Source organism: Pantoea sp. EKM10T (genome assembly GCF_011800685.1).
Lineage (GTDB): Bacteria > Pseudomonadota > Gammaproteobacteria > Enterobacterales > Enterobacteriaceae > Pantoea > Pantoea agglomerans.
The window spans coordinates 56943-734648 of sequence record NZ_JAALEU010000001.1 but is presented as its reverse complement, the minus strand read 5'-3'; the positions used below and the strand labels follow the sequence as shown (position 1 = coordinate 734648).

The 677706-nt window shown below is 55.7% G+C and carries 625 protein-coding genes, 3 tRNA genes, 1 other RNA gene, 8 pseudogenes and 2 other annotated features (1 of these 639 cut by a window edge); of the genes and pseudogenes, 357 read left to right on the top strand and 280 right to left on the bottom strand.

Features of this window, described 5'->3' with window-relative positions; translation table 11 throughout:
- Nucleotides 1–108 precede the first annotated feature (108 nt).
- Complete coding sequence (locus tag HFD95_RS03465) at nucleotides 109–672, bottom strand: lipoprotein (RefSeq protein ID WP_010246390.1); 564 nt, start codon at nucleotides 670–672, stop codon at nucleotides 109–111.
- A gap of 114 nt (nucleotides 673–786) precedes the next feature.
- Complete coding sequence (grxB, locus tag HFD95_RS03460) at nucleotides 787–1434, bottom strand: glutaredoxin 2 (protein ID WP_010246388.1); 648 nt, start codon at nucleotides 1432–1434, stop codon at nucleotides 787–789.
- 299 nt (nucleotides 1435–1733) lie between these two features.
- On the opposite strand from grxB, the gene rimJ reads away from it, so the two are divergent.
- The 4 genes from rimJ to murJ all read left to right on the top strand — a co-directional run bounded on the left by rimJ (nucleotide 1734) and on the right by murJ (nucleotide 5562).
- On the top strand, nucleotides 1734–2327 hold the full coding sequence (gene rimJ, locus HFD95_RS03455) for a ribosomal protein S5-alanine N-acetyltransferase (protein ID WP_158131842.1): 594 nt from the start codon (nucleotides 1734–1736) through the stop codon (nucleotides 2325–2327).
- A 13-nt stretch (nucleotides 2328–2340) separates the two neighbouring features.
- Nucleotides 2341–2979: a YceH family protein gene (locus HFD95_RS03450; RefSeq protein ID WP_167429827.1), complete on the top strand. Its 639-nt coding sequence runs from the start codon at nucleotides 2341–2343 to the stop codon at nucleotides 2977–2979.
- 1 nt (nucleotide 2980) lies between these two features.
- Nucleotides 2981–3901 (top strand): Gfo/Idh/MocA family protein, encoded by a 921-nt coding sequence (locus HFD95_RS03445; RefSeq protein WP_167429826.1) that lies wholly within the window; start codon nucleotides 2981–2983, stop codon nucleotides 3899–3901.
- Between the two features lie 122 nt (nucleotides 3902–4023).
- Nucleotides 4024–5562 carry a murein biosynthesis integral membrane protein MurJ gene (gene murJ / locus HFD95_RS03440; RefSeq protein WP_089414332.1) on the top strand — a complete coding sequence of 513 codons (1539 nt, stop codon included), beginning with the start codon at nucleotides 4024–4026 and terminating at the stop codon, nucleotides 5560–5562.
- Between the two features lie 306 nt (nucleotides 5563–5868).
- Here the strand turns inward: murJ and flgN are convergent, their stop codons facing one another.
- The 3 genes from flgN to flgA all read right to left on the bottom strand — a co-directional run bounded on the left by flgN (nucleotide 5869) and on the right by flgA (nucleotide 7378).
- Entirely contained in the window at nucleotides 5869–6300 is a 432-nt protein-coding gene (gene flgN, locus HFD95_RS03435; protein WP_010246377.1) for a flagellar export chaperone FlgN, read from the bottom strand.
- A 5-nt stretch (nucleotides 6301–6305) separates the two neighbouring features.
- Nucleotides 6306–6614 carry a flagellar biosynthesis anti-sigma factor FlgM gene (gene flgM, locus HFD95_RS03430; protein WP_010246375.1) on the bottom strand — a complete coding sequence of 103 codons (309 nt, stop codon included), beginning with the start codon at nucleotides 6612–6614 and terminating at the stop codon, nucleotides 6306–6308.
- 104 nt (nucleotides 6615–6718) lie between these two features.
- The gene (flgA, locus tag HFD95_RS03425) at nucleotides 6719–7378 is read right to left on the bottom strand and encodes a flagellar basal body P-ring formation chaperone FlgA (RefSeq protein ID WP_010246373.1); all 660 of its coding nucleotides are present in this window, start codon (nucleotides 7376–7378) and stop codon (nucleotides 6719–6721) included.
- Between the two features lie 154 nt (nucleotides 7379–7532).
- Between flgA and flgB the strand changes: the two genes are divergently transcribed.
- From flgB to flgL, 11 genes are all read left to right on the top strand, one after another.
- Nucleotides 7533–7946: a flagellar basal body rod protein FlgB gene (gene flgB, locus HFD95_RS03420; protein WP_009090882.1), complete on the top strand. Its 414-nt coding sequence runs from the start codon at nucleotides 7533–7535 to the stop codon at nucleotides 7944–7946.
- Between the two features lie 2 nt (nucleotides 7947–7948).
- On the top strand, nucleotides 7949–8353 hold the full coding sequence (gene flgC, locus HFD95_RS03415; protein ID WP_013357440.1) for a flagellar basal body rod protein FlgC: 405 nt from the start codon (nucleotides 7949–7951) through the stop codon (nucleotides 8351–8353).
- A gap of 12 nt (nucleotides 8354–8365) precedes the next feature.
- On the top strand, nucleotides 8366–9040 hold the full coding sequence (gene flgD, locus HFD95_RS03410) for a flagellar hook assembly protein FlgD (protein WP_010669841.1): 675 nt from the start codon (nucleotides 8366–8368) through the stop codon (nucleotides 9038–9040).
- Nucleotides 9041–9066: 26 nt separating this feature from the next.
- Entirely contained in the window at nucleotides 9067–10323 is a 1257-nt protein-coding gene (gene flgE, locus HFD95_RS03405; RefSeq protein WP_033779427.1) for a flagellar hook protein FlgE, read from the top strand.
- Between the two features lie 20 nt (nucleotides 10324–10343).
- On the top strand, nucleotides 10344–11099 hold the full coding sequence (locus HFD95_RS03400; protein ID WP_010669843.1) for a flagellar basal body rod protein FlgF: 756 nt from the start codon (nucleotides 10344–10346) through the stop codon (nucleotides 11097–11099).
- Nucleotides 11100–11116: 17 nt separating this feature from the next.
- Nucleotides 11117–11899, top strand: coding sequence for a flagellar basal-body rod protein FlgG (gene flgG, locus HFD95_RS03395; protein WP_003849881.1), 783 nt, complete (start codon nucleotides 11117–11119; stop codon nucleotides 11897–11899).
- 60 nt (nucleotides 11900–11959) lie between these two features.
- Entirely contained in the window at nucleotides 11960–12670 is a 711-nt protein-coding gene (locus tag HFD95_RS03390; protein ID WP_167429825.1) for a flagellar basal body L-ring protein FlgH, read from the top strand.
- 9 nt (nucleotides 12671–12679) lie between these two features.
- Nucleotides 12680–13789 carry a flagellar basal body P-ring protein FlgI gene (locus tag HFD95_RS03385; protein ID WP_031592460.1) on the top strand — a complete coding sequence of 370 codons (1110 nt, stop codon included), beginning with the start codon at nucleotides 12680–12682 and terminating at the stop codon, nucleotides 13787–13789.
- The gene (gene flgJ, locus HFD95_RS03380; protein WP_010246357.1) at nucleotides 13789–14751 is read left to right on the top strand and encodes a flagellar assembly peptidoglycan hydrolase FlgJ; all 963 of its coding nucleotides are present in this window, start codon (nucleotides 13789–13791) and stop codon (nucleotides 14749–14751) included. The genes HFD95_RS03385 and flgJ overlap by 1 nt, the downstream gene beginning before the upstream one ends.
- A gap of 123 nt (nucleotides 14752–14874) precedes the next feature.
- Nucleotides 14875–16524 carry a flagellar hook-associated protein FlgK gene (gene flgK / locus HFD95_RS03375; protein WP_010669846.1) on the top strand — a complete coding sequence of 550 codons (1650 nt, stop codon included), beginning with the start codon at nucleotides 14875–14877 and terminating at the stop codon, nucleotides 16522–16524.
- A 14-nt stretch (nucleotides 16525–16538) separates the two neighbouring features.
- Nucleotides 16539–17504, top strand: a complete 966-nt coding sequence (gene flgL / locus HFD95_RS03370; protein ID WP_033766930.1) for a flagellar hook-associated protein FlgL — start codon at nucleotides 16539–16541, stop codon at nucleotides 17502–17504.
- A 400-nt stretch (nucleotides 17505–17904) separates the two neighbouring features.
- Here flgL and rne read toward each other — a convergent pair whose 3' ends face one another.
- Nucleotides 17905–21363: a ribonuclease E gene (gene rne / locus HFD95_RS03365; RefSeq protein WP_167429824.1), complete on the bottom strand. Its 3459-nt coding sequence runs from the start codon at nucleotides 21361–21363 to the stop codon at nucleotides 17905–17907.
- 573 nt (nucleotides 21364–21936) lie between these two features.
- On the opposite strand from rne, the gene rluC reads away from it, so the two are divergent.
- Entirely contained in the window at nucleotides 21937–22893 is a 957-nt protein-coding gene (rluC, locus tag HFD95_RS03360) for a 23S rRNA pseudouridine(955/2504/2580) synthase RluC (RefSeq protein ID WP_010669849.1), read from the top strand.
- 11 nt (nucleotides 22894–22904) lie between these two features.
- Here rluC and HFD95_RS03355 read toward each other — a convergent pair whose 3' ends face one another.
- Nucleotides 22905–23492 carry a nucleoside triphosphate pyrophosphatase gene (locus tag HFD95_RS03355; protein WP_033779422.1) on the bottom strand — a complete coding sequence of 196 codons (588 nt, stop codon included), beginning with the start codon at nucleotides 23490–23492 and terminating at the stop codon, nucleotides 22905–22907.
- A 140-nt stretch (nucleotides 23493–23632) separates the two neighbouring features.
- On the opposite strand from HFD95_RS03355, the gene yceD reads away from it, so the two are divergent.
- From yceD to ptsG, 14 genes are all read left to right on the top strand, one after another.
- A complete protein-coding gene (yceD, locus tag HFD95_RS03350; RefSeq protein ID WP_010246346.1) occupies nucleotides 23633–24154 on the top strand; it encodes a 23S rRNA accumulation protein YceD in 522 nt (173 codons plus the stop codon).
- 14 nt (nucleotides 24155–24168) lie between these two features.
- Nucleotides 24169–24339, top strand: coding sequence for a 50S ribosomal protein L32 (rpmF, locus tag HFD95_RS03345; RefSeq protein ID WP_003849870.1), 171 nt, complete (start codon nucleotides 24169–24171; stop codon nucleotides 24337–24339).
- A gap of 25 nt (nucleotides 24340–24364) precedes the next feature.
- Nucleotides 24365–25405: a phosphate acyltransferase PlsX gene (gene plsX / locus HFD95_RS03340; protein WP_022625870.1), complete on the top strand. Its 1041-nt coding sequence runs from the start codon at nucleotides 24365–24367 to the stop codon at nucleotides 25403–25405.
- Nucleotides 25406–26359, top strand: a complete 954-nt coding sequence (locus HFD95_RS03335; RefSeq protein ID WP_010246341.1) for a beta-ketoacyl-ACP synthase III — start codon at nucleotides 25406–25408, stop codon at nucleotides 26357–26359.
- Nucleotides 26360–26375: 16 nt separating this feature from the next.
- Nucleotides 26376–27308 carry an ACP S-malonyltransferase gene (gene fabD, locus HFD95_RS03330; protein ID WP_167429823.1) on the top strand — a complete coding sequence of 311 codons (933 nt, stop codon included), beginning with the start codon at nucleotides 26376–26378 and terminating at the stop codon, nucleotides 27306–27308.
- 10 nt (nucleotides 27309–27318) lie between these two features.
- Nucleotides 27319–28053, top strand: a complete 735-nt coding sequence (gene fabG / locus HFD95_RS03325) for a 3-oxoacyl-ACP reductase FabG (RefSeq protein ID WP_010246337.1) — start codon at nucleotides 27319–27321, stop codon at nucleotides 28051–28053.
- Nucleotides 28054–28207: 154 nt separating this feature from the next.
- Complete coding sequence (acpP, locus tag HFD95_RS03320) at nucleotides 28208–28444, top strand: acyl carrier protein (protein ID WP_003849865.1); 237 nt, start codon at nucleotides 28208–28210, stop codon at nucleotides 28442–28444.
- An 85-nt stretch (nucleotides 28445–28529) separates the two neighbouring features.
- Complete coding sequence (gene fabF, locus HFD95_RS03315; protein WP_022625869.1) at nucleotides 28530–29771, top strand: beta-ketoacyl-ACP synthase II; 1242 nt, start codon at nucleotides 28530–28532, stop codon at nucleotides 29769–29771.
- Nucleotides 29772–29862: 91 nt separating this feature from the next.
- Nucleotides 29863–30678 carry an aminodeoxychorismate lyase gene (gene pabC / locus HFD95_RS03310; RefSeq protein ID WP_167429822.1) on the top strand — a complete coding sequence of 272 codons (816 nt, stop codon included), beginning with the start codon at nucleotides 29863–29865 and terminating at the stop codon, nucleotides 30676–30678.
- On the top strand, nucleotides 30675–31694 hold the full coding sequence (gene yceG, locus HFD95_RS03305) for a cell division protein YceG (protein WP_010246324.1): 1020 nt from the start codon (nucleotides 30675–30677) through the stop codon (nucleotides 31692–31694). The genes pabC and yceG overlap by 4 nt, the downstream gene beginning before the upstream one ends.
- Nucleotides 31684–32316: a dTMP kinase gene (gene tmk / locus HFD95_RS03300; RefSeq protein WP_045140511.1), complete on the top strand. Its 633-nt coding sequence runs from the start codon at nucleotides 31684–31686 to the stop codon at nucleotides 32314–32316. The genes yceG and tmk overlap by 11 nt, the downstream gene beginning before the upstream one ends.
- Nucleotides 32316–33305 (top strand): DNA polymerase III subunit delta', encoded by a 990-nt coding sequence (gene holB / locus HFD95_RS03295; RefSeq protein WP_010669856.1) that lies wholly within the window; start codon nucleotides 32316–32318, stop codon nucleotides 33303–33305. Before tmk ends, holB begins: the two co-directional genes overlap by 1 nt.
- 18 nt (nucleotides 33306–33323) lie before the next feature.
- Nucleotides 33324–34115 carry a metal-dependent hydrolase gene (locus HFD95_RS03290; RefSeq protein WP_022625864.1) on the top strand — a complete coding sequence of 264 codons (792 nt, stop codon included), beginning with the start codon at nucleotides 33324–33326 and terminating at the stop codon, nucleotides 34113–34115.
- 289 nt (nucleotides 34116–34404) lie between these two features.
- The gene (gene ptsG / locus HFD95_RS03285) at nucleotides 34405–35841 is read left to right on the top strand and encodes a PTS glucose transporter subunit IIBC (protein WP_010669858.1); all 1437 of its coding nucleotides are present in this window, start codon (nucleotides 34405–34407) and stop codon (nucleotides 35839–35841) included.
- A gap of 54 nt (nucleotides 35842–35895) precedes the next feature.
- Here ptsG and HFD95_RS03280 read toward each other — a convergent pair whose 3' ends face one another.
- Together HFD95_RS03280 and HFD95_RS03275 are read right to left on the bottom strand one after the other, a co-directional pair.
- Nucleotides 35896–37035, bottom strand: a complete 1140-nt coding sequence (locus tag HFD95_RS03280; RefSeq protein ID WP_022625863.1) for a glycoside hydrolase family 105 protein — start codon at nucleotides 37033–37035, stop codon at nucleotides 35896–35898.
- Between the two features lie 3 nt (nucleotides 37036–37038).
- Nucleotides 37039–38637 carry an MFS transporter gene (locus HFD95_RS03275; protein ID WP_010246312.1) on the bottom strand — a complete coding sequence of 533 codons (1599 nt, stop codon included), beginning with the start codon at nucleotides 38635–38637 and terminating at the stop codon, nucleotides 37039–37041.
- Nucleotides 38638–38995: 358 nt separating this feature from the next.
- Between HFD95_RS03275 and hinT the strand changes: the two genes are divergently transcribed.
- The 7 genes from hinT (at nucleotide 38996) to HFD95_RS03240 (ending at nucleotide 44319) form a co-directional block, all read left to right on the top strand.
- Nucleotides 38996–39346, top strand: coding sequence for a purine nucleoside phosphoramidase (hinT, locus tag HFD95_RS03270; protein WP_009090851.1), 351 nt, complete (start codon nucleotides 38996–38998; stop codon nucleotides 39344–39346).
- Nucleotides 39347–39366: 20 nt separating this feature from the next.
- On the top strand, nucleotides 39367–39735 hold the full coding sequence (locus HFD95_RS03265; RefSeq protein ID WP_010246307.1) for a YcfL family protein: 369 nt from the start codon (nucleotides 39367–39369) through the stop codon (nucleotides 39733–39735).
- A gap of 11 nt (nucleotides 39736–39746) precedes the next feature.
- Nucleotides 39747–40340, top strand: a complete 594-nt coding sequence (gene lpoB, locus HFD95_RS03260) for a penicillin-binding protein activator LpoB (RefSeq protein WP_022625861.1) — start codon at nucleotides 39747–39749, stop codon at nucleotides 40338–40340.
- A 16-nt stretch (nucleotides 40341–40356) separates the two neighbouring features.
- Nucleotides 40357–41139 carry a thiamine kinase gene (gene thiK / locus HFD95_RS03255; RefSeq protein WP_132498751.1) on the top strand — a complete coding sequence of 261 codons (783 nt, stop codon included), beginning with the start codon at nucleotides 40357–40359 and terminating at the stop codon, nucleotides 41137–41139.
- Between the two features lie 39 nt (nucleotides 41140–41178).
- Nucleotides 41179–42219: a beta-N-acetylhexosaminidase gene (gene nagZ / locus HFD95_RS03250; protein WP_033786532.1), complete on the top strand. Its 1041-nt coding sequence runs from the start codon at nucleotides 41179–41181 to the stop codon at nucleotides 42217–42219.
- A gap of 40 nt (nucleotides 42220–42259) precedes the next feature.
- Complete coding sequence (gene ycfP, locus HFD95_RS03245; protein ID WP_010246299.1) at nucleotides 42260–42802, top strand: alpha/beta hydrolase YcfP; 543 nt, start codon at nucleotides 42260–42262, stop codon at nucleotides 42800–42802.
- A 212-nt stretch (nucleotides 42803–43014) separates the two neighbouring features.
- On the top strand, nucleotides 43015–44319 hold the full coding sequence (locus tag HFD95_RS03240) for an NAD(P)/FAD-dependent oxidoreductase (protein WP_167429821.1): 1305 nt from the start codon (nucleotides 43015–43017) through the stop codon (nucleotides 44317–44319).
- A 176-nt stretch (nucleotides 44320–44495) separates the two neighbouring features.
- Here HFD95_RS03240 and HFD95_RS03235 read toward each other — a convergent pair whose 3' ends face one another.
- Nucleotides 44496–44729, bottom strand: coding sequence for a SymE family type I addiction module toxin (locus HFD95_RS03235; protein WP_167429820.1), 234 nt, complete (start codon nucleotides 44727–44729; stop codon nucleotides 44496–44498).
- Between the two features lie 819 nt (nucleotides 44730–45548).
- On the opposite strand from HFD95_RS03235, the gene HFD95_RS03230 reads away from it, so the two are divergent.
- Both HFD95_RS03230 and HFD95_RS03225 read left to right on the top strand, forming a co-directional pair.
- Complete coding sequence (locus HFD95_RS03230) at nucleotides 45549–46121, top strand: Ail/Lom family outer membrane beta-barrel protein (protein ID WP_010246294.1); 573 nt, start codon at nucleotides 45549–45551, stop codon at nucleotides 46119–46121.
- A gap of 408 nt (nucleotides 46122–46529) precedes the next feature.
- Complete coding sequence (locus HFD95_RS03225; protein ID WP_003849847.1) at nucleotides 46530–47072, top strand: glycine zipper 2TM domain-containing protein; 543 nt, start codon at nucleotides 46530–46532, stop codon at nucleotides 47070–47072.
- A gap of 145 nt (nucleotides 47073–47217) precedes the next feature.
- Here HFD95_RS03225 and mfd read toward each other — a convergent pair whose 3' ends face one another.
- Entirely contained in the window at nucleotides 47218–50661 is a 3444-nt protein-coding gene (gene mfd / locus HFD95_RS03220) for a transcription-repair coupling factor (protein WP_089414314.1), read from the bottom strand.
- Nucleotides 50662–50889: 228 nt separating this feature from the next.
- The gene (locus HFD95_RS03215; protein ID WP_003849845.1) at nucleotides 50890–51099 is read right to left on the bottom strand and encodes a hypothetical protein; all 210 of its coding nucleotides are present in this window, start codon (nucleotides 51097–51099) and stop codon (nucleotides 50890–50892) included.
- Between the two features lie 248 nt (nucleotides 51100–51347).
- Here HFD95_RS03215 and lolC point away from each other — a divergent pair, with 248 nt between their 5' ends.
- The 5 genes from lolC to pepT (HFD95_RS03190) all read left to right on the top strand — a co-directional run bounded on the left by lolC (nucleotide 51348) and on the right by pepT (HFD95_RS03190) (nucleotide 56935).
- Complete coding sequence (lolC, locus tag HFD95_RS03210; RefSeq protein WP_022625850.1) at nucleotides 51348–52547, top strand: lipoprotein-releasing ABC transporter permease subunit LolC; 1200 nt, start codon at nucleotides 51348–51350, stop codon at nucleotides 52545–52547.
- Nucleotides 52540–53244: a lipoprotein-releasing ABC transporter ATP-binding protein LolD gene (gene lolD, locus HFD95_RS03205; protein ID WP_010246282.1), complete on the top strand. Its 705-nt coding sequence runs from the start codon at nucleotides 52540–52542 to the stop codon at nucleotides 53242–53244. The genes lolC and lolD overlap by 8 nt, the downstream gene beginning before the upstream one ends.
- Nucleotides 53244–54488, top strand: a complete 1245-nt coding sequence (lolE, locus tag HFD95_RS03200; protein ID WP_010669866.1) for a lipoprotein-releasing ABC transporter permease subunit LolE — start codon at nucleotides 53244–53246, stop codon at nucleotides 54486–54488. The genes lolD and lolE overlap by 1 nt, the downstream gene beginning before the upstream one ends.
- A gap of 146 nt (nucleotides 54489–54634) precedes the next feature.
- The gene (gene cobB / locus HFD95_RS03195; RefSeq protein ID WP_167429819.1) at nucleotides 54635–55468 is read left to right on the top strand and encodes a Sir2 family NAD+-dependent deacetylase; all 834 of its coding nucleotides are present in this window, start codon (nucleotides 54635–54637) and stop codon (nucleotides 55466–55468) included.
- A gap of 237 nt (nucleotides 55469–55705) precedes the next feature.
- Nucleotides 55706–56935 (top strand): peptidase T, encoded by a 1230-nt coding sequence (gene pepT / locus HFD95_RS03190; RefSeq protein WP_010246276.1) that lies wholly within the window; start codon nucleotides 55706–55708, stop codon nucleotides 56933–56935.
- 65 nt (nucleotides 56936–57000) lie between these two features.
- On the opposite strand, the gene HFD95_RS03185 is transcribed toward pepT (HFD95_RS03190), so the two are convergent.
- The 8 genes from HFD95_RS03185 to rluE form a co-directional block, all read right to left on the bottom strand.
- Complete coding sequence (locus HFD95_RS03185) at nucleotides 57001–58125, bottom strand: cupin domain-containing protein (RefSeq protein ID WP_010246274.1); 1125 nt, start codon at nucleotides 58123–58125, stop codon at nucleotides 57001–57003.
- Nucleotides 58126–58182: 57 nt separating this feature from the next.
- The gene (phoQ, locus tag HFD95_RS03180) at nucleotides 58183–59643 is read right to left on the bottom strand and encodes a two-component system sensor histidine kinase PhoQ (protein WP_010669868.1); all 1461 of its coding nucleotides are present in this window, start codon (nucleotides 59641–59643) and stop codon (nucleotides 58183–58185) included.
- 2 nt (nucleotides 59644–59645) lie between these two features.
- Entirely contained in the window at nucleotides 59646–60314 is a 669-nt protein-coding gene (phoP, locus tag HFD95_RS03175) for a two-component system response regulator PhoP (protein WP_010246270.1), read from the bottom strand.
- Nucleotides 60315–60418: 104 nt separating this feature from the next.
- Complete coding sequence (purB, locus tag HFD95_RS03170; protein WP_010246268.1) at nucleotides 60419–61789, bottom strand: adenylosuccinate lyase; 1371 nt, start codon at nucleotides 61787–61789, stop codon at nucleotides 60419–60421.
- 44 nt (nucleotides 61790–61833) lie between these two features.
- Nucleotides 61834–62475, bottom strand: coding sequence for a high frequency lysogenization protein HflD (hflD, locus tag HFD95_RS03165; RefSeq protein WP_010246266.1), 642 nt, complete (start codon nucleotides 62473–62475; stop codon nucleotides 61834–61836).
- Between the two features lie 42 nt (nucleotides 62476–62517).
- Nucleotides 62518–63630: a tRNA 2-thiouridine(34) synthase MnmA gene (gene mnmA, locus HFD95_RS03160; protein WP_010669869.1), complete on the bottom strand. Its 1113-nt coding sequence runs from the start codon at nucleotides 63628–63630 to the stop codon at nucleotides 62518–62520.
- 42 nt (nucleotides 63631–63672) lie between these two features.
- A complete protein-coding gene (locus HFD95_RS03155; RefSeq protein ID WP_010246262.1) occupies nucleotides 63673–64146 on the bottom strand; it encodes an NUDIX domain-containing protein in 474 nt (157 codons plus the stop codon).
- A gap of 44 nt (nucleotides 64147–64190) precedes the next feature.
- Complete coding sequence (gene rluE / locus HFD95_RS03150) at nucleotides 64191–64853, bottom strand: 23S rRNA pseudouridine(2457) synthase RluE (protein ID WP_029519000.1); 663 nt, start codon at nucleotides 64851–64853, stop codon at nucleotides 64191–64193.
- 104 nt (nucleotides 64854–64957) lie between these two features.
- On the opposite strand from rluE, the gene icd reads away from it, so the two are divergent.
- From icd to HFD95_RS03135, 3 genes are all read left to right on the top strand, one after another.
- Complete coding sequence (icd, locus tag HFD95_RS03145) at nucleotides 64958–66208, top strand: NADP-dependent isocitrate dehydrogenase (RefSeq protein WP_010246256.1); 1251 nt, start codon at nucleotides 64958–64960, stop codon at nucleotides 66206–66208.
- A 523-nt stretch (nucleotides 66209–66731) separates the two neighbouring features.
- The gene (locus tag HFD95_RS03140) at nucleotides 66732–66929 is read left to right on the top strand and encodes a hypothetical protein (protein WP_010246253.1); all 198 of its coding nucleotides are present in this window, start codon (nucleotides 66732–66734) and stop codon (nucleotides 66927–66929) included.
- A 633-nt stretch (nucleotides 66930–67562) separates the two neighbouring features.
- Nucleotides 67563–68570 carry a glycosyltransferase family 9 protein gene (locus HFD95_RS03135; protein ID WP_163762925.1) on the top strand — a complete coding sequence of 336 codons (1008 nt, stop codon included), beginning with the start codon at nucleotides 67563–67565 and terminating at the stop codon, nucleotides 68568–68570.
- On the opposite strand, the gene HFD95_RS03130 is transcribed toward HFD95_RS03135, so the two are convergent.
- The 4 genes from HFD95_RS03130 to HFD95_RS03115 form a co-directional block, all read right to left on the bottom strand.
- On the bottom strand, nucleotides 68564–68902 hold the full coding sequence (locus HFD95_RS03130) for a DUF1493 family protein (protein WP_163762926.1): 339 nt from the start codon (nucleotides 68900–68902) through the stop codon (nucleotides 68564–68566). The two genes, HFD95_RS03135 and HFD95_RS03130, sit on opposite strands and share 7 nt — an antisense overlap.
- On the bottom strand, nucleotides 68902–69963 hold the full coding sequence (locus HFD95_RS03125; protein ID WP_010246242.1) for a glycosyltransferase family 9 protein: 1062 nt from the start codon (nucleotides 69961–69963) through the stop codon (nucleotides 68902–68904). Before HFD95_RS03125 ends, HFD95_RS03130 begins: the two co-directional genes overlap by 1 nt.
- Before the next feature lie 363 nt (nucleotides 69964–70326).
- Nucleotides 70327–70497 carry a hypothetical protein gene (locus tag HFD95_RS03120; RefSeq protein WP_010246238.1) on the bottom strand — a complete coding sequence of 57 codons (171 nt, stop codon included), beginning with the start codon at nucleotides 70495–70497 and terminating at the stop codon, nucleotides 70327–70329.
- A gap of 169 nt (nucleotides 70498–70666) precedes the next feature.
- A complete protein-coding gene (locus HFD95_RS03115; RefSeq protein WP_010246235.1) occupies nucleotides 70667–70915 on the bottom strand; it encodes a YqjD family protein in 249 nt (82 codons plus the stop codon).
- Between the two features lie 212 nt (nucleotides 70916–71127).
- On the opposite strand from HFD95_RS03115, the gene HFD95_RS03110 reads away from it, so the two are divergent.
- Nucleotides 71128–71340 carry a DUF2767 family protein gene (locus HFD95_RS03110; protein WP_010246232.1) on the top strand — a complete coding sequence of 71 codons (213 nt, stop codon included), beginning with the start codon at nucleotides 71128–71130 and terminating at the stop codon, nucleotides 71338–71340.
- A 20-nt stretch (nucleotides 71341–71360) separates the two neighbouring features.
- Here HFD95_RS03110 and HFD95_RS03105 read toward each other — a convergent pair whose 3' ends face one another.
- The 3 genes from HFD95_RS03105 to HFD95_RS03095 all read right to left on the bottom strand — a co-directional run bounded on the left by HFD95_RS03105 (nucleotide 71361) and on the right by HFD95_RS03095 (nucleotide 73343).
- Nucleotides 71361–72371, bottom strand: a complete 1011-nt coding sequence (locus HFD95_RS03105; protein WP_167429818.1) for a Ppx/GppA phosphatase family protein — start codon at nucleotides 72369–72371, stop codon at nucleotides 71361–71363.
- 23 nt (nucleotides 72372–72394) lie between these two features.
- Nucleotides 72395–72952: a hypothetical protein gene (locus HFD95_RS03100; protein WP_022625839.1), complete on the bottom strand. Its 558-nt coding sequence runs from the start codon at nucleotides 72950–72952 to the stop codon at nucleotides 72395–72397.
- 61 nt (nucleotides 72953–73013) lie between these two features.
- On the bottom strand, nucleotides 73014–73343 hold the full coding sequence (locus tag HFD95_RS03095) for a hypothetical protein (protein ID WP_010246223.1): 330 nt from the start codon (nucleotides 73341–73343) through the stop codon (nucleotides 73014–73016).
- A 214-nt stretch (nucleotides 73344–73557) separates the two neighbouring features.
- Between HFD95_RS03095 and HFD95_RS03090 the strand changes: the two genes are divergently transcribed.
- The 3 genes from HFD95_RS03090 (at nucleotide 73558) to HFD95_RS03080 (ending at nucleotide 74733) form a co-directional block, all read left to right on the top strand.
- Nucleotides 73558–73737, top strand: a complete 180-nt coding sequence (locus HFD95_RS03090; RefSeq protein WP_010246220.1) for a hypothetical protein — start codon at nucleotides 73558–73560, stop codon at nucleotides 73735–73737.
- A gap of 184 nt (nucleotides 73738–73921) precedes the next feature.
- The gene (locus tag HFD95_RS03085; RefSeq protein ID WP_033757330.1) at nucleotides 73922–74305 is read left to right on the top strand and encodes a hypothetical protein; all 384 of its coding nucleotides are present in this window, start codon (nucleotides 73922–73924) and stop codon (nucleotides 74303–74305) included.
- A 14-nt stretch (nucleotides 74306–74319) separates the two neighbouring features.
- Nucleotides 74320–74733 carry an N-acetyltransferase gene (locus tag HFD95_RS03080; protein WP_010669877.1) on the top strand — a complete coding sequence of 138 codons (414 nt, stop codon included), beginning with the start codon at nucleotides 74320–74322 and terminating at the stop codon, nucleotides 74731–74733.
- Here HFD95_RS03080 and HFD95_RS03075 read toward each other — a convergent pair whose 3' ends face one another.
- The gene (locus HFD95_RS03075) at nucleotides 74734–75396 is read right to left on the bottom strand and encodes an MBL fold metallo-hydrolase (RefSeq protein WP_010246210.1); all 663 of its coding nucleotides are present in this window, start codon (nucleotides 75394–75396) and stop codon (nucleotides 74734–74736) included. It lies immediately after the preceding gene.
- 22 nt (nucleotides 75397–75418) lie between these two features.
- Nucleotides 75419–76342 (bottom strand): muramoyltetrapeptide carboxypeptidase, encoded by a 924-nt coding sequence (gene ldcA / locus HFD95_RS03070; protein ID WP_181955248.1) that lies wholly within the window; start codon nucleotides 76340–76342, stop codon nucleotides 75419–75421.
- A gap of 164 nt (nucleotides 76343–76506) precedes the next feature.
- On the opposite strand from ldcA, the gene emtA reads away from it, so the two are divergent.
- A complete protein-coding gene (gene emtA, locus HFD95_RS03065; protein ID WP_010246204.1) occupies nucleotides 76507–77136 on the top strand; it encodes a membrane-bound lytic murein transglycosylase EmtA in 630 nt (209 codons plus the stop codon).
- On the opposite strand, the gene HFD95_RS03060 is transcribed toward emtA, so the two are convergent.
- Nucleotides 77129–78103, bottom strand: coding sequence for a sugar-binding transcriptional regulator (locus HFD95_RS03060; RefSeq protein ID WP_010246202.1), 975 nt, complete (start codon nucleotides 78101–78103; stop codon nucleotides 77129–77131). The genes emtA and HFD95_RS03060 overlap by 8 nt on opposite strands.
- 183 nt (nucleotides 78104–78286) lie before the next feature.
- Here HFD95_RS03060 and HFD95_RS03055 point away from each other — a divergent pair, with 183 nt between their 5' ends.
- From HFD95_RS03055 to HFD95_RS03020, 8 genes are all read left to right on the top strand, one after another.
- A complete protein-coding gene (locus tag HFD95_RS03055; RefSeq protein WP_167429816.1) occupies nucleotides 78287–79228 on the top strand; it encodes a D-ribose ABC transporter substrate-binding protein in 942 nt (313 codons plus the stop codon).
- A gap of 2 nt (nucleotides 79229–79230) precedes the next feature.
- Nucleotides 79231–79830, top strand: a complete 600-nt coding sequence (locus HFD95_RS03050) for a DUF2291 family protein (protein ID WP_022625835.1) — start codon at nucleotides 79231–79233, stop codon at nucleotides 79828–79830.
- Nucleotides 79830–81344 (top strand): sugar ABC transporter ATP-binding protein, encoded by a 1515-nt coding sequence (locus HFD95_RS03045; protein ID WP_022625834.1) that lies wholly within the window; start codon nucleotides 79830–79832, stop codon nucleotides 81342–81344. The genes HFD95_RS03050 and HFD95_RS03045 overlap by 1 nt, the downstream gene beginning before the upstream one ends.
- A 2-nt stretch (nucleotides 81345–81346) precedes the next feature.
- The gene (locus HFD95_RS03040; RefSeq protein WP_010246189.1) at nucleotides 81347–82453 is read left to right on the top strand and encodes an ABC transporter permease; all 1107 of its coding nucleotides are present in this window, start codon (nucleotides 81347–81349) and stop codon (nucleotides 82451–82453) included.
- Between the two features lie 191 nt (nucleotides 82454–82644).
- The gene (locus HFD95_RS03035; protein WP_010246187.1) at nucleotides 82645–83475 is read left to right on the top strand and encodes a transketolase; all 831 of its coding nucleotides are present in this window, start codon (nucleotides 82645–82647) and stop codon (nucleotides 83473–83475) included.
- A complete protein-coding gene (locus HFD95_RS03030) occupies nucleotides 83468–84412 on the top strand; it encodes a transketolase family protein (protein WP_050680010.1) in 945 nt (314 codons plus the stop codon). The genes HFD95_RS03035 and HFD95_RS03030 overlap by 8 nt, the downstream gene beginning before the upstream one ends.
- Nucleotides 84413–84414: 2 nt before the next feature.
- Nucleotides 84415–85902 carry an FGGY family carbohydrate kinase gene (locus tag HFD95_RS03025; protein WP_167429815.1) on the top strand — a complete coding sequence of 496 codons (1488 nt, stop codon included), beginning with the start codon at nucleotides 84415–84417 and terminating at the stop codon, nucleotides 85900–85902.
- Nucleotides 85903–85922: 20 nt separating this feature from the next.
- Nucleotides 85923–87341 (top strand): L-fucose/L-arabinose isomerase family protein, encoded by a 1419-nt coding sequence (locus HFD95_RS03020; RefSeq protein WP_033771480.1) that lies wholly within the window; start codon nucleotides 85923–85925, stop codon nucleotides 87339–87341.
- Between the two features lie 111 nt (nucleotides 87342–87452).
- Here the strand turns inward: HFD95_RS03020 and HFD95_RS03015 are convergent, their stop codons facing one another.
- Together HFD95_RS03015 and HFD95_RS03010 are read right to left on the bottom strand one after the other, a co-directional pair.
- Entirely contained in the window at nucleotides 87453–88583 is a 1131-nt protein-coding gene (locus HFD95_RS03015; RefSeq protein WP_167429814.1) for a mechanosensitive ion channel family protein, read from the bottom strand.
- Nucleotides 88584–88679: 96 nt separating this feature from the next.
- Nucleotides 88680–89414, bottom strand: a complete 735-nt coding sequence (locus HFD95_RS03010) for a flagellar brake protein (RefSeq protein ID WP_031592913.1) — start codon at nucleotides 89412–89414, stop codon at nucleotides 88680–88682.
- A 210-nt stretch (nucleotides 89415–89624) separates the two neighbouring features.
- Between HFD95_RS03010 and HFD95_RS03005 the strand changes: the two genes are divergently transcribed.
- Nucleotides 89625–89873, top strand: a complete 249-nt coding sequence (locus HFD95_RS03005; RefSeq protein WP_010246168.1) for a GlsB/YeaQ/YmgE family stress response membrane protein — start codon at nucleotides 89625–89627, stop codon at nucleotides 89871–89873.
- A 67-nt stretch (nucleotides 89874–89940) separates the two neighbouring features.
- On the opposite strand, the gene HFD95_RS03000 is transcribed toward HFD95_RS03005, so the two are convergent.
- Together HFD95_RS03000 and treA are read right to left on the bottom strand one after the other, a co-directional pair.
- The gene (locus HFD95_RS03000; protein WP_033779392.1) at nucleotides 89941–92040 is read right to left on the bottom strand and encodes a TonB-dependent siderophore receptor; all 2100 of its coding nucleotides are present in this window, start codon (nucleotides 92038–92040) and stop codon (nucleotides 89941–89943) included.
- Nucleotides 92041–92231: 191 nt separating this feature from the next.
- Nucleotides 92232–93917 carry an alpha,alpha-trehalase TreA gene (treA, locus tag HFD95_RS02995; RefSeq protein ID WP_167429813.1) on the bottom strand — a complete coding sequence of 562 codons (1686 nt, stop codon included), beginning with the start codon at nucleotides 93915–93917 and terminating at the stop codon, nucleotides 92232–92234.
- 210 nt (nucleotides 93918–94127) lie between these two features.
- Here treA and ghrA point away from each other — a divergent pair, with 210 nt between their 5' ends.
- The 5 genes and pseudogenes from ghrA to HFD95_RS02970 all read left to right on the top strand — a co-directional run bounded on the left by ghrA (nucleotide 94128) and on the right by HFD95_RS02970 (nucleotide 98400).
- Entirely contained in the window at nucleotides 94128–95069 is a 942-nt protein-coding gene (gene ghrA / locus HFD95_RS02990; RefSeq protein WP_010669887.1) for a glyoxylate/hydroxypyruvate reductase GhrA, read from the top strand.
- Between the two features lie 39 nt (nucleotides 95070–95108).
- Nucleotides 95109–95846 (top strand): phosphatase, encoded by a 738-nt coding sequence (locus tag HFD95_RS02985; protein ID WP_167429812.1) that lies wholly within the window; start codon nucleotides 95109–95111, stop codon nucleotides 95844–95846.
- A 604-nt stretch (nucleotides 95847–96450) separates the two neighbouring features.
- On the top strand, nucleotides 96451–97146 hold the full coding sequence (locus HFD95_RS02980) for a hypothetical protein (protein WP_064691199.1): 696 nt from the start codon (nucleotides 96451–96453) through the stop codon (nucleotides 97144–97146).
- 465 nt (nucleotides 97147–97611) lie between these two features.
- Nucleotides 97612–97806 (top strand): annotated as a pseudogene (locus tag HFD95_RS02975) (phosphatase); the annotation flags it as partial.
- 27 nt (nucleotides 97807–97833) lie between these two features.
- Nucleotides 97834–98400 (top strand): molecular chaperone, encoded by a 567-nt coding sequence (locus tag HFD95_RS02970; protein WP_010246159.1) that lies wholly within the window; start codon nucleotides 97834–97836, stop codon nucleotides 98398–98400.
- 123 nt (nucleotides 98401–98523) lie between these two features.
- On the opposite strand, the gene HFD95_RS02965 is transcribed toward HFD95_RS02970, so the two are convergent.
- From HFD95_RS02965 to HFD95_RS02950, 4 genes are all read right to left on the bottom strand, one after another.
- On the bottom strand, nucleotides 98524–98889 hold the full coding sequence (locus tag HFD95_RS02965; protein ID WP_167429811.1) for a helix-turn-helix domain-containing protein: 366 nt from the start codon (nucleotides 98887–98889) through the stop codon (nucleotides 98524–98526).
- 72 nt (nucleotides 98890–98961) lie between these two features.
- Nucleotides 98962–99222, bottom strand: coding sequence for a type II toxin-antitoxin system RelE/ParE family toxin (locus HFD95_RS02960; protein ID WP_061901548.1), 261 nt, complete (start codon nucleotides 99220–99222; stop codon nucleotides 98962–98964).
- Nucleotides 99223–99326: 104 nt separating this feature from the next.
- Nucleotides 99327–100703, bottom strand: a complete 1377-nt coding sequence (locus HFD95_RS02955) for a CoA transferase (RefSeq protein ID WP_167429810.1) — start codon at nucleotides 100701–100703, stop codon at nucleotides 99327–99329.
- A 46-nt stretch (nucleotides 100704–100749) separates the two neighbouring features.
- Nucleotides 100750–101634: a DMT family transporter gene (locus HFD95_RS02950; RefSeq protein ID WP_010669895.1), complete on the bottom strand. Its 885-nt coding sequence runs from the start codon at nucleotides 101632–101634 to the stop codon at nucleotides 100750–100752.
- Nucleotides 101635–101807: 173 nt separating this feature from the next.
- Here HFD95_RS02950 and HFD95_RS02945 point away from each other — a divergent pair, with 173 nt between their 5' ends.
- On the top strand, nucleotides 101808–102533 hold the full coding sequence (locus tag HFD95_RS02945; RefSeq protein WP_167429809.1) for a glutamine amidotransferase: 726 nt from the start codon (nucleotides 101808–101810) through the stop codon (nucleotides 102531–102533).
- Here the strand turns inward: HFD95_RS02945 and HFD95_RS02940 are convergent.
- Nucleotides 102521–103084, bottom strand: a complete 564-nt coding sequence (locus tag HFD95_RS02940) for a class I SAM-dependent methyltransferase (protein ID WP_022625824.1) — start codon at nucleotides 103082–103084, stop codon at nucleotides 102521–102523. The genes HFD95_RS02945 and HFD95_RS02940 overlap by 13 nt on opposite strands.
- Before the next feature lie 232 nt (nucleotides 103085–103316).
- Here HFD95_RS02940 and HFD95_RS02935 point away from each other — a divergent pair, with 232 nt between their 5' ends.
- The 38 genes from HFD95_RS02935 to HFD95_RS02750 all read left to right on the top strand — a co-directional run bounded on the left by HFD95_RS02935 (nucleotide 103317) and on the right by HFD95_RS02750 (nucleotide 152000).
- Nucleotides 103317–104837 (top strand): aldehyde dehydrogenase family protein, encoded by a 1521-nt coding sequence (locus HFD95_RS02935; RefSeq protein ID WP_010669897.1) that lies wholly within the window; start codon nucleotides 103317–103319, stop codon nucleotides 104835–104837.
- A gap of 1068 nt (nucleotides 104838–105905) precedes the next feature.
- Nucleotides 105906–106502 carry a hypothetical protein gene (locus tag HFD95_RS02930; protein WP_010669898.1) on the top strand — a complete coding sequence of 199 codons (597 nt, stop codon included), beginning with the start codon at nucleotides 105906–105908 and terminating at the stop codon, nucleotides 106500–106502.
- Between the two features lie 23 nt (nucleotides 106503–106525).
- A complete protein-coding gene (tssJ, locus tag HFD95_RS02925) occupies nucleotides 106526–107020 on the top strand; it encodes a type VI secretion system lipoprotein TssJ (protein WP_167429808.1) in 495 nt (164 codons plus the stop codon).
- Nucleotides 107021–107025: 5 nt separating this feature from the next.
- Complete coding sequence (gene tssK / locus HFD95_RS02920; RefSeq protein WP_010246132.1) at nucleotides 107026–108369, top strand: type VI secretion system baseplate subunit TssK; 1344 nt, start codon at nucleotides 107026–107028, stop codon at nucleotides 108367–108369.
- A 14-nt stretch (nucleotides 108370–108383) separates the two neighbouring features.
- Complete coding sequence (locus HFD95_RS02915) at nucleotides 108384–109622, top strand: DotU family type VI secretion system protein (protein ID WP_010246128.1); 1239 nt, start codon at nucleotides 108384–108386, stop codon at nucleotides 109620–109622.
- A gap of 3 nt (nucleotides 109623–109625) precedes the next feature.
- Nucleotides 109626–113255 (top strand): type VI secretion system membrane subunit TssM, encoded by a 3630-nt coding sequence (gene tssM, locus HFD95_RS02910; RefSeq protein WP_167429807.1) that lies wholly within the window; start codon nucleotides 109626–109628, stop codon nucleotides 113253–113255.
- Between the two features lie 14 nt (nucleotides 113256–113269).
- On the top strand, nucleotides 113270–113986 hold the full coding sequence (gene tagF, locus HFD95_RS02905; RefSeq protein ID WP_010246121.1) for a type VI secretion system-associated protein TagF: 717 nt from the start codon (nucleotides 113270–113272) through the stop codon (nucleotides 113984–113986).
- A gap of 16 nt (nucleotides 113987–114002) precedes the next feature.
- Nucleotides 114003–115016 carry a type VI secretion system protein TssA gene (tssA, locus tag HFD95_RS02900; protein WP_031292999.1) on the top strand — a complete coding sequence of 338 codons (1014 nt, stop codon included), beginning with the start codon at nucleotides 114003–114005 and terminating at the stop codon, nucleotides 115014–115016.
- A gap of 81 nt (nucleotides 115017–115097) precedes the next feature.
- Entirely contained in the window at nucleotides 115098–115631 is a 534-nt protein-coding gene (gene tssB / locus HFD95_RS02895; protein WP_010246114.1) for a type VI secretion system contractile sheath small subunit, read from the top strand.
- Complete coding sequence (tssC, locus tag HFD95_RS02890) at nucleotides 115628–117127, top strand: type VI secretion system contractile sheath large subunit (protein ID WP_010246111.1); 1500 nt, start codon at nucleotides 115628–115630, stop codon at nucleotides 117125–117127. The genes tssB and tssC overlap by 4 nt, the downstream gene beginning before the upstream one ends.
- 92 nt (nucleotides 117128–117219) lie before the next feature.
- A complete protein-coding gene (locus HFD95_RS02885; protein WP_243208616.1) occupies nucleotides 117220–117480 on the top strand; it encodes a hypothetical protein in 261 nt (86 codons plus the stop codon).
- A 248-nt stretch (nucleotides 117481–117728) separates the two neighbouring features.
- Complete coding sequence (locus HFD95_RS02880; protein ID WP_033779371.1) at nucleotides 117729–118211, top strand: type VI secretion system tube protein Hcp; 483 nt, start codon at nucleotides 117729–117731, stop codon at nucleotides 118209–118211.
- Between the two features lie 124 nt (nucleotides 118212–118335).
- A complete protein-coding gene (locus HFD95_RS02875) occupies nucleotides 118336–119217 on the top strand; it encodes a pesticin C-terminus-like muramidase (RefSeq protein ID WP_033779369.1) in 882 nt (293 codons plus the stop codon).
- Between the two features lie 11 nt (nucleotides 119218–119228).
- On the top strand, nucleotides 119229–119627 hold the full coding sequence (locus tag HFD95_RS02870; protein ID WP_167429806.1) for a lysozyme inhibitor LprI family protein: 399 nt from the start codon (nucleotides 119229–119231) through the stop codon (nucleotides 119625–119627).
- A 390-nt stretch (nucleotides 119628–120017) separates the two neighbouring features.
- The gene (tagH, locus tag HFD95_RS02865) at nucleotides 120018–121889 is read left to right on the top strand and encodes a type VI secretion system-associated FHA domain protein TagH (protein WP_167429805.1); all 1872 of its coding nucleotides are present in this window, start codon (nucleotides 120018–120020) and stop codon (nucleotides 121887–121889) included.
- Nucleotides 121886–122677: a PP2C family serine/threonine-protein phosphatase gene (locus HFD95_RS02860; RefSeq protein WP_010246078.1), complete on the top strand. Its 792-nt coding sequence runs from the start codon at nucleotides 121886–121888 to the stop codon at nucleotides 122675–122677. Before tagH (HFD95_RS02865) ends, HFD95_RS02860 begins: the two co-directional genes overlap by 4 nt.
- Nucleotides 122678–122687: 10 nt before the next feature.
- The gene (locus tag HFD95_RS02855) at nucleotides 122688–123662 is read left to right on the top strand and encodes a hypothetical protein (protein ID WP_033767004.1); all 975 of its coding nucleotides are present in this window, start codon (nucleotides 122688–122690) and stop codon (nucleotides 123660–123662) included.
- A 16-nt stretch (nucleotides 123663–123678) separates the two neighbouring features.
- Nucleotides 123679–124506, top strand: coding sequence for a type VI secretion system accessory protein TagJ (locus HFD95_RS02850; protein WP_167429804.1), 828 nt, complete (start codon nucleotides 123679–123681; stop codon nucleotides 124504–124506).
- Nucleotides 124496–125071: a type VI secretion system baseplate subunit TssE gene (gene tssE / locus HFD95_RS02845; protein ID WP_010246069.1), complete on the top strand. Its 576-nt coding sequence runs from the start codon at nucleotides 124496–124498 to the stop codon at nucleotides 125069–125071. The genes HFD95_RS02850 and tssE overlap by 11 nt, the downstream gene beginning before the upstream one ends.
- Before the next feature lie 2 nt (nucleotides 125072–125073).
- Nucleotides 125074–126945 carry a type VI secretion system baseplate subunit TssF gene (gene tssF / locus HFD95_RS02840; RefSeq protein WP_010669908.1) on the top strand — a complete coding sequence of 624 codons (1872 nt, stop codon included), beginning with the start codon at nucleotides 125074–125076 and terminating at the stop codon, nucleotides 126943–126945.
- Nucleotides 126942–127988, top strand: a complete 1047-nt coding sequence (gene tssG, locus HFD95_RS02835) for a type VI secretion system baseplate subunit TssG (protein ID WP_033767010.1) — start codon at nucleotides 126942–126944, stop codon at nucleotides 127986–127988. Before tssF ends, tssG begins: the two co-directional genes overlap by 4 nt.
- 54 nt (nucleotides 127989–128042) lie before the next feature.
- The gene (tssH, locus tag HFD95_RS02830; RefSeq protein ID WP_167429803.1) at nucleotides 128043–130652 is read left to right on the top strand and encodes a type VI secretion system ATPase TssH; all 2610 of its coding nucleotides are present in this window, start codon (nucleotides 128043–128045) and stop codon (nucleotides 130650–130652) included.
- 27 nt (nucleotides 130653–130679) lie between these two features.
- Nucleotides 130680–132185, top strand: a complete 1506-nt coding sequence (locus tag HFD95_RS02825) for a serine/threonine-protein kinase (RefSeq protein ID WP_111533704.1) — start codon at nucleotides 130680–130682, stop codon at nucleotides 132183–132185.
- A 16-nt stretch (nucleotides 132186–132201) separates the two neighbouring features.
- A complete protein-coding gene (locus tag HFD95_RS02820) occupies nucleotides 132202–134787 on the top strand; it encodes a type VI secretion system Vgr family protein (protein ID WP_167429802.1) in 2586 nt (861 codons plus the stop codon).
- Between the two features lies 1 nt (nucleotide 134788).
- A complete protein-coding gene (locus HFD95_RS02815) occupies nucleotides 134789–135568 on the top strand; it encodes a hypothetical protein (protein ID WP_167429801.1) in 780 nt (259 codons plus the stop codon).
- 237 nt (nucleotides 135569–135805) lie between these two features.
- Nucleotides 135806–136324, top strand: a complete 519-nt coding sequence (locus tag HFD95_RS02810; protein WP_233273060.1) for a hypothetical protein — start codon at nucleotides 135806–135808, stop codon at nucleotides 136322–136324.
- 68 nt (nucleotides 136325–136392) lie between these two features.
- Nucleotides 136393–137238 carry a hypothetical protein gene (locus tag HFD95_RS02805; RefSeq protein WP_132498476.1) on the top strand — a complete coding sequence of 282 codons (846 nt, stop codon included), beginning with the start codon at nucleotides 136393–136395 and terminating at the stop codon, nucleotides 137236–137238.
- A gap of 17 nt (nucleotides 137239–137255) precedes the next feature.
- Nucleotides 137256–137696, top strand: coding sequence for a DcrB-related protein (locus HFD95_RS02800; RefSeq protein WP_010246011.1), 441 nt, complete (start codon nucleotides 137256–137258; stop codon nucleotides 137694–137696).
- Nucleotides 137697–137699: 3 nt separating this feature from the next.
- Nucleotides 137700–142067, top strand: coding sequence for an RHS repeat-associated core domain-containing protein (locus HFD95_RS02795; protein WP_167429799.1), 4368 nt, complete (start codon nucleotides 137700–137702; stop codon nucleotides 142065–142067).
- Nucleotides 142064–142459, top strand: coding sequence for a hypothetical protein (locus HFD95_RS02790; RefSeq protein WP_233267941.1), 396 nt, complete (start codon nucleotides 142064–142066; stop codon nucleotides 142457–142459). Before HFD95_RS02795 ends, HFD95_RS02790 begins: the two co-directional genes overlap by 4 nt.
- Before the next feature lie 361 nt (nucleotides 142460–142820).
- Nucleotides 142821–143828 (top strand): N-acetyltransferase DgcN, encoded by a 1008-nt coding sequence (dgcN, locus tag HFD95_RS02785; RefSeq protein WP_167429798.1) that lies wholly within the window; start codon nucleotides 142821–142823, stop codon nucleotides 143826–143828.
- Between the two features lies 1 nt (nucleotide 143829).
- Nucleotides 143830–144795: an N-acetyl-D-Glu racemase DgcA gene (gene dgcA / locus HFD95_RS02780; RefSeq protein ID WP_143790020.1), complete on the top strand. Its 966-nt coding sequence runs from the start codon at nucleotides 143830–143832 to the stop codon at nucleotides 144793–144795.
- 15 nt (nucleotides 144796–144810) lie between these two features.
- Nucleotides 144811–146676, top strand: coding sequence for an ABC transporter ATP-binding protein (locus HFD95_RS02775; RefSeq protein ID WP_167429797.1), 1866 nt, complete (start codon nucleotides 144811–144813; stop codon nucleotides 146674–146676).
- Nucleotides 146677–146698: 22 nt separating this feature from the next.
- Complete coding sequence (locus tag HFD95_RS02770) at nucleotides 146699–148240, top strand: glutathione ABC transporter substrate-binding protein (protein WP_167429796.1); 1542 nt, start codon at nucleotides 146699–146701, stop codon at nucleotides 148238–148240.
- 82 nt (nucleotides 148241–148322) lie between these two features.
- Nucleotides 148323–149255, top strand: a complete 933-nt coding sequence (locus HFD95_RS02765) for an ABC transporter permease (RefSeq protein ID WP_060680040.1) — start codon at nucleotides 148323–148325, stop codon at nucleotides 149253–149255.
- The gene (locus tag HFD95_RS02760; protein WP_033786129.1) at nucleotides 149252–150136 is read left to right on the top strand and encodes an ABC transporter permease subunit; all 885 of its coding nucleotides are present in this window, start codon (nucleotides 149252–149254) and stop codon (nucleotides 150134–150136) included. The genes HFD95_RS02765 and HFD95_RS02760 overlap by 4 nt, the downstream gene beginning before the upstream one ends.
- Before the next feature lie 2 nt (nucleotides 150137–150138).
- Entirely contained in the window at nucleotides 150139–151182 is a 1044-nt protein-coding gene (locus HFD95_RS02755) for a P1 family peptidase (protein WP_167429795.1), read from the top strand.
- Nucleotides 151179–152000: a M55 family metallopeptidase gene (locus tag HFD95_RS02750; RefSeq protein WP_167429794.1), complete on the top strand. Its 822-nt coding sequence runs from the start codon at nucleotides 151179–151181 to the stop codon at nucleotides 151998–152000. Before HFD95_RS02755 ends, HFD95_RS02750 begins: the two co-directional genes overlap by 4 nt.
- 180 nt (nucleotides 152001–152180) lie before the next feature.
- Here the strand turns inward: HFD95_RS02750 and HFD95_RS02745 are convergent, their stop codons facing one another.
- Entirely contained in the window at nucleotides 152181–152402 is a 222-nt protein-coding gene (locus tag HFD95_RS02745) for a hypothetical protein (RefSeq protein WP_167429793.1), read from the bottom strand.
- On the opposite strand from HFD95_RS02745, the gene HFD95_RS02740 reads away from it, so the two are divergent.
- From HFD95_RS02740 to HFD95_RS02730, 3 genes are all read left to right on the top strand, one after another.
- A complete protein-coding gene (locus tag HFD95_RS02740; RefSeq protein WP_167429792.1) occupies nucleotides 152401–153309 on the top strand; it encodes a LysR family transcriptional regulator in 909 nt (302 codons plus the stop codon). The genes HFD95_RS02745 and HFD95_RS02740 overlap by 2 nt on opposite strands.
- Nucleotides 153310–153684: 375 nt before the next feature.
- Complete coding sequence (locus HFD95_RS02735; protein ID WP_167429791.1) at nucleotides 153685–155418, top strand: hypothetical protein; 1734 nt, start codon at nucleotides 153685–153687, stop codon at nucleotides 155416–155418.
- A gap of 179 nt (nucleotides 155419–155597) precedes the next feature.
- Entirely contained in the window at nucleotides 155598–156638 is a 1041-nt protein-coding gene (locus HFD95_RS02730) for a lytic transglycosylase domain-containing protein (RefSeq protein ID WP_167429790.1), read from the top strand.
- Nucleotides 156639–156693: 55 nt separating this feature from the next.
- Here the strand turns inward: HFD95_RS02730 and HFD95_RS02725 are convergent, their stop codons facing one another.
- Nucleotides 156694–157752, bottom strand: a complete 1059-nt coding sequence (locus tag HFD95_RS02725) for a hypothetical protein (RefSeq protein WP_061901516.1) — start codon at nucleotides 157750–157752, stop codon at nucleotides 156694–156696.
- 14 nt (nucleotides 157753–157766) lie between these two features.
- On the bottom strand, nucleotides 157767–158438 hold the full coding sequence (locus HFD95_RS02720; protein ID WP_010669965.1) for a hypothetical protein: 672 nt from the start codon (nucleotides 158436–158438) through the stop codon (nucleotides 157767–157769).
- Here HFD95_RS02720 and HFD95_RS02715 point away from each other — a divergent pair.
- The 10 genes from HFD95_RS02715 (at nucleotide 158437) to hrpT (ending at nucleotide 165225) form a co-directional block, all read left to right on the top strand.
- On the top strand, nucleotides 158437–158703 hold the full coding sequence (locus tag HFD95_RS02715) for a hypothetical protein (RefSeq protein ID WP_148037976.1): 267 nt from the start codon (nucleotides 158437–158439) through the stop codon (nucleotides 158701–158703). The two genes, HFD95_RS02720 and HFD95_RS02715, sit on opposite strands and share 2 nt — an antisense overlap.
- A 196-nt stretch (nucleotides 158704–158899) precedes the next feature.
- Nucleotides 158900–159892: a sigma 54-interacting transcriptional regulator gene (locus HFD95_RS02710; RefSeq protein WP_010245942.1), complete on the top strand. Its 993-nt coding sequence runs from the start codon at nucleotides 158900–158902 to the stop codon at nucleotides 159890–159892.
- 141 nt (nucleotides 159893–160033) lie between these two features.
- Nucleotides 160034–160273 carry a hypothetical protein gene (locus HFD95_RS02705; RefSeq protein ID WP_010245940.1) on the top strand — a complete coding sequence of 80 codons (240 nt, stop codon included), beginning with the start codon at nucleotides 160034–160036 and terminating at the stop codon, nucleotides 160271–160273.
- Between the two features lie 63 nt (nucleotides 160274–160336).
- The gene (locus tag HFD95_RS02700; RefSeq protein ID WP_010669966.1) at nucleotides 160337–160705 is read left to right on the top strand and encodes an EscI/YscI/HrpB family type III secretion system inner rod protein; all 369 of its coding nucleotides are present in this window, start codon (nucleotides 160337–160339) and stop codon (nucleotides 160703–160705) included.
- A gap of 5 nt (nucleotides 160706–160710) precedes the next feature.
- On the top strand, nucleotides 160711–161475 hold the full coding sequence (sctJ, locus tag HFD95_RS02695) for a type III secretion system inner membrane ring lipoprotein SctJ (protein ID WP_167429789.1): 765 nt from the start codon (nucleotides 160711–160713) through the stop codon (nucleotides 161473–161475).
- Nucleotides 161476–161481: 6 nt separating this feature from the next.
- Entirely contained in the window at nucleotides 161482–162063 is a 582-nt protein-coding gene (locus HFD95_RS02690; protein WP_235038332.1) for a serine kinase, read from the top strand.
- A complete protein-coding gene (gene sctL, locus HFD95_RS02685; RefSeq protein WP_122888957.1) occupies nucleotides 162050–162646 on the top strand; it encodes a type III secretion system stator protein SctL in 597 nt (198 codons plus the stop codon). The genes HFD95_RS02690 and sctL overlap by 14 nt, the downstream gene beginning before the upstream one ends.
- A 75-nt stretch (nucleotides 162647–162721) precedes the next feature.
- Complete coding sequence (locus HFD95_RS02680) at nucleotides 162722–162949, top strand: hypothetical protein (RefSeq protein WP_010245930.1); 228 nt, start codon at nucleotides 162722–162724, stop codon at nucleotides 162947–162949.
- 24 nt (nucleotides 162950–162973) lie between these two features.
- Nucleotides 162974–165022, top strand: coding sequence for a type III secretion system outer membrane ring subunit SctC (sctC, locus tag HFD95_RS02675; protein WP_010669970.1), 2049 nt, complete (start codon nucleotides 162974–162976; stop codon nucleotides 165020–165022).
- Nucleotides 165023–165039: 17 nt separating this feature from the next.
- Nucleotides 165040–165225 carry an HrpT family type III secretion system protein gene (gene hrpT / locus HFD95_RS02670; RefSeq protein WP_010669971.1) on the top strand — a complete coding sequence of 62 codons (186 nt, stop codon included), beginning with the start codon at nucleotides 165040–165042 and terminating at the stop codon, nucleotides 165223–165225.
- Nucleotides 165226–165535: 310 nt separating this feature from the next.
- Here the strand turns inward: hrpT and sctU are convergent, their stop codons facing one another.
- Genes sctU through sctW form a run of 11 tightly spaced genes read right to left on the bottom strand, consistent with a single transcriptional unit; the run spans nucleotide 165536 to nucleotide 175884 of the window.
- Complete coding sequence (gene sctU, locus HFD95_RS02665) at nucleotides 165536–166621, bottom strand: type III secretion system export apparatus subunit SctU (protein WP_167429788.1); 1086 nt, start codon at nucleotides 166619–166621, stop codon at nucleotides 165536–165538.
- Nucleotides 166618–167433, bottom strand: a complete 816-nt coding sequence (gene sctT, locus HFD95_RS02660) for a type III secretion system export apparatus subunit SctT (RefSeq protein WP_010245919.1) — start codon at nucleotides 167431–167433, stop codon at nucleotides 166618–166620. Before sctT ends, sctU begins: the two co-directional genes overlap by 4 nt.
- Nucleotides 167433–167693: a type III secretion system export apparatus subunit SctS gene (gene sctS / locus HFD95_RS02655; RefSeq protein ID WP_010245915.1), complete on the bottom strand. Its 261-nt coding sequence runs from the start codon at nucleotides 167691–167693 to the stop codon at nucleotides 167433–167435. Before sctS ends, sctT begins: the two co-directional genes overlap by 1 nt.
- 7 nt (nucleotides 167694–167700) lie before the next feature.
- Nucleotides 167701–168354 carry a type III secretion system export apparatus subunit SctR gene (gene sctR / locus HFD95_RS02650; RefSeq protein WP_010669972.1) on the bottom strand — a complete coding sequence of 218 codons (654 nt, stop codon included), beginning with the start codon at nucleotides 168352–168354 and terminating at the stop codon, nucleotides 167701–167703.
- Nucleotides 168355–168359: 5 nt separating this feature from the next.
- Nucleotides 168360–169403, bottom strand: coding sequence for a FliM/FliN family flagellar motor switch protein (locus HFD95_RS02645; protein WP_167429787.1), 1044 nt, complete (start codon nucleotides 169401–169403; stop codon nucleotides 168360–168362).
- A complete protein-coding gene (locus tag HFD95_RS02640) occupies nucleotides 169400–169942 on the bottom strand; it encodes a type III secretion system HrpP C-terminal domain-containing protein (protein ID WP_167429786.1) in 543 nt (180 codons plus the stop codon). Before HFD95_RS02640 ends, HFD95_RS02645 begins: the two co-directional genes overlap by 4 nt.
- Nucleotides 169939–170403: a hypothetical protein gene (locus HFD95_RS02635; protein WP_167429785.1), complete on the bottom strand. Its 465-nt coding sequence runs from the start codon at nucleotides 170401–170403 to the stop codon at nucleotides 169939–169941. The genes HFD95_RS02640 and HFD95_RS02635 overlap by 4 nt, the downstream gene beginning before the upstream one ends.
- A complete protein-coding gene (gene sctN / locus HFD95_RS02630) occupies nucleotides 170381–171739 on the bottom strand; it encodes a type III secretion system ATPase SctN (protein WP_111533721.1) in 1359 nt (452 codons plus the stop codon). Before sctN ends, HFD95_RS02635 begins: the two co-directional genes overlap by 23 nt.
- Nucleotides 171739–172605, bottom strand: a complete 867-nt coding sequence (locus HFD95_RS02625; RefSeq protein WP_159226355.1) for an FHA domain-containing protein — start codon at nucleotides 172603–172605, stop codon at nucleotides 171739–171741. The genes sctN and HFD95_RS02625 overlap by 1 nt, the downstream gene beginning before the upstream one ends.
- A gap of 2 nt (nucleotides 172606–172607) precedes the next feature.
- Nucleotides 172608–174731 carry a type III secretion system export apparatus subunit SctV gene (sctV, locus tag HFD95_RS02620; protein WP_033771569.1) on the bottom strand — a complete coding sequence of 708 codons (2124 nt, stop codon included), beginning with the start codon at nucleotides 174729–174731 and terminating at the stop codon, nucleotides 172608–172610.
- Nucleotides 174732–174741: 10 nt separating this feature from the next.
- A complete protein-coding gene (sctW, locus tag HFD95_RS02615) occupies nucleotides 174742–175884 on the bottom strand; it encodes a type III secretion system gatekeeper subunit SctW (RefSeq protein WP_010245896.1) in 1143 nt (380 codons plus the stop codon).
- A 275-nt stretch (nucleotides 175885–176159) separates the two neighbouring features.
- On the opposite strand from sctW, the gene HFD95_RS02610 reads away from it, so the two are divergent.
- The 3 genes from HFD95_RS02610 (at nucleotide 176160) to HFD95_RS02600 (ending at nucleotide 178945) form a co-directional block, all read left to right on the top strand.
- Nucleotides 176160–176705, top strand: a complete 546-nt coding sequence (locus HFD95_RS02610) for an RNA polymerase sigma factor (RefSeq protein ID WP_010245893.1) — start codon at nucleotides 176160–176162, stop codon at nucleotides 176703–176705.
- Between the two features lie 66 nt (nucleotides 176706–176771).
- The gene (locus tag HFD95_RS02605) at nucleotides 176772–178307 is read left to right on the top strand and encodes a PAS domain S-box protein (RefSeq protein WP_308116932.1); all 1536 of its coding nucleotides are present in this window, start codon (nucleotides 176772–176774) and stop codon (nucleotides 178305–178307) included.
- Nucleotides 178304–178945: a response regulator transcription factor gene (locus HFD95_RS02600; RefSeq protein ID WP_010245888.1), complete on the top strand. Its 642-nt coding sequence runs from the start codon at nucleotides 178304–178306 to the stop codon at nucleotides 178943–178945. The genes HFD95_RS02605 and HFD95_RS02600 overlap by 4 nt, the downstream gene beginning before the upstream one ends.
- Before the next feature lie 196 nt (nucleotides 178946–179141).
- On the opposite strand, the gene ychF is transcribed toward HFD95_RS02600, so the two are convergent.
- Both ychF and pth read right to left on the bottom strand, forming a co-directional pair.
- On the bottom strand, nucleotides 179142–180233 hold the full coding sequence (ychF, locus tag HFD95_RS02595) for a redox-regulated ATPase YchF (RefSeq protein WP_010245885.1): 1092 nt from the start codon (nucleotides 180231–180233) through the stop codon (nucleotides 179142–179144).
- A 108-nt stretch (nucleotides 180234–180341) separates the two neighbouring features.
- Nucleotides 180342–180929 (bottom strand): aminoacyl-tRNA hydrolase, encoded by a 588-nt coding sequence (gene pth, locus HFD95_RS02590; protein WP_010245882.1) that lies wholly within the window; start codon nucleotides 180927–180929, stop codon nucleotides 180342–180344.
- Between the two features lie 255 nt (nucleotides 180930–181184).
- On the opposite strand from pth, the gene ychH reads away from it, so the two are divergent.
- A complete protein-coding gene (gene ychH / locus HFD95_RS02585; protein ID WP_010245880.1) occupies nucleotides 181185–181460 on the top strand; it encodes a stress-induced protein YchH in 276 nt (91 codons plus the stop codon).
- Here the strand turns inward: ychH and HFD95_RS02580 are convergent.
- From HFD95_RS02580 to lolB, 4 genes are all read right to left on the bottom strand, one after another.
- Nucleotides 181457–182608: a GGDEF domain-containing protein gene (locus tag HFD95_RS02580; protein WP_010245877.1), complete on the bottom strand. Its 1152-nt coding sequence runs from the start codon at nucleotides 182606–182608 to the stop codon at nucleotides 181457–181459. The two genes, ychH and HFD95_RS02580, sit on opposite strands and share 4 nt — an antisense overlap.
- Nucleotides 182609–182822: 214 nt before the next feature.
- Nucleotides 182823–183770 carry a ribose-phosphate diphosphokinase gene (gene prs, locus HFD95_RS02575; protein ID WP_010245874.1) on the bottom strand — a complete coding sequence of 316 codons (948 nt, stop codon included), beginning with the start codon at nucleotides 183768–183770 and terminating at the stop codon, nucleotides 182823–182825.
- 136 nt (nucleotides 183771–183906) lie between these two features.
- Nucleotides 183907–184764, bottom strand: a complete 858-nt coding sequence (ispE, locus tag HFD95_RS02570; RefSeq protein WP_010669983.1) for a 4-(cytidine 5'-diphospho)-2-C-methyl-D-erythritol kinase — start codon at nucleotides 184762–184764, stop codon at nucleotides 183907–183909.
- On the bottom strand, nucleotides 184761–185384 hold the full coding sequence (gene lolB, locus HFD95_RS02565) for a lipoprotein insertase outer membrane protein LolB (protein WP_010669984.1): 624 nt from the start codon (nucleotides 185382–185384) through the stop codon (nucleotides 184761–184763). Before lolB ends, ispE begins: the two co-directional genes overlap by 4 nt.
- A 216-nt stretch (nucleotides 185385–185600) precedes the next feature.
- On the opposite strand from lolB, the gene hemA reads away from it, so the two are divergent.
- Genes hemA through kdsA form a run of 6 tightly spaced genes read left to right on the top strand, consistent with a single transcriptional unit; the run spans nucleotide 185601 to nucleotide 190922 of the window.
- On the top strand, nucleotides 185601–186857 hold the full coding sequence (hemA, locus tag HFD95_RS02560; protein WP_010669985.1) for a glutamyl-tRNA reductase: 1257 nt from the start codon (nucleotides 185601–185603) through the stop codon (nucleotides 186855–186857).
- Nucleotides 186858–186899: 42 nt separating this feature from the next.
- Nucleotides 186900–187982, top strand: coding sequence for a peptide chain release factor 1 (gene prfA, locus HFD95_RS02555; RefSeq protein ID WP_010245863.1), 1083 nt, complete (start codon nucleotides 186900–186902; stop codon nucleotides 187980–187982).
- A complete protein-coding gene (prmC, locus tag HFD95_RS02550; protein ID WP_010669986.1) occupies nucleotides 187982–188815 on the top strand; it encodes a peptide chain release factor N(5)-glutamine methyltransferase in 834 nt (277 codons plus the stop codon). The genes prfA and prmC overlap by 1 nt, the downstream gene beginning before the upstream one ends.
- 23 nt (nucleotides 188816–188838) lie before the next feature.
- A complete protein-coding gene (locus HFD95_RS02545; RefSeq protein ID WP_045140430.1) occupies nucleotides 188839–189231 on the top strand; it encodes a SirB2 family protein in 393 nt (130 codons plus the stop codon).
- 1 nt (nucleotide 189232) lies between these two features.
- Nucleotides 189233–190042 carry an invasion regulator SirB1 gene (sirB1, locus tag HFD95_RS02540; protein ID WP_010669988.1) on the top strand — a complete coding sequence of 270 codons (810 nt, stop codon included), beginning with the start codon at nucleotides 189233–189235 and terminating at the stop codon, nucleotides 190040–190042.
- 25 nt (nucleotides 190043–190067) lie between these two features.
- Nucleotides 190068–190922 carry a 3-deoxy-8-phosphooctulonate synthase gene (gene kdsA, locus HFD95_RS02535; RefSeq protein ID WP_010669989.1) on the top strand — a complete coding sequence of 285 codons (855 nt, stop codon included), beginning with the start codon at nucleotides 190068–190070 and terminating at the stop codon, nucleotides 190920–190922.
- A 60-nt stretch (nucleotides 190923–190982) separates the two neighbouring features.
- On the opposite strand, the gene chaA is transcribed toward kdsA, so the two are convergent.
- Entirely contained in the window at nucleotides 190983–192074 is a 1092-nt protein-coding gene (gene chaA, locus HFD95_RS02530) for a sodium-potassium/proton antiporter ChaA (RefSeq protein WP_010669990.1), read from the bottom strand.
- A 373-nt stretch (nucleotides 192075–192447) separates the two neighbouring features.
- Between chaA and chaB the strand changes: the two genes are divergently transcribed.
- Nucleotides 192448–192678, top strand: a complete 231-nt coding sequence (chaB, locus tag HFD95_RS02525) for a putative cation transport regulator ChaB (RefSeq protein WP_010245846.1) — start codon at nucleotides 192448–192450, stop codon at nucleotides 192676–192678.
- Between the two features lie 226 nt (nucleotides 192679–192904).
- On the top strand, nucleotides 192905–193579 hold the full coding sequence (locus HFD95_RS02520) for a gamma-glutamylcyclotransferase (RefSeq protein ID WP_164480396.1): 675 nt from the start codon (nucleotides 192905–192907) through the stop codon (nucleotides 193577–193579).
- A gap of 73 nt (nucleotides 193580–193652) precedes the next feature.
- On the opposite strand, the gene HFD95_RS02515 is transcribed toward HFD95_RS02520, so the two are convergent.
- The 8 genes from HFD95_RS02515 to HFD95_RS02480 all read right to left on the bottom strand — a co-directional run bounded on the left by HFD95_RS02515 (nucleotide 193653) and on the right by HFD95_RS02480 (nucleotide 202659).
- Entirely contained in the window at nucleotides 193653–195080 is a 1428-nt protein-coding gene (locus HFD95_RS02515; RefSeq protein WP_010245841.1) for a serine/threonine-protein kinase, read from the bottom strand.
- 44 nt (nucleotides 195081–195124) lie between these two features.
- The gene (locus HFD95_RS02510; RefSeq protein ID WP_010245838.1) at nucleotides 195125–196078 is read right to left on the bottom strand and encodes a hypothetical protein; all 954 of its coding nucleotides are present in this window, start codon (nucleotides 196076–196078) and stop codon (nucleotides 195125–195127) included.
- 14 nt (nucleotides 196079–196092) lie between these two features.
- The gene (locus HFD95_RS02505; protein WP_010669994.1) at nucleotides 196093–196869 is read right to left on the bottom strand and encodes a PP2C family serine/threonine-protein phosphatase; all 777 of its coding nucleotides are present in this window, start codon (nucleotides 196867–196869) and stop codon (nucleotides 196093–196095) included.
- Entirely contained in the window at nucleotides 196866–198002 is a 1137-nt protein-coding gene (gene tagH, locus HFD95_RS02500; protein WP_010669995.1) for a type VI secretion system-associated FHA domain protein TagH, read from the bottom strand. The genes HFD95_RS02505 and tagH (HFD95_RS02500) overlap by 4 nt, the downstream gene beginning before the upstream one ends.
- A gap of 36 nt (nucleotides 198003–198038) precedes the next feature.
- Nucleotides 198039–198737 carry a type VI secretion system-associated protein TagF gene (gene tagF / locus HFD95_RS02495; RefSeq protein WP_010245828.1) on the bottom strand — a complete coding sequence of 233 codons (699 nt, stop codon included), beginning with the start codon at nucleotides 198735–198737 and terminating at the stop codon, nucleotides 198039–198041.
- Nucleotides 198738–198750: 13 nt separating this feature from the next.
- A complete protein-coding gene (tssM, locus tag HFD95_RS02490) occupies nucleotides 198751–200865 on the bottom strand; it encodes a type VI secretion system membrane subunit TssM (RefSeq protein ID WP_010245825.1) in 2115 nt (704 codons plus the stop codon).
- On the bottom strand, nucleotides 200865–202082 hold the full coding sequence (gene icmH / locus HFD95_RS02485) for a type IVB secretion system protein IcmH/DotU (RefSeq protein WP_010669997.1): 1218 nt from the start codon (nucleotides 202080–202082) through the stop codon (nucleotides 200865–200867). The genes tssM (HFD95_RS02490) and icmH overlap by 1 nt, the downstream gene beginning before the upstream one ends.
- Nucleotides 202083–202167: 85 nt before the next feature.
- Nucleotides 202168–202659 carry a hypothetical protein gene (locus HFD95_RS02480; RefSeq protein WP_010245819.1) on the bottom strand — a complete coding sequence of 164 codons (492 nt, stop codon included), beginning with the start codon at nucleotides 202657–202659 and terminating at the stop codon, nucleotides 202168–202170.
- Between the two features lie 488 nt (nucleotides 202660–203147).
- Between HFD95_RS02480 and HFD95_RS02475 the strand changes: the two genes are divergently transcribed.
- From HFD95_RS02475 to cobA, 7 genes are all read left to right on the top strand, one after another.
- Entirely contained in the window at nucleotides 203148–204362 is a 1215-nt protein-coding gene (locus tag HFD95_RS02475; RefSeq protein ID WP_010245817.1) for a nitrate regulatory protein, read from the top strand.
- Between the two features lie 262 nt (nucleotides 204363–204624).
- On the top strand, nucleotides 204625–205875 hold the full coding sequence (locus HFD95_RS02470) for a CmpA/NrtA family ABC transporter substrate-binding protein (protein ID WP_010245814.1): 1251 nt from the start codon (nucleotides 204625–204627) through the stop codon (nucleotides 205873–205875).
- 11 nt (nucleotides 205876–205886) lie between these two features.
- A complete protein-coding gene (ntrB, locus tag HFD95_RS02465; RefSeq protein WP_010245811.1) occupies nucleotides 205887–206759 on the top strand; it encodes a nitrate ABC transporter permease in 873 nt (290 codons plus the stop codon).
- Nucleotides 206760–206769: 10 nt separating this feature from the next.
- A complete protein-coding gene (locus tag HFD95_RS02460; protein WP_010245808.1) occupies nucleotides 206770–207558 on the top strand; it encodes an ABC transporter ATP-binding protein in 789 nt (262 codons plus the stop codon).
- 10 nt (nucleotides 207559–207568) lie between these two features.
- Nucleotides 207569–211633 (top strand): nitrite reductase large subunit NirB, encoded by a 4065-nt coding sequence (gene nirB / locus HFD95_RS02455; protein WP_163762950.1) that lies wholly within the window; start codon nucleotides 207569–207571, stop codon nucleotides 211631–211633.
- Nucleotides 211630–214248, top strand: coding sequence for a nitrate reductase (locus HFD95_RS02450; protein WP_010245802.1), 2619 nt, complete (start codon nucleotides 211630–211632; stop codon nucleotides 214246–214248). Before nirB ends, HFD95_RS02450 begins: the two co-directional genes overlap by 4 nt.
- Nucleotides 214248–215087, top strand: coding sequence for a uroporphyrinogen-III C-methyltransferase (gene cobA / locus HFD95_RS02445; RefSeq protein ID WP_167429783.1), 840 nt, complete (start codon nucleotides 214248–214250; stop codon nucleotides 215085–215087). Before HFD95_RS02450 ends, cobA begins: the two co-directional genes overlap by 1 nt.
- Before the next feature lie 609 nt (nucleotides 215088–215696).
- Here the strand turns inward: cobA and HFD95_RS02440 are convergent.
- Complete coding sequence (locus HFD95_RS02440) at nucleotides 215697–216050, bottom strand: DUF6404 family protein (protein WP_031292988.1); 354 nt, start codon at nucleotides 216048–216050, stop codon at nucleotides 215697–215699.
- Between the two features lie 109 nt (nucleotides 216051–216159).
- Nucleotides 216160–216972, bottom strand: a complete 813-nt coding sequence (locus HFD95_RS02435; RefSeq protein ID WP_010245789.1) for a DeoR/GlpR family DNA-binding transcription regulator — start codon at nucleotides 216970–216972, stop codon at nucleotides 216160–216162.
- Nucleotides 216973–217324: 352 nt separating this feature from the next.
- Here HFD95_RS02435 and HFD95_RS02430 point away from each other — a divergent pair, with 352 nt between their 5' ends.
- The 7 genes from HFD95_RS02430 to HFD95_RS02400 all read left to right on the top strand — a co-directional run bounded on the left by HFD95_RS02430 (nucleotide 217325) and on the right by HFD95_RS02400 (nucleotide 225024).
- Entirely contained in the window at nucleotides 217325–218122 is a 798-nt protein-coding gene (locus tag HFD95_RS02430; RefSeq protein WP_010245786.1) for a GolD/DthD family dehydrogenase, read from the top strand.
- A 55-nt stretch (nucleotides 218123–218177) separates the two neighbouring features.
- Nucleotides 218178–219113, top strand: a complete 936-nt coding sequence (locus HFD95_RS02425) for a D-ribose ABC transporter substrate-binding protein (RefSeq protein WP_010245782.1) — start codon at nucleotides 218178–218180, stop codon at nucleotides 219111–219113.
- A gap of 45 nt (nucleotides 219114–219158) precedes the next feature.
- Nucleotides 219159–219770, top strand: a complete 612-nt coding sequence (locus tag HFD95_RS02420) for a DUF2291 family protein (RefSeq protein WP_010670005.1) — start codon at nucleotides 219159–219161, stop codon at nucleotides 219768–219770.
- Nucleotides 219771–219780: 10 nt separating this feature from the next.
- Nucleotides 219781–221313, top strand: coding sequence for a sugar ABC transporter ATP-binding protein (locus tag HFD95_RS02415; RefSeq protein ID WP_061901497.1), 1533 nt, complete (start codon nucleotides 219781–219783; stop codon nucleotides 221311–221313).
- 227 nt (nucleotides 221314–221540) lie between these two features.
- Nucleotides 221541–222608, top strand: coding sequence for an ABC transporter permease (locus tag HFD95_RS02410; RefSeq protein ID WP_010245772.1), 1068 nt, complete (start codon nucleotides 221541–221543; stop codon nucleotides 222606–222608).
- Nucleotides 222609–222619: 11 nt separating this feature from the next.
- On the top strand, nucleotides 222620–223417 hold the full coding sequence (locus HFD95_RS02405; protein WP_010245769.1) for an SDR family oxidoreductase: 798 nt from the start codon (nucleotides 222620–222622) through the stop codon (nucleotides 223415–223417).
- 173 nt (nucleotides 223418–223590) lie between these two features.
- Complete coding sequence (locus HFD95_RS02400; protein ID WP_181955247.1) at nucleotides 223591–225024, top strand: YchO/YchP family invasin; 1434 nt, start codon at nucleotides 223591–223593, stop codon at nucleotides 225022–225024.
- 271 nt (nucleotides 225025–225295) lie between these two features.
- On the opposite strand, the gene HFD95_RS02395 is transcribed toward HFD95_RS02400, so the two are convergent.
- The 3 genes from HFD95_RS02395 to HFD95_RS02385 all read right to left on the bottom strand — a co-directional run bounded on the left by HFD95_RS02395 (nucleotide 225296) and on the right by HFD95_RS02385 (nucleotide 227959).
- A complete protein-coding gene (locus tag HFD95_RS02395) occupies nucleotides 225296–225496 on the bottom strand; it encodes a hypothetical protein (protein ID WP_194709459.1) in 201 nt (66 codons plus the stop codon).
- Between the two features lie 102 nt (nucleotides 225497–225598).
- On the bottom strand, nucleotides 225599–226093 hold the full coding sequence (locus HFD95_RS02390; protein WP_062757513.1) for a MarR family winged helix-turn-helix transcriptional regulator: 495 nt from the start codon (nucleotides 226091–226093) through the stop codon (nucleotides 225599–225601).
- A gap of 321 nt (nucleotides 226094–226414) precedes the next feature.
- On the bottom strand, nucleotides 226415–227959 hold the full coding sequence (locus tag HFD95_RS02385; protein WP_010245756.1) for a methyl-accepting chemotaxis protein: 1545 nt from the start codon (nucleotides 227957–227959) through the stop codon (nucleotides 226415–226417).
- Nucleotides 227960–228511: 552 nt separating this feature from the next.
- Between HFD95_RS02385 and HFD95_RS02380 the strand changes: the two genes are divergently transcribed.
- Nucleotides 228512–230068, top strand: coding sequence for a bifunctional diguanylate cyclase/phosphodiesterase (locus HFD95_RS02380; RefSeq protein WP_167429782.1), 1557 nt, complete (start codon nucleotides 228512–228514; stop codon nucleotides 230066–230068).
- A 76-nt stretch (nucleotides 230069–230144) separates the two neighbouring features.
- On the opposite strand, the gene HFD95_RS02375 is transcribed toward HFD95_RS02380, so the two are convergent.
- Entirely contained in the window at nucleotides 230145–231218 is a 1074-nt protein-coding gene (locus HFD95_RS02375; RefSeq protein WP_022625766.1) for a porin, read from the bottom strand.
- Nucleotides 231219–232147: 929 nt separating this feature from the next.
- On the opposite strand from HFD95_RS02375, the gene HFD95_RS02370 reads away from it, so the two are divergent.
- The 6 genes from HFD95_RS02370 (at nucleotide 232148) to spy (ending at nucleotide 239036) form a co-directional block, all read left to right on the top strand.
- Nucleotides 232148–233368: an aspartate aminotransferase family protein gene (locus tag HFD95_RS02370; RefSeq protein WP_010245746.1), complete on the top strand. Its 1221-nt coding sequence runs from the start codon at nucleotides 232148–232150 to the stop codon at nucleotides 233366–233368.
- Complete coding sequence (gene astA, locus HFD95_RS02365) at nucleotides 233365–234396, top strand: arginine N-succinyltransferase (protein WP_010245743.1); 1032 nt, start codon at nucleotides 233365–233367, stop codon at nucleotides 234394–234396. The genes HFD95_RS02370 and astA overlap by 4 nt, the downstream gene beginning before the upstream one ends.
- Nucleotides 234393–235862 (top strand): succinylglutamate-semialdehyde dehydrogenase, encoded by a 1470-nt coding sequence (astD, locus tag HFD95_RS02360; protein WP_163639481.1) that lies wholly within the window; start codon nucleotides 234393–234395, stop codon nucleotides 235860–235862. The genes astA and astD overlap by 4 nt, the downstream gene beginning before the upstream one ends.
- On the top strand, nucleotides 235859–237187 hold the full coding sequence (gene astB, locus HFD95_RS02355; protein ID WP_033757456.1) for an N-succinylarginine dihydrolase: 1329 nt from the start codon (nucleotides 235859–235861) through the stop codon (nucleotides 237185–237187). Before astD ends, astB begins: the two co-directional genes overlap by 4 nt.
- A gap of 50 nt (nucleotides 237188–237237) precedes the next feature.
- Nucleotides 237238–238233 (top strand): succinylglutamate desuccinylase, encoded by a 996-nt coding sequence (astE, locus tag HFD95_RS02350; protein ID WP_022625762.1) that lies wholly within the window; start codon nucleotides 237238–237240, stop codon nucleotides 238231–238233.
- A 308-nt stretch (nucleotides 238234–238541) separates the two neighbouring features.
- Nucleotides 238542–239036: an ATP-independent periplasmic protein-refolding chaperone Spy gene (spy, locus tag HFD95_RS02345; RefSeq protein WP_010245731.1), complete on the top strand. Its 495-nt coding sequence runs from the start codon at nucleotides 238542–238544 to the stop codon at nucleotides 239034–239036.
- A gap of 73 nt (nucleotides 239037–239109) precedes the next feature.
- On the opposite strand, the gene cho is transcribed toward spy, so the two are convergent.
- The 4 genes from cho to HFD95_RS02325 all read right to left on the bottom strand — a co-directional run bounded on the left by cho (nucleotide 239110) and on the right by HFD95_RS02325 (nucleotide 243134).
- Entirely contained in the window at nucleotides 239110–239970 is an 861-nt protein-coding gene (cho, locus tag HFD95_RS02340) for an excinuclease Cho (RefSeq protein ID WP_010245728.1), read from the bottom strand.
- A gap of 67 nt (nucleotides 239971–240037) precedes the next feature.
- The gene (gene yddG / locus HFD95_RS02335; protein WP_167429781.1) at nucleotides 240038–240928 is read right to left on the bottom strand and encodes an aromatic amino acid DMT transporter YddG; all 891 of its coding nucleotides are present in this window, start codon (nucleotides 240926–240928) and stop codon (nucleotides 240038–240040) included.
- A gap of 60 nt (nucleotides 240929–240988) precedes the next feature.
- Nucleotides 240989–241813, bottom strand: a complete 825-nt coding sequence (gene nadE, locus HFD95_RS02330; RefSeq protein WP_010670018.1) for an ammonia-dependent NAD(+) synthetase — start codon at nucleotides 241811–241813, stop codon at nucleotides 240989–240991.
- A 118-nt stretch (nucleotides 241814–241931) separates the two neighbouring features.
- Complete coding sequence (locus tag HFD95_RS02325) at nucleotides 241932–243134, bottom strand: multidrug effflux MFS transporter (RefSeq protein ID WP_022625759.1); 1203 nt, start codon at nucleotides 243132–243134, stop codon at nucleotides 241932–241934.
- Nucleotides 243135–243435: 301 nt separating this feature from the next.
- Between HFD95_RS02325 and osmE the strand changes: the two genes are divergently transcribed.
- Nucleotides 243436–243771 (top strand): osmotically-inducible lipoprotein OsmE, encoded by a 336-nt coding sequence (gene osmE, locus HFD95_RS02320; protein WP_010245718.1) that lies wholly within the window; start codon nucleotides 243436–243438, stop codon nucleotides 243769–243771.
- A 66-nt stretch (nucleotides 243772–243837) separates the two neighbouring features.
- Here osmE and HFD95_RS02315 read toward each other — a convergent pair whose 3' ends face one another.
- From HFD95_RS02315 to hxpB, 6 genes are all read right to left on the bottom strand, one after another.
- Nucleotides 243838–244230: a DUF6515 family protein gene (locus HFD95_RS02315; protein ID WP_010245714.1), complete on the bottom strand. Its 393-nt coding sequence runs from the start codon at nucleotides 244228–244230 to the stop codon at nucleotides 243838–243840.
- A gap of 188 nt (nucleotides 244231–244418) precedes the next feature.
- Nucleotides 244419–245810 (bottom strand): L-cystine transporter, encoded by a 1392-nt coding sequence (locus tag HFD95_RS02310; protein WP_010670021.1) that lies wholly within the window; start codon nucleotides 245808–245810, stop codon nucleotides 244419–244421.
- A gap of 151 nt (nucleotides 245811–245961) precedes the next feature.
- Nucleotides 245962–246552, bottom strand: coding sequence for a metal-dependent hydrolase (locus HFD95_RS02305; protein ID WP_050679947.1), 591 nt, complete (start codon nucleotides 246550–246552; stop codon nucleotides 245962–245964).
- A gap of 140 nt (nucleotides 246553–246692) precedes the next feature.
- Nucleotides 246693–247454, bottom strand: coding sequence for a 2-dehydro-3-deoxy-D-gluconate 5-dehydrogenase KduD (gene kduD / locus HFD95_RS02300; RefSeq protein WP_010245706.1), 762 nt, complete (start codon nucleotides 247452–247454; stop codon nucleotides 246693–246695).
- Nucleotides 247455–247470: 16 nt separating this feature from the next.
- On the bottom strand, nucleotides 247471–248307 hold the full coding sequence (gene kduI, locus HFD95_RS02295; RefSeq protein ID WP_010670022.1) for a 5-dehydro-4-deoxy-D-glucuronate isomerase: 837 nt from the start codon (nucleotides 248305–248307) through the stop codon (nucleotides 247471–247473).
- A gap of 173 nt (nucleotides 248308–248480) precedes the next feature.
- Nucleotides 248481–249149: a hexitol phosphatase HxpB gene (gene hxpB, locus HFD95_RS02290; RefSeq protein WP_010670023.1), complete on the bottom strand. Its 669-nt coding sequence runs from the start codon at nucleotides 249147–249149 to the stop codon at nucleotides 248481–248483.
- A 146-nt stretch (nucleotides 249150–249295) separates the two neighbouring features.
- Between hxpB and HFD95_RS02285 the strand changes: the two genes are divergently transcribed.
- Nucleotides 249296–249832 carry a YniB family protein gene (locus tag HFD95_RS02285; RefSeq protein ID WP_010245694.1) on the top strand — a complete coding sequence of 179 codons (537 nt, stop codon included), beginning with the start codon at nucleotides 249296–249298 and terminating at the stop codon, nucleotides 249830–249832.
- Nucleotides 249833–249844: 12 nt separating this feature from the next.
- Here HFD95_RS02285 and HFD95_RS02280 read toward each other — a convergent pair whose 3' ends face one another.
- Together HFD95_RS02280 and ghoS are read right to left on the bottom strand one after the other, a co-directional pair.
- The gene (locus HFD95_RS02280; protein ID WP_033757473.1) at nucleotides 249845–250738 is read right to left on the bottom strand and encodes a fructosamine kinase family protein; all 894 of its coding nucleotides are present in this window, start codon (nucleotides 250736–250738) and stop codon (nucleotides 249845–249847) included.
- A 78-nt stretch (nucleotides 250739–250816) separates the two neighbouring features.
- Nucleotides 250817–251134 carry a type V toxin-antitoxin system endoribonuclease antitoxin GhoS gene (ghoS, locus tag HFD95_RS02275; RefSeq protein ID WP_167429780.1) on the bottom strand — a complete coding sequence of 106 codons (318 nt, stop codon included), beginning with the start codon at nucleotides 251132–251134 and terminating at the stop codon, nucleotides 250817–250819.
- Between the two features lie 350 nt (nucleotides 251135–251484).
- Here ghoS and HFD95_RS02270 point away from each other — a divergent pair, with 350 nt between their 5' ends.
- From HFD95_RS02270 to HFD95_RS02200, 15 genes are all read left to right on the top strand, one after another.
- Nucleotides 251485–252246 (top strand): YdiY family protein, encoded by a 762-nt coding sequence (locus tag HFD95_RS02270; protein WP_031590484.1) that lies wholly within the window; start codon nucleotides 251485–251487, stop codon nucleotides 252244–252246.
- 246 nt (nucleotides 252247–252492) lie between these two features.
- Nucleotides 252493–254421 carry a threonine--tRNA ligase gene (gene thrS, locus HFD95_RS02265; protein WP_010245687.1) on the top strand — a complete coding sequence of 643 codons (1929 nt, stop codon included), beginning with the start codon at nucleotides 252493–252495 and terminating at the stop codon, nucleotides 254419–254421.
- Between the two features lie 3 nt (nucleotides 254422–254424).
- Nucleotides 254425–254976: a translation initiation factor IF-3 gene (infC, locus tag HFD95_RS02260; RefSeq protein WP_029519030.1), complete on the top strand. Its 552-nt coding sequence runs from the start codon at nucleotides 254425–254427 to the stop codon at nucleotides 254974–254976.
- Nucleotides 254977–255075: 99 nt separating this feature from the next.
- The gene (gene rpmI, locus HFD95_RS02255; protein ID WP_010245683.1) at nucleotides 255076–255273 is read left to right on the top strand and encodes a 50S ribosomal protein L35; all 198 of its coding nucleotides are present in this window, start codon (nucleotides 255076–255078) and stop codon (nucleotides 255271–255273) included.
- Nucleotides 255274–255315: 42 nt separating this feature from the next.
- Entirely contained in the window at nucleotides 255316–255672 is a 357-nt protein-coding gene (gene rplT, locus HFD95_RS02250; RefSeq protein WP_003853267.1) for a 50S ribosomal protein L20, read from the top strand.
- 117 nt (nucleotides 255673–255789) lie between these two features.
- Nucleotides 255790–255915 (top strand) — a sequence feature (Phe leader region).
- The gene (gene pheM / locus HFD95_RS02245) at nucleotides 255795–255839 is read left to right on the top strand and encodes a pheST operon leader peptide PheM (RefSeq protein WP_106120997.1); all 45 of its coding nucleotides are present in this window, start codon (nucleotides 255795–255797) and stop codon (nucleotides 255837–255839) included. (Overlaps the previous feature by 45 nt.)
- A gap of 71 nt (nucleotides 255916–255986) precedes the next feature.
- On the top strand, nucleotides 255987–256970 hold the full coding sequence (gene pheS, locus HFD95_RS02240; protein ID WP_010245680.1) for a phenylalanine--tRNA ligase subunit alpha: 984 nt from the start codon (nucleotides 255987–255989) through the stop codon (nucleotides 256968–256970).
- A gap of 14 nt (nucleotides 256971–256984) precedes the next feature.
- The gene (pheT, locus tag HFD95_RS02235) at nucleotides 256985–259372 is read left to right on the top strand and encodes a phenylalanine--tRNA ligase subunit beta (RefSeq protein ID WP_167429779.1); all 2388 of its coding nucleotides are present in this window, start codon (nucleotides 256985–256987) and stop codon (nucleotides 259370–259372) included.
- Between the two features lie 4 nt (nucleotides 259373–259376).
- The gene (gene ihfA, locus HFD95_RS02230; protein ID WP_003853259.1) at nucleotides 259377–259679 is read left to right on the top strand and encodes an integration host factor subunit alpha; all 303 of its coding nucleotides are present in this window, start codon (nucleotides 259377–259379) and stop codon (nucleotides 259677–259679) included.
- A gap of 179 nt (nucleotides 259680–259858) precedes the next feature.
- Nucleotides 259859–260842, top strand: coding sequence for a vitamin B12 ABC transporter permease BtuC (btuC, locus tag HFD95_RS02225; protein WP_033771623.1), 984 nt, complete (start codon nucleotides 259859–259861; stop codon nucleotides 260840–260842).
- 50 nt (nucleotides 260843–260892) lie between these two features.
- The gene (locus HFD95_RS02220) at nucleotides 260893–261438 is read left to right on the top strand and encodes a glutathione peroxidase (RefSeq protein WP_010670029.1); all 546 of its coding nucleotides are present in this window, start codon (nucleotides 260893–260895) and stop codon (nucleotides 261436–261438) included.
- The gene (btuD, locus tag HFD95_RS02215) at nucleotides 261439–262188 is read left to right on the top strand and encodes a vitamin B12 ABC transporter ATP-binding protein BtuD (protein ID WP_167429778.1); all 750 of its coding nucleotides are present in this window, start codon (nucleotides 261439–261441) and stop codon (nucleotides 262186–262188) included.
- Between the two features lie 68 nt (nucleotides 262189–262256).
- Nucleotides 262257–262715 carry a C40 family peptidase gene (locus HFD95_RS02210; RefSeq protein ID WP_033779295.1) on the top strand — a complete coding sequence of 153 codons (459 nt, stop codon included), beginning with the start codon at nucleotides 262257–262259 and terminating at the stop codon, nucleotides 262713–262715.
- Nucleotides 262716–263010: 295 nt separating this feature from the next.
- Nucleotides 263011–263757 carry an EAL domain-containing protein gene (locus tag HFD95_RS02205; protein ID WP_033757480.1) on the top strand — a complete coding sequence of 249 codons (747 nt, stop codon included), beginning with the start codon at nucleotides 263011–263013 and terminating at the stop codon, nucleotides 263755–263757.
- An 80-nt stretch (nucleotides 263758–263837) separates the two neighbouring features.
- Nucleotides 263838–265289, top strand: a complete 1452-nt coding sequence (locus HFD95_RS02200) for a YdiU family protein (protein ID WP_010245658.1) — start codon at nucleotides 263838–263840, stop codon at nucleotides 265287–265289.
- A 7-nt stretch (nucleotides 265290–265296) separates the two neighbouring features.
- On the opposite strand, the gene HFD95_RS02195 is transcribed toward HFD95_RS02200, so the two are convergent.
- Entirely contained in the window at nucleotides 265297–266343 is a 1047-nt protein-coding gene (locus HFD95_RS02195; RefSeq protein ID WP_010670032.1) for a 3-deoxy-7-phosphoheptulonate synthase, read from the bottom strand.
- Between the two features lie 151 nt (nucleotides 266344–266494).
- Nucleotides 266495–267322, bottom strand: coding sequence for a pyruvate, water dikinase regulatory protein (locus tag HFD95_RS02190; protein ID WP_010245652.1), 828 nt, complete (start codon nucleotides 267320–267322; stop codon nucleotides 266495–266497).
- 437 nt (nucleotides 267323–267759) lie between these two features.
- On the opposite strand from HFD95_RS02190, the gene ppsA reads away from it, so the two are divergent.
- A complete protein-coding gene (gene ppsA, locus HFD95_RS02185; protein WP_010245649.1) occupies nucleotides 267760–270144 on the top strand; it encodes a phosphoenolpyruvate synthase in 2385 nt (794 codons plus the stop codon).
- Nucleotides 270145–270213: 69 nt separating this feature from the next.
- Here the strand turns inward: ppsA and rprA are convergent.
- An RNA gene (gene rprA, locus HFD95_RS02180) (antisense sRNA RprA) lies at nucleotides 270214–270321 on the bottom strand.
- Between the two features lie 292 nt (nucleotides 270322–270613).
- The gene (ydiK, locus tag HFD95_RS02175) at nucleotides 270614–271732 is read right to left on the bottom strand and encodes an AI-2E family transporter YdiK (RefSeq protein ID WP_010670033.1); all 1119 of its coding nucleotides are present in this window, start codon (nucleotides 271730–271732) and stop codon (nucleotides 270614–270616) included.
- Between the two features lie 205 nt (nucleotides 271733–271937).
- Between ydiK and HFD95_RS02170 the strand changes: the two genes are divergently transcribed.
- A complete protein-coding gene (locus tag HFD95_RS02170; RefSeq protein ID WP_167429777.1) occupies nucleotides 271938–274991 on the top strand; it encodes an FAD-binding and (Fe-S)-binding domain-containing protein in 3054 nt (1017 codons plus the stop codon).
- A 33-nt stretch (nucleotides 274992–275024) separates the two neighbouring features.
- On the opposite strand, the gene HFD95_RS02165 is transcribed toward HFD95_RS02170, so the two are convergent.
- The gene (locus HFD95_RS02165; RefSeq protein ID WP_010670035.1) at nucleotides 275025–275429 is read right to left on the bottom strand and encodes a hypothetical protein; all 405 of its coding nucleotides are present in this window, start codon (nucleotides 275427–275429) and stop codon (nucleotides 275025–275027) included.
- 388 nt (nucleotides 275430–275817) lie between these two features.
- Here HFD95_RS02165 and sufA point away from each other — a divergent pair, with 388 nt between their 5' ends.
- Genes sufA through HFD95_RS02130 form a run of 7 tightly spaced genes read left to right on the top strand, consistent with a single transcriptional unit; the run spans nucleotide 275818 to nucleotide 282480 of the window.
- Nucleotides 275818–276192 (top strand): Fe-S cluster assembly scaffold SufA, encoded by a 375-nt coding sequence (sufA, locus tag HFD95_RS02160; RefSeq protein ID WP_010245637.1) that lies wholly within the window; start codon nucleotides 275818–275820, stop codon nucleotides 276190–276192.
- A 7-nt stretch (nucleotides 276193–276199) separates the two neighbouring features.
- Nucleotides 276200–277693: a Fe-S cluster assembly protein SufB gene (gene sufB / locus HFD95_RS02155; RefSeq protein WP_010245634.1), complete on the top strand. Its 1494-nt coding sequence runs from the start codon at nucleotides 276200–276202 to the stop codon at nucleotides 277691–277693.
- Nucleotides 277694–277735: 42 nt separating this feature from the next.
- On the top strand, nucleotides 277736–278482 hold the full coding sequence (gene sufC, locus HFD95_RS02150) for a Fe-S cluster assembly ATPase SufC (RefSeq protein WP_010245631.1): 747 nt from the start codon (nucleotides 277736–277738) through the stop codon (nucleotides 278480–278482).
- Entirely contained in the window at nucleotides 278457–279737 is a 1281-nt protein-coding gene (sufD, locus tag HFD95_RS02145; protein ID WP_052271702.1) for a Fe-S cluster assembly protein SufD, read from the top strand. The genes sufC and sufD overlap by 26 nt, the downstream gene beginning before the upstream one ends.
- A complete protein-coding gene (sufS, locus tag HFD95_RS02140) occupies nucleotides 279737–280960 on the top strand; it encodes a cysteine desulfurase SufS (RefSeq protein WP_167429832.1) in 1224 nt (407 codons plus the stop codon). The genes sufD and sufS overlap by 1 nt, the downstream gene beginning before the upstream one ends.
- Before the next feature lie 21 nt (nucleotides 280961–280981).
- Nucleotides 280982–281398: a cysteine desulfuration protein SufE gene (gene sufE, locus HFD95_RS02135; RefSeq protein WP_089414229.1), complete on the top strand. Its 417-nt coding sequence runs from the start codon at nucleotides 280982–280984 to the stop codon at nucleotides 281396–281398.
- 56 nt (nucleotides 281399–281454) lie between these two features.
- On the top strand, nucleotides 281455–282480 hold the full coding sequence (locus tag HFD95_RS02130) for a L,D-transpeptidase family protein (RefSeq protein ID WP_010670037.1): 1026 nt from the start codon (nucleotides 281455–281457) through the stop codon (nucleotides 282478–282480).
- Between the two features lie 81 nt (nucleotides 282481–282561).
- Here HFD95_RS02130 and HFD95_RS02125 read toward each other — a convergent pair whose 3' ends face one another.
- The 6 genes from HFD95_RS02125 to HFD95_RS02100 all read right to left on the bottom strand — a co-directional run bounded on the left by HFD95_RS02125 (nucleotide 282562) and on the right by HFD95_RS02100 (nucleotide 286630).
- Complete coding sequence (locus tag HFD95_RS02125) at nucleotides 282562–282798, bottom strand: major outer membrane lipoprotein (protein ID WP_003853216.1); 237 nt, start codon at nucleotides 282796–282798, stop codon at nucleotides 282562–282564.
- A 304-nt stretch (nucleotides 282799–283102) separates the two neighbouring features.
- On the bottom strand, nucleotides 283103–284515 hold the full coding sequence (gene pykF / locus HFD95_RS02120; protein ID WP_010245613.1) for a pyruvate kinase PykF: 1413 nt from the start codon (nucleotides 284513–284515) through the stop codon (nucleotides 283103–283105).
- A gap of 344 nt (nucleotides 284516–284859) precedes the next feature.
- A tRNA-Val gene (locus HFD95_RS02115) sits at nucleotides 284860–284936 on the bottom strand.
- An 11-nt stretch (nucleotides 284937–284947) separates the two neighbouring features.
- Nucleotides 284948–285024, bottom strand: a tRNA-Val gene (locus HFD95_RS02110).
- A gap of 3 nt (nucleotides 285025–285027) precedes the next feature.
- Nucleotides 285028–285104 (bottom strand) — tRNA-Val (locus HFD95_RS02105).
- Nucleotides 285105–285256: 152 nt separating this feature from the next.
- The gene (locus HFD95_RS02100; protein ID WP_167429776.1) at nucleotides 285257–286630 is read right to left on the bottom strand and encodes an MATE family efflux transporter; all 1374 of its coding nucleotides are present in this window, start codon (nucleotides 286628–286630) and stop codon (nucleotides 285257–285259) included.
- Nucleotides 286631–286832: 202 nt separating this feature from the next.
- On the opposite strand from HFD95_RS02100, the gene HFD95_RS02095 reads away from it, so the two are divergent.
- The gene (locus HFD95_RS02095; RefSeq protein WP_033767098.1) at nucleotides 286833–287492 is read left to right on the top strand and encodes a riboflavin synthase; all 660 of its coding nucleotides are present in this window, start codon (nucleotides 286833–286835) and stop codon (nucleotides 287490–287492) included.
- 334 nt (nucleotides 287493–287826) lie between these two features.
- Here HFD95_RS02095 and cfa read toward each other — a convergent pair whose 3' ends face one another.
- Together cfa and punC are read right to left on the bottom strand one after the other, a co-directional pair.
- Nucleotides 287827–288975, bottom strand: coding sequence for a cyclopropane fatty acyl phospholipid synthase (gene cfa, locus HFD95_RS02090; protein ID WP_163639467.1), 1149 nt, complete (start codon nucleotides 288973–288975; stop codon nucleotides 287827–287829).
- A gap of 310 nt (nucleotides 288976–289285) precedes the next feature.
- Nucleotides 289286–290488: a purine nucleoside transporter PunC gene (gene punC / locus HFD95_RS02085; RefSeq protein WP_022625741.1), complete on the bottom strand. Its 1203-nt coding sequence runs from the start codon at nucleotides 290486–290488 to the stop codon at nucleotides 289286–289288.
- Between the two features lie 107 nt (nucleotides 290489–290595).
- Between punC and punR the strand changes: the two genes are divergently transcribed.
- Nucleotides 290596–291501: a DNA-binding transcriptional activator PunR gene (punR, locus tag HFD95_RS02080; protein WP_033771638.1), complete on the top strand. Its 906-nt coding sequence runs from the start codon at nucleotides 290596–290598 to the stop codon at nucleotides 291499–291501.
- Here the strand turns inward: punR and purR are convergent.
- Entirely contained in the window at nucleotides 291498–292523 is a 1026-nt protein-coding gene (gene purR, locus HFD95_RS02075) for an HTH-type transcriptional repressor PurR (RefSeq protein WP_010245595.1), read from the bottom strand. The two genes, punR and purR, sit on opposite strands and share 4 nt — an antisense overlap.
- A gap of 281 nt (nucleotides 292524–292804) precedes the next feature.
- Here purR and HFD95_RS02070 point away from each other — a divergent pair, with 281 nt between their 5' ends.
- Nucleotides 292805–292894: a YnhF family membrane protein gene (locus HFD95_RS02070; protein ID WP_010245592.1), complete on the top strand. Its 90-nt coding sequence runs from the start codon at nucleotides 292805–292807 to the stop codon at nucleotides 292892–292894.
- Nucleotides 292895–292939: 45 nt separating this feature from the next.
- On the opposite strand, the gene HFD95_RS02065 is transcribed toward HFD95_RS02070, so the two are convergent.
- On the bottom strand, nucleotides 292940–293737 hold the full coding sequence (locus HFD95_RS02065; protein ID WP_010245589.1) for a C40 family peptidase: 798 nt from the start codon (nucleotides 293735–293737) through the stop codon (nucleotides 292940–292942).
- A 365-nt stretch (nucleotides 293738–294102) separates the two neighbouring features.
- On the opposite strand from HFD95_RS02065, the gene HFD95_RS02060 reads away from it, so the two are divergent.
- Nucleotides 294103–294438 carry a Grx4 family monothiol glutaredoxin gene (locus HFD95_RS02060; RefSeq protein WP_170933470.1) on the top strand — a complete coding sequence of 112 codons (336 nt, stop codon included), beginning with the start codon at nucleotides 294103–294105 and terminating at the stop codon, nucleotides 294436–294438.
- A 43-nt stretch (nucleotides 294439–294481) separates the two neighbouring features.
- Here HFD95_RS02060 and rnt read toward each other — a convergent pair whose 3' ends face one another.
- The 4 genes from rnt to HFD95_RS02040 form a co-directional block, all read right to left on the bottom strand.
- Nucleotides 294482–295150, bottom strand: coding sequence for a ribonuclease T (gene rnt, locus HFD95_RS02055; protein WP_010245582.1), 669 nt, complete (start codon nucleotides 295148–295150; stop codon nucleotides 294482–294484).
- A 120-nt stretch (nucleotides 295151–295270) separates the two neighbouring features.
- Nucleotides 295271–295678: a lactoylglutathione lyase gene (gene gloA / locus HFD95_RS02050; protein WP_010245580.1), complete on the bottom strand. Its 408-nt coding sequence runs from the start codon at nucleotides 295676–295678 to the stop codon at nucleotides 295271–295273.
- Nucleotides 295679–295794: 116 nt separating this feature from the next.
- Nucleotides 295795–296892, bottom strand: coding sequence for an alkene reductase (locus HFD95_RS02045; protein WP_167429775.1), 1098 nt, complete (start codon nucleotides 296890–296892; stop codon nucleotides 295795–295797).
- Between the two features lie 50 nt (nucleotides 296893–296942).
- Nucleotides 296943–297539, bottom strand: a complete 597-nt coding sequence (locus HFD95_RS02040; protein WP_010245576.1) for a TetR/AcrR family transcriptional regulator — start codon at nucleotides 297537–297539, stop codon at nucleotides 296943–296945.
- A gap of 174 nt (nucleotides 297540–297713) precedes the next feature.
- Here HFD95_RS02040 and HFD95_RS02035 point away from each other — a divergent pair, with 174 nt between their 5' ends.
- The 4 genes from HFD95_RS02035 (at nucleotide 297714) to HFD95_RS02020 (ending at nucleotide 300119) form a co-directional block, all read left to right on the top strand.
- Nucleotides 297714–297953 (top strand): DUF1289 domain-containing protein, encoded by a 240-nt coding sequence (locus tag HFD95_RS02035; RefSeq protein ID WP_010245573.1) that lies wholly within the window; start codon nucleotides 297714–297716, stop codon nucleotides 297951–297953.
- A gap of 68 nt (nucleotides 297954–298021) precedes the next feature.
- Nucleotides 298022–298918, top strand: a complete 897-nt coding sequence (locus HFD95_RS02030) for an aldo/keto reductase family oxidoreductase (RefSeq protein ID WP_010245570.1) — start codon at nucleotides 298022–298024, stop codon at nucleotides 298916–298918.
- Between the two features lie 84 nt (nucleotides 298919–299002).
- The gene (gene sodC / locus HFD95_RS02025; protein WP_167429774.1) at nucleotides 299003–299521 is read left to right on the top strand and encodes a superoxide dismutase family protein; all 519 of its coding nucleotides are present in this window, start codon (nucleotides 299003–299005) and stop codon (nucleotides 299519–299521) included.
- Between the two features lie 130 nt (nucleotides 299522–299651).
- Complete coding sequence (locus HFD95_RS02020; protein ID WP_010245563.1) at nucleotides 299652–300119, top strand: hypothetical protein; 468 nt, start codon at nucleotides 299652–299654, stop codon at nucleotides 300117–300119.
- Here the strand turns inward: HFD95_RS02020 and HFD95_RS02015 are convergent, their stop codons facing one another.
- From HFD95_RS02015 to HFD95_RS02005, 3 genes are read right to left on the bottom strand one after another with little or no spacing between them, the layout of a single operon-like run.
- Nucleotides 300120–302120 (bottom strand): FUSC family protein, encoded by a 2001-nt coding sequence (locus tag HFD95_RS02015; RefSeq protein WP_167429773.1) that lies wholly within the window; start codon nucleotides 302118–302120, stop codon nucleotides 300120–300122. It lies immediately after the preceding gene.
- Nucleotides 302117–302974 (bottom strand): HlyD family secretion protein, encoded by an 858-nt coding sequence (locus HFD95_RS02010; protein WP_167429772.1) that lies wholly within the window; start codon nucleotides 302972–302974, stop codon nucleotides 302117–302119. Before HFD95_RS02010 ends, HFD95_RS02015 begins: the two co-directional genes overlap by 4 nt.
- Before the next feature lie 5 nt (nucleotides 302975–302979).
- Nucleotides 302980–303216, bottom strand: coding sequence for a DUF1656 domain-containing protein (locus HFD95_RS02005; RefSeq protein ID WP_010245554.1), 237 nt, complete (start codon nucleotides 303214–303216; stop codon nucleotides 302980–302982).
- Between the two features lie 150 nt (nucleotides 303217–303366).
- Here HFD95_RS02005 and slyA point away from each other — a divergent pair, with 150 nt between their 5' ends.
- Nucleotides 303367–303804, top strand: coding sequence for a transcriptional regulator SlyA (slyA, locus tag HFD95_RS02000; RefSeq protein WP_010245551.1), 438 nt, complete (start codon nucleotides 303367–303369; stop codon nucleotides 303802–303804).
- A 40-nt stretch (nucleotides 303805–303844) separates the two neighbouring features.
- On the opposite strand, the gene slyB is transcribed toward slyA, so the two are convergent.
- The gene (slyB, locus tag HFD95_RS01995) at nucleotides 303845–304312 is read right to left on the bottom strand and encodes an outer membrane lipoprotein SlyB (protein WP_010245548.1); all 468 of its coding nucleotides are present in this window, start codon (nucleotides 304310–304312) and stop codon (nucleotides 303845–303847) included.
- A 282-nt stretch (nucleotides 304313–304594) separates the two neighbouring features.
- Between slyB and anmK the strand changes: the two genes are divergently transcribed.
- Complete coding sequence (gene anmK, locus HFD95_RS01990) at nucleotides 304595–305716, top strand: anhydro-N-acetylmuramic acid kinase (protein WP_167429831.1); 1122 nt, start codon at nucleotides 304595–304597, stop codon at nucleotides 305714–305716.
- A gap of 46 nt (nucleotides 305717–305762) precedes the next feature.
- Here the strand turns inward: anmK and HFD95_RS01985 are convergent, their stop codons facing one another.
- The 3 genes from HFD95_RS01985 to HFD95_RS01975 form a co-directional block, all read right to left on the bottom strand.
- Entirely contained in the window at nucleotides 305763–305996 is a 234-nt protein-coding gene (locus HFD95_RS01985) for a DUF4060 family protein (RefSeq protein ID WP_010245542.1), read from the bottom strand.
- Nucleotides 305997–306225: 229 nt separating this feature from the next.
- Nucleotides 306226–307437, bottom strand: a complete 1212-nt coding sequence (locus HFD95_RS01980; protein ID WP_010670046.1) for a diguanylate phosphodiesterase — start codon at nucleotides 307435–307437, stop codon at nucleotides 306226–306228.
- A gap of 100 nt (nucleotides 307438–307537) precedes the next feature.
- On the bottom strand, nucleotides 307538–308059 hold the full coding sequence (locus HFD95_RS01975) for a GNAT family N-acetyltransferase (RefSeq protein WP_167429771.1): 522 nt from the start codon (nucleotides 308057–308059) through the stop codon (nucleotides 307538–307540).
- Between the two features lie 289 nt (nucleotides 308060–308348).
- Between HFD95_RS01975 and HFD95_RS01970 the strand changes: the two genes are divergently transcribed.
- Nucleotides 308349–308582, top strand: coding sequence for a hypothetical protein (locus HFD95_RS01970; RefSeq protein WP_010670048.1), 234 nt, complete (start codon nucleotides 308349–308351; stop codon nucleotides 308580–308582).
- Between the two features lie 151 nt (nucleotides 308583–308733).
- Here the strand turns inward: HFD95_RS01970 and HFD95_RS01965 are convergent, their stop codons facing one another.
- Nucleotides 308734–309882 (bottom strand): sugar MFS transporter, encoded by a 1149-nt coding sequence (locus HFD95_RS01965; protein WP_167429770.1) that lies wholly within the window; start codon nucleotides 309880–309882, stop codon nucleotides 308734–308736.
- A complete protein-coding gene (locus HFD95_RS01960; protein ID WP_167429769.1) occupies nucleotides 309879–310418 on the bottom strand; it encodes a TetR/AcrR family transcriptional regulator in 540 nt (179 codons plus the stop codon). Before HFD95_RS01960 ends, HFD95_RS01965 begins: the two co-directional genes overlap by 4 nt.
- Nucleotides 310419–310960: 542 nt before the next feature.
- Between HFD95_RS01960 and HFD95_RS01955 the strand changes: the two genes are divergently transcribed.
- Nucleotides 310961–311233, top strand: a complete 273-nt coding sequence (locus HFD95_RS01955) for a hypothetical protein (RefSeq protein WP_010245525.1) — start codon at nucleotides 310961–310963, stop codon at nucleotides 311231–311233.
- A gap of 114 nt (nucleotides 311234–311347) precedes the next feature.
- Here HFD95_RS01955 and HFD95_RS01950 read toward each other — a convergent pair whose 3' ends face one another.
- The 4 genes from HFD95_RS01950 to treZ all read right to left on the bottom strand — a co-directional run bounded on the left by HFD95_RS01950 (nucleotide 311348) and on the right by treZ (nucleotide 318683).
- Nucleotides 311348–312112, bottom strand: a complete 765-nt coding sequence (locus HFD95_RS01950; RefSeq protein WP_010245522.1) for an SDR family NAD(P)-dependent oxidoreductase — start codon at nucleotides 312110–312112, stop codon at nucleotides 311348–311350.
- A gap of 126 nt (nucleotides 312113–312238) precedes the next feature.
- Nucleotides 312239–314314: a glycogen debranching protein GlgX gene (gene glgX, locus HFD95_RS01945; protein WP_010245519.1), complete on the bottom strand. Its 2076-nt coding sequence runs from the start codon at nucleotides 314312–314314 to the stop codon at nucleotides 312239–312241.
- A 59-nt stretch (nucleotides 314315–314373) separates the two neighbouring features.
- Nucleotides 314374–316902 (bottom strand): malto-oligosyltrehalose synthase, encoded by a 2529-nt coding sequence (treY, locus tag HFD95_RS01940; protein ID WP_167429768.1) that lies wholly within the window; start codon nucleotides 316900–316902, stop codon nucleotides 314374–314376.
- Entirely contained in the window at nucleotides 316899–318683 is a 1785-nt protein-coding gene (treZ, locus tag HFD95_RS01935) for a malto-oligosyltrehalose trehalohydrolase (protein ID WP_167429767.1), read from the bottom strand. Before treZ ends, treY begins: the two co-directional genes overlap by 4 nt.
- 426 nt (nucleotides 318684–319109) lie before the next feature.
- On the opposite strand from treZ, the gene HFD95_RS01930 reads away from it, so the two are divergent.
- The gene (locus HFD95_RS01930) at nucleotides 319110–319406 is read left to right on the top strand and encodes a hypothetical protein (RefSeq protein WP_031292973.1); all 297 of its coding nucleotides are present in this window, start codon (nucleotides 319110–319112) and stop codon (nucleotides 319404–319406) included.
- 54 nt (nucleotides 319407–319460) lie between these two features.
- Here HFD95_RS01930 and HFD95_RS01925 read toward each other — a convergent pair whose 3' ends face one another.
- A complete protein-coding gene (locus HFD95_RS01925; RefSeq protein WP_010245507.1) occupies nucleotides 319461–320717 on the bottom strand; it encodes a mechanosensitive ion channel family protein in 1257 nt (418 codons plus the stop codon).
- A gap of 222 nt (nucleotides 320718–320939) precedes the next feature.
- On the opposite strand from HFD95_RS01925, the gene HFD95_RS01920 reads away from it, so the two are divergent.
- On the top strand, nucleotides 320940–322598 hold the full coding sequence (locus tag HFD95_RS01920) for a methyl-accepting chemotaxis protein (protein ID WP_167429766.1): 1659 nt from the start codon (nucleotides 320940–320942) through the stop codon (nucleotides 322596–322598).
- 67 nt (nucleotides 322599–322665) lie between these two features.
- Here HFD95_RS01920 and katE read toward each other — a convergent pair whose 3' ends face one another.
- Nucleotides 322666–324930 (bottom strand): catalase HPII, encoded by a 2265-nt coding sequence (gene katE, locus HFD95_RS01915; RefSeq protein WP_010245500.1) that lies wholly within the window; start codon nucleotides 324928–324930, stop codon nucleotides 322666–322668.
- A 389-nt stretch (nucleotides 324931–325319) separates the two neighbouring features.
- Here katE and zinT point away from each other — a divergent pair, with 389 nt between their 5' ends.
- From zinT to HFD95_RS01900, 3 genes are all read left to right on the top strand, one after another.
- Nucleotides 325320–325967: a metal-binding protein ZinT gene (gene zinT, locus HFD95_RS01910; protein ID WP_010245496.1), complete on the top strand. Its 648-nt coding sequence runs from the start codon at nucleotides 325320–325322 to the stop codon at nucleotides 325965–325967.
- A gap of 140 nt (nucleotides 325968–326107) precedes the next feature.
- Nucleotides 326108–326428 (top strand): type II toxin-antitoxin system RelE/ParE family toxin, encoded by a 321-nt coding sequence (locus tag HFD95_RS01905; protein WP_010245489.1) that lies wholly within the window; start codon nucleotides 326108–326110, stop codon nucleotides 326426–326428.
- On the top strand, nucleotides 326421–326705 hold the full coding sequence (locus HFD95_RS01900) for a helix-turn-helix transcriptional regulator (RefSeq protein WP_010245485.1): 285 nt from the start codon (nucleotides 326421–326423) through the stop codon (nucleotides 326703–326705). Before HFD95_RS01905 ends, HFD95_RS01900 begins: the two co-directional genes overlap by 8 nt.
- A 105-nt stretch (nucleotides 326706–326810) precedes the next feature.
- Here the strand turns inward: HFD95_RS01900 and HFD95_RS01895 are convergent, their stop codons facing one another.
- A complete protein-coding gene (locus HFD95_RS01895) occupies nucleotides 326811–327176 on the bottom strand; it encodes an MmcQ/YjbR family DNA-binding protein (RefSeq protein WP_010245482.1) in 366 nt (121 codons plus the stop codon).
- A 101-nt stretch (nucleotides 327177–327277) separates the two neighbouring features.
- Here HFD95_RS01895 and HFD95_RS01890 point away from each other — a divergent pair, with 101 nt between their 5' ends.
- Nucleotides 327278–328288 (top strand): UV damage endonuclease UvsE, encoded by a 1011-nt coding sequence (locus HFD95_RS01890; protein WP_061703998.1) that lies wholly within the window; start codon nucleotides 327278–327280, stop codon nucleotides 328286–328288.
- Here the strand turns inward: HFD95_RS01890 and HFD95_RS01885 are convergent.
- From HFD95_RS01885 to HFD95_RS01875, 3 genes and pseudogenes are all read right to left on the bottom strand, one after another.
- A complete protein-coding gene (locus tag HFD95_RS01885; RefSeq protein ID WP_033786215.1) occupies nucleotides 328281–329144 on the bottom strand; it encodes an SDR family oxidoreductase in 864 nt (287 codons plus the stop codon). The genes HFD95_RS01890 and HFD95_RS01885 overlap by 8 nt on opposite strands.
- A gap of 89 nt (nucleotides 329145–329233) precedes the next feature.
- Nucleotides 329234–330082: pseudogene (locus HFD95_RS01880) on the bottom strand (manganese catalase family protein).
- Between the two features lie 289 nt (nucleotides 330083–330371).
- Entirely contained in the window at nucleotides 330372–330629 is a 258-nt protein-coding gene (locus HFD95_RS01875; RefSeq protein WP_022625723.1) for a biofilm development regulator YmgB/AriR family protein, read from the bottom strand.
- 540 nt (nucleotides 330630–331169) lie between these two features.
- On the opposite strand from HFD95_RS01875, the gene HFD95_RS01870 reads away from it, so the two are divergent.
- Nucleotides 331170–331394: a hypothetical protein gene (locus tag HFD95_RS01870; RefSeq protein WP_010245468.1), complete on the top strand. Its 225-nt coding sequence runs from the start codon at nucleotides 331170–331172 to the stop codon at nucleotides 331392–331394.
- 109 nt (nucleotides 331395–331503) lie between these two features.
- Here the strand turns inward: HFD95_RS01870 and HFD95_RS01865 are convergent, their stop codons facing one another.
- The gene (locus HFD95_RS01865) at nucleotides 331504–331755 is read right to left on the bottom strand and encodes a hypothetical protein (RefSeq protein ID WP_167429765.1); all 252 of its coding nucleotides are present in this window, start codon (nucleotides 331753–331755) and stop codon (nucleotides 331504–331506) included.
- A 335-nt stretch (nucleotides 331756–332090) separates the two neighbouring features.
- Here HFD95_RS01865 and umuD (HFD95_RS01860) point away from each other — a divergent pair, with 335 nt between their 5' ends.
- The 3 genes and pseudogenes from umuD (HFD95_RS01860) to HFD95_RS21960 all read left to right on the top strand — a co-directional run bounded on the left by umuD (HFD95_RS01860) (nucleotide 332091) and on the right by HFD95_RS21960 (nucleotide 337318).
- Nucleotides 332091–332510, top strand: a complete 420-nt coding sequence (gene umuD, locus HFD95_RS01860) for a translesion error-prone DNA polymerase V autoproteolytic subunit (RefSeq protein WP_010245460.1) — start codon at nucleotides 332091–332093, stop codon at nucleotides 332508–332510.
- 2 nt (nucleotides 332511–332512) lie between these two features.
- Nucleotides 332513–332950, top strand: a pseudogene (locus HFD95_RS01855) (DNA polymerase V subunit UmuC); the annotation flags it as partial.
- A gap of 546 nt (nucleotides 332951–333496) precedes the next feature.
- The gene (locus HFD95_RS21960) at nucleotides 333497–337318 is read left to right on the top strand and encodes a P-loop NTPase fold protein (RefSeq protein WP_181955246.1); all 3822 of its coding nucleotides are present in this window, start codon (nucleotides 333497–333499) and stop codon (nucleotides 337316–337318) included.
- A gap of 203 nt (nucleotides 337319–337521) precedes the next feature.
- Here HFD95_RS21960 and HFD95_RS01845 read toward each other — a convergent pair whose 3' ends face one another.
- Nucleotides 337522–337836 carry a DNA-binding transcriptional regulator gene (locus HFD95_RS01845; protein WP_167429764.1) on the bottom strand — a complete coding sequence of 105 codons (315 nt, stop codon included), beginning with the start codon at nucleotides 337834–337836 and terminating at the stop codon, nucleotides 337522–337524.
- Between the two features lie 571 nt (nucleotides 337837–338407).
- On the opposite strand from HFD95_RS01845, the gene HFD95_RS01840 reads away from it, so the two are divergent.
- On the top strand, nucleotides 338408–341347 hold the full coding sequence (locus HFD95_RS01840; protein WP_167429763.1) for a DEAD/DEAH box helicase: 2940 nt from the start codon (nucleotides 338408–338410) through the stop codon (nucleotides 341345–341347).
- Between the two features lie 51 nt (nucleotides 341348–341398).
- Here HFD95_RS01840 and HFD95_RS01835 read toward each other — a convergent pair whose 3' ends face one another.
- The 4 genes from HFD95_RS01835 to HFD95_RS01820 all read right to left on the bottom strand — a co-directional run bounded on the left by HFD95_RS01835 (nucleotide 341399) and on the right by HFD95_RS01820 (nucleotide 347255).
- Nucleotides 341399–342724, bottom strand: coding sequence for a DUF6602 domain-containing protein (locus HFD95_RS01835; protein WP_243208615.1), 1326 nt, complete (start codon nucleotides 342722–342724; stop codon nucleotides 341399–341401).
- Nucleotides 342725–343139: 415 nt separating this feature from the next.
- Nucleotides 343140–345035 carry an ATP-dependent helicase gene (locus HFD95_RS01830; protein WP_167429761.1) on the bottom strand — a complete coding sequence of 632 codons (1896 nt, stop codon included), beginning with the start codon at nucleotides 345033–345035 and terminating at the stop codon, nucleotides 343140–343142.
- Nucleotide 345036: 1 nt separating this feature from the next.
- Nucleotides 345037–346860, bottom strand: a complete 1824-nt coding sequence (locus HFD95_RS01825; protein ID WP_167429760.1) for an ATP-dependent endonuclease — start codon at nucleotides 346858–346860, stop codon at nucleotides 345037–345039.
- Between the two features lie 155 nt (nucleotides 346861–347015).
- Complete coding sequence (locus HFD95_RS01820) at nucleotides 347016–347255, bottom strand: transcription factor (RefSeq protein ID WP_167429759.1); 240 nt, start codon at nucleotides 347253–347255, stop codon at nucleotides 347016–347018.
- Between the two features lie 211 nt (nucleotides 347256–347466).
- Between HFD95_RS01820 and umuD (HFD95_RS01815) the strand changes: the two genes are divergently transcribed.
- Together umuD (HFD95_RS01815) and umuC (HFD95_RS01810) are read left to right on the top strand one after the other, a co-directional pair.
- On the top strand, nucleotides 347467–347886 hold the full coding sequence (gene umuD, locus HFD95_RS01815) for a translesion error-prone DNA polymerase V autoproteolytic subunit (protein ID WP_167429758.1): 420 nt from the start codon (nucleotides 347467–347469) through the stop codon (nucleotides 347884–347886).
- 2 nt (nucleotides 347887–347888) lie between these two features.
- Nucleotides 347889–349151 carry a translesion error-prone DNA polymerase V subunit UmuC gene (gene umuC, locus HFD95_RS01810; protein ID WP_167429830.1) on the top strand — a complete coding sequence of 421 codons (1263 nt, stop codon included), beginning with the start codon at nucleotides 347889–347891 and terminating at the stop codon, nucleotides 349149–349151.
- 15 nt (nucleotides 349152–349166) lie between these two features.
- On the opposite strand, the gene HFD95_RS01805 is transcribed toward umuC (HFD95_RS01810), so the two are convergent.
- Genes HFD95_RS01805 through HFD95_RS01795 form a run of 3 tightly spaced genes read right to left on the bottom strand, consistent with a single transcriptional unit; the run spans nucleotide 349167 to nucleotide 353900 of the window.
- A complete protein-coding gene (locus tag HFD95_RS01805) occupies nucleotides 349167–349613 on the bottom strand; it encodes a hypothetical protein (protein WP_167429757.1) in 447 nt (148 codons plus the stop codon).
- Nucleotides 349614–349632: 19 nt separating this feature from the next.
- Nucleotides 349633–352566, bottom strand: coding sequence for a site-specific integrase (locus HFD95_RS01800; RefSeq protein WP_167429756.1), 2934 nt, complete (start codon nucleotides 352564–352566; stop codon nucleotides 349633–349635).
- Nucleotides 352563–353900, bottom strand: coding sequence for a site-specific integrase (locus HFD95_RS01795; RefSeq protein ID WP_167429755.1), 1338 nt, complete (start codon nucleotides 353898–353900; stop codon nucleotides 352563–352565). The genes HFD95_RS01800 and HFD95_RS01795 overlap by 4 nt, the downstream gene beginning before the upstream one ends.
- Nucleotides 353901–353983: 83 nt before the next feature.
- Between HFD95_RS01795 and umuC (HFD95_RS01790) the strand changes: the two are divergent.
- From umuC (HFD95_RS01790) to HFD95_RS01780, 3 genes and pseudogenes are all read left to right on the top strand, one after another.
- A pseudogene (umuC, locus tag HFD95_RS01790) lies at nucleotides 353984–354823 on the top strand (translesion error-prone DNA polymerase V subunit UmuC); the annotation flags it as partial.
- A 150-nt stretch (nucleotides 354824–354973) separates the two neighbouring features.
- Nucleotides 354974–355249, top strand: coding sequence for a hypothetical protein (locus tag HFD95_RS01785; protein ID WP_167429754.1), 276 nt, complete (start codon nucleotides 354974–354976; stop codon nucleotides 355247–355249).
- 186 nt (nucleotides 355250–355435) lie between these two features.
- Nucleotides 355436–356050 (top strand): TetR/AcrR family transcriptional regulator, encoded by a 615-nt coding sequence (locus tag HFD95_RS01780; RefSeq protein ID WP_022625720.1) that lies wholly within the window; start codon nucleotides 355436–355438, stop codon nucleotides 356048–356050.
- A 553-nt stretch (nucleotides 356051–356603) separates the two neighbouring features.
- On the opposite strand, the gene HFD95_RS01775 is transcribed toward HFD95_RS01780, so the two are convergent.
- From HFD95_RS01775 to HFD95_RS01760, 4 genes are all read right to left on the bottom strand, one after another.
- On the bottom strand, nucleotides 356604–356876 hold the full coding sequence (locus HFD95_RS01775) for a hypothetical protein (protein ID WP_022625718.1): 273 nt from the start codon (nucleotides 356874–356876) through the stop codon (nucleotides 356604–356606).
- A gap of 443 nt (nucleotides 356877–357319) precedes the next feature.
- Entirely contained in the window at nucleotides 357320–357550 is a 231-nt protein-coding gene (locus HFD95_RS01770) for a YgdI/YgdR family lipoprotein (RefSeq protein WP_010245445.1), read from the bottom strand.
- Nucleotides 357551–357565: 15 nt separating this feature from the next.
- Entirely contained in the window at nucleotides 357566–357799 is a 234-nt protein-coding gene (locus HFD95_RS01765) for a YgdI/YgdR family lipoprotein (protein WP_033779782.1), read from the bottom strand.
- A gap of 373 nt (nucleotides 357800–358172) precedes the next feature.
- On the bottom strand, nucleotides 358173–358376 hold the full coding sequence (locus tag HFD95_RS01760; protein WP_003848989.1) for a hypothetical protein: 204 nt from the start codon (nucleotides 358374–358376) through the stop codon (nucleotides 358173–358175).
- 189 nt (nucleotides 358377–358565) lie between these two features.
- Here HFD95_RS01760 and HFD95_RS01755 point away from each other — a divergent pair, with 189 nt between their 5' ends.
- The 4 genes from HFD95_RS01755 to pdxY all read left to right on the top strand — a co-directional run bounded on the left by HFD95_RS01755 (nucleotide 358566) and on the right by pdxY (nucleotide 361895).
- Complete coding sequence (locus HFD95_RS01755; protein ID WP_167429753.1) at nucleotides 358566–358880, top strand: MliC family protein; 315 nt, start codon at nucleotides 358566–358568, stop codon at nucleotides 358878–358880.
- Nucleotides 358881–358905: 25 nt separating this feature from the next.
- The gene (gene pdxH / locus HFD95_RS01750) at nucleotides 358906–359562 is read left to right on the top strand and encodes a pyridoxamine 5'-phosphate oxidase (RefSeq protein ID WP_010245431.1); all 657 of its coding nucleotides are present in this window, start codon (nucleotides 358906–358908) and stop codon (nucleotides 359560–359562) included.
- Nucleotides 359563–359702: 140 nt separating this feature from the next.
- The gene (gene tyrS / locus HFD95_RS01745; RefSeq protein WP_010245429.1) at nucleotides 359703–360977 is read left to right on the top strand and encodes a tyrosine--tRNA ligase; all 1275 of its coding nucleotides are present in this window, start codon (nucleotides 359703–359705) and stop codon (nucleotides 360975–360977) included.
- 57 nt (nucleotides 360978–361034) lie between these two features.
- Nucleotides 361035–361895, top strand: a complete 861-nt coding sequence (gene pdxY, locus HFD95_RS01740) for a pyridoxal kinase PdxY (protein ID WP_010245428.1) — start codon at nucleotides 361035–361037, stop codon at nucleotides 361893–361895.
- A gap of 32 nt (nucleotides 361896–361927) precedes the next feature.
- Here pdxY and gstA read toward each other — a convergent pair whose 3' ends face one another.
- Together gstA and dtpA are read right to left on the bottom strand one after the other, a co-directional pair.
- Entirely contained in the window at nucleotides 361928–362533 is a 606-nt protein-coding gene (gene gstA / locus HFD95_RS01735; protein ID WP_033757533.1) for a glutathione transferase GstA, read from the bottom strand.
- A 151-nt stretch (nucleotides 362534–362684) separates the two neighbouring features.
- Nucleotides 362685–364181, bottom strand: coding sequence for a dipeptide/tripeptide permease DtpA (dtpA, locus tag HFD95_RS01730; protein WP_167429752.1), 1497 nt, complete (start codon nucleotides 364179–364181; stop codon nucleotides 362685–362687).
- A 669-nt stretch (nucleotides 364182–364850) separates the two neighbouring features.
- Between dtpA and HFD95_RS01725 the strand changes: the two genes are divergently transcribed.
- Nucleotides 364851–365546, top strand: coding sequence for a CTP synthase (locus tag HFD95_RS01725; RefSeq protein ID WP_061703995.1), 696 nt, complete (start codon nucleotides 364851–364853; stop codon nucleotides 365544–365546).
- Nucleotides 365547–365585: 39 nt separating this feature from the next.
- Here the strand turns inward: HFD95_RS01725 and HFD95_RS01720 are convergent, their stop codons facing one another.
- From HFD95_RS01720 to ydgT, 12 genes are all read right to left on the bottom strand, one after another.
- Nucleotides 365586–366929 (bottom strand): enolase C-terminal domain-like protein, encoded by a 1344-nt coding sequence (locus HFD95_RS01720; RefSeq protein ID WP_167429751.1) that lies wholly within the window; start codon nucleotides 366927–366929, stop codon nucleotides 365586–365588.
- Nucleotides 366907–368250, bottom strand: coding sequence for an MFS transporter (locus HFD95_RS01715; RefSeq protein WP_010245410.1), 1344 nt, complete (start codon nucleotides 368248–368250; stop codon nucleotides 366907–366909). The genes HFD95_RS01720 and HFD95_RS01715 overlap by 23 nt, the downstream gene beginning before the upstream one ends.
- Nucleotides 368251–368479: 229 nt before the next feature.
- Entirely contained in the window at nucleotides 368480–369199 is a 720-nt protein-coding gene (locus HFD95_RS01710; RefSeq protein WP_010670074.1) for an HPP family protein, read from the bottom strand.
- A 207-nt stretch (nucleotides 369200–369406) separates the two neighbouring features.
- Complete coding sequence (nth, locus tag HFD95_RS01705) at nucleotides 369407–370039, bottom strand: endonuclease III (protein ID WP_010245402.1); 633 nt, start codon at nucleotides 370037–370039, stop codon at nucleotides 369407–369409.
- On the bottom strand, nucleotides 370036–370740 hold the full coding sequence (locus HFD95_RS01700) for an electron transport complex subunit E (RefSeq protein ID WP_010245400.1): 705 nt from the start codon (nucleotides 370738–370740) through the stop codon (nucleotides 370036–370038). Before HFD95_RS01700 ends, nth begins: the two co-directional genes overlap by 4 nt.
- Nucleotides 370733–371365, bottom strand: a complete 633-nt coding sequence (rsxG, locus tag HFD95_RS01695) for an electron transport complex subunit RsxG (protein WP_010670075.1) — start codon at nucleotides 371363–371365, stop codon at nucleotides 370733–370735. Before rsxG ends, HFD95_RS01700 begins: the two co-directional genes overlap by 8 nt.
- Nucleotides 371366–371368: 3 nt before the next feature.
- Entirely contained in the window at nucleotides 371369–372427 is a 1059-nt protein-coding gene (rsxD, locus tag HFD95_RS01690) for an electron transport complex subunit RsxD (RefSeq protein ID WP_010670076.1), read from the bottom strand.
- Nucleotides 372428–375142, bottom strand: a complete 2715-nt coding sequence (gene rsxC / locus HFD95_RS01685; protein ID WP_167429750.1) for an electron transport complex subunit RsxC — start codon at nucleotides 375140–375142, stop codon at nucleotides 372428–372430. It lies immediately after the preceding gene.
- Nucleotides 375135–375713 carry an electron transport complex subunit RsxB gene (gene rsxB / locus HFD95_RS01680; RefSeq protein ID WP_010245386.1) on the bottom strand — a complete coding sequence of 193 codons (579 nt, stop codon included), beginning with the start codon at nucleotides 375711–375713 and terminating at the stop codon, nucleotides 375135–375137. Before rsxB ends, rsxC begins: the two co-directional genes overlap by 8 nt.
- Entirely contained in the window at nucleotides 375713–376294 is a 582-nt protein-coding gene (gene rsxA, locus HFD95_RS01675) for an electron transport complex subunit RsxA (RefSeq protein WP_003853423.1), read from the bottom strand. Before rsxA ends, rsxB begins: the two co-directional genes overlap by 1 nt.
- 123 nt (nucleotides 376295–376417) lie before the next feature.
- Nucleotides 376418–376861 carry a DUF2569 domain-containing protein gene (locus HFD95_RS01670; protein ID WP_010245382.1) on the bottom strand — a complete coding sequence of 148 codons (444 nt, stop codon included), beginning with the start codon at nucleotides 376859–376861 and terminating at the stop codon, nucleotides 376418–376420.
- Nucleotides 376862–376971: 110 nt separating this feature from the next.
- Nucleotides 376972–377187, bottom strand: coding sequence for a transcription modulator YdgT (ydgT, locus tag HFD95_RS01665; protein WP_003853427.1), 216 nt, complete (start codon nucleotides 377185–377187; stop codon nucleotides 376972–376974).
- A gap of 686 nt (nucleotides 377188–377873) precedes the next feature.
- Between ydgT and ytfQ the strand changes: the two genes are divergently transcribed.
- The 4 genes from ytfQ to yjfF all read left to right on the top strand — a co-directional run bounded on the left by ytfQ (nucleotide 377874) and on the right by yjfF (nucleotide 382419).
- Nucleotides 377874–378830 carry a galactofuranose ABC transporter, galactofuranose-binding protein YtfQ gene (gene ytfQ, locus HFD95_RS01660; protein ID WP_010245380.1) on the top strand — a complete coding sequence of 319 codons (957 nt, stop codon included), beginning with the start codon at nucleotides 377874–377876 and terminating at the stop codon, nucleotides 378828–378830.
- 76 nt (nucleotides 378831–378906) lie between these two features.
- Nucleotides 378907–380427 carry a sugar ABC transporter ATP-binding protein gene (locus tag HFD95_RS01655; RefSeq protein ID WP_010245377.1) on the top strand — a complete coding sequence of 507 codons (1521 nt, stop codon included), beginning with the start codon at nucleotides 378907–378909 and terminating at the stop codon, nucleotides 380425–380427.
- Complete coding sequence (gene ytfT / locus HFD95_RS01650) at nucleotides 380420–381436, top strand: galactofuranose ABC transporter, ATP-binding protein YtfT (protein WP_045140388.1); 1017 nt, start codon at nucleotides 380420–380422, stop codon at nucleotides 381434–381436. Before HFD95_RS01655 ends, ytfT begins: the two co-directional genes overlap by 8 nt.
- Nucleotides 381433–382419, top strand: coding sequence for a galactofuranose ABC transporter, permease protein YjfF (gene yjfF / locus HFD95_RS01645; RefSeq protein ID WP_010245373.1), 987 nt, complete (start codon nucleotides 381433–381435; stop codon nucleotides 382417–382419). The genes ytfT and yjfF overlap by 4 nt, the downstream gene beginning before the upstream one ends.
- Nucleotides 382420–382463: 44 nt before the next feature.
- Here yjfF and HFD95_RS01640 read toward each other — a convergent pair whose 3' ends face one another.
- The 3 genes from HFD95_RS01640 to HFD95_RS01630 form a co-directional block, all read right to left on the bottom strand.
- Nucleotides 382464–382931, bottom strand: a complete 468-nt coding sequence (locus tag HFD95_RS01640; protein ID WP_167429749.1) for a GNAT family N-acetyltransferase — start codon at nucleotides 382929–382931, stop codon at nucleotides 382464–382466.
- A gap of 1061 nt (nucleotides 382932–383992) precedes the next feature.
- Complete coding sequence (gene araA / locus HFD95_RS01635) at nucleotides 383993–385492, bottom strand: L-arabinose isomerase (RefSeq protein WP_010670082.1); 1500 nt, start codon at nucleotides 385490–385492, stop codon at nucleotides 383993–383995.
- A gap of 202 nt (nucleotides 385493–385694) precedes the next feature.
- Nucleotides 385695–387398, bottom strand: a complete 1704-nt coding sequence (locus HFD95_RS01630; RefSeq protein ID WP_061703991.1) for a ribulokinase — start codon at nucleotides 387396–387398, stop codon at nucleotides 385695–385697.
- A gap of 365 nt (nucleotides 387399–387763) precedes the next feature.
- On the opposite strand from HFD95_RS01630, the gene HFD95_RS01625 reads away from it, so the two are divergent.
- From HFD95_RS01625 to HFD95_RS01605, 5 genes are all read left to right on the top strand, one after another.
- Nucleotides 387764–388747, top strand: coding sequence for an arabinose ABC transporter substrate-binding protein (locus HFD95_RS01625; protein ID WP_010245365.1), 984 nt, complete (start codon nucleotides 387764–387766; stop codon nucleotides 388745–388747).
- Nucleotides 388748–388846: 99 nt separating this feature from the next.
- Complete coding sequence (gene araG / locus HFD95_RS01620) at nucleotides 388847–390367, top strand: L-arabinose ABC transporter ATP-binding protein AraG (RefSeq protein ID WP_167429748.1); 1521 nt, start codon at nucleotides 388847–388849, stop codon at nucleotides 390365–390367.
- Between the two features lie 12 nt (nucleotides 390368–390379).
- Nucleotides 390380–391363 carry an L-arabinose ABC transporter permease AraH gene (araH, locus tag HFD95_RS01615; RefSeq protein WP_010245363.1) on the top strand — a complete coding sequence of 328 codons (984 nt, stop codon included), beginning with the start codon at nucleotides 390380–390382 and terminating at the stop codon, nucleotides 391361–391363.
- A gap of 76 nt (nucleotides 391364–391439) precedes the next feature.
- A complete protein-coding gene (araC, locus tag HFD95_RS01610; RefSeq protein ID WP_003853440.1) occupies nucleotides 391440–392357 on the top strand; it encodes an arabinose operon transcriptional regulator AraC in 918 nt (305 codons plus the stop codon).
- A 102-nt stretch (nucleotides 392358–392459) separates the two neighbouring features.
- A complete protein-coding gene (locus HFD95_RS01605) occupies nucleotides 392460–393506 on the top strand; it encodes an oxidoreductase (RefSeq protein ID WP_167429747.1) in 1047 nt (348 codons plus the stop codon).
- Between the two features lie 82 nt (nucleotides 393507–393588).
- Here HFD95_RS01605 and add read toward each other — a convergent pair whose 3' ends face one another.
- The 3 genes from add to malX all read right to left on the bottom strand — a co-directional run bounded on the left by add (nucleotide 393589) and on the right by malX (nucleotide 397506).
- Nucleotides 393589–394584 carry an adenosine deaminase gene (gene add / locus HFD95_RS01600; protein WP_010245359.1) on the bottom strand — a complete coding sequence of 332 codons (996 nt, stop codon included), beginning with the start codon at nucleotides 394582–394584 and terminating at the stop codon, nucleotides 393589–393591.
- Nucleotides 394585–394727: 143 nt separating this feature from the next.
- The gene (locus HFD95_RS01595; protein ID WP_167429746.1) at nucleotides 394728–395900 is read right to left on the bottom strand and encodes a MalY/PatB family protein; all 1173 of its coding nucleotides are present in this window, start codon (nucleotides 395898–395900) and stop codon (nucleotides 394728–394730) included.
- A gap of 16 nt (nucleotides 395901–395916) precedes the next feature.
- Nucleotides 395917–397506: a maltose/glucose-specific PTS transporter subunit IIBC gene (gene malX / locus HFD95_RS01590; RefSeq protein WP_010670088.1), complete on the bottom strand. Its 1590-nt coding sequence runs from the start codon at nucleotides 397504–397506 to the stop codon at nucleotides 395917–395919.
- A gap of 174 nt (nucleotides 397507–397680) precedes the next feature.
- Between malX and malI the strand changes: the two genes are divergently transcribed.
- Nucleotides 397681–398706, top strand: a complete 1026-nt coding sequence (gene malI, locus HFD95_RS01585; RefSeq protein WP_167429745.1) for a Mal regulon transcriptional regulator MalI — start codon at nucleotides 397681–397683, stop codon at nucleotides 398704–398706.
- A gap of 42 nt (nucleotides 398707–398748) precedes the next feature.
- On the opposite strand, the gene HFD95_RS01580 is transcribed toward malI, so the two are convergent.
- Together HFD95_RS01580 and manA are read right to left on the bottom strand one after the other, a co-directional pair.
- Nucleotides 398749–400248 (bottom strand): YdgA family protein, encoded by a 1500-nt coding sequence (locus tag HFD95_RS01580; protein WP_010245343.1) that lies wholly within the window; start codon nucleotides 400246–400248, stop codon nucleotides 398749–398751.
- A 132-nt stretch (nucleotides 400249–400380) separates the two neighbouring features.
- Nucleotides 400381–401556: a mannose-6-phosphate isomerase gene (gene manA, locus HFD95_RS01575; RefSeq protein ID WP_158149334.1), complete on the bottom strand. Its 1176-nt coding sequence runs from the start codon at nucleotides 401554–401556 to the stop codon at nucleotides 400381–400383.
- Nucleotides 401557–401755: 199 nt separating this feature from the next.
- On the opposite strand from manA, the gene fumC reads away from it, so the two are divergent.
- Complete coding sequence (gene fumC, locus HFD95_RS01570; RefSeq protein WP_010245332.1) at nucleotides 401756–403153, top strand: class II fumarate hydratase; 1398 nt, start codon at nucleotides 401756–401758, stop codon at nucleotides 403151–403153.
- 43 nt (nucleotides 403154–403196) lie between these two features.
- Here fumC and tus read toward each other — a convergent pair whose 3' ends face one another.
- Nucleotides 403197–404126 carry a DNA replication terminus site-binding protein gene (tus, locus tag HFD95_RS01565; RefSeq protein ID WP_033771708.1) on the bottom strand — a complete coding sequence of 310 codons (930 nt, stop codon included), beginning with the start codon at nucleotides 404124–404126 and terminating at the stop codon, nucleotides 403197–403199.
- A gap of 202 nt (nucleotides 404127–404328) precedes the next feature.
- Here tus and HFD95_RS01560 point away from each other — a divergent pair, with 202 nt between their 5' ends.
- From HFD95_RS01560 to HFD95_RS01540, 5 genes and pseudogenes are all read left to right on the top strand, one after another.
- Nucleotides 404329–405513 carry an MFS transporter gene (locus tag HFD95_RS01560; protein WP_122888910.1) on the top strand — a complete coding sequence of 395 codons (1185 nt, stop codon included), beginning with the start codon at nucleotides 404329–404331 and terminating at the stop codon, nucleotides 405511–405513.
- 207 nt (nucleotides 405514–405720) lie between these two features.
- Complete coding sequence (locus tag HFD95_RS01555; RefSeq protein WP_010245324.1) at nucleotides 405721–406215, top strand: Rrf2 family transcriptional regulator; 495 nt, start codon at nucleotides 405721–405723, stop codon at nucleotides 406213–406215.
- A gap of 196 nt (nucleotides 406216–406411) precedes the next feature.
- Nucleotides 406412–406594, top strand: a complete 183-nt coding sequence (locus HFD95_RS01550; protein WP_122888909.1) for a type II toxin-antitoxin system HicA family toxin — start codon at nucleotides 406412–406414, stop codon at nucleotides 406592–406594.
- A gap of 22 nt (nucleotides 406595–406616) precedes the next feature.
- Nucleotides 406617–407042, top strand: a complete 426-nt coding sequence (locus tag HFD95_RS01545) for a type II toxin-antitoxin system HicB family antitoxin (protein WP_010245317.1) — start codon at nucleotides 406617–406619, stop codon at nucleotides 407040–407042.
- Between the two features lie 35 nt (nucleotides 407043–407077).
- Nucleotides 407078–407432, top strand: a pseudogene (locus HFD95_RS01540) (type II toxin-antitoxin system HicB family antitoxin).
- Nucleotides 407433–407517: 85 nt separating this feature from the next.
- On the opposite strand, the gene oqxB reads toward HFD95_RS01540, so the two are convergent.
- Nucleotides 407518–410670 carry a multidrug efflux RND transporter permease subunit OqxB gene (oqxB, locus tag HFD95_RS01535; RefSeq protein ID WP_010670097.1) on the bottom strand — a complete coding sequence of 1051 codons (3153 nt, stop codon included), beginning with the start codon at nucleotides 410668–410670 and terminating at the stop codon, nucleotides 407518–407520.
- 12 nt (nucleotides 410671–410682) lie between these two features.
- A complete protein-coding gene (locus HFD95_RS01530; RefSeq protein WP_010245312.1) occupies nucleotides 410683–411837 on the bottom strand; it encodes an efflux RND transporter periplasmic adaptor subunit in 1155 nt (384 codons plus the stop codon).
- Nucleotides 411838–412139: 302 nt separating this feature from the next.
- Here HFD95_RS01530 and HFD95_RS01525 point away from each other — a divergent pair, with 302 nt between their 5' ends.
- From HFD95_RS01525 to HFD95_RS01515, 3 genes are all read left to right on the top strand, one after another.
- On the top strand, nucleotides 412140–412481 hold the full coding sequence (locus HFD95_RS01525; protein WP_009090299.1) for a helix-turn-helix domain-containing protein: 342 nt from the start codon (nucleotides 412140–412142) through the stop codon (nucleotides 412479–412481).
- An 86-nt stretch (nucleotides 412482–412567) separates the two neighbouring features.
- Nucleotides 412568–413002 (top strand): ribonuclease domain-containing protein, encoded by a 435-nt coding sequence (locus HFD95_RS01520; RefSeq protein WP_010670098.1) that lies wholly within the window; start codon nucleotides 412568–412570, stop codon nucleotides 413000–413002.
- A gap of 2 nt (nucleotides 413003–413004) precedes the next feature.
- On the top strand, nucleotides 413005–413268 hold the full coding sequence (locus HFD95_RS01515; protein ID WP_010670099.1) for a barstar family protein: 264 nt from the start codon (nucleotides 413005–413007) through the stop codon (nucleotides 413266–413268).
- Here the strand turns inward: HFD95_RS01515 and HFD95_RS01510 are convergent.
- From HFD95_RS01510 to HFD95_RS01495, 4 genes are all read right to left on the bottom strand, one after another.
- Nucleotides 413265–415631 carry a virulence factor SrfC family protein gene (locus HFD95_RS01510; RefSeq protein ID WP_167429744.1) on the bottom strand — a complete coding sequence of 789 codons (2367 nt, stop codon included), beginning with the start codon at nucleotides 415629–415631 and terminating at the stop codon, nucleotides 413265–413267. The two genes, HFD95_RS01515 and HFD95_RS01510, sit on opposite strands and share 4 nt — an antisense overlap.
- A complete protein-coding gene (locus HFD95_RS01505) occupies nucleotides 415628–418591 on the bottom strand; it encodes a virulence factor SrfB (protein ID WP_033757570.1) in 2964 nt (987 codons plus the stop codon). Before HFD95_RS01505 ends, HFD95_RS01510 begins: the two co-directional genes overlap by 4 nt.
- Nucleotides 418592–418593: 2 nt before the next feature.
- Complete coding sequence (locus HFD95_RS01500) at nucleotides 418594–419961, bottom strand: SrfA family protein (RefSeq protein ID WP_167429743.1); 1368 nt, start codon at nucleotides 419959–419961, stop codon at nucleotides 418594–418596.
- A gap of 172 nt (nucleotides 419962–420133) precedes the next feature.
- Nucleotides 420134–421345 carry a benzoate/H(+) symporter BenE family transporter gene (locus HFD95_RS01495; RefSeq protein WP_167429742.1) on the bottom strand — a complete coding sequence of 404 codons (1212 nt, stop codon included), beginning with the start codon at nucleotides 421343–421345 and terminating at the stop codon, nucleotides 420134–420136.
- Between the two features lie 84 nt (nucleotides 421346–421429).
- Between HFD95_RS01495 and HFD95_RS01490 the strand changes: the two genes are divergently transcribed.
- From HFD95_RS01490 to HFD95_RS01480, 3 genes are all read left to right on the top strand, one after another.
- Nucleotides 421430–421987: a helix-turn-helix domain-containing protein gene (locus tag HFD95_RS01490; RefSeq protein WP_060680161.1), complete on the top strand. Its 558-nt coding sequence runs from the start codon at nucleotides 421430–421432 to the stop codon at nucleotides 421985–421987.
- A 66-nt stretch (nucleotides 421988–422053) separates the two neighbouring features.
- On the top strand, nucleotides 422054–422479 hold the full coding sequence (locus HFD95_RS01485) for a MarR family winged helix-turn-helix transcriptional regulator (protein WP_167429741.1): 426 nt from the start codon (nucleotides 422054–422056) through the stop codon (nucleotides 422477–422479).
- Between the two features lie 15 nt (nucleotides 422480–422494).
- Nucleotides 422495–423055, top strand: coding sequence for an isochorismatase family protein (locus HFD95_RS01480; RefSeq protein ID WP_167429740.1), 561 nt, complete (start codon nucleotides 422495–422497; stop codon nucleotides 423053–423055).
- A 13-nt stretch (nucleotides 423056–423068) separates the two neighbouring features.
- Here HFD95_RS01480 and HFD95_RS01475 read toward each other — a convergent pair whose 3' ends face one another.
- The 3 genes from HFD95_RS01475 to pqqU form a co-directional block, all read right to left on the bottom strand.
- Nucleotides 423069–423410 (bottom strand): contact-dependent growth inhibition system immunity protein, encoded by a 342-nt coding sequence (locus HFD95_RS01475; protein WP_124889951.1) that lies wholly within the window; start codon nucleotides 423408–423410, stop codon nucleotides 423069–423071.
- Nucleotides 423379–424203 carry an RNase A-like domain-containing protein gene (locus HFD95_RS01470; RefSeq protein WP_167429739.1) on the bottom strand — a complete coding sequence of 275 codons (825 nt, stop codon included), beginning with the start codon at nucleotides 424201–424203 and terminating at the stop codon, nucleotides 423379–423381. Before HFD95_RS01470 ends, HFD95_RS01475 begins: the two co-directional genes overlap by 32 nt.
- Nucleotides 424204–424294: 91 nt before the next feature.
- A complete protein-coding gene (gene pqqU / locus HFD95_RS01465) occupies nucleotides 424295–426415 on the bottom strand; it encodes a TonB-dependent receptor PqqU (protein ID WP_181955245.1) in 2121 nt (706 codons plus the stop codon).
- A 165-nt stretch (nucleotides 426416–426580) separates the two neighbouring features.
- On the opposite strand from pqqU, the gene HFD95_RS01460 reads away from it, so the two are divergent.
- Nucleotides 426581–427471 carry an NAD(P)-dependent oxidoreductase gene (locus tag HFD95_RS01460; RefSeq protein ID WP_071785072.1) on the top strand — a complete coding sequence of 297 codons (891 nt, stop codon included), beginning with the start codon at nucleotides 426581–426583 and terminating at the stop codon, nucleotides 427469–427471.
- A complete protein-coding gene (locus HFD95_RS01455; RefSeq protein ID WP_010245094.1) occupies nucleotides 427468–428247 on the top strand; it encodes a helix-turn-helix domain-containing protein in 780 nt (259 codons plus the stop codon). Before HFD95_RS01460 ends, HFD95_RS01455 begins: the two co-directional genes overlap by 4 nt.
- On the opposite strand, the gene leuA is transcribed toward HFD95_RS01455, so the two are convergent.
- Nucleotides 428168–429883, bottom strand: coding sequence for a 2-isopropylmalate synthase (gene leuA, locus HFD95_RS01450; protein ID WP_167429738.1), 1716 nt, complete (start codon nucleotides 429881–429883; stop codon nucleotides 428168–428170). The two genes, HFD95_RS01455 and leuA, sit on opposite strands and share 80 nt — an antisense overlap.
- 222 nt (nucleotides 429884–430105) lie before the next feature.
- On the opposite strand from leuA, the gene HFD95_RS01445 reads away from it, so the two are divergent.
- The 16 genes from HFD95_RS01445 to HFD95_RS01370 all read left to right on the top strand — a co-directional run bounded on the left by HFD95_RS01445 (nucleotide 430106) and on the right by HFD95_RS01370 (nucleotide 443256).
- Entirely contained in the window at nucleotides 430106–431122 is a 1017-nt protein-coding gene (locus HFD95_RS01445; RefSeq protein ID WP_064691300.1) for a dipeptidase, read from the top strand.
- Nucleotides 431123–431265: 143 nt separating this feature from the next.
- Nucleotides 431266–431337: a pyrroloquinoline quinone precursor peptide PqqA gene (gene pqqA / locus HFD95_RS01440; RefSeq protein WP_010245082.1), complete on the top strand. Its 72-nt coding sequence runs from the start codon at nucleotides 431266–431268 to the stop codon at nucleotides 431335–431337.
- Between the two features lie 54 nt (nucleotides 431338–431391).
- Nucleotides 431392–432309, top strand: a complete 918-nt coding sequence (gene pqqB, locus HFD95_RS01435) for a pyrroloquinoline quinone biosynthesis protein PqqB (RefSeq protein ID WP_010245077.1) — start codon at nucleotides 431392–431394, stop codon at nucleotides 432307–432309.
- Between the two features lie 3 nt (nucleotides 432310–432312).
- Nucleotides 432313–433068, top strand: coding sequence for a pyrroloquinoline-quinone synthase PqqC (gene pqqC, locus HFD95_RS01430; protein WP_167429737.1), 756 nt, complete (start codon nucleotides 432313–432315; stop codon nucleotides 433066–433068).
- A gap of 3 nt (nucleotides 433069–433071) precedes the next feature.
- Nucleotides 433072–433350 (top strand): pyrroloquinoline quinone biosynthesis peptide chaperone PqqD, encoded by a 279-nt coding sequence (gene pqqD, locus HFD95_RS01425; protein WP_010245072.1) that lies wholly within the window; start codon nucleotides 433072–433074, stop codon nucleotides 433348–433350.
- On the top strand, nucleotides 433313–434479 hold the full coding sequence (gene pqqE, locus HFD95_RS01420; protein ID WP_167429736.1) for a pyrroloquinoline quinone biosynthesis protein PqqE: 1167 nt from the start codon (nucleotides 433313–433315) through the stop codon (nucleotides 434477–434479). Before pqqD ends, pqqE begins: the two co-directional genes overlap by 38 nt.
- A complete protein-coding gene (pqqF, locus tag HFD95_RS01415) occupies nucleotides 434479–436755 on the top strand; it encodes a pyrroloquinoline quinone biosynthesis protein PqqF (protein WP_167429735.1) in 2277 nt (758 codons plus the stop codon). Before pqqE ends, pqqF begins: the two co-directional genes overlap by 1 nt.
- A 114-nt stretch (nucleotides 436756–436869) precedes the next feature.
- A complete protein-coding gene (locus HFD95_RS01410) occupies nucleotides 436870–437454 on the top strand; it encodes a YceI family protein (protein ID WP_010245067.1) in 585 nt (194 codons plus the stop codon).
- A gap of 457 nt (nucleotides 437455–437911) precedes the next feature.
- Nucleotides 437912–438892 carry a 6-phosphofructokinase gene (locus HFD95_RS01405; RefSeq protein WP_159226411.1) on the top strand — a complete coding sequence of 327 codons (981 nt, stop codon included), beginning with the start codon at nucleotides 437912–437914 and terminating at the stop codon, nucleotides 438890–438892.
- A gap of 10 nt (nucleotides 438893–438902) precedes the next feature.
- Complete coding sequence (locus HFD95_RS01400) at nucleotides 438903–439217, top strand: PTS sugar transporter subunit IIB (RefSeq protein ID WP_010245062.1); 315 nt, start codon at nucleotides 438903–438905, stop codon at nucleotides 439215–439217.
- A complete protein-coding gene (locus tag HFD95_RS01395; RefSeq protein ID WP_008925155.1) occupies nucleotides 439210–440577 on the top strand; it encodes a PTS sugar transporter subunit IIC in 1368 nt (455 codons plus the stop codon). Before HFD95_RS01400 ends, HFD95_RS01395 begins: the two co-directional genes overlap by 8 nt.
- Nucleotides 440564–441406, top strand: coding sequence for a class II fructose-bisphosphate aldolase (locus HFD95_RS01390; protein ID WP_045140371.1), 843 nt, complete (start codon nucleotides 440564–440566; stop codon nucleotides 441404–441406). The genes HFD95_RS01395 and HFD95_RS01390 overlap by 14 nt, the downstream gene beginning before the upstream one ends.
- A 95-nt stretch (nucleotides 441407–441501) precedes the next feature.
- Entirely contained in the window at nucleotides 441502–441771 is a 270-nt protein-coding gene (locus tag HFD95_RS01385; protein ID WP_010245053.1) for a hypothetical protein, read from the top strand.
- A 9-nt stretch (nucleotides 441772–441780) separates the two neighbouring features.
- Entirely contained in the window at nucleotides 441781–442218 is a 438-nt protein-coding gene (locus HFD95_RS01380) for a PTS sugar transporter subunit IIA (RefSeq protein ID WP_010245049.1), read from the top strand.
- Entirely contained in the window at nucleotides 442215–442838 is a 624-nt protein-coding gene (locus HFD95_RS01375; RefSeq protein ID WP_163851504.1) for an ATP-binding protein, read from the top strand. Before HFD95_RS01380 ends, HFD95_RS01375 begins: the two co-directional genes overlap by 4 nt.
- A complete protein-coding gene (locus tag HFD95_RS01370; protein ID WP_033779212.1) occupies nucleotides 442807–443256 on the top strand; it encodes a thiol-disulfide oxidoreductase DCC family protein in 450 nt (149 codons plus the stop codon). The genes HFD95_RS01375 and HFD95_RS01370 overlap by 32 nt, the downstream gene beginning before the upstream one ends.
- On the opposite strand, the gene HFD95_RS01365 is transcribed toward HFD95_RS01370, so the two are convergent.
- Complete coding sequence (locus tag HFD95_RS01365; RefSeq protein ID WP_010670118.1) at nucleotides 443243–444181, bottom strand: zinc-binding alcohol dehydrogenase family protein; 939 nt, start codon at nucleotides 444179–444181, stop codon at nucleotides 443243–443245. The two genes, HFD95_RS01370 and HFD95_RS01365, sit on opposite strands and share 14 nt — an antisense overlap.
- Nucleotides 444182–444254: 73 nt before the next feature.
- Here HFD95_RS01365 and HFD95_RS01360 point away from each other — a divergent pair, with 73 nt between their 5' ends.
- Nucleotides 444255–444746 (top strand): MarR family winged helix-turn-helix transcriptional regulator, encoded by a 492-nt coding sequence (locus HFD95_RS01360; protein WP_010670119.1) that lies wholly within the window; start codon nucleotides 444255–444257, stop codon nucleotides 444744–444746.
- Between the two features lie 14 nt (nucleotides 444747–444760).
- On the top strand, nucleotides 444761–445660 hold the full coding sequence (locus tag HFD95_RS01355; protein WP_010670120.1) for a LysR family transcriptional regulator: 900 nt from the start codon (nucleotides 444761–444763) through the stop codon (nucleotides 445658–445660).
- Here HFD95_RS01355 and HFD95_RS01350 read toward each other — a convergent pair.
- The 5 genes from HFD95_RS01350 to HFD95_RS01330 all read right to left on the bottom strand — a co-directional run bounded on the left by HFD95_RS01350 (nucleotide 445635) and on the right by HFD95_RS01330 (nucleotide 449500).
- Complete coding sequence (locus HFD95_RS01350) at nucleotides 445635–446444, bottom strand: substrate-binding domain-containing protein (RefSeq protein ID WP_033757594.1); 810 nt, start codon at nucleotides 446442–446444, stop codon at nucleotides 445635–445637. The two genes, HFD95_RS01355 and HFD95_RS01350, sit on opposite strands and share 26 nt — an antisense overlap.
- 10 nt (nucleotides 446445–446454) lie before the next feature.
- Nucleotides 446455–447762, bottom strand: a complete 1308-nt coding sequence (locus HFD95_RS01345) for an MFS transporter (RefSeq protein ID WP_088234226.1) — start codon at nucleotides 447760–447762, stop codon at nucleotides 446455–446457.
- A 323-nt stretch (nucleotides 447763–448085) separates the two neighbouring features.
- Complete coding sequence (locus tag HFD95_RS01340) at nucleotides 448086–448796, bottom strand: helix-turn-helix transcriptional regulator (RefSeq protein WP_033757596.1); 711 nt, start codon at nucleotides 448794–448796, stop codon at nucleotides 448086–448088.
- Between the two features lie 4 nt (nucleotides 448797–448800).
- The gene (locus HFD95_RS01335; protein WP_010245033.1) at nucleotides 448801–449184 is read right to left on the bottom strand and encodes an amino acid-binding protein; all 384 of its coding nucleotides are present in this window, start codon (nucleotides 449182–449184) and stop codon (nucleotides 448801–448803) included.
- A gap of 1 nt (nucleotide 449185) precedes the next feature.
- The gene (locus tag HFD95_RS01330; RefSeq protein WP_010245030.1) at nucleotides 449186–449500 is read right to left on the bottom strand and encodes an antibiotic biosynthesis monooxygenase; all 315 of its coding nucleotides are present in this window, start codon (nucleotides 449498–449500) and stop codon (nucleotides 449186–449188) included.
- A 125-nt stretch (nucleotides 449501–449625) separates the two neighbouring features.
- Here HFD95_RS01330 and HFD95_RS01325 point away from each other — a divergent pair, with 125 nt between their 5' ends.
- Nucleotides 449626–450519, top strand: a complete 894-nt coding sequence (locus tag HFD95_RS01325; RefSeq protein ID WP_045140363.1) for a dihydrodipicolinate synthase family protein — start codon at nucleotides 449626–449628, stop codon at nucleotides 450517–450519.
- A 19-nt stretch (nucleotides 450520–450538) separates the two neighbouring features.
- Here the strand turns inward: HFD95_RS01325 and HFD95_RS01320 are convergent, their stop codons facing one another.
- The 3 genes from HFD95_RS01320 to HFD95_RS01310 form a co-directional block, all read right to left on the bottom strand.
- Nucleotides 450539–451033, bottom strand: a complete 495-nt coding sequence (locus tag HFD95_RS01320; protein WP_033757601.1) for an ATP-binding protein — start codon at nucleotides 451031–451033, stop codon at nucleotides 450539–450541.
- Between the two features lie 321 nt (nucleotides 451034–451354).
- Complete coding sequence (locus HFD95_RS01315) at nucleotides 451355–451594, bottom strand: hypothetical protein (RefSeq protein WP_064691309.1); 240 nt, start codon at nucleotides 451592–451594, stop codon at nucleotides 451355–451357.
- A 266-nt stretch (nucleotides 451595–451860) separates the two neighbouring features.
- Nucleotides 451861–452190, bottom strand: coding sequence for a cupin domain-containing protein (locus HFD95_RS01310; RefSeq protein WP_163639383.1), 330 nt, complete (start codon nucleotides 452188–452190; stop codon nucleotides 451861–451863).
- A 139-nt stretch (nucleotides 452191–452329) separates the two neighbouring features.
- Here HFD95_RS01310 and HFD95_RS01305 point away from each other — a divergent pair, with 139 nt between their 5' ends.
- Nucleotides 452330–452968, top strand: a complete 639-nt coding sequence (locus tag HFD95_RS01305) for an RpiB/LacA/LacB family sugar-phosphate isomerase (protein ID WP_003853539.1) — start codon at nucleotides 452330–452332, stop codon at nucleotides 452966–452968.
- Nucleotides 452969–453038: 70 nt separating this feature from the next.
- On the opposite strand, the gene HFD95_RS01300 is transcribed toward HFD95_RS01305, so the two are convergent.
- The 6 genes from HFD95_RS01300 to HFD95_RS01275 all read right to left on the bottom strand — a co-directional run bounded on the left by HFD95_RS01300 (nucleotide 453039) and on the right by HFD95_RS01275 (nucleotide 459490).
- Nucleotides 453039–453803, bottom strand: coding sequence for an ABC transporter ATP-binding protein (locus HFD95_RS01300; protein WP_010245009.1), 765 nt, complete (start codon nucleotides 453801–453803; stop codon nucleotides 453039–453041).
- 9 nt (nucleotides 453804–453812) lie between these two features.
- Nucleotides 453813–454679 carry an ABC transporter ATP-binding protein gene (locus HFD95_RS01295; RefSeq protein ID WP_010245006.1) on the bottom strand — a complete coding sequence of 289 codons (867 nt, stop codon included), beginning with the start codon at nucleotides 454677–454679 and terminating at the stop codon, nucleotides 453813–453815.
- On the bottom strand, nucleotides 454651–455556 hold the full coding sequence (locus tag HFD95_RS01290; protein WP_167429734.1) for an ABC transporter permease: 906 nt from the start codon (nucleotides 455554–455556) through the stop codon (nucleotides 454651–454653). Before HFD95_RS01290 ends, HFD95_RS01295 begins: the two co-directional genes overlap by 29 nt.
- Complete coding sequence (locus HFD95_RS01285; protein ID WP_010245000.1) at nucleotides 455553–456584, bottom strand: ABC transporter permease; 1032 nt, start codon at nucleotides 456582–456584, stop codon at nucleotides 455553–455555. Before HFD95_RS01285 ends, HFD95_RS01290 begins: the two co-directional genes overlap by 4 nt.
- Nucleotides 456581–458212: an ABC transporter substrate-binding protein gene (locus HFD95_RS01280; RefSeq protein ID WP_167429733.1), complete on the bottom strand. Its 1632-nt coding sequence runs from the start codon at nucleotides 458210–458212 to the stop codon at nucleotides 456581–456583. The genes HFD95_RS01285 and HFD95_RS01280 overlap by 4 nt, the downstream gene beginning before the upstream one ends.
- A 123-nt stretch (nucleotides 458213–458335) precedes the next feature.
- On the bottom strand, nucleotides 458336–459490 hold the full coding sequence (locus tag HFD95_RS01275) for a mandelate racemase family protein (protein WP_010244993.1): 1155 nt from the start codon (nucleotides 459488–459490) through the stop codon (nucleotides 458336–458338).
- 346 nt (nucleotides 459491–459836) lie between these two features.
- On the opposite strand from HFD95_RS01275, the gene HFD95_RS01270 reads away from it, so the two are divergent.
- From HFD95_RS01270 to HFD95_RS01255, 4 genes are all read left to right on the top strand, one after another.
- Nucleotides 459837–460952: an ABC transporter substrate-binding protein gene (locus HFD95_RS01270; RefSeq protein ID WP_033771754.1), complete on the top strand. Its 1116-nt coding sequence runs from the start codon at nucleotides 459837–459839 to the stop codon at nucleotides 460950–460952.
- 165 nt (nucleotides 460953–461117) lie between these two features.
- Entirely contained in the window at nucleotides 461118–461525 is a 408-nt protein-coding gene (locus HFD95_RS01265; protein ID WP_010244987.1) for a hypothetical protein, read from the top strand.
- 12 nt (nucleotides 461526–461537) lie between these two features.
- The gene (locus HFD95_RS01260) at nucleotides 461538–462839 is read left to right on the top strand and encodes a sorbosone dehydrogenase family protein (RefSeq protein ID WP_010670132.1); all 1302 of its coding nucleotides are present in this window, start codon (nucleotides 461538–461540) and stop codon (nucleotides 462837–462839) included.
- A 626-nt stretch (nucleotides 462840–463465) separates the two neighbouring features.
- The gene (locus HFD95_RS01255) at nucleotides 463466–464098 is read left to right on the top strand and encodes a DapH/DapD/GlmU-related protein (RefSeq protein ID WP_010244979.1); all 633 of its coding nucleotides are present in this window, start codon (nucleotides 463466–463468) and stop codon (nucleotides 464096–464098) included.
- Nucleotides 464099–464114: 16 nt separating this feature from the next.
- On the opposite strand, the gene HFD95_RS01250 is transcribed toward HFD95_RS01255, so the two are convergent.
- Together HFD95_RS01250 and HFD95_RS01245 are read right to left on the bottom strand one after the other, a co-directional pair.
- Nucleotides 464115–464999 carry an EamA family transporter gene (locus HFD95_RS01250; protein ID WP_167429732.1) on the bottom strand — a complete coding sequence of 295 codons (885 nt, stop codon included), beginning with the start codon at nucleotides 464997–464999 and terminating at the stop codon, nucleotides 464115–464117.
- Nucleotides 464996–466207 (bottom strand): MFS transporter, encoded by a 1212-nt coding sequence (locus HFD95_RS01245; RefSeq protein WP_167429731.1) that lies wholly within the window; start codon nucleotides 466205–466207, stop codon nucleotides 464996–464998. Before HFD95_RS01245 ends, HFD95_RS01250 begins: the two co-directional genes overlap by 4 nt.
- Nucleotides 466208–466336: 129 nt before the next feature.
- Here HFD95_RS01245 and HFD95_RS01240 point away from each other — a divergent pair, with 129 nt between their 5' ends.
- Complete coding sequence (locus HFD95_RS01240) at nucleotides 466337–466792, top strand: helix-turn-helix domain-containing protein (protein WP_167429730.1); 456 nt, start codon at nucleotides 466337–466339, stop codon at nucleotides 466790–466792.
- 353 nt (nucleotides 466793–467145) lie between these two features.
- On the top strand, nucleotides 467146–468576 hold the full coding sequence (locus HFD95_RS01235; RefSeq protein WP_167429729.1) for a cytosine permease: 1431 nt from the start codon (nucleotides 467146–467148) through the stop codon (nucleotides 468574–468576).
- A gap of 92 nt (nucleotides 468577–468668) precedes the next feature.
- On the opposite strand, the gene HFD95_RS01230 is transcribed toward HFD95_RS01235, so the two are convergent.
- Both HFD95_RS01230 and HFD95_RS01225 read right to left on the bottom strand, forming a co-directional pair.
- Entirely contained in the window at nucleotides 468669–469991 is a 1323-nt protein-coding gene (locus tag HFD95_RS01230; RefSeq protein WP_010670137.1) for an MFS transporter, read from the bottom strand.
- 191 nt (nucleotides 469992–470182) lie between these two features.
- The gene (locus HFD95_RS01225) at nucleotides 470183–471196 is read right to left on the bottom strand and encodes a GT-D fold domain-containing glycosyltransferase (RefSeq protein ID WP_132498621.1); all 1014 of its coding nucleotides are present in this window, start codon (nucleotides 471194–471196) and stop codon (nucleotides 470183–470185) included.
- Between the two features lie 668 nt (nucleotides 471197–471864).
- On the opposite strand from HFD95_RS01225, the gene HFD95_RS01220 reads away from it, so the two are divergent.
- The 7 genes from HFD95_RS01220 to HFD95_RS01190 all read left to right on the top strand — a co-directional run bounded on the left by HFD95_RS01220 (nucleotide 471865) and on the right by HFD95_RS01190 (nucleotide 480850).
- Nucleotides 471865–474222, top strand: a complete 2358-nt coding sequence (locus HFD95_RS01220) for a membrane-bound PQQ-dependent dehydrogenase, glucose/quinate/shikimate family (protein ID WP_010670139.1) — start codon at nucleotides 471865–471867, stop codon at nucleotides 474220–474222.
- A 307-nt stretch (nucleotides 474223–474529) separates the two neighbouring features.
- A complete protein-coding gene (locus HFD95_RS01215; RefSeq protein WP_022625661.1) occupies nucleotides 474530–475510 on the top strand; it encodes a TIM barrel protein in 981 nt (326 codons plus the stop codon).
- 56 nt (nucleotides 475511–475566) lie between these two features.
- A complete protein-coding gene (locus tag HFD95_RS01210; protein ID WP_167429728.1) occupies nucleotides 475567–476607 on the top strand; it encodes a substrate-binding domain-containing protein in 1041 nt (346 codons plus the stop codon).
- Between the two features lie 16 nt (nucleotides 476608–476623).
- On the top strand, nucleotides 476624–478126 hold the full coding sequence (locus HFD95_RS01205) for a sugar ABC transporter ATP-binding protein (RefSeq protein WP_031592323.1): 1503 nt from the start codon (nucleotides 476624–476626) through the stop codon (nucleotides 478124–478126).
- 32 nt (nucleotides 478127–478158) lie between these two features.
- Nucleotides 478159–479130 carry an ABC transporter permease gene (locus HFD95_RS01200; RefSeq protein WP_010244946.1) on the top strand — a complete coding sequence of 324 codons (972 nt, stop codon included), beginning with the start codon at nucleotides 478159–478161 and terminating at the stop codon, nucleotides 479128–479130.
- Nucleotides 479130–479987: a MurR/RpiR family transcriptional regulator gene (locus HFD95_RS01195; protein ID WP_010244943.1), complete on the top strand. Its 858-nt coding sequence runs from the start codon at nucleotides 479130–479132 to the stop codon at nucleotides 479985–479987. Before HFD95_RS01200 ends, HFD95_RS01195 begins: the two co-directional genes overlap by 1 nt.
- A 2-nt stretch (nucleotides 479988–479989) precedes the next feature.
- Nucleotides 479990–480850, top strand: a complete 861-nt coding sequence (locus HFD95_RS01190; RefSeq protein ID WP_033779184.1) for a PfkB family carbohydrate kinase — start codon at nucleotides 479990–479992, stop codon at nucleotides 480848–480850.
- 41 nt (nucleotides 480851–480891) lie between these two features.
- Here HFD95_RS01190 and HFD95_RS01185 read toward each other — a convergent pair whose 3' ends face one another.
- On the bottom strand, nucleotides 480892–481923 hold the full coding sequence (locus tag HFD95_RS01185) for an NADP-dependent oxidoreductase (RefSeq protein ID WP_010244937.1): 1032 nt from the start codon (nucleotides 481921–481923) through the stop codon (nucleotides 480892–480894).
- 433 nt (nucleotides 481924–482356) lie between these two features.
- Between HFD95_RS01185 and HFD95_RS01180 the strand changes: the two genes are divergently transcribed.
- The 3 genes and pseudogenes from HFD95_RS01180 (at nucleotide 482357) to HFD95_RS01175 (ending at nucleotide 483368) form a co-directional block, all read left to right on the top strand.
- On the top strand, nucleotides 482357–482500 hold the full coding sequence (locus HFD95_RS01180) for a hypothetical protein (protein ID WP_022625658.1): 144 nt from the start codon (nucleotides 482357–482359) through the stop codon (nucleotides 482498–482500).
- A 109-nt stretch (nucleotides 482501–482609) separates the two neighbouring features.
- Nucleotides 482610–482717 (top strand): annotated as a pseudogene (locus HFD95_RS22015) (VOC family protein); the annotation flags it as partial.
- Between the two features lie 132 nt (nucleotides 482718–482849).
- Entirely contained in the window at nucleotides 482850–483368 is a 519-nt protein-coding gene (locus HFD95_RS01175; RefSeq protein WP_167429829.1) for a glutamate racemase, read from the top strand.
- On the opposite strand, the gene HFD95_RS01170 is transcribed toward HFD95_RS01175, so the two are convergent.
- Nucleotides 483361–484110 carry a DeoR/GlpR family DNA-binding transcription regulator gene (locus HFD95_RS01170; protein WP_163637470.1) on the bottom strand — a complete coding sequence of 250 codons (750 nt, stop codon included), beginning with the start codon at nucleotides 484108–484110 and terminating at the stop codon, nucleotides 483361–483363. The genes HFD95_RS01175 and HFD95_RS01170 overlap by 8 nt on opposite strands.
- Nucleotides 484111–484192: 82 nt before the next feature.
- Here HFD95_RS01170 and HFD95_RS01165 point away from each other — a divergent pair, with 82 nt between their 5' ends.
- Nucleotides 484193–484777 carry an NUDIX domain-containing protein gene (locus HFD95_RS01165; protein ID WP_167429727.1) on the top strand — a complete coding sequence of 195 codons (585 nt, stop codon included), beginning with the start codon at nucleotides 484193–484195 and terminating at the stop codon, nucleotides 484775–484777.
- 43 nt (nucleotides 484778–484820) lie between these two features.
- Here the strand turns inward: HFD95_RS01165 and HFD95_RS01160 are convergent, their stop codons facing one another.
- Both HFD95_RS01160 and HFD95_RS01155 read right to left on the bottom strand, forming a co-directional pair.
- Nucleotides 484821–485921 carry an NADH:flavin oxidoreductase/NADH oxidase gene (locus HFD95_RS01160; protein WP_167429726.1) on the bottom strand — a complete coding sequence of 367 codons (1101 nt, stop codon included), beginning with the start codon at nucleotides 485919–485921 and terminating at the stop codon, nucleotides 484821–484823.
- A 264-nt stretch (nucleotides 485922–486185) separates the two neighbouring features.
- Nucleotides 486186–486935, bottom strand: coding sequence for a glucose 1-dehydrogenase (locus HFD95_RS01155; RefSeq protein WP_033787857.1), 750 nt, complete (start codon nucleotides 486933–486935; stop codon nucleotides 486186–486188).
- Between the two features lie 152 nt (nucleotides 486936–487087).
- Here HFD95_RS01155 and HFD95_RS01150 point away from each other — a divergent pair, with 152 nt between their 5' ends.
- Nucleotides 487088–488011, top strand: coding sequence for a LysR family transcriptional regulator (locus HFD95_RS01150; RefSeq protein ID WP_167429725.1), 924 nt, complete (start codon nucleotides 487088–487090; stop codon nucleotides 488009–488011).
- 14 nt (nucleotides 488012–488025) lie between these two features.
- Here HFD95_RS01150 and uraH read toward each other — a convergent pair whose 3' ends face one another.
- On the bottom strand, nucleotides 488026–488448 hold the full coding sequence (gene uraH / locus HFD95_RS01145; protein WP_010244915.1) for a hydroxyisourate hydrolase: 423 nt from the start codon (nucleotides 488446–488448) through the stop codon (nucleotides 488026–488028).
- Between the two features lie 740 nt (nucleotides 488449–489188).
- On the opposite strand from uraH, the gene HFD95_RS01140 reads away from it, so the two are divergent.
- The 8 genes from HFD95_RS01140 (at nucleotide 489189) to HFD95_RS01105 (ending at nucleotide 498940) form a co-directional block, all read left to right on the top strand.
- Nucleotides 489189–490208, top strand: coding sequence for an alpha/beta hydrolase (locus HFD95_RS01140; RefSeq protein WP_167429724.1), 1020 nt, complete (start codon nucleotides 489189–489191; stop codon nucleotides 490206–490208).
- Nucleotides 490209–491947: 1739 nt separating this feature from the next.
- Complete coding sequence (locus HFD95_RS22010) at nucleotides 491948–492466, top strand: LuxR family transcriptional regulator (protein WP_227028290.1); 519 nt, start codon at nucleotides 491948–491950, stop codon at nucleotides 492464–492466.
- A 20-nt stretch (nucleotides 492467–492486) separates the two neighbouring features.
- On the top strand, nucleotides 492487–493032 hold the full coding sequence (locus tag HFD95_RS01130) for a fimbrial protein (RefSeq protein ID WP_010670150.1): 546 nt from the start codon (nucleotides 492487–492489) through the stop codon (nucleotides 493030–493032).
- Between the two features lie 57 nt (nucleotides 493033–493089).
- The gene (locus HFD95_RS01125) at nucleotides 493090–493836 is read left to right on the top strand and encodes a fimbria/pilus periplasmic chaperone (RefSeq protein ID WP_167429723.1); all 747 of its coding nucleotides are present in this window, start codon (nucleotides 493090–493092) and stop codon (nucleotides 493834–493836) included.
- The gene (locus HFD95_RS01120) at nucleotides 493808–496369 is read left to right on the top strand and encodes a fimbrial outer membrane usher protein (protein WP_243208613.1); all 2562 of its coding nucleotides are present in this window, start codon (nucleotides 493808–493810) and stop codon (nucleotides 496367–496369) included. The genes HFD95_RS01125 and HFD95_RS01120 overlap by 29 nt, the downstream gene beginning before the upstream one ends.
- Nucleotides 496347–497699 (top strand): fimbrial usher protein StbD, encoded by a 1353-nt coding sequence (gene stbD, locus HFD95_RS01115; RefSeq protein WP_050498533.1) that lies wholly within the window; start codon nucleotides 496347–496349, stop codon nucleotides 497697–497699. Before HFD95_RS01120 ends, stbD begins: the two co-directional genes overlap by 23 nt.
- Nucleotides 497665–498381: a fimbrial assembly chaperone gene (locus HFD95_RS01110; protein WP_010244896.1), complete on the top strand. Its 717-nt coding sequence runs from the start codon at nucleotides 497665–497667 to the stop codon at nucleotides 498379–498381. Before stbD ends, HFD95_RS01110 begins: the two co-directional genes overlap by 35 nt.
- 223 nt (nucleotides 498382–498604) lie before the next feature.
- Nucleotides 498605–498940 carry a gamma-glutamylcyclotransferase family protein gene (locus tag HFD95_RS01105; protein WP_158149307.1) on the top strand — a complete coding sequence of 112 codons (336 nt, stop codon included), beginning with the start codon at nucleotides 498605–498607 and terminating at the stop codon, nucleotides 498938–498940.
- Nucleotides 498941–499304: 364 nt separating this feature from the next.
- Here HFD95_RS01105 and HFD95_RS01100 read toward each other — a convergent pair whose 3' ends face one another.
- The 5 genes from HFD95_RS01100 to hipB all read right to left on the bottom strand — a co-directional run bounded on the left by HFD95_RS01100 (nucleotide 499305) and on the right by hipB (nucleotide 504891).
- Nucleotides 499305–501350 carry an FUSC family protein gene (locus tag HFD95_RS01100; protein WP_167429722.1) on the bottom strand — a complete coding sequence of 682 codons (2046 nt, stop codon included), beginning with the start codon at nucleotides 501348–501350 and terminating at the stop codon, nucleotides 499305–499307.
- Nucleotides 501351–501425: 75 nt separating this feature from the next.
- Nucleotides 501426–502847, bottom strand: a complete 1422-nt coding sequence (locus HFD95_RS01095) for a Xaa-Pro peptidase family protein (RefSeq protein WP_167429721.1) — start codon at nucleotides 502845–502847, stop codon at nucleotides 501426–501428.
- 171 nt (nucleotides 502848–503018) lie between these two features.
- Nucleotides 503019–503225: a type II toxin-antitoxin system MqsA family antitoxin gene (locus HFD95_RS01090; RefSeq protein WP_010244885.1), complete on the bottom strand. Its 207-nt coding sequence runs from the start codon at nucleotides 503223–503225 to the stop codon at nucleotides 503019–503021.
- A 104-nt stretch (nucleotides 503226–503329) separates the two neighbouring features.
- A complete protein-coding gene (locus HFD95_RS01085) occupies nucleotides 503330–504643 on the bottom strand; it encodes a type II toxin-antitoxin system HipA family toxin (RefSeq protein WP_167429720.1) in 1314 nt (437 codons plus the stop codon).
- Entirely contained in the window at nucleotides 504643–504891 is a 249-nt protein-coding gene (hipB, locus tag HFD95_RS01080) for a type II toxin-antitoxin system antitoxin HipB (protein WP_022625644.1), read from the bottom strand. Before hipB ends, HFD95_RS01085 begins: the two co-directional genes overlap by 1 nt.
- Nucleotides 504892–505071: 180 nt before the next feature.
- Here hipB and HFD95_RS01075 point away from each other — a divergent pair, with 180 nt between their 5' ends.
- On the top strand, nucleotides 505072–505509 hold the full coding sequence (locus HFD95_RS01075; RefSeq protein WP_033787851.1) for a GNAT family N-acetyltransferase: 438 nt from the start codon (nucleotides 505072–505074) through the stop codon (nucleotides 505507–505509).
- Nucleotides 505510–505542: 33 nt separating this feature from the next.
- Here the strand turns inward: HFD95_RS01075 and HFD95_RS01070 are convergent, their stop codons facing one another.
- The 4 genes from HFD95_RS01070 to HFD95_RS01055 all read right to left on the bottom strand — a co-directional run bounded on the left by HFD95_RS01070 (nucleotide 505543) and on the right by HFD95_RS01055 (nucleotide 510758).
- Complete coding sequence (locus HFD95_RS01070) at nucleotides 505543–506337, bottom strand: inositol monophosphatase family protein (RefSeq protein ID WP_122888878.1); 795 nt, start codon at nucleotides 506335–506337, stop codon at nucleotides 505543–505545.
- A 23-nt stretch (nucleotides 506338–506360) separates the two neighbouring features.
- Entirely contained in the window at nucleotides 506361–507422 is a 1062-nt protein-coding gene (locus HFD95_RS01065; protein WP_010244870.1) for an ABC transporter ATP-binding protein, read from the bottom strand.
- Nucleotides 507419–509644, bottom strand: coding sequence for an iron ABC transporter permease (locus HFD95_RS01060; protein WP_167429719.1), 2226 nt, complete (start codon nucleotides 509642–509644; stop codon nucleotides 507419–507421). Before HFD95_RS01060 ends, HFD95_RS01065 begins: the two co-directional genes overlap by 4 nt.
- An 88-nt stretch (nucleotides 509645–509732) precedes the next feature.
- The gene (locus HFD95_RS01055; RefSeq protein WP_033757674.1) at nucleotides 509733–510758 is read right to left on the bottom strand and encodes an ABC transporter substrate-binding protein; all 1026 of its coding nucleotides are present in this window, start codon (nucleotides 510756–510758) and stop codon (nucleotides 509733–509735) included.
- A 221-nt stretch (nucleotides 510759–510979) separates the two neighbouring features.
- Between HFD95_RS01055 and HFD95_RS01050 the strand changes: the two genes are divergently transcribed.
- The 3 genes from HFD95_RS01050 to HFD95_RS01040 all read left to right on the top strand — a co-directional run bounded on the left by HFD95_RS01050 (nucleotide 510980) and on the right by HFD95_RS01040 (nucleotide 515089).
- Nucleotides 510980–512014, top strand: coding sequence for a LacI family DNA-binding transcriptional regulator (locus HFD95_RS01050; protein ID WP_062757664.1), 1035 nt, complete (start codon nucleotides 510980–510982; stop codon nucleotides 512012–512014).
- 264 nt (nucleotides 512015–512278) lie between these two features.
- Nucleotides 512279–513172, top strand: a complete 894-nt coding sequence (locus tag HFD95_RS01045) for an SDR family oxidoreductase (protein WP_010670164.1) — start codon at nucleotides 512279–512281, stop codon at nucleotides 513170–513172.
- Nucleotides 513173–513265: 93 nt separating this feature from the next.
- Nucleotides 513266–515089, top strand: coding sequence for a glycoside hydrolase family 15 protein (locus tag HFD95_RS01040; protein WP_033767271.1), 1824 nt, complete (start codon nucleotides 513266–513268; stop codon nucleotides 515087–515089).
- Between the two features lie 39 nt (nucleotides 515090–515128).
- Here the strand turns inward: HFD95_RS01040 and HFD95_RS01035 are convergent, their stop codons facing one another.
- From HFD95_RS01035 to HFD95_RS01015, 5 genes are all read right to left on the bottom strand, one after another.
- Nucleotides 515129–515599, bottom strand: a complete 471-nt coding sequence (locus HFD95_RS01035) for an RES family NAD+ phosphorylase (protein WP_033757682.1) — start codon at nucleotides 515597–515599, stop codon at nucleotides 515129–515131.
- Complete coding sequence (locus tag HFD95_RS01030) at nucleotides 515599–516051, bottom strand: antitoxin Xre/MbcA/ParS toxin-binding domain-containing protein (RefSeq protein ID WP_010244850.1); 453 nt, start codon at nucleotides 516049–516051, stop codon at nucleotides 515599–515601. The genes HFD95_RS01035 and HFD95_RS01030 overlap by 1 nt, the downstream gene beginning before the upstream one ends.
- Nucleotides 516052–516140: 89 nt before the next feature.
- Nucleotides 516141–517295, bottom strand: coding sequence for a class C beta-lactamase (gene ampC, locus HFD95_RS01025; protein ID WP_060680228.1), 1155 nt, complete (start codon nucleotides 517293–517295; stop codon nucleotides 516141–516143).
- Between the two features lie 31 nt (nucleotides 517296–517326).
- Entirely contained in the window at nucleotides 517327–517572 is a 246-nt protein-coding gene (locus HFD95_RS01020) for a hypothetical protein (RefSeq protein WP_022625634.1), read from the bottom strand.
- A gap of 67 nt (nucleotides 517573–517639) precedes the next feature.
- Complete coding sequence (locus tag HFD95_RS01015) at nucleotides 517640–518821, bottom strand: glycosyltransferase family 4 protein (RefSeq protein ID WP_022625633.1); 1182 nt, start codon at nucleotides 518819–518821, stop codon at nucleotides 517640–517642.
- A gap of 619 nt (nucleotides 518822–519440) precedes the next feature.
- Between HFD95_RS01015 and hpxO the strand changes: the two genes are divergently transcribed.
- Complete coding sequence (gene hpxO, locus HFD95_RS01010; protein WP_163637036.1) at nucleotides 519441–520598, top strand: FAD-dependent urate hydroxylase HpxO; 1158 nt, start codon at nucleotides 519441–519443, stop codon at nucleotides 520596–520598.
- Nucleotides 520599–520649: 51 nt separating this feature from the next.
- Here hpxO and dcp read toward each other — a convergent pair whose 3' ends face one another.
- From dcp to guaD, 5 genes are all read right to left on the bottom strand, one after another.
- Entirely contained in the window at nucleotides 520650–522695 is a 2046-nt protein-coding gene (gene dcp, locus HFD95_RS01005; protein WP_167429718.1) for a peptidyl-dipeptidase Dcp, read from the bottom strand.
- 61 nt (nucleotides 522696–522756) lie between these two features.
- A complete protein-coding gene (gene xdhC, locus HFD95_RS01000) occupies nucleotides 522757–523533 on the bottom strand; it encodes a xanthine dehydrogenase accessory protein XdhC (protein ID WP_010670170.1) in 777 nt (258 codons plus the stop codon).
- Nucleotides 523520–525886 carry a xanthine dehydrogenase molybdopterin binding subunit gene (gene xdhB / locus HFD95_RS00995; protein WP_167429717.1) on the bottom strand — a complete coding sequence of 789 codons (2367 nt, stop codon included), beginning with the start codon at nucleotides 525884–525886 and terminating at the stop codon, nucleotides 523520–523522. The genes xdhC and xdhB overlap by 14 nt, the downstream gene beginning before the upstream one ends.
- On the bottom strand, nucleotides 525876–527318 hold the full coding sequence (xdhA, locus tag HFD95_RS00990) for a xanthine dehydrogenase small subunit (protein ID WP_167429716.1): 1443 nt from the start codon (nucleotides 527316–527318) through the stop codon (nucleotides 525876–525878). The genes xdhB and xdhA overlap by 11 nt, the downstream gene beginning before the upstream one ends.
- Nucleotides 527315–528643 carry a guanine deaminase gene (gene guaD, locus HFD95_RS00985; RefSeq protein WP_010244825.1) on the bottom strand — a complete coding sequence of 443 codons (1329 nt, stop codon included), beginning with the start codon at nucleotides 528641–528643 and terminating at the stop codon, nucleotides 527315–527317. Before guaD ends, xdhA begins: the two co-directional genes overlap by 4 nt.
- Nucleotides 528644–529045: 402 nt before the next feature.
- On the opposite strand from guaD, the gene ydfG reads away from it, so the two are divergent.
- Nucleotides 529046–529792, top strand: coding sequence for a bifunctional NADP-dependent 3-hydroxy acid dehydrogenase/3-hydroxypropionate dehydrogenase YdfG (ydfG, locus tag HFD95_RS00980; RefSeq protein WP_033757999.1), 747 nt, complete (start codon nucleotides 529046–529048; stop codon nucleotides 529790–529792).
- A gap of 31 nt (nucleotides 529793–529823) precedes the next feature.
- Here ydfG and HFD95_RS00975 read toward each other — a convergent pair whose 3' ends face one another.
- Nucleotides 529824–530150 carry a YnfA family protein gene (locus tag HFD95_RS00975; protein WP_031292947.1) on the bottom strand — a complete coding sequence of 109 codons (327 nt, stop codon included), beginning with the start codon at nucleotides 530148–530150 and terminating at the stop codon, nucleotides 529824–529826.
- Nucleotides 530151–530429: 279 nt separating this feature from the next.
- Here HFD95_RS00975 and HFD95_RS00970 point away from each other — a divergent pair, with 279 nt between their 5' ends.
- Together HFD95_RS00970 and HFD95_RS00965 are read left to right on the top strand one after the other, a co-directional pair.
- The gene (locus tag HFD95_RS00970) at nucleotides 530430–530753 is read left to right on the top strand and encodes a DUF1283 family protein (RefSeq protein WP_010244816.1); all 324 of its coding nucleotides are present in this window, start codon (nucleotides 530430–530432) and stop codon (nucleotides 530751–530753) included.
- A gap of 44 nt (nucleotides 530754–530797) precedes the next feature.
- Nucleotides 530798–531094, top strand: coding sequence for a DUF1161 domain-containing protein (locus tag HFD95_RS00965; protein ID WP_033757708.1), 297 nt, complete (start codon nucleotides 530798–530800; stop codon nucleotides 531092–531094).
- 39 nt (nucleotides 531095–531133) lie between these two features.
- Here HFD95_RS00965 and HFD95_RS00960 read toward each other — a convergent pair whose 3' ends face one another.
- Nucleotides 531134–532600 carry an MDR family MFS transporter gene (locus tag HFD95_RS00960; RefSeq protein ID WP_033767288.1) on the bottom strand — a complete coding sequence of 489 codons (1467 nt, stop codon included), beginning with the start codon at nucleotides 532598–532600 and terminating at the stop codon, nucleotides 531134–531136.
- Nucleotides 532601–532992: 392 nt separating this feature from the next.
- Here HFD95_RS00960 and HFD95_RS00955 point away from each other — a divergent pair, with 392 nt between their 5' ends.
- The 4 genes from HFD95_RS00955 to osmV are packed head-to-tail and all read left to right on the top strand — an operon-like array spanning nucleotide 532993 to nucleotide 536449.
- On the top strand, nucleotides 532993–533709 hold the full coding sequence (locus HFD95_RS00955) for an ABC transporter permease (protein ID WP_010244807.1): 717 nt from the start codon (nucleotides 532993–532995) through the stop codon (nucleotides 533707–533709).
- A gap of 17 nt (nucleotides 533710–533726) precedes the next feature.
- Nucleotides 533727–534656, top strand: coding sequence for a glycine betaine ABC transporter substrate-binding protein (locus HFD95_RS00950; protein ID WP_167429715.1), 930 nt, complete (start codon nucleotides 533727–533729; stop codon nucleotides 534654–534656).
- Between the two features lie 9 nt (nucleotides 534657–534665).
- Nucleotides 534666–535313, top strand: coding sequence for an osmoprotectant ABC transporter permease OsmW (osmW, locus tag HFD95_RS00945; protein WP_010244802.1), 648 nt, complete (start codon nucleotides 534666–534668; stop codon nucleotides 535311–535313).
- Nucleotides 535313–536449, top strand: coding sequence for an osmoprotectant ABC transporter ATP-binding protein OsmV (gene osmV, locus HFD95_RS00940; RefSeq protein WP_010244799.1), 1137 nt, complete (start codon nucleotides 535313–535315; stop codon nucleotides 536447–536449). Before osmW ends, osmV begins: the two co-directional genes overlap by 1 nt.
- Before the next feature lie 498 nt (nucleotides 536450–536947).
- On the opposite strand, the gene HFD95_RS00935 is transcribed toward osmV, so the two are convergent.
- From HFD95_RS00935 to HFD95_RS00920, 4 genes are all read right to left on the bottom strand, one after another.
- Nucleotides 536948–538324: a nucleobase:cation symporter-2 family protein gene (locus HFD95_RS00935; RefSeq protein ID WP_045140333.1), complete on the bottom strand. Its 1377-nt coding sequence runs from the start codon at nucleotides 538322–538324 to the stop codon at nucleotides 536948–536950.
- Nucleotides 538325–538504: 180 nt separating this feature from the next.
- Complete coding sequence (gene bioD / locus HFD95_RS00930; RefSeq protein ID WP_045140332.1) at nucleotides 538505–539203, bottom strand: dethiobiotin synthase; 699 nt, start codon at nucleotides 539201–539203, stop codon at nucleotides 538505–538507.
- A 113-nt stretch (nucleotides 539204–539316) separates the two neighbouring features.
- Entirely contained in the window at nucleotides 539317–540534 is a 1218-nt protein-coding gene (locus HFD95_RS00925; protein ID WP_010244790.1) for an ROK family transcriptional regulator, read from the bottom strand.
- A gap of 130 nt (nucleotides 540535–540664) precedes the next feature.
- Nucleotides 540665–541558, bottom strand: coding sequence for a LysR family transcriptional regulator (locus HFD95_RS00920; protein ID WP_033771811.1), 894 nt, complete (start codon nucleotides 541556–541558; stop codon nucleotides 540665–540667).
- Nucleotides 541559–541653: 95 nt separating this feature from the next.
- On the opposite strand from HFD95_RS00920, the gene HFD95_RS00915 reads away from it, so the two are divergent.
- The 4 genes from HFD95_RS00915 (at nucleotide 541654) to HFD95_RS00900 (ending at nucleotide 545349) form a co-directional block, all read left to right on the top strand.
- Complete coding sequence (locus tag HFD95_RS00915; RefSeq protein ID WP_033771812.1) at nucleotides 541654–542907, top strand: MFS transporter; 1254 nt, start codon at nucleotides 541654–541656, stop codon at nucleotides 542905–542907.
- A gap of 167 nt (nucleotides 542908–543074) precedes the next feature.
- A complete protein-coding gene (locus tag HFD95_RS00910; RefSeq protein ID WP_031592383.1) occupies nucleotides 543075–543335 on the top strand; it encodes a hypothetical protein in 261 nt (86 codons plus the stop codon).
- 112 nt (nucleotides 543336–543447) lie between these two features.
- Nucleotides 543448–543990 carry a cytochrome b561 gene (gene cybB / locus HFD95_RS00905; protein ID WP_010244777.1) on the top strand — a complete coding sequence of 181 codons (543 nt, stop codon included), beginning with the start codon at nucleotides 543448–543450 and terminating at the stop codon, nucleotides 543988–543990.
- Between the two features lie 174 nt (nucleotides 543991–544164).
- Entirely contained in the window at nucleotides 544165–545349 is a 1185-nt protein-coding gene (locus HFD95_RS00900; protein ID WP_167429714.1) for a sugar transporter, read from the top strand.
- Nucleotides 545350–545411: 62 nt separating this feature from the next.
- On the opposite strand, the gene HFD95_RS00895 is transcribed toward HFD95_RS00900, so the two are convergent.
- The gene (locus HFD95_RS00895) at nucleotides 545412–545669 is read right to left on the bottom strand and encodes a YdgH/BhsA/McbA-like domain containing protein (protein WP_033757723.1); all 258 of its coding nucleotides are present in this window, start codon (nucleotides 545667–545669) and stop codon (nucleotides 545412–545414) included.
- A 37-nt stretch (nucleotides 545670–545706) separates the two neighbouring features.
- Nucleotides 545707–545964 (bottom strand): DUF1471 domain-containing protein, encoded by a 258-nt coding sequence (locus tag HFD95_RS00890; protein ID WP_010244768.1) that lies wholly within the window; start codon nucleotides 545962–545964, stop codon nucleotides 545707–545709.
- Between the two features lie 307 nt (nucleotides 545965–546271).
- Between HFD95_RS00890 and HFD95_RS00885 the strand changes: the two genes are divergently transcribed.
- On the top strand, nucleotides 546272–546922 hold the full coding sequence (locus HFD95_RS00885; RefSeq protein WP_062757681.1) for a TetR/AcrR family transcriptional regulator: 651 nt from the start codon (nucleotides 546272–546274) through the stop codon (nucleotides 546920–546922).
- Nucleotides 546923–546969: 47 nt separating this feature from the next.
- Here HFD95_RS00885 and rhaM read toward each other — a convergent pair whose 3' ends face one another.
- Genes rhaM through rhaB form a run of 4 tightly spaced genes read right to left on the bottom strand, consistent with a single transcriptional unit; the run spans nucleotide 546970 to nucleotide 550848 of the window.
- Nucleotides 546970–547284: an L-rhamnose mutarotase gene (rhaM, locus tag HFD95_RS00880; RefSeq protein WP_010670186.1), complete on the bottom strand. Its 315-nt coding sequence runs from the start codon at nucleotides 547282–547284 to the stop codon at nucleotides 546970–546972.
- On the bottom strand, nucleotides 547274–548116 hold the full coding sequence (rhaD, locus tag HFD95_RS00875) for a rhamnulose-1-phosphate aldolase (protein WP_167429713.1): 843 nt from the start codon (nucleotides 548114–548116) through the stop codon (nucleotides 547274–547276). The genes rhaM and rhaD overlap by 11 nt, the downstream gene beginning before the upstream one ends.
- A gap of 10 nt (nucleotides 548117–548126) precedes the next feature.
- The gene (locus HFD95_RS00870; protein WP_159226442.1) at nucleotides 548127–549383 is read right to left on the bottom strand and encodes an L-rhamnose isomerase; all 1257 of its coding nucleotides are present in this window, start codon (nucleotides 549381–549383) and stop codon (nucleotides 548127–548129) included.
- Entirely contained in the window at nucleotides 549376–550848 is a 1473-nt protein-coding gene (rhaB, locus tag HFD95_RS00865; protein WP_033787802.1) for a rhamnulokinase, read from the bottom strand. Before rhaB ends, HFD95_RS00870 begins: the two co-directional genes overlap by 8 nt.
- Before the next feature lie 291 nt (nucleotides 550849–551139).
- On the opposite strand from rhaB, the gene rhaS reads away from it, so the two are divergent.
- Nucleotides 551140–551961 carry an HTH-type transcriptional activator RhaS gene (gene rhaS, locus HFD95_RS00860; RefSeq protein ID WP_029519076.1) on the top strand — a complete coding sequence of 274 codons (822 nt, stop codon included), beginning with the start codon at nucleotides 551140–551142 and terminating at the stop codon, nucleotides 551959–551961.
- 11 nt (nucleotides 551962–551972) lie between these two features.
- Complete coding sequence (gene rhaR, locus HFD95_RS00855; RefSeq protein ID WP_167429712.1) at nucleotides 551973–552836, top strand: HTH-type transcriptional activator RhaR; 864 nt, start codon at nucleotides 551973–551975, stop codon at nucleotides 552834–552836.
- A 173-nt stretch (nucleotides 552837–553009) separates the two neighbouring features.
- Here the strand turns inward: rhaR and rhaT are convergent, their stop codons facing one another.
- Nucleotides 553010–554044: an L-rhamnose/proton symporter RhaT gene (rhaT, locus tag HFD95_RS00850; RefSeq protein WP_033787799.1), complete on the bottom strand. Its 1035-nt coding sequence runs from the start codon at nucleotides 554042–554044 to the stop codon at nucleotides 553010–553012.
- A 359-nt stretch (nucleotides 554045–554403) separates the two neighbouring features.
- On the opposite strand from rhaT, the gene HFD95_RS00845 reads away from it, so the two are divergent.
- Both HFD95_RS00845 and HFD95_RS00840 read left to right on the top strand, forming a co-directional pair.
- Nucleotides 554404–554727, top strand: coding sequence for a hypothetical protein (locus HFD95_RS00845; RefSeq protein WP_010244743.1), 324 nt, complete (start codon nucleotides 554404–554406; stop codon nucleotides 554725–554727).
- Between the two features lie 43 nt (nucleotides 554728–554770).
- Nucleotides 554771–554869 carry a YoaK family small membrane protein gene (locus HFD95_RS00840; protein ID WP_008925225.1) on the top strand — a complete coding sequence of 33 codons (99 nt, stop codon included), beginning with the start codon at nucleotides 554771–554773 and terminating at the stop codon, nucleotides 554867–554869.
- 3 nt (nucleotides 554870–554872) lie between these two features.
- Here HFD95_RS00840 and HFD95_RS00835 read toward each other — a convergent pair whose 3' ends face one another.
- The gene (locus HFD95_RS00835) at nucleotides 554873–555139 is read right to left on the bottom strand and encodes a DksA/TraR family C4-type zinc finger protein (RefSeq protein ID WP_010244737.1); all 267 of its coding nucleotides are present in this window, start codon (nucleotides 555137–555139) and stop codon (nucleotides 554873–554875) included.
- Nucleotides 555140–555335: 196 nt separating this feature from the next.
- Here HFD95_RS00835 and aldA point away from each other — a divergent pair, with 196 nt between their 5' ends.
- The gene (gene aldA, locus HFD95_RS00830; RefSeq protein ID WP_167429711.1) at nucleotides 555336–556772 is read left to right on the top strand and encodes an aldehyde dehydrogenase; all 1437 of its coding nucleotides are present in this window, start codon (nucleotides 555336–555338) and stop codon (nucleotides 556770–556772) included.
- Between the two features lie 75 nt (nucleotides 556773–556847).
- Here aldA and HFD95_RS00825 read toward each other — a convergent pair whose 3' ends face one another.
- Together HFD95_RS00825 and HFD95_RS00820 are read right to left on the bottom strand one after the other, a co-directional pair.
- Nucleotides 556848–558116, bottom strand: a complete 1269-nt coding sequence (locus tag HFD95_RS00825; RefSeq protein WP_010244731.1) for an MFS transporter — start codon at nucleotides 558114–558116, stop codon at nucleotides 556848–556850.
- Nucleotides 558113–559534: a M20 family metallopeptidase gene (locus HFD95_RS00820; RefSeq protein WP_129062942.1), complete on the bottom strand. Its 1422-nt coding sequence runs from the start codon at nucleotides 559532–559534 to the stop codon at nucleotides 558113–558115. Before HFD95_RS00820 ends, HFD95_RS00825 begins: the two co-directional genes overlap by 4 nt.
- A 140-nt stretch (nucleotides 559535–559674) precedes the next feature.
- Between HFD95_RS00820 and HFD95_RS00815 the strand changes: the two genes are divergently transcribed.
- Nucleotides 559675–560589 carry a LysR family transcriptional regulator gene (locus HFD95_RS00815; RefSeq protein ID WP_010244726.1) on the top strand — a complete coding sequence of 305 codons (915 nt, stop codon included), beginning with the start codon at nucleotides 559675–559677 and terminating at the stop codon, nucleotides 560587–560589.
- 441 nt (nucleotides 560590–561030) lie between these two features.
- Here HFD95_RS00815 and HFD95_RS00810 read toward each other — a convergent pair whose 3' ends face one another.
- Nucleotides 561031–562626 (bottom strand): ABC transporter substrate-binding protein, encoded by a 1596-nt coding sequence (locus HFD95_RS00810; RefSeq protein WP_083067978.1) that lies wholly within the window; start codon nucleotides 562624–562626, stop codon nucleotides 561031–561033.
- A gap of 127 nt (nucleotides 562627–562753) precedes the next feature.
- Between HFD95_RS00810 and pepT (HFD95_RS00805) the strand changes: the two genes are divergently transcribed.
- Nucleotides 562754–563980 (top strand): peptidase T, encoded by a 1227-nt coding sequence (pepT, locus tag HFD95_RS00805; protein ID WP_167429710.1) that lies wholly within the window; start codon nucleotides 562754–562756, stop codon nucleotides 563978–563980.
- A 36-nt stretch (nucleotides 563981–564016) separates the two neighbouring features.
- Here the strand turns inward: pepT (HFD95_RS00805) and HFD95_RS00800 are convergent, their stop codons facing one another.
- Complete coding sequence (locus HFD95_RS00800) at nucleotides 564017–564793, bottom strand: transporter substrate-binding domain-containing protein (protein WP_010670199.1); 777 nt, start codon at nucleotides 564791–564793, stop codon at nucleotides 564017–564019.
- Nucleotides 564794–564858: 65 nt separating this feature from the next.
- Nucleotides 564859–566025: a methionine aminotransferase gene (locus HFD95_RS00795; RefSeq protein WP_167429709.1), complete on the bottom strand. Its 1167-nt coding sequence runs from the start codon at nucleotides 566023–566025 to the stop codon at nucleotides 564859–564861.
- Nucleotides 566026–566150: 125 nt separating this feature from the next.
- Here HFD95_RS00795 and HFD95_RS00790 point away from each other — a divergent pair, with 125 nt between their 5' ends.
- A complete protein-coding gene (locus HFD95_RS00790) occupies nucleotides 566151–567032 on the top strand; it encodes a LysR family transcriptional regulator (protein ID WP_167429708.1) in 882 nt (293 codons plus the stop codon).
- Here HFD95_RS00790 and HFD95_RS00785 read toward each other — a convergent pair.
- The 4 genes from HFD95_RS00785 to HFD95_RS00770 all read right to left on the bottom strand — a co-directional run bounded on the left by HFD95_RS00785 (nucleotide 566990) and on the right by HFD95_RS00770 (nucleotide 573569).
- On the bottom strand, nucleotides 566990–568654 hold the full coding sequence (locus tag HFD95_RS00785; RefSeq protein ID WP_064691337.1) for a methyl-accepting chemotaxis protein: 1665 nt from the start codon (nucleotides 568652–568654) through the stop codon (nucleotides 566990–566992). The genes HFD95_RS00790 and HFD95_RS00785 overlap by 43 nt on opposite strands.
- Before the next feature lie 217 nt (nucleotides 568655–568871).
- Nucleotides 568872–570392, bottom strand: coding sequence for a carboxylesterase/lipase family protein (locus tag HFD95_RS00780; protein ID WP_167429707.1), 1521 nt, complete (start codon nucleotides 570390–570392; stop codon nucleotides 568872–568874).
- Between the two features lie 431 nt (nucleotides 570393–570823).
- The gene (locus HFD95_RS00775) at nucleotides 570824–572167 is read right to left on the bottom strand and encodes a VOC family protein (RefSeq protein WP_167429706.1); all 1344 of its coding nucleotides are present in this window, start codon (nucleotides 572165–572167) and stop codon (nucleotides 570824–570826) included.
- A 67-nt stretch (nucleotides 572168–572234) separates the two neighbouring features.
- Nucleotides 572235–573569, bottom strand: coding sequence for an aromatic acid/H+ symport family MFS transporter (locus tag HFD95_RS00770; protein ID WP_010244695.1), 1335 nt, complete (start codon nucleotides 573567–573569; stop codon nucleotides 572235–572237).
- Nucleotides 573570–573891: 322 nt separating this feature from the next.
- Here HFD95_RS00770 and HFD95_RS00765 point away from each other — a divergent pair, with 322 nt between their 5' ends.
- The gene (locus HFD95_RS00765) at nucleotides 573892–574812 is read left to right on the top strand and encodes a LysR substrate-binding domain-containing protein (protein WP_010670205.1); all 921 of its coding nucleotides are present in this window, start codon (nucleotides 573892–573894) and stop codon (nucleotides 574810–574812) included.
- Here the strand turns inward: HFD95_RS00765 and smrA are convergent.
- Complete coding sequence (smrA, locus tag HFD95_RS00760) at nucleotides 574809–575375, bottom strand: DNA endonuclease SmrA (protein ID WP_062757701.1); 567 nt, start codon at nucleotides 575373–575375, stop codon at nucleotides 574809–574811. The two genes, HFD95_RS00765 and smrA, sit on opposite strands and share 4 nt — an antisense overlap.
- Before the next feature lie 317 nt (nucleotides 575376–575692).
- On the opposite strand from smrA, the gene HFD95_RS00755 reads away from it, so the two are divergent.
- On the top strand, nucleotides 575693–576445 hold the full coding sequence (locus HFD95_RS00755; protein WP_010244686.1) for an FNR family transcription factor: 753 nt from the start codon (nucleotides 575693–575695) through the stop codon (nucleotides 576443–576445).
- A gap of 117 nt (nucleotides 576446–576562) precedes the next feature.
- Nucleotides 576563–577519: a universal stress protein UspE gene (uspE, locus tag HFD95_RS00750; RefSeq protein ID WP_010244683.1), complete on the top strand. Its 957-nt coding sequence runs from the start codon at nucleotides 576563–576565 to the stop codon at nucleotides 577517–577519.
- Nucleotides 577520–577565: 46 nt separating this feature from the next.
- Here the strand turns inward: uspE and pntB are convergent, their stop codons facing one another.
- Together pntB and pntA are read right to left on the bottom strand one after the other, a co-directional pair.
- Nucleotides 577566–578954, bottom strand: a complete 1389-nt coding sequence (gene pntB, locus HFD95_RS00745) for a Re/Si-specific NAD(P)(+) transhydrogenase subunit beta (RefSeq protein ID WP_010670206.1) — start codon at nucleotides 578952–578954, stop codon at nucleotides 577566–577568.
- A gap of 3 nt (nucleotides 578955–578957) precedes the next feature.
- Entirely contained in the window at nucleotides 578958–580490 is a 1533-nt protein-coding gene (gene pntA / locus HFD95_RS00740; protein WP_033757763.1) for a Re/Si-specific NAD(P)(+) transhydrogenase subunit alpha, read from the bottom strand.
- A gap of 540 nt (nucleotides 580491–581030) precedes the next feature.
- On the opposite strand from pntA, the gene ydgH reads away from it, so the two are divergent.
- Together ydgH and HFD95_RS00730 are read left to right on the top strand one after the other, a co-directional pair.
- Nucleotides 581031–581984 carry a DUF1471 family protein YdgH gene (gene ydgH / locus HFD95_RS00735; RefSeq protein ID WP_010244673.1) on the top strand — a complete coding sequence of 318 codons (954 nt, stop codon included), beginning with the start codon at nucleotides 581031–581033 and terminating at the stop codon, nucleotides 581982–581984.
- Nucleotides 581985–582190: 206 nt separating this feature from the next.
- Nucleotides 582191–583582, top strand: coding sequence for a basic amino acid/polyamine antiporter (locus HFD95_RS00730; RefSeq protein WP_033757764.1), 1392 nt, complete (start codon nucleotides 582191–582193; stop codon nucleotides 583580–583582).
- A 142-nt stretch (nucleotides 583583–583724) separates the two neighbouring features.
- Here the strand turns inward: HFD95_RS00730 and HFD95_RS00725 are convergent, their stop codons facing one another.
- Nucleotides 583725–584138, bottom strand: a complete 414-nt coding sequence (locus HFD95_RS00725; protein ID WP_010244668.1) for a hypothetical protein — start codon at nucleotides 584136–584138, stop codon at nucleotides 583725–583727.
- A gap of 178 nt (nucleotides 584139–584316) precedes the next feature.
- On the opposite strand from HFD95_RS00725, the gene rstA reads away from it, so the two are divergent.
- From rstA to HFD95_RS00700, 5 genes are all read left to right on the top strand, one after another.
- On the top strand, nucleotides 584317–585042 hold the full coding sequence (gene rstA, locus HFD95_RS00720) for a two-component system response regulator RstA (RefSeq protein ID WP_010244666.1): 726 nt from the start codon (nucleotides 584317–584319) through the stop codon (nucleotides 585040–585042).
- Nucleotides 585039–586340, top strand: coding sequence for a two-component system sensor histidine kinase RstB (rstB, locus tag HFD95_RS00715; protein WP_010244663.1), 1302 nt, complete (start codon nucleotides 585039–585041; stop codon nucleotides 586338–586340). Before rstA ends, rstB begins: the two co-directional genes overlap by 4 nt.
- Nucleotides 586341–586360: 20 nt before the next feature.
- Complete coding sequence (locus HFD95_RS00710; protein ID WP_167429705.1) at nucleotides 586361–587848, top strand: carboxypeptidase M32; 1488 nt, start codon at nucleotides 586361–586363, stop codon at nucleotides 587846–587848.
- A 159-nt stretch (nucleotides 587849–588007) separates the two neighbouring features.
- Entirely contained in the window at nucleotides 588008–588535 is a 528-nt protein-coding gene (gene asr, locus HFD95_RS00705; RefSeq protein WP_167429704.1) for an acid resistance repetitive basic protein Asr, read from the top strand.
- A gap of 277 nt (nucleotides 588536–588812) precedes the next feature.
- Nucleotides 588813–589622, top strand: coding sequence for a serine protease (locus HFD95_RS00700; protein ID WP_010670211.1), 810 nt, complete (start codon nucleotides 588813–588815; stop codon nucleotides 589620–589622).
- Nucleotides 589623–589680: 58 nt separating this feature from the next.
- On the opposite strand, the gene hrpA is transcribed toward HFD95_RS00700, so the two are convergent.
- Nucleotides 589681–593583, bottom strand: coding sequence for an ATP-dependent RNA helicase HrpA (gene hrpA / locus HFD95_RS00695; protein WP_167429703.1), 3903 nt, complete (start codon nucleotides 593581–593583; stop codon nucleotides 589681–589683).
- Nucleotides 593584–593840: 257 nt separating this feature from the next.
- On the opposite strand from hrpA, the gene azoR reads away from it, so the two are divergent.
- Nucleotides 593841–594440 (top strand): FMN-dependent NADH-azoreductase, encoded by a 600-nt coding sequence (gene azoR / locus HFD95_RS00690; protein WP_010244651.1) that lies wholly within the window; start codon nucleotides 593841–593843, stop codon nucleotides 594438–594440.
- Between the two features lie 64 nt (nucleotides 594441–594504).
- Here the strand turns inward: azoR and HFD95_RS00685 are convergent, their stop codons facing one another.
- The 3 genes from HFD95_RS00685 to HFD95_RS00675 are packed head-to-tail and all read right to left on the bottom strand — an operon-like array spanning nucleotide 594505 to nucleotide 597670.
- Entirely contained in the window at nucleotides 594505–594843 is a 339-nt protein-coding gene (locus HFD95_RS00685) for a YdbL family protein (RefSeq protein WP_167429702.1), read from the bottom strand.
- A gap of 11 nt (nucleotides 594844–594854) precedes the next feature.
- Nucleotides 594855–595043 (bottom strand): YnbE family lipoprotein, encoded by a 189-nt coding sequence (locus HFD95_RS00680; RefSeq protein ID WP_009090058.1) that lies wholly within the window; start codon nucleotides 595041–595043, stop codon nucleotides 594855–594857.
- A complete protein-coding gene (locus HFD95_RS00675; protein ID WP_167429701.1) occupies nucleotides 595040–597670 on the bottom strand; it encodes a YdbH family protein in 2631 nt (876 codons plus the stop codon). The genes HFD95_RS00680 and HFD95_RS00675 overlap by 4 nt, the downstream gene beginning before the upstream one ends.
- A gap of 146 nt (nucleotides 597671–597816) precedes the next feature.
- On the opposite strand from HFD95_RS00675, the gene HFD95_RS00670 reads away from it, so the two are divergent.
- Complete coding sequence (locus HFD95_RS00670; protein ID WP_010244644.1) at nucleotides 597817–598809, top strand: 2-hydroxyacid dehydrogenase; 993 nt, start codon at nucleotides 597817–597819, stop codon at nucleotides 598807–598809.
- A gap of 31 nt (nucleotides 598810–598840) precedes the next feature.
- Here HFD95_RS00670 and HFD95_RS00665 read toward each other — a convergent pair whose 3' ends face one another.
- Nucleotides 598841–599116, bottom strand: a complete 276-nt coding sequence (locus HFD95_RS00665; protein WP_003853763.1) for a DUF333 domain-containing protein — start codon at nucleotides 599114–599116, stop codon at nucleotides 598841–598843.
- 184 nt (nucleotides 599117–599300) lie between these two features.
- Between HFD95_RS00665 and HFD95_RS00660 the strand changes: the two genes are divergently transcribed.
- The 4 genes from HFD95_RS00660 (at nucleotide 599301) to ttcA (ending at nucleotide 602523) form a co-directional block, all read left to right on the top strand.
- Nucleotides 599301–599957, top strand: coding sequence for an MgtC/SapB family protein (locus tag HFD95_RS00660; protein WP_010244641.1), 657 nt, complete (start codon nucleotides 599301–599303; stop codon nucleotides 599955–599957).
- Nucleotides 599958–600170: 213 nt separating this feature from the next.
- A complete protein-coding gene (locus HFD95_RS00655) occupies nucleotides 600171–600431 on the top strand; it encodes a hypothetical protein (RefSeq protein ID WP_010670215.1) in 261 nt (86 codons plus the stop codon).
- 691 nt (nucleotides 600432–601122) lie between these two features.
- Nucleotides 601123–601281, top strand: a complete 159-nt coding sequence (locus HFD95_RS00650; protein ID WP_162848974.1) for a hypothetical protein — start codon at nucleotides 601123–601125, stop codon at nucleotides 601279–601281.
- A 306-nt stretch (nucleotides 601282–601587) separates the two neighbouring features.
- Nucleotides 601588–602523, top strand: coding sequence for a tRNA 2-thiocytidine(32) synthetase TtcA (ttcA, locus tag HFD95_RS00645; RefSeq protein WP_039386354.1), 936 nt, complete (start codon nucleotides 601588–601590; stop codon nucleotides 602521–602523).
- Between the two features lie 486 nt (nucleotides 602524–603009).
- On the opposite strand, the gene zntB is transcribed toward ttcA, so the two are convergent.
- Nucleotides 603010–603993: a zinc transporter ZntB gene (gene zntB, locus HFD95_RS00640; protein ID WP_010244630.1), complete on the bottom strand. Its 984-nt coding sequence runs from the start codon at nucleotides 603991–603993 to the stop codon at nucleotides 603010–603012.
- A 117-nt stretch (nucleotides 603994–604110) separates the two neighbouring features.
- Entirely contained in the window at nucleotides 604111–605730 is a 1620-nt protein-coding gene (locus HFD95_RS00635) for an ABC transporter substrate-binding protein (RefSeq protein ID WP_010670219.1), read from the bottom strand.
- A 152-nt stretch (nucleotides 605731–605882) separates the two neighbouring features.
- On the opposite strand from HFD95_RS00635, the gene mpaA reads away from it, so the two are divergent.
- Complete coding sequence (gene mpaA / locus HFD95_RS00630) at nucleotides 605883–606590, top strand: murein tripeptide amidase MpaA (protein ID WP_158131665.1); 708 nt, start codon at nucleotides 605883–605885, stop codon at nucleotides 606588–606590.
- On the opposite strand, the gene ycjG is transcribed toward mpaA, so the two are convergent.
- Nucleotides 606565–607548, bottom strand: coding sequence for an L-Ala-D/L-Glu epimerase (gene ycjG / locus HFD95_RS00625; protein ID WP_062757722.1), 984 nt, complete (start codon nucleotides 607546–607548; stop codon nucleotides 606565–606567). The genes mpaA and ycjG overlap by 26 nt on opposite strands.
- A gap of 146 nt (nucleotides 607549–607694) precedes the next feature.
- Here ycjG and tpx point away from each other — a divergent pair, with 146 nt between their 5' ends.
- On the top strand, nucleotides 607695–608198 hold the full coding sequence (gene tpx, locus HFD95_RS00620; protein WP_010244619.1) for a thiol peroxidase: 504 nt from the start codon (nucleotides 607695–607697) through the stop codon (nucleotides 608196–608198).
- 368 nt (nucleotides 608199–608566) lie between these two features.
- On the opposite strand, the gene tyrR is transcribed toward tpx, so the two are convergent.
- A complete protein-coding gene (gene tyrR, locus HFD95_RS00615) occupies nucleotides 608567–610132 on the bottom strand; it encodes a transcriptional regulator TyrR (protein ID WP_033771857.1) in 1566 nt (521 codons plus the stop codon).
- Nucleotides 610133–610361: 229 nt separating this feature from the next.
- Between tyrR and HFD95_RS00610 the strand changes: the two genes are divergently transcribed.
- Genes HFD95_RS00610 through HFD95_RS00600 form a run of 3 tightly spaced genes read left to right on the top strand, consistent with a single transcriptional unit; the run spans nucleotide 610362 to nucleotide 613136 of the window.
- On the top strand, nucleotides 610362–610718 hold the full coding sequence (locus HFD95_RS00610; protein WP_010244613.1) for a GtrA family protein: 357 nt from the start codon (nucleotides 610362–610364) through the stop codon (nucleotides 610716–610718).
- Complete coding sequence (locus HFD95_RS00605; protein WP_167429700.1) at nucleotides 610718–611668, top strand: glycosyltransferase family 2 protein; 951 nt, start codon at nucleotides 610718–610720, stop codon at nucleotides 611666–611668. The genes HFD95_RS00610 and HFD95_RS00605 overlap by 1 nt, the downstream gene beginning before the upstream one ends.
- A 49-nt stretch (nucleotides 611669–611717) precedes the next feature.
- The gene (locus HFD95_RS00600) at nucleotides 611718–613136 is read left to right on the top strand and encodes a hypothetical protein (protein WP_167429699.1); all 1419 of its coding nucleotides are present in this window, start codon (nucleotides 611718–611720) and stop codon (nucleotides 613134–613136) included.
- Nucleotides 613137–613179: 43 nt separating this feature from the next.
- Here HFD95_RS00600 and HFD95_RS00595 read toward each other — a convergent pair whose 3' ends face one another.
- The 6 genes from HFD95_RS00595 to pspA form a co-directional block, all read right to left on the bottom strand.
- Nucleotides 613180–614241: a YcjF family protein gene (locus HFD95_RS00595; RefSeq protein WP_031591541.1), complete on the bottom strand. Its 1062-nt coding sequence runs from the start codon at nucleotides 614239–614241 to the stop codon at nucleotides 613180–613182.
- Nucleotides 614238–615635, bottom strand: a complete 1398-nt coding sequence (locus HFD95_RS00590) for a YcjX family protein (protein ID WP_010244602.1) — start codon at nucleotides 615633–615635, stop codon at nucleotides 614238–614240. Before HFD95_RS00590 ends, HFD95_RS00595 begins: the two co-directional genes overlap by 4 nt.
- Entirely contained in the window at nucleotides 615616–615864 is a 249-nt protein-coding gene (pspD, locus tag HFD95_RS00585; RefSeq protein WP_010670225.1) for a phage shock protein PspD, read from the bottom strand. The genes HFD95_RS00590 and pspD overlap by 20 nt, the downstream gene beginning before the upstream one ends.
- Nucleotides 615865–615925: 61 nt before the next feature.
- Nucleotides 615926–616276: an envelope stress response membrane protein PspC gene (pspC, locus tag HFD95_RS00580; protein ID WP_010244595.1), complete on the bottom strand. Its 351-nt coding sequence runs from the start codon at nucleotides 616274–616276 to the stop codon at nucleotides 615926–615928.
- Nucleotides 616273–616500 carry an envelope stress response membrane protein PspB gene (gene pspB / locus HFD95_RS00575; protein ID WP_010670226.1) on the bottom strand — a complete coding sequence of 76 codons (228 nt, stop codon included), beginning with the start codon at nucleotides 616498–616500 and terminating at the stop codon, nucleotides 616273–616275. Before pspB ends, pspC begins: the two co-directional genes overlap by 4 nt.
- Nucleotides 616501–616535: 35 nt before the next feature.
- The gene (pspA, locus tag HFD95_RS00570) at nucleotides 616536–617201 is read right to left on the bottom strand and encodes a phage shock protein PspA (protein WP_052271819.1); all 666 of its coding nucleotides are present in this window, start codon (nucleotides 617199–617201) and stop codon (nucleotides 616536–616538) included.
- Between the two features lie 164 nt (nucleotides 617202–617365).
- Here pspA and pspF point away from each other — a divergent pair, with 164 nt between their 5' ends.
- On the top strand, nucleotides 617366–618367 hold the full coding sequence (pspF, locus tag HFD95_RS00565; RefSeq protein WP_010670227.1) for a phage shock protein operon transcriptional activator: 1002 nt from the start codon (nucleotides 617366–617368) through the stop codon (nucleotides 618365–618367).
- Between the two features lie 92 nt (nucleotides 618368–618459).
- Here pspF and HFD95_RS00560 read toward each other — a convergent pair whose 3' ends face one another.
- Nucleotides 618460–619695 carry an MFS transporter gene (locus HFD95_RS00560; RefSeq protein ID WP_167429698.1) on the bottom strand — a complete coding sequence of 412 codons (1236 nt, stop codon included), beginning with the start codon at nucleotides 619693–619695 and terminating at the stop codon, nucleotides 618460–618462.
- Nucleotides 619696–620119: 424 nt separating this feature from the next.
- Between HFD95_RS00560 and HFD95_RS00555 the strand changes: the two genes are divergently transcribed.
- From HFD95_RS00555 to HFD95_RS00545, 3 genes are read left to right on the top strand one after another with little or no spacing between them, the layout of a single operon-like run.
- Nucleotides 620120–620605, top strand: coding sequence for an Hcp family type VI secretion system effector (locus HFD95_RS00555; RefSeq protein WP_033757795.1), 486 nt, complete (start codon nucleotides 620120–620122; stop codon nucleotides 620603–620605).
- Nucleotides 620606–620608: 3 nt separating this feature from the next.
- Complete coding sequence (locus HFD95_RS00550) at nucleotides 620609–621025, top strand: polymorphic toxin type 44 domain-containing protein (protein WP_072101287.1); 417 nt, start codon at nucleotides 620609–620611, stop codon at nucleotides 621023–621025.
- A complete protein-coding gene (locus tag HFD95_RS00545; RefSeq protein ID WP_033757796.1) occupies nucleotides 621003–621431 on the top strand; it encodes a hypothetical protein in 429 nt (142 codons plus the stop codon). Before HFD95_RS00550 ends, HFD95_RS00545 begins: the two co-directional genes overlap by 23 nt.
- Here the strand turns inward: HFD95_RS00545 and HFD95_RS00540 are convergent.
- Complete coding sequence (locus tag HFD95_RS00540; protein WP_072014594.1) at nucleotides 621392–621595, bottom strand: hypothetical protein; 204 nt, start codon at nucleotides 621593–621595, stop codon at nucleotides 621392–621394. The genes HFD95_RS00545 and HFD95_RS00540 overlap by 40 nt on opposite strands.
- Before the next feature lie 171 nt (nucleotides 621596–621766).
- Here HFD95_RS00540 and sapA point away from each other — a divergent pair, with 171 nt between their 5' ends.
- From sapA to HFD95_RS00520, 4 genes are all read left to right on the top strand, one after another.
- Nucleotides 621767–623389, top strand: coding sequence for an ABC transporter substrate-binding protein SapA (sapA, locus tag HFD95_RS00535; protein ID WP_031292936.1), 1623 nt, complete (start codon nucleotides 621767–621769; stop codon nucleotides 623387–623389).
- Nucleotides 623390–624355 carry a putrescine export ABC transporter permease SapB gene (gene sapB / locus HFD95_RS00530; protein ID WP_010244573.1) on the top strand — a complete coding sequence of 322 codons (966 nt, stop codon included), beginning with the start codon at nucleotides 623390–623392 and terminating at the stop codon, nucleotides 624353–624355.
- Nucleotides 624356–624506: 151 nt separating this feature from the next.
- The gene (locus HFD95_RS00525) at nucleotides 624507–624713 is read left to right on the top strand and encodes a hypothetical protein (RefSeq protein ID WP_010244571.1); all 207 of its coding nucleotides are present in this window, start codon (nucleotides 624507–624509) and stop codon (nucleotides 624711–624713) included.
- A gap of 295 nt (nucleotides 624714–625008) precedes the next feature.
- Complete coding sequence (locus HFD95_RS00520) at nucleotides 625009–625899, top strand: hypothetical protein (protein WP_167429697.1); 891 nt, start codon at nucleotides 625009–625011, stop codon at nucleotides 625897–625899.
- A 205-nt stretch (nucleotides 625900–626104) separates the two neighbouring features.
- On the opposite strand, the gene HFD95_RS00515 is transcribed toward HFD95_RS00520, so the two are convergent.
- Both HFD95_RS00515 and HFD95_RS00510 read right to left on the bottom strand, forming a co-directional pair.
- Nucleotides 626105–626515, bottom strand: coding sequence for a helix-turn-helix domain-containing protein (locus tag HFD95_RS00515; RefSeq protein WP_064691356.1), 411 nt, complete (start codon nucleotides 626513–626515; stop codon nucleotides 626105–626107).
- 304 nt (nucleotides 626516–626819) lie between these two features.
- The gene (locus HFD95_RS00510; RefSeq protein ID WP_167429696.1) at nucleotides 626820–626975 is read right to left on the bottom strand and encodes a hypothetical protein; all 156 of its coding nucleotides are present in this window, start codon (nucleotides 626973–626975) and stop codon (nucleotides 626820–626822) included.
- Between the two features lie 123 nt (nucleotides 626976–627098).
- On the opposite strand from HFD95_RS00510, the gene HFD95_RS00505 reads away from it, so the two are divergent.
- Entirely contained in the window at nucleotides 627099–627302 is a 204-nt protein-coding gene (locus tag HFD95_RS00505; protein WP_010244562.1) for a hypothetical protein, read from the top strand.
- Nucleotides 627303–627370: 68 nt separating this feature from the next.
- Here the strand turns inward: HFD95_RS00505 and HFD95_RS00500 are convergent.
- Nucleotides 627371–627660: pseudogene (locus HFD95_RS00500) on the bottom strand (Arm DNA-binding domain-containing protein); the annotation flags it as partial.
- 173 nt (nucleotides 627661–627833) lie between these two features.
- Between HFD95_RS00500 and sapC the strand changes: the two are divergent.
- The 5 genes from sapC to HFD95_RS00475 all read left to right on the top strand — a co-directional run bounded on the left by sapC (nucleotide 627834) and on the right by HFD95_RS00475 (nucleotide 632784).
- Nucleotides 627834–628724 carry a putrescine export ABC transporter permease SapC gene (sapC, locus tag HFD95_RS00495; protein WP_010670235.1) on the top strand — a complete coding sequence of 297 codons (891 nt, stop codon included), beginning with the start codon at nucleotides 627834–627836 and terminating at the stop codon, nucleotides 628722–628724.
- A complete protein-coding gene (gene sapD, locus HFD95_RS00490) occupies nucleotides 628725–629720 on the top strand; it encodes a putrescine export ABC transporter ATP-binding protein SapD (protein ID WP_010244553.1) in 996 nt (331 codons plus the stop codon).
- Nucleotide 629721: 1 nt separating this feature from the next.
- Nucleotides 629722–630525 (top strand): putrescine export ABC transporter ATP-binding protein SapF, encoded by an 804-nt coding sequence (gene sapF, locus HFD95_RS00485; RefSeq protein WP_010244550.1) that lies wholly within the window; start codon nucleotides 629722–629724, stop codon nucleotides 630523–630525.
- A gap of 141 nt (nucleotides 630526–630666) precedes the next feature.
- Nucleotides 630667–631455, top strand: coding sequence for an enoyl-ACP reductase FabI (gene fabI / locus HFD95_RS00480; protein ID WP_010244547.1), 789 nt, complete (start codon nucleotides 630667–630669; stop codon nucleotides 631453–631455).
- Between the two features lie 216 nt (nucleotides 631456–631671).
- Complete coding sequence (locus HFD95_RS00475; protein WP_167429695.1) at nucleotides 631672–632784, top strand: oxidoreductase; 1113 nt, start codon at nucleotides 631672–631674, stop codon at nucleotides 632782–632784.
- 5 nt (nucleotides 632785–632789) lie between these two features.
- On the opposite strand, the gene HFD95_RS00470 is transcribed toward HFD95_RS00475, so the two are convergent.
- The 4 genes from HFD95_RS00470 to HFD95_RS00455 all read right to left on the bottom strand — a co-directional run bounded on the left by HFD95_RS00470 (nucleotide 632790) and on the right by HFD95_RS00455 (nucleotide 638071).
- Entirely contained in the window at nucleotides 632790–633686 is an 897-nt protein-coding gene (locus tag HFD95_RS00470; RefSeq protein ID WP_029519092.1) for a LysR family transcriptional regulator, read from the bottom strand.
- Between the two features lie 191 nt (nucleotides 633687–633877).
- Nucleotides 633878–634609 (bottom strand): YoaK family protein, encoded by a 732-nt coding sequence (locus HFD95_RS00465; protein ID WP_010670239.1) that lies wholly within the window; start codon nucleotides 634607–634609, stop codon nucleotides 633878–633880.
- 144 nt (nucleotides 634610–634753) lie between these two features.
- Nucleotides 634754–636298 carry a methyl-accepting chemotaxis protein gene (locus tag HFD95_RS00460; protein ID WP_167429694.1) on the bottom strand — a complete coding sequence of 515 codons (1545 nt, stop codon included), beginning with the start codon at nucleotides 636296–636298 and terminating at the stop codon, nucleotides 634754–634756.
- A 186-nt stretch (nucleotides 636299–636484) separates the two neighbouring features.
- On the bottom strand, nucleotides 636485–638071 hold the full coding sequence (locus HFD95_RS00455) for a PTS transporter subunit EIIC (protein ID WP_124890008.1): 1587 nt from the start codon (nucleotides 638069–638071) through the stop codon (nucleotides 636485–636487).
- 261 nt (nucleotides 638072–638332) lie between these two features.
- Here HFD95_RS00455 and HFD95_RS00450 point away from each other — a divergent pair, with 261 nt between their 5' ends.
- The 5 genes from HFD95_RS00450 (at nucleotide 638333) to pdeR (ending at nucleotide 647382) form a co-directional block, all read left to right on the top strand.
- Nucleotides 638333–640636, top strand: coding sequence for an FdhF/YdeP family oxidoreductase (locus tag HFD95_RS00450; protein ID WP_163798538.1), 2304 nt, complete (start codon nucleotides 638333–638335; stop codon nucleotides 640634–640636).
- A gap of 112 nt (nucleotides 640637–640748) precedes the next feature.
- A complete protein-coding gene (locus HFD95_RS00445) occupies nucleotides 640749–642683 on the top strand; it encodes an exoribonuclease II (RefSeq protein WP_167429693.1) in 1935 nt (644 codons plus the stop codon).
- A gap of 201 nt (nucleotides 642684–642884) precedes the next feature.
- Nucleotides 642885–644954 (top strand): carbon starvation CstA family protein, encoded by a 2070-nt coding sequence (locus tag HFD95_RS00440; RefSeq protein WP_167429692.1) that lies wholly within the window; start codon nucleotides 642885–642887, stop codon nucleotides 644952–644954.
- The gene (locus tag HFD95_RS00435; protein ID WP_010244521.1) at nucleotides 644947–645237 is read left to right on the top strand and encodes a YbdD/YjiX family protein; all 291 of its coding nucleotides are present in this window, start codon (nucleotides 644947–644949) and stop codon (nucleotides 645235–645237) included. Before HFD95_RS00440 ends, HFD95_RS00435 begins: the two co-directional genes overlap by 8 nt.
- A gap of 159 nt (nucleotides 645238–645396) precedes the next feature.
- A complete protein-coding gene (pdeR, locus tag HFD95_RS00430; RefSeq protein WP_010244518.1) occupies nucleotides 645397–647382 on the top strand; it encodes a cyclic di-GMP phosphodiesterase in 1986 nt (661 codons plus the stop codon).
- Between the two features lie 12 nt (nucleotides 647383–647394).
- Here the strand turns inward: pdeR and HFD95_RS00425 are convergent, their stop codons facing one another.
- From HFD95_RS00425 to araD, 3 genes are all read right to left on the bottom strand, one after another.
- Nucleotides 647395–648261: a crotonase/enoyl-CoA hydratase family protein gene (locus HFD95_RS00425; RefSeq protein ID WP_003853843.1), complete on the bottom strand. Its 867-nt coding sequence runs from the start codon at nucleotides 648259–648261 to the stop codon at nucleotides 647395–647397.
- A gap of 144 nt (nucleotides 648262–648405) precedes the next feature.
- Entirely contained in the window at nucleotides 648406–649389 is a 984-nt protein-coding gene (kdgT, locus tag HFD95_RS00420; RefSeq protein WP_010244511.1) for a 2-keto-3-deoxygluconate transporter, read from the bottom strand.
- A 217-nt stretch (nucleotides 649390–649606) separates the two neighbouring features.
- Nucleotides 649607–650305, bottom strand: coding sequence for an L-ribulose-5-phosphate 4-epimerase (gene araD / locus HFD95_RS00415; protein WP_010244508.1), 699 nt, complete (start codon nucleotides 650303–650305; stop codon nucleotides 649607–649609).
- 347 nt (nucleotides 650306–650652) lie between these two features.
- Between araD and osmB the strand changes: the two genes are divergently transcribed.
- Entirely contained in the window at nucleotides 650653–650868 is a 216-nt protein-coding gene (osmB, locus tag HFD95_RS00410) for an osmotically-inducible lipoprotein OsmB (protein WP_003853848.1), read from the top strand.
- Nucleotides 650869–650945: 77 nt separating this feature from the next.
- On the opposite strand, the gene yciH is transcribed toward osmB, so the two are convergent.
- The 5 genes from yciH to pgpB all read right to left on the bottom strand — a co-directional run bounded on the left by yciH (nucleotide 650946) and on the right by pgpB (nucleotide 654564).
- Complete coding sequence (gene yciH, locus HFD95_RS00405; RefSeq protein WP_010244495.1) at nucleotides 650946–651269, bottom strand: stress response translation initiation inhibitor YciH; 324 nt, start codon at nucleotides 651267–651269, stop codon at nucleotides 650946–650948.
- Nucleotides 651269–651988, bottom strand: a complete 720-nt coding sequence (pyrF, locus tag HFD95_RS00400) for an orotidine-5'-phosphate decarboxylase (RefSeq protein ID WP_022625580.1) — start codon at nucleotides 651986–651988, stop codon at nucleotides 651269–651271. Before pyrF ends, yciH begins: the two co-directional genes overlap by 1 nt.
- Nucleotides 651989–652186: 198 nt before the next feature.
- Nucleotides 652187–653356, bottom strand: coding sequence for a lipopolysaccharide assembly protein LapB (gene lapB / locus HFD95_RS00395; protein WP_010244490.1), 1170 nt, complete (start codon nucleotides 653354–653356; stop codon nucleotides 652187–652189).
- A gap of 6 nt (nucleotides 653357–653362) precedes the next feature.
- Complete coding sequence (locus HFD95_RS00390) at nucleotides 653363–653671, bottom strand: LapA family protein (protein WP_010670247.1); 309 nt, start codon at nucleotides 653669–653671, stop codon at nucleotides 653363–653365.
- A 134-nt stretch (nucleotides 653672–653805) separates the two neighbouring features.
- Nucleotides 653806–654564 carry a phosphatidylglycerophosphatase B gene (gene pgpB, locus HFD95_RS00385; RefSeq protein WP_060680299.1) on the bottom strand — a complete coding sequence of 253 codons (759 nt, stop codon included), beginning with the start codon at nucleotides 654562–654564 and terminating at the stop codon, nucleotides 653806–653808.
- Between the two features lie 227 nt (nucleotides 654565–654791).
- Here pgpB and ribA point away from each other — a divergent pair, with 227 nt between their 5' ends.
- The gene (gene ribA, locus HFD95_RS00380; RefSeq protein ID WP_010244482.1) at nucleotides 654792–655385 is read left to right on the top strand and encodes a GTP cyclohydrolase II; all 594 of its coding nucleotides are present in this window, start codon (nucleotides 654792–654794) and stop codon (nucleotides 655383–655385) included.
- Nucleotides 655386–655726: 341 nt separating this feature from the next.
- On the opposite strand, the gene acnA is transcribed toward ribA, so the two are convergent.
- The 4 genes from acnA to topA all read right to left on the bottom strand — a co-directional run bounded on the left by acnA (nucleotide 655727) and on the right by topA (nucleotide 663448).
- On the bottom strand, nucleotides 655727–658408 hold the full coding sequence (gene acnA / locus HFD95_RS00375; RefSeq protein WP_167429691.1) for an aconitate hydratase AcnA: 2682 nt from the start codon (nucleotides 658406–658408) through the stop codon (nucleotides 655727–655729).
- 601 nt (nucleotides 658409–659009) lie between these two features.
- Nucleotides 659010–659168 carry a YmiA family putative membrane protein gene (locus tag HFD95_RS00370; RefSeq protein ID WP_071778593.1) on the bottom strand — a complete coding sequence of 53 codons (159 nt, stop codon included), beginning with the start codon at nucleotides 659166–659168 and terminating at the stop codon, nucleotides 659010–659012.
- Nucleotides 659169–659664: 496 nt separating this feature from the next.
- A complete protein-coding gene (cysB, locus tag HFD95_RS00365; RefSeq protein WP_003853865.1) occupies nucleotides 659665–660639 on the bottom strand; it encodes an HTH-type transcriptional regulator CysB in 975 nt (324 codons plus the stop codon).
- Nucleotides 660640–660823: 184 nt separating this feature from the next.
- Nucleotides 660824–663448, bottom strand: coding sequence for a type I DNA topoisomerase (topA, locus tag HFD95_RS00360; protein WP_010244475.1), 2625 nt, complete (start codon nucleotides 663446–663448; stop codon nucleotides 660824–660826).
- A 371-nt stretch (nucleotides 663449–663819) separates the two neighbouring features.
- On the opposite strand from topA, the gene HFD95_RS00355 reads away from it, so the two are divergent.
- Entirely contained in the window at nucleotides 663820–664068 is a 249-nt protein-coding gene (locus HFD95_RS00355; protein ID WP_167429690.1) for a DUF2498 family protein, read from the top strand.
- A 31-nt stretch (nucleotides 664069–664099) separates the two neighbouring features.
- Here the strand turns inward: HFD95_RS00355 and sohB are convergent, their stop codons facing one another.
- Nucleotides 664100–665146 carry a protease SohB gene (sohB, locus tag HFD95_RS00350; protein ID WP_010244469.1) on the bottom strand — a complete coding sequence of 349 codons (1047 nt, stop codon included), beginning with the start codon at nucleotides 665144–665146 and terminating at the stop codon, nucleotides 664100–664102.
- A 173-nt stretch (nucleotides 665147–665319) separates the two neighbouring features.
- Between sohB and HFD95_RS00345 the strand changes: the two genes are divergently transcribed.
- Nucleotides 665320–666081 (top strand): YciK family oxidoreductase, encoded by a 762-nt coding sequence (locus HFD95_RS00345; protein WP_010670249.1) that lies wholly within the window; start codon nucleotides 665320–665322, stop codon nucleotides 666079–666081.
- Entirely contained in the window at nucleotides 666081–666671 is a 591-nt protein-coding gene (gene cobO / locus HFD95_RS00340) for a cob(I)yrinic acid a,c-diamide adenosyltransferase (protein ID WP_010670250.1), read from the top strand. Before HFD95_RS00345 ends, cobO begins: the two co-directional genes overlap by 1 nt.
- Before the next feature lie 54 nt (nucleotides 666672–666725).
- On the opposite strand, the gene rluB is transcribed toward cobO, so the two are convergent.
- Nucleotides 666726–667616: a 23S rRNA pseudouridine(2605) synthase RluB gene (gene rluB / locus HFD95_RS00335; protein ID WP_010670251.1), complete on the bottom strand. Its 891-nt coding sequence runs from the start codon at nucleotides 667614–667616 to the stop codon at nucleotides 666726–666728.
- Nucleotides 667617–668395: 779 nt separating this feature from the next.
- Between rluB and HFD95_RS00330 the strand changes: the two genes are divergently transcribed.
- Nucleotides 668396–669043 (top strand): hypothetical protein, encoded by a 648-nt coding sequence (locus HFD95_RS00330; RefSeq protein ID WP_010244455.1) that lies wholly within the window; start codon nucleotides 668396–668398, stop codon nucleotides 669041–669043.
- A 10-nt stretch (nucleotides 669044–669053) separates the two neighbouring features.
- Here HFD95_RS00330 and HFD95_RS00325 read toward each other — a convergent pair whose 3' ends face one another.
- Together HFD95_RS00325 and HFD95_RS00320 are read right to left on the bottom strand one after the other, a co-directional pair.
- Nucleotides 669054–669674 (bottom strand): L-threonylcarbamoyladenylate synthase, encoded by a 621-nt coding sequence (locus HFD95_RS00325; protein WP_003853883.1) that lies wholly within the window; start codon nucleotides 669672–669674, stop codon nucleotides 669054–669056.
- 12 nt (nucleotides 669675–669686) lie between these two features.
- Nucleotides 669687–670604, bottom strand: a complete 918-nt coding sequence (locus tag HFD95_RS00320; protein ID WP_181955249.1) for a PHP domain-containing protein — start codon at nucleotides 670602–670604, stop codon at nucleotides 669687–669689.
- Nucleotides 670605–670724: 120 nt separating this feature from the next.
- Nucleotides 670725–670826: a sequence feature (Trp leader region), on the top strand.
- 23 nt (nucleotides 670827–670849) lie between these two features.
- On the opposite strand from HFD95_RS00320, the gene HFD95_RS00315 reads away from it, so the two are divergent.
- The 6 genes and pseudogenes from HFD95_RS00315 to HFD95_RS00285 all read left to right on the top strand — a co-directional run.
- Nucleotides 670850–672415 carry an anthranilate synthase component 1 gene (locus HFD95_RS00315; RefSeq protein ID WP_010670253.1) on the top strand — a complete coding sequence of 522 codons (1566 nt, stop codon included), beginning with the start codon at nucleotides 670850–670852 and terminating at the stop codon, nucleotides 672413–672415.
- Nucleotides 672415–674009, top strand: a pseudogene (gene trpD / locus HFD95_RS22005) (bifunctional anthranilate synthase glutamate amidotransferase component TrpG/anthranilate phosphoribosyltransferase TrpD). The gene HFD95_RS00315 and the pseudogene trpD overlap by 1 nt, the downstream one beginning before the upstream one ends.
- A 2-nt stretch (nucleotides 674010–674011) precedes the next feature.
- Nucleotides 674012–675373 carry a bifunctional indole-3-glycerol-phosphate synthase TrpC/phosphoribosylanthranilate isomerase TrpF gene (gene trpCF / locus HFD95_RS00300; protein ID WP_010244438.1) on the top strand — a complete coding sequence of 454 codons (1362 nt, stop codon included), beginning with the start codon at nucleotides 674012–674014 and terminating at the stop codon, nucleotides 675371–675373.
- Nucleotides 675374–675419: 46 nt separating this feature from the next.
- The gene (gene trpB / locus HFD95_RS00295) at nucleotides 675420–676610 is read left to right on the top strand and encodes a tryptophan synthase subunit beta (RefSeq protein WP_010244436.1); all 1191 of its coding nucleotides are present in this window, start codon (nucleotides 675420–675422) and stop codon (nucleotides 676608–676610) included.
- Complete coding sequence (trpA, locus tag HFD95_RS00290; protein ID WP_010244433.1) at nucleotides 676610–677413, top strand: tryptophan synthase subunit alpha; 804 nt, start codon at nucleotides 676610–676612, stop codon at nucleotides 677411–677413. Before trpB ends, trpA begins: the two co-directional genes overlap by 1 nt.
- 149 nt (nucleotides 677414–677562) lie before the next feature.
- Nucleotides 677563–677706, top strand: the beginning of a protein-coding gene (locus HFD95_RS00285) for a BON domain-containing protein (RefSeq protein ID WP_010244430.1). It continues 171 nt past the right edge of the window; the window shows 144 of its 315 coding nt (coding positions 1–144); its start codon is at nucleotides 677563–677565; its stop codon lies beyond the right edge, outside the window.

The window sequence follows — 677706 nt, the reverse complement described above, 5'->3', positions numbered from 1 at the left end:
GTCCGTCAGGCAGGCGAATGAAGTGAAGGAACCGCGCAGCGGCGCGAGGACCGCCAGCCCCTGAGCGGCACCAGACTTCGTTGTCACCTGTCGCTTAACTGACTGGCATTACTGCGTAAAGGGAATAACCAGTTCGCCAGGTTTCACTTCCAGTCCTTTGGCAAATTTCTTCGCCAGCGACTCGCCTTTGCTGCGGTCGGCGCTGAGCACGTAAGCCGGCTTTTGATCAAAGTAGTTTTTCAGCGACTGATTCAGATAAGGCGTCAGCGTTTTCATAATGGAGGCCATTTTTTCCGGAGCAACCTGCGCATCAACAATTTCCAGATCGCGCAGATAGATTGCACCCTGCTGCTGGTCATAGACCGGCTGAGCACGCATCTTCAGTTGCATATCGGCCTGCTGCGGACCAAACAGTGACGTCACATTGATTTTAGCATTGCCAGAGAGCGTCACTTTGCCTGGCTCTTCACGGCCAATCTGACTGGTCAGATTGTTCAGGACGATGTGCGCATTAACCAGCCCGGAAACGCCAATATCTTTCTCATAGTTGTTGTGCTTCTGCAGCGCCTGGTTTACTTCCTGTTCGCTGATGGTGTATTGCGTCAGTTGATTACAGCCGCTCACCAGCAGCGCGATCAACAGGGCAGTCAGCCCGAAAAAAGCCTTTTTCATCGATCTTTATCCTGAATATCAGAGCCAATAAACAGGCCATAGCCTGCCTGAATGCGTAGCGGGTGTCATCAGGAAAGAGATGAGAAACGCCGCAGCGTCTCTCATCGGGAGGGGTTAGTGAGCTATCGAGGAGAGCAGATTCACCTGGGTCTGTTTAGCCATGTTATCGCGGTAGTCAGCGACCCGGCTCGGCCAGTCGATTCCGGCCACCAGCGTCAGAGAGCGCAGCAGCGGGAAGAGATTAAAATCATCTTCGGACAGCTCGCCATTCACCGCATTGGGCTGGACGATTAATTTGTCCAGCTTGCGCAGATCGTCGCTGACGTTCTTAATCAGGCCGGCAGAATGACTTTTCAGCGTGTCGAAATCACCGATGCTCGCCTGCTTTTTGTTGCGGAAATAGTCACGCGCCTCCGGCGTCGCGAATTCGGCAAACGCCGCCTCTGCAATACGCGGCAGCAGCAGTTTATTGACATAGCTGTTCATGTGACGCAGCCAGTCGCCGATCGCCGGATTCAGCGCGCCGATGATCAGCGGCTCGCCATCCTGCTGATCGACATAGTGTACGATCTCCATACTTTCAGGCATCGCGCTGCCATCCTGCTTCTGCAGAATGGGCGCCATTTTCTGTCCGATCAGTCGTTTCGGCGTCTCTTCATCGTCGTTGAGCATTACCACCAGCTCAACCGGTTTGTTTTTCAGGCCAAAAATCATTCGCGCTTTAACGCAGAAAGGGCAGTGGTCGTAGATATAGAGCTTCATCCTGATCTCCCGGGTTTTACAGGTTTAGTGTTTAACAGAGTGAATCAATTCATCCTGCTTTCGGGCTCGTAAAAAGTATGGAAGAGATTACTCTACAGGGCAAACCTGCCTGTCAGGCGCGCTGCAGGATCCGCTGGTGATGCCGCCTGCAGCAGGGGTTATCCGCGGTGCGACCCGAGCAAAATCAGCCTCTTTATCGCTAAACCGCTGTAACGTTTTACCGGAGCCCAGGCGGCGGTTATAGTGAAAGCCGGGTAATGACGGCTCATCTCTATCAGCCATTGATTTCAGGAGTCAGGATGTTTGGCTATCGTTCTGCCGCGCCCAGGGTGCGATTAACCACCGATCGGCTGGTGGTCCGTCTGGTTCACGAGCGTGATGCCTGGCGAATGGCAGATTACTACGCGGAAAACCGCCTGTTTTTAAAACCGTGGGAGCCGGTGCGTGATGACAGCCACTGCTACCCTTCGGGCTGGCAGGCGCGGCTTGGGCTGATTTCCGACATGCATAAGCAGGGTTCGGCCTTCTATTTCATTTTAATGGACAGCGATGAAACCGAAGTGAGGGGAGTGGCGAACTTCAGCAATGTGTTGCGCGGATCCTTTCATGCCTGTTACCTCGGCTATTCACTGGGTGAAAAGTGGCAGGGGCAGGGGTTCATGTTTGAAGCGTTGCAGGTGGCAATCCGCTATATGCAGCGCCAGCAGCATATTCACCGCATCATGGCTAACTACATGCCGCACAACCAGCGCAGCGGCGATCTGCTGGCGCGACTCGGTTTTGAGAAAGAGGGTTACGCGAAAGATTATCTGCTGATCGACGGACGCTGGCAGGATCACGTGCTGACAGCCTTAACCCTGCGGGAATGGACGCCTGACCGGCGTGGACAATAATGAGGATGCGAGCATGAAGATGACTTTATCGGCGCAGGCGATGCGCGTGCTGGGCTGCCTGCTGGAGAAGCAGGTCACCACGCCGGAACAGTATCCGCTGTCGCTGAATGGCGTGGTGGTGGCCTGTAACCAGAAATCGAACCGCGAGCCGGTGATGGAGCTGAGCGAAAGTGAGGTACAGGATCAGCTCGATCAGCTGGAAAAACGGCATCTGATCACCGCCAGCAGCGCCGCCGGGCAGCGGGTCCTGAAATATGAGCAGCGTTTCTGCAACTCCGCGTTTGGCACGCTAAAGCTTAACAGCGCAGAAGTTGCTCTGCTGACGATGCTGTTACTGCGCGGGCCCCAGACGCCAGGCGAACTGCGTACCCGCAGCGGCCGTCTGCACGAGTTCAGTGATGTCAGCGAAGTTGAGCAAACTCTGGAAGGATTGATGCAGCGCGACGACAGTGCTCAGGTGATCCGTCTGCCGCGTGAACCTGGCAGGCGCGAAAGTCGCTTTATGCATCTGCTGGGCGATGAGCCTGACCAGACGCAGACCGCAAACGCGTCGGAAGAGCAGGGCGATCTGGCGGCGCGCGTCGCAACGCTGGAACAGCAGTTTGCAGCGCTTCAGGCACAACTCACCCAACTGCTGCAACCGGAGAGCTGAGATGACCTTACGTATTGGCATGGTGGGATTAGGCGGTATCGCGCAGAAAGCCTGGCTGCCGGTGCTGTCGGCGGCGACGGACTGGACCCTGGCAGGGGCGTTTTCCCCGAACCAGGCCAAAGCCCGGCCGGTCTGTGACAGCTATCGCATGCCATATTTTGGTTCGCTGAATGAATTAGCCGCTGCCTGCGACGCGGTCTTTGTCCACAGCAGCACCGCCACGCACTATGAAGTGGTCAGGGCGCTGCTGCTGGCAGGAAAGGATGTCTGCGTCGATAAGCCGCTGGCTGAAACCCTGGAGCAGGCTGAGGCGCTGGTGGCGCTGGCGGAAAAACGGCAGCGTAAACTGATGGTGGCGTTTAACCGGCGGTTCGCCCCGCGCTATCAGCAGCTGCGGGCGGAGATGGCGGACGCCGCTTCTCTGCGGATTGAAAAGCACCGTAGCGACAGCGTCGGGCCACAGGATTTCCGCTTTACCCTGCTCGATGACTATCTGCATGTGGTGGATACCGCCCTCTGGCTGGGTGGGAAACCTTTTCGCCAGGTTCAGGGACGCATCGACACCAACGAACAGGGGCAGATGCTCTATGCCGAGCACCATTTCGCTGTTGAGGGCTTGTCGATTACCACCAGTATGCACCGGCGCGCAGGCAGTCAGCGCGAGCGGGTCAGCGCAGTATGTGACGGTAAGTGCATCGACATCAGTGAAATGCGCGACTGGCAGGAAGAACGGCGTGACGGGATGCTGATTACGCCACCGCCCGCCTGGCAGAGTCATCTGACCCAGCGCGGTTTCAGCGGTGCGGCTCGCCATTTCATCGACTGCGTACAAAATCAGACGAAGCCTGAAACCAGCGGTGAGCAGGCGCTGATGGCGCAGCGTGTGGTGGAAAAATTGTGGCGTGAGGCGACGCAGGAATAACGCCTTGTAACACTCCGTGCTGGTCATTTCCCTCCGTGGCAGTAGACTGTCGCCGGGCATCTTCTGGGTGCCCGCGCTAATTCTCCTTTTTTGCCGATTCTTTTCAGGATGCGCCGTCAATTATGAATTTGTTGAAATCGCTGGCAGCGGTCAGTTCTATGACCCTGTTTTCCCGCGTACTGGGCTTTGCCCGTGATGCCATCGTGGCGCGGGTGTTTGGCGCCGGAATGGCGACCGATGCGTTCTTTGTTGCGTTTAAACTTCCCAATCTGCTGCGGCGTATTTTTGCTGAAGGCGCCTTTTCTCAGGCCTTCGTGCCCATTCTGGCTGAATATAAAAGCAAGCAGGGCGAAGAGGCGACGAAACTGTTCCTGGCTTACGTCTCGGGCCTGCTGACGCTGGCGCTGGCGCTGGTCACGGTGGCGGGCATGATTGCTGCGCCCTGGGTCATCATGGTGACGGCACCCGGCTTTGCCGACAGTCCCGATAAGTTTGCGCTCACCAGCTCGCTGCTGCGGGTGACCTTTCCCTACATTATGCTGATTTCGCTGGCGTCACTGGCGGGTGCGGTGCTGAACACCTGGAACCGCTTCTCGGTACCGGCCTTTGCACCGACCCTGCTGAACGTCAGCATGATTGGTTTTGCGCTGTTTGCCGCGCCGCACTTCCACCCACCGGTGATGGCGCTGGCCTGGGCCGTCGTGGCTGGCGGCGTGCTGCAGCTCGGCTATCAGCTGCCACACCTGAAGAAGCTCGGGATGCTGGTGCTGCCACGCCTGAATCTGCGTGATGCGGGCGTCTGGCGGGTCATGCGTCAGATGGGACCTGCCATTCTGGGCGTTTCTGTCAGTCAGATCTCACTGATCATCAATACCATCTTCGCCTCGTTTCTGGTCTCAGGTTCGGTCTCCTGGATGTACTACGCGGACCGCCTGATGGAGTTCCCCTCGGGGGTGCTGGGCGTGGCGCTGGGCACCATTCTGCTGCCGTCGCTGGCCAAAAGTTTTGCCAGCGGCAACCATGATGAATATTCCCGGCTGATGGACTGGGGTCTGCGCCTCTGTTTCCTGCTGGCGCTTCCCAGCGCGGTGGCGCTGGGCATGCTCTCCGGCCCGCTGACCGTGGCGCTGTTCCAGTACGGCAAATTCACTGCCTTTGATGCTCTGATGACGCAGCGCGCCCTGATCGCCTACTCCGTCGGACTGATGGGGCTGATCGTGGTCAAGGTGCTGGCTCCGGGCTTCTATTCCCGTCAGGACATCAAAACGCCGGTTAAAATCGCGATTATCACGCTGATCATGACGCAGGTAATGAACCTGGCGTTTATTGGTCCGCTTAAACACGCCGGTCTGTCACTGTCGATTGGGCTGGCAGCCTGTCTGAATGCGTCGCTGCTCTACTGGCAGCTGCGTAAGAAGAATATCTTTATGCCGCAGCCGGGCTGGAGCAGCTTCCTGCTCCGCCTGCTGATAGCCGTAGTGGTGATGGCAGGCGCGCTGTTTGCCATGCTGCAGTGGATGCCAGCCTGGGAGCAGGGATCGATGCTGTGGCGGCTGCTGCGCCTGGCCGCGGTCTGTGGTGTGGGCGGCGGAGCCTACTTCCTGGCGCTGGGGCTGCTGGGCTTCCGGCTGCGTGACTATGCGCGTCGCACCGCTGTGTAAAGCTTGCCGCAATAAATAAATTCAACGCGCAGGGAACAGGGGCAGAGGAGGAAAGCGTCCCGCGCCATGGACAAAAACGCCGGGAGCGTTTTTGAACAACGCAACGCGTTGGCCCGGCAACGGGCGCACCTCAGGGATGAGGTGCGTAATCGCGCGGGCCGAGCGGCCAGGGATTGGCTTTAGCGTCTTTCCGATCTGCCCCTGTTCCCTGTGCAGGCTCAATTTTAAAGCTCATCATGGTGAAGGAAAAAACGCACCAATAAAAAATCCCGCACCAGGCGGGATTTTTTTTCGCTACTTTCCGGTTCAGGCTTTGCGACTTAACGTCGCCTGGCCTTTACCCATCCCATCCGGGCCGTAAAAGGCCTGGGTCTGATGCGGCTTCAGCACGTCAAGCGCATCCTGGGTGTAGCGGATCTGGTGTTGCAGCAGCAGGCCGTTATGAACATTGGCATCCTGCAGACGACGGCTATGCTGCTGGATAGTGTCCCAGCGGCGCGCCATGTCGTTCTGACCACGATAAGGTGCCGATGTCGCCTGACTCTGCTCAGCGGTGCGGCGCATCTCATCCAGATAGTTCAGCGTACTGAGCAGCGCGCTTTTATCTTCGGTAATACGCTGCAACAGATTGCTGTTAATGTTTCCGGCTGCCAGCTGCTGCTGCTCTTCTTCCAGCACGGCTGAGAGCGATGCCAGCACGTCCTGCATCTTATCTAAGGTGGTCTGCAAATTACTCATGGGAACTAATTACCCTCTAAATACGCCTTGGTGTCGGCAATCAGCGCATCGGCGATTTTGCCGGTATCCATCTTCAGTTCGCCATTACGAATGGCGGTTTTCAGTTGTTCAACGCGCTCGACGTTAATATCTTTGCTGCTCGGCTGCATCAGCTGCGACTGCGCGCTGCTCAGGCTGACCTGGGCTGCTGCAGGGGTCGTGGCTGCTGCCACCGGGCTGGCGCTCTGGCGCACTTTGCTGCTGCCGGACTCACTGCTATCGCGGCTCTGTACGGTGCTGGCGGGTTTCAGAGGTTGCGTTCTGTCAATGCTCATGTTCGGGCTCCTGTACGGTCAGGGGAAGTCTGCCACCTGAATCAGAATAGCGTTATCGCTTCGTTGATTCTTCTATCGGCAGCACTACTGGCTTCTTTAACACTTTACAGCGTTATAAGAATATTCCCATCCTCGCGTACCTTACCGCTGACAATCTGACCATTTCCCATCCTGACCCGGACCGACTGCGATCGGGCGGCGTTATTCAGCGCCTTGCCCTCACCGCTGGCGTCAAAGCCGTCACCGCTGGCAATCACCATCACATTCTGACCCGCTTTGACACGCCACGGCTGACGCAGCGTGGAGGGATTAATCGGCTGTCCTGGCTGGATATCGCGCAGCACCACAGCGTCTGCGACCGAGTCCGCATTCAGCAGGGCGCGGGCAGGCAGAGTATCAAGGCGGCCGGTCTGCAGAGTGAAATCACTCTCGCTCACGCTACTGCCCTGGCTCAGCAGCCGGTTCGCCACCAGATAGGAACCGGTGACCTGCACCTGTACCTGAATATAACGGCGGTTCTCACCACAGTTTGCCGCCACGCTCATATTGCCCCACAACCGGCTGTTGCCGGGCAGGGTGAACTGTGGTGCCTCACAGGCTGGCCACTGTTCCTGCGGTGTGCGTACCACCACGACCATGCCATCAGCATGCTGGGCGTCACGCGCTTTAAAAAATTGATTCAGTTGTGCATTGAGATCTCCGGCGGAAACCGGCAGGGCGATCGCGACCAGCAGGCTGGTCAGCAGGGTCAGATATCGACGCATTGTGCATTTCCTCACTGATGATGGCGACGAGTGTACCCCTTAAGAAAAATCCTTAATTGTCAAAATAGCGGTCATTTGAGGCCTTATTCAGACGATGACCCCTTGCATTTTCAAATTAAGCTGCGAGCTCGAAATTCTCATACGCGGAGGAAACATGCTCGACAAACTGGATGCGGCGCTGAAATTTGGTACGGAGGCCCTCAACCTGCGTGCTCAACGTCAGGAGATCCTGGCGTCAAATATTGCCAACGCCGATACCCCTGGTTATCAGGCCCGGGATATCGACTTTGCCAGCGAGCTGAGTCGGGTGATGTCCAATGGTCGTGCGGAAGGCAGCAGCATGGCGTTAAAAGTCACGTCAGCTCGCCACATTGAAGCACAGACAAACGGCGTGCCATCGATGGATATGCTTTATCGCATTCCTGACCAGCCTTCTGCCGACGGCAACACCGTAGATATGGACCGTGAGCGTACGCAGTTCGCGGATAACAGCCTGAAATATCAAACCGACCTCACCCTCATCAGCAGCCAGATCAAAGGCATGATGAGCGTGTTACAAGGACAATAATTATGGCCTTGCTGAATATTTTTGACATTGCCGGTTCAGCGATGACCGCGCAATCACAGCGATTAAACGTCAGTGCCAGTAACCTGGCGAACGCCGACAGCGTCACCGGCCCCGATGGCAAGCCTTACGTGGCAAAGCAGGTGGTTTTCCAGACCGATGCGGCACCAGGCTCAGCCACCGGCGGCGTGAAAGTGGCAAGAGTCGTGGATGACCCTACACCGGCCAAGCTGGTCTATGACCCGGGTAATCCGATGGCAGATGCCAAAGGCTACGTGAAGATGCCGAACGTGGATGTGGTCTCTGAAAGCGTCAACACCATGTCGGCGTCACGCAGCTACCAGGCCAACGTCGAAGTGCTCAACACCGTGAAGTCGATGATGATGAAAACCCTGACGATCGGGCAATAACGGAGAAAAATTATGGCTATCGCGGTAGGCGTTAACGAAAGACTGGACCCCACGGTCCTTAGCTCTTCTAACACCAGTGGCACCGGCAACAATGCGCAGGATCTGCAGAATCAGTTCCTGACCATGCTGGTGACGCAGTTAAAGAACCAGGATCCCACCAATCCAATGGATAACAGTCAGCTCACCACGCAGCTGGCACAGATCAATACCCTGAGCGGCATTGAAAAACTGAATACCACGCTGGGATCGATCTCCGGCCAGATCAGCACCAGCCAGTCGCTGCAGAGCTCCACGCTGATTGGGCATGGCGTAATGGTCAATGGCGGACAGGTTCTGGTAGGCAACGGCACCACAACGCCATTTGGCGTTGAGCTGGCCTCCGCTTCAACCGGCACATCGGCCACCATTAAAGATGCCAGTGGCACGGTGATCGACACCGTCGATCTGGGCGCGCTGAGCGCTGGCGTGCACACCTTCTCGTGGGACGGCAAGCTGACAGATGGCTCTGTCGCCCCGGATGGTAAATACAGCGTTGCGATTGCCGCAAGCAATGGCAACACACAACTGGTGGCACAACCGCTTAACTACGCCTACGTCAATGGGGTGAGTACTGCGAACAACACCACAAAACTGGATCTCGGCACCATGGGCTCCGCCACCCTTGACGACGTACGTCAGATTCTCTGATTAACCTGTAGACAGGAAACAAACACATGTCATTTTCCCAAGCGGTCAGCGGCCTTGGTGCTGCTTCAAGTAACCTTGATGTCATCGGTAACAACATTGCCAACTCCGCCACTGCGGGCTTTAAATCGAGCACCATCGCGTTTGCCGATATGTTTGCCGGTTCTAACGTCGGCCTCGGTACCAAAGTTGCTGCGGTAATCCAGAACTTTAACGACGGCGCGACCACCACCACCAGCCGTGGCCTGGACGTTGCACTGAGCGGTAACGGTTTCTTCCGTATGACCGACAGCAGCGGCGGCGTCTTCTATTCACGCAATGGTCAGTTAACGCTGGATGCCAACCGTAACCTGGTCAACACCCAGGGTCTGAACGTGACCGGCTATCCGGCCAGCGGTTCACCGGCCACTATCCAGGCAGGTGCTAACCCGGTGGCGCTGCGTATTCCTACCGAGCAGATGTCAGCCCGTGCGACCACTACCGCCGGTCTGGTTGCCAACCTGAACTCAACGGACAAAACGCCATCTGTGGCCACCTTCTCGACGGCGAACGCAGACAGCTACAACAAGAAAACCACGGCAACCGTGTTCGACTCGCAGGGTAATGACCACGCGCTCGACATGTATTTCGTGAAAGACACCACCAGCAACAGCTGGACCGTGCGTACCATTGATGGCAACACCGGCAGTTCAGCGGGTGACTTCAGAATGGCGTTTGACACCAGCGGTAAGCTGACCAGCGTCTCTAAGCTGGATGCCACCGGCGCTGTCGTCAGCACGACGACCGATGGCACCGTCGGCCTGACGCTGAACGTGGGCGGAGCGAATGGCGCAGTCGCCAATCAGCCGATCAACCTGAGCATGCTGGGCAGCCTGCAGCAGAACACCGGCAGCACCACTTTTGGCAGCCCGACCCAGGATGGTTATGCGCCTGGCGATCTGACCAGCTACGCGATCAATGATGACGGCACCATCACCGGCAGCTACTCAAACCAGAAAACCCAGCTGCTGGGTCAGATTGTCCTGGCGAGCTTCTCTAACCCGGAAGGTCTGCAGTCTCAGGGAGACAACGTCTGGTCTGCCTCAAGTGCATCTGGTCAGGCGGCAGTCGGTCTGGCGAATACCGGCACCTTTGGTTCACTGACAGCTGGCGCACTGGAATCTTCCAACGTCGACATGAGTAAAGAGCTGGTGAACATGATCGTCGCGCAGCGTAACTATCAGGCGAATGCGCAGACCATCAAAACTCAGGACCAGATTCTCAACACGCTGGTTAACTTACGTTAATTCGCTAACAGGATTGCCATATGGATCACGCGATATATACCGCGATGGGCGCGGCCAGCCAGACGCTGGATCAGCAGGCGGTTACCGCCAGCAACCTCGCCAACGCCTCTACACCGGGTTTTCGTGCACAGCTGAATGCGCTGCGCGCCGTGCCGGTGAGTGGCTGGTCGCTGCCAACCCGTACGCTGGTCGCCGCCTCGACACCGGGCGCCGACATGAGTCAGGGCGCGATGGATTACACCGAGCGTCCGCTCGATGTGGCGGTGCAGCAGGATGGCTGGCTGGCGGTGCGTACCGCTGACGGCAGCGAAGCCTATACCCGCAACGGCAATATGCAAATCAGTCCGACCGGTACGCTGACGGTTCAGGGCAATCCTGTGATGGGCGATGGCGGTCCGATTGTGATCCCGCAGGGCACTGAAATCACCATTGCAGCCGACGGCTCGATCACCGGGCTGAATGCCGGTGATTCACCGAACGCCACGGTTCAGCTGGGCAAGCTGAAGCTGGTCAGGGCAACCGGGCAGGAGCTGCAGCGCAGTGATGACGGCATGTTCCGGCCTACTGCGTCGACGCAGGCGACCCGCGGTGCCGCGCTGCAGGCTGATGCCACCATGCAGGTGATGCCTGGCGTGCTGGAAGGCAGCAACGTTAAACCGGTAGAAACCATGGTCGATATGATCGCCAACGCCCGACGTTTTGAGATGCAGATGAAAGTCATCACCAACGTCGACGAAAATGAACAAAAAGCCAACCAGCTCCTGAGCATGGGCTAAGGCACGAGGATAACAACATGATTCGTTCTTTATGGATCGCTAAGACCGGTCTTGATGCGCAGCAGATGAACATGGACGTCATTGCCAACAACCTGGCAAACGTCAGCACCAACGGCTTTAAGCGTTCACGTGCCGTGTTCGAAGATCTGATGTACCAGACCATGCGCCAGCCGGGCACCCAGTCATCAGAACAGACAACGCTGCCATCGGGTTTGCAGATCGGTACCGGTGTACGTCCGGTGACCACTGAACGTCTGCATACGCAGGGCAACCTGTCGCAGACCAGCAACTCAAAAGATATCGCCATTAACGGCCAGGGTTATTTTCAGATTCAGATGCCGGATGGCACCTCTGCTTATACCCGTGACGGCGCGTTTCAGGTTGATCAGAACGGCCAGCTGGTGACCAACTCCGGTTTCCCGGTACAGCCAGGCATTACCATTCCGGCTAACGCCACCAGCATCACGGTGTCGCGTGACGGTGTGGTCAGCGTAACGCAGCAGGGACAGGCCCAGGCCGCGCAGGTCGGTCAGTTAACCCTGAGCACCTTTATGAATGACGCCGGTCTCGATAGCGTGGGTGAAAACCTCTACAAGGAAACGCAGGCATCGGGCGCTCCGACGGACAGCACGCCAGGCCAGAACGGCGCGGGCCTGCTCTATCAGGGCTATACCGAAACCTCGAACGTTAACGTAGCGGAAGAGCTGGTCACCATGATCCAGACGCAGCGCGCCTACGAAATCAACAGCAAGGCGATCAGTACCTCTGATCAGATGCTGGCGAAATTAACTCAGCTTTAATCCCGAACAGGGCCAGCCCGTGCTGGCCTGAATGACAGACATTAATAAGGTCGTGACGCCGTGGCGAAGCAACAGATTTTCAAGCCTGGACATTGGTTAGTCGCCTCGTTGCTGCTAACTCTCAACGGATGTGCCCTGGTCCCGCGTACCCCGCTGGTCGAAGGTGCAACTACAGCGCAACCAATGCCGTCCGCGCCACCGGTGGTCAACGGCTCTATATTCCAGGGCGTCGCGCCGCTTAACTACGGCTATCAGCCGCTGTTTGAGGATCGCCGTCCACGCAACATTGGCGATACCCTGACCATTACGCTGCAGGAAAACGTCAGCGCCAGCAAAAGCTCCTCAGCCAATGCCAGCCGCGATGGCAGCAACAGCTTTGGTGTGAGCGCGGTGCCGACCGGTCTGGCAGGCCTGGTGGGTGCAGGTGGTGAAAAAGCCAACCTCAGCGCCGAAGGCAAAAACGATTTCGCAGGTAAAGGTGGCGCATCCGCCAATAACACCTTTACCGGCACCATTACCGTCACCGTGGATCAGGTGTTGTCAAACGGCAACCTGCACGTGGTCGGTGAAAAACAGATCGCCATTAATCAGGGCACGGAGTTCATTCGCTTCTCGGGCGTGGTCAACCCACGCACCATCAGCGCCAGTAACGCCGTGTTATCTACCGCTGTCGCCGATGCACGTATTGAGTACGTCGGAAATGGTTACATCAATGAGGCGCAGACCATGGGTTGGTTCCAGCGTTTCTTCCTGAACATCTCGCCGATGTAAGAGGTTTCAATGAAAAAGTTAACGCTGTTACGCGCCGGGCTGGCGCTGCTGCTGGGCTTCAGCCTGCTGGCAAAAGCCGATTTGATTCGTGATTTAACCACGGTACAGGGCGTTCGTGATAACCAGCTGCTGGGCTACGGCCTGGTCGTGGGGCTGGATGGCACCGGTGACCAGACTACCCAGACGCCATTTACTACCCAGACAGTGAGCAACATGCTGTCACAGCTTGGTATTACCGTTCCCACCGGAACCAACATGCAGCTGAAGAACGTGGCGGCCGTCATGGTCACCGCTAAACTGCCCTCGTTTGCCCGTCAGGGACAGAACCTGGATGTGGTGGTCTCGTCGCTGGGTAACGCCAAAAGTCTGCGCGGCGGCACGCTGTTAATGACGCCGATGAAAGGGGTCGATAACCAGGTTTATGCGCTGGCGCAGGGTAATATCCTGGTCGGTGGCGCGGGTGCGTCAGCGGGCGGCAGCAGTGTTCAGGTTAACCAGCTGAACGGTGGCCGTATCACCGGCGGTGCAACCGTTGAGCGTGAACTGCAGAGCAACTTTGGTACGCAGAACACCATTAACCTGCAGCTTAACAGCGAAGATTTCTCGATGGCGCAGCGAATTGCTGATGCCATTAACGCCCGTGGCGGCTACGGCGCAGCGCAGCCGCTGGATGCCCGTACCGTGCAGATCCGCGTATCGCCTAATAATGGTGCGCAGGTGCGTCTGCTGGCTGAGATCCAGAACATTAATGTGTCGATCCCGGTTGAAGATGCCAAAGTCATCATCAACTCCCGTACCGGTTCGGTGGTAATGAACCGTGAAGTGACGCTGAATCAGTGTGCAGTGGCGCAGGGCAACCTGTCGGTGACGGTTAACCAGCAGCAGAACGTCAGTCAGCCTGATACTCCACTGGCCGGTGGTCAGACGGTGGCGACGACGCAGACTCAGATCGATCTGCGCCAGACCGGCGGTGCGCTGCAACGCGTCAACGCCAGCGCTAACCTGAACAACGTGGTGCGTGCGCTGAATGCGCTGGGTGCGTCACCTATCGAACTGATGTCAATTCTGCAGTCGATGCAGAGTGCCGGCTGTCTGCGTGCCAAACTGGAAATTATCTGATGGCTGATATGCAATCTCTGACGAGTTCGGCTTTCGACAGCCGTTCCCTGAATGAACTGAAACGCCAGGCCAGCAATGATCCGAAAGGACAAGCGTTGCAGGTGGCGCGTCAGGTCGAAGGGATGTTTGTACAGATGATGCTGAAGAGTATGCGCGAGGCGTTGCCGCAGGACGGCATTATGGGCAACGAGCAGACCAAACTCTTTACCTCTATGTATGACCAGCAGATTGCACAGGAGATGGGGAAGCGCGGCCTCGGCCTGGCGGAAACCATCGTCAAACAGATGCAGCCCGCCACCGCGCCGGATGAAAAAGCCGGTACGGTGCCGATGAAGCTGGATAACAGCTTTATTCTCAGCACCAGCGGGGCAACACCACTGCCCGCGCAGCAGCTGGAGCAGATTGTGCGTAAGGCAATGCCGCGTCTGCCGCCGGTCGCTTCACCGACGGGTCTGCCCAGTGACAGCCGCGAGTTTATCGCCCAGCTGACGCAACCGGCGCAGGCTGCCAGCCAGCAGAGTGGCATTCCTCATCACCTGATTCTGGCGCAGGCTGCGCTGGAGTCGGGCTGGGGCCAGCGTCAGATCCTGACCCGCGACGGCAAACCGAGCTACAACGTGTTCGGGATTAAAGCCAGCGGCGACTGGAAAGGTGACACCACCGATATCATGACCACCGAATATGAGCAGGGCGAAGCGAAGAAAGTGCGTGCCAGCTTCCGCGTCTATAACTCCTATTTCGAGGCGCTGACCGACTACGTCAAACTCCTGACCAAAAACCCACGCTATGCGGCGGTGACGAACGCCTCAAGCGCAGAGCAGGGTGCGCAGGCCTTACAGGCGGCCGGTTATGCCACCGATCCAAAATATGCGCAAAAGCTGGTGGGAATGATTCAGCAATTCAAAAGTATGGGCGACAAAGTCGTCAAAGCTTACAGTCAGGATATGGGCGACCTGTTCTGATCATTGCGCCTCAAGTTTCACTTTAGCAAGCCGATAACATCCCTATAGCCAGAAGCGTTTTCGCCTGCTGGCGCCCACTTTGATGTCTGCCAGCCCGGTTGACGGGGAACGTAAGGAACCGAGATGTCCAGCATAATTAACTCCGCGATGAGCGGATTGAGTGCCGCGCAGGCCGCTCTGAGCACCACGAGTAACAACATTTCCAATTACACCGTGGCGGGCTATTCACGTCAGACCACGGTACTGGCGCAGGCGAACAGTACCCTGCAGGGCAATAGCTATTATGGTAACGGCGTGAATATCACCGGTGTACAACGTGAATATGATGCGTTTATTGCTACGCAGCTGCGCGGTTCCAGCGCGAACTACAGCGCGGTAAGCACCCAGCACAGCCAGATTTCTAACATTGACGATCTGCTGTCGACCTCGACTACCAGCCTGTCGACCTCGCTGCAGGGCTTCTTTACTAACCTGCAGAACGTGGTCAGCAACGCCAACGATCCGTCGGCGCGTCAGTCGATGCTCAGCAATGCGCAGGGGCTGGTCAGCCAGTTCCAGACATCAGCGCAATACCTGAACAATATGCAGAACAGCGTCAATGCCGATGTCGATTCCAGCATCAAGCAGGTCAACACCATCACCAGCCAGATTGCCGATCTGAACAAACAGATTGGCAAACTGAGCACGGCAAACGGTGCCGCACCTAACGATCTGCTCGATAAGCGCGATCAGCTGGTGAATACCCTGAATAACGTGGTTGGTGTGACGGTATCGCAGCAGGATGGCGGCTACACGGTCGCGATGGCCAATGGCCTGACGCTGGTGAACGGCGACAAATCTCACGATCTGGTGGCGATGCCTTCCAGCAGCGATCCGACACGCACTACCATCGGCTATGTCGATAAACAGGCGGGCAACGTCGAGATCCCGGAGAAGCTGATCACCACCGGTTCGCTGGGCGGTCTGCTGGCGTTCCGTACTCAGGATCTGGATCTGGCACAGAACCAGCTGGGTCAGTTAGCGGCGGCGTTTACCACCAGCTTCAACGATGTTCACAAGCAGGGCTTTGATAGCAAAGGCAATCAGGGCGTCGATTTCTTTAATATCGGCAGCCCGATCGTGGTGGGCAACAGTAAAAACAGCACCGCCGCGTCCGTCACCGCTGAGTGGACCGATACCAGTGCACTGAAAGCATCCAATTACACCGTGAGTTATGACGGCAATAACTGGACCGCGACCCGCGCCTCAGACAGTACGGCTGTTACCATCACGCCAGGTACCGATGCCAGTGGCAACACCACGCTGAGCTTTGACGGTCTGAAACTGACCGTCGCCGGCACGCCTGCACCTGCTGCCAAAGACAGTTTCCTGGTGAAGCCGGTCCAGAACGCCATCAACGATATGTCAGTCGCGATCACCAGTGAATCGCAGGTGGCCGCCGCGGGTGCCGTAGGTGGTGAGAGTGATAACCGTAATGCGCAAAAACTGCTGAATCTGCAGGATGTGAAACTGGTCGGCGGCAACGCCACGTTGTCTCAGGCCTACGCCACCATCGTCAGTAGTGTGGGTAACAAAACCAGTTCACTGGAAACCACCAGCACCACTCAGAAAAGCGTGGTCAGTCAGCTGACCCAGCGCCAGCAATCGGTCTCTGGGGTAAACCTCGATGAGGAGTACGCCAACCTGACCAAATATCAGCAATATTACATGGCCAATGCGCAGGTGCTGCAGACTGCCAGCACCGTGTTTAATGCATTGATCAATATTCGCTAAGGGCAGGAGATAACATGCGAATCAGTACAAATATGATTTTTGAGCAGCAGGTGCGTGGCATCACTGACTCACAGGCCTCCTGGCTGAAATCAGGCCAGGAGCTCTCCAGCGGCCGCCGTGTGAATAATCCTTCGGACGATCCGATTGCCGCGTCTCGTGCTGTCGTGTTGTCACAAACCCAGCAGCAGGGAAAGCAGTATGCGCTGGCGCGTACCTTTGCCGAGCAGGGTCTGTCACTGGAAGAGAATACGCTGAAAGGCGTCACCGATGGGATCATTGCTGCCCAAGGGCTGATCGTCAACGGTTCAACCGGTACGCTGAGCGACGATGACCGTGGTTCGATTGCTACCCAGCTGGAGGGTATCCGCGCCCAGTTGCTGAACCAGGCAAACAGCCAGGATGCCAATGGCCGCTATATTTTTGCCGGTTATAAAACTGACAGTGCGCCATTTGTGGATGCGGCAGGCACCGGCGTCGGCTACGCAGGCGGCACCGAGGCGATCACTCAGAAGGTCGATACCAGCCGTACCATGACTGTGGGCCATACCGGTGACAATATCTTTATGGCGATCTCCGGCAATGCCACCAAAGAGCCGGATGGCAGCGCCAGCGAAACGAATGTGTTTAAGATGCTGGATAGCGCCATTGCTGCGCTGAAAGTGCCGCAGGATGATGCTGACGCCGCAACCAAACAGACCTTCCAGGCGGCGATGGATAAAACCAACCGTGGCCTGGGTAACTCGCTGAATAATGTCTTAACCGTGCGTTCTGAGATTGGTACCCAGCTTTCAGAGATCGACACGCTGAATGCCCAGGGCGATGACCGTAGTGTGATTTACAGCTCGCAGATGAGTGACCTGGTTAACGTGGATTTAACCGAAGCAGCTTCTAACTACACCATGCAGCAGACGGCATTACAGGCGTCCTATAAGACCTTTACCGACATGTCTAAGATGTCCCTGTTCCAGATGAACTCGTAGTCTGACCTGAAATTTTGAGCGTACTTTAACCGGATACGCTTACTTTTTCCCACCCTCCCGCTAAAGGAGGGTGGGATTTTTTTGCCTGCGATTCAGCCGGTGGTGGGAACCATAGAAATTAAACCGGGTTGATTTACAGCGACAGGCTGCTCGCATGTCAGTCTTGCCTTCACGCCTTCACGCCTTCACGCCTTCACGCCTTCACGCCTTCACGCCTTCACGCTTTCACGCTTTCAGGCACACACGCACACACGCACACACGCACACACGCACACACTTTCCTGATTCCTGATAAGCGAGGAGGGGAGGTTAATTATCCTCTGTCCGCTGGCGGGCAGAATCGCAGGCATAAAAAAACCCCGGCTTGCAGGCCGGGGTTCAGTTCACAACAGTTTATGCGTTACGGCTTGGTCGCCGGGGCTGTGGCATGATGTGTGGCGCTATGACCACCCGCAGAACCGCGACCGTCGAACTCATACGGTGCACGCACCCAGTCACTGTGCGGTGCCGGTTCTGACTGCCAGACTGGCGCAGGCGCTTTAGTCATCGGCGCAGAGGCAAAATGCTTCCAGCGCGTACCATCATTCGGCACTGATGCCGTTGCAGGCTCGGATGCCGTTGCAGGTACTGATGCAACAGGTTCGGCCGCAGTCACCGGTGCTGCAGGGGCGACATCGCGTGCGGCCACCGGAGCATGAGGTTCACGAACTGGCGCTGTTTCAGCTTCAGCAGCGACCGGCGCATTCAGAACTTCTTCAACTTCTGCTGCGATCGCTTCGCTGACGTCGGTAGCCGATTGCTCAGCAACCTCCGCAGGCTGTGCTTCTTCTGCAACCGCTGCAGGCTGTGCAGTCTCAACCGCAGGTGTCACAACCGGCGCTTCGGTGACAGGCTCAGCAGGCACGGCTTCGGCTGCTACCGCTTCCGCTTTTGCTTCATCTGCCGCCGGAACAACGGAAGGCTGCTCGTTAACCGGCGCGTCGATAGCACGGGTATCGTCAGTGTTCACGACCGGCACTGGCGTTTCTGCCTGCGGCTCGGCCTGTTGCACTGGCGCTTCCTGAGCAACAGATTCAACTGCGGCAGCAACGGGCAGCGCACTGGCGGCGTCTGCTGTCTCTTCGCGGTTGTACGCTGGCGTCTCGTGAGTCACATTCTGAACCTGCTCTTCGCTGGCCTGGCTCACCGGGTAACGGATCCAGACTTTACCGGATGCCATCTCTGGTGATGCAGCTGCAGCGGCCAGCGGCATTGCTGACTGAGTCGGATAACGCTCATCACGGTAACGACGACGACGCTGTCCGCTGACGCGCAGATGACGAGGCGAACGACGTGAACGACGCGGCATATTGGCGTTATCACGGTTGTCGTTGTCATCCTGCTCTTCACCCTGCGGTGCCTGGAACTCAGGCTGCGGCTGAGCCACGTCTGTCTGCTGAGGCTGACGCACTTCAGCCGGCTGGGCAAAGTCGCTGGCTTCGGCTGGCATAGGTGGACGGTTATCATCAACACGCACCTTCTGGTTCAGCTGACGCGGCTTGCGACGCGGCATAACCTGTACGCGCTCATCATCCTGCGGCTCGGTCACGTCCGGAACGTCGGCTACCACTACCGGCTGCTCAGCCACTTTGGCGGCTTCTTCACCGGCGCGTTTCTCTTCCTGACGACGACGCTGACGCTCAGCACGCTGTTCACGGCGCTGTTGCTGCTGCTCATCACGCTGCTGGCGCGCTTCTTCGCTCAGTGCCGGACGCTCTTCACGCACTTCACCAGCCTGGGACTGACGCTTGTTACGGCGATTATCGTTACCCTCGCGCGGCTCGCGATTTTCACGTGGCTCGCGACTTTCGCGCGGTTCACGACTTTCACGAGGTTCGCGGTTTTCACGAGGCTCACGGTTTTCGCGTGGTTCACGGCCTTCACGCGACTGCGCGTTATCTCCGTTGCGCGGCGTACGCTCACGACGATTATTGTTACGACGGTTGTTATTGTTGTTGCGGCGCTCGCCACGGCCGTTGCCGTTTTCCTGCTCGCTTTCAGGCGCTTTCTGCGGTTCTGCAACCTCAGTGGCCACGGGTGCGGCGGCAGGGGCTTCTTCGCCTGCGAACATTTTTTTCAGGCCACCAAGCAGACGGCCAAAGAAGCCGGTGCTGACGGTAGCAGGCGCAGCCACAGCAGGTGCTGCTTTTGCGGCTGGCTGGGCTTCAGCGCGCTGCGCTTCTGGCTCAACTTCTACCGGTGCCGGAGGCGCATCAGGCATCACAAACGCGGCCAGAGCAGGCTGCTCAGGACGACGACGTTCAGCATGTTCCTCTTCCGACGGCATCGCCATTTCGGCTTCATGCAGCTTCGGCAGATGATAGCTCAGGGTCTGCGTCTCTTCGCCTTTGCGCACGCGCAGCACGGAGTAGTGTGGGGTCTGCATCTTGTCATCAGGAACGATGATAGCCCGCACGCCACCCTGGCGTGTTTCAATAGCGTTAACCGCTTCACGTTTTTCATTCAGCAGGTAAGAGGCCACCTGAACCGGAACAATGGCGTGAACTTCTTTGGTGTTGTCTTTCAGCGCTTCTTCTTCAATCAGACGCAGGATCGACAGCGCCAGTGACTCGTTATCACGGATGGTGCCGGTGCCGCTACAGCGTGGGCAGACGTGATGACTGGATTCACCTAATGACGGGCTCAGACGCTGACGGGACATCTCCAGCAGGCCGAAACGTGAAATGTGGCTGATCTGAATGCGGGCGCGGTCCTGACGGACAGCTTCACGCAGACGATTCTCAACCGCGCGCTGATGGCGTACCGGCGTCATATCGATGTAATCGATAACGATCAGGCCGCCCAGGTCACGCAGACGCAGCTGACGAGCAATCTCATCGGCCGCTTCAAGGTTGGTGTTGAACGCCGTCTCTTCGATGTCACCGCCGCGCGTTGCACGTGCTGAGTTGATATCGATAGCGGTCAGCGCTTCGGTACTGTCGATCACAATCGAGCCACCGGAAGGCAGGCGGACTTCACGCTGGAAAGCGGATTCGATTTGCGATTCGATCTGATAGTGGCTGAACAGCGGGATTTCACCGGTGTAGAGCTTAATTTTGCTGCTGAAGTCCGGACGGCCCAGCGCAGCGATATGCTGACGCGCCAGTTCCAGTACTTTCGGGTTATCGATAAGGATTTCACCGATGTCCTGACGCAGATAGTCGCGGAAGGCACGCACAATCACGTTACTTTCCTGATGGATCAGGAACGGAGCAGGGCGGTTTTCAGCGGCTTTCTTGATCGCTTCCCAGTGTTTAAGACGGAAGCTTAAATCCCACTGCAGCGATTCGGCTGATTTACCGACGCCCGCAGTACGGACAATCAGGCCCATGCCTTCCGGCAGTTCCAGCGCCGACAGGGCTTCTTTCAGCTCGGTACGATCGTCACCTTCGATACGGCGAGAGATACCGCCTGCACGTGGGTTATTCGGCATCAGTACCAGATAGCTGCCCGCCAGAGAGATAAAGGTGGTCAGCGCAGCGCCTTTATTGCCGCGTTCTTCTTTATCGATCTGAACAATGACTTCCTGACCTTCACGCAGCACGTCTTTAATATTCGGACGACCATGCGCGTTATAGCTGGAGGGGAAGTATTCGCGGGAGATTTCTTTTAACGGGAGGAAACCGTGACGCTCTGCGCCGTAATCGACAAACGCAGCTTCAAGGCTGGGTTCAATGCGAGTGATTTTACCTTTGTAAATGTTGGCTTTTTTCTGCTCGTGTCCAGGACTTTCAATATCCAGATCGTACAGACGCTGACCGTCAACCAGGGCAACGCGCAACTCCTCCTGCTGAGTTGCGTTTATTAACATTCTTTTCATCGTGACTTACTCGTTATTCTTTCATGAGTGATTACAGCTGCGGGCATAGTTACCCTGGACGAGTATCAACCGATGGCCCCGTGACTTAGTGCAATGTCGTCAACCTCACGGCTGTCGACCGCGCGAGGGGCGCAAATAACGTCGGTGGCCTGTTTTTCATAAGGGAAAACAGCACCAGATAGTGGAAATGCCTGAGAGAATAAAGAAAACCCGTGCATCCCATACTGTTGTCCAGGCCGCAACCCGCAGCCCGCTAAGTGCCTGATTTCGCATTACGTCTTACGCCATTGCTGCGTGTCTGCTCAATCCGGCAAAATGACAATTTCGCTCTTTTTCTGCCCTGAAATGGTTCAGGTAAGAAACTCAAGCATTATTCCATTGCTAACCTTCATATAGCAAGGCGACTTTAGCCAGCTTGTGAAGTTTCTTTACATTTAAATCGCTAATGTGTCGGACAAAACAGCGCTTTGCTGAAAAAGCCAGCAGAGAGGCGACCTGCCGTCACATCAACTCCAGAGTTAAGCACAGAAAAAGGGGTGGCGCTATCAGGGGACACTATTTAGAATCGCCGCCATGAAAACAGAGAATCCCGGCGTACATTTTGTCGCCATCACGGCTGAAAATGCCGGACAACGCATTGACAATTTTTTGCGCACCCAGCTCAAGGGTGTGCCCAAAAGCATGATTTATCGCATCGTTCGTAAAGGCGAGGTGCGGGTGAATAAAAAGCGCGTCAAGCCAGAATATAAGCTGGAGGAGGGCGATGAGGTGCGCATTCCGCCGGTTCGGGTAGCGGAACGCGATGAAGATGCCGTTTCCCCCAAACTGGCGAAAGTGGCGTCACTGGCCGATGCCATCCTGTTTGAGGATGAGTCGCTGCTGGTGATGAACAAGCCTTCCGGCACAGCCGTGCATGGCGGTAGCGGACTCAGCTTCGGGGTGATTGAAGGGTTACGTGCCCTGCGACCGGAAGCACGCTTTCTGGAGCTGGTGCATCGCCTGGATCGTGACACCTCCGGCATTCTGCTGGTCGCTAAAAAGCGTTCGGCGCTGCGTTCTCTTCATGAGCAACTGCGTGAAAAGGGGATGCAGAAAGACTATCTGGCCCTGGTGCGCGGCAACTGGCCGTCACACCTGAAGGTGGTTCAGGCGCCGCTGCTGAAAAACATCCTGCAGAGCGGTGAGCGCGTGGTGCGCGTCAGCAGCGAAGGCAAAGCCTCGGAAACCCGCTTTAAAGTAGAAGAGCGGTTCGAATTTGCCACGCTTGTGAAAGCGAGCCCGGTCACCGGTCGTACCCATCAGATTCGCGTCCATACGCTGCATGCCGGGCATCCCATTGCCTTCGACGATCGCTACGGAGAACGTGAGTTTGACAGTCAGCTGGCGGCAACCGGTTTAAAACGCCTGTTCCTGCATGCTGCGGCGCTGACCTTTACGCATCCCGGCACCGGCGAAGTGATGCGGGTCGAGGCGCCACTGGATGATGGCCTGAAGCAATGCCTGCTTAAGCTGCGTCAGCGGAAAGCGTAATCTCTCCGGCATCAGTTCGTTAAAGGATTGATGCCGGCCTGCTGCAACATCTCATTGAGCGCGATCAACGGCAGCCCGACCAGCGTATTGGGATCGCGTCCCTCCAGCCGATCAAACAGACAAATCCCCAGACCTTCACTTTTAAAACTGCCCGCACACTGAAGCGGCTGCTCCTTTTCCACATAGCCGCTGATTTCAGCGTCAGTTAACGTGCGGAAATGAACCACAAAGGGCTCACAGCAGTGCAGCAGCGTGCCACTGACCGGATGAAATAGCGCCAGACCGGTATAAAAGGTAATGGCTTTTCCGCTGGCGACACGCAGTTGCGCCCGCGCATTCTCAGCCGTGTGAGGCTTACCGGCGATAGCGCCATCCAGCACGCAAACCTGGTCGGAGCCGATTATCCAGTGTCTGGGATACGTTTTTGCCAGTGCCTGCGCTTTAGCTACGGCAAGACGGGTTACCAGCGCTTCAGCGGTTTCATCCGGCTGGGGTGACTCATCAACCTCAGGCGCGGCGGTAATAAAAGGCAGGCCCAGTTTATGCAGTAATGCCTGCCGAAAGGGCGAGGTTGAAGCTAAAAGAATCGATGGCGTCATTTTTTTTCAATAGTGATAGCGAATTGGTGACAGTCATTTTAAACTGTGCGCCGCACTGGATGCGAATAGTGGTTGAAAGATGCTGTTTAACGGCCTTTTTCTTTGACTCTATGACATTACAAAGTTAATATGCGCGCCCTATGCAAAAGGTAAAATTACCCCTAACGCTGGACCCTGTCCGCACTGCTCAGAAGCGCCTTGATTATCAGGGTGTCTACACATCTGTACAGGTGGAGCGTGTGGCCGAGTCGGTCGTTAGTGTGGACAGTGATGTGGATTGTGCCATGTCGTTTGCGGTTGATAACCAACGTCTGGCAGTACTGACGGGTACTGCTGAAGTACAAGTGACGTTGCGTTGCCAGCGCTGCAACCAGACCTTTCCTCATCACGTAAAAGTGAGTTACTGCTTCAGCCCTGTCTCTTCTGAAGAGCAGGCCGAGGCATTGCCGGAAGCGTACGAGCCGGTCGATGTCAACGAGTTTGGTGAGATCGATCTGCTGGCGGTTGTCGAGGATGAAATTATTCTCGCGCTGCCGGTCGTTCCGGTGCACGATTCTGAACACTGTGAAGTGTCCGAGGCGGACATGGTCTTTGGTAAACTGCCTGCAGAGGTGGAGAAACCAAATCCATTTGCCGTATTAGCCAGTTTAAAGCGTAAGTAATAGGAGTAAGGTCCATGGCCGTACAACAGAATAAACCCACCCGTTCTAAGCGTGGTATGCGTCGTTCGCACGATGCGCTGACCACTGCTGCTCTGTCAGTAGATAAAGTTTCTGGCGAAACTCATCTGCGTCACCACATCACTGCGGACGGTTACTACCGCGGTCGCAAGGTTATCGTTAAGTAAGTTTCTTGCTTAGCAAGGCGATACCTTGACACGTTTGACCCTGGCGATTGATGCCATGGGCGGGGACTTCGGTCCCTGCGTGACAGTGCCTGCAGCATTGCAGGCACTGGCCTCTCATTCGGAACTATTCCTTCTTCTGGTCGGACATCCCGACACCCTCATGCCATTGCTTGCCAAAGCGGATTCCTCCCTGATGGGGCGTTTGCAGGTCATCCCTGCCGAATCGGTTATTGCAAGTGATGCGCGGCCCGCTCAGGCCATCCGCAACAGTCGCGGCAGCTCAATGCGTGTGGCACTGGAGATGGTTAAAGAGGGACGTGCGCAGGCCTGCATCAGCGCCGGGAATACCGGTGCGCTAATGGGGCTGTCGACGCTCTTATTAAAACCGCTGGATGGCATTAAACGTCCGGCGCTGATGTCCGTTTTACCGCACCAGCAACAGGGTAAAACCGTGGTGCTGGATCTGGGCGCAAATGTGGGCTCAGACAGTGCGATGCTGGTGCAGTTTGCTGTAATGGGGTCGGTAATGGCTGAGCATGTGCTTGGTATTGCACGGCCCCGTGTCGCGTTGCTCAATATTGGTCATGAAGAGACCAAAGGGCTGGAAACGATCCGCGACGCCGCGGCAGTGCTGCGAGAATCACCGCAAATCAACTATATTGGTTACCTTGAAGGTAACGAACTGCTCACCGGTAAAACGGATGTGATGGTCTGTGACGGTTTTGTCGGAAACGTCACGCTGAAGACTATGGAAGGCGTGGTAAGAATGTTTCTTTCTCTGCTGAAGTCATCAGGGGAAGGTAAAAAACGGTCATGGTGGCTTCAGTTGCTGGGACGCTGGATTCAGAAACGTCTGACGAAGCGCTTCGGGCATCTCCACCCTGACCAGTACAATGGCGCTTGTCTGTTAGGATTGCGCGGAACAGTGATCAAGAGTCACGGTGCGGCAAATCAACACGCCTTCGCTGTGGCGATAGAACAGGCAGAGCAGGCGGTGAGGCAGCAAATTCCCGAGCGAATTGCTGCGCGCCTTGATGCTGTATTAGCCAGGAGTGACAAAGCCTAGATGTATACCAAAATTATCGGTACGGGCAGTTATCTGCCAAGCCAGATCCGCACCAATGCCGATCTGGAAAAAATGGTGGAGACGTCGGACGAGTGGATTGTTACCCGTACCGGCATCCGCGAGCGCCGTATTGCTGCGCCTGACGAAACCGTCGCCACCATGGGATTCAGTGCGGCGCAACGCGCCCTTGAAATGGCAGGCATTGAAGCGAACGATGTTGGGCTGATTATTGTCGCCACAACCTCTTCCAGCCATGCCTTCCCCAGCTCTGCCTGCATGATCCAGCAAATGCTGGAAATCAAAGACTGCGCGGCGTTTGACCTCGCTGCCGCCTGTGCAGGTTTCACCTATGCACTGAGCGTGGCCGATCAATACATTAAAAATGGCGCAGTGAAACATGCTCTGGTGATTGGTGCTGATGTCCTGGCACGCGCACTTGATCCGGAAGATCGCGGCACGATCATCCTGTTTGGCGATGGTGCTGGCGCGGTCGTGCTGGGTCAGAGCGAAGAGCAGGGGATCATCTCTACCCATCTTCATGCTGATGGTCGCTATTCACAGCTGCTGACGCTGCCTTATCAGGATCGTGCGCATCAGGATCAGCCCGCTTATGTCACCATGTCAGGCAACGAAGTCTTCAAGGTTGCCGTCACCGAGCTGGCTCACATCGTTGATGAAACGCTGCAGGCCAATAATCTCGATCGTGAAATGCTGGACTGGCTGGTGCCGCATCAGGCGAACCTGCGCATTATCAGCGCCACCGCGAAAAAACTCGGCATGACCATGGATAAAGTGGTCGTCACACTGGATCGTCATGGCAATACCTCTGCCGCATCGGTGCCAAGCGCACTGGATGAAGCGGTCCGTGATGGCCGCATCAAACCCGGACACCTTATTCTGCTGGAAGCCTTTGGTGGTGGATTCACCTGGGGTTCTGCGCTGGTTCGCTTTTGATTGACAGGAACGAAAAATGACGCAATTTGCATTTGTTTTCCCCGGTCAGGGTTCACAGACCGTGGGCATGCTGACTGAATTAGCGGCAACGTATCCGCTGGTAGAAGAGACCTTCCGTGAAGCCTCTGACGCGCTGGGATATGATCTGTGGCAATTAGTAAGTCAGGGTCCGGCTGAAGAGCTGAACAAAACCTGGCAGACTCAGCCTGCACTGTTAGCCGCCTCCGTGGCAATCTACCGTGTCTGGCAGCAGCAGGGCGGTGAACAGCCAGCCCTGATGGCCGGTCACAGCCTGGGTGAATATTCAGCGCTGGTTTGCGCGGGTGTGCTTAACTTTGCGGATGCAGTGAAGCTGGTTGAACTGCGCGGCAAACTGATGCAGGAAGCGGTGCCTGAAGGCACTGGCGCGATGCAGGCGATTATTGGCCTGGATGACGCGGCTATCCGCAAAGCCTGTGAAGAGAGCGCGCAGGGTCAGGTTGTCTCACCGGTTAACTTTAACTCGCCGGGCCAGGTGGTTATTGCGGGTAACAAAGAAGCCGTTGAACGTGCGGGTGCCGCCTGTAAAGCAGCGGGCGCTAAGCGTGCCTTGCCACTGCCGGTCAGCGTTCCTTCTCACTGCGCACTGATGAAGCCTGCGGCCGATAAACTGGCGGTGGCGCTGGAGAGCATCACCTTTAACGCGCCTGCGGTACCGGTGATCAACAACGTCGATGTGAAAGCTGAAACCGATGCTGCGGCCATCCGCCATGCGCTGGTCCGTCAGCTCTACAGCCCGGTTCGCTGGACCGAGAGCGTGGAAGCGATGGCAGCAAAGGGCGTGACGCAGCTCCTGGAGATGGGGCCAGGTAAAGTCCTGACCGGACTGACGAAACGTATTGTCGATAGCCTGACAGCGGCTGCCGTTAACGATACTGCATCCCTGACGGCTGCACTCGGTAAGGAATAAGAGGAAAATCATGAGCTTTGAAGGTAAAGTTGCGCTGGTTACCGGCGCGAGTCGCGGCATTGGTCGTGCGATTGCAGAAACACTGGCGGCACGCGGTGCTAAAGTGGTAGGAACTGCAACCAGCCAGAGTGGCGCCGACGCCATCAGTGCTTACCTTGGCGACAAGGGCAAAGGCCTGTTACTGAATGTGACTGACGCTGACTCAATCAGCACTGTTTTAGAGAATATTCGTGCTGAATTTGGCGAAGTGGATATTTTAGTCAATAATGCAGGCATTACGCGTGATAATCTTCTCATGCGCATGAAGGACGATGAGTGGGAGGATATCCTGGATACCAACCTCACATCGGTATTCCGCCTTTCCAAGGCGGTCCTGCGTGCCATGATGAAAAAGCGCGTGGGCCGTATCATCACCATTGGTTCCGTTGTTGGAACTATGGGTAATGCGGGCCAGGCAAACTATGCGGCAGCAAAAGCGGGTTTGATTGGCTTTAGCAAATCACTGGCGCGCGAAATCGCGTCACGTGGCATTACCGTCAACGTCGTGGCTCCAGGCTTTATTGAGACTGACATGACGCGGGCACTGAACGAAGATCAACGTTCCGGTATTTTGGCGGAAGTTCCTGCGGGTCGCTTAGGCGATGCTCAGGAAATCGCCAATGCTGTGGCATTTTTAGCCTCTGACGAAGCAGCCTACATCACAGGTGAAACGCTGCACGTCAATGGCGGAATGTACATGGTCTGATAAATCACGAAATGATTTGCTTTATTTGCGGTTAGAACCGCAAAATAACGCAAAATCGTGGTTCGACCAGCCGGGATTTTGTTGCATCTTTTTCACCATTTTATACACTACGAAAACCATCGCGAAAGCGAGTTTTGATAGGAAATTAAATAGTATGAGCGATATCGAACAACGCGTTAAGAAAATCATCAGTGAGCAGCTGGGTGTGAAAGAGGAAGAAGTCACCAACTCTGCATCTTTCGTAGAAGACCTGGGTGCCGATTCTCTTGATACCGTTGAGCTGGTGATGGCTCTGGAAGAAGAGTTTGATACTGAGATTCCAGACGAAGAAGCTGAGAAAATCACTACCGTTCAGGCAGCGATCGACTATATCAATAGCCATAAAGGCTAATGAATATCTTCAGGCGGTCGCTCGACCGCCTGATTTTTTTGTTTGTCCCACATAGTTCCCTATTTCCCCTCCCTGGAGGACGAACGTGTCTAAGCGTCGTGTAGTTGTGACTGGTCTTGGCATGTTGTCTCCTGTCGGCAATACCGTAGAGTCTACCTGGAGTGCTCTCCTTGCCGGTCAGAGCGGCATTACCCTGATCGACCATTTTGATACCAGTGCTTATGCAACACGTTTTGCAGGTCTGGTAAGAGATTTTAATTGTGATGACTACATCTCGCGCAAAGATCAGCGCAAGATGGATGCCTTCATCCAGTACGGCATTGTGGCCGGTATGCAGGCCATGCAGGACAGTGGTCTGGTTGTTACCGACGAAAATGCAAGCCGTATGGGCGCAGCAATTGGCTCCGGCATCGGTGGTTTAGGTCTGATTGAAGAGAATCATACTTCACTGGTCAACGGCGGCCCGCGCAAAATCAGCCCATTTTTTGTGCCTTCAACCATCGTTAACATGGTGGCGGGTCATCTCAGCATCATGTATGGCCTGAAAGGTCCAAGCATCTCTATCGCGACAGCCTGTACCTCTGGTGTGCATAACATCGGTCATGCCGCACGCATCATCGCCTATAACGATGCTGATGTGATGCTGGCGGGTGGCACAGAGAAAGCCAGTACGCCATTAGGCGTCGGTGGCTTTGGTGCAGCACGTGCTCTCTCAACCCGTAATGAAAACCCGCAAGCGGCCAGCCGCCCGTGGGATAAAGATCGTGACGGTTTTGTGCTGGGTGACGGCGCTGGCATTGTGGTACTCGAAGAGTATGAACATGCGAAGAAACGTGGTGCGAAAATCTACGCGGAAATCGTAGGTTTTGGTATGAGCAGCGATGCCTACCACATGACTTCACCACCAGAAGATGGATCAGGCGCCGCCGCGGCAATGATCAACGCATTGCGCGATGCTCAGCTTACGCCAGAGCAGATCGGCTATGTCAACGCGCACGGCACCTCCACGCCAGCGGGTGATAAAGCGGAAGCGCGGGCGGTGAAATCGGTCTTTGGGGCAGCAGCCAGCAGCGTGATGGTAAGCTCGACCAAATCAATGACCGGACACTTACTGGGTGCGGCAGGCGCGGTTGAATCGATCTATTCGATTCTGGCGCTGCGCGACCAGGCCGTTCCACCGACCATTAACCTCGACAATCCGGATGAGGGCTGCGATCTCGACTTCGTGCCCCACACCGCGCGTCAGGTTCCCGGTCTGGAGTACACCCTGTGTAACTCCTTTGGTTTCGGCGGAACCAACGGTTCGTTGATCTTCCGTAAAGTGTAATCGTTGTTGATTGCTAAAAAGGCCCGCGATGCGGGCCTTTTTTTATCCTGCAGAATGCGCTGAAATCACGAGTCACGCTCAGGAGAGAACCATGTGGATTAACGGGTTAAAACAATCGATGCTGGCCGCCAGCGACCGCGGCCTGCAGTTTGGGGATGGCTGTTTTACTACCGCCGCGGTGCGTCAGGGTAAAATCGTGCTGCTGGAGAGCCACATTCAGCGCCTCAAAGAGGGCTGTGAGCGGTTATGGATTGATGGCGTCGACTGGCTTCAGCTTGAGACTGAAATGCGACAGGCCGCGCAGCAACAAACCCAGGCGGTGCTGAAAGTGATTATCAGCGCCGGCAGCGGCGGACGGGGCTACAGCCGGCGCGGCTGTGGTGAACCCACGCGGATCGTCTCGCTGGCGCCCTGGCCGCAACATTACGCCGATATACAGCAGCGTGGCGCGTCACTCAGGCTCAGCCCGGTCCGTCTGGCACGAAACCCACAGTTTGCCGGTATCAAGCACCTTAATCGTCTGGAGCAGGTGATGATCAGAGCTCATCTTGACCAGACAGACGCCGACGAGGCGCTGGTGCTTGACACTGAAGGTTGGGTGGTGGAATGCTGTGCGGCCAATTTATTCTGGCGTCAGGGCTCGCAAATTTTCACGCCTGATCTGTCAGCGTCGGGTGTGGATGGCATTATGCGGCGGAGTCTGATGGCGCAACTTGCCGCCGAAGGCGAGGCTTGCCAGGTAATAAAAAGCGAACCGGCGCAGTTGCTGGCCGCCGATGAAGTGGTGATATGTAACGCGCTGATGCCGGTCCTGCCGGTCCGACAGATAGAAGCGGTAGAGTTTACTGAGCGCTCGCTGTTTAATCAGTTGCGCGCAAGCTGTGAAAAGATAATGGATGCATCATGATTCGAAGCAAAAAAATCGTCGTCAGCCTGCTGGCGATCGTGGGTCTCGCGGCTGTGCTGAGTTACTGGCAGGTTAAGCGGTTTGCGGCTACCCCGTTAACCCTGCAGCAGGAAACGATCTACACGCTGCCTGCCGGCACGGGCCGGGTCGCACTTGAAGCGCAGCTGGAAGAGCAGAAGATTATTCCGCACAGTATCTGGTTTGGCGCGCTGCTGCGTCTGGAACCTGAACTGGCGACCTTCAAGGCGGGTACCTATCGCCTTGAGCCGACCATGACGGTGCGTTCGCTGTTACAGCTGCTGGCCAGCGGTAAAGAGGCGCAGTTCCCGGTGCGGTTCGTGGAAGGCCAGCGGCTGAAAGAGTGGCTGAGTGAGCTGCGCAAAGCGCCTTATATCCGGCATACCCTGAAAGATGATCAGTTCGCCACCCTTGCCAGCGCACTAAAAGTGGAGCCTGAGCAGCTGGAGGGCAACTTCTTCCCGGATACCTGGCTCTACACGGCTAATACCACCGATATGGCGCTGCTGCAGCGCGCTCATGAGCGGATGAAAAAAACCATTGCTGAGGTGTGGCAGGGACGGGCGGATAATCTGCCCTATAAAACCCCACAGGATCTGGTGACCATGGCCTCAATCATTGAGAAAGAGACCGGCGTCAGCGAAGAGCGCGCGCGCGTAGCCTCGGTGTTTATCAATCGCCTGCGCACCGGTATGCGGTTACAGACCGATCCCACCGTCATCTATGGCATGGGCGACAGCTATAACGGGACGCTGACCCGCAAAGATCTTGAGACGGCCAGCGCTTACAATACCTATATCATTAACGGTCTGCCGCCGGGTCCGATCGCCATGCCGGGTAAAGCCTCTCTGCAGGCAGCGGCCCATCCCGAGAAAACCAACTATCTCTACTTTGTTGCGGACGGCAAGGGCGGCCATACCTTTACGACTAATCTTGCCAGCCATAACAAGGCGGTGCAGGTTTACCGGCAGACGCTAAAGGAAAAAAATGAACAGTAAGTTTATCGTCATTGAAGGCCTGGAAGGCGCCGGTAAAACCACCGCGCGTGATGCCATCGTCGCCACGCTGCGTGCCCGGGGCATTCACGATCTGGTCTTTACCCGTGAGCCTGGCGGAACGCCGCTGGCAGAACAGCTGCGGATGCTGGTTAAGCAGGGTATTGAGGGCGAGCAGGTTACAGATAAAGCGGAACTGCTGATGCTCTATGCGGCGCGGGTTCAGCTGGTGGAAACGGTCATTAAACCGGCGCTGGCGCGCGGTGCCTGGGTGATCGGCGACCGCCATGATCTCTCTTCTCAGGCTTATCAGGGGGGCGGACGTGGACTTGACGCCGGTCTGATGCAGACGCTGCGCGATGCCGTGTTAGGCGATTTCCGCCCCGATCTCACGCTCTATCTTGATGTGACACCCGACATCGGTCTGCAGCGCGCCCGTGCGCGCGGTGAGCTGGATCGCATTGAGCAGGAGTCATTGCGTTTCTTTGAACGCACCCGCGCCCGCTATCTGGCGCTGGCAGCGGAGGACCCCACCATCATCACCATCGATGCTACACAATCACTGGGTGATGTGACAGCGTCACTTCAGTCGGCGCTGGATGGCTGGCTGGCGGAGCAGGCGTGATGAACTGGTACCCGTGGCTGAATCAGCCTTATCGCCAGGTAATTGGCCAGCATCAGGAGAATCGCGCTCACCATGCGTTGTTGATCCAGGCGATGGCAGGTATGGGCGATGAGGCGCTGGTCTGGGGGATGAGCCGCTGGCTGATGTGCCAGCAGCGGGATGGCCTGAAAAGTTGCGGGCAGTGTCACGGTTGCCAACTGATGCAGGCCAATACCCATCCTGACTGGTATCGGCTTGAGGCGGAGAAGGGCAAAAGTACCCTGGGCATCGACGCGGTGCGGCAGGTAACGGAAAAAATGTACCACTTTGGTCAGCAGGGCGGCGCGAAAGTGGTCTGGCTGCCGGATGCCGCGCAGCTTTCGGAAGCGGCGGCCAACGCCTTGCTGAAAACGCTGGAAGAGCCGCCAGCCAACAGCTGGTTCTTCCTCAGCAGCCGCGATCCCTCGCGCCTTCTGGCCACGCTGCGCAGCCGCTGCATGGCGCTGCATCTGACGCCGCCGGACGAAGGACAAAGCCTGCTCTGGCTGAAGAAGCACGCTGCGCACGACGAACAGATGCTGCTGGCGGCTCTGCGTCTGAGCGCAGGTGCACCCGGTGCGGCGCTGAGCCTGCTGGAAAACGGACCGTGGCAGGCCCGGCAGAAGCTCTGCGATGCGCTGTCCGCTGCGTTGCAGCAGGACATCCTGCAACTGCTGCCTGCGCTGAACGCCGACGACGCGGCAGCGCGTATCGGCTGGCTGCTCTCTTTGCTGCTGGATGCAATGAAGTGGCAGCAACATGCGGGTCAGTGGCTGAGTAATATCGATCGTCAGGATGTGGTGCAGTTGCTGGCCGGATACTTTTCTGCCAGCGCGCTCAACAGCAGCCTCCAGGATTGGATGCGCTGTCGCGAGCAGCTACTGCATGTGGCATCGGTGAATCGCGAATTATTGCTGACCGATCAGCTTCTGAGCTGGGCGGACAAACAGAAGCCCGCGCTTGTCGGCTAAACCTATCTGAGAGTAATTATGTTTATTGTGGATTCCCATTGCCATCTTGATGGCCTGAACTATGAAAAGAACCATCGTGACCTGGATGATGTGATCGCCAAAGCGGCGGCGCGTGATGTGAAATTTATGCTGGCAATCGCCACCACGCTGCCGGGTTTTCATACCCTTAAAAGTCTGGTCGGCGAACGGAAAAATATAGCGCTCTCCTGCGGTGTGCATCCGCTGAATCAGGAAGAGGCCTATGATGTTGAGGAGTTTCGTCGGCTCTCTGCCGATCCTCAGGTGGTGGCTCTGGGGGAAACCGGGCTGGATTATCACTATCAGCCAGAAACAAAAGATCAGCAGCAGCGCTCGTTCCGGGAACATATCCGTACCGGTATTGCGCTGAACAAACCGATCATTGTTCACACCCGTGATGCCCGCGAAGATACGCTGGCGATTCTGCGTGAAGAGCAGGTTGAACGTTGCGGCGGCGTGCTGCACTGCTTCACTGAGGATCAGCCCACCGCAGCAAAACTGCTGGATATGGGCTTCTACATCTCTTTTTCCGGCATCGTCACATTCCGCAATGCCGAGCAGTTACGTGAAGCCGCACGCTATGTGCCGCTGGATCGGATGCTGGTGGAAACGGATTCGCCTTATCTGGCCCCGGTGCCTTTCCGTGGTAAAGAGAATCAGCCCGCTTATACGCGCGATGTTGCCGAATATCTGGCTGTCCTGAAAGGGGTGGATTTAGAAACGCTGGCAGCCACCACCACCCAAAACTTCTCAACGCTGTTTCATATCCCGATGAGCCAGCTGGGCGCCTGATCAGCTATTATTTCAGCCTCTGTAATTAATCTGTAACCTGCGTATATGACCCTGTTTTTTCAGACAGGGTCAGCTTTTTATCGCTGATTACTGGTGCGGATCAGTAAGAAATTTCGTAAAGTGCGCCCTTGTGATTGTCGAAACGTGATACCCGTCAAAGTAACAAATCGGGAATTATTTTACCCTTCGTAATAAATCAAAAGGCGGTCACCGCCAGCCCGGCAAAGAATCCTCCCTCTTTGCCACGCGCACTGCGCAAATATGCACTCTTACTCAGGAGCTTCACGCTATGTTCAAAAATGCTTTTGCCAACCTTCAAAAGGTCGGTAAATCGCTGATGCTGCCGGTATCGGTTCTGCCGATTGCCGGTATTTTATTAGGAGTCGGTTCAGCCAATTTCAGCTGGTTACCTGCAGTGGTTTCGCATGTGATGGCAGAAGCGGGTGGATCGGTGTTCGCCAACATGCCGCTGATTTTCGCTATCGGTGTGGCGCTGGGCTTTACCAATAATGACGGCGTTTCGGCGCTGGCAGCGGTTGTTGCCTATGGCATCATGGTGAAAACCATGGCGGTGGTTGCCCCGCTGGTGCTGCATCTGCCTGCGGCGGAGATCGAGGCTAAACACCTCGCCGACACCGGCGTGCTGGGCGGTATTATCGCCGGTTCCATCGCCGCTTACATGTTTAATCGCTTCTACCGCATCAAGCTGCCAGAATATCTGGGCTTCTTTGCCGGTAAGCGTTTTGTGCCGATTATTTCCGGTCTGGCAGCTATCATTCTCGGCGTGCTGCTCTCCTTTATCTGGCCACCGATAGGTTCCGCGATTCAGGAGTTCTCGCAGTGGGCTGCCTATCAAAACCCGGTTGTCGCCTTTGGTATTTATGGCGTAATTGAACGTGCGTTGGTGCCATTTGGTCTGCATCACATCTGGAACGTTCCTTTCCAGATGCAGATCGGTGAATACACCAATGCGGCAGGTCAGGTGTTCCACGGTGATATCCCGCGCTATATGGCGGGTGACCCGACCGCAGGTAAACTCTCTGGCGGCTTCCTGTTCAAAATGTACGGTCTGCCAGCGGCAGCGATTGCTATCTGGCATTCAGCGAAGCCTGAAAATCGCGCCAAAGTGGGCGGTATCATGATCTCCGCCGCGCTGACCGCATTCCTGACCGGTATCACCGAACCGATTGAATTCTCATTCATGTTCGTGGCACCAATCCTGTATGTGATCCATGCGCTGCTGGCGGGTCTGGCATTCCCAATCTGTATCCTGCTTGGGATGCGTGATGGCACCAGCTTCTCTCACGGTCTGATCGACTTTATCGTCCTGAGCGGCAACAGCAGTAAAATCTGGCTGTTCCCGATTGTTGGTATCATCTATGGTCTGGTTTACTACACCATATTCCGTGTACTGATCGCGAAGCTGGATCTGAAAACACCTGGCCGTGAAGAGAGCAGCAGCAGCGAGCAATCTACCGCAACCGGTACAGAGATGGCGGGCAAACTGGTGGCGGCGTTTGGTGGTAAAGAGAACATCACCAACCTGGATGCCTGTATCACCCGTTTACGTGTCAGCGTCGCCGATGTGGCGAAAGTGGATCAGACTGAACTGAAAAACCTCGGCGCCCGTGGCGTGGTGGTTGCCGGTTCCGGTGTGCAGGCGATTTTCGGGACTAAATCCGATAACCTGAAAACCGATATGGATGATTACATCCGCAGCATGTAATGATTTACAGCGATGAAAAAGCCCCGCTAAGCGGGGCTTTTTTTTGGCCGGGATTCAGAGGTAAACGCGCAGATACTCTGTCAGGCAGAGCAGGGCCATCGCCTGGCCGTAGGGCATCGAGGTCAGAGGAACCGTGCGGTAGTAATCCAGATCCTTGCCCATTGCGGTTCCAAAGGAGACCTGTTTTAACTCGCCATCGTCATCAATATTGGCAATCACGCCGCGCAACGCTTTTTCTGCCACCTCGCGATACTCCGCGGGCAGATAACGCTTGCGAACCCCTTTCAGAATGCCATAGGCAAACCCGGCGGTGGCGGAGGCTTCCGGGTAGCTGTGCGGATCATCAAGCAGGGTGTGCCACAATCCGCTGCTGTGCTGACACTCCCTGAGTGCTTTAACCTGGGTCTCCAGCACCTGCTGCAGAAAACGGCGGGTAGCGTGATGCTCAGGCCAGTTCATCATCTCCAGGAAGTCGGGAATGACAATCGTCACCCAGCTGTTACCGCGCGCCCAGCGTGCATCAGCAAAGTTATGGCGACCGTCAAAGTTCCAGCCGTGGAACCATAAGCCGGTTTTGCGATCCATCAGAAACTGGGTGTGCAGCAGGAACTGATAACTCGCTTCTTCAATCCACTCATCGCGCTTCAGCAACTGGCCAATTTTCGCCAGCGCCATTACACTCATCATCAGCGTATCGTCCCAGAGCTGCTGCGGGTTTTCGTTGTTATAGACAATGTGCTGCAGGCCGCCCTGTTCGGTACGCGGCATCTCATACATGACCCATTCTGCCCAGCGCTCCAGCACCGGCACCCAGGCCGGGTTGCCGGTCTCTTCGTAACGGTAGGCCAGCGTCAGAAAAGGACAAACGGTATTCACATTTTTGGTCGGCGTGCCTTCCGCCAGACGCTGCGTAAACCACTCATCAATAATGGCCAGCGTCTGCTGGTCACCGGTCTGCTGATAGTAGTGCAGCATGCCATACAGACCGATGCCGTGTGTCCATTCCCAACCCGCCCAGCCTTTGGTATCAATCACCCGGCCATCGTCCAGCCGTAATAAAAATTCGCCTGTCTCATCGGTGATGTTAACCAGATTCTGTGTCAGCTTTTGAATCAGCTGTACCAGTTCGCTGCGTGGCAATAGATGCTCGGGCTGGCACAATAATTTGCTGTGTTTAACGGGAAATACAGTCATGGTTTATTCCTGTCGTTTTAAGGTCGGGTTTAAAGAAGGGTTTAAAGTGGGATGTGCGGACAATTTTTCCGGCGCTGGCTTATTACGATTAAGGAAGCCAATGTTGTTGTTGCCCCAAAGATTTTCGTAAGGCATGCCAGCCAGCGTTTCTACAATTCCGCGTGCTTCCGGCGTGATGCTTTCCGGCACGATGCGGCCTGCGTCGCGCATCTTCAGCGTCTCCTGACGCAGCACAGTGTGGGTCTGCAGATTAAGTTTAAAGCGCAGTGACACGATAAAGCCGCAGGCCAGCACGGCCACGGTACCGACGCTGAGAATCGCCAGGATAGTGTGGCTGACGCCGGGTACCTGGGTCGCCTGGCCAGAGACAAAGCCGGAGAGCTGAAGCACGATACCGACCAGCATGACTGCCCCAGCCTGCGACGCTTTTCGCGTCAGGGTCATGATGCCGGCAAAAATTCCTTCACGGCGCTGTCCGGTGATCACCTCGTCCACATCGGCGATATAGGTATAGGTGTTCCATGGCACATAGTTGATGCCGCCACGTCCCAGACCTGCCAGGGCGGAGATCACCAACAGCAGTGACATGTTGTCGTTCATTCCGGCATACCACAATCCAGCGTAGGAGAGCGCCGCAAGGCCAAACAGCACAGCCACCAGACGGTAGGCGGGCGCAGGTCCCATACGGATGCAGAGCGGAATCATCGCCATCACGGCAATAAACTGCAGCACCGCCATGGTGCCCATCAGGCTGGAGGCGACCTGAGCGCTCTGCATCAGCACAAATACCACATACCAGGTAAAGACGGCGTTAAACACATCCTGGGCGATATAGCCGCCGAGGTACATGCCAAGGTGCTGGCGGAAGATGCGGATGCGTAAGGTTGAAGCCAGCTCGACATAGAGCCGTTTGAGATTCTGCATCAGCGTCAGCTGCTGCTTTTCCTGTTCTGCACGGCGTGACTCGGCGGAAAAGTCATCGGGGTGACGCTCCCAGGTAAAACACCACACCAGCGTCAGCACCAGCGCGCAGATTACCGAAAACACCAGGCTGGCGTAGAAGAAGGAGAGAGGATTATCTTTGCCCAGCATACCCAGCAAAATACCGGGTAAAAAGGCAGCCAGAATGGCCGACAGCTGTGCCAGGCCGATGCGGGCACCGGAGAAGCGGGTTTTCTGTTTGAAATCGTCGGTCATTTCCGGCACCAGCGTTTCATACGGCACCAGGATCATGGTGTAGACGATATCAAACAGCAGATACGTGCAGAGATACCACCAGAAACTCATGTCGCTGAGCCACATCAGGCTATAACTGAATACAGAGGGTATGCCGAGCAGGATAAAGAATTTGCGGCGGCCAAAGCGTTTGCCCAGCCAGGTCGAACCGAAGTTATCGGTCAGAAAGCCCATCAGCGGACTGACTATCGCATCCAGCACGCGGGCAGCGGCAAAGATCAGCGTGGCCTGAATCGGGGTTAACCCACAAAAGGTGGTGTAAAAATAGAGCAACCAGGCGGCGGTCAGCGCCGTGGTGCCTGCTCCAAGAAAATCTCCGGAACCGTAGGCCAGATAGTGGCCAAGACCAATTTTACGTGAGCGCATGTCTGATGCTCCTTGATGTTTATGGCGGTTTATCCCTGGTGACGCCGGTCATCTCACCCGGACTGGTTAGCAAAGTAGAACTGACGGGGCGGCTAAACCTTCGCAATTTGGCAAGTGCTGGCGCTGAAGTGGCAGTCATACAAAGAAAAGGGTGGCGAAATTCTAATTTATAAAACAGCGTTTCATTTTCTGGTGTGGCAGGGGCGTTGTTAGCATTCTGAACAGCGTGCGGGTTACGGAGAGAGGGTGCTGCTGCAAAGGCAGGCGAACAATGCAAGAAAAGTGGTCCTGAGGTTGAAAGAAAACAAATTTCTCCCGCATACTGATTGATTAAGACTCAGGCTAAAGGAATTGCACCATGGCAGAAGAAACCATTTTTAGTAAAATTATCCGCCGCGAAATCCCCGCTGATGTGGTTTATCAGGATGAGCTGGTCACTGCCTTCCGCGACATTTCGCCCAAAGCGCCGACCCATATTTTAATCGTGCCGAATGTGCTGATCCCAACGGTCAACGAGGCGGAAGCGGCGCATGAGCATGCGCTGGGACGTATGTTTACTACCGCGGCGAAAATCGCCCGTCAGGAAGGTATCGATCAAAATGGTTATCGTCTGATTGTGAACTGCAATCAACATGGTGGTCAGGAGGTTTATCACATTCATATGCATCTGCTGGGCGGTGAACCGCTGGGACCGATGCTCTCTAACTGACCTGATAACGGAAGCGTGCTATGCGATCCTGGCTGACTGGCCTGCCGATCCTGCTCTGCCTGACGGCCTGCAGCAGTGAAAAACCGATGATCAATACGTCACAGTCGCTGGTGATGGAGTCCTCTGTGTTGTCGGCAGGGATCATTACCGATGAACCGACGCTGGATGAGAACGATGGACTGAAGCGTGCCACCAGCGTGCTCTATAATCAGCGCGAAACACCGGTTGTTGTGCACTATCGTTACTACTGGTATGACGACAAAGGGCTGGAAATCACCCCGCAGGAACCGGCGCAGACCGTTACCGTTCCGGCGCAGGGCAGCATTATCGCCACTTCGCAACTGGGTAACCTGACGGCCAGCAAGGTTCGTCTTTATCTCTATCTTTAAGGATTTTCTACGTGATACGCAGTGTTAATCGTACCGGAGCGCTACTGATGGCGCTCATTCTGACCGGCTGTGTCGTGAAACAGCAGCAGCCTGCACCGGTTGAACCGACTCAGCCTGTGGAGCCGGTGCAGCCCGTTCCACAACCTGAACCGGTGCCGCAACCGCAGCCTGTGCCGCAGCCACCGAAACTGGTCACTATCAACTGGGATGCCAGCGTTCAGCCGCTGGTGGCACAGATGTTACAGGCCGCCAGCGCCGAGCCGGGCAGCGTGTTGCTGGTGGATCGGGTTAAAAACAGCACCAACGGTGCGCTGCAAAGCGAGAAAGCGACGGCAGCTATCCAGAATGCGCTGAATAACAACGGCAAATTCACCCTGGTTTCTGCTGACCAACTGGCGCAGGCCAAGCAGACGCTGGGATTATCGCCGGATGACAGCCTGAACTCGCGCAGTAAAGCGATTGGCCTGGCGCGTAACGTTAATGCTCAGTATGTGCTCTACAGCAACGCGCGTGGCGATGTCAAAGCGCCGACGCTGCAAATGCAACTGATGCTGGTTCAGACAGGCGAGATCATCTGGTCCGGCAACGGCATTGCACAGAATTAATCCCGCTTTCCAGCGGATGATTCAGCAGGTCACCGGCGAACCAGAAAAGACATCCTTTATCCCGCTGGCCGGTCTGACCGGGCATAGCCAGAAGATTGTCAGCCCGCGCGGAACTTTTATCGCGCGGGCGGCACCGCAACCGGTTATTCCGTTTGTGGATCGGCAGCGCGAATTCCGTCTGTTACGCAAACTGCAAGCCAGCGGAGTGGCACCGCAGCCCGTGGCGGGCCATCGTCAGGGGATTATCATGACCTGGTGCGCAGGCGAAGCGCTGGATGAACACCGTTTCAGCCAGCAGCGTCCACAGATCGTGGCACTGCTACAGCAGCTGCATCAGCAGCCGCTGACCGGCTATCGTCTGCAGTTGTTGCCGCTGTTATGGCGCTACTGGCAGCTCACTCCACAGCGGCATCACCGCTGGTTGCGGGCGCTCAGACGTCTGACGCAGCAGGGTGAACCTCACCCGCTGCGGCTGGCTCCGCTGCACATGGATCTGCATGCCGGAAATGTCATACAAGGTCCCGAAGGTCTGCGTCTGATCGACTGGGAGTATGCCGCCGATGGCGACGTGGCGCTGGAGCTGGCGGCTGTCTGTGCCAGCGATCCGCAGCACCAGGCCGAGTGGCTGGCTGAGTATGCCGCGGCGATGCAGTTGCCGCTTACCGCGCTGGTGCAGCAGGTCAGACGCTGGCAGCCCTGGCTGCAGTTGCTGATGGCCAGCTGGTATCAGCTCCGTGCCGGTCAGCGTGATGACGACACATTACAACAGCTGGCTCGACAGAGCTGGGAACAGATTTAATCGCGTTACGCAGGTGCGTTTCGCTACAGGATTCATGATATGAGATCAGATTTACCCGGCCCCCTGATGCTTGACGTCGAGGGTTATGAACTGGATGGCGAAGAGCGCGACATCCTGCAGCATCCGCTGGTGGGCGGTTTAATTTTATTTGCCCGAAATTATCATGATCCCGCACAGCTGGCTGAGCTGGTGCGGCAGATCCGCGCCGCCTCTCACACCCGGCTGGTAGTGGCGGTGGATCAGGAGGGCGGTCGCGTGCAGCGTTTCCGTGACGGCTTCACCCAACTGCCTGCCATGCAATCTTTTGCTGCGTTGCACGACCTGGATACCGCCGGTGAACTGGCGCAACAGGCGGGATGGCAAATGGCGACCGAGATGATCGCCATGGATATTGATATCAGCTTTGCGCCGGTACTCGATATTGGTCATATCAGCGCCGCGATTGGCGACCGTTCTTTCCATGCCGATCCGGCCATCGCCCTTGACGTCGCCCGCCGCTTTATTGCCGGGATGCACGAGGCGGGCATGAAGACTACGGGCAAACATTTTCCGGGTCACGGTGCGGTGAGTGCGGATTCGCATAAAGAGACCCCACGCGATCCGCGGGACGAAAAGACGCTGCGTGAGCATGACATGGCAATCTTCAGCAAGCTGATTACCGAACAGGCACTGGACGCCATCATGCCCGCACACGTCATCTACTCCGAAGTTGATCCGCTGCCCGCCAGTGGTTCGCCATACTGGCTTAAAACCGTGCTGCGTAAGCAACTGGGCTTTGACGGTATTATTTTCTCCGACGATCTGTCGATGGAGGGCGCTGCGGTGATGGGCAGCTATCCTGAGCGGGCGCAGCAGTCTCTTTCCGCGGGCTGTGACATGATTCTGGTCTGCAATCAGCGTCAGGGCGCCATCAGTGTACTGGATAACCTGATCCCGGTCGGGTCAGAGCGGGTTACACAGCTGTATCATCAGGGCAGGTTTACCCGCGATGAACTGCGGGGAACGCATCGCTGGAAAAATAATGCTCAGCAACTGAGTGCGCTTCAGGAACGCTGGCTGGCTCATAAGGCGTCGTGGTAAGCAGTGACTGCCCGGCGCTATCACTACCTTGAGGATTATCATGATCATCTATCTGCACGGTTTTGATTCCAACAGTCCGGGCAATCACGAAAAAGTGCTGCAACTGCAATTTATCGATCCTGACGTCAGGTTGATCAGTTACAGCACCCGCCATCCCAAACATGACATGCAGTTTCTGCTAAAAGAGACCGATAAGATGCTGACGCTTTCTGACGACGACCGGCCGCTGATTTGCGGCGTCGGACTGGGCGGCTTCTGGTCAGAGCGCATTGGATTTCTGTGCGGCATCCGGCAGGTGATTTTTAATCCCAACCTCTCGCCGCAGGCGAACATGGAAGGGAAGATCGACCGGCCGGAGGAGTATCAGGATATCGCAACGAAGTGCGTCAGCGATTTTCGCGAGCGTAATCGTGACCGCTGTCTGGCCATTCTCTCCCGTCACGATGAGGCGCTCGACAGCCAGCACATTGCTGACCAGCTGCATCCGTTTTATGAAATTGTCTGGGATGAGACGGAAGGGCACAAATTCAAAAATATATCCCCACATCTTAAGCGGATAAAAGCTTTTAAAACATTAGGTTAAGCAGCAAAGGCACCGCAAGGTGCCTGTTTTTATTACGTAATTATCTGAGTTTTATTTTCCCGCTTTGATGTATATCAATATTCTTATGTTCTCCTCTTCCCGCCATGCTATTCTCCCAGCAGATTGCGATTTTAACTTCGCCAACCCTATGTTTCTTAAGGTTTAATTTAACCTTTGGTTAACTTTTGGTTCACAATTTGAGGGGGTCTTTGTTGACTACGTCTGTTAAGAAAATTGTTATTGTCGGAGGGGGAGCGGGCGGCCTGGAAATGGCCACGCAGCTGGGCCATAAACTGGGTCGTAAAAAGAAGGCCGAGATTATCCTGGTTGATCGTAACCACAGTCACTTGTGGAAGCCGCTGCTGCACGAAGTGGCGACCGGCTCAATGGACGAAGGCATTGATGCATTGAGCTATCTGGCTCATGCCCGCAATCACGGTTTTGAGTTCCAGCTGGGTTCGCTCACCGATATCGATCGCACCCGAAAAGTGATCCGCCTGGCCGAAGTGCTGAATGCGCAGGGCGAAGTGCTGGTGCCACAGCGTGAAGTGGCCTACGACCAGTTGGTAATGGCGCTGGGCAGCACCTCGAATGATTTCGGTACGCCAGGCGTCAAAGATCACTGCATCTTCCTGGATAATCCGTATCAGGCGCGTCGTTTCCATAACGAAATGCTCAACCTGTTCCTGAAATTCTCCGCCAGCGAAGGCCGGGTCGAGAAAGTTAACATCGCCATCGTGGGCGGCGGGGCAACAGGCGTTGAGCTGTCAGCTGAATTGCACAACGCGGTGAAACAGCTGCACAGCTACGGCTTCAAAGGCCTGGGACGCGAAGCGCTGAATGTGACGCTGGTTGAAGCGGGTGAACGTATCCTGCCGGCACTGCCACCACGCATCTCTGCTGCGGCACATCAGGAGCTGACCAAGCTGGGCGTTCGCGTGCTGACGCAGACCATGGTCACCAGCGCCGAGCGTAATGGCCTGAATACCAAAGGCGGTGAGTTTATCGAAGCCGATCTGATGGTCTGGGCGGCTGGGATTAAAGCACCCGACTTCCTGAAAGAGATTGGCGGACTGGAAACCAACCGCATCAATCAGCTGGTGGTCAAAGAGACGCTGCAAACCACGCTGGACGATGACATCTACGCGATTGGCGACTGCGCCTCCTGCGCCTTGCCGGGCGGCGGTTTTGTACCACCACGCGCCCAGTCAGCGCATCAGATGGCTTCACGCGCCATGGAAAACATCCTGGCGCAGCGTCACGGTAAGCCGCTGAAAGCCTATGTCTATAAAGATCATGGCTCGCTGGTATCGCTCTCCCGCTTCAGTACGGTCGGCAGCCTGATGGGCAACCTGATGCGTGGCTCAATGATGGTGGAAGGGCGCATCGCGCGCTTTGTCTACATCTCGCTTTACCGTATGCACCAGATTGCGCTGCACGGCTACTTCAAAACCGGGCTGATGATGCTGGTCGGCAGTATTAACCGGGTTATTCGTCCCCGGCTGAAGCTGCACTAAGCAACAGCAATAACGCTGGCTAATTAATGGTAAGCCTCCTCGATTCGATTCAGAGGGGGCTTTTTTTATGTCCTTGAGGGTCACACATTAAGACAAATTAAACATCAGTTTCCTGTATGATGATTAATAAGAAATCCCGGCCTTAATGCCGGGATTTTACTTTACAGGTCAGTCAATTATCCTTCATTCGCTAGCCGGATAAGCAGCTTTCCCGGCCCGGTGATCACCTCGATCTTCTGCCCGGTCGTAAATCCCAGCGCTTCCAGCCAGCGGCCTTTAATGGTGAGCTGCGGCAGTGGGTTCGGCTGGCCCCTATTAGGCCGGTATCCCACTCTGTAATAATGTGCTCGCGATTCACCAGCGGCGGTTGTGGACGTGCGGGTCCCTGACTTATGATGCGTGTCAGCCATAATCAACTCCTTATCAGTTGGTGGTGGTCAGCGGGCTGTTGGTGTTCCACCACCTTCAGTCCGCGCTAAAAAATCTCTCGTTATGTGCTTCCTGTTCTGTTTTTACCTGTTTAAATATACACCTCCTGCCACGTAAACTCGCTGAAAGCTGAGTAATAAATTGCGAGCTGTCTCTGAAAACAGATAGTTTTTCTCCGGTCTGGCTTTCGTTCATTTTTTCTTCGCAGTCAGCTTGAAAGTAACGCTTCTTGGAAAAATGCAGATGTTATCTTTCCGAATACCTTCATTTATTCAGAGAGGTTTAAATAGAACTGTAACTTAATCTTTTAATGGGTTATGGATATACAGGTCAGTTAATAATCTGCGTTAATGGATTGTATAAGGCAGGATAATTTTCTGGATGTATGTGCCGTAATGGTTTTCAGGGGTTTGGCTTTTTTATGGCAACTCGGTCTTGATACCTCTAATTCTTTTTGGTCTAATAGTGCCATTAAGAATTGATTGATAACTAACCGCCAGGATGAGTCCTGTGGTTAAATTCTTTACTTAACCTAAATTAAATGGCCGAAGTGCCATTTAATAAGGCTGGCGTTTAAGTTTCACATTGACTCAGGCCAGCCTGTTTTAAAAAATCCGGGTATGAATAGATGCTCTCCGACCGATCTGAACATCAGGCGCGGAGCGCTACATGAAATTCCTGTCCGATACAGGCGGATAGATAAAAAATTATCCTGTCCGTCGGGTATTGGTGATTCAGGGAACGAAGTCCTGCGTTAAGCGCAGGGAAATAATGTTAAATTATGAAAAGGAATTAATTACATGACTTCTAAAATGACGATGCTGGCATTACTGTGTGGCGGTCTGCTCGTGGGCAGCAATGCACTGGCTGATAATCACACGGTCTCGGTTGGTTATGCGCAAAGCAAAGTTGAAGACTTTAAAAACATCCGCGGTGTCAATGTTCAGTATCGCTATGAATGGAATTCTCCTCTCAGTGTGATTGGCTCATTCAGCTACATGAAAGGCGATGACAGTTATTCCGAGCAGAATGATTATTTTGACGGTCTTGAGAAATATAATGAAAAAATTGAAGCGAAATATTATTCCCTGATGGCGGGTCCGGCATACCGTATTAATGACTATGTCAGTTTCTACGGCTTAATTGGGGTCGCGCGTACCAAAGTAGAAGATAAAGCCAATTACCAGTCACAGTACGCACAGTATTCGGGTTCTTACAGCGAAAGCAAAACATCCTTTGCCTACGGTGCGGGTGTCGTGGTTAATCCTATCAGCAATCTCTCTGTGAGTGTTGGATATGAAGGTACTCGCGTAAAATATAACGAAGATGTTGCCATCAATGGTTTTAACATCGGCGTTGGCTATCGTTTCTAAGTTGCCTGAAGCCTGTAACCCCGGCCGTCTGGCTGGGGTTATTTATTCCTGCGCCGGGTAAGTGAGGGGCAGACGGCGAATTTGCTTTAAATGTTTTCATGTGCAAACTGATAACGTGACTGCCGGCTTTACTTCCGATTAGTTATTATTAGCTGATTGATTCTACTATTATTATCCATAATTCCCTGAAACTGTCAGTGCGGCTTTCCAGCCTCAGAACTCTCCTAAAAACTGGTCCTGATAGCAAAGTGACCAATTTCCTCCATTTATCTGATGTTGCATTTTCGGTCCATCTGTAAAACTTCATCTCAACAAACACGGCGCGTCGCGCACGCCGGTTATACCTCAGTTAACGAGGATGCTTTAGCAGCAGGATTGCGCGGTAACACTTTTCAGGAGGAACTTCCTGTGAATAAATCAATGTTAGCGGGTATCGGTATTGGTGTGGCAGCAGCTCTGGGTGTTGCAGCCGTAGCAGGCATGAACGTGTTTGATCGCGGTCCTCAATATGCTCAGGTACTGTCTGCAACGCCAATCAAAGAGAGCATTAAACAGCCTCGTCAGGAGTGCCGTAATGTCACTTTGACTCACCGTCGGGCCGTGCAGGATGAAAACCGTCTTGCCGGGTCTGTATTAGGTGCAGTGGCAGGTGGAGTGCTGGGTCACCAGTTTGGTGGCGGTCGCGGCAGAGATGTGGCGACAGTAGCAGGTGCGGTAGCGGGTGGTTATGCCGGTAATCAGGTCCAGGGCGGACTGCAGGATCGGGATACCTACACCACAACCGAACAGCGCTGCAAAACCGTTTACGACAAACAAGAGAAAAAACTGGGATATGACGTGACCTATAAAATAGGCGATCAGCAGGGTAAAATCCGTATGGAAAATGACCCCGGCACGCGTATTCCACTGGATCGCAATGGTCAGCTGGTTCTCAACGGCGATCAGGCGTAATTGGGCAAAGCTTTGCCGCTCACGCGGCCACACAGCACAACGTGATACAGCAGTAATGAAAAAGGCGCATCTCAGGATGCGCCTTTTTTTTGCGGCAAACTAACCGGCGTTTTACCGGTTAGATCACCAACGCACGGGCAGGGTGTTACGCCTGCCGCTGAGCCAGTTGCGAAACGAAGCCCTGCACCCACTCAAGCCGCACCTTTCTTTCCGATAGCTCACGGGTAAACCGCAGTCGCGTCGGCCCATCCAGCTTCCACTGCTGAGGCTCTTTCTGCAGCAGGCCTATCAGCCATGCCGGATCCACGTTGTTCTTCGGCGCAAAATCGAAATAACCGCCTTTGTCGCTGGCTTCGATCTTACGCAGACCGACAGCGCGGGCTTTCAGCCGGATAATCGCCACATCCAGCAGATTACGCGCCGGATCGGGCAGCAGGCCAAAGCGGTCGATCATCTCAACCTTCAGCTCCTGCAACTCCTCTTCAGCCTCCGCGCTGGCGATGCGTTTATAGAGTGAAAGACGGGTACTGACATCCGGGATAAAGGTCTCGGGCAGCAGGGCGGGCATCCGCAGCTCCACCTCGGTCTGGTTGCTGGTGAGATCTTCCAGTGACGGCTCGCGACCCGCTTTCAGCGCCTCGACCGCATTCTCCAGCAGCTCCATATAAAGCGTGAAGCCCAGCGTCTCCATCTGTCCGCTCTGCTCATCACCCAGCAGTTCGCCAGCACCGCGAATCTCCAGGTCATGCGTTGCCAGGGCAAAACCGGCTCCCAGATCTTCCAGTGAAGCGATCGCCTCCAGCCGCTTATGCGCATCGGCGGTCATTGACTTCGGATGCGGCGTTAACAGCCAGGCATAAGCCTGATGATGTGAACGCCCGACGCGACCACGCAGCTGATGCAGCTGCGCCAGGCCAAAGTGATCGGCCCGCTCAATGATGATGGTATTGGCGGTCGGAATGTCGATACCGGTTTCGATAATGGTGGTACAGACCAGCACGTTAAAACGCTGATGGTGGAAATCGTTCATCACCCGTTCCAGATCACGCTCACGCATCTGACCATGGCCAATCGCGACACGCGCTTCCGGCACCAGTTCGCTGAGACGCTGCGCCGCTTTCTCGATATTTTCAACGTCATTGTAGAGATAGTAGACCTGTCCGCCACGCAGAACCTCACGCAGGATCGCTTCGCGGATCACCAGATCGTCAAATTCACGGACAAAGGTTTTCACCGCTAAACGGCGGGCAGGTGGCGTGGCGATGATCGAGAGATCGCGCATGCCGCTCATGGCCATATTCAGGGTGCGAGGGATTGGCGTTGCGGTCAGCGTCAGAATGTCCACATCGGCGCGCATCGCCTTGATGCGCTCTTTGTGACGCACCCCGAAACGGTGCTCTTCATCGACAATCAGCAGACCAAGATCGTGCCATTTGAGATCGCTCATCAGCAGCTTATGGGTGCCGATTAAGATGTCGATCTTGCCATCGCTGGCCTGTTCCAGCACCTGCGTCTGCTCTTTGGCAGTGCGGAAACGGGAAAGCATCTCAATGCGAACCGGCCAGTTGGCGAAGCGATCGCGGAAGTTGTCGTAATGCTGCTGTGCCAGCAGGGTGGTCGGCACCAGTACGGCCACCTGTTTATGGTTCTCAATCGCCAGAAACGCCGCGCGCATGGCCACTTCGGTTTTACCGAAACCAACGTCGCCGCACACCAGACGGTCCATCGCCAGCGGCTCGCACATATCACTCAGCACCGCGTTGATCGCCTGCGCCTGGTCCGGGGTGGTTTCAAACGGGAAGCTTTCGCAGAACAGCTGATACTGCTCGCGATTATGCTTAAAGGCAAAGCCGGTTTTGGCGGCGCGCTGAGCATAGATATCCAGCAGTTCAGCCGCCACATCACGCACTTTCTCAGCCGCTTTCTGCCGTGCGCGTGACCAGGCATCGCTGCCCAGTTTGTGCAGTGGTGCATTATCGTCGGCACCGCCCGCGTAGCGGCTGATCAGGTGCAGCGATGAAACCGGCACATAAAGTTTGGCGTCGTTGGCGTAGGAGAGCATCAGGTATTCCGCCTCAATGCCGCCGGCTTCCAGCGTGGTGAGGCCGATATAACGACCCACACCGTGTTCCAGATGCACCACCGGCTGGCCGGGATGTAGCTCCGCCAGGTTACGGATCAGAATGTCCGGATTGATAGTGCGACGGGTATCCTGACGGCGACGGCTGACGCGTTCGCCCAGCAAATCGCTTTCGCAAATCAGCGCCCGGTTGCCCTGGGTATCAATAAAACCGCGCTCGCTGGCGCCGATCATTAGTCGGAAACGCTCTTCGCCGGTCTCATCGAAGCGGTGCACCGGCTGAGGACGCAGTTTAATCCGGGCCAGCAGATCCTGCAGGCTCTCACGGCGGCCTTCACTTTCGACCGAGAAGACCACGGTGCCGCTGAAGGTCTCAATAAACTGACGCAGATGATCCAGCGGCGCTTTTGCCTGCGCCTGAACGGTCAGATCAGGCAGCGGGGTATAACCGAGGTTGGTATTCGCGGCTTTGGCGGGCAGCACCTCATTGGTCATCTGGATGCGCGGCCAGGCTTTCAGCTCCCCCATTAATGCATCCGGACGCAGCCACAGGGTGGCCGGTTCCAGCAGTGGACGCATCGGATCAACGCGGCGATTTTCATAACGCGCCTCGGCATCCTGCCAGAAGCGGCTGGCGCTGCCTTCAAGATCGCCGCAGTTCACAATCAGGGTATTATCCGGCAGATAGCTGAACAGGCTGGGTAACGGCTGCTCAAAAAACAGCGGCTGCCAGTATTCGATGCCCGCTGGCAACGTGCCTTTGCTGACCTGCTGATAGACATGCTCCGACTCACGGCGCACATCAAACGTTTCACGCCAGCGGCTGCGGAACAGCTCAATGGCGGCTTTGTCGCTGGGAAACTCATGCGCAGGCAGCAGGTTAATTTCGGGGACCGCTTCCAGCGTGCGCTGACTGTCGACATCGAACAGGCGCAGGCTGTCGATCTCATCATCGAAAAAGTCGATGCGGTAGGGCTGATCGCTGCCCATCGGGAACAGATCGAGCAGGGCGCCGCGCGTGGCGTATTCACCGTGCTCCATCACCTGATCGACATGGCGATAACCGGCCTGCTCAAGCTGGTCGCGCAGCCGGTCGCGTGACAGTTTTTGCCCCTGCTTCATCACCAGCGCATGACCGTGCAGGAAACTGTGCGGGCAGACGCGCTGCATCAGGGTGTTGACCGGCATGATCAGCATACCGCGCTGCATCACCGGCAGCTGGTAGAGGGTCGACAGGCGGGCGGAGATAATATCCTGATGCGGCGAAAAGCTGTCGTAGGGCAGCGTTTCCCAGTCGGCAAGGTGCGCCACCGGCAGATCGGTAAACTGGCGGATTTCATCCAGCAGACGCAGAGCGGTTTGGGTATCGGGTGTAATCATTAACACCGGACCAGCATGTCGTTCGGTAATGCTGGCACACTCCACCGCGTGCGCCGCGCCTATGAGCTGGCCGAGCTGACGGTGATCGCCGGATTTAACGGGCAGGGTATAACGAGTCTGTTCGGGCATGGGATCTCGGGGTTGCTCCATTTTTCCAGGACGTAATCATTCCATATTATGTCAGGGGGATCACCTCTGCGGCACAATTTTCCTGCCGCGCCGCGCTGAACCAGGGGATCGGTCAGCCATTACCGGGCGTCAGCGGTAATCGTGCGGATAAAGAGAGGATAGACGGAGTCTGGCAAGGGATCAGAAAAAACCGCCGTCGCCATGCAGCGACGGGGTTAAACGGGCATTTTATTTTATGGATTGCTGTGTGTAATGCATGCGTGGGCGGTCGATATTCGCCCAGGATAACTCCTGCTCAGGATGATAGCTGAGGTTACCGTCGTCCCACTTAACGTAGTAGCCGGCTGGTGCGTTTCCCTGCTCAAAGACGTTGATGATTTCGCCTCTGATCTCCCCGGATTTATGTTTAACGATGCTGCCTTTGGGAAATTTCAACATGGTCGCTACCTCATACTGCCCGGCAATAAATCACCTGTGATCATGGTACTGATTGTAGTCTACCCCCCTGAGCGCTGAATAATCAGCCAATAAGCGGCGGCTTTATCGGCTATTCCGCTGCTTTGGCACGTAAAGTGACGCATCCGGATGCAACTTTGCTGCCGACTCAGAGGGTTAGAGGTTTCATAAAGCCAGCCGCTCCTTTATCATCCCACTACCTATTTTCAGGCAACGGCTTACTGGATTCCATGTATCAACCTGTCGCGCTATTTATCGGTCTGCGTTATATGCGCGGACGAGCATCGGATCGCTTCGGTCGCTTTGTCTCCTGGCTCTCAACGATTGGCATTACGCTCGGCGTGCTGGCGATGGTCACCGTGTTATCGGTGATGAACGGTTTTGAGCGTGAACTCGAAGGCAATATTCTTGGCCTGATGCCTCAGGCGCTGATCACCAGCGACAAAGGCAGTCTCAATCCACAACAGCAACCCGCCAGCTCCCTGAATCTGCAGGGTGTCAGCCGTATCGCGCCGCTGACCACCGCCAATGTGGTGCTGCAAAGCCCGCACAGCGTCTCCGTTGGCGTGATGCTGGGCATTGAGCCGGCTGAAAAAGATCCGCTTACCCCTTTCCTGGTCAATACCCGGCAGAGCGTGCTGCAGGCCGGGCAGTATAATGTCATCCTTGGCGAACAGCTGGCATCCCAGCTTGGCGTAAAACGTGGCGATCAGCTGCGTCTGATGGTGCCGTCGGTCAGCCAGTTCACCCCGATGGGGCGCGTGCCAAGTCAGCGTCTGTTTACCGTAGCGGGCACCTATGCCGCTAACAGCGAAGTCGATGGTTATCAGATTCTGGTCAATCTTCAGGATGCGTCGCGCGTGATGCGCTATCCGGCCGGTAACATTACCGGCTGGCGACTGTGGCTGGATAAACCGCTGTCGGTCGACAGTCTGAGTCAGCAGACGCTGCCTGCGGGCCTGGTCTGGAAAGACTGGCGTGAGCGCAAAGGCGATCTCTTCCAGGCGGTGCGTATGGAGAAGAACATGATGGGCCTGCTGCTGAGCCTGATCATCGCCGTGGCTGCCTTTAACATCATCACTTCGTTAGGCTTGCTGATCATGGAGAAGCAGGGCGAAGTGGCGATCCTGCAAACCCAGGGCCTGACGCGCCGGCAAATAGTGGCGGTGTTTATGGTGCAGGGTGCCAGCGCCGGCATTATCGGCACGCTGCTCGGCACGCTGCTCGGTGTCTTGCTGGCCAGCCAGCTCAACAACTTAATGCCGGTGATTGGCCTGTTCCTTGATGGTGCCGCATTGCCGGTTGATATTAATGTGTGGCAGGTGGTCACCATCGCCCTCAGCGCCATGATTGTGGCGCTGTTGTCTACGCTCTATCCTTCGTGGCGCGCTGCCGCCGTTCAACCTGCTGAGGCTTTACGTTATGAGTAACACTCCTTTGTTGCAGTGCCGCGACCTGTGCAAACGCTATCAGGAAGGCAGCGTGCAGACCGATGTGCTGCGCAATGTGGCTTTCAGCCTCCAGCCCGGTGAACTGACAGCGATTGTCGGCAGCTCCGGTTCCGGTAAAAGTACGCTGCTGCATCTGCTCGGCGGCCTGGATGCACCGACATCGGGCGACGTGGTGTTTGATGGCCAGTCACTGAATGCGATGTCCTCGTCGGCCAAAGCGGAGCTGCGTAACCGCGAGCTGGGCTTTATCTATCAGTTCCACCATCTGCTGCCGGACTTCAGCGCGCTGGAGAACGTGGCGATGCCGCTGCTGATTGGCAAAACGGCTAAAACAGAAGCACAGGATCGCGCCCGTGAGATGCTGGCCGCGGTCGGGCTGGACCATCGCGCCGCGCACCGGCCTTCAGAACTGTCAGGCGGCGAACGCCAGCGCGTGGCGATTGCCCGGGCGCTGGTTAACCGCCCACGGCTGGTGATGGCGGATGAGCCAACCGGTAACCTTGATGCGCGCAACGCCGACGCCATTTTTGAATTACTGGGCGAACTGAACGTGCGTCAGGGCACCGCGTTTCTGGTGGTGACCCACGATCTGATGCTGGCAAAACGCATGACGCGTCAGATGGAGATGCGTGATGGTCAGTTAAGCGATCAGCTCACCATGGCAGGAGCGGTGTAATGGGTTCGTCGTTATCCCTGTTGCTGGGCCTGCGCTTTAGCCGGGGCCGCCGTCGTGGCGGCATGGTGTCGCTGATTTCGGTGATCTCTACCATCGGTATTGCGCTGGGCGTGGCAGTGCTGATTATCGGTCTGAGCGCCATGAATGGTTTTGAGCGTGAGCTGAACAACCGTATTCTGGCGGTAGTGCCGCATGGCGAGATCGAGGCGGTCAATCAGCCGTTCCAGCACTGGCAGTCGATGATTGCCCCGATTGAAAAGGTGCCCGGCATTGCGGCGGCGGCGCCTTATGTTAACTTCACCGGCCTGATTGAGAGCGGCGCCCGGCTGGAAGCGCTGCAGGTAAAGGGCGTTGATCCGGCACAGGAGCCGCGCCTCAGCGCCCTGCCACAGTTTGTGGCAGATAACGGCTGGTCCTCTTTTGCCGCCGGTAAGCAGCAGATCATTCTGGGCGGCGGCATTGCTAAATCGCTGAACGTGAAGCAGGGCGACTGGATCACCATCATGATCCCCAACAACGATGGTGATAACAAACTGCTTCAGCCTAAACGTATCCGGCTTCAGGTCAGCGGTATTCTGCAACTGAGCGGCATGCTCGATCACAGCCTGGCGCTGGTGCCTCTCGCCGATGCGCAGCACTATCTGGAGATGGGTGACAGCGTGTCCGGCATCGCCCTGAAGATGACCGACCCGTTCCAGGCGGTCAAACTGGTGCGGGATGCCGGTGAAGCGACCCGTTCCTACGTCTACATCAAGAGCTGGATTGGCACCTACGGCTATATGTACCGCGACATTCAGATGATCCGCGCCATCATGTATCTGGCGATGGTGCTGGTGATTGGCGTCGCCTGCTTTAACATCGTCTCAACGCTGGTGATGGCGGTGAAGGATAAGAGCAGTGACATTGCGGTGCTTCGTACCCTCGGTGCTAAAGACCGGCTGATCCGCGCCATCTTCATCTGGTACGGTTTGCTGGCAGGCTTGCTGGGCAGCGTCAGCGGCGTGGTCGCGGGCGTGCTGGTGGCGCTGAATCTGACCTCACTGGTGCGCGGGCTGGAGTCGGTTACCGGTCATCATCTGCTGGCGGGTGATATCTACTTCATTGATTTCCTGCCGTCGGAACTGCACTGGATTGATGTGTTCTCAGTATTGATTACCGCGATTCTGCTGAGCCTGCTGGCGAGCTGGTATCCCGCCAGACGCGCCAGCCGCATTGACCCGGCTCGGGTATTAAGCGGTCAGTGAAAAAATGCGGCGCGAATCCTTTTCGCGCCGCATCTGTTTAAGACCTTTGCTGTTGGGCGCGGCCCTCAGCAACCGTTACTATCGGGTGATGTTAACCCGGAATCTGTTTAGAGCGGCTCGCCGCAGCTGCTACGCCAGGAGATTTTATGCGTACACCACGTCGCCGCATACGACTTGCCCGCCTGAAGAAAACCCGGAGAAAAGTGCATCAGCGCTTTCGCCAGCGCATATTTGAGCGCGATCGTCAGGCCGAACTGGCCGCCCATCCTCAGCCGCATGTTGTCGTGCTGACCGGCGCAGGCATCTCAGCGGAGTCCGGCATCCGGACCTTCCGCGCCGCTGACGGCCTGTGGGAAGAGCACCACGTTGAAGATGTTGCGACGCCCGAAGGATTTCAGCGCGATCCCGCGCTGGTGCAGCGCTTCTACAATTCGCGCCGCCAGCAATTGCAGGAGGCAGAGATTCAGCCTAACGCGGCCCATCTGGCGCTGGCGGAGCTGGAACAGGTATTAGGCGATAACTTTTTGCTGGTCACGCAAAACATCGACAATCTGCATGAACGTGCCGGAAACAGCCGGGTGCTGCATATGCACGGTGAACTGCTAAAAGTGCGCTGTGTCACCAGCGGTCAGGTCATTGAGTGGACCGGTGATATCACGCCGGACGATCGCTGCACCTGCTGTCAGTTCCCTTCGGCGCTGCGGCCGCACGTAGTGTGGTTTGGTGAGATGCCGCTGGGCATGGAGCAGATTTATCATGCGCTGGAACAGGCCGATTACTTTATCGCTATCGGCACCTCAGGCCATGTCTATCCGGCAGCGGGTTTTGTCCATGAAGCCAAACTGCAGGGCGCGCATACTGTTGAGCTGAACCTGGAGCCAAGCCAGGTGGGCAACGAATTTGCCGAGCGGCATTACGGCCTGGCGAGCGAAGTGGTGCCGGAGTTTGTGCATAAGCTGCTGCGCGCGCTTTATAAGTAAGCAGGGGCGGCTATGGCCGCCTCGCCATTTTTTTGTCCATCATGCTGATTCCAGCCGCCCGGTGCTTATCAACATTGCGAGGTTTGCCGCAACAATCTCGTAATCAGCCGTTTTTTTCGGGCTTATTGCTTTCCCAAAGGTTATCGACAGCGCTAACCTGTCTGCGAATGATTTTACGCAACGTTGTAACCGGCTGGTCTGTTAATAATACCGGATGGCACTTTTAAAGGATGGGATATGGAACAGTTACTTGAGCGCTTTTTAAGTTATGTGGCCGTTGAGACACAGGCTAAGCCGCAGGCGCGCCAGGTGCCCAGCAGTGAAGGGCAGTGGACGCTGGCGCGTCAGCTGCAGGAGGAGTTGCTGGCACTGGGTTTTGTCGATGTCTCCTTAAGCGATCACTGTTGCGTCATGGGCACGCTGCCCGCCAATGTTGACTGGCCGACGCCAGTCATCGGTTTCATCTCTCACATGGATACCTCGCCAGACTTTACGGCGAAACATGTGAATCCGCAGATCATTGAAAATTACCGCGGCGGAGACATTGCGCTGGGTAACGGCAACGAAATTCTCTCGCCGGTGATGTTCCCGGTGCTGCACAAGCTGATTGGGCATACGCTGATTACTACCGATGGCAAAACTCTGCTGGGCGCGGATGATAAAGCGGGTATCGCCGAGATTATGACGGCAATGGCGCAACTGGCTGCGAGCGATACGCCGCACGGTGCGATCCGCGTTGCCTTTACGCCCGATGAAGAGATTGGTCGTGGCACTTCTCACTTTGATGTGGAAGGCTTTGCCGCTGACTGGGCCTACACCATTGATGGCAGTGATTTAGGGGAGTTCGAATATGAGAACTTCAACGCTGCTTCGGCCACCGTCAAAATCGTCGGTAACAACGTGCACCCTGGCTCCGCCAAAGGGGTGATGGTCAATGCGCTGGATCTGGCAAACCAGTTTCATGCCGCGGTCCCGGCCAGCGAAAAACCGCAATATACTGACGGCTATCAGGGCTTCTATCATCTGCATCAGATCAAAGGCAGCGTTGAACACGCCGAGATGCTCTATATCATTCGTGACTTCGAAACGGAGAGTTTCGAACAGCGTAAACAGACGCTGCTGCAGATTGCCGCAGAGATCAATAAAACCCTGCACCCGGACTGTTCGGTCACTGTCGAGATCACCAACAGCTATCGCAACATGCGTGAAAAAGTGGAGCCGTTCCCGCACATCATCGAACTGGCTTTACAGGCGATGCGTGACTGCGGCATAGAGCCGGTAGTGAAACCGATTCGCGGCGGTACGGATGGATCGGCGCTGTCGTGGAAAGGGCTGCCTTGCCCGAACATCTTTACCGGTGGCTATAACTATCACGGCAAGCATGAGTTTGCTTCGCTGAATATCATGGCGAAATCGGTGGAAGTGATTGTGCGGCTGTCAGAACTGGCGGCGCAGAAGAAGAATTAACCTGCAGGCACAAAAAAGGCTCTCTGCCACGGCGGCAAGAGAGCCTGATTCAGTATCATCTCAGATTATTCGTCGCCGAAGTACCAGTAACCGGCATTGACCAGATCAGCGATCTGCGCCAGTACCGACGGGTCATCCAGCGCATCCCCCAGATCGTCCAGTGTGATGCGATAGTGGCGCGCCAGTACCGCCATTACATCGGGATGTGAACACTCAACCCGCTCACCGTTGACATAGACCGCATCGCCAATCGTCAGGACACGCAGGCCACCTAACCGGCTCAGGGTATCGCCCTGTTGCAGCGCATCATAAATTTCATCAGGCTGGTAAGGCGGTTCCGGTGGCGCGACATCGAGTTCGTGACGTGACTGGGAAATGAATTCGCCAAACCACTGAGCGAACTGCTCCGGCTGATTGACCACATCCAGCATCAACTGACGTACGCCTTCAATCTCCTGCGGCAGAATCTGCGACGGGCAATCACGTGCAGGCACATCCGGATCGCTGAAGCGCAGGCTGCCCAGCTCATTAGCCAGCGCGTAATCCGCAAAGCCGCTGATTAACTCGCGTCCGCTGGGGGCACGGAAACCCACGGAGTAGTTCAGGGCGTTTTCCAGCGAGTAGCCTTCATGCGGGAACCCCGGCGGAATATAGAGAATATCACCCGGCTCCATCTCTTCATCGATGATGGCGTCGAATGGCTCAACCTGCAGCAGATCCGGATGCGGACAGTGCTGCTTCAGCGGCACCTTTTCACCGACGCGCCAGCGACGGCGACCGGCACCCTGAATAATAAAGACATCATACTGATCAAAATGGGGACCGACGCCGCCGCCAGGCACGGCAAACGACACCATCAGGTCATCAACACGCCAGTCAGGCAGGAAACGGAAAGGGCGCATCAGTGCGGCAGAGGCTTCATGCCAGTGATTGACCGCCTGTACCAGCAGCGACCAGTTGTTTTCACCCAGATGATCATAGCTCTCGAACGGGCCGTGGCTGACCTGCCATTTGCCATCCTGATGGCTGACCAGGCGGCTATCCACCTCGTTTTCCATCGCCAGACCGGCCAGTTCATCCGGTGAAAGAGGATCGACAAAGTTTTTAAAACCACGCTTCAGCACTACCGGGCGTTTCTGCCAGTAACGCTGAATAAAATCGGGCCAGTTAATATCGAGCTGATAGTCCATAAAAGGGTTCCGCTTAGGGCTGTAAATGCCAGCAAGTATAACAGCCCTGAGGGTTTTCTACTCGCGGCGATGTTCGACTTCCTGGCGCTGAAAGACCACTTCCATGCGTGTTCCGCCGAGTGCACTGCTGGAGGCGATGACGTTGCCCTCATATTGCTCAAGAATATCGCGCACCACCGCCAGACCCAGTCCCTGACCGGGACGCAGGGTATCGGCGCGCTGACCCCGGACAAACACTAAATCGCGCTTACTCTCGGGAATGCCCGGACCATCATCGTCAATATAGAGATGGAGTGCATTTTCGCTCTGAAAAGCACTGATTTCGATAAATTCCAGGCAGTACTTGCAGGCGTTATCGAGCACGTTGCCCAGTACTTCCATAAAGTCATTCTGGTCGCCAACAAAGGTCAGCTCCGGTGAGATATCCAGCGAAATCGCCACGCCTTTACGCTGATAGACTTTATTCAGGGCTGAGCAGAGCTTGTCGAGCAGACCGGAAACGGAATGCAGATCGCGCTGCAGCGGATTGTGATCGGCCTGCATACTGGCGCGATGCAGATAATAACCGACCTGCTGCGAGATTCGACTAATCTGCTCCAGCATCACCGGCTCAGCCTGTTCCACCGTCAGTTCCTTGCCGTTGCGCAGCGAGCGCAGGGTGCTCTGCAACACGGCCAGCGGCGTTTTCAGACTGTGGGTCAGGTCTGAAAGCGTGGTGCGATAGCGGGTATAGCGTTGTCGCTCATTGGTCAGCAACAGATTGAGGTTACGCACCAGACTGCGCAGTTCCTGCGGCGGATTATCCGCCAGATTTTCGCGCTGACTGGTCTCCAGTTCGCGCACCTGCTGCGTCAGCGCGCCAATCGGCCGCAGACTCCAGTGCGCCGCCAGCCACAGCAACGGAATGATCAGTATCAGGTTGGCCGCCAGCACATAGCTGAACCACGACCAGACCACATCAGAATGCTGCAACTCCTGCGGGATAGAGTCGACCACCACAATGGTGAGCGCGGGCAGATTCGTGGTGGCATCGTAACGGTTAACGGCGACCGAATGGGTAAAGGTATCGTTGCTGTCATTGTCCCAGTCGTTGAGCCGTTGCTGAGCATTCAGGTTATTGCCCATTGCCACCATGCTGGTACGGTTACTGGTATCAATCTCGTAGAAGTCAGGCTTCAGCAGCCATTCACGGCGGATCTTCTTGCGGATCTCTGGCACGTCGCGTTGCTGCCACAACAGTTTGCCGTGCTCATCGTAAATAAACACCAGCGTCGGGAAGTTGAGCGTCATCCGTTCCGGCTGGGCGATGGTGAGTTTGTTGTCATGCCATTGCGCCAGCGTAAAGAACAGGTTGCTCTCGCCGCGCATTACGCGATAGGTGTTTTTATCGAAACTGACCACATAGCCAATCACCGCCACCATGCCGTAGGAGAGTGAGAGGAAGAGGACTATCGCTGCGGAGGCCAGCAGAAAGCGGGCGCGCAGCGAAATAGGGCGATAACGATTAAACCAGGACATGGTCAGAGATCAAAGCGGTAGCCCTGGCCACGCACGGTGGCGATCACGTCAGTAGGATGCAACGCCAGAATTTTTTTGCGCAGACGTCCCATAAGAACGTCGATGGTGTGGCTTTCACGCAGTTCAGCGTCAGGATAGAGCTGCAGCATCAGCGAGTCTTTGCTCACCACTTTGCCCGCGTTACGGATCAGCGTTTCGACAATGGTGTACTCAAAGGCCGTGAGCTTCACCGGCTGTTCATTGACCGTCAGTTCACGGCGGGAGAGATCAACCTGAAACGGGGCCATATCGATGATTTGCGAGGCATGTCCGCTGTTACGACGCATCAGCGCCTGCAGGCGTGCCGCGACTTCTTCAATGTGAAACGGTTTGGTGACGTAGTCATCCGCACCGGCTTCCAGCGCCTCAACTTTGGCCTGCCAGCCTTCACGGGCGGTCAGCACCAGAATCGGCTGGCGCACGGCATCGCTGCGCCAGCGGCGAATCAGAGACATACCATCTTCATCCGGCAGGCCGAGATCCACCAGCGCGATATCGGGCAGATGTTCCCGAAGAAAATAGTCAGCTTCTTTGGCGTCTTCGGCGGCATCGACCTGATGGCCCATGTCACGTAACTGGACGGCGAGATGATGGCGCAGCAGGGCATTGTCTTCAACAACCAGAACACGCATAGAAATTCCTTACACTCTGTTTGAGTCAACCTGCAGAAAGTATACGCGAAATGTATTAAACAAGATGTTAACGCAGACCGGACTGGGCCGGTCTGCGGCGGGCATTATTTCAGATCGTCAACCATCTGGATAGCGCGACCAATATAGTTTGCAGGCGTCATCTGCTTCAGACGGACTTTTTCCTCTTCCGGCAGCGCCAGGCTGTCGATAAAGGCCTGCATGCCGGCGGCATCGACGCGTTTACCGCGCGTCAGCTCCTTCAGCTTCTCATAAGGTTTCTCAATGCCGTAACGGCGCATTACCGTCTGGATCGGTTCTGCCAGCACTTCCCAATTGTGATCCAGTTCGTCCAGCAGACGATCGCGGTTCACTTCCAGTTTCGAGATGCCTTTCAGCGTCGCCTGATAGGCGATCAGCGCATAACCGACGCCCACGCCGAGGTTACGCAGCACGGTGGAGTCGGTCAGATCGCGCTGCCAGCGTGAGACCGGCAGTTTGCTGGCCAGATGCTGCATTACCGCGTTCGCCAGGCCCAGATTGCCTTCGGAGTTTTCGAAGTCAATTGGGTTCACTTTGTGCGGCATGGTCGACGAGCCAATCTCGCCCGCAATGGTCTTCTGTTTGAAATGGTTCAGCGCCACATAACCCCAGATATCGCGATCGAAATCGATCAGGATGGTGTTAAAGCGGGCGATGCAGTCGAACATTTCGGCAATATAGTCGTGCGGCTCAATCTGGGTGGTGTAAGGGTTCCAGGTGATCCCCAGCGAGGTGACGAAGTTCTCGCTCAGCGCATGCCAGTCCACTTCGGGATAGGCGGCAATGTGGGCGTTGTAATTCCCTACAGCGCCGTTGATTTTGCCCAGCACCTCAATCTGTTTCAGCTGACGTAACTGACGCTCAAGACGGTAAGCGACGTTCGCCATCTCTTTACCCATCGTCGACGGTGTAGCCGGCTGGCCGTGGGTGCGGGAGAGCAGCGGAATGTCACGATATTCGCTGGCAAGATCTTTCACAGCGGTAATCAGCTGCTGCCAGTAAGGCAGGATCACGTCACGACGGGCTGTTTCCAGCATCAGGGCGTGCGACAGGTTGTTGATATCTTCAGAAGTACAGGCGAAGTGGATAAATTCAGAAACAGCATGCAGGGCAGGGACGTCGGCAACTTTCTCTTTCAGGAAATACTCAACCGCTTTGACGTCGTGGTTGGTGGTGCGCTCAATGGTTTTGATGCGCGCGGCATCTTCTTCGGAAAAACCGGCGACAATCGCATCAAGGAAAGCGTTTGCGTCGGCATCAAATGCAGGAACTTCCTTGATCTCTGCGGTCGCGGCCAGTTTTTGTAACCAGCGAACTTCAACCTCAACGCGGAATTTCAGCAAACCGAATTCGCTGAAAATCGCACGCAGCGGGCTGACTTTATCGCCGTAACGACCATCGACAGGTGAGACGGCGGTCAGAGAGGATAATTCCATCAGTGCAACTCCTGAATCATTTAGCAGTGTTTTGCCGCACCGACTTAGTAAGTCAGTGGCAGCCGGGATAAGAGGGTTTTCGCTTCACGCAGCAAACGCTGACGCGAGAACATCAGTTGCAGTCGGCCACCACCGACCTGCTGCCACAATACGGCAGCACGGATACCGGCTAACAGGGTGGCGCGCACTTTACTCTGTACCTGCGTATTCTGCAGTACCGCAGGCGAACCGGTGACCTGAATACGCGGGCCAAGCGGGCTGATCACATCCACATAGATGGCAGCCATCGCGCTGAGAATGGTGTCTGACTCCAGTTCATAATGCGCCAGCTGGCGATCCAGCTGAGTGATGCGCTGGGCCAGCGTCGCCATGGCCGTTTTACTGGCGCTGAGCTTGCGCTCCAGCACCATCATGCTCAGGGTGTAACGCGTCAGCTCTGCACCTGCACCCTGACGACTGCTGCTGTTCAGCACCGCCATCAGCGTTTCAAGTCCGAGGCGCAGGTTGGCTTCATTGTTGCCAAACACCGCCAGCGTTGAGCCAGGATTAAGGTCCAGCACGCTGCGCAGCGATACGGTCAGCGCCTCCGGCTGGCAGTGACCCTGCTGAGCCAGCTGCTGCACCAGATGGGCCGACTGACAGATGCCCGCCAGCGCCAGCGTAATTTCCTGATAATTTTTCGCCACGGTTACTCCTGTTTACGCGTCATCAATGCGGGCTGAGCCCGCTTACTCCGCCACTAACGGCAGACGCTGTTCGATAATACCGCCACCGAGGCAGACCTCGCCAAGGTAAAACACCGCAGACTGGCCCGGCGTCACCGCTGCAACCGGCTCGTCGAAACGCACCTCAATCCGATCGTCGCCGTGTGGGATAATCTCACAGGGAATATCGGTCTGACGATAGCGGGTTTTCACGGTGCAGCGAAGCGGGGCGGTAATCGGCTGGCGATCAACCCAGTGCAGCTGCTGCGCAATCAGGCCGACGGACATCAGACGCGGATGATCGCCGCCCTGGGCGACAATCAGGCGGTTACGCGCCACATCTTTGTCGACCACATACCAGGGATCATCTTTGCTCTCTTTCAGGCCGCCAATACCCAGGCCTTTACGCTGTCCCAGAGTATGGTACATCAGCCCCTGATGTTCACCGACGATCTGGCCTTCGGTGGTTTCTATTTCGCCAGGCTGAGCCGGGAGATAGCGCGCCAGGAAGTCGCGGAATTTGCGTTCACCGATAAAGCAGATACCGGTCGAATCTTTCTTCTTCGCGGTGATAAGGTCCAGCTGTTCGGCAATGCGGCGCACTTCCGGTTTTTCCAGCTCGCCAACCGGGAACAGACTTTGGGCGATCTGCTGGTGGCTCAGGGTATAGAGGAAGTAGCTCTGATCTTTGTTGCCATCCAGACCGCGCAACAGCTGGCTCTGGCCAGCCACGTCCTGACGACGCACGTAGTGACCGGTGGCGATAAAATCTGCGCCCAGATCCTCAGCCGCGAACTCCAGGAACGCTTTGAATTTGATCTCTTTGTTGCAGAGAATATCGGGGTTGGGCGTGCGGCCCGCTTTGTACTCTTCGAGGAAATGCTCAAAGACGTTATCCCAGTATTCAGCGGCAAAGTTAACTTTGTGCAGCTTCATACCCAGCTTGTCGCACACCGCTTGCGCATCCGCCAGATCGTCCGCGGCGGTACAATACTCCTCGCCATCGTCCTCCTCCCAGTTCTTCATGAACAGGCCTTCAACCTGGTAACCCTGCTGTTGCAGTAACCAGGCGGAAACGGAAGAATCGACGCCGCCGGACATACCGACGATCACTTTTTTCTGGCTGTTGTCAGACATGACACGCTCGCATTACGATAAAAAAACAGGCGGCGCATTCTATCATGCAGAAGGCAGGCGCGCACCCTCGTGAAACGGCCACCGGAACGGGCTGACCAGATGTAGCGGGTAGCGCGTGCCCTGTTGCCACAGGCGTACGCTTTCCGCGACCAGCGGCGAACGCAGGTTAGAGGCAGTGAGAATCTGCGCTGGCGGCAACCACCAGCAGCAATCGATGTCGCTGTCCTGCGGCTGGGTTGGCGCTTTTTCCGCCAGATCCACGCCAAACAGAAAACGCACAAAAGGCGTACTGTCGGGCGCGATCCACTGGTTTATCGCGATGAAATAGTGCATCGGCGTGGCGATGCCGGTCTCTTCATAGAGTTCGCGCTCTGCGGCTTCCAGCAGAGTTTCATCCGCTTCAAGATGCCCGGCGGGCTGGTTCCAGGTGGGGCGACCGTTGATCGTCTCTTCCACCACCAGTAATTCACCTTCTGCCTGAACCAGACAGGCGACAGTAACATGAGGTTTAAACATCACTTCTCCGCAATTGTTAACCTGAGGTTATAAAAAACCGGTTTTCAGAGCGCACTTTCGCTGAGTTCACGCCACGCGCCCGGAGCCAGATCGTCGAGCGAATAACTCCCCATCGCGTACCGGATCAATCGCAATGTGGGAAAGCCAATGTGGGCGGTCATCCGGCGAACCTGACGATTACGGCCTTCATACAGCGTGATTTTCAGCCACTGCGTCGGGATGTTTTTACGTTCGCGTATAGGTGGCTGACGTGGCCAGAGCCACTCAGGCTCAGCCACTTTTTCTACGCCCGCGGGCAGCGTCAACCCATCTTTCAGATTAACCCCATCCCGTAAAGGCTGCAGATCCGTCTCCTGTGGCTCGCCTTCCACCTGCACATAATAGATCTTACCTGTGCGTTTGCCGGGCTGAGTCAGCGCAGCCTGCAGCGCGCCGTCGTTGGTCAGCACCATCAATCCTTCGCTGTCGCGATCGAGGCGACCTGCGGCATAAACCTCTGCGACGCTGACAAAATCCTTCAGTGTTCGGCGGCCCGCTTCATCGGTGAACTGCGGTAACACGTCGAACGGTTTGTTAAACAGAATCACGCGGCGCGGAGCCGCAGGGCGGGCAGGGGAACGCCGCGCATCACGCATCGGGCGGCTGAATCGTTTATCCTGGTGAATTCGTTGAGAAGTTTTTCGCATGGGCTTTGCAGTCAGAAACATTCGGCGCATTATAACGTGAAATTGCGGTGATTGGCGTGGCGGAAATATTCAAGTAGTATTGACGCGCATCTTACAAATCATTAACAAACGCCCAGGAGAGGTTAATGGAAAGCAAAGTAGTTGTTCCGGCGGAAGGTCAGAAAATCACCCTGAATCAGGGCAAGCTCACAGTGCCAAACAATCCGGTCATTCCTTACATTGAGGGTGACGGTATCGGTGTTGATGTTTCCCCGGTAATGCTGAAAGTCGTCGATGCGGCGGTGAAGAAAGCCTACAACGGCGAGCGTAAGATCTCCTGGATGGAGATTTACACCGGTGAGAAGTCAGTTGAACTCTACGGCCAGGATGTCTGGCTGCCACAGGAAACTCTCGACTTAATCAAAGAATATCGCGTGGCCATTAAAGGCCCACTGACCACCCCGGTCGGCGGCGGTATTCGTTCACTGAACGTGGCCCTGCGTCAGGAGCTTGACCTCTACGTCTGCCTGCGTCCGGTACGTTACTACAAAGGCACGCCAAGCCCGGTTAAACGTCCTGAAGAGACCGACATGGTGATCTTCCGTGAAAACTCCGAAGATATCTATGCCGGTATCGAGTGGAAAGCGGGCTCTGCCGAAGCGGACAAAGTGATCAAGTTCCTGCGCGAAGAGATGGGCGTGAAGAAAATTCGCTTCCCTGAGCAGTGCGGTATCGGCGTTAAACCGTGTTCAGAAGCGGGCACCAAACGTCTGGTGCGCGCGGCAGTGGAATACACCATCACTAACGATCGTGATTCACTGACCCTGGTTCACAAAGGCAACATCATGAAGTTCACCGAAGGCTCTTTCAAAGACTGGGGATACCAGTTAGTGAAAGAAGAGTTCGGCGGCGAACTGATCGACGGCGGCCCGTGGATGAAGTTCAAAAACCCGAACACCGGCAAAGAGATCATCGTTAAAGATGTGATTGCTGATGCGTTCCTGCAACAGATCCTGCTGCGTCCGGCTGAGTATGACGTTATTGCCTGTATGAACCTGAACGGTGACTACATCTCTGACGCTCTGGCAGCGCAGGTTGGCGGTATTGGTATCGCACCAGGCGCCAACATCGGTGACGAGTGTGCGCTGTTCGAAGCGACCCACGGTACAGCACCTAAGTATGCAGGTCAGGATAAAGTGAACCCAGGTTCAATTATTCTGTCCGCAGAAATGATGCTGCGTCACATGGAGTGGTTCGAAGCGGCTGACCTGATTGTTAAAGGTGTTGAAGGCGCTATCGCTAACAAAACTGTGACTTACGATTTCGAACGCCTGATGGATGGCGCTAAACTGCTGAAATGTTCAGAGTTTGGTGACGCGATCATCGAAAATATGTAATCGGCTTTACGTAACATATAGCCAACACGAATGTAAAAATCGTGTTGGCTTTTTGTTTCCTACTATTCTTCGCCAAAATCCCACCAAAACTCTTCATAAAATCACCTTCACACAGCAACCACAATCCAGGCTTTTCCGCGATCATCGTTATAGCGATTACTCATCTAAGCGCTTATTGCTTTCGCACCGTGCTGTTTAAGACATTTACTCCGTGAGAGTGCTGCTAAATCATTTCCCGCTGACTGGCATTTTACTCTCTCTGCAAATTGAATTGTCTGATGCCACGGTAAAAGAGTGAGTGAACGCATATCTGTCATCCACTCTGTCATGCCTGATTTGTTAAACGACCCTCTGTTAATCTCTTTCAGTACCAGTTAAGCGCCCGGCATTAAATGTGTCGGGCCACGTTATTTGCTCCTTACAGCTGATTCATTTTTGTAACCTGTACCACAAAAAAATAGAGTTACGCATGATCCGGTTGCCGCAGACGTGTACGCTTCTGCCGATACAGAGGGAGAGCATTATGGATGATGAAGCGGTAAGTGATGCCATTGCGGCATGTCGCCTGCTATTTGGACAGGCGGTGATGGAAATCGTGGCTGAAAATAAGCCTGTGACTGGTGAAGCCATTTCTGAAAAAATTCATCAAATGTTTACCGGAATCAACCCGGAACCCGTGATGACGCTGGCTATCAGCCTGCTGACAACCCGCGCCGACTGACCGATCCCGGTCATCAAGCCAGAGACCTCAGGCCGCCATGGGCGTAATGCCAGTCAGTTAAGCGACAGGTGATAACGCAGTCTGGTGCCGCTCAGGGGCTGGAGGTCCTCGCGCCACTGCGCGGTTCCTTCACTTCATTCGCCTGCCTGACGGACCGCCGGGGATGGCACATCCTGTGCCGCCCCGCCTTTCGCCCGCGTCCTGCGGGCTCTCCTGGCAGACTCATTCTGTTCAGCGCTGCGGATTGCCTGCCCCTGAGCGACCCCGGCCTGCGCTGGCCCGCACTGCGGCTCGCTCGCCCGGAAAAAAGCTGGCACGTTTGACCGTGACAGCCTTTACAAATCTAATCTTAACTGACCAGTATTACGCCATGGGCGGCCTTTTCCTTCCTATACGCTGGCCCGGCATGGCCGACGCCGTAAAAATAATAATCCGGTTAATAATTCAGGCCTGTCTCTGGCCTGTCGTGCTGGCCTCATATTTTAACAATATCGCAACCATGGAACCAATCTGACACTGCGCTGACTAATTTGCTGACTATACCGTTACGTTACCGTTTTCAGAACGTTAACCGGGCGAGTCTTACTTTTATTCAGCCAGAACGGCGTAGCCTTTGCGCAGAGGATGTCAGACATGCGGGTTTTAATTATTTGTCGGGATAATATTGGCGACACCTTACTGACCACGCCGCTGATCAGTGCGCTGGCGCAATCGGGGCAGCATCAGGTCGACGTGCTGACTAACAATTACGCTGCGCCAGTGTTGCAGCATAATCCCGATATCCGGCAGCTCTTCTATTACACTAAACTGCATCACCGTGAGGCAGGGCAGGGACGACTGGCCTGTGTATTACAGCGACTGAAGCTGATGCTGACCCTGAAAAAACAGCGTTACGATGTGGTGATTCTGGCAAAAAGCCGCTGGGATCAGCATGGCCTGAAGTGGGTTAAAACAGTGCGTCCTGCCAGAGTGATCGCCCTGGGCCATCCCCATCCGCTGATTACCGATCTGCTGCCGCAACCCAGCCAGTCGCCGTGTCATATCAGCGAAACCCTGTTTAGCCTGGGGCGGCCTTTCAATCTCAGCGCCACAGCGCCAGGCAAACTGACGCTGCTGCCGGATGCGGCAATCGCGGCCAGCCTGCGTGACAGCTGTGCGATTGATCCCGCTGTTCCGGTCTATGCATTGCAAATCAGCGCCCGCAAGCCGAGCCAGCAGTGGGAAGCCGCGCGGTTTGCCGGGCTGGCTGAAAAAATCGCGGCGCGTCATCCCTGCCAGATAATGCTGCTCTGGTCACCCGGTAGCCGTGATAATCCGCGTCATCCGGGAGATGATGAAAAAGCGCGTGAAATTATGGCGCTCTGCCCGCATCTGCCGATCAAAGCGGTGGCAACCACCAGCCTGCCGCAGTTGATTGCAGCAATGTCGTTGTGTCAGGGGCTGGTGAGCAGTGATGGCGGGGCAATGCACATTGGTGCGGCGCTGGGATTGCCGGTCGTCGCGCTGTTTGGCGACAGCGATCCGGCGTGCTGGCATCCGTGGCAGGTTAACTATCAGGTGCTGCAACCGGCGTCACGTGAGGTCAATGCGCTGAGCAGCAGCGAGGTCTACGACGCCTTCGCCCATACCATTACTCAGTAAGCCTCTTCAGGCCAGCGTCCCAGTCTGGCCGCTTCACACAGCATGGCGACCGTCAGTGGACGATAAGGCTGTGCTGTGCCCACAGTAAACCAGTTTGCCACTGCAAAGCGCCGTCGGCGCGGCTCCGGAAAATAGCGGGCGTCATCATACTGTTCTGAACAGACGCCGAAAGTGATAAAAAAATCACTCATCAGAATGGCAAAGTCCACTTCACTCAGCGGTAACTGCTGCAGATGAAATCCCGCCCGATCCACTTTCCGGAACCAGCCCAGTGCGGTTGGCTGATTGTGGTGCTCAATCAGCGCAATGATGGATTGAGAAAGGTCGTTCATTACCCCACCAGTTTCGCCACGGCCTGCCCGACCTCATCGGCCTTGATCGTTGCCATCGGATGCTGTGAGGCGGTTTTATCCGGGCGGTGAATAATGATGTGCCGATCGCTGTCCTGGCAGGGACCGGTATAACGCGGATTGGCGGTCGAGAACAGGCTGACCGTTGGCGTCTGTGCGGCCACGGCGATGTGCAATGGACCGGTGTCCCCGGTAACCAGCACATCCAGCGTGCGAATCAGGCTAATCAGGCCGCTGAGATTCGTTTTACCCGCCATCGGGGTCACACGCTGACGGTAGTGCAGGGGCAGGCTTTCAATAAATTCCTGCTCAAGAGGCTGCTCAGCGGCGGTGCCGGTAACGATAATTTCCGTGTCAGGCCAGCGTTCAAGCAAGGCTGTCGCCAGCTGGCTGAAGGAGGCCAGCGGCCAGCGGCGAATATCTTTTGATGCCCCTAACTGAAAACCGATACGGCGATGGTCAGCCTTTGCAGTCGGACTGTTGTTCAGTGCCGGAAGGTGCATCCGGGTCTGCTCTGTCTCTGCGCCAAGGACTTCAATCAGTTTCAGCTTACGCTTGATGGTATGGTCATCAAAATAGCCTGAATAGTGATCGAGATATTTATTTAGCAGAGGCGACTCGCGGCCGTAATGATCGCGCACAATTACCTTACTGCCGGTCAGTACCGAGCTCATAATATCGTAGGGGAAATGGGCGTGTAATATTACTGACAGGTCAGGTTTCTGACGGCGCAGTTTGAAAAAAAGTGGCAGGAAATTCGCCAGTTTGTTATCCCAGATATAGATCTTATCAAACCAGTTATAACGGCTGACGAGATCCTTATTTTTCTTGCTGGAAACCAGAATAAACTTGCTGGCGGGAAAGCGATTTTTCAGGCTCCAGATAGCCGGCGTATTCATCAGAAAGTCGCCCAGTGCCGTGGTGGAGTAAATCACCACTGTTTGTGGGGCCAGGTCGTGCAAGGCCTGTGGTTTTGTTCTGCTGGAAAATCGAGAATAGAGCGTTAAAAGTCGGTCTATCAGATAAATCTTTTTTTTCTTCACGTCTGAATTCTCTTAAACGTATCAATAATATTTAACAAAAGGTGTTGTGAGTTATTAGAGAATATTTCTGCGACTAAAGTTCATTATTAAGGTTTATTTTTTCGCTGCCGTAGAAATTTCGTTTAAATTGTTTCCACAATTTTAATGTTGTTTATTCTGGGTATATATACAGAATTGTGTAAAAGAAGTAAGAGATTATTAAAAAGAGATGGGATGATTCTTATAAAAAGGAAAGTATGGAAAATATTCTGATTCCGGCCATAACTAATAGCAGGTTAATTATTAGCGGAATTATTCTATGACTTCTATCTATTAAAAAACATGCGATAAAACAAACCCCGGCACGTGTGCCGGGGCAGGGTATTACGACTGTGGCTGACCCACCGGGCCTGAACCCAGCGTACCGCCCGGTGACGACTGACCGCTTGGTGCATGAGGGCGGCCATCATCTTTAATTGCGTCGCTCTTCTGCGAGCAGCCCGCCAGAGAGGTTAAGGTCGCTGCAACCAGCAGCAGGGCAGGAATTGTTTTCATAAGGTCACCTTGATGTTGTCAGAAAGAGACGAAACCAGACTAAGCATAGATACTTACCGCATTCTGGCCTGAAAAGGCTTATCTTTCAGATGTTTCTCAGCCGGCGGAAGGCGGCCTGGCAAAAAAAAACGGAAGCCAGTGGCTCCCGTTCTGTTGACGTTCAGCGCGATTACTTGCGGCCCAGCAGGAAGCCGATAAATACGCCAACGCCTGCAGCAACGGCCAGACCTGCAACAGGATTGGATTGAACCTGATCCTTGATACAGTCAGCAGCATCGCGGGCAGCATAGCTTGCCTGGTTGGTGTAACGGCGTGCTGCGCCTTTAGCCTGATGCTCAGATGAACCGGTTGCTGCACCCCATTGTTCCTGAACTGCGCCAGCGGCTTCTTTTACTTTATCTTCGATTTTTCCTGACATTTATTGCTCCTTGGTTTTGAGTGAGACCCTCAAAGCGTAGCAAAGATAGTGAATTCTGCTCCTCCAGCGGAGGAAAATGGGCTAAAAAATCATTTCTGGCTGTTAATGGCGCTGCGTTTGCGGGTAAGGGATTTACTGTCTAGCCTTTGGAAAGAGAGGCGCACTCAGGCGCTGCCACAGCCATAGTCAAAGCTACAGCCGGAGGATAAGCAATGAAACGTGATGCACTGAATGATGACGACTATGACGAAGTCTGCCGGGTCATTGGCGATGCGGTCATTGTGCTGTCGGAGCGCGGCCATGACACCCGCCGTGGCGAAATCTACGACCTGCTTAAACGTATACGTCAGCAGCGGGCCCACAGTGAACGGGATGAGCAGCGGATGCTGGATCATGCTATCCGGCTGATTAAGCCTGAGGTATAGCATAGTGCGGAAACGCTGCGCTACTGCAGCAGCACGCCCTGAATCAGACTGGCCTCAACAATCGTAACCTCATTAATTTTCAGCGCCTGCATATAACCTTCAACCAGTAAGAGATTGCTGACATCAGTAACCCGGTAGTCGCCCGGGAGTTCACTGTCGCCTTTCCAGACCTGCTGCTGCGACAGCTGACTTAATGTCGTCAGGCTGTAGCGATGGGGTTTGCCCGGTAACTGATTGCGGATTGAAAAACCATGTACGCCGCCGATGCCAATGACCCGACGGCTCGCCAGATCCTGTTTAATCTGCGGACTGACCTCATTAGCGGCATAAAATTGCACAAAGCGCAGTACCGACTGCCGCCAGGAGCCAATCGGATTAGGGGATTTGGCCTCCGGGCTGTTCTTCAGCACCGTCAGAATAAAGTTTTTCAGCGTCACCGAGGCCAGTTTGCCCTGATAGATATCTGCAACCGCCTGACCCGCCTGCTGTCGCCAGGCAGTCATCTGCATCGATCCCCCACCAATATCCCAGACCAGCAGCTGCTCATCACGGATCGCCGGATCGTTAAGCGCGGCTTTAGCGGAGAGGAAACCGAGTTTCGCTTCCTGCTGCTGCGAGATGATGCTGATTTGCGCACCGGTCTGGCGCTGCAACTGATCGATGACCGCCTGACCGTTGCTGGCGTTGCGGAACACCGCCGTGGCAACGCCGCTGATCCGCTGTGGATGAAAGCGCCGTGCCTGCGTTAAAAGCTGCTGCAGGGCGGCGGCACCTTCATGAGTCATCGCCGGGCTGAGCTGATTATCTGTTGAATGCGCTAAGGCCTCGTTCCAGGCCACGGCGCGCTGATCCTGATACAGCATCTTTTCGATGCGCAGCTGGCAGACATTGACACGGGCTACCGCAATTTTGGTGGTGCCGGAACCGATATCCAGACCGGCGCGAATTTGCTGGCAGCGATCGGCATGGACAGCAGCGGTAAAAAACAGTGAGCAGAACAGCGTGACAGCAGACAGCGCAGCAGAACGCATAGCGACTCCGGGGGCAATGAAGATCAGAGTGAACGGGCGGCGACGCAGGCCGGATAGACGCTCACCAGGAAGTGACGCAGATGATCAAAACACCATTCGGCGTCATCCGCCTGCGGGCAATAGAACTGAATGGTGATCTTTTCATAATCGCGCTGACGCTGGCGCAGCGGCGACCAGCTCCAGTCGAGTACCGAGCGGGCATAATTGACCAGCGTCTCGGCGGGCATCTGATGCTGCTGCTCCTGCCCGGTCAGGTAGCGATAAAAGTTCGCTTCCAGCTGCAGCGCCTCCTCAAAGCCGTGTTGCGGCAGGTCGGGACGAAAAGCCACATCGATAAAGCCACAGACCGCATCTGCCTGCTGCTGCCAGTCGCAGGCCAGGGTCATAAACAGCCCCTCCTGCAGATTGATCTCCTCGACCAGGCGCCGCAGATTCACTGAATGGTTCAGCACCGCGATCTCCTCAAGGCGACCGGTTTCCAGCGTCAGATCAAAGCCACAGGGATTCACGGAGCCATCCGCATTGCGGGTGGCGGGGAAGGGGAAGTCGATATAACCGTTGTTATCCAGACGCTTTTCCATCGGGGAGACCTGCTGCTTGACGTTTCCTGACAATAAACCATCTGGCAGCAGGATTCATCCCTTATGGACAGGTCCAGGTGATTTGGGTGTCCTGGTAAGGGTTGATCAGGCGGAACTGCTTATCTGACAGGCGCTGCGCGTAATAGCCCTCAGGCGTGACGGCGGAGGGAACATATTTAAAGCGATCCAGCGACTGCAGCGGGCCACTCTTAACGCTGACCTTATCCCGGGTCACGGTGAAGCTATTAACCAGATCAAAAATCACGCCCTGGGTATGCCCCATCGACTGACCATAAATTGTCGAGACCTCACCCGGACATTCCACCCCTTTCGGGCCAGATGAACATCCAGTCACCATCGCGATGAGGATAAAAATGCTGAGACGCATCATGATTTTCTACCTGCTTCAATCCCTGGGAGTTTCGTGGCGCAGAGTCTATCCTGCTGCGTCACTGATTACTTAATCATAGCAGTTTACGCTGCGCTTCCTGTTTGTGATTTGTTTAATCGTTAAGCAACAGGAATGTAAAAGGGTGACTTTGCTTATCAATAAACGTTATTCTTGGCTCCTTTGCGCACCACTTAGGCAAATTCAGGGATAAATGATGAACGAAGAAGAAGCAAGTCTAATGATTATTCGCCATGCGATTGACCAGTTAGAAGCCGATAAGAAGCAACAGGTGATCGCTTGTTCAGCGGATATACGTGCAGCAATGCAGGCTTACGATAGCGAGAATGCCGGGCTGGCACTGATGTTAGTGGCCGCCGAGGTAGCAGCCGAATAATCATATCCGGTCAGTGTGGCAGCCTGTTACGCTGGCCGGATTACTTTATTTTTTCTCAACTTTCAGATTACTTCGCACGCCGATTCTATCTTTCAATGGTCTTGCTGCGGGTTGCCCCGCGTCCCTTCTCTGTCCTGTGATGTGTTAAGCTAAAAAATCTCAATAAAATCAGCGGAGAAACAGCATGAAGGCAGCATTAATTGCCCTGGGCCTGCTGGCCTGTCACATCGCACCCGCCTGGAGCGAGACGGAATTTCAGCTTAACTGTCCCGGCCGGACAACCATGACCGTTTCGCGTGCCGAATATGGTTTAACCACGTTAATGTGGCCGCCGGGGCATTTCCAGATTGCCGCCGGTCAGCAGCGTACCCGTTTAGAGGCGGGTGATAAGGTGGCGATTACCCGCTTTCGCAATGGCGATCAGCTGATTGTGAACCAGCGCAACCAGGCGACCTTTTTTGTCTACCGCGACAGCGATAAACTGCTGCCCTGCAGCCGCAGCGAAAAACGCGATGTTGATGCGTTGAGCCTGGAGCGCTACGACGATCGTCAGCACTCCGACACTTAACCCCCGGAGCCACTATGCAACCCGAGATTACCGATAAGGTCACAACGCAGGATCTGGATGAAGTCAGGCTGGGTCTGACTGCGTTCAACAGCAAATATATTAATATTGATGAGATCAGATCGATCGGCGTGTTTATTCGTGATGACCAGGGCAGAAAGCTGGCCGGACTGACCGGATCAACCGCCGGAAACTGGCTGCGGATTGATATGCTGTGGGTGAGTGAGGCGCTACGCGGGCAGGGGGCGGGCAGCAAGCTGATGCAGGCGGCAGAGCAGGAGGCGCGGGATCGCGGCTGCCGCTTTGCCCAGGTGGATACCGCCAGTTTTCAGGCGCGACCGTTTTATGAAAAGCTCGGCTATACGCTGCGCTTCAGCCTGGATAACTATCCACGGCATCATCAGCGCCACTATCTGACGAAAGCCCTGTAATCAGAACAACGGTTGCTGACGCAAATCCAGCGGATGCTGTTCTGCTTCATCAATCGCGGCCAGCCAGCTCTGCAGCGTAACTTTTTTCCAGGAGAGATGCCCGCGCGTGGTACTCATCAGCACCACGTCGGGACGCAGGGAGCGGTAAAACTCCAGCGTCTGGCTCAGCTCAGCCGGATTACTGTCCGGCACCAGCACCGTGATCCAGCGGTCGTGCGAACGCGTCACGGTATCGCCGACAAACAGATAGGTCAGCCCCAGCGGCGAGGTGTAGAGATAGCTGCAACTGCCCGGTGTGTGTCCTGGCGTTGGCAGCAGATGGAAATCCCCGAAGTGCGTCTCCTGCTGCGAAAAGGTGTCATCAGGCTCAGCAAAACGGCTGATGGGGCCCAGCGATCGGCTATGGCAGTAAAGTGCGCTGCTGAAGCGCTGCTGGATCAGCGCCGCACCGGGCGCGGATTCATGCCAGTGGGTGAGGTAGTGGCGGATCACGCCGCCGGTATCGGCCATGACTTCATGATCGAGCGGATTTTCTACGCGGCCAATCAACAGATTGCCGCGCGGGTGACGCAGCATAAAGCCATGCATCATCAGGTCATTAACGGCATCTTCCACCGGAAATTCCGGGGTTGAGATCCACAAATCGTCATACAACGGCTTCAATGTCGATCTCCTGAAACAAACGCTATTCCCGCAGGACGGGATGCCCGGTCGCCTGCAAACGGGCGTGGCCCTGGCTGACCGCTAATCGTGCGCTGGCACCCAAAGGCAGTGTTACGGTGTCAGCGGCATGACCAAAATCTAATCCACAAATCAGCGGCAGACCGGTGGTGTCACGCAGTCGCTGCCAGACGGTGCTGAAGTCAAACCCGTTGTCATATTCTGTCAGGGCTGTACTGGTGAAGCTGCCGGTAACGATCGCCCGCTGTCGCGCCAGAATGCCGCTCTGCTGCAGCTGAATCAGCATGCGTTCAATGCGGAACGGATGCTCATTCACATCCTCAATCACCAGAATGCCGTTCTCAAACTGCGGCATCCACGGCGTGCCAATCAGTGAGCAGATCATCGCCAGATTCCCGCCCCACAGTGTACCCTGCCATTCACCCTCGTCAGGCGTTTCGCTTTGCCATGTCTCCTCTACTGTAGGTGAAGTCAGTGCCTGCCAGAAGTGGTGAAGGGTAAATTCAGATAAGGTCGCGGCGCCGAAGTTACCGGCCAGCATCGGTGCGCTGAAGGTAATCAGGCCGACCTGCGCCAGCAGCGCCAGCTGAATCGCGGTGAAGTCGCTGTGGCCGCACAGCGCCAGCGGCTGATTCAGCAGACGGCGTTGCAGGCCGATGTAGTCGATGGACTCCAGTAACCGGCTGGCACCATAACCGCCACGCACCGCCAGCACCACGTCGGGCAGCGTGCTGAGACTGGCAAGCTGGTTGATATCCGCCAGGCGCTCCGCGTCCGTACCGGCGAAGCGCTGAAAACGGCGGGTGATCACCTGCTCGTTCTCTACCTGATGGCCGGCCGCACGCAGTCGTGCAATGCCCTGCAGCGCCGCAGACTGATTGTGACAGTAACCGGAGGGGGAGATAAGACGAACTGAACGTGAAATCATCATACTTTCCTGCTGTTAGCGCCTGACTGACGGCGATGATGGCGAAAAGCGCCGCTGAAGTCACGGTACGCGCCGCATTTTCATGCATTTAGGATAAACGGTAATTTTGCTCTCAGGCTGCCTGGGTATGATAGCATTCGCCACAACAGCTACGAGATGAAAAATTGCTGAAAATCCGACACCTTATACTCTCAGCGTTACTCCTGACCGGCTGTGCCAGCGAGCCACCGCACCATGCCGTTAAGCAGCGCAACACGCCATTAACTCAGGCACCGCCGTCCAGCGTCAATGGCACCTGGGCGATGTTTACCGAAGATGCCGCCAGTCATTATGGCGTTGATGAGAAGTTGATCAGCGCCATTATCAGTGTCGAGTCGGGTGGAAATCCGGGCGTGGTGAGCCGTTCAAATGCGGTGGGGCTGATGCAGATTAAAGCTTCGACCGCCGGGCGCGAAGTCTATCGCACGCTGGGCCGTCGTGGTCAGCCGTCGAATGCCGAGTTGCGCGATCCGGCCAAAAATATTGATATCGGCACCGCCTATATCCGCATTCTGCAGAACTCCGCGCTGTCGGGCATCCGCGATCCGCTGACCCTGCGCTATGCCACCATCGTCTCTTATGCCAACGGCGCAGGGGCGTTACTGCGGACTTTCTCCAGCGATCGCGATCGGGCCATTGCGATGATCAATGCGATGTCACCGGATGAGTTCTATCAGCATGTGCAGAACAAGCATCCGGCGGCGCAGGCCCCGCGCTATCTGTGGAAAGTCACCACGGCTTACCGCACTATCTGACCGGTTGTGATGAATCCTGCGGCGTGAGCAGTAGCCGCGCCGTGGGATAGTCGATGATCAGCACCTTGATGTAGCCGCCCAGCAGCGCACCGCGAATCGCCTGCGCTTTCTCTCTTCCGCCTGCCAGCCCGACCACCTGTGGACACTGTTTCACCTGCGCCAGCTCCATACCAATCACCGGATCTTCTTCTGCTTTCAGCACCGGCTGTCCGCAGGCGTCGAAATAGTGCAGACAGATATCGCCTACCGCACCGCGCGCCGCCAGCGTCTGTAGCATCCTGCCATCGTAGTAGTTGCCCGAATTACGTAACAGCGCCGACGGCTCCAGATCGCCAATGCCGACAATCGCCAGGTCGACCTGCTCAAATTTACTCAGCACCTCGGCGACCTCCGCGTTGGCAGAGAGCCGCTGGCGATCGCTGACCGAATGCTCAATCGACTGCGACGGCAGCAGCCAGGCGGGGCAGTTCAGCAGCGCCGCCAGATTTTGCGTCAGAATCGTGGCCTGCACATTGCCGTTAGCCCCGACGCCACCCAGCAGCTGGATCACCCCTTTGCAGGCGCTGTTGAGCGGATGCAGCGCATCAACCATCGCCCGGATCGTGCCGCTCCATGACGAAATACCAATCAGCTCATCGTTTCGTAGTCGGGTCTCCAGATAGTGAGCGGCCGCCGATCCAATCGCCTGCTTAATCTGCAGCGACGACGCCTGGTCCGGCACATCCACCACAATCGCCTGCGGCAGGTTATAGGTCTGCTCAATGGCCTTTTCCAGCTCAGGGTAGACGTTGGCTGGTGGCACCACGCTGATCTTGACCACACCTTCTTTCACGCTGCGATTAAGAATGCGTGAGACAAACGACTGCGATAAGGTCAGCGACTGCGCAATCTCTGACTGCTTCAACCCTTCGACATAGTAAAGGGTGGCAATTTTCACCATCAGTCGCTGTTCATCCTGTTTTGCCATCGGTTTTTCCCTCTCTGATTCTGCCCGGTATTGTTAACCAGGATGATCAAAATCACAACGCAGGCTAATTTGTGATCGTTTTCGCTTTTTGACGATCGCGCATTGGACGGCACGTCAGCGCGGGCGCATAGTCATTATGCATATAAAATCGCGTGTGAATATATATTCAAGCGGAGAAAAATAATGACTCGTCCTCTGATCAAACTGACCCTGCTCGCATCGATGCTCGCCTTTTCAGCGACCGCGCTGGCGGCAGAGCAAGGCCTGCTGGCGATTATCACCCCATCCCATGACAACCCGTTCTTTAAAGCCGAGGCGGAAGGGGCCTTAGCGAAAGCCAAAGAGCTGGGTTACGCCACGCTGGTGGCGTCGCACGATGATGACGTAAACAAGCAAAACCAGCTGATTGAGACCGCGATTGCGCGCAAAGCCAAAGCGATCATTCTTGATAACGCTGGTGCCGACGCCACCGTCGGGCCGGTGCAGAAAGCCAAAGATGCCGGGATCCCGACCTTCCTGATTGACCGGGAGATCAACAAAACCGGCATCGCGGTAGCGCAGATCGTCTCTAACAACTATCAGGGGGCGCAGCTGGGCGCGGAGAAATTTGCGAAATTGCTGGGCGGCAAAGGGGACTATGTTGAACTGCTGGGCAAAGAGTCTGACACCAACGCGGGCGTGCGGTCGCAGGGCTATCACGATGTGCTGGATGACTACAGCGACATGAAAATGGTGGCTCAGCAGAGCGCCAACTGGAGCCAGACCGAAGCCTTCAGCCGCATGGAAACCCTGCTGCAGAAACACCCCAACATCGTGGGCGTCATCTCCGGTAACGACACCATGGCGCTGGGTGCCGAAGCCGCGCTGAAAGCCGCCGGGAAAACATCGGTGATCGTGGTGGGCTTTGATGGCAGCGACTACACCCGGGATTCGATCCTCAACAAAGGCAATATTAAAGCGACGGTGCTGCAGCCGGGCTGGGATCAGGCGCAGATGGCGGTCACGCAGGCGGATTACTACCTGAAGAACGGCAAAGCGCAGAAACAGGAGAAGCAGCTGATGGACTGCGTGCTGATTGACGACAGCAACGCCGCTAAGCTGAAAAACTTCAGCCTGGCGAAATAACCATGAAACGGATGCTGGCGGTATTGACCGGTATGGCGCTGCTCAGCGCCTGCACCGTGGTGGATCTGGATGCGGACGGTAAGCCGATCCTGCCGAAGGATCCGCACGCGAAACCCAGCTATACCACCCAGACACCGCAGCAGATTGCGGAAGAGACCTGGCAGCCGCGCGTGATGACCACCGCGAACAGCCATGCGCTGAGCTGGGCCGACATGGAGGCGAAAAGTCAGACGGTCAAACCCGGCGGGCGCGAAAGCGTCTTCGTGCGAGCCGGGGGTAAAGCCAGCGCCTTTGATGAGAGTAACCCGCGTGAACGCACGCTGACGCTGATGATTAACGGCAAGCCGGTGGCGGTCAGTGTCGGGCCGGTGCTGCGCAGTAACGCTATCCGGGATGCCGTCGGTTTCCGTTTCGAAGAGTTTACCAATCAGGTGCAGTACGCCCAGCTGACGCGGGCGCTGAACCGTCACGCGGTGAAGCAACTGCCACCGCTGGATGCCAGCTGGGTCAACCAGCCGGTGCAGGCGCTGCTGGCCGTAACCATCGGGCAGAACAGCGTTGAAGATGTGGTAGCGGTTGAGCTGAAGCGGGGGACGCCCTGATGGACGATGAGATCATTCTGCGGGCCGAACAGATATCGATGCTGTTTCCCGGCACGCTGGCGCTGGATCGCGTCGATTATCGGGTCTGGCGCGGCAAAGTTAACGTCATCATCGGTGAGAATGGGGCGGGAAAATCGACCCTGATGAAAATTCTGGCCGGGGTACAGCAGCCCACGGCCGGTTCGCTGTTCCTGAATGGCGAGCCGCTGACGCTGAGCAGCACCCGCGACGCCGCCCGGCACGGCATCGGCATGGTGCACCAGGAGCTGAATCTGTTTGAGAACCTGACGGTGGCTGAAAACCTGTTTCTGGGCCGGGAGATCCAGCGCGGCCTGGCCCCGATCAACGAGGCAGAGCAGGCTCGCCGCACCGCCGCGCTGATGGCGCGCCTCGATCAGCCGATTTCACCCCATGAGCGGGTCGGTAATCTCAAAGTGGGTCAGCAGCAGCTGGTCGAGATTGCCAAAGCGCTGGCGGAAGATGCGGACATCCTGATCCTCGACGAGCCGACCTCGGCGCTGAGCAAAACCGAAGTGGAGATCCTGTTCCGGGTGATCCGCGACCTGACGCAGCAGGGCGTTACCGTGATTTACATCTCCCACCGGCTGGAAGAGCTGATGGCAATTGGCGACGTGATCACCATTCTGCGCGACGGGCGCTTCCAGGCAGAAGCGCCGGTCAGCAGCATCGATGTGCCGTGGATCGTGCGTGAGATGCTGGGCAGTGAACCGGTCACCACCTTCCTGCCGGAAGCGCGTGAGTTTGGCGCGCCGGTGCTGGAGGCGCAGCACATTACCTGCGTCAGCCCCAATGGCAATACCCTGGTGGATGACGTCAGTTTTCAGGTGCGGGCCGGGGAAATTGTCGGGATTTACGGGCTGATGGGCGCAGGCCGCACCGAGCTGTTTGAGTGTCTGCTTGGCAGTCAGCGCCACTATCTGGGCAAGCTGTGGCTCGACAGCAAACCGCTGCCGACCCGTCTGCCCACCGCTGACCGTATCCGCATGGGCATGAGTCTGGTGCCGGAAGATCGCAAACGCGCCGGGATTTTCCCGGTCTCATCGGTCGCCAGTAATCTCACCATCGCCAGCCTGTGGCGGCGTCTGTCGCATCGCTTTGCCATTGCCCATCAGGCGGAGCAGCAGGCGGTAAGCCAGACGGTGGGCAACCTGGCGATCAAAATCTCCTCGCCGGACGTGGCCATTAGCGCGCTGAGTGGTGGCAACCAGCAGAAAGTGGTGATTGGCCGCGCGCTGCTGACCAATCCGCGTCTGCTGCTGCTGGATGAGCCGAGTCGCGGCATTGATGTCGGTGCAAAAGCAGAGGTATTTCGCATGATGGTGGCGCTGTCGCAGCAGGGCATTGCAGTACTGTTCTCCACCTCGGACCTGAAAGAGATTATGGCGGTAGCCGATCGCATCCTGGTGATGTCGGGCGGCAAACTTACGGCTGATCTTCCCCGCGACCAGGCGGAAGAGGCAGCGCTGGTGAAAGCAAGTGCGCAGGGGTTCTGAGCATGAAAAGCAATGACAGCGTCGCGCTGACCACACTTCCGGCTAAGGCGTTCAGTTCACGTGAAAGCATTCTGCTGCTGCTTCTGAAGCTGCGCACTTTTATTGCGCTGATTCTGATCGTCGGCTTCTTCGCCATCACCGTGCCGGACTTTCTCGCCACCGGCAGCCTGGTGATCATGGTGAAACATATCGCCATCAACGCCTTTCTGGCGCTGGGCATCACCTTTGTCATTATCACCGCGGGAATTGACCTGTCGATTGGGGCGACGCTGGGACTGTGCGGCATGATCGCCGGCTGGCTGATTACCAAAGGCATTGTGCTGCCGATGTTTGGCATCGCCATCTTCCCCAGCGTCTGGGTGATAGTGCCGGTGGTGCTGCTGATCGGCGCGCTGATTGGCGCGGGCAACGGCTGGATCATTACCCGCTACAACGTGGCACCCTTTATCTGCACCCTCGGCACCATGTATATCCTGCGCGGCGCGGCGATGCTCACCTCCGGCGGCGAGACCTTTCCTGGTCTGCAGGGGAATCCGCTGCTGGGCAATACCGGTTTCGATCGGATTGGTGCCGGAACCTTTCTCGGGCTGCCTTACGCCATCTGGATGATGGTGGTGCTGGCGCTGGTGATCGCCTACATCGCCCGTCGCCTGCCGTTTGGCCGTCAGGTCTATGCCATCGGAGACAATGAACGTGCCGCTGAACTGTCGGGTGTGAAAACCCGGCAGGTAAAAATTCTGGTCTACACCCTGTCAGGATTCTGCGCGGCGATTGCTGGCATCGTGGTCTCATCGCAACTGGTCGCCAGCCATCCGGCTAACGGCACCGCGTTTGAGATGAATGCCATTGCCGCCGTGGTGCTGGGTGGCACGTCGCTGGCGGGCGGACGCGGCACCATCCTCGGCACGCTGATTGGTGCCTTCGTTATTGGCTTTCTGGCGGATGGCCTGATCATGATGGGTGTCAGTGAATTCTGGCAGATGGTGATCAAAGGCATCGTGATTATCATCGCGGTGATCATCGACCAGACCCAGAGCCGGATGCAGCAGAAGGCGGCCGTGGTGGCTCAGAAAGCGTTAATCGAGGAGGGGACACCGGCAAAACCCTGACGGGAAAGTGCGTTGAACCGGACAGCGGGTGCCGCTGAGTGATTCCTGGCAGTGGACGGCCTGCCCGGTTTAATGGGCAGAGTAGTGAACAAAGGGCGGTTCAGTTTATTAGCCCCCTTTTTTTCAGGCACAAAATTTTTTAACCGACGTGAATATATATTCATAACCGATTTAAAATTCAGAGGTAGTGTATGAATCCTTTCAATCTTCCGGTCGATGACCTTGAGCGCCGGGCGCGGGCAATCCGCCGCCGCATCATCCAGCTTAACGCGGGCAGCCCGGCAGGCGGTCATACCGGCGCTGACCTGTCACAGGTAGAGATCCTCACTGCGCTCTACTTCCGCATTCTGAACTGCGCCCCGGATCGCACAGACGACGATCAGCGTGACATCTATATCCAGTCCAAAGGGCATGCGGTGGGGGGCTATTACTGCGTGCTGGCGGAAGCGGGCTACTTCCCGACCGACTGGCTGGCAACCTATCAGCATGCCGACTCGCATCTGCCCGGCCATCCGGTACGGCAGAAAACGCCGGGCGTTGAGCTGAACACCGGCGCGCTGGGTCACGGCCTGCCGGTGGCGGTGGGCATCGCTATCGCGGCGAAAAAAGATAACAGCCCGCGCCGCATCTTTGTGGTGACCGGCGATGGTGAACTGGCTGAAGGCAGCAACTGGGAGGCGGCGCTGGTGGCGGCGCATTACGGCCTCGACAACCTGATCATCATCAATGACAAAAACAAGCTGCAACTGGCGGGCGCGACCCGCGACATCATGAACACCGATCCGCTGCCGGAAAAATGGCGCGCCTTCGGGCTGGAGGTCACCGAATGCAACGGCAATGATATGGCGGCGGTGGTCGACACCATTGAAAACCTGCCGAAGAACGGCAAACCGCAGGTGATTGTGGCGCATACCGAGAAGGGATTTGGCGTCTCCTTTATCCAGAGCAAGGCGGAATGGCATCACCGGGTGCCGAAAGGCGAAGAGATCGCACTGGCACTGGAGGAACTGAAAGATGAGTAATGCACAACATTTAGCAAGCGTCATGGTCACGGCCTTTATCGACGCGGTGAATCGCGGTGTGGATCTGGTGCCGGTGGTAGCCGACTCCACGTCGACGGCCAAAATCGCCCCCTTTATCAAGGCGTTTCCCGACCGGCTGATTAACGTCGGCATCGCTGAGCAGACGCTGGTGGGCACGGCGGCCGGTCTGGCGCTGGGCGGCAAGGTCGCGGTGACCTGTAACGCTGCGCCATTTCTGGTGTCACGCGCCAATGAGCAGGTAAAAGTCGACGTCTGCTACAACAACACCAACGTCAAACTGTTCGGGCTGAATGCCGGGACCAGCTATGGCCCGTTAGCCAGCACGCATCACAGCATTGATGACATCGCGGTGATGCGCGGTTTCGGCAACATCGAGATCTATGCGCCTTCCTGTCCGCTGGAGTGCCGTCAGATCATCGATTACGCCCTTGAGCATATCGGGCCGGTCTATATCCGTCTGGATGGCAAAGATCTGCCGCAGCTGCACGAAGAAAGCTACCAGTTCAGGCCGGGCGCGATCGACCTGTTGCGTGAAGGCAGCGACATCGCACTGGTGGCGATGGGCTCAACGGTTCACGAGGTGGTTCACGCTGCTGAGCAACTGGCTGAGCAGGGCATTTCAGCCGGTGTGATCGCGGTTCCATCGATTCGACCTTGTGATACCCAACAGCTGCGCAACCTGTTAAATCACTACCCAGCGGTGATTACCGTAGAGGAGCATAACGTTAATGGCGGTGTCGGCAGCCTGGTGGCCGAAGTGCTGGCGGAAGGCGGCTGCGGCATCCCGCTGTTGCGGCTCGGCATTGCAGATGGGGAATATGCAATTGCCGGCGATCGCGCCTCTACCCGTGCCCATCATGGCATTGATGCCAGTAGCGTGGTGAACAGTGCAGCGCGCATCTGCGCAGGAGCATAAACATGGTGGGACCCCTGATTCTGGCGATCGACGAAGGCACTACCAATGCTAAAGCGATTGCGGTTGATCGCGATGGCCGTGTGGTGGCACGCGGCAGCCAGAGCTTAACCCTGCAACATCCGCTACCGGGACTGGCTGAGCAGGACCCTGTGGCGATCTGGCAGGCGGTAAAAGAGGCCATTACCCATTGCCTGGCAGCCTGTGGTGGCGCGCCTGTCGCGGCTGTGGCGATCAGTAATCAGCGCGAGTCGGTGCTGATCTGGCAGCGGCGTGACGGCAAGCCGCTGACGCCGCTGGTGAGCTGGCAGGATCGACGATCCGAGTCACTCTGTCGCGACCTGCATCAGGCGGGCAAAGCACCTCGCATCACCGGTTTGACCGGCCTGGCCGTTGACCCGATGTTTCCGGCCGCCAAGCTGACCGGGATGCTGGCCGCCATTCCTGACGGCGCGGCGCGGGCGGCGGCGGGTGAGCTCTGTATCGGCACGGTCGACAGCTGGCTCAGCTGGCAGCTCAGCGCGGGCGAGGTATTTATTACCGATCATGCTAACGCCTCCCGTACTCAACTCTACAGCCTGCATCTTGATGACTGGGACGACGAGCTGCTGACGCTGTTTCAACTGCCGCGCGCCGCGCTGCCGCGCATCACCGCTTCAGCCAGTGAACAGGGCGTGGTCGCGGTGAGTGATATTCCCGGCTTAGCGCCAGGCACGCCGATTCTGGCGCGCATCGGCGACTCTCATGCCGCCTTACAGGCGCAGCGGCGCGGCGAGTCTGAAGTGGTGAAAGCTACCTACGGCACCGGGTCTTCCCTGATGATGTCCATGGCGACGCCGCTGTTGACGGAAAATGGCCTCAGCACCACCGTGGCCTGGCATGACGGCACGTTGCGTTATGCCTTTGAAGGCAACATTACCCACACCGGTTCCGGTGCCGCCTGGCTGGGCAGAATGCTCGGCGTGCAGGAGCCGCGCGAGCTCACCGCGATGGCGCAGCGCTGCGACGACAATCAGGGCATCTATTTTGTCCCGGCGCTCTCTGGCCTGGGCGCGCCCTGGTGGGATCTGCAGGCGCGCGGCATGGTGTGCGGATTGACGGATGCCGCCACACCCGCCGTGCTGGCGCGGGTGGCGCTGGAGTCGATCGTCTGGCAAATCGCCGACGTCTTTTTTGCCATGGAGCAGGCCAGCGGCCAGCAGCTTCCTGCGCTCTGTGTGGATGGCAGCGCCACCGAAAATAGCTGGCTGATGCAGTTACAGGCGGATGTGTTACAGCGGCCGTTGCAGCGGGTGCCTACCGCCGAGGTCTCCGCGCTGGGCGCGGCACTGCTGGCAGGCAAAGTGCTGGGATGGTGGCAGCAGGGCAGTGATATGCAGGCGCTGCAGGGCGGCAGCGTCATCATGCCGCGTGAAGAGCACGCGCAGCGTATGCAGGAAAACTATAAAGGCTGGATTGACGCCGTTGCACGCTGTCGTTATCAGCCACATTAATCCTTATCCGGAGCAGAGCCATGTCAACACTTCCTCAGCAGTTAACCTTCGGCGTCATTATTGGCAACCGGGGTTTTTTTCCCAGCTATCTGGTGGGCGAGGCGCGCCAGCAGGCGGTCGCGCTGTTTGAAAAGATGAACATTAATACGGTGATGCTGGATGAGACCCAGACCAATCTGGGCGGCGTCGAGACGCGTCAGGAGGCGAAAACCTGCGCCGCGCTGTTTCGCCAGCATCGCGAAGCGATTCACGGCATTGTGGTGCTGCTGCCTAACTTTGGTGATGAAAAAGCCATCGCGGAAGCGCTGCGTCTCGCCGGGCTGAATGTGCCGGTGCTGGTGCAGGCCGAAGAGGACAATCTGGATAAAATGGGACTGGCGACCCGCCGCGACAGCTTCTGCGGCAAAATTTCACTCTGCAACAACCTGCGGCAATATGGCATCCCGTTTACGCTGACCCGTCAGCACGTCTGCGCCCTGAGCGGCGACGTGTTTATGCAGGATCTGCAGCGGTTCAGCCAGCTCTGTCGGGTGGTGAATGCTATGCGTCGGGTACGCGTCGGGGCAATTGGTGCCCGGCCCGCCGGATTCAACACCGTGCGCTACAGCGAAAAGCTGCTGGAGAAGATGGGCATCGCGGTGGAGACCCTGGATTTATCGGAGATCTTTACCCGCACCAACCGGCTGCGCGATGACGATATCCGCGTGGCAGAGAAGCGTGAAATCCTGGAGGCCAACGCCGATGCGCGGGGTATTCCGGGTGAAAAACTGGTGACCATGGCCAAACTGTTTGTGGTGATCAGCGAGTGGATCAGCGACAACGATATCGATACCACCGCCATCCAGTGCTGGACGTCGTTGCAGGAGAACCTGGGCATTAACGTCTGCTCAATCATGAGCGTGATGTCGGGCCAGCTGATGCCCAGCGCCTGCGAAGTGGATGTGATGGGGGCGCTGTCGATGTATGCGCTCGCCAGTTGCTCGCTGAACCCCGCCTCGCTGGCAGACTGGAACAACAACTTTGGCGACGAGCGGGACAAATGTGTGCTGTTTCACTGCGGTAATTTCGCCAGCGCCAGCCTGGAGTCAGCGACCATGGGCACGGCGGATATCATCGGCACCACCGTGGGCAAAGAGAACACCTGTGGCGCAGTGCATGGCCGCATGAAGCAGGGCGATCTGACCTATTTCCGCCTCTCTACCGACGACTTCAGCGGCGAAATCAAAGCCTATGTGGGAGAGGGAATGTCGGTCACCGATCCGCTGGACACGGTAGGTTGCCGTGCGGTGATCCAGGTGCCGCAGCTGGAGACACTGCTGGCGTGGATCTGCCGTAACGGCTTTGAGCATCATGTGGCGATGAACCACTCTGCCACGGCTGGTGTGCTGCAGGAAGCGTTCAGTGAGTATCTCGGCGTGAGCTGCTACCGGCATCAGTAAGCGGTAAGGCGGAACGGCTGAATGCAAAGGATGAAGCAGCCGGTGCGGTCACGATTCCGCCCGCACCGGCTTGTATGCGCGCCACGCCTGAAAAGAAAGGCGGGCACTGGTTTAGCGCGCCATTCTGCGCACCTCGTCATCATCATTCTGTACCGCAACCAGATCCACCGGTGGCAGATTGCCGCCGCTGAACTCCACCTGACGAATCGGGAAGGCGAAGCGGATATTTCGCTCTTCCAGTGCTGCCATCAGTTGCAGGTTAATCTCCTGCTGAATATCCATGTACTTGTTGTAATCCGCATCCAGCACAAAATAGACCACTTCGAAGGTCAGTTTTGAATCCTCAAAGGCCAGGAAGTGGGCACGGTCAAAACGGGTGGTCTCAACGCCCTGGATAATCTCTTTCACCAGCGGGCTGATCTCCCGGACCTGCTCTGACGGCGTGGCGTAGCTGATACCAAACTTAAAGACGATGCGGCGCTGCTGCATGCGCTTGTAGTTGTGGATCGTCTGCTGCAACAGAATGGTATTTGAGCAGACAATCTGCTCGCCACTCAGGCTGCGCAGTCGGGTGGTTTTCAGGCCGATATGCTCGATGGAACCGGCAATGTCACCAAAGACAATAAAATCGCCATGCTCAAACGGCTTATCAAAGCCTATCGCCAGTGAAGCAAACACATCGCTCAGTACCGTCTGAATCGCCAGCGCAATCGCGATGCCCCCGACCCCGAGACTGGCGACCAGTGCGGTAATGTTGATGCCCATGTTCGACAGAATGGCCAGGAACATCATAATCCAGACCACTACCCGCAGCAGAATACCGAGGATCACCGTAGTGACCGGGTTGCGCACGTGCAGCGGGTCACGCAGCAGGCTTTTCAGCCATAGCCGGATGCCACAGTCGAGCCACAGAGCGAGCTGTACAATCAGCGCCAGGAACCAGCCGTGCGCGATGGTTACACTCCACGACGCGGGCAGATCGACAAACTTCAGGGCAATCAGCAGCGAAAAGATCAGCAGCAGGGTCTGGCTGGTACTGCGCAATATCTCCACCAGAATCGCAGTGGCGCGAACATGCCGATGTTCGCTGTAAAAGGCAATCCGGTTGGAGATAAAGCGAATAAGAGTACGTAATATCCAGTAAATCACCAGCGTGGACACCACTATGATGGCGCTGTTTAGCCAGAGTTCCTGATTAAAAAAGAGGGAGTGAAAACGACGTGAAGAGAGCCAGTTTTCCATTGGGGAGGGTCTCCTTGCTGGGTTCCGGTTTAAAAGAAAACAAGCAAGAAGCATAGCCTGGATGCGGCCCACCTGTGTGGCGCATCCGTAAAGCGGTTACTGGAATCGGGTCGATTTATCGCGAGCCAGGCGCTCAAGGGCAAAAATAATCTGCTGAAGCTGCCGCTCCTGCGCCGGGTTCAGCGTGGCAAAACGAAAGCTCAGTCGCGGTGTGATGCGGGTTTCATTTTTGCCGGTTACCACGCTGCGCTCGCCAATGCTCAGCAGCTTTACCGGCACGTCAAAATGGCCATACTCGCCCAGCTCGACCCGGAACGGGTTGAAGCTGTCACCGTCCTGCAACCCGTCCGGCAGCGCTTCATCCACCAGCACGCCGATACCGCCCAGCGACAGATCCTGCAGACGCAGGCGCGTTTTCCTGCCATCGGGCCACACGGTATGACACCAGAACTGCGGCTCCAGCGGGGCGCAGACACGGAAAAACTCACGTCGCTGGATCTGCCACAGCAGGTCTGGCAGCGGCGCGCTGAAAGCGGGTAACCCTTCAAACTCCACGATTTCCAGCGCGGCGAGGCTGAATTCCACCTTAGCGCCGTAGGTTTCCGCAGTGATACTGAGATCGTCGCTGGTCAGGGCATAATCGTTATCCAGATTATTACTGCCGAGGTCAAACAGCAGGCGATCTTCATCGGCAGCCAGCATCCGGCTGATAAACTGCCCACGCGGAAAGCGCACCAGTAATGGCGTCTGCAATCGCAGCAGATCTTTCATAACGCCAAGAACCGCCAGCGTGCCACGTTTTAGATATTGTTCCTGGTCGGCTTCTTTCACGTCCTGCTCCACAAGGGGGGTTACTTTATTGATGCGGTTTTTTTGCCTCGTCTCGGTTATCGGCGCGGCAAAAAAAAGCTTTAGCATGCTATTCATCAATAATAACTGTGAGCAGGCAGGCATTTTTTGAAAAGCTGGTTATACTTATCGCGGTAAACCGCTTGATTAATCAGGCGTTCACGATTTAATCAAAAAAGGAAGGAGCAACAGATGGGTATTATTTCCTGGGTCGTCTTTGGCTTAATCGCAGGTATTCTGGCAAAGTGGATTATGCCGGGTAAAGACGGTGGCGGTTTCATTCTGACTATCGTTCTGGGTATTATCGGTGCAGTAGTGGGTGGCTGGATCAGTACGCTGTTTGGCTTCGGCCGCGTCGATGGGTTTAACTTCGGAAGTTTTGTGGTCGCTGTTATCGGTGCCATCGTGGTGCTGTTTATCTACCGCAAAGTACGCAGTTGACCGTAAAGGTTTAAACGAAAAAGGGGACGAAGCGATTCGTCCCCTTTTTTTATCTCTTATTTTGCTATCAGAAGTCGTAACCGACTGTCGCCATTACGCTGCGTTCCGCGCCCCAGTAGCAGTAGCCCGTGCCGTAACAGCCCGCTACATAGGTACGGTCGGTCAGGTTATTGGCGTTGACCTGCACCCATGCACCTTTCAGGCTGTTGTTCCAGACGCCGAGATCGGCCCGCACTGACGCATCAAACAGCGTAACAGACGGCACACGCGTGGTGTTTTCATTGTCCGCCCACTGTTTGCCGATGTAACGCACGCCCGCACCCGCACTCAGACCGTAATCAAACTGATAGTGACCCCAGAGTGCAGCCATGCTGTTGGGTGTGACATATGGCGTATGTCCGTCATTGCCATCCACCGACTCTTTAAAGCGCAGATGATTCAGCGTATAGCTCGCCACGGTGCTCAGACGCGGGGTTAACTGATTACGCGCTTCCAGCTCGATGCCCTGTGAATGCACTTTGCCTGATGGCGTATAAGTCGCCGTCAGCACGTCGCGGTTCGCCACATCTTTCTGCGTCAGGTCATAGACCGCCACGCTATAGAGATCGCGGGTGCCGACCGGCTGATATTTCACCCCGGCTTCATACTGCTCGGCGGTAGTCGGCTTCAGCAGGTTGTTGTTGGGATCGGTGAGCGCGGTCGGGGTAATCGCCTGGCTCCAGCTGACGTAAGGCGAGATACCGTTGTCGAAGGCATAGAGCAGTGCTGCGCGGCCGCTGATGTGATCATCCTGACGGCGATCGCTGCCGCTGTTATTGGCGACAATGCGGTCATAACGACCGGAGAGATCCAGATGCCAGCGATCCAGCTTCATCTCATCCTGCAGATAGAGGCCGGTCTGATAGTAGCGACGGGTTTTATCGGCCCAGGTGTAATCAGGCATGTCGCCAACCTGTTCACCAGTCCGTGCATTAAGCTGGTTGGCCGAGCCGCCTGCGGCAGTGATCTCATTTTTATAACGATGATACTCAGCACCCAGGGTGACGCGGTGCTCCAGCTCGCCGGTATCGAACTCCGCCTGTAAGCGGTTATCGGTGGACCAGGCCGAGAGCGACGAGCGCTCGCCAGAGTAGTAGCGGTTCAGCAGATCGGGATTCACGCTGTCCCAGCCAATCTGATAGACCTGATCGAGATCGACATTCGAGTGGCTGTAGCTGCCGGTCGAGGAGAATGACCAGACGTCGTTAAAGCGATGGGCGAAATCGAAGCTGTAGATCTGCTCGCGACGCTTGAACTGATCGAGATCGCTGTTGCCCTCATAAAAGCCGTTGCTCAGCTTGTAGCCGTTGTGTTCGGTGAGGCTGCCGTCACCCGGTACCGAACCGTGATAGCCGCCCGACGGATCCTTCTGCAGATAGGCTTTCAGGATCAGATGCGTATCTTCATCCGGCTGCCACATCAGCTGCGGCATCAGCGCATATTTCTCTTCGCGGGTGTGATCGTACTGGGTATCGCTGTTGCGGGTCACGCCGGTCAGGCGAAACGCCCACTGATCGTTGATGGCATTGGTATAGTCAAACATCGTGCCGGTGGTGGCGTTGCTGCCCGCCTGCAACTGGATGTGACCCTCTTCGCTGAACTGAGGACGCTTGGTGACCATGTTCACCAGTCCGCCCGGCACCGTCTGGCCATAAAGCGCAGAAGAGGGGCCTTTGATCACGTCGATGCGCTCAAGGAAGGCGTTATCCACCTGCAGGCCGTTGAAACTGCCGCCGTCGCTCATCAGCCGCATGCCGTCGAGGAAGGTGTTATCGACATCGCCGCCATGGAAGCCACGCAAGGCAATGGTGTCGTAACGGGTCGCGGCACCGCCGAAGTTGGTGAAGACGCCGGAGCTATAGCCCAGCGCCTGGTTCAGGGTCAGCGCGCCCTGATCCTGCATCTGCTGGCGGGTGACCACGGAAATCGATTGCGGCGTGGTGATGAGCGGACGGTCGCTTTTGGTTGCGCCCTGGCTGGTCGTCGCCAGATAGCCCTGGGTCGGCGAGGTCGAATCTTCCTGCGGTTGCGCGGTTACCACCATATCGGCAGCATAACTCAGAGCAGGCGCGGTCAGCGCCAGGGTGCATAGGGGAACATAACCTTTCAGCGACAATGACAGTTTCATCAAAATTCCTTTCTTGGCAAAGGTTCAGGCAGGTGAATAAAAGCTTTGATAGGCAATCTCATTATCATAATGAGAATTATTACCTTTTGTAAATTGGCTGCAATTTTGCCTGTTGATGAAAGAAGGTCAAGTAAAATTCGCGGAAATGAAGTGGGGATACCCCCGGCAAGGCCAGAGGTATCCAGAGTGGATTAAGGTTGTGAGGCAGACGCCTGCGGAATATCGTGGGCGCTGTTACAGGTTTTATCTTTCGGGCAGTACTTATCCAGCAGTTTAAGCGTGACGCCGTTGGTCCAGCCGAAGCCATCCTGCAGCGGATATTCACCGCCACCGCCGCCGCCGAGATTTTTGCCATCAACGACATATTTCTCCACCAGCTTATGCTCACGGTCATAGGTGTTCTGAACGTTTTGCAGGAAGCGTAATCCCACCTCTTTCGCCAGTTTTGGCTGGTTGTAGTGCTCCAGACCTTCCACAGCGACCCACTGCAGCGGTGCCCAGCCATTCGGCGCGTCCCACTGCTGACCGTTGTTCACGGTGGTGGTCACCAGACCGCCTGGTTTCAGCAGCTGTTTTTCCACTGCGCTGGCGGTGCTTTCAGCCTGCTTATCGCTGGCGACCTGCAGATAGAGCGGGAACAGCGCGGCAGCAGTCAGCTGAGGATGGACCTGCTTTTTCTGCCAGTCATAATCGGCGTACCAGTTCTGCTTGCTGTCCCACAGATAGCGGTTGATCGCCGCCTGGCGTTTCTCCGCGCGATCGGCAAACTGCTTCGCCAGATCGCTCTGCTTGTTCATCTGATAGCCTTTTGACAGGGTCTGCTCCAGATGGAACAGCAGGCTGTTGAGGTCAACCGGGGCCAGCTGCGTGGTACGAATTGTCGACAGGTTATGCGCATCGGTAAACCAGCGCGAACTGAAATCCCAGCCCGACGCCGCACCGGAACGCAGCTCCCGGTAGAGTTCGGCTTTATTCCTCTGCGGCGCTTTCTGGGCGGTGGCAATGTCATCCATCCAGGATTCTGTACGTGGCACGTCGCGCGCATCCCAGTAGCGGTTGAGCAGGCTGCCGTCCGCCAGCTTAATCACACGCTTGCTGGCTGCGCCCGCCACGACTTTATCGCTGTCTGCCATCCAGTAGTTATACTCTTTCTGCAGCTGCGGCAGATAACGGGTATAGGCTTTGCCGTTATCGTGCGTCGCCAGCAGATCGACCATCAGGCTGAAGAACGGCGGCTGTGACCGGCTCAGATAGTAGCTGCGGTTGCCGTTGGGAATGTGGCCATAGCGGTCGAGCAGCGAGGCGAAGTTATCCACCATATCCTGCACTTTATCCCAGTGCCCGCTCTCGGCCAGCCCCAGCATGGTGAAGTAGCTGTCCCAGTAATAGACTTCGCGGAAGCGCCCGCCTGGTACCACATAGGGTTTGGGCAACGGCAGCAGCGAGTCATACTGACCGGCGCTGCTGGTGGTACGCGTCAGCACCGGCCACAGGCCATCAATGTGGTCACGCAGGTTTTGTCCGGCTGGCGGCACATATTTGTCACCGGCCGCGGGCAGGGTAAAGTTGGCATCCACAAAACGCTTAAGATCGAAATTGCGCTGTTTCTTCTGCATCTGCCAGTCGGCAAGAATTGAGGCGGGATCGAATTTCGGCACCGCATCCGCAAAGGTCTTTTGATCGGGATAGAACTTCGCTTGTTGCACGGCATTAAACAGCGGTCCTAAACGAACGTCAGGCGGCTGCGGCTGATTATTCAGCATGCGACTGTTGTCGTCGGCCTGGGCAGTGAAGGCGGGTACGCTCAGCAGCAACGTGAGCAGAAAGGGCGCATAACGCTGACGCCGTGGAGCGGCGTTTACCTCAATTTTTGTCATCGGTTTTTCTCCTTGTCCGAAACGCGGCCGCGCGTAACGCATTGACCACAGGACCAACTTTAGACCTTATCTGACCACTTCACCCTGAAGCGAGCCGGAAATGTGAAGCCACGGGAATTATTTTTATGGAAAAAACCGCTTTATTACGCTGGTTTTTTCTTGCTCTCACCCTACTTTTCCCTGACGCTGAAAGAAAAAAAGGAGAGCAGGATGGAGATCATCTGGTATCACCCGTCGCAGTCTGCAGCGGCCTGGATTAACGGTTTACAACAGCGGCTGCCCCAGGCGCGGGTGCGTGCCTGGCAGCCAGGCGATAATGGTCCGGCTGATTACGCGCTGGTCCGTTCGCCCCCCACAGAAATGCTACAGGGACGCGCCACCCTGCGCGGCGTCTTTGCGCTGGGGGCAGGCGTGGACGAGATTCTGAAACAGCTGCAGCAGAACCCTGAGATGCTGCCCGACAGCGTGCCACTGTACCGGCTGGAAGATACCGGCATGGCGCGGCAGATGCAGGAGTATGCGGTTCACAGCGTACTGAGCTGGTTCCGTCGTTTTGACGACTACCGTCTCCAGCAGCAGCAACAGTGCTGGCAGCCACTGCCCGCTTACACGCGTGAAAACTTTACTATCGGCATCCTGGGGGCGGGCGTGCTGGGGCAGAGTGTGGCGGAAAGCCTTAAACCCTGGGGATTCCCGTTACGCGTCTGGAGCCGCTCACCCAAAGAAATTGATGGCGTGACCAGCTTTGCCGGTCGCGATGCATTGCCTGCCTTTCTGCAGGAGACGCGGGTGGTGATCAACCTGCTGCCGAGCACGCACGAGACCATTAATCTTATCGACCACCACTTTTTACAGCAGCTGCCGCACGGCGCTTTCTTCCTCAACATCGCGCGTGGCGCGCAGGTGGTGGAAGAAGATCTGCTGGCCGCGCTCAATAGCGGGCAGCTGAAAGCGGCGGCGCTGGATGTCTTTCAGGTTGAACCGCTGCCCGAAGCGCATCCGCTCTGGTCACATCCGCGCGTCACGATCACGCCCCATAATGCGGCGGTAACCTTGATCGACGAAGCTATCGACTACATCGCTCGCGCCATCACCCAGGACCAGGCAGGCGAGCCGCCGCAGGGCAGGGTGGATCGTCAGCGCGGCTATTAATGAACCGGCCCCGTCAGGGGCAATCAGCAGGAGAAGAGGATGTATCCGGTAGATCTGCATATGCACACCATCGCCAGCACGCATGCTTACAGCACGCTGCACGACTACGTGACTCAGGCGAAGCAAACCGGCATGAAACTGTTTGCTATTACCGATCACGGCCCCGACATGGCCGACGCGCCGCACTACTGGCACTTCATTAATATGCGCGTCTGGCCGCGCGTGATCGATGGCGTGGGTATTCTGCGCGGTATCGAAGCCAATATTAAAAATCAGCAGGGCGAAATCGACTGTTCCGGCCCGATGCTCGATGCGCTGGATTTGATCGTCGCCGGTTTTCACGAGCCGGTTTATGCGCCGCGCGACCGGAAACATCACACGGATGCGATGATCGCCGCGATGGCGGGCGGGCTGGTCCATATCATCAGTCATCCAGGCAACCCGAAATTCCCGGTCGATATCCCGGCTATCGCCGAGGCAGCCGCGCACTACGATGTGGCGCTGGAGCTGAACAACTCCTCCTTTACCCATTCGCGTCCGGGCAGTGAACCGAACTGCCGGGCTATCGCTACCGCGGTGCGCGATGCCGGTGGACGGCTGGCATTTGGCTCCGATTCCCATACGGCGTTTACGCTCGGAAATTTTGAACATTGCCTGCGCATCGCCCGCGAGGTGGAATTTCCTGAGGATCGGGTGTTAAATGTCACGCCGCGTCGCCTGCTCGACTTTCTGGAGCTGCGCAGCGGCAAACATATTGCTGAACTGGCTGACTTTTAGCGCCATGCCAGGTAAGCAACACGCTCACCATGATGAAAATCCCCGCTTTTATCTGCGGGGATATAATGACTGAGGCGAGTATTTTACCGTAACGTGTTCTCTTATCAGCCCGGAAAGGGCGTGTGGCAAGACCTGAAGCTTAAAGCTGAGAGAGCACTTAATAACTGAAAAATGGTCTCAATCGTTCGGGTTAGCAATGTCAACGGGGCGGTTCGTCCGGGCGGGTAATGGCGTAAACTTTAAGTTCTACTCTGCTCTTTATTGATCGCGTTAGATTAAAGCGTAGAATTACCACGCCTGGTAACGCGCTTTACTAATTTAATAGTTAACCATGCTAATAGCAAAGCTGAAATTATTATTGCTATGAATAATGCATTCGCTGTTGAAGGGAAAATTTGAAATGGATTTACGATTTTACCGAGCTTCATGTAAGCATCTTCCGAAAGGGTTCTGAAGATGATTTCCGGGATCACTATAAGATAAAATAGAGTAAATACGGTGTATAAAGCCAGCCACTTGATCCTTTTCATAAGCCATTCTCTTTGCATACCTTTCACTTCAGTATACAATCGTTGCATAAGGAATTCTACACAAAGGGATGAGTATGAGCATGTCTTATCTTAAGATTAAACTTCAGGCAGAGCGAACCATTGCGCTTAACTTTGAGAAGGCACTTGCTGAGTTACATCAAACAATGCTTGATACAGGAAGGGGGATTGTGTCTGGCGCTCAACGTGCAAGCGGCTATGGTTCATGCTTTTTTGATGACTACAAGGATGTTTGTAATCAACTTAAGCAGGAAGATTTGCGATACCTGAAGCAACTCAGAATGCTGTTTACCCGGCAGGACGTGGTTTTAGAGATGGTAGAAATATACTTCAGAAAAAAACTGAGCCGTATTGGTGATACAGGCATCCAGAACATACAGAGACTGTTAGCTGAAAAAGCGTCTGATTATGCTTCTGGTAAATTCTCTAAACTTGCTATAGCACAGTTAATCGCGCTCGTTATTACACAATCCCGGGATTTCAAACAGTCACATATTAATGTAATTAATGCTACAAGTTCGTATGCCGTAACCGCTTTTAAATTTTATGGTAAGTTTGAGATTGCCACAAAAGCAGCAAGAAAATTACGCTTCGATGATGCGGAGTATTACTTCGACTTATATAATGCTAATTTAGAAATGTTCTATTATTTGATTGAGCCGGAAATGTCTAAAATAATCTATTTGAAAAATTCAGGTTCCACTAGCGAAGAGCAGATTTTAAATCTACTAAACAAGATTTTAATAAAATGAAGGCGATCCTTCGCTGGCTATATGCCTGGGTAAGTCAATCCTTCTTTGGACTTATACCACCAGCGGCCGGTCTGGTCGGGGCCATTTTTTTTGTAAGCGTTTTTCCTACATATGGTCTGCTGTTCGCTTTTCTATGGATCCTTTTAATTATTTATTTTTGTGGAAAATATTTTCGCTATTACTAGTGGAGGTAAGCCCCCGTATGAAAAGTGCTTTTTATTTTATTCTATTTTTTTATGAAAATTTACGAGTTTGATTAGCCTGTTATTGCATATCTTCATTCCGCCTGGCTAATAGTTCATCAGAATCAGAAGTTGCTGGATGATGTATTCTGAAGTTTTCTATGCAAAATTAACCAGTTGCTTTAAGATTTTTTCTGAAGTATGAACTCACTTTCTGGCTGAGATAGCCAGGTGTAAGGGTGGATTACTCAGAGTCCCGGTCATCGCCGTTGTTAAGACCGCCGATGCCGGTGGACGGCTGGCATTTGGCTCCGATTCCCATACGGCGTTTACGCTCGGAAATTTTGAACATTGCCTGCGCATCGCCCGCGAGGTGGATTTTCCTGAGGATCGGGTGTTAAATGTCACGCCGCGTCGCCTGCTCGACTTTCTGGAGCAGCGCAGCGGCAAACATATTGCTGAACTGGCTGACTTTTAATTTACTTGCCTCAAGGAAATCTGACTCATGAATGAGTTTTCCATTCTGTGCCGCGTGATCGGCTCACTGTTTAATCGTCAGCCGCAGGACCCGCTGCTGGTGCCGCTGTTTACGCTGCTGCGTGAAGGCAAACTGCAGTCGCAGTGGCCGCTGGAGCAGGATGAGCTGCTGACCCGTCTGCAACAGAACAGCGATCCCCAGGCGCTGGCCGCCGATTACAACGCGCTGTTTGTTGGCAGCGATTGCAACGTGCCGCCGTACGCCTCACAGTGGCCGGAAGGCAAAACGGAGCCAGAAGTGCGTGCGTTTTTAACGTCACGCGGAATGCCGCTGAGCGATGCGCCTGCTGATCATTTTGGTGTGCTGATGCTGGCTGCGTCATGGCTGGAAGATCAGTCAGCGGAAGATGAGAGCGCGGCGCAGATGGCGCTGTTTGAAGAGTATCTGCTGCCGTGGTGCGGTGCTTTCCTGGGGAAAGTGGAAGCGCACGCGACCACCGCTTTTTATCGTACTCTTGCCATGCTGAGCCGCGAAGCGATCCAGGCGATGTACAACGAACTGCTGGATAGCAGCGAAGAGACGCCTGACGCCTGATTCACCACGTCGCCGGGTGCGTACCCGGCGCACAGTGCTGAATCATCTTTCTCAATGGGTTCTGGGGGGGATTCTCTGGATACGGCGTGCTTTTTTTCGGGCACCTGAGCCCTCTCAATCGGCTTACAGGATTAACTGCCCGGGTCGGCAGCCATACAGTTTTGCGAGACGTTCACGCGTCTTTTTCTGCGGCTTACTTTCAATACGCTCCAGTTGAGAGATCGCACTTTGCGTGGTCCCCAACTGCTGAGCCACATCATGCTGGCTAAGCCCCCGCCAGATGCGCCAGGCCGCCTGAAGACTCACTTCCTGCTCAATCATGATCCCTGCAACGTCGTGCGGGATCGTCTCATCGTCTTGCTCGTCAGCCTCCACAGGAATAGTCTCCCATTCGCCATCGCTGGCCGAGAGCAGCCTTTCATATTCCGCCACCGGCAAGACCACAAACTGGGGTTTGCCTGCTTCATCATAGATGTACTGTTTTGACATAGTTTATCCGGGTAATTGTGTGTCGCAGCAGAGGTCGTGAGTGCGTAAGGCTATGCCGGTATCCAAAAAGCTTTAGTAAGTGACGGATGTTCTTCTTGCTACCTCTGTAATTTCCAGAATCACCGGTTCGCCCCCGGTTAACGTAAAAAGGACCCGGTAGTTGCCAACCCGCAGCCGGTAGTGATTATCTCTGCCCTGCATTTTTTTAATGTCCAGTGTGACGACCGGGAAACTGACTAACTCACCCACCTTCTGGTAAATGATTTTCTGATAACGTTTGTCGATCTTCATAAGGTGCTTCAATGCCCGCCTGGACCAGTCTACCCTGACCATTCTGCACCCCGTTTCAATGAACTTCGTCCCTGACTCATGTGTAAATAATAAGATAGAAATCTAATGCTATCAACATTATTTTTCTAATTATCTAATGTTTTGCTTCACCACGTCGCCGGGTGCGTACCCGGCGCACAGCCAGGCGTCGCACAGAGCTGTGGGGTGCCGGGCAGCCAGGCGGCTGCTCGCAGCCTCACTCCAAACCCCCACGGCGTTAATTCGTAACAGGGCAGGTTATCCTTAACCTGCGGCGTAATGCCGGAGCCTGTGTGCTGATCGGTGGGATGCTGCTGCAACAGCCACGCGGTGCGCGCCAGCGACAGCCGGACCTGGCTGCCGTGGCCCTCAATAATGCGTCGCCGTAATCCCTCCAGCACTGCCGCCGCCAGCAGATAGCCGCTGGCATGATCCAGCGCCTGTACCGGCAGCGGAACCGGTTTGTCGCTCTGCTGCCACTGCATGCCTCTTTCAGCAATGCCGCATCCCATCTGCACCAGACTGTCAAAACCCCGGCGATTGCGCCACGGACCCTGCCAGCCCCAGGCATTCAGGCCGGCATCAACCAGACCGGGTGAGAGTGACTGAAGGGTCTCCGCGTCAAACCCGAGCCGTTCCAGCGCATCCGCCCGATAGCCATGCACCAGCACGTCCGCTTCACGCAGCAGGTGGATAAACTGCTCGCGATCGGCGGTCTGAGTCAGATCCAGCACCGCTCGTCGCTTGCCGCAGCTCATCTCTTCATCCAGCGTCGGCTCCTGCCAGCCGGGCGGATCGATGCGCAGCACGCTGGCTCCCAGGCTGGCAAGAAAACGGGTAGCGACCGGCCCGGCAATAATCCGCGTCAGATCCAGTACTTTAATGCCCAGTAAAGGACGGGCTTCGGCCAGCGGCCACTCCGGCGCCGCTGCCTGTTGTGTGGTCTGCCAGCTAAACAGCGGTTCGCGCTGCACGGCCTGGCCCTGCGGATGCTGCTGCCAGGCGGCGGCGCTGCGCATCTCTGCGGCACAGCCACCCGCATCAATAACGGCCTGCTCCAGTTCGCTGGCCTGCCACTGTTGCACCTGCTGTGCCAGTGCTGCGCGATCGGCGTGCGCGCCCAGCACCCGCTCCATCGCCAGCCGGTGATGCACGGCGTTGGTGTGCAGACGGATCCAGCCATCCCGGCTGCGATAGTCACCGGCAAACGCATCCCACATCGCGGGTGCCGCGCGATTCAGCGGATGAAAGCTCTGCTGAAACCAGCGTGACGCCAGCCGGACGTTAACGGTGACGGGCGGAGAGAGTTCAGGGCGGGATGTGGCGATAAGCGCAGCAGCAGCCTGCGTTGCCAGACCGATGCTGGTGGCCGCCAGTTCACTGACGGCAAAGGCAGAAGAGAAGGTGGCGCGATCAACGAAGGCGGGGAGAAGCCAGGCGGCGTCGCTATCTCGCAATCCCTGCTGCATCTGCTGCCAGAGAGAGGCGGCAAGCGGTGAGTCCATGTTGTGCTTCCTGAGAGAGGTGATTTCTCAAGCATAGCACGCGGGATTAACGCCGCCGCAGGCGCGGGAAGCGGGCATGCATCCGCAGGCTACGCAGGTTGATTACGGCAATAGCGGTACCAAGGATTACCAGCGACGCACCGATAATCTTGAAGCTGTTGAGGCTGTCGCCCAGCACCACAATGCCCATCAGCACGGATAATACCGGCGTCAGCAGTGAGTAGGGCATGATCAGGTTGACGTTATATTTCTTCAGCAGCATATACCACAGTGTATAGGCGACAATTGACGAGGCGATAGCGCTGTAAAGAATGGCAAACCAGCCGTGCCAGCCCGCATTTTGCAGGGCGTAGAGCTGATGTGATTCCATCAACAGACTGGATGCGCCGACGACAGGAATGGCCAGAAACGCAATCCAGCCGGTCATGGTGAGCGGTTTAATCGGCGGTGACTTTTTCACAATCAGGTTGCTGACAGCCCAGCCGGTGGCGCTGCACAACAACAGACAAAGCACCCACCACGACGGAATCGTCGGGCTGCCGGAGAGCACGACGACGCCGCTCAGCGAGATCATAATGCCCATCAGCTGCACCAGCTTCAGCTTCTCTTTCAGCACCACCATCGCCAGCAGCATGGCAATGGGTGTACCGAGCTGAACCACAATCGCGCCGGTGCCGGCATCGGTATAGCGCAGGCCGACAAACAGCAGCGAGAAGTGCATAAAACCGAACGTGAAAGCCAGCAGCAACAGCCAGGGTAGCTGCTGACGGTTAATCCGGCAAAACGGTACCAGTACGATGGCGACGACCACAAAGCGCATAAACGTCAGGAAAAGTGGCGGAAGCTCCAGCAGGCCCCATTTCACCGCAACGTTGTTGAAGGCCCAGATTGAAACCACCATCAGAATCAGAAAAAAATGCCGCACAGCCACGATAATATCCTTTCGATGTTTTTTTGCTTAGCCCGCTAATGATGGCACGAACTGCGGCATTGCAGCCAATCGCAGGGAGAAATTTTCTGCGATTGCGGCGCAGCCTGATGAGACTTTCGGGCGCGTTGCTGGCAGACTGATTTGAAACGACTTCTTAAAGGAACTGATTCGGTATGACCTACACGTCCGCCTTACCCCTTGCGTTAATTCAGCTTGAAGTCCCACCTGCAAACGTTGTCTCAGAGATTGGTGAACAGCCGCGCTGGTTCATCGACGCGTTAAACCTGCAACCCGATGAATACCTGATTGTACGGCCCCATCTGGGCGAGGCGCTACCCGCTTTCGACCAGATTTCCGGGGCGATCCTCAGCGGTTCCTGGGCGATGGTCACCGATCACGCTGAATGGAGCGAACGCAGCGCCGTATGGATTCGGGCAGCGATGGATAAGGGCTTGCCGCTGCTGGGGGTCTGCTACGGTCACCAGCTGATGGCCTATGCGCTGGGCGGCGAGGTGGCTGACAACCCCAACGGCTGGGAACGCGGGCTGTTACCAATCAACTGTATGCCGGAGGCGCAGCGCGATCCGCTACTAAAGAAATTGCCACAGGACTTCAGCGTCTGGCTGTCACATCGCCAGTCGGTGATCAGCGCGCCACAACAGGCGCAGGTGCTGGCCGCCTCTGCGCGCGATGGCTGTCAGATTGTCCGTTATTCGCCGCAGGCGCTATCGGTGCAGTTTCATCCTGAATTTTCACGGCACATCATGAACGTTTGTATGCCCAAAGGCTGTACAGAAGATGGGGCAAACGAGATGGAGGGGAAAGACTGGGCACGTGAGTTGCTGGTGGCGTTCTGGCAACAAACGCGCCCTGCAATGGCGCAAGCTCAGGGTGCGTAGTGACGCGTGCAGCGATAGACCCAGGCGGGTGGCACGTTTTTCATCACCCGCTGGCGCTCCCAGGTGAAGTAGCGCGACAGGTCTGGCTGAGTCAGCGAGGTATACTGGAACTGTACAAAGACGCCGTTGGGCCCGAGCGCGTTATACACCGCACGCAGAATCGCCTCACGCAATTCAGTGGGTAATGAGAGCAGCGGCAGGCCGGAGAAGATCACGTCATATTCTCCGCTCAGGTATTCCGCTGAACAGGTGCGCACCGTCATGCGCGGATCGTTCAGCGCATTAAGCTTATCGGCCAGCGTGCTGCTGATCTCAAAGGCATCCAGCGTGGCATCGGGTGACATCTGCGCCAGTATCTGCCGCGTCAGTACACCGTCGCCCGCGCCGAGTTCGGCAATACGTAACTTTTCAGGCCATTCCACCGACGCAATCATGGTGCGGCACAGCGCCTCTGACGAGGGCGTAATGCTGCCCATCTTGCGCGGGTTGCGGATAAACTGATGCACGAAATTGGCTTTAGCGCGCATCAGGGTAAAAGCTGAAGCCAGCATGCTCATCTCCAGAATGAATTCATCCTCACGTTGACCCCTTTGTGCCGCACAAGTTTCTCTCTGACCAGCCTTTTGGGTAAAAGTCAGAATTATCTAAAGACGAAGCGTAAACACCCATTCCTTCGGGGCGGTCACAGTTTCCGGTTAACAGAACTGACAGGCTCTTGATGATGCTTCATGTTAATAATAAGTTTCATCATTGTTACATCAGTCACCTGTCAGGAGAATGATCATGCGTTATGCCGCCCCCGGAGAACAGGGTTCTCTGATTACCCTACAAAAGAATTATGGCAACTTCATTAATGGTGAATTCGTCGCGCCGGTGAACGGCAACTACTTCACCAATACCTCCCCGGTGAACGGCTCTGCGGCCGGTGAGTTTCCGCGCTCAGACGTTGCCGATGTTGATAACGCTGTGGCTGCTGCGGCAGCGGCGGCGGAAGCCTGGGGCAAGACCTCGCCGCAACAACGCTCACTGCTGTTACTGAAAATCGCCGATCGGCTGGAACAGCATCTGGAGACGATGGCGGTCTATGAAACCTGGGATAACGGTAAACCGGTACGCGAAACCCTGGCGGCCGATATGCCGCTGGCCGTCGATCACTTCCGTTACTTTGCCGGTTGTGTCCGGGCGCAGGAGGGCAGTGCCGCCGAGATTGATGAGTTCACCGCCGCCTATCATTTCCATGAGCCGCTGGGCGTGGTAGCGCAGATCATTCCATGGAACTTTCCGCTATTAATGGCGGCGTGGAAACTGGCTCCGGCACTGGGCGCGGGTAACTGTGTGGTGCTGAAACCGGCTGAGCAGACCCCGCTGTCGATCACCGTTTTTGTCGATCTGATTAAAGATCTGCTGCCGCCGGGTGTGCTGAACGTGGTGCATGGGTTCGGCAAAGAGGCGGGTGAAGCGCTCGCCTCCCATTCCGGCATCGCCAAGGTAGCCTTCACCGGCTCTACCGCAACCGGCGGTCATATTCTGGAGCTGGCAGCAAAAAGCCTGATCCCCTCGACCGTTGAGCTGGGCGGTAAATCACCTAACATCTTCTTTGAAGACATCATGCAGGCGGAGGAGAGCTTTATAGAGAAAGCCGCCGAAGGCGTGGTGCTGGGTTTCCTGAATCAGGGCGAAGTCTGTACCTGTCCGTCGCGTGCGCTGGTACAGGAGTCGATCTACGAACCCTTTATGGCGGCCGTGATGAAGCGGGTAAAAACCATCAAACGTGGCGATCCGCTGGATACCGAAACCATGGTGGGCGCGCAGGCGTCGCAGCAGCAGTTTGATAAAATTCTCTCTTATCTTGAGGTTGCCCGACAGGAGGGCGCGGAAGTGCTGGTGGGCGGTGGCGTAGAGAAGCTGGATGACTCACTTAACAGCGGCTACTACATTCAGCCGACACTGCTGAAAGGCAACAACAGCATGCGCGTTTTCCAGGAGGAGATCTTTGGCCCGGTCATTGGCATCACCACCTTTAAAGATGAGGCAGAAGCAATCAGTATCGCCAACGACTCCATCTATGGGTTAGGTGCTGGCGTCTGGACCCGCGATATCAACCGTGCTTACCGTGTGGGCAGGGCGATTAAAGCCGGGCGCGTCTGGACCAACTGTTATCACCTCTATCCGGCGCACGCCGCCTTTGGCGGTTATAAGAAGTCGGGTATCGGGCGTGAGACTCACAAAATGATGCTGGATCACTATCAGCAGACTAAAAACCTGCTGGTCAGCTACAGTATCGAGCCGCTGGGCTTCTTCTAGTTCTGGCCCGCAACCTGCCAGGTTAACTCTGCGCTCTTCTCCCAGAACCACGCTACGGCGTGGTTTTTTTTGCTCCACGTAGCCGGGCGCGCTGAGAAGCATCAGAAGCATGGCGATGGCTGCAATGCCGATAAAGAACAATTAATCAGTCCTTTCTTAAAGCGACGCCGGGCCGTTTTGCGCTTCGCTTATCTCGCTTCACGACCACCTTATCCTCAGCCCTTTCTGAACCGTCCCATATTGAATCAACTTGCTGATTTGTAACCATTATCTCACTGTTTTTTACGCTAAAAACTGCCACGTATTACGGTCACCTCGCCGTTAACCTTCATTACGGCCTGGTTAAACAGCGCCATTTTATACATGAGTTTTTTTAATGCTGACTACAGGGGTGCCTGGTTTCTGTGTAAGAATACTTCATAGTTGCTCATCTTGTTAAGAATAATCCTAAGCGAGTGATTAAAAGTAACACATATTTGCACTAAGTAAATTACTTAAACTTTACTTAAGTAAAATCTTATGAAAGTGGCCCGTTGAAATTTTGTCAATCTTCTGTAAACTCGCAGCTTATGTTTACAAAGGAATTGTGATTTTATACCTACGGGCAGGATATACCTGGCTCGTGCGGTAGCTATGAGCTTATACACATATTGTAACTTACTGAATGTGATCGTAAAAACAGGAAAATCAGTCTATGCGCTGCGCTTTTTTCTTTTGTCAGCGAATAGCGTCTCAAGTGTAAATCTGAGTCAATATGTCAGTTTTCGGCCAGGGATGGAATAAGTAAAGCTTGGGTTTTGCCTGCCTCATCCAATCTGACGGAAAAAAATAGATCATGTTTCTGATCATTTCTTGCCAGCTCAGATTTCTCACTGCACCCGTCCCGGTCGCCATAGTTGCTTTTTAATAGTTAACGTTAGTTGATCTTTTAACGTGCCTCGCCATGGCACTTTAACGCTATTTGCTTAAGTTTTTTCTTTTAGGCTGGCACTAAGTGGCGCTCTATCAGCACCACATCCCCGATTTTCATTACTGACAACCGGCCTCTGGCCACTCTCCAGGATATGAATGGAACACAACATGAAAAAAATGGTGAAGCTCCGTATTGCGTTAGGACTGATGTTTGTTTTTTCTGTCGCGGGTTGTAAAACGCCGCCAAAAATGACGGATGACACGCTGGTCACCAGCACCGTGGATGGCGTGGTGATCAGTCACCGTTATGCGGTTAAACCGCCTGCGCAGTTCAGCCCGGTCAATGAAACCTACCGTGCGCTCTATCCCGCTTCGGTGATGAGCCATCCGAGTTTTGGCGGCAAGGTGGTGGAGACGCTGAAAACCGGCGAAAGCTACACCGTGATTGGTCAGGTAGAGAACAACTGGCTGGCGCTGGGTGAACCCGCTCAGGCGTCAGCAGAACCTGAGCCGGGTAAAGCCAGCAGTGCCGTTAAAGAGTCAGCACCCTCCGCAGCGCCGCAGGCAACCGTTCAGCTGACCGGCTATGTGCCGTTTCGCGCCGTGGTGAAAAGCGAGCTTTACGATCAGACGATTAAGGCTGACCAGCCGAAGCGCCGGGTGCGCAGCAGCAAGAAGAAAACCTGTGTTGCGGTAAACGGTGACAGCACCGCCTGCCAGAACAGCACTAACGGAACCTGGATTATTAACTAATCGCACTAAGCAGGGAGGGCGGGATGATGACAACAACGCAATGGCGTGGGGCGCTGATAGTGCTGCTGACGTGGCTGATGACCGCGTGCAGCAGTACTCCACAGCCCGTTGCCTGGTACAACCTGGACGTTCATGCGCAAAACCAGGTTAACGGCGGTGCGCCGCTGAAAGTCCGGGTGGTATTACTGACCTCCGATGCGGAGTTTATGTCGGCTGACTTCTACTCCCTGCAAAACCAGTCCGCTACCGCGCTGGGTAATGCTCAACTCAATACGCAACAGTTCTTCCTGACTTCCACTCAGCCCCATAAAACGCTGCGGATTAAGAGTCTGCCCGAGGCGCGCTTCATCGGCATCATGGCGGAATATCAGGCGCTGGATGGCAAGGTCTGGCGACTGTCGCTGCCGGTTCCTGAAGGCGAATCACCCTCATTCTGGGCATTCTGGAAGCGTGACGATGGTGAGCTGAATGCGCGCATCGTGGCGGGGATTAACGGCCTTCGCGTGGAAAAACAGTGATGTCTATGAACAGAGCCGAAAAGGTGGTCTGGACCGAGGGGATGTTTCTGCGTCCTCACCATTTCCAGCAGTCAGAAAATTATCTTCTCAGCACCCTGCGTGAGTGGGGCCAGTCGCAGCGCGCCTATACCTGGGGTTTTTACGATCTGGAGTTCGATGAAGCGCTGCTGCGCCAGGGGAAACTGGCGCTGAGCGCCGCCAGCGGTTGTCTGCCTGACGGCACGTTTTTTGCCTTCAGCCAGCCACAGCACGGTCCGGCCCCGCTTGATCTGCCTGCCTCCGTTGACCGCAGCAAAGTGGTGCTGGCCATTCCGGCACGCCGCAATGGCCGCGAAGCGGTGGCCTTTCAGGAGTCGCAGGATTCTCTGGCGCGCTACCTCGCCTGGGAAGCGGAAGTGGAAGATGACAATGCCCAGGCCGTGGGCAGCGCCACGGTGCAGTTCGGCAAACTGCGTCTGCGGCTGATGCTGGAACAGGATCTTACCGCCGAGTGGACCGCCATGGGCGTGGCTCAGGTGATTGAAAAACGCAGCGACAACCATATCCGGCTCGACAGCGACTACATCCCGCCGATGCTGACGCTTAACAGCAGCCGTCCGCTGCAAAACATGTTCAACGATCTGCACGGGCTGATCCAGCAACGCAGCCAGCAGCTGAGTCAGCGTGCGCCGGGCACCGGTCGTTTCAACAGCGCGGATATGGTCGATTTTATGCTGCTGGCGCTGCTCAATCGTCAGCTTGGCCTGCACACTCATCTGCAACATCTGCCGCTGCTGCATCCTGAAACGCTCTACAGCCACTGGCTGCAACTGGCGGCGGAGCTCAGTACCTGGACGCCAGCCCGCGCGCCCGATGGCCTGCCGCTCTACGATCATGACGATCTGCACAGCTGTTTTAGCCGCCTGTCACTGCTGCTGCGTCAGGGGCTGTCCCAGGTGATGGAAGAGAGCGCGATTCAGCTGCCGCTGATTCAGCGCTCGCACGGTCTTAACGTCGCGACCGTGCCGGAGAGCAGTATGGTGCATGAGTTTGGCTTTGTGCTGGCGGTGAAAGCCAGCGTGCCAGCCGACACCCTCAAAACCCACTTCCCGGCGCAGATGAAAGTCGCCCCGGTCAGCAAAATTCGCGATCTGGTGCAGTTGCAGTTGCCCGGTCTGGCACTTCGGGCGATGCCCGGCGCGCCGCCGCAGATCCCGTGGCATGCCGGATACAGCTATTTCGAACTGGATAAGAACAGCGAGCTATGGAAAGAGATGGAGCGCTCGGGCGCTTTTGCGCTGCATCTTGCCGGTGAGTTTCCAGGTCTGAACATGGAGTTCTGGGCCATTCGTAGTCAGTCAGAATCATAAACTGAGCACGCAGCATGATGCAGGAACAACAAAAATCACACAGCGATCTTGCGCCGGAGGCCAGCCATCAGAATGTGCTGGTCGCGGCGGCCAACCCCCTGATTAACGCCATTCCTCAGATCCGTCACTCGGTATCACATGAAGACCCGGCGCAGCTGCGTCAGCAGCTGATCGATCAGATTCGGCGCTTCGAGCTGAGCTGCCAGCAGTCAGGCCTGGGCTATGAAGTGATCATCGGCGCGCGATACTGTCTCTGTACCGCGCTGGATGAGGCGGCGGCGCTGACGCCGTGGGGCAGCCGCGGCGTCTGGACCAGCAATGGTCTGCTGGTCACCTTTCACAATGAAACCTGGGGCGGCGAAAAGTTTTTCCAGCTGCTGGCTAAGCTGTCGCAGAACCCAAGACGCCACATTCTGATGCTGGAGTTGATCTACTTCTGCCTGCTGCTGGGGTTCGAAGGACGCTACCGGGTGCTGGACAACGGTCGCTCGCAGCTGGAGACCATCAAACAGCGCCTGCTGCAGATGATCAAAAGCGTGCGTGGCAATTATGCAGCAGCGCTGTCTCCGCATCCCACCGATCAGCCGGTCCTGCGCAAATTGTGGCGGCCAATGATCCCGCTGTGGGCCTGTGCGGCGGTGGCGGGGCTGGCGGCCTGCCTGTTCTATATCGTGCTCAACTGGCGTCTCGGCGATTACACCTCGCCGGTACTGGCCCGTATCTATCAGACGGCGCTGCCGGAAGTGAAGATCGGCAACCCTGCGCCACCACCACCCGCCACGCTGAATCTGCGCGCTTTCCTGAAACCGGAAATTGATGCCGGGCTGGTAGCGGTGCGTGACGAAGCGGACCGCAGCGTGGTGACGCTGAAAGGGGACGGACTGTTTGCCTCGGCGGCCACCGAAGTACGTGGACGTTACACCGACGTAATCCAGCGCATCGCGGCTGCCATGAACAATGTCAGCGGCCAGATTCAGGTGATTGGCTACAGCGATAACGTGCCGATCCGCAGTGCCCGCTTCGCCTCCAACTTTGAGCTTTCGCTGGCGCGTGCCCGGTCAGTACAGACCCTGTTGCAACAGCAGCTGGCGCAGCCGTCACGGGTGAAAGCGGAAGGGCGCGGTGAAAGCAATCCGCTGGTGCCTAATAACAGCGCAGAAAATCGCGCACGTAACCGTCGTGTTGAAATTACCCTGCTGGTGGCACCGGATGCGACGCATGCCGAACTCAACGGCCTGGCGAGAGGGAACTGATCCATGCTGAATATTCTGTTTGCGGTGCTGACCAGCCGCCTCGCGTGGGGCTTTGTCGGCATTACCGCGCTCTCTTTTATCATCTGGGTAATTGGCCCGGTGTTCTCAATCGTCGATTCGCGCCCGCTTGAGCCGGAGCAGAACCGCATTATCAGTATCGCGCTGCTCTATCTGGTATGGGGCTTAGGCCAGGCGATTCCGCGGCTCTATAACATCTGGCTCAATCGCAAGCTGATGTCGAGCCTTGAAACCGGCAAAAGCGATGCGCCGGAAGCCGATCGTCAGCGCCTGACCAGTGAAGAGCAGGTGCTGGCAGGGCGTTTCTCCGAAGCCACTGACATGCTGAAAAAGGCGCACTTCCAGCGCCACAGCAGCAAGGGCACGCCGTTCTGGGCACAGCGCTTTGGCCGTCAGTATCTCTATCAGCTGCCGTGGTACATGATCATCGGCGCGCCCGGTGCCGGTAAAACTACCGCGCTGGTCAACTCGGGCCTGCAGTTTCCGCTGGCAGATAAATTCGGCAAGTCGGCGCTGCGCGGCATTGGCGGCACCCGCAACTGCGACTGGTGGTTCACCAATGACGCGGTGCTGCTCGATACCGCCGGGCGCTACAGTACCCAGGAGAGTCAGCAGGAGCGTGATGCCAGCGAATGGCATCATTTTCTCGATCTGCTGCGTAAATATCGCGGACGTCAGCCGATCAACGGCGTCATCGTCACGCTGAGCGTTTCCGACCTGCTGTCGCAGTCGCCCGAGGCGCTGCGTAATCAGGCGCTGGCACTGCGTCAGCGGTTAATGGAGCTGCACGATCGTCTCGGCATCCGTTTCCCGGTCTATGTGCTGGTCACTAAAGCGGACTTGCTCAAAGGGTTCCGCAGCTACTTTGCCTCGCTGGATAAAGCGCAGCGTGAACAAATCTGGGGATTCACCTTTCCCTGGGCGAAGGCGTCCGCCGCCGATTTCGAACTTAATAACCAGTTCCAGCAGGAGTATTCCCTGCTGCAACAGCGTCTGGATGCCGGACTGGCCGATCGGCTGCTGACGGAAAGCGACGCGCAGGCGCGGGCAGAGAGCTATCTCTTCCCGCAGGAGTTTGCGGCGCTGCGGCCGTTGCTGGCAGACGCGCTGGATACGCTGTTTGCCCGCTCCGATTTTGAAACCCAGTTCGCGCCGCGCGGTATCTACTTTGCCAGCGGCACCCAGGAGGGACTGCCGTTTGACAGGGTGATGGGCGAGCTGAACCGCGCACTGAATCTGCCGGGGCAGCAGGCTGGCGAGTCAGGAAGCTGGGATAAGGTCGATAAAGAGTCGCCCATCCCGCAGAACAAAGGGCAGAGCTTCTTCCTGAAAGGGGTGCTGGAAAATGTGATTTTCCAGGAGTCCGGTCTGGCGGGCAGCAACCGCTGGTGGGAGCTGCGCAACCGCGCCGGGCTCTGGTCGGGTTATCTGGCGCTGCTGATGGTATTGCTGGTGGCCGGGGCGCTGTGGCTCACCAGCTACAGTAAAAACAAAGCCTATCTGCAGGAGATGGCCGCTAAAGCGCCGCAGGTTGAACAACTGGGCGATCAGCTTCAGCAGCAGGTCAATGGCGACCTCTTTGCGCTGGTGCCTTATCTCAACACTCTGTTGCACCTGCCGGAGAGCGCCGACTTCTCACTGGAAGCACCGCCGCTGACGCGCCGCATGGGGCTTTATCGCGGCACCGAGGTCAGCGATGCCACCCGCGCACTCTACGACAAGGCACTGAAACAGCTGCTGTTGCCGCAGGTGGCGCAGAACATCACCCGCTGGCTGCGTAATGACAACGGCAGTGATGCTGACTACAGCTATGAAGCGCTGAAGGTGTATCAGATGCTCTATCAGCCAAAGCACTACGATGGCAAATTCCTGCAGGCGTGGCTGATGCTCAACCTGTCACGCGAACTGCCGCAGAACGTCACCCAGCAGCAGGTGAAACAGCTGGCGTGGCACCTGCAACAGTTGCTGGAGACGCAGATTCACTCGTCGCCGTATGCGAAGGATGAAGCGCTGGTAAAGCGCGAGCAGGCGCTGATTAATCAGATGCCGCTGTCACAGCGCGTCTATGGACGGCTGAAGCGCCTGCTGCAACGCGATGACAGCCTGCAGCCGGTGACGCTGGCGGCGCTGGGTGGTCCCCAGAGCGAGCTGGTGTTTTCCCGCAAAAGCGGTAAATCGGTCAATGACGGTGTGGCGGGTCTCTATACGCCGGATGGCTACTGGCAGCACGTGGATAAGCAGATTGCCCCGGTGACCCAGGCGTTGTATCAGGACGATCTCTGGGTGCTGGGCGGCGCGGCGCCGCAGCAGAAAAGTGAGCAGACGGATCTTGCGGTGCGCCAGCTCTACGTGCAGGACTATATCCGGCAGTGGGAGCAGTTTCTCAGTGACATTCAGCTCAACAGCAGCGCCGATCTCTCTCAACGCATCAACACCGCCCGTTTGCTGTCGGGCAACCATTCGCCGCTGCGCCAGCTGGTGATCAATCTCGGTGGTCTGCTGACGCTGAACCGGGCGCAACCGGATGAGAAAACCGCGCAGGCAGCAAAGCCGTCGGATAACAGCGCCACCCGCACCCTTGAAGCGCTGTTTACCTCACCCGAAGCGGCTGCGGCGCGTGGACAGGCGGCAGCGCAGGCGTCTCCGGAACAGGCGGTTGCCGTGCATTTTGCGCCGGTTCTTGAGCTGGCTCAGCCGTTACAGCAGGGCAGTAAGGTGCTGGCGGTGGATGATTTCCTGCATCAGATTGACGATCTCTATCGCTACCTCACCGCCGTGCAGGATGCGGCGAACAGCGGGATGCCGCCCCCGGCCAGCGATGCCATCAGTCGTCTGCAGGCCAGTGCCGGCCGTCTGCCGGGTTCATTGCAGAACATGGTTTCCAGCATGGCGGTGGGTGCCAGCAGCGACGCACAGCGCCGCGATATGGATAACGTCCGCAAACGCATCACCATGGAAGTGGGCAGTTTCTGCCGCCAGGCGATCGCGGGTCGCTATCCGCTGGTTCGCTCTGCGCGCAGTGAGGTCACACCAGACGATCTGGCGCGGATGTTTGCACCCGGCAGCGGCATGATGGACAGCTTCTTCCGCGACAACCTGGCCAGCAAAGTCGACACCACCAACGCGGCGTGGCGCTTTACGCCGGGCATTGACGGTAAAACCCTGCCGGGAGGCGAAGCCCTGCTGCGGCCCTTCCAGCAGGCGCAGTCAATCCGCGATGCCTTCTTTGCCAATGGTGCGACCACGCCCGGCTTCCGCGTCACGCTGCGCACGGTAAAAATGGATAACGACATCCTTAACCTGACGCTGGATGTGGATGGGCAGATTTTACGCTACAGCCACGGACCGCAGGCGGTGCAGATGGTCAGCTGGCCCGGCCCCGGCGGCACCAGCCAGGTGCGGATGCAGCTGGGTCTGACCAACGGCACTACCTCCACGCTGGTCACCAGCGGCCCCTGGGCGCTCAATCGCTTCTTTGACCGCGCCCGGCTGACAGCGGCAGGCGGCCTGACCCGCGAAGCGAGTTTCAGCGTGGACGGTCATCAGGTCACGCTGTCGTTCACCCCTGGCAGCATTCGTAACCCGTTCCAGCTTCCCGGCTTTAGCTGCCCCTGAAACAGGACCCGACAATGACTCATTACGCTGCACCCTGCTGGTACGGCAAAGTGCCCAGCGCGGGTGACTTTGTGAAGCGCCGCTTCCCGGACGTGCTCTATCGCCAATGGTCCAGCTGGTTTCAGGTGGGCCTGCATCACTGGCAGAGCAGTCAGGAGAGTGATAACGCCCCGTCGCGCCCGTTCCTTAACGCGCCGGTCTGGAATTTTGTGGTGCCGCCGATGCTGGGCAGTCAGCTGATTCAGATGGGCTGCCTGATTGCCGCGCGTGACAGCGTGGGCCGTAACTACCCACTCTGCGCACTGCGCCACTTCACGCCCGCCGAGTGGTCGCCAGCCCTGCTGGCGCGCTCCGGCGAGTGGTATCAGCAGGTGGGCAATACGCTGCTGCGGGTGGTGCAGGGCGGCGGGTCACCGGAACAGCTGGATCAGGCGCTGATCAGCATTCCTCAGCCGCAGCCGCCGCAGGAGTCGGACGAGACGTCAGACATTCTCAACGTCATCGGGCATGGCGATACCCCTTCGACGCTGAACTGGACACTGCCGGGCGAGAACTTCGACCCGCAGTTCTACACCAGTTTCTGGTGGACCAATCAAAGCGACGGTTTCCCGCTTTATACCCAGGTCCACAGCGGTAATTTTACCGCCCAGCTCTTTTCATTGCTGTTTGATCCGGCCGGTGGGGCAAAGCCGGGACGAAACGGACTTTATCCCCCGATGTTTGAATCCTGAGGCGACACGCATGACGATGAATACAGAGGCTCTGCTGGCTCCGGTCAGCGAGGACAATCCCGGCGGCGATAACCTGGAGTACCACGCTGATTTTCAGGCGATGGAGCAGGCCAGCGCCGGTAAAGCGGAGCAGCAGTTTGGCAATACCATCATTCCGGCAGAACCGGCCGACTGGAACAGAGTCGAGAAGCTGGCGATAGCGCTGCTGGCGCGCAGCAAAGATTTGCGGGTAATGCTGGCGCTGACCCACGCCTGGACCGAACTGAAAGGGCTGCCGGGCTATGCCCAGGGCCTGAAGCTGATTGAACAGGCGTTGTTGCTCTACTGGGAGCCGCTGTGGCCCCGGCTGGAGGAGTTCGGCGAGCAGGATCCCTTCTACCGCATTAATGCGCTGGCGCTGCTGGGTGACAAAACTGATCTGAGCGGTGCGGTACGTCAGTGCTGGCTGCTGCGCTATCCCTCTGACGGCATCACGCTGCGCGATGCGGCCGCCCTGTGCGACGGCAGTAAAACCGAAGTCGCGGACTATCCTGGCGGCCTGCCGCGTCTGATCGACGAACTGGCGCGCGGCGACCAGCCTGGTATTGAGGCGGTGCTGCAGATTCATGAGCGGCTGCAGACCATCTGCGAAACCGTGACCGAACGGCTGGGGGAAGCCGCGGTGCCGGAACTCACCCAGCTGCGCAGACAGATTGCGCTGATCGCTGAACGTTGCCAGGCCACCGATCTGAATGCGCTGATCCCCACAGCCGCCGTGGAACAGCCCGCAGAAACCGCGGCATCGCCTGCACCGGCCAGCCCGCGCGCTGCCGCTGACTGGCGCACGGTGCAGATCAGTTCCCGCGCCGACGCGCAGCTGATGCTGGAGAAAGTGAAGCTCTACTTCACCCAGCATGAGCCGAGTCATCCGGCCCCGCTGATGATCGACCGTGTACAGCGCTTAATCGAGCGCGACTTTCTGGAGATCATCCGCGAACTGGCACCCGACGGCGTACATCAGCTGGAAACCATTTTCGGACGTCGCGATTAAGCAGGCGTGACGCACACACACTCAGCGGGACCTGCGCGCCTGCTGTGACACTTTATCCGCGCATCATGTATGGAGAAAACCATGGCAACAAGCAAATCCAGTGGGCAGAAGTTCATTGCCCGCAATCGCGCGCCTCGCGTTCAGATTGAATATGACGTGGAAATTTATGGCGCGGAACGCAAAATCCAGCTCCCGTTTGTAATGGGCGTGCTGGCGGATCTGGTGGGTAAACCGCTGGAGCCACAGCCAGGCATTGATGACCGTAAATTCATGGAAATCGACATCGACAACTTCGATGAGCGCATGAAAGCACTGAAGCCGCGCGCCGCGTTCCAGGTAGACAATACCCTGAATGGCGAAGGCAAGCTGAACATCGATCTGACCTTTGACAGCATGGATGACTTTTCGCCGGACGCGGTGGCCCGCAACGTGGAGCCGCTGAGCAAACTGCTGGAAGCGCGTACCCAGCTGGCGAACCTGCTGACCTATATGGATGGCAAAAACGGTGCGGAAGAGCTGATTGGTAAGGTGCTGCAGGATCCTACGCTGTTGCAGGCGCTGACCCATCTGCCAAAGCAGGATGAGGCCACTGAAGGTAAGGAGCCGCAGGCATGACGCAGACTTCACAACAACCGCAGTCGCAGGGCGCAGCCAGTTTCAGTCAGGATGAGTTCAGCGCGCTGCTGAATAAAGAGTTCCGGCCAAAAAGCGATCAGGCGCGTGCCGCGGTCGAAAGCGCGGTGAAAACCCTGGCACAGCAGGCGCTGGAGAACACCGTTACCGTCTCCAGCGATGCCTATCGCACCATTCAGGCGCTGATCGCGGAGATCGACGAAAAGCTGTCGCAGCAGGTGAACCAGATTATTCACCATCCGGAGTTTCAGTCGCTGGAAAGCGCCTGGCGTGGCCTGAGCTATCTGGTGAACAACACTGAAACTGACGAGATGCTGAAAATCCGCTTTATGAGCATCTCCAAGCAGGAGCTGGGTCGTACTCTGAAGCGTTACAAGGGTGCCGGCTGGGATCAGAGCCCGCTGTTCAAGAAAATTTATGAGCAGGAGTATGGTCAGTTCGGTGGCGAGCCGTTTGGCTGCCTGGTAGGCGACTACTACTTCGACCACAGCCCGCAGGATGTTGAGCTGCTGGGTGAGATGGCGCGTATCGGCTCAGCCGCGCACTGTCCGTTTATCACCGGCACCGCGCCCGAAGTGATGCAGATGGAGTCCTGGCAGGAGCTGGCGAATCCACGCGATCTCACCAAAATCTTCCAGAACACCGAATATGCTGCCTGGCGCAGCTTGCGTGAGTCGGAAGATGCACGCTATCTGGGTCTGGTGATGCCGCGCTTCCTGGCGCGTCTGCCTTACGGCATCCGTACCAACCCGGTCGACAGCTTTGACTTTGAAGAGCAGACCGATGGTTCCGATCATGGCAACTATACGTGGAGCAATGCGGCTTACGCGATGGCTGCCAACATCAACCGCTCCTTCAAAGAGTATGGCTGGTGCACCGCAATCCGCGGCGTGGAGTCGGGCGGGGCAGTGGAAAATCTGCCGTGCCACACCTTCCCGAGCGATGACGGCGGCGTGGATATGAAGTGCCCGACCGAAATCGCCATCAGCGATCGTCGTGAAGCCGAACTGGCGAAAAATGGCTTTATGCCGCTGGTGCATCGTAAAAACTCTGACTTCGCTGCCTTTATTGGTGCGCAGTCACTGCAGAAGCCGATGGAGTATCACGACGCCGATGCCACCGCCAATGCCCGTCTGGCTGCGCGTCTTCCGTACCTGTTCGCCTGCTGCCGTTTTGCGCACTACCTGAAGTGCATCGTGCGCGACAAGATCGGCTCTTTCCGGGAGCGTGATGAAATGGAACGCTGGCTGAACGATTGGGTGATGAACTATGTCGATGGCGATCCGGCTAACTCCTCGCAGGAGACCAAGTCACGCAAGCCGCTGGCGGCTGCCGAGGTGAATGTGGAAGAGCAGGAGGATAATCCTGGCTACTACTCCGCGAAATTCTTCCTGCGTCCGCACTACCAGCTGGAAGGTCTGACGGTTTCTCTGCGTCTGGTCTCTAAGCTGCCGTCGCTGAAAAATGATAATGCGTAAGGGCTGAAAGGGAGGCGTGATGCCGGGGATGACCTGGCATCACGTATCCGCTGAGTCACAGAGTTAACAGGCGCGAAAGGTTTTTGCGCCTGATGACTGACAGAAAGGTTGCTGAGATAAATGTCAGGGAGGATGACAGGATGGTTAAAAAGTCAGCTCTGCACCTGCTGCATTATCCGCTGGTTTTTATTTCTTCTCTTATTTTAATCACCTGTGCAGGTTATTACCTTTTCTTCTGTGACTGGAATGTCACGATGATGGGGAAAATAATTAACGGCTTTGTGATTACTATTTCAGTTACTGCATCGTTCGGTTTTTACTGGGCGGCTGAAAAAATAAGAGAAATTTATTGAGTGTTTCTCTTCTTCTCTGTCTCCTTAACCCCTGATCAAAATCCCGATTTTCGTCATGAGAGTTTTATAGATAAATTGCCCGGCCCGGTGCCCGGCAACGCAATATCTGAAATATGGTTTATGACGATATTTCAGAAGCAAGGCAAAGGTAAAATATGGACTGTTTTATTCAGCCCCATGCTTTTCTTTTTGCCATATCCTTGCTTTTTTTGAAAGCAATAATCTCAACCAATAAAGAGTGAAAGATAATGGCTATTGATATGTATCTGAAGGTAGACGGCATTACCGGTGAGTCTAAAGATTCAAACCACACGGGATGGATCGATATTGACTCCTTTTCCTGGGGTGCCAGCCAGCCAGGCAACATGAGTGTGGGTGGCGGTGGCGGTGCGGGTAAAGTTAATTTTAACGACCTGCACATCAACGCCAAAATCGATAAGGCTGTCACCGCGCTGCTCAAGAACTGTGCCAGCGGTAAGCACGTCGCTAAAGTTGAAGTGTCCGTTTGCAAAGCGGGCGGCACACAAATTGAATATACCCGAATCACCCTGGAAGATGTGCTGGTCACTAACGTTCAGTTTGTGGGTTCTGAGCACGACGACACCCTGGGCGTAACCTATGCCTTCCAGGCTTCTAAAGTGAAACAGCAGTACTGGGAGCAGAGCTCTTCCGGTGGTAAAGGCGCAGAAACCAGCGCTGGCTGGGATATCAAAGGCAACAAAGAAGCGTAAGAAGCGATACGCCTCCGGACAGGGGGCGTATCTCTCCTGGCCAGAGAAGTCAGCGTCGTCATGCGCATTCTCCAGCCGGTTTACAAGGACTCTCTGAATCAACAATATTGTGCGGAGATAGTAGATGAGTATTACTGGCTCGGTTGGTGTAGGTGGCCGTAATCAATACGGTGACGTGAAGACAGTACAGCAGTTGTTACAGCGCAATGGATATCCTCAGCTTCGTGCCGATGGCCGAATGGGACCAAAAACCATTGAAGCGATCAAACAGTTTCAATCCCGTTTTATGTCTCGCCCGGATGGCGTTGTCGATATCCATGGGAAGACGTGGAGCAGCCTGATGCGCGGGAACGTGCCGGGGAATGCGCCGCCTAGGCCAGCAGCGCCGCCCGTCAATAACCCGTCAACCGGTCCGCTGGTGGTGAGTGCCGGACAGGTAACATTTGACGCTGAAGGCGATGACTCGCCGACCAGCCGCTATTTTAGCCGCCATGTTCACTGGCCAGAAAAAATGGAGTCAGGTGTGACGCTGGGTCGCGGTTACGATCTGGGATCGCGTTCTGAGGCGAGTATTTCTGCACAACTTCAGGCAGCAGGGTTGCCGGCAAGTCAGGCCGCTATGATCGCCAAAGGCGCCGGTCTTAAAGGTGACCAGGCGCGTCAGTTCGTTCGTAATAACCAGGCCGCTATCGGTACAATCAGTCATCAGCAGCAAATTAACTTATTTGAAGCGATTTATCCGGGCTACGTGGAGCGTGCACGGAAGAACTACGACAATTATACTGATAATCAGCCAGGTAAAGTGGCCTGGGAAAATCTCCATCCTGCTATCAGAGACATCATGGTGGACTTTGTTTATCAGGGCTGGACGAAAGGTCCCCGCCCGATGATGGCGGGCATGACTAACGATTTTGATACACTGATCCATTATATTGAAACTACGCCAGCTATCAGTGCAGGTGAGACTGGCAGGCGTCGTGCAAATTATCTTCGTAAAAATCGTTAACAGGAGTGAGTATGAAGTTAGTACATGGATTGGCTTTAGCGGTTTTCTCTCTTGGCATCAGCGCTTCAGCGCTCGCTGAAGATACCTGTGCAAAACAGCCTTCAGACGGTGCGCTATTTCAGTGTACTGTTCAGCAGAAGAAGCTGGCGGAAGATGAGCTGAACAAAGAGTACCAGACGGCTAAAAAACGCATTGTACAGATGTACGGCACGCAGAAAAAACTGGCTGATGACTATGTCGCCACGCTGGTGGATACTCAGCGCAGCTGGCTGAAGTATCGTGATGGTCAGTGCAAGCTGGAAGCCTTTGCCGCTGAAGAAGGCAGCAATGCGAATGCGGTTGCCACCAACCTCTGTGTTATCCGCATCGACAAAGAACGCACTGCTATTCTGAAGCAATTGCCTTACTGATTATGTCGTCGTGCTCAGGGTTTACAGGCTGGGCACGACATTCTTTATGAATATCACTCTCTGCATTACGCTGTAATCCCGTTTTTTCAATGCCGGTAAATAATTCTGTATAAATGATATTTCAGCAGAGTGGTTTCTGGTGATTGTAATGCAATCATATTTGCAACTATTTTAATGCTTACCCTATATGTTAATTAAAAATAAGCCGTTAATGCAGCTTCATCTTCTTAAATAAATATATTTTTTTCTCTGTTTAAAGAACTGAGCTAATCCAGTGGCAGAGTATTTAAAAAAACTCCCAAAATTAAATCCCCCCGCTTTCTATACCCCGCGCCTTTCCCCGAGAGGTGCGCGGTATAGATGCCGAACCGCTAACCGCAGGAATCCGTTATGCGCTTTACGATAATAACGACTAAACCCGGCCAACAGCCGCCGCAGACTCATTGTGATTTCTTTCCGCCTGGCGGCACCATTGGTCGTGGTGTGGATAATAATCTGGTGCTACCGGATGACGATCGCACACTCTCCCGCCTGCAGGCGATTGTGCACATCACGGCAAATGGCGAATGTCGCCTGACCAACCGTGGCAATGTGACGCGCGTGTTACTCAACGATATTCCGCTGGAACGCGGACGTCAGGTTGAGCTGCAGGATGGAGACATACTGGGCATCGATGATTACCAATTGCTGGTCAGCGATCTCAACAGTGCGCAGCAGCCGCAGAGTGAAAGAGCCGTTCCGCGTCCTGAGCCGGTGCAGCCCGTAGCACCCGCTCGCGAACCGGCAGCGGAAAAAGCCAGCACCACCGCCGCCATTCCCAGCGAAATCTGGGACAGCCTGGCGAAAGAGTTTTCGATTTCGGACGATCTCTCTAAACGTAAAGCTGCGCCTGAGATGCCCGAAGCCCATCCGCTGACTGCGCCCGCTCGTCCTGACCGAAATCCGGAAGATCCGCTGGCTCAACTGATTAACGACGCGCCGCTGGATTATGGGCAGCAGCCAAAAAACAGCAGCCTGTTTGATGAAGGCGATGCGCTGTTCGGGCAGCAGAGTATTTTTGACGACCGGACGCCAAGCACGCTGTCTGCTCAGCAGAACACGGCGCCACCGCAGGCTGAAACGCCTGCCGCTGAACTTGATCCGCTGAGCCTGTTTGACGGCGAGAGCAGTACGGATGCGCGCAACCATGATGATCCGCTGGGTCTGATGATGGGCAACGCGGTGCCGCTGGCGCAGCCGGAGCTGACGACGCCGAAACCGGCCACGTTGCATGTGCCACCTCAACCGGTGGCAAAAAATAAGCCGATGGCCGCACATCCATCGGAGCAGGATCCCGCCAGCCTGAACGACACCGATCACTCACCGTTGTTCAGCTTCGACGAATCACAGCATGAGACTCACAGCCAGCCTCACCCTGAGGCACAGCAGCAGTCGCCGCTGATTGACGAGGCGCTGCCCGGCCAGTCTGACGCGGTAAATCCGCAGATCGATTACGGCGGAATTACGCTGCCCACGCCGCAGGCGGTACAGCGTACGCCATCCCCGACGCCGAAAGGGCGGTTGCGCATCGATCCCGTTGCTTCCGGTCGCCACCATGCCGCCGCTGCGCACCCGACGACACCCAGCGAAAGCAGCGGTGATGCCCTTAAAGGCGAACTGCTGGATGCGTTGCTGGAGGGAATGGGTCTGCGCGACCTGCAACCGACGCCGCAATTTGACCGTGAGCAGATGCTGCAATTCGGGCAGATGCTGAGCATGTTTTCGCAGGGTACGGTGGCGCTGCTCTCATCGCGTTCGATCCTCAAGCGCGGGGTGAAGGCAGACATGACGGTGATCCTCGACGACGCCAACAACCCGTTCAAGCTACTGCCTTCGGGCAAAACCGTCTTAATGCAGATGTTTGGCAGCCGGATGCCGGGCTTTATGCCGCCGCGTCAGGCTGTGCGTGATGCGCTGATCGATCTGCAGGCGCACCAGCTGGGCATGATCGCCGGTATCCGCGCCATCATCGCCTCAATGCTGCAATCCTTTAATCCGGAGCAGCTGGAGGAGGAAGCGCGTCAGGCGGGATCGGTGTCACGTATCGGCCTGCCGGGCAGCCGTAAAGCGGCGCTCTGGGAGCATTTTGTTGAGCGCTACGGCGAGACGGCAGGCGAGATCGAAGACGATTTCCACACCCTGTTCGGCGAAGCGTTCCTGCACGCCTATGACCTGGAAGTTAATCAGTACAAAGACTCACAAACCCACACGGATGACGCATGAATATCACTATTGCCTCGACGTCGAATCAGGGCGATCGCGCCAGTAATCAGGATCAGATCGGTGATGTCATCGGTAAGCGCTCGGCCTGCTTTGTGGTCTGCGACGGTGTGGCCGGATTTCCCGGCGGGGACATCGCGGCATCGATTGCCCGCAGCAGCCTGCTGCAGTCGTTTGATGGCGATGCGCATCTCAATGCGCAGTCGATTCGGAACTACGTCAATCAGGCGAATCACGCCATCCGCCAGCAGCAAAAAGCCAGCAGCGAACACAGCCGGATGGGCACTACGCTGGTCAGCCTGTTTATTGACCGCGACTACCATCTGGCCTGCTGGGCCCATGCAGGCGACAGCCGCCTCTATCTGTTCCGTCGCGGCTATCTCTATCTGGTCACCACCGACCACAGCCTGGTGCAGCAGATGAAAGATGCCGGACATCGCACCGAAGGCATCAACAGCAATCTGCTCTATTTTGCGCTGGGGATGGGGGATGAGCAGCGCGACGCCAGCTACAGCGAGGTGGTCGGGATTGAAGATGGCGACGCCTTTTTACTCTGCACCGATGGTTTCTGGCACGGTGTGACGCTGGAACAGATGCAGCAGTCGCTGCACATGGTGAATACGCCGGAAGAGTGGCTGACGCTGATGCAGCAAATCATCAGGAACGATCAGCCGGATCAGGGGCAGCAGGATAATTTCAGCGCGCTGGCCGTCTGGATTGGATCACCTCAGGACACCACCTTGCTGCACTCGCTCTCTGAAGCGGCGCAGTTCTTCCCTCTGCGAGATTGAGAACGCCAACATGAAATATGGATTACTGGGTCTGGCTGCGCTGCTGCTCAGCACGCAGGCTTATGCTGAAAACTATCGCATCGTACAGTCCCCGGCACAGAAACTGGATGTCTGGATTGATGACGTAAAAAACAATCAGCTGTCGAGCTGGTGTAACAGCACCATTAACCTGCGCATCGTCACCCTGGGTGAAAAAAACGCCGCGGTGTTGAAAGATTTTCTGCCCCGCGTTGCCGGACTGATGGCGTCGCAGTGTAAACCGCTGCAACAGTTGCACTGGCAACTGACCGATGCGCAGGGGAGTGAAATTGCTACTGGCAGCGCCGCCCGTGCGCAGCAGTGGAAAACCGTGGTGACGCCGCCCGCGACGCAGCCGGTCCAGCCGACGGCTACAGCGGTCCCCGCAGACGCACTACGCAACGCCGCTCAGGCCGACACGTCGCCGTGGCTGCAATTCAGTCTGCTGGACGGATGCCATTTCCGTACCTGGTGGCAGCACCCGGCACAGGGCAGCGCGCTGTTTGTTCCGGCAAATCAGGGGCTGATCTGCGGTTCGGATGGCTGGCTCAGCGGACACAGCCGACTGACGCAACAGGGTAACGGCGCACCTGCGGCAGTCGGCGTGACCTTCCTGCAGGGTTTTCCGGTGATGGGGTTGAGCAATCAGTCGCCCACTGCCGAACTACACATCACCACGGTCAACAGTGAACGCATGGTGCTGAGCAATGAAAAATCCCCGGATAGCTGGCTGATTCTGCCGTTCAGCAACCGCTTTAACGGCTGGCAGGCAACGCGTCAGGTGGTGGTGCAGATGCCCGTCAGCGAAGCCGCCGATCAGAGTGCGCTGCAGGCGCGTCTGCAGGAAGTCCGTAAAGTCTGGTCGCCGTGGATCAGTGGCGATGCCGCACTGAGCGTGCAGCTGGTGGAAAAACTGCATCCTGAACTGAAAGATCCCGCCGCTGCGGTTTACCGCACCCTTAACTGACGCAAAAGGAGTTTGCATGGAATCCTTACAACACCGTCTGGCCAGCGCCACCCTCGGCGAGACGCTCGCTGACGTGACCCGCCAGATTCAGGCAAATCCGGCGAATGCTGACCTGCGGGCCGCCTTTGTGCAGTTGCTCTGTCTTTCAGGCAACTGGGCGCGCGCGCAGACGCAGCTGCAATCCTGGCTGGCGTTAAGCCCGCAGGCGCAACCGACAGTTAATCTGCTGCAACAGGCGATCGCCGGTGAGCTGCAGCGTGACGCGGTGCTGCGTGGCCAGGCCGACCCGGTGCTGCCGGGCAGCGCCTGGCACTGGTGCAACACGCTGCTGGCCGCCTTACAGGCCGAAACGGCGGGTGATGTCGCGCGCGGCAGCACGCTGCGGGCTGAAGCGCTTGAGCTCGCGGCGGCCAATCCCGGCACCGCGACGCAGCAGGATCAGCCCACCGCATTCAGCTGGCTGATGGATGGCGACAGCCGTTTCGGGCCAGTGTGTGAAGTTATCAGTCAGGGCCGCTATTACTGGATCCCGTTTGCCGCCATTCGTGAGATGCAGTTTCAGGCACCCGCCAGCGTCACCGATCTGGTGTGGCGTCACACGCGTGTGCAGCTGGTTGATGGCAGTGAGCAGGTGTGCCAGATCCCGGCGCGCTATCCGCTGCTGGCGGCATCTGACGAACGTTTTCTGCGCGCCAGCGTCACCGAATGGCAGCCACTGGGTGAGGATCCGGACCAGTTCATCGGTCAGGGGCAGAAAATGTGGCTCAGCGACAGCGCGGAATTTTCGCTGCTGAGCCTGCAGCAGGTCGCGTTTGACAGCGTTGAGTCCGACGATGAGCCATGATTCAGGCGCGCAAAACGACGGCTATGCCCAGCTGCATGGCGGCTTTCGCGCGCGTAAAAAACGCGATGCGTTAACCGCCCGCGACAAGCTGCAATCCTCGCTGCTGGATCGCCTGACCGACAACGCGCCGGATAAACAGCAGGAAGCGGACAACAGCATGCTGATCACTCACAGCACGCTGCGCCGCCACGTACTGCGCGATCTGCAGTGGCTGTTCAACACCATCAACAATGAAGCGCAGCAGGATCTCAGCGGCTTTGACCAGGTGCAGCGCTCTGTCTGGAACTTCGGTGTGGCACCGCTGGCCGGGCAGAACGTCTCCGATATCGAATGGCAGGATATGCAGCGCAAAATGACCAACGCCATTCTGCACTTCGAGCCGCGCATCCTGCCGCAGGGTTTACAGGTGCGCTGCGTCAGCGATCTCGGCTCGCTCAGCCTGCACAACGTGCTGTCGATTGAGATCAAAGGGCGGCTCTGGTGCGTGCCTTATCCGCTGGCGTTTCTGTTCCGCACTCAGGTTGATCTGGAGAGCGGCCATTTCGAACTACAGGATGCAGGGTAATCATGGACAGCAATCTGCTCGACTATTACAACCGTGAACTGGCCTACCTGCGTGAGATGGGGGCCGAGTTCGCTGCGCGCTACCCTAAAGTGGCAGGACGTCTTGGCATGCGCGGCATTGACGTGGCGGACCCCTATGTCGAGCGACTGATGGAAGGTTTTGCCTTCCTGACGTCGCGCGTGCAGCTGAAGATGGATGCGGAGTTTCCGCGTTTCTCGCAGCGTCTGCTGGAGATGATTGCGCCATCCTATCTCTCGCCAACGCCGTCAATGGCGATCGCTCAGCTGACGCCGGACAGCCGCAAAGGCGACATCACCCAGGGCTTTCGCGTGCCGCGCGGCACCATGATGGAGAGCCAGAACCTGAAAAAAACCGGCGTGACCTGCAGCTACACCACCGCGCACGATGTGGTACTGCATCCGCTGCGCATCAGTGAAGCCAGTCTCGGCGGCGTGCCCGGCGATCTGCCCTCTGGCGAGCTGAAACTCGGCGGTCTGGGCGCGGTCAGTGCGCTGCGTATCCGCATCAGCTGCGAAGGGATCTCCTCGCTGAGTCAGCTTAGCGTGGACGATCTGATGCTGTTTCTCAGCGGCCCGGATATCCAGGCACTGAAACTGCTGGAGTTGCTGATGCAGCACCGGGTGGGCATCGTGCTGCAGTCGGTTGAGAAGCGTCCGCAGCGTCAGGTGCTGACAGATGACGCGTTACAGCAGCAGGGCTTTGCGCCGGAGCAGGCGCTGCTGCCGGACGATCTGCGCAACTTTGACGGCTATCGTCTGTTGCAGGAGTATTTCGCCTTTCCGGCGCGCTTCCAGTTTATCAGCCTGAGCCAGCTGGCCCCGTTTCTGCGCCGCTGCGACAATGCCATGGCGTTCGACATCATCATTCTGCTCGACAAAGCGGACAGCGCACTGGAAAGCGTGGTTGATCACAGCCATCTGGCGCTGCACTGCACGCCTGTCATCAATCTGTTTCCGAAAACCGCCGAGCGCCTGAAGGTCAGCGACAGCCAGCATGAATATCATCTGGTGGTAGATAACATCCGTCCGCTGGATTATGAGGTGCACTCGGTGCAGCGGCTGTTCGCTACGGTAGAGGGCAAGCGCGAAGAGCAGGTTTTCCGTCCGTTCTGGAGCACCTTCAGCGGTGACCAGGGCGATTACGGTGCCTATTTTTCACTGCGCCGCGAACAGCGCACGCTGTCCGAGCAGGCGCAGCGCTACGGCACGCGCACCGGTTACATCGGCTCAGAAGTCTTTCTGTCGCTGGTGGATGAGCATCACGCGCCGTGGCACGACGAGGTGCGCTATCTCTCCGCCGACGTGATGTGCACCAGTCGCGATCTGCCGCTGATGCTGCAGCAGGATCAGGGTAACTTCGTGATGCCGGACTCCATTCCGGTATCGGAGCTGAAGCTGTGCAAAGGGCCGACGCCTCCGCGTCCGGCGCTGGCCGAGGGACTTTCCGCGTGGCGGCTGATCAGCCATCTGCAGATGAACTACCTCAGCCTGATGGACAGCAGCGACGGAGAAGGCGCGGCGGCGCTGCGTCAGCTGCTGAGCCTCTACGCCAACCTGGCGGAAGCGCCGGTCGCCCGTCAGATTGACGGCATCCGCCACTGCACGCTCAGCGCGGTCAACCGCCGCGTGCCGGAGCCGGGCCCGGTGGTATTTGCGCGCGGCGTCAGCATCACGCTGGAAGTGGATGAGCAGGCGTTTTCGGGGGCCAGCCCGTGGCTGTTCGGCAGCGTGCTGGAGCGGGTCTGTGGCCGCCTCGTGGCGCTCAACAGCTTCACGGAGTTCACCCTGAACAGCCAGCAGCGTGGAGAAGTGGGCTACTGGCCGCCGCGCATGGGCCGGAAAGCGCTGATATGAGTGGCGAAAAGGTGATTTCGCTGCCCCGGCTCACCCGTCTGCCGGATGATTTCTGGCAGCGGGTGATGGCCGCGCCGTGGCGCTACGATCTGTTCCAGCTGCTGCGGCGGCTGGATGCGCAGGGCGGTCAGCGCTATCCGCTGGGCCGTGCGCCGCTGCCGAAGTTCGAATCGGTGCGCATCGGTCAGACACCGTCACTGGCGTTTGCGCCCGCCACCGTCGCCAGCGCCACGCCGCGTGACGAGGCGGGACGTCATGAGCTCTCCATCTACAGCTTCGGCCTGTTTGGCCCCAACGGCCCGCTGCCGACCCATCTGACCGAATATGTGCATGAACGTATCGTGCATCATCAGGATCACAGCCTCTCGGCGTTTGCTGACCTGTTTCACCATCGCGCCACGCTGCTTTTTTATCGTGCCTGGGCCGATGCGCAGCCGACCGTGTCGCTGGATCGCCCCGACGACAGTCGCTTTCTGAACTATCTCGCCTGCCTGGCGGGCATCGGTTTACCGGCCCAGCAGCAGGCCAGCTCGCTCAGCCTCCATGCCCGACTGATGCTGGTGGGCCACCTCAGCCGCCACGGCCACGATGCCGAAGGGCTGGTGCGCATTCTGCGCCACTACTTTGGTGTGCCGGTCAGGCTGACGCAGAACCTGCCGCACTGGCTGACGCTGGACAGCCGCGATCAGGCCCGACTGGGCGCGGGACGCCATATGCCCCGGCTGGGCGCTTCTGCATTTCTCGGCGTGGCGGTGCGCGATGTGCAGCACCGTTTTCGCCTGCACCTGGGACCGCTCAGCGCCGCGCAGTATGCCCGTTTTCTGCCGGATGCCCCCGGCGCGCGTGAAGTACGCGACTGGGTGCGTCACTACCTGGGCATTGAAATGCAGTGGGATCTCAGCCTGATCCTGGCCGCTGACGAGGTACAGGGTGTGACGCTGGGTGGAACTGCCCGACTCGGCTATACCAGCTGGCTGGGGCTCGCGCCGCAGCCGCAAGATCGTGAAGATTTTATGTTTGAGGTTGAGGCTGCTTCGCGCTAGCCCAGCCGCTTTCCCTGTTACACAGCCTGCGTCTTTCATTGAAGAGAGCCCCCTATGTCAGAAATCAGCCGTGCCGTGCTATTCGGCAAACTGGATACGCTGTTATTTACCTCGCTGGAAAGCGCCACCGCCTTTTGCAAACTGCGCGGCAATCCCTATGTCGAGCTGGTGCACTGGCTGCATCAGCTGATGCAGCAGCAGGATGGTGACTTACAGCAGGTCATCACACATTTTTCACTGGATGAAAAGGCCCTGACTCAGGATATCGTTGCCGCGCTGGATCGCCTGCCGCGCGGTGCCAGTGCGGTCTCCGACCTCTCCGAGCATATCGACAGCGCCGTTGAACGGGCGTGGGTTTACGCCTCGCTGAAATATGGCGCGACCCGCATTCGCGGCGGCCATCTGCTTATCGGCATGCTGAAAACCTTCAACCTGGCCAGCGTGCTGAAAGGCATCTCCGGTCAGTTCAGCCGCGTCAACGCCGATGCGCTGCTGGCGGAGTTCGACACGCTGCTCAGCAACAGCAAGGAAGCACAGCAGGTGCTGAGCGCACCGGCGGATGCTGGCGGCGCACCGCCCGCCGCCAGTGGCAGTACGCTGGCACAATATGCGCAGGACCTGACGGCGCGTGCCCGTGAAGGCCGCATTGATCCGGTAACCGGACGTGACGACGAAATCCGCCAGATTGTCGATATCCTGATGCGTCGCCGCCAGAACAACCCGTTGCTGACCGGCGAAGCGGGCGTCGGCAAAACCGCGGTGGTCGAAGGCCTTGCGCTGCGTATCGCGGCGGGCGATGTGCCTGCGCCGCTGCGCGATGTGCAGCTCTGGCTGCTGGACATCGGCATGCTGCAGGCGGGTGCCGGCATGAAAGGGGAGTTTGAAGCGCGACTGCAGGCGCTGATCAATGAGGTGCAGTCCAGCCCGACGCCGATTGTGCTGTTTGTTGATGAGATCCACACCCTGGTCGGGGCAGGCGGTCAGCAGGGCACCGGTGATGCCGCCAACCTGCTGAAACCGGCGCTGGCACGTGGACAGCTGCGCACCATCGGCGCGACCACCTGGGCGGAATACAAAAAGTACATTGAGAAAGATCCGGCGCTGACCCGTCGCTTCCAGACCGTGCAGGTGCAGGAGCCGGATGAAGCCAAAGCGATTCTGATGCTGCGCAGCACCGTCAGCGCACTTGAGAAACATCATCGGGTGCTGTTGCTGGATGATGCGGTCAGTGCGGCGGTGAAACTGTCGCATCGCTACATTCCGGCGCGCCAGCTGCCTGACAAAGCGGTGGCGCTGCTGGATACCGCCTGCGCCCGCGTGGCAGTTAGCCAGGGCGCGCAGCCCGCGGCGCTGGAAGATTGTCTTCACCGTCTGGCGGCGCTGGAGATTGAAGCGGAGATCATCGAACGTGAAATCCGGGTGGGCCTGGGCGACGCCACCCGCCAGCAGGCGATTGCAGCGCAGCGCACTGCGCTGGAAGCCGAGCGGGAAGCGCTGCAACAGCGCTGGCTGCAGGAGCGCGAACTGGTCGAGACACTGATTGCGTTGCGCGCCCGCTGTGTGACAGAAGAGGATGCGGCGCTGCGTGAACAGCGTGATGCGACGCAGCAGCAGCTTATTGCGCTGCAGGGCGACACGCCGCTGCTGTTTGCCGCCGTCGATGCGGGCGTGGTGGCTGCCGTGGTGTCGGACTGGACCGGCATTCCGCTGGGCAGAATGGTGAAGAATGAGATCGACGCGGTGCTGAATCTGGCCGACACCCTGAACCAGCGGGTCATCGGCCAGCGTCACGGTCTGGATCTGATCGCCAGACGGGTACGCACCTCGCGCGCGCGCCTTGATAATCCCAACAAGCCGGTCGGTGTGTTTATGCTGTGCGGGCCTTCCGGTGTCGGCAAAACCGAAACCGCGCTGGCGCTGGCCGAGTCGCTGTACGGCGGCGAGCAGAACATCATCACCATCAACATGAGTGAGTTTCAGGAGGCGCACACCGTCTCGACGCTGAAAGGGGCACCGCCGGGCTACGTCGGCTACGGCGAGGGCGGCGTGCTGACCGAAGCCGTTCGCCGTCGCCCCTACAGCGTGGTACTGCTGGATGAGATTGAGAAAGCCCATCCGGATGTGCATGAACTCTTCTTCCAGGTGTTTGATAAAGGCTGGATGGAGGATGGCGAAGGCCGGCACATCGATTTCCGCAACACCATCATCATTCTGACCTCCAATGTCGGCACGCAGTTAATCAGCGCGATGTGTGCCGATCCTGAACTGATGCCCGATCCCGATGCTCTGAGCACCGCGCTGCGTAAGCCGCTGCTGGAGGTGTTCCCGCCTGCGCTGTTGGGCCGCCTGCTGGTGGTGCCTTACTACCCGCTCAGCGACGCGATGCTGGCGGAGATTGTGCGGCTGCAGCTGGCGCGCATTGTGCGTCGTCTGGATGATAACCACGGCATTGAAGCGCAGATCGACGAGTCGGTGGTGAGCCAGATCGTGCAGCGCTGCACCGAAGTCGAGTCGGGCGGTCGCATGGTGGATGCCATCCTTACCAACACGCTGTTGCCACAGATGAGCCAGATCCTGCTGAGCGCCCACGCCCGTGATGAACGCTATCGCCGCGTCGATGTGCGTTGTGAGCAGGGTGAATTTGTCTGCCAGTTCGCGGTTTAAAGCCTGGCTATCAGAGAGTAATCGAATATGTCGGAACATGATCAACCCCTGAATGTCCCCAACGCCTTGCCGCTGGGTTACCGCTTCAATGAGTTTGAAATCAAAGAGGTCATCGGCGGTGGCGGCTTTGGCATCGTCTATCGCGCCTGGGATCACCAGCTTGAGCGTGATATCGCGATCAAAGAGTTTATGCCCGCCTCACTGGCAGTGCGCAGCGATGATCTGAATCTGGTGCTGCGCAGCGAACGGTTCAGCAAAACCTTTCACGCCGGACTAAACAGCTTTATTCAGGAGGCGCGTCTGCTGGCGCGCTTTAATCATCCGAACCTGCTGCATGTGCTGCGTTTCTGGGTGCAGAACGACACCGCCTACATGGGCACGGTGTTCTACAGCGGCACCACACTCTCGAACTTCAGCGAACGTAATCCGCAGTCGGTAAATGAGGCCTGGATCCGTCGCATGTTGCCACCGCTGCTGGGCGCGATCAAAACCATCCATGAAGCGGGTTATCTGCATCGCGATATCTCGCTGGATAACGTCCAGATCCAGAGCAGTGGCGAGCCGATCCTGCTGGACTTCGGGTCGGCGCGTAAAACTATCGGCAATCTGTCGGATGAGAGCGAGACCATGCTGCGTCCCGGCTATGCGCCGATTGAGCAGTACAGCGACAACGACGAGAGCGAGCAGGGCGCGTGGACCGATATTTACGCGCTGGGCGCGGTGCTGCATACCCTGATCACCGGTGCGCCACCGCCAGTCAGCGTGGTGCGCAGCATCGAAGATAACTACCAGCCGCTGGTACAGCGTCGTCTGGCGGGCTACTCGACAGCACTACTCAGCGCCGTCGATCGCGCGCTGGCGCTGAAACCGGAAGATCGTCCGCAGAGCATTGATGATTTTGCTGCGCTGATGGCGCTGCCGGAACGCGAACCGGAACCGCTGCTCAGCGCAAAAATGAGCGGACCGGGCACCATGCTGGTGCCGATTGAAGAAGAAGAGGAGGTGATCAAACCCGCCTCTAAACTGAAAACGCTGCTGGGACACCGCTTTGCACTGCCGGGCCTGGTTGCCGCTGGCGTGCTGGTCGGCCTGGGCGCCGGTCTGCTGATGTCACGCGGTAACGAACAGACACCGCCGGCTGAGACCGCGCAAAACAGCGCACCTGCCGCCACCGTCGCGCCGGTTAACCAGCCGGTTGCTGCGCCTCCGACTCAGACTGAGGCCCCGCCGGATACCGTTGCCAGCGCACCGGCTCAGACTGCTGAGCCGGTGCAGACCGCCGCACGTGAACCCGATCCACAACCGGCACCACCACCCGCGCCGGTCGCCCAGGTCTATATCCGTCTGCAGCAGGGTGAACGCGTTCAGGTGAACGGTCAGCCGCAGGCGCTGGTGCCGGCGGTGAATGGCTTCGCCACGCTGCAACTGGCGCCGGGCAACTACACCTTCGCCATCAGCGGCCAGAGTGGCACCCGCGAACAAACGCTGAACATCAGTGAAGAAGGTGTCTGGTTGCTCGATCCACACAGTTAATAGTCAGGGATTACTTATGTTCTCACGCATTACTGCACAGCTGCCGGCGGACGGCCTGCTGTTCCATACGCTTAAGGGGACCGAGACGCTGTCCCGTCCGTTTGTGCTCACCGCTGAACTGCTGGCCACCGACGCGCGCATCGACCGCCACGCCCTGCTGGGGAAGCCGGTGACGTTTACGCTGCCGACCGACGGGCTGATGAACGCGCTGAGCCCGCGCTACCTCAACGGCAAAATCACCCGGGTGGCGGTGCGCAGCCAGGAGCTGAGCGGCACCCGCTACGCGGTCTATGAGCTGACGGTTGAGCCGGACCTGTGGCCGATGAAGCGCGACCGCAACCTGCGCATCTTCCAGAGCCAGACGGTGCCGCAGATTGTGCAGACGCTGCTGAAGGAGTACGGGGTCAATGTGGAGACGCGCCTGGCGGGCAGCTACCGGGTGTGGGAGTACTGCGTGCAGTATCAGGAGAGCAGCCTGGACTTTATCAGCCGCCTGATGGAGCTGGAGGGGATTTACTACTTCTTCCGCCACGAGTCGGACAAACACACGCTGGTGCTGTGCGACGCGCCGGACCAGCATCAGGCGTTTCCGGGCTATGAGACCATTGCCTATCACGTCACCCCGTCGGGCGGCGTCGTCACTGAAGAGGGCATCAGCCAGTGGTCGCTGGCGGAGAGCGTGACGCCGGGCATCTACAGCACCGACGACTATGACTTCCGCAAGCCGAACGCCTGGATGCTGCAGGCGCGGCAGAACCCGGCGTCGCCGGTGCCGGGCTCGGTGGACGTTTACGACTGGCCGGGCCATTTTGTCGACCACAGCCACGGCGAGTCCTACGCGCGCATCCGTCAGGAGGTGTGGCAGGCCGAGCACCACAGCGTCAGCGGGTCTGGCACGGCCACCGGCATCGCGCCGGGCTTTACCTTCTCCATCATCAACGCGCCGCACTTCAGCGACAACGGCGAGTATCTGGTGACCTCGGCGACCTATGACTTTGCCGAAAACAGTTACGCCAGCGGCGACACCGGCGACAGCCGTCACAACATCCACTTCACGGTGCTGCCGTCGTCAGTGACCTACCGCACGCCGCCCGAAACGGCGTGGCCGAAAACGCACGGCCCGCAGACGGCGAAGGTGGTGGGACCCAAAGGCGAGTCGATCTGGACCGACCGCTACGGCCGGGTAAAGGTGAAGTTTCACTGGGACCGGCTGGCGAAGGGCGATGACACCAGCTCCTGCTGGGTGCGCGTCTCCAGCGCCTGGGCGGGCCAGGGATTTGGCGGGGTGCAGATCCCGCGAGTGAACGACGAAGTGGTGGTGGACTTCATCAACGGCGATCCGGACCGTCCGCTGATCATCGGCCGGGTTTACAACGAGGCAAGCATGCCGCCGTGGGCGCTGCCGGCGGCGGCGACGCAGATGGGCTTTCTGAGCCGGTCGAAGGATGGCACGGCGGACACCGCGAATGCGTTAAGGTTTGAGGATAAGTCGGGTGAGGAACATCTGTGGATTCAGGCGCAGAAGAACATGGATACGCATGTTAAAAATGACGCCAGCCATTCAGTCGCCAACAATCACAGCCATTACGCGGGCGGCAATGAGCTCTATCGTGTCGAAACCAACCGTGTCCACGGTGTAAAAGGGGGCGAAGAGCGGCTGACCGGTAAGGGCAAACTCGATGCGGTGGTCGATACCTATGTAGTGGGTTCGGGCACCAAACTTCGCCTTGAATGCGGAGAGAGTGCTATCGAACTTAATGCGAACGGTCAGATTAATATTGTGGGCAAGGGGTTCAATATTTTCGTGCAGGGCGATGGTCACATCACCACCTCTGGCGGCAAACTGAACCTGAACACGGATGGCGCGAAGCCGGGCACAAGCGCACCGGGCTCCAGTCATAAACAGAATATCAGCCAGGCCGTAGAGAATCTGTTCCCGCCGAAGCAGAAAGGACAGGCAGCTCCGGCTGCGCCAAAAGCTGCGGCGGCACCGGCGAAAGGGGCGGCTGCGCCGTTAAAACAAACCGCTAATTCGGATGACGCTAAGAAACTTGATGACAGTGTTGTTCGATCAATTATGAAGTCAGAAGGAGCGGGTGGTGAACAGGGCGGTGTTCCGGAAATGTACGGTTTCAGAAAAGGATTTGGGCCTGCATATAAAGATATCGCAGCCGCCAGGAAGAAGTATGGTCAGGGGAGTGATGAAGAATTTGAGGTGGTGTCAAAATATATGAACCAGACAGCCCAAAAAGCCGGGGCGCTTAATTTTAGTGATCCAGGAAAACAAGCAGCCGTTATGTCATTAGCACACATGAGAGGAGTGGGAGGTGCTCAGGCTATACTCAATTCTATGAGTGGTGATGATATCGTCAAATCTTCACAACTCACTGAAAAATCTATTGACTATGTTGAAAAAATGGGTTCTTCTGAATTCCAAAATGACCTTGTCAGCGCCAGATTGAATTATGACAAGGCTATATATGGTTCAACCACTACGGTGAAAAATGGTGTTTCATATAACTGGTGGGATCATTATTCAACCGGTTTGACTAAGCGCTATACCAATGAAGCTGCTGAATTTTTGAAGTTTTCAGGTGAATGAAATGAATCTATTTATTAAGTTATTTTTTCTGGTCGTTTTTACAGGTGGTTCAATAGGTGTTGCAACAGCATCGGATACCCAGACGGCTTATTCTCAGTATAATAACCTGAATAGTGTTTCAGCTATTTTTAATGACCAGAAAGTCGTTTCCAGTTTAAAATCTGTTTTAGGCAGCGAGTACAGTGACTTTAGCCAGAATTTTGATGTATTTGGCGAGCCTCACAAAACAGCTAAGGGGGGTATATTTGTCGAGGGCTGGTTAAAAGATCTTTATCTTGAGCAGGCTTCAGCATTTGTTATACAGCCTGACGGTAAAGTGTATGCTGCATGGATGCTGCCTGAAGATAATAAAATACATTATGTAAGCAATGATCTTGCAAATAATAAAATGCAGGAAGATATTGTGAGTTGGGCAAAGCGTTTTGATAAAGAACAGTCAGTTACTCCTGCTAAAAACCAAAAAGAAATGCAAAGCAATAGCGAGAAAGTTTTCGAGACGGAAAAATTCAAAATCAGAATAACGTCGCTTTGCCCTGTGGGTTCGGAGTGTAATGACGTTAGTTATGAGGGTGTAAGGAAATCAGATGGGGCAGTTGTCAGATTAAAAGGCAAAGCCATGAAAAGTGATTGTGGTCAAGCATCCTGCCCGGTGTTGAGTTATAAATTCCGTAATCATGATGCAACCTATATTATCAATAATGTAATTAGTAATCTTACTGTTGTTGTTAATAATAAAATCGTACTATCTGAAGACGGAAAGTGGAAGAGTGATTCCAACTAATTAAATCTCTGCATGACAGTGCGTCATTTTTGTGCGCTGTCATGTAAACCATTTTTGTCAGCATTATATTTTTTCCTTTCCTCAGGTTTTTATCCTGCATTGCCAGGGCTGAATCCAGTAAATAATCGTCAGGACCCGCCCTTAACATGGTGACATTTCCGTTTGGTCGTATATTCGGTAAAGGTGAAAAAACCTCCACTACCAATCAACTTTACGAAGATTACTATGGGGGCTGGTATGATAAAAATTATCCGACAAAGTAAGGTGTTTATTTTATTAATGGCTGGTTTCATGTTAAGCGGAATAGTGGAAGCGAAGATGCAAAAAGAAGATATATGGGGTTTTGTTACAAAAATGAGTACCTCCATAAAGAATCTATCTGTGGAACGTATTCATCACGTACCACTGGCGTTTACATTAAAAAGTCAAAATGAGTACATTAATTTCTATCAGGCTAATCCTGTAAAACTACAAGATGCTTCGGAGATTACGGATATTGAATTGCGTTTAAGTAAAACATCTGATGGCATGCCCCCTTTCCTTAGCTTTATTCCTCATGGGAAATGCCTCTCGCTCGATGATGTCAAAAAGCACTATCAGAGTGTTAAGTTAACCGATTATCCTCGGGGGCAGTCTGAAAACGAAGTGACCAGCTATACATCATCCCCAGATATTAATGGACAGGTCATCACGTTTTCATTTTCTGCCAAAAACCCTGATTGCCTGAATAAAATTATTATTACTGCCGATGAGTAAAAGAACGTGATGTTGAATCCATTGCCTCATATTTGAGGCCCTTATGCCTTTACTCCGATAAAAACACAATGATTGTAAATCGTTTTTTCACCAGCCTTATATTTGTGTCTGTTCTCATGGTTTTATCCTGCATTGCCAGGGCCGAATCCAGCACGGAATCGTCTGTTCCTGCCCTTAACGAGGGCGATTTTTCCGTTCTGCTAAACGACTATGCTTTCACTCCCGGAGACACATGGAGCAATGAAAGCTTCGTACGGGCTGGTAAGGCTCTGAGTTCAGTTCTGGCCGGAGAAGTGGCTATCAATAACCAGCAGTACAACTACTTCCAGCATAGCTATGACGGCTTTGAGTTGTTCAGCGCGGCGGCGGTGGGAGATGCCAGCCACACGGTTCTGGCTGAGATCCTACTGGAAAATGCCAATGTGCCGACGTCCCGAAATATAAAGGTAGGCGATAGCCTGGAACAGGTTCAGCAAGCCTATGGACCCGGAAAAGAAGATAACAGTGATAATCAGCACTGGCTTGTCTACCCGTCTGGCGGGAAACAGTTGATGTTTCAGATTGACCAGGGAAAGGTCAGTTGCATCATGTTGAAAACAGACATGGGGGCAGAGCAAAGCGAAATCAGCGCTGACCAGGCTATCAGCGCTGCAACCGAAGCAATTCATACCTGGCAACTGACCACCCTCGATGAGAAATGCCTGCGATACGATCTTGACGACAGCAGTGATGAAAGTTTCTTTGTTATTACGGTTCGTGAAGATAATCACGACGCCAGTTGCGGTGGCGATCCTGATATTACGCATCGACTTTTCGACATTAAAGTTGCGCGTGATAATACACAGATACTCACTAATGCCGATAACGTTGATGGCGAATATCATAGCCTTATTCCACCCGCCACAAACAATTAATAAAACGGATACCCAATATGCATTACCAATTCAATGAGGGCGCCTTTGCGCTTTTTCCTGCTGCCTGGCAGGACACCACCATGAATATTCTCCGCGATGAAGCCAGTGGGCTGGCATGGGTTGTGAGCCGTGGCGTTATTTCTGAGGGCAGTGATGCTGAAAAAGAGTTCCAGCGTCAGTGGGACACATTGCGGAGTCAGATGGGCCATATCCAGCAGACTGAATTTGTACGTTTGATGGCAGGTGTGGATAACACATTACACGCGGTAGAAGTTGAAACCGTATTTGACCGTAACGGGCAGGCAGTGTGGCAGAAACAGCTGGCTACACAGGTGCCTGATTCGAACATCTTAATGATTTTTACGCTCTCAGCCATGCGTCCATTCAATGAAGAGGATGGACAGCGCTGGAGTGCATTTAAACAAAGCCTGAGTCTGAACAATCCACGGAAAGCATAACCTATGGATAACCCTGCTGCCCGCGTGGGCGACGAGATCATTCACTCCAGCATTTTCGCTGATATCACAAGCATTGTTGCGGAAGGTGCGGCCTATGCCGTCATTGGTGCCGCAGTGGGTGCTGCTATCGTCTCGGCAGCGCCTCTGCTGGGCACAGGGGCGGCAGCGGCGAGTGTAGCAGCCGTGGGTAACAGTTGCCTGCTCAGCGGTATTCTGGGTGGTGTACTGGCCAATGCCGTTGGTCTGTCACAAGAGATCAGCAAAGCGGCCGATGGGCTGGGAAACATGATATTCCCGCCGTCACCTGCCGGAGTAATCGCCACTGGATCAGTGAATGTCTACGTTAATGGTCTTTTAGCCGCACGCGCGGCCGGGATGCTCACGCCCGGCGAGACACCGCCACCGGAACCACAATCGCCGCAGAGCTTCGCCGACTATGGCGGCATGTTGCTCTCTGCGGTCGGCCAGTTTGGCAGTGCAATGTGGCAGCCCACGGTAGCCTCCGCCGATGCGGGCACCTCTCCGCTGGAGCAGGACAAAGTGGCCTGTGAAAAACACAGCGCACCGCAATATCTGGCTCAGGGATCGAAAAGCGTCTTTATCAATGGCCAGCCTGCAGTGCGCGCAAAGGATAAAACCACCTGTGACGCCACCGTGAGCGACGATGTTTCCCCCAATGTCATCATTGGTGGTGAAACCGTCACGGTCAGAGAGATCAAAAGTGGCAAGGTGCCAGGTCTGGCCGTGATGATGATCGGCCTTTCCCTCATCCGTGGTCGCCCCAGTCAGATCATCAAAAACATGCCCTGCGCGCTGGCCGGTGCCGTGGGCGGTATGGCGGCGGACATGGCTATCAATGCGGCCTTCTCGTCGCTGTTTCCGGTTCATGCGGCGACCGGCGTCAAAGTCCTTAATGATGATGCCGAGCGCGATTTTTCCCTTCCAGGACGTTTCCCGCTCAGTTTTCAGCGCAGCTATAACAGTCTGACTCAGCGCGCTGGCTTGTTTGGTCAGGGTTGGGCCACGGTGTTTGACAGCTACCTGACGCTGGAAGGGAATCGGGCGACCTGGTTTGATGACAACGGGCGCGAACTGAGTTTTGACGTTCCCGGTGACAAAGAGGTGCTTTACAGCATCAGCGAAGGGCTGATGGTGCGCCGCAACGAGTCTGGCGATATCGCCATTGCCGATGATGACGGTGCGGTATGGCGTCTTTACAGGCGCACGGCCGCTGATCCGCAGGTGCTGCGGCTGGCTTCACTGAGCGACGAGTACGGTAATGCGCTGGAGATGGGCTGGGATGAACAGGCCCGCCTGGTACGTATCCATGACGCGCCGCTGGCGATTGACGTCACGCTGCACTACGACGACAAACAGCACGCGCGGCGTCCGACATCAGCCAGCCATTTTGATGGCGATCAGCACTGGCCTCTCATGCGCTGGACCTACAATGATCGGGGCCAGCTTGCCAGCGTTACTGATGCCGCAGGCGTTGTCTCACGACGCTTCCGTTACAACGACGATGGATTGATGGTCTGGCACCAACTGCCGGGCGGGCTGGAGAGTGAATATCGCTGGCAGAAGCTGGATCACTGGCGCGTTGTAGAAAACCGCACCAACAGCGGTGATGGCTGCCACATGCATTACGATCTTGAGGCGGGCATCACCCGCGTGTCGACCTATGACGGTCAGCAGCGCGAACACCACTGGAATGCCGCGGGACTCATCACCTGTTTTATCGACGAGCGCGGCGAGAAGTGGCGTTATGAGTGGGATGAAAACGAACTCCTGACGCGTCGCATCGATCCGCTGGGCAACGCGGTGAGCTTCACCTATGACGATCTGGGCAACCGTGTTGAAGAGAAGGATGCTGACGGTGGTGTGCAGGCGGTGCAGTGGCTGTCACACCGTTCGTTGCCCACGGTTGTTGCCGGAGCAGATGGTTCCACAACGAAATACTATTACGATCCCCATCACGGCCTTGAACGTGTTGTTGATGCGCTCGGGCAAAGCACGCTCTATCAGCGGGATGAGTTCGGACTGGTTGTCGAAGAGACTGACGCAGCAGGTAATAGCTACCGCCGTGAGTTTAATGATGCCGGCCAGGTTATCCGTGAAACCGACTGTTCAGGGCTGACCACGCGCTACCGTTATCATCCCCTGGGCTGGCTCAGCTGTGTCATCGCGCCGGATGGTGAAGAAACCCGTTATCACTATGATGCAGCAGGCCGTCCTCTTCAGCTGGAACGTGCAGAAGGATGGGAAGAGCGGTTGCACTGGAGTGAAAACGGACTGCCGCTGGCCTATGAATCGGCTGATGGCAAGCGCAGTGAATTCCGTTACGACAATGTCGGGCGATTGATCGCCAACCGTAATGCGCAGGGTGAGACGGTTCAGCGAAGCTGGGACAGCCGTGGCCGGTTGACGGCGCTGCAAAATGAGAACGGAGAACAGTATCAGTTCGAGTGGGGCGCAGATTCTCTGTTGCTGGCCCAGGTCGGGCTGGATGGTGTTGCCACACGATATGACTATGATGCGGCGGGCCGCACGGTATCACGCACCTTTGCCGCCGGACATCCTCAGTCCATTACCCATCGCTATCACTGGAGCCGTGCGGGGCAACTGCTGGAGCGGACCACGCCGGAAGGCCAGACGCGCTATCACTACAGCGGTGGGGGGCAACTGGGCAAAGTGTCGCAGCATTTGCCGCTGTCTGACACCGAGTGGAGCCAGCAGGCCGAGCAGGAGATTAACTTTAAGTACGATGCGCTGGGCCGCATCGTTGCTGAGCAGGGGGAGCAGGGCGAACTGGCCTGGGAGTATGACGCGCTGGGCAACTGCACTGCCCTGACGCTGCCGGATGGCCGCAACCTGAAGCAGCTTTATTACGGTAGCGGCCATTTACTGAGCATCGCGCTGGACAACCTGCCGGTCACCGAGTTTACCCGTGACACGCTGCATCGGGAACTGAGCCGGACGCAGGGCGGCCTGACCATGCGCAGTGAATACGATCGCTTAGGCAGACTGCGCCGCCGCGACGTGTTTAAGGGGGACGCACAGCGACCTGCACCGCGCGTCTGGTCCCGCCGGCGCGACTTCGATTATGGCAACAACCTGATCCGTGAAGAGCGCGACGATAATCCGTTCAGCCAGACATTATGGAACTACGATAACGCCGGGCGGCTGTTGTCTCAGGACGGTGCGCAGCCGGGTAATGAACAGTGGCGCTGGGATGGCGCAGGCAACCCGCTGGATCGCCATAGTGCCGCTCATGTCATGCATAACCGCGTCACCGAACTGAACGGTATCCGCTGGCAGTACGATATTCATGGCCGTACCACTGAGAAAGATGACGGGCACACCCGCTGGCGTTATCGCTATGATGGTGAGCATCGCCTGACGGATGTGATCAGCGAGCCGCGGGACCGCAATAAGCCGCGCACTAAGGTGAGTTTCCGCTACGATCCGCTGGGACGCCGCATCAGTAAAACCAGCCAGCAGCTGTTACAGGGCAGGCCGTCGGGCAACGCCGTCACGACGCGCTTTGTATGGGAAGGCTACCGCCTGCTGCAGGAAATCCACGACGGGATCCCGCTGACCTATGTTTACAGCGACAGCCAGAGCTATGAGCCGCTGGCGCGTATTGATGGTGTGGAAAGCCCGGAGATTTACTGGTTCCATAATGCGGCCAACGGAATGCCGGAGCTGCTGACTGACGGTGAAGGGCAAAAAGCCTGGGAAGGGATCAACAGTCCTTGGGGCAAACTGCTGCGTGAATCCAGCCAGCGGATGCCGGTCGTTCAGCAGAACCTGCGTATGCAGGGCCAGTACCTGGACCGGGAAACCGGACTGCACTACAATCTGTTTCGTTATTATGACCCGGACAGCGGACGGTTTACCCAGCAGGACCCGATAGGGCTGGCGGGCGGGATCAACCTTTACCAGTATGCGCCGAACGCGCTGGGTTGGGTGGATCCTTGGGGGCTGACAGCATGTGGTGATAAACCAACAAAGCGGTTACCCGAGGCTGAGCAAGGGCAATATAATTACAGAGGGATACATAAAGGTCATCCTGAATGGGATAATGCTTTGAAAGGTAAGGTTGTACCGGGTAATGTAAATTCTAAAATATCTCCTGAAGAGCATAACTTCGGCGGTGTGTCTGGAGATAGTCCATTTACTTCATGGACTGATGATCCTGCTGTTGCGCGAGGGTTCGCTGGTGCAGAGGGTGTTGTGCTCAGAGTTAAAACGGGAGCACCTAAACCAGGTGATGCCTGGTCGTGGGAATATTCCTTTGATGAATGGATGGAGCGAGAGATATTAATGAAAGGAGTTCGGTTTGGTGATGTGGAGGTATTTCTGCCGTGATTGACTTAAAAGCATCCAAGCTTATAGATGAGCATTTTCCTGAGATTTACAAGGGCTTATTGAACAATAATGGCAATAATAAAATTGCTGCTTTTGAATGCAATAAAGAAAATGAATTGCGCTTGATGAAAGTTCATTATGAGAATGCTAAACGCTCAGGATTAAATGCGATAGGCTTAGAAAAGCTAATAACCGAACTGGAGAAAAACCATGAGGATACAGTGTTCCTTATTAACATAAGGAATGAAGGGTATTTTTTTAAATTGTATCTTGGCCAAAATTTACATGAGTTATTAGGATATGTCATTTTAGAGTTAAGGAAGAAAACTGAAGAAGAACTACGCTGGGGGCGTGAAGTTTTGGGTATTAAGAATAAAAATTCTGATATTTAAAATATTATTTCCGTTTTGGGATTTTCTGTTGCGCTGATATAAGCCGGCCGGGTCGCTGGCATTCGTCATGAATGTCTCGCCAGCGGCCCGGCGTTAAATATTCTATAAGCCATTTTACCTTCTCCTGCTCCGGTCCATAGCCCATCCTTTCTGCCTGCATAAACATCTCCTTTTCCTATGGCTCGCCCCATATTTTAATCTGACCTCCCTCCAATCCCCCTGAAAAACCCATCCATCATCACTATTACCTCTGGCTATAACCTGCCGTTATACCCTCCTGCTAAACAAGCATTCGTCACCTTTCAGAGCGCATGAAATAGTGGTTTCAGAACCTGATCTTTTGGCTGAAACGAGAGACAACATGCTAATCCCACAACCCTATTTACTCTTTCTTGGCGATGTTACCGATCCCCTTGCGGCAAAAACGGCGCGCGGTATTCATACTTGGCGGCCGGAGCAGTGCGTTGGCGAAATTAAACTGCCGGGCTGCACGGTCAGTCTGGGTCTGGATGAACTGGATATTCCCGGCGCCAAAGCGCGCGGCGCAAAAACGCTGGTGCTTGGCACTGCCAATGCCGGGGGCTATCTGCCAGCGCACTGGCTGGAAACGATCAAAGGTGCCATTAAAGCAGGCATGAATGTGGCCAGTGGTCTGCACCATCGGCTGGTTGATGAGCCGGAACTGGTGACGCTTGCACAGGCTTCTGGCGTTGAGCTTTTTGACCTGCGTCATATGCGTCCAGCGCTCAGTGTGGGCAGCGGTAAGAAGCGTTCAGGTAAGCGGATACTGACGGTGGGTACAGACTGCTCAGTGGGCAAGATGTACACCTCACTGGCGCTGGAAGCGGCGATGCGTGCGCGCGGCCTGAAAGCTGATTTTCGTGCCACGGGGCAGACCGGCATTCTGGTCGCAGGGGAGGGCATTGCTGTGGATGCGGTCATCGCTGATTTTATTGCCGGTGCAGCAGAAGCGCTTTCACCGGCGAATGACGAGGACCACTGGGACATCGTTGAAGGCCAGGGCTCACTGTTCCACCCCTCTTATGCGGGCGTCAGTATGGGGCTGATGCACGGTGCGCAACCACACTGGCTGGTCATGTGCCATGAAATGGGACGTCCTCATATGCGTCATTTACCACACCAGCCCATGGTCAGCCTGCAGGCGTGCGTTGAAGCCAATCTGCGTGCCGCACAGGTGACCAGTGAGTCGGTTCAGCTGGCTGGCTTTGCTATCAATACCTCCAATTACAGCGAAGAAGAGGCGCTCGCTTATTGCGCCGAAATCAGCGCTGAGTTTGGCTTACCTGCCACAGATCCGGTGCGTTTTGGTATTGATGAGATCGCCGCACTGCTTCAGGAGCGTGGCTGAAATGAGAAAGTTGCAGATTGATGTGGTGGAGCTGCCGCTGGCGCGACCCTTTGCTATCGCACGCGGTACCCGTACCGCCGTGACGGTCATCCGTGTCACCCTGGAGCAGGAGGGATTCATCGGGCAGGGCGAATGCACACCAACGGCCCGCTACGATGAGACGCCGGATAGCGTTCAGGCCATGCTCGAAGCGGTACGCACTGACATTGAGTCGGGCCTCAGCCATCATGATCTGCAACACCGCTTACCCGCCGGTTCAGCGCGCAACGTGCTGGACTGTGCGCTATGGCGACTTGATGGCGCACGGGCTAATCAAACGCTTTGGCAAAAGAGCACCTGCTCTCAGCCTGAGTCAGTCATTACGGCAGAAACCCTTAGCCTGGATACGCAGGAAAATATGGCTCTCGCAGCGGCGGATGCCGTGTCACGAGGCGCCATCCTGCTCAAAATTAAGCTCGACCGCAGTGAAATTCTGGAAAAAGTGGCGGCGATTCGCGCGGCGGCACCGCATGCCACGCTCATTATCGATGCCAATGAAGCCTGGTCGGGTCTGGAACTGGAAAGCCTGCTGGTGGCACTGAAGGCCTTCAACATCGCGATGGTGGAGCAACCCCTTCCCGCCGGACAGGACCATGACCTGTTACGTTTCAAACATCCCATACCGGTCTGTGCCGATGAGAGCTGCCATACGCGGGCGGATATTGCCGGATTACGCGATCGCTACGAGATGATCAATATCAAGCTGGATAAGTGCGGTGGCCTGACTGAAGCGCTGGCGATGGTGGATGAAGCCCGGACGCTCAATATGCGCATTATGGTCGGTTGCATGCTGGGCTCGTCACTGGCCATGGAGGCCGCATTGCCCGTCGCGGTTAACGCTGAGTTCGTCGATCTGGATGGCCCCATCTGGCTTGCCGCCGACAGTTCTCCTTTCCTGAGCTACTCCCAAGGCCGTATCTGGCTATAACTCTGTGAGGCGACGATGACGGACACACAACGTACTTCCCCTGCAACCCGCGCTGCCTCTGCCTCTCCCGTGCTGGCGATTCAGGATCTCAGCGTCTCGTTTCATGGACGCAGCGGTGAGAATCAGGCACTCAAAGGCATCAGTTTTGCCATTCATCCAGGTGAAATCGTCGCCATCGTGGGTGAAAGTGGCTCAGGTAAATCTGTCACGTCGCTGGCTGTGATGGGCTTGCTGGCAAACAACGGACGTGTCGATGGCGGCAGCATGCAGTTCCGAGACCGCAGCGGAAAAGTGCATGCGTTAGAAACGCTGGATGACGCTCAGCGCCGCACGTTGCGTGGCCGTGAAATGGCGATGATCTTTCAGGAGCCCATGACCTCGCTGAATCCGGTGCTGCGCATTGATGATCAACTTACCGAGGCATTACGCGATCATCAGCAGTGCGACAGAAAGCAGGCCCATGCGCGGGTGCGTGAATTGCTGCGACAGGTGCGTATCGCCGATGTGGATCGCGTCATGAAAAGCTATCCTCACTCGCTGTCAGGCGGCATGCGGCAGCGTGTGATGATTGCGCAGGCCCTTGCCTGTGACCCACAACTCCTGATTGCCGACGAGCCTACCACAGCGCTGGATGTCACCGTACAGGCGCGCATTCTCCATATTCTGCGTGAGCTGCAACGCGAGAAACAAATGGCGGTGCTGTTTATCACTCATGATATGGGTGTGGTAGCGGAAATCGCCGATCGCGTGGTGGTCATGCTGCGTGGCGAAGTGGTAGAGCAGGGAACCGTGTCTGAGATTTTTGCCGCCCCGCAGCATGCGTATACCAAAGCGTTACTGGCGGCAGTACCAAAACTCGGTGATATGCGGGAACACACATGGCCGCAACGCTTTCCTCTGCCCGGTGCCCGCGAGACTGTGCAAGGCGAACAGCATACCGCGCGCTATGACGTGGCGCCGCTGCTGGATGTGCGCGGATTAAAAGTCTATTACCCGATTCGCAGCGGCATCTTATCGAGCCTGACGCATCATGTGCATGCGGTTGAGCAGATTGATTTCAGTCTGTGGCCAGGTGAGACCCTGGCCATCGTGGGTGAAAGCGGCTGCGGCAAATCGACAACCGGACGGGCGCTGATGCGCCTTATCAACAGTGAAGCTGAAAGTATTCACTTTGAAGGAAAGGAAATCTCTGACCTGAAAGAGGCAGAATTCCAGCCGCTCCGCCGTGAAATTCAGATGGTGTTTCAGGATCCCTATGCGTCACTGAATCCCCGCCTGACGGTGGGTTTCACCATTGCCGAGCCGTTGCTGTTACATGGCATGGTCTCTTCGCTTGAACAGGCTTCCCCACAGATAGATGCGCTGCTCAAGAGCGTCGGTCTCCTGCCAGAGCACGCGCGTCGTTATCCGCACGAATTTTCTGGCGGTCAGCGTCAGCGTATTGCCATTGCCCGCGCCATGGCGCTGAAACCGAAAGTGATTATTGCTGATGAAGCGGTATCGGCCCTTGATGTCTCGATTCAGGCGCAGGTGGTCAATCTGATGATGGACCTGCAGCAGAAAACGGGTGTGGCATGGATTTTCATCTCTCACGATATGGCGGTCGTCGAGCGTATTGCGAATCGCGTCGCGGTGATGTACCTCGGCCAGATTGTGGAGCTTGGACCGCGCCAGTCGGTATTTAATCAGCCGCAACACCCCTATACCCAACGTCTGCTGGCCTCCGTGCCGGTAGCGGATCCTGAAAACCGTCAGCCCCGTATTTTCGATGACAGCGAAATCCCCTCGCCGTTGCGTAAGGTGGGTGAAACGGTCACTAAAACCCGATATCGGCAGGTTGCCCCCCAGCACTGGGTAGCTGACGGCATTGCATTGCAATAATCCTTAACGACCAGGAGAATTTATGAAAACGCTGTTTCGCCGTACTTCGCTCGCCCTCGCATTGACGACGACGCTGGTCATGACTGCGCAGGCACAGGATCTGCGCATTTCAATGTATGCTGATATCACGGGGCTGGATCCGCACGACACCTCGGATAATGTCAGCTACTCGGTTCAGAGCGGCATCTTTGAGCGCCTTTTCCAGTTTGATTCCCGGATGAAGCTGCAACCCTGGCTGGCGACCGGTTATACCTCTAATGACAGTGCCACCGAATTTACGCTGACGCTGCGCAAAGGCGTTACCTTCCAGGACGGTACCCCTTTTGATGCAGATGCCGTCAAAGCGAACCTTGATCGTCTGGCAGATCAGAAAAAAGGGCTGAAGCGTAACAGCCTCTACAAAATGATTGATAAGGTCACGGTGCTGGCACCCGACCAGGTAAAAATCGATCTGAATCAGTCGTTCGGTGCCTTTATCAACACCCTGGCGCATCCTTCCGCAGTGATGTGGAGCCCGTCAATTCTTAAGCAATATCCGGACGAAGCGCAGTTGCGACTGCATCCGGTGGGAACCGGTCCGTTTACCTTTGTTGACTGGAAACCGGGTAAAGCCGTTACGCTGGCCAGATATGCAGGTTACTGGCAGCAGGGATGGCCTAAAGTCGACCATGTCATCTTCTCTCCAAGTCCCGAAGATGCGACACGGGTGGCAGCGTTGAAATCGGGCCAGGTAGATGCCATCTGGCCATTGCCTTCAGACCTCATCGCAGCCGTTCAGCAGGACAGCCACCTCTCCATTCAGCGCGATCCGAGCATTTATCTTTATTACATGGCGATCAACACGCAGCACAAGCCGCTGGCCGATGTTCGGGTGCGTCAGGCAATCAACTATGCGATTGACCGTAATCTGTGGCTGAAAGTGGCCTTTGCTGGTCTGGGCAAACCTGCCACATCCGCGATCCCGGAGGGCGTACAGTTTTATCAGAAACAGGACGATCCTGATTACGGCTATGCGCCGGATAAGGCCAAAGCCTTGCTGAAAGCGGCGGGTTATCCGGAGGGACTGGATCTTAAGCTCTGGGTGACCAACGCCACGGCCAGCGTCCGTGCCGCTCAGGTGCTGAAAGCGCAACTGGCCACGGCAGGCATTCGTGTCACGGTAACACCGATGGATTCTGGCACGCGCAACGCTAAGTTGTGGGGCGTTCAGGACCCGAAAAAGGCGGAGTTTGACCTCTATTATGGCGGCTGGTCGACCTCTACAGGGGATGCCGACTGGGCGCTGCGTCCGCTGTTTGCCACCGAGTCTTGGGCTCCGACCTCGTATAACGTCTCCTACTTCAGTAACGCTGATGCAGACAAAGCGATTGCTGCCGGGCTGGCGACGGCCGATCCGGCAAAGCGTGGCATCGCCTATGCACAAGCGCAAAAGGTGTTGTGGAAAGAAGCACCAGTGGCGTTCCTTGGCACGCCAGACAATCTGGTCGGCAAACGCAACACGCTGAGCGGCGTTTCGATGTTGCCTGATGGCAATTTACTGTTCACTCAGGCGTCCTTTAAATAAGACGGTCTCTTCTTCCTCGTCCCCTGTCCGGAACGGATGAGGGACGTGAGGAGGCCAGTCGCACCTCATTTCAGGGAATGGCATGTTTGCATACATCATTCGCCGATTGCTGGAGATGATCCCGGTTTTGCTGGTGGTCTCGTTGCTGGTTTTCGGTTTTATCAAGCTCATGCCGGGCGACCCGGCGCGTATTTATGCCGGACCGGATGCGCCGGTTGAGGCGATCGAAGCGGCGCGTCAGCACCTCGGGCTTAACGATCCGCTGCCGCAGCAGTATCTCCACTGGATCGGCAGCCTGCTGCAGGGCGACCTGGGCACCACGTATCGTACACAGCAACCGGTGCTGGAGGTGATCAAAGAGGGCTTTATGCCGACGCTGTGGCTCGCCTTAGCGGGTTTTACCTGGTCCGTCATTCTCGGCTTGTTATTCGGCGTTATGGCTGCACTGAAACGTGGAAGATGGCAGGACTGGACGCTGATGAGCGTGGCGGTCGGCGGCATTTCGATGCCAGCCTTCTGGCTGGGGCTGTTGCTCATCCAGTTCGTCGCGATGCCTTTTGGGCTGTTCTCGGTCAGCGGCTTTAACAGGGCCAGCGATATAGTCCTGCCCGCCATCACGCTGGGTTCGTCGGTTGCGGCGGTAATGGCGCGCTTTACCCGTTCGGCGTTTCTTGAGGTGGCGCAGGAAGATTACGTGCGTACCGCCAAAGCCAAAGGGCTGCGTAACCGCCTGGTGACGTGGAAACATGTGATGCGTAATGCGCTCATCCCGGTGATTACTATGCTGGGCTTACAGTTCGGTTTTCTGCTGGGCGGATCCATCGTGGTGGAGAGTGTTTTCAACTGGCCAGGGTTAGGCTGGTTATTGATTGAGTCGATCAAAGCGCAGGATCAGCCGGTCATTCAGGCGCTGGTGATGCTGTTCGTGTTTGAATTTATTGTGATTAATCTGCTGGTCGATCTGCTTTACGCGGTGGTTAATCCGGCCATTCGTCTGCGACAGGAGCCAAAATGAGTATTCAATCGCTGACTGAAAATCCGCCTCAGATTATTCGTTCGCCGTGGCGCGATTTCCTGCATGCCCTTGTGCGGAACCCTCTGGCGCTGGTCTCAGGTGGGTTTGTGCTGCTGTTGATTGTGGTGGCGATTTTTGCGCCCTGGCTGGCGCCCTGGGATCCCATGGCTCCGGACTGGATGGCGTTATCGTCGCCGCCAACGGCGGCACACTGGATGGGGACCGACGAACTCGGGCGCGACCTGCTCAGCCGCATTATCTATGGCGCGCGTATCTCGCTCTATATCGGCGTGCTGTCGGTGACGATCGGCATGCTGGTCGGGGTCATGCTGGGCTTACTGGCGGGCTATTACGGCGGTTGGGTTGATATGCTGATCATGCGCGGTGCCGACGTATTATTCGCGTTTCCCGGCATGTTGCTGGCCATTGCGGTGGTGGCGCTGCTGGGGACGGGCCTGAACAATGTCATCATCGCCGTCGCGGTATTCAGCGTGCCGGTATTTGCCCGCATCGTGCGGGCTTCGACGCTCTCTCTGAAGCAGGCTGCCTATGTTGAAGCCGTGCGCTGTGCCGGTGCACCAGACAGCGTCATTATCCTGCGGCATATTCTGCCCGGCACGCTTTCCAGCGTGATTGTCTATTTCACTATGCGCATTGGCACCAGTATTCTGACAGCCGCGGGCCTGAGTTTTATCGGACTGGGTCCGGAGCCTGACGTGCCTGAATGGGGCAATATTCTGGCGATGAGCCGAAGCATGATGATGGCCGGATCGTGGCACATGAGCGTATTTCCGGGGCTGGCGATCTTTATTACCGTGCTGGCTTTCAATCTGCTTGGGGATGCGCTGCGCGACACGCTCGATCCAAAACTCAAGGGCTGACTATGGATTTCCAACAATTGCAGCGTGAACTGCTGCTGAACCGCTGGCGTGACCTGCGTCAGCTTGGGCAGCCGCGAAGCGCCTGCGGACCCACCAATCGAATCAGCGATGTTGCGGGCGTGCGTGTCGGACATTGCACGCTGAATGAAGGCGGAAAGCAGACTGGCGTAACCGCTATCGTACCGCCGGGCGACAATCTGTTTCTCACGCCGCTGCCGTGTGGGGTTGAGGTCCTGAACGGCTTTGCGAAACCCATCGGACTGATTCAGATAGAGGAGCTTGGCGTGCTTCAGACGCCGATTCTGCTCGGTAACACGCTGGCGGTCGGCACGCTGTTTACCTCGCTGGTGCGGGATGCCATCAGTCGTAACCCGGAACTGGGACGAACACTGCCCACGGTCAATCCGCTGGTGCTGGAGTGCAACGATGGCTGGCTGAATGATATCCAGGCGCTGGCCATCACTGAAGCGATGGCGCAGGAGGCGCTGCAGACGGCCTCAGCGGACTTCGCGCGCGGCAGCGTCGGCGCGGGGCGCGGGATGAGCTGTTTCAGCCTGAAAGGGGGCATCGGAACCGCCTCGCGGGTTATTCCCTCGCTCAACGCCACGCTTGGCGTGCTGGTGCTGGCCAATTTCGGCGCACTGGAGGCATTAACGCTCGATGGCGTTCGGGCTGGCGAGATGATTGCGCCGCTGCTGGCCGGGGAGACGCCGCAGCTGGATGCCGGTTCGGTCATCATCATCATGGCGACGGATGCACCGCTGGACGCACGTCAGTTAAAGCGCATCGCGAAGCGAGCTGGCGCCGGCCTGGGACGGCTGGGCAGTTACTGGGGCCACGGCTCGGGCGACATTGCGGTGGCGTTTTCAACGCAACCTCTACCGCAACCGCCACAGGACGACACGCTGGAGCCGCTGCTTGCTGCAGCGGCAGATGCAACTGAACAGGCTGTACTGGATGCTTTGCTGAGCGCTGAGGCTGTTACCGGCTTTCGCGGTCATCATCGCCCCTCACTGACGCAGATTCTGGATAGATTAACGACATGAAAATTTTTATCTCGGCCGACATTGAAGGCATCGCGGGGGTCATGCGCCCGGAGCAATGTACACCCGGCCACCCGGAACATCAGCTGGCCCGTGGTCTGATGGAGCAGGAAGTGAATGCTGCGATTGTGGGGGCTTTTGCAGGCGGGGCAACGGAAGTGGTGGTGGCAGACAGCCATGCGCAGATGACCAATTTGCGTGCGGAAAATATCGATCCCCGCGCCCGGCTGGTGCAGGGAAAACCCCGTGTCCTGTCGATGGTGGAAGGGATAGAGCAGCAGACGTTCGACGGGCTGTTTCTGGTGGGATTTCACAGCGCAGCAGGTGAACCCGGCGTACTGGCGCATACCATCAACGGCCGGGCATTCTGGCGTATCCATATCAATGGTCTGGTGATGGGAGAAACCGATATTTATGCGGCCGCCGCTGCTGAGCACGGCACGCCATTGCTGCTGGTCACCGGCGACGATCAGTTACAGAGCTGGATTGCGGAACACTACTCAGCAGTCAATTACGTCTGTGTAAAACGCGCCATTTCGCATTCCTGCGCGGAATCAATCAGCCCACAAGCGGCACAGCGTGCGATCGCTGCCGCAGCAAGCGCCGCACTGCAACATCTCCCTCAGGTGAGCACGAGCCGCCTGACGGCACCTTACGCTATGCGCCTTCAGGCCACTAAACCGGTGCTGGCCGATCTGTTCAGCCTGATCCCCGGCGTCACGCGCCTGGATGCCGTTACCGTGGCGTATCAGGCGGAGAATATGGAAACGTTAATCAGCTTACTCAGTGCATTCTCCTATCTGGCGAGCACACAGTCATAGCGAAATTATCCCGGGCTGCATGCAACGTCAGCCCGTTAAGCCCGCCGTTCCGGTTCTCCTGAAACCACGCTGCCAGGCACACGCCTGTAGTGCGGGCTGTGCATGCGCATCCTCCCTCTGACGAGTCAGAATCGTTGCTGGCTTAAATCCGCTCAACCCACGCTGCTGACCAGCGCTCCTTTAACTGCACCACGGCAGCGCGAGACCCGCTCCCTGCAAAGGCTTCAGACGGGACTGCCGGGTGCGGATGGGGGCGAGACAGGCAACTGAGCCTGCACCGGTTTTGCGGTACAGTTTTTGCAACAGGATAATGATTGCTTTCTCACCCTCCGCCTGGACCTGAGCGTACAGCCTGTCGGAGAGGCCTTCGTTTTCGGTATTCCATCCAGGGTAAATAGTCATGCGGCTCCGCCATATAGAGGTCTTTCAGGCCATCGTACAGACCGGCAGCATCAGCGCTGCGGCGCGCTTGCTTAATGTCTCGCAGCCCAATATCAGCCGTGTGCTGAATCATGCTGAGCAGCAATTGGGATTTGCGCTGTTTGAGCGACGTATACAGGGAATGAGTGTGACGGCAGAAGGGCGACGTCTCCTGCCTGAAATAGACGATCTCTGGCAGCGCCTGCAATCAATCACCCAGCTTACCGAACAGCTGCGGCGTGGCGAAGGGCAGTTAGTTCGCGTCGGCGCGGCTCACGCTTTTGGTCAGATGGTTTTGGCACCCGCATTGGTCACCTGGCGGCAACAGATGGCCTCGGTCAGTGTCGAACTGGTCACCGAGCACTTTAGTACCTTATGCCAGATGATTCTGGATAATCAGCTCGATTTCGCGCTGGTTTTTGGTCAGCAGGTCGATGCGGATCTTCTGGCTGAACCTCTGTTTCAGTCTTCGATGGTCGCGCTGTTACCGCTCAATCACCCCCGTAATGAACCCGTTACGCTTGCGTGGTTATGCAACAATAATTTACTGATGATGCAGGCTCAGGATCCGCTTGGACGCGTACTTCACCGAGCGCTGCGCGATAAAAAACTGAATCCCGCCGTGTCGTTGTCGATTAAAACCTATTCGGTCATTGCGGATATGGTGCTGGCAGGCGGCGGCACGGGCGTCGTGGATCTCTTCACCGCCTGTCGCTATGCCGAACAGCTAAAGCTGCTACCCATAGCACAGCCCCTGCCGTTTGAAGTGATGCTGATCAGCCGCCGTGACCAGCCACAGTCGCAGTCCACTCTGCAGCTTAAGCAGGTCATCCGTAACAGACTGTGGGAGATCGCCCGGCAGTGCGAAACGCAGTTTATTCGGGGCTGAAGTAAGTGCCGTGCTTCACCGCTACCCATCCGGCTATTTTGTGAGATGCATCACAAAATTTTTAGAATTTCTTCCTGATTTGAAACCAGGCTCGCTCGCGCATCACTCAACCCTGACGCTGCGGGGTGAGTTGCTCATTTCGCAAGTTATCAACTGACCGGTTAGTGATAACCGGTACAACCTGGCGGAGTGAGAATTATGGATGGAATTAGACGCACACCTTCCCCTGTGCATCACGAAACGATTGAAATGCCCACGCGCGGTGGGCCATCAACAACTGAAGTCACTGCTACAACCCCTGCTGCGAGGGCTCGTTCTGCGGAGATTAGCCGTATTACAGCTACTCTGCATAACGCGTGTAAAGGCGGAGAGAACGTGCGTGATTACCTGGCAGGAATCGCTGTCACCCTGCACGATGAATTGCATCAGACGGACGATCAGGTAAAAGATGTCATCAAACTGGCTCACAGCTGCGACACGATGATTATGGCCAAGGCAAAGGGGGCGATTGGAATGACCTATGCCCTTTCCGGTGTACCTGGCGATCTGGTCGGCAAGGGGATAGCTAGCGCAATGAAGCTGGAGCCGGGCACGCCCATGCACAACTTTGTCGCTGGCGTAGCGGGGGGGATGACTGCAGTGGCTTTTAAAGCGGTGCTCACTCGGGTTATCGGTAGCAGCATCCAGGATTCGAGATGGATGCAGGCAGATATGGATGCACTGGAGCCTCTTATGAAAGATGAGGCAGAAAAACGCGAGACATTTGGGCATAAATTAAAAATGACGGCGCTGGGCGGGACGGGCTTTAACGTCCGCAACCCGGTGACGGGTGGAATTTCCAGTGCAACCCAGCTATTACCCGAAAATAAGCCGCGGCCAGAACCGATGGGGATTATACAGGGTGCGCTCAAGCCGGGTTATGCCATCAACCAGATTGCAGGTTTTGGCCTGACTTCCGCTGCCGGTGCATTGAGTGGAGTTGTGGAAAACTACTACGACAACCTGCACGGCGCGGAGTTTTTATTTGGCCGTAACGACTGGAAGGATCGTTATATGTCGCTGTCCAGCGGGCACACGAATAGTGGCGAGGGGAGCCACTTCGATGCGGTGTGGGAACACGCCAAAGCACCAAAACGTTGGGTTGAAGGCGTTACAACGCTGAGTGCATTAAGTGCGGTAGCCTCTGAGACGATGGAAGCGCTCGGTTTGGGCATCGGAGCGGGGGCGGCACGTGTGACCAAAGGTGGTGCAGAGAAGCTTTTCACCTCCGGCAAGACAAGTGCGGCAGAGACCGCTTTGGATCTGGCGAACAAATCCGGCTTCCGCGTTTCCCGCGAAAGCATTGGCAATGCGGCGGCCCTGGTGCCAAACGCCTATTCTTACCTGCAACAGGGGGTGTTCGGTCTTCTTTATCAGGAGGCTGAGCGAGCAGTGGCAAACAAGCTGCACCCGAAGCCCGCCGACGCGACAGAAGAGGAAGCCCCGGTGAGTTCAGGGGCGAGAACACCTGAAGGCGCGCCAGCACCCAGCGTGGGTACCGAGGCGAGAACCCCGGCCGGCACGCCAGCACCCAGCGTGGGTACTGAGGCGAGAACCCCGGAAGGCACGCCAGCACCCAGTGTGGGTACCGAGGCGAGAACCCCGGAAGGCACGCCAGCACCGAGTGTGGGTACCGAGGCGAGAACGCCTGCCGGTACGCCAGCACCCAGCACCGGTACCCGGGCGAAAGGGCCGTCAGAAGAAGGCGAATCGGACAGCGATAGCGTACATTCGCATAACTCCGGGCCATTACGTAATACCCCGCCTGAGCGTTCATCAGAAATGCGCGCTGCGGGTGATACCTCTGCATGGTGGCACTCGTTCCCGGACCTGGCGAATATCAAAAGCCCACAGCCTGAGAAGTTAACCCAGGCTGACTATGAGGCCATCATCGCCGTCCTTGAAGCTGAAGCAGAGAAGATGAGCGAGCGCATTGCCGAGATGATACCGCTGCCGGACTCCTTACCGACATCATCAGCATCATCAGTGACATCCGGGTCATCTGCGTCATCAGAAGCTGCAGGGCCTGCAGGATCGCCAGAACCTGAAGAAACGAAAAAAGCCTCCTGATACCACACCTTAAAAGCCGCAGCGATGCGGCTTTTTTTTTACGCCGAATTTGCGCTGTCTCACGCGCTGCCCGGAACTCCCGCCTCGCGCTTTCCACTCAATCGTACCCCGGTCATAGCGGGAGAAAGGCGCCAGTCTGGCTGGCGCTAACGATGACGCTTTGTTGAGAGGAGAGAAGAATGAATATCTCGTCAGGTTCGGCTTTCGGGCCGATACAGCCGCAACTGCCTGATTTTAGCGCGCTCGATGAAAAAAATTTAGCCTCGTTTACTCCGCCAGATTCTGGCGCCAGTGGCCAGGCGATTAACTTTGGCAATGATGCCATGAGCGGCACGGATTTCAGTAGTCTCACCGCCACGCCCGACAGTGTGAGCAACCGGGATCCGATGCAGATGCAGGGGCTGATGCAGCAACTGGGGCCGCAAATAGAGGCATTGCTGCAACTGCTATTAATGCTGCAACAGCTATTCGCTGGTCAGCAGCAAAATAACAGCGCCGGAGCCGGGCGTGGCGGCGGTGCCGATATGCCGGATACCTCAGCAGAAGAGGGGGCTTCGCTCACCGCACCGTTTAATGCCGCGATGCAGCAGCCTGTTAACCCGACTGAATCCGCTTCTGCACAGCAACCGCTAACGGCCAGTACAATGCCACAGCCAGGTACGGCTTCTGATGCTGCACTAAATACGCCTGCCCGGCAGACGCCAGCATCCGGCGGCGTCCCGCTGATAAAAGGCGAGTCGGGGTTACATTTACCTGCCCCGTTACTGGATCATGAGCAGGCGATAATGCGTGCCGCCAAAGAGACTAGCCAGGCGCCTGAAGTGCTGGCAGCGCAAATCTGGCAGGAGTCGCGCGGAAAAACAGAGGCGACCACCGTGAACGGCGGTAATGGCCTTTCCGACAGCGGCCTGATGCAGGTTAATTCCAACACCTTCGCCGATCTGCAAAGCAGATACCCGCATCTGCTGGGGCCAGATGCCAGCCCGTCCAGCCCTGAAGACAGCATCATGGCTGGCGCGCTCTATCTGAAAGAGCAGCGGGAGGCTTTTGGGGGCGATCCCGGTGCCGGGTTGCGAGCTTATAACTCAGGGCCAGGGAATGTGAATGTCAACGATCTGACGGATATCTCGAAAACCGGAACCGGCGATCCGACCTATGTTGGAAAAGTGCTCAACTTTGCCGACATTATCTCCAGCGGCAAAGGCACGTTACCTGCATAACGCGCAAAAAAAGTCCCTGTACCGGGTACAGGGACAAACATGAGCAGCCTCAAAATCAGGCAAACGGCGGCGGTTCGTTCTTGCCTTTCCCCCCGCTATTTTCCACCGCAATCTGTACGGTATCGGTCGCTGCCGTGATGCCCCAGCCAATCGGCCCACGCGCCGCGCTCATTCCACCCTCGGCCAGTCCTTTCAGGCCACCGGTAAAGACTTCGCCCACATTGCGGGCTTCGCCAATATTGTTAAAGAAAGGCGCGGCAACAGATTTGAGAATCGGGATGTTCGACAATATTTTGCCGAACTCACCCATGCCCCACTGGAAGTTGTCTTTATTGGTACCATCCATACGAACGTGCGAATCATTCGTCTCCGGCAACTGTTTATTCTCCGGCAGCATCTTCAGACCCTGTTCGGCGATATCCTTCAGTACACCCGCCTCGGTACCGTGGCGCGCGTCACCATCTTTGGTGATGCCCTCTATTTTGTCGTTAGCTGAGATCTCCTTCCGCTCGCTGCCATCACGCGCATTCAGGCCTTTTATGCTGTTTAACACGCAGGCCATGTTATACGCCGCATCAGCACGACTCTTCGGATCTTTATTGGCATCCGTCCAGTCGCCGAAGCGCTCTTTTAGCTCTGCCTGCTTGATATCTTTCTGGTTGCCAAGGTTTTTCAGCACCGGGTTTTCATCAATGATCTGTTCGGCGCTGCGGTTATCACCCGGTGGACGACCCTTCAGATTCTCCTCCGTCGGCCTGACGCGGATGTCCTTCTCACTGGTTCGCATGCCATCGCCCGGTGCCTGTGGAATATCTTCACCGGATGTTTCGCTGGCAAATAACGCCGTGGGCATCGTCCCTTCTTCAGCGGCTGCCGGATCGACAAGCGCCCCCAATCCAGCCTGCGTTAAAAGCTGATCAAGCTCCCGGATCGGATCGGACAGGCCCGCCAGCGGCGTTCCGCTCCCACCGGAGTAGCTGATGGGGAGATCGCTGCCCGGGACCGGGAACGCGGAGCCGGGCAGGGGAGTGGATAATGGCAGGTTACCCGGCAGTGGCCTGCCGGGTGAAAAAGCGGGGGTTATTCCCCCCCCGCCAGGTATTGGCATAACCATACAAGCCCCCTGAGTTAGCTCTGCGGATTTTTCTGGGAAGATTGCCCCTCACCGCCGCCCAAAAGCCCCTGCAACAATGAAGAAAGCCCTAACAGGGACAGCAGGTTTTGCATCATTCCGCCCTGTTGCCCACCATTGTCAGTTGCTCCCTGAGCCGGTGCCTGTGGTGCATTACCGCCAGATTCTCCGCTGTCTGCCCCTTTACCTTTATCTATCCCCATCATCTGCTGGAGCAGTTGCTGAAGCATCTGCATCAGCTGCTCAAGCGGATTGCCGCTGTGATTCGTGCCCTGTGAAGGTGCAGGCGTGCCCGGTTGCTCCGGCTGCTGCGCCTTATTACCGCCGCCCAACAGCTGTTGCAGGCCTGTCAGCATCATAATCTGCTGCAGTAAGCCACCGCCCGACGGGGCGTCAGGCGAGTTTGCACCGTTTGCCTGGCCGTTTTTCTGACTTCCGCCTGAACCGGTCAGCGAAGCCAGTGTGCTCAGGCCGTCAAAGGCATTACTGGCAAAATTGAGCGGGCCTGTTTTCGCATTATTGAGAAAAGGTAACGACGATTTTCCGGGCTGATCGGGTAAGTCAGGTTTACCTGACGGACTGCCCCCCGTCTTGCCTGGCATATTTGCCGGAGGCATATCGATTTTGTTCGCGTTTGTAGCCCCACCACCAAATCCTGGAATCTTCATGAATTTATTCCTCAGAGTTAATAAGTCAGCGATTGATTGGGCAGCAACAGCGGTAACATTTTGCAATCCTGATTACTGCCGATTGCACAATTTTACCGTTCAGGCTGATGCTACCTCGCACTGTGAGTGGCGGTTGTCCCGGGATGGTTCCACTAAAAATGTTCCCTTTGTGATGCGGGTTCAGATTTATAAAAATCCAGCGGCACCGCCATTAAGAAATTATCATTCTGTTTTTGAAGGTTTTTCTGTGAGTCCTGTAGGGTAATCCTTACCGGGTGAGCGTCTATCCCTACAAGATAATAATCCTGGACTGATAGCGGGGATGACCTGATTGGGTGAGAGTGAGGCCGCGGTAAATTTGTAATTCTTTGCATCAGGCTCTGCTTCCAGAACATCCACAAGTGCTGAACGAGCAGCGCGCCTCATGTAAGGCGCGCTTATGCGAAGCTAATGGAGAATGTATGGTTCGTCTTTACAGGACACAGTCAGGCCACGGGACTGTCGATGAGGAGAGTGAGGATAACGTCTTACGCCAGGTTGATTCCCGCCCGGATGCGGCGGCGGGTTACCCGGAGCCCGTAACCGATATCCATACTCATCTGTATAAGATTTTAAATACGATTGCACCGTTAAACATAGATGTCTTAATCGAGGGAGAAACGGGTACAGGGAAAGATGCACTGGCCCAGCGGCTGTATCAACTTTCCGGCTGTCGTGGCCCGATGGTGCCGGTCAACTGTGCGGCCATCCCGGAGACACTTGCCGAAAGCGAGCTGTTTGGGGTCATGGCCGGGGCGTTCACCGGCGCAAGCAGTTCCCGTGCCGGGTATATTGAGAGTGCTAATCACGGCGTGCTGTTTCTGGATGAAATAGACAGTATGCCGCTCACGATGCAGGCTAAGCTGCTGCGTGTACTGGAAAATCGCGCGGTAGAGAGACTGGGCAGCACCAAAAGTATCGGACTGGATCTGCGGGTGGTCGTCGCCTCGCAAATTCCACTGGCGCAGCTGGTGGCTCAGGGCCGTTTTCGTCGGGATCTCTTCTTTCGCCTCGACACAATTAAAATTTCCACGCCAACCGTGCGATCACGACCGGAGCTGATTTTGCCCATGTTTCGCCAGTTTACGCAGGAGGCGGCGCTGCGTCTGAATCAGCCTCTGCCGGCAGGATCGCTCGCGCTTGATGAGACCCTGCTGCTGCATAGCTGGCCGGGAAATATCCGCGAGCTGAAAGCGGCGGCAGAACGCTTTGTGCTGGGCTTACCGCCGCTGTGCTGTGAGATAAAGCAGGAAGGGCGCGTGTTATTAAAAGACAGAATGCGGCGCATTGAGCGCAGCCTGATCCACGACTGCCTGAACCGGCACGACAATCGTATCGATGATGTCATTCTTGAGTTAGGAATTCCCAGGCGCACCCTTTATCACCGCCTGAAGCTGTTAAAACTTACCGCCTGACATATCGCCCACCTCTCTTGCCGTGGGCCAGCAGGCTTAATCTGCATAAATATTTTCTTTGCGATGGAACCGGATAGCTTCATTGATTACTTAATGAATGCAACACCCAACTACAACCTATCATCAACGCGAGGAATGACTATGTCAGGTGCTAGCTTACTTTCCAACGGGATCACCAACGCAGCTTCTGCTTACACTCAGGTTGCCGGTGCTTACAACGGTGCGAAATATATGGTCCGTTCGCAACAGGCGATGGACAAGATGCAGGAAAACCAGGCCGATAAAATGGATCGCGATGTAGAGTTCCAGCGCATTAACGGCATCGCCGAAAGTAATGCGCAGGCCGCGTCAGCCGCAGCCCAGGTCAAAATTCAGTACTAATCGACTCCGGCAGGGAGGTGTTTTTTTGTCTCCCTGCTCTCTAATGCCACAGGAGTTTTACTGATGAAAGTCTCTCAATCTTCCTTGCTCACTTCAGAACCGGTTCCGTCAGTCGAAATGTACCAGGAAGCACCGTCGGCGGAAGATATTCAATGGTTTAATGCAAAGCTTAATGGCCCTGCGCCTGACAGCAGCCAGATGAGCTCTTCAGAGCCTGGCGTGGTCGGCAATATTCTGCAATCGCTGAGCGGCAACCAGCGTGCGCAAAAAGAAGCCTTTAACGATCTCAGAGTCGCTTCGCGGTCATCCAGTGCGGAAGATTTCTCCCGCGCCAATGCGCAGCTCTCTGATTACTATATCGAGAGTCTGATGAACGCCAAAGTGATTGCCAAAACCGTTCAGTCAGTCGATAAACTCAGCAACCTGCAGTGAATCTTATGAATGGCGCTGTCATTAAATGCTTCTGTGCTCTGTGCCTGGCGCTGCTGCTTACCGGCTGCGGTGATCAGACTCAGTTGCACAGCGGACTGTCAGAAAACGATGCCAACGATGTGGTGGCAGAACTGAGCCGCTTTAAGATTGAGGCGGATAAACAGGTTTCTAAAGAGGGGGTTAGCGTTAGCGTCGCGCGGAGTGACATTGAGCGGGCGGTGAATATCCTCAATGCCGCCGGACTACCTCATCAGGCGCGAACAAGCCTTGGCGCGGTTTTTCAGAAAAGTGGTGTTATCTCCAGTCCGCTGGAGGAACGCGCCCGCTATATCTATGCGCTGTCACAGGAGGTAGAAGCGACACTGTCACAAATTGATGGCGTCGTGGTGGCGCGTGTGCATGTCGTATTGCCCGAGCGTATCGCCCCCGGCGAGCCGGTTCAGCCCGCTTCCGCCTCGGTATTTATCAAATATCATGAAAACCTCGATCCGGACAGTATCGAACCGCGCATTCGCCGGCTGGTGGCAACCAGCATTCCGGGGCTGGGCGGGCGCGATGACCGCGATCTGGCGATTGTCTTTGTCCCGGCGAAAGCCTGGCAGGATAAAATTGAAATGGTGCAGCTGGGGCCGTTTCAGCTTAGCCCGGAACGTTACGGGATGGTCAAGATAGTTACAACATGCTTTGGGGTGCTGCTGCTGTTACTCGTGGCAAATGCGTTCATTCGTCAGGCTCTGAGTCGTAAGCGCCTGGCTGCACAGGCGAAGTGATTGATTATGCTCAACGCTGCGCCTGATGAGGAAATTACCCTGCGCTGGTTACGCTGGTGGCACGCTGACTTTTGGTTACAGGCTGATGAAAGCTGGTGCACCCAGCCACTGGCCCGTTTATCTGCGCCTTTGCAGAGGCACTATCTCCGCCAGCATGCCTCGTGCTGGCACCACACGCTGGGTGTATCAGGCGAACTGGTCGCGCCGGAGCCGATGGTGCTGGCCATCAGCGACTTAAGCTGCGAACAGCGCGCGCAACTGTTGATTTTAGTCGCGGAAATTTGCGCCGGAGCCATGCCGCTACCCGCAGAGCTAAAGATCTGGTTGCGGCGTCTGGCGAAAGGAATGCGCATTGAGTGCTGGCTGCCCGCCGGGCTTTTCACTACTGGCGGCAGCGCCGACAGCCTCTGTCTGCTGCAGGCGTTATTTCCGGCTATCTGGCCGCGCCTGCGGCTACTCTTCCCTGTAAGCGACGCGCCGGTAAACCCGGCACTTTCACTGCCTGGCCATCGTCTGCGTCCTTTATGGGAAACGGCGCTCTGGCAGGTGCAACAACATTCGGGAGAGACGCGCGATGTGGAAACTTAAAAGCCTGCATCTGCAGGGCGGCAGCGCCTCACCGGGTAATGTGCTGCGCCGCGAGGAAATTGCGCTCAGGCTTGAAGCGGCTTCCATTATCGAGCTGGCCCATAAACAGGCGCAAACGATCCGCGAGCAGGCACGCGCCGAGGCACAAGCCGAAAGGGCGGCCAGCCAGCGCGAAGGGGAAGCCCGGTTCTGGCAGCAGGCGCAGACGCTCTTTGCGGACTGGCAGGAACAGCGTGCAGCCGAAGAGACGCAGCTGGTGTTGCTCGCTGGAAAGGTTCTGAACGAGGCACTGGAACACCTGCTCGATGAGGTGGATGATGAGCGCCGTTTTCACGCGTTGCTCAGACAGTTGTTGCGTCACTATCCGCGTCAGCAGCAGGCGACGCTGTATTGCGCCAGTGGGCAGGAGCAGGAGATTAACGGCTGGCTGGTCGCGCAGCCGCAGCTTCGCTGGACGCTGTGCGCCGACCCGGCGCTTGAGCCAGATCGCTTGCGGCTTATTACCGACGCAGGCGAGCTGATGGTTAACTGGCGGACGCTGTACCAGCAGCTCGCGCCAGCGCTGGCAGAAGAGAATGCATAAAAAAAGCAAAAACAGTGGAACTGTTTCGCTTGTCGCGCCACTTAACAGGGGTGTCCAACAAGAGGAGTCAACATCATGAGTTCCAGCGATCTGTTACAGCGTCAGTTATCTTCCAACTCAAACCGCAAACATCATGAAGCCTATCAGTTTGCCCGCGATGTTTCGGGCGAATCGTTCAGCATTGCGGATATGTATGCTTTCCAGAATCGCCTGCAGGATATGTCCAACGCCAGCTGGGCAAGTTCGCAATACACCCAGTTCAGGTTTGGTATCCGTAAAGCGATCATCGACGCTGTTAACTAAGCCCCTGTCATCAAGGAGTCAGGCGTGTTTACGTTTTCTTTTCCGGGCCGCCTGCTGGCGGCCATTACCCTGCTGCTACTGAGTATGGGCATCACAAACGCTCGTGTGCCGGATGAGTGGAAGAATGGTGCGTATGCCTATTCGGCAGATAATACCCCGCTTAATATTATTCTTGACGATTTTGCCAGCAGCTTTGGTGTTGAGGTCAATCTTGGCACGCTGGGTGACAGCAATGTCACCGGTAAACTGCGCGCAGACAGCCCGGAAGCGTTCCTTAATCGCCTGGCGCTTGAGTATCGCTTTCAGTGGTTTGTTTATAACAACACGCTCTACGTCAGCCCGCAGGCAGCGCAAACTTCCCAGCGTATTGAGATTTCCCCGGAAGCCGCGCCGGATCTGAAAGAGGCGCTGCGCGGTGTCGGCCTGCTGGAACCCCGCTTCGGCTGGGGCGAACTGCCGGATGAAGGCGTGGTATTGGTGACCGGTCCGCCGGAGTATGTGCGCCAGATAACGGAATTTGCCCGTAAATCGGAAAGCAAACCTGAAGCCGGGGCCAATAAAGATATGATGGCATTCCCGCTGCGTTATGCGGCCGTGGCGGATCGCACCATTCGCTATCGCGATCAGGAGCTGCTGGTGCCGGGGGTGGCCACCATTCTGAATGAACTGCTGGGTCAGTCCAGCAACGCCTCTTCCGGAAGAATGTCATCAGGCCAGGGAGAGGATGAACAGGTATCACGTGAACAGTCGCAAAGTGTTTTAAACGAGCTGATTAATCGCAATATGCCGGCCTCCGGACGTAAAAAGGCGCCTGTCAGCAGTCTGGCGGGTAAAGTATCAGCGGATGTGCGTAACAACCTGCTGCTGGTGCGTGACGATCCGAAAACCCGGGACGCTTATCAGGCATTAATTAACGCCATTGATGTTCCGCAAAAGCTGATCGAAATTGATGCAGTGATTGTCGATATCGACCGCAGCGCGCTGAAACGCTTCTCCAGCAACCTGGCCGGTCAGTTTGGCAGTGTCGCCAGCGGCGCCAATATGCTCTCCGGTGCCAGTACACTGTTTGTGACCGATTTCCAGCGATTTTTTGCCAGTATCGAAGCGATGGAGGGGGAAGGGACGGCATCCATTATCGCTAACCCCACTATCCTCACGCTGGAGAATCAGCCCGCGGTGATTGATTTCAGCGATACTGCCTTTATACGCGCCATTGGCGAGAGGGTGGCGGATATTCAGTCTGTCACCGCAGGCACCAGCCTGCGGGTGACGCCACGCGCAATCACCACTTCACAAAAATCGGCTATCCAGCTCATTGTTGATGTGGAAGATGGCAAGCTCAATAAAGATGATGAGGGCGATGCGCAGGGAACCCATAACGCAGCGGTCAGCACCCAGGCGCTGGTGGAGGCGCGACGCTCGCTGGTTCTGGGCGGGTTCCATTCCAAAGAGACGGGCGACCGTGAGCGACGCATCCCGATCCTCGGCAGTATTCCGCTGATCGGCAAGCTCTTTACCTCAACGCGCTATGAGACCTCCCAGCGTGAGCGGCTGTTTATTATTACGCCGCATTTAATTGGTGACCAGGTCGATCCGACCCGGTATATCGCTGCCGAGTCGCGCGAACAGCTGAATAGCGCGATGGATGAGGTGACTAATCGTCATAAGTACACCGACGTCAAAGGGATGGTGGAAGGCGCGATGCGCGACCTGGCGCTGAACCGCGTGCCAGCGGGGATGACCAGCGGTGGCACGGGCCAGACGCTTTCCTCCCTGTGCCGCATTTCGGGCGCTTTCGGGAGCGATTTCCGTCGCCATCAGTGGTACGGCAATAGCAGCGTACAAATAACCGTTGGGGTGATCACCAACAACACCCAGCAGACGCAGCGTTTTGATGAGAGTCTGTGCCGCAGCGACCGCACGCTGGCGGTAGCGGTCTGGCCGCGTGGAGAACTGCGTCCGGGTGAATCGGCGGAGGTATTCGTCGCATTTGATAGCAATGCTCCGTCACGTCCTTCTCGCGCTTCGCTGCTCTCTTCAGCAGGCGGTGCACCGGCCAAAAACCTCTACTGAGCTGATAAGGAAAAAGCATGTTAGTGAGAATAATTGTGCTTACCGCCGCCGCGCTGGTGCTGAGTGCCTGCGCGCGGCCGCAGGGCGGATGTAATGACGTGGGCTGTCGCCCCTCTTCAGACCTGCATAACCTGACCATCTGGTGGCAACCACAACTGCGTAATGGCCCGAACGACTACACGCGGATAACGGTAGATAACTAATCACGTTTCGGCAGTCCCAGGCCCCGGCTGATCGATGGGGCCATATTTTAACGAGAATCGACCATAGCTATTCACCTTCCGTTTCCGGGAAGCCTGTGTGCGGCGCACTCTTTGCCCGCATGCCAGTGCTGGTAATGCTATTCCATTACGTCAGTTTTCCTGCAGCAGACCGCAGGCGGCTCTGTTATCAGCAACCGCTTGCCGGTTTCACCCCGGCGACTTTTAGCGCTTTAATACTGGCTTTTATTCAGCAGGCCCGTGAGATGCAGATGTGACTGCCTGATAAGATAGTCCGGCGTTACCCTCCGCACTATTCTTCCCGAATCTCAATCACCTCATCCAGATAGTGATCCTCCAGCTCCCGCAGCAGACGATAGACGTGCGCGACGGCATTTAACGTTTCGCGTGGAACATAAGCGCCTTCCCGCGTGGTGCGCCACAGAGTGCGGGTCAGCCAGATAAAGCGGATAACCGGTCTCTTTTTACGCTGCGCCTCTTCAATTAATGCCCGCGCCTCTTCATCGCAAGCCTTGAACAGCAGACGCGGCAGCGGCGTTTCATCCGGGCGATAATAGAGACCGACGGCAAAATGGGTGGGATTAACCAGCAACACATCCGCGTCTTCCACGTTAATCTCACGGGCAGGCACCGGCTCTTCATTCAGGATCTCCTGAGCCAGCTGACGGCGGTGGCCTTTCATATGCGGATCGCCTTCGCTCTGCTTAAATTCGTTTTTGATATCTTCATGACTCATACGCTGCTGTTTGAGGAAGAAATAGCGCTGAATACCAAAATCGAACAGGCTGATTATTAGCATCACCATCAGCACCCGACGTGACACCTTCATAAACAGCGCCATCACCCCCTGCCAGAAACCATTGAGATCGCCAAGCGCCAGCTGAGCAAGGCCACCGAGGTCCGGCATGATCGCCTGCCATACCACCAGGCCTATCACCACCGCTTTAAAGATGCTGGTCAAAAGCTGGGTAAACTGGCGGGCAGAAAACATATTCTTCAGGTGATTAAACGGGTTAAGCGCATCCGGTTTCGGTGCCAGCGCTTCGGTGGAGAAGAGTGGGCCGAACTGCACCCAGCCGCCCATCACCCGCAGCAGCATGGCAATGGCGCACGCGATGCCCACCAGCACCAGCATTACGATGACGCTATCACTTATTACTTCCTCCATCGCGTGATCGAATGGGTCGCGCAGACGCGTTAACGGCAGCAGCATCATCGCCTGCAACCGCTGCATCCCGGTATCCACCATAGCAAACAGGGTCTCAAGGATACCGATTGAGATAAGCAGCTTAGGGATATCCTGGCTCTGGCTGACCTGGCCTTTTTTGCGCGACTCTCTGAGTTTTTGCGGTGTAGCGTCTTCGGTTTTTTCGCTCATGGTGCGCTCCCGGCTGAAGGGGCAAATATCTGCGACAGGACAGGGATAAGATCGCGCAGTTCATACAACCGCGCATTACCCAGATGGTCCAGCAGTGGCAGATAGAGGATAAAAAACAACATGCCGAGCAGGCATTTCAACGGAATTGTCAGGGCAGTCGCCTGTAGCTGTGGGCTATAGAGACTCATCACACCGATGGCAAAATCGAGCAGCAGCATCAGCGCCACCGGCGGCCCGGCATAAAGCACCATATCGCTGAAGATTTTCCCCAAAAGCGTAAGCCAGACGTGAAAACCTGCCTCTGCGGGGAAAGGTATCCACTGGGTGGCGGACCAAAGATGATAGCTGTCCCAGATCACCTGGGTGATGGTCGATAATCCCAGCCCTGTGACCAGCAGCAATATCAGCACCTGCTGCATTAACTTACCCAGAGGCGTCACATCCGGCCCCAGCTGGGGGTTAATTTGCCCACCCATTAAGGCACCCCGCTGATTATCGAATAACGCACCGACAGACTCATACAGCCAGAAAGGCAACGCCAGCAACAATCCGAGCAGGGTGCCTATCATCAACTCTTTGAGTACCAGCCCTGCCAGCGCCATCATTGTCGGCTCAAGCACATCAATTTGTTCTTTGATGCCTGGGGCGATAAACAGCGCCAGCGCCACAGCAATGGCGGTTCGCAGCAGCCCTTTTATGACGCTAAAAGAGAATATTGGTGTCAGTAACAGGCAGGGAAAGATGCGCGCCATGCCAAGTCCCAGCGCGAGGATTGCATGAAACGTATCGGTGAGTGGGTAACCTGTCAGCATCAGGAACTGACCGTTGACATCATCGCAAACGCCGCCTGCGCCAGCTCCATCAGTTCAACACCGACCCAGCGCCCGGTAAGCGCCAGCGTCAGGCCGACCGCGATAAGTTTGATGCAGAACGGCAGGGTCTGATCCTGCAACTGCATCGCGGCCTGTACCAGTGAAATAATTACCCCGGAGATCACTGCCACCAGCAGCGGCGGCGCGGAGAGGATAACCACCAGCAATAACCCCTGGCGAAACAGCGTCAGAATATCCATGATGACCTCATAAATAGCTGTAGAACAGGCCGTCGAGCAGCCGCGTCCAGCCGCTGATGAGCACAAACAGCAGGATCTTCAGTGGCAGCGAAACGGTCATCGGCGACACCATCTGCATCCCGAGCGCCAGCAGGATATTCGAGACGATCAGGTCAACGACAATAAAAGGAATAAAGATCAGAAAGCCGATTTTGAAACCGTTCTGCAGCTCCGATAGCACGAAGGCCGGGATAATGAGCAGCATATTTTCGGGGGTGACCGAATCTGCCATTTTCTTTGGCCACATACGCTGGGCATTTTCCTGCAGATGGATGACGATGTCCGGATCGGTATTTTTATGCATAAACGTTTTCAGCGGTTCGATACCATTAGCGGCGGTATATTCGAGCCGCTCCATACTGCTGAAATCGACAGGGATCGCTTTCAGCCTGTCGGTCATATCGCTAAATACCGGCGCCATAATAAATAGCGTTGCCGCCAGCGCAATGCCGTTGAGCGCCATCGTTGGCGGCACCTGCTGCACGCCCATCGCGTTGCGCGTCAATTGCAGCACCATCGTAATTTTCAAAAAGCTGGTACAGATAATGAGCATCATCGGCAGCAGTGCCAGTGCGCCGAGAAACAGCGCCAGCATAATCGGGTTGAGTGGCCCCATCTCCATCGGAATCACCTGTTCACATCCCCGACGCTCGCCACGCCCGGCAGCATGTGAGTAATCTGCAACCCCAGACGTCCTTCGACATTGACCAGTTCGCCTTTCGCCAGCGGAAACTCGCCGTGACATAGCAGTGCTTCACCGGGCACGACGTTTTCTACCGTGACCGTCGAGCCGACATCCAGACGATTTAACTCACCCAGGGTAAGTCTGAGATGGCCGCAGCGCACGGTCAGGGCCAGCGGCAGCGCATCAAAAGGTGATGCCACAGGCGCCGTTGTTTCAGTCAGGCCTTCATTCGCTTGAGGTGTATCGGCAGGCAGATTATCTTCGGGGGTCACATTCATGTAACTATTCTCCAGACGGGTAATAAGAAAACGGGCAGGATGCCCCTCCCCGAACAGCAATTCGCCCTTTAGGTGCAATTGCGCAAGGCGAAGCTCGCCGCGACCGGTCGGGAAAAAATACGAGGTAGCAGGGAAAATCACATCACCGGGGCGAAGTGTGCGTAACTGCGAGGGAGCAAACGACACCGCACCCAGTTCTATCGGCAGCGATAACGGCAGGGCGCTGCAAAGCGGTGCAGGGAGCGGAGCCCAGCCAGGCTGGTTTAACAACGCCGCCAATGTGGCGGGCGCAAGATATAACTGACTTTGCGCCTGCGCCTCACCGATCGTGAAGCTAATCGCAAGCCACATCCCCTCAACCGGTGCGCAGAGCGCGTCCTGCGGCGTCAGGTCGCCAAATAGCGCGCGCAATGCCGGGCTGAGATGCTGGTTAAAGAGCGGCCAGTACCAGTCAGCGCACGCCCCGGGTTCTGGCAGCAGCGGGCAAGTGGAAAACAGACTCAGCAGCGCTTCGCTCTCCGCCAGAGATAACCCTCCCGCCTTGCATGAGAAGCTCTGCGTCGGTGGCCGCTCGCCGGGGGGGGCGAGCCGCAGCTGAAGCTCACCCGCTTCGCCTGCAAGGGTAAAAGGATAGCCAAGGCCGTGGCCGATACGCTGGCGCAGGCTGGCTTCTTCGCGCGGCAGAGTGCGCAGGGATAAGGGTTTCATTCCCGGCCTCCGCGCTGCTCAAAACGCAGGCGCACAGCGCAGGCCATCCGGCGGCGCAGCGACTCCCGGCAGCGTTCCTGATGGGCGGCCATCATCGTCATGGCAGGTGGCGCAAAACGCAGGCTGATATCCCAGCCCGCGGCAAAAGGACTCAGGCGGGCATCCACTTCGCCTAAAAGGGGCAGCAGTAGCGTCATCGATATCGGGCCAGCAGGCTGCTTTTCTGCCATGGCGCACAGGGGGGGCTCCAGTAGTTGTTGCCAGGCCCTGGCCGGAGAAGCGGGAGCCACATGCTCATGGGATAACTGTGACCCAAAAGAGGGGGAGCCTTCCCAGGGTATGATAAGCGGTTGCGGCAGTTCGCTGGGGATGAGCAACAGCGCGTCGAACAGCGAACCCTCTTCGCGAAACGGCTCGGTGCGGGATTTACGCTCGGATGTCGCGACGTCTGAAGGTCCGGTCTGCGGCGAACGGCGCTGCACCTCCGGCCGTGCAGGCGGCGCTGGATTATTTTGCGGGGGGTGGGGTAAGGCTGTCATCGTAATGCCTCGCTGTGCGCCATCAGATATTCCAGTTTTTCCACATCGTGCAGACGCGCCTGTGTTTGCTGCTGTGTGTGCTGCACCTGTTGTTGTTGCATAACCTGCTGTGCGCGGCACTGTTGCAACTGATTACGCTGCCCACTCACCGCGTCGCTGGCCTGGCGCTCCCGGGCCAATCCTCCGACCAGACGCTCCTGTTTTTGCAGTCCCGACTGGTGGTGTCCGGCAAAGCTATCGCGCAGTTGCTGATAATGCTGTTGTGCGGCTTCAAGCTGGTGTTCCGCCTCGGCTGACTGACGTTGCGTTTCGCACAGCGCCTGCTCCGCTTGCCGTTGCAACCGTTCGCAGCGGCGTAAGCGCTGGCGGCGAATTGGCAGCAGCAGAGAGAAGGCCTGCTGCAATTCAGCGCTGCCCTCATCAGTCGTGATGTCGTGATCAGGTAGCGGATGACGGCGCATGCTGGCTTACCTCCGCTAAGTAATGCAGTGTGTCGTCATATCCGCAGGGCGCGTGCATCGCCTGTTGCAGATAGCCATTTATCGCCTCCTGAGCCGATACTGCCGCATCGGTCATGGCATCATGTCCCGGCTGGTATTCTCCCAGGCGGATTAACATTTCTACCTGCTGCCAGGCGGACATCATGCGGCGCAGCTGCGTGGCGTCGCGGCTATGCTCGCGAGTCGCAACGTTGCTCATGGTTCGGCTCAGGCTTGCCAGTACATCAATTGCCGGGTAGTGACCGCGCTCCGCCAGACGACGGGTCAGCACAATGTGGCCATCAATCAGGGATCTCACTTCGTCCGCGACCGGATCGTTCATTGAATCGGCTTCAATCAGCACGGAATAGAGGGCGGTGATGGCCCCCCGTGAGGTCTGTCCTGCGCGCTCCAGCAGGGTGGGCAATAAGGTATAAACCGAAGGCGGCAGCCCGCCGCGACCCGGTGGCTCGCCCAGCGCGAGGCCGATTTCACGCTGGGCACGGGCAAAGCGGGTCAGGGAGTCGAGGATTAACAGCACGTTCTTACCCTTATCGCGCCAGGCTTCGGCGATGGCAGTGGCAGTAAAAGCGGCCCTGGCGCGTTCCATACTGCTGCGATCGGAGGTGGCGCAGACGAGCACCGTACGGCTGCGCAGCGCCTCATCCAGTTCGTGGTCAAGAAACTCGCGCAATTCGCGCCCACGCTCGCCAATCAAACCAAAGACAATGACATCGCAGGGCGTATTACGGGCAATCTCCGCCAGCAGGGTGGTTTTCCCGCAGCCCGCGCCGGCGAAGATCCCCACCCGCTGTCCCACGCCCAGGGTCAGCGGGCCATCAATGGCGCGAATGCCGGTCGGCAGCGGCGTATCGATGCGCGGACGATCGGTGGGTGCCGGGGCATCGCCCAGTACGCCTACCGCATCATCCACCGTACCGGGCAGGGCGAACGCGCCAGGCTGGCCTGCATCCAGTGGACGGCCAAAGCCGTCAAGTACGCTGCCGAGCAGGGCGTCGGACACCACAATACTGTGTGGCAGGCGCAGCGGAACCACGCGCGCGCCCCGGGCTATGCCGTCGAGCTGGCCAAGGGCGGAGAGCAGCGTGTGCTGCGGGTTAAAGCCGACCACCTCTGCCAGCACGCTTTGCCCGTCATCCCGGGCGATCTGGCAGAGATCGCCAATCCGCGCCTCGGGCAGGCTACTTTCAAGCAATATCCCGCTGATCCCGGTAATGCGACCAAAGCTTTCGACCGGCGAAAAGCAGGTCAGCCGCCGCCGCTGCTGCTGATACCACTGCTCCAGTGTCATCGTCATTACCAGCTCACCTTAATGTTATCGCGCCCGTTAAACTCGATCTGGGTACTGGTAATCGCCACCAGCCGCAGGTTGTCTACTTCATCGCCGATAAACAGACGCTGCCCATCATCAGTGACAATATTGGCGCGGCTACCGGTGGTGATTTGCACAATGCGAAACGGCAGTCTGACCTTCAGCAGCCTGACCTGGTTATCCAGCGGGATATCGCTGGTGTACGTTGCGTTAAAGCGCTCCAGCATTCGTTTATAGATTTGCATCTGTGGCTTACTGAGGCGGCCTGTAAGACGCAGTCGCTGATTATGCATGTCAACTTTCACGAGGCTCGCCAGATCGCGTTCGCGCAACATTTTCTGTAACGGAGCCTGCAATTCTGCGGGAGTACTCAGTGGCCGGGAGGAGGTGACCTGAGTCTGGGCTACGGTGGGCTGCAAAACCCAGCTCATTACTGTCAGAGTGAGCAGCAACATCAGGCTCCAGACCAGCGTGCGGATGCTGCGGGTGAATATCCCTTTACGTGCAGCGACCGGGGGTATGGCCTCATTCGGTGCTTCAGCAGTTTCTTCTGGCATAGAAGGGGTGGCAGGCGGCATACAGGCGGCCCACGGCGTGTCGATACGCGCGACGCAGAGCCAGACGTCAGCGACCTGAAAAGGTTCTTCACTATTAATGGCATAGGCTTCCCCGCCGTGCGGTTGTGCCAGCCACCGGGTCTCTTCCCGGCGCAGCTCGCACTGGCGGGCAGCAACGCGAGCATCGCTAAGCATCAGATCGGCCTCATCGGCGTGGCCAATCAGCCATTTATCACCGAAGAGGGGTAACGCGGCGCCTAAATGCAGGCCAGACAGCACGCGCAGTTCGAACATGGTTAACTCTCCCACGTGGTAAGTGAGTAAGCGGCCGGATCGAGCTCTATACGGCCCAGCACATTTACTGCGAGATTGGGTTGCAGCTCTGCAAACGAGAGCACCGGCACATAGTGGAACTCTTCCTGAATAAGCCCGCGCATCGGGCTGCGCAAATCCTGGGCGACCAGCAGCACCGCGCTTTCCGGGGTGTCAACCGGGAATGCGTTGGCGATGAGCGGGAGAATGGCGCTGATCTGCTCATGGGTTAGCGCAAAGAACAGATCGTTTTGCGTCTGACGAAGCGAGTCACGCAACTGTTCTTCCAGTTCCGGTGTCAGCAGCCAGACATGCAGGCCGTCCGGACGGGCATACTGGTAACAGAGATGATTTTTTAACGAGATGCGCACCTGGTCGGTCAGCAGCCAGATGTCGCGCTCATGCTGCCCATGCTCGATCAGCGCTTCGGCAATTGCCCGAACCGATCGCAGCGGAATGCGTTCTGAAACCAGTTTTTGCAGGACGCTGGAGAAACGTGAGAGGGGCATCACGCGCTGTAACTCCTGCGACAGCTCCGGCTGCTCTGATTCCAGCCAGCTCACCAGCGCGCGGGTTTCCTGCAGACCAATAAAATGCGGGCTGCTGGCGTGAATAGCGTTCTCCATGCGCTTTACCAGGATTTCGCGCGCCGTCCAGCGCTCGACCTCTTCGTTTTGCAGCAGCGGATGATCCGCCGCCAGCCAGATAAGATCGCCTTCCTGACGCTGCTCGTCGCCCTCTGCCACGCTTTCCCTGTCGGTTGACGCGATCTCGTCCAGCCAGCGGCGTTTCACCGCCCGATGCGACACGTTAAATGTCCCTTTTACTTTCGGGATTTCATAAACCGAGAAGCGAAACTCATCTTCCGTCTGCTGGTCGAGAAACTCGATATCGAACGCTGGCAGGGTAAAGCCGAAGTGGTAAACGATACGGTTACGCAGGCGGCGAATATCCTGCACCAGCTCCAGCATCTCCGGATGGCCGCGCCATGAGGACGAGAAATTGATCAGATAAGGTCGTGTTGGGTTGAACTGACGTAAATCCTCCTTGCCGTTCAGCTCAGGGGGAATGACCTCATTTTCCATTTGCGGCTGCGCAAGGCTCAGGGTCTTTCTGACACGCCAGATCTGAAAACCGCCGCTAATCATCGTCAGCGCGGCCAGCAGCAAAAAAATTGCCGTTGGCATACCTGGCAGCAGGGCAAAGCCCACCATCCCCATTGAGGAGAGCAGCCAGGCTTTCGGCTGGCTGGTTAACTGCTCGGCAATCTCGCGGCCGATATTATTGTCAGCCGTCTGCTCATTGTCGGACGAGACGCGGGTAATCAGCATCCCGGCGGTCAGCGAGATCAGCAGCGCAGGGATCTGTGCAATCAGTCCGTCACCGATGGTCAGAATCGAGTAGATATGCATCGCTTCGCCAGCAGGCATGCCCAGCTGCAGCACGCCAATACTGATGCCGCCAATCAGGTTAATCACGACAATCACCAGCCCGGCGATAGCGTCACCTTTAACAAACTTCATCGCGCCATCCATCGCCCCGAATAACTGACTCTCTTTTGCCAGTTCATTACGCCGGTTTCTGGCCTGTACCCCATCAATCAGTCCGGCGCGCAGATCGCTGTCGATGGACATCTGCTTACCTGGCATTGCATCAAGGGTAAAACGCGCAGCCACTTCGGCTACCCTTTCGGAACCTTTGGTAATGACCAGGAAGTTCACCACAGTCAGGATCAGGAACATCACCATCCCTACCGCAAGGTTGCCGCCCACCACAAAGTTACCGAAAGCCGCCACCACATGGCCCGCATCCTGCTGAATTAAGATCTGGCGGGTGGTGGAGATAGAGAGTGCCAGGCGGAACATGGTGGTGAGCAGCAGCACGGCGGGAAAGGTTGAGAACGCCAGCGGCTTAGGCAGATACATGGCCAGCACGACCAGCAGAGATGACAGGCAGATATTCACCGCTATCAGCGCATCAATTAATGGCAGCGGTAAGGGAATAATAAGCATAAACACCAGCGCCATGGCAAAAGCCGCACCGACCACTTCGGAGCGTTGCATGGCGCTGATCGCGATTCGATTCAATATCTGAAACAGGGTATTCATCTTTGTTGCCTCACGACGCAGCGTTCCGGTTGCGGCGTTGCTGTTGCTGCTCAGTTTTAGTGACGTCCGTAATCATGCCGCGCAGCAGTTTTAACGCGTTGTCACGATTTTCCTGAGCGGGCCACAGCGAGGCTGGCACGCCGTGCAGGAGCGGAAAAAGCGAACTAAAAAAGAGCGGCAGATGTTGCCTGTTCTGGCCGACAATCTCGTCTGCCAGCCCGGTAAAATCACTCTGATAAGCGCCGTTATGGCTGATTTGCAACATCCGGCGTGCCAGAGTCAGGCTGTTCATGGCAACACTGGGCAGTTTGCTGCGCATACGCTGCAAAAAGGCAGTGCTGTCGCTCAGCGTCTGGCTTATCCCGGCAGCATCGCGCAGTCCGCGGTGGATACGTCCGAGGGTAATAACGCTGATTGAGGGGGCAAGTGCGGCGATATCATCCGCCAGCGCGCGCTGCAGAGTACGCAGCGTCGGGATCAGATTACGCGAGCCGATCAGCTCCAGCAGCATATCCAGCATCCTGGTTGCGGACTGCTGGTGGACGATGCCGTCGTAATAGAGGTTGCGCAACGACTGTTTACGCTGCGGATCGCGGGTATACCCGGCGATGGCTGACGCCGTGTTGTTGCCTGCACGAATGGTCTGGCCGTGGGTCTGCTGTAGCTTATCCAGCTGGGCCCCGGCCAGCCCGGCCAGTTCCCCGTCGCCTTTATCCTGTGCCTGTTCGCCGATCACACGCAGTAGCAGGGCGGTGCGCGCCGGATCGCCGCCGGTCTTTTCCAGAAGTGTGTCGCTATCCGGCGGCGGATTCTGGCGCAGGGCGGCACGCAGCCACGCCATCTGCTCCAGCGTTTGTTGTTCATCGCCGCCGTCGAGTAGGGAAAATAGTGCATTCAGCTCTCCGACTTTGCTGAGCGCATGCTTGCCACGCTGCTGGTTCCGTGACGCATTACGGCGGTCCTGCGCCTTTTGCCTGCGTTCCATCTTTTCACTGAACGCGGCGCCCATTTCTTCCATCGCGTCATTCAGTGACGTTTCCCGCGCGCGGACATTATCCGGCACGTCGTTTTTACCTGCTGTCTGTGGCGTGTTTTTATGCAGAGCTTTTAGCGAGTGCGCCAGCGCCGGTATCGCATGTTGTATTTTGAGCATCGCCAGCCATCCTCAATGGTTATTACTCTCTTTCTGTGTCAAATAACGCTTACCGGTTCCGAAAAAAGCGGTAAAAAAAAGTGGAAATAATTTCATCCGGAAATCAGTGCAATTTTTTGCATTATTCATCGATAAGGAAGGGTAAAAACTGTCTCAGATAATTCTGTATGGAGAATTAATTGTTTTCATAAACAGCAGCTTATTTGTTGAGCAGCAGATGGCATATCTCTTGCTATGTAACGAAATCAATTGCTACTAATGAGAGAGATAAGAAAATGATTAATTCAACGCTCGTATCCGCTGTCGCAGAGTCACCCTTAGCAATTAACGTAAACTGGGATGAGATCTTCGTTACGCATAATAAGAAGCTGTTAAATTTCATTCGAAAACGTATTGCCAGCCATGAAGATGCTGATGACATCCTGCAAATGACCTGTCTGGAAGTGTTGTGTAATCGCCATAAGTTTCGCGGCGCATCCCGTCCGGAAACGTGGGTATTTGGCATCGCAGTTAATTTGATTCGCAACTACTACAAATCAAAACAGATCCACTATCTGTTTGATAATCTTAATGATGAAGTTATCGCCGATCTGCTGCTGGATAATGATCCCAGCGATCTGACGGAAAACAGGCAATTACTGAGTCATACGCTGGCATCCCTCGAAATTTTACCGAAAGACGTGAGGGTGATGCTGTCTATCCTTGTGGAGGAGGAGGGCAGCTATCAGGATATCGCTCAGCAGCTAGAAATCCCGGTAGGCACCGTGCGCTCTCGGCTCTCACGCGCGCGGGAAACATTAAAGGGGAGAATTTACGCCTGAATATGGGCCTGCGAAAAATGGCAATTTAACTGCTAAGCTTATCAGCTCGTTAATATTTAGCGGGTTATGACTATCATGCCGTCGGAACGTTATTCTCTGCGGCTTGATAAATCCGTGGAGGGAATAATGCTTTTACAGGGTGTATCTGACCAGAATGACAATGACAAAACTACTATCACCGGTTTATCAAATATTGCCTTAAACAAAATTCATGATGCGATATATTTGATAGATAGCCAGCTGCATATCAAATATGTCAATGAAAAGGCCTGCCAGTTGACGGGATATTCCCGCGAGGCATTTTCGCAGCTCAGCTTTGACATCATTGATAAAGAACTGCGCGACAATGATGTTTTTGCCCTATGGTGGAAACTCAGTACCCGCCCTGAAGGGATACAATTCACTTCACATCATACCGGCCGGCATAACGTTTTTCCCGTAGAAGTGAGTTGTAGCGGATATCACCAGGATGGTGAGCTGCATATCTTATGCATTGTGCGCGATATGCATGAAATTCGCCGGCAAAAAGAGCAGCAGCAACTTCGGGAAAAACAGCTGCATCAGGTAGTGGAAAATTCTCCCGACCTCATTTTACGGTTTGATTTGCAGACCCGCTGCCTCTATGCCAACCTGGCGGTCCGCAGCTGGTTTACTCTTAGCGAAAACGATATCAGTCGGGTGCCGCTGACTGAAAGCGTGCAGCGCGGGGGGATTGGACTGAGCCTGTTTAAGCTGGTCTCACGCACGATGGTTGATGAGAAAGTGGCCGAAGATGAGCTGGTGGTAAAGCATCAGGGTGATAAACGCACCCTGCATGTGCGCTGCGTGCCGGAATATGATTTACAGGGCGGGCTGGTTAGCGTGCTGGCGGTTGGGCGCGATATCACTGCAATCCGCAAGACCGAAGAGGAGTTGCGGCAGTTAACTCATAATCTCGAGCGGGCGCGGGAAGCGGAAAAAAAACAGCTGGCGCGTGATATTCATGACGAGCTGGGCCAGCATTTAACCGCTCTGCGTACAGGGTTGTCGCTGCTGGCGATGCGTAAAGATCAGCCTGTCGATGCGCAGCAGGCAAAAATTCAGCAGCTGATGGTGCATCTGGACAGCACGATTCAGGTGGTACGGGATGTCTCGACCCGCCTGCGGCCTAACGTTCTCAATCTTGGTTTAATTCCGGCGCTGGAATGGTTGCGCGATCAGTTTATAAAAAACAATGGAATCCGCTGCATTTTACTGGCACCTGATGAACATACCGTGGTGCTGGATGAAGCGACGCTGACGGCGGCGTTTCGCGTGGTACAGGAGTCTCTCACCAATGTCGTCCGCCATGCCAGAGCCAGCAATGTTTATATCTTCGTCAAACTCACGCCGGATGCGCTGCTCATCGAAGTTGTCGATAACGGTAAAGGGTTTCATCTGAATCGAGTGAAGAAAGGGACGTGTGGGCTGCACGGCATCAGGGAGCGAGGACGCATGCTAAATGGAGAAGCGACCATCGATAGTACACCTGGTAAAGGGACCCGGGTTAAACTGAAATTCCCCCTCTCTGTAAGCGCTAAATCAGTCGCATCCTGTCCGAAAACCGGGAGTATTAACCGATGAGTAAATGCATACGTCTGATGATTGCCGACGATCATGCCATTATGCGCGAGGGCCTGAAGCAAATTTTTGCTCTTGATGACAATATCGACGTGGTATGCGAAGCATCGGATAGCGGCCAGGTGCTGGAGCGCCTGCGTCAGCACGAAGTCGATCTGCTGCTGCTCGATATTTCGATGCCTGGCATGAGCGGAGAAGATCTGATTACCCGCCTGATGCCTCTCTATCCCCGGCTGCGCATTCTGGTATTGAGTATGTACAACGAACCGCAAATTACCCGGCGGGTGTTAAATAATGGTGCGCTGGGCTATATCACCAAAGACAAGTCGCCGGATGTTTTACTCAAAGCGATTCGCACCGTGGCGCAGGGATCACGCTATATCGATCACGATCTGGCACAGGAGATTATCTTCTCCGACTACCAGAGCAATAATCGTGCGCCTCATGAGAGCCTGACGATGCGCGAACGGCAAATCATGATCATGCTGGCCCACGGGGAGTCGATTAATGCGATAGCCGATGCGCTCTCCATCAGTAATAAAACCGTCAGCACCTATAAATCACGCATGATGAAGCGAATGAAATTTACCAATAATGCCCATATTGTGAAATATTCCCTGCAGCATAACCTGGTGCAATAATGTCGTGAGGCTCCGCCTGATAAGCCTCGGGCGGGGTCGATCTGAAAGTGTTTTGCAGCACGGCTAATGGGAAGGACGTGTCCGCCTGAATTTTACCCCCGACCGCATAATGAAAAATCCACGCCATGGCGTGGATTTTAGGGAGTCTGTCAGACTTCATGGTTTTGATGGAACCCCATGAGACAACAATATTTAATCAGACGTTGAACAGGAAGTTCATCACATCGCCATCTTTCACGATGTACTCTTTACCTTCTGAACGCATCTTGCCGGCTTCTTTAGCACCTTGCTCGCCTTTATAAGCGATGAAATCTTCAAACGCGATGGTCTGGGCGCGGATAAAGCCTTTCTCGAAGTCAGTGTGGATTTTACCGGCGGCCTGCGGAGCTGTCGCGCCAACCGGGATAGTCCATGCACGCACTTCTTTCACGCCAGCGGTGAAGTAGGTCTGCAGGTTCAGCAGGGAGTAACCGGCGCGGATAACGCGGTTCAGGCCTGGCTCTTCCAGTCCCAGCTCTGCCATGAATTCGTCACGGTCTTCATCTTCCAGCTCGGCGATATCCGACTCAACGGCGGCGCACACTGGCACCACGACTGAACCTTCCGCTTCGGCGATAGCGCGCACCTGATCCAGGTACGGGTTGTTCTCGAAACCATCTTCATTGACGTTAGCAATGTACATGGTGGGTTTCAGGGTCAGGAAGCTCAGATAGCGGATTGCCGCTTTGTCGTCCTCATCCAGATTCAGTGAACGCAGCATGCCCGCTTCAGAAAGATGCGGCAGGCACTTCTCCAGCGCAGCCAGCTCGGCTTTGGCATCTTTGTCGCCGCCTTTGGCTTTCTTCTGCACACGCTGAATCGCACGTTCACAGGTTTCAAGATCGGACAGCGCCAGCTCAGTGTTGATCACGTCAATATCTTCAGCCGGGTTAACTTTGCCCGCCACGTGGATGATGTTGTCGTTTTCAAAGCAGCGCACTACGTGACCAATCGCTTCGGTTTCGCGGATGTTGGTCAGGAACTGGTTGCCCAGACCTTCACCTTTTGACGCGCCTTTTACCAGACCGGCGATATCGACGAATTCCATGGTAGTCGGCACCACGCGCTGCGGCTTAACAATCTCAGAAAGCTGGTCGAGACGCAGGTCAGGCATCGGCACCACGCCCGTGTTTGGCTCAATGGTGCAGAAGGGGAAGTTAGCCGCTTCGATGCCCGCTTTAGTCAGCGCGTTAAACAGAGTGGATTTACCGACGTTCGGCAGGCCCACGATACCGCATTTGAATCCCATGGTTTGATACCCTTTATAACTGGATGGACAGTGCGCCAGAAGGCGGACTGTCGGAGACGAATTGAAAAATTTCGCGCATTATACACGGAATCACGACGATTCGGGCGTTTAAGCAGGCTTGAAGGCGTGCAGCCGGTTCATCGCCTTGATACGATCCTCTTTCAGCCACAGTTCGGTGCAGCGCGCCGCCTCATCAATGGCATCATCAATCAGCTTCTGCTCACTGGCGGGCGGCTTGCCCAGCACAAATCCGGTCACCTTGTTGCGATCGCCGGGATGCCCGATACCGATGCGCAGCCGATGGAAATTGTTGTTGTTGCCCAGTTTGCTGATGATATCTTTCAGACCGTTATGGCCGCCATGCCCGCCACCCTGCTTGAACTTCGCCACGCCGGGTGGCAGATCGAGTTCATCATGCGCTACCAGGATCTCTTCTGGCGCGATGCGATAAAAGGTCGCCATCGCCGCCACGGCTTTCCCGCTCAGGTTCATAAAGGTGGTCGGCACCAGCAGGCGTACATCCTCTCCGGCTATCGCCAGGCGCGCGGTATAGCCATAGAATTTGCCTTCCTCTTTCAGTGACTGATTGTGGCGCTCAGCCAGTAAATCCAGATACCAGGCACCCGCATTGTGGCGCGTGGCGGCATATTCAGCGCCTGGATTGGCTAGGCCCACAATCAGTTTAATGCTGCTCACAATGATTATCCTGCTGTTATCGCGAAAGGGCGTTAGTTTACTTCGCCACGGGCGAGATGACAAAGTACAAGCATCGAAATGGTTCATGACGGTGATTAATCATTTTCTATCGAAATCAACAGGCTGCAATCAGGGCCAGTTAATTATTTATGGCTGATGTGTGATCCACTCCGCAACGTTATCTTCACCCATTGCCTAAGCTTATGGCACTTAACATTGTGTGCGGTTATTGACTCATATGGATGGAGGTGCAGCATGAAACATCAACACTGCCGCGTAGCGGGTAACAGCTTGATGGTACTGGGATTAGTCACAATGGTGCTGGGCGTGGGTTTCTCAATTATGAACCAGCTTCCCTCGCTTGATCTGCCAGATGCGCTGGCGCAGGGCGCAATCCTCGGCATCTTTGTTGGTGCAATGATGTGGCTGGTCGGGGCGGGTTTGAGTGGTCGTGAAAAGGTTGAAGATCGTTATTACTGGCATCGTCACTATGACAAACGTTGTCGCCGGTCGCACAATTCTCACCATTAACTGATGCCAGCAGTGACCGGATGCTGCGCGATGCGGTTCCGGCCGCTGGCCTTGGCGTGATAGAGCGCTTTATCCGCCAGTGCGAGTAAATCGTCAAAACCCTGCTGCTGATGTGTGACCGTGGCAAACCCAATGCTGACCGAATAGGCAATTGAATTGGGTTGTGACGCACAGACCTCCCGCCGAATCGTCTCGCACCAGGCCTCTGCCTCTGTTGCCGCCGCCGGAATTATAGCCGCAAACTCCTCTCCACCCAGTCGCGCAAAACGCCCCTCAGCCGGTATCAATCCTCTGACAATGTCGCAAAAGTGAATCAATATCTGGTCGCCCTGTTGATGGCCATACCGATCGTTAATGCTCTTAAAATGATCCAGATCGAACAGAATCGCGCTAAACGGCCGGTTCTGACGACGGCATCGCACCACAATCTTCTCTGCTTCATTAAATAAAGCCCGACGATTCCAGACGCTGGTCAGAGGATCGTGCATCGAGGCATGTTTTAAGACTGACTGCATCCGTTCATTCACCATGGCCAGGATAGTAAATGTCAGACCGATGACAAACAGAATCGATTCCAGGATGACGTAAATCGAGAAGTTTGATCCGCCAATGGCGCCAGGCAGCGTGCTGGGAATCGCGCTGTCCAGAAACAGGCGAGCCAGGTGAAACAGCAGATGGATCCACAGCAGCAACTGCGCAGGCCAGAAGGTCACCTTTAGCGTGGCACGCGCCAGCCAGACCAGCTGGATCAGTGCCGCGGTATAGGCGATGCAGGCGATGCAGAGCACCAGCACCCGTTTGGGTAAGCTGTAATAGAATGCCGGGAAACAGCAGAGGAGTGCCCAGAGCAGGGCGCCCAATAGCCAGTGAGTGCCGATGGGCTTGCCGCAGAAGCGCCGGAACGCATTTAACAATCCGCCGTAAGCCAGCATCACTAAAACGTTACCCACTGCAACGGGCAGGAAATGCAGGCCACTGCTGCGCAGGCTACTTAAGAATACCGCAATCAGGGTAAAAACCAGCGACAGGCAGGTGAAGCCGAGAACGCGATCATACTGCGATCCGATCCAGGCAAAAAACATGATGATGCTCAGAAACCCCAGCACATAAAGCTCGCAGACAAATAACGTATAGATATCGAGGCTCATGGCGGTCAGGGTTCTTATGAAAAGTGCGCTGCAAATTACCACTTAACGGCACAGGGCAGAAGCGGGGAACGCGGCGTTTTATCAAAAGAGTGGGTGGCGTTGAAAATAGGCGATTTTGGGGAAATTTATCGCGAAAATATCAGAAAAAGAAGCGCGTTAATCGGGCGCCCGGCAGGCATAAAAAAACCGGGCACAGGGCCCGGTTCCGCGAAGATTAATGCTCGAACATTGCCGAGATTGACTCTTCGTTACTGATGCGGCGAATGGCTTCGGCCAGCATGCCAGATAAGGTCAGCGTGCGCACATTCGGCAGTGACTTAATCTCCTGAGAGAGTGGAATGGTATCGCAGACGATTACCTGGTCGAGCACAGATTTACGCAGGTTTTCAACCGCATTGCCGGAGAAGATCGGGTGGGTCGCGTAAGCAAAGACGCGTTTAGCACCACGCTCTTTCAGCGCTTCAGCCGCTTTGCACAGCGTGCCGCCGGTGTCGATCATGTCGTCGACCAGCACGCAGTCGCGGCCAGCAACGTCACCAATGATGTGCATCACCTGAGAAACGTTCGCGCGAGGGCGGCGTTTATCGATGATGGCCATATCGGTGTCGTTCAGCAGTTTAGCGATAGCACGGGCACGTACTACGCCACCAATATCGGGAGAAACAACAATCGGGTTTTCCAGACCGATCTGCATCATATCTTCCAGCAGGATCGGACTGCCAAATACGTTATCAACCGGGACGTCGAAGAAGCCCTGGATCTGCTCGGCGTGCAGGTCAACCGTCAGAACACGGTCAACACCGACGCTGGAAAGGAAGTCTGCCACTACTTTAGCGGTGATAGGTACACGCGCGGAACGCACGCGGCGATCCTGACGGGCATAACCAAAGTAGGGGATGACTGCGGTAATACGACCAGCAGAAGCACGACGCAGCGCGTCGACCATCACAACCAGTTCCATCAGATTATCGTTGGTGGGGGCACAGGTGGACTGGATGATGAAAATATCACCACCGCGTACATTTTCGTTGATCTGTACGCTCACTTCACCATCACTGAAACGTCCTACAGCGGCGTCTCCCAGGCTGGTGTAAAGGCGGTTGGCAATACGTTGTGCTAGTTCCGGGGTGGCGTTACCAGCAAATAGCTTCATATCAGGCACGAGAAGAACCTCAGGCTTTGCGTCCAGAGAATGAACGGCATGACTGTAACCGGCGCGTACGGTCATGTGCGTTCACACGGGTGTGTTGATGCGAAACGTGCAGTGTCCGGAACGTGGTGACACTGTCACGCATTCGCTAATCGCCTCGCAGGGTACGCTGTAGCGGCGAAACATTTACGCCCCGGGCTACAAATGCGCGTACCCCATTCGGGGCAAGCTCCAGCACCTGGCGGGCAGCAGACTCGGTGTCGAACTCAGCAAACACACAAGCGCCCGTGCCAGTCAGGCGTGACGGCGCGTATTCTAGCAGCCAGGAAACAAGCTCATCAACCTCACGAAAACGTTTTCTTACCACTGCTTCACAATCATTGGTGAAGGGTGATGCTAAAAGCGTCGATAAACTGCGCGATGGAGTATCTCGCGTCAGTTCGGGGTCGTTGAATACTACTGGGGTGCTGATATTCACGCCGGGATGGGCGACAAGATACCACTTTTCTTCCGGCTCTGCGGGATGAAGTTGTTCACCCACACCCTGGGCGAAGGCCGCGAAGCCCTGGACAAACACCGGCACATCCGCGCCCAGCTTCACGCCCATCGCCGCCAGCTCATCCGGCGTGAAGCCGGTTTGCCACAGATGATTCAGCGCCACCAGCACGGTTGCCGCATCAGAGGAGCCGCCACCGAGACCGCCACCCATGGGCAGATTTTTCTCAACGGCAATCTGCGCGCCCGCGTGAGCGGACAGGCGATTGTTATCCTGCGCCGCCTGTTTCAGCATGTTTGCGGCGCGGACAATCAGGTTATCCGCATCCGCAACGCCTGCCACGGGCGTTAACAGAGTGATCGAGCCGCTTTGATCGACAGTAATCTGCAGCTGGTCACCGTAATCAAGAAACTGAAACAGCGTCTGCAGGTTGTGATAGCCGTCGGGACGACGGCCGGTGATGTAGAGAAAAAGATTCAGTTTTGCCGGGGCAGGCCAGTGGGTGATCATTGAACGGTCCAGCCGTCCATACGCAGTTTAATCCGCTGGTCACCCTCTTTCAGCTCCAGGCTCGAAGGCAGCGGCGGGGTAACTTTGCTGTCGTAGCCCGCAATAGAGACCTGCCAGTTCTGACCGTCGCGGCTGTAGTTCAGGCTGCTTAGCTGATAGCTCTCGTTGAGCTGATAGTCGGTGGCATCGCCTGGCAGACCCATCATCCACTGGCGCAGATTCGCCAGCGGAATGTTCATGCCGGTCAGCTGCGAAATCATTTTCTGCGCATCGTTGCTGACGTAACGCTTTCCTTTGTTATCGACGATCTGTACCACCGAGCCCTGCGCATCCAGCTGCAGTTCGGTGCTGCCCAGCGGATTGGTCAGCAGCAGGCGATAGCGATCGGGCGCGGTCTGCTGCCAGTTAAAGCGGGCATAGACTTTCTGCTTGTCAGAAAGATAGGCAAAGGCGCCGCGGGTCTGATAGTGCGTGACCTTTGAGACCGCCTGCTGATGCTGTTGCCACTGTGGCGCGGTAACGCTGGGGCCCGGGCCTTGCGGTTTGTTGACGCTACAGGCTGCCAGCAGCACGCTGGCAAGGGGCAAAAGGCGCAACAGATTGCGTGGTGAATTAAGCATCAAGTGGTCATCTCCTCGGACACATTTATTATTCGTAACGGATAACGCTAACCGTCCCGGTTTTAACCGTCAATGCTGTTATGCAGCAAATTGAGCACGATCGGGTTAATCTTATTACAGTCATAGCCTTTGTATGGCTTTTCTTGATCTGCCGCATCTTGTAGAATGCGCCTCACAAAACCCTGACATTATTGGGACATCCCAACCAAAACCGCTATGACGCTGCTCGCTCTCGGAATCAATCACAAGACAGCCCCCATTGCTCTGCGCGAACGCGTCTCGTTCGGGCCGGAGACGCTTGAGCAGGCGTTAAACAGCCTGTTATCACAGCCAATGGTGCAGAGCGGCGTGGTGTTGTCCACCTGTAACCGGACTGAACTCTACCTGAGTGTAGAGCAGCAGGCCGACTTACAAGCGCGTCTGGTGAGCTGGTTATGCAATTATCATCAGCTGGATGAAGAGGATGTGCGAAACAGCCTCTACTGGCATCAGGATAACGAGGCGGTCAGCCACCTGATGCGCGTCGCCAGCGGACTCGACTCACTGGTGCTGGGCGAACCGCAGATCCTCGGTCAGGTGAAAAAAGCCTTTGCCGACTCCTCACGCGGTCAGGCGCTGAGCAGTGAACTGGAACGCATGTTCCAGAAAACCTTCTCGGTTGCCAAACGCGTGCGTACGGAAACCGATATCGGTGCCAACGCGGTGTCGGTGGCGTTTGCCGCCTGTACGCTGGCCCGTCAGATCTTCGAATCGCTCTCCTCCGTCAATGTCTTGCTGGTTGGCGCAGGTGAGACCATTGAGCTGGTGGCGCGTCATCTGCGTGAACATCAGGTCAAAAATCTGATCATCGCCAACCGTACCCGCGAGCGCGCCGAAACGCTGGCGTCGGAAGTGGGTGCAGAGGTGATCACCCTGGCGGAGATCGACGCCCGTCTGGCAGAAGCCGACATTATTATCTCGTCAACCTCCAGTCCGCTACCGATTATCGGTAAGGGGATGATGGAGCGCGCGCTGAAAGCGCGACGTAACAAGCCAATGCTGCTGGTCGATATTGCGGTTCCGCGCGACGTAGAGCCGGAAGTGGGCGACCTGCCTAACGCCTATCTCTACAGCGTGGATGACCTGCAGGCGATCATTGAGCAGAACCTGGCGCAGCGCAAGGCGGCCGCGGTTCAGGCCGAAAGCATCGTGGTACAGGAAAGCAGCGAATTCATGGCATGGCTGCGCTCACAGGGCGCGGTGAATACGATCCGTGAATATCGTTCTCAGGCGGAAGAGATCCGCGCTGAGCTGGAAGGCCGTGCGCTGCAGGCGCTGCAGCAGGGTGCCGATCCGCAGAAAGTCATGCAGGAACTGGCGCACAAGCTGACCAACCGTTTAATACACGCTCCAACCAAATCACTTCAGCAGGCCGCCCGCGACGGCGATAATGAACGCCTGCAGATTTTACGCGACAGCCTGGGTCTCGATTAGGCACACCGCTGTCGCCACCTGTTACGGGAATCCCACATTTAAATGAAAACCTCTATAGTTGCCAAACTGGAAGCCCTGCAGGAGCGCCACGAAGAAGTGGAAGCGATGCTGGGCGATGCAGGCGTGATCGCCGATCAGGAGCGTTTCCGTGCGCTGTCACGCGAATATGCTCAGCTGACCGATGTGACCCGTTGCTTCCGCGACTGGCAGCAGGTGCAGGAAGATATCGAAACCGCGCAGCAGATGCTCGACGATCCTGAAATGCGTGACATGGCGCAGGAAGAGTTACAGGAAGCGCGTGAGAAGAGTGACGTGCTGGAGCAGCAGTTGCAGGTTCTGTTGCTGCCGAAAGATCCCGACGATGAGCGCGCCTGTTTTATCGAAGTGCGCGCCGGAACCGGCGGCGATGAAGCGGCGATTTTCGCCGGCGATCTGTTTCGCATGTACAGCCGCTATGCCGAAGCGCGTCGCTGGCGCGTGGAGATCATCAGCGCCAACGAAGGCGAGCATGGCGGTTACAAAGAAGTGATCGCCCGCGTCACCGGCGAAGGTGCCTATGGACGCCTGAAGTTTGAGTCAGGCGGCCATCGCGTGCAGCGCGTGCCGGAGACCGAATCCCAGGGCCGCATTCACACCTCAGCCTGTACCGTTGCCGTGATGCCGGAAATCCCGGAAGCGGAACTGCCGGAAATCAATGCGGGCGATCTGAAGATCGATACTTTCCGCTCATCCGGCGCAGGCGGTCAGCACGTTAACACCACCGACTCCGCTATTCGTATTACCCACCTGCCAACCGGTATCGTGGTGGAGTGTCAGGACGAACGTTCACAGCATAAAAACAAAGCCAAAGCGCTGGCGGTGCTGGGCTCGCGTATTCATGCTGCAGAGATGGCCCGCCGTCACGCCGCCGAAGCCAGTACCCGACGCAACCTGCTGGGCAGCGGCGATCGTTCTGACCGTAACCGCACCTACAACTTTCCGCAGGGCCGCGTGACCGATCACCGTATCAACCTGACCATCTACCGTCTGGATGAAGTGATGGAAGGGAAACTCGACAGCCTGATTGAGCCGATTGTTCAGGAGTACCAGGCCGATCAGCTGGCGGCGCTGGCTGGTCAGGATTAATGGATATTCGTCACTGGCTGAAACAGGCGGTCGCCACGCTGTGCGGTGGTGACAGTCCGAAGCGTGACGCAGAGATCCTGTTAGGTTTTGTGACCGGCAAATCACGCAGCTGGTTAATCGCCTTTGATGAAACGGTACTCAGCGATGAGCAGCTGACGCAGCTGGATAGCCTGCTGGCGCGTCGCGCCCGCGGTGAGCCGGTGGCGCATCTGGTGGGCGAGCGCGAGTTCTGGTCGCTGCCATTGCGCGTCAATGACGCCACGCTGATCCCGCGCCCGGATACCGAACTGCTGGTTGAACAGGCGCTGGCACATCTGCCTGCGACACCGGCAACCATTCTGGACATGGGCACCGGCACCGGAGCGATTGCGCTGGCGCTGGCCAGCGAGCGTCCCGATTGTCAGGTGACCGGCGTGGATCGCATTGAAGCCGCCGTTGAGCTGGCGAACAGTAATGCGCAGCAGCTCAGCCTCACCAACACCACCTTTCTGCTCAGTCATTGGTTCCAGGCGCTGACGCCACAGCGCTTTACCCTCATTGTCAGCAACCCACCCTATATAGATGCCAGCGATGTTCATCTGGAGCAGGGTGACGTGCGCTTTGAACCGCGCAGCGCGCTGGTAGCGGATGAAGCGGGACTGGCGGATCTGCGCACGCTGATCGAGCAGGCACCCACATGGCTGCTGCCGGGTGGCTGGCTGCTGCTGGAACATGGCTGGCAGCAGGGCGAGGCGGTGGCCACGCTGATGCGGCAAAAAGGCTATCACGCCGTGGAAACCGTCGATGATTACGGCGGCAATCCGCGTGTGACCTTAGGCCAGTTCCCTTCATAAAAGCGCTTTGAAAAGGATTCATGATGTTCGCCTTTTATCCCTTAATTAAAAATCTGCACATCTTAACGGTGGTGCTTACCGTGACGCTGTTCCTGCTGCGGTTTTACTGGCTGCGCCGTGGATCGGCAATGATGACGAAACGCTGGGTGCGCATCCTGCCGCACGCTAACGACACCCTGTTACTGGTGACCGGCGTCTCGCTGGTGATGATTACCCACTTCTATCCCTTTACACCGCAAGGAAGCTGGCTGACGGAGAAGCTTTTAGCGGTTATCATCTACATCGCCTTAGGATTTGTGGCATTGAGTCGCCGTCCACGCACTGATCGCACCCGCTGGATCGCTTTTCTGGTAGCGTTAATCGCCCTGGTGACCATCATTAAGCTGGCGCTGACCAAAATGCCGTTATGGGGATAGCATGACCTCGACCGAACAATTAGATTTCAGCCAGACACCGCTGTGTGAAGCGGTGATTGGTGCCACGCTTGCCATCCGCGCCGATTTCCCGGCGTTGTCGGTGGAAGCACAACTTGCGGCGTTAGTCGCCGAAGCACGTGACTATGTCAGCCATACTGAAGATGCTGACATGCAGCTCGAAAAGCTGCTGGAACTGTTCTATCGCCAGTGGGGATTTTGCGGTGCCAGTGGCGTCTACAATCTTTCTGATGCCCTCTGGATCGACAATGTGCTGAAGACCCGTCGTGGCACGGCGGTGTCACTGGGCGTTATCCTGCTGCACATCGCCGCCGAGCTGGAACTGCCGCTGATGCCGGTGATCTTCCCGACGCAGCTGATTCTGCGCGCCGACTGGATTGATGGCGATAAGTGGATGATTAACCCGTTTAATGGCGAAACGCTTGACCGGCACACGCTGGAAGTGTGGCTCAAAGGCAATATCAGCCCGACAGCGCGTCTGTATGACGATGATCTCGACGAAGCCAAAACCGTCACCGTGATGCGCAAGATGCTCGACACGCTGAAAGCGGCGTTGATGGAAGAGAAGAAGATGGAGCTGGCGCTGAATGTCAGTCAGGTGCTGTTGCGTATCGATCCTGACGATCCCTACGAAATCCGCGATCGCGGTTTGATCTACGCGCAGCTGGAGTGCGAACATATCGCCCTGAATGATTTAACCTACTTCGTTGAGCAGTGTCCTGAAGACCCGGTCAGCGAAATGATCAAAGTTCAGATTCACGCAATCGAACAAAAACAGGTCACGCTGCACTAAGCGGACCCACTGAAAAGGAAAGGGCATGACACAGAAAGTCGTGAGTATTGGCGATATCAAAGTTGCAAACGATCTGCCATTTGTGCTGTTTGGCGGGATGAACGTACTGGAGTCGCGCGACCTGGCGATGCGCATCTGCGAACACTACGTTACCGTCACCAGTAAGCTTGGTATTCCTTACGTATTCAAAGCGTCATTTGATAAAGCGAACCGCTCCTCTATTCACTCCTATCGTGGCCCAGGCCTGGAAGAGGGGATGAAGATTTTCCAGGAGCTGAAGCAGGCTTTCGGCGTCAAAATTATCACTGATGTGCATGAAGCGTCCCAGGCGCAGCCGGTCTCTGAAGTGGTTGATGTGATCCAGCTGCCCGCGTTTCTGGCGCGTCAGACTGACCTGGTGGAAGCGATGGCGAAAACCGGCGCGGTGATCAACGTCAAGAAGCCCCAGTTCGTCAGCCCGGGTCAGATGGGCAACATCGTTGATAAGTTCGCTGAAGGTGGCAACGAGCAGGTCATCCTGTGCGATCGCGGCAGCAATTTCGGCTACGACAATCTGGTTGTCGACATGCTCGGCTTTAACGTGATGAAGAAAGTCACCAAAAACAGCCCGGTGATTTTCGATGTGACCCATGCGCTGCAGACGCGCGATCCGTTTGGCGCAGCATCAGGCGGTCGTCGTGCTCAGGTGGCTGAGCTGGCGCGTGCCGGTATGGCGGTCGGCATTGCAGGTCTGTTTATCGAAGCGCACCCGGATCCTGAACACGCCCTGTGTGACGGCCCATCCGCGTTGCCGCTGGATAAGCTGGAGCCATTCCTGGTGCAGATGAAAGCGATTGACGATCTGGTGAAAAGCTTCCCGGAACTCGATACCAGCAAATAAGTTTGCTGCAAAAAAAAGAGCGATGATTCGCTCTTTTTTTTCGCCTGAAGACGGGTGACGTTACAGCATGATGGTCATCAGATAACCGATAAACAACGCCAGATGCGCGGCTCCATTCAGTACATTTGTGCGTCCGGTCGAGAAGGAGAGCTGACAGAGAATCAGCGACGCCATCATAATCACCATCTGCGGCGGCTCCAGACCAAATATCAGCTCCTGTCCGGTCAGGGTGGCGATAATGGTTACCGCCGGTACCGTGAGTGAGATGGTCGCCAGCACCGAACCAAAGAAGAGGTTCATGGCGCGCTGCACCTGATTCATCAGCACGGCCCTGATCGCCCCCAGGCCTTCCGGTGAGAGGATCAGCAGGGCCACCAGGAAACCGGTAAACTGTGCCGGTGCATTCAGATCCGTCAGCAGGCTTTCCAGCGTATTAGCATTCATCTTGGTCACGGCAATGACCGCAATCAGATGCACGATCAGCCAGCTGGTATGCCAGAAGCTGCTGTGGGCAGACGGTTTGCCATGATGCGGGTCGCCATCATCGCTCTCATCTTCATGCTCATAGACAAACAGGCTCTGGTGGGTTTTGGTCTGAATCAGCAGGAACACGCCATACATCGCCGCTGAAATCGCCGCGATCAGCAGTGCCTGAGTGACAGAGAAATTACCGCCCGGCAGTGCGTTGGGAAACACCAGCACCAGAATCGCCAGGGGAAAGATAGCGATCAGATATTGCTTCACGCCCGCCAGATTCACGTATTGCGTCGCAAACTTATTACCGCCCAGCAGCAGCGCAAAGCCAACCAGTCCACCGGTTACAATCATCACGATCGAATAGAGCGTATCGCGCATCAGCCCGGGTGCGGCATCGCCGGTCGCCATCAGCGCCGAGATCAGGCTCACTTCCAGAATCACCACGGACAGACTCAGGATCAGAGAGCCATAGGGCTCGCCCAGCCGGTGCGCCAGCACGTCGGCATGTCGTACAACGCTAAAGGCGCTGCTCAGAATGGCAACCAGCGCCACTAAGTTGATACCGACTACAATCGGAAATGATGTGGTTGCACCAAAAAAATAGAGTATACCCAGCGTGATAAGGGGAAGTATCAGCGAGAATTCCTTGTGACGTGTTTTTTCATGTGAAGGCATTCACCATCCTCTCTGGTTAATGATTATCCGGACACAGCGAGTGCTGCTGTTAGAAATATAATCAGTTTTAGGGCAGGGCGCAGTTTATCTTTTCACCGGTCCGAACGGGAAAAATTTACTGCTTTTTACTTAAATGCAATAAATGGTCGAAGCGGTATTAACCTGAAGTTATCTCAAATATTGCAATATTAATCAGGCCACAACAATTTCTCTTTAACCATCTATCTGACCGCCAAATGCCGTAAAATCTGTTTATCATTGTAACTTGTGTGGCCTGTTTCTGGTTTTTAATTTGAAGGGGAGATAAGTGGCTGTTTGTATTTTTGTTCTGTTGCGCCAGGCTTAACAGGAATCCATAAACTGAGGAGCCGTTATGCCTTACTCTAAACGAACCGACTTACCTGACAACGTAAAACACGTGCTTCCCGCGCATGCGCAGGATATCTATCAGCAGGCATTTAACAGCGCGTGGGAAGAATATAAAGAGGCTAAGGATCGACGGGGCGATGATTCGCGGGAAGAGGTGGCGCACAAAGTCGCCTGGGCAGCCGTAAAGAAAGAGTATGAGAAAGGTGATGACGATAAGTGGCATCCTAAACGTTAATGCCGTCGCTAGCCTGTTCACGCCAAAGGGCCAGGATTATCCGGCCCTTTTTTTCATCTTCGCTATAAGGTTTATCTGGTTTTTTTTAACCTGCGACCGGAATCACGCTTGTAACCCCGCGCGGAAATAGATTAATGTCAATTTGATGAACGAAACGCAGCGCCGTTTTGGAGATCATGTTACAGGAGCCATTCTGCAGGACGCCGTTGATGTTGAGGAGGTCGCATTGCTTACCCGGGAATTTCTATTAAAAGCGGATTGTAAAACGTCGTTCGGGGATATCGAAGAGGCGTTGCTCTGGAGTTGCGAGCAGCGCGCGGCCTCGCTGGCAGCCACGCTGGCCTGTCGTCCCGATCACAGCCCGGTATGGATCTTTGGTTACGGCTCGCTGATGTGGAACCCGATTTTTGAGGCGGATGAAGTGGCGTCCGGTTCGCTGGAGGGCTGGCATCGTGCTTTCTGCCTGCGGCTGATTGCCGGACGTGGCACCGCCACGCATCCCGGCCGTATGCTGGCGCTGAAGCAGGGTGGCAGAACCACGGGTCTGGCGTTTCGTCTGCCGGAAGAGCGGCTGCATGAAGAGCTGGCGCTGCTGTGGAAGCGTGAGATGATCACTGGCTGCTATCTTCCAACCTGGTGTGAATTACAGCTGGAGGATGGTCGCAGCGTCACTGCGCTGACCTTTATCATGGATCCGCGTCATCCGTTGTATGAATCAGACTCCTGCCCGGAGGCGATTGCGCCATTAATTGCTGCGGCCAGTGGCCCGCTGGGCTCGAATGCGCAATATCTGTTTGCTCTGGAAGAGGAGCTGACCCGGCGCGGCATGGAGGAGGAAAGTCTGAGCCGGCTGGCCCATCAGGTGCGGACATTGCAGCAAGCCTGCCTGAAGCAGGCCTGAACCGGGGCTTAACCAGAGTAAAAGGGCGCGACACTGTCGCGCCCTTTTACGATCCGACTGCGGGTTACCGGGCTTAGTTACCCGGATTAATCAGCCAGGTACCGGGTTTATCGATGGTCAGGGATTGTGTGTGCGTCTCACTGCCATTCTTAACGTCAATTTTGTACTGTCCCGCCGCCAGATTCAGCGCGGCAAATCCGCTGCTGCCCGGTTTTACCTCGACCGGCTGTCCGTTAAGCACCACGCTTTCACCGCTCTCCAGCTTAAGATAGACGGTTGCCAGCGCGGCCGGAACGGCAGCGGCTGACGGAATCGATGCTGGCGCCTGCGTCATGGCTGAACTGTTGTTAACCACTTCCGGTGTGGCACTGTGGCGATTCGCCAGCCAGATGGCGACAACCACGGCCAGAATGGCCACGGCAGCCAGACCCAGCAATCCAGGCGACAGTTTACGCACCGTGCGCGGCGTCACCGGCTCGGCGGACGCGGCGGCATGATTCATCGCCATTACCACCGGCGCAGCAGCCTCAACCGGCTCCTCGACCGGCAGAGCAGGCGACTCGCCCGGCACCGGGAAGCTGTTTACCACCGCTTCCACATCACTGACCGGCAGATCAATCAGCGCGGCAAAGGCATCAATCGTTTGTGGGCGATCGCCTGGCTTCATTGCCAGCGCGCAGTCAATGGCATGCAGCAGCGGCAGTGAGTAGCCTTCTGGCTGGCGTTCCACCAGCGGCTGATAATTATCTTCAATGCAGCGCACCACGCTGACCGGCGGCGGATTACCGGTAATCAGGTTATGCAGCACCGCGCCCAGGGCGTAGATATCGGTCCACGGCCCCTGTTCAACTTCACCCTCTTCGCTGTACTGCTCAATCGGCGCAAAGCCAGGTTTAAGCATGATTTCCGTTTCGTCAGAGAGGTTGCCAATCTCTTTACGCGCTGAGCCAAAATCGAGCAGAACCGGCAGCTGGTTCTCCTGAATCTGAATATTGTCGAGCGAGATATCGCGATGCAGATAGCCGGCCTGATGGATGGTGCTGATGGCACCCAACAGCGGCGGCAGCAGGCGGCGGATCCAGGCTTCAGTGATCGACGCCGGGCTGGTTACCTGCCACTCTTTCAGCGTCATACCGCTGTAGTAGAGCGTGCCCATATAGGCTGTGCCGTTCTGCTCCCAGAAGCGCAGCACGTGCAGCAGTCCCGGATGATTAAAGCGGGCCAGCAGACGCGCTTCCTGAATAAAGCTGGTGAGCCCGGCATTAAACAGCTTCTGGAAACGCTCACCGCGCAGCTCCAGCGTTAAATCGGCGGCACGGACTGCCAGCGACACCGGCATGTACTCTTTGATTGCAATAGTGCGTTCAAGCTGGTGATCCCACGCGCGATAGACGATGCCGAAGCCGCCGCCTCCGATCACTTCCTTGATCTCAAACTCATTGAAACGGTATCCGTCAGGCAGGGCATTCGGAACGGTTTTCGGATTATCATTTGCCGACATAGTGAACTCTCTGTACACGGCCTGCTCGCCAGGCTGCGCGGTAATTAATTGATGTTACGCCAGGCACCAATGGCAGGATCAACCAGATCCGCGTGCAGGGTGTCGATGAGTAACACATTCACTTTTTGCTGTGGCATGAAATAGGGCGCCCAGTGGCTGCGCAACGTATCAACTCGCGATTTCACAGCGTCAGCATCCTGCTGCGCAGCATTCTTATCCATCTTTATCAACAGGGCACCATTGAAGCGCCAGACATGTTGTTTGGCATCAAAGGGCAGCACCAGCCAGCTATCATTCGCATCCGGGCGTGTCACAATCATGCGCTGATTGTTCGCGGCGATAACCTCCAGCTTGCTGTCCGGGATCGTCAGATTGGCGATGGGATAGCCCTGATAAAAGGTGACTGCCACCGGCGTTGGGTGGTCTGGGGTCGCCAGCATCAGCTCACTTTTGCCTTCTGCCCAGCCATCCGGTGAGCACTGCTGCTTGCTGACATCCGGGATAAACAGGGTCTGGGCATTTTCATCCCAGGCGGTGCGAAAATGGCAGCCGCTGGGGAGATCAAAATGTTGCAGCGGCGTGCTGTTGGCGGGCCGAGACAGGTCAAGCGGTGCAGCATTACTCTCACTGGCGCTGGCGGTGGCATCTGCCATCACGATAGGACGCCAGTTCTGCAGCTTACTGGCGCTGCCGCTGGCCAGTACGCCACCCTCTTTACTGGTCATCTGCCAGGGCAGCTCGTCCAGTAATCCGCACTGATTAGCGAGCAGGGTGCCGACGCGCGGTAAAAAGGTGGTCAGCACCGCCGAATCCTTACTTTTGCCGGAGACGATGCGCAGTGGCAGCGTCTCTTTGCACCAGTCGTCAGGCGCTTTACTCACCACATTATCGATATAGACCTCCAGCGCCAGGCTGGGGGAGTAGACAACCCGATAATTTTCAGCCTGGGCGTGAAAGGCAATCAGCAGGGTGATGATGCCGGGCAACCACAGTTTCATAAGGATCCTTGGAATCAAAAACGAGGCGGCAGAAAGCGCGCCGAATCAGCCAGTGAATAGAGCAGCGTTGCCTCCTCCGGCTCACCAATCCAGACCGCCAGTGCGCTGAGATTATCTTTCTTAACGTTGCGGCTCACCGCCTGTTCCATCAGAGCCAGCCACTCTTCGCAGGCATTCACCATGCGCAGCGCCTGTTCCATTTCATGACTGGCCAGATTCAGCCAGAAGCCATCGGTGCAGACCAGAAACGCGTCACCATCCTCCAGCGCAATCTCCTGCGAAAAGCTCACTAAGCGAGGCGGTTCAGCGCCGAGCGCATTATAGAGTAAATTACTGTTAATGCCGGTATTTTCATAGCCCGCTTCTTTCAGCTGCTGGGCCAGACTGTGATCGCGAGTGACCTCATGAAGCACGCCGCGGCGGAAGTGGTAAACCCGGCTGTCACCGGCATGCGCCCACCATGCGCGCTGTTTTTCGCGGTCGATAAACAGGGCCGCCAGCGTGGTGCTCATGCGTGAATATTTCGGATTTTTACCCTGTGCCTCATGCAGCGCTAAGCGGCACTGTTCAATCGCCTGATGGGTTATCTCCGGCGTCAGGTCGGCGTGCGCCTGTAACTGGCTCAGCAGTGTGTCACGCACCAGCTGTGCCGCCATCTCGCCGCCGGGCAGACCGGCCACGCCATCGCAGACCACAAAGCAGGCTTTACGCTCATCCAGCTCTGCGCCGGTGCGATCCTGATTCTCATCGCGTAGCCCCTGCTGGCAGCGGCTGGCAAAAACGATTTTCATGGTTCATCTACCCGCGTCTGAGAGTCCTTATACTGATTCACCTCCATGTCATAGGCATGGAGAAAGGCCTCGCCAAACAGCGTATGGAAATCATCTTCGATCTCTCCGGCCGTACGCTGATAATTACGGGTGAAGTAGTCCCACAGCGCCGCCTTCTTCATGGCGGAAAAGGGCATTTTTGACACCACGCCATCGGCACGCGCCTGCTCCTCCAGCCGCTGCGGATTAAAGGATTGCAGCATCGCCGCAATAATGGCGCGGATACCGGCAATCATCCCCAGCTGGTGGGCCTGCAAATCGACCAGGGCATCGCGTACCGCCTGTTCCGGCGGCATAAACCCGGGCATCTGGCTCTGGTACATCTGCATCAGCACGGTTTTGCCGGAGGGCAGGATCTTGAACGGGTTGTTGGCCTCATTCAGGATCATCGTCATGTCCGCTTTGACACCACGCTTGAGAATGGATCGCGAAGAGAGCAGCGCGACGGTGCCCTGGGAAAAGAGGCTCAGCATCCGGCCAGTAATGCGCATCTGCTCTTCATCCACCGGCGTGGCGTGACCGTTGCTCAGCCCCATCCCCTCCAGCAGTGCGGCGATCAGCCGATCCTGATCCACCGGCTGCGCCGTCAGCGCCCGACGCGGCTCGCTGGCCTGGGGATCGATAGCCAGTCGCGCATCGTTGTGGCGCTCGTGGCGTGAGGGCGTTGCCTCACTGACCAGCAGCCGGTCCTCAACCTCATGATGTTCGTGGATGCCCAGCGGATTTGCGGGCTGAGCGCTGTCGCCAGCAAACAGCGCCAGCGGATCGCTCTGCGTGTCGTGGCAGGCGGGGTCTCGTACTTCCAGCGCATAGTCACCGATGCGCAACGCATCGCCATGCTTCAGCACGACCTGCATGCCGCGACCCAGGGTAATGCCGTTATGCTCCACCGGGGTCACGCTGCCCTGGTTCGTCAGACGGCACTCTCCGTCATGCGACAGGTGAACCAGCGCCTGCAGACGCGAAATGGCCCGAGTCTCATCTGGCAGCACCAGATCGTTGTCCTGACTGCGGCCAATGGTGCCGCCAGGCGGTTGAAACGCGACGCTTCTGACCGGAACATCCGTAGTGCATTGCACAATGGTAAATTGCATGAGTTATCCCAGATTGAACGGCAAACGCTTCCGGCCTCACTCGAACATCGGAGGATAGAGGCCATTACGTCCCGGCTGTGAACCTGCCGCCGGGTTAAACAGTAACGAAAACAGTTGCGCGGTGAGGTTGCCGCTGTGCTTGTGGGTCGCGTGGGCAAAACCATCACTGCGATTACTCCACCAGTAGCTCATATGCTGCTGAGGGTCGAAACGTTCAGCCACTTCACGCCAGCTCAGCGTGCAGGGCAGATCCTGAAAACCGATCACATCCATGATTTCAGAGGGCTTCCTGGCCGGCACCAGCAGCGGTGGTAAAGCCTGTATCTGCTGCTCTAACTGCTCGCCGTTCAGCGGTGTCTGAACCGCCCGTAACAGTGTCGCGCCCAGATCCTGAAACCAGTCGCCGGAAATGGTCAGCTGAGCAGGATGCCACTGAGCCAGCGTGAAGCTGTGCAGGGCCAGCAGCGGCCAGGCGCGTCCGACGCGGTCACAGGAGGGCAGCAGACAGCCCATCTGTATCTGCGGCCGGGTCGCGGTAACCGGCAGCACAAAGTTCCACACCGGCGCATGGAGAAAGTCCGCGCTGTAGGAATACGCCTGCTGATGCCAGTGCATTAATCCCTGCTGGAACCAGTGATTCCACGGGCTAATCTGTTGCTCGCTCAGTCGATGGTGCAAAAAGTCACCGGTCGACGGCAGCTTGCCATACCAGCCGGGGGCCGTGTAAGCAGCCATGTTCACCTCACCATTACTCGCTATGCGAGTTTGATTGCGGGGCCGGGTGCCGCGGCGCTACCGCCAGCACGCCGCCCGCCTGGTCCGCAATTTTCAGATTCTCTGCAAGCTTGCGCATCATCAGTGCATTATCACGTGCATAAGGCGACGACTGAATCTGCTGATCCAGCAGCTGGCTCAGGTGCCAGTCAAGCTGCTGCAGGTCGCGGGCGCTTACCGTATCGGGCAGTGAGCGCTGTAAATTTTGCAGCAGCCATGCCCGTAAAAACTCGCCATCATAATTACGCGGTTGATAGAGCATCTGATAGGCGCGCAGCGCATTGCGGCTGTAGGCGTTATCATCACCCGGATCGTTGCGCAGAATATTCGTGATCTGCTGCGCCACACGCGGCAGCAACAAAGACTTAAGCGCATTTTGATAAAGCACCCAGGCGGCATCGCTGATCTGATTACCCCGATATAAGCCCGCCCGCATAGTAAGCGGCGGATTATCGAGAGAAAAGCGCGCCGAGAGCGGCAACTTCACCAGGTTATTCAGAAAGGGTAGCAGATCAAAAATATTATCAGCAGGCTGATGAATCACCTGCTGACTTTGCTCACGGATAAGCGGTACCCGTGCGGCTACCTGCTGCAGATACTGTTGATTCTGGTAGTAACTGATGCCCCACAGGCTGGAGGCGATCAGCAGGGCGCCTGCCAGCACGCCGTAGCCAATCCAGTGGAACAGCTGATTACGGTACTCCCAGCGGCGATTACTGCCGGCCAGGCCGCTCTCTTTGAATATCAGATCGCTGAGCAGGTCACGAATAAAAAAGCTCTGGCCTTTGTTGCCGGGAATTGGACTGTTGCGATTAACGCTGTCCCAGGCCGCAATCGAGTGATCGCCCGCCTGACGCAATTGCAGTTTGCGGCTCAGTTCACCCATCACCCGATCAAACGGCAGGCCTTCCTGCGTTCCGCTGGTGAAGAAGAGGCCGCGCGGGCTCCAGGCGACCGCATCCTGATGGTCAGAAAAAACGATATCCAGATATTCGTTCAGCAGTGGACGCAGCGAGGCGAACTCCTGCGGGAAGAGGAAGCACTCAGCGCGCTCGTTCAGGTCGCGCTCATGGGTCATCTGCTCCGCCAGTTGTTGCTGGAGCTGCTGTTCCAGCCGCTGAAACTGCTGGCCAAAATGGCGATGCCAGTCATCTTTGTGCGGCTTGCCCAGCTCCCAGTTAAACGTGAAGCCCCAGATAGCGTCACGCCGCGCTTTATCAATCGAGCCGAAGTAGCTCATAAAGCCTTTCAGCAGATCGGTTTTGGTGACCATCACATAAACCGGGAAGTGAATACCGGTCTGCTGATGCAGTTCTGCCATGCGCTCACGCAGCGCGCTGGCCTGGGCGAAACGCGCCTCGGCTGAGTCACTCAGCAGATCGGCGACGCTGATGGTCATGATCACACCGTTAATCGGCTGGCGGGTGCGATAGCGTTTCAGCAGGTTGATAAAGCTGTGCCATTCCGCGGCATCTCGCACGCGCTGGCTCTCCTGCAACGCATAACGACCGGCGGTATCAATCAGCACCGCGCTGTCAGTAAACCACCAGTCACAGTTGCGGGTGCCCCCGACGCCGCGGACCGCATTTTTGCCCAGCGTATCGGTCAGCGGGAAATCGAGGCCGGCATTAAACAGTGCGGTGGTTTTACCAGCGCCGGGCGCACCCATGACCAGGTACCAGGGCAGCTGATAGAGATAATTAGCGTTAAAGCGTGAGAGCAGGTTCCCGCTGTGACGACGGCCAAACTGAGTGCGTTTCAGCTGCATCGCAGCTTCGCTGAAGCGCTGGTTGAGCCGCTCTTCGGTCATCTGACGTTCCGCCGGGTCGTCGTTGCCCGACAGCTGAAGCTGGGTCAGTAAGCGGCTGTTGAACCAGGCACGATAGAGCGACGGGATCAGCTGGAACAGGATCCAGAGAAAATAGAGGGCGCTTACGGTGAGCTGGCGAGGCAGTACGGGTTCCAGTGGGCGCGATTCGCCCCATGACCAGAACGGTCCCAGCATCCAGACCAGACAGCTCAGCGCCGTGACGCCAATAAAGCTCCACAGCAGGCGATGCGTTAGCAGCAGGCGAAGGGAGGCGCGCATTATTGTGCTCCTTGATGATTACTGAGCGTTTCAGGCGCGGCAAACAGGGTGATTTCAACGCGGCGGTTGCGGGTCCGGTTTTCGCTGCTGTCGTTGGGCAGCAAGGGGTCGCTGTCGCCGCGGCCTTCGGAGCGAACCGTATGGCCGTCAGCCAGTTGCAGTTGTAACAACTGGGTGATGGCGCGGGCGCGGGCAAATGAGAACTCATAGCTGGAGGCAAAGCGGCTGTTATCCACCGGATGATCATCGGTAAACACCGACACCAGAATGGTCCCTTTGACATCTTTCATCGCGGTTGAGACGCGGGCCAGCAGGGCGCGCCCGACCGGATTGATCACCGTGCCCTGTTCGGCGAACAGTTTGTCCGCGGGGATGATCACTTTGCTGCCAAAGGCACCATCGCTGACCTCAAGCTGCCCGGCTGCAATCACATCATTCAGGCGCTGACGCAGATCGAGCAGCGCCTGCGGGGAAGAGGGACGACGGCCCGCGGTAATCTGCGGCAGCGGCGTCTGATAGATGGTACGCAGCAGCGGTTCGGCGGCATTACCGAGACGCCAGTTCAGGCCGCTGTAGATCAGGCAGCCGATCAGCGCGACCAGCATGGCACAGGCCCAGAGCGGCACCATCGGGCGGGCGAGGGTGCTAACCAGCGGATGCACTTCAACCAGTGGCGGTTGCGCTGTCTGGCGCTGGGCACGCGTTTCGTCAATCAGGGTTTTCAGGCGTTTACGGATACCATCGCACTGGGCGCGACCATTTTCACTGCCGCGATAGCGGCCTTCATAGCCTAGCAGCAGACAGTATTGCACCACTTCCAGCAGCCAGAGGTGTTGTTGCGGGCTTTGTGAAATGCGCGACAGCAGTTGAAAGAATTTCTCGCCGCCCCAGCTTTCATTATGGAAGGTCACCAGCATGCCATTGCCAGACCAGACGCCGCGCGTGCCCCAGGGGGTTTGCGCTGCCGCTTCATCGAGCGCGCTGCAGATGCAGTAACGCGCGCCGATAATCATCTCAAACGGCAGCCCTGCCTGTTTACAGCGTTGTTCAAACTGGCGGATTTCATCGATCAGAGACTGGCGCAGACCCGCAGGGTCATCGTGGGTGGCTGCCTGACGAATTTGCACCACCGCGTTCAGCAGTGGCGCCGCAGCCTGAAGTAAGAGATTCTCATTGCCTGAGGGGGTCGCCTCACGCGCAGGGGATTCCACAGTCATTAATTCGTGATCTTCCAGCCAATGGCAAATCCCTGTACCCGCAGCCCGGGACGGTTCTGCGGGCAATATGCGCCGGATTTCATATTCAGTCTAAGATCCAGGTCGCGGTATCGTTAGTCCGGCAGGCTTTGCTGGCGCCGCCGACGGCCACACAGACCTGTTTCGTTTTGCGGGGACGGGGACGATCGCTCTGCACGGTGGCATCATAACGGCTGCTTTCTACACCCGCTTTTAACGGCACATAACCGATCAGCGGGCCGTCAGCCTGGTCAGCAATCGCCAGCCAGCTGTGTTCCACATTACCTAATACTTCGAACGGTTTACCCGTTTCGAGATAGCGAACCACTTTGCCGCCGTAATCAGGCGAGGTCATGACGGATGCGCCATAAAGCGCCCGCCAGGTCTGATTGACCGGCTCAAATTCAGTCGGTGCCGCGACAGCGTGTCGATGGACCAGTTTGACGCCGTTAATTTCGCTGGTAACCAGCGTATCGTCAGTGACGGGCGGCGGCGGGGCCTTACAGCCTGCCAGGGTAAGAACCGCCAGCAGCGTTAACGCAAGACTCTTTTTCACCATGTTCCTCGTGATCTCATCAAAGTATCTGCATATTGCCAGGCCCGATGCCATGGGGCGATCTTTATCGCGCCGCATCGTGCCGAAATTCTGTTTTTAAAAAAAGGGTCAGATTACATCGGGATAGTAACGCATTCAGTTTACCTAAGACTTTTGAGAATTCAAACCATTGCACCCGCTGCTGATGCGTGATAGCAGGCGCTTTACGGGCGGGTTTCGGTATAAGAAAAGCGCCAGGTAATGTGATAGTTAAAGCGAACTGAATTATCGCAGAGACAAACTGGTTGAGAACAGTGCCGCGCATTCTGACATGCAATGAATCCGATTGGAAACTATTAAGATTTACTAATAACTTGTTGCCGAAAAAATTTATCAGTTTGCGTTAAGAAACTTATCAAAATCAGATTTTACGCCCCTGCTCAGACCCTCTTTTTTCAGGAAAGCGGCACGCCTTTTGCTTCTGAAAGGTTTTAACCGCACTGAGGTGAGCAATGAGGGACGCCCTGACCTGGCTGCAGGCATCACGCGCGAGCGATATCGCCAGCCTGCAACGTCTTCTGGAAACCGGCGAGCTGATGGCTGCCGTCAGTGAACTGGTCCATCGGTTGCAGCGGGAACGTGGCGCAAACAATCTCTGGATCTGCTCTGACGGAGCGCTGTTCAGCGCCGAACGTCATGCCCGCCAGCAGGAGGTCAGCGCCGGCCTGGAGCATTTTTATCAGGCGCTGCCGGCCGCCATAGCGCAGCCCGGCTACAGCCGCTTCTGCAACCTGATTGCCGCTGCCCTGCAGGCGCTGGCCGGACTGCCTGCGCTGCGCCAGCAAATCAGCCAGCGTGAGCTTGATCAGGCCGCGGCGATGGCCGCCTTTAACCAGGTTATCCGTACTTTACTCAATCTGGTGTTTGAGGCGGCCGACACCGCCAGCTATCCCGGCATCTCCCGTGCACTGATCGCCCTGTTCAGTTTTATGCAGGGCAAAGAACTGGCCGGGCAGGAGCGGGCCATCGGCTCAGCCGGCTTTGCGGCGCGTCAGTTCACCCCCGACCAGCGCAGCCAGATGGTCGCCCTGATTGCGGCACAGGAGCAGAGCTTTATCACCTTCCGGGAGTTTGCTGACAGCGCCGCGTGTGAATCCTGGCAGCCGCTGGCTCAGGCCAGCCGCGACATCGAACGCCTTCGTCGCATCGCCTGCACCGGCGGCCGTTGTGATGAGACCGGCGCGCTGCACTGGTTTTCCCTGCTCTCTGAGCGGCTGGATCAGATGAAAATGCTGGAGGATGCCCTGACGGCGACATTGATGCAGCGCTGCCGGGCTGCCATTGATCAGGCACAACAGCAGGCGGCAGGAACAGTGGTGCAGGGCGACAGCAATTTTTCGCTTTACGTCTCCGGGGCGGACTGGCTGCCTGGCGCGGCGGCGCTCGACAGCGACGGTCTGGCCCCGCAGCTGGGGCGCTCGGTGCTATCGCTGATTGGCGAACAGTCGCAGCGTTTGCAGCAGCAGGCGGATGAACTGGCGGCGATGCGCGCCTCACTGGACGAGCGGCGGGTGATCGATCAGGCCAAACACTGGCTGATGCAGCAGCAGGGTTTCACAGAAGAGGCCGCCTGGCAGGCATTACGCAAAAGTGCGATGAATCAGAATAAGCGGGTACTGGAGATCGCGCAGGCGGTACTGGCGGTAGCGAAGACCCTGAGCAACTAACCCGGATGAGGTAGCTGCACAACCTTTGTGCGTGATCTGCGTCAGAAACGTGCAAAAACGGTTAATTTTTCAACAGTGCGTCACCGCAGATCGGCATTAAGGCTGTTTCGGCGATCTGGCACATCCTTTGCTTAATCCCTATAGAGAGTACGCATTGCTCCCGCCAATGGCGGTGGGGTCAGTGCTTTGGATAAAGGCGTCCATCCGCAGGCTTCGGCTTGTCGGAGGACGCCTTTTTTTATTTCTGTTCAGGGGCAACAAGATGAGCAAAACGCCATTTTCACTGACACGACGTCAGGCGCTGATCTCCGGCGCCGCGCTGGGTGCGGCCTGGATCGTTCCGGGATTACGAAATGCGGTCTGGGCAGCGGGATCAGATGCGCCAGAAAAAGCGCAGGTGCGGGTCGGCTTTATCCCGCTCACTGACTGCGCGCCGGTGGTGATGGCCTCTGTGAAAGGCTTCGACAAAAAGTATGGTCTCACATTGCAGGTCAGCAAAGAGGCGAGCTGGGCGGCGGTGCGCGACAAACTGACCTCCGGTGAGCTGGATGCGGCGCATGTGCTCTACGGCATGATCTACGCCCTGCAACTGGGCGTAGCGGGTCCGCAGCACGACATGGCGAACCTGATGACGCTCAACCATAACGGCCAGGCGATCACCCTGTCGAACCAGCTGAAAGCCAGTGGGGTCACCGATGCGGCCAGCCTGAAAAAGGCCATTGATGGCAGCGCCAAAGGCAGCTTTACCTTCGCCCATACCTTTCCGACCAGCACCCATGCCATGTGGCTCTATTACTGGCTCGCCAATGCGGGCATCCACCCGTTTGATGACGTGCGCACCGTGGTCGTGCCGCCGCCGCAGATGGTGATGAACATGAAAATTGGCAACATGAGCGGCTTCTGCGTTGGTGAGCCGTGGAACCAGCGCGCCATCAGCGACAACATCGGTTTTACCGCCGCCACCAGCCAGCAGATCTGGCCGGAGCATCCGGAAAAAGTGCTCGGCACCCGCGCAGAGTGGGTGAAAGAGAACCCCAACACGGCCCGTGCACTCACCGCCGCTGTGCTGGAGGCCGCGCGCTGGATTGATGCCTCGGACGACAACCGCCGCGAAACCGCGCAGGTGTTAGCCGGCCGCGCTTGGATCAATACCAAAGTGGAGACGTTACAGGGTCGGATGCTCGGTCAGTATCAGAACGGCCTGGGGCAGTCGTGGCAGGACGCTCACCCGATGCGCTTCTTTGACAACGGCAACGTCAGTTTTCCCTGGCTCTCAGACGGCATGTGGTTCCTGACCCAGATGAAACGCTGGGGCCTGCTTGCCAGCGATCCCGACTACCTCGCGGTGGCGCGCCAGATCAACCGCATCGACATCTACAAACAGGCCGCCAGCGCAGTCGGACAGGTTGCACTGCCCGCCAGTGAAATGCGCAGCAGTACCTTCATCGACGGCAAGGTCTGGGATGGCAGTGATCCTGCCGCCTATGCCGCCAGTTTCGCTATCAAACGTTAAGAGAGGTTGCTATGAAAACTGACGCGCGCGCCCTGGCGCAGCCGGTGCAGAGTCACAACAGTGCCACCGTTATTCCGTTACAGGTCACCCCGAAAGCCGCAGCCCGTCCGGCGCGTCTGCGTCCGCTGTTGCAGCGCGCCATTCCCGCCACCGGTGGCCTGTTATTAATGCTGCTGGTGTGGCAGATCGCGGCGCTGTCGCAACCGGGTTTCCCTTCGCCTTACGCCACCTGGCAGGCCGCTCAGGTCCTGTTCGCTGACCCGTTCTACAGCAACGGCCCCAACGATCAGGGCATCGGCTGGAACGTGCTGGCGTCGCTGCAACGCGTCGGCATTGGATTCGGCCTGGCCGCGCTGGTCGGCATTCCGGCGGGCTTTTTAATCGGTCGCTTTAGCTTTATGGCACAGATGTTCAATCCCGTCATCGCCCTGCTGCGGCCGGTGAGTCCGCTGGCCTGGCTGCCGATTGGCCTGCTGCTGTTTCAGCGCGCCGAGCCTGCCGCCAGCTGGACCATTTTTATCTGTTCGATCTGGCCAATGATCATTAACACCGCCGAAGGGGTACAGCGTATTCCGCAGGATTACCTCAACGTGGCGCGGGTGTTACAGCTTTCTGAGTGGACGGTGATGCGCCGGATCCTGCTGCCCGCCGTGCTGCCCGCGGTGCTGACCGGGGTCCGTCTCTCTATCGGCATCGCCTGGCTGGTGATCGTCGCCGCCGAAATGCTGACCGGCGGACTGGGCATCGGCTTCTGGATCTGGAATGAGTGGAACAACCTCAACGTGGAAAATATTCTGGTCGCCATTCTGGTCATCGGCGTAATCGGGCTGCTGCTGGAACAGGGGCTGATGCTGCTGGTCCGTCGTTTTAGCTGGGATAAATAAGGAGAGCACGATGCAACAGATCATTCGCGTCCAGCAGGTCAGCCAGCGTTTTGCCACCGCCAGCGGCGAGTTTCTGGCGCTGGACAATGTCAGTTTTGATATTCACGAAGGGGAAACCCTGAGTCTGATCGGCCACTCCGGCTGCGGCAAATCGACGCTGCTGAACCTGATTGCCGGTTTAACCCGGCCCAGCAGCGGCGTGCTGCTGTGTGATAACCGCGAAATCACTGGCCCCGGTCCGGAGCGCGCGGTGGTGTTTCAGAACCATTCGCTGCTGCCGTGGCTGACGGCATTTCAGAATGTCGAGCTGGCGGTGCAACAGGTGTTTAAAGGGCGCTTCAGCAAAGCGGAGATGCGTGACTGGATCGAGCACAACCTTAACCGGGTGCAGATGAGCCATGCCATGCACAAGCGGCCCGGCGAAATATCCGGCGGTATGAAGCAACGCGTCGGTATTGCGCGGGCGCTGGCGATGAAGCCACGCGTGCTGCTGCTGGATGAGCCGTTTGGCGCGCTGGACGCCTTAACCCGCGCTCATCTGCAGGACAGCGTGATGCGCATTCAGCAGGAGCTGAACACCACCATCGTGCTGATTACCCATGACGTGGATGAAGCCGTGCTGCTGTCAGACCGGGTGCTGATGATGACTAACGGCCCGGCGGCGCAGGTTGGCGAGATCCTCACTGTCGATCTGCCACGTCCGCGTTCACGGGTGGCGCTGGCGGATGAGCCGCGCTACCACCAGTTGCGACAGAAAGTGCTGCATTTCCTCTATGAAAAACAGACCACTGCGGCGTAAGGAACAGACCATGAAGCAACGGTTGCTGGTGATAGGTAATGGCATGGCGGGAATGCAGATGGTGGAGAGCCTGCTGCAACGTGCGCCGCAGCGCTACGCCATCACGGTCATTGGCCGCGAGCCGCACGGCAACTATAACCGTGTGCTGCTGTCGCCGGTGCTGGCAGGTGAAACGCCGTTCAGTGAAACGCTGATCCACGATCGCGACTGGTATGAGCGGCACGGCGTCACGCTGCTATCCGGCGAAACCGTGCTGCAGGTCGATCTGGCGGCACGTACAGTGCAGACCGATTATCGCCAGCTGGGCTGGGATCGGCTGGTGTTTGCCACCGGTTCACAGCCCCGTTTGCCCGCCATTCCCGGCATCAACGCGGATTGCGTACTGGGTTTTCGCAGTATCGCCGACGTCCGGCAACTCCTGGCGTGCCAGGGACCGGTGGTGGTGTTGGGCGGTGGTTTTCTCGGCATTGAAGCGGCGGCGGCACTCTGTGCCCGTGGGCGTGAGGTTACGCTGGTTCATCACAAACCCTGGCTGCTGGATCGCCAGCTGGATGCAAAGGCGGGCGAGCTGTTGCTGACGGCACTCCAGCAGCGCGGTATCCGCTGCGTGCTGAACAGCGGACTCACGGCGATTGACGAGGCGGGTGTGACGCTGACCAGCGGTCGTCACTGCGCCGCCACGCAGGTGGTGATTGCCATCGGCGTTCAGCCGGAGATAACGCTGGCGCAGGCAGCGGGTCTGCCGTGTCAGCGCGGCATTCTGGTCGATGGGCAGTTACGCACAGCGGTCCCGTCGGTGTACGCCGTAGGCGAGTGCTGCGAAATTGCCGGCGAAACCTTTGGCCTGGTCGCACCCTGCCTGACGCAGGCGCAGATTCTGGCCGCACAGCTGGCGGGGTCGCCACTGGCGGATTTTGTCAGCCAGCCGCAGGCGACGCGGCTCAAAGTCAGTGGCATTTCGCTGTTCAGCGCCGGGGATGTCAGTGAGGCACCCTCCATCAGCAGTTTTGATCCGATCTCCGGCGACTACCGCCGTCTGTTTCTTCGTCAGGGCCGCCTCTGTGGCGTATTGCTCTCTGGCGACACCCGGCAGGGTCCCGCGCTGCTGGCGCGTCTGCTGCACACCGAAGCTGTCACGCTCGAAGCCCTGTTCGATTCCCGTCAACCTGAACCGCAGCCGCAGGCTGCAGAGAGTCCTGAGATGAGTAAACCGGTATTAGCCGTGGTGGGTCACGGCATGGTCAGTCACCACTTTCTTGAACAGCTGGTTGCCCGCGAACTGCATCAGCACTACCACATCGTGGTTTACGGCGAGGAGCGTCAGCAGGCTTACGATCGGGTGCATCTGTCGGACTATTTCAACGGCAAAACGGCCGACGATCTGTCGCTGGTCAGCGCGGACTTTTTTACCCTGCACGGCATCGAACTGCGCAGCGGCTGCGCAGTCGTAGCGATCGATCGTCAGCAGCGCAGTCTGCGTGACAGCGCGGGCAATGAGCTGGCGTGGGATAAGCTGGTGCTGGCTACCGGCTCGCGTGCTTTTGTACCGCCGGTACCGGGCCACGACGACGAACGCTGCTTTGTCTACCGCACGCTGGATGACCTTGATGCCATTGCTGCCTGCGCCCGCAATAGCCAGCGCGGCATCGTGATTGGCGGCGGCCTGCTGGGTCTGGAGGCGGCGAATGCGCTGCAGCAGCTCGGGCTGGAAACGCATGTGGTGGAGTTTGCGCCACGCCTGATGGCAGTGCAGCTCGATGAGGGCGGGGCGCTGATGCTGCGCCAGAAGATCGATGCGCTGGGCGTCACGGTTCACACCTCAAAACAGACCGAACTGATTGAGCGTCAGACCGACGGTAGCGTGGTGCTGCGCTTTGCTGACGGCAGCAGTTTACCCGGCGATCTGGTGCTGTTCTCCGCCGGTATCCGGCCGCGCGATGAGCTGGCACGTGAAGCGGGCCTGACGCTGGGACCGCGCGGCGGCATTGAGATTAACGATCGCTGCCAGACCAGCGATGAAGAGGTGTTTGCCATTGGTGAATGCGCATTGTGGAACGGTCAGATCTTCGGTCTGGTCGCGCCAGGCTATCAGATGGCACGCGTGCTGGCCGGGCATCTGGCGGCTGAATCCACCGCCTTCAGCGGCGCGGACATGAGTACCAGACTGAAACTGCTGGGGGTGGAGGTGGCGTCGTTTGGTGACGCGCATGGCCGCACGCCGGGCAGTCAGCACTATCACTGGACCGACGGGCCAAAAGGCATCTACAAGAAAATCGTGGTTTCTGCCGACAGCACCCGGCTGCTGGGCGGCGTGCTGGTCGGTGACAGCAGCGACTACGCCACGCTGCTGCAGATGATGCTCAATGAGTTACCGCTGCCTGCCGCGCCAGAAAGCCTTATCCTGCCTGCGCTGTCGGGGGCGCCGAAAGCGCCAGGCGTCGCGGCGTTGCCTGACAGCGCCCAGGTCTGCTCCTGTCACAACGTCAGCAAGGGCGAAATCTGCGCGGCGGTGAAAGGCGGATGCGGTGAGATGAGCAGCATCAAAAGCTGCACCAAAGCGGCTACGGGCTGCGGCGGCTGTGCGGCACTGGTAAAACAGGTGATGGAGTTTGAGCTGGAAAACCTCGGTGTCGAGGTAAAAAAAGATATCTGTGAACATTTCAGCTATTCGCGCCAGGAACTTTATCACCTGGTGCGGGCCGGTGAGTTCAGAACCTTTGATGCGCTGCTGACGTCACATGGTCGGGGGCAGGGTTGTGAAGTGTGCAAACCGCTGGTGGCGTCACTGCTCGCCTCATGCTGGAACGACTATCTGCTAAAACCGGCGCATCTGCCGTTGCAGGACACCAACGACCGCTATTTCGCCAATATCCAGAAAGATGGCACCTATTCGGTGGTGCCGCGCGTCCCGGCGGGCGAAATCACGCCGCAGGGGTTGATCGCGATTGGCGAGGTGGCGGCGCGTTACGATCTTTACACCAAAATCACCGGCGGTCAGCGTATCGACCTGTTTGGCGCGCGGCTCGATCAACTGCCTGATATCTGGCAGACGCTACTGGCGGCGGGTTTTGAAACCGGTCACGCCTACGGCAAGTCGCTGCGCACTGTGAAGTCCTGTGTGGGGTCGACCTGGTGCCGCTACGGCGTGCAGGATTCAACCGCTTTCGCCATTGCGCTGGAGAACCGCTACAAGGGGCTGCGCGCCCCACACAAGATCAAGATGGCGGTATCGGGCTGTACCCGCGAATGTGCGGAAGCGCAGAGCAAAGATATCGGGGTGATCGCCACGGAAAAGGGCTGGAATCTCTATGTGTGTGGCAATGGCGGCATGAAGCCGCGCCACGCCGACCTGTTCGCCAGCGATCTCGATGATGCCACGCTGCTGCGTTATGTCGACCGCCTGCTGATGTTCTATATCCGCACCGCAGACAGGCTGCAGCGCACCAGCGTCTGGATGGACAATCTGGAAGGCGGCCTGGACTATCTGCGTCAGGTGGTGATTGAGGATAGCCTCGGTCTGGGCGAGACGCTGGAGCAGGAGATGCAGCGGGTGGTGGACGCGTATCAGTGCGAGTGGCAGACCACGCTGGCGGATCCTTCACGACTTGCGCTGTTTACCCCTACGGTCAACAGCGATCGCCCGGATGAGACGCTGCACTACAGCCGGGTGCGCGGTCAGCGTCAGCCGGAGGCCGTTACCGATCGTCCGCTGTTACCGCCGCCAGCCGAGCCGTGGAGCGCGGTGTGTACACTGGAGGCGATTCCTCAGCAGGCGGGGATCGGGGCGCGACTGGGTAGCGAACGTGTTGCGCTGTTCCGCTTTGGCGATGCGCTTTTTGCGCTGGAAGACCGCGAACCCGGCAGCGACGCCAGCGTGCTCTCACGTGGGATCCTTGGCGATGTGGGCGGCGAGCCGGTGGTGATCTCCCCGCTCTATAAGCAGCGGATACGGTTGCGTGACGGACAGAGCCTGGATAACCCGCAGCATCAGCTGCGCTGCTGGCCGGTGAAGTTGGAAGCGGGTCAGATCTGGCTGGCAAATCGTCCGCTGGATCAGCTGGCGCAGGCATCATGAACAGTACCTGTCCCTATTGCGGCGTCGGCTGTGGCGTCTGCGTCACCCCGCAGGGGGCGCATCAGGCAACCGTGATCGGCGATCCGCACCATCCCGCGAATGCAGGTCGGTTGTGCGTAAAAGGCGCAGCGCTGGGCCAGACCCTGACGCCGCAAGGGCGTTTGCTGAACGCCGAGGTTAACGGGCAGCGCGTCAGCCTGGACGCTGCGCTGGATGCGGCGGCGGCGGGATTGCGGGCGGTTATCGATCAGTATGGCCCGCAGGCGGTGGCGTTTTACGGCTCCGGCCAGCTGTTGACCGAGGATTACTACGTCGCCAATAAGCTGATGAAGGGCTACATCGGTGCAGCCAACATCGATACGAATTCGCGGCTCTGCATGGCGTCGGCGGTGGTCGGTTATAAGCGGGCGCTGGGGGCCGATGCGGTGCCCTGCTGCTATGAGGATCTGGAGCAGGCCGACCTGGTGCTGCTGGTGGGGTCTAATGCTGCCTGGGCGCATCCGGTGGTGTGGCAGCGGCTGATGCAGGCGAAGCTGCAACGTCCGGCGATGTGTATTGTCGTTATCGATCCGCGGCGTACGGCGAGTTGCGATCAGGCCGATCTCCACCTGCCGTTGCGGCCCGGCAGCGATACGGCGTTGTTTTCCGGTCTGCTGCACTGGCTGGCGCAGCAGGATGGCATTGATGCCAGCATGTTGCCGCACCTGAATGGTGTGGACGAGACGCTGACCGCCGCAGCGCAGTGGGGTGTGGCGCGAGTGGCAGAGGCATGTGACTTAACCGTGCAGCAGGTCGCGCACTTTTTCCAGCTTTTCAGCCAGCACGATCGGGTGCTGACGCTATGGTGCATGGGGATTAATCAGTCCGCCACCGGCAGCGACAATAACCAGGCGATTCTTAATCTGCATCTGCTGACGGGCAAAATAGGCCGCGCGGGCTGTGGTCCTTTTTCGCTGACCGGACAGCCAAATGCCATGGGAGGACGGGAGGTGGGTGGCCTGGCGAATCAGCTGGCGGCGCATATGAATTTTACTGAAGCGGATTGCGAACGGGTGCAGCGTTTCTGGCGCAGTCCGGCCATTGCCCGGGAACCGGGACTGACTGCACTGGATCTTTTCCGGGCACTGGCGGATGGCACGGTGAAAGCAGTGTGGATTATGGGCACCAATCCGGCGGTGTCGATGCCTGAGGGCAACCGCGTCGCGCAGGCGCTGGCGGCCTGTCCGCTGGTGATTGTATCAGATGTGATGGCGCAGACCGATACCAGCGCCTTTGCCAATATTCTGCTGCCCGCCCAGGGGTGGGGCGAGAAGAACGGCACGGTGACCAATTCCGAGCGGCGTATTTCACGTCAGCGCGCTTTTGCCGCCGCACCCGGTGACGCCCGGCCTGACTGGTGGTTGCTGTCGCAGGTGGCCAGGCGTTTAGGGTTTGATGAAGGCTTTAACTGGCAGCATCCGGCAGAGATTTTCCGTGAGCATGCGGCGTTGTCAGGTTTCGAGAACCGGGGCGCCAGGGCGTTTGATATCAGCGGCCTGGCGCAATTGAGTAATGCTGACTGGGATGCGCTGCGTCCGGTGCAGTGGCCGGTTAACGCGGCCTGTCCGCAGGGCTGCGCCCGGCTGTTTGGCAATCGTCGGTTTTTTCATCCGGATGGTAAGGCCCGGTTGCGGGTGCCGGCCACGCCGGTTGTCGCCCCGCGCGAACCGGCGTATCCGTTGTTGATGAATACCGGACGGGTGCGCGATCAGTGGCACACCATGACGCGTACCGGGCTGGTGCCGCGTCTGATGCAGCATTGCGATGAACCGTTTGTCGCGCTGCATCCGGCGGATGCGGCAACGTATGGCGTGACGGCGGGCGGACTGGCGCGGGTGCAGTCTGTTCAGGGCTGGATTAGCGTGCGGGTGCGTGTCGATGCCGGGATGCGGCGCGGCGAGCTGTTTGTGCCGATGCACTGGAACCGGCAGTTCAGTCAGCAGAGTCACGTCGATTTACTGGTGGCCGCCCGCGCCTGTCCGTTTTCGGGGCAGCCCGCGCTGAAGCAGACGTCGGTGCGGATTCTGCCGTTGAGGGTGAGCTGGCAGGGCTGGCTATGGCAGCGCGAGATAGCGCAGCCCACAGGGTTGCGTTACTGGGCGCGTACCCCCTATCCGGCGGTGCAGCGTTATGCGGTGGCGGGCGAGGGCTCGCCGCAGGTCTGGCTGGACGGGCAGGTTGTTCTTTCAGGCTGTCACAGGCAGGTTGCGACCGGCAGCGGCAATGATTACCGGTTGCTGGCATGGCGTGACGGCGAGTTGCAGCTGGCGTTTTATGCCGGCTCCGTGTTGCCGTCGATTGATAGTGCGTGGGTCGCCGAGGCCTTTAGTCATGCGCCGCAGGATGCGGCAGGGCGGCACAGTGTACTGGCAGGACAGCCCGCGCAGGGCGCGGCCACGGGACGGATTATTTGCAGTTGTATGGCGGTGGGTGAGCAGACGATTTTACAGGCGGTGGCGCAGGGGTGTCGTACAACTCAGGCGTTGGGCGAAAAGCTAAAGTGCGGCACGCAGTGCGGCTCCTGTATTCCGGAGCTGAAGCAGTTGTTGCTGTCCGAAGTGATGTCGGAGGAATGATGACACGAGCAATTGATTCTCTGGATAAGTTACTGGCCCCGGTGGATGCCGTGTCGCAACAGGGCGCGGTGTGGCTGGTGGGTGCGGGCCCTGGCGATGTGGAACTGCTGACCGTTAAGGCGTTGCGGTTGCTGCAGCGTGCTGAGGTGGTGGTATATGACCGGCTGGTGAGTGACGCGGTGATGGCGGAGGTGCCGGAGCAGGCGTTGTGTATTGATGTGGGTAAGCAGCCGGGGCAGCATGGTCTGAAGCAGGCGCAGATTAATCAGTTGCTGGTGGAACTGGCGCGCAGTGGACGCAATGTAATCCGGCTGAAGGGGGGCGATCCGTTTGTTTTTGGTCGCGGAGGCGAGGAGATGGTGAGCGTGCAGCATGCCGGGATTCGCTGTGAGGTCGTGCCAGGGATTACGGCGGCTGTGGGCTGTGCGGCAGCCAGCGGAATTCCGTTGACGCATCGGGATTGCGCGCAGTCTTTGCGGTTGATTACCGGGCATGGGCGGAACGGCGAGCCGCAGCTGGAGGCGGCTGCGCTGACGGCGGTGAATCAGACGCTGGTGTTTTATATGGGGTTGAGCTGGAGTGCGTCGATCAGTGCGCAGTTGCAGGCGCAGGGACGTGATGCGGAGACGCCGGTGGCGATTATTGAGAATGGGACCCGGCCCGATCAGCGGGTGTTGATTACCACGCTGGGGGGATTAGCGGAGACGGTGGCGCGGGATAAGCCGGTGTCTCCGTCGTTGCTGATGGTGGGTGAAGTGGTGCGGTTTTATCGGGCGGATTTGCAGGTGCGGGGTGGGGAGACGGTGAGCCGGTGCGTCGTGCAGGAAAGACCTGCCTGATCGCAAAGGGATCCCGCATCCCTGCGGACTGAGCTCGCCATCCCTGGCTCGCACACTTTGCTCTTCAGGCAGGGCTTACCTGCACTGTTGGCATTGGTGCGGGGTTTTGCGGGATCAGGTCTGGATTGAGTGGGCGTATGTCTTGGTGGTAAGGCCGGAACGGTGCGGCAAGACGGTGCGGCGTGCAGGAAAGGCCTGCCTGATCGCAAAGGGATCACGCATCCCTGCAGACTGGGCTCGCCATCCCTGGCTCGCACACTTTGCTCTTCAGGCAGGCCCTTCCTGCCCGGCTGGCGGCGGTGCGGTTTTTTTTGGGATCAGATCTGGATTGAGTGCGGTTGATGAGAGTGGAAGTGCCCGAGCAGGACGAAAAGAGCAGTCCAGTGTGGGAAGGCAGGTGAGGGTTGGTAAGACGGTGCGTCGTGCAGGAAAGGCCTGCCTGATCGCAAAGGGATCCCGCATCCCTGCGGACTGGGCTCGCCATCCCTGGCTCGCACACTTTGCTCTTCAGGCAGGCCTTACCTGCACGATTAGCGATAGTGCGTGCTTACAGTGGAGGCACCATCGTGCAGGTGCACTGTATAAAAGACGATGGAGCTTTAGCTGGCTTTAAAGCTCCTCCCACACAGGCAGGTTGTGAACCTTTTTTCGATATGCGTGAAACAGTGCCATTGTCGTACCGAAGAACAGACCTGCGATCAGATTGGGTATCAGCGAATAGTTGTCGTCAGACACGCCCGGAAGAGAAGGCAATAAGAGCAGCAGTGGCATCATAAGCGTGTACATGCTGGCAAACACCACAAGATTGAGCCAGAAAGGAGTGAAACTCGGGGGTGGAAGATGGATATTCATTTTCCATAACAAACGATGTAATGGCGGAGCAGAGTTACTCGGCCATATTTTCTTCGCTGCCATCAGGGCTAAAGCCCGCGCTTTCCTGCGCTCGAAAATCTCGTTTTTCATCGTTTTATCATCCGTTACATCCCTGCTTAGCATTCGCTCTGGAGCGTAACTTAATCCTGTGGCTGTCTGATGACAGCGAGTGGCTGAATCGATGTTGTTTCAACAAGCATTACATCGCCCGCTTCAGCGGCAGCGGGGCCACCAGCACTTTCACGCCTAGCGCTTCAAACGCTTTGACCTGCGCAGTGCTGATGCCGCTGTCGGTGATCAGGTAGTGGATATTGCTCCAGTCACAGGGCAGCGCGAACATCGAAACCTTGTCGATTTTGCTGGAGTCAGCGACCACGTAAACCGTGCTGGCGGATTTGATCATCGCCAGCTTTACCTTGATGTCGGTTTCACTGGGGAAGCTCAGACCCAGACGCGGTGAGATGCAGGCGGTCGCCAGGAAGAGTTTACCGGCCAGCACGTTTTCGAAGAAGCTGGCCGCCTTTTCACCGGAGGTAGAGAGCGTCGGAAATTTAAAGGTGCCGCCGGTCAGCAGGATGTTGATCCCCGGCTCGCCGCCCAGTTTCAGGGCGATATTCACCGCGGTCGTCACGACCGACAGGCGGCGGATGTGGCTGATGGCATCGGTGATCGCGGTGGTCGTGGTGCCGGAATCGAAAATCACCGTGTCGCCATTTTCGATATGCTGCGCCGCCAGCCGGCCAATCGCCTCTTTCTCTTCCAGATGCGTCTGCCGCTCCAGCAACATCGCCCCGGTATTCTGTTTGCCCGTCATCAGCGTCGCGCCACCATGATAGCGCTGTACAAAGCCCTGTTTTTGCAGCATGCGAAGGTCGCTGCGTAAGGTGGCTTCGGTCAGTCCAAAGGTCTCCGTCAAAGCTTTAACCGTGACCGTGCCATCCTCACGGATCATCTCCAGAATTTTCTCGCGGCGTTGCTGCATGTCAGCGAACTGCTCACTTTTGCTTTTCAATCGAAATGCTCCCTTTTCCAATAACCTGAGAAGTCGGGCGAACAAGGTCTTTGTGGCTGAGTTTAACGCGCCATTTTTATGAATGCGAGATAGCCTGATCTGCCTTTGGTTTTCGAACGAAAATATAAAATGTGCAGGTTATTGAATCTCTCACGCTTTCCGGATTGCAACCAGCTGCCTTTATTTCGGGACTGGAAGCCAGATCACGTCTTTTCAATCAGATAAGCCGCTTTGCAGGGCAGATGGTCGAAATTTGATCTGCTCCACACAACATTTCTTTTCGATAGCTTATATTTTTGTTCGAAAATGAGTGAGTCAACGGCATCGGCAAAAATCTGAGGGGAAGAGTGGGATGAGTGGTGAATATGACGTAAACCTGCGCTACGGCGTGGATACCGCAATGAATCTGGCCGGCAAAGTGGCCGTCGTGACCGGCGGGCTGGGCGGTATCGCGATGGCGACCAATGGCATGTTGCTGGAGAAGGGCGCGAGTCTGGCACTACTCTATCCGCCGTTTGAAGCAGAGAAGGTGGCCAGCCTGAGGGCAGATTTCCCCGTCGAGCGGGTGCAGTTTGTCTGCTGTGACGTTACCGATCCCGCGTCGGTTGAACAGGCTTTTGACGATGTGGTTTCCCACTATGGCCGGATCGATATCCTGGTGAACTGCGCAGGCTACGTGATGCTGCAGCCGGTGATCGAGACCGATTTTGCCGAGTGGCAGAAGCAGATTGCGGTGAATCTCACCGGGCCTTTTCTCTGCTCACAGGCCGCCGCACGGCTGATGATCCGTGCCGGTGCGGGCGGCAAAATTATTAATATCGCCTCCCAGGCGGCATCCATCGCTATCGACAACCATGTCGCCTACACCTCAGCCAAAGCGGGCCTGCTGGGCATGACCAAAGTGATGGCCAAAGAGTTTGCCCCGCATCGCATTAACGTTAACACCCTGTCGCCCACCGTAGTGCTGACGCCGATGGGCGAAAAGGCCTGGCGCGGCGAGAAGGGCGAGCAGATGAAGAAGCTGATTCCGCTCGGACGCTTTGCTTATACCGATGAGATCGCCGCTGCGGTGCTGTTTTTCGCCAGCAACGGCAGCGACATGATCACCGGCGCCGATTTGATGATCGATGGGGGCTTTACCATCTGGTAAGGCCAATCCAGCACCCGGGAATTCATACCCTGCCATAACGATAAGAGAGAACATCATGAAAAACCGTACCTTGCTGTGCACTGCCGTGGCTGCCTGTCTAATTTCGCAGGCGGCGTTTGCCGCCGAAAAGGGCACCATTATGATTCTGGTTAACTCACTCGATAATCCCTACTACGCCTCCGAAGCCAAAGGCGCCAATCTCAAAGCGCAGGAGCTGGGTTACAAAACAACGGTGCTGTCGCACGGCGAAGATGTGAAAAAGCAGAGCGAACTGATCGACGCCGCTATCGGTAAAAAAGTACAGGGTATCGTGCTGGATAACGCCGACTCCACCGCCAGCGTGGCGGCGATTAAAAAAGCCAAAGATGCCGGGATCCCGGTGGTGCTGATCAACCGCGAAATCCCGGTGGATGACGTGGCGCTGGCGCAGATCACCCACAACAACTTCCAGGCGGGTTCAGACGTTGCCAACGTCTTTGTTGAAAAGATGGGCGAAAAGGGCAAATACGCCGAGCTCGCCTGTAACCTGGCGGATAACAACTGCGTGACACGCTCGAAATCGTTCCATCAGGTGCTGGATCAGTATCCTGATATGCAGAGCGTGGCACGTCAGGATGCCAAAGGCACGCTGATCGACGGCAAGCGCATTATGGACAGCATCCTGCAGGCGCATCCGGATGTGAAAGGGGTGATCTGCGGTAACGGCCCGGTGGCGCTGGGCGCCATTGCCGCGCTGAAGGCGGCCGGTCGCAACGATGTCATCGTGGTGGGGATTGATGGCAGCAACGACGAACGCGATGCAGTGAAAGCGGGCACGCTGAAAGCCACTGTCATGTTGCAGGCGCAGGCGATTGCCGCTGAAGGGGTGACCGATCTCGATAACTTCATTCAGAAGGGCGTGAAGCCGGAAAAACAGCGGGTGATGTTCCGCGGCATTCTGATTACCCCGGAAAACGCTAAAGGTGTACAGGACTTTAACTACAAGTCGTAATTAAACGCTGTCGCGCCTGCGAAAGCGGGCGCCAGGGAGAAGATGATGTCCCGAAGAGTCTGGCTGACGCTGGTGGTCTTGCTGTTAAGCGGCTGCAAAATTGTGTCGCAGCAGGAGCTGGCTGCCCTGAAAAATCCCCCCAATCCGAAAATGGCGAACATCGACCAGCTCTGGCAGCAGAAACTGGTGCCACAGGTTCAGGCAGAGGCTAAACCGCTGGCGACGCTGATGAAGTCGCTGCAGTCTGCTAAAGACTTCGACAGTGCCTGTCAGAGCTATGGCTATCGCAGTCAGGCTGAGAATCCCTGTGTCTTCAGCGTCTCGGTTAGCGGCGAGGTGACCGCCGTAAATACCACGTCACGCAGTGGAAAGATGACCGTGAAAGATGAATCAGGTGACAGTGTCACAATTCAGGTAGGGCCAATCATTCGTGGCACCGCTTTGCGGGATGTCTACAAAGGCGTGAGCTATCAGGACTTCAATGACCAGGTGCTGTTTGGTGATTACGGCAAGGCGATTAACCAGCACGCCTCCACTCTGATGCAGCAGTTTGCGCCGAAGGTGGGCGATAAAGTGAGGGTTTCCGGCGTGTTCAGCAGCTGGGACATTCCGCAGCAGCTGCCGGATATCACTCCGGCTGCGATCAACCGGCAATAAGGAGCGGCAGATGCAAAATCCTCAACCGCAACAGTCCGGCGACGTGATTATCGAAACGCGCAACGTGTCGCGTCTTTATCCCGGCGTGACCGCGCTCGATCAGGTCAGTTATCGGGTCTACCGCAATAAAGTTAACGTGCTGATCGGTGAGAACGGCGCCGGTAAGTCCACCATGATGAAGATGCTGGCGGGTGTAGAGACGCCGTCGTCGGGCGAGATTCTGCTGGATGGCAAGGTGGTGTCTCTGAACTCCACGCATCAGGCGGAGAAGCAGGGGATCAGTATCATTTTTCAGGAGCTGAATCTGTTTCCCAACATGAACGTGATGGACAACATCTTTATCGCCAATGAGTATTTCCAGCGTGGGGTGATCAATGAAAAGTATCAGTACGCGCTGGCAAAGTCGCTGCTGGAGCGGCTGCAGCTGGATGTCGATCCTTACGCGCCGCTGGGTGAGTTGGGTATTGGTCATCAGCAGCTGGTGGAGATCGCCCGGGCGCTGTCGAAGGATACCCGGGTGCTGATCATGGATGAACCGACCAGCGCCCTGAGCCAGTCTGAAGTGAAAGTGCTGTTTAACGTCATCGATCAGCTTAAGCGGCGTGGGGTCACCATTATCTACATTTCTCACCGGCTGGAAGAGCTGATGGAGATTGGCGATCACATCACCATTTTCCGCGATGGCCGTTTTATCAGTGAGCGCGAGGTACGGGACGCCAGCGTGCCGTGGATTATCGCCCAGATGGTGGGTGACAAGAAAAAGCAGTTCGACTATCAGCCTGCGCCACAGGGGGAAACGGTGCTGGAGGTAGAGGGCCTGACTGCGCTGCATCAGAACGGTGGTTACAAGCTGAATGAGGTCAGTTTTACGCTGCGCAAAGGCGAGGTGATCGGCATTTATGGCCTGCTGGGGGCCGGACGCACCGAGCTGTTTAAGGGGCTGATTGGCCTGATGCCCTGTCAGTCAGGCCGGGTTCGGCTGGCGGGCAGGGATCTGGCGAAACGCAGCTTCCAGCAGCGGCTGAAAAGTGGCATAGCGCTGGTGCCCGAAGATCGCAAAGGCGAAGGGGTAATTGAACTGATGTCGGTCACCGCCAACATGACCCTCTCTGACTTCAGCCTGCGCGGTTTTCGTCGTGCGCTGGGGCTGTTGAATCCTGCCAGGGAGCAGCAGCGGGTCAGTGAGATGATCGGCCATCTGGCGATTAAAGTCAGCGATCCCGATCTGCCGGTTACGGCGCTGAGCGGCGGTAATCAGCAGAAGGTGGTGCTGGGTAAAGCGCTGATGACCGGGCCGCAGGTGGTGCTGCTGGATGAGCCAACGCGCGGTATTGACGTGGGTGCCAAAACCGACGTCTATCACCTGATTGGCAGTCTGGCACAGCAGGGGCTGGCAGTGATGTTCTCCTCGTCTGAACTGGATGAGGTGATGGCGCTGGCGGACCGCATTTTAGTGATGGCCGATGGCCGGATTACTGCCGATCTGCCGCGCGCAGCGGCGACGCGAGAACATCTGATTGCGGCATCAACCCCGCAGGATTAAGAGCCTGACCCATCAGGCTATTTTATTTGTCCGTCTGAACCTGGGCAGTGGTCACACAGGCTGCTTTAGCAACCTGAACGCCCGTCAGGGCGGCCCTGAAGGGGCGAGCACAGCGAGTAATCCTGACGTACTGCGTGTACGTGCCGGTTGTTCCGCGCTGTCCGTGTCCAGACTGCCTGAAACCATTACGCCTGGCGGGCCAGGCTCTAAGCTGGCCGGAGAATTTCATGAACCAAAAATATCTGCTCTATATGTACCTGCTCAAGGCCCGTACCTTTATTGCGTTGCTGATTGTGGTCGGCTTTTTCAGCGTGATGGTGCCGAACTTTCTCACCCCCTCTAACCTGCTGATCATGACGCAGCACGTGGCGATTACCGGCCTGCTGGCCATTGGTATGACGCTGGTGATCCTGACCGGCGGTATCGATCTCTCGGTGGGTGCGGTCGCCGGGATCTGCGGCATGGTGGCGGGCGCGCTGCTCACCAATGGCATCCCGTTGTGGGGCGGCAATACGCTGTTTCTTAACGTGCCTGAAGTGATTCTGGTGGTGGCCATCTTTGGCGTGCTGGTGGGGCTGATTAACGGCACGGTGATCACCCGACTGGGCGTCGCACCCTTTATCTGCACCCTGGGCATGATGTATGTGGCGCGCGGTGCGGCGTTGCTGTTCAACGACGGCGGCACCTACGCCAACCTGGTGGGAGTGCCCGCGCTGGGCAACACCGGCTTTTCGCTGCTCGGCTCCGGCACCGTACTGGGCGTTTATCTGCCAATCTGGCTGATGCTCGGCTTTTTACTGCTCGGCCTCTACCTGACGCGCAAAACCCCGCTGGGTCGTTATATCTACGCCATTGGCGGCAATGAGTCCGCCGCGCGACTGGCGGGCGTACCGATTATCAAGGTGAAAGTCTTTGTCTACGCCTTTTCCGGCCTCTGCGCGGGGCTTGTCGGGCTGGTGGTGGCCTCTCAGTTGCAGACTGCGCACCCGATGACCGGCAACATGTTTGAGATGGATGCCATTGGTGCCACCGTGCTGGGCGGCACTGCGCTGGCGGGCGGACGTGGCCGGGTTTCCGGCTCGATTATTGGCGCTTTCGTTATCGTCTTCCTGGCGGATGGCATGGTGATGATGGGCGTCAGCGATTTCTGGCAGATGGTGATCAAAGGTCTGGTGATTGTGACTGCGGTAGTCATCGACCAGTTCCAGCAACGTCTGCAAAGCAAAGTGGTGCTGCTGCGTCGCCATGAAAAAAAGCAGCAGGCAGCCCCCCTTACTGATGTTCGTCACAGTTAACAGGAGCGATTATGAGCCGCGAACAACGTGGAAAAACAGTGGTGATAACCGGTGCCTGTCGTGGCATCGGGGCCGGGATAGCGGCGCGTTTCGCTCGCGACGGGGCCAGGCTGGTGATGGTGTCGAATGCTGACCGGGTGTTCGCTACAGCCGACCAGCTTCAGCAGCAGTATGGCAGTGAGATTCTGGCGCTGCAGGTCGATATCACGGATGAAGCTGCGGTGCAGCAGCTCTATCAGCAGGCCTTTGAACGCTTTGGTCAGATCGACGTCTCGATACAGAATGCGGGCGTGATCACCATTGATCGCTTCGACACCATGCCGAAAAGCGACTTTGAGCGGATTCTGGCGGTTAACACCACCGGCGTCTGGCTTTGCTGTCGTGAAGCGGCGAAATATATGGTGCAGCAGCGCAGCGGCAGCCTGATCAACACCTCATCGGGGCAGGGACGACAGGGCTTTATCTACACGCCGCACTACGCCGCCAGCAAAATGGGGGTGATAGGCATTACCCAGAGTCTGGCGCTGGAGCTGGCGCCGTGGAACATTACGGTCAACGCTTTTTGCCCTGGCATCATTGAGAGTGAGATGTGGGATTACAACGATCGCGTCTGGGGCGAGATCCTCAGCAGCGAGGAGAAAACCTACGGTAAAGGGGAGCTGATGGCGGAGTGGGTGAAAAACATTCCGCTGAAGCGTGCCGGTCAGCCGGAAGATGTCGCCGGACTGGTGGCGTTTCTGGCATCAGAGGATGCGCGCTACATCACCGGGCAGACCATCAATGTGGATGGCGGGTTGATCTTCTCCTGATGCGGTGAGAGATCGCAGGCCTGCTGTAAACGCAGGCCTTTTTCTGACCCGGACTTTTCTGTTATATGCACAATTCGCCGCTGCTGTCCTGCATCGCCGTCACAATATGTTAAGGTAATAGCTGATGATTTTTCTTTAATTGCAGCTACGAACTAATCAATGTGCCGGGTGACATGATACGGAAAACAGGGGTTCTCTCTTTGATTGCGCTGTCGCTGACTGCCACGCAGAGCGCCCGCGCCTTCCAGACTGAAACAGCGGTGTCAGAGACGCCATTCGACAATCCTGCGCGCTACAGTCAGTCGCTGCCGACGCTCGGCGGTGCCAGCGATCAGGATGAAGAGTGGAGCAAAAAGCTGGCGGCCGTGGCCAAAAGTATCGGTGAAGCGAGTAACAACAGCGACAGCAATGTCACGTTTGGTCAGCAGGCGGGCGTCTGGGCGTTCAATCATCTGCGCGATGAAGTGGCCGATCGGGTTGAGAGCGAAGGGCAGTCACTGCTTTCCCCTTACGGCACCGCGCAGCTGGATCTGAAAGTCGACATGAACGGAAACTTCACCGGCACCGGCGGCGATCTCTTCAGCGCACTGGCCGATGAAAACAGCCGGCTCACCTTCAGCCAGCTTGGTCTGCACGATACCGGCGATGGCCTGGTTGGCAATGCGGGACTGGGGCAACGCTGGGATGCCGGTGACTGGCTGCTGGGTTACAACGGCTTTGTTGACCGCGTGTTCAGCAGCGGCCTGCAGCGCGCCTCTGTGGGCACGGAAGCGTGGAGCGATTCAATGCGCTTATCGGCCAACTACTATCAGCCGCTTTCCGGCTGGAAAAATCTGGGCGATTCGCAGCAGCAGCGCATGGCGCGCGGCTACGATATTACCAGCCAGAGCTATCTGCCCTTTTATCGTCAGCTGGGCGTTTCGGTGAGCTATCAGCAATATCTGGGTGAGAATGTCGATCTGTTTAACAGCGGCAACCGCTATCACAATCCCTCCGCCATGTCGTTTGGCCTCTCTTACACTCCCGTGCCGCTGGTGACGCTGTCCGCTACCCATAAAACCAGCAGCGCCGGTGAGAGTCAGGATCAGCTGGGGCTGAAACTCAACTATCGCTTTGGCGTGGCGCTGCGACGTCAGCTCGATGCCGGAAACGTCGCGGAGGCGCACTCCCTGCGCGGCAGCCGTTACGATACCGTCACCCGCAGTGATACGCCGGTGCTCGCCTTCCGTCAGCGCAAAACGCTGTCCGTGTTTCTGGCAACCCCGCCCTGGCAGTTAAGCAGTGGCGAGAGTCTGCCGCTGAAGCTGCAGGTGCGCGCCAGCAATGCTATCAAGGCGGTAAGCTGGCAGGGCGATACGCAGGCGCTGAGCCTGACACCTCCGGCCAATAACGCCGATCCGCAGGGCTGGAGTGTGATCTTACCGCAGTGGGATCCGTCGCCAGACGCCAGCAACGAATATCGCCTGTCGGTAACACTGGAGGATAGCAAGCAGCAGCGTGTGACCTCTAACTGGATCACCCTTAAAATTCAGCCACCGATGACCATGGACGAGGCCCCGCAGAACGATCGTTATGATTTGATGGCACCCGGTGGCACCACACTTTAGTTGGGATGCTTTACTGCACAGAAAGGATAGGGGGGAGTTAATAGCGGCGGTGGTGTGCAGACGGCGTTGTTAACGTCTGCAGGCCCGACAGCGGTTACTGGCAGAGATAAGTTGTCGGGATGACGAAGGCGCGGCAGAGTGACATCCCGATTAATCCTGAAATAACAGCGGGAATCGCCGGGGGAAAGCAGGAACGACGCTGCGCTGCGGGCAGGGTATTGATATTAAGAAGGCGCGGGCAGCGCCGCCATTTAGCACAGCGGCCCGGTTATCAGTTAACCATGCTCATCACAATACGCACCGCTCTGGCGTAGACCTCTCGCTGACCGTTTACCGACCGTGCCTGCTGATGCTGCAGGAATGCAATTATGTCCTGTAAGCCTGCCGTCTTGCCTGACTTCAGCAGGCTCGACACGGCCTGCCCTACAACGGCATGGACGTCAGCCATATCTGCCGGTTTATCGGTACTCAATTGAAACTCCAGCGCAACCGTTCTGTTGAATAGCACCTGAAGAGGTAACACTCAGGCGATTCAGCTTTATCAGCCTGGTCACAGGTTTTTTATAAGCCAGCATCATGGCAGGGCCTTAAGCAGCTTTTCACGCAGCGTTGCCACCTGGGTTGTCAGCTCACCAAGTTCACTACAGGCGGTATCCATCACCGAGATCATATCAGCCGGGACGTCAGCCGCCGCGACTTTAAGCTGGTGGCCCTGTTCTGTCAGAGAGATCAGCACCCGGCGCTCATCATTGCCTGTGTCACGCTGGCGGCAGATAATGCCCGCGCTTTCAAGCCGCTTCAGAAGCTGGCTGAGCGTGCCGGAATCAAGCCGGACGCGTGCACCAATATCAGAGACGGTCAGGCGATCTTTCTCCCACAGCACCAGCAGCACCAGATATTGCGGATAGGTCAGACCCAGCGGTTTTAACCGCGACTGATAGAGCTTTGTCATGGCAAGTGAGGCGGAATAGAGCGCAAAGCAGAGAAACTGGTCGATGGTTTCAGGCGCTGCACTGGCGGGAGGCGTATCGGAGATCCCCGCGGGTTCGTCATTCATATCTTTACTCATTCTGAGTCCGGGGTGGGACAGCCAGACCCCAGGCTGTTGGTCAGCCGTGAAGTCTCGCGAATAGTATCTCGGGGAGATGTTGATTTCGGCAGCATCTCTTTCTGGTGTAAGACACCAGACTTTTAAGCGCTATCGCAGCGGGAGAAAAAGCCTTTAGCTGCGCCGCCGATTGAAAGTCGGCACAGTATTGAGTCAAATTAAATTGAAGTCAACATAACCGGTCGCAACCCTTGCGCACAACGTGCGCCGGGTGCAACGCAGCTAAGATCGGCAGGACAATTTCAGCATTTAACCCAGGCTGAAGCCGCCCGCCGATACGGCTTATACGGTGAAGGTCTCTACCATACCGCGCAGGTCGCGCGCCTGGGCCAGCAGTGACTGCGATGCAGAAGAGGACTCTTCCACCAGCGCGGCGTTATTCTGCGTGACGCCATCCATCTGACTCACCGCAATACTGACCTGGGAGATGCCCTGCATCTGTTCACCGGAGGAGAGGGAGAGGTTGTCCATAGCATCGGCCAGTTCACCGACGCGGCTGACAATCTTCAGGATGCGCTCACCCGTTCCGGCCGCTACGGTCACGCCATCCTCGACCTGCGTCACGGCCTGCTCAATCAGCTGCTTAATGTCGCGTGCTGCGGTGGCGCTGCGCTGGGCCAGTGAGCGGACTTCACCCGCAACCACGGCAAATCCGCGGCCCTCTTCACCAGCGCGCGCGGCTTCTACGGCGGCGTTGAGCGCCAGAATATTGGTCTGGAAAGCGATGCCTTCAATCACCGACGTAATATCGCGTACCCGAACGGCACTCAGCGAAATGTCATGCATGGTTTCTGACAGGCGCTGGACATCTGCTTCGCCCGCCTGGGCCAGGGTGGCGGCCTCGCGCGCTGAACCGGCAGTCTGCTGCGCGCCCGCGGCGTTGCTTTTTACCGTGGCGGTGAGCTGCTCCATGCTGGCGGCCGTTTCCTGCAGCGCAGCAGCCTGCTGCTCGGTACGGGATGAAAGCTCGGTATTGCCCTGCGAAATCTCATCGGCCGCCAGCGCCACCGAGGCGGATGCCCCTTTGATCTGCGTAACCAGTTCGCGCAGGTTGGTCTGCATGCCGCTGAGCGACGCAAGCAGGCTGGTGCTGTCGCCACGGCGCAGCGTGACCGGCGAGGTGAGATCACCGGCGGCAATCGCAGCAGCCAGCGTCTGAGCCTGCACCGGTTCGCCGCCCAGCTGGCGCATCAGTATCCGCACAATAAATGCGCAGGTGACGACGGCAGCCAGCACGGAGAGCACCGCCAGGATGATCAGTATCCAGGTGGTGCGGGCGATAGCGATGCCGTTATCCACTACCGCATCCCGGCTGCTGCGCATCTCAAGCTCGGTCAGATCGTTTATCGCCTTCAGCAGGCTCTGCTGAGCCGGACGCGCCACCTTTAACAGATAGTCGGTGACCTCCTGCTGACGATTTTCCATCCCCAGTTTCCCGGCGGTCATCAGCGTGGAGAGAGCGGCTTCTTCAGTGGACTCGATTCTGCTCATCGCCTCCCGTCCTGCCTGTCCGGGGTCGGTCTGCATCATGCCTGAGAGTGCTTCGCGGTTGCTGATGTAGAGCGCGCGCTGTTTTTGCAGACGTTCCCATTCTGGCTTCATGGCAACGGGATCGGTCAGCAGAGCAAGGTTACGCACCGCGATTGCCATATCCCGCACGCCACCGCGCATATCCAGCACCGTCTGGTACTTTTTCAAACGGACATTAACCACCTCGTCCATACCATCGCGAGCGCTATCCAGCGCGTGAATCGCGGTGCCGGTACAGATAATAAACAGCAGAATAAGCAAGCCAAAACCTGCGCTAAGGCGCGTTGAAATTTTCATCTCTCGTTCCGAAAGAGTTCATTGGGTAAACCGGTATCGGCAGGCGAGAGAACTTCTGGAGAGTTACGTTTAACTAAATTGTTCGCTATTTAATTTAACGAAATTAAAAATTGCACGTATACCCACCCCGTTATGCCGCAAAAATCGTAATGGGAGTGATAACGAAATTCCGGCCAATATCCTGATAAATCGCTTTTTATCGCCTTGCGAGTGTGCGCCTTTTCGCGCGGTGCAGCCGCGCGATACGCCAGCGTCATAACCCGTCAAAAACACCGGAGTGCATAAATTTAACCGGGCGGGCCTGTTAATCTGGCTGCTGCTGCCGATAGAACACTATTCGACATTGATGACGTAACCGACACGCATCGGGCTTCGCAGAACGTCTGCCTCACTGCCGTAAGGCGGGTGAGAACGTGCGAATGCGATGAGTAAAAATAGCGGAGGGGTGATAATTGTCGGCAGCTTAGCAGACATTGAATGAGAAGTACGCCCCGGTTTTTTACTGAAAATTAAAACAAAACTCTGACACTTTCCATCACCGGGAACTAACGCATGCGCCTGAAACTTTTCTGGCTCGCAATGCTGAATATTGCGACCATCATTTTACTCTCCACGCTGTGGGAATTCGGGCTCGAGGCGTGGATCTCCAGCCTGCTGGGCCTGAGCTATGATCCCGATTTTGAAACCAGCGAGCGGCTGCGGTTTATCCTGACCTCCACCTCGTTTGCCGGACTGGCAATGATTATTCCGGCGCTGCTTATCGCGGGTCTGATCCGCAACACGCTGCGTGCGGAAAAAAATGCCCTCAGGCTGGCCGGAACTGATGCGCTGACGGGGGTCATGAACCGCCGATCGTTCACTGCACACATTGCTGCGCTTGATGCCGACGGGACGTCTTACACACTGACGCTGCTCGACATCAATGACTTTAAGAATATCAATGATCTGAACGGTCATCGTCAGGGCGACGCCACGCTGGTCGCGCTGGCCAATCTGTTGACCACCTCGGCGGGTACCGGGAGTCAGGTGTTTCGCATCGGCGGGGATGAATTTGCCATTGTTGCCCAGGCTTCACAGGCAGAGCAGGCACTGGCCGCCGCCGAAAGCTTCTGCCAGCATGCGGCATCCATCCGGACCGGTCCGCACACCTTCCTGAGCCTTTCAGCAGGCATCGCCAGCTCATCCTGCACGGGTCAGGCCGATGTCGTGCGTGCGGCGGATCTGGCGCTGTACGAGGCGAAGCAGGATAAGTGCGCCTGTCTGGCACGATTCTCCCCGGACATGGAGCTGCGCTTTCGCCAGCGGGAAAGGCTGGAGCAGGAGGTTGTTGCCGCTGTAAGCGGTCACGCCATCGTTCCCTTTCTGCAGCCGCTGGTTTCACTGCGCACCGGTAACATTACCGGCTTTGAGATACTGGCGCGCTGGATCACTGCGTCCGGTCAGACGGTTTCGCCTGCAGAGTTTCTGCCAGTGGTGGAGCGGCTGGGGTTGATGGACAGCATGACCGTGGCGCTGCTGCAGGATGCTGTCAGTGCAACCCGGGCATGGCCAGCCGGGCTCTGCCTGTCGCTGAACATTACCCCGGAGCAGTTGCTGAGACCGTCGCTGACCAGCTGTTTGTCCAGCATTATGCAGCATGCCGGGCCGGTAATGCTGGAACTTGAAATCACCGAACAGAATGTCATGGCCATTTCTGACGATGCCCGCCAGGCGATCCGTCTGCTGAAAGAGGCCGGTATCGGAGTGGTGCTGGATGATTTTGGCACCGGTTACTCCAACCTGTCGGTTTTGCTGGGACTGGGTATTACCAAAATCAAAATTGACCAGACGTTTATCGCCGGAATCGTGACCGGATCTGAGCAGCGAAAAGTGGTGGAAACGCTGCTGGCACTCTGTCAGGGGCTTAATGTGATCATTACTGCAGAGGGCATTGAGGATGTCGCCACGCTGAGGTGGCTGAGAAAGCGCGGCTGTGATTACGGGCAGGGATATCTCTTCAGCCGTCCGGTTCCTGCCGGGCAGGCCACCACGTTGCTGGCGTCCGCTAACGTGGAGGAATTGATGCAGGAAGAGGCGATGGCCGTTAGCTTAGTCAGGTCGCTGGGCTGAAAGCGCGTAACACTCTCTGTGGTCGTGTTTAAAACAAAAAACGGGCCCGGCGGTCAGAGCCGGGCCCGCTGTCACATCAGAACTGGTAAATCAGACCCAGGGCTGTGATGTCGTCGGTCGCCAGGCGAAGAGGATTGTTATCTTTCAACAGGTTGATGCGGTATTCACCATAGACCGACATGTTCTTGTTGAAGTAGTAAGTGGCACCCACGGCGGTGTATTTAATGATGTCGGCATCGCCGATATTCTCAATTTCCTTGCCTTTGGACGAGACGTAACCCACGGACGGACGGAAGCCGTTCAGGAACTGATACTGCGCCACGGCTTCAAAGTTCTGCGCTTTGTTAGCGAAACCGCCAGTAATTGGCGTGGCGTTCAGAGTTTCACCGTACATGGCAGCCAGATAGACCTGGTTCGCATCATATTTCACCGAGGTCGCCCAGTGCTGGGCTTTTTCGCCTTCTCCGCGTGCGGCAGCATTCTGCGCCGTGGTGCGATCCAGGCTGGCAAACGCGCCGGCAAAACTCAGGCCGAAATCGAAGTCATAGGAAGCGGAGAGGGCGAAGCCGTCGCCGTTGGAACGACGCACGCCGTCAATGTTACTGCTGCGATCGTTTTTGCCCTGATACTGCGCGGCAAGGTTTAAGCCGTCGACCAGACCAAAGAAATTGCTGTTACGCCAGGTCAGCACACCGGTTGAGCGGCCAGAGAGAAAGGCGTCGGTATAACCGGAGTCGCCGCCGAAGAACGGCAGCATATCGGTATAACTCAGCACGTCATAGACCAGGCCGTAGTTACGTCCGTAATCCAGCGAACCCGCCTCGCCAAACTTCAGGCCAGCATAGCCCAGACGGGTACGATTGGTGGCCTGGGCATCACTGCCCTCGGAGTTATGCAGACTGTACTGATACTGCCAGAAACCGTAGCCGGTAAGCTGGTCAGTAATCTTTGTCTCGCCTTTAAAGCCAAAGCGGGCATAAGAGGAGGTATCACCATCGTTGTTGTTATCGTCAGAAAAGAGGTGTGACACGTTAATCTTGCCGACCAGATCCAGCTTATTGCCATCCTTGTTATAAACTTCTGCGGCCTGCGCGGAGGAGAGACCGATCAGTAACGGCATGACAGCCGCCAGTAAAGTGCGCTTCATCATTTAATTATTACCCTGTATTCATTAATTATTATTCCCCTGATATGGGGTGAAAAGAAAATGACACAAAAAGGTAAAACTACAAAGTGCAATAAAAGTAACAAAATGTGATGTCTATATTCAGCTGATGGATAACAGCGAGGAACAGAAGATTAAATTGTAAAGTAATAAGATTTTCTTCTAATAAGTAATTATGAGTTATCTGATTTTATATCTTTATTTATCAATTGGTTATGTTTGTATGTAGTGGTCTTAAATGGGCATTTTTTGTACATTTTTAAATCAATATAACCCCTGATTTAATTATGGGTGATTATCCGCTAAGAATAGCCTTATAAGGCTTTTATCCTAACTATTAGTCTGCGTATTAATATTTGTTCATCTTTATAGAATATTCTTTCTGGCCCGATAATCACCTCCGGAATAATAGTCAGAGTTGCTGATTAAATATTGATCATCCTGTTTATAAAATAGCCTGGAAAAGATACGCAGATTAATGTGTCTGCAGGGGGAAATGAAAAACTTTTGTTAAATAAAGCCAGGGTGTTCTGACATTTCCGGGCGAGTTCCCCGCGTAATCGCTGCACCATCGCGAGGCAAACTGCGCTAAAACAGGGCAGTGGAGGGGCTTTTCTGGAGAGATAATTTATCAGCGATCACAAAAGCGATATTTCATCCCGTGAATGCATAATTCTGCTGTTTAAAACCCGGTTCTGGCGCTGCAATCAGACAACTATTCACTATATATGCAAATTAAGTGAATATTGTCAGCATCTAACTCATTGATATTACGTCGTGAAGACCATTTTATGCATTAATTCTCTGGCTGGCACGTTAACTGCACTCTACAGTAGGGCTGCACTACAACATCTTTTAACAATTTTAAAACATAAGCTTTACCCGGCCGGTAAAGTAAAGCAGGAGAGTGGGTTATGGCACTGCACGTTTCACGTCACGATTTCGATCAATGGATGATGCCGGTTTATGCGCCTGCGACTTTTATACCGGTTCGCGCGGAAGGCTCCACCGTCTGGGATCAAAACGGCAAAGATTATATCGACTTCGCCGGTGGCATTGCCGTCAATGCGTTAGGGCATGCGCATCCGGCATTACAACAGGCGCTGCAGGAACAGGCCGCACGTTTATGGCACACCGGTAATGGCTATACCAACGAACCGATCCTGCGACTGGCGAAGCAGCTGATCGATGCCACCTTCGCTGACCGGGTGTTCTTCTGTAACTCCGGGGCGGAGGCGAACGAAGCGGCGCTGAAACTGGCGCGCAAGGTGGCGCATGATCGTGTCGGTCCGCATAAAAGTGGCATCGTGGCGTTTAAGAATGCATTTCATGGCCGCACCCTGTTTACGGTAACAGCCGGTGGTCAGCCCGCTTACTCAAAAGATTTTGCGCCGCTGCCGCCAGAGATCCAGCATGCCCCGTTTAACGATCTGGCTGCGGCGGCTGAACTGATTAATGACCATACCTGCGCAGTCATTGTTGAACCCATTCAGGGTGAAGGCGGCGTGCTGCCTGCCGATCCGGCGTTCCTGCGTGGATTGCGTGAGCTCTGTGATAAGCATCAGGCTCTGCTGATTTTTGATGAAGTGCAGAGCGGCGTTGGCCGTACCGGTTCGCTTTATGCCTACATGCATTATGGCGTCACGCCGGATGTGCTCACCAGCGCCAAAGCGCTGGGCGGCGGCTTCCCGATTGGTGCGATGCTGACGCGCGAAGATCTGGCGCTGGTGATGGGCGTTGGCACCCACGGCACCACCTATGGCGGCAATCCGCTGGCGGGCGCAGTGGCAGGTAAAGTCATGGAGCTGATCAATCAGCCTGAACTGATGGCGGGTGTAACAGAACGTCACCAGTGGATTGTGGCGGCACTGGATGAGATCAACCAGCGTCTGCACCTGTTCAAAGAAGTGCGCGGTCTTGGCCTGCTGATTGGCGCGGTGCTCAGCGACGATTTTGCCGGTAAAGCCAAAGCGATCAACCTTGCCGCCGCGGAAATGGGCGTCATGGTGCTGATTGCGGGTGCCAATGTGGTGCGTTTTGCCCCGGCGCTGAATATCAGTGAGCAGGAAGTGAAGCTGGGCATGGCCCGCTTTGCCGAAGTGTGTGAAAGCCTGGTGCGAGGGTCAACATCATGATGGTAATCCGTCCGGTTGAACGCGATGACTTAAGCCAGCTGATGGCGCTGGCGGGCAAAACCGGTGGCGGGCTGACCTCGTTGCCGGTTGATAGCGCGACGCTTCAGGCGCGTATCGATCGATCGCTGCAGACCTGGGAGGATTCTCTGCCACGTGCCGAACAGGGCTATGTCTTTGTGCTGGCCGACAGCGAAGATAACCGCGCCGTCGGTATCTGCGCCATTGAGGTGGCGGTGGGTCTGCAGGATCCCTGGTACAACTTTCGCGTCGGTACCCAGGTGCACGCTTCAAAAGAGTTGAATGTTTATGCCGCGCTGCCCACTCTGTCGCTGAGTAATGACCATACCGGCAGCAGTGAGCTCTGCACGCTGTTTCTCGATCCCGATTACCGTGATGGCAAAAACGGCTATCTGCTGTCGAAGTCACGCTTCCTGTTTATGGCCAGTTTCCGTGAACGTTTCACCAACCGGGTGGTGGCCGAGATGCGTGGCGTCAGCGATGAGCAGGGCCATTCGCCATTCTGGGAGAGCGTCGGCAGCCGCTTCTTCTCTATGGAATTCAGCAAAGCGGATTTCCTTAGTGGCACCGGACAGAAATCGTTTATCGCTGAACTGATGCCGAAACATCCGCTCTACATCGACTACCTGACACCGGAAGCGCAGGCGGTGATTGGACAGGTCCATCCGCAAACCGCGCCTGCGCGGGCTGTACTGGAAGCAGAGGGCTTCCGCTACCTCAATTATGTCGACATTTTTGATGGCGGCCCGACGCTGGAGTGCGATATCGATCATATCCGTGCAGTGCGTAAAAGCCGTCTGCGCAGCGCAGAACGGGGCGAAAACCCGGCTGATGCACCGCTCTGTCTGGTTGCCAATAGCGATTATCGCCAGTTCCGTGTGGCGCTGATTCCGGCAAAGGCTGACAGCGACAGCGTGCAACTCACGGATGAACAGATGCGGGCGCTCCATTGCCAGCCGGGCGACAGCCTGCGCGTGGTGACGCTCTGCAAAGAGGAGAAAACAGCATGACACATCTGATAAATGGACAATGGCTGGACGGTGAAGCTGAGATTCTGACGAAAGCGGATCCGGTCAGCGGCGAGACGTTATGGCAGGGCCACGCGGCATCAGCCGCTCAGGTCACCGCAGCCTGTGAGGCGGCGCGCGACGCATTTCCAGCCTGGGCCAGACGCCCGCTGGCGGAACGGCAGGCGATCGTTGAGAAATTTGCCGCCGGGCTTGAGGCGCATAAAACGGAGCTGGCGGAAACCATCGCCCGTGAAACCGGCAAGCCGCGCTGGGAAGCGCTGACCGAAGTGGGCGCGATGATCAACAAAATCGGCTTTTCGGTGAAGGCATACCATAGCCGCACCGGTGAACAGCATGAAGGCGAAAGCTCGCTGCGCCACCGCCCGCATGGGGTACTGGCGGTGTTTGGTCCCTATAACTTCCCGGGACATCTGCCAAACGGCCATATCGTTCCGGCGCTGCTGGCGGGCAACTGCGTGGTATTTAAACCCAGCGAACTGACGCCGCTGACCGCCGAAAAAACCGTTGAGCTCTGGCTGGCTGCGGGCCTGCCTGCCGGCGTGCTGGCACTGTTACAGGGCGGACGTGAGACTGGTCAGGCGCTGGCCAACTGTCAGCAGATTGATGGCCTGCTATTTACCGGCAGCGCCCATACCGGCTATCAGCTGCATCGCCAGTTTGCCGGTCAGCCTGAAAAGATGCTGGCGCTGGAGATGGGCGGTAACAATGCCCTGATTGTTGAAGATCCGGCGGACACTGATGCGGCTGTCAACATCACGTTGCAGTCAGCCTTTATAACCGCCGGTCAGCGCTGCACCTGCGCGCGGCGTCTGCTGGTCAAACGCGGCGATGCAGGGGATGCGTTTCTGCAGAGGCTGGTGGAGGTGGCGGGGCGACTGCAACCCGCCGCCTGGAATACTGAACCGCAGCCGTTTATGGGCAGCGTGATCTCCACCGGCGCAGCAGAGAAGATTATGGGTGAGTGGCAACGGCGGGTTGAGGCGGGCGGCGAGGTGCTGCTGGCAATGCGCTGGCCGGATCGCCACAGTGCCATCCTGACGCCAGGTATTATCGATTTAACCGGCGTGCAGGGCATTCCGGATGAAGAGGTCTTTGGTCCGCTGTTAGGCATAGTCCGCTATGAGACATTTGAAGAGGCGATAGCGCTGGCGAACCAGACCCGTTATGGCCTGTCGTGCGGATTGATCTCGCCTTCACGCCAGCAGTTTGATCAGCTGCTGCTTGAAGCGCGTGCCGGTATCGTCAACTGGAACAAACCGCTGACCGGCGCAGCCAGTACCGCACCGTTTGGCGGCATTGGTGCCTCGGGCAACCATCGCGCCAGCGCCTGGTATGCGGCGGACTACTGCGCCTGGCCGATGGCCTCGCTGGAGACGCCTGACCTGACGCTGCCCGCCACGCTGTCGCCGGGCCTCGATTTCTCCACCCAGGAGACGACGTCATGAAGGCAACCGAGGCCAACTTTGATGGGCTGGTGGGGTTAACACACCACTACGCCGGGCTATCGTTTGGCAACGAAGCCTCGACCCGCAATCAGCTGCAGCCGTCGAATCCCCGTCTGGCGGCAAAGCAGGGGTTGCTCAAGATGAAAGCGCTGGCCGATATGGGCTACGTGCAGGGGGTGATCCCGCCGCATGAGCGGCCCAATATTGCGGCGCTGCGCCAGCTCGGCTTTGGTGGGAGCGATGAGCAGGTGCTGGCTGCGGCCGGGAAAACTGCGCCGGGATTACTCTCCGCCGTCAGTTCAGCCTCGGCGATGTGGGTCGCCAATGCTGCCACGGTCTCGCCGTCAGCGGACAGCCTTGATGGCCGGGTTCACCTGACGGTGGCGAACCTTAACAACAAATTCCACCGTGCGATAGAAGCGCCGGAAACGGCCTGGCTGCTGCGTTCCATCTTCCGCGACGATCGCCATTTTGCGGTGCATGATGCTTTGCCGCAGGTGGCGATGTTTGGCGATGAAGGGGCGGCGAACCATAACCGACTGGGCGGCGCCTATGGTGAGCGCGGCGTGCAGCTGTTTGTCTATGGCCGCGACAGCAGCCATGAGGGCAAAGCCCCGCAGCGCTATCCGGCACGTCAGACCCGGGAAGCCAGCGAGGCGGTCGCCCGTCTGCATCAGCTCTCACCGGAAAGCGTGCTGTATGCGCAGCAGAATCCTGCGGTGATCGATCAGGGCGTGTTCCATAACGATGTGATTGCGGTAAGTAACCAGCAGATGCTCTTCTGTCACCAGCACGCCTTTGTTAATCAGCCTGAACTGCTGGCGCAGCTTCGGTCGCGCGTTCCCGGTTTTGTGGCACTGGAAGTGCCGGAAAATCGGGTGTCAGTGAAAGATGCGGTGGAGACCTATCTGTTTAACAGTCAGTTGCTGAGCCGTCCCGACGGCACCATGATGCTGGTGCTGCCGGAGGAGTCACGTCAGCATCCGGGTGTCTGGCGCTACCTGTGTGAACAGGTTGAGGCTGACACGCCACTCAAAGCCCTGAAGGTATTTGATCTGCGCGAAAGCATGTATAACGGGGGTGGTCCAGCCTGCCTGCGTTTGCGGGTGGTGCTGACACCACAGGAGCAGCAGGCAGTGAATCCGGCGGTGCTGATGAATGATCGGCTCTTCAGCACGCTGAATAACTGGGTTGACCGTCATTACCGCGATCGCCTGACCCAGGCCGATCTGGTCGACCCACAATTGCTGCGTGAGGGACGCGACGCGCTGGATGAACTGACGAAGCTGCTAGACTTAGGAAATGTATATGCATTTCAGCAGTGAAGGAGGGGGCAGCACAGTCTGCCGCCTGCTCAGGGCGAAAAGGAGGAACGATGCAGGACTTTTTACAGCAAACGCTCTCCGGCGAGGTGCCGCGTAAGCGTAGTGGTGAAACGGCGCATCTTCGCTGGCAATGGTTGTATCACGGCATACTGTTGATGGAGCCGACGGTGCCGGTTAAACAGGCGCTGGTGCTCTCTGCCGGGATCCACGGCAATGAAACGGCCCCGGTAGAAATGGTGAACCAGCTGGTTAATCCGCTGCTGCGGGGCGAAAAGCCGTTACAGCAGCGCATGCTGGTGATTCTGGGTAATCCCTCAGCGCTACGCGCCGGTAAGCGCTATGTGCGTTATGACATTAACCGGCTGTTTGGCGGACGCTGGCAGCAGATTGATGATGGTGATGAGGCCCGCCGCGTGCTGCGGCTGGAGCAGGCGCTGGAGACCTTCTGGCAGCTGGGCGAGTGCGATGAAACGCGCTGGCACCTAGACATGCACACCGCAATTCGTGGCTCTTATCATCCTCAGTTTGGCGTGATGCCGCACAATGAACGCCCCTGGCCGCCCGCGTTTCTTGACTGGCTGGCCGCTGCCGGGCTGGAAGCGCTGGTGTTCCATCGCTCGCCGGGCGGCACCTTTACCCACTTCAGCTGCGAGCACTTCGGTGCGGCCAGCTGTACCCTGGAGCTGGGCAAAGCGCTGCCGTTTGGCGAAAACGATCTCAGTCAGTTCAGTGCGGCACAGCAGGCGCTGGCGTCTTTACTCTATGGCGAAGCGCTGCCTGCGGCGGCGGTTAGACCGCGTCACTATCGGGTCGCGCAGCAGATCACCCGACTGAGTGAGCACTTTACGCTGCATATGTCGCCGGAAACGCTGAACTTTACCGCGTTTCCACAGGGGACGTTGCTGGCGGAAGATGGTAGCACCCGCTATTACGTGCAGCAGGCGCGGGAGTATGTGCTGTTCCCTAACCCTAACGTGGCCGCCGGGCTGCGTGCCGGACTGATGCTGATTGAAGAGAGCGAACAGACTCAGGCGCTGCCGGTCTGATAGCGGTTGTTAACAGCGCAGACCCTCGGCGCTAAAAAACCGACAGGAAAAGTGGAAGATCGGCTTCCGCTTTCCTGTCGTAACCCTTACACTCCTCCATGATTTCTGCCAAATTCGCTTTAAATTCATAAACATTTTCAATTCCTCACGCCTTTCTTCTTATTCTCTTCATGATTGCCCGATTTTTATCTTTTATGCTTTCACGGCTTTACTCAGGCTCTGAGTAGTTGACGTTCAGCGTCGTATGCTTGTTTCCGAAGACGCGACAGAGTGCTGTCGTCATTATCATGAATTATAAGGACACTATTATGCGCAAACTGACTTCCCTTTTACTGGCTTCCTCGCTGGCGTTTGGTGCAGCCAGCGCCGTCCATGCAGCCGCTGACAACCTGACTCCACCGCCAGCAGGCAGCGAAAAAGCGATGCACAAGCCGCCAATGCGCCACGGCATGGAGATGATGTTTAAAGGTCTGAACCTGACCGACGCGCAGAAAACTCAGATGCGCGACATCATGAAAGAGAGCCACAAAGATATGAAACGCCCGTCACTGGACGAGCGTCGTGCGGCCCACAGCATTATTGCCTCTGACAGCTTCGACCAGAGCAAAGCAGAAGCACAGGCAGAGAAGATGTCCGCCAATGCCAAAGAGCATGCGCTGAAGATGCTGGAAACCCAGAACAAGCTCTATAACGTGCTGACGCCGGAGCAGAAAAAACAGTACAACGCTAACTTTGAAAAGCGTCTGACTGAGAAAGGCCCGCACGAGGGCAAAATGGCACCGCCAGCAGAACCGGCTGAATAACACTCGTTAAGCGAACGGTCTGAGACCGCCGGCGCTGTCCACTGAAGGTGAGTGGGCAGCGTCGGCGGTTTTTTTATAGCGGCAGAATAGGGTAGGCACCTGACAGAATCGGGCGGCAGAGGATTTTGTAGCCGTCGTGATCAAAACCGCCTTTGGGCCGCTGCAGTTTTCTGGCCTCATCCATGCTGCTGACCGAACCGAGATAGAACCAGTGGTCGATAACATGGATCTGCGTCATCTCTTTGCCTTCCTCCACCAGCCCCACGGCACCCTGCCACGGCCAGCAGAACACCCGCACGTTTTCCAGCGCCTCCAGCAGTCGATCCTGATGATCGCTGACCGGCTCTTTTCCACAGCAGGCCCCGGCGCAACGGCGCAGTGCCGAGCGGAAGCAGCCTCGCCCCGCACTCAGCGCTTCCAGACCCAGCAGGCCATGACAGAGCTGATACTCATCCGCGAGCTGCTTGAGCCGTTCCAGCGCGGCGAAGCGACTGCGATAGAGCCCAAACAGGTTGGGGGACTGGCTGAAATCGAGGTCTTTTGCGTAGACCACATTCGGTTTGCCGTCGGTAATCTGCAATGAACAGAGCTGCCGGTTTTTGCGCAGTCGCTTATTGAACAGCGGCTGCTGGGTTTTGATCATCTGCGCTTCCAGCAGCAGCGCGCCGAGGTCACCCGCGGTAGGGATCCAGCTTACACGACGCGACTGGCGCAGCATTTTCGCCTCATCCGGGGTGCGGAAATGGGACATCACCCGCGAACGCAGATTCACACTTTTACCGATATAGAGCGGCAGCGACTCACTTTCGCCATGAAAGGTATAGACGCCAGGATGATTTGGCAGGCCTTCCAGCCACTCACGCAGGTGTTCGGGATATTGATAAATTGCATTCGCGTCGGGTTCGGGGCGAAGTATGGCAGAACGTCTGACCAAGATGGACTCCATTTACTGGTTGTCCATACAGCATAACAGGCAGGTGAAATGATCGCCAGCCGTCTGGTTACAGAGACCGTGTTGCCCGCCAGCAGATCAGCGAGCCGAGCGTGATCATCGCCACGCCCTGCCAGAAGGCCAGCGGCGGCGTCAGGCCGAGCCACAGCGATCCCATCAGGGCCGACAGCACCGGCGTAAAGTAGGAGGCGGTGGCCAGCAGCGTCAGATTGCCCTGTTGAATCCCGTGATTCCAGGCGGAATAGGCGATGGCGGTGGAGAGCCCGACAAACAGCACCTCCAGCAGCGGCACCGGCGTAAAGGTCATCGGTGCAGTGTGATCGCTGAAGGCATATTTCAGCCACAGCGCCAGTGCAGTCAGGATAAAAAACAGCGTGACGCCATTAGAACCACGGGCAAAGCGGCGGGTGAGATTGTTGTAGAGCGCCCAGGTCAGGGCGGCGATAAAGGCCAGTGCATAGGCGACCGGGTTGCGCAGCATATTCTGCCACAACAGCGCCGGCGATCCGCTGCCGCTGCCTTTCATTACCCAGACGATCCCCAGCAGCGACAGCAGCAGTCCTGGCCACAGCCAGACACGGAAACGCTGCTGATTAAATGGGATCGCCAGCACGATGGTCAGGCAGGGCCAGAGATAGTTAATCATCCCCAGCTCCAGCGACTGGCTGCGATCGCTGGCCAGCCCGATGGCCAGCGCCAGACAGATTTCATAGCCGACAAAGAGTACGCCCCCCAGCCACAGGTAGATGGTGGGCATTGCGCCAGGTCTGGGCAGGCCCCGGGTCAGGCAGAGCAGACACGCCGTGGTGGTGTAGATCAGCGCCGCACCACCGGTGGCGCCAAAGGCTTCACTGACGCTGCGCAGCAGGCCAACGGTCGTACTCCAGAGCAGAATGGCGACAAGCCCGACGAGGGTCGCGCGCGAAACGGTGGCAGGCATGCAGCGATCAACAAAGTCAGTGAGAGAAGCCTCCCTTGCCGCGGCAAGGGAGGGGCAGGATTACTTCCAGAAATCGTCGAATACCGTGATCGGCGGACGACGTTTGTGCTCGGTTTTCTGATACCAGCCTTCGATGATACGGGCGCTGTCAGGATTGATGCTTTTGCCTTCCAGGTAGTCATCAATCATCTCATAGGTGACGCCCAGCGCCACTTCATCCTGCAGGCCTGGACGATCATCTTCCAGATCGGCAGTCGGTTTCTTCAGATAGAGATGCTCCGGGCAGCCAAGGTGTTTCAGCAACTGCTTGCCCTGACGCTTGTTCAGGCGGAACAGGGGATTGATGTCAGTGCCGCCATCGCCATACTTGGTGAAGAAACCGGTCACGGCTTCAGCCGCGTGATCGGTGCCGACCACCACGCCTTTGGTCATGCCGGCGATGCTGTATTGCGCTTTCATCCGCTCACGGGCTTTTTCATTGCCGCGGACAAAATCGGAAAGCGTAATACCCGCCTCTTTCAGCGCGCGCTCACTGGCCAGCACCGACTCTTTGATGTTTACCACCAGCGAACGGTCGGGTTTGATAAAGGCCAGCGCGTCCTGACAATCCTGCTCATCCGCCTGCACACCATAGGGCAGACGCACGGCAATGAAGGTGTAGTCGTTATCACCGCTCTCCTGACGCAGTTCGGTGATCGCCCGCTGCGCCAGCGCGCCCGCCAGGGTTGAATCCTGACCGCCGCTGATCCCCAGCACCAGCGTTTTCAGGCCGCTGTGGCGTTTCAGGTAGGCTTTGAGAAAATCGATGCTGACGCGCACTTCCTGGTCGGCGTCGATAGTGGGCTTCACACCCAGGGCTTCAATAATTTCCTGCTGCAGTGACATGAACTTCTCCTCAGGTCAGTGGCCTGTCGGCTCGATGCGAACGTTTTATTAAAGCTAACGTGCCTTTGCGAAAACAACAAGCCAAAGCGGTAACTCATTACCATGAAACGTTGCGAAATCAGTGAGTTTTTACCTGCGGCAGCGGTTTTTTCGCCAGCACGCTAAACATCAGAATCGCCGTCATAAAGCAGCCAAAAATGGTGGCGCACATGCTCAGCACCGAGGTACCACCGATGCCGGTAATCGGCACGGTAATCGCACCCAGCGTAAACATCGTGACGCCAATCACCGCGGAGGCGCTACCAGCGCGATGGCCCTGACTCTGCATCGCCAGGGACGAGGCGGTGGTAGCGATAACGCCGTTGCTGGCAATGGTAAAGAACAGTGCCACCAGCAGCAGCGCTAAGGGAGCATGCAGCAGCGCGGCCAGCAGCAGCAGGCTGGAGGCGACAAAGGCCAGCGTCAGTCCGCCTTTCAGCACCCGATATTCGCCCCACAATGGACAGAGGCGGGCGCTGGTCTGTGAAGCAATCACCAGGCCAAACCCGTTGGCCGCAAAGCAGAAGCTAAAGGCCTGGGGCGAAAGACCATAGAGTTGCTGCAGCACGAACGGCGAGGCACCGATGTAGGCGAACATGCCGGACATCATAAATCCCTGGGTCAGGCAGAAGCCCATGAAGGGGCGATGGGTAATCACCTGACCCAATGCCGCGTAGGCGGAGAATATTGATCCTTTACTGCGGCGTGCTTCAGGCAGGGTTTCATGCAGCTTCCAGCGCGCCAGCAGGATCAGCAAAATGGCAATGCCGCCCAGCACCATGAAGATGCCGCGCCAGTTTAAAATCGTCATCAGCACGCCGCCTAATACCGGTGCGCCGATCGGTGCCAGACCGTTGACCAGCATCAGCAGAGCGAAGAATCGCGTCAGCTCATGGCCGCTGTACATATCGCGTGCAATTGCCCGTGACAGCACCGCACCGCCCGCACCTGCTAACCCTTCGAACAGCCGCGCCAGCAGCAGCTGGTTAATATCCTGCGCCAGCGCACAGCCCATCGAGGCGATAAACAGCAACACCAGTGACAGGGTCAGCGGGCGCAGGCGGCCGAACTTATCGCTCATCGGGCCAAAGAGCAGCTGGCCAAAGCCGAGACCTAACAGGCCAGCGGTCAGACTCAGCTGCGCGGTAGCGGTTTCGGTGTGCAGGTCCTGGGCCATTTGTGGTAGTGCAGGCAGATAGAGGTCGATGCAGAGCGGGCCCAGCGCGGCCAGCAGGCCCAGCGTAATGGCATAAACCAGGCGATTGGAGTGTACAGGGGTCATTTATCCTCGGGATTGTCAGCGATGGGGTAAACAGAAAGCGGGTAAGTCAGTGAAAAACAGCGGCCGGTAACGTGACATTTACGCCAATCTGCGACTGCGCGGATGACGGTGTGGTCTCTGAAAACGGGGCGCTATCGGTACCTGTTTTGCCGGGCAGTATACGGCTGCGTTGACAGCAAAACAGCCTTCTTTACGAAATCCTGACATTTGGCAGGCCACTAATTGTTCGTCATAAACTTGATAAATCAGCATTTATGTTCCAGGCTTGTTTCCACATGGACAATAAATGAGGAACAACAAGATGAATAAAGTGATGGGATGTATCGCTGCGGCGCTGACGCTGGCTGCACTGTCTGGTTGTACGACTTACGATCGTGCGGAAAGCTACGTGACTAAGCCAGTGGTAAAGGATGTTAAAAAGGGTATGACCCGTGATCAGGTTCGTCAGATCGCCGGTACGCCTTCGACTGAAATCACCATGGTTCACGCGCGCGGCACCTGCCAGACTTATGTGCTGGGTCAACGCGACGGTAAAGCTCAGACTTACTTCGTGAGCTATAACGACACCGGCCGTGTCATGAACTACGGCTTCCAGAGCTGTGCGGAATATGACACCGATCCGCAGGTTCAGCAGTAACTCATAGCACCCCTGAATAGCAAACGGCCCGTCATTATGACGGGCCGTTTTTCGTTGTGGCGCTGACTACAATCCTGCCGGGCGCGGCACCTCAACATAATCGCCATCTATCTGCCGCTGGTAGAAGTGGCCAGCCTGCACATAGAAGCGTTTGCCGTTAAAGTCGAGTACCCGCATTTCACTGCTGACCCGCGACTCTGCAGGCGGCTCTGTCACTACATACTCATCGCCGTGACGCTGATAATAATTGCCATTGAGCAGATAATAGGTCAGTCCGCCTATCAGCACCGCGGTTGCGGCTTCAGGCAAAAAGCGCACCGGCCCGGGTCCGCCCCAGTGTGGCCCGTGGCCGCCGTGGCGATCCCATCCACCCGGCGGGCCCCAGTCGCCAGGATGGGCGAAAGCCAGAGCGGGTGTCAAAAGCGTCAGCGTCAGAAGCGAGGCGATTATCTTTTTCATCAGGTGTTCTCCTCATAAGACTGGATGCAGAATTCGCTTTTTACCCGGCAAAGACAAGCACTAAAGCGGCGATTTTTCGCCTGTTTACCATGCTTAACGCTTTCTTAACGGCGTTGCTATTAATGGGGGAGATTATGGAGAAGAAGGGCGGGAATAACCTGGCGCGTGCGCGCCAGGTTCAAAGCAGATTAGCGGTGCGCCAGTTCGGCGTTGTCGTCGCTTTCCAGGACGCGCTTATCGGTCAGACCTAACCAGCGACTGGTGAGAGAACCGGCGGTCATGGAACCGTTGACGTTCAGGGCTGTACGACCCATATCGATCAGCGGCTCAATGGAGATCAGCAGCGCCACCAGGGTGACCGGCAGGCCCATCGCAGGCAGGACAATCAGCGCCGCGAAGGTTGCACCACCGCCGACACCGGCAACGCCTGCTGAGCTCAGCGTCACGATCCCGACCAGCGTCGCAATCCACAGCGGGTCAAACGGGTTGATCCCGACGGTTGGCGCAACCATCACTGCCAGCATGGTTGGATAGAGACCGGCACAGCCGTTCTGGCCGATAGTGGCACCAAAAGAGGCCGCGAAGCTGGCAATCGACTCAGGCACGCCAAGACGACGGGTCTGGGTTTCCACGCTCAGCGGAATGCTGGCTGCGCTGGAGCGGCTGGTAAAGGCGAAGGTAATAACCGGCCACACTTTACGGAAGAAGCGCATCGGGTTGATACCATTTACCGACAGCAGCAGGGCGTGGACACCAAACATGATGGCCAGACCGAGGTAAGAGGCGACCACAAAGCTGCCCAGCTTGATGATGTCCTGCAGGTTAGAACCGGCAACCACTTTGGTCATCAGCGCCAGCACACCATAAGGCGTCAGCTTCATCACTAAACGCACCAGCTTCATGACCCAGGACTGCAGCGTATCGATCGCGACCAGCACGCGCTGACCTTTAACTTCATCATCTTTCAGCAACTGCAGTGCAGCCACGCCCAGGAAGGCGGCGAAGATGACGACGCTGATAATCGAGGTCGGACTGGCTCCGGTCAGATCGGCAAACGGGTTTTTCGGGATAAAGGAGAGCACCAGTTGCGGCACGGTCAGGTCAGCCACTTTGCCGACATAGTTGCTCTGGATCGCACTGAGACGCGCAGTCTCCTGCACGCCCTGAACCAGACCTTCAGCGCTCAGGCCAAACAGGCCGGTCACGAAGACGCCGACCAGCGCCGAGATCGCGGTGGTAAACAGCAGTACGCCAATCGTCAGTACGCTGATTTTTCCCAGCGACGAGGCGTTATGCAGACGGGCGACCGCACTCAGAATGGAAACGAACACCAGCGGCATTACGACCATCTGCAGCAACTGGACATAGCCATTACCGACGATATTAAACCAGCTGATAGACTCTTTGACCACTGCGCTGTTTTCGCCGTAGATCAACTGCAAAACCAGGCCGAACAGTACGCCGATTACCAGACCGGTCAGCACTTTTTTCGACAGGCTCCAGTTCTGACGGCTGAAGCGAGAAAGCAATACCAGCAGCACCACAAAGGCTACGATATTAAGCGTAAGAGGAAGGTCCATACTGAAACTCCAGAGTAATGCGGCCTTTCGCTCTGGAAAGGCCGCATAATGTTAATCACGAATTAAGACAGCAGGAATGGTAACAGCAGGCGAAGAGGGTGCCTTATATCCAAATGGCATGGTTTATAACTTAAAAGCGTTTTGTGCTGATTTATTGCGCACTATGACTGGAAATCAACCGTCCGACGCCATTTTGTAGCGTATCGAACAGCTGTGACGGCCAGCCGTTTGCACCAAAAGATGGCATGCCCACCGGAAACCAGAGCGCATATCCCACCAGTCCCAGGCACAATGCCCGCTCAAGCTGGTTGCCTTTCTGGCTGCGCAGAATCGGCAGCCGGAAGCGCCAGCGGCAGGGCCACAGCAGCGGAACCCCGGCAGGCGTCAGCATATCGGCCACAATATGGCTAAGGTAGCCCAGCGTCAGACCCTGCAGGACATCAGGCGGTATCGGCGACGACTGGGGCAGGTTTATCTGAAAAAGCCATAAACCGGCGGCTATCGCCAGCAAACTGTGGGTAAAGCCGCGATGGCCGAACGCGCGCGCAATAGGATGAGAGAGCCAGCGCAGTCGCTGTCCCAGCAGAGATTTAGGGTGATCGATATCGGGCAACAGACATGTCAGCAGCGCTGAGGGAACAAGATGCCACCAGTCGGCCTGCGCCAGCACTGGTGTCAGCTCAGCACGCTTCGCAAAGATAGCGCTGGCAATGGCAAAAATGATGTGGCCTTCGCCCGTCATGATAGAACCTGGTTGCAAAGAAAACTGTCGATGCATCCAGTATAGGGATTTATCCAGTAAATGAGAACATGTGACGCTGTAACGAAGCATGAATATTATTAACAAGGCGGACAGCGATGAAACCCTGTCCGCCAGTAAGGTTAACGCGCCAGCCAGCCGCCATCCACCGCCAGGGTGTAGCCATTCACGTAGTCAGACGCGGAAGAGGCCAGGAAGACTACCGGGCCCATCATGTCATCCGGCACGCCCCAGCGGCCTGCCGGAATACGCCCCAGAATCTCTTCACTGCGCGACTCATCATTACGAAGCTGTTCCGTATTGTTGGTGGCCATGTAACCGGGAGCGATGGCATTGACGTTAATGCCATGTTTTGCCCACTCGTTCGCCATCAGACGGGTCAGTCCCATCACGGCACTTTTCGACGCCGTATAAGAGGGCACGCGGATACCGCCCTGGAAGGAGAGCATGGAGGCGATATTGATGATCTTGCCGCCATTACCCTGCGCGATAAACTGACGGGCAACCTGCTGCGACAGGAAAAACAGGCTCTTGCTGTTAAGATTCATCACGTCATCCCAGTCCTGCTCGCTGAAATTCAGTGCGTCCTCACGGCGGATAATGCCGGCATTGTTGACCAGAATGTCAATTTTACCGGCAGCGGCCAGCGCCTGTTCAACCACTGAGGCCACCACGCTGGTCTGCATCAGATCGGCCTGCACCGGCCAGAACCGGCGACCCAGCGCCTCCACTTTACTTTGGGTATCATCCGGGCCATCACGGTTAACGCCGACGATATCACAACCCGCCTGGGCCAGACCCAGCGCCATACCTTGCCCTAAACCGGTGTTACAGCCGGTCACCAGCGCGACTTTACCTTCCAGGTTAAACGTACTCAGTACCATGGTATTTCTCCTCTGCTCAGCGCAGTTCACTGATTTTGACGTGGTCCATGTCATCAAAGACCTGATTCTCACCCACCATGCCCCAGATAAAGGTGTAACGCTGGGTGCCGACACCGGCGTGAATTGACCAGCTGGGTGAGATCACCGCCTGCTCGTTGTGTACCAGCAGATGGCGGGTTTGCTGCGGTTGCCCCATCATGTGGAAGACGGCGCACTCTTCGCTCATATCGAAGTAGAAATAGACTTCCATGCGGCGTTCGTGGGTGTGGCAGGGCATGGTGTTCCACAGGCTGCCTTCATCCAGTTTGGTTAAGCCCATGGTGAGCTGACAGGTGGGCAACACATCCGGCACGATAAATTTGTTAATGGTGCGGCGATTGGATGTCGCGGCATCACCCAGCGTCGCGGTGGCGGCTTCCTGCAGCGTGATTTTCTTGTCCGGGAAGGTGCTGTGTGCTGGCGCACTGTTGTAATAGAATTTGGCCGGCTGCGCAGGGTTCAGGCTGCGGAACTGCAGGTTGCGCGCACCTTTGCCGATGTAAAGTGCCTCTTCGTGACCGATTTCCCACGCTTTACCGTCAACTTCTACCAGACCCGGGCCGCCAATATTGATCATGCCCAGCTCGCGGCGTTCAAGAAAATAAGCGACGCCCAACTGTTTTCCCATCTCATCACCGATAGTGACCGGATTATTCACCGGCATGACGCCGCCAATAATGATGCGGTCGATATGGCTGTAGGTCAGGGTGTAATCATCGGCAGTAAATATCTTCTCAATCAGGAACTCGCGGCGCAGTGCTTCAGTGTCGAGTTGCTTAGCGTGATCGCTGTGAATGCTTTGACGAACGTCCATCTCAGGCCTCTCTGCAGGTCAGGTTATTCATGCCCCAAACGGGGACGCTTTTGGCATCTTAGGCAGAGCGGGATGGGAATTCAATAAAAATGAAACGTTGTTTTATTTTTTGCGGGTCAGATCAAGTGACAGGTGCAACAGGCAATAAAAAGCCCGCCATAAGCGGGCTGATATTATCCCTGCAGATGCTGCAGGCTAAGCTGGGTCAGATTGTCCAGCCGGACATCCGCCAGCGTCCAGCGGGGATCGTCACGGTGTTCAGCGGCGGGCACCACAATCGATCGCATTCGCGCTGCTTTGGTGGCGATCATGCCGTTAAACGAATCTTCCAGCGTGACGCAGTTGAGCGGATCGATCGCAAGGCTGGCGGCGGCGTTGAGATAGACCTGCGGATGGGGCTTGCTGTAGGGCAGCGCTTCTGCTGAAGCCAGTACGTCGAAATAAGGGCGCAGATTGAAGATCTCCAGCACCTGTTCCAGCATCTTTAGCGGTGATGCGGAGGCAAGGCCGATTTTCAGCCCCTGTTCCCGGCACAGTTGCAGCGCCGTTTCCACGCCCGGCAGCAGTGGCCGCGTCTGATCCACCAGCGTCATGGCGCGCGTAATAATCCGCTCAGTGACCTCCTGCTGAGAGGGGCCATGCCAGGGCAGCGTTTCGTACCACATCCGTACAGTCTGATCGATGCGCAGACCCAGGGTATCGGGCATTTCACTGCGACGTGACAGGTCAACATCCAGCGTTGAAAAGATATCCAGCTCAGCCTGATCCCACAGAGGCTCAGAATCGATCAGTAAGCCATCCATATCAAACAGGGCAGCAAGGACAGGGCGGTGATAAGGCATCAGGGGGTCTCCTTTTAAAGTCAGCTTTACCTTAACATCATTCTTTGCTGGCGCACGCTCTGCCCGACAGGCCACGCTTTATTTGGGAAATTTCACCGTTGGCAGGTAAACTGACGGCAAATTGGATTCCGGGTTCAGGAGATATTATGACCTATCAACAGGCTGGCCGTATCGCCATCCTCAAGCGAGTGGCAGGCTGGGTGCTCTTTTTAGTGGCGCTGCTGTCGACCATTATTTCTGTATTGAGCTTTATGTTTAAGCATAGCGAAAAGCAGCCAGGCATTGATGCCGTCATGCTCGATTTCGTCCACGTCATCGTCGACATGCTGCGCTTTAACACGCCATTCCTGAATGTCTTCTGGCATAACTCGCCGGTACCGGAATTTAACGGTCAGATGAACCTGGGTTTCTGGCTAATCTACATTCTGATTTTTGTCGGGCTGGCGCTGGAGTCGTCAGGCGCGCGGATGGGACGTCAGGCGCGTCACGTCAAAGAAGGCATTGAGGATCAGATGATTCTGGAGCAGGCAAAAGGCAGTGAAGGGCGTAGCCGTCAGCAACTGGAAGAGAAGGTGCGCGTACCTCGCCACACCATCTTCCTGCAGATCTTCCCGCTCTATGTCCTGCCGGTGGTGATTGCGATAGCCGGTTATTTTGCGCTGTCGCTGCTGGGCTTTATCTGACCGCGAGCTTTGTCAGGCCGGTCTGGCCTGACTGGCGCCCAGCGCATCCTCATCCAGCAACTGGCCAATGGCGAACTGTGCATCGCCTGGCCAGTGCCCGCCAAAGACGTTAGCCCGGTTGAGCAGATAGTAGAGCTGGTAGACCGGCAGACGCTGCGAAAAACCATCCGGTAACGGCCACACCGCCTGATAACCGTCGTAAATCTGGCGAGGCAGGTCAGGGTACCAGCTCAGCATAGCTAAATCGCACTCACGGTCGCCCCAGTAACAGGCAGGATCGAACAGCCAGGGGCCACTCTCACTGCTGGCGCAGTTAGCCGGCCAGAGGTCGCCATGCAACAGCGACGGCTGCGGATGATGTGACGCGAGCACCCGCTGCACGCAGGCAACGATCAGCTCTGTATCCCCGTACTGAATTCCCTTTTCCGCTGCCAGTTGCAGCTGCCAGCCAATGCGCTGTTCAGCAAAAAAAACCGACCAGCGGCGCAGCCAGCTATTGGGTTGGGGCGTCGTGGTGATGTTATTGTCGAAATCGAGGCCGAACTGCGTCTGCTCGCTCCACTGATGCAGATGCGCCAGTTGCTGACCGAGCTGATATGCACTCTGCTCATCAAGCGGCTGTGGCCTGATATATTCCAGCAGCAGAAAGCTCTCCTCGCGATGATGACCCACTCCATAGACTTTAGGCACCCGAACCGTGCCGGTGCGCGCCAGCAAATCCAACTGGTCTGCTTCCCAGGTAAAGAGCGACAGCATATCGCGGCTGTTACTTTTGACGAAGACGTCGTGATCACCGTAGCGGATCTGCCAGGTGGGATGGATATCACCCCCCGCGAGGGCGTGACGTTGAGTGATTTCGGCGTTGCCTAACTGCTCGCTTAACAGACGACTAATGGCTGACCACATTGGGCTATCCTCGTTATTCGCTGCGTAAGTTCGATTGTATTGCGTAAATATTCACCAAAAACCGCGCAATTGCACCCTTTATTCTGGCGCTGAGGTGGCAGGGCGATGATCGGCAGCATCGCGCAGATACTCTTCGAAGGTCGTGACGGTCACCTCGGGTTCCTGACCCAGCGCGCTTTCACCGGCCGTAGTGACCTGTTGCCGCAGATCCTCAGCCTCCAGCGTGCTGACGATGCCATAGCTGTTCGTACCGAGTTCATGCGAATGGCCGTCGTCATCTGTCATCGTGGTCGTGAAACCTGCGGCGGTCATTGCGCTGGTCAGCTCCAGGATGTCACTTAAACCCGACTCCTGATAGTGAAAGGTCACGATATAGCGGGTTAAGGTGTTGCTCATGAGGCACCTCCGGGGAAGGGAAACTGAACTGAGCGTAGACCATGGTGAAAAATCAGGCGAATTATGAAGGAGATGCCGTGTGTGTGACGTGATGCATAGCGTAAATTCGTGTCAGGAGCCAGCAGCATAACGTAAAAATCTTCTGCCGTTGCGTCTGGCTTTTCGTTTGGGCAGCACTATAATGCGCGACGTTAATAAGATGAGTCCCAATTAACAGGGGTTGTCAGGGTGATTCCAGGCATTTTGTGTAAGTTAATAATTTTTTACAAAACTTACCGTAAATTGCATTGAATGCCCGGCAAAACGCTTCAGACTCTCCGTTTTTTAAACAGTCGCACGGATCACATTTAATGAAAGCCTATAACAAGCTGTCTGCTGTTCTTTTGCTCTCCGCCGGAGCTTTTTGTCACCAGGCAATGGCCGATAACGCCGTATTTACGTCAATGGATGACCCTTCAACAGCTAAAAAGCCGTTTGAAGGTTCTGCTGCTGCGGGATATCTGGCGCAAACCGGTAACACCACCAGTTCATCAATGACGGCTCAGACCAATATGACCTGGTATCAGTCATCTATGGCTTACAGCTTGTGGGGTAACGCAGCCAACACCTCGTCAAACGACGAGCGCTCTTCTGAAACTTACAACATCGGTGGTCGTTCACGTTACAACCTCAACTCGTATGACTACCTGTTTGGACAGGCGAGCTGGTTAAGCGATCGTTTCAATGGTTACGATTCACGCGACGTGCTGACAGCCGGTTACGGTCGTCAGATTCTGAATGGACCGGTGCACTCGCTGCGTGCGGAATTGGGTCCGGGTGTACGTTATGACGATTATCACGCGGGTGGTCATCAGACCAAAGCGCTGGGCTATGGCGCAGTCAGCTATCAGTGGCAGCTGACCGACACCACTAAATTTATTCAGGGCGTGTCAGTGCTGAGCAGCTTTGGAGAAGACACCACGGTGAACTCTGAAACTGGCCTGCAGGTGGCGATCAACAGCCACTTCGCGCTGAAGCTGGCTTACAACGTCAGCTGGAACAACAATCCGCCGGAATCGGCACCTGATCGTACCGATACCAAAACCTCAATCATGCTCTCTTACGCAATGTAAGCGCATTTTTGCAGCAGCATTCACAGCGGCCTGACAGTGTGTCAGGCCGCTTTTTTTTGATTTCTCCAGGGCTTAGCGAAAAAGGCATGGGTTTTTCTCGCCGGGGAAAACTGCTATCATCAGCCCCGCACTGAAATCCTGGCGACATTCCGACAATGTGGGTCTGATATCACGCCAGGTCACTAATTTTACATTACGTTGCATGTAGGCTTTCGTGTGGCTTACCACTGCAAATAAGGATATGAAATGCCTGTAATTACGCTTCCTGATGGCAGCCAGCGCGTGTTTGACCGCCCTGTCAGTGTGATGGATATTGCGCTGGACATCGGTCCTGGTCTGGCGAAAGCCTGTATCGCTGGCCGTGTTAACGGTGAACTGGTTGATGCTGTTGATCCCATCACTGAAGATGCCGCCGTAGCGATCATTACCGCTAAAGATGAAGCGGGTCTGGAAATCATCCGTCACTCCTGTGCGCACCTGTTAGGGCATGCGATTAAACAGCTGTGGCCGGATACCAAAATGGCGATTGGCCCGGTCATTGATAACGGCTTCTATTATGATGTCGACATCGATCGTACCCTGACCCAGGAAGATATCGACCTGCTGGAAAAACGCATGCATCAGTTGGCTGAAACCAACTACGATGTGGTGAAGAAGAAGGTCAGCTGGCAGGAAGCTCGCGACGTCTTTGCGGCGCGCGGCGAAATTTACAAGACCACCATTCTTGATGAAAACATCAGCCATGACGATAAGCCTGGCCTGTATCATCACGAAGAATATGTCGACATGTGCCGCGGTCCGCACGTGCCGAACATGCGGTTCTGCCATCATTTTAAACTGCAGAAGATCTCCGGTGCCTACTGGCGCGGCGACAGCAACAACAAAATGCTGCAGCGTATTTATGGCACCGCATGGGCAGACAAAAAGCAGTTGGCAGCCTATCTGCAGCGTCTGGAAGAGGCGGCGAAGCGTGACCATCGTAAGATTGGTAAGCAGCTGGATCTCTACCACATGCAGGAAGAAGCACCAGGCATGGTCTTCTGGCATAATGACGGCTGGACCATCTTCCGCGAGCTGGAAGTGTTTGTCCGCAGCAAGTTAAAAGAGTACCAGTACCAGGAAGTTAAAGGTCCATTCATGATGGATCGCGTCCTGTGGGAAAAAACCGGGCACTGGGAAAACTATAAAGAAGCGATGTTCACCACCTCATCTGAGAACCGTGAATATTGCATCAAACCGATGAACTGTCCTGGGCATGTTCAGATCTTTAATCAGGGTCTGAAATCCTACCGTGACCTGCCGCTGCGTATGGCAGAGTTCGGCAGCTGTCACCGTAATGAACCCTCAGGCGCACTGCACGGCCTGATGCGTGTTCGTGGCTTTACCCAGGATGATGCACACGTCTTCTGTACTGAAGAGCAGGTGCGTGACGAAGTGAACAGCTGTATCCGCATGGTTTATGACATGTACAGCACCTTCGGCTTTGAAAAGATTGTGGTGAAGTTATCCACCCGTCCTGAGAAGCGCATTGGTACGGATGAGATGTGGGATCGTGCCGAGGAAGATCTGGCTGCGGCGCTGAACGAAAACAATATTGAGTTTGAGTTCCAGCCAGGCGAAGGCGCGTTCTACGGTCCTAAAATTGAGTTTACTTTGTACGATTGTCTTGATCGCGCCTGGCAGTGCGGAACAGTTCAGCTAGACTTCTCCCTGCCAAAACGCCTTGAAGCAACCTACGTGGGTGAAAACAATGATCGTCAGACGCCAGTGATGATTCACCGTGCGATTCTGGGATCAATGGAGCGTTTCATCGGTATTCTTACCGAAGAATTCGCCGGTTTCTTCCCAACCTGGCTGGCACCGCTGCAAGTCGTGGTAATGAATATTACCGACGGACAAGCAGAATATGTTGAGTCTTTGACGCGTAAGCTGCAGAATGCTGGCATTCGTGTGAAGGCAGACTTGAGAAATGAGAAGATAGGCTTTAAAATCCGCGAGCACACATTACGTCGCGTCCCTTATATGTTGGTCTGCGGTGATAAAGAGGTGGAATCTGGCAAAGTTGCCGTTCGCACCCGCCGTGGTAAAGACCTTGGGTCGATGGATGTCGATGTGTTTGTTGAGAAACTTCAACAAGAGATTCGCAGCCGAAATCTTCAACAATTGGAGGAATAAAGTATTAAAGGCGGAAAACGAGTACTACCGACGCGTCCGAACAAAATCAACAGTGAAATCCGCGCAACTGAAGTGCGCTTAACAGGCATGGATGGCGAGCCGATTGGCATTGTCACATTACGCGAAGCTTTGGAAAAAGCCGAGGAAGCGGGCGGCGACTTAGTCGAAATCAGCCCGAATGCCGAACCGCCGGTCTGCCGCATCATGGATTACGGCAAGTTCCTCTATGAAAAAAGCAAATCTTCTAAGGAACAGAAGAAGAAGCAAAAAGTTATTCAGGTTAAGGAAATCAAATTCCGTCCTGGAACCGATGATGGCGACTATCAGGTCAAACTACGCAACCTGATTCGCTTTCTGGAAGAAGGCGATAAAGCCAAAATCACGCTGCGTTTCCGCGGTCGTGAGATGGCGCACCAGCAGATCGGTATGGAAGTGCTTAACCGCGTCCGTAAAGACCTGTGTGAAGATCTGGATTTGGCCATTGTCGAATCCTTCCCTTCGAAGATCGAAGGCCGCCAGATGATCATGGTGCTCGCTCCTAAGAAGAAACAGTAGGCTTTCAAGTAACACTAACCGCGCAGCGTTCGCGCTGTGCGGTTAACTGTTCGCCTGTCTGGGTCATGTTATTAACAATGCGAAGTGGATATTTTTAAAATGCCAAAGATTAAAACTGTACGTGGTGCGGCTAAGCGCTTCCGCAAGACCGCTTCTGGCGGCTTCAAGCGTAAACACGCAAACCTGCGTCATATTCTGACCAAAAAATCTACTAAGCGTAAACGTCACCTGCGCCCTAAAGGCATGGTGTCAAAAGGCGATCTGGGTCTGGTAATTGCCTGCCTGCCGTACGCATAAGTAATTTTTTCATTAAATCAGAATATTAAACAGGAGAGCTAAATGGCTCGTGTAAAACGTGGTGTAGTTGCTCGCGCACGTCACAAAAAAATCTTAAAACAAGCTAAAGGCTATTACGGTGCACGTTCACGTGTTTACCGCGTTGCCTTCCAGGCTGTTATCAAAGCTGGTCAGTATGCTTACCGTGACCGTCGTCAACGTAAGCGTCAGTTCCGTCAGCTGTGGATCGCGCGTATCAATGCAGCGGCTCGTCAGAACGGCATGTCTTACAGCCGTTTCATCAATGGTCTGAAAAAAGCAGCCATTGAGATTGACCGTAAGATCCTGGCCGACATCGCGGTATTCGATAAAGTGGCATTCTCTGCACTGGTCGAAAAAGCGAAATCAGCCCTGGCGTAAGTCAGATGGAAAAGGGAGCTTGCTCCCTTTTTTATTGCCTGTAACTTACGCAAAAGATTGACATTTCCGGCGCTGAGCATTTCAATAGACCCCCTGTATCGCATGACAAGGTAACCGCAAGCATGAACGCTGCTATTTTCCGTTTCTTTTTTTACTTTAGCGCCTGACATCCAGGGGCTTTTGCGCATAAGAAAAGAAACGAAAAATCGCGCTAAAAGCCTCCCTCGTGGAGGCTTTTTTGTTTCTGGCGCTAGCATATTGGACCGGCAGGTCCCAACGAGAACTGACCAGCCTGACTGGAAAAAGAGGAAACTATGTCCCAACTCGCAGAACTGGTGGCCAGCGCCACGGCGGCCATCGACGGGGCGACGGATATCGCCGCCCTTGACGCGGTGCGCGTCGAATACCTGGGTAAGAAAGGACATCTGACACTGCAGATGACTACGTTACGCGAGCTGCCAGCCGAAGAGCGCCCGGCAGCGGGTGCGGTAATCAATGAAGCGAAGCAGCAGGTCACCGAGCGTCTGAATGCGCGCAAAGATGCCCTGGAAGCTGCGGTGCTGAATGCCCGTCTGGCTGAAGAGACCATTGATGTCTCTCTGCCTGGTCGTCGCATTGAGAATGGCGGCCTGCATCCGGTAACCCGCACCATGGATCGCATTGAGACCTTCTTTGGTGAGTTAGGCTTTGGCGTCGTAACCGGTCCAGAAATTGAAGATGATTACCATAACTTCGATGCGCTGAATATTCCTGCCCATCACCCGGCCCGTGCCGATCACGACACCTTCTGGTTTGACGCCACGCGCCTGCTGCGTACCCAGACGTCCGGCGTGCAGATCCGTACCATGAAGGCTCAGCAGCCGCCGATTCGCATTATTGCGCCAGGCCGCGTCTACCGTAACGATTACGATCAGACCCATACCCCGATGTTCCATCAGATGGAAGGGCTGATTGTGGATAAAAATATCAGCTTTACCAACCTGAAAGGCACGCTGCACGATTTCCTGAACAACTTCTTCGAAGAAGATCTGCAGATTCGTTTCCGTCCTTCCTATTTCCCGTTTACTGAGCCATCAGCAGAAGTAGACGTCATGGGTAAAAACGGCAAGTGGCTGGAAGTGCTGGGTTGCGGCATGGTTCACCCTAACGTGCTGCGTAATGTCGGCATCGATCCGGAAGTCTACTCCGGTTTCGCCTTTGGTATGGGCATGGAGCGTCTGACCATGTTGCGCTACGGCGTGACCGATCTGCGTGCCTTCTTTGAAAATGATTTACGTTTCCTCAAACAATTTAAGTAAGGGCAGGATATCCAATGAAATTCAGTGAACTCTGGTTACGCGAATGGGTAAATCCAGCCCTGGACAGCGCTGCGCTGTCTGAACAAATCACTATGGCCGGTCTGGAAGTTGACGGCGTTGATCCGGTTGCCGGTGCGTTCCACGGCGTCGTGGTCGGGGAAGTGGTGGAGTGCGGCCAGCACCCGAATGCAGACAAGCTGCGTGTGACCAAAATCAATGTGGGCGGCGATCGCCTGCTGGATATCGTCTGTGGCGCGCCGAACTGCCGTCAGGGACTGAAAGTCGCGGTCGCCACCGTCGGCGCCGTGCTGCCAGGTGATTTCAAAATCAAAGCGGCTAAACTGCGTGGCGAGCCGTCTGAAGGCATGCTCTGCTCTTTCTCCGAGCTGGGGATTTCCGACGACCACAACGGCATCATCGAACTGCCAGCCGATGCGCCGATTGGCACCGACATCCGCACCTACCTGCAGCTTGATGACAACACCATTGAAATCAGCGTCACGCCTAACCGCGCTGACTGTCTGGGTCTGATCGGTATCGCCCGTGATGTCGCCGTCCTCAACGGTTTGCCACTGAACGTGCCGGAGATGCAGCCGGTCGCTGCGACGCTGAACGACACTTTCCCGATTCAGGTTGATGCGACAGAAGCCTGTCCACGCTATCTGGGCCGTGTAGTAAAAGGCATAAACGTTGCTGCTGCCACGCCATTGTGGATGAAAGAGAAGCTGCGTCGTTGTGGTATTCGTTCTATCGATCCGGTGGTGGATATCACTAACTACGTTCTGCTGGAGCTGGGTCAGCCGATGCACGCCTTCGATCTCGACCGCATCGACGGCGGTATCGTGGTGCGTATGGCGAAAGAGGGCGAAAAGCTGACGCTGCTGGATGGCACTGAAGCCAGCCTGCAGAGTGATACCTTAGTGATCGCCGATCATCAGAAAGCGCTGGCGATGGCCGGTATCTTTGGTGGCGAACATTCGGGCGTGAACGGCGAAACGCAGAACATCCTGTTCGAGTGCGCTTACTTTGATCCGCTCTCTATTACCGGCCGCGCCCGTCGTCATGGTCTGCATACCGACGCGTCACATCGCTACGAGCGTGGTGTTGATCCGGCGCTGCAACATATCGCGCTGGAGCGTGCTACCCAGCTGCTGCTGTCAATCTGCGGCGGTGAAGCGGGCCCGATCATCGATCAGACCCATCAGGCAGCCCTGCCTGTGCCAGCGACGATCACGCTGCGTCGTGAAAAGCTGGACCGTCTGATTGGCCACGTGATCGCGGATGAGCAGGTGACTGACATTCTGACGCGTCTCGGCTGTGAAGTGACCGTGGGAGAAGGGCAGTGGCAGGCCGTCGCCCCGAGCTGGCGCTTCGATATGGCGATTGAAGAAGATCTGGTTGAAGAAGTGGCTCGTATTTACGGCTACAACAACATTCCGGATGTGCCGGTACAGGCGGGTCTGGTGATGACTCAGCATCGCGAAGCGAATCTGTCGCTGAAGCGCGCGAAAAACCTGCTGGTGGACAAGGGCTATCAGGAAGCGATTACCTATAGTTTCGTCGATCCGAAAATTCAGCAGCTGCTGCACCCGGGTGAAGAGGCGCTGTTGCTGCCGAGCCCAATCTCCAGCGATATGTCGACCATGCGTCTCTCACTCTGGACCGGCCTGCTCAGCGCGGTAGTCTACAACCAGAACCGTCAGCAGAGCCGCGTGCGCCTGTTTGAGAGCGGCTTACGCTTTGTGCCGGATACCCAGGCAGATTTGGGCATCCGTCAGGATCTTATGCTGGCTGGCGTCATCAGCGGTAACCGCGTTGAAGAGCACTGGGATCTGGCGCGTCAGACAGTTGACTTCTATGATTTGAAAGGCGATTTAGAATCGCTGCTCGATTTAACCGGCAAACTGGATGACATCAGCTTCCGTGCTGAAGCGAATCCGGCGTTGCATCCAGGACAGAGCGCGGCGATTTATTTGCATGATGAACATATCGGATTTATCGGCGTGGTTCATCCTGAGCTGGAACGTAAGCTTGATCTTAATGGCCGCACCTTAGTCTTTGAACTGCTTTGGAATAAGGTCGCAGACCGCGTCCTGCCTGACGCGCGCGAGATTTCTCGCTTCCCGGCGAACCGTCGTGATATTGCCGTTGTGGTGGCTGAAAACGTCCCCGCAGCAGATATCATCGCGGAGTGTAAGAAAGTTGGCGTAAATCAGGTAGTTGGCGTAAACTTGTTTGACGTGTACCGCGGTAAGGGCGTTTCTGAGGGCTACAAGAGCCTCGCAATCAGCCTGATTTTGCAGGATACCAGCCGGACACTCGAAGAAGAGGAGATTGCCGCGACCGTTGGCAAATGCGTTGCGGCATTAAAAGAGCGATTCCAGGCAACCTTGAGGGATTGAACCTATGGCGCTTACAAAAGCTGAGATGTCAGAGTACCTGTTTGAGAAACTCGGGCTGAGCAAACGCGATGCCAAAGAGTTAGTAGAGCTGTTTTTCGAAGAGGTACGTCGCGCTTTGGAGAATGGAGAACAGGTAAAACTGTCTGGGTTTGGTAATTTTGACCTGCGTGACAAAAACCAGCGTCCTGGCAGAAACCCGAAAACGGGTGAAGATATTCCGATTACTGCGCGTCGCGTAGTAACGTTCCGCCCAGGACAGAAGCTGAAAAGCCGCGTAGAGAACGCTACACCCAAAGAGACTGACTGAATTTCAGCGTTTCAAAAAGGCCGCGCAAGCGGCCTTTTTTCATGGTTTCAGTACGCAGCAATCCCGCTTCCCGCGCCCGTTAATCTCCCTGACGGCAAAGAGCAAACCGCCTCATCTGCCTTTCTTTTTTCTGCAATCCCTCTACAATCAAATCTCTGTTTTCTCAGCTAATCCCGCTTATGTCTCTGCTCGACCAGCTCGCGCGCCAGGCCGACCAGCGCGGCCAGAAATGGCTTATTGTGTTAGCACTTATGCTCTCTGCACTGCTCTGTCTCAGCCTGTGTGCCGGTGACAGCTGGATCGCGCCCTCAGACTGGTTCACGGAAAGCGGCAGGCTCTTTGTCTGGCAGTTGCGGCTGCCCCGCAGTCTGGCGGTGGTGCTGGTCGGGGCATCGCTGGCGGTATGCGGTGTGGTGATGCAGGCGCTGTTTACAAATCCGCTGGCGGAGCCCGGCCTGCTCGGCGTCTCAAACGGTGCCGGTATTGGCCTGGTGCTCGGCGTGCTGCTGGGCAGCGGCTCGCTGTGGAGCCTTGGGCTGGCGGCGATGGCCGGTGCGCTGATTATTACGCTCATCCTGCTGCATTTTGCCCATCGTCAGCTCTCGGTCACCCGGCTGTTGCTTACCGGCGTGGCGCTGGGGATTATCTGTAGTGCCATCATGACCTGGGCGGTCTACTTCAGCACCAGCCTCGATCTGCGTCAGTTGATGTACTGGATGATGGGCGGATTCAGCGGGATTGACTGGCGCTATGGCTGGATGATGCTGGCGCTGCTGCCGGTGATGCTGGCCCTGGGGGCGACCGGGCAGATTCTTAATCTGCTGGCGCTGGGCGAGACATCTGCCCGCCAGCTCGGACTGTCTCTCTTCTACTGGCGTAACCTGCTGGTGCTCGCCATGGGCTGGCTGGTCGGCATCAGCGTTGCGATGGCCGGTGCTATTGGCTTTATCGGACTGGTGATCCCGCATCTGCTGCGTATGAGCGGCATCAGCGATCACCGCTATCTGCTGCCGGCATCGGCGCTGGCTGGCGCCGGTGTATTACTGGCAGCCGATATTGTGGCTCGTCTGGCGCTGACGTCGGCGGAATTACCGATAGGCGTCGTGACGGCGACACTGGGCGCGCCGCTGTTTATTATTTTACTGGTGAAATCTTCACGCTAGCTTCGGCTGGCGACTCTGCATCCACAACAGCATCCACAACAGGAAACAGCATGAACATTTATCAAACTGAACTGGTTACGCTCGATGGGGAAAAAACCACGCTGTCACAATGGCAGGGCAAGGTACTGCTGGTGGTCAATGTTGCCTCGAAATGTGGTCTGACGCCGCAATATGAAGAGCTGGAGAACCTGCAGAAAGCCTGGCAGGATCAGGGCTTCAGCGTACTCGGTTTTCCCTGCAACCAGTTTCTGGAGCAGGAGCCGGGCAGCAGTGAGGAGATTAAAACCTTCTGCAGCACCACGTATGGCGTCACGTTCCCGATGTTTGCCAAAACCGAGGTGAATGGCGCAGGCCGTCATCCGCTCTATGCTCAGCTGATTGCGGCCCGACCTGACGCGGTGCGCCCGGAAGGCAGCGGCTTTTACGAGCGCATGGAGAGCAAAGGACGCGCGCCGAAAGAGCAGGGCGACATTCTGTGGAACTTCGAAAAATTCCTTATTGGCCGTGACGGCAGCGTGATCCAGCGTTTTGCACCTGACATGACGCCGGAAGATCCGATCATTCTGGAAACCATTAAGCAGGCGCTGGCAAAATAGATGCTGTTGCGCCTGCAACAGGCCGCCGTCCCCGGACGGCTGCTGCCACTGACCGGTGAGCTTGCCGCCGGTCAACTGCTGCACGTGGCAGGCCCGAACGGTGCAGGCAAAAGCACCTTACTCAGTGTGATTGCGGGACTGCAACCCGCCTCCGGCACGGTGCTGCTGGACGAACAGCCGCTGAGTGACTGGAATGGCGCAGCGATGGCCCGGGTTCGCGGCTGGCTGCCTCAGCAGCAGGCACCGCTAAGCCAGATGCCGGTCTGGCACTATTTGCGTCTGCATCTGAAACAGGCGGCGGGGCAGACAGACGATCGCCTCAGCACGCTGCTGAAACGGCTTCAGCTGCAGGATAAGTTATCGCGTTCACTGACCCGGCTCTCCGGTGGTGAATGGCAGCGCGTCAGGCTGGCGGCGGTCTGTGTGCAGGTTGATCCCAACATCAATCCACACGGGCGGCTGCTGATCCTTGATGAACCCATGACCGCGCTGGATATCGCCCAGCAAAAAGCGGTGGACGATCTGATTGCCGACCTGTGCGCGGCGGGCATCAGCGTTATCGCCAGCAGTCACGACCTCAACCACAGCCTGCAACAGGCGGATCGGGTCTGGCTGATGGATAAGGGAGCGTTGATTGCGCAGGGTGAACCGGCTGAGGTTCTGACGCCGCAGGGCCTGACACCGATCTACCAGATTGCTTTCCGGCAGCTTGAACTTGAAGGACGCACGCTGCTGACCGTATTGCCCTGACACTTGCTACCCGGCGGGCTTTACCGCTACATTAAGCCGGTTGCAACTTCTGATAAGGACATTTGGCGATGCGCCTGAGTTTGCTGATTTTAGTTCTGCTGCTGACGGGATGCAGTCATCACGCTCCGCCGATTAATGGCCGTCTTTCCGATTCGATCACCGTGATTGCGGAACTGAACGATCAGCTCGGTAACTGGCGTGGTACGCCTTATCGCTATGGCGGCATGAGTCGTAACGGGGTTGACTGCTCCGGCTTTGTCTATCTGACTTTCCGCGATAAATTTGCGCTGCAACTGCCGCGCACCACCTCAGCTCAAAGCGATATCGGCACCCGAATCAGCAAAGATGAACTGCTGCCAGGCGATCTGGTCTTCTTCAAAACCGGTCGCGGGGAGAATGGCCTGCATGTGGGCATTTATGACACCGATAATGCTTTTATTCATGCCTCAACCAGCCAGGGCGTCATCCGCTCCTCGCTCGACAATGTCTACTGGCGAAAAGTGTTCTGGCAGGCGCGTCGTATTTAAACGCAGGTCCGGGGAATCAGACTTAAGTCCAATTTTAAATAGAGTTAAAACAGAGAGTAAAAGGTTTATTTTAAATGACAGTTATTGAGCGTGAGTTTTAATAAACATAATAAACGCTTATTTAATTCCACTAATAACCGCTGTTTTATCGCTACTATTTGGCTTAAGGGTGATCGCCTGCTGCCAAACGGCAATGGAAGAGTAAAGAAGTTCGTCTCTTCAATGATTTGGCACTATTGCCTGCGCCTGACCATTACTATACGATATCCCCATCGCCGCATATTCTGGCATTAAAATGAAAATTCATCTTTCGGCCGACTATCAGTCGGAAATCTGGTTTTATCCTGTCTGTGATGTTAATGGGCGACTGACCGCTGTCGAGCTGGTCACGCAGTTTGTGCATGAAAGTGCCCCCATCACCCTGCCGCAGGATCTGTTGCTGCCGCAGCTCGATGAGTCGCAGCAGCTGCGCCTGCTGCAAAGTCAGATTGGATTGCTGGAGCAGAATCGCGGCTTTTTTGAAGCGCATTCCGTGTCAGCATTTATACGTATTGATGAAGGCATGGCCCGGACGCTGCTGGCCAGCGAATTAGTGATGCGCAAAATAAAGCAGTTGCCATTCATTCTGTTGAATATCACTGAAACGTTTCCGCAACTAAAACTGGGAAAAAATAATCCCCTGCTGGCAAGCCTGCATGCTGAGTTTAATTTAGCGATTTCTCATTTCGGCGCGGGTAAGACCCCCTCTAATGCGGTCTACGATAATTTATTCAGCTGCATCTGCCTGGACAAAGAGTTTATTCATTCGCTGGCAAAGCGCGCTTCATTCGTGCCATTTATTCAGAGCATTATCGATAATTTCCGCGCCCATTGTGACCGGCTCATTATTTGTGGCATTGATGACGACGTGCTGCTGGATAAAGTCAGCCAGCTGAGCGGTGCTGAGTTTCAGGGTGCGCTCTTCCCGGTGGTAAAATCTGACGCGCTGCATTCGCTGATCTGCGCCGACGATCGTGTGCCATCCGCGCAGCATCCCGGCTGATACTTCCTGTTAATCCCCGCTATCAGCGTTACACTAGAGGACTAACCTTAAGTAACGCTGAGCATCGCATGGGAGAAACAATGTCCTCAGGCAAGGCCTCTTTTGACAACACCTGGTTCCGTGAACTTACCGGGTGTTACACCGCGCTGAACCCCACGCCACTGGCAGGCGGACGCCTGCTGTATCATAACGCACCGCTTGCAGCCTCAATGGGGCTGGATAGCGCGCTCTTTGCCGATAAGGGTCATGCCGTCTGGCACGGTGCCGCACTGCTGCCCGGCATGCAGCCGCTGGCGCAGGTCTACAGCGGCCATCAGTTTGGCGTCTGGGCGGGCCAGCTTGGCGACGGGCGCGGCATTCTGCTGGGTGAGCAGCGTCTGGAGGATGGCAGCAAGCTGGACTGGCATCTCAAGGGCGCAGGCCTGACGCCTTATTCCCGCATGGGGGATGGTCGTGCCGTGATCCGTTCCAGCGTGCGTGAGTTTCTCGCCTCGGAAGCGCTGCATCATCTGGGCATTCCCACTACGCGTGCGCTGACCCTGTCGATAGGTGATGAGCCGGTCTACCGCGAAACAACAGAGCGTGGCGCGATGCTGATGCGCATTTCACCGAGTCATCTGCGTTTCGGTCATTTCGAGCATTTCTTTTACAGCCAGCAGCAGGAGAAAGTGCAGCAACTGGCCGACTACGCCATTCGCCATCACTGGCCGCATCTGGACGCTGAAGCAGACCGCTATCAACAGTGGTTTACCGATATTGTGTTACGCACTGCGCGTCTGATTGCGCTGTGGCAGAGCGTGGGCTTTGCTCATGGAGTGATGAACACGGACAACATGTCGATTCTGGGTCTGACCATCGACTATGGCCCCTTTGGTTTTCTGGATGATTATCAGCCCGACTTCATCTGTAATCACAGCGACTATCAGGGGCGCTACAGCTTTGAAAATCAGCCAATGATCGGTATGTGGAATCTTAACCGGCTGGCACATGCGCTGTCGGGTCTGCTGACCACCGAGCAGTTGCGGACGGCACTGAGCGCCTACGAACCTGAACTGATGCGGGTCTGGGGCGAACGGATGCGGGCGAAACTCGGTCTGCTGACGCAGCAGAGCAGCGATAATGAGATTCTGACCGATTTGCTGGCACTGATGACGCAGGAGCATAGCGATTACACCCTGACGTTCCGCCTGCTTAGTGAGACGCAACAGGCTGACAGCCGTTCACCGCTGCGGGATGAGTTTATCGATCGTGAGGCGTTTGATAGCTGGTATCAGCGCTACCGCAGCCGTCTGATGGATGAGCAGGTCAGCGATGCAGAACGTCAGGCCGTGATGAAGGCGGCCAATCCGGCGGTGATTCTGCGCAACTATCTGGCTCAGCAGGCGATTGAAGAGGCGGAGCGGGGAGAGCAGGGGGCGCTGGCACGTCTGCATCAGGCGTTACAGCAACCCTTTAGCGATCAGACAGCCGCTGAATATCGTCAGCGGCCGCCAGACTGGGGCAAAACCCTGGAAGTGAGCTGCTCCAGCTGATGCAGACTCAGAGGCGGTGAGAAACCGCCTCGGCCAGCAGGGCGAGCACCTTTTCGCTCTCCTGCCAGCCGAGGCAGGGATCGGTAATCGACTTGCCATAGACCAGCGGTTCGCCGCTGACGACTTTCTGATTGCCCTCTTCCAGGAAGCTTTCAATCATCACACCAGCAACGGCCTGCGATCCCGCTTTAATCTGTTCTGCCACCTCTGCCGCGACATCCATCTGACGACGATGCTGCTTCAGGCAGTTACCGTGACTGAAGTCGATCACCAGTTGCTGTGGCAGATTAAATGCCGACAGACTTTCGGCTGCGGCGGCGACATCGCTGGCATGATAGTTAGGCTGTTTGCCGCCACGCAGGATCACATGACCATGCGGGTTGCCGCTGGTCTGATAGATAGTCATCTGGCCCAGCTTATCGGGCGAAAGGAACATGTGGCTGGCGCGCGCGGCGCGAATCGCATCCACGGCAATCTGTACGTTACCATCGGTGCCGTTTTTAAAGCCGACCGGGCAGGAGAGGGCCGATGCCATTTCGCGGTGGATCTGGCTTTCGGTGGTGCGTGCGCCAATCGCGCCCCAGCTAATCAGATCGGCAATAAACTGGCCGATCACCATATCCAGGAATTCCGTGGCGGTAGGCAGGCCCAGCGCGTTGATATCAATCAGCAGCTGGCGGGCGATGCCTATGCCGCGGTTCACATCGTAGCTCCCATCCAGATCCGGATCGGAGATTAAGCCTTTCCAGCCCACTACGGTGCGCGGCTTTTCAAAGTAGGCACGCATCACAATCTCCAGCCGATCTTCATAGCGGCGGCGTAACGCGTTCAGACGCTCAGCATATTCCAGTGCCGCTTTCGGGTCGTGCAGCGAGCAGGGGCCAATCACCACCAGCAGGCGGGGATCTTCACCCGTCAGAATACGGGCAATACGTTTACGGGCAGCGGTGACATTGTCGGCAATTGCCGGAGAGACAGGATGCTCGGCCGCCAGGCTGGCGGGGGTAATCAGACTACCAATGCGTGCGGTACGCAGTTCGTCGGTTTTGTTCATGGGTTTCTCGAAAACGGTTCTTCGCAGCGGTGAAATACCGGGAAGTGATGGTGGTCACAATAAACCATTAGTCTGCGAATTCAACCCGGAATTTAATAATGAAATCAAAAGCGACGGCAGCGCCGCTTTACAGTTCAGCGCCGGTTACCCATCAGTACATGCGGCGAGTCAGGCCCATAATGTCGAGAATTTTGGTCGCAATCTCCTCCACGGAGTAGTTGGTGCTGTTGAGATAGCGGATCTGATGAGTGCGAAACAGCGCTTCCACTTCGCCCACCTCCAGCCGGCACTGACGCATCGAGGCGTAACGGGTATTTTCCGCCCGCTCCTGACGTATCGCAGCCAGCCGTTCCGGGTCGATGGTCAGCCCGAACAGTTTATTCTGATGCGCGCGCAGCGCGGGCGGGAGTTTAAGGTTATCCATATCGTCGGCAATGAATGGATAGTTGGCGGCGCGAATACCAAACTGCATTGCCAGATAGAGGCTGGTGGGTGTTTTGCCACAGCGCGAGACGCCTAACAGAATCACCTGCGCATCTTCCAGCCCGCGCAGCGAGATGCCGTCATCATGCGCCAGGGTGTAATCGATGGCCGCGATACGTGCGTCATATTTACCCAGGTTACTGGCATCCAGTCCATGGGTACGGTGTGCCACCGGCGCGGGCGATAAACCCAGCTCCTGCTGAAGCGGGGCGACCAGCGCCTGGACGATATCCTGACAAAAGCCGTCACTCTGTACGATGATGTCGCGCACTTCCGGCGTCACGATGGAGAAAAAGACCAGCGGCCGGACACCGCTCTGCTGATAGAGCGCGTTAATCTGGGCTTTAACCGCCAGCGCCCGCTGAACATTTTCCACAAACGGCAGCGTCAGGCTGGTGATATTGACCGGAAACTGCGACAGCACCGCATGACCCAGCACTTCAGCCGTAATGGCCGTACCATCGGAGATATAAAAAACGCTTCTGTCAGTTGTCATAACGAAATCAGCCTCAGACAAGAGTGAGCATTCAGCATGGGCCATGCGATTAAATAAATCATCTCTGATTTTAATTTCTGGAATGTCTGTCCGGATTATTTGTCTGTCGTTTCATCATGATACTAAAAATGAAAGGGTGGCTCGTTGAGCCAGCATTCTTTTTAATCCGTCGTTAAGCCGCAAATAGCCACGCAGTTGTTGCGCAACAAAACAGAATGCTTAAGTGGCTGAAAACCTGCCATTTCCTGTGGCATCAATCATTTAGAGAAAAAAGGCGACTTTGCGCAACAGCAAAATAATGCGCTCACAATTCCGAAACTGTGGCTGAAATTCTGCTTTAACGATTCAACAGATCGTTATTGAGAGGGTGATATGCCAGGCTGAAGACAGATTACTCCCTGTGTCCATTCATTGATAATTGATAAAGGATAAGCTCAATGTCCAGTAAAGGCGAACAGCCACTCGTGCTCTGGTATAACCAGCTTGGCATGCATGATGTTGACCGGGTGGGGGGCAAAAATGCCTCTCTGGGTGAAATGATTACTAATCTGTCGTCGCTGGGCGTTTCCGTGCCCAACGGTTTCGCGACCACATCCTACGCCTTTAACCTGTTCCTCGATCAAAGCGGGCTGAATCAGCGCATTTATGCGCTGCTGGATGAGACCGATATTGATGACGTTGATGCGCTGGCAAAAGCGGGTAAGCAGATTCGTCAGTGGGTCGTGGAGACACCGTTCCTGCCCGAGCTGGAGTCCGCCATTCTGGACGCCTATAAGCAGCTTTCTGCTGATGATGATGCCGCGTCGTTTGCCGTACGCTCCTCTGCAACCGCAGAAGATATGCCTGATGCCTCTTTTGCCGGCCAGCAGGAAACCTTCCTGAATGTACAGGGCATCGACGCCGTCATGGTGGCGGTAAAGCATGTCTTCGCCTCGCTGTTTAATGACCGCGCTATCTCCTACCGCGTGCATCAGGGCTATGACCATCGTGGCGTTGCGCTCTCTGCGGGAATACAGCGCATGGTGCGTTCAGACCTGGCCGCCTCGGGTGTGATGTTCACCATTGATACCGAGTCCGGCTTTGATCAGGTGGTCTTTATCACCGCCGCACTGGGGCTGGGGGAAATGGTGGTGCAGGGTGCCGTTAACCCGGATGAGTTCTATGTGCACAAGCCAACCCTGGCAGCCGATCGTCCGTCGATTGTGCGCCGCAATATGGGCTCGAAAAAGGTTCGCATGGTCTATGCCGATTCCCAGGCGCATGGCGAGCAGGTGCGGATCGAAGATGTGCCTGAGGCCGAACGCGACCGTTTCTGCCTGAGCGATGAGGAAGTGCAGGCGCTGGCGAAGCAGGCGGTGCTGATTGAACAGCACTATCAGCGCCCGATGGATATTGAGTGGGCCAAAGATGGGCACACCGGCAAACTGTTTATTGTTCAGGCGCGCCCTGAAACCGTACGTTCAAATGGTCAGGTAATGGAGCGTTATACGCTGCAGGGGCAGGGCAGCGTTGTCGTGGAAGGTCGTGCTATCGGTCATCGTATTGGCGCTGGCGTTGTGAAGGTCATCCACGATATCAGCGAAATGAACCGCATAGAAAAAGGCGATGTGCTGGTGACCGACATGACCGACCCGGACTGGGAACCGATCATGAAAAAGGCGTCAGCGATTGTAACTAACCGCGGCGGACGGACCTGTCATGCTGCGATCATCGCGCGTGAGCTGGGCATTCCGGCAGTGGTGGGCTGTGGCGATGCCACTGACCGGCTGAAAGAGGGGCATAACGTCACGGTCTCATGTGCCGAAGGTGATACCGGCTACGTTTATGATCAACTGCTCGACTTCGACGTCACCAGTTCGCAGGTCGATTCACTGCCTGAACTGCCGCTGAAGATCATGATGAACGTGGGCAACCCCGATCGCGCCTTTGATTTCGCCTGTCTGCCTAACGAAGGCGTGGGTCTGGCGCGGCTGGAATTTATCATTAACCGTATGATCGGCGTCCACCCTAAAGCGCTGCTGGAGTTTGACCAACAGACGCCGGAGCTGCAGCAGCAGATCCGTAAAATGATGAAAGGATTTGATGATCCGGTGGAGTTTTACATCGCTCGCCTGACTGAAGGAATTGCCACGCTTGGCGCCGCTTTTGCGCCGAAACGCGTAATTGTCCGACTTTCTGACTTTAAAACCAATGAATATGCCAACCTGGTGGGTGGAGAACGCTACGAGCCGGAAGAGGAAAACCCGATGCTGGGATTCCGGGGTGCGGGTCGCTATGTCGCTGACAGCTTCCGGGACTGCTTTGCACTGGAGTGCGAAGCGGTGAAACGTGTTCGCAACGAGATGGGCCTGACAAACGTCGAGATTATGGTTCCGTTTGTGCGCACCGTTGAGCAGGCGAAGGCTGTGGTGGAAGAGCTGGGGCGTCAGGGACTGAAGCGCGGCGAGAACGGGCTGAAGATCATTATGATGTGCGAGATCCCGTCCAATGCCCTGCTGGCGGATCAGTTCCTGGAGCATTTCGATGGCTTCTCTATTGGCTCAAACGACATGACTCAGCTGACGCTGGGGCTGGACCGCGACTCTGGCGTCGTCTCCGCGCTGTTTGACGAGCGTAACGAAGCCGTGAAGATGCTGCTTTCAATGGCGATAAGGGCGGCGAAGCAGAAGGGGAAATATGTCGGAATCTGCGGGCAGGGACCGTCAGACCATCAGGATTTCGCCGCATGGCTGATGGAAGAGGGCATCGACAGTCTGTCACTGAACCCGGACACGGTGGTGGAGACCTGGGTGAGTCTGGCACAGTTAAATAAAACAGCCTGATACGGGTTGTTAGCACTCTTCAGGGCCCGCTATGCGGGCCTTTTCTGTTTATATCTGGTCAGATTCAGGCAAAAAAAAAGCCCATCACAGGGGATGGGCAAAGACTACACACAGCAATTCTTTACTCTACTCAGGGGAATGATATTGTCTGAAAATCATCAGGTTGATTTCGAACATAGGAAACATGTTATTCATACGGCTGGCTGTCGTCTTTAAGAATCCTCTTATTAGTTTAAAGCCAATAATCTTTTGTGACCTTTACTTCGCCATTTGGCTTAAGAAACAGTGCAGAAAGTAATCTTTTTTGGCCCGAAAAGGTCACTTTTAGGCCAAAGGTGGCTTTTTTCTTAAAAATCGCTAATGGAAAACAGAATTTATCTGATCTGAGAGAAGGGGTGCGGTTAATCATCATTAACCGCACTAATCAATGCTTATGGGGGCTAGCGGCGCAGCGGGTTATTGCATCTCATCATACAGCAGGCGGGGTATCATCGTGATCCGCCAGGGCATCAGCCACGGCCAGTTGGTCACTATCCGGGGCAGGCGCTTCATGAACCCAGACGGAAACCAGACGGTAGGAGACCGCCAGAACCACCGGCCCGATAAACAGACCAATCATCCCGAACGCAAACAGTCCACCAATAACACCAGAAAGAATCAGGATCATTGGCAGATCGGCACCCATACGGATCAGCATCGGGCGCAGCACGTTATCCATCGTGCCGACCACACAGCTCCAGACCAGCAGCACCGTTCCCCATGTCGTATCTCCGCTCCAGTAGAGGTAGATAATGGCGGGAACCAGCACCAGTAGCGGGCCGAGCTGTACCAGACAGCAGAGGATCATCAGTACCGTCAACAGCGTGGCGTAAGGAATGCCGGAGATCGCCAGACCGATACCGCCCAGCACGCCCTGCACCAGCGCCGTCACCACTACGCCAAGCGCCACGGCACGAATGGACTGCGCCGCCAGCAGTACGGCGGCATCACCGCGCCGTCCCGCCATGCGGAAAGCAAAGTGACGAATGCCCTGGGCAGCCTGTTCGCCACGCCAGTAAAGCAGCACGCTGAACAGTAACATCACGCCCAGATGGATCATAAAGCGTCCGAAATGACCGGCCTGCGCGACAAAAAAGCCGGTGGTACGGCCGATATAGGGCTGTATTTTTGCCATGACGCCGGCACCGCCGCTTGCTACCAGCGTGTCATAACTGACATAAAGCTTTTTGCCGACCATCGGTACATCGTTGAGCCATAACAGTCGCGGCATCATATGCCCCTGGGTGACCCAGGCAATCACCGGCGCGCTGTTATCAATCAGGCTGCTGACCAGCAGGGCGATAGGGATAATAAACAGCAGCAGCAGAAGCAGTGTCATCACGATCACCGCCAGAGAACGGCGTCCCCATAACAGTCGCTGGAATTTCAGCATCAATGGCCAGGTGGCAATCACCACCATGCTGGCCCAGGCAAAGCCCAGAATAAACGGCTGCACGACCCATAAACAGGCGACAATCAGCAGCAGAATGAACATCAGGGTGAAGAGTATTTGCGGTAAATCCATATCCCGGTACTGGCTTTTCATCATTGACTCATAACCTCGTCTTAATCCTTCATTTTCAGGCATTCGGATGCCCGTTTTTATCATGATCTATTTGCTGAGGTTTAAACAGAGTCGCGGAGAAAGGTTTTTGCCTTTTCTGAAAAAAGGGCAGGCGCAGGAAAAATATGATAAAACGAGAAATCGCTAATCTATAAACGCAAACGTTTACAACACCTTCGGTCAGACAATCATGATCCCACAGATTTCGCAGGCACCGGGCCTCGTTCAACTGGTGCTGACGTTCCTTGAGTCGTTGAAAGAGCAGGGTTTTACCGGTGACATGGCAACCAGCTATGCCGATCGTCTCTCACTCTCCACCGATAACAGCATCTATCAATTGCTGCCCGACGCGGCGCTCTTTCCGCGCTCGACTGCGGATGTTGCGCTGCTCGCCCGCGTGGCCGGAGAAGCGCGCTTTGCCAGTCTGGTATTTACCCCGCGCGGCGGCGGTACCGGTACCAACGGTCAGTCGCTGAATCAGGGGATTGTGGTGGATATGTCGCGCTACATGAACCGTATCCTGGAGATCAATACGGATGAGGGCTGGGTGCGGGTTGAAGCGGGGGTGATCAAAGATCAGCTTAACGCCTGGCTGAAGCCATTCGGCTTTTTCTTCTCGCCGGAGTTATCCACCAGTAACCGTGCCACGCTGGGCGGCATGATTAATACCGATGCGTCCGGCCAGGGCTCACTGGTCTATGGCAAAACCTCGGACCATGTGCTGGGCCTGCGCGCCGTGCTGCTGGGCGGCGATATCCTTGATACGCGTCCAATGGCCACCGCGCTGGCTGAAACCCTGGCGCAGACGGCGACGCCCGAAGGCCGGCTCTATCAGCAGGTGCTGACGCGCTGCCGCGAGCATCGTGCGCTGATTCTGGAAAAGTTTCCAAAGCTGAATCGGTTCCTGACCGGATATGACCTGCGCCATGTCTTCAGCGACGATATGCAAACCTTTGACCTGACGCGCCTGCTGTGCGGCGCAGAGGGCACGCTGGCCTTTGTCACGGAAGCGCGGCTTGATATCACGCCGCTGCCTAAAGCGCGCCGACTGGTGAATATCAAATATGACTCCTTTGACTCCGCCCTGCGCAATGCGCCTTTGATGGTGGAAGCGCAGGCGCTCTCCGTAGAGACCGTTGACTCTAAGGTGCTGAACCTGGCGCGCGAAGACATTGTCTGGCACTCGGTGCGCGAATTGATCGCCGATGTACCCGACAAAGAGATGCTGGGTCTGAATATTGTTGAGTTTGCCGGTGACAACGCCGCGCTGATCGATCAGCAGATTGAACAGCTTTGTGGCCGCCTTGACGCACTGATGGCGCAGCAGCAGGGCGGCGTGATTGGCTATCAGTTCTGTAACGACCTGGATGGCATTGAACGCATCTATAACATGCGTAAAAAAGCGGTGGGTCTGTTGGGAAATGCCAAAGGCCGGGCTAAACCGATTCCCTTTGTGGAAGATACCGCGGTTCCACCGGAAAAACTGGCGGACTACATCGTCGAGTTTCGCGCGCTGCTCGACAGCCACGGGCTGAGCTACGGCATGTTTGGTCACGTTGATGCAGGTGTACTGCATGTGCGTCCGGCGCTGGATATGTGCGATCCGCAGCAGGAGATGATGATGAAGCAGATCTCCGACGAAGTCGTAGCGCTGACAGCGCGCTACGGCGGTCTGCTGTGGGGTGAACATGGCAAAGGGTTTCGAGCCCAGTACAGTCCGGCATTCTTCGGTGAGACGCTGTTTAACGAATTGCGCCGCATCAAAGCGGCCTTTGATCCGCTCAATCGCCTGAACCCGGGCAAGATCTGTACGCCATACAACAGTAATGATGAAATGATGCAGGTCGATGCGGTGAAGCGCGGAACCTATGATCGTCAGATCCCGTTAACGGTCCGGGATGAATGGCGAGGCGCGATGGAGTGTAACGGCAACGGTTTGTGTTTTAACTTTGATGCCCGCAGCCCGATGTGTCCCTCCATGAAGATCACCCGCAACCGCATTCACTCGCCCAAAGGGCGGGCAACGCTGACGCGGGAGTGGCTGCGGCTGCTGGCCGGGCAGGGCGTCGATCCGCTCACCCTGGAAAAGCAGCTGCCTGAAAATCGGCTGTCGCTTCGCACCCTGATTGCCCGTACCCGCAATAGCTGGCACGCCAGCAAAGGGGAGTATGACTTCTCGCACGAGGTGAAAGAGGCGATGTCGGGCTGTCTGGCCTGCAAAGCCTGCTCTACCCAGTGTCCGATTAAAATTGACGTGCCCGCTTTCCGCTCGCGCTTCTTACAGCTCTACCACACCCGTTATCTGCGTCCGGTCAGCGATCACCTGGTGGCTGCAGTGGAGGGCTACGCGCCGCTGATGGCAAAAGCACCGAAAGTGTTTAACTTCTTTCTGCGCCAGCCGTGGCTGAAAGAGATAAGTAAAACCCATATCGGTATGGTCGATCTGCCGCTGCTTTCGGCCCCAAATCTGAAACAGCAGCTCAGTGGTCATCCCGCCATGAACATGACGCTGGAGCAGCTGGAAGGGCTGTCAGCCGCTGAACGCGCAAACTGTGTGCTGGTGGTGCAGGATCCTTTTACCAGCTTCTATGAGGCGCAGCTGGTTAACGATTTTGTCAGGCTGATTGAGAAACTGGGCTACCGGCCCGTGCTCCTGCCATTCTCGCCAAATGGCAAAGCGCAACATGTGAAAGGTTTCCTGCACCGTTTCGCCCGCACGGCATCCCGCACCGCCGATTTCCTGAATCGGGTGGCAAAACTGGGGTTGCCCATGGTCGGCGTCGATCCGGCCACGGTGCTCTGCTATCGCGATGAGTATCGTCAGACGCTGGGCGAATCACGCGGCGACTTTAACGTCCTGCTGGTACATGAGTGGTTAGAGCGTGCACTGGCAGAGCGTGACGTGCAGGCCACGGGCGGAGAATCCTGGTATCTGTTTGCACACTGCACCGAGGTGACCGCGCTGCCCTCCACACCGAATCAGTGGCAGGCGATCTTCTCCCGTTTTGGCGCGAAGCTGGAGAACATCAATGTTGGCTGCTGCGGTATGGCTGGCACCTACGGTCACGAAAGTAAGAACCTTGAAAACTCGCTGGGGATCTACGCGCTCTCCTGGCATCCCCAGCTTCAGCGACTGCCACGCCAGCGCTGCCTGGCCACTGGCTATTCGTGCCGCAGTCAGGTCAAGCGTGTAGAGGGCAACGGAATGCGTCATCCGCTTCAGGCATTGTTAGAGCTAATGTAAAAAAATTGTGCGCGACGTCACGCCCTGGCTGGATTAGAATATCCAGCCTGCGTGACGCATGAAGTCACTTTGCAGCGCAGTGGCCTGGTTCCACTCCCCGACCATTGCCAGTTGATGGCAGAGGCGGGTCAGGGACAATCGCGCCAGTTGATAAGCCTGAAGGCGAAACAGGCGATCGCGATCGCTGTTTCCCATCTCCTGCACCAGTCGGTGATGCAGTTTACCCATGGCATGCAGGTAACTCTGGTCGTCACCGTTCAACTGGCAGATTTCTGCCATATCCTGACAGGCATCGTTAAACTGACGTAGCTGATGAATCGTGCAGTCGGCCCGGTCGAGCTTTGCCTGCGCCATATAAAAGTCGACGGTGATATCACGCACCGCAAACTGATATTCGTCGATTTTGTGCTGCAGCCAGGCTGAGACAGAAAGCGTCATAACGCCACCCTGAATGTGAATGATAATAATTATCATATTCAATTGAGCTGTGATTGCAATTGGCGGGCAGAAAAATTTATCGATTTATCCTGCCTGTCGGTATAATCGGAAATAACAATCTGTTTACATCGCAGAAAGGCGTAACCTATCAATAAGCATTTTTATCAAAAATGGTTATTTAAAAAAGAGTGATTTATTAATAGGTTAACACTGGCTTATTTATGCTGACGCGCTCACCACAAGGTGAGCTGAAGAGGCTATGCTTAATAATTAAGCAAATAAAACCGCACAAGATGATTATCCCTGCAAAACAAGAGGTTGAAGTGATTGGTCAGATCACTACCATAGGGGGATAGCCTGAAAAGGTCCGGACTCAAGAGGTATCAACATGGCATCCGTTAATACAGACTCTTTCTCACCCGACGATTTTGTCTGGAAAGGGCTGACGCTGACTGAAACCGCAGCGCAACAAATTCTCAATCTGGCGGCTCAGGACCCCGATGTCAAGGGTCTGCGGCTCGGCGTAAAACAATCCGGCTGCGCCGGGTTTGGTTACGTCATGGATCTGGTGAAAGAGCCAGTCGAGGATGATTTGCAGTTCTCATTCCATGGCGCAACGCTGTTTGTGCCGCTACAGGCGATGCCATTCGTTGATGGCACCGAACTGGACTACGTTCGTGAAGGCCTGAATCAGATTTTTAAATTCAATAACCCTAAAGCTCAGCACGCCTGCGGGTGCGGTGAGAGCTTTGGCGTCGAGTAAGTGAAATATGTCACGACACAGCGAAACATCTGACGATGTACAAATCTGGGAAGGCAAGCTCAACTACAAAGAGGGCTTCTTTACCCAACTGCAAACCGAAGAATTTGCCAACGGCATCAATGAAGATGTGGTGCGGGCGATCTCGGCCAAGCGTAACGAGCCAGAGTGGATGCTGGAGTTTCGTCTTAAAGCGTTTCGTGCCTGGCTTGAAATGGAAGAGCCACACTGGCTGAAAGCGCACTACGAAAAACTCGATTACCAGGATTACAGCTACTACTCCGCGCCTTCCTGCGGCAACTGTGATGACAGCTGCGCATCAGAACCCGGTGCACTGCAGGCTTCAGGCAGCGCGCCAGCCAGCGATTATCTGACACAGGAAGTTGAAAACGCCTTTAATCAGCTGGGTGTCCCGGTGCGTGAAGGCCGTGAAGTGGCGGTTGACGCCATTTTTGACTCCGTTTCGGTGGCGACCACCTATCGCGGCAAGCTGGCGGAGCAGGGGATTATCTTCTGTTCCTTTGGCGAAGCGATCCAGGAGCACCCGGAGCTGGTGAAGCAGTATCTCGGCACGGTTGTTCCGGCGAACGATAACTTCTTTGCAGCGCTGAACTCGGCAGTCGCCTCTGACGGCACCTTCGTTTATATCCCGAAAGGGGTGCGTTGCCCGATGGAGTTGTCGACCTATTTCCGCATCAACGCAGCGAAAACCGGTCAGTTCGAACGCACCATCCTGATTGCCGATGAAGACAGCTACGTCAGCTACATCGAAGGCTGTTCAGCGCCAGTGCGTGACACCTATCAGCTGCACGCGGCCGTGGTGGAAGTCATCATCCACAAAAATGCCGAAGTGAAATATTCGACGGTTCAGAACTGGTTCCCAGGCGGCGAAGGTGAGGGGGGTATCCTGAACTTCGTGACCAAGCGCGCGCTGTGTGAAGGTGACCACAGCAAGATGTCCTGGACACAGTCTGAAACCGGCTCTGCTATCACCTGGAAATACCCAAGCTGCATTCTGCGCGGGGACTATTCAGTGGGTGAATTCTACTCAGTGGCACTGACCAGCGGTCGTCAGCAGGCCGATACCGGCACCAAGATGATCCACATTGGTAAAAACACCAAATCGACCATCATCTCCAAAGGGATTTCGGCCGGTAAAAGTCAGAACACCTATCGCGGGCTGGTGAAAATCATGCCAACCGCGACCAATGCCCGTAACTTTACGCAGTGTGACTCGATGCTGATCGGTCCTGATTGCGGCGCACATACTTTCCCGTATGTGGAGACCCGCAACAATACCGCTCAGCTTGAGCATGAAGCCACGACATCACGTATCGGCGAAGATCAGATGTTCTACTGTCTGCAACGCGGTATCAGTGAAGAAGACGCCATCTCGATGATCGTGAACGGCTTCTGTAAAGACGTATTCTCGGAGTTGCCACTGGAATTTGCTGTGGAAGCCCAGAAATTGTTAGCCATCAGCCTTGAGCACAGTGTGGGCTGATGCCGTCACACGCGTTGCCGGAAGCAATGTGAAGGAATAAGTATGTTAAGCATTAAAGATTTGCAGGTCAGTGTTGAAGATAAAGCCATTCTGCGTGGCCTGAATCTCGAAATTAAACCCGGCGAAGTGCATGCCATCATGGGCCCGAACGGCTCAGGTAAAAGCACCCTGTCAGCGACGCTGGCAGGCCGTGAAGATTATGAAGTAACCGGCGGTTCGGTCAGCTTCAAAGGTAAAGATCTGCTGGAACTGGCCCCTGAAGAGCGCGCCGGTGAAGGCATCTTTATGGCATTCCAGTATCCGGTAGAAATTCCGGGCGTCAGCAACCAGTTCTTTTTGCAGACCTCGGTCAATGCGGTACGCAAATATCGTCAGCAGGAAGAGCTGGATCGCTTCGATTTCCAGGACTTCATTGAAGAGAAAATTGAGCTGCTGAAGATGCCGGCAGATCTGCTGACCCGCTCAGTCAACGTTGGCTTCTCCGGCGGTGAGAAGAAGCGTAACGACATCCTGCAGATGGCGGCACTGGAGCCAGAACTCTGCATCCTGGATGAGACCGACTCAGGCCTGGATATCGATGCGCTGAAAATCGTGGCGAATGGCGTAAACAGCCTGCGCGACGAGAAGCGTGCCTTTATCATCGTGACCCACTACCAGCGTATTCTGGATTACATCAAGCCAGACTTCGTTCATGTTCTGTATCAGGGCAAAATCGTGAAATCTGGCGACTTCTCGCTGGTGAAACAGCTGGAGGAGCAAGGTTATGGCTGGCTTACCGACGAAGAGTGATTCTGCGCTGCAACAGTGGCATCACCTGTTTGAGTCGCGTGGCGACGTGCGTTCTCTGCAGGCACAGCAGCACTGGCAGCAACTGATGCGCGTTGGCCTGCCAACCCGCAAGCACGAAAACTGGAAGTATACGCCGCTGGACACCTTACTGTCACAGCAGTTTGTACTGCCTGACGCGCCGCAGACCCTGAGCGCTGAACAGGTTGATGCACTGGCGCTGCCGCTGGATGCGATCCGTCTGGTCTATGTTGACGGTCAGTTCCAGCCAGCCTTCAGCAGTCGCGACTGCGAACTGTTTGAGGTTCAGCACAGTGTGGCCGCCGAGCGCCGTCCGCTGCCTGCTGCGGTTCAGCCTGAAGTCTTCCTGCATCTGACAGAAAGTCTGGCAGAAGAGGTGACGACCCTGCGTCTGGCACGCGGTAAATCCGCAGCGCGTCCGGTCTATCTGCTGCACATCACCAGCGGTCAGCAGACGGGTATGAACACGGTTCACTATCGTCATCACCTGCAGCTGGAAGAGAGTGCCGAAGCGGAAGTGATTGAGCACTATGTTTCACTGGATGAGCGCGCCCATTTCACCGGCACGCGCTTTACCTTTGCGGTAGGCGACAATGCCAAACTGACGCACACGAAGCTGGCCTTTGAAAGCAGCGCCAGCTATCACTTTGCGCATAACGATCTGGTCATTGGCAATGATGGCCAGGTCAGCAGCACCAGCTTCCTGCTGGGTGCCGGACTGTCGCGTCACAACACCAGTACCCAGCTGAACGGCGAAAACACCACGCTGGCGATCAACAGCCTGGTGCTGCCGGTGAAACAGGAAGTGGCGGATACCCGTACTTACCTGGAGCACAACAAGGGCCACTGCGTCAGCCGCCAGATGCATAAAACCATCGTGCGCGACAAAGGCCGTGCGGTGTTTAACGGCCACATTAAAGTGGCACAGCATGCGCTGAAGACCGACGGGCAGATGACCAACAACAACCTGTTGCTGGGCAAGCTCTCAGAAGTCGATACCAAACCGCAGCTGGAAATTTATGCGGATGACGTCAAGTGCAGCCACGGTGCCACCATCGGTCGTATTGATGATGAGCAGATGTTCTACCTGCGTTCGCGCGGTATTGAGCAGGATGCTGCACAGACCATGATTATTCATGCGTTTGCCGCAGAACTGACCGAAACACTGGAAAATGAGGTGATGCGTCAGGCCGTGCTGCAGCGTATCGCGCAACGTTTTCCCGGAGGCGACATATGATGAACTTCGATCTCGAACGCGTCAGGGCTGATTTTCCTATCCTGAAGCGTGAGGTCAACGGTCATCCGCTGGCCTATCTTGACAGTGCGGCCAGCGCACAGCGTCCACTCTCGGTAATTAACGCCGAGAGTCATTTCTATCAGCACGGCTATGCGGCCGTGCATCGTGGTATCCATACGCTGAGCCAGCAGGCGACCAGCGACATGGAGAACGTGCGCGATCAGGCTGCCCGTTTTATCAATGCGCAGTCACAGGAAGAGATTGTCTTCGTCAAAGGCACCACCGAAGGCATCAATCTGGTGGCGAACACCTGGGGCAGCAGTAACCTCCAGCCTGGCGATAACCTGATCATTACTGAGATGGAGCATCACGCCAATATCGTTCCATGGCAGATGCTGGCCCAGCGCACCGGCGCAGAAGTGCGCGTCCTGCCATTAAATGACAACGGTGAGCTGGCGCTGGAGCAACTGGTGGGGCTGATCGACAGCCGTACGCGGTTGCTGGCGGTGACGCATGTTTCAAATGTGCTCGGCACGGTTAACCCGGTTAAAGCGATCGTTGCTCAGGCAAAAGCGGCTGGCGTCATCACGCTGGTGGATGGTGCCCAGGCGGTGATGCATGACAAGGTTGATGTGCAGGATATCGGCTGCGACTTCTACGCCTTCTCCAGCCATAAACTCTATGGACCGAACGGCGTGGGTATTCTCTACGGCCGCAAAGCGCTGCTGGATGAGATGCCACCATGGGAAGGGGGCGGTTCAATGATTGAGCGCGTCATGCTGCCTACCGGCACCACCTGGAACAGTGCGCCGTGGCGCTTTGAAGCGGGTACGCCGAATACCGGCGGTATTATCGGCTTTGGTGCGGCGATGGCCTATGTGCAGGCGCTGGGACTGGATACGATTCATCAGCGCGAGACGGCACTGATGAACTATGCGCTCGATAAACTGGGCACCGTTCCGGATATCCAGATCTACGGTCCGCAGTCACGAGCTGGCGTTATCGCCTTCAATCTCGGTAAACACCACGCCTACGATGTCGGCAGCTTCCTGGATCAATATGGCATTGCCATCCGCACCGGACATCACTGCGCGATGCCGCTGATGCAGCATTACAATGTACCGGCGATGTGCCGTGCCTCCTTCACGTTCTACAACAGTGAAGAGGAAGTAGATCGTCTGGCTGCCGGTTTAACGCGCATTCATCGTCTGCTGGGCGGCTGAACAGTTTTAACGGAGTCACTGATGGCGAATTTGCCTGAAAAAGAGAAACTGGTTCGCAACTTCAACCGTTGCGCTAACTGGGAAGAGAAGTACCTCTACATTATTGAGCTGGGTTCAAAGCTTCCGGAATCTTCTGAAACCTTACACCAGCCGGAGAACGTGATTTCGGGTTGTCAGAGTCAGGTGTGGATCAGAATGATCCCGCAGGCGGATGGTTCCATTGCGTTTGAAGGCGACAGCGATGCCGCTATCGTTAAGGGTTTGATTGCTATCGTATTTAGCCTCTATCAGAACCTGCCGCCCGCCGATATCCTGGCGCTGGATGTGCGCCACTGGTTTGGCGAACTGGCACTGATGCAGCACCTGACGCCCACCCGGTCGCAGGGGCTGGAGGCGATGATTCGGTCTATTCGCCATACCGCTCAGAACCTCAGCTAAGTTACACTCCACAGACGCCATCCGGCGTCTGTTTTTTTATCTGACGAGAAAATTGCATGAAACCTGCTTTACGTTTAGCCGGTGCATTGCTGCTGACCTGCTTTGGGCTCTCTGCACCCGCGTTCGCCACCGAATATCCGCTGCCACCACCTGACAGTCGCCTGATTGGCGAAAACGTCCTGACTCAGGTTCCTGACAATAAACAACCTCTGGAAGCGATTGCGGCGCGCTATCAGGTCGGCCTGCTGAGCATGCTGGAGGCAAATCCCGGTACCGATCCCTGGCTGCCCAAAGCGGGCACCCAGCTGACGGTGCCGCTACAGATGATCCTGCCTGATACGCCGCGCGAAGGGATTGTGGTGAATCTGGCCGAGCTGCGTCTCTACTACTATCCCAAAGGGGAGGATAAGGTCATTGTCTATCCCATCGGCATTGGCCAGCTGGGTGCGGCCACGCCAGTGATGGTGACGCAGATCAGCCAGAAGATCCCTAATCCCACCTGGACGCCCACGGCGAACATCCGCAAACGCTACGCCAAAGAGGGCATTACGCTGCCTGGCGTAGTCCCCGCCGGACCGGATAACCCGATGGGGCAGTTTGCCATGCGTCTGGCGCGCGGCACCGGCCAGTATCTTATCCATGGCACTAATGCGAAATTCGGCATCGGCATGCGCGTCAGTTCAGGCTGCATCCGTCTGCGTTCAGAAGATATCGAAGCGCTGTTTAACTCAGCCCCGAAAGGGACGCGGGTACAGATCATCAATCAGCCGGTGAAGTACGCTGTAGAACCGGATGGGAAACGCTACGTGGAAGTGCATCAGCCGCTGTCACGCAACGACAAGGACGATCCACAGACCATGCCGATTGCACTCACTGCCGGAGTGAAGCAGTTTATGAAAAGTGAGAAGAGTGATAGTGCGCTGATTAAAGCCAGCTTAGCGCGACGCTCAGGCATGCCTGTGCTGGTCAGCAGTGGGGAGCCGGTGCAGAGTGATACCGTGCCGCCTGCGGGGCTGGAGAGCGCATCTGTGGGGGCTGATAGCCCGGTGACACAGGCTGAGGGCAACGCGGTTCAGCCCTGAACGGATAAGTGCCTGTGAAGGGCACTGAATTCGGAGCAAAAAAAATGGCGCCATAAAGGCGCCATTTTTAAACCAGAACTCTTACTTACGGTAAGAGTGAGCCTGGTTGTCCAGACGCTGGTTAGCGCGTGCTGCGTCATCTTTAGCAGCCTGAACGTCTGAACGCACTGCGTTCACGTCGTTGCTCAGCTGGTCAACTTTAGCGTTCAGAGTCTGAACGTCTGAAGACAGCTGGTCGATTTTAGCGTTGCTTGAGCAACCAGCCAGCATAGTTGAAGCCAGAACTACCGCGCCCAGTACCAGTTTAGTACGATTCATTATTTATACCCTCTAGATTGAGTTAATCTCCATGTAGCGTTACAAGTATTACACAAAGCTTTTTAAGTTGAGAATAAATTTTTGATGAGAAGATGCTTAAATTTGATCGTTCGCTCAAAGAAGCAGCGAATCACAGAATATGATAAAAAAATTTAGCGAAAACAGAGAGATTTAATCGGATTAACCTTAATATTAAGAGTATTTGAATAGTTATTTTCGATTGGAATTTTCTGACATTTGGTTTAAGTAGAAATAAAAAAAAGCGCCCGATAAAGGCGCTTCAAAATAATGGTCAGAGAGCGTTTTACAGAACGTGTACAGAAGCAGTGTTGGTAGTTCCGCTTGGTACTAATGCACCTGACACCAGCACCACGACATCGCCTTTCTGGCCGTAGCCACTTTCCAGCGCCGCTTCTTTACCCAGACGATAGAAATCGTCGGTTGAAGCGATCTCAGTCACCAGACGTGTCTCAATCCCTTTGCTCAGGATCAGCTGACGGGCAGTCATCGGATTGGTGGTCAGCGCCAGGATGGTCGCGTTCGGGAAGTATTTACGCACGGCTTTAGCAGACTTACCCCCTTCGGTAGCAACCACAATCAGTGGCGCTTCCAGCTTCTCAGCGGTCTCTACCGCACCACGGCAGACGGCTTCTGTGATACGCATTTTGCGGTTATCACTCTGGCTGTCGATGCGGGACTTCATCACGCGATCGGTACGCTCACAGATGGTCGCCATGATGGTGACTGACTCCAGCGGATAACGGCCTTTGGCACTCTCACCTGACAGCATGACAGCATCGGTACCGTCAAGAATGGCGTTTGCCACGTCACCGGCTTCTGCGCGGGTAGGGCGCGGGTTCTTGATCATGGAATCGAGCATCTGGGTAGCCGTGATGACCACTTTGCGTGCTTTATTACATTTTTTGATCATCATCTTCTGTGCGAAGATCACTTCTTCAACCGGGATCTCAACGCCCAGGTCGCCACGCGCAACCATGATGCCGTCTGAGGCTTCGAGGATTTCGTCGAAGTTGTTCAGGCCTTCCTGGTTTTCGATTTTGGAGATGATCTGGATATGCTCGCCGCCGTTCTGTTTCAGGTGCTCGCGAATTTCCAGCACGTCTGAACGTTTACGGATGAAAGAGGCGGCGACGAAGTCTACGCCCTGCTCACAACCAAAAATCAGGTCGCGTTTATCTTTTTCGGCCAGTGCTGGCAGCTGGATAGAGACGCCTGGCAGGTTAACGCCTTTGTTTTCGCCCAGATCGCCATTGTTCAGGACTTTACACACCACGGTATTTTCAGTGACTTCGGTCACTTCCATACCAATCAGGCCATCATCGACCAGCACCGTGTTGCCGATTTTCAGGTCAGCAGTGAAACCCGGGTAGGTCACCGCAACGCGCTCGCTGTTGCCAATCACGCTCTGGTCTGTAGTAAAGGTAAAGGTCTGACCCGCTTTCAGAGCCGCATCGTTGCCGCCTTCCAGTTTCATGGTGCGGATTTCAGGGCCTTTGGTATCCAGCAGGATAGCGGCCTGACGGCCGGTTTTTTGCATAACGGCACGCATGTTGGTGATGCGTTGGCCATGCTCAGCGTAGTCGCCGTGAGAGAAGTTAAGACGCATAACATTCATGCCAGCTTCAAGCAGCTGAGTCAGCATCTCTTCGGATTCGGTTTTCGGGCCGATTGTACAAACGATTTTAGTCTTTTTCATGACGGATTTTCTGTAAGTTGTGATGGATGAATAAGGGCGGAATCCGATGGCAGCGCATCGAAGTGAAATTTCTGATTGAGACTGAAATGGGCAGTACTGAGTAAGAATAGGTGACGAAGGCCAGGCGTGCAGGGAAGTTGTGCGGTTACGGTTGGTAACCACCACGCTGTTGTTGCGCAAATCATTTGAGTTATCGCAGTAAGCACGTGATCGCTGAAACCTTTCAAGTAAGCAACGCGGGACAGTATAGACGCTAAGTATGCGAAAACCAATCAAAAAGCAGAAGGGGGAAGCGATGCAGATCAATAAAAGTGGAGTTGCGCAAGCTGAAGGAATTCTGAAAGTGGTGCGCTCTAATGGACTCGAACCATCGACCCCCACCATGTCAAGGTGGTGCTCTAACCAACTGAGCTAAGAGCGCATACTGAATATTGGTGCGTCCGAGTGGACTCGAACCACCGACCCCCACCATGTCAAGGTGGTGCTCTAACCAACTGAGCTACGGACGCACTTGGTGCGCTCTAATGGACTCGAACCATCGACCCCCACCATGTCAAGGTGGTGCTCTAACCAACTGAGCTAAGAGCGCAACATGCTGTCAGGGCGACAGCGGGGACGAATATTAACGGCAGCGTGTGAGGCTGGCAAGGGGAAAATAGTTTTTTCGCCATGACTGCACAGCAACTGTGCTAACCGTCGTTTTTTTCGTCATTGCGAGCCATGAATGACCCGCCTCGAACGTTATCGCGCTGCACGCGTCAGGATAATCTCCGCCGGTGATTGCTGTAACCGTCTGATGCGCCAGATCATCATCACCGCAGCCGAGGTCAGGCCGATAATAAAGCCGCACCAGAAGCCCGCAGGTCCCATGCGCGGCACCACCCAGTCGGTCAGCGCCAGCAGATAACCGGCGGGCAGCCCCAGCAGCCAGTAAGCGATAAAGGTAATAAAGAAAATCGACCGCGTATCTTTATAGCCGCGCAGGATCCCGCTGCCAATCACCTGTATCGAGTCTGAGAACTGATAAATTGCCGCCAGCAGCATCAGCTGTGCCGCCAGCGTCACCACTTCAGGGTTGTCGTTATAGAGCAGGGCAATCTGATGACGGAACGTCACGGTAAAAATGGCGGTTAGCGCCGCCATGCTGATGCCTACACCCTGTGCGGTCCAGGCCGCGACCCGTGCCTGCTCGATGGAGCCCTGGCCCAGACGATAACCGACGCGGATGGTGGTCGCGACACCCAGCGACAGCGGCAATACAAACATCAGTGAACTGAAATTCAGCGCAATCTGGTGGCCGGCCACGTTAACGATGCCCAGTGGCGAAACCAGCAGGGCGACCACGGCGAACAGCGTGACCTCAAAGAAGAGTGCCAGCGCCACCGGCAATCCCAGCGTCATCAGGCGGCTCAGAATCGGACGGGAAGGGGGTGACCAGCGGCTCTCCATACGGATATCGCGCATGCTACCCATCCGGCGCACCCAGAAGCGCATGCAGATAAACATCACCCAGTAGACCGAGGCGGTCGCCACGCCGCAGCCGACACCGCCCAGAGCAGGCATGCCGAAGTGGCCATAGATAAAGACATAGTTGAGCGGGATGTTGAACATCAGGCCTAAAAAGCCCAGCACCATGCCGGGTTTGGTTTTCGACAGCCCCTCGCACTGATTGCGCAGCACCTGGAAGAAGAGGTAGCCTGGCGCGCCGAACAGCAGGGCATGCAGATAGCCTTCTGCCTTCAGCGCCAGCACTGGATCAATGTCATGCATCGCCCGGATAAGATAACCGGCATGCCACAACAGCACCATAATCAGCAGGGAGACGAAAAAGGCGAGCCAGTATCCCTGGCGGATCTGTTCACCGATGCGTTCGCGGCGGCCAGAACCATTGAGTTGCGCAACGGTGGGCGTCAATGCAAGCAGAAGACCATGACCAAACAGGATGGCCGGTAGCCAGACAGAGGTGCCGACAGCAACGGCGGCCATATCCGTGGCGCTGACTGCGCCGGCCATAATGGTATCCACAAATCCCATTGCGGTTTGAGCCACCTGAGCAAGGATGACCGGAATCGCAAGGGCCAGCAATTGACGCGCTTCTGTTAAATACTTCTGCACGTTAACACCTGACTTATTGAATGAATTAAAAGGGGCAGGAAGCCCGGGGAATTTCGCGAGCTAGTGTAACTGGCGTAACAGAATTCGCCAATCTTTGTCACACAATGCGGTTTGCTCCGCTATAAAGCGGCGGTGCGGGCTGAAATCTAACAGCCGACCTGAGCTGTGATAAACTAGCGTAAACTTCGCAGAGGCAAAGACTATGTTTACCGGTATTGTGCAGGGCACCGCAGAAATCGTGTCCATTGAAGAGAAAGAACTGTTTCGTACCCATACTGTCCGCCTGCCGGAAGAGCTCTTACCGGGTCTGGCGCTGGGCGCATCCGTAGCCCATAACGGTTGCTGTTTAACCGTAACGGCAATTGAAGGCAACCGCGTCAGTTTTGATTTAATTAAAGAGACATTGCGGGTGACTAACCTTGGCGATTTACGTCAGGGCGATGTGGTCAATATTGAGCGTGCAGCGAAATTCAGCGATGAAATAGGCGGACACCTGATGTCTGGTCATATTATGACCACCGCTGAAATCTGCAAGATTATCCAGTCAGAACATAACCGCGAAGTCTGGTTTAAAATCCAGGATGCGGCGCAGATGAAATATATTCTGCATAAAGGGTTTGTCGGCATCGACGGTATCAGCCTGACGGTAGGCGATGTGACTAAGACTAAGTTCTGCGTCTATCTGATCCCGGAAACGCTGGAGCGTACCACGCTGGGGGCGAAGACCTTTGGCGACCGGGTGAATATTGAAATCGATCCGCACACGCAGGCAATCGTGGAGACCGTTGAGCGGGTGTTAGCACAGCGCGATGCCGCGGCGGCGATGAGCATGCTGACCGGCCAGTCAACGACAGAGAGTTGATAAAAGGCGCGTAAGCACCGCAGACAGCCCAATCGGTTTTACTCTGTCAGCATTATAAAAGCGCAGGGCGCCGGGTCAGAAGAGGAAAGCGTCACACGCCATGGACAAAAACGCCGGGAGCTTTTTTGAACAACGCAAAGCGTTGACCCGGCAACGGGCGCACCTCAGGATGAGGTGCGTAATCGCGTGGGCCGGGCGTGTCAGGGATGACGGGTTTGCGACTTTCCGATCTGACCCTGTTCCTGGCGCAACGCTCCCTGTTAAAGCAAAGGAGGCCCTTCTTTTCAAGTGTTCAGCCGGGGCAGCACCTTCTTAATTGCCCGCTTTTTAACCTCTACCGCGCCACCCGTAATCCCCCCTCAACGCCGCGACTGAACACGATCTGCCACAGCTGAATATCACGCGCCCGAAAGGCACCGGCACAGGCATTCAGATAATAGGAGAACATCCGTTTAAAGCGTTCGCCATATTTATCGGCCAGCTCTGGCCAGGCCTGCAAAAAGCGTTCATGCCAGGCCATCAGTGTTTTGTCGTAGTCTGCGCCGAAATTGTGCCAGTCTTCCAGAATAAAATGGGGCTCGCTGGCATCTGCCACATGGCGCACCGAAGGCAGGCAGCCGTTGGGGAATATATATTTATCGATCCAGGGATCGACACTCATATCAGTTTTGATTGCGCCGATGGTGTGAAGCAGGAAAATACCGTCAGGCTTTAAATTACGATCGACCACGTCAAAATAGGTCGCATAATTTTTCGGCCCGACATGTTCAAACATACCCACCGACACAATACGATCAAACTGTTCATTCAGGTCGCGATAATCCTGCAACAGAATCGTGACGTCTAATCCGCTGCAGCGCTGCTGCGCCAGTTTCTGTTGTTCGGCGGAAATCGTCACGCCATGCACTTTAACGCCATAATGACGTGCGGCAAATTCCGCGAGTCCGCCCCAGCCACAGCCGATATCCAGCAGTGACATTCCCGGTTCCAGCGCTAATTTACGGCAGATCATATCCAGCTTGGCTTCCTGCGCCGTCGCCAGTGTCGTCGCCTCTTTCCAGTAGCCACAGGAGTATTGCATATAGGGATCGAGCATCAGTGAAAAGAGGTCGTTGCCCAGGTCGTAATGCTCTTTACCGACAATCCACGCCCGTTTTTTTGACTGCAGATTGGTTAAGCGTGCGGCGGCAATGCGCAGCGTATCTTTGAAGTGATGAGGCAGCTGCTGATCGAGTTTATGTTTAAGTACCTGATGGAAGAAAATATCCAGCCGGTCACACTCCCACCATCCATCCATAAAGCTCTCACCGAGCCCAAGAGAGCCCTCCTGCAGAACACGTTTAAAAAAACCAGGATGATTAATATGAATATCCCAGGGACGTGAACCATTAATTTCGATATCCGCTTTTTCCAGCAGTTCATGAACGATGCGATACCAATGGTTTTCTTCGAGGCTCACTTCTTCTGCATAAGATGAACTCATAGATTTTCCACCACCTGTCCAATCTGAACCTGAACAAAGAGTAGCCAATTTATTCAGGCAATGAGAAACGATGCGGATGGCTCCGCAAACCGGTTATCTGTGTGATACAGAGGACTGGAACAGCCTGCAGCAGGTCGGGTAAGGTGAGAATAACGCGCGCGAATACCGTCCCGGCAGCAGGGTGCCAATCAGATTATTACGTTATTATATTGTTGATTTATTACAGATTTGTTGACCCGGATGAGTATATGCTCACGCGGGTCAATATTCAATAACTTATTGTTAGGGCGCTAACTAAAAAGTCAGTGTGTCACTGATTATCCTGGCAGGCAGTTTGCGCAGAGGCAACAACAGTTTGTGCGCTTGCGGCTCGCTGCATGGCGTAACCCATCAGCGCCAGCACAATTGTCACCGTCATCATCAGTGTGGTGGTAAATAGCGGCTGAGTTAAGCCGGCGGACACCGCCAGGCTGGCAGCGAAACAGAGTCCTAACTGCAGTGTATTCTGCAACGCGGCGGCTTTACCGGTAGCGGTCGGGAAGGGCATCAGCGCACTGGACACCACAATCGGATAGATCGCGCCGTTAGCCAGCGCCATACCGCAGAACGGTACCATCAGACTCACCAGCGTGCTGCTGCCAGCAAGCGCAACAGCAAACAGCGCCAGAATGCTCAGGCTGTAGACGGCCAGCAGCCAGGGCAGCAACTGTGCGCCGTTAAAGCGGTTGAGCAGGGTGCGACAGCCGAAGCCACCAATTAAAAAGGCGAGCGTCTGGGGCACATAACTCAGACCGATATCGGCGGGCGACAGACCCAGATCCGCCAGAATAAAGGGCGATCCGGTCAGCCAGGCAAAGAAGCTGGCTGAGCAGGCGGAGTAGATCAGCACGTTGCCGCTGTAGACCCGTGATTTAAGCAGCGTGAAAAAGCCGGGCTGCGCACCTTTTTCTCCTGCGGCCTTGCGCACGGTGGGCAGACGCAGCGTGGTCAGAATCAACGCCACCGCAATCAGGGTCAGCACCAGGAAAATCGAACGCCAGTGGAAGTGGCCGATCAGCCAGGCACCCAGTAGCGGAGCCAGCGCCGGAGAGAGCGCAACCAGCGGCATAATGGTGGCAAAGACTTTGTTAGCGCGCGCTGCAGGGTAGCGATCCACCACCAGCGCCTGCCAGCTTACGGCAGCGGCACAGACGCCAATCGCCTGGACAAAACGCAGCGCCAGCATCAGATAGATATCATTCACCCACAGCATGCCTGCGCAGCCAGCGCCAAACATGGCCAGTCCGGACAGCAGCACCGGTTTACGACCGATGCGATCGGAAAGCGGTCCCCAGAAGAGCTGACCCACGGCGAAGCCGCCCAGGAAGAGACTCATACTGGCGCTGATCAGACCGGGTGAAGTGTTAAAGGTTTGCTGCATCGCACCAAAGGCGGGCAGGTACATATCAGTGGCTAAAAAGCCCAGCATGCTCAGCAGGGCAAGGTAGGGCATAAACCCTTTATTCGACAGCATCTGATTCTCATTTTTGCAGGATAAACGCGGCAGAGTGTAAAAGGTGCGTTTGCTGCTGTGAAACGGTAATATTTGCCGATTGCTGTTAAAATTTTTGAAGGCAGATTATGTGGTCAGAATATGCATTAGAAGTGGTTGACGCTGTCGCCCGTGGGGGGAGTTTCAGCGCCGCCGCGCAGGAGTTACATCGGGTGCCCTCTGCCATTAGCTATACGGTGCGTCAGCTGGAAAACTGGCTGGCGGTACCGCTATTTGAACGGCAGCATCGCGAAGTGGTTCTGACCCCGGCGGGTGAGCATTTTGTCCGGGAAGGGCGCAGCGTCATCAAAAAAATGCTTGCCACCCGGCGACAGTGTCAGCAGCTGGCTAACGGCTGGCGCGGCCAGCTAAGCATTGCCGTTGACCGTATCGCAAAACCTCAGCGCACCCGACAACTGGTCAAAGATTTCTATCGCCACTTTCCCGATATGGAGCTGATCATCAGCTATGAAGTCTTTAACGGCGTCTGGGATGCGCTGGCCGATGGCCGGGTGGAAGTGGCGATTGGTGCCACTCAGGCGATACCGGTGGGCGGACGTTTTGCTTTTCGGGATATGGGCACGCTTAACTGGCGCTGCGTGGTTGCGCCCGACCATCCTCTGACACAGGCGAGCCAGATAGATGATGACACGCTGCGGAGCTGGCCCTCCCTGGTGCTGGAAGATACTTCACGGGCACTGCCGCGTCGTATGACATGGACGCTGGATAACCAGCGCCGGCTGGTGGTGCCGGAGTGGCAAACCGGGCTGGATTGCGTGCAGGCGGGATTGTGTGTGGCGATGGTGCCGGGTCATCTGGCCAGGCCACTGCTCGACAGCGGCGAGCTGGTTGAACTGACGCTGCCGGTGGCGTTTCCGGACAGCCCATGCTGCGTCAGCTGGGCAGAGGATCGCGCATCACCGGCGACAGGCTGGTTGCTCAGCTATCTGGGTGATGCGCAAACGCTTAATCAGGAGTGGTTAAGCGAGCATTAACGGCGATAGTCGCGGAACGGGCCATCGGCCACGGAACGGCGCTCAATCAGCGTGGGATGGACCTCAATCGTTTGTGACACTTCGCGTTTACTGGTAATGCGGTCCAGCAGCATTTCCAGCGCTTTCTCACCCAGCTGGGCTTTAGGCTGATGCACTGTGGTCAGGGCCGGTGCAAAATAACGGGCGTTGCGCACATTGTCATAGCCGATCACCGAAATATCCTGGGGGACGCGTAAACCCATCTCGTCGGCGGCGCAAATCGCGCCCATCGCCATGATGTCACCGCCACAGAACACCGCCGTGGGACGCTGCTTCTGCGACAGGATCTGCTGCATCGCCTGATAGCCCGACTCCGGCTCAAAGTCACCCTGCACAATCCACTCGGCGCGTGGCTGAATACCCGCTTCTTCCATCGCCTTCAGGAAACCGGCATGACGTCCGCCACCGGTGTTACGCTCCATCTGGCCGGGGATTGCACCAATATCCCGGTGTCCGCGTTCAATCAGATAGCGTCCCGCCAGATAGCCGCCCTGAAAAGCATTATCCAGTACCGTGTCGGTGAAGTCGGCGCGCGATTCACCCCAGTCCATCACCACCATCGGGATATTGCGGTTCTCTTCCAGCATCTGCAGCAGATCGTCCGGATATTCAGAGCACATCACCAGCAGCCCATCGACGCGTTTCTGCGCCATCATGCTGAGATAGGCGCGCTGTTTTTGCAGATCGTTATGCGCATTACCCAGAATCAGCGTATAGCCTTTGTCAAAGCAGTGATTTTCAACCGCTTCGATAATTTCAGCGAAATAGGGCGCTTCGCTGGAGGTGGCAAGCAGGCCCAGCGTTTTGGTGTGGTTCACTTTCAGGCTGCGCGCCACGGCGCTCGGCGAGTAGTGCAGTTCTTTAATCGCCTGCCAGACCGCGTTGCGCGTCTCTTCAGCCACAAAGCGGGTTTTATTGATGACGTGCGAAACGGTGGTCGTTGAGACGCCAGCGCGTTTCGCCACATCTTTAATTGTTGCCATGGAAATCGGACTCCGGTGCTTATCTAACTCTATGATAAGCGTAGTGTTAAACGTTTGCGTCTGCTCAGGGTTTTTTCCGCAAAGATGCAGCTTTCATGGCCAGGAAACAGGCCGCTGGCGGCGTAAAAGCGCCTGAAAACGTGCGCAAACGGAATCAGGGTTGCGCGCGTTGCGCAACAAAGGCGGGATTCTAACAAGGCTGAACGGATAAAACGAGATTTTTACCGGGCCCTGTGGGAAAATGCGATACCCCTACTAATTGTGTGACTAAGGAGCAAGCAATGAGTACCGATCTTAAACTGGCTTTAATGACCACCGCGGGCTGTCTGCTGATGATTGTGGCCTTTAGTTTTACCGCTATTCTGCACTAAAAAAAAGCCGGGATTATCCCGGCTCTCTTCTGGTTGTTCTGCTGCTCAGCGTATGGTTTTTGGCGTCATCACCCGACGTGCACCAATATAGTGGCGCTGCCAGTAATCTTCTCCTAACGCGCTGATCTGAATATCTTTGCCGGTGCGTGGCGACTGGATAAACTTGCCATCACCCAGGTAAACGCCGACATGGTCCGCAGTACCGCGTCCATTGATACGGAAGAAGACCAGATCGCCTTTCTCCAGCGACTCACGCTTGATCGGTGCGGCATCACGCAGGTGGTACATCTCGTTAGCGGTACGTGGGATCTTAAACTTCACCAGATCTTTATAGGCGTACCAGACCAGGCCGCTGCAATCGAAACCGGTATGGGGAGAGGTGCCGCCCCACTGATAGGGTTTACCCAACTGACCCATCAGCTTGGTCATCGCGGTTTCGCGGGCCTTCTGGTAGCGCTGACGGTGAGATTTGCTCATCTTAATCGTGCCGGTCTCGCTGGTTGTGACCTCAGCGGTTTTCAGCAGGCGCTGATGACCATAGCGTTTCTTCTCTTTGTTCTTACTGAGACGGGCGGTTTTTAGCGAGGTCTTTTTAGCAGGCGTCTGTTTTGCGGTGAGTTCGACTTTTTTCAGTTTTTTTGTTTTTAGTTTTTGAACCGGGCTGAGGCGAGTCTTTTTCGTCACCGTTTTGACCGGGCGACGCTTGCGACGCTCATCGTCGCGCGCACTCTTTTTCTCTGCTTTATGCGTACTGACGTTCACCGGCGCGTGAGGCGACGCAGCGGCGATGTTGAAAAACAGTTGCGCAAAGGCCAGCATGAAAAACGTAATGATTAAACGCATAGTCCGTTGATTAGTTAAGTTGTCAGGGCCACTACGCACCGCGACAAAGTTGAGATTAATCTGATCCAGGATCAGCGCCCAGGCCATTCTAGTCCAGTTCTTTTAAAAACTGTAATGCCTTTTAATATTAATCTTTGCAACCCACGCAATTGTGCTGAAAATGAACATTTTCAGCGTCTTATATCAACGAAATTATTACGAATTATTAATCTGTTACCTGCTGTTAATAATCAGGAATTCAGGTGTCCCGGAGCAGGACTTAACAATGATGGCGATTTAATCGGGCAGCGATCAAAATCTCGTTTTCAGTCACGCTGCGAAGTCGCTACAATAAACAAACACGATGTGACGAATTAAGGAAGGCAATTATGAGTACTGTAGAAAAAATTCAGCGCCAGATCGCAGAAAACCCGATCCTGCTGTACATGAAAGGTTCCCCGAAACTGCCAAGCTGCGGTTTCTCTGCACAGGCGGTGCAGGCGCTGTCAGCCTGCGGTGAGCGTTTTGCTTACGTGGATATTCTGCAGAACCCGGACATTCGTGCCGAGATGCCGAAATTCGCTAACTGGCCAACTTTCCCGCAGCTGTGGGTCGATGGCGAGCTGGTCGGTGGATGCGACATCATCGTTGAGATGTTACAGCGTGGTGAACTGCAGACGCTGATCAAAGAGACCGCAGAAAAATTTAAAGAAGCAGAATAAAAAAAGGCCGACATCACGTCGGCCTTTTTCATTGCGGCATCCCTTATGCGGATGTCGTGGCTTCTGCATCGCCTTCCGCGAAGGGCAGTGGCCAGCCGCCTAACCGTTTCCAGCGGTTCACCAGCTCGCAGAACAGCGTTGCCGTCTGCTGAGTATCATAAAGCGCCGAATGCGCCTGCGTGCTGTCAAACTCCATGCCCGCCGCAATACAGGCCTTCGCCAGCACCGTCTGACCCAAAACCAGCCCGCTCAGGGCCGCGGTGTCAAAGGTGGCAAACGGGTGAAACGGGTTGCGCTTCAGGCTGGCTCGTTCCGCCGCCGCTGACATAAAGTTCAGGTCGAAAGTGGCATTGTGCGCCACCATAATGGCGCGATTGCAGCCGCTGTCTTTAATGCCCTTGCGCACCATTTTGAAAATGGCGTGCAGCGCCTCATATTCACTGACCGCGCCGCGCAGCGGATTGCTGGGATCGATGCCGGTAAAGGCCAGGGCTTCGGGATGCAGCAGCGATCCCACAAAAGGTTCGACGTTGAAATGCAGCGTCTGGTCAATCTGAATCCATCCCTCTTCATCCATCTTCAGCGTGATAGCGGCAATCTCCAGTAACGCATCGGTTTGCGCATTGAAACCCGCGGTTTCAACGTCGATCACCACCGGATAGAAGCCACGGAAACGTTGATTGAGTGCATTAGGGGAATTCGATTCAGACATCAGGATCTCGTTGCAGAAAAAGGGCAGCGCGTATTATGGCAAAAAACGGGGCCGGGTGCAGCAGATGAAGCGCAGAGAAGGGGATTCAGCCCACCCGACCGGGCAGGCTGACAGGCAGGTTTAGTTGCCGAGGCCGTTACCGGCATCTTTGTTTTCGATCAGCTCGATTTTGTAACCATCGGGATCTTCAACAAAGGCAATAATGGTGGAGCCGCCTTTAACCGGGCCAGCTTCACGCGTCACATTGCCGCCATCTTTGCGGATACGTTCGCAGGCCGCTGCTGCGTCATCAACGCCCAGCGCAATATGACCATAGGCATCACCGAGGTCATACTTATCGACGCCCCAGTTGTAGGTCAGTTCGATCACCGCACCTTCGCTCTCGTCGGTGTAGCCCACAAATGCCAGGGTATATTTGTATTCGGTGTTTTCGCTCTGACGCAACACGCGCATGCCCAGCACACGGGTGTAGAAATCGATTGAACGTTGCAGATCGCCAACGCGCAGCATGGTATGAAGTAAACGCATAACATCCTCTTTTAAATAAAACGCCATCGCCCGATGACTCAGGCGCTAAGTATAGCGATGAAAATTGCTATTGAATAATGGCTGCCGTCATCATCCCGGACGGCAGCCCGAACCGGTTACAGCGTCGGGTAGTCGATATAACCTTCCGCGCCGCCGCCGTAGAAGCTTTCCGGACGCTGTGGATTGAGTGGGGCATCCTGCTGCAGACGCTCAACCAGATCCGGGTTAGCAATGTAATCGCGACCAAACGCAACCGCATCGATCAGACCGCGACCAATCAGGTCATCCGCTTTCTCAACGGTATAGGCACCGGCACCAATGATGGCACCCGGGAAGAGATCACGCACTTTCTGACGGAAAGCGTCGGTATAAGGCTGACCGCCGGCCCAGTCTGGCTCAGAGAGGTGCAGATAGGCGATGTTGCGTTTTGCCAGCTCGCCGATATACCACAGCGCCGCTTCCTCTTCATCCGGGCCGTTGTCCAGATTCTGGAAGCTGCCGATAGGTGAGACGCGAATACCAATGCGATCGGCTGACCAGTTAGTGATCACCGCATCAACCACTTCCAGCGCAAAGCGACCGCGTTTTTCGATGCTGCCGCCATATTCATCAGTACGCTGGTTTGAGCCAGGAGCCAGGAACTGGTGCATCAGGTAACCGTGCGCCGAGTGCAGCTCAAGCAGGTCAAAGTCCGCTTCACGCGCGTTGGCCGCAGCCTGGCCAAAATCTGCCACAATCTGCTTAATCTCTGGCACTGTCAGCTCACGCGGCGTTGAGGTATCTTCGCGATAGACGCTGCCATCTTCAGCACGCAGTGAGGTACGGGTGCCAGCGGCAATCGCCGATGGCGCAACCGGTGCTTTGCCTTCCGGCTGCACGCTGTTATGTGAGATACGACCGGTGTGCCATAACTGTACTGCGGTGTGACCGCCAGCCTGATGCACGCCTTCGTTAATCGCTTTCCACGCTGCAATCTGTGGCTGAGTATGTAAGCCTGGCGCACCGGCATAGCCTTTCGCCTGGAAAGAGATCTGGGTCGCTTCGGTGATGATCAAACCGGCGCTGGCGCGCTGGCGATAATATTCAGCCATCATCGGGGTAGGAATGTCGCCTGGCTCAATGCTGCGCAGACGGGTCAGCGGTGCCATAAATACGCGGTTTGGGACGGTAATTGCACCGACTTTTAGCGGACGAAACAGCTGGGTACTCGCCATAATAGCTCCTGATTAGTAGACCAGTCGTCTACAAACATGTTTTTTAAAAATCAGCGGCGTTCAAGCCACTGTTCGATGGTACTCAATGCCAGACGCAGTGGCTGCGCCTCGCGGGAAATTTTGCTCTGCAGACTGGCACCCAGCCACAGCAGCGACAGCAATTCCGCCATCTGCGCGGGGGGCTGCGGCAAACTCAGCGACTCCTGCTGCTCTGCGGCAATCAGGGTCCGGGCGTAGAGTGCCGTGATCTTTCCGGCACCCTGCTGCAGTGCATCACGCATCGGCTCTGAGAGATCGCACACCTCCGCGGAGACTTTGACGCCCAGACAGCCTACGATGTGGCCCTGCTGAACAAACAGATCAACGGCAGCACGAAAATGGTTAAGCAGACGCTCACGCGGCGTGCCTTCGGTCTGGTTAAGCTGCAACGCCACATCCTGCAGGAAACGCGCAAAATAGCGTTCCAGTAACGCCACGCCAAACGCCTCTTTAGAACGGAAGTAGTAGTAGAAGGAGCCTTTCGGCACCGCCGCCTGCGTCAGCAGTTCGCTGAGGCCCATTCCGGTAAAGCCGCGTTGCAGACAGAGTTGCTCACCTGTCTGGAGCAGGTGTTCGCGGGTTTCGTTGCGTTGTAGCGTCTTATTCATGGCAGTAAGATTAGTAGACCAGTCGGTCTAATGCAACGCAACCCTCTCTATTTGGCACAGAGTGTTCACTCCTGAGTCAAAGAACAGGATAATTCTGACCGGGTGTGGCTTACTTCCTGCGCAACCAGGCTACGCTTTTTACTGGACTGTTTATTCTGTGAATCCGGAGGCGTGGTGGCCGAGCAGCTTGAGTTTTTCCCGGTTCCCAGCCCCTGTCGCGGCATCTGCCAGACTGATGCGCGCGGCTACTGCCTGGGATGTTTACGCAGCCGCGATGAGCGGTTCAACTGGCTGCGCTTCAGCGATGCGCAAAAGCGTGAGGTCATTCGTCTTTGTCAGCAGCGGCGTCAGCGTCTGCAACGGCAACAGAAAGGTGAGGAGCCACACGCGCCACAACAGCCGGAGTTATTCTGACGACTTTGCGCTTTCCGTTATACTCTCTGACACGCTAATTTCAGCCAACGCGCAACAGGGAGAACGTCATGTTAGAACCGCAAGCCATCGCCTCACAGGGGCCCGATTTTTCACCGCTGGTCATGGGGTACTGGCGTCTGATGGAGTGGGGGATGTCGCCACAGGAGCGGGTCGCCTTTATTGAGCACCACGTGAGGCTCGGCATCACTACCGTTGACCATGCGGACATCTACGGTGACTACCAGTGTGAGGCGGCGTTTGGCGAGGCACTGAAACTGGCACCCGGTTTGCGCGACCAGCTACAGATTGTCACCAAGTGCGGCATCGCCACCCGCGCCCAGCCTGAGCATCAGATAGGCCACTACATTACCGACAAACGTCATATCCTGCAGAGTGCTGAAAACTCACTGCGCCATATCCACACCGATCGTCTCGACCTGCTGCTGATCCATCGTCCCGATCCACTGATGGAGGCTGACGAGGTGGCCGAAGCCTTTATGGCGCTGCATCACAGCGGCAAGGTTCTGCATTTTGGCGTCTCTAACTTCACACCATCACAGTTTTCCCTGCTGCAATCCCGTCTGCCGTTCTCGCTGGTGACAAATCAGCTGGAGATCTCACCCGTGCAGCAAAGTGTGCTGCTGGATGGCTCGCTGGATCAGTGTCAGCAGCTGCGTATTCGTCCGATGGCCTGGTCCTGTCTGGGTGGCGGTCGCCTGTTTAACGATCCCCATTTCCAGCCGCTGCGTGACGAACTGGAAGCCGTGCGGCAGGAAACCGGTGCCACCAGCCTGGATCAGGTGGTCTATGCATGGATACTGATGCTGCCATCGCGCCCGCTGCCAATCATCGGCTCAGGTAAAACGGCGCGGGTCAGCGAAGCCGCCGGAGCACTGAACTTATCCCTGTCGCGTCAGCAGTGGTTCCGTATTCGCAAGGCGGCGCTGGGATTTGATGTGCCCTGAAGCGTAAAACTGCGTCAATCTCCGGCAAAATAGTGCAATAGCGACCAGACTTATCTCAAACCCTGGTATGCAAATGGAGTCACCATGAAAATGAAAGCAGTTGCCTTATTCGCACTGATCGCCTGCGGTTCAGCACAGGCTGCCAGCGAGCAGGTTACGATCCATCAGGTTACCGCTGAAGGGATTGGGAAATCGCTGGGCACCGTTAAGATTGACGAGACACAGTATGGTCTGCAGTTCACGCCGGATCTGCAGGGCCTTCAGCCAGGCATTCATGGTTTCCATGTTCATGCTAAAGGCAGCTGTGAGCCGGGCGAGTCTGAAGGCAAAGTGGTCGCCGCCGGTGCGGCGGGTGGTCACCTTGATCCGGCCAACAGCGGCAAACATCTGGGGCCTTATGCAGAGGGGCACATGGGCGACCTGCCCGCGGTCTATGTCGATGACAAAGGCAGCGCCACTTATCCGGTGCTGGCGCCGCGTCTGAAATCGTTAAAAGAGATCAAAGGCAAAGCGCTGATGGTGCACGTCGGCGGTGACAATCATGCCGACCATCCTAAACCGCTGGGCGGTGGCGGTGCACGCTACGCCTGCGGTGTAATCTGAGTTTCCGGGCGGCAGGCGATGGCCGCCCGCTTTTCTCCTGCCTGTTTATGAATTGTTGTACCATCCCTGACATTTCCCCCCTATGATATTGATTCAGGTAAGAAAGCGTGATCGGGAAAGGAGCAGGAAAATGAAATTCAAGGGCGCATTACTGCTGTGTCTGCTGCTGGTGGGATGCGATAAACCCAATGATACGCAACTGGTCACCGAAACCGGACGCGAACTGCAGCGCACCATCGATACCAACCCAATGCGTATCACCTGTGAAAAGATCGCGAAGGGTCGTGAATGGCTGAGCCGCAACATGGTGCGTAAGCTGGAAGCGCAGGGTTGCGATCAGGTCTTTCGCAGCGCCACCGAAACCAATTTCACGGATAGCACTATTTATCGCCGCACCATGACTATGGTGTGCGGTGGCATTCATGGTCAGAGTTTTACCGGTACCGAACTGACACGCCGGTTTATCTTCTCACCCGATGAGAAAGTGCTGGTGATTGAACCGATGACCGAAATGGATAAAACCCGCTTCGAAGGCCATAAAACGCTGCAACAGCTGCAGGATGATTTTAACCGGCAACAGCAGCAATATTGCCAGTGATCACTCCGGCACCGCCTGCTTCAGCTGTGCCAGTGAACAGCGTAACCGCCAGATAATCCCCGCCAGCTCGCTGGCCTCATTGCTTTCCAGTGCCAGTAACGCGGTGATGGTCTCCTCCAGTTCCGTCAGCATCCGATCCAGCGAGCTGTGGCGCACGCCGCGGCTGCTGATAATCTGCTGTAAGTCTTGCAGGCAGTGATCGCGAAACCCCATCAGTGCGGCTGAACCGGCGCGCCATTCACGCAGCTGCCAGACGATATGCGAGCAGTTGAGCAGCACCACGCCCCAGCGCAGTAGCCAGACGCGAGCCTGCTCATCCCGGCTGTGACTGAGCTGGCTGATACGGTGGTAAATCTGCGATTCGAAGCGGCTCTCACTGAGCCGGGGCCGCTGCCGCAGCTGATCGAGAAACGCCAGCCGCAGCGCCCGGATATGCCGTCGGCTGCGCCGCGCATCGGAGCTGGGTCGCAGAATCTGGAACGCCAGCCAGGCGAGCAGCACCCCGCAGACTTTGGCGATGTTATCGTTAAAGAAGTCCTGATAATCAAATGTGGGCGGATTAGTCACCGCGATAAACGAACCCATAAAGACGATGAACTGTCCCCACATCCCGGCGCGCTGCTTCTGCTGCAGCTTAAAGAGTTGCAGCGTCACCAGCAGCGGGAACAGAAACAGCAAAAACTGCCACAGCTGACTGATCTGCACCATCAGCCCAAACTTCATCACAAAACTAAACGCAAACAGCCACAGCAGGGTCTTCAGCAGCAGCGTGACGCTGCCGCCAGGTGAGGGCGATGAAGCGTAGAGCACACAGGCTATGGCGGTTAAGGTGAGCGCGGCTGCACCGGAAGACCATTGCGTATTGATCCAGAAGGCGCAGCCCAGCACGATAACGCTGAAGGTACGCAGGGCGCTCCAGCCCGCCTCGGCGCTGTCACTGTCGCGCGCCAGCGCCGGAACCGGCGGTGGCTGAAAACGGGTGTCGGCATCGGCGCGATCCAGCAGGCGGATCCAGCGCAGCACGTTGAGGTACATCCAGCAGAAGTAGCGCAGCCGCTGACAAAAAGCGCGCTGCCGGTAGTCGCCATCCGCTGCCGGGGTCACGCTGCGCAGGATTTGTGCCAGACGATATTTATCACACGCCGGTTTCGCCAGCTCCGCCATCAGTTGTTGCAGCGCCTCAAACAGCGCCTCAGGCGCGTCGGGCCAGTTTAGCAGCATGCGTCGCAGGCTGGAGAGCACGCTGGTGAGTCGCAGCTGCTGGTGCAGCACATAGTTCAGCACGTTGTTCTGTCGGCGAAAGCGGTAGTGGCTCCAGAACGCCTGAATCCGCAGCAGATTCATGGTCAGAATCTGGCTGATGACATTTTCATGCGCGGTCCGGATGGTCTCGCTGGCTGAGGGCTGCAGCAGTAACACCGCATGTTCCAGCAACCGGGCATGCATCTGTTTCAGTGAGGTAATCAGCGTCTCACCATCGGAGGTACTCGGCAGTACCATCATCATCAATCCGGCGCAGAGAATGCCGGAGATCACCTCGCAGACCCGTGCCTGAGCGATGGTCCATAGCGAGGTGATATCGGTGATGTTAACGCTGCTAAAGGCGATGATGGCGGCGGTGTAGCCCGCCAGCGAAAAGGCGTAGGCAACGTTATTCTGGTAGTGATTCGCTATGCCGGTACAGAGCGCCAGCCAGCCGGCAATGGCAAAGGTAAACAGCCACGGCTCATTAAGCGTATGTCCGGCGATCAGCAGCGCGGCGCTGGCCCCCATCAGACTGCCAACAATTCGCCCCAGACTTTTACTGATCGCGCCGCCGACGGTGGGAAAGCTAATCACGGCGGCAGAGGTCATTGCCCAGTAGGGCTCATCCAGATCCAGTCCGTAGGCGATGCTCAGCGCCAGGCACATCGCAATAGCGTTACGCAACGCATAACGCCACTGGCCGGCGTTCGCCTTAATCCAGGGAAGTTGATCCCAGGCCAGCCACTGAAAATTCATGGCTGGATGGTGATGGTGCAGCTGGTTCCCGCCACCAGGTCTGCATCGGCAGGGAGCGGGTCGAGACGAATACGCACCGGCACTCGCTGCGCCAGCCGCACCCAGGGCACGTTGGGTTTGATATCGGGCACCAGGCCGCTGTCGGTCTCAATGCTCTGGTCATAGATGGCGCGGCCAATGCTATCCACCTGACCCTGCAGCCGCATGCCATTGCTGTAGAGCACCACCTGGGCCGCTGCGCCTGGGTGAATATGGCGCAGTTTGGTCTCTTCGAAGTAGCCCATTACGTAGTAAGAGTGACTGTCGACCAGGGCAAACAGAGGCGAACCCGCGGTGGCATAGTTGCCGGGACGCAGCGTCAGATTGGTGATCCAGCCATCCGCCGGTGCGGTCAGCGTCGTCTGCTGCAGATTCCAGCGCGCCCGTTCCCACTCCGCCTGTGCCGCTTTGGTGCTGGCGGCCGCCGCGCCGGCGCTTAATCGCGCGGCATCAAGGTCCTCTGCGGAGATGATGTTGCGCGGCAGGCTGCTGCGACGATTAAATTCATGCTGCGCTTTCGCGAGATCCGCCTGCGCTTTGCTGAGCTGGGCGGCGGCATTGTCGAGCGCGATCTGCCACGGCACCGGGTCCAGCGTTAACAGCTGCTGGCCCTGATGCACAAACTGATTGTCTTTGACCTTCAGTTGCGTAATTCGTCCCGACACCTGAGGCGTGATATCCACCAGCTCTGCCCGTACTTTCCCGTCACGGGTCCAGGGCGACTGCATGTAGTAGTGCCAGAGCCAGCCACCGGCCAGCAGCGCCAGGGCAAACACAATCAGCGTGGAGAAGTATTTTACCGCGTTAAATTTCATATCGATTATCCGTGACCGATGAGCCAGAGTGCGGCGGTAACGCACAGCACAAACAGGGAGAGATCAAACAGGGTGGGATGCCAGACATCGCCGGAGTAGATCCAGCCACGCACCAGAGGGTGGATCAGCAGCCAGAAAAAGAAGCCGAGGATCACCGCTTTGAATATCGGCGGGAAAAACAGTGAGGCGCCCACCACCAGATCGGTCAGCGGATTCGCACCTGAAAAAGCAGGAGTGAGCACGTGATAACATCCTTCGTTAACCCAAACAGCAGAGTGAAAGCGCTGCCACGTTATCGTGGCCTGGTCCGGGATTTGTAATTTGTCCTGTAAACTCGCAGAATAGTGTAAAATCTGGCTTGATAGCTAGCAAGCTAATTATAAGGAGATGAAATGGATACGCCCCTCGGAACGGATTTATCTCGCCTGGTGCGCATCTGGCGCGCGTTGATTGATCAGCGGCTGAAGCCGCTTGAGCTGACTCAGACTCACTGGGTGACGTTGCACAATATTCATCAACTGCCGCCCGAACAGTCCCAGATTCAGTTAGCCAAGGCGATTGGTATTGAACAGCCTTCGCTGGTGCGCACGCTGGATCAGCTGGAAGAGAAAGGATTAATCACCCGTTCGACCTGCGCCAACGATCGTCGTGCCAAGCGCATTAAGCTGACGCAGCAGGCCGAGCCGATTATCGAACAGGTTGAGAGTGTGATTGATGAGACGCGGGATGACATTTTGTCCGGCATCAGTCGGGAAGAGATCAGTCAGATGGTGACGCTGATCGCCCGGCTTGAGAAAAACATTCTCGAACTTCAGCATAAAGAGAAATAAAAAAACCGACGCCCAGGCGTCGGTTTTTTGTTTAGCTTCATTAGCGAGGTGAAACCGTCACCTGGCTGCCGTTGGATGCCATCACAACACGCTGGCCAACAGAGTAACGCGTGGCGGCCTGTTTCTGAACCACCATGATGGTGTTGCCATCATCCTTACGGATTTCCAGCTCAACGCCATCGGTTTTATTGACTGCGCCCTGTACGCCCTGGCCTGCTACGCCACCCAGAACCGCACCACCGGCTGTCGCCAGGCTACGTCCGCTGCCGCCGCCAATGGTGTTACCCAGGAAGCCGCCCAGCACCGCACCACCGATAGCACCGATGACATTGCTCTCATCGCCGCCCTGGATTTTCACCGGACGTACTGAGACTAAGGTACCGTACGAAACGCTCTGCACCTGCTTAGCTTCACTGGCACTGTAGGTATCACCCGACAGCGTACTGGTATTGCTACAACCTGCCAGCATCACACCGGCCAGAGCGACCACAATTACACGCTTAATCATTTGAAACTCCTTTAGTCGAGAAGGTGCCACGTTTACCGCTGTATCCTGCTCACAGTATAAGACACAAACCTGGCAAATTAATCCCTGTCCGAATAAAACACGGCTGGACGAAGCATAGACTATGCAGGATCAACAATAATTCAATCGTGGACTAAAAATAGTCCCATTACGTTATCAGTCAGCACGATTGGATAAAAAGAATTTAATCATAGAATTAGCGATCATTATTTGTCAGGCTAACCGCAGATGAATCGCACTTCCCGCCGGAAGTAAGGAATGGCTATGAAATCAGGACGCTATATTGGGGTAATGTCAGGCACCAGCCTGGATGGAGTGGATGTGGTGCTGGCTGCCATTGATGAAAATATGGTGGCGCAGCAGGCCAGCTACTGCCATCCGATGCCACCAGAACTGCGTCAGGCGATTCTGGCGATATGTCAGGGACAGTCCCTGACGCTGTCGCAGCTCGGCCAGCTTGATACCCACCTCGGCCAGCTGTTTGCTGAAGCGGTAGTGACATTAATGAAGCGCGAATCGCTTGAAGCCAGCGATATCACGGCGATTGGCTGTCATGGTCAGACCGTCTGGCATGAGCCGCAGAGTGACGCACCCAATACGCTGCAGATTGGCGATCATAATCAGATCGTGGCGGCCACCGGCGTCACCGTGGTAGGGGATTTCCGCCGCCGTGATATGGCGCTGGGCGGGCAGGGCGCGCCGCTGGTGCCTGCCTTTCATCAGGCGCTGCTGATGGATGCCACTGAACGCCGCATGGTGCTGAATATTGGCGGCATCGCCAATCTCTCGCTGCTGATCCCGGGTCAGCCGGTGCGCGGCTTCGATACCGGCCCCGGCAATATGCTGCTGGACGCCTGGATCTGGCGTAATCAGGCTCAGCCGTATGACAAAGATGCGCAGTGGGCGCGCAGCGGGTCGGTGATTCCGGCACTGCTGGAGGCGCTGCTACGTGAGCCCTGGTTTGCGTTGCCGCCGCCGAAAAGCACCGGGCGCGAACATTTCAACCTCAGCTGGCTGGAGCAGCATCTGCGCTATTTCCCGGGTCTGGCTGCGCAGGACGTGCAGGCTACGCTGGTCGAGCTGACCGCCATCACCATCACGCAGCAGGTGTTACTCAATGATGGCTGCGACCGTCTGCTGGTGTGTGGCGGCGGCAGCCGCAATCCGCTGCTGATGGCACGACTGGCAGCGCATCTTCCGGGAACGGAAGTAACGACTACCGATGCGGCGGGTGTCAGTGGTGACGATATGGAGGCGCTGGCGTTTGCCTGGCTGGCTTTCCGCACGCTCTCCGGCCTGCCGGGCAATCTGCCTGCGGTGACGGGCGCACGGGAAAAAAGCGTGATTGGCGCAATCTTTCCGGCGAATTCACTCTACCGACGCTAAGCAGTGAGTCGGGGGCAATCTGCCCCCGCAGGATGACAGGCGGCCGTCAGGCGGCGCCGGAGAGATGCGTCAGGTTGCGAACGCCAGTAATCACCGAGGCAACCATGGTTTCACGTCGGGTAATCACCTCAACCTGATAAAACCGGCTGCGGTAGGCGATGGAATAGATAACGGGATGGTACTTATTACCTTCTCCGTAGCGGGAGTAGTGCGCTTCAAGCGCACGAGTCGCTGCGAGAATATGGGAGGGTTCTTTATCACCGCGGATGATTTGCTTCATTCAGTTCCTCAAATGCTGTCCCTGGAGTCACGTCGCACGCATGGCGCGTAGCGCTGGCCTAAACACTGAACATCTGACTGCTAAACATTTAATCACTGACTGGGTAATGACTGACTCTGCCGCGGGAAGATGACAGAAAGATGATCCCCCGAGGCTGTTAATTATTTAGCAGCCGCCGGGTGATCCAGCAAGGCAGGAAATCGCAAATTCATCCAAATAGCAGAGGCGGTCAGATCAGCTCCGGCCAGGCTACGGCCGCAACGCCATTGAGTACAGGTTTTGAGAACAGAAAGCCCTGAAACTGGGTCACGCCTGCCGCTTCAAGCCACATCCACTCTTCCGGCTGTTCAATACCCTCGGCGATAACACCGATCTCCAGCGAGGAGCAGCATTTCAGAATGGCATGAATGATCGCCTGCTTCGGCCCACTTTTATGCACATCAGCGATGATGGTTCGGTCGATTTTAATCTTGTCAGGCTGAATGCGCGTCAGCAGCGACAGGCCGGCAAAACCGGCACCGAAATCATCCAGCGCCAGGCTGATGCCGGCCGCCTTCAGCTGCCTGATGGCGGCTTCAAAGGCCTCAGGCTGCGAGATAATTTCATTCTCGGTGAATTCAACCATGATCTGCTCTGGCACCAGTCCCTGCGCAGCAATCTCATCCAGCAAAAACGGGACGGCGTCGGGCACTTCCACCAGCGTCATCGGCAGCAGATTGATCGACAGAGTCATTCCCTCAATCCCCAGCTGCTTCGCCTGGGCGAAGGCGATCTTTTTCGACCTCAGATCGAGCTGATAGAGCTGCTCACGTGACAGTCGGGCAAAATAGTCGAGCGGCGGTTCACCCTGCGGGCCGCGCAGCAGCGCTTCCAGCGAGACGATTTCGCAGGCGAAGGGGTCAACGATCGGCTGAAAAGCAAAGCTGACCTCATCCGCAGCCACCAGCGATGCGTTGCCTTCACGCTGTTCTGACTCGTCACAGATAAACGTCCAGCCGCTGGCGGCCGGGATCTCAAAATAGTTCTCTTTTTCCCGCGCTTCGACAAAGGTGCGCAGGAACTGCAGTGCGCGATCGGCATAGGTCAGCTGATACTTTGTGGTGCACTTTGCCAGCACCGCCTCCAGTACCGTCTCTTTATCATGCAGCCGCAGATCGAACAGCTCCATACCGACGTGGCCAAAACGGCGTGCCGGGGCGTAATCGCGCAGCAGTTCGACCAGATTATGGTGGCGTGGATCCTGGCAAATCCGGCTATAGACTGCATTTACCGCCGCCTCCGGCCCTTCCAGCAGCTGGAAAAAATGCGTTCCATTGAATAATAAAATTCCGGTGACGCTTGAGGATTTATTGATTTTATTCGCTTTCCGCGCCAAACCATTCAGGATCTCAAGCGGCACATGTTCAGTAATGTGGCTGCGATAGATGATTGTCGACAACATAAAGGTTTCCGGAATTTTTTATTTTTTGTTATGGCACCTTACCAGAAGCTTCTTCCGGGGAAAACGAGGGCCAGTACGTCTTTCTCACTCTGACTCTGTTTTAATCAACCGGCAGCGTGGTATCGCCCGTTCCCAGAGAGCGCTGCATAAAAACGGTATCCAGCCAGCGACCCTGTTTGAAACCCACCGAGCGCAGGATGCCTGTCATCTCAAAGCCTGCGGCGCGATGTACGGCAATCGAGCCCTGATTCTCGCTGTCGCCGACGTTGGCGATCAACTGGCGGAACCCTGCCTGCTCAGCCCAGCGGATTGCATGGTTTAACAGGCGCGAACCGGCTCCGCGCTTCTGAAATCCGGGATCGATATAAATTGAGTCCTCCAGCGTATGCCGGTAGGCATGGCGCGGACGATAAGGCGTCAGATAACAGAACCCACGCACTTCTCCCTCGCTGACGGCGATAAACCACGGCAGGCCCGCCTGCTGAATCTTCCGCATCCGCTCGCCAATCTCTGCCGCGTCGGGCGGCACTGTCTCAAATGAGCCGGTGCCGTTAAGGACATGCCAGGCGTAGATCTGCTGAATCGCCATGATGTGGCGTTCATCTGCCTCAAAAATTTCCATTATGCGGTTTTGCCCCGAAAGTCTGCACCTGGTGGAAAAACAACGGTATAGCGGGCGATGTGAGGGCGCAATATAAATATTACGCGCTCATGAAATTTTATGAGTGCGTCGTTCGCCAGGATTATTCCTGGCAGGAAGCAGATAAAAAATCACGTCGGTTTAGTGCCACTACTGAATGGTAATTAAGCCTATTCTGAAAACAGCGTCAGCCGGATGATCCGGGCCGGCGTTAAGGCTATTATCTTCGCGATTCTGATGGGGTTGATTTATTAACTGGAGGCGCAGCGTGATGCGATTTGTTGATTTTCTGAATAGTAAGCAGGGGCTGCGTGCAGCAAGAAATCACTGCTTTGAATTAAATGGTGTGGTACTGGGCCATTTTACTGCGTTATTCCTGCATGATAACCAGATTATTTTTACCAAAGATGGTAAGCAGTGTGCTGTGCCTTATTATCTGGGTCCCGAAGAAGATTTGCTTCAGCAGAAAATAAATCCACGCATTAAAAATATTCGCGCGATCTGAATGGACGCCGCGATGAGTTTATCGCTTCAGCCATAACACCTGCGTAATATTTCCTCATTCCCCGGGCGATAATATTGGCACTGTCTGGTAAATAGCATCGACGCTATTTCTAACTTCCCTGTTTTCTTCCAACCCATTCGTTTACGCCTGCTTATTTACCCGACTCGCTGCTGTTCTGCGCGGGTGCAATAAACAGCAGCAGCAGGGCGCTGACCGCAAACAGCGTTAATGCCGTACTGGCTCCCAAAGAGGCGTAGAGCTGACCAAACAGCAGCGATCCCGCTACCTGGCCCACCGCCAGCATAAAGAACAGGATGCCGACGCCAGTCGCCGGATCTTCAGCAGTGGCGCGTGCGCCCCACACCAGCAGCACGCCCGATAGGGTGACGTAACCTGCGCCACAGCAGGCAACCGCGATCGCTAAGCCGGTGGATTCGCCCCGACTCCAGGCCAGCACCAGCAGTGGCACTGCCATCCCGCACAGTGAGAGCCGGTATACACCCTTCAGCCCGATACGGGCAGCGACCGGGCCGGTTGCCGCACCCACGATGCCTGCTCCTCCGGCAATCAGCCAGAGTAAGCGGGCGGTCTCCTCATCAACACCGACATGCTGTCGCAGCAGCGCTGACCCAAAGCTCCACCAGGCAGCACTGACCAGACCCGAAATCAACGCAATACTCATCAGACGATGCATGGAGCGGCGATACAGCCGCTGGTGCCAGTGACGCACTCTGGTGGGGCGACTGGCGGCGTGACCTGATAACACGCGCATCACCGGCAGTACACAGGCCAGCGACAGCAAAGCGAACAGCAGACAGGCGGCACGCCAGCCGCCGGGCAGAACGCTCAGGATGACTACCGTCAGGATAATGCCCGCGCTGGTGCCGGCATTGATCAGGGTATTGATGCGCGGCTGACCCGCAGCAGGGATTCGATCACTGACCGCCGCCGCCAGGGCAGGTGAAGCCAGACCGGCACTCAATCCGGCAATAAAGAGTCCGGCCGCCAGCAGCAGTGTTGATGAGGCACAGGCGAGCAGCAGCAGACCCGCCGTCGCACTGAGTGAGGCCAGCAGCGCCGTCAGCCGGGTGCCATAGCGATCCGCCAGCGCGGCTGCGGTAAGAATAGTGAGGCAATATGCCACAAAGCTGCAGGCTGACAGCATACCCGCCTGCTGCGGGTTGAAGGGGATCTCCGCTGAAATAGCGGGCAGCATCAATCCCCATGAGAAGCGCGCCATGCCATAGGTCACGGCGATCAGGCTGAAGCCGGTCAGCGCCAGCGCGATGGGCGCTCTCATCCTGTCGCCCTGTTCTGAAGTAACTGACTGACGATCTGCGCCGCCTGTTGAGCAGCGGCGGGACCGGTAATCAGCGCCGTGGTAATGGCACCCTCAAAGAGTATCCAGATAGCATCACTCAGCGACTTATCTTCAGCACCGCGCAGATGCGTCACACAATGGGTGATATAAGCCCGCATCGTGGCCCGGAAGGCTAGCGCCTGAGCGGCCAGTTCACTGTCCCGCTCGGCATACTCTCCCCAGGCTTTAAGAAAGAAGCAGCCACGGGCACCGTTCGCCTCCGTCCACTCGCCCAGCACCCTGAACAGATGCGCTATCGCATCAGGCTGTTGCGGTGGCAGCAGATCGGCCATAAAGCGCTGCTCGCGCGCGTCGAGTACCGCTGCGGTCAGCGCTTCGCGTGAGGCGAAGTGATGATAGAGCGTGCGGGTAGAGACGCCCGCTTCGCGACAGATATTGTCGGTGCTGGTGGCGTGGAAACCGTGGGTGTAGAAGAGCCGCTCGGCGGCCTGGGTGATATCGTTTCTCTTTTTCATGCTTTAAAAGTAAACCGATCGTTTTACTTTTTCAAGCCGGTCGCTGTTAATTACGCCCGCCGGTATTGATAAATCCCTGATGCCAGGGGAGCTGGCGTTCCGCTTAAAGGCACGCTGTGCACCACTTTCACTCTTATTCAGGTTCAGTTTATCAATACTCATAAATACCCCTGCGGGGGTGATATTTTTCAGCTTCTGCTCTAATCATATCTGAGTAGCGCGTCACCTCTGGCGCGCGGATTGATTTTATAAGCTATTGTTTTTAAGGTGTTGTTTTGATTTTTTCTTTTTTAGTGATGCATTAGCAGTATAAATGTAATCGGGGCGACAGAGAGGGTGAGGGCGTTACAGCGCGTGGAATGCCTGAAGCGATATAAGCAATGAAAAAGGGCATATTCTCAAAGTCAGCCAGACTTACGCAATAAAGTGGTTTTAGGGATAATTCTCAGTTAGTTTAATAAAGCTTCAGATTACAAAAAAAACCTCTTACGAATTTTGGTTCGTTTTTTAAGATACATACAGCAACTATCAGGATGACTACCATGCTCAAAGCCAGCTACTATTATCTGTGCCCGCGTCCCATGGGTGGATGGATTTTACACAAAGAAGGTTGCGTTAATCTGTCAAAGAACGATAAACGCGTTTTTATTGGTTCGCTTTATACCCGCCAGCAGGCGCTGGCCGTGGCGAAAGTCCATCACGCTAATGCCATACTCTGTAATGCCTGCCTGAGCACTTTTATTTGCCCGACCAGCAGCACGGCAATTAAACCGGCACGCGCGGCAACGCCAACCCGCCATACGCCAAAACATTAATTTGTATGCAGGCAGTTATTGTTCTGCTGTGGCAGAAGGATAATAAAGGGAATTAATGCTGCGGGCCGGTTAGAATAAAAAAAGGCAGCGTAAAGACGCTGCCCTGTTCTTTATTTAAGCCTGTTTAGGCTGGCCATTTGAAGCGGTAATTCCGCCATCAACCGGCAGATTAACGCCGGTAATATAACTGGCTTCATCGCTGGCAATAAAGAGAATGGCACGGGCGATATCATCCGCTTCACCGGCCCGGCGCAGTGGAATACGGTCGTAAAAGCGCTCCAGCAGCGCCTGATCCTGTTTGGCATCTTCGGTCAGATCGGTAAAGGTAAAGCCGGGACAGATTGCATTGACTCGTACGCCATCTGCGCCGTAGTCCATCGCCAGCGCACGGGTGAAGTTGGTAATCGCCCCTTTAGCCGCGTTGTAGATGCTCATGCCCCAGTCGCCGCCTAAACCGGAAACGGAAGAGATGTTAACCACGTTGCCTTTGCTCTTTAACAGGGCAGGCATGAAATAGTGTACGCCGTGGAAAACCCCATCAAGGTCAGTTTTCATCAGGGTTTTCCATGCGTCGAGGTCGACTTCATGGATGCGGCCCTGCACGATGACGCCGGCGTTATTTACCAGTACGTCAACACGGCCATACTTCTTCAGCACGGTTTCTGACAGCTGTTTAACCTGTGCGGCTTCTGAGACGTCGCAGGCAGCCACCAGGTGATCGCCTGGCGTCATGTCGGCCAGCGTCTCTTCCAGTTTCTGCGCGGTACGGCCCACCAGCACCACTGATGCACCCTCTTCAGCGAAGCGTTTTGCGCTGGCTTCGCCAATGCCGGATCCGGCACCTGTCACAACCACAACTTTCTGCGTAAATCTGGACATTATGCCTCCTTTTCAGCATCAATTCTCACTGTTAACAACCGGTTAAGCCTGGCAGCGATCGCCAGAAACACAAGCGCAGCGCGAAATGCGCTGCGCCAGATGACTGCTTTTTAACCGGGTGAGCGGCTATGGACGTCTGAACAGGGCGAAGCTGCGTCCTTCCAGTTCGAAATCCTTCTCTTTGGTGATCACCAGACCGCGCTTCGCGGTGTCGCTGGTGGTCAGTTCCAGCACCCAGCCGCCTTCACCAAACTGCGGGATCTGGAACGGTACATTGCCTTCAAACGGATTGAACAGCATCAGGACGTCGTGCCAGATGCCTTCCTCGGTCTGGAGATCCGGTCGGCCGATATAAACCCCCAGCGTTGAGCCTTCGTCCCACTGCTCAGCCTGCTGGAAGCCGCCACCGGCGTTAAACCATTTGATATCCATGCCATCACGCCAGTTTTCACGGCGCAGTAACGGCTGCTGAGCACGTAACGTCAGGATCTGGCGGGTGAACTCGCGCAGCGCCTCGGCAGATTCCGGCAGGTTATCCCAGTGTACCCAGGAGATTTCGCTGTCCTGGCAGTAGCCATTGTTGTTGCCCATCTGGCTGCGGCCAAACTCGTCGCCCGCCAGCAGCATTGGCGTACCGTGTGAGAAGATCAGCGTGGCGAGGAAGTTGCGCTTCTGACGCTCACGCACCGCGTTGATGCCTTCATCATCGGTCGGGCCTTCAACCCCGTAGTTGTAAGAGCGGTTGTCGTTGTGGCCGTCGTTGTTGTCTTCGCCATTCTCCGCGTTATGTTTGTCGTTGTACGACACCAGATCGTTGAGGGTGAAGCCATCGTGCGCGGTGATAAAGTTGACGCTGGCCCATGGACGACGACCGTGCTGATCGTAGAGATCGCCGGAACCCAGCAGGCGGGCAGCAAAGTCTGTGGAGACGTTGTTGCCTTTCCAGTAGTCACGCACCGTATCGCGATACTGATCGTTCCATTCTGCCCAGCCTGGCGGGAAGCTGCCCACCTGATAGCCGCCCGGACCGATATCCCAGGGTTCACCGATCAGCTTTTTCTGCGACAGGACCGGGTCCTGCATGATGGCATCGAAGAAGCCGCCGCGCGGGTCAAAACCATCAGGCTCACGACCGAGAATGGTACCCAGATCGAAACGGAAGCCGTCGATATGCATTGATTCTGACCAGTAACGCAGCGAATCGAGCACCATCTGCAGCACACGCGGATGCGAGGTGTTGACGGTGTTACCGGTACCGGTGTCGTTGATGTAATAGCGATGCTGGTCTGGCAACGTACGGTAATAGGAGAAGTTATCGATGCCTTTAAACGACAGCGTTGGCCCCAGCTCATTCCCCTCGGCGGTGTGGTTGTAAACCACGTCGAGGATCACCTCAATACCGGCATCATGGAAGGCTCGCACCATGTCACGGAAGCCCTGAATGCCGCGCGGCCCAAAGTAGCGGGTGGCGGGGGCAAAGAAGTTCAGCGTGTTATATCCCCAGAAGTTTTTCAACCCTTTATCCAGCAGGTGCTGGTCATCCGGGAACCAGTGTACCGGCAGCAGTTCGACCGAGGTAATGCCCAGGCTTTTGATGTAGTCGACGGTCGATTTGTGGCTCATGCCGTCAAAGGTGCCGCGCATTTCAGGTGGCAGGGCGGTGTTGAGCTGCGTGAAGCCCTTAACGTGGGTTTCATAGATGACGGTTTTCGGCCACGGCACATTCGGGCGGTTTTTATCCTGCCAGTCGAATTCGTTGGGATCGATCACCCGGCACTTTGGCGTAAACGGCGCGCTGTCGCGGCTGTCGAAGGTCAGATCTTTATCGTCATGATAGAGATCGTAAGCGAAGTGCGCCTCGTTCCACGCGATGTCTCCCGCCAGTTCACGGGCGTAGGGATCGAGCAGCAGCTTGTTCGGGTTAAAGCGATGACCATTTTCCGGGTCATAAGGGCCATAAACGCGATAGCCATAGAGCGCGCCGGGCTGCAGGCCCGGAATATAGCCGTGCCATACTTCATGGGTATATTCCGGCAGCTCCAGACGGGCAATTTCCGTTTTACCGCTGGGATCGTACAGACAGAGTTCAACCCGCTCGGCGTGGGCGCTGAACAGGGCGAAGTTCACGCCCTGACCATCAAAGTTGGCCCCCAGTAAATGGCTGTATCCCGCCGTAATTTCAAAACGCTGACTGTTTGACATTTATGCCTCGTTATTCAATGAACAGATTGACGCGTAATAAAAAAAGTTATTTCCGGAATTCACTGTGCCACCAGCACGGCACACCACTGCGATGCCAGCCCGGTAAGCGGCAACTGGTCGCCCGCAGCCACCGTTTTACCGGTCAGCACATCCTGGTAGCGGCGCTGGCCCAGTGCGGTGGGCATCGCAATGACCGTGTCAGCCCAGCGCGCAGCGGGCGGCTGGTCGAGATTCTCCGGCAACTGGTTAAAGACCCGGCGTGACACAACCACTATCACCGCCTGATCCTGTCCGGTGCGGGCAAAGGCCAGCACATTATTCTGCTGCTCGCCCTCTGCCGACAGTGCCAGATAGTCACCGTGGCGGAACAGGGCAGGCTGCTGCTGACGCAGCGTCAGCAGCTTCACAATCGCCTGCTGATTGACCTGACCGCGCAGCCAGTGCGCCTCGCTGCCGTCGTGCTGTGGCGCGTTAAGCATCGCCGCCAGCGCGTCGAAATCGGGTTCGCGGCGGTTATCGGGATCGACCAGGCTGAAGTCCAGCGCCTCGCTGCCCTGATAAATATCGGGTACGCCAGGCGCCGTAAGCTTCACCACAGTCTGGGTCAGACTGTTGACCAGACCGGCACGCATAAAGGGTTGCAGCGACTGGCAGAAGTCACTGAGGAAGGTGCTGTTGGCGGGCGCAAGCAGGTGACGGGCATAGCCCAGCACTGCCTCCTCATAGGCGTCGTTATTGTCGGCCCAGTCGGTACGCAGCTTGGCTTCACGCAGCGCTTTTTCCACATAGACCACAAAGCGGGCTTCCAGCGCCGCCAGACCTTCCGCATCCTGCGGCTGCAGGGTGGTTGGCCAGACGCCCGCCAGCGCTTCATACAGCATCCACTCCACGGCCGGTTCGGGTGCCGGACCATCTTTCAGACGTATGACCTGATCGTGGTTCATCTCCCGCCAGCGGTTGACGCAATCCGCCCAGCGTTGCGGCGCTTCGGTAAGGGTATAGAGTCGCGCACGCGCATCTTCACCGCGCTTGGTGTCGTGCGTAGAGGTGCCCGACAGCGCATCGGGCTGATGTTCGCGCCGCGCCTGCATTTCAGCGTGAAACTGATCCAGCGAGAAGTGGCGCGCCAGCGGTTCAGCGCCGACTTCATTCAGCGCCAGCGCCATGTGCTGACGGAAGAAGAGGGTATCTTCCACCGATTTCGCCATCAGCGGTCCGGTCAGCTGCTGGAAGCGGGTGCGGAATTGCGTGGCATCGTCGCGAGCGGAGTCGGCAACCTCTGCGCGCAGAATATGGGTCAGGAAATCAAGCGCCTGACTGTCGGGCGCATGGGCACTGGCTTTGACCTCGCTGACCACCTGTTGCAACAGCGCGGTGTCGGCTGGGGTCAGGCCCTGCGGCGTACCGTAGGTGCGATAGACCGGGAACGCCACCAGCAGTTCACGCAGCGCATTCTTCAGTTCCGCTTCCGGCTGTGGCGTGCCTTCTGCGTCGGCAATCTTCAGTGCCAGCTGCAGTAACCGGTTAAATTCACCGGCAAAATTGCGGTTTGCCATCAACAGTTTGGCGGCGCGCAGCTCCGCTTTCATATCAACGGTTTTACCGATGACGGCCTGATACGCTTTGCGCAGTCCGCTCAGCTGATCGCTGTCGACCAGCAGATTGGCGAGTGCGGCCATAAATTCATATCCGGTGGTGCCGGAAACGGGCCATGCATCAGGCAGCTGTTCATTGTCACCCAGGATTTTCTCCACGGTGAGATAGCAGTCGGGACCGGCAGCCTGGCGTAACTGTTCCAGATAGCCGTGCGGATCGGCCAGGCCATCCACGTGGTCGACGCGTAAGCCCTGCACCGCACCGCTGTGAACCAGTTCCAGGATCAGCTGATGTGCGGCATCAAAGACCGCTTTGTCTTCCACGCGCACGCCCACCAGACCGGTGACTTCAAAGAAGCGACGGTAGGAGAGATCGTTGGGCGCATCGCGCCAGGACATCAGCCGCCACGGCTGCTGGTCATGCAGTTCAGCAATCTCCGCCGCGTCGCGCAGGGCGAGCACCGCTTCTTCCCGATCCTGCCAGGTCTCAGGTGCCAGCGGATAGAAATTGTCGAAGTAGGCCAGCGCCGGTTTGCCGGTCTGCGGATCGCGCTTCACGCTGATCTCGCCGTTGGCCAGCACCGCCTCAAAGGTGTCACCGAGGAACGGCAGCGTCAGGCGACGTGACCAGTCGATATCGAAGTAATGCGCATAGCGGCTCTGTTCGCCATGCTCAATGACGTCGCGCCACCACGGGTTCTCCAGCGAGGCGGCCATATGGTTAGGCACGATGTCGAGGATCAGCCCCAGCCCGGCGGCTTTCAGCGCGGCAGCCATGCGATCAAATCCTTCACGGCCGCCAATCGATGGCTCGATCTGGTTAACGTCGGTCACGTCGTAGCCGTGGGTCGATTCAGCGGTAGCGCTGAAGATCGGTGACGCGTAAAGATGGCTGATACCCAGCTGCTTCAGGTAGGGCACCAGCGCCGCCGCACGGTCAAACGTCATGCCGTTGCGGAACTGAATGCGGTACGTTGCGGTTGGAATATTCATTCTGCTTCTCTCTTAGCCAGGCGAACCACGATAGCGTTGGGAATCAGTTCGCTGGCGGCCTGCGGCCAGGCAAACAGCGTTTCGCCTGGCAGATCGGGGATCGGCTGTGTGCTGTTGCCGACGTTCAGCGCCAGTGACAGCGTGCCCTGCGGGAAGTCCCAGCGCACCGCGAGGAAACCTTCCGCCGTTTTCACCACCTGACCGGCATCGCCACCGGCGGTCTGCAGCAGCGGCACGATATGTTGCTGACGCAGGGCCAGCAGCTGACGCATCAGCGCCAGCCACTGCTGACCTTCCGGCGTTTCTGTTCGCTGCCAGTTAAGCTTCGACTGTTCAAAGGTGGTGACATCGTTAGGATCCGGCACAGTTTCGCCGTGACCGGCATGGCCTTCAAACTCTCTGGCGCGACCTTCACGCACCGCTTTGGCCAGATCGCCGTGGAAATCGGTGAAGAACAGGAACGGCCGGGTTTCGCCATACTCTTCACCCATAAACAGCAGCGGAATATGAGGCGAGACCAGCAACATCGCCAGCAGCACCTGGGTGCGCTCTGCGCCGGCCAGGCTGATGAGCCTTTCGCCCTGCGCACGGTTGCCCGTCTGGTCATGGTTCTGGATGAAGTCGACAAAGGCGACCGGCGGCTGGCTGCTGCTTTTCACGCCGCGTGGCTCGCCCGACTGCGGCGAGACTTCGCCCTGATAGACAAAGCCTTCTGCCAGCGCCCGCGCTACCCGCTGTTCCGGCTGGTCGGCGAAATCCTGGTAATAGGCGTGGCTTTCACCGGTTGCCAGCACATGCACGGCGTTGTGGAAGTCATCGTTCCATTCGCCGGTAAACAGCGGAGCATCCCCGTTTTCGTCACGCGGATGCAGGAAGGTGACGTTACGGCAATCTTCGGTGGTCAGATGAATAGGGCGGTCGGTAATCGAGGCGCGGATGCGCTCAGCAATGTCAATCAGCACATGCTTGTCGCTGGGATCGTCAATCTGATCGATGGCGTCAAAGCGCAGGCCATCCAGATTAAACTCCTGCAGCCAGTAGAGCGGCGCTTCCACGATATAGCGGCGCACCGCATCAACGTCATAGGCGATACCGGCGCCCCACGGCGTCTGGCGCGCTTTGTGGAAGAAGTCTGGTGAGAGCAGCGGCAGATAGTTGCCCTCCGGGCCGAAGTGGTTCAGCACGATATCCAGCACTACCGACAGACCGTGGCCGTGTGCTGCGTCAATAAAGGCTTTAAAATCATCGGGTGTGCCGTAGGCAGCATGCGGTGCATAGAGCAGCACGCCATCGTAGCCCCAGCCGCGATTCCCGCCGAACTGCGACACCGGCAGCACTTCAATCATGGTAATGCCGGTTTCAGCCAGCGTTGGCAGCTTCTCAATCGCCGCCCGGAAGGTGCCCTCAGGCGTAAAGGTGCCGATGTGCAGTTCATAGACCACCGACTCCTGCCATGGACGACCCTTCCAGCTCGTGTTCTGCCACTGATAAGCGTCAGGATCGATCACCAGCGACGGGCCATTGACCTCTGCTTTCTGAGCGCGGGCGGCGGGATCGGGCACCGCTGTACCATCGGCCAGCACATAATCATATTCGGCATTGGCTGCCACACCAGCGACCTGAGTTTCAAACCAGCCGTCAGCCTGCGGCGTCATCTCAATGTCTTTACCGGAGAGCCGCAGCGTCACGCGTTGCTGACCGGTTGCCCAGAGGCGGAAACGCACCTCGTCGCTGGCAACCCGTTCAGCGCCCCAACTTTTAAAAAAAGATTTGGATTCCATTCAGTTGCCTCATTTAGCCTGGAAATGCGCGATGGTGGCCACCGCACGAAAAGGATGTCGATGACGCAAGCGTCAAAAAATCTTAAAGCTATCAGCGAGACCAGGAGGCCAGGTGGGCTGGCGCGTCTCTTCAGTCAGAAAGCCGGACTGGTATTCAGCGTGGTGTGGCGGAAAACGGGCCGTGAGACCGCTTCCACGCGGCATACAGAGAGTAATCATAGACTAAGATGTTGCAATCGCAGGGCGGCGGGGGGTAGAGAGGCATTAATTTGCGTTAATTGCTGTGAATCTGCATCCGGCGGGGCGAAAGCAGGAGCCAGGCGCAGAAAAGCCTGCCGGATGGCGCCGATTCGCTATAAGCTTATGCGCGATGGCGCAGGTCGCTCCGGATGACCTGCGGCGCTGAACACTTCAGAAGGATGTTACGTGAGGAAAAGAGTTCTGTTAGCCGCGTTGTTGTTGCTGCTCTCCGCCTGTTCTAACCGGGTCGGACACAGGCTGGACAGCAGTAATCTGCAGCAAATTCATGCCGGTCAGACCACCAAAGCCCAGCTGATCGCGCTGTTTGGTCAGCCTGACAGTGAAACGCCTTACCCGGACGGGCAGCGGTTGCTGAAGTGGACCTACAGCGAGGCGCGCACCCTGAATACCACCGAAGGGCAGACGCTGACCGTGCAGATGAAAAATGACAAAGTGCTGAACTATGCGCTGAGTAAAAGTTAATGCGCTGAGCAAACGTGAATCACGGCGGCGGCAGATCGCCACCGCGCATTCTGGTTACTGCCCGCCGCTCTGCTGTGCATCCCGGCTGTCGGGGCGCGGCTGAGCCAGACGGGCAAAATCGGAGCCTGCCGGATGCTGATAAATCTGCAGCTCAAAGTGGCGGGCCATCGCGTAGATATACTCAAAGATCGCTGCTTGGGTATTTTCATAATCGGCCCAGAAAATAGAGGAGGTGAAGCAGTAGATCTCTACCGGCAATCCATCCGGCGACGGTTTCAGCGGTCGCACCACGATATACATCTCTTTCTGAATGTCGTCACGCTGCGCCAGCCAGGCGGTCAGGTATTTACGGAACACCATCAGATTGGTGATGCCGTTCTCCATAAACCAGCGGTCGCCCACGGCATTGATATCACGCCCATCCAGCAGCTCAGTAATCGATTCGCCAGCGAGACGGATCTGGCTCATCGCCTGCAGCATCTCCTGATTCACAAAGGTGATCGACTTCTGATCAAGATAAAAGCTGCGCATGATGCGGCGTGCGCCCGAGGAGAACATCGCCTGCCAGTTGGTGTAGGTCTCGGTCAGGAAGTTCTTGGTCGGGATGCGCGAAATGGTGTTGTCCCAGTTGCGGATGGTGATGGTATGCAGGGCAATATCGATCACTTCACCACTGATATTTCTGTCCGGCATCTCAATCCAGTCGCCCAGTTGCAGCACATCGTTAGAGGAGAGCTGAATATTCGCCACCAGCGACAGCAGCGTATGCTGGAAGATCAGCATCAGCACCGCGGCGACCGCACCCAGCGAGGAGATGATAATCGCCGGTGACTTGTTGGACATAATCGCCAGAATCATGATCGCGGCAATAATATGCACCAGAATTTTTCCGATCTGGATATAGCCTTTGATCGAGTGATTCTTGCGTTTTGATTTGCGCGAATAGGAGTTGTTAACAATCTCCAGCACTTCGTTGAAGAAGATCGACAGATAGACAAAAAACAGGATGCCGCAGATGGTCTGAATCGCCACTTTCAGATTTTCAGGCAGGCCCGGCATAAACTGCAGGAAATTGTAGACCACAATCACCGGCACAAAATTTGACAGCTTCTGAGAGAGGCGGACATCTTTATCCAGCGGCACGCCCTTTTTGTGGCTGCTGAAAAAGACCTTCCTGATCACTTTGACGATGAAAAATTTGCAGATCAGGTGAGTGACCATCCCGGCCATAATCAGCAGCAACAGGCTGAAGCTGATCGACAGTACCCTGTTTCCCTCAATAAAACTCATCAGACTCTGAATGTAATGCATGATAACCACGTGCAAAAAAGATAAGGGGCGAATTCAACCACAGCACGGGGACGGTTGTTAAGCGCCGAATGCGTTCAGGCTGAGCCGCACCGCTTTTTTTGCGTAACGGCGCGCTGACAGCACCCTCCATCCTGCAGATTGTTACCTTCTCTGGTGCAACACTCAGATAAACGCCGCGCTGGCCGATAACAGCTTTATCTCCTCTGATATGAGCCTGCGGACATGCTTAAAAATCTTAAAATCACTCACGGTATCGCTGCTGTTCTGGTGGTCTTTGTGGCGTTACTGACCCTGACCGGATTTCTGTTCTACAACGGCGTCTCAAAAGCCGACAAAAACTTTGTTGCGGCAGAGCAGCTTACGCTGCAGCAGCAGCACCTGAGTGACGCGGTAAAAACCCTGATTAAAACCCGCGTCACCATCAACCGTGTAGCAATCCGTTTCCTGAAAAATCAGCAGGATCCAAAATCACTGGCAGCCATGGCTGCGCTGCTGGAGCAGGCTGGAAAGTCAGCCGCTGCTGCCGATGCGGACTTCAAAGCCTGGCAGGCGCTGCCGCGCAAAGAGGGCCAGGGTGAAGCCCAGGCGACGCAGGTGCAGACCGCCTACCAGCAGATGCGTGACACCATGCTGGCCTCCATTACCTTTCTGAAGCAGGGCAACTATGCGGGCTACGGCAACCTTGAAGCACAGGCGGCGCAGGACCAGCTCGACAGTACCTATGAGGCCTGGCGTGCAGTGAACATCCAGCTGATGAAAGCGTCCTCGGAGCATAACCAGCGTAGCCTGACGGATGCGCTCTGGGCGCTGCTGACTATTGGCCTGATCACCGGCGTGATTGGGGTCGCGGTCTGGATTGGGCTGCAGAAATTGCTGATTGGCCCACTGGGCAGGCTGACCGGCCATATGCGCGCCATTTCAGGCGGCGATCTGACCTCCGATATTCAGCATGAAGGCCGCAATGAGATGGGCCTGCTGATTCAGGAGCTGCAACAGATGCGCGATGCGCTGGTGGTGACCATTACCTCGGTCGATGACGCCACCCGCTCTATCTTTACCGGTGCAGCGGAAATCTCTGCGGGCAGCACCGATCTCTCTTCCCGTACCGAACAGCAGGCTGCCGCGCTGGAACAGACCGCAGCCAGTATGGAGCAGCTCACCTCAACGGTGAAACTCAATGCAGACAATGCGCAGCAGGCGACCACGGTAGCGAAAGAGGCTTCAGCCACGGCCATGCAGGGCGGTGAGACTGTCGCCCGGGTCATCGCCAACATGGATCAGATCAGCGAAAGCTCGAATCAGATCGCCGGTATCATCGCCATTATCGACAGTATCGCCTTCCAGACCAATATTCTGGCGCTGAACGCCGCCGTTGAAGCCGCGCGTGCCGGTGAGCAGGGTCGTGGATTTGCAGTGGTAGCGGGTGAAGTGCGCTCGCTGGCCGGACGCAGCGCCAGCGCCGCGCAGGAGATCCGGGGACTGATCGACCGCTCAGCCGAGCGGATTAAAACCGGTGCCGGTCATGCTTCTCAGGCGGGCGTCGCGATGGAGAGCATCGTGACGTCGGTGAGTCGTGTCACGCAGCTGATCGAAGAGATCGCGGCCTCCTCGACTGAACAGACCCGTGGCATTGAGCAGGTCTGCAAAGCGGTCTCGGAAATGGATGGTGTGACGCAGCAGAACGCCGCGCTGGTGGAGGAGTCCGCGACTGCCGCCGCCTCACTGGAAGAGCAGGCGAGCTACCTGCGTAAAACGGTATCGGTATTCAAAACCGGCACTCTGCAGGTGGCGTTCTCTGCTGCGCCGGTGGCGAAAGCCCTTGCCGTGCCAAAACTTCAGCCTGCCCGCCTGGCGGACAACGATAACTGGCAGACCTTCTGATAAAAAAAACCGCCCCTGGGGCGGTTTTTTATTTCGTGACGCGGCATGCAGCATCATGCCGCTGACATCAGGCCGGGACGGACTGTGCCTTCTGGCTGCGTGACCAGACGCGGTGCGCTTTCATCGCCTGAGTGAACTCAGACATCAGCGCGCTCTCCGCCGAGTCGCCCTGCACAATACCTTCTTCCTGATCCGCATCTTCCAGACCGAACTGCGCTTTAAAGCGTCGCGCTTCCCCTACCAGACCAATCACCTTGAGGTGCTTGTAGGCTTCCAGCAGGAAGTAACGGGCATCGCCGCTCAGCAGCAGGGCATCAATATTGCCATCCGGCACCATCACCGCATCAAAGGTCAGAGAGGGCAGACCGGCGAACGTCGCATCGACCGGCAGCACTGAACCATCATCGGCGCGCACCTGGCCCATATGCGGAGCCAGCAGTTTGGCGTGAACACCCACTGCTTTCAGCGCCTGCAAAATCGCCAGCACATCAGCCGCCTTCACACCATCGCTCAGCAGCAGTGCGACCTGGCGACCTTTGATCTCGCCATCCGGAATGGCGTAGAGGCTCAGGCTGTCATCTTTGGTCAGGCCATTCACCGGCGCAGGCGGCTGAATGTTGAGCTGCTCATCCGTCAGAGCGAGTCCCAGGTTATCCGCCACGCCCTGCGCCAGTTTAGTATCGATGCGTGCCAGATGATCCACCACACGCTCACGGATATAAGCACGCGCCACTTTACTCAGTTCAAACGAGTAGGCACCAATGATGTGCTGCTGCTCGACTTCAGTCTGGCTCAGCCAGAACAGGCGCGGCTGCGCATAGTACTCACCAAATGAGGGGCTGCGCTCGCGCACTTTATGGCCCTCAATCCGCTCCTGATAGCTCTCGAAGCCGCCGCCTTCTGCAGCAGGTGGGGTTTCACGCGGCCAGTTATCGTTGATCGAGTTCGGCTCGTAGTTCGCCGGATTGGTGTCGATATCCTGACGATGCATGCCCTGACGCTGGAAGTTATGGTACGGGCAGGTAGGACGGTTGATCGGGATCTCATGGAAGTTCGGTCCGCCCAGACGACTGATTTGCGTATCGGTATAGGAGAACAGACGACCCTGTAACAGCGGATCGTTGGAGAAATCGAGGCCCGGCACGATATGGCCCGGGTGGAACGCCACCTGCTCGGTTTCAGCAAAGAAGTTGTCCGGGTTACGGTTAAGTACCATCTTGCCGACAATCTCAACCGGCACCAGCGCTTCCGGGATCAGCTTTGTGGCATCCAGAATATCGAAATCAAATTTGAACTCATCCTCTTCCGGGATCAGCTGCAGGCCCAGTTCATATTCCGGGAAATCGCCCGCTTCAATGGCTTCCCACAGATCGCGGCGATGGAAATCGGGATCGCGACCGGTCAGTTTCTGCGACTCGTCCCACAGCAGCGACGCTTTACCGGCCACCGGCTTCCAGTGGAAACGGACAAAGGTCGCTTTACCTTCAGCGTTAATCAGGCGGAAGGTGTGAATACCAAAGCCTTCCATAGTGCGATAGCTGCGCGGAATACCCCGGTCAGACATCGCCCAGATAACGTTGTGCATGGTTTCCGGCTGCAGAGAGACGTAATCCCAGAAGGTGTCATGGGCGCTCTGGCCCTGCGGGATTTCGTTATGCGGTTCCGGCTTAACGGCATGCACAAAGTCAGGGAATTTATGCGCATCCTGAATAAAGAACACCGGTGTGTTGTTGCCCACCAGGTCAAAGACACCCTCTTCGGTGTAGAACTTGGCGGCGAAACCGCGAATGTCACGCACGGTATCAGCCGATCCTGCACCGCCCTGAACCGTGGAGAAACGCACGAAAACCGGCGTGGTCTGCTCGGGATCGCTGAGGAACTGCGCTTTGGTCAGATCTTTCAGGGAGCGGTAAGGCTGAAAATAGCCATGTGCGGCTGAGCCACGGGCATGAACAATACGTTCCGGGATACGCTCATGGTCAAAGTGCGTGATTTTCTCACGCATAATAAAGTCTTCCAGCAGCGTCGGACCGCGCGAACCGGCACGCAGTGAGTTTTGATCGTTGGCGATGCGTGTGCCCTGGTTGGTGGTGAGGGCGCGGTCGGTGCCGTTTTTGCGGCTGGCTTCAAGCTGGTCAAGTTTGGCGTTGTGCGTCTGAGGCGCTTTCAGGCTGCCTGGGGCGGTGGGCTGCTTGCCTGGCGGAGTCGGTTCGGCTGGGGGCTGATGCGAACCATCTTTTGGTGCCAGTGAACCCAGACCCGGCTCTGAGGATTCCGGACCGGTGGTCGGGGCGCGCTCGCTCAGGGGTTTCTTCTCTGTTTCTTTCGACATTAATTCATGCTCCAGCTGTTATTTTACTTTCGACGACACTAAATATAGAACAACCTGAACAATACTGAGGTTAAATCGGGCATTTAACTGTGACGACTGTGCCTTTTTTGTCCGCCAGAAATGCGCACTTATCTCTCAATCCGGATTATCGCTTCGCTTATTCATGCCTTGTGCCGTCTGGCTTAACGGCGTGTCAGCCCGCGCCTGCTATACGGAAAGTGTGCTTTCAGAGGATGCAGAATCTGCCGCCGCAGGAGGCGCTCATTGCCTGATGCAGGGCATTAACCGATTAATAAAATTAATGCTGGCGTTTGCTGCTTTTGGTTGAAGTTAGAAATGTTATATCATAACATTTCATTTTGTAACGTTGACCGGGGTATCAGACTTTGATGAATCATGCAGGTAAATGGATTGGGCTACTGGGCGCACTGTTAGTCAGCCAGCCGTCGCTGGCACATGGCACGCATGCACATGGAAAACCGTTGTCAGCCCTGGAGCAGAAAGCGGCAGAAGGGGTTTTTGCTGACAGCGATGTGAAAGATCGTCCGCTCGCTGACTGGGATGGCCTGTGGCAGTCGGTTTATCCGCTGCTGCAAAGCGGGGAGCTGGACCCGGTCTGGCAGAAGAAAGCGCAGCAGGATCACAGCAAAACGGCAGAGGAGTATAAAGCGTATTACCGCAAAGGCTATGCCACCGACGTCGATACCATCGGTATTGAAAATGGCGTGATGGAGTTCCACATCGGCGACCAGGTCAGCGCCTGCCACTACCGGTATGCGGGCCACAAAATCCTGACCTATGCCTCAGGTAAAAAAGGGGTGCGCTACCTGTTTGAATGCCAGGACGCGGGCAGCAAAGCGCCGAAATATGTGCAGTTCAGCGACCACACCATCGGGCCGCGTAAATCTGCCCATTTCCATATCTTTATGGGCAACGATTCTCAGCAAGCCCTGCTGGCGGAGATGGATAACTGGCCGACCTATTATCCTTACCAGATGATGAACTCACAGGTCGTGGAGGAGATGCTGCACCACTGAGTGCCGGGCCGGTGTCAGATGCTCCGCGGATCAGAGCTGTTTCGCAAGGATAGCGACTGGATTCATTTCCCCCGTTTGAGGAAATATAGATCCTTGAGTTAAGTTAACTCATGAGTTAACTTAACTCCAACGGAGGATCTATGTTTGAGATAACGATACACAAGGACGCGCTCACTGAAATTAAGGCAATGCCAGAGATGCTCCGGGCTAAGCTGGCCCGGCAAATAGATAAACTGGCTGCCCGTGGAACTGATTTGAGAGAGCCGGATACCAAACCGTTAGGGTCGGGTTTTTTTGAGCTCAGGGCGAAGGCCAATGAGATTGGGCGAGCGGTGTATGTTTACCAGAAAGGCAGACGTATTTTTATCCTGAAAGCTTTTGTGAAAGAGACAAAGAAAACGCCAGCAGCAGTCATGACGGCAGCGGCGCACCGTTTAGAGGAGATGTTAAACGATGAGTAAGAAATCAGTTGCGTGGACGACGGCCCGCAAAGAAATTTTATCTGATCCGGCTGTTCGCGAACATTACGAGGCAGAAGTTCGGGCAGAGCACCTGCGCGAGCAGTTAGCCAAATGGCGGGAAAGCGCCGGAATGACCAGCGCTCAGGTCGCGGAGGCGCTCGGTGTCAGCCCGTCGGCAGTGTCACGCACCGAGCGTCGCGCAGATAAAGCCACAGTTGAAACACTCGCCCGCTATGCCCGTGCCTGTGGCGTTGAAAATCCCCAGATCTCTCTTTGATTGAGAGATGATGGCAGGTGCCAGAACAATGCTGGCCCTGCTATTTATCTTGCCTGCTATCAAGCAAACTTTCTTTCCGGTGCACACGCACCCCCTCCACGGGTTTTATCCCACCCAGGCCGGGCGGCGCGAGGCGGGTATACCCTTAACCACACGCTGATAGGAATCCTCTACCAGCTGCTGAATCAAGCCAGGCGAGAGGTCGTCACCGGGATAGGCCGTGATCCAGTGACGTTTATTCATATGATAACCGGCGGTGATCGAGGGATAAATCACCCGGTGCAGCTCCGCCTGCTGCGGTTCGCATTTCAGGGTGATAATCGGCACACCCCGTAGTTCGGTCAGCAGTAAAAACACTTTTCCACACACTTTATAGACCTGATGTTCCGGCCCGAATGGATAGCTGCATTCAGCGGCGGGCAGCCGCTCAGCCGCTTCAATGGCGATGCGCTGGATCTCATGGCCCTGCATAGTGAGTCTCCCTGTAATTATTCAGCCTGAGTCTGCGGCCCGCGACTGGCTGGTCGCCAGGGGCCTGTTACACTTCTGATAAGCATAAATCAGGAGCAGACATGAAATTAGGCTTTGCATGTAAGTATCTCAACAGCGATGGCAAACAGTTTTTCCCGCTTCGCGCCACCACCCGTAAACGGTTTCTGAGTTTATCGCACGATGAACGTCATCAGCTGATCTATGAGATTACCGTCACTAACCTCAACAATCTCTACCTGACGCTTGAGCATCTGGCCACCTTACCTGAGCCACTCAGGATGATGCGTATTGGCAGCGATCTGTTACCGCTCTATACGGTTCCCGAGGCCACGCCACTGTTCACCGAATTTCTGCCCGAACTCTATCCGCTCTTTGCCCGCTGTGGCGAGCTGGCGCGGGCGCATCACATCCGTCTCTCATTCCATCCAGGACAATATACCGTGCTCGCCTCCGATAATCCCGATGTGGTGGTGCGCGCGCTGGAGGATGTGGAGTATCACACGCTCTGCGCCTGTCTGATGGGATATGGCAAGACCTTCCAGGATTTTAAAATCAACATTCATATGAACGGCAAGGCGGGATTCGACGGCTTCAAACGGTCGTTTAATCAGCTCAGCCCGGAAGCGCGGCGGATGCTGACGGTGGAGAATGATGAGATCTCCTGCTCGCTGGATGACGTGCTGCAGGCAGCACCGCTCTGTCCGGTGGTGCTGGATATTCACCATCACTGGGTAAAAGAGAGTGAGTTTATTCAGCCGGATGACGCGCGTGTTGCCAGAGTGATCGATTCGTGGCGCGGCGTGCGGCCGGTGCTGCACTATTCGATTTCGCAGGAGGGGATGATTCCGCAGGAGGGCTGGCCCGATCAGCAGCAGCTGGGCGTGAGCAAAAGCAAGCTGCGGGCGCACTCTGACTACTTCTTTAACCCGACGCTGAATGCATGGGCACTGTCGTTTCAGGATTTCGATATCATGTGCGAAGTGAAAATGAAGAATCTGGCGCGGGAACAACTCTACCAGTGGGGGATAACACAGAAGCTAATAGCTAATCCCCTGGCCGAAGAGACCAGGGAATCGGCGAACGTTAAATAATGGCCACACCGCCCGTCACGGCGATGGTCGCTCCTGAAATGTAGCTGGCTTCGTCACTGGCCAGCATCACATAGGTTGGCGCCAGTTCAGCAGGCTGACCGGCACGCTGCAGCGGCACTTCGCTGCCAAAGTTCTTCACCTGTTCAACCGGCATGGTCGACGGGATCAGTGGCGTCCAGATGGGGCCAGGCGCGACCGCATTGGCACGGATACCTTTTTCAGCCAGTAAGGCTGCCAGGCCGCCAGAGAAATTAACGATGGCGGCTTTGGTGGCGGAGTAGGCGAGCAGCTTCGGTTTCGGCTGGTCAGCATTGATCGAGGCCGTATTAATGATCGATCCACCAGCAGGCATATGCCGTGTTGCCGCTTTAGTGATGTAAAACATCGCGTAAAGGTTGGTCTTCATGGTCCGGTCAAACTCTTCGTCGCTGATCTCATCCAGCGATTCGCGCGTCATCTGATACGCCGCGTTGTTCACCAGAATATTAATCTCACCAAAGGCTTCGACGGCTTTATCGACCAGGGCGTTGCAGTGTGACGCCTCAGTAATATCGCCAGGCACCAGAACCGCTTTCTGTCCCGCTTCTTCAACCAGCCGGGCGGTATCCTGCGCATCCTCATGTTCATCAAGATAGGAGATCAGGACATCGGCCCCTTCCCGGGCAAAGGCAATGGCGACAGCCCGGCCAATGCCGGAATCGCCACCGGTAATAATGGCTTTTTTCCCCGTGAGGCGGCCGGAGCCCTGATAACTCTGCTCGCCGTGATCGGGCTGAGGCTGCATCGCCGCGGTTTTACCCGGTGGCGTTTGTTGCTGTTCGGCAAAAGGGGGTTGCGGGCGTTGAGTCGATGACATGAATATTCCTCCATAAAAATCCGTTAGCGTAAAACAACCGGTCCGGGTCACACCGCGCGGTGTGGCCCGGACCGGCACGCCTGTGTCAGTTAAGGCTTCGGTGACGTAATGCCGTCAATCTGCTCTGACTGCGCACCAGAACCGGGACGCGCATTGCCGAGCAGCGGCTCATCACCCAGAATCTCTGGCTGCTGTTTCGCGCTGAACTGACCATGGCCATCGTAAGCCGGGCCACTGCTCCAGCGACCTTCCGGCAGCGGTTTATCCAGCGAGGTATTCAGACAGTAGTAAGAGTGCTCCTGCGCCTCATGCTCCTGCGGGAAGCTGTTCGGGATCGGCAGCGACGCGTTCAGTCCGCCCATCTCTTCGATCACCGCCAGCCACTGCTGCTGGTGCATAGTGTCACGGGCGATCAGGAAGGAGAGGAAGTCCTTCATGCCCTTGTCTTCCGTCATGTTATAGAGGCGGGTAGCCAGTACGCGGCCCGTGGCTTCTGCGGTGACGTTAGCCAGCATATCGGCCGCCACGTTGCCGGACGCATAGATATGACTCATATCAAAAGGCATGCCGTTGGCGTTAACCGGCATCGCTGCCAGACCGGAAGAGAGGATATGGCGCGGGTTCATTCCACCCAGAATTGCATTAACTACCGGATCTTTCGCTGACGCTTCCTGCTAAGAGAGCGGGGCGCCTTCAAGGTTAAGCGCCACGGCGTAGCCCAGCATTTCGATATGGCTCAGCTCTTCGGTAGCGGTCGAGATCAGCAGATCACGAATCCGCACATCACCGCGCGCGCCCATCGCCTGGAAAAAGTATTGCATCGCTACACGAATCTCACCTTCGACGCCGCCGATGGCCTGCTGGAGCAGCATGGCAAATTCTGGATCGGGTTTCTCTACACGAACCGGGAATTGAAGTTTTGATGAATGATGAAACATGATTATTTTCCTCGTCTGTGTTTGCAGTGGATGCAGAAAAAGCCTGGACACAGATATCGGATAAATAAAGCGAAACGACAGCAAATAACCGGAATTTCAGGTTGAATAAATGGCGAAAACGGTGTTTTCCGGAGCTATATCTGGTCCGGTGGGGCAGACAATCTTAGCGGTGTGAAGGGGACAAGTGATTCAGAGCAGGAGAAATAAAAAAAGCCCCATAACAGGGGCTGATTCCGGACGGGAAAAGCATCCATGCTAATTCGCGTTCCCTCATAACAGACACAGATTTTTAGCTGTCGCTGGTCGCCGAAGCGCGCTGCAGAACATGTTCAAGCGCCTGACGGTAAATATCCTGCTTAACCACGTCACGCTCACTCTCCAGGCGGTGAATCAGGCCCAGCACAATGTCTTTATCGGAGACATGGGTTTTCGCATGGGCGAGTTCGGCATGGACTGCGGCGATAACCTGTTTTTCAGTGGTCAGCGCTGTGCCAGAGTTCATGAAGTAATCAGAAATCTGAGACTCTGTATTCATCGTTGTTTGCATGTCAGGCCTCATAAGAAATGGGGGGAAGAACGCGTCGATTCAGATCCGGTCACCGGCTGACGCAAAAAAAAAATGCATCTGAAGGTGGAAATCCACAACACCTTCAGATGCGGTGCAAAGCACCTTTCGTTACAAGTGATTTAACATCACGAGACAAAGTTATACAAGAATCGCAAAGTTGTACAATGAAATTTGACAAAATTTAACTGGTCGGTGGTGTATATAAAAAGCATGTTTAAAGTGAAAAAAGAGGTTTTCGATGGTTAATTGAATAAATACAGTGAGTTGTTGAGGTTTTCAGAGGGGTGCGATTTTCAGACCAGCAGGCTGGGGATTGTGCTGACGACACATCAACGCGTTAAAACCGCTTTTTTCCGCAGATTTCAGCCAAAGTTGTACAGGTTTCAGGGCAGGAAAAGCGGCTGGCGCGATTGTGCTGCTGCAATCCTGGCCGTCTGACAGGCCATGCCGCATAATTCACTTCCCACGCCTGATGCAGAAGGCTAAGGTTGACCCCTTATTTATCACAAGGAAATGATCATGGTTCACGACTATTTCGCAATTCCGCCTGCGGGCATGACTCAGGAACAACATAAACGTTCGGTCGCCGTGGCTGCTGCTCTGTCAGTGGCAAAGGAGTCCGTCAGCGCCTCCACCTCTGCAACCGGCTCAAAAACCGCCTGGGATCTGCAGGCCGTGGCGAATGAAGTTGCTAATCTGGCCGACGCGATTCAGGATGCGCTGGAGAGTGACAGCGAGGTGTAAATACTAACCGGTATCGTCTGAGGCTGCTGCGGAGGCGGTGCAGGACAGGGCGGTGGCAGCGTTCAGGAGCCGGTAAAGTCCGGCAATCGGACGCTGCCGGAAAATCCGCTTATTCCATTGCGGGTGGCTCATATTTAATATACTGACGCAGGGCATCATGGATAGCCTGATTATTGCCCTCTTCCAGACCGCGTTCGGCATACTCTTTCGCCAGCGCCGCCAGTACATCGTCGAACTTCCCTTTGTAATTGAGATTATTCAGCGCAATTTGCTGACCGAGTATCGCTTTTAATACCGTAGTCTCAACCCTTAACTGCGCAACTGCCTCTTCAAGATGTTTGATTCGATTGTCGTCTGCCATAACCCCTCCATGCTTAAAAAAGCAGAATAACCAGCCCGCCCGTAATATTCAAACCTCTCCGAATGCCAGAGAAGCGTTGTCAGATTTTCCTTAAGTAAAAATAATCAGCCGGTGAATTTATAAGATTCTTTACTGTAAGAAGAAATCGACGCTATTCCGGCGGTGCGGCGAAAGTAACCCGTTTCCGCTTACTCTGACGGCAATGCGAAAAAACGTTTAAAAAAAAGTGCATTACCATCAACCCTTTCGCTTAAAGATGTTCCATGTCACTTGATTAAAAGGGGGATTAGCTATTACTGTGTTTATATACAGTAATCTGAAAAAGGAGCGAAATTATGGAATTCATTAAACCTGCGGACATTCGTGCCGTTATGCCTTTACCGCTATATATCGAACGTGTGCCGTGCGGGTTTCCATCCCCGGCGCAGGATTATGTCGAACAACGTATTGATCTCAATGCGCTGATGGTCCAGCACCCCAGCGCCACCTATTTTGTCCGGGTCAGCGGCGAGTCAATGATTGAGGCGGGCATCAATGATGGTGACATGCTGGTGGTCGACAGTTCACTCACCGCCTCACACGGCGATATTGTTGTCGCCGCGGTCGAAGGTGAATTCACCGTTAAACGTCTCCAGCTTCATCCCTGCCTGCAACTGATGCCGATGAATACCAAATTTAAACCGATCGCTATCCAGACCGAAGATGCGCTGGAGGTGTTTGGCGTTGTGACCTTTGTTATTAAAGCGACCCACTGACCATGTTCGCGCTGGTCGACGTAAACAGCTTTTACGCGTCGTGTGAAACCGTTTTCCGGCCTGATCTTAAAGGTAAACCGGTAGTAGTGCTGTCGAACAACGACGGCTGCGTGATTGCGCGCAGCGCCGAGGCAAAGAAAGCCGGCATCAAAATGGGCGCGCCCTATTTTAAGATGCGTGAAGAACTAACGCGTCACGCGGTGCAGGTCTTCAGCTCAAATTATGCGCTCTACGCCGACATGAGCCATCGGGTGATGACCATACTGGAAGAGATGGCGCCGTCGGTGGAGATCTACTCGATCGACGAAGCGTTTATGGATCTCACCGGCGTGCAGAACTGTATGGCGCTGGAGACCTTTGGTCGCCAGGTCAGAGAACGAATAGGCAAAGAGACCCATCTGACCGTGGGCGTCGGCATTGCACAGACTAAAACGCTGGCCTTATACAGTGATCAATAATTTTTGAACAACCTCAATACTGTAGCCTCCCAAACTTGTGCCAGTAGCATATGTAGTTAACGGGGAACAGGTCACCGATCAGTTGCTGGATGACTTAATCCGGCGGTTAATAGGTAAAGAGGCGGACTATTCTCGGATCGTGGCAAGGCTTGCAGGCCGCTAGGGTAAAAGAAGCCTGAAAACGTGAAACGATGAAAGGAAATACTACAATAATAATGAAACCTTTAGGGTAAAGGAGCCGGTCTTCGTATGAATGCATAAATGGTCTCCTTAAGGTGTAGGAAAACATCAGTACTCCTCAGGCATCCGATCTATACTGGCCTGCAGGAAATTCAGGCAACACGCCACATAATGTGACCAATGTTGAAAGCATGGATGCAGAGAATAATAAGCTTTATTAACATTTTCACTTCCGCATTGCTTCAGGCATATAATGGTGCGACCTCATAAAAACATTCTTACTACTGCACATCATGTAAGCTGGTTGAAGCCCCGGCTGCCTGCATGAATTTTATTCAAGGATAAAAAATGAAATTATTACGCTGGGCATTGGATGCATGTAGAAAATTAGAGGCCTGCCTGACCAGAATGCAGCCTGATGAAGATACTGTGCCAGATTACGGCTTTACGGCGCTTACACCAAAAAAAATTCCCCTGACTCCTTCTAATGAATACTTCAGGGCGCTGAAATTTGCCCTTTCACAAAAAAGCGTCAGAAATATAGCCGTTACGGGTTCGTATGGAGCGGGGAAAAGTACCGTCATAAATTCCTATCTTGAGGAGTATGAAAAAGGGCATTTTATAAACGTCTCACTTGCGGGGTTTGATATGCCGGGGAATGGCAATCCCGCAAAGTCTCAAGAAGTTGAACTGAGCATTCTGCAGCAGATACTCTATAAAAAAAACAGAGATGCGCTCCCTGATTCAAGGATAGATCGCATCCTGAACAGAAATAAAGCTCATATAGGCCGAGTTTTTTGGTCATCGCTAAAAATCCTTCTTCCCTTATGCGGGATTTTATTTCTTTTATTCCACGAGAAAGCGCACCAGTCTACCGGGGTGCCTGATCATTTATATAATATAATAAACTCATTACCTTATGGTAAAATGGCTGCTCTGTTTATCCTGTCTCTTGCAACGCTTTATTATATTGTAGAGTGCGCCTCAAAAGTTGGAGTTTTTGATAAAAAAATAAAGCTCAACAAGGTCGGACTGCTCAGTGGTGAAATGGAACTCGACAGCAAAGAGGCATCATCGCTGCTCAATAATTGCTTAGATGAGATAGTCTATTTTTTTTCAAAGCTTGAAGAATACCGCATCGTTATTTTCGAAGACCTAGACAGGCTTAAAAACCCTGAAATATTTGTCAAGCTGAGAGAAATAAACAAGATCGTCAATAATAACCTGTCAGATGACAAGCCACTGCGCTTTATCTACGCTGTACGCGACGACATATTTTCTGGTGCGACCTCGCGTACCAAGTTTTTTGACTTCATTGTGCCCATTGTGCCGGTTATGGACAGCAGGAACGCATTCTCGTTGCTTAACAAAAAAATGAGCGAGATGATCCCCGGAGGCGAAGAGTGCCTGCGCGGAACAGCTACGTATATAAGCGATATGCGCTCGCTACAGAATATTGTAAATGAATATCGTATATTCAGTGCGATGGTTGATAACAATAATCGTCAAGTCAGCCTTTACGCCATGGTGTTCTATAAGAACATTTTTGCGCATGATTACAGCCTTATCGATAGAAACATAAGCTTGCTTTACCGATTTGTTTACCAGTACCGTACACAATCTCTTCATGAGCAATATTTTACCGGCCTTGATGAGCGCATTGATTCCCTAAGCCGAAAACTGACTGAGATCCGTAGTGAAAAATCCAGCACTGCTGAGGACGTCAGAAGAAGTTTAATTTCTTTATATCTGCCGGAGAAGTTAACGGGAATGGTTCATTTCTTTAAACAAACAAAAACTGTCGGATATCACCAACCAGCACCCCAGCAGGCTGATACGAACCAGCTCATTAGCGATGAGTCTGTATTCGAGAGTTTTTTTTCCAGTACAGATATCTCAATAGGCTACATATCCCAAAACAGGTATATTACTCAGGAATTAACTGACGCTGAGCGAACTAAAATTTCTGATAGTTATCAGCGCCGGAAGGAACTTGTCGGTGAAGAAAAAGAGAGGAATTTCATCAGGGTTCAGGGCGAGCTGAAGCAGGCCCGCGAAGATAAACGCCGTCGGAATGCCATCTCCTTAGCAGAATTGGTTAACTTGCTGCAAAAGAAGAAGTTTGACGCCATTGCTTCACAATATATGGATGATATTGATACGCATGACTTCCTCAGTGCAGATCACAAAAAAGCCGTCAGGGATGAAATGCGTTACGGCGGCGCGGATGCGCTTTATCTGCTGCTGTCACGAGGCTATCTCGACCAAGATTTCATGCGATCCCGTTCCGTTTTTCATGACGGTGGCCTGTCCGTAAACGACAATGAGTTTATCAAAAACGTGGCCCTCGGCCTGTCCGCCACCCGTTCCAACGAGGACATAGCATTAGATGATATCAGCGGTGTCATTCTTGAAATCGGCGCGCAGCATCTTCTGCACCATGATGCGAGCCTTCATCATCAGATAATTGCTCACATGCTTGAAACTGGCGACGGGCGCCTCGATGAAATGCTTGCCACGCTCTTCACTAAATCCGGGGAGCATGTTCTCAGCCTGATGGTTACGCTGGAGTCCCGTTTTGCAGAGCCCGGCAGTTTTGCCTCACTGCTTGTGCGAGCGCTGGATAAAAACTACTACCTGGATGTTCTGGTTGCGCACCTCAGCGAGGCGGATAATGGAGGGACTTATTCCCGGCTCGCTGCGACCGTTATCTCCCTTATCGCGCCCGATCGCTCAGAAAAGCGCAATGATTACCGGCACTACGTGGAGTCACTTGGCACCGGTATTGCAGACTTTCTTGAGCCTGAGGAGGTTCAGCCATTTATGGCTCATATCGCAGGCCTCGAAGTGCGATATGAAAAGCTGAGCACCCCTCTTTCCGATGCCGAGCAGGACTGCGTGCGCTTTATCGGTGAGAAGTCACTGTATCTTCTTACCGGAGAAAACGTGGGGATAACACTTGCTGCTCAGCTGACTGAGGGGCAGACTACCCCTGAAGAGTGCAGAGCTTTGCCTTGGACGACCGCGCAGATGCACGCGCTTCCAGCGCTCGAGTACTTCAGTGAGAATGCTGATAAATTCGTGGGGGCGGTGTTCCTCAGCTCACATGAGCATGGACAGGCCGTTATTGATGTGCTCGCGCTTGAAGCGCTGAGCGATGAAATGAAGATTAGGATTGTCAGGGAAATGAAATTCTGCCTAGACAGCCTTTCGGCGGTACCTTCCGAACCCACCCTCACGGACGCGACCCCGGCGCTGTCTTTCCATGACCTGTTCTATCGCCACGACCGGATACAGGCCGAATGGCCTGAACTGATTCAGTACATCTGTGAAGACTGCAATATGCAGGTTCTGACTGCATTTATGACGCGACACGCCGGTACGTTGTCACTCTCCGGCCCAGAGGTAAGTCAGGGCGATATTTACGAATTACTTTATATGAAGGTTATCTGTAATGCGGAATTCAGCGACGAAGATTACAGAAAGATTATGACTCACGTAGAAATCAATACGTCCTATCTCGATGAAGATATCGGTAAAGATCGGCTTATTCACCTGCTGGAAATGAACAAAATACCATTGTCCGAAGAGAATTTCACTCGCGTAATTAAAAATGCATCTGAAACTGACCGCAAATTCTTGATGGCGCTCGCAGGCTGGTTCTGCCGATATCAGGATGTCTTTATGACAGCAACCGATTTATATCTGCATAAAGAAGAGAGCGAGGAGATATTTACTAGCCTACTGGGCCAGCTTATGCATTCTCCCTTATCTTCTAATGATAATAAAATGGCGCTTTATCTTCACTATGAGGAGTATTATTTAGATGGCGACGAAGGTGATATTAATCTGCCGCAGGATATAAAAATATCCGCTTTCTTTGCCACCACGTCTCAGGAAATGAAGATGCGTTTAATGACTTCACTCATCGCCACAAACTACCGTGATAAAAAAAGGCTGGCCGAGATGGTGGGGAAAATGGACGAAAGGGAGCTGCAAAAAATATTCACTCAGAGCACCGCAGCCACCCTTACGCTTAATGACCGGGATATATGCGTGCCGCTGCTTGATGCATTACGGGAAGCCGCAATGATTAAAGGCTACGAGTTCAGGGACAATGGGAAACTTTTTGTGACCATCAGGCGTTCGGTATCTGAAAACGAAGAGTAAGCACGCACGGGCAGGGGACCGGCAGCCGCCCTATAAGAGAAAATGGGCAGATTACGAGCAGGCGGCGCTGTGTGAAATATGAGGAAGCATCAGGGGTAATAAATGTCGCCAGAATTCACGCAGCATTGCCAGCGGATAAAGAGAGTTTATGCCGCTACCGGTATTAAATGGCCAGTACGGTTTGGGTATCCGATGGATTCGCTTCAGAGCTGCGCGAGCGTCTGCAGCATTTCCGGGTTCTGCTGCACCATACGGATCAGTAGAACAGCCTGAGCATTAGGTTTAGCACGGCCCCGCTCCCAGCTTTTGTAGGTGCTCTCCCCCGTATGGAGATAATACGCAAAAACTGCCTGTGAAAGATTGAGTTTTTCGCGCAGGTCGTGCAGCTCCTGCGGCGCAATAGTGTCGGGCTCGCGCGTGCTTATCTTACAGGTCTTGAGCGTGAGTTTTCTATCCTGATGGTCCTGAAGCTCCAACATACCCGTCATCAGTTCACTGAAAATGTAGCGTTCAGTCATGTCTCAGCCCCTTCTTAATCACGTTCAGCGTCTCCGGCAGGGCATAGCGCTGCTGCTTGATCAAATCTTCACGTTGATTTTTATCATGGATGGTAAATAGGATAAACAGACTTTTCGTTTGTACAACAGTTGATAACTCTAATCTCGCCTCTTGAGCCCGTTTTCCGCCGCTCGTCACTGAACCGGACTTTACGCAAGCTGCGTAACTGCATATTACTTGACCATCGCCAACAAAAATTTTCGCTCCGCTGATGGGCTGAGTAATGCCTGTTTGAGCGGCTGCTTTGTGCCAACTGCGGAAGTTGGAGTGCCAGAGACTCTAAAAGTTGATGGTTCTTTTTGCAGCGATGCTTACAAGACTATGCAAATTTTTTTAGGTAATGTGTTTTGATGTTAAATAATCTGCTCATTTGGATTTTAAGGCTCAAACCCTGAGAAACTGATATCAGTTAGACTATGCAACAATTAAGATAACTTATTTGGCTTAAGGTCATATTCAACCCGAATCGTCTTTAAAAGACGTGATCCAGATACCCCAATATCTCCATGCTTCATTTTTGAGGAAAACCGTATGGACAAAGAAGCTGATAAATACCTGGATGTACTTAAAAGCTGGGAAAATCATCTCTTCAATTTCAATATCGCTGTCCCCCATACAAACACACCAGGACTAAGAAAACCGCAGTTAGCCGCCATTTATGCAACCTTGGGGCATTTGGTGATAGACCCTTCTACACCAGCAACGGTGGTGATGCCAACGGGCACAGGTAAAACAGATACCATGCTTGCACTACTCATCTCTGGAAAAATGAAAAGAACCCTAATTCTTGTTCCATCAGATGCACTCAGAAGTCAGTTAGTTGGAAAATGTGAAAACTTTAAGACATTGCGCAGCGTAGGCGCAGTTTCCGAAAATGCGCTAAACCCGGTCGTTTGTTCAATCAACTCTGAAATGACTGAGAAGGACGTTCTTAAGCTTTCCAGTTCAAATGTTATTGTTGCTACTCCTCAAGCATTACGATTATTCAACGGGGCAGCCATGAAAGCCCTAGGGGATATGTGCAGCCACCTTTTTGTTGATGAAGCTCATCATGTTGCAGCAGACAGTTGGGATAGCATTAAAAAGGTTTTCATCGGAAAACCATGCATCCAGTTTACAGCAACGCCATTTAGAGAAGATCGTTTGGCTTTAGAGGGTAAGATTATATATAACTACCCTCTGAAAGATGCACAAAATGATGGTTATTTCAAAAACATCGAGTTTCACCCAGTGAGGGAATATAATTTAGATATTTCTGATCAAGCTATAGCTGATAAAGCTGTTGAGCTTTTGAGGAAAGATATTAACGCTGGTTTAAATCATTTGATGCTAGTACGAGCAAAATCTCAAACGCGTGCCGAATCTCTTTACAAGATTTACAGCGCCTTTACAGAATTTAGCTCCATATTAATACACAGCAAAGTGCCAGATCGGGCTAGAACTTTTGCAGAAATAATCCAGAAAAAATATCGTATCATTGTTTGCGTAGACATGCTTGGTGAGGGGTTTGATTTGCCCGAGCTTAAAATCGCTGCAATCCATGACCAACATATAAGCCCAGCGGTCACACTACAGTTTATTGGTCGTTTAACAAGAGTGGATGACTCACTGGGCGATGCCAAATTTGTTGCCAACATTGCTAATCAAAGGACTGATCATCAAATGTCAGACCTTTACAAGGAGAGTGCTGACTGGGGAAAAGTCATCCGCGATGTGAGTGAGGAGAAAGTACGCGCCGAGATTGAAAAAGAAGAATTTAATGAACAGTTCTCGGAAGACAAAGAATCTGATTCTATTTTTGGACTGAATCCAAATCCAAAAGTGAGTGCAATGGCATATCATTTATCACCAAAGAACTGGAAACCAGAAAAAGCCCATGACTTTAATGGTCGTAGAGAAAAACTGAAATATATCTCCATAAATGATAATGCTGATACAGTCATCTTAGTCACTAAACGTGACACTTTAGTTGGATGGGCCCATACAGAGGAGATTTTTGATACCAACTGGGTCTTGTATCTTGCATTTTACAATAAAACTGAAAACACACTTTTCATTCACACCTCTGGTGACGAGACGCAATCCTCCCAGTTCCTTAAACTAATTGCTAATGATGCTGTACGTATAAATGGAGAGCCAACGTTCCGCTCCCTTCATAATATAAAATTGATAAAACTGCAAAACGTAGGATTATCTCGATCCCGAAAAGACCTGAGATTTACCATGCATGTCGGGCACGATATCAATCAAGTGATAAGTGACATTGAAAAAGGCAATGCAAAAAAATCAAATGTTTTTGCCACTGGGTTTGAACTGGGTGAAAGAACAACTTTAGGCTGCTCATACAAAGGAAAAGTATGGGAGATGAATTCAGCACCCATCAACGATTGGATTGAATGGTGTAAACGTATATCAACAAAACTCAATGACAAGACAATCGATCCTGGCGATGTTTTGAAAAACGTGATGAGGGCGGAAAAAATCGATAAAGCTTGGCCTAATGGCTTATTTTACTGTGATTGGCCTGAGTCAATCGCAATTGAAACAGAGCAAAAAATTTTTCTTTCTTTCCAAGGAGAAAGATACAACCTTCTGGATATTGTTTTAGGTAAGCCAAATAAAGATAATGACCTCACCCTTAGCGTTCCTGTACTCACTTTCGATAAAAATGGAACAGAGAAACATCTTACAAGAATTTATATTAACTTACTGTCAGATGGTTACAAAACCCACTGCCCTGATCTCAAAATCATCTTCTCCCAGGAAGTACCTCTCGATGAGTATCTGGATAGTGAAGCCCCGGTGTTGCTGTGTGTTGACGGATCAATGGTCAACGGAAATTACCGTTACTACTCACCTAACAGTGTTAATGTCAAGCTGCCCAAAGATTTTCTCGAAACATGGGACTGGGGAACAACTAAAATCCATCAGGAATCGATGCGTGCAGAAAGGCGAACAGACAGCGTACAAGGCTTCACGTACCAAAAGATTGCTGATGAATACAGTATTGTTTTCAATGACGATGGTGCAGGCGAAATAGCTGACCTTGTTGCAATTCGCGTTAAAAAAGACATAATCCACATCAGTTTATTCCACTGTAAATACTGTCCTTTGACCGATGGTGTCGCTACTCCGGGTGCTCGTGTGAGCGATGTTTATGAAGTCTGCGGCCAGGCATCCAGATCTGTGAAATGGCTATATACAGGTGAGAAATTTTTTGACCGCATGCTGGATCGTTACCAAAAATCTCTCCCGACGGGTTTCGATCGAATTCTTAAGGGGTCGCCACAACAGCTTGAAATATTGCGCAATAAGTGCCATGACCATGAACTGGCTTTTAATTTTATCATCGTCCAGCCCGCTGTTTCCGCCCAAAAAATATCCGAAGAACAGCTGGCAGTTTTAGGAACAAGCTATTCATATATTAAAAGCATTTCAGGTTCAGACATAAAGGTTATCGTCAGCCCTTAAAATCAGAGTTTATCAATCGCTTTATGGGGAGCGGGTCACCAACCGACATTACTAACTGAAGGTTGTATCAAATACTGGGGGCAGGTCAGGCGGTCCATAAGGAGAAGGGCTGACTATGTAGATTTTCCCCATCTTCCAAGGTGGGGCCGTGTTCAGTCTGACCCAATGCTCGAATCTTTCATCGCTATTATCACCACAATAAAAACTATCGCATACTTTAGCTACAGACCATTTTCCGGAACATATATGCAACTGTTCATCGGTGACCAAAACAACCCGAGAATCTAAAAGTGAGTGAATAACGTCGAAAATATTATTTAATTCATATTTAGATTGATATTCACAGAGTATTTTTCCTTTTATCTCCTGTGGGCCATGCGCATGTAGTAGACGCAAAAGTTCTTTTTCAAGAAAAGATAGCTTTATAGGTGACCATTGTGTTTTAGATACCTGTCTTTCAGGAACAGGACCCGGTACAATGAATGTGTACCATCCCATTTTTTCACTTTCAACTACTGGCTTACTCAAAATTAGAGGATAGAGAATTTCCTCATTTTGATCGTCTCCCCTGTTAGGTTTTATTCCTAACAATAGTTGTATGCGGTCAAATAATAACTCCATGATAAGTAAAATTGGGTTTGCATTACTTGAACCCAGCCAGCACCACCCATCTTCTTCATTCCAGAACCCCTTATAAGGCATCCCATTCATTTTAATTAATGAATATCCATCGCTTATCATCAAATTCGGCATATTTTGCATGCCATATCCCGGTTGAAACTCTTTATTTTCATAAATCTTATGGACGCTTGCTCGAAGTGCGTCTTCACTTTTGAAACCATTATAACCAATCGCAATTCGTAATGGAGTTAGCCAGTCTCTAACGAGGCTTTGATAAACTACACGCTGATGTAGTGGTAGTTTATGATTTTCCTCATAATGACATGGCCATACGCCAAAAAGGTTAACAAACTCCTGAGCTGGCCTAATAGTGTTGAAATTAAGAGTTCCCTTGTCTTGCTTAACCTGATAGTCTAATTTAGATAATTGAAAGACTGCATTCAAATGCTGATAAACGTTTTCTATTTCACGCGAAAACAAATTTTTCTTTATTTCAAAAACTGCCACGACCTTATCTATCGGGTAAAAAAATTCATCCGTATTTGGAATTCTCTCTCCTTCACCTATAACGATCATGCAATCGATCTGGCCAGAGTGATTATCACCTGATCGAATGATACCTGATACGACCTTAAGATCAGGATGTGATAGGTCTATTTTTTCTAGTATTTTTTTAGTGGCCCCTTCATACATATTTCCGATCAGTGTAGGGTGCTTAACTACGTGATTATTCATCTCTTTTTTTTCATCAAGCATCAGTTTCCTGATTAACTCTGATAATACATTCATATATGTACCCTTCATTCAATGAACTAATTTAATATGTGTTGATTTATGGCTTCTGATAATATACCGATCTAAATTTTAGCCTAGAGGATATAAGTCAAAAGAGAATGATTTTTTATCACTGTCTTAATTGCCGTGTACGTATATTTTTTGCAAGTGACATTTACGCACGCCAAATTTGGAAAGTGAATTATATTGGAACCTGAATTTATTTTCAGGGCAGCAATACAATCATCAAAACTTTAAATTCCTCTAAAGTGATGAGTTAAACTGCATACACTGGTAGTATATACAGTTAATTTATTAATATAACCCTATCATGAACCCACACAACAATAAATAGATTAAGGTAGTTACACGTTACCTTTTTTTAGAACTATGTTGCTCATGATTCTATTTCTATTACAAAACGAGATTTCCGTTGAAATTTCTTGTCGCCCCATGGCATCATTCGTTGTTTGGGATAAGTTATATAAAGCCATCGCTTAGCTCTTGTTACTGCGACAAATGCGTTATTTCTTTCCTCATCAAGTTCTTTTACAGTATTGGCTCTATAGTCAGGGAAAACCCCTTCACACATACCAATTAAAAACACGATATCCTTTTCCAGACCCTTCATTGTGTGTACGGTACTTAATGTCAAGCCGTCGTCAGGGGTATCGTGCGAAAGCTGTCCGAGAGCTAACGCATTGCGAAATGCAACCAGAGAATCTCCAATTCCTTTCCGTTTGAAGCGTGTCCAAGTGCGATTAAATTCATCAAGTTCTTCAATGCTGAGCTTAACATCTTCTATTTTATCGTCAGAAACACCGCTGTTCTTTTCAACCAATGATGTGAGAAGTCCGTTAAAATCCTTTACAAGCTTAGGGATTTTGGGACTTTCGACCTCCAATCCATCGACAGCAAAAAGAAGTTTTGCGAATACATCGGAGTACTCGTCAACTGATGATGAAATTTGAGCTGCCATTTCCTCCAATACACTAGCTGTCCAATTTTCTGGCTCAGCGATATTTAGTATCTGGCATAACTTCTTCCCATCTACCCAATCTTTAGGGTTCAGTTTCACCCGAATAGCATAGTCTAATATCTTGCCGAATCTAGTCGAGGGTTCAAGCTGTCTTTCACCTTTTCTCAAAGAGTAAGGTATTGAATTATCTTTAAGAGAACTTTCAAGCTTACTAAAAACAAAACGGTTGCGGCCAATCACTACCATATTTTTCAGTGAAATCTCACCTTCAATTTCGCCGTCAACTCTCAAATCCAAAAGATTTTTAACAGTGGTAACAATCGCTGCAGCCTCATCCTCTTCCGTATCAAATTCTGAAATCCATACACCACCTTCTAGAGCATAATCAATTTCTGCTTGTGAGCCTGGCCGCAACTTGTTTGCTGCACGTATAACAGCTTTAGAGCTACGATAATTTTCTTTAAGTTCAAAGCATTGTGGGGTGAAGTCATCTACAAAGTTGGTGCAGAGATAGTCTTTCGAGGACCCGTTAAATCCATAAATCATCTGATTAGGATCACCTACCATAAAAATGCTTTTTATAACATCACCGCAAAGTACCCTGATAAATTCATATTGTGCTTTATTAAGGTCTTGAGCTTCATCAACGCAAATATGTTTATACTGAGACCGGTATATTTTTGCGATCCAATCATGTGTTAGTAAAATTTTATGTGCATATACCAAAATATCATCATAGTCGATACCACCACTATTAAGCAATGCAGACTGATAGTCTTGATATATTTTCCAGATATTATTATTTGGATATAGCTCAGCCACCTCAAGATCAGTAAGTAACTCCCTCTTTATTTTCGAAAATATATCCATAAAGGATTGCAGGTTTTTTTCTCTGCTTTTTAATTCTCTCGAATCAGTGATATTTAGATACTCATCTATATTAATTCCATCTTCGCGTAAAGATTGTATAAAGACTTCCATTCGGTCTTTATCTCTATCATATATGTGTAACTCCGTGGGTAAACCAACGGTGTGTCCATATTTTTCCAAAATACGCTGTGCGACCGAATGTATTGTAGCGATCCAAACCCTATCTTCTACTTGCTCAAAATCAGCTAAACGTGCACTCATTTCCTCCGCTGCTTTGTTTGTGAAGGTAAGAGCGATGATGCCTTCTTTTTTAGTTTTATCCAAAATATGACGAACACGCTCTGTTAACACACGTGTTTTGCCTGAACCAGCTGATGCAAGCACCTGAACAGCTGAGTTTATAGGAGCTTCAATAATCTTACGCTGAGCATTTGATAGATTCATTTCAGACTCCAGATTCAATTTTTTTGAATAATTCAATGATTTTCTCAGGAAACTTATCTGCTGACAATTTAATCAGGTTATCGGTAATTGCCTTAGCATAAAGCGGTTTGCTTGAATCAAGAATTTCAAGGATTGCGCGAACTCGCCCAGCATCACCCTTGTAATCTCGTAGCACATCCTCAAAAATAGGCTGGCTACAGGTTTGACAACTTGGCTTATCAGTTTTAATTCGTTTTAAAAGCACTCCATCTTTTTTCTCAATCCACTTTTCTATGGTATCCTCACCGTCGATTTCATTGATGGTTTTTTCTATCAAATCATGAAGGCCCTGGCTTAAGAGGTATCCCTCAAAATCAGTCCCGTCAAGTATTGTGATATTATTGGCTTTCTCGATGTCAGTAACTCCGAAAACTTTTTCGTAATTTCTCTTGAGATCTTTAATCGTCTTAGGCTCTCCATCACTAAATATAAATACTGGAATATTAAGGTCTTTCGCCAAAATGAGAAATGGACGATACTTTGCCCCTGAACCATTGACACCAACAAAATTAATTCCTAGTGAAAAGGGGTGTCTTCCTGCATAGGCTCCAAATAGCTCGGGTAAGGCTTGCTCTTCGGTTTCGCCTTCAGAAAGGACTATTGCTTTGGAAAATAAGAGCTCACCACGGGAGTGTACTACCTCTCTTTTCAATCTCCTCAGATCATCATCTTCAAACTTATCCCTCAATTGATATACTTGAACTGAATTTTTCCGTTTGCTCAGAGATCTAATCTCGTGCAACTCGGCTAGGCCAGCAATATAAGGCGAGTGAGTACTTATAATCACTTGTCCTGGCACATCTACGAGTTGTCTATACAATGTTCTTTGCGCGTTAGGGTGTAGATGTGCTTCTGGCTCCTCAGCGGCCATAATTGGGAAAAATGGCTCTGCTTCCTCTTCGTGATTTTTGGCCAGCAGTTCGGTAAAGGCCTTTACTGTTAACATGGACGCCCAACTGCGTGTTCCCATGCCGTGGTATTCCATAGAAAATGAGCTTTTATCAGTTTCACCAAAATTCACACTAAACCGCTTTGACAGGTCACGAATCTTCTTCGGAAACGGCGTAAGCTCTGTTTGTCCTGAGCCCTCAAACGATTGATTCATGTTATCCAGATGAGTCTTCAATCGTTTAAGCGGCTCGCTTTTTTCTATGGCCTCTTTATTAACTTCGGCTACCAGCCGCTCTAGTTCAGCCACGTCTTTTTCATCATACTCAACACTGGATAAAACCCGACCAACAAAAGAAGATTTTTCCTTTAGTTCATTATGGATGTCTCTTTGTGCATCAATCGAAATGAAAGGTACAGACTCCAATCGTTTGCCTAATCTGTTCTTGCTGCTAACTCGAACCTCTTGCCACCCACTAAGTTCTGGCCACTCATCTAAATGAAACCGGTCAACAATATAACCGCCTTTTATTCGATCTGGTTTTGCAATAGTACGTATCGCTACAAATTGCTTCCCATCAGGCTCTGACTGAATTTTATCGCCAAATACCTGTTGCCAATTCTCTGAAAATTCTCTCACTCTCGCATCACGATCAACAACTATAAACCGAAGATCTATTGTAATAGTCTCTTGCCGTTTTTCATCTTCGCCTATATGAAAATCTTCGTCAGCTAAGTACCGTGAGTAGTCACCCAATGCTAGCTGTAGAGCTTTTATAATTGATGTCTTTCCAGCATTATTTTGCCCTAGCAACACGGTAACTCTCGGTAAGGTCACTTCAATATTACATATACCCCGAAATCCGCTGATACGAACAGTATCAATTTGGATATTCATAAGACTTCGTCCTTTGAATTAATAGAAACCGTCCAACCTCGACTTCCACCGCCATGGCTGCAGAGGGAGCTGTAAAAAAAATTTTTATAACAGCCATTTTTCTTCCTTTCAGTGCCCGAGTGCTATCCCAGTACAATTAGTTTGGATATGAATTGTTAGATCTTTGCTGTATTGAGCCCTGCAGCTTTTAAGCGTTGGGTTAAGTTGCGCATCTTGCTGAACTCCGTACCGAAGCTGCTTCGTAGCCCAACCCCTTCACAGAACTCTTTAGACGTGATGTTCTTTAATTCATCCGCATATTTAATAATTTGCAGGTGTAACTCAGCGGTGTATTGATTGCGAGGCGCGTCGACCAAGACTTCTCTGATACGCTCGTAAATCTCAATTTCGGTCATTTTCGCCCATAGGTAGTTCGGTAGCTAGATAATTTATCTAAATTATCTAAAAAACAGCATAAAAGCAAACTTGCTCGACTTACAGCTTACACGGTAAAACCTAAATTCCTCGCAACTTCATACGCTTCCAGAAATCTGCTTAGAAGAAGGTTGAACGTGCGAAAAATCCAGTGATACTGTATATAAACACAGTCATGTTGAGTTCCTCACTATGCAGATTTTTTATCCCATAGAGATCGCCCCCTCTATCCCTCTTCCTCTCTTTACGGAACGGGTACCTTGTGGCTTTCCCAGCCCCGCGCAAGACTATGTTGAAGATAGGCTGAATCTCAATACGCTTTTGATAGCCCACCCTAGCGCCACATATTTTATTAAAGTAAGCGGTGACTCTATGACTGGCGCTGGAATTGGAGATGGTGACCTTCTGGTGGTTGATCGTTCGCTTTCGGCAAGTCATGGCGATATCGTGATTGCGGCAGTAGCCGGCGAATTTACCGTTAAGGAGTTGCGCACGCATCCCATCTTGCAACTGGTTCCTTACAATAACAATTACTCACCCATAACATTTCATCATCCAGAAAATCTGGAAATATTTGGTGTAGTGACATTTTCAGTGAAATCACATAAATGACAATGTTCGCTTTGGCCGACGTCAACAGCTTTTATACGTCCTGTGAGACGGTGTTCCGCCCGGATTTAAAGGGAAAACCCGTGGTGGTGGTCTCTAACAACGACGGTTGTGTAATTTCGCGTTCAGTAGAGGCAAAAGCGCTCGGTATTACGATGGGAGAGCCTTTTTTTAAATTGAAAAATAAAACATTCCCCTCCGCAGTGCACGTATTTAGCTCAAACTATGCCCTTTATGCTGACCTCAGCGCGCGAGTTATGCAGACGCTGACGGAGATGTCGCCGGCCATCGAGATCTATTCAATCGATGAAGCCTTTATCGACTTATCTGGCGTAGCCAGCTGCATATCGCTGACAGATTTTGGCAAAACCGTGCGAAACCAGGTATTTAAAAATACTGGGCTCACGATAGGGATCGGCGTTTCGCAAACAAAAACGTTAGCAAAATTAGCAAATTACGCAGCAAAAAGATGGCCTGGTACGGGAGGCGTGGTTGATTTATCTGACATATCACGTCAGCGGAAGCTGTTAGAGCGCGTACCTGTAGAGGAGGTATGGGGGGTAGGTAGGCGCATCAGCAAAAAACTAAACGCTATGGGGATCAGTACAGCGCTAGACTTAGCTAATAGCTCACCGTGGGTAATCAAAAAGCATTTCAACGTTGTTCTGGAAAGAACGTTGCGTGAACTGCGTGGTGAACCGTGTCTGGAGCTTGAGGAATTCGCGCCCAATAAGCAACAGATTATGTGCAGCCGCTCTTTTGGGTATCGTATTACCGAGTATGCCGATATGCGTCAGGCTGTCTGCACCTATGCGGAGCGCGCTGCAGCAAAATTGCGTAGCGAACACCAGTTTTGTGCTTTTGTTAGCGTTTTTCTACGCACCAGCCCGCACGCAGATAATGAAATTTATTATGGAAACCAATCGTCGGTGAAATTACTGACACCCTCTGATGATACGCGTGACATCATACGTGCCGCGACAGAAGCATTGGATCGAATATGGGTCGATGGTTACCGTTACATGAAAGCGGGCATTATGCTGGCTGATTTTTTTAGTCGTGGCACAGCACAGCTTAATTTGTTTGACAGTTTCGCCCCGAAAGCTAATAGCACGGCACTCATGACGGTAATTGACGGTATTAACGCGTCAGGAAAAGGAAAGGTCTGGTTTGCGGGCCAGGGCATTGAGAAGCCTTGGGCAATGAAACGTGAGATGCTGTCACCGGCTTACACTACGCGCTATTCAGATCTGCCTGTCGCTAAATGAAAATGAATTTTTGCCCTACAGGTGCGGTAGCTGCAGTGACAGTAGTTTATTTCGCAGGTTTCCATTCTGTATTTCACAGTTTTCAAGCTCACGTTCAAGCAAAATAACCTTCGCTATCAGGGCTGTTTTGCTCTTACTCGCCAGAAGATAAGCTCTCCGTAATTCTGACGCTGTTGGATTATTAAGCTCAGAGCCCGGGATGTTACGTTTTTTCTGGCTACTACCGGTCAGTGTTGCGTGCTTTTTGTATAGTTCGTGGCATTGTTTGTTCCGCAAGATAGTAGAAGTAGATACGCCTTTTCCCGCAGGATCTACGCTTTTGGAAGCCAGAACAATCGTTGTCAGGCTGATCCTCAGCTTCTCTGCTAAAAGTTCATCAATAGCACGCTTGACCAGCGATAAGCTATTCTCAACGCGTTTTCTTTGCCAGGTATAAATACCGCTCATGTTTTTCTTTGTCATACCGTCAACCTCTCGTGAGTCAGGATGAGGACTGCAGATTACGCTTAATGGTATCTACCTGCTCAATCAAATCCATTTCTTCCAGCATGTCGTCACAGCTGCCAATAATTTCATGAGCTTTTCTCTTTTCTGCTGGCAAATTCTGCTGCCCGGCAAGCTCAGCCATCTTTACCCAAGCATCTCTGTACACCAGGACGTCACTGCGTCTGGCGGGATCGGGGGCATTCCCTGCACATCCAATACAGGCAAACTTGGCCGGGCACGCATTCGCAATCGTGCAACATCCGCCTGTAACAGGAATCAGCGCTCCAACCTTACCGACAGCCTCTGTCAGTTGCTGAGCAATATCGCCTTTCGTGCGAATATGCTGCCTGGAAAAGTCATGTCGCTGAGTGAAAATTTGTTGTTGCAGTTCGACCAACTGAGAGGGTGTATGCCTGGCATAATATTCCGTAACGTTGACATCTTTTTGCTTCATCAACAAAGCCAATACGTCGAGTGGCGTATTAAGTGTACGCATTTCTGTTGCAAAGCTATGTCTGAGCAGATGACTAGTGACTTTTATAGATTGCCCCGCGGCCGTTTTCAAGGAAAGCCCATGGAGCATAACGGAAAGTGCGCCGTTAATGTCTTTCTGTGTAAAATGTTTTTCATCGTTTTGCCAGAGGTAACTTGCAGGTTTTAACTTTGGTCCCAGGCATGCTGCTGCTTTAATTACGGGGAATGTCTGGGATCTACTTCTCTGATAACTCCACCATTCATAAAGACTTTCCATGCACTTATTATCAATATAAAAAGGCTCCTCTTTTAATCTTCCTTTGGGAACAGCATTAAATAGAATGCACTCTTTATTTTCTGCCAGATTGATCCGATAAAGATGCTCTGGGACTAACCTTATCTGCAAAAACTCATGTGCCCGAGCCCCTGTCTTTGACATGATCTGTACAACAGAATGCGCCAACAGCGCATCAATCATCAAAATTTCAACAGGAATAAATATCAGTCCCAAATCTTTACTCAATAAGTGTTGCCACCGGCTGGTTGTATATCCGTAGGGGGTAGTTATAGGGCCCTGAAAAGACGCCTTTGATACTCCGTATAGGTCAGTGATTTCAGCCGAAGGAGAGCCCGTGAGCGCGGCAAGCGTGATCAGTTCAGTGAACCACAGACCTTCAACGGGTTGGTGATGTTTATCGTAGCTTCCCTCATAAGTAGTGAATCTTGCATCCGAATCATGAATAGTATGATGCGGATTAGTATCACGATGTCGATAGGTTCTGGCCTCAGCGACATGCTCATGTGCCTGCCTCAATAGCCTCGCGTCCCAGACTTTAAACTTGTGCGTATATGCCTGTTCGCCTCTGTTTTCCATGACCACAGATTCTGTATACTCAAAAACCAGCGGTGTCTTTTTCTCCGAATTTTCAAATCGCTTAAACGCCTTTTGTATCTCCTGATGTAGCCTATTAATCTGCAACTTTCTTCTTTCCACAAAATCGCGAAGAAAATAAAACTTCTGGTGCAGGACAGCTGTTTTGGATTTTCTTTTGTTTTTTTGTTCGTGTGAGACTGTTCTGTGCAGGGTGGATTTTTTCCAGAATAAATCGTCGGACACGCGCGGTAGTGCAAAGGGGGTGAATTTTTCTCGCTGGTCTGTGTTAAGTTTGCTGAAGTAATCTCCTTGTTTAACGAGTAACCGAAAATACGTCTGTATTATTCTAGCCCGCTGTCCTATGTTGTCTTCAGGGACAAGATCACCTTGATGATATGCTTTGAAAAAGGTCTCACAGTCAAACTGGTCTATGTCATCCGAGCCAGTTGCGTTAAGAAACCGGGGCATGTAATAAAAAAAAGTAATGTCATTTCTTCTGTTACTGTAACAGGTCGCCATGATAAAAAATGCCATGTTTCTCAGTCCCGGTTGCTTAATCTCGTAAATCATACGTATCTGTGCATTGGTCATTGGTTTACCTGTTGCAGGCGAGTCCAGAAACGTCAGTGGTATTGTATGAAGAACCGGGTCGAGTGTGGCGACTAGCTCATCCAGAGAGATGGTCTTCCATGCATCTTTTTTCACCAATTTGGTATCCGTGCGTTTCTCCCATTGAGCCACCACTCTTTTAACCAGTCGATGATCAAGGCAGACCAGTGTGGTTATTTCTGAATATGTCACCTCACGTTTATTTCGGCTTAAATAATCAATGGCAAGAATCACTTTTTCCTCACTGATTTCTTTTGCTCTTGCTGTATTTTGCAGTGAGTATCTAAAGGTCGTTACCGTTCTGTTCCATTCAAAATAGGCCAAATCATCAGAAACATCTTCGTTAAGAAGAAAATTAGCCAGTTCGCTAACGTAACAGCGCCCATATCTGGATATGATATGTAAGTCTATGCCGGATTGATCTGATATTTCTGAGGTTTTAAAAGGTTCAGCCTGTTTTTTATAAAAGTCGTATAATTTATAAATGACCTTTTTACGCTCATTCGGAGGCAGGCGTAAAATGGAAGTAGAGAATGAAGCAGGTTCGGTAATAAGCTCCTTTAGCTTAATTTTTTCAACAATGATGAAAATATCTTCATCTGTAGCGCAACACTGCTGTCTTATTTTTAACACATACTCTTCATTGTCATTTCTGAGTCCATCCTCAATGCAATAAATAATGTACCGGTATTTAATCTCCAGTGCATATCTGCTGCTTCGGATGAAAAAGTCAAATGTCAGATACTGCCGCTCCCATGCGAGGAACATCTGATGAGACATGGGTGTGGTACCCAGCAGCTGAGCCATAACATTATCAATGTAAGGCATCAACGCTCTTTTCAGTGCAGGCCGTCCGGTGCGGGTGCCCGGTAAATCTTCAATCCTGAACCAGTCTCCCCGTTCTTCACGCTGAGTAAGTTCAAAAAATAATGTATGACTGCGCTGTGAAACAGGTTGAGTATCAACGCTCATAGTTTCCCCTCCAACATTTCTTTCAGCATCAGCGAGCCCTGACTTTCCTTGTTATCGGGCACATCACAAGCAGCTTGAGCCTCTAGCTGCTTGTCTTCGATGTACGTGTGTATTGCACTCGCCAGCAAAGGTAAATCATGGCGCTGTCGGGCTTGATCATAGGCTGGCAACATATCGGATCTCCATCCCATTAATACCTGCAGGGCGCTGCGTTTCTGCAGAAGATCAGCCTCTGAGACGGCGCTACGGTGGATCTCGTTCAGTGCCATTGTGACAAACCAGTGTCGAACCTGATGAGTGCGTATCCTTAGCCCGGCAGCCGCCAGCACAGGCGTCCACCGGTAACGCCTAAAGTTGTCCGGTGTCAGTTGATGGCCTCTTTTTGTACAGAAAAGGGGGAGTAGGTGAACATTTTCGGGAGGTAAAGCAGTGCGCCCGTTGAGATATGGCAGCAGTTCAGGCCTGTCATTTCTGATATAGCGCAGCAGCACCTTCAGCGTTTTATTCGTGATGATAATATTCTTGACCCGCTTCCCACGACTGCCTTTACTCAGCGACATGAACATGTTGCGAAAACCACTGACCTTCCAGTCATGCATGGTCAGCGCGCAGGCCTCGTGTATTCTGCAGCCCGTATCGAAAAGTATTCTCACGAGTGCTATATCCTGTAGGTTCCAGCCGCCCTGTTCGCCTGAGGCCAGTACATGCCCCATGAGTTCTGGATCGTCCAGATACTCAGGGATCCATTGATTATCTTTAATTCTGTAATACGAAGAAGTCAGTCTGAGAGGGCGCCAATGGTCAATACCACTGTCTGATGGCATCGGCGGTCGCTGATTTATTCTCACAAAGTCATCAAGATGCTGCTGCCGGATTTCGGCAATCATATTTTGGGCTTGGGGTAAATCAAGAGGGTGAAGATGGTGATACAGCTGCATCGAGATGAGTAACTGATAAAAAGATCGCAGCGCAGCTAACAGATGATTTATCCGGTGGGCTTTTCCCCAAGTAACCTGCACCTTGCGAATATCTCCTCCTGACAGATCGCGTGCGAAAAACAGGGTACAGTGCAGCTGGGTTGTCAGGAAATGTTCGAGTACAGCACGGACTTGACTACTGTTGCCCAGCAAATCCCAATGCTGGCGTTTCACGGTTTCATCCTGCCCAGCCCACGAAAAAAATGCCAGAAGATGCCTGAGATAAGCCTTAACTGTAGCTGGTGAATGGTACCTGTCGGCTCGGCACGCATAAACCGTCAACGGTAAATGTGGCAACCCCTGGGAATCTGTTACATGAAAGAGAAAATCACCGCTACCGCGACGTAACCGAAACATATATACCTCTCCTCTAATGCTGGCAGCATATGGCAGATGTACTGATGTAACTGGATTTTTGATTGAGTGTAGAACAGCAGTGTTACATAGCAAAGCTGGCGAATTTTGCGGCCAAAAAGTGGAGCAAAACCGGCGGCATTGTCGACCTGTCGGACCCTGAACGACAAAAAAAGCTGCTGGCGCTGATTGATGTGGCGGAAGTCTGGGGCGTGGGTCATCGGATCGGCAAACGGCTCAACGCTATGGGCGTCATGACGGCGAAAGATCTGGCCGATCAAAGCACCGAGGCCATCCGCAAACAGTTCAGCGTCGTGCTGGAGCGCACTGTCAGAGAGCTGCGTGGCGAATCCTGTCTGGAGCTGGAGTCAGTGACGCCGGTAAAACAGCAAATCATGTGTTCGCGCTCGTTTGGCAGCCGTATCTCCGACTACGATCAGATGCGCGAGGCTGTCTGCGCGTATGCCGAGCGCGCGGCGGAGAAGCTGCGCCGTGAGAATCAATATTGTCGTCAGGTAGGGGTATTTGTACGCACCAGTCCGCATGCGACTGACGAACCCTTTTATGGCAATCAGTCGATGGAGCAACTGCTGATTCCGACGCAGGACACACGCGACATCATCAGAGTTGCAATGGCGTGCCTGGATAACATCTGGATTGAGGGACATCGCTACATGAAGGCCGGCATCGTGCTGGGGGATTTTTTCAGCCAGGGCGTGGCTCAGTTTGATCTGTTTGACGAACATCAGCCACGCCGCAATAGCGAAGAGCTGATGAAGCTGATCGACACAGTCAACAAGCTCGGCAGCGGGAAGCTGTGGTTTGCCGGGCAGGGGATCAACAAAGCCTGGTCGATGAAACGCGAGATGCTGTCGCCTGCCTATACCACCCGGATAACCGATCTGCCTGTGGTTGCGCTTAAGTGAAGGCTGACCCGATGTTCCTCTGCTGCTGAAACCGCGGCCTCTGCTAAAAGCTTTTTTATCACGCGATTAAAGTGGCAGGAAGTTATGCTTTGCCTGACCCGGTGAGTAGTTTTTCATCGGGTATTTTAAGCAAATTACCAGGTAAATATAATGGATTTCAGGCAGTTTGAAGTCAGAGTGATGCTCTGGCCCGCAATACATTTCACAGCAATCATAAAATCCCGCCATCATGACGAATATGAGATTTATGCGATCGACGATAACAGCAATATAAAAACCCGACTCTTTCTCTGTTTTGCTGACAATGAAAACCACGCCAGCCTGCTTATTAAGCAATTTACGTTATGGCTGTTAAAAATAAACGCGCTGAAGCGCAGCCAGCAGCGGGAAAAAGGCCGCACAGAGACAACATCCTTATCTGAATGAATCGCGTCCGGCTTGCACCGCAGACCAGACGGCGGCTGGTCAGACAGCGGCGAATCATCTTAATGCGTCCGGGAAATAACGGGCCGTCTGCGCGTGACGGGCGACGGACGGCCTGGCTTGTTACCCGCGCCTGGGATAGAATCGCCATTGATTTTGACAGCAACACACCTCCCCAGGCCGGTAACAATGACCACGACAGCCACAACGTATAAAAACAAAGAGCGGGGACGCCCCAGAGAGTTCGGGATCGAACAGGCTCTGGATCACGCCATGATCGTTTTCCGGCAAAAAGGGTATCATGCGGCCTCAATGAACGATCTGGGTGAGGCGATGCATCTCTCCGCAGGCAGCATCTATAAGGCGTTTAAAGATAAGCGCTCGCTCTTCCTGCTGGTATTCGAACGCTATCTGTTGCTGAGAAATAGTGAGTTGCACCGTCGTCTGGCACCCTGTGCCAGCGGGCGGGGGAAAATAACCGAGCTATTGCAATTCTACCTGGATTCGGCACGTGCCACAGAAGGGCGTTGCGGCTGTCTGGTCGTCGCCAGCGCGATTGCGCTGCAGACGATGGATCAGCCACTCGCGCAGCGCATTGATGAGGTCGTTCAGCGTAATCAACGCTTCCTGGTCTCGCTGCTGGAGCTGGGACAACAGGATGGATCTATCGATAACACGCTGGACAGCGAGGCAGCAGCCGGTTTAATTCTCTGTATTGCTTTTGGATTGCGCGTGGCAGGTAAGGTCAGCGATGTGACTAACGAAGAAAAGACGCTGGCGCTGGCATTGAAAGTACTGGGGTAACCAGGCAAGGCCGCTCAATCAGTAAACAGACTTCCCGGACATGGGCTTCCAGACAGAGAAATTCTGCACTTTCCTTTCCCCCCATCTGATTATGTGCCAGGCTTTCACGCTTTATCCTGTAGCGAAGAAAATTAAGGCGCGTTTCGTGAAAACCTCAATCTTACTGACACTTGTGGCAGCCATTGGCTGTTCTGTTTTTGCTGCCCGTGGTGGGTTTGAAACCACTACAGCGAAACATCCAAAAACGCTGCAGGTGACTGAAAACGGGGAGCCGCTGACGCGCTGACCGTGACGGCAGGTGGAGAGAAGCCGACGAAGGCCGGTTAATGGCCAGATGGCAGGCCGATGAGTGCAGAGCAATAGCACTCATCAATGGGTGTGGAAGCCGTTTCAGGCCGACACAGGAGCCGGGTGCAGAGCGTTGCAATTCACGTTCTGGTCACGTTCTGGCCGACATGCACTATTCCACTGCCACGCAGGCCCAGCGTCTCTGGCTGTGAAGCCAGGCGCGTGCCCGGCACCCTAAAAATAAATAGCAATGACCCGCACATGACTAACGATAGTCTTTAAGGTTAACCGGTGCCTGTCCGGTCTCGACCAGCCAGTTTAATTCGGCACGGTCGCGCGTTGAGGATTCGATAAAACCTTTAAGCCAGTTCCGCGCATCGGCAATCTGCGTGACCCGCTCATCGTTGCGCTCCTGTTCGGCCATTTCGCTCAACTGGCGAATCAGTGCTACCAGCGTAATCTCCTGTTCGTCAAAAGCCAGATTAATTGCAGCTTCACCAAGAATCATATGACCCGTTGTTTTGTCGTGATAAACCATCTGCACCCTCCTGATTAAGTAGCGATATAAAGAGTCTAGTTAAAGGCGCTCTGGACTAAAAGGTGGGAAACAGCAGGGCGCTATGATTAAAATTTACCGAAAATAAAGTGAACCTTTAATCGAGGCGGTAAACCACTAATATCAAAGCATAAAAACAGAGTGAGGTTATTCTTGAGAGATGAACTGAGCTATTATGCTGGTTAAAAAAGCTCGGAACTGCCGGAAATTCAGATAAGGCCGGAACGGCGTATTTCGTTATCAGATTATTATCTGCACCACTATCCGTACGGTTGCCTGCCATATTATGGCCACGCCGCAGCGGATATTTCTGATTTATAAACCACCGGGGAATAAAACCGGGCCTGTGCGCCACTTCGTGCCAGGCGCAGACAAAAATAAAGCCGCTCGTGGGCGGCTTTATTCATCGGGCAACAGCGATCGGATTATTTCTTCGGTACTTCAGAGACCGCTTTAACGTCCGCTTTATTAATCTGCTGCTTCACGCCATTTGCATCGGTATAAGCCAGCAGGCCGGCATCCGATTCAGAAGGCTTGCCATCACTAATAATGGTGCGTCCATCGTTAGTCTGAATCGCATAACTGGTACGGGTGCAGCCGGTTAATACGGTCATACCAATCAATGCGGCGAGAGGTAAAATCAGCGCTTTTTTCATCTTATTCACCTTATATTAGTTGTCGAGTTCACTCATATTACTGATCTCATTACGATTGATCTGCTCAGTTTTTCCTGTCTGAGCATCGCGGTAAGAAACCAGACCAGTATCTGAATCAATCTGCGGTTTGCCATCGGTGACAATCGTGCGGCCATCGGTGGTCTTAATCGACTGGTTTGAGGCACAACCTGCCAGCGTACCTAAAGAGAGAGCCAGCAACGCGACGGCTGACAGGGATTTCATTTTCATTTTCATTTTTTCTGCTCCATGAAGTATATCCGAACGTTTACAGCATAGTCGGCTTTATCAGGTTTGCTGGCCCTGTCGCGTCTCGCTGCCTGTTTTTTAAACAAAACCGGAGTGTGTGGTGCTGATTAGGGGGGATGACGGCGTGAAATAGCATTTATTGCAAATGTACCCAGCCGTTCTGTGCCATTTCAGCAGAGGATGCGCTGTACCGAAATAAGATCGATGCTGATGCGGGAAATAAGCACGGCAGCCAGAGCGGATATTTCCGTAAAAGCCAGAATAGCGGTGCGGAAATAGTCAGCATCGGGGTGAATGTCTGGCGGGATTCACGGGTCCGATACCCTGAAGGCTATCGGACCCGTGGAGAAGGGGATCAGAGGATGGAGTCTTCGCCCGCTTTGGCGGCCGCTTTTTCTGCTTTCATGGCGCTGACCGGGTCTGATGCGCTCAGCCAGCGGTCAAATTTCTGGTAGGTGTCGATAAAGGTTTTAAAGTAGCTGCTGGCGATGGTGGCATTCTCTTTGTGGTTCATAAACGCCACTGCCAGCTTAAATGCATCTTCGTTATCAAATTTCATGTTTGTCTTCCTCGCTTAAGATCTATAGAGCGTAGCCTGAGAACGCGGCCTGTGCATTCAGACAACCGTCTGAAAAGGCGCAATAATTCAGCCTGACTGACAGCATCTGCCAGATTGGCGTGGATTCCCACTTACTTCGCGCGCAATCCTTCTTATAATGCCAGCTTCACTCGTGAAGGAGACCCGCTTATGTTGAAAGGATTAACCGTTGCCGCGGTGCTACTGCTGTCAGGCTGTAGCCTGATGCATAAACAGCCGCCGTCGCCGCAGACCCTGCACTATCGCTGCGGAACCATGCCCCTGACCGTGACGCTGGACGAGGCGCAGCAGCAGATCAGTTTCATCATGGATGGGCAGCCTCTGACGCTGAAGCAGACGGTATCCGCTTCCGGCGCACGCTACAGCGATAACACCTATGTGTTCTGGTCCAAAGGAAACGGCGCATTTATCGAACGTAACGATAAAATTGTCGTGAATGATTGTGAGCTGCAACCTGCCAGCTGACTTGTTATCTGAATAGGCGAGCATTATGAGCGACAGCGAAACGCTACACACCATTGCCCATCTGCGGCGTGAATATACCCGCGGTGGATTGCGTCGTAAGGATCTGCCGGACGATCCGATCGCGCTATTTGAACAGTGGCTAAGCCAGGCCTGCGAGGCAAAACTGCCCGATCCTACCGCCATGACCGTGGCAACCGTGGATGAGCAGGGCCAGCCATGGCAGCGTATCGTGCTGCTGAAGCACTACGATGCGCAGGGCATGGTGTTTTACACCAACCTCGGCAGCCGTAAGGCGCTGCAGCTGGCGCACAATCCGCGCATCTCTCTGCACTTCCCGTGGCACTATCTGGAGCGTCAGGTGATGGTGCTGGGTGAAGTGGAAAAACTGTCGCCCCTCGAGGTGCTGAAATATTTCCACAGTCGTCCGCGCGACAGTCAGATTGGTGCCTGGGTGTCGAAGCAGTCAAGCCGTATTTCGGCACGCGGTATTCTGGAAGGAAAGTTCCTGGAGCTTAAACAGAAGTTCCAGCAGGGCGAAGTGCCGCTGCCCAGCTTCTGGGGTGGCTACCGGGTGAAATTTCACACGATGGAGTTCTGGCAGGGTGGCGAACATCGTCTGCACGATCGTTTCATCTATCAGCGCGATCACGACGGCTGGAAAATCGACCGTCTGGCACCCTGAATCTGCACGATTCGCCCCTATCAGCGCTGGCACAGAAAGCGTCAGCGCTTTATGCTATAGCCCTGATTTTTTTCGATTCCGCAACTCAGCGGAAAGCTGTGTACCAGCATAGGTGCAGTCTGATCAATTTGGAGTCAGTAATGACCAGCAGTAACCTGATACAACAATTGCAGGAGAGGGGCCTAATCGCCCAGGTGACGGATGAAGACGCGTTAACAGAGAAACTGGCGCAGGGGCCAATTTCGCTCTATTGCGGCTTTGACCCCACTGCTGACAGCTTGCATTTGGGCCATCTGGTACCGCTGCTCTGCCTGAAGCGTTTTCAGGATGCCGGCCACAAGCCGGTGGCGCTGGTCGGTGGTGCAACCGGCCTGATTGGTGACCCGAGCTTCAAAGCCGCAGAGCGTAAACTTAATACCAGTGAAACCGTCAACGAATGGGTTGAAAAGATCCGCCAGCAGGTGGCGCCATTCCTCGACTTCGATTGCGGCAGCAACAGCGCCATCGCCGCCAACAACTACGACTGGTTTGGCGGCATGAACGTGCTGACCTTCCTGCGTGATATCGGCAAGCACTTCTCCGTTAACCAGATGATCAACAAAGAAGCGGTGAAGCAGCGTCTGAACCGTGACGATCAGGGCATCTCCTTTACCGAGTTCTCCTATAATCTGCTGCAGGGCTATGACTTCGCCTGTCTGAACGAGCTGCACGGTGTGTCCCTGCAGATTGGTGGTTCTGATCAGTGGGGCAACATCACCTCCGGTATCGATCTGACCCGTCGTCTGCATCAGAACCAGGTCTTTGGCCTGACCGTTCCGCTGATCACCAAGTCTGACGGCACCAAATTCGGTAAAACCGAAGGCGGCGCAGTCTGGCTGGATGCGAAGAAAACCAGCCCGTACAAGTTCTATCAGTTCTGGATCAACACCGCGGATGCTGACGTCTATCGCTTCCTGAAGTTCTTCACCTTCCTGAGCATGGAAGAGATCAACGCGCTGGAAGAAGAAGATAAAAACAGCGGTACCGCGCCACGTGCGCAGTACGTGCTGGCTGAGCAGGTGACGCGTCTGGTGCATGGCGAAGCAGGTCTGTCGGCGGCGAAACGTATTACTGCCAGCCTCTTCTCCGGATCCGTGAGCGAAATGACCGAAGCCGATTTTGAACAGCTGGCGCAGGATGGTATGCCAACTATCGTGCTGGGCGCTGACGATGATCTGCAGCAGGCGCTGGTGAAAGCAGAGCTGGTGCCGTCCCGTGGCCAGGCGCGCACCATGATCGGCTCCAATGCCGTTTCACTGAACGGTGAAAAGCAGTCCGATGCGGAATACCGCTTCAGCGACAGTGACAAACTGTTTAACCGCTATACGCTGCTGCGTCGCGGCAAGAAACATTACTGCCTGATTAACTGGCAGTAAGATTTCAGGGCCGGTTTCCGGCCCTTTTTTTATGGCAAGGCAGGACAGGGCAAACAAGTGAAAAATATTTTAGCGATTCAGTCGCACGTTGTTTTTGGTCACGCCGGTAACGCGGCGGCTGAGTTTCCGATGCGCCGTATGGGCGCAAACGTCTGGCCGCTGAATACCGTGCAGTTTTCCAACCATACGCAATATGGCCACTGGACCGGCACGGTGATGCCTGCAACGCATTTAACCGACATTGTTAAAGGCATTGCTGACATCGACCGCCTGAAGACCTGTGACGCGGTGCTGAGCGGTTATCTGGGCTCGGCAGAGCAGGGCGAGCAGATTCTGCAGATTGTCCGTCAGGTCAAAGCGGCCAACCCGAATGCCTGGTACTTCTGCGATCCGGTCATGGGCCATCCGGAGAAAGGCTGCATCGTGGCGCCGGGTGTGGCGGAGTTTCACTGTAAAATGGCGATGCCTGCCAGCGACATTATCGCTCCGAACCTGCTTGAACTGGAGATGCTGAGCGAGCGCACCGTCACAGACGTCGACGCGGCGGTAGACGCTGCGCGGGCACTGATTGCCCAGGGACCACGCGTGGTGCTGGTGAAGCATCTGGCGCGTGCGGGTCGTCGCAGCGATCGCTTTGAAATGCTGCTGGTGACGGCGGAAGATGCCTGGCACATCAGCCGTCCGCTGGTCGATTTCGGTGTCCGTCAGCCGGTCGGCGTGGGCGATCTCACCAGCGGTCTGCTGCTGGTGAATCTGCTGCACGGGAAATCATTGCAGGATGCGCTGGAGCATGTCACCGCAGCGGTATACGAGGTGATGCTGAAAACCCATCAGATGGGCGAATATGAACTGCAGCTGGTGGCGGCACAGGATGCCATCGCCACGCCGACGCAGCACTTCGCGGCAGAAAAACTGTAACGCATCAGGGCCGGATAACCGGCCCTGTTGACTCAGGCTAAGCCTTCCGCTTTAAGCGCCGCCTGCACCGCAGGACGTTCCGCGACACGATCAAACCACGCGCCCAGCGCCGTAAAGCCGGATAAATCCAGTCCCAGCGCTTTTGCCCAGCGCGTCACCACAAACAGATAGGCATCCGCCACGCTGAAATGCAGCCCCATCAGCCACTGTTTGTCGCGCAGTGACTCATCGACATAGCGGAATTTTGCTTCCAGCTGACTGCGGGTCTGCGCTTTCACCTCATCGGAGTAACCGGGACGAAACAGTGGCCCAAAGCTTTTATGCAGCTCACTGCCGATGTAGCTGAGCCACTCCACGGTGTGATAACGCGTCAGGCTGCCAACCGGTGCCAGCAGATGGCGATCGGGCTTCAGATCCGCCAGGTACTGAACAATGGCGACGCCTTCTGTCAGCACAGAACCGTCGCTGAGCTGCAGCGCGGGCACCTGACCTTTAGGATTGATTTGGCGGAAGTCATCGCCCCGTTCAGTGATTTTTGTGGCCAGATCAACACTCACCTGAGTGAAGTCGAGTCCGCATTCACGCATAACAATATGGGGTGAGAGAGAGCAGGCACCCGCTTTGCAAAACAGTTTCATGACAAGGTACTCCTTGTTGCAATGGGATCCTTGCATAGTAAAGAGTCAAAGCGGGATTACCAGTGACAAAGATCAGGGATCTGCGAAGGGCGTTGCGGCAAGCCATAAAAAAAGCCGGGCAGAGCCCGGCTTAGCTGAAGTGCAGCGTGAATTACGCCTGCACGTTATTTTTTTTCGCGTCAGGATCCTGCGCCATGCGGTTCAGCATCGGCGCCGTAATCAGCATCAGCAGGGCGATCACCGCTGTCACGATACCAATCTGCTGGAATACGCGGCTGTAGGTCGCCAGCGAAATCAGTGGATCGGTAACGTTTTCAGGCACGGCCATCAGGTTTGCCACTTTACCGGCAATCACCGCCGCGCCAGCGGTAGTCAGGAACCAGGAACCCATGATAAAGCCCATCAGACGCTGAGGCACCAGCTGTGCCACCATCGCCAGGCCGAGGCCAGAGATCATCAGCTCACCGATACTCTGCAGCGCATAGCTCAGGATCAGCCAGTTAACGGAAACGATACCGGCATCGCTGGCGAACTTCGCACCCACCGGCAGCACCAGGAACGCAGCGGAGCAGAGCACCATACCAAAGGCAAACTTGTGCGGCATCGGCAGTTTATCGCCCAGCTTGTTATAGAGCGCCGCCAGCAGCGGACTGGCCAGCATAATCCAGAACGGGTTCAGCGCCTGGAACTGCTCGGGGGCAAAAGTAATGCCGAGAATGGTGTGCTCAACGTTGCGGATAGCAAAGAAGTTGAGTGATGTTGGCATCTGCATATAAAGCACGAAGAACAGAATCGCTTCGACCATCAGCAGGAAGGCAACAATCATCTTACGACGTGCCGCACCCTGCAGTGCAAAGGCCTCTTTGGCAAACACCAGCACGATACCCAGGGCAATCACCGCCAGCACCAGTCGTGCGATAGACTGGTGATGCAGCATCCAGTTGGCCAGTGCGATCAGTAAGACGATGCCGACCAGCGTCATCAGCAGTTTTCCGATCTGCAACGGAGCGAAATCGGGTTTAGAACCGTAATCCTTAACCATGCGTTTGCAGAACAGGAAGTTAAACAGGGTGATGATCAGACCGATAACGCACAGTGAGAAGGCTACGCTATAACCATATTTCGCCGCTAACCACGGTGTCAGCATCATTGAGAAGAGTGAACCGATGTTGATCGACATATAGAACATGGTGAAAGCGCCGTCGAGACGCGGATCATCTTTGTCATAGCAGGTAGAGAGCAGCGAAGAGGGGTTTGCCTTAAACAGGCCGCTACCCACCGCGATGGTCGCCATACCGATGTAGACAATGCTGACGTTATGACCGGAGAACGCCACCAGCGCATAGCCCAGCGCCAGCACCAGGACACCCAGCACGATGACGCGTTTGGTACCCAGCACCTTATCACCGAGCCAGCCGCCAATCGCGACCAGACCATACACCAGCGCACTGAATGAAGAGAACAGGGTAATGGAGTCTGATTCAGACAACCCCAGTTGCTTCACCAGGTAAACCGCCATAATGGCCTGCAGGCCATAGAAGCCAAAACGTTCCCATAACTCAATCGAGAAGATTAAGTAGAACGCCTTCGGCTGTTTAAACGCATTGAGACTGACAGCCTCATCAGTGTGTTTGTTTGCAGTTGACACATGTACCTCAGTTTTTTCATACCCTGTTTCGGGACAGGAATTAAGTCCGCGTCATGTGAGTTTTCCATGCGCAAGATTGTTATTAGAAGGGAAAAGCGGCGACTAATTTGGCTGATTACGGGCGGCAGGGCAAGAATTTTCTGACAACCCGCCCGACCCTGGAATGTTGGGTTAAAAAACTTATAGCAAACTGTTAATTGGTTTTTAATTTTGAGTGTAGTGAAAATTGCAGCGCATAAACGCTGGATAAGCGCCTTGCACTGGAGAGTATTAACATTAACTGCTAATGCGCGGTTAACCAGATAAATAGTTTGCTGAATGATAATCAGGCAGCACTAACGGCAGGTTGCTGATTAATTCACAGTCAATCTGCCGAATTATCGGACATTACACGCCTGGCATTGCCGCAAAAACCGTCAAATGATGATCCTGTGCACAAACAGATGATTTATTTCAGAAAGGAAAAAAAGAAACCGGTTGCGTTGTCTCGTCTGACGCGGCAGCTGAGGGGGCTCGCAGGCGCTGGCAAGATAAAAATCAGCTCAGCCTGCCGGTGACAAGCCGCCCGTGCGTGTTAAAAAACGTATCGCGATAATCCGCTTTCAGCTCGCCCTCGACAGAAAATTAACATTACTGTAACCTCTCAATTTCCCCGAGAAGGATCTGTTTATGTCGTCCCCCCTGCGTTTATCTCTGGTTGGTGACTACCGCGCCGATGCGGTTGCCCATCAGGCTATCCCCCTTGCTATTGAACGTGCTGCCCGCTGGCTGAATATCACTGCTGAAGCGGAGTGGATCGCCACTGACCGACTGGATGAGTCAGAACTGCAACTCAGCGACGCCGTCTGGGTGGTGCCCGGTAGCCCCTATCGAAATGATGCCGGCGTGTTTGACACACTCCGCTGGGTGCGTGAAACCGGAAAGCCTTTTCTTGGCTCCTGCGGTGGATTCCAGTATGCGCTGATCGAATATGCGCGCAACGTACTGGGCTGGCAGGATGCCAGTCATGCCGAGACAGACACCGAGGGAAGGATGGTGATTGCCCCGCTGAGCTGCTCGCTGGTGGAACAGCGCGGCGCGGTGAGGTTCGGACCCGGGTCACGCATTGCCAGAGCCTACGGCGTGCTGGAGAGCGATGAAGGTTATCACTGTAACTTTGGTGTTAACCCGGAATTCAGTGCAGCGCTGGGCGATAATACGCTGCGCATTACTGCCTGGGACAACGCGGGCGATGTGCGTGGCGTTGAGCTACCGGATCACCCATTCTATGTCGCGACGCTGTTTCAGTCGGAACGCGCCGCCCTGGAGGACAAAGATTCTCCGCTGGTGATTGCCTGGATGCAGGCGGCGCTGGCGCAACGCTAAACGCGATCACTCTGTGACACTGTCACAGAGTGATGCTCATCAGCGCAGCATGGCCGGACGTTTTGCGTTAAAGGACCAGTTATCGATCAGAAACTGCATGCCCAGCGCATCGTTTCGGTTTTTGTCCGGTAGGGAGTTGTAGAGCGCATGTGCCGCTTCAACCCGTTCCATATTCAGGGTAATCCCCAGCCCTGGCCCCTCTGGCAGTTCCAGATAGCCATCCCGAATCTGCGGCGCATGCTGCGTCAGCTGCTGCCCATCCTGCCAGATCCAGTGGGTATCAAAGGCGGTCAGGCGATCACCGGGTGCGGCGGCCCCCAGATGCGCCACCATCGCCAGCGACACGTCAAAGTGGTTGTTTGAGTGGCAGCCGGTGGTCAGGCCCCACTCATGGCAGAGCTGCGCCACGGTGTGTGCGTTACGCATCGTCCAGAAGTGTGGGTCGGCCAGAGGAATGTCGATGGCATTCAGCTGCAGCGCATGCTGCAACTGTCGCCAGTCATTGGCGATCATATTCGTGGCAACCAGAACGCCGGTGGCCCGTCTGAATTCTGCCAGCGTTTCCCGACCGGAATAGCCATGCTCCGCGCCGCAGGGATCTTCCAGATAGGGAATGCGGCCCGCCAGCTGTTTGCCATAATAAATGGCCTCATCCAGCGACCAGCTGGCGTTGGGATCAACCGTTACCCGCGCCTGCGGGAAGCGCGCCAGCAGGGCGTTGACCGTCTCCACTTCCACTTCGCCGTGATGGACACCGCCCTTGAGTTTGAAATCGCGGAAGCCATAGCGATCCGCTGCCGCCTCCGCCAGCCGCACCACGCCTTCCGCGTCCATCGCTTTCTCATGACGCAGTTGCAGCCAGGCATCACCACCCGTGTGGCCCGCCTGATAGTTCATGCTGGTCAGATTACGGTCGGCGATATAGAACAGATAGCCGAGGACCGGCACCCGATCGCGCTGCTTGCCGCTGGCAAGTAACTCGGCCACCGGCAGATTCAGGTGCTGACCCAGCAGATCAAGCAGCGCCGCTTCAATCGCCGCGGTGGCGTTGTAAAACTTCTCCGGGTTCATCTGCGGAATATGAATGTCGTCGGTATGCGCGGTCTGCTGGTGTCGTGCGTCGCTGGCAAACAGCGTGGCGATGGTGGCATTCAGCCGCAGGAGTTCGCTGCCCTCAATCTGCGGACGAAAGCGCTCAAGCAGCGCCAGCGTTGAAGCGTGGCAGGGACTTTCGCCGACGCCGGTACGGCCAGCCGAGTCAGTCAGGATCACCAGGATACGGGTAAAGTAGCAGTTGTGTGCGCCGCCAATGTTCAGCAGCATGCTGTCATATCCGGCGACCGGCACTACCCGCATTGTTTTAATGACTGGACTGTCTGACATGTTGATTCTCCATAGGATCAAGGGAAGGCGGGGATGGCTTGCGGCGCAGCAGCAGCCACAGCCCGGTCAGCAGCGAGACGCTGGTCAGGGCATAGAGACCGCCGGTAGTGGAGCCGGTCTTCATCTCCAGATAGCCAAACACCGTCGGTGCGAAGAAGCCGCCAAGGTTGCCAACGGAATTCACGAGCGCAATGCCGGGCGCAACAATCGAGGCGGGCAGCTCTCCCTGTGGCATCGGCCAGAAAAAGGTCGCACTGACTTTCGAGCCGATACAGGCCACGATCATCGCCAGGAAGCCAAACCACGGGGAACCCAGCGTGGCCATAAAGGTGCCGCAGGCCGCGACCAGCATGGCGACACCCAGCGCTTTATCGAGCTTGTCGCGGTGGCGGTCTGAAAAGCGGCTCAGCAGGTTAATGGCAATAATGGCGCACAGCCAGGGCACGGCGGTGAGAATGCCGATGCCAAAACTGCTGAAGCCCTGAATGCGCTGAATAATCTGCGGCAGCCAGAACACCAGCGTATAGCCGGTCATGGTCATAGTAAAAAAGATCGCGCAGAAGAACAGCAGGCTGCGATTACGTAGCAGCGACATTTTGCCTGGCTCGCGGTTAAGCTCGTCACGCTGCGCCTCTTCATTCTGCAGCTGCTGCACCAGCGCCTGTTTCTCCGCGGCACTCAGCCAGCGCGCCTCGCCAGGTCGTGACACCAGCACCCAGGCGGCGAGAATGCCGACCAGCACCGACGCACCGCCTTCGAGAAACATCACCCACTTCCAGCCTGCAATCCCCATGAAATTGTGCATCATCAGGATCGCGCCGGTGATGGGGCCGGAGAAGAGAAAGGCACCAGCGGTGGCACTCAGCACCATCGCGGTGGCGCGGCCGCGCCAGGCATTGGGCACCCACTGACGAAAATAGAACAGCACGCCAGGAAAGAAGCCTGCTTCCGCTACGCCAAGTAAAAAACGCAGCAGGTAAAACTGGATCGGTGAGGTGACGAAACCGGTCAGCACCACCACCAGTCCCCAGGTAATCATAATGCGCGTCAGCCAGACGCGGGCGCCGAAGCGCTTCATCATCAGGTTGCTCGGCACCTCAAACAGCGCATAGCCGATAAAAAAGAGGCCCGCGCCCAGCCCAAAGGCCGCCGCGCTGATCCCGGCATCGGTTCGCAACTCCGCTTTGATAAAGCCAATATTGGCGCGGTCGATCTGGTTAATAATCAGCATCACCACCAGCATCGGGATGATATGGGTGAAGAACTTTTTGATGGCGGAGGCGATCAGCTCATCGTGCTGCGGGGACAAGGCGCTATCCATCGGTCTTCCTCGTGAGAAACGTAAAGAAGAGCAAAGTGTAGGGCGCTGAAAAGGCCAGCTCTATGGGCATCCGCCCAGGAGCCGATGGGCGTACGGCCTGGACGGTTGTGTTATCAGTATGTTACGGAGTGGCGTGGGCGAAGCGGCAGAGTAAAACTGTGGCAGCGATCAACTTCTCAGGACCAGGGTTCAGGGGAGACCTGAATGCCAGAATTCGCGCCGACAGGTTTCAGCCACTGAACTGACGGCGCTGGGCAATCTCTTCAGCACGCAGCAGCAGCGCCTGCAAATCATCCTCGTCAATATCCAGCAGTTCACCGTCCTGCAAAGCCTGATGCAGATCGGCGCGCGTCAGCGGCACCGGCATGGCTACCGGATCGGGTTTAACTTCTTCCGGGGCCAGCGGATGCGGATAGCGACGACCGGCCAGATTATTAAACAGCAGAGCCAGCAGGGCGAGGGTCAGTGAATTGAGCAGGATCGGCGTCAGGACAAAGTGATATCCAAGCTGCTGCACCGAAGGGCCGCCCAGAATAGCGGTCAGCGCAACGGCACCGCCGGGCGGATGCAGACAGCGCAGCTGGAACATTAACAGGATCGCCACACAGGCTGCGACGCCGCAGGCAAGGGCAGGATCAGGGATCAGCTGGCTGACGGTAACGCCCGCCAGCGCTGACAGGCTGTTGCCGCCGACGATTGCCCACGGCTGAGCCAGCGGACTGGCGGGCAGACCAAAGAGTAAAACCGCCGAGGCACCGACCGGCGCGACAAACCACAGGTTCAGTTCGCCCAGCACCCAGTGGCTCAGCAGGCTGGTCAGGATCAAGCCGATACCGGCACCCAGTCCGGCGATCACCACATGCTTTTTACTCACTGCCAGCGGATGTGGCCAGAGGCGCGCCAGAAACAGGCGCAGAGGATGGCTTCCGGCAGAAGCGCTTTTGTTCATTACTTTACTCACTGTGTCATAACATTTTCTTATCGTCAGGGGCGGCGATTTTCCATCATCAACATCAATGTAACAACCCGACAAACTGTACTGTTATTCGTACGAGCAGGGAGAGCAGCGAAAAGGGGGATCGGGCAGGAGACGCGTTAGCAGAAGTGATCGCCGGATAATAAAAAACCCGCCGCAGCGGGTCTTTCATCAGTGCAATCACTCGACTTTGTCGGGATACTCGCAGAGATCTTCAATCAGGCAGGAGCCACAGCGGGGTTTACGCGCTACGCAGGTGTAGCGACCGTGCAGAATCAGCCAGTGATGGCAATCAACCTTATACGCCGCCGGAACCACCTTCAGCAGCTTCTGCTCCACCTCTTCCACATTCTTACCTGGCGCAAATTTCGTCCGGTTGCTGACGCGAAAGATATGGGTATCGACGGCTATCGTCGGCCAGCCAAAGGCGGTGTTGAGCACCACATTGGCGGTTTTACGGCCGACACCGGGCAGGGCTTCCAGTGCCGCACGATCTTCCGGCACTTCGCCGTTGTGCTGCTCAAGCAGAATGCGGCAGGTTTTAATCACATTTTCCGCTTTGCTGTTAAACAGGCCGATGGTTTTAATGTACTCCTTCACGCCATCCACACCCAGCGCCAGCATCGCGGCAGGCGTATTGGCCACCGGATAGAGCTTTGCGGTGGCTTTGTTCACGCTGACATCGGTCGCCTGCGCCGAGAGCAGCACCGCGATCAGCAACTCAAACGGCGTGCTGAAGTTGAGTTCGGTGGTCGGATGCGGATTATTCTGCTGCAGCCGACGGAGAATTTCGGTGCGTTTGGTCTGATTCACACCGGTTTCCCGACGGCGTCCTGAGGGGGCGCGGTTTCGGCCGCCTGAGCACGCAGTGCTGCCCGCTGTTTCATCTTCTGATCGATCAGATATTTACCCGCCAGCATCATGCCCAGGCCGATAAAGGCGCCTGGCGGCAACATTGCCAGCAACATTGGCGAATCGAAATGGACCACTTCGATTCGCAGCGACTTCGCCCAGGGACCGAGCAGCTGGTCGGCACCGTTAAACAGCGTGCCGCTGCCGATAATTTCGCGCAGCGATCCCAGCACCACCATAGCGCAGGTCGCGCCCATGCCGATGGCGAAGCCATCCAGCGCGGCAAGCGGAATGCTGCTTTTAGAGGCGACGGCTTCAGCACGACCCACCACGATGCAGTTGGTCACGATCAGCGGGATAAAAATCCCCAGCGACTGATAAAGACCATAGGCATAGGCGTTGATCAGCATCTGTACGCAGCTCACCACCGAGGCGATGATCATCACATAAATCGGGATACGAATTTCCGATGGCACCCAGCGGCGCGAGGCGGAAATAAAACTGTTGGTCAGGGTCAGCACCAGCGTGGTCGCCAGACCTAAACCCAGCGCGTTGGTGGCGGTTGCCGTGACCGCCAGCAGCGGACAGAGGCCCAGCAGCTGCACCAGCGCTGAGTTGTTCTTCCATAATCCACCAACCAGCAGGCTTTTAGCTTCACTCATTTGCGTCTCCACATACCGGTAACGAAGAGAGTCTCTCCGGAAGCGTTTTCATTAACAGCGCGGTGCGTTTGGTCGCATTGACCACCGCGCGTGGGGTAATGGTGGCACCGGTGAACTGATCGAATTCACCGCCATCTTTTTTAACCGCAAAAGCTTTATCCGCCGGACCATGAACCACTTTGCCATTAAAGCTGTTGATCCAGTCAGAGATACGCAGTTCGATCTTATCCCCCAGACCGGGCGTTTCGTGGTGTTCAATCACCCGAACGCCCAATACTTTACCCTGGAAATCAGCACCGACCAGCATCTGTATCGCACCAGAATAGCCGTCAGGTGCAGTCGTCTCCAGCGCAGCCGCGACCGGCTGGCCGCCTTTACGCGCCAGGAAGAGATGATGCGGCGCACTGTTGCCCAGCGCTGCATCCGTGACAACGTAACAGTCCTGCTGGATGTTGTTGTCATAAAGCTCAACAGGCACCACCTGGTCCAGCAGGTTTTTCTGCTGCAACAGGGTCTGATGTTCCACCGTCGGCCTGGTTACGGTATTCACCACTGCCGTGGCGGCGGTAGTGATCGCGGCAAAAATCGCCAGCGTTACCCCGTTTTTGCGAATTGTCTCCAGCATCGCTTAATCCTTCTGATGGCCGTAAACGCGCGGCTGGGTGTAGTAATCGATGAGCGGCACGCAGATGTTCGCCAGCAGCACAGCAAACGCTACGCCATCGGGATAACCGCCAAAACTGCGGATCAGCCAGACCAGTAGTCCAATCAGCGCGCCATACACCAGGCGGCCACGGTTGGTGGTTGAAGCGGTCACCGGATCGGTGGCAATGAAGAACGCACCCAGCATGGTGGCACCGGAGAAAAGATGAATCAGCGGGCTGTTCAGCGATTCCGGTGAGAAGAACCAGCCCAGCGTCGCGCAGAAGGCCAGTGACAGCAGCATGGCGGCAGGGACATGCCAGCGGATAGCATTTTTCCAAAGCAGGAACAGGCCGCCGGCCAGATAACCCACGTTAACCCACTGCCAGCCGAGGCCCGCCAGCACGCCGCTGTAAATCGGCTGCGCCAGCAGATGTTCAGCACTGTGCCCCGCGCGTAAACCAGTTTTAAACGTATCAAGCGGCGTCGCCTGGCTGATGCCATCAACACCCATCTGTAACTGCTGCATGGTTTCACCCGCCAGCGTGTGGCCCTGGAACACCATGCTCAGGCTGTCCATCAGCCCGGGTTTGATCGCCTGAAGCGTATCGGGCGGCAACCAGCTGGTCATCTGCACCGGGAAGGAGATGAGCAGGACCACATAGCCGACCATCGCCGGGTTAAACGGATTCTGGCCCAGTCCGCCATAGAGCTGCTTCGCAATGACGACAGCAAACAGGGTACCGATCACCACCAGCCACCACGGCGCCAGCGGCGGCAGGCTGATACCGATCAGGACGGCGGTCAGCAGCGCCGAGTTATCTGCCAGGGTGCTGGCAACGGGCGCTTTGCGCAGTCGCAGAATCGCTGCCTCTGTCAGCCAGGCGGTCAGCGTCGCCAGTAAGACCTGTAAAAAGGTGCCGTAGCCAAAGAAATAACACTGTGCAGCAAAACCTGGCACCGCGGCCAGCACCACCAGCAGCATGATATTGCCGGTGCTGCGGCGATTATGGGTGTAAGGAGAACTTGCGATACGAAAAGCCATTTAATCCTCAAGCGTCGTAGACGACTGCGCTTTACGCGCTTTGGCACGGGCGATGGCGGCAGCAATAGCGGCCTTGCGCGCATCATCGGGTTGATTCAGTTCAGGTGCCTGTTCAGGTTCTGCATTGGCGTTGTTTGCCTGCTCCTGGGCCTGCTCCGCTTTATCCACCGCAAAATGCGCGGCGGTAGCCAGTGCTGCGGCATCACGTGAAGCGGCATCCGCCTCACTTTCCGCCTGAGCGGCTTTCTTCGCTTTGGCGCGGGCGATGGCGGCCTGAATCGCGGCTTTACGCGGATCGGTCTCAGCGGCGGCGTCCGGCGCAGCCTCTGCAGCGCTGTCGCCTGCGGCCTGCGGTGCCTCGGCGTTTTCTGCCTGTAAGGCTTTCTTCGCTTTGGCACGGGCGATGGCGGCCTGAACCGCGGCTTTACGCGGATCGGTTTCAGCGGCAGCGTCCGGCGCAGCCTCTGCAGCGCTGTCGCCTGCGGCCTGCGGAGCCTCGGCAGCTTCAGCCTGTGCGGCTTTCTTCGCTTTGGCGCGGGCGATAGCGGCCTGAACCGCGGCTTTACGCGGATCGCTTTCAGCGGCGGCGTCCGGCGCGGCGTCTGCAGCGCTGTCGGTTGCGGCCTGCGGAGCCTCGGCGTTTTCCGCCTGAGCGGCTTTCTTCGCTTTGGCGCGGGCGATGGCGGCCTGAACCGCGGCTTTACGCGGATCGGTCTCAGCGGCGGCGTCTGTCGCGGCTTCTGCAGTTTTGTCGCCTGCGGCCTTTGGTGCCTCGGCGTTTTCCACCTGTGCGGCTTTCTTCGCTTTGGCGCGGGCGATAGCGGCCTGAACCGCGGCTTTACGCGGATCGCTTTCAGCGGCGGCGTCCGGCGCGGCGTCTGCAGCGCTGTCGGTTGCGGCCTGCGGAGCCTCGGCGTTTTCCGCCTGAGCGGCTTTCTTCGCTTTGGCGCGGGCGATGGCGGCTTCTACTGCCGATTTACGCGGATCGACACTGGCCTCAGCCTGGTTATCCGCCGCCTCAACCGGCACTGTTTTCTTCGCTTTCGCCCGGGCAATAGCCGCTTCAACCGCCGCTTTACGCGGATCGACGGTCTGACGCGTCACCGGCTGGGTTTCAGCCTGCGCCTCGGCCTGACGCAGACGCGCCTGCGCATGGCGGGCTTCACGCTGGGCTTCAAGCGTTGCCTCATCCGGTTCGGCCGTCTGGCGGGCTTTCACCCGCGCTTTGGCCGCAGCCAGTTCGCTGGTATCGGTGCGGGCAACGCGTTGCTTCGCCTCTTCATGACGCGCTTCACGAGCCTGCTTTTCACGCTCCAGTCGCGCCTGGCGTGCTTCGAAGCGTGCTTTGGCTTCCAGCGTGCGTTTCGCTTCCAGTTCGATGGCGCGCAGTTCCGCTTTTTCCTGACGGTAATATTGCACCAGCGGAATATTGCTCGGGCAGACATAGGCGCAGGCACCACATTCGATGCAGTCATCAATATGGTGAGCGCGCGCTTTATCGTGATCGCCGCCCTGGCTGTACCAGTAAAGCTGCTGCGGCAGCAGTTTGGCCGGACAGGCATCGGCACAGGCTGAACAGCGAATACAGGACTGCTCTTCGTCGTTGTTGCCCATCTCACTGGCAGACGGGGCCAGAATACAGTTGGTGATCTTCACCACCGGCACATCCAGTGATGGCAGGGTAAAGCCCATCAGCGGACCGCCCATGATCACCATCTGACGCGGCGCAGGCGTGAACCCGACCTGGTGTAACAGATGGCTGATCGGGGTGCCGAGACGACTCCAGACGTTACGCGGCTGGGCGATCGCCTCGCCGGTCAGCGTCACAACGCGTTCGGTGATCGGTTCACCATTAATAATGGCCCGCTTAACCGCCCAGGCGGTGCCGACGTTCTGCATCAGCACGCCGATATCGGAGGAACGTCCGCCGTGCGGCACTTCCTTCCCGGTCAGGATTCGGGTCAGCTGCTTGGCACCGCCGGAGGGATATTTGGTCGGGATGACCCGGATGTGCAGATCGCGCTCGCTACCCAGCGCCTGCTTCAGTGCGGCAATGGCTTCAGGCTTGTTATCTTCAATGCCAATCAGCACCTGTTCAGCCTGTAACACCCAGGCGAGAATACGGCTGCCTTCTAGGACTTCGGCAGCGTAGTCCTGCATCAGACGATCGTCAGCGGTGATATAAGGCTCACACTCCGCCGCGTTAATTATCAGGGTTTTAACCCCGCGCAGGCCGCCCTTCAGTTTGGTGGCGGTGGGGAAACCCGCGCCGCCGAGACCGGCAATGCCGGCGTCGTGAATACGCTGCACAATGTCGGCGCGCGGATGCTGCCGGTAGTCAGGCAGCGGATCCAGCGGCATCCAGCGGTCGTCGCCATCTGGCGTCAGGAAAATGCAAAGCTCAGAGAGACCTGAAGGGTGCGCAGTCATATGCTGACCGATATCTTCAATCACGCCGGAGGTGGGCGCGTGGACTGGCAGCATGCGGCCAGTGCCAAATGTCAGAGGCTGACCGCGCAGCACTTTGTCGCCAGGCGCAACGCAGATCTCACCTTCATGTCCGATATGCTGTTTCAGCGGGATAATAAAACGGTGCGGCAACGGCAGTTCGGAGAGCGGCGTGCCGTTGGACTGGGTTTTCATTTCCGGCGGATGAATACCACCCTGAAAATCCCAGACCTTATCTTTTTTCAGGAAGTTAAACAGATTAAGCATGAGTTTCTACCGGGATCACCCGTACAGGAATGGTATTTAAATCCCACTTCCAGTTAGCTGGCGTGGTGGCAACCGGACGCATTTCAATACAGTCAGTCGGGCAGGGCGCGACACAGAGATCGCAGCCGGTGCAGACATCGCTCAGCACGGTGTGCATGGCGCGGGTTGCCCCGACAATGGCATCTACCGGACAAGCCTGAATACATTTGGTGCAGCCAATGCAGTTGGCTTCATCAATAAACGCCACGGTGCGCACCGGCTCTTTCGCCGTTTCGTCGCCATCGATCGGCTGCGGTTCAACGTTAAGCAGGGCTGCCAGCTTGAGCATGGTCTGCTCACCACCTGGCGCGCATTTATTGATCGCTTCACCATTATTGCCGACCGCATCCGCATAGGGACGACAACCCGGATAGCCACACTGACCGCACTGGCTCTGCGGCAGGATGGCATCAATCTGCTCAACAATAGGATCTTCTTCGACCTCAAAGCGGCGCGAGGCGTAACCCAGCAGCGCGCCGAACACCAGGCTCAGCGCACTTAATACGGCAACAGCAATCCAGATCGCGGTCATCAGAATTTCACCAGACCGCTGAAGCCCATAAACGCCAGCGCCATCAGGCCCGCGGTAATCAGGGCGATGGAGTTGCCTTTAAACGGGGCAGGAACATTGGCCAGCACCAGCCGCTCGCGCATACCGGCGAACAGCACCATCACCAGCGAGAAGCCGATAGAGGCACTGAAACCATACAGCGCGGCCTGCATAAAGGTGTGGTTAAGGTTGACGCTCAGCAGAGGTACGCCCAGCACCGCACAGTTGGTGGTGATCAGCGGCAGAAAGATACCCAGCAGACGATAGAGCGACGGGCTGGTTTTACGCACCACCATTTCGGTGAATTGCACCACGACGGCGATCACCAGGATATAGGCCATGGTACGCAGATAGACCAGATCCAGCGGCAGCAGGATCAGATGGTTGACCAGCCATGCGCAGATCGAGGCCAGGGTAATGACGAATGTCGTGGCGAGGCCCATGCCAATCGCCGTTTCCAGTTTTTTGGAAACGCCCATAAAAGGACACAGGCCGAGAAACTTCACTAATACGAAGTTATTCACCAGCACGGTGCCAACAAAGAGAAGCAGATAATCGGTCATTTTTTCGCCTGGGAGCCAGAAAGCGGCTTATTATCATTGATAGCGCGGCGTATCTCAACACCTGCGCCATCTGCTGAGCGGCAGACCGCACTCAGAATTAAATTCCTGACATAACTCACAGCGTTATGGCGCGATAAAGGTCGTTTTTACCCGTTTTGAGCGTTTGAAGTAGGGCGCAAACACCGCAGCGGCCAGCAGCGACAGCAGTAATGTCTGGAGGGCACGGCTATCGGTAACCGGCGTAAAGGCAAAGGTTTTCAGCGCCAGCAGCACGGTAATCAGCAGCCAGAGCAGGTAGTGACGCGGCAGGCGGCGGGAGCGCTTAAAGAACAGCCAGCTGATCCAGAGACTATAAGCCCAGACCGCCACGGCGGTGAGCAGGGAAATAGCCCAGTAAGAGAAGAGTGTGCTGCCGTGAGAAAACAGCGCCACACGCCATTCCGGATTAAACAGTGGTGTCAGATACATCGCCAGCACCAGAACGGTGGTTAACAGGGTCATTATCAGCCAGGCCAGCGGCAGCAAAAGCCAGCCACCAATACGCGGCGCAGCAACCTGTTCATTCATCGTGGTTATTCCTGTCTCGGGGAGTCGAAGCGCAGCAGAATAACATGTCCAGAGGGGCACGCCCATCCGGACAAGATCAGCGGGATAAACAGCGATAAATCAGCCGGAAATCAGACCACGTAGCGCCACACCGTTTTAGGGACACAGCCGAGATCATATAACCGTCCGCCAGAGACCAGTTCAGCACGTCGGTGATCGGCAGCCCGGTACATATTGATGATTTCCAGATCATTCGTCAGGGAGTAATTAAGATGATCGAAAAGCTTTTCCAGACTGTCTGAATTATTTACTTTGCGGAATTTAAGCAGGTAATCGTGCGCAGTCATCATTGCCATAACAGATAGAAGTAACAAAGGAGTGCTCAGTATAGGGGGCAAGCTTATGCTGTCCAGATCATGCGGCTTAAAAAAGGCGAAAATCAGATAAAAGCACCTCATTAGTCACTAAAACTCCATATCTGGCTTTTTTACTATTGTCTGAGCCAGCAACTCAGCGTCTATATCTTAAACACCTCACTAACTTATTACGGACAGAGCCGGCATAAAGCGTTTAAAAGCAGAGGTTAAATATTATTTTTTTCTTATTCAGCGCTGACAATGCATTAGTGGCTTCTTTCTCACCGTTTTAGCCCAAAAAAATTAACCATTCTGCACTTAGTGCCAGAGAAACGTTTCGCCCCTGACTCAGGCCAGCGATCTACTGTGCGGACTATCACAAATCCCATTTTTTGTTCATCGCAGGCCGGATAACCCGTTTTGTACGCCTGGCTGTAATCGTTTCCAGTGGCAGTAAGCATAAGCGATTCTGTTTATTACAATTATTTAACGAGCAGATTTTTTCTACTCAGCCGTTTTATCCATAACTCCCTCGTCAGCCAAACCGTGTGACTACACGTAACCCCTTTAAATTGCTCTGTTTTGTGAAGTGTGTCGCCATTATGCACGCTTTTTTAGTCCAGTCTAAGCAGGCTCTCTACCCTAAACAGCAAACGCCTTTCAGAGGATTAAAAACTATGTGGAAACGTTTACTTCTGACCACGCTGGTCAGCGCCGCGTTAACCGGCCCGGTACTCGCTGCAGATATGACGGTCGGCTTCTCGCAGGTAGGTTCGGAATCTGGCTGGCGTTCGGCGGAAACCAACGTAGCGAAAAGCGAAGCCAAAAAACGCGGAATCACCCTGAAAATCGCCGACGGACAGCAGAAACAAGAGAATCAGATCAAGGCGGTACGTTCATTCATCGCTCAGGGCGTTGATGCCATCTTCATCGCACCGGTGGTGCAGACCGGCTGGGAGCCGGTACTGGAAGAAGCCAAAGATGCCAAAATCCCGGTTTACCTGCTGGACCGCGCCATTGTGGTAAAAGACAAATCGCTCTATCAGGCGGTGGTGACGGCTGACAACGTGCTGGAAGGCAAGCTGATTGGCGACTGGCTGGTGAAAACCGTGGGTGACAAGCAGTGTAACGTGGTGGAACTGCAGGGCACGGTGGGTGCCAGCGTGGCAATCGATCGTAAGAAAGGCTTTGCTGAAGCGATCAGCAACCATCCAAACATTAAAGTGATCCGCTCGCAGTCGGGTGACTTTACCCGCAGTAAGGGTAAAGAGGTGATGGAGAGCTTTATCAAGGCGGAGAACAACGGCAAAAACATCTGCATGGTTTACGCGCATAACGATGATATGGCGATCGGTGCCATTCAGGCGATTAAAGAAGCTGGCCTGAAACCGGGCAAAGATATTCTGACCGGCTCGATTGATGGTGTACCGGATATCTATAAAGCGATGCTGGCGGGTGAGGCTAACGCCAACGTGGAGCTGACGCCAAACATGGCTGGCCCGGCGTTTGATGCGCTGGAAAAATTCAAGAAAGATGGCACGCTGCCGCCAAAAGTGATCAAGACCGAATCTAAGCTGTTCCTGCCTGCCGACGCGCAGAAGGAGCTGGATACCAAAAAAGGCATGGGTTATTGATTCACCGATCAGCCGCAGACCAGCCGCAGACCGCCCTACGGGGCGGTTTTTCATGACGTGAGGCGGAGTGAGCAGAATGACCACGCAAAATGAAACACCGCTGTTATCCATCAGCGGCGTCAGCAAAGGTTTTCCCGGCGTCAAAGCGCTGAATAATGTTTCCTTTGATATCCGTAAAGGGGAGATCATGGCGCTGCTGGGGGAGAACGGTGCCGGCAAGTCCACCCTGATTAAAGTGCTGACCGGTGTTTACAGCCGTGATGCAGGGACCATCACCCTGAATGGTGAGCCGATTACGCCGCATAATACGGCGCAGGCGCAGGAGATGGGTATCGGCACCGTTTATCAGGAAGTGAATATGCTGCCGAACATGTCGGTGGCAGATAACCTCTATATTGGCCGCGAACCACGCCGCTTTGGCATGATTGACCGTCGCCGGATGGTGCGGGAGGCCGATGCGCTGATGCGGAACTATGGTTTTTCCCTTGATGTGACACGTCCGCTGGGCCACTACTCGGTGGCGATGCAGCAGATTATCGCCATCTGCCGCGCGGTCGATCTTTCCGCCCAGGTTTTGATCCTGGATGAGCCGACAGCCAGTCTGGATGCCAGCGAGGTTGAGATGCTGTTTACCCTGATGGCGCAGTTAAAAGCCAAAGGGATGAGCCTGATTTTTGTGACGCACTTTCTCGACCAGGTGTACCGCATTACTGACCGGATTACCGTGCTGCGTAACGGGCAATTTATCGCCACCCGCGATACCGCCACGCTGCCGCAGATTGAGCTGATTAAGCTGATGCTGGGTCGCGAACTGCTGGAGACGGCGCTGCAGCGGCAGGGCAGCACGCTGCGCAGCAATCAGCCGGTGGTGTCGTTTGAAGATTACGGCAGGAAAGGCACCATTGAGCCCTTTAACCTGGAAGTTCGTCCAGGCGAAGTCGTGGGACTGGCGGGGCTGCTGGGTTCGGGCCGCACCGAAACCGCCGAGGTGTTGTTTGGTATTCGTCGTGCCGACCGAGGAACAGCGAAGATCAAAGGCAAGGTGCAGCGCATTACTAATCCGGCGAAAGCCTCGCAGCTGGGCATGGGTTTTTGCCCGGAAGACCGTAAGACAGACGGGATTATCGGCGCGGCCTCGGTGCGTGAAAATATTATTCTGGCGTTGCAGGCGCAGCGCGGCTGGCTACGGCCGATTAAGAAGCGCGAGCAGCAGGCGATTGCCGATCGTTTTATCAAGAGTCTGGGTATTCGTACGCCGCATGCAGAGCAGCCTGTGGAGCTGTTATCGGGCGGCAACCAGCAGAAGGTGCTGCTGTCGCGCTGGCTGGTGACCAAACCGCAGTTTTTAATCCTCGACGAACCGACGCGCGGCATTGATGTGGGCGCGCACGCCGAGATTATCCGTTTAATTGAATCCCTGTGCGCCGATGGTCTGGCGCTGCTGGTGATCTCCTCTGAACTCGAAGAGCTGGTCGGTTATGCCGATCGGGTGTTGATTATGCGCGATCTGAAGCAGGTGGCAGAAATTCCGCTGGAGCAGCTTTCGGTAGCGTCGATCGTCAATGCTATCGCGGACGGAGGGGTAAAACATGCTTGAGTCCCCTATGACATCTGAAAAAACGCCACGTCGTAAGCTGAAACTCCCGCCAGGGATGCCGCAAATCGCCGCGCTGCTGTTGGTGCTGTTGATTGACAGTCTGGTGGCCAATAACTTTTTTGCCGTGCATCTGCAGGATGGGCGTCTGTTCGGCAGTCCGATCGATATTCTTAACCGTGCGGCACCGGTTGCCCTGCTGGCGATCGGGATGACGCTGGTGATCGCCACCGGCGGCATCGATCTTTCCGTGGGTGCGGTGATGGCGATCGCAGGCGCGACGGCTGCGACATTGACCGTAGCCGGACACGGTGTGCCGTTTATTATTCTCTGCACGCTGGGAACCGGTTTAGCCTGTGGCGTATGGAATGGCGTGCTGGTGGCGCTGCTGCGTATTCAGCCATTTGTTGCCACGCTGATTCTGATGGTCGCCGGGCGCGGAATCGCTCAGCTGATTACGCAGGGGCAGATTGTGACGTTCGACAGTGACAGTCTTGGCTGGTTTGGTAACGGCTCGCTGTGGATGTTGCCGGTCCCGGTCTGGATCACACTCGTGGTAGCGCTGGCGGTCTGGTTGCTGACGCGCAAAACCGCGCTGGGTCTGTTTATCGAAGCTGTTGGGATTAATCTGCGCGCGGCCCGTAACGCGGGTGTGACAGGCTGGCTGGTGGTGATGTCAACCTACGCCATAAGTGGCGTTTGTGCCGCTGTTGCGGGGCTGATCGTCGCGGCGGATATACGCGGTGCGGATGCCAATAACGCCGGATTATGGCTGGAGCTGGATGCGATTCTCGCCGTGGTGATTGGCGGTGCGTCGCTGATGGGTGGCCGTTTTAATCTGGTGTTGTCGCTGATCGGCGCGCTGATTATTCAGTCGATGAATACCGGGATTTTGCTCTCCGGCTTCCCGCCTGAGCTGAATCAGGTGGTGAAAGCGGTGGTGGTGATGTGCGTGCTGTTGCTGCAGTCACCACGGTTTATTGCGATATTGAAACGGAGACGCCCGACATGATTAAACGTCATCTTCCGCTGATGATCACCTTGCTGGTGTTTGTGGCGGGTTACCTGTTTTGTCTGAGTCAGTTTCCGGGCTTTGCCTCCACCCGGGTAATCTGCAATATTCTGACCGATAATGCTTTCCTTGGGATTATCGCCGTCGGCATGACCTTCGTGATTTTATCGGGCGGTATCGATCTGTCTGTGGGTGCAGTGATCGCCTTTACCGGCGTGTTTCTTGCCCGGGCGATCGGTGATTTTCATATCGATCCCTTGCTGGCCTTTGCGCTGATTCTGTCGCTGGGCGCGCTGTTCGGCGCCATGATGGGCTGGCTGATCGATGCACTGAAGATTCCGGCATTTATCATTACGCTGGCGGGGATGTTTTTCCTGCGCGGATGCAGTTATCTGGTGTCGGAGAACTCAATTCCTATCGATCATCCGTTCTACAGCATGCTTTCCAGTCTGGCGTGGAAAGTGCCGGGCGGTGGGCGTCTCAGCCTGCTGGCGGTGATTATGCTTGTGGTGGTGTCTGGCGGGATTATTCTGGCGCACCGCACGCGTTTTGGTAACCGGGTTTACGCCATCGGTGGCAATATGACATCCGCCCAGCTGATGGGCGTTTCGACCCGTGCGACCACCATTAAGATTTATATGCTTTCCACCACGCTGGCGACGCTGGCCGGGATCGTGTTCTCGATTTATACCTCGGCAGGTTATGCGCTGGCAGGGCTGGGTGTGGAGCTGGATGCGATCGCGTCAGTGGTGATTGGCGGCACGCTGCTGTCGGGTGGTGTCGGTACCGTTTTGGGCACGCTGTTCGGTGTGTTGATTCAGGGGCTGATTCAGACCTGGATTAACTTCGACGGTACGCTGAGTTCCTGGTGGACCAAGATCGCCATCGGAATTCTGCTGTTTGCGTTTATCGCCCTGCAGCGGTTACTGACGGTCATCTGGGATCGTCAGCAGAACGCGCCCGTTAAGCGATTACCTTCCTGAGTTCTTCAGTACTCCGATCAATGGCGGCTCGCAGGAGCCGCCTTTTACTGCGCCAGAGGCAGCACCATTACCGTAACTTCTTCACCCGCGATTTGCCGCTGTTCCACCGCCTGCCATCCTGAACGCTGATAGTACGCCTGTTGATCGGGTGTATAGAGCCACAGTTCACCCATCTGCTGTTGTCTGGCTCGCGCAATCGCCTGCTGTATTAACGCTTTTGCCACGCCCTGACCCCGGAATGCCTTGTCCGTCACCACCTCACCAATCCAGAATTCTCGTGCCGGAATGTCATCCAGTTCATAGCGAATGACGCTGCAGGTCGCGACCACCGTTTCGCCATCCGGTGTGGCAATAAGAGTAAATTCTGCCGAAGGTTTCTGATTGCGCTGTTTTAAACGCTCAAGGATTGCAGGCGGGTGAGACCATGCAGGAAGGTGTGACCATTCAGTGTGCAACAGTTGTGCGGTTTGTCCGGCGAGGCCGGGATGTTGGTTTAGCTCGGCAATTTGCATGGCGCTGGCGACCTTTGTTTTTTCAGGCTACAAGCAATACAGGCTGGTGGGGGAAAGTGCAAGTTCAAGAAAGGGTTAAGTTATAGCAAAGACTTAGGTTCTCTTTTGTATGACAGCAAAAACAATCGCTATTGGATTTAGGTGCAAGGTCAGGAAAGGTATGCCTGATCGCAAAGGATTCCCGCATCCATGCGGATCGGCCGCGCCATCCCTGGCGCGGACGCTTTGCTCTTCAGGCATACCATTCCTTCCCGGTTGGGCTAATGCATCGCTTCAAGAAGCAGGACAGTGGATATTTCTATTGATGGTGGATTAATACAAATTGCTGTTGGCTGATGAGAAAGGTCAGGAAAGGTATGCCTGATCGCAAAGGATTCCCGCATCCATGCGGATCGGCCGCGCCATCCCTGGCGCGGACGCTTTGCTCTTCAGGCATACCTTTCCTTCCCGGTTGGGCTGATGCATCGCTTTAAGAAGCAGGACAGTGGATATTTCTATTGATGGCGGATTAATACAAATTGCTGTTGGCTGATGAGAGAGGTCAGGAAAGGTATGCCTGAACGCAAAGGATTCCCGCATCCATGCGGATCGGCCACGCCATCCCTGGCGTGGACGCTTTGCTTTTCAGGCATACCTTTCTTTCCCGGTTGGGCTGATGCATCGCTTTAAGAAGCAGGACAGTGGATATTTCTATTGATGGTGGATTAATACAAATTGCTGTTGGCTGATGAGAAAGGTCAGGAAAGGTATGCCTGATCGCAAAGGATTCCCGCATCCATGCGGATCGGCCGCGCCATTCCTGGCACGGACGCTTTGCTTTTCAGGCATACCATTCCTTCCCGGTTGGGCTTGATCATTGCTTTTAAAAACATGCGAGAAAGTATTAATAAGGGGTAGATAACGAGCAGTGAATTAAGGTGTTCGCCGCATGGGATTTTCAATTCCCGACTGAATAGCACAGTATTTATCAAAAACTGATGCCGCATAATCCTGCGTCGGCCGTTTCATTAACTTACTTAAGAGCGCTGTTAATTAAAAAATTGAACAGCGCCCTTTAGTTATTAACGTTTCAAACGGTAATACGCTTCGTTCCAGCGCAGTGCGTCTTTAAACGCAGGTAAACGCGTGTGCTCATCAATCACCAGCACTTCGATATCGTTCATCTCACCGTACAGATACATATCATCCAGCGTCAGCGCCTGGCTGAACACCGTATGGTGCGCGCCGCCGCCCAGAATCCACGCTTCGGATGCCGTTGCCAGTGACGGCTGGGCTTTCCACAGTGCGCGCGCAACCGGCAACTTCGGCAGCGGTTTCGGCTGTTCGATAGCATCCACCACGTTAACCAGCAGACGGAAACGATCACCCATATCAATTACGCTGGCGTTAATCGCGCGACCCGCTGGCGTTGAGAAAATCATGCGCGCCGGATCGGCTTTATCACCAATGCCCAGGAACTGCACATCGATCAATGGCTTCTCTTCAATGGCAATCGACGGGCAGACCTCCAGCATATGCGAGCCGAGAACCAGATCGTTACCGGGTGAGAAGTGATAGGTGTAATCCTCCATAAAGGAGGTGCCACCTTTGCGATCGCCTGCCAGTACTTTGAAAATGCGCAGCAGCGCAGCAGTCTTCCAGTCACCTTCACCTGCGAAGCCATAGCCCTGACCCATCAGACGCTGAACCGCCAGACCTGGCAACTGCGTCATGCCATGCAGCGTCTGGAAGTTGGTGGTGAAAGCGTGGCAGCCTTCTGCTTCCAGGAAACGCTTCAGACCCAGCTCGATGCGCGCGGCATCCAGCACGTTCTGACGCTTTTCGCCGCCGGAAGCGGCAACATCGGTAAAGCGATAAAGGCTTTCATATTCATCGACCAGCGCATTCACGTCGCCATCGCTGACGCCATTGATCACCTCAACCAGATCGCCGACGCCCCAGCCATTCACCGAATAACCGAACTGAATCTGCGCGGCGACTTTATCGCCTTCGGTCACGGCCACTTCACGCATGTTGTCGCCAAAACGCGCAACTTTCAGCTGCTGACTGGCCTGTTTTGTCAGTGCTGCACGCATCCAGTTGCCGAGGCGCTGCTGGCTGGCGCTATCCTGCCAGTGACCGGTCACCACGCTGTGCTGCAGGCCCATACGGGCGCCGATGAAACCGAACTCGCGGCCGCCGTGTGCGGTCTGGTTCAGGTTCATAAAGTCCATGTCCATGCTGTCCCACGGAATCTCCGCATTGAACTGGGTATGGAATTGCAGCAGCGGCTTATTCAGCACGCTCAGGCCACCGATCCACATTTTGGCCGGGGAGAAGGTGTGCAGCCAGGTAATGATACCGACGCACTCCTTGTCATAATTGGCATCGCGACACAGAGCCAGCGCTTCATCCGGTGATTTAACCAGCGGTTTCAGCTCCAGACGCAGCGGTAAACCGGCCTGATTTAAACCCTCTACCACCTGACGTGCATTCTGTTCAACCTGGCGTAACGTCTCCGCCCCGTAGAGGTGCTGCGTGCCGATGACAAACCACACGCTGTAGCTGTTTGACTGTTCCATAAAACCACTCCTTTACTTTGAGCCTACCTCAATAGGCTATTTTATTTGTCAGTCTGAACCTGGGCAGTGCTCACACAGGCTGCTTTAGCAACCTGAACGCCCGTCAGGGCGGCCCTGAAAGGGCGAGCGTAGCGAGTAATCCTCACGTACTCCGTGTACTACGGATTGTTCCGCGCTGTCCGTGTCCAGACTGCCTGCAACATTACGCCTGCTGGGATAGGCTCTTAGCGGAAGCGGGGCGTGCGGCGTATTGCGGTTCAGCCGCCACGCACCATTGTTGATAGCGTTGATAAAGTTGTTGATAGCGGGCGACGCGCGCCGGGTCGGGCTGCAGCGTCACGGCAATCGGGCTGGCCATCACCTGCTGGGCGTCGGGAACGCTGGCGTGCACACCGGCGGCGACGGCGGCGAAAATGGCCGCACCCAGCGCACAGCACTCGTCAGAGGCGACGATATCCAGTGGGCGATTCATCACATCGCAGCAGGCTTGCATAATTGCCGGGGATTTCCGCGCGATGCCGCCCAGGGTCAGAATGCTCTCGACCGGGATCTGCTGCTGTTCGAAGCACTCCATAATTGCGCGTGCGCCAAATGCGGTGGCGGCGACCAGACCACCAAACAGCGCGGGGGCATCGGTGCCCAGATTGAGGTCGGTAATCACCCCTTTCAGCCGCTGATTAGCATTTGGCGTGCGGCGACCGTTAAACCAGTCCAGCACCACCGGCAGATGGTCGAGCTGCGGGTTTGCGGCCCAGGCCTCGGTCAGATCTTTAATCAGACTCTTTTGCATCTCAGCCAGCTGAGGCTTCAGCTCCGGATGCTGCTGCGCCGCCAGCTGCAGCGGCCAGCCCAGTAAACGGCTGAACCAGGCGTAGATATCACCAAAGGCAGACTGACCCGCCTCCAGCCCGATAGCGCCTGGCATTACGCTGCCATCGACCTGACCACAGATGCCTTTGATGTCGCGATCGCCGACCTTTTCACTATCCGCAATCAGGATGTCGCAGGTCGAGGTGCCGATCACTTTCACCAGGGTATAGGGTTTGGCACCGCCACCGACCGCGCCCATATGGCAGTCAAATGCGCCACCCGAAAGCGTCACGGTTTGCGTCAGACCAAGACGCTGCGCCCATTCAGGGCTAAGCGTGCCGACAGGCAGATCAGCGGTCCAGGTATCAGTAAACAGGGGAGAGTCGAGCTGTTGCGTCAACAGCGGGTCCAGCGCATTGAGAAAATCGACATCGGGCAGGCCGTTCCAGTCGCCGTGCCACAGCGCCTTGTGCCCGGCCGCACAGCGCCCCCGACGCAATTTGTCAGGTGCAGTGGTGCCGCTTAACAAGGCTGGCACCCAGTCGCACAGTTCGACCCAGGAGACAGCGGCGTCACGCACGGCCGCATCTTCACGCGACACGTGCAGAATCTTCGCCCAGAACCACTCAGAGGAGTAAATCCCGCCAATATAGCGGCTGTAATCCTGGAAGCGGCCGCTGTGGCACAGCTGATTGATCTCTTCCGCTTCTTCTATAGCGGTGTGATCTTTCCACAACACAAACATCGCGTTGGGGTTGTCGGCGAACTCCGGACGCAGCGCCAGCACGTTGCCGTCGCGGTCAATAGGGGCAGGGGTCGAACCGGTGCTGTCAACACCAATGCCGACCACGGCGTTGCGCTGATCTTCACTCAGTGCATTCAGCACGCCGAGCAGCGCCTGCTCCATGGCGTCGATGTAATCCTGTGGATGGTGACGAAAACGGTTAGTGTGCGGATCGCTGTATAAGCCCTGTTGCCAGCGCGGATAGCTGAACACCGCACTCTGCAGCTCTTTGCCGCTATGACAATCCACGGCCAGCGCACGCACCGAATCACTACCAAAGTCCAGCCCAAGGGTGATGGCTCCAGCACGCATCGGAATCTCCTGTAGTTAGTTAACTCCTGTATCCTGGGTTCGGCGCGCGAAATCAGTTAGTCATCGCTGGCTGACAATATGCACTTTTCTGTCATCGGCAGTGATTTTGTGATCCATTGCAAAAGTTAAGGTCCGGTTAAATTTGCTGAATATATGGATCATTTTGTCGTGATTTTAAGATGTGATACCGCTCTACATTTTTCTTCGCTAATACCGCTAAAACTAGCCCAGCGTCTGGACAGTCTGTCAGCACATGCCAGCCTAACGCACTGATTTATGGCTGTACCCACAAAACAAAACAAACTGGTAGCGTTTACACCGATTCGTTATTAGCAGCGAAAAATAACCTGGTACCGGAGAGCATCATGCATAAATTCACTAAAGCGTTCGCGGCCATCGGCCTGGCAGCGGTTATGTCACAATCCGCTATCGCCGAGACCATGAAGCTGGGATTCTTAGTCAAGCAACCAGAAGAACCCTGGTTCCAGACTGAATGGAAATTCGCCGACAAAGCGGGCAAAGATCTTGGCTTTGATGTCATTAAAATTGCCGTGCCGGATGGTGAAAAAACCCTGAATGCCATCGACAGCCTGGCGGCTAACGGCGCGAAAGGTTTTGTTATCTGTACGCCCGATCCGAAACTCGGCTCTGCCATCATGGCAAAAGCGCGTGGCTACGGTCTGAAAGTCATCGCGGTCGATGACCAGTTCGTCACCGCCAAAGGCAAACCAATGGATACCGTGCCGCTGGTGATGATGGCTGCGACCAAAATTGGTGAGCGTCAGGGTCAGGAACTCTATAAAGAGATGCAGAAACGCGGCTGGGATGTGAAAACCACCGGCGTGATGGCGATTACCGCTAACGAACTCGACACTGCTCGTCGTCGTACCGGCGGCTCCATGGACGCCATCAAAGCCGCTGGCTTCCCGGCAGCGCAGATCTACCAGGTCCCGACCAAATCTAACGACATCCCTGGCGCATTTGACGCCGGTAACTCTCTGCTGGTTCAGCATCCTGAAGTCAAACACTGGCTGATTGTCGGCATGAACGACAACACTGTGCTGGGCGGCGTGCGCGCGACCGAAGGTCAGGGCTTTAAAGCCGCTGACGTCATCGGTATCGGCATCAACGGCGTGGATGCCATCAGTGAACTGTCGAAAGAGAAAGCGACCGGCTTCTACGGATCGCTGCTGCCAAGCCCGGATATCCACGGCTACAAAAGCAGCCAGATGCTCTACAACTGGGTCAGCAAAGGTGAAGAGCCACCGAAATTCACCGAAGTTACCGATGTGGTGCTGATCACCCGTGACAACTTCAAAACTGAACTGGCGAAAAAAGGACTGATGTAACCCTGAGCCTGCCAGGCAGTTTGTCGCCTGGCATCCTTAATAGCCAATTTCGCGCCGCCCGCCATAACCGGCCGGTGGCGCGAAAGAGTGAGGAAAAACATGAACACTGATTCAGCATTTCTGTCGTTTCATGGCATCAGTAAAACCTTCCCTGGCGTCAAAGCGTTGCAGGATATCTCCTTCGACTGCCGTGGCGGTGAAGTCCATGCTCTGATGGGCGAGAACGGCGCAGGCAAATCGACGCTGTTAAAAATACTCAGCGGCAGTTATCAGCCGAGCGGCGGTGAGATTCGTATTAAAGGCCAGCCGATGAGCTTTCAGCGCACCACCGATGCGCTGGACGCGGGCGTCGCCATTATTTACCAGGAACTGCATCTGGTGCCGGAAATGAGCGTGGCAGAGAACATCTATCTCGGTCAGATCCCGCACAAACATGGGCTGGTCAACCGTAAGCTGATGCGTTTTGAGGCGGGCCTGCAACTGAAAAATCTCGGCATGGATATCGATCCCGATATGCCGCTGAAATATCTGTCGCTGGGGCAGTGGCAGATGGTGGAGATTGCCAAAGCGCTGGCGCGTAACGCGCGCATTATCGCCTTTGATGAGCCAACCAGCTCACTTTCAGCGCGTGAAATCGACAACCTGTTCCGCGTCATCCGTCAGCTCCGTGAGGAGGGCCGGGTGGTGCTCTACGTTTCACACCGCATGGAGGAGATCTTCGCCCTCAGCGATGCCATCACCGTTTTCAAAGATGGCCGCTACGTGCGGACGTTTATCGATATGGCCAACACCCATCACGACGATCTGGTGCAGGCGATGGTGGGACGAAACCTCGGGGATATTTATGGCTATTCACCGCGTGCTAAAGGCGCGGTGCGGCTGGAGCTGGACAAGGTCGAAGCGAAGGGCGTGCGGACGCCGATTTCGCTGAAAGTCCATGCCGGTGAAATCGTCGGCCTGTTTGGCCTGGTCGGTGCCGGTCGCAGTGAACTGCTGAAAGGGCTGTTCGGCGGCACGCGTCTGCGCGGCGGTCAGGTGATTCTGGACGGCAAACCGCTGCCGCTGCGGGAGCCGATCGATGCCATCCGTGCGGGCATCATGCTCTGCCCGGAAGATCGCAAAGCCGAGGGCATTATTCCGGTGCATTCGGTGCGCGACAACATCAATATCAGCGCCCGTCGTCATAACCTTACTGCGGGCTGCCTGATTAAAAACGGCTGGGAAAATAAAAATGCCGACAGCCATATCCGCTCGCTGAACATCAAAACGCCCAGCGCCGATCAGCTGATCATGAACCTTTCCGGCGGCAACCAGCAGAAGGCGATTCTGGGACGCTGGCTGTCAGAGGATATGAAGGTGATCCTGCTGGATGAGCCAACGCGCGGTATCGATGTCGGTGCCAAACATGAAATCTATAACCTGATTTATCAGCTGGCGAACCGGGGCATTGCGGTGCTGTTCGCCTCCAGCGATTTACCGGAAGTGATGGGCCTGGCCGATCGCATCGTGGTGATGCGCGAAGGTGCCATTGCCGGTGAACTGCTACACGACGACGCCACGGAGCAGCAGACGCTGAGCCTGGCGATGCCCAAAACCACTCAAGCGGCCGCCGTGGCCTGACAGGAGATCATCATGGCTTCATCCACGACCTCAAATACGCCGCAGCCCGCTTCACGCGGCGGCCTGCAGTTAGGTCGCATCTGGGACAACTTCGGCATGCTGGTGGTATTTGCACTGCTGTTTATTGTCTGTGCGATCTTTGTGCCGAACTTCGGCTCGTTTATCAATATGAAAGGCTTAGGGCTGGCAATGTCGATGTCCGGCATGGTCGCCTGCGGCATGCTGTTCTGTCTGGCCTCCGGTGATTTTGACCTGTCGGTCGCTTCCGTCATCGCCTGTGCGGGTGTAGTTACCGCCGTGGTGATTAACATGACCGAAAGCCTGTGGATTGGCGTGGGTGCCGGTCTGGTACTCGGTATGATCACCGGCTTTATCAACGGCTTTGTGATTGCCCGCCTCAAGATCAATGCGCTGATCACCACGCTGGCGACCATGCAGATTGTCCGCGGCCTGGCCTATATCTTCTCTGACGGTAAAGCGGTCGGTATCGAAGATGAGCGCTTCTTTGAACTGGGCTTTGCTAACTGGCTTGGCGTGCCTGCGCCAATCTGGCTGACCCTGGCCACCATGCTGATCTTCGGCTTCCTGCTCAACAAAACCACCTTTGGCCGTAACACCCTGGCGATTGGCGGCAATGAAGAAGCCGCACGTCTGGCTGGTGTGCCGGTGGTGCGCACCCGCATCATCATCTTTATCCTCTCCGGTCTGGTTTCAGCGGCGGCGGGCATCATCCTGGCGTCACGTATGACCAGCGGCCAGCCAATGACCTCCATCGGCTATGAGCTGGTGGTGATTTCTGCCTGCGTGCTGGGTGGCGTTTCGCTGAAGGGCGGCATCGGTAAAATCTCCTATGTGGTGGCAGGGGTGCTGATCCTCGGCACGGTAGAGAATGCGATGAATTTATTGAATATCTCGCCATTCTCACAGTATGTGGTACGCGGTCTGATACTGTTAGCTGCGGTGATTTTTGACCGTTACAAACAGAAAAAAGCCTGATTGAGCGAGCCGTTGGTCCGCAGAGGCAGAAGCCTCTGCGGGCTATCCGAACAATAACAGACTGAGTGAGGACGCTATGTATCACCGTGAATTACCGGCCGAGCAGCAAAACCCCTTGTTGCCGGGCTATTCATTCAATGCCTGGCTGGTGGCGGGGCTGACGCCCATTACCGCAGATGGCCCGCTCGATTTCTTTATCGATCGCCCGCACGGCATGAAAGGTTACATTCTGAATCTCACTATCAAAGGTAAAGGGCGGGTATTTGACGGCGAGCGGGCATTTGACTGCGAACCTGGCGAAATGCTGCTGTTTCAGCCGAAAACGGCTCACTATTATGGTCGCGCGCCGGACAGCCCGCAGTGGTTTCACCGCTGGGTCTATTTCCGTCCGCGCGCCTACTGGCACGACTGGCTGCGCTGGCAGGATGAGCAGGAGGGCGTGGGACGACTGCTGCTGCCTGAATCGCTGCGTGGCGAATTTGATCGCCTGTTTGCCAGTATCGAACAGACCCACAATTCGGGCCGTCGGTTTGCGGAAGAGCTGGCGATGAACCTGCTGGAACGGCTGCTGCTGCGCGCCGTTGAAGAAGATCCTCGTAGCCATCAGTTAATTCGCGATCCGCGCGTGATTGAAGCCTGCCAGTACGTCACCAACCATCTCGCCAGTGAGGTTAAGATTGAAGAGGTGGCGCGCCACGTCTGTCTGTCACCGTCGCGGCTGGCGCACCTGTTCCGCGAGCAGATGGGCGTGAACCTGCTGCGCTGGCGTGAAGATCAGCGTGTAATCCGCGCGAAACTGCTGCTGCAGACCACCCAGGAGCCGATCGCCTCGGTAGGACGTGAAGTGGGCTATGACGATCAGCTCTACTTCTCGCGGGTGTTCCGCAAGCGGGTCGGCGTCAGTCCCAGCGACTTCCGCCGCCGTAATCAGGATGCGCACGACAGCCTGGCCGCTCAGACCGCCTGGCCGCTGGCGCGAAGTGCTATCTCTTAGTTTTTTCGGGGAATTCCGGCTTGTCGTCATTTGGTTAATAGTCTTAAATCAATCAGGTTATCAACTAAGAGTCTGGTCAATCAGGCTCTGAGAGGAATCCAAATGAACGATAAATTACGTGTTGGTCTGATCGGCTACGGTTTTGCCAGTAAAACGTTTCACGCCCCGCTGATTGCGGGGACGCCGGACGTCGAGCTGGCAGCCATTTCCAGTAGCGACGCCAGCAAAGTCCACGCCGACTGGCCCGCCGTTAAGGTAGTGGCCGACCCTCAGGCGCTGCTGGACGACCCGACGCTGCAACTGATCGTTATTCCTACCCCCAACGACACGCACTTCCCGCTGGCAAAAGCGGCGCTCAACGCCGGTAAACATGTGGTAGTCGATAAGCCGTTCACCGTGACGTTGTCACAGGCACGTGAACTGGATGCGCTGGCGAAAGCCAAAGGGCTGCTGCTGTCGGTGTTCCACAACCGCCGCTGGGACAGTGACTTCCTGACGCTGAAATCGCTGATTGAGGCCGGTACGCTGGGTGAAGTGCGCTACTTCGAATCGCACTTTGACCGCTTCCGTCTGGAAGTGCGTAATCGCTGGCGTGAAATGAAAGGCGCAGGCAGCGGAATCTGGTATGACCTGGGGCCGCATCTGCTGGACCAGGCGCTGCAGCTGTTTGGCCCGCCGGTCGCTATCACGGTTGATCTGGCCGAGATGCGTCCGGGCGCGCAGACCACCGACTACTTCCACGCGACGCTGACTTATCCGCAGCGTCGTGTCGTGCTGCACGCCAGCATGCTGGTAGCGGCAGAATCTGCCCGTTATACCGTCCACGGCACGCGCGGCAGTTACGTCAAATATGGTCTTGATCCGCAGGAAGATCGCCTGAAGTCAGGTGATTTCCCGACCCAGGAAGACTGGGGCTATGACATGCGTGATGGCACTCTGACGCTGGTTGACGGAGATTCCCTGACCGAAACGACCCAACTGACCCAGCCAGGGAACTATCCCGCTTACTATGCGGGCATCCGCGATGCGATTGCCGGACGTGGTAACAATCCGGTGACAGCGGAAGAGGCGATTCATGTGATGGAGCTGATCGAGTTAGGTCTGCAATCCGCCGAGAAACGCCAGACGATGTCGCTAAAGCGCGTTTAATCGGTCGGTGCTTAAAACGCAATAAGTAAAAAAGCGAAACGGGCCGGATATCCGGCCCGTTTTTTGTCGCTACGCTTCAGGATTACTGCACCCGGGCGCGAAGAGCCGCTTTCTCTGCTTCGCTAAGGAACGCAATCGTCAGACCATTTTCCTGCGCCTGACGGATCTGCGCCGCGCTCAGACCGGCAGCCGGAGCGGCGTGATGATACTCATGCGCCAGTTCAATGCCCTGAACCGCCGGATCATCCGTGTTAATCGTCGCCAGAATGCCATGCTCCAGGAAGGTCTTCAGCGGATGCTGCGCCAGTGATGGCACGGTGCTGGTCTGGATATTGGAGGTCAGGCAGGATTCAATACCAATACGGTGCTCCGCCAGGAAATCCATCAGCGCGCGATCTTCAATCGCTTTCACGCCGTGACCGATACGTTCTGCACCCAGCTCCCGAATCGCCTGCCAGATGCTCTCGGGTCCGGCCGCTTCGCCCGCATGGACGGTCACGCGGAAACCGGCATCGCGCGCCTGGGTAAAGTGGCTCAGGAACTCGCTGCCCGGGAAGCCCAGCTCATCACCCGCCAGATCGACCGCGGTGATGTGATCACGATGGGCAAGCAAACCTTCCAGTTCGCTGAGGCAGGCATCTTCGCCAAAGGTACGACTCATGATACCGATCAGACGCACGTCGATATCGTGCTGCTGACGGCCTGCGCGCACGCCCTCAATTACCGCTTCAACCACACCGGCAATCGGCAGGTTGTGGGTCATCGCCATATAACCAGGGGAAAAACGCAGTTCAGCATAGTGAATGCCCGCGCGGGCGGCATCTTCGACATTCTCCTGCGCAATCCGGCGGCAGGCATCCAGATCACCCAGCACTTTCACACCCCAGTCGAGCTTCTGCAGGAAGCTCACCAGGTCAGGCTCATTCTGGCCGACCTGCACATGCGGACGCAGCGTCTCCAGCGTGGAAGCAGGCAGGGCGAGGTTAAACTGGCGACCTAAATCGAGAATGGTTTGTGCACGGATGTTGCCATCAAGGTGGCGGTGAATATCAGTCAGAGGAATTTTAGAATCGATCATGGCGCACTCGCTCAGTTGTCGGTGAAGTGCAGAGCATTATAAAAATATCTTGCGCAACAGCGCCAGCTATTTGCGCAACAGCTGCGCCGGATGCTGCTTAATTACGCATAACCGGCGAGCAATGGTTGCCTCGCCGGTTAATGTCAGCCCTGCAACTGATGGATCGCCGCAATCAGGCGTGAAACGCCCTCATCAACTTTGCTGCGCGGACAGCCAACGTTAAGACGCAAAAATCCTTTGCCTGCATCACCGTAGGTCGATCCGGGCATAATTGCGACCCGTTGCTGGATCAGCGCCTGTTGCAGGGCCTCTTCTGGAATGCCCAGCGGATTGATATCGAGCCAGGCGAGATAGGTCGCCTCGGGAATGTGCCAGTTCAGTGCGGGAAACTCAGCGTTAAGGCGATCGGCAACCAGTGTGAAATTATCATAAAGATAGCTGCGTAACGCATCCAGCCAGGGTGCGCCCTGACGGTAAGCCGCAACGTGTGCCGTGACGGCCAGCACGGCCGGAGAAGAAAGGCCGTCAGCATTTTTCAGCGCCTGAAACCAGGCGGCTCTGTCTGCCGCATCCGGGATGATTCCCCACGCACCGGTCAGTCCCGGCACGTTGAAGCTTTTCGACGCCGAGGTAAACAGCGCCCAGTCACTGCGCGCCACGCTGGCCCACGGAGTATGGGGCTGATTACCCATAATCATATCCATATGGATTTCATCGCTGATCACCCGCACGCCGTGACGATCGCAGAGCGCCGCCATCTGTTGCAGCTCAGCTGCTGTCCACACTTTGCCGGTGGGATTGTGCGGGCTGCAGAGCAACAGGATTTTGCAGCGCGGGCGCGCCAGCCGCGTCTCCAGAGCGGCCATATCACATCGCCAGCTACCGTTATCCCGCTGCAGCGGCATCTCCAGCACCTGTCGCTGATTGCCGCGTACCGTTTTATAAAAAGCATCGTAGGCGGGGGTGTGGAGCACCACTTCATCATCCGGGTTGCTCCAGCGGCGCAGCATCTGCGCCACCATATAGATCACCGAGGGTCCATAAACCAGCGTGTCAGCATCGGGCTGGTAGCCGAAACGGCTGGACATCCAGTGGCAGCAGGCGGAAAGAAAATCGTCATGCTGCCAGCGACTGTAACCCAACACGCCGTGTGCTACGCGCTGTGCCAGCGCCTGCTGAACCGCTGGCGCAGTTCTGAAGTCCATATCCGAAATGGTAAACGGCAGCAGATCGGGGACGCCAAAGCGGTCAGCCACGAAATCCCACTGGGTCGACCAGCTGCCGCGGCGATCGATGACTTCGTCAAAGTTAAACATTATCGGCTCCGGCACTTCAGGCAGGGACATTCATCAGGTGTGACAGTTCATCTTTCACCGACTGCACCTGTGGACCAATAACCACCTGCAGGCTGGTCTGATTAAGATGGACCACACCTATCGCGCCGTTGGCTTTCAGCGCCGCATCATCCACTTTACTCATATCCGCCAGGGTCAGACGCAGACGCGTCAGACAATTATCCAGCGAGGTAATATTCTCCACGCCGCCAAGTGCCGCCAGAATAGCCGGTGAGTTATAGCCAGATTTGCCTTTACCGGCATTGCTGACCTGCTGCGCAACCGCACTGGCACTTTCCACTTCGCGTCCCGGTGTTTTGATATTGAAGTGCAGAATGGCGAATCGGAAAATCAGGTAGTAACCGACAAACCATATCGCTGCGACAACGGGTACCCAGTACCATTTGGTCGACAGCCCGTGCAGCACACCAAACACCACAAAGTCGATGATATTGCCGTCTGTATTGCCGATAGTGACGCCCAGTATCGCCATGATGCTGAAGCCAACGCCGGTCAGCAGGGCGTGGATCAGATAGAGGAACGGGGCGACAAACAGAAACAGGAATTCGATAGGTTCGGTGGTGCCGCCAACCACGCAGGCCACCACGCCGGAGATCAACAGGCCTTTGATCTTATGACGATTCTCCGGGCGGGCGCAGTGATAGATGGCCAGTGCGGCACCTGGCAGACCACCGAGGAAGGCAGGCATTTTACCCTGTGACAGGAAGCGGGTCGCGCTTTCAGCAAAACCGTGGGTTTCAGGGCAGGCGAGCTGCGCCTGGAAAATGGTTAAGGCACCGCTCACGCTCTTGCCACACACATCCAGTGTACCGCCTGCATCGGTAAAGCGCATGATGGCGACCAGAATATGCTGCAGGCCAAACGGCAGCAGCAGACGTTCGCCGGTACCAAAGATCATCGGGCCAAAATCACCCGCGCTGTTAATCATCCAGCCTAATCCGGTGATGCCCCGTGCGAAAAAAGGCCAGATTAGCGGGACGACCAGTCCCAGTAAACCAATCACCAGCGTGGTGATAATCGGCACAAACCGGGTGCCGCCAAAGAAGGCCAGCGCATCGGGCAGTCGGATGTTATGAAAGCGCTCATGCAGCCAGAACACCACAATACCCACAATGACCGCGCCCAGAATGCCGGTATCGATCGACGGGATCCCCAGGATCGGCTGAACGTTGTTAGCTTTCAGCACGGCGGCATCAGTGGTTGGCAGAATGCCGTGGATATTGAGCCAGAAGTTGATGCTGAGGTTTAGCACGGCATACCCCACAAAGCCGGCAAACGCTGCCACGCCCTTGTTCTCGCGCGCCATACCCAGCGGAATTGCAATGGCGAACATCACCGGCAGATAGCTAAAGGCGAACGATCCCAGTTTGGCCATCCAGAGAAACAGATATTGCAGCCAGGGGTGATCCAGCACAGGTAACAGGGTCAGGACATCACGACTGCTCAGCGAACTGCCAATCCCGAGCATGATGCCGCAGAAGGAAAGCAGGGCAACCGGCAGCATAAAGGTTTTGCCCAGACTCTGGAAAAATTCCCAGACGGACATTTTTTGGTGAGAGGGTGACATGAACGCTCCTGGATAAACGGACCACTGAGTGAAGTGGCGGGATGATAAAACGTTTTACCTGGATCTTATGCGCGCTGAATCACACTCTTCAGGTCATGGACGATATAATTCTGACGTTATAAGGTGTAACGTTTTACCTTGTTTTCTAATGCTGTAATTCAGTTGAGTAATCTGATGAGTAAAATCACCATCAATGATGTTGCGGCGGCGGCGGGCGTGTCGGTGACCACGGTATCGCTGGTGTTATCCGGCAAAGGACGGATCTCTGCGGCCACCATGGCGCGCGTGAACGAGGCCATTGAGCAACTCGGTTTCGTGCGTAACCGTTCGGCAACCATGCTGCGCGGGGGTGAGAGTGGCGTGATTGGCTTGATCGTCCGCGATCTCAGCCAGCCATTTTATGCCGAAATGACGGCAGGTCTGAGTGAGGCGCTGGAGAAGCAGGGCAAATTGCTGTTCCTGACGCAGAGCGGCGTCCAGGGACAGCATCTGCATCGCTGCTTTGAGTCACTGGTCGCTCAGGGAGTGGATGGCGTGGTGCTGGGAGGCGGTGCCGATAAGGCCAGCCAGATCGTGACGCGGGCCAGAGAGGTGAATATGGCCTTAGTCTGTGCCGCGCGCGCCAGTAGTCTGGAGGAGGTTGACGCTATCCGCCCCGATAATGCTCAGGCTGCGCGTCTGGCCACAGAATACCTGATTCGTCAGGGGCATCAGCGTATTGCCTGGCTGGGCGGCCATAGCGCATCACTGACCCGGGCAGAACGTCTTGGCGGCTACTGCGCCACCCTGCTGCAATATGGGCTGCCGTTCCGGCCGGAGTGGATTATTGAATGCGGTAACACGCAAAAAGAGGCGGCTGAAGCAGCGGTACAGCTGTTTCAGCATCATCCGCGGCTGACTGCCGTGCTGGCCTATAACGCCACTACCGCGCTGGGATGCTATTTTGGGCTGTTGCGCACCGGGCGAACATTCGCGCGGGGTGCAGTCGATAGCTATTACGATCAGCAGCTGGCTCTGATGGGCTTTGGCGATGAACCGCAGGCGGAACTGACCGATCCGCCGCTGACGTTTGTCACCAGTTCAGCCCGGGAGATTGGCCGTGTGGCAGCTGAGCGTATCCTGCAACGGATAGCGCAACCCGATGCCGCCCGGCAGAACGTGATTATGCCGCCGCAGCTGGTTATTCGCGGCTCGGCATAAAAAAGGCGACCCGGAGGTCGCCTTTAAAGGAAGAGTAGAGAATTACTGCGGCATCCCTTCGCTGGTCGGCATACCTAGCATATAGCGGGAGAGGAACTGCTCCAGCGTCATTTTGTCGCCGTTCATGTTCACCTGACCGTTGGTATACTGCAGGCTGGTGACGATATTGTTATCCTGCTGCTGGGTCAGGCGGAACATCTGACCCATCGCCGCCAGTCCTTTCACCTGCTGATCTGCCAGCTTCTGTGCGTCATCGGCCTGATATCCTTCAGCCAGTCCCACTTTATGCATGGTTTCGGTCGCCATTGGCATATTGATGACCAGCTTGCTGTCCAGACTCTTCAGTACCCGATCAACCATGGCGCTGAGTGTCTGGGCTTCGCCGGTCACCGCAGAGGGATCGTTGAAATTTGCGTTCAGGTTAAAGGTACTTTCACCTTTATCATTTTTCCAGCTCAGCGGGGCGATACTGATCGCAGGTGAGCCCTTCAGCAGCATCGGCAGGTTGCTCATCAGAATCTGATGCACACCCGCCTGGTAGCGGATAGGATCTTCCGCGACGCCAGGCTGGCTAAGCAGTTCCTGCATCTGCGCGTTGTAACGATCGGAGAAGGCTTTTACCGCCTGCGCATCAAACTGTGACAGTTTCATCTTCAGCGCTGCCTGACCAAAATCCTGCTTCTGCAGCTGAATGCCTTCAACCTTGTAGTCGATATTGCCGCCAATCTTACCGGCGCTGTTATCGAAAGAGGAGGTGCCTTTCATTTTGTGCAGCGTCAGGGCGTCCTGACCATTGATGCTGGCATTGACCTTCTCAATATCCACTGACTGGTCGCCAATACGTACGCCTTCCGGGCTGAGATGGGTGTTACCGCTCAGCTTCAGACCATTAATGGTGAACAGCACCGGCTGGCCCATCTCATTTTTACTGGTCAGCGCGAGGCTATCAACATCACTGTCCAGCGACACTTTGTCGCCTTTGTTATCCGCGCTGACGTTGAAGGTGCCCCCATTGGTGGCAAGACGCTCGCCGCTTTGCGCATTCTGATAATCAACCGGCAGAACGCGCAGCGCCGTATCGGTGGCACCGCTGTAGCCGATACGGGTATCGGCATTAATCAGCGACTTGTTGCCGGTCAGCTCAAACAGCTTTTTCACCGCATCGGTGTTAGCCAGTTCGGTATGAACCGACGCCATGCTCGGGATCAGATTGAAATGCTTCAGCTGAGCAAACGGGAAAGGGCCATGATCGATGGTTTCGTTCAGGATGATGCTCTGGCCTGGTTTCAGCAGGGGATTATCTTCCGTCTGCGAGTTGGCCTGAATCACCAGATTCACTTTGCTGCTGAACACGCCGCGCTGATAGTCCTGATAGCTGATCTTCAGTCGGCTGTTAGGGGCATAAGCATTCAGCTGGGCATTGGCGTTCTGCACCAGCTCATCCCTGTGGCTTTCAATCTGCTTGCCGGTGAACCATGCCGCGCCAGTCCAGACTACGCCCAGTGCGATGATGACACCTACGGCAACATTGGTCTTTTTCATTGCTGATTCGTCCTTATCCTTGAGTCCGCTTATGCCGCAGGTTTACCCCAGCGACTGAAGAAAAACGCCCGCAGGCGTTTAAAAGCTAATAGGTTGAAATGATAGCAGTTAACAGGCACTCCGTCAGCCGCTTCACCCTAAGTCGTTAAATACCCGCGCCAGTCGGCCCGTGCCTGCGACCATTACGGGGGATTCGCTGGCGGCAATGAAGCAGGATTCACCTGGTTTCAGCGTCACCTGCTGCTCGCCTTTGGCGATCACCGTCTGGCCTTCGATGCAGAAAAGCAGTGCGGCGCTCTGCTGCGCCAGCGGCTGTGGCTCTGCGTTCAGGGTATGAATGGCAAAGGCAAAATCCTCCACCGGAATCGGGAAGCGCAGCGCGTTGCCCTGTTGCTCTGGTTCGGTCAGCAGGGTGCTGGCTGGCTTCTCTTCAAACTTCAGGTTCGCCATCAGCTCGGCAATATCGATATATTTCGGGGTTAAACCGGCCCGCAACACGTTATCGGAGTTTGCCATCACCTCCAGCGCCACGCCTTTCAGATAAGCGTGCGGGGTCTCCGCATAGAGGAACATCGCCTCGCCCGGTTGCAGCGTGATTACGTTCAGCAGCAACGGCGAAAACAGGCCGCTGTCGTCAGGATACTCTGCCGCAATCATGCGAATGGTCTGCCACGGCTCACCCTGTTGTGCATCAACCGCGGATTTCAGGATGCCCAGCGCCAGCGATTTCGCCTCACCCTCCAGTGACAGCAGGGTAGAGAAGAGCGCGGCCAGCGTATCCTGATCGGGATGCTGCAGAAAATGGGCTATCTGTGGATGTGCGCCTGCAACCGGCTCCAGCAGTGAGACCATCTCCGTCAGGGTGCGAAAGCCATTCATCGCCTGGAAGGGCGTCAGCGCGTAGACCAGCTCCGGCTTGTGGTTGGCATCTTTATAATTACGCTCAGCAGCCGTCAGCGGAATACCCGCCGCATTCTCACGGGCAAAGCCCACTTCGGCCGCGCGTTTGCTGGGATGGACCTGAATCGACAGCGGCTGATCGGCAGACAACACTTTGAACAGGAAGGGCAGTTCACCAAAACGCTGTGCCACCGCTTCGCCCAGCATGGCGGCAGGCGCGGCATCAATCACGTCACGCAGCGAACGCTCGCTGCCCTGGTCAATCACGGTGGAGGGGCTTTTCGGATGTGCGCCCATCCAGAGTTCCGCCATCGGCAGCCCCTGTGGATTAGCGATTCCGTAAAGCTCAGTCAACGCAGTTTTGCTGCCCCATGCGTAGTTTTGCAGCGTATTGTTCATTTTTTGCATTGTATAACCCTTTATCACGGGAAATTATTGCCAGTATTAAAGCAGAAACTGCCGGTAAAAATACATCTCCAGCGCAAAAGGACGCTAAGCTCTGATAATGTTAAATTATTGTGTATTACTATCCTGACCGCCCGGCAGTCGATCGTAATGACGTACCGGGCGGTCATTCTTTTAAAAACCAGATGAAGGAGACGTATTCATGGCAGCCAATCGCATTGAGAAAGATTCAATGGGCCCCATCGACGTACCGGCAGACAAACTGTGGGGCGCGCAGACACAGCGCTCACTGGAGCACTTCCGCATCTCAACCGAAAAAATGCCGACCGCACTGGTGCATGCACTGGCACTGACCAAGCGCGCCGCGGCCAGCGTTAACCGTGATCTGGGACTGCTTCCCGCTGACCGCGCCGAGGCGATTGTCAGCGCGGCCGATGAGGTGCTGGCTGACAAGCATGCGGATGAATTCCCGCTGGCGATCTGGCAGACCGGTTCCGGCACCCAGACCAATATGAACATGAATGAAGTGCTGGCGAACCGCGCCAGTGAAATCCTCGGCGGCGAGCGCGGAATGGCGCGGCTGGTTCATCCCAACGACGATGTGAACAAGAGCCAGAGTTCCAACGATGTCTTCCCGACGGCGATGCACGTTGCCGCCGTTATCGCCTTGCGCGAACAGCTGATCCCTCAGATTCAGGTACTGAAAAAGACCTTAAGCCAGAAGTCCGACGCCTTCAAAGATATCGTCAAGATTGGCCGTACTCACCTGCAGGATGCCACGCCGCTGACCCTGGGCCAGGAGATTTCCGGCTGGGTGGCGATGCTGGAGCATAACCTGAAGCATATTGAGCAGAGCATTCCGCACGTGGCGGAACTGGCGCTGGGCGGCACGGCAGTAGGTACGGGCCTGAACACCCATCCGGAATATGCGGTGCGCGTGGCGAAGGCGCTGGCCGATCTCACGCAGCAGCCGTTTGTCACTGCGCCAAACAAGTTTGAGGCGCTGGCAACCTGTGATGCGCTGGTGCATGCGCATGGCGCGCTGAAAGGGCTGGCCGCCTCGCTGATGAAAATCGCGAACGACGTGCGCTGGCTCTCTTCCGGCCCGCGTTGCGGCATCGGCGAAATCGCCATCCCGGAAAATGAGCCTGGCAGCTCCATCATGCCGGGTAAAGTTAACCCGACCCAGTGCGAAGCGATGACCATGCTCTGCTGTCAGGTGATGGGTAACGATGTGGCGATCAACATGGGCGGCGCATCCGGTAACTTTGAGCTTAACGTGTTCCGTCCGATGGTAATCCATAACTTCCTGCAATCAATTCGCCTGCTGGCGGATGGCATGGACAGCTTTAATCATCACTGCGCTGTCGGTATTGAGCCGGTGCGTGAGCGCATCGATCAACTGCTTAACGAATCGCTGATGCTGGTGACGGCGCTGAATACCCATATTGGCTATGACAAAGCGGCAGAAATTGCCAAGAAGGCGCACAAAGAGGGGCTGACGCTGAAAGGCTCGGCGCTGAAGCTGGGTTATCTTACCGAAGAGGAGTTTGATGCCTGGGTACGGCCGGAAGAGATGGTCGGCAGCATGAAGTCGTAAGGTTTGAGTGAGTCAGAGGCCAGCGAAAGCTGGCCTTTTTTATTTATATCGGACAATCGACCCACAGATGCAGTCTGGGGATTAAAAGATTCAGCGGTTCTGCAGCAGGTTTATAACGATGGTTAATATTATCGGCATCGTAGTTAAGCAATTCGCCCAGTACCGGAACCTGCGTGCGATCGCGACAGATAACCAGAATCGGTGAAGGACAGGCCAGCTGAGTCTGTTTTTGTTCATCCGCGCGCCAGACGCGGGCAACCGGCTGGACTTTTACCGGGCGCTTGATTTTCAGCCGGGCTGAGGCGGGCAGGGCACGCACGCTTGCCAGCTCCTCCTGCACTTTTTCCGCCCACTGTTCACGTGACCACGGCGCTTTTGCACGTCCCGACTTCAGGCTTTTTTCCAGCTGCGCGATCACCTCTTCGCGCTTGAGATTCTTGATAATGTGCTTGTTGGCCCAGCCGAAACGCAGGCTGTCCGGTGCGCTCAGCAGGGTGATAGTGCGATAGGCATTCAGGGTGATCAGCCCGCGCAAATGCTGGTGGACGAACTCAAAACGCGCCTCACTCGGCAGGCCAGAGTCCACCGTAATCAGCTGCTCAAGCCGTGCTTTCAGCTGATTGATGACGTCGACCAGTGCGCCGATCTCCGCTTCCTGCTGCGCGTCGCATTCGATACAGAGCGCGCCAGGTAAGCGCACGGCAGCCTTGGTGCTCAGCTGTTCTGACTGATGCTGCATAAACAGGCGGCAGTAGTGGTCAAGCGCCATTTTTAACGCGCTCTCCCCGAGATGCTGCTCGACGGCAATCCGGGTGATCGCTTCATGTTCGCGACCTTTAACCACCGGCGGCAGGCTGAAGACGCGGGCGATCAGCAGAGGCTGCGCTTCAATCTGCTGACGCAATTCACCCAGCGCCAGTTCCAGGTCATTTACACATTGATGCATATCAGCCACTAAGTCGTAGCGCGTCATGTTGTGCCTCCATAGTTACAACGTCCACAATGTGGCAGAAGCCTGGCAAGGATGCAAGCGCTATATAGTTACAACATACTGAAAGGGTTGTACTCAAAACCGTGCGGCCTGCATGGCTATCCAGTCAAAAGGGCATCACGCATTTTGGCTTATCGCAGAACATGTTATAAAAACGGTTCGCCTGCTAACCAGGAGATTGCCTGTGAATCAGAACAATAAACCCGGCATCGCCGCCATTATTACCCTGGGCTGGGTGCAGATCCTGTCATGGGGCGGGTCGTTCTACCTGATGGCGGTGATGGCGAATCCGATTGCGGCTGAGACAGGCTGGTCACAGCAGTGGATTTATGGCGCAATCTCGACCGGGATTCTGGTATCGGGCCTGCTGTCACCGCTGGCAGGCAGGATTATCGCCCGCACCGGTGGCCGCCTGTTGCTGGCACTGAGTGGCATGGTGATGGCGGTGGGGCTGGTGATCATGGCTTATAGCCACTCTCTGCCGCTGTTTCTGTTTGCCTGGGTAATTATTGGCATCGGTATGGCGATGGGCCTTTATGACGCACTGTTTGCCACGCTCGGCACCTGCTATGGCAGTCAGGCGCGTGCAGCGATCACCGGTATCACCCTGATATCTGGCTTCTGCACCACGCTGGTCTGGCCGGGAACGGCGTTGTTAATCCACGGATTCGGCTGGCGAAACGCGTCGCTGATAATTGCGGCACTGATGGTCGTCTGCGTGCTGCCTGCCTATCTGTTTGCCTTACCCGACAGTCACGCTAAGCGGCCGGAGAAACGACTGAGTCCGCAGCCTGGCTCGGCGGAGATTGCGCCTGCGCTGTTCTGGCTACTGTGTGCCATCTTTACCCTGGCGTCCGTGATCATGACGGCTATTTCCGTGCAGCTTATCGCCTTGCTGCAGGCGAGTGGTCATACGCTGACCTCGGCGCTGGCGATCAGCGCCGTACTTGGCCCGTGTCAGGTGGGATCCCGACTCGTCGATATCGCCTTTAAACGCAGTCATCCCATCCGTACCACCTTTTTTTCCGTCGGGCTGGTGGCACTGGGCTTGCTGTTGCTGGCATTGTTTCCGCAGATGGCGTTGCTGAGCATGGTGTTGTATGGCGCAGGAAATGGCTTACGTGCCATCGTGCGCGGAACTTTACCGCTGGCGATGGTCAAACCAGAGTCCTATGCGATTGTGGTGGGTAAAATGGCCCGCCCGGCGTTGATGGGGCAGGCACTGACGCCGCTGATAGGTGGATATGTGTTTGAAAAGATGGGAGCATCGGCGACGCTGTGGTTGCTTTGCGCCCTGGCAATCTTTAACGTGGTACTGGTTATGGCGCTGAAGCAGCGATTGCCGGCGACAGCGGCCACCACGGCATAACGGAACGGTTCTCCTTGCTCCGCAGGAAGAGGGCCGTTAGCAGGCTAAGCACCTTGTGCTATCGGGCCTCAGGCTTTGGTGAATACGTGCCTTGTCACCGCCGGTTTGCTTCAAAAAAGCAACAGTGTTTGTTATATTTATTGCTCATTGATTGTTCACTTATGCGGCAATAAAACAATAAGATGCACCGCAACTCAGGATAAAGAAATGCTTGATTACCGCTTCCCGACAGCTTTGCAAATGGTTCTGAGCGTAGCGATGGCGGAGCAAATGGGAAAACGCTCTACCAGCGCGATTCTGGCCTACGGGCTGGAAGCGAATCCCAGTTTCATACGAAAATTAATGGTCCCGCTGACCCGTGACGGCATTATCGTCTCCACGCTGGGCCGTACCGGTTCGATTCATCTGGGCCGTCCTGCTGCAGAAATTACTCTGCGGGATATCTATGTCTCCGTGATCGAAGACAAAAAAATCTGGGCCGCGCGTCCAGACGTCGCGCCGCGCTGTCTGGTCAGTGCCAACCTCTGCTGGTACTTCAAGTCGATAGCCGATGAAGCCGAGCAGGCGTCGCTGGATGTGCTGGCAAAACGCACCGTGGCAGACGCACTGAACGAACTGAAGAAACGCGACACCAGCAACTGCACCGCCGTGCCGGAACCTGAACCCGAAGAGATTGATGATCTCTGCAAAAAGAGCCGCTGATTAGCGGCTTTTTTTATGCCTGCTGGTCAGTAACTTCCTGCCTCAAATCTGCCATAAGCCAATAACTCACTTTCCTGGGGTCGGTTATCACGCTGAACCTGATAAACATTTGAAAATTCAGCATCCATCACAACATTAATGTTGTATTGATTATCACCAATGTTATTCTTGCTGTTATACACAGCGAGGGAACGCGATGAAGTACAGTGAATTCAGACGCTGGCTCATTCAGCAGGGCGCTATTTTGACTAAGCACCGCAGTGGAAGCAGCCATTTCAAGGTCTTCCTGGGCGACAGGCAATCCATTTTTCCGGATCACGGAGCAAAAGAAATGCCTGAAGCTACGCGCAGAAAAATTTTAAAAGATCTGGGCCTGTGAGCCCGATCAGAGAGGTAACTCTATGTTTAATTATGCCGTCAGATTAACTCATGACGCCAAAACCGATACCTATGAGGTCTCGTGTCGTGATTTGCCGTTACTGCATTCCGTCGGTGACACCGTTGAGGAAGCACTTGCAGAAGCCGAAGATGGACTGGTGACGGCAATCTCTCTCGAGATGGATACGCGTCGTCCGATTCCGGTTGCCAGTAAACCGCTGGAAGGAGAGTACATCGTCTCTGTGCCTGTACTGGTGGCAATGAAAGCGGCACTTTACAACGCAATGATTGAAACCGGCACCCGTAAAGTCGATCTGGCACGCCAGCTGGGTGTGAATGGTCCACAGGTTGATCGACTACTGGATGTGGAGCACTCATCGAAAGTCGAAAATGTGGAACTGGCGCTGGCTCAGCTGGGACGCAAAGCCCGGATTGAAATTCGGACCTGATCATCTGTCCGCAAGCAGAACGCTGGAGGTCAAAGATGAGTAATAATTCAGATCTGGCTAATGTCGCCGGGCAACCCGCCATGATCACCTATGTTCCTGAACTCAACATGTTCCGTGGGCGCTTTACTGGCATGTCAGGCTACTGTGATTTTGTCTCTGACAGCGTACTGGGGCTGTACAAAGAGGGCGAGATTTCGTTGCGCGAATACCTGGAAGATTGTGCAGCCTCCGGCATTAATCCCTATGCTGAGCAGGAAAAAATTAAGACCTTTACGGCTGCGCTATCCTGAATCGCTGGGAGAGCGCCTGTCTCAGGCTGCTGCGCAAAATGAAACCTCGCTGAATGCGTTTATCATTGAAACGCTGAATGAAAGATTAAAGCGGCGCTAGCCTGCAAGGCGGGGTCTGCCGGCATCAGTGAATCACAGGCAAAAAAAGGGGCGATCATATGGTCGCCCCTTTTAACTTTTACGGTTTACGCCGTCACGGACGATGCACTACCTGACCGGCGCGTCACCAGCTTGCGCAGGGCCACATAGAACACCGGCGTCAGGAACAGGCCGAACAGCGTCACGCCGAGCATGCCGGAGAAGACCGTAATACCCGTAACGCCGCGGACCTCTGCACCCGCGCCTTCACCCAGAATCAACGGTATTGTACCGGCGATAAAGGCGATGGAGGTCATCACAATCGGACGCAGACGCAGGCGACACGCTTCCAGCGCCGCTTCCACAATCCCTTTGCCCTGAATCTCTAGCTCCCGCGCAAACTCGACGATCAGAATCGCGTTCTTACAGGCCAGCCCCATCAGCACCACCAGTCCGACCTGCACGAAGACGTTGTTGTCACCGCCAGTCAGCCAGACGCCAAACAGCGCAGAGAGCATGGTCATCGGCACAATCAGGATCACCGCCAGCGGCAGCGTCCAGCTCTCATACAGCGCGGCCAGCACCAGGAACGCCAGCAACACGGCCATCGGGAAGACAATCAGCGCGGTATTGCCCTGCGTTGACTGCTGATAACTCAGATCGGTCCACTCGATGTTCATGCCGTTTGGCAATAGCTGACCGGACATCGCTTCGAGCTGACTCATCGCCTGCGCCGAGGAGAGTACGCGTGGGTCGGCATCACCAATCAAATCCGCCGCCGGATAGCCGTTATAGCGGATCACCGGGTCGGGACCGTAGGTGGTGGTAATGTTGACCATGCTGCCAATCGGCACCATCTCACCGCGATCGTTTCGGGTCCGCAGGTTAGCGATATCTTCGATGCTGTCGCGGAAATCCCCGTCAGCCTGCGCCATCACCCGCCAGGTGCGGCCAAAGCGGTTAAAGTCATTCACATACGACGAGCCAAGATAGGTCTGGAGCGTGCTGAACAGCGCGGTCAGCGATACTCCCTGCGCTTTGGCTTTATCCCGGTCTACCTTCACATCAAGCTGCGGAACGTTGGCCTGATAAGAGGAGATGGGGAAGTGCATCCCTGGCGTCTGCATGATGCTGCCTGACAGCGTATTAATCGCCGTCTGCAGTGCGCCATAACCCAGACCCGCGCGGTCCTGCACATAGAGCGAATAGCCCGAGCCCTGGCCCAGCCCCAGAATCGGCGGTGGCATAATCGAGAAGCCAAAGCCCTGCTGGATTTGAGCGATCTTCGCATTGATCTCAGCGTTGATCTCCGCCGCCGTATGTTTGCGCTCATTAAACGGCTTAAGACCGAAGAACACCGTGCCGCTGTTCGGCGTATTGGTGAACTGCAATGCATTCAGGCCAGGGAACGCGACCGCATAGGCGACGCCTTCGGTCTGCATACCGATTTCGCTCATCTTACGAATCACAGCATCCGTGCGCGCCAGAGAGGAACCTTCCGGCATCTTCACGCCACCAATCAGGTAGAGCTTATCCTGCGTCGGAATAAATCCACCTGGAACGGTGTGGAACATAAATCCGGCACCCGCCAGCAGCAGAATATAGACGCCAAACACGGCGCCACGGCGACGCAGCGTACGGCCCACCAGCGATTCATAACCATGGGCACTGCGCTGGAAGAAGCGGTTAAACGGCCGGAATAGCCAGCCAAACAGCGCATCAATGATCCGCGTCAGCCGGTCTTTCGGCGCGTGATGATCTTTCAGCAGCATCGCCGCCAGCGCAGGCGAGAGCGTCAGCGAGTTAATGGCAGAGATCACTGTAGAGATGGCGATGGTAGTGGCGAACTGCTTATAGAACTGCCCGGTGACGCCAGAGAGAAACGCCATCGGCACAAACACCGCGCACAGCACCAGCGCAATGGCGATGATCGGCCCGGAGACTTCACGCATCGCCTGATGTGCAGCGGCGCGCGGCGACAGCCCCATCTCAATGTTACGTTCGACGTTCTCCACCACCACAATGGCGTCATCCACCACGATACCAATCGCCAGCACCAGCCCGAACAGGCTCAGCGTATTCAGCGAGAAGCCAAGCAGATAGAGCACGCTAAAGGTACCAACTATCGAAACCGGCACCGCCAGCAGGGGAATGATCGAGGCGCGCCAGGTCTGGAGGAACAGAATCACCACCAGCACGACCAGAATGACCGCTTCCAGCAGAGTCTGCACCACGGCTTTAATCGAGTCGCGGACAAACACCGTCGGATCGTAAGGCGCGGCCCATTTCACGTCGTTGGGAAAGCGGGTCGCCAGCTCATCCATTTTGGCGCGAACCGCATTGGAGAGGTCGATGGCGTTGGCGCCAGGTGCCTGGAAGATGCCGATACCGACCGCATCTTTGTTATTCAGCTGCGAGCGCAGGGCATAGCTGCCCGAGCCCATCTCAATCCGCGCCACATCGCGCAGCCGCACCAGCGAACCATCTTCCGAGGTTTTCAGGATGATATCGCCAAACTGTTGCTCGCTCTCCAGTCGTCCCTGGGTGTTGATTGACAGCAGAAAATCGCTCTGTTTTTTCAGCGGCTCGGCACCCAGCTGACCGGCAGAGACCTGCACGTTCTGCTCCTGCATCGCCGTTACCACGTCAGAGGCGGTCAGACCACGCGCCGCCACTTTATTAGGATCAAGCCAGACGCGCATCGCATACTCGCCTGCGCCGAAAATCTGAATCTGACCGACACCCGGCAGCCGGGCCAGCTCATCTTTCACCTTGAGGGTGGCGTAGTTACGCAGGTAGAGCGAATCGTAGGTATTGTTCGGTGAGAACATGTGGACGACCAGCGTCAGGGTCGGCGACATCTTCTGGGTGGTGATCCCCAGCCGACGCACATCTTCCGGCAGACGGGCTTCCGCCTGCGCTACGCGGTTCTGCACCTGTACCTGCGCCTGATCAGGATCGGTGCCTGGACGGAAGGTGACGGTGGTCACCAGCACGCCGTCAGAACCGGCCACTGACTTCATGTACATCATGTTTTCGACGCCGTTGATTGCCTCTTCCAGCGGCGTCGCCACGGAATCCGCAATCACTTTCGGGTTAGCGCCTGGATACTCGGCGCGCACCTGTACGCTGGGTGGCACCACGTCGGGATATTCACTGACTGGCAGCAGCGGGATGGCAATCACCCCGGTCACAAAAATCAGGATCGACAGCACCGCAGCAAAAATGGGCCGGTCGATAAAAAAGCGGGAAAAGTCCATAGCGGCCTCGGGTTATTGAGCGGCTGCCGCACGCATGGCGACCGGCTGAGCAGTGACCGGCATGCCGGGCATAAATACTTTTTGCAGACCGGCGATGATGACCTTGTCGCCGGATTGCAGACCCGATTTAACGATGCGCAAACCATCCACCATCGCGCCAGGCTGGATATCGCGCCGCTGCGCTTTACCTTCGCCATCCACCACGTAGACATATTTGCGATCCTGGTCGGTCAATACCGCTTTATCATCGATCAGCACCGCCTCGAACTGCGCGCTGCCGGGCAGACGCACGCGGGCAAACAGGCCAGGCGTAAACTGCCGCTGTTGATTGTCGAGCAGGGCGCGCATACGAATGGTGCCGGTGCTGGCGGTCAGCTGGTTATCCAGGAAGTCAATTTTGCCCTGGTGCGGGAAACCCTGTTCGCCGACCAGCGCAATCTCAACCGGCAGCGCATGGCGCTGCTGGCCCTGACGCGCCATCGCCTGATAGTTCAGGAAGGTGTTCTCATCGACATCGAAATAGACATACATCTGCTGCTGCGACACCAGCGTGGTTAACACACTGGCGCTGTCGCCGGCGGTCACCAGGTTACCGGCGGTGATCATCGCCCGGCTGGCGCGGCCATCAATCGGCGCGGTGACGCGGGTAAAGTCGAGGTTCAGCTGCGCCATATCGACCGCGGCCTCTGCGGCCAGCACATCCGCCTGCGCCTGACTGGCGGCAGAACGACGCTGCTCCCACGCTTCGCGGGAAATCGCCTGCGTGCCGATCAGCTTCTCGCTGCGGCCCGATTCGCTGCGGGCCAGACTCGCCTGACTGCGCGCCCGGGCCAGTTCCGCTTTGGCCTGCTCCAGCGCCGCGCGGTAACTCCGGTCATCAATGGTAAACAGTACCTGACCTTTTCTGACCTCATCGCCTTCACGATAGTTAACGGCATCAATGTAGCCAGAGACGCGCGGACGCAACTGCACGCTCTGCACCGCTTCAACCCGGCCATTGAAATTGTCCCACTGACTGACCGGTTTGATCAGCACGGGTGCGGCACTCACTTCAGGCGGCGGGGGAGCGGCGTTTTGTGCCACACCTTTATCGCAGCCGCTCAGTTGCGTGATGAGCAGTACCATCCCTAAGAGGGTTAAACCCTGACGAACCCGGTTCGTAATCATTGTTGTTATTCCGCGATAGATATAAACAGGCGGCCTGCAGGCCAATATTTGCAACTTTTAAGATTGCAATTAATCGCGGTGAGTGTAGGCTTGCGTGGCTGGCAACTGCAAGAATAACAGATACACTTTATGTGCGGTTTAGGGCAGGGCGATGAAAGCCTGAACAACTTAGCTAAAACCCCACAAATAGTGCGGCATTTAATGTACTAATAAAACTTGCATTAAATGGCATAGTCAGCCACCCTTAAGTGTAACTGCAACTGATACTAATACTTTTCGCCACGGCGACAGGAGAGACTGGAATGATGAGTGATGCTTTTATTCACGATTTAATCGACTGGATTGATAACAACATCGAAGCACGTCTGGATCTGGATACCGTTTCAGAGCGCGCGGGCTACTCCAAATGGCACCTGCAGCGCATGTTTAAAGAGCACACCGGTTATCCACTGGGTGAATACATCCGGGTTAAGAAGCTGAAGAAATCAGCCGACCGCCTGACCAGCACAGATGAACCAATTCTTAATGTGGCTATCTCGTTAGGTTTCGACTCTCAGCAATCCTTTAACCGCAGCTTCAAACGCCAGTATGGCGTCGCGCCGGGTGCATGGCGTCGGCACAGCGGGGATTCGCACGCAGCATAACCTCGCCAGGGCCAGCTTGTCTGGCCCGCGCTTTTCTCTGCGCGCAAAACTGGTATCATCTGCGTCCTGTCGTCACGGATGCCATCATGTCAAAAAAACTCTGGATTGGACTTTTTCTCGTCCTCGCGGCCTGTTTCTACGGCCTTAAACCCTATCTGAATTCCGTTTCAGCCCCTGCCCAGGCGGATATCGCCACCCTGACTGACGCCCATACCGTGGCGCGCTGGGTGCTGCAGCATCAGCAACTGCCGGACTACTACCTCACCAAAAACGACGCGCGCAAGCGTGGCTGGAATCCGGCCAAAGGCAACCTGTGTGACGTGTTGCCAGGCAGAGCCATTGGCGGCGATCGCTTTACGAACCGTGAGAAGCGTCTGCCCGCGCGTGCGGGCCGTCAGTGGTATGAAGCGGATGTGAATTATCGCTGCGGGCATCGCGACGCCGATCGCCTGGTCTACTCCTCAGACGGGCTGGTGTTTCTCTCCACCGATCACTACCGCAGTTTCAGGCAGGTGCCCTGATCATGCTTAATCTGACCTTTGACCTGCGTCAGCTCACCACGCGCGCGGCGTTTTATCAGCAGTTTGCTGAGCAGAGCGGCTGTCCGCAGACCTTCGGACATAATCTGGATGCGTTATGGGACTGGCTGACGGGCGGGATGGCGCTGCCTGCGACAATGTGGTTGCAGCACTATGCCGCACATCAGGCCGATTTAGCGCCGGTGCTGGCGCTGCTGGAAGAGGCGGCGCAGTCGCTGGAGGGCGAACTGCGCCTGATCATTGATTAAGCGCGTAGCGGCTTGAGCAGCGCTACCAGCGCTTCGCGTGCTGCCAGTGGCAGATCGCCGCCGCCAGTGTAACCATTGTTCTCAATGATGACCTGGTTCAGCCCCACCAGCCAGTCGTAGATATAGTAGGCCGTGTGGTTGGCCGGGGCGGCAGAGAGTTTGGTCAGACGCTGACCGGAACTGAAGCTGACGCTGGGAGCCGGAGGCCGCGAGAAAATCACCTGACCCCGGTTAACGCGGCTGGCAGGGCGTTCATTTTCAGGACGCTGTAAAAAGCCGAGCCAGGCCACAAAATCCCCCAGCACCGTCATCGCCCGCGTCACCTGACGATCCGCGCGTGATTCATGGCTGACGCTCTGCGTATCGGGCTCATGAAGCGCCAGCTGCAGCTTTTGCGCGATATCGGTGCGGAATCCGGCCGTGATCAGCTCTTCAACCAGCCACTCCATCGTTGGCTTATCCACGTTCAGCAACGCCAGCAGGCTGCGGTTTTCCGGCAGCTGACGCAGATGATCCAGCCACAGCAGCAGCACCTGACGCGGATACTGCTGCGCGCTCTGCAGACTCTGACGCGGCTGAACCGGCGCTTCAGCCGGGCTCTCACTGAACAGGTCAAATTCAAACCCGATACCGAACTGATTTTCCGGTGCCTGAATACTGGCCGGTTTGCTGCCTTGTAAGGCGGACTGATTGAGCCACAGCTGACGCAGCGCCTCACGCGGCGGCTGCAGGCGTTCCAGCAGCTCGCCATGCAGGCCGGTCCGATGCTGTAAACACTTCAGTAGCGTATCGGCGATATTCTGTTTGCGTGCCGCCTGTTCCGGGCTGGCACCCGCTTCGGTCCAGGGCAATAAACGCCGCTCCACCACAGTGTGCTGAATCTGCGCCAGCTGAGCCAGCAGCATGTCGCGGCGCGCTTCCGGCTGCATCTCATCCTGCAACCAGCTCGCCATGCGGTCGACGCCCGCGCGATCCAGTGCCAGCATCGATCCCCAGTGCTGACCGGGCTGTCCCATCTGACGCTGCACCGCTTCATCCACATTGACCTGCTGATGGCGGGCATCGAAAGGGGTAATCGCCCAGATCAGACGCGGTTTCTCTGCGGATTCCTGTGCGGGCTGCTGACGCTGCCATTCGCGCAGCGTTTCGCTGGCGAGGTCGGCATCCTGACGCTGGCTGGCTGCGGTACAGACCAGCAGCAGATCAATTGCCTGACGCGCGGCGTAAAAACCAGGCAGCAGGGCACGTTTCTGTTCCAGCAGTTGGGCACGCAGCGGATCCTGCTGCTGCAGGCGCTGACGATCTTCCTGGGTTGCCGCGTCACCGGACTGGCCTGGCGCGGGCAGTTCCAGCATATCGGCATCATCATAGAGCGCGGTTCGCGGTGTGGAACTCAGCGGGACCAGCACTTCCAGCGTCAGCAGCGCCAGTAATCCCAGCGGCACGTTCTGCGCCTTACCGATGCGGTTACCATTCAGCGGGCAGACTTCCACCAGCTGCTGCTGATCCTGCTCACTGGCCGGAACAATCAGCTGCTCGGCTGGCAGTAGTGATGTGTCGGTCAGCAGGCTCAGCGGGGCGAGCACCCGGCTGCTGTTACGCAGCTGGTGACGCAGATGCAGCAGGGTGCGCAGCATCTCATTCAGTTCAGGCTGACCCGGCCACAGCAGTGAAAAAAGCTGTACCCGGTCGTCAACGCTGAGCCAGGGCGCCAGCTCAACCGCCTGCGGCCAGAAATGACGATCAAGCCGCGCATCGTGGTGCGCACGGCGACGGCACCAGGACCAGAGTGTCACCAGCGCATCGCCTTCCAGACCCGCCAGCGGCGTGGCGAGGCGATGACGCTGCAGGCGCTGCAGTGCGCTGTCGATCTGTGCGGTGTCGGGCGTTGTCGCGCCGGCACAGGCGACCATCAGCCGTACGATCTCCGCTTCACTCAGCAGCATCAGTTCAACCGGCCACTCGTTTGAAAGCGGCTCGCGCTGATGGCTGAAACGGGTGGCGGTAGCAAAATCGAGGTTGCCGGGATTGATATGCTGAAACCAGTTCAGCAGTTTATCACCCATGCGGGTCACTAACTGGCCCTGTGCATCGGCCACCATTTCGTTCAGCAGCCAGGCCTTACCCGCCTGCGACTGGCCAAACAGCGCCAGCGTCACCGGACGCGCCACTTGTTGCGCCAGCGCCTGAGTCTGCACGCGCGCCTGGCGCAGTTGCAGCGTCAGGGTTTCTGCTTCCAGCGCCAGACGCGGCGACTGCTCACGGCTGCTCTCAATCCAGGCCAGACTGTTATTCAGGGCGTCCTGCAACAGGCCAAGACGTTTTGCCAGCGTTTGCGGCTGACGGGGTTTCAGGGCTTTCATCGTTTACACACGCTCCCGCTGTCAATCCAGTATTGCGCATTGGCATTGCCGGTCGCCGACAGGGTATTCAGCTTAAGACTCAACTGCTCCAGCGGCACGCGGGTGCCATCATCCAGGCGGGCATCGCTCAGCACCAGACTTTCCGGGCCGGACGCGTCGGGTCCGGCTTTTACCGCCAGCCGGATGCGCAGCACGCTCTCACCGGCCACTTTACGCGCCAGGGTGGCGTCGTTCAGCGTCAGGCTATAGAGCGGCGAGGCGGGCCAGCGATCGTTATCAAGCTGGCGGAAGCCGAGACAGACGTTGCCGCGAATACGGAAACTGCGCTTTTTATCCAACACATAGCCGGGATCGTCGAGGTCAATTTCGCTGTAGCAGAGGTTCTCGTCCGTCAGCGCCTGGTTTTCGTCGAGCATGCCAAGATAGCGAATCGTCGAGTAGGGTTCAAAATCGCCTGCGCGGAACCAGAAGCTGCTGAGGCGCAGATCCAGCGCCAGCAGGCAGAGCATCGCGCCGACCGCCGCGGTCGATTTCGGGTTGTCGATGCGGCCATGTTTGTTAAACGGATACCAGTCGCTGGTGTGATAGCCTTCCAGCGACAAAATACGGCTGCCCGGCAGCGGTTGCAGATGACGCACCAGCGCCTGAATGCCCGGGAAGCGCGACGGGCGACCGGTCAGCAGCAGCACGTCACACTGGTAGAGCGACACCACTTCACACATTGAGCGCAGCGCCGGGATAATCGCCATCCGGTGCTGCATAAATTCGCCGTGCAGCTGGGACAGGCTCACCACCAGCGGCACCTGCAGCAGGTCAAAGCGGCTGTTACCGCCCAGCTCGCGCTGAATCTCGCCGTTGACGAAGGCCAGTACCGCTTCGCCCGGCGGCTGATCGACCAGCTCGCCAAACAGTGCGTTGATCTCCGCGTGGCTCTCCAGCGGATCCCAGTTTTCGTAGCGTTCCAGTACCGCCTGCGCCAGCGGAATAAACAGTTGTAAGGTGATCTGCTGACGCAGCGTGGCCTGACCGTCCATGCGGCTGTCGTGACCAAACAGCTTGTTCATCAGCGGTTCCGCCAGCGTCAGGCCCGCTTTCTGCAGATGCTGCTGCAGCGCCGGTAAAATCCACAGCTGAATCACGTCCAGCAGGATATCGTCGCCCGCGACTTTAAAGCCTTCGCGGAACAGCAGTCGCGGCGTGATTTTGACGTTGTTGCCCTGACCATCATCCAGACGATACTGGGTGATGGCGAGGTCAGTAGTGCCGCCGCCGATATCAATCGAGGCGATGCGCAGGCTCTTGCCTGGCAGTTCGTCAGCATCGCGCGGGCGATCCGGACGGGCCATGCTGCTGAAAAAGTCTTCGGCGCGACCGGCAAAGTTGACCTGGGTTTCATTAAACAGCCAGACCATCTGACCACAGGTCGCTTCATCCCACTCCATCTGCACATCCGGCAGCGGTTTCGGGTTCTGACGTGGCAGTGCTGGTGAAAGGTCATCTTCGTCAGCCAGCCAGCCTTCCGCTTTCCAGACCAGCGCCAGCGCCTCCTGCATCCGGCGGCGGAAAATTTCACGCTCCGGCTTCGGCATCGCTGACGGCAGCGTCAGGATCACATGGCGCAGCTGACGCGGCGCGTGGCTCTGTGGCATCCGCTGACGCTGTGCCGCGCTGTTCATCTGCATCAGCGCCTGAGCCAGCAGCTCACACAGCATAAAGGTCATCAGCGAACTGCGGCTGTAGTGCGGAGAAAAGACCGGCAGACGATCGTCGGGTGCCAGCGTCGAGAGCGGCTGGCCTTCGTCGTTGAGCAGGGTGGTAAAGGGTGCGGCATAGGCCAGCGGTTCAGCCTGCTCGCCGGGCGTGTTAAAACGCCAGCCTGGCTGATAGCGCGCCTCATCCCACAGATAACGGCGCGGGCTGGAGAGGCCGGTGCTGCCTTCCAGTCCCACACGCTGCAGGGCCAGACGGCTCGCTTCACGGCCGACGCGCGTCAGAGAAGGCCACATAAAGGCCTGCTCACGACCGCTCTCCAGCGAGAAGTTCGCTTTGCCAAAACGGGTCTCGGCAAACTCCAGACGGCTGTCAAACAGCTCGTTGTAAACCTGATGCGGCTGCGACAGATCGCGCAGCTGCAGCTCATAGGTCTGTTTCAGGCCGTTGCTCTCTTCCGGGTGATCTTCAACCAGAATGCCGCAGGTATGGGAGTTACCGACATCCAGAATGATATCGACATTGACCGCCGGGGTCTGCAGCGTGGCGGCCTGAATATGGATCTCGCTGAGGTCGAGCTGTTCGCCCAGCAGTTCCAGCAGATTGAGGTAGTGCGCCTGATACTCAAACTCGCGCAGCGCCTGATTAATCGCCTGTTCGCGGCGATCGGAGACGCGGTCGGTAAAGGATTCGCGCAGCCAGCCGTCAACCCAGGTCAGGTCAAGAAAATCACCCAGCTCGTAGTTGTGCCAGGCGAGCGCAAAAGTCACACCGTTCTGAGCATCAGCCGGGCTGAGGCCGAGCTGTTCACCGCCATCCTGTTCCGCCACGCAGCGGGTATCAAAGGCCAGGCTGACGCGATGGGTATTGCCCGCTGCATCGGGCGCGGGCAGCGCAACCAGACGCATCCGCGCCCAGTTTTCAGGGCCGCCGATAAAACGACGTCCGCTGGCACAGCGCAGCATCGGCAGCGGCAGCCAGCAGGCTGACAGCAGAGAGAGCGAGTCCGCCAGCGCGATATCAGACTCCGGGCGCACCACTTCCGCAGCGCCGCCATCTTCCGGATAGAGCAGGAACTTACCGCTGTTGCCATCGACGTTCAGGCGCAGCAGCGGGCCGTTGGCGGTCTGGCGCACAAACTGGCGGCGCGCCGGGGTATCTGAGAGTTGCAGGCCGAAATCCAGAAACTGCACGCCGCTGTTTTCAATCAGCGAAATTTTTTGTTTGTCATCGATCAGGGGAGCCAGCATCGTTATTTACTCTCACGCTTAATCGTCATCGGGAAGACCCGGTCATCAGCATACTGCGCTTCACACACTGCGGCACCGATACTCGCATGGCAGACCAGCAGCGGCATACGGTAGCGCGAATTGTTCTGGCACTTCGCCGTGTAGCGGCTCTCAATCACCAGGTTACCGGCGCTGGTCATGGCCGCGCTGACATCCGCTTTACAGGTGGTATTGCCCTGGGCGATCTGCACGCTGCCTTTGCCGTTTTTAAACTGGAAGCGCATCACCGGAGGCTTACCGGTTGGCGTCGGCATCTGGTCGATAGTGACACGCCAGCGGCCATCAATCACCCTAACCTGGCCATCGCGCACCGCATCCGGCGTCACGATCAGGTCATCGGGTTTGGCCGGAACCGGCGCCGTCACCGTTGTGGCAAGGGTAGCAGATGCGTCTGCCGGTGCGGTATCGGTGGTGGTGTTGGCCGGTTTCTGCGGCTGCGATTCGGGGAGTTTTTCCGGTGCTGCCTGCTCGGCAGATGGGGTGACAGACGGTGTCGCCGCAACCGGTGCCGGAGTCGCAGCAGGGGCCGGAATGGATACCGTTGCCGGGACTGACGCTGGCTTCCCAGTGGCAACCGGTGTTTTTACGGGTTCAGAACGATGCAGCAACACGGCCACCGTCACGGCAGCAGCAATCGCCACCGGCGGTAACAGATACCAGACGCGGAAACGGCGGCGAGCCGCTACAGGCGTCGCTGGCTGAGCTTCAACGGTGGCCGCAACCGGCAGCGGTTCAGCCACAGGCTCAGGTTCAGGTTCGGGCTCAGCGATCATCACTGGTTCAGCGATGACCGGCGCGGCAGGCAGCTCAGGCAGCGGTTCAACCAGCGCCACCGGCAGGTTCTCTTCCAGCGTGTCACGCAGGCAGGCCAGTGCGTCATCGCGACTGCGCGCCTGGGCATCGACAAAGCCCCAGAAGGTGATGACCGGTTTGCCATCAACCAGATAGACATACTGCTGGTCGGGGAATTGCAGGGTTTTGCTCAGCAGCGCACCAAACAGCCGCATTGATGGGTTCTCAGCTGCGCGCGCGCGCGTACTGAGATCCTGCATATCCTGCTGACAGGCGGTGAGCTGTTGCAGCGCCGCGCGACGTTCATGATCGCTGGCACCCAGCCAGGATTTGACCCGGCCGCTAAAAGGGGCATACCAGTCGAGGCGATCGCCCCGTTCATTGGCCTGAGGAATGGCCAGGCAATCTGCCAGTGCGCTCTGACGGCGCAGGCGCAGGGTTTCACGAATTTGCAATGCTGAGGCGTAGACCGGCTGGCCATTTTCACCTAACGCCAGAACTGCATCTAAATTACCGCTGCGCAGAAAAGTTTTTGCCACCTGTTGGGCCCTTATCGGTCGTTGTCTGAGGCAGAAAATCGCGTGTTATCGACGATTGGGTTGATTTTACGCGGGGCAATGACAAATCAAACGGCAGAAAAAGGGGGTAAATCCACTGTTTTTTTCACCGGCTGACGGAAAAACCACCGCTATTTCAGAGAGTATGACGCAATCAGCCGGATTTGCGCACCAGCAGCAGGTGGGCGATGACGCCGCCCGCCATTCCCCAGAAGGCCGGACCAATGCCCAGCAGCGAAACGCCGGATGCGGTGATCAGAAAGGTGATCAGCGCGCTGTCGCGTTCGGCAGGCAGATCCAGTGCGCGGTGGAGGCTGCCACCCAGTGTGGCAAGGAGTGCCAGACCCGCCAGCGCCTCAATCAGCACCGCAGGCAGGGCACTGAACAGCACGGCGATCAGCGCACCGGACGCGCCCGCCAGCAGATAGAAGATCCCCGCCAGCGCCGCCGCGCGCCAGCGTTGCTGAGGATTTGGGTCGACCTCATCGCTCATGCAGATGGCCGCCGTAATCGCCGCCACGCAGACCGAAAAACCCCCTAATGGGGACAGCAGCAGCGCAATTAATCCGGTCCAGCTCATCAGTGAAGAGACGGGCGGACGGTAGCCGTGCGCCTGTAGCGTGGCGATGCCGGGGGCGTTCTGCGACGCCATCGTCACCAGGAAATAGGGCACGCCGATCCCCAGCAGCGTGGTGAGCGTAAAGTGCGGCATCACGACTTCCGGCATTGTCAGCCTAATCGGCTGCGGCGGAAAGTGAATGGCGTGCTGTGCCAGCGCGACGGCAACACCCACCAGCAGCGTGACCAGAATTGCATAGCGGGCCAGCCAGCGGCGGGCCAGCAGCCAGGCCAGGCACATGCTGCCGCACAGTACAAAGTTACTTTGCAAATCGGCAAAGGTCTGCAGCCCGAAGCGCAGCAGAATACCTGCCAGCATCGCCGCTGCCAGTGAAGCGGGAATGTAGTTCATCAGCCGGGCAAACAGGCCGGTGACGCCGCACAATACGATCAGCAGGTTGGCGAAAACAAAGACGCCTACCGCCTCATTCAGCGAAACGCCGTGAAAACTGGTCGCCAGCAGCGCGGCGCCGGGCGTTGACCAGGCAGCGAGCACCGGCATGCGGTAGCGCAGTGACAGGCCCAGCGAGGCGATCCCCTGCGCAATGCCCAGCACCGACAGCCAGCCGCCAATCTGCGCGGGCGTGGCGCCCGCCGCCTGAAACATCTGATAGATAATCGCGCCACTGCTGCTGTAGCCCACCAGCACAGCCACGAAGCCGGAAACCAGCATCGGCAGGGTAAAACGGGGAGGTTCCGCTCTCGTCATGGTCAGACTCTTTATGAGGTTGTGCGTTATAGCGCACATGGTCGCATGATGCGCTATAACGCACAAGTGTTACACTATTGCCATAACGTCACTCACCAGGATGACGAGAAAGCAGGAGAAAAAATGGCGGATTTTCAGCAACACCTGAGCAGCGCGCTCAGACAGTTGCGGCAGGCCAATGGCTGGAGCCTGACGCTGACGGCGGAGCGAACCGGCGTCAGTAAAGCGATGCTGGGCCAGATTGAGCGCGGCGAATCGAGTCCCACCGTGGCGACGCTGTGGAAGATTGCCACCGGTTTCAACGTTCCCTTTTCCTTTTTTATCGACGGCAGCGTGTTGCCTTCAGGCGCCGCGCCAGGATTCAGTCAGCCCAATGCCGACATGTCGGTACGGTCGCTGCTGCCTTACGATCCGCAACTGCGTTTTGATCTGCTGGCGGTGGAGCTGGCAGCGGGGGCGCAGAGTCATTCTTCGCCCCATGAAGCGGGCTGTGTGGAGCAGGTGGTGGTCATCGAGGGCGAACTATTGCTGGGCGTCGGTGACCTCTGGCGACGTCTGCTCGCCGGGGAGGCATTCCAGTTCAGGGCCGATGTGCTGCACAGCTACCGGAACCCGCTCAGCACGCCGCTGCGCTTCCACAGTCTGATCCATTATCTGCAGCGCCCGGACGTTACAAATTGATACCTGAGCAAACTACACAGTTTACCTTCGTATCTTTATACTTTCGCTTATCGATGGAGACGTGTAATGAGCGATCTGACTGAATCCGCTGCAATGCTGCGCATGCTGGTGGGCAAGCTGGGCCGCCGGTTGCGCGAGTCAGCACCGCCTGGCGAATTAACCTGGTCGCAGGTCGCGGTGCTGGGTCATCTGGTTCGCGATGGGGCGATGACGGTAACGCAACTGGCGGCGGCCGAGGGCGTACGCACCCAGTCAATGGGCGCGACCGTCGCCGGGTTAATGGCGGCGGAACTGGTGACGGGCGAGCCGGATCCCCATGATGGCCGTAAAACCCGCTATCTTCCCACGACGTCCAGCCTGGCGGTGATTACGTCGAGTCGCGCGATGCGCGATGACTGGCTGGTCCGGACGCTGGAAGCGCGACTGAGTCCGGCAGAACAGCAGCAACTGACCGACGTTCTCCCTCTGCTGCAACGACTCACTGACTATTAAATCTGAGGATTCAACATGGCTGTAACCACACTTGATGCAAAAACTGCGCTGATTGTTATCGACCTGCAACATGGCATTGTGGCGCTGCCGCTGGTTCATGAACCGCAGCCGGTGATCGAACGCTGTGCCGGACTGGCTGAGGCGTTTCGCGCGCACGATCTGCCGGTTGTGCTGGTTAACGTGGCTGGTGGGGCGCCGGGCCGCAATGAGCAGGCACGTCACAGCGGCGAATTGCCCGCCGACTGGGCCACGCTGGTTCCGGCGATGACCCCACAGCAGAATGACCTTACGGTCACCAAGAAAACCTGGGGTGCGTTTCACGCCACGGCGTTGCACGATGAGCTGCAAAAGCGCGGCATTACTCAGGTAGTGATTTGTGGTATCGCGACCAGTATCGGCGTGGAATCCACCGCACGACAGGCGTATGAGCTGGGTTACAACGTCACGCTGGCGACCGATGCGATGACCGATCTCAACCTCGATACGCACAAAAATAGCGTGAACCTGATCTTCCCGCGCCTGGGTGAAACCGGCAGCTGTGAGGATATTAAGGCGCAGCTGAATTCGCGCGCATGATTGGCGTGTGACGTTAAGCGTCGGGCCACCGCGACGGTGGCCCGTTGAGGGCAGCCACAGCTCTTATCAAAAAACTGCGCCACGTTTCTCCCCAGGGGGCCGGACGAAACTCTTCACCAGCAATCGCTGACATAATGACATTCAAATCATCATCCTCATTCTGAAGCAGGATGTTTATTTCATTCCGCGCTTCGATAACAGGCATGTCATGATCAATATAGCTCTGAAGCATTTCTTCGAGGGTATTGCCAAAGTCGTCATGGTGGCAGCTTAAAAACAATCTTAACATGCCGGTTAGCGCCGGGTATTGTTTCTCGGGTTTATCACCCCATCCACGGATAAGACGTGAGAACATAGTAAGGTTTCCCGTTATAAGTTTGCTTAAGCAGCACCACTCGCACAGCGTAACAGGTTTCTTTTGCCGCTTTACCCTGCCTGAATCCATAACCCACAGCAGCCCTGCTACGATATACCAGTTCCAGAGGACTGGCGTTATTTCCCCAGTTCGCCCAATGAATGATCCGTAGTCGGTTAGCTTTCAGGGCTGAGCTGATCGCTTTTTCTGCAATCTGAACTGAATAATATGATGATACTGAGTGCATATTTGGGCTGAGGGCCAGCCTGGCGAGTAAATCATTATCAGAAATTGCGACGTGCTTAGCAATGGTGTGGCCGCCAGCCCTTACTGAGCTGACAGCCTCATGCTCAGCAATTTTAAACGTCCCCGCCCGGACGTATACAACACGGGCTGCACTAACAGTAAGTCCAAAGGCAGCTGGAACACCCACATCTATGGCCAGACCGATATTCCATGCTGCTGTGTCGTCAGCGCCAAATTTCTTTGCGAGAGCAACAGCCGTCTGGTAGGTGGCAGTTCGGGTATTCTGGCCGGTCAGCACCCGGTTAGCTGCAGCATTAATGCTATCCATACTGTGAGCACCAACGACAATACATGCTGCCTTGGTTATCCAGGTGGGTTCGGGAGCCATACACAATGCGGTTGCACCAGCCAACTCCAGACTACCCATGAGCAGGTCAAGACCACCCATAAGACGGTTGCTCATTCCCTCGGATTCAGTAACTGACTTATCGGAAAGCACCGCAGCAAGATGTACCGGAGACATTGCAATTTGTAGCTCGTTGTCCATAACAATCAATCCTTAAAAGAAATTCAATTCGCGCGCCTGATTCGCGTGTGAAGGTAATATCCGGGCCACCACAGCCGTGGCCCGAATTGTTTTAGCGGAAGGCGTAACCCAGCGTTAAACCGACGCTGTAATTGCGGCCCGGCGCGGATTCGAAGTAGCGTCCATTACTCTCATTCACAATCACTGAACCCACATAGTGCCGGTCAAACAGGTTATCGACCCGGCCAAACAGATCCAGTGTCCAGTTCTCAACCAGCCACTTATAGCCACTGTTAACCGCTGCAACGGTGTAGGACGGGGTGTTCACGCTATTCTGATCTTCAGCGGCGATCTGGCTCAGATAACGTACCTCACTGCCTGCATAAAAGCCCTGTTCCGGCAGATAACCGAGTCCGGCGTAAGCCATGTTACGGGCAATACCAGGAATGCGGTTGCCGTCACAGCTGTCGCTGCCGCAGGCGTTAGTGCGATAGCGCGCATCCAGCAGGGTGTAGGCCATCTTCAGCCGCCAGTCCCAGGCAAACTGCTGATCCAGGCTTAACTCCAGACCGCGACGGCGGGTCTGACCGGCATTTTTATAGGTAGTGCGTCCGCCACTGCTGGCATCCGCCACAATCTCATCCTGGGTATCGGTCTGGAACAACGCCGCGCTGATCAAGCCATTGCCGATGCGTTTCTTACTACCAATCTCCAGCGTATCGCTGGTGGCCGGTTTCAGCCCCAGATTCAGACCGGTCGCGCCGTCTGAACGGTAAGAGAGCTCATTAATGGTCGGGGTTTCAAAGCCGCGACCGGCGGAGATCCACGCGTTCCAGCCTGGGTCAAAGGCATACTTCAGTGCCGCAGCGGGCAGCCATTTGTGATAGCGCGCATCACCGCTGTCGTCGCCGTTACCAGGCTGAATATAGAAGTCATTAGAGTCAAAGTTAACGGTGCTGAACCGCACACCCGCATCCAGCGACAGCTTATCGGTCAGTTGCCAGGCGGTCTGCAGATAGGGATCGAGCGTCCACATCAGGTTGCGCTCGTTGCGGCGCAGATTGCCCTGTTCGCCCAGCTGTGTCACCCCGTTGCTGACCGTGAAGTTTTCATAGCCCTTGCGGCGCTCGGTCATGGTTTCGTAGTCGAGTCCGCCGGTCAGCGCCACCGGAATAGACAGCAGCGTGTCGCGATGGGTCCAGCGGGTATCGACGCCCTGATAGTGGCGGGTCAGGGCGATCACGCCACCGGGATGAGACGGGTTGCGCTGCACGGCTGCGGGGATCGACTGGAACTGGGTAGTTTCGCGCATGCCCGCATAGAGCATCACGCTGAGGTCGTCATTTTCACTCATCTGGCGCTGATAACGCAGGCCGCCCTGAGTCTGATCGACAGTCTTACGGGTGTTATAAAGCGGGACGTTGCTGACCACCTGACGTGGATTCTCACGCCACTGCGTCTCGGTTAAGCCGCCGGGATCCTGCGCGTCAATGTGAACGCTGTTAAACAGCAGCGTCAGGGTGCTGACATCATCAATACGCACGCCCAGTCGGGCGTTGCCAAGGTTCTTCTGCGCAGCGCTGTGATCACGATAGCCATGAGTGGTGAAGCGGGAGGCGGAGACGGTGTAGTTCACATCCCCGGCATGGCTGCCGTCACCGGTCGCGCCGCTGGCTTTGACGCTGTTTCGCCAGCTGCCGTAGCTGCCGTACCAGCTGCTGGCTTCAAGCGTGGTCGGCTGTTGTCCTTGCTGGGTAGTGACATTGATTACGCCACCCGAAGCGTTGCCATACAGCGCAGAAAACGGGCCGCGCAGTACCTCAACATGATCAATCGAGCCGATATCGATATTGGAGGTCTGCGCCTGACCATCCGGCATGGTGGCCGGGATGCCATCCACATAGATGCGCAGCCCGCGTACGCCGTAGGTTGAGCGGGAGCCAAAGCCACGCATCGACAGCTGCAGGTCCTGTGCGTAATTTTGCCTGTTCTGGATCTGCAGACCTGGCACGCTGCTGAGGTTTTCCGACAGGTTAACGCGCGGCGCTGCCTGGCGCATATCGTCACCACTGACCACGCTCAGGGCCGCAGGCGTATCAAGTTCGTTAAGGCCCGTTTCCGGCGGTGCAGCCGTGACGACCAGGGTATTGTCATTATCCGCCGCCAGCAGCGGCAGTGGCAAAATGGCAGGCAACATCAACAGCGTCGCCTGGCGCAGAGAGATTATTTTCATTATATGTGGCCTGAAAAAAGAGAGGATATGAACCAGGTGGAACAATTTCCGCATATGGTAAGGGTTTGATGCGCTGGGGTACATCGTTTCGGGCTGGATTTTTTCTCTGTTTACCGCCAGGCTGGAATCCATCTTTTGCAGTGATATGGCGTCCGATTCACCCGGATGCAGACAAAAAAACTCACGGGAGTCAGCATGAAACAACCTGAAGTGGCGGTTCTGGGATTAGGCGCAATGGGGCACGCATTTGCCGCCAACCTGCTGAAAAAAGGCTTTCACGTTCATGGCTGGAACCGCACCCGCGCGCGCGGCGAAGATCTGCTGGATGCGGGTTTGCAGCTGGCTGACTCGCCAGCTGAGGCGGTGCGTGAAGCAGATGTCGTGATCGCCATGCTGTCTGATGGCGACACCACTGAGCAGGTGCTGCATCAGGTCAAAGAGGCGTTTAAGCAGGGCGCGACGCTCTGCCAGATGGGCACCATCGGCGTAGAAAAAACCGACGCGCTGATCGCCTTTTTCGCAGAAAAACGCCCCGATTTGTTACTGATCGATGCGCCAGTCTCCGGCACCAAAGCACCAGCAGAGAATGCGCAGATTCTGGTGCTGGCCAGCGGCGATCAGAGCCGGGCGCAGGCCGCAGAAGCGGTATTTGCTGCCATCAGTAAAGGCACTCAGTGGCTGGGCGAGGCGGGAAAAAGCACCCGGATGAAGCTGGTGATCAACAGCTGGCTGATTGGCATGATGCAAAGCCTGGCGGAGAGTACCCGGCTGGCAGAGCAGTTCGGCTTTTCCACCGACGATCTCTGGCAGGTGCTGGAGGGCGGTCCGCTGGCCGCACCGTATGCGAAAATGAAGCTCGGGATGATCGCCAGCGACGACTTCACGCCGCAGATGCATCTGGTCTGGGCGCTGAAAGATGCCCGCCTGGCGCTGGATGCCGCAGAGACGCCGCTGCCGGCGCTGGAGAATATCGCCCAGCTCTGGCAGCAGGCGGTGGAGGCCGGACACGGTGAAGAGGATCTGGCGGTGATCTACCGCTATCTGAAGGCGCAATGAGTCAGCAGCATTTTGACTTCAGCACGCGTCCGCTGGTGCCGCTTGCGCACGATTATCTGCACGGTGCCAGCGAACCCTGGCACCAGCACGCCTGTGCCCAGCTGATCCACACCCTGAGCGGCGTGGTAAGGGTAGAGACGGAGTATGGCAGCTGGATTGTGCCGCCGAGTCGCGGCGTCTGGCTGCCCGCATTTACCCGTCATGCGCTGCAGATTACCGGCAGTGTGGCGGCGCGCACGCTGTTTATCGATCCGCTGGCGCGCGCCGATCTGCCCGCCAGTTGTCAGGTGGTGCAAATCTCACCGCTGCTGCGCGAGCTGATTGTCACGGCGCTGAGCCTGCCAGAGCGTTACGCCGCAGGCAGTCGGGCCGAGCGGGTGATGGAGTTAATTCTGGATGAGATTCGGGGCATGGATGTGCTGCCCTTTGCGCTGCCAACGCCCGACAGTCCCCGTTTACAGGCGCTGTGCGAGCTGATTCAGCAGACGCCCGGTGAGAGCTGGACGCTGCTGCGGGCCAGTGCCCACCTGAATGTCTCGGGCCGCACTCTGGCCCGCCATTTTATGCGCGAAACCGGCCTGCAGTTCAGCGACTGGGTGCGGCGCGCCCGACTGGCTATCGCCCTGACGCGACTGGCTCAGGGCGACTCCGTGCTGCGGGTGGCGCTGGAACTGGGCTATGAAAGCCCCAGCGCGTTTAGTGCGATGTTTCGTCGTCTGCTGGGCGTGTCTCCGACTGACTATTTTCCGCCTGCAGAAACTGGCCTGCCGCGCTGAGCAGCGCCTGCAGGGCGGCGCGGGCGGTGTCATTGTCGATACTCACTCCCCAGGCTCGCGCGCCACGGGCATCCACGCAGCTGATATAGGCCACCGAGCGGCTGTCACTGCGTCGTCCCAGCGTATGCTCGTGATAGTCCTCAATGGTCAGATGCAGATCAAACGCGCTGCGCAGGGCATTGACCGCCGCCGACAGCCAGCCGTTGCCGCTGCCGGTCAGCGTCAGCGATTGCGTCTGATACACCACGCTGGCGCTAATCTGCGTCTGCCCGCCGCTGTCACTCTGGCTGTCAGCCCGCTGTAATGCCACCGCGGGCTGCGTTACGCCATACTGGCGGCAGAAGAGCTGCCACAGCGCGTAGTGCGTCATCTCTCCGCCGTGCCGGTCAGTCTCCTGCTGAACACAGCGGCTGAAATCCTGCTGCAGCGCTCGCGGCATTTGTAACCCGTGATTCTGCTCCAGCAGCCAGGCGGCCCCGCTTTTTCCCGACTGGCTGTTAACGCGGATCACCGCCTCATAGCTGCAGCCAATGTCGGCCGGGTCCAGCGGCAGGTAAGGCATCTGCCATTCTGTCTCCTGCTGCTGAGCGCGGATGGCAAACCCTTTTTTAATTGCATCCTGATGAGAACCAGAGAAGGCGGTGAAGACCAGCTCGCCCGCATAGGGATGGCGCGGATGAACCGGCAGCTGGTTGCAGCGGGTTACCACTTCAATCACCTCATGCATCTGGCTGAAATCGAGCTGGGGCGAAACGCCCTGGGTATAGAGATTCAGCGCCAGCGTCACCAGATCCACATTGCCGGTGCGTTCACCGTTACCAAACAGACAGCCCTCGACCCGGTCAGCGCCCGCCAGCAGCGCCAGTTCTGCGCAGGCAACGCCGGTGCCGCGATCGTTGTGCGGATGCACGCTGATGCAGACGGCATCACGGCGGCTGAAGTGACGGCAGAAAAACTCAATCTGATCGGCATAAACGTTGGGTGTGTTCACCTCCACCGTGGCGGGAAGGTTAATGATCATCGGGTGTTGCGCGTCCGGTTGCCAGACATCGGCTACCGCCTCGCAGATCTCCAGCACAAACTCCGGCTCGGTAAAACAGAAGGTCTCTGGCGAATATTCAAAGGTCCAGTAGGTTTCCGGCTGGGCCTCGCATTCGGCGCGGATCTGCCGTGCACCAGCGGTGGCCAGCGCCACGATTTCCGCTTTGCTCTGCTTAAATACCCGCTCGCGAAACAGCGGCGCGGTGGCGTTATAGAGATGCACGATGGCGCGCGGGACGCCCCGCAGCGCCACAAACGTGCGGGCAATCAGGTCCTCCCGCGCCTGAGTCAGCACCTGTAACGTCACATCCTCCGGGATACGCTGCTGCTCAATCAGGTCACGGACGAAATCGAAATCCGTCTGCGACGCAGAGGGAAAGGCGACCTCAATCTCCCGGAACCCGCAGCGCAGCAGCAGATCCCAGAAGGCCATTTTGCGTTCCCGATCCATCGGTTCTGCCAGCGCCTGATTGCCGTCACGCAAATCGGTGGAGAGCCAGCGCGGCGCCTGGGTCAGCTGGCGTGAGGGCCACTGGCGATCGGGCAGGGTGATCAGCGGGGAGGGACGATATTTATCAGCGGGTCGGGTCAGCATAAGAGTCTCCTGTGGTTTTTTTATCAGTCTGCCGACACGCCTCCGGGTCCGCGCGCGCAGGGCTGACAACCTGACGCGCAAAAGTGACAATACCCTGCATGACCTGCATGACCTGCATGACCTGCATGACCTGCATGACCTGCGTGGCCCTGCGTGCGCTCTGGTTTGGTGAATCCGCCGGGCAGGGTTAGCATGGTCGCCTGTTTATTCGGGTGGACTCTTATGCTGATTTTTGACGGTCACAACGATCTGTTGCTTAATCTCTGGCTGCATCATCGTGATGCGCCCGCGCAGGCGTTTTATCAGGGGATTGAACAGGGCCACCTCGATTTTCCGCGCATTCAGCAGGGCGGGCTCGGCGGCGGGCTGTTTGCAATCTTTGTGCCTCCGCAGGAGTACATTGCCCGCACCGTTCCGGCACGTGCCGACGAGCCGTTTCAACCGCTTAAGATCATGTGGCAACAGCTTGAGCTTCTGCAGCAGCTGGCCGATGCATCAGGCGGGCGGGCGCGACTCTGCCGCAGCCATGACGAAATTGCCGCCTGCCGCGCCGCAGGCGTACTGGCGATGGTGGCACACATCGAAGGTGCTGATGCGCTGGATGAGGAGGGCGAGCAGCTGCACGCCTTCTGGCAGGCGGGAGTGCGCAGCATCGGGCCATTCTGGAATCTGGCCAGCCGCTTTGGTGAAGGCGTCAGCGGCACCTTTCCCGGCTCGCCCGACACCGGGCCAGGCCTGACCCGCGCCGGAGAGAGGCTGATTCAGCAGGCGAGTGACCTGAAGATGATGATTGACGTGTCGCATATGAACGCAAAAGCCTTTTGGGACACCGCCCGGCTTTCCAGCGCGCCGCTGGTCGCCAGCCACTCCAACGCGCATGCTCTCTGTCCGCAGCCGCGTAATCTGACGGATGACCAACTGGTGGCAATCCGCGACAGCGGCGGTCTGGTCGGCATTAATTTCGGCAACGCTTTTCTGCGCGCCGACGGTAAACGCGACGCTGACACGCCATTAACAGAAATTGTTAAGCATTGTGATCACTTGTTGAAGATAATGGGCAGCGACCATGTAGCCTTTGGCTCTGATTTCGACGGGATTACCCCACCGGCTGCGCTGGGCGATGTCAGCGGATTGCCGCGATTGCTCGCCGCTTTTCAGGAAGCGGGCTATGATCAGACACTGACAGAGAAACTGGCATGGGGAAACTGGCAGCGGGTTTTACATCTGACCGGGCTGTGATAACAATTTCCTGATGTTCCGGGCTTGATCCCGACGCGCCATTGGCGCAACATCTGCCTGGAAATTGTGACGGCGGTCTCATTCAATGCCGGTCACACTGATTTCAGGCAGCTCATTTACTGTTAACCAAGAGGAAGTAACTCATGTGGAAAAAACCAACTTTCGTTGATATGCGTCTCGGTCTGGAAGTGACTCTCTACATCTCCAACCGTTAATCGTTCTGCCCGCCCTCTGAGCGGGCATTTTTTTTCAACTTCTGGTTTTCCTCTATGTTTATCAAAATCCTCGGTTCAGCCGCGGGCGGCGGGTTTCCGCAGTGGAACTGTAACTGCGCCAACTGCCACGGCGTGCGTAACGGCACGATCCAGGCCCAGGCACGCACGCAATCGTCGATTATCCTCAGCGATAACGGCGAAGATTGGGTGTTATGCAACGCTTCACCCGACATCAGCCAGCAGATCCTGCATACGCCAGAACTGACCCGCAAAGGGGTGTTACGCGGCACGGCGATCGGCGCGATTATCCTTACCGACAGCCAGATCGATCACACCACCGGGCTGCTGAGCCTGCGTGAGGGCTGTCCGCATCAGGTGTGGTGCACGCCGGAAGTGCATGGTGACCTCAGCACCGGCTTCCCGATCTTTCCTATGCTCACCCACTGGAATGGAGGCTTACAGCACCGTCCCATTGCGCCACTGACGCCGTTCAGCGTCGATGTCTGTGGTGATCTACAGTTCACCGCGATTCCGATTATCAGTAATGCACCGCCTTACTCGCCGTATCGCGACCGGCCGCTGCCGGGCCATAACGTGGCGCTGTTTATTGAAAACCGCGCGAATGGCCAGACGCTGCTTTACGCGCCAGGCCTGGGCGAGCCGGATGCGGTGATCCTGCCGTGGCTGCAAAAAGCGGATTGCCTGCTGATTGATGGTACCGTCTGGCAGGATGATGAGCTGCTGACTACTGGCGTGGGTCATAACACCGGCAAGGCGATGGGCCATCTGGCGCTGGCGGAAGAGCAGGGGCTGATGGCACTGCTGGCGTCGCTGCCGGCAAAACGCAAAATTCTGATCCACATTAACAACACCAATCCGATCCTTAACGAGCAGTCACCGCAGCGTCAGTTTCTGACGGAGCAGGGAATAGAGGTGAGCTGGGACGGAATGGCGATCCACCTTCAGGGCTAAAACATGCAGATCACTGACACGCTGTCGCCGCAGGCTTTTGAACAGGTCCTGCGCGACAAAGGCGCTTACTACCATATCCATCACCCGTATCACATCGCGATGCATAACGGTCAGGCCACGCGCGAGCAGATTCAGGGCTGGGTGGCGAATCGTTTCTATTACCAGACCACCATTCCCCTGAAAGATGCGGCGATCATGGCCAACTGCCCCGATCCGGCTACCCGCCGTAAGTGGGTGCAGCGCATCCTCGACCACGACGGCAGCAACGGCGAAGAGGGCGGCATTGAGGCCTGGCTGCGGCTGGGCGAGGCGGTCGGGCTGACGCGCGAAGAACTACTTTCAGAGCAGCATGTGCTGCCGGGCGTGCGGTTTGCGGTGGATGCTTATATTAACTTTGCCCGCCGTGCCAACTGGCAGGAGGCGGCCTGCAGCTCACTCACCGAGCTGTTCGCCCCGCAGATCCACCAGTCACGGCTCGACAGCTGGCCGCAGCACTATCCGTGGATCAAAGAAGAGGGCTATTTCTACTTCCGCAGTCGCCTGGGTCAGGCGAACCGCGATGTGGAACATGGCCTGGCGCTGGCGCTGGAATATTTCACCACCGCTGAGACGCAGAACCGCATGCTGGAAATTTTGCAGTTTAAGCTCGATATTTTATGGAGCATGCTGGACGCCATGACCATGGCATACGAGCTGAAACGTCCGCCTTATCACACCGTGACTGAAAAAGCGGCGTGGCACACCACCCGACTGGTATAACAGATGAATGAAAACTCGATTGCCGCGTTTCGTCGCGGCTACCGCATGCAGTGGGAAGCCGCTCAGGATACCCATGTGGTGCTCTATCCCGAAGGCATGGCGAAGCTGAACGAAACCGCCGCCGCCATCCTTGAGCTGGTGGATGGCAAGCAGGATATCGCCGCGATTATCGCAACGCTGGATAGCCGTTTTCCGGAAGCGGGCGGCGTGGGTGCAGATGTTTTAGAGTTCCTGCAATCAGCCTATGAACAGAAGTGGATACAGTTCCGTGACCCCGCATAAACCTGACGTGAATCCGCCGCTCTGGCTGCTTGCCGAGCTGACCTATCGCTGTCCGCTGCAGTGTCCCTACTGCTCCAACCCGCTGGATTTCGCCCAGCAGGAGAAGGAGCTGACCACCGAACAGTGGATTGAGGTGTTTCGTCAGGCGCGGGCGATGGGCAGCGTGCAGCTCGGATTCTCCGGCGGCGAGCCGCTGGTCCGTAAAGATCTGCCGGAGCTGATCAAAGCGGCGCGCGACCTTGGCTTCTACACCAACCTGATCACCTCGGGCATCGGCCTGACGGAGAAGAAGCTGGATGCGTTCAGCGAGGCGGGGCTGGATCATATCCAGATCAGCTTCCAGGCGAGTGACGAAACCCTGAATGCGGCGCTGGCCGGTTCGAAAAAAGCGTTTCAGCAGAAGCTGGAGATGGCGAAAGCGGTGAAAGCCCACGGCTATCCGATGGTGCTGAACTTTGTACTGCATCGCCATAACATCGACCAGATCGACAGGATCATCGATCTCTGCATTGAGCTGGACGCGGATGACGTGGAACTGGCGACCTGTCAGTTCTACGGCTGGGCGCAGCTCAACCGCGAAGGTCTGCTGCCCACCCGCGAGCAGATCGCCCGCGCAGAGGCGGTGGTGAAAACCTACCGCGAGCGGATGAGCACCACCGGCAATCTGACCAATCTGCTGTTTGTGACGCCAGACTACTACGAAGAGCGCCCTAAGCCCTGCATGGGTGGCTGGGGCGCCATCTTCCTCAGCGTTACGCCAGAGGGCACCGCGCTGCCGTGCCACAGTGCGCGTCAGCTCCCGATAGAATTTCCCTCAGTGCTGACGCAAAGTCTGGACGATATCTGGTATAACTCATTCGGCTTCAACCGTTATCGCGGTTTTGAATGGATGCCAGAGCCATGCCGCTCCTGTGATGAGAAAGAGAAAGATTTTGGCGGCTGTCGCTGTCAGGCTTACATGCTGACCGGCAATGCCGACAACACCGATCCGGTTTGCAGCAAATCACCGCATCACGGCAAAATCCTTGACGCCCGGCGTGAGGCGGATTGCAGCGACATTAAAATTGGTCAGCTGCAGTTCCGTAACCGCAGCAACTCACAACTGATCTATAAAACACGGAACCTCTGATGAAAACGCGTTGCCTGGAGATAAACGGTCTGACGGTTGAACTGGTGCATCAGCCCGATGCCAGCCAGGCCGCCGCCCTGATTCAGGTGGGCGCGGGGAGTCACGACGAACCCGATCGCTGGCCCGGACTGGCGCATTTGCTGGAACATCTGCTGTTCACCGGCAGCACCGGCTGGCCTGATGAGGGCCGGTTGATGAGCTGGATTCAGACGCAGGGTGGCAGGGTTAATGCCACCACGCTGGCCCGGCGCAGCGCGTTCTTTTTTGAGGTTACGCCGTCGCTGCTGGCTGACGGGCTGGCGCGGCTGCAGGATATGGTCTGCCATCCGCTGCTTGATAATCAGGCAATCGGTCAGGAAGTGGCGGTGATTGATGCGGAATATCAGCTATTGCAGCGTCATCAGCCGTCACGCATTGAAGCGGCACTGCTGCACGCCGCCGCGTCACCTGCGGAATTCCACCGGTTCCATATTGGCAGCCGGGCGAGTTTTGGCGATGAGCTCTCTGCACTACAGCGGGCCCTGCGCCAGTTCCACCAGCGCTACTACTTCGCCAGCAATATGCGGCTCTGGCTGCAGGGGCCGCACTCACTGGATGAGCTGGAACAGCTGGCGCGTAACGTTGCTGCCGCGCTGCCCTCCGGTCAGTGGCGACAGGATCTGCCACCGCCGCAGCTGAACAGCGATACCTGCTGGCAGCTGGCAGAGACCGCACCTGGGGCGCTATGGCGCAGCTGGATACTGGATAACAGTGACGGTGTCACGTTATGGCGTGAATTTCTGCTGGATGAAGCACCCGGATCGCTGCTGGCTACCCTTCGTGAGCAGGGGCTGGCGGAGTCGCTGGAGCTGAAGTGGATCTATCAGGCGGGAGGCGCGCTCTGGCTGGCGCTGGGCGTTGAAACGCATCAACCCGAAATCGTTAATGTCTTGATCGACCGTAATCTGGATGCACTGCGCCACACGAATAAGCCACAACATCAACACTACCACCAGCTGGCGCAGCAGCGATTCGTGACGCTGTCACCGATGGAGCAGTTACGCCAGCGCGCAATCGGCTTTGCGCCAGATGAAGCCGTGCCTGCGTTACAGCCGCTGCTGGCGCGTCTCACCGACGCGCCGGGCACGCTGCTGTTCTGCACGTCGCACCCGGCTGAGGAAACCCTTCAGACGCAGGGATTCAGCCTTGCGCTGACCGCCTGGCAACCAGCCCCGTCTGAGGCGCTACCTCCGGCGAATTTCACATTCTACCCGTTCGAGACCGCCTTAACGTCTGAGCCGCTGCCCGCACAGGCGGTGGCATTGCCGCATCATCAGCCTGATGACCTGCAGGCGACGCTGATCCTGCGACCAGAGTTCTGGTCAACGTTCACCGAAGCGACAGGCGAAGCGCTGGGACGGCGGTTACGTCCGCTGTTTGCTGCGTTGCGTCATCAGGGCGGCAACGGCAGCTGGCAGGAAGTGGAGGGCGTGTGGCAACTGACGCTACAACTGACGCCGGATGAGGCGGTGGCTGACCGGGCGCTGAGCCAGATCGTCGCCGCACTGACGCTGCCGGTTGAGGCGGCGCAGCCTTCTTCGGGAGAAAGCATCGCGATTCGTGCACTGTTGCGGCAGTTGCCCTGGCAGCTGGCCGCCACCATTACGCCACATTGCTGGCGGGCGGCGCTGAAAGGCGGCAACGCGGCACTGCATTCACTGATTGCCCGGCGGCTGAGCGCACTGTCGCTACCGGTTAACCCTGACACGCCGCCAAAGCGCATGACGACGCAAACCGGTATGACGCGCCTGCCACACAGCAGCGCGGACAATGCTCTGCTGCTGTTTATCCCGCTGCATCGACCTGAACAGCTGGCGGCGCTTCGCGCGCTGGCGCTGATCTACGAGCCGCGCTTTTTCCAGCGCTATCGCGTTGAGCAGCCTATCGGTTATGTGGTGAGCAGCCGCTATATGCGCTGTGCCGATGAAGATGGGGTGCTGTTTGCGCTGCAGTCGCCCGATTACAGCGCGCTGTCACTGCTGCGCTACTGCCGCAACTTCCTGCGGTCACTGAACGAGACGCTGGCGGGTTACGATCTGGCGGCACTGAAAGCGCGTCTTCTGAGCCGGGAAGTGGATCAGCCACTGGCGTGCTTACGCGCTGACAATGGCCTGGCAGAACCGGATGCGGCGCAGATTGAGGCGCTGACACTTGCGGATCTGCAACAGCTTCACCGCACGCTGATTCAGGATCGCCGCCGCTGGCGGGTGCTGTTCACCGGCGGCGAGAATGTGTAGCGCCCGGTATAAAGTTGCTGAATTTATTTGAAAATTACCGACAAATCTCTTCACTGTCTATTCCGGGCGAACTGGACCACACTCAATTCACTTTGTCCGCATAAGGAATTGACCGTGAAAAACTTCAAACGTATTGCACTGCCCCTGTTAGCCGCTGCCACCCTCTACGCCCCGTTGTCTCAGGCTGAGGCGATGCACTACCAGCTGAATCCTGAGCATACGTCGGTAATTGTTGCCTGGAACCACTTCGGCTTCTCAAACCCTACCGCTGATATCCCTGATGCAACCGGTAACCTGGTGTTTGATAAAGATCATCCAGAGGCATCACGCGTTGACGTGACCCTGCCAGTCAGCAAAATCGACAGCCACGTGGCTGCGCTGACCAAAGAATTCAAAGGCGCTGAGTACTTCGACACCGCTAAATATCCGACTGCGACCTTCCACAGCACCAAAGTGGTGGCGAAGGGCGACAACAAATTTGATGTTGAAGGCAACCTGACCCTGAAAGGGATCACCAAGCCAGTTACGCTGCACGCGACGCTGAACAAGCAGGGCGAGCATCCGATGGTGAAAAAGCAGGCGATTGGTTTTGATGCCACCGGCACCATCAAGCGTTCTGACTTTAAGCTGGACAAATATGTCCCAGCGGTAAGCGACGAGGTCACTCTGACTCTGTCTACTGAAGCCTACGCCAAGTAAGCTTTTTGGGACGTAGCGGCTTGCTGCTACGCCCCTTATTCGTTTTTTCTGCGCCTTCTTCCCCTCTGAAATCTATTCTGCCCGCCTGTTTCTCTGCCATAAAATAATCCGGATATCTCCTCATCAACTATTTTCTGAACGCTTTATCTGGCCCGGAACCGGGAAAATGAGGCGAAAGTCACAAATTTGCAACAGCACGGAATAAGCCACTCAGTGCCGCTGTGTGGCGAAATAAAATTCAGATGCCTTCTGAACTAACCCTTTGATTTATATCGTTTCGCTCTAATCTGCCTTCCCGCAAATAGTGTGATTTTGATCTCATAAACCGCCGTTCAGACACCCCTGTCAATAACCCCGCCCAAAAAATACCGCTCGTAACTGTGATCTCCTCTGCAAATAGCAACCCCACGAACCGGAAGAATGGCCCTCAGCAGATTAAGACAGCGAGGTGAGGGAAATGCGAATTGGAATGGTGATTAGTGGCGGTGATGTAACCGGCATTAATAATTTTGTCTTCCAGTTAGGGCGTCTGACGCAGGCGGAGATCGTGATATTTGATGGTGGTATTCCCGGCCTGCTGGCAAATAACCATCGTGATATCAGCCAGCGTGATCTGCTCGACTTTTCCATCGCCCCGATTCCGGTTATGCAATCGGGACGCACGCAAAAGAAACTGGTGCGCAGCGAATATGAATGTATTGCCCGCCAGCTGAAAATCGCCCGTATTGAAGTGTTAATTATGGCGGGCGGTGACGGGTCGCTGCAATTTCTCCATACCCTGTCGGAGTCTGGCGTTAATTGTTTCGGTGTCGGCATGACTATCGATAATGATGTCTTCGGCAGTGATTACACCCTGGGTTTTTCCACCGCCTGCGAGCAGGTATTAAAAGAGGTCGCGAAACTGCGGAATACCGGGCGCGCCTTACCTGGCCGGGTATTTATGCTGGAGTTACTCGGCGGTTACTGCGGCGAATTAACCCTGCAGTCGGCGATTAAATCCAACGCGGACATTGCGCTGATCCCGGAGTGCCAGATTCCTTTGCCACAGCTGGCGCAGCGCATCACCCAGCGACTGGCAGAACAGAACAGCGTGATCATTCTCTGTTCAGAAGGCTACACCCGCGAATATTCGCCCGGTTTTCAGGGGGCTATCGACACCTTAATCAAACAGCTTGAGCCGCTTATTGGCGTACGCGTCCGTAAAACTATCCTCGGTTACGGGCTGCGGAATGGTGATCCCACCTGCGAAGAGATTTATCAGGGCACCATTATGGCCAGTGAAGTGGTGCGTTGTATTCAGTCAGGCATGCGGAATAAAGCGGTCATTATTAACGGCAGCAATAAACCGATTCCGATTGATTTAATAAGCATGCAAAAACGCCTGGTCGATATTGACGGGCACCATTACAAACTCGCTAAACAACTCAATATATTGTGAGGAGAAAACCATGCTGAAAATATTATGTGTCTGTGGTTGTGGCTTAGGATCCAGTTTTGCGATTGAGATGAGCGCAAAAGCGGTTTTAAAAAAACTGGAGATTGAGGCCGATATCGATCACACCACCATTTCAGAAGCGAATGCCTTTAAGTCGGACATGATTCTGACGCAAAAAGCCTTTGCCGATGTGTTAAATGCCGACGCCAGTCCGGAACAGATTAAGCGGGTCATTATTCTTAACCGACTCACCGATAAAGCGGAAATAGAGCAGAAGATCCTGGCCTTTTTAAAAGAACGCAACGTAAAGGTCGCCGCCCATGAATAGTGTGATCGACTTCCTGGTAAAAGATCTGCTGGGGCAGGCGTCTATTCTGATCGCCTTTATTGCCCTGATTGGTCTGCTGCTGCAAAAGAAATCCGCAGGCAAGGTGGTGGAAGGCACCTTTAAAACCCTGCTCGGTTTTTTAATTATGATGGCGGGTATCAATATTATTGTGGGAACCCTGACGTTCCTCAATACCATTTTTACCCACGGCTTTGGCATGCGCGGCTATATCACCGATGTTGCCGCCATTGCCGGGCTGGCTAACCGTGAGCTGGGGTCTGAAGTGGCACTGACGCTGCTGGTGATCTTTATCGTCAATATCATCATCGCGCGACTGACGCCCTTTAAGTACATCTTCCTCACCGGCCAGGCCCTGCTGTGGATGGCGACGATTGGCGCGGTGATTGGCTATAAAGCGGGGCTGACCGGTCTGCCGCTGATCCTGACCGGCGGTATCTTTGGCGGGATCATGGCCGTGGTGATGCCTGCGCTGGCGCAGCCGGTGGTACGGCGTATTACCGATTCGGACGACGTTGCCCTGGGTCACTTCTGCACCATTGGTTATCTGGTCACTGCGGCGGTCGCCAAAGTGGTCGGCAAAGGATCGCGATCCACTGAAGATCTTAAGCTGCCCGATAACTTCAAGTTTCTGCAGGATACCTATCTGTCGATGGCGCTGGTGATGGTGCCGATGTACCTGATCCCCGCCGTGGCGGCCGGTCCGGCGTTTATCGCCCAGTACAGCAACGGCATGAACTACCTGATGTACGCCTTTATGCAGTCGATTCAGTTCGTGGCCGGAGTCTTTGTGCTCTACAGCGGCGTTCGTCTATTGCTGAACGAGCTGGTGCCTGCCTTCCGCGGTATCGCCATGCGTGTCGTGCCGGATGCCAAACCGGCGCTGGACTGCCCGGTGATGTTTCCCTATGCCCCGAACGCGGTGATTGTTGGCTTTCTCGCCACCACGCTCGGCTCAATTGTCGGCATGCTCGTCTTCCCGATGTTTGGTCTGGCGATGATCCTGCCTGGCCTGCTGACCAACTTCTTTGCCGGTGGCACCGCCGGGGTATTTGGTAATGCCATGGGCGGACGGCGCGGCGCGATGATCGGCGGCTTCGTCCACGGCCTCTTTATCACCATTCTGCCCGCCATCCTGGTGCCGATGCTGGAGAGCTATGGCTTCACCGGTGTGACCTTCAGTGACTCAGATGTCATCAGTACCGGCCTGGTGCTCGGCCACGCCTTCCAGAATAACTGGCTGTTCGTCGCCCTGTTTATTGCCTTTGTTACCGCGCTTGCCTGGTTTGTTAATGGCAAATCCACAAAACCTCAAGAGGAAAAAATCCATGAAACTTTATAACTTCGCCGATCTGTTACAGCTGGCTAAACAGCGCGACTTTAAAGCGGTGGGTTCTTTTAATCTTCACTGCCTGGAGATGCTGCCCGCCTATTTTAAAGCGGCAGAGAAAACCAATAGTCCGTTAATGATTCAGATCTCCACCGGTACGGCGAAATATCTCGGCCATAAATTACTGGTCGATGCCATTAAATCGCTGTCAGAGAGCAAAAATGTCCCGACCTGTCTGCATCTCGATCACTGTTCCGATTTAGCGGCAATTCAGACAGCGATTGATGCCGGATTCAGTTCCGTGATGTATGACGGGTCCCATCTGTCAATTGAGGAGAATATTGCCAATACCCGCCGGGTGATCGATATGGCGCGTCCGCACGATGTTTCGGTAGAAGCGGAGCTGGGCGCGATTGGCGGCTCGGAAGATGGTAAATGTGTGGAGATGGAGGCGATTGCGTTTACGCCGGTGGAAGATGCGCGCCGCTTTGTCGAAGAGACCGGCGTCGATATGCTGGCGATCTCCATCGGCACCGTGCATGGGCTTTACACCGGTAAAGCGCATATTCAGCATCAGCGGCTGGCAGATATCACGGCGGCAACCCACACGCCACTGGTGCTGCACGGCGGCACCGGCGTCAGCGATGAAGATATGCGGCTGGCGGTCAGCAGCGGTATTGAGAAGGTCAATGTCGGCACCGAAATGAATGTTCAGTGGGTGGCGCAGTGCAAATCGACCTTTGAAAAAGGCAAGGTCAATGACAGCGTGCGTAATTTCCTGGTGCCGGCCAATGATGCGGTAACCAGTGTGCTGGTAGAGAAGATGCAGCTATTCCGGTAATCGCCCGTTTCGCCATCACCGGCTTATTGCGTCAAACCTTTTATAATTACCTATTAATCTGAGCCACCCCGACATGCTACGGGGCAGGAGAGCCTATGTTTGGATTCTTAAAAAAGTCTCCGGCTGTGGAACAACCCAGCGAGCAGCAGCAGGATCATCTGGCGGAATTAAGTCGCGAGAAAATAACGCAACTGGAGCAGCAGCTGGCTATTAATCCGCGTGATGGCGAAACGCAAAAACAATTAATGCTGGAATATAACCGGGCATTAAGCTTATTTGCGAAAAGCCGTCGCTATCGCAATGAAATTGATGCGCTGTTTGTCAAAATCGATGAATTACGCAATGTGGTTCGCCAGTCGATTTAAGGAGAGCTGATGACGATTAAGCAGTTATTGCAAGAGGCAAACGCTATTCAGATTGGTATCGACGCCACGGACTGGCGTCAGGTTATCGCGCTGGCTGCCGAACCCCTGGTCAGTGGCGGCTATCTCGATGCCTCTTATCCTGATGCGGTCATCGCCAATACGCTGGCCCATGGCGCTTACTACGTGTTTGAGGAGGGGATCGCCATTCCCCATGCGCGACCGGACGCGGGGGTGATCCGCGACTGTTTCAGTATGATTCTGTTAAATGAGCCGATCTCGTTTGAGGGCAGTGATAAAGCGGACATTGTGATTATGTTTGGCGCGCGTGACAGCAATGCGCATATAGAAGAGGGGATCCGCGCGATTGTGTCGCTGCTGGAAGATGAGGAAACGCTGGTCCGGTTACGTCAGGCCAGCAGTGTCGCGGAGGTCATCGATATCTTATGACGCAAAACATCCCCCCCAAACGCGTGGTGCTGGTTAACGGTATTCCGGCATCGGGTAAAAGCACCCTGACGCGCGTGCTGTCACAACACTTTGGCTGGCCGGTGCTGACGCTCGATAGCCTGAAAGAGCCGTTTATGCACGCTTTTGCGCCGGTCGATCGCCAGCGTAACCGGCAACTGGGCTGCGCGGCCTATCAGGCGATCTGGAACATCGTCGCGCAGGCTCCCGCCAGTCAGATCTGGCTGATCGACGCCTGGTTTGGGTTCCAGCCCCGTACGCTGCTGGAGCAGGGACTGAAACAGGCGGGCGTCGAAGAGGTGCTGGAGCTGTGGCTGAAGATTGAGCCGGAGGTGGCGGTGGCGCGCTATCAGGCGCGGCTGTCGCAGCGGCTGCCGGGCCATCCAGGGGCTGAGTATCTGCCGGAACTGCGCCAGCTGGCACAACAGGCCACTCCGATGGCGCTGGGCCAGGTGTATGAGGTTGATGCCTGCGCCCAGGATCACGCTGCCGTCATTCACTGGCTGCAGCAGCAACTGACCAGAACCCGCTACACTTCAGTTCATCATCAGAGGAGTGAGGAGTTGCAGGATGTCGTCGCCCCCTTATCTGCAAACCGGTGAAAGCGCCGTGCTCTACGACGGTGTCTGTAAGCTGTGCAACGGCTGGGTTCAGTTCCTGCTGCGTCACCATCTGGCGCGGCAGGTCCGTTTTGCCTCAGTGCAGAGCGAGCAGGGCAAAGCGCTGCTGCGCTGGGCCGGACTGCCGGAAGAGAACATCAGCACCATTGTCTACATTGCCGATAACCAGCACTGGCTGCGGGCACAAGCAGTGTTCCGCGTGATGCAGCACCTGCCGGCCCCGTGGCGCGGGCTGGCGGTGCTGCGCCACTTTCCCGACGCGATCAGTAATTTTGCCTATGACCGCATCGCGTTAAACCGCTATAAGCTGTTTGGGCGTTACAGCGCCCAGCACGCTATCCAACCCGATTATCCTGGTCGATTTCTGCATGAGGTGGAGCAGACGGTCACGGAAGGGTAAATACCGTCCGGCAACGGCTGTCGTCGCTCTGCCATTCCTCCGCGATATCACTTAATGGACGCGACCGGAAAGGAATGGTAAAACCGTGCGGTCCGGCGGCCTGCAGCATTTCCCCTATTGAGGCGATCAGTTCACGGTCTGGCACACTGCCCAGCCCGCTTCCCATCAGTGTTAGCCCGGATGAGCGCAGCAGCTTACTGTGCAGGGAAATCTCCTGCCCGCTCAGCGAACCAATCTGCACAAAGCGCACGATTTTTTCGCCACCCCGAACCGCCGCAGTCATGATCGCCAGTGCGCTCTCACCCCACAGATAATCCAGTACTACATCAACGCCCTCTGCCATCAGGGCGGGGAGTTCGGTGGGCAGCGCATCCAGCGTCAGAGTGATATCAGCACCCTCATTGTGCAACTGCTGCAGCGTTTCTCTGTTACGGCCGGTGGCAATGATTTTGCCTGCACCCAGCGCGCGGGCAATGCGGATCGCCAGGCGACCCGAAGTGCCGGTCGCGCCATTGATCAGCACGGTCTCGCCGGGGCGAAGTGCGGCCCGACGGGTCAGCGCTGTCCAGGAGGACATGCCCGGATTCGCGAGAGCTGCTGCCAGCACCGGATCAAGGCCAGAAGGCAGTGGGATGATGTGTTCTCTACTGACCACCGTCCGCTCGGCCATACTGCCCGAGGCGGAGTCAAAAGCCAGAAAGTAGACAGCCTCGCCGTTGTCGAGGTAGCCCGTTCCGTCAATGCCCGGAATAAACGGGAATTGCGAAACGGCGCTGTAGTGGTTGCCCGCCGCCCGGGCTTTCGCCAGCTGGCTGAGTGCTGCGGCTCTGACGGTGATCCGCTGCTGATGCTCACCGGCCTGGGGTTCCGGTCTGTCACCGTAGTGAGGTTTTGCGCCTGCCTGATCGATTATCGCTGCTTTCATGGTTGGTCTGCCTTCTGTCTGGGAGTTATTAGGTGTAAAGTACACACATTATTCCTGCCTCAGGATGGCGTCAATGAAAAGTGTGCAAAATACACATAAATACGATGCGCTGCATAATTGTCTGCTGACGATTGCAGGCGCGCTTAACCGCCCCCAGCGCGATATGGCGATGATTAAAGCGGCGGGTATTGAACTGGATCGGGCGCTGTTTCCGCTGCTGGTTCAGGTCAGCCGGTTCGGGCCGATCGGCGTAGGCGAACTGGCCGATCGGGTGGGGCGTGACTACAGCACGGTCAGCCGTCAGGTGGCGAAACTGGAGGAAACCGGGCTGGTCGTGCGGCAGAAAAATCAGCAGGACAAAAGGATTAACGAGGCAGCCATTACCGCAGATGGCCGGGCGATGACCGATAAAATCGATGCGCAGCGCGTGCAGGTCTATCAGCGCGTTTTCCGGCACTGGCCGGACAGCGATCGCGAGGCGCTGGAGCAACTGCTCAGCAGATTTGTTACCGATTTTACCCTCACGGAAGGTGACGAAAATGATGACAAGCATGATGCGGTTTAAGGGAAGAGGGATTTATGCCGGTTAATTTCGATCTAAACGATCTCTACGCGTTTCGCGCGCTGGTGGAGTTTGGCAATTTTCGCCTGGCGGCAGAATCGATCTGTCTCTCACAGTCGGCGCTGAGCCGCCGGATAGATAAGCTGGAAACCTCGCTGGGGATCAAACTGTTTGAGCGTACCACGCGCCGCGTCACGCTGACGCTGAAGGGGCATGCGTTTGCTCAGCGCTCGGATAAGTTGCTGGCTGATTTTGAGGAGGTTATGGCCGATCTCAGTGAGGTGAGCTTAGCCCGCACGGGACTGATTACCGTGGCCTGCGTGCCGTCAGCCGCCTACTATTTTATGCCCAACATTATCCGGCTGTTTCAGGCGCGCTATCCCCGCGTACGAGTCAAACTGATCGACAGCAGTGCGGCTAACGTTTATGACGCGGTGATTGGCGGTCAGGCCGACTTTGGCATCAGTTTTTCCAGCCGCTCGCAGCCGGATGTGCATTTCCAGCCGCTGATGGATGATCCCTACGTGGCGGCCTGTCGGCGTGACCATCCTATAGCTGGCAAAAAGAGTCTGAGCTGGCAGGCGTTTTATCAGTATGAATGGGTCGGGCTGGATAAAACCTCCGGCAATCGCAACCTGCTGGATCAGGCGCTGCAGGCGATCATGCCGGAGAAACCCTGTATCTGTGAAACCCGGCACGTCACCACCATGCTGGGGATGGTTGAGGCGGGGCTGGGCATTGCTGCCGTCCCCGCCATGTCGATGCCTGGCTACGATCACGCCCTGCTGATGGCGGTTCCATTGACCGATCCGCAGGTGAAACGCACCGTGGGTCTGCTACGTAAAAATGGCCGGTCGCTGTCGCATATTGCGGGCGAACTGGAGAACCTGATTATTGAACAGTATCAGCGTCTCTGACCGGTTTAGACGCTTTCACGGTGTGCAGTCCGCTGGCGTGCACCGCCTGTTGTGCCTCAGAGGAGGCGAGCCAGCGCAGCAGCTTAGCCGCCTCATCCGGCTGCGCTGACTTGCGCACCACGGCACCGGCGAAGCGGGTGGTGTATTGCAGCTTGTCCGGCAGTTCGCCAATAAAAGTAACGCCCGGCACCGGCAGCAGCTCACTGACCTGCTGAAAGCCGATAGCGTATTTACCGGCCGCGACCTCTGAGGCCACCGGGATGCGCTCAACCTTCACCGCTTTCCCCTTAACCTGATCTTCAATGCCCAGGCGGCTGAACAGCTGGCTGCTGACATACTTACCGCTGGCGCTGTCAGAGTAGGCGATGGAGCTGGCGTTCAGCAGAGCAGTACGCAGCGCGCTTTCGCTGCCGATCTTAACCGGCGTGGCACCCTGTTTGATCACCGCGCCGATGCGGGAGTCTGCCAGCTCAACCCGTGTACCCGGCAGCGTCTCGCCCTGCTTTTGCAGATCGCTTAGCGCATCGCCGACCATAATCACCACATCGGCCGGTTCACCACGCGCCAGTCGGGCCGGAATCGCCTGCGGGGTTTTGCCCATAGACGGACCGGCGACGGTGTTGATAGTGATCCCTTCACGCTGGGCGAAGCGGGGCGAGAGCGTATCCCACGCTGCTTTAAACCCGCCGGAGATCATCACCGTCAGCTCTTTTGCCTGCGCCGTGGCGCTGCCCGCCACGCTGAACAGCAGAGCAGCGTAAAGCGACATCGTTTTCAGTTTCATTTTACGTTCCTCAGCTAACGGTTTCATGGGCAGGCGATACGGCACTGCGTGTACGACGATAGAGATAAAGTGTTGCCCCCAGGGCGCAGACTGCTGCAAAACTCATCCAGTAGCCTGGCGAGGCTTTATCGCCGGTCATCTCAATCAGGCCGGTTGACATCACCGGCGTAAATCCGCCAAACAGCGCAGTTGCCAGGCTATAGGCCAGCGAGAAGCCCGCCACGCGCACTTCCGCTGGCATGATTTCAGTCAGCGCCGGGATCATCGCGCCGTTGTAGAGACCATAGATCATTGAAAGCCACAGCAGCACGCCCAGCATCATCGAGAAGCCCGGTGCGGCGGCCAGCATGCTCAGAGCCGGATAGGTGGTGACTATTGCCAGCAGGGTCATGGCGACCAGCACAGGCTTACGGCCAAAGCGGTCGGAGATCGCGCCGCCAATCGGCAGCCAGATAAAGTTCGACACCGCCACCAGCAACGTCACCAGCAGGCTGTCAGAGGCGCTGAGCAATAGCACTTTCTTGCCAAAGGTCGGCGCGTAAACCGTAATCAGGTAAAACGCAGTCGTGGTCATTGCTACCATCAGCATCCCGGCAATCACCACCTGCCAGTTGGCGAGCAGGATGCGGAACACCTGCTTCACATCGGGATGGCTGCGACGGTTGTTGAACTCCTGGGTCTCTTCCAGCTTGCGACGCAGCACGAAAATAAACGGCACAATCAGGCAGCCAAACAGGAACGGAATGCGCCAGCCCCATTCACGAATGGCGCTCTCTTCCAGCACCGCGTTGAGGATAAAGCCCATCGCCGCCGCCACCATAATCGCGACCTGCTGACTGCCTGACTGCCAGCTGGTGTAGAAGCCCTTGCGGCCTGGTGTGGCAATCTCTGCGAGATAGACCGACACGCCGCCCAGCTCTGCACCGGCGGAGAAGCCCTGCAGCAGCCGACCGATCAGCACCAGCAGCGGCGCCCACAGGCCAATACTCTGGTAAGAGGGGATCAGCACGATCATAAAGGTGCCTGCTGCCATGATGGAGAGCGTGACGATCAGCCCTTTACGACGGCCAACCTTATCGATGTACGCCCCCAGCACTACCGCGCCAATCGGGCGCATCAGGAACCCTGCGCCAAACACGGCAAAGGTCATCATCAGTGAGGCGAACTCACTGCTGGCCGGGAAAAAGGTATGGGCGATATAGGTGGCATAGAAACCGAACAGGAAGAAGTCGAACTGTTCGAGAAAGTTGCCTGAGGTAACACGGAATATTGCGCCAATCCTGGCGCGGTGAGTCATGGGTGAGGTTGTCTGCATCAGTAGCTCCAGTAAGGTATGACGCTTTTTGCCGCGCCTGTCACTGAAGAGTGGATCAGCGCCCGGCGCTAAATAAGTGCAAAAAGGGCATCAATTAATGTGCCAGCCGCATGATTGCCAGGCGTTATCACTTAAAATTATTTTGATTCAATGGGTTAAGTGGCGGGGTGGTTTTTTTGTGCCTGTTAGTGGGTTTGAGATGAGTTTGCGGAAATGTGACAGATTTCATAAGCGTGTTGCAGGCGAATAGGGGGAATCTGGCTTGTCTGAGGCCATCAGCGCAGAGTCTGGCGGCAAAGAGGGTTCAGAACGCAGGCAGCAAGGCGTCAGGGAAAGGTTATGCCAAAAATCTGATGTAAATGTCGGACGCCCGCTACGGTAAACACCACTTCACGGTAGCCAGGCTGCCGGGTTAGCCAGCCTTGCGTTTCAAAGGCACTCAGCAGCGCTGCACCCGCGTAGCCGCCGAGATGGAACCGGCGCTCACTCCAGTCGAGACAGCCACAGCAGGCTCTGCGGCGTCCGGGCTGTGACAGATCAATCTGCAACGCCGCAAACTGCTGCAGACCCAACAGGGTGACAGCGCTGCCTTCCGGCGTGATCCAGCCCTGTTGCGCCATTGCGGCATAGATCTGCACCGCAATCTCACCGGCCAGATGGTCGTAACAGGTGCGGGCGGAGCGAAGTGATGTTGGGGTGGTGCTCGCCGGCGCGGCAATCCGTCGCCAGGACACGCCCATCATGTTCTCAATCAGCGTAGCGATGTCACTGCCGGTCAGTCGGTAATAACGGTGACGCCCCTGCGCCACGCAGACGATCAAGCCGCTGGTGATCAACCGGTTCAGATGGGCGCTGGCGGTTGAGGGCGCCACGTCGGTGACGGCACTGAGTTCGGTGGCGGTCCAGGCGCGTCCATCCATCAGCGCGGACAGCATCTTCACCCGTGACGGATCGGCCATTGCGGCGGCGACGCCCACAATCGCATTCTCAAGTGCTTCGCTATCGTCAGGTGCGTTATGCGGTTGTGGAGTTGCCATCAGATTACAGTGCCCATTCTGTGGTCAGCCCGGCGGCTGATCGATTGTTATCGGTAATCAGGATCAGCTGGTTAGCGTGATCGCTGTATTGCACCAGGATGTTGATTCCGGCATCGGCAAGGCGTGCAGTGATCGCCCCCAGCTCGCCGGGACGCTGTTGCGGTAACCTGCGAATAAGCGGGACGTTAACTGCCTCGACGGCGATACCTTCTGCTTCAAGCACGGCCCGCGCCCGTTCGCCTTCCTCAACCAGAAAATGAGCGTGGCTCTGTTCACCAAAGGAGAACAGGCCGCCGCCTTCCAGGCCAATCCCATGACGGCCCAGCAGCGTGGTGAGCCGGGAAAGTGTGCCTGGACTATTTTGCAGGATGACATGAATATCGAACATGTTAATTTACTCCCTGTTGTGAGGCATATTCTCTGATCAGCGTGACGATGCGAAGACGGTAACCGGCAAAAAGGGTCTCGCGGCCTTCACGCTGTGCGGCCTGGTGACAGAGGTTGCGCTTCCAGGCCAGCACCGATTCTTCATCGCGCCACCAGGAGAGCGAGAGAATTTTTTTCTCATCGGTCAGGCTTTGAAAGCGCTCAAGAGAGATAAACCCGCTGTTTTGCATCAGCAGCGGTTTAAGGTCGGCAGCCAGTTGCAGGTAACGCATCTGGTGTTCGGGTCGGGCTTCGGCTTCAAATAGTACGGCAATCATCGCTATCCTCCTTTGGGTGATAGCGCAAAAATAGCGGGCGGGGCGGGTTGATGCTTCGGCCGGTAACGAAATATGGCTGCAGGGGCGACCTCCAGCCGGTGCAATCTTGTAATGGAGCAGATGATATGTTCAGCGGACTCAGTGCGTTCCCCCTTACTCCCTTTGCGGCAGGCAAGCCCGATGAGGCGGCTTTTTTGCGGCTGCTGCGCAGGCTGACTGATGCAAAAGTCGATTCCCTTGGCGTGCTGGGGTCCACCGGCAGCTACGCCTATCTCACCCGCGCGCAGCGCAGGCGTATCGCAGAACTGGCGGTGGAACATGCAGAGTCGATTCCGGTGATGATCTGCATTGGTGCGGTGGGCACTGACGAGGTGCTGGCGCTGGCGGAGGACGCGCAACAGGCGGGCGCGGCCGCGTTATTGCTGCCGCCGCTGGGTTATCAGACGTTGAATGAAGATGAGGTGTTCACGCTTTTCGAGACCGTGACGCGACACGCCTCGGTGCCAGTCTGTATCTATGACAATCCCGGCACCACCCATTTTACGTTTTCCGATGCGCTGCTGAGCCGGATCGCCGCACTTTCCGGTGTCGGGTCAGTGAAAATTCCTGGTGTACCGGCGGAGCAATCTGCGGCTAACGATCGCCTCGCTCAGCTGCGCGGCACGCTGCCAGATTCCGTATCGATTGGCGTCAGTGGCGATGCTTCTGCCGCCAACGGGCTGATTGCGGGCTGTGATGGCTGGTATTCGGTGTGCGGTGGGCTCTTTCCGCGCGTTGCAAAAGCGATGACCGAAGCGGCGGCCGCAGGCGACCATCAGAGCGTCAGGGCGCAGTCCGATCGCCTGCAGCCGTTATGGGCGCTGTTCCGCCAGCATGGCGGCAGTTTCCGGGTGATCAGCGCCGCGGCGGGGCTGCTGGGATTGACCGAACGCGACTGCCTGCCGCGCCCGCTGCAGCCGCTCTCCGATGCGCACTGCCAGCAGATTGCTGACGTGCTCGCGGCACTCGACCTCTCTTAAGATCCCGCGCCAGAAGGCATTAACCGTGGCGCACCAGGTTAAAGCCTTCTTCCTCCTGCGGCGCTTCGAAATAGCGGGTAATCAGCGCGAACTGCTCGTCCGTTGCGGCAAAGGCGTGTTCGCCGCCCTGATTTCGGGCGTGCAGGCGCGATTTACACAGCGCATCCGGTACGTCCAGATAATGCAGGCGATGGTCGGCAGAGGATGCCTTAATCACCGACATCATCCAGTCGCGATTCGCCCGGGTGTTGGCAGGAAAATCGAGCACCACCGACACCCCTGCGTTAAGCAGCGCGACCAGATGAGGCGTCATCGCCTTTCTGAGTTTTGCCGCATAGCGCACGTAATCGGCCACCGACTGCATCTCCTCCTTATAGAGCGCGGCGAGCCACTGATCCTCGCTGATCACCACGCAACCGGGGGCGGCGCTCAGCTCAGCCGCCAGCGTCGATTTCCCGGAGGCAATTTTTCCACACAGCAGATGCAGCGTGGCGGGGGCAAAAGTCATGGTCATATCACTCCTGTGTCAGCCTGATAGTGAACCGCGCGCATTACGCGAAGGGAAAGTAAAGCAGGTCTCGCCGAAGCGGGATTCAGGCTAACAAAACAGGGGAGAGATAAGCAATGAGAGGCAAAAAGTTGCTGGTGAGTAAAACCCGGTTTACCGCGCGTAACAGTCTCTGCTGCTGCGGGCGTTACTGCATTCAGAAAAAACCGCGGCTTTCGCTGGGCATGTTGACACGCCTGAACGGGGAAGTGCGGTCAGGCGTTGAGTGCAATATCAGATACGCTTTCAGAAAGGGGGGAATTGGCGCTGAACAGCTGGCAACTGACTTCATTTTTGTGCCATCAGCAACGTCAGCAGTTCGCGGCAGCATGCCTCTTCTTCTGCACTGTCTGCGGATGCCAGATGGCGCAGCAGTTCCATACAGCTTTTTTCCTTGCCCGCTTCCAGTAACTCTTCGATCAGAAAGTTGAGTTTGTCCTGTTCAGACACCGCAAACGATGAACTAAACTCATTTTTGATCGGGCCACTGTGATTCACCGGCAACGTGAGGGTGTTTTGCATTGGCATAGTATTGTCCTGTTTCGGGTTAAAAAATGTTCTGCTGTTGCTATTAAACTTATACAACGATCCGGAATTTGTACAGAAATCTGCCCGATTGATTTTCAGGACGAAGCTAAGCGCAGCGCGGTTGCGGCGTAAATGTCAGCTAATCATTAAGTTAGCGGGAGAAGGAATTTCAGAAAAATTCTGCGGGCCTGAAGCAGGATGCGGAGGCGGGAAAAACCAGGTCAGTCCTGCGTCAGGTCAACAGGCGGCCCACCGGGCCGCCTGCACTATTTAGCGGTCAGGAAATCTTCGCGCTGCGGTGTAAACGTATCCAGTAACGTGCCCGCCTCAAGACAGACACAGCCATGAACCACATTGGGCGCTTTGTAGAGCGTATCTCCTGCGCCCACCTCACGCGTTTCACCATTGATGGTGAAGGCAAAACGTCCGCTCAGCACATAGGTCAGCTGCTCGTGGGGATGGTGATGCAGCGGGCCGACAGCCTCTTTCTCAAAAAACACTTCTACCGCCATCATAGTGCCGCCGTATGCCAGCACGCGGCGGGTCACGCCGTTGCCCAGATCTTCCAGTGGTCGATCTTTATGGTAGATAAACATCGCAATCCTCCTGCGGTTGCCCCTGCTGCGGTGACCGTTTTGTGATGGATCTCACAGCACTCGGGTGAATTAGTTTATGCACTTTAGTGGTTTTTCACTAAAATGAAACGGTGTTTCAATTAATTTATAAGGGTAGATCATGAAAATCGCGTTAATGATGGAAAACAGCCAGGCCGCTAAAAACGTTACCGTGCTGAAAGAACTGGAAGGCGTCGCACAGCCGCTGGGCCATCAGGTATTCAACGTCGGTATGAGCGATGAGCAGGATCACCACCTGACCTATATTCACCTCGGCATTCAGGCCAGCGTGTTGCTCAACAGCCAGGCCGTGGATTTCGTGGTCGCGGGTTGCGGCACCGGGCAGGGCGCGCTGATGTCGCTTAACATTCACCCGGGCGTCGTCTGCGGCTACTGTATCGATCCGGCGGATGCCTACCTGTTTGCCCAGATCAACAACGGTAATGCCTTATCTCTGCCGTTCGCCAAAGGCTTTGGCTGGGGCGCTGAACTTAACCTGCGCTTTATCTTTGAAAAAGCCTTCACCGGCGAGAAGGGCAATGGCTATCCGCCAGAGCGTAAAGAGCCGCAGGTGCGTAATGCCGGTCTGCTGAATCAGGTCAAAGCTGCCGTGATCAAAGAGAACTACCTCGACACGCTGCGCGCCATCGACCCTGAACTGGTGCGTACTGCCGTTAGTGGCCCACGTTTCCAGCAGTGTCTGTTTGAGCATGGCAAAAATCAGGAAATCGTCGCTTTTGTGCGTCAGCTGACCCACTAACGCATCCGGGGTCATAAGGCCGGTCTGACCGGCCTTTTTTTATTCTCTCTTTTCCGACATCAGCTGAACGTCAGCTCTGCTGCGCCAGCGCCGGATTGTAATGACGACTCGCCTCTACCAGCATCCGGGTGTAGGGCATCGCGGCCCGGTCGGCCACCAGCGTCGGCACATCCAGCGTCTCCAGCACTTTGCCCTGTTGCATAACCGCTACGCGATGGCAGAGGTGCGCCACCACGCCGAGATCGTGCGTCACCATCAGATAGGTCAGGTTCTCCTGCTGCTGCAGATCGCTGAGCAGATTGAGGATCTCCGCCTGCACTGAAACATCCAGCGCGGAGGTCGGTTCATCCAGCAGCAGCACGCGCGGCTCTAAAATCAGCGCCCGGGCAATCGCCACGCGCTGACGCTGACCACCGGAAAGCTGGTGCGGATAACGCGTCTGCCAGGCGCGATTCAGCCCGACCTTATCCAGCATCGCCACGACGCGCTGCTGGCGCTGCCCGATACCCTGAATCTGTAATGGCTCTTCAAGGATATCGCCCAGCGTGTGGCGCGGATGCAGCGAGCCATAAGGGTCCTGAAACACCATCTGCACCTGACGGCAGCGCGCCCGATCGATGCGGTGCGCCAGCGGCTGGCCATCAATGGTCAGCTCTCCCTGCCAGTGATTAAACAGGCCCGCCAGACACTTCAGCACCGTGGTTTTGCCCGAGCCCGACTCACCGACCAGCCCGAAGATTTCACCCTGTTTAACCTGCAGGCTGACGTCGAACAGCACCTGATTACGGCGACCCTCTTCACCAAAACTCAGGTTGAGATTTTTCACCTCAATCATCGTAACTCCTTAGTCAGTTAGCCAGCTGGCGTGACGTTGTAACACCGGCAGACGCGTGCGCCGCCGATCAAGGTCGGGCAGTGCTGCCAGCAGTCCCTGAGTATAGGGATGCTGCGCGCGGTCAAGTTCGCTGGCGGCCAGCGACTCCACCACGCGCCCGGCATACATCACCAGCACCCGATCGCAGAAGCTACGCACCAGATTGATATCGTGACTGATAAAAATCAGTCCCAGACCGCGCGCTTTCACCAGATCATCCAGCAGCGCAAGCACCTGCAGGCGAACCGAGACATCCAGCGCAGAGGTGGGCTCATCGGCAATCACCAGTTCCGGCTCGGTGATCAGCATCATGGCGATCATCACGCGCTGCCCCTGGCCGCCGGAAATCTCATGGGGATAGAGCTGATATACCCGTTCAGGATCGCGGATCTGCACCTCCTCCAGCATCGCCAGCGCCCGCTGACGTGCCGCCGATTTCTGGCCGCGATGGTGACTGCGCCAGGCTTCGGCAATCTGTTCGCCAACCCGGATCACCGGATTCAGTGAATATTTCGGGTCCTGCATAATCATCGAGATGCGTTTGCCACGAATGGCGCGCATCTCTGCCGGGCTGGCGTGCAGCAGGTCGATATCGCCAAACTGCATCCGGCTCGCCTCAATGCGCGCCTTAGCCGGATGCAGCTGCAGCAGGGCGCGACCCACGGTCGATTTACCGGAGCCGGACTCACCGACAATCGCCAGCTTCTCCTGACCGAGCTGAAAGGAGACGCCACGCACCGCCGGGGTTATCTGGCGTCCGTTAACAAAGTTCACGTGCAAATCGCGCACGTCGAGCAACGGCGAGGCGTTACTCACTGCGGGGATCGAGCAGGTCACGTAGGCCATCTCCTAAGAAGTTAAATGCCAGGCTATTAATCAGGATCGCCAGACCGGGAACGGTCACCACCCACCAGCACTCCAGCATGTAGGTGCGGCCACTGGCGATCATCGCGCCCCATTCCGGATCCGGCGGCTGCGCGCCCAGCCCGAGAAACCCCAGCCCGGCGGCGGTGAGGATAATGCCCGCCATGTTCATGGTGATGCGGATGATCACCGACGGCAGGCAGAGCGGAATAATGTGCTTCCAGAGCACCCGCAACGGCGACGCGCCCTGTAAGCGCACCGCCGAGATAAAGTCCGCCTGACGCAGCGACAGCGTTTCAGCGCGGGCCAGACGGGCTATGGGTGGCCAGGCAGTGAGCGTAATCGCGATCACCACATGCTCCAGACCCGGCCCCAGCGCGGCAACAAAGGCCAGTGCCAGTACCAGGCTCGGGAAGGAGATAAAGATATCGGTGACGCGCATCAGCACGCCGTCGACTTTGCCGCCAAAATAACCGGCGGTGACGCCCAGCAGCAGGCCCAGCGGCCCGACGGTGATCGATACCAGCAGCACGATGTAGAGCGTGATGCGTGCGCCCCACACCAGGCGACTGAAGATATCCCGGCCAAACTCGTCGGTGCCGAACCAGTGGGCCGCGCCGGGAGGCGTCAGCGCATTGTTCAGATCCTGAACCAGCGGGTGATACGGCGCGATCCAGGGCGCAAACAGCGCCACGATGCAGAGCAGCAGCACAATACCGCCACCAATTGCGGTCAGGGGATTACAGGCCATGCGCCAGAGGAAATAGCCGCAGCGGGCAGCAAAACGCTGACAGCGCACCAGCCGCTCACGGGAATGACTCACAGACGCAGCGTCAAAAGAGATCGTCATACTTTGGTCCTCGGATCGAACACCTGATAGAGCAGGTCGGAGATCAGGTTAAGCAGCACAAAAATCAGACCCACCACCAGCACACAGCCCATCACCGCATTCATATCGCCCAGCATCAGGCTGCCGGTGAGGTAGGAGCCAAAGCCGGGCCAGGAGAAGACGGTTTCAATCAGCACCGCGCCCTCCAGCAGCGAGCCATAGGCCAGCGCCACCACGGTCAGCAGCTGTACCAGGATATTGCGGAAGGCGTGCTGCCAGATCACCTGCCATTCGGTCAGGCCTTTGACCCGCGCGGTCAGAATGAACTCCTGCGACAGCTGCGCGAGCATAAAGCTGCGCGTCATGCGGCTGATATAGGCCATGGAGTGAAAGCCGAGCAGCGAGGCGGGCAGCACCAGATGATTCAGCGCATTCCAGAACACCTGACTGTTGCCCGCCAGCAGGGCGTCAATCAGCATAAAGCCGGTGCGACGTGGCACGATGCCATCCAGGCTGAAGTCCACCCGACCTGCGCCGCCGACCCAGCCGAGATGGGCATAGAACAGCAGCAGGCCAATCATGCCGACCCAGAAGATTGGGGTGGAGTAACCGGCCAGGCTGAGCATCCGCACCACATAGTCGATGACGCTGTTGCGACGCGCCGCCGCCAGCACCCCCAGCGGCACGCCCAGTCCTGCGCCAATCACAATCGCCAGCGTGGCCAGCTCTACGGTTGCCGGAAAGACGCGCACAATGTCATGCACCACCGGCTGACCGGTGAGCAGCGCATGGCCGAGATCGCCATGCAGCAGCGCGTTAAGGTAGATGCCAAACTGTACCCACAGCGGTTTATCAAAGCCGAGCTGGTGATAAACCTGCTGATAGGTGGCCTGATCGGCGTCGGGGCCGACAATCGCCAGCACCGGATCCAGCGGCATCACCCGGCCAATAAAAAAGGTCAGTAGCAGCAGGCCGAACAGGGTAATCACTACCTGCACCGCGCGATGGCTGATGCGGCGGCACTGAGTTCGGGTCAGGGTCAGGATCATAGGGTGCCTCCCGCTTTGGCTTCAGGGGTTTTCCAGACATCGCGGAGGAAGGTGGTCGCTGAGGGATGCGGCTGATAAGCCTGCACCCGGTTGCTGACCACCACGGAGTCGAGCATTTGTGAAATCGGCATCAGTGCATGCACCAGCTGGTCATAGCGCTGCTGGATGGCGTAATAGGCCTGCTGCTGGCGGGTTTTGTCGCGCTCCACCAGCGCCTGATCGATCATGCTGTTGAGCTGCGCGTCGTAGAAACCGGTGCGCCAGCCCTGGAAGTTGGTCAGCCGGGCGCTGTCAGCATTATTCGGGTTATAGACCAGCGCGCGCAGGCTGGAGTGGGGATGCGGCTCCACGCCGCTGCCGCCGCGCCCGACCAGCAGACTGAACTGGCGATCGCGCATCGCGCCATAGATCTGGTTACCGGTGCCAGTGATGATTTTTGCGCGGATCCCGCCCTGGAGCAGCGTCGACTGCACGGCGATGGCGATGTTCAGAAAGGGCTGATCGGCCAGCACCCGCAGCGTGGTGTCGAAGCCGTCCGGATAACCCGCTTCAGCCAGCAGTGCGCGGGCGCGCGGCACATCGAGCCGGTAACCGGGATCGGGCAGCGTGGCGGGCATGCCAGCCTGAATCGGGCGCTGATGCAGCTCGCCATAGCCGGTCATCAGGCTTTTATTGATGCCCTGATAATCGACCAGGTAGCGTACCGCCTCCCGCACTTTGATATTGTCGAAGTGCGGATCTTTCATGCTCATCGCCAGGTAGTAGATCGTTCCTTTTCTTACCGCATCAATGGTGAGGTCGGGGTCGTGCCGCAGGGCGCGCACGTCGGGGATCGCCATGTTGCTGGCGATATCCAGATCGCCTTTCTCCATCATCAGCCGCAGGGTCTGCGACTCCTGCAGATGGCGGAACACCACCCGCGACATCTTCGCCTCGCCGCGCCAGTAATCGGTCGCACGACTCATGCGCAGCACATCTTTTGCCTGCCATACATCCAGCCGGAACGGGCCGGAGCCCGCTTCATGGGTCGTGAGCCAGCGGTTGCCCCAGTCGCCATCCACCTCATGCTGCTGCACGGTTTTGCTGTCCAGCACCACCATGCTGCCCAGCGCCGCCAGCGAGTAGATCACCAGTTGCGGATCGTTAGGTCTGGGCAGGGTGATCACCAGCGTGTGGTCGTCGGGCGCGGTAATCATCTGGTCTACATTGTCGCGGCTGAAACCGTACGATTTCCACACCGACGCCTGCGCCAGGTTCAGATGCAGCACCCGTCGCATCGACCAGACTGCATCGGCGCTGGTCAGCGGATTGCCGGAGTGAAACCTGACGTTGTCGCGCAGGTGAAAAGTCAGGGTGCGGTTATCCGGACTGACTGACCAGCGTTCCGCCAGCGCCGGGCGCACCTCGGTGAGTTGCTGCGGGTTCAGCTCGACCAGTCCGTCATAGAGATTTACGACAATGCCGACCACTTCGTTGCCGGTCATAGCGGCCGGATCCAGGGTGAGCAGGTTATTCATATTCATGCCGACGATCAGCTGGTCATCCGGGGTCTTTGCCTGGATTGACGCGCTGCCCGTCAGCACCAGCAGCGTGATCAGCCACGCGCCACATCGTTGTGTCAGGGTCATAGGTAAAGTCCAGCAGGTCAGAGGTTTTCCCGTTTACGACTCTGCCTGCTGCGGGCCACCGGGATGGCCGGCAGCAGGTGGGCGACGGGGTTATTATTGTTTGCCGTACTTCGGTAGTGCGATTTACCAGCGGTTCAGCGTGTGCGTCTCAATCCAGCTGAAGTTAATATCCTCACCCAGCCCGCTGCGGGTGGGCAGGGTGACAAATCCCTGATCGTCCATCGGGTCGATCAGGCTGTTGAGGTAGGCGGGCGGTGTTTCATAATCCAGGAAGGGATGCAGCAGGCCGCGCTCATACCAGCGGCAGTTACGGATCGCTCCGACCACCGCCAGGCTGGCCGCACCGTTGCCATGCACTTCGCAATCCATACCAAAGGCTTCAGCCAGATTCGCCACTTTCAGGGTGGGCGAGATGCCGCCTACGCCATTGGCACCGGCTCGCAGAATGTCGCAGGCTCCGGCACGCACCCAGTCGGCGCGGCTGTGATGTTTACCGCCCAGGCTCTCCGGACCAAGCACGTCGATAGAGAGGTTTTCGGCCAGCCAGGCGTAAGAGGCCATGCTCTCTTCCTCCATCGGCTCCTCGAACCAGGCGAAATTAAGCTTTTCCAGCGCCTTGCCGATGGTCAGCGCGTCACTGCGGCTGTACCAGTGGTAGCCATCCAGCATCAGCGCGATATCGGGGCCCACCGCTTCACGCACCGCCGCGCAGGCTTTGATATCCATCGCCGGGCTGGGGGCGAAGGAGACCGGCGGCATCCAGGTGTGCAGCTTGATCGCCTGATACCCGCGTGCCACCAGCTTTTCCGCGAACTGCGCATACTCATCCGGCGTTGATAATCCACCGCTCAGCTCGTCACCACACATGGTGCTGCCGTAAGCCGGGATCTTCTCGCGATAGCCGCCCAGCAGTTTATGGACAGGCTGTTTCAGCTTCCGTCCAATCAGATCCCACAATGCCTGCTCTACAGCGGAGAGCGCCCGCTCGGTGAGCTGATGGGCGCTGCCGCGCTGCCAGTGCACCAGATCCTGCCAGAGACGCTCCCGGTCAAAGGCGTTCTGACCGATCAGCACTTTGCGGAAAAAGGCATTAACCACATGGGATCGCACCACTTCCGGCGGCGCAAAGGCGTAACCACAGTCGCCTTCCTCGCTGGTCAGGGTCAGTAGCGCCATCTGCGCATCATTTTCCGGGCCAGGATGGGAGTGTCCGGCGCTGTCGGCGCAGCGTTGGGTGGGATAGGTAAAAAGGGTGACATCAATGGCGCTGATCTTCACGGTTAAGCTCCTGTGGCAGTCTGTCCTGATGAATTATTAAAACGCTGTTTCATTTTCAATCTAGCCTTCACAATTCATTAACGCATTAGCCAAAACGATACGATTAATGGCTAATATGTGTGCAACTGCCCAGGGTGTTGTGAACATATTCACGAAAGCTGACCGTTTTGTGAGCAGCGACACGCTGCGCTTTTTCCTCTCAAGGGATCACTTTGAGTGCAACTCCGCCAGTTAACCTTGCAGCAAAAAACATTTAACCGGATGACTTCCCCTGACCACTGTTTTAGGTGATAGTAACGCCGCTTTACATTAATAATTCTCATTATCATTTGTGCGGGTTTTTACAATGAAAAAATGGTTTTTAGCGCTGGGGCTGCTCACGCTGGCAGGGACGGCTTCGGCCAAATTGATTACCGATGTCGCAGGCCGTCAGGTCGAGGTGCCGCAGGAGGCAAAACGCATTATTCTGGGTGAGGGCCGTCAGATGTATCTGCTGGCGGCATTTGAACCCGATGCCCCGTTTAAACGGGTGATTGGCTGGCGTGACGACTTCCCGAAAGCGGACTGGGACGGCTATCAGGCTTACGAAAAACGCTATCCGGAAATTAAAAAATTACCGACCTTTGGCGGGGCGAAAGATGGCACTTTCAACGTCGAGCAGGCGTTAACCCTGAAGCCCGATCTGGTGCTGATGAATCTGGAATCTAAAGCCGCCACCGATGAAGGCAAACTGATTGAAAAACTGCAGGCAGTAGGCGTGCCGGTGGTGTTTATCGATTTCCGCGAAGCGCCGATGGTGAATGCTGAGAAAAGTATCCGCATCATGGGCGAACTGGTGAACAAGCCGGCGCGTGCTCAGGAAATTATCACCTTCCGCCAGCAGCAGATTGACCTTGTCACCTCGCGTCTGAAGAACTTTACCGGCTACCGCCCGAAAGTGATGATTGACCGTGCAGGCGGCTACAGCGACGAGTGCTGCATGTCGTTTGGCAATGAGAACTTTGGTCAGATGGTTGAGATTGCGGGCGGTCGTAACATCGCTAAAGATCTCATCCCTGGCACCTTCGGCACCGTTAACCCGGAACAGATTATCGCCAGCCAGCCGGATGTGGTGGTAGTGACCGGCGCTAACTGGAAGAATTACAATACCGTGGGAAAATGGGTCGGCGTCGGTCCGGGTGCCAATGTCACCGAGGCTACCGCGCGTCTTAAGGGGCTGATGATGCGCGATGCTTTTAAAACCCTGCCGGTGGCGCACAACGGCAATGTCCACGCCATCTGGCATCAGTTCTACGACAGCCCTTACCAGTTTGTGGCTATCCAGGCGCTGGCGAAATGGCTGCATCCCGATCTGTTTGCCGATCTGGATCCGGACGCCACCTTCCGCACGTTCCACGAGAAGTTCCTGCCGCTGCCTTATCAGCCAGGATACTGGGTTACTTTACCCGCTGATAAACCCTGACTGACCGGCGATGACAGGGACGTCATCCGCCTGATTTGCAATTCCTCCCGAATAAACCCTCTGTTTCTCTTCAGATTTACTAATCTTTTACAGGCGCGGAGTCAGTTGCTCTGAGCAGCGCGACGTCTGACGCGGTCCGCATTCACGTTAAAAATGGAGAGAAACATGCGCAATACCCTGGGAAGATCGGCCTTTGCCGTGACGCTGTACGCTCTGCTGGAGCCGGTGCCGCTGGGCTTTTTTGTCGCGGCCTGGCTGTTCGATATTCTCTATAGCCAGACCTTTGTGTTGTTCTGGACGGATGCCGCAGGCTGGCTGATTGCGCTGGGACTGATACTGGCGATTGTGCCGCGACTCATCGCGCTGGTTTATCTGTTCCGCGGCAGTGACAGTGCGGAAAAGAGTCATTTCTGGCTCTGGCTGGTGGCGATTGTGATCGCTATCGTCAATGCGTTTATTCACAGCCGTGATGCCGCCGCTGTCATCCCGCTGGGCGTGACGCTTTCGACGCTGGTGGTAGCGCTGCTGCTGCTGGCGAATGTGCAACTTGCGTTACGTCAGCGTAGCGCTTAAGGAGGAGCCACCATGAAGATACCGCATAAAACGTTGCTCGCGCTTACCCTGACAGCACTGCTGGCAGGCTGTGATGATGGTGCGCTTGTCGATCCGCAAAAGCAGATCGGACCGAATCCTGAACTGCCGCAGGCACAGAACTTCTTTATGCCGCCGATGCAGGTGCCGGAAGGCACGCCGTGGAAAGCGGGCGAAATGCCAAAAGTGGCTGACGGGCTGAAAATCGAAAAGATCGCTGACAATCTGCAGCATCCGCGTCAGGTTTATGTGCTGCCGAATAACGATGTGCTGGTGGCGGAATCCAACGGCCCGGCCAAACCCACCACCCGGCCTAAACAGCTGATCATGGGCATTGTGCAGAAAGCGTCAGGTAAGGGCGGCGCTGGCGGCAATCGGATTACGCTGCTGCGCAACGTCAATGGCAAATGGGAGCAGCACCGCTTTATTGAGAATCTGCACTCGCCGTTTGGTATGCAGCTGATTGGCAATACGCTTTACGTCGCGAATGCCGACAGCCTGGTGAAGTTCCCCTATCGCGAAGGGGAGACGGAGATCCGCACCGCGCCTGAAGAGGTGACGGAACTGCCGGGCGGGCCGATTAACCACCACTGGACCAAAGCGCTGTTGGCCAGCCCCGATGGCAGCAAGCTCTATGTGGGTGTCGGCTCCAACAGTAACGTCACCGAGAACGGCATTGGCGCAGAGTATCGCCGCGCCGCGGTGCTGGAAGTGGACGCGGCCAGCGGTGCCAGCCGGATCTACGCCAGCGGATTGCGCAATCCGACCGGCTTACAGTGGGAACCGCAGAGCGGAAAACTGTGGGCCATCGTCAACGAGCGTGATGAAATCGGCTCCGATCTGGTGCCTGACTACATGACCTCAGTGCAGGACAAAGGCTTCTATGGCTGGCCCTACAGCTACTTTGGTCAGCATGTGGATACCCGTGCCGAACCGCAGCGTCCCGATCTGGTTGAGAAAGCGATTAAGCCTGATTATGCCCTGAGTTCGCATGTCGCTCCGCTGGGGCTGCTGTTCTACGGCGCAGATAACATGCCGCAATACCAGGGCGGTGCGTTTATCAGTGAACATGGCAGCTGGAACCGTACGCCGCTGAATGGCTACAAAGTGGTGTGGGTGAAATTTGAAAACGGCAAGCCGGTGGGTCAGCCGCAGACGGTGGTCTCGGGCTTCCTGACGGACGACGAAAAGCAGGTGCGTGGATTACCGGTCGGCCTGGCCAGCGACAAACAGGGCGGTGTCCTGATTGCTGACGATGCGGGTAATACCGTGTGGCGAATCAGCGCCGCGAAGTAAGCATTGCGCTGCTTTTTTAAGCAGAAAGCAGGCATAAAAAAAGGATTTGGCATTTCGCCAAATCCTTTATTTTTTGTTCGCTACCCGGCTGGTAACCGCGCTGCGAACGAGGTGCTCAGCACTCTCCACAAACAAGATTGTAAAATGTGCGGCTAAGGATTTCAAGTTTCGCCAAAATGCTGTATGTTTATACAGGTGTTGAGTGTTGAGCATCGCCTCATTGTCGACTGGCCGCTCCCAGGGGCACGGTTTTAAAATCCCGGCAGGCATCAGGTGGTGCTGGCCTGTGGCTTTAACCATGAGTGCCGCTCAGCTCTCTCCACAAAGATGTGCTTAGGCGCCCGGCGGGTAGAGTCAAAGCCCTGGTTGCCGAACAGCGCGCTCCTGTAAAAGGAGAAGGAAAGTGATGGAACTGACTAAGCTGATTCTGGATCTTATCCGGGTCATCTTGCAGATCATCGTTGCCCTTATGCAACTGACCGGTCACGCAGGTTAACCGGAACTTGAAACAAGGCGGAGCTAACCACTCCGCCTTTTTTCTTTGTCAATTCTCTGTCATCGGAGGCGGGTAAGGTGGTGCGGCAAAGCACGCCGCCGGGGCGCTGCTTATCCAGACCGGGAGTTTTATGTCCATTGCCGCCGTTATGCCCGCCCGATTAGCGCACACCTGGATTGATGAGAGTGTGAAGATGCGCGAAACCACTGTGGGTCAGCAGTGTGAGATCCTGGCGCACAGCACGCTGGAATATAGTGAGCTGGGTGACTTCTCCTATGTCGGTGAACACTGCTGCCTGGCCGATACTCAGGTGGGGCGCTTCTGCGCCATTGCTAATCAGGTACGCATTGGCGCGCCGAATCATCCTATGGACCGCGCCTCCCAGCATCGCTTTACCTACTGCCCGGAGTATTACCACCCCGACGCCCGGCGCGATCAGGGCTTCTTTTCCGCCCGTCGCGCCGATCGGGTGATAATCGGTCACGATGTGTGGATAGGTCACGGCGTAATTGTGCTGCCTGGCGTCACCATTGGTGATGGTGCGGTGCTGGCAGCGGGTGCAGTCGTGACGAAAAACGTCGCGCCCTACAGCGTAGTGGGCGGTGTTCCGGCCAGGCCACTGCGGGTGCGCTTTACACCGGCTATCGCCGCACGTCTCCAGCGCATTGCCTGGTGGAACTGGCCGCTGGAGAAACTGCTGGCGAATCTGCCCGATTTTCAGCACGGTGACATCGAAGCGTTCTGCCAGCGGCACGGTGCATAGCCACCCCACGGCGCCGTCAGCCGGTTTGTACGCCTAAATAGCGCACAACCCGCTGCCCATAGAGCCCGACGGCCAGTCCGGCGACGATCAGCAGCAGCGCGGCGATTTTCTGAGGTGAAACCGTTTCGCCAAATATCGCCACTGAACCCAGGATGCCGAACACCGGTACCAGCAGCGACAGTGGCGCGACCGTTGAAACCGGATAGTGTTTCAGCAGCCAGTTCCACACCCAGTAGCCCAGCAGGGTATTGGGATAGACCTGAAACATTATCGACAACACCGCCTTCACATCCAGCTGGGTGAAGAGTGCGTGATAGCCCGCGCTGCCATTGACCAGCCCGTCCAGCAGGAAGAGTGGAATGGGTGCAAAGGCGCTCGACCAGACCAGAAAAGCAAAAACCTGCCGGGTGCCCGCTTTTTTATTGATGATATTGGCAATACTCCATGCGACCGCGCCTGCCAGCACCAGCAGCATGCCGGAAAACGTCACCGAGCCATCGGTAATGAAAAAAATGCTCAGCAGACCGGCGCAGGCCAGCGCACACCCGGCGATCTGATAGCGGTTAAGACGCTCTTTAAATACCCAGCCACCGAGCAGCAGCGTGAAGAAGGCGCTGAACTGCAGCAGCAGCGAGGCGATGCCCGCCGACAGTCCGGTTTTAATTCCCAGATTTACCAGACCCCACAGGCCAATCCCGAAGACCAGGCCATAGCTGATCAGGTAGCGCCACGGCACGTCCGGTTTCTTAATAAAGAACAGCGCTGGCAGGGCGCAGAGCGTAAAGCGGATACCTGCCAGGATAAACGGGTCGACCGCCTGCAGGCCGAGCTTGATAACGGAAAAGTTAACCCCCCAGATGGCGGTAATCATGACGGCGAGCAGCAGATGCGTTAATTTCATGAGTGACGAACTCCTGACCAGCAGAGAAAGGCAGAGGCACTGACCGCTGCACCGGCATAGCAGACAGCCTGCCATCCCCAATGCGTATAAAGCTGAGTGGCGGCTATAGCCCCCAGCGCACTGCCCAGCGAGTAAAAGCACATATAGGCGCCGACCAGACGACTTGCCGCCTCGGGTCGGGCGCCCACGATCAGGCTCTGATTAATCACATGTACCGTCTGGACGGCGAAATCGAGCAGGATCACCCCGAAAATCAGCAACAGTAACGAGGTGTGAAGCGCGGCTATCGGCAGCCAGGAGAAGGTCAGCAACGCCAGGGCTAAGCCAGTGGCACGCTGCCCCAGGCCCAGGTCAGCCCATGCACCTGCTCTGGAGGCCGCCAGCGCACCGGCAAGTCCGGCCAGGCCGAACATCCCGATCTGGGTGTGTGACAGTGACAGGCCGGTAAGTGGCAGTACCATCGAAGACCAGAGCATACTGAAGGCCGCAAAAATCAGCAGCGCCAGGATCCCGCGTCTGCGCAGCTGCGGTTCCGTAAGGAAGAGACGGAAAACAGACAATAAGAGGTGAGGATAAGATGTGCGCCGCGTCTGACCTGCTGTGGCGGGCAGCACTTTCGCCAGGATGAGCGAGATCAGGAGTAACAGGCAGGCAGCCGTCAGATAGACCGCCCGCCAGCCCGCCAGGTCAGCAATCATCCCGGAAACAAACCGCGCCAGCAGGATGCCGATCACGATGCCGCTGGTCACGCTGCCCACCACCTGTCCGCGCTGTTCTGGCGATGCCAGCATGGCGGCCCACGCCACCATCAGCTGCGTGACCACCGCCATTAATCCCACCAGCAGCATTGCACAGAGCAGCGTCATCAGGTCTGGCGCAACCGCAGCAGTGATTAACGCCAGCACGGACAGCAGCAACTGGGTAATTACCAGTTTTTTGCGGTTCACGCAGTCGCCCAGCGGCACCAGAAAGACCAGCCCGAGGGCGTAGCCGCTCTGCGTGGCCGTTACCACTGTGCCAATGGTACCAGGGGAAACCTGCAGGCTGGCGGCGATCGACTCCAGCAGAGGCTGTGCCGAGTAAACATTGGCGACCGCCAGCGCAGAGGTGAGTGAGAAAAAAAAGATCATCCGGGACGAGAGCACCGGGATCGCGGCTGGGGGCGAATCGGCTTCAGGATCACGCGCCTTGCCAATCGTACAGGTCATGTTGCTTTCCTTTCTGGTTTTTATTTGAAACTGGATTGGCGATATCTTTAACCGGGCTGGTTTTTTTTTGCAACTTCTTTTCGGAGTGGCTAAACTGCCATCATGAGACAGGCAGCGTGAGAGAAGAGCATGGCTAAGCAGGAATCCCTGAGAACCAGCGAGTGTCCGGTCGCCAGAACCCTGGAGTCGATAGGTGAGCGCTGGTGCATGATGATCGTGCGTGAAGCCTTTGATGACGTCCGCAGATTCAGTGACTTCCAGCGGAATTTGGGGCTGGCGAAAAATATCCTGGCGTCACGCCTGAAGCAGCTGGTGGAGATAGGGGTGTTTGAGATTGCGTCTGCCTCCGACGGCAGCGCCTACAGCGAATATGTCCTGACCGAAAGAGGCCGTTCGCTGTTTCCGGTTGTGGTCGCGATGCGCCAGTGGGGCGAGCGTTACCTGTTTGAGAAGGGCGAAACCCACTCCGTGCTGCTGGATAATGCGGAAGGAAAGCCGCTGCCACGCCTGGAGGTTATCTCTTCACAGGGGCAAAAACTGGAACCGGCCGACTGTCATCGTCAGCGGGTAGTGGCTAAAGGGTAACCGTCAGGGTTTTTCCTCTTCCGCACACTCTGAAACTGACAGGCCTGACATCGTACGCGTTACCCGATCATCGCTGTCGCCTGTAGCGGTGATCGAACAAAATGCCTTACTCCCGTTTTACGCCCCGCCATAAGGCGTTATCCCCCGGAAACAGGTCCCCGCGCTCCCTCATCCTTTCCTGCCCCATCATGACAGGCCTGTCGATATCATCACATTTTCCAATGACCGGTTGCCTTGTAACTTCCCGATGCGCATGACAATATCGCTGCTTGTATAGACATGTACTCTCAACCCTGGATTGGGCAAATCACGCTTTCAGTCAACACGTCTCTCACTGTTCCAGCGAGGAATCTATGTCGGTCAAATCATCTGTATCAGATTATTCAGGCTCAGAGAAACAGGGCCTGTCAGAAACCCGCTCCATTGATTACATCCCGTTGGGTGAACGTCATGGTCATCCCTTTAACCAGTTCACGCTCTGGTTTGGTGGCAATCTGCAAATCACGGCTATTGTCACGGGTGCGCTGGCCGTGGTGCTGGGTGGAGACGTCGTGTGGTCTCTTATCGGCTTACTGGTGGGGCAGATTCTGGGTGCAGCGATCATGTCTTTGCATGCGATCCAGGGTCCGCGCCTGGGTTTACCGCAGATGATCACCAGCCGTATGCAGTTTGGCGTGTTTGGTGCTGTTATTCCTCTGGTGCTGGTGTGCATTATGTATGTGGGATTTTCAGCCAGCGGGACAGTATTAGCCGGGCAGGCGCTGGCTAAACTTATCCATGTCGGTCATTCAACCGGGATGATCCTGTTCAGCATCCTCATCGTGATCATTGCGGTGCTGGGCTATCGCGTGATTCATCAACTGGGCAAGCTGGCGAGCGTCATTGGCGTTTTAGCCTTTGCTTATCTGTTTATCACGCTGTTCTCTGCGCATGACTTATCAGCCGTGTGGCAGAATCAGCACTTTACCCCGGCAAATTTCCTGCTGGCGGTCTCCCTGTCTTCATCCTGGCAAATTGCCTTCTGTCCTTATGTCTCTGACTATTCACGCTATCTGCCAGCTGATGTCTCTGCAAAGAAACTCTTCAGTTCAGTCTTTTTTGGCACCGTACTTGGCACGCAGGCTTCAATGACGCTGGGGGTGATTGTCGCTGCCATTGCCGGAAGTGCGTTTGCAGGCAATGAGGTCGGTTACATCGTGAGCATGGGCAGCACGGCGACTATGGCCATGGTGATTTATTTCGCCATTTGCTTTGGAAAAATCACGTTTACCACGCTGAACGCCTACGGCAGTTTTATGTCACTGACCACCATTGTCTCTGGTTTCCGTCAGCAAACCACGCTGAGTCGGGGCGGGCGCATTCTGTTTGTGGTGCTTATGGTTACGCTGGCCTGCGTCATTGCTCTGCTCAGTGAACCGGCCTTTCTGAAATCCTTCACCCACTTCCTGCTGTTTCTGCTGGCTTTCTTTGTGCCGTGGAGCGCGATCAGCCTGACCGATTTCTATCTGATCACCAGGGGCAGGGTTGATGTCCCGGCACTGTCGCAGCCGGACGGGCGCTATGGACGCTGGAACCTGGCCGGTATTACCGTCTATTTTCTGGGCGTGCTGGTGCAACTGCCGTTTATCGATAATCCGCTGCACCATGGATCGCTGACCTGGATTTTTGCCGGTAATGATGTCTCGTGGATCATCGGATGGTTTGCGACGGCACTGTTATGGCTGATCGCCAGCCGCTGGGATCGTCGGGGCATCCCCGAACAGTCAATTTATCCCGCCCAATAACAAGGTCAGGCCGCCTGAGGGGCTGCCTTTCAGGGAGTGTCACTCTTCGCGGGTGTGTGATCACCCGCGTGTCAGGAAATCCTCTTTTAAGATCAGGCGGCAGAAACGTCCGCTGCGCCGGTCTGCGCCTCTGCCACCAGCGGCTTCTCCGGTTGCAGCAGTGTCATAGCCAGCATACTGCCAAAGGCGATCAGCGCGGTGACGGTAAACATCGCGTTGTAGCCGTAATATTCCGCCAGCCAGCCGCAGAGCATCGGAGAGATAATCGCTGCCAGATTGGCTATCGCCAGCGTCATGCCACTGTAGGTACCCACCGACGCTTTAGGGGTGACATCAATCACCACCGACCAGTAGACATTGTTTACCAGTGCATTCAGCGCATTGCCCAGGGTCATCAGTGCAATAATCCCCGCAGCCGACTGCACATAGGGGATCGCCATAAAGCAGCAGGCGGTGCCGCACAGCGTGACGGCGGCAAACAGATTGCGCGCCAGACGCAGATTACGGAAGCGAGCCAGCAGGGCATCGGCAATGCGACCGCCCAGCAGCACCGTGATACAGGCGCCGCTCCACGGGATCATCGCGACGTACCACAGTGAGTGCAGGTCGTAATGGAAATTATCCTGCAGATATTTCGGCATCCAGGTCACCAGGGTAAAGGTGATGTAGAGGAATGAGAAGTAGCCCAGCGCGTTGCAGACCAGGGTGCGGCTGGTAAAGAAGCGCCACCAGGGCAGTGGTACGCTGTCGCCAGCGCTGCGGCGCTGACCGGTCTGGATAAGCTGACGTTCTGCGGCGTTGGTATGTGGACTTTTCTCCGGGCTGTCGCTGAAGGTGCGGGCAAACAGCGCCATCGCCAGCAGGGAGAAAACACCGAGCAGGATAAACATCATGCGCCAGTCATGGGTCAGCAGCAGCAGGCCCACCGCAATCGGGGCGGTCAGCAGCGCGCCAACCTGGGTCGAGAGCAGGCCGATGCCCAGCGCAAAGCCGCGCTCATTATCGGGTGCCCAGTGAGCAATCGCCTTGTTCATCAGCGCATAGGCCGGGCCTTCGGAAAAACCAAACATAATGCGAAGGGCAGCAAAGCCCATAATGGCGGATCCGCCAAACAGCGCCATGCCCAGTTCCCCCGCCCAGGCGGTGGCGATCTCCAGCAGCGACCAGAGTACGCCTGCCAGCAGCCAGACTTTTTTCGTGCCGATACGGTCGGCAAGAAAGCCGCCACACAGCGAACCAAACAGATAGCCAAAGCCAAAGTAGCCCAGCACTGCACCGAGCTGGACTTTGCTGAAGTGATACTCCGCCGCTATGGCGTTGGCCGCAAACGACAGGGCGCCGCGATCGATATAGTTGATCAGGGCGATCAGGAACAGCAGTGAAAATATGGTGTAACGGTAACGGCTGGTTGTCATCTCACTTCTCCTGATTAAATGTCTCAGGAGAGCAGAAGCAAAATTGATGCCGGAAAGGGTATTTATCCGGCAAACCGCGGACAAGCACAGAATTCGGGCCCCTGAGCCCGCTCCGAAGGGGGTTAACTGATCCCGCTAATAATTCGCCTGCGCTTCAATGCGGTGCAGCCGCTGCCTGTCGGTGGTGAGGCTCAGGCGGCGTTATGATGGTTGGGGCTGACGTGTGGCAGCGGGATAACCACGGCTTGCGTGACTGCTTCTGTATCAGCCGTCCCGACCTGGGGTATTTCGCCAACGTGTTGTAAAATCTGCTGCTGATAAGTCGCATCTGCCACCGTAGTCTGTTCACTCAGCAGTACGCCCGCCTCATTGACGTTTTTTCCGTCCACTTTTATTTTGCTGGTGGCACTGGCCAGCATCCACTCATATTCAATATCGACGTGGCCGCTATCAATACAGCGGATACCGTGCTGACTTAAATCATATGCCAGCACGGTTGCGGTCGGCCCTAATGAAATCAAGACCAGGTCAAAGTTGACGGCATTCTTTAAAACGGTATCAAACAGACGATCATAGACGGAAAAGGCATTACGGTTCAGCGTCGTAATACGTTTCACTTCGCTGGCTCCCTCCAGTAAATCATTGCCTAATCCCAGGCGCGTTCCACTGCCTTCCACAATTAATACCCGGCGGCCCTGATAGAGCTGTTTAAACTTATCAAATATCGTCCGGGATAATTGCTTGCCTTTATAATCGTGATAGGGACGGGTCACCGAGGTATTTCCATACTGGTACTGTTTATTCAGCAGACCCTCATAATATTTAAAATAAAATGATTTATGGAAGAACCAGAACAGGGCCGACCCGCCCCGCATATTACGGGTGGTACGAAAGGCATCCGGCAGACAGATCAGACAGTTCGGGTTGGCTCCTGAATCCTGCTGCAGCAAGGCTTTGAGCCGTGCAGAGAGATTCGGGTCAAATGGCTGAAAACCGATATTTTTATACCAGGTCATTTCCAGTTCACCGTCGCCATAACGGGCCAGAGATAATTGTGGGTTACGTAATAACAGATCGACAGTCTCTTCTATCGACATGACGGAATAACGCTTTACCCGTGCCTGCGCGGCAGGATAGCGAATGGCAGCATTAAGAAACTTAAAAGGGAAACGAAACTTGCGATAAATAGCATGAAGTGCGGTCATAGTTAACCTGCCTGGTTTATTGCTGCCAGAAAAATCCCGCCTGCTGGCCGGATAAACGAATATAAGAGAGCTGATATATATCACAGATAAAATAAGCGTCATGCTACGGAATATCTGAAATCGTTTTCATCGGCAAAATCCCTTTGTTCATTAATCTATTTCCTGAGTGTTATTTTTCAGGAAAATAATAAAAAACGCGTTCAGGCTGGCACAATTAAATCATTTGAACAGCAGCGACACCGCACCAGCGTTGATGAAGCCGCCAATAATAACAGCAGGGCAGTAACATTCCCGATTTCAGCAATAAGAGTTATTTCAGAGCAGAGTTAATAAACCATTATGATTATTTGACTCTGAAAAACTTTCGTCGGGCACACTTTAGCTGGCGTTACAGAAGGGCGGCTTGTCTGTTAATTAATCGCCTTTGAACAAAAGGTGCGGTCGTTAGCAGCCTATGGTTAATTTTTTGTGATGGATATCCCGTAATCAGCCCTTCAGAAAGTAAAAAAAGCGGCCTGACCGCATTAACAGGTGACATTTATAATAAATATTTCTAATGATTAACGCTTATACACGTTTTTACATATTTCGTGCGTAAGTTAAAATCTCGTTGAATTTATGTTTCCAGCTTAACCTTTCAATTGCCGCTAATGACCCGAGGATGGATCATGATCAATAAAATAACCAGTATAATCATGGTGATATTTGCTATCGCCCTGATTTACATGGGAGGACAACTCCTGCTTGCAGGAGGCAGCGCGTTCTATGCGCTGATGGGCGTGGGCGTTCTGCTCAGCGCGATTCTGCTGTTGATGAACAAACGCAGTGCACTGACGCTTTATGCGTTGCTGATGTGGATCACTCTGTTCTGGACTATCTGGGAAGTGGGCTTCGACAAATGGCAGTGGATCCCGCGCGGCGACCTGTTTGGCGTGCTGGGTCTCTGGCTGGCGCTGCCGTGGGTAGTGCGTCCGCTCTATCAGGGGCAGCGTCGTTTCCATCCTTTCCTCGGGGGTTCCGTCGTCCTGATGGTGCTGCTGGTCATCGGTCTCTGCTTCTACGATCCGCTGCCGCAGCAGGGCGCCATTAATACGCCGCGCAACGCCTCTGCGACCGGCGGTGCCGCTGAAGAGTGGAGCGCCTATGGCGGAACCACAGATGGCCAGCGCTTCTCGGCGCTGAAGCAGATCACTAAAGATAACGTGAAAGATCTTGAAGTGGCCTGGACCTATCACACCGGCGACCTGCGTCAGGGTGATGATGCGACCGAATACACCTTTGAAGCGACACCGCTGAAAGCCAACGGCATGCTCTACTTCTGTACGCCGCACAACGAAGTCCATGCTCTTGACCCGGAAACCGGTGCGGTGAAGTGGAAAACGACGCCGGATAAAAACCGCTCTTATCTGCAGCAGCACCAGACCTGTCGTGGCGTGAGCTACTTCGATGCCGGTCAGCAGGCGCAGGCGCAGACGGGCGCATCGCCGGCCATCTGCCGCAAGCGTATCTTCAATGCCACCACCGATGCCCGCCTGCTGGCGCTGGATGCCGATACCGGTAAAGCCTGTGCTGACTTTGGTGACAACGGTGTGGTGAATCTGCGCGCCAACATGGGCGAGGTGCGTCCGCACGCGCTGATGCAGACTGCCGCGCCACTGGTGGCGGGCAACCTGGTGATTGTCGGCGGTTCGGTGATGGATAACGGCTTCAACAGCGGTAATCCATCAGGTGTGATCCGTGCCTATGATGCCGTCAGCGGTCGTCTGGTGTGGAACTTCGATCCGGCTAACCCGGATAACACCGCACCGGTCGCTGAAGGGGCAACCTATCCGCAGGATACCCCGGTCGCCTGGGCCACCCTGAGCGCCGATCTGAAAAACGGCCTGGTCTATGTGCCGTTTGGTAACGCTTCGCCGGATGAAGTGGGACTGGAACGCGATCCCGCCAGCAACACTGAAAAATTCCGTGATGCGCTGGTGGCACTGGATCTGAAAACTGGTGCGTTCAAATGGCGCTATCAGAGTTCAAACCACGACCTCTGGGATCGCGATAACCCGTCACAGCCGTCGCTGGTGGACATCAACTATCAGGGCAAACCGCAACCGGCGGTGATCCTGCCGACCAAAACCGGCAACCTGTTTGTGCTGAACCGCCTGACCGGCGAACCGGTTTATCCGGTAGAGCAGGTTAAGGTCTCCACGGATGGTATTAAAGGCGAGCAGTATGCGGCGACACAGCCGGTCTCCAGCCTGAACTTCATTCCGCAGCCGCTGACTGAGAAGTCAATGTGGGGCATTACGCCGTTTGACCAGATGGCCTGCCGCACCACGTTCCGTGAGCTGCGCTATGACGGTAACCCGTGGACGCCACCAACGGAGAAAGGCTCGCTGATCTTCCCGGGCAACATCGGGGTGTTTAACTGGGGTTCAGTAGCGGTTGATCCACAGCGTCAGATGCTGATTGCGGCACCGGTGCGCCTGGCTTACAAATACAACCTCATCAGACGCACGCCGGAAACCGAAACCCAGCGTACCTTCACCAAAGATGGTACGCCGTACTGGAATGAGAACTTCCACGGTGACTACGCTATCCACATCCAGCAGATGGCGTCGGGTCTGGGTATTCCCTGCATCGCGCCACCGTGGGGACGGATGGTCGGTGTGGATCTGACCACCGGCAAAACCGAATGGCTGCGTCGCGTCGGCACCACCAAAAACCTCAAGACCAGCTTCCTGCCTGGCCGCTTCCCGCTCGGTTTCCCGATGGGTATGGTGGCGCACGGCGGACCGCTGCTGACGGCGGGTGATCTGGTGTTCCACGGCGCAACGGCAGATAACTTCTTCCGTGCTTACGACAGCACCACCGGCGAACTGCTGTGGCAGACTGAACTGAGCGCGGGTGCGCAGGCCACGCCATCCACCTTTATGGGCAAAGATGGCAAGCAGTATGTGGTAATTGCCGCGGGCGGCCACGGCTCGCTCGGCACCACGGCGGGCGACAGCGTTGTCGCTTTCCGTCTGAAGTGATTTTTTAAAAAACCGACCCGCTGAGCGCCGCCCTGGCGCTCAGCTTTTTTTATGCTTCTGCCTGTCAGATCTCACACCTGGCTTCGCACGACAACCTGTTGTATTTCATCTCAATTCTTTCATCTCCGCATTCACATCATCTGATAACGCATCGAAACCATTTCGTGACAGCGCTCCCGCTTTAACGATTTCTCCTGCCTGACAGACTTGCGCATTAAGCCGCGAGGCGTAGATTAATATATGACTTCACAATTAATCGTGAATACGAAAAGTACTTCACAATACGCACTCTGAAGGATTGATGCTCATGTCGGAACTGAAATTTGCTACCCGTCTTAACTCTTTCGCCTCGGGGGCGCACCTCTACTGGCCCGATCAGCAGGGCAAGCCCTCTGTGCTGCAGATGGTTGCCCGTGCAGGCAAGGTCAAAGGCTTAACGCATCTCGACCTCAACTTTCCGCAACATCTCACCAGCGATATTCCCACACTGCGCCAGGCGATCAGTGATGCGGGTCTGGCCGTTAACGGTATGCAGATGCGCTGGGACGCGCCGCAGTTCAAAATCGGCGCGTTTACCCATCCCGACGCGAAAGTGCGTCGCGAAGCGATTGAGCTGACCAAACGGGGCATTGACGCGGGTCGGGAATTTGGTTCACGGCTGATGACGCTGTGGATGGGGCAGGATGGTTTCGATTACTGCTTCCAGGCGGACTATAAGAAGATCTGGGAGGATGCGGTTAGCGCCGTGCGTGAAGTGGCGGAGTATGCACCGGACGTTGACGTCAGCATCGAATATAAACCCAATGAGCCACGCGCCTACAGCATCTTTCCCAACGCCACCACCTGTCTGCTGGCCGTGGAAGAGGCGGGCTGCGCCAACCTGGGGATCACACTGGATTTTGCTCATGTACTGTTTGCCAATGAGATCCCGGCTTACGCCGCTGCCATGGTGGCGCGCCGCTCACGGCTGCTGGGGCTGGACCTTAATGACGGCTGGGGCAAGCGTGATGACGGCCTGATGGTCGGCTCAGTTAACCCACGCGCCACGCTGGAGTTTCTCTGGCAGATGCAGCGTGATGGCTACCGCGGTGCCTACTACTTCGATACCTTCCCGGATGCCAGCGGTCTTGACCCGATCCGTGAAGCAGAAAGCAATATTGCGACCGTGACCCGTCTGCTGAGGCTTTGTGACCAGCTGCACGACAACGCGGCGTTACTGGCGGCCATCGGGCGTCAGGATGCGGTGGCCTCTCAGCAGATCGTCAATGACATCATGCTGGCACGCTGACAGCCGATTAATCATAAAAACATCACACCTCTACCCAACACCCTGAGAATAAAAAAATGAAAAAACGCCTGCTTGCTCTTATCGCCTCCTCACTGCTCTGCAGCACGGTTTATGCGGCAGAACTGGCACCGCTGCAATCCGATACCGAACCGGATCGCACCGACTGGACCCAGCTCGACACCAAATATGGCGCACTGCCAAAAGTCGATAAGTCGCTGAAGATTGGCGGGGTATCAAAAACCCTGACCAATGAGTACTGGCGTTCACTCGGCCAGGGCTACCAGAACGCGGCGAAAAAGTATGGTTTCACTGTCGCTTATCAGGCGGCGGCCAATGAAGACGATCAGCTTGGTCAGCTCTCCATTGCGGAAACCCTGATCTCGCAGGGCTTTAACGGCCTGCTGGTTTCGCCGCAGACCGATATCAACCTGGAGCCTGCACTGGAGAGTGCCAACAGTAAAAATATCCCGGTGGTGAACGTTAATGATGCGGTGATGCCGAATGCGCGCTACTACGTCGGCAACGTCCAGAAGGACAATGGCGTGCGGGTGGCGAAATGGTTTATTCAGCACCATCCGCAGGGCGGCAAAATGGCGGTGATTGAAGGGCAGCCAGGGGTTTATGCCGCCGGACAGCGCACCCGTGGCTTTAAAGAGACGCTGGACAGCGCCGGTAAGTTCACCATCGTGGCCAGCGTGCCCGCTAACTGGAGTCGCGAGCAGGCCTTTAACGCCGCATCGACCATTCTGCAGCAGCATCCTGATTTAATCGGCTTCTACGCTAACAACGACACCATGGCGCTGGGCGTGGTGGAGGCGGTACGCGCGCAGAACAAAGCGTCACAGGTGGCCATCTTTGGCACTGACGGTATTTCCGATGCCTACGCCTCGATTAAGCGCGGCGAGCTGACCGGCACGGTCGACAGTTTCCCGGTGCTGACCGGTGAAGTGGCGATGGACGTCATTATCCGGCTGATAAATGGACAGAAACTGTCGCGCGTTGTCTCGACACCCCAGGCGCTGATCACCAAAGAGAATGTCGAAGCGTTCTCAACCAAAGACAACAACCGGTTGCGTCAGCTGCTGGCTCAACAATAAGTCAGCGGGAGCGGGTATGGAACAGTTTCGCTTAATGATGCGTGGCATCAGCAAAAGTTACGGTAACGCCGCCGCGCTGCAGGATGTCGATTTCTCAGTGCGGCCCGGCGAGGTGCACGCGCTGATTGGGGAAAATGGCGCGGGTAAGTCGACGCTGCTGAATATCCTCTCCGGCGTTCGCGGCGCGGACAGTGGGGAGATCAGCGTCAATGGAAACCGGGTGCAGATCCGCAGTCCGCTCAGCGCCCGTCAGGCCGGGATCGCGATGATCCACCAGGAGTTACAGCATGTGCCTGAGCTTTCCGTGGCGCAGAACATGTTTCTGGGTCGCCCGCTGACCCGCGCCGGGGGCTGGTGGGTGGATAAAAAGGCCCAGCTGGCGCGGGCCACCCTGATTCTGAAGACGCTGGATCCCACTATCGATCCCGATACGCCGATCAGGAACCTCAAGGTATCGCAGCAGCAGATCGTTGAGATTGCCCGGGCGCTGCTGGATGACGCCAAAATCATCGCCATGGATGAGCCGACCTCCAGCCTGACGCCACGCGAATTTGACCGTCTGGCGGAGCTGATTGGCGATCTGAAGTCGACCGGCGTCTCGCTGATCTATGTCTCGCACAAGATGAATGAGATTTTCCGGGTCTGCGACCGCGCCACCATTATGCGTGACGGAAAGCAGGTTGGGGTGGTCAATATCAGTGATGAGGATGAGGAGAGCATCGTCGCCAAAATGGTCGGACGGAAGATCGACAAGCTTGACCATCAGGCGTTTGTCACCGATCGCGAAGTGCTGCGGGTAGAGGATCTGACGCGTGGCAATGAGGTGGTGGCGGCAAACTTCAGCGTTCGTGCGGGCGAAGTGCTGGGCATTGCCGGGCTGGTCGGCGCGGGGCGCACCGAACTGCTGAAGCTGATTGCCGGTATCGACAGGCGCACCCGTGGCACGGTGAGCGTCAACGGTGCCGCGGTGAAGAACCACAACGTGCGTGCGGCGATCAAGGCGGGCATTGGCCTGGTACCTGAAGACCGCAAAAAAGAGGGCATTATCAAAGAGCGGGCGGTGAAGATGAATATGGCGCTGCCGTCGATGCACCGTTTCACGTCGGCGGGGCTGATGAACCAGGCCCGGCTGGACCGCGAGGCGCTGAAGGTCATGGGCGACCTGAAACTGCGCCCGCTCGACATTGAGAAAACCATCGGCACGCTGAGCGGCGGCAATCAGCAAAAAGTGATCATCGGCCGCTGGGTTGCGGCGGATGCCAATGTGTTTCTGTTTGATGAGCCGACGCGCGGTATCGATATTGGTGCCAAGTCTGAAATCTATCACCTGATTGAAAAACTGGCCCAGGCGGGCAAAGCCATTGTGGTGGTGTCGTCAGAAATGACCGAGATCATGCGCATCTCCGATCGGGTGCTGGTGATGCGCGAGGGCCGGATAACCAAAGAGTTAACCGGCAGCGCGATCACCGAAGAGAACATTGCCCGTTATGCCATCAAAGATATCGACCAGACCGCCTGACCGCTTACCTGACACTATTTAAGGTTATAACTATGACAACTCAGACATCTACCGGGCCGGGTACCCGACCTGCGCTGCGGCTTAAATTTAATCTGCGTGATGCCGGTACCTTAATTGGCTTACTGATTATCGTGGTGACATTTTCGTTTCTGTCGCCGGTCTTTTTCACGCTGCCTAATCTGCTGAATATTCTGCAGCAGTCCTCAATCAACGCCCTGATTGCACTGGGCATGACGCTGGTGATTATCTCCGGCGGAATTGACCTCTCGGTCGGTCCCACGGCGGCGCTCTCTGCGGTGCTGGGTGCAACCCTGATGGCATCGGGCGTGCCGGTGCCGCTGGCGATCCTCGCGACGCTGGGTGTGGGCGCGATGTGCGGGCTGTTCAGCGGCACGCTGATCGCCTATGCCGGGCTGCAGCCGTTTATTGTCACGCTGGGCGGCCTGTCGCTGTTCCGGGCCATTGCGCTGATCTACACCGGCGGCAATCCCATCTTTGGTATTCCGCTGGAATTTCGCAGCCTGATCAACAGCACGCTTTTCGGTATCCCCACGCCGATTGTGATTGTGGCAGTGATTGCACTGCTGCTGTGGACGGTGATGAATAAGACCCCGCTGGGGGAATATATTCTGGCGATTGGCGGCAATGAAGAGGCGGCGCGGGTCGCGGGTGTGCCGGTTAAGCGCACCAAGGTCACGGTCTATATCTTCTCCGGCCTGCTTGCCTCACTGGCCTCGCTGATTCTGATTGGTCGCCTGGGGGCTGCCGAACCGACCATCGGCAACCTGTGGGAACTGGATGCGATTGCGGCGGCGGCCATTGGCGGTGCGTCGTTAATGGGCGGCAAGGGCAGTATCTTCGGAACGCTGATCGGCGTGGTTATCCTCGGTGCGTTACGTAATGGCTTGACCTTACTGAACATTCAGGCCTTTTACCAATTGCTCGCTACCGGCCTTATTATTATCATAGCGATGTTGATTGACCGGGCGACCCGAGGCAAGTAATGAAGCAAGATCCGCGAGCCATTGGCGCTCAGATTCGTATGCGTTTGCCCCAGCTGACGCCGTTAGAACGTCGGGTAGCTGAGGCGATAATTGCCCGAACCGACATTACCGAGCAATCCTCATTAAAGGAGATTGCGCGGGAGAATAATGTCTCTGAAGCGATGATCGTTAAGATTACCAAAAAACTTAACTTCACCGGCTTCAGGCATTTCAGAAGTGGCCTGATCTATTACAACCAGTCTGAAGTGGCAGGGCTGCATGCGGAAATTGAGCCGGATGATTCGTCGGAGCAGTTGCTGGCCAAAGTTTTCAGAACCTCTATCCAGGCGATTGAAGAGACCTTATCGATTCTGGATGTTTCTGAATTCAATCGTGCGGCGGACATTATCTTTAAAGCGCGTCATATCGATCTCTACGCCGTGGGCGGTTCTGCCGCCGTGGCGCGGGACCTGTCACACAAGATGCTGAAGATTGGCATTAAGTCGACTGCCTATGACGACGCCCACATCATGCTGATGTCAGCCGCCGTGTTATCTGATGACGATGTGGTTATCGCCATCAGCCATTCGGGTGCTACGCGCGCGGTGAACGATCCGGTCAGACTGGCGGGGAGGAATGGCGCGAAAGTTATCGCCATTACCAACTACGCCGAATCCCCGATCGCGAAGAGTGCGCATGTGGTCCTCAATTCAACCTCTCAGGGATCGCATCTGCTGGGTGAAAACGCCGCGTCACGCATCGCCCAGCTCAATATTCTGGATGCGCTGTTTGTCGCTATCGCCAAGAAAGATCTGAAGCGGGCGGAGAAGAACCTGATGAAAACCCAGCATGCGGTTCAGGATCTGCGGGAATTCTAGCTATGAGCAAAATTGCAGTCACCGGCAGTCTTCACTACGACATTATGCTGGATGCACACCATCGCCCGGAAAAAGGCGAAACGGTGATGGGCAGCGCCTGTCACTATAAGTTTGGTGGCAAGGGCGGTAATCAGGCCGTCGCAGCGGCACGCGCGGGTGCCGCAGTGCGCTTCGCCGGTTCAGTGGGGCGCGATCAGCAGGGGCAATTCCTGCTGGATCATCTGCAGCAGGCCGGGGTCGATTGCACCGCCGTCAGCATCATTGATGCGCTTCCCTCCGGGATGAGCGTGGCGATTACCGATGCCGAAGGAGATTACGGTGCGGTGGTGGTCTCCAATGCTAATCAGCAGATCCCGCTGGAGACCTTTGAGCAGCCCGGCTTCTGGCAGGGGGTGTCGCTGCTGGTGCTGCAAAATGAAGTCCCGGAAGCGGTGAACCTCTGTGCGGCCCAGGCGGCACAGCAGCGGGGGATTACGGTCTGCGTCAATGCCGCGCCCGCCCGGCCGTTGTCAGCCGCGTTTGAAAACTGTATCGATCTGCTGGTGGTGAACGCCATTGAAGCGCGCGATATGTGCGGGATTAGCGTGCAGGATCTGACGTCGGCGCGCTCAGCGGCAGAATCGCTGGCCAGCCGGTTTGCCAGAGTGGTGGTTACCGCTGGTGAACATGGTGTGGCTTACAGCGAGGCGGGAGAGACGCATACCCTGGCGGCGCAGAAGGTGACACTGGTGAGCACCCACGGTGCCGGGGATTGTTTTGTCGGCGTGTTGTGTCAGCGCCTGAGTAGCGGGGTAACGCTGGCAGAAGCGGTGAGTGCGGCAAATCGTGCAGCTGCCGAACACGTTTCCCGGCAGCCGCACTGATTAATGGCGTGCCACGTCAGTGACGCGGCACGCTAACGTCATCAGGCTCCGACGTTCACCACGGTTTTACCGAAGTTTTTGCCATTCAGCATATCGATAAACGCCTGTGGCGCGTTCTCTAATCCTTCAATCATGTGCTCGCGATAGTGGATTTTTTTGTTCTCCACCAGCGGACGCATCGCCTCCAGGAACTCAGGGTAACGGTCACCATAATCCTGGAAGATGATAAAGCCCTGCATACGGATACGGCGTTTCAGAATGCCTGCCATGATCAGAGAGGTTCTGTCCGGGCCTTGCGGCAGCTCACGCTGGCTGTATGCCGAGACCAGACCACAGACCGGCACGCGCGCAGCGGTGTTCAGCAGCGGGAACACGGCATCAAACACTTTGCCGCCGACGTTTTCGAAATAGATATCGATGCCATCCGGGCAGGCGTTTTTCAGCTGCTCTTCAAAGTCGGCGCTGTGGTGATCGAGGCAGGCATCAAAACCTAGCGTATCCACCGCGTAACGGCATTTCTCTTCACCGCCCGCCACACCAACGACACGGCAGCCTTTCTGTTTACCCAGCTGGCCGACCGTTGCGCCCACCGGACCGGTTGCGGCGGCAACGACCAGGGTTTCACCCGCTTTCGGCTGACCAATATCCATCAGACCCATATAGGCGGTAAAGCCTGGCATACCGAGAATACCCAGCGCCCATGAGGGATGAGGCAGATCGTTGCCCAGCTTCGCAATCTCTTTGCCATCGGAGACGGCATATTCCTGCCAGCCGCTCTGCGCCAGCACCCAGTCACCGGTCTTAAAGTCGCTGTTTTTCGATTCGGCGACCTGACAGACGGTGCCGCCCACCATCGGCTGATCCAGCTCTGCCGGCGCGGCGTAGGATTTACCCTCGTCCATCCGCCCACGCATATAGGGGTCAAGCGAGAGATAGATGGTTTTCAGCAGTACTTCACCCTCTTTGATTTCCGGGACGGGCTGCGCCACATGGCGGAAATTCTCTTTGGTCGGCTCACCGTGAGGGCGTGAAGCCAGTAACCAGGCATGGTTCTGGGTTGCTTGTTCAGTCATATTGTCATCCTTTTATAGCCGGGCAATGCTCAGGGCATCACCATATGAATACCGGGAAAGTGTAGATGACAGCGGCGGGAATGCGTTTAGCGCTGTGAGCGGTAAGCTGATTTACCGATAACAGGGCATAGGGTGCTAACCACGGGGACACAGCGGATGCAGGACCATTCGCGTCATGGGTTCAGGCTGATGGCTGTTCACATCCGCTTGCAAAAAACGGGCAGGCGGGTCATCAGCAGTGCGGCATGCCACGCATCCAGGTCAGAGGGAGGCGACTATCATTACGCTTCACCACAAGACTTACAGGGCCAGGGCATATTTTGCGATTGCCGAAACAGAGAAGCTAAAACGCTTCTAGACCGGGTTTTACAGCATCCGCCCCGTGATGTAATGTATGAAGTGAATACCGCCATAGGCGAAGGAGGAAGAGGTTATGTACTCAAAACACGATATTTCAACCCTGAAAAAAATGACAGTTGCAGAGCGTAAAGCGGAAGCAATGCGTCAGCTCAAAGAATCTTTTGATCTTGCGGAGCGCTCAGGCACCGTGCGTTCACGCGAAGCAAAGGCTGGTTGACTGTCAGCTTCCTCCAAAACCCGCTAAGGCGGGTTTTTTTATGCCTTTAATCTGTATCAGGGTTCTACAAAAGCAACACCGAAAGAGTTAATGGCTCCATGGATGACAGAGGATTCCTGCATTGAATCCTTACTGGGATCAACGGGGCGTGACATTTATCGACAGGGATGGTTATCGTGTTGTTATCCAGCATGCAGCCTGGCAATCCGCACAATGACCATGCCCATTCAGTGAACCGGAGCTCACCCTGAACATTCTTTGTTTTCACACCGCGGCCAGTAATATCGCGATATTTGATGATGCCGCCAGCGCACTGGCGCGTGACAATCCGCCGCTGAATCATCTGGTGATGCCTGCGCTGCTGGCAGAAGCGGAACGCAGCGGCGGGATGACGACTGCGTTACGCCGCCGTATTGCCCAAATGATTGAAACGCTGCTGCCGCAGTTTGATGCGGTACTGATCACCTGCTCGACGCTGGGCCCAGTTGCCGGTGATTTCAGCGCGCAGGATCGGGTTATGCGCACCGACGGAATGTTAGCGGAGGCGCTGCAGCGTCAGGCAGGGCACACAGTCGCACTCTGTGCGGCAGAGTCAACGCTGGCGGCGACGCGGACACTTTTCAGCCAGCCCGGCAGCCAGGTGGAGGTCGTGCTGGTGGAGGGAGCATGGGCGGCGTTTAAAGCGGGGGAGACAACACGCTATTTTGCACTGATTGCAGCAGCAGCAGAGCAGGCTTATCAGCAGGGAGCCGTTACGGTGGCCCTGGCGCAAAGCTCAATGACGCCAGTAGCACAGCAGTTTCCTGACACACAGCGACCATTGACCGGTCCGCATCTTGCGCTGCAGGCCTGCTACGAACTCAGATGATCGTCACACCTTGCTGGCTCAGCGCCTGTCGCAGCGCCTCGTCCGGCTGCGTTTCCACGACCAGCGTGCTGGCCAGCGACAGGTCGCCAATGGCAAATGCCGAGGCGGAGTTCAGCTTTTCCGCTGACGCCAGCACCACGGTTTCCGCTGCACGTCCTGCCAGCGCACGCTTGACCGTCGCCTCTTCGAAATTACCGGTGGTCAGGCCCGCCGCAGGATGCACGCCGGTGACGCCCATAAAAAAGAGATCGGCATTGATGCGGTTGATCGACTCCAGCATCGCTGCGCCCACCGTCACCACTGAATGTTTATAGAGCTGCCCGCCAATCAGTATGATCTCCACGAGTGGATGATCGGCTAACGCCAGCGCCACGCTGGGACTGTGCGTAACCGCGGTAAAGCTCAGCGTGGCGGGTAACAGTCGCACCAGTTCCGCGCTGGTGGTCCCGCCATCAATCAGTACGATCTGCCCCGGCTGAATCAGTGAAACGGCTTTTTGCGCGATAACCTGTTTGGAAGCAGTCTGCACGCTTTTGCGCGTTTCAAAGGTGGCCAGCGCAGCGGAAACCGGCAGCGCGCCGCCATGTACCCGCTGCAATAATCCTTCTGCCGCCAGTTCACGCAGGTCGCGGCGGATAGAGTCTTCGGAGAGGCCAAATCGCTGGCTGAGGTCCCGCGATTGCACCTGTTTTTCCTGAGCGAGCAGGGCGAGAATCGTCTGTTTTCGCTGGCTGGATAGCATGACTGGCCTTTGCATGTTTTTTCTTGAAGTTGCACGATTGTGCATGATAGCGTGATGGCTGTCTACTATCCTGGAGAGCATCATGCAGCAGAACCATCCCCGCGTGCGCATCATCAATGAGCAGTTGCTGTCAGACAACTGGTATACCCTGAAGAAATATACGTTCTCGCTGCTGCGCCGTGACGGCCGCTGGCAGGAGCAGAGCCGTGAAGCCTATGACCGCGGTAACGGCGCAGTGATCCTGCTCTACAACCGTGGCAAACGTACGGTGGTACTGACCCGTCAGTTTCGCTTTCCGATTTTCCTTAACGGGCATGATGGCTTTCTGATTGAAGCGGCCGCCGGTCTGCTGGATAACGCCTCGCCGGAAGCGCGTATTGTTGCCGAAGCCGAAGAGGAAACCGGTTTTCGCGTCAGCCATGTCCAGAAGGTGTTTGAAGCCTTTATGAGCCCCGGTTCGGTTACTGAGAAACTCTACTTTTTTATTGCCGAGTATGGCGATCAGCAGCGTAGCGGTGAAGGCGGCGGAATAGCGGAAGAGGGTGAGGATATTGAGGTGCTTGAGATCGGTTTTGACCAGGCGTTACAGGCGATTGACCAGGGTGAGATTGTGGATGCCAAGACCATCATGCTGCTGCAGCATCTGCGGCTGAAAGGCATTTTATAAGAGAACGGGCAGACCGCCGTTAATGCGGTCTGCCCGTTAAAGCTTACTGATCCTGCGTCAGGATGCCTTTTACATCGTGCGGTTCAGAACGCAGATACTGTGGCGGAACCTGGACTTTACCATCCAGCGCAGCGGCTGCGTGCCACGGCCAGCGCGGATCGTAGAGAATACCGCGCGCCAGCGCCACCAGGTCAGCTTCACCCTGTTGCAGCAGATCTTCTGCCTGCTGCGGCTCAGTGATTAAGCCGACCGCAATCACCGGAATCGACACCTGCTCACGAATATCGCGGGCGAACGGCACCTGATAGTTGGGTCCGACGCTGATTTTCTGATCTTCCGACAAACCACCACTTGAGACATGAATATAAGCACTGTTCAGCGCTTCCAGCTCACGCGAGAAGGCGATTGACTGATTGATCTCCCAGCCGCCTTCAACCCAGTCAGTGGCAGAAATGCGCACGCCTACCGGTACGGAAGCGGGTACGGCATCGCGAACGGCTTTGAAGACCTCCAGTGGGAAGCGCATACGGTTTTCCAGCGAGCCGCCATATTCATCACTGCGCTGATTCGACAGCGGCGACAGGAACTGATGCAGCAGGTAGCCGTGTGCGGCATGCACTTCGATAAGCTGAATTCCCAGACGCACCGCACGCAGGGCGCTGTCGACAAAGGCCTGTTTAACCCGCGCCAGATCGTCAGTGTTCATGGCAACCGGTTTCACTTCATCCGCGCTGTAGCTCAGTGCGGACGGAGCCACGGTTTGCCAGCCGCCGGCTTCAGGCGCAATCTGCTCACCGCCTTCCCAGGGCACGGCACACGACGCTTTGCGTCCTGCATGGCCCAGCTGAATACCAACCGGAATAGAGGAGTAGCGGCGGACATCTTCCAGAACCGTTTTCAGCGCAGCTTCATTATCATCATTCCACAAACCGAGATCGCCGGGGGAGATGCGACCAATATCCTCTACGGCGGTGGCTTCAATAATCATCAGACCTGCGCCGGAAAAGGCCAGCTGGCCAAGATGGATACGGTGCCAGGCGGTCGCATTGCCCGCCTCAGCGGAGTACTGGCACATCGGCGCAATCACAATGCGGTTATCCAGCGTAAGTTCGCCCAGCGAGACAGTGGAAAAAAGTTGGCTCATGTTATCTCCATGGTTTTTATGACTGACGTGACAGGCAATAACTATAGCGGGGGATTTGCCAGGCGGGTGTTTCTTCAACGTGACATTTTATGACGGCGTGCCGGATTCAGGTTACAGATCAACACAGCCTGCTGCCTTTGACAGGGGTTATTACGTTAACGGTTCAGCCAGGCGCAGCTTTGCTGCTCACGCCCGGCGAACCGGGATGCTGCGTAACAGATAATGACAATCACCAGGGTCTGATATTCAGCTACAGGGTGACTCTCAGACCTGTGCCATTCCACCATCGACAAACAGTTCTGCCGCATTGATAAAGCTGGCGGCATCCGAGGCGAGAAACGCAACGGTGCGGGCAACCTCCTGCGGTTCACCCAGGCGACCAAGCGGTATCTGTGCTGCCAGCGCATCAAACAAGCCCTGACGCTGATCTTCACTGACCAGATCACCCAGCCCAGGCGTACGGACAGGGCCGGGGCTCACGACATTGACCCTGATTCCGCGATCTTTCAGATCCAGCGCCCACGAACGGGCAAAATTGCGCACTGCCGCTTTACTGGCGCTGTAGACGCTAAAAGCCGCAGTACCCTGCGCTCCGGCAGTCGATCCGGTCAGAATTACCGATGCGCCATCAACCAGCAGAGGCAGGGCTTTCTGGACGGTAAACAGCACGCCGCGTACGTTAGTGCCAAAGATACGGTCAAAATGCTCTTCAGTAATCGCCCCCAGCGGCAGCATGTCGCCGCCCCCGGCGTTGGCAAAGAGAATATCGAGGCGTCCCGCCTGCGCTGCAATTCGCGAGTAAACTTCATCGAGATCGTGCAGTTGTGAGGCGTCTGCGCGGATGCCGCTGACGGTTCCGCCGATTTCAGCGACGGCGGCATCCAGCTCCGCCTGACGACGGCCGGTTATAAAAACCTGTGCGCCCTGTGCCGCCAGCTCCCGGGCGGTAGCCAGGCCAATTCCGCTCGTTCCGCCTGTAACCAGTGCAATTTTTCCTGCGAGTGATGCGTTCATAAGTTCTTCTCCGGATAGTCTCTTAGACAGTTTGGGTTATTCCCGGTCAGCGGGGCTGCCGGACTGATTGCTACTGTAAGAGAGGAGGATTGGCGGATAAATCCGCTAAAATGAAAATGACTATCCACACGGGTGGATAATAGGGAGATAGAATGGATCAGCTGCTGGCGATAAAAGCCTTTTCACGGGTGGTGGAAAGCGGCAGTTTTACCCGGGCGGCGGACTCGCTGAATATGCCGAAGGCGACGCTGAGTAAGCTGGTTCAGGAGCTGGAGGCGCATCTTTCCGTCAGGCTACTGCAGCGCACCACCCGACGCGTGACCATCACCGCAGAAGGGCGTGAATACTATGAAAAAGCGCTGCGCATCCTGCACGATCTCGAGGATATTGATGCCTGTTTCAATTCACTGCGCAGTAAGCCGCGTGGGCAGTTACGCATCGATGTCGGCGGATCTACCGCCAGGGACGTTCTGATTCCGCTGCTGCCTTATTTCTTTGCCCGCTATCCTGATATTACGCTGGATCTGGGCGTATCCGATCGCCCGGTCAATCTTATCAGTGACAACGTTGATTGTGTGATCCGCGGCGGTCCGCTGGTCGATTCCTCACTGATTGCCCGCCTGATAGGGCACGCTACGCTCATTACCTGCGCGACACCCGCCTACCTTAAAGCGTTTGGTGTGCCCGCCTATCCTGATGAACTGCGCAACGGACACCGGCTGGTGAGTTATCTCTCGCCGCAAACCGGCAAGCCATTTCCGCTTCGGTTCGAACGTCAGGGAGAGAAAATTGAGATCACCAGTGCGCATCGCATTGGCGTCAATGAAAGCAACGCGCATCTGGCCGCGGGACTGGCAGGGCTTGGGATCATTCAGACATTTAATTATTCGCTGTCGTCGATTCTGCGGCAGGGAGAAATGGTTGAGATCCTGCACGACTGGCGTCCGGCGGGTTATCCGTTTCATCTGGTTTATCCGCAAAACCGGCACGTAACGCAACGGCTACGGGTATTTATCGACTGGCTGGTGGAGTGCTTTCCGGCGCGGGTAGCGGGAGAGGGGAAATCCGGCACCTGAGTGCCGGATCGGGATCAGTTGCCGCGATAGGTAGAGTAACCAAACGGGCTCAGCAGCAACGGGATATGGTAGTGCTCACCGCTGGCTTCCATATTGAACTCAACCGGGATCTCCGGGAAGAAGGTTTTCTGGTTGTTCTTTTTATAGAAGTCACCGGTTTTAAACACCACGCGGTAGCTACCCGCACTGGCTGTTTTGTCCTGCGGGAACAGGGCGCTGATGCGACCATTGTTATCGGTGACGCCTGACGCCAGTTTCACCCAGTTATCCTGCTGCTTCTGATCCAGTTCAACTTCGATGCCTGCCGTTGGCTGGCCAGTTTGCAGGTTAAGAACGTGCACGCTCAGTGGGTTTTTAGCGGTAGCAGGCTGAGCAGCGATAGCGGATGCGCCAGAGGTCATCAGTAATGTTGCGATCAAGGCATATGAAGTTTTCATCAATGTTTCCTTTATTGATTGTCTGAAGTCGGGTGACAGTGCAGAGAGAGTAATGCGCCTGAGGGCAAAGAGATATTTAGCCGCAGGAAATGTGAAATTTCTGAGAAAGAAGGAAAATGTCTTTAGTTACATCATACAAAATTTCTGCTTAATCATAATCCAACACCTGTGCAGTAATAGCTGATCAGGGAACAGAGGCACCATATGAAATCCTCTCTGAATTCAGCAATAAAACAAAGCCTGGCCCCTGGCGGGCAACGTAGCGATAGCAATCCTCTGATCTATCCACAGAATCGTCTCGTCAGTTATCAACTGCCGTATATGTGTCGACTCGCGGGCGGGCTGTTTTCTGGCGCGAATGGCGTGAGAAAGTGAATCCGGCACACCTGATCAGCGAGCCGGATTCGTAAAAAAGTCTGACCGTGACAGGGTGTGTAACCGAACGGACTCAGCAGCGGCAGCGGGATAGGGTAGCGAGCACCGTTGGCGTCCATGCTGAACTTAACCAGAAAAAAACTCTATGCTTTTAACTTTTTCAGGTGCTCAGGCGTCGTGCTTAATTGCTGAAAATAGGTACAGATAGCAGCAAAGTAGTCTGTTAATGACGAAAATAGTCAGAGAGGGTAAAAACTTGAGATAAATAGTGTGCTATTTAGTAGTTTACAATCCAGGTTCGCCGTGTCATTGTCCTGCCAACCAGATAGCACACTACTTAATAGCAAGTTAATTGGAACCCTGTGATGAAAATGAAACTGATCGCCAGTGCATTATTGTTAGCCAGCCAGATGAGTACCGCGTTTGCTGCACCCACTGAAAACAGTCCGCAACCGACCGCAGGCGTGACCGCTTTCCTGAAGGCGCTCAACAGCGGGAGTGGTAAACCGATTGAGCAACTCTCCGTCAAAGATGCCCGAGCGGTGTTGACGGGGGCGCAGAAGGGCGCAGAACTGCCGCCGGCACAGATTTCACAGAAGATCATTACCGTACAGGGCAAGCCTCTGACGCTGACCATCGTTAAGCCCGAGCACGCCAGCAGCACCTTGCCGGTGTTTATGTTCTTCCACGGCGGTGGCTGGGTGCTGGGTGATTTTCCGACCCATGAGCGACTGGTACGTGACATGGTGAATGCATCCGGCGCTGCTGCGGTATTTGTCAATTATCAACCATCGCCAGAAGCCCATTTCCCGGTGGCAATTACTCAGGCTTATGAAGCCACTAAATGGGTCGCCGAACATGGCGCTGAAATTGGCGTTGACGGAAAACGTCTGGCGCTGGTTGGTAATAGCGTTGGCGGTAACATGGTGGCGGCGGTTGCCTTGCAGGCGAAGCAGTTTAAAACGCCGGCCATCCGTTATGATGTGATGCTGTGGCCGGTTACCGATGCGCGTTTCGACACCGCGTCGTATGATCAATTTGCTGACGGACATTTCCTGACGAAGAACATGATGAAGTGGTTCTGGGATAACTATACCGTTTCGGAAAAAGATCGTAATAACATCCTGGCATCACCGTTGCGTGCCACCACTGAACAGCTGAAAGGGCTGCCGCCAACGCTGATTCAGACTGCAGAGCTGGATGTGTTACGTGATGAAGGTGAAGCGTTCGGTCGTAAGCTGGATGCTGCAGGCGTGCCGGTTACCGTAACGCGCTACAATGGCATGATTCATGATTACGGTTTGCTGAACGCGTTAAGTCAGGAACCCACGGTCAGAACAGCTATTAATCAGGCGGGTGAAGAGTTGCGTTCGCATCTCAAATAACTGACCGGTCACATGAAACCAACCCCGGACCGAATCTTCGTCCGGGGTTCTTACCATACAGTAAGTTTGAAGGAATCAGTTCGAAGACGCAGGGCAGTGCGATTGCCGGAACACCAGGAAAGAACGGAGCAGTATCCAGGCGATAAGTGCGCTGTTAATATCTTATTTAACATAATATACATTATGCGCATAATGATTATGATCGGGAGCGTGATGCTCTATTGTATGGTCTGCTCACCATTTTGGGCTGATCCTGACTGTTTTCTCTGTACAGCAAAATCTGTCAGAAACGATCACAACGTCTGCCTGACCTTGTTACTGTCGCTTATTCTGTTCCGAAACTGAAATAATGTGATGCTACGTTATTCAGCATGGCTTTCCCTGCGGGACATCTTCTTCAGCGACTCTACACGCTATCCTCTCATCAACAAACCTGATATCGGAGATTTGCAGCCGGACGCTGCAATGACGACTTCGCCCTTTGCGGCTGGCTGGATGCACTGCTGCGCATTCTGACCGTTTCTCTGCTCAGGTGCTTTGCACAACTTAAGCAGTGACGTCGCTACGTGAAAATTAGCGCATTCATCAGGGCTGTCGGCCACAAAAATGCTGTAGAGGCGTCTATGCATCACCGCTTTATGTTCATCCTCGTTGTCTGCCGTGCGTACCACTAAATTGTCGTAAACGCGTCCACGTGTAACTACGCTTTCTTCACTCTGTTCCTTGCCAGGTTAATCCTGTAATGAGCAAGAAAGCCTGAGTCAGCTTTCTGCTGGCTGTCTGGTCAGCCGGACTCATACCGGCTATTCGCATTGCGATTGCAAGGCAGTCAACGCAGCGCAGTGATGCTTTTGCCCTGAGCATTGAAAATAAGAGTCAGTAACATCCGGTCGTTTTCAGCACTATCAGCGACACGCAAAATGAGGTGTAACGTCCCTGCTCTGTCCTGTCATCCAATAACTATCTTGTATAATCTGACAAAAAAGCAGAACGTAAATTTCGCACAGCAAGAATGATTCTTCGTATACAAAATCTGAATGATAACGCCCGGGAAAGAAATAAATATAGATCTCTTTTCTTTTAATGACACTGACCAAAATAGTGATGTTTCCATGCACTAAATAACTGATTTAGATCAATATTTATAGTAAGTGCGTCAATTAACATCTTTGTTACCAGGACTATTCTTAATAAAATGGGATGTGAACTATAAATATCGTCGCTAATTTTTTTATAAAAGCCATTTAAAATGCAGATCGTTTCAATGAAGTAAGGGAGAAAGCAATAATAGAGTCAGTAAAAAATCATTTATCAGTGCCATCATAGTGGCCGCTATATACAAAATTGATCACTGAACAAAATTCGCTCATATTTAGCATTGAGTGCGGAATTTTTATTGATCAAAGTGGCGTTATTTGCGAAATATTCCTAACGGACGTAAAAAAATCCTGGTCTCTCAGCACTGCTGAGGGCGTCGTCGCCCTTTTTGTCCCGAATTTTCAACAAATATTACTCCCGCCCGTGGAGGTGACCCCTTAAGAAAAATCCGAATGAAGAAAATAGCGGATAATTTTCATCGCCTTGAAACGCGGAGATTTTTATCGATAAAATAATCACAACTCTCGCAACAACGCCAAAATATTATGATAAAGATAACCAGAGAGGAAATTCGCTGCGCCAGTTGTAAATATGGCTGTGATCTCACCCATCGCGCTTCAGACATTTATAACAGATGTCCGTTGCAAAAAATTACCACCTGGCCTGGAGGGAATCATTTTTTCTCTTCATCCATACTCAGCATGGTCGCTGGAAAATATGAAAGCCTCTTTTGCAGAGGATGTGTATTCGTTGACTTCTCCAGGGAAAATGTCAGGTATTTTACCAATAGCAACTGGATTGAGTATTTGAAACATACGGGATTAATGCTGATTATCGTCAGTGATCGCCATATGGAGCCGCTTGCGGCGTACTGGCAAAAAGAGGACCTGCGTATACAAACTGTGATTTATGCCGATTTGTCCCTGGAGGAGATAAACAGACAAATCCAGGGCTGTTATTTCGGTTTAAAAGGCGAGGTCAGGAAAAAAGTGAATGCACTTAAACAGGATGAAGTTCGGTTCCTTGATCTGGCGATGAACGGACTGTCACTACCGATTATTGCCAGAGAAATGGGAGTTGAAGTCAAGCGTGTTTATAACATCAAAGATGCCATTCGCCGGAAAATGGGCATCAGCCTCAATCAGTTATTTTCCGCATAATTATGATAAAGGAGTATTAAATGAACACCAAATTCAGAACGCTTAATCTTGCTGTGTTAATCAGTGCCGGGCTGGTGTCAGCCAGCGTGTTTGCAGCTTCAGATAACACCATCAACTTTCAGGGAGAAGTGACCACTGAAACCTGTTCTGTTTCCGTAAATGGCAACAATGCATCCCCTGTTGTGCTGCTGCCAACGGTCAGTACTTCGGACCTTGCTGCCTCTGGTGCAACTGCGGGTGATACCACCTTCACCGTGGGCGTTAGCGGCTGCGCCGGGGACAGTACCTCGGCCACCAAAATCTCGACGGTGTTTGTGGGGAATAACGTTAGCGCTGCCGGTAATTTATCTAACACCGGAACCGCAAAAAATGTTGAGGTACAAATCCTCGATCCGAAAGATGCGGTGGTTAATCTGACCAGTGGTTATACCGGCAGCGGTGATCTGACACTGCAGACCGGTGAAACTTCTGGCTCTGCCACCTACTCTGCCCGTTATTACGCATCCGGCACGCCAACGGCGGGTACCGTTACCGCATCACTGCAATATGCCGTGACTTACCAGTAATATTTTTCGTGCGTATCTGGATAGCCAGATACGCACGCCACGCTTGAGATATCCGACATGTATTCGCGCATTATGCTGTTCCCATTAAAAATGGTAATACTGATTTTTTTGATGACGTTTATTTCGGATAACGTCCAGGCAAGCGTCACTATTCTTGGCAGCCGAATTATTTATCCGGGTAATGCTCTCTCCGTCGATGTTCAGTTAAAGAACAACGATAATATTCCTTATGTCATTCAGGCCTGGCTTGATAATGGCAATATGGATTCGCAACCTGGCGATAAGAGTGACGTGCCTTTTATTATCACGCCACCGCTGTTTCGGATCCAGCCTCTGACCGGCCAGGTTTTAAGAATCCGATTCATACCTAATGTCTCATTACCACAGGATCGCGAGACGATTTACTGGTTCAACTCCCTGCAGATCCCCCCCGGTAATATTCAGGCGGAATCAGGCCGTAACAGTATTGTTTTAATGTTACGTAACCGCATGAAACTCTTTTATCGTCCTAAAGCGATTGGTCAGCCGGTTAATTTTTTCGACGGTGTAAAAGTAACGATGCAAAAAGAGGGGGTTGAAATCAACAACACTCAACCCTGGTATCTCTCACTTACAGAGGTTGCAATAAAAACAGCAGGCAAAAAAACAGCCTGCGAAGCCGAAATGATTGCGCCCTTTGCCAAAAAAATAGTCAGGTGTAAACCGGCAACGCACTCTTTATCAGCTACTAGCGTGATTTCTCTTTCAGCAATGAATGACCAGGGAGCTAAAGTCAGTGAAGACTATCCGATTGCAGGCAGGTAATATCCGCATCTTTTTTTTGCCTCTCTGTGCATCATTTACTTTTTCACCGTATGGACACGCTGATGAATACTACTTCGATCCTTCGCTGTTTAAAGGTTCCGCCTTTGGCCAGAATATTGATCAGTTTAATCATCAGACTATCGCCCCCGGAAACTATTATGTCGATATCTATGTTAACAATAAGCTGGTTAAAAGCGGCGTCACCCTGACCTTTCTGTCAGCAGAGAAAGGTCAGCCGATAGAACCTTGTCTCCCGCTGACGGTGGCTGAATCATTAAGCCTTAAGTCACTGAATAAATCCTCAACCAGCGAGGGCTGTCAGCCCTTGCGTCACTGGTCATCAGCGGCCCGCTGGCAATTTGATCAGGCTTCACTGCGGCTGCAGTTCACCATTCCGGATGCGGAGTTAATTCATCTTCCCAGGGGAAATATTCCCGTCGCCGAATGGGATAAAGGGATCTCCGCCCTTTTCATCCGGCATAACACCAATTATAGCTGGACGGAAAATACCGCTTCCGGTTACAGATACCAGTATCTCTGGAGTGGCATCACGGCGGGCACTAATATTGATAACTGGCAGCTGCGCCATCAGGGCAATCTGCGGTTTATCGACAATAACGTTACCGGCAGTGACGTTCGCTACACAACGGTCAGAACCTGGCTTCAGCGCCCCATTGAACCGCTGAACAGTCTGCTGACACTGGGCGACAGCTATACAGAAAGTTCGCAGTTTGGCAGCCTTTCTTATAATGGCATTAAGCTCACTACCGATGAAAGGATGCGTCCGCAAAGCCGGCGTGGTTATGCGCCCGAAATTCGCGGTGTGGCCTCCTCCAGTGCCCGGGTTATCGTCAGACAACTGAATCGCGTTATTTATGAGATCAGCGTGGCGCCTGGTCCCTTCGTGATCAACGATTTGTACAATACCCGTAGCCAGGGCGATCTCGATGTTGAGATTATTGAAGCCAATGGCAAAACGTCCTCGTTTACCGTTCCTTATGCCTCTGTGCCTGATTCGGTCAGGCCGGGAAACTGGCATTACTCGGTTGCACTGGGTCGGGTACGGCAATTCTACTCAGTTAATAACACCTTCTTTGAAGGGCTGTTGCAGCGCGGTATCAGTAACCGACTGACCGCTACGGCAGGATCGCGGCTGGCTCAGGACTATCAGGCCTGGCTGCTTGGCGGTGTCTGGACTTCGGCAGCGGGCGCAGTGGGATTAAACACCACCTTTTCTGATGCAAAGGTCGCACAGAACAGAAATGCCTCGGGATGGCGCGCCGAGCTGAGCTACAGCAAAACCTTTGCTACCGGCACCAACCTGGTCCTGGCCGCCTATCGTTACTCAACCAGCGGTTATCGCGACCTGCAGGATGTGCTGGGCGTTCGGCGCCAGCAGGACAATGGCATCAGTTACTATTCAGATACGCTGCATCAGCGTAATAATTTTTCTGTGACCCTGAGTCAGTCAATGGCCGATTATGGCTTAATCAGCCTGAGCGGCAGCACGGCGGATTACTATAATAACCGGTCACGTATTACTCAGCTTCAGTTAGGTTACAGCAACAGCTGGAATAACATCAGTTACAGTCTCAACGTTGCCCGTCAGCGTACTACCTGGAATTATGATCGTTTCGGGCTGAACCTGGACGATGGTGATAACGCATACCGCGAGAAATATACCGAAAATACCGTTTCACTGAATGTCTCGGTTCCGCTGAACTGGGGCAATCACACTACCTCTGTGGCCTATAACTACAACCAGTCTAAAGAAACGCGCAATTCGACGCTCTCACTGACCGGTTCATCTGGCGAGAACAATCAGCGATCCTGGTCCCTGTATGGCGGAACCGAAAATACGCAAAGTAACAGCGGCCACCGTGTCTCGTTCGGCGGAAATATTCAGCAGAATACGCGCGCAGGCGCGGTCAGAGCGAATTATGGTCAGGGGGATAATTATCGCCAGGCTGGATTAGGGCTTTCTGGTACGTTGCTGATTCATCGCGGCGGCGTCACCGCCGGACCTTATACCAGCGACACTTTTGCGCTTATCCATGCGGATGGTGCCCAGGGCGCCAGCGTACGCAATGGTCAGGGTGCCGTCATTGATCATTTTGGTTACGCTATCCTGCCGTCGCTGACGCCATATCAGGCCAACACCGTCAGCCTTGATACACGCTATATGAATGCTGATGCCGAATTAAGCGGTGGAAGCCAGCGCGTTGTGCCCTATGCCGGTTCCGTTACCCGAATTAATTTTGCCACGCTGCAGGGTAAGGCCGTCTTAATCGCGCTCAAAAATGAAGATCATGAAATCCCGCCAATGGGCACCGAGGTCCGTGATGCTGATAATACCGTGATAGGTATTGTGGGCCAGGGTGGTCAATTATATGCACGTGTACCGCATGACTCTGGAACCTTAAAGGCAAACTGGGAATATAAGGGCAATAAAACATGTTTTGTTAATTATCAAATAACCGGTCGCGTGAATGAGAATATTGTTCGCCTGGATGCTGTCTGCCATAAGGGTTAATCGTGTGAGAATCGAAAAATATTTCCTGTATATCTTATTATTGCTGTTCAATGTGCCCGCCTGGGCTAATTGCAGTGTTGTTACCGCCACATCCTCGTTGTCTCAAAGCGCGATTGCAGCAGGGTATACCGCCGCCTACTGGACCGGCGCTTGCGACACCTGCTCAGGGAATGTGGGCCTGCCATCTGTGATCAGCATCAATAGCGGAAAGACCTTCCAGCCCTCTGGCACACTGCTGGCCAGCTCGGTAGGCAGCTTTCTTTCATCGGCCAGCAATGTTTCCTACTCAGCTAACCAGATTCTTTACCGCTGCGCCGTGGCAGATGCAGACAGTTTGTATGAGATGTATGCCACCAATGGCGACAGCCCCTATGCCGGTCAATATATTACCTCTGAAGTGGACGGCGCCTATTATGATGTCGCTGCAAATGTTGCCGTCAGGCTAACTAACCTGACAACCGGCGAATATTACAGTCGCTACTGGAAAGCCCGACAGCTGACAGCCAGTGACTGGTATTCTGATGGCACCTATATTTATATTCCGGCCAGTGCTTTCAGCAATGTGCTGTATGAAATGTTTAAAATAGACTCTACCCGCTATTACGCCAGCAACAGCAATCGCTATGTGGACAACTGGACACAACCTCGCGGATATATTGCTTTTAAAGGACCCGGGCTGGATACCAATAATCTGAAAGTGGGCCAGGATAGTCTCTCTTACTGGTATGGTTTTTACCGTAACTGGCCCGCTGCCTGGAGCACCTTCTCAAATGTCACCTATGTGCGTGGCGCGCTATGCGAAGTCCAGGATTATCCTTCGGTGGTGCTGCTGCCGACCGTAAGCGTGAATACCCTTGCCGCGGGCGGGAAAAGTCAGGCTCCTTTTACTATCACTATCCAGTGCGAGTCCGGTGCCATCTCCGGCACCAGTACATCGACGATCACGTCAGCAAATGTCGCTATGGGCTTTCTCGTTAACCAGTCAAATGCGGTAACGCAGGCAAGAAATCTGGGGCTGACTACAGCTGGCGGCGGGTTAACCTGGCTGCTGGATACCCACTATGGTAGCAGCGCTGCCGCCTCCGGCGTCGGTATAAAAATTTATGACAGTCATAATATGGCGCTCAATTTACTGCCTGACAGAACAGTGACGGGCACGGGCAACAGCCGTGGCTGGTATGCCTATAAAGATTTAACGTCGCAAATCTCCTCAGGAGGCGCTGATATTTACAGTGGTGATTTCACCGCCTCTCTTGAAGCGCTCAGCGGGCAAACTATTACAGCAGGAACAGTCAATGCGCAGTTACAGGTTGTGGTCAGTTTTCAGTAACGTCGTTGTGTTATCTGGCGTCCTGCTCTCATTCAGCGTCTGGGCGGTGGTCAATGTGGATAAAACCCGGATCGTTTTCAATCAATCGGATCTGAGCCAGTCTGTTAACGTCGTCAACAGCGGCGGAAACGAAACGTATTTGCAAATCTGGACAGATGACGGTGACCTGACTCTCTCACCCGACGCCAGCATCACGCCCGTCATAGTCATACCGCCGGTGGTAAAAATGTATCCGGGAGAAATGCGATCGTTGCGTCTGGTACTCACTTCACGTCAGGCGCTGCCCGCGGACAAAGAGAGCCTCTACTGGTTAAATATTTATCAGATCCCTGCGCTGAAAAAAGAGCTTAACGCGGCTGAACGTAAAGTGGTGTTACCGCTGCGAATCCGGCTAAAAATCTTTATACGGCCTGAGGGACTAAACGCCCCGCTGACCACCGATCCGGAAAAGCTCCGTTTCGCGGTAAAGGGAAATAAAATCGCAATAACCAACCCTACTCCCTGGTTCATGAGCATGAATGTCTATTCTGAAGGTCAGCCATCAATAAAAAATCTCACTCTTGCCCCACAATCTGATGCTTACATTGACAGTCACACTCCGCCTAAACCCGGTGAGTCAGTGAGTTATGCGGTGATCAATGACCAGGGGATTCCGGTTAACTACACGACAACCTTGAAGTAACCGGACGGGAGTGCCCTCTGCCGACAGGCAGAGGGCACATAAATCTGACCTTTTGCGGCAGTCCAGGGCGTCGCTACATGAATTCTGCGCATCTGATGGGGCGGCAGTACGCAGAATTTACCTACGCATGGCGTTTTGAGAGGTTCAAGAGGCAGTTCCGCAAGACAATCCATTTTAGCCGCGCTAGAGTTGCTGGCTTCCACTGTTTCAACGACGAGAAAAAATGAAACGCTTATTTGTCTATGGCACGCTCTGTCCGGGACGCGAGAATGCCCATATCCTGGAAAATATTGGCGGAGAATGGCTGGCCGGTTCGGTGAACGGTACCTTCTATCAGCGCGGCTGGGGCGCAGCGGCTGATTTTCCGGGCATCGTTCTGGATGAGCATGGGCCCGACGTGCCGGGTTATCTGTTTCTCTCCGACCAGCTGGACGCCCACTGGCCGATGCTGGATGCGTTTGAAGATGGCTACGATCGCGTCGAAGTTTGTGTTTCTGCCGAAGATAATCGGCAATACAGTGCGTGGATTTATCAGCTTCAGCCGCAGGAAAGCCGCTGAGTTATTACCGCTGAACGTTTCCTGCAGTGAGATGCGCGCGCCCTGCTCTTATTGCAGGCTTCTGGCGCAGCAGGACGCGTTTATGGCCTGTATCAACCAGGCGTGTCTGGCTAGAGAATTTAATGCAACAAACTGAATTTAAAACGGTATGATGCCTGCGCTTCACGCTCAGGCCATTGCTGGCCATTTTTACCAACCTTTCCACTCTGCTGATCTTATTTTCCTGTCAGACCATATACGCGGGCACGTTGCCTGATTCTCAATTTAATTAAGACCTAATGTATGATGTAACTAAAATAAGATTGTCCGCTCTGGTCCCGGCAAGCGCTCTCTTAGCCCCACCAGCCAGCCCTGTTATACCGGGTTAATCTGGCCAGCGCTGATGTGGAAACAGTGATACACGAATATTAAACAGATGGATTAAGGGCGCAACAGCCACACTCTCCTCTCGGGCGATCGGCCCCAGTCTTAGCAGCAACAGATCCAGCTCATCCAGCAGATCCTGATGTGGCGCTAACTGCAGCGACTTCATCTTGCGCTTCAGGTATAGCGCCAGTTCGTGAAACATCTGACCACTATCAATCTGATGACTCTCCAGCACCTCACGATAACGTGCGTAGAAGTCATAACAGTTGGCGCCCAGCCAGGTTTCAGTAATCAGATACCCCCCCACCACGATATCCGGCACCGGATCGAGCCTTTTACGCGGCAGAATGATATTCACCCGGTCGAGCATCCGCGCAATAAATTGCTGCCGTGACAGTAGCGTGGCGGAATTGCGCTCCACCATTTTAATAAACCCTAACAGATCGCGCAGCCCCCGTTGCACCGCTCTTCTGGCTATCCATGACGGCCGTTTGTTGCGGATCAACGCCGTCAGCACCACCGCAAACATAATCCCCACCATCGAGGAGATGGCCGCATTCAGCGTGACGATCAGATTGGGGACATAGTGATGGCTTAAGCCGATAAAACCGGGGATTTGAATGGCGACACTCAGCCCTACCAGATTGGTCGCCGGATTGGCAATGACCAGGCTCAGCAGCATCAGACCGGGCGGCAGTATGATCATCAGCGCCTGTAAGGTATTGGCCTGCGGGATCAGAAAAGCGATGTAGAACAGGCTGACCACCAGCGCAATCATCACCCCTTTCACGAACAGCTTCATCGGCGTTACCGGGGAATCGACACCAGCAAAAAATGAACTGATGATCGCCGCCATTAGAGGTGCATTCGCCCCATCGGCCCAGCCGCTGCCGATCCAGAACAGGCTGGAGAGGAAGGTCGCCAGAAATGCCGTCAGCGCGGACAGCCGTAACAGTCCCTTATCGATATGCCGGTGTTCCCGGATATTGCGGATCGCCGCCCCATCCCCGTGGCTGTAGAGATCCCCTGCGCGCGCACTGACATTCTCATAAGCATCGGCAATGCGCACAAAGTTAGCCAGCCGCTCAAGCAGACCAATCAGCAGCAGGCTCTCTTCGGTTGCCAGCAGCCCGGCCCGCCATTCGTGCTCCAGGGTTGCCTGACTGGCAGCAATCGCTTCACGCAGTCCGGCAATATCGTTAATCCGATCGTGATGCAGCCACAACAGGAACTGCTGAAACACGTCGGTGACGCACGGCGGAAAACGAATATTCAGTTCGGCCAGCACACCCAGCCGTGATTCAATCGCCGTCAGTGTCGGCAGCAGATAAGTCAGATGCTGATACTGTACGCTGACCAGACGGATGACATTACGCGCCGCTTCGCCCTCATAGACGCAGTGGGTCAGCAGCGTTTCAACATTCAACGGATATCCCGCCATCTGAATCAGGATATCTTCGCGCTCCAGCGATTTGTTCTTTGCCATTCCGCTGATCAGTTCATCACAGAGTTTGCGCGCGTTCTGAAACCAGAGATTAACGCTCTGCCCCAACAGATGATGCATCGAAACCGGAAACACCAGCCGGTGAACCAGCGTGCTGCAAAGGATGCCCAGCGTAATCTCCTCAATACGTGAAACTACGGTGTTGATGATTGCCAACGGTGACTCAACGTCTGGAAATCCCATAATCGCTGCGCTGTAGCCGGCCAGCATAAAGATATAGCTCTTCGGCGTGCGGTCATGCAGAGAGAGCCAGAGGCAAACCGTTACCCATAGCGATACGCACAGGCTGAACAACACTGGCGACTGCACCGTTTCGGGGTAGATCAGCAGAATAAAGATGCCGCCCAACAGCGTGCCCAGCAGGCGAAACAGCGATTTCGAGACGGTCGATGCTGCATAGAGTTGCGAGGTGACAAACACCGTGGTGAGCGCCCAGGCGGGTTTTTCGAAGTTAAGAACGAGCGCCACAGAGAGTGCGATAAACGCGGCAAAGGAGGTTTTGCAGGCAAACAAAACCGCGTTTTTGGTAAACCATTTCATCGAATGAGAGCAACCAGGAACTTTCTGAGGCGCGTATCCTGACAGATGCGCCTGCGTTTTACTCTCAGTTAAATTTTACAAATTATTACCGGCCGCATCAGGCCGGTTAAGCCCCTGCTGGCGCATCAGCGCACGGCGCTTATCCAGTAAAAAAGGGCGCAGATAGCCTACCGTGTTCGAGAGCAAAATCACCTCTTCGGCAAGCTCAATCCTCAGCACGTCTGTCAGGTACGCTTTGCGCTGAGTCATTCGCTGCCAGAGATCGGGAAAACGACACGCCAGCTCATCACGCAACGCCGCGTCCGCCAGTCCGACCGTATCCTCGATACTGCAGCCGCCATAACCCGGCACCGACGGGATAATATCGATCTGCAGCAGCATACCGCTTTTCAGTGTCACGGCTGAATCGGGATAGATGGGCGAGCTTAGCCACTCTTCGTCAGCCACCAGATGCCCCGGATTAAGATGCCAGCCATACTGCGCTTTCGGCAGTACCGTTTCGATAAGCGAATAGAGTTCGCCGCCGGTGATCCCTATCCGCAGCTGCTCCAGCCAGCTGACCACCGCGTGATAATAGGGGATCGCCAGCCGGGTCAGCCAGTCGGAAACGTTACACTGTAACTCAGAAGCTTCACTGACCACGTAAGCCGAGCGGCTGGTCAGCCCGCCTTTGTAGCCTGTGGTAAGAGAAAGCTTATCGCCTGTCGCAATCCGTTTATCAGACGGATAGAGCCGGGCCTGGGCGAAACGATCGCCGGTCGCGGCAATCGTCACTACCGTGTTTGGCTGCCCTTCTGCGTTCAGACGTGCGCCTAACGCCTTCTCTGTGACGCCCGGCGCTACGCTATCCAGCGCAGCCAGCATCGCGGTTGAAGCAAGATTGGCCCCCGCCTCATAAAACGCCACTTCATCGGCGCCGTTAACGCAGCGTGCACCGTTGTCAGGCGAGATAAACAATCCGGTGGCGTTTACCAGTTGTGCATCGCCGCCCGCTGCCTGCGCCGCCGCGGCATAGATGAACTGCGGCAGATCAAACATCCCTTGCTGCCTGCCGGTAAATAACTTCCAGCCCACCAGCCCGGTGCGTTCTCCCGCCACTATCCCTGCCTCTGTTAACAGCTGATCCAGGGGCTGCTCCCCGCGCATAGGCTGGTTGGGCAGAGAAAAGACCGCCGCATGCAGACAGCGTCCCGGATTGCGGGCAAACGGCACCAGCTTGAGGTTCTCATTACCCATGATATAGGTGAGCTCGCCCTGCTGAGTCACCACCAGCAGCGCCTCCTCGAAGCGCGGAATGAATCCCGCCAGATACTCAAAATTGCTGCCGTGCTCTTTGTCGGCATAGATAATCAGTTGCGCAATCTGCTGCTGCTGCATCCGCTCAATAATGGCGGCCAGACGGCGATGCAGTGTTTCATCAGATATTACAGGGCTGGCAGCACCGGGAAATGCCGGCGGTGACGGGATTGTTTCCAGGGCATAGCGATTGGCATCCATAACGCACTCCAGTGGCCAGATTGACGGGGTTTGATTTCCATTCCCAGGGTAAACCTGAGCTTTAGCCTGTAGGGTGCCACAATCACACAACTTACTCGTTGCGTGTTATCAAAAGAGGGACATTCACCTGTAACAGAGACAAAGAAGCCCGCGCTAAACGGGCTCTCTGTGTTATTTGATGGGCACGCCTGCATTCTCCAGCGCTTCAGCCTTTTCGGGATATAACTCCGACGTTCCGGCATTCATAATCACCGCTCCACAGCGGATGCAGTGATCGCCCTTTACATCTGGCACAACGTCCTCCGGATTACCCGTATTAAGACTGACATCGCGCGTGGCGTACACAAACGCCTCTCCTTCACATCCCGGACACTTCATACCATGACTCTCCTGTTAAGCCTGTCAGATAAGCATAGCCGACAGGCTTTTAGCCATACACATGAGGAGAGGTTTTTCAGGATATTGCCAGCTCATAAGCGCCATCACTCTTTGTGCCGCAGCCGCTCCAGCATAATGAGTGAATGACTGAAGATGGCGTCGGCGATGTGCTGCGGGAAATCGGGCGGCAAAGCATCGCGCACCGAGACCACTGCCTGGGGAAAGGCCTTAATAAAGAAGTCGAAGATCTGCTGCAAACTGTCACGATCAAAACTGACGCTTTTTGCCGTGGCGATAAAATGGCGCGGGAAGATTTTGTCGATCTCTGTCTTCTTCCCCTTAGTGGCACGCAGACCCATCGCCAGTTTCAGCGCTCGCTTGTTCAGACCGGTGCCGCCCAGTACCGGATAAGCGGAGATCACATCATAAAAGGGAGTCAGTCGATAACTGCCGCCGCGCTCAATAAACAGTGAGAAGTTCTTGGCGTGACCGTCGGTTGCGCCAATCAGCCACTGAAACACCTGGAACATCATAAAGCGATAGCGATCTTCGATGGCGTTGCTCGATCCCATCAGTATCTGCATGATCTCCGCAATACCCGGCCCGCCATCCGACTCATATTTGGTTGAAGATGGCAGTCCCAGCGTCTGACAGAAATCCTCCTGCGGCAGGCGAATCAACCGGGTTTTATCGCGTGACCAGCGGCGGTCGAAACGTTCTACCGCCAGGGCGCGCATCTGTCCGGCACGGATAATCGTTGCCTGCGGCACGTCGATACCGAGTGCACGGGCCAGCGCCAGACAGAGATACTCATTCTCCACACTTTCACGCATATCCAGCGTCGCGGCCGGCTGTTTAATCTCTCCGATCGGCAGCTTAATGATGTGCGAGGTGGGCGTGGCACCGGCAGGAATGCTCCAGCCTTCATCGGTCAGCAGCAGTGCGGTTTTCTCCTGCGCCCCTGCGACCGAGATACGGAAATCGGTCTCTTCACGCAGCATCCCCAGCGGGATATCTGACTGATAGGCCGACAGCACGCTTTCCAGCCGGGTTTCATCCAGCACTTCATAGCGGGCCTGCAGTGCGGGCAGTGGCATATCGGGCGGCAGCAGCATGGTTGCCCCGACGCTGTCACGTCCCACTTCCTGCAACAGATCAAACGGCTGACGGGATTTAATCTGGTAACGCGCCACGATTCTGTCGCGAATCAATGGGCTATCCGGCAGCAGGTTATCGAAGAAGTTAATCACGGCGTGTGAGGTGAGAGCCTTAACCTGCAACGGCATCGAAAGTGACAGCGGCCTGGAGAGCGGATTACTCAGCCAGCCGGTATCATACTGAAACTCATGAGCGCCGTTTCGCTGGCGGGTGAGTACGCCTACCCGCTCGCCGTTCATCCACGCAATCAGCCTTTGCATTACCACTCATCCTCATCATGCAGCTGAGGCGCACTGGCCTCCTCTTTCTCCTGAACTTCCAGACTCAGCTCCAGCGACTGTAACAGCTTAAACAGCGTTGCCAGCGAGGTACTGTCAGGGGCATTTTCAAAGTGAGAGATGGTGGCCTGTTTCAGGCCGACCTTTTTCGCCAGCTCACTCTGGGTCCAGCCATTGCGCTGACGAATGAGCTTTAGCCGGTTTGCCAGCTGTAGCGGGCTGTATATCATGGGGTGACTCCTTCTGGATCACAGGCTGCAAGCATAGCGCAGCCGTGTCATCCCCGATAGGGTATAAAATGTCATTTATCCGCTAAAGGGGATAATAATTACTTTATACCCTATAGCGGATAATCGCACAATTATCCTTTGCAGGGGATAAACAGGAACCACAATTAAAAGAGGACGAGGATGAGCACATTTACCCTTACCCATCAGGTCAACGACGACGATCGGGAAGAGTTGCTGGCAGGACTGGGGGCTTACAACCGGCAATTTATCAGCCGCGATAACTGGGGACCGCTGTCGGTTTCTCACAGGGACGAACAGGGAACGTTGCGCGGGGGAGTGATCGCCGCACGCAAAGGAAACTGGCTCTGTATCGATTATCTCTGGGTGGACGAAACGCTCCGTGGCAGTGGTCTGGGCAGCGCACTGCTGGAAGCCGCAGAGCAGGAGGCGGGAAAGATGGGATGTCTCTATGCGCTGGTGGATACCTTTAGTTTTCAGGCCCTGCCGTTTTATCAGAAACAGGGTTATCAGCCGCAGATGTCCCTGCCCGATTTTCCGCAAACCGGTATGCAGCGTCACTATCTGACCAAAACGTTACGGCCAAGGGCATCACGCTGACCGCAGTACCATCAGCGTGACAGGGTCACATAATTACAAACCGGCAATGCGCCGCAGATCTGCTTCTGCTCCCGGTGCCACGGCCAGGACCTGCGCGCCTTTAGTGATGCGATTGCCTTCGGTGTTAAACGGGTGGTACCAGCCGCCCGCTTCTTTTACCAGGCAGTAACCCGCCAGGCAATCCCAGGCGTGCATATAGGGTTCGTAATAACCCACGACCCGACCGGCGGCGACCCACGCCAGCATTAGTGCGCCGGAACCAATACGGATAAAGTTACCGCCTGCCGACAGCAGTGCTGCCACAATCTCGCCTACCTGCTGCGGGCTGACATAACTGTTGGCACCAAAACCGGTAACGTGGTTTTGCAGCGTGCGTGTGGGATCGACCTGCAGACGATGACCGTTGAGCGTCGCGCCCTGCCCCAGTGCCGCCACGTAGCACTCCTGATAGGTCGGCGCGAAAATCACCCCGATGACCGGCACATCGCCGCGCAGTACCGCGACGGAAACACACCAACTCGGCATCCCATTGAGAAACGGGCTGGTGCCATCGATCGGATCAACCACCCAGGTGTAGTCAGACTCTCCCGCCTGCAGTCCCGACTCCTCACCCAGAAAGCCATCATCGGGAAACGCATCCCGTATACGGCTGGCGATCAGTTGCTCCACTTCACGGTCAGCAATCGACACCACATCCTGCAAATCGTACTTGGTCTCCACCACCAGCATCTCGCGACGGTTGAAGTAAGATAACGCCGTCGCGCCACCTTCACGGGCAACGGCTTCCGCTAAAGCCAGACGCGCCATTATTTCATCATGCGATTCCATGCGAACTCCTTGAGTTAGTCAGATTAACGGGCAATCAGGGCAAGGCCCTGCGGCTTAAAGTTGACGCCAACTGTAGTGGCGAGCGGCAGACGCTGTTCCATCTGCGGATCGATAATGAACAGCGCGCCCAGTTCGGTGGCGACTTCATATTCGATATGGTCACCCAGCCAGGTGCTGTGAATGACCTCCCCCTGCAGCGCCCCCTGACCGTCGCCGGACAATGTAATAAACTGCGGTCGCACCGCCAGCTGAGCACAGCCGGTTTTTGCACCGGCACCTCGTACCCGGAAGCGCTGATTACCCAGGCGGACCAGCGCGTCATCCGCATCCGCCTCTTCTACTTCACAGGGCAGAATATTCGCCTCCCCCATAAAGTCCGCGATAAAGACCGAATTGGGCGAATGGTAAAGCGTCTCCGGCGCGCCCTGCTGGGCAATATCCCCCTCTTTCATGACAATAATCTTATCGGAGACCGCCAGCGCCTCCTCCTGGTCATGGGTCACGTAAACCGCCGTAAACCCGAGCCGCTGCTGCAGATCGCGGATGTCGGTGCGCACCCGACGGCGCAGACGCTCATCAAGGTTCGACAGCGGCTCATCAAGCAGCAGCACCTGCGGTTCCAGCACCAGCGCGCGGGCGACCGCAATACGCTGCTGCTGTCCGCCAGAGAGCTCCGACGGCAGCCGCTGCCCCTGACTCTCCAGACCCACCAGCTTCAGCCCCTCGCGCGCCCTGTCCTGCGCCTCGCGTTTGTTCATGCCCGAGGAAAGCAGCCCGTAGAGAATATTGTCGATGGCGTTCATATGGGGAAACAGCGCGTAGGACTGAAACACCATCGCCACGTCGCGCTCGTTGGCGGGCAGATGGGTGACATCTTTGCCGCCAATCAGAATCCGCCCTGCGGTGGGATGCTCCAGCCCGGCCAGCAGTCGCAGCGTAGTGGTCTTGCCGCAGCCGGATGGCCCGAGCAGCGTCACCAGCGTACCCGGCTCTACGGTGAGCGACAGATCCGGCACGGCAGTAAAACCGGCAAAACGCTTTGCGACATGTTCAAACACCACCGATCCGGCGTTAATGGTCGTCATACGGCTCTCTCCTGAGTCAGAGTGGATGCAGAGGGTGCGGCAATAATCACCGCCGGTTGGATTGCACGACGCAGGCGACGTTCGCCCACCAGCAGCTGGAAAAGGCCAATGATCAGCAGCATCACCACGATCAATACCGAGGAGTAGGCAATCGCCACGCCATACTCACCGTTCTCCACCAGCCCGACAATGTACGAGGTCGCCATGTTGTACTGGGCGCTGACCAGGAAAATCACCGCGCTGATAGAGGTAATGGCCCGCACAAAGGCGTAAACCAGCGCGGCGCTGATGGCCGGTTTCAGCAGCGGCAGCACCACTTTGCGCAGGGTACGGAAACTGTTTGCGCCCAGCGTCAGTGAAGCTTCATCCAGGCTTTTATCCAGCTGGCTCATCGCCGCAATACCACCACGCACGCCGACCGGCATATTACGGAAGACAAAGCAGGCGATCAGGATCATCGCGGTACCGGTGATCTCCAGCGGCGGCAGGTTATACGCCATGACATAGCTCACACCAATCACCGTGCCGGGAATGGCAAAGCTCAGCATCAGCATGAATTCAAAGGTCTGACGACCGGCAAACTTCTGTCGCACAATCAGCCAGGCGGTCAGCAGTCCGACAATGGCCGTGAACGGCGCGGCGATCAGGGCGATCTCCAGCGTGGTCCAGAAAGAACTCCAGGCAACGCCGCTCCAGACCAGTTGCCCCTGATTAACGCTGACGTTAAAGGCCCGGATATAGTGATCCAGCGTCAGGTTGTTATTCAGCCCCCAGGACTGCACAAAGCCGCCAATCATGATCATGCCGTAGATCACCAGGGTGAACAGACCCCAGGGTATTACCATGCCATAGACGCTGTAGCGCACAGGACGCGGCAGCATCACATGACGGCCGCCATCGCCTTTGCCGGTGACAGTGGCAAAGCTTTTGCCGGAGAGCCAGACGCGCTGCACCAGAAAAGCGGCCAGGGTGAAGCCCAGCAGGATCATCGCCAGCACCGCCGCGCGACTCGGGTCGTTCTGTGCGCCAACCACGGAGAAGAAGATCTCCGTCGACAGCACGCCGTGACTCCCGCCCAGCACCATCGGGTTACCGAAATCGGCCATGCTTTCGATAAAGCTGATTAAGAAGGCGTTGGCCAGCCCCGGCGCCATCAGCGGCAGCGAGATGCGGGAGAAAGTGCGCCAGCGGCTGGCACGCAGGGTCTGTGACGCCTCTTCCAGTGACGGACTGACGCCCTCGACCACCCCAATCAGCACCAGAAAGGCGATGGGGGTAAAGGAGAGCACCTGGGCAATCCAGATGCCGGTCATGCCATAGAGCCAGCGGCCCGGCTCGATGCCGAACAGCGTCGCCAGCGATTCGGTGACCACGCCAGAGCGGCCAAACAGCAGGATCAGCGCCAGACCAATGACAAACGGCGGCGTGATAATCGGCAGAATGGTCAGCATCCGCAGCGCTTTTTTACACGGCAGCGAGGTGCGCGTCGCCGCCAGTGCAAACGCCAGTCCCAGCAGCGTAGCGCCACTGGCCGTCATCAGCGCCAGTCCCAGCGTGCGCCAGGCGGTGCCGCAGGTGCCACCGGTAAAACAGCCGAGGCTCCAGATGGCGGGATCCTGCATATTGGCAATCAGTCCGTCAGGTTTAAAACTGCCATCAATATCCTGCACCGAGGCGACAAACAGGCTCAGCACCGGATAGAGCACAAAGGTCGTGACCAGCGCCACCAGCAGCACAATCGACGCCACCACAAAGGCATCGCCTCTCAGCACGCCGCGCTCCGCCAGGGCAAAGGCGAAAATCAGCAAAAATATGGTCATCAGCAGCAGCGCACCCGCGCCCATCGCGGGTTGTCCCTGCGCCAGCGGGCCGGTGAGGTTCTCCAGCCATAACCAGTTCCAGCCACTGAAACCGATGGCATGCCCTTCCAGCACCAGAAACAGAATGCCGCAGGTGCTGAACAGCAGCAGCAGCGTGCTGCGGGTGCGGCCCGGGGGCAGAAAGGCGCTGCCAGCACAGAGCAGCCACAGCGCCACGGCGATGCCCAGCCAGCTGTGTAACGCGAGCTGCCCCAGCGCAGGCGCATTGTTCTCATCACCCCATAAGCTGAACAGCCAGTCACCCGAGAAGAAGCCCTGCTCCAGGCTATACCAGGGCAGCAGCGTCAGCGCGCTTGCGCCCGCCAGCAGCGCGCCGGTTAAGCGACGATTGTGCGCATTCATAAATCACCTCGATCAGGAAGCGGACATCAGGCTTACGCCACCGCGGTCTGGCACAGACCCGGCTCAGGTGGCCGGGGGCGCACCACCGTTATTGTGCGCTGGCACCAATCTCTTTATCCCAGCGGCCCAGCAGCGCTTTGCGTTTTGCTGAGTCACCATAGGTTTTAAAGTCATAATCGATCAGCCTGATGTTCTCGAAGCGCGGTGCATATTCAGAGATCTCCGCCTTGCGGTTAGAGGGCAGCTGGAACGATTTCGCCTCTTTCATATGCGACTGTGCTTCAGCGCTAAGCGCCCAGTCATACCAGGCTTTGGCATTGGCCAGGTTTCGTGCCCCTTTGATGATCGACATCGAACCAATCTCATAGCCAGTGCCTTCACAGGGCGCGACGGGCTTAATCGGGAAGCCATCCACTTCCATCGCGACGGCATCATGCATAAAGACAATGCCGATGGTGGTTTCACCGCGCGCGGCGGCTTTGACCGGAGCAGAGCCGGACTTGGTATATTGCGAGATGTTGGCGTTGAGCTTCTTCAGGTAGTCAAAGGCTTTGTCTTCGCCCATGATCTGCACCAGCGTCGCCAGGGTGTTATAGGCCGTGCCGGAAGAGTTGGGATTGGCGATCTGAATCTCGCCTTTAAAGCCAGGGTCGAGTAAATCCGCCCAGCAGGCAGGCACTTTCTGCTTTTTCTCCGCCAGCAGTCTGGTGTTATAGCCCCAGCCCAGCGCACCGGCATAAACGCCCACGGTGCGATAACCGGAGATCTCCGCCACTTTTTGTGACCAGGGCTGTTGCTGATCGAGCAGTGGCGATTTATAGGCCTGGGTCAGCCCCTCTTCGGCGGCCTGCATATGCGGATCGCCGGTACCGGCCCACCAGATATCGGTACGGGGATTGCGTGCCTCGCTGCGGATACGGGCATAGGCTTCACCGGCAGAGAGCCGCACCATGCTGAGTTTAATATCGGGATGGGACTGGCTGAACAGCGTGGTCATCTGTTCGCACACCACCACATCGGCTGAGCAGATCATATTAAGATTGCCCGCCGCCGAGGCAGCAAACGGCACTATAGGGCAGACGATTACAGCAGCGAGCAGAGAGGAATAACGCATGGTGTTCTCCTGGGCTGGATGACGCAGGCGCGCCAGCTTTTGCACATGTGTGCAAACGTGTGTGCAGATTAGTACGGCGGGCCTGAGGTAGTGTCAATTCAGTTGTTAAGCAATTGTCAGTCGCTGTCACAAATTTGAAACCTTTCGCCCGTCTGTATTTTTTGCACAGGCTTGCAACTTCAGGCAAACTCAGTGCAGACAATGTCAGGCGAGGAGAGAACATGCAGCAGCTAAAGGCGGTGGTGAGTGCGCAGGATGTGGCTGACCGGGCGGGCGTCTCCCGCTCAGCGGTCTCCCGCACTTTTACACCGGGAGCCAGCGTGTCAGATGCTACCCGTCAGCGGGTGATGAGAGCGGCGGAGGAACTGGGCTATCACGTCAATCATCTGGCGCGCGGCCTGGTGCGCAACCGCAGCGGCATCGTCTGCTTAATTGCCTCCGAGGTTGACACGCCCTACCGTGCCAGCCTGGTGCGCTGGATGACCCAGTATCTGCAGGAAGCGGGAAAAGTGGCGATGCTGATTAACACTGACCGATCCGATGCGCGCGTTTCCGCCGCGCTGCAGCAGGCGATTAATTTTCGCGCCGACGCATCGATTATTCTCTCCGGCATGCCGGACAGCGGCATTACCCGGCTCTGCTACAAACATGGTCAGCATCTGGTGCTGATTAACCGCGACGAATCCCTGCCCGGCACGCTCAGTATCAACCTTGACTCCCGCCCCGCCGCAGAAATGGCGGTTAACGCGTTTGTGCGGGCGGGATGCAGCCGCATCGCCTTTGTGAATTCGCTGGCGGGAACGCCGAGTCTGCTGAAGCGCGAAGCGGATTTTCTGGCCGCCGCGCAGAAAGTGGGCGTCACGGTCCAGGTGGAGCGGTTCGGCACCACCTCTTACGAAAGCGGCCAGATTCTGGCCCAGCGTCTGCTGACGCGTAAAGTTCGCCCTGATGCGGTGTACTGTGCCACCGACCTGCTCGCCTGCGGCTTTATGGATGAGGCGCGTCACCGCTTTGCGCTGCGTATTCCGGACGATCTCTGCATCATCGGACACGATAATATCGCGCAGTCGGGGTGGGCCTCTTACAACCTCACGACCTTTGCACAGCCGGTGGAACAGTTCGCCCGCGATGCCATTGCCTGGCTGGTGGAGACGGAAGCGCAACCGGAGACGCTGATGCCAAAAAATGAACAGCAGCAGGAGCGGAGAATATATCCGGTAGATGTGGTCTGGCGCGGTTCGGTACGCGGCGGTTAACCGCCCTTTTTTATTTTCTTCCGCTATGTAATTACGCCCTGAAATAATCCACAACCGATCTTACGCTTCGCTTTAAATATCCCGCCCCTGCACTGAAAAATAATCGGACGCTACTGCACAGTGTTCCGATTTTCTGTCTACGCTTTATCTGCATTATTAAGTTCTTCTGGTTTTAACTGCTCAATGAATCAGCAGTCAGATGTGACAAATATCACATTTGTGCCAGGCTTAATGTCTCAGATAACTCTGTTCAAGGAGCATACAATGGCTACACCAACTAACAAGACGCTCGATCTGGATCAATTTCCTAAACCTCCTTTTGAGGACCAGCCACAACAGGCGCCAGGCCTGGCCAGTAAAATGATCCCGGTTCCCGACCACGGTGAAACCAGCTATCGCGGCACGGGCCGACTGACCGGCCGCAAGGCGCTGATCACCGGCGGTGACTCCGGTATTGGCCGCGCGGTGGCTATCGCTTATGCCCGTGAAGGCGCAGATGTGGTGATTAACTACCTGCCGGAAGAACAGCCCGACGCCGATGAAGTGATTAAATTAATCGAAGCGGAAGGCCGTAAAGTTTTTGCTATTCCGGGCGACATTCGTTCTGAAGAATTCTGTCAGCAGCTGGTCAAAGAGGCAGCCGATAAATTAGGTGGCCTGGATATTCTGGTTAATAACGCCGGTCGTCAGCAATTTAATGAGTCCATCCGAACCCTGAGTACGGAAGATTTTGACGCGACGTTTAAAACCAACGTTTATGCGATGTTCTGGATCACCAAAGCGGCGCTGGAATATCTGCCACGCGGTGCGTCCATTATTAATACCTCGTCTGTACAGGCGTTTAAACCCAGCGATATTCTGCTCGACTATGCGCAGACCAAAGCGGCCATCGTCGCCTTTACCAAATCCCTGGCGAAGCAGCTGGGTGGCGACGGTATCCGGGTTAACGCCGTTGCACCAGGGCCGTACTGGACCGTGCTGCAGTCCAGCGGCGGACAGCCGATGGAGAAAGTGAAGCAGTTTGGCGCCGACTCACCAATGGGCCGTCCGGGCCAGCCGGTTGAGATCGCCCCACTCTACGTAACCCTGGCCTCAACCGAGAGCAGTTACTCCTCCGGGCAGGTCTGGTGTTCTGATGGCGGCACCGGTACGCTGTAATCTCACTCAGGTGGCCGCATAATGCGGCCATTTTTTTGTCCCGCTTTTGCCCCGCTTAAGAAACCTCGCCACCGTGATATAAGGAAGCAGATTATGGAAAACCCGATCTTTCATTCGCCGGTCAGAAAAGAGGGCTTTGCGGGCCTGGGTGACTATGCCGCCATTGGTGAAGGCCGTTCAGTCGCGCTGATTGCGCCGGACGGTTCAATTGACTGGTGGTGTGCGCCCAATCTCGACGCAAAGCCCCTGTTTGATCGCCTGCTTGATGCCGGACTCGGTGGCTACTTCCAGATTGTCCCGCGTGCGCCTTATCAGGTCTCACGCCGCTACCGCGATAACAGCAACGTGCTGGAGACCCGCTTCGAAACCCGTGACGGTACCGTGCTGCTGACCGAATCGATTAACAGCACGCTGGCGGGCCGTCTGCCCTGGTGCGAACTGGCTCGCCGCATAGAGGGTGTCAGCGGTGAAGTGGAATTAGCAATCACCCTGCGCTTCGGCACCGCCGCCGAAACCCGTTCACCGTGGGTGGCCGATAATGAGAAAGGCAAGGTGTTTCACATCGCGGAGATCATGGCGATGTTGCGCACCAGCGAAGATATTCAGATCACAGAGCTGGATGACGAGCAGGTCTGCGCCACGCTGCGTACCTATGCCGGTTCCCGCTCGCTCTGCGCGCTGCTGGTGACCGAGAAAGAGCCGCTGGCGGTGCCGCCGCTGGAGGCTATCGATCAGCGGATTGAAACCAGCCACACCGGCTGGACCAGCTGGGTGGAGAGCCTGAGTTATGAGGGCCGCTACCCGACGCTGGTGAAGCGCTCAGCCCTGTCGCTGAAGTTTCTCTGGTACTCCCCGACCGGCGCACTGGCTGCTGCTGCCACCACCTCCCTGCCGGAGGGGATCGGCGGCGAGAAAAATTATGATTACCGCTACGCCTGGGTGCGCGACGCCTGCCTGATTATTAAAGCCTTCGTCTATCTCGGAGCGCTGGAAGATTGTAAGGCGGCCTTTTCCTGGCTGTCGCAGACCATCATGCGCCATGGCGTCAGGCTGCGCGCCTGCTATGCCCTGAATGGTGATGAGGTCCCCGCTGAGCGTTATCCGCCGCTGAGCGGCTATCAGAACTCTCAGCCGGTGCGGGTCGGCAATAATGCCCGTGACCAGCTGCAGCTCAGTATGTATGGCGACATGCTGGTCACCGCGCAGCATTTTATCGAGGCGGGACACGTGCTGGATATCACCACCTCGCGCATGCTGGGCGAGCTGGCGAACTGCTGCGCCGATCACTGGCGGCAGAAGGATTGCGGCATCTGGGAGCTGCCGGAGTTGCAACACTACACCCACTCCAAAATGGCCTGCTGGATGGCGCTGGATCGGGCGGTGGCGCTGGCAGAAAGCCAGCATATCGAACCGACCTGGCTGGGACGCTGGCAGCGGGAACGTGACCGTATCCGCGACTGGATTGAGTCGCACTGCTGGTCAGAGCAACAGCAGGCTTATCTCTTTTACGCCGGCAGTGACGATCGCCTCGACGCGTCGCTGGCGCTGGTTCACAGCTACGGCAACGCGGTCAATCCGCAGCGGATGCTCTCGACCTACCGTGCTATCCGGCAAAAACTGGGTGACGGCAGCGCCATGCTCTATCGCTACAGCGGGGTCAGAGAAGAAGAGAGTACCTTTCTCGCCTGCGCCTTCTGGCTGGTGGAAGCCTGGGCAGAGATGGGTGAGGCGGATGAGGCAGAACAGGCGATGCAGGAGATCCTGGCTACGCTGAACGGCCACGGTAACGTCGATATCTTCAATGAGATGTATGACGTCCGCAGCCAGAGCTGGCGCGGCAATATGCCACAGGGGCTGAGTCATCTGGCGCTGATCTGCGCGGCGCAGGCGCTATCGGAATCGCAGGCCCCAGCGTGATGTGAGATGTTGCGCTTAGGAAAGTGGCGAATCCGTGCCCTACTGCAGCCGGAAACGCGGATCGAAGAAAAATGGCTCCACCACCACCTTACTGATGATGCCAGCCGCTGCCGGATGACGGGGATTGAACAGCGCATTCCACTCGCCGGTCAGCGTGCTCGGTACCTTCAGCACCAGGCCGTTATCCGGGCTGGCAAGCCAGTCGTCACCAATTTGCCGCGTGGACGATGGCGCAGGATCGGCCTGCCAGTCATCGGGTAGTGCCGCCAGCGAGAGCTCGGTAATCAGCGATTCAGGGACGCTAATCGACAGCATTGAGTAGTCGTGTGACAGATCCTGAATGGTGAGATGAACCAGCGCCTCAAGTACACAGAGCGCCCGGCTTGATCCCATATAGACACAGACCGTTCCCACGGAATTCCAGCGCCCCCCGTAAGTGCGGGCACCAAAACCATCAAAGGCGGTTATCGCATACTCACTCTTCACCAGGCGAAAGAAACGTACCGCCATCAGGTAATCACGCCATGCTCAAGCTGGCCAATCAGGTTAATCACCGCTTCTGCACCCGCCACCGTGGTGGTCATCTCCGCCGGTTTCTTACCGCCCAGCGCTTTGGCGGGCGTTTCCAGCCACTGCACCAGACGCTGCCTGTCGTCGCGGAACAGTTTGCTGGCGGCAGAGAGGACGCGGATCAGCATGTAGATCCGTCCGCTCTGATCGGGCGAAAAGGTCTGCTGCGGATCTTTGACTTTGCGGTTGTAGGTGGTGCGATCAATGCCCGCCAGACGGCACAGCCAGCCCTCGTCAAAGGTGGACAACGACGCCGTGCGTTTCAGCACGCCGCTGCTGAACCCTACCGCAATACGCTGGTGCGCATCAGGCAGTGTTTCCGGCAGATTCAGGGCATGCAGCAGCGAATTGTCGCGACGATGCTGAGCGGGTGTGTAGATGGCGATAGACATAGCAGCCTCCTGTTCATTTGATTTTTATTTTAGCGCAAATGAACAGGCGGTGCCAGCTTTACCCCGTCGCTGAGCAAGCGTGATGCCTGTTACTCAGGCTTCTCCTGCTGTAACGCCTGCAGAATCTGCCACGCCGCCTTTATACGCAGCGGATTAGGGTAATTCTTGTTGGCGAGTATCACGATGCCGCTGTTCCTCTCAGGAATAAAGGCGATATAGGCACCAAATCCATTGGTTGCACCGGTTTTATGCACCCAGCTGGCGCTCTGCGACGGCCCGACCGGATTGAGCAGCGTTGCCGGGCGGGGTTGCAGCGCAACACCATTATCGCTGTCACCCATCAGCGTGTCGGCAGTCACCGGCCAGTCGTAGATCTCCCAGCCCAGTCCCTGAAACAAGGTGCCGACTTTGAAGTAGCGCGCCTGCGCGGTGCGAATGGCATTACGCAGCACGGCATTCCCCGAAGAGAGGCGGTTAGGATCCACATTTGCCTGCATAAAGGTGAGCATGTCACGCGCGGTGGATTTAACGCCGTAGGCTTCTGCATCCAGCATGCCGGGTGAAACCCGTACCGGCTGGCCATTTTTATAGCCCCAGGCGTAGTCCAGCATCATCGAGGGCGGCACGGTGATATAGGTGCGCGTCAGACGCAGTGGCTGAAACACATTTCGCGCCATCGCCTGCTCATAATCCCCTTTCACCATCAGCGAACCAAACAGACCGATGCTGGCGTTAGAGTACTGCCGGAGCGTGCCGGGCGCTGCCTCTGGCTGCCATTCCTGATAGAAACGCAGCAGCGAAGCCTGATCGGTGACGTCATCCGGCAACTGTAAAGGCAGGCCGCCCGCGGTATAGGTCGCCAGATGCAGCATCCGCACCGGACGCCACTGCTCACCGGTCAGCTGCGGCCAGTACTTTTGCACCGGATCGTTAAGGCGTATTTCGCCGTTGCGGATCATGACGCCGGCCAGGGTGCCGGTAAAGGTTTTGCTCACGGAGCCCAGCTCAAACAGCGTGTTTTCCGTGACCCGGCGGCGTGATTCGAGATCGGCCACGCCGAAGTTCACAAACTGCGCCCGGCCTTTGTAAAGCACCGCCACCGACATGCCGGGGATCTCCTGCTGCTCCATCAGCGGTTCGATCGCGGCTTTAACCAGAGAAGTAACCTGCTGTGAAGAGAGATCGGCGGCGACACAGCTGGCAGAAAGAGAGAATAACGCGAGATAAAACAAAGACTTTTTCATTGGCAACTAAGGGATTCTTCACTCAATTAAATTATTTACACTGGTCGGCACAGGCCTGCACGCACATCTGAGCCTGAGAACTGCAGCCACCGTTGTCCCGTGTGTTGCAGTGCGATTGTTCTGTGTAGCAGTTGGTCTGACAGGCGGAGACATCGCAGCGGGCAGCGACGGGCGTCAGCTGTGCCAGGGGCGCGCGGGCCGGAAAAAGCGGTGCGGGCTGAGCGAAGGCGCTGCTGCCCAGTAATCCGGACAGCAGCAGGCTGATGATCATTTTCATAAGAGTTCTCCAGAGGGACGCTGCACTAAGTATGGCCAGTCTGGCGCGCCCCGTCAGAGAAATCTAATCAAATTGAGACCACAGGGGGATGTTGAGTGACATTAATCACGCCACGGCTGTAGATATCGTTGAGCCGGGCAATGTAACGCTGGGTGTCATGCTGATCTTTGATGCGCAGAATCGCCGCCTCACCTTTCTCCTGCAGCATCTCAGGACGGTCGATAATAGCGAGCAGTATCGATTTCAGCCCCTCCACCAGCGACTGGCGTAGCTGCGTTTTCTGCTCTGGCGAGGTAATACTGTATTCACGGTCAGCGTTAAGCGGACTCGCAATCACCCAGCCTGCGCTGGCAGGATTAATCTCTGGCAACGCGCGCACGTTGCTGGTGATCACCGGGCAGCCGTTAGCCTGCATCTCCAGTACCGAGAAACCGTACGTCTCCTGCCAGGTTGGTAGCAGTCCGGCATCGCTCTGGCGGAACAGCTGCATCAGGGCGCCGTTATCCATCTGTGAATGATGCGTGAAGCAGCGATAGCGTTTGATGCGGTTCTCAATGCCACTATAGAAGGTCTCATCATCCTGGAACTGGCGGTGCGCCACGTTACGACGCTTGGCGAGATCGCCAATCAGCTGCACATCCAGCTGGGACTCTTCCAGTTTGCGCTCTTCGATCAGCTCACTGATCGCCAGCACGACTTCAGCCCCGCCTTTGCGGTAGAACTCGTTACCGGCAAAGGTCAGTTTCAGAATACCGGGCTGACGCGGCGTTTTCTGCTGGACAAACAGCTTCTGCGGCGGATGCAGCACCAGGGTTTTACGGCGGATTTGCTGGGCAATATCCGGCCTGAACAGTTTCATCTGAATGTTCAGGGTGGCATCTGAGATGGCAATCAACCCCAGGCAGTTATCTTTTAACAGATAAGGAATGAGGCGTTTCAGCTCGGGGTTATCCTGCTTGGCGACGCCCGCCACCGGCAGCACACGCGGCAGCTCCGTTTCAAACGACGCGACCCACTTCTGATGGGTTATCGCCACTTCATTGAACAGATGCAGGATGTCAGCCCGCGATGCCCCTGAAAAAGGCACAGGCTGAAAGACAAAGGTTTTATTTTTTTTGAGCAATCGGGTTCGTAACGGATTAATAAAGTAGAACAGATTGCTCTTTTTCAGATTGATATATTCGTTATCCGGATTAACTAAGATATTACGCTGCTCCGGATACTGGTTATTCGTGATTCCAATTTTCATGTTCGCCTTCCAGAGTCCTTGTGTCCGGAGTGATCTATATCACGTGATCGTGACTGGCGGGTCTGAGCAATATCCTAAAAGCCCGTAATGACGCGGCCTGAACGCTTTTGCTAATGATTGCGCACGGTGCTAAAACAGACACAATTGTGTCTGGTTATGAATTTGCATTTTTTATTAACAGGTGTGTTTAACTGTGTCAGGCTAACCCCTTATTGAATATAACGATTATTTTCCGGGAAATATTCGCGCCAGTTGTTATGTAAATGTTTAATTAATTGTCAGGAATATTAGCGAAGCGGATGAGGATTTTAGTTAATAACTTTTAAAGTAATAAGAATGACCATGCTGAAAAGTGCCCGGCGCGTTCCACTGGCTGATGATTAACACAGACACAGACGGGCGATAATGAAACAAATGATGCAGTACGGTTATAGCCGCACCCTTTTTGCACGCCCGTTTGCCACAATTCAGTGCAACTGATTAAGAGGAAGGCGGGAGTCAGGTGCCCCCCATTATACATTAAGCCTATGATTTACATTGTTATTTATATGAAACTCTCTACCACCACCTCTCTGGTACAAAAGTTGCAGGAAGTGACGTATGCAGACAGGAGAGCATTATGAAAGCAATCGTGATTGGTGGCGGTATAGGCGGCATGAGTAGTGCCATTGCGCTGGAGAAATCCGGAATTGACGTTGAGGTCTTTGAAGCCGTAAAGGAGATGAAGCCCGTCGGCGCGGCGATTTCCATCTGGCCCAACGGGGTTAAATGCCTGAATGCGCTGGGCATGAAAACCGCGCTGCGTGAGCTGGGCGGGAACATGGCCTATATGGCCTATCACGATGGCACCACCGGCGCGCCCCTGACCCGCTTCAGTATGGCGCCGCTGGTGCAGCAGGTTGGCGAATATCCCTGTCCGGTGGCGCGGGCAGAACTGCAGGCGATGCTGATTGATACCTTCGGGCGTGAACGGGTGCAGTTTGGTAAGCGGGTGATCCAGGTCGAGCAGACCGGCAGTGGCGTGATTGCAACCTTTTCCGACAACACTCAGGCCACCGGCGATTTCCTGATTGCCGCCGATGGCACCCATTCGGTGATCCGCGAGTATGTGCTGGAGCAGAAGCTTGAACGACGTTACGCCGGTTACGTTAACTGGAATGGCCTGGTCACTATAGATGAGAGGATTGCGCCCGCCGATCAGTGGACCACCTTTGTCGGTGACGGCAAGCGGGTGTCGCTGATGCCGGTCAGCGGCAATCGATTCTACTTCTTCTTTGATGTGCCGCTGCCGAAGGGACTGCCGCAGGATCGCAGCACGGTGAAAGCGGACTTAACCGGCTATTTTCAGGGCTGGGCGGAGCCGGTACAGCAGCTGATCGCGGCAATCAATCCTGACACCACCAATCGGGTTGAGATCCACGACATTGAACCTTTCAGCCGCTTTGTTAAAGGACGTGTGGCCCTGCTGGGCGATGCCGCCCACAGCACCACGCCCGATATCGGCCAGGGCGGCTGCGCGGCGATGGAGGATGCCGTGGTACTGGCCTCGACGCTGGCTTCTCATTCACTGGGTATTGAAGATGCACTGCTGCGCTATCAGGCGCGACGGGTTGAACGGGTAAAAGATCTGGTACTGAAAGCGCGCAAACGCTGTGACGTCACCCATGCGCGCGATCCGGCAATCACGGCAGAATGGTATGACTCTCTGAAAAGCGAAACCGGTGAACGGGTGCTGGCCGGAATGTGCGAAACCATTGAAGGTGGCCCGCTGGGCTAACACGAATAAAACCGGGCTGTCAGCGCGACCAGCGCGTGACAGCCCGTTCTGCTATGAATCCGCCAGACCGCGATTTTTCAGCATGGCCTCCAGCTGCGGAGGCCCGCCCCGCCAGCTTTCATACAATGTTTTGAGATCGCTGCTGTTCCCCCGCGACAGAATTTTCTGTCGGAAGAGGTCGCCGTTCTCACGCGTCAGTCCGCCCTGTGCCGCAAACCACTGATAGCCATCGTCGGCGAGCATCTGCGTCCAGATATAGGCGTAATAACCTGCTGCATAGCCACCGCCCCAGATGTGCTGGAAATAGCTGGAACGATAGCGCGGCGGCACCGCCGTCAGCGCCAGATTATCGCTCTGTAACGCCTGCTGCTCGAATCCCTCCACGCTTTGCGGCGCGGAATCACGGTTAAGGCTGTGCCAGTGCAGATCCAGCAGCGCGGCAGCCAGCAGCTCGCTCATCTCGTAGCCTTTGTTGAACGTGGCGGCCCGGACGATCTTTTCATGCAGCTCAGCGGGCATCAGCGCCTGAGTCTGATAGTGGCGAGCGTAGTTGCGGAACACCGCTGGCTCGCTGGCCCAGTGCTCGTTGATCTGCGAAGGAAACTCAACGAAATCGCGCGGGGTTTCCGTTCCCGACAGGCTCGGATAGCGCTGGCTGGCAAACAGACCGTGCAGCGTGTGGCCGAACTCGTGAAACATCGTGATGACGTCGTCCCAGCTCAGCAGCGCCGGTTCACCGGCTGGCGGTTTGGTGTAGTTACAGACGTTGTAGATCACCGGTTTGCTGTCGAGCAGCGTGGACTGGTTGACGAAGTTGCTCATCCAGGCGCCGCCGCCTTTGCTGTCGCGCTTAAAAAAGTCGGTGTAAAACAGCGCCAGCGGGGTCTCATCGGCGTCAAAAATCTCATAGACCTGGACGTCGGGATGGTAAACCGGCAGATCCTGTCGCGGCGTGAAACGGATGCCATAGAGCTGCGTCGCCGCCCAGAACACGCCATTCTGCAGCACCGAATTCAGTTCAAAGTAGGGCTTAATCTGGCTCTCATCCAGATCGTAACGGGCGCGCCGCACCTGTTCGGCATAAAAACGCCAGTCCCAGGCCTGCAGGGTAAAATCGCCCTGCTGCTGGTCGATGGTCTGCTGGATAGCCGCCGCTTCACGCTCCGCACGACCGCGCGCGGCAGGCACGATGTTATGCATAAACGCCAGCGCCGCCTTAGGCGTTTTGGCCATCTGATCCTGTAACTTCCACTCGGCATAGCTGGCAAATCCCAGCAGCCGCGCCTGCTCCGCCCTGACCTGCGCCAGACGTAATACCAGCTCGCGGGTGTCGTTCTCATCGCCTTTTTCAGTGCGCGTGACGCCCGCCTTAAACAGCGCTTCACGGGTTGCGCGATCGGCCAGGCTCTGTAGTGCGGGTTGCTGGGTGGTGTTTTGCAGCACCAGCAGCCAGCGCTTTTCCAGTCCGCGTGCCTGCGCTTCCGCCTGCGCCACCGCCAGATCGGCCGGTGAGAGTCCCGCCAGCTTCTGCAGATCATCGACGACCAGCCCGCCCGCTTTAGTGGCGGCCAGCAATTTGTTGGTGAAGCGGGTACCGAGGCGGGCCGCTTCCTGATTCAGTGTCTTGAGCTGCTGTTTCTGCGCTTCCGGCAGATTAGCCCCCGCCAGTTGAAAGCGCTGCCAGATCACCTCGACCAGCCGTTTTGATTCGGCATCCAGTTTAGCGCGCTGCAGATAGACCGCATCGAGCCGCGAAAACAGCGGGCGGTTAAGCATGATGTCATCGTTGAGCGCGGTGAGCTGAGGCGCAATTTCCTCATCCACCTGCTGCAGATACGGGCTGGTATGCGCCGAGGTCATGGCACTGAACACCAGATTCACCCGGTTGAGCAGCTGTCCGCTCCTCTCCAGCGCCTCATAAGTGTTGAAAAAGCTGGGCGCGTCGCTGTTCAGTGCGATCGCCTCGATCTCCTGACGCTTCTCCTCAATGCCCGCCTGCAGCGCGGGCAGAAAATCCTGCTCCTCAATCTGGTCAAAAGGAGGAGTCTGGTAAGGCAGTGTGCTGACGCTAAAGAAGGGATTCTGACGGGCGTTCATGGTTCGCTCCTGGTGGGCATCGCAAAGTCTTATCCTGACAGGTTGCCGCGAAAGCGACAACTCAGGCGACGTGCTGCTGATAAACGCTGATGATTTCACCGGCAATCGCCACCGCAATCTCGGCGGGCAGCTTGCCTTTGACGTCCGGCAGGCCAATCGGACAGCGCAGGCGCGCCAGCGGTTCGTTCGCCACACCCTTGCCCGCCAGCCTGTAGCGGAAACGCTGGTTTTTCGTTTCAGAACCGATCACCCCGGCATAGCGGAAATCGCCGCGCTTCAGCACCGCCTCGCACAGTTCGAAGTCGAGGGGATGATGATGGGTCATGATGATGAAGTAGCTGCCTGCGGGTGCCTGTGCTACGCAGTCGAGCGGATCGTCCGGCTGCAGCGTCACCACGCCAGCCGGAACGTGGCTGAACTGCGCCGGGCGACTGTCGATCCAGTTTATGTGACAGGGTAACGTTGACAGCAGATTGACCAGCGCCTGTCCCACATGGCCTGCGCCAAAAAGGTAGATCTCCGGCTGCGCCTGCAGCAGCGGCTCAAACAGCAGCGTGGTTTTGCCGCCGCAGCACTGTCCGAGCCGCGCGCCAAGGCTGAAATCCTCGGTGTGTGGCGCAGTCGCCCCGCTCTGCAACATCGCCCTGGCCTGGGCGATGCACTCAAACTCAAGATGACCGCCACCGATGGTGAGATAACTCTCCTGCTGCGTCACCACCATTTTGCTGCCGCTGTCGCGCGGCACCGAACCGTGCTCACTGAGCACGGTGATTAATACGCAGCTCTGACGTTTTTCACGCAGCTGATGCAGCACGCCAATCCAGTCATGATAAATCATCAACCCCTCCCGTCAGGCGCTGCACGCCCCAGAAGATGCGCTCCGGCGTCGCGGGCGCGTCCAGCAGCGGGTGCTGCCGGTAATCGGAGACGCTGGCGACCGCATCCTGCAGGGCACACCAGGCGGCGATGCCCAGCATAAACGGCGGTTCACCTACGGCCTTGGAGTGGAACACCGTGTCTTTAGGGTTTTTACGGTTCTCCAGCAGCGTGACCCGCAGGTCCGCCGGAACGTCGCTGATGGCGGGAATTTTGTAGCTCGCCGGGCCATCGGTCAGCAGCTGGCCTTTATCACTCCACACCAGCTCTTCGCAGGTAAGCCAGCCGACGCCCTGCACAAAGCCACCTTCAACCTGGCCGATGTCGATGGCCGGATTCAGCGAGGCGCCGACGTCATGCAAAATGTCGGCACGCAGCAGGCGGGATTCGCCGGTTAAGGTATCAATCACCACTTCACAGCAGGCTGCACCGTAAGCGTAGTAATAGAACGGCGTCCCGCGACCCGCGACCCGGTCGTAATGAATCCCCGGCACGCGGTAGTAGCCGGTGGCGGAGAGCGGCACCTGATTCAGCCACGCCAGCTTCGCCACCTCGGCGAAGGTGTAATGTTTATCTCCAGCGCGCACCACTCCGTTGCGGAAGCTCACCGCCGCCGCGTCGCACTGGTGTAGCTCGCAGAGCATGGCGGTCATACGGTCGCGCAGGATCTCAGCACCATTCTGCGCCGCTTTGCCATTGAGGTCAGCCCCGCTGGAGGCCGCGGTTGGCGAGGTGTTGGGCACTTTGCCGGTGTCGGTGGCGGTGATCTGAATTTTATCGATCTCAATCTGCAGCACTTCGGCGACAATCTGAATCACCTTGGTGTTCAGGCCCTGGCCCATCTCGGTGCCGCCGTGGTTAAGCTGCACCGTGCCGTCGGTGTAGATCAGGATCAGCGCCCCCGCCTGATTGAGAAAGCTGGAGGTAAAGGAGATGCCGAATTTCACCGGCGTCAGCGCCAGACCGCGTTTCAGCAGCGGACTGCGGGCGTTAAATGCCTTAATCTCCGCGCGGCGAGCCTGGTAGTCGCTGCTCTGCTCCAGCTGTTCGGTAATCTCATCCAGCAGGTTATCCTCTACCTGCTGGTGGTAATGGGTGATGTTACGATCCTGCTTGCCATAGTAGTTACGCTTGCGCAGCGCCAGCGGATCCAGCCCGCGCTCACGGGCGATATGATCCATGATCTGTTCAATCGCCACCATGCCCTGCGGCCCGCCAAAACCCCGATAGGCGGTGTTCGAAGCGGTGTTCGTGCGGCAGCGATAGCCGGTTACCCGTGCATCCCCGAGGTAATAGGCGTTATCGGCGTGGAACATGGCACGATCGACAATCGATCCACTAAGATCCAGCGAATAACCGCAGTTTCCGGCCAGATCGATTTTGATGCCGCACAGACGCCCATCCTCTTCAACGCCCGCTTCGTAGCGCACAAAGAACGGATGGCGTTTGCCGGTGACGCGCATATCGTCGCGACGTGAAAGCCGCATCTTCGCCGCCCGGCCGGTCTGTCGCGCCACGATGGCACAGAGACAGGCGACACCGGCCGCCTGTGTCTCTTTACCACCAAAGCCACCGCCCATCCGGCGCATATCTATCGTCACCTGATTCAGGCTGATGCCCATCACTTCCGCCACCAGTTTCTGCACTTCGGTGGGGTTCTGGGTTGAGGAGAAGACCTGCAACTGCTGATCTTCACCGGGAATAACCATTGCCGTCTGGGTTTCCAGATAGAAATGCTCCTGGCCGCCAATGTGAAACGCCCCACTGACCCGGTGCGGCGCACGCGCCAGGGCCGCTTCCACATCACCGCGCTGGTGAATGTGAGGTTCCTGCACAAAGCTGCCCTGTGCCAGCGCCTGTTCCACATCCAGCAGCGGTTCCAGCACCTCATATTCAATTACCGCAGCGGCCGCGCCAAGACGGGCAGCTTCAGGGGATTCCGCCGCCACCGCGATCACGATCTGTCCCAGATACTCTACTTTGTCATGGGCCAGCAGCGGGTCGCCCGGCTCCAGCGGCCCGACATCATTGATGCCCGGCACATCCTGCCAGGTCAGGACGCTGACGACGCCGGGAACGGCATAACAGGGCTGAACATCAATATGCAGGATGCGCGCATGAGCATACTCACTCAGGCGCGGACAGAGATGCAGCAGACCCGGCAGCTCCGGCTTATCGTCGATAAAACGCGCCTCGCCGGAGACATGTTTTTCCGCGCTCTCATGGCGGTTACTGCGACCGACGCCGCTTTGTAACTCAGCGGCATACTGCGCCTTAATGACCTCTTCGTTGAGTTCAGGACGGTTATGAGACATAGCGGGCCACCTCGATACAGGTTATTTCGCCGTTGTGGCGATGCCAGTAGCGGCGCAGCAGGTTGCGTGCGACCTGCAGACGGTAGTCACTGCTGGCGCGGAAATCGGAGAGCGGCTGGAAATCCTCTACCAGCGCCGCGGCAGCGCGTGACACCGTCACGGTATTCAGCGGCTCACCGATGAGTGCCTGTTCACAGTGACGGGCACGCTGTGGTGTTGCCGCCATGCCGCCAAAGGCGATGCGGGCACTGCTGACAACGCCCTGTTCAATCTGCAGATTAAAGGCGGCGAACACGGCGGAGATATCATCGTCCAGCCGTTTGGACACTTTCCAGGCCACAAAATCAGGTGACACCGTCACCTTATCGATGCGAATGGCGCGAATAAACTCCCCTTTTTCGAGCCGGGTCTGGCGATAGCCGGTAAAGAACTGATCCAGCGGCAGACTGCGCTGCTGCTCACCGCGCTGTAACAACAGGCTGGCGTTTAAGGCCAGCAGCGCCGGCGAGGCGTCGCCAATAGGGGAAGCGTTACCGATGTTGCCACCTAATGTGCCCTGCAGACGGATTTGCAGCGAGGCAAAGCGTTGCAGCATCGCGCTGACGCCGGGAATGCGGCTGGCAAGAAATTCGCTGACCTGCTGCAGCGAAGCCCCTGCGCCCAGCAGGTAGTGATCATCAAATTCGCTGCAGACTTTGAGCGCGGCAACCTGCTCCAGCGCAATCAGCAACGGTATTCTTTTATGCTGCAGGGTAATCTGCAGGCTGAGATCGGTGCCACCGGCAATCAGCCTCGCCTCGGGATGTGCCAGATAGATCGCCGCCAGCTGAGCCGGAGTTTTGGGCAGGAAGCAACGGCGGCCCTCACCCCCTAATTCCTGCATCTCCGGGGTTGCCAGCGCCTCAAGCCGCTGCACGGTTGCGGCGGCACCTAGATCGAACTGGTCTGTCACCGGCTGCGAGCAGAGCTGTTCGGCGGCGGCCATAATCGGCCGGTAACCGGTGCAGCGGCAGAGGTTGCCCGCCAGCGCAGTTTCCGCCTGATGGCGATCCCAGCCCGAAGCGGTTTTTTGCAGGCTGAACAGCGACATCACAAAGCCCGGCGTGCAGAATCCGCATTGCGAACCGTGGCAGTCGACCATCGCCTGCTGCGCCGGATGCAGTGCGCGGCCGTGACGCAGATCCTCAACCGTAATCAGCTGCTTGCCCTGTAACGCGGAGACCAGCGTCAGGCAGCTGTTGACCGTTTCATACTGCATTGTTCCCCCGACGGCTTTGCCCAGGGTCACACTGCAGGCGCCACAGTCGCCAGATGCACAGCCCTCTTTGGTGCCAGGGCGTTGCTGACGGGTGCGCAGGTAGTTGAGCACCGTGAGGTTGGGGTCGAGCGCGTCCTCGCTGACCAGCTGGTTATTTAACAGAAACTGGATCATGCGGCTTGCTCCTGTGCGTCGCGCTGCCAGACCGGACGACCGGCTACCCAGGTCTGGGCAATATTGCGGTCGTCGCCGAGCGTCATTAATACAAACAGTTTTTCCCAGATATCTTTGCTGTTGCCGATGCGCAGTTGCTGCAGGGCAGAAACCGCCGGGTCCAGCACCACAAAGTCTGCTTCTTTACCGATGTTGAAATTTCCGATGACGTGGTCGAGATCCAGCGCACGTGCCCCGCCCAGCGTGGCGTGATAAAAGGCTTCGGCCGCGCTGAGCCGGTAGTGCTGCAGCTGGCCCACCTTGTAGGCTTCGCCCAGGGTCTGCAGCATATTAAAGGTGGTGCCCGCGCCGACATCGGTGCCGATCCCCACTTTCACCCCCTGCTGCCAGCTGCGTTTCAGGTTAAACAGGCCACTGCCGAGAAACAGGTTTGAGGTGGGACAGAAAGCAATGGATGAATCGGTATCGTGCAGACACTGCCATTCGTTCTCTTCCAGATGCAGACAGTGAGCAAAGACGCTGCGGCGGCCGGTCAGCTGGTGATGATGATAAACATCCAGATAGCCTTCACGCTCCGGGAACAGTTCTTTGACCCAGGCGACCTCCTGCGGGTTTTCGCTGAGATGGGTATGCAGCCAGGTATCCGGGAACTCCTGACGCAGCTGCTGCACTTTTTCCAGCAGCTGTGGGGATGAGGTCGGCGCAAAGCGCGGCGTCAGGGCGTAGCTCAGGCGTCCGCGCTGGTGCCAGCGCTCAATCAGCGCCCGGGTCTGCTGGTAGCTCTGTTCAGGGGTTTCGATCAGGTTGTCGGGCGCATTGCGATCCATCATCACTTTCCCGGCAATCAGCCGCATGTTCAGCGCTTCGGCGGCGCTGAACAGCGCCTCCACCGATTGCGGATGGACGGTACCAAACACCAGCGCGCTGGTGGTACCGTTGGAAAGCAGCTGATGCAGGAAGAAGGCGGACATCCGCGCAGCGTGATCGGGACAGTGATACTGCGCTTCAACCGGGAAGGTGTAGTGATTCAGCCACTCCAGCAGCTGCTCGCCAAATGCGCCAATCATCTCTGTCTGCGGATAGTGAATGTGGGTATCGACAAAGCCCGGCACGATCAGTCTGCCGCGCAGGTCGATGACCGGATGCCCCGCCAGCATCGCCTCGCTATTCTCCCAGCTATCCAGCCCCACTACGCATCCATCACGCAGCAGCAGCACCGCATCCTCAAGATAGCGGGCCTGGCCGGCCAGGTCGTCGGGACGATCCACCACGCCGGTAAAGTCAAAGAAGCTGGCGCGTATCGCCGTGTCGGTTGCTGAAAGCATGGGTAGTCCTTTCTGAAAGCGCGATGTTATATCTGCAGATGATTATCTGAATAATCCTTTGCAACCTGCGTGCCAGAATTGAAATAGAATAAATTCTTTAAATATCAGTTAAATAAGCTAAACAGAGGGAAGTTGCGCAACAGATAAGGACTGAGATGGCATGGCAACCGTTTGCGGAACGGATGCAAACGGTTGCTACGCAATATTGCGCGCCCTGGTCATTTTGAGTATGGCCGGCTACCCGCAAACCTGCCCTTTAACGGTGCAATCTGCCCTGAAAAGGCGCAGCTGGCTACCCGTTAAAATCCGTTTACAGGTCAGGCCGTTTTTCCACGCGCAGAAGCGGAAATGAAATGCTATGGTGAAGCCATCGACTCTGAAAATGGCATAAGGAACAGTGAGATGATTATTTTTGTCACCGGTGCGACCGCCGGTTTTGGTCAAAGCATCACCCGCCGCTTTATTGAGAATGGTCATAAAGTGATTGCCACTGGACGACGGGCTGAACGTTTAAAAGCGCTGAAGGAAGAACTGGGCGAGAATATTTATACGGTACAGCTCGATGTGCGTAACCGTGCCGCCATTGAAGAGGCGGTGGCGCAGTTACCGGCGGAATGGCGCAATATCGACGTGCTGGTCAATAACGCCGGTCTGGCGCTGGGCGTCGAACCGGCGCACAAAGCCAACGTCGAAGACTGGGAAAACATGATCGACACCAACACCAAAGGCCTGGTCTATATGACCCGCGCCCTGCTGCCACAGATGGTGGAGCGTGATGTCGGTCATATCATCAATATCGGTTCGATTGCCGGTAGCTGGCCCTATGCCGGCGGCAACGTCTACGGCGCCACCAAAGCCTTTGTGCGCCAGTTCAGCCTGAATCTGCGAACCGATTTACACGGCACCGCGCTGCGCGTGACCGACATTGAACCGGGTCTGGTCGGCGGCACAGAGTTTTCCAACGTGCGCTTTAAGGGCGATGATGACAAGGCGGGTCAGGTCTACGAAGGGGCTACCGCCTTAACGCCGGAAGATGTGACAGAAGCCGTATACTGGGTGGCCACACTGCCTAAACATGTCAACATCAATAGCCTTGAGATGATGCCGGTCAGCCAGACGCTGGCGGGGCTGAAAGTGCATAAACCTTAACGCCCTGCAGCGCCAGCCCTCACGGCTGGCGTTACCCGCGTCCCCAACCCATGACGATAATCAGCATGCCGCTGAATGCGATCAGTGCCCCGCTCCAGTCCCACACACTTAACTTCACGCCATCCACCACCCGCAACCAGAGCAGCGCGGTAAGCACATAAACGCCACCGTAGGCGGCATAAACCCGTCCGCTGGCAGCGGGATGCAGCGTCAGCAGCCAGACAAACAGCGCCAGACTTGCTGCCGCAGGGAGTAGCAACCAGGCTGAGCCGCCTTTTTTCAGCCATAACCACGGCAGAAAGCAGCCGGTAATCTCCGCCAGCGCGGTAATAAAAAACAGCAAGGCGGTTTTAATCAGCATCCTTACCTCTCCTTAACGTAAACAAACGACTCACTGCTGGTGAGCAAAGAAACGGCGATGATATACTAATAGCCAGGCCCATCAGGATGTTTTATTTGTCCGTCTGAACCCGGGCAGTGCTTACCCTCCTCACGTACACCCTGTACGCACCGGTTGTTATGCGCTGTCGGTGTTCAGACTTCTGCCTCAATGACCCCTGATGAGCCAGGCTCTAAGCATGCCCGCTGCAACCGCTGTCGTGGATGGCGATGTTTGCGTTAACTAAAGGATAGTGTGATGAAAAAAATGATCCCTGCCGTGCTGATGGTTCTCCTCTCCACTGCGGCATTCACTGCCACTGCGAATACTAATCGTCTGATTATCGAAGATGGCAGTTCCGCGCTGAGCAATGAAGCGGCGCGCCAGGATAAAGAGCAATGGAATGACACGCGCATGCTGCGCAACAAAGTGAACACCCGCGTCGAAAAAGAGTTTGATAAAACCGATCGTGCGTTTGATACCCGCGACAAGTGCGAGCAGAGCCTCAATCTCAACGCCTACTGGGAGCCCAACACCCTGCGTTGTCTGGATCGCCGTTCCGGTCGCCCGGTAGCGCCGTAAATTTGAGCTATAGTAATGACGACGACTAACATAAGGAAGACGTGATGAAGCTACAGAGGGTTTTGTTAAGCGCGGCGTTATTTGCTCTGCCGCTGATGGCGCAGGCATCCTGTGAATCGGTAAAAACCGAAATCAGCCAGAAAATTATTCAGAACGGTGTACCTGAGTCGGGTTTTAGTCTCGACATCGTCGCCAACGATCAGGTTGATCAGGCGGGTGGCCAGGTCGTCGGACATTGTGAGAACGACACACAAAAAATTGTTTATAAGCGCTCAGGCAGTGACAACGAAGCCAGCGTACCTGCCAGTGTCGGCAGTTCGCAGGACTCATCTGCCCAGTAGTTCTGTTCAAATCAGGGCGACATCCTGTCGCCCTGCCTGTTAGTCCGCCTGTTCCGGCCGCTGACGCGGCATCATCCATGCCACACCCACCGCAAACAGCGCAATCACCAGTGCCACCACGAACACCCAGTGCAGTGAGGCGGCAATGGCTGCTGTCATCTGCTGCAGGGTTTCCGGCTGTAACTGCTGACGGCTGGGTTCGGACATAATCTTCTGCACCGGATCCTCGACCTGCGGCAAACGCCACTGCAGATTGAGATTCAGCACCGCGCCCATGATCGCCGTCCCTACCGCCGACCCGATCATCCGGCTGAACATAATTGAAGCGGTACAGATGCCGCGAATCTGGTAATCCGCCTGGTTTTGTACTGAAACCAGGAATGTGGTGCTGGTCATCCCCATGCCGGTACCGATCAGAAACGCCGTGAAGCCCGCCTGATAGAGTGAGCTTGCGGGCTGTAAAAACAGCAGCAAGGCACTGCCGGTCACCAGCAACAGCGCCCCGAGCTGGGCGGTGAAGCGGTAGGAGGTGTGCAGCATCAGTCTGCCGCTGAGGGTGCTGGCCAGCGGCCAGCCAATCGACATCATCGCCAGCACACTGCCCGCCTGTAACGGTGAACCGCCGCTGATCCCCTGAATCCAGGTGGGCAAAAAGGCGCTGATGCCCATCATGGCCGCCCCGATGATGAGGTTGCCCGCATTGCCCGCCACGATAAGCCGGCTGCGCCAGATTATCAGCGGAAACAGCGGTGCCGCTGAATGCAGCTCGTGGCGTCTGAGCTGCCAGCCAGCGAACAGTGAGAAGAGCAGAAACGGCACCAGCCAGACGCCCAGCTGTTCCGCCTGCAACAGCGCAATCAGCAAGGCCGTCACGCAGAGCATCAGCCAGCCGCTGCCCGCCAGGTTCAGCGGCTGCGATTTCTCCTCCTTCTGGTGCGACGGTAGCCAGCGCCACAGCATCAGCATGCTGATCAGGCCGATGGGCAGATTGACCCAGAAAATCACCGACCAGCTAAAGTGCTGTACCAGCCACGCGCCGGTCAGCGGCCCCACTATCGCCGCTACACCCCAGACGCTGGAGAGCCAGCCCTGCACGCTGGCGCGTTCGCGCGGCGAATAGATATCCGCCACGATGGTGGAGCTGAGCGGCATGATCGCCCCCGCTCCCAGGCCCTGAAACGCCCGGAACAGGATCAGCCAGGTCATGGTATGGGCAAAGCCACACAGCACCGACCCCACCAGGAAAATCGACGTGCCGACAAAAAACATCGTTTTGCGACCCACCATATCCGCCAGCCGCCCATAGAGCGGCACGCTGACCGCCTGGGTCAGCAGATAGATCGAGAAGACCCAGCCAAACTGCGAAAAACCGCCGAGGTCAGCAATGATGGTGGGCATCGCGGTGGCCACAATAGTGACTTCAATGGCCGCCATAAACATCGCCAGCATGCAGGCGATTAAGATCCAGTGGCGATGTCCGGTCCGGAGTTGTGCGCTTTCAGTCATAGGGTTCCTTTTTTAATCTGCAAGGCTAGCTGAAAAACAGACAATGCAGTTTCCCGCGCGTGCGCATTTTCTGCGCCCTCTGTGACAGTGTCACCAGAAGTCGATGAAAATTTTTTATTGTCGCATTAGCCCAGCGGCTACGCGGCTTTAACACCATTTTAACCTGTTTCTATCTCTCTGATTTGTGGCTTAAAAGCTGGCTTGTGCAATAAAGGGCTGCTATAGCATTACACCATCTTATTCAGTATTCACTGAAAAAGAGTGGGTAAACAGTCATTTTATCTACATTTTATCGCAGTTTCGGTATTGGGCGCGGCGGCATTTTTTGCCGTACCTGTCGGGCTGTTTATGGTTGTTATAACAATTGAGATCGTAATCAGGGAGATTCTCCTATGCAAAATGCTTCACTGGCCCGACGCGCCGGTCTGGCACTGCTTGCAGTGGTCGCGGTGATCGCGGTGCTGATCTGGGGCCTTGGCTGGGATCAGCTGGTCGCACGTAAAGTCGATCTGCTTTATCTCGGGCAACAACACCTCTTCTTGGTCTTCTGGTCAATGCTGTTCGCTTTGCTGGTCGGTATCCCCAGTGGCATCCTGCTAAGTCGCCCGTTTGCACGTCGCTGGGCAGAGTACGTGATGCAGATTTTCAATGTCGGTAACACCCTGCCACCGCTGGCGGTACTGGCTCTGGCGATGGTTATTATCGGGATTGGCGACCGTCCGGCGCTGATTGCGCTGTTTCTGGCTTCGCTGCTGCCTATCGTCCGCAACACCTTCTCTGGTCTGAGCGCAGTTCCCCCGTCGCTGATTGAGGCGGCCAACGGCATCGGCATGACCAAATGGCAGCGTCTGCGTCAGGTAGAGCTGCCGAATGCCTTGCCGGTCATCCTCTCTGGCGTGCGCATCGCCACCGCCATCAATGTCGGCACCGCCCCACTGGCGTTCCTGATTGGTGCCAGCAGCTTTGGCGAGCTGATCTTCCCGGGCATCTATCTGAATGACTTTCCGACGCTGATACTCGGCGCCGTCGCCACTGCACTGGTGGCACTGGTACTGGATATGATGCTGGCCGCGCTGGGCCGCTTTCTGAGTCCGCACGCTGCGGCCTGACCACAAGGAGCTTTGCAATGCTAACGCGTTGGATTAAGAAAAGCGTTGTCGCGCTGACCGCGACACTGCTGTTAAGCCAGACGGCACAGGCTGCTGCACCGCTGGTGATGGCGACCAAAAGTTTTACCGAGCAGCATATCCTGTCAGCAATGACGGTGCTCTGGCTGCAGAAGAAAGGCTTCGAGGTGGTGCCTAAACGCAATATCGCCACCACCATTGGCCGTAATGCGCTGCTGAATAAGCAGATTGATATGGTCTGGGAATATACCGGCACCTCGCTGATCATCTTTAACCATATCAACCAGCCGATGTCTTCACAGCAGGCGTATGAGACGGTGAAAAAACTGGATGCGAGACTGGGGCTGGTCTGGCTTAACCCGGCACCAATGAACAACACCTATGCCTTTGCCATGACCCGTGAACGGGCCGAAAAAGAGGGCATCAGCACCATGTCGCAGCTGGTTGCGAAGATTGAACAGGTGCGGAAGATTGAACAGGTGCGTAAAACCGACCCAGAGCATAACTGGCGACTGGGTCTGGACCTGGAGTTCTCGGGTCGTTCAGACGGCATGAAGCCGCTGCAGAAAACCTACAACCTGACGCTGGATCGCCCGCAGATCCGCCAGATGGACCCGGGTCTGGTCTATAACGCGATTCGCGACGGATTCGTGGATGCCGGTCTGATCTACACCACCGATGGCCGGGTTAAGGGCTTCAACATGAAAGTACTGGAGGATGATAAGCACTTCTTCCCGAGCTACAACGTGACGCCGGTTGTGCGTCAGGATGTGCTGGCGAGTCATCCGGGGCTGGATACCGCGCTTAATCAGCTTTCTGCGCAAATCACCGATGAGGCGATAACGGAGCTGAACAAGCGGGTCGATATCGATCATCAGTCACCGGAAACCGTGGCGCGTGATTTCCTTAAATCCAAAAACATGCTGTAAGGAGGCACTGTGGATACCCTTCACTACATCATGGATAACTGGAGCACCCTGCTCACCCTGAGCTGGCAGCACAGCTGGCTGGTGCTGGTCGCGGTCGGACTGGCAATTGTGATTGGCGTGCCGCTTGGCATTCTGATCGTGCGTGTAAGATGGCTGGCAACGCCGATTCTCGGTATCGCCACCGTGGTGCTGACTATTCCCACCATTGCGCTGTTTGGTCTGATGATCCCGCTGTTTTCACTCATCGGTCAGGGCATTGGCGCGCTGCCGGCGATTACCGCCGTGTTCCTCTACTCGCTGCTGCCGATTGTGCGCAACACCCACACCGCGCTGGAAAATCTGCCGGACGGTCTGCGTGAGGCGGGGCGTGGCATCGGCATGACTTTCTGGCAGCGCCTGCGCTGGGTTGAAATCCCGATGGCGCTGCCGGTGATCTTCGGTGGCATCCGTACCGCCGTGGTGATGAACGTTGGCGTCATGGCGATTGCCGCCGTGATTGGCGCGGGCGGTCTGGGCCAGCTGCTGCTGGATGGTATCAGCGGCAGTGATATTCGTATGTTGATTGCCGGGGCATTGATGATCTGTCTGCTGGCTATTTTTCTTGACTGGCTGCTGCACCGTTTGCAGCAGGCGCTGACTCCAAAGGGGATTCGATAATGATTACGCTGGAAAACCTGACGAAAACCTTTACCCAGAAAAACGGCACGACCAATAAAGCCGTCGATAACGTCAGCCTGCACGTGCCAGCCGGTGAGATGTGCGTGCTGCTGGGACCCTCGGGCTGCGGGAAAACCACCACGCTGAAGATGATTAACCGCCTGATTCCCGCCACCAGTGGCCGGATCCTGATTAATGGCGAAGATACCAGTACGCAGGACACCACCACCCTGCGTCGCAACATTGGCTATGTTATCCAGCAGATTGGTCTGTTCCCCAACATGACCATCGAAGAGAACATTACCGTCGTGCCACGCATGCTGGGCTGGAACAAAAAGCAGTGCCACGAGCGGGCTACCGAGCTGATGAGCATGGTTGCGCTGGATCCCACCAAATTCCTGCATCGCTATCCGCGTGAGATGTCAGGCGGTCAGCAGCAGCGTATCGGGGTGATTCGTGCCCTGGCGGCGGATCCACCGGTGCTGCTGATGGATGAGCCGTTTGGCGCCGTTGACCCGATTAACCGCGAAGTGATCCAGAACGAGTTTCTCGACATGCAGCGTCAGCTGAAAAAAACCGTGATGCTGGTGAGCCACGATATTGACGAGGCACTGAAGCTCGGCGATCGCATTGCGGTATTTGGTCAGGGTAAAATCGTGCAGTGCGCCAGCCCGGATGAACTGCTGGCGACCCCTGCCAATGAGTTCGTCGGCTCGTTTGTGGGTCAGGACCGTACGCTTAAGCGCCTGTTACTGGTGCAGGCGGGCGACGTGACCGACCAGCAGCCGACCATCACCGTCCGCCGCTCTACACCGCTGGAAGAAGCCTTTGGCACCATGGATGAGAACGATATGCGGTCGATTACCGTGGTCGATGAGGATGGCAAACCGCTGGGCTTCGTGAAGCGTCGCGAGGCGCGTAACGTCAGTGGCCGCTGTGAAGAGCGACTGCACACCTTTAAGGTCACCGGTAAAGCGGAAGAGAACCTGCGCGTGGTGCTGTCAAAACTCTATGAGCACAACACGGTCTGGATGCCGATTGTCGATGAAGAGGGTCGCTACAGCGGCGAGATTTCGCAGGATTATATTGCGGATTACCTCAGTTCTGGTCGTACCCGCCGTCGTCTGAATCCATAATTTCGTCACCTAAATGGGTCTTACCGGCCCATTAAAACAGCTCTGATACCCAGTTCCGAGTGAATCATGCCGCAACTCATTAGCTTAACGCGCAGGGAACCGGGTCAGAGGAGGAAAGCGTCCCGCGCCATGGACAAAAACGCCGGGAGCGTTTTTGAACAACGCAACGCGTTGGCCCGGTACGGGCGCACCTCAGGGATGAGGTGCGTAATTGCGCGGGCCGAGCGTGCCACGGATGGCGGCTTTTGCGACTTTCCGATCTGACCCTGTTCCCTTCGCAGACTCCATCTTAAAGCCAGTTAAGTCACGGCCTGTCCTGTCTGTCAATTCAGGTAGTAGCTCAGGGAGCATACGCCTGTAGCAAAGACGCAAAAGATGCCATCCATGGCATGCTCAGCGCGGCCCATCCCTGGTCCGCGATGCTTTGATACAGGCATATGCTCCCATCGCTTTGGATTTTTGAGCCGTATGTGAGAGATACATCGGCTCTTCTGCTTTTTAGCTCTCCGTCAGCGTTTCCGCCTCCACCTCTTCCACCACAGGCGCCTCGTCCGGCAGCACCATGTTCAGCACAATCGCCAGAATACCGCCGGTCGTCACCGCATGACCAAACAGACTGTTAATCAGCGGCGGGAACTGCTTCAGCACATCCGGCACCGCCTCCACGCCCAGACCAATACCAAAAGCGATCGCCACAATCAGCATCTCGCGGCGACCCAGCGGCGTCTGGGTCATCACCCGGATGCCCGCAGCAACCACGCTGCCAAACATCACGATTGTCGCCCCGCCCAACACCGGCGGCGGGATCTGCTGCAACAGGGAGCCAATAAAGGGAAACAGCCCCAGCAGCGCCAGCATGATTCCCAGCAGCATACCGACGTAACGGCTGGCGACGCCGGTCATCTGGATAACGCCATTGTTCTGCGCAAACGTGGTGTTGGGAAAGGCGGAGAAGACCGCTGCCAGCACACAGCTCAGACCGTCGGCGATAATGCCACCCTGCAGCCGCTGCTGAAAAGGTTTGCCGGTGATGGGCTGCTGTGAAATCAGGCAGTTAGCGGTAAGGTCGCCGACGGCTTCAATTACCGCGATCACTGACACCAGCGCGATCGGCAGGAAAATGGTCCAGTCAAAGGCAAAACCAAACCGGAAGAACGCGGGCAGCACCAGCCAGTTGCTCTCCGGCGCAACATTAAGTTGCAGATGACCGGTCAAGGCCGCGGCAACGCATCCCACCGCTATTCCGGCCACCACCGCCACCAGCCGCGCCCAGCGATTTCGCGAGCGGTTCAGCGCCACGATCACCAGCAACGTCAGCGCCCCCAGCGCCAGATTTCCCGGCGATCCAAAATCTGTGGCGTTGTGCCCGCCCGCCCAGTCGGTAATGCTGACTTTTATCAGGCTGATGCCAATCAGGGTGATCACCGTGCCGGTCACCACCGGCGTCAGCACTTTGCGCAGCGAGCCAACGCAGCGGCTGATCAGAATCGGAATCAACGCCGCCACCAGGTTACAGCCAAACAGCATCGCCATAATCTCTTCCGGCGAACCACCGCGCCCTTTCACCATCAGACCACCCGAGAGGATCACCCCCAGAAACGCGAAGCTGGTGCCCTGCAGACAGATCATGCCCGCCCCGATGCCATAAAAGCGTCTGGCCTGCATAAACGTGCCTAAGCCGGAAACGAACAATGACATGCTGATCAGATAAGGAATATAGGCCTGCAACCCCAGAACGGAGCCAATAATCAGCGGCGGCGTGATGATTCCCACCACGCTGGCCAGCAGATGTTGCAGTGCGGCGAAAAACGCCGGGGCGGGGCCGATGCGGGCTTCAAGCCCATATAACAAACCTTTCTCGTGCGAGTGCGACATGATGGGGCTCCAGCTCAGTGTGATAAGCGGAGTTAATGCATTTTCTGCGCCATGACGCCACGATTTCTCGATATCCGAGCCAGGTCTTTCAATTCTAAATGGAAATAGTTAAAGACAGCCGACAACAAGCCTGAAACTTTAGGCTCATTGCCGACTCAGATGACTTAGTTTGTTTCATAATCAGGCGATCTTTGCACTCACAGCGTGCAGATTGTTCTGCTCCAGCAGAGAAATATCGATGTAAGGCGTCAAATCACGCTGTTCTGCACGCGGCAGATAAGGCAGCTCGCCCAGCAGCGGCGCACTAATTTTTTCACGCAGAATCTCAATAATATCGCTGTACTGCGCCAGTCCCGGATTGATGCGATTGGCCACCCAGCCCAACAGTGGCAGTCCATCCTGCGCTATCGCTTCTGCGGTTAACAGGGCGTGACTGATACAGCCCGACTGGATACCGACCACCAGCACCACCGGCAGCTGCTGCTCAACGACCCAGCAGGAGAGCGGACGTCCATCGTTCATCAGGCTGCGCCAGCCGCCGGTGCCCTCCACGACCACGCGATCGGCCTGCTGCGTCAGGCTGCTTAAGCCCTGTGTCAGCAATGCGTAATCAATGATCTGGCTCGGATGGGTGCAGATCTCCTCTTCCTGAAAGGCCAGCGGATTGATCGCCTGATAGGGTAAATCGATGGATGAAGCGCTTTGCAGAACCTGTGCATCTTTGTTACGCAGGCCGTCGGCGGTTTTGACCGCGCAGCGCGCGACGGGCTTGTAGCCGACGGCACTGAGCCTGGCCTGGATAAAACTTTGTAACAGGGCGCGTGACACCACCGTTTTGCCCACTGCGGTGTCAGTGCCGGTAACAAATAGTCTGTTCACTCAACTTCTCCTCTCGAACCGTTGCGGTTAATCGGTGATTAACCTTGCTGCGAACCGGCATTTTAAGGAATGGAGGATGAGAACAGATTGCGTTAGCGCAAGATTAGGCCCGCTTAACCTTGCAACAGTTTCACTAACAGGTGTCCGTTATAGAGCGCGTCTTTGATCAGCGCTGCGCCGCCTAACGTTCCCGGCTCGCTAAATTCGGTAGGTGCCAGCTGGATACTCGCGCTGTAGGCCGGGAGTGATTGCTGCAGAATGGTGTTGCTCACGGCCGGAAACAGCACATCCGCGGCGGCATTCAGGGGGGAACCGATAAGAATATGTTGAGGATTGAAGATGTTGACCATCATCGCCAGAATCCGGCCAACATGATGACCCACGCTGGCGATGGTGTCGCGCGCCAGACGGTCGCCAGACTGCGCCGCCGCGCACAGCGACTCCAGCGTCAGCGGCTGATTATTGAGCAGGCTGTCGGGCTGGGCCGGCAGACGCTGCGCCGCCAGCGCCAGCAGACTGCCGGTGCTGGCCACGGTCTCCAGACAGCCATGATTACCGCAGTAGCACTGCTGACCATACGGGTCGATCTGAGTATGCCCGATCTCGACCAGCGCCCTGCCACTTTTATGCAGCAGCTGACCGCCACTGATCACCCCGGCTCCCACGGTTTCATCAATCACAATCTGAATCACATCCTGCGCCCCACGTGAGGCACCAAACAACGACTCCGCCAGCGTCCAGGCTGAAATATCGTGCTGCACAAACACCGGTAAGCCGGTTCGCGCCGCCAGCGCATCGCCCAGCGGCATATCGCGCACCTCATAACCCGGTAGCCGATGCACCACACCTGACGCGGCGTTGATCAGCCCTGGCAATGTAATGGCAATGGCCGTGAGGCGTTCCAGCTTCTTCTGATGACGAATAAAGAAGGCATCAACCTGTTCAATCAGCGCGGTAAGTAACGGCTGAGCAGACTCATCAGGCAGCGGCAGGCTCTCTTCCACCAGTTCCTTGCTGCTGAGATCGCGCAGCGTAAACGTCATGGCACCGCGATGCAGGCGAATAGCCAGATAATGCCAGGCGTCGGTATCCAGTATCAGGCCTATCGCCGGACGACCACGACTGCCGGGATCCTGAAACTCGGTCTCCTGCACTAAATGTGCGTCCAGCATTTCACGCACAATTTTGGTAATGCTGGCCGGAGCAAGCTGGGCACGGCGGGAAAGTTCGATACGCGAAATGGGACCATAACGGTCAATTAATCGATATACGACACCTGCATTAGTCTGCTTGATCTGGTCAATGTGGCCAGGTTGACTGTCCGGATTCACAACCCTGCTCCCGGTTATTTTCGCGCTTCTAAATAAACATGCGCCATGGTGAGCCAGATCCGGCGACAGCGTCAAATATTTGATTAGAAATGTGATTTATCGCACAGATTGATGCGGTGTTGCCCGCGCATCAGTGCCGGTTTCGCCGCAGCAACGCCATCATGTTTTCCATCTGCGCATTTATTTCGCGTCCGGCTGACCAGACCAGCCACAGCTCTGAAATGGCATCCTCTTCCGTTAAGGGCAACCAGACCAGATCGGCCAGCCGCGCCCGTCGAAATGAGGCAGGCAGAATGGAAACGCCTAACCCGGTTGCCACCAGCCCCAGTATGGTCATCGCCTCACCCACTTCCTGGGTAATAAAGGGCTTGATATGGTAGCGGTGCAGCAGCGCCAGAATATCGCTGTAGAGCGCGGTTCCGCCCTGAGGGTCAAAGAATACAAAGGGTTCCGCCGCCAGGGCAGTGACAGAGATTTTATCGGCGTCAGCCAACGGATGCGCCTTATGCACCACGGCATAAAGCGGCTCACTCAGCAGCAGCTGATGACGCAGATCGGCGGGCAGCGGCGTGTTGCGCATCACGCCAAGATCGAGCCGTCCATCATGAAGCGGTGCGAGCTGCTGGCGGGTATTAATCTCCTGCATCTGAATATGTACCTGCGGCCAGCGCTGACGAAACCGGAATAGCGCGTCAGAGACCACGGCGGTAAACGGGGCCGAGGAGGTAAAGCCAATCCGCAGTTCCCCCTCCTCACCACGATGCAGCCGGGCGGCGCGATCGGCCGCCTGCTCAACCTGCAACAGAATCGCGCGGGCGTCACTCAGCAGTTGCTGTCCGGCAGCGGTAAGCTGCACGCTGCGGTTAGTGCGATTGAACAGCCTTGCGCCCGTTTCTGTTTCCAGCTGAATAATCTGCTGGCTGAGCGGCGGCTGAGAAATGTTCAGTCGCTGGGCCGCCCGCCCGAAATGTAACTCTTCCGCCACCGCAACAAAGTAGCGCAGATGACGCAGTTCGATATTCATATCTTAAACGTCTCATTTGAGATTATTAATATATTAGACATCATAATGCCGCTTTCCTAAGCTGACGACAGGTTTTCTAAATTTGAGGAAGATGTGTGAGTCGCTCAACACATGCTGTCACAGTGGATGAGAATGCGGTCTCTGCGCCGCCAGAGTCAGTTGCCGCTTCAGGTCATATCCGCCGGGATTCCCCACAGTTTATGCGCGTGACGCTGGCGCTTTTCTCCGCCGGGCTGGCGACCTTTGCCCTGCTCTACTGTGTGCAGCCGATTCTGCCGGTGCTGTCACAGCAGTTTGGTATCTCTCCGGCAACCAGCAGCCTGTCGCTCTCCATCTCGACCGGCCTGATGGCGCTGGGCCTGCTGGTCACCGGGCCGCTCTCTGATGCTATCGGTCGTAAATCGGTGATGGTCACAGCCCTGATGCTGGCCGCCATCTGCACGCTGGTCTCGGCCACCATGACCAGCTGGCACGGCATTCTGATTATGCGGGCGCTGATGGGGTTGTCGCTGAGTGGCGTGGCGGCGGTCGGCATGACCTACCTCAGCGAGGAGATGGATGCACGGGTCGTCGCCTTTTCCATGGGGTTATATATCAGCGGTAACTCGATAGGCGGGATGAGCGGTCGACTGCTGAGCGGCGTGCTGACTGACCTCTTCTCATGGCGACTCGCCGTGGCGGTAATCGGCTGTTTTTCGCTGGCCTCGGCGCTGATGTTCTGGAAGATTCTGCCTGCGTCGCGCCATTTCCGGCCCATTACGCTGCGTCCGCGTAATCTGCTGATTAACTTCCGGCTGCACTGGCGCGATCCGGGCCTTCCCTGGCTGTTTGCCGAAGGATTCCTGCTGATGGGAGCCTTTGTCACCCTGTTTAACTATATTGGCTACCGTTTACTGGATGCGCCCTGGCATCTCAGCCAGGCCGTGGTCGGACTGTTATCAGTGGTCTACCTCACCGGCTCCTGGAGTTCGCCTAAAGCGGGCGCGCTGACCAACCGGTTGGGTCGGGGTCCTGTGATGCTGGGTGCTACCGCCATCATGCTGCTGGGTTTGCTGATTACCGCCTTCAACTCCCTCTGGCTGATCCTGCCAGGGATGATGCTGTTCACCGCCGGTTTTTTTGCCGCCCATGCGGTTGCCAGCGGCTGGATTGGCCCCCGGGCCCGCCGGGCAAGAGGCCAGGCTTCTTCGCTCTATCTGTTCAGCTACTACGTGGGTTCCAGCGTCGCGGGTACACTGGGTGGCGTGTTCTGGCATAACTTTGGCTGGAGCGGGATTACGCTGTTTATCAGCGTCCTGCTGATCCTGGCGTTACTGGTTGCCTGGCGTCTGCACAGTAAAAAACTCTGAGAACGTCTTCTCATGCCAGGCCTGGCTTCTCCTGCGGGCCTGGCGGTTTATCACAATAAACGCGCTATTCAGAGCCACAGCAAACAAAATGCAGGTTTCCCGCTATAATCGTTTTTATTGTAATAATTCATCTGCTTTGCCTTTTAACACGGCAACAAGGAACGCCTGTGGCTCTCTACTACTACGTCAATAAACAATCAGGATATAACAATAATCATGTGGTTCATGCCGCAGGCTGCCCCCATCTTCCCGACATCGATAACCGTATGTTTCTTGGCAGTTTTTACCATGTGAATGCCGCCATCCTGCAGGCTAAAAAATATTATGCTGGCGCAATCGGCTGTGAAAATTGTTGTCCACTCAAAAATGTTGACCAGCAGGCCACCCAGCTCAGCGTGGCCCTGAAGCACACCCCGTCTTCGCGTTAATCTGATCCACCTGGTAAGGGGGAAAAAATTTTTCCCGCTGCGCTAATTTGTTAAGAATTACCGCTGTTTTCCGTTATGTTAATCTTCCTGATTCTCTTTAATGGAATGCACAATGCGGGATAAGTTTGCGCGCGCTCAGATAGCCCTTCACTGGCTCACCTTTTTACTGGTGGTGACGGCCTACGCCACCATTGAACTGCGCGGTTTTGCACAGCGCGGATCCTGGCAGGGTTATGCCATGATCATTACCCATTTCAGCGCCGGCGCGACCATCCTGGTATTGATGCTTGCCCGCCTCTTTTTACGCACCCGGCATCGCACACCGCCCATTACTCCCGCTCCGCCGCGCTGGCAAACCGGGCTGGCACATCTGACTCATACCCTGCTCTATGCCCTGTTTATCACTCTGCCGATCCTCGGCCTGACATCGCGTTATCTTAAAGGTCGGGAATGGTGGCTGTTTGGCATCAGCATGCCGGTCGCGCCTGAACCTGACTTTGATATGGCGGATATGCTGATTGGCTGGCATGAAACCCTGGCACCGCTGGGTTACTGGCTGATCGGACTGCATGCTGCTGCCGCACTGTTCCATCACTATCTGCTTAAAGACAATACTCTGCTGCGAATGATGCCCGCCCGGCGTCGCGGTCAATAACCTCAGGCTATCGCCCTGTGATGGGGCGATAAAAAAATTTCAGCATTAAAAGGCGTTTATAAGGTTTCTCTTCCCGCTTTATTCACTACAATGGTCAGTAATTTGTGACGCAGGTCACTTTCGCTGGATGTTTCTGCCACATCCGATTCGCTGTACTGACTGACTTGACTCCTCATGCAACCAACTACTGTTTCACGTAAAACTGCCTGGCTACGCGTGGTATTGCTGGCCATCGCCGCCTTTGTATTTAATACCACCGAATTTGTGCCGGTTGGCCTGTTATCTGACATCGCTGCTGACTTTTCAATGCAGACGGCTGACGTCGGGATCATGCTGACCATCTATGCCTGGGTGGTTGCACTGCTCTCACTGCCGCTGATGCTGCTGACCCGCAATATTGAGCGACGACTGCTGCTGGGTGTGCTGTTCCTGATCTTTATCGTCAGCCACGCTCTTTCTACCGTTGCCTGGGATTTCCGGTCGCTGATGGTGTCACGCGTGGGTATCGCCTTGTCTCACGCGGTGTTCTGGTCGATCACCGCCTCGCTGGCGATTCGCGTCGCTCCGGCCGGTAAGAAAACTCAGGCGCTAAGTATGCTGGCAACCGGTACCGCGCTGGCGATGGTGCTGGGCGTGCCGATTGGCCGTGTGGTGGGTCAGTATCTTGGCTGGCGTACGACCTTCGGCGCGATTGGCCTTTCGGCACTGGTGCTGATGATTATGCTGGTGCGCATCCTGCCGCGTCTGCCGAGTGAACATACCGGCTCGCTGAGCAGTGTGCCGATGCTGTTTCGCCGTCCGGCGCTGGTCAGCATGTATCTGCTGGTGACGCTGGTCGTTACCGCGCATTACACCGCTTACAGCTATATCGAGCCCTTTATGCAAACCGTGGCCCATTCCAGTGGCAACTTCACTACCCTGCTACTGCTGCTGTTTGGCTCTGCGGGCATTGTGGGTAGCGTACTGTTCAGCACACTCGGTAATAAGTTTCCCTCCGGACTGCTGATTGCGGCCATCGCCCTGATCACCCTGTGCATGGGCCTGCTGATTTTTGCTGCCGTTCGCCCTGCGGCTATCTCAACGCTATGCGTTGTCTGGGGAATGGCGATGATGATGATCGGACTGGGTATGCAGGTGCGGGTGCTGTCGCTGGCACCGGATGCCACGGATGTGGCGATGTCGCTGATGTCCGGTATCTACAATATCGGTATCGGCGCGGGTGCGCTGCTGGGTAATCAGGTCAGCCTGCATCTGAGCATGGCGGAAGTCGGCAATGTCGGCGGGATGATTGGCCTGGTGGCGTTACTCTGGTGTGTTTATATCTTCCGTCGTTATCCACAGTTACGCAGTAACGGATAATAAAAAAAGGCTTCAGATAAGCGGGTTATCTGAAGCCTGTTCAGGGTTATTTACCGCTCACTTTATCTATAAAGAACGGCTGTGCCATGCAGGTTGTTGCTGCCAGAGGTCGAAGTGATGCGGAAAGACTTTGCTCCTGCATCGCTGGCCTTTTCTGACAGTTGCTGCTCCAGCGAAAGCAGATTAGTACTGCCCGTTGCGCTGATGACACCGATTTTTTGCTGATCCAGCGGTGTGCTGCTGACCTGCTGGGCCGCTACGCTGGCAAATGACAGACCGCTTAGCACCGCCGCCACGACCATCATATTGATATTTTTCATAACGAACCCCTTCTCACTTATTCTGTTGAAATCAAAATTACTGATAAATCACAGCCGTGCCGTGCAGTTTGTTCTGGCCGCTGGTTGAGGTGATGCGGAACGATTTCGCACCCGCTTCATCCGCTTTAGCACTCAGCTGCGCTTCAACAGAAGACAGATTGGTGCCGCCCAGTACAGAGATGGTGCCAACTGGCTGCTGATTAACAGGTTCGCTGGTCACCAGGTCAGCGGCAGATGCGCCAAAAGTCAGAGTAGTCAGTGCCAGTGCTGCCAGGGTGATTTTGATGTTTTTCATAATAATCTCTCTATTCAATATTGAAATTCGGTTGGTCTGAATGGGTTGTCACTATTTAATTAATGACCGTTAAACAAATGATAGACCCCGATACGGTTTGTCGTCAACATTTATTTAATGAGCGTTATTTTATTCGCGAAGTGGCGTGATTATGGGCTTCAGCCTCTTTTCTGACTTAACCTAAGGGGCTGTAAAAATGCGCTGGCGCACAAAATGGCAACCCCTGCCGGCGACATCCACGCCAGGCCTTGCACATTTTTATAATGATCGGTAATTTAATAGGGTGTTTTACTGTCAGTGAGGGTGTATGAGTCAGGTTCAGGATTGCGATGTAAAGAAATGCCGCGGCCGACCAAAAGTGTTCGATCGCGAAGCAGCGCTCGATAAAGCTCTGACCCTGTTCTGGACGCACGGTTACGAGGGAACTTCTCTGGCCGATCTGGTGGCCGCAACCGGCGCGAAAGCGCCAACCCTCTACGCCGAGTTTGTTAATAAAGAGGGACTGTTTCGCGCGGCGATGGAGCGCTACGTGGAGAAGTTCAGTGCATGGCGTGAAGCGGCATTGGGCGATGACCAGTTACCGGTGGATCGGGCTATTGAAGCCTATTTGCGCGCCACCGCGGCCTGTTTTACCGAACGCGACTCTCCCGGCGGCTGTTTCTTTATCTGCACCTCAACCGCCCTGTCTGCGGCTTCAGCAGAGATTGCCACCATGCTGCAACAGCAGCATCAGTCGCAGGAGCATGTGTTAAAGGATTTTCTGCTGGCGCGTCAGCAGCGTGGTGAACTGAGTGCGTCAGTAAACATTCCCGCGCTGTCACGTTATCTGAGTTGTATGCTGCAGGGCATGTCGGTGCGGGCGCGTGAAGGCGTTGAGCGTGACGATCTGGAGAGCATTATTGATACGCTGATGGCGATGTGGCCGACACTCACCGGCCTGTGTCAGGCTAAGCGTTAAAAATATCAGGGCGGCGATGCCGCCCTTTTCATCTTTTATTCCCGATTTTATTCCAGAAAGAAAACCGGTTTTAACGGCTCACTGATCGGGCTGTTATCTGCATTAGACGGCATCAGATCTTTCATTGATGCCCACCAGCGCTGACAGACCTCCGTTTCCGCCACCGCGTTCCAGCGCTCCTCAGATTCAATCTCAACACTGGCGAACAGCAGATGCCGCTCGGCGTCCAGCCAGATGGCATAGTTATGCGCGCCGTGCGCTTTCAGGGTTTCGGCCAGTTCTGGCCAGATCGGTGAGTGCCGACGCTCATACTCTGCATGGCAATAAGGATTCACCTGCATCACAAAGGCTTTACGCAGCATTAGCAGGCCCTGCATCCAGCGCCGGTTGCCACGGCTTCACACCAAAGCGCTCACCCAATGCAACCAGCTGTTCTGTGGTGATACTCTGACGAATACCGCCCATCGACAGCACTTTGACGATCACTTCTGACGATTTCTCCGCCGTATCAATCAGACCAAAAGTCTCATCGAGCGTCGGGCCCGTGCCAAAGACACCGTGGAATGGCCACATCACCAGGGTATGTGACTGCATCTGCCCGGCTGTCGCGGTGCCGATTTCATCGGTGCCGGGTACCATCCAGGGTAAAACACCCACACCGTCCGGGAACACCACCAGACATTCGGTACTCCCTTCCCACAGCAGGCGGGTAAAGCGGGCGGAATCCATCTCAACCACATAGCTTAAGGCCATAAAGTTGGTAGCGTGACAGTGCATGATTACCCGGTCTGCACCATTACTGACCGCTTTACGCACCGCGTGAGACTGAAAGTGTGACGCCAGCTCAGAGGTGGGCAAACCGCCATTCGACAGGCCCCAGTGAATTTTATAAAAGAGCCCTTTGTCATCGACCTGCAGCAGTGCCAGACAATCCGCCGGATCAAGCTGGACATTACGCATGAATTTTCCTGACCCGGTCACCAGAAACCAGTCGTTCGCCAGCGCCGGCGCAGGTTGTGTCAGCTCAATACAGCGCGGTTGCAGGCAGAAATCAGCGGCAAAAGGTTTAACCTCCTCTTCCCGCAGACGCAGGCTGACGTTGCCGCCGTTACGTTCGTCCCAGCCCTTCAGCCACATATCGCTGGTTGCTTTGACCATTCCCTTAACAAACCCGGAAGAAAGAATGCTTTGCATAGTGAAATCCTTAACGTTGGCTCAAAATCTGTTGTTCATAATGACGGACGTCGCCTAACCAGCTGGCATCAGCCGGGACGTCATGGCGCAGGCACCAGGCTTCCCATACCGCCTGCCATGGCAATGATTTTTGCTCTTCCAGCAGCGTCAGCCGCGCGGTGTAATCGCCCTCGTTCTCGGCCTGGCGCAGACGATCGGTTGGCTCCAGCAGGGCACGCAGCAGCGCTTTTTTGGTGTTACGGGTGCCGATAACCCAGGCGGCAATCCGGTTGATAGAGGCGTCGAAGAAATCGAGTCCGATATGCACTTTGTCGAACAGCTGATGGCGGACGATCTCACTGGCGATCGCCTGAGTTTCATCATCCAGCAGCACCACATGGTCGCTGTCCCAGCGCACCGGGCGGCTGACGTGCAGCAGCAGACGCGGCACATAGAGCATCGCGGCGGAAATTTTGTCAGAGATCACTTCGGTGGGATGGAAATGTCCCGCATCCAGGCATAGTGCCGTCTGGCGGCTGGCGGCGTAACCAAGATAAAACTCATTGGAGCCCACGGTGTAGCTCTCTGCGCCAATGCCAAACAGCTTGCTCTCAACCGCGTCGATATGGTGCTGCGGGTTCAGTTTTTCTGAGATGACCTCATCCAGTGCGCTCATCAGACGCTGACGCGGGGCCAGGCGATCCACGGTAATATCTTTCATGCCGTCCGGCACCCAGATATTCATCACTGACGGCGTGCCAAGCTGCTCACCAAACGAAGCGGAGATGCGGCGACTCGCTTTGCAGTGATCGATCCAGAACTGACGCACGGTTTTATCACTGTGCGACAGCGTAAAACCGTCGGCACTCATCGAATGCGAGAAGCAGCTGGGGTTAAAATCCAGCCCTAAGTTGTGCTCTTTCGCCCAGGCGACCCAGTTGGCGAAATGGGCAGGTTCAATGGCATCCCGATCGACTGGCTTGTCACTTTCCAGATAGATAGCGTGCAGGTTCAGACGTTTTGCGCCTGGGATCAGAGACATCGCCTTGTCGATATCGCTGCGTAATTCACTGGCATTGCGTGCTCGTCCCGGATAGTTGCCGGTCGCCTGGATGCCGCCGGTCAATGCGCCCTGTGGGTTCTCAAACCCCCGGACATCGTCCCCCTGCCAGCAGTGCATCGAGACAGGAATGCCGTCCAGCTGGCGAATGGCCTGTTCAACATCAACTCCATTGTCAGCGTAGCGTTGTTTAGCCAGTTCAAAAGCCTGTTCAATCTGCTTAGTCATAAGCGGGTTCCTTAGCGGGTTGACTCAGCGTCGCGAAGCGTGCCTGACTGGCACTGAAGACGCTGTGAGTTTGCGGTTCGAATTTTTCCAGTGGGAAGTTGTTGATGACGCTGCAGCGGAAATCAGCCACATCGATCAGTTCGCCAAGCGCAATCAGCTGGCAACCGACGTTACCCAGCGTGGAGGCTTCAACCGGACCTGCCAGCACCGGAATCTGGCAGGCATCGGCACAGAGCTGGTTAAGAAAACGGTTCTGGCTGCCGCCCCCTACCACGTGCAGTTGGCTGAAAGGTTTGCCTCGCAGCTCTGCCAGCTCCTGGATCACCTCGCGATAGAGCAGTGCCAGGCTGTCAAATATGCAGCGTGCCAGCGCGGCGGCAGATTGTGGCACCGGCATTCCCTGCTCTGCGCAGGCGTTCTGAATTTCGTTAACCATGCTGTCGGGATTGATGAAGCGCGCATCGTTGGGACTAATCAGTGAAACACAGGCGGGCTGGCGGGCCGTCTGATCAATCAGTGCGCTGAGATCGTCAATCTGCAGTTCGCCGCAGATGCGCTGCAACAGCCATAAGCCCATGATATTTTTCAGTACGCGGTAGCCTTCTGCGCCGCCCTCATTGGTGATATTGGCGCGTAATGCGCCATCGCAGGCATAAGGCTGCAAACTTTCAAAGCCCATCAGCGACCAGGTTCCGGAACTGATATAGGCCGCATCGTCCTGCATCAGCGGCGTTGCCAGAACCGCGCTGGCGGTGTCGTGGGTGGCGACGGCAATCACCGGGACCGGGACACCTGCGCTATTGACCCAGTGGCCGACGGTGTTGCCCGGTGCCTGCGGCTGACCGAACCATTCAGGAGCAACGCCCGCCCAGGCGAGCAGATCACGATCCCATTCGCCGCTGTGAATATTGAGCATTTGCGTGGTGGTGGCGTTGGTGTATTCCCAGTTGAGATTGCCGGTCAGGCGATAATGCAGGTAGTCCGGCATCATCAGCGCATGCGCCACGCGGGCCTGCCAGTCGGGCTGCTGCTGATGCAGGGCGCGCATCTGATAGAGCGTATTGAATGGCAGAAACTGAATGCCGGTTCGGGCGTAGATGGCACTGCGGCTCAGTTCGTGCTGCGCCTGCTCCATCAGGCCGTGGGTGCGCGCATCGCGGTAGCTGACCGCCTCACCCACCGGCTCGCCCTCTGCATCCAGCAGCACCATATCAACGCCCCAGGTGTCGATACCGATACTGTCTGGCACGATCTTCTCTTCATCTAACTGAGCCAGCCCGGCGCGTATCTCCTGCTCAAGCATCGTCAGATCCCAGCAGTCATAACCGGCACGACGCTGGCGCTTATTTTTAAAGCGCCGGACCTCACGAAGCGCGAGCTGGCGCTGCGCAGCATCCCAGCTTGCGAGCATGACCCGCCCGCTGGATGCCCCGAGATCAATAGCAACAATGTTTCTCCTGGTCATGGCGACTTTTCCCTGTGATTGAGTGTTCACAGAGTAAAAACCTGGCCGGTTAAAGACCTTCCCCGGAGTGCCAGCGGCTGATAAGCCCTGGCAGACTTGCAAAGAACTTCGTGAGAGAGATCACAGAGGCGAAAGGCGGGAGGATGTGACCCCTGCCGCAAATCTGTTAACTGCTGAGGATTTCTTGAAAAATCAGCATGATTCCTGCTGAGTCAGGCTGAAAATTCAAGGTAAGGTTAGAGCGTGCTGATTAGACTGCGTTACGGTTTTGTTAAGCAGCGAGAGATGACCATGACCATATTGCACAGTGCGGATTTTTTCCCCGAAGGCGATTACGCCATTGCGATTGAACCCCGCATACCCCAGGCCGCCTTCCCGGAGCATCATCATGATTTCCATGAAATTGTGCTGGTTGAGCAAGGCTCTGGCATTCATGTGTTTAATGGTCAGCCACAAACGCTTTGCGCCGGTTGCGTCTGCTTTGTGCGCGATCACGATCGTCATCTTTATGAGCAGACCGACAACCTTTGTCTGACCAACGTGCTTTATCGCAGCCCCGGCGCATTTCGCTTTCTCTCCGGGTTACAGGCTTTACTGCCCTGCGATCAGGACGGGCAATATGCTTCCCACTGGCGCATCAATCAAAAGGTGATGACGCAGGCGCTGAGTGTGGCGGCGCAGATGCAGCCGGATGATACCTGGTCGATGGAAAAACAGGCGCGTCAGGAACAGCTCTTTTTACAGTTGCTGGTGCTGTTGCGTGAGGCGTGCATTGACGGACAGAGTCAGGATCAGGAGGCGCGGCTGCATCGTCTGCTCGACTGGCTGGGTGAGCATTACAGTGATGAGATTATCTGGGATGAACTGGCTGACCGCTTCTCCCTGTCGCTGCGTACCCTGCATCGGCAAATGAAGCAGCAAACCGGCAGCACGCCGCAGCGCTACCTGAACCGTGTGCGGCTGTTGCAGGCCCGTCATCTGCTGCGTCACAGTGATATGCGAATTACCGATATCGCCTTCCAGTGTGGATTTGGGGACAGCAACCATTTCTCAACCCTGTTCAGGCGCGAATTTGGCTGCGCACCGCGAGCGGAGCGCCAGCAGATGATGTAAAGGAGCCAATCATGGCGTTGATACTCAGTCGGGATGACTATTTTCCCGCCACTACTCTACCGGTGGCGGTCGCCGAAAGGATGCCACAACCCTCTTTCCCGCCGCATCGACACGAGTTCAGTGAAATCGTGATTGTCTGGCGCGGCAATGGCTTGCACGTCCTCAACGATCGCCCCTGGCTGATTACCTGTGGCGACGTTTTTTATATCCGCGACAGTGACTGCCACAGCTACGACAGCGTTAACGATCTGGTGCTGGATAACATCCTCTACTGTCGGGATCGCTTTGGTCTTGCCCTTGACTGGAATCAGCTGCTGCCGCAACAGGGACCGGATGCGCCAGGCGGCTGGCGGCTGACCACGCGAGGGATGGCGCTGGCCCGGGGAGTGATCAGCCAGCTGGAGCGTGAAAGCCGCAAAAGCGACCCCCTTTCAGTTCAGCTCTCGGAGGCGCTGTTTTTACAGCTGGCGCTGATTCTGCGCCGCCACGGCTACGCGGCCGACCGCCCCGGGGCGTTGCCGGAGGGGGAACAGCTCGATCTGCTGATGTCAGCGTTACAGGGTGCGATTGCCCGCCCCTTTGATCTCGCGGAGTTTTGTCAGCAGAACCAGCTCAGCGAACGGGCGCTGAGGCAGCTTTTCCGTCAGCAGACCGGGATGACCATCGGTCATTACCTGCGTCAGCTGCAGCTCTGTCAGGCAAAATATCTGCTGCGCACCCAGGATTGTCTGATTAGTGAGGTTGCCGCCCGCTGCGGCTTTGATGACAGTAACTATTTTTCGGTGGTTTTCACCCGTGACACCGGTTTACCTCCCAGCGCCTGGCGACAGCAATTTATCGCCCCACGCCAGGCACTGAAAAGTGCCGAGTCTTAATAAAACGGGCCTGCATAGCAGGCCCGTTGAGGTAACAGAGAAAAGCTGTTCCACATTGCCGGGAAACAGTGCCTGCGAATTAAAATAATGTGTTGTTGAAAGTAAAACCCCGACGGAGTGAGCCATCAGTCTGGCAGGCCCCGCCTGCATAAAAACAGAGTCACTATTCGCGATCAGGCCGCCATGCCAAGTCCCACAATATTGGCGGCAATGATAATCACCACACAGCCGATTGATAACACGCTGACCGGGCGGCGTCCCGCAGACTTCCACTCCTTCATCAGCAGCCCCACAAGACCACCACACAGGACGTATAGACTCATGTGCAGCATCCAGCTGACATAGTCATACTGCGCCGGGATTCTGGCATGGCCCCAGGCATAGAAGAAGAACTGCAGATACCACATGGTGCCGCCGAGCACCGCAAACGCGGTATTAGCAATCAGCAGCGACTTCCCGACCGAGAAGTCTTTACGCACCGACAGCTCTGGCCGGGTGGCCAGCCGCCAGAAACAGAAGGCCAGATTAACCAGAGCGCCGCCGCCCATAATGATTACGTAGCTGGGCAGAGCTACATACAGCGGATCGATGCCCAGATTAGCGGCGGCCTGATGCATGGGTTTAGCCGCATCCATGGCAAAGGACATACCCGCCGAGAAGATGCCGCACATCACCGCCAGCACCAGTCCTTTTCTGAGATTAAACTCTTCTGCGTTAATCCCCAGCGCCCGCTCCTTTAACAGCCCGGCACGCGACACAATCCCGACGCCAATCAGTGCCACCAGTACGCCCAGCAGGGTTAACCGGCCACCCGCCGACGCGAAGAGCTCACCAAAGCGCCCCTGCAGAAGCGGTGTCATCAGCGTGCCGACCACCAGGGTAATGCCAATCGCGATACCGATTCCCATCGACATGCCGAGATAACGCATGGTCAGGCCGTAGTTGATATTGCCTATGCCCCACATCGCGCCAAACAGAAATACCGGCGTCAGTTGCGAAAGCGAGAAGCTGCTGTAATAGGCCATAAAATCTGGCAGTAAAATGGCACTTACCGCCCACGGCAGGATCAGCCACGACATCAGGCCACCGATCGACCACATGGTTTCCCATGACCATCTTTTCACCTGTTTAAAAGGCGCGTAGAAACACGCGGCGCTGGCAGCTCCGACAAAATGCCAGAAGATACCCGCAATAATGGCACTGTTCATTGTTATTCCCCGGTTAGGTTGAGGCCTGTCGGAAACCTGTCTGCTTCCGCTCAGCAGGCAGTCTACGTTCAGCAGGAATTCCTCAGCCTTTGGATAAATGCCGGAAGCCACAGTGAAGTGGCAATATTTACCCGTTGTGCCCATCAGGGATCACAATTTCACCGTTGTCAGAAAACCGGACGATTAGTTAAGTAAGTAACTTATTATTCAATGTTTTTTTCATTTTTGCTGTGTGGCGCAGCACAATTCTGATCTGACTGCCATTCACAAGGGAAGGTTGGCAAATGTGCAAAGAAGCCTTTCATTAACGCGGGCAAGGTCGTATAAACTGGGGAAAATTGATCGGATCAGGGAATGGGATGACGACAAAGTGGTTAACGCTGTTTCTTTCGCAGTCAGTCAGCCAGGTCATGCTGGATGATCTGCGCGCGATATTACCTGCAGATGCGATAAAGGTGTTTGTGAATGGCCTGGATGAAACCCACTATGCCACCCTTGAGTGTGTGCAGGCGGATCAGCATTGCGCCCTGATCGCCTCAGCGATAGTGGTCTGGCGTCAGCTCGGACATGTTCACCATATTCTCTATAAAAAAGGTGAGGTGTTGCGGGAGGAAAATGATGCAACGCAGTTCCAGCTGTTCACTCTGCTGAAAACCCACCGCGCCGTATTGCAGATCTCATGATAAGATCGCAGCCCCTGAAATCGCTGTTTGCAGCAGGTAAATTATGAGAATTGGAATTCTGTTTCCGATCGCCATCATTGTGGCGGGCGTGGGCTTTCTGGCGTGGTTTATTGGCAGTGGCCTGGCGATGCCAGGCTCCTGAGGATCAGCGCAACTGACTGTCTTTACTGCCCCGACGGTTATATAAACTGCTGGTCTGCTGTTGCTTGTCGATTTTTTCCTGACACGCCACACAATAGTGCACGCCTTTAAGCGCCTGACGACGCGCTTCGGGGATCGGCTCGCCGCAGAGCTCGCATTCGGTGGCGCTTTCGCCCTGTCCGATCGACTGTCTTACCCGCTCAATGCCGTCATTGACGGTGCTATCGATCTGTTCCTGTACTGCGCCTTCTGACGCCCATCCATTTGCCATGATTTAACCCCTTTAATACCACTTCACTCCTTTAAATCTACAACATATTGACGTTTTTGCCGCAGAACTCACCGATATCTGTGATTGGCTGCCAGCCGCTCCCGGCAGCTGGCAATCAGCTAAAGGTAGCCCAGAGCAATCTGTTTCACCCTGCTATCACATTACTGCAACGTATCGATAGCGGAGAGCTAAGCGAATGACAACACATCATCAACATTTCATTAATGGCGAATTTGTAGCCCATCAGGGTGACCGTTGGATTGAGGTGATCAATCCGTCCACGGAGGCGTTGCTGTCCCGTATTCCCCAGGGCAGTCGTCAGGATGCCAGCCTTGCCATCAGCGCCGCAGAAGTGGCTCAGCCTGGATGGGAAGCGCTGCCTGCAGTAGAGCGCGGCGTCTGGCTGCACAAAATTGCCACCGCCATCCGCCAGCGTGAGCCTGAACTGACGTCAACCATTGTGGCTGAGGGTGGAAAAACCCAGGGGCTGGCGAAGACCGAAGTGATGTTCACCGCCGACTACCTCGACTACATGGCAGAGTGGGCGCGCCGCTATGAAGGTGAGATCATCAACAGTGACCGCCCCAACGAAAATATCTTCCTGTTCAAAAAAGCGATCGGCGTCACTACCGGAATACTGCCGTGGAATTTCCCCTTCTTCCTCATTGCCCGCAAAGCGGCACCGGCCCTGATCACCGGAAACACCATCGTGATCAAACCCAGTGAGCTGACACCGAATAATGCGGCACTTTTTGCCGACATCATACAAAAGCTGGGTCTGCCTGCTGGCGTCATTAACTTTGTTTATGGTCTGGGACCGGAAGTGGGACAGGAGCTGGCGGCAAATCCTAAGGTCGGTCTGGTGAGTCTGACCGGAAGCGTAGGTGCGGGCATTGCCACCATGGAAGCCGCGGCTAAAAATGTCACCAAAGTGTCGCTGGAACTGGGTGGCAAAGCCCCCGCCATCGTGATGGATGATGCCGACCTCGAGCTGGCTGTGCGGGCGGTCGTCAGCTCGCGGATCATTAACAGCGGCCAGGTCTGCAATTGCGTAGAGCGGCTCTATGTGCAGGAAGGCATTTACGATCGATTTATCAGCGCACTGACCGCCGCGTTTCAGCAGGTGACATTTGGCGACCCGGCCGAACGCAGCGATATCGATATGGGTCCGCTGATTAATGCCGCAGCACGGGATCGGGTGGAGCAGAAGGTGGCAGAGGCCGTCGCCGCAGGGGCGAAAGTGGTTCTGGGCGGCAAGCGCGCCGGAGACAGAGGCTTCTTTTTCCAACCCACCTTGCTGACTGAGGTGCGCCAGGAGATGGCGATTATGCAGGAGGAGATTTTTGGCCCGGTTCTGCCGGTGATGAGTTTTAAAACGCTTGACGAGGCGATTACGCTGGCCAACGACTGCGAGTATGGGCTGACCTCCTCGATTTATACGCAGAATCTGAATACCACCATGACCGCGCTGCGAAAGCTGAAGTTCGGCGAAACCTATGTTAACCGTGAAAACTTCGAAGCGATGCAGGGATTTCATGCCGGGTGGCGTAAATCGGGTGTCGGCGGTGCCGATGGAAAACATGGTCTGGAGGAGTATCTGCAGACCCATGTTGCCTATTTACAGTTCAGTTAATCACTGGCTCGATCTTACCTCCTCCCGTACCTGACGTTGTCAGTACCAGAGTGGGCCAGTAATTGGCCCACTCTTTTATGCCACCCGCTTACTGCAGCGCAGCAGCGCGATGCCACTCAGCACCGCCACAGCCATCAGGTAGTATCCAGGCGCCAGACTGCTGCCGGTGGCGGCTATCAGCATGCTGCAAATCAGCGGTGCAAACCCGCCAAATACCGTCACGGCCACGTTGTAGCTGATCGCCATGCCGCTGGCGCGCGTGGTCGCCGGGAAGAGATCGGCCATCACCGACGGCACCGTGGAGAAATAGACCGACTTGAGTAGCGCCATCCACGCCACCAGCAGGATCAGCGTGGTGGGCGTAGTGTGATCGACCATCCATTTGAAGGCGGGATAGATGGTGACCATCAACAGCAGCAGCGATCCCCACATCAGCGGCAATCGGCCAATCCGCTCCGCCCACAATCCCATTATGGGCGTCACCACCGTCAGGATAATCCCTGCGACCAGCGTGGCGGTGAAGGCCACTGACCCCGGCAGATGCAGCGTTTTGGTGGCGTAGGTCGGAATGTAATTGAGCATGTAGTTGACCGCAGTCGAGATCACCATCACCCCAATCGCCAGGGTGATCAGCGCTTTCTGCCGCCCGAACAGTGTTTTCAGCGGTGCGGCTTCCTTCTCCTGCGTCGCAAAGCTGGCGGGCTCCTGCACGTGACGGCGAATGTAGATCCCCAGCGGTCCAATCAGTAAGCCGAAGGCAAACGGGATACGCCAGCCCCACGCCTGAATCTCGCTTTCGCTCAGCCAGTGTGTCAGCCCCAGGCCGAACGCCGATGCCATCAGAGTACTGGCGCCCTGTGTGGCGAACTGCCAGCTGGCGATAAAGGCTTTGCGCTCGGGAAAGTGCTCTACCAGGAAAGCGGTGGAACTGCCAAACTCGCCCCCGGCAGAGAAGCCCTGAATCAGGCGCGCCAGGATAATCAGCAGCGGCGCCGCCAGACCAATAGTGGCGTAACCCGGCATAAAGGTAATGATCGCCCCGCCCAGCATCATCAGATTGATTGAGAGCAGCAGCGCTTTTTTACGGCCATGACGGTCGGCATAGTTGCCCAGCACGATGGCACCCAGCGGACGGATCAGGAATGAGATGCCGAAGCTGCCGAAGGTCAGCAGTAGCGACACCGACGGATCGCTGACCGGAAAGAAGACGTGCGCGATGTAGCTGGCGAAGAAGCCATACACCGCGATGTCGAACCACTCCAGCGCGTTACCAATGCAGGTAGCGAACAGCGTTTTGTGCAGGCTCGGTTTCACCTGCGGAGTACTCTGTGCGATACTGCTCATTGTTCACCTCTCCGCCACTGATGGTGGCGCGACATCAGTTGTTCGCCCTCTTCACCCAGTTGCCAGAAAAGGCGGGTCATGATCGCCAGCCCTTCACGTGCAACAGAGGTGAGCATGTGTTCGTTAACGCCGTGCTGGCCGCAGGCCGGATAGGAATGGGGCACCCACAGCGTCGGGAGGCCGAGGATATCGGCAAATACCTCATTGGGCAGTGAACCGCCGAGATTGGGCAACAGCGCCGGTTTTTTACCGCTGCTGCGGGCCAGCGTGTCCAGCGCCCAGGCCACCAGCGGATCCTGCGGATCGAGTCGCGTTGCAGGTGAACCGCGCATAAACTCTACGCTGACGTTATCGAAGCCGTGCTGATGCAGGTGACTTTCGACATGCCGGACCAGATTTTCCCAGTCGGTGCCGACCACAAATCGCAGCTGACACACCGCCGTGGCGCTGCCGGGAATGGCGTTCATCGGGCGCGCCGGGTTACCGGTTTCAAACGCCAGCACCTCCAGCGTGTTCCAGCCATAAAGACGCTCCGCAGGCGTCAGGCCCGGTTCTCCCCAGCCGTCGGCCAGCGCCGGATCGCCCGGCATGCCGCCCACCTCGATATCACTGAGGATGGCGCGCACCGCATCGGTAAGGGAGTCCGGTTTCAGTGCGGCGACCTGCAAAACACCCTGTGCATTCACCAGGCAGGCGAGCGCATTGGCCAACTGGGTGCCGGGATTGCTCAGCAATCCGCCCCAGTTGCCGGAGTGATAGGCGTTGTCGCGCGCCCTGATAGTCAGACGAAAGTTCGCCGCGCCACGCGAACCCAGGAACAGTGTCGGCCGCACCGCGTTCAGTCGCGGGCCATCAGAGGCGATAAAGAGGTCGGCCTGTAACAGCGCCCGCTGCTGCTGGCAAATCTCCGCCAGCCCTGGCGAGCTGATCTCTTCACCCATTTCAAACAGGATTTTGCAGTTGAAGCCCAGTGCGCCACCGCGTGCCTGCCACACCTGCTCCAGCGCCGCGAGATTGATGCAGTGCTGGCCTTTATTGTCCGCACTGCCGCGTCCGTATAGGCGGTCATCTTCAGCCGTGAGTCGCCACGGTGATAAACCGTCGCGCCAGTTCTCATCGTCGCCGAACACCACATCGCCGTGGCCATAGCAGAGCAGCGTCGGTCTGGAGGGATCTTCAATGAGCGTGGCAATCAGAAACGGCGGGCTGCCGGGCTGCGGATTCTCAAACGGGTGCAGCGTAAAGCCCATCGCCGCCAGCTGCGGGCCAATCTCCTGCTGCAGATAGCTCTCCAGCTCCACCTGCCTGCTGGCGTGCTGGCTTTCGGTCACGCAGGAAATTCGTCGTGCCAGCAGCTGCTGAAACTCGCCACTGTCGAAATAGTGCATCGCCTGGTCAACGGTCTGTTGCTCTGTCATGTTTGCCCTGTCTGTTCTTTTTATCGTGCTTTATCTTTGACAAACTTCTCTCTTTGCCACAATTATTAATTTATCGAGTGAGCCTTGCTTTTAAAGCAAGCCACGCCTGCCCTTTTATGATGCGTTTCGTCGGAGTCACCATGTTAAGCAGTGAGATCCGCTATTTCCTGGCGGTCGTACAGTGCGGATCGCTCAGCGCCGCCAGCGAGCAGCTCTTTGTGGCGGTGTCGGCGATTAGTCGCCAGATTCAGCGTCTGGAGACGCAAGTGGGTGTACCGCTGTTTGAGCGGCATGCACGCGGCATGGTATTGAACGAAGCGGGTGAAATATTCGCGCATCATGTGCGCAAGAGTCAGCTCGATATGGAATATGCGCTGGCGGAGATTAAGGGGCTGAAAGCAATACGGCGCAGCCTGATCCGCATCGCCTGCACCGACGGAATGGCGTTTAGTCTGCTGCCGGGATTGCTGGCGGAGTTCCGTCAGGCCAACCCCGGCGTGCTGTTTGCGCTTAACGTGACGCACTCGCAGGGCGTGGCGGCATGCGTCAGGGCTGGGGAATGCGATGTTGCGCTGCAGTTCAGTCTGCAACCGGAGCGCAGCGTTGAGGTGCTCGGCTCGTGGCCGGCGCCGGTGTTACTGGCGATGCATCAGTCACATCCGCTGGCGTCGCGTCAGGTGACGCTGGCCGATCTGCATGGCTGGCCGCTGGCGTTGCCAGGTCAGCATACTACCGTGCGGCAGTTGTTTGACCTCTCCTGTCAGATGAACGACTGCGTGGTCGAGCCGGTGCTGACCTGCGACTATTTCGCTACGCTCTACCACTTTTTGCTGCATACCCCGCAGGCAGTAACCATTTGCAGTGCGTTTACCCTGCTGTTTGAGCGCGACACGCAAAATCTGGTGTTGCGTTCGATGGGAGTGGATCAGCTGAGTCAGCGAACGTTGCAGCTTCAGACGGTGTCCGGCCGCCAGCGGAATGCGGCGCTGACGCTGTTTCTGCAGTTTTTGCAGCAGCGGCTGACGGAAATGGATCAGCAGGTGAGGATGGGATGAGGGATACAGGGTTGTGGTTTAACCAGCTCGGTACCAGATTGCCATGTGATTCAGGTTGCTAAGGGAATATGGGTTAACGTCCTGGCTGCTTCCGTGAGAGGGTGCTGGCTAAGGAACACGGGTTACGTCTGCACCGATTCGCTGTGAGAGGGTGCAGGCGAAGGAAACACGACCCGATCGGAAAGTCGCAAAAGCCGGCCTCCATGGCATGCCCGGCCCACGCGATTACGCACCTCATCCCTGAGGTGCGCCCGTAGCCGGGCCAACGCGTTGCGTTGTTCAAAAACGCTCCCGGCGTTTTTGTCCATGGCGCGGGACGCTTTCCTCTTCGGGGCATGTTCCCTTCGCATTGAACTTATTTATTGCTGTCAGTTCTTTTTAAGCTGAGCCAGACAGCAGAGGCCCACATGTGTATGCGCCCCTGCTGATAGCTGTTACCGTTTACTGCTTAATATCAACCTGATAGAAAATATGTTTGCCGAACGGATCGACCTGATAGCCGCTGACCGATTTGCGCACCGGCTCAAAGATGGTGGAGTGCGCAATCATCACCGCAGGCATCTGGTCATGCATCATCTGCTGTGCCTGCAGATAGAGCGCGGTGCGTTTGCCCTGATCCGGCTCGGCGCGGGCTTCGGTGATTAACTTCTCGAACGGCTGATAGCACCATTTTGAGGAGTTGGAACCGCCCTGTGCAGAGGTACAGCTGTAAAGCGGGCCAAAGAAGTTGTCCGGATCGCCGGTGGCGGTGGTCCAGCCCATCAGCGCCGCCTGATGCTCACCGCTGCGCACGCGTTTCAGGTATTCGCCCCACTCATAGCTGACGATATTGGCTTTGATGCCCACTTTAGCCCAGTCCGACTGAATCATCTCCGCCATGCGGCGCGCATTCGGATTGTAAGGCCGCTGAACCGGCATCGCCCAGAGCGCAATTTCGGTACCCGGTTTCACACCCGCCTGTTGCAGCAGGGCTTTGGCCTTCTCTGGATCGTAGTCGTAATCTTTCAGATCTTTGTCGGCGCTCCAGACGCCCGGTGGCAGGATATTTTTCGCAACCGTGCCGGTGCCTTTAAAAATCGCATCGATGATCGCCGGTTTGTTGATCGCCATCGCCAGCGCCTGGCGCACTTTGACGTTATCGGTTGGCGCTTTGGTGGTGTTAAACGCCAGGAAGCCGGTATTCAGACCCGCCTTCTGTTCCAGGGTGATATCCGGGTTAGCGCGCATCTTTTCAAGATCGGCGGGATTAGGGAATGGCATTACCTGACACTCATTCTTCTCCAGCTTGGCATAACGCACGGAGGCATCCGGCGTGATGCTGAACACCAGCCGATCGAGCTTCGCCTTGCCCTGCCAGTAGTCCGGGAACGCTTTGTAGAGAATGCGGGAATCTTTCTGATACTGCACCAGCTCAAACGGTCCGGTGCCGATCGGGTTCATATCGACCTTCTCCGGCGTCCCCGCTTTCAGCATCGCGTCTGCATATTCCGCCGAGTGGATCGAGGCGAAATACCAGGCGAGATCGGCAAGGAACGGCGCTTCCGGATGGGACAGCGTAAAACGTACGGTGTGGTCATCGACCCGGTCGATACTTTTAATCAACGTGGAGAGCTCCAGGCTTTCGAAGTTGGAATAGGTGCCGCCAGAGACATTGTGGTAGGGATTTTTCGGGTCCATCTGACGCATAAACGAGAAGATCACATCGTCGGCGTTGAAGTCGCGGCTGGGTTTGAAGGCTTTATTGCTCTGAAACTTCACGTTCTTGCGCAGATGGAAGGTGTAAACCGTGCCATCCGGGCTGATTTCCCAGCGTTCCGCCAGGCTGGGCACCAGATTGGTCGTGCCGGGCGTAAAGTCCACCAGCCGGTTAAAGACCGGCACCGCACTGGCGTCAACACTGGTCCCCGAGGTATAGAGCTGCGGGTTAAAATTCTCTGGCGATCCCTCAGAACAGAAGACCAGCGTTTTGGCGTTAACGCTGCCAGCCAGCGCTATCCCAGCCGTAACAAGCGCTAAGGTGGCTATCTTGATTTTCATTATTATCCTCGCTTTGTATTGACTTCCGGTGATCACAATATCTAAATGAATCATTCAGATGCTTCATTGATAGCACGATTCGGCACCATAACGAACCCCGCCGGTGGCTGACTAATAAGGAATAGTGATGACAGACAAACTTGAGTCGCAGCTCACAGACCGTTTTTTCCGTTACCTCGCCATCAGCAGTCAGAGCGATGCCAAATCCACCACCCTGCCCAGCACGCCGAGCCAGCACGCCATGGCGGAACTGCTGGCGGATGAGCTGCGCGCGTCAGGGCTGGATGAGGTAGTGATTGATGAGCATGCTACGGTGACGGCGGTGAAACGCGGCAACCGGCCTGACGCGCCGCGCATCGGGTTTATTACGCATATCGATACCGTTGATGTCGGTTTGTCGCCCGATATCCACCCGCAGATCCTCACCTGGCAGGGCGAAGATCTCTGTCTGAATGCAGAGCAGGATATCTGGCTGCGCCGCGATGAACATCCGGAGATCGCGCCCTACGTCGGTCAGCGGGTGATCTTCAGCGACGGCACCAGCGTGCTGGGCGCGGACAACAAAGCGGCGGTCACCGTGGTGATGACGCTGATGCAGAACCTTAACGGCGACCACGGCGACATCGTGGTGGCCTTTGTGCCGGACGAAGAGATTGGGCTGCGCGGCGCGAAAGCGCTGGATCTGGAAACGCGCTTTAATGTTGATTTCGCCTGGACCATCGACTGCTGCGAACTGGGCGAAGTGGTCTATGAAAACTTCAATGCTGCCGCTGCAGAAATTGTGTTTACCGGTGTACCGGCCCATCCGATGTCGGGCAAAGGGGTGCTGGTCAATCCGCTGCTGATGGCCCATGACTATATCAGCCTGTTTGATCGGCTGCAGACCCCGGAGCACACTGAAGGCCGTGAAGGCTATATCTGGTTCAATGAGATTCAGGCCAACGCCAGCAAGGCGACGCTGAAGGCCTCAATCCGTGATTTTGATCTGACCAGCTTTGCGGCACGTAAGCAGCAGTTGCAGCAGGCAGCAGAGGATCTGGCGGCGCGTTACCCCACCGGCAAGGTGAGCGTGGGTATCAGCGATACTTATAGCAATATCAGCAATGCCCTGGGTGAAGATCGTCGGGCGATTGACCTGATCTTCAGTGCCTTTGCCGCGCTGGAGATTGAGCCGAAGGTGATTCCGATGCGTGGCGGTACAGACGGTGCCGCGCTGTCAGCCAAAGGTCTGCTGACGCCGAACTTCTTTACCGGCGCGCACAACTTCCATTCACGCTTCGAATTTCTGCCGGTAACGTCGTTTGTGAAGTCCTATCAGGTGGCGGAAAAACTCTGTTATCTGGCGGCGGAATAAGCGGAGGAATCGGGCGCAGAACGCGCCCGATTGCGATTATGGCTTCGCGCTGACATCAATGCCTGGGAAATATTTTTCAGCCAGCTTTTTGATGGTGCCATCGCCCTGCACTTTAGCAATCGCCGCATCCAGTGACTGCTTCAGCTGCGCGTCATCTTTGCGCAGGCCGTAGCCGATGCCTGAACCAAGAATCGCGTCATCTTCGACTGGCTTGCCAACAAAACCAAAGCCTTTGCCCTGCGGTTTATCGAGGAAGCCAGACTGACCGGCAGCAGACATCACCAGTGTGCCATCCAGGCGGCCCGCGACCATGTCGTTGTAAACCTGGTTTTGATCCTGATACGAGGTCACGGTCACACCCTGCGGCTCCCAGTGCTTCTTCGCATAGGTTTCCTGGATGGATCCCTGTAATACACCGATGTTCTTGCCCTTCAGACCTTCGGCAGTCGGTGCCAGATTTTCACCGGTCTTCGCCACTAACATGGTCGGAATACGGTAGATCGGCTGCGTAAACGCAATGCTTCTGGCGCGCGCTTCGGTGATGTTCATCGCCGAGTTAATGGCGTCGAACTTTTTCGCCTGCAGTGCCGGGATCAGCGCATCAAAGCTGCTCTCAACCCAGTGGCAGCTGAAGTTGCCCGCCTTACAGATGGCATTGCCCAGCTCGATATCAAAGCCTTCCAGTTCCCCTTTAGCATTGCGGCTTTCAAAAGGCGGATATTGTGACTCCACGCCGTAGCGTAAATCCTGTGCCAGTGCCTGTACCGATGTCATCATGCCCAGAGCGAGAAAAAGCGCGTTCAGTTTCTTCATTATGTTATTTACCCCGAAAAGTCCTGGTTACCTGTTCCCCGAGCTGCCTCACGCGGTGGCGTGAATCAGTGAGAAAAAGCACATAGCGCAGCCGCGCCAGCCTCAAGTGTCGCCTCGTCTTTAGCAAAAGAGAGCCGAATCAGTTTGTTATCTGTGCCATCCATATAAAACGCCGACAGCGGTATGGTCGCCACACCGTGATCGACGATAAGACGTTTTACCATTTCACTGTCCGGTTCGTCACTGAAATGTCCATAGCTGGCGAGCATAAAGAACGAACCAGCACTCGGCAGCAGCCGGAACGGGGAGTTCTGCATCAGGGCGATCAGCCGGTCGCGCTTCTGCTGATAGAAGGCGCTGAGCGACAGATAGTTCTCTGGCGTCTCCAGATAGTGTGCGAAACCGACCTGCATCGGCGTATCGGCGGCGTACATCATAAACTGATGCACTTTCACCAGCTCAGTCATCAGCTCTGCCGGTGCCAGACAGTAGCCTACCCGCCAGCCGGTGACGTGGAAGGTTTTGCCAAACGAAGAGACAATGACGCTGCGGGCTGCCAGTTCCGGATGCGTCGCCATCCCACAATGCGGGCGGCCATCAAACAGAATATGCTCGTAAACCTCATCGGAGAGCACCACGATATCGGTGTTGCGGATTAAGGCTGCCAGCTGATTCAGGTCGTCGGGGGTCAGCACCTGCGCGCTGGGGTTATGCGGCGTATTAATAATGATCATCCGGGTGCGCGGCGTGATTGCTGCCCGCAACTGATCCCAGTCGATAGCAAATGACGGCACCTGCAACTTCAGGCCAATCGGTTTACCGCCCTGCAACCGCACCACCGGCGCGTAGCTGTCAAACGCCGGTTCAAAGAAGATCACCTCATCGCCCTGATGAACCAGCGCGGTAATCGCCATATAGAGCCCCTGGCTGGCGCTGCCGGTGATCAGCACTTCACTGGCGGCATCATATTGTTGTCCATAGAGCGCCTGCACTTTGCTGGCAAGCGCGTCGCGTAAGGCGGGCAAGCCCATCATGGCGGCATACTGATTATGTCCTTCCTGCATCGCGCGGCTGACTGAGTCGACCAGCGCCGGATCACAGGGGAAATTGGGCGCGCCCTGCGACAGGTTAATCGCCTGATGCTGCGCCGAAAGCTGGCCAATCACGCTGAAAATAGTGGTGCCGACGTCCGGCAATTTTGAGTGGATAGCGACAGGCGTTTTCAGGGACATACTCTCTCCGTCAGGGGCTTAACCGCTCAGATGCGGTAAATAGCTATTCAACGGGCTGCGACTTGAGTCGGCAAGCGAAATGTCGTCATAATAGCCATGACAAAAATGCATAGCTGAGGTTCACCGTGTCACGCTTATCGCTGCCGCTTAATGCCATTCACGCCTTTCTGGTGACCGCCCGACATCTCAATCTGACCCACGCTGCCCGCGAACTTTGCCTGACGCAGGGCGCCGTCAGTCGTAAGATTGCCGCCCTGGAGCAGTGGCTGGGCGTGACGCTGTTTGACCGCCACGCGCGCGGTCTGCGCCTGACCCCTCAGGGCGCGGCGCTGCTGCCCGACTTACAGCAGGGTTTTGAGCTGATGGTTCAGGCCAGCGAGAAGGTCCGCCGTAGTCAGGTCAGCATTCGCCTGAAAGCGCCAACCTGTGCGATGCGCTGGCTGGTGCCCCGGCTGATGGCGCTGGAGCATCATCGTCCTGAACTGCATGTGGCCCTGACCACCACGCTGGATCATGCCGCGCAGCTGGAGAACTTCGATGTGGCGATTGTCTATGGTAAGCCGCACCCTGACGGAATTTGCCTGTTCAGTGAGTCGCTGACGCCAGTGATGGCAGCCGATCAACCCCGCCCGGACTCCCCGGCGGCACTGGCCACAATGACCTTTTTGCATCCGACGGCAGATACGCGTGACTGGCAGTGCTGGCTGCATGCGCAGCAGGTGACGCTGAACATGAAGCGGAACCAGCATTTTGCCACCATGGACTTAGCGATCAGTGCAGCGATTCAGGGGTTTGGTGTGGCGATGGCCGACAGCAATCTGGTGGAGAGTGATATAGCCAGCGGCAGGCTGATTAAGCCGTTCGCTGGCGAGGTAGAAACCGGTGCCGTTTACAGTTTACTGCAACGGCCCGCGCAGGATGCGCCACCGTTCCTGGCGGAGCTGGTGGCGTGGCTGTGCAGGGATCAGAAAGTGACCCAGTCGCCGTTATCCGCCGGTTTAGCCTGAGGCGCATTCAGCACGGTTGCTTTCGGCGCGGCAGGTTTATTCGTGATGACCGGTGCGGTCTGGCGGTTGCTGGAGAGACGGAACTTCGACACAGAGGCCTGCAGCGCTTCTGTCTGCAATGCCAGTGCGCTCGCCGCGGCAGAAACCTCTTCAACCAGTGAGGCGTTCTGCTGGGTCACGCTATCCATTTCGGTTACTGCAGCACCCACCTGAGAGATGCCTTTGCTCTGCTCTTCCGAGGCGGAGGCAATCTGTTTCATGATCGCATCAACATCCTGCACCGATTTCAGAATATTGTTCATGGTGCCGCCGGTGGTGCTGACCAGCTCGGCGCCTTTACCTACACGCTGAACCGAATCTTCAATCAGCGTCGCAATCTCTTTCGCGGCATTGGCGCTGCGCTGTGCAAGGTTACGCACTTCAGAGGCAACGACCGCAAAACCCCGACCCTGTTCGCCGGCACGTGCCGCTTCGACGGCGGCGTTCAGCGCCAGAATATTGGTCTGGAAAGCGATACCGTTGATCACGTTAGTGATTTCAGCGATTTTCTTCGAGCTGCCTGAGATGCCATCCATAGTGCTGACGACTTCACTGACCAGCTGACCGCCACGTTGTGCCGTAGTGGTGGCAGTTTCTGCCAGCAGGCTGGCCTGGCGGGCATTATCGGCGTTGAATTTTACCGTGGCCGTCAACTGCTCCATGCTGGCCGCAGTCTGTTCGAGCGCAGCGGCCTGCTCTTCGGTACGTGAAGAGAGGTCGTTGTTACCGGCAGAAATCTCTGCGGCACCGCGCGAGATGTTTTCGGTGCCGCTGCGAATGGCGCTGACCGCTTCACGCAGGCTATCCTGCATGGCGCTCAGCAGCGGCACCAGTTTACCGACGCAGTTGCGTCCGAAATCGGATACCGGCTGACTCAGGTCGCCCGTGGCAATGACCGCGAAGTGGGTACGAATACTTTCCAGCGGACGGACCAGCATCGCCACCAGATAGCGGTCGGTAAACAGCAGAATAAACAGGCCGATAATTACCGTGATGGTAATAATCGTTTTGGTCATCGCGGTGAGGTGATCCACTTCAACCCGGGTTGCATCCAGCTTTTCAGCTGCGCCCTGGCTGAATTTCTCTGCGCTGATGCCAAAGGCACGACTGAGTGGCGGCGTGACGTTATTTGCCTGCTGACGATAAGCATCAGGCGAGGCCTGGCGGGCCAGCTGCAATTGTGGCGTAACGCCCGCATCCAGCAGCTTTTGCCAGCTCTGAATCACCCCATCCACGACATCCGGGTTCATCGGGCCGGGTGCCAGTTGTTTAAAGCGCGCCAGTTGCTGGGTCATGCTGTCCAGCGCCTGCTGCACCGGAGCATAAGCCTCATCGTTCAGGGTCTGACCTGCGGCTTTGCCTTCCATCACGCGGGATAAGCGCGTGATGACACGAAAATATTGATCGTTGCCTTTGCTCAGCACCGTCATTTGCTCAACCAGATGACGGTCCACATCATTCCCTTCGCTGAGCGCGCCAAGAGAGTGAATGCTATATAGCCCGACGCCGCTCCACAGTAAACAAAACAGTCCCAGAATAGAGAGCATCACTGCGCGAATGGTAAAATTTTTGAGCATTCCCATACCAAAATCCTATACACGTTGACCCGCAAGCGTCGGGCATAGGAGGTTTATCGGCATGCAATTGTGAAGATGTAACTGTTTTGTTACCTAATATTTTACAGCGTCCCTAAGGCAAATTTCACTTTATAGCCCTTTTATTCAGCACGTTAACCTTTAAAAAGCAGATTAATTCCATTCGCGCAATTTGATGGTTAGCAGGCTAACCATGAGCCGCCGCTTAAAGCCTGACCATACGAGTCATTAATAGCCGGAAAAGCCGCATACGGGCGCGCATAAAGTTTCGCTTCAGAACCAGCCCGCTCTTCCGATCATCACCAAGTGACATTGTCACGTCAGAGCCCGGGTGCCAGGCTGGCCACACGATCTCCCCCTCCAGCTGATGCTTATATTCCGTAGCATCACGGGCAAAGGTAAACCAGTATTCGCTGACCCGTGCCGCAAACGCCCGATCGGCCTCACTGAAGGGTCGTTCTTCGTTGGGATCCGGCATCTGACTCAGCGTGTTCAGCACATAAGGCACTTCGTTGCCGTGCCAGGTGCCGTGCGGATAGAGGTCACGGGCATGTTCAGAGACATAATCAAACCAGTAGCGCCAGCCTGGCATTCCGGCATTGTGCTGCGCCCGCATCACCAGCCACGGCACCAGGCTGAAGGCCATATCCCGCGCCACGGCACGTCCCAGCCGCTGATCGTCATGAATGTCATACATCCATTTCAGCGTCCGGTAAGTGAGACGATTTTTATCGCGTAACTGATGCAGCACCGCGGTGGCATCCACGCCAAAATATTCCAGCACGCTGGCTTCATCGCTGTTGCTGCCCGCCATCAGCGGCAGACGGTGCTGTTTTGCAGCCATAAAGGTTTTCAGCATCGGTTCAGGCAGGACAGCATCACCCGCAATCGGCACCGGCGGGATCGCCAGCGGCCCTTCCAGCGACCAGAAGGCATCGGCAGGCAGTGCGCGCAGGTCATCAGCGCTGGCATCGGGCGGCAGACCGAAATGGCGGGCCACCGCCATACCCTGCTGACGCGCTTTTTTCAGCGGCGTGTCAGGCAGGCTGTAGGCGCTCTGCACGATCCCTTTATGAAACAGCCCTTCGGCCAGCGGCGAACAGCAAAGTGACAGTACGCTGCGTGCGCCTGAGGATTCACCGAAAAGTGTCACATTGCGGCGGTCGCCGCCAAAGGCAGGAATGTTGCGCTGCACCCACTGCAGTGCGGCAATCTGATCCAGCAGGCCAAAATTGTTGACCGTGCTGGCAACAGGGTATTCAGCATCCAGGGCCGGATGAGAGAAGAAACCGAGATGGCCTAGCCGGTAGTTGAGCGTCACCACCACCGCGCCGCGTGAAGCCATCGGCTTGCCGTTGTAAGGTGCCAGCCCGCCAGCACCAATGGTGTAGCCACCACCATGCAGCCATACCATTACCGGCAGGGATTTCACGGGCGCGACATCGGGCGTCCAGACATTAAGGTAGAGGCAATCTTCGCTGAACTCACCCGGATCGCCACCGCCCACGGCCTGGCAGTAAGTGCGATTTTGCCAGCCGGAAGCCCCAAACGCGGTGGCGTCGCGCACCTGCTGCCAGGGCGTAACCGGCTGTGGAGGACGCCAGCGCAGTGCGCCAAGCGGTGCCGCCGCATAAGGTATGCCTTTGAATACGAAAAGGTCATCGTCCATGCATCCACGCAACTCCCCCTCAGCAGTCATGATCCTCAGACCTGTTTCGTTTTTCATTCCTGTTTCCCTGTTCAAACGTCCCTCCATTATTTGCAGGCCCGCCAGCATTGTCCAGGTACGGAAGGGATTTGCAGAATATGCCGAAGCGTGAGGGGCAGGCGTGAACATGCTCATCAACAGGTTCAGAGAGTCAGTTACGGTTATGATTCAACGTTGTTTATCTTTTCGCGATTGGTCAATGACGCTGCCAGCGCCGGAGTGGCGCGTCGTTGCTCTGTTATCACGTGCGGTTGTGCTGCTGTTAATCAGTCAGTCTGCTAATAGATTAAGATACTCACGCGGGTAAACCTGCGCTGAGCGGTAAAGCGTTGTTTTTCCCCAGTCCTGTCAGCATATTACCCGCGTTGCTCTACTTCAGGTCCACTGGCCTTAGCTGGGCGGGTGCGGAGAAAGCGTTGCGGGCAACGCGCCTGTTGCCCGCAGAGGCGTCAGTCTGGCCGTAAGCCGCACTGCACCAGCGAGCGCTGCTGCCGCTCTTCGTATAGCGCCATCTCATCCAGCACGACAGCGCCCAGCGCGGCTTCAAATGCCTGGCGGCTCGCCTGTCCCGCCGAACGAACCTGCGCCCGATCGCCGAGGTTGGACTGGAAGATGCCCGCCGCGCTGACGGGCAGAAAATCTTCGTAGATGATGGGGTCTGCCAGCACACGACCTTCTTCGATGAGGGTCTCCAGCGATTCTCCCTGAGCCGGCGGCGTCGCGATGCCCTTTTCACTCAGGCGATAATGGAACCAGGCCAGCTCCTGCTGGCGCAGCGTGGTTTCGTCGTCGGGGAAGTCACGGAAAATCGCCGCCAGATGTTGCTGATGCTGCTGATTATCCTGACCGCTTCCCGCCTCGCTGAGCAGCCGATCATAGAGCGCACGGCCCTGAGGCGTTAGCGCCACGCCGCGCTGCTCAATTTCACCGAAGCGTGCAGTATGGGTTCCCTGATGCCCATCCTGAAAGATGATCGGCTCTTCCAGCGCTTTGAAGCTGGTCTGACGTAACAGGATCGGCACCTGACGACGCGGTGGTCCCTCGATTAGGGTTTTCGGATCGATACCGCGCGACGGCATCAGTTGCTGTACGCGGTCAATATCGAGCGTGCGCGGCGTGAGATGGTTGATGTGGCAGCCGGGAAAGCAGACCACGTCAGCGATCAGCCGATGCTGCTGGTTCAGCGCCTGATAGGTCTGACTGTCCACGCTGCTGTGGGCATGCCAGCGGAAGGTTTCCAGTGCTTCGGTAACAAACTCAGTGGCCTGCTCGTCGGTTAATCCGCCCTGCTGCTGCTGCAGTTCCAAAAGCGCCCGGCAACGGGGGGTGAAAATGTCGCGCGCGGCAAGAATCTCCGCCACCTTTTCACGCAGCGCGTGGTCGTCGATCAGTTCAGGGCGTAACAGCGAGGTAAAGACCCGAAAGGGATTGCGGCGCAACGCCGCATCGGTGACCGGCCGGAACGCCGTGGAGTGAACCGGCACACCAGCCTGAGAGAGATCGTAATAGCCAACCGGGTGCATTCCCATCACCGCAAACAGCTGCCGCAGTGTGGCTAATTCGTCTGCCGTGCCCACACGGATCGCACCGTGACGTTCCAGGTTGAGTCGGTCGATCTCATCGGCTGCGGTGAGACGATCTTTCAGCGCGATATCCGCTTCCAGCGCGCGGTCGTTGACGGTCGCCACCAGTTGCATCAGCGTGCCATATTGCGGCACTTCCTGCTGATACATAGCTGACATCGCCTGAGAGAAACGGGTGCGGATGAGATCCGCACTGAGAAAGTTGTCCATCTTATCCACCTGACACCGTTAGCGTTGCTGCTAATGTAATGCAACACGCTGGCCTCAGCGGAAAAAATCACGAATCTGTGATCGGCTTAAAGCCGTAGCGGTTTTTTAACAGCAGCATCAGGGTAGTGATCACAGCCGGTATTGCCAGCAGCAGAAAGATTACGCTGAAAGACCATCCAAGGGACATCATCTCTGCGCCAACGAAGGCGCTTAAAATCGCGCCGATGCGGCCCACTCCATGCATCCAGCTGGAACCGGTAGCGCGGGCGTGGGTAGGATAATAGCTGGCGGATAAGGCATTCATACCAGTATTGGCCCCGTTGAAACAGAAGCCACTGCAAAAGGCGATCGCACTCATCATACCCACTTCCGCGGGTGAAAAGCCCAGTGCCACAATAAACAGCCCGCCGCAGCCGTAGATCGCCGCCAGGGCCAGGTTAGCGTTGAAGCGATCCATCATCCAGCCCGCAAACAGGGAGCCCAGCGTCCCGCCCGCCTGATACATCGCGGTGATAATCGCCGCTTCGGTCACTGACATGCCCAGGGTGTTGACCAGCGACGGCAGCCAGCTGCCAATCAGGTAAACCATGAACAGCCCCATAAAGTAGCCGCCCCACAGCATAGTGCTGCCAAACAGATAGCGGCGTGAAAGTACGGTGCCTATCGCGCCGCTCACCGGCACGGTGGCCTCAGGCGCGTGAAACGCACAGTCGGGCGCGGTTTTGCCCGGCATCATCCGGTCGAGGATGGCGTGAATGCGGGCAGCCGGTGCGCCACGGCTGATAAGAAATCGCACCGACTCCGGCAGGCCGCGGATCAGTAATGGCAACACCAGCAGCGGCAGAATGCCGCCCAGCAGCAGCACGGAGTGCCAGTCATAGCGCGGTAGCAGCCAGGAGGCAGCAAATCCCCCGCTGGCGGCACCAAAGGTAAAGCCGCAGAACACCACCGTGATGATAAAAGCCCGCCGCCGCTCAGGTGCATATTCCGCCACCAGAGTGCCGACGTTGGGCATCGCCGCACCCAGTCCCAGCCCGGTCAGGAAACGGAACAGCATCATCTGCTCAATGTTTTGTGACAGCGCCGTTGCCAGCGTCCAGAGACCGAAAAAGAAGACGCTGAGGATAATCATCATGCGACGGCCATAGCGGTCAGCCAGCGGCCCTGCCACCATGGCACCCAGCGCCAGCCCGATTAACGCTGCGCTGATGACGACCCCGAGCTGATGATTACTCACCCCCCACGCGGCTTTCAGTGTCGGCGCAATAAATCCCATGATCGCAATGTCCATGCCATCGAGTGCCACCACGATAAAACAGAGCGCAATGAGCCGCTTTTGCCAGTGGCTCAGCCCCTGCTGGTTGATAAGCTGGCGGACATCTACCGCCTCGACGCTGGTCAATGAACACTCCTCTGGAGTAACGAAATCTGACATCAGTTTAAGTAAAAAAAACGGCGCTAATGATAGCCGATCGTTAACCTTAAGCGGTCAGATTTTTATATGATATTGAGAATTATTCAACTTTAAGCCGTTAAGTTATTGATATACCCTAGTCAGAGGATGGCGTTTTTCAGAGGCATACCCGGCTGAGCGCTTTTTAATCAGAGAGTTAAAGGGTAACGCGGTCATTTCGAATCGTTTGTTAAAATAGATTTGCAGCAAAGTTAACAGAATTCATTTTAAACAGTTGCCTGAAGCCGGTCATTCTCATTAAGTTTAGGATATGGAAAAAAATATCCTTTTCAATCAGCGCATTCGCTTGCGCCATCTACATACCTTTGTTGCGGTTGCGCAGCAAGGCACACTGGGCCGGGCGGCAGAGACGCTTAGCCTCAGCCAGCCTGCCCTCTCCAAGACCCTGAATGAGCTGGAGGAGCTGACTGGCGTTCGTCTGTTTGAACGTGGCCGGCTGGGCGCGCAGCTGACCACCATGGGAGAGCAGTTTTTGACCCATGCGGTGCGGGTACTCGACGCGCTAAACCATGCCGGACAGAGTTTTAATGAGCAGCCGGGCGATGCGCCGGTGATTATCCGGCTGGGGGCATTGACCACTGCTGCGATGGGGATGCTGCCACGCATCCTGGATCGTTTTCATCAATTGCAGCCCAACACCACCATTCAGGTGGCGACACTTCACAATAATGTGCTGCTGGCGGGCTTGCGCGGCGGTGAGTTCGACATCGGCATTGGCCGGATGGCGGACAGCGCCATGATGACCGGGCTGACCTATGAATTGCTATTTCTGGAATCGCTCAAGCTGGTGGTCAGGCCGGAACACCCGCTTTTAAGTGACAACGTCACGCTTTCGCGTGCGATGCAGTGGCCGGTAGTGATATCGCCCGAGGGCACCGCTCCACGCCGGATTGCACAACAGATGCTGGATGAACAGGGCTGCACCCTTCCGCCTCACTGCATTGAGACCTCTTCGACTTCACTGGCACGCCAGCTGGCTCTTCGCTACGACTACATCTGGTTCGTCCCTTCCGGGGCGATTAAAGAGGATCTGAGCCACAACGCGGTTTGTGCGCTGCCGATCGCCTCTTCCGGGCCGGGCGAACCGGTGGGCATCATTACCCGCACCGGCGCAGAGCTGAGCCTGAGTGCTGAAGTGCTGATGTCCACCATCCGTAAGTTTCACAGTTAGCGGCTGCGTTTCGCATGCCGCTCGCGGTTTTCAAGCCGGGCTTTATCGGTTTTGCGCAATCCGACATAAAGCGCCCCGGCCCCGCCATGCCGGGTCTGGGCCACGCAAAAGGTCTGTACGTCATCAAACTGCTTTAGCCAGCGCGCCAGATAGCTGCGCACAATGTTGGCATGCGATTCATCATCACGACCTTTACCGTGGATGATCAGCAGATTGCGCAATCCCTGTTTGTGCGCCTGCATCATAAAGTTAAAGAGCGCCTGACGACAGGTTTCGACCGGTTGCCGCAACAGGTTGAGGCTGGCATCCAGCTGATACTCTCCTCTGCGCAGTTTATCCAGAATCCCCTGCTGAATGCCGTCGGCTTTATATTCCAGCGGGGTATTGAGTGAAACGATCTCCAGATCGCCCCGGGTCAGGAAATTCTCCAGCTCCGATTCACCTGGCGGTTTTCGTGGCGCCTTAGTTGAGGGTGCTTTAAGCCACAAGGTTGTGGTGGTGTCTTTTAACGGCGTGACATCGCCCATGGCATCCCGAAAGAGATCATTATCATCAAGGTTCATGGTTTTCTCACACCTGGTTAAAATTGATGGAATGTGCAAATCACGCTTTACCCGTTAGCGTAGCAAAAGCTGGAATCACCGGCCCACCCCACTTTTTCGAAAGTCACTACCAGTGCAGAAGCGTGTGACAGATCACATAAGCGGAAAGTTTTCTTGACAGTCGGCCCTGTCGGGATTCTGAGAAGCCCGTCACATCAGCGTTTGTCGTTGTGTGCTTAGTCCATAATATTTGTAAGTGTAAAACTGCTCGGATGAGTTCCCTTCAGCACAAAAAATGTTAAAATTGACCCCAGTCAATAATCGTCGAGCAAACCATTATGATCCCTGAAAAACGCAGCATTCGTCGTATTCAGTCGGGCGGTTGTGCCATTCACTGCCAGGATTGCAGCATCAGTCAGCTCTGCATCCCCTTTACGCTAAATGAACATGAGCTGGATCAGCTCGACAATATCATTGAGCGTAAAAAACCCATTCAGAAAGGGCAAACGCTTTTCAAAGCAGGCGATGAACTCAAGTCTCTGTATGCGATTCGCTCCGGCACTATTAAAAGCTACACCATCACTGAACAGGGTGATGAGCAGATCACCGGTTTCCATCTGGCGGGCGATTTAGTCGGCTTTGACGCGATTATGGGCTCCAGCCATCCCAGCTTTGCGCAGGCGCTGGAAACGGCAATGGTGTGTGAGATCCCTTTTGAAACGCTTGATGATTTGTCGGGCAAAATGCCGGCCCTGCGTCAGCAGATGATGCGTCTGATGAGCGGTGAAATCAAAGGCGATCAGGACATGATCCTGCTGCTGTCGAAGAAAAATGCTGAAGAGCGCCTGGCGGCGTTTATCTGGAACCTTTCCCGTCGTTTTGGCCAGCGCGGCTTTTCACAGCGCGAATTCCGCCTCACTATGACGCGTGGCGATATCGGTAATTACCTGGGCCTGACGGTTGAAACCATCAGCCGCCTGCTGGGGCGTTTTCAGAAGTCCGGTATGCTGGCGGTGAAAGGCAAATACATCACGATTGAAAACCACGCCCTGCTGGAAGAGCTCGCCGGTCAGAGCCACCAGGCCGCCTGATCCTCAGCCGGATCAATAAATCTTATTTTGTTGATCCGGCAGTAACTTTTTCACTTCTTCCGCTGTGCAACATAGGCTATCTTTATTCCAGTCGCTCTGGTTTAAGGAGAACGCCTCATGTCCCAGTACCAAAATGTTCTGGTCGCCATTGATGCCCAGCAAGACGATCAGCCCGCGCTGCGACGTGCGGTCTATCTGAATCAACGTCTTGGCGGAAGAATTAAAGCCTTCCTGCCTATCTATGACTTCTCATATGAGATGACCACCCTGCTTTCGCCGGATGAGCGCGCGTCGATGCGCCAGGGCGTGATCAGCCAGCGTACCGAATGGATCCGCGAGCAGGCCCGCGCTTACCTTGATGCCGGTGTCGAAATTGACATCAAAGTGATCTGGCACAACCGTCCCTACGAAGCCATTATTCAGGAAGTGCTCGCCCATCAGCATGACCTGGTGCTGAAGATGGCGCATCAGCACGATCGCCTTGAGTCAGTGATTTTCACTCCAACCGACTGGCACCTGCTGCGTAAATGCCCGTGTCCGGTGTGGATGGTTAAAGATCAGCCGTGGCCGGAAGGCGGTAAAGCGATTGTCGCGGTCAATCTTGCCAGCGAAGAGCCGCATCACGATGGCCTGAATCAGAAGCTGATTCGTGAAACGGTGATCCTGGCGGAAAAGGTGAATCAGACCGAAGTGCATCTGGTCGGTGCTTACCCGATTACCCCTATCAATATTGCTATCGAACTGCCCGATTTTGATCCCAGCGTCTACAACGACGCGATCCGTGGTCAGCATCTGGTGGCAATGAAAGCGCTACGGCAGAAGTTCTCGATTGGTGAAGAGTTCACCCATGTGGCTAAGGGCCTGCCGGAAGAGGTCATCCCCGATCTGGCGGCACATCTGGGAGCCGGTGTGGTGGTGCTGGGCACGATTGGACGCACCGGCCTGTCGGCGGCATTCCTCGGTAATACGGCGGAACAGGTGATTGATCATCTGCGTTGCGATCTGCTGGCGCTTAAGCCGGACGATTTCAAATCGCCGATTGACCTGGATGATGAAGAGGATGAGGAGGATTAATCCTCTTCAGAAACAGAGAGGGCGGCTGATTAGCCGCCCTTTTTTATTACAGCGCTTTAAGAATCGCTTCCACGCTGGCTTTGGCATCGCCAAACAGCATCTGGCTATTCTCTTTGAAGAACAGCGGATTCTGCACCCCGGCATAGCCAGTGTTCATTGAGCGTTTGAACACTATCACGTTGTGCGCCTTCCACACTTCCAGCACCGGCATGCCCGCAATCGGACTGCGGGGATCATCCTGTGCCGCCGGGTTGACCGTGTCGTTAGCGCCGATGACCAGCACCGTGTCGGTGTCACTGAAATCGTCGTTGATCTCATCCATCTCCAGCACCACGTCATAAGGCACTTTCGCCTCTGCCAGCAGCACGTTCATGTGACCCGGCAGACGCCCCGCCACCGGATGGATACCGAAGCGCACTTTGATGCCAAGCGCACGCAGTCGGGCAGTCATTTCCGCGACCGGATACTGCGCCTGCGCTACCGCCATGCCGTAGCCTGGTGTGATAATCACCGAGCTGGAAGCCTTGAGCATCTCAGCGGTCTCTTCAGCCGTAATCTCACGATGCTCGCCCGCTTCCTGACTTTCATCGCCACTGCTGGCTTCAGTACCAAAGCCGCCCGCGATCACGCTGATAAACGAACGGTTCATCGCTTTACACATAATGTAGGAGAGGATCGCACCGGATGACCCCACCAGCGCACCGGTCACAATCAGCAGATCGTTGCTCAACATGAAACCAGCAGCGGCGGCGGCCCAGCCTGAATAGGAGTTAAGCATCGAGACCACGACCGGCATATCCGCGCCGCCAATCGACGCGACGAGATGCCAGCCAAACGCCAGCGCAATGACCGTCATCAGCAAGAGTGCAAACACCTGCACAGCCGTGCTGCTGGTGTTAACAAACCACAGCAGCAGCAGGAACGAAACCACCAGCGCCAGCAGATTCAGCTTGTGACGATGCGGTAACGCTAACGGCCGTGAAGAGATTTTGCCGCACAGTTTGCCAAACGCCACCAGCGAGCCGGTGAAGGTGACGGCACCGATAAAGATACCGATAAACACTTCGCTGAGATGGATATTCTCCATCACCGCTGGCAGGCCAGGCGCATGGTCGATATAGCTGTTGATGCCCACCAGCACTGCGGCCAGGCCAACAAAGCTGTGCAGAATCGCCACCAGCTCTGGCATTTCCGTCATTTCGACTTTCTTCGCCAGACGAATGCCGATAGCGCCGCCGATGACCATCGCCAGCAGGATCCAGACCACATTACCGCTGTCCGGGCCAAATATGGTGGCAATCAGCGCAATCGCCATACCGCTGATACCGAAAATATTACCCCGCTTAGAGGTCTCATGACGCGAAAGACCAGCAAGGCTACAGATGAACAGAATCGCAGCCACAATATAGGCTGCAGTGACTAATCCGCCAGACATGTGTTACCCCTTACGAAACATTTTCAGCATGCGCTGGGTGACGGTGAAGCCACCAAAGATATTGATGCTGGCAATCAGCACGGCAATAAAGGAGATAAAGGTGACCCAGCCACCGTGGCCCATCTGCAAGACCGCACCGATAACAATGATGCCGGAAATGGCATTGGTTACGGACATCAGCGGTGTATGCAGCGCATGACTGACGTTCCAGACCACGTAATACCCCACCACGCAGGCGAGCGCGAACACGGTAAAATGGGAGAGGAAGTCGGCCGGTGCCACGTTTGCCAGGCTGCCAAACAGCACGATAGCCAGGGCGATCAGCAGATATTTACGCCACGGTGAAACGGGCTTCGCCTCAATCTTTTCTGACGGCTTCGCGGCGGCAGCGGCAGCCTGTGGCGCGGCGGAGACCTGAATCGGCGGGGCTGGCCAGGTCACTTCGCCATCGCGTACCACGGTGACACCACGCACCACCACATCTTCGAAATCGACCTGGATTTCGCCATTTTTCTCTTTACACAGCAGCTTGATCAGATTGACCAGATTGGTGCCGTAGAGCTGGGAGGATTGTGTCGCCAGACGGCTGGGCAGATCGGTGTAACCGATGATTTTCACGCCATTCGGCGTGACGGTAACCTGGTCAGCGACGGTCAGCGCGCAGTTGCCGCCGGTCTGCGCCGCCAGATCAACAATGACGCTGCCCGGCTTCATGCTGGCGACCATCTCTTCGGTGATCAGTTTCGGAGCCGGTTTGCCTGGGATCAGCGCCGTGGTGACAATGATGTCCACGTCTCTGGCCTGACTGGCAAACAGCGCCATCTCAGCTTTGATAAAAGCCTCGGACATGACTTTGGCATAGCCGTCGCCGCTACCCGCTTCCTCTTCAAAGTCGAGCTCAAGGAATTCGGCGCCCATACTCTGCACCTGCTCTTTGACTTCGGGACGGGTATCAAACGCCCGGACAATCGCGCCCAGGCTGCCCGCTGCGCCAATCGCGGCCAGCCCGGCAACACCGGCCCCAATCACCATCACTTTTGCCGGTGGCACTTTACCGGCTGCGGTGATCTGACCGGTAAAGAAGCGACCAAATTCATGGGCGGCTTCGACAATGGCGCGATAACCGGCAATGTTCGCCATAGAGCTCAGGGCATCCAGTGACTGCGCCCGTGAGATACGCGGCACTGAATCCATTGCCATTACCGTGACCTGACGTGCGGCCAGTTTTGACAGCAGTTCGGGATTCTGTGCGGGCCAGATAAAACTGACCAGCGTGCTGCCCGCACGCGTCAGCGCAATCTCTTCGTCATCCGGCGCATTCACCTTCAGCACGATATCGGACTGCCAGACCTGCTCTCTGTCGCTGAGTGTGGCACCGGCTGCGATATAGCTTTCATCATCGAAGCTGGCGCGTTTACCGGCGTCATGCTCAAGGGTGACGCTGAAACCCAGCTTGATGAGTTGTTCCACGGTCTTAGGCGTGGCGGCCACGCGCGACTCGTTTGGCAACCTTTCCTTGGGTATTCCAATTAACATAGTGTTTCCTTTCATCGGTTAAAGGATGATGGCCCGAACCTGCACCACGAGAGCGCGACTGAAACGCGATTTCAGCCGCTTTTGGACGAAACGCAGGTATTTCAAAGTGTTTATAACCTACTGAAAATGTGACGAGCGATCTACAGCGACCACGCAGAGTGATGACATTCACCCAATTATGCAGTGTTCTGTTAAGAAACCTGCGTTATCCCACTGCAAAATAGTCTCACAGGCAGATAATCTGCCAGAGATAATTGTACCCGGACGAATTAATCAACAACAAAAACCTTTATTTAACAATGCATTAACTATTTTATCGCTAACAGTTACCGCTTTTAGTGGTAACTATCACTAAAACTGGCCATAACTGCGTTTGATGACAAACAAATGAAAAAATCATGGTTGAATAACGCGATCTGACACAAAAAATCGCTGCGACAGTCTGTTTATAACATGCAATAATCAGCGGCTATTCTGTTATACATCAAGAGTCCAGCACGTTTTCGTACTCATTTTTGCGTAAGGCGAAGGATTATTTTTATGAAGCTGAAGAACACTATTCTGGCGACCACTCTGTTGTCCCTGCTGGCAGCCAACGCATTCGCTGCGCAGGAACTTACGCCAGAAAAAGCGGCCGCGTTGAAGCCATTCGAACGTATTAATATTACCGGCCGTTTCAACGCAATTGGCGACGCTGCCGATGCGGTATCTAAGCGTGCAGATCAGATGGGCGCGGCCTCTTATTACATCCAGGCGATCAACGACAGCAACGGTAACAGCGGTAACTGGCGCGTTACGGCTGACCTCTATAAAGCCGATGCCCCGGCAGCCACAGAGTCAACGACTTACCGTCGTTTCAACGGCGTAAACGAACTGCCAAAAGCAGAAGCGTATAAACTCGAACCCTTCGATACCGTTTCGGTCAGCGGCTTCTTTGCCAGCCAGCCGGATGTAAACGACGCAATTTCGAAAGCCGCAAAACAGAAAGGCGCAGCCTCCTTCTTTATCGTTCGCCAGATCGATGCCAACAGCGGCGGCAATCAGTATGTCACCGCCTATGTCTATAAAGCGGATGCTAAAGAGCGCGCGGTGCAGACACCGAATGCGATTCCTGCCGATTCAGAAGCGGGTAAAGCCGCTCTGGCTACTGGTGGCGCTGCGGCGGCTAACGTAGAGATTCCAGGCGTGGCCTCGTCTGAAACGCCAAGCAACAAAGTGGGCCGTTTCTTCGAAACCCAAAGCTCTACCGGCAAGCGCTATACCGTTAATCTGCCAAACGGCAAATCGGTGCAGGAAGTCAACGCCATTACTGCTGCGCAGATGCAGCCGTTCGATACCGTGACCTTCACCGGTCACTTCGGTACGCCAACTGAGATTTCAGAAGAAGTGGCGAAGCGTGCGGCGGACAAAGGTGCCAAGTTCTACCACGTTACCCGTCAGTGGCAGAACCAGAGTGGCGGTAACCTGACCGTCACGGCTGACCTGTTTAAGTAATCCTTCTCAGGGCGGCGCCTGCCGCCCTGCTGTTTGCATAATTCCTGCGCTGTTTTGCATAGTCACGCATTGCCATCCCCTGCCACACTCCGTAAAATCCTCCGCCTGTTTTACCGGATATTGTCCCTGTATTGTGCCTTTGGTGTGACATAACCCAGCGACAGAATCCGATTTACCCAGCCATATATGCTAGCGGGAAGGTTGTTTTGGAGAAAAAATTAGGTCTCGGTGCGCTGACGGCGCTGGTGCTCAGCTCTATGCTGGGCGCAGGCGTGTTCAGTCTGCCGCAAAATATGGCTGCAGTGGCCGGTCCGGCGGCGCTGCTGCTGGGCTGGCTGATTACCGGCGTCGGCATCATCTTTCTGTCGCTGGCGATGCTGCTGCTGACCCGCCTTAAACCCGAGCTGGATGGCGGCATCTTTACCTATGCCCGTGCCGGTTTCGGCGAGCTGATGGGCTTCTGCTCCGCGTGGGGCTACTGGCTGTGCGCCGTGATCGCCAACGTCTCCTATCTGGTGATTGTCTTCTCTGCCCTGAGCTTCTTCACCGATACGCCGGACCGGATTATCTTTGGCGATGGCAACACCTGGCAGGCGATGCTGGGTGCATCCGTGCTGCTGTGGCTGGTTCACTGGCTGGTGCTGCGCGGCGTGCAGACCGCTGCCAGCATTAATCTGATGGCGACGCTCGGCAAGCTGGTGCCGCTGCTGCTGTTTATTGTGCTGGCGGTGATGGCGTTCAACTATGATCGCTTCCGCTTTGACTTTTCCGGCGTCACGCTAGGGCAACCGCTATGGGAGCAGGTCAAACAGACCATGCTGATTACCCTGTGGGTCTTTATTGGCGTCGAGGGGGCGGTGGTGGTCTCTGCACGCGCGCGCCAGAAAAAGGATGTGGGCCGGGCTACACTATTCGCCGTGCTGGCAGCGTTGCTGGTCTATCTGCTGGTGACACTGCTGTCGCTTGGCGTGGTTCCACGTGCTGAACTGGCTCAGATGCGTAACCCCTCCATGGCGGGATTGATGACCCGACTGATGGGCAACTGGGGCGATGCGGTGATTGCGGTGGGTCTGGTTATCTCGGTGTGCGGTGCCTATCTGAGCTGGACGATTATGGCCGCTGAAGTGCCCCTGATTGCTGCGCAACAGGGTGCATTTCCACGCAGTATCGCCCGACAAAACCGCCATAACGCGCCAGCCGCCTCACTGTGGCTGACCAACGGCAGTATTCAGCTCTGCCTGATCCTGATTGCCCTGACTGGTGCGAATTACAACAACCTGCTGACCATCGCCTCTGAGATGATTCTGGTGCCCTATCTGCTGGTGGGGTTATATCTGATCAAAGTGGTACGCGGACAGCATAAACCGCTGGCGATGGCGACCGGTATCGGTGCCAGCCTGTATGGCATCTGGCTGCTTTACGCCTCGGGGCCATTGCACCTGATGATGTCTGTGGTGCTCTATACACCGGGCCTGCTGCTGTTTCTGTTTGCACGACGCGGTGGCCGCGCAGAGTTTGCGCTGACTTCGCTGGAGCGGATTGCAATGGGATTGCTGATTGCCGCGACGCTGCCCGCCGTGTGGCAGTTGACGACTTAGCGCCTGGCCCGGCAGGCGTAATGGTTGCAGGCACTCCGGACCCGGCCAGCGCGGAGCAACCAGGCGTACAGACAGTACGTGAGGATGGTGAGCACTGCCCAGGTTCAGACTGACAAATCAGATAGCCTGAAGGGAAAGGCTCTTAGTGTGACTGCACAGGTATTGAGACACACAGCAGGTCATCCTGCTGTGTCAGATTCAGCGGCCTGGAATATTCATGATGGATCGCGTCCAGCTGCTCCGCCGAAAGCGGATAAGGAAGCTGAATATCGAAGCGACTAATCTGCTGTTGTTCCGCAAGGGTAATCAGGCGCGCGATATTAATTTCGTCGCTGACCTGAGTAGAAATGATTTGTAATGCTAATTCTTTTAACGGGTCGTCACTGCCCTGTAAGCGGTGTGCCGATTTACGTGTCACCATGCCAAATATCGGCATCACACCATAAATAGCATCGACGAAGCTCCAGCGCTTTTTGCAGGAAGCGGAGAGAAAGTCACTGTAATTGAAGCAGATGCGGTCGGGGTATATGGCTGATGCCAGCTCTTTATCAGACACACTAACGCTCCTCATGATAATCATCAATATCCCAAACCTGGCGCAAAAAGGCCGCGCTAATGATTGCACATTTTGCCGGTTATATACCAGCAAGCCACGGATATTTCGTGCGGTAACGTAGAGCTCAGGACCAGGAAAAGATATGCTTCCGTCCATCCCTGTCTCTGCTTTGTGAACTATGAACAAAATTGTTTATGTAGAAGATGAACCCGAAGTGGGCTCACTGATTGCGGCCTATCTGGGTCGTCATGATATTGAGGTGATTGTCGAGATGCGCGGCGACCGTGCTGAAGCCGTCATTGCCGAACAGCAGCCCGATCTGGTGATGCTGGATATCATGTTGCCAGGCAAAGATGGCATGACTATCTGCCGTGACCTGCGGGCCAACTGGCAGGGGCCGATCGTGTTGCTCACCTCACTGGACAGCGACATGAACCATATTCTGGCCCTGGAGATGGGTGCGCAGGATTACATTCTGAAAACCACGCCGCCGGCGGTACTGCTGGCCCGCCTGCGCCTTCATCTGCGTCAGTCGCAGCAGGGACAGCCGGACGATGCGCCCAGCGCACCCGCCGCCAACCGTATGCTGCGTTTTGGCTCGCTGACCATCGATGCGCTGAACCGCCAGGTCACGCTGTTTGACGAGCAGATCGCCCTTTCCACCGCGGATTTCGATCTGCTGTGGGTACTCGCCAGCCATGCGGGCCAGACGCTCAACCGTGATGCGCTGCTGAAAACGTTACGCGGGGTCAGCTATGACGGCCTTGACCGCAGCATCGACGTGGCCATCTCCCGGTTGCGCAAAAAGCTGCACGACAGCGCCACCGAGCCGTTCCGCATTAAAACCATTCGTAACAAAGGCTATCTGTTTGCGCCCCAGGCCTGGGATACCCGCGGACTATGAGAAAGCTTTTTATTCAGTTTTATCTGCTGCTGTTTGTCTGCTTTCTGGTGATGGCGCTGCTGGTGGGGCTGGTCTACAAGTTCACCGCTGAGCGTGCGGGCCGCCAGTCGATGAATGACCTGATGGCCAGTTCGCTCTACCTGATTCGCAGCGAACTGCGCGAGATCCCGCCACGCGACTGGAATAAAACCATCAAGAGTCTCGATCTCGGCCTGTCGTTCGACCTGCACATCGAGCCGATGAATAAATATCAGCTTGATGAAGGCAACATGCGTCGGTTGCGCGCCGGAGAGATCGTGGCGCTCGACGATCAATACACCTTTTTGCAGCACATTCCGCGTAGCCACTACGTGTTGTCAGTCGGGCCGATTCCCTATCTCTTCTATCTGCATCAGATGCGACTACTGGATATTGCCCTGCTGATCTTTATAGGGATGTCGCTGGCGCTGCCGGTGTTTATCTGGCTGCGCCCCCACTGGCAGGAGATGCAGCGACTGGAAAAAGCGGCTCAGCGCTTTGGCCGTGGCGAGCTGGACGTGCGCACCCATTTTGACAGCACCTCCAGCCTGTTCCGGCTCGGCATCGCCTTTAACCAGATGGCTGAGAACATCAATACGCTGGTTGCCAGTAAGAAGCAGCTGATAGACGGTATTGCGCATGAGCTACGCACACCGCTGGTGCGCCTGCGTTACCGGCTGGAGATGAGCGACAACCTCACGGATGGCGAACGGGTGGCGCTGAATCGCGATATCGGCCAGCTCGAAAGCCTGATTGAGGAGCTGCTGACCTATGCGCGTCTTGATCGGCCGCGCGTCGATCTCAATCTGAAAACACTGGATTTGGCCAACTGGCTGCGCGAACGGCTTGACGATTTCCGCACTATCAATCCCGACGTGCGGCTCGACCTTGAGCTGCCGCAGCGTGAAAACATCGGCATTTCTGATACCCGCCTGATGGAGCGGGTACTGGATAACCTGGTCAACAATGCGCTGCGTTATGCGCAACAGCGGCTGCGCGTCAGTTTGTGGTTCGACGGTCCGATAGGATGTCTGCAGGTGGAAGATGACGGTCCCGGCATTCCGCCTGAAGAGCGTGAGCGGGTTTTCGAACCCTTTGTCCGGCTGGACCCCAGCCGCGATCGCGCTACAGGCGGCTGCGGACTGGGACTTGCGATTGTGCACTCTATTGCCCAGGCGCTGAGCGGCAATGTGACTATTGAATCCAGTCCGCTGGGCGGCGCCAGCGTTCGCTTTTGCTGGCCGGTTGATCTAACCTTGCGGGAAATTCCGCTGCGTTAAAAAACCACAAGGAGTCTTACGTGACCTCAGCGTATCAACAACTTACCAAGACGTTCCTGCGCCTTTCCCGTTTCAGCCACGTCACGGCCATCGCCGGATGTGACATGCAAACCACCATGCCGCCGGGCGGCAGTCAGGCGCGTGGTGAAGCGCTGGCCGAAATGAGCGTGTTGCAGCACCAGATCCTCACTGCCCCTCAGGTTGGTGAGTGGCTCAGGGCCGCAGAGCAGCAGTCACTCAACGATGTTGAGCGGGCCAATCTCAACGAGATGCAGCGCGCTTACCAGCAGGCCACCCTGCTGCCTGATGATTTTGTTGAAGCCAAATCAATCGCCGGTTCGGTATGTGAACATGCATGGCGCACTCAGCGTCCCGCCAACGACTGGCATGGCTTCGCCGCCAATCTCAAAGAGGTGGTGCGTCTGAGCCGCGAAGAGGCCCAGCGCCGCGCAGACGCCACTGGCTGCTCGCGTTACGATGCGCTGCTGGATCTTTATGAACCGGGGATGACCCGCGCCCGGCTGGATGAAACCTTTGGCGAACTGAAAACCTGGCTGCCCGATCTGTTACAGCAGGTCGTGGAAAAACAGGCGAAACAGACTGTTGTCACGCCGCAGGGGCCGTTCGCCCTGCCTGCTCAGCGTCAGCTCGGCCTGAGCATCATGGAAACGCTGGGTTTCGACTTTAACCATGGCCGGCTGGATATCAGTGCGCATCCCTTCTGCGGTGGCGTGCCGGAAGATGTGCGTATTACCACCCGTTACAACGAGAATGAGTTTCTCAGCGCCCTGATGGGCGTGATCCACGAAACCGGCCACGCCCGTTATGAGCAAAATCTGCCGCAGCAGTGGCGCGGTCAGCCGGTGGCGCTGGCGCGCTCCACCGCTATCCACGAATCACAAAGCCTGTTTATGGAGATGCAGCTTGGTCGCAGCCGCGAATTCCTGCAGCACATTCTGCCGCAGGTGATCGCCACCTTTGGCGACCAGCCTGCCCTGCAGGCGGATAATTTTGTGCGCCTGACACAGCAGGTTAAGCCTGGCCTGATCCGGGTTGACGCCGATGAGCTCAGCTATCCGGCACATGTCATTCTGCGCTATGAAATCGAGCAGGCGCTGATTGAAGGCGAGATTGAGGTTGAGGATATTCCGGCGCTGTGGGATGAGAAAATGATGCAGTCGCTGGGTCTGGATACCCGGGGTAACTACCGCGATGGCTGTATGCAGGATATCCACTGGACCGACGGCGCCTTTGGCTACTTCCCGACCTATACGCTGGGCGCGATGTACGCCGCACAGCTGTTCCGCTCGGTACATCTTGCGATTCCTCAGCTCAGCGAGCTGATTCAGCACGGTGAGCTGCAGCCGGTATTCGACTGGCTGCAACAGAACATCTGGCAGCACGGCAGCCGCTTCTCCACCGATCAGCTGCTGATCAACGCCACCGGCGAAGCGCTGAATCCGGCTTTCTTCCGCCAGCACCTTGAACAACGTTACCTGAATAGCTAAGCTCTCGGGCGGTCTGCTGACCGCCCTTTCCCGCCTTTGTACAATCGGTTACACGCCGATACCAAACACCCACGGACACCGTTCATTGATATCCCTATAGTCTCTTCACCGGCCCCGCAGTGGGCTACACATGAAAAAATAGTCTTCGAGGGATTTGCAATGAAAAAATTATTTGCACTGGTTGTCGCCGCTGCTATGGGTATGTCTTCTGTTGCTTTCGCTGCTGACACCACAGCTGCTCCAGCTGCTGCGCCAGCCGCAACAACCACTACTACCGCTGCAGCACCGGCTAAAACCGTTCACAAAACTGCGCACAAGAAACACCATAAAGCGTCTCAGAAAGCGCAGGCTGCTAAGAAACACCACAAAAAAGCTGTGAAAAAAGATGCCGCGCAGAAAGCGCAGGCTGCTAAAAAAGTTCACCACAAAAAAGTAGCTAAACCTGCTGCACAGAAAGCCCAGGCCGCTAAAAAAGTTCACCACAAAAAAGTCACTAAACCAGCTGCTCAGAAAGCCCAGGCCGCTAAAAAAGTTCACCACAAAAAAGCCACTCAGCCAGCCGCTCAGAAAGCCCAGGCTGCTAAAAAAGTTCACCACAAAAAAGTAGCTAAACCAGCTGCCCAGAAAGCTCAGGCTGCTAAAAAAGTTCACCACAAAAAAGTTGTGAAACCAGCAGCTAAAAACTAAGGTCGCCTTCAGCGCACGGCCACGAGATGATGATTAAAAACACCCGGTTCTGCCGGGTGTTTCTTTACTGGAGTGGATGATATGGTGCGTCGCTATCGCTTCGAAATTATTCTGCTGGTGATGATCCTGTGTGGCATTGTTGCAGCAAGCTTTTTTGTTTAACCGCTGTAGCGTACTGATTAACCAATAAAACTCCCTTTTTCAACGCTCACCGACTATAGTTACCGTACTTACGTAATAACAATAACGTTAATTTTTTCTCGCCATTGAGATTTCTATGCGCCTGGCTACCCTGTTAATGGTTGGACTCTTCAGCTTTGCCACCACGGTTCATGCCGATGATGACGATGACTCGCCTACTCCTGCTGAAATTAAGATGCTGTTTTTCGGTAAGGATCATCGCCAGGCAATCACCGATATTACCGCTGCCCCCTGGGATGCCATTGGTCAGCTGGAAACCGAAAGCGGCAACCTCTGTACTGCCACACTCATCTCTCCGCATCTGGCGCTGACCGCCGGACACTGCCTGCTTGCCCCGCCGGGTAATTTCGATAAGCCGGTTGCGCTGCGATTTATGGCCAGCGATAAAGGCTGGCGCTACGAGCTTCATGATATTGATGCGCGGGTTGAACCCTCGCTGGCGTCAAAGTTAAAAGCGGATGGTGAAGGCTGGATCGTGCCGAGCAGTGCAGCCCCCTATGATTACGGCATCGTGATTTTACGCAATCCGCCCTCAGCGATTACGCCTATTCCGCTGTTCGATGGCTCACGCAGCGATCTCACTGCGGCGCTGAAGCTGACCGGACGCAAAGTGACGCAGGCAGGCTATCCGGCTGATCATCTGGACACGCTTTACTCCCACAGCGATTGCCTGATCACCGGCTGGGCGCAGCGCGCCGTGTTGTCGCATCAGTGTGACACCCTGCCAGGTGACAGTGGTTCGCCACTGCTGCTCAACAGCGATAAAGGCTGGCAGTTAATCGCGGTACAAAGCTCAGCACCGGCTGCGAAAGATCGCTACCTGGCTGATAACCGCGCGATTTCGGTCACCTCGTTTAAAGATAAGCTGGAATCCCTGGCGCAGTAGTCCGCACTCTCACTCCCCATCATCGGATGCGCGCCGGTTACGGCGCGCATCCCGGCGTTTAACCCGCTATCTGCTCCATCATCTGCAGAATACGCTTATCTGAGATGGGATAAGGCGTACCCAGTTGCTGAGCAAAATAACTGATTCGCAGCTCTTCGATCATCCAGCGGATGCTCTGCACCTCTTCATCATCCTGACGCTGCGGCGGCAACTTGTTGCGCCACGCCTGATAAGCCTGCTCCACTGCCTGCACTTTTAACATCCGCGCACGATCGCTGTGCGGATCGGCAGGCAGTTTTTCCAGTCGGCGCTCAATCCCATGCAGATAACGCAGCGTATCGGCCAGTCGCTGCCAGCCGTTGCCTGTGACAAAGCCGCGATAAACCAGGCCACTTAACTGCGCTTTTATGTCAGATAACGCCAGCGCCATGGTCATATCGACCCGGCCCTTCAGACGCTTATTGATGTTGAAGACTGCCGTCAGGATCTGCTCGACCTGCTTCGCGATGGTCACCACGGTTTCATTGAGTTCGCCGCGCACTTTGTCACGCAACTGCTCAAACGAGGTTTGATCCCAGGCCGGACCGCCCGCTTCCCCCATCAGCTTGTCGATGCCACAGGCGATGCAGTCGTCAATCAGCTCCAGCACTTTGCCATAAGGGTTAAAGTAGAGTCCGAGCTTGGCTTTGTTCGGCAGCTTCTCGTGCAGATATTTAACCGGTGACGGCACATTCAGCAGCAGCAGGCGACGTTGACCGCGCCACATCATTTTTTGCTGCTCCTGCTCGCTGTCAAACAGACGAATGGCGACGCTCTCTTTCTCGTCGACCAGCGCAGGCCAGGCTTTAACCTGGTAGCTGCCGCGCTTCTGTTCATAACTGCGTGGCAGATCGCCAAAACTCCAGATATGCAGCCCGCTCTGCTCCAGCCCGTCATCCGCCACTTTCGACAGCGTTTCCTGCACTTTGTCTTTCAGCTGTGCCTTAAGCGCCGTAAGATCTTTGCCTTCCAGCAGTTTACGGTTGTGCTCGTCGACTACCCGGAACGTCATTTTCAGATGATCGGGCACCTGTTCCCACTGCCAGTTTTCCCGCTCCAGCGTGACGCCGGTCATGCGGCGAAATTCCCGCGCCAGCGCATCAGGCAGCGGCATCTCCATCGCTTTCACTCTTCCTAAGAACGCTTCGGCGTAATTGGGCGCAGGCACCAGGTTACGGCGCAGCGGCTTTGGCAGCGACTTAATCAGTGCGATGATCAGTTCACGGCGTACACCGGGGATCTGCCACTCAAAACCGCTATCCTCTACCTGGTTCAGCAGCGGCAGCGGAATATGTACCGTCACGCCATCCGCATCTGCGCCAGGCTCAAACTGATAACTCAGCTTAAGTTTGAGGTTGCCCTGATGCCAGAAGTTGGGGTAGTCGAGCTGACTGACTTTATCCGCACCCTCTTTGATCAGCATCTGCTTGTCGAAATTCAGCAGTTCTGCGTTTTCGCGACTGGCCTGTTTCCACCAGCTGTCGAAATGCTTCGCTGAGACCACCTCTTTGCCAATGCGCTGGTCATAAAAAGCAAACAGTGTTTCGTCATCGACCAGAATGTCGCGACGACGGGATTTGTGTTCCAGATCTTCCACTTCGCTGCGCAGCTTCTGGTTTGCGCGGAAGAAGGCGTGCCGGGTCTGCCAGTCGCCCTCCACCAGCGCGTGACGAATAAACAGTTCACGGCTCAGGGTGGGATCGATGCTGCCATAGTTAACTTTACGGGCGGCGACAATCGGCAGGCCATAGAGCGTGACTTTTTCGGTGGCCATCACCGCGCCCTGCGATTTCTCCCAGTGCGGTTCACTGTAGCTGCGCTTGATCAGATGCTGTGCCAGCGGCTCAATCCACTCTGGTTCAATACGGCCCGCCGTGCGGCCCCACAGGCGGCTGGTCTCGACCAGTTCCGCCACCATGGTCCACTTCGGCGGCTTTTTAAACAGCCCGGAGCCAGGGAAGATCGCGAAGCGGGTATTGCGCGCGCCGGTATACTCCTGCTTATCGGTGTCTTTCTGCCCGATATGCGACAGCAGACCGCTTAACAGCGCGCAGTGGACGGGCTGCAGCTCAGCCGGTTCACTGTTAACCGGAATGCCCAGTTCACGCACCACCTGCCGCAACTGGGTGTAGATATCCTGCCATTCCCGCACGCGCAGATAGTTAAGGAAATCGCTTTTGCACTGGCGGCGGAAAACATTCCCGGACAGCGCTTTCTGCTGCTCCGCCAGGTAGTTCCAGAGATTCACATAGGCGAGGAAGTCGGAGTCTTTGTCGGCAAAGCGCCGGTGCTTCTCATCGGACGCCTGCTTTTTATCTGCCGGACGCTCACGCGGGTCCTGAATCGACAGGCCAGCGGTGATAATCATCACTTCGCGCACGCAGCCAAATTTCTGCGCTTCCAGCACCATCCGCGCCAGGCGGGGATCCACCGGCAACTGCGCCAGCTGACGCCCGGAACCGGTGAGCTTGTAGTGACCGGTCTCTTCGTTCAGGGTCAGCGCGCCCAGCTCTTCCAGCAGGCGGACGCCATCCTGGATATTGCGCTTATCGGGCGCTTCCACAAACGGGAAGGCGGCGATATCGCCGAGGCCCAGCGAGGTCATCTGCAGGATCACTGACGCCAGGTTGGTGCGCAGGATTTCAGGATCGGTAAAGGCCGGACGACTCAGGAAGTCATCTTCCGCGTAGAGACGGATACAGATACCGTCTGATACGCGGCCGCAACGCCCTTTACGCTGGTTGGCAGACGCCTGTGATATCGGTTCAATCGGCAGGCGCTGCACTTTGGTACGGAAACTGTAACGACTGATACGCGCCGTACCGGGATCGATCACATATTTAATCCCAGGCACCGTCAGCGAGGTTTCCGCGACGTTGGTCGCCAGCACGATACGACGACCACTGTGCGACTGAAACACCCGGTTCTGTTCGGCGTTCGACAGCCGTGCATAGAGCGGCAGCACTTCGGTGTGTGGCAGATCGCGTTTGTTCAGCGCGTCGGCGGTATCACGTATTTCACGCTCACCACTCATGAAGATCAGGATATCGCCCCGACTTTCCCGGCCCAGTTCATCTACGGCATCAAAAATCGCCTGCAGCTGGTCACGATCGCTGTCATCCGCCTCTTCGATCACCGGCCGATAGCGCACTTCAACCGGATAGGTCCGGCCTGAGACTTCAATCACCGGCGCATTATTGAAATGACGCGAGAAACGCTGTGGATCGATGGTGGCGGAAGTGATAATCACTTTCAGATCGGGGCGACGCGGCAGCAGCTCTCGCAGATAACCGAGCAGGAAATCGATATTCAGGCTGCGTTCGTGCGCTTCATCAATAATGATGGTGTCATATTGCATCAGCAGACGATCCTGCTGGATCTCCGCCAGCAGAATCCCGTCGGTCATCAGTTTAATCTGCGTCAGGTCACTGACCTGGTCGTTAAACCGTACTTTATAGCCGACGCAGCCGCCCAGCGAAGTGCTGAGTTCATCGGCAATGCGATTCGCCACGGTACGTGCGGCCAGACGGCGCGGCTGCGTATGACCAATCAGACCCGTCACACCACGTCCCAGCGCCAGACAGATTTTCGGCAGCTGCGTGGTTTTGCCCGAGCCGGTTTCACCGGCGACAATCACTACTTGGTGATCGCGAATCGCCTCAGCAATATCCTGCTGCTTCTGACTGACCGGCAGATTGTCCGGGAAGGTAATGGCTGGCGTGGCCGCACGGCGCTGGGCCACGCGCTGCTCGGCAGCGATAAAGTCCTGCTCAAGCTCGCTGGCAATGCCCTGCTGTGCCTCGGGGTTTTTAGCTTTTCTGGCACCCTGTAAACGGCGCTGTAACCGCTGGCGATCGCGCAGCATTACACCGTCGAGGCGTGACCAGAGCGCTGCCAGTGGGGAAGTATCGGGAGATGACATAATAGTGACGTACCTTACTCAGACGGTGTCGCTGCCTGAAGCAGCGCCCTGCAAGCCGGGATAACCAGCTGATTCAATAAAAATAATTGCGCGCATCATAGCACATTCTGAACTGTTCCGGCGGATGGCCCCGGTTACGCTTATTCAATAAATTCGAACATGGGTCTCGAAATATTGCGCTTTCACCGCGCCATCGATAACCGTAGAGTGTAAACCATTGAGCGGAAAGTCTTCCGCGTAACAGACAGGAAACCACCATGAGCAAAGTTTTAGTTCTGAAATCAAGCATTCTTGCAGGCTACTCACAATCAAGCCAGCTCGCTGACTTCTACATCGAACAGGCAAAGGCCCAGGGTAAAGAGGTTACCGTACGTGACCTGGCGGCTAACCCGATCCCGGTACTGGATGGCGAGTTAGTGGGTGCAATGCGTCCCTCTGATACCCCGCTGTCACCTCGTCAGCAGGAGGCTCTGGACCTGTCTGATGAACTGATTGCAGAACTGCAGGCTCATGATGAAGTGGTGATTGCCGCGCCAATGTACAACTTCAACATCCCGACGCAGCTGAAAAACTATTTCGACCTGATTGCCCGTGCTGGCGTGACGTTCCGCTACACAGAAGCAGGCCCGGAAGGTCTGGTTAAAGGCAAAACGGCAGTCGTTATCTCCAGCCGTGGCGGCATCCACAAAGATACCCCTACTGACCTGCTGACCCCTTACGTCAAGCTGTTCCTGGGCTTCATCGGCATCACTGACGTTGAGTTCGTGTTTGCTGAAGGCATCGCTTACGGTCCGGAAGTGGCCAGCAAAGCGACCGCTGAAGCGAAAGACGCTATCAAGCAGATCGTGACGGCATAAGTCTCACTCATCTCAGGATGACGCTGTAAAAGACCGGGCCATGCGCCCGGTTTTTTTTCGCCGGTTACTGACTGCTCTCTGCCGTTTTTCTCAGCCACTGACCGTTAATGCCGCGCACATATTCCCCCGCTGCCGCACGGCTCACCAGCTTCTGTCCGGCAATACTGGCGACATCGGCCGTGGAGAGATTATTCTGTTCTGCCAGTCGCTGATACTCCTGCTCACGTCCGGCATTAATACGCTGCACCAGTGCCAGCGTTTCACTATCCTGCGCACGTGCCGCCAGATAGCCGGAGAGCGTTTCACCTGCCCGCCCCGATTGCCGCGCCTGATCCAGCGTCAGTGCCCAGGCAGGCTGCGCCATCGTCAGGGCGAGGAACAGCACCGCGCTTATGCGTTTCATCGTTGCTCTCCTCAGAACAGACCGCTCTGGTTTTTCAATAGCGCTTCCACGTCTTTATCGACTTTGATGTGGATCTCATGTTCGATTTTCACGTTCATGTTGATGGTGATGGGATCTTTAGGTGCCGTGACTTCAATGCGCGGCACGCAGCCGATGCTCAGCAGTCCGGCCGCCAGAACCAGTAGTGCCCTCAGGCTCATGGTGAAGTGTCCTTGTTGGATGGCAAATTCGCATGTTGCTCTAACCAGGATTGCAAATTATCGCCAAAGCGCAGGCTGCGCCAGAGCTGAAACAGGTTTTCCTGATGATGATAGTTGAGATTAACCGTCTGACGACGGTTACTGAACTGGCTGACGCCCTGCACCTGCGCCTCCATGGTGAGGTCGCCAAGATTATCCAGATTGATCGTGGCCCAGCTGCGGGAGACTTCCATATAGCGTAACCAGTCCAGCGCGGCGCCCGTCGCCACGTTATTGCGGGTAATCGCATCCGCCATATCTTTATCCAGCCGGAAGGTCAGCGGACCGCTGTTGGCAATCCACCCTTTCTCCACCAGCCAGTGTGGATTATTGAGCCACAGCGGCAGCTCACCGTTGACCTTGCCCGACATGGCAAACTGTTTAGGTTTCAGCGCCGTCACCAGCTCGCTGAGGCTGATATTGCGCAGCGACACCCGGGCTGGCTCATGCTGCGGCATGCGCAAAGCGGGCAGCGTAATTTGTCCGCCCAGCAGATCAAGGCTGACATCCTGCAACGTCAGCGGCGCCTGTTCGGACCACGGCCAGTTACCCTGCAGGTCAGCGCGAATATTCTGCATCGCAAACTGGTTCTTAACCTCGGCAATGCGCAGTGATACCGGGCCATGCTGACCAAATTGCCATTGCTGCTCATGGAATCTGAACGGCAGCGAGAAGTCGATACCGTTAACCTGGCTGTCAGGCGTCCAGATGCTGCCCTGTTTTACCGTCCAGTGGCCTCCCGCCTGGAAACCCTGTTCACTTGCGGCGGAAAAAGCGACCTGTGCCTGCAAACGGCCGCCCTGGATCTGCATTTTCATGTCGGGGCTGAGCAACGGCTGAAACACCGTCAGCGACTGTGCCGGCCACCAGGCCTGGCCGCGCAGCCGTTCGCCATCCCAGCGGCCGTTAACCCGCAGCGGGCCAACCTTGCCCGCTTGTAAACTGCCTCGCCAGATAAAATAGCCGGGATCACGACCTTTAGCCTCAAAGTCGAGCGTGGAATCTGCCAGATGTCCGCCATAGCTGAAGCGGGTCTCTCCTGCCTGCAGGCGGAAATGCCCATTGAACGCCGGATGCGCCGCATCACGCTGCCAGTTTACCGGTTTAGTCAGTGTCAGACGCGGTTTTGCAACGTTGATACTGCCATACGCCAGCTGATTAAAACCGGTGGACAAGGTATCCAGATGGATCAGGGTGTCGTGCCAGCCGCCCGTGCCTTTAACATCCCAGCGCGCCTGCAGCGGCAGCATCTCGCCACCTCCCCAGTAGCGCCAGTTCCATTCGCCCTTATCGGGCCAGAAATCATTGGCGCGGCCATCGAGATGCAACCGGAAGCGGCCAAAACTGGCATCGTGCGCATTCAGAATGGCCTGCAGGCGGCCATCAATACCCTGCGAGGAGAGTCGTACGCCCGCCAGCGGCCAGCGCGCTTCGTCCACTTCCAGCGTTGACAGCAACCGGCCCCGCAGGCGCAGCAGCGATTTAGGTTGCAGCACCAGTTGAGGATCGAGGATCGAGCCGCTGAGCACGCCCGGAATGGAGCCGTAAAGTTGCAGGTCGGCCAGCTTGCTTTCGCCGGTTAGCTGAAACGGCAGGTTGCTGTTGGTCAGGCTGAGGTTGCCGGGCCCGACGCCGAGCACCACGTTACCCTTGCCGCCGCGTCCCTGGGTCAGCAGGTTAACGCGACCGCTAATCTGGCTACTTTCAAGGCCAGACTGCCAGTTATCCAGCGTCAGGTTAACAAACCCTGATAGCGGCTGAGCCTCCAGCGGCCAGAAGTATTCGCCCTTTTCAATCCGAATCTGATCGCGGCTGATCTGCCACGGCAGTCTGAGAAGCGGCCTGGTTACTTCGGCCATTGCCACGCGTAGCTCGCCCTGCTGCTGCTGCCAGTTAAGCGTCAGCTTCAGGGGATGCGGCAGCGCGTCCAGCGCCAGCTGTCCGGTCACCTCGCCGTTCACCGGCAGATCAGTGGCAAAGATGGGTAACGCCAGATGACCACTCAGCGTGACGGGTTCAGGAAGTGCAGGATGGGTGAGCGTCAGGCGACTGATAGCGAGCTGCTGACCTGTCAGCGTTGCCGCCAGCTGCAGATTATCGCCCTGATAACTGAGTTGCTGACGATCTTTTTCCAGCGTCAGATCCAGCGCGCCCGCATACGTCTGCCACGGCGTAACGATTAATTTGCTCAGATGAACGTCGGCGCCAGGCAGCATTGCCTGCCATTCGGCCAGCGTTTTGGGGGCTGCCGTGCTGCCATCACTGGCCGGTAATTTTTGCAGGCAGGTGCTATCCAGCGTCAGCTCTGACGCATTCAGTTTCCAGCGCGACTGATGCCAGCCCAGCGATACCCCCTTTACCGTTGCCAGGGAGCAATCCCCTGCGAGATAACGAAGTTGTGGCAACCACAGGCCACCTTCCCGCCAGCGCGGTGCGCCCGACAGCTCAATGCGGGTATCTTCAGGTAGCCAGATGCCGACCAGCCGCGGCAGCCATTGCGTTACAGTCAAGATCAGGCCGAGCAGCAGCAGAATCAGCGCCAGAATGGCGGCCAGCCGTCGCCGGAACATCCGTGGCATAAAAGCCATAATCCTTTTCCTTACAGTATCCTGACAACGATGATGGCATGTAATCTGCCAGAGGTGAAGGTCTGCGCCGAACACAAGTCAGCTGTTTCAGCAAAGTCAGTCAGAAAACGTTATCCTTGCTCTATCACCTCTGCAGGAGCACAACGATGAAAATCGCGGTTTACAGCACCAAACATTACGATCAGAAATATCTTGAGCAGGTCAATCAGCAGTTCGGCTTTGAACTGGTGTTTTTTGACTTTTTACTCTCTGAAAGCACCGCCAAAACCGCTGTGGGTTGCGATGCTGTCTGTATCTTTGTAAACGATGACGGCAGTCGCCCGGTGCTGGAAGAGCTGGCCGGGCTGGGTGTGAAATACATCGCGCTGCGCTGTGCCGGTTTCAATAATGTTGATCTGGCTGCTGCAAAAGAGCTGGGTCTGGAAGTGGTGCGCGTGCCGGCCTACTCACCGGAAGCGGTCGCTGAACATACTATCGGCCTGATGATGACCCTGAATCGCCGTATTCATCGCGCTTATCAGCGTACCCGTGACGCAAACTTTTCGCTCGACGGCCTGACCGGTTTCAACATGCATAACAAAACCGCGGGTGTTATCGGTACCGGTAAAATCGGGATCGCGACGATGCGGATTCTGAAAGGTTTTGGTATGCGGCTGCTGGCGTATGATCCCTACCCGAGTGAGCAGGCGCTGGAACTGGGCGCGGAATATGTCGATCTGAAGACGCTGTTTGCTGAATCCCACGTCATTACCCTGCACTGTCCGCTGACGCCGGAAAATCATCATCTGCTCAACGCCGACGCGTTTAAACAGATGCGTGATGGGGTGATGGTTATCAACACCAGTCGTGGTGGCCTGATTGATTCACAGGCGGCGATTGACGCGCTGAAACAGCAGAAAATCGGCGCGCTCGGCATGGATGTTTATGAGAATGAACGCGATCTGTTCTTTGAAGATAAGTCGAATGATGTGATTCAGGACGATGTGTTCCGCCGTCTGTCGGCGTGCCATAACGTGTTGTTCACCGGCCATCAGGCGTTTTTAACCGCCGAAGCGCTGACCGCTATTTCTGAAACGACACTGAATAATCTCAGCCAGCTCGACCGCGGTGAAAACTGCCCGAACCGACTCTCTGCCTGACTATGCGGGCCGGAGCAATCCGGCCTGATCATCAGCGCGCGCAATTCCCGCCAATTAACGCCTGCTCATCACAGCGACGTCCATTGACTAACTGACACATCCCCACTCTTGAGCCATCCAGCTGATGCGAAAATGCCAGCGTTCCGCCCGCATTCGAACAGGTGCTTTCTGCCAGGGAAGACATCACCACCCGTGGCTGGATGTGGGCGGCGGTGGCTTGTTGCGGTGGCTCGTTATCATCACTGTTGCTGCTGCAGGCAGAGAGTAATAATGCGGCACCGGCCAGCAAAAAAGTGGCTGCTTTCATCAGTCGGACTCCGGGAAGTGGGGGAAAAGGCTGGCTCAGCATATGTCAGGCAGCACAACGGGTCGAGAGGTGAAACAGCTTTTTACAAAATTCTCCGGCGTCATTTGCAAGCAGAATTATCTTGTTTACCTGTTATCGCTGAACTGTCACCCTTTTTCGGCCCTTATTAATTCGGAGTAAAGCCATGTTAATGGATATGTTAATTCGCATAGCGCTGGCCGGTATTCTCGGCGGCCTGATCGGCATGGAGCGCCAGATGCGAGCCAAAGAAGCAGGACTGCGTACCCATATTCTGGTCGGTATCGGCAGTGCGATGTTTATGCTGGTATCGAAATATGGCTTCGCCGATATGCTCAATAGTGACCATGTGGCACTGGATCCCAGCCGTATTGCTGCCCAGGTAGTCAGCGGCATGGGTTTCCTTGGCGCAGGCACCATTATGATTCAGAAGCAGGTGGTGAAAGGCTTAACCACGGCGGCGGGATTATGGGTGACTGCGGCGATTGGTCTGGTGATTGGCAGCGGCATGTATGAGATCGGCATTTATGGCACGGTGCTGGCGCTGGTGGTGCTGGAAGTCTTCCGCCGCCTGAGCCATTTTCTCATCGGTAAACATCATACGCTGCTGGTTTTTCTTAAGCCCAAAAGTGTGCCGCTGGTGCTGCTGGTCATGCAGCGGGAAGGCATTCGCTACGGCAATGTGACGGTGATTAACCGGGATGAGGAGAGTGGTCTGTGTGAGCTCAGTGTTCAGGTGACGCTGTCCCGCAAATCAAACGATGCTCACCTCTACGATAAGGTCATGGAGATCAAAGGAGTTCAGTCGCTGGAGATGATGTAAATCCCTTTCCATAAAGATCATTCCTGCTGAACACAGGCCGGTCAGCAGCAGGACGTTGCAGAAGGGAGTTATCGGTACGCGCTGTCTTCTGCCCTCTCCATCAGATTCATCTATTATCATCATCATGCAGCCTGACCTGAGATATAGAGCCCGCCGGGAATTAATGTCATAATCCGTGATTGTTTATTAAGGTAACCATTTATCCGGTGAAAAATGCGCCAGAACTCTGACCATCGTGACGAAACCCTGTCCGCTTCTGTACGTAAAAGTAGCTGGCCGGTACTGAGCATGCTTATCTTTACGCTGATTGCGGGCGCTATGACCATCATGATGATCCTGGATCATCGTAATTCCGTAAATAATGCGCTTGAGACCGGACAGTGTCTGGTGGGGGAAGGCGCTGAAAGTTTGCTGGAAGTGCTCAGACATTTTTTACATCATGCTTATCGCTGGATTTTTAAAGCCTGTGGCTAGCAATAATAAATTCAGTGCAGCAGGAAATGCAGTAATCCGTGTCGGTTTACCAGCAACAAAACGCCGCAATACATGACTGCAACATAGCAGAGTAAAAAGAGCATCAGCGTCAATATAAATCGGACACCATAATTTTTTATATCGTGAGTGTTTTCCGGATGTCTCATCGAATTTAAAGTTTTCTCCGTCCTTATTCACCTATATAGCCAGCAATTTAACGATTTGTTACGCTGCCCGCATTACCATGATGTGCGGAACGATGAAGTCACAGCTGGTCTCTCAGGAAAAACAGTTATGAGTGTAAAAATTAAAGCCGCCCTTTTTAACTTTCACATTCACTTTAATGGCTTTAATTTCACCCGTCTGCTTTGAAAAGCAACAGATTTGGACGTGGCGATATGTGCCAGTAAAATCGATTCAGATTTAATGGGATACAAAAAAACAGTGATGCCTGTGCATCTTACGCATTCCCAATTATAACCCGGCAGTGTCAACGCATATTCAACAGCAGTGTTTTTCAGATTCAGGCGTTAATGAAATTAACAGTACATCATGATATTTAACTCCCTGCGAATTTATAGCAACAATTCGAAAGAAAATTTCAAATCAGATAAGCATAAACAGGACTCCGTTTATGCATGATTGATTAATAGCGGTGCATGCTCTTTTTTTTTGTTAACGGGTCGCTCTGATGAAATATCTGTTAATTATCTCAATCATTTTTATGACTGCGGGTTGTGCGGCAAAAAAAGAGAATGCGCGGGCTGATGCTTACCAGGCATCACTGCCAACCTGTTCTGCGCACAATGATGAAATCGATTGCCAGTGGAAAGATGTGCCAGCCAGCTGACATCGTATAGTTGAACGCTATCCGTGACACATCAGCCCGCAATTATTGAGTAATGACCTGGTAAGGCCTGCCCTCTTTTTTCACTGAGTACCGCCGCATCGATTTACGTCGCTGCTCCCTTAACGGGTAGTCTCTGCCGGATTCCCCGGGCGGCTATCCGCTGATTACTTCACTCCAGTACTGGCATTCGCGGCAACAATCCGTACCATACGCTGCATATTCGTGACACCGCAGTGAAGTGTCTGGCTGAACGCGCACGGCAATTTGCCCTTTAGCTACGCTTTCTGGATTTTGAGATAGGTAAAAATGCAAGATAATCAAACGGTTGACAAGAAAGAACAGTACAACCTCAATAAACTGCAAAAACGTCTGCGTCGTAACGTCGGCGAAGCCATTGCAGATTTTAATATGATTGAAGAAGGCGACCGCATCATGGTCTGCCTGTCGGGCGGCAAAGACAGCTACACCATGCTGGAAATTTTGCGCAGTCTGCAAAAAAGTGCGCCGGTCAACTTCAGTCTTATTGCCGTTAACCTCGACCAGAAACAGCCGGGCTTCCCTGAGCATATCCTGCCGGAATATCTTGAGTCGCAGGGCGTTGAGTATCGGATTATCGAAGAAGATACCTACTCCATCGTCAAAGATAAGATCCCGGAAGGCAAAACCACCTGCTCACTCTGCTCGCGCCTGCGCCGTGGCATTCTCTATCGCGTCGCAACTGAGCTGGGCTGTACTAAAATTGCGCTGGGCCACCATCGCGATGACATTCTGCAGACGCTGTTCCTGAACATGTTTTACGGCGGAAAAATGAAAGGCATGCCGCCAAAGCTGATGAGCGACGATGGCAAGCAGATTGTGATCCGTCCGCTGGCTTACTGCCGCGAGAAAGATATCATCCGCTTCTCAGAAGCGCGTCAGTTCCCGATTATTCCGTGTAACCTCTGCGGTTCTCAGCCGAACCTGCAGCGTCAGGTGGTAGCCGATATGCTGCGTGACTGGGATAAGCGCTATCCTGGCCGTATCGAAACCATGTTCAGCGCGATGCAGAATGTGGTGCCGTCACATATGGCGGATATCAACCTGTTCGATTTTAAAGGCATTAAGCATGGCGATGCGGTGGTTGACGGCGGGGATCTCGCCTTTGACCGGGAATCTCTGCCGCTGCAGCCTGTTGGCTGGCGGGCTGATGAAGAGGATGCCCCGGATACCAGCGCGCGTCTGGATGTGATTCAGATTAAATAAGTGCTGGAAGCGTTAAGGGCGTGCTGCTGGCAGCACGCCCTTTTTTTATATGTTGCGATGCGGTGGTGGATCCATTATCGGCGGAAATTCCGGATCTGTCGGCGGATCAGGCTGGGGTTGTGGCTGAGGAATAGGCTCAGGAATCGGGATCGGATCCGTGGGGATCGGCTCGCTGTTAAGAATCGCGCTCATGCCGTACTCCTTTTGTTGCGAATGGACTTTAAGCTTAGGTAAGGAACGGCGTTACAGCCAGGCGGGCAAAAAAAAAGCCGGCACACGGGCCGGCATGTTTCGAATTAAATGTGCTATGCATTAATTCTAAATTAGGAAGTAAGACAATATGGAGCGCAACGCCCATCGCTTGACGTTGCATTCACCTGCGGGAGAGAGTTTGCGTCAGCAGCGACAATGGGTTCTTGATGTCGATCAGCTTTTGCGTCCTTTACGGGATTTTCAGCGCAGATAACCGATACGCTACGCATAACGTTAGAGCCAGCGCCGTTTGCGCAGGTACCCCGCTACCCCCACGGCCAGCGCCACCAGCAGCAGACAGAAGATAGAGAAACCGTATCGCCATTCGCCGCCCGGAATACCGCCCAGGTTGACGCCAAACAGGCCGGTCAGGAAGGTGGCTGGCAGAAAAATCATCGCCATCAGTGACATGGTATAGGTACGGCGGTTCATCGACTCCGCCATCGCAGAAGCAACCTCATCAGCCAGAATCGCGGTACGCGCCACCCCCGCATCCAGATCATCCAGCCCGCGTCCCAGCCGATCGGCGATTTCCTGCATCCGGCGGCGTTCGGTGTCATCCATCCAGGCCAGTTTTTCACTGGCCAGCCGTGCATAGACATCCCGCTGGGGTGCCATATACCGCCGCATCACAATCAGCTGTTTGCGCAGCAGGCCGAGTTCGCCTCGTGCCGGCATCCGCTGGTCAAGCAGCGCATCTTCCAGCTCAATGATTTTGTCATGTAAATCTTCGATAAACTCGCTGGTGTGATCGGTCAGGGCATCACAGATATCGACCAGCCAGCTGCCGCAGTCAATCGGGCCGTTACCATTCTGCAAATCCGTGAGGACTTCATCGACGGCAGAAACTTTACGCCGCCGGGTCGAGACGATGAGCTTATCGTTGATAAACACCCGCATCACCACCAGCTGGTCGCGACGCGCATCGCTGTTGTGGTTGACGCTGCGCAGCACGATCATAAAGCCGTCGCCCAGCCGGCTGACGCGTGGACGCATACTGTCGCCCGCTAAAGCGTCTCGCACGGCATCAGGGATCTGTGTCGTCGACTGCAGCCATTCCGCGCTCTTACGGTGGGTATAGTTCAGATGGAGCCAGCAGGGCTGCTCACACTGGATGACTTCATCTTCAGCAATCGGGATCATCCCGCCCTTGCCATCCAGCTGGCAGGAAATTATGGCATCTGAAACCTGTAACGCTTTTCCTTCAATTACGTCCACACCGTCGCCTCACCACTAAAATCAATACGATACAGTCTAGCGTGACGGTGTTGAGTTGCAATCTCCGGGCTGTGTAGAAAGATGTCAGAGGGTGGCCGGTTGACCGGCCACCTGCACTCAGTGCTTTTCAATCCACAGTTCGCGACTGTAGGCGACATCTTCAGGGTTAGTTATGGGATAGCCTTTGACCCAGGGTTTAATCAGGCGGCCATTGGTGTACTGATAGATGGGGGCGATCGGGGCCTGCTCAGCCAGGATCTGCTCGGCACGGTTGTAATCGCTGTTACGTACCTGATCGCTGGTCTCCCGGCTGGCTTTGGCGATAACCGCATCGTAATCCGCGTTGTTAAAGCGCGCGATGTTGCTGCTGTTGCCCGACGTCAGCAGATTCAGGAAAGTGGAGGGCTCATTGTAGTCACCGACCCACGAGGCGCGGATCACATCGAAGTTTCCGCTGTTACGGCTGTCGATATAGGTTTTCCACTCCTGGTTCTCCAGCGTGACATCCACACCGAGGTTCTTTTTCCACATTGAGGCCACAGCAATCGCAATCTTCTGGTGGCTCTCAGAGGTGTTGTAGAGCAGTTTGAGTTTCAGCGGCTTGCCGGGACCGTAACCGGCAGCAGCGAGCAGCGATTTGGCCTGTGCATTCAGGCTGTTCTGATCGTGCTGTTGCATGAACGTGGGCAGTGGCTTAAAGCCTGCTGTCACATCTGGCGTAAAGTGCCACGCCGGTTTCTCACCGGTTCCCAGCACTTTTTCAGCAATCACTTTCCGGTCGATAGACCAGGAGAGCGCTTTGCGAACCCGCACATCGGCCGTCGGCCCTTTCTGCGTGTTAAACGCGTAGTAATAGGTGCCTAACTGGTCAGGTGTGTAGACCTCTCCGGGCAGAGTTTTCTTCAGTAGCGCATACATGTTTTTCGGGAAGGATTCGGTGATATCAATATCGTTGGATCGATAACGTTTAGTGGCGCTCGACTCTTCATTAATCGGCACAAAAGTCACTTTCGTCAGCACCGAATGGGCATCATCCCAGTAGTGAGGATTACGTGTCAGTACGATTTTTTCGTTCACTACGCGTTCGCTGAGCTGATAGGCCCCGTTGCCCACCAGTTTGCCGGGTGACGTCCAGCTGTCACCCTGTTGCGCAATAATTTTCTGCGGCACCGGGAAAAGCGCCACGTTAGCCACTAGCGCCGGAAACCACGGCACCGGACGATCCAGCGTCACCTTAAGCTGGTTTTTACTCTGTGCGACCACACCCAGCTTGTCGGGCGTCATTTCGCCTTTGGTTATCGCTGCCGCATTTTGAATACCGCTTAAGCCCGCGAACCAGGCAAAGGCTGAACTGTTTTTCGGATCGACCAGGCGCTGCCAGCTGTAGACAAAATCCTGAGCCGTGACCGGATCACCGTTCGACCAGCGCGCGTTATTACGCAGCGTAAAGACCCAGGTTTTGTTATCACTGCTGCTCCAGCTCTGCGCCACGCCCGGCACGATTTTGCCCTGCGCATCCTGATTGGTCAGCCCTTCAAACAGATCGCGTATCACCTGAATTTCAGGCAGTCCTACCGCTTTAAGCGGATCGAGCGAAGCGGGTTCATCTTTAATATGGCGAACGATCTGCTGCTGTTCAGCCAGTTGTGCGCCAGCGGGTGGATTCGCCGCGATGGCGGGTGTGATGATGCTGCTCAGGCTGATTGCTGCCAGCGTCATGCGAAAGGTCTTGACCATTATCACTCCTTTACCCCAAAGAAGCGCTGCATCAGTCTGTTGCCGATGCAACTTGTGCAGGGCACTTTAGCGCAAATGGCTGACAGATAAATAGCTATTTTCCGCGCACGGCTTTTCCGCTACTTTTAGTAAAACCCTTTGAGGAAATAACTATGTCGCCACTCCATCCACGTCCCCTGCGCGGCAAACTGGACGTCCCCTATCAGCAGTATGGCCGCTCAGTGCTGGGCGCGCCGCTGCTCTGGTTTCCGGCGCCGCTGGGCGATCCCGAGAGCGGGTTGATTCTGGCGGGCACTCACGGTGATGAGAATGCGGCCATCGCCACCCTCTCCGCCGCATTACGGACGCTGCCTGATGGAATGCGTCGGCACCACGTGGTGTTGGCGGTCAATCCTGATGGCTGTCAGCTCGGACTGCGCGCGAACGCAAACGGCGTCGATCTCAACCGCAACTTTCCGGCGGCGAACTGGCAGTCAGGCGAGACGGTGTATCGCTGGAACAGCGCTGCCGACGAGCGTGATGTGGCGCTCTCGACCGGGACTCATCCGGCTTCTGAACCGGAAACCCAGGCGCTCTGTGCGCTGATTCATCAGCTGAAACCACGCTGGATCGTCTCATGGCATGAACCGCTGGGCTGTATTGACGACCCGCATCAGGCAGAGATTGGTGGCTGGCTGGCCAGCCACACCGGCCTTCCGCGAGTCAGCAGCGTTGGTTATGACACGCCAGGCTCATTCGGCAGCTGGTGTAAAGATCTCAGCCTGCCCTGCGTCACTGCTGAAATGCCGGTGATTTCAGTGGATGAAGCCACTGAAACCTACCTGGAGATGATGGTTAATCTGCTGCGCTGGCAGCAATGATCAGCTGACCGTTGCGCACTTTAATCGCCGGTTCTGCATCCACCGCCAGCCAGGTCGGCCCGTCGAGATCGGCAAAGCGAGTCTGCGGCACCAGCGGCAGTGCGGCGCGTATCGCCCGCGAGGTGCAGAGCATGCAGCCGAGCATGACCGCAAACCCCTGCTGCTGAGCCGCATCGGCCAGCGCCAGCGCCTCGGTCAGCCCGCCCGCTTTATCCAGCTTGATATTGACCATCTCATAACGGCCTCGCAGCGACGCCAGGCTGTCACGGGTGTGACAGCTCTCATCGGCGCAGATCGGTAATGGATGGATAAAGTTCTCCAGCGCCGCATCCTCACCCGCTGGCAGGGGCTGTTCCAGCATCGCCACATTGATGTCCGCCAGCAGCTGACAGCGCGCCGCCAGACCTTCAGCGTGCCAGGATTCATTGGCATCCACAATCAGGGTCGCGTCCGGCACGGCGGCGCGAATCGCCATCAGCCGTTCGGTAATGAAATTATTATCCAGCTTAATCTTCAACAGGGTTGCACCATGCTGCCACAGCGCGAGCGCGCTGCTGGCCATCGCCTCGGGAGTATCAATGCTGACGGTCTGCGCGGTCACGACATCCTCAGGTGCGGTCACGCCGCTAAGCTGCCAGAGGCTGCTCTGCTGCTGGTGTGAGGCGAGATCCCATAGTGCGCTGTCAATGGCGTTGCGCGCCGCCCCGGCGGGCAGCGCCTGTTGTAACGCCTCGCGCGTCATGCCCTGTTGCAGCGCGGGCAGCAGCGCGGCGATTTGCGCCAGCACCGACGCCTCGCTTTCACCATAGCGCGCATAAGGCGTCGCTTCGCCAACGCCTTTTACTCCGTCTTCCTCAATTTCAACCACCACCACTTTGACTTCAGTCCGGGTTCCACGGGCAATGACAAACGGCGTGTGCAACGGCCAGGCTTCGGGATAACTTTTTACCGTTCTCATTTCCACTCCACAATGTGTGACGCAGTGGCAGACCGCCACGTTAAATTCCACAATTGAACTCGTAAACCCTTAACATTTATGTCATAAACAACGGCTATCTTTAGCCGTTTTGTGTCAGATCTTTTTTATCATTAAAAGGAATCACTATGTCTCAGACTGTTCATTTTCAGGGTAATGCCGTACCGGTTGCTGGTCAGTTTCCTCAGGCTGGCGATAAAGCCAAAGCTTTCACGCTGGTAGCGAAAAACCTGGTTAACGTCGCGCTCTCTGAGTATGCAGGAAAACGCAAAATTCTGAACATTTTCCCGAGCGTAGATACCGGTGTCTGTGCTTCATCGGTGCGCAAGTTCAATCAGGCTGCAAGCGAACTGAATAACACCGTGGTGTTATGCATCTCTGCCGATCTGCCGTTTGCCCAGTCGCGCTTCTGTGGCGCAGAAAACCTGAACAACGTGGTGACGTTGTCGACGCTGCGCGGCTCAGAGTTTAAATATGATTATGGCGTGGAAATTGCCGATGGTGCGCTGGAAGGTCTGACCGCACGAGCCGTAATTGTGCTGGATGAGAACGATAAAGTGATCTACAGCCAGCTGGTTGATGAAATCACCACTGAGCCTGATTATGACGCTGCGCTGACCGCGCTGAAGTAATAAAAAAAGCGGATAACCGAGTTATCCGCTTCAAACTGCTGGCAAACCCGTATCAGGGTGGTTCTGGCAGCAACGAAGAAGCTCAACGCACAGGGAACCGGGTCAGAAGAGGAAAGCGTCACGCGCCAGGGACAAAAACGCCGGGAGCGTTTTTGAACAACGTAAAGCGTTGGCCCGGTTACGGGCGCACCTCAGGGATGAGGTGCGTAATCGCGCGTGCCGAGCGTGTCAGGGATGACGCCTTTTGCGTCTTTCCGATCTGACCCGGTTCCCTGAGCAGGCTCAGCCTCAAAGCCAGATGGGCCAGACTCTATCGACCATATCCAACGGATAATCAGCTTACCCACTTCTCACCTGCAGTCCGTCACTTATTCGCTTTCGGTGCGCTTCTGCCCCAGACCATACTCCCGCAATTTATTCGCAATCGCCGTATGCGACACACCAAGCCGTTTTGCCAGTTTTCGGGTGCTGGGATAGGAGAGATAGAGCCGCGTCAGAATCGACCGTTCGAAACGACTGGTGATCTGATCCAGCGTCCCTTCCAGCGCCTCATCGCCCAGTGACACATCCAGTGCCTGTTCAGGCAACACGATATCCTGCGGACGCAGTTCGTAACCTTCCAGTTGGGTTAACGCCCGATAAAGCGCATTTTTAAGCTGACGCACGTTACCAGGCCAGGCGTAGCGAGTCAGAAAAGCGTTAAGTTGCGGCGAGAGTCGCGGACGCGCCATCCCCTGCTCATCCGCAAAGCGGGCAACAAACATCTCGGTCAGCGGCAGAATATCCTGCGGACGATCGCGCAGAGGCGGCAGTTGCAGCGTCAGCACATTGAGCCGGTAAAAGAGATCCTCGCGGAACTCCCCGCGCTGCACCAGCTCAATCAGGTTTTTCTGCGTAGCGCAGATTACCCGCACATTGACATGCACTTCATGCTCTTCACCGACGCGGCGGAAGGTGCCATCATTGAGAAAACGCAGCAGCTTGGTCTGCATTCTCGGCGACATCTCACCAATCTCATCCAGCAGCACAGAGCCGCCGTTAGCCTGCTCAAAAAAGCCCTTCTTACCTTCCAGCGCATTCGGATAGGCTCCGGCGGCATGACCAAACAGCTCGCTTTCGGCGACATCATCGGGCAGAGAGGCACAGTTCAACGCCAGGAAGGGATTCTTGCCGCGGGCACTGCGCAGATGGCAGGCGCGTGCCAGCATATCTTTCCCGGTGCCGGTGTCGCCAACAATCAGTAAAGGCGCATCGAGCATCGCCAGTTTACGCGCCTGATCCACCACCTGACGCATCTTCGGCGTGACAGCAATGATATGGTCAAACTCCGATTCATCGGTGACCACCAGATTCTGCAACTGACGACCCATGCGGGCTGTCGACTTCAGCATCACCATCGCCCCCACTGGCCTGTCGATCTGGCCCTCTTCGCCCGGCAGATAAATAGGACGCGCTTCCATCAGAAAATCGCGGCCCTCAATGACCACATGCTGCGCCTGCGCTTCAACCCGATCGCTCTCCAGCCAGCGCATGAAGTTGAAGCCGTTAATCAGATTACCGGCGCTGAAGTTGCGCATCTTCTCTTCATCGAGATTAAACAGGTTCTGTGCGGCCGGATTAGCCAGTTCAACCTTGCTTTTCAGATCGATGGAGAAAACCGGATCCGGCATCGCCACCAGCAGGGCGCTCAGCGCACGATGCTCGCGTTCAGAGGGCATGTACGCTACCGTGCGCACATCTGTTACGCCCGGTGTACGCCGGATTTCCGCCATCAGATTGCTGAAGGCGTCAAATTCCAGTGCAGAAAAGTTCAGATAGATGCGGCCCAGCGCCGTGATTTCGATACCGCGTAAATCAATGTTGCGTGCCACCAGCAGATCGAGCAGTTCACGCGTCAGACCGAGTCGGTCCTGACAGAACACTTCCAGACGCATTGCGTTCGCCTTAATCAGGTTCAGATAAGACAATAATACGCTAAGTCGCGCACCTGCAGAAAGGGATCTGTCAGGAAAAGTTGACAGCTCCGGCGCGTATGGCGGACTTTTGTACTGCCCTGCTGGATCAGCCGAGCCCTCACTGATTGTCAGCCTTTGTCAGCACCAGACTGTTGATTGCTGGCGGATTGCTGTATATTTTGCCCAACCGATTAGAAATGATTATAAAATGCTGACTTTCTTCGCAAAATATCTGACTGTGGGTCTGGTAAATACCCTGATTCATTGGGTGACCTTTTTTATTTGCCTCAGTCTGGGGCTGTTCCAGTCGACCGCGAACCTGATTGCTTTTTGCCTGGCCGTCACCTTCTCTTTCTTTGTTAATGCGCGCTGGACATTTAAACAGCAGGCGACAGCGTGGCGATATATTCTTTACGTCGTTTTTATGGGCGCGATGGCATTCAGCATCGGTTATCTGGCTGATCGATTCGGCCTCTATCCGATTATTACGCTGATCACCTCATCGGCTATCAGTCTGGCGTGTGGCTTTCTTTTTTCCCGCTTTATCGTATTTAAAGGAGAATAATGAAAATCTCTCTGGTGGTACCGGTATTTAATGAAGAGGAGGTCATCCCTCTTTTTTATGACGCGGTCAGAAAATATGAAGCGCTGGCAGCCTGGCAGGTTGAGATTGTTTTTGTTGATGATGGCAGCACAGATGCAACGCATGCGCTGATTACCCAACTGAGTCAGAGCGATCCGCTGGTACTCAGCCTGTCGTTTATTCGTAATTTCGGCAAGGAACCCGCGCTGTTTGCCGGCCTGGAAGCCGCAACCGGCGATGCCGTTATCCCGATTGATGTGGATTTACAGGACCCCATCACTGTTATCCCTGAGATGATCAGCAAGTGGCTGGCAGGTGCTGATATTGTTCTTGCCAAGCGGATGGACAGAAGTGCCGATGGCCACCTCAAACGCAAAACCGCCCGCTGGTTTTACAAACTGCATAACAGTATCAGCCATCCGCAGATAGAAGAGAATGTCGGTGATTTCCGGCTGATGTCGCGTGAAGTTGTCGAGAATATTAAGCTGCTGCCCGAGAAGAATCTCTTTATGAAGGGGATTCTGAGCTGGGTCGGCGGAAAGACTGATATCGTAGAATATGTGCGTACTGAGAGGATCGCGGGCCACAGTAAATTCGGCGGCTGGAAGCTGTGGAATCTTGCGCTGGAGGGACTGACCTCATTCTCTACGGTTCCACTTCGCATCTGGTCATATCTGGGTTTTCTGGTGGCCTCGCTAGCTTTTCTATATGGACTCTGGATGATCCTGGATAAGTTGCTGTTTGGTAACCCGGTGCCAGGCTACCCCTCTATTCTGGTTTCCGTGCTGTTTCTTGGTGGCGTTCAGCTTATTGGGATTGGCGTGCTGGGTGAATATATCGGCCGCATTTACATGGAAACCAAAAATCGTCCTCGCTATATTTTGCGAAAATCCGCGCCGAAAAAAATTAACTCCCCTCAGAATACCGACTAAATTGCCCACTCAGGGGCAGAGAAGATGGACAGATTAATAAGGATGACAGATGATCGCCACTGATACCGGCATAACCCGCCGTCAGGTCTTTTTGCTTTTTGTGATAGTTTTCCTGATTGCTTACAGTCCTGCTTATTTAACCCATTACGCCTACACCGATGACTGGACGAACCTCTACTGGGCTAATTTTGACAAGCTGAGTATTCTAAACTGGGACACGTTATCCGGCAGGCCGGTATATGGCATTATTCAGTACAGCGCCTCTTTTCTGGTGGAGAGCGTAGAACGCCTGGCACTGCTGCGTTCTGTCGCAATTGTTCTGCTCATCTTTACCGGATACTACATCTATACCCTGTGTCAGAAATATGCGCTGCTGGAGAATCAGGCTCAGCGGATCACCTTTGCGTTATTGCTTTGTCTGCTGCCCTCATTCCAGGTTTATATTGCATGGGCATCCTGCTTTCCCTATATCGCTGCAATTCTGCTGGCAGGTGCCAGCTACCGCTTCTCGATAAAACCGGGCATCACAGGTCGCATTATAGCGGTCTGCCTGCTGACCATGGCCTTCTGTCTTTATCAACCGGCTGCGATGAGCTTTACCTTCTTTGCCGCACTGGATTTGTGCCTTTCAGAGCGAAAAATCGATAAGAAGCGTGCGGTAATCTCTCTGATGGTGCTGGGCGCAGGAATGTTCGCAGCGCTCATTGCCTCGAAGGTACTGCCTGTCCAGATTTATGGTCATTCGCTGCCGCGTTCCGCATTCAGCTACGACGTTCCGGTTAAACTGAAATGGTTTTTCAGCGAATACCTTAAGAACGTTATCTGTAACTTTGACCTCGGCGCAAAATCCGTGTCGGTGATCATCTCATCGATCATTATTGGCTTTGGACTGAAGAAAATTAAAGCAGCGGGCAATGACAAATTTTATCTGATGTTTATCTTATTGCTGATTGCCGCGCTGCCTAATCTGATTGTCAGTGAAAGTATGGCGGCCTACCGGACCCTGATTGCCGGTGCGCTGATCACCACCAGCGCGTTTATCCTGGGCCTGTTTGAAATCAGCAAAAAGTTAAAATGGAAAAAAACCTATTATGCACTGCTGGTGATAGCTGCCGCCTCGCTGTCGATAAGTCACCTGATTAATGGCTACTCGGTACCCGCCCGCAAAGAATTTGCCCTGCTTGAGCAGGCAATCACTCAGCAGGTACCTAAAGATTTTCAGGGTGCGCTCTATTATCGGCTGACCGGGGAGTATCTGCCCAAGGTTGCGACGCTACGGAAATATGACGACTTCGGCGGACTGGGGTTAAGCATGTCATGGACATTCGGCGGGATGGCGCATTTTATCAGGGAGAAAAATGGAATGGCCTACACGCTGCCAGCGGATCCGGTGATCACTGATGAGTCGGGCTGTCGGGGTGAGTGTCTGGTCATCGACTCCCGACAGGTGCTGCGCCAGCCACACTAAAGAATAAAGGCGGCAATGCCGCCTTTAATTTGTCACGAGAGCGTCAGGCTGACTTATTGCCGCCCTTCTGCAACGCCTCTTTCAACTGGCCCAGCAGCTCACGACGGAAATCGCCAAGCCGTGGTTTATCCTGCTCCAGCCACGGCAGTGGACGGCACAGTTCCATCGCTTTGATGCCCAGTCTTGCAGTCAGCAAACCCGCGCCAATACCCTGCGCGGCGCGCGTGGAAAGCCGGGCGGCGATATCCTGCGACATCCAGTCCATACCCACTTCCCGCACCAGTTCGGAAGCCCCGGCAAAGGCCATGTTGAGCAGCACCAGACGGAACAGCCGGATGCGGCTGAAGTAGCCCAGCTCAATGCCGTAAATAGCCGCAATGCGATTAACCAGCCGCAGATTACGCCAGGCGATAAACGCCATATCCACCAGCGCCAGCGGGCTGACCGCAATCATCAGCGTGGCTTCCGCAGCATGACGGCTGATTTCGCGCCGCGCCTGCCGATCCAGCACCGGCTGCACCAGTTGCGCATATAAGCGGACAATTTCACTGTCATTGTGGGTTTCGTGCAGCGAAGCATGCCAGCGCTGCAGGGCCGGATGCGCCTGATCCAGCTCTGCCTGCTGCGCCAGTTTTTCGCAGAAGGCCCGGCCTTTGCCGATGCCATGACTGTGCAGCAGCTCACGGCCCACATCCCGCTCCTCGGCGCGCTGACGCAGCTGATAGAGACGACGCCACTCGGTGGTCAGCGCGCCCACACCCGCCAGGACGATCAGACCACCCGCCACGCCGCTGCCCAGTGAAAACCAGTCGCGGGCCAGCCAGGCGTCATGTGTCCACTGGACACCCTGCGCAATCACGCTGACGCCAAACAGCAGCACGCCAGCGGTCACCAGTTTGCGCCACAGGCTGCGCTTAGGTTTCAGCGCAGCTTCCACCGCCCGTTCACCAGCGCCCTCCTCTTCGACAGCGACTTCTTCATCCTGCACCGCCAGAAACGCCGCCTGCGCTTCCGCTTCAAAAGTCTGCGCCGGGCGCAGCGGCGTGGTGCTGCTCTCATCCAGCGGACGGGCAAAATCGATACGCGGCTTCAGCGGATCACTCATCGCAATTTATCTCCCAATAAAAATTCCAGCGCGGCATCCATGCGGATATGTGGCAGCGGGCGATCGACGTCAAGCTGCTGCGGCCGGAACTGTTCAAACTGAAAACCCTGCTGCTGCCAGAAGGCATTACCAGGCAGACGCGGCGGGACTTCACCCGGATAGACGGTGAGCGGCTCACCATCATCCAGCCGGTTTCCGCGCAGGGCCGGGATCTTCTCGCCCCGGTGATCGACCAGCCCGCTCTGCGTCGCCTGCACCGACGCCAGCCCGATGCAATCCATGCTAATCCCCTCAAACGCCGCGTTCTGCCAGGCATCCTGCACCAGCTGCTGCAACAGTGACACCATATTGCCGTGCTGATCGCTGGTGATGTGATCGGCCTTGGTGGCGGCAAACAGCAATTTGTCGATTACCGGTGAAAAGAGCCGACGAAACAGGGTTCGCTGACCGTAATGAAAACTCTGCATCAGCTGCGTCAGTGCCAGCCGCATATCGTTAAACGCCTGGGGTCCGCTGTTAAGTGGTTGCAGGCAGTCAACCAGCACAATCTGGCGGTCAAAACGCAGGAAATGATTTTTATAGAAACCTTTCACCACATGCTGACAGTAGTAGTTAAACCGCTGCTGCAGCATGCTGAAGTTACTGCCCTTGTCCGCCTGCGCCAGCTTAGTGAGTTGCGCTTCATCAGCCGTCGGCCAGGGGAAGAACTGCAGCGCGGGGGCGCCTGCCATATCGCCAGGCAGCACGAAGCGACCGGGCTGAATAAAGTGTAAGCCTTCAGATTTACAGCGATGCAGATAGTCGGTCCAGGCAGCGGCAATCTCTGCCAGCTGGGTTTCATCGGCGGGTGCAAGCGGGTCGAGTTTTTCGCAGAGGGTTCGCCAGGGCTTTGCCCACTCAGCACGATCGCCCTGCAGCAGACCGTTCATCTGCCGGGACCAGGCGAGATAATCCTGCGCCAGCATCGGCAGATCCAGCAGCCATTCGCCGGGATAGTCGACAATCTCCAGATAGAGTGTCGCGGTCTCTTTCAGGTGACGCAGCAGCGAATCATTGGGACGATAACGCAGCGCCAGGCGCATTTCGCTGACGCCGCGTGTGGGTGTGGGCCAGGCAGGCGGCGTGCTGTAGAGCTGTGCCAGCCCTTCGTCATAGGTGAAACGGGCCGTGCCCATGTCACGCTGGGGCACCCGCTTTACGCCTAACAGGCGCTCATCCCGCACCACGGAAAACAGCGGCAAACGCGCGCCGCTGTGAACGGTTAAAAGCTGATTAACCAGTGAGGTGATGAAGGCGGTTTTGCCGCTGCGGCTTAATCCGGTTACCGCCAGCCGCAGGTGGCGATCAACGCCACGGTTCATCAACGCCATCAATTCAGTTTGCAGTCTTTTCATCTTTCTCCCTGATGAAGCGCGATGCCACCCGGTTCATCACGCGTTTCAGCAATGGCTCAAGCGCCACAGCCAGCAGCAGACGTAACGGGCGTCGCGCTACCGATTTCACTGCCCAGCCAGTGACACCGGCGGGACCGTAGGTAACAGCATTAATAATGATGAATTTAGCGGCCGACTTCAATGCAGGTGCCGCGCGGTGACGAAAAGCAGTGGATCGCGAAAAAGACATCAACACCTCCATTGAGTGAGCGAACGGGCCTGAGACAGGCCCGGCAATAACAGTAGCAGAATCAAATCTGGCGGAAGCGGCTGCGCACGCTGAAGGTTTCAGACGTCACATAGCGTTCCAGGTCGCGCACGCTGCGCTCATCCCGTTGCAGGGTGCTCTCCAGCTGATCCAGCAGTTCACTGGCACTGGGCTGGCGCTCAGTCTGGGAGGCAGAGGCGGGTTTGACATCCAGCACAAAACCCAGCACAAAGTAGGCGATCACCGTAAAGAGAAACAGGCCAAAGAACAGTGATAACACCACGATGACACGCAGCAGACGAACCGGAATATCGAGATACTCTGCCAGGCCTGCGCAGACACCCATAAATTTCCCTTCGTCTGGCTTGCGCCACAACTTGCGTCCTTTAATCATGGCTGCCTCCAGTTTGGATGTTCGGCGTCCAGAATCGCTTCCAGCGCGTCAATACGTTCGCGCATCCGCTGCGCGTCCTGGGTCACGCGCTGCAGGCGCTGGATTTCGTTTTGCGACAGTTCCGAACCGCCGTTGCGTTTGTTGTTGTAATGCAGCCATAACCAGATCGGTGCGACAAACAACACGAAGATCGTTAACGGTATGGCGAAAAAAAGTGCGCTCATTGACTCTCCTTAATCACTTATCGCAACGTCGATGATTACTCACTGCGGTTCATTTTGGCTTTCAGCGCATTAAGCTGCTCGCTGATTTCATCGTCCGCTTTCAGGTCAGTAAACTCCTGGTTCAGCGTCTTTGGTTTACCAAAACCGTGGCTTTCTGCTTCCGCTTCCATATGGTCGATGCGACGTTCAAAAGATTCAAACCGTGCCATTGCTTCATCGATCTTACCGCTGTCCAGCTGACGACGAACATCGCGTGATGAAGAGGCCGCCTGATGACGCAGCGTCAACGCCTGCTGGCGGGCACGTGTCTCACTCAGTTTTTTCTCCAGCTCGCTGATTTCGCCTTTCATGCGCTCCAGCGTCTCTTCAACATGACCCACTTCCTGTTTCAGGGAGGCGATAAGATCGGTGAGTTTCTGTTTTTCAATCAGCGCTGATCGGGCCAGATCATCTTTATCTTTGCGCAGCGCCAGCTCCGCTTTTTCCTGCCACTCAGCCTGCTGAATCTCCGCCTGCTCAATACGGCGTGACAACTGTTTCTTTTCAGCCAGTGCGCGTGCAGAGGTGGAGCGCACTTCAACTAAGGTGTCTTCCATTTCCTGAATCATCAGCCGGACCAGTTTCTGCGGATCTTCCGCACGCTCCAGCAGGGAATTAATGTTGGCATTAACGATGTCGGCGAAACGAGAAAAAATACCCATAATGATGTTCCTCTTTTAATGTTTTAAAACGTGAAGTCCTGCTGAGTTAATACAAAATGCGTGCCAATTTTATAATTTATTGATTTTTATCATATTTTAAATTTTACAGCCCTTCCCGCTTGTTTTAAGATAGTCAAAATGATTAAGGGGTGGCGAAATTCATCATGACAGGCACTAGCGATAATCTCCTGGGGGAGTCGAACAATTTTCTTGAGGTGCTGGAGCAGGTATCCAAACTGGCTCCCCTTGAGAAACCGGTACTGGTGATTGGCGAGCGTGGAACGGGCAAAGAGCTGATTGCCAGCCGACTGCACTATCTCTCTGACCGCTGGCAGGGGCCATTTATCTCGCTGAACTGTGCCGCGCTGAATGAAAATCTGCTCGATTCTGAACTGTTTGGTCATGAGGCTGGCGCCTTTACTGGCGCGCAGAAGCGACATCTTGGCCGTTTTGAACGTGCTGACGGCGGCACGCTGTTTCTGGATGAGCTGGCAACGGCACCGATGCTGGTTCAGGAAAAGCTGCTCAGGGTAATTGAATATGGACAGCTGGAGCGGGTCGGCGGCAATCACTCCCTGCAGGTAAATGTGCGACTGGTCTGTGCGACAAACGAAGACCTGCCCGCGCTGGCGGCGGCGGGAAAATTCCGCGCCGATTTGCTGGATCGTCTGGCCTTTGATGTGGTGCAGTTACCGCCACTGCGCGAACGACGCAGCGATATACTGGTGATGGCCGATCATTTCGCTATCCAGATGTGTCGCGAGCTCGGCCTGTTACTTTTTCCCGGCTTTACCCCACGGGCACAGCAGGCTCTGCTTGATTACCACTGGCCCGGCAACGTTCGCGAACTTAAAAACGTGGTGGAGCGCTCGGTCTATCGTCATAACAGCAGCGAGCAGCCGCTGGATAATGTGATTATCAACCCGTTTGCTTCACGCCCTGAACCGATTGCTGTCATCCGGACCAGTCAGGAGGCGGATAGCAGCGCGCTGCCTGCCCTGCCGCTGGATCTGCGTCAATGGCAGAATCAGCAGGAGCGGGATCTGGTGGAAGCCAGCCTGCAACAGGCACGTTATAACCAACGCCGTGCGGCTGGCTTATTAGGCGTCACCTATCATCAGTTGCGCGCAATGATGAAGAAGCACGATATAAAAGCAGAGAGTTAATTAACGCCGCCCCAACCTATGATTTTTCTCTGCTTTGTGAATTAACAACCCGGTATAAACCGGGCTGTTTTTCACGTTGAGCCACCTATCCATTATGTGTTGTGCGACTTAGTCCCCATTTTTTCAGGTTGCCTGATGGCAGGAACCAGACCGACGCCAGCGGTAGCCATCACCACGGCCAGCGCTGACATCAGCAATACAGCACTCATACCAAAGTGTGTTGCCAGCGGCCCCGCGACCAGTTGTCCAAAGGGAATGGCGATAAAGGAACCCATCGCATCATAAGCGTACACGCGAGCCAGCTTATCCGGTGGGATATGAGTCTGTAATGAGTGCGCCCAGGTTACGCCGAACAGGCCCAATGACATGCCAGCAATGAAGAACCCTACTATCAGCAGTGCTGCTGACGCATTCTGGCTCAGCATAAATATTGGGAGTGCGTAAAGACCTGCCAGCATCGCGCCAATAAAGAGATCACGACGTGGATGCCATTTCATAGCCAGAAATGAACCTGCAATTAAACCCGCGCTATGGGCGGCTACAATAATTCCCCATCGCGCCCGTCCGAAAGAGGCGTCGGCAATCATCGGGCCAAGTACCACCACAATGCCATTAAAAGCGACGTTGATAATGGCGAACTGAAGGACTATCGACCAAATCCAGCTTCGTCCGGCGAACTCTGCCCAGCCTTCTTTGATATCGCGCAGGATATTGCCTTGCGAAGCCGCGGCTTTACTCGATTTCACACGAATCAGGAAATAGAGCGGCGCGGAAACGGCAAAACCCATCGCATCAATTGCCAGCCCCCAGCCCGGCCCGACAGCGCTGGTGATAATTCCCCCCAGCGATGCCCCCATTACCGTACCGCCATAAATACCCAGCTGAATTAACGCGTTAGCCTGACGCAAATCCGTTGCAGGAACTACCTGCGGAACCAGCGCAGACGATGCAGGCAGTGCGATGCCTGCCGCCGCACCATTCAGGGCACCCAGCAAAGTCAGGCTAATGACAGTTGCTGAGCCATCGAGTACAGACCAGGCGACGATAGCCTGAGAAACAGCGGCAACTACTGCCGATGAAACTAATACCCGACTGCGTGAGTAGCGATCGGCGACAACACCGCCCACCAGCAGGAAAAGCACATTACACAGTGAACGGGACGCAACCACTATCCCTAAATCAGAAGCAGACCCGCCAATATCCAGTACCGCAAAAGCCAGCGCAATGGGTGCAATCCCATTGCCCAGCACGGTGAACAGGCGTCCAAAAAAGAGATAGCGAAAGGATGTATGCTGAAAAGCCTGAACGTTTTTTTGGAATTTATTCATTGCCAGGAAGTGGGTGACCAGAAGATGAGCTTATAGTACCTGCGTTTTTGTAAAAGTTAAGCGCGATATTACACTTTCCAGCGTCAGATACATCGAATGCATGCGGATATAAACACAATCTATAATTCAAGGGATTACATGATTTACTCTTCTGAGTTTGAATCTTAACTAAATTAATGATACCAACACCCATTAATAGTTGAAGCGGCTTTTTAATCAGATTTACAGCAATTAATTGAATAATCAATTTCGCATTACATAACCATGGTGTGGAAAGACCCCAGCCATTACATATGAAATTATTAAATATTGATCTTTATCATTATGCCTTCGATTTTTTTAATATGCACTTGAGGTTTATGCGAAGCCAGCATTAACTACCCTCCAAAAGGAATATAACTTAACCCATTAAAGGATTTTTAATATGGCTATTCCAGCATATCTTTGGCTGAAAGATGATGGTGGTGCGAGCATCAATGGTTCAGTAGATGTTAAAGACCGAGAGGGAAGTATTGAAGTTACGGGTTTTTCTCATAACTTAAGACTGCCGACTGATTCTATGACAGGCAAGCCCACAGGGACAAGAAAACATGCACCCATCATCGTTCAAAAAGAATTCGATTCATCTTCGCCCTACCTTTATAAAGCAGTGGCAACTGGACAAACATTAAGGTCAGCCGAGTTCAGATGGTACAATATCAACTACGCAGGTCAGGAAGAAGAATACTTCAACATACTACTTGAAAATGTCAGAATTGTCGGTATTTCGCCTATTATGCATGACACTAAAGACCCTGAAAAAGAAAAACATAATCATCTTGAATGCGTTGAGTTTGCTTACGAGAAAATAACCTGGAAGCATTGTGATGGTAACATTATTTTTTCAGATAGCTGGAATGAAAAGGCATAAATCATGAGATATCCTGCCTTAGCGGCATCTCCCTCTCCTCCTTATGATATTCTATCATTTACTCCAGCTGGAGTTTCGTTGATAAACAATATGATGGTTGCACGTTTTCACAGGGGACCCTCAGCCCTGACATATGTCTGGTTTTATAACCAGGTTAAAGGACATGGCCCATGGGATTATAAATTTCAACATGGGAGCCAATATGAACATTTTGGTAATTTTCATTATGGTGCTGTGGGGCATGCCGCTGGAATAAAAGACGCTGTTCTTCTTCGCGCAGCCGGTTGGGCGCAAAACCGGGCCGGAACCCGCAGAGAGGAATTTGATGTCTGGTATGGCGCAGCGCCTTTTGGAGATGACCCTGACGATCAATACTGGATAAGAGCAGGGATAGATTATGCAAAACGTTCCGGTTTTTAAAAAGCGCACGCTGGTTCTGATGCTGATGCTGATGACTATTGTCTTTGCAGGCTGGCGACTTTCGCAGATATCACCGCTTGAACAGTCGATCATCAGGAAAGTTAACGTCAGCAGCCGGATTAACCTTTACATCACCGAAGCCAGTGCGGGTGCCACAACTGCCTTCTCATACCGTTTTTATCTTTATGATGCATCCCGAAGCGATGAATCTTTTAAAGAAAGTCTGAACGACGACCTAAAGCCTTTCCTGATCACCTCAGATGGTGACGTCTTTCCTCGGGTTCGTGATAAGGCGGTATATTTGACGATAAACGGCGAGATTTTCGCTTTCCACAATTTGCCTGGTATTCGCATCAACGAGGAGCCCTATTCCGTCCCGGTCTTCCTCACCGCTTCACCACTTTGATCCCCTTTGCTTGCAATCCCTTCCCCGTCCAGGCAGACATGCCACTCTGCAAAAGCCAAAAAAAAGCCCGCCAACAGGCGGGCAACGATACTGGAAGCAATGTGAGCAATGTCGTGCTCTTCTTCGGCAGAGCTACCGTCGAAGCGCAGATGAATAATAATCATTCTTATTATCATCTGTAAACAAGTTATTGAGAATTTTTCTCATTACCACACCTTCTGTACGCTCTTTTTACCGCCGCGATGATGAAAATCAGTCTGGCAGCGGTTGCAGGTTTTGGGACAATGCCCGCTTTGCGATACACTCTGTTTAATGCCTCAAAATCGTTGAGTTCTATGTCAAAACTAATATGTTCGCTGTTGCTAAGCCTCAGCGTGTTGAGTGCCCCTGCGTGGTCAGCGCCTGCGGGTGATATCCGCCAGACCGGCTTCGTCTATTGCGTCAGCGGCACGCTGAACACCTTTAATCCGCAGATGGCCAGCAGCGGGCTGACTGTCGATACGCTGGCGGCACAACTCTATGACCGCCTGCTGGATGTCGATCCTTACACCTATCGTCTCAAGCCCGATCTGGCGTCCAGCTGGGAAGTGCGCGATAACGGCGCAACGTATCGCTTTCATCTGCGCAGCGGCGTGCAGTTTCAGCAGACGAATCAGTTCCGCCCCACCCGGGCGCTGAACGCCGACGATGTCGTGTTCAGCTTCGCCCGGATGTTTGACCGCAATCACCCCTGGCACAACGTCAATGGCGGCAACTATCCCTACTTTGACAGTCTGCAATTTTCAGACTCCGTGCAGAGCGTGAAGAAAATCGATAACAGGACGGTTGAGTTCAGGTTAAACAGCCCGGATGCGTCGTTCCTGTGGCACATGGCGACCCACTATGCGCCGGTGCTGTCGAAAGAGTATGCCGACCAGCTCACCGCGCAGGGCCGGCAGGAAGAGATGGACAGACAACCGGTTGGCACCGGTCCTTATCAGCTCAGCGAATACCGTACCGGTCAGTACATCCGCCTGGCGCGCAATCCTCACTACTGGAAAGGGGTGCCGCGTCTGCAACAGGCGGTGATCGATCTTGGCTCAGGCGGCACTGGTCGGCTTTCCAAGCTTCTGACCGGTGAATGTGACGTGCTTGCCTATCCCGCGGCCAGCCAGCTCACCATCCTGCGCGATGACCCACGCCTGCGGATGACGCTGCGTCCCGGTATGAACATCGCCTATCTGGCCTTTAATACCCGCAAGCCGCCGCTCGACCGCCCTGAGGTGCGTCACGCGCTGGCGCTGGCGATCAACAATGAGCGGTTGATGGAGTCAATCTATTACGGCACTGCCGAAACCGCCGCCTCGATATTACCTCGCGCCTCGTGGGCATATGATAATGATGCGCGCATCACCAGCTATGATCCGGAGAAATCCCGTGCCGCACTGGCGGCTCTGGGCATCAGCGATCTGCATCTGCGGCTGGTGGTGCCTGCCGCGTCGCAGTCGTGGAATCCCAGCCCGCTGAAAACCGCCGAATTGTTGCAGGCGGATCTGGCGCAGGTTGGCGTCCGGCTGACCATTGTGCCGGTAGAGGGGCGTTTTCAGGAGGCGCAGCTGATGGCGATGAATCATGATCTGACACTGTCAGGCTGGGCCACCGACAGTAACGATCCAGACAGTTTCTTCCGGCCGCTGCTCAGTTGTGCGGCGATTCGCTCGCAGACCAATTACGCGCACTGGTGCTCGCCGGCCTTTGACGAAACGCTGCAGAATGCGCTGTTATCACAACAACTCTCTGGCCGCATCGACAGTTATGACAAAGCGCAGCAGATTCTGGCGCAGGAGTTGCCGGTGCTGCCGCTGGCATCCTCTCTGCGGCTGCAGGCGTTTCGTCATGATATTAAAGGGCTGGTCCTGAGTCCGTTTGGCAACGCCTCGTTTGCCGGGGTTTATCGTGAAAGCGATAAGGAAAAGTAAGTGATTATCTATATTTTGCGGCGCCTGCTGCTACTGATCATTACCCTGTTTCTGCTGTCGCTGGTGAGCTTCAGCCTGAGCTACTTTACGCCTGACGCACCGCTGGAAGGCGCGGCGCTCTCGGACGCCTGGTGGTTCTGGTTTAAAGGGATGCTGCAGTTTGATTTCGGCGTCTCCAGCACCAACGGTCAGGAGATTGGCCTGCAACTGCGTGAGGTTTTCCCGGCCACCATGGAGTTGTGCATCCTGGCGTTTCTGTTCGCGCTGCTGGTCGGGATCCCGCTGGGGATCTGTGCCGGCGTGATGCGCAATAAATGGCAGGACAAAACCATCAGTGCGCTGGCGCTGATCGGCTTTTCTGCGCCAATTTTCTGGCTGGCGCTGCTGCTGACGCTGTTCTTCTCGCTGACGCTGGGCTGGCTGCCGGTGTCCGGTCGTCACGACCTGCTCTATCCGGTGCAGAGTGTCACGGGCTTTGCGCTGATTGATGCCTGGATGAGTCCTTCGCCCTGGCGACATGAGATGATAATCAGCGTCCTGAACCACCTGATTTTACCGGTGCTGGTGCTGGCGATGGCGCCGACGACGGAAGTGATCCGCCTGCTACGCAACAGCACCAGCGACGTGATGGACAAAAATTATGTCAAAGCGGCGGCCACGCGGGGTCTTTCGCCGTTTACCGTGATCCGCCGCCACGTGCTGCACAATGCGCTGCCGCCGGTTATCCCGCGTCTGGGTCTGCAATTTTCTACCATGCTGACGCTGGCGATGATCACCGAGATGGTCTTTAACTGGCCGGGTCTGGGCCGCTGGTTGATCAACGCGATTCGCCAGCAGGATTACGCGGCGATCTCCGCTGGCGTGATGGTGATTGGCGGGCTGGTGATTCTGGTCAATGTGATTTCTGACGTGATTGGTGCGGCCATGAATCCGCTGAAACATAAGGAATGGTATGCGCTGCGCTAACGCTCAGGGCGCTAAGGCAAACATAGAATAAACATATGAATTTTGTCGTTCAGAAGTCGTGCTGCAAGCAGGCATTGATGTACACGAATATTGTTCCTGCAGAAACCGATTTAAGTTCGAAGCGTAATAATTAATGAGGAGATGAACATTTATGGATGAAGTTGATCTGGCACAGGAGCGTGAAGAAGCGCATCTCGCTGCCTCTCTGGCAGCTCGTAAGGCCAAACTTAAAAGCCCAAACGGCTTATGCATCTGGTGCAAAGATGAGCCCGTAGTGGCTGAAACTGCTTTCTGTTCAAGCGAGTGTGATGAGGATTATCATAAGCATCGCCGGGAGCAGAGCCAGCGGATTGTTTGAAAGAGAATGAAGTCACCCGGTCAGGCTATTACGCGGGTGACTCAGATAAACTTGATATAAATGTCAGGCAGCCCTCACAAATATAAAGCAATAAAACGACATCGCTTGATAGATTCTTGATATTTCCTTGCCTTTACGTTGATAAAAAAAATACATAATGCCCTGATTAAAATGTCACAGCAGAGACCATCTGTCCGGAGTTAGTGACAGGAAAAAATAGCATAGGGTGGCTGACATTCAGGAGCCATCTTTTTAACTCGATTTATCAGAACAACTATCAGGTTTAACATTTTATATGAGCCACTTCAAAAGAATGCTTTACGGCTGGGAAAAATCCGACACTGGCATTTATGAGCACTGTTTTAACCGTTTTGGCGGGAGTGTTAATATGCATCCTGACGTGATCAGGTTTTTCTCATCTCGCACAGGTCATGAGGCAACGTATTTTCATAAAGTAAAGCAAGGTGGCTATATTGCCGCATATGCCCTGCTGGATCATTCGCGGATAGGTGTCGATCAATGGAAAAAATTCCCGCTATCTTATGATGAGATCATGGTGCCGGCGGCTAAAAATGCCTCGATGCTTTTCCCTGAAAAAACCAATAAAATGTCACATTTCAACAAGCACAACTTCATAAATTTTAACTTTTCTTTTGCCCGAAAAAATAAAGTGTGCTTTGTAAAAGAGAGCTATTCAGTTAAAACAGAAAAGAATCGCCGCAACGAATACAACCGGTTCACACGTGCGGGTGGCCGCTGCTGTGATATGAATCAATTCAGCCCTGAAGAGCTGGCAGACTATTATATCTTCCTTTTTAAATCCCGTTTCTCTGACAGCATAACCTGTTATTCCAGAGAGAACCTGATCACGCTTATTATTGCCATGAAAAGGATGCTCTTCGGCTATATTCTTTTTGTTGGGAACGAGCCATGCGCGATGGATCTGCTCTTCATGGCTGAGAGTGAACGCATTATCTATTTTGATGTGCCAAACGGCGGCGTTAACATGAAATATTCGGACCTTAGCCCGGGTAGTTTGCTTATGTGGAAAAACATTGGTGCGGCACGGGACTACTGTAAGCAGACGGGCAAGGAGATGAGGCTTTCAATCGGTTCACTTGATAAAGAATGGACGTATAAGCTTCGCTGGGCGGATGCGCACTCCACGGGGAAAACAATTTTTTAATCTTTCTTAGGAATCAGGCTTATTTTCTGCAACAAAGCGGCTGAAAATTAGCAAAACACCGCGCGTTCCTGAATTGCCAGGCACCAATGAAGGGTGTTTAAAGATAAAACGTTTAATCTCAGGGCCGATTTTAATTTTTTATGCATCGCGGTCCTTCCCCGCCGTCCTGTAGATAATAATTTGCTGCGGATGCAATCAGGTAAACCTACGGCATTACGTAAGCTATTAACCTCTGCCTGAAAATGGTGTCATCGCTGGGGAAGCAGAGAGAGTTCTTATCTGATTTTTTTGCAGCATCAGTGATTCGCCAGATGCCGGGAGGCATACCAAAATGTCGTGAGAAGGCGCGAGTGAACGTTTGCTGTGAGTCGTAGTTGAACTGATCAGCTACCTCTGCAATAGTGGCTTCAGTAAACCTTAAACTCAGCGAGGCCGCCTGCATTCTGGTGTTATTAATATATTTCCCGAGGCTGACTCCGCAATGCTTTGTGAACATTCTGTTAAGGTGCCATTTTGAATATCCACTTTTTTTAGCCACTTTATCCAGGCTTATTTTTTCATCCGCATGATCATCAATCCATTCTGTTAATGCATTAAAGAAGTTTTTATCTGTCATGCCATCCCCCTTTTGCGTTTTTTGCGGTCTCTTTTAATTCAAATCCATTGTCACACAAAATTTAATTCTATATTGATCGTTTGCAATTCCCTTGTCTAAGCTCCTTTCATTTTATTCTCGCCACCGATTTATCTCCTTTAGTAAAGAGTTCACTCTCAGGACGCGACTATCCCCTAAAGTCATCAATGAACAATCAGGAAATGATGAAGAATCTGTCAATGTTGCACAAAAAGTGATCTCTGTTGAGGCGAACGTCTTAGGTGTTGGATTATCCGTCTTCCGTGGAAGATTTACGGTGTATTACTCATGCAGCATCATGAACGATTTCCTGTGCGGGTTCCGGCAGGGTTTCAGTAGTGAGCCATTCGCGTAGCGCGTCTGCACCTGAAACCGCCAGGCGGGCATGCTTCCACAGCGGTCTGAACACCGGGACACCTGAAGCCAGCCGGTAATCGCGCATAATATCGGCATGAAGTAATCCACTGAGATGCCTGATATTTTCAGGATAGGCTAAAATTCTTTATGTAAGCGTCAGCAACAAACCTCGCGGTAACGACGCGGTTTATCAGAAAGAGGACGAAAAATGAAATTCGCTGTAATTTTTGAAGATACCGGCGTTGAAGAGGAACATGAGTTTGACACCAAACCTGTGGCCGGAGATTTAGTAACGTTAACGCGCGATGGGATAGGTAAAGATTATATCGTGATCATTGAGCCGGATCCTGACCACACCCATGACGATGGGCCTGACGGACACCCGACAAAGGCCAGGGTCCGGCCAGCGTAGCCTCCGCTAAGATCTAATCCGCCGCCCAACAGGGCGGTTTTTATTGCCTGTTATCCGGAGGTGAATATAACTTTTTTCAGGCTGTTCAGGATGATATGCCGACGCGGATCATAACCCTTTGCAATCCAGAGCCGAAATTGCTGACGCCGTTTCCTTGCCTGTAACAGGGATATCGACGGATAATCCCCTGTAGACAGCTGACGGGTTAACCCTCCCAGCGATAACGGTAGAAAAATGTCACGCCGCCTCGAATGGAGAGCCTGACATTCAGTCCGGACGAGTTGAAGATAACCTCTGCTTTGTCGCGGCGCTTACCCAGCGCTTTCCTGAGCTTAGTGTCTGTCTGCAATGTGTACATCTTCTTTGCTTCTTTGCGTCTACGCAGAGGCGTACACAAAACACATAAATTAACGCTACTCAGAGTCAGCCATGATAAAGAAACATAAAGCATGTCCTCAGGATAACCCTCTGATATGAGTAATTTTTATAAAGAAATGTTGTCCGAACTCAAGCACAATAAAGTGAAAGCGTATGCCCTCCGATAATATTTACGCCGAAAAACGCCTGCCCAGCGCGTTTCGTCAGAGCTGGCACCATTTCTATGGCAACCCGATTTCGATGGTCGGGCTGTATGGCTTTGGCGCACTGCTGCTGCTCTGTCTGTTTGGCGGGCTGATAGCGCCATACGATATCGATCAGCAGTTCCTGGGTTATCAGTTGCTGCCGCCATCCTGGTCACATTATGGCGATGTTTCCTTCTTTCTCGGCACCGACGATCTGGGTCGGGATGTGCTGAGCCGCCTGCTGAGCGGTGCGGGCCCGACGGTGGGTTCGGCGATTCTGGTGACGCTGTTCGCCACGCTCGGCGCGCTGGTGCTGGGCGTACTGGCGGGCATGACGCATGGCATACGCTCGGCGGTGATGAACCACGTGCTGGACACCCTGCTCTCTATTCCGTCGCTGTTACTGGCGATTATCGTGGTGGCGTTTCTCGGACCGCGACTCGAGCATGCATTGCTGGCGGTCTGGCTGGCGCTGATTCCACGTCTGGTGCGCGAGATTTACAGTGCCGTGCATGATGAGCTGGAAAAAGAGTATGTGGTGGCGGCACGTCTTGACGGTGCCAGAGGCCGCAACATCCTGCGCTACGCCATTTTGCCTAACATTTTACCGTTGCTGATCACCGAAATTACCCGCGCGCTGTCGATGGCGATTCTGGATATAGCCGCACTCGGATTTCTCGATCTGGGCGCGCAGCTGCCTTCGCCCGAATGGGGAGCGATGCTGGGTGATTCGCTGGAGCTGATCTACGTCGCCCCCTGGACCGTTATGCTGCCGGGTGTGGCACTGATGGTCAGCGTATTAATTGTTAACCTGCTCGGTGACGGCATCCGTCGCGCCGTCGAAGCGGGAGTGGAATAAATGCCGTTACTCGATATCCGTAATCTGACCATTGAATTTATGACCGCTGACGGACCGGTCAAAGCGGTCGATCGCGTCAATCTGACGCTGGGCGAAGGTGAAATCCGTGGCCTGGTCGGTGAGTCCGGCTCCGGTAAGAGTCTGGTTGCCAAGGCGATCTGCGGCGTAACTAACGATAACTGGCGTGTCACCGCCGATCGCATGGTATTTGATGATGTCGACCTGCTGCGCCTGTCGTCGCGCGAGCGCCGCCGCATTATCGGACATAACGTCTCGATGATTTTTCAGGAGCCGCAATCCTGTCTGGATCCCTCTGAAAGCATCGGTCGTCAGCTGATGCAGGTGATCCCGCGCTGGACGTATAAAGGTCCGTGGCTGAAACGCTTCTGGTTCTGGCGCAAAACCCGCGCCATCGAACTGCTGCATCGCGTCGGCATTAAAGATCACAAAGATATCATGCGCAGCTTCCCCTATGAGCTGACCGAAGGCGAATGCCAGAAAGTCATGATCGCGATTGCGCTGGCTAATCAGCCGCGTCTGCTGATTGCCGATGAGCCGACGAATGCCATGGAACCCACTACGCAGGCGCAGATTTTCCGCCTGCTGAGCCGTCTGAACCAGAACAACAACACCACCATTCTGCTGATCAGTCATGACCTGCGCACCATGAGCCAGTGGGCGGACCGTATCAACGTGATGTACTGTGGTCAGACGGTAGAAACCGCCCAGAGCGAAGATTTAATGAGTACGCCGCACCATCCTTATACTCAGGCACTGATTCGGGCGATGCCCGATTTTGGACGATCCCTGCCGCACAAAAGCCGTCTCAATACCCTGTCAGGGGCGATCCCGTCGCTGGAGAGCCTGCCGATTGGCTGTCGTCTGGGGCCACGTTGCCCTTATGCGCAGCGCAAATGTATTGAAACGCCACGGCTCACCGGCAGCAAAACGCATCTTTATGCCTGTCATTTCCCGCTGAATATGGAGGGCCAGTAGCATGGAGACCCTGCTGGAAGTGCGCAACCTGAGTAAAACCTTTCGCTATCGCACGGGCCTGTTCCGCCGTCAGCACGTTGAGGCGGTGAAGTCAGTCAGTTTTACCCTACGCGAGAGGCAGACGCTGGCGATAATCGGCGAAAATGGCTCCGGCAAGTCCACGCTGGCGAAGATGCTCAGCGGTATGGTCGCCCCTACCGAAGGTGAGATTCTGATAGACGATCATCCGCTGACATTCGGCGATTATGGCTATCGCAGTCAGCGCATCCGCATGATTTTCCAGGATCCCTCAACCTCCCTGAATCCGCGTCAGCGTATCAGCCAGATTCTGGAGTTCCCGCTGCGGCTCAATACCGATCTCAGCGCGGAGGATCGAGAGAAACGCATTATCGCTACCCTGCGTCAGGTGGGATTACTGCGCGATCACGCCGGCTATTATCCGCACATGCTGGCACCCGGTCAGAAGCAGCGTCTGGGGCTGGCCCGCGCGTTGATTTTGCAACCCAAAGTGATTGTGGCCGATGAAGCGCTGGCCTCACTGGATATGACCATGCGTTCCCAGCTGGTGAATCTGATGCTGGAACTGCAGGAGAAGCATGGTATCGCATACATTTATGTTACCCAGCATCTGGGGATGATGAAGCACATCAGCGATAAGGTGCTGGTAATGCATCAGGGCGAAGTGGTCGAGCGCGGCGGCACCGCTGATGTACTGGCCTCCCCGCTGCACGATCTGACCCGACGACTGATCAGCAGCCACTTTGGCGAAGCATTGAGTGCCGAAGCCTGGCGGCGAGAGCGTTGATTTTTGCTGCATATAGCGGAAATTGCGGGCCGATTTACCTGATTTATGAGAGACGTGCTAGAATCCGCACGTCGATTAACGTCGGTCGCTTACTTTTTAACCATGCGGCCGCCAACTACAATGACCATAAGGATTACAGCTATGGGTTTTCTTTCCGGTAAGCGCATTCTGATTACTGGCGTTGCCAGTAAACTTTCCATCGCCTACGGTATTGCACAGGCGATGCACAAACAGGGCGCAGAACTGGCTTTCACCTACCAGAACGACAAATTAAAAGGTCGTGTGGAAGAGTTTGCCAAAGATTTGGGTTCAGACATCGTGCTGCCATGTGACGTAGCCGAAGATGAGAGCATCAAATCTCTGTTCACTGAACTGGCAAAAACCTGGCCGAAATTTGACGGTTTCGTTCACTCTATCGGTTTCGCCCCTGGCGAGCAGCTGGTTGGCGACTACGTGAACGCCGTTACCCGCGAAGGCTTTAAAATCGCGCATGACATCAGTGCTTACAGCTTCGTCGCGATGGCCAAAGAGTGCCGCGAGATGCTGAATCCACACTCTGCGCTGCTGACCCTCTCTTACCTGGGTGCTGAGCGCGCGATCCCGAACTACAACGTGATGGGTCTGGCGAAAGCGTCGCTGGAAGCCAACGTGCGCTACATGGCAAACGCCATGGGCCCGGAAGGCGTGCGTGTTAACGCCGTTTCTGCCGGTCCAATCCGCACCCTGGCAGCATCAGGCATCAAAGATTTCCGTAAGATGCTGGCACACTGCGAAGCGGTCACCCCGATTCGCCGTACTGTCACCATCGAAGATGTCGGCAACTCAGCAGCATTCCTCTGCTCTGACCTGGCTGGCGGCATCACCGGTGAAGTGGTACACGTTGATGGCGGCTTCAGCATCGCCGCAATGAACGAACTGGAACTTAAATAAGTTCTGCAAGGGCGAGCCTGGCTCGCCCTTCACTTTCTCCCGCCTCGCCCTTCCTGCCTGATTTCGCTGCCGTTATACCGTAACGCTATTAATTATCACCGATCAATCTTTTGCCCCGGACTGGCCATCAGCGACGATAAGCCTGCCCTTCGGTTTATGCACATTTTCAGATTCTGCCGCCTGCATACCGAACCCGAATTTGCAAAAGGATTGATCATGGAACAACGCCGCTATCCGGGCCATAACCACTGGTTTTACGAGAGCCAGACCAGTCCACGTACCTCACAGGCCGCACCGCTGGTGCCCGAGGCCGCCCATATCGATGACCGTTTTTTGCTGGGATGTTACGCCGATGACAACGTGGTGCAGTCACTGCTGCGCACCAATCAGCCCGCCCTGCTGGCGGCGCGCGATCTGGCACAGCTGCTGTTCCCCGACCGTGTCGTCACCACGCTTACGCACACCTTAACGCTTTACGATCGCCTCAGCACGGCGCTGACGGTGGCGCAGGTGGCGGGTGTACAGCGGCTGTGTAATCACTACTCTGCCCGCCTCAATCCGTTGCCCGGGCCCGACTCCTCACGTGAAAGTAATAATCGCCTCACCCAGATTACGCAATATGCACGCCAGCTGGCGATGCAGCCTGAGCTGATCAGCGCCAGCGCAATCACTGCCCTGGATGCGGTCGGCCTGACAGAGCCCGATATTGTGACGCTGAATCAGGTGATCGGCTTTGTCAGTTATCAGGCGCGGGTGGTCGCCGGTTTACAGGCGCTGCAGGCCCAGCCGGTACGCTGGCTGCCCGGCAGCACTGCACCACCGGATGCTGAGGCCGCAGGTTTTGATCAGCCTGCCCGCTGGCAGCCCGTGCTGAAACCGCTGGAGTTGCGGTATGCCAGTGCTGAGCAGCTCGCTGCCATTACCCGCTGTCAGTCGCTGCCGGGAATGCAGGACGCGGTATGGCTGCTGGCACACGATCCCTCAGTCCTCTATGGCTGGGCGCAACTGCGTCAGCATCTCACTCAGGACAATACTCTGGCAGAAGCGACGGCCGCCCGTATTCTGGGCAGTCGCTGGGCGTTCCGGCTGCTGGCCGGAAATGAGATCTTAATTGAGGGCGTGGATGACGAGGGAGCAAAAGACCAGGAGCAGCAGATTATTGCGCTGGCGGCGCAGCTGACCCGTTCGCCAGAGCGTTTCAGCGCGGCCCATCTGCAGCCGCTAATGGAGGCGGGCTGGGAGGCTGATGCGCTATTCGCGCTGATACAAAGTGTCGCCATAGGCAACTGGAACAGCCGCCTGTTTTACGCCCTGGGCGAATCGCAGTAACCGCGTTAAACCGGCAGCAGACCGCGCGCTTCGTCGAAAAAGTGCTGTGCCAGCGGTGTAGCACGGCCAGGCTCAGCGATGACCAGCGCCGCCTGGCGCGCCATCGGCGGCAGCGTGATGGCGCGCTGCTGCAGCCCCTGGAGTGACGCGGACAGCAGATGACCGACCGGCGACACCAGCAGCCCCAGGCCGACCTGCGCGCACTGCATCAGCTGCATGACAGAGGCGCTCTCGACGATCACCCGGGGTACCAGCGCCGCCTCGCGAAAAGCCATATCAAGATAACGCCGGAAATAACGCGTCGGCTCCGCCAGGCAGAGCGGCTGTTGTGCCACTTCATCAAGCGTCAGCGCGGTTTCCCCCACCAGCTCAGGGAAATGGTCGGGATGGAATATGGCTTCAACGCCCCGATCTGCCAGCATCTCGGTCTGAAAATGGAGTTCACGCAGTGTTGCCATCTCGAAAAAACCGATCCCGACATCCACGGTGTGGCTGTTGAGCGCTTCCAGCAACTGGTCAGCACTGAGTACCGCAATGCGATAGTCGAGCTGAGGATAACGCGCCTGCACCGCTTTCAGCAGCAGCGGCAGTGCCATACTGCACTGCGGCACCACGCCAACCCGCAGCGTACCGTTTACCCCATGCTTCAGCGATTCCACTTCCAGCTTCAGCCCCTGATAGACCGAAACGATTTCCCGCGCCCATGCCAGCACACGGTCGCCCTCTGGGGTAAATCCGGCAAAGTTATTGCTGCGGTTAATCAGCGGCAGGCCCAGCTCGCGCTCAAGATTTTTCAGGCGCATAGAGAGGGTTGGCTGTGTAACAAAACTGGCTTCCGCGGCCCGCCCGAAATGGCGTTCACGTTCCAGGTTACACAAGTAAATGAGTTGTTTAATGTCGATGTTAATTATCCATCAGCAGGTTGAAGGCTGTTCGCATTACTGTCTCGTTCGCAGGATCAACCAGAGTATAAGGCTGAATGTTACCCCGCGCAGGCTCGGATGTTTTAACCGCACGGTTCATTTGCACAGGCGGATCGATGAAATCAACACTACGCGCCGCCCTGGTTTACGCATCAGTGAGGGTAGCGCACTTAAATCATCGCGCCCTGTTGTTTTGCTGGCTTAGTAAAGATGGCATTCAGCGCCAGACAGATTAACCCGAACCCTACTGGCAGCAGGAAATCGTAGCTAAGCAGCCGGTAAAGCCCGATTCCGGCTATCCCTCCTGCAAGGAAAGAAAGCAGGGTCAGACAGTGCAGTCGCAGCCGGCTCAGATAGAGCGGTGCCTCTTTCGGTGACGCTGTGCGCCGCAGCACCTCAAACAGCATTGCCAGCTCAATCCCGATATCGGTCGCCGTGCCGGAGATATGGGTAGTGCGAACGCGGGCATTGGAGATACGCGTCACCACCGCATTCTGCAATCCCATTAAAAAGCTCAGGCTCATAATTAACACCACACCGGGCGACTGCGGCGGAAAGTGATTTTCAATCACCCCCAGTGCAATCAGCGCGCTGCCCTCAATCAGGATGACAAAGGCATAGATGGTGCGGATATTTCTGCGGTGCCCGGCATTAATGATCAGCGTTGAAAACATGGAACCCGCAATAAACAGAAGAACGATCGACAGAAAAAACAGGCCAGGCCCCAGATTCGCTTTTGCCAGGTGATCGGACAGCAGCGAGACATTCCCGGTCATGTTGGCTGAAAAAAAACCGACGATCTCAAAGGCTGCGGTATTCAGTGCGCCTGCGGCAGCGGCAAGCGTACAGGCCAGTCGGGTATCCGCGCTGTTGCTGCGGGCACTTTCCGTGCTGATTAGCATGACCACCCCATATTTACTGGAAAGCCTTATAATCCGCCGATTAGCCCTGCGCCACAAGGCACTGAATCAAACTCTCCCTTCTCTGCCGCACATTGCTCAGCATCAGGACTCCGCGCTGCATAAACTCAGCGCGGAGCCCCCTGATTAGCTGTTTGCCAGACGGAAGGTGGAGACCGACTGCGTCAGATACTGCACCTGCTCTTCCAGCGAGGCAGATGCTGCGGCAGACTCCTGCACCAGCGCCGAGTTCTGCTGTGTAACGCTGTCCATCTCGGTAACCGCCTGCTCAATCTGACCGATACCGCGACTCTGTTCATCAGAAGCGGTTGAGATGTGCTCCATCAGCAGATTCACGCGGCTGACAGAGGAGATAATGGCGCTCATCGCCTCACCGGTCCGGCTGACCTGATCGGAACCGGCATGAATGATCGAGACAGATTCCGCAATCAGCCCCTCAATCTCTTTGGCTGCGGTGGCGCTGCGCTGGGCCAGATTACGGACTTCCCCTGCCACCACCGCAAAACCGCGGCCCTGCTCACCTGCCCTGGCGGCTTCGACTGCCGCGTTCAGTGCTAGAATATTGGTCTGGAAGGCGATGCTGTCGATCACGGTGGTGATCTCCTCGATCTTCTTCGAGCTGGCATTAATCAGCGCCATCGATGTCACCACTTCCTGCGAGACCTTTTCACCGCTTTCCGCGTTTTTCACCGCTTCACTGGTCAGACGGCAGGCTTCAAAGACGTTTTCGGTGTTCTGTTTCACGGTTGCGCCCAGCTGCTCCATGCTGGCAGCGGTTTCCGTCAGCGCGGCAGCCTGCTGTTCGGTTCGCGAGGCGAGATCGATGTTACCCGCCGCAATCTCCTGAGAGGCGGTGGAGACTGAGCGGGTTGAATCGCGCACCTGGAGAATAATGGCGGTCAGCGCGCTGCGCATCTGCTCCAGCGAGCCCATCAGCAACTGAATTTCACTGCGCGAACCGGCTTTGACCGGCACCGTGGTATCCAGGACGCCCGCCGCAATCAGCTTGCAGTGTTCCTGCGCATCATTGATCGGCGAAAGCACATAGCGCTTCATGAAGATGTAAATGGCGACGATGATGGCGAAAAACAGCACCCCAAACAGCCCCAGCAGGGTAATGCCGGAGGTGAAGTGACTCTGTGCATCGCTGTTAAGCTTTTTGGCATAGGTTTCATGCTGGGCCAGCACCCGGTCCAGAATGATTTCATACTGACGGTCAAGGCGAACCACGGTGGCGATCTGATTTTTAAAGCGCACCTGATCGTGCGCCTCTGCCGCCTCAATCAACGGCTGTAAACCCTGCTGACGATAGGTCTGATAAGCCTGGTTATAAGCGTCGGCTTCCGCCTCTTCGCCCGGCAGACGCGGCGCGTTCATATAGGCCTGAAATGCAGCATCCGCTTTGCCGGCCACGGTCCGAACGCTGTCCAGCGTGGCGGGATTGTTTGCGTCACTGCCCTCAATCTCCTTCATGTACTCCATCAGACGCACACGCAGCGTGCGGCTGTGGTTGATGGGGTCAATCACCGAGAGCACCACACGGATCTCTTTGTTAACCGCATTCAGCGAGTGATTGCTCTGGATCAGCAGCCAGGTGCTGATTGCCACGCTGGTGAGAAACAGCGCCAGCAGGAAGGAGAAGATGATCAGGGAGGATTTTTTTAACGACATCGCGGTGTTCCGAAAAGTAAGAGGATTAGTCGCTATATCGGCAGAAAGGTACGGCCCATTAGGGCTGGGCTTTTTTTAGTTACAATAAGCGGGACGGCAGCGGGCGGAGCGCTCCGGCGAACAGGCGCTAACCGCCCACGGGCGTCGGGCGGTTAGCGTTGTGACGAAGAGTGAAACAGGCTGCCGTTAAGCGACGCCCAGTGCCATTTTTACCTCGTTGGCGATCTTCTCGACCTGCGGGCCGTAGATCACCTGAATGTCGTGCTCGCTGACGCGATTGACCCCATTGGCACCGGTGCTCATCAGCGTCTGATCGACCACCTGATTCATCTCTTTGACCCGCACGCGCAGCCGGGTAAAGCAGCAATCGACATCCTCGATATTGGCCTGCCCGCCCAGCCCGCTGATAATGACCTGAGTCCGTTCATCCGCGGCGACCTGTTGCGGTTTCTCATCCTCCGATTCACGGCCCGGCGTTTCAACATTCATCCGGGTAATCACCAGCCGGAAAGCGTAGTAGTAGATCGGCGCATAGATCACACCCAGCGCCAGCGTCCACCACCAGTGGGTTTTTGCCCCACCCAGCATGCCGAACACCACCAGGTCGATAACACCGCCCTGCACGTTGCCAATCATCAGATGCAGCATCGACATCAGCATAAACGACAGGCCGGTCAGGAAAGCGTGCAGCAGATAGAGCACCGGCGAGACAAAGATAAAGCAGAACTCCAGCGGTTCGGTGATGCCGGTGGTGAAGGAGGTCAGCGCCCCCGCCATGACCAGTGCTTTCACCCGCTGTTTATGCTCGGGTCGGGCGGTGTGATAGATCGCCAGCGCCGCGGCGGGCAGGCCGAACATCATCACCGGAATCTTGCCCTGCGCCAGAAACTGCGTGGCGGTGCGCAGCGTCTCATCGGGGATCGATCCCGGATGAGTCAGTGACGCGTTGAAGATGTTCAGTGCACCAACCACGGTCTGGCCATCGACCACCGCCATGCCGCCAATAGGCGTGAAACGCACGGTTTCGTTAAGGATGTGATGCAGGCCGGTGGGGATCAGGATGCGCTCAAAGGCCCCCAGCAGAAAAGCGCCATACTGCCCGCTTTTGCCAATCATCTGTCCAATCCAGGCGATACCGTCGCCAATGGTCGGCCAGATCAGCGCCAGCAATACTCCAATCAGTGGCAGACAGATCACGGTCACAATCGGCACAAAACGCCGTCCGCCAAAGAAGCTGATCGCGGTAGGCAATTGCTGGGTATAAAAGCGATTGTGCAGCGCCACCGTTACCAGTCCGGCAATCACCCCGCCCAGTACGCTCATGTTGTAGGTAAAGACGCCCAGCATGTTGATATATTCCGCCGAGGTCATCATGGCGGTGGTCTGATCCATCCCCGCCTGCTGCAGGGCTGCAGGTGTGGTGGTGGCGGCGGTGATCCCCTTGGCCGCCAGCGTCGCGCTGATACCAACGTTCATCACGATATAGCCAATCACCGCGGCAAAGGCGGCGGTAGGTTTTTCCGCTTTCGCCAGTCCGATGGCACTCGCTACCGCAAAGAAGACCGGCAGATTAGCGAATAGCGCTCCGGCAACCTTGCGAATAAAGCCGATAATTAACTGCGGCACCTGCATCTGCGCAAAGGCATCGCCGGTGACCGCCGGGTTCTGCATGGCCGCCGCCAGCCCAAGGAAGATACCTGCGGCAGCGATGACCGAGATTGGCATCATCAACGCTTTGCCAAATGCATGAATCTGGCTGGTCAGCTGTTTCATGGAGTCGTGCCCTCTCTGATTGTGAACAGCAAGTATTAGCCTGTTGTCGGGAGAACTCCCGTTATCAGCAGGTTAAAGGCGGGTAAAATCTGACCAGCATCACATTTCTGGCTTATGCACGATAAACGCCAGCTATCGCACCATTAAGTCAATCAATTAGACAAGGTATGAGGATAGCTGCAGACTTCCTTTCACCATCAGGATATAACCTGATAACAAACACCAAACATTAATTCCTACTATAAAAAGCCTGCACTCAATATGAAATTTAAACGCCAAATCAAACCCTATCGCGCGGCAGCGGGCGGCTGGGGTTCACTGGAAGCCACCACGCGTTTCGTTCTTGACAGCAAAGCGGCCCTGAAAAATATGCGTAACCTGATGCGCATGAATAAAGCACGCGGTTTTGACTGTCCGGGCTGCGCCTGGGGTGATGACAATAAAAGTACCTTCAGCTTCTGCGAGAACGGCGCCAAAGCGGTGACCTGGGAAGCGACACGCCGGATGGTCGACACCGACTTTTTCGCCAAACACAGCGTGACCACGCTCTATACCCAGAGTGACTACTTCCTGGAGTATCAGGGACGTCTGACCCATCCGCTGCGCTACAACGCGGAAACCGACCACTACGAGCCCATCAGCTGGGATGAAGCGTTTGCGCTGATCGCGCAGCACATTAAGGCGATGGATCATCCGGATCAGATGGAGCTCTACACCTCCGGTCGCGCCAGCAATGAAGCCTCCTGGCTCTATCAGCTGTTTGGTCGCCTGATGGGGACCAATAACTTCCCTGACTGCTCCAATATGTGCCACGAAGCCAGCGGCACCGGCCTGAAGCGCAGCATTGGCGTCGGTAAAGGCACCATTCGTCTGGATGATTTCGACCACGCAGATGCCATTTTTGTCTTCGGTCAGAATCCCGGCACTAACCATCCGCGTATGCTGCACAGCCTGCGTCACGCTGCCGATCACGGTGCGAAAATCGTCACCTTTAATACCCTGCGCGAACGCGGTCTGGAACGTTTTGCCGATCCGCAGAAACCACTGGAAGTGGTGACCTCGAAAGCGGGCAACATCAGCTCCTCCTATTATCAGCCGAACCTGGGCGGTGATATGGCAGCGGTGCGCGGCATGGTGAAATCCCTGCTGGAAACCCATCGCGCGCGTCTGGCGGCTGGCGAAAGCGGCCTGTTCGATCAGACCTTTATCAATGCCAAAACCAACGGCATTGAGGCGTATCTCGACGCCGTGGATAACACCAGCTGGATGCAGATTGTGGCGCAGTCGGGCCTGACGCAGGCGCAGATCCGTGAAGCCGCGGCGATCTACCAGAGCGCTGACCGGGTGATCTGTACCTGGGCGATGGGCATCACCCAGCACAAACACTCTGTCGACACGGTGCGCGAGATCACCAACCTGCAGTTGCTGTTTGGCCAGCTGGGCAAAAAAGGCGCAGGCCTCTGCCCGGTTCGCGGTCACAGTAATGTGCAGGGCAACCGCACCATGGGCATCGATGAGAAACCGGCGAAAGCCTTCCTGGATGCGCTGGGGAATCATTTCAATTTCGAGCCCCCGCGTGCGGCAGGCCACAACACCGTGGAAGCGCTGAACGCCATGCTGCGTGATGAAGTGAAAGTGCTGATCGCGCTGGGTGGCAACCTTGCGGCGGCCGCACCCGACTCACCGCGCACCGAAGAGGCGATGTCACGATGTGGTCTGACCGTGCATATCAGCACCAAACTGAACCGCAGCCATCTGGTGCCGGGTCACGATGGGCTGATTCTGCCGACGCTGGGCCGCACCGAGCGCGATCTGCAGGCCACCGGCAATCAGTTTATTACCGTGGAAGACTCTTTCAGCATGGTGCACGCCTCTGAAGGGATCGGTATTCCGCTGGCGGAAACGCAGCGTTCTGAGACCTGGATTGTTGCCGGTATCGCCGAGGCGGTGCTGGGTGATGAAAAAGTGAAATGGCGCGAGCTGGCGGGTGATTATAACCTGATCCGTGAGCACATCGCCGCGACGATCCCGGGCTTTGCCGACTTTAACGCCAAATGCGATATCCCGGGCGGTTTCTATCTGGGCAACGCAGCAGCCGAGTTGCGCTTCAATACCCCGAGCCAGAAAGCGGAATTTAACGCCTCAGCGCTGCCGACCTCACTGTTCCCGAATCTTGATCAGGACGTGCCTTTTACCCTGCAGACACTGCGTTCGCACGACCAGTACAACACTACCATTTACGGCCTCGATGACCGTTACCGTGGCGTGTTTGGTCAGCGTGAAGTGGTGTTCATCAACCCGGACGATATGGCAGACCTGGGCTTTACCGAAGGCCAGAATGTCGATATCGAAACGCTGTGGAATGATGGCATTACCCGTCGCGTCAGCGGATTCAAACTGGTTCCCTACAATATTCCGCGCGGTAACCTGGCGGCCTATTATCCGGAAACCAACCCGCTGGTGCCGCTGAACAGCTTTGGTGATGACAGTGGTACACCGACCTCAAAATCGGTGCCGGTGAAGCTGGAACTCTCTGAGGCACTGGCCGATCAGCGCATCGCCTGACAGCCCTTTCACTCCCCCCTAAAAAGCCGGCTCGTCCGGCTTTTTGCCTTGCCGCGCGACGTCGATTCGCGTAAAACTGTCAGCCGCAATCAGCCAACGAAACGTAAAAATTATGTTCCAGGATAACCCGCTGCTCGCGCAGCTGAAAGAGAAGCTCCATTCGCAAACGCCTCGTGCTGAAGGCGTCGTAAAAGGCACTGAAAAAGGCTTCGGCTTTCTGGAAGTCGATGCGCAAAAAAGTTACTTCATTCCGCCACCGCAGATGAAGAAAGTGATGCACGGCGATCGCATCACCGCCGTGATCCACAGCGATAAAGATCGCGAAAGCGCTGAGCCGGAAACCCTGGTTGAGCCGTTCCTGAGCCGCTTTGTTGGCCGGGTACAGAAGAAAGACGATCGCCTGTCGATTGTGCCGGATCACCCCCTGCTGAAGGATACTATCCAGTGTCGCCCTGCGCGCGATGTCAGCCATGAGTTTGAGAATGGTGACTGGGCCGTGGCGGAGATGCGTCGCCATCCGCTGAAAGGCGATCGCGGCTTTTATGCCGAACTCACCGATTTTATTGTCAAAGCTGATGACCATCTGGCGCCGTGGTGGGTGACGCTGTCGCGTCATAACCTTGAGCGTGAAGCGCCCGATGTCAGTTTTGGCGAGATGCTGGATGAAAATCTGACGCGTGAAGATCTGACCGCGCTGGATTTCGTTACCATCGACAGCGCCAGCACCCAGGATATGGATGATGCGCTCTTTGTGGAAGCCCTGGACGATGGCGCCCTGCGTCTGACCATCGCTATCGCCGACCCTACCGCCTATGTGCCGGAAGGCAGTCAGCTCGATAAGCTGGCGGCGCAGCGTGCGTTTACCAACTACCTGCCGGGCTTTAACATCCCGATGCTGCCGCGCGAACTCTCTGATGATGTCTGCTCGCTGCGTCCGAATGTGCGCCGTCCGGCCCTGGCCTGCCGCGTGACCGTGGCAGCCGATGGCAACTTAGGTGATGACGTTGAGTTCTTTGCCGCCTGGATCGAATCCAAAGCCAAGCTGGCGTATGACGACGTCTCTGACTGGCTGGAAAACAGCGGCTCATGGCAGCCGGAAAGTGAGGCGATTGCTGAACAGATTCGCCTGCTGCATCGCCTCTGCCTGGCGCGCAGCGAGTGGCGTCAGACTCACGCGCTGGTGTTTAAAGATCGCCCGGATTACCGCTTCCTGCTGGGTGAAAAAGGTGAAGTGCTGGAGATTGTGGCTGAACCGCGCCGCATCGCTAACCGCATTGTCGAAGAGTCTATGATTCTGGCCAACGTCTGCGCGGCGAAAGTGCTGCGTGACCGTCTCGGTTTTGGTATCTACAACGTCCATGCCGGTTTCGATGCCACCAATGCTGAACAGGCCGCGGCCGTGCTGGCCAACCATGGTATTACCGTGGATGCGCAGGCGATCACCACGCTGGAAGGTTTCCGCGTGCTGCGTCGTGAGCTTGATGCCCAGCCGACCCAGTTCCTCGACAGCCGGATCCGTCGCTTCCAGACCTTCGCTGAGATCAGCACCGAGCCTGGCCCGCACTTTGGCCTGGGACTTGAGGCTTACGCCACATGGACCTCACCGATTCGTAAGTTCGGCGACATGGTCAACCATCGTCTGCTGAAAGCGATTATTCGCGGTGAGCAGATCGCTCGTCCGGATGATGCGCTGACGGTGACGATGAGTGAGCGCCGCCGCCTGAACCGCATGGCGGAACGTGATGTTGGCGACTGGCTCTACGCCCGTTATCTGGCGCCGTTTGCAGCAACCGACCGTCGCTTCAGCGCCGAGATTATCGATGTGTCACGTGGTGGCATGCGTGTTCGCCTGCTGGAGTTTGGCGCGGTCGCCTTTATCCCGGCTCCGTTCATTCACGCGGTGCGTGATGAGCTGGTCTGCAGCCAGGAAAATGGCAGCGTTCAGATCAAAGGCGAAGTGGTTTACCGTGTGACCGATGTGATTGATGTCACCATCGCCGAAGTCCGCATGGAAACCCGCAGCGTCGTGGCGCGTCCCGCCGTCTGAGTAGTGACGTACTGAGCAGTCAATCGGGCGGGATAACTCCGGTTATCCCGCCTGTTTCCGCCCCGCCCGCACTGCAAAAAAGTTAAATTTGTACCCCGCTTCACACTTCTCCACTGATTAACTTTCACTTACATTCCATTACATTAAGTTTGACTCGTTGTTTTCGATCGCTTTCCTCTCGGTCCTCACAAGGAGTTAGTCATGAAAAACGTCAAAACCAGTGCGATCTGGTTAGTGGTGGCGTTAATCGGCGCGGGCACTTTCGCCATGCTGGCCCTCAGCCGCGGCGAACACGTCAACGCAGTCTGGCTGGTGATAGCCGCTGTCGCCTGTTACAGCATCGCTTATCGCTTCTACAGCCTGTTTATCGCCCGCAATATTTTCGAACTGGACGACCGCCGGATGACGCCTGCTGAGCGGCTGAGCGACGGGCTCGATTATGTCCCGACCAATAAATGGGTGCTGTTTGGTCACCACTTTGCGGCTATTGCCGGTGCCGGCCCGCTGGTGGGTCCGATTCTGGCGGCGCAGATGGGCTTTCTGCCTGGCACCATCTGGATCCTGGTCGGGGTGATGCTGGCGGGTGCGGTACAGGATTTCCTGATCCTGTTTATCTCAACCCGTCGTGATGGCCGTTCACTGGGCGAGATGGCGCGGCAGGAGCTGGGTGCGTTTGCCGGTGTGGTGACCATGCTCGGCGCGCTGGGCGTCATGATCATTATCCTGTCGGCGCTGGCGCTGGTGGTGGTCAAGGCGCTGGCGAACAGTCCGTGGGGACTGTTTACCATCGCGGCCACCATTCCGATTGCGCTGTTTATGGGCGTCTACATGCGCTTTATCCGGCCCGGTAAAATCGCCGAAGTTTCACTGATTGGCTTTGTGCTGATGATGGCGGCGATTATCTATGGCGGTGACGTAGCCCAGCATCCTTACTGGGGGCCCTTCTTTACCCTGAAAGGCACCTCACTGACCTGGGTGCTGGTGATCTACGGCTTTATTGCCTCCGTGCTGCCGGTCTGGCTGCTGCTGGCTCCGCGTGACTACCTTTCGACCTTTCTTAAAATCGGCGTGATTGTCGGGCTGGCGGTGGGGATTGTCTTTGCCATGCCAGAGATGAAAATGCCGGCGGTCACCAAATTTATCGACGGTACCGGCCCGGTCTTCTCCGGCGCGATGTTCCCGTTCCTGTTTATTACTATTGCCTGCGGCGCCATCTCCGGCTTCCATGCGCTGGTCTCCAGCGGCACCACGCCAAAACTGGTGGAGCGGGAAAGTCATATCCGCTTTATTGGCTATGGCGCGATGCTGATGGAATCCTTTGTGGCGATCATGGCGCTGATTTGTGCCTCGGTACTCGATCCGGGCGTCTACTTTGCCATGAACTCCCCGGCTGCGCTGATTGGTACCACCGTTGAAAGCGCCTCTCAGGTGATCAACGGCTGGGGCTTTGTCGTCACGCCGGAAATGCTGAGCGGCATCGCCCGTGACGTGGGTGAAGGCTCGATCCTGTCCCGCGCAGGCGGCGCGCCAACCTTCGCGGTGGGAATGGCCCACATCATTACCGAGATCTTTAACAGCCGGGCGATGATGGCGTTCTGGTATCACTTCGCCATTCTGTTTGAAGCGCTGTTCATTCTGACGGCGGTCGATGCCGGTACCCGCGCCTGCCGCTTTATGGTGCAGGATCTGGCAGGCACCGTGGTGCCTTCTATGGCGAATAACCGCTCCTGGCTGGGAAATATGGCCGGCACGACCGTGGCGGTCGCGGGCTGGGGCTTCTTTGTCTATCAGGGCGTGGTCGATCCGCTCGGCGGCATTAACACTCTGTGGCCGCTGTTTGGTATCGGCAATCAGATGCTGGCGTCCATGGCGCTGATCCTCGGCACCGTGGTGCTGTTTAAAATGAAAAAGCAGCGTTACGCCTGGGTGACTATCCTGCCAACTGTCTGGCTGTTTATCACCTCGATGACTGCAGGCTGGCAGAAAATCTTCCATGAAAAACCGTCGATTGGCTTCCTGGCGCAGGCGAATAAGTTCCGCAAAGGGCTGGATGAAGGCGTGATCATCGCCCCGGCAAAAAGCGTGGCAGATATGCAGACCATCGTCTTCAGCAATCAGATTAACGCGGCCCTGTGCGCCTTCTTTATGCTGGTGGCGGTCACGATGCTCATCTCTGCGTTCTTTGTCATTCGCCGGGCGCTGCGCAGCGATCTTCCTACTACGCATGAGTCCGTTGTGACGCTGCGCAACAAGGAGGTGCGTCATGTCTGATGCTATTCATCAGTCCCAGCGTCCGCAGGGAGAGTGGCAGATTATCCGCTGCCAGCCTGCCGCCGCCCCACAGCCACAGACATTCAGCTGGCGGGGATTCTGGCGCGGCCTGCAACAGTGTTTTCGCTTAATGGTCGGGGTGCAGGATTATCAAAAATATCTGCAGCATATGCGACTCCATCATCCCGATCAGCCGCCGATGAATGAGCGCGATTTCCACCGTTACTGTCTGGATGCCCGCTTCCCCAGCCAGGCAGGCAAACTGGGTAAATGTCCCTGCTGACCGCACTAAACAGCCCCGCAATGTCGGGGCTTTTTTGTGCCATTCTTATCTGGATGGGAAAATATATTCGGTTTGCATCTTGTGCTGGCGTCAGATGATGAATACTGTTGCTAAAATAATGAGATAACGCCTGCAGAGCACTTCCCGGAGGAAGTTTCCATGACCGATGAACAAGGGCAAACGTTGTTGTACACCCTTTTCGGTACAACCAGCCCTCATTGGCGTCTGACCGCGGACAGCGATGCGTTGCATTTTGCCGAAGATGAGTCGTCACAAACTAATATCGCCCTGCCGTTAACCCCCGGCCAGGCAGCCATGATACGCGCGATGCCGGTCATCACTTCAAGCATCAATCTGACCATGACGCTGCAGGGCATTGATGTTCCGATGCATTTTGTCGGGCGCAAAGTGAACCAGGCGACCTGGGCAGGAACCGCTTCTGCCTGGGGCGATACCTCAGCAGTCGCCCGCGACTTAACCCTGGGTCTTTCATTCGCCGAACAGGTGGTTTCTGAAGCCAACTCGGTGATTGTGATCCTCGATCAGCGCGGCAATATTCAGCGTTTTAACCGTCTTAGTGAAGAATATACCGGTCTGAATGAGCATGAGGTTATTGGCCGTAACGTCTTTCAGCTCTTTATGACCAAACAGGAGGCCTCTCAGTCACGACGCAACATCGCGGGCTTCTTCCGTGACGGCAACTCCTATGAGGTGGAGCGCTGGGTTAAAACCAAAAAAGGTCAGCGACTGTTTCTGTTTCGTAATAAGTTTGTTCACAGCGGCAGTGGCAAAAATGAAATTTTCCTCATCTGTTCTGGCACCGACATAACCGAGGAGCGACGCGCCCAGGAACGCCTCCGGGTGCTGGCAAACACCGATACGGTGACCGGTTTGCCTAATCGCAACGCAATTCATCAACAGATTAGCCTGGCGCTGGAGCGATCTGAGCGCGATGAGACCGGCGTGGTCTACCTCGATCTCGATAATTTCAAAAAAGTGAACGACGCCTACGGTCATATGTTCGGCGATCAGTTACTGCAGGCGGTTTCACTGGCGATTCTTAGCTGTCTGGGTAAAGACCAGACTCTGGGCCGGCTGGGTGGCGATGAGTTTGTGGTGCTGGCTGAGCACACCAGCCAGGCTGCGCTGGAGGCGATGTCCTCCCGCATTCTTGAGCGCCTGCGTCAGCCTTTCCGTATCGGACTAATCGAAGTGTACAGCGGCTGCTCTATCGGGATCGCTTTCGCGCCGCTGCATGGTGAAGATCGCGAGAGCCTTATTCGCAATGCTGACACCGCGATGTATCACGCCAAAGAGAACGGTCGTGGCAAGTTCTGTGTCTTCGCGGCAGAGATGAACCAGCGGGTCTTTGAGTACCTGTGGCTGGACACCAATCTGCGTAAAGCGCTGGAGCTGGATCACCTGCTGGTGCATTACCAGCCGAAAATCGACAGTGATGGTGAAGTCCGCAGCGCCGAAGCGCTGGTACGCTGGAACTCACCCGAGCGCGGCCTGGTCTCTCCTGCTGATTTCATTCCCTATGCCGAAGAGTCGGGACTGATTGTGCCGCTGGGACGCTGGGTCATGCTCAATGTGCTGAAACAGATTATCGTCTGGCGCCAGCAGGGCATTTTTCTGCGCGTCGCCGTCAACGTGTCGGCACGTCAGCTGATTGATCAAAGCATCTATACTGACCTGAAACAGGCGCTGCATGAGGCGAATATCACCGACTGTCCTATCGATATTGAGCTCACAGAAAGCTGCCTGATTGAGAATGAAGCTGAAGCCCTGCGGCTGATGAAGCAGTTTCAGGAGCTGGGCGCACAGGTTCATCTGGATGACTTCGGCACCGGTTACTCATCGCTTTCTCAGCTCGCACGTGTGCCGATCAATGCCATCAAGCTCGACCAAAGCTTTATCCGCGATATTAATAAACAGCCCGTCTCACAATCGCTGGTACGAGCTATTGTCGCCGTCGCCAAGGCGCTCGATTTGCAGGTGATTGCAGAGGGTATTGAGACCCCGGATGAAGAGAAGTTTGTCCTTAACAGTGGTGTCGATGGGCGTCAGGGCTACTACTACGCAAAACCAATGCCCGCGGAACAGTTTGGGCATTGGCTGGCTAAGCATCCTGCCCGCGTTTAACGCTAATTCAGATTAACCCGCTTTACGCAGTGATGCGCTGTGGCGGTTTTGTAACTGAACCAGGCGTTCCATGTAAGCAATGTCTTTAGGTTCGATGGTAAAGGCGTAATCGACCCAATCTTCGGTAATATCCATCAGCTCAGCGCGTGACAATTGCAGCACGCGCTGACGCGCTTTCAGCATAGCCCGCACGCCATTGAGTTTAGGACGTAACGTATCGATAAAGGTGCGGGTGGCGCGGTAACTGTCGCCAGGCTGGAAGACTTTATCCACCAGTCCGCGCGTTTCATACCACTCTGCGCTGTGGGACTCCCCTTCACAAATTAACTCCTCTGCCAGTTTCATGCCGGAACGACGCGCGACCAGTGAGTAGCCGCCCATGCCGGGAAAGAGGTTAAAAGCAATTTCCGGAAAGCCCATCCGCGCGTTGTTCTGCGCCAGAATGAAGTGATGCGCCAGCGCCGCTTCGAATCCGCCGCCTAAGGCACTGCCCTCAATCATCGCCAGCGTCACCGCGCCGGTATCAAACCCCCGTGCTGCCGAATGGATGCAGTCAACGCAGGCACGGGCATAGGCCCGCAGCGCCTCACGGCGGTTATTGCGAATGCACTCGACAAAGAAGCGCAGATCGCCACCGGCGTTAAACATCTGTGGCACCAGAGAGCCGGTAACCCAGAAGTCGATCGGCAGACCGGAACGCTGAGCGGCGTAGCTCAGATTCATGATCTCCTCAATCAGTTCATGGTTGAAGCTCGGACGGGGCTGTGCACGCAACATCATCCACATAGTACGACGCCCTTCTTCGTAATAGGCGACTAACTGCGTGGTGTTGCCGACTTCGGTAAATAATCTGCACGTTGCTTGGTTAATAACTGTCATTGTCTCATCCTCTGTTTATATTTGATGCGTTAAATACGCCACATCAGCGTAATGCAGAGTGAGGCCAGACCAAATGAGAGATTGATTTACAACACAAAATCCAGAGAGATCCCCGACTCGCGCGTCGGGGATTGATTAGGCGGGTTACTTAATAGCGGCACGCTGCTCCACGGCAACATGAAGACGCTTAACACGTTTTGAATAGATGGCCGTAATGATCGGCACCAGCACGGAGGTCACAATCACGGACGTTGCCACCAGCGCCGTGGCAGCAGGGGCAATTGGTTTAAACTGCGGCAGCATCTCGGCAATCAGCACCGGCGTCGCTACCGCTGCGCCTGCCGTACTGGATGCAGCTATGCCAGCCGTACCATCCCCGCCCCCAATCAGCCGATCGGTCAGAATGAGTGGGATACCGGTAATAATGATCACCGACACGCCCAGCATGATGCCCAGCAGTCCGGTTTCCGCAATGACACCCAGGTTAATGGTGTTACCCAGAGCAAAGGCGAAGAAAGGAATCAGCGTATGGACCGCTTTTCCGAAGAAGTCGCGCAGCTCCGGATCAAGATTCCCTAATGCAAACCCCACAATAAACGGCAGGACCGCCCCCACAAACACGTGCGGCTCGAATGAGGCGATGCCGGCGGTGCCCAGGATAACCATGGTCATTAATGGCCCGGACTCCAGAGACATCAGCACAAACGCACCCGCCTCCTCTTTGGAACCATATTGCTGCATGATCGAGGCATAAAGGCCGCCATTGGTCATATCCATGGCAGCCACCAACGCCAGCGTCGATAACCCGGCAAACATCCCTACTTCTACGCCATTCTCCGGCATCACCCGTGAGGCGATGGCAGCCACAACCCAGGCGACGGCAATCTTGGTAAGCACCAGCGTGCCCGATTTACGCAGTACCGTCCCGGTGGCGCTGAGTTTAATCGACGCGCCCATACAGAAAAACCAGACGGCCAGAATGGGTACCGTGCCGGTCATCAGGCCGTTGGTGAAAGAACCGAAATATTTCCCGGCGCCTGGAGAAAACGTATGACAGAGTGCGCCGATAAAGAGCGGAATGAGCATCATACCGCCCGGAATTTTGTCTATAGCACGTTTGATATGCATATGGATGTCACCTTTGCTATGCCAGAGGGTGGAGCAGGAAGTGCCCGAAGGCGATGCAAGCAAAGTAGTGACTTGAGGTAATCAAAACAGTGATCGCCTCGATAAAATGAAACGCTGTTTTATTTTTAATGACCTGTTGTTTTGATAACTATGATGGAGATCGCCATACCAGTCTCAGATGAGACTAAAAAAACGGGACGCCGTGGCGTCCCGCTCGCTATTTTTGCCCGTACCAGGCGTTCTCGCCATGCTTTCGCAGGTAGTGCAGGTCAAGCAGCGTCTGGTTAATCGGCGGCAGATTAGCGGTCAGCTGCTGGCTGAACAGGCCCATATACGCCACCTCCTCCAGCACAACCGCGCTGTGTACCGCAGCATGAGCGTCTTTCCCCCAGGCAAACGGGCCATGAGAGTTGACCAGTACCGCCGGGATCGCCGAAGGAGACAACCCACGTTGCGCAAAAGTCTCGATAATCACCTCACCGGTGTTCCACTCGTAGTCGTGCTGAATCTCTTCATTGCGCATCGACCGGGTACAGGGGATCTCACCATAGAAGTCATCGGCGTGGGTGGTTCCCCAGGCAGGAATCGGTCGTCCTGCCTGGGCCCAGATGGTCGCATGCCGCGAATGGGTATGGACAATGCCACCCACCTCCGGCCAGGCGAGGTAAAGCGCGCGGTGCGTCGCCGTGTCCGATGAGGGGCGTTTATCCCCTTCCACCACGTCGCCACTCGCCAGATCGACCACGACCATGTCGTCGCGCTTCATCACTTCATAGCGCACGCCGGAAGGTTTAATCACCAGCAAACCCTGTTCGCGATCAACAGCACTGACATTGCCCCAGGTGAAGGTCACCAGGTTGTATTTGGGTAGATCCAGATTCGCTTCCAGAACCTGTTGTTTCAGGTGTTCCAGCATCTATTTTCTCCTGCTGACAATCGTCCCTGAATTTTGCGGAGTCAGACGCGAAAGAGTTATGGAGCAAATGGCTATAAACGCAGAAAGAATGGCTGTGAATGCAAAAATGTGTCGTGATTTCAGAATTTTCTATCTTCGGAATTTAACCAGAACGCTTAGAATCCTCTCAGGCAATGCGTGGCCCTGTCGGGTTTGCATTGTGACTCTCCCGCTACAAACGGTTTGTCCATGGTGATCACATTTCCATGCCGACACGGATGCGGCAATGATGCGACACAAGCGGGCTGAGGAAATATCGGAGCTATACTAAGAGTGTTGCCTCTGTGAGCACATCAAAGGAGAAGTGTATGACAACAACAATGAAACGAATCACTGCCGTTGTACTGGCGACTACGTTAGCTGTTGCACTGAGCGGCTGTTCTAACTGGTCTAAACGTGACCGCAACACCGCTATTGGCGCGGGCGCGGGTGCGATTGGGGGTTCAGTATTGACCAATGGTAGCGCACTCGGCACAGTCGGTGGCGCCGCTGTCGGTGGTATTATCGGTCATCAGGTCCACTAAAGACCTTATTAAAAGAATAATCGGCTACGCTAAGCATCTACACAACAATCGGGCTACTTCGGTAGCCCGATTTTTTTTCAGCCACCCGCCAGTTTGACCTTCATGCCTTTGGCTTCCAGCAGGCTTTTCAGTAAATCGCGCTTATCCCCCTGAATCTCGATAACGCCCTCTTTCACTGAACCCCCACAGCCGCACTTCTTTTTGAGTTCGGCCGCCAGCAGCGTCAATGCCGCGTCGTCCAGGTCGATACCGGTAATCAGGCAGACGCCTTTTCCCTTGCGACCACTGGTCTGACGCTGGATGCGCACAATGCCATCCCCTTTTGGGCGCTCCTTCGCTGGCTCCGGCTGGGTAATGCGCCCGCTGTCGGTTGAGTAAACCAGTGGATTATCCTTCGCCATTATTGTGTCTCCAGACTGTGCAGGATCGCCTGCAGAGTGGCGGCGGGATCGGCGGATTGGGTGATCGGACGCCCGATAACCATATAGTCCACGCCCGCCTGCTTCGCCTGCTCAGGTGTCATGATGCGACGCTGATCGCCTGCATCACTGCCTGCCGGGCGAATCCCCGGCGTGACCAGCGCAAACTCCTGACCTAAAACCTGTTTGAAGCGGACAGCCTCATGGGCGGAACAGACCACACCATCCAGCCCGCACGACAGTGTCAGCTTCGCCAGTCGCTCTGCCTGTTCGGCAGGCGAAAGCGTAATGCCCAGCCCTTTGAGATCCTCTGCATCCATACTGGTCAGTACAGTCACCGCAATGAGCAGGGGCGCTTCTTTACCAAAGGGAAGCAGCGCTTCACGCGCCGCGTTCATCATCCGTGCCCCGCCACTGGCATGGACGTTGACCATCCAGACCCCGAGATCGGCAGCGGCCGCCACGGCATGAGCGGTAGTGTTGGGAATATCGTGGAATTTAAGATCGAGGAAGATTTCAAAGCCGCGCTGCTGCAGAGTGTTAACCAGCGAGGGGCCAAATAGCGTAAACATCTCTTTGCCCACTTTAAGGCGGCAACTGCGGGGATCGATCTGGTCGACGAAACGCAGTGCGCTGTCGAGGTCATGATAATCCAGCGCTACCAGAATCGGCGAAGCGGTCACGTTGTGGGGTGAAGGCATGGCATTTCCTCTGCAACAGGCGCCCGCAGGCGCAATAGACAAACGGCAAGCATTCTACCTGCGGTGTCTGACCATCACAATCGCCATTGCCCTCCTGCCTGGCAAATTCTGCACTGTCGCTGAGGTCTGTAAGCTAACTCAACCTATAGTATGTTGTAACTACAATGAGCTATTAATGGTGCGGCTGCAGCGGCCGGTTTACTGGCCGTCGAGGCCGCGGATAGGCTTAACCGAAGACCAGGTGCGGCAGGATGGGCAGTGCCAGTAGAGTGCGTGGGCGGTAAAGCCGCACTTCTGGCAGCGATAGCGCGGCTTGGTGCGGATCTGTTCGCCAACCATGTCGCGCAACACCATCAGGCTCTCTTTCGCGCGGCCATCTTCCGCTTCATGCAGATTTAAATCCATCAGGCGGTGGAACACCCGCATAGTAGGATGACGCTGCAGCTGACGGCTGATGTAATTCTGGGCCGCTTCGGGTCCCTGCTGCTGCTCAAGGATGTCAGACAGATAGAGCTCCGCAGCCGCGCCGGTGTTCTCTTCAACACAGCGATGAAGAAACTCTGACCAGGCGTCTGGCTGATTGAGCTGCTGGAAACAGGTCTCCAGCATCCCCAGCGTTTCACTCACCAGCTCTTTATCCTGATCCAGCACCCGCTGCAGATGGCCCACCGCTTTAGCGTAATCGCCTTTTTCCATCAGGATACGGCCCATCATGATCGAGATACGTGCGCTGTTACGATCGGCCGACTCCCCTTTCTTCAGCAGGCTCATGGCACGATCGAGATCGTCGCTGCTCATCGCCTGCAGAGCCAGCTCGCAGTAGAAATGGGCTATTTCGCCTTTCTGCTTCTCTTTGCCAAGCTTAACCAGCCGTTCCGCAACCTCAATCGCCTGCTGCCAGTCGCTGGTTGCCTGGTGGATCAGCAGCAGTTGCTGCAGCGCACCCACCCGAAAGTCAGTTTCATCGGTGAGCTGCTTAAACATGTCTTCCGCGCGGTCATATAAGCCCGCCGCCATATAGTCGCGGCCCAGTTGCTGTACGGCGAGCAGTCGCTGCTCATAGCTCAGGGAGGCGCTTTCCATTAAAGCCTGATGGATGCGGATGGCGCGGTCGACTTCCCCGCGCGAACGGAACAGATTGCCCAGCGTCAGGTGTGCTTCAACCGTGCCGCTGTCCTCTTTCAGCATCTCAAGGAAGAGGTCGACCGCTTTGTCCTGCTGATTGGAGAGCAGGAAGTTTACGCCAGCGACATATTCACGTGACAGTCGGTTGGCTTCCTGTTGCTTATCCTGATGCGCGCTGCGACGGCCCATATACCAGCCATACGCTGCCGCCACCGGCAGTAACAGAAACAGCAATTCATGCATCAGGAATTATTCCCGGCCAGCCGGAGAAGATGGCGTGGTCGCCAGGGTAGTACTCTGCTCGATTTGGGTCTGCATACGCTTAATTTTCCGGTTGGCATTCGCCAGGGAGACGCGGGTCCGTAACCAGAACAGACCGCAGATGATCCAGCCAAGCACGAAACCTGCGCCAAACAGGGATGCCAGTAAGGTCGAGATGCTGAACTCACCCTGCGCCAGCAGATAGTTAAATGTAATGACCTGATCGTTATGCGCACCCAGGGTGACGGAAATAATGAAAATGACCAGTACCACTAAAAAAATCAGCAAATATTTCACAGTGCATCCTGTTGTGAGGTTGTCGGGTAGAATTATGCCAAAACTCCAGCAAAAATGCTGCTCCCAGCAGCATCGGGCGGGTCGCTTTTGCGCAGACCCGTCTAATAATATGGGGTCTTACGGGTGAATTACAATCAGGGCTCCCGCTGCGCCACCTCTTTTTGCTCTTCCGGCGGCAGCGTCAGCGGGCCACAGAATCGCTGCGCCAGCCAGGTGGCAATGGTGACCAGTAGCCAGGAGAGTATGGTTGCCATCGCCAGATCGCGTGGCCAGTGCATGCCCAGCAGCAGACGACTCGCCATCACGCCGGTGGCCCACAAAAAGATCACCACCACGGTTTTATAGTGACGACGCGGCCAGAGCAGACCCAATGCCAGCAGCGCCCAGCTGGCGGCAAACATAGTATGTCCCGACGGGAACGCGAAACCGGTTTCAAACGCCCAGTGCCGTTTCAGCCAGCCTGGGATCTGCGTCTCATCGGCAATCAGTGAGGTTACCATCTCGCCACGCTGTTTGCGCTTCAGCTCGTAGAAGGTCTTTTCATCCAGCCCGTGATGCTGTTCCAGCCAAATCACATAGGGACGCGGTTCCTGAATCTGCTCTTTGATATAGGATTTGGTGTATTGCCCGGCCAGAATGGTGGCGTTCATGATCAGCAGCAGCAGGATGGCGGGCTTCAGCCGAAAACGCAGGCACCAGAGCATCCATGCACTCAGCACGACGCTGGTAACAATGCCCCAGGGGTTGGTGACGGTCTCGGTCATCCAGAAGAGACCTTTCAGCAGCGCATTGCTTTCGCCTGGTTGCCAGCGCCAGCCGCTCAGCCAGACGGCAACCGGCATGATCAGCAGCAGCAGCATTCCAAAGGTGGTACGACGTGAAATCTTAAACATCCTCTTCCCTTATCCCGGCGTCAAAAGACAACAATTGCATAACTTTAGCTTAAAAAAGAATAACATAACCGTTGCCGATTGGATAATTGTGCTTTATCACTGCAATTGGTATCAGAGATTACCAGCCCGCTTGCGGGTTGTGGCACAATATTGCACGTTTGTCGGGCCACACTGGCCTGTGCACTATCATGATGATAGTGCATCCTCTGAAGGTTCTGGAGAGTCACATGCAGCTTAAACGGGTGGCAGAAGCCAAACTGCCCACGCCATGGGGAGATTTCCTGATGGTTGGTTTTGAAGAACTGGCAACCGGACATGACCACGTTGCACTGGTTTTTGGCGATATTAATGATAACGAGCCGGTACTGGCGCGCGTTCACTCTGAATGCCTGACCGGCGATGCACTCTTCAGCCTGCGTTGCGACTGTGGTTTTCAGCTGGAAGCCGCCCTCAATGCCATCGCAGAAGAGGGTCGCGGCGCACTGCTCTATCACCGTCAGGAAGGCCGTAACATCGGTCTGCTGAATAAGATCCGCGCCTATGCGTTGCAGGACAAAGGGTATGACACGGTAGAAGCGAACCATCAGCTGGGCTTTGCCGCCGATGAGCGCGACTTCACGCTGTGCGCCGATATGTTCAAACTGCTGGGCGTCAATGAAGTGCGACTGCTGACCAATAACCCGCGTAAAGTGGAGATCCTCAGCGAAGCCGGGATCAACATTGTTGAACGCGTGCCGCTGGTCGTGGGACGTAATCCGAAGAATGCGCACTATCTGGATACGAAAGCGGAAAAGATGGGGCATCTGCTGCCGAAGTCATAAATAAGCTGGGATTCACTGGCATCTGACCCTTGAAGAAGCCAAATCTGAGAGAATCCTGAAGCAACGGATTAGCTCAACGCGCAGGGGGCACGGTCAGAAGAGGAAAGCGTCCCGCCGCCCGGATAAAAACGCCGGGAGCGTTTTTGAACAACGCAAAGCGTTGGCCCGGTACGGGCGCACTTCAGGAATGAGGTGCGTAATTGCGCGGGACGAGCATGTCGTGGATGACGGCTTTTGCGTCTTTCCGATCTGACCGTGTTCCTGTGCAGCCACGGTCTCACAGCTTCTTATTACAGACGTTGTAAGCCACATAAAAAAGCCGGGCAAACCCGGCTTTTTTGTCAGTCCAGCATATTGCGGATAACGTAGTGCAGGATGCCGTCATTGCGGTAATAGGTCAGCTCATTACCGGTATCGATGCGACAGCGAGTGTCCAGCTCTTCCTTACTGCCGTCAGCACGGGTCAGCGTCACTTTAACGTTGCAGCCAGGCGTCAGTGCCTGAAGATTTTCCACGTCAATGCGCTCCTCACCGGTCAGCCCCAGGCTTTTGCGGGTCACGCCCTGCGGAAACTCCAGTGGCAGGATGCCCATCCCAATCAGGTTTGAGCGGTGAATACGCTCAAAAGATTCCGCAATCACTACCCTGACCCCCTGCAGACGTGGTCCTTTCGCCGCCCAGTCGCGACTTGAACCAGATCCATACTCAAGACCCGCGATGACCGCCAGCGGCACGCCTTCCGCCTGATATTTCATTGCCGCATCATAGATGGCCAGCTGTTCGCCACTTGGGTAGTGTCGGGTATAACCACCCTCCACGCCTGGCACCATTTCATTGCGGATACGGATGTTGGCGAACGTGCCGCGCATCATCACTTCATGGTTACCGCGACGTGAACCATAGGAGTTGAAGTCTGTACGCTCCACGCCGTGTGACAGCAGATACCGTCCGGCCGGACTTTCCGCTTTGATGCTGCCCGCCGGTGAAATATGGTCAGTGGTGACCGAGTCGCCCAGCATGGCGAGCACTCGCGCACCGCGAATATCCTGCACCGGCTTAGGCTCTTTCTCCATATCGTCAAAGAAAGGCGACAGACGAATATAAGTCGATCCCTCATCCCAGTCGTAAGTCGCGGCTTCACTCACCTTAATCTCCTGCCACTCTGGCGTACCGTCGAAGACTTCAGCGTACTCTTTATGGAACATGTCGCTGGTGACCTGCTGCACGGCCGTGGCGATCTCTTCCGGCGAAGGCCAGATATCTTTCAGGTATACCGGCTGGCCCTGACGATCGTGGCCCAGCGGCTCGGTCTGCAGGTTGATCTTCATGTTACCCGCCAGCGCATAGGCCACCACCAGCGGCGGCGACGCCAGCCAGTTGGTTTTAATCAGCGGATGAATACGGCCTTCAAAGTTGCGGTTGCCGGACAGCACAGCACCCACCGTAAGGTCGCCGGCTTTAATCGCAGACTCGATCTCATCTTTCAGCGGGCCGGAGTTACCGATACAGGTGGTGCAGCCATAACCAACCAGATTAAAGCCCAGCTCGTCGAGATAAGAGGTCAGTTGCGCGACGGCCAGGTAGTCTGAAACCACTTTAGAACCGGGTGCCAGCGAGGCTTTGACCCACGGCTGACGTTTCAGACCCCGCTCGACCGCTTTCTTCGCCAGTAAACCGGCCGCCATCAGGACGCTGGGGTTGGAGGTGTTAGTACAGGAGGTAATCGCACTGATCACCACCGCCCCATCGGTCAGCTTATGCGTCAGCCCGGTATCACTGTCGGTATACTCAACGTTTTTATGGGGTTTCTGCGCCTGATTCACTTCCAGCTCATTGCTGGCATCAAACGCAGCCGGCACATCGCCCAGCGACACCCGATCCTGCGGACGTTTTGGTCCCGCGAGACTCGATTCCACCTCGTTCATATCCAGCGCCAGAGTGCTGGTAAAACGCGGCTCATCGCCAGGATTGCGCCACAGCCCCTGCGCTTTGGCATAGGCTTCCACTAACGCTACCTGTTCGGCATCGCGTCCGGTCAGGGTCATGTAGCTCAGCGTGACGTCATCAACCGGGAAGAATCCGCAGGTCGCGCCATACTCTGGTGCCATATTGGCGATGGTTGCGCGGTCCGCCAGCGGCAAATCGGCCAGGCCATCACCATAAAACTCAACGAATTTACCGACGACGCCATGCTTACGCAGCATCTGGGTGACGGTTAACACGAGGTCGGTTGCCGTAATGCCGGCCCGCAATTTGCCGGTGAGTTTGAAACCCACCACATCCGGGATAAGCATTGAGACAGGCTGACCGAGCATGGCGGCTTCGGCTTCGATTCCCCCTACTCCCCATCCCAGCACGCCAAGCGCGTTGATCATGGTGGTGTGAGAGTCCGTACCGACCAGGGTATCGGGCCAGGCATACTCTTCACCATCAACGGTTTCATGCCAGATTGCCTTGCCGAGATATTCCAGGTTCACCTGATGGCAAATACCGGTTCCCGGCGGCACCACGCGGAATTTATCAAACGCTTTCTGGCCCCAGCGGAGAAAGACGTAGCGCTCATGGTTTCGCTCCATCTCCAGCCGGACGTTCTCTTCAAACGCGTCATCATTGCCAAAATGGTCGACAGTCACCGAGTGGTCGATAACCAGATCAACCGGTGACAGCGGATTAACTTTCGCCACATCGCCGCCTAGCCGATTCACTGCTTCTCGCATCGCCGCAAGGTCGACCACCGCAGGCACGCCAGTAAAGTCCTGCATTAATACACGGGCTGGCCGGTAGGCAATTTCACGATCGGCGTGGGCATCTTTTTGCCAGTCAACCAGTGCCTGGATGTCCTCCGTCGTAACAGAGTCACCATCCTGATAGCGCAGTAAATTTTCCAGCAGGACTTTAAGGGATTTTGGCAGGCGATCAATATTGCCAAGGTGTTGAGCAGCATGGGGAAGACTGAAGATGTGATATTTTTTGGTGTCGACCTGCAGTACTTCCTGACTCTGCTCGCGTAGGGTAGACGACATAGCTCCTCCTTTCATTCATGGTCTTTAAACCTCAGAGAGACAAAGGTTTATGTTAAAGATAGACCACAATTTCGTTAACGTTTTGATTACAACACAAATTGCTACAATCGATCGCAAACGAAAATGCCCCGTGAAGTCACGAGGCATCATGAAAAGGTGATTTTAATTCAAATTACAGGGTTATCCACACCGCCGCAGACCAGAACGCAAAGGAGAATGCATACGCGCTGAGCCAGGACATTTTAATAATATTCATTTGGTTCACTCCTTCGCCGGAATCGGGCGTAAAAGTTTTTGCGGTCACCTTATAGAAAGAGGCGACACCCTTTGGTCGTACAGGATGTGGTGAGGGCATTTAAAGGCCCACCGGAAACTCCGGTTATAAAAGAACAGTGACGAAGAAATGGTCTGACAACGTTATTTGTTTTTAGGGTCCAGAAACGACTCAATAAAAAGTCTCTGGTTATCACTCAAATCCCATGAATCGGGGATAGACACTTTTTCGTCCTTTGCAAGGGGTTCTTTTCCTTTACAGGAGACCGTCTTGTGCTGACCCGAGGTCAGGGAACGTTTATGGCTGAGTGTATTTGCCCACATGGCTTTAGCCCCAGATACGCCAAATCATTAACGCGACAACTACCCAAAACAGCGCAGAGGCAGCGAATACGGTTAACCAGGCTTTGCGACGAGTGTTGCCGGTACGCTCAACCTTGGTGCTTTTTGCCGGGAAACCCGGTTGTACAGTCAGTCGTGTATTCATAGTTTTTGATAATCACTCTCAACAAAATGATTGATAACATCGATTAAGATTTAGGAGGAATCCTAAACGCGTTAAGGCCAAAAATCCAGTTATTTTTATTGAGTACAACGATTAACGGTATTAATCAATGAGCCCAGGTAACGTAAGAAATCATTAATACCGGAACTAATATTTAATTAAAAAACCCGCTAAAAAATTTGAGTTAATTTAAAAACAGATCCACTCAAAACTATAGATAACACTTAAGAACCTTATGTTTACTGGCTTCCCACGTTAGCTCTTAACTGGAGTATGGGAATATTCCTGGCAAGCCGCAAAGTGACATAGTTAAAAATGTGTTGTAATTCGCATTTAAGAAAGCCCGATGAGGAAACATGTGATCAATGTTTCATTTACAAAAAAATCATAAAAACTTTTGAGTCTCATTTGGCGCTAAAGCCTGGAGACAAAAAAGGCTGCACCAGGCAGCCTTATGTTTACGCGGGGAGGTTAAATTCTATTTAAACGGCAGTTTGATATCTTTAAACATCGCTTCAATGTCTTCATTGGAGCGCAACGCAACCGCAGTATCTACCACATCGCGCGTCAGGTGCGGTGCAAAACGTTGGATAAAATCATACATATAGCTGCGCAGGAAGGTGCTGCGGCGGAATCCAATCTTAGTGGTGCTGTTGGTAAAGATATCGGCGGCTTCAATGCGAATCAGGTCAGGATCGGCCACCGGATCTACTGCCATGCTGGCGATAACGCCAACCCCTAGGCCTAAGCGGACATAAGTTTTGATTACGTCGGCGTCGGTCGCGGTAAAGACGATGCGTGGCGTTAAACCTGCACGATTGAAAGCCGTATCCAGTTCTGAACGCCCGGTAAAGCCAAAGGTGTAGGTCACAAGGGGATATTCGGCCAGCTCCTCAATGGTGACCTGCCCTTTTCCTGCCAGCGGATGATCGGCAGTCACCACAATCGCCCGATTCCAGTGGTAGCACGGCAGCATGATTAAATCGTCATAGAGATGCAGGGCTTCGGTGGCGATGGCAAAATCTGCATTACCTTTGGAGACGGCTTCGGCGATCTGAGTTGGAGAACCCTGATGCATGTGCAAAGAGACGCGAGGATAGCGCTCAATAAATCCTTTGATCACACCAGGCAGCGCGTAGCGAGCCTGAGTGTGCGTGGTTGCGACATAGAGCGAGCCTTTATCAGGCCAGGTGTGTTCACCGGCTACCGATTTAATCGCATCCACTTTGGAGAGAACTTCACGCGCTATACGGATAATCTCTTCCCCTGCAGGCGTGACCTGGGTGAGATGTTTACCGCTGCGGGCAAAGATTTGCACGCCCAGTTCATCTTCCAGCATACGCACCTGTTTACTGATGCCGGGTTGAGAGGTGTAGAGACCTTCCGCCGTCGAAGAGACGTTGAGATTGTGATTGACCACTTCAACGATATAGCGCAACTGCTGTAATTTCATATCTATTCCATCCCGGTAAGTTACAGAGTCGCATCCCCGGTTGACGTATAGTCGCGAGGGTAAAAAGATGCTATGCATCAGGAAAGGTCGGAAATGCTATAACAACTATATCAGTTTAAGTGAGAGAGTAGAACGGATTGATATAAGGCTCAGAAAAAGGCCAGCGAGCGCTGGCCTTCAGGGATTACTTTTTCGCTTCCTGCCATTTGCCATCTATATAGAAGGCCGACCAGCCGGTTGCCTTGCCCTCTTTTTCTGAGGAGACATACTGCTGTTTGGTCTTGCGGCTGAACCGCACCAGCGTTTTGTTGCCTTCCGGATCGGCTGCTGGCGCATCGGCCAGATATTTCAGCTTCTCAGGCAGACGATCTTTGAAGCGCTGAAGCTCTTCCACCAGCGGCGCACGCGTCTCGCGTGATTTCGGGAAGGTGTTGGCCGCGAGGAAAACGCCCGCCGCACCGTCACGCAACACGAAGTAAGCATCTGACTTCTCACACGCCAGCTCTGGCAGCGGAACCGGATCCTCTTTCGGCGGTGCAACTTCACCACTGCGCAGGATCTTGCGGGTGTTTTTGCACTCTTCATTGGTACACGCCATGTACTTACCAAAGCGTCCCATCTTCAGGTGCATCTCCGAACCACACTTCTCGCACTCCACTACCGGGCCGTCATAGCCTTTGATGCGGAATTCGCCCTTCTCAATCTCGTAACCATCACATTCCGGGTTATTACCGCAGACATGCAGTTTACGTTCGTTATCGATCAGGTAGCTGTCCATGGCCGTACCACACTTCTGGCAGCGACGACGGGCACGCAGGGCGTTGGTTTCAGCATCATCCCCTTCCAGAATATTGAGAACTTCATTTTCCGGGATCAGGTTGATGGTCTGTTTGCAGCGCTCTTTAGGCGGCAGCGCATAGCCGGAACAGCCCAGGAAGACGCCGGTACTGGCAGTTCGAATCCCCATCGGACGGCTACAGGTCGGGCAGTCAATCGAGGTCAGCACCATCTGGTTCGGCTGCATCCCGCCCTCTTCAGGATCTTTCTCAGCCAGTTCAAGCTGCTGGGTAAAATCGGTGAAAAAGTGGTCGAGTACCGCTTTCCATTGCGCCTGGTTATTGGCAACCTGGTCAAGGTTGCTCTCCATGCGGGCGGTGAAATCATAATTCATCAGTTCGCGGAAGTTCTCTTCCAGACGATCGGTGACGATTTCACCCATTTTTTCCGCATAAAAACGGCGGTTTTCAACCCGTACGTAGCCACGATCCTGAATCGTCGAGGTAATGGCGGCGTAGGTGGATGGACGACCAATTCCGCGCTTCTCCAGCTCGCGCACCAGTGACGCTTCGCTGAAGCGCGCCGGTGGCTTGGTGAAGTGCTGACCGGGCAGCAGTTGCTGCAGGTCCAGAACATCACCCACGCTTACCGCAGGCAGCGTACGATCTTCATCATTCTTACGCAGCGCAGGCATCACTTTGGTCCAGCCGTCGAAACGCAGAATACGGCCTTTCGCTTTGAGCCGGAAATCACCGGCGGCGGCAGTAATGGTGCTGGAGTCATATTTTGCTGGTGTCATCTGACAGGCAACAAACTGACGCCAGATCAGCTGATAGAGTTTCTGCGCATCCGCTTCCATATCTTTCAGCTTTTCCGCCACCACTTCCACATCAGAAGGACGAATCGCTTCGTGCGCTTCCTGGGAGTTCTCTTTGCTGGCGTAAGTTATGGCGTTTTCAGGCAGATACTTTTTACCGAAATTGCTTTCGATATAGCCACGCGCCATGGCGACCGCATCCTGACTCAGGTTGGTCGAATCAGTACGCATATAAGTAATGTGGCCCGCTTCATACAGCCGCTGAGCCATCATCATGGTCTTCTTGACGCCAAAGCCGAGACGGGTGCTGGCAGCCTGCTGCAGTGTCGAGGTGATATAAGGCGCGCCCGGCTTGCTGCTGGTCGGCTTATCTTCACGATCCACGATCTCATAGCGTGCTTTTTCCAGCAGCGCGACGGCGGCATACGTCTCGTCGCGGTTGACCGGACGGAAGGCTTTATCGCCTTTGTGCGTCACGTCCATCGACAGCTCATCGCCTTTCGGCGTGGTCAGCGCGGCATTAACTTCCCAGTACTCTTCGGGAACAAAAGCTTTAATCTCACGTTCACGTTCCACCACCAGGCGAACGGCAACGGATTGCACACGTCCGGCAGAGAGACCACGAGCGATCTTTTTCCACAGCAGTGGCGAGACCATGTAGCCCACCACGCGATCCATAAAGCGACGCGCCTGCTGAGCATTCACCCGATCAATATTCAGTTCGCCCGGCTTTTCAAACGCCTGACGAATCGCATTCTTGGTTATTTCGTTAAACACGACGCGACTGAAGCGCGAGTCATCACCACCAATCACTTCCCGCAGGTGCCAGGCAATGGCTTCCCCTTCGCGGTCAAGGTCGGTTGCGAGATAGATGTGGTCAGCATTGGCGGCTAACGCCTTCAGTTCGGCAACCACTTTCTCTTTGCCGGGCAGAATCTGATAGTCCGCTTCCCAGCCGTGATAGGGGTCAACACCCATGCGGCTGACGAGTGCGGCCTTCTCATCTTTTTTAACTTTTTTGACTTTTTTGTCAGTCGAAGCGTCTTTGACTTTCTTATCTGTCGAGGCGTCAGCACTTTTCTTCGCGGTTGAACCACTGGTCGGCAGATCCCGGATATGACCCACGCTGGATTTAACCACGTAATCACTACCCAGGTATTTATTGATTGTTTTAGCCTTTGCCGGGGACTCAACAATAACGAGTGCTTTACCCATATTTACCTTTACCTAATGAAAACATCCTGCTTAACGGGAGAGGATTGGATGCCCAAAAACCCAATGGGTTCAATATTGCTGCGCCTGTTTAACATTTCAAGGCGGAGGGGTCAATCTCAGATCAGATGATGTGGCGTTATGCAACTGCATGATAAAGAGTGCTTTTTCTATCTGAACTCATCGCACATCCTGGTGCAAAATCCCTGAAATCGGAATCGCCCACACTCTACCTGATAAAATCTGTTACGCAACTTAATTAGCACTCAGCCCGGACTTACGCCAGGTTTTCATCGATTACACCGATTTGTCACACCCTGTGACTCGCCAGTAATATAGAAAGGATTGGAGTACTGTCAAACAGGAGTCAATAAATGCAGAGTTCAACTCAGGCTATTTCCCGCCAGGCGTTGCTGGAAAAGGCCAATGCGCTGATCAAAGAACATGATGATTATTTAGCGGGAATGCAGGCGGATGAGGTGATTCAGCAGGGAGAAGTGCTGGTATTTGGCGGACCGTTTTTTCTCGATGCCGATGGAGTGCCGACGGCTAAAACCACGGCGGTGTTTAACGTGTTCAAACACCTTGCCGTGGTGCTGTCGCCGCTCTACCACCTGGAATGAAAAAACCCGGCGCAGGCCGGGTTTCGCATCATCAGAGCAGTGGCTTTTCGCCGCGCTGCCAGAGTTTCAGCAGCAGGCGCTCTGCCACCGAGCCGGCGCTCTGCGTAAAGCGATCCATCACCTTACGGCGGCGGGCATAATGCACGCCGAGCACGCTGAACTTATCCATCTGACGGATGATCAGATCATCGCTGGTGCCGATTTCGTCAACCAGGCCGAGGTCCAGCGCCTGGCGGCCATACCAGTGTTCACCGGTTGCCACCTGATCGATGTCGAGTGACGGGCGCATCTGGTGGACAAACTGCTTGAACAGCAGGTGCGTTTCGTCGAGATCTTCCTGGAATTTCTCACGTCCCTCTTCGGTGTTTTCACCAAACAGCGTCAGCGTGCGCTTGTACTGTCCGGCGGTATGCAGCTCAATATCAATATCGTTCCGTTTCAGCAAGCGGTTGAAATTGGGGATCTGCGCGACCACGCCGATGGAGCCAATAATCGAGAAAGGTGCCGCCACAATACGATCGGCTACGCAGGCCATCATGTAACCGCCGCTGGCCGCCACTTTATCCACGGCCGCCGTGATGCGCAGACCCTGATCGCGCAGACGCTGCAGCTGCGAGGCTGCCAGGCCATAGCCATGAACCACGCCACCAGGGCTTTCAAGACGCAGCAGCACTTCATCGCCAGGCTGTTTCACAGCCAGCACGGCTGAAATCTCTTCACGTAGTGAGGTCACCTCATGGGCGTCCATGCTGCCTTTGAAATCGAGTACATAGAGCGTGGGCTTCGCACTGTCTGTCTGCCCCTGCTTCGCCGCCTGCTTTTCCGCTTTGGCTTTCAGCTTTTCACTTTTCTTATGATTTTTCAGCCAGACTTTTTGTGCCTGAGGCTTCATTTTTGCCAGCTGCAAATCCTCTTTCATCTGTTGATAGTCATCATCCAGATGAGTCAGTCGAAGCTGACCGTTTTGTGCCCGTTTGCGTAACGCGGCATTCATCACAATCATGACAATCACAGCGACGGCAACCACCAGTGTCACCACTTTCGCTAAAAACAGTCCATACGTTGAAATAAAATCCATAGGTCGCCTTAGTAAACTGAGAATCAAAAACAGTTCGCCAGTTTAGCCGTTTTGCCCCGCTTCGTCGCCTGAAATGCCAGCAGCTGGCACAGAATGCGTGGGTTGGCGATTGCGCCCATTCGTAAATTCAGGCATAAAGCGGAATCATGCTGTTTTCGCTGGAGGACCCCGCTGTGCATTATCAACCGAAAAGCGACCTGCTCAATCATCGCATTATCCTGGTCACTGGCGCTTCAGATGGCATTGGCCGGGAAGCGGCGCTGACTTATGCCCGCTATGGCGCAGAAGTGATCCTGATGGGCCGTAACCCTGAGAAGCTTCAGCAGGTCGAACAGGCGATCAATCAACTCAATCTCTGTCCTGCTCACACTGTGGTGTTCGATCTGGCCGAAGCGACACCGGAACGTTGTCAGCAGGTGGCAGAACAGCTGGCACAGCAGTTTCCGCGTCTTGACGGCGTGCTGCATAACGCCGGTATCCTCGGTGAGATTGTGCCGCTGGCTGAGCTCGACCCACAGGTCTGGCAGCAGGTGATGAACATCAACCTGGACGCCACCTTCTTCCTGACGCAGGCGCTGTTGCCGCTGCTGTTAAAATCTGATGCCGGTTCACTGGTGTTTACCACCTCCAGCGTGGGCCGTACCGGTCGCGCGGGCTGGGGGGCTTACGCCGTCTCTAAATTTGCTACCGAAGGCATGATGCAGGTACTGGCTGATGAGTATAAGAACCAGTCGCTGCGGGTGAACTGTATTAATCCGGGCGGGACGCGAACCAAAATGCGTGCCAGCGCGTTCCCGCAGGAAGATGCCAATAAGCTGAAAACCCCTGCCGATTTGATGCCGCTCTACCTTTATCTGATGGGTGATGACAGCCGTCGCAAAACCGGGATCAGCTTTGATGCCCAGCCAGGCAGAAAACCGGGAGCCGCTGAATAATGGCTGACGATCGTCATCAACAGCGTCAGCAACGGTTAAAAGAACAGGTAGATGCGCGTATTGCTGCAGCCACGGAGGTTCGTGGCATCCTGATGGTCTTTACCGGCAATGGCAAAGGCAAAACGACTGCGGCCTTTGGCACCGCACTCCGCGCCACCGGTCATGGCAAACGCGTGGCGGCTATCCAGTTCATTAAAGGTGACTGGCCGAATGGCGAGCGAAACCTGCTGGAACAGCACGGTGTTGAATTTCAGGTGATGGCAACCGGCTTTACCTGGGATACGCAGAACCGCGAAACGGATACCGCCGCCTGTCTGGCGGTGTGGCAGCATGCAAAACGGATGCTGGCCGATGAGCAGCTGGATCTGGTGGTGCTCGACGAAATCACCTATATGGTCAGCATGGATTATCTGCCACTGGAAGAGCTGATAGCGGCCCTGCAACAGCGCCCGGCGCATCAGAGCGTCATCATTACCGGACGTGGCTGTCATCGCAGCCTGACTGAGATGGCGGATACGGTGACTGAGATGCGGCCGGTTAAGCACGCTTTTGATGCCGGGATACAGGCTCAGCAGGGAATTGACTGGTAACAGAAAAAGAAAACGCAGCCCTGGGGCTGCGTTTTTAGCGATCGGGCAACGTGATTAACCGGAGTTACGTTTGCTGCCCGGATTGCGGCGTGGTGCACGTGGGGTGCTGCTCACTTTACTGTGACGTTTCACGGCACGACGAATCTGGTTCGCTTTGGTGCGACGACGATCTTTTTCGACCACCAGTTTGGTAACCGTTTCATCATCCATCTCCACCAGGTTACGCAGGTAGTTAACCGCAGGCAGATCCAGTTCGGTCCAGCCACCGCGTGGCAGGCCTTTTGGCAAGGTGATATCGCCGTAGCGAACACGCATCAGACGACTGACCTGCACGCCGACCGCTTCCCATAAACGACGCACTTCACGGTTACGTCCTTCGGTCAGAGTCACGTTGTACCACTGGTTGATCCCTTCTCCACCGCCAAATTTCAGGGTTTTAAAGGCAGCCGGGCCATCTTCCAGCTGAACGCCCTTGCTCAGCTGACGAATTTTATCATCGTCGACCTGACCAAAGACGCGCACCGCATATTCACGTTCCACTTCACGGCTCGGATGCATCAGGCGGTTCGCCAGTTCACCGTCAGTGGTGAAGAGCATCAGACCACAGGTGTTCACATCCAGACGGCCAACGGCAATCCAGCGTGAACCGCGCAGACGAGGCAGACGGTCAAATACCGTTGGGCGCCCTTCAGGATCGCTGCGGGTACAGAGTTCACCTTCTGGTTTGTAGTAAGCCAGCACGCGGCAAACTTCGGTTGCTGATTCAGCAATCGAGACCAGATGGCCATCAATACGGATTTTCAGAGATTTGCTGCTTTCAACGCGGTCGCCCAGGGTGGCGATCTTGCCGTCGACGCTGACACGGCCAGCGGCAATCATTGATTCGATTTCACGACGCGAGCCATGACCGGCACGCGCTAAGACTTTCTGTAACTTTTCGCTCATTGAGCTTCCTCTTTGTCGCCTTCCCAGGCGTCACGGTAGGGTGATAATTCTTTCTGAATCAACAGGTTAACCTATTAATTCGGCCCCATTATACAGGCATTTACCCCTGAAGTAACGCGCTTTATGAGTGGGTCTGAAGCGAATTAAGAAGGGTCAGCCTCTGATAGTTTTAGATCTGATAATATCTGACGCTGATTTAAATAATCCCCGTGCATCTGACAGGAATAAGATTAATAAAATGCATGTATTAAAAACTTTATAGCTGATGACAATTAAATTTTCTAACCACTTCAGTTTCATCAACGTAATGTTCTGGTGATAAAAACCTTAACACTATCTTACACTTTCGCTGGTTTTCCCTTGCTTTTATTCTTCTTAAAAAAACATCAAAGTCAGCACAAACAACTGTTTTAATGACTTAATCCATTATAACCGCTCGGTAAATACAAAAAAGCCAGATTTTTCTTAACGCAGATTTATTTAAGGCCTTATTTTCAAGGACATTTGATTCTTATTAGCTTTAATAAATTGTACGACACTATTAAGCTGATATACTTTATTCCTGTAGCACAATAAAAAGCAGGACTCACGACAGAGGGGTCTTGCAACAATGAAGTCCGGCTTTTGTTATTCGTTTATAAAAATAGTCTTTTTAGATTAATCCAATAAACCGGCGCATCCGGAGTTGTTGCGTTAATACGGTTCAGTGATGAACCTTGCTTGCATGTCAAAAATCTTCACCAGGGATTTCCCGACATGCCTGAATAAAGAAACCCATCATGAAAAACCTGTTGCTGTGCCCGGTGCTTGCTGCACTGGTGCTGAGCGGGTGTTCTGTGGGCCATACTGAGTACAGTCGTACGGCGATGCAGCACGTAGATATGAGCGTGACTGGCATTCCGACGATCCTCGGTCTCGGCACACTGGGCACCAGCATTCCTCTGACGCCTGAATATAGCCTGACAGCTGCGCACGTTGCCAAAACTGCCGTGCAGCGCGTCAAGTCTTATCACCCTTATTGCGACCTTGCGATTATTTATCACAAGAATGACGCCAGCACGCTGACTAAGTTCCGCAGCAGCGACATCGGCGATCCGGTTAAAATGTATGGCTACAGTTTTATTTCAGCGATGCCGGTTGAATCGACCGGAGTTAATTTAGCCCGTACGGCTATTCGGAATAACTGGAATAAAAGTCCCTGTATAGCCATGGCCTCCAATGCAGGTGTTGTTCAGGGGATGTCGGGCGGCGGCGTTTATAACCGTGATGATACGCTGGGCGGCGTGATTGTTGGCTATTCTGACTCGATTAAAAATGGGCGTAATAACAAAGTGATCCTGAAAGATGTGTCACTTTATATTCCTTACGGCCAGTTCAAAAGCTGGTTAGAGTCGAATCTGGCCCAGACACCGACACGCGGTGCCTGAGCCTGAGGGCTTACAGGAACGGGCGGGTATCGCCCACCCCTTCACGCACAATTTCCGGCGCATCGGTGGTCAGATCGACCACCGTGGTCGGCTGCTGGCCCAGCGTGCCGCCGTCGATAATCAGATCGACCAGCTTGCCGATGCTGTGCTGGATCTCTTCCGGATCGGACTCGGTGAAATCGTTGCCCGGCAGAATTAATGAGGTCGACATCATCGGCTGATTCAGTGCTTCCAGCAGCGCCAGCGCCACGGGATTAGAGGGCACGCGCAGACCAATGGTCTTACGTTTTTCATTCATCAGGCGGCGCGGCACCTCTTTGGTCGCCTTGAGAATAAAGGTGTAGTTGCCTGGCGTGTTGTTTTTCAGCAGGCGAAACGCTGAGTTGCCCACCTGCGAATAGACCGACAGCTCAGAGAGATCCCGGCACATCAGGGTAAAGTTGTGGTGCCCGTCGAGCTGACGGATACGACAGATACGCTCCATCGCGCCCTTCTCCTCCAGCCGACAGCCCAGCGCATAGCCGGAATCGGTTGGATAAACAATGACGCTGCCTTTGTTCAGGTAGTCAACCGCCTGATTAATCAGGCGAGGCTGCGGGTTGTCCGGATGAATATGAAACAATTGACTCATAGAAACCTCGTGTCACCTTTCCGTGATTGCCAGGCTGGGAGCCAGATCCGGGAAGCGCTCCCAGACCGGCTCAACCGCCGCGGGCAGCCAGAGTTTGCGGCCCAGTTCAATCCACGGACAGGGTTGATGAAAATCAGAACCTTGTGATGCGGCCAGTTCATTATCTCTGGCGTATTGCGCCAGCGTCGTGCGCTCATTAGGCGGCTGCTGGCACTGCGCGACTTCCATCGCATCACCGCCCGCTTCGCGGAAATGGGCGACCAGCCGTTTGAGCCACTTTGCCGATAAACCGTAACGGCCAGGATGCGCCAGCACGGCGCAGCCACCAGAATGATGAATAGCATCAATAGCTTGTTTAATTGTACACCATTGTGGCGGCACGTAACCGGTTTTGCCACGCGCCAGATAATTTTTGAACACCTGCGCCATATTCTCTGCTTTACCCTGCTCAATAAGGAAGCGGGCAAAGTGACCGCGGGTAATGATGCCGCCATCAGCCAGTCGCGTCGCTCCCGCTAGGGCATCCGGGATACGTGCCTTCGCCAGTCGCTCACCAATCTCTTCTGCACGTGCTTGCCGACAGGCATGTTGTCCGGCCAGAAACGCCACCATCGCCGGATGGCGGATATCAATGTTCAGTCCCACGATGTGAATCTCATGGTTTTCCCACAGGGTGGAGATTTCTGCGCCCGCCAGCACTTTTATCGGTAAATCGTAATCGATTGCCGTTTGCTGCGCTTCATCAACCCCTGCAACGCTGTCGTGATCGGTGATCGCCAGTACGCCGACGCGCATCTCAACCGCTCGCTGCACCAGGGCGGCTGGGGTCAGTAAGCCATCGGAGGCACGCGTGTGGCTGTGTAAATCATAAACCGGGAAACGGGCGATATCGCTCAAGAGAACTCCTGCAAAAACTAAACCGGCCAGCATGATAACGATTTTCACGGTCAGTGAAAAAGTGTATTGACATTTCCGCTCTGAACCCGTTAACTAGTACACAAGTTCACACGTAACGGGTATTCAATCATGGCTGTTGTAATCACGCATTTAAACGGTTGGCGCAATGTTCCCGAAAACGGGCGACAGGGTCGTGCACACTTTGCGTAAACGCTGTGCTAATACCTGAGCCCGCCACCGAGCGGGCTTTTTTTTGAGCGAAATTCAGAGAAATCATCATGCCAAATGCGAAACCTACAGTGAAGTTGATTACCGGCACCGCACCCTACCGCGAAGATCCGGCCGCAGTGTTTCACCAACTGTGCGGCGCACGTCCGGCAACCCTGCTGCTTGAATCCGCTGACATCGACAGCAAACGCAACTTAAAAAGCCTGCTGATTGTCGACAGCGCGCTGCGCGTCAGCGCAATGGGCAACAATGTCACCGTTCAGGCGTTGTCAGAAAATGGCCGCGCCCTGCTGCCGCTGCTGGATGAGGCCCTGCCTGCGTCGGTCAGCAATCAGGTTCGTCCCGATGGACGTGAACTGACTTTCCCGCAGAGCACCGACCATCAGCAGGATGAAGATTCCCGCCTCAAGGCACTGTCGGTGTTTGATGCTTTGCGTCTGATTCCACAACTGGTCAACTCCCCTGCCGATGAGCGCGAAGCCGTGCTGCTGGGTGGCCTGTTTGCTTATGATCTGGTTGCCGGTTTTGAAACCCTGCCGGAGCTGGATAATCAGCAACGCTGCCCCGACTACTGTTTTTACCTGGCAGAAACCTTACTGGTAATCGATCACCAGACCCGCAGTGCGCGTCTGCAGGCCAGCCTGTTCTGCCCGTCCACCAGCGAGTTCCAGCGCCTGCAGCGCCGCATCGAGCAGTTGCACGGCCAGATGCTGCAGCCGGCACCGGCTCTGCCGGTCCAGCCGGTTGAACAGATGACGCTGACCACCAGCCAGAGTGATGAAGAGTATTGCGACGTAGTACGCACACTTCAGCAGGCGGTTCGTATCGGCGAAATTTTCCAGGTCGTGCCGTCACGTCGCTTCTCGCTGCCGTGCCCGTCGCCGCTGGCTGCTTATGAGACACTGAAAAACAGCAATCCCAGCCCCTATATGTTTTTCATGCAGGATCAGGATTTCTCCCTGTTTGGCGCGTCGCCGGAGAGTTCGCTGAAGTATGACGCCACCTCCCGTCAGATTGAGATCTACCCGATTGCCGGTACCCGCCCGCGTGGCCGCCATGCTGATGGCTCACTGGACCGCGATCTCGACAGCCGCATTGAGCTGGAGATGCGTACCGACCATAAAGAGCTGGCTGAGCATCTGATGCTGGTGGATCTGGCGCGTAACGATCTGGCGCGTATCTGCGTGCCCGGCAGCCGTTACGTGGCTGACCTGACCAAAGTCGACCGCTACTCGTTTGTGATGCATCTGGTTTCCCGCGTGGTGGGTACGCTGCGCGCGGACCTCGATGTGCTGCACGCTTATCGTGCCTGTATGAACATGGGCACGCTGAGCGGAGCACCAAAAGTTCGCGCCATGCAGTTGATTGCCGGGGCTGAACGCACCCGTCGCGGCAGCTACGGCGGCGCGGTGGGCTACTTCACCGCCCAGGGCGATCTCGATACCTGTATCGTTATCCGCTCCGCCTATGTAGAAGATGGCGTCGCCACCGTTCAGGCTGGCGCCGGTGTGGTGCTGGATTCTAATCCGCAGGCTGAAGCTGATGAAAGCCGTAACAAAGCGCGCGCCGTACTGCGCGCTATCGCGACTGCCCATCACTGCAAGGAGATCTTCTGATGGCCGATATTCTGCTGCTCGATAACATCGACTCTTTTACCTATAACCTGGTTGATCAGCTGCGGACCTTTGGTCACAACGTGGTGATTTACCGCAACAATCTGCCTGCCGAACTGCTTATTGAACAGCTGCAGCGGATGGAGAACCCGGTGCTGATGCTCTCTCCCGGTCCCGGCGCGCCAAAAGATGCTGGCTGTATGCCGGAGCTGCTGCGGGTGCTGCGTGGTCGTCTGCCAATTATCGGTATCTGTCTGGGTCACCAGGCGATTGTCGAAGCCTATGGCGGCCATGTGGGCCAGGCAGGCGAGATCCTGCACGGCAAAGCCTCTTCAATCGACCATGACGGCGAGGCGATGTTTGCCGGTCTGAGCAATCCGCTGCCGGTGGCGCGCTATCACTCGCTGGTGGGCAGCAACACGCCGGATGAGCTGACGGTGAACGCCAGTTACAACGGGATGGTGATGGCCGTTCGCCATGAAACCGATCGCGTATGCGGGTTTCAGTTCCATCCTGAATCGATTTTGACTTCTCAGGGTGCGCGCCTGCTTGAGCAGACGCTGGCCTGGGCGCTGGCGAAGTAACAGGGAGAATAAACATGCAACAGACACTGGAAAAACTTTACCAGGCGCAGACGCTGAATCAGGCTGAGAGTCATCAGCTGTTCAGCGCCATCATTACCGGACAGCTGGAGCCAACGCAGCTCGCTGCCGCGCTGATCGCCATGAAGGTGCGCGGTGAAACGCCGGAAGAGATCGCCGGAGCCGCCACCGCGCTGCTGGAAGATGCCAAACCTTTTCCCCGCCCTGATTATGCGTTTGCGGACATTGTGGGCACCGGCGGCGATGGCAGTAACAGCATTAATATCTCGACTGCCAGCGCCTTTGTCGCCGCGACCTGCGGTCTGAAAGTGGCGAAGCACGGTAACCGCAGCGTCTCCAGCAAATCGGGCTCCTCCGATCTGCTGGCCGCCTTTGGCATCAATCTCGATATGCCCGCTGACCGGGCGCGCCAGGCGCTGGACGATCTGAATGTCTGCTTCCTGTTTGCGCCGCAGTATCACACCGGTTTTCGCCACGCGATGCCGGTCCGCCAGCAGCTTAAGACCCGTACGCTGTTTAACGTGCTGGGCCCGCTGATCAACCCGGCACGCCCGCCACTGGCAGTGATTGGTGTTTACAGCCCGGAACTGGTGATGCCGATTGCTCAGACGCTGAAAGTGCTGGGTTATCAGCGCGCGGCGGTGGTTCACGGTGGCGGAATGGATGAGGTGGCGCTGCACGATGTAACCCATGTGGCCGAACTGCGTGAAGGTGAAATTACGCGCTATCAGCTCTCGCCAGAGGACTTTGGTTTTGGCTTCCATCCCAAAGAGGCGCTGGCGGGCGGCACGCCGGAAGAAAATCGTGACATTCTGACCTCTTTACTCCAGGGTAATGGCCAGCAGGCCCATGAGGAGGCCGTCGCCGTCAACGTGGCGATGTTGCTTAAAGTATTCGGTCAGGAAGATCTGCGTGAAAACGCACAGCAGGCGCTTAACGCCATCCGCAGCGGACAGGCTTATGAGCGTGTCGTCGCACTGGCAGCAAGAGGATAATCATGAAAGGCACCGTGTTAGAAAAAATTGTTCAGGACAAAGCGATTTGGGTTGAAGCCCGTCAGCAGCAGCAGCCTCTCTCTACCTTTCAGAACAGCATTGAACCCGCCAGCCGTCATTTCTACGACGCGCTGCAGGGTGCAAGAACCGCGTTTATCCTGGAGTGTAAAAAGGCCTCTCCCTCGAAAGGCATTATTCGTGAGGATTTCGATCCAGCCGCCATTGCCGGAGTCTACCGCCACTACGCTTCCGCGGTGTCTGTGCTGACCGATGAGAAATATTTTCAGGGCGACTTCGCCTTTCTGCCGATTGTCAGCGCGGCCATCACCCAGCCGGTACTGTGCAAAGATTTTATCATCGACCCTTATCAGATCTATCTGGCACGTTACTACCAGGCGGATGCGATTCTGCTGATGCTGTCAGTGCTGGATGATGAGCAGTATCGTCAGCTGGCCGCCGTGGCGCACAGCCTGAAGATGGGCATTCTGACTGAAGTAAGTAATGAAGAGGAACTGGAGCGGGCTATCGCGCTGCAGGCCAAAGTCGTGGGTATCAACAACCGCGATCTGCGTGACCTCTCTATCGATCTTAACCGCACGCGTCAGCTGGCACCGCGCCTGTCGCACGGCGTCACGGTAATCAGCGAATCAGGCATTAACAGCTATGCCGATATTCGCGAGCTGAGCCACTTTGCCAACGGCTTCCTGATTGGTTCTGCACTGATGGAAGAAGCCGACCTGACCGCAGCGGTGCGTCGGGTCACGCTGGGCAGCAATAAAGTGTGCGGCCTGACCCGTGCCGAAGATGCGCGCGCCGCCTATGAAGCCGGGGCAATCTATGGTGGTCTGATCTTCGCGGAAGGTTCCCCGCGCCAGATTGACACCGCTACGGCGCAGACCGTTATCGCTGCGGCCCCGCTGCGCTACGTCGGCGTGTTCCGCAATGCTGCTATGAGTGACATTGTCACGCAAGCCGGTGCGCTTTCACTCTCTGCGGTGCAGCTGCATGGCAACGAGACGCCGGCGTTTGTGGCTGAACTGCGTGCGGCTCTGCCAGCAGAGATTCAAATCTGGAAGGCGCTGCGCATTGAAGGCACCTTGCCGGCGCGCGACTGGCCTCATGTTGACCGTTATGTGTTTGATAATGGCGACGGCGGGACCGGACAGCGTTTCGACTGGTCACTGTTGCAGGGACAGACGCTCAACAACGTGCTGCTGGCCGGTGGCCTGAGCGCGGATAACTGTGTTGAAGCCGCACAGCTCGGCTGTGCCGGACTGGACTTCAACTCTGGCGTGGAAAGCGCGCCTGGCATCAAAGATGCCCGTAAAATTGCCGCTGTGTTTCAGACACTGCGAGCCTACTGATTTGCCTGGCCTGCTCAACGGCGGGCCCGAGAAAGGAAGATAAAAAATGACGTTACTTAATCCCTACTTTGGCGAATTTGGCGGAATGTATGTTCCGCAAATCCTGATGCCAGCCCTGCGCCAGCTGGAACAGGCGTTTGTCGACGCCCAGAAAGATCCTGAGTTTCAGGCCGAGTTTACCGACCTGCTGAAGAACTATGCGGGTCGCCCTACCGCCCTGACGCTGTGCAAAAATCTGACTAAAGGCACCAAAACCCGCCTCTATCTTAAGCGTGAAGATCTGCTGCACGGTGGCGCGCACAAGACCAACCAGGTGCTGGGTCAGGCGTTATTAGCAAAACGCATGGGCAAAAACGAAATCATTGCCGAAACCGGTGCGGGTCAGCACGGCGTGGCTTCAGCGCTGGCCTGTGCGCTGCTGGGCATGAAATGCCGCATCTACATGGGCGCAAAAGATGTGGAGCGTCAGTCACCCAACGTCTTCCGTATGCGTCTGATGGGCGCAGAAGTGATCCCAGTGCACAGCGGCTCCGCCACGCTGAAAGATGCCTGTAACGAAGCGCTGCGCGACTGGTCTGGCAGCTACGAGACATCACACTATATGCTCGGCACCGCGGCGGGTCCGCATCCCTTCCCGACGATTGTGCGTGAGTTCCAGCGCATGATTGGCGAAGAGACTAAGAAGCAGATTCTGGAAAGAGAGGGTCGCCTGCCCGATGCGATCCTCGCCTGTGTGGGCGGCGGCTCCAACGCCATCGGCATGTTTGCCGACTTTATCGATGAGACCAGCGTGAAGCTGATCGGCGTAGAGCCTGCGGGCCACGGCATTGAGACCGGCGAGCATGGCGCGCCGCTCAAGCACGGTCGCGTCGGCATCTACTTCGGTATGAAATCGCCGATGATGCAGACCCATGATGGCCAGATTGAGGAGTCTTACTCCATCTCTGCCGGCCTCGACTTCCCGTCTGTAGGCCCGCAGCATGCTCACCTGAACAGCATTGGTCGTGCGGAATATGTCTCCATCACCGATAACGAAGCGCTGGCCGCCTTTAAACAGCTCTGTCGCGATGAAGGTATCATTCCGGCGCTGGAGTCATCCCACGCCCTGGCGCACGCCATGAAGATGATTCAGGCCGAGCCGGAAAAAGAGCAGTTGATTGTGGTCAACCTCTCTGGCCGCGGCGACAAAGATATTTTCACCGTTCATGACATTTTGACAGCGCAGGGAGAAATCTGATGGAACGTTACAATCAACTGTTTACGCGTCTGTCAGCGAATAACGAAGGGGCTTTCGTTCCTTTTGTTACGCTGGGCGATCCGTCACCGGAGCTTTCACTGCGTGTGATTGATGCCCTGGTTGAAGGAGGCGCGGATGCACTGGAGCTGGGTATTCCCTTTTCCGATCCCCTTGCAGATGGCCCGACCATCCAGAATGCGACGTTACGCGCCTTTGCGGCGGGCACCAACACCAGCCAATGCTTTGAAATGCTGGCCACTATCCGCCGTAAGTATCCGGATCTGCCGATTGGATTGCTGATGTACGCCAATCTGGTCTTCACCAACGGTGTGGATGAGTTCTATGCCCGTTGTGCAGAGGCGGGTGTGGATTCGGTGCTGGTGGCGGATGTGCCCGTTGAAGAGTCCGCGCCCTTCCGTCAGGCGGCGCTGCGTCATGGCATAGCACCCATCTTCATCTGTCCGCCTAACGCCAGCGATGAGCTGCTGCGCGAGATCGCTTCACACGGACGGGGTTACACCTACCTGCTGTCGCGCGCGGGCGTGACCGGTGCTGAAAACCGCGCCAGCCTGCCGTTGCAGCATCTGATCGACAAGCTGCGTGAATACCATGCAGCCCCGCCGCTGCAGGGCTTTGGTATCTCTGAGCCTGAACAGGTTAAGGAAGCGATCGCCGCGGGCGCTGCGGGCGCGATCTCCGGCTCTGCGATTGTCAGAATCATCGAAAAACATCATTCAGAGCCTGAGGTGATGCTGAGCGAGCTGAAGAACTTTGTCAGCCGTCTTAAAGCCGCCAGCCGTTAATCCTGCCAGCATGCCTTATCGCGCGATAAGGCATGATTTGTTTCCTTTTTTTTCATTCCCCCATTTGCCCTTTTTGCAAAATCTGCACCACAATGACAATGCGCCGTTACGGTAACGTCGCATCCATTTTGTGACAGGGAGAGAAAGCAATGAAATTCGTTAAACTGCTGACAGGTGCTGTACTGGCGGGCGTGGTTGCGCTGACACTGAGCGCCTGTGCGCCAACCGCAACCAAAGAGGGAACCGGTGGCTATATTGATGACACCGTGGTGACCACAAAAGTTAAAGGTGAA

Coding starts and splice junctions, on each gene's coding strand:
- HFD95_RS00435 (WP_010244521.1), top strand. CDS start 644,947: ATGTCTGATGCTATTCATCAGTCCCAGCGTCCGCAGGGAGAGTGGCAG.
- flgM (WP_010246375.1), bottom strand. CDS start 6,614: ATGAGCATTGACAGAACGCAACCTCTGAAACCCGCCAGCACCGTACAG.
- hpxO (WP_163637036.1), top strand. CDS start 519,441: ATGAAAGCAATCGTGATTGGTGGCGGTATAGGCGGCATGAGTAGTGCC.
- HFD95_RS01210 (WP_167429728.1), top strand. CDS start 475,567: ATGAAAAAACGCCTGCTTGCTCTTATCGCCTCCTCACTGCTCTGCAGC.
- HFD95_RS02195 (WP_010670032.1), bottom strand. CDS start 266,343: ATGAACAAAACCGACGAACTGCGTACCGCACGCATTGGTAGTCTGATT.
- HFD95_RS01110 (WP_010244896.1), top strand. CDS start 497,665: ATGCGCAGTTACAGGTTGTGGTCAGTTTTCAGTAACGTCGTTGTGTTA.
- HFD95_RS01125 (WP_167429723.1), top strand. CDS start 493,090: ATGTATTCGCGCATTATGCTGTTCCCATTAAAAATGGTAATACTGATT.
- HFD95_RS01520 (WP_010670098.1), top strand. CDS start 412,568: ATGTCAAAAAAACTCTGGATTGGACTTTTTCTCGTCCTCGCGGCCTGT.
- HFD95_RS01250 (WP_167429732.1), bottom strand. CDS start 464,999: ATGAAATTAACGCATCTGCTGCTCGCCGTCATGATTACCGCCATCTGG.
- sctN (WP_111533721.1), bottom strand. CDS start 171,739: ATGACGATGACACTGGAGCAGTGGTATCAGCAGCAGCGGCGGCGGCTG.
- HFD95_RS01310 (WP_163639383.1), bottom strand. CDS start 452,190: ATGTTTATCTACCATAAAGATCGACCACTGGAAGATCTGGGCAACGGC.
- acpP (WP_003849865.1), top strand. CDS start 28,208: ATGAGCGATATCGAACAACGCGTTAAGAAAATCATCAGTGAGCAGCTG.
- HFD95_RS02940 (WP_022625824.1), bottom strand. CDS start 103,084: ATGCTGGCTTCAGCTTTTACCCTGATGCGCGCTAAAGCCAATTTCGTG.
- HFD95_RS21960 (WP_181955246.1), top strand. CDS start 333,497: ATGAAATTATTACGCTGGGCATTGGATGCATGTAGAAAATTAGAGGCC.
- HFD95_RS01200 (WP_010244946.1), top strand. CDS start 478,159: ATGACAACTCAGACATCTACCGGGCCGGGTACCCGACCTGCGCTGCGG.
- pspD (WP_010670225.1), bottom strand. CDS start 615,864: ATGTCTTTTTCGCGATCCACTGCTTTTCGTCACCGCGCGGCACCTGCA.
- sufD (WP_052271702.1), top strand. CDS start 278,457: ATGGCTGGCTTACCGACGAAGAGTGATTCTGCGCTGCAACAGTGGCAT.
- HFD95_RS01475 (WP_124889951.1), bottom strand. CDS start 423,410: ATGTTCTCACGTCTTATCCGTGGATGGGGTGATAAACCCGAGAAACAA.
- rhaD (WP_167429713.1), bottom strand. CDS start 548,116: ATGCAAAGCATTCTTTCTTCCGGGTTTGTTAAGGGAATGGTCAAAGCA.
- HFD95_RS00935 (WP_045140333.1), bottom strand. CDS start 538,324: ATGTCGCACTCGCACGAGAAAGGTTTGTTATATGGGCTTGAAGCCCGC.
- HFD95_RS03465 (WP_010246390.1), bottom strand. CDS start 672: ATGAAAAAGGCTTTTTTCGGGCTGACTGCCCTGTTGATCGCGCTGCTG.
- HFD95_RS02425 (WP_010245782.1), top strand. CDS start 218,178: ATGAAAAACCGTACCTTGCTGTGCACTGCCGTGGCTGCCTGTCTAATT.
- rsxA (WP_003853423.1), bottom strand. CDS start 376,294: ATGACCGATTATCTGCTTCTCTTTGTTGGCACCGTGCTGGTGAATAAC.
- flgG (WP_003849881.1), top strand. CDS start 11,117: ATGATTCGTTCTTTATGGATCGCTAAGACCGGTCTTGATGCGCAGCAG.
- HFD95_RS01165 (WP_167429727.1), top strand. CDS start 484,193: ATGCAGCAGAACCATCCCCGCGTGCGCATCATCAATGAGCAGTTGCTG.
- HFD95_RS02390 (WP_062757513.1), bottom strand. CDS start 226,093: ATGAGTAAAGATATGAATGACGAACCCGCGGGGATCTCCGATACGCCT.
- HFD95_RS02280 (WP_033757473.1), bottom strand. CDS start 250,738: ATGTGGTCAGCCATTAGTCGTCTGTTAAGCGAGCAGTTAGGCAACGCC.
- mpaA (WP_158131665.1), top strand. CDS start 605,883: ATGTCGCCACTCCATCCACGTCCCCTGCGCGGCAAACTGGACGTCCCC.
- HFD95_RS00870 (WP_159226442.1), bottom strand. CDS start 549,383: ATGACTAAGCAGATTGAACAGGCTTTTGAACTGGCTAAACAACGCTAC.
- sapA (WP_031292936.1), top strand. CDS start 621,767: ATGTCAAAACTAATATGTTCGCTGTTGCTAAGCCTCAGCGTGTTGAGT.
- rpmI (WP_010245683.1), top strand. CDS start 255,076: ATGCCAAAGATTAAAACTGTACGTGGTGCGGCTAAGCGCTTCCGCAAG.
- chaB (WP_010245846.1), top strand. CDS start 192,448: ATGCCTTACTCTAAACGAACCGACTTACCTGACAACGTAAAACACGTG.
- HFD95_RS01455 (WP_010245094.1), top strand. CDS start 427,468: ATGAGTCAGCAGCATTTTGACTTCAGCACGCGTCCGCTGGTGCCGCTT.
- HFD95_RS03020 (WP_033771480.1), top strand. CDS start 85,923: ATGTCAACACTTCCTCAGCAGTTAACCTTCGGCGTCATTATTGGCAAC.
- umuC (WP_167429830.1), top strand. CDS start 347,889: ATGTTCGCTTTGGCCGACGTCAACAGCTTTTATACGTCCTGTGAGACG.
- sapF (WP_010244550.1), top strand. CDS start 629,722: ATGGAGACCCTGCTGGAAGTGCGCAACCTGAGTAAAACCTTTCGCTAT.
- kduI (WP_010670022.1), bottom strand. CDS start 248,307: ATGGACGTTCGTCAAAGCATTCACAGCGATCACGCTAAGCAACTCGAC.
- pspF (WP_010670227.1), top strand. CDS start 617,366: ATGACAGGCACTAGCGATAATCTCCTGGGGGAGTCGAACAATTTTCTT.
- HFD95_RS01720 (WP_167429751.1), bottom strand. CDS start 366,929: ATGTCAGACAGTCCAGTCATTAAAACAATGCGGGTAGTGCCGGTCGCC.
- flgJ (WP_010246357.1), top strand. CDS start 13,789: ATGGCTGATATGCAATCTCTGACGAGTTCGGCTTTCGACAGCCGTTCC.
- ychF (WP_010245885.1), bottom strand. CDS start 180,233: ATGGGATTCAAATGCGGTATCGTGGGCCTGCCGAACGTCGGTAAATCC.
- pqqB (WP_010245077.1), top strand. CDS start 431,392: ATGTTTATCAAAATCCTCGGTTCAGCCGCGGGCGGCGGGTTTCCGCAG.
- lapB (WP_010244490.1), bottom strand. CDS start 653,356: ATGCATGAATTGCTGTTTCTGTTACTGCCGGTGGCGGCAGCGTATGGC.
- HFD95_RS02315 (WP_010245714.1), bottom strand. CDS start 244,230: ATGAAAAAGATAATCGCCTCGCTTCTGACGCTGACGCTTTTGACACCC.
- HFD95_RS02705 (WP_010245940.1), top strand. CDS start 160,034: ATGTCAGGTGCTAGCTTACTTTCCAACGGGATCACCAACGCAGCTTCT.
- HFD95_RS01215 (WP_022625661.1), top strand. CDS start 474,530: ATGTCGGAACTGAAATTTGCTACCCGTCTTAACTCTTTCGCCTCGGGG.
- prmC (WP_010669986.1), top strand. CDS start 187,982: ATGGATATTCGTCACTGGCTGAAACAGGCGGTCGCCACGCTGTGCGGT.
- rsxG (WP_010670075.1), bottom strand. CDS start 371,365: ATGCTGGAGACAATTCGCAAAAACGGGGTAACGCTGGCGATTTTTGCC.
- slyA (WP_010245551.1), top strand. CDS start 303,367: ATGGATACGCCCCTCGGAACGGATTTATCTCGCCTGGTGCGCATCTGG.
- zinT (WP_010245496.1), top strand. CDS start 325,320: ATGAATCATGCAGGTAAATGGATTGGGCTACTGGGCGCACTGTTAGTC.
- HFD95_RS01195 (WP_010244943.1), top strand. CDS start 479,130: ATGAAGCAAGATCCGCGAGCCATTGGCGCTCAGATTCGTATGCGTTTG.
- rplT (WP_003853267.1), top strand. CDS start 255,316: ATGGCTCGTGTAAAACGTGGTGTAGTTGCTCGCGCACGTCACAAAAAA.
- pspC (WP_010244595.1), bottom strand. CDS start 616,276: ATGATTAAAGGACGCAAGTTGTGGCGCAAGCCAGACGAAGGGAAATTT.
- ispE (WP_010669983.1), bottom strand. CDS start 184,764: ATGATCACCCACTGGCCTGCCCCGGCAAAACTGAATCTTTTTCTCTAC.
- holB (WP_010669856.1), top strand. CDS start 32,316: ATGAACTGGTACCCGTGGCTGAATCAGCCTTATCGCCAGGTAATTGGC.
- hemA (WP_010669985.1), top strand. CDS start 185,601: ATGACGCTGCTCGCTCTCGGAATCAATCACAAGACAGCCCCCATTGCT.
- HFD95_RS02945 (WP_167429809.1), top strand. CDS start 101,808: ATGACCTACACGTCCGCCTTACCCCTTGCGTTAATTCAGCTTGAAGTC.
- ydfG (WP_033757999.1), top strand. CDS start 529,046: ATGATTATTTTTGTCACCGGTGCGACCGCCGGTTTTGGTCAAAGCATC.
- HFD95_RS01365 (WP_010670118.1), bottom strand. CDS start 444,181: ATGAAAGCAGCGATAATCGATCAGGCAGGCGCAAAACCTCACTACGGT.
- HFD95_RS00755 (WP_010244686.1), top strand. CDS start 575,693: ATGATCCCTGAAAAACGCAGCATTCGTCGTATTCAGTCGGGCGGTTGT.
- HFD95_RS01830 (WP_167429761.1), bottom strand. CDS start 345,035: ATGAATCTATCAAATGCTCAGCGTAAGATTATTGAAGCTCCTATAAAC.
- punC (WP_022625741.1), bottom strand. CDS start 290,488: ATGCTGTCGAATAAAGGGTTTATGCCCTACCTTGCCCTGCTGAGCATG.
- HFD95_RS01390 (WP_045140371.1), top strand. CDS start 440,564: ATGAAACTTTATAACTTCGCCGATCTGTTACAGCTGGCTAAACAGCGC.
- HFD95_RS01235 (WP_167429729.1), top strand. CDS start 467,146: ATGTCGGTCAAATCATCTGTATCAGATTATTCAGGCTCAGAGAAACAG.
- HFD95_RS01280 (WP_167429733.1), bottom strand. CDS start 458,212: ATGACCCTGACACAACGATGTGGCGCGTGGCTGATCACGCTGCTGGTG.
- pspB (WP_010670226.1), bottom strand. CDS start 616,500: ATGAGCGCACTTTTTTTCGCCATACCGTTAACGATCTTCGTGTTGTTT.
- astD (WP_163639481.1), top strand. CDS start 234,393: ATGACACATCTGATAAATGGACAATGGCTGGACGGTGAAGCTGAGATT.
- HFD95_RS00320 (WP_181955249.1), bottom strand. CDS start 670,604: ATGCTGGCCGGTTTAGTTTTTGCAGGAGTTCTCTTGAGCGATATCGCC.
- HFD95_RS01845 (WP_167429764.1), bottom strand. CDS start 337,836: ATGACTGAACGCTACATTTTCAGTGAACTGATGACGGGTATGTTGGAG.
- HFD95_RS01320 (WP_033757601.1), bottom strand. CDS start 451,033: ATGACCATGACTTTTGCCCCCGCCACGCTGCATCTGCTGTGTGGAAAA.
- HFD95_RS01640 (WP_167429749.1), bottom strand. CDS start 382,931: ATGCAAATTGCCGAGCTAAACCAACATCCCGGCCTCGCCGGACAAACC.
- HFD95_RS02200 (WP_010245658.1), top strand. CDS start 263,838: ATGTCCTCAGGCAAGGCCTCTTTTGACAACACCTGGTTCCGTGAACTT.
- HFD95_RS00550 (WP_072101287.1), top strand. CDS start 620,609: ATGAGATATCCTGCCTTAGCGGCATCTCCCTCTCCTCCTTATGATATT.
- sctT (WP_010245919.1), bottom strand. CDS start 167,433: ATGCTGACAGGTTACCCACTCACCGATACGTTTCATGCAATCCTCGCG.
- HFD95_RS01715 (WP_010245410.1), bottom strand. CDS start 368,250: ATGGATAGCGCCTTGTCCCCGCAGCACGATGAGCTGATCGCCTCCGCC.
- HFD95_RS01045 (WP_010670164.1), top strand. CDS start 512,279: ATGGCTACACCAACTAACAAGACGCTCGATCTGGATCAATTTCCTAAA.
- HFD95_RS00525 (WP_010244571.1), top strand. CDS start 624,507: ATGGATGAAGTTGATCTGGCACAGGAGCGTGAAGAAGCGCATCTCGCT.
- HFD95_RS01305 (WP_003853539.1), top strand. CDS start 452,330: ATGAAAATCGCGTTAATGATGGAAAACAGCCAGGCCGCTAAAAACGTT.
- HFD95_RS01395 (WP_008925155.1), top strand. CDS start 439,210: ATGAATAGTGTGATCGACTTCCTGGTAAAAGATCTGCTGGGGCAGGCG.
- osmE (WP_010245718.1), top strand. CDS start 243,436: ATGAATAAAGTGATGGGATGTATCGCTGCGGCGCTGACGCTGGCTGCA.
- HFD95_RS01130 (WP_010670150.1), top strand. CDS start 492,487: ATGAACACCAAATTCAGAACGCTTAATCTTGCTGTGTTAATCAGTGCC.
- azoR (WP_010244651.1), top strand. CDS start 593,841: ATGAGCAAAGTTTTAGTTCTGAAATCAAGCATTCTTGCAGGCTACTCA.
- HFD95_RS03105 (WP_167429818.1), bottom strand. CDS start 72,371: ATGCGTTCTGCTGCGCTGTCTGCTGTCACGCTGTTCTGCTCACTGTTT.
- HFD95_RS03185 (WP_010246274.1), bottom strand. CDS start 58,125: ATGGACTATCAGCTCGATATTAACTGGCCCGATTTTATTCAGCGTTAC.
- HFD95_RS01265 (WP_010244987.1), top strand. CDS start 461,118: ATGCGCAATACCCTGGGAAGATCGGCCTTTGCCGTGACGCTGTACGCT.
- HFD95_RS03080 (WP_010669877.1), top strand. CDS start 74,320: ATGCAACCCGAGATTACCGATAAGGTCACAACGCAGGATCTGGATGAA.
- trpCF (WP_010244438.1), top strand. CDS start 674,012: ATGAAAGGCACCGTGTTAGAAAAAATTGTTCAGGACAAAGCGATTTGG.
- tpx (WP_010244619.1), top strand. CDS start 607,695: ATGTCTCAGACTGTTCATTTTCAGGGTAATGCCGTACCGGTTGCTGGT.
- pspA (WP_052271819.1), bottom strand. CDS start 617,201: ATGGGTATTTTTTCTCGTTTCGCCGACATCGTTAATGCCAACATTAAT.
- rstA (WP_010244666.1), top strand. CDS start 584,317: ATGAACAAAATTGTTTATGTAGAAGATGAACCCGAAGTGGGCTCACTG.
- HFD95_RS00845 (WP_010244743.1), top strand. CDS start 554,404: ATGACGACAAAGTGGTTAACGCTGTTTCTTTCGCAGTCAGTCAGCCAG.
- ldcA (WP_181955248.1), bottom strand. CDS start 76,342: ATGATTTCACGTTCAGTTCGTCTTATCTCCCCCTCCGGTTACTGTCAC.
- rpmF (WP_003849870.1), top strand. CDS start 24,169: ATGGCCGTACAACAGAATAAACCCACCCGTTCTAAGCGTGGTATGCGT.
- ydiK (WP_010670033.1), bottom strand. CDS start 271,732: ATGATGAAAAGCCAGTACCGGGATATGGATTTACCGCAAATACTCTTC.
- HFD95_RS02770 (WP_167429796.1), top strand. CDS start 146,699: ATGAAAACGCTGTTTCGCCGTACTTCGCTCGCCCTCGCATTGACGACG.
- HFD95_RS01260 (WP_010670132.1), top strand. CDS start 461,538: ATGAAGATACCGCATAAAACGTTGCTCGCGCTTACCCTGACAGCACTG.
- HFD95_RS01835 (WP_243208615.1), bottom strand. CDS start 342,724: ATGCTTGATGAAAAAAAAGAGATGAATAATCACGTAGTTAAGCACCCT.
- HFD95_RS02800 (WP_010246011.1), top strand. CDS start 137,256: ATGCATTACCAATTCAATGAGGGCGCCTTTGCGCTTTTTCCTGCTGCC.
- HFD95_RS01220 (WP_010670139.1), top strand. CDS start 471,865: ATGATCAATAAAATAACCAGTATAATCATGGTGATATTTGCTATCGCC.
- HFD95_RS03035 (WP_010246187.1), top strand. CDS start 82,645: ATGAATCCTTTCAATCTTCCGGTCGATGACCTTGAGCGCCGGGCGCGG.
- HFD95_RS02775 (WP_167429797.1), top strand. CDS start 144,811: ATGACGGACACACAACGTACTTCCCCTGCAACCCGCGCTGCCTCTGCC.
- hinT (WP_009090851.1), top strand. CDS start 38,996: ATGGCAGAAGAAACCATTTTTAGTAAAATTATCCGCCGCGAAATCCCC.
- HFD95_RS01330 (WP_010245030.1), bottom strand. CDS start 449,500: ATGATTGCCGTACTATTTGAAGCCGAAGCCCGACCCGAACACCAGATG.
- HFD95_RS00780 (WP_167429707.1), bottom strand. CDS start 570,392: ATGAAAAACGAAACAGGTCTGAGGATCATGACTGCTGAGGGGGAGTTG.
- sufA (WP_010245637.1), top strand. CDS start 275,818: ATGGCATCCGTTAATACAGACTCTTTCTCACCCGACGATTTTGTCTGG.
- HFD95_RS03005 (WP_010246168.1), top strand. CDS start 89,625: ATGGGTATTATTTCCTGGGTCGTCTTTGGCTTAATCGCAGGTATTCTG.
- tssK (WP_010246132.1), top strand. CDS start 107,026: ATGAACAGAGCCGAAAAGGTGGTCTGGACCGAGGGGATGTTTCTGCGT.
- HFD95_RS03120 (WP_010246238.1), bottom strand. CDS start 70,497: ATGAAAACAATTCCTGCCCTGCTGCTGGTTGCAGCGACCTTAACCTCT.
- tagH (WP_167429805.1), top strand. CDS start 120,018: ATGCGCTTTACGATAATAACGACTAAACCCGGCCAACAGCCGCCGCAG.
- HFD95_RS03335 (WP_010246341.1), top strand. CDS start 25,406: ATGTATACCAAAATTATCGGTACGGGCAGTTATCTGCCAAGCCAGATC.
- lolE (WP_010669866.1), top strand. CDS start 53,244: ATGGGTTCGTCGTTATCCCTGTTGCTGGGCCTGCGCTTTAGCCGGGGC.
- HFD95_RS02875 (WP_033779369.1), top strand. CDS start 118,336: ATGAGTATTACTGGCTCGGTTGGTGTAGGTGGCCGTAATCAATACGGT.
- treA (WP_167429813.1), bottom strand. CDS start 93,917: ATGACAAAAATTGAGGTAAACGCCGCTCCACGGCGTCAGCGTTATGCG.
- HFD95_RS01015 (WP_022625633.1), bottom strand. CDS start 518,821: ATGAAAATTGGAATCACGAATAACCAGTATCCGGAGCAGCGTAATATC.
- hrpT (WP_010669971.1), top strand. CDS start 165,040: ATGTTAGTGAGAATAATTGTGCTTACCGCCGCCGCGCTGGTGCTGAGT.
- rsxD (WP_010670076.1), bottom strand. CDS start 372,427: ATGGCTTTTCGTATCGCAAGTTCTCCTTACACCCATAATCGCCGCAGC.
- HFD95_RS02955 (WP_167429810.1), bottom strand. CDS start 100,703: ATGGACTCACCGCTTGCCGCCTCTCTCTGGCAGCAGATGCAGCAGGGA.
- HFD95_RS02015 (WP_167429773.1), bottom strand. CDS start 302,120: ATGAATTTTCAGTGGCTGGCCTGGGATCAACTTCCCTGGATTAAGGCG.
- HFD95_RS03450 (WP_167429827.1), top strand. CDS start 2,341: ATGAAGATGACTTTATCGGCGCAGGCGATGCGCGTGCTGGGCTGCCTG.
- treY (WP_167429768.1), bottom strand. CDS start 316,902: ATGAATATTCCAACCGCAACGTACCGCATTCAGTTCCGCAACGGCATG.
- araA (WP_010670082.1), bottom strand. CDS start 385,492: ATGGAACAGTCAAACAGCTACAGCGTGTGGTTTGTCATCGGCACGCAG.
- HFD95_RS03100 (WP_022625839.1), bottom strand. CDS start 72,952: ATGGAAAAGCGTCTGGATAACAACGGTTATATCGACTTCCCCTTCCCC.
- HFD95_RS00460 (WP_167429694.1), bottom strand. CDS start 636,298: ATGTCGTTAAAAAAATCCTCCCTGATCATCTTCTCCTTCCTGCTGGCG.
- flgD (WP_010669841.1), top strand. CDS start 8,366: ATGGCTATCGCGGTAGGCGTTAACGAAAGACTGGACCCCACGGTCCTT.
- HFD95_RS02515 (WP_010245841.1), bottom strand. CDS start 195,080: ATGTCGGCAAATGATAATCCGAAAACCGTTCCGAATGCCCTGCCTGAC.
- HFD95_RS01980 (WP_010670046.1), bottom strand. CDS start 307,437: ATGTTGTCGACAATCATCTATCGCAGCCACATTACTGAACATGTGCCG.
- araD (WP_010244508.1), bottom strand. CDS start 650,305: ATGCTGGAACACCTGAAACAACAGGTTCTGGAAGCGAATCTGGATCTA.
- HFD95_RS02985 (WP_167429812.1), top strand. CDS start 95,109: ATGTATCCGGTAGATCTGCATATGCACACCATCGCCAGCACGCATGCT.
- HFD95_RS02165 (WP_010670035.1), bottom strand. CDS start 275,429: ATGACGCTTTCTGTCTCAGCCTGGCTGCAGCACAAAATCGACGAATAT.
- tssF (WP_010669908.1), top strand. CDS start 125,074: ATGGACAGCAATCTGCTCGACTATTACAACCGTGAACTGGCCTACCTG.
- rluC (WP_010669849.1), top strand. CDS start 21,937: ATGAAAACAGAGAATCCCGGCGTACATTTTGTCGCCATCACGGCTGAA.
- anmK (WP_167429831.1), top strand. CDS start 304,595: ATGAAATCAGGACGCTATATTGGGGTAATGTCAGGCACCAGCCTGGAT.
- HFD95_RS02410 (WP_010245772.1), top strand. CDS start 221,541: ATGAACCAAAAATATCTGCTCTATATGTACCTGCTCAAGGCCCGTACC.
- nirB (WP_163762950.1), top strand. CDS start 207,569: ATGAAGCAACGGTTGCTGGTGATAGGTAATGGCATGGCGGGAATGCAG.
- rhaS (WP_029519076.1), top strand. CDS start 551,140: ATGACCATATTGCACAGTGCGGATTTTTTCCCCGAAGGCGATTACGCC.
- HFD95_RS01285 (WP_010245000.1), bottom strand. CDS start 456,584: ATGATCCTGACCCTGACCCGAACTCAGTGCCGCCGCATCAGCCATCGC.
- HFD95_RS02510 (WP_010245838.1), bottom strand. CDS start 196,078: ATGAAACTGTGGTTGCCCGGCATCATCACCCTGCTGATTGCCTTTCAC.
- HFD95_RS03095 (WP_010246223.1), bottom strand. CDS start 73,343: ATGATGCGTCTCAGCATTTTTATCCTCATCGCGATGGTGACTGGATGT.
- HFD95_RS01485 (WP_167429741.1), top strand. CDS start 422,054: ATGAGCGATCTGACTGAATCCGCTGCAATGCTGCGCATGCTGGTGGGC.
- HFD95_RS01100 (WP_167429722.1), bottom strand. CDS start 501,350: ATGAAATGGTTTACCAAAAACGCGGTTTTGTTTGCCTGCAAAACCTCC.
- HFD95_RS00895 (WP_033757723.1), bottom strand. CDS start 545,669: ATGAAAAATATCAATATGATGGTCGTGGCGGCGGTGCTAAGCGGTCTG.
- HFD95_RS03275 (WP_010246312.1), bottom strand. CDS start 38,637: ATGCGCTCACGTAAAATTGGTCTTGGCCACTATCTGGCCTACGGTTCC.
- tagH (WP_010669995.1), bottom strand. CDS start 198,002: ATGCAATTTACCATTGTGCAATGCACTACGGATGTTCCGGTCAGAAGC.
- sctJ (WP_167429789.1), top strand. CDS start 160,711: ATGAATGGCGCTGTCATTAAATGCTTCTGTGCTCTGTGCCTGGCGCTG.
- pqqF (WP_167429735.1), top strand. CDS start 434,479: ATGAAAACGCGTTGCCTGGAGATAAACGGTCTGACGGTTGAACTGGTG.
- HFD95_RS02010 (WP_167429772.1), bottom strand. CDS start 302,974: ATGAAATTTAACGCGGTAAAATACTTCTCCACGCTGATTGTGTTTGCC.
- flgC (WP_013357440.1), top strand. CDS start 7,949: ATGGCCTTGCTGAATATTTTTGACATTGCCGGTTCAGCGATGACCGCG.
- malI (WP_167429745.1), top strand. CDS start 397,681: ATGAGTAAAATCACCATCAATGATGTTGCGGCGGCGGCGGGCGTGTCG.
- HFD95_RS03235 (WP_167429820.1), bottom strand. CDS start 44,729: ATGGCTGACACGCATCATAAGTCAGGGACCCGCACGTCCACAACCGCC.
- rhaB (WP_033787802.1), bottom strand. CDS start 550,848: ATGACCAGGAGAAACATTGTTGCTATTGATCTCGGGGCATCCAGCGGG.
- HFD95_RS01400 (WP_010245062.1), top strand. CDS start 438,903: ATGCTGAAAATATTATGTGTCTGTGGTTGTGGCTTAGGATCCAGTTTT.
- uraH (WP_010244915.1), bottom strand. CDS start 488,448: ATGAAAACTTCATATGCCTTGATCGCAACATTACTGATGACCTCTGGC.
- sctS (WP_010245915.1), bottom strand. CDS start 167,693: ATGGATATTCTGACGCTGTTTCGCCAGGGGTTATTGCTGGTGGTTATC.
- pepT (WP_167429710.1), top strand. CDS start 562,754: ATGACAGACAAACTTGAGTCGCAGCTCACAGACCGTTTTTTCCGTTAC.
- HFD95_RS01380 (WP_010245049.1), top strand. CDS start 441,781: ATGACGATTAAGCAGTTATTGCAAGAGGCAAACGCTATTCAGATTGGT.
- HFD95_RS00800 (WP_010670199.1), bottom strand. CDS start 564,793: ATGAAGAAACTGAACGCGCTTTTTCTCGCTCTGGGCATGATGACATCG.
- HFD95_RS03090 (WP_010246220.1), top strand. CDS start 73,558: ATGAACGAAGAAGAAGCAAGTCTAATGATTATTCGCCATGCGATTGAC.
- HFD95_RS02325 (WP_022625759.1), bottom strand. CDS start 243,134: ATGACCCCTGTACACTCCAATCGCCTGGTTTATGCCATTACGCTGGGC.
- HFD95_RS01700 (WP_010245400.1), bottom strand. CDS start 370,740: ATGAGTGAAGCTAAAAGCCTGCTGGTTGGTGGATTATGGAAGAACAAC.
- tssE (WP_010246069.1), top strand. CDS start 124,496: ATGAGCCATGATTCAGGCGCGCAAAACGACGGCTATGCCCAGCTGCAT.
- tssJ (WP_167429808.1), top strand. CDS start 106,526: ATGATGACAACAACGCAATGGCGTGGGGCGCTGATAGTGCTGCTGACG.
- HFD95_RS02480 (WP_010245819.1), bottom strand. CDS start 202,659: ATGGTGAAAAAGAGTCTTGCGTTAACGCTGCTGGCGGTTCTTACCCTG.
- HFD95_RS00665 (WP_003853763.1), bottom strand. CDS start 599,116: ATGAAAGCAGCCACTTTTTTGCTGGCCGGTGCCGCATTATTACTCTCT.
- HFD95_RS01170 (WP_163637470.1), bottom strand. CDS start 484,110: ATGCTATCCAGCCAGCGAAAACAGACGATTCTCGCCCTGCTCGCTCAG.
- HFD95_RS01040 (WP_033767271.1), top strand. CDS start 513,266: ATGGAAAACCCGATCTTTCATTCGCCGGTCAGAAAAGAGGGCTTTGCG.
- araG (WP_167429748.1), top strand. CDS start 388,847: ATGAACACTGATTCAGCATTTCTGTCGTTTCATGGCATCAGTAAAACC.
- cobB (WP_167429819.1), top strand. CDS start 54,635: ATGCGTACACCACGTCGCCGCATACGACTTGCCCGCCTGAAGAAAACC.
- HFD95_RS01090 (WP_010244885.1), bottom strand. CDS start 503,225: ATGAAGTGTCCGGGATGTGAAGGAGAGGCGTTTGTGTACGCCACGCGC.
- HFD95_RS01355 (WP_010670120.1), top strand. CDS start 444,761: ATGCCGGTTAATTTCGATCTAAACGATCTCTACGCGTTTCGCGCGCTG.
- HFD95_RS03140 (WP_010246253.1), top strand. CDS start 66,732: ATGGATGATGAAGCGGTAAGTGATGCCATTGCGGCATGTCGCCTGCTA.
- HFD95_RS00450 (WP_163798538.1), top strand. CDS start 638,333: ATGAAATTTAAACGCCAAATCAAACCCTATCGCGCGGCAGCGGGCGGC.
- rluB (WP_010670251.1), bottom strand. CDS start 667,616: ATGAGCGAAAAGTTACAGAAAGTCTTAGCGCGTGCCGGTCATGGCTCG.
- acnA (WP_167429691.1), bottom strand. CDS start 658,408: ATGTCGTCTACCCTACGCGAGCAGAGTCAGGAAGTACTGCAGGTCGAC.
- HFD95_RS00475 (WP_167429695.1), top strand. CDS start 631,672: ATGGAACAACGCCGCTATCCGGGCCATAACCACTGGTTTTACGAGAGC.
- HFD95_RS03015 (WP_167429814.1), bottom strand. CDS start 88,583: ATGGAAAACTGGCTCTCTTCACGTCGTTTTCACTCCCTCTTTTTTAAT.
- HFD95_RS01780 (WP_022625720.1), top strand. CDS start 355,436: ATGACCACGACAGCCACAACGTATAAAAACAAAGAGCGGGGACGCCCC.
- HFD95_RS00960 (WP_033767288.1), bottom strand. CDS start 532,600: ATGACTGAAAGCGCACAACTCCGGACCGGACATCGCCACTGGATCTTA.
- leuA (WP_167429738.1), bottom strand. CDS start 429,883: ATGCTGACCCGACCCGCTGATAAATATCGTCCCTCCCCGCTGATCACC.
- pabC (WP_167429822.1), top strand. CDS start 29,863: ATGTGGATTAACGGGTTAAAACAATCGATGCTGGCCGCCAGCGACCGC.
- HFD95_RS01785 (WP_167429754.1), top strand. CDS start 354,974: ATGGATTTCAGGCAGTTTGAAGTCAGAGTGATGCTCTGGCCCGCAATA.
- HFD95_RS01335 (WP_010245033.1), bottom strand. CDS start 449,184: ATGTTCGATATTCATGTCATCCTGCAAAATAGTCCAGGCACACTTTCC.
- HFD95_RS00590 (WP_010244602.1), bottom strand. CDS start 615,635: ATGAAAAGACTGCAAACTGAATTGATGGCGTTGATGAACCGTGGCGTT.
- HFD95_RS02470 (WP_010245814.1), top strand. CDS start 204,625: ATGAGCAAAACGCCATTTTCACTGACACGACGTCAGGCGCTGATCTCC.
- HFD95_RS01150 (WP_167429725.1), top strand. CDS start 487,088: ATGGATCAGCTGCTGGCGATAAAAGCCTTTTCACGGGTGGTGGAAAGC.
- HFD95_RS01290 (WP_167429734.1), bottom strand. CDS start 455,556: ATGACGATCTCTTTTGACGCTGCGTCTGTGAGTCATTCCCGTGAGCGG.
- HFD95_RS01975 (WP_167429771.1), bottom strand. CDS start 308,059: ATGGAAATTTTTGAGGCAGATGAACGCCACATCATGGCGATTCAGCAG.
- HFD95_RS01955 (WP_010245525.1), top strand. CDS start 310,961: ATGCTCAAAGCCAGCTACTATTATCTGTGCCCGCGTCCCATGGGTGGA.
- HFD95_RS02915 (WP_010246128.1), top strand. CDS start 108,384: ATGATGCAGGAACAACAAAAATCACACAGCGATCTTGCGCCGGAGGCC.
- HFD95_RS00635 (WP_010670219.1), bottom strand. CDS start 605,730: ATGGTCAAGACCTTTCGCATGACGCTGGCAGCAATCAGCCTGAGCAGC.
- araH (WP_010245363.1), top strand. CDS start 390,380: ATGGCTTCATCCACGACCTCAAATACGCCGCAGCCCGCTTCACGCGGC.
- HFD95_RS02760 (WP_033786129.1), top strand. CDS start 149,252: ATGAGTATTCAATCGCTGACTGAAAATCCGCCTCAGATTATTCGTTCG.
- HFD95_RS02400 (WP_181955247.1), top strand. CDS start 223,591: ATGATACGGAAAACAGGGGTTCTCTCTTTGATTGCGCTGTCGCTGACT.
- osmB (WP_003853848.1), top strand. CDS start 650,653: ATGACAACAACAATGAAACGAATCACTGCCGTTGTACTGGCGACTACG.
- HFD95_RS02190 (WP_010245652.1), bottom strand. CDS start 267,322: ATGACAACTGACAGAAGCGTTTTTTATATCTCCGATGGTACGGCCATT.
- HFD95_RS00440 (WP_167429692.1), top strand. CDS start 642,885: ATGAAAAACGTCAAAACCAGTGCGATCTGGTTAGTGGTGGCGTTAATC.
- mnmA (WP_010669869.1), bottom strand. CDS start 63,630: ATGTCTGACAACAGCCAGAAAAAAGTGATCGTCGGTATGTCCGGCGGC.
- HFD95_RS01765 (WP_033779782.1), bottom strand. CDS start 357,799: ATGAAAATGAAATCCCTGTCAGCCGTCGCGTTGCTGGCTCTCTCTTTA.
- HFD95_RS00605 (WP_167429700.1), top strand. CDS start 610,718: ATGAAAATCTCTCTGGTGGTACCGGTATTTAATGAAGAGGAGGTCATC.
- HFD95_RS03110 (WP_010246232.1), top strand. CDS start 71,128: ATGAAACGTGATGCACTGAATGATGACGACTATGACGAAGTCTGCCGG.
- HFD95_RS01760 (WP_003848989.1), bottom strand. CDS start 358,376: ATGAAATTTGATAACGAAGATGCATTTAAGCTGGCAGTGGCGTTTATG.
- HFD95_RS01205 (WP_031592323.1), top strand. CDS start 476,624: ATGGAACAGTTTCGCTTAATGATGCGTGGCATCAGCAAAAGTTACGGT.
- HFD95_RS00900 (WP_167429714.1), top strand. CDS start 544,165: ATGCAACCAACTACTGTTTCACGTAAAACTGCCTGGCTACGCGTGGTA.
- HFD95_RS00355 (WP_167429690.1), top strand. CDS start 663,820: ATGCAGAGTTCAACTCAGGCTATTTCCCGCCAGGCGTTGCTGGAAAAG.
- HFD95_RS00885 (WP_062757681.1), top strand. CDS start 546,272: ATGAGTCAGGTTCAGGATTGCGATGTAAAGAAATGCCGCGGCCGACCA.
- HFD95_RS00815 (WP_010244726.1), top strand. CDS start 559,675: ATGTTAAGCAGTGAGATCCGCTATTTCCTGGCGGTCGTACAGTGCGGA.
- rsxB (WP_010245386.1), bottom strand. CDS start 375,713: ATGACCGCGATCTGGATTGCTGTTGCCGTATTAAGTGCGCTGAGCCTG.
- HFD95_RS02380 (WP_167429782.1), top strand. CDS start 228,512: ATGCGCCTGAAACTTTTCTGGCTCGCAATGCTGAATATTGCGACCATC.
- flgK (WP_010669846.1), top strand. CDS start 14,875: ATGTCCAGCATAATTAACTCCGCGATGAGCGGATTGAGTGCCGCGCAG.
- rsxC (WP_167429750.1), bottom strand. CDS start 375,142: ATGCTTAATCTGTTTAACTTCCTGAAAAAAGATAAGGTCTGGGATTTT.
- flgA (WP_010246373.1), bottom strand. CDS start 7,378: ATGCGTCGATATCTGACCCTGCTGACCAGCCTGCTGGTCGCGATCGCC.
- glgX (WP_010245519.1), bottom strand. CDS start 314,314: ATGTCAAACAGTCAGCGTTTTGAAATTACGGCGGGATACAGCCATTTA.
- HFD95_RS03385 (WP_031592460.1), top strand. CDS start 12,680: ATGAAAAAGTTAACGCTGTTACGCGCCGGGCTGGCGCTGCTGCTGGGC.
- HFD95_RS02745 (WP_167429793.1), bottom strand. CDS start 152,402: ATGACTATTTACCCTGGATGGAATACCGAAAACGAAGGCCTCTCCGAC.
- HFD95_RS00680 (WP_009090058.1), bottom strand. CDS start 595,043: ATGAGCCTGAGGGCACTACTGGTTCTGGCGGCCGGACTGCTGAGCATC.
- HFD95_RS02070 (WP_010245592.1), top strand. CDS start 292,805: ATGAGTACCGATCTTAAACTGGCTTTAATGACCACCGCGGGCTGTCTG.
- HFD95_RS00315 (WP_010670253.1), top strand. CDS start 670,850: ATGCCAAATGCGAAACCTACAGTGAAGTTGATTACCGGCACCGCACCC.
- HFD95_RS01895 (WP_010245482.1), bottom strand. CDS start 327,176: ATGCAGGGCCATGAGATCCAGCGCATCGCCATTGAAGCGGCTGAGCGG.
- ppsA (WP_010245649.1), top strand. CDS start 267,760: ATGTCCAGTAAAGGCGAACAGCCACTCGTGCTCTGGTATAACCAGCTT.
- phoQ (WP_010669868.1), bottom strand. CDS start 59,643: ATGTCCTGGTTTAATCGTTATCGCCCTATTTCGCTGCGCGCCCGCTTT.
- HFD95_RS01870 (WP_010245468.1), top strand. CDS start 331,170: ATGGTTCACGACTATTTCGCAATTCCGCCTGCGGGCATGACTCAGGAA.
- HFD95_RS01875 (WP_022625723.1), bottom strand. CDS start 330,629: ATGCAAACAACGATGAATACAGAGTCTCAGATTTCTGATTACTTCATG.
- HFD95_RS01805 (WP_167429757.1), bottom strand. CDS start 349,613: ATGACAAAGAAAAACATGAGCGGTATTTATACCTGGCAAAGAAAACGC.
- sapD (WP_010244553.1), top strand. CDS start 628,725: ATGCCGTTACTCGATATCCGTAATCTGACCATTGAATTTATGACCGCT.
- HFD95_RS00820 (WP_129062942.1), bottom strand. CDS start 559,534: ATGACAGAGCAACAGACCGTTGACCAGGCGATGCACTATTTCGACAGT.
- HFD95_RS02825 (WP_111533704.1), top strand. CDS start 130,680: ATGTCGGAACATGATCAACCCCTGAATGTCCCCAACGCCTTGCCGCTG.
- HFD95_RS03230 (WP_010246294.1), top strand. CDS start 45,549: ATGACTTCTAAAATGACGATGCTGGCATTACTGTGTGGCGGTCTGCTC.
- pqqU (WP_181955245.1), bottom strand. CDS start 426,415: ATGAAAATAATCTCTCTGCGCCAGGCGACGCTGTTGATGTTGCCTGCC.
- sufB (WP_010245634.1), top strand. CDS start 276,200: ATGTCACGACACAGCGAAACATCTGACGATGTACAAATCTGGGAAGGC.
- lolD (WP_010246282.1), top strand. CDS start 52,540: ATGAGTAACACTCCTTTGTTGCAGTGCCGCGACCTGTGCAAACGCTAT.
- HFD95_RS01340 (WP_033757596.1), bottom strand. CDS start 448,796: ATGGCAACTCCACAACCGCATAACGCACCTGACGATAGCGAAGCACTT.
- lolB (WP_010669984.1), bottom strand. CDS start 185,384: ATGCTTAATTCACCACGCAATCTGTTGCGCCTTTTGCCCCTTGCCAGC.
- pntA (WP_033757763.1), bottom strand. CDS start 580,490: ATGTTAATTGGAATACCCAAGGAAAGGTTGCCAAACGAGTCGCGCGTG.
- HFD95_RS01580 (WP_010245343.1), bottom strand. CDS start 400,248: ATGAAAAAGACCAATGTTGCCGTAGGTGTCATCATCGCACTGGGCGTA.
- HFD95_RS02730 (WP_167429790.1), top strand. CDS start 155,598: ATGAATATCTCGTCAGGTTCGGCTTTCGGGCCGATACAGCCGCAACTG.
- HFD95_RS03215 (WP_003849845.1), bottom strand. CDS start 51,099: ATGTTGAAATTTCCCAAAGGCAGCATCGTTAAACATAAATCCGGGGAG.
- sirB1 (WP_010669988.1), top strand. CDS start 189,233: ATGACCTCGACCGAACAATTAGATTTCAGCCAGACACCGCTGTGTGAA.
- pheT (WP_167429779.1), top strand. CDS start 256,985: ATGAAATTCAGTGAACTCTGGTTACGCGAATGGGTAAATCCAGCCCTG.
- pdeR (WP_010244518.1), top strand. CDS start 645,397: ATGACCGATGAACAAGGGCAAACGTTGTTGTACACCCTTTTCGGTACA.
- HFD95_RS03265 (WP_010246307.1), top strand. CDS start 39,367: ATGCGATCCTGGCTGACTGGCCTGCCGATCCTGCTCTGCCTGACGGCC.
- pykF (WP_010245613.1), bottom strand. CDS start 284,515: ATGAAAAAGACTAAAATCGTTTGTACAATCGGCCCGAAAACCGAATCC.
- sufC (WP_010245631.1), top strand. CDS start 277,736: ATGTTAAGCATTAAAGATTTGCAGGTCAGTGTTGAAGATAAAGCCATT.
- HFD95_RS03030 (WP_050680010.1), top strand. CDS start 83,468: ATGAGTAATGCACAACATTTAGCAAGCGTCATGGTCACGGCCTTTATC.
- HFD95_RS02430 (WP_010245786.1), top strand. CDS start 217,325: ATGAGTGGTGAATATGACGTAAACCTGCGCTACGGCGTGGATACCGCA.
- HFD95_RS01030 (WP_010244850.1), bottom strand. CDS start 516,051: ATGTCTATCGCCATCTACACACCCGCTCAGCATCGTCGCGACAATTCG.
- HFD95_RS02580 (WP_010245877.1), bottom strand. CDS start 182,608: ATGAGCCTCGATATCTATACGTTATTTGTCTGCGAGCTTTATGTGCTG.
- HFD95_RS02610 (WP_010245893.1), top strand. CDS start 176,160: ATGATTAATTCAACGCTCGTATCCGCTGTCGCAGAGTCACCCTTAGCA.
- HFD95_RS01495 (WP_167429742.1), bottom strand. CDS start 421,345: ATGTGCGCTATAACGCACAACCTCATAAAGAGTCTGACCATGACGAGA.
- HFD95_RS02710 (WP_010245942.1), top strand. CDS start 158,900: ATGGTTCGTCTTTACAGGACACAGTCAGGCCACGGGACTGTCGATGAG.
- HFD95_RS03135 (WP_163762925.1), top strand. CDS start 67,563: ATGCGGGTTTTAATTATTTGTCGGGATAATATTGGCGACACCTTACTG.
- kdsA (WP_010669989.1), top strand. CDS start 190,068: ATGACACAGAAAGTCGTGAGTATTGGCGATATCAAAGTTGCAAACGAT.
- HFD95_RS01960 (WP_167429769.1), bottom strand. CDS start 310,418: ATGAAAAAGAGAAACGATATCACCCAGGCCGCCGAGCGGCTCTTCTAC.
- umuD (WP_167429758.1), top strand. CDS start 347,467: ATGCAGATTTTTTATCCCATAGAGATCGCCCCCTCTATCCCTCTTCCT.
- tssA (WP_031292999.1), top strand. CDS start 114,003: ATGAATACAGAGGCTCTGCTGGCTCCGGTCAGCGAGGACAATCCCGGC.
- HFD95_RS01240 (WP_167429730.1), top strand. CDS start 466,337: ATGGCTAAGCAGGAATCCCTGAGAACCAGCGAGTGTCCGGTCGCCAGA.
- HFD95_RS01175 (WP_167429829.1), top strand. CDS start 482,850: ATGCCTGCGCTGCTGGCAGAAGCGGAACGCAGCGGCGGGATGACGACT.
- HFD95_RS02305 (WP_050679947.1), bottom strand. CDS start 246,552: ATGACGGGCGAAGGCCACATCATTTTTGCCATTGCCAGCGCTATCTTT.
- thrS (WP_010245687.1), top strand. CDS start 252,493: ATGCCTGTAATTACGCTTCCTGATGGCAGCCAGCGCGTGTTTGACCGC.
- icmH (WP_010669997.1), bottom strand. CDS start 202,082: ATGACTGTGGAATCCCCTGCGCGTGAGGCGACCCCCTCAGGCAATGAG.
- HFD95_RS00560 (WP_167429698.1), bottom strand. CDS start 619,695: ATGAATAAATTCCAAAAAAACGTTCAGGCTTTTCAGCATACATCCTTT.
- HFD95_RS01655 (WP_010245377.1), top strand. CDS start 378,907: ATGACCACGCAAAATGAAACACCGCTGTTATCCATCAGCGGCGTCAGC.
- HFD95_RS00325 (WP_003853883.1), bottom strand. CDS start 669,674: ATGAGTCAATTGTTTCATATTCATCCGGACAACCCGCAGCCTCGCCTG.
- HFD95_RS02125 (WP_003853216.1), bottom strand. CDS start 282,798: ATGAATCGTACTAAACTGGTACTGGGCGCGGTAGTTCTGGCTTCAACT.
- HFD95_RS02270 (WP_031590484.1), top strand. CDS start 251,485: ATGAAAGCCTATAACAAGCTGTCTGCTGTTCTTTTGCTCTCCGCCGGA.
- rluE (WP_029519000.1), bottom strand. CDS start 64,853: ATGTTTCTGACTGCAAAGCCCATGCGAAAAACTTCTCAACGAATTCAC.
- HFD95_RS02930 (WP_010669898.1), top strand. CDS start 105,906: ATGGAACACAACATGAAAAAAATGGTGAAGCTCCGTATTGCGTTAGGA.
- pqqC (WP_167429737.1), top strand. CDS start 432,313: ATGCAGATCACTGACACGCTGTCGCCGCAGGCTTTTGAACAGGTCCTG.
- ycfP (WP_010246299.1), top strand. CDS start 42,260: ATGATCATCTATCTGCACGGTTTTGATTCCAACAGTCCGGGCAATCAC.
- HFD95_RS01160 (WP_167429726.1), bottom strand. CDS start 485,921: ATGAGCCAACTTTTTTCCACTGTCTCGCTGGGCGAACTTACGCTGGAT.
- tyrR (WP_033771857.1), bottom strand. CDS start 610,132: ATGCGTCTGGAAGTGTTCTGTCAGGACCGACTCGGTCTGACGCGTGAA.
- HFD95_RS02680 (WP_010245930.1), top strand. CDS start 162,722: ATGAGTTCCAGCGATCTGTTACAGCGTCAGTTATCTTCCAACTCAAAC.
- rne (WP_167429824.1), bottom strand. CDS start 21,363: ATGAAAAGAATGTTAATAAACGCAACTCAGCAGGAGGAGTTGCGCGTT.
- dgcA (WP_143790020.1), top strand. CDS start 143,830: ATGAGAAAGTTGCAGATTGATGTGGTGGAGCTGCCGCTGGCGCGACCC.
- slyB (WP_010245548.1), bottom strand. CDS start 304,312: ATGATTAAGCGTGTAATTGTGGTCGCTCTGGCCGGTGTGATGCTGGCA.
- sapC (WP_010670235.1), top strand. CDS start 627,834: ATGCCCTCCGATAATATTTACGCCGAAAAACGCCTGCCCAGCGCGTTT.
- phoP (WP_010246270.1), bottom strand. CDS start 60,314: ATGCGTGTTCTGGTTGTTGAAGACAATGCCCTGCTGCGCCATCATCTC.
- HFD95_RS02640 (WP_167429786.1), bottom strand. CDS start 169,942: ATGACAGCCTTACCCCACCCCCCGCAAAATAATCCAGCGCCGCCTGCA.
- HFD95_RS02700 (WP_010669966.1), top strand. CDS start 160,337: ATGAAAGTCTCTCAATCTTCCTTGCTCACTTCAGAACCGGTTCCGTCA.
- HFD95_RS00465 (WP_010670239.1), bottom strand. CDS start 634,609: ATGCTAATCAGCACGGAAAGTGCCCGCAGCAACAGCGCGGATACCCGA.
- HFD95_RS03130 (WP_163762926.1), bottom strand. CDS start 68,902: ATGAACGACCTTTCTCAATCCATCATTGCGCTGATTGAGCACCACAAT.
- HFD95_RS01405 (WP_159226411.1), top strand. CDS start 437,912: ATGCGAATTGGAATGGTGATTAGTGGCGGTGATGTAACCGGCATTAAT.
- HFD95_RS02045 (WP_167429775.1), bottom strand. CDS start 296,892: ATGGCGAGTACCCAGCTGTTTCGTCCGCTAAAAGTCGGTGCAATTACC.
- HFD95_RS01505 (WP_033757570.1), bottom strand. CDS start 418,591: ATGCTGGCTCCCCTGATCGATGACAAACAAAAAATTTCGCTGATTGAA.
- ntrB (WP_010245811.1), top strand. CDS start 205,887: ATGAAAACTGACGCGCGCGCCCTGGCGCAGCCGGTGCAGAGTCACAAC.
- pdxH (WP_010245431.1), top strand. CDS start 358,906: ATGAGCGACAGCGAAACGCTACACACCATTGCCCATCTGCGGCGTGAA.
- HFD95_RS00970 (WP_010244816.1), top strand. CDS start 530,430: ATGAAAAAAATGATCCCTGCCGTGCTGATGGTTCTCCTCTCCACTGCG.
- HFD95_RS03060 (WP_010246202.1), bottom strand. CDS start 78,103: ATGGCAAAACAGGATGAACAGCGACTGATGGTGAAAATTGCCACCCTT.
- HFD95_RS01070 (WP_122888878.1), bottom strand. CDS start 506,337: ATGGAATCGCATGATGAAATAATGGCGCGTCTGGCTTTAGCGGAAGCC.
- HFD95_RS02040 (WP_010245576.1), bottom strand. CDS start 297,539: ATGAATAAGACGCTACAACGCAACGAAACCCGCGAACACCTGCTCCAG.
- HFD95_RS00795 (WP_167429709.1), bottom strand. CDS start 566,025: ATGTCCCTGAAAACGCCTGTCGCTATCCACTCAAAATTGCCGGACGTC.
- fabG (WP_010246337.1), top strand. CDS start 27,319: ATGAGCTTTGAAGGTAAAGTTGCGCTGGTTACCGGCGCGAGTCGCGGC.
- HFD95_RS01755 (WP_167429753.1), top strand. CDS start 358,566: ATGTTGAAAGGATTAACCGTTGCCGCGGTGCTACTGCTGTCAGGCTGT.
- HFD95_RS00595 (WP_031591541.1), bottom strand. CDS start 614,241: ATGAGTGATCCGCTGAAGCCGCGTATCGATTTTGCCCGTCCGCTGGAT.
- HFD95_RS01825 (WP_167429760.1), bottom strand. CDS start 346,860: ATGAATATCCAAATTGATACTGTTCGTATCAGCGGATTTCGGGGTATA.
- btuD (WP_167429778.1), top strand. CDS start 261,439: ATGCTGTTGCGCCTGCAACAGGCCGCCGTCCCCGGACGGCTGCTGCCA.
- pepT (WP_010246276.1), top strand. CDS start 55,706: ATGGAACAGTTACTTGAGCGCTTTTTAAGTTATGTGGCCGTTGAGACA.
- pgpB (WP_060680299.1), bottom strand. CDS start 654,564: ATGTTTAAGATTTCACGTCGTACCACCTTTGGAATGCTGCTGCTGCTG.
- HFD95_RS02815 (WP_167429801.1), top strand. CDS start 134,789: ATGAATCTATTTATTAAGTTATTTTTTCTGGTCGTTTTTACAGGTGGT.
- kdgT (WP_010244511.1), bottom strand. CDS start 649,389: ATGCATATCAAACGTGCTATAGACAAAATTCCGGGCGGTATGATGCTC.
- HFD95_RS02285 (WP_010245694.1), top strand. CDS start 249,296: ATGACCTATCAACAGGCTGGCCGTATCGCCATCCTCAAGCGAGTGGCA.
- HFD95_RS01300 (WP_010245009.1), bottom strand. CDS start 453,803: ATGATTGAGGTGAAAAATCTCAACCTGAGTTTTGGTGAAGAGGGTCGC.
- HFD95_RS01775 (WP_022625718.1), bottom strand. CDS start 356,876: ATGGTTTATCACGACAAAACAACGGGTCATATGATTCTTGGTGAAGCT.
- HFD95_RS03155 (WP_010246262.1), bottom strand. CDS start 64,146: ATGTTTAAACCTCATGTTACTGTCGCCTGTCTGGTTCAGGCAGAAGGT.
- HFD95_RS02205 (WP_033757480.1), top strand. CDS start 263,011: ATGAAAATTCATCTTTCGGCCGACTATCAGTCGGAAATCTGGTTTTAT.
- sctL (WP_122888957.1), top strand. CDS start 162,050: ATGTGGAAACTTAAAAGCCTGCATCTGCAGGGCGGCAGCGCCTCACCG.
- HFD95_RS01085 (WP_167429720.1), bottom strand. CDS start 504,643: ATGCAAAGGCTGATTGCGTGGATGAACGGCGAGCGGGTAGGCGTACTC.
- purB (WP_010246268.1), bottom strand. CDS start 61,789: ATGGAATTATCCTCTCTGACCGCCGTCTCACCTGTCGATGGTCGTTAC.
- cobO (WP_010670250.1), top strand. CDS start 666,081: ATGGCTGACGATCGTCATCAACAGCGTCAGCAACGGTTAAAAGAACAG.
- guaD (WP_010244825.1), bottom strand. CDS start 528,643: ATGCTTTCAGCAACCGACACGGCGATACGCGCCAGCTTCTTTGACTTT.
- pqqE (WP_167429736.1), top strand. CDS start 433,313: ATGAACAGAAGTGGATACAGTTCCGTGACCCCGCATAAACCTGACGTG.
- ytfT (WP_045140388.1), top strand. CDS start 380,420: ATGCTTGAGTCCCCTATGACATCTGAAAAAACGCCACGTCGTAAGCTG.
- HFD95_RS01375 (WP_163851504.1), top strand. CDS start 442,215: ATGACGCAAAACATCCCCCCCAAACGCGTGGTGCTGGTTAACGGTATT.
- ihfA (WP_003853259.1), top strand. CDS start 259,377: ATGGCGCTTACAAAAGCTGAGATGTCAGAGTACCTGTTTGAGAAACTC.
- HFD95_RS01315 (WP_064691309.1), bottom strand. CDS start 451,594: ATGCCAATGCAAAACACCCTCACGTTGCCGGTGAATCACAGTGGCCCG.
- HFD95_RS02965 (WP_167429811.1), bottom strand. CDS start 98,889: ATGTCAAAACAGTACATCTATGATGAAGCAGGCAAACCCCAGTTTGTG.
- ghoS (WP_167429780.1), bottom strand. CDS start 251,134: ATGAGCAACACCTTAACCCGCTATATCGTGACCTTTCACTATCAGGAG.
- HFD95_RS01385 (WP_010245053.1), top strand. CDS start 441,502: ATGTTTGGATTCTTAAAAAAGTCTCCGGCTGTGGAACAACCCAGCGAG.
- HFD95_RS02820 (WP_167429802.1), top strand. CDS start 132,202: ATGTTCTCACGCATTACTGCACAGCTGCCGGCGGACGGCCTGCTGTTC.
- umuD (WP_010245460.1), top strand. CDS start 332,091: ATGGAATTCATTAAACCTGCGGACATTCGTGCCGTTATGCCTTTACCG.
- cobA (WP_167429783.1), top strand. CDS start 214,248: ATGACACGAGCAATTGATTCTCTGGATAAGTTACTGGCCCCGGTGGAT.
- HFD95_RS01020 (WP_022625634.1), bottom strand. CDS start 517,572: ATGAAAATGATCATCAGCCTGCTGCTGTCCGGATTACTGGGCAGCAGC.
- add (WP_010245359.1), bottom strand. CDS start 394,584: ATGATCGATTCTAAAATTCCTCTGACTGATATTCACCGCCACCTTGAT.
- HFD95_RS02720 (WP_010669965.1), bottom strand. CDS start 158,438: ATGAAGATTCCAGGATTTGGTGGTGGGGCTACAAACGCGAACAAAATC.
- xdhC (WP_010670170.1), bottom strand. CDS start 523,533: ATGATTTATCATGACTGGATTGGCGTGCTGCATCAGCTGCGTGAAAAA.
- HFD95_RS01905 (WP_010245489.1), top strand. CDS start 326,108: ATGTTTGAGATAACGATACACAAGGACGCGCTCACTGAAATTAAGGCA.
- HFD95_RS00555 (WP_033757795.1), top strand. CDS start 620,120: ATGGCTATTCCAGCATATCTTTGGCTGAAAGATGATGGTGGTGCGAGC.
- HFD95_RS01970 (WP_010670048.1), top strand. CDS start 308,349: ATGCGATTTGTTGATTTTCTGAATAGTAAGCAGGGGCTGCGTGCAGCA.
- malX (WP_010670088.1), bottom strand. CDS start 397,506: ATGTCACCCTCTCACCAAAAAATGTCCGTCTGGGAATTTTTCCAGAGT.
- HFD95_RS01155 (WP_033787857.1), bottom strand. CDS start 486,935: ATGAACGCATCACTCGCAGGAAAAATTGCACTGGTTACAGGCGGAACG.
- HFD95_RS01545 (WP_010245317.1), top strand. CDS start 406,617: ATGTTTAATTATGCCGTCAGATTAACTCATGACGCCAAAACCGATACC.
- HFD95_RS02715 (WP_148037976.1), top strand. CDS start 158,437: ATGAATTTATTCCTCAGAGTTAATAAGTCAGCGATTGATTGGGCAGCA.
- katE (WP_010245500.1), bottom strand. CDS start 324,930: ATGTCGAAAGAAACAGAGAAGAAACCCCTGAGCGAGCGCGCCCCGACC.
- sufS (WP_167429832.1), top strand. CDS start 279,737: ATGAACTTCGATCTCGAACGCGTCAGGGCTGATTTTCCTATCCTGAAG.
- HFD95_RS02725 (WP_061901516.1), bottom strand. CDS start 157,752: ATGGTTATGCCAATACCTGGCGGGGGGGGAATAACCCCCGCTTTTTCA.
- tus (WP_033771708.1), bottom strand. CDS start 404,126: ATGACGCGCTACGACTTAGTGGCTGATATGCATCAATGTGTAAATGAC.
- HFD95_RS02885 (WP_243208616.1), top strand. CDS start 117,220: ATGACTGACAGAAAGGTTGCTGAGATAAATGTCAGGGAGGATGACAGG.
- sctW (WP_010245896.1), bottom strand. CDS start 175,884: ATGCTCAAAATACAACATGCGATACCGGCGCTGGCGCACTCGCTAAAA.
- HFD95_RS02860 (WP_010246078.1), top strand. CDS start 121,886: ATGAATATCACTATTGCCTCGACGTCGAATCAGGGCGATCGCGCCAGT.
- ptsG (WP_010669858.1), top strand. CDS start 34,405: ATGTTCAAAAATGCTTTTGCCAACCTTCAAAAGGTCGGTAAATCGCTG.
- sodC (WP_167429774.1), top strand. CDS start 299,003: ATGAAAATGAAAGCAGTTGCCTTATTCGCACTGATCGCCTGCGGTTCA.
- HFD95_RS01325 (WP_045140363.1), top strand. CDS start 449,626: ATGTTCAGCGGACTCAGTGCGTTCCCCCTTACTCCCTTTGCGGCAGGC.
- btuC (WP_033771623.1), top strand. CDS start 259,859: ATGTCTCTGCTCGACCAGCTCGCGCGCCAGGCCGACCAGCGCGGCCAG.
- HFD95_RS01190 (WP_033779184.1), top strand. CDS start 479,990: ATGAGCAAAATTGCAGTCACCGGCAGTCTTCACTACGACATTATGCTG.
- hipB (WP_022625644.1), bottom strand. CDS start 504,891: ATGATATACAGCCCGCTACAGCTGGCAAACCGGCTAAAGCTCATTCGT.
- HFD95_RS02750 (WP_167429794.1), top strand. CDS start 151,179: ATGAAAATTTTTATCTCGGCCGACATTGAAGGCATCGCGGGGGTCATG.
- HFD95_RS02440 (WP_031292988.1), bottom strand. CDS start 216,050: ATGAAAAACGAGATTTTCGAGCGCAGGAAAGCGCGGGCTTTAGCCCTG.
- uspE (WP_010244683.1), top strand. CDS start 576,563: ATGTCCCAGTACCAAAATGTTCTGGTCGCCATTGATGCCCAGCAAGAC.
- tyrS (WP_010245429.1), top strand. CDS start 359,703: ATGACCAGCAGTAACCTGATACAACAATTGCAGGAGAGGGGCCTAATC.
- HFD95_RS03400 (WP_010669843.1), top strand. CDS start 10,344: ATGGATCACGCGATATATACCGCGATGGGCGCGGCCAGCCAGACGCTG.
- icd (WP_010246256.1), top strand. CDS start 64,958: ATGGAAAGCAAAGTAGTTGTTCCGGCGGAAGGTCAGAAAATCACCCTG.
- ydgH (WP_010244673.1), top strand. CDS start 581,031: ATGAAGCTGAAGAACACTATTCTGGCGACCACTCTGTTGTCCCTGCTG.
- araC (WP_003853440.1), top strand. CDS start 391,440: ATGTATCACCGTGAATTACCGGCCGAGCAGCAAAACCCCTTGTTGCCG.
- rhaT (WP_033787799.1), bottom strand. CDS start 554,044: ATGAACAGTGCCATTATTGCGGGTATCTTCTGGCATTTTGTCGGAGCT.
- HFD95_RS00510 (WP_167429696.1), bottom strand. CDS start 626,975: ATGCGCGATTACCGGCTGGCTTCAGGTGTCCCGGTGTTCAGACCGCTG.
- sctR (WP_010669972.1), bottom strand. CDS start 168,354: ATGGAGATGGGGCCACTCAACCCGATTATGCTGGCGCTGTTTCTCGGC.
- HFD95_RS01920 (WP_167429766.1), top strand. CDS start 320,940: ATGCTTAAAAATCTTAAAATCACTCACGGTATCGCTGCTGTTCTGGTG.
- grxB (WP_010246388.1), bottom strand. CDS start 1,434: ATGAAGCTCTATATCTACGACCACTGCCCTTTCTGCGTTAAAGCGCGA.
- HFD95_RS02210 (WP_033779295.1), top strand. CDS start 262,257: ATGCGCCTGAGTTTGCTGATTTTAGTTCTGCTGCTGACGGGATGCAGT.
- HFD95_RS02645 (WP_167429787.1), bottom strand. CDS start 169,403: ATGAAACCCTTATCCCTGCGCACTCTGCCGCGCGAAGAAGCCAGCCTG.
- spy (WP_010245731.1), top strand. CDS start 238,542: ATGCGCAAACTGACTTCCCTTTTACTGGCTTCCTCGCTGGCGTTTGGT.
- HFD95_RS00675 (WP_167429701.1), bottom strand. CDS start 597,670: ATGGCTTTTATGCCACGGATGTTCCGGCGACGGCTGGCCGCCATTCTG.
- HFD95_RS01095 (WP_167429721.1), bottom strand. CDS start 502,847: ATGGATGCCAATCGCTATGCCCTGGAAACAATCCCGTCACCGCCGGCA.
- HFD95_RS00650 (WP_162848974.1), top strand. CDS start 601,123: ATGAAATATCTGTTAATTATCTCAATCATTTTTATGACTGCGGGTTGT.
- HFD95_RS02605 (WP_308116932.1), top strand. CDS start 176,772: ATGACTATCATGCCGTCGGAACGTTATTCTCTGCGGCTTGATAAATCC.
- HFD95_RS02505 (WP_010669994.1), bottom strand. CDS start 196,869: ATGAAAATCGTTTTTGCCAGCCGCTGCCAGCAGGGGCTACGCGATGAG.
- HFD95_RS00835 (WP_010244737.1), bottom strand. CDS start 555,139: ATGGCAAATGGATGGGCGTCAGAAGGCGCAGTACAGGAACAGATCGAT.
- ttcA (WP_039386354.1), top strand. CDS start 601,588: ATGCAAGATAATCAAACGGTTGACAAGAAAGAACAGTACAACCTCAAT.
- pyrF (WP_022625580.1), bottom strand. CDS start 651,988: ATGCCTTCACCCCACAACGTGACCGCTTCGCCGATTCTGGTAGCGCTG.
- pheS (WP_010245680.1), top strand. CDS start 255,987: ATGTCCCAACTCGCAGAACTGGTGGCCAGCGCCACGGCGGCCATCGAC.
- HFD95_RS01050 (WP_062757664.1), top strand. CDS start 510,980: ATGCAGCAGCTAAAGGCGGTGGTGAGTGCGCAGGATGTGGCTGACCGG.
- HFD95_RS00330 (WP_010244455.1), top strand. CDS start 668,396: ATGAAAAACCTGTTGCTGTGCCCGGTGCTTGCTGCACTGGTGCTGAGC.
- HFD95_RS02690 (WP_235038332.1), top strand. CDS start 161,482: ATGCTCAACGCTGCGCCTGATGAGGAAATTACCCTGCGCTGGTTACGC.
- HFD95_RS02805 (WP_132498476.1), top strand. CDS start 136,393: ATGATTGTAAATCGTTTTTTCACCAGCCTTATATTTGTGTCTGTTCTC.
- HFD95_RS02855 (WP_033767004.1), top strand. CDS start 122,688: ATGAAATATGGATTACTGGGTCTGGCTGCGCTGCTGCTCAGCACGCAG.
- asr (WP_167429704.1), top strand. CDS start 588,008: ATGAAAAAATTATTTGCACTGGTTGTCGCCGCTGCTATGGGTATGTCT.
- tssB (WP_010246114.1), top strand. CDS start 115,098: ATGGCAACAAGCAAATCCAGTGGGCAGAAGTTCATTGCCCGCAATCGC.
- HFD95_RS03055 (WP_167429816.1), top strand. CDS start 78,287: ATGACTCGTCCTCTGATCAAACTGACCCTGCTCGCATCGATGCTCGCC.
- astB (WP_033757456.1), top strand. CDS start 235,859: ATGAAGGCAACCGAGGCCAACTTTGATGGGCTGGTGGGGTTAACACAC.
- flgE (WP_033779427.1), top strand. CDS start 9,067: ATGTCATTTTCCCAAGCGGTCAGCGGCCTTGGTGCTGCTTCAAGTAAC.
- prfA (WP_010245863.1), top strand. CDS start 186,900: ATGAAAACCTCTATAGTTGCCAAACTGGAAGCCCTGCAGGAGCGCCAC.
- fabI (WP_010244547.1), top strand. CDS start 630,667: ATGGGTTTTCTTTCCGGTAAGCGCATTCTGATTACTGGCGTTGCCAGT.
- purR (WP_010245595.1), bottom strand. CDS start 292,523: ATGGCAACAATTAAAGATGTGGCGAAACGCGCTGGCGTCTCAACGACC.
- HFD95_RS01840 (WP_167429763.1), top strand. CDS start 338,408: ATGGACAAAGAAGCTGATAAATACCTGGATGTACTTAAAAGCTGGGAA.
- tagF (WP_010245828.1), bottom strand. CDS start 198,737: ATGGCTGCTTACACGGCCCCCGGCTGGTATGGCAAGCTGCCGTCGACC.
- ydgT (WP_003853427.1), bottom strand. CDS start 377,187: ATGACTGCGCACGATTACCTGCTTAAATTCCGCAAAGTAAATAATTCA.
- HFD95_RS02740 (WP_167429792.1), top strand. CDS start 152,401: ATGCGGCTCCGCCATATAGAGGTCTTTCAGGCCATCGTACAGACCGGC.
- xdhA (WP_167429716.1), bottom strand. CDS start 527,318: ATGATCCAGTTTCTGTTAAATAACCAGCTGGTCAGCGAGGACGCGCTC.
- HFD95_RS01630 (WP_061703991.1), bottom strand. CDS start 387,398: ATGCGTGCTGGAGCCATCACCCTTGGGCTGGACTTTGGTAGTGATTCG.
- thiK (WP_132498751.1), top strand. CDS start 40,357: ATGATTCAGCAGGTCACCGGCGAACCAGAAAAGACATCCTTTATCCCG.
- HFD95_RS02450 (WP_010245802.1), top strand. CDS start 211,630: ATGAACAGTACCTGTCCCTATTGCGGCGTCGGCTGTGGCGTCTGCGTC.
- HFD95_RS00965 (WP_033757708.1), top strand. CDS start 530,798: ATGAAGCTACAGAGGGTTTTGTTAAGCGCGGCGTTATTTGCTCTGCCG.
- HFD95_RS02095 (WP_033767098.1), top strand. CDS start 286,833: ATGTTTACCGGTATTGTGCAGGGCACCGCAGAAATCGTGTCCATTGAA.
- HFD95_RS01530 (WP_010245312.1), bottom strand. CDS start 411,837: ATGATTACGAACCGGGTTCGTCAGGGTTTAACCCTCTTAGGGATGGTA.
- HFD95_RS01055 (WP_033757674.1), bottom strand. CDS start 510,758: ATGCGTTATTCCTCTCTGCTCGCTGCTGTAATCGTCTGCCCTATAGTG.
- HFD95_RS02020 (WP_010245563.1), top strand. CDS start 299,652: ATGAAATTCAAGGGCGCATTACTGCTGTGTCTGCTGCTGGTGGGATGC.
- HFD95_RS00810 (WP_083067978.1), bottom strand. CDS start 562,626: ATGAAAATCAAGATAGCCACCTTAGCGCTTGTTACGGCTGGGATAGCG.
- HFD95_RS01820 (WP_167429759.1), bottom strand. CDS start 347,255: ATGACCGAAATTGAGATTTACGAGCGTATCAGAGAAGTCTTGGTCGAC.
- HFD95_RS03000 (WP_033779392.1), bottom strand. CDS start 92,040: ATGAAACTGTCATTGTCGCTGAAAGGTTATGTTCCCCTATGCACCCTG.
- HFD95_RS00670 (WP_010244644.1), top strand. CDS start 597,817: ATGAAAATCGCGGTTTACAGCACCAAACATTACGATCAGAAATATCTT.
- HFD95_RS02460 (WP_010245808.1), top strand. CDS start 206,770: ATGCAACAGATCATTCGCGTCCAGCAGGTCAGCCAGCGTTTTGCCACC.
- HFD95_RS02635 (WP_167429785.1), bottom strand. CDS start 170,403: ATGCGCCGTCATCCGCTACCTGATCACGACATCACGACTGATGAGGGC.
- HFD95_RS03290 (WP_022625864.1), top strand. CDS start 33,324: ATGTTTATTGTGGATTCCCATTGCCATCTTGATGGCCTGAACTATGAA.
- rhaR (WP_167429712.1), top strand. CDS start 551,973: ATGGCGTTGATACTCAGTCGGGATGACTATTTTCCCGCCACTACTCTA.
- ribA (WP_010244482.1), top strand. CDS start 654,792: ATGCAGCTTAAACGGGTGGCAGAAGCCAAACTGCCCACGCCATGGGGA.
- HFD95_RS02385 (WP_010245756.1), bottom strand. CDS start 227,959: ATGAAAATTTCAACGCGCCTTAGCGCAGGTTTTGGCTTGCTTATTCTG.
- HFD95_RS02765 (WP_060680040.1), top strand. CDS start 148,323: ATGTTTGCATACATCATTCGCCGATTGCTGGAGATGATCCCGGTTTTG.
- HFD95_RS01595 (WP_167429746.1), bottom strand. CDS start 395,900: ATGTTTAACTTTGACGAAGTCATCGATCGCCGCGGCAGCTGGTCGACC.
- HFD95_RS02980 (WP_064691199.1), top strand. CDS start 96,451: ATGAGCATGTCTTATCTTAAGATTAAACTTCAGGCAGAGCGAACCATT.
- tagF (WP_010246121.1), top strand. CDS start 113,270: ATGACTCATTACGCTGCACCCTGCTGGTACGGCAAAGTGCCCAGCGCG.
- HFD95_RS00765 (WP_010670205.1), top strand. CDS start 573,892: ATGGAAAAAAATATCCTTTTCAATCAGCGCATTCGCTTGCGCCATCTA.
- astE (WP_022625762.1), top strand. CDS start 237,238: ATGCAGGACTTTTTACAGCAAACGCTCTCCGGCGAGGTGCCGCGTAAG.
- HFD95_RS01370 (WP_033779212.1), top strand. CDS start 442,807: ATGTCGTCGCCCCCTTATCTGCAAACCGGTGAAAGCGCCGTGCTCTAC.
- HFD95_RS02880 (WP_033779371.1), top strand. CDS start 117,729: ATGGCTATTGATATGTATCTGAAGGTAGACGGCATTACCGGTGAGTCT.
- HFD95_RS00950 (WP_167429715.1), top strand. CDS start 533,727: ATGCTAACGCGTTGGATTAAGAAAAGCGTTGTCGCGCTGACCGCGACA.
- HFD95_RS00890 (WP_010244768.1), bottom strand. CDS start 545,964: ATGAAAAACATCAAAATCACCCTGGCAGCACTGGCACTGACTACTCTG.
- nagZ (WP_033786532.1), top strand. CDS start 41,179: ATGAGATCAGATTTACCCGGCCCCCTGATGCTTGACGTCGAGGGTTAT.
- HFD95_RS02475 (WP_010245817.1), top strand. CDS start 203,148: ATGAGGGACGCCCTGACCTGGCTGCAGGCATCACGCGCGAGCGATATC.
- HFD95_RS02960 (WP_061901548.1), bottom strand. CDS start 99,222: ATGGTCAGGGTAGACTGGTCCAGGCGGGCATTGAAGCACCTTATGAAG.
- HFD95_RS00700 (WP_010670211.1), top strand. CDS start 588,813: ATGCGCCTGGCTACCCTGTTAATGGTTGGACTCTTCAGCTTTGCCACC.
- yddG (WP_167429781.1), bottom strand. CDS start 240,928: ATGCCTGCCACCGTTTCGCGCGCGACCCTCGTCGGGCTTGTCGCCATT.
- sohB (WP_010244469.1), bottom strand. CDS start 665,146: ATGGATTTTATTTCAACGTATGGACTGTTTTTAGCGAAAGTGGTGACA.
- cfa (WP_163639467.1), bottom strand. CDS start 288,975: ATGAGTTCATCTTATGCAGAAGAAGTGAGCCTCGAAGAAAACCATTGG.
- HFD95_RS02970 (WP_010246159.1), top strand. CDS start 97,834: ATGAATGAGTTTTCCATTCTGTGCCGCGTGATCGGCTCACTGTTTAAT.
- tssH (WP_167429803.1), top strand. CDS start 128,043: ATGTCAGAAATCAGCCGTGCCGTGCTATTCGGCAAACTGGATACGCTG.
- HFD95_RS01490 (WP_060680161.1), top strand. CDS start 421,430: ATGGCGGATTTTCAGCAACACCTGAGCAGCGCGCTCAGACAGTTGCGG.
- HFD95_RS00955 (WP_010244807.1), top strand. CDS start 532,993: ATGCAAAATGCTTCACTGGCCCGACGCGCCGGTCTGGCACTGCTTGCA.
- HFD95_RS00840 (WP_008925225.1), top strand. CDS start 554,771: ATGAGAATTGGAATTCTGTTTCCGATCGCCATCATTGTGGCGGGCGTG.
- HFD95_RS01625 (WP_010245365.1), top strand. CDS start 387,764: ATGCATAAATTCACTAAAGCGTTCGCGGCCATCGGCCTGGCAGCGGTT.
- nadE (WP_010670018.1), bottom strand. CDS start 241,813: ATGTCACTGCAGCAGGAAATTATTGAAGCCCTGGGTGTGAAGCCCACT.
- HFD95_RS00545 (WP_033757796.1), top strand. CDS start 621,003: ATGCAAAACGTTCCGGTTTTTAAAAAGCGCACGCTGGTTCTGATGCTG.
- topA (WP_010244475.1), bottom strand. CDS start 663,448: ATGGGTAAAGCACTCGTTATTGTTGAGTCCCCGGCAAAGGCTAAAACA.
- HFD95_RS02420 (WP_010670005.1), top strand. CDS start 219,159: ATGTCCCGAAGAGTCTGGCTGACGCTGGTGGTCTTGCTGTTAAGCGGC.
- HFD95_RS02415 (WP_061901497.1), top strand. CDS start 219,781: ATGCAAAATCCTCAACCGCAACAGTCCGGCGACGTGATTATCGAAACG.
- HFD95_RS00610 (WP_010244613.1), top strand. CDS start 610,362: ATGCTGACTTTCTTCGCAAAATATCTGACTGTGGGTCTGGTAAATACC.
- sctV (WP_033771569.1), bottom strand. CDS start 174,731: ATGAATACCCTGTTTCAGATATTGAATCGAATCGCGATCAGCGCCATG.
- HFD95_RS02310 (WP_010670021.1), bottom strand. CDS start 245,810: ATGGACCTTCCTCTTACGCTTAATATCGTAGCCTTTGTGGTGCTGCTG.
- cysB (WP_003853865.1), bottom strand. CDS start 660,639: ATGAAATTACAGCAGTTGCGCTATATCGTTGAAGTGGTCAATCACAAT.
- HFD95_RS00600 (WP_167429699.1), top strand. CDS start 611,718: ATGATCGCCACTGATACCGGCATAACCCGCCGTCAGGTCTTTTTGCTT.
- HFD95_RS01185 (WP_010244937.1), bottom strand. CDS start 481,923: ATGACTGAACAAGCAACCCAGAACCATGCCTGGTTACTGGCTTCACGC.
- HFD95_RS01360 (WP_010670119.1), top strand. CDS start 444,255: ATGAAAAGTGTGCAAAATACACATAAATACGATGCGCTGCATAATTGT.
- HFD95_RS02545 (WP_045140430.1), top strand. CDS start 188,839: ATGTTCGCCTTTTATCCCTTAATTAAAAATCTGCACATCTTAACGGTG.
- HFD95_RS01525 (WP_009090299.1), top strand. CDS start 412,140: ATGATGAGTGATGCTTTTATTCACGATTTAATCGACTGGATTGATAAC.
- flgN (WP_010246377.1), bottom strand. CDS start 6,300: ATGAGTAATTTGCAGACCACCTTAGATAAGATGCAGGACGTGCTGGCA.
- ycjG (WP_062757722.1), bottom strand. CDS start 607,548: ATGAGAACGGTAAAAAGTTATCCCGAAGCCTGGCCGTTGCACACGCCG.
- HFD95_RS02030 (WP_010245570.1), top strand. CDS start 298,022: ATGTTAGAACCGCAAGCCATCGCCTCACAGGGGCCCGATTTTTCACCG.
- kduD (WP_010245706.1), bottom strand. CDS start 247,454: ATGGTACTGAGTACGTTTAACCTGGAAGGTAAAGTCGCGCTGGTGACC.
- HFD95_RS01925 (WP_010245507.1), bottom strand. CDS start 320,717: ATGCATTACATTCAGAGTCTGATGAGTTTTATTGAGGGAAACAGGGTA.
- rimJ (WP_158131842.1), top strand. CDS start 1,734: ATGTTTGGCTATCGTTCTGCCGCGCCCAGGGTGCGATTAACCACCGAT.
- flgL (WP_033766930.1), top strand. CDS start 16,539: ATGCGAATCAGTACAAATATGATTTTTGAGCAGCAGGTGCGTGGCATC.
- treZ (WP_167429767.1), bottom strand. CDS start 318,683: ATGGAATCCAAATCTTTTTTTAAAAGTTGGGGCGCTGAACGGGTTGCC.
- osmV (WP_010244799.1), top strand. CDS start 535,313: ATGATTACGCTGGAAAACCTGACGAAAACCTTTACCCAGAAAAACGGC.
- gloA (WP_010245580.1), bottom strand. CDS start 295,678: ATGCGTTTACTTCATACCATGCTGCGCGTTGGCGATCTGCAACGTTCA.
- yciH (WP_010244495.1), bottom strand. CDS start 651,269: ATGGCGAAGGATAATCCACTGGTTTACTCAACCGACAGCGGGCGCATT.
- HFD95_RS00520 (WP_167429697.1), top strand. CDS start 625,009: ATGAGCCACTTCAAAAGAATGCTTTACGGCTGGGAAAAATCCGACACT.
- chaA (WP_010669990.1), bottom strand. CDS start 192,074: ATGCCTTCACATGAAAAAACACGTCACAAGGAATTCTCGCTGATACTT.
- HFD95_RS01075 (WP_033787851.1), top strand. CDS start 505,072: ATGAGCACATTTACCCTTACCCATCAGGTCAACGACGACGATCGGGAA.
- pqqD (WP_010245072.1), top strand. CDS start 433,072: ATGAATGAAAACTCGATTGCCGCGTTTCGTCGCGGCTACCGCATGCAG.
- rnt (WP_010245582.1), bottom strand. CDS start 295,150: ATGTCTGAATCGAATTCCCCTAATGCACTCAATCAACGTTTCCGTGGC.
- HFD95_RS01460 (WP_071785072.1), top strand. CDS start 426,581: ATGCAGACAAAAAAACTCACGGGAGTCAGCATGAAACAACCTGAAGTG.
- HFD95_RS00655 (WP_010670215.1), top strand. CDS start 600,171: ATGCGCCAGAACTCTGACCATCGTGACGAAACCCTGTCCGCTTCTGTA.
- HFD95_RS02755 (WP_167429795.1), top strand. CDS start 150,139: ATGGATTTCCAACAATTGCAGCGTGAACTGCTGCTGAACCGCTGGCGT.
- HFD95_RS01725 (WP_061703995.1), top strand. CDS start 364,851: ATGTCGTCCCCCCTGCGTTTATCTCTGGTTGGTGACTACCGCGCCGAT.
- HFD95_RS01515 (WP_010670099.1), top strand. CDS start 413,005: ATGCTTAATCTGACCTTTGACCTGCGTCAGCTCACCACGCGCGCGGCG.
- manA (WP_158149334.1), bottom strand. CDS start 401,556: ATGCAAAAAATGAACAATACGCTGCAAAACTACGCATGGGGCAGCAAA.
- HFD95_RS00775 (WP_167429706.1), bottom strand. CDS start 572,167: ATGGACAACTTTCTCAGTGCGGATCTCATCCGCACCCGTTTCTCTCAG.
- HFD95_RS03050 (WP_022625835.1), top strand. CDS start 79,231: ATGAAACGGATGCTGGCGGTATTGACCGGTATGGCGCTGCTCAGCGCC.
- yceG (WP_010246324.1), top strand. CDS start 30,675: ATGATTCGAAGCAAAAAAATCGTCGTCAGCCTGCTGGCGATCGTGGGT.
- HFD95_RS03445 (WP_167429826.1), top strand. CDS start 2,981: ATGACCTTACGTATTGGCATGGTGGGATTAGGCGGTATCGCGCAGAAA.
- aldA (WP_167429711.1), top strand. CDS start 555,336: ATGACAACACATCATCAACATTTCATTAATGGCGAATTTGTAGCCCAT.
- HFD95_RS01065 (WP_010244870.1), bottom strand. CDS start 507,422: ATGACGACCATTAACGCCGGATCGGTGGTGTTTGAACATGTCGCAAAG.
- cybB (WP_010244777.1), top strand. CDS start 543,448: ATGCGGGATAAGTTTGCGCGCGCTCAGATAGCCCTTCACTGGCTCACC.
- mfd (WP_089414314.1), bottom strand. CDS start 50,661: ATGCCCGAACAGACTCGTTATACCCTGCCCGTTAAATCCGGCGATCAC.
- stbD (WP_050498533.1), top strand. CDS start 496,347: ATGCTGTCTGCCATAAGGGTTAATCGTGTGAGAATCGAAAAATATTTC.
- tssM (WP_010245825.1), bottom strand. CDS start 200,865: ATGCGCGCCTCCCTTCGCCTGCTGCTAACGCATCGCCTGCTGTGGAGC.
- HFD95_RS01105 (WP_158149307.1), top strand. CDS start 498,605: ATGAAACGCTTATTTGTCTATGGCACGCTCTGTCCGGGACGCGAGAAT.
- tssM (WP_167429807.1), top strand. CDS start 109,626: ATGCTGAATATTCTGTTTGCGGTGCTGACCAGCCGCCTCGCGTGGGGC.
- HFD95_RS03115 (WP_010246235.1), bottom strand. CDS start 70,915: ATGTCAGGAAAAATCGAAGATAAAGTAAAAGAAGCCGCTGGCGCAGTT.
- HFD95_RS00685 (WP_167429702.1), bottom strand. CDS start 594,843: ATGAAACGCATAAGCGCGGTGCTGTTCCTCGCCCTGACGATGGCGCAG.
- ychH (WP_010245880.1), top strand. CDS start 181,185: ATGAAACATCAACACTGCCGCGTAGCGGGTAACAGCTTGATGGTACTG.
- HFD95_RS02870 (WP_167429806.1), top strand. CDS start 119,229: ATGAAGTTAGTACATGGATTGGCTTTAGCGGTTTTCTCTCTTGGCATC.
- HFD95_RS01510 (WP_167429744.1), bottom strand. CDS start 415,631: ATGAAAGCCCTGAAACCCCGTCAGCCGCAAACGCTGGCAAAACGTCTT.
- HFD95_RS01800 (WP_167429756.1), bottom strand. CDS start 352,566: ATGAGCGTTGATACTCAACCTGTTTCACAGCGCAGTCATACATTATTT.
- HFD95_RS01555 (WP_010245324.1), top strand. CDS start 405,721: ATGCTTGATTACCGCTTCCCGACAGCTTTGCAAATGGTTCTGAGCGTA.
- HFD95_RS01350 (WP_033757594.1), bottom strand. CDS start 446,444: ATGAAACTGAAAACGATGTCGCTTTACGCTGCTCTGCTGTTCAGCGTG.
- HFD95_RS01950 (WP_010245522.1), bottom strand. CDS start 312,112: ATGTCCAGATTTACGCAGAAAGTTGTGGTTGTGACAGGTGCCGGATCC.
- HFD95_RS01605 (WP_167429747.1), top strand. CDS start 392,460: ATGAACGATAAATTACGTGTTGGTCTGATCGGCTACGGTTTTGCCAGT.
- HFD95_RS01035 (WP_033757682.1), bottom strand. CDS start 515,599: ATGGCGGTACGTTTCTTTCGCCTGGTGAAGAGTGAGTATGCGATAACC.
- lolC (WP_022625850.1), top strand. CDS start 51,348: ATGTATCAACCTGTCGCGCTATTTATCGGTCTGCGTTATATGCGCGGA.
- HFD95_RS01710 (WP_010670074.1), bottom strand. CDS start 369,199: ATGAACAAAAGCGCTTCTGCCGGAAGCCATCCTCTGCGCCTGTTTCTG.
- HFD95_RS00455 (WP_124890008.1), bottom strand. CDS start 638,071: ATGAAACAGCTGACCAGCCAGATTCATGCATTTGGCAAAGCGTTGATG.
- HFD95_RS00370 (WP_071778593.1), bottom strand. CDS start 659,168: ATGAATACACGACTGACTGTACAACCGGGTTTCCCGGCAAAAAGCACC.
- HFD95_RS00825 (WP_010244731.1), bottom strand. CDS start 558,116: ATGAGCAGTATCGCACAGAGTACTCCGCAGGTGAAACCGAGCCTGCAC.
- HFD95_RS01890 (WP_061703998.1), top strand. CDS start 327,278: ATGAAATTAGGCTTTGCATGTAAGTATCTCAACAGCGATGGCAAACAG.
- HFD95_RS00425 (WP_003853843.1), bottom strand. CDS start 648,261: ATGACAGTTATTAACCAAGCAACGTGCAGATTATTTACCGAAGTCGGC.
- HFD95_RS01140 (WP_167429724.1), top strand. CDS start 489,189: ATGAAAATGAAACTGATCGCCAGTGCATTATTGTTAGCCAGCCAGATG.
- hrpA (WP_167429703.1), bottom strand. CDS start 593,583: ATGTCATCTCCCGATACTTCCCCACTGGCAGCGCTCTGGTCACGCCTC.
- HFD95_RS02810 (WP_233273060.1), top strand. CDS start 135,806: ATGATAAAAATTATCCGACAAAGTAAGGTGTTTATTTTATTAATGGCT.
- HFD95_RS00785 (WP_064691337.1), bottom strand. CDS start 568,654: ATGGGAATGCTCAAAAATTTTACCATTCGCGCAGTGATGCTCTCTATT.
- HFD95_RS01965 (WP_167429770.1), bottom strand. CDS start 309,882: ATGAGAGCGCCCATCGCGCTGGCGCTGACCGGCTTCAGCCTGATCGCC.
- HFD95_RS03280 (WP_022625863.1), bottom strand. CDS start 37,035: ATGACTGTATTTCCCGTTAAACACAGCAAATTATTGTGCCAGCCCGAG.
- hxpB (WP_010670023.1), bottom strand. CDS start 249,149: ATGCCTTATCACCGCCCTGTCCTTGCTGCCCTGTTTGATATGGATGGC.
- HFD95_RS01230 (WP_010670137.1), bottom strand. CDS start 469,991: ATGACAACCAGCCGTTACCGTTACACCATATTTTCACTGCTGTTCCTG.
- trpA (WP_010244433.1), top strand. CDS start 676,610: ATGGAACGTTACAATCAACTGTTTACGCGTCTGTCAGCGAATAACGAA.
- HFD95_RS02795 (WP_167429799.1), top strand. CDS start 137,700: ATGGATAACCCTGCTGCCCGCGTGGGCGACGAGATCATTCACTCCAGC.
- fabD (WP_167429823.1), top strand. CDS start 26,376: ATGACGCAATTTGCATTTGTTTTCCCCGGTCAGGGTTCACAGACCGTG.
- HFD95_RS01770 (WP_010245445.1), bottom strand. CDS start 357,550: ATGAAAAAAGCGCTGATTTTACCTCTCGCCGCATTGATTGGTATGACC.
- HFD95_RS01470 (WP_167429739.1), bottom strand. CDS start 424,203: ATGGACAACGAGCTACAAATTGCAATGTCTCCGGTACATCTTGCTGCG.
- HFD95_RS01985 (WP_010245542.1), bottom strand. CDS start 305,996: ATGAAGCAAATCATCCGCGGTGATAAAGAACCCTCCCATATTCTCGCA.
- HFD95_RS03025 (WP_167429815.1), top strand. CDS start 84,415: ATGGTGGGACCCCTGATTCTGGCGATCGACGAAGGCACTACCAATGCT.
- HFD95_RS03085 (WP_033757330.1), top strand. CDS start 73,922: ATGAAGGCAGCATTAATTGCCCTGGGCCTGCTGGCCTGTCACATCGCA.
- smrA (WP_062757701.1), bottom strand. CDS start 575,375: ATGAACCTTGATGATAATGATCTCTTTCGGGATGCCATGGGCGATGTC.
- HFD95_RS03040 (WP_010246189.1), top strand. CDS start 81,347: ATGAAAAGCAATGACAGCGTCGCGCTGACCACACTTCCGGCTAAGGCG.
- tssC (WP_010246111.1), top strand. CDS start 115,628: ATGACGCAGACTTCACAACAACCGCAGTCGCAGGGCGCAGCCAGTTTC.
- HFD95_RS00445 (WP_167429693.1), top strand. CDS start 640,749: ATGTTCCAGGATAACCCGCTGCTCGCGCAGCTGAAAGAGAAGCTCCAT.
- HFD95_RS01550 (WP_122888909.1), top strand. CDS start 406,412: ATGAAGTACAGTGAATTCAGACGCTGGCTCATTCAGCAGGGCGCTATT.
- HFD95_RS01865 (WP_167429765.1), bottom strand. CDS start 331,755: ATGGCAGACGACAATCGAATCAAACATCTTGAAGAGGCAGTTGCGCAG.
- rstB (WP_010244663.1), top strand. CDS start 585,039: ATGAGAAAGCTTTTTATTCAGTTTTATCTGCTGCTGTTTGTCTGCTTT.
- HFD95_RS02370 (WP_010245746.1), top strand. CDS start 232,148: ATGGCACTGCACGTTTCACGTCACGATTTCGATCAATGGATGATGCCG.
- flgB (WP_009090882.1), top strand. CDS start 7,533: ATGCTCGACAAACTGGATGCGGCGCTGAAATTTGGTACGGAGGCCCTC.
- HFD95_RS02065 (WP_010245589.1), bottom strand. CDS start 293,737: ATGCGTTTAATCATTACGTTTTTCATGCTGGCCTTTGCGCAACTGTTT.
- HFD95_RS01060 (WP_167429719.1), bottom strand. CDS start 509,644: ATGAATGCGCACAATCGTCGCTTAACCGGCGCGCTGCTGGCGGGCGCA.
- HFD95_RS02625 (WP_159226355.1), bottom strand. CDS start 172,605: ATGTTCGAACTGCGCGTGCTGTCTGGCCTGCATTTAGGCGCCGCGTTA.
- HFD95_RS01900 (WP_010245485.1), top strand. CDS start 326,421: ATGAGTAAGAAATCAGTTGCGTGGACGACGGCCCGCAAAGAAATTTTA.
- HFD95_RS00540 (WP_072014594.1), bottom strand. CDS start 621,595: ATGATTATTATTCATCTGCGCTTCGACGGTAGCTCTGCCGAAGAAGAG.
- yceD (WP_010246346.1), top strand. CDS start 23,633: ATGCAAAAGGTAAAATTACCCCTAACGCTGGACCCTGTCCGCACTGCT.
- HFD95_RS01180 (WP_022625658.1), top strand. CDS start 482,357: ATGTACTCAAAACACGATATTTCAACCCTGAAAAAAATGACAGTTGCA.
- trpB (WP_010244436.1), top strand. CDS start 675,420: ATGACGTTACTTAATCCCTACTTTGGCGAATTTGGCGGAATGTATGTT.
- rhaM (WP_010670186.1), bottom strand. CDS start 547,284: ATGCTGCGTAAAGCCTTTGTGATGCAGGTGAATCCTTATTGCCATGCA.
- HFD95_RS02935 (WP_010669897.1), top strand. CDS start 103,317: ATGCGTTATGCCGCCCCCGGAGAACAGGGTTCTCTGATTACCCTACAA.
- xdhB (WP_167429717.1), bottom strand. CDS start 525,886: ATGTCTCATAACCGTCCTGAACTCAACGAAGAGGTCATTAAGGCGCAG.
- ghrA (WP_010669887.1), top strand. CDS start 94,128: ATGGAGATCATCTGGTATCACCCGTCGCAGTCTGCAGCGGCCTGGATT.
- HFD95_RS02220 (WP_010670029.1), top strand. CDS start 260,893: ATGAACATTTATCAAACTGAACTGGTTACGCTCGATGGGGAAAAAACC.
- HFD95_RS02130 (WP_010670037.1), top strand. CDS start 281,455: ATGAAACCTGCTTTACGTTTAGCCGGTGCATTGCTGCTGACCTGCTTT.
- dcp (WP_167429718.1), bottom strand. CDS start 522,695: ATGAACGCCCGTCAGAATCCCTTCTTTAGCGTCAGCACACTGCCTTAC.
- tssG (WP_033767010.1), top strand. CDS start 126,942: ATGAGTGGCGAAAAGGTGATTTCGCTGCCCCGGCTCACCCGTCTGCCG.
- HFD95_RS03045 (WP_022625834.1), top strand. CDS start 79,830: ATGGACGATGAGATCATTCTGCGGGCCGAACAGATATCGATGCTGTTT.
- sctU (WP_167429788.1), bottom strand. CDS start 166,621: ATGAGCGAAAAAACCGAAGACGCTACACCGCAAAAACTCAGAGAGTCG.
- punR (WP_033771638.1), top strand. CDS start 290,596: ATGTGGTCAGAATATGCATTAGAAGTGGTTGACGCTGTCGCCCGTGGG.
- HFD95_RS03355 (WP_033779422.1), bottom strand. CDS start 23,492: ATGACGCCATCGATTCTTTTAGCTTCAACCTCGCCCTTTCGGCAGGCA.
- ytfQ (WP_010245380.1), top strand. CDS start 377,874: ATGTGGAAACGTTTACTTCTGACCACGCTGGTCAGCGCCGCGTTAACC.
- yjfF (WP_010245373.1), top strand. CDS start 381,433: ATGATTAAACGTCATCTTCCGCTGATGATCACCTTGCTGGTGTTTGTG.
- HFD95_RS01795 (WP_167429755.1), bottom strand. CDS start 353,900: ATGTTTCGGTTACGTCGCGGTAGCGGTGATTTTCTCTTTCATGTAACA.
- HFD95_RS01670 (WP_010245382.1), bottom strand. CDS start 376,861: ATGAATGAACAGGTTGCTGCGCCGCGTATTGGTGGCTGGCTTTTGCTG.
- gstA (WP_033757533.1), bottom strand. CDS start 362,533: ATGAAACTGTTTTGCAAAGCGGGTGCCTGCTCTCTCTCACCCCATATT.
- HFD95_RS00660 (WP_010244641.1), top strand. CDS start 599,301: ATGTTAATGGATATGTTAATTCGCATAGCGCTGGCCGGTATTCTCGGC.
- pntB (WP_010670206.1), bottom strand. CDS start 578,954: ATGTCTGGCGGATTAGTCACTGCAGCCTATATTGTGGCTGCGATTCTG.
- HFD95_RS02600 (WP_010245888.1), top strand. CDS start 178,304: ATGAGTAAATGCATACGTCTGATGATTGCCGACGATCATGCCATTATG.
- HFD95_RS01255 (WP_010244979.1), top strand. CDS start 463,466: ATGTCCATTGCCGCCGTTATGCCCGCCCGATTAGCGCACACCTGGATT.
- fumC (WP_010245332.1), top strand. CDS start 401,756: ATGGCAGCCAATCGCATTGAGAAAGATTCAATGGGCCCCATCGACGTA.
- HFD95_RS02850 (WP_167429804.1), top strand. CDS start 123,679: ATGGAATCCTTACAACACCGTCTGGCCAGCGCCACCCTCGGCGAGACG.
- murJ (WP_089414332.1), top strand. CDS start 4,024: ATGAATTTGTTGAAATCGCTGGCAGCGGTCAGTTCTATGACCCTGTTT.
- HFD95_RS01885 (WP_033786215.1), bottom strand. CDS start 329,144: ATGTCATCGACTCAACGCCCGCAACCCCCTTTTGCCGAACAGCAACAA.
- HFD95_RS00515 (WP_064691356.1), bottom strand. CDS start 626,515: ATGACAGATAAAAACTTCTTTAATGCATTAACAGAATGGATTGATGAT.
- HFD95_RS01225 (WP_132498621.1), bottom strand. CDS start 471,196: ATGACCGCACTTCATGCTATTTATCGCAAGTTTCGTTTCCCTTTTAAG.
- dgcN (WP_167429798.1), top strand. CDS start 142,821: ATGCTAATCCCACAACCCTATTTACTCTTTCTTGGCGATGTTACCGAT.
- HFD95_RS02405 (WP_010245769.1), top strand. CDS start 222,620: ATGAGCCGCGAACAACGTGGAAAAACAGTGGTGATAACCGGTGCCTGT.
- HFD95_RS00505 (WP_010244562.1), top strand. CDS start 627,099: ATGAAATTCGCTGTAATTTTTGAAGATACCGGCGTTGAAGAGGAACAT.
- HFD95_RS01480 (WP_167429740.1), top strand. CDS start 422,495: ATGGCTGTAACCACACTTGATGCAAAAACTGCGCTGATTGTTATCGAC.
- HFD95_RS01245 (WP_167429731.1), bottom strand. CDS start 466,207: ATGACCTGTACGATTGGCAAGGCGCGTGATCCTGAAGCCGATTCGCCC.
- tmk (WP_045140511.1), top strand. CDS start 31,684: ATGAACAGTAAGTTTATCGTCATTGAAGGCCTGGAAGGCGCCGGTAAA.
- oqxB (WP_010670097.1), bottom strand. CDS start 410,670: ATGGACTTTTCCCGCTTTTTTATCGACCGGCCCATTTTTGCTGCGGTG.
- HFD95_RS02375 (WP_022625766.1), bottom strand. CDS start 231,218: ATGATGAAGCGCACTTTACTGGCGGCTGTCATGCCGTTACTGATCGGT.
- HFD95_RS02170 (WP_167429777.1), top strand. CDS start 271,938: ATGATCCCACAGATTTCGCAGGCACCGGGCCTCGTTCAACTGGTGCTG.
- HFD95_RS00920 (WP_033771811.1), bottom strand. CDS start 541,558: ATGAATATCGAACTGCGTCATCTGCGCTACTTTGTTGCGGTGGCGGAA.
- astA (WP_010245743.1), top strand. CDS start 233,365: ATGATGGTAATCCGTCCGGTTGAACGCGATGACTTAAGCCAGCTGATG.
- sufE (WP_089414229.1), top strand. CDS start 280,982: ATGGCGAATTTGCCTGAAAAAGAGAAACTGGTTCGCAACTTCAACCGT.
- HFD95_RS01270 (WP_033771754.1), top strand. CDS start 459,837: ATGAAAAAATGGTTTTTAGCGCTGGGGCTGCTCACGCTGGCAGGGACG.
- ampC (WP_060680228.1), bottom strand. CDS start 517,295: ATGAAAAAGTCTTTGTTTTATCTCGCGTTATTCTCTCTTTCTGCCAGC.
- HFD95_RS01445 (WP_064691300.1), top strand. CDS start 430,106: ATGCTGATTTTTGACGGTCACAACGATCTGTTGCTTAATCTCTGGCTG.